The organism is Methylovirgula sp. (genome assembly GCF_037200945.1).
GTDB lineage: Bacteria > Pseudomonadota > Alphaproteobacteria > Rhizobiales > Beijerinckiaceae > Methylovirgula.
The window spans coordinates 1,616,046-2,533,316 of sequence record NZ_JBBCGP010000001.1 but is presented as its reverse complement, the minus strand read 5'-3'; the positions used below and the strand labels follow the sequence as shown (position 1 = coordinate 2,533,316).

The window sequence follows — 917,271 nt, the reverse complement described above, 5'->3', positions numbered from 1 at the left end:
GACCGGAAAAAGTAACGGCGCCGTCTCTGGCCAGACGTCCGGTCTTGCTTCCCAAAGTAAAGGACGCCCCTCGACGCTCCAGGCCATAATCTCGGCGCCTTGCGGGCTGATGGTGACGCTGGTTGCTCCACTCTTGATACGGACCATTTTGGAATCCCATTGATATCAGAGAGCTGAAGGGCGTCCGATAAACTAGGCCAATGTGCGCTAGCGCACCTTGGAGACTTAACGTCCCGGTTTCGACGACGCAAATCGACAAGATTTATAGTAGAATCTTCAATGATTTGTTCTTCAACTTCTCGGCTACATGGAGACGTTTCGTCATGAGAACTTGGTTGCTGACGGGGGCGACGACGGTTCTGGCGACAGCGGCGGCTTTGGCCATGGTTTCCTCACCTCCGAAGCCGCTTGGCGAGTGGAAAATCGCTGATGGGACCGCCAATGTCTCGATCCGCAGCTGCGGCGGTAACCTTTGCGGTTATGTCTCCTGGGCCAAGGAGAGTGCGGCGCCCCTCGGCCGCGAAGTTCTGATTGATATGAAGCCGAACGGCCATTCCTGGTTCGGCACCGCTGTCAACGTCGTCAACGGCGAGCAATATACCGCCCACATGTCGCTCGAAGGCGCCGCGACTCTCAAGGTCGAGGGATGCATTATCGGCGGGATGATCTGCGGCGGGCAGGAATGGTCGCGCGTCCGCTAAACAAAAAGACCTTCGCGACATTCACCGCATTGGCGATTAGACCGGGGCGTTCTCCCTCCGGCCCTTCATCTGCGCCGCCCTTTATGCCAGACTTGATGGCGGACCTGAGCACGGACTTGGGCTCTGCGCATTGCCGTGCCGCGCTGTGAAGGGAGCGAGCTTGCCGTCGCGTTTGGGATGGTTTGGCCGAAGAAGCCTCTTCGGCAAATATGTCATCACCTTCGTCGCTTTGGTCATTTCCATCCTGGCCCTCAGCGGCGCCACCGAAATGTGGTTCACCTACAGCGACCGCAAAGCCGAACTTCTGCGCACGCAGATGGAGAAGGCCGACGACGCGGCGCAACGCGTCGAACAATTCATTGCCGAGATCGAGCGCCAGATCACCTGGGCGACCCGCGCGAGTTCGATGACGCTCGATCAGCGCCGCATCGACTACGCCATGATCCTGCAACACACGCCGGCGGTATCGGAGATTTTCGAACTCGATACGAAGGGCCAGGAAATCTTGCGGCTGGGCCGCGCCGGCCTTTTCCGCAACGCATACCGGGATTTATCGAAATCGCCGGCTTTTTTGCACGCAACCGGCCCGAATGCCTGGTTGAGCCCGGTCATGTTTACCCATCATGGCCCAACGATTCAGATTTCCGTCGCGTTGTCCGGGAAGCAGCCCGGCGTCGCGGTCGCGACGGTCGAATTGAAATTCCTCTCCGACATTCTGAACGGTATCCAGGCTGCCGCCGGCATGTATGCCTATATCGCCAACACGAAGGGCGATCTGATCGCCCATACCGATTCATCGATGTTGCTGCATCGCCCGGACCTGCTGAAGCTACCGCAGGTCGCGGCACTGGCGAGGAACCCGGAGGGTGCGGTGTCTGTCGGCCGCAGCCTCGACGGACAATCCGTTCTCGCCGCCTCCTCCCCCGTCTCCTCGATGCAATGGTGGCTGTTCGTCGAGCAGCCACTTGCCGAGGCCTTCGCGCCGGTCACGGATTTGCTGTGGCGGTTGTTTATCATTCTTGTGCTGGCGCTCGTGCTCTGCATCGGGGCCGGGCTGATCCTGGCGCGCTGGATGACGGTGCCGATACAGGCCGTCCGCGACGGCGCAGCGCATCTCGCCGAAGGCGACTTCACGCACAAAATCGAAGTGCATACGGGCGACGAGATCGAAGACCTCGCCGACGACTTTAATCTCATGGCGTCCCAGCTTCAGGATTCCTACGCCAAACTCGAGCAGAAAGTTGAAGAGCGCACCCACGACCTGGAACGCTCGGTCAGCGAGTTGCGCGCGCTCGAAGAAGTCGGGCTCGCCCTCGCCGCCTCGCTCAATCTCAATGAGGTTCTGGCGACGATCGTCGTACGCTCCGTCGAGGTGACCGGTGCGCATGGAGGCGCCATCTACAGTTTCGATCCGGTGCGCAAGGCCTTCAATCTCGCCGAGGCCTATGGGCTCGATCCCGATTTCGTCGCCGCAATCCGCGAGGTGAAGATCCGGCGCCCGCACGGACTTTTAAGCGAAGTTGCCGAGCGCAAGGTGCCAATTCAAATTCCGCATATCGCGGCGGCGCGCGATTTCCCGCTGCGCGGCGCGACGCTGGCGGCCGGTCTGCAATCGGCGCTGATTGCGCCGCTCATCGGCTCGGCGGAATTGCTTGGCGTGCTGGTCATCGAGCGTCGGGAATCGGGCTATTTCCCTGACAATACCGTCGCGCTGATCAAGACGCTCGCAAACCAATCCGTACTGGCGATGAGCAACGCCAAATTGTTCGAGCAGGTGCAGGAAAAGAACAAGCAGCTGGCCATCGCCAACGAGCACAAGTCGCTGTTCTTCGCCAATATGAGCCACGAATTGCGGACGCCGCTCAATGCTGTCCTCGGCTATACCGAACTTATGCAGGACGGCATCTATGGCGAGGTGCCAGACCGCGCCAAGCAGGTGCTCCTGCGTATCCAGACCAACGGCGCACACCTTCTCAGCCTCATCAACGACGTGCTCGATATCTCCAAGATCGAGGCGGGCGAACTCTCTTTGTCGCTCAGCGATTATTCGTTGCGCGCCGTGATCGAGACCGTCGTGAACGCCACAGGCTCGTTGGCGCAGGCCAAGGGGCTGCGGATTTCCACCGATATCGCCCCCGACCTGCCAATCGGCCGCGGCGACGAGCGCCGGCTCACGCAGGTGCTCTTGAACATCGTCAGCAACGCCATCAAATTCACAGACAAAGGCGGTGTGATGATTCGTGCGAAGGCCTCCGGCAACGATTTCAAGCTCGCCGTCAAGGATACGGGCCCTGGAATCGCACCCGAGGATCAGGCGCGGATCTTTGAAGCCTTCCATCAGGTCGACAGCACGATCACCAAACAAAAGGGTGGCACCGGTCTGGGGCTTTCCATCAGCAAGCGGTTTATCGAAATGCACGGAGGTGTGATCGGTCTCACATCCACGCTCGGCGAAGGCTCTACATTCAAAGTACAAATTCCGGTACGCGTCGATCGGCAGATGGAGGCGGCATGACCAAACGCATTCTTGTCGTCGAGGACACCGAGGACAATCGTCAGATTTTGCGCGACGTGCTGAGCGACGCCGGCTACGATCTGATCGAGGCGGGCGACGGTGAAGAAGGCGTGCGGATGGCCGCCGAATTCCAGCCCGATCTCGTTTTGATGGATATCCAGCTTCCACTCGTCGATGGCTATGAGGCGACGCGGCGCATCAAGGCCGACCCCGTCTCGCGCCACATCCCCGTCATCGCGGTAACCTCATATGCGCTCGCGCAAGACGAGAAAAGAGCCTTGGCTGCGGGCTGCAGCGGCTACGTTGCCAAACCGTTCAGCCCACGTGCGTTGCTCGCCAAAATCCGCGAATTTCTGCCATGACCGGAGCGCAAGTGCAGGAAGTTGAGAGGCCATAGATTGCGTAATCGCCCTTGCATTCTCGCCGTTGACGACGTTTTCGAAAATCTCGAAATCGTCACGCTGCGGCTTGAGGCCAACGGCTATGAGGTGATCACCGCCGCGGATGGCATCGAGGCGCTCGAACAGACGCGCCGGCATCAGCCCGATATGATTCTTCTCGACATCATGATGCCGAAACTCGACGGCATTTCGGTTTTGAAGGAACTTAAGGCCGACCCGACACTAGGCTTCATTCCTGTCCTGCTTTTGACCGCAAAAGCTGACCGCAGCGATGTCGTCGCAGGCCTTGAAGCGGGCGCCGACGATTATCTGACGAAGCCACTCGACCAAGCGGCGCTGATCGCGCGCGTGCGCTCGATGTTGCGGATCAAGGCCCTCCACGACAAAGTGCAGGATCAGGCGCGCCAATTGGCGATTCAGGCCGAAGAGCTCGCCGAATGGAACCGCGGGCTCGAAGCGCGCGTCGCCGAGCAAGTCTCCGAGATCGAACGGATCAGTCGGCTCAAACGCTTCCTGGCGCCACAGGTCGTCGATGTCATCGCGCTTTCCGGCGATCCGGATGCATTGCTGGCAAGCCATAGCGCCGAAATTACTGTTCTCTTTTGCGATTTGCGCGGATTTACCGCTTTTACCGAGGCGGCGGAGCCCGAGCAGGTCATGACGGTCTTGAGCGAATTCCACGCGACGCTGGGCAATCTTATTCATCATTACGAAGGCACGTTGGAGCGTTTCGCCGGCGACGGACTTTTGACGCTCTTCAACGATCCCCTGCCCTGCCCAGATCATAGCGAACGCGCCGTGCGGCTCGCGATCGATATGCGGGCGGGACTTCAAGGCCTGTCGCAAGCCTGGCGGCAACGCGGCCACGAACTCGGCTTCGGCATCGGCATCGCGCGCGGCATGGCGACGTTGGGCAAGATCGGCTTCGATCGGCGTTTCGATTATGCGGCGATCGGCAGCGTGACCAATCTCGCTTCGCGCCTCTGCGACGAAGCAAAATCCGGCCAGATTCTCATCGACCGCAATGCCTTTGCCGCTACGGAAAATCTGTTCGAGGCCGAACGTCTGCCGCTGCTGTCCTTGAAGGGTTTCGGCCGCCAGATCGAAGCTTTTGCAATCCTCCGCGAACGAACGGACTAGCGAAGGTCATTCGGCGACGAGCTTCGCTATCACCCGTCGCGCATCCTTGATGACGACATCGGCGACATACGGCCGGCTCAGGAAATCGGCAAAGGAATAAACGTCGGCAAGCTGGGCGATCCGCTGCCAATCCTTCGGCAGGACACCGCCGGCTTCGACATAAGATCGCGCCACCGCCTCCGCAAACGCTGCGTTGCCGTCGAATGGCGGCCGCAACAGATTGCCGAAATCCATCGCCGGTGACGCGCTCAGCGCATATTCCCAATCGATCACCGCCGCGATCGCATCGTCCCGCTCTGGAAGCACCAGAATATTCGGGGCGTTGAAATCGCCGTGCACGAGGCATGGCTGAACAAGCCAATCCTTTAGAATATCGCCGTTCTTCTCGGCATAGGCGATGAGCGCATCAACAAGCGGGCGCCCCAGCCTCTCGCCGCCCGCTCCGCGGACGAGCGTCTGATCGAGATACGCAAGCATGCCCGCGCGATCGAAATCGATCGGTCCTTGCACATTGAGCTTGGCATCGAAAAAGCCAAAAATCTCGAACATGAAACTGTGTATTGCGGCGAGCACTTTGCCGATCTTTTCCGCGAAGGCGAGCAGCCGATCTTGCGACAGGCTCGGCATAATATGCTGGAGATCGGGGCCGTCGATCCAATCGAGCACGGCATAGGGATGCCCGGTGACGGGATTATCCTCGCCCAGATAGTAAAAATGTAGGACCGGCACGCGCGATGCGATCAAAGTATCGATCGCCATTTCCTTCTGCGCCGGCGCGATGCCGCGCTGATAAAGCCGCAAGAGCAGCGGCGCCGCTCGGCGCGCGAGCGTCACTTTGTAATTTGTGTTGGTCAGACCGCCACCGACCGGCGCAAAGCTGCGGATGGAATCGCCGGGAAAAAAGCGGCAGCACGAGTCGCGCAGCCGCGGCCGCGTCGAGCACAACGACCGGCACCTGCCGGGGCCAATTTTCTTTCATTCCGCAGACGCCTGCCGGATTCCGGGCTACTCTGCCGGTTCGCTGACCGGGCGGGGTCTGCGTGTAAAGACAAATCTCAGATCAGGCAATTTCGGCGAACCCCGAAATGCCGCGCTAAGCGCATGCAACCCGGCAAAACCGGCATTGCGGACATCATCCATCACCGCGAAGACGGCCGGGACGAAGAGCAGCGACAGGAACGTCGAGGCGATCAGGCCGCCGATGACCGCAATCGCCATCGGCGAGCGGAATTCGCCGCCCGCGCCGAGGCCGAGCGCGCTCGGCACCATGCCCGCGACCATGGCGATCGTCGTCATCACGATGGGTCGTGCCCGCTTCGTCCCCGCCTCCGCAATGGCCGCCGTGCGTGGCATGCCACGCGCCATCGCGCGGGTGGCGAAATCGACCAGCATGATCGCATTTTTCGTGACAATGCCCATCAGCATCAGAATGCCGATGATCACCGGCAGCGAAAGCGGACGGCCGGTGATGAGCAGGGCGACGATGGCGCCTCCAATCGAGAGCGGAAGCGAAAAGAGGATCGTGATCGGCTGCAGAACACGGGCGAACAGCAGCATCAGCACGACATAGACCATGATGAGACCGTTGCGCATTGCCTCGGCGAAGCCGGAACTCAGATCCTGCATTGCTTCGGCCGTCACGGATTTATGCGCCCGCACGCCCGGCGGCATGTGCTTCATGATCGGCAACGCATCGAGCGTCTTTTCGACATCGCCCAGCGCAGCGCCATCCGTCAGATCGGCCTCGACATTCATCGAGGCCGCCCCATCGAATCGGCTGAGGCTCGCCGGGCCCTTCAACGACTCGATCGTCGCGACGGCGCCAAGCGGCACGGCGCCATTGCGGCCTAGCACCTGAAGCTGAGCCAAGCCCTGTGCGGCGCCCTGCGCACCGCCGCCAAGGGTCAAGCGCACGGGAACGAGTCGGCCATCCGCGGCTTGCACAGATGGGAGCGTCCCGCCGATTGTCGCCAAAGCGATGGTCCGCGTCAGAGCGTCATGCGCGACGCCGAGCTTTGCGGCCTGCGCATCATTCGGCGCCAGATGCAATTCGGCGCGCGGCGCTTCGGCCGATGTCAGAACGTTCGAGACGAGCTTGATCCCGTGCATCTCCTGGGTGAACGCCGTGACGAACTTTTCGAGTGTCACGCTATCCGGGCCGGTGAAGATGCGCACGACGGGCCGCGCGCCGTAATCATCGACGAACCATGTCCGCAACCCCGAGATGCCTGACAAATCCTTGCCGATCGCGTCCTGCAATTGGGCGACCGAAAGCTTGCGCTGCGTTTTCGGCACATAATTGACGATGAGCTGCGCCTTACACACCTCCGGCGCGCCAGGGGCCAACCGCCCGCCGTCGATGAAGACGCTCGTGACTTCACGCCGCTTTTCGAGGCGCACGGTGATATCATCGGCCATCGCCTGCGTGTCTTTCAACGTCGCGCCCGGCGCGAGCTCGATCGCAAGATGCGAGCGGCCGGAATCCTGCACGGGCTGGAAATCGCGCGAGACCAAATTGCTCGTGATACTGAGAATCGAGAGAGCGAAAAGAACAAGGCCGATGAAAACCGTCTTGAAACGGTGTTCGACCGACCATGTAACGATCCTGCCGTAAATCTCGATCCAGCGCGCGGCCTTCTCCGAACACACGTCAACAGGCCGGGGTTTAAGAAAATAAGCGGCGAGCATCGGCGTCACGAAACGCGCCGCAAGCAGGGAGAAGATCACTTCGGCGGCAATGGTCAGGCCGAATTGCTTGAAATATTGCCCGGCGATCGAGCCGATGAAGCTCACCGGCGCGAAGACGGCGACGATCGTCAGGCTGATCGCGATGACAGCGAGGCCGATTTCATCGGCTGCGTCGATCGCCGCCTGCATCGCCGATTTGCCCATCCGCATATGGCGCACGATATTCTCGATCTCGACGATCGCATCGTCCACGAGAATGCCCGTCGCCAGCGTGATCGCGAGCAGGCTGATCAGATTGAGTGAGAAGCCCAGCAGATGCATCACGAAAAATGCGGGAATAATTGAGAGCGGTAAGGCCAAAGCCGCGATCATCGTCGCGCGCAGATTGCGCAAAAACAGAAACACGACGATCACAGCCAGCGCCGCGCCCTCGAAGAGCGTATGCATCGCCACATCGTAATTGCCTTGCGTATAGCGCACCGATGTGTCGATCAGCTTGAGACTGACGTCCGGATTGGCCGCAGCGACTTTCCGGACGAATTTCTCGACAGCACCGGCGACTGTGACATCACTCGCGCCCTTGGCACGCAGGACGCCAAAGCCGACCATGGGCGCCCCGTTCATGCGCGCAAAGGTCCGCGGAATGGCGGTGCCATCGACGATATGCGCGAGTGCATCGAGCCGCATTGTACCGCCCTTGGGCTGGCGGATCGGCGTCGCGGCGAGATCGTTCAGGCTTTCGCTGGCACCAGCATTCTTTCTTGCGATCTGAACCTGCCCATCGACGTCGGCGGCCGTCAGGCCATGCGTCGCAAGTGCAGCGGGATCGAGCACGACCGAAATCTCGCGCGTCGCGCCACCGATGCGTTCAACGCTACCGACGCCGGGAAGTGCCTTGAGACCGCCGATGATTTTTGCATCGACAAAGGCCGACAATTGCACAGGCATCAGTTTTGACGAGGACGCTGCATAGGTCACGATATTGAGACCGACCGCGGTCACGCGCTTGACGACCGGCGCGTCCGCCCCGCGCGGCAGTTCGGGCGCAATCTGCGCGACCGCCTGCTTCACCGCCTCGGTTACGTGATCCGTATTGACCGACAGGTCGAAGCTGATTGTCGTCGCGGAAATGCCGTCGCTGATCGAGGACATCACATGATGGACACCGGGAATGCCTGAAACGGCGCCCTCGACCTTTTCCGTTACTTGCGTTTCAAGCTCGGTCGGCGTCGCACCGAAGTCAGTGACGAAGACAGAAACGAGCGGCGGATCGACGTTTGGCAGCAACGTGATCGGCAATTGAAGGAAGCCGACGATTCCAAGCGCCAACGCCACGAAAGCTCCAAAAAGCGCAATAGAAGGTCGTCGAATCGTCAGCTCTGAAACATTGAAAGCAGCGCGGCGGTCCGTGACAAACTTGAAAAAATTCATCTAACAACTTTCGAAGCGAAATCGGCGAAATACGGAGGGCCGCGCAACACGCGGCTCCAAATGCGAGCGCTACTGAGTTTGGTGCGCGCCGGAATTCCAGACCCGGCAATTAGAGCCAAGGGCCGACGGGCATAAGGATTGAACCTTAACGAATTCCAAGTAGCGGCGGCTCTATCAACGCCACGCCAACGCGTCTTCCCGATGGTGCGACGAATAGCCCGACAAATGGGACGAAAGTATGTGCATGTCACTCGTTGTTTAATTCTGGCAAAACGCATCTCGACCCGCCTTGACGCAAGTCAATGAAGGCCGCCGATTTAAGCGTGCCAACGCCTCGACTTATACGCAGAGGCGAGCTTGCAGACCGGACGAGGATGTCGCGCAAGCGAGAGCGGTGGAATAAACGAAATCAATTTGGGTGGAACACCGGCGTCGAGAATTTCAGTGTTGCTGGAGACCTTGCGTCGTCTGTCATTCCGGGCGCTTTGCGTTGTAGAAGCCCCGTGCGCATATTCATTTCTTTCCTGTACGATTGGAACAATCGCTCCCGCAACGATCAAGAAAAATGCCATTGTAAACACAGCAGCAGCGGCGCCCAATCTGGGTTGCGGAGCATCGCGAGGCCACAGGCAGGCGACCAGCAGACTGGCAACTATCGCGCCGACAGCGGGACGCACGCAGGCGTCTGCTCCGCGCTTCCATTTCGCAGAAGCGTTTCGATTTGACCGCGTCGGTCGCGCTCTGAAAATTGCCCGGTCAAAATCACCCTCAGCGTCCGAATAGGATCGGTGTTTTGAGAGGCGATATTAAGCGATGAGCCGCTAAGTGACCGTTATGAAGTCGCTTTCGAAATCAGCGTAGCGGATTCAAAAAAAATTAACGCCCGCTTCCGTCCCGTCAATCTTCGATGTCGAAATTTGAATCGGCCTCGTCCTCGGGCGCGGTCTCCGTTTCAAGCTCAGCGTCCGCCTCGCTGTCACTCGCAACAGCCTCCGCGCTCAATTCGACGAACTCTTCCTGCGCATCGCCTTCGAGCGGGTCTTCGTCTTCCATCAGCGCATTATCGTCGCGCGGCTGCGGCACGGCAAAGCCCTGCGGCAGCGCGCCATCGAACATGCCCGCCCCTTTCAGCTCTTCAAGCCCCGGCAGATCGCCAATCTGCTCAAGGCCGAAGTGCAGCAGGAAGGTTTCATTGGTACCGTAGGTCAGCGGACGTCCGGGCGTGCGACGACGGCCGCGCAAGCGCACCCAGCCCGTTTCGAGCAGCACGTCGAGCGTGCCCTTCGAGATCGCGACACCGCGAATGTCTTCGATGTCCGCCCGCGTCACCGGCTGGTGATAGGCGATGATGGCGAGCGTTTCGAGCGCGGCCTTGGAGAGCTTTTTCGGCTCGATCGAATCCATCGCCAGAAGCCAACCGAGGTCGGAGGCCGTGCGGAACAGCCATTTCTTGCCGACACGCACGAGATTGACGCCGCGATTGGCGTAATCCTGTTTCAGCCGCGCCAGCACGTCGCCGACGGCCAAGCCGTCCGGCATCCGCCGGGCGATTTCGGATTCCTCAAGCGGCTCCGCCGCCGCGAACAGCATGGCTTCGGCGATCCGCAGCGCCTCGCCCATCAAAGGTTCATCGGCCCGCATGGATTCACTTTCGGCCTCTTCGTCGAGAATCTCGGCAAAAAGTCGCGCGACGTCGGCCAAGTTCAACTCCCTTATTGTACCGGCGCCGGGCTCGCAGCCGCATCGCGCTTCTTGATCCATAGCGGCGCGAAGGCCTGATCCTGACGCAGGCTGATGGCACCCTGACGAACCATTTCAAGCGCCGCGGCGAGAGACGAGGCCTTCACTGCCCGTCGCGCCTCCGGAGTCGTAAAATAAGTCATCAGGAAAGAATCGAGCACTGTCCAGTTGAGTGCCTGCCCCGCCAGTCTTTCGAGCGCCGCGCGCGCCTCAGCCAACGACCACGAAAAGCGCTGCGCCGGTTGATATTTGGCGGTGGCCTGTTTTTGCCGCTGCCTGGCATATGCGGCGAGGAGGTCATGCAGGCTCGCCTGCCATTGCGGCCGGCGCAAAATTTCGACCGCCTCCGGCTGTCCGCGGGCGAAAATATCGCGGCCGAGCCGCGGCCGGTTGACCAGCGCTTCCGCCGCCGCGCGAATGGCCTCGAGCCGTTGCAAGCGAAGCGCCAGCGCCGCCGCAAGGTCCTCGGCCAGTGGCTCTTCGCCCTTGTCTTGCTGCGGCAGCAGCAGGCGCGACTTGAGATAGGCAAGCCAGGCGGCCATCACCAGATAATCGGCAGCAAGCTCAAAGCGCAGATTGCGTGCCGCCTCGATGAAAGCGAGGTATTGCTCAGCCAAAGCCAGAACGGAAATCTTGGCGAGATCAACCTTCTGGCGGCGCGCCAGTTCAAGCAGAAGATCGAGCGGGCCCTCAAAGCCATCGACATCGACAAGGAACGCCGTGTCGTTTGACGAAGCCTCCTGCTCGAAGGGTAAATTCTGTTCCTGGCCAGTCGCTTGCATAAAATTTCTGAAGCTTGTCCTTAACAATCGACGCCGGCGCCGATTCGGGCTTTCTCGGCGTTGACCTTGGGCTGTTCAGGCGCTGATCGCAAGCGAGGCTTGGATTTGCGTCCAGACGTCCACAGGATCGAACGACGCGGCAGGTTGACCGCGCCACGAAGCGGCCCCCTCTGCCCGCGCCAGCGCCTGACTTTCGAGACTGGGTGCGGCCCCGGCGACCGCCTCGGCCTCGGCCAAGTCGCCGTTGCAATGAAGCGCGATATCGACGCCCGCTGCAAAGGCGGCTTCCGCCCGCGCCCGCAACGTCCCGCTCAGCGCCTGCATCGATAAATCGTCACTGAAAAGCAAGCCGTCGAAGCCGATTTCATTGCGGATGAAGCTTACCACCCTCGGGGACAGCGTCCCCGGCCGCTCCGGGTCGAGCGCCGTATAGACGACATGCGCCGTCATCGCCGCCGGCAGGTCGGCATTCGCCTTAAACGGCAGGAAATCCGCCGCCAATTGGTCGAGCGACGCGTGAACGACCGGCAAATCCAGATGGCTATCCACCCCGGCGCGGCCATGGCCGGGAATATGTTTCATGACCGGCATGACGCCGGCATCGGCCAGCCCTAGAGCCGCGGCGCGGCCAAGCCGGGCGACGATCTCAGGCTCGCGCGAAAAAGCCCGATCGCCGATCACGTCATGCGCGCCCGGGACTGGCACGTCCATCACGGGGGCGCAATCGATGGTGATACCGAGGTCGCGTAAGTCCTGCCCGAGCAGCGCCGCGGCCTGGCGCACCATCTCTTCCCGGCGCACCAACGGCATCTCCAGAGCGCCAAGCCGGGCGGCGGCTGGATAGGCGCGCCAACGCGGCGGCCCAAGTCGCTGCACGCGTCCACCCTCCTGATCGACAAGGACGGCGGCATCGCGCCCGACAATGGCGCGAAACTCCGCAATCAGCGCGCGGACTTGCGCCGGCGCCTCGACGTTCCGCTTGAAAAGGATCAGCCCGAACGGGTCGCTGTCGCGGAGAAAGTCGCGCTCCTCCGCGGTCAGCACTTTGCCCTGGCAACCGCAGACGAAGGCGCGGCTCATGGCATGAGCATGTCGCGAACGACCATGCCGCGCATCCTATCAGCCATGCGCGAGGAAGCAGGCTGCACCCTTAGCCTTTAGCCGTTCGCAGAGCGAAATAGCCGCTGCGTGCGAGAGGCCACCAACGCGGACACGATAGACCGTCTTGGCGCCGACCTTCACCTGACGATACTTCAGGCGATAGCCATGCAATTCGGTGCCATAAGAATGCGTCAGCCGGGCCAAAGCGGCATGGGCTTCGGCCTCGCTGCCGGGCGCGGCGAGCTGGACGGAAAAGCCGCCGGCCGCCGCTGGCGCCGCGACCGCGTCATCCGCGCCGGTTTCGGCACGCGCGATCCGAACGGGCTTATGGTTCTCGTGCGGCGCGGGCGCGGAGGCTGCGTTTTGGCCATTTTGAGCGCTCCACGGCAGATCGTCGCTCGCGGGCGGCACACGTGACGGCTCGGGAGCCGCAGGCGGCGCGGGGGCCGGCGTCAAACTGGCACCGCCGAAATTGGAGGCCATGGACGGAACGGCAGGATCGCCTGCTGGCGCCGCGCCGGGAGGCGGTGGCGGGGCGGCGGAATCGGCAAAGCTGCCATCGGGCCGCACCGCGATCGTCTTGACCTTATGCGGTTGCACCATGTCGCCAAGAGTCACGTCTTGCGATGTATCGGCACCCGGCGGCGGCGGAACCGGAACGGCGGCGGCGGGCGCACTCGCCGCGACCTGCGCAGCGGGAGCGGGTTTGCCGACGGCATTCACGTCGACGGGCTGCTCAGTCTGGCTGACCGCGGCGGTCGGCGCCTGCTGCGGTGTCTTATCAAGGATCGAAGCGTTATCACTCGCGCTCGGATCGGTTCCGCCCTCGGCGACGGCAACTTTCATGGGCGTGGTGGGGGCTGTGATCAAGGCGATCTGCGCCGGTGCGGCCGGCGTCCGCTTCATCGCGAACGTCGCGCCGATCCCCAGCATTCCCGCAATGATGATTGCGGCCGTGGCGTAAAGCGGCATCCGCGAGCGCACCTCGGCGATCGGCTCCGCGGGGGAGGCCACGGGCGCATCGAGCCAGGCTTCTTCACCGACATAATCTTCTTCGACATGCTGATCATGCGCATGGGGATCATGTGCATAGTCATCGTGCGCATAATGATCTTGGTGGTGACGATCCTGTGCGTGGTGATCGTGCCAACGGCGATCTTCGGCGTCGGCAAAATTCTGGAATTCGGGATCGAGCGAACCACGCAAGCCAGCTTCGATCGCCGCAAAGTCGATCGCCCGGCCCTTCGGTTGGGCGTGCTGATGCGATTCCTCAACAAGCCAATCGGGGATGTGATGCGGCTCTTCCGGCTGCTGCGGTTCAGGCGCACGGCCGCGCGTCGGACGCGCCTGAAACATGCTCTCGAAGCGATCTTCGCCACCACCGACCAGCCGAGCCAGTTCAGCCAGCGGATCGTCGTTGCGGGCCGGCGACGGCGAACGGCTCAGCCGCCGCTCGAACTCATCGAGATCGATCATCTGCCGTTGTTTGGTTGCGGGCTCACTCATCGTTCTAACCTCAACTTTGCCCCCGCATCGTCCCTGCTGAATTGCCTGACGAATCGGGCTTTTTAGCGCCGCCGGCGGCTAAAGCCGCCCGGTGTGCCTCCCGTTCTTCAGCGGGACGGGCTCTTCCTGCCGCTTCAGCGCATCTCGTCCGGTGCGCTCACCCCCAAAATGGCAAGTCCACTCGCCAAAACGACAGTGACCGCGAGGACCAATGCCAAGCGAGCGATACTTAAATCTCTATAGTCTTCATTAACAAATCGTAATTGTGGCTGATCTTTGCCACGCGTCCAATGCCCATGCAGCTCGGATGCGAGGTCATGCAGGTAAAAAGCGACCCGATGCGGCTCATGCGCGTTCGCCGCCGCTTCAACCACACGGGAATATTGCGCCAGCAGTTTGATGAGACCGATTTCACCGGCATCGGTCAGCAGCCCGAAATTCGCCTGTGCCAGCGCCGCTGGCGAAAGATCGGCGTCCGCAAAAGCCGCCTGCCCTTGGCGCAGCGCCGATTTTCCGCGCGCATGGGCATATTGCACATAGAAGACCGGATTATCCTTCGATTGCTCGATGACCTTGGCGAGATCGAACTCAAGCGGCGCATCGTTCTTGCGGAAGAGCATCATGAAGCGCACTGCATCGACGCCGACTTCATCGACGACATCGCGCAGCGTGACGAAATCGCCAGAGCGTTTCGACATTTTCACCGGCTCGCCATTGCGCATCAGCTTGACGAGTTGGCAGAGCTTGACGTCGAGACTTGCCTTGCCGCCGGACAGCGCCGTCACCGCGGCCTGCATCCGCTTCACATAGCCGCCGTGATCGGCGCCCCAGACGTCGATCAGATTGCGGAAGCCGCGATCGATCTTTGTCTTATGATAGGCGATGTCGGCGGCGAAATAGGTGTAGCTGCCGTCGGATTTCTTGAGCGGCCGGTCAACATCGTCGCCGAAAGACGTCGATTTGAAAAGCTCCTGTTCGCGGTCTTCCCAATCTTCGGACGGCTGACCTTTCGGCGCCGGCAAACGCCCGACATAGACGAGGTCTGCGGCGCGCAGCTCATCGATGGCAGAGGCGATCTCGTCGCGACCGCCCTGCGTCAGGCTGCGTTCCGAAAAGAAGACATCATGCACGATATGGAGCGCGGCAAGATCGGCGCGGATCATCTCCATCATGCCGGCGATCGCAGCCGCGCGCACTTGCGGAAGCCAGACAGCTTCAGGCTCATCAAGCAGAGCGCGGCCATGTTCCTTCGCCAGCGCTTCGCCAATCGGTTTCAGATAATCGCCCGGATAAAGGCCTTCGGGGATCGTGATCGTTTCGCCCAGCGCCTCGCGATAGCGCAGATAGGCGGAGCGTGCGAGAACATCGACCTGCGCGCCGGCATCGTTGATGTAATATTCGCGCGTCACGTCGCCGCCAGCGAAGGCGAGCAGACTGGCGAGCGCATCGCCGAAAACGGCGCCACGGCCATGCCCGACATGCATCGGCCCCGTCGGATTCGCCGAAACATATTCCACATCGATCTTTTCAGCAGTGCCTGCTGTCACCGCGCCAAAGCGGCCGCCTTGAGTCAGCACTGCGTCAAGGATCTGCGCGAAGACCTGCGGCTTGACCCGAATGTTGAGAAAGCCCGGCCCGGCGACCTCCGCCTGATCCACGTCAGGATCGTCAGCCAGCGACATCGCAAGTTCGGTCGCCAATTGGCGCGGATTGGCGAAATGCGCTTTCGCCTCCTTCGCATAGACCATTGCCGCATTGACCGAGAGATCGCCATGCGCGGGATCGCGCGGCGGCTCGACGACGAAACGCGCAAGATCGAGATCGGCGGGCAGCCGACCGTTGACGATGATGTTTTGCAGCAGCGTCGCAACGCGGCCGTGGAAGTCGGAATAAATGTTCATGGCTTTGCTTTGGTGTTTGTAGCGCGCTAACGCAATTCGGGCGTCTCGTCAAAAAGCCGCTGATGCTCGGCAAGCGCGTAGCGGTCAGTCATGCCAGCAATATAGTCGCAGACGACGCGCGCCATTTTGGCTTCGTCCTCGGCGCCGCGAGTGATTGCCAGCGACGCCCACTCCGGCGGCATTAACTCCGGATCCTTGAATAAAATATTGAAGAGATCGCGCGCGACGCCAGCGGCCTCGACCCGGATGCGTTTGATGTCGGGATGCCGGTACATATTCTGGAACAGGAAACTCTTGATTGTCTGCTGGTGCGCCGCCATCACCGGCGAGAAGCCCGCGATCGCATGGTCCAGAGCGCGTACTTCGTCGGCGCTCGCAACGCGGCTCGCCTTCAGCCGTGCCGCGCTCTCATTGATCGCGTCTTCGATGAAATCGGTGATCACGCGACGCACGAGTTCGTGGATACATCGCTGGCGTTCCAGTCCGGGGTGAAGCGCATCGATCCGTTCAATGCGCTGGCGCAGATAATCGACCTCGGCCAATTGCGAAAAATCGAACAGGCCGGCGCGTAAGCCGTCATCGATATCGTGCGCGTTATAGGCGATGTCGTCGGCGATAGCAGCCGCCTGCGCTTCTGGCCCGGCAAAGAGATCGAGCCGCAGATCGTGCATCGTCGCATATTCGAGGCTGGCCTCCGGCAGGCCGCGCGCCGCGTAGCGCGCCGTGGGGTGACCATCCGGCCCCAGCAGCGGCCCATTGTGTTTCACGAGGCCTTCGAGCGTCTCCCAGGTGAGGTTGAGCCCGTCGAAAGAGGCATAGCGGTGCTCAAGCTTGGTGACGATGCGCAGCGCCTGGGCATTGTGGTCGAAACCGCCATAAGGCCGCATGGCCTCGTCGAGGGCGTCTTCGCCGGTGTGTCCGAAAGGCGTATGGCCAAGGTCGTGCCCAAGCGCCAATGCCTCTGCCAGATCGTCGTCGAGGCCCAATGCGCGAGCAAGAGCCCGGGCAATCTGGCCGACCTCGATCGAATGGGTAAGCCGGGTGCGGTAATGATCCCCCTCGTGCGGAATGAAAACCTGCGTCTTGTGGGCAAGACGGCGGAAGGCCGTCGAATGCAGGATACGGTCCCGGTCACGCTGGAATTCGCTCCGCGTCGGGGAATTTGCCTCAGGAAAGAGCCGGCCGCGGCTGCGGCTGGCGTCCGAAGCGTAGGGTGCGCGCCACGGCATGAAGGCGGTCGACGGCCCTCCGGCAGGGACGGATTCAGGGTGTGTTGGCAAAGCCGGGTTCCTTTTGCCAAACTGTCGCACGGCACGGCGGCGCGTCCCGGCTCGTTGCAGATGGCGCGGTTGCGACATATCTTCCTATCGCAACCCTATGCAAGCGATACGACGGGCCGCGTAGCTCCGTCGATCTGAGGTCAAGATGAACGATATTGCCGTCGCAACGCCGGTGAATCTCACAGGCAACGCCGTTCGCCACATTGCCGAAATCCTGAAGACCGAGCCGGCGGGCTCGGTGCTGCGCATCGCTGTCGAGGGCGGCGGCTGCTCCGGGTTCCAATACAAATACGCGGTCGTGCCGGCGACGGCCGACGGTGACCTCGTGCTCGCCGAGGATGGTGCCAAAGTCGCCATCGACCCGATTTCGCTGGATTATCTGCGCGGCAGCAGGATCGATTTCGTCGACGAACTAATGGGTCGCGCCTTCAAGATCGACAATCCGGCGGCAACAGCCTCGTGCGGTTGCGGCACGAGCTTTTCGCTCGATTAGCGCGGGCACGGCATTAAGGCCGTGAACTTTCGACCGCCCTGCGTCGTTTTCTTGGCTCGGACGGGGAGAGACGCGTGCAGGCTTTGTTCATCGGCCACACCTATATCGATGTAACTCTGCTCTGCGATTCCATTCCGACCGGAGACAACAAGACGGTGGCGCAGGATTATGCCGTCTCCTTCGGCGGCAATGCGGTCACGGCCGCGTTCGCCTGCGCCAAGCTCGGTCATATCCCCGATCTCATCGCCAATGTCGCCGACGATTGGCTTGGGCGCATGTTCCTCGACATGGCACGGGCCTATCAAATCCGCGTGCATCCCCGGCACGTCAAACGGTCCTCGCTTTCATTCGTGCTGCCTAACAATACCAAACGCGCCATCATCCGCGCCCGTGACGACAAGTTCTTCCATCCCTTTCCTAATCTCGATCTCGATGGCTGCCGTGTGCTGCATCTCGATGGGCATCAGGGAGACGCGGCGCTGCATTATGCGAAAATCTGCCAGCAAAATGGCATCCTTACTTCGCTTGATGGCGGCGGCTTACGCGGCAATCTCGACGCGCTGCTTGATCTCATCGATGTCGCCATCGTCGCCGAACGGCTCTGCGAGCAGATGAAGCTTTCGCCGCAGCAAATGCTCGAATATCTGAATGGCAAGGGCTGCAAGATCGGCGGCGTCACGCAAGGCGAGCGCGGCCTCTACTGGTACGACGAACGCGGCGAGGTCTCAACGCTGCCGGCCCTGCCCGTTCCGAAAGAGAAAGTCATCGATACGTCGGGCGCCGGCGATATCTTTCATGGCGCCTATGTCGCGTCATATCTCGCCGCGCCGGAAAAGGGCTTCGCAACGCATTTCCGTTTCGCCCGTGCCGCGGCGGCCTATAAAATCACGCGTCTCGGCAATGAAGCCGGCCTGCCGACGCAAGCCGATGTCGCTGCAATCATGCAGGAATATGCAGCATAGCGTTTTCGAGTGAAGTGGTTTCCGGTTCGCGTAAAGAAAACGCGTCAAATAAAAATCCTAGAGTCTCGATTCTGACTCCGTCGGAACCGAGGTTCCGGCCAGATCGGCGCCGCCGGCCTTGGTCTTCAGCCAGGCCTTGCCGCAGGCTTTCGCCAGCTCGCGCACGCGCAAAATATAGCTCTGGCGTTCGGTCACCGAGATCACACCGCGCGCATCCAAAAGATTGAAGACATGCGAAGCCTTGATACATTGATCATAGGCCGGCAGCACCATGAGATGACGTTCGCCGTGCTCACCCTTTTCCAGTAGCGCCTTGCACTCCGCTTCGGCGTCGGCGAAATGACGAAACAGCTTATCCGTATCGGCATATTCGAAATTGTAGCGTGAATATTCCTGCTCGGCCTGTTTGAACACGTCGCCGTAAGTCAATTTCTCCGCGCCGTCGCGGCCATTGAAATTGAGGTCGTAAACATTCTCGACGCCCTGCACATACATCGCAAGACGCTCGAGCCCATAGGTCAATTCACCGGCGACCGGCGCGCATTCGATGCCCGCGACCTGCTGGAAATAGGTGAATTGGGAGACTTCCATTCCGTCGCACCAGCATTCCCAGCCAAGTCCCCAGGCGCCGAGCGTCGGGCTTTCCCAATCGTCCTCGACGAAGCGGATGTCATGCAGCGAGACATCGATGCCGATCGCCTTGAGCGAACCGAGATAAAGCTCCTGCAGATTATCCGGCGAGGGCTTCAGGATCACCTGGAATTGATAATAATGCTGCAGCCGATTGGGATTGTCGCCATAGCGGCCGTCCTTCGGGCGGCGGGACGGCTGCACATAGGCCGCGCGCCACGGCAACGGCCCCAGCGCTCGCAATATTGTGGCAGGATGAAACGTACCGGCGCCGACCTCGATGTCATAGGGTTGCAGGATCGCGCAGCCCTGCGCGGCCCAGAAGGTTTGCAGCCGCAAAATGAGTCCCTGAAACGATCGTTTCGGATCGAGCCCCTGCGTCTCAAGATTCGTGTCGGTTGGCATGATCTGATCTTTGCAATCAAATGAAAGTGCGAGCGCTTGACTCGCGTCGTCCGGGAACCTGTCTCCGATTGCGCAGTTCTGTTCAAGTACCTTTTTTGGCTTTAGCCATCCATTCAAGAGGGAGAAATATTGATGCAGTTGAAACGTAAACTCGCCCTGTTTGCCTTTGCATCCGGCCTTGCCCTTGCAGCGGCGAGCGCTGAGGCCGCACCGGCAGCCGGCATCAGTCAAGCGGCTCCTGCCGTGTCTGCAAGCGAAAACACGACGGCACCAATGGTTCAGAAAACCTGGTGGCATGGCCACTGGCATCATTGGCACCACTGGCATCATTGGCACCATTGGTAAGAAAACGACTGCGGCGCGTGATGGAAATCCCACGCCGCGAATCTACCAATTGATCAGCGCGGTACCGCGATGCAGGGCATCGGCCTCTGCCGTAAATCTCTCGCCTTCGTGCAGAATAAGCGCCGGGGCAATCGTCAACGGTGCGCGGCCGCCTTTTTGCGCGCGGACAAGAATCCGCTTCGCGGCGCTGTCCTTGCGCGGTTGAATTGGCATCAGCGTCAGCGCCGCCTGCGTATCGAGTGACGCCAGAATAGCGGACAGGGCGTCCGCCCGATGAATCAGGATCAAAAGACCGCCCCTCGCCAATAAATCGAGACAAGCGCCAAGCCATTCCGCGAGCGCGGCTGGTCCCGGCGTCGGCATCGCGTGTGCGGCGCGTTTGTTCGCATCCGGCGAAAGCCGCGACCGAGCGGGGTCAAGAAACGGCGGATTGGTGATGACGAGCGTGGCCGAGCCATCCGCAAGACCTACGGCGCGGCGGCTGTCGGGATCGAGAACATCGGCCTCATAAACTCTGCCCCGCGCCGCCATGTCATTCAAAGCTAGATTCTCGCGCGCCAGAGCCGCCGTAGCGGGATCGTTTTCGATCAGTCCGAATGTCACATCCCGCCGCAGCCGCGCGAGGGCCAGCCCGGCCGCGCCGACCCCGGCACCAACGTCCAGCGCCAGGCCCTGAACCTCTGCCGGCGCAGCGGCGGCAAGCAGAACCGCATCCGTGCCGGCGCGATGTCCATGTGGCAATTGCCGCAGCCGCAACTGCTGGCCCAGAAAGAAATCGGCCTCAGCCGTTTCGGTCACTGGAAAGTTCCTGCGATAATCCGGCTTCACGCATGACCCGGCGCGCTGCCACAGCGTCGTCCGCCAATATGAGGACACGCCGCGGCAAAAAGCCCAGCGATCCCTCGATGGCGCTGGCGAACTGGTCGGCGACGAAGACGCCAATCCCGTTTTCCGACAAAAGTGCCTCGACAGCCGAGATCAGCACGAGATCGTTGGTTCGCAGAAGTTCGATCATGGTCCTCAGGCGCGGCAATTGGACGTTGGCCGCACGCTAGACGTTCCGCTTCCATTGCGCCAGTTGTCACCGGTCGCCCGCCGTGCTCTAGGGCTTGGCTTGCGGGCGGCGGTCTACCGGCCTAATTTGGCGCCGGTCAGGCTGGGGGCGGCCTTCTATTGGAGAGAGATTTGGGCGTCGTCGTTCCACTTGAGGAGGCCGCCGGCGAAAGCCGTATTGAAGCGCTGAATCGCCTCGCCGCCCCGGATATGGAGCGGGTCAATCAGGTCATCCTGTCACATGCCGCATCGCATGTGTCGATGATCCCCGACATCGCCAATCATTTGATCACCTCCGGCGGCAAACGGCTGCGCCCGATGCTGACGCTCGCGACCGCCGGCCTCTGCGACTACACCGGCAGCGGCCACATCAAGCTCGCCGCCACGGTCGAATTCATGCACACGGCGACATTGCTTCACGACGATGTCGTCGATCAAAGCAACATGCGGCGCGGCAAGCTCGCCGCGCGGATGCTCTGGGGCAATGAGGCGACGGTTCTCGTCGGTGACTTCCTGCTTGGCCAAGCCTTCAAGATGATGGTTGAGGTCGGTTCGCTTCAAGCGCTCGAAGTTCTCTCCTCGGCTGCCGTTGTGATCGCCGAAGGCGAAGTCATGCAATTGTCCGCGGCGAAGGATACGCAGACGAGCGAAGACGATTATCTCGCCGTGATCCGCGCCAAGACCGCAGCCCTCTTTGGCGCCGCCTCCGAGGTCGGGCCAATCCTCGCCGGCCGCTCGAAGGCGGAGATTGCTGCCTGCCGCGGCTATGGCCTCAACCTCGGCATCGCCTTCCAGCTCATCGACGATGCGCTCGATTACGGCGGCAAATCCGCCAAGCTCGGCAAGAACGTCGGCGACGATTTCCGCGAAGGCAAAATCACCCTGCCCGTCGTGCTCTCGTTCCGCCGCGGCACCGAAGCCGAGCGTGCCTTCTGGCGCCGGACGCTTGAGGCCGCCGAGATCGGCGATGGCGATCTCGAAACGGCCATCGCGATCATGCGCAAACATCGCGGTCTTGAAGATACCGTCGAGCGCGCGCGCCATTATGGCGCCATGGCACATGATGCGCTTGAACTTTTCCCGGCCTCGCCCTGGAAAGCCGCACTCAAAGACGTGGTCGATTTCTGCATCGAGCGCGCGCACTAAAAATTTCCCCTATCCCCGCCTGCGCGGAGAGAGAATCTTAATTCAGCAGCGTCGCTTTCACCCACCAATCGGGATGTGCTTCGGCAATTGCTTTACGGGCCCGCCCGACCGCGCGGCAATTGTCGAACAGCGCGAAACATGTCGCGCCGGAGCCGGACATGCGCGCAACCCGGCAGCCGGGCGCGGCAGTCAAAATCGCCAGAACCTTGGCAATGATCGGCGCGAGAACCGACGCCGCATCCTCCATGTCGTTGCGGCCTTTGCGCAGCGCGGCGATGAGCGAGTCATAAGACATCCCCGACGCGACCTTTGGATGCGGCCCAAAGTGCGTTTCGCTGCCCGGCGCGATTTTCATGAATTCAAAAACAGGTTTCGTTTCGAGCGGCTGACGCGGGTTGACGATCAGCGCCGGCAAAGGCGGCAGATCGAGCACCGGCCCAAGCTTTTCGCCGATGCCCTGCATCATCCGCGCTTTGGCAGCGAGACAGACGGGAACGTCGGCACCCGTCGCCCTCGCGGCCTCAAAAAGGCGTGGGTCATCGGGTGCAAGAGCGTTGAGCCGCGCCAGGAGACGCAGCGCCGCCGCGGCATCGGACGAGCCGCCGCCGATGCCAGCCGCGACCGGCAGCGTCTTCACCAATGAAAAGGTGCCGACGCGAAGCCCCTCAACGCGCTCGCCCAATTGCCGCGCAGCTTTGATGACAAGATTTTTTTCGGGATCGCCGGAAGCACCCGCCGTGGGGCCGGCGACATGAAGCTCCAATTTGTCGCCGGGCTCAAGCGTCAGCCGGTCGCCGGTGCGCGAGAAGGCCACGAGGCTTTCGAGCTCGTGATACCCGTCGGCGCGGCGCCCCACGACATGCAGCGTCAGATTGATTTTCGCGGGCGCGCGATCAGTGAGTTGGGGCAAGGGAGAATCTGATCAGAGAAGGAGGGACAATCTCACCGCGTCATGGCCGGGCTTGACCCGGCCATCCAGACACCAAGACTTGGGCCATAATGGCGGCGCTTGGATGTGCGGATCAAGTCCGCGCATGATGAACCCGCGGGATTGCCTCGCCGCGATTGCGAGAGTGGGCGCGCCTAGCCGCCGCCGTTCAGTTTATGCCCGGCGTCCGCGGCCGTGGGCTTACTGCCGATGACCGGCTTGGATTCACCGGCCTTCATTGGCGCTTTATCGAGCCCGAATTTGATCTTCTCCAGGATCCGCGGCAGATCGGATGCATCCGCCCCCATGTCGCGCGCATGATTCCACTGGAAATGCGCTTCGAGTTTGCGACCAATGTGCCAGTAGGCATCGCCGAGATGATCGTTGATGACGGGATCGGCCGGCTTCAGATCGATCGCCTTTTCGAGATCCGACACGGCTTCCTCATAATGGCCGAGCTTGTATTCGGCCCAGCCGAGGCTATCGACAATATAGCCGTCTGTCGGACGCAGTTCGACTGCACGGCGCAACATCGGAAAAGCCTGGTCCAGATTGACGCCCTTATCGACCCAGCTATAGCCCAGATAATTCAAGACCAGCGGCTGATCCGGGAAAAGCTGCAGCGCGTGTTTGAAGTCGGCTTCGGCCTTTGGCCAGTTCTTGCTGCGCTCATAGGCGATGCCGCGGAAATAATACAACGGCCAATTGTCGGTCTCGGGCTTCTTCGATGCCGCGATAGCGCGCGTATAGCTCGCGATGGCCTCGTCGTAATGATCATGCGCGCGTTGCAGATTACCGAGCGCAGACAAGGCCTGTTCGTCGTACGGATGATCGTTGACGACATCACGCAAATGGGCGAGCGCCTGATCGCTGCGGCCGAGATTTTCGAGGATCTGGCTGATTTCGATATCGGCCGTCTCACGCAGCGGGTCGCTGTCCGCAACGTCCTGATAGACGTCGAGCGCCTGCTCGTTCTGGTTGATACGCTCGTAAAGATCGCCAAGCGTCAGCAACGCCAGCGAATTGTCAGAATCTAGATAGAGCGACAAGCGCAGATAGATGAGCCCGGCGAGATCGTCGCCCTGACGGCCGCCAGCTGCGCCGAGGCCATAGAGCACTTCCGCCGCGCCCTGATCGACGTCCTTCACAAAGGGCGCGAGCGTCTTGCCGGCCTTCAGGTCAGCCAGCGCGGCGCGCACCGCGGGGTGATCCGGCACAACCTGCGAGAAAGCCGCGTAAACGTCGGTCGCGTCCTTGTTCTTGCCGGTGTCGCTCAGGAATCGCGCATAGGCATCCACAAGTCGCAGCGTGTTTTTGTCGGCGGCGTAAGCTTGCTGGAAAGCTTGTGCGGCTTGATCATTGCGGCCGGCCACTCCGGCGATCAAGGCTTGGTGATAATTCCGGAACACACCGAAATTCTGGTCGTCGAGACGGCCAATGAGTTCGAGGGCGCGCCGCGTCTGGCCCGAACCCTGATAGGCCCAGGCGCTGAGCAATGTCGCCGTGAGGTCGCCGCCCTGATTGCCGCCGCCGCGGCCGAACTGGCTGCGGGCTGCCGCATATTGATGCTCTTTGATGGCGCGGACGCCGAGCGCGAGATGGGCCAGGCCGTTATCAGGCTCAAGCGCCAGGAGCCTGTCGGCGAGGCTGAAGGCTTCCGGCATACTGCCGTTCGACAAAGCCGCAACGAAAGCGCGTTCGATCAACTCTTTGTTGCGCGGATCAAACCGCAGGGCTTCGCGGAAGAATGTCGCCGCCGCGACCGTATCGCGATCCGCCCCCGCAACGACCGCCGCGAGATAATTGCCGGTCGGGCTGTCGCCCACCTCAAACGGAGTGGCGATGGACAAATTCTCATTGACCTTGGCCGTAGCCGGTGAAAGGCCCGCTGACGCTATCAAGGCAGCCGAAGCAAAAGAGAAAATCGCACGCGAAGCGAGGCGGTGCAAAAGCAAGCTTAATCCTCCGGAAAATAAACGTATTTTGGGCGCGGAAGTCGGCGTCTCACACGCAGCCCTTACGAGCCTGGGACAGGCCTGCTGCCGAGCCCGCCACGGTGCCAGCTATAGGCTGAAACGGCAAGCCCGAAAAGCAGGCCACGCGGTTGATGCAGGAACGCCCCGATTCAGGTCGGATCATGGCCCCGAAGATGGCCGTTTTACGTCTGCGGTTTTTCTAAGTTTGTCCCTAAGACTGCCCTGGCCGCAATTTGTAGAAAACGTGCTGGCCGATCCTATCCGTTCGCTGCAACCTTCGCGCCCAATAAGGATGCACGTACAGCGCGTGATAATGGGTCGCGTCGCCGACATCGGCGACATAGGTCTGGCCGCTCGTGACCGCGGCGGCGATGTGTTCCGCGCGCCGCCATGCCTCGGGCTCGGTCACGCGCAGCGATCGACCCTCGCACGCAAACGAGAACTGGCAGGCATGATAATATTGTCGATTCTGGAAGACGACGCCGCAGATTGTCGGTGGGTAAAGCCCGCTGGAGACCCGGTTGAGCACGACTTGCGCGACGGCGGCCTGGCCTTTTTCACTTTCGCTGCGGGCCTCGAAATAGATCGCCTGGGCGAGGCAGTGCTCCTCGCGCTGGGACTGGTCCTCGCCGATCAGGGCCGCGTAATCCGGCCGGTCGGACGGCATGGCCGATAAATCGACCGGAACGCCGCCCGGGATCGTCGGTAGGGCGACGACTTCGACAGGCGTGGCGTCAGCTGGCGCCGGGGTCGTCGAGGCCAGCGACATGGCGCGTGCAACCTCGGGCGTCGCACCCTGGAGGAACCTTTCATTGATATTGGCCGGACGGTAGGTCTCGGCCGATCCGGTTTGCGTCGGCGAGGCCGCGCCGCTTGCAGGCGCCGTGGTCGGGTTTTCGCCCTCCGGCCAGGCCGTGAAGCCCGATGCGCCCGACGTGGGGGGAACTGCGCCAACGACGAAGACGTCGCTCTGGAACGTCTCGGCGTCGGCGAAAATCATCTGATGCGTGCGCAGCGCGGCTAGGCCGCCCGACCGTTCCAGTTGTGAGCCGAAGGTCGGCCGTAAGCCGACAGTGGGGTCGCCGCGATGGCTGCGATCAGTTTCCGGGAAACCATGGACATGCGCCTTCAACATGATCCGCGGCTGAATCTCTTCCGGCATCTGGTCAAATTCGGACCTGTCGCCCGGGCTCAGCCCTGCGGCTTGCATCGAAGTCCATCTTTGCGGGTCGAGGCCGAAGGCGGCACCGCTGACGGTCGCAGGAATGAGATCGCCCGGCGCCGTGATCGCGAGAATGCTGTGCGGAGCGACTGACGCGCCGATGACGGCATCCTGTCCGGCATCGGCGGCCATCGAAACGACCAGCCCGACTCCGAGACACCAAGGCGCAACAACGCCCATCGCCCATGAGATACGAAGACCCATACGCCCGCCACAAACACCAAAGCGTTTTCAAGCGAAGTGGAGACCGGCTCGCGTGAAGAAAACGCGTCAAAACAAACTCTGAAGCTTTCGGTTCCAATTCGGACCGAAAGCTTTGGCGTGTTCCGCCGGCCACAGCCGACGAGAATTCCGCCTCACCTCATAGTTATCGCGGTTTAAGCTTGAAGAGGTGTTTAGCAGCGATGAAGCGCATCGTTTCAATTTGAGGCAAATTGAATTTGAAATGTCGGCGTTGGTGAAAGTGAGCATCGTTCGTCCGCCGAGGGGCGAGCATCATTCCAGCCTTATGACTTGTAGAGCGTCTTCACGGCGTCATGCAGCTTCATTGCCATTGGCGAGGCTGCGTAAGGATCGGTCACGACTTCGATGTACACGCCCGTTGTCGCTGACGCGGCGCTCACCATCGCCGCGTCGAATTCGCCGCAGGTTTCCACGCGCGCCGTCATCCAGTCGTCATTACCGAATGCCTTCGCCAGGTCGGCGTAGCGCCACGGCGCAAGGTCGTTGTAGGCGATCGCGGGATCCTTGCAGAGCAGCCGCTCGATCAGATAGCCACTGTTGTTGAGCACGAAGATGATCGGCTTAAGACCGAGCCGGCCGTATTGGCTGATCTCCTGCACAGTGAGTTGGTGGGCGCCTTCGCCCGTTACGAATACGACGCGTCTATCGGGCGCAGCGACCGCCACGCCGAACGCGGCGGGCGTGCCCCAGCCTATGGAACCCCATAGGGTCTGATTGTGGTACGTAACGCCCCTGGGCAGCAGGGCAAAGCCAAGCCCCATCGAGACGGTGCCCGTCTCCACGACAAAGATATCGTCGGGCTTGAGGAAGCGTTCCCAGCGCGGGTAAAGCGCGTCCGCACTGATCGCATCATTGCCGCTGCCGGTGAGAGCGCCGATCGAACCCGCCTTGATCTTCTGCCTGTCTCGTTTCGACATCCGCTGCGTCAGCGTTGTCAGAATGTCGCCCATCTCGACGTTATTGTAGACATTGCCGCCGACCACAATGCGATGGTGCGAGATGGTAATGGTTTTTCCCGGATCGAGATGCGATGTGAACGCGCCGGTGTTGAAATCGGTCATGGGCGCGCCGATCGACACCACGCAATCGACACCTTCGATGAACGCCCGCACGTTCTCGTTCATCAGCTTTCCGTTGTAAATGCCAACATACGCGGGTTGCTGCTCATCCAGCACCGACTTGCCCATCAGCATCGTGGCGAACGGCAATCCCGACGCATCAATCAACGCCTGCAAAGCGGCTTGCTGACCGGTCCTTGCAACAAGAAAGCCCGCGAGCACGCACGCGGTATCAGCCTTGTCGAGCGCGGCGACGACGGCACCGGTTGCGGCTTCCAGCATCTCAAGATTGCTGTGCGGTATCGGGATCGGCTGGGCCTCGCCAAGGATCGGCTGTACGGCGAAATCCGCGGGAAAGGCCATGTAGACGGGCCTGCGATGGTAGAGCGCCTCGTAAATGAGGCGCTCCGTCTCGTACACGGCGTTCTGCGGCGTCATGATCGCGGAAGCGCAGACCACCGGCTCGCTCATGCGGTGGAACAAATCGTATTCGCCATTGCCGAGCGTATGGTGCATCAACGCCCGCGTCGTCTGGGTCGACATCGGCGGCGCTCCCACGAGATGGAAGACCGGGAGATGTTCGGCGTAGGCGCCGGCGATGCCATTGATCGCACTCAATTCGCCTACGCCGTAAGTGGTGCAAAGCGCGCCGACACCCTTGATGCGGGCATAGCCGTCTGCGGCATAGGCGGCATTGAGTTCGTTGCAGCATCCGACCCAGCGGATGTTGGCGTCGTCGCAAATGGCGTCATTGACCGGGAAGGCATAGTCCCCCGGCACTCCGAAGACGTCGTCAATGCCAATGTCGTGCAAGCGCGAGAGAACGTGCTGAATTACGGTAAGTGTCATGACCGTTTCAAATCCGTTGGAGAGGCTCAGACCGGCTTGATGTCCGCATCTTCGAAAGGCGCGTAATAGCGCTCCTCGTTCTCCCGGATTTTCGGCAATCCGACCAATTCGTTGAATTCGTCAAACTTGATCATCCGTTCGTCAAACGATGTCGTCGTGCCGGTGCTGAGCAATTCCTTGGCAAGCTCGGTCGCAAGTTTGGCGTAGGCATAGGTAAACGCATTCGGCCAGACGACGGCGGCAAAACCCATCGATTGCAGTTCAGCCGCTGGCACGATCGGCGTCTTACCGCCCGGAATCATATTGGCCAGCGTGGGAACAGACACGAGCTTCGGGATCTGGCGCATTTGATCGAGGTTCTCGGGCGCTTCGAGAAAAACCCAATCGGCGCCGGCTTCGATGGCCCGATGGGCGCGCTCGACAGCCTCGTCCAGACCATGGACGCCGATGGCATCGGTACGCGCCAGAACGGTGAAGTCGTCATCCTTGCGCGCGTCGACGCCGGCTTTAATCTTGGCGATGAACTCATCGGCCGGCACAACATGCTTACCCGACATATGACCGCAACGCTTCGGCGAAACCTGGTCTTCGAGCATGATGGATACCGCGCCGGCCTTTTCCATTTGTCTGACCGTATGTTGGACGTTTGTCACGTTGCCATGTCCCGTGTCGCCATCGACCCAGACCGGGAGATCAACCGCGTCGCACATCCGCCAGATGCAATCGACCATGTTCGTGAGCGTCAGCAGTTCGATATCCGGGACGCCCATGAAAGCCGCAGAATTGGCATAGCCGCCGCAACCCAGCACCTTGAAGCCTGCCCGCTCAATGATTTTTGCGCCGAGGGGATCGTGGGCGACCGGGATCGTCAATATGTCCTGGGCCAGCAGATATTGTTTGAACAGGGTTGTCTTCTTCATGATGCCGATTTCCTATCGGTCGGATGGGAGGCAATTTCCGACGCGAAATGACGGACTTTTCGAGCCCGTTTCGGCATACGGTCTCTATTACGATACTACCCGTTACGCTTCCCCTCAATTCTCGGCGACGATTAAGTTTGCGCTGCCGCCCAGAGGGATGCGGTTCAGGGCCGCAAGCGCGCTACTTGCCGAAGAAGGTCGGGACGATCCGATCGGATAACGCGTGGTCAACACTGGCGATGTGTTCGAGCGGTGACGGAGACTGACCCCGGCGTCAACGTCATTCCCACAGACGATGACATAATCCGTCTTTCCTTTACATGAGTGGCGAATTACGTTTTGCCCTCCGTCTTTCTCCCCGCTTCATCTCTTCGGGAACAGCGCCATGCCGATTCGCGGCGACGTCATTCATACGGTCAATTTCTTCCAGGGCGCTTTCACCATCATCCTGGCGCTGGCCCTCGGTGAGGCGCTGAAATCCTTCGCCAGCGAAGACCAGAATCAATCGCTGCACTGGGAGCGCCTCCCGGCCCTGCTGACTTTCATGCTCATCTTCTTCCAGTTCTTTGAGAGCATGGCCGAATATTTTTACTCGACATATCTTAGTCCGAAGACAGCGTTGGAATTTGTTCCCGGATATCTCATTTTCGACGGTATCATGTTCATGACGCAAGGCAGTTGCTTTTTCACGATGTCGCGGTCCCTGGCCCCCCAGCGCTGGCAGCGCTTCTACGGCTCCGTGCTCGTGCTCATGCTGATCGATATCGTCTGGACCGGCGTCAACCAAATCCGTGGCCTGCATGTAGGTCCCTGGCTGGTCATCGACATCGCCATCGCCGCCGTAATTTCGCTCATGATGTGGTTCGAGCGCGGCAAGGACGAGTCGATGCGCCCAGGCTATATCGGGCTTGCGGTTATCGCGGTTGCCGCAGTGCTGGGCTATTGGTTCGAGCACGACATGTATTTTCCGTGAACGCGCCGCATGATCCCTACAAAACCGCCCTGTCAGTCGCCCGTCTGGCGCTAGGGGTCATGGGTCTGTTTGCGGGCGCAGCCACGCTTGCTTCGGATCTGCGGCTTCCGCCCAAAACTATCTGCGCCGCGCCACCTGTCACATCGCCGATCTACGACGATGTGCATGAGCAGATCGCGCAAACATCACGAGGACCGATCGCCTATTATCGGTTTGGTCGCGGCAGTCCGGTCGTGCTCGTCACCGGATTCCGTGCGACCTTATCCGAATGGAACGCCCGGTTCCTGGCTGAGCTTGCAAAACACAACGAGGTTGTCGTCTTCGATAATCGCGGGGTCGGACGATCGATTCCCGATGCGTCCGATTTCAGTGCAAGAGACATGGCGAACGATACGGCTTCGCTGATCCAGGCGCTAAAATTAGGGCATCCTACCGTGGTAGGTTGGTCGATGGGAGGAATTGTCGTCCAGCAACTCGCAATCGACGATCCAGCGTCGATTGCTCAAATGGTGCTCCTGAGCACCCTCGCGCCGGGCAAATCAGGAATTCCCGTCAGGCCTCACGTCGAGGCAATGCTGTCGGGCGCGCCGGGCGTCACATTTGACGACGTCATGAGCGTGCTGTTTCCACCGGCGAGTCTTTCCAGCGCTACACATTGCTTTCGTCGGGAAATGTACGAGCCCGCCGATTATCGCTCTCCGGTCATTTCAAATGCGGTCACAAATGGGCAGTCGGCGCTGTTGAAGGCTTGGTCACAAGATGGAAGTGCGGCGAAAGCGCTTCTGGCGGTGAGAGTTATAACTCTGATCCTTTCCGGTTCGGACGATGACGTTGTCTCCGTCAGAAATTCCAACGCGCTTCGGAATCTTCTGCCGAATACGCGCTTAGTCACGATCGGCCGAGCCGGTCACGCTATGATGTATCAATTCCCTGTCGCGCTCGCGCAGAAGATTAGCGCATTCGCGAAGCCATAGATTTTACGAATCTTCGCCAGGCGCCAGGCCGCCGACGGCCGCCTGCGCCGCGGCAAGCCTCGCGATCGGCACACGGAACGGCGAACAAGACACGTAATCGAGCCCTGCCCGCTCAAAGAAACCGATCGAGGCCGGATCGCCGCCGTGTTCGCCGCAAATCCCGAGCTTGATGTCGGGCCTGGCCTTGCGGCCGCGTTCGACCGCGATCTCAACCAATTCGCCGACGCCCTGCTGATCGATCGTGGCGAACGGATCGCGCGCAAGCAGACCCTTTGAGATGTAGATGCCGAGGAATGTGCCAGCATCGTCGCGCGAAATGCCCAGCGCCGTCTGCGTCAGATCGTTCGTGCCGAACGAGAAAAATTCCGCGGTTTCGGCAATCTCGCCGGCTTTCAGCGCCGCGCGCGGCAATTCGATCATCGTTCCCACGGTATAGGCAATCATCTCGCCAGTTTCGGCCGCAACCGCTTCGGCGACCTTATCGATGATCGCCTTCACAACATCGAGTTCCGGTTTGATCGCGACGAGGGGCACCATGATCTCGGGCGCCGGCGCCTGCCCCGTCTTGCGCTTGGCATCGACCGCGCCCTCGAAAATGGCGCGCGCCTGCATTTCGGCGATCTCGGGAAAGGCGATCGCCAACCGGCAGCCCCGAAAGCCCAGCATCGGATTGAATTCCTGCAATTCCTCCGCACGATGCCGGATATGTTCGGGCGTGACGCCGGCGGCCTTCGCAACCTCGGCGATCTCCTCCGGCGTGTGCGGCAGGAATTCGTGCAGCGGCGGATCGAGCAGGCGGATCGTCACCGGGAAACCCGACATGATCTCGAACAATTGCGCAAAGTCGCTGCGCTGGAAGGGCAGCAATTTGGCAAGTGCGGCGCGGCGGCCCTTCTCGTCTTCGGCCAGGATCATTTCGCGCACGGCAGCGATGCGCGCAGCGCCGAAGAACATATGTTCCGTCCGGCAGAGGCCTATCCCTTCGGCGCCAAAGCGGCGCGCCGCCTCGGCGTCGGCCGGCGTCTCGGCATTGGCGCGCACGCGCAGCCGGCGCAGCTTGTCGGCCCATTGCATGATCGTGCCGAATTCGCCGGAAACTTCCGGCTGGCGCATTTCGATCGCGCCGCGCATCACTTTGCCGCTTGTGCCGTCGATGGTCACGATGTCGCCGCGCTTGAGCGTCACCGGACCCGCCGACAGGATGCCGCGCTCGGAATCGATCCGCAGCGCGCCGACACCCGAGACGCAAGGCTTGCCCATGCCGCGGGCGACGACGGCCGCGTGAGAGGTCATGCCACCGCGCGTCGTCAGAATGCCTTGCGCGGCATGCATCCCATGAATGTCTTCGGGACTCGTCTCGACACGAACGAGGATCGCTTTGCGTCCAGCGCTGCGCAATTGCTCGGCCTCTTCCGCATTGAAAACGATCTCACCGCTCGCGGCGCCGGGCGAGGCCGGCAGACCCGTCGCGATCACATCGCGTTCCGACTCGGGCGCGACATTTGGGTGTAGCAATTGGTCAAGCGAGCCCGGCTCGATGCGCAGCACCGCTTCCTGCTGGCTGATCAACCCCTCCTGCGCCATCTCAACGGCAGCCCGCAACGCGGCTTTGGCGGTGCGCTTGGCGCCGCGCGTTTGCAACATCCAGAGCTTGCCGCGCTCGACGGTGAATTCGACATCCTGAATGTCGCGATAATGGCGCTCGAGCTGATCGGCAACCGCAACGAACTGGTCAAAAACATCGGGGAGCGCCGTCTCCATCGAAGGCTGCACGGAGCCTGCCGCGATGCGCGCCGCCTCGGTGATGTTCTGCGGTGTGCGGACGCCGGCAACGACATCCTCGCCCTGCGCATTGATCAGGAACTCGCCGTAAAGTTCCTTGGCGCCGGTCGATGGATTGCGGGTGAAGGCGACACCGGTCGCAGACGTATCGCCCATATTACCGAAGACCATCGCCTGCACGTTGACGGCGGTGCCCCAGGATTCCGGGATATTGTGCAATTGCCGGAAGATTTTCGCGCGCGGATTGTGCCATGAACCGAAGACGGCGGCGATGGCGCCCCAAAGCTGCGCCTGCGGCTCCTGCGGAAACGGCGAACCGTGCACCTCGGCGATCTTCGTCTTGAAGATGGAAATGATCTTTTGCCAATCCGCGGCCGAAAGGTCGGTATCGAGATTGAGGCTGTTATCTTCCTTGAAGATCTCGATCGCTTCTTCAAAATGATGATGCGCGACGCCGAGCACGACGCTCGAATACATCTGGATGAAGCGGCGATAGGAATCGTAGGCAAAGCGCGCGTCGCCGGCGTCTTTCACCAGGGCCTCGACCGTCGCGTCGTTGAGACCGATGTTGAGCACAGTATCCATCATGCCCGGCATGGAGGCGCGCGAACCTGAACGTACGGATACGAGCAGCGGCCTTTGCGCATCCCCAAACGTGCGGCCGGTGATCGTCTCGATCTGTTTCAGGGCCGCATCGATCTGCGGCTTGAGTTCGGCCGGGTAGGTTTTCGCGTTGGCATAAAAATAGGCGCAAACGTCGGTCGTGATGGTGAAACCCGGCGGCACCGGCAGGCCGAGATTGGCCATTTCCGCCAGATTGGCGCCCTTGCCGCCCAGCAGAGCATGCATCTGGCTGCTGCCTTCGGCGGTGCCGTCGCCGAACGTATAGACCCACTTCGTCATCAAGGTCCCCGAATTGGCCGCCCACAAGCGGACGATCCATAAAGCAGCGCGAGCGCCGACGGAACGTTCTTCTGATTTTAAGCGTGACGCGGGAGAGTGTTAAGACGAGCTTTCATCCGCAGGCCAAGGGTGATCCAGCTTCCGCCCCAGAAAAGCAAATCAAGCCCAAGAAGCACGCCGAGGATCGCCAGACTGTTTGCCGGCCAGCCGATCAGGACGACGAGACCGACAAGCGATGTCACGACGCCCGCGACAACGACGATCGTGCGTACATCTTTATTGAGATGCGTGCCGACATAGATGCGAATGAGCCCGGTGACGAACATGGCGACGCCGAGAAGCAGGGTGAACAAAGCCGCCGCCATGAGCGGCTGGGCCAGCGCAAAGGCCCCCACCACGATATAGGCGAGGCCGGCGATCACCCAGAGAAAGAACCGCGTCCAGGAGCGCGAGCTAATTGCGAAAACGATCTCGCCGCCGCCAGCGACGATCATAAAGAACGCGATGATATACTCGGAAACGATGGTCGCAGCGACGGCCAGGACCAAGGCGGCAACGCCCATCGCGGCGACAAGCGCCCCGAGGACGATGAACCAGGGCCAACGATGACGCAGACGCTCGACGCAGCTTCCTGCCGGCATCGGCAAGGATGAAATCGGCACGGTTTCTGACGGCAGGCTCATGACGGACTCCCCGCGAGCAGATATGGCGCGGGCGGCGCGTTTTCCAGAGCCTCGCCAGCCAGCTCCGGCCGAATGGTTCAGCTCAGGTTAAACGCAGGCGCGTTCGCGAGTCGCAGCGTTCCCTATCAGTAACCCGAAAGACACAGCCGAGCCAGAAGCAGCATAAACGACCCGCTTGCGTCGACCATCCCCGGGGTCTGTGCGTTGCAGCATCGGTTAATCCTGATAACAATACGGGATTGCTCTTCTTTTCTACAAAATTGCTGTTTTAGACCTTTTCGATGTAAGTTCGGGCTCAAGACGAATAGCCACGCTTAAGCTGGCACGATCATTTACGATGAGGTCAATGTGACGACATCTTCGAAGACCCCGCTTCTCGACGCGATCAAATCGCCAGCCGATTTGCGGCGACTTCCCGAAACGGATCTGGCCCAGGTCGCGGACGAGTTGCGCACCGAAACGATCGACGCAGTGTCGGTCACGGGCGGCCATCTTGGCGCGGGCCTTGGCGTCGTCGAACTGACGACCGCCCTGCACTACGTCTTCAACACGCCGGACGACCGGATCATCTGGGACGTCGGCCATCAGGCCTATCCGCACAAGATCCTGACCGAACGGCGCGACCGTATCCGCACGCTGCGCAAGGGCGACGGCCTGTCCGGCTTCACCAAGCGCTCGGAGAGCCCCTACGACCCATTTGGCGCCGGCCATTCCTCCACGTCGATTTCCGCCGGCCTCGGCATGGCGGTCGCCGCCACTTTGGCCGACAAGCCGACCAATGTCATCGCGGTCATCGGCGATGGCGCGATGTCGGCCGGCATGGCCTACGAGGCGATGAACAACGCCGGGGCGATGCATTCGCGCCTGATCATCATTCTCAACGACAATGAAATGTCGATCGCCCCGCCCGCCGGCGCGCTCTCGTCGTATCTGGCCCGGCTCGTCTCTGGCGGCACCTATCGCACGGTGCGTGAGGCGGCCAAGCAGCTCGGTCGCCATCTGCCGAAGTTCATCTACGACCGCGCCCGCAAGACCGAGGAATTTGCCCGGAATTTCTGGGCCGGCGGCACGATGTTCGAGGAACTCGGCATCTACTACGTCGGGCCGATCGATGGCCACAACCTCGACCAGCTCCTGCCGATCCTCAAGAACGTCCGTGATATGGAAGGCCGGGGTCCGGTCCTCGTTCATGTCGTCACCCAAAAGGGCAAGGGCTACGGACCGGCCGAGGCGGCAAAGGATCGCCATCACGCCGTCAATACGTTCGACGTCATCACCGGCGCACAGGTCAAGCCGAAGGCGAATGCGCCGAGCTATACCCGCGTCTTCGCCGACGCCCTCGTCAAGGAAGCGCAGAAGGACGACAAGATCGTCGCCATTTCCGCCGCCATGCCGTCGGGCACAGGCCTTGATGTTTTCGAAAAGGCCTTTCCCGAACGCACCTTCGATGTCGGCATCGCCGAGCAGCATGCGGTGACTTTCGCGGCAGGTCTTGCCACGGAAGGGTTCAAACCGTTCTGCGCGATCTATTCGACCTTCCTCCAGCGCGCCTACGATCAGGTCGTCCACGATGTGGCGATCCAGAAACTGCCGGTGCGCTTCGCCATCGACCGCGCCGGCCTCGTCGGCGCCGACGGCGCGACGCACGCCGGTTCTTTCGATGTCTCGTACATGGGCATCCTGCCCGGCATGGTCGTGATGGCCGCCGCGGACGAGGCGGAACTCGTCCATATGGTCCACACCGCCGTCGCCTATGACGAAGGCCCAATCGCTTTCCGCTATCCGCGCGGTGAGGGCATCGGCATCGAACTGCCGGAGCACCCCGAAGTCCTGACGATCGGCAAGGGCCGGATCGTGCGCGAAGGCAACAAGGTCGCCATCCTGTCGCTCGGCACCCGCCTCGGCGAGGCGCTGAAGGCAGCCGAAGACCTCAGCACTTACGGCATCTCGGCGACTGTCGCTGACGCCCGCTTTGCAAAGCCCCTCGACGTCGATCTCGTCACCCGGCTCGCCCGTAACCACGAGATTCTGATTACGGTCGAAGAGGGTTCTGTCGGCGGCTTCGGCTCGTTCGTAACGCAGGCGCTACTCGAAAAGGGTTTGCTTGACGGGCGCAAGCCGCTCAAGCTGCGCTCGATGGTGTTGCCGGATATCTTCCTCGACCATAACAAGCCCGAGAAATTGTATGCTGAGGCACATCTCGACGCGAAGGGCATCGTCGCCAAAGTGCTCGAAACGCTCGGCCGCGAAGACGAGGCCGCGCGGGCGCTGATCGCGTAAATCGCGCCGGCCCCTGGAGCCAAACTCGGCAAACCGAGTTTGGCCTTTCACTCAGGACGCAGGTGATTTTGTCGGCTTAGGCGAGCTTGACTTGGGCACGCAACGGAATCGCTTGCGGCTCGCTGACCTCGTGGATCGATAGTTTGCGATCGAAAATACCAAGGTCCTTCCACGCTCCGCACCATTCGGCGAGATGATTGGAGGCGAAATGTTCGTCGAAGGCGGCCTGGCTCACCCAACGCTCCGCGATATGAATGAGGCCTGGGTCCAAAATATCCTCCGCATAGGAATATTCGAGACACCCGGCCTCTTTGCGGCTGGCTGCAATCACCTTTTGCATGGCCGGTTTTGCTTCCGCCAACCGCTCGGGTGCAATTCGTATTGTACCGACAATTAGGAGCATGGGTCTCGCCGTGCTGATAAGTTAACGCCGCAACAAGCCGCAAAACTCCAACCACGTCAACGCACTGTTTACACGGGCACCGCCATGAGCCCGCGGGAGCGATCAGACCCCGCTAGTCAATCGGTCCAGCGAACGATCGAGCATTTTGTTGAGCCGGGCCGTCTCGTTTTCGCCTAGCAAATTCTCCACATGCGACTGCGCTTTGCGCCACAGAGGATAGGCGATGGGCAAAAGGCCCCGCCCCGCGGGCGTGAGCACGATTGCGCGGCGGCGGCGATCGTCTTCCGCCTGATGCACTTCCACAAGCTGGCGCTCGATCAGCGGCTTGAGATTACGTGTGAGCGTTGTGGGGTCGGTAAACAGGGATTCGGCCAAGTCACCGACCGAAAGGCCCTCCGCCGCGTAAAGTTGGGCAATGAGATTGAATTGCGGGAGCGTCAGCCCCGCCGGCTCCAGCATTTCATCATAGATTTGCGTGAAACGGCGCGCGGCTTTGCGCAAGCGCAAGCAGGTGCAATTGGCGATTTCCTGGGCAGCCAGCAATTTACTCATGTTCCGTTCTGCCCTCATCACTTTCTCTGAGCAAAACATATAACTGCATATACAGTGATGCCAAATGCTGATGTCACGATTTGACTTTACGGCTTGACACGCAGCCGATATTATCTGTATCTACAGATAATATCTATGCTCGAGACTGCAATGGCAACCTTCGCGGCGCTCTATCCGCCAAATCAGCCTCAGCGACATGTGATTTGCGCCTAAATAAGCGTAATTACGCCTAATATGGAGATACCTTATGGATCGGGAACACAAGATCGATAAACGCCGCGGGACGCGCGTCTTGCTAGGCGTACTAGCGATCTGGGGATTGGCAGTTGCCGTCGCCGCCGAGACCGGGGTCTATCACGCCCTGCCCGCACTCTTGCTTGCACCCATTATTGCCGCGGGTATCGTCGTGCCTGTTATTGTTTACGCATTGTCCGATAGCTTCCGAGCATACATCGAAGCCATCGGTCTGCGGCCGCTCACGGCATTTCATATCTGGCGTATCGGCGCCGCGCTGCTTTTTTTCTGGTACGGCACGCATAACCTCCTTCCGGAAATCTTTGTTCAAGACGCCGGATGGGGCGACCTCATCGCCGGGTTTCTTGCCCTTGGCGTCTTGTTGCTGCCGGAGAGTGGCAACCGGTACCTGGCCTTCCACCTCTTCGGGTTCGCTGATTTTGTGGTGGCAGTCGGCACAGGTCTGACCTTCTTCCTCCTCCACGATCCCCGCATGGCTTCCATCCAGACGTTGCCCCTCGCGCTGGTCGTGCTCTACGGCGTCGGCATTTCGGGCGCGAGCCACATCATGGCGTTTGACCTGTTGCGCCGCCGCTCGGGGATTGAACCCAAAGCGAATTGCGCGACTGCCAAAGCGTAGCGACGACAAAACACAGACATAACGCCGAAGGAATGAAATATGTTCGTCAACACGAATGCGTGCAACGCGCGGACCGCATCCAGAAACTCAAGCAAGCTTCAGACGTTTGCCCTCACGACAACTTTGGCGCTTTCGGCAGCTGGACAACCGGCATTCGCACAGAACAATAGCCAGCAAACATATACTTCGACTGAACACGCAGCACCCGTTGCGCACGAAGCAGCCGCCTTCTTTGCGGATTATAAGTTCCGGAGCGGCGAAACGCTACAAAACCTGCGTCTGCATTATGTGACGCTTGGAAGCCCTCATAATAGCGCGAGTGGAGCCATCGATAACGCGATCCTCCTGCTTCACTGGACCGGCGCCAGCAGCGGCGCGCTGTTATCGTCTCAATACCAGGCAGCGCTCTTCGCTACCGGGGCCCCTTTAGACGCGAAACGTTTCTTCGTCATCATCCCCGATGACATCGGCCATGGTCAATCGAGCAAGCCGGGTGACGGGTTGAAGGCGCGTTTTCCGCATTACGGATATCGCGACATGGTCGATCTGCAACATAAGCTGGTCGTGGAAACGCTTGGCATCAAACACCTTCATGCAATTATCGGAATGTCGATGGGTTGCATGAACGCATGGCAATGGGCCGAAGCTTACCCCAGCGCGATGGACGGCATTATGCCGATCGCCTGTTTCCCCGCGCCAATCAGCGGCCGCAATCTGTTGTGGCGGCGAATGTTCGTGCTCAGCGTTAAATACGCTCTCGCAAATGGAAGCTTCGCGCATCAGCCTCGGCCGCCGGCCATTGGCGCGGCATTGATCCGCATGATGATCGACGGCGTTCCTCATCTCCAGGCTGAGGTGACGACACCTCAAAGTGCGGACGCTTTTATTGAACAGATCGGAAAGCAATCCGCAGGTCAGGATGGGAACAACGCCATCTACGCTTTCGAGTCCTCGGAAGACTTCAATGCTGAACCAAGCCTGTCTCAGATAAAAGCGAAAGTCTTCGCGCTCAATTTCGCTGATGATGAATTTTATTCCGACAGTCTCAAAATCCTGCAACGTGACGTGCCGAAGGTGCCGCGCGGACGCTATGTCGTTCGCGCGACCACACCTGGTTCAGCCGGGCACTTCTCGATGGCATTCCCGACTCTGTGGAAGCAGCAAGTCGTGGAGTTCATGAACTGGTTGGATGCACGCTGACCGCGATCGGACCGTTTAGTCAATCAGCTCGGCGGACGGCCGGGCGTTTTCCCGAAGCCACTGATCGACTTAACCTTGGAGAAGGCAATGGTGACGTTCGCCGAACATCCGACCGTACAGACGATGCGCGCCCGGGCCGCCGCGGGCGCCTCGCCCGAAGTCCCCAGCGTTATTGACGCCGAATGGCTTAGAAACCTCTGTCTCGAAGCGGGCGCCGACGATGTCGGCTTTGTCGCGATCGACAGCCCGGACATCGTCCCGCAGAAATCGGAAATCCTCGGCGCTTTCACTTCGACGAAAGCGATGATCAGTTTCGTCTGCCGGATGAACCGCGAGAATATCCGAACACCTGCGCGTTCCATCGCCAATGTCGAATTTCACCGCAGCGGCGATCAGATCAACGACACCGCGCGCGATATCGTCTCGAAGTTGCAAGATTTAGGGATCGCCGCACGCAACGGCGCGCCGGTTGGCTTTCCAATGGAAGCCGACCGCTGGGGTCTGGATAAAATGTGGGTTGTCTCGCACAAGCCCGTCGCCGTCGCGGCGGGCCTCGGCCGCATGGGCATCCATCGCAACGTCATTCATCCCAAATTCGGCAATTTCATTCTGCTGGGCACAATCCTCATCGGCACGGAGATTTCGGCCTATGGCCAGCCGCTCGATTACAATCCCTGCCTCTCCTGCAAGCTCTGTGTCGCCGCCTGCCCGACCGGCGCCATCAGCCCGGACGGCGCCTTCAATTTCCAGGCCTGCTACACACACAATTATCGCGAGTTCATGGGTGGTTTCGGCGATTGGGTCGAGACGGTGACCGATGCGCACAGCGCCAAAGATTATCGCCGCAAGGTCTCCGATTCCGAAACTGTCTCGATGTGGCAGAGCCTCTCCTTCGGCGCCAATTATAAGGCCGCCTATTGCCTCTCCGTGTGCCCGGCGGGCGAAGATGTCATCGGCCCCTTCCTTGCCGACCGCATCGGCTTCAACAAAGCGATCGTCGAGCCGTTGCGCGCCAAGCAGGAGACGGTCTACGTGGCGCAAAACTCTGACGCTGAAACCTATGTTCCACGCCATTTTCCGCACAAGACGATCAAACGCGTCGCAAGCGGTTTACCGCGCCAGACCTCGATCCGTGGCTTTCTGGGCGGTATGCCGCTCGTCTTCCAACGGGGGCGCGCCAAAGACTTGAACGCAACCTATCATTTCACTTTCACAGGACGCGAAGAAGTGAAGGCGACCGTCGTAATCGCCAACAAAAGTTTGCGGGTTATCGACGGCCACGATGGCAAGCCCGACCTCAGCGTGACGGCCGACAGCGAGACCTGGCTGCGCTTCCTGCGTAAGGAGGCGAAGCTCCCCCTTGCCCTGCTGATGCGTCGTGTCCGCCTTAAAGGTTCGCCGCGCCTGCTCATCGCGTTCGGACGCTGCTTTCCGGCCTGACGGCTGGCTGGCGCCGCGCGTGGGTGATAGGAACGCCCAATGACCTCGCAGCGCGCCGACCTTGCCCTTGTCCAACGCGGCTTTTTCGCGAGCCGTGCCAAGGCGCAGGAAGCGATCGCCGCCGGCCGCGTCAAAATCGACGGGCGCGTCCTCAGCAAAGCCGCCGAACCTGTCGCGCAAAATGCGGCCATCGAAGCCGAGCCTCTCTATCCGTGGGTCTCGCGTGGTGGCGTCAAATTGGCGGCTGCGCTCAACGCCTTTGGCTTCCCTGAAGATGCTGTCTGCCTCGACCTCGGCGCCTCGACCGGCGGATTCACGCATGTCCTGCTCGCGCGCGGCGCCGCCAAAGTCTATGCGATCGATGTCGGGCACAGCCAATTGCATGAGACATTGCGCGGCGATCCGCGCATCGTCTCGCGGGAAGGCACCGATGCGCGGCATCTGCATGCGAACGACTTTCCAGAGCCGCCCAATTTCATCACCTGCGACCTGAGCTTCATCTCGTTGAAGCTTGTCTTGCCAAGCATTTTCGGAATTGTCGTACGCCCTGCCCGGCTCGTCTGTCTGATCAAGCCGCAGTTCGAAGTCGGCCCCGCGCATGTCGTCAAAGGCATCGTGAAGGATGAAGCGCAGCAGCAGCGCGCTTGTACCGAGATCGAAGACCTGATCCGCGGCAACGGCTGGGAGATCACGGGGCTGATCCCCTCGCCGATCAGCGGCGGCGACGGCAATCGCGAATTCCTCCTAGGCGCACAGCGGTCCTGATGCAAGAACTCTATGTCGAGCGGCTTGGCCAACGCGGTGAAGGCATTGCCCGCGCGCCCGATGGGCCCGTCTATGTACCCTATGCGCTCGCCGGCGAGACGATCCTCGCTGAAGTTTCCGGCGAGCGCGGCAAGCTCATTGAAATCCTTGCACCAAGCCCGGCGCGCATCGACGCCTTCTGCCAATATTACGGAGTCTGCGGCGGTTGTGCGGTGCAGACGCTCACGCCCGATGCTTATGCGGACTGGAAGCGCAATCTGTTGGTCGATGCCTTGCGGCACGCGGGTTTGACGCCGCCTGTCGATCCGCTCATCGATGCGCATGGTGTAGGTCGACGCCGTGCGACTTTTCATGCGCGTTACGAGAGCGCGGGACGGCCCAAGGTCGGCTTCATGCAGGCGCGCGCGCATGAGATCGTCACCATCGAGGCCTGCCCGATCCTGGCGCCCAGCCTGCAGCCCGCACCGCAAATCGCACAAAAGATCGCACGGGCGCTCGGCGCGGCCGGCAAGCCGCTCGACATTCTCATCACATCGACCCTGAGCGGCCCCGACGTTGATATTCGCGGTCACGGCGCGCTGAGCCCTGCGGAAATGCAGGCGCTCGTTCGCGCCGCCGTTGCCGACGATCTCGCACGTATCTCCAATCACGGCGTTCGCGTCATCGAGCGGCGCGTGCCGCTGCTTCGCATCGGCCGCGCCGATGTCGCATTGCCGCCCGGCGGGTTTTTGCAGGCGACGCAGGCGGGCGAGGAGGCGCTAGCCGCAAAGGTCTGTGCTGCGCTCAAAGGGGCGCGACGCATTGGCGACCTTTTCGCCGGCCTCGGCACGTTCAGCCTGCGGCTGGCGGAACAAGCGCGGGTTCATGCCGTCGATAGCGAGCCGGCCGCACTTGATGCGCTCAGCAAGGCGGCGCGATCGACGCCCAGCCTCCAGCCGGTAACAATCGAGACGCGCGATCTCTTCCAGCGCCCGCTCGCAGCGGACGATCTGGCCGGGTTTGACGCCGTCGTCTTCGATCCGCCCCGCGCGGGGGCAGAGGCGCAGGCGCGGGCGCTGGCGGCCTCCAAAGTGCCGCTCGTCGTCGCGGTTTCTTGCAATGTACAGAGTTTCGCCCGCGATGCCGCGCTGCTGACCAGCGGCGGCTATCAATTCGAGAGCGTGACTCCCTTCGATCAGTTTCGCTATTCGCCGCATGTCGAAATCGTCGGGGTTTTTCGGCGGCCGGCCGTAAGGGGGCGCACGCGCCGTCTACTCGGTTGAGCGTGCAAATGGCGAAGGCCGACCGCATCTGCTTTAATAAGATTATGAGCCTCAAGCCCGTTTCACACTTGGCGACGAATGACCTGCTGCCGCGTTTCGCGTCCGTCGTCGGCGCCGAGCATGTCATCGCCGACCCGGCTGCGATGTCCGATTATCTCAGCGAGCCGCGGCGCCTCTATCATGGCCGGGCGCGCGCAATCGTCCTGCCCGGCTCGACTGCGGAGGTCGCGGCCATCGTCGCGCTCTGCGATGAAACCGCGACGAAGATCGTCCCGCAAGGCGGCAATACCGGACTCGTCGGCGGGCAGACGCCCTCCGAGGCCGGTGACGAAATCGTTCTTTCGTTGATCCGGATGAACCGGCTGCGCGAGATCGATGTTTTATCAAACACGATCATTGTCGATGCCGGGATGACCTTGAAGGACGTTCGCACGGCGGCCGATGTCGCAGGTCGCTATTTTCCGCTGGCGCTCAACGCCGCCCCGGCCTGCACCATCGGCGGCAATCTCGCCACCAATGCTGGCGGCTCGGCCGCCATCGCCTATGGCGTCGCCCGCGATCTGGTGTTGGGGCTGGAAGTCGTACTTGCCGACGGGCGCGTGCTCGACGATCTCTCCAAGCTCAAGAAGAACAACACCGGCTACGATCTGAAGAACCTCTTCATCGGTTCGGAAGGGACGCTTGGGATCATCACCGGCGCGGTGTTGAAACTCTTTCCAAAGCCCCGCGCGACCGTCGCCGCGCTCGCTGGTTTTCGCGATCCCGATCAGGCGTTGCAGTTTCTGAATCTCGCACAGGAACAGGTTGATACCGAACTCAAGACTTTCGAACTTCTGCCGCGCATCGCTTTCGACTTCGTGTTGAAGCACGAGGCCGGTATTACCGATCCCCTACCCGCCCCGCACGCCTTCTATGCGCTGCTCGAATTTACGAGCCAGAGCAGCGGCTTAGAGAAACGTGTGGAAGAATTGCTCGAAGCAGCCCGGACGCAAGGCATCGTCGCTGACGCCAAGTCAGCTGCAACGCCCGAAGCACGCCAAGAGCTTTGGCGCATCCGCCTCAAAATTCCGGACGTTCAAGCTCTCGAAGGCGGCTCGATCAAGCATGACGTGTCGGTCCCGATCGCTGCCGTGCCGGCATTTCTGCGCGATGTGGATCAGGCCGTGACGGCACGCATTCCCGGCGCGCGGCTCGTCGCCTTCGGCCATATCGGCGACGGCAATATTCATTGCAACGTCTCGCAGCCGGTCGGTGCCGACAAAGCCGCGTTTCTAGCGCAATGGGGCGAGATCAATCAGATTGTTCACGGCATCGTCGCGAAATACCGCGGTTCGATTTCGGCCGAACACGGCATCGGCCGGCTGAAACGCGATCTGCTGCCGGGCGTCAAAGATCCGGTTGCGCTCGACCTGATGCGGACTTTGAAGGCGACGCTCGACCCGAAGGGCATCCTCAACCCCGGCAAGGTGATCTAACCCGCACCGACCGCCGCCCGCCGCAGCCGGTCGCTGATCGCCTCGCCAAGGCCTTCTGACGGGATCGGCGCTACGGCGATTTTTGAATGCGTCTCATCGAGCCTGCGCAGATAAGCGAAGAGATGCGCCGCGGCCTCGGTGAGATCGCCGCGCGGCGACAGATCGAGCACCTTGGAGCCCGGCGCAAAGCGACCGCCGAAATCGAGCCCCGCTTCGTCCGGTTCCAGGTTCAATGCATCGAGCCGCAGCCGGGCGCGTGGCGCATAATGGGCCGCCAGCATCCCGGGGGCATTGACTGCTGCACCGGGCGCTGTCTCCCCAAGCTTGATGCCAAGAACGGCCTCGATCGCCTCACGCGGAATGCCGCCCGGGCGCAACAACACGGGATCGTCGGTCAGGCAGCCAACGATCGTGGACTCAACCCCGACTTCGACGCCGCCATCGATGATCGCATCAATCCTGCCATCGAAATCCTCGCGCACATGCGCCGCCGTCACCGCGCTGACACGGCCGGACGGATTGGCCGAAGGCGCGGCCAGTGGCCGCCCCAGGACAGCCAGAAGCTGCTGCGCAACCGGATGCGATGGAATTCGCAATGCAACGCTGCCAAGCCCGGCGCGGGCGAGATCGCAGACACTGGCCCCCGCCGCCAGGGGCAAGACAAGCGTGAGCGGCCCGGGCCAGAACACGTCCGCAAGCTTTACGGCCTGCGGCGAAAATATCCCCTGCTGTTCCGCGGCGCGGCGTGTGGCAACGTGGGCAATCAGCGGATTAAAAGCCGGCCGTCCTTTGGCGGCGTAAATTTTTGCGACTGCCGCGTCCGAAGTCGCATCGGCACCTAGGCCAAAGACCGTTTCTGTCGGGAAAGCGACAAGGCCGCCAGCGCGCAGAATATCTGCCGCCATCGCGACTGCGGCCGGATCGGCACCAAGCATGAGGGTCGTGGTCAAACTGCCTGCCCGTTGCATCGGGCCGCGAGGTTGCGGCCGGGCGGAGAGGTAGAGATTTGCCGGATTACGTCAAGGACGGGCGCCGGCTCAGCCAACCCGGCGCAAGTTGCCGTAGATTAGCCGATCGGCGCGCTCCTGCTCGCTTTCGCGTTCGGCGCGATGACCGTTATTAACGAAATCGCTCGCGGTGAGCAGCACTTCGCGCAGAGCGGCTCCGGCGCGTTCGCAGATTTCGGCCATCATCGGCGACGTGATGTTGACCTGCTTTTTATATTGCCGACGGATCGCGACCACGGAGCCAACGGCGCGGCGGTCGAGGTCAGCGACGACTGTCTCGAAATCGCGGCGGAACGCAAGATCGAGGTTTTCATAAGCCTCAAGCGCCGACGTGCGGCCCGGCAAAATCGATTTCGCGAAATAGGACTGATAGGTCACCGGCCGCCATTTAAGTATATCGTCGATCAATTCCGGCATCACCGGCAATTGCTCGATGAGCATGACGATTTCGTTGAACAGATTGAGATAATCGTTCGCCAAGCCCGACGCCGGATTGACGATCGCCTCCGCACTGCGGGCGATTTCATCCGTGGACTCATGGGCAGCGAAATGGGGGGCGTCGATATCTTTGAATATAGGGTCGGTCATGCAGACGGCTCAGCATTTACCAGTGTGGTCTATTTTGAAGGTAGAAGGATAACAAGAAGTTTCCTTACCGTCTTGAGACGAAAAGTTTTTTCTCGCCAAAGGGTAAAGCGCGACGACCTATGCAATGTTGCCTAAAATCCAAGTGATTCTATGCGCTAGCCGAACGACAGACGTCGCAGATCGTTGTTAATTGATTGATCCTTTCACCCGACCGCCCGATGGATAAATCCGAACCAATTGACGAGAAAAGCCATTGGTCGCGCGCCAAGCCAGCGTGGCTCGATCTCGTGCAGAATGTCATCCTCTCGATCAGCCGCAACCGGCTCATCGCGAATTCCGGCAGTGTCGCCTTTTTTGGCCTGATGGCGATTTTTCCCGCGATTGCAACGATCGTCTCGCTCTACGGCATGTTTGCCGATCCGCATACGATCTCGAATCATCTCAATCTGCTGACGGACGTGTTTCCGCAAAGTGTCATCGGCCTCATTCGCTACCAGGTCATGCGCGTCGCGAGCCGTGGCAACGGCGTCCAAAGCCTGACCTTCTTTGCCAGCTTCTTTGTGGCGCTCTGGAGCGCCGCCTCCGGCATGAGCGCATTGTTTGACGCGCTGAACGTCGTCTATGGGGAGACAGAGAAGCGCAGTCTTCCGAGGTTCTACGGGACAACCCTGGCAACGACATTCGCGACGGTCTTCTTTGTCGTGGTCGCGCTCGCCGGGGTCGTCGTTCTCCCGGTCGTCTGGAATTTCGTCGGCTTCCATTCTTCAACCGACAGGTTGCTGGACTGGCTGCGCTGGCCGGTTCTGTTCGTCATCGATACGATTGGTCTCGACATCGTCTACCGGGTCGGCCCAAGCCGGCCCGGCGCTAAATGGCGCTGGCTGACCTGGGGCAGCGTGTTCGCGACCTTCGCCTGGCTCGGCGCCTCGATCCTGTTTTCCTGGTATGTCGCGGCCTTCGACAGCTACGACCGCGTCTATGGTTCGTTGGGCGCTGTCATCGGTTTCATGACCTGGATCTGGGTCTCGGTTTTGATCGTCCTGACCGGAGCCGCCCTCAATGTCGAACTTGACCGCCGCCGGGCGGCAGCCAAGGGCACCCCTTGAGCCGTCTTGTGAGCATCTTGCCTATCGACGTCGCCTATGCGACATAGCCCGCGCCTCGACCGTCAGCGCCTGACCGTCGGCAATAAGCTGCAGTAGCTCAGTGGTAGAGCACTCCCTTGGTAAGGGAGAGGTCGAGAGTTCAATCCTCTCTTGCAGCACCATCATAACCGCTTGAATTACATTAACTTCTTGCGTCATTCCCGCAGCCGTCTCAGGCCAAGATCGCCGCAAAAATCAGACTAGATTTGTGTCAACAGCGATATCGCGTTGCGTGGGCTTGGAGCCGATGTTTGCGGCTGTCGCTTTCAGCCCAGCGGCCATAGCCGCTCGGCCGCGCCAGTGCCCGGTAGAGGGGCCCGCGGCAACCATCCTCTGATAACCAGCGCTCCATCCTAGCTCGCTGTAATACCAACGGCCCTAGGTTTTGACCGTTGCCCATGACCGGGTGGTTATCGAGGCCACCCGTTCGTGATCGTTGGCAAAGAAGTTCCAGGCGTCGCAGCACGTAGATACGCTCTCGTCGTAGGTTTCGTACACCGTATTCGAAAGCTTGTTGCCGCGCAGATATTCCCAGACATTTTCAATCGGGTTCAATTCGGGCGAATAGGCTGGAAGCTTCATCAGCGTCATATTTGCCGGAACATTCAAATCTTTTGCGATGTGAAATCCGGCCCCGTCGAGAACCAGGACCGCGTGGGCGTCGTCCGCAACTTTGCGACCAATAAGATCGAGGTGGACCGAGACAGACCGAGCGTTGAGAAAGGGCAGCACCACGCCCACCGCCTCTCGCTTCGCCGGACACGCCGCACCCAGGATATAGGCCCAGATCCTGCGCTGATCGCGTGGTGCAGGCGGACGGCTGCCGCGCTTTGCCCAGACCCGCGTCAGTGTGCCTTGTTGTCCGACCCGCGCTTCGTCCTGCATCCAGATCTCGATCGGCTTACCGCGCGCGTGTTCGGGTAAAGCCGCGGCTACATTGGCTGCGAACTCTTTTTAAAAACCTCCTGCGCGGCCGGGTCCGCCTTGGGGTTGAATGGACGTACCGAAAGCCGGCGATAGCCAAGTGCGTCGAGAAGCTTTCCAACCGTGCGTTCGTGCAAGACGAGCCCGAAATCCTGCTTAAGCCGATCCCGCAAATCAGCGCGCCGCCACCGCACGACTTTGTCTTTGCCGGCCTGCGGACCCGCCTCCACCAACGCGATCAAGCCTTGCTTCTGCTCAGCCGTCAGCCTCGATGAGCGGCCCGGCGGGATCTTGTTTTCCAGGCCGGCAAGTCCGTCCGAATTATACCGATGAACCCAATCGCGCAGCGTCTGCCGATCCATCCCACAATTGCGCGCTGCTGTCGTTCGATCCGCCCCTTCCATCACCAGCGCCAGCGCCAGCATCCGCCGTGCGGCCGCCGCGTTCTTCGATCGCGCTGACGCCTGCCGCAGCTCAGACGCTGACAAATCCAGACGAGTCACTGCAATCCCAGCCATCACACGCCTCCAATTCCACCGTCGCCGATCGAATCAGAATTTCGCACCCTTGGGAATCCCCACCCGAGTCATCCCCTCGGGCCGCTGGTATTAGTTGTCGAGCTTTTTCTTGCTTAGGGTCAGGACTCATTGATTAGAGCCAGAAGATGACGGCGGCTGCGATACAGATGGCAGACATGAATGTATGGGCGCATCGGTCGTATCGGGTGTGGATGCGTCGCCAGTCCTTGAGCCTGCCGAACATGTTCTCGATCTTGTGCCGTTGACGATAGAGCTCGCGGTCATGTTCGATCGGCTTTTTTCGGTTTGACTTCGATGGGATGCAGGCCGCGATGCCGCGTTCGGTAAGAGCCCGGCGAAACCAGTCGGCATCATAGCCCTTGTCAGCGAGCAACTGCTTCGCGGACGGTAGAGCATCGATCATCAGGGCCGCGCCCCTATAATCGCTCATCTGGCCTTCGCTGAGCAGCATGATGACGGGGCGCCCCTGACCATCGCATACGGCGTGCAGCTTGGAGTTCAGGCCGCCCTTCGTGCGGCCGATACGTCGGGAAACAGACCCTTTTTTAAAAGGCTGGCGGCGGTGCGATGCGCTTTCAGATGCGTCGCATCGATCATCAGACGAGATGGCTTGCCGGCCTTGCGTGCCAGTTCGGCGAAGATCTTGTTGAACACGCCGAGGCGGCTCCAACGCACAAACCGATTGTAGATCGTCTTGTGCGGACCATAGCCGGGCGGCGCATCGCGCCAGCGCAGACCGTTTCTGATGACGAAGACGATGCCACTGATCACCCGCCGATCGTCAACCCTCGCAATCCCGTGCGACAATGGAAAATACGGTTCGATCCGGCGCATCTGCGCCTCCGACAGCAACAACAAATCAGCCATGGCGATGCCTCCCGACATCCCCATTGAATCAATCCGCTAACCCTCACGCAACAATTTAATGGGTCCTGAGCCTAGTTGTCGAGCTTTTTCTTGCCCTATTCCGGCTCAGCAACAGCAGCCCATGCATTTCAGCGTGCTCTTTGCGGTGTCCGCATCAGCGAATCCGCACGCGTACCGGTATAAATTGCAAAGCGGTTTCGGGGCGATCGCGACGGCCGCGTGACGCTGCCCAACGATCATTGCGCGACGCCGTAACCCAGAACTCGCCGGATCAGACAGCAGCATCGCGAAATAACAGATGCGCCCCGGGAGATGCATCCCCCGGGGCGTTGTTTCAACGAGAAGCACTTCCGTCGTTCGGCCTTGCGGCTTATTCGGCTCCGCTACCCACTGCTTCCATCTTCCCAAAGGTTTCCGCCGTGGCCATGGATTCCATGTCATGCTCGATGCCAAGCAAGACCTTGGGCGCACGCACCTTCAGGATAAAGAACCAGGCGACGCCGAGAAGCATATAAACCAGGAAGCCATACGGAAAGTAATTGTATGGAGCTGCAGGCACTGGATAGACGCTCCCAAAGAACGCGCCCGCCATCGCAATCACACCGAGGACACCAAGGATAACGGTGCCCGCGGTCAGTGTACCGTCGCGGTAAAGCAGAATCGGCGCCGCGATTGAACACAGGAGATAGACAAAGATAAACCCGAACGTCGCGATGGTGCCGAAGTAACCCACCAGGTTCGTTTCACCAGCGCTCATGAAAGCGATGCACAATACCGCGTTCAAAGCCGTGCCGACGGCAAGGGCAATGTGCGGCGAGGCATGCTTGTCGTGGACAGTGCCCATCGAACGGTGAACGAATTCATACCGTCCAAGCGAGAACAACATGCGCGCAAACGCGGTCAGCTGACCAAGCGAACATGCAAAGCAGCTGATCATTGCGGCAAAATAGATGAACGTGGTCACGAAAGTCCCGAGCTTGGAAGCTGCGGCGACATCTGAGAACGGCGCCGCGCTCGCGCCCAATTTCGTCGCATCGTCATGGAAGCCCAACACGACAAAATAAGTCGTGGCGATGAAGAAAATGCCGACCGCGATGGCCGTTGCCACGATAGCCTGTGGGACAACAACTTCAGGGTTCTTAATTTCCTTCGAGAGCGTGGCTGCGCTTTCAAACCCGACCCAGGAAAAGATCGCGAACACGATTGCAGGCGCGATCGATCCGAAAGAAGCGCCCTGGAGATGCACCTGCGGAGCGTCGATCTTGAAACCGAACGACTTCCAAATGAGGAAACAGACGACGATGATCGCCAGGACGGAAAGCGCCTCCAGGGTGAGACCGAATCGCGTCGAGAGCTTCACATCTCTGTAAGCAAGAACAAAGATCAGCGCCGAGACGGCGATATAGATCAACCAGTCTGGCGGCAGGGTTTTGAAACCGATCGCGCCAAAGAAATCTTTGAAGAAGATCGATGTCGCAACCGTCAAGGCGACTGCCGTGAAGAGATAGGCAACGAGCATCGCCCAGCCTGAGAGCAAGCCCCAGGACGGCCCAAGCGTACGCGACACGTAGAGGAAGAACGAGCCTGCCGCGGGGATGCGCTTGGCAAGCTTGCCGATGTTAATACCGACGATGGTAACGCTGATCGTGGCGAGCAGGTAAACCAGCCACGAGTTTGCGCCGGCCATGCCGCCAACCACGGCAACGCCAAGCGCGGGTGTGAAGGTTGGAGAAAGGCTGCAGACCGATTGGCCTACCGCCTCTACGAGAGTCAGGTTGTTTCGACGTAATTCAGCCATTTCGCACTTCCCGTACTTCAAGGTCTGATCGATCGTGCGCAGCAAACGGTGCGTTGCGTAGAAGGAAACCGGATCCGTGTTGCGCGCACCCCGTCCGCTCCGCGATCAAGATAATGCGGTGCAGCAGGATACGTGCCAACACGCGCATTTAGTTAAGCCATTGATTTTACTTATGCCGTTAAAAGACATAATTTCTTTGCAGGAAAATAAAGTGCTTAAAAATTAAGCCCCCTTTGCGGAACTACGCGGCAGTCAGCGCTAAAAGTGGGAAGACAATGATCGGCCGGGGCAGCCGTTGCGCAGGCATCGCGCACCGCTGAATGCGACGACGAGAAAATGCCGGCCACGGCCTTGAAGCCGCCCAGATGAAACCGCTCGATGAGTCCCATCTTGCGCAGATATCGCGGAAGATGCCCGGGATGCAGGAAAGTGACCGGCGCCGTCAAAGCACGTTCTGGTCGGCCTGGCTTCCCTTCGAAAGCGGCTCGCCGTCATCAAATGGCGCGAGATAATCGACGGCCATCTGCCGGTAGCGCGTCAACCCTTTGTAGGTTTCGATCTCGGGCGGGAGATCGCGCAGCACGCGATGCAGGCGTTTACGCCATTTCACCACGCGTCCAAGCTCCTCGATATTCGCCAAATAGCAGCGAATGCCAAAAAGAATCGCATTCGAGCGCGGCAGCCGAAACAACGTCTGCAGCTCAACGCGCAAATTCACCTTTTCGGCGACATTCTCAGGCGAAACGGTCAGGCGATCCGGCCCCCAGAGCGGGTAGTTCTCCGGGCTTGTGTCGAGACGCGAGTTGACCGTCATCGTCCAATTCAGCCGCCGCACCGGCTGCCCCTGCTGCAGGCGCAGCAAAAATTTCAGCGCGCGGTCGAAGATTCCGATCTGATGCGCCAGCGGCACCGGCGCATGCCATTCGTGGAAAGCCATACCGACGTCGAATTCGAGCGACCAGTCCGCTTGCGTCGTCACCATGCCGCCGTCGACGAAGAGATTATTGTCGCGCTGATCTTGCAGGGTGAAATCCCCCTGCGCCTGGCGCGTAATATATTCGAAGGGCTCATAGGGCAGCGTCGAGGCATCGCCGAAGGTAAAGGTCTGCGCGATCCCGAGCGGGCGGTTCTTCCAGGTCCAGACGGCGCCATTCTTGGCGAGCGAGAAATACTCAGGGTAGTCGCGGGCGAAGCTCTCCATGATGAGTTCGAGCGCATCCCATTGTGCTGTCATCATATGCGACAGCACTTTGCAGCGGCCGGGATCTTGCGCGAGGACCAGTGCGCGCTCGCGACACTCGGCAATGTAATGCTCATCGACATCAAACGCATGGTCGTAGACCGGCGAAGCACCGCCCGCGACATGCGGTTCGATGTTCACGGAATACATGTATTTGTCTTCCGGGAACGGAAACGGGAAGCGCAGAATGGCGGCGTCGCTGTTGCGATAGCTGAAGTCGTCGCGAAACGTCTCGGCCGCCTTGAAGGCAATGGTCATCGCCGGCTCCTGTTCAAAGATCGAGAACGATGCGATCGCCCATCGCACGTGAGACGCAAATCATTATCGCGCGGTTGGTGGCGCGTTCGTTGGCATCAAGGTAATGATCGCGATGTTCGGGAACACCCTCAATGACTTCGGTCCGGCATTCGCCGCAGGCGCCGCCGCGACAAAGGCACGATGGTTCAAGACCCGCCGCTTCAAGCGCTTCAAGCAACGTCTGATCTTCACCGACGCGGACCTCCACGCCAGCGCGTTGGAGAATTGCGACGAAGGGCGCACCGCCGGCATGCACGCCACCGAACGATTCGGAATGATATTTTGAGGCCGGCCAGCCATGGGCTCGGGCGGTCGCGATAATGAGATCCATGAGTTCCGCTGGCCCGCAGACGTAAAGATGCGCCCCCAGAGGTTGCGTCCGCAACGTCTCGACAAGATCGAATTGCGTCGCCTCCGGATGAATGAAAATGCGCGAGGAATCGTATTCCCCGAGCAGATTCTCGAAAATCGCGACTTCCTCGGCGCGACAGAAATGGTGCAATTCAAACGGCGTACCGAGGGCCTTGAGGTGACCGAGGTACGACAGGAACGGCGTAATCCCGATACCACCGCTGACGAGCAGGTGCTTGCGCGCGATCTGCACCATAGGGAAGAGATTGCCGGGAAACTCCGCTTCTATAAGGTGGCCTGGCTGCACGGCTTCATGAAGGAAGGCTGAGCCGCCGCGAGAATAGGCGGCACGGCGCACGATGATGCGATATTCGCGACGATCCGGCGATGCGGCGGCGATCGAATACGCGTTGCGCCAACCGTGCGAGCCGTTTTTCAACGCCAGCCGAAGATGCGAGCCGGGTCCGGTCGCAGGAAGCTCGCTCTCGTCTGCCGCTTCTAGGGTGAAGCTCTTCAGTGATGGCGCGATCGTCTCGGCTGCACGCACGCGCAGATGAAGCTTTGCGGCTTTCATGGAAAAGCCTCCTCAATCGGCGGAATATCACCTGGAACTTCGGCATCGATCTGCACGCCGATGAAGGCCGCGAGGCGTCTCGAAAAATGATCGCGCACCTGCAAATGCGCGCCGCAGCCCGCGCAGGTCGCGATGTTCGTCCTTACATTTTGCGTCATGGTGCGGCAATGGACGCAATAGACGCGCCGTTCTTCGGAGCCTTCATGGGTGACATGATATTCGTCGCTATCCATGCCGAAGCTGCGCGCCAGCTTCACGACATCCCAGATGAACGGCTCCGTCCCGATGATATAAAGACGCAGTCCGACATGCTCGCGCTCTAGGCGATACGAAAGCCGATCGAGTAAATGCGACACGGAGCGAAATCCGCGCTGGAGGATACCGTCCTGAACGATTGCGGCGTCAAAGATTGCGCTCTCGGCGGCGACGTTCCAAAACTCGATCGGCGCATCGGCCCAGGATTTTGGAATGTCGGCACGCGGCGCCTGTCGCGTTTCAGCCACGACAAAATGGCTGCGTGCGACGGGAATGAGTTCGAACGGCTGATAGCGTGGTCGGCTGAAGATCGTTGGGACTGGCATTTCAAAATCTTGCGCCGCGATCATCGTCGGCGCCGCGTGCGGGCTCGCCGTCATCTTCGGTAAATTCCGAGCCAGCCGAAGTCCATGATGCCAAATGGCATCATTGACAGCGGCATTCTCCTTGAAAACGATGCACCTGAAGTCACTTGCCCGGCAGCCTGCCGGGGCATCGCCGTATCTTTATGGCGCATAGCGGGGATTTGGTCATGAATACGCATGTCTATTCGCGTCAGTCGATCTTGAATGACCGGCATCGCGCTCTGGGGACGCAGTTCGAGGCGTCGTGGAACGACATGCCTATTCCGCAACTCTATGCGACGGACCCGTATTTCGAGACGGAAGCCGTACGCTATCGCGCCGGCCTGTTCGATGTGACCTCGCTGCGGCTTATCGATGCCACGGGCAAGGACGTGCTCCTGGCGCTGAACGAATTGCTGACCTCGGACATCGCCAAGCTGGCACCCGGAAAATCGGCGATCAGCAATATCGTTGATGAAAACGGATCGCTTATCGACGATGTGCTTGTCTATTGCATCGCCCCGGACCGCTACCGAATCTCGCATGGCGGCGGCGCGCTGGAAGATGTTTTGCCGAGCGTCACCGAAGGGCGCGACGTGCATTTCCGCAAAGATAACGATACGCATATTCTGTCGCTGCAGGGGCCGAAGGCGTTCGATATTCTGGCGCCCCATACGCCGTTGAAACTTGTCGATCTCGGCTATTTTGAACACGCGCCGACGACGCTCTTCGGTCGGGAGGTGACACTGGCGCGCGGCGGCTATTCCGGCGAGCGAGGCTATGAAGTCTTCTGCCGCGCCGACGATGCGGTTTTTCTTTGGGATTCGATTCTCGAAGCCGGAAAGCCTTTCGGGGCCATTCCCGTGTCGTGGGCCTGTCTTGATATCGTCCGGGTCGAATCGGCGCTGTTATTCTTTCCCTTCGACATGCCGGAAGGCGATACGACTCCATGGGAGGCCGGCGTCGATTGGACTGTCGATCTGGACAAGCCTTCGTTCCGGGGCAAGGCGGCGTTGATCCGCCGGCGCGGTGAGAAGCGTGTCGCGCAAGTGGGCATTGAGATCGATCATGAAAAGGCGATCGAGCCGGGGGCCAAATTATTCAAGGACGGCGAGGTCGTCGGAATCGTCAACAGCACGACCTATAGCGAACATCTGATGCGTTCGATCGCCCTCGTTCATGTGGCGCCAGCATTTGCGGATTACGGAACGGAAATGCAGGTGCGTAGCGAGGCAGGAACCTTCCCGGCGCGCGTCGTCAAAGTGCCGTTTTACGATCCGCTGCGTCTGCGCACGCATCCGATGGCGGAGCGCCAATTAGACTAAGGCGAACTTGCGAACCAGCGCCCGCTCGGAAGTCACCTCGGCCTTGCGATAGATCCGCAACTTGTAATTCTTGATGACGCCCTTGCTGATTTCGAGCGCTTGCGCGATCTGGCCGGTCGTGCGCCCCTCCATCATCAGTGAAAAGACGTCGTATTCGCGTGGCGTGAACAAGGCCCGTGCATCCGCGAGGGCCTGCCCGCTTTGCGTCACGCCATTCGTCTCCAGAATGAATATCCGGCCGCCCGGCGCCAACGGAAAATCGCGATCGAGAGGCTCGTATTTCAGGACGAAATCGTCGAACGAGCGCGCCTGCGCGCCATCTTGGATGGGAAATGCATCAACCAGCTTGTCGAGCGCCACGCCGACCCGCGCCTCGTTCCAGGCATCATTGGAATAAACTTCGGTGCCTAAACGATCCTGAATCAGGATCGGCTTGTTGGCAAAGCCGTTAAGCTCCATGCCTTCGACGTCGCGGAGGTTGTTGAAGACCCACGCGATATGCGCCCGGTGACATCCCTCCAGGGCGGGAAAGACGAGACGGGCGCGTTCGACATCCGCCTTCGAGAACTGGCCATTTTCGCGCTCGAGGAACAGGCCAAAGCAATCGCGCCCCACGGTCGGCAGGAAGATGCTCATCTCGTCGGAAATATGGGCCTGCGGCAGAAACACCTGACTGTAGGCGGTTGTGCGGTTCGATTGCGCCTTGGCCTGCGACAGCATGGTCACGCCCGCGCGCTCGAAATTCCGCCAATAATCCGAAAACGGGTCGAGTTCCGAATAGCTTTCGCTGTAGGTGTGGACGACGTCGTCGGCAACATTGTTCGTGAAAAGAACCTCGGGCGCCGCCGTACTCGAAAACCGGATGATCCAGCAGGAATCATGTCGGATGCTGGCGCCGAATAGGTCGACCAGTTCATGGTGAAACTCGCGCGAGCCGATCGACTTTGCGACCTGGCCGAGACGCTGAAACCAATCCTTGTCATTCAAGCGAAGCATAGGCGGCTCGTTCCGGGTTTCGGCCGGGGAAAGATGCGTCATGGGCGGCGGCCCTTGGCAAGCAATAATGCCCAATTTGCACGCAAATTTAATGCCAGACGCTACGCCTGCCGCAGCGAGGCATACCCGGACGGGGTCACCCGCTGCATGATCTCGACGGCGCGGCCGATTTGGCGCTGGGTCAGCGCTGCATATCCGAGCAGAATGGCGCGGTCACAATAGAGACCGGATTGGCAATAGGCCCCACCGGATGCGAGCGTGTGGACGTGGACGCCGTTGGCCTCAAGGCGCGCTTTGAAATCCTCTGCGGGGGGCATCCAGTCCGGCAGCAGCCACATCACATGCATGCCGCCGTTGACGCCCCAGATGTCGAGCGATCCGAAAGACGCCTGCAAACGCGAGATCAGGAAGCCAATCGTATCCGCGCTGGCTTTGCGGATCATGCGAAGGTGGCGCTGGTAGGCGCCCGTGCCGATGAAGCTTTGCAGGATGGCCTGCTCAAGCCAGGGATGGCCGTAATTATTCATCGCTTTCACCCGGCGCGCGACATCGATGAGCTGCGGCGGAACGATGAGATAGCCGGTCCGGACGCCCGCCCCCAGCGATTTCGAGAACGTGCCGATGTAGATAACGCATTGCCCATCGTCGGCGCCCGCCAGAGAGAGCGCCGGCGGCCCGTCGAAACTATAATCGCTGTCGTAATCATCTTCCACGATATAGGCGCCGCTCCGGTATGCCCAATCGAGAAGCGCGTGCCGTCGCGTCGCTGACATCGTCGCACCGGTGGGAAATTGGTGCGACGGCGTGACGTAGGCGAAGCTAGTGCCCTCCTGCGGCAGAACATCGGTCACGAGTCCGTCGCGATCGACAGGAATCGCCTGTATGCGCGCGCCATAACTTTTGAACGTATGCGCCGCGCTGCCATAGCCGGGGTCCTCGATAACAACGCCCGTGTTCTCTGCAATCAGCATCCGCGCGACGAGATTTATGGCCTCCTGTGTCCCAGCGGTGATGATCACAGCTTCCGCAGAGCACCGGACCCCGCGCGAATTCGCAACATGCTGCGCAATCGCTTCGCGAAGCGCCGACAGGCCGGCCGGATCGCCATATTCAACAAGCTCACGACTCTGCGCGCTGAGCGCATCGTCAGCGAGTTTCCGCCATGTCGCTGTCGGGAAGTGCGCAACATTCGCGCGGCCCGGCCAAAAATCGATAAGTTTTGACGTGCGGAGTGCCGCGGCCGGAACGGCGAGGTTCTCGCCCGCGAAGACCACGGGCGCGCGTGGAGCGAAATACTGGTTGTTCGGTGGCGGCTCTTCTTTCTCGACGTAGAGACACGCTTCGGGGATCGATTCAGCAACAATCGTCCGCACGCCCTTGACTGTCGCAAGGTAGCCTTCGCTGATCAGGTGTTCGTAGGCATGGATAATTGTGTTGCGCGAAATGCCGTACTGACGCGCAAGCTCACGCGACGGCGGAAGCTCGTAACCTGGCTGCAAACGGCCACTGAAAATCTGCTGCCGCAGTTGATCGGCGATCTGTGCCTGGAGCGTCCCTCCGGCCACCCGCGATAAATGAAGCTCGATGAGCATCGGCAACGCTCCATGCCAAAGGCCATAGCAACCTCTAACGCAAGGATCGTGCCCGGGTGAGTCGGGACTATTTTCGCGTATAGCGGAAGAGTCGCGCGAAATCGGGCATTTCTATCCCGGGTGCAAGCCGCGGATCGGGAATGATTTCGCCCTGTCCGACGTAAAGCGGCACCGCGCCGGACCAGAGATCGGAAGCCAGATCCTCTTCCTCGTCGCCGGCGAAAACGTCGTTGATCTTCGCCGAGACGTCTTCCAGCCGCATGCGGATGACTTTCGTCGCCAGCCATTCCTGCTCACTCGGCGGCCGTGCGTAATCCCACAATCCCGGTGCGAGTTTATCCGTGAAAGCGGCAAGAGCCTCCCGCTTTTTGTCTTCCTCGACGAGTTCGGCATTTCCAAAGGCCATGACCGAGCGAAACTGCACGTTATGGTTCATTGCCGCGCGGGCGAAAACGATCCCATCCAGATGCGTGACGGTGAAGCAGACCGGAATGCCGGTCTGTTGCGTCTTGAGCATCCGGCTTGCCGACGAGCCGTGCCAATAGACGTAATCGTCGATGCGCCAATGGCTTGTCGGCGTCACATAGGGTTCGCCGTTAAAAACGTAGCCCACCTGACAAATGATGCCGGCATCGATGATGCTATTGATCGTGTCCCGGTCATATTTGCCGAGCCAATGATACCGGCGCAACCGCGTCCGATCCGAAAATGGAAGAGCGGGTTCCCCCATTATTGCCAACCCCTGACTGCTTGCCCGTCACCTGACCTTACGCGCCGGGCGACACAGCGTGAACTTCACTGAAGTCCATGCTGTCGCGACATCAGATGAGTTGGAAGAACCGCACTGCGAGAAATTCATGGGTCCAGAAAGCAAGGCCTCGTGCAGCGCATGAAGTTCGTGCCGGACTGCCGCCCGGACCCGGATGCTAAATTCTGCGAGGCGTCACGCGCGGCTAAGAGCCAGCGTGCCGGCATGGAGGGAAAATCTATCCAGAAGACTCTGCCGTTCGCGCAGCAGTGGCGTATCCAGCAAGCTATAGCCGAAACGTTCGAAATCCCGCGCGTAAAGCGTTTCAATGTCAGCAAGAACGTGGTTGTTTGGCCTTATCGACGACGTCCGGCTACGCTCCAGATGCTGCAGCTTCTTGTGGGGAATTCCCAGCCGGTCGCTAATGAATTTGGTGTCCTCGGCCAAGTTTTCAAACTTGCCGATGAAATCCAATTCCTCGTCCAGGATATTTCCGTAAACCGAGCCTTCGCAATGCTGCGGCTGGATAATTTCTTCGCGACGATAAAAGCGGTGGTCGAACTCGACGACGATTTTGTCGCCGAAAACTCCCCGATAACCGTCGAAATTGATGCGATTACCTTTGGAGAGCGAGAGCCCGAAATGGTCAGCGAACTTCAAACAGGACATGATGCGTGTCACCGGGTGGCGCACGAAGGAAAACTTGAAATAATCGTCCCAATAGTCGGCGTAGAGCCGCTTAGCCTGAGACGCAAGCAGATGCTTGGTCGATGCTTCGCGGTGCCACCAATCTTCCGTAGCGATCATTTCCTCAATGCTTGATCCAGCGGTTCGCTGGATATGAATGAAAATGCATCGATATTTATGGCTGATCATCGCAGCGGAGCGTCCCCTTCAAATCGCAAAACGCGACAGAAAACCGCAACCACCACAATTAAACGCGCCGAAAAATCAATCCATTGACATTCCTGTGATTCACCAAAAGTTGTAAAGCTCGAAGCTCCAGCAACGTGCGGTGCAAATCGTTATTGCGATGCGGGAAATTGGCCATCCGCATCACGATTTCACGCTCCCGTGATTTAGCAGATTGCGCGATGTGACCGCGCAATCTGTTTATCAAGAGATGGGCTTAAAGCGATTGTTTCAGGTCGCGGGCGACGCTGAGCGCCACTTTCTTGCTCGCCTTGATCTTGATGCTCTCGCCCGTCGCCGGGTTCCGCCCCATGCGCGCGGCGCGCTTCTTGACCTGCAATATCCCGATGCCGCTGATGCGAACCTTCGAGCCCTTTTTGATATTCTTGATGATCGTATCGGTCATGTCGTTGAACAATGATTCAATCGTCCGCTTCGGAAGCTCGTAGGCTTCGGCGAGTTCATGGCCGATCTGCTTCAACGTCACCGTCTTGACCGCCGTCCTGGTAACCGCTGCACCACGGGCAACAGGCTTCGTGCTGGGTGCGGCGCGCGCCGCAACCGCGGGCGCCGCTTTCGTCTTCTTTTTTGCAACTGCCATAGAGCTACCTCTTTGCTCAAAACGAATCATAGCGCGCAGCTTTTAGCATATGCCCGATGCGAATGCGCGCCGTACCTTGCGCCGCTGCAAACTCTCATCATTTATGGCGGAAGTTTGCAGCGCCGCAAGGCTTGCTGAAGTCCGAGACCAGCGTTCAGAGCAAAATCATCTGCCCCGCGCCGCCGCCGTCATCCTCGCTCGAAACAAGATTCGAGATGGACACGCCGAGCAGCCGAACGCCCAAGACGCGCGGCAACAGGGGCCGAAGCAGGTCTAAGCTGATCGCCTCAAGTTCGTCGCGGGAGTTTACGCAGCCGCTGATCGAACGGCCGCGGGTGATGATGCGAAAATCCGAAAATTTCATCTTCAACGTCACGGTGCGCCCGCGGATGCCCGCCCCTTCGCAGTGCCGCCACAACTTGTCGAGAATCGGTCGCAAGGCATCGTGCATTGCCTCGAACTCTGCCAGATCATCAAAGAAAGTGTTCTCGGCCCCAATCGACTTGCGGATGCGGTCGGGCCGCACCGGCCGCTCATCGATGCCCCGGGCGACCCAATAATAATACGCCCCCGCCTTGCCGAAATGATTCTCAAGGAATCGCAGCGCACAGGCTTTGAGGTCGGCGCCGGTTTCGATGCCGAGGCCTTTCATTTTCGCCGCAGTGGCGGGGCCGACACCGTGGAAGCGCTCGACGGCGAGCGACTCGACAAACACAGGCCCCATTTTCGGCGTGATGACGAAGAGCCCGTCGGGCTTACGATAATCTGAAGCGAGCTTCGCCAAGAACTTATTGTAGGAGACGCCGGCGGACGCCGTGAGACCCGTTTCGGCGCGAATTTTCGCCCGGATGTCCTCGGCGATCTGCGTGGCCAGCGGCGCGGCGAGCTTGTTCTGCGTGACATCGAGATAGGCTTCATCGAGCGAAAGCGGCTCGATCAGGTCGGTATATTGCGCGAAAATCATTCTGATCTGCTGCGAGATCGCGCGATAGGCGTCAAACCGCGGCTTGACGAAGATCAACTCGGGGCATTTGCGCGACGCTGTGACGGACGCCATGGCGGAACGGACGCCGAATTTTCGCGCCTCATAACTTGCTGCGGCCACGACGCCGCGGCGGCTCGCCCCGCCGACGGCGACGGGTTTGCCACGTAAGTCCGGGTTATCGCGCTGTTCGACCGACGCGTAAAACGCGTCCATGTCGACATGAATCACCTTCCGAGATTCGGCGCCTGGCCGCCCTCGCCCGTCGTCTTTGGAAAATGGCCCTGTCGTCAACGAATACGCAACCTCCGCGCGCCGCGTGCTCGGGGAATCTCGTGTGATCATAGCGTTCGCTGCGGGACGGTCCAATCTCGGGGCTTCAACCGATCATTCATCGCCGCTTTCGAACAAGACGGCTTCGATATTATTCCCGTCAGGATCGTAGACGAACGCGGCATAGCCATAGCCTTCGCGCCGCGCGGGCTTGCCATTGTCTTTGCCGCCGGCTTTCAAACCGGCCGCGTGAAAGCCCTGAACTTCCTCCCGGTTCTTGGCGAGAAACGCGACATGGATGCCGCCCTTGTGTCCGCCCTTTTTGGCAATCCAGAAACTGGTGTGGCCGCCCTCGAAAAATCCTGCGGCGTCGGAATAATCCTCTGTCAGCGCGTATCCCAGCGGCTTCAGCGCTGCGAGATAGAACTTTTTAGATTTCGCGAAGTCCGCGACTGGCACAGAGACGTGTTCCAGCATATCCGTCCACTCCTTTTTCGCTGCAAGCCATTCCAATTCAAGCGTTTCTCTCGCCATCCTGCGCCCTGTGAAGGCGGTGGAAAATTGCCGAAAGTTCAGCTCTCTTCCGTCGCCAGAACGGGAACATCTTTACAGGCCCGGCGTTATATCGGCGGAATAGGAGATGTGGAAAATGAGCAGCAAAGCAGCCGCAGCCTTCGCCGCCACCGTATTTTCCAGCAGCAGACGGTCGCCCTCGGGCGGTTTCCAGATCAGGCCCAACCCTGGCGTCGTCGAAAATGACGCGATCCGTTCGCGACTTGCAGCGCGCAGGGCCGCGCAGGACGCCGCCCGAAAACGAGCTGCCGTGACCGCGATCGCGAAATAAGACTCGATTGAGCGATAACTCGCTCACGACGTCAGCCGATCGGTACATAATCGCATGTGAACGAAAACGGCCGCTCGGCGCTCGCTCTCTTGAGCGTCAGGGCATAGCCCTCCCGACCGATCTCGCCAGTAATGTCCACGGCCTTCTCCACCTCGAATATCCTGTCCTTATGCGGCCGAAACCAGCCGTTGACATGTGTGAGCGCCGTAGCCTTCGCCGCCTTGGCATCGGCAGCGACGGTCAGCAGATTCTTGTGAAGTTCACCAAACTCGCTCGCGTCGTAACCGCCAAGATTGACGAAAAACAATCTGTCTCCAGTCTCCGTCGCGGCGCCTTGCGCGATCAAGATGTCGTGCCCGTCGGCTTGGCGGACCTCGCCCCAGCTATCGAGATGCAGGCTTTCGGGATCGCCCCACCATTGCCGGCGCAGGTCGGCATAACAATCCTCCGGCGTTGCCCCGATGGAAAAGCGGACATCGTGCAACTCGATATTCGAGCTTCCACAATTGCCGCCGACGTAAAACATGAAGAGTTTCATTGCCCCTCCCCTCATCGTCGAGGACTGCACCGATCCGCCGCCGCCCACAAGACCGCCCGATTTTGGCCGGCGGCGGCCACCCCCTTGCGATCGGCTGACCGTCGTCTATGATGGCTGATTGAAAAATGAGCAGGAAGCCATGCAATTCGACCTGACACCAGCGCGTGACGTCAAGCTTGAGTTCCCGCCGACCGCCGAGGGGCACCTGCGGCGCATTGTTTTCTACATCGGCGCCGGAATAGCCGGGCTTTGCGGGTTGGCCGTCATCGCCTCTATCGGCGTAGCCGCGGCCAAGATCATCGGCCAACTGCTTCATATCCACTGAGTTACCCGGCGTTTTACGCTTGGGACCATTCCATTATTTACAATGCTGCGCGGGACGCTAGCATTCGGGTCACAGGAGCGTGACCGATGCCGACCCATTCAAGCCCTCTCACCTCGGAAAAAAGCCTCGCCGTCGTCAGCAGCGCGGTTCTGTTCGCGCTGCTTGAAACGCTAGAGCAAAAAGGCGTGCTCGAGCGCAGCGAAATCCAAGGCGTTCTAAAGACCGCGAAGAATTGCGTCAACGCACGCTACAATTCCTTCTGCGGGCCGGAAGCCATAACGCTGATGAAATCGCTGTGTGAACGCTTCAGCAAAGTGCCCGAAGAGTGCTGACCGGCTTTGCTCGGCTCGCTGAGCCCGACATCGGCTCATGCAATTGTCAGCCCTGCGAGGACCGAAGCTCGGTCGCGACGGCGCCGCGCTTGAAGAGCAGCGCCCAAAGCCTGTCCTCTCCGATGACCCGCCCGATTTCCCGAAAGGCAAAGAACGGCAGGAGAGAGACAAACATAATCGCAATGACACACAGGAAACCCTCCGGTGTGCCGCCACCAATGGTGGGAAAGCTTTCAACGGCGCGCCGGCCATGGAAAAGTCCGACCAGCATACTTTCGCCGATATGAAACACAACGAACAGGATGGAAAAGGCAAGCGCCTTATAAACAATGGGGAAGACCAGAGGGCCCCGTTTGAATCGGTCCGCGAAATTCATGTCTTCCGCGACGAGAAGCACTTTGCCGAGGACGATCGCGTTGATCAGGGCAAAGCCGTGAGACGCAAAATTGATATGCTCCTTCCCCATGATGATGCTCTCGTTGAGCACATACAATCCGAACACCACCCATAAATAAAGGACGATGGCCAGGAAGCTCTTCAGCTCGTGGATCACCCACGCGATGCGTTTGTGCGAACTCGCCTGCTCGATCATGAGGTCCTCCAATCTACGTCACGGAGGGTTGGACAGATGCTGAAGATACCTCAATCGGTGACGTTGGCGCGTGGTTTTCGCTGGCGCGCCTGCATGGCGCGAACGTGCGGCGCGCAGAGTATCAGCATGGCTCAGCCAATTATGAAAAATAAAATCCGCGTCGTAGCTAGTAATTTTGTGAATAATTCGCTATTCTTGCGGATGCAGTAAAATAAATTGCTGCTTTGCAGCGTGTCCCGCTGACGCATCCGCTGCCCGCTTTCCGAAAAGCCGACTGGCTAAAAGCTGCTCGCCGAGGCAGCCCGAGACAAGCCAGATCAGGTGCCTCCTCTGACGCGAGTCATTTGAGAAAAATATCATTCGGGCGCAGCGATCCAGCGCCGTTGTTTCACACGCATGGATTGCCGCACCGGGATTGCAGTCCTCAGGTAAGCACAGGATTTTCACGATGAGCAGCCAAGATACGCAATATCTTTTCCAGCCGGGCGAAACCGTCCTGCTCAACACGGGCCTTCGGCACTTTTTGAAGGTCGACGCGGCCTTCGTCGTAATCGCACGATTGCCGCCGCTCGGAACGGAGCTTCAATACCGGATCAAGAGCGTCAAAGAGCCCTACGAGCGCGTCGTTCTTGAACACCAGATCATGGCGGAGCAAGTCGAAGCCGTTCTTTGATAATGGTCATTGAAGACGAACTGCAGGATCGATATGGCGCGGCCGCAACGCCCGAGGACGCCAAACGATTAGCTTACGTGGTCAAAGCCATCTTCGAAAAGATGGATAGGGAATTCGGCGCTCAGGCCGGATATAATCCCCGTGCACGCAATGACGAACGCGATTGGCGATCATTTGGCGAAAGCTAAAAAATTACTTGGGCAAGCCCACTTCGCATCCATTCTCATCGATACGATGCCGCAAATCTGGAACCCAATGCTCAAAGCTAGCTTTGTCTACGCGCTGGCGCCGCTGCCGAAAGATGTTCTCGAAGGCTCGTTGTGAACGTTGAATAGCCTTCACTTAGCTTTCTCTTTCAGTTTTGTTCGCCGGTTTTTCAACTTCGTAACGGCGTTGCGCTTATGGGCGCGCTCAAGTGTCCGCATGCCGCCTTCCGGTGTCTGGGCCGACGGTCCCTCCGTTTTCGCCAGATTGTCTTCGATCGTATCGATCCGGCGTGTTAGTTCCGCGCTATTCTCGCGCGGCTTGCGCAAGCGGACTCCGGCGCCCTCACTGTCTTCAGGAATAAAAATAATTCCGCCGCTTTCGAATGCCCCGCGGAGCGCATCGCCAACGGCCGCAGGCACGTGCCCTTCATCAGCTTCCAATTCCAGGATATTGGCAATGTCGATATTCGCGGCGAGCGCAAGCTGTCGTCGCGACCAATCGAGAAGGCCGCGGGCGCCGCGGCACTGGGCGGGCGAAAGCATCATTGTGAAGGCATCATCATGAATCCTAGCACTGTTGCTGCATGCTGATTTAATAAACCGCAGGCACAAGCTGATCTGAGGATTAGAGGGTTTCCGGCTCCTCGCGGTGCGATTCCTGGGTGAACGACGCCAAGTCTCCAAAAACGTCCACATGCGCGACCTCGGCGCGGGGATCCATCGTCTTTTCGGAGAATCTGAGCTTGAGAAGCTTCCCGTCGTCCGTCTGAATCTGGACGTCGCGGCCGAACACATCTTTCAACGCGCTGACAGCGAATGTGATCTGCCCATTGCCGACAATTTCCGAAGAGGGTCGGCGGAAACCATCAAAGTCATAAGAAACACGCGCGATGTTCTCGCCATCACACGTCAACATACCGCTGCCGGTAATCCCGCCGAGATAATGCATGCGTAAACTCCCAGATCCGGATTGCTGGACTCGCATCAAACGCTTTTGCAGAACCACACCGCACCGGACCGCCAGTACATCCGTGGTCGGTCCGGTGCCGCATGCAATGTCGAAGTCGCTCCACTCTCCATTTCGCTTCATCGCTCGACAGGTTGAAGCTGAGCTTCTGATCCGCGCGCAAACCTGCAATCCGAGAGATCGACACGGCCAAACATGGCCGCCAAACTGCGAGCCGCAAAAATCGCCTTGTGAAAAGAGGACGTCAGCTCGGCAGAACTCATCGGCAAGTCACCGATACATCGAGCGCTGATGTACAAATGGGGACGCTTGGCAGAAATACAATCGCTCAACGCGAATTAGATCGAAGCTCACAAGCTAAGTTTGCCGCCCGGCCCGATAGACCCTCATCATTCGCAACGACAATGCGTGTTGGCTTATCCCGAAATCGCGTGGCCAACGCCGTTTGTCGCATCCGCGTTGACCCTAATTTACCTACCCCACAAACAATCTCGCGAAGTCAAAAATGCCTAACAACTCGTTGCGCATATTTGCGTTAACTTGGATTTTACTGAAATTTGAAGAGCATCGCCGAGTTTATCGGCTGTTCAGATTTGCCGCGCAGCATCTTTTCACAGCGCGTTTTGTAGCTGCTCTTTTTTTTTTTATTGGTGGATAATGAGTGAATTTTCAACACGGGCCTCGGTGCAGCCCGCCCCCAATGCCGTCGGCTTAACTTTCCATTTGCCGTGGCTACGACTCGCCAAACTCGGGGCTACGGTGACCGTCCTGACCGTCGGCGGCTACGCGATTCTTTCCAATGAGTTCGCTGTCGTGACCGATAACGCCGTGGTCTCTTCCTATACGGTTCCGCTACGGACGCCGATTGATGGCGTCGTTTATGCCATGCCATTAAAGGTCGGCGATCTGGTCCATCAAAATGATCGCATTGCGACGGTGACCGACGACCGCGTCAACAACTTGCACCTCATCGATTTGCGCGAGCACCTTACGCGGACGCGCGCCGAACTCGCGGTCGTTTCCGTGGAAATGAATTCCCTTGAAACTTTGAGGGCTGCCTTACAGCGTCGCGCCGATTATTTCAAAGAGTGGAGCTCGGCTCGCATTCAGGGTTCGTTGACGGAAGCCCAAGATCAGCTCCTGGCGTTGAACTATCGCCGCGATGAAGCGAAACAGACGCTCGATCGTCGTTCTGTGTTGGCAGAGCGTGGCTTCTCCTCAACCGCCGATCTGGATAAGGCCAAAGCCGACTTCGGCACGGCTCTCAACGAGGCGGAAGCCCAGCGCGGCCGAATTGTTTCTTTTGAAGCGCAACTGGCCGCGATCAAAAGTGGAATCATCACCGATCCCGGTTCGACCGATACGCCGTATTCGCAACAGCGCGAAGACGAGATCACGATCCGGCTTCAAGACCTAACCCAACAGCGCCAGTTCATCGTCTCGGATATCGGCGAAACCATGGGGCGTCTCGCGAGCGAGGAAGCGCGCATCGCCAAAATGCGCACCGCGATCATGGTTGCGCCGACCGCGGGCATGATCTGGAAGATAAATGCCGCGCAGGGCGAGCGTATCAACGCCGGCGAGCCGATTGCCGAGATTGTGGATTGTAACTCGGCCTTCATCATTGCCGACGTGCCGCAGGCCCGTGTTCCTGACATCTCGGCGGAAAGCAAAGTAGAATTCATGATCTCCGGAGAGACGGCGAAACGATATGGCCGCGTCGCATCCGTCACCAGCGATCCGACCGATGGCGATCACAATCTCGCGGCGATTCCGTTTGAAGAGAAAGGCGCGACAGCAACCGTGCGCATTCGCATCGACGGCGAGAGAGGATGTCTGGTCGGCCGCCGGGCACGCGTCGTGTTGCCGTCGAATGAGTCGGATTTCGCTTCACGCATCCGCAACTCCCTGCCCTGATCAAGACCATGTCGCTTGATATCGGCTCTTTTGGCCCGCTTTTCCTCAGCGTCGGCGTAGCTGCGCTCCTCGTTCAATTCGAAACCCGCCTCGCAGGCGTCGTGCGTGCACTATTCTCCGCTCTGTGTATAGCGCTCGCGGCGCGTTACGTTTGGTGGCGCTTCGAATATTCGATGCCTGTAAATCAGGATGTTTTCCAGCAGACATGGGCGTGGCTGTTCTTTGCTTTCGAGACGATGTCGATATGCAGCTCCATGAGCGTTATTCTGTTCATGTCTCGGCGCAGCGGCCGGACGCCGCCGACGAAGACGTCCCCCTTGCTCGCCGCAACACCTGTCGATGTTTTCATCACCACTTATAACGAGCCTTATAACATTCTCGAGCGAACAATCGTTGGCGCGAAGGCAATCGATCACCCCGATCTGCGCGTCTGGATTCTCGATGATGGCGCACGCGACTGGGTCGAACAATTGGCGGAAGACCTTGGCATTCATTATGCCCGCCGCGTGAAGGGCGCCCAAGCGAAGGCAGGGAACATCAACAACGGTTTGCAGCATGCGCTATCGACCGGCCGGCGGCCGGAGTTTGTCCTGGTTCTCGACGCGGATTTCGTGCCTTATCGTCATATTCTGAAGCGAACTCTCGGGCTCTTCGCCGAGCCTGACATCGGGATCGTCCAGACACCGCAGCATTTCGTCAATCCGGATCCGATACAAAACAATCTGGCGATGACGCGCGTCTGGCCTGACGAGCAGCGTTTCTTCTTCAACACGTTGCTTGATTCAAAAGACGCGTGGGGCGCCGCATTCTGCTGCGGAACTTCGGCTGTGTTTCGTGTCGATGCACTCGTCGCCGCCGGCGGGATGGCCACCGAAACCGTGACGGAGGATATGCTCACCTCCTTCAAATTTGGCGAACACGGCTTTCGCACGATATTTCTCAACGAGATGCTCAGCATGGGGCTCGCGCCCGAGGGTCTCAGCAGCTACATTTCACAGCGTTCGCGCTGGTGCCTCGGTGCGATTCAGCAGATGTACACGCGGTGGTCGTTCGCGGGGCCCGCAAAGATCGGTCTCATCAACCGGATTTCGTCCTTCGACGGCGCGCTTTACTGGATCAGCAATGCGCCCTTCAAATTGCTCATGATCACCGCGCCACTTGTCTATTGGTGGACGCAGACGGCCGTCATCTCCAGCACCGCTGCGGGGATGCTCTGTTACCTTGCGCCCTATGTCGTATGCTCGACTTTCTTCATGGCCTTTTACGCCCGCAAGCGCATTGTCCCGATCATGACGGACGTGACGCAATTGCTGATGAGCTTCTCGATGGTCGCGACCGTCGCTATCGCGCTGGTCAAGCCATGGGGTCATCCGTTCAAAGTCACGGCCAAGGGAATTTCCGCAGATCGAGTCGTTATCCAATGGCGTTATCTGCTTCCCTTCGCGGCAATCGCGTTGACGACGATGCTCGGGATTGCACGGAACACGGCGCAATTTTCTCCCGTCTACGGAACGGATGGATATGCCCTGAATGTCTTCTGGAGCATTTTCAATATTGCGATCCTCGTCATTGCCTGCGCAGTTTGCGTTGAAGTCCCGCGAAGGCGTGTCGAGGAGCGCTTCAATTCCGGAGAGCACGCGACTGTGCATCTCGCAAATGGCACGCAAGTCCCCTGCGTCCTGCGTGATATTTCTCTGGGCGGGGCTCATCTGATGATGGACTTTGGACGTCTGCGTGCAGACGACCAGGGATCGCTCCTGCTTTCCAACGGAATCGAAGCGCCGTTTACCCAGGTCCGCCAGTCCCAAGATGGCGTCGCCGTGAAATTTAATCTGGATCGGCAAACACGGCGTCATCTCATCGCCCTGCTGTTCACCGGCGGCTATGCCAATGAAGTGCCCCAAGTCAGACTGAGGCACCTCTTCGCGACGCTGTTCAAGCGACTGGCCGCCTGATCCGGCGGCTTATTGCGCTTGGAAGACGGCCTTGAGCCCGAGCGCAGAAATGTCGTTGTAGCCTTGCCAAGCGCCCTGCGTACAAAAGAGGATGAGCAGCTGATCGCAATCGTTCAGATGCGGCGACAGGCGTAACTTGATTTGTCGAGGCGACAATGACGTCTTGACGAGCCAGATCGATTCATTGACGTGGCACCAGGCTTCGCCCAGAGCCTCAAGACATCCAAAAAAATCGGGATGTGCATCCCTCGCGACAAAGTCGCAAACAATGGCATAAACTTTCATTTCGCAATCACCGTTTTTTAAATAATCTCGGCAGCATGAGTGATATTGGTTGCCCCGCTCTTAAAAATTGAGATGAACGAATAGCTACGCCGAGCGCAGAAAGACGCCCGTCTCGCGACCCGATTTAGAGCTGGCTCCCGGGAATTGGTTTTCTTTTCGTCGCTGATATAGGCTGACGGGACTGCGCAACAGGGTTTCAGGGGGGAAGCACCATGCATCTGTCTCATCGGGTTCGAGCAAGCCTCGTCGGTCTGCTGGCCCTTTTTGCTCTGAGTTCGTCTACCTCCGCGTTTGCCGACAGCGGCACCGTGCGCCTGTCCATCGTGAAGGGTGGCTGGTTCGTTGGCGCGAATGGCGGCGGCGGCAGCCTGTATTTCCACGGGCGGCGTTATGCGCTGACCGTCGGCGGCGTCGATGCCGGGCTTGTCTTCGGCCTGTCGCATACGACTTTGCGTGGACGGGTTCTCCACATCTACCGGCCATCGGACATTGCAGGCGTCTATGGCGCGGCTGGTGCGGGTGCCACGGTTGGTGTCGGCGCCCGCCTCATCCGGCTCGCCAACGACAAGGGCGCTGTGTTGGAATTGGAAGGCTTTCAAGTCGGCCTGATGGTGAACGCCGACCTGAGCGGACTCGTCATCGGGCTGAGGTAGGTGGCTTGGCGCGACCCACATTCGCGAAGCTGCGCACGAGCTTGAAATGAGCAATGATCCGAAGGATTTTGACCGAGCCTTTGCGAAGGTTGTGGCAAAACCAGATCGGCAACCTAAGCCAAGCGATCCGAAAAAATGAAGCCTTTAAGAGCGACCAGCTAAGAGGACTCCGGCCTGACAAATTGCGGCCAAAAAGGCGAAGATGGCCGCCATTGCGCTGTATTGGCTTTGGTGCCTAATCGCGTTGGCTAAATCTATCAGCGGCTTTGTATTGACATACACACTCTGCGGCCCGAGGGCACCCATTTCATCTGTAAGGCCGCCCTCGGCGATGGCTACTTCCACTTCCGTGAAATCCGAGGGCGTAGATCGCGTTGCGGAGACAAGCCAAAGGCCCCCAGCAATCAACGAAGAGACTGCGGCTGCGTCGTTCAGGCAGGTCGTAAGTTGCGAAAGCGGCATCCGCGGATTTTGCCAGAACACTCAAAACGGATGCAACATCTAGCGTTGGTCCCGCGAAATATAATATCGCCCCACCTTGACGGAACACAGCAAGAACGGTTAGGCTCTGTTCACTCTTTGTTTAGCGGCTTCCCGTCTTCTGAACCGGAGTGATTCGGCTCCGGAGCCGCCCAAGAGCGAGAGCGCCTGAATGTTGACCCGTAAACAAAGCGAACTCCTGCGCTTCATCAACGAGCGTCTGAAGGAGACCGGCGTCCCGCCCTCCTTCGACGAGATGAAAGAAGCGCTCGACCTGCGCTCGAAATCCGGCATCCATCGCTTGATCCTGGCGCTCGAGGAGCGCGGCTTCATCCGCCGCCTGCCGAACCGCGCCCGCGCGCTCGAAGTTTTGCGCCTGCCCGAGTCGACAACGCCCATGTCACATGGACGTGGCCGCAAGTTCTCGCCCGAAGTCATCGAGGGCAATCTCGGCAAGGTACGCCCTGTCATGCCCGCGTTCGAGGACGAGGATGAACGCGCCGGCATGGTCGCCATTCCTGTCATGGGCCGTATCGCCGCGGGCACGCCGATCACCGCTTTGCAGAGCCGCAGCCACACGATCACCCTGTCCCCGGACATGCTCTCGACCGGCGAACATTACGCGCTCGAAGTGCGTGGCGATTCGATGATCGACGCCGGTATTTTCGACGCCGACACGGTGGTGATCCGCAAGCAGGACACGGCCGAGACCGGCGACATCGTCGTCGCCCTCATCGACGATGAGGAAGCGACGTTGAAGCGGCTGCGCAAGCGCGGCGCCTCGATCGCGCTCGAAGCCGCCAATTCGGCCTATGAGACGCGCATTTTCGGCCCCGACCGCGTGCGCATCCAGGGCAAGCTGGTGAGCCTCATCAGGAAATATTGAGCTGCGTTGAACGCGCGTCATGGCCGGACTTGTTCCGGCCATCCATGCAAGGCCCTCAAGGTAAGTCGTGGATGGCCGGGTCAAGCCCGGCCATAACGGGCTAATCTTGTGAAGCGTCCGGACTGTCGTTCGCTTTTTGCTCGGGCGCAGCACGCGCCCTTTTCCACACAGGTGGCGCTGGCGACCAAGGCCGGTCTTCGTCCACGGCACGGGCGGTGTCGAATGCCCAGCCCTTGCCTTGCGCGCGCAAAAGCATCGCGCCGCTGCCGCGTAGCCTGTCGCGATCGATGACGAGCGGCGCGGCGCAGCCCGGCGGCGCGTAGAGCGGCGTGATGACAATATCGGCGCGCAGGCAATCTTCAGCGAAAGCTGCGTCGTCCAGCACCAGCGCAACGCTGCGGCCATCGGCCAGAATGCCGACGCAGCCGATGCGGTCGCAGGCGCTCATGTCGATTGCTTCATGCGGGTCGCGCGCGTCGGCGTCGGCGCCGAGCCATTGCTCGACCGTGAACTGGCTTGGCCGCCGGCCGATGATCGTCAACGCGCCGTCCGCCCCGCGCACGGCGACGGCATCGCCGGTCGCGGCAATCGCCATATCGAAGGATGGACCATTCATCGTGCCATAGAGGCCGATGATTGCGAGCGGCACGGCCGTCAGCCGCAGCAGCGCCGAGCGCCAGATCACCGCCGAAAGCACCGCGAATGTCAGAAACACGATCGCCCAGGGCGCGAAGACATTGATATGCGTTGACGCGCCCGGTAGCGTGCCGATCCAGCGTGCGACCCACAGCACGAAACGGATGCCGAGGCCGAGATAATGCCAGACGAACGCATCGAGCCCAAGCGGATAGAGCAGCGTGCCGAGGAGCGCGCATGGCACCGCGAACAATTCGATGAGAGTCAGCGTCAGCGGATTGCCGATGAGCACGTAAGGATTGAGCTCATGGAAATCATAGGCCATGAACGAGGCCGTCGCCGTCGTCGCGCAGAGAGTCGCAAATAGCAAAGCCGGCGGCCCATGGCCGAAGAACGCGCGGAGCGCGGCGATCCGCGCCCGCATCGGCGACGGCGCCACAAGGCCGGCGCGCTCGTCGCGAATTTGCGCGCCATTTTCGGCGCGCGATTCATACACCGCGACAAGCGCAGCGACTGCGGCGAAGGAAAGCTGAAAGCTCGCGCCTAGGATCGCCTCGGGCGCAACAAGCATCACCAGCACGGCGGCGAGCGCGAGATTGCGCATGCTGAGCGACTGGCGTCCGGCAAGCACGGCGCCGAGCATGATCAAGGTCATGAACAAGGCCCGCTCGGTGCCAACGCGCGAGCCCGTCGCGATGTCATAGAAGATCGCGCCAAGAATGGCGGTTGCGGCCGCCCATTGCTTGATCGGGTAGCGCAGCGCCAGCGACGGCGAAAGCGCCAATACACGCCGCAGGCCAACGAAGAAAATGCCGGCCATCAGCGTCATCTGTACGCCGGAAATCGTGATGATGTGAAAGATGCCGGCTTCGCGGATCACGTCCTTAGTATCGTCCGAGAGCAGATCGCGCTTGCCTGTCACCATGGCCGCGGCAACGGCACCGGCTTCACCGCCAACAATCGTATCGATGCGCAAAGCCAAAGCATTGCGGCTGCGGTCGAGTGCCATCAGCGCGGAATCGACAAGCCCCGGCGGATGCGGCGGCGTCATCAGGGTCACGCGACCGACCACATTGCCAACCGCGCCGATGCGCGCGAACCACGCATCGCGGGCAAAATCGTAGCCTCCCGGCAAACCTTTCAATTACCCACATTTGACGTCGGATTTGAACGAGGCGCCGGGGGCGGGATCTTGTATTGGCGGAATCTGTTGTGATTCGTTGTTGAGCACCTGATTCGGAGGCGTGGGGGTGCTCGATGGGCTTGGTGAAGGAACGCGCGGAGGCGCGTGCTGAGCGATTGACGACGGGTATGGAGACCTGGGTTGATCGGGAAGCTGCGGGATGCAAGTTTAAGGATGAACGGCTCGGCCGCCGGTTCTGCAAATTGCTCGCACAAATCGGGAGCGACATGGGTCAGAGCATCCCGCTTGTTTGTCAGGACTGGGCCAACACGAAGGCCGCCTATCGATTCTTCTCTAATGACCGGGTCAACGAGGCGGATATTCTTTGCGGTCATTTCGAAGCGACGCGCGGGCGCGTAACGGCGACGGAGGGACCGATCCTCGTCCTGCATGACACGACGGAATTCAGCTTCAAGCGCGAGAAGCCGGATTTGATTGGCTTTACGGGTAAGACGGCAGGACGCACGCAGTGCGGCATCCTGATGCATTCAAGCCTCGCCGTGACGACCGAGGGGCTTCCGTTCGGATTGGCGGCAATCAAGTTCTGGACACGCAAGAAGTTCAAGGGGACGACGGCGCTGAAGCGAAAGATCAATCCAACACGGGTTCCGATCGAGCATAAGGAGAGCATCCGCTGGTTGGAGAATTTGCGGCAATCGACCGACCTTCTCGCTGCCCCCGGACGATGTGTTCATATTGGTGATCGCGAGAGCGACATTTATGAGCTGTTTTGCTTGGCTGAGGAGGTTGGAACGCATTTTCTTGTGCGAACCTGTGTTGATCGGCTTGCCGGGGACGGCAATCATACAATTGCCGACGAAGTGGACGAGATTACGATCAAAGGCCTACATCGGATCAAGGTTAAAGACGACAAAGGCGAACCGGATGAAGCGCTTCTCGAAATTCGTTTCCGCAAGCTTCGAATTCTGCCGCCGATCGGCAAGCAGAAAAAATATCCCGCACTCACTCTGACCGTGATCCACGCTCAAGAGCGGGGAAGGCCGAAGCGGCGAAAGAAGATCGAATGGAAGCTCCTCACCGATCTTCCGGTCCAATCGCGCAAGGACGCCATCGAGAAGATCGAATGGTACGCGTTGAGGTGGAAAATCGAGGTCTTCCATAAAATCCTCAAATCAGGCTGCAAGGCGGAGGAGTCGAAACTGCGGACCGCTGAGCGTCTAGTGAATCTGATCGCGGTTTTCTGTATTGTGAGTTGGCGCGTCTTCTGGATGACGATGCTCAATCGTTCCACGCCGAATGCGCCGCCGCAAATGGCGATGACCGAGATCGAAATTAAGCTTCTCGATCATCTAGTGAAAGATCGGAATGGTGATAGTACTCGGCGAAAAACGCTCTCGCACTACGTCGTTAAAGTAGCGCGGCTTGGAGGATACTTAGCGAGAGCCAGCGATCCACCTCCGGGAAATATCGTGATATGGCGCGGTCTATCCAAGCTAACGGATATCGAATTGGGTGCTGCGATCGGGACAAAAATTTATGGGTAATTGAAAGCCGGCAAACTCTCCTGTGCTGGCGGCAGCAGCCGCGCCTTGAGCCGCACATAACTGCCCGCCTCGAACGGCGGCGTTCGCTTCAAGGTTAGACGCACGCGATAGGGCGTCGCCTGTGCCGCAAGCCCATCGGCGTGATCCACACGCAGCAGAAAGCGCGCGCCCTGCTCGCGAAAATCCATTTCCTCGATCATGCCTTCGAGCGTCGTAACGCGGATATGATCGAGCACCGGCGCCGCGACCCGCGCCGCGCGCCAGCTTGCTGAAAATAATCCCAGGCAGACGCAACAAAGCACAAGCGCGACGCTTTGCGCATGGCGATGCTGGCGCAGCCCCGCAGCCAGTGCGCCAAACAAGATGGCAGCGAAACCGGCATACCAGAGCGAGGGCTCCCGGTCGGCGGTGAGATAGAGGATAACGCCCGCGCCGGCGGCGACCGGGAGCCAGAGGAAAAACCGCCGCTCGGCAGCCTCGATTTCGACGGCCTGCTGAAACGCCTGACGCGTCGACCCGGCGAATTGCACGAGGCGCAGGCCGAAGCGCGCCGGCGCGAAGCCGCTCGCAAAGGTCGTCCCCGCCCGTTCCGTCATCGCACTCCCCGCCAACTCCGGGCTCGCCCGAGTTGGGTATTTTGAAACCCTAAGTCGGGCAGCCCCGACTTAGGCGCGGGGGCATGATTGATCCGAGACCGGCGCGTGGCAAGGCCGCGGGCTTTTCTTTCGCCCTGTCCGTGCTAAACCGCGCCCGGCCCTCCGGGCTGCACTTTATGATCGGATTACAGGTAAGAGGATCAGACTTCGCTCATGGCTCAGGTGGTGACACGTTTTGCGCCTTCGCCGACCGGGTTTCTGCACATTGGCGGGGCACGGACGGCACTGTTCAACTGGCTCTATGCGCGTCACGCGGGCGGCAAAATGCTGCTGCGGATCGAGGATACGGACCGCGAGCGTTCGACGGATGCAGCGATCACCGCCATTCTCGACGGGCTGAAATGGCTCGGCCTCGATTGGGATGGCGATGTCGTGCACCAGTTCCAGCGCGCGGCACGCCATCGCGAAATCGCCGAACAATTGCTCGCCGCGGGGCGCGCCTATCATTGCTATGCGACGCCGCAAGAGCTCGACGATATGCGCGCCAAGGCACGCGCCGAAGGCAAGCCACCGCGCTACGACGGGCGCTGGCGCGACAAGCCCGCTTCGGAAGCGCCAGCCGGTGTCAAACCGGTGGTCCGGCTCAAGGCGCCACAACTTGGCGAGACAGTGCTCGATGATCTCGTCCAGGGGCGCGTCGCCTGGGCGAATGAAAATCTCGACGATTTCGTTTTGCTGCGCTCCGACGGAACGCCGACCTATATGCTCGCCGTCGTCGTCGACGATCACGACATGAGCATCACCGATATTATCCGCGGCGACGATCACCTCACCAATGCCGCTAGGCAGATGCGAATTTACGAGGCGTTGGGCTGGGATGTGCCGCGCATGGCGCATATCCCGCTGATCCACGGCGCCGACGGCGCGAAATTGTCGAAGCGGCATGGCGCGCTTGGCGTCGATGCCTATCGCGCCATGGGCTATCTGCCGGCCGCGTTGCGCAATTATCTCGTTCGCCTTGGCTGGAGCCACGGCGACCAGGAATATTTTTCGACTGAAGAGATGATCGCCGCGTTCGATCTCGGTCATGTCGGGCGTTCGGCGGCACGGTTCGATTTCGCCAAACTCGAAAACATGAACGGCCATTATATCCGAACGACGGATGACGAAACGCTGGTCAATCTTCTGATCGACACACTGCCGCACCTGCCGGAAAATGCCACTTTCCCGCAAAACTTCGATGCCGGCATGCGGCAAAAGCTGCTTGCTGCAATGCCCGGCCTCAAGGAGCGCGCGAAGACTCTAACCGAACTGCGCGACGGCGCTGTCTTTCTGTTCGCCCAACGGCCGCTGGCGCTCGATGCCGCGGCGGCTGGCATCCTCGATGCATCGGCTCGCGCACATTTGCGCGGCCTTTTGCCGGAGCTGGTGAGCCTTGAGACCTGGAATTCGACGACGACGGAAAATGTCGTGCGACATTACGCCGAGGAAAATCACTTGAAACTTGGTCAGGTTGCCCAACCTTTGCGCGCAGCGCTGACCGGGCGAGCAACATCGCCGGGGATTTTCGATGTCTTCGGTGTTCTTGGGCGCGACGAAAGCCTCGCTCGCCTGACCGATCAAAGCCTTTGACCTGCCGCAGAACCCTCGCGACCTTGAACACGACTCGACTATGCGATAGGCAATACTGCATTGCACCAAGTCCGCTCTGGCGGCGCCCGCTCATGGCCACCCCTTGGGCCGGCAACGCACACGGATGATAATCACAAAAGAAGGCAGACTTTCATGCTCGATGCACCCAAGCAGGCTTCCGCGAGCGACTCGGCCAAATTCTCGATCGGCGACAAGACGATCGATTTGCCGGTCAAGGAGGGCAATATCGGGCCGGCGGTCGTCGACATCAGCAAGCTTTACGCGCAGACGGGGATGTTCACCTACGACCCGGGCTTCACGTCGACCGCAAGCTGCGAGTCGGAAATCACCTATATCGACGGCGACAAGGGTGTCCTGCTCTATCGTGGTTATCCGATCGAACAGCTCGCCGAACAGGGCGACTTCCTCGAAACGTCCTACCTTCTTCTTTATGGCGAACTGCCGACGCCGGCGCAGCGCGCGGATTGGGTGCATCGCATCACGCGCCACACGATGGTGCACGAACAGCTCGCCCGCTTCTTCCAGGGCTTCCGCCGCGATGCGCATCCGATGGCAGTCCTCGTTGCCTGCGTCGGCGCGCTCTCAGCCTTCTATCACGACTCGACGAATATCTCTGATCCGAAGCAGCGCATGGTTGCTTCGATGCGGCTGATTGCGAAGCTGCCAACCCTCGCGGCGATGGCGTACAAATATTCGATCGGTCAGCCCTTCGTTTATCCAAAGAACGAACTCGACTATTCTTCGAACTTCCTGCGCATGTGCTTCGCCGTTCCCTGCGAGGACTTCAAAGTCAATCCGGTAATGGCGCGCGCGCTCGACCAGATTTTCATCCTGCACGCCGACCACGAGCAGAACGCTTCGACGTCGACGGTGCGGCTCGCCGGCTCCTCCGGCGCCAATCCTTTCGCCTGTGTCGCGGCGGGTGTCGCGTGTCTCTGGGGCCCGGCGCATGGCGGCGCCAATGAAGCCGCGCTCAAAATGCTTGAGGAGATCGGCCGGGTCGAGAACATTCCGACATATATCGCTCGCGCCAAAGACAAGAACGATTCGTTCCGTCTCATGGGCTTCGGCCATCGCGTCTATAAAAACTACGATCCGCGCGCCAAGCTCATGCAGAAGACCTGTCACGCGGTTCTCGAAGCGGCGGGCAAGAAAGACGATCCGCTGCTCGATGTCGCGATGGAGCTTGAGCAGATCGCACTCCACGACGATTATTTCATCGAAAAGAAGCTCTATCCGAATATCGACTTCTATTCGGGCATCACGTTGAAGGCGATGGGCTTCCCGACCTCCATGTTCACCGTGCTTTTCGCCGTGGCGCGCACCGCCGGTTGGGTCGCCCAGTGGAAGGAAATGATCGAAGATCCGGGCCAGAAGATCGGCCGGCCGCGCCAGCTTTACACCGGCGCGCGCGAACGCCCCTACGTGCCGATCGACGAGCGCGAGTAGGATTTTGCGAGCAAGATTTTGACTCGGGCGGATTCCGCGGTCGATATTCTCGTCGTCGGTGCCGGCGCGGCCGGGCTTTGTGCGGCGCTGGCTCTCGCCAATTCCGGCCACTCCGTCGCGCTCGCCGGGCCGCTCGAAGCAGCGAGCAACGGGCGTACGGTTGCGCTGTTCGAGGGTTCGCTGCGTTTCTTGCGAGCGCAGAAGCTCTGGCCTGACCTTGCCAGCATCGCCGCGAAAATCGTCGCGATCGATCTCATCGACGCCACCAATGCGCCGGTGCCGATTCCATCGCTGACCTTCGCGGCAGACGAAATCGGCCTCAACGCGCTCGGCGCCAATATCGAAAATGACAAGCTGGTTCTGCGTCTCGCCGATCTCGTGCGGCGGAATCCGGATATTCGCCGGGTCGAAGACTTGGTCGCCGACATTGAGTATCATACCGACGGCGTCACCGCCGTCTTCGCATCGGGGCGCCGGATCGACGCAAAGCTGATCGTTGCTGCCGATGGCCAGCGCTCGACGATGCGCAAAAAGGCCGGCATCGGCACGCGCCGCTGGACCTACCCGCAGGTCGCCCTCACTGTGCTTTTGGCGCACGAACGTCCGCACCACGATCGCTCTATCGAATTCCATACCCGCAGCGGCCCCTGCACGCTCGTCCCCCTGCCGCCGCGCGGCGAGGCACAACATCGCTCAAGCCTTGTCTGGCTGATGTCTCCGCAAGAGGCGCAGCGGCGCCACGGGCTGGACGCCGACTATCTCGCGGCGGATATCGCGCACGAGGTGGAGGAAATCTACGGCGAGATGCGGCTCGACAGCGATCCCGGCTTCTTTCCAATGGCGGGGATGCGCGCCGCACGTTTGACGGGGCGCCGCATCGCGCTGATCGCGGAGGCGGCCCATACCTTTCCGCCCCTGGCAGCGCAGGGCCTGAACCTCAGCTTGCGTGATATCGCAGCGCTCACTTCAAGCCTGGAGACCGCACGCCAAGCGCGGGAGGATGTCGGCGGCGCGGCGGCACTGCATCGTTATGCGGCGGCGCAGGAGCCCGATATTGATATTCGCGTTCGCGGAATTGACGTCCTGAACCGCTCCATGCTTTCCGACGCCCTGCCCGTCGATATGCTCCGGGGGCTCGGCTTCTTCGCTATGTCGGCGCTCGGTCCGTTGCGCCGCGCCGCGCTGCGCGAAGGTGTTCTGCCGCATCATCGCCGGCAGCTCCGATCTGCGCCTCGGCCAACGCCCGGTGCAATCTTCTGACGGCTGGTTTGCGGCGCCGAGCAGCGTGATAGACTGGCGGCCCGAAACAGGACCCGCCATGCAGATCGCCACCTGGAACGTCAACTCAGTCAGGCAAAGAACCGAACACCTGCTGCGCTATTTGCGCGAAATCGGCCCTGACGTCATTTGCCTGCAGGAATTGAAATGCCTCGATGCGGCCTTCCCTTATGCTGAGGTGGAGGCCTGCGGCTACAATGTCGCCGTGCATGGCCAAAAGGGCTTCAACGGCGTCGCTATTCTTTCCAAGAACCCGCTGGAGGTCACGCGCGGCCTGCCGGGCGACGAGAGCGACGAACATGCGCGTTATATCGAGGCGGTGATTCCAGATGGCGACGGTATCATCCGTGTCGCCTCGATCTACCTCCCCAACGGCAATCCGCCCGAGACCGAGAAATATACCTACAAACTCGCATGGATGGACCGTCTCGCCGCGCATGCGCGCGAGCTTCTTGAGCTTGAAGAGCCGCTGGTTCTCGCTGGAGATTTTAACGTCATCCCCGCGGCGCGCGATTGCTTCGACCCCGCCGTTTGGGCTGGCGACGCGCTCTATTTGCCCCAAACGCGGGCGCGCTTCCACGCGCTGCTCAATCTCGGTTTCACCGATGCGTTGCGCGCGACGAGCGACGAAGGCGGACTCTATACGTTCTGGGACTATCAGGCCGGCGCGTGGCAGCGCAATCGCGGCATCCGCATCGATCATCTGCTGTTGTCGTCGCGCGCGGCCGACCGGCTGATGCAAGTGACGATCGATAAGGAGCGGCGCGGCGAAGACAAGCCGTCCGATCATGTGCCCGTCAGGATCGAGCTTTGCTGACCCGGTCGCCGGCTCGGAGGCTCGCGGCCCAGCTTCGGCCCTACGCCGCGTATATCTTTGGCGCATTGATCTGGGCGCTGCCGATCGGCCTTGGGCTCGCATTGTCGATCGAAAGCCCGCCGCTCGTCGAGCGGCTTCGCAGTCTCGTTTTCGATTACGATCAGCAGATCGAGCCACGCCCCTATTCGCCAAACATACCAGTCAGAGTCGTCGATATTGACGATGCTTCGCTCGCGCGGCTCGGCCAATGGCCTTGGCCGCGCCACAGGCTTGCCGATCTCGCCCGTCATCTTTTTGTGCAAGGCGCGGCGGTGGTTGCCTTCGATATTCTCTTCTCCGAGCAGGATCGTTCGACACCGCGCAATCTGCTGGCGCAATTGCCCGACGTGCCGGAACGCAAGTCGCTCGCCGACGCATTGGCTGCGCATGGCCTGATGGAAGATCAGAGTCTGGAAGAGGTGCTGGCGCGGGGACCGAGCGTCCTGACACTCGTTTTGACCAACGGCGTCAGCACCGACGTGCCGGTGAAATCCGGCTTCGTCACTTTGGGCGACGATCCACGGCCGTTTCTGCTCAATTTCCGCGGAGCGATTTTGCCTCTGGCCGGTCTCACCGAAAAAGCCACGGGCCTTGGCAGCATCAATTGGGAGCCGGACCGCGATCTCATCGTCCGCAAGGTGCCGCTCGTCTCAACGCAAGGCAACGGCGCAGCGATGCGCCTCGTCCCCTCGCTCGATGCTGAAATTCTTCGTGTGGCACAACACGCCTCGACGATCGTTGTGAAGTCCTCGAACGCCTCGAACACCAGTGGTTTCGGAGCCAGAACCGGCGTCGTCGGCGTTAAAATCGGTGCGTTGCAGATCGCGCCTGAATCCGACGGCGCGGTGCGCGTCCATTATTCCGGCACGCAAGCGGCGCGACACATTTCGGCATGGCGTGTGCTCGCCGGAAAAGTCGCGAACAGCGAGATCGCCGGCCGCATTATCTTGATTGGTTCGAGCGCCAGCGCGCTCGCAGATATTCGCTCGACGCCGCTTGAAGCGGCCGTCCCCGGCGTCGATATCCACGCCGAACTTTTGGAGCATGTTCTCTCCGGCACAAATTTGGCGCGGCCGGATTACGCGCCGGGGCTCGAAGCTTTTCTGCTTGTTATCGGCGGCACGATCATCGCGATGATGGCCCGCTTTACCAAGCCGGTCGCTGCTGTCAGCGTTTTGTTGCTCTCGCTCGAATTGCTCGCCTTCGCGAACTTCTACGCGTTCTCGAAGATCGGTCTCCTGTTCGATCCATTGATGCCCGGGGGCACCTGGATATTGGCCTATGCGGCGATGACGGTTGTTGTTTACCGGCGCAGCGAGCGACAGCGCGAATTCGTCCGAAAGGCATTTTCACGCTATCTCGCGCCGGCTCTCGTCGAGCGGCTCGCAAAAGACCCAAGCAGATTGCGGCTTGGTGGGGAGTCACGCGATGTCTCGGTGCTTTTCGCCGACGTGCGCGACTTCACAGGGCGTTCCGAAGGTCTCTCCGCCGCCGAAGTCGTGCAATTCCTCAACGGCGTGCTGACGCCGCTGACGCAATCCGTTCTGGTCGAAGCTGGCACGATCGACAAATATTTCGGCGACGGACTGATGGCGTTCTGGAATGCGCCGCTCGATGTTATCGATCACGCCGAACGTGCTTGTGCCGCCGCCCTGGCAATGCGCGAGGCTCTGCCCACGCTCAATGCGCGCTCGGAAACCGGGCGTTCGGAACGGCCGATCGAGATCGGCGTCGGAATCAACACTGGCGAGGCCTTCGTCGGCAACATGGGCTCCGATATGCGGTTCGATTATTCGATCGTCGGCGACACGGTGAACGTCGCCTCGCGTCTCGAAGAGGCGACGAAAGAATTGGGCATCCCAATCGTCGTCGCCGAATCGACCATGCGGCAGGCGCCGGGTTTTCTCTTCGTCCCGCTCGGCGAAATCGTGCTGCGCGGGCGCAGCCACCCGACGCCGATCTACGCCCTGCACGGCACTGCGGCGCGCGCAGGCGCGGCGTTTGCAGACTTCCTGGAACGCCATAAAGCGGCGCTGGCCGCTTTTGCAGTGGAGGCGCCGGACGCCGCGGCCAAGATCCGCGCCGCCCGCGAGCACCCCTGCGGGGAAGCTTATGCGACCTTCTACGCTCGCCTCGGCCAAGACATTCCGGCCTTCCTGCCCCGCGCTGTCTGAAATGCGTCTTGCGTCGCCGTCCGCAAAGGGGCAAGCCTTGACGCCGCAGTCAGCCCTCGACTGCGGTCCGCTTTGGCCAAAGTCGTGCCTTGATCGATAAGCTGGAATTTTTCATCGCCGTCGCCCGCGAGCAGAGCTTCAGCCGCGCTGCCGAAACCTGCGGCGTGACCCAGCCGACTCTCTCCGCCGGCATCAAGCAACTCGAAGAGACGCTTGGCGTGTTGCTCGTCAATCGCAGCTCTCGTTTCCATGGCCTGACGCCGGAAGGCGAGCGCGTACTCGAATGGGCCAAGCGGATCGTCGGCGATTCCCGGGCGATGCGGCAAGAGGTCCGGGCGCTCAAGAGCGGTTTGACCGGGCTTATGCGGATTGCCGTCATTCCCACGGCGCTGAGCATGGTCGCCGCGCTGACGACGCCCTTCCGCGCCAAACATCCGGGCGTGCGCTTCAGCGTCAGCTCGGCCACATCGCAGGAAATCCTGCAAGGCATCGACGATCTCGAGATCGACGCCGGCATCACCTACCTCGACAACGAGCCGCTCGGCACCGTGCGCAGCCTGCCGCTCTACACCGAGCAATATTGCCTGCTGACAAGCATCGGCAGCCCGTTCTCCGACCACCGGAGCGTAACCTGGGCCGAAGTCGGCCGTATTCCCCTCTGTTTGCTCACCCCCGACATGCAGAACCGGCGGATCGTCGATCAGCTCCTCGTGAGCGCCGGTAACCGGCCAGAGCCGACGCTCGAATCGAACTCGGTCATCGCCCTTTATGCGCATGTGAAAACAGGCCAATGGGCGAGCATCATGGCGGAAAAACTGGTCGAGACGCTCTCGATCTCAGACCCGATCCGCTCAATCCCGATCATTGAACCGCAAGCCGTGCATCAGATCGGCCTCGTTGTGCCACGCCGCGAGCCGATGACCCCCCTGACGGCCACGCTTTTCGCCGAAGCCAAAAAGCTAATCGCACCACAATTTTAATAGATATCCTCTATAGCTCCACGGAATATCTATATTGATCCCAAGAGCATAGCGGACCATCTTTTTAGGGACAATCTAAAGTCGGGTCTAACAGGAGGATTCTCCTGTATAAAATATAACATAGCTTGCCGTCGGTGATCACAATAATCGCCGATTAGCGTAGGTGGGAAACATGCCAGCTGTCTACGAGACACAGCGGGCCCAGGAAATCATCGATGCGCATCTCGCGCTCGAGGGGCCGTTGCTGCCTATCTTCCATGCTCTTCTCGAAGAGTTCGGCTTCATCGACGATGCCGTCGTGCCGCAGATCGCGCACACGCTCAATATCACGCGCGCCGAAGTGCACGGCGTCCTGACCTTCTATCATGACTTCCGCCGCGAGCCGGCTGGCCGCCATGTCCTGAAGATCTGCCGCGCGGAGGCCTGCCAATCGCGCAATAGCGAAGCGGTCGCGCGCCATTGCCTTGCCGACCTCGGCGTTGATTGGCATGGCACGACGCCGGATGGCGGGATCACCGTCGAGCCTGTCTATTGTCTCGGCCTTTGCGCCAACGGACCAGCGGCGCTTTTCGACGACGAGCCGATCGCGGAATTGACCGCAGACAAACTGGTTGGCGTCATTGAAGAGGCGGAAGTGGCGTGACCCGCATTTTCGTCCCCCGCGACGTCGTCGCTCTAGCGCTGGGCGCCAATAAAATTGCCGCCGCGATTCTCGAAAATGCCGGGGCTCGCGGCGCGGACGTCACGATCGTCCGCAACGGCTCACGCGGCATGTTCTTTCTGGAGCCGCTGGTCGAAGTAGAAACGCCCGCCGGTCGCATCGCTTACGGGCCGGTTTCGGCCAAGGATGTAACGTCTCTCTTCGATGCCGATTTCCTTCACGGCGGCGCGCACGCGCTGCGTATCGGGCGGCCAGAAGATCATCCCTATCTCAAGCGCCAGACACGCCTCACCTTCGCCCGCTGCGGCATCACCGATCCGATTTCGATCGAGGATTATGCCGCCCATGAGGGCTGGCTCGGCTTGAAGCGCGCCATCGAGATCGGCAGCGCCGCCATCGTCGAAGAGATCACCAAATCCGGGCTGCGCGGTCGCGGCGGCGCGGGGTTCCCGACCGGCATCAAGTGGAAAACGGTCGCCGACACCAAAGCCGATCGCAAATACGTCGTCTGCAATTGCGACGAGGGCGACAGCGGCACGTTTGCTGACCGCATGGTGCTCGAAGACGATCCCTTCATGCTGATCGAAGGCATGACGATCTGCGCTATCGCCGTCGGCGCGACCAAAGGCTACGTCTATTGCCGCTCTGAATATCCGCACGGTATCAAGGCATTCAACGAAGCGCTCGTTCACGCGCGCGCCGCAGGCTATCTTGGCCCGGACATTCTCGGCTCGGGCCACGCGTTCGACATCGAATTGCGCGTTGGCGCCGGCGCCTATGTGTGCGGCGAGGAAACCGCCCTGCTCGAAAGCCTCGAAGGCCGCCGCGGCATGGTGCGCGCCAAGCCGCCGCTGCCGGCGATCAACGGCCTCTTCCAGAAGCCGACCGTCATCAACAACGTGCTCTCGCTTGCGACCGCGCCGTTCATTCTTGCGCATGGCGCCAAAACCTATGCCGATTTCGGCATGGGTCGCTCGCGCGGAACGATGCCGCTCCAGATCGCCGGCAATGTCCGTTACGGCGGTCTGTTCGAGACGGCCTTCGGCTTGACGCTTGGCGAGATTGTCGAAGACATCGGCGGGGGCACCGCGTCCGGCCGCCCGGTTCGCGCAGTACAATGCGGCGGTCCGCTCGGCGCTTATTTCCCGCCGTCGTTGTTCGATACCCCGTTTGACTACGAAGCCTTTGCTGCCAAAGATGGTCTGATCGGCCACGGCGGCCTTGTCGTCTTCGACGACACGGTCGATATGATGGTCATGGCGCGTTTCGCGATGGAATTCTGCGCCATCGAGAGTTGCGGCAAGTGCACGCCCTGCCGCATCGGCTCGACCCGCGGCCAGGAAGTGATCGATAAGATTTTCGCCGGCGAAGAACCGGAGGCCAATCTGCGGCTTCTCGAAGATCTCTGCCAGACGATGAAATTCGGCTCACTTTGTGCACTGGGCGGCTTTGCGCCCTACCCGGTCTTAAGTGCGATGCGTCATTATCCCGAAGATTTCAGGCCCCGCGTTGCGGCAGCCGCAGCGGAATGAGGAGTACGGAATGTCTCTCATCCACGAAACCGATTACGGCACGCCGGCCTCGAAATCGAGCGACACGGTCGAGCTGACGATCGATGGCGCCAAGGTCAACGTACCCGCCGGTACGTCGATCATGCGCGCCGCAATGGACCTCGGTAACCAGATCCCGAAGCTTTGCGCGACGGACAGCGTAAATGCCTTCGGCTCCTGTCGCCTCTGTCTGGTCGAGATCGAAGGCCGCAACGGCACGCCGGCCTCCTGTACGACGCCGGTCGCGCCCGGCATGGTGGTTAATACACAGACACCCCGGCTCAAAGCGTTGCGCAACGGCGTGATGGAACTCTACATCTCCGATCATCCGCTCGACTGTCTGACCTGCGCCGCCAACGGCAATTGTGAATTGCAGACGCAGGCGGGTGTCGTCGGTCTGCGCGAGGTGCGCTACGGCTATGAAGGTGAGAACCACCTGAAAAGCACCAAGGATATTTCCAATCCGTATTTCACCTACGATCCGTCGAAGTGCATCGTCTGCAATCGCTGCGTACGCGCCTGCGAAGAAGTGCAAGGCACCTTCGCGCTGACGGTGGATGGACGCGGCTTCGAAAGCCGTATCTCGCCCGGCCAGATGGAAAACTTCCTCGATTCCGAATGCGTCTCCTGCGGCGCCTGCGTGCAGGCCTGCCCGACCGCGACGCTCGCCGAGAAGTCGCTCTACGACGTCGGCCAGCCGGAACATTCGGTCGTCACGACCTGCGCCTATTGCGGCGTCGGCTGTACCTTCAAGGCCGAGATGCGCGGCGACGAACTGGTCCGCATGGTGCCGTATAAAGACGGCAAGGCGAACCACGGCCATTCCTGCGTCAAGGGCCGCTTCGCCTGGGGTTACGCGACCCATAAGGAACGTATTCTCAAGCCGATGATCCGCGCCAAAATCTCCGACCCCTGGCGTGAAGTCTCATGGGAAGAAGCGATCAATTACGCGGCCTCCGAGATCAAGCGCATCCAGGGCAAGTACGGACGCGCGTCGGTCGGTGGCATCACGTCGTCACGTTGCACCAACGAAGAGACTTATCTCGTTCAGGAACTCGTCCGCGCCGGCTTCGGCAACAACAATGTCGATACCTGCGCCCGCGTCTGCCATTCGCCGACGGGCTACGGCCTAGGCCAGGCCTTTGGCACATCTGCCGGCACGCAGGAATTCGACTCGATCCAATATACGGACGTGGTCTTCGTCATCGGTGCCAACCCGACCGATGCGCACCCGGTCTTCGGCTCGGCGATGAAAAAACGTTTGCGCGCCGGTGCCAAACTGATCGTCGTCGATCCGCGCAAAACCGATCTCGTGCAATCGCCGCATATCAAAGCGGATTATCATCTTGCTTTGCGCCCCGGCACCAATGTTGCGATCCTTGATGCGCTGGCGCATGTCATCGTCACCGAAGGTCTCGTCAACGAAGCCTTCGTTCAGGAGCGCTGCGATCCGGCCGAATTCTCGGCTTGGGCGAAATTCGTCTCTGAGGAGCGCAACAGCCCCGAAGTCGTCGAGAAATTCACCGGCGTCCCGGCTGAGACGATCCGCGCTGCGGCGCGGCTTTATGCGACCGGCGGCAATGCAGCAATTTATTACGGCCTTGGCGTCACCGAGCACAGCCAGGGCTCGACCACCGTTATGGCGATCGCCAATCTCGCGATGGCGACCGGCAATATCGGCCGCGAAGGCGTTGGCGTGAACCCGCTACGTGGACAGAATAACGTGCAGGGCTCCTGCGACATGGGCTCGTTCCCGCACGAATTTCCCGGCTACCGGCACGTCTCCAACGACGCGGTGCGCGAACTGTTCGAATCGATCTGGGGCGTCAAGCTCGACAACGACCCCGGCCTGCGCATCCCCAACATGATGGACGCGGCGATCGACGGCACGTTCAAGGCGCTCTACGTCCAGGGCGAGGATATTCTCCAGTCCGACCCTGACACGCATCACATGTCCGCCGGCCTCGGCGCGATGGAATGTGTCATCGTGCAGGATCTCTTCCTCAACGAGACGGCAGCCTATGCGCACGTCTTCCTTCCCGGTTGTTCCTTTCTCGAGAAGGACGGCACGTTCACCAATGCCGAGCGGCGCATCCAGCGCGTCCGCAAGGTGATGGCGCCGAAGAACGGCTACGCGGATTGGGAGATCACCATGATGCTGGCCAGGGCGCTCGGCTATGAGATGCGCTACAAGGACCCCGGCCGCATCATGGACGAGATCGCTAAGGTCACACCAACCTTCAGCAATGTCTCGTACAAACTGCTCGACGAGGTTGGCTCCGTTCAATGGCCGTGCAATGGCGACGCACCGCTCGGCACGCCGACCATGCACATCGATCATTTCGTCCGCGGCAAGGGTCAGTTTTTGCTGACCGAATATATCCCGACCGACGAGAAGACCGGGCCGCGCTTCCCGCTGATGCTGACGACCGGGCGCATCCTGTCGCAATATAACGTCGGTGCCCAGACCCGCCGCACCGCCAATTCGACCTGGCATCCGGAGGACGTGCTCGAAATCCATCCGCATGACGCCGAGGACCGCGGCATTCGCGATGGCGATTGGGTGAAGATCAAGAGCCGCGCCGGCGAGACGGCGCTTCGCGCCAAGATTACCGAGCGCATGTCACCGGGGGTCGTCTATACGACGTTCCACCATCCTCTGAGTCAGGCGAATGTTGTCACGACCGATTATTCGGACTGGGCGACCAATTGTCCTGAGTACAAAGTCACGGCCGTTCAGATCTCGACGTCCAACGGCCCGACCGAATGGCAAGAGGAATATCGTGAGATGACTGAGCACAACAGCCGGATCGCCCCTCTCGACGCCGCCGAATGAGCGACACAGGCGACGAAACATCGCTGCCCGCCCCCGCGGTCAGCGTCCCATGTACGGCGCAGCGTGGCGGCGTTTCCTTTCCGTCGACGCGGATGGTGCCGGACGAGCAAGCCGTCGCCTTCACCTATAATGGCTCGACCCATGCGGTGATGATGGCCACGCCTGCCGATCTCGAAGACTTTTCAATCGGCTTCGCGCTAACCGAGGGGCTGATCGAAGATCGAAGCGAGATCGAAAATCTCGAAATCATGCCGACGCCGCTCGGGATCGAAGCGCGTGTCTGGCTCAAGGGCGACCGCGCCGAAGCCTATGCCAAGCGCAGGCGCAGCATGGCCGGCCCGACAGGCTGCGGCCTCTGCGGCATCGAGAGTCTCGAAGCCGCGATGCGACCATTACCGCGCGTGACCGCCGAGGCCAAAGTCTCGTCTCAGGCCATTATCGCTGCGATGGCCTCGCTCGATCCCGCGCAGACCTTGAACGGCGTGACCCACGCCGTCCACGGCGCCGGGTTCTGGACTGAACGTGAGGGCCTTGTCGCTCTGCGCGAGGACGTCGGCCGCCACAATGCGCTCGACAAGCTCGTCGGCGCCCTTGTCCGCGACGGCCGCACGGCGGCGGACGGGATGATCCTCATGACGAGTCGTGTTTCGATTGAATTGATCCAGAAAGCGGCGCGGATCAATGCCCCGGTTTTGGTCGCCGTGTCGGCGCCGACGGCCGCCGCCATAAAGCTCGCCGATGAGGCGGGGATGACGCTTGTCGCCGTTGCGCGGCGTCAGGATTTCGAAGTCTTCACCCATCCCGAGAGATTGAACGAAACCTCCCGCCAAGTTGCATCACATGTCGCATGATACGCATGAGAAGTCGCATACGCTCGACCGGCTGATCTACATGGCCAACCAGATCGGCGGCTTTTTCGCCACGCAGGGTCACGACAAGGAAGTCGCCGGCGTCGCCGACCATGTCGAGAAATTCTGGAATTCGCGGATGCTCAAGCAGATCTACGCGCATATCGCGGGAGGCGGCGAAGGCTTAACGCCGCCGGTCAAAGAAGCGCTGCAAATGCTTGAACGCAAACAGCAAGCTCAGGCCGCGCAGCAGCAATAATTCAGCCCGCGACTCGCCGATAAGCACTCGGGCTGACCCCCGTCACCCGGCGAAAACCGGCGCTGAGCGAACTCGCCTCGCTGAAGCCGAGTTGCAGCGCGATTTCCGTCATCGGCGTCGATGTCGCATTGAGCAGCGTCTTCGCCGCCTCGACGCGACGCATCATGTGATAACGGTGCGGTGGCATGCCGAAGGATTGCTTGAACGCCCGGGAAAAGTGAAACGGGCTCAGATGCACCAGCGCTGCCATGTCCGCGATCGTCAGACGCGCGTCGAGCCGTGTCTCGATATAATCCGCGATGCGCTTCTGCTGCCACGGCGCAAGCCCCGTTTGCCGGCCGGTGCGCCGCGGCGCTTTGGCCCCGCCATTCAATCGGATCAATTCGTGGCAGAGGACCGCGCCGAGCGCCTCGGCATAACGGCTTGAGATCGCATTCGGCGCCGTGATCTGCGCTTTGAGCTTAAGCGCAGTCGCCCACATGTCCGGGTCGAAAAAGAAAAGCTGCGGCTTCAGCTCGATCGTATCGAAGCCGAGTTCGGGATCGAGCAAGGGGCCGCGCGGATCGATGTAAAAAAGATTCACACGGCTCAAAACCCGGGGCTTCTGCCAACCGCGGAAGCGGCGCCCGGCGGGGACGAAGGTCATCCGGCGCGACAATTCCCGCTGATAGGATTTCGGCAGGCCTTCAAGGCACGTTTCGCCCTCATAGCGCTCAGAACGTTCGGCGGCGATCAGGAGATGAAAGGGTGCGTGGAAATCGTATTCATACGGCTCGGACTGGGTCAGTTCGATCGTTTCTGCCCAAAGCCCGCGCCAGGCAGCAACCCGCCGCTGGATAATATGAGGTGGCGTATAATTAACCCGCGGCGTGCCAAAGTCGGGATTCGGAACGTTCATTGACCATCCAAACAGAGAAGGACTTCGCCTCCCTAACGTCCCTCGCCCAAGCTTGATTTTGTTCGGATATGGCCGCGCCGCCGGCCGACTTCAACGCCATTCACGCGCCAGTGAGCGTACTTAGCCCGATTTCCTTGAATCTAAGGTGAATTCCGTTCCGATGAGCAAGACCGATCAAGCGGAGCCAAACCAGCGTTGATAGATTAAGGTAGGCTGACCGCTTCGGAACGGCCAGCGAAGCTCTGCGCGTCCTGCGCCGCAGAGTCTTCTCCCAGATAATCGATCGGTCGGAGCCGGGAATGGGTATCGTTCGCTTCGCGTTACGGTTTCCCCACACGTTTTACGTGATGGCGCTGGCGATTCTCTTCTTGGGCATCAGCGCGATCATCTCCGCGCCCAAAGACATCTTCCCGGTCATCAACATCCCGGTCGTCACCGTCATCTGGCAGTATACGGGCCTGACGCCTCAGGAGATGGAAGCCCGCGTCACGACCTACAGCGAATATTCGATCAGCGCGAACGTCAACAACGTCCGCGATATGGAATCGCAAACGCTGTCGGGCGTCGCCGTCCAGAAGATATTCTTCCAGCAGGGTGTGAGCGTCGATCTCGCTATCGCCCAGATCGTCTCGGCCACGAACGCGATCCGCGCCCTGATGCCACCCGGCATTCAGCCGCCGATCATCGTGCAATACAACGCCTCGAGCGTCCCGGTCCTTCAGTTGAGCTTGAGCTCTGACCGGATGAACGAGCAGCAGCTTTACGACTACGGCATCTACAGTCTGCGTCAGGCGCTGGCGCCGATCCAGGGCATTACCCTGCCGACACCCTATGGCGGCAAGTACCGGCAGATCATGGTCGATCTCAACCCCGACGCGCTGCGCGCCAACGGGTTGACCCCCAACGATGTCCTCACCGCCGTCAACGCGCAGAGCCTGACCTTGCCCTCCGGCGACGCCAAGATCGGCAATACGCAATATATCGTCAGCATGAACGCGATGGCCGAAACCATCGACGCTCTCAACAGGCTGCCGCTGCGCCAGATTGGCGCGACGACCATACGCCTCGCCGACGTGGCGCATGTCCGCGATGGCTGGGCCGTCCAGCAAAATGTCGTTCGCGCCAACGGCAAACGCTCCGTTCTTCTGACCATCATCAAGAACGGCGACGCCTCAACGCTCGATGTCGTGAATGCGGTCAAAGCGTCGCTGCCGGAGCTTCTCAAGGCCGCCCCGCCCGGCATGGAGATGCATGTCCTCTTCGACCAATCCGTCTTCGTCAGCGAAGCCATCAACAGCGTGCTTCGCGAAGGCGCCATCGCTGCCGGTCTCACCGCCTTGATGATCCTCATCTTCCTCGGCTCGTGGCGCTCGACGTTGATCGTGATGATTTCGATCCCGCTCTCGATCCTCTCCTCGATCGCGATCTTTTCGGCCCTCGGCCAGACGATCAATACAATGACGCTCGGCGGCCTCGCCCTGGCGGTCGGCATTCTGGTCGATGATTCCACGGTCGCGATCGAGAACACGCACCGCCTGTTCGAAGAGAACATGGAATTCGACGACGCGGTGCTGAACGGCTCAGCGGGGATCGCCCTGCCGACGCTCGTGTCGACGCTCGCGATCTGCAGCGTCTTCGTGTCGGTCTTCTTCCTGCAAGGCGCGGCGCGCTATCTGTTCACGCCTCTTGGCATGGCGGTCGCCTTCGCGATGCTGACCTCCTACATCCTGTCACGCACGCTGACGCCAATCATCATCCGCATCTTGCTGCGGAAAGAACAGGCCCAACATGCCGCTGGGCATTCCTCCTGGTTCAGCCGCTTCCACGACGGGTTCAACGCCGGTTTCGATCGTTTTCGCGAGGGCTACACCTACGTGCTGGAGCATGTGCTCGCGAGCCGCATCGTCGTGCCGCTCGTCGCGCTCTGCGTGATCGGTGGCGCAGCCTTTCTCGCGACGCAAGTCGGCACGGACTTCTTCCCGCAGGTCGATACCGGCCTGATCCAGCTTCATGTCCGCGCCCCGGCGCGCACGCGCATCGAAGCTACGGAGGGGATCTTCCAGGCCATCGAAGATCGTATCCGCCAGGACATTCCCGCCAAGAATCTGGACCTGATCCTTGACAATATCGGCCTCCCACAGCGAACCTATAATCTCGCCTTCACCGACGGTTCGGCGATCGGCGTCAACGACGGCACCATCCAGATTGCCTTGAAGGAAGGCCATCCGCCAACCTTCGAAATCGTCAAAAAGCTGCGCCGCGATCTCACCCGCGAATTCCCCAACGTGCTGTTCTATTCGCAGCCTGCGGATATGGTGACGCAAATCCTCAACTTCGGCATTCCCTCGCAGATCGATGTCGTCGTCCAAGGCCCCGACCGCGCCGGAAATCAGGATGTCGCGAAGGAACTGCGCGAGCGCATGTCGCGCGTCGCAGGCCTCGTCGATGTTCATATCCAGCAGGAACTCGATGCGCCGGAACTCTATTACTTCGTCGACCGCATCCGCGCGCAGGAACTCGGCCTCAACATCAACAGCATCGCGAACAATCTCAACATCAGCTTGAGCTCATCCGAGCAGGTGTCACCCAACTTCTGGACCGATCCGAAGAACGGCATTCCCTATTATTTCGCGGTGCAGACGCCAGAATACCGCATCGCCAGCCTCAACGATCTCAACAATACGCCGGTTGTGAGCCAGGCTTCCATCGATACGCCAGTGCCGAACATTTTGGGCAATGTCGCCTCGATGCACCGGCAATATATCCAGTCCGTGTACAATCACGCCAACATCCAGCCGCTCTACGACATTTACGCAAGCGTGCAGGACAGTGATCTCGGCAGCGTCGCCAAGAACATCAGCAGTATCGTGAAAGATCTTCAGTCTAAATTGAAACCCGGCAACAAGTTCATTGTCCGGGGCCAGATCGACAGCATGAACTCGGCCTTTCAAAACCTGACGTTTGGACTGCTGTTCGCCGCCGTCTTCGTCTATCTGCTGATGGTCGTTAACTATCAGAGCTTCCTCGATCCTCTGGCGATCATCCTGGCGTTGCCGGGGGCTGGCGCTGGCATTTTGCTGATGCTGTATGTAACCGGGACATCGATCAGCGTGCCGTCGCTGATGGGCGCGATCATGTCGATCGGCGTCGCCTCGGCCAATTCGATCCTGCTCGTAACCTTCGCGCGCGATCAGCGCCACGAGGGTCTGAATGCCCTTGATGCCGCGCGCTCCGCCGGGCGCACCCGTATCCGGCCGGTGCTGATGACGGCGGCCGCGATGATGGTCGGTATGATACCGATGGCGATCGGCGCGCCGGGCGAGGAGCAGAACGCGGTTCTGGCGCGCGCGGTGATCGGCGGCGTCCTCATCGGCACAGTGACGACGCTTTTGTTCGTGCCATGGCTTTATTCTATCATTGGCCGGTTTGAGCCTACTGAGAATTCGCGCCAAGAGTCAGAAAATGAGCCGGCCCGATGAGCAAGTTCGCTTCAGTGTTTTTCGCACATAAGGATTTTATCTGATGCGCGACGAAGTCCAGCAGCCCCAAAAGCCCGGGCCAGAACCGGCGCAGAAGCCAAAGGAAACGCAGCCGCATGAGCCGCCGCACGCGAAGCGGCCCCGCCACCTCGGCCTTGTCGCCATTTGCGCACTTCTCGCCCTCGCCGGCCTCGTCATCTTCGGCGCCTGGGGCCATGCGCAGCGACAGGCCGCCGCCGCTGATACGCAAAAACAGCAGGAAGAGACAGTCCCTATCGTCCGTGTCGCGCGCGTCGCGAGCACAGACGCCCCGCGTGTCCTCGACCTGCCAAGGCAGCACCGAGGCCTTCGACGCCGCCACAGTCTATGCGCGCGCGACAGGCTATATCTCGAAGCGCAATGTCGATATCGGCAGCGAAGTGAAGGCGGGCGACGTGCTCGCATCATCGCGGCGCCGGACCTCGATCAGCAGCTTCTTCAGGCCGAGGCGCAAGTCTCGCAACTGGAGGCGGCCATCGCACAGGCGCAGTCGAACTCGCAGCTTGCCAAAGTGACGAACCAGAGGACCCAAACCCTCGTCGTTCAGGGCTGGCAGACCAAGCAGCAGGGCGACAACGACCGGTTGACGTCTCAGGCGCAGAGCGCGGCTGTGAGAGTCGCGGTGGCCAATTTGCAGGCCGGCCAAGCCCAGGTTTCGCGGCTGAAGGAACTTACCGGCTTCGAAAAGATCGTGGCCCCTTTCGACGGATTTATCACCCAGCGCCATATCGACGTCGGCAGCTCGTCACCGCGGATCAATCGACGGGTACGGCACTTTCGACATCGCCCATAGCGAAGTGCTGCGCACGCAAATCTATGTTCCGCAGAATGCCGTCTTCGGTCTGAAAGATGGCGCAACGGCCGAGGTCCGTGTGCCGGAAATTCCCGGCCGCGTATTCCATGGCACGGTCGCGCGCAACGCCAATGCCTTGCAGCCCGGGCACACGCACACGGCTGACCGAGGTCGATGTCGACAATGCCGAGGGCACACTTTTCCCCGGACTCTATTGCACCGTTCGGCTGTTCATCCCACCTCGACCAGCCGGTGATCTCAATCCCCTCACAGGCGCTGATTTTCAACAAGAACGGACTAAGCGCCGCCGTCTATGAAGATGGCGTCGTGCATATCCGCAAGCTCACCCTGCTTGCTGACAATGGTGCAGAAGTCGATGTGCGCACCGGCCTCAAGCCGGACGACATGATCATCCCCTGAGCCCCCGATCAACATCCATGAGGGGATGCACGTAACCGCGCCCGGAGCGAATACCAACATCCGCGTCGGCAGCACCGAGACGGGCGGCGGCGCGAAGAAGGACTGAGGCCTCGTCATTGCGAGGAGCAAAGCGACGAAGCGATCCAGAAACGACTCCTAGATTGCTTCGCTTCGCCCGCAATGACGCTAGTGCCGGCCCGCAAATCCAACGTGAGTGGAAATTCGCTTGAGCGTTCCGGACGCGGTACGCCGATCACGCCGGGCGTATGGCCATAGGACTGGAAGCGCGCGAGCCGACGCGCTTCCGCCTCATAATTGTTGACCGGGAACGTGTCGTAATTCCGGCCGCCGGATGCGACGTGGTACACGCAGCCGCCGAGCGAACGTCCGGTCCAGGTATCAATCACGTCAAACGTCAGCGGCGCATCGACAGGCAATGTCGGATGCAGACCGTGCGAGGGCTTCCACGCCTTATAGCGCACGCCCGCCACGGCCTCGCCGAACGTGCCCGTCGGCGTCATCGGCCAGCCGGCGGCCATTGCAGGCGATGACATGGCGGCCCTCGATGAGGCCGCTGCACTTCACCTGCAGACGCTCGACGGAAGAATCGACATAGCGAACCGTGCCGCCGATCGCGCCCTCTTCGCCAAGCACATGCCAGGGCTCAAGCGCCTGGCGTAATTCCAGTGTCACACCCGCCCCGCTCAACCACGCCATAGACCGGGAAGCGGAATTCCCGCTGCGCTTCGAACCACAGCGGATCGAACTCGTAACCGGCACGCTGTAAGTCGCTGAGGATTTCAAGAAAATTCTCCCAGACGAAATGCGGCAGCATGAACCGGTCGTGCAGGGCCGTGCCCCAGCGAACGAACTCGCCGTCCTGCGGCTCGCGCCAGAACCAAGTCAACAGCCCACGCAGCAGCAATTGCTGCGCGAGGCTCATTCGCGCGTCGGGCGGCATTTCGAACGAGCGAAACTCGACAAGGCCGAGACGTCCAGTCGGTCCGTCCGGCGAATAGAGCTTGTCGATACAGATTTCGGTGCGATGCGTGTTACCGGTCGAATCGACCAGCAAATTGCGGAACAGTCGATCGACGACCCACAACGGCACCTTCTGCTGCGGATTGGGAACGCTCGCGAGCGCGATCTCCAATTCGTAGAGCTGATCGAGCCGCGCCTCGTCGAAACGCGGCGCCTGGCTGGTCGGGCCGATGAAAAGCCCGGAGAAAAGATACGACAACGCCGGATGACGCTGCCAATAAAGCACGAGGCTTTTGAGCATGTCGGGCCGGCGCAAGAAGGGCGATTCTTGCGGCGTCGGACCGCCGAAAACGATGTGATTGCCGCCGCCGGTGCCGGTGTGGCGGCCGTCGGTCATGAATTTGTCAGCGCCGAGACGCGACTGGCGGGCGTCCTCGTAAAGCCCCTTGGTTGTTGCGACGGCCTCGTCCCAGCTTTTCGCTGGATGCACATTGACTTCGATGACGCCGGGATCGGGCGTGACCTTGATGACATCGAGGCGCGGATCAAATGGCGGCGGATAGCCCTCGATGTGAACCGGCGTTTTCAACGATGCAGCGGTCGCCTCGGCCGCGGCGAGAAGCTCAAGATAATCGGCGAGCTTTTCGACCGGCGGCATGAAGATGCAGAGGATGCCATCGCGCGGCTCGACAGAGAGCGCCGTGCGCACCGCGCCCTCCACGATCTGCTGTTCGACACGTTCCTGATGCGCGGCATCATTGGACGCGACGCGTTCGAACTGCTGTCCGAGGTCCATCGGATCGGGAAGACTGCCGCGCTCCTCCAGCGGATCCTGCGAGACGATGAACGGATAGGATGCCGGCGGCACCCAGGGCAGCGAGGACAAAGGCAGACGGTAGCCGACGGGGGAATCGCCCGGCACGAGAAACAGCCGCCCGCGCCTCAGCTTCCAGCGCTCGCTCGTCCAGCGCGACTGCGTCTCCGCTTGCGCGTTCCAGCGTTGCACCGGCAGCACGAATCCTGATGCCGTCGTGAGACCACGGGCGAAGGTCCGGACCATACGATTGCGCTCTTCCGCATCTTCGATTTTCGGATCGAGCGGATCAGCGTTTTCCGGCAGATTGCCTTCCTTGACGAGCCAAGTGGTCGGGTCTTCATATGCGGCGAGAATACAATCGCCTTCGATACCGAGCCGCGCGGCGATCCCGGCAGTGAGCTTTTCCGCCTGCACGCGCAAGGCTTCCTCAGCCACCGCATCGCGCGGCATCGTCCGAATTTCTTCGGCGGTCCGCGTCACGGGCACGGGCGCGATCAGCGCCGGATCCTTCCAGATCGGCTTGCCGTCCTTGCGCCAATAGAGCGCGAAGGCCCAGCGCGGCAGCGTCTCGCCCGGATACCATTTCCCCTGCCCGTAATGGAGCATGCCGCCCGGCGCGAAACGGGTCCGCAGGCGCCGGATCAATTCATCGGCGCGGCTGCGTTTCGTCGGGCCCACAGCCGCGGTATTCCATTCGGGAGCTTCGAAATCGTCGATCGACACGAAGGTCGGCTCGCCACCCATCGTGAGCTTCACGTCCTGCGCAACGAGATCGGCGTCGATCTTCTTGCCGAGCACATCGAGCTCGTCCCAGGCTTCCTCGGAGAACGGCAGCGTAATGCGCGGCGCCTCTGCGACGCGGGTGACATTCATTTCGAAGCCGAATTCGACCTGCGCCGGCTCGACGGCGCCGGAGATCGGCGCGGCAGAGCGGTAATGCGGCGTGGCGCAAAGCGGAATATGTCCTTCGCCGCAGAAGAGACCCGACGTCGCGTCCATGCCGATCCAGCCGGCGCCGGGAATATAGACTTCGGCCCAGGCGTGGAGATCGGTGAAATCGTGTTGGGTGCCTTTGGGTCCCTCGATCGGATCGACATCCGCGCGCAGTTGGATGAGATAGCCGGAGACAAAGCGCGCGGCGAGGCCGAGACGCCGCAAAATCTGCACGAGCAGCCACGCCGAGTCGCGGCAGGACCCCGAAGCCAGTTCCAGCGTCTCCTCCGGCGCCTGGACGCCCGGCTCCATGCGGATCACATAGCGCACCGCGTTCTGCAGATTGGCGTTGAGATCGACAAGAAACGTGATCGTGTGGATCGGCCCCTTCGGCAGAGCCGCGATATATTCATCGACCCGCGGACCCAACGGTTCGGCCTCGAGATATGGCGTCAGCTCTTTTTTGAGTTCAGGCGCGTAGGCAAAAGGAAATTGCTCGGCAGACGGCTCGATGAAAAAGTCGAACGGATTGATGACGGCGAGTTCCGCGGTCAGATCGACCTCGATCTTCAATTCGCTCGTCTTTTCGGAAAGACGACCCGGGCCAGCCAATTGCCGTGCGGATCCTGCTGCCAATTGATGAAATGGTCCGGCGGCGTGATCTTGAGTGAATAGCTCGCGATCTTCGTGCGGCAATGCGGCGCCGGACGGAGCCGGATGGTCTGCGGCCCGACTTCGATCGGACGGTCATAACGATAATGCGTGACGTGATGGATAGCGGCGGAAATGGTCAAAGGAACATCCGGTAAGGTCGCGGTGCTCTAGCCTAAGAACGTGGCAGGCACCAAGCAACTGCTAGAGCACCACGCGGCCGCCGTATCTCTTCGCATTATGCTCTTCCGCTAGGCGTAGCGGCGCGATGCTGAGCACTGACGGATATTACCGCGCTACCGCCACAATCGACGACCATAAATTCCTCATTGCCAAGGTGAAGGCCCATGAATTTTCGGCGGATACTGACGGCGTCTCCACTATTTGTCGCGCTGGCCGGTTTTTATGACCCTGCGCTCTCCCAAGCGCCAGCGTCTCCCAGACCCAAGGACGCGCTCGTCTCCGCCTATAATGCAACCGGCGAGCGCCTGTTTCAGGATCTGGCGCAGGCGCCCGGCAATATCGTGCTCTCGCCTTATTCGATCGGCAGCGCGCTCTCGATGGTGCTTGCCGGCGCGCGTGGTGAAACCGCCACAGCAATTGGCGATACGCTCGGGCTGCATCTTTCGGACGTGGACCTCGCGAGCGCCAATTCAGGCCTGATCGCCGGTCTCAATGCCGCCAGCGGCAAGGATTCCGTCACGCTCAATTCCGCCAATGCACTGATCGAGGTGAAGTCTGGCATTGTCGATGCCGATTATCGCGCCCTGCTGCAAAAATCTTATGATGCGGAAGCGTTCACGGGCGATCTCGACGCGATCAATGAATGGGTTGCGCAGAAGACCTCCGGCAAGATCTCACATATTTTGAGCGACCTGCCGGACGACACCGCCCTCGTTCTCGCCAACGCCGCTTACCTCAAAGCCTTTTGGCAAAATCCATTCGACAAGCGCGTGACCAAAGACGGACCCTTTCATCTGAGCGCGTTGAACGCGGTTCAGGTGCCGATGATGCACGACGAAGACAATTACGCGCTCGTCAAAGGCGACGGCTACAATGCAATCCGCCTGCCCTATCGATCGGACAACGGACGTCTCGGCATGATCGTCGTCCTTCCCGACACGGTCAACGGAGTCGCGGCCCTTGCCGCGAAGCTGGGGCCAGATCAACTTGCCGAACTGCTGGCCGATTTGAACGCCGCGAGCACCATCGATGTACGATTGCAAGTGCCGCGCTTCCACGCCGACTTTCAGAAAAGCCTTGCCGCGCCGTTACAAAAGGCTGGCATGGGCTTGGCTTTCGAGATGGGGAGAGCCGACTTCAGCGGCGTGACCGGAAAGCCGACCGCTGACCTGCCGATCGCAATCGGCGACGTCGTCCACCATGCCGTCATTGACGTCAACGAAGAGAGTTCGGAGGCCGCCGCAGCGACTGTCGTGGAGGAGTGGGCGGGCGCCATGGCACCTGAAAACAGGCCGGTACCGGTGCCCTTTATCGTCGACCGTCCCTTCCTGTTCTTCATTGTGGATCAGCAAACCGGCGCGGTCTTATTCCAGGGAAGAATTGCCGACCCGAGAAAATAGCCTGCGCTATCTCGCGTCCGCTTTGGCATGCAGCAAAGCAAGCAGACCGGGCCCGCCAATGCCATCCGCCGGCGCATCCCGCGCCTCAATCTGGAATGCGTGGATCGCGTCGCGCGACGCCTGTCCAAACTTGCCGTCGAACGTACCATGATAAAGGCCGAGCTTCGTCAGCAAGTGCTGAATTTCGATCTTCTCCGAACGCCGCCAGAGCTTTTGATGTTGCGGCCATGCTTTGCGGAGGCCATTCCGGCCTTCGATGCGATCGCCCAGACATGCGAGCGACAAAGCGTAAGAATCCGAATTGTTGTAAGCCTTCAAAACCCAGTAATTTTCGCTGAGCAAAAACGCTGGACCGCCGGCGCCGGCAGGCATGAATAGAGTCGCATTGCCGTGCGGCATCGCCGCGCCATTCGCGGCCTTCACGCCCGCCGCCGCAAAGTCGCGAAAATCCGCGTGCAATGTCTTGAAGTCAAAATCCTTCGGCAGCACGACTTCCATGCCCCAAGGCAAAGCCGGGTTCCAGCCCGACGCGCGCAGGAAATACCCGATCGACGCGAGCGTATCGGCCGGACTGTTCCAGATATCCGGCACGCCGGCCCCGCGATAGCTCACCGCATATTTGAGATAGGCCGACGGCATGAATTGGGGATCGCCCATCGCGCCGGCCCAGGAGCCGACAAGCCTCGCGCGAGTAAGCTGGCCTCTTTGCAAGATGACAAGCGCAGACAGAAGTTCGTTGGAAAAGAGATCGTTATCTCTGCGGTGAAAGGCGAGCGTCGCCAGCGAGCGAACGATGTCCTTGTCGCCACGGTCGCGGCCAAAGTCGCTTTCCATGCCCCAGGCAGCGAGCAGAATGCCGCGCGGCACGCCGTAGCGGCTGACGACAGTGTCAAGTTCGCCGTGGTAGGTCTGCGCCAATGCCCGCCCGCGGGCCACGCGCGTCGGCGATACGGCTTCTTTAAAATAGGTGGACAGCAGCCGCTCGAACTCCGGCTGCTTGGCAACAGCAATCGGCACAGACGGGTCTTCGCTTAGTCTGTCCAAAACCCGCGTGAATGTCGCGCGGCTGATACCTTGCGCCGAGGCACGCGGCCAGAGACTTTCCAGAAAAGCATGGAAGGCGCCAGGATCGGCCTTCGCTGGGACGCAGAAAGCCAGCGATAAGCAAATCGCAAAAAAATAGCAGCGAGCGGTCAAGCTAATTCTTTGCATGACGTTGCAGTCGATTCCGGATGACGCCGTTTCTATACCCGATGGAAATTGACGATTACGATAGCCGTCGTGGCGCCACTAAGGTTGATCGACGCATATTGCGAACGGCCGTGCGTAATCAACGAAAGCGCCGCGGTCACCCCAAGCCCCGAGATCAAACCTCGAATGGTGCCCGCGTGCGCGACCCCGCTCAAAGAGCCGCTCACGCCGCTCGACGTCTCCCGCCATGTGCCCGAGAGCCGTCCATCGATTTCGACAACGTCGCTATGGACATCGATGATAAAATTGTCGCTCGCGCAGCGCAGGATTTGTTGCAGGCTCTCGCCGCCGGACGAAACGAAATAGATCGCGCGGCAGCGAATTCTTTCGCGCGTGCCGCTCATGGTGAGCGTGCCATTGCCCGCCCAATTTCCAGCAAACGCTGAGAACGGACCGGCGAGACACGGATCGCCGATCGATGTCATCAACGCCGCGGCGGACATGGCCGCGGCAAATTGCGATCTTAGCCCGTTCAAACGTATTTAGCCCCCATCTCGCAAAGGGTTGCCGCCATCGAATCCATTGCGTCAGCACATTTCGGCCGCCGGCGCGCGAGCGGTTTGCATTCAGGCCATCGAGAGGTGTCCAAAATCCACCGAAATCGCCGGAGCGCTCTTCGGTTTTCAGCCCAGCAAAAAGCCCCGCAGCGCGCGCGCCGCGAGGCTACCCATAGAAAGATATTGTTCCGATCGCGACCCGGATCGGCCGCGAAATCAAGATAAAATTTATTGCGGCATCACCTTCAGGACCTGCTGGTGCAAATAGTCAGGAAGATCGTCCACGGACATCATGACATACAGTTTTCCGTTCATCCTGACGATCTCCATCGGCATCACCGTGCCGTCTTTCATCGTAACGGACGAGTGCGTGATCATTTCGACGGTTTCTTGAATGTTGACGGCGTTGGCACCTGTGGCGACCAGAATTCCGGTGGCGATGGCGACGATAGTTGCTCTAACTCGCATATTCGCACTCCTTTTGTTCCCTAAATTGGGACGGTGGGAAACTATCTTTCTTCTATAGGACGCGCAATCCCAGCGGCACGGGCGCAGCGCCATCCTCGGTTCTTATAGCTGGTTGGCTGTTTGTGACGGCGGTGTCACGATCGGCTTATGCGGCGGTAGCCGCGGCGATTCCCAGCCGCCACCCAGCGCTAGAAAAAGCGTGATCTGATCGTCGACAATTTTACCATCCAGCATGGCAAGCGACTGATCCGCGGTAATCAACGCGAGGTTGGCGTCGAGCACAGTCAGGTAATTTGTACTTCCGGCCTTGAAAAGCGTCTCGGCATCACCGGCTGCGATCGCCGCTTGGTCGCGCGATGCGGCGAGAAGCTTGCGCTGGTCGAGATCGCGCGCATAAACGACAAGCGCACTTTCCACTTCGCGCAGAGCCGCAAGCACCGCGCCGTCAAATTGGGCGAAAGCGACTTCGACATCGGCTTTTGCGCCGCGAATGTGAGCTTCAGCCACCAGCCGATTTGGAAAATCCCAGGTGATTAGCGGACCGGCGGAATATTTCAGCGTGCTATATTGAAGGAGGGCCACGTTCGGGCCAACCGACGCGGCGGACAGTCCGAACGTAACCTTCGGATAAAGATCAGCGATCGCGACACCAACCAGCGCCGTCGTCGCATGAAAGATCGCTTCCGCCCGACGGATATCGGGACGTCGCGCGACGAGCGTTGCACCGTCACCGATCGGAACCGGCTGACCGAGCCGTGGCTCGTCGGCGCAATGCGCGACTGGCGCCGGAAATTCCTCCGGCGGCCGGCCAGTCAGGACCGTCAGGCGATAGAGCGCCACTTTTTGAGCGGCCTCAAGCGGTGGAATGCTGGCGCGAACGCGATCTTCCAGCGCCTTCGCCCGCGTCACATCAAGGGAAATACCGCGCCCGGTCTGAAAGAGTTCACGCGTGAGCTGCGTGCTTCGTGTTTGCAAAGCCACAGATCGCCGAGCGATCGCGATCTGCCTGCCCGCAGAGCAGACATCTGAATAGGCTTTCGCTGTCTCGGCGACGACGGTGATCCGCGTCACGTCGTAAGCCTCGCGTGCGGCAACAACGTCCGCCTTCGCTGACTCGATCGCGCGGCGAATTTGGCCGAAGAGATCGATTTGATAAGAAAGACCGCCGCCAAGGCTGTAGAGGCCTTGCGGCGGGATGTTCACATTCGGAAGCAATTGTTCCTGCGGCGAGAGGCGTGTGAATGTCGGGTCGGCTTCGAGTGTCGTCGTCGGAAATTGCGCAGCTTTGGCAATGTCCGCCCCCGCCTCTGCCCGTGCGATTGATGCAGCCGCGACACGCAAATCGGTGTTGGCCGCGAGAGCCTGTTCGATCAGTGCATCCAGCGTTGGGTCGCGATAGAGACGCCACCAGTCTCCAGTGAGTTCGTCTTGCGCAAAGACGGGCCGCTCGCCTTCGACGAAGCTGCCATTAGCCGAAGGCCGATCGATGACGGCATTTAAGGGCCGTTGATAATCCGGCCCAACCGAGCAGCCGCACAAAGCTGCGGCTGCAAACAAAGCCGAAGCTCTTCGAAACGCCTCCGAGATGCGCGCGCTGCGCATCATTTGGCCGATCCCGGGGCCGAGTTATGGAGAATGTCGACGGTGGCTGTCCGGCCCATGATGAGCCGGACGTGGCCGGGATTGTCATCGACATGGATACGCACGGGAATACGCTGCGCGAGCCGAACCCAATTGAACGTCGGGTTGACGTTGGCGAGCAAGTCGGAATCCGGCGTGCGCTCCCGGTCCTCAATGCCGCGTGCAATACTCTCGACGTGGCCTTTTATAACATGCGTCTCGCCCATGAGCTGGACGCGCGCCTTATCGCCGACGCTGATACGCGGAAGCTTTGTCTCCTCGAAATAGCCGATGATGTAGAAAGAATCATCGTCGATGAGCAGCAACGCCGCCCGGCCAGGCGTGAAATAATCACCCGGTCGCAGATTGAGATTGGTCACGCTGCCGTTCACCGTTGCCTTGACATCCGTACGGCTCAGGTTCAGCCGCGCGAGATTGAGCGCAGCCGTTACCTGGTCGACCGCAGCGCTGAGTTGTTGCACGCGCGTATCGCTTTGTTCGCGCGTCTCGGACGAGGCCAATGTGCCGAGCTTTATATTCCGGCGATTCTCGCGCTCGGCCTCTTCAAGCTGCGCACGTGCGTCGGCCTGCCGCGCCTCAGCATCCGCGACAGCGATCTGATAACGCGACGGATCGATGACGAACAGCGTATCCCCGGCGCGAACGACCTGATTGTCCCGGACATTGACCGACACGACAAGGCCGGCAACATCCGGCGCGACTTCAACGAAATCGGCGCGGACCCTGCCGTCACGCGTCCAAGGTTCGACCTCGTAATGAATCCAGAGTTCCCGCGCGACAACGAGTGCCACAGCGACAATGCAAAGGGTGATGACGACGCGGCCGGCGGTACGCAACGCCGACGCAATATTACTCAACGCAGCCACGTACCTGCCCCTCCCAAGGGCGGAAGCGTCTCCACCATGATGCCCCAAAGGATTACAAACAGACCGATGTCAACCAATCTGCGGTGCCATACAATCTGGTAGAAACCAAGCCAGTGTAATAACGGCCTTATAATCATCAGAGCGAGGAAGGCGGCTAAAGCCTCGACCAACGCGCCGCTGAAATAAACGCCAAACAGATTCGCTTCCGCAATCACTTGACGCTTACCATAGGTTGGTAGGCCGCGGCCTGTGGAAAAAGGCCACGCCGAAGACCGACGGCGGCGAGAAGCCCGGCCCTTCGTTCCGCCGTTTTCGGCAGGCGAAGAATGCCTGCCATGATGGCGTCAAGCATATCGACGGCGCTTTGCGGCAAAATCTCAGGGCGGCCGTTTGCCAGCGACTTAAAATGCCTGCCAAGCATTGCCATGAAGCTCTCGATGCGCTCCTTTTCAGCCCGGTCAACCACGCTGCACAGGTGGTTGAGTTCGATGATGGTGACGCCCAAACGCAGGTCCGTCAAAGCATCCATCAATTCAAGGTCGGCGCCGTGGGGCAACCTGGCCAATCGGGAGATGAGAAGGCCCATTCTGTCGATCATCAGGCTCGCCCAGCCGGGTTCATCGGATGGCGAGGCCGAAAGAGCAGCAAGATCGCTCCAGCCCGCCCGACGAATCCGCTGCGCAACCTTTTGCGCCGGAAGTACGCGCAGGGTGCCCAGACTGATGAAGCCGAACAGACCCCCGATGACGAGTGCAACGTAGGCATTCATAAAGGCTGCGAAGCTTGAAAGAAATTCGGGCTGAAGTGCCAGGCCCGCTGAAAAGCCGACCATCGAGCCAAGCGCCATCGTCGCATATTTCGGCTGCGCGAAGAAAAAGCCGGCAAGAAACACGACAGGAAACAGGACCAGCGCCAGCATGGCGAACCCGTCTATCGATTGCAGAATGGCGAACTCATAAAAAACTGCGAATGGAAACGCGATGAAAAATCCGTAGATCAAGGTCCCCGCCATCGGTGTCGGATCGTCCGCAGCGATGAAAATCGAGCAAAGCACCGCCGTGATGGCGATGGCGGTTGCGCCATTTTCCCACTTTGTCGCGATGGTGAAAGCAGAAATGGCGATAATCGTCAGTGCGACGACAATAGCGGAAAATAGTGCGAGGCCAGCATCGGTATGTAACGTGCGCGGCCGTCGATCGCCCGGCAACGCTTGCACCGCCGGATCGATGCGTGTCGGATTACCCAGCGCCGCGGTGAGCACGAGGCATTCCTGCCATGCACCGACCAACTCGGCGAGGCGCGCGCTGAGACTCGCACATAGCAAATTTGGCCAGTCCGCGGCTTCGTCGGTGCGCGGATGGAGCCGTTCGATTTCGCTCACAATCTGGGTATAGCCGGCCTTGTCCGCAGCTTGCGAACTCTTCAGCCATGTTGCGACAGCGGCTACGACTTCCTCGACGATCGGGGGGATCGGTCCAATCTCCCGCAGCGCCGCAAAGCGATCTTGCACAGCGCTGGTCAGGGGCAGAAGCGAGACGAGACGTTCCTCAAGTGCGCGCAGAACGCGCCTAGCAGAGGCAGGGAAGTCTTCCTCAAAGCGCAAATTCGTCGCCATGAGGCTCAGATCCGTCAAGCCCGTCGCGATATGCTGGTGCTCAAGCGCAGGTCCCAACGAAGCCGGCTCTGCCAGCACGTCTCTGATCGACGTCCGCGCGTCGGCGAGAATTTCGTTGAGCTTCCCCTGCATGAAAGCCGTCACGCTGCGTGGAAACAGAATGCTCTGGACCACCGCGGACGCCAGCACGCCGATGACGATCTCCTCGGCACGCGCGACGCTGACGTCGAAGAGCGCGGTGGGGTTGGTCGCCTGCGGCAGGCCGACGAGCGCCACCGTATATCCTGCGAGCATGAAGACATAGGCGCGCGGTGTGCGATCGAGCAGCGCACCGTAAAGGCATAGGCCGATCCAGCCGGCGAGCGCGAGGATCATGAGTTCCGGCGCTTGCGATAGATTAGGAATGATGAGCAGCGAACCGGCTGCCCCGATCAGCGTGCCGACGACACGGTAAGCCGCCTTGGCCCAGATCGCACCAACCAGCAATTGCGTCGGCTGGGCGAGAAAAACCGTAACCATCGCCCACCAAGGATTGGGAAGATCGAGGGCGAAGGAAACGTAAAGTGCCAGTGCTGTCGCGAGATAAGCATTGATAGCGAAGATGAACGATCGCGCACGAAAGATCCCCATTTTTCAACGCGACTCCGCGCAAACTCCAGTGTCATTGCACAAACTATGGGAACACGAACCCAAGCTCCGGATCAAGCACTTTGAGGCACCTGTCCCCCCATGAAAACATCTCAGAACAGCTATGCGTCAAGGGTGCTTCGGCGGCGCGGGCGGCACCGGCAAAGCGATGTCCGTCGCCATCCGCCAGCCTTGTAGGGTCTTGATCCATTCCACGATCATGAGGAACGGCTTCGGCGCGGGGTTCTGGCCGGCGTAGGACACCGAAATCTGTAGCGGAACATAGGTCTCGGCGACATCTTTGGTGAGACCGACGATTCTCTCCCGCGTATAATCGGGAGCCATATGAAACGTGCCTTTGTAAAGGGCGCCAAAGTGCGCCAGCACCACGTCCTTGCCCCAGAACCCCGCCCAATTGCCCTGAGATGGATCGGACGTTTTGGCGACGAAAAGTGTCGAAGGCGAATCCCAGACATATGGCGCGACCGCCTTGACGTCGTGCGCATTCTCGGCGTCGATGATCTGTTTGTAGAGTTGCCGCAATTCCGTGAAGGATTCTGTGTCTAGCGGGTCGGCGGCGGCGTTTGGACCTGTGGTGGCGAATATCGCTACCACTCCCAACGACCCGATGAAAGTTCGCGCCAAGCTCTGCATTGTCAACTTCCCTTCACCGCCTTTTAAAAGCGGATCGCCAACGGATAAGGACAACGCCGCGGTAGCGCCATCATCCGGTCGTATAATTACTTCGAGGCATCAAAGCGAAAGCCGTACGCGGAAGATTTCAAATCTTGCGGGCAAACATTTCGGCCTGGTGTTTTTTGAGCGCGTCTTCGATCACAGTCGGGAACACGTTGCGGAAATGACCTTGCTCCGCGGGAATCACCTCGATCATTTTATTGATCATGTCTTCGGGGTCGAGACGCCCACCGGGGCCGCCGATGAGATCGGCGACAAGCCTTCGCATCGCGTCGCGCTTCGTGAAATTGATATCGTCGTCGAGCCAGCGAAATGCGTTCTCCGCCATCGCTTCGTTGAAGCCGGTCAGGAAGGCACCGGGATTGATAGTCTGTACCTGAATGCCGAAAGGTTGCAGTTCTCCATACATCGCCTCAGCTATAGCTTCGAGCGCATGTTTCGTCGCGGCATAGGCGGAAAACCCCGGCGGACTGAACAGACCGCCCATCGACGAGACAAAAACGATCTTCCCACGCGTGCCGGCCGCGACCCATTTCTTCACGACCTGCTGCGTCAACCCCAATGGTGCAAAGACATTGATCTCGAAATTCCTGCAGACAATATCCAACGGAATTTCCGCAATCGGGCCGCCCTCGCCGATGCCCGCGTTATTGACGAGAACATCGAAATCCCATCCCGCCGCTTGCTTCACGTCGTAGGCGTCGAGCAGATCCAGCTTTTCGATCCGCAACGATGGCAATCCCAACTCTTTGGCCTTGAGGCGTAAGGCGGTAACCTGCGGCCACAAATGCGCCGCCGCGATCACCTCGTGTCCTAAACGCGCCAAGCCGATCGCGGCACCCTCGCCGAAACCAGAGCCGGCACCCGTAATCAAGATTTTCCTCGTCATCTTCCGCTCCACGATTCGCAAATAAGATTTACGCGCTGAGTGCCGACAGTCCGGCGCGCGCTATCTCAAAATCCTGCGCCACCTGTCCGCCCGAGACCCCGATGGCCCCAATCAATTGACCGCTGCTTGTCTTCAGCGGAATGCCGCCAGCAAAAGTCACGAGGCCATCATTGGTCAGCTCAAGACCCTGCGCCTGCGCGCCGGGCTTGCACACCTCCCAGACCTGCTGCGTTTCCATCTGAAAAAGAACGCTTGTCCGCGCCTTCTTCATCGCAACGTCAATCGAGCCGAGCCAAGCGTGCTCCATGCGCGCAAAAGCTTTAAGGTGGCCGGCCTCATCCAGCACAAGAACGGTCGCCGCAACGCCGATCTCGACTGCTTTCGCTCTTGCCGTCTTTACGATTGCCTCTGCCTGATCCAGGGAAACCGACATTGCGATCCCTCCTCGCGTTTTCCGATAAGAGATGAGTGTCAGGCTTTCTTGGCGACGATGTCGGCAAGCCCGTTCGGATAGATCGCCTCGGCTGCGAGGACGACGTCGATCGCCTCGCGTAAGCGCTTGATCTTGCCGTTCTCCGCCTCGAGATGACCAAAAAACTGCTGGTGCACCTGTTTGCCGTTGATGCCCGATGCGTGATTGATGAAATATTCTGCGAAGACTTGATCGGGCGTTTCGAGATGAACCTTGATGTTCTCGAACTTGAAATCCGGATAGAGCGTGCCGTGTAGGAAGGTCAGGAACTTCGTAGTTTCCTCGGGCCCTTTGTTGACGGGCGGTACGCCTATCGAGGCGAGATAGGGCAGTTCCAAAGTTCCCTGCTCTGCGAAGAGTGCGCCTGATTGTTCGGCGTTTCCGGCCAGATAAGCCAGCATGAGCTCTTTTGCGGTTTTCATGACTCTGTCTCCGTCCAATGCTGCCGTTTGGCATTGGTAAGAGCGTGTCATGACAGGCGCGGCGCGACTATCAGATGGCTGTCTAAGCGTACTCATACGTCAGGATGATCATTTTCGCGCGGCGATGTGCCCGCGAGCCGGCTTCCCCGCAATGGGTAGAAACCCTCCGATACCTAAGTATGATTTTATGCTGACCGCAGTACCGCGCCGGGCTCACGCGACGGCAACAACACGGTGAAGCACGCGCCCGCATTACCGGCTTTGTTTGCGGCGCGAATCTCACCGCCATGCGCTTCAATAATCGAGCGGCAAATCGGCAGACCGATGCCCATTCCATTTGCTTTCGTTGTAAAAAAACTTTCGAAAAGCCGTGCAAAAATATTCTCGGAAATGCCCACACCGTTATCGGCGACATCGAGTCTCACATAATCATCTTCCGCGACACTCGTCGTAACCAGAATCTCGCGCGGACGGCGTTCACTTTGAACCATCGCCTGCATAGCGTTGACGGCCAGATTGACGATCACCTGCTGAAGCTGCACTGGATCACCGCGCAGGCTGGGCAGGTCATCGCCGAGCCTAAGCGAACTCACAACCTCATTGCGCTGGAGTTCGTGACGCAGAAACAACATCGCCTCCTCGACGATGTGGTTGACATTAACAGACTTATATTGCGGGCTTGCCCGCAACGCCATTGAGCGAATGCGATTGATGATGTCGGCAGCGCGTTGCACTTCCGCGGCGGTCCGGTTTGAAAGATCGCGGATTTCATCAAGATTGGGTGGCGAATGGCCGAGCCAGAGCAGGCTGGCTTCTGTATTCGTCGCAATAGCCGTGAGTGGCTGATTGACCTCGTGCGCGATCGATGCCGTCAGCTCTCCAAGTACGGAAACGCGCGCAGCATGCGCCATCTCGGCTTGGACATGCGCAAGCATTTCTTGCGCTTTGACACGGTCTGTAACATCGATCAACCCGACAAGGCTCACGTTTTCCGCGCCTGTGACGGGTGCGAACGCGGCGAAGAACAAAACATCGAGAAGAGTGCCGTCGTGTGCGACGAGTTTGAGTAGCGCCTCGTAGCCCCTCTTGCCCTCGTAGCGCGCGAAGACAACTTCCCGGTACGCATCGAGTGACTCCATCCAATAGCGTTTGATCGACCCTTGGAATTCCTCGACCGAGCGCCCGCGCAACACTTCGACGGCGCGCTGATTGACCTCCACGATCTGTTGACCTTCCATAATGTCAATCAGAACGTCCGGATGATCTTTCAGATGTTGGCGAAAGTCGCCGATCCCTTGCTTTTTGAAGCGGTTGACGATTTCGACGGCTTTACTTCCGTCGAGCCTCAGCAATGGCACGGGCAGGAAATGGAAAAAGTTCTGATGCCGCCGCTCTGTCGCCTCGCTCTCAGCCTTTGCTCTTTTCGCATCAGTCAGATCAAGAATGCCGACGAGCAGGCGCGCTGAAGACGATAATCGGCGCGGATAAGACACGGTGAATATCGTCTCGAGCCGGCGTCCATCGAGCGTCCGGAACGCGACTTCCGCAGAATAATGCGCGCTTCCCTCGAAAGCGGCGACGACGCTGCCGGCGAAAACGTCCAGGCTTTCATCCGGCCAAAACGGGTCGAGGCCCTCCAGCAAGTCAGAGCGATCACCGTTGCCGAAAGTGGCGACGCATTGGTCGTTCACATCGACGATGCGTGTTGCCCGTATCATCTGCCTGACGAAATCCGGATGAGTCAGGAAATATTGTCGTAGATCTTCAACGCCCGACGCCATTAAGTCGCGGACCATGGCTCGGACGTCCGAAAACTCAAGTTCCCAAAAGCAGGCAACTGAGGCCTGAAAAAGATTCTGATATTGATATTGGACCCGGTCGAGCGATTCCTCCGTCCGTCTCAGCTCGGTCACGTCGCGGCTCGTCTCGACAATGTCGAGCATGGCGCCGCTGCCGTCCCGCCGAAGCGACCATTTCGTGCTCACGGAAATGAAGCCGCCATTTTTGGTTCGCCGCAGAAACTCGCCCCGCCAGATGCCCTTCTCGCGGACGTCAGAGAGAATTTTCGTCAACGGCTCCGAGGGCGAGCATTTGACGAATGACTGAATATCGCCACCGATGACTTCTTCGCGCGTCCATCCGTAAAGACGCTCTGCACCGGCGTTCCACGCCGTGATACGAAGATCCAGTCCGAAGACAGCAACGCTTTCCTCGACCAAATCGAGGGCGTCAATATCCGGCTCTGTCGCCGCTGGCTGCGCGTTGTCGCCCAATGGTGCTTTAGAATCCGGCGTGGACACCTAAAAGAAACTCCACACAAACGCCAATGTCAGGGCGCAAGCGCCCGTTCTATACATTTGATAAGCGCTTCCGCTTTGAAAGGCTTACGAAGCAAGCAGAAGGCGCCGGCGGCCCGCGCGAGCTCCTGCAAGCGATCTTCAACACGCGCCGTGATCATGATCACGGGAACGCCGCAGTTCCCATCGTTGAGGCGCTGCTTCAAATCGATCCCGCTCATGCCCGGCATTTGAATGTCGGTAATGACACATTGACAATTATCTTGTGCCCCCGCCCGCAAAAAATCCTCGGCAGATTCATAGGCTCTGGCGTCAAATCCCTTCGCGCGCATAAGAGCAGTGAGCGCCGATCGTGTCGCCATATCATCATCTATGATCGATATAATCGTGTTGCTCACGATGGTCGCCTTTTGCCGGGGAATCCGCAAGTCCCCGAGCGCACCATCGCACCGCCGCTGTTCCAGTCAAACCATACATTGGTGCTACGGAGGCAACGTTCTATCCTCTTGTCGGTCATCAATGGTGGTCGTTTGTAGTCGAGCCGGCCATTCTCAGCAATTCCGCCATCTTCACGAGATCGGCGAGGGTTCGGGCGCCCATCTTTCGCATGACGGAGCCGCGGTGAATCTTCACGGTTATCTCGCTGAGGTTGAGATCGCCCGCGACCTGCTTGTTCATCTTCCCCGCCGTGACCAGCGTGAAGACCTCCAGTTCGCGCCGTGTCAGCAGGGAATGGCGGTCACGTATCGCCGAGACCTCCGCGTTGTCCCGCTGCCAATCCCGGTCTCGTGCGAGCGCGGTGGAAATGGCATCGAGAAGATCCTGGTGGCGGACGGGCTTGGTCAGGAAATCGACGGCGCCAGCCTTCATTCCCCGTACCGACATCTGGATATCGCCATAGCCCGTCATCAGAATAACGGGCAGGAAGATACCCCGCCTGCGCAGCGAATCCTGAAAATCGAGACCATTAATTTCTGGCAAACGTACATCGAGCAATAAGCACGAAGGCACCGGGGGAAGCGCGCTGGTGAGGAATTCCGCCGCGGAACTGTAGAGCCGCGCATCGTTGCCGACAGAGCGGATAAGGCTTGCCAGAGCAGCCCGTACCCCGTCATCGTCGTCGATGATATGAACCAATCCCGGTTGCGCCATACCTGGAACATATCGACCGCGATCTTCGGCGGCAACAAGGTTAGATCGCTGCAGCATCCTCGTTTCCCCGTTCCGGCGTGCATATGGCGGCGGCGCAATGCACCTCTCAGCACTGCACCACGATAAGAAGAACCAGCCCAGCGAAGGAACAATTGAACACCGGTTTGTTCGCCCCATACCTTCGTATAGTGCCGCCGCTCCGGCTTCCCCACCCAAAGGTATAGCGCTTTCCAGCCTCTGATCTAATGGCGGGCGCTCTTTCCGCTGGCTAGCTTCTCGCAAGTTCAGCCGCCGGAGCATGACATTCAAGCATCGCGCGGAACGGAAAACGGGAGCCCACCATGAAAGTTCTGTTTATCATTTCCAGCTCTGACACTGCTTTCTGGCTGTCGGAGGTCACCCATCCTTATTGGCATCTGACGGAGCGCGGCGTCGAAGTCGACTTTGCGAGTCCCGCTGGCGGCAAAGTTGTTTATGATCCCTACAGCGACCCCTATTTCGAGCACTCCATGGAGTCGGAAGACCTCGTCAGTAAAGGTTTTCTGTCGGACAAGACACTCGTCGCCAAGCTCGATGAAACCTTGAAACTAAAAGATGTCGATCTCGATGCCTATGATGCCGTTCACGTGGCCGGCGGCCGTGGTGCGACGTTCGATCTCTACCCGAACGAAGATGTGGCGGCGGTTCTTGAGCACTTTTGGAGCAAGGACAAAGTTGTCGGCGCCATTTGCCACGGTGCGATTGCGCTCGGCAACATCCCAGCGCGCATCCGCGGCCGGCGGACGACTGGATACACGCTCGAAGGCGATCTTGATTTGCAGCGTATTTTCGGCAGCGGCTTTCTTATCCCGCATTATCCGCAGACCGTCCTCGAAGACGTCGGATCGATATATTCGCGCGTCGGCGCCAACGATCCCTATGTCGTAAAGGATGGCAAGCTGGTCACCGGGCAGAATCAGCAATCAGCATCCGAATACGCCCTCACGCTGCTTCATACGATGACAGGGGTGAGCCCCGTCGCAGTGAAATAAACGCGCTTCCGATCGAAAACGCTCAGGACGATGGAGATTTCGATGCTGTTTCATGTGGCGATGAGTGTGAAGGTCCCGCTGGACTTCGATAAAGACAGATTGGATGAACTGGGCCGGCGCGAACACGAGCGCGCCGCCGAGCTTCAGCGCCAGGGAAAATGGCTGCACCTTTGGCGCGTCGCTGGACAACGCGCGAACATAAGCATCTTCAGCGTCGAGACGCCTCTGGAACTGCATGAAATTCTGGAATCCCTCCCCCTCCGGCCATTTATGACAATCGATGTAACGGCACTTTGCCGACATCCCGGAAGCCTCAAAGAGGAAGCCCGCTGAAGACGTCTCTAAAGGGTTTGCCGCTTGAATCCGACCGGCGAACGAGAAAAGTTTTGAACTGAGGCGTGGCCGTAAACCTTGTTTAAATATAACTCACCCTATTCTCACGACAATTGGATTGGTGGTGAGGGCTTCAGCGCCTCACACCGTAGCGCCAAAAGAATTTTGATGCCGATTTCTATAATCCACCGAATTATAGGGTTTTCGAGCATCTGAATATCGAAGGACACACGATGCTCGGATTCGAAATCGACACTTCAGATCGCAAGGGTGTGCTTGAGGCTCTCAGCCGGTCGCTGGCAATCATCGAATTTGACCCCGATGGAAAAGTTCTCACCGCCAACCAAAACTTCTGCGATCTCTTGGGCTACACTCTCGCGGAAATTCAAGCCCGCCATCACAGCATGTTCGTCGATCCGGCTTTTTCGCAAAGTCAGGCCTATCGCGATTTCTGGAAAAAGCTCGCGAGTGGAAAATTCGATGTCGCGGAGTACAAGCGCATTGGAAAAGGCGGCAAAGAAGTCTGGATACAGGCCTCTTATAATCCGGTCGTCGATCGCCGCGGAACAGTCACCAAGGTCGTCAAAGTCGCCACGGATATTACCGCGGAAAAGCTCAAGAACGCGGAATTTGCCGGCAAATTAAATGCCATCTCGCGCGCGCAGGGCGTCATCGAATTTACAACCGATGGCGAGATCATCACAGCGAACCAAAATTTCCTCACGACTCTTGGCTACACTCTGGAAGAAATCCAGGGCAAACATCACCGTATATTTGTCGATGCCGAGTACGCGCAATCGGCGGAATATCGCGATTTCTGGCGGCGGCTCCAGTCGGGCGAGTTCATCGCGGCAGAATTCAAGCGCATCGGCAAGGGTAAGAAGGAAGTTTGGATTCAAGCGTCCTACAATCCGATTTTCGACATGAACAATCGCGTCGTGAAGGTCGTGAAATTTGCGACCGACGTGACCGAGCGCGTCGTCGCGGTCAAGGAAATCGGCGCGGGCCTCGCCCGGCTCGCTGACCAAGACCTGACTTACGAGATCGCTCGCGAATTTAATCCATCGTTCGAAAATCTGCGCTTGGATTTCAATCGCTCGGTCGAAAACCTCAGAAATGCGCTAGTCCAGATCGCGCGTGGGACTGATTCGATAAGTTCCGGCACGCGCTCGATCACGACCGCGTCGGATGACCTTTCGCAGCGCACGGAACGCCAGGCCGCAAGCCTGGAGGAAACCGCCGCCGCGCTCGACGAGATCACGGCTGTCGTCAAGAAATCGGCCACTGAGGCGATCCACGCGCGTCAGGTTGCGGCCGAGGCCGACGACGATGCGAAGAAGGGTACGATTGTCGTTCGCCAGGCCGTCGAGGCGATGAACGCCATTGCAAAATCAGCCCAGCAGATCAGCCAGATCATCGGTGTCATCGACGAAATCGCATTCCAGACCAACCTTCTTGCGCTGAATGCTGGCGTCGAAGCCGCACGCGCGGGCGATGCCGGTCGCGGTTTTGCGGTTGTCGCATCCGAGGTGCGCGCGCTCGCCCAACGTTCGGCGGAAGCCGCCAAGGAAATCAAGAGCCTTATTTCCAGTTCGAGCGCTGAGGTAGAAAATGGCGTCGCCCTCGTGGCCGAAACGGGAAAGTCGCTGGAGAGAATTCTGGCTCAGGTCGTCGACATCAACGGCATCATCGGCAATATCGCCTCAGGCGCGCAGGAACAATCCGCCGGCTTGCAGCAAGTCAACACGGCCGTAAACGACATGGATCGTGTGACGCAGCAAAATGCGGCGATGGTCGAAGAAACAACGGCCGCAAGCCACGCGCTCGCGGAAGATACCGCACAAGTTGAGGCGCTCATTGCCCAATTCCGCATTGAGACCGGCAAAGAGAACGCCCCTGTACCCTATGAACCGCGCAAGAGCACAGCGCCCGTCAGGCAGCCCGAAAAGATGGCGCGCGTCAGTAACGCGCGGCCGGCAAAACAAGCGGGTCGCGGCTCGCTGAAAGCAGTCGTGGGCGGCGGCACTGTCAGCTCCGATTGGGAAGAGTTCTGAGCTTTCACTTACGGCTCGACGCCCGCGCGGTCCGCAGGCAACCTCGCGCGCACGCCACGCCTTGAAGGCCCCACTGGCATTGCTGCAAGCCTATAAGCCTCGCCAGAGCATGACCGCTGCGACTATCGGCGCAGCGCCTCATTTACGCCCGCCATTGCGCTTGTCCGGACGGCTCACGAAATAGAGGCAAGCGAGAACGTCGCGTCGCACGCGAGCGGTGATGCCGCGGCGGCGCGATCAGCATCGTTGCGGCTCGCCATCAACGTCCATCCCGGAGCAACAATGACGGCCCTGTCCATCCTCGATCTCGTCCGCGTCACGGAGGACACCGATGCGCGCGGCGCGCTCGACAACGCCCGCGATCTTGCGGTGCATGCTGAAAAATGGGGTTATCGCCGCATCTGGGTGGCGGAACATCACAATATGGCCGGTATTGCCAGCGCCGCGACATCGATCGTGATCGCCCATATCGCTGCGGGGACAAACACGATCCGGGTCGGCGCCGGCGGCATCATGCTCCCCAACCACGCGCCCTATGTCATCGCGGAACAGTTCGGAACCTTAGCGCGCTTGTTTCCGGACCGTATCGATCTGGGTCTCGGCCGCGCCCCAGGCACCGACCAGCTGACCTTGCGGGCGCTGCGCCGCTCGCCTGAAGCGGCCGATAACTTCCCTCAGGACGTGCTTGAATTGCAAGCTTACTTCGCGCCTGCAGGCCCGAATCAGCGGATCGTGGCCGTGCCGGCGGCGGGAACCGAGGTGCCCTTGTGGATTCTCGGATCGAGCCATTTCGGTGCGATGCTCGCAGCGGAACTAGGCCTGCCCTATGCCTTCGCCTCGCACTTCGCGCCCGAATTGCTGATACCGGCGCTGGAAATCTACCGCAGCCGTTTCAAACCCTCCGAACAACTCGACCGTCCTTACGCGATGGTCGGCGTCAACATCATCGCCGCGGAAAGTGACGCGGCGGCATGCAGGCTGGCCACGACGCAGCAGATGTCCTTCACCAACATCTTTCGCGGTGCGCGCGGCCTGAGCCAACCGCCGATCGACGACATCGAGACTTATTGGTCGCCTTTGGAAAAAGCACAGGCGACGAAGATGCTGGCCCGTTCGATTATCGGCTCGCCAGATACGGTGCGTTCAGGCATCACCGCGCTCAGCGCCGAGACCGGCGCTGACGAGATCATGATCGTCTCTGATGTCTATGATCACGCCATGCGGCTGCGCTCCTTCGAACTCATCGCGGAAGCTGGCGGTCTCGTCGCCGAACCGGCCGCCTTCTCGAATGAGACCACCTGATCCCAGACCGTGCGGGCCACTTGCGCGTTGGCGCGCCAAGGGTGTGTGATTATCCATCCCAGTCGATAACGGCGCTCGCTGTTCCGGGCGGAAAGCTGAATTTGTAGCCCCCGCAGCCAGCAACAATTGGCGATATGGAATCCAATACGAGCACCGCGCATGTAGATCGCGTGTATCGATGGTCTAGGCATCCCGCACCGGTCGCAGCCGTCGATCAGGTCTTGCCGGCCTTACTAACAGCATCACCAACGCCGATCTTGCTCAGGGCGGCGTCGCGACCATCAGAGGAAACCTGAGCGCGGCGCCGTCGAACGCTCGGGATTTTGCGATCCAAGATCTGACCAACAACGTCCCGCCTGACATGATCAACGATCTGATCCCGATCCATAATCATACGATCGCCAAATACGCGGCGGTCGCAGCATCATTCGGGAATTAACTGAGCACGTTACCCAAGGTAAACTGCGCTTCAATAGCTACTCTCCTTGGGTCTGCGAGGAGAATGGCATCGAGTATGATCACCTCTATCCGAAGATAAAGGAATATTACGGTGGCATGCTGAGATCGCGCCTGTACGAAGAGCAAAGCTTCGCTTATCAAGAGATACCTTTTTTAGAACACGTCGACCTGAGAGGAAATTTTCAGTGCGAATGGTATTTTCGCGATGCTGAGGACGCGATACGCGACCTTCTCGCCGAACCCGAAGGTATCAAGAGTCAATTGGATGAATTCTGCCGGATTAAGAAGCTGAGTGACTTCGACGCCATTCACATCCGTAATTATTCTCTGTCTCCGGATAATAAGGGAGACCCGATGGGGCGGTTGCCCGACGAGTATTTCATCCGAGCGCTGAAAGAGCTGGAATCGGATCGGCCACTGGTCATCACAACGGATGATCTGGCAAGAACGGGGAGTTTTCTATCTCGCATTAAGATGAATCGGCCTCATATCTTATTGCGTTCGGACGACGCGCTGAAAGACTTTCATCTTTTATCGCGAGCAAAACGACATGCGATAAGCAATTCGAGTTTTTCCTGGTGGGCGGCATATTTGGGTGGTCCTGACAATATCGTCATCCCGCCACACAGATACTATTGGTTCAAGGACGGATCACGGCAAGATGCGTTTTGGGACCCGCGCGACCTCTATCCAGCGCGATTTCGCGAGCTGATCTATTAGTCGGAGCTATATCCTCACACTGACGTGGAACAAAGCTCGCAGGAACTGACGCTTTTGAAGTCGTCGCGGCGTCATTTGGCAACTAGGCAAGCGCAAAAATGCCTCAAACTAAATCCGGCGCGTGTCATCCCACTTGTATGGCGACAGTTTTGCCCTTCCCCGCGGTACAGGGTCCATGAGGGAGGCTTCAATCAGCGAATGTGGGCCTTCGTATCGCTGCGAGAATGTCTCTCTGAGATCGGTTCCAAACCATTCGTCATAAACCTTATAATCTGCGGAATCGTTCCAATGTTGATTGCCTTGCAACGCTTCATCGATCTTCGCTCGAAGCCTCGGCTTAATTTTGTGGTGTAGGAGACGCGCAAAACAACCCGCGTCGTTTCTATTGACCGGAAACGGAAGGTGAGTTGATGCATACGAGGTGCGTCGATCAAAGACGGTGAGCGGATACTTCGAAAGCAGCGGAGGAATTGCGCCTCTCGAGAGTTCCATTCTCATTCGGGGGCCTCCATTAACCCACGGGCCGTTTGCTCGCTGATCGGTGCGTTCAGGGGCCGCATCGAAATAAACCCCGTCCTCAAGATCGTAGAGGTCGATCATAGGCGCGAATAACCTCTTTCGCCCCGATCGTTGCAAAAGCCCGATCAAATCCGGCAACCGGACTTTCTCGAAAGCTTCGTACACGAGCAATTCGTCAGCATCGAGAGTCAGCACCCATTGGCCGAGTTGCATCTTGAAGGCAAGATAATCAGTCCAGAGTCTTCCGCAAAAGGATTCCGAAAAAGGCTGCTGAGTCGAGAACAAGTGCACGTCGTGCTGACCAGAAAGGAATTCGACCGTTCCGTCGTCCGAAGCATTATCGACGAAAACAAATTGGTCGACGCCCAACCTCCTATAGTGCTCTAAAAATGCGGGGAGAATATCGGCCTCGTTTTTCACGGCGCAAAACGCGCAGAGCCCAGAATTCACCGATGAGCGTTTCAGCAAGACGAGCCGGCTCTCGCGTTGGCAGAATTTGATCCATGACCGAGCGTTAGGCCAACGCCACTCTTCGAAAACGATCGCTTTTTCCCTGAAAAACACGGCAATTCCCGACCCGGCCCCGGTCCATGCGAGGCCCGGCTGACGTCGGCCCCGGAATCACAACCGTACGTTGTGTATTAACCCTTACCGCCCGTCCACATCCGCTTCAGCTTCTCGCGCCGGTGCCAGGCATCGCCGCGCTCAGCGCCGAGACCGGCGCCGACGAGATCATGATCGTTTCTGATGTCTATGATCACGCCGCGCGGCTACGCTCCTTCGAACTCATCGCTGAAGCCGGCGGCTCCTAGAAAGCCGCCGTTTTAATGGACTTTGCCTTATCAGGGCTTCTACACCGCGCTTAGCGGGGTTCTGATCAAGCAGGCAATTAATAACGGCAATGACGGTAGCCGTGCCGCCAATAGCAGCGATGGTGATGATACCCGAGCCCTAGTGCACCGTTTACAGTCCCAACGCCAGCACCGATGGCGCCTCCAACGACAGCGCCAACAGGCCCCGCGGCTCGATTACCTCGATGGACGCCTTCCTCCGCGCCGCCAACCAAACCTTGCGCGTGCGCAATCATCGGGGAAGACATCGAAGCGAAGAGTCCAAGAGCGATAGCAAAACGAAATTTCATAAGTTCTCCAGAGGTTGAAACGGCGCACCCGTGCCCAAGCCAGCGTGCGTCTGTGAACGAACAGGGATGACGGTTAGTAGCCGTATCCGCCACAGAGGCCGGCAGCTATTTGAATCGGGCCGCAGTAGCCGCCGCCGTATCCATAGCCGTACCCATGTCTGTAGCCGCCGGCATATCTGCCGCCATGACCATAGTGACCGCCGACGAAGTGACCGCCCATGTGGCCGCCACCCATGTGACCACCGCCGCCATGGCCGCCACCGCCATGGCCGCCACCGCCATGGCCGCCACCGCGGGCATCAGCTATTGAAGGTACCAAGGACAGCGTCAGCACCGCTGTCCCTGCAAAAAGGATATTCCTTATCGTTTGTTTCATGTCGATTTCCCAGTAAATATAATAATTTACATAGTAGGAACGGTTGAGACGCCGGTTCGTTCCTAGATAATTCAATGACGAACGGTGTTAAACGAAAAGGTAAAGCGCCCTTTTCCGCGCAGCGCGCAATTTATACACGTGCTCATCTCAATTTACTGAAAGCGCAGATGGCGAGGGACTAAGATGAGTGAGACGAAGATTCCTAAAAAAAAATCAGGAAAGGGAAAGACGCGATTTGATCCCGCGGTTTTTCTTGAGACCACAGCCAAGGGCCGCGTCGTGTCCGCACATCGCAAGGGCGAAATTCTTTTTTCGCAGGGCGAAGACGCGGACGCGATTTTTTACGTCCGGAAGGGCAAGGTCAAAGTCACTGTCATCTCGAAGCAAGGCAAGGAAGCCGTCGTCGCAATTTTGGGTGCGGACGAATTCGTGGGCGAGGGATGCCTGATCGGGCAGCCAAAGCGCCTGGCGACAGCGAGCGCGATGACGGACTGCGTGACGATGCGCGTGGATAAGACGGAGATCATGCGCGTGCTTCGAGAAGAGCCCGAGTTTTCCCAGATGTTTGTCGCGCATATTTTAGCGCGGAATGCCAGGGTCGAAGAGGATCTTGTCGATCAGCTCTTCAATTCAACCGAGAAAAGGCTCGCACGGCTGCTGTTGCTGTTGGCCAATTTCGGCAAGGAAGGGCGGCCGGAGCCGTTAATCGCGAAGATCAGTCAGGAGACGCTTGCCGAAATGGTCGGCACGACCCGATCACGCGTCAGTCATTTCATGAACAAGTTCCGCAAAGCGGGCTTCATCAGCTATAATGGGCACCTTGAAGTCCACAGTTCATTGCTGAGTGTGGTGCTGGCAGACCACCCGCGAACTATCGATTCGCCATCATGAAATTTCTGAGTTTACGGCCATTGCGCGTCTTCGCTCAGGACGTTCTTGAGGCACATTTGCTACGGCTGGTATCCGTTGCTTTCATTGGGTGTCGAACCCGAGCGCATGCCGGAGACGTCCGAAAAGGGTTTGTGAACGCGCACCGACGGCGGGTGGCCTGCCACGATCGACTGAACGCCAAATAAAAGCACCACAATGGCGACGCTGAAGCACAGCATATAAATTAGGCTTCGCGAATTGTTCGCCGCATTCACGCCAATCGCCGTTCCGCGCGATGGCGCGCTGATAAAAGTCACACGCGGCAAAAGCGCGATCAAGCGGGCTGCAATCCTCGGCGGATCCGGATGCACCGTTTCTGCATCGGGGAGTGCTGCAATAAACGAGGTCAATCTCTGGGTCGCCGTTTCTTCAGGGAGGCGAGCCAATTCTGCAGCTTCCAGCCACGGATCGATACCGAAGCGCGCCAGCACTGTAAGGACACTGAGCAACATTCCATTTTTATCCTCGCCCATCGGCGCGAATAGAAAGGCGTCGAATTTCGACCCCAGTGGGGAAAGTGATAGGCAGCGCGTCATTTTCCTTACCAAGCATTACCCTCGGCCATATGGGCGATAAGCAGACAAGCTTTGTCCTCCAAACAGAGCGGCGAATGGCGCCGCGCTGGAGTTCATGCAGCAGCTCCCAAGCTGCTGCACATCTATCCGGTCTTATTCGGCATGATTTTTGTCGTGGCCTCGATCAGCGTGATGACTATGGTCATCGACATCATGGCCGCCGTGGCCCATGGCGTGATGCATACCTTCATCGCCCCGGTGCCGATCATGGCCGTGATGATGCCCGCCAATGCCAACGCCGTTTGGGCTCACGACCACGGCATCTGCCATGGCACGTGTCGCAAAGTACGAAACACCCAAGGCTATAAGGAACAACGCTAGAACTTTTTTCATATGGGAATCCTTTTCAGATTCCCATATTCGCGTATCTAGCCTAGATGTGTCTGAGCAAAATAGAACACTCTTCGGCCTATCCTATCCAAACGAAAACTGCATATAGTATACGTTGACGAAACTTTAAGCGGAACCTTCGCTCTAGCTGTCCGTTATATAAATGTGGGCTGCTCCGTTTCGTATCGAGGCGCAAGTTGCTCTCTTCAGAGAGGCGCCGCTATGAGCATACTTCTTATTATCATCGTTCTTTTTCTTGTCTTCGGAGGCGCCGGCTATTGGGGTCGCAATCGCGGGTATTATGGCAACGGCGGTTTCGGGATCATCGGCGTCATCCTCGTGGTTCTAGTCGCATTCGCGATATTTGGACAAGGACGTTTCTACTGAATGGTAATCGCACTTCGATTTAATGCTTGTTCCAGCAATCATCAGCTTTGACGCGCGGTCCGTGTCGCCTTCGATTTCAAACCCGCATTTACAAGCGCATTTCTGACGTTCGCAGCGTCCCCAGATAGCGTGCTCGGTTCGCGTCTTGTAGACGCGCGTGGCTTCATTAGGGTTGACGCGTCGTCATAACATTTTTGTGTAGTGACCGCCGCGCGGGAAGCTGAGCACTGTTGCGCCTCGCAAAGCGGCGGGTTTGCGCACGTTAGCCATGTCTTCATTCACTTTCATTGTGAGCACTTTTGACCAGCCCGAGCTTCCGTTGCGGTGCAATGGTGAAGCTCGGGACGACGCGGCGCGCGTTGGAAGAAGCCATGCCAAGTCGCTTCCCAATTGACTTCTCGGATCCACAAATTCGGAGTGGACACAATGAGTGATACGACCTCCACGCAAAAGGGCCAATTCCGATCCCCTTGGTTGCCCCTGATCAGGAGCACCCGCCGCGCGCACACGCAGCTTGATGCACTGAAAGCCGAACTGAGCGCGGCTCTCGATCGAGAAGCGGCATTGCTTCACGAGAGGAGCGAACTGCTAAAACGCCAAGACATGTTGATGCTGGAGTTCGACCACCGTCTTTTTAACAGTCTGCAATTGGTCACCAGTTTGCTGTCCATGCAAAGCCGGCAGGCATCGCCGGAAGCCGCCGCACAATTGCGCGCCGCAGGCCAGCGTGTAGCCGCCTTTGGACGCGTGCACAGGCGTTTGCATCCCCTTCATCATCGCGAGAAGGTGGAATTTAAGCAGTATCTTCAACATCTCTGTGCTGATCTTTCGAGCCTCCTGCACGAGCAAACCGATTGCGGCATCCGCGTCGAAGGCGAGAAGTTGGAGATACCCACACTATTTGCAACGCCACTCGGGTTCATCGTCGCTGAGCTCGTCACCAATTCAGCAAAATACGCCAAGAGCAATATCGTCGTTCGATTGGAAACGTCACCAACCTTGGGTCATTCGATTTCGGTGTTGGATAGCGGGCCGGGATTGCCCGCCGAATTCGACCCAACGAAAAGCAAAGGACTCGGGATGAAGATCGTCCTTTCGCTGATTCAACAGATCAACGGCGTGTTGCGCATCACCTCCGGCGCTGATGATCGCGGCGCAAGCTTTATTGTTACCTTCAGCGTTCCGAGCATTGGGATTATCGGAAACGCCGGTTAAAGAGGTCACTCCCACTCAGCGACACCACCGTGATGCGAGCGTGTGCCCGTCGTGGCGCTTTGGCGGGCTGTCCTGGGCAGACGCGGACGGTTAATCGATCTGCTCCGATGGGCCACCGGCCATCGTTCAAAGCCAGCTGAGCTATTGAAATATTTGGCGCGCCAGATCCGACATGGAAGCAAGCCTTCGGGACGACCGGATTTGGCTGATGATTCAGCCGATATGGGGCGCCACTAAACCTCCGGCGCATCGACCTCGGGAGGCTGTTTAAGGCTTGGCTCAATCCATATCTCGGGCGACTTCAGTTCATCTCGAAGGCTGCACGAATTTGCGTGCGATCATGATGGCCCGTACGAAGGAGTAGGCTGAGCAACAATCTCGCTTTGAGCCCACTTAAAGACCCGGCCGATATCAAGCCACGTCCAAGGAGATCAACCTCTGAGCCAGGAAAAGCATAGGTCTGGGTAAACGACGGTCCGGTCTCCGCGCGCGAGGCAAGGACTACTGGCATTTGCTCGGCAATTGTTCCCAGCAGCGGTGCAATATGCGCAGGCACGTGGCCCGCGCCCATTCCTTCGATCACGACGCCCGCGAAACCCAGCGATGGCAACGCTGTAATAAGTCGCCCATCATCACCGAGCCCAATTTTGAGAAGCGCTACCGGGCGCTCCTCATTCGACCATTCTCCTTCAAGCGAGGGGGCGCGCCGCGGGTCGAGTTGAAATAATGCGCGCCCTTCGATGACCAGAGCCACCGGACCGCAAAGGGGCGAACGAAACGCCGAAGGAAGCGCTGTATGGCTCTTCTGTACGAACCGCGCTGCGTGAATTTCATCGTTCAAGACAACCAGGACGCCGCGTCCACGCGCGTCCAGACTGACGGCCGTTATCGCCGATGCAAGCAGATTGGCCGGACCGTCAGCGCCAGCCGCCTCGGCGCCACGCATGGCGCCTGTGACGACGACAGGCGCATCCCCTCTGACGAGGCGATCGAGCACGAAGGCGGTCTCTTCGATCGTGTCGGTTCCCTGAATGACGACGGCGCCAGCAATGCCGCTCGCAAGCCGAGCGTTGATCAGCGTAGCGACAGCCATAAGATCGTCGAACGTCAGCGATGCACCGGGCTTTCGAAACGGCGACAGCGTCTCAATTTGCGCCACGGTATCGAGGCCCGGAACCGTGCACACGAGATCATTCGCATCGAGCGTCGGCACGATCCCGCCGCTCGCATTTCGCGTCATGGTGATGGTTCCGCCCAGCGAGATCATCAAAACGGTCGGTAACGTCATAGCCGCCTTCTACACAATTATCTGCGCGCGATACCAGTCGAGGATTTCCGCGCCGGTCCACATCACGACACCCTCGTGACCGAGGATGTAGTCATACAGCATTTCGAGATATTTGATCCGATGCGGCACGCCGGTCAGGTAAGGATGGATCGAGATTGCCATGACTCGCGGTGCCTTGGCGCCATCCAGATACAGCCGATCGAATTGATCCCGGCCGCGGCGGTAGATTTCGTCAGACGGCCGCTGCTGAACGGCACTCATGACGACATCATTGATTTCGACCGTATACGGTACAGACACGATGTTTCCGGCGGTCGTTTTCAGCATAACCGGTTGATCATCAAGCACCCAGTCGGCCACATATTCGATACCGGCCTCGGCGAGGAGATCGAGCGTCTGGTCTGTTTCAGTCAGGCCGGGGCTTTCCCAGCCACGCGGCGGCTTGCCGGTGAATTTTTTGATGGCTTCAATCGTCTCGGCGATCGCCGATTTCTGATCGCCCACCTTGTGCATCGGCTTTTGCACAAAGCCGTGACCCATGAAATCCCAGCCCGCGTCGCGCGCCGACTCGCACGCGTCAGGATAAAGATCGCAGACCGACCCGTTGATCGCGAAGGTCGCCTTCAGGTTACGCGTGCCGAGCGCTTCTACGAACCGCCAGAATCCCACCCGCATACCATATTCGTGCCATGCCCAATTCGGGACGTCGGGCAATAGCGGCTGCCCCATTGGCGGCGGCAAGACCGCGCGCGGCATCGCGCCGCTCGGGCTCCAGTTCTCGACATTGACGATCGTCCAGACCGCCACGCGGGCGTCCCCGGGCAGTTTGAGCTTGGGACGGTGGTGAATTGGTGTGTAAGGCAGCCGGCCGCGAACGCTCCCGCCGATCATATCGGTCATCTCTTCACTCCTGCAGTCAGGTTTCGCGCAGCAGCTTCAGCGCGGTGCCGCAGCGTACGCATGCGCATTCCTGTTCACTTATGCCCGGCACGCATTCGATCGTCGCCCTCGGATTGTCGTCGGCCATATCGAATGGGGCGTCAGTCCCGATGCAGACGTGATCCGCGCCGACAAGATCGATCAGGTAGCGCAACGCCTGTGGCTCGAACACGAGGCTATCGAAGTAAACCTGTTTCAACAGATCCTTCGGCGACGACCTTGTTATCTTTTTTGCTTCGGCACGAACTTTATGCCCATGGACCAGGCGACCGATCTGGTAGGGCAAGAAACCTCCGCCATGCGCGAGTACGAGCTTCAGGTCAGGCAGTTCGTCGAGCCGCCCGGAAAACATCAGATTGGCGAGCATGACTGTCGTGTCGAGCGGATTGCCGATCAGGTTGGTGAGATAATAGGCTTCGAGTCCCGCTTTGGCGCTGACGTAATAAGGATGCGCGAAGACAAACACGCCAAGCTCCGATGCACGCCGCAAGAGCGGTCGGAACCGCTCTTCTGCCAGTTGAGCGCCTTCGATCGATGTGCCGATCTCGACAGCCTTGAAGTTATAGGCCTTGACCACGCGTTCCAATTCGGCGACCGCGGCGTCCGGATGCTGCATCGGGACGATCGCCATGCCGCGGAGCCGGCTTGGCTTTGTGGCAACCATGTCGGCGACGCCATCGTTGACGAGAGCCGCAAGTTCCAGCGCGGCATCCGCGTCCGCCCAGTAGCAGAACATGGGCGGGGCCGGAGAGATCACGGAAATATCGATGCCCTTGCGATCCATCGCTTCGAGCTTTGCCTCGGGGCGATGAAACTCAGCGGAGAGCGGATAGACATAGCCCTGAGCGTGGACCATTTTGCGTGCGGCACCGTCACCCTCGATCCGAGCCCGAAACTGCTTCGGATCGGCCTCAATTGCCGTAACGACACGCTGGGGAATGACGTGACTATGGATGTCGATATGCATTAGCTGTAGCGCTTTTCCACGCCGTCCCGGGCGTACCAATCGAATGTTTCATCGGACAGATTGACGATGATGTTTTGGATCTGCGTGTATTCTTCGTAGGCGACCAGGCCGTTCTCGCGTCCGAGTCCGCTCATCTTGAATCCGCCCCATGGCGAGCATGGATCGATCCGGTGATGATCGTTGATCCAGGTGATGCCGCTCTGCAGGCGGTGGGCGACGCGGTGCGCACGGGCCAGATCGCGTGTCCAGATCGAGGTTGCGAGGCCGAATTCTGTACCATTCGCGAGGGCGATCGCCTCCTCCTCTGTTTCGAACGGAATAACGCAGACCACCGGCCCGAAAATCTCCTCCTGCGCGATGCGCATGCCATTCGTCACGCCGGTAAAAATCGTGGGCGTGTAGTAATAGCCGTTGTCGAAGGCGCCACCTTCCGGACGCCTGCCGCCGGCGGCCAGGGTCGCACCCTCCTCCAGACCAATCTTCACGTAGCGTTCAGTGACATCACGTTGTTTCGCAGAGACGAGCGGCCCCATCTGCGTCGCCATGTCCTGCGGATCACCGATTTTGATGGCGGTGGCGCGCGCCACGAGTTTTTCGACCACTTCGTCATGAATCGAACGATGCACGACGAGCCGCGCGCCCTGCACACAGGTTTGGCCGGCCGCGATGAACGACGCAAACAATGTTGCCGCAACGCAGCGATCGATCGGCGTATCCGGGAAAACCACCACAGACGCTTTGCCGCCGAGTTCCGCCGCCACCCGCGTCAAATTATGGCCTGCGACCGCGGCCACCGCTTTGCCGGTCTCCGTGCCGCCTGTGAGATCAATCTTCGCAATACGCGGACTCGACGACAATGCAAGCCCGGCCGTCGCGCCGTAACCGGGAACAACGTTGTAGACCCCGTCTGGGACCCCCGCTTCCTTGAAGATGTCGCCGAGCAGCAGCGGCGTGATCGGTGCAAGCTCACTCGGCTTCACCACCATCGTGTTGCCGGCCGCCATGGCTGGCGCGACTTTCTTTGTCAGGATCAGTAACGGATGATTCCACGGCGTAACATGGCCGACGACGCCGAGCGGCACGCGTCGCGTATAATTCAGGAAGTTCCCGCCGAACGGCGGAACAGTATCTTCGTGCGTTCGAGCAATCGCGCCAAAATAGCGAAACCATTCGGGCAGACGGCCCAATTGGGCGCTCATCTCCCGGCGCGGCCGGCCGATCTGGTCAACCTCGATCGTCACCAGATCATTGAGGCGGGCGGCCAGAAGCTCTGCGGCGCGATGCATGATGTCGCCGCGCACGGCTCCGGGGGTCGCGGCCCAGATCTTCCCCGCCTCTTCAGCGGCGTCGATGGCCGCGTCGATATCCGCCGCTTCGCCCTCCGCGACATGGGCTATGATGCGGCCGTCCTTTGGATTCTCGACCGGAATTGTACCACCGCTCGAACTTGGTCTGAATTGGCCATTGATGTAGAGCCCGAACGGAGCGTTCTGATTGAGCATGTTTCGTCCTGACATTGATGAAATTAATGCACGCCGAGAAAGCGCACGAGTGACCGCGGATCATCGACGAGCTCGGAGGCTTGGGCTTCGTAGACCACCTTGCCGGTCTCAAGCACATACGCGCGATCCGCGACGGCAAGGGCGCTGTAGAGATTTTGCTCGACCAGAAGGATCGCTATGCCATCATGTTTGAGTTGCATGATGATGTCCCCGAGATGTTGCACCATGACCGGCGCGAGCCCTTCCGATGGCTCATCCATCAAGATCAGTTCCGGATCGATCATCAGAGCGCGCCCGACAGCGAGCATCTGACGCTCCCCGCCAGACAATTGATTGCCCCTATTGTTGCGGCGTTCCGCGAGGCGTGGAAACAATCCGAAGATGCGTTCGACTGTCCATCCCTCTTTGACGCGGATCGGCTTGATCATTGTCAGGTGTTCGGTGACGGTGAGCGAGGGAAATAGCCGCCGTCCCTGAGGCACAAGCGCGATCTTATGGTGGGCGATGTCGTGCGGCCTGAGACCGGTCAAGCTTTCACCCTTCCAGGTGACACTGCCGCCGCGCACGCATGGCGCGGAAAGGCCCATTATCGAGCGGATGAGGCTCGTCTTGCCCATCCCGTTGCGGCCGAGCAGCGCCACGACTTCGTGATCGCGGACGGTGAGCGAGGCCCCCTGAACGACATGGGCCTCACCGTAAAAGCTCTGAAGGTCATGAATCTCAAGCATGGTGACGGGGCCTGCCGAGATAGACGTTCTGGATATCGGCATTCTCTCGGATCTCGGCCGGAGCACCGTCCGCGAGGAACTGTCCATTGTTCAGGCATGTGACCCAATCGACGAGCGACAGTACCAGATCCATATCATGCTCGATCAGCACGATTGTGATCTCCGCGGGCAACGCACGGATGACATCAGTGACAATCACGCGTTCGGCGGGCGACAGGCCGGCGGCGGGCTCGTCCAGAAGAAGCAGGCGAGGACCAGGCGCGAGCGCCATAGCCATTTCGAGTTGCCGCTGTTCGCCGTAAGAAAGTTCGCTCACCAAGGCGCCAGCGCGCGAACCCAACCGCGATAAGCCGAGCGCACGCTCGGCCTGCGTATACTCGTTGTTCGTAAGTTCGCTCGTTCCGAAGAATGAGAATTTGCGCGCTTTAAGCCCACGAAGAGCAAGCTCCATGTTTTGCCGTACAGTCAGGCTTGGAAACAGATTTGTGATCTGGAATGTACGGCTGATGCCACAAGCGGCGCGGCGATGTGGTGGCAATTGCGTAATGTCGCGATCGTCGAATTCGATTCGTCCCGAAGTCGGCCGCACGACGCCGGTGATGGCATTGAATAACGTCGTTTTCCCGGCCCCGTTCGGGCCGATGATCGCACGCCGTTCACCGCGGTTGATGCGCAACGATACGTCATCGACGGCTTTCAACGCGTCGAACCGGACACCGACATGATCAAGTTTGAGGATAATATCTGACACACGCACGCTCGTATCTAGAGACCCCGATCAGGCCTTCTTGATGCCTTGAAAATCACGGGAGTACGGCGGCTGTTTCATGTAGGTCACCGGATCATATTTCCAGAACTGCGAGACCTGCGGATAGGTCTCGATCGGCACGTTCCAATATTTGCCCTCGTTATTTTTGACGACTTTTCGGATGAATACGTCGTAGATCGGGTTGCCGTATTGGTCGAACCGCACGGGCCTGCCGAGTGGACTGTTGGGTAGATCGGTCTTAAGCACCGTATCGATAAAGAGATCGCGATCCGCGACCTTGCCGCCGATCGTGTTGATCGCTTTCGCCACCCACATCGCACCGACATAATGCGAAAAAGCATAAAGCGACGGGATCTTTCCGAATTTGTCGGAATAAGTCTTCACGAAGGCCCGCGTCGCCGGCAGATCGGCACCCTCCGCGAAATGCGCCGACGTGACGATGCCTTCGCACTCAGAGCCCATCGTGCGGATAACGGACTGGTCCGCCGCATTCTGTGAGCCAAGTAGCGGAATTTGCCCCTTCAGACCGAAGCTCGCGTACTGCTGGATCAGACGTGCAGAATCTGCCCCGGTTTCCATCGCGAACACGGCATCGGGCTGAAGCGTTGCGACCTGCCCAAGATAGGGGCTGAAATCCGACGTGTTCAGCGGATGCCAGAACTGCCCCACAATCGCGCCGCCGCCTTCGGTGAAAGTCTGCGAAAATCCGCCGCATTGCTCGTGGCCGAACGTGTAATCCTGCGAGATCATCGCGACTTTCTTGTAGCCCTGCTTGAGCGCCCAATCGGCCAGCGGACGCGAGAATTGGCTGGCGCTGTACCCGCCGGCCCGAATCACGTTCTTGATCCGCCTTCGCTGCGTCAGGTCGTCGGCGGCGATGACGGGGATGAAATAGGGCGTTCCGTTGCCCTTCACATAATTCGCAACGGCAAGGCCGGTGTTCGCCAGGAGATTGCCGAAGAGGAAATCAACGTTCGCCTGTTCAACCAGCCGGCGTGCCTTCTGCAAGGCCGTGTCGGGGTTAGAGGCATCGTCTTCGATGATGATCTCAACCTTTCGTCCGCCTGCCTCGTTGCCGACGCTGTCCCAGAACAACGTAAAACCATTGATAATCTCACGGCCGCCGGCGGCGACCACACCGGTTTGCGGCGCCATCAGGCCGATGCGAATCGGCGCACTCTGTGCGCGCGCAATGAAAGGCGCCGATAGAACACCAGTGCCCGCGGCAAGTGTGAGACCCGTCGTCTTAAGAAAGCTTCTGCGATCCATCATTTATCCTTCCAACGAGCGTCTTGAACCCCAGCGAGCGAGCAGGACGCGCGCACGGCCGACCACGCCTTCCGGCGCGAAAATCATAATGAGAACGAAGGTGAGACCGAGGATTGTCGGCCAACGCGCCGTGAAGCTGCTGACGACGTTTTCAAGAACGATGATCGCCGCCGCGCCCACGAATGACCCGAAGAGCGTGCCGACACCGCCCGTGACCGCCATTAAAAGTCCGGAAACTGATTGCGACAGTTCAACCGTCGACGGACTGACGAAGTTGTTGAAGAGCATATAGAGGGCGCCGGCTATTCCCGCGAACAAACCGGACATCAGGAACGCCAGGAACACATGCAGTGGGACATTGTAGCCGAGGCTGCGCATGCGACTCTCTGAGTCGCGGATGCCGCGCAACGCCAGGCCGAAGGGCGAATGAACGAATCGCCACATCACGAAAGTCGAAAGCGAGACGACGATCAAGACAGCGTAATAGAAGTTCTTATCGTCGGCGATGAAGTCAGGACGACCAATACCACGCAGACCGTTCTCACCACCGGTGATGCCCGTCCATCGCAAGCACACACCCCAGACGATCATGCCGAGGGCGAGCGTCAGCAGGAGAAAATAGACGCCGGACGTCCGGACCGCGAGCAGGCCAAAAACTGCCGAAAGCGCGGCTGCCGCAAGGATTCCAAGCGCGACCCCAACCCAGAGATCGCCGCCTATCGAAGACGTCCAATAGATCGCGACATAGGTTGAAACGCCGAAGATGGCGCCATGACCAACCGAGGTGCGGCCAGCATAGCCGGCGAGAATGTCGATCGACATCGCAAGCACGCTGAAAATCAGAACCTGCGTTGCGATCGAGGTCTGATAGCTTGATAGGACGAGCGGTAACGCGGCAAGAACTGCCAAGACCGAGGCGATCCATATTGTTGTACGCAACTTATGTGCGCGAACCCCCTGCCCTGCCGATACGGCGTTCATCTGCGTTGGCGTCACGCGGTCCTCCCGAAGAGGCCGAGCGGGCGAAACGCGAGCAGCAGCGCCATCGGTCCGAAAATGACGAAATAGGAAAGTTCGGGGAATATCACCTGGCCGATCGCGTTCAGGAGACCGACCAGCACGGCGCCTAGAGCAGCACCCCAGAGGCTGCCGCGTCCCCCAATGATCACGACCGCGAGCGAGAAAACGAGAATCTCGGCATCGGCGCTCGGGTAGAGCGTAAGAAAGGCGCCGCCGACGACGCCGCCAAGTCCTGCGAGCGCTGCGCCAAGCATAAAAGTTCCGAGGAAGACGCGGCGGATATTGATGCCCATCGCCTCGACCATTTCAGGATCATCGACGCCGGCACGTATCAGCGCGCCAAGGCGGGTCTTATTCAGGAGAAGCCATAACGCGGCGAAGACAACGATGCCGAGCGCCAGCACAAAGATGCGGTATTTCGGATAGAAAAAATTGCCTATGTGCATTGCGCCGCGCAGCGCCTCTGGAACGGGCACTGAGAACGTGTCACCGCCCCAGATCACGAGCCCAAGATCGTCTAGGATAAAAGCCACGCCCAGCGTCAGCAGAACCTGTCGCAATTCGGCGCCGTGGACAAAACGCAGCAACCCTCTGTCGAGCGCAGCACCAAGCAGGGCCACTGCGGCCATGGCGCCCAGCACGGCGAGAATAAAACTACCAGTTGCTTGCGCGATTGAATATCCGATCAAGCCGCCGAGCAGATAAAGCGCGCCATGCGCCAGGTTGACGATGCGCAGAAGCCCGAAGATCAGCGTGAAACCGGATGCGACGATGAACAAAAGCGCCGCAAAGGTCAGGCCATTCAAAATCTGGAAGAGATTGATTCCCATCATGCTGGAACATCACTGTTCAGCGTGTTCGATGGCGCGGCCTTTGTCGCCGGATCGGATGACGGATGCGTCGGTAACTTCATGCTGCATCCTTGCCAGCTGACGCGAAGATACCGAGCTGTTGAATCTCACCTGTGTCGATCACGAGACCAAACGCGGTCTTGATACAGAGCAGGCCGGCATCATGCAGCTCGGTGCCGTCCATGGTTTCCACACAGTCTTTCACGACAATCACCGCGAAATCCCGGACATTGGCGGCGGTTACGGTTGCCAGGACACAGGAGTTTGTGTTCACGCCGGTTACGAGCAGCGTATTGATCCCATGCGCTCGCAGCGTGAATTCAAGGTCGGTGCCAATGAAACAGTCGTAGCGTTTCTTCGTATCGACCACGAGGTCGCGTGTACGATCGTACAATTCCGGCATGATCGTAACGCCGGGCATACCCGCGATATTGTGGCGCAGGACATTCTTGCGAGTCGCCTTCGGATCCTCGGCGCGCGTACGCCAAAATGGATTGCAGATGATTTCCGCTTCGTCGCGGTACTGCGTGAGCAGATGAATGATCGGGATATTTTTGGACCGCGCCCAATCGAACAGACGCTTGTTGGCAACGATCACCTGTCTCGCGATCTGAGGTGAGGTCGGCATGGTCGCGACGTCCATGTCGAGATGACCCCGATGCAGGTCAATCGCGATGACGGCCGCCTTGGGATGATCGACACCGAAATTCATGGGAGAGCCTCCGGGTTTCCGACAATCGGACTCTCGCAGGGCGCACCGCGTGCAACCCCGCCGCCCCCTTCCCTCATAGCGCTGGTCATGACCGCCCCGAGTTCGTTACCCGATGCTTAATCTGCAATACATTCAGACAATCAGTCAAAATAAATGTATACAATATTGCGGAACAATTAGGCGGAGGGCGGGTAAAATATACACAGGGCGCTCGAATACTAGTCACATATACAAGTGCGGCGTGCCAGCTTGTCCTGGACTGCCCCCACTGTATATAATGTATACAAATTGGGTCTCTCGATTCGGAAGCGTTATGAGCGATAGGCGCGCGGGCGAGGTCTTATCCACCAGATCAGAATCGGTCGTTGAGGCATTGCGTGCCGCAATCATGGCTGGCCAGTTCGACCCCGGCGAACGCTTGCACGAAATCAAACTGACCAGTCTATTGGGGGTATCGCGCACCCCGGTCCGGGCAGCCCTTCAGAAACTCGCGTCGGAAGGCCTGCTCGATTACACGCCGAACCGCGGCTACACATTGCGTGAATTTCCAACTGGCGAAATCATCAATGCCTACGAAGTGCGCGCTGTGCTTGAGGGTCTTGCTGCGCGACAAGGCGCCGAACGAGGCCTGGATGCGAGCGAACTCGCAATTCTTCGTCAATCGCTGCATGACGGCGATGAAATGATTTCCAGCGGTCACGTCACGAATGAACATCGGGCGCAATACAGTGGCATCAATGCCAGTTTCCACGAAACCATTCTTTCGTCGGCGGGATCAAGGCTTCTGAGCGACATGGTTTACCTGTGTCAGCAGGTGCCCGTTTCATCGCCACGTAATGTCGTCGCGTTCGAAGAGGGCGATGTGCGTCGCCGTCATGACGATCATCACCGAATATTTGAAGCGATCGTTGGCCGCGAGCCTTGGCGCGCCGAAATGTTGATGCGGGACCATGTCGCCAGCGTCAAATCCTCGCTGATCCGTTCCTTGTCATCGCCTGCAGCGATCCACCAGGCATTAAGGCTCGCCTAAGAGTGGCCCGGTGATTTATTTAGCCGACTTTACCTAGGTAATATGGCTGTATGAGATAATCGAATTTCCATTCCCGGGGCAAAGCCGGCCGGCGGCCCTGGTGGGTGAAGATGGAAGCGGCGTCTCGGTGGCGAGGCTTGATGTTGTCAGAGATCTCGCTGCCAATGAGGCGACTAAGGCGCCGCAAACGCCTCCCGAGCTCCTACAATGTGATGGCCGCGGGCCCATAACGTCTGACATCGAAGCCGGTCAGCAACTATACCGACGGCCAATCAGTCATGGCAGGTATTGTGAGCGGCTCCGCCGGCACAAAAGACATCAAGCCGATTCCTGTTGCCCAAGGTTTGACGGCTTCATAGGCGACGATCTCGCTGGTATAGGCACCGAGCGCCCCGGCAAGCGCGACCCAGCCAAGCAGTTCGACGGCGCCAGCGCCCGCCGCTAAAAAATCGTCCGTTGTGTAGTGTGCAAGTTTCTCCAGATCTCCCGACGCCATCTCATTCAGGAAACGCTGATCGAAGGCCTCATCGATCCAACCATGCCGCCGCTCGCCTGGATCGTGCGACATACCGCCGGTCGCGACGAGCGCGATCCGTTTGTCCGAGCGTCGCGCGATATCGCCGACGATCTTGCCGAGTTCTAGACAGCGGCGCGCCGAGGGTTGCGGCGATGCTAGTGTATTGAAGAAGATCGGCACGACGGGCAGATCCATCTCTGGACGCAGGAAATGCAGCGGGATCATTGTGCCGTGGTCGAAGGCCAGCTCATAGGCATAGCCCGGCTCGATCCCCTTCTCGTAGCAGCTCTCGACGATCGTGGTCGCGAGATCCGGATCGCCGAGGATTTTGACGCCCGCCAATTTGAGCCACGGCTCAATAGGGCCGTCGAACGTCGCGCCCCGCCCCACGCAAAAGGCTGAAATGTGATCGAGGAAAAAGTTGGCCCAATGTTCGGAGGTGAACAAGATGATTTCATCGACGCGCGCGGCCGCCAGATCGCGCCGCAGGCAGTCCAGCGCCGCATAAAGCGCATCTTTCTGAGCAGGCGGGGCTGCATCGGCCCAGGCGACCATTCCGGGCGCGTGGCCGACGGCCGCAGCGAAAGCGATCGTCATCTCAAGGCTCCTCGCAGATGGCGCTTAGATAATCCGCTTCCGAGACGCCGTTGATGATCGAGAACGGCCGCAGGATAAGTCCGTGAACGCCGATGCGGTAAAGCGCGCGGTAATCGCGGGCGATGAGCGCATCGCGCTCTTCACTGGTGAGATCAAAGTCCGCCAGCGCGTCCTGCGGCGTGGCCATAAAGCGCTCCCGCATCTCGTGATTGCGGTTGATCTCGCGGATCGTCTTCTGCAGCGCATAAATGCTCATGCAGCCTGCTCGACCTCGCGAATGACGTCATCAACCCACTCGAGTGCCGAGACGACCTGGTTGAAACTTGCCGACGCCGCGAGTGTAACGAGGACGGCCTGGCGCAGGGCCTGCGGATCGACCTTATCCTTCAGAAGGCGCAGCGCGTGCGTGCGGAAACTGCGTTCGCTGCCGGCGGTTACGAGTCCGCCAAGCACGATCAGCTCAACTGTATGCGAATCGAGCGGGCCGGATTTCACGACCGCGGCACGCAACGCCTGAAACGCATCTGCGGAGTTTGCGCTGATGGTGCGCAGATATTCGACCGGGGTGGGCTTTTTCATGAGGCCTCAGTTCTTTTTCAAATAAGGAAAGGCGTCGAGATCGGTGCCAAGTCCTTTGGCGCGCGCGTTGGCATAGATCACCGCGGCAAGCGCGATATCCTGGATGCCCGTGCCAACGGATTTGAACAGCGTGATCTCGTCATCGTTCGTCCGGCCGGTCACCAGCCCCGAGGCAAGGGCGTGCAATTCATGCACCTTTGTCCGGTCAAGCGACGGGGCGGCGACGACGGCATCACCCGCCTCGCCGAAGACGCCCGCATCGGTATCGACTGCGATCCGCGCGCTGCGCCCGAACACGGCGACATCGATCTCGCGTTGGTCGCGCCGCGCCGTGCCGACCGAATTGACATGCATTCCGGGCTTCAGCCATTCGCCGAGCAGAACGGGTTCGCGCGATTTGACGGCGGCAAGAACAAGCTCGGCACCTTCGATCGCCTCTTGTGCGCTTGCGACGGCCTTGATCTCCATACCATGGCGCGCGCGGAAATCCTCGGCGAGCGCATTGCGATTGGCTTCGGTCGGGCTGAAGACCGTCGCGGAGCAAACCCTCCCCGCCGCCTGCATCGCCTCGAGTTGTGCCCGGGCCTCGACGCCGGACCCGAGCAAAGCGACATGAAACTGACCGGGGCGCGCCATCAGCCGCGTTGCGACCGCGCTTGTCGCACCGGTGCGCAATGTCGTGAGATATTGCGCATCCATGATCGCGAGCAATTCGCCACTTTCGACCGAATAGAGATGAACCTGATAGCGAAGCCCGATGCCGGGCACCAGGTTCATCGCCTTGAACCCCATCCAGCCCGAGGTAGGCATGGCGACCGGACCGACGCGCAGCCAGCCCTTGCCAACGCTCATATTCGTCCGTTGCGGCAGGATCACCGCACCATCCGCTTCCTCGCGGAACGCGGCCTCCATCGCAGAAATCGCCTCCGTCATAGTGACGGAGGCGATAACGTCCTCGTGGCAAAGGAGCAAAGTCACGGGACGTCAATCCGGGTTGCGGCTGCGGTAAAAATCGGCGGGGCTTTCATCGGCGATATCGAAGCCCGACTTCACGAGCCCCTCGCGTACCTGACGCATCTGTGCGTCGGTCAGCTTCATCGCCGGCTGGCGGATGCGGCCGCCATTATAGCCCTGCAGCCAGCCCTGATATTTCCAAAGGTAGCGGTGGATGAAATTGCCGCCGACGACCGTGGCCTGCACCGCGACGCGCGCCTGGCGCGCCGGGTTGATCCGCCAATAAATTTCCATCGCCTTTTCATATTCGCCCTTCAGCAGAAGGTCGAAATATTGCGGCACGGCGCTGCCCCAATATTCGTAATTGCTGGTCCCCATCCACTGCATGCCGAACATTTCGACGGTCAGCGGCGAATGCGCCTCGAGCGGGTCGGAGAAGAGAATGTTCTTGTCGCGAAGTAGCTTCCAGACCTCAAGGTCGCCTGCGATGCCGGGTCGTCCGACCTCGTATTTCACCGCCACCACGTTCTCGATATCAGCGGCGCGCACGAGGACATTCGGCGGATAGCCGCTCGTATGCAGCCGCCCGAGGTTCATCTGCGATGTGACGAATAGCGAGACTGCCAGATCGGTGTGTGCGGAGACTTTGGCGATATGCGCGTAAAGCTCGTCTTCCGTCTCCGGGTAAAATGAATTCGGATGACCGAGCAAAAGCCCCGAAGCGCCCAGTTCCTCGCCGGCCTTGGCCGCTTCGATGATTTCCTCGCGCGTGTCGAACGTGCCATGCACCAGAAGGTGATGGCGGCCCTTGGCCTCGTCGATCGCGATCTCCATGAAGCGGCGATATTCGTCGAAGGTCGTGCCGCATTCGGAGACAAGCAGCGCGCCCCAGAAGCCAAGCTCAATATTGCGCCGGACGTCGTGACGGATGCCGGCCTCGTTCAGCGTCTTAAGATCGGACGTGAAGCTCGGCATGACGACGTTGCACGCGCCGCGCCAGTTCTCCTTCGCCCATGCTTTGGCCTCGGAACGCGAATAGCTCATGAAAATCTCCGCCCGTATTGTCAGACGATTATTGTCTGACAATTTTTGTCTGTCAACCGAAGCGAGCCCTGAGCCGACCTGCTTTGGTTGTTTATCGTCCGACAAAAATCTTGCATGGCGGGCACGGAATGCTATCGCGATGAAGGCTCAAACGAGTCGCGCGGCGATCATCGGCCGCGTTGAGATAGTGGAGGCAGACGCATGCCCCATAAGGACGCCTACGTGGACGGATATATCGACGGCTCTGCCTTTGGAGGTGGCTCGGCGACGCCTTCGGTCGCGGAGCAGCTCGTCCGCAAGCTACGCATTGCGGTGCTTCGTGGTGACCTGCGTCCCGGGCAAAAGCTCAAGGAAATCGAACTCTGTGAACAATATGATGTAAGCCGCGCGACGCTGCGCGAAGGCTTCCGCATTCTCGAGTCCGAACGTCTTTTCGAATTGATTCCAAATCGTGGCGCCTTTGTCGCGCGGCTCGGCATCAAGGAAATCGAGGAGATTCATGATATCTGGGCGATGCTGACGGGCGAAGCCGTTTACCGTTTCGCCGAACGCTGCAACGCCCAGGACTTGAAAGAGCTTGAGACATGCGTCGGCAAGCTACGGCGCGGCATCGAAGCCGGACAGCCACTGGCGCAGATGGAAGCAACCAACCGGTTTTTCAATTTTATTCACTCACGAAGTCAAAACCGGATGCGGCACGAAATGATCATCGGTCTGGTCTCGCGCCTGATGTTCCTGCGCGCGCAATCGCTGCTCAATCAAGGCTGGAGTCTCCTCTACGCCGAGGAGATCGAGGCAATCGTCGCCGCGGCACGCAACAAAAGCCCCAACGATGCGCGGTTCGCCGTCAAGCGGCACATCGCCTCCGTCTGCGCCGCGGCGAAACAGATCATCCTCATCGCGGAGCGTAAGAAGCCGGCGATCGAAGATGCAGCCAAGCCGGAAAGGGCCGTCCAAATCGTGCAGCGCGCCAAGCCGCCCGTACACAAGCCACAAACGCAGCGCGCTAAAGGGCGAGCGTCCGCAACACGCGCGAGCACCAGCGCTTAGCCTGATCGTCCATGAACTCCGGGCCGGAGGCATCATGCACCTCCCGCTCGCCAATGATCAGCGCACCTTTCGCAATCAGCCGCTCTTCAACCAGACCGCTCCCCCGACCGAAGGTCGGGCCGTAATTCTTGTCGCCGAGGCCGAATATGGCGAACCGTTTCCCCGCGACGGGAACGTCTCCGGCGTCGAGCGCCGCAACAAAACACTTTGCCATCGCAGGGACCTCGCCGTCGCCATAGGTTGAAATCAAAAGCAGCAAAAGATCGGCGTTTCCGACCGCTGTGCTGAAATTGGTAAGGCTCGCCGTGGAGACATGATGATGACTTGCGAGTTCATCACGCAGATCGTCGGCAAGCGTCTCGGCGTTTCCGGTTTCCGTGGCGAATAAAATCGAAATTTTCATCATTCGGCGTCAAGCAGCTGAGACGCGGCGGCCAGCGTCATCATGGAGGTCAAATCGCTGATTTTCTGGCGGACAAGGTCGGCGGTTCGCGCGCTTTCCTCCACATCGCGGATCCGCAACCACCCGGCATAATCGACATGCCGTACCTGCCGTTCGGCCAGCAAAGCCAATGCGCCTTCCCCGCCGTTGCGGCCGCCGGGTAGGATTTCCCCCCGCATAATCTGGGCTGCGATCGACTCAGTGACAGCGCGAGCATCGAGGCGATTTTCCACAATAGTGCCGCGCGGACCGCGGCCAAACCAGCCGGTCGTGAAAACGCGCGGCAGCCTGAACGACTCGACTGCGCCCCCCGCCCCGCGCGGTAAGTGCATGGGAATATTTTCATCCGGCGCGAAGCCGATGGCGGTGACGACAGAATCGGCGGGGATGCGTTGCAGAACGCCGCCGGCGTCGAAGCGAACACCCGTCACGTGGCCAGTGCCTTCGATCGCCATGGTCACGAGATTGAAGCGGAAACGCAGCCTGCACGGCGCAGTCTCGTGCCCATGGCCGTCAATGGCTTGGAGAGCTGCGATATTGGCCGCAGCACGAGAATCCTCTGGCTCAAATGTCACCTGCCCTTGCGCTGGCCAGTCGACGGAAATTCGTATTGCGCCAAGCGACGCCAATTGCTTGAGCATTGCCGGATCGAACCGCGCGCTCCCCGGCCCTCCCCGGCCAACGATCTCGACATCGCGAACGCCTTCGTTCAGTAGATATGCGATGCGATCGGAATGCAGGTCCGAGCCGGATAATTCCTGCGGTGTCTTCAATAGTAGCCGCGCAATGTCGAGAGCGACATTGCCGTTGCCAATGATGACAACGCGCGCGCCAAGCTGCGGGCAGAAAACAGCCTCGTCCGGGTGGCTATTGAGCCAGCGGGTGAGCGGCCCCGCGCGCAAAACACCCGGAAGTGATTCCCCTTCGATGCCAAGCCGGCGGTCGCCCGCAAGACCCGCGGCCAGCAACGCAACATCGTAGAACTCCGTCAGTTCCTCGACCGTGATGTCGCGTCCGACGTGAACATTGCCAAAGAAGCGGATGCCCTCGCGCTCGAATAGCCGCTCGAATTGACGCGTAACAGCTTTGACGCCCTGATGATCCGCCGCCACGCCATATCTGATAAGCCCGAAAGGAACCGGCAGACGGTCGAAAACATCGATAGCCGCGTCGGCCACAAGCCGGCGCAAATTCTGCGCGGCAAACAGGCCGGACGGCCCAGCACCGACAATGGCGATATGCGGCACGCGAGGACGGCTTTCAGACCCCATGATCTCGATACCTGCGGTCAGACTTCGCGCCCTTCCCAATGAACGGCCGACGCGTTCGCTCAATAAATTGCCATTTTGTCAGACAATGTCAAACGCCCGACTCGCTATGTTGTCCGCGAAATATGCGGCCCCGCTTCGCCGCATCGCTGCCATGAGGCTTTGCGGCATCGCCTCGCCGGACGATAATTTTGCGCCGCGCATCCACACGCGTCCGTAAATTTCGAGGCCTGTAACATCCGTGCGCCGGCCGAACGCCGTGCCGTTCGCCCAAAATCCGCCGAGGCATTCTGTGTCCTGCAACGTCAACGCGGAGTCGAATGTGGCACCGTCAAAGGAGAGATTGGCGAGACAAACCATTCTGTCGAGAAAGGCAGCGTCGGCAAAAACAGCGTGGTCGAAAGCTGCAATCCCCCTGTATTCCACGCCTGAAAAATTGGCTTCGCCCGTGAAAACGGCAGAGTCGAAACGCGCGTCGCTGCAAAAAATTGCAGAGGAGAAATCCACTGAACTTTTGAAGATCGCGCCACGCAACCACGCTAAACCGGTAAAGACGGCGTCCCGTGCTAGGACTGGTGCGGCGAAAATGGCGCGAGAAAGATCGACGTTTCCTATTTGGCGGCCGGACAGATCGACCGGCTCTTCAAATACCGTTCCCGCGAGGTCTCGCACCTCGCCCCGTGCTGTCGGGGTCAGCAACGCAGCTATCAAATCTTCCGTCATCCCGCTCGTCCCCGCTTGGCGTATTTGTTACCCGCTTGACAGTTTTGTATAAGGCCGCTCATTATTGTCTGACAATATGGGGCGTTAAAAATGACATCCTCCGCGCTGCAGGACGTACATGCTCGTCTGGCTAAACAAGCTCTTGCCCGACCGTTGACGCCTCTCGAAGAGGCGCTCGCAGACACGCTCGAGGCGACATTCAAAACCATCGGCCACGATATGGACGAAGCCGTGCGCGTGCTCGGCGCAAAAAGCGTGGCGCGGCCCTCCGGCTCCCCCGGCCCCTGGTCGCTCGATGTACTGGAATCCGAACTCGCCGCGATCAACGCATCGCTCGACGCGGCTTATCTCGCGCGCGGCCCGGTCGAGCCCGACCAAAGCTGACGAACATAAGGGTCGGCTTGCCGCATCTGGAAGTCGAAGACGCAAAGGGACGGACATGGCTGAGCCCGATTTCAAACAACGCGTTGAGGAGCGCCTCAATCAAGGCCTGCTCGGACAATGGTATGTCGTCGCCAAAAGCGCCGATGTTCCAATCGGCAAGACGCTGCCGATAAAGGTATTAGGCCGGCGTCTGGTTCTGTGGCGCGGCTCGGATGGCGTTCACTGCCTAGAAGATTACTGCCCACACCGTGGCGCGCGCCTCTCACGCGGCGAAGTCCTCGGCACGCAAATCGCCTGCCGCTACCACGGCGTCTCGCTCGACGGCGACGGCCGCATTATTCAGGTGCCGGCCATGCCGGAATGTTCGCTCGAAGGGCGCAAGGCGGCCAGGAGCTTCGTCGTGCGCGAAGCTTGCGACGCGATCTTCGCTTATTTCCCGAGTCTGGAGAAACCCGAGCCGGATGAACTCGAACTGCCCTACGAATTGGAAAGCGACGACTACGAACGCTTCCTCGTGACGGCACCTTGGGCCTGCAATTATCGTTACGCGGTCGACAATATCGCGGACCCGATGCACGGCTGCTATCTGCATGCAGGCACGTTCACTTTGGCCTATGGCGCCAAGCAGGATTTGATGCAGATCGAGGAGACGGAAGACGGGTTCATCATCGGCCGCGTCGGTCAGCGTGGCACGAATTTCGACTGGACCGAAGTCGTGACCGATAAGTCGGCGTTCTATTGCCGGCTCGATATTCCCTATCCGCAGGCTGGCGGTCCCGGAGGGCCCATGCGGATTCTCACTTTCCTGACGCCGGTCGACGAAAATAATTGCCGTATATTCTTCTGGCGCACGCGCAAGGTGTCTGGCGTCGCGCGCGAAGCTTGGCGCTTTCTCTACCGGGCAAAATTCGAACCACGGCACTGGTATGTGCTTGAGCAGGACCGCGAGATGCTCTCCGACATGCCCGCGGATGCGCGGAAGCGTGAAATGCTCTATCAGCACGACATCGGCGTTTCGCGCCTGCGCAAGATTCTTCTCAGTCGCGCCAAGGCACAGATCGAACATGAGGATCGCGCCGCCCTGCAAGCCGCCGGCTGATTGGAATAATTAGATGCTGAACGGAAAGACCGTTGTCGTCACCGGAGCCGCGCGTGGCCTCGGACGGGACATTGCCATCGCTTGCGGCCGCCATGGCGCAACGCTGATCCTCGGCGATATTCTTGAGAAGCAAGGACTGGAAACGGCAGCGCGCCTGACGGCGGATGGCGTAGCGACACGATTTATCCCCGTCGATCTTGGCGATCCAGAGTCCATTGCTTCATTCGGCCGTGACATCGCGGCGAATGAAGGCACGGTTCATGGACTCGTGAACAATGCCGCAATCGCCACCAATGTCGGCGGCGCGAAACTCGAAGATATCGATATCGAGCTTTGGGATCGCGTCATGCGCGTCAACGTGCGCGGCACATGGCTGATGACGCGCGCTCTGTCTCCCCTCCTGCCGGAAGGTGCACGGATCGTCAACATGGCGAGCGACACAGCCTTGTGGGGACCGCCACGGCTGCTTGCTTATGTTACAAGCAAGGGCGCGGTGATTTCCATGACGCGCTCGATGGCGCGTGAATTCGGTCCGCGTGGCATCGGCGTGGTGGCGCTCGCGCCGGGCATTATGAAAAATGAGGCAACCGACTATGTGCCGGCCGAACGGCACCGGGAATATGAGACGCGGCGTGCCGTTCCCGGCCCGCAGTTTCCCGAAGATATCGTCGATATCGTTGCTTTCATGCTGACGCCGCATGCGCTGCCGCTGACGGGGCAAGTCATCGCTACGGACGCCGGCTTCACCTTCAACTGACCCGCGCAGTTTCTGACTCATATCCGAACGTCAGTGGGACCTCTCTGGTTTCCCGTGCCCCGCGAATAATTCCTGTTGCCGGCACGACAAACCAAAGTCATATTGTCTGACAATTAGGCGAAAAGCACAGGCTTTGGGCGCGGCTTTTCCAGTTATTAAAAGGCAGATACGCGCCCCTCATCCGATTGCTCTCTTCGCGTAGATACTTGGCCAGAACGGCACTGCGATTGCATTGTCTGACAAAATGAGAATGCCAAGGTGACGAAGGGGGATATCAAATGTCGGTTTCGGCTGATCAAGTGTTTTCGAAAGTGTTGAAGCGGCTTGTCCCCTTCATCATGCTGCTTTTCTTCATCAGCCTGCTCGACCGCGCGAATATCAGCTACGCGGCCTTGCAGATGAACAAAGATCTCGGGCTCGGGCCCAGCGCCTACGGCTTTGCCGCGGGTATTTTCTTCGTCGGCTATTTCCTCTTCGAGATCCCGAGCAATATCGCGCTCGCCAAAATCGGAGCTCGGAAATGGCTTGGCCGCATCATGATCACCTGGGGCCTCGTCGCCATCGCCATGGCCTGGGTTTCAGGCGGGGCTTCGCTTTATTCGCTGCGCTTCCTGCTCGGCGTCGCTGAAGCCGGGTTGCTGCCGGGCGTGATGTTCTATCTCGCACGTTGGATTCCCGGCCGCGCGCGGGGCACCACGCTCTCTGTCCTTATGGCGACGACAGCAATCGCCTATGTCATCGGCGCGCCGCTCTCGACCTGGCTGATGTCGTTCAACGGCGTGCTGGGGCTGAAGGGATGGCAATTGATGTTCGTCGTCGAAGGTATCCCTGCCGTCATCTTCGGTCTCGTGACGCTTGCGACGCTGCCAGAGACACCCTCCGAAGCGAAATGGCTGACCGGCCCTGAGCGAGACACTTTGAACAACGCTATCGCGCGGGAAAGCGACGCGAAACAGGCGCACGGTCCCTCCTCCATGTGGCAAGGTTTAACCGATCGCCGCATTCTACTTGCGTCGGTTTTCACTTTCTTCTGCATTTGCGTCAACTTCGGAACGGTCTTCTGGCTACCGCAAATCATCAAGAGCTTTGGCCATATTTCGAATATGGAGGTCGGGCTTCTCTCGGCAATTCCCTACGCGCTTGGCGGCGTGGGAATGATCATCTGGGGGCGGCATTCCGATCAAACGGGCGAGCGTCGCTGGCATCTCTTTGCTGGCGCGGCGTTGGCTGCCGTAGGCTATACGGCGGCGGCCTTTGCGCCCGAACCTGTCTATGCCTTTATTGCGATCTGTATCGCGGCAATCGGCATCTGGAGCACGTTCGGCCTGATCTGGGCCTATGCAGGCGATCTCGTGGCCGGCCCTGCTGCGGCGACCGGATTTGCGATCATCAATAGCATCGGCAGCGCCGGCGGCTTCGTGGGGCCGTTCTTGATCGGCTGGGTGCGCACGCATACGCATGGGTTTTCGGGAAGTCTGCTGACGCTCGCGGCCTTCGGCGCCTTCACGGCCGTTTTCGCTTTGATGCTGAAAGGGCGGCCGATTCCGATACCGAGAGAAACGCTGGTTACAACCGCCGATCCAATACTGACCGCAGAGTGAGGGGACGCAAAAGCTGATTCGCCGACGGCAATCTCTTCGCCATATCCCGCAGCGTCGGGCGATGGCTTTCTACGATCTGGTTGATCGTGCGGAAGGGTTGCGCTCAACGATCTGCCGCCAAGAACATTGGGCGCGAGGCGGCCGCGATGATCGCGAGCATGATGACGAACGAGAAATTGATCCGAAAGAGGACGGCTCGGCGATCTTGGCGGGCTCGCCAAGCGGACGGGGCGTGAACTAAAATGTCCGCCTAGTGATGGAGTGTGATTTGTTTGAGCGTGCGAGATTCCGCACGATATTATATCAAGTCCTCGATGTCCTCGACGCCAGCGCTTTCAAGCGCGAGCCCATGACGCCTGGCGACGTCAGCATCAAGTTTCAGACGTGGCCATTTCGGCAGGCAACCTTGCGCCCGGCAAGGCGGCATCACGTCGCCGGATCGATTGAATGGTATTTCAGCTCGAACGGTCGCTTCCGCCATTTTCCGTGTCCGTAGCCTAGCATATCGATCCGCAGCGCAGAGCAGATAACTTTATGTGCATCATGCAATTTGCCGTCGAAAAACATAAAGCCCAGGATCGCCTGCTTATCGTATGCTCACCGTTGATCGACGCGGTATTGCAAACTGTCCCGCCAATGCCCATACACTTTCGGTGTCATCGGCAAATCGACGAATATCTGCGACGTCGATGTTTTGTCGAAGTCATTCGGCTGACTGAGGCCCCCTCCAGGCGAATATGTGCCAATGATCGTGCCGTCGGCCATGACAGCCTCGGCTGGCTCACATCCCCCTCGGTTTCTCGAAACCAGATAAAGTCGGACATCAAACTTCATTGGGTCGTCACGAAGCGAAGGCGGGCTGTATTATACCAGCGGCCCGAGGGGATGACTCGGGTGGGGATTCCCAAGGGTGCGAAATTCTGATTCGATCGGCGACGGTGGAATTGGAGGCGTGTGATGGCTGGGATTGCAGTGACTCGTCTGGATTTGTCAGCGTCTGAGCTGCGGCAGGCGTCAGCGCGATCGAAGAACGCGGCGGCCGCACGGCGGATGCTGGCGCTGGCGCTGGTGATGGAAGGGGCGGATCGAACGACAGCAGCGCGCAATTGTGGGATGGATCGGCAGACGCTGCGCGATTGGGTTCATCGGTATAATTCGGACGGACTTGCCGGCCTGGAAAACAAGATCCCGCCGGGCCGCTCATCGAGGCTGACGGCTGAGCAGAAGCAAGGCTTGATCGCGTTGGTGGAGGCGGGTCCGCAGGCCGGCAAAGACAAAGTCGTGCGGTGGCGGCGCGCTGATTTGCGGGATCGGCTTAAGCAGGATTTCGGGCTCGTCTTGCACGAACGCACGGTTGGAAAGCTTCTCGACGCACTTGGCTATCGCCGGCTTTCGGTACGTCCATTCAACCCCAAGGCGGACCCGGCCGCGCAGGAGGTTTTTAAAAAGAGTTCGCAGCCAATGTAGCCGCGGCTTTACCCGAACACGCGCGCGGTAAGCCGATCGAGATCTGGATGCAGGACGAAGCGCGGGTCGGACAACAAGGCACACTGACGCGGGTCTGGGCAAAGCGCGGCAGCCGTCCGCCTGCACCACGCGATCAGCGCAGGATCTGGGCCTATATCCTGGGTGCGGCGTGTCCGGCGAAGCGAGAGGCGGTGGGCGTGGTGCTGCCCTTTCTCAACGCTCGGTCTGTCTCGGTCCACCTCGATCTTATTGGTCGCAAAGTTGCGGACGACGCCCACGCGGTCCTGGTTCTCGACGGGGCCGGATTTCACATCGCAAAAGATTTGAATGTTCCGGCAAATATGACGCTGATGAAGCTTCCAGCCTATTCGCCCGAATTGAACCCGATTGAAAATGTCTGGGAATATCTGCGCGGCAACAAGCTTTCGAATACGGTGTACGAAACCTACGACGAGAGCGTATCTACGTGCTGCGACGCCTGGAACTTCTTTGCCAACGATCACGAACGGGTGGCCTCGATAACCACCCGGTCATGGGCAACGGTCAAAACCTAGGGCCGTTGGTAATAGGCGGAGGAACCAGGATCGCTAAGGGGACTTCGGAAGCTCCAGAAATGGCTATGGGCGATGCGCATAAATCTATTGTGGTCCACGACGCTCCGGACCATTGTGTTGCCCAGGTATTGGACAGGCCACGGCGCAAAGTCAACTAAGTTCTTGATTTTATTGGCGCGCCCAAGGGGAATCGAACCCCTGTTTTTGCCGTGAAAGGGCAACGTCCTAGACCGCTAGACGATGGGCGCGTGCGGGCCGAAGCACGGACGGGCGAGGTATAGAGAGCGTCGCCCGCGCTGGCAAGCCGAGAGACGGCGCCTGGCAATTTTATGCACTTCGGTCGCCCGGTTCGACCGGAGCGATGTCGAGCAGCCGAACTTCCATCCGCTCGCGGCCGTTCCAGCGGTTGCAAACGAGGCTTCCCGCGAGATGCAGCGGCTGCCCGCGCGCGGCAACGAGCGCCAGGCCAAGCGGCTCCTGCGCCGCGCGGAAAAGAATGCCGCCGATCTCCGCGCCGTCGGCCGACCTAGCCCGCCAGCGCAGATGCCCCTCTCCGACCGGCGTCACATCGGTCAACCGGTGCGCTGGAAAGACGAAGACGGGTTCTGGATTGCCGGCGCCAAATGGGCCGGCTTTTTCGAGCACGAGATGAAGTTCGAGGCTGGCGCCCGCGGCGCTCAGCGAGCCATCGACCAACAAGGCCTCGGCGGCGAGCGCGGCCGCGACCTTTCTTTCAAGCTCGGATTCCAGAAAAGCCGTGAAAGCGGCGAGTTGTCCGCGCGTCAGCGTGATTCCCGCGGCCATGGCATGGCCGCCGCCTTTGACGAGGAGCCCAGCTTCGACCGCGGCGCGAACGATTTTGCCAAGATCGACTCCGGGGATCGAGCGGCCGGAGCCGGTGCCTGTCTCGCCCTCGAAGGTGATAGCGAAGGCTGGGCGGGAGAATCGCTCCCTAAGCCGCGCCGCGACGAGACCGACGACGCCCGGATGCCAGCCATCGCCGGCCACGAGGACGGCCGCGCTCGCTTCGGTGCGTTCTGCCGCCGCGAGAGCCTCCGCGGTCGCGATTTCCAGCGTCGCCGTCTGCACGGTCTGCCGCTCGCGGTTCAGGCGGTTCAATGTCTCGGCGATGTCTCGCGCGGCGATGGAATCGCGGCTTGCAAGCAATTTCGCGCCAAGTGCAGCGTCGCCAATCCGGCCGCCCGCGTTGATGCGCGGCCCAATGAGGAAGCCGAGATGATGCGCCGAGGGCGGGCCGCCTGCGCCGGCAACATCGAATAGCGCCGCAAGCCCCAGCCGTTCGCGCCCGCGCATTAGGGCGAGCCCCTTCGTCACGAAAGCGCGGTTCAGGCCGGTCAAAGGCGCGACATCGGCGACTGTCGCGAGGGCGACAAGATCGAGACCCGTCAGCAGATCCGGCGCGGGACGTGCCGCACTCCAGAAATCCGCCTGCCGCAAAACGCGATTGACGGCGATCAGGGCGAGAAAGACGACACCCGCCGCGCAAAGCTGGCCAAGGCCGGAAAGATCGTCCTGCCGATTCGGATTGACGACGAGGGCATCCGGCAAATGTTCGGGCGCCTGATGATGATCGAGAACGACGACGTCGAGACCCAGACGCCGCGCTTCGGCAAGCGGTGCATGGCTCGTCGTGCCGCAATCGACGCAGACGAGAAGCGTAGCCCCCGCCCCGGCCAAGGCGGTGATGGCCTGGACATTGGGGCCGTAGCCCTCGAAAATCCGGTCTGGAATGTGGATCAGATGCGGCGTACCGGTCGCGGACAGGAAATCGTCGAGGAGGGCCGCAGACGCGGCGCCATCGACGTCATAATCGCCGAAGATGGCGATCGTCTCACCGGCCCTGATCGCCGCGCCGAGCCGCGCCGCCGCCGCATCCATATCGGCAAGACTGGAAGGATCAGGCAAGAGTTGGCGCAAAGTCGGGTCGAGATAGGCCAAAGTCTCATCAACGGCGATCCCCCGCCCCGCGAGCACCCGCGCCAGAAGGTCGGAGAGGCCATGATGCTGTATCATGGCCAACGCCTGCGCCTGCCCGGCTGCGTCGAGCCGCGCACGCCACGGCCGGCCAAGGGCCGAACGCGCGACGCCCAACAGGGGCCGATTCGGTGCAAAAGGGAGAGGTTGGCTCACGCCTCAATCTAACAGAGGCGCGCGCGCAGATCAGCGCCTTGGTGCGTCCTTCAACAGATCAACATAGCGCCGGGAAGCCAAGGCGCCGCCAGTGTGACGACACCTTGGCAGATCAATATCAGGCGTGCGAATGCGCCTCGACATGATGCTTGGCGGCTTCGCCGGCATGATGATCGGCCTGGAGGCCATGACCATGCGCAACGTGCGCGTGATGGCCCGAAAGGTGATGCTCACCCTCTTCGTGGTGCTTGGCGGCTTCGCGATGATGCTCGGCGGCCTTTTCGTGATGGTCGGCGGCGGCTTGATGATGCTCGGCTTTGTTCAAGGTGCTCATTTTTTTCTCCCCAGAAAGGCGGCTGGAGCCGCGAACAAACCCTGCCGGGCCAAGATGCCAAAGCGGTGACATTCGCATGAAGGATTGGCGAATTTCGGGGAGAGATTGTGGAATAAAAACAAATGTTTAGCGTAGACTCGCTGCGGAAAAATTGTTTCTCGAAAGTCGCGGCGGCGAGAAAAATCGAACCATTTCAAGCTCGTGAGATCGGGCTTGGCGTTGCGCCGGGGCCACAGGCCCGCACCAATTTACGTGGATGTCCGGGCGGCCATAGTTTCGTCCGGGGCCGCCCCTTACGTTGATAGACTTCGTATTTGAAGATGATTTGGCATCGCTGGGACAACATGGTGAGCGACGCCGACGACAAAGAGAAGACGCCGCGCCCTGAAAAAGCTTCGGAGCGGGCGCGCCTTGCGGAGGCGTTGCGCGAAAACTTGCGCCGCCGAAAGGTCCAAAACCGCGCACGCACAAAGAGCGGGGCAAAGACAGCCTCGGAGCCGGACTCGCCGGCTTAGTTCGATTTAGGGGGACAGATGGATCGCATCCGGATTGTAGGCGGACACGCGCTTGAGGGGACGATCGCCATCTCCGGTGCCAAGAATGCAGCCCTGCCCCTGATGATCGCGTCAATGCTGACGCGGGACACGCTGACGCTCGAAAACATTCCGCGCGTCGCCGATGTCGGCATGCTCCTCCAAATCCTAAGCCATCACGGCGTCGATTACAGCGTCGATGGCCGCCGCCCCGGCGATGATCCGCATGCCAGCCGCACTCTGCACCTCACCGCGCGCGACATTGTCGACACGACGGCGCCATATGATCTCGTCGCCAAGATGCGCGCGAGCTTCTGGGTCATCGCGCCCCTCGTCGCCCGGATGGGCGAAGCCCGCGTATCGCTGCCGGGCGGCTGCGCCATCGGCACGCGGCCGGTCGATCTTCTGCTCATGGTGCTCGAAAGGCTCGGCGCTGAGATCGAGATTGAATCCGGCTATGTCCGCGCCACAGCAAGGAATGGACTGGTTGGGGCGGAAATCCATTTCCCGAAGGTGACCGTCGGCGGCACGCATACCGCCCTCATGGCCGCGTCACTGGCCAAGGGCCATACGTTGATCACCAATGCCGCCTGCGAGCCGGAAGTCACCGACGTCGCTGACTGCCTCATCAAAATGGGCGCCAAGATCAAAGGCGTTGGCCAATCGACACTAGAGGTCGAGGGCGTCGGCTCGTTGTCGGGCGCGACGCATTCCGTTGTGCCGGATCGCATCGAGGCCGGCACCTATGCGATGGCGGTGGCGATGGCCGGCGGCGATGTGCTCCTGGAGCGCGCGTCGCCCGATCATCTCGGCTCGGCGCTGGAAGTTCTCGGTCAGGCTGGCGCCGCGATCACGATCAACAACGAAGGCATTCGCGTGCGCCGCAACGGGGCCGGCATTTCGCCCGTCGATGTCGAGACGGCGCCCTTCCCCGGCTTCCCTACCGATCTGCAAGCGCAGTTCATGGCGCTGATGACCAAGGCCAAGGGCAATTCGCGCATCACCGAGACGATCTTCGAAAATCGTTTCATGCATGTGCAGGAGCTTGCCCGGCTCGGCGCGCAAATTCGCCTCGACGGCGACGTCGCCTATGTCAAAGGTGTCAAGGAACTGCAGGGCGCGCCGGTGATGGCGACCGATTTGCGCGCCTCCGTCTCGCTCGTCATCGCGGCGTTGGCGGCGAAAGGTGAGACGGTTGTGAACCGCGTCTATCACCTTGATCGGGGTTTCGAGCGACTGGAGCAGAAACTCGGCCGGTGCGGCGCAGTGGTCGAACGGATCTCGGGCTCGAACTAAATAAGTCTGCGCCTTGATCTTTCCGTACCGCCTCCTCACATGCTTGTTATCGCCTATGAAGGAGGAACCTGCGCCATGACGGCCCCGCTGCGTCTGATCGCTCTCGATACCGAAGATCTCGCGATCATGTCCGCGCATCTGCAGGACTCGCTCGTCACCGTAGGCGACATGGCTTATCTGCCGCGCTCCAAGCGCTTTGCGGCGGTTGCCGCCCGCTTCGACTGGGTTGCCGAGGCCGAAGGCAAGAAGGAGCGCTGCGAGACCGGCTTCCACTTTGAGCGGGTTTTGAAGGTTTCGCGCAGCGGCTTCTCCCAGCAGGACCCGGCGCAGCGCTTGATGCTTCTGAGCGTCGCGTTCGCGGAGACCGATAGCCCTGCGGGGCAAGTCGTCCTGACGTTTTCCGGCGGTGCCGCCATCAAACTCGATGTCGAATGTCTCGAAGCCCAGGTGCAAGACCTTGGACGCCGTTGGACCTGCACAGCATGCCCGAACCACGATCTCGAGGAAGTTTCGCAGAAACAGGCGAGTTAGTTTCCGCCGCAATCGAAATATCTGCGCAATTCGGCTAAGCTGACCCACGTGTTTGAGAGCCTCTATCAATCCTTCACCGACAGCGCCGATGCGTCGCAATCCGCGGCGCGGCTCGCGGCCTTGCGAGCCGAACTAAAGAAGCACGGGATCGACGGCTTCATCGTGCCGCGCGCCGACCGGCATCAGAACGAATATGTTCCGCCCTCAGAAGAACGGTTAGCCTGGCTCACCGGCTTTACCGGTTCGGCCGGTCTCGCGATCGCGCTTCAGGATTGCGCGGTTCTCTTTGTCGATGGCCGCTATACAATCCAGGTGCGCGAACAGGTCGATCTGAAGGTTGTTGAACCTGTTGCTCTCGCCGCGACAAACCCGGAAAAATGGCTCGAAGGCAATCTGCGCGCGGGTGCGAAGCTTGGTTACGACCCTTGGCTTCATACGCCGGGACAGATCGAACGCTACGAGAAAGCCGTCAAGGCAGCCGGGGCGGAACTCGTTGCTGTCGAAAAAAATCCGATCGATACGATCTGGGCGGAGAGGCCACAGCCGCCGCACGGTGCCGTCAAACGCCATCCGCCAAAGCTTGCGGGCGAGTCGGCCAAGAAAAAACTTGCACGCGTGACCACCGCGCTCGGCAAAGCCGACGCGTTGCTGATCAGCGATCCGCATGCAGTGGCGTGGGTGTTCAACATCCGCGGACAGGATGTGGATCACACGCCCCTACCGCTGGCTTTCGTGCTCATCACGCGCGACGGCTCACCGCGCCTCTATATCGAAGCCGCGAAGCTGAATTCTAATGTGCGCGCCTATCTCGAAGAGCACACTGATATTGCGGACCCGGCAGCGCTCGAAGACGATTTGACGCGCCTTGGCATCGAAACGAAACGCGTTCTCTTCGATGCCGCGACGGTTCCCGCGAAACTGACGCGGCTTCTCAAAGAGGCCGGCGGCACCGCGGACGTCGGCGCGGACCCGATTGCGCTGATGAAGGCGCGCAAGAATCCCGCCGAGCTTGAGGGCACACGTGCCGCGCATCTGCGCGACGGCATTGCGATCGTTCGCTTCCTTCGCTGGTTTTCCGAAGAAGCTGCACAGGGCGGATTGACCGAGATCGCGGCGGCGCAAGCGCTCGAAACCTTTCGCCGCGAGACCGGCTTATTGAAGGATGTTTCCTTCCCGACCATTTCGGCCGCCGGCCCGAATTCGGCGATCCCGCATTATCGCGTGACGGAAGCGACGAACCGCAAGATCAAGCGTGGCATTTTCCTCGTCGATTCCGGCGCGCAATACGAAGACGGCACGACCGACATTACCCGTACGCTGGCCGTCGGCGCGCCGACGCAGGAAATGCGCGACCGTTTCACGCGTGTGCTCAAGGGACACATCGCCATCGCACGCGCATTGTTTCCGCAGGGCACATCGGGCGCACAAATCGATGCTTTTGCCCGCCTGCCATTGTGGCAAGCCGGTCTCGATTTCGATCACGGTACGGGCCATGGCGTCGGCTCCTATCTATCGGTCCATGAAGGACCGCAGCGCATCTCGAAACTCAGCAATGTCGCGCTGGAGCCCGGCATGATCCTGTCGAACGAGCCCGGCTATTACAAAGCCGGACACTTCGGCATTCGGATTGAAAATCTCGTCGTCGTCACGCCCATCAAGATCAAGGGCGCCGAGCGCGACATGCTCGGATTTGAGACGATCACCTACGCGCCAATCGATCTCACGCTCGTCGAACCAAAATTATTGGATCGGAACGAAATCGCGTGGCTTGACGCTTATCACGCAAAAGTCCGCAAACTCATTTCGTCGCATCTCGACCCCGGCGAACGCGAATGGCTCAAGCAAGCAACGCAGCCGATCAACAACGCAAAGCCGGCAAAGCGCCGCAAGGGCAAGCATGGCCGGCATTGAAAATGTCTCGGATACGGCTTTCTGGGTCGCGCATTATCGCGCGAAGGAAAGCGCGCGGCCTGATGCGCTCTTCCATGATCCGCTCGCCGGGCGCCTCGCGGGCACACATGGCGAAGAGATCGCCCGCGCCATTCCCGGTCGGGTAATGACGGGCTGGATCATTTCGCTGCGCACTTGCATCATCGATGACTTTCTGCGTTTCGCCATCGAGCAAGGTGTCGACCTTGTACTCAATCTCGGCGCCGGCCTCGACACCCGGCCCTATCGGTTGGATTTCATCGACAAGGTCACATGGGTCGAAGTCGATTATCCGGCGATGATCGCCTACAAAGATGAGCAGCTTGCTGGCGAGGCGCCACGCTGCCAGCTCGAACGGGTCAAACTCGATCTCGCAGATACAGCGGCGCGACAGAAGTTCCTTGCTGAGATGAACGCACGCGGCAAAAACATTCTCGTGCTGACGGAAGGCGTGCTGCCATATCTCAGCAATGACGAGGTCAGCGCGCTCGCTGACGATTTGCGCAGACAGGAAAATATCCGCTTCTGGATCGCCGATTATATGGCAGCGGAGGTTCAAAGATTCCGGCGGCGGCTGTCGCGACGGCACTTGCGCAACGCTGCGTTCAAATTCGCACCGGGCGATTGGTTCGAATTTTTCGTGCGACGCGGCTGGCAAAGCAAAACGATGCGCTATTATTTCGAAGAATCGATCAAGCTCAATCGGCCGATCAAACTGCCATTGCCCTATCGGCTTGTGATGGGCGTGCGCTGGCTTTTCGCAACACGCCAACAGCGAGAGAATTTCGGCAAATTCGCAGGTTTCGCGCTGCTCGTTCCCGAGGATCGATAGTTCAATCGCGCGCGTCGGCGACGAGCTTCAGCCACGCATCTTCATCGATCGTCTCGACACCGAATTCTTTTGCCTTGGCGAGCTTTGAGCCGGCGCCCGGCCCCGCCACGACGAGATCGGTATTCCTCGAGACGGACGCCGCGACCTTGCCGCCGAGACGTTCTGCCTGCGCCTTGGCCTCATCGCGCGTCATGCGTTCAAGCGATCCGGTGAACACGATCGTCTTGCCGGCAACGGGGCTCGACGAGACGACCGCTTCCATCGGCGTCACCGTGACATAGTGGAGCAGTGCATCAAGCTCGGCTTCGTTATGCTTCTCGCCGAAGAAATCCGCGACGGCTTCCGCAACGATGGCGCCAAGCCCCTCGATATTGTCGATCTCCGCGCGCGCCTCAGAGCCCTCGCTCGCGATGCGCGCCGTCTGACGTAACGCCTCGAACGTTCCGAAATGGCGCGCGAGGCGACGCGCGTTGGTTTCGCCGACATGGCGAATGCCAAGGGCGAAAATGAAACGGTTCAGCGCAATCTCGCGCCGCGCCTCGATCGCAGCGAAAAGCTTACGCACCGAGGTCTGACCATAACCCTCGCGATTGGCGAGTTTCGTCAAGCTTTTCGCGTCACGTGCGGCGAGTGTAAAAATATCATCGGGCTTTGTAATCAGCCCGTCGGCATAGAATTGATCGATCTGCTTTTCGCCCAGTCCTTCAATGTCAAAGGCCAAACGCGAGACGAAATGCTTGAGGCGTTCCTTCACTTGCGCCGCGCAAATCAGACCTCCGGTGCAGCGGCGTACGACATCCGCGCGACCGGTTTTCGGATCGATTTCGCGAACGGCGGCCGAGTCGCACACAGGACATTTGTGCGGAAACTTATATGGCTCTGAACCTTTCGGCCGCTTTTCCAGAACAACGCCGATGATTTGGGGGATGACATCCCCAGCGCGCTGCAACCGTACGGTATCGCCGATGCGAATGTCTTTGCGCGCGATCTCATCTTCATTATGCAATGTCGCATTGGCGACGATGACGCCACCGACGTTGACCGGATCGAGCCGCGCAACGGGCGTCATGGCGCCAGTGCGGCCGACCTGAATTTCGATATCGCGTAGGATAGTTGTCGCCTGCTCCGCCGGAAATTTATGCGCAACAGCCCAACGCGGCGCGCGCGAGACGAAGCCCAGCCGTTCCTGCAAGGCAAGATCATCGACCTTATAGACGACACCGTCGATGTCGTAGCCAAGCGAAGCCCGGCCGCTTTCGATGTCATGATAATGGCGCAACAAGTCTGCTGCTGAATGGCAAAGCATTGTGAGTGGATTGACCGTGAACCCATATCGCTCGAATTTCCCGATCATCCCCATCTGGGTCGTTGACGGCATCTTGCTCACCTCACCCCAGGCATAAGCAAAGAAGTGCAACGGCCGCGATGCGGTGATCGCGGGATCAAGCTGCCGCAACGAGCCCGCTGCGGAATTGCGCGGATTGGCGAAGAGCGCCTTGCCGGCCTCCGCCTGGCGCGCGTTAAGCGCGGTGAAATCAACGCGCGTCATATAGATTTCGCCGCGCACCTCAAGCACGTCCGGCGGATCGTGCTTCAAGATATGCGGTATCTCGTGGATAGTTTTGACGTTTGCCGTGACGTCCTCGCCCTCATAGCCATCGCCGCGTGTTGCCGCGAGGACAAGCCGGCCGCGCTCATAGCGCAGCGAACAGGAAAGGCCGTCAATCTTGGGCTCAGCCGTCATCGCCAGCGGCGAGTCAGCGGCAAGTCCAAGGAAACGCCGGACGCGTGCGACGAATTCTTCGACATCGGAATCGGCGAAAACATTTCCGAGCGAGAGCACCGGCACTTTGTGGCGGACTTTGACGAATTTTTCTGACGGCGCCGCGCCAACGCGTTGGCTCAGCGATTTGTCGGTGACGAATTCGGGATGAGCCTTTTCCAGCGCCTCATAGCGTCGGCGCAACGCGTCATAGTCCGCGTCAGAAATTTCGGGCGCATCCTCGCGGTAATAAAGCGCATCATGATGCGCGATTTCGGCACCGAGGCGAACATATTCCGTGTGGGCGTCGGCGCTGTCAGCAGCGAGGAGAGTCTTTGGCTTTGTCACGCCGAAAATCTAGCGCATCGCGACCGAAAGAGGAAATCGATTTCACGCTGGTGCGGCGAATTCGACCATAAGCTTGGTCGTGTCCGCCTCACTCAATATTTTGATTCAATTGGGGCGCCACCAAAGGACTCAAATTTATAATTCAAGCCGAGACGCGCGATGTGATACATCGCGCGCGTGCCGAAGCCGACGATACCCGTGGCGGGACTATTAAGCTGATCCCAGCGTGCGCCGTTGAAATCGTACAGATACTCCGCTTTCACCGAAAAATGGTCGGTGATCGCATATTCAGCGCCGATGCCGACAACACCAAAATTTGGAAATACACCGGCGTGTGTCTGCGTCCGGGAAATGGAGACGCCAGCAACGTTGTAATAATTATCAACGGTCGCGTAGCTGAGACCGCCGGTCAGATACACGAGCAATCGGTCAAAAGCATATCCCAGCCGCAAACGTAGTGTCCCAAAATTCTCGAAGTCTGTTCCGATGCGGAGCGTGCGGCCGGACGCCGAAATATTTATCCATCCCTTCACGTCGCCCCAATCTGAATCGGCTTCGATGCCGATCAGGGCATGATTCAGGAACGGCAGACCCGAAATCGATTGATCTGAAAGCTCATAATTATAGCCGACCTGGCCGCCAATAACGGGGCCAGTCGAGGTGATGCCGCTGGTGCCCCCACCACCCGGTATACCTGGGGGAAAGTATTGATAGACAAAGGCGTAATGATCGAGGGCGACACCGCCGTTCACACCCGCATAAAGGCCCGTCCAGCTGAACACTGGTGGCGGCGGTGCGAAGACCGGCGCTTTTTCGGTCGGCAGATCGGCGGCGAATACCGCCCCACACGAAGCAAGCGCGCCAAGTAGAAAAAAGGCAGTGACGGCGCCGCGAATTCTCGGTTGAGAGATGTTTGCAAAAATCATCAATCACGTGCTCAAATTCGAAGACCACAATGCCGGACCGTCAGGGCGCTGCAAGCCTAAGCGTACCCGGGCGTTGAAATTCGCCGACGAGTGGCATTCGCGCAGCACTTATCTTTGACGCCGGCATCACGCGCGGGGCGACAGTCGAAGAGCTCCACGGTCGATAAGCTTTGGGAAAATCGCTGGATTTTCGATTTAGCCGCGGCTGTTCATCAGCCGACTGGCGGCCGCCCGCGCTTCGGCAGTAATTGTTGCGCCTGCGAGCATCCGCGCAATTTCTTCACGACGAGCGGCTTTCGTGAGAGTCAAAACACGGGTCGCGACGCGCTCGCCCTCGCCCATAGCATCCTTGGTGATTCGAAAATGCTCGCCGGCCTGCGCCGCCACCTGCGGGGCATGGGTCACGGCGAGGACCTGAATGCCGCCCGCGAGTCGGGCAAGCCTTTGGCCGATCGCATCGGCGACGGCGCCGCCCGCGCCGGTATCAATCTCATCGAAGACGAGCGTGGGCGCCGAGCCACGATCTGCCAGGACGACTTTGAGCGCCAACATGAAGCGCGCCAATTCGCCGCCCGATGCGACCTTCATCAGCGGCCCGGGACGCGTGCCGGGATTGGTCTTCACCCAGAATTCGACTTGATCGATGCCCTCAGAAGTTCCGGCGGCAGCATCGGTCTGCAATTTCACGATGAATTCGGCGGTCTCCAATTTTAACGGCGGCAACTCGATATTGACGGCACGTTCGATCTCGCCAGCGGCGAGCCGGCGTGCCGCAGACAAAACCTCTGCCGCGCCGTCATATGCCGCCGCCGCGCTTGTGACCGCGTCGCGAAGCCGGACCAGCCGGGATTCGCCAGCTTCGAGCCGCGAGAGATCGTCGCCGATTTTGTCCTTCAACGCCGGCAACGCTTCGACGACAACGCCGAATTTGCGGCTCGCAGCGCGCAGCGCAAACAGCCTCTCCTCGACCTGCTCCAATTCGCCCGGATTGTCGCCGGCGATGCGCAACGCTTCGTCGAGCGCCTGGCGTGCGGCATCGAAGGCGGACAGCGCCGCATCGAGAGCATCGACGGCCGGCGCCAACAGATCAGGCGCCTGAGACCGCCGCCGTTCTAGCCGCCGCAGGGCTGAGGCGATCGCGCTCATCGGTGCGCCATCTCCGCCGATCGCCTCAGCGGCGTCGCGCAATTCACCGCTGACCTTCTCGGCCTGCATCAAGGCCTGCCGACGCTCGGCAAGCGCCGCCTCTTCGCCGGGTGCGGCGGCAAGCTTGGTCAATTCGGCATGCGCATGGGTCAGATAATCAGCCTCGCGCCGCGCCTGTTCGACGCGCGATTCTTCCGCCGCATAGACGGCTTCCGCTGCGCGGAGGGCTTTATAGCTGGCACGAACGGCTTCGCGCTCGCCAGCAAGGCCGCCGAACGCATCAAGCAATTGGCGGTGCGCGTCGGCGTTGACGAGGGCGCGGTCGTCATGCTGGCCATGGATCTCGACAAGCTCGCGCGCGATCGCGCGCAGGGCCTGGGCGCTGACCGGCTGATCATTGACGAAGGCGCGGGTGCGCCCGTCTCCCATCTGGACACGGCGCAGGATCAGCGCTCCATCGACATCGATATCTTGCGTCTGCGCGGCTATGAGCGCGGGATGGCTCAGGGGCAGATCGAACACGGCCGTCACCTGACCCTGGCCTGCCCCCTGACGGACAAGCGTGCCGTCGCCCCGCGCGCCGAGCGCGAGGGAAAAAGCATCGAGCAGGATGGATTTGCCGGCGCCGGTCTCGCCGGTGAGCACCGTCAGGCCGCGATCGAACTCAAGATCGAGCTTTTCGATCAGCACGATGTCGCGGATAGCGAGCTGAGCGAGCATAAGGCACCCTACGCGGACAGCGGACACCGCGGAAGCGAAAGCAGAGCAGCTAGACCAGAATCGTGCGAGAATAAAGCATGAACATGACCCTTCGAGCAAGGGCCACGCTGGCGCTCCCGTTCAATATTAGCCGACGCTGTGGAAGACCTTGGAAATCCAGGAGCCCGTATCTTCGTGCGGCTGCAAACCACCCTGCTGCAACCTCGCATAGGCATCCTTGTACCAAGGTGAGTCCGGAAAATTATGCCCGAGAACGGCGGCCGCGGTCTGCGCCTCGTTGACGATGCCGAGGGCCAGATAGGCTTCCTCCAGCCGCAGCAATGCTTCCTGGGTGTGGCGCGTATTCTGATAATTTGCCAGAACATCGCGGAAGCGATTGATCGCGCCGGTGTAGTCGTGCTGTTGCAGATAGTAGCGCCCGACCATCATATCCTGGCCGGCGAGCTGATCGCGCGACACCTGCAGCTTATAGCGCGCATCGTCCGCGTATTGCGATTTCGGAAATTTATCGATGAGCTGCTGGAAGACGATCGCGGCCTTCTTCGCCCGGTCCTGATCGCGGCTCACGTCCGGAATCTGATTATAATAGGACATGGCCTCGAGATAATAGACATAGTCGAGATCGGGAGCCGACACATAACGGCCGATGTAACGTTGCGCGGTACCGATCGCATCGTCGTAATTGCCGTTCTGGTATTGCGTGAACGTCTCCATAAGCAGCGCTTTACGTTCCCATTGCGAGAACCCGTATTGCTTCTCGAGCGCCGAATATTTCTTCGTCGCCTTGTCGTAATCGTGCGAATTGATGTCGACGAGGCCCTGATTATAGAGCGTCTCAGCCGGAGTATCAGGGACGACTTTGGTCTCGTATTTTTCGCCGCTGAAGATGTTCATCGGGTTGAACGAACCGAGCGAGTCGAGCGAGTTCGAGCAGGCCGCGATCGGCAACGTGAGCATCAAAATGCCGATGGCTTGCAGGCCAATGCGCAGGCCGTGACGGCGAACGGGGCGTTGCGGAACCAAGGCTACAGGCATGTTGGACAACTCGACCATGGCTCGACGAAGGACCGGGCCGGGTGTGCGACAGTATCCGCTTCACCCCAGCCGTCAGCTAACTCCTCGGCTGGATAAGAGGCATTTCTGTGGCAAATGCAACCCACTCAGCCCTCTCAGTATCCGGGACACCGCGGGAAATCACGGCTCTAACGTCCACCGCCGATGGCACACGGGAACTTCGTGGCCGATCTGCCACGCCGATTATATTTATCCCTGTCAGCACACGCGCGAAATGCGTGCGGTGCGGCGGATGAAACGAGAGAAGAACATCGGCGCTTGTAGTGTGCACGTATAAACGTAACTAGCCGGGCGATGCCCGGCTAGAAAGATTACAGAAAGACGCTTCCGTGGATCAGTTCGATTGGCGGCGCAGGAACGCCGGGATCTCCAATTGATCGTCTTCGATCGAGCGTGGCGCCGGCGCACGGCCCTGATGGGCGTCGATCGCAGACTGGACCTGCCGCGGCGCGGGCTGTGTGGGCCGCTTGCCATATTCGGCATGCACGTTACCCGGCTGAGCGTGGCGCGGTGTAGGCGCCGCGATCCGCGCCACCGACTCGCGCACTGGAACGTTCACCTGACGCGGCGGTTCATCGTGCCGGCTGACGCCGAAAGCTGCCAAGCGTTCCAGCAGGGTTTTGCGATGCGGTGCATCGATTGGCTCGGCGTGCTGGGCGCGAATCTGCTTTTGGGCCGGCATGGGCAGATCCTCGATCTGCGGCATGCGCTGGGCACGGACAACCGGCGATTCCGCTGCCGGGGGAATAAACGGGCCAGCATCGAAGGGTTCGGGCTCGGGCAATTGCGCGGGCTCAGGTTCGACATATTGCGGCGCAGAGGCGCGCGCGGGCTGCAGATGCACGCCGCGCGTCGTCGTTGACTGAACGGCCTGCGCTGCGGGTGCCGGCTCCGCGTAAGTCACCGGCTCTTCGTAACGCGGCGCTGGCGCTTCTGCCGCCGCGCGGCGCTCCGCCAGAATTTCGCTCGTGCGAACTTCGGCGCGAATCCGCGGCCGTTCCGTCACTTCGGCGATCCGCGTTTCAATGGGGTTGAACGCCCGCATGTCTTCGCTGTCGATGCCCGTTGCGACGACCGAAACACGGACCATGCCGTCGAGATTTTGGTCGAAGGTGGCACCGAGAATGATGTTGGCGTCTTCGTCGACTTCCTGGCGGATGCGGCTCGCCGCCTCGTCGACTTCGTAAAGCGTGAGATCGTTGCCGCCAGTGATCGAGATCAACAGGCCGCGCGCGCCCTTCATCGACACTTCGTCGAGGAGCGGATTGGCGATAGCGGCCTCGGCCGCGAGGATCGCGCGCTTCTCGCCTGTCGCCTCGCCGGTGCCCATCATGGCCTTACCCATTTCGCGCATCACGGCGCGAACGTCGGCGAAATCGAGATTGATGAGGCCCTCTTTCACCATCAGATCGGTGATGCAAGCGACGCCCGAATAAAGAACCTGATCGGCCATCGCGAAGGCGTCGGCGAATGTGGTCTTTTCGTTGGCGATGCGGAACAGGTTCTGATTGGGGATGACAATCAGCGTATCGACCGACTTCTGCAATTCAAGGATGCCTGAATCGGCGACGCGCATGCGCCGCACGCCTTCGAACTGGAACGGCTTGGTTACGACACCGACCGTGAGGATGCCGAGTTCACGCGCGGCGCGCGCGATGACCGGGGCAGCGCCCGTGCCCGTACCGCCGCCCATGCCGGCAGTGACGAAGCACATATGTGCACCTGCGAGATGATCTCGGATTTCTTCGATAACTTCTTCAGCTGCGGCGCGGCCGACTTCCGGTTGGGAACCAGCGCCCAGACCTTCCGTGACCTGCATGCCCATCTGTATGATGCGCTCGGCGCGAGATGACATCAAAGCTTGGGCATCGGTATTCGCGACGATAAAGTCGACACCAATGAGGCCCGAAACGATCATGTTATTGACGGCATTGCCCCCGGCGCCGCCGATGCCGCACACCATGATGCGGGGCTTCAGTTCTCTCAGCTCTGGAGCCTTAAGATCGATCGACATTTTTTGGCCTCATGACGTTGGAGCGCTTTAAGAGCGCCCGCTTGTTATCCCATTACGCCGAAGAACGAATCAGCCGCCGCGCTTAATCGTTCTTCTTCATACCAACTAAAAACTTTCTCTCAACCATTGCCCTACGCGGGCGAAGTAACCGTTTGTGCCGTCCGCAGATTCCGCCGCGCGCCGACGCGGACGGAAATATTCGATCTTCGCAGCCTGCGGATAGACCAGCAGACCAACAGACGCAGAGAAGCTAGGGCTCTTCGCCGACTCCGGAAGTCCCTGAATTCCCAATGGCCTGCCGACACGAATTTGACCTGAAAGTATGCGCTTTGCCGCTTCCGTCATGCCTGTCATCTGACTCGCGCCACCCGTCAGAATGAAACGAGAGGCCGAGGTCGCCGGAAAGCCGGCTTTCTTCAGGCGGTCACGTACAAGCTCCAAAATTTCTTCGACGCGCGGACGAATTATTCGCACCAGTTGCGATTTTGGCACATGGGTCGGCTGATCGCCGTCGTCACCCGCCAGCGTCACCGCAATCGTTTCGCGCTCGTCGGAGACCGAAGCGATACAAGCGCCGTAAAGCGTCTTGAGACGTTCGGCGTCTGCAAGCCTTGTATTCAAACCACGTGCGATATCCATCGTAACATGATTGCCGCCAAGCGCCAGTGCATCGACATGGACGAGTCCGCCGCCGAAGAAGACTCCGACCGAGGTCGTGCCGCCGCCCATATCGATAACGGTCGTGCCGAGTTCGACTTCGTCGTCAACCAATGCGGCAAGGCCCGCGGCATAGGGCGTAGCAACAACGGCCTCAACCACGAGATGGCAGCGCTCGACCGCGAGCATCAGATTGCGCACCACCGTCGCGTCGCCGCTGACGACATGCATATCGGCGCTGAGCTCGTCGCTCATCATCCCCTTCGGATCGCGGACGTTGCGCATGTCGCCAAGGGTGAAGCCGGTCGGCAATGAATGAAGGACGGCATTGCCCTGTGCCATCGTTCGTGTGGCGCAGGCTTCGAGCACCCGATGCACGTCGGATTCCGTGACAGCGCGGTCACCGATGCGGACCGAAGCCTGATAATGCTGCGAACCGATCCGGCCGCCGGTATTATTGACGATGACGCTTTCGACCTGAACACCGGCCATGCGCTCAGCCGCATCGACCGCACGCCGGATCGCGCCTTCCGCGGCCTCAAGGTCGACGATTACGCCGCCTTTCAGCCCGGCCGAACGCTGATGGCCAATGCCGAGAACCCGGCAGCGATGCGTGCGCCCGCGCAACGCCTCAGGCGCCTCGATAGGATCGAGCCGCGCGATCAGGCACACGACTTTCGATGTGCCGATATCGAGTGCCGACAGGATGGCGGTTTTACGCGCGGAAAGCGCCCGCATACGCGGCGGCAGGCTCATGTCCGCGCGCCTTTCAATTTGGATTTCTGCGCCAGAGCGGCGGCACGTTCAGCCGCGGCATTTTCCGACAGCCGGATAAACATCCGGCCCGGAACACGCAGGTCGACCGACAAGATGTCCTTGTCGAGGATGTGATCCTCGCGCTGCATCCGGGCAAGTTCGGCAATCGCCGCGGCGGCGCCGATTTCCGGCAGCGCGACTTCGACCTGATTGTCGATCTTTAACGTCCAGCGCCTTTGGGCGACGAGAATTCCGGCCTTGATCCGCGTCCGCAGATCACCGGCTGCATCAAGCAGCGCGACATATTCGTCAAGCCGCGCATTGGCACCGGTGCCGACGACGAGCGGCAAAGCCGCAAAACGCTGGTCGTCATAAGTATCTATTGCCGTGCCATCCACGGCGACGATCTTCACCGTGCCATCCATCTGCCAGAGCGCGTAGGGTTTGCGCTCCTCAACATCGATGACAACGTGACCGGGGAAGAGCTTGGTGATGCTCGCGTCCTTGACCATGGGCAGTGCCCTGAGACGTGCGCGCACCGCCTGAACGTCAAGGAACGGCAATGAATTCTTCGGGCCAACGCCGCTCGCGGTAATGACTTCCTGCTCGGTCAAAGCGTGTGCGCCGGAGATCGTGATGGTCCGAATGGCGAAGCCTGCGACCCGGGCGGCATAATCCGGCACACTGCCTTCGGCCGTAACGAAAGTGGAATATTCACCGCCAAGCCATGCACCATAGAGTCCGACTCCGATGAACAGCAGCAACGCGACAAGCGTGCCCACACCCGGCACAATGAAAAGTGCGAGGACGCGGTTCGCCGAAGACGACACACGCCGGCCAGAGGCACGGCGGCCGTAATCAGCGCTGAAAACCAGCGCCGGCGCTATATGGACAACTCCCGCATGGACCGGAGCGGAGGGTTGGAAGCCTTCGAAGGCCTCCCTCACCGGTCGCAGGAGGCGTCTTCCACCATCCATTTGACGAGCTCACCGAATGTCAGGCCGGCATACGCGGCGATTTCGGGCACAAGCGACGTGGCGGTCATGCCGGGCTGCGTGTTGACCTCAAGAATGACGATTTCGCCCGTACCTCCGGGGCGGTCGTCATAACGGAAGTCAGCACGGCTTACACCGCGACACCCAAGCGCCTTGTGCGCCTTGAGCGTCGACTCTTGAACAAAGTGGTAAATATTTTCTTTAAGATTTGCCGGAAGTTCGTGAACCGATCCCCCAGCGGCGTATTTGGCGTTGTAATCGTACCAACCGCCGTCCGAGGCTTTGATTTCAATGACATCATAGGCTTTGCCGTCGATGACCGCGCAGGTCAGTTCACGGCCTGCGACATAACGCTCAACGAGGACCTCCTCGCCATAAAGCCAGTCCTCCCGCGTTAACTCTTGTGGCGGATGAAGCCGATCTTCCTTGACGATGAGAACCCCAAATGAAGAGCCCTCGGCCAGCGGCTTCACCACATAGGGCGGCGGAAGAACATGCGTCTTGGCGGCGGTCAGACGATCGACCGTCCGGCTTTCGGCGACCGGCAGACCGGCCGCCTTCAAGACGTCTTTGGCGCGATCTTTTCGCATCGCCAGTGCAGAGGCGAGCACGCCGGAATGGGTATAGGGAATCCCGAGCATTTCGAGGACGCCCTGAATGATTCCGTCCTCGCCGAATGGGCCATGAAGCGCATTGAAAGCGACATCGGGCTTGAGATCAGCGAGAACCTGCCCGACGTTTCGATCGACATCGACCTCGGTGACCTGAAACCCCTGTTCCGCCAGCGCCTTGGCGCAAGCGGTTCCCGAATTTAGCGACACGCCTCGCTCAGCGGAAATCCCGCCCATCAAGACGGCAATGTGCTTTTTCATTGATATTTCCGAAAGTTACCGCTGGATATTCCGCTGAAAGCCGATATGCGGCTCTTTCAGATTGAAACGAAAAAACACTTTTTTAACCATGATTTACTCGGACGGCTTCGACAAAAACTTGAACCCCTGCCCGGTCAGGACTTTCACCGCCGCCTGCGAGCTTAGGAATGCCTCAAACGTCGCCGCGTCCGCGTTCTTCGAGCTTGCCAGAATGGTAACAGGATAGACGATGGGCGCGTGGCTGTCGGCGGAAAAAACATCGACAACACGAACTTTCGGCTCGGCCTTCGCGTCCGTTTTGTAGACGACGCCAAATTTGGCTTCGCCCCGCGCAACGAGCGCCAATGCATCGCGAACATTATTGGCCTGCGCCAATTTCGGCTCGACCGCGCTCCAGACGCCAAGCTTGGTGAACGCGTCTTTGGCGTAGATGCCAGCGGGGCAAGAGGCGATTGTGCAAACGGCGATCTTGCCGTCGCCAGTTGCTTTCGCGAGATCGAAGCCCGGCTTGATCTTAAGACTCGTATCGCTTCCGGCCGGCTCGACCAGAACGAGATCGTTGCCCAGAAGGTCGCGCCGCGTTCCTTTTGCGAGAAGATTTTTCTTTTGCAGGTAATCGACCCATTTGGTGTCCGCCGAAATGAAAACGTCGGCCGGCGCGCCCTGCTCGATCTGCTTCGCCAGCACGCCCGAGGAGCCATAGGAGAAGATGACTGTCTTGCCCGTGTCCTTGGCAAAAATCGGTTGGATCGCATTGAGAGCGGTCGCCAGGCTGGCCGCGGCGAAGACGACAACCTTCCCGTTTGCCTGCGCCGATGCCCCGTGTCCCGTGCCCAGGATGGAGACCCCGATCGCACAAAAAGCCATGATCCGTCGGATGGAAATAGACATGTCTTCCCTCAGAATTGCGGTCGGCGGCACGCCGAAACCTCCGGCTTTATGCAATGATTAACGCGCCCTGTGCAATAATGAACTATGCACAAGCTTACATAGCTTGTGACGCGAAATAACCTGCGGCCCTGCGTCTGCCGAATGCCGCATCGGTGCGTATTCTGAGTAGCCAATGCCTTCGCCATCTGATTTCCGGGCTGCCGATGCGCCGCTGATCGAAGCCGTCAAAGTGGACGATCCGCGCACAAGGCCGGGCGAAGTGACGTATCGCGTTCTCGAACCCAGGCACGAACCCAAGCAAAAGAACGCCGATAAACGTGCCGAAGGGCGCCACCGGACACGCTTGCACTCAGGCAAGATCCTCGACCTCACCAATAAATTTCTCATCGACTGTCAGATCCACAATCGCTCGGCGCATGGTGCGCGCCTCATCCTGGCCGCGAAGGTCAAAGCGCCCCGGCGGTTTCGCCTTTTCAGCGATACCGACGGCGAGCTTGTTGACGCCAAGATCATTTGGCAACGCGGCCAGAATGTCGGCGTGACTTTTCTGGAAGAAAAGCCCGAAGCCCTTACGCTCGCGCAAATCACCGCGCTGCGTAAAAAGCTCTACGTCGTCTAAGCTCCAGATCAGCGCGCGACGATCAACCCGCGCGGCGTGACCACGACCCATTGGTCGCCCCGCCGCTCGATTGCGATAACGCGCCCCACGCCCGGCACCATCGTCCCAAGTCCGACGCGGTAAACCGCATCGTCTTTGCCAACGATGAGCGCCTCACCGTCGCGAACGTAATGCAACCTGTAATTACTGACGAGGGGCACATCGAAATCTATGGAGGGCGGGGGCGCGCTAGCGCGTGCCGCATGAATGGTGCCGGTCGCTATATAATCGATGCCTTTTCGATCAGCCGGCGGCGCGACCTCTGCGACAGATGCCGGGTCCTGGTAATTGGGCTGGGCAAAAATCATCAGATGCTCAAGACCATTGAATGCGGGCCGCGGATGGGCACTCATATAAATTGCGAAGCTCGCGCAAACGACCGCCGTGGCGCCGCCGACGCCGCCAAGTAAGCCGTCGACGATCGAGCCCCATCCAAGCCGCGCCGCAGCCTGCTGCAAGAGAGGCGGCGCCGTTGTCGCGCCATCTCCCTTGTCCGCAATCTTCGCCGATTTGTTCCGCATGGAGGAAGCCATAGCGCCACCGCCGATCTAGGGTCTGTTATCCGATGAATTCACGCGCATCCTTGAACGAGGCAAAGCGGCGCTGGCCGAGCAGCGTCTCGACTTCGATCGAGCCATCGCCAAACAGGATATAAGGACGGTCCTTCAAGCGGCCGCGCTCGACGACTTTGGTGACGGGCTTTTTGCTGACCGCTTCACCAGGCCGCGAGGTTCGCTCCAGCACCGTATCGAAAAAATTCTTCAGGGCGCTGAAGCCAGTCTGCAGAGCGCCAAGGATCGCGAGACCGAAGCCGCTCAAAATCGTCGCCTGCGCAATGACAGGCATATCGAACGGCATCTTATGTCCGATTGCCGCCGCGAAGATTTGCAACGTCGGCGCGCCCGATAACAACAGCGCCCAGCCGAACGCCACAACCATGAATCCGATCCAGGTCAATCGATCAAAAGCCATTTGCCCCTCCATCTTTCAAAATTTGAATCCCTCTTAAGCGGACCGTTCGACTCTCACTTCGGTATGTCGCTCTTGGGAACGAAGTTCATCGCCTGCACCAGCACGTCTTTGACGACGGCGGCGTGGAGGCGTTCATTGACGCGACGCGCCAGATCTTTGGTCATTCCGTTCACGTCGTATTTTTCGAGGTGACGGAAATCGATCGTGGTGTCGGAATAAACTTTGCGAAACGTCTCATCGAGGAGATAGGCGTCCGGAGGAATCGGTGCCTTCGCGTTCTGATCGTAGGTATAGCCGAGTTCGGCGACGACATAGCCTTGCACAGCGCCGTCAGCGATCATCGGGATAGAGATCGGCGGCAGTTTCTTATATTCCATCGCCGGAGACGATTGTTCTTTTGGGGGCGGTGCGACGGCATGGAATCCACTCACGAAAATCGCAGCGTAGGCGGCGGCCGACGTCAGCAAGCAGATCCAAACGCAGCTCGCAATCAGCTTGATCATGATTGCTCGTACCTGCGATTGATCGACGAAGAATATGTGCCGTCAGATTCTTCTGACTGGATCGCACGGGAGATGACGGCACAAACCTGGCGCACCGCCTTAAGGTGAATTTCGAGCGTTGCGAGATTGCGCTCTAGTTTGCCGCCCAAGCGTTCAAGCATCCCCCGCGCGCTGTCATCGTGCGCTTCCGAGCCGAGTGCGCGGAGCGAACGGCTCAATTCCAATATCGCGTGGCTCTTGCGATGGTTGAACTCGGAAAAATCGATGGGGCGGTATTGCTCAAGCGTCGCGGTCTCAAGATCGACAAGACGTTCGATGCGTTCGACCGTCTGCGAAAATGCCTCCCGCAGCGCCTGAACGCGCGCCACATCGGTTACGGCTGCATTGCCCGTTCGCCTCGGCAGCTTAATTTTTGTGAATTCCATCATTGCCGGCGCTCATCATGAATGTTTGGCGGTGGCGACAGGCAATACCCCGAGCGAAGCTTGCAGCTCCTCATGCGGGTGCCAGCCATGCCGCGCGTGAGCGGACTTTACGTGTTTGGAGCCGATGCCCAGATCGACGGTCTTCGACAGACTCGTCCCCAATTCCTGGGCGAGCATAGAACGCCACACACCGGCGCCGGTTTCGGAACCGAAAAAGCCGTCGTCATCGTCGGGCATCATGTTGTCGACGAGGTTTTCGAGGAGCAGCGCGGTAAAGCCCTGATAGGCCTTCGTCTGCGCCGTTTCTTTCACCTTTTCAGGCTGCGTATTGGCAAACCGCGGCTCAGCGATAGCCGGAAGGGACGACCGCGGCGCGTTGACCTTGCCCAAAACGTCGCGGAATTGAACATCATCGACGGCGCCGTCCGCTCCGAGACGCGTCAGCCGCTCCACCGCCGCCGTCGATTTCGCTGGATCGGCGGCTCGTGCAACGTCGAGAAGAATATCGGAAGGCGGTTTGATTGACACGCACGCATCCCCTTTGGGCACAGTCCGACGAACTGTATGAAGAAGATGAGCTAGCTGGCTTACCGGAGGCTTGCGCCTTTGCGGTTCAACTCCGCTTCAATCGTCGCGGCCAGATCGCGGCGCTCATCGAGACGACGCGTGTCTTCAGTCGCGGTTTCGAGTGCGCGCTCCACCTGCTTCGTTTGCCGTCGGCGTTCGAGCAGAACTTTCGCCTGATCTTCGATCTCTAGTGCCAGCCGGCGCTTGGCGCGGCCGACGGCCTGCAGTTTATCGGCAAGAGTTTTCATGTAGGCAGGCGTGTAGACATGATTCTCGTCGAGGTATGAGACAAGCCGCGCCTCGGTCGCTTCCGCGCTAAGCCGCTGACGCTGAAGCGTCGCGAGCTTAATTTCGCCGGTCTTGCGGAGGTCATTTTGCAAGCTCGCGATCCGACGCAGCGTCTCAAGTCTCTTCGGCATCTCAACCGCCCGCCAGCCAATTCGAGAACCCCGCCATGAAAAGCCCAAGCACCTCTTTGAAGGTGAAGTAAAAGAGGAACAAGCCGCCGGCCACGGCAAATGGCGTCGCAATGAAATAGACTTGGATCTGCGGCGTGAGCTTGTTGGCGACCCCGACAGCGAGATTGAAGACAATGCCGAACAAAATGAACGGACTCGCGACTCTCAGACTGAGAAAGAATGCCTTCGACAGCGTGTCGGCAACCTGGATAAGTCCAAATTGGGGGCCAAATCCGGAGGCGACCGGAAGCGTGCGGTAAGACGCGACAAGGCCGCGTATAACTTCCAGGTGCTGATCGGTGACGAAGAGCAAGGTCGTCGCAAGGAAGATCAGGAAGTCGGCGATCGACGGCGTGGACTCGCTATCCTCCACCGAGACGCCCAGCGCGTTGGCGAGACCGATCTGCATCGCGATCGACGTGCCGAGCGTTTCGAGCGCCGCAAAAAAAATACGTCCCATAAGACCGATCAAGCTGCCGATGAGCGTTTCCGAAACGATGAGCTTTACGAGCGCAAATGCCGAAGCGTTACCGACGATCTTCCCGATCGTTTCGCCAAGGAATGGCGTCAAAGCCAGACTGATCGCAACGCACAGAAAGAGCCGCACGGTGACCGGGACACGCGGACTTGAAAATCCTGGCATCAGCATGAGGCACCCGGAGATGCGGCAGAAAAGAAGGAACGCCGTCAAAACCGCGTTCGATCCAGTCCAGATCACGAGATTGTTCCGAGCGACTTGATCTCGACGCCGCGGGCGATCTCCAGATGCGAGAGAACCGGCAATGTTGCAAACAGCCGCTCAATCACCATGCGCACGTAAGGCCGCGCTTCCGGCGTCGTAACGAGGACAAAGACATGTCCCTTGTCCATTCGATCGCGGATCGCGATCGACGCCTCGTTGCCGAATTGTTCGACCATGCCGGGGTCGAGGTCAAACTCGATCACATCGCCCTTTGCATCGCGTTTCAGGCTTTGGTGGAAAGCCAAGTCCCAGCGATTGCCGAGCCGCAGCACTTTCAACGTGCCATTGTCGAGGAGATCGCCGCAAATCTGTTGCGCAATTCGCATCCGCACGTGTTCCGTCACCTGCTCGGCACGACGCACGTGCGGCGCAATCTCGGCGATGGCTTCAAGGATCAATTGCAAATTGCGGATAGAGACTCGCTCTGCAAGCAGAAGCTTGAGGACCGCCTGCAGGCCGGAATAGGAAATTTGCGAAGGACAGATATCGTCAAGCAACCGCTTGTATTCGGGCCCAAGCCGATCGAACAGCGCACGCATGTCCTTGTAAGAAAGCAATTGCGAGAGATTATTGCGAATGACCTCGCTCAGATGCGTGAGCAGAACCGACATCACGTCGATCGATTCGAACCCCTGGCGCTTGAGCTCTCCCGCATAGGCTTCAGAAACCCACATCGCCTTCATGCCGAAAGCAGGTTCACGCACCTCCTCGCCGGGCAGGTCCGGCCTGCGGCCGTCGCCCACAACGACCAGCAGGTGGCCGACCATCATCGTGAACGACGCCACGACTGTGCCGTGAATTTTGATCTGATAATTTTTCGCCGGCACCATAAGGTTATCGGAAACCTTGATCTCCGGAACAACGAAGCCATATTGCTGGGCGAACTTTCGGCGCATCTTGGTGACGCGATGCATGAGTTCGCCTTGCGCCGCGAGCATGCGCGAGGAAAGCTGCTTGCCGAGACAAAGCTCGATCTCCACTGACTTCAACGATTCCTTGACGGATTCACGCGCTTCCTTCAGCGCCTTTTGTTCCGCCGCCGCGGCCGACGCACTGTCCACCGCCGCCTGCCGCGCGAGGCGCGCAGGGATTGTATAGCCGGCGAACGCCATGAGACTGCCCAGCAAGGCAAACGGGACGAACGGCAGCCCCGGAATAACGCCAAGTACAAACATCAACCCGCCGGCCACGAAGAGCGCACGCGGGTATTTAACCAACTGGCCGAGTACCGCCTGCTCGGCCGAGCCACGCGTCCCACCTTTCGAGACGAGAAGACCGGCCGCCAGCGAGATGATCAGGGCCGGAATTTGCGTGACGAGGCCGTCACCGACGGAGAGCTTTGTGAAAACATCCGTGGCCTGCGACAAAGGCATATCATAGCGGGTCGCGCCGATGATGATGCCGCCGAAAATGTTGACCGCAAGAATAATGAGGCCCGCGATTGCGTCACCACGCACGAACTTGGACGCACCGTCCATCGAACCAAAGAAGGAGCTTTCCTCTTCAAGTTCGCGACGACGACGCTGCGCCTCCTTTTCATCGATCGTTCCCGATGAGAGATCGGCGTCGATCGCCATTTGTTTTCCGGGGATGGCGTCAAGTGTGAAACGCGCGCCGACTTCCGCGATACGCGTCGCGCCTTTGGTGATGACGACAAAATTGACGGTGACGAGGATCGCAAAGACGATGAGCCCGATGACGAAATCGCCGCCCATGACGAGCCGGGAAAAACCGCCGATGACATAGCCTGCCGCGGAAGTACCCTCCGGCCCGTTTGAAAGAATGAGCCGTGTCGTGGCAATGTTCAGCGACAGCCGCAATAGCGTCGCGACAAGCAACACAGTTGGAAATGACGAAAAATCAAGCGGCCGCTGAATCCACAGCGCGACCATGAGAATGAGGACGGCAAGCGCGATAGAAAATGCAAGCCCGATATCGATGATGAAGGGCGGGATGGGTAGAAAGAAGACGGAGAGAATCGCAAGGATGCCGACAGCAAAGCCGACCTCCCGAATGTTACCCTTGCGCTCCGGCGCCAGTTGCGCCAGTTGCGCTTCCGCCACTACCCCCGCCATAACTCACCTGCCGATCGCGCGCCGCGCTCAATAGCCCTTTTCGATTCGCGAATAGACGTGTTCGGTGAAGACATACATCTGTCCGCCGACAAAGGACGCCGTGACCGTTAACGCCGCAAGAACGACGAGTATCTTCGGCACGAACGTCAACGTCGATTCTTGAATTTGTGTCAGCGCCTGAAACAGCGCGATGGCAATACCAACAAGCATGGCCGAACAAACCGCAGGCCCGGACATGACAAGCACAGTCCAGATGGCCTCACGGGAAAGCTCAAGCGCGTCGGCCTCATTCATGATCAGTTGATCGTCAAGCCGCTCGGCAACTCGAACTGTGTGCCGTCGCTCAAGGTCGTCGTGTTCGCCGCACTGCTGCCGGTCGTCAACGTCACCGTGCTGCCATCGGTCAACGTCGCGGTCGTGCCGCCACTGGAATTGAGATTGACGGATTCGACCGTGCCCTTTGTGGAACCGTCGGGTGAGGTTATTGTCTGCCCGATCATCTGTTCGGCCTGCGAAAGCGCGTTCGATGTCAGCATCGTATCGAGCTTCGAATTGGTGTCGATTTGCTGCTCAACTTGCGAGAACGACGCCAACTGGCTCATGTACTGGGTCGGATCCGTTGGGCTCGTCGGATCCTGGTTCTGCAATTCGGCGACAAGCAATTGCAGAAATTGATTGTAATTGACCGTCGCCGAAGCCGCGGCAGATTGCGGCTGCTGCGAAGAATTGGATGAATTCTGGGTCGGCGAAGTTGGAGATGTTGGATCGACTGACATAGGCGGTCTCCTTAAGCTGCCGCTCCGGCGATTGGGCCTTCGCCGACGCAAAGAACCTCAGCCTCGATCGGCAGCAATGTGCGAATGGTCTTCAACGCGTCGAACTTCCGATCTTCCGAGACGAACTGCTCGGCCGAATCGAGGCCGGCCAAAATTCGCGGTTCGGCGAATAACTTCCGATTATTCCTGATAGCTTGCGCGAACATTTCCGCCGCCGCGGGCGTATCCGCTGGATTCATCAGCATGATCTGCGTGATGAAATAGAGCTGCCGGAGCGGCGTGGTCACATCACCGACATTCATCACATGGGCTTCCAGCAGAAACGTCGCATCATTGAGCAATTCAATGGACACCTTGCGATCAACAAGCACGACCGCGCCGTTGATGTAGAGACGCTCGCCTGCGCGAAGTGAAATTCGCATCGTCGCCTCAATTCAAACCGTCGCGGATGATCGTACAAATCTCGATCAAACCACCGAAATTCTCGGTCTTGCCGAGTCGCATGCGATTGATTTCATTTGTGATCCAAATACCGATTGAAATCAGCTCGGCGCGCAAGGCGTTGGGCAGATCGTTTTCCGGCCTGGCTAAATCATCGATGAAAAGATGCCACAGCCTGTTCAGATAGTTCAGCGCTTCCGCGGCCTCCATCGACCTGACGCCCCTTTGCTGGCCGAGTTCCAGCAATTCGATCGCACGCTGCATGGCCTGCCGCTCTCGCGCGCGCGCATCTTGCGTGTTGCCTTCCATTATCTCTTGGTAAGAGAACTGATACATGGTTGCTGATCGCCCTTCCTAAGAACGCGGGTTAGAGGTATTTCACCAAGCTCAGCTGTGAAAGTTGCGATGTCAGCTCGTAAGAAGTTTCGATCTGCGTTTGCAGATTTGTCACTTCAGTCGTCGCGTCGAAAGGATTGACGCCCTCAAGATTGCCGATCTGCGTATTCAGAACATTCATTTCGACTGACATCTGATTATTGGCCGACGTAATGTCGCTCTGGGCGGTGCCCACGCCGGCTTGCACATTCGTCAAAGCCGTGAGGCCGGTGTTCAAAAGATTTTCGGCATTCGTCATGACAGTCTGCAACGTCGAGCTGCTCAAATTCTGCGTACCAACACTGGCGAGCATCGTGTAGGCCTGCGCAATATCCTGGAAGGCCGGATTGTTGGCGCTGACTGACGTGTCAACGGTTTGCGAAGGCGAGATTTCGCTTGTCGTTTCAGTATTGCTCGCCGACGACCAGTCTGATGTCCAGCTCGAACCCTGGAAGAGCGATGAGAACTGGCCGCCCAGGAAGCTCTGCATCTGGCTCGCCGTTATATTTGCGACGCCGGGATCGCTTTGCGAAAAGCCGAAAGAAGACGAGAACGCGGAATTGACGGCCGCTTGGTTCGCCGAACCAGAAGCATAATAGTCAGTGATCGGCGCAACCGAGCTATTCGTGCCGCCGAAAAGATAATTTCCGCCCGAATTCGTGTTGAGCCCCGCGATAAGTTGCTGCAGCGCACTTTGTGCCTGCTCTTGCAAGGTCGCACCGACTCCGTTTTGACCGGTTGCGCCAGTTAAATCCGTCACCATACTCTGGGCGCTTGTCTGAAGCTCAGTAAGCACGTTTTGTATGCTGCTCAGATTTGTCGCCGCCAGATTATTTGTCGTCGTAAACGTCTTGAGCAGCGATTCCTGGTTACGCAAATCGATGTCCTGCCCCGCGTCCGCGCCAAGGGCGAGACCGACATCTGCGTAATCCCCGGTCGAGACCTCTTGTTGCGCTTGCGCCAAGTTGGTCTGCTCCGAGAGAATGGACTGACGCAACGCCGTAGAAATCGAATAAGATGAGATGTACGAGCTCATGCGCTGGTCGCCTGGTCAACTGCGTTCGCCAGATCGGCGAACATGTCATTAATCGTTGTCAGCAATTTCGCTGACGCGGAATAGGAGTTTTCGAGGTCAAGCATTTGCGACATCTCGTCGTCGAGATTGATACCCGTCGAATTCGAGAGCGCCGTCGTCGATGTCGAGAGCAACGTGCTCTGAAAGGCGCTCTCGGACGTGACTTGCTGTTGTTCGGTATCCAGCCAACTTACCGATGCCGTTGCATATCCCTCAAGCGTATTGGTCGTGCCGATCTGACCAGCGCTGGAGAAGGTCTGGTTGGCGGAAAGATTGGTCAGATATTGCTCAAGCTGCGTATCGAAGCTGCCCTGATCCGACGTGTTGAAATTGAAATTGATACCATTGCCCAACAACTCTGGATTGCCACTCTGGCTCGGATCGACCGCCGCATTGACGGCAATCGTGCCGGCGAGACCCGTTACTTGCGCGGAAGTTGGCAACGCCGTACTCGCGCCATTCGTGAAGAGCCCCGCCTCCGTATCGCTTGAATTTGCCGGGTTCGTCTCGCTGAAGGCACTGATGAGCCCGCTTGCCGTCTGGTCGAGCTGCGCCTGATAGGTCACAGTGACGTCATCACGAAGCGTCGCGAGGCCAGCCAGCGCGCCGGATTGAATCGGCATTGTGGACGAGCTTCCGGTCACCGGAATCCCATCGATATAAACGGCATTGCCAGTCGTTCCTGCCGTGTACGTTTGCGTCGGCTGGAACGTCACACTGCTCACGGTGCCGCCCTGGTCAAGCGCGACGCCGCTGTCGGTATAGACCGACATTTCGCCGTTGGCGCCGGTCGAGGTGGTGATGCCGATTTGCTGTGAGAGTTGCGTGAGAATCGAGTTCCGGGTGTCCTGCAAATCGGTGACATCCGCTCCGGTGGCCGTGCCGGTGACGATCTGCTGATTGACATTCTGAAATTGCGTTAACAGAGAATTGATCGACGAAACCGACGAAGCCATCTGCGTATCGGCTTGTTCGCGGACCTGCTGCACTGTCGCCGTCGCGCTGTTCAGCGTACCCGCCAGCTTTTGTGCGGCAGTCACCGCGGCCGTTGCGAGGCTACTACTCGAGGGCGACGCCTCATATTGCTGGATTGCGTTGGTGAGATCACTGAGTTGCTCCGCCGGCGACGTATCGGAGCCGGGCTCACCGACAATTGCCAGCAACGAGGTGAGCCCATTCGAGATTGCCGCCTGGGTCGCCGACGCAGATGTCGCCCCGAGAACATTGCCGAACAGCGCCTGATTTTGCGCGTTCGTGACCGAAACAACCTCGGACCCCCCGTCGTAGGTCGATATGACATTCGCAAGCTTCTGCGCGAACCCAGGAATGTTCACGCCATTGATATTGCGCGAAACGGTCGCGGATTCGGCTGAGACCGTCGACAAAGCCTGCTGGGCGATATTCGTGGCAGTCGTGAGATTCATGGCACGAACTCAAGATCAGAGGGAAGCGACGATTATTTCAGAAGATTGACCAACTCGCTCAGCATGTCCGAGCCGACGGAGAATGCTTTCGAATTGGCCTGGTAGCTGTTCTGAGTCACGACCATGTTGGTGAGTTCGGTCGCCAGGTCGACAGTCGAGGTTTCTTCTTCCGATCCGTTGATCGAGCCGAAGCCATTGTTGTTGGCGCCGCCAAGCTGCATCTTGCCGGAGTCTGAATTCGGCTCGAACACATCGCCGGCCATCGAAGTCATCGCATTGACCGCCGGCACCGTCGCGAGTGGAATTTGATAAATTGGCGTGGTCACACCGTTGGAAAAGGTCTCGGACAGAACGCCATCCTGAGAGACCGAGACGCTTTCATAAGTCCCCGGGGGATTGCCGTTAGCGGAACCCTGGACGGAGGTTGATGAAGCGAGCTGCGTCAGCTTGGACGGGTCGAACGCGATTGCCTGACCATTGACCGTAACCGATACGGGCGTTGTCGGCGTCTGCAACGCGCCCGTCGTCGTGCTGAATTGCAGATCCTGCGTCTTCAACGGCGCTCCTGGCGGCCCACTTGGGGTGCCCGCGGAATTGTAGACGTCCATCTCCCATTGACCGCCCCCCATATTTGACATGTAGACGTTCAGGGTCGTGGGGTTGCCGAGACTGTCATAGGTTGTGACCGGCGTCATGCTGGTGAAGCCAGAACCGGGGGGAGTGGCGGACGGCAGATCAGCCGCGGCGACGGTTGCCGACGACGAATCGAGATTGCCCGTCAATGTCGCAGAGGTTGACGCCACCGCGGGCGAAAGGCTCGACGTCGAAATTTGCACCGGCACCAGATCATTTGGGGAATAGCTGGGCGGCGAAGGAACCGGCGGATAGCCCATCAAAGTATAGCCCGACGCGTTGACGAGATTGCCCTGCGCATCTGGCTCAAAGGAGCCGGTGCGGGTCAGGAATGTCTGGCCACTCGCGTTCTGGACGACAAAAAAGCCATTGCCCTCGATCGCCATATTGGTCGAATCGCTGGTCGCAGTCGGATCGCCTTGCTGCGAGATACTGTAGTTGACGACCGTGCCGACGCCGCCCGCGTCGTATTCGTTAGGGCTGAATTCGTTGAGCATATCCTCGAACTGCGTCGAGGCTTCTTTGTAGCCCACGGTATTCGCGTTCGCGATGTTATCCGAGATAGTCGAAAGCGCATTCGCCTGAGCGTTCATGCCCGACACGCTCGCCATCAACGCACTAAAAAGACTCATCGCCGTTTCTCCTGCTCGTCTGAACTGATTAAAAGGCTAGCGACTTGTGCGGGGCTTGCGCGAAACGCACATCGCCGCGAAACAACGAAACAAACGCAAATGTGCCGGGAAACGTAATCGCTTCCCGGCACATCGCTTGTCATTTAACAGAAAATCAGAGGCGTCATATTTCAACGCATGGAACACGCCATGGCGTCACGCCAACTATTGGGCCTCAGCGAGGCGATAGCCCAGATAGCGCACCGAATTGATTGGATCGTAGCCAAGATGGCGGCGCAATTTCTTGCGCAACTTGCTGATGTGACTTTCGACAACATTCTCTTCAACGTTGTCGTCAAAAATGCCGTAGATCGAATTAAAGATCTGCGCCTTGCTCACGCGGCGACCGCGATTGGCGACCAGATATTCGAGAATGCGCCGCTCGCGGCGCGGCAACGGCAAAATGCTGCCCTTGATCTCCGGATCGCGCCCGTCAAAGAAAACGCGCATCTCGCCGACGATGGCGTGATCCTGCTCCACTTCGAGTCGTCGTCGGATCGCACCTACACGAGCAAGAATCTCACGAACATGAATCGGCTTGCGGACGACATCGTCAACGCCCGCCGCAAAGAGACTAAGCGTCTGCTCGAGCGACGGCGCCTCATTCATTGCGATAACCGGCGCGCGGGAACGCTCGCGGATCATTTTTGGTAGCCCTTCGCGGTCGCGACAATCACCCAGTAAAAAAGCTTCGACCGCATAAAGATCCGTATCTGCGACCGTCTGAACCCATTCCCGGAATTCATCGGTGCAAAATCTGGCTGCGGATACGCCCTCACTATCGAAGCGACATGCATAACCCGCAGTTACCATGTCCCGCTCATCCACGATTACCAGCACGGAATCGCCCCCCGAATCAGTTGTTTAGCCCTTATTTACTGTTAGCTAAGTCTTAAGTGTCGTCAAACAATACTGTCGCGTTTTGAGACTTCGGACCGTCGCGGATTCAATTTGGAGAGGGGCGTGTGATTTAAAAGACTCAATACCACTTGCGGACGTGACTCTCCTGCAACTCGCGTTGCATCAGCGGCAAAAGGTGCGCGCCGAATCCGTCCAGGTTCCGAAGCCGCTCGCAACCATATTGGCGATGACTTCGCAGACATATTGTTTCTGCGCCGGATCGTTATCGGGGCCAGCGTGATAGCGCGCTGCGGCCAGGGTCCAACTGCCTTCCTGCTCTTTCAAATCCCGGAGGTAACGGGCGGCGTAGTCGACATTGGCATGCGGATCGAACATCTCCGCCACCGAGGCGAAATGACTGCCGTGATAATGATGGTTGATCTGCATACAGCCGATATCGATCAGCTTCACGCCCCGGTGCTGCGCATCGGCAAATTGCTGGAGGGCTTCGTCGAGCGTTTGCGGAAACACAGACGGCCCTTCGATGTTCAGCGCGAAAGGACTGAGCGTGCCGCGCCGGCCAGTCTCCGTCAGGCCGACAGCGTAAAGAACGCCGAGCGGAACACCGTATTTTGCCGAGGCGCGAGTCATCTCGCGCTCGCAGACGAGGGATTGGGAGGCCGCGGCCGCGCCGTTAGATATAAAGGCCAGAGCCAGCAGAACGCTGAGCCGCAGACCGTGCCGTTTCCGGAGTGCCATGGCCATCTTGTTTGGGATTTTGGCGTGAGAAGGAGTCGCTGGTGCCACCATCTTGAGTCTGCGACCCGCCATTGCCCTGCGAATCGCTGCCCAAGCTCTGACCAGAAAAATTCTGCGCTAAACCTTGATCAGTAAAGCCCGTCGTCGCCCCACTTGAGGGTGCGAAGCTGATTTCAACACCTGATACGGTGTAGCCCGCACCATTGAGTCCGTCCGTGAGCGCTCGCCTGTCTTTCTCGAGGAGATCAGCGGTGCCAATCTGGCTCGCCTGAACTTCGACAGTCAGGCCGGTCGCCGACAAATTGAGCCTGATGCTGACCGCGCCGAGATCTTGAGGATCGAGCTGCAGATTGAGCGTCTTGAGGGATACAGACGACGGCCGTGCTGTCTCGGCAAGACTATTAACGTCCGCGGGCGTGGACGCCCCGCCTTCCACTTCCGCAGTTGATTCCGTCGGCAAAGTGGAACTTACCGCATTGACGACCTGTTGCGACGGCGAAAGCCACGCGACCGGCGTGAAATGCGTTGTATGCGAGACGGCATCGACCTTGATGGGCGCCGAATGCTCGTGATCCTCATGCGCGGGCTCGGCATCGAGCGCAGCCAAGGTCGCTTTAGCCGGATCAACATTCACGCCCGGCAGTCCGTGCGCGGAGGCAGGAGGAGCCTGCAAACCAGGGCTTGATGCGGCAAATGGCACGGCGGGAATCACAGCGGCCATCGCCGCACCGGCCATTTGCGCGTCGAGATTCGGTCCAGCCGGCGTTTGCCCCGTGTCGCTCTCGACGCGTCGCCGACGATCTGCACTCGTAGGCGAAGAAGAGGCGACGCTTTGAGTTGCATGTTCATCGATGCCAGACGCGACCGAAGAGGCAAGCGAATCTGGCCGCCCTGGCTTCCCGGTATTTGCACCCGCCTCAGCGGCCTGCTGCCGCTGGCTTGCGAGGAATGCCGGCGTCTGAACATTGGCCGGGATTTTTGCTGGCGGTTGCGGGATAGCGGAGGACGGTGTGCCGCTTTTGCCCACGATATCGCCGGTATTCTTGGCTGCCAGATTGGTTGAACCGGATACCGAAGCCGGAATGTCCGCGCCATCCTCCACGCCAGCCTGACGCGAAATGAGCGATGCGGCGGCGCTGCCAATTGCCACGCCGGACAACGACCGCACCTGAGCGCCCGTATTGGCTGAGGTGGACTGGCCCGGCAGCGCCGGATTTCTGGTCTTCATCTGCGCGCCATAGGGCGAATTCGATGGAGCTTCGCTATTTGCGAGCTTCCCGCTTGATAGCGACAATTGGGCTAGATTTTGGTGGAGTGCGCGCGTTTGCGCGGATTTTTCGTCGGTGGCTTCACCGAGAGATCCGCCAACGCCAAAAGAATTACCCTGATCCGCCGATCCGTTGCTGGCGTCGGGAAATATATCGCCGCCGAGCGCCTTCCACCCGCCCCCATTTGGGGCGCGGGTGGAAGCCTGCTGATTATCGCTCTGCTGGGACAATCCTGCCAACACGTCCCCAAACGCGTCTGATTGTTGGTCCGATGCAGCGGGATCGCTTCCGCTTGTCGGGTCTGAAGTCGGAAGCTGAGAGGTCGTAAGAAGAGCGTTGGAAAAGCCGCTGATATTATTCATGGCTAGTCGCCTCCAAACTGTCGCTTTCGGCAAGCGCCTTTTGCGCGGCATCCATCGTCGCGTCGCTGCTTTGGATGACGGCCTTAAGTTGCTGCGGCAGGGGCTGCGCCCCCGCGCTGTCCAAAGGCTGCCTTGCGTCGACTTGCGGCCATTCATGAATTTGCTGCGAGACCGACTGCGCGGCATCCTTGAGGCCGACTTCCTCGCGCGAAAGGTGCGCGGCATTCAGCGTATCGAGCATGTCGTCGCCACGCGCGTAGCGCGGTGTAAAGATTTGCGCTGCGCCATCGTAAAGTTGTGCGCGGCCGCTCTCGGTTGAATCGGGCGAGGCCAGGCTCTCCGCTTTCGCCGCTGCAAACTCCGCAGCCGAGATTTTTCCCATCAGAATCGAGGCACGGGCGATCATGAGATAAAGCTTCAACTGATCGTCGGGCGGCAAACTGCTCAAAGCATCATCGATCTGTGCAAGCTGGTCCGAATCACCCGCGATGTTGAGCCGGGCAATTGCATCGGAAAAATGCTCGCGGAAATTGTCAGCGTATGTCGAGTTGCGAAAGCGCCGGATATAGTCGCCGGACAGGCTGATGAAACGATCGAAGTCTCCGGTTGCATTGATAATGAATATCTCACGCCGCAAGGCGGCTTCCTCTATAAGAGTCCCAGGCGCCAGGACCCGCGCGACATCGAGAAGTTCGATCGCCTTGTATGGATCCTTGCTGGCGACCAGCGCCGCCTGCGCCAGGGCGATATGACCACCCACGATCGGCTCGAGCGTGCGCGCATCGATATTTGCCAAAAGCGATCTTGCGCTTGTGACATGGCCCTCGGAATAAGCCACCGCCGCCTCGACAAGCGTTTTTTCCTGCGGCGCGCAATCTCCACTCGCGAGTATCGTCTCGGCGACCCGCGGAGAGCCACCGCTGAGAACATAAGTCACAATTGCGCGCGCGTTGCGCGGCTCGCGCCACACTGATGGATTGTAAGAAAGCAGCCGAGTCGCAAGTTCGGCCGCAAGACTGGAAACAGCGATGCGCGCCGTGCGATTGCCCAATACAATCTGATCTTGCAGCGCATGCAAAGAGCGCACGAGTTCGTAAGGCGGCTTCGATGGTGCCGCGCAAAGGGGGCCTGCGGCGAAGGCAAAAGCCAAACATATCGCGGCCAAGGCGCGCCGGCTCATGATTTGGCCTCTTTCAGGAAGATCTCGATGCGACGGTTTTCGTCCGCCAGCGGTTTACTCGGCACTTTCAGCCGACGATCTGCGTAGCCTTCGATTCGCACGATGCGCTTTTGGTCAACGCCGCCGCGGACGAGCATGTAATACGCCATCTGCGCACGCGCCGTCGAAAGCCGCCAGTTGTCATAGATGCCGGTTCGATATGGCCGCCCGTCCGTAAATCCGCCGACAATGAGGTCGCCTGAAAGGCCCTTAAGCGCCCGCGCGACCTTGTCCATGATATGCACCGTCTTCGGCTGCGGTTCGGCCGAGCCGATAGCAAACATCGCGAAATTTGCTTGATCGGTCAGACTTATCAGCACGCCTTCATCCACCGCCTTCACCTCGATTGCCGGTTTTGCGGCACCTTTCCCGGCAGGACCGATGAGCTTGGCGATCTCCTGCTGAAGCTGCAGGGCGAGGACCTGTGTGGCGCTGAGCGCCTGCTGCTTCTTGATGTCAGTTTTCGCGGGCACAGTCGCCGCAGACGCTGCAATGGCAGCGGAATGGGACGTATCCGGCGCCGATTTGCTATCAGGCGCATTGCTCGTTGAGACGGGCGGCGGCGGGACGGCTTGCGGTGCCGGCGGCGGCGTGGTGGCAACCGGCGCCATTTCAGCGGCCTTGTCCGCCGGCTTGAACGGATCGGCGTACGTATCCGTCGTCAACCCGCTCGAATCGTTGTCCTGCTGATCGAGCTGCTCCCCGGATGCGGCTTGGCCGCTTGAACCGGACGCCGCGATTTCGGCGAGCACGGCGTAAGGATCTCTAAAAAGCGCTTCTTCGGAATGCGTCGGGGGCGGCTCGACGGTGCGCGCCACGGCGTCCTGATTGATCTTCGAATCGCTTGGGCCGGCCGCCCCATCTTCAAACCCCGATGAGCTGCCTTTCTTTTTCGCCGCCTTGTCCGCCGACTTTGGGAACGATGCCCCATCGGCGGCTCCATCAGTTTCAGGCCCGCTGTGGGGATCGTGTAACCCGCGCTTGTGAGTCGACATATCGACAAGATCAACCGGGTTGAAGTAACGCGCGAGCGACGCTTTTGTTTTTGTATTGGTGGCGTTGACGAGCCAAAGCACGAGGAACAACGCCATCATCGCCGTCATGAAATCGGCAAAAGCGATCTTCCACGCGCCCCCATGTGGCTCGTGTGCGCTTGCCCTGGAGCGCTTGATGATCACGATTTCATGCTTTTCGTTGTCGGCCACGCATTATCCTTCAGTGGCGATCAAATCGATCCAGGCCTTAAGCTGTGTATCGATCGATGTTTGTTGTGCGACGACACGAACGTCGACGCTATCCAACGTCACATATTCGATCGCAGCCGGCGAGGCTTGGAGATGTTGACGTAAAATTTCAAGAAGATCGGCTGGCCCGGAAATTTGAATCATGATCTTGTCGGCGCTCCCGGCAATCGTGCGAACGCCGTCAATCAATTTATCGATCATCCGCTGACGCAAAGCTGCAACGACGAAAGGTTGCAAGACGCGGCCAACGGCATCGGCGAATGTTTCCTCCATCGCGAGCAATGCCGTCGCAAGCTGCTCGCGCAGGCTGTCGCCCTCCTCACGCGCCCAAGTTTCGCGCGCTGTCGCAAGCTCGGTGGCGAATTGTTCATGCGCGCGTGCGAGTTGCGCTGCATGTTCTGCCGCTGCCGCTTCAACGCCGGCGGCATAGCCTTCATCGCGCGCGGCATCGATCTGCGCTTGCGGATCGTCTTTGGCTTCCTCCGACCATACCGGGGCCAAATCCACGTCCGTCGGCATGAACAGAGCGGCCGGCTCGCTGGCGCCCAACTCCATTTGGACGAGAAATTCCGCGACCGGCCGGGCGATCATGCTGGACTCCGTTGCCGCATCCAGAGCTTAAGAATATTGACGGCTTGTTGCTCATCAAATTCAACGATCTGCTCAAGCCGTTTCACCGGCGTGCGTTTGTTATTGTCGGTAAGATCTTCGATCAAATTGGGCTCCGGCGCCATGCCGGAGAACATCGGCATCCCTTCGGGCATTTGCAGCGACGGCTCGGGGAGTTCGAGGCTGTCGGCGCCGAGGTAGCCAGCGGATCCGCCAATGCCTGCCGGCGGCGACAAAGCCTTTACGACCGGCCTCACGCCGAACCAGAGACCCAGGAACGCCACAAGCAATATGACGCCGCCATTGATGACGGCCCCCGTCTGGCGCAACAGAATTTCCTGCCAAGTGGGCGGCGGGACGGGGGCAAGATTGCGGCCGGATTCGACGAAATCCACGGCCGAAACTTTGATCGTGTCGCCGCGCGACGTGTTTGCACCCGCAGCCGATGCAACAATCTGTCCGATATCAGCGAGCTGCTTATCGATAGCCTCTTGCGTGGGCTTGCCACCAAGCGAAGCAAGGAGACTGGCGCGATTGACCAGGACCGCCACCGAAATGTGCTCCACCGCGAAGCCACCACTGATCGTCTGAATGGTCTTCGACGAGACCTCGTAATTGGTCGTCTGGTCGCGTTTCTGATTCTCTTCGTTCGATTGCTTACCGTTATCGGAATCCGTCTTCTCCGGCGGCAGATTCTGCGTGACGGTCGTCGCCGGCTGATTGCTCGAATTCTGCGAAGTCTCATTCGACCTGACGACGCGAACCGACCTTTCGACACGAGAATCGGGATCGAAAACCGTTTCGTCCGTCTGCCGCTTGTCAGTATTGATGCGTGTCGCGACGCTGATCTGGAAATTGGTGAAGCCGAAAAACGGCGTCAAAGTCCGGCCGATGTTATCCTGTATTTCTTTGGAGAAGGTCTTTTCCAGGCTCAACATCTGGCCGGGCGCGCTATCGCCCGTGTCATCGCCCGAAGCGAGCAGCATTCCATCGGTGTCAAGCACCGTCACCTGCTCCGGCTTCATGCCGGGAACCGCCGCAGCGACAAGATGGCGAATCGCTTTGGCGACAGCAACATCATCCGGCACATCCGTGCGTACCACGACCGAGGCCGATGGTGGTTCGCTCTCGCGCCGGAACGAGCCATCATCTGGCAACACCAGATGAACGCGCGCTGCTTTCACAGCACTCATCAGCTGGATCGTTCGCGCCAATTCGCCCTCAAGCGCGCGAACGCGCGTCACTTGCTGCATGAAGGACGTGAGACCGAGCGAACCAAGCTTGTCGAAAAGTTCGTTACCCGCATTGGGGCTGTTTGGCAGCCCTTTCTCCGCCAGCAACATGCGCGCCGGCGCGGTTTGTCCATAGCGCACATATACAGACGTGCTGTCGGAGCTCACATCGAAATCGATATTGGCTTCCTTGAGCGCAGACGCGATGCGGCTGACGTCTTCCCGATCGAGGCCGCTATAAAGCAGCTCTTGCGTCGGCCGGCTGAGATAATAGCCGGCAAGGCCCGTCACAAGAAAGATCATGAGGCCAGTTACGCCAAGGCCGATAAGCCGCCGCGTCCCCAGCTTCATAAGATTTTCCCAGAAGCGTCTCGCTTGTTCGAGCGCCGCCATTCCCCGCCTCCGCTGCCACCTTCAGGCAATGTGCGGGGGCAAGCTTGCGCGGGGATTGCTCAAACGAAAACGACCGCGCTCGTAAGCGCGGCCGCCTCGCGAAGGAAACTTACGTGAATTATTATTGGCCGAAGAGCTTCAGGATAAGCTGGGTGTTGGAGTTGGCGATCGACAACGCCTGAACACCGAGCTGCTGCTGAACCTGCAGAGCCGAAATTTTCGTCGAAGCTTCGTTCATGTCCGCATCGACCAGCGAACCGACCGACGTCGTCAGCGAATCCGTCAGATTCGAGATGAAGGTCTGCTGCTCGGTCACATTATTCTGGTCGGCGCCGACGGTGCTCGCGGCGGCCGTCATGTTCGTGAGCGCGGTCCCGATATCGGTCAGCATGTTGGCGACGCCAGCGGCGCTGGCACCCACGACATTGAAGTTGAGGACCGACAGGCCCGAAGCGGTACCGGTCGAGCCTAGAATACCCGTCGTCGCCGCTGTGCTAGCCACGTTGAACAGAGCCGTTGAGCCCGTGTCGACGGAGATGAACGATGCGCCCCCGGTCGAAGTGTAAGACGACAGCAGATTCACGGACGAACCGGCCGATGCCACGAGGAAGTTGGTGCCGTTGACGTTCGTCGTCTGACCAAGGCTGATCAGCGACTGGATACGATCGGTGATATCATCTTGGGTATCGGCAATCTGGTCCGGATCGGCGTTCTTACTTATGAGATCCGTAGCGGTCGCGAGATCGGTCTGGATGGCGTCCAGGACCGAGATCGTCTGATTCATGGCCGCGGTCATTGTCGTCAGCAAAGAAGAGCTTTCCGACAGCGAGCTCGAAACCGCGCCCAGGCTGTCGATCTGCGAGTTCATCGAAGTCGCAATCGACCAATAGGCCGCGTTGTCCTTGGCGCTCGAAATGGCGAGGCCGGTCGAAATTTGATTCTCGTAGGTGTTGAGGCTGTCCTGCGTCTGGTTGAGCGACAGCAGGGCGGTCATGGCAGAGGTGTTTGTAAGAAGATCACTAGACATCGTATGTCCCTTGGGTTTGGCCAAATTAATCGGGACATACCGGATTTGCACCGGTACAGCAGGGCGGCATGATGCCTTTGGGAAGCGTGCTCCCAACCTACCGTGTGGTGAACAATATCGGCCGAAGCTTACGCAAAACTTAACAGAACGACTCCACAACCCGAAAAACCACAAAAGCTGCCTGCTGGGAACGGCCGGCACTTCAGGCCGACGTAAGACTGGCGCGCTAGGGATTGCACGATCAGCATCCAGCAGCGCGGCGAGACTCCAATGCGCATCACATCAGAAAATAATAAGTCCAAGTTTGCGATCGTGACCGCCTATTTCAAGGAGGACCGGTTCTTCCTCGAAAGATGCTTACGCAGCGTTCGCCGGCAATCCTTGGCAGCTGATCATATCGTAGTCGCCGATGGTTTCCCCCAAGATTGGCTGGACGACGCTGGAGTTCGGCACATCAGGCTCGACCGTCGGCACGGCGATTATGGCAATACGGCACGCGGCGTCGGCGCGCTCCTCGCCATCGCGGAGGATTATGTTGGAATCGGTTTTCTAGATGCCGACAATTGGCTGGAGCCGAACCATCTCTCGGAATGCCTTGCGGCCGCCGTGGCGCCCTCGGGAGAGCCATATGATTATGTCATCGCACAACGCAACTTCAAACGGCCGGATGAAACGACCCTCATTGTGGATGATGAACCCGGCCACGTCGACACGAACTGCTTCTTTTTTCTTCCGGGCGCGTTCTACGCGATCCCGCGGTTCGCTGGCATCCCCAGCGCACTTTCAAGCCTCGGCGATCGAATCTTTTATCAGGAGCTTTCGGCTCAGCCGTTGCGCGCAACCGTCCTAAGGAAGAAAACCGTCAATTATCACTGTCTGTGGGAATCGCTTTATCGGGCCGCCGGCGAGGCGCCGCCGCCGGGCGCCAAGCCCAATATCGATCATCAGCCTTTGATCGCCTGGCTCAATGGTCTTTCGCCAACGCATCGAAATGCCGTCGCCCGGCGCTTACCCCCAAATCCGGCCAATCAACCCACAGCAACCGACATTCAACCGAGCCAAGCTAGCTCTCAAGCATCTCATCAAGGCCTAACTCGGCCTCGGGAATACTTGGCGGACGATCAAACGGAACGCGCACCCATCATTTTCGCGGCCGGCAAATCAGCCGGAGGTCCTCGATCGGAGCTTTCAAGCTGGGTGCTCCCCGACGGCAGCATTATCGTCCGCGAACCGCCACGGCCGACTGACTTTCGGCAGCCGTATTATCTTGAGGAGTTTGACGCGCATACCCTCTTTTACGACGTCTTCCGAAGCTCGTCGGGGCAGCAAATCGTTTTATTAGGACCATCTGGCGGCGTTAAACTCGATCCTATATTGGCCAAGCTTAACTTTGCATCGAGCGAGTCCGCAGAATGCCTTTCAGGCAAGGTCGTCCTTAAAGACCGAAATATGCAGGTCTGGTTGGAAAATTGTGAGCAAATAGAGCGCCTGACGGTTGAGAACATCTCATTCGGCACGAAAGAATTAAAAGTTCAGCCAAACCATTCGAGCCGGTTTGCAGATAAACGGGTGCTCCTTACCAAGTCAAAAAATAACGATCTGGAGTGGATTTCAGATTGGGTGAAATTCTATCGCAAAGCACATGGAATCACGGGCGTCCTTTTCTACGACAACGCCAGCACCGCCTATTCGATAGACGCTATCGAAAACGCTATTCGGTCCGCAGCGAGCGACATCGAGGTTGAAGTCGTCGCATGGCCGTTCAAATTTGGGCCGAACGGCGGACCTGCAAATCAATGGGATTCTGATTATTGCGAATACGGAGTTTTGGAACACGCGCGTCATCGCTATCTCTCCAAAGCGAGAAGCGTCCTCCACGTCGATATAGATGAACTCGTCGTTTCTCCGAAAGGAGAATCCGTGTTCGCGTTCACAGAACGCGGCGAACGCGGTTACACGATGCTGACCGGCCGTTGGATTGCAAATGTTCCCGAGCTGTCGTCCGATCAAAAGCCGCGTCATCGGCATTACCAGTTTTCGGACACGGAGGCATCCTTATGTCCGCACAAATGGTGCGTCATGCCCAGCCGTTGCGAATTTTGGCAGCAATGGAAAACCCACGAGATAACCGGATTCGGGTTTACGCCCGTATCACCCGAGAAATTTATGTTCCGCCACTTTAGGGCAATCAGCACGAACCGCGAGCGCGGTCTGCCGGAATCTTATGACGCTGAGCGCCATCACATCGATTCGGCTCTTGTAGCGAACATACAAGGTGTATTCGGGAGTCTCTCCCAGCAAGCTGCAGAATGACGCGTATCAGCGGCAGCGACGATTTTGCTTCCCACGCGCATCGATATGGGACGCAATTCAACCTGCCCCGCTGGAGCTAATGCGGCCAGATAACATCTCAGCGAGCGGTCAAAGCTCCCCCGCCTGCAGAGACGCACGCATAATGTATTGACCGGGCTTGTACGAGAGTGAGCGATCGACTTGGAACCCAGCACGTCCAAGGAGAGAACCAAACTCAGGTCCAGAGCAAGAATTGATCCATAAAGGCGATCTTGCGTTATCCAAATCGGTCGAGCAGTAGGAGACAATCAGAGTTCGGCAAGATTCGGCCAGCAAAATAAACGATTTGTGTAAATCCACCAAATATTCGCAAACTCCGAGCATAAAAACAACGTCAGCCGATCGGATCAAATGACCGGGGAGATTACCCGTATTTAGATCACAGAAATGAACATCGGCAGTCCATTGTTTCAAGTCCAGCGGAATATATGTGCTTTCTTTCGATAACGAATTCCGGAGTGCCTGCCTGGGACCGCATCCGATATCGCAGACAATCTTCTCGTCGACCTTCAGAAGCCCCGCCGCCAAATGCGCGCGCCCATCCCATTCGGGATCGAAATTGAAGCCGTTACTCCAGTAAGCCTTGATATTGGACACTGACGGCGCAGCGAACTTGGTGTTAGCCAATTCGACATCATCCACCATTTCTTCACCCCGCCCTTTTGCCTCAATTTGTCCCATCGCGCGACCGGCTCACGACGATATCGTAACTGCGTGCAGCGACGCGCATACGCACGAGGAACATCGCCCTCTTAATTCTTATACAGCGCAAGGATTGCTGGAGGCTGTCCTGTTTGAGCGGGACTATAAAGCATGAGTAGCGCGTGGCAGCGTACCCGATCTCGCCAGCGGAATATGTCGATAGAGTACCAAGAAGAGCGATTGCTAAACCGGCACTCTATTCGCTCGTAACATACTCCCTGCCCTTGACTGAGGCCGAGGCTGGCACCTCGCCGCGAAAGATCTTAGCTTCGTGCAGCCTCCTCTTTAGAGCTTTCGACAGCTCCCATTTTATGAACTCGCTCGTACGAAGCTGACGCGCGAGATCCTGTGTGGGATTGATTTGGACAGGCGCCCCCACAAATGCACTCACCCGCTCGCGCAATTTGTTGCGCAGCTCTTCGTGCATTCCTTTATTGGCAGGCGGGTGATTGACGTCATACCGACAAAGGCCCTTCAGAAAATCTTGAGCATCGGCGTGATGCAATAGATCTCGTAAGCCATCAAAACGATATTGATCCTGCGCGAAGTCCAATAAAAGAACAGGCGTCCCCATCGCCAGCGAAGGAAGGGCACAATGTAACCGGCTCGTAACTACGCAATGCGCCTTGGAATATATTCCGAGCAACACCTCGGCCAACTGAAACCGGTCATCCTGCTCCTTGATATTAAGGTCGCAATGCTTGACCGCTATTATATTCTTTTTCGTCTTTTCCCTTATGAAAGAGATGACGTCCAGCGGCAGGTCCACGACAACAACAAGGTCATAATCGCGCTCGACCGGCCTGCGCTCTAGCGTCAACGTGAGGCATCCGGAAAAATATGCCTCCACGCCCGCAGCACGCAATATTCTAACCGTGTGCTCGTCGCGCGCGCCGATGGGGCCACGCGTCTTCAGATAATCTACAGTTTGCGGAGCAAGCAAAATCTTCGAGGCGCATAGCCCGGAGTAGAGTCCTGGCTCCTGAGAGATGTGCATGGAAATAAAAAGCGGGTCCAGATAGGCGCTGGGAGGCCAATGTTCCGGCGCGTGCATATACCAGCCATTCGCAATCAGTTTTCTTGGTATCAAATCCTCGGGACAAAACTGATCCATTTCCTCCCGCTCAATAAAACTATCAACCGTCGGAAGAAACTGGCGCGCGGCCACACTTTGTATTTCGTCCCCTATATTGTTGGTATCCCGATATGAAAACAGTCCGTATTTGCTCGCGCTAGTCATCATCGATCCCGGGGCTACCTGCGGTTTAGTTTTCTGCGCCGACAAAGTTCCGTCACACTCAATTATACGACCGCACGAGACTGCCGATCAGCATGTTCCAGCCGTCTACGAGCACAAAGAACATAACCTTAATAGGCAATGAAATGACGGACGGCGGCAGCATCATCATGCCCATCGACATCGTGAGTGTAGAGACGACAATATCGATCACGAGAAATGGCAATGCGATCAAAAATCCCATCTCGAAACCGCGCCGCAATTCCGAGATCATGAAAGCGGGAACAAGGATGCGGATCTCGACTTCCGGCGCGGGCCCCGTCTTCGTCGTGGGTGGCGGCTTCAGGTCCGGCGGCGCGAGATCTTCGAACAGCCGCAAATCCTTGTCGCGAACCTGCTTGAGCATAAACTGGCGGAAAGGCTCGACGATTTTTGGTAGGGCCGCTTTCTCATCGATCTTATTGTCCATCAGCGGCGCAATACCGTCCTGCCACGCACGGTCAAATGTTGGCGCCATGACATAAAACGTCATGAACAAGGCAAGGCTGATAAGGACGAGATTGGCGGGCGTGCTTTGCAGGCCAAGACCGGAGCGCACAAAGGACAACGCGATGATAAACCGCGTGAAACTGGTGACCATGATCAAGATGCCGGGCGCCACAGACAGAATCGTCAGCAACGCGACCATCTGGATGATCCGCGCCGCGGCACTGCTGCCCCCTTGCGGTATCAATGTATTGAGGTCGGGCGTCTGCGCCAACGCCATTGTTGCTGAAACGAGTAGTAGTGTCAGAGCGAGAAATAATCTTTTCACTGCACCACCAAAGTTTGAATGATCAGCTCGCGGACATGACCCTGCGAACGGATAGATGCTCGTTCGCTCAGATCCTCGCGAAGATGTTGAAGACCGCTCGCACCACCGATCTGACTGAGCGACAATGTCTTCATGAAACCGAGAATGTCATCGGCAATTTCTGCACCAAGCACGTCCGGCTTCGTCGTTGTCTGCTTATCCACGACAACGGCCGCTTCAAGCCTCACCCACGCGCTCGTCGGGTCGGCAAGATTGGTGATGACCGGTGGCAGATCGACCAGACTTACATTGGAATAAGTCGGCTGTGCCGCGAGGACCGCGGCCTGTGCGTCGCGCCGTGCCACGGAGGCCATTGCGAGGCCTACGACGGCTCCGATGATGATCGCAAGGACGCTTATCCCGCCCATGGCGATAAGCCAGGGCAGCAGAGACGGAAAAAGCTGCGGCGCCGGAACTGCCGCGGCCTCTACATCGGTGATATCATCCTCGGCCATTTATCACGTCCGAAAGCACCGCGGCCCGTTGGTGGCGCAAAGTTTCATCGCTAAAGCGGTTTGAACTTGTCAAAAATCTGCTGGCCCCATGCCGGCTGCTGAACTTCCATGATGCGGCCGCGGCCGCCGTAGGAAATGCGCGCTTCAGCAATCTTGTTGTAGGCGATCGTATTGTCTTTCGAGATATCGCGCGGCCGCACGATGCCGGCGATGTTGAGCACGCGCAGCTCGTAATTGACGCGCACCTCCTGCGAGCCGCTGACGATCAGATTTCCGTTCGGCAGAACGTCGGTGACCACCGCGCCGACCGACAATTGAATTTTCTCCGAACGATCGATCGAGCCCTGCCCCTGCGCGTTCGACGACGAGGTGAAATCGTATTGCGGATACCATTGGGTCTGGCCGCCGCTGTTCTGGACTTGATAGTTCAGGCCACCCTTGACTTCAGCGTTCATGTTGCGGCCCGACGCGTTGCCGAAGGTCGCACTGTCATTGATTGCAATATTGACGGTGATGACATCACCGATTTTCGAAGCCCGGGGATCGGTGAAGATATCGGCGTGGCTGCCATCCCAGATCGCGCCGCTTGTGTTGTGGCTGTTTTGCGCGAAGACGGAGGTTGGCATAGGCATCACATCCGCCGAAAGCCCGGTGCCGACCGGACTCATCGAAGGCTCGCGGCCAACCTCTTTGAGATCGGCCGCACATCCTGCAAGGAGCAGCGCACCAGCCGAGAGAAGCAGCATACGCATCAGGATCTCTTTCCGTCGCCAGAGTCGGCGCCTACCATTTCGTCTGTCAGATGCGCCGCGCGAGCCGGGTCCATCTGGTCGAGGATCGCGCTCGCGGTACGGGGATTCAATTTGCTGAGGACGGCCGCGGCCATAGCATCATCCATCTGCACAAGCTCGCTCGCGGCAGCTTCCGGATCCATTTTCGAATAGATCTCGACGACGCTTTGGCGCGCCATCTTCATGGCTTCGTCGCGCTTGCGTAGCCATTCCTGAAATTCCGCACGCTTTGCCTCAAGCTCGGCGATTTTTTCCTGCAACCGCGCCTCGACTTCTTCAAGCTTCGACGCTTGCCAGGCGATCCGCGCCGCATCCGCGGTGGAAACAGTGTTGGCGCAGAACATCCGCACTTCCGGCAAACTGCGAAGCGCGTGTGCGCGTGCTTCGGCCTTAGCGCGCGCGATGGCGGCCGCATGCTTCTTCTGCGTCTCGACGTGCAGATCAACCGGGTCTTGGGCTGGTTGCGAGGGAAAATCGGCATCCGCGGAGGACGGCGCGGCTGAATCATCGCTGGAGGCGCGGGTCTGCGCCTGCACGCTTGTTACGCATGCGCAAAAGATCAAAAATGCAAATGAAGCGTATCGCATATTCCCGCCCGCCAGCCGCAAAGCGCTGTTGCGCTCGCGAGACTGCAAGAAGAAGCTTGTGCCGGGCTGGCTGTTTTGAGTGATTATTCGACGACGAGATCGGCCTGCAACGCACCCGCCGCCTTAATGGCCTGGAGGATGGCAATAATGCCACTCGGCTTGAGACCGATCTGATTCAAGCCAGCGACAAGAGTTCGCAGACTCGGGCCGTGGACGATCGCAATTGTCGCATCGGGCTGATCGACGTTAACCTGCGTATTCGGGACGACGACGGTCCTGCCCCTTGAGAATGGCGCCGGCTGCGAGACTTGCGGCGTTTCCGTCACGCGTACCGTAATGTTGCCGTAGGTGACCGCAACCGTCGAAATCTGCACGTCCTGACTGATGACCACGGCGCCGCTTCGCGCATCCATCACGACGCGAGCCGGCATATCAGGCTCCACATCAAGCTCGCCAAGTTCGGCAATGAAACGCGCTCTGTTGACTTCAGGAGGCGCATCGAAATCGATCGAGCGTTGATCGCGCTGGCGCGCAACCTGACGGCCGTAATGGCGCTGCGAATAAGCATTTATGGCGTCCGCGACCCGCGCCGCCGTCGCGAAATCGGGATTATTCAACTCGAGTGTCAGAGAGCTGATATCGTCCAGCTCACCCGGCACCTGGCGTTCAATCAATGCGCCGTTGGCGATTCGCCCCGCTGTGGGCACGTTCTCGGTGACGCTCTCCGCTTCGCCCGCCGCAGAATAACCCGCAACCGCTACCTGCCCTTGCGCAATCGCGTAGGTCTGGCCGTCGACGCCGTTCAGCGAGGTCAGGACAAGTGTACCACCCATCAAGGATGTCGCGTCGCCAAGCGAAGACACGGTCACATCGATGCGCGAACCCGGGGTGACAAAGGGCGGGACATCGGCTGTGACCAGAACCGCAGCGACATTGCGCGTACGCATCGCAGTGCCGCGCACATTGATGCCCATGCGATCAAGCATGGATTCCAGCGCCTGCTGCGTAAATGTCGAATTCAACAATGTGTCGCCGCTGTTCTGCAGGCCGACGACGAGGCCGTAACCAAGAAGCTGATTCTCGCGGACGCCGCGCAGTTCGGAAATATCCTTGATTCGAACCGCTGCATCCGCGCCGAACATTGCAAGGCAAAAAACCAGAGCGAGGCAGATACGCAGCATTATCCGCCCACCCGCACGGTTCCGTCAGTCTGCACGATTCCCGAAATCGTCACGCCGCTGTCGAGATTGCGTATCGAAATAACGTCGCCCGCACCGCCTGCCTGGAGAGCCGATGCATAAGACTCGATGATAAGCCCATCTTGCTCGAAAACGACCCTGACCTTCTGACCGTCCGCGATGAGTCGCGGCTCACCGACGGCATTGGTCGATATCGGCAGACCAGGCAGCAATGTGTGACGCGCGATTTTGCCGACGAGTCCGCTACGCGAATCGATGGCCACGCCGCGCATCGGGCCGCCAGCGCCGAAATCATGATCAACGATCCAATCTTTCTTGATGATATCGCCGGGATAGATCGTCACCGATGGCACCGGCAACACATTTCCCGCATAGGCGGGTGATACAAAAAGCGCCATGAATAAAACGGGCGCCGTGAGACGACGCCTGTTTCTAATCCGCCCGTTCAGGCGTCGCGATTGAGAGATCATGCATCACCCCATATTCTTGGTGAGCGTCTGCTCCATCTGATCCCCGGCCTGCACCACCTTCGAGTTCATCTCATAGGCTCGCTGGGCGGAGATGAGATTCGTGATCTCCTTGACCGGATCCACATTCGAAGCTTCGAGGAAACCCTGGTTTATCGTGCCGAACCCCGGATCGCCGGGAATACCCGCAACCGCCTGGCCGGATGCTTCCGTCTGCTGAAAGTTGTTGTTGCCGACCGGCAAAAGACCGCCCTCATTGGCAAAGTTCGCCAAGGTCAGCTGGCCGATCTGCTGGGGCTGGGTCTGACCGGAGAGCATGACGGAAACGATGCCGGTCTGATTGATTGTCGTACTTAGGGCGTTGGTCGGAATGATCATTGACGGGCTGACGACATAACCATCCTGCGTCACGATCTGGCCATTCTGATTGGTCGAAAAATCGCCGGCGCGCGTATAGAGCAACGTGCCATCCGGCGCCGTGACCTGAAACCATCCGCGGCCGCTGACCGCGACATCAAGAGGATTGCCAGTGCTGTTGAGCGTGCCCTGAATCTGCAGGGCGCGCACCGCCGCGGTCCGGACACCCAGACCGACCATCGCGCCCTCGGGCACGGCGCTGTTTTGTCCACGGCTCGACACACCGGGGAGCCGCTCGGGCTGGTAGATGAGATCGGTAAATTCCGCACGTGAACCGCGGAAACCGGTCGTGTTCATATTAGCAATATTATTGGCGATGACTTCGACATTGAGACTTTGGGCCGCCATGCCCGTTGCCGCGATCGCCAGAACCGTTGATGACATTTTATGTCCCTCAGATCGCCATACGGCTTACTTCTTGATAGGCCGAGACGACTTTATCGCGGACCGCAGCCACAGTTTGCAGCGATTGCTGCGCGTCCATCACTGATTTGGTCACGTCCTGTATGGAGGCCCTGCCCTGAATGCCGGAAATGGCCGTCGCTTCGCCACTCTTCAGCTTGTCGATGGCGTCGCCCGTGACCTGTGCGAGCATCGAGCTGAAATCGGCCGGCGCCGCGCCCGCAGCCGCCCCCCCGCCGGTGATTGCCGGGGCGATAGATGAAATACTGCCGATCGCGTCGGCTGCGACGGTACCAAGAAGCGAAATTGCCGGGATCATTGCGAATTCCTCATGAGATCGACCGTCATCGTATAAAGTTCGCGAGCCTGCTTAACCACCTGGATATTGGCGGAATAGGAACGGTTTGCTTCGCGCATATCCGCCATCTCGGTAATGAGATTGACGTTCGGCAACTTGATGAAGCCGCTCGCGTCAGCGGCCGGATTGCCAGGATCATACTCGACACGATACGGCGAACGGTCATAGCCGATGGAGCCGACCTTCACCATGTCGACGCCCGTTGCCTGATCCATCTCATCCGTGAAAGTGACGGTCTTGCGCGTGTAGGGATTGGCGCCCGACGTCATGCCTGTAGATTCCGAATTGGCAAGGTTCTCGGAGATCACGCGCATACGCGTGGAATGGGCTTCGAGCCCCGAGGTTGCGACGTCGATTGCCGCTTCAATTGGATCGATCATGATGAAGCCTTCACACTGATCGCGAACATCTGAGAAAACGCCTTCACAATGGCCGCATTCATCGAATAATCGCGGCCGACCGAGTTGGCCTTGAGCATTTCATGCTCCATGCTCACCGAATTGCCAGACGGCACCACTTCCCAAGGCGAACTATCCTTGGCAGAATCGTCGGTACTGAGCGGGTCGGACGATATATGGCCCGGCTGGGTCGCATTGAGATGCAATTGCGCCTGCTGAAGCACGTCCACAAACGGCGCCACATCCTTGCCGACATAGCCCGGCGTATTGGCATTCGCCACATTTTCGGCGACCGTCGCCTGGCGCACCGCAAGCCAATGCTGATGTGCCGACGCGAGATCAAAAAGGTAAACGGGTTCCAAGGTCGTATCCGCCTCTCAAGCCAAAGAAAATTTACGGGCTAAAGCTTGCCCCAGGCTGGCACGCTTGCCTTTCAGCAACTTCTCGATGCGAGCCTCGCATCGGCGATGGCGGCGACGAGCCGGCGCGTGTCGGCAGCCTCGCCGTGCGACCCTGTCGCGAAGTTGATCTCCGAAATTTTGACGCTCGCGTGGGCCGCCTGCAAAGTCAGGTTGAAGCGGACAGTGATTTCCTGATGGCGAAACTCGAAATCGAGAAGAATCGACGGAGGCTGATCCCACTCAAGCTCGTAATCCGCATCACAGCCGTAGGATAACGTCCCATGCTTGAAATAGAGCTCCATCGAGGAATTCACGATATCGCGGATATTGTTGAACTGTTCCAGATGGATGAAGGAAACATAATCGGCAACATTCATCATCCGAAGTTCGGCCGCCACGTCCATGATCCCCTCTGCGATGGCTTTAGCCTGCAAGAGTGATTGATCACCGCGCGAATCTGCTAGCATTAGCGTACTTTCAATGTATCGGCGCCCGGCGGCGCGCGTGTCTCTGAAGCATGTGGATCAATTCCGCCACGGCGCGATAAAATTCAGGCGGTATCATCCGGTCAATTTCCACATTCTCGTACATGGACCTTGCGAGAGCCTTGTCTTCGATAACCGGGATATTATTCTCTTCTGCCGCCGCACGGATTCGCAGAGCGAGAAAATCCTTGCCCTTGGCCAGGACGAGCGGTGCCCCGCCCTCCTCTCGCACGTAACGGATCGCAATGGCATAATGCGTGGGGTTGGCGACGACGATCGTCGCGCGGGAAACGGCGGCAATCATATTCCGCCGCCGACGATCGAGCGCGAGCGAACGCATGCGCGCCTTGAGCATCGGGTCGCCTTCGCCCTGCTTGACTTCGTCCTTGACCTCCTGCCGGCTCATGCGGAGTTCTTTGCGCCAATTTCTTCGCGACCAGATGAGGTCGATAGCGACGATAAGCAGGGTCGCGACGGCGATGCCGGAGACAAACCGCATTGCCATTTGACTGATGAGATCCGGAAGAGCATTCGGATCGACGAATAGCGCGTTGACGAATTGCAGCCTGTCGGCCTGCAGCATCGACGTAACGATGATGGCGATCGCGATGAATTTCGCCATGCTCTTGAGAAATTCGGTCGCGCCCCGGATGCTGTACATGCGGTGCCAACCCTCCGCCAGCGAAAGCCGCGAAAGATCGGGCTTGATGCGCTCGAATACAACGCGCGGTGGATTCTGCGAAAAGGATGCGGCGAGACCTGCGACAATAAAGACAATAAATGCAGGCACCAACAGCGCACCGGCCTGCTGCGCAATGAGCGCGCATAATGCAACTGCATCATACCCTGTCGAAAAATGCCAACCATCGGCATTATCGAGAAGCTGCTGCAACATGAGGACCAGAGACGCCGAACCGGTCTTCAGGAAGAAGGCCATGACCACGAGCAGGCCGGCTACGAAGGCAAAAATCGAGACTTCACGCGAAACCGGAACATTGCCGCGCTCGATTGCGTCGCGAACCTTTTTGTCGGTGGCTTCTTCTGTTTGACTGTCCCTGTCCGGTTTATCCGCCATGCGAGAATCTCAACCGGTCAGTAGATCTCTTCATCGTCTTCTTCGGAATTCAGTTCAAGTTCCCCGCGCTCGGCCATTTCAAGCGCAAGATCGGCGATCATACGCCGCGCTTTGACGACCTCGCGATGCGGCGCCGGGCCACCACTGGAAAGCTCGGTTTCCACGACGCGGCGCGCGCGGCCCGAAAGGGTCGATAGAATCGAATTGCGGAAGGTTGCGTCGGTGCCCTTGAGTGCAAGGACGACGCGTTCTGTCGGAATCTGATCGAACAGCGCCAAACGGGATTTCGCCGGCAGCTTGATGATGTCATCGAAGGTGAAGAGCAATCCGCGTAAGGTTTCGGCGGCTTTCGGCCGCGCTTCGGCGAGGCTTTGCAAGACGTCTTCCATCTGCTCGCGCTCCATCTTGTTGATGATGTCGGCCATGCGGCCGTTATGCGCGTTGCGATTGTTGCGGGCGACGTTGACGAGAAGATCTTCCTGCAGCGTGCTTTCGATAAGGCGCATTGCCGGCTCGGAAACGACCGCGATGCCGACCATGCGCCGCATGACTTCGTTGCGGAACTCGCGCGGCAAATGTCCCATAACTTTTGCCGCGCAAAACCGGTGTGACTTTTGACAGAATAGCGGCAACAGTTTGCGGATGTTCCTTCACCAGATAGCCAGCAAAAAGCGCCTCCGAGACGCCCGAAAGCCGATGCCAGATGGACTGGTTGGAATTGCCGGTGACATCCGACATGATGTCGGAAATCTCTTCGGGCGAAAGAAGCCCCGTGAGAAGATGCTCGGCGTCATTCGGCGAGATCATCAACCCGGCACCTCTGGCGAAATTGCCGGCGAATTCCTCGATCATATCCTCGATGACCGCCATCGGGACAACACCCAGTTCGGCGACCGCGCGGGTGATTTCGCGCAATTCATCCTGATCGAAATGTTTCAGGAGCCGACTCGCCAATGGCCTGCCCATCGCGAGGAGCATGGCGGCAACCTTTGCCGGCCCTTCGAGAGGTCTGACTTCCGACTCTTCTGACTGCGCGACAGGATCGACAGACATCGCTTAGCGCTCGCTGGCCGTCGTCGCGTTGATGACCTCTGTCAGCGAGACGCCGAAGCGGGATGTATCATCTTCGACAACAACCACTTCGCCGCGCGCGACAACGCGTCCGTTGACGACGACGTCAACTGGCTCGCCCACGCGATGATCGAGCGGCACCACGGCGCCGCGGCCGAGCTTCAGCAGGTTTGCAACCGGCATCGTAGCGGAGCCGAGCACAACCTGCAACGTAATCGGGATACGCAAAATTGCATCGAGATTGCGTCCCTCGTCCGGCTGCGTCGGGCGTGGCGCCGCCATCTCGTCGACGATGCTGCCGAAGCTGTCCAATGGTGAAGTTTCGTTCTCTGTCATGATACCGCGCCTCTATTCCCTTGCCGCGGGCCCGCCGCGCGAATATTGACCGCACCGCCGGCCGGACGGCTGATCTTCATTGACCGACGAGCCCACCCAGAAAGTCCGGCTCATTATCGTAAATATCGTCGACCCGGAGCGTATATTTGCCTTCCGCCTGGCCGAGATGACACCAGAACAATGGCTCAGCGTTGCACTCAAGCTTCACCCGGCTCTTCGGCGTCGATTTCAGATGCAGGATATTGCCGACCTTGAGATCCGCGATGTCGCCGAGAGTGAACCCGTCTTCCTCGAGAATCGCCTGGACGACGACATCGGCCTTGCTGACTTCGCTTTCGATCTGCTTGGTCCAGCGAGGGTCCGCCGCGGCGACATCATTACCGTGATCAACAGACAGGCTTTGACGGATGGGATTGATTGCGGCCTGCGGCAGAACCACGAAAATCTCGCCCGAGCGGCCAAGGATGCGCAAATTGAGTTTCGCCAGGACGGCGAAACTGTTGCGCGGCGCGATCACAGCGAAGTCCATTCGCGTTTCAAGCCGCTCGAACTTGAAATGCATTTCCTGAATCACCGAAAGTGCGGTTTGGAGCGAACGCGCGATGATATCGAGCGTTTTCTGCGCCACGCGCATCTCGATATTCGTCAGGCTCCGATTCTCGGTATAGGGCGGCTCGCTGCCATCGCCGCCAAACAAAGCCTCGACAAGCCCAAAGACAAGCTTGTTGTCGAGCCCGATCATGATGCGGGCGTCCCAGGCCTGGGCATGCAGCATGGAAACAATGGCCTTGCCCTCGGCGGCCTCCAGCACGGCACCGATTCGCTCTGTCTTCACAGAACTGACAGTGAAATAGGCGGGTGCTGTCGAGAGTTGGCGCGCGTTTTCAGCACAATGTGTGGCGAGCCGATCGAAGATGACGCGCAAAAACGGCAGGCGCTCGATCGAAATGCCAGCGGAATCGAACAGCCGCTCCGGCGCAGTCGACCGCGCACCTGTTTCTGCTTTGGATTGAGCGCTCGAAGTCATGCTGCCTGCCGTGCGGGACCACCGGAGATCGTCTCGTTTTCAACCATATCGATCGTCGGGCGATCATGAGAGGAGATCGTTTTACGCCCATGCTCGAGCGCGATTTGCGGCATGGCGCCATTCATGAAAGCCAGCAAAGTTTGCTTGACGATGAAATAGACGCGCAGGCGTTTCTCGCGCGTCACCTTGATCTTTTGCGCCAGCGGCGCGGTGAAGCCATAAGAAAGAAGGATCCCCCCGAACGTGCCGACCAGCGCCGAGCCGATCAGGCCACCAAGAAGCTCCGGTGACTGATTGAGCGCGCCCATCGCCTTGATGACGCCGAGGACGGCGGCAACGATGCCCAGCGCTGGCATCGCATCGCTCATCGCCGTGAGGGAGTAGTATGGTTTCAAACGGTCGTGGGTGATCGTCTCGATTTCCTCGTCCATCAAGGATTCGATCTCGTGCGTGCGCGCATTGCCGACAATGAGCAAGCGGACATAGTCGCAAATAAAGTGGGTCAGCTCCTTGTCCTTCAGGACATTGGGGAAACTGCGAAAGATTTCCGATTCATCGGGATTGTCGACATGCGACTCGACTTCGTTGCGCGCCTTGCCACGCAATTCCCGCATCAGCGAATAGAGCACACCGAGCACATCGAGATAATCGCGCTGGCTCGGCGACTTACCCATGATGCCTTCCATTATGGCACTGCCGGTATCTTTAATCGTCGAGAGCGAATTGGCGACGATGAACGTGCCAACCGCCGCGCCGGCAATCATTATATATTCCATCGGTTGCCAGATAACGGACAGGTGGCCGCCCTCGCTCGCGAAGCCGCCGACGATGCAGCCCATGGCAATTACGATACCGATGATGAAACTCAAGGCTGCCCCTCCGCCTTTGGGTCAAGCTTTTTGGTAAGCGCGCAGGCTTGCCCGAAGCTGATATCCGGACTGGGCCGCCTCAGCCCCCAAAGTCAGCCCCGGACAAGCCAGCGGCGTAACAAGTGGAAAGGAACATCAAGGGGAGCTTGACCGTGCTGACCGCCACGCAACTCTACAATGCCGTTACCCGGTCCGGCTCGAACTACGCGACCTCGGTTGCTTCAGAAGCTTCGGTCAAGCAGCAGACGAGTTATTTCCTCGATAATATTGGCAGCGTGACCAGCGCGCAGCAGCTCGTCAACAACTCAAAGCTCTACAACTACGTCATGAACGCGTTTGGGCTTGGCAGCGAAATCAATGCAAAAGCCCTGATCATCAAAGTTCTCAATGGAGGCGATGGGCCGAACAGCTTTGCCGCCAGCCTCAATAATCCAAGCTACACGGCGCTCGCGACCGCCTTCAATTTCCAGGAAAATGGCGCGACGACGACAAGCTCGGAATCAGTCCAGCAGCAAACAGTCAGCAATTTCTACGAACAGACGCTCGAAAACAACGTCGGCCAGCAGAATCAGGGTGCGCAAATGGCGCTCTATTTCAAGCGGATGGCTTCGCAGATTACGAGCCCCTACAGCATTCTCGGCGATAAGACACTGTTGAAAGTCGTCGAGACGGTGTTCAACCTGCCCGCAACGCTGTCGCTCGAAAACGTCGATACGCAGGCAGGTGAAATCAGCCAATTGCTGAATATCAGCCAATTGCAAAATCCGACATATTTGCAAAAGTTCATCGGGCGTTTCACCGCGTCTTACGATGCGCAAAATCCGACAGGTGGCACCAGCGCGCCGCCGACAATCGCGCTACTTGTGTCGCAACCGGGCATCAGCCAGAGCCTTCTCCTGAGCATCGCCAACCTCAAGATGGGAGGATCGTAAAGATGCAAGGCGCGCCTTACGTTTCGCTTTCCGCGCAATTGACGCTGGAACGGCGGCTTGAATCCCTGGCGTTGAACGTCGCCAACATGAACACGGTCGGCTATCGCGCGGCTGGCGTCAGCTTCCACACCTATGTCTCGCGGGCCGGCGCCGATCCCGTCGACTATGCCACCGCTGGCAAGGACTATGTGACCCGGACCGAGGGGCCGCTGGAGCGCACGGACAATCCGCTCGACGTCGCGGTGCAAGGCGAGGGCTTCCTCGCGATCCAAACCCCCGCCGGCACGGTATATACCCGCGATGGGCGTATGCGCATGAAAGCTTCGGGCGAACTTGAATCGCTCGCCGGCCATCCGATCCTCGATGCAGGCGGAACGCCGCTCATTCTCGACCCCACCGCTGGCCCCCCGGTGATCGGCGGTGACGGAATGATCACGCAGGGCATCAATCAGGTCGGCGCGCTTGGGCTCTTTCAGATCGATCCCGGCGCGCGATTTAGCCGTTATGAGAATTCCGGGGTAATTCCCGACAGGCCCGCGAGCCCGATTCTCGACTTCAATACCAACGGCATCGTCCAGGGCCATATCGAAGGATCGAACGTCAATCCGATCATGGAAATGGCCAAGATGATGACGATCCAGCGGGCGTTCGAAAGCGTCACGGGCGGCTCCGAAAAGAACGAAAGTACCTTGAAAGACGCGCTGCCGATCCTCGGCGGAACATCGTGATTTTTCGGCTGCGGCCCCTCCAATGACGGCTTTGGAACGGCTCGAACTGGCCATTAATTACGGCCTCGAAGAAATCGGCGATCTTCGCATCGGCGGCTTTGTCAGTGAAGTTGCGCCTTCACATTATCGGATCACGGGCCTCTCGCAATTTCTCAAACTCGGCGAATGCGTCGGCATGGAGCACGACGGCGAAACCCAATTGGGTGAAGTCGTGCGTGTCGATGGTTCGGGCGCGACAGTCAAAAGTTTTGATGTCGGCGCGGCCGCGGGTCTTGGCGACAGCGCCTATCGAATCGGGCCTTTGCATCTTTCTCCCGATGTGAGCTGGAAGGGCCGCGTTATCGATGCGCTGGGGCGCCCGATCGATAGCCAGGGCGTGCTGCGGCGTGGTGAACATACCCGCTCGATCGAATCGCCGCCGCCGCAGGCGTTGAACCGGGCACGCGTGAAGACACCGCTGCGGACCGGCGTGCGCGCCATCGACCTCTTCATGCCGCTTTGCGCGGGCCAGCGTATCGGCATCTTCGCGGGCTCAGGCGTCGGCAAATCGACCCTCCTCGGCATGTTGGCGGGCGCCAAAGGCTTCAGCGCCGTCGTCGTCGGGCTCGTCGGCGAGCGCGGCCGCGAGGTCCGCGAATTTCTCGACGATTCGCTCGGCCAAAATCGCAAGTTGGCCGTAACCGTGGTCTCGACGGGCGACGAAAGTCCAATGATGCGTCGTCTGGCGCCGAAGACTGCGATGACCATCGCCGAATTTTTCCGCGACCGCGGCGAGAGCGTCCTGCTGATCCTCGATTCGGTGACGCGCTTTGCGCACGCGGCCCGTGATGTCGCGCTCGCGGCGGGCGAACCCGCCGTCGCGCGCGGCTATGCGCCAAGCGTCTTCAGCGATCTGCCCAAATTGCTGGAGCGCGCCGGCCCGGGCGTTGAAGGCAGCGGTTCGATCACCGGAATTTTCTCCGTTCTCGTCGATGGCGACGACCATAACGACCCCGTTGCCGATAATATTCGCGGCACGCTCGACGGCCATATCGTGCTTGACCGCGCGATCGCTGATCTCGGCCGCTTCCCGGCCGTCAATATCCTCTCCTCGATCTCGCGACTCGCACAACACGTCTGGACCAAGGAGCAGCAGACGCTGATCCTGAAATTGAAATCCATGGTCGCGCGTTATGAAGATACGCGCGACCTGCGGTTGATGGGCGGTTATCAGGCGGGACAGGATACCGATCTCGATCAGATCGTCGCGCTCGTGCCCAGGCTTTACGATGCTTTGACACAATCGCCGAGCTCGCCGCCCTCGCGCGATGCCTTCCGCGAACTCTCTGACGCCTTGCAAGCGAAGTGAGTTACGCGGCGCCGACGCTATCCGCTGCCGCCCTGTAACGAGGAGCGGGTTTAGCGTTTCCGAACTTCGTCGAAAGTTCTCGGCGTTCCGCCTCCCAGCGCGTCCATAGTTCACCTTCATGAAGGCCGGGGATGGTGACCTGTTCGCCGGCGTCGAGGCCGGCTAATGCCGCATCGACGCAATCCTCGGCCGACATGGTGATCTCGGAGGTTTTCTGCGGCGCGTAGCCGGCGACGTCCCAAAACTCTGTTGCTGTTGCACCGGGAAGGACCGTCTGTACGCGAACGCCCTTTTCAGCCAGATCCTTCTGCAACGAATGTCCGAAACTCAGGACATAGGATTTCGAAGCACTATAGACGCCATTCAAAGCCTCTACGGCGATGCCGACGACCGAAGCGATATTGATGATCGTACCGGCACCGCGCGCCGCGAATACGGGCGCAACCGCGTAGGTTAGACGAGTCAGAGCCGTGATGTTCAGCTCGATCATCGCCGCCATCTTGTCGACGTCAGCTCGCAGGATCGACGCGACGGAGCCGACGCCGGCATTGTTTACGAGCATAGTGATGCTCGGGTCGTCCCGCAGCACCGCCTCAACTTTCGCAAGGCTTACCTTGTCATTCAGGTCGGCGGGCAGCACCGTAACCTGACGGCCAGTCTCCCCGCGAAGCCGGCCTGCGACGGCGTTCAGCCGTTGTTCGTTTCGTGCCACGAGAATGAGGTCATAGCCGCGCTTGGCCAGACGATCGGCGTAGACAGCGCCGATGCCTGACGATGCCCCGGTGATGAGGGCGGCGCCCTTGGGGGAGGAACTGCTCATGGATGTACTCCTTCTATGGTCGCTCGGAACCGAGCCTGCAAAGAAGAGATACGCTTGCATCGTCGCGTCTCAAATGTCATATAAGCGGTGATTTAGGACACATGAGACATCCGTCATGCGTGACATCGCGTTCGTCGTATATCCGGGCTATTCCGTGATGGCGCTGGCCGTCGTCACGGCTTTTGAGGTCGCCAACATGATTGCCGACGACCCACCCTACGATTTGCACTTCGTTTCCGAGGCCGGCGGCCGCGTCGAAACTTCGTCCGGCATGACGCTCGACAGCGAGGCTTTCAGCGAAAGGCCGTTCGATACCCTTGTTGTCGGCGGCGCGACGATTCCCTCACCGTCGACGCCGGGATTAATCGCCTTCGTGAAAGACGCTCAAAAACGGCATAAGCGCATCGCCGCGGTTTGCACAGGAGCGTTCGTGCTCGCGGAAGCAGGTCTATTGGACGGACGGCACGCCACGACCCATTGGCTTCACGCACGGGAACTGCAGAGGCAATTTCCGAAAGTGAAGATGGATGAAGACCGGATCTTCATAAACGACGGCCCAATCTGGACTTCCGCCGGCATGACGGCCGGCATCGACCTCGGCCTAGCACTAATCGAAAATGATCTCGGCCCCGAGCTTGCGAAATCCGTAGCCCGCAAGCTTGTCATCTACCACCGCCGCGGCGGTGGTCAGTCGCAGTTCTCCACGCTCCTGGAGTTGTCGCCGAAATCAGATCGCATCCAGACGACGCTAGCCTACGCTCGGGAGAATCTTCACAAGCCGCTGACCGTTCCGGAGCTTGCGGATGTGGCTCATCTCAGCCCCCGGCAGTTCAGCCGGGCGTTCCACGCCGAAACAGGTCAGTCGCCGGCGAAGGCGATTGAAAATTTGCGGGTCGAGGCTGCGCGGAATCTCATGGAACAGAGCCGACATCCCATCGATATCGTCGCACGCCAAACGGGATTCAGCGACCGCGACCATATGCGGCGTGCCTTCTTGCGCGCCTTCGGAGAACCTCCGCAAGTCCTGCGCCGCAACGCACGACACGAGGCGATCGACCACCTCGGCTGATACTCGATCCTTCCGGCTAATGCGCCAGCCGTTCCAGCAGATCGCGGACATGCACCTGATCGGTCTTATAATTGCCGGTCAGCGTGTACATGACGAGATTGACGCCGCCGCGTAGCGCCAACTCATGCTGGCGCGTGCCGCCCGGCATCAGCGCATAAAGGCTGTCGCCGTTGTCGTCGGCCGCCCACCCGGCCGCGAGATCGTTCGCAGTGATGAGAATCGGTGAAACGCCATCGCCGGCGCGCGCCGGGCGTTGTCCATCGGCAGGATTTGGCGGCGGCAACGCTTCGATCCAGGTCTGCCCTGTCTCATAACGGCCGACGAAACCATCGATGAGATAAAACGTCTTGGTGACGACGTGATCCGGCGGGATCGGTTCCAGTTGCGGAACATCGACGCCATGCAGGAGCTGGCGCAGCCACAATGTCTCCGGCGTCGGCGGTCCGTCAGTATGCGCCGTCAAGGCGTCGCGGGTATCGAAGATGATCGTGCCGCCCTGTTTCATATAAGCGGCGACCTTGGCGATTGCTGCGGCGGACGGCTGCGGCCGGTCGGCGACGATCGGCCAATAGAGCATCGGATAAAAGGCCAGTTCGTCATGCGCCGGATCGACTCCGACCGGCGTGCCGGGAATGAGCGACGTACGCTGCGCCAGAACCTGCGAGAGGGTTGTGAGGCCTGCTTTGCTCTCGCCATCAACATCCGGATCGCCGCTGATGACATAGGCGAGCCGCGTATTGAGCGCCGATTGCAGATCGCTTTGCGACAAGGGCGCGTCCGCGCGGGGGGCAGCCCTGAGATGCGAGACAGGCCCGAGGCTCGCGGCCACGCCGATGACGACGATCGCCGCAGCAGCACGGCCAAACCGGCGCGACAGGCCGCCCGAAAGCCACAGCGAGGCCAGCGAATCGGCGATGAACAGCAAGAACGCGATTGCCAATAGAATCGGCCGCAAATCAGTCGGCGCCGCCTGCCGCAAAGCCTCTTGCGCGAAGCCGAGGCCGGAATAGTCAGCTGCCTGCAATGTCTCTGTCGCGCGCAAGGCATTGACGGCCAGCAATTGATCCGGCGGTCCGTAAAAGCCTGGTGGGTGGTCAGCGGTCGCAGCGCCTTCGAAATTGATCGGCACCGGCTTTGCGGTCGGCGGCGGCGCCCCGAGCACGCCGAACCCGTCGAGGATGCTCGTCGGCGGCACGCTTTCCACCTTCTCATTGCCGGCGTTGGTTGCGTCCGGTTTCGTAAGCACGGTCGAGAGATCGACGATCTTGCGCAGCATATCCACGAACAGGCCGGAGATCGGCAGGTTCGACCAGGTCGTATCCGCCGTCACATGGAAGAGCACAATCATGCCTTTGCCTTCGTGCGCGGCGGTGACAAGCGGCGTGCCGTCGACGAGATGCGCCCAGGTCTTCCCCGGCACATCGGCATCGGGCTCGGCGAGCACCTGACGGCGCACGGTCACATCTTTCGGCGTCGCCAGCCCGAGGAAGGGACTTTGCGTATCGAACGGCGCGAGCCGCTTGGGCGTCTCCCAAGACAGAGCGCCGCCCAGCACGCGGCCACCACGCCGCAGCCGTACCGGCACCAATCCATCAGACCCCGCCGCGAGCCGCGTGCCGGCGAAACGCAGAAGCAGCCCGCCGTCATCGACGAATTGCTTCAGGCGCGCGTAGTCCGTGTCGGAGAGCGTGCCGACATCGGCAAGAATCATGACCGCTGGATGCTGATCTAGCAGAACGCCGATCGGATCCGGCGTTCCGGGTGTCGCCTCGCGCACATCGGCGAAGGGCGCCAGCGCTTTGTGCAGATAATAATTCGGCGCCAGCAGCGGCAGCGAGACATCCGCCGTCTCGTCGCTGACGATGGCGACCGTGCGCCGCTTCCAACGCGCATCGAGCAAGGACACCGCGCCGGCAGAACGTTCGTCGAGGATTTCCAGCCGGGCGATGTCGTTGCGCAGATCGACCGGCAGGTCGAAGCTGGCTTTGGTTTCCAAGGAAGCCTTGGAGAATTCAAAACGTGTCTCGCCGATGGCAAGGCCTTTTGGATCAAGCGCGCGGACAATGCCTTGTGAGACACCCCCGGCCGACGCGCGCAGGACGCGGATTTTCAGGCCATCGCTCCGATTCTCGGGGCCGGCCAGCGCGCGGATCGCCTGGGGACTTGTCACCAACGTGATGCGAGCGCCAAGCCTCGCAAGCTTCTCCGCGAATTCGCGCGCGTGACCCCCGGCGAGCCCATCGGCAATCCAGACGATCTGCGTCTTCGGCGCGGCATCGACCAGCTTCTTGATCGGAATGAGCAAAGCGAGATGATCGGGCATATAGGGCAACGGCTTGATCGCGCGCAGCCGCTCGACGGCATGAGTGGCATCGCTAAGAACGATCTCACGGCCCGCATCAGACACCGCCGCCACCGCAACAAGCTCGCCACTGCGACCCGCGGCTTCGATCCGCTCGGACGCCGCGGCCTGCCGTGTGTCCCAGGACGGCGCCGCCGCCCAGCCATCATCAATCACGACAAGCAAGGGCGCCTTGCCGCCTGCGCCCGTAGGCAACGGATTGAGCACCGGACCCGCCATCGCGAGAATGAGCGCCGCCGCTATGGCCAGCCGCAGCAACAAGAGCCACCAGGGCGTGCGCGCCGCCGTCTCATCCTGCGGCTGCAGATCAAGAATAAGCCGCAGCGGCGGGAACGGCACGCGATTTGGGTTCGGCGGCGTAACGCGCAGCAGATAATACAGCACCGGCAAGCTGGCGAGCGCGAGCAAAACGGCGGGGAAAGCGAAAACCAGCGGCAGCCCGAACATCAGCGCGCCATCCCCGCGATGTCAGCATCGAGCCGCAGCCGCAGCGCCAGCAAAGCCTCGGAGGCTGGACGATCCGTCCGATGCAGCAGAAGCGTCCAGCCGAGTTGATGCGCGGCCTGCCGTATCGCCTCGCGATGCGCGGCGAGACGGGCGATGTAGTCGCGGCGGAAACTCTCCGCCTGCCCGACACGCAGCCGCGACGAGGAATCAACGTCGAGAAATTCCGTGTGGCCGGCGAAGGGAAATGTCTCTTCGGCGGGATCAGCGATCATCACCAGATATCCATGCGCGCCGCGTGCAGCGAGCGCCTTGATACGCGCGGCGATCTGCGCGGGCTCGCTCAAGAAATCGGAAATCAGCAGCGCATGCGAGCGCGGCGGCAGCATGAGATTGGGCGCCAGCTCAGCCGCCTGATAGCCGGCAGCACGTTCTTCAGCGATCATAGCCTCGGCGAATTGCGCGACGATGCTGCGCGACGCCAGCGGTCGCGTCAGGCCGAGAAGGCTCACTCGTTCACCGCCGCGCACCAGCAGATCGGCCGCTGCGAGGCCGAGGACGAGCGCGCGGTCGCTCTTCGATTGACGCGCGAGATTGGAGATGAAACCCATTGATGGCGAACGATCGATCCAGATCGCCACACTGTGCGCCGCTTCCCATTCGCGTTCGCGGATATAGATCCGATCGTCGCGCGCCGACCGGCGCCAATCGATGCCTGTCGTCGATTCGCCGGCGACAAAGGGACGAAACTGCCAGAATGTTTCGCCGATACCCGCGCGACGGCGCCCGTGCATCCCATGCGTGACGCTCGCGGCGACTTCCTTCGCGGCGACAATCAGACTCGGAAGCTTGGCGGCCAAAGCGAGCGCGCCGCCTTCGGTGGAAGCGGAAACTCGCTGCTCGGCGCGATCAAGCAGGCGCAGATCGCTCATGCTCAGGTCAGCTTCTGAGTCAATTTCGCAATGATGCCGGGGATAGTCTCGCCCTCGGCACGCGCGGCGAAGGTCAGTGCCATACGATGCTTCAACACCGGCTCAGCGAGAGCCAAGACATCGCTCAGCGACGGCGAAAGGCGGCCATCGACAAGTGCCCGCGCCCGGATCGCAAGCATCAGCGATTGCGCGGCGCGCGGCCCCGGGCCCCAGGCGATATGCTGCGTCAGCGTCTTGTCGCCTTCGCCCGGCCGGGCGGAGCGAACGAGATCAAGGATCGCTTCCACAACCTGCTCTCCCACCGGCAGGCGCCGCACGAGACGTTGCGTCGTGAGGAGATCGTCGGTCGTCATCGCCTGGCGTGCTTCCTGATCCTTGTCGCCTGTCGTCTCGATGAGAATCTGCTTTTCCGCCGCGCGATCGGGATAAGGCACATCGATCTGCATCAGGAAGCGATCGAGCTGCGCCTCTGGCAAAGGATAGGTGCCTTCCTGCTCAAGCGGATTTTGCGTCGCGAGAACGTGAAAGGGATTGGGGAGATCATGCCGCTCGCCGGCGACGGAGACATGATGTTCCTGCATCGCCTGAAGCAGCGCTGATTGCGTGCGCGGGCTGGCGCGATTGATTTCGTCGGCCATCAGCAATTGCGCGAAGATCGGCCCCGGCACAAAACGAAAGCTGCGGCGCCTGTCGGCACTCTCTTCCAATACCTCGGAGCCGAGAATGTCGGCCGGCATCAAATCTGGCGTGAACTGTACGCGGCGCGCATCAAGGCCAAGAACCTTGCCGAGGCTTTCGACGAGTTTTGTCTTTGCAAGTCCGGGCACGCCGACGAGCAGACCGTGACCGCCCGCGAGTAATGTCACAAGCGCTTCCTCGATCACCTGATGCTGACCGAAGATCACCGCACCCAATGCGGCGCGCGCAGCCGCGATCCGGTCAAGCGCAGTTTCCGCCGCGCGCGATACAGCGGCTTCGAGAGATGTCGTATTCGCTTCGGCCATTCGCGATCTCACCTTGGACTTGGAAACATAATTGTGGACCTTTTGGATGGCAAAGACCACCAATCTGACGGTGGGTGATCAAAGAGAGGCCGAACGGCGTAGATTAAAGAAATTTGTGGCAGGACAATGCCTTATTGTCATGATCTTATCCTGCAATTGAGCGACCATAAATCGCGGAGCTTGGCCCCTAACATAACGTGGAGTTAATGTGGCGCATGAGCTACCTCGCGCACATTCTTCAGCCCGACGAGAAAGTCCTGTTCGACGGGCATCTGCATTGGATCATCTACAGCCGTGCAATTCTCTTTGCTTTGCTCGCCGGACTTTGTGGAGGCGCGTTGTATTTTCTGGGCGATCAGCAAGGGCTGAAATTTTCAGCGCTCAGCCTCGCCTTTATTTTTGGCGTGATCGCCATCGCTTTCGCGCTTCACGCCTGGTGGCGCAGCTTCATGACGGAAATCGCGGTGACGACAAATCGCGTGATTTACAAGACAGGCTTCATCCGCCGCTACACTGTCGAAATGAACATGGACAAGGTCGAATCGGTCGACGTCATTCAACCTTTGCTCGGCCGACTGCTCGACTATGGTTCCGTCCGGGTGCGCGGCACGGGCGCGAGCCTTGAGCAGCTCGATCATGTCGCCCATCCGCTCGCATTGCGCAGCGCGATCACGGCGCGCTGACGCGTCATTTACTCACCACTCTTAGGTATCGCATTCAGTGCGGCATTGCGGATCGCATCCGCGGCCTTTTCCGCCGCCTCAAAGGCAGAGCGCGTGATCTCCTGACCCGCCTGGAAATTAGCCATCGCTGCATTATTGGCCGCGTCGAGCACGTGATTGAGACCCGAGGCCGTTTTGGTAGCGATGTCGGCCGGCGGTGCGGTCGTCACGTTTCCACCGGCATCCGCGATATCGCTGCGCATCTCCGCCATGCGCGCGCCCATCAACTGCACATGTTCGTTAAACGCCTCGAACATGGAAGCCATGAATTTCGTCTGGATCGAAACCAGATCTTCAAGCGTGCGCGCACCCTGCAGATCATGGAGGAGCTTGTTATTGCGCTCGAAGTTGGCAGCCGAAATATTACTGATGTCCTCGGCCAGCACTTGCAGCGACTTGACGGGCGAGTAGCCGGCGATCGACCCTGCCTTCGATCTGGGTTCGCGAATTTCCATGGGCGTCCTCCACTAGGGCTGACGCCGGTTGTCCCGGCGTCAGGATTTTTGGGAAGCCTAGCCTATCGCGAAGCGGAGATCGATAGCACTTTGGTTAGGCGGCTATCGCCGCCGCAAGCCAAAGATCAGGGAAACGATCAACAGGATGATCGCGATCCAGAAGAGAACATGAGCGACTTCCGACGCCGTGCCCGCGACGCCGCCGAAGCCGAGCACACCGGCGACGATCGCGATAACAAGAAAGATCAGAGCCCAATACAGCATGTTGCCGAAATTCATCGCGCGCTCCCTCGCCCGATCGCGCGTCGGCTGAAGCCGAGCCCGGGTCCGCGCGGATCATGCGGTAGAAAATCTGAAAACCGAGGCGTAGCTTCAACGGCTCGCGACACCGCGCAGTTCCCGCAATGCTCCGGATCATAAGCCGTGGCGTGCGAAAGGTTACGCGGCGTCTGCGGTTTGCTGCAACGCGGCAGCGATGGCTGCCAAAGCCGCTTGCGCGCTGCCGCCATCCGGGCCGCCCGCCTGGGCGAGATCACGGCGACCGCCCCCACCCTTGCCGCCTAGCTTCGCGGCCGCGGCCCGCACAAGCGTCACCGCATCGAAGCGCGGCGTCAGATCATCGGTGACGCCAACCACCACGCCGGCTTTGCCCTCGACGTCGATGCCGACGATGGCGACGACGCCGGAGCCGAGACTTTGCTTCGCCTCATCCGCCAGCGATTTCAAATCTTTCATTTCGACGCCGGAAACCTCTTTGCGGAAGAACTTGATGCCGCCGACATCCTCAATTGGCGCTTCCGCAGCGCCGCCGCTCATCGCCAGACGCTTGCGCGTATCGCTCAATTCGCGTTCGAGCTTGCGCCGTTCGTCGAGAACATGCGCGAGTCGCGCACCGGCCTCGTCCTCAGGCGCCTTGAGCAGATGCGCCATTTCCTGAAAGCGTTGCGCCTGGCTGTTCAAATGATGGCGCGCGGCGAGACCTGTCTTCGCCTCGATGCGGCGCACGCCCGCCGCGACCGGCGATTCCGCGATGATCGAGATGAGGCCGATGTCGCCCGTGCGCCGCACATGCGTGCCGCCGCACAATTCGATGGAAAAAGCGGCGTTGCCGCGAGCGCCGTCTGCCGTCTCCAGCGGATCGCCCATCGAGACGACGCGAACCTGATCACCATATTTTTCACCGAACAAAGCCCGGGCGCCGGATTCAATCGCCGTATCGACATCCATCAGCCGCGTTTCGACCTGCGCGTTTTGCAGCACGATTCGATTTGCGATGTCTTCCACCTCGGCAAGTTCTTCGGCCGAGATGGGCTTTGGGTGCGCGAAATCGAAACGCAGACGATCCGGCGCGACGAGCGAGCCCTTTTGCGCGACGTGATCGCCGAGGACCTGACGCAGTGACTCATGCAGAAGGTGCGTCGCGGAATGATTGGCGCGCACGGCACCGCGGCGGCTGTGATCGACGTCAAGCTCGACCGAAAGATCGACGGTCGCATGGCCGCTTTCGACCGTGCCGTCATGCACAAACAGATCGCCGAGCTTCTTGTGCGTGTTGGTCACGCGGAAGCCGAGATTCGACGCGCGGATCGACCCTGTGTCGCCGACCTGACCGCCGGACTCGCCGTAGAACGGCGTCTGATTGAGGATTACCTGCCCGGTTTCGCCAGCCGCCAGCCGCTCGACCTCGCGGCCATCCTTGAGCAGTGCGACGATGACGCCTTCGGCACTTTCGGTTTCATAGCCAAGGAAGTCGGTCGCGCCGACACGTTCTTTCAGCCCAAACCAGATCGATTCGGTCGCAGCCTCGCCCGAGCCCGCCCAGGCCTTGCGCGCGTCTGCGCGCTGCTGCTGCATCGCAGTGTTGAATCCTTCGACATCGACGCCAAGGCCGAGTCCACGCAACGCGTCCTGCGTCAGATCAAGCGGGAAGCCGTAGGTGTCGTAAAGCTTGAAAGCCGCCGCGCCGGGCAACACGCCGCCCTTCGGCAGATCGCGCGTTTCCTCGTCGAGGATCGTAAGTCCCCGCGCCAATGTGTTGATAAAGCGCGTCTCCTCCAGCCGCAGTGTCTCGACAATCAGCGCTTCGGCACGAATGAGCTCTCGATAGGCCTGCCCCATTTCGCGCACCAACACGGGCACCAGCCGCCACATCACCGGCTCGCGGGCGCCAAGTAGCTGCGCATGGCGCATGGCGCGGCGCATGATCCGGCGCACCACATAGCCGCGGCCCTCGTTCGACGGCAGAACGCCATCGGCAACGAGAAAAGCCGAGGCGCGCAAATGGTCGGCGATGACACGATGGCTCGCCTTTTGCGGTCCATCCGGATCGACCCCCGTGGCTTGCGCGACGGCAAGCACCAGGGCGCGCATAAGATCGATATCGTAATTCGATTGAACGCCCTGCAACAGCGCGGCAATACGCTCAAGCCCCATGCCGGTGTCGATGGAAGGCCGCGGCAGGCCCACGCGCTCGCCGGGCGCGAGCTGCTCATATTGCATGAAGACCAAATTCCAGAATTCCAGAAAACGGTCGCCATCCTCGTCGGGACTGCCGGGTGGACCACCGGCAAGCTTGTCACCCTGATCGTAGAAAATCTCAGAACAGGGACCGCAGGGGCCAGTGTCACCCATCGACCAGAAATTATCGGAGGTCGGGATGCGGATGATCTTCGAATCGGGGAAGCCGGCGATCTTCTTCCAAAGATCGAAGGCTTCATCGTCAGTGTGGTAGACGGTGACGAGCAGCTTGTCCTTGGGCAGACCGAAGACCTGCGTCGTCAGTTTGTAGGCAAGCTCGATCGCCTCGGCCTTGAAATAATCGCCGAAGGAAAAATTGCCGAGCATTTCAAAGAACGTGTGATGGCGCGCGGTATAGCCGACATTGTCGAGATCATTGTGCTTGCCGCCGGCGCGAACGCATTTCTGCGCCGTCGCGGCACGCGTATAGGGCCGCTTTTCGATGCCGGTGAAGACGTTCTTGAATTGCACCATGCCCGCATTGGTGAACATCAACGTCGGGTCGTTGCGCGGAACGAGCGAAGAGGACGCGACGATCTCATGCCCATGGCGGCCGAAATAGTCGAGAAACGCAGTCCTGATCTCGTTAACGCCGTTCATAATCTGCATCCATGCACGCGGCGAACGGTAAAATTCGCCGCGGCCATCCAGGCGGAAAGGGGAGCACGTCTTCTAGCTTTCCGCTTCCGCCCTGTCGAGCGCCGGCGCGGCGTCGATGCAGGAGGCTGGAGGCAGATCAGCCTTCGAGTTCGGTCTCTTCGGTTTCGCCGGGATCGAGAATGCGCTCGGCGATCAGGCCGGAATTTTCGCGAATCGCCAATTCGATTTCAGCGGCGATCTCGGGATTATTTTTCAAAAATGTCTTGCCGTTTTCACGGCCCTGGCCAAGTCTCTGACTGTCATAAGAGAACCAGGCGCCGGATTTCTCGACAACACCGGCCTTGACGCCGAGGTCGATCAATTCGCCGACCTTGGAGATACCTGCCCCATACATGATGTCGAATTCGACCTGTTTGAAGGGCGGCGCGACCTTGTTCTTCACCACTTTCACGCGGGTCTGATTGCCGACAACCTCATCGCGTTCCTTGATCGAACCGATGCGGCGGATATCGAGCCGGACCGAAGCATAGAATTTCAACGCATTGCCGCCCGTCGTCGTCTCCGGGCTGCCGTACATGACGCCGATCTTCATGCGAATCTGATTGATGAAAATCACCATCGTTTTTGACTTGGAGATCGACGCAGTGAGCTTGCGTAGCGCCTGGCTCATCAGCCGCGCCTGCAAGCCCGGCTGGCTGTCGCCCATCTCGCCGTCGATTTCCGCGCGCGGCGTGAGGGCGGCAACCGAATCGATCACCAGCACGTCAACCGAGCCGGAGCGAACCAGAGTATCGGTAATTTCAAGCGCCTGTTCGCCCGTATCGGGCTGCGAGATCAACAGATCGTCGAGATTGACGCCAAGTTTGCGGGCATAGATCGGATCGAGCGCATGTTCGGCATCGATGAAGGCGCAGACGCCGCCGGCCTTCTGGGCCTCGGCGATGACATGCAGCGTCAGCGTCGTCTTGCCGGAAGATTCCGGGCCATAAATCTCGACGACCCGGCCGCGCGGCAGACCGCCAACGCCAAGCGCGATATCGAGCCCGAGCGACCCCGTCGAAATCGTCTCGATCTCGACCACCGGGCTCTTGCCGAGGCGCATGATCGAGCCTTTGCCAAACGCGCGCTCGATTTGAGAGACGGCGGCGTCGAGCGCCTTGGTCTTGTCCACGGATGTTCCTTCCACAAGGCGAAGATTCGCTTGGCTCATCGAATGATTCCTTCTGACACGGGCGTGCGGACAAGTGCAATGTGTTTGCGCGGCGGCGACGCTTCCGCCTGCGCCGAGAAATGTACGCTATTTGTTCCTTCTCACCAAGTTCTTTTTTTGTTCTTTCCTCCCATTTATCGACACTTCACGCCGATCGCGCTTCATAGCTGGCAAGGTGGGTCACGAAACGCCGTCCCTTGGACTCGGCGGAATCGACGAAATGCACGTCGCCGGGCGCCCGGCGCGGCGTATCGACAGTGAAGAAAACGGCGGGTGCCCCACCTTCTACCGGCTGAATCCCATGCACAATGTTGCGCAGAAAGGTCACCATCTGCCCCGCGCGAAGCCGGCGCGGCGGTTCGTCGGCAATGGCGAAATCGACCTCGCCATCGAGCAAAACGAGATGCTCGTCGCAGGTCTCGTGAAGGTGACGTGGGATCGGATGATAGAGCCGGAACAACCGCGAACTCGCAGACTCGTGGTCCGACAGGTAGGCATCGACAATCATCGACTCGGCACGATCAGGAAAGCGAGCTTTGATTTCTGCCAGATCGAAGAAATTATAAGCTTTTTCATCCATCGCGCTTTGGACTCCGGTGATGGGCGGGCTCGGAACGCCTCATATCTATGTATCCGCGCCCGACTGTTCACGGCCCTATGTGAAACTGTCGATGAGACGTTCTGCCGCCGCGACGGCGGACTGCGCCGGGCCGTCTTCCGACTGCTGGCCGGAGCCATAGATGCCCTCGATCAGCAGAAGCAGGCTGTCGCCGAGGACATCCGGCTCGCGTGCGCCCATCGCCGCGGCAAGGTCGCGTAGACGCTGGCGCACCGCTTTCTTGTGCGCTTCCGCCACCTTGCGGGCGGGATGGTCAGGCGTCGGATATTCGATCGCGGCGTTGCTGAGCCCGCAGCCACGATAGCCGCGCCCGACCGCCCGCCCCGCCAGTTCAGCGATATAGGCGAGAACCTGTTGGCGCGGGTCGGCGTAAGTCTTCCCGCGCGGGCGCTCGAACCTTTCCCAGAAATCGCGATCGTAGTCGCGCAGATAGGCGGCCGCGAGTTCGTCCTTGGAGGCAAAGCTGCGATAGAGGCTCGGCTTGGTGACGCCGGCGCGATGGACGATCTCATCCACGCCGACGGCGCGGATGCCCTCGCGATAAAATAATTCGCGGGCCGAGACGCGGATACGGTCGGCCGCGCGTGGAATGCCACCGGCTTTACGTCTCGATTTGTCCGCCTGTGCGCTCATCCGGTCCAACATGACTTGACAATGTTACCGCTCGGTACGTATTAAGCCCGACACATACCGATCAGTAACATGAATATGCGCACTCGAACAAGTTATCCCTTCGGCCAGAACTACGTCTTCGTTGTCGTCGCCGCGATCTTCCTCGCCCTGCTCGCCGCGGCGGGCCTGCGCGCGACGCCTGGTGTGTTACTGCTGCCCTGGCAAAAAGCGTTCGGCTGGAGCGCCGGCACAGTTTCGGCCGCCGCCGCCCTCGGCATTTTCCTTTATGGCCTCACAGGTCCCTTTGCCGCCGCAGCCATGCAGCAATTCGGCCTGCGCCGAACGGTGCTCGCAGCCATTGTCCTGATGGCTTTGGCGGCAGGCGTCAGCGTATTCATGAATGCGCAATGGCAGCTCTTTCTGACATGGGGCGTGCTCTCCGGCCTCGGCTCTGGCGTCGTCGCCAATGTGTTGGCCGCCACGATCGTCAACCGCTGGTTTGCGACGCATCGCGGCCTGATCATGGGCCTGCTGACAGCGAGCATGTCGACCGGAACGCTCATCTTCCTGCCTGGCCTCGCGGGCCTCGCCGCCTGGGGCGGCTGGAAGCCGGTGGTCCTGACGATCGCGGGCTGCGCCCTCGCGCTCATTCCGTTGATCGCGTTCCTCGTTCCCGAAAGTCCGGCGGCGATCGGCTTACGGCGCTACGGGGCGACCGAGGACGAGCTAGCCGCATCGGCCCCTGCGCATAATCCTTTCACTGTCGCGCTCGGCGATCTGGCGATGGCGGCACGGACACGAACCTTTTGGTTTCTGTTCGCGACATTCTTCATCTGCGGCTTCACGACCAACGGACTCGTCGGTACGCATCTCATTGCCTTCTGCGGCGACAACGGCATCGCCGAAGTCCACGCCGCCGGCCTGCTGGCGATGATGGGCATTTTCGATATTTTCGGCACGACGTTTTCAGGCTGGCTGACCGATCGCTACGATCCGCGCAAACTGCTGTTCGTTTATTACGGGCTGCGGGGTCTATCGCTGATCTATCTGCCCTATTCGAACTTCTCGTTCGTGAGCCTGTCGCTGTTCGCGGCTTTTTATGGCCTCGATTGGATCGCGACGGTGCCCCCAACCGTGCGCATCGCCAATGAAAAGTTCGGCGACAAGAACGCGCCGATCATCTTCGGCTGGGTTGTCGCCGGCCATCAGCTTGGCGCGGCGACCGCGGCTCTGCTCGCGGGGCTTATCCGTACCGCGCAAGGCAGCTATCTAGAGGCGTTCGTCATCGCCGGCGCAACCGGCCTCGCCGCGGCATTTCTGTCACTCATGATCGAAAAACAAAAGGTTGCGCCGCAGTTTGCCGGCGCTTTGGAGGCGGGCGAATAGGCCGGACGCAAATCCGATTTCCACTTGGGGGGGCGATGCTCTAAAAGCGGCCCCCGAGTCGCCCACCCGCCATCCATCCGGCCCATGTCGCCCATCATCTCCGTCAGCCATCTTTCGAAAACCTATTCCGGCGGCCGCGCGGCGCTGAAGGACGTGAGCCTTGAGATCGGCAAGGGCGAGATTTTCGCCCTGCTCGGCCCCAACGGCGCGGGCAAGACGACCCTGATCAGCATCATCTGCGGCATCGTCACGCCCACCGCCGGCACGATCACCGCGGCGGGTCACGACATCATTCGCGATTTCCGTGCCGCCCGCGCGATGATCGGCCTTGTGCCGCAGGAATTGACCATCGATTTCTTTGAGAGTGTGTGGGCGACGGTCAAGCTCAGCCGCGGCCTCTTCGGCAAGGCGCCGGACGACGCCTATCTAGAAAGTCTGCTGCGCGATCTCTCGCTCTGGGACCGCAAGGATAGCCAGGCGCGCACCCTCTCCGGCGGCATGAAGCGGCGCATGATGATCGCCAAGGCTTTGTCGCATCAGCCCGATATCCTTTTCCTCGACGAACCGACAGCCGGCGTCGATGTCGAATTGCGCCGTGGCATGTGGGATCTGGTGCGCAAACTGCGCGCTGCCGGCACGACGATCATCCTCACCACGCATTATCTCGAAGAAGCCGAGGAGATGGCCGATCGCGTCGGCGTCATCCGGCAGGGCGAGTTGATTCTCGTCGAAGACAAAAATCGGCTGATGCTGAAGCTCGGCAAGAAAAAGCTGACGCTCATGCTCGCCGCCCCGCTCGCCGCCCTGCCCGCTTCGCTGCAAGCCTATCCGCTGAGCCTTTCAGACGACGGCCGTGAGTTGACTTATACCTACAGCGAAGACGGCGGCGCCGCGCCTGTCGCGGCACTGTTTGACAGTTTGCGCACGGCTGGCGTCGAAGTCAGCGACCTGCGCACCGAGCAGAGTTCGCTCGAAGATATTTTCGTCAGCCTCATCGGAAAGACAGCATGAATTTCCAGGCGATCCGGGCGATCTACGTCTACGAGATGTCGCGCACGCGGCGCACCCTGCTGCAGAGCATCGTCTCGCCGATCCTGTCGACGGCGCTCTATTTCGTGGTCTTCGGCTCGGCGATCGGCTCGCGTATCTCGCATGTCGGCGGCGTGAGCTACGGTGCCTTCATCGTGCCGGGCCTGATCATGCTCAACCTGTTGACGCAGAGCATCAGCAACGCCTCGTTCGGCATCTATTTTCCGCGCTTCGTCGGAACGATCTACGAGATTTTGTCGGCGCCGGTCTCGGCCGTTGAGATCGTCATCGGCTACGTCGGCGCGTCAGCGTCGAAATCAATCGTTCTCGGCCTGCTGACGCTCGCCACCGCGGCCCTTTTCATCAACATCCATATCCTGCATCCGTTCTGGATGTTGGCGTTTCTGGTGCTCACCAGCGTTACATTCAGCCTGTTTGGCTTCGTTATCGGCATCTGGGCGGACAGCTTCGAAAAGCTGCAATTGATCCCGCTTCTGGTCGTGACACCGCTCACGTTTCTTGGCGGCAGTTTTTACTCGATCGATATGTTGCCGCCGTTCTGGCGCAACGTCACCTTGATCAATCCGGTGGTCTATCTCATCAGCGGGTTCCGCTGGAGCTTCTATGGCCTTTCCGACATCAACGTCGGCATCAGCCTTGGCATGACGTTGCTGTTTCTCGTGCTCTGCCTCGGCATTGTGGTCTGGATCTTCAAGACAGGCTACCGGCTGAAGTCATAGTTACTCAATTTGCAAACGCGGGCTCGACGATTTTCTTGGCTTCCGAAAGATTGCCGTCGCTGTCGTATTTGAGCACGATCAGCCAATTGTAAGTATCCTCCGGCCACACGCCGCCCGGAACGAGATCCTCGCTGTCTGCGCCGAGTTCGCGCAACAGTTTCGGCAGCTTTCCGTGATGCCAGGCAATAAGAATGGTGCGATTGGGCGTGCCGGCCGCGAGCCAATGCGCGAGCGCCTTCACCTCCTTGTCGGGAAACGGCTGCTCGATCTTGATGCCGCTGGCCTGACTGAATGGCGTGACGGTCAGGCGCGGACGCGCGCTGTTCTCGGAATCCGAGGAGGCGATGATCGTGCCGATCTTCACCGGCGCGCCGTCGATCTGCAAATGCGCAAAATAATCGGCGTAAGCCTTGGCACGCGCTTCGCCCGCGGGCGCAAGCCCGGGATTGCCTTCGCCGTCGGGCTTTTCGGCGTGGCGCACGATCAGCAACGTATCCCCGGCGAGGCCCGAGGCAACGGCTGCGTTATCATCGTCGTAGTGATGATGGTGATGATGGCGCGCAAGCGCGGGGCCGCCGCAGAGACAGAGCGCGACAGCAAAAGCGGCGAGAATTTTGAATGTCGGCATTGCAAATTTTGGCATCGACAGTTCCGTGTTCAAGCAGGTTGCCGGTGGACGGCTTCGAGATTGTTGCCATCCGGGTCGATAATGAAAGCGGCGTAATAGCCCGGCGCATAATCCGGACGCGGCCCGGGCGCTCCGTTGTCTTTGCCGCCCGCGGCAATTGCGGCGGCATAAAAGCGATCGACCGCAGCCGGGTTGGCAGCGGACAGCGCGATGTGGATGCCGACGGGCTTTGCCTCGACGGTGCCAATCCACAGTGCCGGTTTGTCGGTTCCGAACGCCGCGGCGTCTTCGAAGCTTGCGAGCTTACCGTAGCCGAGCGGCGCCAAAGCCGCCTCGTAGAAAGAGATCAAGGCGTCGAACTGGTTTGTGTGGATGCCGATATGATCGAACATGCTTGAGCCTCTGCCTAGGATTGCGCGCGAGGAAAATGTTCCACGTGCGTTTCGCCCGTGCGACCAAAATAAAGCACACGTCGCTCTGGGAAGGAGACGAGATAGCCGGCGCAGCCCGCTGCGGCGACCTTGACGCAAAAGCCTCGATAAGTATAGCCGGGCGCCAAAGCCTGAGCCTCGCGGATCGCCGCCCTGATACTCTCCACATCGAAGCGTGACGCCACGTTTTGAGCCATCTTCGCAGTTGAAAGATCGAGGCTTTCGCCATCCGGCAGATAAAACGTTCGTGTCGCGCGGCGCAGATCGACAAGATAACCGTCGAAGCCCGCGTCCGTCAGCTTTGCGACGCTTTGCGGAAACGTCATCCGGTCCGTCTCCGCGCCCTCGTGGCAGTCTTGTGCGATTGCGACTTGCTCTGCGTTCATTTGTCTGCCCCGGTCTCGCGATGCCGCCATGACGACGTCAAGACATCGGCACGATTTTAAGCCCGTGTTGCACAACGAGATTGTGCAGGATGCGCTTCAGATCGGCGCGGTCGCGGGCGTTCAGATGAGCAAAAAATTCGGCGTCGTTTTCGTCGGCGAGCGCCGCCAAGCCAGGCACAATCAGCCGCCCCTGCGCGGTTAGCGCCAGACGTTGTGCGCGCCCATCTGCGAGACTTGCGCGGCGCACCAGAAACGATTTCGCGATCAACCTGTCGGCGAGCTTGCTGATCGCGCCCCGGGTGAGCCCGAGCCGCTCCGCGACCTCGCTGGGCGCGACCGGGGCTGACTCATAAAGCTCACGCAGGACGACCCATTCAGCAACGGTCACGCCCCGGCTTTCGAGCTTGCGGGCGAAGGCGAGCGACACATGATTGGAGACAAAACGCAGCCAATAGCCAAGGTGAGCGGTGAGTTCGGATGCGGCGCGCGCCATGGCAGTCTCCCTGTCATGATGGCTTTCGCTGAAATTAGTTTCCTTGTCAATTAAAATCATTTGAACGTTCGGTTAGGCGACACCCGCCCTGTGATCGACACACACATGTTCAATTTTCGCTTGGCGGGGATGCGAAGCTTGTGAATTGATCTATCTAAAGGAACTGGGGGTGGACCCACCGTGTTAAAATCGGGATTGCCGATGCCGGTCGGTCCACAGGATCGCATCGAAGAGGGATTTCCATGCGCGCGCAGATGAGCTTTTTCCGCAACAAGAACGCTGCTCGGGGTGCCGGTCTCGCTCTTGCCGTTGGGCTTGCATCGAGTTTCTCGATGGGCGCGCGCGCATTTGAAGTCAGCGAGGCACAGAAGGAAGCCTGCACGCCGGATGCATTCCGCCTCTGCGGAGCGTATATCCCCGACAGCGACCGGGTGGCGGCCTGCATGCAGGCCAATGTCGCCAATCTGAGCCCCCCTTGCAAAGCGGTCTTTCAGCCGGTTCAGCCTGTTGCGCAAGCGGTCCCGGAGTCGCGACGTCGCGCCCGCAAGATTACGACCAGCTATGACCGCAGATATCACCACTATCGCCGGTATGACGACCAGCGGGGCACGTGGGCACGCGACTAGCACTACTTTGGCAGATTTTTGGTGGTAGCGCGTTTTTTGGATTCCCAAGAGCGGGTTTGCGTGATTCATGGGAGGTCGGCTCATGGAGGGCCGATCAATGGACGTTGACTGGCACGCGGATCTCGATCGCTGGCTTGCGCCGTTTGTCGCCGCGCTTCGGCACAAGACGAGGGCGCGGATGTGTCCAGCCTATATCGCCGGGCTGATCGGTCCAGGAGACCGCAAGAGCGTTCAGCCGATGGCGACGCGCGCTGGCGAGATCAGCTACGATCAGCTTCATCATTTCGTCGCTGCCGGAGTTTGGGACAGTGCTCCACTCCAGGCTGCTCTGCTGAAGAAGGCAGATGGCCTGGTTGGCGATGAGGCGGGGTTTCTTGTCATCGATGACACGGCGTTGCCCAAGAAGGGATGTCACTCGGTTGGCGTCGCGCCACAATATGCCTCGTCGCTCGGAAAGACTGCCAACTGCCAATCGCTCGTCTCGGTGACGTTGGCGTCGCGTGAGGTGCCGGTGATGGTGGGCCTGCGGCTCTTCCTGCCCGAGAGCTGGACAAATGATCCTGCGCGCATGGCGCGAGCCCATGTGCCGAAGGATAGACAGACTGCTTTGACAAAGCCGGAAATTGCGATCGAGGAGATCGACCGCGTCATCGCCTCCGGTGCTCGTTTCGGCTGTGTGCTTGCCGATTCAGGATACGGTTCCAGCGGGCCTTTCCGTCAGGCTTTGAGCGAGCGCGGTCTGCTGTGGGCGGTGGGTCTGTCGCGACGCCAGAACGTTTATCCCGCCGACGTTGTCCTGATCTTCCCCATCGCGAAGGCCGGAAAGCCCCGCAAATACCACGTCCCGGATCAGCCCCCGGTCGCGGCTGAAGCGGTGTTGGCCGGAGGGAAATGGCAAAGGGTCAGCTGGCGGCGGGGCACCAAAGGTCGGCTAACATGTCTCTTCGCGGCCCGGCGTGTTCGCGTTGCGGATGGCCATAAGCACCGCATGATCGATAATCGTATGCAGTGCATGCCGGGCGACGAGGTCTGGCTCGTCGGCGAACGCCGGTCGACGGGCGAGCAAAAATACTATGTGTCGAACTTACCGGCCGATGCGAGCCTCAAGATGCTCGCCGCCACGATCAAAGCCAGATGGGTCTGTGAGCAGGCGCATCAGCAGCTCAAGGAGGAGCTTGGCCTCGATCACTTCGAAGGTAGATCCTGGACTGGGTTACACCGACACGCCTTGATGACCATGATCGCCTACGCCTTCCTCCAATCTCGCCGCCTCAAAGCAGCGGGACGGAAAAAAAAGAGTCGGGGGACCACCACCACAACCGAGCGTGCCGGCCGTCAGGCAAGCCATCCTCGACCTCTTCGCACGGCCGCCACCCAGACGATGCCCCCATTGTGAGAAACTCCTCGCCGACCCAGGCAAACCTAAACTGCCAAAGTAGTGCTAATTCTTCGACGCATCCAACGTGAAAAGCTTGTCGTAGTATTTCGTCACCAGCGCAATATTGGCCGCGAACTTCGTTGGAGCGGCGGTGAGCATTTGCGCGTGTAGAGTATCAAACCGCGACCTGTGATCGCGCGGCGAGAGGGCCTTGTCGGAGAGCAAAATGGCGGCTTCCTGTTTCGTCACGGTTTGCACGCCGACATATTTTTTGCTGAGCGGATCTATGCCAGTCAAAATCCAAACGACGTTGATGGCGACAGATTCGTAATCCGCATAATCAGCAAACCCGTTCTTGCGCGCCGTCTCGTTGAGCAAGCGCATGTACCGCGGTTCCGGCACCGCAGCCGCTTTCGCGAGAATCTCATCGAACGCCGGCCTCGCAGCAAGATAGTGCGTGATTTTCTCTTCGCTGAGTTCGATTTGCCGGACAGGCTCGACCGAGCGGCCCGGCACTTTTGCGTCCGCAATTTGCGCATAACCCGCCGCCAAAGCGGCGATGAACCAGGCAAAAAGCAACCGGCGTGCAACGCTCATCTTGCCTATCCCGCAGGCGCCGCACCTTTCACCGCCTCGATCAATTGCTTGAGGGTGAAGGGCTTGGCGAGAAAGCCGAAATCTTCGCCCTCCGGCAAATTCTTCGCAAACGCATCCTCGGCATAGCCTGATACGAAAATGACCTTCGCGCGCACGCCGCGCTTACGTAATTCGCCGAACATGGTCGGTCCGTCCATCTCCGGCATGACGACGTCGGACACGATGAGATCGATCTTGGAATTCCTGTCAGCGACTTCCAAAGCTTCGGCGCCGTTGGCGGCTTCAAGCACCGTATAGCCGCGCGCCGACAAGGCGCGGGCGCCGAAGGCACGTACTGCCTCCTCATCCTCGACGAGCAGAATTGTGCCGTGTCCGGTGAGATCGGCCGCCGCCTTCTTGACCGGTTCCTTGTTGCGCACTTCATCTTCGCCCTGCGTCGGAACATAGCGTGGCAGGAGGATACGGAAGATTGTGCCGACACCGACTGTCGAGTCGCAGAACACGTAGCCGCCCGTCTGCTTGACGATGCCGTAGACCATCGCAAGGCCGAGACCGGTTCCTTTGCCAACCTCTTTGGTCGTGAAGAACGGCTCGAAAATCTTTTCGCGAACGTCGTCAGGAATTCCGGTGCCGGTGTCCGCCACTTCGATCATCACATAATCGGCGGCAGGAAGAGATTTTTCGTTGAGCTTCGCATTGTCCGCCGCGGCCAGATTGGCCGTGCGCAATTCGATCTTGCCGCCGTCTGGCATGGCGTCGCGAGCGTTGACGACGAGATTGATGATCACTTGTTCGAACTGATTGATATCGGCTTTGACGAGCCACAGATCGCGGCCATGCCGCAATTCCAGGCTGACCTTCTCGCCAACGAGGCGACGCATCATCAGCTGCAATTCCGAGAGCACATCGCCGAGCTGCAAAACCTCCGGCCGCAGCGTCTGCCGCCGCGAGAAGGCGAGCAATTGCCGCACGAGACCGGCGGCACGATTGGCGTTCTGCTTGATCTGCATAATGTCCTGAAAGGACGGATCGGTCGGCCGATGATTGGCCAGCAGCAGGTCGGAATAGCCGATGATCGCGGTCAGCACATTGTTGAAATCATGCGCGACGCCGCCGGCAAGCTGGCCGATCGCCTGCATCTTCTGCGACTGCGCAAAATTCTCCTTGAGCGTGCGCAGTTCCGTCGTATCGAGTGCATAGATCGTTGCGCCCGGCCCGTCGGCTTCGTCGGACGCGGAAAAAAGCAGGCGCGCCGAACGGTTGCCCGAAAGCTGCACGTCCACGGGGGGTATGTCGGTCTTCGATCCTGCGGCAGCGGCAATCGCGCTATCGAGCGCAGGATGATCGGTGTCCGAAATACCTCCCCGGATGCTGCGTTGCGCCGAATCCGCAGCGCGGAGGGCCTCCGGCATCAGTTTGGCGAAGGCCGTGTTGGAGCGTTTGATGCGCCCGTTGCGATCGACGATCGCCATGGCCATCGGCGCGGCGAGGAAGACACGCGCAAAACGCACTTCCGCGGCGCGCAAATCTTCCGCCGGTTCCTCGCCCGGCGCGCGATTGAAAACCAGAGTACGCGAAGCGCCGGGCAAACCATCCTGGCCGAACGCAACCCGGTGCAGCATCCGCACCGGCAGGCTCTGACCGTTGCGGCGCTTCAATTCCATGTCGAACTGATCGGTGACGACATCGCCCGGCGCCCCGGCGACACTTGCGAGCAGAACCGCGCCGCCGCCGGCGACGAAATCGTTGAGTTCCAGACCGCCGGACCCGACCTGAGCGAGATCATAGTCGAGCCATCCCGCCAGCGTCGCGTTCATGTAGGAGACGGCGCCCGACGCGTCACAGGAGAAAAAGCCCGCCGGCGCATGGTCGAGAAAATCGATCGCGTGCTGCAATTCCTGAAAGACGTTTTCGTGCCGCTCGCGCTCGCGCGTCACGTCGGCGACGCTCCAGAGCGTGGCGCGTTTGGCGCCGGAAAAATTCAGCGGCCGTACGCGCACGCGATACCAGCCAACTTCGCTGTCGCCCGTCAGCGGCGGCGCCAGCCGTAATTCCTCGGTGTTGCGTTTGCCTTCACGCGCGGCTTGCGCGAGCCGGTAAATCGATTCCGAAACATCGGACGGCCCCGAGAGCAGCCGCTCGACGGCCTTGAGCTGGCTTACATCGCGCGCACCGGAGAGCCGCATATAGGCTTCGTTGGCGTAAAGGATCTTGCCGGCATTGTCGGTGACGATGGCGCCTTCCGGCTCGCTATCGCAGATGAGACGCGTCAGATCATTGCGCGCCGCCTGCCCGGAAAATTGAAAAAAGCCGACCGCGTAGCCGAACAGCGCGAAAATTCCGATGACCGCCAGGATAGTCAAAAGGCCGATCACCATCGTGCCGGCCTGATCCTTCGGCAGAACGGAAAAGGCGGCGATCGGGCCGACAAGACAAGCCGCGAAAAGCAGTACAAGGCCCGGGCTGCCGGCACGCTCCGTGCGGTCGAAGGCAGCGGTGGTCGGCTGGTCGGTCAAACGTCACCTCATCATGCGGCGGCACGGCCGCGATTCGGCGCGCTGCCTGCGATTCGGGAGAATGGAACCCACGGTGGTTGTTTGCAATGCGCGCGATGGCCTTTTTCCCGCTCGACCCGGCGCGGGGAGAGATTGAGGCGACACTTGCGCAAAAGTCGCGTGACGTTAAGGTCGTCCGCACAGCGCCACAGGGGCGCGTTAACCATTTATTAACCTCGTCCGCGCGGCAACGTGGCGGCATGTTAGAATAATCGAATTCGGGCATTTTCGGAACCTCGGCAAACTCGCCCGGTTTGCGGAATTGGCCTAAAGCGACTGGAAGGGCCAAGCGTGCCCAAAATCGGGGATTAGACAAGCTCATGCAAGGCTTGAGTTGGCTCAGTGGAAACAAGGCTCTGGCCTATGGCGCGGCTGCCGTTGCGCTGATCGTCGCGGCGCTCCTCGTTCTGCTCGTCTTTCGCCTGGCCTTTGGCCGCCGCTTGAGGATGTCTGGCGCACGCGGCCGGCAATTGCGGCTCGGCATCGTCGATGCTTTCGATCTCGACCGCCAGCGCCAGCTCGTCATCGTGCGGCGTGACAACGTCGAACATCTCATCATGATCGGCGGCCCCAACGATATGTTGATAGAGTCGCAGATCGTCCGGGCCGAAGCGCGCGAGCCGCGCCAGCGCGACAAGGATCGCGATAAGCCACGCGAAAAAGATTTTGAGGCCGTGCAATTGCCCGCGGTGCAACCGTTGAAGCCGACGAGTGTCGAACCACAATTGCCGCTACCGCCCTTCGTCCCCGAAGCCCCTGCCGAAGAGCCGGTTACGGCACGCCAGATTCCGCCGGTCACGCCGACCATCGTCACGCCCGTCACTTCCGCACCGGTTCAATCAATAGCCCGCGCGCCGCTCGCGACACCGGTCAGCCCGCGACGGACAACGCCCCCGCTGCGACCCGACGTCAAACCGGCGCCCGCGCCATTTCCGCCAACACCTGCCGCACCGCCAGTAGCCATGGAGCCGGCTCTGCCGAGTGCTGAGGCGACGCTTCCTGCCAAGCCCGTAACCGGCCCTGCAGAAGGGGGGCAAGCCCCCTCGCAGGCTACGACGCAAGGTTTCATGCGCTGGCGCCCGAACCAAAACCCGGGACAACCGCAGTCGCGCCCAGCAGGCCCGAGTTTTACCCAGCCAATCCGGCCGCGTGACCCGAGCCCGACGACGCCCGTACCCCCCGTCGTCGAAAACAAGCCCGCGACGGACCTCGAATTCGCTCTGCCCGCCCCTGCGACGCCCAAGGACGAAGCCTCCGCCGCACCCACGCCGGGCGCCGAAGACTTGATGGTTTCGCTCGAGGAAGAGATGGCAAAGCTTCTGGGCCGGACGCCGGACAAGCCCTAGCCTCTCCGGCTATCGCCGAAGCTAGCCACCGATCCGATCTATACCGCTGAAGGCCTAATTTGCGGTGCTGGAATCGGTGCTGCTGTGATGATGATGGCGCGGCGCGCCAACATCGACCGAATCATATTTCGACGTATCGGTGTCGCTATCCGCGTCGCTGTCGTCCTCGTCCTTCACCTTCGGCATTTGGTAGCCCGGCGGCGGCTGGATCAGATATTCGCGCGGGGGCTCCGAGCCGATCCGCAACTTCGACGTATCCTCGGCATGGGTGCTGAACAGACCGCCCATATTCCAACCCTTGGTGAACTTCATGAGATCGGACGGTCCATAAAAGCAGATCGGTTTGCCGGCTGTATTGGTGCAAGACTCGCTCTCGCCGTTGCCGTTGTCCGGCTTCGCCTTGTCGGCGTCGGCCACAAAGTCCCCAACAGAATTGTTAGAGGTTGAATCGCTGGATGGCGCCGGACGCCGTGAGTCAGCCTCGGCTTTTGCGCGCGCGGTAGCGTCCGGGTCATGCGGCCAATCGGCCGGGGTCGATGTCGCCGCCTGCGGCGGGGGCAAATCCATCTTCGGCGGCACGACGAGCGCCGGCTTCGGCGTGTAATCGATCGCGCCGTCGTCGGGTCCCTCGGTCGCGGCGGCCGATTTGTGTCCCATCCCGACCCAGCCCAGCATGGAATTCCACATATCGCCATCAGCGCGCGCGGGACTTGCGGCAAGCAAAGCGGCAAGCGCAACACCACTCGTCGCGGCAACAAGGTTGCGGGTTCTACGTGAATCGAAGGGCAAGGCACATCTCCTTCGCCGCTGTCGGCAATCTCTCATAATCCCACAATTCACGGCGATTTGTTGGCAAGCCGGCCTATTCGGCCGCATCATTTGCCCGGGGCTTTTCGGTCAACCCTTCAAGTACCAGCAGACCCACCCCGATACAGATCGCCACGTCTGCGAGATTGAATACATACCAGGAAAAGCTGCCGACATGAAAGTGATAAAAATCAGCAACATACCCATAGGCCAGCCGATCGGCCGCGTTGCCGACCGCGCCGCCGATGATCAGCCCGAGGCCAAAGCCGGTCAGGATCAAGCGCGTCCGCCACAGCCATAGAATAAGACACGCGGTCGCCACCAAAGCGATGACAAGCAGCGCCCAGCGGCCGAAAGCCGAACTCGCCGTCAGCAGGGAATAGGAAATTCCCGGGTTTTTCAGAAAAATCACGTCGAAGAAGGGCGCCAGATGGATCGGCTGATGAGCCGCAATGCCATAGCCGAAAATGAGCCAAAGCTTGTTGCCCTGATCGAGGACGAATGTGGCGAGCGCGGTGAGCAGGCCGACCGCCCGGACGCGAACCAGCGATGATTGTTGACTCACCGGCAAGCTGCCATCCGCTTGCGCGCTCATGGCCAAAGTCCCGCCGAGGCGAGTTCGCGCAACGCCTGTGCATCACGCGGCGTCACATCCGGGAATTCTGCATCACTGCCAACGAGCGTCGAGATTTTCCACGAACGCGCACATTTACGGCCCGGAGCCTGCGCCGGAACGACCGCGACGCCGGCGATATCCGACAGGCGGAAAGCCTCCGCCGGCCCCTCCCCGGCTTCGACGGCAATATCCGACGTGATGCAGACCTCAGCAAAGTCGGTCCCGGTCACCGCCGCGCGCAAATCGGGATCGGCAATATAGACGGCCGGGGCGGCTTCGAGCGACGAGCCGATGCGCTTCTGTCCACGCTCAATCTCCAGCGCGCCTGTAACAACGGACCGAACGCGGCGGATTTTCTCCCATTTCGCCGCCAGTGCGTCGTCGCGCCATTCCGCCGGAATTTGCGGAAAGGCTTCAAGATGGATCGACGTTGCTTCTGGATAGCGCGACAGCCACGCCTCCTCGCAGGTGAAAGCGAGGATCGGTGCAAGCCATAAAGTGACGGCGCGGAAAATCTGCTCGATCGCGGCAAGCGACGCATGGCGTTTCAGGCTCGACGGCGGATCGCAATAGAGCGTGTCCTTGCGAATGTCGAAATAGAACGCCGAAAGGTCGGTATTCAAAAATACCGATAGCCGCGCGACGACACGCTTGTAATCAAAGCGCGCATACGCCTCGCGTATATCCGTGTCGAGTTCGGCGAGCCGATGCAGCATCAGCCGTTCAAGTTCCGGCATGTCCGTAACGGTGAGCTGCTTCGCCGCCGCGTCGTAATGCGCCAGCGAGCCGAGCATCCAGCGGATCGTGTTGCGCAGCTTGCGATACGTTTCGACGAAGGTCTTCAAAATCTCCGGGCCAATGCGCAGGTCATCGGAATAATCGGAGGCCGCGACCCAGAAGCGCAGAATGTCGGCGCCCGATTGCGCGATAACCGTCTGCGGCGCGACGACATTGCCAACGGACTTGGCCATTTTCTGGCCCTTCTCATCGAGGACGAAGCCATGCGTCAGCACCGCATCGAACGGCGCGCGGCCGCGCGTGCCGCAGCTTTCGAGCAGTGAGGATTGAAACCAGCCGCGATGCTGGTCCGACCCTTCAAGATACATCACGGCATCGCGGCCGCCGTCGCGCGTGCGCTTGATACCGGCGAGGCCAGGAAAGTCTTTCGCGTCTTCCAACGTGAAGGCATGCGTCGAGCCTGAATCGAACCAGACATCGAGGACATCGTCGATCTTGTCGAAATCGTTCGGATCGTAGTCAGGCGCAAGAAAACGTGCGGCAGCATCGGGCGCAAACCAGGCGTCGGCGCCTTCTTGCTCGAAAGCCTCTGCAATGCGTGCGTTAACCCGTGCATCGACAAGAATGTCGCTCGTCTCCTTGCGCACGAAAATCGCAATCGGCACACCCCAGGCACGCTGACGCGAGACGACCCAATCCGGGCGCCCGGCAACCATACCGGTGATCCGGTTCTCGCCTTGCGCCGGGAACCATTGCGTGCGGGCGATTTCATCGAGCGCGATCTCGCGCAGCGACGGGCCGCCGTTGCTGCCCTGCGTCTTTCCGCCGAGACCTTCGATGGGTTTATCCAGCGCAATGAACCATTGCGGCGTATTGCGGAAGATGAGCGGCTTCTTCGAGCGCCAGGAATGCGGATATTGATGCTTCAGACGGCCGCGCGCGATCAACGCGCCGGCCTCAATCAAAGCCTTGATCACCGCCTCGTTGGCATCGCCCTTGTTGCCCTTGTCGTCGATGACGCGCTTGCCGGTAAAGCCCGGCGCGTCTTTCGTCAGGAAGCCGTCGGCATCGACCGTGTAAGGAAGCCGCGTTTCGATTCCACGCACCGCCAGTTCGCGGCCGTGCGCCATCCAAATCTCGAAGTCGTCGCGGCCGTGGCCGGGGGCAGTATGGACGAAGCCCGTGCCAGTATCATCCGTGACATGATCGCCGTCGAAAAGCGGCACGTCAAAGTCATAACCTAGCAACGTGCGAGCGAGCGGATGCGCCGCGGTTATGCCAAGAAGCTCTTCCGCATAGACGGGCGTGACTTTCTCGTAAGCCTCAACCTTCGCAGCTTTCAGCACACTGTCGGCGAGCGCGTCGGCGAGGAGAAAGGTCGCCCCAATCTTCGCCCAATTGCTCTCTGGCGCGGCGGTGACGCGATAAATCCCATACGCGATCTTCGACGAATAGCTGATCGCGCGGTTCGCAGGGATGGTCCAAGGCGTCGTCGTCCAGATGACGATCTTCGCCTCGTTAAGGAGGGCGCGTTTTTGCCCGACGCTGATGCCCTCGCCAACAACGCGAACATTGCCGACAGAAGTGACCGGAAACGCTACGTAGATTGTATCGCTGACATGGTCTTCGTATTCGACTTCGGCTTCGGCCAGCGCGGTCTTTTCGACGACGCTCCACATCACTGGCTTCGAGCCGCGATAGAGCGTACCATTTTCGGCGAATTTCATGATCTCGCGGGCGATCTGCGCCTCGGCCGGAAATGTCATCGTCTCGTAGGGATGATCCCAATCGCCAATGACGCCGAGGCGCTTGAATTGCTCGCGTTGCACATCGACCCAATGCGCGGCAAAGGCGCGGCACTGGCGGCGGAATTCGATGATCGGCACCTCGTCCTTGTTCTTGCCCTTGGCGCGATATTCTTCCTCGATCTTCCATTCGATCGGCAGGCCGTGACAATCCCAGCCCGGCACGTAGTTCGAATCCTTGCCCGTCATCTGCTGCGAGCGCGTGACGAGGTCTTTCAGGATTTTATTCAGCGCATGACCGATATGGATGTTGCCATTGGCGTAAGGCGGCCCGTCGTGGAGGACGAATTTCGGCCGTCCCTGCCCGGCTTCGCGCAGGCGCCGGTACAGCTCGATCTCACGCCAACGCGCGAGCAATTCCGGCTCCTTCTGCGGCAGACCGGCGCGCATCGGGAAATCCGTCTGCGGCAGATAGAGGCTTTTTGAATAATCCGGGCCTTCGGCCTTCTTGGCCGCCCGTGTCTGTTCATTCATCTGTGCAAAGGCCTGATCGTGCGGCAGAGCCGCGGAAGACTACGCAACGCCCGGCGACGCGCTGGCTTAGGCGCCGGCCGGGCTGATAATTCGGGCCGCGGATGAAGCTTTTCTGAACATTCGGCCTTCTAGACCATTCCCGGCATCCTGCAAACCGGCAAGCGCCAGCTAGACGATTTTCCGCGCCGCGCGCCAGAGTCGCCACTGGCGCCGCCATTGCGGAACCTCGACGAGGGTCGCGAGCGGATCGTAGCCCGGCTTTTCCATCTGCGGTAGGTAAAGCTCGCACAGCGCGGCGGGGAGAAACGCCGGCGCCGCCTGCCCGGATTTGGTGGCAGGCTCGGTAGCCAAAGCGGCCAGATTCTGACGCACCAGCACCCGCAGCTTTGCCAAGGCGGCATCGAGCGCCGGGCGATCGGTCTTCAAGTCCGAGCCAGCGTAAAGCTCGCGCGGCACATAGGTCTGCCCGGCAGCAACTTGCCAAGGCAGCCCGCGCAAAAGGCCAGTAACGGCATAGGCGATCCCCGCGTGCCGCGATGCCGCCGCGACGTCGGCCGCGGGATCGAGGATGAACGCCGCGAGTTGAAATAACGACCCCGCCGTCGCCGCGGCGTAGGATTCGAGGGCCGTGACGCTCGGCATCGGCGCGTCGTAGAGATCGAACAGGCGCGCATCGATGAGGCTGATGAGTTTTTCGCGTGGCAGCCGGAAGCGCTCGACCGTATCGACCAGCGCCGCCGCGACCGGCGCATCCCCGCCGCGCTCGCCCGTCAGCACATCGCGCCAATATTGGAAGCGGATTTCACCCAGCAAAGGCTCGCTCACATGCGCGCGGACGCGGGCGATCTCGTCGCTAAAGGCATAGAGCGCGACGACATGCGAGCGCAACGCCACCGGCAGAAACAGGCTTGCCAGCCAGCGGTCGGGATCGTTGCGCCGAAGGAGTGCCTCGCAATATGTGTAATCGGCCGCGTGATCCATCGCCGCTCAAGCCACGGCGATCAGCGCCGCCGCGACACGACGGTTTTCACCGAGCAGGATCGAATAGGTCCGCGCCGCCGCCCCCGTCGCCATCGGCTCGACGCGAATTCCGTCGCGATTGAGCGCAGCACGGAGTTCCTTGGCCAGTGGCCGCAGTTCCACGCCGGTGCCGATCAGCAGATGTTCGATTTCACCTTTCGGTTCGGCGAAGACCTGCGCCAACGCGCCGACGCCGAGATCTTCCGGCCCTAACACGTCCCAGGCATAGATGCCGGACGGGAGAGCCAGGATCGAGCCGCGATGCGACATGCCGCCAAAGGTGAAGCCGAAATTGCCATAGCCCTCGATCACATGCCGGCCGGGCAAAAAGCCTGAATATTTTGGGCCGGACATGCGTCGGCTCCTTACGCCGTCTTGACGGCGCCCGGTCTGGCTTTCGAATCCTTCGCGCCCGTCGGGGCCGGTTCGGCGCTTACATTGCGCAAGCCGAGATAGATCAGCATCGGCGAGCAGATGAAGACCGACGAATAGGTCGCGACGCAGATGCCCCAGATCATCGCGAGCGAGAACGAGCGGATGACCTCACCGCCGAAAATGACCAGCGAGAGCAACGCAAGGAAAACCGTGGTCGCCGTCATGATCGTGCGTGGCAGGACGGCATTGACCGAAAGATCGATCAATTGATCGGTCGGCATCTTGCGGTATTTCTTCCGCATCTCGCGGATGCGGTCGAGAACAACCACCGTCTCGTTCAGCGAATAGCCGACGATGGTAAGAATCGCGGCGATGGACGTGGTGTTGAATTCGAGCCGCGTCAGCGAGAAGAAGCCGACAGTCAGCAGAAGATCGTGCATCGTCGCGATGATCGCGCCGACGGCAAACTGCCATTCAAATCGGAACCAGAGATAGCACAGCACCGCGATGATCGAGATGACAACGCCGAGCGTACCGGATTGCACCAGCTCGCCGGAGACGCGTGGGCCCACGACTTCAACACGGCGGAAATCATATTGATTGCCGAGCGCGTTCTTGACCGCGGCAACTGTCTGCTCCTGCGCCGCCGCGCCTTCCTTCGGCACGCCGAAACGCAACAACACGTCGGATGGGCTGCCGAAGCCCTGCACTTCGATGTCGCCGCTCGTGAGCTTGCGCATTTCGGTGCGGATCGCGGAAATGTCGGCGGCGCCCGTCTTGGCGCGCAGCTCCATCAGCGTACCGCCGGAGAAATCGATACCGAAATTCATCCCGAACGTCAGGAACAACGCAACGGAGACGATCGACATGAACGCGGAGAATGGATAGCTCACGCGGCGAAACCGCATGAACGGGAACTTGGTATTCTCCGGGGCGAGGCGCAGCAGCTTCATCGCAAAACCTTAGATCGAACCATCGCATGATCCCGAAAAGTTGCAGACTTTTCGGTGAAGATCATGCGCTTAAATAGGCAGCTTGGTTGGCCGCTTATATTGATACCAGAGCGCGATCATCATGCGCGTCATCGTCACCGCGGTCACGATGGTCGTCAGAATGCCAAGCGCAAGCGACACGGCAAAGCCGCGCACAGGCCCCGTGCCGAGAAAATAAAGGATCGCGGCGGCAACGAACATCGTGACATTCGAGTCGACGATGGTCGCAAAGGCGCGTTTGAAACCGGCGTCGAGCGCCGACACGATCGAGCGCCCGGCATGGGCCTCCTCGCGGATACGTTCGTAGATCAGCACGTTCGAGTCGACCGCCATACCGATCGTCAGCACGATGCCGGCGATGCCGGGCAGCGTCAGCGTCGCACCAAGCAGGATAAGGCCAGCGAAGATGAAGGCGATATGCACGATGAGCGCGATATTCGCGAAAATGCCGAACGTGCCGTACGTGATGAGCATATAGCCCAGCACCAGCGCCGCGCCGACGAAAGCGGCACGCTTGCCGGCATCAATCGAATCCTGACCGAGACCCGGGCCCACCGTGCGCTCTTCGACAATAGTAAGCTTGGCGGGCAGCGCGCCGGCACGCAGCAGGATCGCCAGATTGTTGGCGGCCTCGGTGGTGAAATGGCCGGAAATCTGTCCCGAGCCACCCGTGATCGGCCCCCGGATCACTGGCGCAGAGATGACCTTGCCGTCGAGTACGATGGCGAAGGGCCGGCCAACATTGGCGGAGGTCACTTCGCCGAATCGCTCGCCGCCGCGGATATTGAAGCGGAAATCGACGATGGCTTCGCCGGTCTGCGGATCGAAACCCGGCTGCGCGTCAGTCAAATCCTCGCCCTGCACCATGACCTGTTTTTCGACCGGTATCTTGCCGGGTTCCTCGGTCTGGTCGAGCTGCTCAACGTCGTTCGGGTCCTCGTTTGGCTGGCCGACGAGGCGGAATTCGAGTTTGGCGGTCGTGCCGAGAATTTGCTTCAGCTTCTCGGGGTTTTGCAGCCCCGGCACTTCGACCAGAATACGATCGTCGCCCTGGCGCTGGATGTTCGGCTCCGTCGTGCCCAGGGCATCGACGCGGCGTCGCAGCACTTCGATCGATTGATCGACCGCGTGGCGCACCTTGTCGTGGAGGGCGTCGTCCGTCACCAGCAATTGAAGCGTGCCATTGCCCGTATCTTTGACATCGAGCCCCGGAGCCGCCGTGCCGCCAAGCAAAGTCCCGCCGATCGGCTGGGCAAGCTGGCTGAGCTTCGGCATGATCTTCTGGCCGTCGGCCGCATCAAGCAGATGGAATTGCACGCCCTTCTGCAGCATGGCGACGCCGCCGCTGATCGGGATTTTCTGCTCGCGCAGCAGGCGCCGCGTATCATCGCGCAGATTCTGGACTTCGGTTTTCAGGACCGAGGCGGCATCGACCTCGAGCAGGACATGCGAGCCGCCTTGCAGATCGAGGCCGAGCACGATGGTGCGCATCGGAAGCCAGCTCGGCACATGCGCCTCAAGCGCGGCGCGCGCGCCTGGCGACAACAGGCTCGGGGCGATCACCAAGACGGCGAGCAGGGTCGCCGATAGGATCGAAACAACTTTCCAGGTCGCAAAGCGCAGCATAGGCGAGGATTATCTTTTCTAGTTAGACGCAAATGCGTCAGGCGGCATCCTTGACCGGCTCGCCCTTGGAACGCACGTCCGAAATCTGCGCCCGCGATACCCGCACTTTGACATTGGGGGCAATTTCAAGCTCGACTTCGTTGTCGTCGATCACGCGAGAGACCTTGCCGATGAGGCCGCCGGTCATAACGATCGTGTCGCCGCGGCGGACGTTCTTGACCAGATCGGCATGCGCACGGGAGCTCTTCTGCTGCGGGCGAATGACCAAGAAATACATGATGATGACGATGAGCACGAAGGGCGCGACAAAACTGAAAATGTCGGAAGCGCTGCCGGACGTGCCGCCGCCCAGAACCTGGGCGAAAGCCGGGGTAAACAAATTCCTCTCCTTCAGGGGCTTACGCCCTCTACGGCGGGCATCCTGCCCTGATTTGCGGCGCGACTATAGCCAGCGCGAGCGCGAAAGCAATGGCGCCATGCTGGACGCGGGCGATGCCGTTCATTACATCCGCATCACCTTGGGAATGCGAGAAAAATGACCAGCCAGACGGATATCGCGGCCGCGCCGAGCGCGCCGGAGCTTCAGACGACCCTGAAACGCATCGCCGAGGCGCTGGAGCGCCTGGCGCCGCCCCCGGCACGCGCACCGGACCTGAGCCGCGCCGACGCATTCGTCTGGCAGGCGAAGGGCGGCCTTCTGCATCCAGTCATCAAGGTCAACCGCGTCGAGATCGAATTGCTGCGCGGCATCGATCAGGTGCGCGACATCCTGATCGAGAACACCGAGCGTTTCGCTAAAGGATTTGCCGCCAATAACGCCCTGCTCTGGGGCGCCCGCGGCATGGGCAAGTCTTCGCTGGTCAAAGCCGTGCACGCGGACATCAATGTGCGGCTTGCCAAGACGCCAGGCTACCGGCCGATGAAGCTTGTCGAAATCCACCGCGAGGATATCGAGCATCTGCCGGATCTGATGGCGCTCTTGCGTGACTCGCCCTACCGCTTCCTCATCTTCTGCGACGATCTCTCCTTCGATGGCGAAGACACAAGCTACAAGTCGCTGAAAACGGTGCTCGAAGGCGGCATCGAAGGACGCCCGGCGAATGTCATCCTCTATGCCACGTCGAACCGGCGCCACCTGCTGGCGCGCGAGATGATCGAGAACGAACGCTCGACGGCGCTCAACCCCGGCGAGACGGTGGAAGAAAAGGTCTCGCTGTCAGACCGTTTCGGTCTCTGGCTCGGCTTCCACAAATGCAGCCAGTACGACTATATCGCGATGGTCTTTGCCTATATCGCGCATTACGGGTTGGAAGTTGACCGGGTCAAGACGACGGCCGAGGCGCTTGAATGGGCCACGACGCGCGGCGCCCGTTCCGGCCGTACCGCCTGGCAATTCATCCAGGATCTCATCGGCCGTGCCGGCAAGACGACAAGTTAAGACAACGAACTGAACGTCCGAATTGAAGCCTGAAATGAAAAGCGCGCCAGTATGGCGCGCTTCTCGTTTTAGCGGATGCCCGACTGTTATTCGCCGGCGACCGCACTGTAACGGGCATGGCTCTGGTCGAGGTCGTCCTTGATCAGTTCGGGAGCCGTCGGGGTGCGGCGATAGTAGGCCGCGATCCAGATGGCGCCGACTGCGAGATAGGCCAGGAAGGCATAGGGGAAGTAGTTCACCGGCGGCGACGGCACCGGATAGACGCTGCCGATCGCCGGCACGGCCAGCAGCAGCAGGGACGCAACGCAGCCCGCGATATCGATCGGCTTCAGTTCGCCGATCTTCTTGAGATAGACCGGCGCCGCGACGGTGATCAGCGCATAGACGGTCACGAAGCCAAAGGCCGCGCAGGTGCCGACATCGTTGAAGAGGTCGAGCAACGCGACTTTTCCAACCAACGTCGCCACCGTCGGGACAATGAACGACATGAGCGCCATGATCGTCACCGCGATATGCGGCGTCTCGTTTGTGTTATGCGCGGAAGCCGTTGCTGCCGGCAGAATGCCGTGACGCCCCAGCGCATAGATGATGCGGCCGCCTGCGCTGACGCAGGACAGGTTCAGCGCGAAGAAGCTCAGCATCGCGCCGAGCGACAGCGGAATCTGCAGCAATGGGATATGGACCAGTTGCGCGAGGATGTTGAGCGGCTGGTCGATCTTGTCGAGCGTCGTCGAATACCCGCGAGTTCCCTGCACTTCGAAGTAAGTAACAAAGACGAAGAAAACGCCGGAGATGATCAGGCTCCAATAGACCGAGCTTGGCACTGTCTTCAGCGGGTCTTTCGCCTCGTCGCCGAAGGCGGTCGCTGCCTCGAAGCCGACGAGCGAGAAGACTGCAACCACGACGCCGAGACCCATGCTCGACCACGGAATGGTCTTCGTGTCGAACTGCGGCGTGTCGATTGAAAAGCCATGATGGCCCATCACGATGAAGCCGAGAATGGTGATCAGCACCATCGAAATGCCTTCGCAGAGCAGCATCGCGCGGGCGGACAAATTGACGTTCTTCCAGGCGCAGAACCAGGAAACTGCAACGCAGACCGCGAAAAGAAGGATTGGCGGCGCGTTGATACCCATCATCGACAAGAGCTTGCCAGAGAAGACCGTGAAGCCGGTGACACCCGCCATGGCGATGCCGAGATAAGACCAGATGAGCGCCCAGCCGCCGATGGCGCCCGCCGTCAATCCCAGGCCGCGGCAGATATAAGCGTACATCGAACCGGATGAGGTGGAACGTTTGGCAAATTGATTGAGGTTGAAGGCAACGAACAACAGCATGATTGTGCCGAGCGCATAGGAGAGCCAACTCCAATCGGCCGTGTTCGAATACATGACGGGGACGATGAGCGCGGCGGTCATCGTCGGCGAGATCAGCGCGATGTTCTGCGCGAGCAGTTCAGGGAAGCCGAGGCAATTCGCCTTAAGCTTTCCGGGGATCGTTGCTATTGCCATGGCGACAAACTTTCGAAAGAGGGTTGCACCTCTTGCGGCCAGCGGTCACGAGCCTTCCTGCCTCGCGACGTTGGGTCGCAATTGCATTTAAGGCTAGGGGGGCCTTGGCCCGCCCTGAACATCCAGTTCTTAAATGCAAGGTGGTCCAGGAGGCCCGCTCGTGGCGACGGCTTCTGGCGACGCACACTGAAGCGCGTGTTTTGACGCTTTCCGAGAGAAAACGGCACTTTCTTTAGGCTCTGGCAGCCTTATTCCGCGCCACACTGGAACTTCTTTTTGCACTTATTCTAATCTAAAAAACCGCTTGGCCCCAAGGCCCCGCCTACCCTGGCTCTAAACGCCGCAGAGGGGACCACAAGCACAATCTTTGCTTATGAGGAAACGTGCCTGGCGCCCTCGCCAGGTCTCCAGACCTTCGTCTCAGGGGCCAGAATGCTTCGTCCATGGAATCCGAATCTCATCGTCCGCGCCGAGGGGCGCGGCAGCCTCAGCGTGCGGATCGCCCAAGCGATCATCGAAGAAATCCAGCGCGGGCGGCTCACCGCGGGCGACAGTCTGCCCGGCACCCGCGACCTTGCCAAAGATCTCGAGGTAAACCGCAAAACCGTTGTTCAAGCTTACGACGAATTGGCGGCGCAGGGCTGGGTGACGACCGACCAGAGGCGCGGCACGTTCATCGCGCGCAATATCCGCGACGGCGCGCCGGAGAAGTTTGAGCCGGAACCCGCACAGACGTTCCCTGAGGCGCGCGGCCGCGCTGTGAAACCGCCCCTACTCTGGCCACGCGAGGCCAAGACCGGGTTCGATGACGGCGTGCCGGATCAGCGGCTGATCCCGACGATGGCGATCGCGCAGGCCTATGCGGGCGCGGCGCGCGCGGCCTCGCGGCAAAGGCTGCTCGGTTATGGCGATCCGCGCGGCACGGAGGCCTTGCGTCAATCGATCTCGAAAATGCTCAACATGACGCGCGGCCTCAATACGACGCCGGAGAACATCTGCGTGACGCGCGGCAGCCAGATGGCGCTGTACGTCATCGCCCACAGCATCGTCGCCAAAGACGACACCGTCATCTTCGAGGAACTGACCTATCCGCCCGCGGTGCAGGCCTTCACGCTGGCCGGCGCCAAAGTGCAGGCGGCCAAGCTTGGCCCCGAAGGCATCGACCTCAATCATCTTGAAGCGATCTGCCGCCGTACACGCGTGCGCGCCGTCTATCTCACGCCCGGTCATCAATTCCCGACGACCGTCGTGTTGCGCCCGAGCGCCCGGCTACGGCTGCGCGCGCTCGCCGCGCAATTCGGCTTCATTGTGATCGAGGACGATTACGACCATGAATTCCAGTTCGATCATCAGCCGATGTTTCCGCTGGCGAGCAACGACCACGCCGGGCAGATCATCTATGTCGGCTCGTTCTCGAAAGTGCTCTCGCCAAGCCTACGCGTCGGCTATGTCGCTGGACCGATAAAGCTCATTCAACAGATCGGCAATTGGATCGGCGCCATCGACCGGCAGGGCGATCCGATCACCGAACTCGCCATTGTCGAATTGATCGAATCCGGGCAATTGCGCCGTCACATCAAGCGCGTCCACGCCATCTTCGACAGACGGCGTCTGGCGTTCGCCGATGCGCTGCAGAATGAACTCGGCGATTTCGCGAGTTTCGATACGCCGACGGGCGGCCTGGCTTTCTGGGTGCGCTTTGCGGAGGATTTCGATATCGCCAAACTGGAACAGCGCTGGCCGCATGGGACGCCGCAATTCCTGACGAGCACGCAATGCACGATCAACGGCAAGACCAAGCCCGCCGCCCGGCTTGGCTTCGCCAGCCTCGACGCACACGAGATGCAGACGACGATCGAGCGGCTACGGGATGCCGTGGAGGAGAGATAATTCACCCTCATCTGCCGGCATCGGCTTGCCGCTGTTCCGGCCTCCGGGCTAACTAGCCTAATTCTCCGCGGCAAATGGGGGCTGGCCGCTTCATGGATGCATTGAAGAACTTCCTCCGCAAAGAATGGCTGTTGTTCGTCAGCGTCGCGACGGTCGCGGCCTTCTGGCGCTGGGGGAACGAGCTTTTCGCGGGGCTGTCCAATCCGCTTTGGCTCGCGCTCGTCTTTCTCTGGCTTTTCAGCGTCATTCTTGCCTCGGCGCTCGCCGTCGTGCGCCACGCCGATGCTTTGGCCGAGCGGCTCGGCGAGCCCTACGGCACGCTGATCCTCACCCTCTCGGTTACCGCGGTCGAGGTGATGAGCATTTCCGCGGTGATGCTGCACGGGGCCAACAACCCGACGCTGGTCCGCGACACGCTGTTCGCGGTCGTGATGATCATCCTCAACGGCATGGTCGGCCTCTCGCTCCTCGTCGGCGGGCTGCGCCACGCCGAGCAGCACTACAATCTGCAGGGCGCGAACGCTTTTCTCGGCGTCATCATCCCGCTCGCCGTCTTCAGCCTCATCATGCCCGATTTCACTCAGACCACTCCGGGGCCACGCTTATCGGCGCATCAGCAGATTTTCCTGATTGTGATGTCGGCGGGACTTTATTGCGCGTTCCTCGTGATCCAGACCGGACGGCATCGCGGTTTCTTCACCCTCGGCGATGAACCGATCGAACATTTCGCCAAAGTGCGGGAGCCGATCTTTCCGCACGCGGTGCTGCTGCTCGCCTATATGATCCCGGTCGTGTCGCTCGCCGAAAAGCTCGCGCATCCGATCGATTATCTGGTTGAGACGCAGCATTTTCCGGATGCCCTCGGTGGCCTTGTCATCGCATTGCTCGTTGCAACGCCCGAGGCGCTTGGCGCTGCCAAGGCAGCCATGCGCAATCATCTGCAACGATCGATGAACATCTTTCTAGGTTCGGTGCTCTCGACCATTGGCCTCACCATCCCGGCGATGATCATCATGAGCCATATCACCGGCCGCGGCCTCGATCTTGGCCTCGAGCACACAGATTTCGTGATGCTGCTGCTGACGCTGGCGGTGAGCGTCGTCACCTTCGCCAGCGGCCGGACGAACATCCTGCAAGGTATCGTCCACCTGCTGCTGTTTCTGTCCTATGTGCTGCTGTTGATCGAAGGCTGAAAGCGCCGCAGCGGCCGCAAACGAATTGGACGGCAGGCCATTTGAAAGCAAAAATAAAGCGGCGCCGATCACTGGAATCGGCGCCGCATAAAAAATTTATCTCGTGCAAAGGTCTGCCTGAAAATTTCTACCTAAAACGCATTGCTGCCTGCCAGCGATGATGCGGCCCATAATTCGTGGGACGGCGCCATATCTTGGCATTCCGAGAACGAAGCCGCTTCGGGCAAATGAGGTATGCTGGGCCAGTTTGGCTGTGCGGCGTTGCCTACTTGCAACGTGACGGGCTAAGGTAATTTCGCCCTTTGTTCCGCACGGCCGATTACGCGTTACAACTCTCCGCGTGTTTTTGCGCTGTCTGACAGTCTGCGAACGACTGGAATTTCAGGGAGACGAAGCGTGGGTGACATCGATCATCGTTTGCTCTCCGAGGCCGTCAGCCAGTTTTATGAAGCTGCGATGACACCGGCGTTCTGGCCGGGGGCACTCAAGACACTGTCGAATGCCTTCAATGGATCCGGCAGTCTGTTTCTTTACCCGCAGCAATCAGGGGTGCCGTGGCACGCATGTTCGCCGGGCCTGGAAGAAAGTGTTGACGTCTTCTTCCGCGAAGGTTGGTACAGCCAGAATTTCCGCATGGCCGGCCGCGAATTCATGGCCCGCAACAATCTCAAGATTTTCACCGAAACCGATCTGCTCACACCGGCACAATTGGACCTTCAGCCCATTCAGGCAGATTTTTTCGATCGTTTCGACCTGCGCAGCTTTCTCGCTTTCAACCTGGGACCGATCCAAGCTTCTATCGAGCGCGGCAAGGAGCCGTTCACCACGGAGCAAGCGTCAACCCTGAACAAAGTGCTGCCGCATCTCCAACAGGCCGGACGGCTGGCCACGGCGCTGGGCATCGCGCGCAATGAAGGCGCGCTTGAAACTTTCACCACGATGCGGACCGGCGCAGCACTGCTGGATTATGCCGGCCGCGTCACGCTGATGAATCCCGAGGCCGAGCGGCTCCTGAACAGCGCCGCGCGCTTGCAAGGCGGCATGATCATCCCGCACGATCGCGACGCGACGGCCGCACTGCGCCGCATGATCGGTATGGCGACCTCACCCGGGCTGCTATTGAGCGGGGATTTGACGGAAATGGTGGCTTTGAAACGACCGCAGGGCCGGCCGCTGTTTCTACGCATTGCGCCGCTCGTGAACGCACGCGCGGATATGTTTCAAATGGCAAAAGCCATTCTCACAATCATCGATCCCTACGATCGTCCGGATATCGCCCACGACCGTCTCATGCGGCTGCTCGGCCTTACGCCGGCCGAGGCGCGCGTCGCCAAAGAGCTTGCGAGAGGCGCGACATTGGCTGAGATCGCCGACGAATTTAATCTGTCGATGAAGACGGTGCGCACGCAATTGCGCTCGATCTTTGCCAAGACGGAGACACACCGGCAATCGGATCTGATCGCTTTGCTCATGCGGATTTTCCTGACGCCGCAATGATACGCTACGACGTCGCGTGTGCCTCGCCCGGATGCGTGCCTGCCCGCTGCGGCAGGATGAGAATGCACCCGATGATGAAGACCGCCAGAATGAGCGAGGCGAGCGGCCGGCTGAAAGCGAGCCCGCCCAATGCGGTGCCAAGCGTCTGTGAGAATGTGATCGGCGCCCAATAGAAGGCTTCGACTTTCGGCGTCGTTACTGTCTCGACGGCAATCGAGCCTTGAGTCCAATACCAGAGCGCCAGCACCGCCATCAGACAGACGAAAAGCAGCGTCGAACCACCGGCATATCCGATGCCCAACGAACGATCGGCGAAATCCGCGATCGTCGCCCAATAGAGCCAGGGATGAAATTTCTTCGCCGCAATTTGCAACGCGACAAGCACGACGAGCGCAGCAAGAAACAACGCGGTTCCGGCGAGATAACCCCAGTTCAATGTCATCGTGACGCTATCGCCACCCGTCTCGCCAAGCGTCGTCGCGGCAATCTTGATGATCCAGAAGACAAGCGTAACAGCGGGCACTTTGCTGGCCACAGCATCGCGCATGTCTCTGGCGTTCATTCGGCGGCCTCCGCAATCGCGTGCTCCGGCACGAAGTTCATCGCGGCGCGCAGCACATCTAGTCCCGCGCCAGGTTTCACTGCCTCTGTGGCGAGATGGCGGCGGAAGGCGCGTGCGCCCGGCAGGCCGTTGTAAAGCCCGAGAACGTGCCGTGTCATCGAAGAGAGCGACACGCCTTCAGCGAGGCGTGCTTCGATATAGGGCATGAAAGCTTCGAGCGCGGCATGGCGGCTCGACATAGGTGCGGGTTCGCCGAAGAGGGCCGAATCGACCGTCATGAGTATCGCCGGGTCCTGATACGCAGCACGGCCGACCATCACGCCGTCAAGGTGTTCGAGTTCGGCTTGCATCTGCCCGATCTCGATCAAGCCGCCGTTCAACACGATCGGCACATTCGGATATTCGTTCTTCAAGGCGCGCACGCGCGCGTAATCCAATGGCGGAACGCTGCGGTTCTCGCGCGGCGACAAACCTTTCAGCCACGCCTTACGGGCATGAACGATGAGCAGATCGGCACCGGCCGCGATCACCCGCCCTGCGAAGATCGACAAGGCCTCTGGCTCCTGCTCGTCCACGCCGATCCGGCATTTGACGGTGACAGGCACGCGAACGCGCGCTTTCATTGCCGCGACACAATCGGCGACGAGGTCGGGCTCGCGCATGAGGCAGGCCCCGAACGCGCCGTTCTGCACGCGCTCCGATGGGCAGCCGATATTGAGATTGATCTCGTCATAGTCGAAATCGGCCGCGATCACGGCAGCTTCGGCGAGCATCACCGGTTCCGAACCGCCAAGCTGCACGGCAAGCGGATGTTCCTGCGCGTCGAAACCGAGGAGCCGCTGGCGGTCGCCATGCATGATCGCCGCGGCCGTCACCATCTCGGTATAAAGCCGCGCGCGGCGCGACAATAGACGATGGAAAACACGGCAATGCCGGTCTGTCCAATCCATCATCGGCGCCACGCAGAAACGGTGGCTCAGTTCATCAATCGTCTTCGTCAACGTTGGCTCATCCACAGGGAATGCGCCAGCCTATATCAGGCAGGCAATTTGTCCGCCAGAACATCCGCTTTGTGAATGACGGGCGCCGTCGCGAGAAGCTTCTCGGCATTGGCCATGAGAGCTGCCGCGATCGGGCCGTTCAGATGGGCGTTGCGTCCGGCTTCATCATTAAAAGCGTCGAAAATGAAAAACGTGTCCTTATCGACGCGTGCCGCTAACCAGACAATGGTTCCCGCCTCGCTTACGGCAAGGCTTTGCGCGCCAGCCAGAAAGGCGGCGACCTCTTCCTCTTTTCCAGGTTTAGCCTTGAGCTCGACGTAGAGGGCGACGCTGGTCATGAATTTATCTCCTGATGCAAGGAACGGAACAATTCCAAGCGGCGGTGGAAAGCGGGCGAACAGGCACGAAAAACGGGGACATGATACGGCGCAATCTTGACGCGCCACAGACCACTGCGTCACCTGTTCGTCCTGAGGTTTTCGTGCCTGCCGCACGGTTCGTTACTGGCCTCTCGGGTTCGTGAAGAGAGCGTCGCACGTGCTTTCGCGAAGCGCCCGGCAGGCTGGCACATCGGCTGCAGCCTCCCCGATAGGTTCGAAATATTCGATCTCCGGACGTGCCATTTCAGGACAAAGGCGCGTCAAAGGGGTCCGGCCTTGGGGGCGATGGGGAAGAATGAGACAGCAAGCGACCCGAGAGCTTTTGGCCTATTGGAATAGGCTGCGTGGCGACGAGTTGGCACCCGACCGTGCCGATATCGATCTCGCGGCCATTCGCGGCACGCTGAGCGATCTCTTCATGCTCGATCTGGACGTAGCGCATCAGTTCCCCTTCCTGATGGCTGGAACACGGCTCAATGCATTTTTCTGCGCCGAACAATTGGGCCGATCGTTCCTAGGCCTTTGGCAACCGCAGGATGCACGCAACGTCGCCGCCGCACTGATGACGGCGATCGAAGCTGCGTGTCCGATTCTCGCCGCGGTCAACGCTTCACCCGAAGGTTATCGCGATGCCGATATCGAGATTTTGCTTCTTCCGCTGCGGCATGGCGGTTACGCCGCTTCTCGTTTGCTTGGCCTCGCGACGCCAGCGGCGCAACCACCGTGGGTTGGTCTTTTACCCGCCACGCACTTCAAATTGCGCGCGCTACGCACGATCGAAGCACAGCCGAATTGGCCGAATATGAGCAAGGCTTCGGCATTGGCTTTCGCGGCGAAAGCGCGAACAAACGAACGGCCCGCGGATATTCGCGGACATTTACGCGTCTTCGATGGCGGCAAGTAGAGGCGCTGCAACGTAATTTTCAAGCCGAAGGCTCGCTTTGTCGGCTCGTCGCTAACATGACATTAACTCGCTCTCCGTCATGATTAGGTGCCGGCTCTTCCTGTCGGATTCTCGCCACGAGTCGCGATGACAGCCAAGCTCAAGACGTATGCGAAAGCCAGCGAGCGGCGCCGCCATCTGCGCGTCGACGTGACTCTGCTTGGCCGCTATATGCTGCAGGATCGGCGCGAATTTCCGTGTCAGACTGTGAATATGTCGCCCGGTGGACTCGCGATCAACGCGCCCGTGCGCGGCGCAATCGGTGAACGTGTCGTCATCTATCTCGATCAGATCGGCCGTGTCGAGGGCCAGATCGTCCGGCACACGCAGGGCGGTTTCGCGATCCAGATGACGATGCCCTTCGCGAAGCGCGAAAAAATCGCCAATCAGCTCACCTGGATCATCAATCGCGACGTGCTCGGAATTCCCGAAGGACGCAATCACGAGCGCATCACACCACTTCGGCGCCATTCGATCCTTCATGTCGATAGCGACAATGAGCATATCGTCCAGCTCATCGACGTCTCCATCTCGGGCGCCGCGATTTCGACGTCGGCAAAGCCGGCCATCGGAACGAAAGTGAAGCTCGGCCAGACGAACGGCGAGATTGTCCGCGCCTTCGAAGGCGGGCTGGCCGTCCGCTTCGATCAGGTGATCCCGCCCGAAAGATTCGACGAAAACATCAAGCTTTAGCGCGAACGCCATCGCTCGCGAGCGCCAAACCGCGCTTGTAGCGGCGTGTGTTTGCGACATAGACCGCAGCGCTCTCGCGCAATTGCGCGATCTCCGAGTCCTTGAGTTCGCGGATGACCCGCGCCGGCGCGCCGATGATCAGCGAATTATCGGGATAAGCTTTTCCTTCCGTCAGGAGCGAATTGGCACCCACGATGCAATTGCGGCCAACATTGACCCCATTCAGAAGCGTGGCGCCCATGCCGATCAGCGAGTTCGCGCCGATCAGGCAGCCATGCAGAATGACGCGATGGCCAATGGTGCAGCCCTCGTCGATTTCGAGCGGATAGCCGAGATCCGTGTGAAGGATGCAGCCATCCTGAATGTTGGTGCGTGCGCCGATTGCGATTTTCTCATTGTCGCCGCGCAGGATGGCGTGGAACCAGATCGAAGCCTCGGCGCCAATTCTGACATCCCCGATGATTTGTGCGTCCGGGGCGGCCCAAGCGTCTTTCGCCAATTGCGGAGACACACCGTCCAACGCATGGAGAGGCATAGTTTCCTCACTCATTCAGCCGCGATGACGACGACGTGGCGGATCAAAAATCTTCGAGATCGAAATCCAGAATGGCGACTTGCAGCGTAAAGCTGCTGCCCTTCGGATCGTCTTGCGAGATGACACCAAGGTAATCGTCGCCGGAATTAAGTTCGACCGAATCGTTTTTGCGCGGGCGGGCCACGATGCGCAGCTTGTCGTTCTCGAACAGACGCCGCAAATAATCTTGCAAAACCGGACGTTCGACGGGGATTTTCATCTCCAGCGCGAAGGAACGATCCCCATCCTCATCATCGACGGCAATCGACGCGATGGCGCGCTCGCCGAGATGCACTTCGGCATCGTCGGAATTGCGCTTGGCCGGAACGACTTTGAGGCTTTGATTGCCAAAGGCTTGTCGCAAAAAGCCCTGCAATTTGTGTAGTTCGACCTTGTCCAAACGCCAGCTCTCCCAAGCCGCTCTTCTCGCAAGGCCGCAACGCGACCCCCGTGCCCATTGCCAGAAATCGAAATCGATCGCAACCCCGGCTCAGCCGCGGGCCGCCGCCTTTGCTGCGAGGATCTGATCCATCGAAAGCGCCGGCTCGGGGCAGCCAGCATCGCCGACGATTTGCGCGGGGACGCCGGCAACCGTCGTCTTGGGTGGCACAGGACGCAGGACAACGGAGCCCGTCGCGATCCGCGCGCAATGTCCCACTTCGATATTGCCGAGAACCTTGGCGCCCGCGCCAATGAGCACACCGTGACGAATCTTCGGATGACGGTCGCCCGCTTCCTTGCCGGTTCCGCCGAGCGTGACATCCTGCAGGAGCGAAACATTATCTTCGACAACCGCCGTCGAGCCGACCACGAGCCCAGTCGCATGATCGAGGAAGATGCCTTTGCCAATCTTGGCTGCAGGATGGATATCGGTTTGAAAGACTTCCGACGACCGGCTCTGCAAATAAAGCGCGAAATCGTAGCGCCCTTCCGTCCAGAGTGCATGCGCAAGCCGGTGCGTTGCCAGCGCGTGAAATCCTTTGAAATAAAGCAGTGGTTCGATCAGCCGCTCGCAGCACGGATCGCGGTCGAGAAACGCCAGAAGATCGGCGCGGAACACGACGCCGATCGACGGATCGCGGGCGGCGATATCCGAATAGGTCTGGCGGATTTGTTCCACCGCAATTGTGTCGTTGCCGAGCCGGCTCGCAGCGCGATAGATGACTGCCGCCTCAAAGCTCGGCTGTTCAAGGATGATTGTTGTCACCCAGGGCGCAATGCTCAGATCACGGCGGAGAAGCTCTTCGGCTTCACGGCGAATGCGCGCAAAGATCGAATCCGGGCGGTCGCAACTGGCGCTGGCCAAAGACGATTTTACCGAACTCACCCGAACCTCCGAAAAATTTATCTCTTCTAGCATGTTTTTGCCGGGGATTGCAGCTTCGTCGCGGCGCACAACCGCGGCCGGGCTTCCGCTAGGCGCAGCGTTCGAGAAAGTCCAGCGCGGCCCTTTTGAACGTGGCGTCTCCGACGCTGCGATTATGATCGCGGTCGGGAATGACGAGCGCCTCACCTGATGGCAGATGCGAAGCTAGCGCCTGTGGGTCGCCAGCCACGTCATCCTTGCTGCCCACCGCGACCAGCACGGGCGCGGCGACCGCGGCAAGGTCCGCCTCGGTAAATTGACGCCGGGCGCCACGGGCACAGGCGGCTAGCGCCTGCAAGTCGCTTTTCGTCGCCTCGGCGAAGGTCCGGAAGGTTTTGCCGAGGCCTTCTTCGACATCGGCCAGCGACGGAGCTTCAAGAGCGCGCGCTATGACGTCGCCAAGCCCCGGCGTTTCCAAGAGTTTCCCGCCGAGGCCTCCAAAAACAAAGGCTTTCGCGCGCTCCGGGTAGGCCAGCGCGAAGGCCGTGGCGATGCGGGCGCCGAGCGAATAGCCCATCACATCGGCCGTCTGGACGCCAAGGTGATCGAGCAAATTACGGGCATCGGCCACCATCAGCGAAAGTTCATAATCTTCAGGCCGGTAGAGCTTTTCGCTGCGGCCGTGGCCGCGATTGTCGAAGGCGATGACGCGACGCCCGGCACCATTCAGGGTCTTCAGCCATTGCGGAAACACCCAGTTGACGGCGTGGTTCGACGCAAAACCGTGGATCAGGAGGACGGGACGGCCCTTCTCTACTTCCGCCGGCGGCGCGTCCAGATAGGCTATCCGCACACCGTGCGACGAAAATTCCTGCATATCAGCCAAAATCATGAATGGGACGGATCGTCCGCCGCGTCCTGTAGACCTCGCCGCTCTATTCGAATAAAGCGGAACGCACCAGCCCGGCGAATGGGATTTTCCGATGGCAGACCACGGCACTCCGCATTTCCACAATCAGCCCGGCGTCGCGCGTGTTCGGATCGGCGCCAAGAAATTCATGTGCATGGGCGCTCTGCCGCCGTTTGATCACCCGCATATTTTCATCGACATGGGCGATGCGGACGATGCAATCTGCCCCTATTGCTCGACGCATTACATTCATGACGCAAGCCTGGCACCTGGCGCCTGCGAACCCGCGGAATGCGCGTTTCCCGACGCTGCGGCGGCTGCCTGATTTCGTTGCCTGACAATACCGGATCGCCGCACGTTTTAATTGCCGGGGCCGGAGTCGGCGGCCTAACGGCCGCAATCGCTCTTGCCCGGCGCGGCTGGCGGATCACGCTCATTGAACGGGGCGACGGCAACGAAAACATCGGTGCCGGTTTGCAGCTTTCCCCAAATGCGAGCGGCATCCTGCGCGATCTTGGGCTCCTGCCGGCACTGGCCGAAGTTGGCCTCGCGCCGGACGTGATTCACATTCACCGCGCCCGCGATGGCGCGACGCTGGCACGGTTGCCGCTCGCAGATGCTGAACGGCGCTGGGGCGCGCCATACCTCAACGTACATCGCGGCGATCTCGTCCGGATTCTGCGCGAGACGGCGCTTGCTGACCCGAACGTCAGCTTTCATCCGCAGACCGCCCTCGCCGGCTTCGAGCAGACGGAAAATGGCGTGCGCGCCGTGGGCTTGCGCGGTCCGATGCGCATCAGCTTCGAGGCCGATTGCCTGATCGGCGCCGATGGCGTGCGATCTTTCGTCCGCGCACGCAATGCCGCGCTCCAGGGCAAAGCCGACGAGGCACCGACGCAGACGCGTTATGCCGCGTGGCGCACCCTCGTTGCCGCCGCCAGCGTCGCGGAAGACATGCGCCTGCCAGACAGCAATCTCTGGCTCGGTCAGGGCGCGCACGTCGTGCATTATCCGCTGCGCGTCGGAAAAATGATCAATGTCGTCGCTGTTGTCGATGCCCGCGAGATGCTCGACGAGAAAGCCGATCTCTGGTCGCAAAAGGGTGACCCGGCCTGGATCGCGGCGCGGTTGGCACATTGGGCGCCGCCTATTCGCGATCTCGTCGCCAAGGCGGCGGAATGGCGCGTCTGGCCGCTGATCGAGCGTGAGACGCCGGCGGCTTGGAGCCACGGCCGCGTCGCGCTGCTCGGCGATGCGGCGCACGCCATGCTGCCGTTCCTCGCACAAGGCGCGGCCCAGGCCATCGAAGATGCCGCAACCCTGGCAGCCGCTCTTGATCCCGGCGGCGACATTGTCGGCGCCCTCGCCGCCTACAGCGCCAAACGCGCGCCGCGCGCCGCCCGGGTGCAGAGCGAGTCGCGCCGTCAGGCACGCGTCTACCATCTCGGCCTGCCGGCCTCCCTCGCGCGGGATATGGTGCTGCGCAGCCTTAGCTTTCGGCTAACCCACCGTTATGATTGGCTCTATGGCGCGAAAAATCCCATTGTTCCATGAGCGAGCTGTGTTTCATGGGCGAGCTGTACGCTTGACTTGGTCGCTGCGAGCGTAGAGCTTCACCGCCCAAGCTGAGCGGTTTTCCGAGACGAACGCGCCACGTGGCATTCGACGCCGCGCCGCCCACCAGAACTGTGCCGATCGCGATTGAACTTTGAACATGCTTGTGCATTCACGCGGATTGAGACTTGAGACATGAATGCGCGAGCCACGATGCCTGAGTTCGACGCGCCCGATTTGCGTAGCGCGCACGTCATCGTCGTCGCTAACGAAAAGGGCGGCACGGGCAAATCGACGTTGTCCATCCACATCAGCGTGGCCTTGTTGAAGGCCGGATTTCGCGTGTCGACGATCGATCTCGACACGCGTCAACGCACCCTCACCCGATTCTTCGAAAATCGTGCGTCATGGGCAGCCAATGCGCCGTGGGATGTCGAACTCCCGCGCCACCACGCGCCTGACCGCGGCAATTCCGAAAATGTCCGCGATAACGAAACTTGGGAATTCGGCGCGTTCGCCGCGGCGATTTCGGAAGTCGAACACGAGTATGAATTCGTTGTCATCGACACGCCGGCAAGCGATTCCTATCTCATGCGGCTCGCCCATTCGCTGGCCGATACGCTCGTCTCGCCGGTCAACGATTCCTTTATCGACGTCGATGTGTTCTCGCGCGTGCACCACGATCGCTCGCAGCGTGGTCAGGTCGCCCATTATGCCGACTTGGTGCTCGAAGCGCGGCGCAAGCGCAAACTGGTCGATCAGGGCATTATCGATTGGATCATTGTGCGCAATCGCATGTCCTCGACCCAATCGAACAATGCCAAGCAGATATCCGCAAGCCTGTCGCGCCTCGCGCCCGAACTGCAGTTCCGCCCCGCCGACGGGCTTCACGACCGCGTGATTTTTCGCGAGCTCTTCCCCATCGGCCTCACGACGCTCGATCCGATCGAAGAGGCGATGCGCGGCTCCAGCCTGACGAATTCGCAACTCGCCGCCCGGCGCGAGGTCGAAACGCTGATCGCGACCCTGCAATTGCCGGAGCGCAGCCGCGGCATGGCGCATCTTCAAGCCCGGCATGATTGGTTTGAGCGGATTTCCCGCTATTATCGCGATCTTAAGGACTGAGACCGCCCGGCCCGTCACGATAAAAACGCAAAGCCTTCGTTCCTGCGAAGGTTGATATCGGGGCCATCGCGGCAGTGCCGACGCCCAGAATAACGGAGCAAAACTTGAAGATCACCCTCGCCTGCTCGGCCCTTCTTACGATGTTCGCGACGACCTTGACGATTCCTGCCGCCGTCTTCGCCGAGGATTCGCCCAACGTCAGCATTGGCACGTTGTTCATTGAAGGCGCGTTCACGCGGCCGACCAAGGCCGGCGCGAAAGACGCCGAGGGCTATCTGTCGATCATTAACGAAGGCAGCGTGCCGGACCGGCTCGTGTCGGTCGATTCGGACATCGCCAATAAAGCCGAGCTGCGCGCGTCAGGCACGGATGGTCAGACATTGTCGGATGGCATCGAAATTCCGGCCGGCGCGACTGTGAATCTTGCTCCCGGCGGCGAGCGCGTGACGTTTCTGAACATTCATCATCCATTGAAGGATGGCGACATCATTCACGCAACGCTCGGCTTCGAGAACGCCGGCCAGATCGACATCGGCTTCCATGCCATACCGAGCCTGAGTTCACTGATGTCTGGCGGCGATTCAAAGAAGAAATAGGCTGCGGACGGCCGGAAGCGGACTCTCTGCTACTTCGAAATCTCACGGGTTCCGAAAACGTACTTGAGACCCGCATCCAATGAGAGCTTGCCCGGTCCCCAGGCCATGATGCTGAGCGCCATCGCCGCCCAGGTGATGTGGACGGGCCATCCATCGGGGACGGTAAGTTCGACAATCAGGGTCATGACCAGCAAACCGAGCGCCGCGAAGCGTGTTGCAAAGCCGAGCACGAGCAAAACAGGGAAAATGATCTCGCCGCACCCAGACAGAAAGGCGAAATCAGCCGGCATCGGAAACGAATAGGGGCCGCCGGGCAGATGCAGTTTGAACTCATCGCTGAAGAGATAAACAGCAGTGTCGTTCAATTGCAAAAAGCCGCTCCATTTCAGAATGCCAGATCGCCAGAACGGCACGGCGAGCGCGATACGCGTCACGAGTTGCACAAAGGACGGCTGGGCAATTACGCGCACCAGCGCGTCCGCCTTTTCGACAAGAATGGAAACCGGCCGAACTCTTTCGCGGACTGCGCCACGATTATCCATCATCGTCATCGTTCATCTCCAAAATTAATTGTCGTGAAGGCGCCGGCCTCAATCATTCCGCTGATACTTGCCGGAATGTCGAACAACGGCTTGATCTCAAGAGCCGCCGCTACCGCAGCGCCAAGCGTTTCGCCAGCAACAAGGTGCGTCAGGAAAATTGCACCACCCAGCGGCAAATGCCGGACGACGACCTCAAGATCGGGCCTGGTGATCAGCGCATCTTCCGGCACAACGGATTCGATCAGGTCGATCGGCGCATCTGTCCGATTGGCAGCGAAAATCGTCACCGCGGAAAATTGGGAACGCACGATCCGCGTCGCGGGATGCGGCATGAAAACGATATCGGCCAATCGCTCCGGCGGGACTGCGGCCAAAGCTTCGGGCGCAAGCGGCGAAGCGTCCGTCGCGTGGTACGCGTCGAGCCAGGCCCGCTCGATCCGGGCAACATCGGCGAGATATGGCATGGATTGCGCATATTCATAGTGTTCGATGAATGCCGGAAAATCACGGCCGTATTCGAACAGCAACGGCGAATACGGCGGCGTCGCGCGGATATGAAAGCGCGCCATGGCGCGAAAAAAGTCCACGCCGGTGATGCGTTGCACGGCAGGATAGATCGACGCCAGCGCGTCGATGAGACTGACGATGACATTGTTGCGATAGACGTTGAAGCGTTTGACCGCCAGCTTGCCATTCGGCCCGGTGACGGCGGCGGGCGTTTCCCGCTCGGGATTGATCAGTGCCGGCGAAAATTCCGCCGCGAACGATGGTCCGCTTACGGCGTCGCGGGGAGCATTTTCAAGCGGCGGCATGGCGGCCATCCGGCAGAGCAATGGCTTTGTAGCGGTCGAGGATTGCCTGAGCCGCAATCGCCTCTTTCCTCAGCACCGGCCACTCAGGGATATTGCTGTCCCACTCGACGAGCGTTGGAACAGGTCCGCACCGGCCGATGACGAGATCGAACAGCTTCCACACCGCGTCGGCGACGGGACCATCGTGGCTGTCGATAAGCAGGAGATCGCCTTCGTCGTCGCTCTGTTCGGCGTGACCGGCCAAATGGATCTCGCCGACACGGGTGAGCGGAAAGTCAGACAGATATTCAAGTGCCGAAAAGCCGTGATTGGTCGCCGACACGAAGACATTGTTGACGTCAAGCAAGAGCCCGCATCCGGTGCGCTGGGCGATGGCGCGAATGAAGTCGGTTTCGCTCATCGTCGATTCGTGAAACGAGACATAGGTCGACGGATTTTCAAGCAGGATGGGGCGCCGGATCGCCTCCTGCACTTCGTCGATATGATCGCTGACGCGTGCAAGCGTTACCTCGGTGTAAGGCAGCGGCAGGAGATCGTTGAAGAAGGTCATCTCATGCGTCGACCAGGCAAGATGTTCTGAAACGAGCGCCGGCTCATAGCTTTCGACGAGAGACCGGAACTTTTCAAGATGAGCTTTATCGAGCGGCTGCGGCCCACCGATCGACATGCAGACACCGTGCAGAGATATCGGATAGTCGCGGCGGACACGTTCAAGCGCGTGATGCGGCGGTCCACCTGCACCCATATAATTTTCGGCATGAATTTCAAAAAAACCGCCGCAGCTTTCTTGCGCGAGGATCGCCGGCAGGTGCTCATGTTTGAAGCTTGTTCCCGCCAGGCCAGCAATCGGATGCGCCGGAAAGCGCAGAGGGATCGCCGCGTGGGGGACAGCGGGCTCGATCATTGAATTCACGTTTTTCTCCGCTTTCCGGCGTTTGTCGGTCGCTATGAGATGACGTTACATCGCCTTCAGCGAACCATGACCACCGTTCGGCAGGACGATGCCGGTGCAGGTGCCACCCTGTACGAATTTCCAGGAATTGGTCTGGAAGTCTACGGTCGACGTGCCCTGGCAGGTGGTGCCTGGGCCGGCCGCGCAATCGTTCTGGCCCTTCAGGGCAACGCCGAAGCACTTTTCCTTATGCGCGGCGAGCGCAGCATGCACCTCCGCCTTCGTCAAAGGCGCGGCAGCGGCGATCGTCGACAGCGCAGTCGTCACAGCGCCGGCGAGGATAGCCGCGCTCACGATGGTTTTCATAGACATGACGTTCTCCAGATTGAGGCTTCGTTACGCCCGCTTGCGGGGCGCATTTGTGCCTACGGCTGGCCGTCGATGGCCGTTACGGATCGCCATTCTCACAGTTCCGTGATGTGCGCACGGGATCGAATAGACTGGGCCACCTGTAACGAAGAGGGGGCCAGCGTCGTAAAAGGGTCAGATAAAAACCATTGGCGTCAAAGCGGATATCGGGAGCAGCCATCGTGAAGACCAACGACTTCATCGACCTGCTCTCTGCCGACTCGGCGCCGGTTTGGCGATTTGGATCAATTTTCGGCCTCGCAATTGTTTTTGGAATTCTCATCTCCGGCTGCGCATTTTTTCTGGGTATCGGAGTGAGACCCGATATTTCCCAAGCCGTTCAATCCCCGCGCTTCCTTTTTAAATTCGTCGCGACGGGAACGCTTGCCGCCGGTGCGACGGGAACAATGCTTTCGCTCGCGCGCCCCTGCGCCTCGCTCAAACGCTGGTCGTGGATATTGATGGCCGTGCCTTTGCTGCTGGCGTGCGCGGCCGCCGTCGAACTGATCGTGATGCCGCGGGACATGTGGATGCGGCTGCTTGTCGGCAAAAACTCACGCTGCTGCCTGACCCTAGTTCCGCTTCTCGCGATGGGGCCTCTTGCCTGCTTGCTGATGGCGTTGCGACAGGGCGCGTCGGAGAAGCCGGGCGTCGCCGGCGGGCTCGCTGGCATGGCCGCGAGCGGGATCGCCGCGACGTTCTATGCCGCGAATTGCACCGACGACAGCCCGCTTTTCGTCGCCACCTGGTATCCGCTCGCCACTTTGGCGATAGCCACCGTGGGATATGTTCTCGGCGTCAAGCTGCTCAAATGGTGATACGCTTTTAGCGGCAAGGCCCGGCTCCCATCGGCCCAAGTCTGCCGCGAATGGTGCGGGCGGCCGGGGTCGAACCGGCACAGCTCTTTCGAGCCGAAGGATTTTAAGTCCTTCCGGCAAACAACCACCCTATTGAATAACCTAACAAATTAGCTTCAATATATGTGACTGTGTAAGAACATGTGAAAATAGGATTCCTGAGGACAAATTCCCTTTCGAATCAGCATACTAGCACGGCGTTGCCATTCAGATAAACGCAAAATTCGCTGTATTTTCAGCTAGTTAGGTTCTCTTCGGGCCCATTTTAGTTTTAGTCGCATCCTCAATGGGCCACATCCTGCTTCAAGAGCGTTCGGGGACCGTTCGGGGACATTCCCCACTCTCTCTCACATGATCGTTGCGCAACTCCACAGATGAGGACGATCATGGAAACTATGGTTCGGGACCCCGCTTATATCGCCCAACAGGTCAAATTCCTGCGCAAGATGCTTCGGCTGACACAGGAAAATCTGGCCGACGCATCGGGCCTAACAACCCGGACTATCGAAAAAATCGAAAGCGGACGCCACCGGCCTGAAGAGCAGACCCTGCGCAGCCTTGCCCGGGGGGCAAATCTTGACGTGAGCTATTTTGAAAAGCCGACGCCGGAACAGGAAGCGCGCCAGCACGCAGAAATCGCGCGTGCGATCCGCAAGACGGTGCTCGTGCCGACCGATCCAATTCATTCGGCAAAAGACTTCCTGGCGGCCTTCGCCCAACGTCATGCCTTCCGGTTTGACACTACCGCCGCTGAAGATGACGGCTCTTTGGACCTTGCTGCCAGTCTCGTCGATTATCTGAAGGACTTGAATGACGTTTGGGACGATTGCGGCACGTCTGATCAACTCGAGTATGCTCGAAATTTCGCGGAACAATGCTCGCAGCTCGAACGCTTCGGGCTTGTTTGCTACATGGGATATCATCGCCAGGTTCTGAGAGAGAAAGATCGCCCCGACCTGATATTTATTGTGGGACTCATGACGCTTCAATCGAAGGATGGGACCGAAGGCCGGCGTTACGCGCTCGTTCGGCTTGAGGGTAAGTGGGAGACTCTTGACGAAGATAGGGTTCCCTTGCCGGATGGATTTGGCGGATGAGCCGCGTTGCTCACGTCCCAAAAGCCAGGCGCAACGTAACGCTAGCCTCTAGCAGGCACTTTTCTGAGAGAATTGATATAACCTATGTCGCGTAATCAATAAGACATGGCCTTCCGCAAGGTAACTACGTGATCCAGCCTGACATCGACTTTCGCCAAATTAGGGCGCACCGAGGATCACGGGAACACGGCTTTGAGGAGCTGTGCTGTCAGGTTGCATCTCTGGAGTCCCGATCCCAGACAGCTGCATATCATCGTAAGGGTATCGGTGCGGACGCTGGCGTTGAATGCTTTGTCACGGACAATGGCAAGGAGACCGGTTGGCAGGCCAAGTATTTCTTTGAGTTTGGCGCGAGCCAGGTCTCTCAGCTCGACGAATCCATCAAGCAGGCTCTGGCCAAGCACCCTACAATGGCTAACTACATCGTCTGTCTGCCGTTCAATCTTCGGGACAGCAGAAGGGGGAAATCGCAGTCGGAACTAGAACGATGGAAAGCATGGGCCGCCAAATGGGTGGCAACGGCCCGCAAAGCCAGTCGGCAATTGAAGATTGAACTATGGGATTCGACCGCGCTGTTAGAGCGGTTGACCCGCACCGACCCCTTGTACGTCGGGCGCGCGCGGTATTGGTTCGACCAAACGCTCCTAGACTCCGTGTGGTTTAAGTCGAGACTCGACGAATCAATTAAAGGACTCGGCGATCGCTACACTCCCGAGACAAATGTCGACCTTCCCGTACGGCGCGCATTACTTGCCTTCGCCCGTGACCGGTCTGTCGAGGACGAAGCCACTGAGCTTCTCAAAACTCTGGAGGAAGCGCGTTACGAAGCGACCGACTCGCTGGGCCGTTTATTGAAACATCCAACGCACCGCAAACTTGTGATCAAACTCGACCAGAGTGTCGGGGCAGTTTCCGGGTCAATCTCGACGAGTTCATTTGATCCAACGGCAAAGCTGGATACCGGCGAATGGGCTCGCCTCGCGAAGCTTGCGGTATCGGCTATTTACAAATGCCAACATATAATGTGGAATCGAAAGGTTCCGAAGAATGAAGAACCGCACAGTGCAAGTTATGCGCATCATGCGCTTCAGAAGCTCAGTGACGCGCTCCACGGCATTCTCAATGCCACAGAAGAGCACCGCTGGCAGGTCGTGAACGAACAACGGTTGCTGATTTATGGCGAAGCGGGCGTCGGCAAGTCCCATTTGTTCGGCGATGCGGCAGCGCACTGCATCAAGTCCCAAAAGCCAGCTATTCTTGTCCTCGGTGGTAATTTCATCGATGGCGAGCCCTGGACACAAATACTTCAGCAGTTGGGACTCCAAACACTCGACGTGCAACTCTTTCTTGGAGCGCTCGATGCCGCAGCGCAGGCCGCAAACACGCGCGCCCTGATACTCATCGACGCGATCAACGAACGCAACGGTCTCGATGTCTGGCCGACCCGTTTGGCATCGTTCCTTCAAACGGTGGCGCATTTTCCCCGTGTCGCAATCGCTGTTTCATGCCGTTCGACATATTTGGAATTCATCGTCAATGCTTCGCTGACGACAAAACAACTGCCTCGTATCGAGCATGTTGGGTTTGCAGGCCGTGCCGGCGAGGCCGCTCGCGTCTACCTCGATCGGCGGGGCATTGTCAGGATGGCCGTGCCGAATTTGATCCCTGAATTTGAGAATCCGCTATTTCTGAAGACATGTTGTGACTTCCTTCAAAAGGAGGGTTTATCCGAATTTCCACGTGGCCTGCGCGGCGTCACACAGATATTCGAGTTCTATTTTTCTGCGGTGGCAAAGCAGATCGAAAGGCGTCTACAACTCGATCCGCGCCGACGGATCGTTGCGCAAGCGATTGAAGCCCTCGCCGAAGCTGGCGACGATAAGGACCGAGGCTATATCGAATACAAGACAGCATCCGACCTGCTCGACGCTATTTTGCCATCTCACGGATCACGTGAACGAAATCTTCTAACGCAGTTAGAAAGCGAGGGCATGCTCGCCGTCGAACCATTGAAAAGTCCGGACGGCATACTTGAGCAATTCGTGCGCTTCACTTTCGAACGATATAGCGACTATCGCGCTGCCTCACGTCTGCTTGATAAGAACCTGGATTTGGCGAACCCTTTAGCGTCTTTTGCAGCCGGGACCGTGCTGGGGGCGTATCTCAACGAGAACGACGCCTACAGACATATGGGCGCAATAGAGGCTATCGCCGTTCAACTTCCAGAACGCACTAAGTTTGAATTGCCGGATGTAGTTTCAGCTGAAAACTATCTTGCGCGGGAAGCTTTCAAGAAAAGCCTCCTTTGGCGCGACCAGACATGCTTCCGCCAGCGCACCGTTACACTTCTGGAGGAACTCTCCCAGGCTGATGGTCAAGACTACGTGCTTCCGGCTCTGTTAGCGATCGCGAGTGAGCCGGACAATCGATACAATGCATATTATTTGCATAAGAAGTTGGCGTCGATGACGATGCCACAACGCGATCGCCGGTGGTCGATATTTGTTGCCAGGAATAGCAACAACGAAGACAGCCAAGTGCGAACGCTGATCACTTGGACGAGATTCAACGCTAACGGTGACATTGCTAAACAGCGGGCCGAGCTCGCTGCCATAGCGTTAAACTGGCTGCTTTCGACAAGCCACAGAGAAATTCGCGATACTGCAACTAAGGCGTTAGCCGCGTTGCTCGCTAAGCGCCTCGACCTGGCCGCCAGGCTCGTTCGTCTTTTCGCTCAAATTGATGACAGTTACATCCGCGACCGCGTACTCGCGTCAGCGTATGGTGGTGCTTTGCAAGGACTCACTACCGACGGGCTGGGCGCGCTAGCGGCAGCTGTCTATGACGTCATATTCGCCGACCAAGACATTACGCCTCACATCCTGATCCGCGATCATGCACGCGGAATTATCGAGTTTGCAAAGGTAAGAGGCGTTCTTCCAAAACGTATTGTAATTTCCAGGGTCCGTCCTCCGTATCACAGCTCATGGCCGCTGGAAAATGTGCCCAAGCGAAAAATCGAGAGCTATAAGCAGCAGTACCTCCGCGGTGTTCACACCGACCAAATCGTGAGTTCGACAGTTCACGATGGAGATTTTGCCCGGTATGTTGTGGATTCCGCTGTTCGTCATTGGAGCAATTTACCGATTGGTGCAGCTGGAAAGACAGAGGCAGTGCTCTATGGCGAGTGGGAGAGTAAAGTCACTCGCCGGCGCCCCGCCGTTCGCAATGCGCTAAAGGAACTCGTTGCGGCTTGCGAAGCGCTTCGTGAAGCCGAAAAATCCCACCCGATCCGGTTAATATCTATCCACCACCTTCTCGAACCAGAGAAGCAAGCCAAGCGGAAACCTATCGACAGAGATACGAAGGACGAAGAAGCACAAAAGAGAACGCTAAAGGCACGCGAACGCGAACTCGGTAAAGCCGAAAGGCAACTTAAGGCGGTTTTGAATACTGAGGAGTGGGAAGGTTACCGAGACTACGCGCGCGCTCATCTGCAAAAGGGTATCTATTCCGCGCAATACCGTTACTCCTGGCCGGAGCACTACGATTCGTTAAAGATTAGGCGTTGGGTTTGTAAGCGCGCGCACGATCTTGGCTGGACCTCGGACTTGTTTGCAACTGTAGAGCGAGAGTTCGACAAAGGTGGCAGAATGGATCACCGAATCGAGCGTATTGGGAAGAAATACCAATGGATTGCGTTGCACGAAGCACTTGGTCATCTCGCGGACAACGTAGCGTTTATCTTGGATTCGCGCGACAAGCTAGGTCGATACGAAGGGCCGTGGCAGTGGTATGGAAGAGACATCGATCCGTCATTGCTTAAGGCGCGAACTTTTAGCGAGGCCTGGAAGCAATGGGCGGCGACTTGGTGGCTACCGTTCGATATCAACCTCAAAGAGACCTCGCCGCAAGCACGACTACTTTGGCTCGACGGACAAGATGACATCGTGAACGGCCCGGAGTTGCTTTTAGTCAACAACACAAAGAATAGTACCCAGTGGTTTGTTCTGGACGAATATGTGGGCTGGCATCAATGGGGGCTGCGCCGGGGCGAGACGACCTATGATCGCGTGTCAAGCGTAGACGTTAAGAGCCTTCTCGTTCCCATGTGCGAGAGAGATAGTCTCATCAAGGCCCTTAAAGGCCGCACATTCGGCGGTTCTCACGATTTGCCGACACTTGAAATTGAGCAGCGCGGCTATCTCGGAGAGTATTGCTGGCATCCGCTGTACCATTCGGAGGAAGGCTGGGCTCCCCCGAGCGAATGGAGTGGGATTCCTGTCGCGACGATGCCAACCGTGACGACTTACTCGGCGGAGAAAGGGGGAAACGATTATTCAATTGAAGAATCGTTCAGCGCTAAATTGCCCTCCCCGGGTCTTGTGCGAGGATTGAAACTTTATTTGTCTGGTGCGCAAGACCTCTCTTACGAGGACGATCGTGGGACGCTCGCATTTCTCGATCCGTCCGTGCAAGAACCCGGGCCAAGTGCGGCGCTTGTCGAAAAGACTGCATTTCTAGAGTTCCTGAAACGCGAAAAACTCGCTGTTGTTTGGATCGTGACCGCAAGGAAAGAGGTCTTCGGCGGAAAACAACACGACGGCGGATGGGGAGGAGAGCGGAAGTATAGTTCTATTTATTGGTTGACGGGTGATGGGTTCAGTCGGGAAGATCATTTTGAGCGAAAGGACCCCTCCGACGAACAGCTCAAAAAGCTGCTGACTGAGCCGCCCGAAGAAGGCATTCCGAGCTTCTTTCGTAAGCCGAAAGTAAAAAAGGTCTCAGCGCCGCCCCCAAAGCGGCCAGAGCCTCTTCGGCCACATCGCGCAAGACCCCAAACGTCCTAGCACTTGCTAAGCACAAATGCACATACGATGCATGGTCTTTGGTGACGGTCATCATTGTCCTCGTTTGAAGCGCGTGTCTGAGTGCGTTCTCTAAACAGGTCTGTTTCGGCGGCCGTAACCTTCTACACGCGATCGAGAAGTTTTTGGCTCTCCCGCGCTCTTTCGATAAGCCCCGCAGTCAAACGCGCGATAACAGCTTCATCCAATCCATCCTGACCGGCGCGCTTACGCGCGGCGCTCACTTCATCGGGCAATTGTTTTGCCATGGATACGAGGCTGACCATTAGTTCATCAGCATCGGTCCGTGTCTCACGTGCAAATTTTTGCCATTGGCGATGTCCGATCTGGTCAAGCTCATATTCGCCGCCGATCTTCATCGCGAGCTTGACTTTCCTAATGTCGAATTCATCGTATGGAAGAACGCTCGCGACATCATAGAGCGGCGCAAGCCGGACATGGGAGCCGCCAAGGAGCAACGAAAAATTCTTGGCATGCGCGTCCGTGCCAGCAATAAGCCAGTTAAAGCCAAGGGCTCCAACGAACGTCTTGAGATCGGCCTGGCGGTCTGTGGAATAGGTGCGCAGCAGGTCGATGATGTCGCCTGCCCCCGGGCCGCCTTCGTTTTGATATTTCTTGGTGGGCATGATGCCACGCGCCTGACAAATATCTTCCTGGTGAACGCGAACGATCTCATTGCCAGTGCGCAACCGGTCATAACGCTCGATGACAATGGCGATTTCGTCTTCAAAACGCATGACCTTCGATTGCGCTGCCGGCAATCCAAGGCTTCGGGCGAGCATGAGACAGATATGCTCATTCTCCGCATGGCCGTCGAACTGGCCGGTCGGAGGCTTCAATATATGCGTGGTCGGCAGACGCCCGGATGGTATTCCCCAGCGCTTGCCCTGCAAGAGCAACGCCGTTTTGGGTTGAGCCCCGGCTAGGCTGAATTGCCCCGTATCTCGTGGCAATCGCCATGCGGCATGATCCGAACGCAAGGTTTGCAACCGTTTGGCGATGTCGGATTCGTCAAGCCATTCGATCTTATCCTCATTGCCACTGCGCATGGCGCTCAGGCGATCCGGCGTAACGAACTGGACGGCGCCAGCGCAGTCTTCGCCGACATGCGAAATCAAAGCAAAGACGTTGCGGGCCGAGACATGGAACTTGGCGGCCCAACGATCGAGCACACGGTCGTTGTCGGGCAACAGCCCCCACAGGAAGGCCTCGATGACAGAACGGCCGTGCTCCTTCGCCGCCAGCGGCATCGAAAGCGACAACGGATACGCATCGTCTGCCTCGCGCCATTTATCATCATAGACGAATGTAAGACGTCCTTGCGCGCCGCTATGGACGTGCCCGACCTCTGTCCCATTTAGAAGAACGACGAGATCGTTGGTCATGGCCTGCTCTTTTTTGCCTTGTTCACGATGGCATCGATATCGATAGCGCTCGACAGGCTGCGATCAGTTTGATCGACGGCTGCGTCGAGGCGGATGTTCAAGGCATTGAGGGCGCGGAGGACTAACCCCAACTCGGCACGCGGATGGCCGCGCTCGATCTCGATGACCCATTGCCGGCTGACGCCGATCTGCTTGGCGAAAGTTGACTGATCGAGCTTGAGCTGCTTCCGCCTGTCGCGGATGGCAGCGCCAAGGTCTGCGGGTGTGCGAACGATCATGGGGTTTCCATATGTCATCGTTCGACGACAATAACATATGTCGTCGCTCGTTGACAATTATAATTGTCGTCGATCGGAAACATTAATATATTTACTCAGTAAATCATAACCTTATCCTTATTATCCCAGCCCCGAATGCGCGCTCTCTGCGGGCAGCGGGTCAGACTGAACTCTATTACATCGGCTAGAGAAAGAAATTTGAGGAGGCTCGCGCCCTACGCGCCGGCGGCTAGACGTGTGACCGCGCCTCAAAACCTGAGGCCGTAGGACATTGTTCAATCCGCCGTGAACAAAAACCGATCTTGGTTGAATAAAGCCAAGCTCTAGTATTGGCTGCCAACTCCACTGCTTCGATTTGAGGGGCATTTCATGGGGTGGCGTTTGTCTCGACCAATTCTCTTCGGAATTGGCCTTAGTCTTCTTTTCGTGTTTCCAGTAGTCGCTCAATATTCTCAAACTCCTTACGACTACGGCAATCAAAACAGCTATGGAGGCCATCCAGGCTTCTTCGGACAGGCTGCAACATTGCCGACGTTTAGCGGCGTATTTTGGCGATTTGCCATCGACGCTATCGCGGCGGGTCTCGGTTTCGCCGTAGGGGCATTTTTCAGCCCTTTCCTCAGACCGTTTCGCAGAATCCTATTTTTCGTTGGGTTGGCGGTAATCGTCCTTTACGCGTGGCTGGGCTACGCACCGATCGCGGATGGGCTGACCAAAGTAATCGCCATCTTCGCCTTTTTCGTTGCCCTGGGATACGGCATCCGCTTGGGCGCTAAAGCCTTCCTCGCCGAACGAGCGAACGCCGAACGACCCATCAGTTTCGGCTCAGCCAAATGGGCGACGATGGATTATCTGGACCAGAAGGAGCTTTTTAACGGCAGCGGTTTTCTTCTCGGAGCCTTTGTCGAGGGTGGCGCGCGCAAGCTCATCCATTACGGCGGCCCGAGGCACCTACTCACCGTCGCGCCGACGCGCAGCGGCAAGGGCGTCTCATCGATCATCCCGAATCTCCTGAGCTATGAGGGATCGGCCTTTGTGATCGACCCAAAAGGGGAGAACGCCCTTATAACCGCGCCTCGACGCGGCAAAGGCAATCCCGAAAAGAGAATTTCAGGACTCGGCCAAGACATCCATCTTCTTGACCCGTGGAACATGGCGGCCGGGAAGCTCGGCCTCGCGCCAGCGTGCTTCAACCCTCTCGACTGGATCAAAGCGGACGACCCCGACGCCACGGAAAACGCCTTCCTTTTAGCCGAAGCTCTCGTCCCCTCTGGAGCCGAAGGCGAAGCGAAATTTTGGGACGAGGAATCGAAAGCTCTTTTGTGCGGCATAATACTTTATGTCGCCATCTCAAAGCATGAAGCGGCAAATCGGCATCTCGGTCGAGTGCGCGACATTCTTCTTCTTGGCGCGGCCGATTTCAAAGTCGTACTCGAAAACATGTATAAGGAAACTAACCCTGTTGTTTCGAGCACGGCCTCGCGGACGGCGAGCAAGGACGAAAAGCTACGCTCCAACGTCCTCGCGGCCGTTCAATCCCACACTCATTTTCTCGATAGTCCCCGCATCCGCGAGAGCTTGAGCCGATCGAGTTTTCAATTCGAGGATTTCAAGGCGAGGCCCACGACTGTATATCTAATCCTACCCGCCGACCGGCTCGAAACCTTTGGGCGTTGGCTCCGCTTGTTGATACAACAAGCCCTTACCATCAACGCGCGCAATATCGACAAGAAGCCACCTCGGCCCGTGCTGTTTCTGCTTGACGAGATGGCCGCACTCGGAAGGCTAAGCATGGTCGAGCAAGCCTTCGGGCTTATGGCGGGCTTCGGCATTCAACTATGGGGTATCGTGCAAGACCTGTCACAGCTCGAACGCATTTACGACAAGGGATGGCAAACCTTCATCAGCAATAGCGGTGTCATTCAATATTTCGGAAGCCGAGACAAAATTACCGCCGAATATTTTTCCACGCTCTGCGGTGTTACCACGATAAGAATTCAGAATTTCTCGTATGCCCTCGGCAAAACAATCACGCGTACCTGGAGTAATGTGACGGGCGCGGGTAACAACAGTTCCAGTGACGGCGGCAGCGATAGCAGCAGTCACACTCACACGATAGGAACGAACGAATCCCAGCGGCAGCTTGCTTACCCAGACGAACTGATGGTGCTGAAGGACGATAGCCAAGTCATCTTTATCGAGAACCTAGACCCGATACAGGGCCTAAAATTACTCTGGTACAAAGATAGCGGCCTAAGCGCACTCGGGGTCAATTTACACGACACCAAAGTCCCCGAAAGACAGCAACAACAAATTGCGACCACGCAGCCAGTTGCGGCGGTTTCCGCAAAAAAGGCGACCGCCGCAAACACGGCGGTTAAACAACATAAACCCGCAACAGCATCCACGGACTATGTAGTTAGCACGAGGAATTTCTACGATCCGGACTTTGGAGCTTTCCCTACCGAGTTTCATTCGGACGGCTCGGTCGTCGTGCAATTTGAATCGGGGCCTTATCGTTTCGAGTCAGAAGCAAGCTTTAAGGACTATCTCGACAAGGCCCGGAAAGAGCAATCGCCCGGAGCATAAGAAGCGACACGCATTTAATGCTCTATGCCGTGATCGTTGGACGGGTTACGATCTTGGAAAAATTCGAGTTTCTTGCCCTGCTCCCGCGCATCGCCGTCATTCTCGCGCGTGGAACCATGCTCCTGTTGGTTTTCCCGGTCCTCGAAAAATTCGAGCTTCTTCCGGCCCGGCTCCTCCATAGGCAGGCTCTCTTCGCTACGCCCGATAATATCTGCGTGCTCCTGCTTTAAATCAGCATAGGTGCGGACGGGTTCGCGCTGATCGAAGAGTTCGGGCTTCTCCCGGGTTGGCTCTTCCGCGCCAGTACATTCGAGCTGTGGATGCGAGGGCTCGGCTTCCTGCTGTTCTTGTCCCTGGCCGAGGCCCCGGGCGTTTTCGAGCTTCAGATCGGCATAGCTCTGAGGCTGCTGCCGTTCGGGATCACTTTCCGGCTGCCGTTCTGGCGTTCCCTCCGGCTGTCTTGCCGAAAGTTCTGATTTTGGCGACTTATCCTGTCCGGGCGGTTCCGGGTTTTGCTCTCGCTCTTCTACGCGCCTGATCGCCTCGTCCGGAACGTCCCTATGGTCCTTCTGATCGACAAGATCGAGGTTCCCCGTCCTGACACCGCGCTCCGCAAGCAGGTGCGCCATTTCCCGCGCAACGGCTTGCTGTTTGTCTGGGTCGGAAGGAAGGTCGTAATCGTGAGTCGTAGCCCAATCTTTGAGGGCCTGGCCGCTCCGTTCGAAAAGGCGCTGTTCCGCTTTTTCGATTTCGTTCTGCTTATACTCACGTTCCGCCTTCAGCCGCTTCTGCTGCTCGTCAAAACTCTCGGTTGCCAATGCTTTGCTCCAAAATCTTTGGAGCAAAGACTATCACAGCTTCTTTGAATCATCATCCCCGTCAGGTTTCAAAATTACCTTGCCGAATTGTTCGGCAACTTTCACGTCCTGATCTAGCCTGTCAGGAAAAGCATGATAGTAAGCCTCGTCGTAGCGCAGATGTTGGCGCTGAATAGTTGCCAGATCCTTGGTGATCTGGCGCGTGAGTTTATCAAGGCGCTGAATCTCTTCCCACATGATCTCATTGGCTCTTTTTCCGAGCTTCGCCTCCCTTTCCCAGTTCTGGTCGAGGACAAGAAGATTTTTCTTCGTTTGCTCCCAGCGGAAATCGCCCTGCTTTTCGAGCTCTTCTATCCGCGCTTCGAGCGCCTTGATCCGTTCATCCGCACTCACCATTCAAAATTAAGCCCCCCTGAGCTCAAGATATAAGTTATTATTTCTGCTGAAGTTTATACCATAACTAAGCCCAGTTTTGTACAAAATTCGATCCGGTTCACCAAGCGCCGGATACGATCGTCGCTTATGAAATTATGTTCGATTATTTTCGATAAGCTTCCGGATGGCAGCGCGTTCGGCCATACCTCTTTCGAGTTTTGCCGTTTTTTCTATTTCCCGTCGAAGGAGAAGCGCGCGCATCGCCGCGTTCATTTCGTCACGCAATATCTGGATCGCCGCGCGTCTATCTGCGGATTTTTTTACACGCGATGTCGTCTCAATCTTCGCCAAATAGAATGTTTTGAGTGCAGCAAGCAAAACATTGAAATAGAGATCGTCGTCGCTCGGCTCGGCACGCGCGGAATTACTACGTACGTCCACCGTAGGAACAAGAAGCGATCCTGATTCATTTCGCGAGCTAGAGTCGTGTTGTCGCGAGGCCGTAGCTTTTGACACAAGCCGCCTGCTGGATGGATCAGGCTTATCCCGTCTCGCGATCTGTTTCGCGGCAACACGAAACTCTTTTGACGACCTCACAGTCACGAAGATCATCGGCGATGGTCCGGCGGTCTTTTCGTTGAGGCTTCCTGTTTGCCGGATGAGGAAACCTGTTACCGGTCCCGATCGCGATCTTTGTCGCGATCGTTGCTGTCCTCGTAAAAGATAAGTCTCTTATGTTTTTGGGGCTCCGCCGGCGAATTGTGGTTTTGCCACGAGGTAAGCTCATTTTTTCTCGCGTGGCGAGCGGCCTTCATGGCTGACGCTTGCTGCGCGACCATGCCACCCTTGTCGGTCCATTCGAGCGTACTTCCCACGCTAGATTCCGTCCGCTGCGATGACCGGCGAGGCTCTTCATCATCCTGGGAGGCCTCTAAAATCCGGTTCCTTTGAGCCGTGCGAGCTTCCCCAACGGAGGGAAGCTGTTCAGCATCTATATCCGACATCCGCTCGCGGACATCCTTGGCCCGGACGCCATCTATGCGCCGCGCCAGGCTGTGCGTTCCGCCGTGTGGGTCAATCACGACAAAGTCGCGCCGGTCGCCGCGCGCCAGCAGCCAGTTCTTTTCTTCCAACGCGGACTTGAAAGATTGGCCGCTATCGGTCTGCCGCCAAAGCTCGGTCGTCAAAACCTTGGCGTCTTTCGGGCTGACCGCGCCATGCGCCGTGGCCAGCATTTCATCATGGCTCGGCGTCCGGTCGGGGCGGGTCTTGCCTTCGCGTTCTGCATGCGCGCCTTGTACCCGCTCATGCCCAAACTCCTTCTCAAGCGCGCGAGCCACTTCCTCATGCTTGCGGTAATTGTGGCTATCGCTGATCGCCGTCATGCGCTCCAGGTCGATTCGCGACCAGACGATGTGGCAATGCTCCCGACCTTCCTTGAGATGAACGACGACGATGCGCGATTGGCCTTTCAAGCCGAGCGCTTCTTCAAGCCGCTCGATCGCGTGAGCGCGCTGCTCGTCGGTCAGCCGCTCGTCGGCGCGGGTATTGATTGAGGCATGATAGAAGGGCTTGGTCGCGCGGGTGCCGGCGGCGACCGCCTCCATCTCAACCAACGCACCTTTCAAATCTTCCGCAGCGACGCCAAACAATTCACGGACTTCGGCCCTCTCGTTGGTGTCCGTGCGCATCAAGTGCGCCGCCAGCCGGCGCGCGCCCGCGCATGACGTGCCCTTAATCACCACGGCCCAGCGCCTTGATGAGGGCCGCGCGCATCTCGGCGATGTCGCGGCGAATGGCGACCAACTCGGGAAAGCCCGGCAATAACCGGGCGCTGTTGAAGGCGTGGGCGATCTGGTTCACATTCGAGCCTAGCTTGCCCAAAAGGCCGATTAACCGGGCTAATTCCTTGCGTTCCACGGGGGGTCGCCGGACCGAACGAGGACCGGGGTCGCCCAAAGCCTGGGCCCGCAGATAAGCGCCAATACTAAGCCCCGCCGCCGTCGCGGCCGCGTCGATCGCCGCATGTTCTTCGGCGGTGCAGCGAACCGCGATGAAGCGGGTACGCGCGTCATTAACGCGCTTGCGCCCGCGCCATGGCATCGACCGCCTGGACCGTGTGCCCGATGCTTCGGCTGCCACCCCGCCTCCTGAAACGCGGGTTACTGTGGAGGGTCCTCCACCCTTCCACAGGGGGATGCAACGGGGGCTTCGCCCCCTTGCCAAGAGTGATGTCGGACGCTCGTCCTTGGACGAAGCGTTTAACATCACATGGCTTGCACATCCTCTTATCCGAGAGCTTTAACTTTATTACAGCGGTCTTTACTGCTTGCTAATCAAACCTTCGTGGCGTGCGTTGTCGGCGAATACCGCCGCATGCCGCGATCCTGTTGGCGAATTCCGAGTGTCGATGTGGAAATGAGATCGCAATGCCGGAACCCGCCACCGCTGAACCTCTGTTAGAATTACACGACGCCGCGCGCGAAAGCCGACGCGCGCGGCGCATTTTGCTGCGCTGCGAGAAATACACGGACAATATTTCTCGGAAAATGTTCGGCGCCGTCCTGACGATTGCGATCGGTGTCTGTTAGGGTCAGGCGCCGATCAGGAAGCCCGGAGCCGACGATGCATAAACTGGTATGCAGTGCCGCCCTCGCCCTCACTTTAGCCACGACCCCGGCAGTTGCGCAGACCATTCAGCCAACCGACGCCAACGCACATGTCGGTCAGGCCGTCACAATCGAAGGCATCGTGAGCGAGGTCCATGTCGCCCAGCGATCAGACACGACCTTCATCGATTTGGGCGGCGAATATCCCAATGAGGCCTTCACCGGCGTGATCTTCTCCGAAGATGAAAGCAAGTTTCCCGATGTCCAAAACCTGACCGGCAAGAAGGTCAATATCAGCGGCACTATCTCACTCTATAAAGGCCGTCCGGAAATCATCCTGCATTCGGCGGACCAGCTCAAAGCGCCGTAAGGCGCGCCCCGCGTGGGCAGCGTCAGATGCCACGGCGTTAGCCCGTCAGCGCGATAACGCCGATCCGCTCGGATCGTCGGCGCATCCCTCCATCCCCCGTCCTCGCCATCGCCATCGCCATCGCCATCGCCATCGCCATCGCCATCGCCATCGCCATCGCCATCGCCATCGCCATCGCCATCGCCATCGCGTCATTCTTCCGGCCAGAGAGCACCGTCCTCGCCTCATGGCCGCAAGTGCTGGCGCACTCCTCCACTTCGTTGCGGTCGCAAGCGATGCGGCCGTCTCGTCCGTCGCTGTGGCCTCCCTCAGAAGGCCGCGACTGGCGCGGTCGAGAAACGATGGAGGAAACAATGCGCATCCTGACGATCACAGAACTGTTTCGTCTCACCCGCAAGGAACTGTGCGAACTCGCTACGCGCATCCGCGCCGCTCTCCCCGACTCCGCGGAAGAGCCGGTGGAACACACGGCGGCGATCATCAACCTCCGGAACATCCGCTATGTCCTGGCGCGCCGCGATTTCTCGCCCTGAACGCGGGCAAAGCCCCTGCCGGAACCGGCAGGGGTCTGCTTTTCAGAACAACGCAAGCTGACCGCGATCCTGCGGCTTTCGCGCCCGCTCGGATAGCAGCGACATCGCTGCCTCGCGAGCGTAATCCTGCGGGCTGTCGAACGCCGCGACTTCCTCCATTGGGGCGAACAGGCTGCGATAGCCGGTCTCGCTGACGGGAATCCGCTTCAGCGGTTCGTGCGGGCTGCGGAACTCGAAATGGCCGACATCGGGCATCCAGTCCGCCTGATAGCTGACGATCATCTCCTGCGCCTCGATGACGAGGGTGAAGGTAATGATCCGCTTCTTCGCCCGGCGGCGTGAGGGGGCGCTCACTGAGCGCCCCCGTTACCGTCGGTTTCCGGCTCGTCGCGGATTTCGCGGATGACGATCTCGGCACCGTTGAGCGGCTGGTAATCGCGCTTCTCGTTGAAGCCCTTGCCGTCAGCGTGGGCCCAAAGTGCCCCGATGGGTTGCCAGAATCGCTTCTTGCCGTTCTTGGTCACGGCATAGATGCGATGCGTCGGGCGGTCGTTGGTGGTTTCGGTCGTCATGATACTGATCCTTTCGCTTGTGAGCCCGCCCCAATGGCGGCCTCGATGCCCGTTTCAAGGCCGGGGCGTATCAGCGGGCCTGTCAAAGCGAGCCGAAGGCTCCCCGGAGGGCGCGAAGCTGCACAAGCGAAGCGCGGAAGCGAGCGGCTTTGACAGGTCCGCGCGCCCCGGCAGAAACCGGGCGCAAAGAGAGGACGCCTTTGGGGCTGCTCTGATGAAAGCCAAAGGATCAGGGCGACCACGGAAGCGACACAGCGCGGATACGTCGATGCGGAACGGAAAATATTACGGCTGGCTTGCAAATCCGTTGCGACGAATGCCGGCTACCATTGCGAGGGCGGCGGCACGATATGGCGGACCGGAAAATATTTAACGGGCAGCATCCTTTGTGTTTCTTGACGGCATCGCATTACGTGGCTTCTTCCGCTCGAGGTGAATCATCCGCGAAGCCGCAGCGTCCGTTTCCGCCTCTCCAAGCGTCGGTGATCCCCGCGCCTCCACATTTGAACGGGATGGTATTATCAGCGAGATACTGAACGAAGGTGTTCGCAAACATAGTGATCCATGCCAGGATTTGGTCTGGTGGTATCGAACTGCCTGTCAAATCCTTTTCGCCTGCCAAATAACGAGCGCACAGGCCGCGAATTCCGTTTGAAAAGTGCTCCTCATCTCCGCATCTGACGACATGCACTTCGCTCTCAGCGCGATAGGACGAGCCAATCGCGAGTTCAGGCAACGCCTCGGAGACCTTAACCGATCGACCGCTCGTCCGAGGACCGACGATTTGAAAATTTGAGAAATAGACTTCGCGAAAGCGATACCCGTAGCTTTCAGCGACGGATTGCAGTTTTTTGTGAACTTCAATTTCAAAATCTTCGAATAAAGACCGCAGCCCGTCGCGGGGAAGTTCGGTGTAACGGAAGGTACAATGCACCGGGCACCAATCATCCGACCCGAAGGGCCAGGAAAATTTTGGCTGACCGTTTCCTGTCAGTCTAAATCTTTCGTGGCATGTGATGGCATCCTTGCCCGCAACGCCGACCTTGAAGACTTTGTCTCCTACGCCTAGCGTTGCTGTCTTGCGTAGCCGTTCGTGTAGTTTCGCACTTTCCGCGATATAAAGAATGCCCGCCATCGCTCTTCCTCCCCCGCAAGCGTTAGAAGGCTACGCTCTAGCATTTGCATTCAGCTTATTGTTTTCGATCGATTTGAAATGGCACCGAAGCAGAAGTTTTAAATATGGTCGCGTGAGACGCGCCCTTTCCAAATCTTTGAAATCGGCGCCGAGGCGGCCTCAGTGCCCACTCCGCCGGAAGGCTGAGGCGGATCAGCGGAAGGTCAAAAGCGAGACAGAGTCTCCAGAATACGCTGAGTACGCAGGCACAGTGCGGAAGCGAGCGCCCTGAGACGGCTCGTTTCTTTCTAAGTATACGCCGTGCTCGCCGATCGCCTCGATCGGTCGATCAAGTGCGCTATGAATTTTTCAGCAATAAGCGCATTAAGGTCGCTCCCCACAGCGACATTTCCTAAATCTACAGTAATCAATGATGCCTATACTTTCATAGCTTGCATGCGGCTGAGGATAGTGAGATAATTCCCTAGCGAATCAAATATGATTGTCCGCGCGATGTTTTGCTGGGTTTTGGATTTGTTTTTGCATCAACCACCGTCGATGATCTTTCAGTGAAGTGGCAATGAAGCAATTCGATCCGCAGGAAAATGAACGACGAGTTCGCGCTACTCTAGTCGGCGCGATTTCGGGGAAACCGTCGCAATTTGACTGTGAGAATGCAAATTTAATAGCTGTGTTCGATGAGCCTTTTACGAAATATAGCGGTGGTCGGATTACGTCGTTCCAAGAGTATGTTCAAGAAATAACCGGTTCTGTCCCCGTGATCGTGAAACAAATACCTGCGTGTATAAAGGCGTTTTTCCATTTAGAATTGGAAGAGCCTTTTAATAGGAAAGACGTTCTTTCTGCTCTGGGGTCAGAGGAATCAAAGGAAATGTATCGTTCTCTTGGGATATCACAGGTTCAATTCGGCGCTAAAATCATCACCCCTTCCCCATAATTCCAAAAATTCAGAAATCATAACAAGCTAGGGTGGGGCGGCTAAAAATAATGGCCACTAATCTACGCGCGCGGAAGGCATTTGATGTTTGTGTCATTTGCGCGAAATCTGAAGAAGCGCGATCTGTTATCGGGACATTTCGAAAAACGTCTGGCTTCGAGCTTATTCCTGGCCGAGAAAATGGTTTCATCGTTGCAGGTTCATTAACGGTCAAAGTTACGACCTGTATAGACATGGGTCATATGAGCGCCGCCGTACGCGTCGCTCAAGTGATAACCGAGTCAAATCCTGAAATAATCATTTTTGTGGGCACTGCCGCGAGTCTCAAGCCAAGCCAAATCCAGCTGGGTGATGTTGTAATACCAAAAAAAGCAGTCATACGCCGGTACGATAAAATTAGCGAGAAAGGCCAACCGGATTACGATGAAAGAAAGCAAGACTCTGCGTTCAAAGAGTTCTTCTTTGAAGAAACTGCGCTGATATCGGAACTGTCGACGATAAGCTATGCGGTGGAGGCTAGCGATCTGATCGCTGCTCTGGAAATTGATAATATTGCTTTAGAAAGCGAAGTCGGTACGACAATGACGCTGGGCGATGAAGAGCTGGAATTTCGAGCAGCAAAAATACACGATGACGTTGATATTTTCTCCTGCGGTATGGTCATCGATAGCATCGCGTATCGTAGATTTATTACTACGAATGCCCACAATAATCTGCGAAAAGCTGCGATCGTTGACATGGAATCGCATGGATTTTTCACCGCCATTCAATCGATCCCAAAATCATCGATCAATGGGTCCGAATCCAACCGCTGTCACGGGATCATGATCCGAGGAATTTCGGATTATGCCGGTCGGAAATCGCAAACTGAACTCCGTCCCGTGAAGTGGAAAGACAGGGCTGTGAAAAACGCTGCGGTCGTGACTGCCGCGTTGTTATCCGTAATAGGGGCGCGTGCTCTAACTCCAGATCCTTAGGATATTGCGGTTTCCTCCGATCGAAGATGGATATGGCCTGTTCAAGCGAGAAATCGTCGAGCAGCTAACCCGGTATGAATGCGCAACCGCCCTCTGACTTTCTCCGGCGTTAAGCCGCGCACGCGCCTGTTGCCGCTCGATGTCAGATAGTTTGGGCGGCCGTCCAAACCTCACGCCCTTTGCCCGGGCGCGTTCGCGTCCAGCCGTTGTGCGGCGAACGATGTCATCGCGCGTCTTGCGCGCCAGCCAGCCAACGAGCGCCGCGAGCACTTCGCCAAATTCGTGCGTCGTATCCGCCCAGGGTTCTGCGAGCGATTTGTAGGTCGCTCCGCGTGAAGTTATTTCGTGGAGAACACTAAGCATCTGGAACGGACCGCTGCGTGTGAGGCGGTCAAGTGCAGGAACGATGACGCTATCGCCTCGCCGCAGCGCCTTCAGCATGCGGCTTAGCTGGCGACGATCGTCATGCATGCCGCTCTCTTTCTCGCAGAATATGCGCTCGCAGCCGGCGGCGCGCAGTTGCGCTAGCTGGATGTCCAGTTCCTTTCCTTTGTCGCTGACGCGCGCGTAACCACAAACCGACATGGTTGCATCTCCGCCCCGCAGGGGCAGCGCCTGCGGGGCCGTGCATAAGTCCTGATTTATGCAAGCCGCTTTTTGCCAAGCTCACGATTTGATGATCGACGCCCTGCCCTAAGCGGTCCATGCGAAACCGCGGGCTTTTTCGGTAAAGTATCGTTTTAGGGAATGCCTTCACCGGGTCTTATCCGGCCCCATGCATAAGTCAGGATTTTCGCTACGTTGCCGGCCGATTCCGTCCGGGGGCTTCTTTCATGCGTACGCCTTTGCCGATTGCCCGGTGCTTCGCCGCGGTGAAATGCGCCTGCCTGCCCGCTTTCCTGATCCTTTCAGCCTGCTCCAGCGGTCCGTCCAGCGACGACATCAAGAGCGCCATGCAAAACGGCATGAACCAGCTGCTGGGACCGATGGCGCCGACTTACAACGATATCTCCGACGTTGATTGCAAGGAAGCTGTCGGCGAGCCGGGTTACGTGTGCTCCTTTACGCAAAAACTCACCATGAAGAACGGCCTTCCTGCGACCCAGGTTTTGCAAAAGCGTTTCATTCAGCAGGGATCAAACTGGGTGGTGATGTAGCCGATAGGTGAGTTCCGTGCGGGTTAGGCGCGCTTCGTCCAGCAAGACGGAACTTGGGTGATGATAACCGACAAATAGTGCTCGCCGATTTTTCATCGCGGAGAAACAGCCAATGCTTTTGGGACGCAGATTTCTTGCCGCCGCCCAGGCCGGTCTTGTCCTTACGGGCGCAGCGCCAGCCTTTGCCGGCGATGTGCCATTCGGACCGGATAGCGACATCCTCGGCATACGTCTTTCAATGAGCCGCGACGAGGCGCGGAAGCTGATCGCGCAGAATTATCCGGGCGCGCCGATCAGCGATTTCAACGGCGCGCTACGCTCCGGCGATTTCCAAAAGGTCGTTCCGATCGCTTTCATCGCGGACCTGACCAGCAAGGCGGTCCAGAGCGCCAACCAGCAAAAGAACGCGCAACTGCAAGCGGACGAGCGCGCCCGCGCGGCCGTCGGCCTCGGCGGCCCCGTCATCGGCCAACCGGGCGACTTTGGCGCGGACCGCATCAAAGTCCTGTTCGACCCCAACGATGGCACGACGGACATCATCGGTGTCTCGCGCTACACCGCTTATCCCCCGGGACACCAACCGGTGACGGCTACCTTACTCGCAGCATTGAAAGCCAAATACGGGGAGCCGGTCCGGTCAGAGGGAAATTTCCCGTACGAAATGAATTACACCTGGATGCAGCCGGATGCATGGAAGCGCACGAAAAATTTGTTCCCCGGCTGCTTTCACGATGGCGGCGTACAGACCTTGTGGGACGACGCTTATGGCGCTGGCGTTTATACCGAGCGTGGCGAGGAAGAGTTCACCAATGACGGCTTCCTGCAGGGCGTCAATTTCACCAGCAGCGGAAATCTCAATTATTTCGCACGCTGCGGCGTCGTCTTGCAGGTCAATCTGCGCTTTGTGAAGCAGGGCGATTATGTCGGCGAAATGCGCGCGAGCCTGCTGAACCTCAGCCAAGCGCACACCGAGCTGAAGGCGTATGGCGCGGCCTTCTGGAAGGCTGCCGACGAGGCGCGCGCGAAACAACTCAATACCGATGCGGCGAACAAGCCGAAGCTCTGAGGGAGGCATTCATGACGATGCGTATGCGCGGCGCATTTATCGCGGCGGCCATGGTGGCGGCCAGCTTCTGCCCGCCGGCAAAGGCCGAAGTGCCAGCCTCTGTCGCCAACACGCCAGCGATGCAGGCATTGCTCAACACCCCGGATTTTCGGGCGGCGATGATGGCCGCGCATCGGGGCGATCAACGGCAAGCGGCGGCTTATTTGCGCAGGGCGGCGGCGAAGGGCAACGACCTCGCCACGCTTTTGCTCGCCAGGATGTATTTCGCGGGCCTCGGCGTGACGAAGAATTACAACGAGACACTGCGCCTCGTCAGGGCCGTTCTCGTCAAACACCGCGAGCCGGAATACGACATCGCGCTCGATTGTCTCAATCAGATTTTCAACCAGGTCAAAAATTCCCGCAACCCGCAAGATCAGCAGATGGCGCTCGCCATTTCTGTCCTGCCGATTGCGGCAGCGATGCCAAAGCACGCCGAAACATCCGGCGGCGGCGCGGCTAGCGGCTCCGATTACTGGGGTCACCGCGCCTTCGACGAGATGACCGATCACGAATTCGATCCGTTCGATTCCGGCGACTGAGACTAGCGGATTATTTCATCTCGATCTTGGGAAGGGCCGATCATGAGCCGTGTACAGGATGCCGCGACAGGTGACGACGGTGGCGACGATTACATCCAGGCCGGCCGGAACCGGCCGGAGGCGATAAATATTCGGGACCTCCGGGACGGCAAGGAATTCGTCGTCATCCAAAAAAAGTGGGTGCCGCTCCGTGGCTGGCTTTATATGACAATCGCGGCGGCCGCCTGCCTTGCGATAGGCGCTAGTATTGATCACGCGAAGGACAGCCTGCCTCTTGGCGTTGTCCTCTTGATCGGGTGGCCGCTGGCAGTCTTAGGAGCGCTGGCCGCGTTGCTCAGCCCTTTCATCCTTATCTTTGCCCTGCCTATGAGCCTTGCCCGGCCGCGCGTCGCCAAATTCTCGGTCACGTCCTCCGCGATCTTGCTTGAACAGAAAAATAGCCGGAAATACCCGGGCCAGATCGCCCTCAAGGATATATCACATGTTTATTTCGGCACACCGCGCCATGCCTACCAATCATCGGCCGTGACGATCCATCGACAGGGGAGCGTGGCGCAGATGACCGCGAGCCTGGGGTCCGCCTATACCCAATTTATCGCCAAATACAATTTCGCCGTATGGGTCAACGTGCGTGGCCGCGACATTTACCTGGCTAAATATCTCGAAGAATCTCAGGCCGAGTACCTGTTCAATGCGATCAATACCGTGACGAATTTCTGAGCACGTTTGGATGGCGGGCCTATCGGCGCGCAACCGCGCTCATACACCTGCTATCATAACAATCTTCGGGCAGCCGACGGCGTCACTCCCTGCATCGGTGAACTTCATGCGGCATCCGCCTCAGCCGACGCCTGCTGCTGCAAGCCATGCAGGAAATCCGCCGCGCGCTGCGCATGCGATGCGGCGGTGAAGATGGCGCGCTTGTCATTCTTCAGCACCTTCAGCCATGAGCCGATATAGGCGGCGTGGTCCTCGCGAACCTCCGGCGTCAAATCGAGATCGGCGGACAGGAAGGCCGAGGCGAGTTCGGCGACAAGCTCCTCCATTGCATAGCCTCCGTCGCCCCAGCGCTTGCGCCCGAAATCGCGGTCGAGGCGCGAGGCATGGCGCGTCCAATGCGTGCATTCATGCGCGAGCGTGGCGTAATAGCTTTCGGCGTCGCGGAACGCCTCGAAAGGCGGCATCTGAACATGATCGGATGACGGGCTATAGAAAGCCCGGTTGCCGCCATGGCGCACGATTGCGCCAGTCGCGGCAAAGAAACCGTCCGCGTGCGCGATACGCTGAATGGAAGTCCCGCGCGGTACAGCCTTCGCGTAATAATGCGCGGGCAGACCGTCGATCTGCTCGACGTTGAAAACGGTATATGCCTTCAGGAACGGGATAGTCTCTTCAGACTCTTCACCCGTTTCGGCGTCCCGTCCGGTCCGCACGATTTTATCCGCATAGACGACTAGGCTGCCATGTTCGCCCTTGCGCACATGGGCGCTTAGGTCGAGCGCCTGTTTGAAGGTCATCCAGATCGGTGTTGCGAAACCGTTCGCCATCGCCGCCGACCACAGCATCAGGATATTGATCCCCCGATAGGGCATGCCGTTGGCTCGCAAAGGCCGCACGATCTTTCCGGCGGCATGTTCCGCGCTCCACGGCTTTAGCCATGGCCGGACACCCTTCTCAAGCTCGCTGACAATCTGATTGGTGATCTTCTGATAGACATCGCTTTTCATTGCCTGTCCCTTTTGGCTTGCGGTTTGCGCGCTGCTGCAAACCGACTAGCCACGCGGCAATGAGCGGGGGTTGGCCGTCACAGGCCGACGGCGCGCGAGGGGGATCACCCGTTCTGCACGACCGCAGGGAGGAAGAACGGGGAGACGCGCGCCGGCGCTTGCCTGGCCTTGACGGCCGGGGGGCCGCAGGCCCCGAAATGGCTTAACGGAAAGAAGTCAGCCGCAGGCTGTCAGACTTGCGCGAGGGATCGACGCCCGAAGGGCCGAGACACGGAATCCCGGCACGGGATCCTGGGGCTCGGGATGCGAGAGCCCGGTCCGGCAATGCCGGGCGCGCTAAATTTTCCCGCCACCCTTGACCATGCTGACACGACGCGTTAGGTATGTAGGTACTAACTTACTTAGGAGAGTAATAATGATCGCGAGACGAGAGCTGCTTCGGCAAGCTGCGCAACGTGGCAAATATGCGCCGTTGCATAGCTATCTCGCGGGGCTTACCGGCCTCGAATGGCGGGCGACATTCGGCGACATCGAACGGATTCTGGGCTTTAGCCTGCCCGACAGCGCCCGCATCCATCGCCCTTGGTGGGCCAATCAGGGCCAACGCGGCGGACACTCTCATGCCCTGGCATGGGAGATGGCGAGCTGGAAAACGTCACAAGTCGACATGGTCAATGAGACAATTGCATTTGTTCGGGCGGAAGCATGAACATTTCGGCGTTCGATCCAAACAGAACATCGAAAGCTGCCCTGCCCCATTACACCCGACTAACGCGAAAAAGATGTTCGGCCGAAAGCTGGCCTTGTTGGCTTCTCGCGATACCCAATTTCCGAAGCGACAGTGATGCCTGTCGAATCCAGCGGATGATGTAACAGAATGAGGCGGCCGTATAACCGGGAAATTGGCGCCTCGCCCATCCATATCGAGACACTGGTCTATAAAGATGGCGCCCAATTTGGAAGGGAAGTGATGCCGATATCGTCATCGTATTCCCGCCAACGACAAATGATGCCCTTCAACGCGCGAGTTTGCTTCGCGCGCTGCACGAACGCAAGCAGGTGCTTGAGGCCGAGTTGACTCACAGTCTCGATCGGTCGCGCGGAGAAAAGGCGATGTGCAGCATTGTCGCCTGCACGCCGTTCGAAATCTTGTCAGCTATTTACAAGGGCAATGCCCAGTTTTACTCCGCTACGCAGTGAGCTAACCGACTCTCAAAGCCGCCTTTTCTGCCAGCAAACGGGCGTGTCTGTCATGCAACGGTCGTCAACGAAATAGGAACACTTGAAGTCTAGCCTGGCGCTCACGATGCAATGTCTCCATACTGTGTAACATCAATGTCAAAACGCACTAAAAGAAAGATTGTCTTCGCGGATGCCTTCGCTGGTTGCGGGGGACTCTCGCTTGGTCTCATGCAAGCTGGCCTAACAGCCCGCTTCGCCATCGAACATGATAAATTTGCTTTTGAAACCCTCAAAACCAATTTGATCGAGGGCACAGCACCGTACAAGTTCTCGTGGCCGCGTTGGCTACCAAAGCAACCGATTTCGATCACCAAACTCATAGACGCCTACCGGAACGAACTCGGCTCGATGGCGGGCTCAGTCGATGTGCTAGTCGGTGGCCCCCCATGCCAGGGCTTTTCTTCCGCAGGCCGCCGCCGGCACGACGATCCTAGGAATAAATTGTTTTCCTACTACCTAAGGCTCGTTGACCTGCTGAAGCCGCGTATCGTCGTCATAGAGAACGTACGTGGTTTCACTGCTGACTTTGATGTCGAAGGCGGGGTGAAGAATTATTCGCAACAGCTTCGCCAAAAATTATCTTCGTCTTACGACGTCTTCGAAGGAATATTGGACCTTTCGCAGTTTGGCGTACCCCAATCTCGTGTTCGCTACTTCCTGATCGCACTGAAACCCGGCACATACGATCGCAATCCGTTCGAGCTGCTCAGGGAACGGCTGCCTTCATTCCTAAGGTCTTTAGGAGTCACCGTGCCTGTGTCGTCTTGGTCCGCGATTTCGGATTTGGAAATTCGGCGGGGGGGCACCCAGGGCTCGAAAGATTCAAAGGGCTTCGAGGAAGTGAGATACCTGCGGCCGCGCACGCAATACCAAAAGCTAATGCATCAAGGCGCGCCAGAAATGAACAACCTGCGCTTAGCGCGCCATACGACCAAAGTCGCGAAGCGTTTCGAAGATATAATTGCGCTAAGCCACGCCGAGGGGCGCTTAAATATTACCATTAGCGAAGAGACGAGGCAGCGATATGGGTTGAAAAAGCGCGCCTTGCGCGTGCTCGATCCCGACCGGCCATCGCCCACGATTACGAGCATGCCCGATGACTTGATACACTATAATGAGCCGCGCACACTCACGGTCCGCGAGAATGCGCGGCTTCAAAGCTTTCCGGACTGGTTTGAATTCCAAGGCAAGTACACTACCGGTGGCCATCTCCGGCGAAAGGAAGTGCCACGGTTCACGCAGGTCGCGAATGCCGTGCCGCCCGTCGTGGCCAAGGCCATCGGCGAGATGCTTATGGAAGTGCTCTCTGCCCCGGCGAAGAAAAGCCGGAAGCTAAAAGCAAAATCAATCACCGCCTCCAAGGGCGGCGAACAGCGCCCTGAAGTCAGAGCGCAAGGCTAGAATAGTCCGACGCAATTCCCGAGCTTCGTCGACGCCGATCGCCTCGCCTTTGGCGTTGAGGACCTTTTTGGGTCCCTCGCCCGGCTCCGCAACTTCGTGGCCCAGGAGGTTTCTATCCGGAACTACTTCCTGCATGTAGGTCGTAACCGAGGCACGAGCCGAGGCATGTTCACTAAAAGTATCCAGCTTAAGTATGCGAGAAAGCATGTGAAGGCGGTCGTGTGCGCTAAATATAACATGAGCTTCGAGTAGTTCGTCCAATTCAGTTGTATTCCTCAACTTCTCGACACGCTTCGTAAAATCTTTCAGCCGATCATCAATGAATTTGATTCCCGTCTTGACGAGTTCCTTCTTGCCATCAAGATCGAGACGCCCGTGTGCAAGGCGAAGGCACTCGCCAATCATGTGATCAATGTCGCTCGTCGCTCCCATCACAATTCCCCGAGTATGATCGAGATCGAGCACCTTTTGTACCAACGAGTCGAACACGTTGATGATTTCATCGACGAGTTCTCCTCGTGTTGTGTAGAAGATACCATCAATATGGGCGGCAGCCGCAAGGCCTCGTAGATCGTCCGGCGACGTGTGCGCTGAATAAAAAATTACGTCTTTATAAGGAATTTTAGCTCGAATTTCGTCGATGACATTTTGTCCCCATACGTCATTTCCAAGGTCCCAATCGACTAAAACCAGATCGATCTCGTCGTTGAATACACTTTCTGCAATGCGAACGCGTACGTCGTCAATCGACTCGCAATATGTCGGATTGAATTCGAAACCTTGCCTTTCCATGTGCTCCGAGATCGGGTGGGCCTGCGCTCTTACCCGGTCAAGTTGGTCATCAACCCAAATGGCGTTGAAATTGAGCCTCATTTTGACCTCTTCTCGCCAACAATTTTAATAATGAAGGAAACGCCCTGCGCTTTGTTGCTTTCATCCAATTCAATGCTGCCGCCCATCTGTCCGAGGACTTGCCGGACGTGGTAAAGCCCGAGGCCGGAGCCACGCGTCGTTGTGTAGCCCATCTCAAAAATACGCGCCGGATCAACGCCTCTTGCCAACCCTTGGCCGTTGTCCGCGACACGGATAGTCACGCTGTCTTTGTCGAGGCTAGAAATCTGGAACGAAATTCGCGACGCCTTCGCCTTGCGCGCGTTGCTCACCAGGTTATCAATGATGATTGAGACGTCCATCGGATTGAAACGCAGGCGCATGCCTGCATGGTCGTTAGACACGTCTATGCGTATGCGCGAACTTACAGCGGCCTTGGCAACGTTCGTTATGTACTCGGTTATAAACTCGGGCAGGTTTGCGTTTATCTTTTCAGATTCCAGCTTGAAGTTCGCTTTCGCAGCGAACTTCGTAACGGCAAGCACTTTGCGGTTGAGAAACGCCATTTGCTCAAGCGCTACGAGAACAGCCTCTCGCGGCACCTGTTTTTGGCCCTGCGTCGACGCGAGCAAGTTTTCGATCTGCTGGCCTATATCGACCGCATAAATCGTTACCTGATGATGGAGGTTTAAGATTGTCGCAACATCGAGGCTGACGACAGATTCCAGGAACAAAGATCGACGGCGTTCAGTCTCAATTTCGGCCTCGGCTCGAACAGCTCGGTCAGTAGCCTGCGCCGCCACTGTGCGCTCGCGATCAGCTATCTTCCTGGCCTCAGCCTCCGATTTTCTGAGCGCTTCAAAGCGCTTCTCCGCCTTTTCGATTTTATCAATGAAAGACTTGTCGCCCGTTTTCTCTGCGATTGATCGAAGATTGACGATAGAGGATTCGAACTCTTCTGAACGTTCATTCAAGAGCCCGATGAGGCGCGTGCTATACTCCTGTAGTTCAACATCGTCACGGTCAACGAGGTTTGCGACCGCAGCGACAACACGCGCCCGGCCGGGATCATTCAATAGCCGTGACAAATCGCTTGAATCGGCTTCGCCCTTGTCGGCCCAGGAAACCGGCACAACGTATTTTTCCAACCGCTTAAGGCCGTGCTCCATAACGGCTTTGTTGAGTTCCTTGACGGCAGCATTCTCGATGAGTCCTTGGTTTCGGCTCGACGCCTCCTGGAATTCGGTTTCCGAACCATACACATCGACGCGACCGATCACGTCACGCGTTCCAAGAAACCTGTTATAACCCTGCTGCTTCCTTCGGTCGAAGCCGAACCAATCGTCTGTTACTTCCCCGATTGGATAAACGCGGAAGCCGTTACGGAATAAAAACACCGAACCGAAATTTACGGACGGCAAGCCGACTCTTCGCGCAAAAGTTAGCTTTGACGAACGGTTCAAATAGTAAATTTCACATTTGAAACCGGAATTCCCCAGGTGACGATAAGGATTCGGCTCGCGAATTTTGTACACCACCTCGCCTCGGTCGGTGAGCGTCGTGTCGAGGTATCCATTGACGATGGAAACTTGGATAAATGTCGTTTTTTCCTGAAGATCAGCAAAAATGAAATTTCCAACTCGCCCGTTTACGATTTCACGAGCGAGAGGCTCTTCTTCCTCTTGTGCTGCTTGTTTTCCGACCCGCTTGTCCTCTGCGAGTTCCGCAGGCGCGCTAATATAAATGTTGAAGCTGTCGGTCTCGGCGCCAAACGGATTGATCAGTTTGGCAAGCGAGGATTTCAAAGCCAACAGTTCGGCGCGGTTCCATTTGTTTCGGAGTTTGCGAAGCTCGATGACGGTGCCACTCCTCAGGCTCGACGCAAACCTCTGGAGAGTCTTTGGAACCTCAAAGTCGCGCGCGGCCTTGTAGGTAACGGGGATGTCTTCAAAATGCTCCTTGTCATCCTTCTCAAAACGCTGCCAATTAATATCAAGCCGATGGACGATGCTCGGCGCACCTTTGGCTATGGTCTGCAAGGTTAGCTCTTCACCGAGCCGGTCAGAGGAGAACCTTCCAATCCCCTTGCTTCCCGCTACATGCCTGTCGGCTGCCTGTTGCCGGAAGTCGCTACTTTCCTCATTTCGCTTTGCTGAATAAGCGACAAACAGCCATTTGTTATTCAGGTCATCATAGGACATGCCCGTGCCGTTATCGGCAACAATGACGCTGTCGTTTTCAAAATGGATGTGGACGGTATCAGCACCCGCATCGAAAGAATTCTTGACCATCTCGAAAATCGCAACTTCATGGTCAGTTATCAGTTCTCGCCCTAGGACGCGTTTGAGTCCCGTGCTGACGTCGAAATGCAGCTCTTCCGTAGCTGGTGGCTTTTCGCGACTGGACATTATTGAAAGCGCTCCTTCGCGGCGGGCGAGAGGAAGCTTTCAGCCTTGGTTGCTATTCTTTCGGGCGCTTTTGTCTCGCATTCCCAGATAACCAAAGCGTCCCAACCCGCCTGCCGCAATGCTTCAAGGTTGGCGTGGTCCCGAACCTTATTCCTGGCAAACTTCTCAAGCCAATATTGTTGCCTGCTCTTGGGAACATTCGCCACCTTGCAGCCCTCATGGCCATGCCAAAAGCAACCATGGACGAAGATCACCTTTCGACGTGAAGGAAACACGATATCGGGTGCACCCGGCAAATTCCGTCGATGGAGACGGTAACGATATCCCAATGCGTGCAAGGCCCGGCGGACAACCATTTCGGGCTTCGTATCCTTGCTGCGAATGCGAGACATTCGTTCGCTACGCTCGGCTTTCGTTAAAGTATCCATTCAATCGCTAACCAGACAAAGAACCAAAGACCGCAACCGAATGCGGCTATTGCTTAGATTAGCACATCGTCCTGCCAAATGAAGTCCGACAAACGCCTGCGCAACAATAGGTTAGCTCGGATGCAGCCCCCGGCACAAAAATTTCCCGTTTCGGTCTGCCCAATTGCTTCCATGCAAGCGGACGACAACCACGCTCGGCGGATCGCGAAATCAATTCAAGGGACTAACCGCTAGAGCGGATAAAGGGACTGGTGCGGGCGGCCGGACTCGAACCGGCACAGGCCTTTCAGCCCTACGGATTTTCGTACCACTTCGGCTTGCGCCGCCCCGCCTTGCGCGTTCGCGCTGTCAGGCGAGTTCGTGGTCTGGACTATCCCTTCACCCTAGCGCGTTCGCGCCTTAGGTGCTGCCCGTCTAGTCTCTACACCTTCGCGCCGTCCGTTCGGACGGAGCGCTTGGCTCGGGATTGCCTTTGACCGGTTTCCCCGAATTTGGGCAGTTCTGCTCCTTCGGTTTCCCGGAGGGCACTCAATTGCTTAAGTCCGTTGCGTCTACCAATTTCGCCACGCCCGCATCACGTCCTGTATAGCCGCTGATCTCGCGGAGGCCAAGGCTGTAGAACCGCGCGCAATTAAACCGCTAATTCCCTGCTCCGCGCCTCTTTTACCCTCTGTTTCGGCGGCTTCTTGCGGCGGACATTGATCGCGGCGGCATCGAGGCGATTCTTGATGTGCGAGGCGTAGTATTTCTCGATCATCTCGACGCTCGTCCGGCAGTTTTTCGCGATCTGGTAGATGTCGGCCCCTTCCATAAGCCGCAGGCAGATGTAGGTATGGCGAAGGCTGTAGGCCGTCCGGCGCTGGCCTTCGCGGTCGAACTTAAGGTCTTCCTCGTCGAGGATGATATTGAACAGGTCGTGATGCGATCGCGGAAACAGCCTGTCCTTCGGACCCGGCTTGAACAGCGCGACTTGCTTTTCCGACACGCCCTCGTAAGGAACGCCCTCTTCAAATTTAGGCCGCTTCCGCTCCAGCAATCGCTTGAACGGGAACACAGCGCCCTTGGTGCTTTTGCAGTAGCCGACGCCCCTCTTCCCGCGCACCTCGATTTCCAGGATTGTTTCGCTGGTCGCGTGATCCTTGACAATACTCACGTCGCGAAACTCCAGCCGCAACGCCTCGTCAGGCCGAAGGCCCGTATTCGCCATGAACAAAACGAAGTCATGCAATTGCTCGCATGCCCATTTCCATCTTGGTTTCGGTGGCTTCTTTGCCCTCTGCCCGGTCGCCTCATAAAGCTTGCGATACTCCTCCGGCGAAAACCAAGCGCGATGCGAAATTTTCGCGGAAGCACGATAGGGCTCGGACAGGTCGGGAAGATATTGAAGCCACCCGTGCCGCAAGGCTGTCTTCAGTGTCTGCCGAAGGCAGACGATTTCCTGATGTAGCGTGTTACGCGCCGCCGGCTTGCCGAATTTTTCCATCGCTTGCTGGCGACGCCAGATGCGATATTCCTGCACTTTTCCAGCGGTGATCTCCGACAATCCCATCTCGCCGAAGAATGGGAGGAGATAAAGCTTCAGTCGCCGCCAGTGTCCTTCGACGTAAACCTCGCTGCGTTCGCCCTCGGTGATGGTTTCGAATTCAAGGCGGAACTGTTCCGCCGCGTCGCGGAACCGCTTTTCATTTTTGAGCATCCCGGCTTTGTGCTTGCCCCTGAGGCCGAGATACCAGTCCTCCGCTATATCCTTCGCGCGGTCGAGGCTCTCTTCCTTGGTGGAGATGCGATGGTTGCGGCCGCCGAGAAAAGCCGCGCACTGCCAGAAGCGCGAGTTCTCGCGCTTGTAGACATGGAGGGCGCCGCCCATGAGATCATGACTTGTAGACACACGCGTACGCATACGCGCATTTGGGGCAAAAGTCCAGTTTTGTGTAATGGTTGTGTAACTATCTGAATTTTTGAAACTTATTTATTTTCAGTACGTTAACTCATGTTTTTAGGTTGAAATACGGATTTTAAGTCCTTTGCGTCTACCAATTTCGCCACGCCCGCGTAGCCCTCGCCATAAAGCGCCGTGGCGCTCGACGCAAATCTATCGCTTGAACTATCCCTTGCCACCGGCGATCGGCGCCTGGAAGGCGAGACCAAGATCCCAGGGAAAATAGATCCACGTATCCTGCGAAACCTCGGTCATGAAACTATCGACATAAGGCCGGCCGAGCGGCTTGGCGTAGATCGTCGCGACATGCGCCTTGGGCAGGAGTTCGCGGACGACCCGCGCGGTCGCGCCGGTATCGACCAGATCGTCAACGACGAGAACGCCCGCACCCTGCCCGGCGGCGATCTCGGGCGCGATCGCCTTGATGATCTTCGGCGGTCCCTGTTGGACAGTGTGGTCGTAGCTCATCACCGAAATCGATTCGACCACGCGCAGATCGAGTTCGCGCGCGACGATGGCGGCAGGAACCAGACCGCCACGGGCGATGCCGACCACGGCGGTAAACGGCCCCGCCTCGGCAAGACGCCAGGCCAGCGCGCGGGCGTCGCGATGAAATTGGTCCCAGGAGACCTGGAAGGATCGTTGCGGCGCATCATTCATGTGATCGTATATTTGTCCCTGCCGGTGGCGCGCAGATCGGCGATGATCTGCTCGATCGCCGCGACGGCCGCGCCGACCTGCGCCGGGTCTTTGCCGCGCACCACGACCTCATTGTGAAAGCGACCGTCGACGATCGACGGATAGGAGCCGATCGAGAGGTCGGGATGTTGCGCGGCCACATAGCCGAGGTCAGCGGCATACGCGCCTTCTGGAATATCGCCGATGGCGATGCTTCTGGCGTGGGTGCGCGGCCCGGTCTCAAGGCTCGGCGCCACGGCGGCGAGCATCGCCTGCATGATCGCCGGCACCCCGGCCATGACGATGACATTGCCGATCTTGAAGCCCGGCGCCTTGGAAATGGAATTCTCGACCAGATCGGCGCCCTGCGGAATGCGCGCCATGCGCCGTCGCGCCTCGTTGAGATCGTCGGGTCTGATTCGCTGCAGCAGCAGCGCGATGGCACGCGGGTCTTCGACCACCGGCACGCCGAAGGCAGCGCCGATCGCATCGGCGGTGATATCGTCATGCGTCGGCCCGATACCACCCGTCGTGAAGACATAGGTATAGCGGTGCCGGAGCGCGTTGAGCGCGGCGACGATCTCGTCCATCACGTCAGGCACGACCCGCACTTCGCGCAGGTCGATGCCGCGCTCGGCCAGAAAATCGGCGGTGAAGCCGATATTCTTGTCCTTGGTGCGGCCGCTCAGGATTTCGTCGCCGATGACGAGGAGCGCCGCGGTAACCGGCTCCGTCATATATAAAACTCCGCATCTTCGCGTATGGCTCAGGCCAAGGTTGGCCTCGGGCCGCATCATGCCCTGCCGATGAGCCTCTCGTCGAGTGCGGCGGTCTTCACCAATGCGAAAACCGGCGCCCCGGCACCGAGACCGAGCTCATCGAGCGCGCGGCGGGTCGTCATGGCGAGCAATGTCCCATCGCCTTCGAGCGCGATATGGGCAATGGCAAGTGGACCCAGCGTCTCAATCTCGCCGAGCCGGCCTTTGAGTGCGCCCTGGACGCTCAGGCCATGCGGCGCGGCCGTCGAGAGCGTGACATCCGTCGCCTTGATCACGACGCGAAGCCGGATGCCCTCGGCGCCATGCGGACCGGCCAGCCAGATGGTGCCGGCGGGATGGATAAGCTCCGTCAACCCGTAGGCCTCGTCGCGGGCGCCGACATGCATGGTGAGAATGCTGGCGCGGTCGGCACGCGCATCATCGCCGAGCGCTGTTGGCAAAACCTCGGCCGGGTCGCCGATCGCGGCCACATGCCCCCGTTCCAGAACCACCACCCGGCTCGCCAAACGCGAGACTTCTTCGATATCATGCGAAACATAGACAATCGGAATCTTGAATTCGTCGCGCAGCCGTTCGATCAGCGGCAAGATTTCGAGCCGCCGGGCTTTGTCGAGCGCGGCAAGCGGCTCGTCCATCAGCAGAAGCTGCGGACCAGACAGCAAGGCACGGCCGATGGCGACGCGCTGGCGTTCGCCGCCGGAAAGTTTGGCAGGCGTGCGGCCGAAAAGCTGGCCAATTCCCAAAGCCTCGACGACCGCATCGAAGCTGATGGCCCGGGCCGCACGCGGCGCAAACCAGCGCCCGAAGAGCAGATTTTGGCGCACGCCCAAATGCGGGAACAAATGCGAATCCTGAAACACCATGCCGATGTGGCGGCGATAGGCCGGCAGAAAGATTCTTTTATCCGTGTCAACCAGCGCGCGGCCATCGAGGACCACATGCCCGCGATCCGGCCGGTCAAGGCCTGCAATGAGCCCGATCGTCAGCGACTTGCCGGAGCCGGAACGGCCAAACAGCGCCGTAATCCCGCCATCGTTGTGGAACGCGACCTTCAGATTGAACGTACCGACATGGCGCGCAACATCGACATCGATCATCGGCCGGCGAGCCTCTTCTCGCCGCGCGCCTGAATGATCTCCGAGGCAACGATCGCGACAATTGCGATCAGCAGCGAGACAAGCGTCAGATGCAGCGCCTTCTCGTCAGCGCCCGGCTCCTGCGTATAGGTGTAGATCAGTGTGGGGATCGTCTGCGTTTCACCAGGGATATTTGAGACGAAGGTGATCGTCGCGCCGAATTCGCCGAGCGCGCGGGCGAAAGACAAAGTCGCGCCCGCGACAATTCCCGGAACAGCCAAAGGCAGGCTGACGAGCAAAAAGCGAAAGACTGGATTGGCGCCGAGCGTGCTCGCTGCCTTCTCCAGATTGGGGTCGATCGATTCGAACGAAAGACGCATCGCCCGCACCATGAGAGGAAAGCCCATGATTGCGCAGGCGAGCGCCGCGCCCGTCCAGCGGAACGACAGAATGATGCCGAGATCGGCCAGCGCCTGGCCGAAAATGCCGCGGCGGCCGAAACCGATCAGCAGCAGATAACCCGTGACGACAGGCGGCATGACAAGCGGCAGGTAGACCAGCGCGGTGACGAGCGTCTTGCCGGGGAAATGCCAGCGCGCCAGCCCATAGGCGACGAGAATGCCGAACGGCAGGCTGCCGAGAAGCGCGACGATGGCGATGCGCAGCGACAGTAGAACCGCGGTCCAGTCATCCGGCCCGAGAAAGTCCTGCAATGCTATATTCTCCCGAATATGGCAAAGTCCGGCTTCTCGACCGATCGCGTGCGCCTGTCAAGAACGACGCACCTTAATGCCGCCAATAGGTCTTGATGAAAAAGGCACAGGTGATCGCGATCGTGATGCCGAGCGTCACGATGCGCACCAAATGGGATGGCGTAACGCGCCCAAGCTGCGCGCCGCCGATCCCGCCGATCAGCGAACCGGCAAGCATTGCGAGCGTCTGCGGCCAGAGGACGGCGCGCGCAAACAGGAAGATGATGATCGCCACCGTATTGGCCGCCGTGATCAGCAGGCTGCGCGGACCCTGCAAGGCCTTGATGTCGGTCTCCCCGAAGAGGCACCAGACCGCAAGCATCATGACGCTGGCGGCGCCACCGAAGTAACCTCCGTAAATCCCCAAAATGAATTGCGCCACCAGCACCAATGGCGAGCCATGAAAGCGGCCTTCAATGGCTATTGCGATCCGTCGTCCAAACGCAAGCGCCAAAGTCGCAAGCAGCAAAAGCCAAGGCAGCATGATTGTGAACGACGACGACGGCGTGTGAAGCAGCAACAGGCTGCCGATCAGGCCGCCGACCAAAGTCACGATCAACATCGGCCATTTGCCGACGCCGCAGATCGAGCGGAACGAGTTCGGATAGATCAGCGCACTTGCGATCGTACCCGGCCACAACGCAATTGTACTCGACGTGTTGGCGAGAACCGCGGGCATCCCGGTCGCAATCATCGCCGGCACAGATACAAACGAGCCACCGCCCGCGAGCGAATTCATCGCACCCGAACAGAAGCCGGCAGCAAACAGGAAAGCGAGGGTGGGAAATATGACGGAATGATCAAGCATTGTGATCAGCCCGTATAGGATTCCGCGGCCTGGCGGAATCTCTTTTGTCCTATTGTGGCGCTCCGACGCGCTCGATCTCCCATTCGAGCGTCACGCCACTTGTCGCAAAGACGCGGCGGCGAACCTCTTCGCCGAGAGATTCGATGTCCTGCGCGCTGGCCGCGCCGCGATTGATGAGGAAATTGCAATGCAGTTCTGACACCTGCGCATCGCCGACAACGAGCCCGCGACAACCCGCGGCATCGACCAATTGCCACGCCTTATCGCCCGGAGGGTTTTTGAACGTCGAGCCGCCGGTGCGTGTATTGATCGGCTGCGTTTCCTGACGCGATTTCGTGATCTCTGCCATCTGCGCTTCGATCGCGGCGCGTTCCCCGGCTTTGCCCTCATAAAGCGTGGAGGTGAAAATGAGATCGTGCGGCACAGAAGCGTGACGATAGGAGAATCCCATTTCCGCATTGCTGAAAACATGCAGTTTGCCGGTACGATCGATCGCGCGGCAGGACACGAGTACGTCTTTCGTCTCCGCGCCATAGGCACCGGCATTCATGCGCAGCGCGCCGCCAACGGCGCCGGGAATACCGCGATAGAAGGCAAGGCCCGCGATATTCGCCTCGGCGGCCGCGCCCGCGAGTTTCACATCGAGAATCCGCGCGCCGGCCTCGATACGTAAACCGTCGATGCGCAGATTATGAAAGCCCTTGCCGAGACGGATGACGATTCCGGTGATGCCGCCATCGCGCACCAGAAGGTTGGAGCCGACGCCGACAACAGTGACATGAATGTCCGGGTCGAGACGCTGCAAAAAATACGCGAGATCTTCTTCATCCGCCGGTGTGAATAGAACCTGAGCCGGGCCGCCGGTGCGAAACCAGCAGAGGTCCGCCATGTGGACGTTGGACTCGAGCCGGCCGCGCAGATCCGGCGCGGCCTTGTGTAGCGCGGGCGTGAGATCAGGAAAGATCATGCCGCATCGCCGGCCGCCAATTGGCCCGGCAGCGCATAGGCCCATTGCGTGATATTGCCAGCACCGAGGAAAACAACATAGTCGCCGGCTTTTGCGACACCGCGCACGATCTCGGCAAGCTGCGTCGGGCCGGTAAGCGGGAGCGCCTGACGATGACCATGCGCTTTTATCGCGGCGACGAGACCATCGCGATCCGCGCCTTCGATCGGCGCTTCGCCGGCCGCATAGACATCCGCGACGATCACCACATCGGCATCGTTGAAGCAGGTCGCGAATTCATTGAAGAGCGAATGAAGTCGCGTATAGCGATGCGGCTGCACGATGGCGATGACCTGGCCTTTCGTCGAGGCGCGTGCGGCGCGCAGCACCGCGGCGATCTCGACCGGATGATGTCCGTAATCGTCGAAAATGCGCACGCCGTTCCATTCGCCCGTCGGCGTGAAGCGCCGCTTGACGCCGCCAAACCCTGCGAGCGCACTCCGGATCGAATCCGCGCTCATACCAAGCTGATAGGCGACCGCAATCGCCGCCGTCGCGTTGAGCGCGTTGTGATGGCCGGGCATCGGCAGACCCAGATTCTCGAGCCTGACTTCGGTGCCCTTGAGGCGGTCGTGGATGATGACATTGAAGCGCGACTTGCCGCCGGTCAGATCGACATCGACGAGGCGCACGTCGGCCTGCGGATTTTCGCCATAAGTGATGACGCGCCGATCCTCGATCTGGCCGACAAGCTCCTGCACCGTCGGATGATCAAGACACATCACGGCAAAGCCATAGAACGGCAGATTCTCGATGAAGGAGAGAAACGCCGCCTTGATCGCATCGAACGTCTTGAAATGATCGAGATGCTCGGGATCGATATTGGTGATGATCGCAATATCGGCAGGCAGTTTGAGGAACGTGCCGTCGCTTTCGTCGGCTTCGACAACCATCCAATCGCCAGCACCGAGCCGTGCATTGGTGCCATAGGCATTGATGATGCCGCCATTGATGACGGTCGGGTCGAATTTGCCCGCATCGAGCAGCGTAGCGACAAGCGATGTCGTCGTCGTTTTGCCGTGCGTGCCGGCGATGGCGACGCATTGTTTGAGCCGCATGAGTTCAGCCAGCATTTCGGCGCGCCGGACAACCGGCAGACGCTTTTCGCGCGCGGCGACAAGTTCCGGATTGTCACGCTTGATCGCGGTCGAGACGACGACCACCGCGGCTTCGCCAAGATTCGCGGCATTGTGGCCGATGTAGACAGTGGCGCCCTTCTCACGCAGGCGCAGAACATTCGCATTCTCGCTCGCGTCGGAACCTTGAATCTTATAGCCGAGATTGAGCAACACTTCGGCGATGCCAGACATGCCGATGCCGCCGATGCCGACGAAATGAATTGGTCCCAGTTCGCGCGGCAGCTTCATGCTTTTTTGTTTCCGAGAGCGACATTGATCACGAGATCGGCGAGCCTCTTGGCGGCGTCGCTGATTCCGGCTTTCTGGGCTGCGGCGGCGCGCGACGCAAGCCCCTCGGGATTTTGCCGCGCCGCGCGCAATGTATCGGCGAGCCATTGTGGCGTGAAATCCGCCTCGCGGATGACTTGCGTGGCGCCGGTCGCCGCAAGCTCGGCCGCATTCGCCGCCTGATCCTGGTCGAGCGCATGTGGAAACGGCACGAGGATCGACGGGCGGCCGATCACCGCCAGTTCTGAGACGGTCGATGCGCCAGCGCGCGCGATTACCAGCGAAGCCGCCGCGACACGCGACGGGAGATCGGCAAAAAACGGCAGGACTTCCGCTGCGACCGCGCCGGCTTCATAGGCCTTGGCAACGCGCACCTGATCCTCGCCGCGTGCCTGCTGCACGATCTTCAGCCCCGCCCGCTCATCCGGCGACAGAAGCGAAATGGCCGGTGGCACGATATCGGCCATTACGCGGGCGCCTTGCGAGCCACCGGTAACGAGCAGATCGAACGTGTCGTCGCTCGGGACATGATATGGTACCGCAGCGGCGGCGAGCACTGCAGGACGCACGGGATTGCCGGTGTGATAGGTCGGCGCCTTGATGCCCAGCCCCAAGCCGTTCAGCGTCGGGAAACCGTGTGCCACTGCATCGACGCGCGCCGCAAGGAAGCGATTGGCGCGGCCCATAACCGCGTTCTGCTCATGCAGGATCGTCGGCACGCGCAGCAGCGTCGCAGCGAAGACCGGCGGCACGCTGGGATAGCCGCCAAAGCCGACAACGACCGCGGGACGATGGCGGCCAATCAGCCAAAGCGCCGAAACCGTGCCGGACAGCAGCGTCAGGATCGCCTTGGCGCGGGCGAAAACGCCGCCGCCGCTTGGCGTTGCCGAAGGAATTTGATGCACCGCCTGCGCCGGAAAGTCGCCACCGTACTTCTTGCCGCGCGAATCCGTGAGAAGCTCGACCGCGACGCCCCGGGCCGATAATTCCCGCGCCAGCGCTTCGGCGGGGAAGAGATGGCCGCCAGTGCCACCCGCCGCGACGAATATTGGCCCGGAACTCACGATTCAATCCTCACGCGGCTTCGACTCCAATATTGCGGAAGACGACTTCCGAACGCGGCCGTTTGCGGATTACCGCGATCAGGAAGCCCATGCCGAGCGCGAGCGAAATCAGCGACGAGCCGCCATAGGAGATGAACGGCAAGGTCATACCCTTGGCCGGCATCAGATGCAGATTGACCGCCATATTGATCGCGCTCTGAATGCCGAACAGCATGACGAGACCGGAGCCCGCAAGGCGGCAGAATTGATCCTCATTGCGTGACGCGGCCGTAAGGCCGCGCACAACAATGAACATGAAGACCGCGACGATGAAGAGACAGGCGATGATACCGAACTCCTCTGCTGTCACGGCGAAGATGAAGTCTGTATGCGCATCGGGAAGAATACGCTTGATCGTCCCCTCGCCCGGCCCTTTGCCGGTCCAGCCGCCGGCGAAGAAGCTTTGCAAGGCCGTGTCGACCTGAAACGTATCGGCGACGCCACCCGTCGCCCCCGGATCGATGAATTTAAGAATGCGCGCCCGCACATGCGGCACAAATTTGTAGGCGAGCAGCACGCCGCCCATGCCGATGCCGCCGACGCCGAAAACCCAGATCCAGCGCAAACCGGCGATGAAGAAAAGCCCGACCCAGACCAGCGAGACGAGCATCGTCTGGCCGAAGTCCGGCTGCAGGATAAGCGGGATAATCGTCGCCGGCAGAAGCAATAGCGCGATCAGATTGCCCGGCAGGCGATCGCGGCCGCCTTCGGAGAAGGCCCAGGCTGCCACGACGACAAAGCCCGGCTTCATGAATTCCGAAGGCTGAATGCCGAAAATCCAACGCCGAGCGCCTTTCACCTCCTCGCCGAAGAGAAGCGCGGCGAAGATCAAGGCCATCGAAACCAGGAAAACAATGAGCGCAGCACGGCGCACGTGCCGCGGCGACAGCAGCGACGCGCCGAAGAAGACTGCCAGCGAGGGGATCAGGAACATCACCTGCTTGTTGACGAAGTGGAACGTCGGCAGGCCCAGCCGTTCGGCGACGGGCGGGCTCGCGGCCATCGTCAGGACGAGGCCGAAGATGACCAGCGTGCCGAGCGCGGCGAGCAGCCAGCGGTCGATCGTCCACCACCAATTTGCCAGGGTCGAGCGTTCGACGCGCGAGACCATGATCTTCCCCCTTTAGATCGGCGGCTCCGCAAGCTTCGCCAGAACGACCTCCCGAAATTTGTCGCCGCGTTTCTCGAAATTCGGGAACTGATCGAACGAGGCGCAGGCGGGCGAGAGGAGCACGACGGGCGCCGATGTCGAGGCCGCCTCGGCATCGCGCGTCGCGCTTTCGACCGCGCGATCGATCGTGCCGCAAAATTCATAAGGAATTGCTTCGCCGATAACTTTTGCGAAAGGCTCCGCCGCCTCGCCGATCAGGTAGGCCTTGGCGACCTTATGGAACAAAGGTTGAAGCGGGCCGATGCCGCCCTCCTTGGCGCGGCCACCGAGGATCCAATAGATATCGTCGAGGCTCAGCAGTGCCTTTTCCGCCGCATCGGCGTTCGTCGCCTTCGAATCGTTGATGTAGAGGACTTTGCCGCGGTAACCGATCTCCTCCATCCGGTGCGCCAGGCCGGGGAAGGTCTCCAAACCCTTCTGGACAAGCTCAAGCTCGAAACCGTGCGGGCCAAGCGCCGCCACCGCTGCCGCCGCATTCTGGCCGTTGTGAGTGCCACGCAAGGAGGGAATGCCGGCGAGATCGGCGATGGGCGACGCCACGCCGCCCTGCTTGCGCACGAGCCGCGTGCCTTCGAGCACGATGCCATCGGGGATTGCCGGATGATGGATCGAGATCGGCACGACAGTCCGGCCTTGTGCACGGAGCTTCTGCGCAATGCCGGCGCAGATGTCGTCATCGACGCCGACAATGGCGACATTAGCCTTGGCGACAAGCCGTTCCTTGATCCCGGAATAATGTTCCATCGTCCCGTGACGGTCGAGATGATCGACTGTGATGTTCAACAGCACGCCGAAGGATGGATTGAGCGACGGCGCAAGATCGATCTGGAACGACGAGCATTCGATCACATGGACACGTTTGTCCGATGGCGGATTGAGCGCAAGGACCGGCACGCCGATGTTGCCACCGACTTCGACCTCATAACCGAACGTCTGATAGAGATGCGCGACAAGCGCCGTCGTCGTCGATTTGCCGTTGGTTCCGGTGATGGCAACGAATGGTGATTTCGGCGCGATATGGGCGCGCTCGCGGATGAAAAGCTCGATATCGCCGATGATCTCGACGCCCGCCGCCTTCGCCTTGACGACGATCCAATGCGGATAGGGGTGGGTCAGCGGTACGCCGGGTGCAAGCACGAGCGACTCGATGCCTGTCATATCCGCCGTGACGAAGTCTTCGAGCTTGAGACCGGCAGCCGCGGCCTTTTCGCGACCGGGGCGATGATCGTCCCAAACGACGACATCGGCGCCGCCGGCGACGAGCGCCTGGGCGCTGACAAGACCGGAAGCACCGAGGCCGAAGACGGCGACGCGTTTACCAGCGAAAGAAGTTATGGGCGTCATTATTAGCGCAACTTCAATGTCGAAAGGCCGACGAGGGCGAGGACGAAGGCGATGATCCAGAACCGCACCACGACTTGCGGCTCGGACCAGCCGAGCTGCTCGAAATGATGGTGGATCGGCGCCATTTTGAACACGCGCTTGCCGGTCAATTTAAACGATATGACTTGGACGATAACCGACAAAGCCTCGACCACAAAAAGACCGCCGACGATGGCAAGCACGATCTCATGTTTGACCGCGACAGCCACCGTCCCGAGCAGGCCACCGAGCGCCAACGAGCCGGTGTCGCCCATGAAAATCTGCGCCGGGGGCGCGTTGAACCATAGAAAGCCGAGGCCCGCGCCGATCAGCGCGCCGCAGACGACGGCGAGTTCGCCGGTGCCCGGCACATAATTGATGCGCAGATATTCCGAATAGATCGCGTTGCCGACGACATAAGCGATGATGCCGAAGGCGGCCGCGGCAATCATCACCGGTACAATAGCGAGGCCATCGAGACCGTCGGTGAGATTCACCGCATTGCCGGCGCCGACGATAATGAGCGGCGCAAAAATGAGAAACAAATAGCCAAGGTCGATCACATAGCCCTTGATCGCCGGTAGCGCGAGTTCCGTCGTATGCGCCGAGCCTACCTTCATCATCGCGAAACAGGCAACGATCGCAATGCCGGCTTCCAGTGCGAGGCGCAGCCTGCCGGAAAACCCCTTGTGCGACTGCTTGGTGACCTTGAGATAATCATCATAGAAGCCGATAAGACCGAAGCCCACCGTGACCAACAGAACGATCCAGACGTAGCGACTGGCGAGGTTCGCCCAGATAAGCGTCGAGACGATGAGGCCAGAGAGGATCATCAGGCCGCCCATCGTCGGCGTGCCTTTTTTGGTGAGCAGATGCGATTGCGGCCCGTCTTCGCGGATCGGCTGACCCTTACCCTGCTTCAGGCGCAAAGCCGCAATGGTGCTCGGGCCGAAGAAGAAGACGAAGAAAAGCGCCGTCGCTGTCGCGCCCGCCGTGCGGAACGTGATGTAGCGGAACAGATTCAGCGGGCTGAAAACATGCGTAAAGCTGGCGAGCCAAAATAACATTCTGAATCCTACGGGCTGGCGGTCTCGCCGGAATAACGGGTTTTGAGCGCCGCGACGATGGCGCTCATACGGCTCGCGTTCGATCCCTTGACGATGACAAGATCGCCAGCGCGAACAGCCGACAGAACAATATCTTCAAGCGACGCTGCACTCTCTCGCCAGGCGCCACGCCTGTCCTGCGGCAACGCGTGAAAAAGATTTCTCATCAACGGGCCTGCAGCAAATACGAGGTCGATGCAGCGGGTCAGAACATCTTCCGCGAGCGCGGCATGAAGCGAGGGGCCGAGAGGGCCGAGTTCGAGCATATCGCCGAGCACGGCAATGCGCCGCTCGGCCTTGAGGCTGCCGACCAGCGCCAGAGCGGCACCGACCGAAGCCGGGTTTGCATTATAGCTTTCGTCGAGCAAGGTGAAGGGGCCGTTTTCAGCCTGTAAAACAAAGCGGCGCCCCCGCCCCGCGGGCACTTCAAATGTCGCGAGCGAATCCGCCGCATCATCAAGATCGAGGCCGAAAGCCTGCGCCGTCAAAAGTACGGCCAGCGAATTCATCGCGACATGGTGCCCCGGCGCACCGAGGCGATAGATGAGCTCGCGCCCGGCAACGCGTGCCGTCACGGTCGCATGAGTCTCATCGGTCTCAAGTGCGATGAGCCTTGCATCGGCGTGAGAGTCAGCCCCGAACGTTGCGATATGACCGGCGCCCGCTGCACGTGCCGCCGCGTCGAGCCGCTGATAATGCGGATTGTCGGTGTTGAGAATCGCGACACCGCCGGGCACGAGGCCGGAGAAAATTTCGGCCTTGGCATCGGCGATGGCTTCGACCGAGTCGAAAAATTCGAGATGCACAGGCGCGACGGTTGTGATGATCGCGACATGCGGCCTCGCCATCGCGGTCAGCGGCGTAATTTCGCCCGCGTGGTTCATGCCGATTTCGATGACGCCGAAATTCGTCTCGCGCGGCATCCGCGCCAATGTCAGCGGCACACCCCAATGGTTGTTGTACGAAGCCGACGAGGCGTGTGTCGCACCGGCTTGCGAAAGAATATGCCGCAACGCCTCTTTTGTCGTCGTCTTGCCGACGGAGCCCGTGACGGCAACAATCCGCGCCAATGTGCGGGCCCGCCGCGGCGACGGCGAGTCCTTCCATCGCCCGCAAGACATCGTGGACCACGTAAAGCGGCCCCGTGCCTTTCAAGACATCGGCATGGTCTTCATCGACCACCGCCGCCGCGGCGCCCTTATCGAAAGCGTCACGGACATGATCGTGTCCGTCGCTGCGGTCGCCCTTGATCGCGAAGAAGAGATCGCCGGGCATCAAGGTGCGTGTATCGATCGAAACGCCGAAGATTGGTTGCGGCATCGTCCCACTCAGCCGCGCATGCATTGGCGCAAAGAGCGCCAGCGGCGTCCAAAGCGGCGCAACGGCCAGCTCCGACACAAAGGCATTTTCCTGCGACACGTAGAAACTCATGCCGCGGAAACTCCCAAGGCGCTGCGCACGCTTTCCTGATCGGAAAACGGGAGTATCCTGTCACCGACGATCTGGCCCGTTTCATGGCCTTTTCCGGCGATGAGCAGCACGTCCCCCTCTTGCAGCGCGGCGATGCCCGCCGCGATCGCCTGCGCCCGGTCGCCGATCTCCTCGATTTTGGCACCAGAAACACCAAGGGCGCCGGCCAGGATTTCGGCGCGGATTTGCGCCGAATTTTCCGAGCGAGGATTGTCGTCGGTGACAATCACGTCGTCGGCAAGCCGCGCCGCCAATTCGCCCATGATCGGCCGCTTGCCCTTGTCGCGATCACCGCCGCAACCAAAGACGACAATGAGCTTGCGCTTTGCCAACGGCCGCAAGGTGCGCAACACTTTATCGAGCGCGTCGGGCTTATGCGCATAATCGACAAAAATGGGCGCGTCGTTACGGCGCCCGACGAGTTCGAGCCGGCCGGACGCGCCTTCGAGTTTCTCCAGCGCGGCGAAGACATGGCCTGCCGCGCCTCCGGTGGCCAGGACGAGACCCGCCGCGACCAGCGCATTCTGAACCTGAAAATCGCCTGCAAGCGGAAGACGGACGGAATAGGTCCTGCCATCATGCTCAAGCGTCAGCGCGGTGGCGAAATCTTCCGGCTGCATCTCCAGCAACTTGATCGCCTCGCCTGCGCGTCCAACTGTGAACAGCCGCAGACCGCGCGCTTCGCAAGCCGCGATGACTTTATACGCGACATCGCAGTCGGCATTGATGACGGCAGCCTGCCCCGGCTGCAACAAGGTATCGAAGAGCCGCAGTTTCGCCGCGAGATATGACTCCATGTCGGGATGATAATCGAGATGGTCGCGCGACAGATTGGTGAAAGCGCCCGCGGCCAGGCGGACGCCATCAAGCCGGCGTTGATCGAGCCCGTGCGATGACGCCTCGAAGGCGAGGTGGCTGACGGCTTCGCGTGCAAGCTCATCGAGCGTTTTATGCAGCGAGATCGGATCGGGCGTCGTCAATGACCCATAGACTTCGCCGGATGGCGCGACGAGGCCGATCGTGCCGAGCGAGGCGGCGCGAAAGCCGAGCGCAAGCCAAATTTGCCGCGTGAACGCCGCGACCGAGCTTTTGCCGCTCGTGCCCGTGATCGCGACGATCGTTTCAGGCTGGTGGGGGGTAGAAGCGAGCGGCGGCAAGTGCCAAGGCGCGGCGTGCATCAGGAACTTCGATAAAAATTGCGGGTGCGACATCAACCTTATGCTGGCCGACGACCGCGACCGCACCGCGCGCGACGGCCTGCGCGGCGAAAATTGCGCCGTCTGCCTTGCTGCCCGGCAAGGCAAAAAAGAGGAAATTCTCGCCAACGATGCGGCTGTCAGCACTCAGCCCGGCGATCTCGCGCGCGGCCGTTTCGGCGGCGAGCGCCGCCTCAGGCAGGAGATCGCCAAGGCGCATCAATGGCTCCCAAGCACAACCGCGGAATTCGCAGCGGTATAGCCGAGCTGGGCAAGCAGGGGAAATGGCTGGGTCGGCGGCGTGAAACGCGGCTCAAGTCCGAGCAGCGGCCCGACACGGGTGATGACCTTGCCCGCAACGGCGCCGGAGTTCCACGCCGCCGTGTGAAATCCATAAGTTCCCGGAATTGCTTGCGGTTCGTCCAGCATCACGAAGAAAAGATACTTTGGCTTGTCGGCCGGGACAATCGCCATGAAGGTGGTCAGAACTTTGTCATGCGAATAATGGCCATGGAAAATCTTGTCCGCGGTGCCGGTTTTGCCGCCGGCGAAATAGCCGTCGATATTGGCATTCTTGGCCGTGCCGACCTGAGCATTGAGCCGCATGAGATAACGCAGACTCTCCGAGGTCTCGGGCTTGATGATCCGCGGCGCGTTCAGCTTCGCCGCAGCCTCCCCACGCTTCAAGAAAGTCGGGTTGATCATAGTGCCGCCGTTGACCAGTGCGCCGACGGCCATCAGCGCCTGGAGCGGCGCGACGTTCAGGCCCTGGCCGAAGGCGATCGTCATCGTATTCAGCTCACTCCAATGTTTTGGTATGACTGGCTTGGCCGATTCAGGCAGTTCGGTCTGCAAACGCGTCAACTGCCCCATCTTGCGCAGAAATGCCTGATGCCCATCGACACCGACCATCATGGCAATGCGTGCCAGACAGATATTCGATGAAAAAGTGAAGCATTCCGGCACCGACAGAAACCGATGCTGCGGCTCGAAATCGTGGATCGTGAACCGGCCGTAGCGCAATGATTCCCGGGCATCGACCTGGCTATTGAGCGTTACTTTTCTAGCGTCGAGCGCCATCGCCAAGGTCATCGCCTTGAACGTCGAACCCATCTCGTAGACGCCGACGGTCATGCGATTGATATTTTCTGGACGAAGAGCATCGACGGGATTGTTGGGATCGAAATCCGGCAGCGAGGCCATGGCGATGATCTCGCCGGTATTGACGTCGAGAATGGCGCCGGCGCCCGCCTTCGCCTTGAACTTTTCGATGCCCTTGGCGACTTCATCTCGCAGCGCATAGGTCGCGTTGAGATCGAGCGAAGTGACGATCGGCTTCAAATTTGTCGTCGTCAGATTGAAGCCGGCGCTTTGGAGAGCCGACAGGCCTTGGCCGTCGATATATTTCTCGAGGCCCGAAATGCCGACGCCGTCAAGATTGGCAAACCCTAAGACATGCGCCGCGATGGGACCGTTTGGATAGACGCGCTTATTCTCCTGCGTGAAGCCGATACCCGGCAGTCCCAGACGGTAGACCGCCTGCTGCTCCGCCGGCGTCACCGCGCGTTTGATCCAGACGAAACCTTTACGTGAGCCGAGTCTCTCGGTCAGCTCGCGGACGCTGAGATCGGGAAAGATATTGCTCAGTTGATCGATCGCTTCATCGCGGTCGATAATGCGTCGCGGCTCGGCGAAGACGGAGGTGACCTTAATGTCCGTCGCGAGCACCGCGCCGTTGCGATCAAGAATATCCGGACGCGCCGCCGCGACGGTGTCGGACGCCGCCTCGTGAACCTGCCGCAGTTCGGGATGCATGGCGAAATAAATAAGCTTGCCGCCGATGATGCAATAGACGAGCGCGAAACCTATGGCGATGAGCCTGATGCGACGCGTGCTCTTATCGAGCTTGGTCGTCAGAAGCATCGCCAGCAGGCCGCGTCGCGGCTGTCGCGGCATGCGCGCCGGCAGCGTCTGACGTGTTGTTTCTTCGGGCAAGTCGTTGTCGCTCATGGCTCAATGCGTTCCCGGCGAAATTTGTCCCGTCGCCATGCGATCAACCGGCGTATTCGAAGCGCTGTCCAGCCCGAGCGCATCGAGCTTCTGGGCGATGTCGTCATGCGCGGGGCCCTTATCCGGCAACCCGCTTGGCGGCACGATTTGCGTCAACGCCGGTGTCTGCAATTGGAGGAACTGATCGGCCAGATTTGCGATACGTTCGGGGCGCGAAACATGCTCCCATTCGGCACGCAGCGTGCCGATCTCGTCGGTCTGCTTTTGCAGTTTTTCGCGCAATTGAACGATCTTCTCGGCGCGAAACATCGTCTCGTATTTCACCGAATAGGCGAAGATGGCCGTGCCAACCAGGGCCGCGATCGCCAGGACGTTGAGAAAGCGGATCATCGGCCTTTCCTCTTATCGGTCTGGGGGAGGCGCGCCAGCGCGACGAATGCCGGATCAAGCGTTTGCACGGGCGCTGCTGTCCGTTCAGCAAAACGCAGCTTCGCCGATCGCGCGCGCGGATTTTCCGCCGTCTCCGCAGGCGAAGCTTCAATCGGTTGCTTGCCGATCAGCGTGAAGCTCGGCGCGGGCTTCAAAGGTTCACCCGGCAACCGTCGCGACTTCGCCTCGCCGCGGCCGGAGCGCGCCGCGAAAAATTGCTTCACGATCCGGTCTTCGAGCGAGTGGAAGGTGACGACGACAAGCCGTCCGCCGGGTTTCAGTGCGCGTTCGGCCGCCGCGAGGCCCGCGACCAGTTCGCCAAGCTCGTCGTTGACCGCGATCCGCAGAGCCTGAAAACTACGCGTCGCCGGATGAATGGCGCCGGGCTTCACGTGCACGACGCGGCCGACGATCTCTGCCAGCTTCGCCGTGGTCGTGATCGGCGCCTCGATACGCGCCGCGATGATGGCTTTGGCGACGCGGCGCGCGAGGCGTTCTTCGCCAAAATAATAGAAGATGTCTGCGAGCGTCGCCTCTTCCGCATTGTTGACCAGATCGGCGGCGCTTTCGCCCTGTCCGCTCATCCGCATATCGAGCGGGCCGTCCTGTCGGAATGAAAAGCCGCGCTCGGCTTCATCGAGCTGCATCGACGAAACGCCGATATCAAAGACGATCCCGTCCAAGGTGGCGATGCCCTGGGCTTCGGCGATGCTTTCAAGCTCGGAGAAACGCGCCTCGACAAGCGTCAAACGACCGGCCGCGGCTTCGACCGCATCGAAGCCGCCGGCAATGGCGCGGGGGGTCGCGGTCAAGCGCCAGAACTTTCGTGTCGGGTGCCGCGAGAATGGCGGCGGTATAACCGCCGGCGCCGAATGTCGCATCGAGATAGATGCCGCCACCTCGCGGAGCAAGGGCTTCAAGGACCTCCGCACCAAGCACGGGGATATGGCGGGCCAGTCCGCCAGCGGCGACGTGCTGAAGATCGCCGCGGCCCGATTTCATCCCCGTGCTCCATGTGGCGGTGGCCCTTCGGGCGCCGCAGATTGGGAACTTGATTGTCTTCGAAGAACGCGCGATCGAGCTTTGGCCTCCTCGAAATGCGCCTGAAAACGGCTCGGCTCCCAGATCTGAAACCTGTCTCCTTTTCCGAGGAAGGTGACTTCCTGCGTAACCTGCGTCAGAGCCCTGATCGTCTCCGAGAGAACGACGCGGCCTTCCGCATCCACTTTCAGAATCTCGCTGGCGCCGAAAAGCGCCGTCGAGAGATGATCCCGTTCTTCCGAATACGGCGCGTGCCGCGCCAAAAGCTGATCGATTTCCCGCAACAAGGCATTGCCGCCGCAATCGACTGCCTCGCCCTCGAGAGCCGGATGCACGAAGAGCCCGTCGAATCCATCGCGTGCCAGAACCGCCCGGAATTGCGCCGGGATCGAAACGCGACCCTTCGCATCCAGCCGATTGGTGAAACACGAGACGAACCGGTCCAAGCCCCCGCCTCCGCCACCCAAAACGCCACGCCGCAAAAACATTCCCGGTCGGCTCGCCTTCCCCGACCACCCAAACGCCGGGTGGTGCGGCGAGCCTCAACCATGGGATGATTTGGGATAACATGGGATATAATGCCGGTCAACGTGGGTTGGCGCGCCCCGGCGTGGGGACGCAGGGTGACGCAAGGATTCATCTGAATTAGAAAATGTTAAGGTTAACAGCGGGTTGAAAAACGGCATTGGCGCGGAATCTCCGCGCCCCAGTCGCTATTTGGCTGTGAGATATTTTTTGTAGGGCGCTCGATTGGCGAGATCGAAGCTATTCGTCGTCCCGCTTGGGCCTTACGCGGTGGGAGCGCGTCCCATTTCCTCAGCGAAAAGCTTTTGGACGAGGTCAGGCGTGATCACGACATGGCTGCCTTCGAGCGCCGCCGCCAGCATGAGCCATTGCCAGATGCGAACGAACGCGGCTTCCGGCGTCGTTCCCTCTTCCACCCGTGCACCGTCCTTCTGCACGAGCCAAAGCTCGATATAAGGCGCGGCGAGCCGCAGCTTCTGCCGCAACACCGCTTCCGTGCAGGTCGGGATTTCATGGACAGCCTTGTGGCCGCCAGTCTTGGTGCGGCCAAGCGCCTTGGCGCGCGATGGTGACCGCGCCGGGCTGCGTGGGGCTTTGCGGGCCGAGGCTGGCGGCGGCAAAGGCGGCAGAAACGCGCGCTTGCTTACCCGCGCTTTTTTGATCGGCACGGATTTCCGCGCCGGAATTTTCTTGGCCACAGACGACTTCGCAGCAGACGATTTCGCAGCAGACGATTTGGCGACAGATTTTTTGGCAACGACTTTCTTCGCGACGGATTTTTTCAACGCCGGCTTTTTCTTGGCTGGCGCGCGCTTCTTCACTGCCGCGTTTCGCGCGGTCTTCAGCGGTGCTTTTCGTTTGCGCTTATCCTCCGCCATGTCCGTCTCCCGCCGAGAGTGACATCATGCGCCGGCGTGTTCGATTTGCAAAGGCATTGGACCGCCGTTCGCCCAATCCAGCAACTCGATTGTATGAACCACGGGAATATCCGTGCCGCTCGCAATCTGCATCATACAGCCGATATTACCGAGAGCGATGACGTCCGGCCGCGCAGCTTCGATATTGCCGATTTTACGTTCGCGAAGCTGCTCGGCGAAATAGGGCTGCATGATGTTGTACGTGCCAGCCGAACCGCAGCAGATGTGGCCCTCCGACACCTCGCGCAGACGGAAGCCTGCGGCCTTCAGAAGTCGCTTCGGTTGATCGGTGATTTTCTGTCCGTGCTGCAGCGAACAGGCGGCATGATAGGCGACGGTCAGCTCTTGAGGCTGCGCCGTCGCGCCGAGATCGAGCCCGGCGGCATATTCGCAAATGTCTTTGGCAAGCCGCGAGACTTCTGCCGCCTTGTCGGCATAGGCGGGATCTTCGCGCAGCATGAAACCGTAATCCTTGATCGTCGTGCCGCAGCCCGACGCGGTGATGAGAATGGCATCGAGGCCGCCCGCGGCTTTGACCTTCATCCACGCATCGACATTGGCGCGGGCAAAATCCAGCGCCTGCGGAGTCTTGCCCATATGATGTACCAGCGCGCCGCAACACACTTCGTCGGGCGCCTGGACAACTTCGATCCCATTGCGCGTGAGTAGACGAACCGTCGCCTCGTTGATGCGCGGATTCAAGACCTGCTGTGCGCAGCCCCTCAACAATGCGACGCGGCCGCGTTTCTCGCCTTGTGCCGGAGATGTTGCCGGCACATTGGAAGAATGCGCGAGTTCACCCGGCGCGAGGGCCAGCATGGCGGCAAGCCGGTCGATCAGGCGCGGGGTCTTCCGGGGTGCGCCCGCGACGCGTTTCAGAATTCGCGTGAAGGGTCGCAGCAGCGCGGCGGTGCGCAGCGCCAGCGCGAAACGGCGCGGATAGGGCAGCACCGCCGCGAGCAGGCTGCGCATCCCACGGTCCGTCCACGGCCGTTGGTACGTTTCCTCGATATGGGCGCGGGCATGATCGACAAGATGCATGTAATGCACGCCTGATGGGCATGTCGTCATGCAAGACAGGCAAGACAGGCAGCGATCGACATGCGTGACGATGTCGGCGGGCGCCGCCCTGCCCTGTTCGAACATTTCCTTGATGAGGTAGATGCGCCCGCGCGGGCTGTCGAGTTCGTCGCCTTCGAGCACATAGGTTGGACAGGTCGCGGTGCAGAAGCCGCAATGAACGCACGAGCGCAGGATTTTTTCCGAGACGGCCATATGGCTGTCTTCGAGCTGCGCCTCGGTGAAAACGGTTTGCATGAATCAGATACCCGCGTACATGCGGCCGGGATTGAGAACGCCGTCCGGATCGAAACTGGATTTAATGTCTTTTGTCAGCTTGTGCAGCGGCGGCGACAGCGGCTCGAACACATCGACGCGGCTGCGGACATCATCCGGCGCGCGGATCAAGGTCGCATGGCCGATCGTCTGGCCATTGCCTGCCTCTTTCAGTGCACCGCGAATGATCGCCGCGCCGGCATCGCCCGCTGCCGCGACCGACAACCAGACGAGGCCACCGCCCCAATCGTAGAAATAACGCGCCGGGAGCTGCCGCAAGACGAGATCGACAAATTTGGGCGCCCGCGTCGGCTGAATGGAGACACGCCAGATCGCAGCATCCGGCGGCGACACGAGCGGCACGCCATTGCAGATAGCCCGCCACAGCGCGCCGGCATAATCCTGCGCCAAGGCTTCCCCGGATTCGAACGGCGCGAGCGTTCGCCGCAACGCCGAGAGCCGTTCATCGACGGAGGCTTGCGGCCCTTCAAGACGAAATAACGTGAGCGGCTCCGGCGTCGCAAGGCCGGCCGGCAGATGCGCGGCGGCACTGATGCTGAGCGGCGAGCCTTCCGCGGCGCAGAGTGCGGCGACGGCTTTGCCATCCGCCAGCCCATAGAGCGCCAGCGTCCCAACGAAGGCGGGATGTGGCAATACCTTGAACGTCGCTTCCGTGATCACGCCAAGCGTGCCATGGCTGCCGCAGAGAAGTTTCACAAGGTCGAGGCCGGTGACATTCTTCATCACGCGGCCGCCAGTCTTGACGATCTCGCCGCGACCGTTAACGAAACGCAGGCCAATGAGCAGGTCGCGCGCCGCGCCCACAGAAATGCGCCTGGGGCCGGAGATGTTACACACCGCGATGCCGCCGATCGTCGGTTCGCCCGACGTGCCATAGAGCGCACGATGATCCATCGGCTCAAATGGCAGCGCCTGGTTTTTCTCTTTCAGCGTGGCTTCGATCTCGCTGAGCGGCGTGCCCGCGCGCGCCGAGATGACGAGTTCGCTCGGCTCGTAGAGTGTGATGCCCGTGAGGCCGCGCGTCGAAAGCTGCGTTTCCGCTTCGACCGGACGGCCGAATCCCGCGCGCGTGCCGCCGCCCTGGATGTCAATGTGCTGACCCACCGTGCGGGCCGCATTGACGGCTTCGACAGTCTCGGCCTCAGTCTTGGGAGCAACGGAATTCATGGCGGCGTGGGCTAGCACGGATAAACGGGCCTGTCGCCCATCTAAGCCGCCGCTCTCCCCTCGAGCGGAAAGACCTTGGCCGGGTTGAGCCGCCAGCCAGCATCGAAGGCGGCGCGCACGCGCATCTGCTGCGCCAGATCGACCGGTGTGAATTGATACGGCATCAGGTCGCGCTTCTCGATTCCGACGCCATGTTCGCCGGTCAGGCAGCCACCGACCTCGACGCAGAGCTTGAGGATTTCCTCGCCCGCCTTCTCGGCCTTTGCCTGCTCGGCGGGATCGTTGATGTTGTAGAGCACGAGCGGATGCAGATTGCCGTCGCCGGCATGGAAGACGTTCGCGACGCGCAGACCGAGATCGGCAACGATCTCGTTCAGCCGGTGGAGCACCTGCGGCAGCTTGCCAGTCGGAATTGTGCCGTCCATGCAGATGTAATCCGCGACGCGTCCCGTGGCGCCGAAAGCGGATTTTCGGCCCTTCCAGATCGCCGCCGTCTCCATCGCGGATTTCGATTCCTTGACGACGCTCACGCCATAATCTTTGGCGATGGCAACGATCCTGGCGAGCTCCGCGTCGATCTCGGCGGGCGAACCTTCCGACTCGATGATGAGCAGCGCAGCAACGTCGAGCGGATAGCCAGCATGGGCGAAATCCTCGCAGATTTCGACGGCGAGTTTGTCCATGAATTCGATCGCGACCGGAATGATCCCGGCGCCGATGATCGCTGCGACGCAGCCACCGGCCGCTTCGCTCGTTGGAAAGCCAAAGAGCACCGGGCGCGCATCCTCCGCCATCGGCAGGATGCGCAGGGTCGCCTCCGTCACGATGCCAAGCTGGCCTTCGGAGCCAACGACGAGGCCGAGCAGATCGAGGCCGCCATTGTCGAGATAGGGGCCACCGATCTCGACCACTGTGCCATCGACGAGCACCATTTTGACGCCCAGCACATTGTTGGTCGTCACACCGTATTTGAGACAATGCGCGCCGCCGGAATTCATGCCGATATTGCCAGCGATCGTACACGCAAGTTGTGACGACGGATCGGGCGCATAAAAGAAACGCTCCGCCATGACCGTATTTGATATCGAAAGATTGGTCACGCCCGACTGCACGCGGATTGTGCGATTGGCGTAATCGATGTCGAGGATGCGCGCCATTTTGGCGACGCCGATAACGACAGCATCTTCCTGCGGAATGGCGCCGCCGGCGAGCGATGTGCCGGCGCCACGCGCGACGACATTGACGCCTTCCTTATGCAGATGTGCCATGACCGCGGACAGCTCTTCGGTCGAGCGCGGCAGGACGACCGCAAGCGGCATACGGCGATAAGCGGTCAGCGCGTCGGTCTCGAAGGCGCGGCGTTCGTCCTCGGTCGTAATGAGCGACTCCGGCGCAACCAGGGGCTTGAGGCCTTCGATAATCGCCTCGCGCCGGGCAAGGATCGACGCGTCAGGCTTTGGAAATTGAATGCCAGTCATGCCCGACCATGCGCCGAAGCCATGCCCCGTCGCAAGCTTTTTGACGGTCAGCGCTGCGTCTCGGGCCAGGTCTTGAACGGCGCTTTCGACAGGCTGGCGTTGAAATAGCGTGGGTCCTCAGAGACCTCATCCAAGGCCCAATCGGGCCGCTCGAAAGTCTCGCCCTCGTGTTTAAGCTCGATCTCGGCCACGACGAGGCCCTCGTTGTCGCCGTGAAAGACATCGATCTCCCAAATATGGCCGCCAAATTCTTGCTTGTAGCGCGTTTTCTCGATCGCCCCCGGCAGGCAGAGATCGTCCAACATCGATGAGGCGTCCTCGAACGGGATCTCATATTCAAATTCCGCGCGGCTGATATGTCCGGGGCCTTTAATTGTGAGATAGGCCTTCGATCCCGCGGTGCGGATGCGAACCACACGATCCTTCTCGGTCGAGAGATAACCCTGCCGGATGGCGACGCCCTCATCCTGCAGCCGCCAGCGCGAAACATTGACGCGGAACTTGTGTTCGATCTCCTGACCCATCTGTCCCTCAAAATGTTGACGCGGTAGCTGTCGCCCCCGATACTTGCCGCATGGAAATTCCACAAAGGCCGCGTGTCGGCCTCTTCGTCACCTGCCTTGTCGATCTGTTTCGCCCATCGATTGGCTGGGCGACCGTCAAGCTGCTCGAAGATGCCGGCTGCCGCGTCGAAGTCCCAGCGCAAACCTGCTGCGGGCAGCCTGCATATAATTCTGGCGACCGGCGCTTGGCCAAGGAACTCGCAAGGCCGGTGATCGAAGCCTTCGCACCATACGATTATGTGGTCGCTCCGTCCGGCTCCTGCGCCGGAATGCTCGCCAAACATTATCCGGCACTTTTCGCCAATGACCCCGATTTTGAAGCCGAGGCACAGGCGTTCGCCGCCAAGGTCTATGAACTGTCAGCCTTTCTTGTCACGGTCTTGAACGTCACGCAGGTCGATGCCGAATTTCCACGCCGCGTGACCTATCATGACGCCTGCTCCGGCCTGCGCGAACTGGGCATCGCCGCGCAACCGCGCGAGCTTCTCGGCTCGGTGCGCGGGCTCGATCTTGTCGAAATGGACGATCACACGCGCTGCTGCGGCTTCGGCGGCACGTTCGCGGTGAAATATGGCGAGATCTCCGCTGCGATTGTCGATGAAAAAGCCGATGCCGCCGAGAAAAGCGGCGCATCCGTTCTGCTCGCCGGCGATCTCGGCTGTCTGATGAACATCGCCGGACGGCTGGCGCGCAAAGGTAGCGCGATCGAGGTTCGCCATTTCGTCGAGGTGCTTGCCGGGATGACCGATCAACCGGCGATCTGCGAGGCACGGAAAAGATGAGCGCGCCGCTCAGCGCTGCAGAGTTCACCGCGAATGCGCATCGTGCGCTTGGCGACACGCAATTGCAGCACGCGCTGCATAATTCGCGCGACGGATTCATTCTCAAACGCGCCAAGGCCATCGCGCGCCTGCCGGAATTCGAGGCTTTGCGCGATGCGGCGCGCGATATCAAGGCACATACGCTGGAGTATCTCGATCTTTACCTCGAAGCCTATGAGGCGAAGGTTTTGGCTTCGGGCGGCATAGTGCATTACGCCGCAACGAGCGAAACCGCCAATTCCATCGTCCTCGATATCTGTCAGCGGCACGGCGCGAAAAGCGTCGCCAAGGGCAAGTCGATGATCGGCGAGGAAATGGGCCTCAATGCAGCCCTCGAAGCGGCGAGCATCGAACCCGTCGAGACGGACCTTGGCGAATATATCATCCAGCTTCGCCATGAGATGCCGTCACATATCATCGCCCCCGCAGTGCATCTGACGAAGGAACAGGTCGCAGCGGATTTCCGTCGTGTACATATCGATTTGCCACATGACCGCGATCTTACAGAACCTTCCTCGCTGCTGACCGAAGCGCGTAAAATCCTGCGCGAAAAATTCCTCGCCGCCGACGTCGGCATCACTGGCGCGAATTTCCTGATCGCGGAAACCGGCACATCGATCATCGTCACCAACGAGGGCAATGGCGATCTCTCGCAGAGTCTTCCGAAGGTCCATATCGTCCTTGCCTCGATCGAAAAGCTGGTACCGACGCTGGAAGACGCCGGCGAACTGCTTCGCGTGCTGGCGCGTTCTGCGACCGGGCAGGACATGTCGGTCTATACGACGCTCTCGACCGGTCCGCGCCGGCCGGCCGACCCCGATGGTCCGCAGGCCTATCATGTCATCCTGCTCGACAATGGCCGCACCAAAATGCTCGGCAGCGATTTCGCCGAAATGCTCCGCTGCATTCGTTGCGGCGCCTGCATGAACCATTGCCCGGTCTATCAATCCATCGGCGGTCACGCCTATGGCTCGGTCTATCCGGGACCGATGGGCTCGGTGCTGACGCCGGGCCTCTTCGGCCTCGATCATTCGTCCGATCTGCCCAACGCCTCGACGCTCTGTGGCGCGTGCGAGAGTGTCTGCCCGGTGCGCATTCCCCTGCCGAAATTGCTGCGCGATTGGCGCACGCGCGCGTTCAACCGCCATATCGGGCCGGAGTCGCAGCGGATCGGGCTCGCCTTCTGGGGCTTTTTGGCCAAGCGGCCGGCGCTCTACGGTTTCGCCGCGCGGATGGGCATGTGGGCACTCGCGCTGCTCGGACACGCGGGAAAATTCCGCGCGCTACCGTTCGCTGACGGTTGGACCGCAAGCCGCGACTTCCCAGCACCGCAAGGCGGGACGTTTCAGGCGCAATTTTCTGCGCTGAGGAAAAGACCTTGAGCGACCGGGCGAAGATTTTCGGCGATATTCGCCGTGCGCTCGGTGTCACGGGCAATGAGGATGCACGGCGCCGGGCGGTCGCGGCGCGGTTCGCTGCTACGCCTGAGGGTGTCGTCCCGGCGCGAGGGCAAACCGCCGATCCCGCCGCGCTCTTTCGTGCCGAAGCTGAGCGCGTGTTCGCGACCGTCGAACATGTCACGACAGCGGCCGAGATTCCGGCGCGGATCGCGGATTTCCTGCGCGCGAGAAATCTGCCGCCGCGTCTGCGCAAGGGCGAAGACCTGTATCTTGCCGCTTTGCCTTGGACAGCGGCGACGCTGACGCTCGACGCTGGCCCGGCGCAAGCGGACGATGTTGTCAGCCTTTCGCACGCCTTCGCCGCCATCGCGGAGACTGGAACGCTGGCGCTCGTCTCCGGGCGGGATAATCCGACGACGCTCAATTTCCTGCCCGAGACGCATATCGTCATCATCGAGGCTGGCAGGATCGTCGGCAATTACGAGGCGTTCTGGGAAATGCTGCGCGCCGCCTATGGCGAGGGGGCGATGCCACGCACGGTGAATTTCATCACCGGCCCATCGCGCTCGGCCGATATCGAGCAGACTCTGCTCCTCGGCGCGCACGGCCCCCGCACGCTGCACATCATCATCGTCGACGCACCGTCTTGAGGTAATATCTCTATAAAATTTATATACTTTTCTGCTTTATTAAGCGACTCAGCTCTAGCTTCAAACAAATGCGCGTTTCGCGCCGGAAACAAATAATGAAGCCGACGATCAGCTTGGTGGTGTACGCGCTGGCCGCGATCATTTTCGCGTGCTTCATCGCGATCGCCGCCACGGCATATACGCCGTTGGCGATCATTGGCGTGGCGACGACGAGTGTATTGATCGCCTTTGTAGCACTGCGCGTTTTACGGCCCTTGCGTCAGCTCACGCAAGCGATGAAGACGCTCGCCGCCGGCGATGCAGCGGCCTCCATCCCGATCTTTTCCGCAGCAGGTGAAATTGGCGACATGGCGCACGCGCTCGTTCTCCTGCGCGCCGTACTGATCGAGGCCGAGCACCTGCGCGAAGCCCAGAGCCTGGAGCAGCGCCAGCGCGCCGACCGCATCGCCCATCGTCATCGCGTCACCGGCACTTTTGCCGAGCGTGTGCAGCGGCTCGCGGCGACCTTTTCGCATTCCTCGGATGCGGTTGCGCAGTCCGCCCAGCACCTTTCCATCACGGCGGAAGATACAGCGCAGCAGGCTCATAACGTCGCCGGCGCAGCCGACGAAACTGCCGAGAGCATTCAGGCCGTCGCCGCCTCCGTCGAGCAGCTTTCGGTGTCGATCGGCGTAATCAATTACAAGGTCGCGGGATCGGCCGATACGGCCATGCACGCCTCGGTCGAGGCGGCACGCACCGACGCCAGCGTCAAGCTGCTCGTCTCGGCGGCCGAAAAAATCGAAAATGTTGTCGAACTCATCAAGAAGATCGCTGAGCAAACCAACCTTCTCGCGCTCAACGCGACGATCGAGGCAGCCAAGGCCGGCGAGGCCGGTCGCAGCTTTGCCATCGTCGCCTCCGAGGTCAAACAATTGGCGCGCCAAACTGCCAGCGCGACCGGCGAGATCAGCACCAAGGTCGTAGAGATTCAGACCGCCATTCTCGGCACCACCGGCTCGATCGGTAAGATGCTGGCCACAATCGCCTCGATCCGCGAGGCCGCGGGGCTCATCGCGCAATCGATGGAAGAGCAGAATTCGGCAACGCGCGAAATCGCCGAAAATACCCAGCGCGTCGCCCGCGGCACCGAGGACGTGAACGTCAATATCGCCGGCGTCAGCGAGGCGGCCAAGCTGACACAATCGGCGGCCAGACAACTCACCGCACTGTCATCCTCATTGTCTGGCGGCGCGACGAGTCTGCAGCGGGAAATCCTGCAATTCGTCGAGGACATTCAGCGCGACGACCCATTCCGCATGGATTTTCGCCCGGCGGCGTAAGCGGCCGGTTATTCCGCCAGCACCCGCGCCGGTGGGAAGGCCACCTCCACGAAGGTGCCCTCGTCCTTCTTGCTCTTGATCGTGAAATAGGCCCGGTTGGCCTCGACAAGCGCCTTGGTCAGCGGCAGGCCAAGGCCGGTGCCATTCGTCTGACGCGAGGTCGTCAATTGGCGGAAAGGTTCGAGCGCCGTCTCGATGTCTTTGTCAGACATCCCGATGCCGGTGTCGCGGACACGGATCACCGCATTGCCGGTATCGGTCAGCGCCGACGCGATGATGACCTGGCCGCCGGGCTCGTTGAACTTCACCGCGTTCGACAAAAGGTTGAGCAGGATCTGACGCAGCGAGCGTTCGTCGGCGACGATCTTGGGCAGATGCGGCGCGAGCGAGAGGCGCATGATGATGCGCGCCTGATTAGCCTGCGGCTGCATGATGCCGACGGCCTCAGAGATCGCCCGATTGATGTCGACCGAGACGAACTGCAAGTCCATCTTGCCCGCCTCGATCTTCGAGAGATCAAGCAGATCGTTGACGAGGCTCATCACATGCGCGCCGGACGTATGAATGTCGCGCAGATAATCGCGATAGCGTTCGTTGCTCACAGGGCCGAAACGCTCTTCCAGCATCACTTCGGCAAAACCGATGATGGCGTTGAGCGGCGTGCGGATTTCATGGCTGACCTTGGCCAGAAAATCGGACTTCAACGCGCTTGCGCGTTCGGCCTCCTGACGCGCCTGTTTAAGTTCTTCCTCAACTTTCTTCCAATGCGTCATATCCCTGAAAAGGGCGCAGAATTTCTGCTGCGCCGGATCAGCCTTCGCCGGCCCGACACGGCTCAACGTCATGAAGATCGGGATCAAGCCGCCCTGCTTGGCGCGGCCGGTGATCTCGCGGCCATCGTTGAGAAGGCTCGCGACGCCGGTCGATTTCATGCCGTCGAAATAGTCGAGCACTTTGCTCTGGCTGTCGGCGGCGATGAGGACGGTGAGCGGCTGGCCGACAACTTCGCTCTGGTCGTAGCCGAAAAGCGCTTCGCCGGATCGGTTGAGGGTCACGATCCTTCCGTCCGGACCGAGGATCACAAGGCCGTCAGTCGCGGTATCGAGGATGGCGCTGAGTTCGCGGGCCTCGCCTTTTTGCGTGCGCAGATCGGCCTCGAGCTGCGCGGTCTGGTCGGGCTTTTCGTCGCGGCGCAATGTCAGCAAAGTCGCCGGCAGATGATCCCATTCGGTCGCCTGCAGGCGCGCCCGCGCCGACAGCGTCTCGCCAGAAGCCGTGCGCACGCCGATCACGTCGGAGCCATTCGGCGCGAGATGAAACAGCCGCGCCATGCCGCCGGCTGCATGAAACGCATCCTCGTCGGCAAAGCCCAACAGATCGAGCAGTGTGCGATTGGCGTAAATCGCGACATTGTCGCGGCTCACCAGAATACCGAGCGGCAGGCGGTCGAGAATCGACGCGGCATTGCCGCTGAGCGCCGGCGAAAACGCGTGTTCAGACTCGGGCTCGATCGGCGGCGGGGAGTCTTCCGCGAGCACATCGCCGATGGCCCGGAACGCCGAGGCCTCGTCGTGCGACAGCAAGCCCTCTTCTTCTAGTTCCTCGCGCGCTTCAGCCAAAGGCTCTGAAATCTCCGGCACGCTTGGCGGCGGCTCTGCCGCGATCGGTGGCAGTTCATCCGCGATCGGCTGCGGCTCATCCGTCTTCGGTGTCGGGACCGGATAGAGCGTCACGACATTATGCGCTGCAAGCGTCGCTGCCGGTTCTAGGACAGCCTCGGGCGTCGTGTCGACGGGCAAATCCGGCACCATGGCTGGAGCCGCCTCGGCGGGAATCGGCAGCTCTTCCATGAAGGCGCGCGGCGCACTTGCCGTCAGTCGATCGATGTAGATGACGCCGAAGCCGCGATAACCGTCGAATCGCCGTTCGCGGTCGAACGCCGGAAGACCGCCGAGCCCAACAGGCACGGCCGCGGCGGCACCCGCGATCGGCCACAAAACTTCGACGCCGCTGAAGGTTTCGCGCCGGGCGAAGGCGCGCGCCAACGGCCCTTGCGGTTCCTGATCGAGATATTTGGCGACGTCGGCGAAATCCTTGCCGAGAATATTGGCGGCCTCGGTGCCCACCACGTCGGCCAGCGGCGGCGTAATCTCTGTGACCTTATCGGTGCCGTCGGTGCGCCAGAGAAACCGGACATTGGTGCGTGCGCCAATGCGGCCCGCGAGCAGCTTGCGTACCTCGTCGAGGTCCAGCACAGGCGGCAACGCGATAGGGCTTACGACCTCGACTTCCGCCGGCGGCGGTTCCGCAGCCGCCTGGCGCCGCGCCAGAAGCGCGCCGACACCGAGAGAGGCGGCGACATAGAGCGATCCGTGCCCGGCATCCGCGATACGGCGGCAGAGGAACGTGATGGTCTCGCTTTCCGGCGTCAGCGCGAAATTCAAACGCTCAAGCCGTGGCGCGCCGTCGAGCGCCAAGGTCTGCGCCTGAACACCGATTCGCCTGGCACCGGCGTCCGCGCCGCCAAAGAGCCGCGCTGTCAGGGCCGCGAGGTCTGGGACCTCGAACAGCGTCAGCATCGTCTGGCTGGCAGCAATGATTCGGTAGGCATCGCCCGCTGGAGCGGCGACGAAAAACGGGATCGCCTCGTCACGGAGGGATAAAGCCCGGAGTGCAGTCTCAATTGCCTGGGGGCTGATCCCGGGCTCGCTGACATAGGCAATCATCGCGGCAGAGGCTCTCTTCCGTCGTATCCTTCGGCCCCCTCCGCCGCCACGGATAGCCTTAACAAGGTCCTAAAGCCTCGTCCGGCGGCGGTCCATTAATCCCTAGCATTTCTGCCCAAGTTGATCGATTCATGCTTAATGTGCGGGAGGGGCAAAAACACATTTCCTTGTGAGCTGCCTTAAGATCGTATCTGGCCTGCACCGCGAAGCCTTGCAATGCCGCGGCGATCGCCATAGTTTCCGCCGCGAAAACCCTTATGCCGCCATAGCTCAGTTGGTTAGAGCGCTAGATTGTGGATCTAGAGGTCCCCCGTTCAAACCGGGGTGGCGGTACCATCAAGCGACTTGCCATGTCCCTGAATTCAAAAGTCGAGGCCACGCCTCCGTACGGCGCGGCAAATACCGAGACGACTCTTTTCACGCTCCTGTTGATGCTGAGCGGCGCGCATCTCCTGAACGATACCGTTCAGTCGCTGCTGCCCGCCGTCTACCCCATCCTCAAGACCTCGTTCCGGCTCAGCTTCAGCCAAATCGGCCTGATCACGCTTGCCTTCCAGCTCACCGGCTCGCTGTTGCAGCCGTTGATCGGGCTCTATACGGACAAAAATCCGAAGCCTTATTCGCTGCCGGTCGGCATGACGGTGACCCTCTGCGGTCTGCTTCTGCTCGCCTTTGCCGGGAACTATTATTCGGTTCTGATTGCGGCCGCGCTCATCGGCGTCGGCTCCTCGGTGTTCCACCCCGAATCCTCGCGCGTCGCGCGTTTGGCGTCCGGCGGCCAGCATGGGCTCGCGCAATCTTTGTTTCAGGTCGGTGGCAACACGGGTCAGGCCATGGGCCCGTTGCTCGCCGCGCTTTTCGTCGTGCCGTTCGGGGAAAAGGCGATCGCCTGGCTCGCGCTCCTACCGCTCACCGGGATTTTTCTGCTTTCTCACATCAGCCGCTGGTATGCCGCACGGCTCGCCGCCATGCCGAAGCGGGCGAAGACGCTCGTCGGTGGCCATGGGCTGACACGCAAGCACGTTGCGGGCGCACTCGCGGTCCTGCTCGCGCTGATGTTCTCGAAGTTCGTCTACCTTGCGAGCTTTACCAGCTATTACACGTTCTATCTCATCCAGAAGTTCCATGTGCCCGTGCAGACGGCGCAGATCTGCCTGTTCGTCTTCCTCGGCGCTTCGGCGCTCGGCACTTTCTTAGGCGGCCCGATCGGCGACCGTATCGGCCGGCGTTATGTGATCTGGGGATCGATCCTCGGCATATTGCCCTTCACGCTCGCCCTCCCCTACGTGAATTTCCCGGCGACGATCGTGCTGAGCTTCATCATCGGCTTCGTTCTGTCCTCGGCTTTCGCGGCGATCATCGTCTATGCGCAAGAACTCTTGCCCGAACGCATCGGCGCGGTCGCTGGACTTTTCTTCGGGCTGGCGTTCGGCATCGCGGGTCTCGCGGCGGCTGTGCTCGGCGTGGTCGCGGATGCGACGAGCATCACCTTCGTCTATCACGTGACAGCCTTCCTGCCGCTGATTGGCGTCCTTGCCTATTTCCTGCCGCGGAATCTGTAAGCGCCAGCCAATTTCACAACAGGATTGCCGCCCCGCGATGTCGTGATCTTCGCGCCGATAGACTTTTCGCGCGGCGCGGCGCAAAAAGTCGACCGTAGGCCGGGTTTCGCGGCGCGACTGGGAGAAGATGATGACGGCGGCGGCATTCCTGGCTCTCGTCCTAAATGCGCATCAGCCGGCGATCCAACCGGTGCATGAAATCTACCGGCCGCCGCTGGCGAGCTTCGACCTGCTCGTCGAGCATGACAGCGTGCGCGTCCTCAATGCACGCAATGTCGGCGTGTCATTGCGCAATTCGGAATATACCGATCTCGATATTTCGCACTCTTTCCACGTCGCCTGCGCGCTGCCGATGAATTACGGCCTGTGGCGCGTGCGCGCCTGGGCGGACACCGTCTATAATCTGCTGCCGGTGACGATCGTTGAATATAAATATTACGATCCGACCTACGTCGAACTTGAGATCGAACCGTCAACTTTCACCGACGCGATCGACGGTAACGGCACCGGCCAGCACCGGGTGCATATTGATTTCTACGCTCGGGTAACGCCCCAAGCTCCGGCTTTCGGATTCGGCTTATTCCAATAAGTCGGTGTAGGACAACTTCCCGGCCGCAGCATATTTACGCCGCAGCGGCCGCAGCACGAAGATCGCAAGCAGCGCGGTCACGATATTGAGCCCGGCTGCAATCAAGAAAACGAGATGCCAGCTACCGGTCCATTCGGTGAGCTTGCTTGAAAACGGCACGAGCAGCGCGGCGGTGCCCTTCGCCGTATAAAGCAGGCCGGCATTCGTCGTCGCGAACTTCGAGCCGAAGGAATCCGTGCACGTTGCCGGAAACAACGAATAGATTTCGCCCCAGCCGAAGAAGACGAGGCCGCTGAGCACCACGAACAGGCCCGGCGTGTGGCCGTATTTGCTCAACGCGAGGATCGCCAGACCCTCGACGCCGAAGGCGATGAACATCGTGCTTTCGCGACCGATCCGATCCGACACCCAACCGAAGAACGGCCGCGTCAATCCATTGAGCGTTCGGTCGAGCGCCAACGCGAACACCAACGCCGGCATGGTGAAGGCAAAGAAGCTGACGGGCACTTTGGCAACGCCGAAATCCTTGGCGATCGGGGCAAGCTGCGCGGTCGCCATCAAGCCGCCAGCGGCCATCATCACGAACATCGCGTAGAGCAACCAGAACAGCGGCGTGCGCAGCATTTCCTTGGGCGCGAATTGACGCCCCTGCTCGCCGGCGGCAAGCGCGGCTTGATATGCATCGTCCTTATTCGGCGAACGCAGCAGCAGTGCGCAAATACAGACGACGATGCCCTGGATGATGCCGAAATAAAGAAACGCGTTTTGATAGCCGTGCGCTGCGATGACATGCGAGATCGGCACGATGGTCAAAGCCGAGCCGATGCCGAAACCCGCGGCGGTGAGCCCCGCCGCAAGGCCGCGATGGTCGGGAAACCACTTCACCGCATTGCCGACGCAGGAGCCGTAGATCGCGCCGGCGCCAATGCCGCCGATCGCCTGGGCGATGTAAAGGCCGGAGAGGCCGGTGATCTGGGAGTTCAAAGCCCACGCGATGCCGACGAGCACGCCGCCGAAAATGACGAGCGGTCGCGGGCCAAACAGATCTTCGAAATAGCCTTCAAAGGGAACAAGCCAGGTTTCGCAGACCACGAAAATGGTGAAAGCGACCTGGATCGAGGCCATCTTCCAACCGAACGCGTCGTGGAGCGGGCCGACAAAGAGTGTCCAGCCGTACTGCAAATTGGCGATCATCGTCATGCAGACGATGCCGATCAACAATTGCACCCAACGATTGGCGCTACTGTTTTCAGAAACGATGACTTCTTCCCCCGCAGCAACGCTCATTTTCTACGCGCCCCTTTTTGTAATGGCGCGGGAATGTGCCGACAGAAACGGCGCCACGCAACAATTTTTTCGGCGGTCGAGCGCCAAAAGCCGATCGTTTGCAATGTTTTGCGATGCAGCATATTCGCTAAGTGAGCATTTTCACGCACCCGCAAGGGTGGACAAAGCCATCTGAGATGCGGCATTGACACGCCAGATATATCCCGGCGCAGCCGCCGATCCCTGCGACCATCGCTGGAAGGGTTTCGATTGATGAGAATATGCGTAATTGGTGCTGGCGCGATTGGCGGCCTGCTCGCGGCGAAACTCGCAGACGCAGGCGAGGACGTCAGCGTCATCGCTCGCGGGCCGCATCTTGCTGCGATCAACGCCAACGGTTTGAAACTGATCGAAGGCGACAAGGAAATTGTCGCCAAGGTCAAAGCCTCGGATCGCATTGCCGATGTTGGCACGCAGGATCTCGTCATTCTCGGCATGAAGGCGCATCAAGTTGCCGCTGTCGTGCGCGATCTTCCCGCGCTCTATGGGCCGGAGACCAGTGTGCTGACGGCGCAGAACGGCATTCCGTGGTGGTATTTCTTCAAACATGGCGGCGCGCATGAAGGCGTGCGGCTCGAAAGCGTCGACCCGGGCGGTGTCATTGCCGACAATCTGCCGATCGAGCGCGTGCTCGCCAGCGTCGTCTATCCGGCGGCAGAGATCGAGCGCCCTGGCGTCATCAAGCACATCGAAGGTTATCGTTTCTCGCTCGCCGAAGTCGATGGCAAGCCGACTGAGAGGCTGGAGATCATCGCCGCGGCCTTCACCAGGGCCGGGTTCAAGGCGCCGATCGTCGCCGATATCCGCACCGAGCTTTGGACGAAGCTTTGGGGCAATGCGACGTTCAACCCGATCAGCGCGCTGACCCATGCGACACTTGAGGACATCTGCCGCTTTGGCCTGACGCGCAAGCTGGCGGAGGACGTGATGCGCGAGGTGAAAGCGATCGGCGAGGCGCTGGGGATTCGCTTCCGTATCCCACTCGAAAAGCGCATCTCGGGTGCCGAGGCCGTCGGGCCGCACAAGACCTCGATGTTGCAGGATGTCGAAACCGGACGCGCACTCGAAGCCGACGCCTTGCTTGGCTCGGTGATCGAACTCGGCCGCATCGTCAGCGTGCCGTCGCCACATCTCGACGCGCTTTATGCCGTCGTCAAACTTCTCGGAAAAACCTTGGCCGATCACAAAGGCCGCCTTGTTGTCGAGCCGGCCTGATCCGGCGCTTTATTGGGGAATGAAGATGGTTTCGATCCGGACCCTGCAAGATCTGCTCGCCGTCGGACGCGGCGACGCGGCCGCCGTCACGGCGCCGAACACGCAGGCCCTGACTTATGATGCGTTCCGCAAACTCGTCGCCGACACCGTCGCGACGCTCAACGGATCTGGCATCGGCCGTAATGACCGTGTCGCCATTGTCCTGCCGAATGGCCCGGAGATGGCGACGAGCTTCGTTGCCATCGCGACGGGCGCGACCGCAGCGCCGCTGAACCCGGCCTACAAGGCCGACGAATTCGAATTCTATATGAGTGACCTCAGCGCCAAGGCACTTGTGGTCGAGGCTGGCAGCAAGTCGCCGGCGGTCGAGGTCGCGCAGAAGCTTGGTATCGCGGTTTTGACTTTGACGCCGGACCCGAGCGTCGCTGCTGGCGTCTTCACGCTGTCGGGCGGCGAAAAGAAAGCCGCCGCCAATTCCGGCTATGGCGAAACCGACGATGTCGCGTTGATCCTCCATACGTCTGGCACCACCTCACGGCCGAAGATCGTGCCACTCACGCAGGGGAACGTCACCGCCTCGGCGCAGAACATCGCCGCGGCGCTCGAATTTTCCGACGCCGATCGCGGCTTGAACATCATGCCGCTGTTCCACATCCACGGCCTGATCGCCGGCCTTCTCGCGCCGCTCTCGCGCGGCAGCCAGATTTTCTGCACGCCGGGCTTCAATGCGCTGAAGTTCTTTGGCTGGATGGAAGAGAGCAAACCGACCTGGTACACCGCCGTGCCGACAATGCACCAGGCGATCCTCGCGCGTGCGAACAACAACAAAGAGACGATCGCGCGTTATCCGCTGCGCTTCCTGCGCTCCTCGTCGGCGTCGATGCCGCCGCAATTGATTGGCGAACTTGAGGCTACCTTCAACGCGCCGCTGATCGAAGCCTATGGCATGACCGAAGCCTCGCATCAGATGGCGTCCAATCCGCTGCGTGGGACTCGTAAGCCGGGCGCGGTCGGCCTGCCGGCCGGCCCTGAGATCGGCATCATGGATGAAGATGGCAATCTGCTCGGCATCGGCGAGATTGGCGAAGTCGTAATCCGCGGCGACAACGTCACTGCAGGTTATGAGAACAATCCTTCCGCAAATGCGAGCGCCTTCACCAATGGCTGGTTCCGTACCGGCGATCAGGGCATGATCGACGCCGATGGACATTTAAGCCTGACCGGACGGCTTAAGGAAATCATCAATCGCGCCGGCGAGAAAATTTCGCCGCGTGAAGTCGATGAGGCGTTGCTCGATCATCCTGCGGTGGAACAGGTCGTGACGTTCGCCATGCCGCACGACAAGCTTGGCGAAGACGTTGCCGCTGCTGTCGTTCTGCGCGAGGGACATACCGCAACGGAGAGCGAGTTGCGTGACTTTCTTTCAAACCGCCTCGCGGCATTCAAGACGCCGCGCAAGATCATCTTCCTTGCGGAAATCCCGAAAGGCGCGACGGGCAAATTGCAGCGCATCGGCCTCGCCCAAAAGCTCGGGCTCTCCTAAACTCAAAGCGAAACGGGACGCCATCGGGCGTCCCGTTGTCAATTTAGCAGTTTGATTCGGTGCGGGTGTGCGAGTCACCCGTCTCGTTGTCCTGCACCGTTTTGCTGCGCGTCTCGCAGCCAGAGTGCGAATCGCCACCGACGTGAACGCCGACGACACCCGGCACGCCGACATAGGCACCGTCGTGGTGCGTATTGTCGTAATGGTCCGTGTGAGTCGTCGTTGTCGTCGAGTCATCCTGCGCGACGGCCGCAGAAACCCAAAAGATTGCGCTCACTGCGAGCGCGAGCTTGCCAGTCGTCTTCATGTGTCCTCTCCCTCATTAAAGACCGCGGGAGCGGCCCTGGCAGCAACTGCCTTCGCGGATATCGGTTCCCGAAGGCTGCTGCTTCGCAGCGATGGACGAAGGCTAAATGCGGCCCAACAGCACGAGGATAATGACGATCAGCAGGATGAGGCCGATGCCACCAGAAGGATAATAGCCCCAGCCGGAGGAATAGCCCCAGTTCGGCAGGCCGCCGATCAAAGCCAAGATCAGAATGATGATCAATATTGTCGAGAGCATTGGAATCCTCCACCTGAGCTTTGCGTGATGCTCAGGCGAGGCTAACGGCGAACCTCACTCCGGAGTTCCGGCTTCGCTGGATTGTCGCGGCGTCGATTTGTGTCGCGCCATACGCGTTAGATGCCGGATCCCTCGGCTTCGGGCGGTTCTGGAAGCTTCGCAACAAGCTCCGGCGTCTTGTACGGCGGGCTCCAGGACGGCAACGGCATCCAGTTAGCGACTTCCCAATCGTCGTACATGACGATGCAATCCATATCCGAATCCGTCGCCACCCAGCAAAATTCGCCGAACGACTTCGGCTTCATCCAGCGCACGACATCGACGTCCGACGTGCCCTGCTCCGTCGCGCGCGTGACGACGATGATCCGCGTTCCATCCTTCGGCGCTGTCGCCATCGGCTGCCACTGCCCAGCTTCAACAGGAGACATGAGATGCTCCGCGATTGAGATCCGAACGTACCAACACCAGACTGACAGCACTTCCCACGCCGCGGCAAGTCCGGAGCGCGAGAGGCCTTTAGTTAGAGCCCTTCACCTCAGGCAAATTCAGCCTGATGTGCAATTCGCGCAATTGCTTCGGCGTCACCGACGACGGTGCGCTCATGAGAAGATCTTCGGCGCGCTGGTTCATCGGAAAGACGACGACTTCGCGCAGATTTTCTTCGCCCGCAAGCAACATGACGATGCGATCGACGCCCGGCGCGATACCACCATGCGGCGGCGCGCCATATTGGAACGCGCGATACATGCCACCGAACTTCTGTTCCAGCACGTCCTCACCATATCCGGCGAGTGCGAACGCCTTGCGCATGATGTCGGGGCGATGATTACGAATGGCGCCCGACGACAATTCGATGCCGTTGCAAACGATGTCGTATTGAAACGCCTTGATCGCAAGGATCGTGTCTTTGTCGGCTGCGTCGAGCGCAACGAAATCGTCGTGCGCGAAATTCGGCATCGAAAACGGATTGTGCGAGAAGTCTATCTTGTTCTCTTCGTCGTTCCACTCGTACATCGGGAAATCGACGATCCAGCAGAACTCGAACACGCCTGTCTTCGACAATCCGAGTTCGCTGCCGATTTTGAGCCGTGCCGCGCCGGCCAGCTTCGCCGCCTTCGCTTCCTGATCACAAACGAAAAAGACTGCATCGCCCGCACCGATTCCGGCCTTCGCGGCGATCGCCTGCTGAACTTCAGGCGGCAGGAACTTCGCGATGGGCCCCTTGCCGGCAAGGCCGCCCTCGGCGTTCTCGAAAATCACATAGCCCAGCCCCGGCGCGCCTTCGCCGCGCGCCCAATCGTTGAGCTTGTCGAAGAATGAGCGCGGTTGCGCGCCCGCGCCCGGCGCCGGAATCGCGCGGACGATGCCGCCCGCCTTGATGACATTCTTGAAGGCGTTGAAGGTCACGTCGTCGCGTGCGAATTCCGCCGTTACGTCAACAATAACGAGTGGATTGCGCAAATCCGGCTTGTCCGAACCGTATTTCAGCATGGCTTCGGCATAAGGGATCAGCGGGAATTTCTGTGTGACCGGCTTGCCGTCGCCGAATTCCTCGAAGACGCCGCGCAGCACCGGCTCGATCGCCGCGAAAACGTCTTCCTGCGTGACGAAGCTCATCTCGCAATCGAGCTGATAGAATTCCCCGGGGCTGCGGTCGGCACGCGCATCCTCGTCGCGGAAACACGGCGCGATCTGAAAATAGCGATCGAAGCCAGCGACCATCAGAAGCTGCTTGAACTGCTGCGGCGCCTGCGGCAGCGCATAGAACTTGCCGGGATGCAGGCGCGACGGGACGAGGAAATCGCGCGCACCTTCCGGGCTCGAAGCGGTAAGAATCGGCGTCTGGAATTCGAAGAAGCCTTGCGACTTCATCCGCGCCCGCAGGCTGTCGATGATGGCGCCGCGCAGCATGATATTCTTGTGCAGCTTGTCGCGGCGCAGATCGAGGAAGCGATATTTGAGCCGCATCTCCTCGGGATATTGCTGATCGCCGAAGACAGGCAGTGGCAATTCCGCAGCGGGCCCCAAGACCTCGATGGCGTTGACATAGACCTCGATGAAGCCCGTCGGCATTTCGGAATTTTCGGTGCCGGCCGGGCGTTGGCGGACCGTGCCATCAATGCGCACGACCCATTCCGAGCGCAGCTTTTCCGCCTGTGGAAAGGCCGGCGAATCCGGGTCCACCACGCATTGGGTAACGCCGTAATGGTCGCGCAGATCGATGAACAGCACGCCACCGTGATCGCGGATGCGATGACACCAGCCGGAAAGACGGACCTCCGCGCCGGCCTGAGCCTCGCGCAGGTCGCCACACGTATGAGTACGATAAAGATGCATGTCCCGTCACATCAGATGCGCGCCACGCGGCGCGGGTTTTTTATTTGTTGAGCGCTGTGTAGGCGTCGCCAAAGCCACGCATGCTTATCGGCACGGCAACCTCGTCCCCGGAGCCGACGACAAACACGATTTTGCCTTCAGTCTGGAGACCGGCCCAATGCACAAGGGTCGCCGGGCTTAGTTCCGCTCCGGCAATGCAGGCACCCGGAATACAGCGCTGCCACGGAAGCTCCACGCCCCATTTGTCCTGCTCACCGGTGCGGATATGCACCGAACTCGGGAACGCGACGTTGGGCGGCAGGGTGACCACGATATTATAGGGATCGCTCGGGTGCTGGTGGCCGATCGAGATAACGGCGAGAAGCTTGTTGCTCGAGCTCTCCACCGTCTGAGCGATCACACAGAGCGGCTCCGCGCCTTCCTGATGCGGAGGCTGGCAGTGCAGGCTCCAGGGCCCGAAGGCCTTCGTGGTCGTGCCCGAGGCATGGGCAGGATGCGATTCATCGGGCTTCGCCGCCGAATCCTCGGCCAGAGCCGACCCCGCGAGGCCGGCGGACAGAAGTAAAATCGCAAAAAAGGACCGTTTCGACATGGCTTCCCGCTGCTTCGACGTTGGGAGGCGCTTTCCATATACGAGAAACTGGCAGATCGATAGGCCCACCCGGCACTGGCAGCGCGGTCACCTTTCCAGTATCAAGCCTTAATGAGCTTGATTACCTCGAATCATGAACTGGCGGAGGCCTGCCGCCGGTTCGCTGACCACCCCTTTATTACCGTCGATACGGAATTTCTGCGGGAAACCACCTTCTGGCCCCAACTCTGCGTCGTGCAAATCGCCTCGCCGGACGAGGCGATCGCCGTCGATGCGCTTTCGGAAGGCATTGATTTATCGCCAGTTTTTGCGCTGATGGCGAATACAGCCGTGGTCAAGGTGTTCCATGCCGCACGGCAGGACATCGAAATCATCTGGAACCTCGCCAGGCTGATCCCGGCGCCACTGTTCGACACGCAAGTCGCGGCCATGGTTTGCGGTTTTGGCGAGCAGATCGCCTACGGCGAGTTGGTCCAGTCGGTCTGCAAGGTCACTCTTGATAAATCCTCGCGCTTTACCGATTGGTCCCGGCGCCCGCTCTCGGAGGCGCAGATCAATTACGCCATCGCCGACGTGACCTATCTGCGCGACATCTATCTTTATTTACGGAAAAAACTGGAATCGACCGGCCGACTCTCCTGGCTCGACGATGAGATGGCCGCGCTGACCTCGGCCGACGTCTATGAACAGCATCCCGAACGGGCGTGGGAGCGGTTTCGCGGCCGGGCACGGCGGCCCCGCGATCTCGCCGTCCTGATGGAGCTTGCCGCCTGGCGCGAGGCGGAGGCGCAGGCCCGCGACGTGCCGCGCGGCCGTGTGCTCAAGGACGATGTTCTCGTCGAGATCGCCAGCGCAGCACCGAAAACGGCGGACGAGCTCGGCAATCTGCGGGCCTTCCCGCGCGGAATGGAGCGCTCGCGCGCCGGCGCCGATATTCTCGCCGCCGTTCAGCGCGGCCTCGCGCGCGATCCAAAAACTTTGCCGAAGATCGAGCGCGAACGCCGCAACGGCAATGGCGCGACCGTCGAGCTTCTAAAGGTTCTGCTGCGGCAAGTCAGCGAAGCCCATGGCGTCGCGGCAAAGATGATCGCGACGGTCGAGGATTTAGAAGTTCTCGCGACCAACAAAAGCGCCAAAATTCCCACGCTTAGCGGCTGGCGGCGTGAGATTTTCGGCGAAAAAGCGCTGGAGCTGATCGAGGGGCGCCTCGCACTCACCTTGGAAAAAGGCAAAGTGATCGCGCTCGAATGGCATGACACACCGGAAGCGGCAGAGCCTGCTCAATAAACGCGGCCGTATTTGTCCAGAAACTCCACTAACTTCTGATAGACCTGATAGGCATGGCCCAAAGTTCGTGCGTCAACGCCTGGTCCATCAAAAAATAGTCCTTGTAGAGCACACCAATTGTGATGCCGTCGAAGGTCAGCCAGATATCGTTCGCAAAAGTGATTTTGCTCGGATCGTAGAATGATAGCTGCATTCCGCCTGTTTTAACCGAAGGTATTACGCACCAATCGCCTACCGTCTTGTAATCACCAGATTTGTAAGCGGCGTGGTATGTACCTTGTTCCCGCTCACCAAAACTTCTCAAATCAGCTTCCGTCCCTGCTCCGATAATAATTTTGCCGCAGACGCAATCCCACTTGGTTGGGGTTGGATCCGCTTCATTAGCCCATAGCGTTGCAGATTGACCAGCAAAGACCTTTGCACAGTCTGACTTCGTCACCTGAAATGCTGGTGCAAAACTGCCGTATTTTCCATGAACGCTATCCACCCCATTTCGGCGCAGACCGCGCAAAACCAACTTTGGACCGACTCCAGACTGTAGATCGACTTCGATTTTATCGTCCGAGGAGCAAAGTCTTGGCTTGGGGGAACTTAGCGTCTGCTCGCGTCGGCAAGCTGTAAGCAAGGCTGTGCTTGTTCCGAGCACGAGATTGCGGCGATTAGGCATCCATGTCATGTGCTTGTCTCAAGCACGATCGTTGCAGGCAAGATTAAGCCGTCTCGACCGAACTGCTGCCTGTCTTTATCGTGGCGCCCGTCTGGATCACCGCCTCGCGGCCAATCAGCTTGGCAAGCTGCTTCTGGCGATTGCTCAGCCGCTCGCCAGCCAGGTCCGCTAGATCTGGCGGCAGCGTAAGGATCGTCTTGCCTTTGGACGTGATCAGCGGCACGCGCGGCAGCACATCCGCCATACCGGCGGAGACGGCATAAGCGACGCGCATGGCGCCCGCGAGCAATCGCGCCTGATCGAGAAGCCGCGGCGAAACATGCGCGCGCACTTGCGGGTTCACGTCGGCGTCGAGGCCCAGATAACGATAAGACATGACGAGCGCGAGGAAACAGCGCCCCGGATGATCGATGCCGGTGAAAGCACCGTTCACAACGATATTCAGACTTTGCTCGCTGCGATAATCGGGATGCGCACGCCAATTGACATCGGCGAGCAGGCAGGCCGCATGCCGAAGCCGTTTGTCCTCAAGCGTCTCGTCGAAACGCAACGAGTCCATGAAGCGGTCAGTCCATTGCCGCAGTTCCTCGGCGTGACGAGGCGAGCGCGCATAGGCATCGTTGAACGTCTGCGCGGCGAAAATCAGCGGATCGAGACGCTGCTCGGCGCTCGACAATTGTTCGTACAGCAAGCCCTCGCGCACGCCGGAGGCGGAGATAGTCACTTGTTTCGGCGGCGCCTTGCGGATGATTTCATCGAGGACAATCGCGCCATAGGCAAGCAAGGGACGCCGCGCCGGCGTCACCGCCTCGACGGCAATCAACGCTTCGGCATTCACGCGCTCGACAAGGCCGGCGAAATCGGCAGCTTCCCGCGCCGGAATATTATAGCCATGCATGATGCTCAGCAGATAATTGCGCTGGCGCATGTGCAATTTGGCGAGCGCGCGCCAGGTTCCGCCGACGGCATAGAGCGTACGGCCGCGCAGTCTGGCGAGCAGCTTGGCATCTTCCAGAGCTTCCTGGGCGATGCGCGCGGCGTTGCGCAGCGAGTGGTTGGACGCATCCATCAGCGATAGGCCGCCGAGCGGCAGCGTGATGCCTTTGCCGACCTTCGCGCCTTTGATGTCGATGAGTTCGAGCGAACCGCCGCCGAGATCGGCGACGATGCCGTCCGGTTCATGAAAACCTGAAATGACGCCGAGCGCGGAAAGCTCCGCCTCCCGCCGCCCCGAAAGCAAGCTGACAGGCGCGCCGATCGCGTTGCTGGCATCGGCAACAAAGGCCGGCCCATTTGACGCATCGCGCGCCGCGGCGGTGGCGAAAGCATAAACCTGCTGAACGTTCATGATCTTGATCAGAACGCGGTAGCGCTTGAGCGCGGCGAGTGCCTTCGCCACACTCGACGCTGCCAGTTCGCCTGTCTTGGCCACGCCGTGACCCAAAGCGCAGAGCGCCTTTTCATTGAAGATCGGCGTCGGCGATCGCGTCAGCCCGTCATAAACGACGAGCCGTACCGAGTTTGAACCGATGTCAACGACGGCGACCGGTCCCTTGACCTCCGGGCGCAATTGCATCGTTGCAAAGAGTTTCGGCATTTGCAGGTTCACCGGCCCTCCAGACGTTTGAGCAGGGTTTTGGGCGCTGATTCCTGCAACGACTTGCCGCGGCCCGAGAGGCTTGGATTGGTCATGAAATAGGAATGCGCGTTGAACGGTTCTTCCTTGCCCGCGTTGATCCGCGTGCTCGACCCATCTGGCAGCACTCTGTAGCTCTGCTGATTGTCGATGAGGTTCGCGATCATGATCTGATCGAGCACCTGGCTGTGACAGGTCGGATTGGTGATCGGCACCAAAGACTCGACGCGGCGGTCGAGATTGCGTGGCATCAGATCGGCGGACGAAATATAGACCGCCGCCTTCGAGTGCGGCAGCCCGTGGCCGGCGCCAAAAGCATAGACACGCGCATGTTCGAGGAAGCGGCCGATGATCGATTTCACCCGGATATTTTCCGAAAGACCCGGCACGCCCGGCCGCAAGCAGCAGATGCCGCGGATAATCAGATCGATCTTCACGCCGGCGTGGCTCGCGGCATAAAGGGCATCGATGATCTCGGGATCAACGAGCGCATTGCATTTGGCCCAGATCGCCGCCGGCTTGCCCGCGCGGGCCAATTCCGCCTCGCGCGCGATGTGATCGAGCAGCCGCTTCTTCAAATTGATCGGCGAGATCGACATGCGCTCCAATTGCGCCGGCTCGGCATAGCCGGTGATGTAATTGAAGACGCGTGAGACATCGCTCGCGATTGCCGGATCGGCCGTGAAGAACGAAATGTCAGTGTAAATGCGCGCCGTCACCGGATGGTAATTGCCGGTGCCGAGATGGCAGTAGGTTACGAGGCCATTGCCTTCGCGCCGCACGACCATCGACAGCTTGGCGTGCGTCTTGAGCGCGATGAAGCCGAAGACCACCTGTGCACCGGCGCGTTCGAGATCGAGCGCCCAGCGGATGTTGGCCTCTTCATCGAAGCGGGCCTTCAATTCGACGAGCGCGGTAACCGATTTGCCGGCCTCCGCCGCCTCGATGAGCGCCCGGACGATCGGACTGTCGGCCGATGTACGATAGAGCGTCTGCTTGATCGCCACCACCGACGGGTCGGCCGCAGCCTGTTTCAGAAATTGCACGACGACGTCGAAGGACTCGTACGGATGATGGACGACGAGGTCTTTCTGTTTGATAGCGACGAAGCAATCGCCGCCGTTCTCGCGAACCCGCTCGGGGAACCGCGGATTATACGGCTTGAACTTCAACTCCGGCCGATCGACGGCGCCAATCAGCGTCGAAAGTTCGTTCTGCGCCAGCATTCCATCCAGGACGAAAATTTCGTCGTAGGCGACGTCGAGTTCTTCGGCGACAAAATTGCGCAATTGCTCCGGCATACGCCCATCGACTTCAAGCCGGATAACCGAACCGCGGCGGCGGCGCTTCAACGCCGTCTGGAAGAGCAGCACAAGATCTTCAGCCTCTTCCTCGACCTCGATATCGCTGTCACGGATGACGCGGAAAATACCGGAGCCGCGCACCAGATAACCGGGGAACAGCGCCTGCGTGAACATGCCGACAAGCGTCTCAATGGCGATGAAACGCTGGGTGTTTCCCGACGGCGGCAATTGAACAAAGCGGTCCGCCTTGGTCGGAAGACGTATCAGCGCTTTGAGATGCCGGTTCTCGCGTGGCTCGACCAGTTCGAGCGCGACGGTGAAGCCGAGATTGGGGATGAATGGGAACGGATGCGCCGGATCGACGGCCAGCGGCGTCAGCAGCGGGAAGACATGCTGCAGGAAATATTGTTCGAGCCACGCGATGTCGGCGGGCTCTTGATCGCGCGCCTCAAGCAGAACGATGGAATTGGCTTTCAATTCCGCGCGCAGCTCGCCCCAGCGCCTCTGCTGCTCGGCCGCAACCAAGCCAACACGCTCGCGAATTTTGGCCAATTGTTCGGCCGGTGTCAGTCCGTCCTCGGACGGTGTCGAAACACCCGCCCGCACCTGGCCGCGCAGGCCCGCAACGCGGACCATGAAGAATTCGTCGAGGTTGTTGGCGGAGATCGACAGGAACCGCAATTGCTCCAGCAGAGGATGATTGCGATTCGAGGCCTCCTGCAGGACGCGACGGTTGAATTCGAGCCACGACAATTCGCGATTGATGAACCGCTCCGGCGAATGGACGAGGTCGGGATCCGGTACGGCTCCTTCGGCGATATTATCCATGATCGAGATCGAGGCCGCGGGCGACGAATCACCGGTAAGCGCCGGATCGACCGGCGGCGGAACCTCAACAGCCTCTTCGACTTCGGTTGCCACTTCGACGGGTTTCAGCTGATCGCCTTTGGACTGCACGGCACTCTCTCCTTCGCTTCGCCCGGCGACGCTGCCTCCCACTGATGACGTTACCATGACTTTCGCACGATATCGACGCACCGGCGAAAAGGTTCACACCTTTTCGATATCGCGTAAAACCTTATAAAATAAAGGTTTTCAGACACATCACGGGCGTTGCCGGGCGCAAGTTCGCTACGCGGTGCGAGACGATAATTTCACTCGTCGCCGTGCGCGCGCTCGTCGATCGTGATCGTATTGATGTGCGTGAAGTCGACGGAGACCGGTTGCTTCTCCCGCGCCGCCGCGAGCTGGAACGTCTTGATGACATGCTCCAGACGGCGAAACGCCTCTTTATATTCTTCGCTTGTTTCGGAAATGCCGAGTGGCGCGAGGCAGAATTCGATGATCTCGCGCGGCCGGTTCAATTTGGTGCTCATGGCAATTCTCCCGAGATGGATGTGCTAGGCGGGGAAGCCGCCCCTGAATGTGAATTCGCTTTGCGGCTTGCGGCCGTTCGGCAGCTCGCGGGCCTGCAGACCTTCCGGCAAAATGCTCGGATCACCCTTGCGGCCGACGGCGATAGCGGCTTCGGGACGATAATCCTCCGGCAGATTCAGCGCCGGTCCCGTGCGTGCGACATCAAACCCGCCCATCGCATGGGTCGCCCAGCCGAGCCGCTGCGCTTCGAGCGCAAAATAAGCCCACGCCGCACCGGTATCGAACGAATGGCTGCGCGTGGTGACCGGCGTGTCGCTCCCGGCCGGGAGGTTCGTCGTCTTGGAGGCGAGCACAAGCAACGCGCCGGCATTCTTCGCCCAAACCTGGTTTCCTTCGAATAGAAGACCGAGAAACGTGTCGAATTCCGGTGTGCCGCGCAAAGCATAGAAAAAGCGCCACGGCTGCAAATTGGACGACGACGGTGCCCAACGCGCCGCCTCGAATAGACTGCGCAATTCCGCCTCTGGAATTGCTTCGCCGGTGAACGCCCGCGGTGACCAGCGGCCGATAAATTGCAAATCGACCGGATAATCGGCCACACGCGGATTGGTTGCGCTCACGTCATTCCCTCATTCCCAACGGCTTCGCAAAGCCCGACAAACACGCCGGTCTTTTAGTGGATTTGTCGGATCAACGACAGTCAATTGGCGATGCGGCCAAACGCGCCTTTACTGCTTCGGTGCTTTGGGGGTTTCGGCCTCGCATTCGAACCGCCTGTGCGGACGAGCGAAAAATACTCCGAACCTTCGCCGCAACGGGACAACCTTCTCCGGGACCGGATCGTAGCCCGAAGTTCCCCATGGATGACAGCGACAGATCCGGACCGCGCCCAGGCGGCTCCCCAAGATAAGGCCATGCCGCTGAATCGCCTCATCTGTATAGGCAGAACAGCTCGGCTCATGCCGGCAAGACCGGCCGATAAAAGCCGAAAGACTGAGCTGATAGGCGCGGATCAGAAGATGCGCACCGCGGCGCGGCAGAAGCTGCCAGTCATTGAGCTCGCCGTCAGAAGGCATCCTGCGAGACCTTTTCCCGCGCCTCGATCTGTTGGACGGCGTCGACCGTCGCTTCGAACGTCAGCAGCGTCGAAGCATGGCGCGCCTTATAGTCGCGCACCGGTTCCAGCACCGCGATATCCGCCCACTTGCCTTCGGGCGGCGGTCCGTTCTCTTTCAACATAGCGCGAACACGATCGCAGAGCTGGCGAAGTTCCGGCCCGGTCGCGCCGATGACGTGACGCGCCATGATCGAGGACGAGGCTTGGCCGAGCGCGCACGCCTTTACATCATGGGCGAAATCCGTCACCCGGCCGTTTTCCATGGTCAGATCGACGATCACAGTCGAACCGCACAGTTTCGAATGCGCGCGCGCCGTCGCGTCCGGCGCAGCAAGCCGCCCGCGGCGCGGAATGTTAGCCGCGAGTTCGAGAATTTTGTTGTTATAGACGTCGTTGAGCATGGATTTTTGCTGCCCTGCGGCGGGGATGACCGGCCGCGACAAACCCTATATAGGGATAAGTTAGACGAAGCTCCTATATAGGGGAACCGAGGCTCGACGACGAGATTTGGCGCTTTTTTGGGTCACACCGCCTCAGGAATGCCGAATACGACCTTGTTTACCTGAGGTTTGTTCTTAACTCTCAACTCTGCCATTGGAGGCGCCACATGGATGACGTGGTTAAGTCCTTGCTCGATCGCCAGCTTCCCAAAATGCCCACCCCCTCTCCCATTCGCCCCAGCCGCGAAGAAGCGGAAGCGGCGGTGCGGACGTTGCTTCTTTGGACCGGCGACGATCCGGAACGTGAAGGCCTACGCGAGACGCCCGCGCGTGTCGTGAAGGCCTATGAAGAGCTTTTCTCGGGCTACAAGCACGACGCAAGCGAGGTTCTTTCGCGCGTCTTCGAGGAAGTTCAGGGCTACGACGACCTAGTCCTCGTTCGCGATATCCCGTTCAACTCGCATTGCGAACACCACATGGTGCCTTTCATCGGCAAGGCGCATATCGCCTATTATGTCGGTGAAGAGGGCGTCGTCGGCCTGTCGAAACTAGCCCGGCTCGTCGATATCTATGCGCGTCGCCTGCAGACGCAGGAGGCGCTCACCTCGCAGATCATCGGCGCTATCGAAAAGCACCTGCGTCCGCGCGGCGCGGCGGTGATGATCGAGGCCGAGCATCTGTGCATGTCCATGCGCGGCGTCATGAAACAGGGGGCTTCGACCATCACCAATCAATTCACCGGCGTCTTCCGCGACGATCCGGCCGAACAAGTGCGGTTCCTCACCCTCGTCCGGGGCAGATAGGACTTCCATGACCCCCTTCCCGCCTCCCGGCGGCAAGGCCGAACTCGAAGAGGGCGGCGTCTTCACGCCGCGCTTCGATGCCGACGGCCTCATTGGCTGCATCACCATCGACGCCGGCGACGGCGCGGTGCTGATGTTCGCGCATATGAACGCCGAGGCGCTGCGGCTGACGCTCGAAACCGGCATCGCGCATTATTGGTCACGCTCGCGCAAAAGCCTCTGGCGCAAGGGCGACACGTCCGGCCAGCAGCAGAAGATCGTCGAGATCCACACGGATTGCGATCAGGACATTCTGTTGATGAAAGTCCTGCCCGGCGGCGATGGCGGCGCCTGCCACACCGGCCGCCGCTCGTGTTTCTATCGCAAGGTCGCGCTCGGCGCCGGCGCGACGACGCTCAGCTTCGACGGGCCGGAAACTTAGGCCCGGCTAAACGGTCGCGATATATTCGCGCATCGCCGATTGTTCCTGCTCGATCTCCGCGAGTCGGAATTTGACGACGTCGCCAATCGAGATGATGCCGTCCACCCGGCCATCTTTCATGATCGGCATGTGACGGAAGCGGCCCGCGTTCATAAGTTCAACCGCGTCAAGCACGGTCACGTCTTCTGTTATCGTAATGACATTGATCGTCATATGCGACGACGCTGGGTCGTCCAACGCGTGAACACCGCCCTGCCCGAGCGCCCGCACGATGTCGCGCTCCGACAGAATGCCGAGCAACGCACCATATGCATCCGAAATGACCACGGCGCCGATACGGCGCGCGGCAAGGATTTGGGAAATTTCAAGCAGGGTCCGGTGCGGCTGCGCGGTTTCGACCTCACGACCCTTTGTCGCCAGGATTCGCGCGATTGTCATCTTGACCTCCTTGCATGGCATTTCGTGAACAATCGCGTTCATGGCGATTGATTGCCATAAGAATGCATGGCTTTTTCGAATGAATCAATCTGCAAGCGCGAAGATGAATCCCTTGCGCCGCAGCAACCCGCGTGCGCCGTTCAGACTTAGCTTGTCATTTCTCGCAACGCGCGAAAAGCATTCCGGTTAATCGTCAATCGGTAAAACGTCTTCATTGTGCGGCGCGGCATAAGGCGGATCGAAAAGCGTAAATGCCAAAAGGCCGAATAAAAATCCGCCGACATGCGCCTGCCAGGCAATCGCGCCGCCACCGACGTTGCCCGGCCCGGATACGATGCCGAAAATAAAATTCGTCACAAACCAGAAGATGAGAAAGGTCAGCGCGCTGCTGTCGGTGAAGACCGCCATCAGCGATAGTGCCGGCCGCGCATGGGGCGGGCGCTCCGACCCGCGCCCGCTCTCGCCCAACGGTGTGTCCGGCTGAAACATGAACCGCACCGCCGCCGCCATCGTCGCCGCATCGACGGCCGAGGCACCGATCACCGGCTGCAAATCATTCAGATGCGTGAGGAGATGCGCCAATGCGCCCGCGACCGCGCCGCCGATGCAGAAGGCGATAAAACGCTGCGGACCAAACCGCCGTGCGACCGGTGCGCCGAAGGCCACGAGCCAGAGCGCATTGAATCCCACATGCGCCCAATTGGCGTGCAGGAAAACATAAGTCAGCGGCGTCCACCACAATGGCTTGCCATTGTTGAGAAAGGCGCGATCAATCTCGCCCTGCATCGGGTCGGCGTCTTGCGCCGCCGCGATGACTTTTGCGATCCGGCCAGGGTCGAACGCATAGGTGAAGCGTCCGGGTACAAAGCCGAAATGGATGAGCGTCCAGATATCCTGTTCGAGCGGCAGAAGCTGGCGCAGCAGGTGAATGCCGAGCATCAGCCCGACGAGGATGACAAGAACCAGCGGGACGTTGAAAATTCTCTGGCGGCCACGCTGCACTTAAATCCCCTCTCGCCGCTGTCATTGCGAGGAGCTTAAGTGACGAAGCAATCCAGCCTTTGGGATTGCTTCGTTTTGCCCGCAATGACGCATTCCTTAATCCACGTCCTCGACTTCGCCCGGGCCGCCGCCATAAACTTTCTGCGCCAGCGCCGCTTCCATGAACGGTTCGAGATCGCCGTCGAGCACATCCGACGGCGTGCCCGACGTTACGCCCGTGCGCAGGTCTTTCACCAGTTGATAGGGCTGCAAGACGTAAGAACGGATCTGGTGACCCCAGCCGATCTCTGTCTTGGACGCCTCGGTGACGCTGGCCGCCGCCTCGCGGATTTCCATCTCGCGCTCATAAAGGCGCGCACGCAGCATGTTCCACGCCGTCGCGCGGTTCTTGTGCTGCGAGCGTTCGCCCTGGCAGGCAACGACGATGCCGGTCGGAAGATGCGTGATGCGGACGGCCGAGTCGGTCGTGTTGACGTGCTGACCACCGGCGCCCGACGAGCGATAGGTATCGATCCGGCAATCCGATTCTTTCACGTCGATCTCGATGCGGTCATCGATGACGGGATAGACCCAGACCGAGGCGAAGCTCGTATGACGGCGTGCATTTGAATCGAACGGCGAAATCCGCACCAGCCGGTGGACGCCCGACTCGGTCTTCGCCCAGCCATGTGCATTGTGGCCCTTGATCAGCAGCGTGGCGGATTTGATCCCCGCCTCGTCGCCTGCTGTCTCTTCGATGATTTCGACCTTGAATTTGTTCCGCTCACCCCAGCGCGCATACATGCGAAACAGCATGCGCGCCCAATCGCAGCTCTCGGTGCCGCCGGCACCGGAATGGACTTCGATATAGGTGTCGTTCTGGTCGACCTCGCCCGAAAGCAGCAATTCGATCTGCTTGCGCTCGACTTCCTGCTTGAGCTTTTTAAGCTGGCCGACGCCTTCCTTTTCGGCATCCGCATCGTTCTCGGCCTCGGCCAGTTCGACGAGCGTGACCGCGTCCTCAAGCTCCGACTCGAAACGCGCCATTGCACCAAGCCGCTCTTCGAGCTCGGTGCGTTCGCGCATCACCTTTTGCGCGGTTTCGGCATCGTTCCAGATATTGGGATCTTCGGCCTTGGCGTTCAGTTCCGCGAGGCGGCGCGTTGAAGCATCGACGTCAAAGATGCCTCCTCAGCAATCCCATGGATTGCTTGATCGATTGAGTCAGCGATTCGGCTTCGGCACGCATGAAAGGAAAAAACTCCGGTCGAGAAGGCGGCGGAACATAGGGGCGCGGCCTGGGGATGTAAATGGGCGCCAAGGCGGGGAATTAAGCCATGAACTCATATGGGAATGACTGAGATGGGCGGAAAGGGGACGTCGAAGCCCTCGCCGCTTCCGGACCTCGGATTATGACTTAGTCCGCGTGGACTCTCATGGGCGCAGGCAAGCAGCACCTCTGACAGTGGACAGTAAATCCGTTACTGCTCCTTCTTGAACAGGTCCTGGAAGATCAGCTGGCCCCAAATGCGGCCGCGTGCATGGACCAGCCGGCCACCTTGGTTGAGTTTGCCCAGATTGACGGGTGCAAAGCCGAGCTGGTTGGCCAAATCCGCCACGAGCGCGACTGCGTCCTCGTCGTCGCTCGAAAGAAAGACGACCCGGTGGAAACCCTCGACGATTGGATCGGCAGCCAGTTTGGTTGCGCCCAGATGGTTGAAACCCTTCACGAGCGTGGCGCCAATGAACGCCTTCGCAACGAAGGCGGAGGATGGGAGGCCGTCCAGCTCCTCAGGCGGAACTCCAAACGTGTTCATCGCGTCGATGATCGTCTTGCCTTTCCAGCTTGGCAGGGCCTTCGCAACCTCGCGATGCTCCCCGAACGGCACCGCCAAGATGATCGTGTCGGCCTCGACTGCATCTTGTAGTGACTTGGCGACGACCGTGGGTCCAATCGCCCCAGCCTGTGGCGCCAACGCCTCGGGCGGCCGGCGGCTCGCGACGGTTACCTTGATGTTCTTACGGGCGAAGGCGTAGGCGAGAGCCTGGCCTATCTTACCGAATCCTATAATCGCGTAGCTCATAATGCGTCTCCGATTTTCAGATGGCCGAGAAGCCGCCGTCGACAGACAGATCCACGCCATTCACGAAGCTCGAATCGTCCGAAGCGAGAAACAGCGCGGCCGCCGCAATTTCCTCAGGACGACCCATCGTTCCCCGTGGGATCAGAGATTCGAACATCTGCTTCGCCCCCTCGGTGAGGACTTGGTCCTGCATCGGTGTTGCGATCGGCCCCGGGCTGAGCACATTCACCCGGATATTCCGGCCCTTCAGTTCGTTGAGCCAAGTGCGTGCGAAGGAGCGCAACGCCGCCTTGCTCGCCGCATACACGCCGTAACCGGGAAAGCCTTTCACCGAAGCAAAGGACCCGGTCATGAAGATCGATCCGCCGTCGTTGAACAGCGGCAGGCGCCTTCTGCACCGTGAACAGCGTGCCGCGCGTATTCAGGTCGAAGGTCGCATCGAAATGCTGCTCGGTGATCTCGCCCAGCGGGACGGCTTCGCCCGTGCCGGCGCTCGCATACAGGATGTCGATCTTGCCCTTTCCGCGCTTGACCGTGTCGAACAGACGGTCGAGGTCGTCGAGACTGGCCGCGTCGCCGCGAAAGCCGGTCACGTTCCGGCCAATCTGCTTGACGGCCGCGTCGAGCGTTTCCTGCCTCCGGCCCGTGACGAAAACATAGGCGCCTTCTTCAACGAAAAGCATGGCGCTCGCCAGCGCCATGCCGCTCGTTCCACCCGTGATGACTGCAACCTTACCCTCAAGCTTCCCCATGACTCATCCTTTCAGGTTCCGTCGGGAGGCCCCGAGACCTTCGAGATGGGGCCACTGGCGTCAGGCGTTGAGTGCCAAAGCGCGCACAGGGGTGGTGCGAAATCGATCCGGCTGAACGACTGACGCCGGTTCGCCGTTCGGAATGGGCTGCGCTCGTTAGGATGGCTACCCAAATACGAGATGCTGTTTGGTATGTTAGATACGGGCTTAGAAGGCGCACCGCGTGGTGCCGGATTGCACCATGATCGACTGGGATGACGTTCGCTATTTTCTTGCCGTCGCGCGCGGCGGCTCAGTGCGGGCTGCCGGCGAGTGTCTTGGGGTCAATCACTCGACGGTGCTGCGGCGCATCGCCCAGCTCGAGGAACGCCTCGGGGCGCAGATGTTCGAAAAGCTGCCTTCGGGCTACCGCCTGACGGCGGCGGGCGAGGAGGTCCTCGAACTCGCGAACCAGATGGAAGCGTCGTCGCACCAGCTGGAGACGCGCGTCTTCGGGCGCGACCAGAGCGTGCGCGGACTTCTGCGGGTGACACTGGCGCCGCCGCTGGCGACCCACCTGCTCATGCCGGACTTCGCCGATTTCGCGCGGCTGCATCCTGACATCGAGATGGAAATCTTGTCGTCCGGCGAGCTGGCAAATCTGACCAACCGAGAGGCCGACGTCGCGATCCGCGTCGTCTACGACCACAAAACCCTGCCGCTCAATCTTCATGGCCTGAAGGGACCGGAGCTGTTCGGCGGCGTCTACATGTCCCGCGATCGACTAGCCGCGTGGCGTGCAGACGCGCCTGATCCCATCCGATGGATTGTCATAAGCCTTCATGGAATTCCGGATTGGGCCAGCGAGGGTGAGGTTCGCACCACGGGGGTTCCATTCAGGACCACGGACGCCGAGGCGCAGATCGTTGCTGTACGGCAAGGGCTCGGGATCACGACACTGCCGTGCTTCGTTGGCGATGCCGACCCCCACCTGGTGAAGGTGCCGGGCACCGACCTGCACCTGTACGGAACGGTTTGGCTTCTCACACAGGGAGAGACACGCAAGACGAAGCGCGTGCGGCTCTTCACCGAGTTCGTATCCCGTAGGCTCGCCGCGTACGCGCCGCTTCTCGCGGGCTATCGCGCGACTGATGCGCAGCAGGTCGCTGGCGGACGCTTGCAGTGGACAAGTGCCTGCAAGCGGGCATCCCCGCCGTACGCAACGGATCGTTTGCCGTCTAGCGGCGAGCCTACGGCCTAGTAGAGGCCGCCGGTGCCCTGCCCCAAATTATGATCCGCATTGGGATCGACGGTGAGCACGGTCGCCGGCTGCGAGCCATAGTTGAAATTGGTCGGCGGCGCGGTGCCCGGCTTGAACGCTTCAAGGATCGTGCCCGGCCCCGTCGAGCGCATACCGGTCTTCAGATCGACAGAAATAAGCTTGATGCCCGGCGGCACGCGGAACGGCACGTCCGGCTTATCTTTGAGCGCGACTTCCATAAAGTCGCGGAAGATCGGCGCGGTATAAAGGGCGGCCTGGGCGGAATCTCCAAGCGAGCGTGGATGGTCGTAGCCCATGAAGACACCAACCGTGAGGTCCGGTGAATAGCCGACGAACCAAAGGTCTTTCGCGTCATTGGTCGTGCCGGTCTTGCCGGCGAGATGCTTGCCGACGGCGCGGATCGCCTGGCCCGTGCCGCGTTCGATCACGCCTTCCATGATCGAGGTGATCTGATAGGCAGTCATCGGATCGATGACCTGTTCGCGCTTGTCGATGATCGCCGGCTCGTCCTGATTTTGCCAGGCAGTCTCGTTGCAATTCTGGCAGATGCGTTCGTCGTGCCGATAGATCGTGTGGCCCCAGCGGTCCTGGATGCGGTCGATCAGCGTCGCTTTGATTCTCTTGCCGCCATTGCAAAGCATCGCGTAGGCGGTGGTCATGCGCATCAGCGTCGTCTCGCCTGAGCCGAGCGAGTTTGAGAGATAGAGCGGCAGATTATCATAGATGCCGAAGCGGCGCGCGTAATCGGCGATCAGCGGCATGCCGATATCGCGGGCGAGCCGCACCGTCATCTGGTTGATCGAATGTTCGATCGCATAGCGCAGCGTGTGCGGGCCGCTCGATTTGCCTTCAAAGTTTTCCGGCGTCCAGATGCCGAGGCCCGGCCCCTGATCAATCGAGACCGGTTCGTCGAGCTCGATGGATGACGGCGTATAGCCGTTATCGATCGCCGCCGCATAGACGAATGGCTTGAACGACGAGCCTGGCTGGCGGAACGCCTGCGTCGCGCGGTTGAACTCGGACTGATCGAAGGAAAAGCCGCCGACCATCGCGAGCACGCGACCAGTGACCGGGTCCATGACGACGATGGCGCCGCCAACTTCCGGCGTTTGCCGCAGCCGGTATTGTCCGGGCTGGCCGGCGATGGGCTCGACGTAAATGATGTCGCCCGTCGCCAGTGTCGAATGCTGACGCCGGTGTGCCCATTTCAGGCCGACGGGGAGGACGACGCCGGTTTCGCGTTTGGCTTCAACCTCGCCCGACGGCAATTTTCTCGGCTGCAAGCCGATGCGCAGCGACTGGTCGTCGGCTTCGAGAACGACAGCAAGCCGCCAGGGCGCGACATCGCCCAGGGCCGGGAGGGTGGCGAGCGGTGGACCCCAGTCCTGCCCGATCTCGATATGTTTGATCGGGCCGTGGAAGCCGCGCGCCTCATCGTAGCGGACGAGACCGTCGGCCAGCGCATGACGCGCCATCATCTGCACGGTCGGGTCCAGCGTGGCGCGAACGGAAAGCCCACCTTCGTAGAGTTTCTTTTCGCCGTAGCGGTCGAGCAATTCGCGGCGCACTTCTTCGGCAAAGAAGCCGGCGGCATAGGTATTCGGCGAAAGCACACGCTGCGTCACACCCAGCGGTTCGGCCTTTGCCTTGGCGCCTTCAGCGGGCGCCACGTAGCCGTTCTCGACCATCCGATCGATGACCCAATTGCGCCGGTCGATGGCACGTTCGCGCTCGGTATAGGGATTGTAATTGTTCGGGCCTTTCGGCAACGCCGCGAGATAGGCGACCTCGGCAACCGTCAGTTCATTGACCGATTTGTTGAAGTAATTCAGTGCCGATGCCGCGACCCCGTAATTGCCCATGCCGAGATAAATCTCGTTGAGGTAGAGCTCGAGGATCTTCTCTTTCGAATAGGCGGACTCGATCCGGAAAGAGAGCAGCGCCTCGCGAATCTTGCGGGTGACGTCGCGTTTAGGGCTGAGGAAGAAGTTCTTGGCGACCTGCTGGGTGATGGTCGAAGCGCCCTGCATGTGGCGCGTGCCCTGGACGAAGACGAGCGCGGCGCGGGCCATGCCCTCGAAATCGACGCCGCCGTGATGATAGAAATTCTTATCCTCGGCCGAGATGAAAGCTTCTTTCACCAAGGGCGGGATCGCAAAACTCGGCAGATAGAGCCGCCGCTGCTTGGAATATTCGGCCAGCACCGAGCCGTCCGCCGCATGAACGCGGGTCATCACCGGCGGTTCGTAATTCTTGAGCTGCGTATAATCCGGCAGATCCTGCTCGAACTTCCAAATGACGATGCCCGCCGCAGCGGCCCCGACGATGAAAACGATCGTCAGGCTCGTGAAGATAAAGCCGAGAAGCCGGGCAACATAACGCATATTGAAATGGCGACCTTTCGATGCGCGGCGGCGCGGCTTTCTCTTGCCCTGCGAACTCTTGCCTTGCCAGCTCTTGCCCTACAAAGGCAAATATCTCGCGACAGGGACAGCCGTCGGCAACGCGGGCCAGAACGTCAGTCCGGCATGTGGTGCTGTGCTTTTGTGTTAATAGTTGGGCGTCGGCTGTGCCGCAACCGGTCAGTCGCTGCCCATTATAGCGGGCCGGAACGCGGGCCGCACCAGCGGCTGCCCGGCGTTATTTCAGCGTCGCGGTCGGCAGCGGGTCGAGCAGTGCGCCGGATTGTGCCGTGGTGGCATCCTTCTCCGGCAAGACGCCCTTGGCGGTGAAGAAGGCATCGATGGCCGCGGCGACCTTACCCGTGGTCGTATCGCGCCAGGTGGCGGAGCCGAGAGACGTGCCATCGGCGGCGTTGGAGAGATAGCCAAGCTCGATGAGCACCGACGGCACGTCCGGTGCCTTCAAAACCCGGAATCCGGCAAACCGCTCGGGGTTTTTGTTCAGCCGCGCCGCAACCTGCCAGTAATTGACGAGGGTGCGCGCGAAAACGCGGCTGTAGGTGCGCGTCTCCTGGCGCGTCAGATCGAAGAGAATATCCGAGACGCCATTGTTGTCGTCCTTGCTCTCGACGCCCGCCGCCGCATCGGACTGGTTTTCCTTTTCAGCCGTCCGCGCGGCTTCGGCGTCGGAAGCGTGCTCCGAACAGGTATAGACCGTGGCGCCGGAAACCTCGGCGGCGTCCGATACCGTGTCGGCATGGATCGAGACGAACAGCGACGCGCCGGCATCGCGGGCGATCTTCACCCTATCGCCAAGCGCCACGAAGACGTCGCTGTCACGCGTCATGATCACCTTGTAACGGCCGCTGTTGCGCAGCTTGCCAGCAAGCTCCCGGGCGAACGCGAACACGATATTTTTCTCGACCAGCCCACGGACCATTGCGCCGCTATCGATACCGCCGTGACCCGGGTCGATGACGACGATCGGCAATGCGCTCGATGCGACCGCCTGAGGAATCGGCGCGGTTGGCGTATCCCTCTCGGCGGCCTGCGGGTCACGCCGCGCCTCAGCTATGAACGCTCCCCGCTCGGTTTTGGCGAGGGCGACGATCAGATGGATGCCGTTGGCATCGGCCACGGTCTCGGCGCGCACAATTCGGGCCTGCCCGGCAAGATCAATGACGATTCGCGATTTGCCGGGCTCGAAAAGGCCGAAGCGGTAGGAAGTCACCATGCCGCCAAGCTTAAGAGTCGGCTCATGGCGATGACGCACCTTGCCATGGCTGGCTTCGCCGGTCGGGCCGGCAAAGACGACTTGCGGCAGTTCGACGACGATACGGTCAGGCGCTGCCAGTACAAACGACGTGGCGTGGACCGGAGCCGAAAGGGCGAAGCTCAATTGCGCCCGGTCGACGCCGTTATCGAGCCGTGGAACGCCGGCATAGACCGGCCCGGAGGGCTGGTTTTGGGCGCTGGCGCCAGCGACCTGCCGCAAGCCAACGATTCCAGTGGTTTGCGCCGAAGCGGCCTGCCCCGCAAGCGACAGCCCCGTGGCGAGCCACGAGGAGGCCAGTGCGGCAAATACCCGGCGTTTCTGGAGTCCAGCCAAATTCAGGCTCATGGCAAAGGTTAACCTCGGACGGCCCCCGGCCGCGCCTCTAGCGTGGACTCAGAATGAAACCCCGCGGTTAACGATGCCTCACCATGGCAGAATTGAAGCTTGGCCACAGTCACGCACAGGCAACAGGATTCAGGAAACTTGCCAAAAGGCGATACAACCAGATACAAAAGGCTGTTCGTGTCTGGTGCATCGTGAATCGCCCTGGACATTTGCGGGTCCGGCAGTCCGCCCCACGGTGCGGGCCGGAAAGTAAGCGCGTCGAATGGCGCCGATTTTCATCGTCTCCCGCGAACGAACGCAGTTTTTCGATGGCCCGCGTCAGCGCGGCCGATGCGCAGGTAACGATAAACATGGTCTGCCCTTCGAGGGGATCACTTCGGACCACCAAAATGACAATTGGCAGCTCGCGTCCCCGAGTTCGGGCGTTGGCGGGTGTTTGCGTTCCGGCGCCGCGTCGGGATCGATCCATGGATCGGGCACGGCGTGTCGACAAGTTCGGGCTCACAGACCGAGCCTCGCTTCCCTACTCTCACCCTTTGCGTCTGGCGCCAAATGCGCCGCCCCGCCGTGCCCTAGTCTCGTTCGCGAGATTCAGCGGCGGCAGCGGCGTCCTGCGCGCCACGCCCTCACGAGTTCCACATGCCCAACAAAATGCTTATCGATGCTTCGCATCCCGAGGAGACCCGGGTTGTCGTCACACGCGGCCATCGTGTCGAGGAATTTGATTTCGAATCGGCCGACAAGAAACAACTTCGCGGCAATATCTATTTAGCGAAGGTCACCCGCGTCGAACCTTCGCTGCAAGCGGCTTTCGTCGATTACGGCGGCAACCGGCACGGCTTTCTCGCCTTTTCCGAGATTCATCCGGATTATTACCAGATCCCGGTCTCCGACCGGCAGGAGCTTCTCGAAGAAGATGCTCATGCCCATCTCGAGGAAGAGGAAAATCATCGCCCACGCCGCAGCCGCCGGCATCAACGTGCCGAAAAGCGCCGTGGCGACGACGAAAGATTGGCGGACTCCGCGCCCGCAGCACTCGAAGAGAACGCCTCGGCGCCCGGCGATTTCGCCGAGGCGCAGGTCGCAGGATTCGAACCTGCTGCATCCCATGAAGATCACAATGAAGATCACAGCGCGGACGAAGCCCCAAACCTAGAGGCCGCCGCAGTTCGTGTCATCGAAATCGAAGCTGCTATCGTGCCGAACGACGCGGCCGAAGCCGCGCACGATGCCGCAGACGGCGAAGACAACGCGCCGCATGTGCTGGTCGCCGACCCGGCCGGATTTGCCATCGTCGACGACGCGCCACCGGCACATGAAAAGACCGTTGAGGGCGAAGTCGAGGCGCGCGAGCGCGATGTGCCCGCACCGGCGGAACATTCCGAGGATGACGAGGACGAAGACGACGAGGAAGAAGAGCACGTCGAACAGCTCGGTGGCGACGCGATGGAAGAAGTTCCGCAGCGAATGCACCGCTCGCGGCGCCAATATAAAATCCAGGAAGTGATCAAGCGCCGTCAGGTGCTGCTCGTTCAGGTGGTCAAGGAAGAACGCGGCAATAAAGGCGCGGCGCTGACGACCTATCTGTCGCTTGCCGGCCGTTATTCAGTGCTGATGCCAAACACCGCGCGCGGTGGCGGCATTTCCCGCAAAATCACCGACGCGGGTGACCGCCAGCGGTTGAAGTCGATCGCCCAGGACCTCGAAGTGCCGGAAGGCATGGGCGTGATCCTGCGCACGGCCGGCGCTTCGCGCACCAAAGCAGAGGTGAAGCGCGATTTTGAATATCTCCTGCGCATGTGGGAGACCGTGCGCGAGATGACATTGAAGTCGTCAGCGCCGACGCTCGTCTATGAGGAAGGTTCGCTGATCAAGCGCTCCATCCGCGATCTCTACAACAAGGACATCGACGAGGTGACCGTCGCCGGTGAGCCGGGTTATCGCGAGGCGAAGGACTTCATGCGCATGCTCATGCCGAGCCATGCGAAGAACGTTCACCTTTATCGCGATCCGCAGCCGATCTTCGCCAAATCCGGCGTCGAAGCTCAGCTCGACGCGATGTTCACCAATCACGTCACGCTGAAGTCCGGCGGCTATCTGGTCATCAACCAGACCGAGGCGCTTGTCGCGATCGACGTGAACTCAGGCCGCGCAACGCGCGAGCATGACATCGAAGACACCGCGACACGCACCAATCTCGAAGCCGCCGACGAAATCGCCCGGCAGCTTCGCCTGCGCGACCTTGCCGGCCTCATCGTTGTCGATTTCATCGACATGGAAGAAAACCGCAACAATCGCTCGGTCGAGCGGCGGATGAAGGAAGCGCTCAAGAACGATCGAGCGCGCATCCAGATCGGCCGCATCTCGCATTTCGGTCTGCTCGAAATGTCGCGTCAGCGGATCAGGACCGGCGTGCTCGAAGGTTCGACGATCATCTGTCCACATTGCGCCGGCGTCGGCACGGTGCGCTCGACCTCGTCGATCGCGCTGCATGTTCTGCGCTTGCTTGAAGACGCATTGATCAAAAGCGCCTCGCACAACATCACCGTGCGGACGCGGACCGAAGTCGCGCTTTACATTCTCAATCAGAAGCGCGCCAATCTGCGTGACCTCGAGCGCCGCTTCGGCGTCGCGATCACCATTGCGGCCGACGATTCACTGATCGGCGCCGCCTACCACACGATGGAGCGCGGCGAACCGGCGGTCGGCGTTCCCGAATTGCCGCACGCTGCGCCAGCGCTTGAAATGCCGGAAGAGGAAGAGGATCTCGACGTCTCGGAGACCGAAGACGGCGAGGCTGAAGATCAGACGGCGGGCGAAGCCGGAACCGACGACGAGGAAGGCGCCAGACGCAAACGCCGGCGCCGGCGTCGGCGCGGCCGTGGCAGCGATCGCGAAGCTTCAGGCATACAGCCTGGCGCGCCGCAGCCTTCAGACGACGCCCTCGCCTATGTCGCGGCCATCGATGGCATTCCAGAAACAGCGCGCGCCGAGTCCGAAGATGGCGAGAGCGACGCTGAAGACACGGTAAACGAAGACGGCGAGAGCAAACTTATGCCGGCCCGCGATGAGCGGCCGCGTCGGCGTCGCTCACGCCGGCGGGGTCGTGGCGGTGGCGAGACTCGCGAGCCGCAATCGGCCGAGGCCGCTGATGGCGAGACCTCAGAAGGTGAGGTTTCGGAAGGCGAGGCTTCTGGAGGTTTGGAGATCGTCGAGCGTGAGGATCTTTTCGCGCTCGAAGCTCCGCCGGAGCTAGCTGCGTCGCATGAGCATGCGCCGCGGCACGTCGAGCCCGAAGCCCCGGCCCCGGTCGCGCATTATTACGAGCCTTCGGTTGTGACGCCGGCAGCCGAACCGGAATCGATCGCCGCTGAGCCGGAGCCGGTCGCGGCCGAGCCGGACCCTAATCGGCCGAAACGCAGCGGCTGGTGGCAACGCGCCAAGGCAAGCCTCGGCAGTTAATCCGACAAGCTTGAACGAAAGTTCAAACGGCGTCGCTCCTTGAGCGGCGCCGTTTTCGCAATTGCGAACGGAATACGGAACTCACGAAATCGCCGCGCATTCATCGCCGGAAGGAGAAGCGATGAAAGCTCCAGCAAGCCTGCCCTGGTGGATTCGTGATCTCGGACATTATCTGCCCAGCTGGCTCGTCAGCACTCTCGTGCTCGTGGCTGCGGCTGCGCTCGCGCTCATATTCCATCGGACCATCCTGCGGGTGATCCGGCGCTTTATCGGCCCCGACCACGTTTTCATTCAATCGCTCATCTCGCGCGTATTCGGCGCAACGCGCTTTGCGCTGGTCCTCGCGGCGGTCGCCCTCGTCTTGCCCATCGTGCCGCTCTCGGGCGCGACAACGCTGTTGATCGCGCAGGCGCTCGCCATTTGTTTCACGTTGCTGATCGGGTGGGCATCCCTGATGGCGATCGAGCTTGCCGGGGATTTCTATATTGGCCGGTTCAAGATCGACCTCGCCGACAATCTGCTGGCGCGCAAACATGTGACGCAGGTCCGCGTGCTGCGCCGCGCGGCGGAAACCGTGGTCATGATGATCACCATTGCGGTCGCCCTAATGAGCATCCCGCAAGTACGCCAATTCGGCGTCAGCCTGATTGCGTCAGCTGGCGCCGCCGGTATCATCGTCGGTCTCGCCGCGCGGCCTGTTCTCACCAATCTCATTGCCGGCGTGCAGATTGCGATCACTCAGCCAATCCGCATCGGCGATGCCGTCGTTGTCGAGAACGAATGGGGATGGATCGAGGAAATTACCGGCACTTATATCGTCATCCAAATCTGGGATTGGCGACGGATGATTGTGCCGCTGTCGTATTTTCTGCAAACGCCCTTCCAGAATTGGACGCGCATGTCGTCCGAACTCATCGGCAGCGTCATGTTCTGGGTGGACTACACCACGCCAGTCGAGGCTTTGCGCCAGAAGCTCAGCGAGATCGTCGAGAATTCAAAATTATGGGATCGGCGTGTCGTCAATCTGCAGGTTTCGGACGTTTCCGAAAACGCCATGCAGATTCGTGCCCTGGCGAGCGCCCGAAATTCGCAAGATGTGTGGGACCTGCGCTGCGAAATGCGCGAAAAACTGATCGCATTTATGCAGGAAAGCTATCCGGCCTCCCTGCCCAAACAGCGCGCCGAGGTGCAAGGCTTTGACGAGCTTTCTCGGCGGCCCGCAAATCCGCCGCCGCGGGCCGCGAATGGCCATAAGGCGGTCGCCAATTAGCCGAATTGAAAGCCTGAAATTGGCTTGCCGACAATATGGTCATGATAGGTGCGTCGCCCTTGTGCATCGCCAGCGGCGCCGACAACGACATGCAACGGCAGCAAATGTTCGGCCTCCGGATGGCTCGACGCGGCGCCGGGCGCGCTTGCCCATTCCACCAGCCGGCGCTCGCGTACAGGGGCCGACACGCCCAGCGTTTCGTCGAGCCAGGTATCAAACGCCGCGGCCTCGGCATCACCGCGCCCCGAAAAGAAATTCTTCAGATTGTGATAGCTCATGCCGCTGCCAACGATGAGCACATCCTCATGCCGCAGCGGGGCAAGGGTGCGGCCCATCGCAAGATGTGTCGCCGGATCGAGATCCTTTTGTAAGGAAAGCTGCATGACCGGCACATCAGCCTCCGGCCACATCACCTTGAACGGTATGAAGACGCCATGGTCCCAACCGCGTGCGGTTTCTGCAGCGGGTTCAAAACCGCCGATGCGCAAAAGCTCGCCGACACGTGCTGCAAGCTCCGGTGCACCCGGCGCGGGCCACGTCAACTGATAGGTGTGTTCGGGAAAATTATAATAATCAAAGAGAAGCCCCGGATGGGCACCAGCCTGTACCGTGGGCACAGATTCAAGCCAATGGCCTGAGACGACAAGAACGGCTTTCGGGCGGCGCCCAAGAGCGTCAGGGATACCGCGCAAATAAGCGCCCATTCTCGTCCAGAGCTGCTGCGGATCGTCCATGAAGAAACACGGACCGCCACCGTGGGGAATGAATAGTGTCGGCCAAGGCGCCGATGAGATTGTCATTGACGCGATATGGGCGCGAGCGGTGGCTTCGCAAGGCCTACAGCGATCAAGTGCCTTCGACTGCCTCGGCGACAAGCCATTGATGCCAATCGTGCGACGAGCCGTAAAAGGCGTTGCGGTCGACATAGCCGCGAATGCCCGGCACATGCCCCTGTGCCGTGTGCTGCCAGAAATTCCAATGCCGTCCGGCATACTTGACGTCCGGATAGCATTTCACGCTGCGCACCCACATCGGATATTCCATGAATGCGCCGTCGGCGAGAACATCGCGATAAAAATCGACCGACGTGTAAATGATCGGCTGCTTGCCGTAGGCGTGCTGCATCGCGTCGAGAATGGTTTTCATCATCGCCCGCGCAGCTTCGGGCGGGACATGATGTGGACACGTCAGAGACGCCGGGTTCCATTCGACATCAAGCACTGGCGGAAGCGCCTGCGGATCGTTCGGCACGTTTTGCAGGAACCAGGCCGCCTGTTCCTCAGCCGGGCGACACCAATAGGCGAAATGGTAGGCACCCCGCGGTACCCCTGCCGCCTTCGACGCCATCCAATTCGCACCGAATTTTTCGTCGACGCGGTCGCCACCCTCGGTCGCCTTGATCCAGGCAAAACGTACGCCGGATTCGCGCACGGAATTCCAGTCGATGTCGCCCTGATAGCGGGAAACGTCGATGCCATGAATCTCGAAATCGGCGGCGGTCGGATAGACTTCGCTGTCAGGCACCGAGCCCGAACAACCGGCGAGCAGAAGCGTACCACACAGGCAAAGAAAGACTCTCAGGGCCGACAGCCTAAAACTGTCGCTCCCCCACCGGCGGGACGCCGGAATTCGAGCCCTCGGCACAGCAAGACGTCGGATCATTCGATTGATTTATCCGATGCCGGGTAACGACCCGTTAATGCGCGATGCCCCTCGCACGCGTGGCGACGCGCAAACCCTTCTACCGCTTGCCTTTATGGCCTGCGCTTGCGGCAATGAAAAGGCAAAGCCACGGTTAAAAATCCGATAATTCACACCGAGGCTCAAGCGTAGCTTAAGCCTCGACAAGTGTCGGCTCCTTCGCCGCCTCAAGTCGGTGCAAATCGGGCGGCGTCGCCTCGCCGGCCAGCGCAGCCAGCGCCGCATCGAGCCCGAGACTCACCTGATCCTGCGTGCCGAGACGGCGGATGGAGACCGTGCGCTCTTCCGCCTCCCGCTTGCCGACGACAAGCAGCACCGGAATTTTGGCCAGCGAATGCTCGCGCACCTTGTAGTTGATCTTCTCGTTGCGCAGGTCGAATTCGGCGCGCAGGCCTAATTTGCGCGCCGCCGTGACGACATCATAGGCGTAATCGTCCGCGTCCTGCGTGATGGTCGCGACCACGATCTGCAAAGGCGACAACCACAGGGGCAGATGGCCGGCGTAATGCTCAATCAGAATGCCGGTGAACCGCTCCAACGAGCCAAAGCTAGCGCGGTGAATCATGACCGGCGTTTTCTTCTCGCTGTCGGCGCCGATGTAGAAAGCGCCGAAACGGCCGGGCAGATTGAAATCAACCTGCGTCGTGCCGCATTGCCATTCACGGCCGATCGCATCGCGCAATGTATATTCCAGCTTCGGCCCATAGAATGCGCCTTCGCCGGGGCTGATCTCGGTCTTCAGGCCGCGCGATGCCAGCACGTCGAGCACCTGCTGCAACGCGGCCTCAGCCTTGTCCCACGCCTCATCCGAGCCGACACGCTTGTCCGGCCGCGTCGAGAGTTTCACGACGACATCGCTGAACCCGAAATCACTGTAGATCGACAGAATGAGATCGTTGATCTTCAGCGCCTCGTCCATGATCTGATCTTCGGTGCAGAAAATATGCGCATCGTCCTGCGTGAACGCGCGCACGCGCATGATGCCGTGAATGGCACCCGACGGCTCGTAGCGATGCACGATGCCGAATTCGGCGATTTTCAATGGCAGATCGCGATAGGATTTCAGACCGTTCTTGAAAATCTGCACATGGCCAGGGCAATTCATCGGCTTCAACGCGAAGACGCGTTCGTCCTCGGTGATCGTCGTGAACATGTTCTCGCGATAGGTCTGCCAGTGGCCTGAGGTCTCCCACAGCGCACGGTCAAGCACCTGCGGCGTGTTGACCTCGACATAGCCCTCCACTTCCTGGCGGCGCCGCATATATGCGATCAGCGTCTGGAACAGCGTCCAGCCCTTGGGATGCCAGAAGACCGTGCCCGGCCCTTCCTCCTGGAAATGGAACAGGTCCATTTCGCGGCCAAGGCGGCGATGGTCGCGCTTCTCCGCTTCTTCGATCTGCTTCAGGTAAGCATCGAGTTCAGCCTGTTTGGCGAAGGCGGCCGCATAGATGCGCGAGAGCATCGGCTTGTTCGAATCGCCGCGCCAATAGGCGCCTGCAACCTTCATCAGCTTGAACGCCGAGCCGATCTTTCCGGTCGATGTCATATGCGGGCCGCGGCAGAGATCGAGCCACTCGCCCTGCTTGTAGATTTTCAGATCCTGGTCAGCCGGGATCGCATCGACGAGTTCGACCTTGAAGGCTTCGCCATGCTCTTCGAACCAGGCCTTCGCCTGATCGCGCGTCCAGACTTCCTTGGTGAAAGGTTTGTCCTTGGCGATGATCTCCGCCATCTTCTTCTCGATGGCCGGAAAATCCTCGGGCGTGAACGGCGCGTTGCGGAAAAAATCGTAGTAGAAGCCGTTCTCGATGACCGGACCGATCGTCACCTGCGTGCCGGGATAGAGCGACTGCACCGCCTCGGCCAGCACATGCGCGGCATCGTGGCGGATCAGCTCGAGCGCGCGGGGGTCATCGCGGTCGATGAACTCGATCTTGGCATCGTGTTCGATGGGATCGGCGAGATCGGTGACTTTGCCATCGAGCGCCATGGCGATTGTGCGCTTGGCAAGTGACGGCGAAATGCCCTTGGCGATGTCGCTGCCGCGAATACCGGCGGGAAACTGGCGCGCGGCGCCATCGGGAAACGTCACGGAAATCATGGTCTTCCTTTCGCTCACTCGCCGATACCAATCGGCGTAAGCACGAGAATTATATTGGACGCGCGCCCTTGCGGCGCAATGGTCGCATGTCGGCCCCTGGTCCGCGGGGAGGCTGTGTCAGACTCGGCTTATCGTGTCAACGACAGGGAGGTGTGCCGGTTGAGGCTTGCGGTTAACGGCCCCGCCAGTTTCCCGAGCATCGGACGGCGACGAGGTAACCATTCTGTGATAGATCGGTGGATACCTTAACGAATTAAGTCACCGCATATTAAGTAACCACATCATATAGTTAGCCACTCGATCAGGATTGCGGAATGTCTGGTAGCGTGGTTGTGCGGGAACACCTAGAGCTTAACGAGCGGAGCCCGCGACCGCGTCCAAGGTGGTGGGCTTGGTTAGGAATCTTAAGCTCGGCAGCTCTGTTCGGTGCATTTTGCATTTGGGTCTATACAGCGGTCAGAACAAACGACGGTGCGCGCTGTCAGCAGACTGCGGCCGCCGCGGATGCCGATACGATGCCCCGGATGATTTCCAATCTGACAGCTCTACGGCGTCGGACAACGGTCGCGTATGCCTCGTTCGGCGGGATATGGTCGCGCGCTGATCTGGCAGACTGCAGTAGATCACGCGCCTGAACAGCTCCGGCAGATCAAGGCAGCAAAATGGTCGGAGTGGCGGGTTCGAACACGATTCCTTGTTCCCCCAGACTCGGTGTCATACCCCCTTTGCCAGCAGACCTGTGCGGGACTTTGCGAGGGACTTTTTTCCCGCCGACGCCGTTTGTTCCATCGTAGCGGCAACCTCTTAGGCAAAGGAATGCATGTAACACATGGTTGTCCTGATATCAGAGCGATGTAGCAGTTCGCGCAGGGCCGGAAGTCCTTGGTTTCGCGGAAAAATATGTTGCGAGATCATCCGGGCGCGATGTAAGCCGCTCTGGATTTCACATATATCTCTTGGCGTGCAGTGAACGAATGAATACCTTGCTGCAATGACGCCAAATTTCTACGCAAAATATGTTTCTTTGCGCGATTGCTCTCGACCAAGATTGAGAGAACGTCAGCTCCGTGCATAATTTCGATGAACAGAAATTGTAGAGCCTGCGACGTCAGATTGATTACGATTCTCGAATCGATTCGGTTTGCGCGTCAGGTATTTGCGAAAAACGGGCTTTGACGATGGGGCTTGATCCCGACCAACTGGCGAAAGCCGCCGACGCGTTTTTGAAATCGGGCTTTAACCGGCCGACTATGATTGAGCTCGCGGTCGCCTGCGGTTTCTCGCGCCGCGCGCTCTATTACCATTACAGAAACAAGGAAGAGCTTTTTCGCGACGTTATTCGTTATCAGAACGAACGCGCGATGTATGCCGGCTGGACCGCCGGCATAAGCGCACTCATGGAAGGCGAGAGCGCAGTCGACGTGATCACGGCATTCCTCGACACACGATTTGGCGCGACCCGCCGATCCGCTGCCAACTCACCCTACGCTCTTGAATTGGCGGATTCAGTCTTTCGCCTTTGCGATGATATTATCATCGAGTTGCAGGTACGGCTGCAGGAGGACCTCGTCAGAATGCTCGAGACGCTACAGACGGCGGGCAAATTGACAATCCTGTCCGATATGAACAAGGACGAATTGGCGGCGATGCTGGCGGCGGCCGTTCGCGGCGTGAACCAAACGCGTCCGCACTTGAAGGATGTTGAATTTCAGCCGCGATATCATGCGATCATCAAAGCCATATTGCGCGGATCAGCCAAAATGCCCGCGAAGGATCGCCGGCGACTTGAAGGCGCTACCTCCGATATCCAAAGCTGAGCACGCATGACAAAGATGTGCTGCCGCGCGGCGCGCGTTGCAGGCTGCCCGCTCAGCTCCAGTGTGTAATGAGCGCAGGAACCCCGTCACAACGCAATTGTACGATTGGTCAGACGACGCAAGTTCAAAATCAACCGTTTTCACACGTCCTCGTCGCGAAGCCGGTGAAAGGCCATCCGACGAATCTTCTCGTTCAGCTGCCGGTCAACATCTTGATCGCAGGCAACGTCCGCGTTGAAACGAATGATAAAGATATTGGGATCGCGGCACCCTTCGACGTCTGCATTCCTGCGGGCTGCATTGCCAAATTCGAGATTAAAGAATCGCTTCTGCAGAAATTCCGAGGCAATGCCGGGAGCACGACCGGCAGGATCATATTTCGGGACGCGAGCGGCCGTGCAGTGGCCATTCCGCTGTCGTCCAAAGGCTTCGGCCAAGCTTACGAAGCCTTGGCCAAGCTGTGATGATGATGTGAGTTGAGTGGTCGGAGTGGCGGGATTCGAACCCACGACCCCTTGTCCCCCAGACAAGTGCGCTAACCGGGCTGCGCTACACTCCGACTGCGGCTCTTATAGAGAAACGCCGAGACCGCTGCAACGCGCATCCGGCCCGAAAGCCGGGCTTCCCCTAAAAGAAAAACCCCACGTGCGGACAAGGGGATAAGCAAGATGTCGCTTATTGGGCGTTGGCCGGCCGGCGGGCGTTGCCGAGCAGCCGCTCGCATTCGTTCAATTCGGCCAGGAGCGTCTCGAGCACCTTGTAATCGGCCGGTCCAAGCGCTGCGTGTGCGCCTGCGCCCAATCCGGCGAAGGACTCGTCCGCCTCACCAAAGGCGAAATCGGGTTCTGGTTCCTCGTGCAGCGCGTCCGGCCGGCGCGGCGCGGTTGCAGTTGCGCCCTGCATTGCGATGTCGAGCGGCATTTCCTCTGGCGGCACCATCTCGGCCCCGCCCTGCCAAGCCGTGACAACGCCGCGCACGCCCTGCTCTTTGAGAATTTTCTGCACGCCCTTGATCGTGTAGCCCTCGCCGTAGAGAAGCTGGCGAATGGCGCGCAGAAGTTCGATGTCTTCGCGGCGATAGTAGCGTCGGCCGCCGCCGCGCTTCAGCGGGCGAATTTGGGTGAAACGCGATTCCCAGAACCGGAGGACATGCTGCGGCAAATCGAGATCGCTCGCGACCTCGCTGATGGTCCTGAATGCGTCTGCTGTTTTTTCCATTGTTCCGCGGCTCCGATCCCGGCAGCATCCCCGCTCTGATCTAACGCAAGGAACAATGCCAGCGCGTTTCGGCAAAAACGCCGAACATCGCAGCGCCGCAAATCACATGGCGCTCGGCGAATCAGACTACTCGGAATCGGGCTCGGCGTGAACGCCGTTAATCTGCGCTTTCAGCAGATTTGACGATTTGAAGATGAGAACGCGCCGCTCCTTGATCGGCACTTCGACGCCGGTCTTGGGATTACGGCCGACGCGCTGGCCCTTGTGGCGCACGCTGAACGATCCGAACGACGAAAGCCGAACCCCTTCGCCAGCGATCAATCGATCAGTGATTTCGTCGAGCACTTGCTCGACAAGCGCCGCGGATTCTTTGCGCGACAAACCGACCTGCTGATAGACGGCTTCGGCGAGATTGACGCGCGTCACAGTGCGAGCGCCGTCCTCACCTTTTGCAGCGGCGATTACGCCGGACAAATCGTCCGCGCGTGAAACCGATGTCGACAATTCACTTTTGACCATCTTGGGACTCGATGATTTCTGAATGCGATGACTTGGCAGCGAAGGCCGTAATCTTGGTCTCCGGACAATCGCCCGAGCTCAATGAAAACGAAAGGGGCGCCAAAAAAACGTGCGCCTCGGCGAGCAAAATTCTCCTGAACATTTGATCAGCCCCGCAGTCCCCTTCCCCGCATCGCAAATGGATTAAGCTCTTTGCTTGCCTTGAACTTTGGCGCAAAACATACGTCAGCACAATAGACAGAAACATTTGCCCTGCAAATACTATACGGACAAATGCTGAGGTTGTTGCAAAGCGGCAGCAGCTACCAGCGAAGAAGTACCGCGCCCCAGGTAAAACCGCCGCCCATCGCTTCGAGCATCACAAGATCACCCTGCTTGATGCGGCCGTCGTCGCGCGCCGTCGTCAGCGCCAGCGGCACCGACGCCGCCGACGTATTGCCATGAAAGGCGACGGTCTTCACGACTTTTTGCGGAGCAATTTTGAGCTTCTCCGCCGACGCGTCGATGATACGGGCGTTGGCCTGATGCGGCACGAACCAGTCAAGCTGCTCGCCGTTCGTCCCGGTCGCAGCAAAGGCGGCGTCGACCACATCAGTAATCATCGTTACGGCTAGCTTGAAAACTTCCCGCCCTTCCATGCGCACATGGCCGGCTGTTCCGGTCGATGATGGCCCGCCGTCGGTATAAAGTTTCGAAAGGTGCCGGCCATCGGACCGCAGATGCGCGGTCAGGACACCGCGATCGGTGCTCGTTCCTTCGCCCGACCGCGCTTCAAGGATCATTGCCGCAGCGCCGTCGCCGAACAGTACGCAGGTGCCGCGGTCCTTCCAATCGAGCAGCCGCGAAAACGTCTCGGCGCCGATGACGAGCGCCCTTTTGTGCGACCCCGAAGTCAAGAACTTGTCTGCCGTCGTCAGCGCGAAAATGAACCCTGAACATACGGCCTGGAGGTCGAACGCGACGCCGCCGGTCATGCCGATCGCCGCCTGAACCTGCGTTGCAACGGCGGGAAAGGTATAGTCCGGCGTCGCCGTTGCGACGATGACGAGATCGATATCCTCGCCCTTGAGGCCCGCATCGGCAAGCGCAGCGCGCGCCGCATGTGTCGCGAGTGTCGAGGTGCGCTCATCCTCCGCCGCGATATGACGCATTTTGATGCCGGTGCGCTGCGTGATCCACTCATCGCTCGTGTCGAGCATCTTCTCGAGATCCGCGTTGCTCAAAATCCGCTTTGGAAGATACGACCCCAGGCCAGCGACAACGGAGCGGAGAACGGCATTTTGCGGTCGGGTCAAAGATATTTGTCCTGTTTCAAACAACGTGACGGTCGCCTTAGAGCATTTTCCGCCGCGACAGAAGTCCGAACTACCTCCCAAAAGTGGCGATCAAGCCGGCTTAGGCTTCGGCTTCCGGATCGGCGGTCGCCACCACCGCAGGCACGTCACGCTCGGAGAGAGAATTCTGGATCTTGCGCAGAAACTGGTCGCGGACCAATCCGTGGCCGATTTCCAGTGCCCGCGCGGTGCCGACCGCGTCGGAGCCGCCGTGGCTCTTGATCACCACGCCTTCGAGGCCGAGCAGGATACCGCCGTTGACGCGGCGCGGGTCCATCTTGTTCGACAGCGAACGGAACGCCTGCCGTGCCAGCAAATAGCCGAGCTTCGAGGCGAAACTGCCGCGCAGCGCCTCGCGCAAATAGGCGCTGATCTGCTTGGCCGTCCCCTCCGCCGTCTTGAGCGCAATATTGCCGGCAAAGCCTTCGGTCACGACCACATCGACGCTGCCTTTGCCAATGTCGTCGCCTTCGACAAAGCCGCGATAGTCGAAATCGGTCGAATTGAGTTCGCGCAGGATCCGCGAGGCGGCCTTCACTTCCTCGATCCCTTTAACTTCCTCGACGCCAATGTTGAGCAACCCTACGGTCGGGCGTGGTGACGAAAAGACGATCCGCGCCATCGCGGAGCCCATGATCGCCAGATCGACAAGATGCTGGGCATCGGCGCCGATCGAGGCGCCGACGTCGAGCACGATCGATTCCCCTCGCAGCGTCGGCCAAAGCACGGCAATGGCCGGCCGGTCGATCGCTGGAATCATGTGCAGGCAAATCTTCGCCATCGCCATGAGCGCGCCGGTGTTGCCCGCGGAAAAGGCGGCATCGGCCTCGCCCCTTTTGACAGCCTCAAGCGCCTGCCACATCGAAGAGGTGCGCCGGCCATTACGCAACGCCTGGCTGGGCTTGTCTTCCATACGGATTTCGACATCCGTGTGCCGCACGCTCGAGACGCTGGCCAGCCGCGGATTGGCCGCAAGCAGAGGTTTCAACCGCGTCTGATCGCCGAAAAACGTGAAACTGAGGTCGGCGTGCTGGGTCAGCGCAAGCGCGGCGCCGGGTAGGATCACCTCCGGGCCGTGGTCACCGCCCATGGCATCAATGGCGATGCGCACCGTTTGCGTCATGAAAGCTCCCTAGAGCGGGATGCGAAAAAGTGGGTACCGGTTTTTCGCATGAATCCCGCTCTAAATTATTAGAATCGATCACGTTCATGGTTTTCGATCATTCAAATTGCTCAACTTGGGCAAGCCCGAATTGGGTCGATCCAAAACCATCGTGATCTAGCCCGGCCGGACCGCCAAGCTGCGGCCTGATCCGCTAAGGCAAAGCGCCCCGCCCGGCAAGCGCGGCCAGATCAAGATTGATCGGTGAGCTTCTTGAGCGCATCGAACGGCCGCTCTATCACATCGTGCGGATCGGTCACAGGCGCGAACTCTGCCCCCGGCCTGCGCGGATAGGGGTCGAGGCCAAGCGCAAGAAATTCCGCCGCCAGCGCGCCAAGGTCGATCGCGTCGTCCTCGATCGGATCTGGCGGGTCGCGATCGCCCGATTGGGCGCCGAGCAGAATATCGGCCTGGGTGGAGGCCTGCGCCGCAGCCGGAGCTTCGGCGAAATCGACATCGACCTCCTCGGCAAGATCGCTGTCGAAAGGCTCCAGCGTCAGAACACAGATCTGCGTGATCTTTGCCCGCACGGTGCCGGTGACATTGAAGCTGGAAAGCCCCTGGCGAGCGACATGGAAGTCCGCATCGAGCGCCGCAAGGCCGACAAGGCCGTCGGCCTTTGCCAATGCCTGCCGCGTGGGTGCATCGGCGCTCAGCGTCACGTCGAGGCCCTGCTCCGGCACTTCATCCACAAGAATGAGATGCGAAAAAATCTTCGGCGGCGGGGCGTAGGAATCGGCTTTACTCATTACACACCTCACGGAAGTTCGCAGCGGCCTTGACCCGAAATATAGGTCCTTTGAGAAAATCTGCGAGTGACATTTGCGCCAGGGCTTCATCGGATCGCTCAGCGTAGCAAGCAAGGCGCTCGCCGCCTCGCGCCTCGGCGAAGACGTTGCGCGAGAGAGCCGCAGCCAGGGCCGTATGCTGCGCCATGCCCGGCTGCCCGAGCGCTTCATTGTAAGCGTTGGCGCGGCCTAAAAATGCCTCGGCAAGATCACGCATCCGCCGCGGGACGCCAGTGTCGCCGATGCCCATTTCGCGCAAGCCGATGTCGAAATGGCGAAAGATGGCATCGGCAAGATCTTGCGCAATCTCGGGTCCTGGCGGCGGCAATTGCTTCAGACGCCGCAGCGCCAATGCAGCGTGCAAAGCAATCGATTCGAAGCGCCCATCGATCGTGTCGGCAATGCCGTAATCCGTGAACAAAACCGGGTCGCGCGCGGCGGCGACAACGTCGGCATGCAGCCGCTCGATGACACTTGCATTGCGTTTGCCCCGGAAAAGCCCAAAAATCATGACTTTAGATTCCATATCGCGGCTTGAGCGGGGCGAGTTGCGACCTTGATTTCCGCATATTAGAAACGATCGGATTATACGCGTTTTGGTCGAATCGACCAAAACGCGCCGTAATCTAAGGGGCCGGAGTTTCCACGAATGACTTTTGCAGATGCGGCCGTAAGAGAAGAACCGACGGCCGCTCAAAAGCGCAGAATAAAGCTCTTGAGTCTTGCTCTCCGGCTCGGACTTTGCGGTGCCATGGCCACCGGCCTCGCCGGCTGTCTCGGTTACGATGGCGATATTGTCCACGGCTATCAGCTCGATCCCACGCTACTCAATCAGGTCAAGACCGGCTCGTCGGCTGAGCAAGTGCTCGTCGTGATGGGCACGCCATCGACGACGTCGACCGTCGGCGGCAGCGCCTGGTATTACATCACCCAGAAATCCGACCGGCAATATGCCTTTCAGGATCAGAGCATCACCGACCAGCACGTCCTGGCGATCTATTTCGACAAGGACAAGAAGGTCACGCGCGTCGCCAATTACGGTCTGAAGGACGGAAAAATCTTCGATTTCGTGTCGCAGACGACGCCAACCGGCGGTGCGGATTCGAGCGTATTAAACGGCATGTTCAAATCGCTGTTGCGGTTTAACTAAACACCGATCGATGAGATGGCCGGATCGCTCCGGCCATCTTCGCTTGGGTTTTAGTGCGCAAGGATCGCAAGCAAGAGCAACGCAACGATATTGGTGATCTTGATTGCCGGATTAACCGCCGGGCCAGCCGTATCCTTGTAGGGATCGCCCACCGTGTCGCCCGTCACCGACGCCTTGTGCGCGTCGCTCCCCTTCAGATGTTTCACGCCGTCCTTATCGACGAAACCATCCTCGAAGCTCTTCTTGGCATTATCCCACGCACCGCCGCCGGATGTCATCGAAATGGCGACGAACAGGCCGTTGACGATGACGCCGAGGAGCGAAGCGCCGAGCGCGGCAAATGCCGAGGCCTTCGAACCGGAGATGAGCAGCACGCCGAAATAGACGACGAGCGGCGCCAGCACCGGCAATAGCGACGGGATGATCATTTCCTTGATCGCCGCCTTCGTCAGCATATCGACCGCGCGGCCGTAGTCGGGCCGTTCGGTGCCGGCCATGATGCCGGGCTTCTCACGGAACTGGCGGCGAACCTCCTCGACAACCGAACCGGCGGCGCGGCCGACGGCAGTCATCGCGATGCCGCCGAAGAGATAGGGGATAATGCCGCCGAAGATCAGCCCTGCGACGACGTAAGGATTAGACAGATCGAAGTTGACCGTGCCGATATTCTGGAAATAGGGCACGCCCGTATCGGTAAAATGCTTGATGTCATTCGTATAGGCGGCGAAGAGCACGAGCGCGCCAAGTCCCGCAGAGCCGATCGCATAACCTTTGGTGACCGCCTTGGTCGTGTTGCCGACAGCATCGAGCGCATCGGTCGAATGACGCACCTCTTTCGGCAGGCCAGCCATTTCGGCAATGCCACCGGCGTTGTCGGTCACTGGACCGAAAGCGTCGAGCGCGACGATCATGCCGGCGAGCCCGAGCATCGTCGTCACCGCAATGGCGATGCCGAAGAGTCCGGCCAATTGCGAGGCGATGATGATGCCGGCAACGATCGCCAATGCGGGGAGCGCCGTCGCCTCGAGCGAAACCGCGAGCCCCTGAATGACATTGGTGCCGTGGCCCGTCACAGACGCCTGCGCGATCGAGATCACCGGGCGTTTGCCCGTGCCCGTATAATATTCGGTGATCACGACGATGAGCCCGGTCACAACAAGGCCGAGCAGTCCGCAAATGAAGAGGTCCAGCCCGCTGATCGTTTGTTCATGCACCACCCCGATAGTGCCCCAGCCGACTGAGAATTGCGTCGCGATGGCAAGGCCGACGATCGACAGCAATCCTGTGGCAATCAGACCCTTGTATAGCGCACCCATGATCGAATTGGTCGGGCCGAGTTTGACGAAAAACGTACCTGCGATCGAAGTCACGATGCAGGCCGCGCAGATCGCGAGCGGATAAAACATCGTCGGCACGAGTTGCGGCGTCCCGGCAAAGAAGATCGCGGCGAGCACCATGGTTGCAACGACCGTCACGACATAGGTTTCGAAAAGATCGGCGGCCATGCCGGCGCAATCGCCGACATTGTCGCCGACATTGTCCGCAATGGTTGCCGGATTGCGCGGATCGTCCTCTGGAATACCCGCCTCGACCTTGCCGACGAGATCGGCGCCGACGTCCGCACCTTTGGTGAAGATGCCGCCGCCAAGACGAGCGAAAATGGAGATAAGCGAGGCGCCGAAACTCAGCGCGACAAGCGCATCGACAACTTCACGGGCATCCGGCGCAAGCTTCAACGGCCCGGTCAAAATCCAGAAATAGGACGACACCCCGAGGAGTGCGAGACCGGCCACGAGAAGGCCGGTGACGGCGCCCGCCTTGAACGAAATATCGAGCCCAGCGCTGAGCGATTTCGATGCGGCCTGCGCCGTGCGGACATTGGCGCGCACCGAGACATTCATGCCGATGAAGCCAGCAGCGCCGGAGAGGATCGCGCCAATCAGGAATCCGATTGCGACCGTCCACGACAGCAGGAAACCGAGCACGACGAAGATCACGATCCCGACAATCGCGATGGTCGAATATTGCCGCTTGAGATAGGCCTGCGCGCCCTCGGCGATCGCGGCGGCGATCTCCTGCATTCGCGGCGAACCGGCGTCCGCCTTCAAAAGCTCATTTGCCGTCCAGATTCCATATGCGACGGCCAAGACCCCCGCAGCGATAATGATCCAAAGTGCAAGCATCGATTTCCGCCCTTCGTTTATGATTGCGCTGCCGGATTTTTACCCGGCTTATATTTCGCGCGTTTGATCGGAGGTCATTGCAAAAAGGCAAAGCCGCGGGACGGCCGCCCATTTCTATCGCCCCTATCGGGCGGCGTACCGCCCGGCGCGCAGCTTGATCGAAAGCGCGGCGTTTCGCAATCCTGCGAGCGGACCAAAGGGACGGCTTAAAAGTGAGCGTAGGACAATAACTTGAGAGCCAGCACCTGGCCCGCATTGTCGCGAAAAACAGGTGGATTTGTGCCCGCTGCCACGATGCCAATGCAGTGGATGGGAATTCCAGCCGCCGCCGCGGCTTGTTCAAAGAGAGCAGTCTTCTCCGGCGGCACGGCAGCGAGAATTTCATAATCGTCGCCGCCAGAGAGAAGCGTTTCGATCAGGGCAGGATCCTGCGCCAAAGCTGCCTGTGCCGCCGCCGAAAGCGGAACGTCAGCTATGGCAATTTCCGCCGTTACGCCGCTTACCCGCAGCATCTTGGCCAAATCGCCCGCGAGTCCGTCGGAAATATCCATCGCAGCATGGGCGAAGGCTCGGAGCGCCGCACACAGGCCAAGACGCGGTTGCGGCAGAAGATAGCGCTGGCGCAGAAAGGCCTGCGACTTGGTTTCGAGGCCGCCGATCCAGGCCTGATCAGCCTCAGAGCTCTGCCGGATTTTCAACCCGAGCGCCGAATCCCCAATGGTGCCTGTGACAAAGAGGTGATCACCCGGCTTCGCCGCCCCGCGCGGAACCATCTCCCCCTGAGGCACGGACCCGAGCGCGGTGATCGAGACAGTCAAAGGGCCCGGCGTGCACACCGTGTCGCCGCCAAGCAATGCAATATCGAAATGCGCAGCATCGTCCGCAAGGCCCGAAGCGAAGACTCTGAGCCAATCTTCCTGCCAATCGGCCGGCAGGACCAATCCCAGAAGAAAACCCTTGGGCTCTGCGGCCTTGGCGGCCAGATCGGAGAGGTTCTGGCGCAAGGCCTTGCGGGCGATGGCGTCTGGAGGGTCGTCGGCGAAGAAATGCACGCCCGCGACGAGCAAATCCTTGGTCAGGACGAGTTCCTCGCCCGGCACGCACGCCAGCAGCGCGGCATCGTCCTCAAGCCGCAAGCCACCGGGGCCGGCCAACGGGGCGAAGATCGTCGCGATCAGCTCATCTTCGGACAATCGCGACAGGATGAACCTCCGACAGGTCTAAAACTAGTCTCGCGTAGCATGTTTTATATAGTCTGGACGCCGCGGACCGTGGCCAATTAAGCCGCATGAAGAGAGGGATTAGACATGAATGAGCGGAAAGTCGCTGTCTACTACGCCTGGAGCCGCCCAGGAGAGACCGAAGCGCCGCTCGCCGTCATCGAGGACCGCTTTCCCTCACTTTTCGAAAGCCGCCGGCTCGTCTACCCGCGATTTCATGAGCTGTCGGATCCGGTTCGCTTCGACCAGAGCATCGCCGGCTTTCTGGATCACATCATGAAGGCGAATTTCATCGACTTTGCCGAACAAGCAAGCACCCAGACCGGCCATCCGGTTCTCGAAGTCGAGCGTGTTGCCGACGATGGCACGCAGACCCCGCTGAATCATATTCTCTCCGGAATCGACACGCTCATCATCATCAGTTTCGACTCTTTGCGAACGGAACAGGCGGCCGATGCTGCCGAAGTGAATGCCGTGCGCGCATTTCTCGACGATCCTGACCATCTTGTCTTCGTCTGTCCGCATCACGAGATTGGCGCGGCCGAACATCTTTCCGACGATGATCGGCTCAAGCTTCAGGAGGCGGAATTCCTTCATCACGGCGACCGGACCATTCCGCCGCAGCAACGCTTTGGCGGATTGGCGCGCTCGCTGCTCGCGGGCTTGGGAATTCCGGTCGAAAATCATTTCGGGCTCCGGCCGGCCGCAGCACAAGACGGATCGCCGGCACCGATAGAGATCGAGAGCTCACTTGACCGCCTGAAGATCCTAAACGGCGTCCCGACGTTCAATCTTCACCCGCACCTGCCGCATCTCGAACGTCTGGGCGACGCCAAGGCAAAACTCGACGTGCTCGCCCGCCAACAGATCGATCTGACGGCGCCGCCTCATGCTTTTGTCCAAAGCGGCCATTCGACGTTCGACGCGATGCTGCAATCCCGGCCCGAAACTTTCCCGGGAACGCTTCTCGTCGGAGATACAACCCTTTTCAGCTCCACAGCGGGAGGGCTCGAAAGCCTCCGGCATTTGTGGGCGAACATCGTCGGACGGCCGCGCGCGTCCTAGGCCCGTGCCTGAAACTCCTCGGCGCGATATTGCCGCGCCAGCGCGTCGAGCACGGCATTGATCATTCCTGCCTCATCCCGGTCGAAAAAAGCCCCGGCAACATCGACATATTCTTTGATCACGACGCGGACCGGCACATCCTTGCGCCGAAGCAATTCATAGCTGCCGGCACGCAGAATAGCGCGCATCACCGCATCGACACGCGCGAGCGGCCAGCCATCGGAAAGGGTCTTGTCGACGGCGCGGTCGATCGGGCCCTGCTCGGCAAGCACGCCGGTGAGAATATCGCGGAAGAAGGCGATCTCAGCCTCTTCATATTGCGCGCCTTCGATTTCGTTGCCGATCCAAAAGGCTTCGAATTCGGTCTGGGTCTCCGCGAGGCCCTTGCCGGAGACTTCCATTTGATAGAGCGCCTGAACGACGGCGAGCCGTGCGGCGGAACGCTGCGAGGCAATTGCCATCAGAGCGTCCCCTGCCCGGCCTGCAAGCGATACAGCGCCAGCGCGGCGCGGGCAGCCTCACCACCCTTGTCGCCGCGTTGCGGCTCGGCGCGTACCTGGGCTTGTTCCATATTTTCCACGGTCAAAATACCATTGCCAAGCGGAAGCTTTTCGGCCAGCGCAAGGTCCATGAGAGCGCGGGCACTTTCGCCGGCCACGATGTCGAAATGCGCCGTCTCGCCGCGAATGACGCAGCCGAGCGCGATGACGCCATGAAACGGCGAACCGGCGGTGCGCGCCATGTCGAGCGCGATTTTCGCCGCGATCGGGATTTCGAGCGCGCCCGGCACCTGCCAGCAGATATAGCGGGCATCGGCCGCCTTCAGTGCCGTAAGCGCGCCTTCAAGCAGGTTCGCCGCGATCTCTTCGTAATAAGGCGCCTCGACGATGAGGAAACGCGCGCCCTCGACGCTCGGCTCGGCCTTGGATTGTTTGGGACGCTGCGTTTCGGCCATTTCCACCTCGTGATCGCGTGCGGCTGACTAACAAGCCACGGCCGCTGCGGCAAGCGCGGGCCTGTGGCTTGAATGACGCGGCATCGGCCAGTCCGCTTTGATCGTGAACGAATGCAAAGGGTTAGGCGAAAGCCTACGTTCGGCTCAGGCCAATCTGCCGCTGATAGGCCGCGAGATCGAGGACGGGGCCATCACCTGTCAGACTTGTCAGCAAGCCATGCACTTGGCCGCGATGGTGCGTCTGATGATTGAAAAAATGCGCCAGCGCGGCATCGAGCCTTTGCTCGACCTGCGCCGGCTTCGAAATCGCACGATAGGAGATTGTGCGCGTCAGCCGCTCCTCATCGAGATTTTCGATGAAAGATTCAATGCGTGCATCTTCCTTCCGGCGAGCGGTACGCAAGTCGTCGAACGATTCATGCAAGATCGCGTCGAGCCGCTGGGTCGTCTCACCCTCGCCGGTGAAGCGCTGCATCCAGATACGGTCGGTGACGAGCAAATGGTTGAGCGTGCCATGAATCGATTTGAAGAAGGCACCGCGATCGGCGCGATAATCGGCATCGCCGAGCTTCGCGGCATGATCATAGACCAGCGCATTCGCCCAGGTGTTGTAGCCCGCGAACATCCGCAAATGCGCCAGCATGCGACGATCCTTAGTTCGCCTCTGCAATCCTTATTTCGTCTCCGCAATTCTTATTTTGGCTCAGAAAGCCGCGCGGCGTAGCGCGCCAAGAGATCGACTTCAAGGTTCAGCGCGTCGCCCGCCTGTCGCGCGCCCCAGGTCGTGACCGCCAACGTATGCGGGATGAGCAGGATGGAGAATTCGTTGCCGGCAACGCTATTCACGGTGAGCGACGTGCCATCGAGCGCGACAGAGCCCTTTTCGGCGATAAACCGTGCCAGCGCAGCGGGCGCTTCGATCACAAAACGGCTCATGCCGTCGAACGGCTCGACGGCGAGAATTTTTGCCACGCCATCGATATGACCCGTGACGATGTGGCCGCCGAGTTCGTCGCCGATCTTCAGCGAACGTTCGAGATTGAGCTTCGTGCCGATCTGCCATGACCCCGCGGTCGTGCGGTCGAGCGTCTCGGCGCCGACATCCACATCGTACCACGTCCCCGCGTTGCCACTGCCACGAGCAACAACAGTGAGACACGGACCGCCCGTCGCGATCGATGCGCCGATCTCGATCGTCTCCGCCGGATAGGCGCAGGATATGCGCATCCGCTTCAACGCGCCTTGCGACACGACGGATTCGACCGCGCCCACATCCGTGATGATCCCTGTAAACATGCTCAACCGATCCGTTCGTAGTCCGAAAAACTGTCTTCGCCTGCGTAACCTTGGGCGCCTTTGCGGTAAATACTCGCGTCCACCAGCGCGGCGCGGCTCACAGCGTCGAGTGCCTGCAAGCCCGGCTGCCCAAGCCGCGTTGGACTTTGAAACAATGTCACCACCTCGGCGAGCTTCTGCCCGATCAATGCCGCAGCCAAATGCGGACCGCCCTCGCAGAAAATTCGTGTCAGTCCCTGCGTGCCGAGCATACCAAGCGCAGCGGCAAGATCGACATGGCCAACGCGATCGGCTTTGACGCGGACGACTTCGACGCCCTTTGCAACAAGGGCCATTTCGGCCTCCTGTGGGGCACTCCCCGTCGTTATGACCAATGTCGGATGTCCGCGGGCCGTGGTCACGAGATGCAATGAGGGCGGCAGCCGCAAATGCGAATCGAGCACGATCCGCAGCGGCTTGCGATCTTCGAGACCCGGCAGCCGCACCGTCAGGCGTGGATCGTCGGCAAGCGCCGTATCCACGCCGATCATCACGGCGTCATGCAGCGCCCGCAGCATTTGCACGCGCCCGTTCGCCGCCCCGCCCGTAATCCTGAGACGCGGCGTACCTGACGCGCCCGTGGCGAAGCCGTCCCCCGTCTCGGCCAGTTTGAGCGTCACCATCGGCCGGCCGTGAGTGACGCGCAGGATATGACCGAGATTGGCGCGCCGCGCAGCATCGGCGAGCACGCCAATTTCAACTTCGATACCAGCCGCCCGCAGGCGCGCGTGGCCCTGCCCGGCAACGCGCTGATCGGGGTCTTCCAGCGCCGAGACCACGCGAGCAATACCGGCCGCGATGATCGCGTCGGCGCACGGTGGCGTGCGGCCGTGATGGCTGCAAGGCTCCAGCGTCACGTAAAGCGTTGCGCCACGTGCGGCATCTCCGGCTTCGCGCAAAGCCAGAACCTCGGCATGCGGCCGGCCGCCCGGCGCCGTCACGCCGCGGCCGATGACAGCCCCGTCCTTGACGATCAAAGCGCCGACGGCGGGGTTGGGCGCCACACGCCCCAAGCCGCGCCGGGCCAAATTCAACGCGGCAGCCATGAAGCGTAGGTCGTCGATCATGACATCAGGCCGGTGTGCGGCTCATGCGCGCGTCGGGAGTTTTGATTTGGGTGGCGGCGGTGTTTCGTCCGGGTCTTCCTGTGCCAATTCGTCGATCAGCGTGTGGAAGTCGCGCGCCTCGCGGAAATTACGATAGACCGATGCGAAACGGACATAGGCGACGCTATCGAGCGAGCGCAGCCCCTCCATCACCAATTCGCCGATCCTGTCGCTCTGGACGTCAGCCTCGCCCTGGCTCTCAAGCTGGCGGACGATGCCGGACACCATGCGCTCGACGCGGTCGGCATCGACAGGGCGCTTGCGCAGCGCGACTTCGACCGAGCGCATCAGCTTGTCACGATCGAACGGGACGCGCCGTCCGGTCTTCTTGACCACGGTCAGTTCGCGCAATTGCACGCGCTCGAACGTGGTGAAACGGCCGCCGCAATCCGGACAGACGCGACGCCGACGGATGGATGCTGCATCCTCCGTCGGGCGGGAATCCTTCACCTGCGTTTCAAGGCTGCCGCAATAGGGGCACCGCATCGGCGATTCCTTAGAGCTTCGGCTCTGAAATTAGAACCGAAGCTCTACGATTTTCATCAGTAGATCGGGAAGCGGTGCGTCAGTTCCTCGACCTGCTTCTTCACAGCTGCCTCGACCGTGCCGTTCTCGGCTTCGCCGTTCTTGGCAAGACCGTCAAGCGTCTCGATGATCAGTTCGCCGATCTTCTTGAACTCGGCGACGCCGAAACCGCGCGACGTACCCGCCGGGGTGCCAAGACGAATGCCGGACGTCACCATCGGGCTCGCCGTGTCGAACGGCACGCCGTTCTTGTTGCAGGTGATATGCGCACGGCCAAGCGAAGCCTCGGCGGCCTTGCCGGTGAGGCTCTTCGGCCGCAGATCGACGAGCATCAGATGGTTGTCCGTGCCGCCCGAGGTGATGGCGTAGCCGCCACCGACCAGCGTCGCCGCCAAGGCCTTGGCGTTCTCGACGATCTGGCGCGCATAGACCTTGAAGTCGGGCTTCAGCGCTTCGCCAAAGGCCACCGCCTTGCCGGCGATGACATGCATCAGCGGGCCGCCCTGGAGGCCGGGGAAGACCGCCGAATTGATCTTCTTGGCAATGTCCGCGTCGTTCGTCAGCACGATGCCGCCGCGCGGGCCGCGCAGGGTCTTGTGCGTTGTCGAAGTCACGACATGGGCATGCGGGAACGGCGACGGATGCACGCCGCCTGCCACGAGACCGGCGAAATGCGCCATATCGACAAAGAAATAGGCACCGATGGAATCGGCGATCTGACGGAACTTCTCGAAATCCCAGAAGCGCGGATAACCCGAGCCGCCAGCGATGATCAGCTTCGGCTTATGCTCCTGGGCGAGGCGCTCGACCTGCTCCATGTCGATGCGATTGTCATCCTTGCGGACGCCATAGGACACCGGCTTGAACCAGCGGCCGGAAAGATTGACCGGCGAGCCGTGCGTCAGATGCCCGCCCGCGGCGAGGTCGAGACCCATGAACGTGTCGCCCGGCTGCAGCAGGGCGAGAAAGACGGCCTGGTTCGCCTGGCTGCCGGAATTCGGCTGCACATTGGCGAACTGGCAGTCGAACAGCCGCTTGATGCGCTCGATCGCCAGTGTTTCGACGATATCGACAAATTGACAGCCGCCATAATAGCGCCGGCCCGGATAGCCTTCGGCATATTTATTGGTCAGGACCGAGCCCTGGGCCTCCAGCACGGCCTTCGAAACAATATTCTCCGAGGCGATCAGCTCGATCTCGTGCTGCTGGCGGCCAAGCTCCTTGTCGATCGCGGATGCGATCTCCGGGTCGACCTGATTCAGCGGCGCGGTGAAAAAGGGATTGTGGTCAGAGTGGGCGCGAGCTTCGGCGTCTGAGAGGGTCATAAGCACACATCCTGAAAGATGATTGAACAATCAATGCGCCGCGAAGCCACGCGGCTTGGCCGATGGCCTTAGCATGACATATTCATCGCGGGAAGAAGGTTCGACGGGCTGCGACAAGAGCACCCGCGGTCGCGTATGCTGCAGCGCACGCAACCGCGAGACCAGCTCGGTCTATTGCTCGTCCATCTCCGGCAGATTTGTACGCTCCACGCCCGGTTGCGACGGCGACTGAGAGGTATGCGACTGCGACAGTGCCTCCTCTTCTTTCAGAAGCTGTGAGGGTTCCATCGCGTCGGACGCGACCGACCCAAGGCCGTCACGCTGATAGATGTCGTCGCGGAATTGGATGATCCCGTCCGGCGTCGCCCAGGCGGTGATATAGACCCAATAGACCGGCACCGGCGGGTCGAGCTGCACCTTCACCTGCTGGCCGGAATTGATCACATCATTGATGTGCTGACGATCCCAGCCCGGCGTGTATTTCAGCAGCCAGGCCACGTAATCGCGCACGTCCTGAACGCGGATGCAGCCCGACGAAATGTAGCGGAAATCGTCGCCGAAAAGGCCGCGCTCGGCCGTATCATGCATGTAGACGCCGTACGGGTTCGGGATATTGATCCGCACGACGCCGAGTGCGTTGACGTCGGAGCCAGGGTCCTGCCGGAACATGTAATGGGTGGCGTCGTCCGAACTCCAGTTGATCTGGGTCGCCTGCACCTCGTTGCCCGCTTTGTCGAAGATGCGGATTTTGTGCTCGGTGAGATAATTCGGATCGGACTGCATTCGCGGAATCAGATCTTTTTTGATGATCGACGCGGGAACGGTCCAGAACGGATTGAAGTCGATGTCGGTCGCCTTGGTCATCATCACGGGCGATTGGCGCTCAAAGCGGCCGACGCCGGCGACGTGATGGGTGGCGACGACGCCGTTCTCCACTGTCTCGACAGCAGCGGCCGGAATATTGGCCATCACGAAGCGCTCGCCGAGATTGCCCGAGAACGCCTTGAGCCGGACGATATTGATCTGAAGCTGGCGCAGCCGCACGTCGGCCGGCACGTTCAGGGCCGACAGCGTGTCCTTATCGACAATGCCCGTCTGCTGAAGCCCGTGGCGGGCCTGGAAACGCCGGACGCCGGCATCCACGAAGGAATCAAAGACGGGCGAATCGCCTGCGCTTGGGTCCAGATCGCCCGAGGCGGCGAGCCGACGGCGCAATGTCACGACAACATCGCTCTCCGAGCCAAGACGCAGCACCCGCTCCGCCCGGACGATCGGCCAGCCGCCAGCGGACACGAGCGACTGGTAACGCGCGATGGCCCCGGACGTGGCGTCGAATGTGGCCTGCGAAAGAACCGGGGTCGAGGAGCGGTGGACGGCGAGATGCTCGTCCGCATCATAGCCTTGCGCCCATTCGGCCTGGTTGAAACTGTCATCCCCGGCCGCCGCGACACCCGGGAGCGCGAAATTAAACGCCAGCCCAGCAGCCGCCAAAGCGAGCCCAAAGCTCGAAAACCGATAAGGAAATCCTGCCAATGCCATCTCCAAGCCGCTCTGCCGGATTCCGTCCCCATTGGGTATGACGGGAGTACCTGTTTGCCCCAACGTCCGGCTTTCGCTTTAGGCGAATCCGATACAGCCTAGGCCAAATTAGTTTCTCAATGGCACCAAATGGGCGGCGTTTTTGTGGCGCACAAGGCTAGGCACGCCTAAAAATGGAAGCGGCGCCCGACCCTCCGGGTGAGGATCGAGGCGCCACTTAAACCATCAGTGCGGTTTCCCGCACCGGAGCGCGGCGTCGCTCAGGGAAGCTTAGAGGCGAAAGCGGATCTGATCAGTCCAAAAGCGCTCAAGCCGGTTGAGCGAATTGTTGAGGCGGCTGAACTCGTCCACCGAAATGCCGCCGATCTGCTCCACCGTCTGAACATGCTTTTCGTAAAGCGATGCGACGATGTCGTGCACTTCCTTGCCCTTGGGCGTGAGGCTGATGCGCACCGAGCGCCGGTCAAGCCGCGAACGTGCGTGATGAAGATAGTTCATCTCGACGAGCTTCTTGACGTTATAAGAAACGTTCGAGCCGAGGTAATAACCGCGCGTGCGCAATTCGCCGGCGGTCAACTCCTTGTCGCCAATATTGTAGAGCAGCAGCGCCTGCACGGAATTCACGTCGCAGCGGCCGCGCCGGTCGAACTCATCCTTGATCACATCGAGCAGGCGGCGATGCAGCCGCTCCACAAGTGTGAGAGCTTCGATATAGACCGGCTTCACTTCACCCCGTGCACTATGCATCGGTTCGATTTCAGACTTCAAAGCGCTGTTCATGACTCATCCCTTCCAAGCAACGAGCCTCCTCTACGCCGCGGGCTCAATGAGCAATGAGCTATAAGTAGCGCCAATGAAAACGAGTTTAAGCAACAAACTGAATCAGAGGTTTAGCGATTGCAGTGAATCAATCTTGAAATAAATTCGATTTTTACGATGTGCCTCGGCACGGGCCGGTTTTTTTAACTTACGAAGACGTTACGCGGAAACCACAAATTTGAATTGTCCGGAGGGAGCTTCAGCGTGTCAGCAGGCCAAACCTTAACGCAACCGGGCGTTTTTTAACCGCTGTTAAGCCTATAACTTATGTCGCGCGATGGCACACAGTGCGCGATGCTGCGAGGCCTGAAAGAAAATTGGAAAGAATGCGATAAGGATGAATGCAGGTGCCGACGAAAAGCTGCTAAAATTTGGCTTGGCATTTTCGACAAAAAACGCCGCGCGAAAATTCTAATCCGCATATTGGCCGCTGCTGCGTCCCGCATTGAACGTGAGAACGAAGTAAACTAAAATCAGCGCAACATCGATGCCGACCCACACCATCGAGATCGAATTCTTGATTGCGATCGCGATGAAAATTTGCGCGCTTGCCGCAAACAGCCACAGCGCACCGCCCCACGGCGTTGCAAGCCACAAACCAACGGCTGCGACGAGATTGGCGATCGCAAAAAAGATCACCGCCGCCGCCATCGCCGCAGGCAGAGCCTCGAGTACGGATTTCTCCGGCACGAGCACAAGCGCCCATTCCGCGAGACCCTGACAAATCCAGAGCGCCGCGAGCACCCGCATGAAAATCACGAGCAGCAGGCCCCATTGCGCCTGCGCCGCCGCTTCCGGTGCTTTAACGCCCAGCTTGATCGCCGCGCCCGGTTCAACCGGGCGCTCTTCACGTTCGCGGCGCATGAACAATTTCATATGAGACCCGCCGGAAGCATGAGTTCTTTGTCACCGAGCGGCGCGAAATAAGCGTCGATGTCTTCCGCGCGCACGTCGTCGATGATTGCAGGGCGCCAATCGGGAATGTCGCCCTTGTCTACGAGCGTCACGCGAACGCCCTCGTAGAAATCATGACTCCGCAAAATCCGCGCCGCAATCCTAAATTCGAGATTCAATGCCTGCGCGAGATCAAGCGTCGCCCCGAGTTGCATCTGCCGCAACGCAATCACAACGCTCGACGGCGAGCGCGAATACAAAATCTCCAGTGCGGTTTCGGCGAACTCCGACCCGCGATGCGCCGCGTCGGCAAGCGCGGTGAAAATTCGCTTCGCGCTTGAGAAGGCGAATGCGCGCGAGACGATCTCACGCTCTTTCATGATATCGGAAGGCGGCGGTGCAACACTTTCCGACGCGATCGCTTTCGCCGCGTCTTCGCCGGCAGCGAATTTTTCGACGAGAACATCGAAACGCGACGACGGCACATGCGCATTGGCAAGGCCAAGCGCCAGCATATCCCCGAGATTGATACGCGCCGCGGTCATCGCGAGATACGTGCCGAATCGATCCGGCAGACGCGGCAGAAAAAAACTCGCACCGACATCCGGGAAAAAGCCGATCGCCGTTTCTGGCATAGCGAAGGTCACAGCGTCGCCGACGACGCGATGCGCGCCATGAATCGAAATTCCTGCGCCGCCGCCCATCACGATACCGTCGGTCAATGCGACATACGACTTTGGATAAGTATTGATACGATAGCAGCTGCGAAATTCGTCGCGCAGGAAGTGAAGCTGCGCATCATGGCGCCCTTCTTTGCCGTGCTCATGCACGCGGCGAATGTCAGCGCCGGCACAGAAAGCACGCGGACTGCTGCTGCGCACGGCGACCGTGCGGATCGCCGGGTCTTGCGCAAAATCGTCGAGCGCGATGGCCATCGCGCTCACCATGTCATGGGTCAAGGCATTGAGCGCGCGCGGACGGTCGAGCGTAATGAGGCCGCAATGGCCGATTTTCGCGCTGGTGATCTCGGGCTCGCTCATGGCGCCCGATTAACTGGCCCGACGCCGCCGCGTCAATGTGCAGGGCCGTTATACGCGGGACGCGGCCAAGAAATTCGCCCCGCGAAGCTCGGCCGTGATAAAGCATGGCGCGAATTCAAGGAGTTTTGCATGTCCGCGCCGCTGCACCCGATGCCCGAACTCGACCCGCTGGCGACGAAGCTAGACTTGGCGACGCGGCCGCGCCGCAACCGCAAGGCGGAATGGTCACGCCGCCTGGTGCGGGAGCATGAACTCAGCGTCAACGATCTGATCTGGCCGATTTTTCTGGTCGAGGGCGCCGGCAAGACCGAAAAAATCGCCTCGATGCCCGGCGTCGAACGATTTTCCGTCGATGTCGCGGTGCGCGAGGCAGAGGCGGCCGCCAAACTCGGCATTCCGGCTCTGGCGCTGTTTCCGAATACCGATCCGGCCTTGCGCGATGCCAACGGCAGCGAGGCCTTGAACGAGAAAAACCTCGTCTGCCGCGCAACGCGCGCCATTAAGCGAGAAGTGCCGGAGATCGGCATCATCACCGATGTCGCTCTCGATCCTTATACGAGCCACGGGCATGATGGCATTTTGCGCGGCGACGAGATCGTCAACGACGCGACCGTTGGTATGCTGGTGGCGCAGGCGCTGAACCAGGCGCGCGCCGGCGCCGACATCATTGCCCCTTCGGACATGATGGATGGGCGCGTCGGTGCCATTCGCGCCGCGCTCGATGCCGAAGGCTTCGAGAATGTTCAGATCATGGCCTATGCGGCGAAATATGCCTCGGCCTTTTACGGACCGTTCCGTGAAGCCGTCGGCAGCAATGTGACGCTCGCCGGCGACAAGCGCACCTATCAGATGGATCCGGCGAATTCGGACGAGGCGCTGCGCGAAGTCGCGCTCGATCTTGAGGAAGGCGCCGACATGCTGATCGTCAAGCCTGGCCTGCCCTATCTCGATATTCTCGCGCGCGTGAAGGAGAATACCGGCGCACCGACCTTCGTGTACCAGGTGTCGGGTGAATATTCGATGATCATGGCCGCGGCGCAGAACGGCTGGCTCGACGGCGAGCGGGCGATGATGGAAAGCCTTATCGCCTTCAAACGCGCGGGCGCGGACGGCGTGCTCACTTATTTCGCGCCGCGCGTGGCGAAGAGGCTGCGGGAGGGGTTCTAACGCAGCCTATTCACCTTCTTCGGCAACGGGACGGCGCAACAACGCAAAGACTGCCGCAAGTAGGCATCCCGCCAAAATGCCGAAAGTCAGGTCCTTGAGCAGGGTTACCCCAAAGGTGGCGAGCAGGACGGCGGCGGGCTGCCATTGACGCAGAAGGCGGCCGAATTCCGCCTTCTCCGCCATATTCCAGCAGACGACCACAAGCACACCCGCCAAAGCCGAGAGCGGCACGAAGCCCGCGAGCGGCGCCGCCACCAGCATGAACAACAGTAGGAAGCCCGCGTGCATGATGCCGGAGAGGGGGCTTTGCGCGCCGGCGCGGATATTAGTCGCGGTGCGGGCGATCGTCCCCGTGACGCTGATGCCGCCGAACAGGGCCGAAGCCATATTGGCGACGCCCTGCGCGACAAGCTCCATATTGGCGCGGTGCTTGCGCCCGGTCATGCTGTCAGCGACCTTCGCCGAAAGCAGGCTTTCGATGCCCCCAAGCAACGTGAACGATAAGGCGGCGGGCAAAACCGCAACAATGAGTTGCGGCGAGACCTTCGGGAGTGCCGGCGGCAGGAGGCCATGCGGCAGCGCGCCAAAGCGCGTCGCGATCGTCTCGACCGGCAGATGCGCCAGCGCCGCGACGGCCGAAGCGGCCACCACGGCGATCAGCATGCCGGGCCAATTCGGCCGATAGCGCCGGATCAGAAAGATCAGCGCCGCCGAGCCGAGCCCAATGCCCAGAGCAGCGAAATTCAGCGTCGGCAGCGCGTGCGCCAACACAATCAGTTTCGGGATCAGTACGCCCGGCTCCGGCCCCGTGAGCCTGAAACCGCCGAGATCCTTGAGCTGGCTTGCCAGGATCGTGACCGCGATGCCGGCGGTGAACCCGACCGTGACGGGATGCGGAATGTGCCGGATGAGCGAGCCGAGCCGCAGAGCGCCGATCAAGGTCAGCAGCGCGCCCGAAATCAGGACGGTCAACAGCAGTCCCTCGACACCGAACTTCGCGACCGTTGCGGCGACCAGAACGATAAAGGCACCTGCGGGACCGCCGATCTGGAACCGGCTGCCACCAAGTGCCGAGACGGCGAAGCCGCCGATGATCGACGTATAAAGCCCGCGCTCCGGCGAGACCCCGGAGGCGACTGCGATCGCCATCGACAAAGGCAGTGCGACGATCGCGACCGTCAGCGCCGCCAGCAAGTCCCTGCGAAAGGCATCGAGGCTGTAGCCCTCGTGCAGCACAGTGACCAGCTTCGGCCGATAGAGATGGGCGGTTGCAGTTCCGTCAGGCATTTCGAATATCGTTTACGTGAGCAATTGCGGAATCATATTGATCTAGAACAAATCCCAATAGTCAAATACCCGACAGATAATATCTTCGCTCTTTTACCACATCATGGCGAAGCGTAGAGCCGAACTCGCCCGCTTATATGTTTCTTCTTCGAAACAGGGATTTTCCTGGCGAGCGGCATCAACCGCATGTTTGACGTCCTCGTCCAGTCCCCGATCCGAATACGAAAAATGCGTATTGCACGCGGTATTTAATTTTATCGCTGCTTTGATCGCGTTCCGCAGGGCGATATCGTCCGATTCAGGATAGACAGCCTTCAGACGATAAAATGTGGGGCCAAAATGGCCATTGTCACGATCGAAGATGACCTGTGTTATAGCCTTGCGTACTGCGCGCGCGAATATCTCTGGATCGCCTGGATTAGTCGGTATTGTCGATTTTGTTGGTGCCGGAGTTGGATTTTCTGCACGGTCGAGTTGCGACTTTTCCTTCCAAAGCAGAAAGGCCGCATCATTCAAGGGCAATGCAGCAGCGTGTTTGTACGGTTGCAGTTCGAGATTAACAGCCGCGAGCCTCCTCTTCTCGATGTGCTTTTTTGAATTCGCTGTTTTCCATTGCTTGATCCAACGCGCGCCAAACCAAAATAACGCGATCCAAGCGGAGGCAAAGGAAAAGCGAACGATAGCGCTCTCGATGTCGCTCCAAGGAATCATCTCGAGCATTTAATCGCGAGTTACATCAAAATCCACCAGCTCCGGATCGGTGACGCCCTTATAGGTGAAATGCCACCATTCGTTGGGCAGATTTTCGAAACCGTGTCTCGTCATCAACGCCAGAAGCCGGTCGCGGCTCTGGCGCGCCGCGCCTTGCACCGCCGGGTCGGCCGTCGCCGATCGTTCGTCGAAAAGATCGAACGGGGTGCCGAAGTCGAAGCCATCGAAGGCGAGGTCTACGGCAAGCCCGGTCGTATGTGTCGATTGACGGGCAATGTAGCCGAGGTCGAACAGGTCCTTCTTGTCGATATTGGGATAATACTCAGCTTTCTTGATCTCATCGGCGCCGTCCTGCGACCAGGCGACGAAGGCCGCCGTGGCTGCAGGCGGGCGGTAGCAATCGTAAACGACGAGGTGCAGCCCCTCGGCCGCCGCCTCTTCATGCGCGGACTTGAGGGCCGCTGCCGCCTCGCGTCGCAGCCAGCAGCAAGGGGCAAGATAGCCCGGCACGGGCCGCCCCATGAAGTTTTCCGCCCCGGCGTAACGCATGTCCTGAACGATGCCCGGCGCGACATCGGTGAGGCGGACGTAACCGGGCGGCGGCTTTCTCCCGGCGCAGGGGTGTTTGGGCTCCGTCTGAAGATTCATGCGCGATCCGATCTCCGATTTCGCTGCGGTCGCCCTTGTCTTGCCGCGGAACGGGGGCCACATTCTGGCGGCCGACCGTGCAACGGGAGCAAGCTATGAGCCAGACTGATCAATTGCGGACCGAGTCGCAGCCGATTTTCCACAGCCTCGCCCTACCACCGCAGGCGTTGACGGGCGTACGGACACGCCGGGTTTTGGCCGTGGCCGTTGATTTCGTCGTGGTTTCGGTCCTCGCCTTTATCCTTTGGCTCGGCCTGCTGGTCGGCACGCTCGGCCTGTCGCTAGTCGTCCTGCCGCCACTTTTTCCGTTCGTCGCGTTCTTTTATAATGGCCTGACCGTCTCCGGCCGGCGGATGGCGACACCCGGCATGCAGCTCATGGATCTCGAAATCCGCCGCACCGACGGCACGCGAGTGCCATTTCTCTACGCGGCGGTCCATGCGGTGCTCTTCTACGTAAGCTGGATGTTCCCGCCGATCCTGCTTGTCTCGCTGCTGGCGGAGGATAAACGCTGCCTGCATGACATGCTGGCGGGCGTGGTGGTTACACGCCGGGTGCGCAGCCTCCCTTAAGAATTTTTCTAGGTGCTGAGCGCGGGACGCGTTAGCCTTCGCATATGGGCCGCTTCGCTGCCCCGGGCGGCGAGAAGCCGTGACAGAAGTTTGAAGAGGCAGGCTTGACGCGAGAACTGCGCGACGCGCCGCAATTTTATCTCACTTCGCCTTCGCCGTGCCCTTACTTGCCGAATCGCGAAGAGCGCAAGGTCTTTACCCACCTCGTCGGCCGGCGGGCGACCGCGTTGAATGACACACTGACGCAATCCGGCTTCCGCCGTTCGCAGACCATCGCCTACCGCCCGGCCTGCGAAAATTGCCGCTCCTGCGTTTCGGTGCGCGTGAAAGTGGATGAATTCCAGCCCTCGCAGAATTTGCGACGCGTGCTCAAGGCCAATCAGGATGTCATCGCCGCCGTGGTGCGCGCCGAGCCGACGAGCGAGCAATATTCGTTATTTCGCGGCTATCTCGACGCCCGCCATAGCGACGGCGGCATGGCCGACATGACGGTGCTAGATTATTCGATGATGATCGAAGACAGCCATGTGGAAAGCCGACTGATCGAATATCGCCTCATGAATCCGGCCGAGAACAATCCTTTGCTTGGCGTCTGCCTGACGGACTTCCTCTCGGACGGTCTCTCGATGGTCTATTCCTTCTATGAGCCAGATGAAGAAAAACGTTCGCTCGGCACGCTGATCGTCCTCGATCACATCGAACGCGCCAGGCAGCTCGGCCTGCCCAATGTCTATCTCGGTTATTGGGTCGAAGGCTCCAAGAAGATGGCCTATAAGGCCCGCTTCCTACCGCAAGAGCGGCTTGGCATGAACGGCTGGCAGCGCTTCGATTAAAGTATTAGACCGAAAAGTGCGAAGCGATTTTCAGGCAAATCCGATGCGCTTAAAAAGCTACTTAGAGCCGCTGTAGCACAACCAGGACACCATCCACTGGCTTTGCCGCTTCAAGCCGAATCATCGTGTGCTGCAAATCCGCTACCATGAAATTCGCTGCTGCAGCCGCGTCGATGTAACTCGTCGCGTGGGCGAAGCGGCCTGACGGCAAAATGCAGAAGTCGCGCTCTGCCGTTTCGGCATTGAAGGCAAAGAGGCCGCCCGGCTTGAGTACGCGCGCGGTTTTTTCAAAAAGCGCGGTGAGATCGCCAAAGTAAGGCACAAAGTCGGCCGCAACGACCAGGTCGAATCGATCCGTCACACGGTCGAGAAAATCACCCGCCTCGGCCTCGACAAGGTCGCTGTAAAGTGCGCGGGCGCTGGCTTTTTCCAGCATCCGGCGCGACAAGTCGACCCCCGTGAGGCGATCGCCGATCTGCTGCAAAAATGGCGCGCAAAGGCCCGTTCCGCAGCCGAGATCGAGAACATTAGCAAAGCGGCGTCCGCTCTTAGCCAGCATGGCGTGCAACTTCTCGGGCACACGATAATTAAGCGCGTCGACGAGCTTTGATTCAAACGTGTCGGCAAATTCGTCGAAATACGCGACGAGATAATTATCCGGCGCGCGGGCAAGCGATTCACTGCGTAAAGCCGCGAGCAGATAAGTCTGCATCGTATCGCCAGGATTGCGCGCGAGGCGCCATTCACCGAGTTTGATCGCCGCCGCGCGATAGCCGAAGCCGCTGAGAAATTGGAAAGCCGTAAGGGTCACGGCGTCGATGGCACGCGCATGCGCCCCGGCAATCTCAGCATAGGCCGCCACCGCAGCTTCGGCGCCGTCGCGCACGCAGGTTTCGATCAGCCGCAATTGCGCCAGCTTCTCGACGACGGTGCTGTCACAGGCCGGAAAGCGCACGGCGGTCTCCAGCGCCGCGACGGCCTCGGCAAAATCGCCGAGCAGGAAAAGCGCCTGCCCGAGGCAGACGTAAAGCCCCATGTTGTGTCCGCCGTCGGCGATGGACTGGCGTAGCCATTTGACGCTGTCCGTAAAGCGGCGGCGCTGGAAATAGATGAGCCCGAGACCGAAGGCGGCTTCCGCGAGATGCGGGTCGAGCCTGAGCGCCGTCAAATAATCCGATTCCGCCGCCGCGTCTTCGCCGAGGTTGCTTTCGACCGAGGCAAGCAGCAGCCAGGCCTGCGGCTGCGCGACGTTGAGGCCGAGCGACGTCCGCTGCGCGGCACGTGCTTCCTCCTGCCGCCCTGCGCGGTAGAAGGCGCCCGCGAGATCGTTCCACAAAACCGTCTCTTGCGGCGCTAGCGCCAGAGCCGCTTTGAGAAACCCGACAGCCGGATCGATCTTCTCCTGAATCAGGAGCGAAAGGCCGAGATGCCGCAGAGCGTCGTGCGGCTCCGGGTAGCGGATGCACATGCGGTCGACGACTGGGTTCGTGGCGCGCCAGCCCAAAAGCGCGGCGCCGATTTCCGCCGCGTGCGGCAGTTGGATCTGCATGATCAATGTCCTCGCGCCCGTTCGTTTGCGAGGATTAGAACCGCGAGCTTGCCTCGGCCTGTCGGAAACTCAGCCGAACTTGTTGTTCTTGGGGAAACCTTTCGGCGGCAGGCGGCCGGCCTCGGCGCGGCTGCCGACCCACTCGGTCAAATCGCGCATTGCCACGGTGAAGGTGCGGCCCGCCGAGTCCTTCCAGGTCAAGCCCTCCGCTTTGCCGAAGACCTTGGCGTCGGCAATGCCACCTTCGCGGTATCGCTGTAGGCGGACGCCTTTGCCGCGCGCCATCTCCGGCATCTGATCGATCGAGAAGACGAGCAGCTTGCGATTCTGGCCGATGACGGCAACGTAATCACCAGCAGCGGGCGTGACGATCGACGCTTCCGCGAGCACATCGCGATTGAGCAGCATTTTGCCTTTGCGCGTTCCGCCGACCATTTCGTCGCACGGCGCGATAAAGCCGCGCCCATCGCTTGAGGCGACGAGCATCTTTTCGCCGGCAACATACGGAAAGACCGAGACGATATCCTCACCCTCGCCAATATCTACCATCAGCCGCAGGGGCTCGCCCTGCCCGCGACCGCCTGGAAGCTTCGAGGCTTCCAGCGTGAAAATACGGCCATCCGTCGCAAAGACGAGAATCTTTTCCGTCGTCTCGGTGAAGAAGCTTTGCTTCAGCCGGTCGTCGCCCTTGAATTGCAGGCTCGATAAGTCTTCGACATGGCCTTTCAGGGCGCGAATCCAGCCCTTCTCGGAGACGATAACGGTGACGGGCTCGCGCTCGATCATCGCTGCCGCCAAGTCGAAATCAGCGACTTCCGGCGCGTCAGCGAATTGCGTGCGGCGCTTGCCGAGCGCCGTGTCCTGGCCAAACTTTTTCTTCAGATCGCGCAGTTCGACGCCGATCACCTTCCATTGCTTCGCATCGTCGGCGAGCAATTTGTCGATATCCTCTTTTTCCTTGGTCAGTTCCTCGAACTCGCGGCGCAGTTCCATCTCTTCAAGCCGGCGCAGGCTGCGCAGCCTTGTATCGAGAATGTAATTGGCCTGAACGTCGGTGAGATCGAACGCCGCTTTCAGAAAATCCTTCGGTTCTTCCTCTTCGCGGATGATGCGGATCACTTCATCCAGATTCAGGAACACGATGCGCATACCGGCGAGAACTTCGAGCCGATGCGCGATTTCGGTGAGCCGGAAGCGTGAACGCCGCTGCAGCACAGTGCGACGGTGATCAAGCCATTGCCGCAGCGCCTCTTTCAGCGAGACCACACGCGGGATTACGCCATCGACGAGCACGTTCATGTTCATCGGGAAGCGGCTTTCAAGCTCGGTCGTCTTGAAAAGCTGTTCCATCATCAGCGCCGGATCGACGGTCCGGACGCGCGGCTCAATGACGATGCGCACATCCTCGGCCGATTCGTCGCGGATGTCGGCGACAAGTGGCAGTTTCCTGTCGCCCAGAAGTTCGGCGATCTTCTCGATCAGCCGCGACTTCTGCACCATGTAGGGGATTTCGGTGACGACGATACTGTAAGTACCGCGCGTCCCTTCCTCGCGCTCCCATTTCGCCCGCACACGGAAAGAACCGCGCCCGGTGCGATAGGTCTCGGCGATCTGCTCTTTCGAATCGACAATGACGCCACCCGTCGGAAAATCCGGTCCCGGCACGAATTTCAACAAATCTTCGTCGGTTGCGTTTTTATGCGCGATGAGATGCACGCAGGCGTCGCAAAGTTCAGCGACATTGTGCGGCGGGATAGAGGTCGCCATGCCGACGGCAATGCCCTGCGATCCATTGGCGAGAAGATTGGGGAAAGCAGCCGGGAGGACGATCGGCTCGGTCTGGTCGCCGGAATAATTGTCGCGGAAATCGACCGCATCCTCGTTGATACCTTCGAGCAACAACCGGGCGACTTCCGTCATCCGCGCTTCGGTGTAGCGATAGGCCGCGGCGCCGTCGCCGTCGATATTGCCGAAATTGCCCTGGCCATCGACGAGCGGATAGCGCGAGGCGAAATCCTGCGCGAGGCGCACCAAGGCCTCATAGATCGCCTGATCCCCATGCGGATGGAACGAACCCATCACGTCGCCGACGATCTTCGCGCATTTCTTGAAGGCGGTACCCGGGTCGAGACGCAAGATGCGCATGCCGTAAAGGATGCGCCGGTGCACCGGCTTCAGACCGTCGCGCGCATCCGGCAACGCCCGGCCCATGATCGTCGAGAGCGCATAGGCGAGGTAACGCTCCTCAAGCGCCGCGCGCAGATTGACGGGTTCAGGCTCGCGCGCCGGGGGCGGAACAACATTTTTGCCCATGAGATTGCCTTTTCGGGATCGCCCGACCGCCCTCTGGCGGGAACGAATGTCTAGAGGATGAATTGAGTCGCCGCAATCTGCTCTGCGGCAGCGCATGAAGCGGCTGCGCTGTTGCGTGGCTGCACTAGCCGTCCGGGCGTCGGCGCTCTTAAAAGAGTGCCGCGATTCGGAGCGTGAGGTGTGTCGCCGCACCGTTTCGGCCGATATTTATGGCAGGTTGCGCAGGATTTGCCGCGGGGGTCCAGGTTATGGGCAGAATCGTTTTGTTCCTGGGTGCCGTGATCGGCGCGGCGATTTTCGCGATTGCGCTGGTTGGGGCGCCGGCCAATGGCAGCGCCGCCAGCGAAGTCCAAAAGAGCGTTCAAACCAACGCCGCCGGCGGCTGCCATATCGAGGAATTTGCGCTCGATGAAGGTTATGGCATCACCCGCAAGATGACGCGCACCGTTTGCCAGGGCATGGAATAAGCCCCCTCATTTTAATTTCGCCAATTCCGTCAGATACGCTCGCCGCGCCTGCGGCATTGGAAGCCCGCGCGGCTGGAAGACGTCGCGCTCCAGAAAATAGCCCGTGAGCCGGAACGCTTCGGCGACCGCGACTGAGCCAACCTCGACACTTTCATCGCCCAAAAACCCCGGCAGCGGCAGCAACCGTTCGTGATAGGGCGCGCCCGACCCGCGCGACACCGCGCGCCCGCTCTTCGGCGAAACATAGATCAAGTCTTCGCGCGTGCCGGTCGCGGCACAAGATGCGAGATCAAGCCCGAAGCCGAGTTCCGCGAGGATCGCCAGTTCGAAGCGTACCAACGCGGCGGCGGTTCGCGTTTCGCTGAGATGATCGGCAATCGTCGATGCCGTCTCGTAAAGTGCCGGATGCGGATCGCGCTCGGCCAGAAGTCGCAGCAACGTGGCAAGATGATTGAGGCCGTGCAACGCCAGCGCGCTCGCCATCAGGTTCGCGGCGCGCGGCTTCACCACCTCCACCGCATAGAGCCCAAGATGTTCATCGAGCCGCGCCCGCCAGACGAGCGCCACGCTATTGCCGGGTTGCAGCAGCGGCTGCCAGCGCTTCGAACGCCCGCCGCGCACAAGGCCGAGATGGCGCCCATGCGCCGGCGTCATCGCTTCGAGGATCAGGCTTGTCTCGCCGTGCTTCTTGAGGCCGATGATCAGTCCGTCGTCATGCCATTCCATGCGGGCCTAGGCCTCGTCCACGTCGTAGCGATAGCCGACGCCATGAACCGTGCGGATGATGCGCGGCGCAGCGGGATCAAGCTCGATCTTCTTGCGCAAGGCTGAGACATATTGATCGAGCGCGCGGCTGTTTGGCATGTAGTCGCGGCCCCAGGCGAGATCAAACAATTCATCGCGCGAGACGGCCTGCCCGCGTCGCTCGAACAGCGCGGCCAAGATCGCGACTTCACGGTTTGTCAGATCGATTTTATGGTCGCCGCGAAACGCCCGCATCGCCTTCGAATCGATGGCAATGTCGCCCATGTGGATGCGGCCATCGGGTTCATGCGCCGGCGCCTGCACTTTCGTGCGCCGCAAGGCCGCCTTGATGCGGGCGACCAGTTCGCGCGCACTGAATGGTTTGGCGATATAATCGTCAGCACCGATTTCGAGGCCGCGCACGCGGTCGCCCTCCTCGCCACGCGCCGAAAGCAACAGGATCGGCACCGCCGCATCAAGCTTACGCACTTCGCGCAGCAGCGTCAGGCCATCCATCACCGGCATCATGACATCGAAAACGCAGATGTCGGGCTTTTCCTGCAGAAACAGGGTCAGGGCCTTGGCGCCGTCGTCAGCGACACGACAGCTATAGCCTTCGAGGCTCAGAAGATCGACAATGCCGTCGCGCAAATGCTGATCGTCTTCGGCGATCAAGATGGACATTCCACCCCTCCTAAGCCGATTCCTTGATTTTCATCGTGGCCGTCACCCGCAGCCCCGGATCGGCATTTTCAACATTCACATGCCCGCCATTGGTCTCGGCCAATTCGCGAACGACGACAAGGCCGAGGCCGAAGCCATCTTTCGCGCCCCCGCCCGGCTGCACAAGCGCCGTCAATTTCGCTTGCAGTTTGGAATCAAGGCCCTGCCCGAAATCGCGCACGCTGAGCGTGAGCTTGCCATCAGTCTCGTCGGTCGCAACGAGAATACGTCCCGGCGCGTATTTATTGGCGTTGTCGATAAGGTTGATGAGAATGCGCTCAAAGCTCATGCGATCGAAAAGTCCGGCGCGTGGCGCGTTGTGCGTGACCTCGATCATGGAGCCGCCGGCGGCGAAGAGATTTTCGTAGCGCGCGATGGTCGCGTCGACGATTGCATCCGGCACCGCTGCTTCAAGCCGGACGGGCACCGGCGCGGCGGTGCGACCGTAGACGATCGTATTGTCGGCCAAAAGCGCAAGGCGTTCGACCTCGGCGCGCATCACCGTGCCATAGCGATTGACGGCCATTTCATCGCCACTACGGCGCAGAAGCAGATCCGTATAAAGTCGCAGATTGGCGATTGGCGTGCGCAGATCGTGCGAAAGCTTTGCCGTCATTTCGCTGCGAAAGGTGCTCTCTAGAAGACGAGCTTGCTGAGTACGGTACGTGTACCAGATGAGCAGCAGCCAGCAGCCGATCAAGGGAACCGTAATGGCGATCAACGGCAACAGGCCATGATGCGCGACGGCTGGTGTCGAGGTTTCCATCCGCCAGCCGCGCATCGAGCCGGAAAGGTCAGAGATCGCCGACGTGCTGAGATTGGACGGCCCGTGGCTCCAGAGCGCACGGCCGACGGGATCGCGCAGGATGAGTAGCCGGTCGTTGAGCTTGGCGCTCGCCTTGTCGAGCGTTTCTTCAAACAGCGGATCGAGAGTGATTTCGTCAAAGAGCACGCAGATGTCGCGTGTGCCGCCGATGTGCTGACACCGGACATAAGAGACCAATTCTTCGCCGACCGTCCACCCACCGGCGTTTGGCGCGCTGCCCGCATTATCGATCTGCTCGCGCAGCGTGGAGAAGAGACCACTGAAATGGCGCAGAAAGTCGTTCTCGGTTTCGAGCGTTCCCGTCGCCAGTGGGATGACCTTGCCGTCGCCGTCATAGACGAGCAGGAAACGCACCTCGTTGACGAAGCTCGCAACGCGCAGATTACGCATCACGTCAGGCCCGCCTTTGGCGAGCGCAGCGTTGATCTGCGCGATGGCGTGATTGGCCTTGGCCTCAAGCGCCGAACCGGCGACATCGCCGAGCTCCGCCGCTTTCTGAGCCGCCTGCGCGGCCTCACGGGTATGCGACACCGCATAATCGGCATTGAAGAGGTAAAAAGCGAAGATGCCGAAGACAGCCAGCGGCAGCGCCAGCAGAATCGCAAACCACAGCATCGTGCGCCGCTGCAAGCGGCCCTGGCTGAAGGCGCGACGTCTGGAAATCTCGAGACTCATGCCGAATCTTTAGCACGTTCTCCGCGGGCCGCGACGCCAGCCGACACCATATGCTGCGCTGCAACAGAGGAAAGGCGCCCTTACAATATTCTTACATCGATCTTGCCGATGTCTGACCAATCCCGCCCGCTATCGCCCTATCTTTGACAAATCAAATTCGGGGCTTCCGAACGGTGGCCCGGAGTAAACAGGAGAAGACCATGGCTTGGACAACCCCCGTTGCTTGCGAAGTTTGCGTCGGCATGGAAGTCACCGCTTACGAGTCGAGCGAAATCGGCGAGTTTTGATTTCCGAGTTTTCGGATTTCTTGGTCGCGAAGCGAATCCTCCCTCGTCAGTAGCGGCATTGCGTAAAAGCCGGCCTCTGGGCCGGCTTTTTCTTTGCCGCGTCTTAGCGTGCTGACGCTCTAGTTTTTCGGGAACTCCAGCCCCATCGTCCGGTAGTGCTCGGGGTCATCCGCCCAGTTTTCGCGCACTTTGACGAACAGGAAGAGGTGGATTTTCTGCTCCGCCGCTTCGGCGATCTCCCTGCGTGCCGCCGTACCAATGGCCTTGATCGTCCGGCCGCCCTCGCCCAGCACGATCTTGCGGTGTCCTTCGCGGGTCACGAAGATCGTCTGCTCGACGCGCGCCGAGCCGTCCGACTTCTCTTCCCAGGACTCCGTTTCAACAGTCGATTGATATGGCAATTCGTCGTGCAGACGCTCGAATATCTTTTCGCGCGTGATCTCGGCGGCGAGCGCCCGAATCGGCGCCTCCGAAATCTGATCTTCCGGATAAAGCCACGGCCCGGTCGGCATCATTGCTGCGAGATGATCTTTTAGCGTCACCACACCGTCGCCATTGGTCGCCGAGATCATGAAAGTCTCTGCGAACGCGAGCTTCTCGTTTACCGCCGCCGCGAGTTCGAGCAGGCTTGGACGGGCGACGAGATCGATCTTGTTCAGGATCAGGACGCGCCTGGCTTTCACACCTTCCAGCGAGCGCAAAATCTCTTGAACTTCGTCGTCTATGCCTTTGCGGGCATCAATGAGCAGCGCCACAACATCAGCGTCACTGGCGCCGCCCCAAGCTGACGCGACCATCGCCCGATCGAGCCGCCGGCGCGGCGCGAATATGCCCGGCGTATCGACGAAGATGATCTGCGCTTCGCCCTGCAAGGCGATACCGCGAACCAGCGTGCGCGTCGTCTGCACCTTGCGCGAGACGATGGAGATTTTGGCGCCGACAAGCTGATTAAGCAGTGTCGATTTGCCGGCGTTGGGCGCACCGATGAGTGCAACAAAACCGCAGCGCCGCTCCTGCTCATGCCCGGGCTCGCTCATCCACTAATCCCTTCGCGTGTGAGGAAGGCCGACGCCGCGGCCTGCTCGGCATTGCGTTTGGAGCCGCCTTTGGCGGCCTCCGCCGCAAAGCCCGTCACGACGACTTCCACGGTAAATTCCGGCGCATGATGCGGGCCGGTGCGGCCGGTCTCGCGATAAAGCGGCGTCTCCAGTCCACGCGCCTGCGCCCATTCCTGCAGGGCCGTTTTCGGATCACGCAAGGGGCGACGCGGCGCTCGCATGCGCGGGGCAAAGACGTGCGCGACAACCTCTTTCGCAGCCGCATAGCCGCCATCGAGGAACACCGCACCGATGATTGATTCGCAAATGTCGGCGAGGATTGCATCCTTGGCGCCAGACTGGCGCTCACTCTCACCAAGCCGGACGTGATTTTCGAGACCCCATTCGCGCGCAACTTCGGCGCAGCTTTCGCGGCGCACGAGATCGGCGAGCCGGCGTGACAATTCCCCCTCATCGGCTGCGGGGAAGCTAACGTAAAGCATTTCCGACACGACGAGACCGAGCACGCGGTCGCCGAGAAATTCCAGACGTTGATAACTTCCGTCGCGCGCCGCGGCAGCGCTGACATGCGTCAGCGCCAGGTGAGCGAGATCACGATCGACGAATTTGTACCCGAGACTCGTTTCGAGCGTTGCGAGGTCGCCAAGCTTCGGCGCCATTATCTGACAGGCTTGAACAGCCGGTCCCAACGCACCGTCCACGGCCATTCCCAGAAAGCCCAGGCCGGCGCATCCGGCTTGACCGAGAAGAAGATCATCTCAGCGCGCCCGACGAGATCTTCGGACGGGACATAGCCGACGCCGCCCTGATCCGGAGGAACGCGGCTGTCCGTCGAATTGTCGCGATTGTCGCCCATCATGAAATAATTGTCCGGCGGCACTTTATAGGTGCCCGTGTTGTCGTAGAAGCCCGTATCGCCCTCGATCTCAATGACCGTGTGGGATACGCCGCCCGGCAACGTCTCTTTATACGTCGCGACGTCGCGCAAATGGCCGAACAGATCTTCCGTCTTGACCTTGGCAATCTCCTCACGCGGCACTTCGGTGCCGTTGATATAGAGCCGCCCGTCCTTCATTTGAATCGTATCGCCCGGCAGACCGATTACGCGTTTGATGTAATCGGTCTGGCCGTCGCGCGGCAGTTTGAAGACGACGACATCGCCGCGCTTCGGCGGCGAGGAGAAAATCCGGCCCTTGAACAACGGCGGGCTGAACGGCAACGAGTGGTCTGAATACCCATAGGCGTATTTGGAAACGAAGAGGAAATCGCCGATCAGCAACGTCGGGATCATCGACCCCGAAGGGATATTGAAGGGCTGAAACAGGAGGGTGCGGACGACAAGCGCGATAAGGCCCGCCTGAATGATGACCTTGAAAAACTCGCCGAAAGCCCCGGCTTTCTTGCCCTGCTCCATCCCACCGTAGCCTTTTTGATCCGTCGTCGTCATCGGCCGTTTCTTTCCACTCGAAAGCGCAGGCTCTCGGAAGCCGGGGTCCTTAGCATGCGCCCGTGACAGCGGGAAGTGTCGGTTTCGTCATGAAAAACGCCGGGCGATAGCACCGGCCTTCGCCATCGCTTGACGGGCAATCACGGCGGTTCCGTGTTCGGCCCCGAACTTTTCACCGCCTCGATGATGACCTGAGCCTGAGCCAGCGGATAATCATCAGTCAAAGTCAAATGGATAACAGCCATGTGACCGGCCGGGAGAAGAATTGCGAGACGCGCCGCTGCCCCCCCGGTCAAATGCAGGGTCGGCTTGCCGGACGGCAGATTGACGACACCCATGTCGCGCCAAAAGACGCCGTGGGTCAGCCCTGTCCCCAGGGCTTTGGCGCACGCCTCCTTGGCGGCAAATCTTTTCGCATAAGACGCCGCGCGCGCCGCACGCCGATCCGATTTGCCGCGTTCGACCTCGGTGAAACAGCGCTCGACGAAGCGCTTGTCGTGCTTCTCCAAAATCTCTTCGATGCGGCGGATATCGCAAAGATCAACCCCGAAACCCACAATCATAGAACGACGGCCCCGGCCCGCCCCGCCGTCATCGCGGCGTGCATCTTATGGATGGCAGGCCCCAGGCCGATGAAGATCGCATCGGCGATAAGGAAGTGGCCGATGTTGAGTTCGACGACCTGCCGCAGGGCCGAGATTTGCCGCGCGGTATCGTAATCAAGGCCATGCCCCGCGTGACATTCGATGCCGAATGCCGCCGCAGCTTCGGCCGCGCGCTTCAGGCGTGCGAATTCGCTTGTGGCGCGAGCTGTGTCACCCGCAGCCACAGCGTTGCACCAGGCGCCGGTGTGCAGCTCGACAACCGGCGCGCCGATCGAGCGCGCGGCTTCGATCGCCTTTGATTCCGGCTCGATGAAGAGCGAGACGACGATACCGGCGCGGCCTAATTCGGCACTGATGCGCTTCAGATGGTCGTGGCCACCGACGACATCGAGGCCGCCTTCGGTCGTGCGTTCCTCGCGCCGTTCGGGCACGAGACAGGCAGCATGCGGACGCGTCGCCAGCGCGATTTTGACCATTTCATCCGTCGCCGCCATTTCGAAATTCAGCGGCTTGGAAATGTGCGCCTTCAATCGCGCGATATCGCCGTCGCGAATATGCCGACGATCCTCGCGCAAATGCGCGGTGATGCCATCGGCGCCCGCTTCGATCGCCAGTAGCGCGGCGCGCAACGGATCAGGCACGCCGCCGCCGCGGGCGTTCCGCAATGTCGCAACGTGATCGATATTGACGCCAAGCCGTAGAACCGAGGCCTTCATCCATTCACCCGCTCGACCTTGCTGACGACCGGCTTGGTGCGCAACTCGGTGATAAGCCCGTTGAGATGTTTCAAATCAGGGATTTCGAGATCGACGGTGATCTCGCGAAAATCCGGCGAGATCGCATGGATCGAGATCGTGTCGATATTGGCACCCATTTCACCAATCGTCATTGCGACGAGGCCCAGGGTTCCCGGCTCATTGATCGCGGTCACAAGAATACGCGCGGGAAACAGATTACGCTTGCCGGCGTCCAGGTCCCAACGCACGTCGAGCCAGCGTTCCGGCTGATCGTCGAATGCCGTCAGGTCCGGCGACTGGATGGGATAGATCGTGACGTGCTCGCCCGGCGTCAGGATCGCGACGATGCGATCGCCCGGCACGGCGCCACCATTGGGCGCAAAACGCACGGGCAGATCGCCGCGCAGGCCGTAAATCGGCATCGGCCCGGTTTTGTTTTCGCCGCGCTCCGGGAATTTGAAAACGAGACTTGAGGCGCGCGGCAAACCGAACCAGCCCGCTTCATTCGGCGGTGGCATTGGCGGCTGCGGCCCCAGTTTCCGCTCCTCGGAAAAATCCGGATAGACCGCTTTCACCACATCGCCGGAAAAGATCTCACCCCGACCGACCGCCGCCAGAACGTCCTCAACGCCAGCGCGCGCAAGACGCGGCAGCGCGGCTTTGAGCTTATCCTCCGCGTAGATTTTACCCGCGCGTTCGAATGCACGCACAACGATCTGCCGCCCGAGACCCGTGTATTGCGCCCGCACCGCATCGCGTGCCGCACGGCGGATCGCGGCGCGGGCTTTGCCCGTCATCACCAGGCTTTCCCAGACAGGTGGCGGTACCTGGCCTTCGGCGCGGATGATCTCTACTTCGTCGCCGTTTTCGAGCGGCGCGGCGAGCGGCGCGGCGCGGCCGTTGATCTTCGCGCCGACGCACGAATTGCCGATCTTGGTGTGAACCGCATAGGCAAAGTCGATCGGCGTGGCGCCGCGCGGCAAGGCGATCAACTGCCCCTTCGGCGTGAAGCAAAAGACCTGATCATGAAACAATTCGAGCTTGGTATGCTCAAGGAATTCTTCCGGCGAATCGCCTTCCGCCAGCATGTCGATCGTGCGTTGCAGCCATTGATAGGCGCGGCTTTCATGTGCCAGCGCCTCGCGGCCATCAACCTTGCCGTCCTTATAGAACGCGTGCGCGGCGATGCCGTAGCGCGCAATGTTGTGCATGTCGTACGTGCGCACTTGCAGCTCGACACGTTGACGCCCCGGCCCCACCACGGTCGTGTGGATCGAGCGGTAATCGTTCTCCTTGGGTGTCGAGATGTAATCCTTGAAACGGCCCGGAACGGCCGGCCATTTTGAATGGATGACGCCGATAACCCGATAGCAATCCTCGATTGAGTTCACATAGACGCGGAAACCGAAAATGTCGGATAATTGCTCGAAGGCGACGGACTTGCGCTCCATCTTCCGCCAGACGGAATAGGGCTGCTTCTGACGCCCCTCGACCGTTGCCTCGATGCCCCGCGCGGACAAAAGATCGCGCAATTCCTGCTCGACCTTGGCGATGATCTTGCCGTTCTTCTTCTTAAGATCATTCAGCCGCCGGCTGATCGATTCGCTCGCTTCAGGCGTCAAGTGTCGGAAGGCCAGATCCTCAAGCTCGTCGCGCATGCTCTGCATACCCATACGGCCGGCGAGCGGCGCATAAATATCCAGCGTCTCCTGCGCGATCCGGGCTCGCTTGTCCGGCGGCACAAATTGCAGCGTGCGCATATTGTGCAGGCGATCGGCCAGCTTGACGAGCAAGACGCGGACATCGTCGGCGACGGCCAGCAGCAGCTTACGGAAATTCTCCGCCTGCACGGCGCGCTTGGAGACGAGATCGAGCCGTTTGAGCTTGGTAAGACCTTCGACGAGACGTCCGATCTCGGGACCGAATAATTTGTCGATCTCCTCGCGAGTCGAGTCGGTGTCCTCGATCGTATCGTGCAAGACGGCGGCGACGATTGTCGCATCGTCGAGCTTGAGATCAGTGAGGATCGCGGCAACTTCGAGCGGATGCGAAAAATACAGGTCGCCGGAGGCGCGCTTTTGAATCCCGTGCGCCTTCATCGCATAAACATAGGCGCGATCCAGCAAATCCTCATCGGCCTGCGGGTTATAGCGCCGCACGCGATCGACGAGTTCGTATTGCCGCATCATGGTTCGGGCCGATCCCATGAAGTTTAGCGCGGCGTCAAACGCAGCGCCTCTCTCCTACGCAAAGCCGGCTGCCGATCAGCCCGGCAAACTTTCTAAACTCAACGAAGATGGACGGTGGCGAACCAACAGGGGCGCAACGCCTCAATCGCCGTCGTCTTCGGTCTCGGCCGGAGGAACCAGGCCTTCCAGACCGCGCAAAAGGTCTTCTTCGGTCATGCGATCGAATTGAACATCGCCCGGCGCATCGGACTGAACCTTGTCGACGGCAGGCGTGAGCGCAGGCACAGCCTCGGCTTCCGGTTCGTCAACTTCGACGTGTTTCTGAAGCGAGTGAATAAAGTCCTCTTTAAGATCTTCCGGCGTGAGCGTCGCCTCGGCAATCTCGCGCAACGCCACAACCGCGTTCTTGTCGTTGTCGCGATCAACGGTGATCGACGTGCCCGACGCAATCATCCGCGCGCGATGCGACGCAATCAAAACGAGATCAAATCGATTTTCGACTTTGTCGACGCAATCCTCAACCGTAACGCGTGCCATTGATCAACTCTCCTTGAATAGCGAATGTAAGGGTTTAGGTTTTTTTACAAAATACGTAGAGTCTCGGCAACCATATGTTGCAGGCTGCCCTGTATCGGCGTGCCCTTTTATTGCTTTGCCCGGAAAATGTGCCCGAGCGGCTTATATTGTAAGTTGAGACCCAATATCAATGGGATGGGGTTGACGTCGAAAGCCTGAGAAACCACATCAAACGATTATTCGCGTTAAGTGAGCTAACCGAACCGACACTGAGGACATTGGATGTCACCGTGGGGTGCCGCGTCAGTGCAGGTTCAAATCAAACCAAGAAACACGAGATATCTTTATGGCAGATCAGGAACGTATTGCGCTATTTATTGACGGCGCAAACCTCTACGCGACCGCTAAATCCCTCGGGTTCGATATTGATTACAAGCGGTTGTTGAAGGAGTTCCAGAACCGGGGGAAGCTTGTTCGGGCTTTTTATTACACCGCCCTCGTCGAGGATCAGGAATACTCCTCCATTCGGCCGCTGATCGATTGGCTCGACTATAACGGTTACTCCGTTGTGACCAAGCCGACGAAGGAATTTGTGGATTCGCTCGGCCGCCGCAAGGTAAAGGGCAATATGGACATCGAGCTCGCGGTCGATGCCATGGAGATGGCCGAACATCTCGATCATATCGTGCTTTTCTCCGGCGATGGTGACTTCCGTTCGCTCGTCGAGGCGGTGCAACGCAAGGGTGTGCGCGTCTCCGTCGTGTCAACCAATACGACGCAGCCGGCCATGGTGGCGGACGAATTGCGCCGCCAGGCCGATGAGTTCATCGATCTCATCCATCTTTCCTCGAAGATCGGACGCGATCCGAACGAGCGGCCGGAGCGCGCACAGAAATTTCATCCGGAGCGCCGGCAGGGCGCCACCGTCTCCGCCGGCTATGACGAAGACATGCTCGAGGACTGAGCATGACGCGGCAACGCCGGTGAACCCGGCGCTGCCGGTCCCGATTTGCGTGGAGTTTTTCGGGAGTCCTGAGTTCCGCTTTTGAATCGAATGTTTTAGGACGGGTGAGTGAGCGTCCTGGAACCAGATTTGCAAACGACGGCTGGGCCAGATGCGCCCAGTCACGACTGTCCGCTCTGTCCGCGTCTGGTTGCCTTCCGAACAGACAATCAGGCAGAACATCCCGACTGGTTCAATGCCCCGGTTCCGACGTTCGGCACGCGCGACGCGAGTCTCCTGATTGTCGGCCTCGCGCCGGGCTTGCGTGGCGCTAACCGAACCGGCCGTCCATTTACCGGCGATTATGCCGGCGATTTGCTCTACGCGACCCTCCTCGATTACGGATTCGCGACAGGGCACTACGCGCAGCGGCCGGACGACGGCCTCACCCTCATCGACTGCGCGATCACCAATGCGGTGCGCTGCGTGCCGCCCCAGAATAAGCCGCTGCCGGAAGAGATCGCGAATTGCCGCCGCTTTCTGACGGCGACCATCGCCGCCATGCCTAATCTTCGCGCCATTGTCGCGCTCGGGCGCATCGCACATGATTCTTTGGTGCGGGCTGCGGGCGAAAAGCTCTCGGCGTGGCCGTTCGCGCATGGCCGCGCCCATCGGCTGTCCAAATTCAGCGCCCGCAAAGTAGAGTTATTCGATAGTTATCATTGCTCGCGCTACAACACGAATACGGGCGTGCTGACCGTCGAAATGTTTCAGGCCCTATTCGCGCGCGTGCAGGAATTCCTCAGGACTTCACATAACTCATGAATTCGAGCAGCGAACCGTCCGGGTCGCGGAAATAGACGCTTGTCGCCTCGCCCTTGGCGCCGCGCGTCGCGACCGGACCGAGTTCGATCGGAATGTGCCGTTCTTCGAGATGCGCGACCGCCCCTTCGAGCGGTCCCGGCCACTCGAAGCAAAGGTCGCTGCCGCCCGGCGCGACGGGAACGCGCGCGACAGCTTTGGCGACAACACCGGGCCCGTGGCAATTCAGCAGAAAATCACCGAATTTGTAGGCGAAGCCCTTCTGCCGCGGCACGATTTCCGCGCCCATGACGGCGGCATAGAAATGATTGGAGCGTCCCCAGTCGGAAACGTGGATGACGCAATGGTCGATTTTGAGATTTAGCATTCCACTCTTGCCTTAGCCGCGGTCGCGCAGAAGCCGGCTTTTCTCGCGATTCCAATCGCGCTTTTTCTCAGTCTCGCGCTTATCGTGCAGTTTCTTGCCGCGTCCCAGCGCAAGCTCAAGCTTCGCGCGGCCGCGCGCGTTGAAGTAGATCTTCAACGGCACGATCGTCATGCCTTCGCGTTCAAGTCCTTTGGCAAGACGTGAAATTTCGCGTGTGTTCAGAAGGAGTTTGCGGGCGCGCTTCGGCTGATGATTGAAGCGGTTTGCCTGCAGATATTCCGGAATGTTTGCGTTGAGGAGATAGAGTTCGCCCACTTTGTCGAGGCTCGCGTAGCTTTCGCCGATCGAAGCCTTGCCGGTGCGAAGGGATTTGACCTCCGTGCCGGTCAAGACCAGTCCGGCCTCGAACGTCTCGCCGATTTCGTAGTCGAAGCGGGCGCGGCGGTTATCCGCCACGACCTTGAAACTCGTCTCTTTCTTCTCTGCCAACTCACTTGCCTGTTATTTCGGTAAAAGCCCGGCGTGCTCCATCGCGACACGGACGGCAACCTGAGCGGGCGGCGTGGCGGGCAACATCGGCAGGCGCAATTCGTCGGCGATCTTCCCGAGCAGCGACAGGGCGTATTTCGGCCCGGCCGGGTTCGGATCGACAAACAGTGCCGCATGCAGCGGGGTCAGCCGGTCCTGAATCGCCAAGGCGGCCTTGAAGTCGCCCTTGAGACCCGCATCCTGAAAATCGGCGCAAAGCCGCGGCGCGACATTCGACGTCACGGAAATGCAGCCGTCACCGCCATGCGCCAGAACGGCGAGCGCCGTCATATCCTCACCCGAGAGCTGGATGAAATCGGCACCGAGCGCCTGGCGCTGCAAGGCGATGCGCGCCACATTGGCGGTCGCATCCTTGACGCCAGCGATGTTCTTAAGCTCGAAGAGCCGCTTCAGCGTGTCGATCGAAATATCGACGACGGAGCGCGGCGGAATATTGTAGACGATGATCGGGATGCCGATCGCGTCGTTGATGGCTTTGTAGTGCTGATAAAGCCCCTCTTGCGACGGCTTATTGTAATAAGGCGCAACCACGAGCACACCATCGGCGCCCACTTTCTCAGCGTGGCGCGCGAGATCGATCGCCTCTTGCGTATTGTTTGACCCCGACCCGGCAATGATCGGCACGCGGCCGCGCGCCTCGGCGACGCAGACCTCGACCACGAACTTATGTTCCTCATGGCTAAGCGTGGGGCTTTCGCCTGTCGTACCGACCGGCGACAGACCGTGTGTGCCATTGACGATCTGCCAGTCGACAAGAGCGCGGTAGGCGCCTTCGTCGAATTGTCCCGCGGCGAATGGCGTCACCAAAGCGGTGATCGAGCCCTTAAAAGAGGCTTTCTTGCCCATTTTCGGCCGTTCCTTCTTTCTTCTTTGGAATGCCTTAGTTTTGCACCTGTCTCTTCCGACAATTGTGCGATCAAGTCCATGTGCGTGTTGCCGCTGCTTTATGCAAGGCCTGCCGTGCCGGCCCGCGAAGTGCGGCAAGTCTTTGATTTATAATCATATCGAGCGACCCATCGCGGCTGGCGCCGCGTCGCCGGGGCGGATGAGACCGATGTTGTTAACGAATCGGCAAGCAGAATGACAAGATTCTTGCGATCTCACGCATCAGCGGGCGCTTCGCACGAAAGCAAGGTGGCGGGAGCCTGACATGGCCGTTCGGCGACAGACACTTCGCGTTCCCTGGCTGCTTTGCAGCCTCGGACTCTCGTTTGTCGGCTTGATTACGGTGATCTCGATTCTGCCGGCGCCCGATTTCAACGGCACCGCCCCCGCACGCACGCAAATGCTCTCCTGGCTCGGCGGCCTGTTCAACGATGTGGCGGGCGATCTGGAGCATTTCCTTGCGTCAGGCCATGTGCATCTGCCGCTGGCGAATAATGAACATCCCGCGCCCGCGCCGCCTATCGATCCGGTCGTGGCGCTCGGTCTCAACCCGACGGGACTGCGCGAGGCGCTTCCTTATTATAAAGCCGGCGAACTCGACGCGGGCGACGCGCAGGCCGTCCGCGCCACAGACCCGCTCATCCGGACTGCACTCGAATGGGTTGCTTTGCGCGATTCGCGCGACGCCGGCCGCGACCGCCTCGGCGCTTTTCTCGACGAGCATCCGAATTGGCCGGCACGCGATTATCTCCTGCGCCGGATCGAGGATGGACTTTATCAAAGCAACGCCGACCCGGCCTTGATCGCCAATTTCTTCGACGTCCGCGCGCCGCAGACCGCGCTTGGCAAACTGGCGAAAGCCCGCGCGCTCAGAAGCGAGGGCAAGGATACTGACGCGGAAACACTGGTGCGCGACGTCTGGCGCCATTCGACGCTTCCAGCCTCGCTCGAAACCCGCGTGCGAGCTGAATTCGGCGCCTATCTCTCGCCGGCGGATTACAAAGCCCGCGCCGACCGGCTGCTCTACGAAAGCGACAATGCAGGCGGCCTGCGCAACGCGGCGCTGGTAAATCCGGACTATGTCGTGCTCGCCAGATTGCATGCCGCGATCAACGACGAAGCTGCCAACGACAAAATGTTCGACGCCGTGCCGCCGGATATGCGCGCCGATCCGGCCTTCCTCTTTGCCCGCATTCATAAGCTGCGCCACGAGGACAAGCTTCGCGACGCCGCCACTTTGATGCTGGCCGCGCCCCGCAACCTCGCCCTCATTGCCGATGGCGACGCCTGGTGGGCCGAGCGCCGGCTCCTCGGACGCAAATTGCTCGATGCCGGCGACCCAGCGACGGCTTATCGGATTTTCGCCGGACATTCCGCCGAATCGCCGGAGGCGAATATCGATGCAGAATTCCACGCCGGCTGGATCGCGCTGCGCTTCCTGAACGATCCGGCGCGTGCCGCCCAACATTTCGCGCGCGCCGCGACCTTCGCACAGACGCCGATGTCGATCGCGCGTACCGCCTATTGGCAAGGTCGCGCTGCGGAAGTCTCGCTTTCCGATGATGCTGATCTGCGTGCCCGCGCCTATTACGAAAAGGCCGCCGAACGTGCGGCGACCTATTATGGCCAATTGGCACGCGCGCGGCTGGGTCTTAAAATGATTGCTTTCAACACTCCGACGCCGGCGGCGCGCGGCCCCGCGCGCGACGAAGCGGTGCGGATCGTTGAACTCCTCTTTACGATCCACGAAAAAGACCTTGCGATGGCGCTTGCCAATAGCACCGCCATGCACTTGACCGATCCGGCACAGATTGCCGCGCTGGCCGATGTCATGCAGGCGCAGCGCGATGCACATGATTGCCTCATCATCGGCAAGACGCTCGCGCAGCGCGGCACTCTGATCGACGCCCTCGCCTTCCCGACCTATGGCATTCCCGCCTACACGGCGGCGGAAAACTCCGCGCCGCCGGCGCTTGTGTATGCGATCGCCCGGCAGGAAAGCGAATTCGATACACATGCGCAGTCAGGCGCGGGCGCGCGCGGATTGATGCAGATGATTGTCGCGACCGCAAAGCGCACCGCGGAACATCTGAAAATGGACTTCGACGCCGGACGGCTGCTTAGCGATGCCGCTTTCAGTGCAAAGCTCGGCGCGGCGCATCTCGGGCAATTGCTCGCCGAAGAGCGCGGTTCCCCGATCCTGGTCTTTGCGGCCTATAACGCCGGCGGTGGTCACGTGAAGGACTGGATCGATGCTTACGGCGATCCGCGCACGCCCGGCGTTGACCCGATCGATTGGGTCGAGCGGATTCCATTCACCGAGACGCGCAATTACGTCGAGCGCGTGAGCGAGAATTGGGCGATGTATCGGGCGAGCTTCGCAGCGCTCGACGCCGCCCAAGCCTCAACCGGCGTGCGAAGTGCCAAGGTTACGCCGGCCAAGGTCGGCACGACGCTTGAGGCGTCGGCAGGTCTATAAGGCCTAGTGAACTGACACCGAAGCAGCGAGATCGTTCAGTGCGTGCAGAAGTTCCTCGGGCACGAACGGTTTGGCAAGAAAACGCGCGCCTTCCGGGAGCGCGCGTGGACGGCGGCCGGATACGATCAGCACGCCGATTTCCGGTCGCTGCGCAGCGAGGACGCGCGCGAGATCCACACCATTGAGCATGCCCGGCATTTCAATATCGGTGACCACGACATCGACGGCTTCGTCCCGCTGCAATTGGCGGAGCGCTTCGGCAGCGGACATGGCTTGCCGCGTCGAGAAGCCAGCCTCGTCCAGGACGTCGACCAGTGCCTCGCGGACAAGCCATTCATCGTCCACGACGAGGATTCGAAGGCGGCGGTTATTGTCAAAATTGCTCATGGCCCGTAAATCGCTAAAAATTGAGATAAGTTCCGCGTCCGCGCAATCACGGTAAAGGAAGCGTTGCTGCCCGGCTCCACCATGACCCACGCTAACGCGGCATACGCCAATTGGTTTACCAGCGCCCCGGATGGATTGCGGCTGCACCTGCGCGACTATGGCAGCCCGCTCGACCCGGGCCTGCCGGTCGTCTGCCTGCCCGGTCTGGCGCGTAATGCGGCCGATTTTGCCCCGCTGGCGGAAGCTTTGGCCGCGGGTGCAGGCGGGCGCAAACGCCGCGTCATCGCGGTCGATTATCGCGGCCGCGGCGAATCCGACTACGATCCCGACTGGCGGAACTACGATCTGCGGGTCGAAGGCGCGGATATCCTCGCCCAATTGGCCGCGCTCGAAATTCACGAGGCCATTTTTGTCGGTACGTCACGCGGCGGCCTCCACACTATGGCTCTGGCGGCCGCGCGGCCGGCGCTGGTGCGTGCCGCCGTACTGAACGACGTCGGCCCGGTGATCGAACTGCAAGGGCTCACGCGCATTCGCCAATATCTGCGCCATCCTGCGGCGCCGAATTCCTTGTCCGATGCTGTCGATTATCTGCGCAAGGCCATGAGCGCACAATTTACCGCTCTTTCCGACGCGGATTTCGAGCGTTACGCACGGGCCTCGTTTCAGAAGCCGGATGGCAGTTTTGGCGCGACGTTCGACCCGAATCTGGTGAAGCCACTCGAGGCGCTCCGTCTCGACGAGCCGCTGCCGCAATCCTGGGGTCTGTTCGAGGCGCTGGCAAAGGTTCCTCTGTTGATCATTCGCGGCAGCAATTCGGACGTCCTGTCACAGGAGACTTTCGTCGAAATGGCGCGCCGTTACCGGAATTGTGCGGCCTATGTCGTTGAAGGCCAAGGCCATCCGCCGCTCCTCGCCGACGACACGACGATCGCGCGGATCGCCGATTTCGTCACCCGAGCCGATACGGCTTGAGCGGGGAAAGCCAAACGGGGAAAGCTAAGCCGCCGCCGCGCCTGGCGCCTTGCCATCCGGCCGGACGTCGGGCATATGGTGCATCGTTCCGGAGATGTGGCCGAGAGGCTGAAGGCGGCGGTTTGCTAAACCGTTATAGGGTTGTAAAGCCCTATCGAGGGTTCGAATCCCTCCGTCTCCGCCAGATAGCCAATGAAATCAATAACTTAGCTGACATTTTTCGACCTTGCCATAACGGCTGACCTAACCGCAAATTTGGTGCCGATTGCGCGAATCTGCATGAAAAAGGCCCGCGCGAAGCGAGCCTTTTTGATTGGTGGTGCGCGGCGCCCGCAGAGCTATTCGGCAGCGGCTTTCAGCGCGGGGTAGACGCAGCAAGAATCTACCTCAAGCGTCGCGCCGGGCGGTTCGCTGAGTTCGATAGTGTATCGCGGCCAATCTGCGCCGAGTTTGTGAGCGCGCACCGTTCCGACGATTTCAGTCTCGCCGATTTCGACGATAACGCGCTCGCCCCGCCGCCAAAGAAGGCCCGCGACGTCGGTCGTCTCGCCTTCGCCGAACCTGACCCGGCAATCTGATTCGAGGTGCTCGCTTTCTTCGGGGGAGCCGTCATCCTCAGGTGGGTCGTCGTCTTCGACGTCCTCGTCTTCTGCGTCCCACGCGCAAAGCCGATCCATTTCGCTTTCGGCGAGATCAATCCGAAGCCGCGCACCGCCGTCTTTATTGCTTGCGTGGATCTTGCTGATCAGCATTTGCAGTAGCTCGCTGGCTTCATGGTTGTTTGCGCACGCTTCACACATTCGCCTGCCCTCCTGCTGTGAGCGTCGCGAGTTCGGCGGCGATATCGGGCGTCAAGTCGACGCTGGCGGCGGCGATGTCTTCGAGCAGAAGGTAAGCCCTGCCGGCGTCGGTAAGGGTGAAGGTGGGTTCGTCGGTGTTAGGCAAGCCGATGGCGCTTGCCCGAACGGTGTTGTTCGGCATTGGGGTTCTCCTTCGACGGAAATAATCTACAATCAACGAATACCGTCGAGCAAAATTATTGTCAACGCTTTTCGTCGGTAATCGACAATATGCGCCGGGCCTGCTATAAACCGCTGATGATTTCAGCCGCCCAATCCCGCGCTGCTCGCGGCCTCGTAGAGTGGTCTCAGGAACAACTCGCAGTCGAAAGCCATCTCGGCCTTTCTACAATCCGCGACTTCGAGAAAGGCCGTCGCGCGCCGACGCATAACAATCTTCTGGGAATTAAAATGGCCTTCGAATCTGCTGGCGTCGTGTTTGTGGCCGCTGGCCCCGAAGGCGGCGCAGGCGAGCGGTTGGGAAAAACGCCAGATAACGCCGCCGACCTTACCCGTCGCATCGACACTATCGAGGACGATTTGGTTGGGTCCGAAGGACCGTCCGCGCGGACGCCTGCTGGCGGCATGCGGACATTAGAGCGCGCCCACAAGCGTGAGGCCGTCACCAAGCTCAAAAACAAGCGGACGAGCCTCGCGAAGCCCAAGAAGTAGCGACGCGCGTGGCGAAGTTCTCGTGGGAGCCGAAAGGCTCGCACCAAGAAATAGCGGCAACCGAATGTTGCAACCCTGCTACTACCCCGGACCAAACGCACCGCTCGCGCCCATTTCGGAGCAAAACGCGGCTTTCTCCGTAGATTTCTGGTGAAACCGCGATTTAACTCCCCGAATTGATTTATTTATTCTGGGGGGGGGAATTCGATGGGGCGCCTTCGTTTCTGCCGCACGTTATTCGGAAATCGCAATAACGAACGGGCAACCGGCATTGTAATGAACGCCGCCACCTATCGCGGCCGTTTGCCAGCAAGAACTTCATCGGTAGCCAAGAGACTGCTGACAGCTTTTGCAATAACCACTGCTATTATTCCCGCTGCGCAGGCGGCTGGCTTGGCCGGCGATACAATTAACCTCACATATTATTTCCCATCACTCAGTGATGTTAATTCTAGTTCCGCGTCCGGCGTCACACCGACCGCTACCTTCAACAATGATGATGTCGGTGGCCGTGGCAACGCATCTGTAAGCTCCGACGCTATTTCTCTCACGTTTGACACAGGCGGGGGTACTTGGACGCCCGCAGCATTTAATGGCCCCTGTCTTTACAGTGCTCACGAAGACCGACCCAAAGACCAAAATCACGGGCGTGGAGATCGATTCAAAGTCCAACATGGCTGGGTTAACGGAAAGCGACGTAACCTTCACGTCTGATTCTGTCTCCATCAATTGGCAGGGACTTTCGTTCGACAATAATTCGATTGTTCTGCTCGACCTTCTTTTCGCGCCGACGTTGCTCTCCCCTGAGCTTCCGTCCAACGCTCCGACCAAACGAACGCAATGTTGCCGGGGCGATCGACAAGTTCACCAACGCCGGCGGCACGGTGTCGATCGGTTTTAACCCGCTCTACAACCTCTCGGCTGTTCAACTCGGCAATGCGGTGACGCAGCTTTCGGGCGAAGCCTCGACCGCGCTGATAACGCTGCCTTCCAGATGATGAATGGCTTTTTGTCGGTCATGCTCGACCCGTTTGTCGATGGACGCGGCGGAAGCGGCTTCCCTGACAACGCCTCTGGGGCCTACGCCAGCAACGGCGGCGCACTCGCCTATGCCGATCAGGAACAGAATGCGACGCCGGCTCAGAAAGCCTTGATGGCGCTGGCCGTGACGAAGGGACCGGAAGCGCCGATCTATCAGCCGCATTATTCCGCTTGGGTCGCAGGCTACGGCGGCGTCGGCAATTACTCAGGAAACGCATCGCTTGGCCAGCCATGATGTTAACGCTGCGGCGTATGGATCTGCAGCCGGCGTCGATTATCACGTCAATCCCGACACTGTCGTCGGCCTGTCGCTCGCGGGCGCCGGCTTGCAATGGAATCTGTCAAGCGGCCTCGGCAACGGCCAGGGCGACGCCATTCAGGCCGGCGTCTATGGCGCGACGCGGTTCAATCGTTTCTATGTGGCCGGTGCATTCGGCTTTGCCAATCATTGGATCAATACCAACCGCGAGGCTCTCGGCGATTCCCTGACCGCCAATTTTGGCGCGCAAAGCTATGGTGGGCGTATCGAAGGTGGCTATCGCCTGCCGTTCGCAATGCCGATTCCACTTCCGATCTTCCAGGCGCCGATCGCCATCGTTCCCTACGCGGCTGTGCAGCCGCAGGTCTTCCACACCCCGGCTTATAGCGAAAACGACATCGGCGGCGCGGGCTTCGGTCTGAATTACAACTCCGCTGATGCGACAGACGTGCGGACGGAAGTTGGGTTCCGGGCCGATACCGTGACGTACCTCGGCGCGGGGCCGTCCGCGACCAAGATCGATCTCTTTACGCGCACGGCCTGGGCGCACGATTTCACCAACACACCGTCTTTGGATGCTGTCTTCCAGACCTTGCCCGGTGCAAACTTTACGGTCTATGGCGCGAGAACCCCGCACAACTCGGCGCTCGTTTCCGACGGTGCGCAGTTGTGGCTCACATCATCACTCTCGATCATTGCCAAGTTCGACGGCGAGCTTGCAGGTGACGCCAATATCTATGCTGGCACCGGGACGCTTCGGTACACGTGGTGATGATTGCGCCGTCCTTTGCGTTGTAACCCGCCTCTGGCGTCGACGGCGCGGGGAAAGAACTCGGTGAGTATTTGTTCTGATGAGCCAACGTCGATCCCCAAACGATCAAAGCTAAAAGCCCTACAATCGCAGCGAAAATGCCGAGCGCCTCTTTGGGGGTGGCTGCGATTACTCTATTGATCTAATCTAAAGCTATGCCATTATTCGATACATGGCGATTAATTTTTGTCCGAAATGTCAGCATCCCGTTGGGCGAATGACACTGTTCGCCGTCAGCACCCCTGAGACAAATTGAGGGTCTTCACGAAGGGAGGATTTCTGGTTCATCGTAGCCGTAAGGAGCGAAGATGAAGCAGAAATCCGGACTGGGCAAAGCGCCGGCAGAACAAGTACTGAAGGACATCCGGCGCCAGACGCGTCGGCAATACTCTGCGGAGGAGAAGATCCGCATCGTGCTGGACGGATTGCGTGGTGAAGAATCGATCGCGGCGCTGTGCCGGCGCGAAGGGATCGCCGAGAGCCTTTATTACAACTGGTCGAAGGAATTCCTCGAAGCCGGCAAGAAGCGGCTGGCGGTGACACGGCGCGTGCCGCCACCACCGACGAGGTCAAGGTGCTTCGCAAGGAAGCCCGCGATCTGAAGGAGGTCGTTGCCGAACAGGCTCTGGAATTGCGATTGCTTAAAAAAAGCATGATCGCGGATGGGGGCGACGACGAATGAGATACCCCACCTCGGAGAAGCTCGAGATCATCCGATTGGTCGAGCGATCACACCTGCCGGCACGGCGCACGCTGGAACAACTCGGCATCCCACGCGCCACTTTCCACCGCTGGTATGATCGGTTCCTGACCGGCGGCGTCGAAGCGCTCGAGGATCGTAGTCCAAGGCCTTGCCGGGTGTGGAACCGCATTCCCGAGCCCGTGCGGGAACGGATCGTCGATCTTGCCTTGGACAAGCCCGAGCTGTCGCCACGGGAACTCGCGGTGACCTTCACCGACACAGAAGACTATTTTGTCTCGGAAGCTTCGGTCTATCGTCTGCTCAAGGCGAATGACCTGATCACCAGCCCAGCCTTCATCATCATCAAGGCCGCTGACGAGTTCAAGGACAAGACGACGGCGCCCAACCAGCTCTGGCAGACCGACTTCACCTATTTGAAGGTCATCGGCTGGGGCTGGTTTTACCTCTCCACCATCCTGGACGACTTCTCCCGTTACATCATCGCCTGGAAGCTGTGCAGCACCATGAAAGCCGAGGACGTCACCGACACGCTGAACCTGGCGCTTGCCGCATCAGGTTGCGACCAGGCAACGGTGCATCAACGGCCGCGCCTGCTGTCCGACAATGGGCCTTGTTACATCGCCGGAGAACTGGCCGACTGGTTGCAGGATCGCGGCATGGATCATACGCGTGGTGCGCCGTGTCATCCCCAGACCCAGGGCAAAATCGAACGCTGGCACCAGACCCTGAAGAACCGCATTCTGCTGGAGAATTACTTCCTGCCCGGCGATCTTGAAGCCCAGATCGCAACCTTCGTCGAGCGCTACAATCATCGGCGGTATCACGAGAGCCTTGCCAATCTTACCCCGGCCGATGTCTACTTCGGACGCGGTCATACCATCCTGCTGCACCGAGAAAGGATCAAACGAAAGACTATCGAACAGCGGCGCTTGCAGCATCGCAAAGCCGCAGCCTAAAATGACAACCCAGATGACCCAGAGCCTCCGCTAAATCAGGCCCCCATCTGTCTCAATTTATCTGACGACGGACAAATGACACCTTTTGCTCTTCCTGCGGAAACCGCCTGACGAGCGTGCCTGTTAGCGAAAAACCAAAGAAGCCCACCTCTCCGAAAGTCGGCTGCCTAGCCATTCTTGCGGTTTTTGGGTTGGGGATTTTTGCCGCGGCGGTTACCAGCAACGGCAACAAGAATAATGCGCCCGCACAATCGAACGCCACTGACTCTTCTAACGAGAGTTCCCCGACGGTGCAGTCCGATGAGGCAGCGCCCAGCGCCCCAAGCCAGCCAACGTGCGCAGACGATTGGAAAGCATGCAAAGACAACTCAGACCTTGCGAACAATAGTACCCACGCACTCAGTGCTGCTCAGGTTGGTTGCGAAGAAGAGGTGAAGCGGCGCAATAAATATGGCGACCCAAAATTCTGTACCGGGTTTCTATGCGAAGACTTTACGAAATTCCGCACCGGCGATGACGCGCCAAGAACCGGCATTCTGACGCTTACCGATGACCAGTTACAGCTGCAAAACGGATATGGGGCTTGGGTTCATATGACGGCAGTTTGTACCTATGATCTGAAAAATGAAACCGTTCAGGACCTCTCTATTTATGATCAAAACTAAAAACACGCTGCGACGGATCCTCATTCCACTGTCGCTGTTGCTTCTATCGCCCGCTATCGCCTCAGCAACCGCATGCCACGCGACGCCCGGCTCATATACCGACGTCGATGGCGATACGGTGCACCGGCCCGTTTGCGCTATCACGCGCGGGTATCTGTCATGAAAGCAGTTCTTCTCGATATTGCAGCGGTGTCAGGTTTTACATCGTGCGCTTTGTGGTTTTACGCTGCAGTTCAGCGTGTGCCTTATGACCCGAACGAGGTCGACGAACAGGGAATGACCCCGTGGGCGTTGCATCAACGGGAAAAAGACGGTCGTCAGGTCGATATCTTAAAGACTGCTGACAAACAGACTTATTGGAATCGCTGGGCCGCCCTGGCCGCCGGAATCGCCGCTCTGGCGAACGCTATTTCATTGGTAATTAGCTAGCGCGGCTTGCCGTTCTCCGGCCATTCCTCATCGCCGCGCTCGATCACGTCCCAGCGTGAGATCGGCTGCTGCTTTCTTCTCGATTCAATTGCGATCACTTCTCTTATCGCGAAAACGTGATCTAGGCTCGCGACCTGGGCACTCAATAATTAAATAAACTCGACAAAAACATGCACGACGCAGGGAGGGTTTCGACATGCTTCGTGCCTTAAAGAACCGTCTGAAACAATCCATGCTGGTGCAGACGACTTATCGCCGGTACGTGCAGCCGCACATGCCTCAGTACGAGCAAGAAACTTATATTCTCAAAAACATGAAATTCGATCAGTGCGTAGATGTTGGCGCCCACGCCGGAACCTACAGCATTTTGCTGAGCCGCCGCGCGAATCACGTCTTTGCCTTCGAGCCGTCCAAGCACTCGTTCGATATCTTGCAAAATCTAAGGTTGCCGAACGTGACCGCCTTCAACGTGGCGCTAAGCAATGAAAACGGCGAGGCAGAAATGTCATTCCCGCGACTAGGCGGTGATATCGACTACGCCCTCGCAACGCTGCGTACGCTGCGTACGAATGAGTACGAGAGTGTCGACGTTGAGAAAGTGCAGCTCTCACAATTCAACGACTTCGGCACTCAAATCAACTTTAACAGGATCGACTTCGTTAAGATTGACGTCGAAGGGTTTGAGATGAATGTCCTGCTCGGGATGGATCGCTTGATTGCTCGGCGCAAAGCCGCCCTGCTGATAGAGATCGAGCAGAGACATAATCCAAACTGTCGCGAGGTATTTGAATATCTCGGCGCGCGCGGATATGAGGCGTATTATACATTGGAAGGCGCGGTACTAAGAAAGCTTGATATCGACATTCTGCCGAGCCTGCAGACCAAAGAAAAATTGATACGCGATAGCGCCCGCAAGTTTCGCGGTGGCGAGCCCAGGGAATACATCTTGAATTTTTTCTTCCTACAACCTGAGCACAAGTCGCGCTTTCTCATCGCCGGATAGCGCCTCGGGCATTAGACCGGCGCGTTAACAAGGCTGATGCGGGCGACGACGACCCTATGACTATTGAGCCGATAGAAAGGCGAATTGCGCTTTCCATCAGATATAATCCAGTGGCGCGGCACTACTTGCTTTTTAGAGTTTTCATAAAACCCACCAGTTCATGCACGTCGGTATAAGCTTCTATCCCCGGAAGTCGGCTGAATCGTTGTTTGAGCACGGCCGCACGCTTAGTAGCGGCATCAAGGTTCGGCAACGTTGCAGCATATGTTCCGGCATTTCCCTTTTCGTATCCGATCAGTTGCTTCTTCAATTTCGCCAAAGCTTCATCGCGATGCATGGGCGCCAAGATATTTGTGAAATGCAACAGAAGCCGCAATTCAAAGCAAGGAACGCTAACGATCGCCTTGAAAGATACAAATCTGTTCTCATCATTTCTATATCTGCGGTTCCGCGCCTCGGCCATTTTAATCGCATCGGCATAAGTCCGATGCTGGTCGCGATCGAAAACGACAAAAATCCTTTCGTAGCGTTTTGACTTTAAGAACTCCGCCTCAGCGCCTTCCACTATTTGCTGTGGCTCGGTTCCCAAAGGGCTTTGAATAATTCGCACATGCACCGTGGGAAGCTTCGACTCTTGTCGGATCTCCTCAAAATAGTTTACCTCTGTTTTTTCGCCTTCGCAGACAACCAACACCCTTTCGAAGGGCGGCTTGGTCGGCGCCCTGCGCCGTAGGTCTCGGCCGCTCCTCGCGCGGGAGTGGCGTGCCACTAGGTTAACCTTGGCGTGCGAAGTGTAGGTACTCCGCCATAGCGGCCCGAAAGATATCCACGCTCGATTGCCTCGCTCTTACGCGGCGAAAAGTCGGAGAGCGGATGCAACTGCGAAGATTGATTTTCGTCTTTCTCCGCAAACCAAATCTGATCGCGACGCAACAAATCTCCTTCAAGCAACGAAGTATCGTGCGTTGTGAAAATTAGTTGCGCGCCGTTCTGGTTTAAATCCGGATTTTGAAATATTCCGATCAGCTGGCGTACTAGAAGCGCGTGCAAGCTCCGGTCAAGCTCATCGACGACAAGCACCTTTCCCTGCTCGATTATATCGAAAAGAGGGCCGGCAAGGGCAAAAAGCTTTCGTGTTCCTTCGGACTCATCGGAAAAGTCGAATACGGCGCCGCCAGACCTACCTCGATGCTCGAAAATCGGAACTGTCACATCACGAAGTTCTTTTGGAACCGCCTCAATCTTTCCTGTTGCAAGATCGAATTTCATTCCGGCGGTGAAGCCTTCCTGAGTCCTGAGTTGGATATTGGCGATGCCAATGTCCGCAGCCGAAAGAAACTCCCGCGTACGGTCGGCGGTTGTCTTGGCGATTTGCGAGATCGTGTAATCCGGATTCGGGACGATGCCATTTTCGAAAACCACTAGCTTCTCGGTCAAAAACTCGAAAACCGGCAGCAATTGGTCGCTATTCAACTGCACGGCGGTTGATAAAAAAAGCGCATTGTCGCGCGTGGCTTCGCTCCACAAAGATTTGGAGCCTAAGAGGTGCGTGCTGAACTTGTATTCGTATTTCTGAGATGCCTCGTCAAAAATCCGCTCATACCACGTAGTTGGCTGCCTCGTTTTGTACACGATAAGCCATTCACTTAGGATTTTCCGCGGGGTCAGTGTGAAACCAAACTGGTAACGGGTGCTGCCTAAGAGAAAAGTGATCTCGTACTCAATCGGTAATTGATCCGTGGCGGGATCAAGACGGAAGGGCTGAATATTGAACGTCTGCCCCGCCTGCAGCTTTGCAGAATCATTCACTATGCCGCGTAGCAGCTGCATCGCGCGAACTAGATTCGATTTGCCGCCCGCATTCGCGCCGTAAATCGCTGCAGTTCGGAGAAGCCTCGGGACCGCCTTATTCCCGGTCGCCCTGACGCTAAGCTCCTCGTTAGAGACATCGGTTGACGCGACGAGATTGAGGACAGCCTCGTCTCGAAAGGAGCGAAAGTTTTTGACCCGAAATTCGATGATCATTGTTGATGCTCAATCTATCTTATATTTTCGCATATAATATGCAATATTGTAAATTAAAATAGCATCCATGGTTATTTTTTAACCGCCGCCCCCTAAGCCACGTCGCTCATCACCGGCCAGCGGTGCAACTTGGCCTCTATCGCGCCTTTGGTCTTCACAGTCGCCTTATGGACGTTCCCGTGAACATGCACATGCGCCTCAATGTGCCCCTCTGTCGCCGCTGCGGCCTTCGCTGAGCCGGTCACGGCGCCGGAGGCCAGTCCCGTGGCCCGCCTGTCATCATGCAGCCTCTTGCCCCACGCCGCGCCAAGGCAGGCTCGCACGCCGGGCTGGTGGACTCGGTCTGCCGGCAATCAACAGAGTTACCCGGTAAGTCCTTCCGCCGATATCTAGAATATTTCGTCGATGCGACGCACGTTAATGGGGCGAGAGCGGGCCGCGAAGTGTCATCGCATGGTCTGCGTTTCTAGGGAAACCGTCGCGGAAAGGGATGAGGGGAAGCACCTCGTCGCGGGACCGCTCTCGCTTTATGTCTCACCCCGCCCGCCAATCCGGTTCATCAGGCGTAGCAGGCGACGGTGGTTGCGGTAGGTTTGCGCCCGAAACGTCGGGAACGTCGTTGAAGGGCGCGCCGTGCAGGCCAGCCTTAACCACAAGATTCAGCGTCGTCGTTGTGCCGTTTGCGTCTTGCTCGTACACAACGGACTGTGCGTACAAAGTCACCGCCGAATTCTGCGTCGGGAACAACATTGGCGAAAGCAGCGTGACACCGTCGCCCATTTCCCACAATGTGCCGTCGTCTTTTTTCCAGCCGACGACAGTGACGGCAACACGCAACTCAGTTTGCGCGGTGATCGCTTGATCCCAATTGACCCGCGCCGCCATATCTGTCGCATCGCCGGGGTGCTCGGCCAGAGACAGGCTAAACCAGTTCGATGGATAGCTTGAATTGGTGGCAGTTGCCGATATTGCGCGCGGTGGCCAATTGTTGTCGGTGCCGGGTTGCTGCCCGGTCGTTTTCCAAACTGACATCGACAGTTGATTGTTCCACGTCAACGTGGCGCGCAGTATGTTTTGCCCTTCAACGAGGTCGGCCACGACGCCATTGTCCGCCGCGCCGGCGCAGAGGTTCCCGTTGGTGTCATCCCAAATAAACAGGCCCCGCATAATCGCGATGCGTTGAATAAATTCAGCGCACGTCTCGCCGTATTGAACAGCCAAATTCGCAAAAGGCTTCGAAGCAATCGAGGGCGCATTTTTCATAATCAAGTTGACGGGATGCGGTGCCATTACGGCGCGCGCAGCCTGTTCGAACGTATATCCGTCGTAGGTTCCCGGCTTCACGACAACGCTCGACTTGCGCAAGTGCTCGATCTTGCTCTTGCCGGCGATAACGACTTGATGCGATTTCGCATCGTAAGAAACCGAACGGTTAGTAACAAATCCGTTTATCACCTGAACGCCGCCCAGATTAATGGTGACAGGTACACCAGGAACGAGAACTAGTTGGCTGAAGTTCGTACCGTAAGCGCCCTCGGTTGGCGTGAACTCGAAAACCGAAAAGTCACCGTAGACACGCTCAACGCGCACAGATTCCCAAGCGGAATAGATCTGGCCATTCGCCTCAATGGTTGCGATGAAGTCTGAGTCAGCCATCGAGCACCTCTGGATTGGCGAGTATCACTTCCGTCAGCGCTGCTTTTTGTTCCGCCGTCACACGATCAGCGTTGTTGACGTTAGGCCATTGTGATACATTCTTAGCGTCCGCAATCGGCCAGCGTGTCAACGCTGGCTTCGGTGCTTTGACGTCGTCGCTGTTTGTCATCGTAGAGTCCTTAAACACCGCCTCGGCGGCTTCGATCACTGCCGCGCGCCGCGAATGCAGCGGGCGAGTATGGCGGCGGCGAAGTGGCTGCGTTTCGTAACGGCGAGGCTCGATCATTTGCGCAACAACTTGCGCGCCGCGCGAGCGCCGCGAGCAAGCTCTGTGGCGTCAAGGGCGGCGGCCTCTACAGGTTGATCGCTGCTTGCCTTACCAGCAAGTATGCGTCTGGCCTCGCTTGTCCCACGAGATTCGGCGCTAGTGCGCGTCGATTGAAGAAGGCGGGTCGCCTCTGCTGCACCGTTTCTGAAGCGGCGCTCTCGGCGAGACAGTGGTTGCTTACTGCTGCCGTTTGCAGATCTGATTCTCGCGCCCGGATCAGCAGGAACCGGCACCGCCGAAACTTCCAACGGTTCCCAATCTGTGACTTCGGTAACGTCGAACTGGCCTTTGTCACCTTCAATGCGCGTGCTGGCGTGGATCAGATAGCCAACGCTGATATTCTTGATAACACCTTCCCGTATTTTCGAAATGGTGTCGGCATCGCTGCGCGCCGAACTCAACTTTACAGTGGCAATGCCCCTGCCGTTTTCGATCTTCGCACTGCCTGGCACAACCGAGCCGATGACGTTGCTTAGCTGATCGGAACTATGCGTATCAAGCAGCGGCGCGCCGCTATTCAACCGCCCGAGGCGCACGTTGCCGGCACCCATCAGCAACCGCTCGACAAACGAGTCGCCGAAGTCGTCGGTGCGCACGACGTCGCTGCCGGTGCTCCACACTATATCTATTGTGTTGTCAGACTCGTCGAAACTCGCGCTGCGAACTCGCGCCGGGCTGTATGATTTGGTATTTTTCATTATCTTAAGCCCATTCGTTCGGCGGAAGCGTGATTTTGCGAGAGCCATCGGGTAACGTTTGATCGCCGTAAATTTCGGCTACAGCAGGCGCGCTCATGAAGTCGCCCAGGGGCGTTTTCACTGTGCCGGATGGCTGGGCGCCACCCTGCAACGTGCCACGGCGTAGTTGCGCAGCAGCGGCGATAGCGGGGTGGATACTTGCGCTCGCAAGTGTCGAGTTGAAATGCTCAATTCGCCCTGTTGGCCGCAGACTCAGTTTTCCAAAACCATAACCGTCAATCGCCCATGGCGCTTCGCTACCCTCCGCGGCGGCAGGAAGCTTCGCGATCGTGCCAATTTCGAAAGCATAATTTGCCGCATTGATGCGATACTCACCTTCCGGCAAATGATCGTTCGCGGCTTCAATCGCTGCGCGCTGGGAGTCAATCGCGAAGAAGATATCCGCGACAGCTTTGGCGCGTTTCTCATATTCGGCAACGAGCCGCTCGACTTCGGCGGCGGCGGCGACACCAGCGTCAAAAAGTGCCTGGCGGCGAGTCTGCTCAGCGCTGGCCTTGGCTTCAGTCAATGCCGTGCGCGCCGGCTCAAGTCGGGCCGATGCACGTAGTCCGGCGCGCTTCAGGCGGTCGATTTCAAGCGATTTGGCTTCGAATTTCGCGTCGTCAGGATCCAGCGCCAAGGCAGGCAACGCGGCCTCAGCGGCTGCAATGTCAGCCTTGATTTTACGCAGTTCAGCCGTGCGCTCTGTAACGGCGTGCTCAGCGTCGGCAACGCTCGGCTCAGCCGGCGTGATTTTCAATTTCGTCATGACACCTCGTAAAGTGAAGAAATGGGTGCGGCGCGCTAGCCTTATCCGCATGATTACCAAGGCCGCCGCGACGACGGAGGCTAGCTTGCTGCTTTTCGACGGCCCGCTCGCCGTCAAGGAAAAGTCGCGGCAGAAAAAGTGCGCGCGGTGGCGCGAGTTTACTTCTCAGCGCCGAATTATCGCGCGCGAGAAATCGAAAATTATCTCGTGATCGCAAGACCTTGCGCGACGTTAGACGCGCGCCTGTTGGTTTTGGAAGTAAACATAAAAACCTGTTTCAAAATTTTGGAAACGGAGTCCAACCGGGGTGGCGCGTTACCCCCAGGCGGAGGGTGGCTCAGGAGAACCTAGGATTTCGCCACAATTGGGAATGGCTCGCGTGGCCGCACGTACTCAACCCGTTCAAGGGTAAAACTCTTCGCGGCCGTCCCTAAAAATCTTGGCAGCCGAGGGTGTGATTTGTACGGCACCCTTCCCAGCTATCGCCAGATCAACGCGGCGCAGCACTTCGCTGACATCCACGACGACGGCGCCGGGTTTATCGGAGAAGATCTGCCGCACGGCCTCGGCGAATTCCGTCGCGTCAGTGACGCCATAAATTGTGGCATCCCCATCTCGCACGACCAAGTATGTTTGCAAGCCGTCGCGATTCAACTGCCCTTTTGGGCGTTTGAACGAACGTCGATCAGAAAATGCCGCTGAGGCGAGCGCCGCCTTGGCGGTTGGTAGGCCGAGCCTGCAAAGTTCGCCAATTACCGCCAAGCGGTGAAGATCGCGAATTGAAAACTCGCGACGACCACCCTTCCCCGGCTTGGTGGTTTCGATAACACCTCTATCGAGCCAACTTGCGACCGTGGCGGCTGGCAGGCCGGTCACGGTTGCCACGTCGTGTAGTGCATACGTCAATTTGAAATCTCCAACGAAGACTGTTGTTACGGTTGGCCGAATAAAATAAGCCGCCCACGAATGGGCGGCTAGGTACGCGCAGGACCGCGAATGCGCGACAGGTTTATTGATTGGGCGCCCGGTACATCCGCGGTGCGCCAGCGCCGTGTTTGGCGTAAAGTCAGGGAATCGCGGCAGCGCTCGTGACGTCGCCGCCGCGACTACAACCCGATCGGGGGATGCAAGACGACGAGGAAACGCACCACCCATTATAGAGTCACGCAACGCGGGACTTTGCTATCAAGCCGCCTCGGCGAGCATGGGCAGGTTGTCGTTCGCGGCTTGCAATGCCTTTCGGATCAACGCAGTGCCAAGTGCGCTGGCCGCGTTGTATTTCTTGCCCATAGCCTCGCCAATCGATCGGGCTGTTCTTCGATTGACGACGGTCAGCCTCAGCACTTCGAAATTCTCGTCGCCAATCGCAGATCGCAGACGTTCAAGCACAAGCCGAGCGTCAATCGGATTGTCGGGTGCGAATGGCCTATTCACGGCGCCCGCGCTTTCGGACGGTGTGACGGCCGCTGGCGACCCATTATGGGCGTTGTCGGCTTTTGGATCTGGGCCGCGCGGCCTGTAAAATTCTTCTGTGCCGACGTTAATCCAAACGGCTTTTTGCTTACCTTCGATACGACGCTCAGATCGGTATTGGGCGTAGCTTTCTTTGAGCGCTGTTTTGACAACTTTGCCGTTGATTAACTGGGTGCGCCAAACGTGGACGACCCGGAAATTTGGACAGTGCGACCCACCCTTCCGGCCGTCTGGCAGGATAGTCCAGTATGCCCCGTCAGCGCCGGCCACGCATAAGTCGTCCCAATCGTGCATGTCAGTGCTTTCGCGCATGCAATAGTCGATTCCATAGCCACTGTTACCGATCGTTTTGCCATCCTCGTCGCGCGGCAGTTCGTCCATCAGGCCCGCAATAGACAAATCACCGTCAGCGCCGTATGCACTGGCCGGCGATGGTAGGTTGTTGTGTGGCTCGGCGGCGAGTTCGAATAGGTAAGAGAGCAGCGCGAGCAAGGCGCGACTGGCCTGATCTTTTGCATTGAGCCGCATAGCCGGCCATGAATGGGATTTGGCGCCGGTAATCGGGTCGTGGTTATCATTAGCAGCCAGCAACATGTCGTCGTCGGGCGCTCGGGCCATTATTCCTGCCACAAGTTCGGCGTGCTCGCGCGGCTCAGCCGGCGCGTAAATTAAAGTCATAAAATCCTCGTCGTCTGGTGAATGCCGCTAATGCGGCTTATGGCCTTCGGCCCAGTAATCGAGCAGCGCCCTCGGCGACTCGCTCGAAGCGGCAAATCAGATTTGCCTATCTATAAGTATATCATACCGAGCGTTGCTGAGCAGGGTACGCCGCCCGTTTCGGTGTTGCGATAAGTCATTGCGGCAGAGGCAACTATGTACACATACAGGACGGCGACGAAGATCATTACAACACCGTAACGAAAAACAGTCGCTGTTTTGCGTAGTGTATCGCGTCGGCAACATTCCCACTTGCACAGTTATGCCCGGTATCAACCGTGCAGCGAACTGTGCAACTGGGCATTCGCCACGGCGGCAGTTTCGGCAGCGAATTGCTTTTGATGCTGAGGGCCGGTCGTCTTGAGTTTTCCCGACGATCTGGTGGCCAAACTCTGGCCACCAGAATTATCAGCGTTTCTTATCTCCCATATCGACTTGCGCAGACTGATATGCTCAGCGCGCTCGGACGCGCTTAGGTCGGATTGAGTAATGGGAAACGTTTGCCCACTACTCTGGCCACCTGAACGCCACACAGCTTGCCTTCCTTGCTTTGCGCGTTGAGGAAGTCGAAGCCGAGCGCGCGAAGGAGCGCATGGCCAAAGGTGGCGAGTTACGCTGAATGGATGTATGGTGCCGCAATGACGGACGAGAATCCGAAACCCAAACGTCGCTTAAACAGAGATCAGCGCCGCGCCCTGGATACGGCCGAGGTGGCCTCGTTTGTCAAACAGTATGGGCGTCGCGCCCAAAGAGGCGTCGAACCAAATGATCGTCAAATTGACGAAGACGTCGCGCGCCGTGTGAAGCGCGCAGATCCCACCACGCTTGATCGCCTTCTGCACGATGACGAAGATTAGCCGACATTCGCCAAGGCACGCGCCGCGACGCCGTCCTGTTCAGCGTGGGCGCAAACGCCAGCCACGGCCTGCGAAGGACGGCGGAAGATAAACAGCGAGCCGTGAGAACGTTGTTAACCGACGATGAATGGAAGAAATTTCCGATTCGCAAGATCGCGCGGCTTTGCGCGGTCGACGAGGGCACGGTTCGGAATCACATTAAAAAGCTATCTGCGGAATTTCCGCAGATAGAGAAGCCGACTACGCGCACCGTCGAACGCAACGGCACCGTTTATGAGCAAGATACATCAAATATCGGCAAGACGCCCGATATTCTGCCAAGCAGCGAACCGGCGTCAGTCAACGCAATCTGTAAAACTCGGAAAGCTGAAAACGCGCACCGGAATGCCGCCCTCTGCCTCGCAAGCCATCGTGGCTCTAAGTTGGAAACCGACAAGCGTGAGGGCCACCAATAGGATGGCAGCAGCGAAAAGCATGACTTTTGCGTCGTCCGTTAGCATGTGGCCTCGTCAGTTTTCCTTCGTTTGCCTAGTTGCACAGTGTTGCCCAGTTCTAACCGGGCAACTTCCGTGCAGCTGTGCAGGCCCGAGAAGCCCCAGCGCGGCCCACTGACGGCTGCTTCCATCGCAGCACCGTCTCGATAGGCCGCGAGCGAGAAGGCTGGCCAGCGGCGCGCTGTCGCGATCTATGCAGCTTCCGCCGCGATGGCCCGATACTCAGGCTTGCCATTGTAGACGCGGCGTTCGAAGGCTAGCCCGAGCAAGTGGCCGGTATCCTCGATATCGCCCAAACCAACAGCCCGACGCAGTCGTTCAAACTGCCTTTGGCCGTGCTCCTGTTCATCGGCGCTTGATGATTCCAAAATAATGGACTCCGTTAGCGTCTCGCCAGTTTCAGTTCGCAGCGTCGCAACCAGCGCATTGTCTCCGGACGGCCCTTTGACTTCCGAATTGACTATCTCAACCCGCTGCCATTGCCGCGCCTTGGAAGGCACGTTCGAATTGGCGGGTGCGGCCGGTGTCGGCTTGGCGGGTGCGGGTTTGGCGGCGCTTTGCATTCCGGGAGCGTCTTCGTCGTACCGCTGCTGCTTTAACCAGTTGACCAGATATCGCCGCTTGCAGCCGGGCTTCGCTTCGGCGGCCAGCCGCCACGCGGTCGCGACTTCGACAAGGTGCGCCTGCATGGCCGTGTCTGGATTTAGCTCGTCGTAGGCGGCTCGGGCTGCGGCCTTATCCCGACGCACACCGTACGCATTATAAAGCGCTTCAAAGCCGTCCTTCCCCGCCGCCTCGGGCGCGGCGCCCGCGGAAGCGGAAGCGGCGTCGCCCGAAGGCGCGGAATCAGTTATTCCTTCCTCTCCAATTAGGCCGTCTTTTAGGTCGGCTAATTGGAGGTCGGATTCGGTATCGTCTACATTACCACTAGGGCCCCTAGCGGTATCGTCTACATTACCACTAGTGGTATCGTCAGCATTACCACTGCGGCCCAGTTCGCTAGTGGTATTGTCCGCATTACCGCTAGGCTTTTTTGCAACCAGATCGAAAAGGGGTTTATATTTCGTCGGACTGGTCCCGATGCCCTTTTGAAGCACGTCAAAAGGCCCCTTTTCAGTCAAACGCCTAAGGGATGAAATGACATTGGGGCGGGCTGCCCCCGTCGCCACCTGAAGATATCGAAGGCTGGCGCGGCTATTGCCGAAGTCCTTTGAATATTTGTCGACGATCTCGTATGCGATCGATTTGTCGAGACTGGTTGCCCAATCTGATCGGCTCACCAAGCCGTATAACTTCCATTGGTACTTGAGCGAGTCGGGCCGCTCGTTTTTATCGGGTGTTTTCATTGGCGACACGGCCCTCATGAGCGGTCCAAGCAGCGTCAGCGAGTTGCCGAGCATAGCCGCCTTGGAATTGAGCGAAACGAACGCCATGCTTCGCAGGCGAGAAAACGAAGCGTTTGCCGTCGCTGGTTATTGAAAGCCGAAGTCCGTTGAGGCGAAGCCCATCGACAACCTCGGCATCAAACGCCGCGATATCGCGAAACCTCCCGCCACCGGAATCGGTGACAGGCCAGATGTTCACAATTCTCAAGGCGACCTCCTAAGCGGCCTTGGCCGCTACATATTGGTCTTTTGCTGCGAAGAAAAACTCACCGTTTTGCTCGCACAAGACGAACCCACGCCGATCTGCTTCAGCGACCGCAAGCGCAACGCGGCGATCAGTTTCATTGAGGCGGGGATCGGCGAGCACACTAATTTCCCATACGCGGCGTCTGGCACGATTACCCATGTCGATTCTCCAATTGGTTGGATGTCGTTAGTGAACGACAAAAACCTTGTCCAAATTCCAAAAAACGGAATTTATTTCCAGTGAACCGCCGCGCTCAACGAGGCCAGTACCATCTTCGGAAATCCGAAGATGCGGAAACTAGGCGGCTACAGTCCGCAGCGAAGGCCCAGGCGCGCCGTGTCCTTCGTGAAGCGCTCGGGTTTCGCGCTCCCGATCAGTTCGCCATTCTGGCGAACTGATTTTCTGTCGCCGCCGTTGCGCGTTTCCGGGTGTTCCCGTTCATACGCGGCCTTGCGAATTGAAAAACCCGCCGCCGCGCACGAGCCGAATGGGTGACAGACGACGCTTGGCGCGGCGGCGGAATTAGGCGGCTTTGGCTAACTGAGGCCGATTGTCGTTCGCGGCGTGCTTCGGTATCGCTTTCGCGACAACGCTGACCACATTCCCGACTTCTGAAAACACCTCGGCAAAGCGCTCTGGGCGTTTGCCAAAATAGGTAAAGGCTTGGCCCATTGCCGGCGCGGCGAATTCGCCCTTGGGGGACACGAACTTGACGCGACCACGAGTAAAGCAGATTGCTGTGGCTGCACCGAAGAGCGTGTTAAACCACGCCGTGTCGGTGGAATTATGCGTCAGAACAATCGCTTCAGTGGTGCGGCCCGACTCGTATTCGCCAACAATCTTGTCAACGAAATGCACGATTTCAGGCTGCGAATATGGCGGGTTCATCCAAACCTTGCCATGCCATTCCTTATCAAGGCCATTGGTTTCTTCTGTGAAGTAGTCCTTGGCCTGCACAGTCTCTTGCGCGATAGGATTCGACGCTGGGGCGACGTCGAAAACGCCGAGGACTGCTCGCGCAAGTTCGATGTATTGCGCGGGCGTATACCACTCGTTGTTTCCAGTGAATGAAGTTCTGTAGGCGGCGCGGGTAGCGTTGGCCGGTTGCGCAATCATGCCGCCACCGCCTTAGCGGCCTCGCCACGCCGCGCAATGCGTTCGATAATCCAAGCGTTCACCTCGGCGCGCACGAACGCAAAGCGCCGGTCACCGAGCGGCACAGCCGTGGGGAAGCGGTCTTCGGCGCGGTACTTATTCAACATCGTGCGGGAAAGGGATGTGGCGCGTACCGCTTCGTTCATCGACATTAGAACGGGCGGCGAATTTTCGTTCGCGGGCGCTGGCATGAGTCACCTCGTGTTGAAGGTGATGCCCATAATTACCATTTTGCCAAAACAAACACCGAAAGTAATTTCTAATTATTTGCGAGAGTTTCGGCTTCGATCTGCCGGTACATGTCCATCGCCCTCTTATAATACGCGAGGATCGTATCGATCGTTCTTTTCTCTCGCGGATGTTTCTCGGCAAGGATTAGGCGTGCTTCGGTGTCTGATACGCCCTCGTCAATGAGGACATCGTACTCCCCGCCGATCTCAAGCCACTTGAATGGCTTTTTCGTCTTCGGACCGCGCTTTCCGTCAGATTCTTTCGGTCGCAGCAAGTCCGCCGCGATAGCCTGAACTTCCGGCGAAGCGGTCCCGGCCTCTAAATGCGCCAGAAGGCGGGTCAACGCTTCATCGTAGCGCCCTTCCGAGTGCATGGCCCGGATTTCCATTGCCGCGGCATCGATCTTCGGCAGTTTCGCCATTAGGCCGCACTTTCGCAGTAAGCCGCCCAATCGGACATGAGCGCGCGCCGCTTATCTAGGGCGTCGCCACGGCGATATGCCGCCTCAGTCTTGTTTTCGATGGCGTGAGCCAGTGCAGTTTCCACGATGTCATGCGGGTGGGCTGTCATGTCGCCGCACCAATCGCGAAACGTACTGCGTAGCCCGTGCAACGTCGAATCATCACCTGAGGCCCTGCGTAGGGCCTTCGTCATCGCCACGTCGCTAATCGGCCGGCCATCCACCTCGCCTCCGAATATCAAATCGCTCGTCGCGCGCTGTTTCATGATTTGCAGAATTTCAATTGCCCTCTCGGTCAACGGCACGCGATGTTCTTTTCCCGCCTTCATCCTCTCGGGAGGCACGGTCCAAAGCTTCTCTTTAAAATCGACTTCGGGCCATGCCGCGAATCGGGCTTCGCCTGAGCGCGCCACCGTTAAAGTGACAAACTCGACGGCCAGCGCAGAAACGCCGTTGGCGCCCCGGAGGCGGGCGATAGTGGCGGGGATATCCTTATAACCCAACGCCGCGTGGTGGCCTCTGCTGAGCTTCTGGCGGGCGGGCAAGAGGTGCTTGAGGTTGCCCTTCCACGCGGCAGGATTATCGCCCTCTCGCAGGCCGCGTGCTTTGGCGTGGTCAAGCACGGCTTCGATTCGCATCCGAAGCCGATCGGCAGTTTCGGGGATCCGCTGCCATATTGGCTCAAGCGTCGTCACAACATCGTCGACGCCGATATCGGCAACCGTCTTGTCATGAAGGGGCGCTGCGTATTTATCCAGCGTCATGCGCCATTGCGCCTTATGCTTCGCGTTCCGAAAATCGGCGTGCTTAACGGCGATTGTCGATTCCATCACTTCCTTGAAGGTCGGCTTTGCCGTCTTGCCGGGGCGCGGATCCTCGCCGCGCGCAAGCTGGCCACGAATCTCTTCCGCCTTCCTGCGCGCGAGCGCCAGCGACACGGGTGCGGTGCCCTGCCCGTAGCCGCCAAGGCCAATTTCAGTTCGAACCTCACCGCGCCGGTAGATGAAAACAAATTGCTTAGAACCGCCTTTTCGGACGCGAAAAAACAGACCATCCCCATCAGAGTAAATCCCTGATTTATCTAGGGTTCGAATCCGACTCTCCGCCAAACGGTGCCGCACTTTTGATTCCCGTTGCCATAACCACGATAATGAAACTACTAACTTTTGTGGCAACCAATGTCAATAATGCCAGTATAATCAGCGCGTTAGCGGACTCCGTCTCCGCCATTTCGGAACAAAACTGGGCACGCCCAGGGTATCCGATTTTACGCCAGAGCTAGATATGGCGACCAAGGTTCGGAGCAGGTTGCTCTTTGACCCCGTGATGCGGACCTCCTTGTCCGCGACCTCGACCCGCTGGGCCAGCAGGCGGAGGTGATCGCGGGGTAGCCGCCCCCATCGGTCCGCATCCGGTTCCGTGCCGCCTGAGCGAACTGGCGAAGCATCTGCGGCGTGACGGCATGATGGGCCGAGCTTTCGAGCATGGCCTGCGCCCGTAGGGCATCGGCCTGGGCCTGATCCCGAGTCGCCTTGAGGCCGACAATGCGGTCCTTCAACGCCGGGTCGTCCAGATCAGCCACGCCGGCCTCGATCGCGTCATAGAGCCGCTTCAAGCGCAACTCGGCCTCGCTCGCCCGCTTGTTCAACTCGGCGATATGCTCACGGCGACGCTCGGCATGATCCTGCCGGCGGTCGATGACAGAGGCCAGCACCTCCTCCAGCCGATCGGGTGCCAGCAGCCGATCCTCGATGTAGCCGGCGACCAGCGTGTCCAGCTTCTCCATCGGGATCGATTGGCCGGTGCAGCCGGTCTCGCCCTGCCGGGCCTTGATCGAGCAGGCATAGTAGCGGTAGCGCCCGCTCTTGCCAGTGCGGATGGTCATGGCACCATCGCAGTGGCCGCAGAAGCAAATGCCGGTGAGCAGCGTCGGGCCGGTAACGACACGTGGCGGCAACACCTTCGGATTGCGCGCCTTGAGATGGGCCTGCACGGCATCGAACATCGCCTGGTCGATCAGCGGCGGCACCTCGACCGTGACGACCTCGGCCTCCGGCTTCAACTCCTTGGCCTTGGAGCGCTTGTTGAACTCGTGCTGGCCGATATAGGTCTTGCGGGTCAGGATGCGGTGGAGCTGGCCGATGCCCCAGCGTCCGCCGTCACGGGTGAACATGCGGTTGCGGTTCAGATAGCTGACGATCGCCTTGACACCCATCGGACCAGAGCTGCCATCACCATCCAGCGCTAGCCGATAGATCAGCCGTATCGTGTCCGCGTGGAGGGGGTCGATCTCCAGCTTCTTCTTGACCTTGGCGCCGCGCGTCTCGGCCGCCACGACACGGTAGCCAATCGGCGGCAGCGCGCCGTTCCAGAAGCCTTGCCGCGCATTCTCCTTCTGCGCCCGCAGGACGTGCTTGGCATTCTCCTTCGATTGATATTCGTCGAACAGCGCCATGATCTGCCGCATCATCTGATGGATCGGATCGTCACCGATCTCCTGCGTGATCGACAGCAGCTTGACGCCGTTCTTCGCCAGCTTGCGGACGTAGAACTCCATCTCGAAGTGATCGCGGAAGAAGCGGCTGAACGAGTGGACGATCACCACGTCGAAGGGCGCGGGCTTCGACGTGCCGGCCTCAATCATGCGCTGGAACTCGGGCCGGCGATCGTTCGTCGCCGAGGCGCCCGGCTCGACATAGGTTTCGACGAGCTGATAGCCGCGCGAGGCGCAATAGGCTTCGCCCTGCTTACGCTGGTCGGGGATGGAGACATCATGCTCGGCCTGCCGCGCCGTCGAGACGCGCAGATAGAGGGCGGCGCGCAACGGCACGGTCATGGCAGCAGTCTCCTTATGGCGTCATTGCTTCGTCCCGAAAAGTTCGTCGAAGAAATCGCCGAACCACCTCTCGAATAGATCGACCTCAGCCTCGCTGACGGGGATATGCTCCGGCCAATCATCGGTGACGATCCAGTCCGCCAGTTCGTTCTCCACTTGGGGGTCGTGCCTGTCCGGCCGCGCAGGCGGCGGGAGGCCGTAGTCGTAGAGATCGCACGCCGGAGCGTGCAGGTCATCAGGCGCGGCGCCGGAGCGCCCGCGACGGACGCTGGGGCGATGGGCGCGCTGTCGAGACATGCACGCAGGATCGCGCGCATGGGCCGCCGATTGAACGACGCAATACTACGCCACAGCCCACCCCGTAGCGGAGGATAGAAAGACAGGGCGCAGGTGGTCGTAGCGCGGCGCAGGTTAGCGCAGGTGGTGCGGCAGCGGCGCATGAGAGGGTCAAACGAGGCCATACCACGCTCCCCGACCCGCGCCGTGCAGGATCAGATGACCTTGCTCGACGAGCGCCTTCAAATGATCCTTGATCGTGTGGCGGCTGGCACCACTCACTCTCGCGGCTTCCGCCACTGTGATCCGGCCATGCTCGCGCACCAGCTCAAGGATCAGCACCGACAGCTCGGGCATGTCGGCAAGCATGATCCGCTCGCGCTCCATCTTCTTTTCGAGGCGCTGCTTCTGCCGCTGCAAGGCGCGCAGGAAGAACTCCAGCCAGGGATTCCAGTCGGGCTCGGCCGTGCGGATCGTTCCCTGAGTCCGACGCAGGGACAGGTAATAGCCTTCCTTGCTCTGCTCGATCACGCTCTCCAGCGAGCTATAGGGCACATAGGCATAACCGGCCCGCAGCAGCATGAGCGTCGTCAGGATGCGCGACAGGCGGCCATTGCCGTCCTGAAAGGGGTGGATTTCGAGAAACACCACCACGAAGATGGCGATGACCAGCAACGGATGAAGGCTCTTGTCCTTCTCTCGCTCAGCCGCCCATTCGACCAACTCGGCCATGCGGCGCGGCGTGTCGAAGGGCGTGGCGGTCTCGAACACCACGCCCAGGCTCTTGCCGTCTTCGTCGAAGGCTTCAACATGGTTGGCAAGGGTCTTGTATGAGCCCCGATGCCGCTCGTCCTTGGACGAGTGAACCAGCAGATCACGGTGGAACTGGCGGATATGGTTTTCCGTCAGCGGGATCGCGTCATAGGCGTTGAAGATCGTCTCCATCACCTCGGCGTAGCCGGCGACCTCCTGCTCATCCCGTGTCGTAAATGAGCCGAGCTGGATATTCGCCAGCAGCTTCTCGACTTCCCGATCGCTGAGCCGGGCGCCCTCGATACGGGTCGAGGAACCGATGCTCTCGATCGTGGCGACGCGGCGCAGACCGGAGAGCCGCTCCGGCGCGATCCGGCCGATTGCCCGCCAGGCCCCTTTGAACTCGTCGATCGCCGCGATCAGCGACAGGACTTCAGGCGTAATGCGGAGCATTGCAGTATTGAGCGTCATGCCGTTGGATCATCCATTTCCATCCAAATCTATGTGACATGAAGAAAACCGAATGTCCACCCATTTCCATCTATTTATTGAAGGGTAAAGGTTCGGCGGCCGAGCGTGAGGCTCGGCCAATTCCTTGATGAGTAAGGGCTTAGGGCGCCGCCCTCGGCGCGCTGCGGAGTGCCTTCCGCCCAGCTTCCTCCACGCGCGAGCGCGCTCCGTGCAGCCGGTTCCCCGCGAAGGACGAGGTAGTCGTGGATTTCCGGGCCGGGATTGGTCTCGCTGACGATGAAGTGCTCATCGCGCAGATCGTCCCAGCCGATCTCTTCACGCTCGGCCAGGCCGTGATCTCGGGGAAGAACGACGAACACCCGCTCCTCCCAAAGGCGAGCCGTCTCGCAGCCGTAGGCGGCCGGTTCTCCCGTGAGAAAGGCGACATCCATCCGATGATGCTGGACGGCGGCAACGTGCTCCGCCGGGCCACCCTCGGCAAAATCGAGATGCACGAACGGATTTCCCGCCTGATAGGCTTGCAGCAGGTCGGCGAGGAACCCGGAGGCCAGCGACGAGAAGATGCCGATCCGCACCATGCCAACCTCGCCGCGCCCCGCTGCGCCGGCATCTTTCAGGGCATATTCGATCCGGCCGATCGCTGCGCGAGCATGAGTGAGGAACTTGTTGCCCGCATTAGTGAGCGTCACGCCGCCGGGGTGACGAATGAACAGGGCGACGCCGATCTCGTCTTCAAGGTCGTGTATGCCTCGACTGATTGTTGATTCCCATACCCCCAGCTCATTTGCAGCTTGTCGGAAACTTCCTTTTTCTGCGGCGGCCAACACATAGCGCAGATAATGCAGCGCGATTTTGGAAGTAGAGGGTATCACCACGTTGCAAGCCCGAGATTCGCTCTATCGAACTTTCATCGCGCTTGGCCTAAATCAGCAATCATCGCATGCACTCCAACTCATACAACGGCGACGAGTATAGTCGCCAAGAAATACCGGCTTGCTAGCTAGCACTGGAAATGCCTCACATTCATTCGGGCAAATCGACCAGTGCCGCACTATCCCGCCAGAGCTTCATCATCACGGCGTTGTCGCCCGCCAGTTCCGAAGGGTCCGGCCAAGTCAGCTGGCGCTTGACCTGAGACACATAAAAACGCCCGTCTGGCGGAACGACCTGGCCAAGCGCTATGTCGGCCAGTAAGCTGCCGCCGCCGTTGGCCGTATTCATGCGCTGAAATGTACGCAGGACCGCGACCCTCGCCGCGAAGAAAAGGCGGAACGCAAGCGGGTGGCGGCGCGTGAGCCTCGTCCCCGGCGTGAAACCAGGATTGAACGCGACTACGCGCAGACCTCGCTCTTGCGCGAAGGTTGACGACGCCAGCGCGCGGGCAGTCAGCAGATTGCAGAGCTTAGAGGCCGCATAAGCACGCAGCGGCGCAATCGAATCTTGAGAATTTGGGTTTTGTCTAACCTGACCAGCGGCGAGCTTGCCAGCATCCGCATGCTCGGGCGGTGCGATTGCGTTTGTCTTTGGATCGTGGAGATTGCTTGTCGTGATCACCACGATGGCGCCCGGCGCCAATCGCGGCATCAGAAGCCGGAGCAATAAATAGTGAGCGAGATGGTTCACGGCGAACGTGGTTTCGAATCCATCCTCCGTCCGGTGACGCATATCGCTAACCTGTGTGCCGGCATTGAGCACGAGCCCGTCGATATGCGTCCCGCTCAGCCATTCTTCGACGGCAGTTGCGAAATGCCGCACGCTACCCAGGCGCTCCAGATCGAGTGGTGCGACCTTGGCGCGCCGCGCTTCGTCCACGGGCACAGTCGCGGGTGAGCGGGCGCCGATCATCAGTTCGTTCCCAGCGTCGAGGAGCAAACGGGAGGCGACCAGGCCGATGCCGCTGGTGGCCCCCGTCATAACGATTTTCAAGGGCAGGTCCTTTCAACGCTTGTTGGACGGGGCGATTGCCGCCACCGGTTTGGCTAGACCTTTTTTGTTGAACGGACTATGCTTAAATGACCGCAGTATTGTTGCCATCGTTCAGGGCAGTATTGTTGCCATCGTTCAGGATTGCCCGTGGACCCACTTTCAGACGTGTTGTCGCTACTGAAGCCGCGCAGCTACATGTTCGGCGGCTTCGACCTCGGCGGAGACTGGTCGTTCCACTTCGCTCAACCCGACGCGATCAAATGCTACGCCGCTGTTTCGGGTCGCTGCTGGCTGGCCGTTGAAGGCATTCCCGACGCGGTACGTGTAGAGGCAGGCGACTGCGTTCTGCTGCCGCATGAGCGGCCCTTTCGCATCGCCAGCGATCTGACTTTGCCCCCGATCGACTCCTCCGCCGTTTTCCCGAGCCAATTGGACGGCAGCATTGTCTCGTATAATGGTGGCGGGGACTGCTTCGCTGTCGGTGGTCACTTTACCCTGTCAGGCGGTCATGCAGACGCGCTCCTGGGGATTTTGCCGCCCCTCGTTCATATTCGGAAGCAATCGGATGGGGCAGCGTTGCGCTGGTCTGTCGAGCGGATGATGAAGGAGCTGCGCGATCCGCAGCCCGGTGGCTACCTGATCGCCCAGTACCTCGCTTACATGATGCTTGTTCAGGCATTGCGGCTGCACTTGGCAGAAGGATCAAACAGAAGTGTCGGGTGGCTTTTCGCCTTGGCAGACAAACGCATGAGCGCAGCGATTACCGCAATGCACAGCGATCCAGCGAATCGATGGACGTTACAATCGCTAGCGCGGTGCGCAGGGATGTCGCGAACAAGTTTCACGCTGAAGTTCAAAGAAGCGGTCGGCCTGTCCCCTATGGACTATCTGACGCGGTGGCGGATGTTGCGTGCCGCAGACAGGCTGAGGAATTCCGACGAGTCCGTTTCTGTGATTTCCCGGTCGGTCGGCTACGAATCGGAAAGTGCGTTCAGCGCGGCCTTCAGACGGGTCATGGGATGTTCGCCACGGCAATATGGCCATACGCCAGGACACTGAAAGGCCGTGCGTGGGGGCAGGAAGCGAAGAATGCGCGATCTGTTCGGGGAACCAAGGATGTCTGCTCAGCCGAGCTTTCAGGTCTCGCGCCATCTCATCCTACAGCACCTCAATCGCGCTGTTCTGCGGCTGTGGCGGGGTGTCCGTGACGGTGGATAAGGCCGCCGCCAAGGGACGCAAAAAAAGGGGCTGAGGACATCAACGGCGCGCGCACGCCGTACCTGTTGATCCGGAATCGCCCGGCGATAGAATATGAGCGACAACTCGTCTTCAATGCGCATTTCAGGTAACGAGACATGGTGCGCAAACCGCTTACAAATCCCCGCAAGCAGGCCTCGCAGGCGCGATCGCGTGTCACCGTCGATGCGCTTGTCGAGGCGACCGCCCGTATCCTGGTCCGCGACGGCTACGACAAAGCCAGCACCAACCGGATCGCCGACATGGCCGGCGTGAGCATCGGCTCGCTCTACCAATATTATCCTTCCAAGGAAGCGCTCGTTGCCGCCGTCATCGATCGGCACAATCGCCAGATCACGCGGCGTGTGCGCACGGTGCTGACCGAGATCGCTTCGCTGCCGATCGAAAGGGCCGTACGAAGACTTGTCGCCTTCGCGATAGAGGCCCACCGCATCGACCCCAGGCTGCATCGCGTGCTTGCGGAGCAGATTCCGCGCGTCGGGCGGCTGGAGAATGTGGAAGCGCTCAACCGCGAAGGCTACGCCCTCTTTCGGGACTATCTCGAAAGCCGCCGCGACGAACTGCGTGTCAGGGACCTCGATCTGGCGGCATTTGTGTGTGCTACCTCGATCGAGGCGCTGACCCATTCGAGCGTCCTTTGCCACACCGAAATGCTGCAGGACGTCGAGGCGCTCATCGAGGAAACCACACGCTTCATATCTGGATATTTGCAACCGCCGGCGCTTTGATGCCGCGATATTCCGGCGGCGGGGTCATGACGACGCCGTGACCAGGCCTTGCAAACCACCGGCTTCCGGCTTGCGCGCAAGTAACGAGCGGCAGGGCCAAAGCCACAGCAGATCGGTGCCCAAGCTCTCGACCGTCAAGCCCGCCTGACGCAATATCTCCGCATAGCGGGCCGTGTGCAGAAGATCGAAGATCGCGACGCGGCCGCCCGGCTTCAGCACGCGGACGAACTCGCGCACCGCCTGGTCGCGCCGCTCTTGCGAAGGGATATTGTGGATTACGGTCATCGAGATGACGGCGTCGAACGCCGCGTCGGAGAAGGGCAGCCGTGTGATATCCCCAGTTTCGATCTCCACCCGGTCGGCGACGCTTTCCGCGACCGCGTTGGCCCGCGCCGCCTCCGGATTGTTGCCGGAAAGGTGCCCGGCCCAAAGATCGATGCCGACGGCCTTGCCCGTGGTGAGCTTCTTGGCGCAACCGATCAGGGCTAAGCCCCGGCCGCATCCGGCATCTAGCACGCGTTCGCTTCCCGAAAGGTCAAGCGCGTCAACCAAGCAGTCACGGACCCGCATCTTACCCACAAGGCTGGACCTGAGCATGACGGCCGCCCAAGCAAGCAGAAGCACCGCGAACAAGGCGGCGCCGATACTCCACGGCCCGGGAATGGGACTTGATCCGGGCCACGCGAGATTGATCAGCGCCGGCAATGCCAGCAAGATGCCGAAAACGATGTACGCGCGAACCACTCGCGGCGCGTCGATGCCGTATTTTGTGCGCTGTCTCATGCGTTCGAATCTCCCGGCTTCGGCGGGGGCGCGGTGTCAATTCCGCCCATGGGAAAGATATGAGCTATCGCTCACGTTGCATACTCGCATTGCCAGGTCGCAGCCTCGGCAGTGTGAACGCTTGGCAAATGCCGTAAGAAAGCGGCCCGGAAGCGATCGCGAACGCCGGTGCCGAAGCAACTACTCGCATTTTGGATGCGGACGATGCGGAACAGGTAGCCCAAGCGGTCTTCGAGCAGCCGGTCACGGCGGAGAAGCGCACCCACATGAATTCGGGCGTTAGCTGAAACCGCTTCATAGGCCACTCCCGCAGCCTAATTGGAGAGTCATCGCGGACGTTAAGTGGCTATAGCGTAGCTGTAATGCCCATCTTCATCGTTCCCGGCCCCGCTATCAAAGTGTAGCGTAGCATAGCGTGCTGAAGGTGGCTGGATCGTAGGAACGGCGCTCTCCAGTCAGATGCTGACCAGCACGCCTTGGCAAAGCTGGGCTGGGCCATAATCTCGATCATTTAGAGGATTGAGGTCGAACCATAGTTCGACATTTTGTTAACGCGTCGAAGCGATGGCGAGGTGTCCGCGTCTCCAGTCCCTTTCTTCATCGTCAAGTCAGGTAGCTTTTCGCTCGGCAATCGGTCGCCGGCGCAAGCTTGCCTCCTTCACTGCCGGCGGCTCGTAATTCGCCTCGTTCACGCCGATATCGACTCCCGGCGGGACGACTTGATCAATCTGATCCAGAACGTCGTCGCTGAGCTGAACTTCGGCGCTGGCCAGTAGGTCATCGAGCTGTTGCCGGGTGCGGGGGCCAAGGATCGCCGAGGTAACGACCGGATGAGCCATGACGAAGCCGAGGGCCATGTGAGTCAAAGACAGGCCTGCACCCTGCGCGATCGGGATCAACTGCTCGATCGCATCGAGACTGCGCTCGTCGGACATTTGCTTGGGGAAGACTTTGACTCGCAGCGAGTCCGGCAGCGGCTGTCCCTTGCGATAGCGACCGGTGAGCATTCCCTTCGAGAGCGGGCTCCAGACCATCACTCCCATGCCGTAGCGCTGGCAGGTGGGAAGCATGTCCCGCTCGATGCCGCGATCCAGGATGGAGTAAGGCGGCTGCTCCGTACGGAAGCGGCCAAGCCCGCGTCGCTCCGCGACCCACTGGGCCTCAACGATCTCGGATGCGGGAAAGGTCGAACTGCCGATCGCGCGCACCTTGCCCGCACGCATCAGATCAGTGAGAACCGAGAGCGTCTCTTCGATGTCGGTGTCCGGCGCCGGGCGGTGGATCTGATAGAGGTCGATGTAGTCGGTCTGCAGCCGGCGGAGCGAGTCCTCCACCGCCCGGGTGATCCAGCGGCGCGAGTTCCCCTGCATGTTCGGATCGTCGCCCATCGGGCCATGCACCTTGGTGGCAAGCACGATGCGGTCACGCCGTCCCTTAAGTGCTTTGCCAACAATCTCTTCGGATTCCCCAGCGCTGTAGCGATCGGCGGTGTCGATAAAGTTGATGCCGAAATCCAAAGCCTTGTGAACGATCTGGATGCAGTCGTCGTGATCAGGATTGGCTAACTTTCCAAACATCATCGCGCCCAGGCAGTAGGGGCTGACCTTGATCCCGGTGCGACCGAGCGTGCGGTATTGCATGGCGTTCTCCTATGGTTGTGATCGGTTGGCGGCGACCGCCGATCCGTGATAGTCAGCGTAATCGGAATGGCGTTCCGAATTTATACGGAACATTGTTCCGTTTTTCAACTAGGTTCATGGTGAGCGAGGAAGCAGAAGATCAGACCGGCGGTTTGGACCGCGAACGCCCAGCCGAGCGACGCCCGCGCGCCGATGCGCAGCGCAATCTCGACGCGTTGCTTCAAGCGGCGAAGGCGGTGTTCGCCGAGTCGGGCGTGGATGCACCCGTCCGCGAAATCGCTGAGCGTGCCGGAGTCGGGGTGGGCACCGTCTATCGACACTTCCCGCAGCGCGCCGACCTCATCGCTGCGGTCTGCCGTCAGGAAATGGATGCCTGCGCCGACGCGGCGCCGCTTCTCGCGAACGAGAACCCGCCGTTCGAGGCATTAATGAAGTGGCTGCAGCGATACGCGGCCTGGGTTGGAACGAAGCGTGGACTCGCAAAGGCATTGCACTCAGGCGATCCGGCATTCGAAGCCCTGCCTGCATATTTCGAGCAGCGCCTGCGGCCTGCCTTCCGAACGCTCTTCTTGTCCGCCGTCACCGCTGGCGTAGTTCGGGCAGACATCGATCCTAACGACCTCCTTGGCGCGGTTGCGAGCCTGTGCATGTCTGCGCACAATAACTCGCCTGATCACGCGGGACGCATGGTAGCGCTTCTTGTGGACGGACTGCGCTATGGCGCCGGCGCCTCGGCATCCTGACCCGATCGGCCGAAGCGGCGGAGCCATCCGCCATTTTGAGCCGTAGCGCGCCTTAGGTAGCTATGGCGTAGATGTAGTGCCCATCTTCATCGTTCCCGGGCCGCGATCAAGCTGTAGCGTAGTCCAGCGTAGGATGGGTGGCTCTGGCGTAGCATCGGCGTTCTCTACATCGCCTGCTGATCTCGAACCTCACGTTCGCCCTGAATGGCGTTCCGCCATGTAGCGCCCCGGCGAAGTACCGAGTACCTTGCGGAACATAGTCACAAAGCTCGGCACGCTCTCGTAGCCGAGATCGGCCGCGACTTGCTGAATCGATGCGCGCCCGGCCAGCCACTTCACGGCGAGGATCACGCTGAGTTGCTGGCGCCAGCGTCCGAAGCTCATGCCCGTCTCCCGGCTAATGATCCGGCCCAACGTCCGCGCGCTCAGCCCCGCTTTCTCTGCCCAAACGTCGAGCGTCCCTCGATCCGCCGGCGAAGCCATCATCAGGTCGATGATCCGGCGCAGGCGTGGGTCGGCCGGCATCGGCAGATGCAGGTCTTCGTCCTTCGCCGCCGCCAGTTCGTCGAGCAGCGCCGCCATCAATCGCGAGTTCGCGCCGCCCTCCTCGTAGAGCAGCGGCAGATTGGCGGAGCGGATCAGGAGTTCGCGCAGCAACGGAGTCACCGAGACGGCGCGGCACGCCGTGGGCAGGCCCGCGCCGATGCCGGAAGCGACGAATGCACCATAGCCTTCCAATGCGCCCGTCACCTTAATGGCGTGCAGCGCTCCGCCCGGTATCCACACGGCGCTGCGCGGTGGCACAATCCATAGGCCGCCTTCGACTTCGCAGCTCAGCGCGCCGCGCTGGACGAGCAGGATTTGGCTCTTGGCGTGGAAGTGCGGTTCCAGCTCGAAATCGCCGAAGGTTTCGGATGCGAAGCCGTAGGTGACGACCGGACGGGGCACATCGTCCGGCTCGACCCACTCCGATTCGTCCGAGAGATCATTCAGAAGCGGCACGACTGACAATCGGGCGCGATGGCGAGATTGAATAACATTCTGGCTGACCTTCGGAATGACGCCAAGTTCGGTTCCCTGTACCAGCTTGTCATCAGCCAGTCGAGGCCGATCGGCTCCCATGATTGGGAAGGAAACAGCATGAACACGTTGACCAGCGCGCGCATCACCCAACTTCTGACTCAGCTTCATCGGGATGCCGAAGCGGCGGATGGCGAATTGATGAAAGAGGTCGTCGCCGGCATGGAAGCCTCCGGCGACACGATCGAGCAACTCGCGGCGCAGATGATCGCCGATGAGCGTGCCGACTACCGGCGAGTTTATAGCGGCCATGCCGCACATTTTCTGTCCGTATCGCCCGGCTATGGCCGCTTTCTCTACGCCATCGCGCGTGCCTGCAAGGCGTCGCGGATCGTGGAGTTCGGCACTTCAATGGGTGTCTCCACCATCTATCTCGCCGCCGCGCTGCGCGACAATGGCGGCGGCCGGCTCATCGGTTCCGAGGTGGAGCCGGTGAAGGTGGCGCGGGCACGGGCGCATCTCGATGCCGCCGGACTCGCCGATCTGGTGGACATTCGGGAAGGCGACGCGCTGGAGACACTCAAGGATGTCGGCGGCGAAGTCGATCTGGCGCTGATCGACGGCGCCTGGTCGCTCTACCTGTCGGTGCTCAAGCGGATCGAGCCCCAGTTGAAGGCCGGCGCGGTGATCCTCGGCGAGAACGCCTTCGCGGCGGACTATCTGGATTACGTCCGCGATCCCGAGAACGGCTACGTCTCGCAATCCCTCCCTCTCGACGAAGGGCGTGGCAACGAGTTCACTGTGAAGGTCGCATGATGATCGCGGCGGAGACGCCCATCCGCTGAACGGCCGAGCGACGTGGGGAGCTATAGCGGGCTCTAGGTGGCTATGGCGTAGCTGTAGTGCCCATCTTCATCGTTCGTGGCCCGCCACGCAATTTATCACTCCGATAAACAATGGCTTTTGCCGAGGAGTCACTTTTGGTCGAGTGACGCCAGATCGATGACGCCAACCGCCACAAGCTAAAGCGCAACCGCGACGCCGCCAGCCCAGTCTTCGCGGGGGATGGACATCGAGTTCCGCCGGGGAGGTGCAACGGACGGGCTTTTTTCAGTCAAAATCCGCGAGAGTTCTTAGCTTATCCAAATCCAACTTTAGCGCGCGGGCACTGACGCGTCTGACTGCGTCGTCCGCGGTGAGCTTGGACAATGCTCGGGTCACGGTTTCGGCGGATGTTCCGAGATAATCGGCAATATCATATCGACTCATGGGTAAAGTCAGGAGCCGCTTGGCCTTATCGAAATAATGCTCATGCGCTGAGCAATCCAATAAAAAGACGGCAAGACGACGAAAGATGGCGAGGCGTCCCATGATGATAAGCTGTCGTTGGGCGCTCCGAAGGTCGTGAATTGCCTTTATCAGAAAACCGTCTTCGATCTTTGGGTTCTTCAATAAGAATCGTTCAAGCTTCTGACATGGAAACCGATAGATCTGTGAAGACGTAATTGTCTCCGCCGACGTCACATGCCGGCCATGCTCGGCAAGTCCAAATAAATCCCCCGGCCAGTGAAATGCCACGATCTGCCGCTCGCCGTCGGGTGACGTATGAAACGTTCGCACGACGCCATCGACCAAAAGGTAGATAAACGCGGCTTCGTCACCCTGATTGAATATTGCAGACGCCGACGTGTGGAAGTCGATGACTTGCGCCAAACGAACGAGTTCGTTCCTTTCGGCTGTTGTGAGTGGGACAAAGAGAGGTTCCGAACCATGATCGACCGGCCATCCGCGCGTGCCCCGGATTCGGATCACTCTATGGGGCGGATCGCTAGAAGCGGGCATTGAAATGATCGCTCGATGCGCGGGAAAATCTGGCGGGATCAGGCGTCGGTAGCAAAATACCCAACTTTGTCTATGATATTATGTTGAGTGTCGTCGCCTATGCAAAAACGCCCTACGGGAGTTTTGTAGCCATCCTGCATTTTGAAGTGCGACGGATGACATCTCGACCAATCTGACAAAGGCGGCGACGCTGTCAAGCCTCGTGCGCAAGGCCTGATGATGGTCTGCAGTTACGGCTTGCGGCTCTTGCTGGTCATGACCTGCAATAGACCACGCGTTCACATCTCTGTGCAGGATCAGGGGCACGATCATTTCCTGACTTTTGTCAGGGTCTCATTGCGCGGTTTTCTCCTAGTTTGCCGAATGTGGATGTAAGCGGAGGCTCGGTGGCCACGATGAGGATCATTCCGTGGGGAGACCTTTCTGCCGTCGTCCTCAATGCCCAGGATGCGATCTTCGGACAGACATTTGATGGCGACATCGCGAGCTGGAACGCAGGAGCTGAACGGCTGTTCGGCTATACGGCGGGTGAGGCCGTCGGTCAGCCGGCATTTATGCTTGCTGCAGATCCGGACTCTTGGGATTTGACATCGATTATAGAGAGGCTGCGGAGAGGCGAATCTACGCCCCCTTATGAAGATGAATTTCGACACAAGGACGGGAGCACGCTTCCCGCCACAGTCGCGATATCGCCCGTCATGGTTAGCGGTGAAGCGATCGGGATCTCGCAGGTCGTTCGCCGAGGCGTAATTTCATCTGCACCAGATAACAGCCTCAGCCTGTCGAAGCTCGAGTCGGAGCGAGAAGAGCTACGTCATCAGCTGCTGCATCTCGCCCGTTTGGGGGCGATGGCTCAGATGTCCACAGCCCTTGCCCACGAGCTCTACCAGCCCCTGACAGCGATCGTCGCCTATTTGACGTCAGCGCGGCGATTGATGAACCGAGGTCAAACAACCTTATCCGAGGCCGATCTTCTGATGATCGCCATGGACCGGGCTATCGAACAGGCGAGCCGTGCCGATCAAATCATTCGCCACCTTCGGTTTTTCGTTGCAGACCAACCCGATGAGCGTCAGCTCTCGAGTATTCGCGAGACCATTTTAAACGTGAACGATCTGGTTTTGATCGTCGCCAAGGAAGCTGACGTACGTATCGAACTCAATTTGGAAGATGACGCTCAAGTGCTCATCAACCGCGTCCAAATCCAGCAGGCGTTGCTGAACTTGATGCGGAACGCCGTCGAAGCGATGGCGGGTGGCACACGTCGCCAACTGTCCGTGTTCACTTCGTCTGCTGATGGAAATATTGTCGTGACGATTGCCGACAGCGGGCCTGGCTTGTCGCCGGAGATCGCAGACCAATTGTTCACGCCTTTCAAAACGACAAAGCCGGACGGCATGGGCGTCGGTTTGTCGATATGCCAGACGATCATTGTCGCTCATGGCGGAGACCTATGGCTTGATCCGTCCGCAACGAACGGCGCGACTTTCCGTTTCAAACTTCCCATCGTCGAATAGTGACGCGAGGTGGAAGTAACTGTCTCGAAGCCGCGGCCGCTTCGTCAAGCGCGCTCTTGAAGGGCTGTCGCGTTTTTCCAGCGCGCAATTTCATCAAGCTCGGCCTTCGACTCTTCGGTCGAGATCTGGCCGTGTCCGAGATAAATCTCTCCCGTCCCTCCGTCGATTGATAACCAATCTCCTTCGTGAATGTCGTTTCCTGCGATCCGCGCCTTCTGATGTGAAGGATCGACCTCTAGCTCGGAGCAGCCGACGATACAGGGCTTCCCTAATTGGCGCGCGACCAACGCGGCATGTGCGGTGCGGCCACCCACGGCAGCGAGAATGCCCGCACCCGCAGCAAAGCCGCTGACATCAGCGGTGCTGATATTTGGCCGAACCAGAATGACCGGGTCGCCGTCTGCGGCGAGCCGCGTCGCGCTCGGCGAATCGAAGGCAACGCGCCCGGTCGCGATGCCCGCCGCCGCGCCGACGCCGCGCGCGACGGGCGCGCCCGCATCCACCAGCTTTTGATGCGCGAGACGCGTCAAATCGACCCCGTCAAGACGCTGCAAAGCCTCGGCGGGCGCGATGAGTCCTTCCTTGACGAAATCGATAGCGAAACGCACGGCCGCGCGCGGCGTACGCTTCGCCGAGCGCGTTTGCAGAAGCCACAATTTTCCATCTTCGATGGTAAACTCGACATCTTGAACGTCGCGGAACTCTTGCTCAAGCCGTTTGAGTGCGGTGCGCAGCTCGGCGTCCACCGCGGGCAAAAGCCGCGTGATCGCGTCCTCGCTCTGCGGGTTGCGACGGCCGGAGACGACATCTTCTCCCTGCGAACCGAATAAAACGTCGATGACCGGCTCCGCATCGCCTGTCGACGGATTGCGCGAGAACGCGACGCCGGCGCCGGAACGCACATTATAATTGCCAAAAACCATGGCCTGAACCGTGACCGCCGTGCCCTGCAAATCCTCGAGATGTTCGATCTTGCGGTAGGCGCAGGCACGCTCACTCATCCACGACATATAGACCGCTTCTGCAGCTGCTTTGAGATCGTCACGCGGATCGTCGGCGCAGGACCCGTGGTCCTCAACAATCTGTTGATAGGTCGCCGCAAGTCTCTCCAGCGCCTCGCTATCGAGGTCTTGCTCCTGTGCTTCGTCCTCGGCGGCAGCAAGTGACGCGAGCGGGACGGCGAAGAGCGCCGCTTCAATACCGAGAACCACGTCGCCATAGCTCTCTAGAAAGCGGCGCCGGCAATCATAAGCGAAATGCGGATTTCCGGTCATGCGGATCAGGCCGCGAACGGCAGCGGGCACGCAACCGACATCGAGCACAGTATCCAACATGCCCGGCATTGAGCGCGCGGCCCCCGAACGCACGGACACCAGGAGGGGGCGCCGCCGGTCGCCGAAAATCCTTCCGGTCGCGCGCTCGAGAAATTTGAGTCCCGCGTCGAGCCCCTCCACCATCGTCTTCCTGGCACCCGGCTCGCCCTTGGTGATCGCGGCACAAAGTTCGACAGGCAGAATAAAGGCTGGGGGCACCGGCAGACCGAGAGCCGCCATATGCGCCAGATTGGCTGCTTTGGCGCCAACGACATCCGCCGGATAGAGCGTTGTCGAGCCATCGCCGATAAAAAGGATTGTCATGTGATTTTGCCGTCAGGTTGAAAGGTCGGCGAGGACGTGATCGCGCAAGGAATGGCCGAAACGCGCCAATTGATCCGTCGCGCGCTCGAGCGGATGTGCGACGCTCAAGACCGAAAGGCTTGTTTTGAGATCATAAGCGCCGGTCAGGATTTTCGTCGTCACCACCCGCTCGGCGACATCGGCCCGGTGCTCGTCTTCGATCAATCTGGTGACCGCGGCGAGCGTATCCTCGAAATCGACACGTTGCCCCTCCGATATTTCGGTGGCAGAGGCCGTACCGATGGCTGCGGACTCAATGCCCGCGACAACAATTCCGCAAAGCTCAATCAGACAATCAAGAATCTCCGGTGCGACATCCTTCGGAAGAAGCGTCGCGACAAACGCGGCCTCTTCAAGCTCATCGATCGTCTGCTCGATCACATCGACCAGGCGCTCAATGCCGCGATCGACGCCCAATCGCGCAATTTTGCTGCGCGCCTCCAGGGCGATGCGATCGGCTTTTTCTTCGATGCGGCTCGCGCGCTGCGCCAGCCGCGCGTCTTCCGGGGCTTGTTGCCGGCGCCGACCATCAAGGAATTGCGCGATCGCGGCGGCAATTTCACGCGCGAGACCGGCCTGACGAATCACGATTGCTAGAAGGCTCGTATCGGCGCGCTGCAAATGCGCGACAAGGGCCTCTTCGATGCCGGCCTTCGCCAAGCGTTCCGAGCCGCCCTGCTTCAGGGCCTCAACCGAAATCCGCAAGACGGCTTTGAGAAAATCAACAGCCGACTCACGCCCAAGCGCCTCCGCCAACCGCTCGCCGAAGCCAATCCGCGCGGATGCAGCATGCCGCACCGCAGACGTGACGAGAGTTGCACCGCCAAGTTCGATAAAGCCACGATGGCCCACCCGATGAAGCGCGGCCCAATCCAGAATGCGGACCGCATCCGCATTCGCAACGAATTCGCGCAGGACTTTTCGCGCCTTGTTCCAATCGATCAGGAAGACGAGCGAGGCGCCGAGTTCCTCGAGAAAGTGATCACGCGCTTTAGCGTCGTGAAAGGCAAAACGGCCGGTGACGAGATAAAAGGCCTCTTCGTCATGCAGTTTCGCTGCGTTTGTATGCGCAAGCCCGTTCCATTGAACTGGAAAATTGCGCAGGAGATCGGCGAAGAACTTGGCGCGGGCGTGGTGAACGTCCGTATAAGTGATCGTCACAGAATCGGCTTCCACGCCGATCACAACGACATGGGCATCGGTTTCGCCGATATCGTTCTGGATCGTGAGACGGCTGCCCGAACGCATCGCGGTCGTGGCGAGGCCGGGATGGCCAAATTTCAAGTCGCGAGTCGCCTCAACGCCACGCATGAAAGCCTTGACCGCCGTCTTATCGTCAGGCGTCAAGCCATAGGCGTGCGCACCAGCGACCAATTCTTGTGCGTGCGTCGCCGCGAGCGTGTTGAGCGCGCGATGCAAGTCCATGATCAGGCGATGCAGACTATCTTCGGCCGAAATTGCCGTGAGCTTGACGATCTGATTAGCCGCAAGATTATCGGACGTTCCCAGCGGAATCGCGGACCTGTTCGCGGCAAGCCGCGCTTCGTATTGTTCGCCGCGCGCACCATCTCCAGCATGCACAGCCTGTAACATTGCCGTAATATCGGCCCAGATCGCCGTACCCAGCGCCGCAAGACCTGTTGCGGTGATGATTTCTCCGCTCGAAAGGCTTGCCGATTTAACGAGCGCTTGGAGCGGAAGCGGATCAAGCCCCGCAGCCCTGCACTCCTCAGTCAGATCGAATGCCGTCTGCGGATCGCGCGCATGTTGAGCAGCTGTCTGGAGGACGCTCAGTCGTGCCTTTACCCTGTCATTGGCGGCCAAACCCTCGGCAATGAGTTGTGGCAAAAGCAAATCGGATTGTCCCAACCATTCAACGATCTCCGATTTCATAACGCCTCGCAGCCATGAACCTTCGCCGCGTCACCCCCGGAGCGCGAACCTGAACATCTTTCCTCATTTCGATTATACTTCTTTGACATAAGGCAAATTCGGTCACGCCAAATTCTGCAACAGAGAACCGACTCTGGCGTAACAACGAGGAAAAGAAATGGGAAACCTCAGAATTCCGAATGAAAGTTGGGTCCTGGTTTGTGACGGCCAAAAAGCTCTTTTGCTCCGAAACGAGGGCGATGCTGAGCTGCTTAACCTCAAGCCAATCGAAATCCATTCGGAGCCGCATCTCCGGACGGCCGAACTCGGCACCGATGCTCCGGGCCGATCCTTTCAATCAAACGGAGACGGCAGCCGAAGCGCCTACGAGGCCACCGATTTCCATGCTCAGGAAGAAGCCCAATTTCTGCAAAAAATCACGCGGATCATCGACGCTGCCGCAAGCGAGAGAAAGTTCAAGCACCTGGTCCTTGTCGCGCCGCCACATACACTCGGCCTCGTCCGCCAGAGCCTGACTCCCGCGGCACGCGCCCTCATTCTCGCCGAAGTTCATAAGGATCTGACGAATGTGCCGATCGGGACAATCGAGGAGCATTTGGCCAGCGCATGAGCTAAAGCGGCCCCCTATTCCGCCGCCGCTGAATCTTCCAGGCTGAACCGGAGGTGCAGCGTGTCGTAGGCGAAACATTCGGCATAACGCCCCCAGCCGATGACGGCATTGAGGGTACGTTCGGCATCCTCGGTGCTTAAATGGTCTTCAAGCTCGGCAATGAAGCGGCTGCGGGGCGCGATGTGCTCCGGCCGTTCGTCGAGCACGCGGCGAATGTGCGCCGCCAGTGGAATCGCGCGCAGCAGATGTTCAGCGAAGAGGCGCTTGCGTTCCGGTATATCGGCTTGCGCGATGGCGCGGCCGGCGGCTGTCAGGTGGAGGTCACCGTCACGCAATTCGGCAAAACCCATCATCCGATTCATTTCGGCAAGGTGAAAGAGATCCTCGGCGCTGAGATGCAAGCGTGCCGCGAGCACCTGGAGATCCGCTTTGCCGCAGAAGGGCGCTGACGCCAGGACATCGGTCAGTCCGACAATTCGCAAGGCCGACATGATCGGCAGATTGGTGCCAATACTTGCCAGCGCCGGCCGTTTGCCGTCGGCGGTCGGTGCTGGCCCAGCCGTCATTCGTCCATAGATGTCGTCAACGAGGTCACGGAACTCGCTGCTCAGACGTTGACGCGGGCGTGGTAATGCAACATCGATTTCCCCCGCGATGCGGCCGGGATTGGGCGCCAAGATCAGAACCCGGTCGGCCATGAAGACCGCCTCCTCGATATTATGAGTTACGAGGAGAACCGATTTGATCGAGAGCCGCTCGGCTGTCCACAGATCCATGAAATCGCTGCGCAGAGTTTCGCCGGTCAACACGTCCAGCGCCGAGAACGGCTCGTCCATCAGGAGAACTGTCGGATCGACGACGAGGGCGCGCGCAAAGCCGACGCGCTGGCGCATGCCGCCGGAAAGCTCTCGCGGATAGGCATTTTCAAATCCGTCGAGGCCGATGAGTTCGATCGCATCCAAGGCACGGGCACGCGCCTCCTTTTCCGGCACGCCACGCGCATCAAGACCGGCCTGCACATTTTGCAGCACCGTCAGCCAGGGGAACAAAGCGAAGGTTTGGAAAACAATCGCAATCCCCTCCGCCGGACCATCGACGACGCGGTTGCGATAGCGCACCTCACCGGCCGCTGGCGGCGCGAGACCCGAAACGACGCGGAGCAGCGTTGACTTTCCACAACCCGAACGCCCGAGCAACGCGACGATCTCGCCCGTGTGCAGAGTCAGATTGATATCGTCCAGGACGAGGAGCTGCGCGCCGGAAGGACGGACATACGTCTGCCGCACATGGCGGATTTCGAGTTCAATGTCGGCAGTGGCACTTTCGATCTCTTCGGGCTCGGGCACAACGCCTCCTGTCAGTCCAGCCGCAGCCGGCGCTCGCTAAAGCCATAAAGTGGACGCCACAGCAGGCGATTGAAGAGAACCACGAAAGTCGACATTGCTACGATGCCGAGCACGATACGCGGATAATCGCCGGCAGCGGTCGCCTGGCTGATATAGGCGCCCAGGCCGTGGGCATAGAGATGATATTGTCCCCAGGAGACGACCTCCGCGACGATGCTCGCATTCCACGCCCCACCCGAGGCGGTGATCGCGCCGGTGATATAATACGGGAAAATTCCTGGTAGAATGACGATGCGCCACCATTGCCAACGGCGGAAGTGAAAGCTCTTCGCTGCCTCGAGGAAGTCGGTTGGGAACACTGAGGTTCCGGCGATGACATTGAAGAGAATGTACCATTGGGTGCCAAGGATCATCAGCGGTGTCAGCCAGACGTCCGTGTTGAGTCCGAACCGCACGATGGGGATAACAAAAAGCGGAAATAAGAGATTTGCCGGAAAGGCGGCTAAGAATTGCGCCAAAGGTTGAACCCGCTCGGCAAGTTTGGGCCGCAACCCGATCGCGACGCCGACAGGCACCCAGACGAGTGAGGCGAGCACGATCAGAACGATCACGCGCAACAGCGTGAAAGCGCCAAGCCGAAGCACTGTGCCGACGTCGCTCCACCCGACCTCGCGCGCGACATAACGGACGATCATGGAAGCCGCCCACACGGTCACTACGGCCACGATCGCATACCAGATCAGGTCGATAAGGCGTGAAAACCGGGAGCGGACAAATTGCGGCCTCGCGCTCTGAATCAAGTTCAGAAGTGGCGCGCGGAATAGTCTGTCGGAGCAGAATGTCACCGGCCGCATCGCGATCTCGATCAAATGCGAATGTCGCAGCGATTGAAGAAACCACGAATGGGGTACGCTTTGTGCCGCCGTCTGCTCAACACGAAACCTGTCGGCCCAGACGACCAGCGGGCGAAACAGCAATTGATCATAGACGACAATCACAATCGTCATCGCCGCAATGGCCCAGAGGATGGCGGCAAAGTCCTGTCGCTCGATGGCCAGCGCGACATAAGAACCAATGCCCGGCAGCGCGAACTCGCGCTTGTCTGCGGTAATCGCCTCGGACGCCACGACGAAAAACCAACCACCGGACATGCTCATCATCATGTTCCAGACAAGGCCGGGGACGGCGAAGGAAAATTCGAGCCGCCAGAATCGTTGCCAGGCGGAGAAACCGAAGGCGCGACTTGCCTCGTCGAGATCAAGGGGGATCGTGCGCAGCGATTGGTAAAAACTGAACGCCATATTCCACGCCTGGCTCGTAAAGATCGCGAAGATCGACGCAAGCTCGAGTCCCAGCACCCAGTGCGGCGCAAGCTTTACGAAAAAGGCAACGGTGAACGACAAATAGCCGAGCACCGGGACAGATTGGAGAATATCGAGAAGCGGAATGAGCACGACCTCTGCGCGCCGGCTTCTCGCGGCGAGCGTTCCATAGACAAGCGTGAAAACGAGCGATGCCATCATCGCCGCAAGCATGCGCAGCACCGTTCGCACGGCGTAATCGGGCAGAAAGGCGGGATCGAGCGAAATCGCCCTGAGACTTGAGACCGGCGCGAAAGTCTCGCGAATACCGAAGAGGAGGACAATTATGACAGCAAGAATCAGCACAACCGCCGCGAGGCCACCCGGATCGCTGAGCTTCCCACTCCCAACTCTGTCGCGACCGCCGAATGCGGACGGCGCGGCGAAATAGGGCCGTGACCCTTGATGCGCCAGCGGCGACTTTAGCCAAATCGGGCGCGACATCCGAAGACTGAACCCCGCTTCTCAATGTGATCAACACAAGCGCATCGCCGCCTTTGCGGAATGCGAATAAGGTTTTTAAGTTGAGAAGTTGAAATCATCTCGAAAAGCCGTGACCCATCTTCGTCGATCAGACCTTGAGCGAGATCAAGCTGTCGTCGGGATTCGCAGATACAGGAGACCTCGTCGCGTCGACCGCTCGGTCGATCCGGCGTGGCACATTTCGAGTTTGGGGGAAGCTGACTAACTTGCCCTTTTCCTCAACGAGAATCTTTCAACCGCCACCAAAGTCGCGTCGTTGAGGGAGGTTTCCGGGAGCTTCCTAAAATGCCCGATATCCGTCCTGAGTGATCTTTCGGGGGATTGTCGGGGCATAGATCACGCCTGCCTCCAAACTTCATGCAAATTTGATCCCGATTAAGTCGCGCAGCCAGCGCAAACTCTATCCTTCTTTTTCAACCGCTTCGCCGGATGGGAGGATTCGATATGAAAATCACCAGCTTCCTTCGCCAAATCGCATTGCGAATGGCTTCTTGGACAAAGACGAACCGCGGAAATACGGGAGCAAATTCCTTTTATTATAGAGATATTGAAGAGCAGCTTCGGGTTATGAGCGATCAGGAATTTTCCGAGTATTTACGCCTCCATACGAAGCGTTTGCATCGAGGAGAGGTTTAAATAAATCGGCGCGCTTCGTCCGGAGCGACGATCCGCCGATGCCAGGGTAGCTGCGCGAACTTGCATGCTGGTTCTATGCCGTGCCACGATGGCGCTATCGATTTCATCAGGGGCTGAGACATGGCGTCCGGCGCGGATTTCGTTCTCGACGCCTTGCTGCGCGAGGGCATCAGCCACCTGTTCATGGTCCCCGGCGGCCTGATTGATCCCCTGCTGCCGGCGCTCGCCCGTCATCCGAATTTCAGGCCCATAGTCGCGGCCCACGAAGGCGGCGCCGCCTTTATGGCGGACGGTTACGCGCGCGCCAGCGGCCGGTTCGGCGCGGCCATCGGCATCGGCGGTCCGGGTCTTTGCAACATGACGACCGCCGTGGCGGCGGCAAAGACTGATTCTTCGCCGATCCTGGTCTTGAGCGGCGAGGTGCCGGTCGACATGGAAGGGCTAGGCCAATTCCAGGATGCCAGTCAGGCAACGCTTGACGATACATCCATCATGCGGCCGGTGACGCGGCTGTCGGTGACAGTCGCAAGCACAAAAAATCTCAGTCACTGGTTTCGATATGGCATGACCTCGATGCTGGCGCAGCCAAGCGGACCAGTTCATTTGTCGCTCACGCATGACGCTCTGGTTGGCGATTGCGATGCGGATTATGCGCCGGTCTCTCCATTCTTCCACAATGTCATGCCGCTGAGCCTGCTGGCGGCGGAACGGGCCATCGGGCTTCTCGGCAAGAGTCTGCACATCGCCATCCTCGCCGGCGCCGGCATCGAGCACGATGCCGCGGCCGCGGCGCTGAAGACGGTGGCCGAACGCTGGTCGATTCCCGTGGCGACGACCCTGCGGGCCAAAGGCATCTTTCCCGAAGATCACGCGCTGTCGCTTGGCGTCTTCGGTTATGCCGGCACGCGGCATGCGACGACCGCGCTGCTTGATGAAAATCTTGATGTTCTTTTGATCCTCGGTTCCGGACTCAACGAGCGGGACACGATGCATTGGACGCTGCGCGAAAAATCCAAGGCGCTGATGATCCACGTCAATACCGACATGCATGAGATCACCGCGTCCGGTGAACCGGGCCATGCCGTGCCAGGAAGCTGTCACGCCTTCCTGGATTTCTTGACCGGCAGTGACGAGGCGATCACCGCGGCTTTGACGAAAAGCGGATCGACACGGTTGTCATGGCTCGCCAACGTCAAATCCGGCCCTCGGCTTTACGATGTCGAGAACTGCAAGCGAACGACGCGCCCGATCCATCCCGCTGCGGCGATAACCGCATTGCGCGCCGTATTTCCTCGCGATGGGATCGTCCTGATCGATTCTGGCGCGCACCGCGCCTTCGCCGGACATTACTGGAGCGCTTACGAGCCGCGCACCTATATTTCCGCCACCAATCTCGGACCCATGGGCTGGGCCATTCCGGCGGCGACAGGCGCGCAATGCGCGCGGCCAGACCGTCGCGTTGCTGTCATCACCGGCGATGGCTGCATGCACATGCACGGCATGGAGGTGCAGACCGCCGCACGCTATCGTCTGCCAATTGTCTATGTCGTGCTCAACAACGCCGCGCTGGGCAATGTTTGGCTGCGTGCGCACCAATATGGTCCGCTACCATCGGAATTGACGACGCTCCCTGACCATGACTGGGTCGGTTTTGCGCGCTCGCTTGGCGCGCAGGGCATGACGGTGACCGATCCGACCGCTTTAGAAGAGACATTCGCAAAGGCGCTCGCGGCGAACGCTACGGTCGTTATCGACGTGAAGGCCGACAAGGACTGCCCGACACCGGTTTATGATTTCGCTGCCGGCGCGCGGGCATGGTCCTACCACGAATAGGGAACGGATATGGCCGCCTTGCCCGATCCGACAGCCACGCTCACGAGCGATGACCGCGCAATCTATGAAGACATCCTGACGCGGCGAAAGGCGAAGGGAGTCGATCATCTCGGCCCTTACATTCCGCTGCTCAACCACCCTCGGCTTGCAAAGCTCATCGAGCAGCTCGGCTATTACTACAAATATGAATCAACGCTGCCGCGCGAAATCTACCAATTCGTCGTCTTGATTCTCGCCAAGCGCTCGGGCGTCGCCTTCGTGTGGGACGATCATGTCGTGCCCGCGCGCGCGGCCGGCGTCCCGGACGAGGCCATTGATGCCATAAAGGATGGCAGCAAGGCCTTCGCCGAACCGTTCGACCTGGTCAGCCAGATCGCCGATTGTGCCTTCGCCTATCGCTCCATTCCGCAGGCATTGCAGGATCGAATCGTCGGCCGGTTCGGCCTGCACGGGCTGATCGAGATCGTCACGCTCTGCGGTTATTATTCGATGATGGCGATGGTCAACGGCTGCTTCGACGTGCCTTTGCCGCACTGGGAAACGCACTAAAGCGAGGGCCGAATGGCGATCTTGCAAACGCTCGTCATCGGCATTGTCACCACGGCGACGCTCGATATCTGGCAACAGATTTATCGCCTCATTTTCGGCACGCCGATTACCGATTGGGCGATGATCGGCCGCTGGGCCGGCCATATCCCCGAGGGCCAGTTTGTCCAGCCGGATATTGGCAAGGCGCCACCGATTGCAAACGAACTCATTCTCGGCTGGATCGTGCATTACGTCGTCGGTATTGGTTATGCCGTTGTCTATTTGCTGTTGATGCGGTTCATCATCGGCTCGCCGCCAAGTTTCGTGTCAGCATTGGTTTTCGGTGCCGTGTCGGTCGGCGTAACCTGGTTTTTCATGGAGCCGATTCTCGGTGCCGGAATCATGGGCAGCAAAATACCGCAGCAGGCCAGTGCGATGGCGCATGACTTCACAAGTCATCTGTCTCTGGGCCTCGGTCTCTACATCGGAGCTCTTGTCGCCGGTTTGATTTGAAGACATCTGAGACTGAGACTGGAATCGGCCGCCTATCTTGTAGCGCACTAAACCGTCACGCTTTCCAGCGCAGCAGATTCGCTGCTTTTCTGTTTCTTCTCCGGCTTGATTTTGAACCAGATCGCATAAAGCGCCGGAAGGAATACCAGAACGAGCAGCGTGCCCGCCGCCGTGCCCCCGATCAACGTGTAAGCCAGCGATCCCCAAAAGACCGATTGCGTTAAAGGCGAAAAGGCCAGTACGGCTGCAAGCGCCGTCAAAACGACGGGCCGCGCCCGCTGTACTGTGGCCTCTACGACGGCATGATAGGGATCAAGTCCTTCAGCCTGGTTCGTGTGAATCTGCCCGATCAGGATCAGTGTATTCCTCATGAGAATGCCCGAGAGCCCAATCAATCCCAAAATGCCATTGAAGCCAAAGGGCTGATGAAAGATCAGCAGAGCCGGTACAAGACCGATCAGCCCGAGCGGCGCGGTTAGAAGGACCATGAACATCGCCGACAGGCTGCGGACCTGAATGACGAGAACGAACATCGTCAGGAGAAGCATGACCGGGAAAACCGGCGCGAGCGCCGCGTTTGCCTTGGCCGATTCCTCTGCATTGCCACCGACTTCGATATGATAGCCCGCGGGAAGTGAAGCCATCACGGGCTTCAACGCGACCGAGACTTCCCCGGTCACTTGCGGCGGCTGGAGGCTGTCGTCGATATCGCTTTGCACCGCGATCGTGGGGATGCGATTGCGCCGGCGCAGAATCGGATCTTCGGGCTCAATTATAACTCGCCCGACCTGGCTCACCGGGATGATGACGCCGTCCCTGTTCGTGAAGGTCAGATCGGCAAGACGCGCTGGGTCGAGCCGCACTTTGCCGCCGCTGCGCGCAATGAGGTCGACGCTGCGGATGTCTTCCCGCACTTGAGTGATGGTCTCGCCGGTGAGAAGAACCTGCAGCCTCTGCGCCACTTCGGTCGGCGTGAGGCCAAGCAATTGCAGACGTGCCTGATCCAAGACAAATCTGACCGCAGGCACACGCTCTCCCCAATCCTGATTGACGTCGCGCGTGTTCGGATTGGCGCGCATGACGGCTTGCACTTGGTCTGCAATATGCCGCACCACATCGGGGTCCGGACCCGTCACGCGGAAGGCGACGGGGAAATGCGAATAGGGCCCGAAGACGAATTGCGTGACCCGAAGCCTTGCCTCAGGCGCGAGACCTTCAGCGATCTTTTGGCGCAAATGCAGCGTCAATCGATCGCGGGCCTGCTGACTTTCTGTCAGGACCATGATTTTCGCGAAGGACGCGTCAGGTAACTCGGGATTATAGGCGAGCCAGATTCGCGGTGCACCGCCACCGATGTAACTTGTGATCTCTCTGGCTTCCGGCTGTTTCGTCAGCCAAGCTTCGACGCGAGCCGTGACGGCGGCCGTGACTTCAATGCTTGTGCCTTCCGGCATCTGCACTTCGGCAAGAACTTCGCGGCGATCCGACGATGGGAAGAATTGTTGACGCACCTGCCCCATGCCGATAATGGCGGCAAAGAACAGAAAAGCCACTGCGCCGGCGACGACAAACTTGTGATCAACGGCCCAAGCCACCAGCTTTCTGAACCGATTGTAGTTCGGCGTCGCATAGATATGCGCGTGGGCGCCTTCAACTCTCTTGATGTTCGGCAGAAGTACGACGCCGAGATAGGGCGTGAAAATGACGGCGACGAGCCACGAAATGATCAGGGCATAGCCGACGACCCAAAATATGTTGCCCGCATATTCGCCGGCGCTCGACTTGGCGAAGCCGACCGGCGTGAAGCCGATGATCGTGACGAGCGTGCCGGCCAGCATCGGCGCCGCCGTATGCGTCCAGGCGTAGGACGCGGCGGCGATGCGATCGAACCCCTCCTCCAATTTAACGACCATCATTTCAATCGCGATGATCGCGTCATCGACGAGAAGCCCCAGCGCAATAATGAGCGCGCCGAGAGTCACGCGATCGAAGAACCGCCCTGTCACCAGAAGAACGACGAGCACGGTCGCGAGCGTCAGCGGCACGGCCGCCGCAACGACGATGCCGACGCGCCAGCCAAGGCTGATAAGGCACACCAACATGACCACAGCGAGGGCCATGACGAATTTTTCCATGAACTCGCCGACGGCTTCCTGGATGTTATCGGTCTGATCGGTGATCTTCGTGAGATGCACGCCGAGCGGCAAATCCGCATTCAGGGTTTTTTCAGCAGCCTGAAGCGCGGCGCCAAGCTGAAGGCCGTTCCATCCGACCTGCATGACGACGTCGAGCACGAGCGCGGATTTTCCATTGTGCCGTACGAGGAAAGTCGCAGGGTCCTCGTATCCTCGCTCGACTTCTGCGATATCCGATAACTTCAAAACATGGCCGCCAGCCACAATCGGCGTGTCGCGAATCTTCTGGATGTCGTCTAACGCACCATCGAGGCGGACATAAACCTGCGGACCTTTTGTATCGATCGACCCGGCGGCTGTTACGGCGTTCTGGCGCTGGAGCGCCGCAAAGACATCGTTCGGGCTGATCCCGAGCGTGGCCAGTCTGGCGTAGGAGAAGTTTACATAAACTCTCTCAGGCCGCTCGCCGACGATATCGACTTTGGCGACGCCGGGCACATGCAGCAATTGCTCGCGCACGGTCTCGGCCTGGCGCGTCAGCAGGCGATCGGGCAATCCATCCGCTTCGATGGAATAGACTGCGAAGACAACATCGGAATACTCATCGTTGACGAACGGACCTAAGGTGCCGAGCGGCAAGTTTCGCGCTTCATCGCCGAGCTTTTTGCGGGCTTGATAGAATTGCTCCGGCACCTCTGACGGCGGAGTCCGGTCGAGCAGATAAAGCGTCATGAACGCCAAGCCCGGCCGCGTAAACGTATCGACGTGATCGTACCATCGCAATTCCTGCAATCGCTTTTCCAATGGATCAGCGACGAGATCCTGCATTTCTTGCGCAGTTGCGCCGGGCCACGCGGCTGTCACGGTCAGAACCTTCACGGTGAAGGTCGGATCCTCGGCACGGCCGAGATTGAGATACGCGAACGCCCCCGCGAGCGAGATGGCCAAAATCAGAAAAAGCGTAATGCCGCGTTCGCGAACGGCCAAAGCCGAAAGATTAAAGCCACTCATTGCATGGCTGCCTTGCTATCCGCGAGCCGCACATGCTGACCTTCGTGCAGGAAATGTCCGCCAATCGCGACGATCTGATCACCCGCTTTGACGCCGCTGGTAAGGCGCGCCGTTTCCGCTCCGAACTGGGTGACGTGAACCAAGCGGAAACTGACCGTCGAATTCGACTCGTCGACAAGCCAAACTCCCGATCCGCTTCCTTCATCGTCTATTGCGCCGATAGGAACTTCGAGTTGGGTGGACGCGACGTCATCGGAGAGAGTCAGTGTGACGGTCGCGCCGAGCGGGGCTTGCGCGCCTGCGCCTTCGAGCACGTAACGCGCTTCATAAGTGCGCGTTCTGACGTCCGCTGCATCTGAAAGCTGTCGCAGATGCGCATCGACCGTGAGCGAACTTCCATAAAGTGTTGCTTGCGCCAACGACCCGATCTTCGGCCGGATTGTTTCCGGCAAATCGACCGAAGCCTCGCGCGGACCCGCATGAGCCAAACGAATGACGGTCTGCCCTTGCGCCACAATCTGTCCCGGCTCCGCCAAGGTTTCGACAATCGTGCCGTCGGCATCTGCGTAGAGAAGCGAATAATCACCTTGATTTCGGGCTTCGCTCTCCTGCGCTTGCGCGGCAGACAACAAGGCCGCAGCGCTGTCAGCGGCGGCTTTCGCCTGATCATAGGATTGTTTTGAAACGGCGCCCGAATCGACGAGCCTGCGATAGCGTTCTTCGTCCGCGGCCGCCTGGATGGCGCGGGCCTTGGCCGCGGCGACCTGCTCAAGCTGCGCGGAAATCGCGAGACGCAGATCGACGGGATCAATCCGCATCAAGGCCTGCCCCGCGGAGACCCTCTGTCCCGTATCAACGAGCCTCTGTATGATTTTGCCCGGAACGCGAAAACCGAGATCGCTTTGCACGCGGGCCGCGACAAAACCCGTGAAGCTGAGCGCGCCCGCGTCAGCCACCTGCACTTTTGTGACCTGGACGACCCTGTCGTCCAATCGCGGGTCTGCGTCCGCTTCCGGCTTGCAGGCGGCGAGCGCGAGGCCTGCCATCAGCGCGATGAAAAAATTCTGGGCCCGAGCCATGAGAGAACCCCACTATAATGTAGAGTTCTCAAATGCATACTAGTGACCAAATTGTCAACTAGTCACAATCCCATGAGGGCCTTTGTCACGGTGCAAGGCTTCGGAGGACAAGATTCGCCATCAGCGTCGCATCCTCATCCAGCGTATCGAGTCTGAGGAGAAGAACGGCCGGGTGCGCGACGCAATCAAGCGCTAGCATGATCGCTCTCGCGGTTTCGTCGAGAGGCGTCTTGCGCTCGAATTCGCCAGTTTCGCGACCATCGCGAAGGACAGCATGGACGATCGCGAGCAGGCTTTCCTTATACTTGTAGGTCGAGCCCCATTTCTCATTGATGCTTGTTGTGGCGAGATCATAAATCTTTCGATCATGAAAGAACATGTCTCCGCTCATGTCCGCTATGACCTTGAAAATACGGCGTAATCTCTCGGAGGCGGACCTCGGCTCTTTGACGACTGCCATCGCGGCATCGGAAATTTCCGCCAGGCACATAAAGCAGACAGCCTGGCCGATCGCCTGCTTCGAATCGAAGAACTTGTAGATATAAGCCTTGGACAGTCCTATCGCTTTGGCGAGGTCGGCCACGGTTGTCTTCTCATAGCCGTAGTGGCGAAAATGATCGCCCGCGGCGGCAATAATTTGCTCCCTGCGTTCATGCTCAACCGGGCCGCGCTGACCCACATCGGCCAACGGCGAGGGCGCGAGAGCCTTTTGATCGTCCTGCATCAGCGAAATATAGCGATCCTGCATCAGATTGACAAATAGTGACTGATATAGATATTGGTCACAAGACTTTGACGCTGCCTTTAACGTTTAAAGAGCCGACAACGAAATGGTCCATGTCTCCGCCACGAGGGCGAATTCCCAAAGCGGCGGACGCCGTCCTTCCGGATTTCCCCAATACACTAGGCCGGGCTGGCTGGCGTTGACGATCGCGCTCTCCGCATGCGCCGTCGGCCCGGATTATGTCGCCCCGCGCCTCGACCTCACGGCCTTTCACACACTCCCGAAGGCAGGCGCGAAGCCAGCGCCTCCACTCGATCAATGGTGGGTCGGGTTCAAGGATCCAGAACTCGTTGCCATTGTCGAACGCGCACTGGCGCAAAACCTCGATCTTGCCGCATCCTTTGCTCGCATCCACGAAGCGCGCGCGGCTGCCGCCGGCGCCAGCGCGCAATTGCTTCCGACGGCCGACTTCAACGCGCAAGCCGAAACAGAGAACCAATCTCTACAAAGTCCTTTAGGAAAGATCGCAAACGCGTTTCCGGGCTATACGCGCGATCAGCAAGATTACAATGTCGGCCCCGCCGCGAGTTGGGAGGTTGACCTGTTTGGCGGCTTGCAGAGAACTGCGGCGGCGGCCCACGATGAAGCCGAGGCCGCGGAGGCCGAAGGCTATGGCACGAGGATCAGTGTCGCGGCAGAAGCCGCGGATGCCTATCTGCAAATTCGTGGCTACCAGGCGCGCTTGACGGTCGCTCGCGATCAGATCGAAGTGAACAATCGGCTTCTGAGCATCGTTCGACGCAGGCGCGACAATGGAACCGGAAACGATCGCGAAGTCGCGCAGACCGAGGCTCTTCTGCACGAGGCGCGTGCGACCGTCCCGACCTTGCAAACCGGGCTCGATGCCCAGTTGAATCGCCTGGACGTGTTGATGGGGGCTCAGCCAGGGACATACGCACGCGAGCTTGGCGGACGACGCAATGTCCCCGTCCCGCCATCCATCACACGCACATCTGGCCCTGTCGATTTATTGAGACGGCGGCCGGACATCATCGCCGCCGAGCGCAGACTTGCGGCCTCGAACGAGCAAATTGGCGCCGCGATCGCCGATTATTATCCGAAAATATCGCTGTCTGGTGCGCTCGGCTTCGAAAGCATGAGCGTCAATCAGCTTTTGACCTCCCGCGCGTTCCAGCCAGTCGGCGCTGGCGCGTTGCGCTGGCGGCTCTTCGATTTCGGCAAGATTAATGCCGAGGTCGCACAAGCGCGCGGCAATCATCTGGAGGCGCTTCTTCTCTATCGCCAATCCGTATTGAAAGCGGCGGAAGATGTCGAAGATGCTTTTTCTGAACTGACGCAATCTGAATTGCGGGAGCAGGAACTGCGCGCAGAAGTCACTGCCCTCTCGCGCTCGCGCGATCTCTCAGAAAATGCCTATGAGGCTGGCGCGATCCCGCTGACGGACGTTCTCGATGCGGACCGTCAGCTCCTCGCGGCACGCGACGACCTCGTCAACAACCGGACTGAGTCCGCACGCGCCGCCGTCCGCTCATTCCGGGCCCTTGGCGGCGGCTGGAGCTGATAGAACCGAAAAAGCTTGGGCGGAAAGAGCAAGATGCGGATACTGCACTTTAGGCGCATGACCGACGTCGATCTCCGCTTCATAAGGTCAAAATCCTTTGGCAAATCAAAGCTACAGATCGGGAACCAACGGCGGCCAAACTTGACTCACGAACCCAATCACTCATATTCAGAGTTGTCGTGGTCTTCGGCGAATCCAATTCGACGAAGCTAAGAGGGAAGCCGGCAAGCGATCGGACCTGTTTCGTTCGAAAGTGAAGCTGGCGCTGCCCCCGCAACTGTGAGCGGTGAGCTGAAGTCCATCTGTGTCACTGGGATATCTGATCCTGGGAAGACGGACTCAAGCAGTGACCCGCGAGCCAGGAGACCTACCTCGACAATATATCGTCCTCGGGCGGGGTGTCTCGGTGGTGCGCTTCGACTTCTACGGCGCGCCGCGAAGTTGCAAACGCGTCGCTTTTTCATCGTCGCCTACACTCGCGGGTGACGCATGTTTTTGATTGTTCTGTTTCGGCGCTCGCGGTCTTCGGCAACACGATCTGCGTTTTATCCTGCGGAGCAGGCGCTGCTGGCCATCAATGGAAAGTCCATTGCGTCATCACCAAGACCAGCTAAAGCAAATTGAGTAGCTTGCGGCAATTTATCCTCGAAGCCATCGATACGCATCCCCAACCGTTGGAGAAAGACGGCGCCGTGGTGGTGGTCACCGGTGCGTCGTCTGGCATTGGGCGATCCACCGCCGAATTGTTTGCCCGGCGGGGCTGGCGGGTTGGCCTTATCGCGCGCGGTGAAGCCGGACTTCAGGCGGCCTGCAGCGATGTTGAACGCCAGGGGGTTATGGCTGCGACGGTACAGGCGGACGTGACTGATCTGGCCGCTCTCGACAACGCCGCCACGCACTTTGAACAGACGCTTGGACCGATCGACGTTTGGGTGAATTGCGCAGGAAACGGCACCTATGGGCGCTTCCTCGATACGCCCGCCGATCAATTCCAGCGTGTAACCGATGTCACTTATCTCGGCACGGTCAACGGTACGCGCGTCGCACTGCGCCGGATGCTGCCGCGCGATCGCGGCAGCATCATCAATGTGTGCTCCGCTGTCGCTTACCACGGTATGCCGTTACTATCGTCCTATTCGGGGGCGAAGCATGCGGTGCGGGGTTTTGGCCAATCGATCTGCGCCGAGCTGTTTGAGGAAGGCAGCCGCGTGCGGCTGACGACCATCTTTCCGCCAGCGGTCAACACACCCTTTTTCGAGCATGCGATATCCCATATGGGACGGCCCGGGCGTCCAATCGCGCCGGTCTATCAACCCGAGACCATCGCCGAGGCGATCTATCTGGCGACGATGACGAAGCGGCGAGAGATGCCGGTGAGTTTCACGACACTGGCATTCTCGATCGGCGTGCGCCTCGTTCCGGGCCTCGTGCATCGCGCGATCCGGAAACTTGGCTATGGCGGCCAGCTCGCCGACGGGGCGATGTCGCCGACACCGCAGGACACCACGCTGTTTGCAGCCTCGGATCGCGCCTCGCCGGCACGCGGTGCCTTTAGCACAGGAGCCCGGTCAGGGAGTGTACACGTTCGTCTTTTGTGTGCCCTCGCCGCGCTGACCGGGAGAAGCCGCATCGCAGCGGATGCCACCCCCTCTCCGGTAGAAGATCCGGCACCTGCCATTTTAGAGGAGCCGGTTTAGAGCCGGTTCAAATTGACGGACTCGCCGACCGTTTCCTCCACCAAAACCCGCGTGGCGGAAACGACCTTTTTCACCAGCCCTACATCCAGCGCGCGTGGGTTGGGACGAACCGCGACGCGGTCCTTCACATAGGCGCCGGTGACTCCCGCCCAGTCCGGCGCCAACGCCACATGCAGCGGCGTATCTGCGCCCTGTTCTTCGGTCCGCTGAAAATGCGCCATCAGCCGCCAGGCGGCACCGATCAGCCCCCGCTCTTTGATCAGCCCGGTGGCGACCGCGCCCGGATGCACGACATTGGCGACCACCTCGCTGCCGCGCAAATGCTCGGCACGCGCGAAGGTCGCCATCATCATCGCGAGTTTTGACTGGCTATAAGCGCGTACCATGGCCCAGTGCCGCGTGAGCTCCAGATTCTCCGGATCGATCTTCGCGCGGTCGGAAGTGGACGAGCCGATATTGACGATACGCGACGGCGCGCCCGACCGCAGCGCGCCCTCCAGGGCATTCGTCAAAACGAAAGGCGCGAGATGGTTCACCGCCAGCACGGCATCGTGGCCTTCCGCCGTCACCTGCTGCCGCGCGGCGAACATACCAGCGTTATTGACGAGCACGTCGAGCCGCGGGTGTGCCGCAGCGATCTCCAAACCCAGACGATGCGTTTCACGCAGCGAGCTTAGATTGGCCAGAAGCATTTCTGTGCTGGCCTCCGGCACATGGGAAGCGATCCAGGCGGCGACAGCGTGCCCTCGTTCCGAGTCCCGGCAAATCAGGACAACATGATAATTGGCGCGCGCCAGCCCCAACGCAATCCATCGCCCGATCCCGCCAGAAGCACCGGTGACAACACTTACAGGCCGACCTGTCTCACTCAATCGTTACGCTCCTCGCGCCATATCGACCGCTTCTATAGGAATCCTTTGGGCTTTTAGCGCCGGCCTGAACGATTTGGAAGCTGGGATATCGGCGCGGGAGGATTCGCATTATGTCCTAAAATCAGCGTGTCGCGAGAATGACTGCTTTCAGGAAATGCTTGGGGCAGCTTGAATGACTGGTTTGAGCGCAAAGCGGCCGGCGACAAAGTACCGGCGATACCATCGTGCAATGGCCTCGCCTCGCCATCTCTGCTGCAATGCGTCGGTCTCACGGCGGCAATCAGGAATGTGCTGGCGATTGGGAGCGCGGGAGGAATCTGATAGATATCTCTTATCGACGTCTGTCATCATGCAGGTCGGTTGGCCCGAGGAATGAACCCAGGCACACCGGTTTCGACCACGGCGTTGAAGCGAACTCTCTCCGTGAGGTTATCTCGAATCTCCAACATGGCATCTTCAGGCGGAGTCGAGATGTCGAAGTTCTCTTCAATGTGCTGACGCGAGGTCGAGGTCGTCAGGAGCGTCGTACCGCGCTGGACGGCCCAGGCCAAAGCTACTTGCGCGGGGGTCTTGTGAACCCGTTGCGCAATCGCCACGATGACCGGATCCTCTGTAAGTCTCGGCTCCATCGCATGCCCCAGCGCGGCGAATGCCAGCACCACGATGCCCTTCTGCCGGCAAAAATCGAGCAACTCCCATTCGGGGAGATACGGATGCGATTCGACCTGCACCACGGCAGGTTTGATCCGCGCAATTGCGACGATCTCTTGCAATCGCTCCAGACCAATATCCGATAGGCCGATTGACTTACACCTGCCGTCATCCACCAGACGCTCCAGCGCCCGCCATGTCTCTGCCAGCGTCACGCCGGCATCGTAAATGACCTTGCCTTGCTCGTCCCTCGGGTCCTGCTCGTCGCCGGGTTGAAAGGCAAAAGGAGTGTGGATGAGATAGCAATCAACATGGTCGAGTTGCAGTCGTCGCAGGCTTGCCTCATAGGCTGGCAGGACCCGCTCTGGGCGGTGGTTGTTGTTCCATAGCATTGTCGTAACGAAGACGTCCTCCCGGCGAATCTTCCCCTCCTTGAACACCTCCTGCATCGCCTCACCGACGGCGGCCTCGTTGCGGTAGCGGTCCGAACAATCGAGATGTCGAAATCCAACCTCCAACGCGGCCTTGGTCGCTTGCTTGGTCACGAGAGGATCTGGAATCAGCGTGCCAAAACCGAGAGCCGGCATCGCACCGGATCCACCAGCGAGAGGAATCGTCGTGTCGCGAAGCGCGTCTGGATTTGCCATATTTATATTCCTTGTCAGGCCGGGTAACGAGTGCAATCGCTTCTTTAATAGCCGGATGAAACTCGCTGAATATGACGATGGATTTTAAGCGTGTCGTATCCAAGCGATCGAGCGGACGATCTTCGCCAAACCACCCATGATGACGGCGATTTGCCAGCACGCCGCTGCGTTGGAAGAAACAGCCCGTGAGGACGCGGTGTTACGCGACGTGCTTGTTCATCAGATTCAGGATCAGAGCGTCGAGGCTGTACGGTCCGGCGCCGGCCGAAATGACCATGATCAACATAAAGACATAAAGCGTCTCCGGTAAATAGAGCCAATCGTCGATGCGATCCACTTCATCGATCGGTTTGTAGAGTTGGATTCGCTGCCGCCCGGAGGTGGCGATGGCGACGAGGATGATGACAAGCAGGCCAAGCGCGGCGAGCAGCGCCAAGAGCCCTATAAGGACGGCGCCACCAGCGGCAAACTCGACCAACGGCACCCACCATTGATTGAAGCCAACCGCAGGAACGCCGAGCGCCTTGAGTTCATCGACGACCGCGCGGTGGCGCTCCGGGTCGAACAACTTGTGATATCCTGACAGCATAAAGAAAGCCCCAACCGCGATCCGGTTCAGGGTAATCGCGAGGCCGGTCCACCCGACGCCGACAAATAGCAAATCCGTCATGGCCCATCTCATTCGATGTCTCCCGACGTCTTCGGGCACTTGGACGGCCAGCCTCTAAATCTGTTCACGGAGAGTTCGGACGTACGTTTTACCGTAGGAATGGAAATGTTTCCCGCGGCCCTGCCGCCATGCTTCTTCGAGTTCGACGTTGGATGTCTCAGGCAGACTTCCCAATGGGTCAGGGCGCGGCGATGCGGCACAATACATCGATCGAATATTTTCCGGCACCGGTAATGTACAACAATAAGAAGCCTCCCATAATGCTGAGGTTCTTGCAAAAGCTTTCCATGCTGGAGAATCGATCCGCGCCTGTCGTTGTCCAATAGCGATGTTCAATAAGCGAAGTTCCCAGCGTGTAAAAAGCCAAGAGTATTGCTGAAGGACGTGTGAACACACCGACAGCGACCGCGAACGCAACCGGAAGCTCCATGAAGGTCGCCACGGCAGCCGTTAGCACTGGCATCGGCAGGCCATCTTGCGCCATCTGACGCACCGTGCCGGAATAGTCCCTCAGCTTTCTCCAGCCGAAAATCAGAAACAGTGTCGCGAGAAAAAGACGCGCGGCGAAAATAACCGCGCCGTTGATGTCATTTATCATGACGCCGCGCCGTCTAGCCGTAAGCAACGCCAGGATTGCTTTGTCCAACTTCTATAATGTAACCGTCGGGATCGCGAATGTAGCAGCGTGTCTCGCCATACTTCGGCTTTGGCTCAGTGATAAACTCAGCTCCTCGACTCTGCCATAGTTCGTAGCACGCTTGAATATCCGCAACGCGGATATTCATAAAGCTGCTGACTTCATCGGGATCGGCGGGCACGCTGAGCGTGACCGTTGGTTTGTCGGGAGTCGGACCGCCCCCGGGGTTTACAAGCAGCCACGTGTTCGCGATCTGAATGTACCCTGGCGCGCCTTGGCCGTCGCCTCTGCTCAAAATGCGACCTCCAAAGACCTTTTCGTAAAATCGAAGCGATCGTTCGATGTCGACGACGGCGAGAAAGTGCGCGATGGTAAATCCATCTTGCGGCGGCATCTGATAGCTTTTCTGCTCGACTTGTACTTGGCTCATAGACGACTCCTACGGCAATATGGCACAGAGCGAGAGGCTAAAGACGGACCGGCTTTCCCGACAGCAATTAGATGCGCGACCGAGGCGCGGGCGTCCATCAGACTTTAGTGTCGGTCACCCGTTGATTGCAATGTCGTAGAGCCGCCTGGGCAAAGCAGGCCTGTCCGCTTTGGCGCCGGTCGCTTCGTTCGACTTACCGAATAAGAGCAACGCTGAGCAAGACGTCCGCGATGCTGCGGGCTTCTTGCGCCGGCTTCGCATCGCCACGCACCAAAGCCTTCACAATGGCACCGTCCATCAAAAGGTCGATCTGGCCCGCAAGCGCATTGGCATCGTCCGCACCAGCCGCGTCACAGAGGCTGCGGATATGTTCGAGAACCGGCTTCTTGTGAGCCTGCATCACTTTCAGGATGGCGGGACTCTGGTTGCGATATTCGGCAACCGCGTTCATCAGCGCGCAACCGAAATAATCGTCGCGCGCGAACCATTCGGCGAGCGCATCGAAGATCGCGATCAACCGTGCTTTGGGCGGCCCCTCGACCCGCGCGAGGCGCGCGAAAAACCACGCGCGCCACGCCACGCCCTCTTCTTCCAGAGCCGCGTCGACGAGCCCGTCTTTTGAGCCAAAATGATTGTAGAGCGTTACTCGTGCAACGCCGGAATGCGTGATGATCGCATCAACGCCGGTCGCGGTAATTCCTTGCCGGCAAAATAAGCGGATCGCGGAGTCTATGAGCGCCGCCCGCGCCGCGAGACCGCGCGCACCGGGCGCCGCTGGTGCAAAGTCCAAGCCCGGTGCCGCCGTGGGCGCGAGAGCGTATCTTGTGTTCTTACCCGGCATCGATGTCTGGCATCTCCCTTGCGAGAAATAGAACGATCATTCTAAATTCTGGCGAAAAATAAGATAAACATACTCCATAGATTTACTTGACCAATCTAGACCGATCGTTCTTATTTGGCAATCAGGATTGCTTGGCCGGATCGGGTTGTAAAGGTCGATGACGAAGCTACGCGGCACCATCCGACTCGACAATGTCAGCCATCGCTACCCGCGCAGGCCCCTGACGCTGGATCGCCTGACATTGCGGATCGGCTCCGGCGAACGCGTCGCGCTGCTTGGGCGCAGCGGCTGCGGCAAGTCCACGCTCCTGCAGATCGTAAGCGGTCTCCTCCAGCCAACGAATGGCGAGGTTCAGATCGATGGCACGCCTGTCTCCGGCCCGTCACCGCGCTGGAATCTGATGTTTCAGAAACCGCTGCTTTTGCCGTGGCTCGACGTTGCGGGGAATGTCGCGCTCGGCCTGCGTTTCGCCGGTCGCTCGAAAGAGGCCCCGGCGCGAGTAGCGCAAATGCTCGATATTGTGGGGCTGCATGGCTACGGCGCGCGTCCGGTCACGGAATTGTCCGGCGGCCAGCAACAGCGTGTCGCCTTGGCGCGATCGCTGGCGACCGATCCAGAAATCCTTTTGCTCGACGAACCTTATGCATCTCTCGACGCTGTGACGCGTGCCGCGTTGCGCGCCGAAGTACGCGCGATTGCCGGCGAGCTTGGCCTCACGCTGCTGCTCGTCACCCATGATGTGGACGACGCGCTCGATCTTGCCGAACGCATCATCGTCATGGCGCCAAATCCGGGCCGGCTGATCGCCGACGTCATTTTGGCGTCAACGCCGGCAGGCGGCTTACGCACCCATCTTTTGGGGCTTCTGGAAAATGACCGCGAAACTGCGGGGGAGACATTAAGTGTGCCAGTATTGCAATAATTTGGATTACCACGCCACGCCGAATGTGCCGCAATCATTTACGCGACGGCGGACGCTGGACGTGCTTGCCGCCGGCGGACTCGCAACGTTGCTCGGCACGATGCCGCGGCAAGCGCGCGCCGCAACGACGCCGGACGAGCCGGTCCGTATCGGCTACCTGCCGATCACTGATGCGACCGCACTGCTCGTCGCCCATGCTAAAGGTTTCTTTCAGGACGAAGGACTGAACGTCGAGAAGCCGGTTCTGGTGCGCGGCTGGGCGCCGCTTGTCGAGGCATTTGCCGCCGGCAAGTTCAACCTCGTACATCTGCTGAAGCCGGTGCCGGTCTGGATGCGCTACAACAATCACTTCCCGGTCAAGATCGTGGCCTGGGCGCATACGAACGGGTCCGCCATCGTTGTCGGCGGCGACAGCAAGATCCATAGCTTCGCCGATTTTGGCGGCAAGCAGATCGCAGTACCGTTCTGGTATTCGATGCATAATATCGTGCTGCAATTGGCGCTGCGACAGGCGGGGATCACGCCGGTCATCCGGCCGCAGGGCGCACCGCTCGCACCGCACGAATGCAATCTGCAAACGCTGCCGCCGCCCGATATGCCGGCGGCGCTCGCGGCCCGTAAAATTGACGGCTATACGGTCGCCGAACCCTTCAATGCGATGGGCGAGATCGCTATTCACGCGCGCATCCTGCGCTTTACCGGCGATATGTGGAAGAACCACCCGTGTTGCGTCGTCTGCATGCACGAGGCCGATACGGTCCAGCGGCCGGAATGGTCGCAGAAGATTCTGAATGCCATCGTTCGCGCTGAAATCTATGCCTCACAACACAAGGTCGAGGTTGCCACTCTGCTGTCGCGCGATGGCGCTGGTTATCTGCCGATGCCCGCGCCCGTCGTGACGCGAGCGATGACGCTCTACACGCAAAATGCCGAATATTTGAGTGATGGGGCGATCGAGCATCCGCAATGGCACAACGGCCGGATCGACTTTCAGCCGTGGCCCTATCCAACGGCGACGACGCTGATTGTGGAAGAGATGAAAAAAACGCTCGTCGCCGGAGACCGGACGTTTCTCGACAAGCTCGACCCCGCTTTCGTCACCAAGGACTTGGTGAACTACGATTTCGTCCGCGCCGCGCTGAAGCTCCATCCTGAATGGAAGACGGACCCGAGCGTCAATGCCGCTGATCCCTTTGCTCGTCACGAGGTTCTGGCACTGTGACGAGTATCGCCGTGCAACCTGAACGCATCGTAAGGCGCCAATGGCATGGGGTTTCCCTTCGCTTCGCAGCGCCGTTGATCGGGCTGTTGCTGCTTCTGGCGATTTGGGCGCTCGGCGGTTGGGTGCTGACGCAAAGTCCACAAGGCACGGCTTTCGCAGGCTTCGCGCCGCGTCCGACGTTTGTCAGCCTCGCGCGCATGATCGCGAACGGCTCCTTGTGGCAAGCATTTGTACCAAGCATCCGCCGGATCGGCCTCGGCCTCGCTTTTGCAATTTTGATCGGTGCGCCGGTCGGTGTTCTTGTCGGCCACAGCGCGATCTTCCGGCAGCTTACCCATGTCCCGTTTCAATTGTTACGGATGATCAGCCCGCTTGCCTGGATGCCCATTGCGATCCTGGCGTTTCCAACCTGGGAAGGTGCCATTGTCTTTCTGATCGCGGCCGCCTCCGTCTGGCCGATCATCTTCGCCACGGCGAACGGGCTGCAGAAACTCGATCCTGACTGGTTCAAACTTGCAAAGAACCTCGGCGCCAGGCCGTGGAACCTGCTGACAATCGTAATTCTGCCGGCCATTCTGCAGGATATTCTTGTCGGCATCCGGCTGGCGCTGGGCGTCGCCTGGATCGTCCTCGTTCCCGCCGAATATCTCGGCGTGACGAGCGGCCTCGGCTACGCGATCAACGACGCGCGCGACACGCTCGAATATGACCGGCTCGCCGCGTTCATTGTGGCCATTGGCGTCATCGGCTTCGCGCTTGACGGCATTCTGCTGCTGCTGATCCGGCGCGTCCGCTGGAACAGCTCTTCTTGAACAAACGCATGCCTGCAAAGGGAGTTTCAAAAATGTCCGATATCGAGTCCCCGCCGCGCACCGGTTGCCTCGCGCCGATCGACAAAGATGGTCTTCAACAGCTCATCGAAAAGGGCAAAGCCAATCCGGGCGCAGTCCGGACCTTGAAATGCCGGACAGTGACCGAAGGACGCTTCCGCCAATTGAACTTCGTGCGCAATCTGCCCGCGCATGTGATCGACGAGCCGCCGGGCCTGCTCGGCGACGATACCGCGCCCAACCCGTCGGAGGCGCTGCTCGCGGCGCTGGGGTCTTGCCTCGCGGTCGGCATTCACGCCAACGCCGTGGCGCAAAATATAACCGTCCACAAACTCGAACTTGAGCTCGAAGCGGACATCAACATCACCTCCGTCTGGGGCACCGGAGACGTCTCGCCGAAGCCGGTCGGCTTCGAGGCGGTGCGCGTCAACGTCCACTTCGATGCAGATGCGCCCAAGGAAACGCTTGATGCGCTCGTCGCTCATGCCACGCTTTGGTCGCCGGTGGCGAACACTTACACCAAACCTGTCGCGCTCACCGTCGAGCGGATCGATTGATCCGATGGCCATTGGGCTGCACGCAGATCAAACGGTAGAAACGGGCGTCTTTGCACGCGTTCGCGCCATCGCCGCGCGTGAACTACGTCCGCGCGTGCGCGACATCGATGCGGGAACCTATCCGGCAGATGTGCTGCGCAGGCTGGGCGGCGCGGGCGTTTTCGCACATCACACCTCCGCCGGCGGCGGCGCCGATCTCGAAGCTGCGATCGAAGCGATGGCCATCGTCGGTGAGGAATGCCTTGCGACCGCGTTTTGCGCCTGGTGTCAGGACGCGCTCGTCTGGTACATCGCGAATACCGAAAACGCCGAACTCCGCGACGCCTTGCTACCAAGCGTCTCGAATGGCGAGATCCTCGGCGGCACGGGCCTTTCCAATCCGATGAAGGCTTTGTCCGGCATCGAAGCGCTGCGGCTGCGTGGCGCGCGTGTGGCGGGTGGCTGGCGCGTCAACGGGCTGCTGCCTTGGGTCTCCAATCTCGGCGACGGACATCTGTTCGGTATCTGCTTTGCTGGCGAAGGCGATCGGCTCGTGATGGCGCTGGCGCGCTGTAGCGATGAGGGGGTGACGACGCGCCAAAATGCACACTTTATCGCTTTGGAGGGGACGGCGACCCTGTCCGTGCTCTTTCGCGACGCCTTCATTCCGGATTCAATGGTGCTCGCCGATCCGGCCGAGCCGTTCGTCCGGCGCATTCGTGCGGGATTCATCCTCTTGCAAACCGGCATGGCGCTTGGCCTCGTCCGCGGCGCCATCGCGCTGGTGCGTGAGAGCGACAGCATTTGCGGAGACGTCAACGCGTATCTGCCGGATCGCCCCGACGACTTGCAACGCAAGGCCGTGCGGCTCGGGGATGAAATCGACGTTCTGGCGCGAACGCCTTACAAGACCGATCCCGCCTATCTGCGGGCAGTGTTGCAAGTGCGGCTGCACGGTTCTGAACTGTCGCTCGCGGCAGCCCAATCGGCGATGCTGCACGCGGGAGCGCGCGGCTACATCGCGGGCTCGGTGGCGAGTCGGAAGCTACGCGAAGCCTATTTCGTCGCGATCGTCACGCCGGCCATGAAACACTTGCGCAAGGACATCGCCAGCCTTGGAAATGAGCGCAAAGAGAACGACAGCTGAAATTGCATCTGGACAAAAGCCGCACTACTCAATTTGTTTCAGCCGGCGTTGCCGGAGGCGCAATGATTTGTCCGTTGGCAGCCAGTAGAGCCCGCAAATCCTGGATCGGCGGAAAAACTTCCTGATTCCAGTCGGAGCCCTGGCTGTCGTGCGCCGCTTGTTCCATCTCGACGACTTCGCGATCCTCTCTGAAGACGCGATTGGTGAACATGGCCATGATCGGCCAGACCACATCGAGAAGGAACGGTATTTTCGGACGGCGCACGGACAATGAAATGAATGTCCTGTTGGACCTTTGCTCTTTGTCGACAGGCGTGTAACCGAGCCAGACATCGAGAACCGGATCCCCCTCGGACGTCCAGAACTTGAGCGTCTGATGCGGATATTCGGTGCGGACCGTCATAAGATCCTGCGCCTTATCCGACTGCCCGCGTATCGCGCCGACGATGACGGCCTCGCCGAGCGGCGGCTTCTCATCCGGGCGCATGAAACTGTAATCGACTTCCATCCAATCATCGCCGACGCGGCGATCAAGATAACGCGGATAAACCTTGCCTGTCGTACTGCGATGAAGAAACTGATGGTTCATGTCCATGAGGTTCTCATGCATGAACGTAAAATGGCATGCGACGACCTCGCCGAAACGCCGCGTTTTGTAAGATTTATCGCCACCCGCGCCAATCTTCGTGGGCGGCGCATCCGGCGTTGCTGAACCCGGCCAGATGAAGATGATTCCATCGATTTCGTGGCAAGGGTAGGCTCGCACGCCGTTCGGCAATTTGCCCTTACCCAAGTAAGGAACGTCGACGCAATGGCCTTCCGAATTGTAGCTCCAGCCGTGATAGCCGCATCGGACGACATTGCCGTTTACGACGCCCTTCGACAGCGGCACCTGCCGGTGCGCGCACCGGTCTTCCAGCGCGAAAACGGCGCCCTCCTTGGGGCGGATGAGTACGATCGGCTCGCCCGCGAAACTCCCGGCGAACGGCCGCCCGGTTTTCACCTCGCGGGACCAGGCAAGCGGATACCAATGGTCGGCCTGCGCGCCGATCTTGCGGAGATCGAGGGGGGCCGCCGCCTTAGCCGCAGACGTTTGTTCAAGCATTCAAAGGCTCCGCGGCGAAAAATGAGATAGATTGCCCTGCGGAACGCCGTGGCCGCCATGGTGGAAGAGTCAAAAACATTGCGTCACCCCTCAAGCGCGAGCGGCGATGCACATGCGACGCGCCTGCAACTTCGCGGCGCGCCGTAGAAGTCGAAGCGCACCACCGAGACACCCCGCCCGAGGACGATATATTGTCGAGGCAGGTCTCCTGGCTTGCGGGTGGTTGTTTCGAGTCCGTCTTCCCAGGATCATATCTTCCCAGTGACATGCATGGACCCAAACTCGCCGCTTACAGTTGCGGGGGCAGCGCCGACTTTACTCTCGAACGAACCGCGTCCGATCGCCTACCGGCTTCCCTCTTAGCTTCGCACGAATGAGATTCGCCAAAGACCACGACAGCTTCGAATATGGGCGAATGGATGGGTGAGTCAAGGTCGCTCTAGATTCGATGTTCGCGTGGCGAAATAGCACGGGCGTGGTATGGCTGTTCGCGCAAGCAAAGAAACATTTATCCGGAGGAGGATTGAATGGGCGACCTGAAAATTGATCGCGTGCTGGTTGGCGAAGCGCTCGTGGGTGACGGCAACGAAGTCGCGCACATTGATCTGATCATGGGACCGAGAGGAAGTGCTGCCGAAACGGCTTTCTGCACGACGCTCACCAATCAGAAAGTCGGCGACAATGCTCTTCTGGCACTTGTGCGCCCAAACCTCATGACAAAGCCGGCGACTGTGATGTTCAACAAGGTCGACATCAAGAATGGAGATCAAGCGGAAAAAATGTTTGGTCCCGCGCAAACCGGCGTCGGAAAAGCTGTCATCGATTGCGTGAAATCCGGTGTCATTCCCAAAGATGAAGCCGCTAATATTTTTATTTGCGTTGGCGTCTTCATTCATTGGGAGGCAAAGGACGATGCCAAAATTCAGAACTGGAATTACGCGGCGACCAAGCTCGCGATCGAACGTGCTGTCAAAGGCGAGCCGTCAATAGATGACGTCATTTCCCAAGAAAATGTGACCTAGCATCCATCGCCCTTCTATAGTTGAGGGCCATTAGGCGGTCGGCGTGCCGCAATTCTCTGTCGGAAGCCCCGGCCCGCCTATTGCTGCGGCTGGCGGTTAAAATAATGCGCTGGCGCAGCCTTTTTCGTCCTTGACCGTTTTCCGCTGGCATGCGGCAATCTCCAGGCGGGGAGCCGGATGCGCGGGAGAACTATTGGGCAGTCAGCGCGGGTCTTTAGCCTTTCGGACAATTTGGCGAGCCGGCGCACTGCCCTATTCTTCGAGAAGGCGGAGGATTGGACATGAAGGTCGCCCGTTTGTTGCGCCGCACTGCGCGGCAGCTTGTTTCGTGGAAAAGGGCCAATCGCGCCAGCACCCGCGTCGATTTGGGTGATCTCGAAGAGCAAATCCGGATCATGCCGGACGCAGAATTTGCTGAATATCTGCGCCTGCATACCAAGTCGCACAGCTGGAAGGTTTAGACAGCTAAGCCTTGAGTGGATGGGAGCCGGGCTGATGGCATAAGCCTATGCTTGTCCGCCTTTCGCAACCCAGGTGGCGGCGGCCAGCCTTAGGCGACAATTGAAATGTGGCTAGTTTAAATCGATGGGTGTTTGCGGAAGACACCCATCGATCGCCGAAGCGCCTAAATTCAGAGCGCGCGCATGACGCCAGTTTTCGGATGACAGTTGATGTATTCGAAATACTGAGCGCCCGCGTCGAAGACAGACACTTCGTGATAAAGCACCAGCTCTTTAAACTTCTTGGCAAGCCGGTTGAACGTGACAAAAATCTGCAGATGCGTGTGGTGCGATTCTGCCCAGGATTCAAGATTCGACAATGAGCGCCAGAGGCTCACGCCGAAGCCTTTTTCCTGAAGTTTGCCGTCTTCTCCCATGTGATAGCAATAGCGGTTGCAATAGCAGCCGACTTCGAGACCGTCGTCGCGCAAATAATTCATTCCCTCGAGGAGCACCGGTTGAATATCGTCAAACCAGGTCCGGCGTTCTTCGTCCTCTGTCCGGCTCCAATCTTCGCCCGAGCGGATGAGGGTCAAGTTCAGATGACCGGTTACAATCACGCGGCCGCCTTTGGCCGGCGTGCCTTGTTTGAGAGTAAGTTCGCCCACCGGATCCATCGTGTCGGTCTGCGAAAGCGGCAGCCGATCGCGCATCGACCCCCAATACCCGTGCTCGATGATCGGCTCGCTCAGACCACCCAAGAGAATGCTGACACCCTCCAGAGGGCCCGGGGCGGTGAAGATCGTCTCGAATTGCTCCATGCGCGGAGACAATATCTCGCGAAAGTAACCGATCCCATCGTTCAACCGATCGTCTGAAGCCCACCAATTCTTAACCTCCGCGCTGGCGTTCCACGCGTGGTACTTGGCCGGATCATTCCAATATCCAACGGCAATCAAGTTGAGATGGCCTTGGCCATCAACGAATTGCACGAGATCGTGACGCGCGGGACCGTCGGCCAGTTTGAAGCTCTGCAGGATAGTTTGGAAGGCAGCGCAGGCGCGTCCCTTCGTTTCGTCGCCCTTCGACTGCACGCCGAAATAAGCCATGACAAGCTGTGTGATCGATTGTGAGCCAATTGCAGAATAGGCGGGCACTCCCGGCTTCCAAGTGTCGCTAACCCGGCGCGTGCGTGTGCGCGGGCATCTCAGATGGCTCGGAATCGATGAATCTAAACTCATGAGGTCGTCGCTCCCTGTCGCCGGATCTCTTCGGAACCGGATCGTTATTCAACCAGAAGGTTGGAATAACAGGCAGGAAGTTTTGTCAACCTCGTTATGCTAATTCGGATGTCGCAATGCGAATTGCACATTGGCACCGCGGGCAAGTCGCCGCGCATTTTGTCACGAAAGCCGCCGATGTCGATATCCGGGACATTATCGCCGCCAGTGCGCTTCCTAGCTTGAGGCGCACGTCTCGCTACTCGCCCTCCAGAAAATGCCCCAAAGCGTTCAACGGCTTTATGCCGTCACAAATGATTTTTGCGATCGCCAGCATCGGCACCGACAAGATCGCGCCAGGCACGCCCCACATCCAGAACCAGAATATCAGCGAGATAACGACAAGAACCGGATTGAGCGTGAAACGGCGCGCGAGCAGCATCGGCGTGACGGTTTCGCCTTCAATCACGTGGACAATGAAATACAGTGCCGCCGGCAACACGGCGCGCCATAGGCTCGGCATGACGAGCAGGCCTTGGAAAAGAAAAATTGCGATCCCTAAAAACGGCCCCATAATCGGGACGAAGTTTAGCAAGAATGCGATCACGCCCCAAAGCACCGGGTTGCTCACACCGCAAAGCCACATAATGATCGCCGTCGCCACGCCGACGCCCGCGTTCATTAATGTGATCGTCGCGAGATAAGCCGACACGTTGTTCTCGATCTGCTGACTGAGATCAACGACCTGCCGCTTGTCCTTGAATCGAGGCATGATCTCGACAAGGCGACGCAAAAACAAATCTTCCGAAATCAGCAGAAAAAACAGAACGAGAATTGTTTCGAACAATTCACTCGCGGCGTGTTGCGTCCCGCGAAACAGGGCCTGTGCCAAACCCATATTCTGGACTTCAGAATTCAATTGGCTTGTTGGCGGCTTACTTGGATCGGGCGGATGCAAAAACGAAAGAACTTTGGTCACCGGATCGCTGATAAACTTTATTCTCTCCTGAATTTGCGGAAGGCGCTCGGGCGCGGCGCGAATCCAATCCTCCGCCGGCCGGGCGACAACGACCCCCAATGCAATGATCACGGAAAACGCGGCGATGATCAGTAGCGAGGCCGAAATAACGCGAGGGATGCGCAGTTGCGACATGAAGCGCATGATTGGCTGAAGCAAAAGCTTCAGAATGAGCGCCAGAAAGATCGGCAGAATCACATCGGCGGCGACATAGGCCGCGGTGAGAGTTGCGAAGATCACCAGAATCCCGAGAAACGCCGAGTTCGGGTTTTCCGGCAGAAAAAACTCGTCGCGCGGCGGTGAAGGCAAATCCTTCGCAATTGTCTCTGTTGTCGGGACTACAATGTCCGGAAACGGCATCGCCAAAGCTCCGCACTACGGCCTTAAATCAATTTGGGCCTCCGTAAGTTCCGCTTATTGGACTATGCGCCGCTCCCGCGTCGCGGTGAGGCACAAATACCGCCTCGCGATGTCAAAGATCACCTCCCGCAGGGCGATCTTCAAAATCACGCCCCTCGAAGACCGCGCCATTCTCCGTAATGATTCGATAAAATTTCCGACTCTCCGGCCTCACCTCGGTCCTTAAATATTCGAGACCCGCTTCGAAGGACGGAAAGCGGCGGATAGCGATATTGATCGCCGACGGGAGCGCGAAATTCCGACTGAGATAGAGTCCGCAAGGATCGAGTCGATTGAACGTCGCGGTCATGTGGCCTTTCCACTGAGGCTTCTGTCTGCGTCAAATGGAGGATGCGCCAGGTCGGCTCTCGGGGGCGGATACTGGCGCGCGAATACGAATGGCATTGACCATCCGCCGGTGCTTGCCGATAGCCTCACGCCACGATAGGACGTGAGGCATTCACAAGGGTTTGGGAGATCGCCGCGGCGAGTTGGTCCTGACTGAAAGGCTTCGCGAGCCGGATGCAACCCGGATTGATGTCGGCCCTTGAGGATTCCGCATAACCGCTCACGAAAAGCACATTCATATGCGGAAATTTTTGGTTGATCTGACGAATGAGTTCGATGCCATTCATCCCCGGCATCGCGAAGTCGGTGAGCACAATGTCCACTGCCGATGATACCGCGAGCATCTGCAGCGCCTCCTGTCCAGATTCCGCTTCGATGACCGCGTGGCCTAAATCTTCCAGCATCGCCGCGGTGCCGGTTCGCACCAAAAAATCATCGTCCACGACAAGAATGTTGAGCCTGGCTGATGGGGTCATGAGCGGTCGGGCTGGCTTCTCGGACTCGACTTTTATCTCGGCATTTTGATGCGCGGCGAGTGGCAAGAAGAGGTCGACCGTCGTCCCACTATCCTTCACGCTCGAAAGATGCAGCGCGCCACCAGACTGCGCCGCCATGCCGTAAACCATCGATAAGCCGAGGCCCGTCCCCCTGCCCGGCCCTTTTGTCGTGAAAAACGGCTCGGTCGCTTTTGCCAAAGTCGCCTCGTCCATGCCGACACCGTTGTCCGCGAGGGAAATGCATAGATAATCGCCGGGTTTAAGCTGTTTAAGCTGAGGGTCGTGAACCGGTGTCGCTGAAATTGAAAGTGAGCCTCCCTCCGGCATGGCATCGCGCGCGTTCACGACAAGGTTGAGCAAAGCCAGCTCCAATTGATTGGGGTCGATCTCTATCGCCGGCAGATCGTCACGGAGCGAAATTGTCAAATGCACGGACGGCCCGACGGCCCGAACCAGAAGCTCCTCGATGTTGGTGATCAGTGTTGCCGCATCGACAGTGACGGGCTTTAATTCCTGTCGCCGCGCGAAGGCGAGAAGACGTGCTGTCAGAGCCGCGCCGCGCTGCGCCGCCTCAATGGCGTTGTTAAGCAATCGTAATTCTTTTTCATCATGCACGCGTTTGCGCAGCATATCGAGGCTGCCGAGAATCGCCATGAGCAGATTGTTGAAATCATGCGCAACGCCACCCGTTAGCTGGCCGATCGTATCGGTCTTCTGCGCCTCGAAAAGCTGCGCCAAAGCCAATTCGCGCTCGCGCGTCCGCTCCTCGATGCGACGTTCCAGCATTTCGTTCGTTTGCGTCAGCGCAGATTCAGCCAGCTTCCGCTCGGTGATGTCATAGGTGACGCCGCTCAAAAGGCACGGACGACCTTCGACATCTTGCGAGACAATCGCGGTCGAAACGCACCATCGTTCTTCGCCGTTCGGCCGCAGAATGCGGTATTCTTCATGAAAGGTATCACCGGTCGCGAGCGAGGCGCGCATGGCGCGTTGTATCGCGGCGCGATCATCCGGGTGAAGCAAGCCCTGGAGAGACTCCATCGTCGGCTGGAATTCCTCCGGCAAAAGGCCCGCAATCCGATACTGGCCCTCGTCCCACGTCGCTTGTCCGGTCTCAGAATTCAGATCCCAAGAACCCATAGAGCCGGCCGCCAACGCGATACTGCGGCGCCGTTCGCTATTGATGAGCCGTTCCGTCGAAGCCTCTAATTCCGCCGTTCTTTCTGCGACACGACGCTCGAGTTCTTCATTCATCCGCTCGAGCTGCCGTGTCTTGCGATACAATTCGCCGAACACGCGAACTTTGGCGCGCAAGACCTCCGGAACGATCGGGACCGGGACGTAATCGACCGCACCCGCGGCATAGCCTTTAAGCTGATCAAAATCGCTGAGGTGAATGGCCGAGACGAAAATGATCGCGGTTCGTTCAAACCGCGGATGTTCGCGCACCATAGCCGCGAGTTCGAAACCATCGAACTCAGGCATCTGCACATCCATCAAAATGACGGCGATTTCGCTCTTCAGCAGCGTCTGAAGCGCGTCGCGTGCCGACGTCACCGCGATCAGGTTTTCCCCGAGTTCGGCGAGAATCGCCTCGTAACTCATCAACTTGGATGGCTGATCGTCAACGAGCAGGATGTTGATTTTGTCTTGCACAGATTTACCGATGCAGCCACATTCGCAGCGCGGAAAGCAACTGCTCGGTGTTGACAGGCTTCGCCAGATAATCCGAGGCGCCAGCCTCAAGACATTTCTCTCGATCCCCCTTCATCGCTTTCGCGGTGAGCGCGATGATCGGCAGACGCCGGTAGTCCGGCATCGAGCGAATGACTTGCATCGTCTCATAGCCATCCATGCCAGGCATCATAATATCCATTAGGACGATCTTGAGGTCGGATGTCTGCTCGATAACTTCGATGGCTTCGCTGCCGGTCGACGCCGTGAGCACGCGCATGCCGCGCCGCTCCAGCGCGCTGCTTAGCGCGAAGATATTACGTGGATCGTCGTCGACCAGAAGCACGGTGCGGCCAACGAGGTCTTCGTCCGAATTGTGCAGACGTGCCAGCATCGTCTGCTTTTCGCTCGGCAAATCCGAGACGACGCGGTGAAGGAACAGAGCTGTTTCGTCCAACAGACGCTCAGGTGATTCTACGCCTTTTACGACGACGCTGCGCGCCATGGTGTGAAGGACGGCATCCTCCTCGGAAGAAAGCTCACGGCCCGTAAACACCACGACGGGAACGTCGGCCAGAGACGCCTCATCCCGCATTTTCTCCAGCACTTCGAAGCCTGAAATATCCGGCAGCTTGAGATCAAGCACGACGCAATCCGGCGGGTCTTCGCGAAGCATCTTCAGCGCGCCGTGTCCTGTATCGACTGTGACGATCTCGATATCCTGGTGTCCCAGCAGCTCACTCAGACTGAGCTGCTCGGAAGGATTGTCTTCGACAACGAGCAGACGCCGACGGCGCGGGGTCGCAAAAGTCTTCAACCGCCCCAGCGCGCTTTCCAATCCATTGATCGTGGTCGGCTTCGTCAGAAACGAATAAGCGCCGCGTGCAAGTCCATGCTGTTTATCCTCGTCGAGCGTGATGATCTGGACCGGGATGTGCCGAATGTCCGGATCCTGCTTGAGTTGACTGAGAATGTTCCAGCCGAGCATATCGGGCAGAAACACATCGAGCGAAATCGCCGTTGGCCGATATTCGCGCGCCAGGATCAGCGCCTCGGCCCCGCGTGAACATACGATCACCTTGAAGCCGTTATCGCGCGCCAGATCAGCGAGCACCCGCGCATAATGCGGATCATCCTCCACGATGAGCAGCGACAGGTCGCCAGGCCTCAACGAGGCGCGGTCGTCTTCGATACGTTCGATGGGGTACTCCGTCAGCCGCGTGGACCCGACGTGGCTCGGGAACGGAAGAATGGTCGCCTCGCGAGAGCGGGACACTGGCTGCGCACCGACATAGGTGAGCGGCAGATAGAGAGTGAACGTACTTCCGACTCCGGGCGTGCTGCGCAGCTGGATTTCGCCACCGAGGAGGCCCGCCAATTCGCGGCTGATCGCCAGACCGAGACCCGTGCCGCCATATTTGCGGCTCGTGCCGGCGTCGGCCTGCTGGAACGCCTCGAAAATGATCTTCTGCTTTTCCGGCGGAATGCCGATGCCCGTGTCGGAGACTTCAAAGGCAACGACCGACGGCGTCGCACGAAGCGTCGGATGGTCGACATTCCACCCGCTTTTCACTGCCTTGACGGTCAATTTCACCCCGCCGCGATCAGTGAATTTGAACGCGTTCGACAGAAGGTTCTTTAAAACCTGCTGCAAGCGTTTCGAATCCGTGATGATGCTGCGTTCGAGATTCGGGTCGAGGTCGACTTCAAAGGCCAATAGCCGCCTCTCAGCCTCGTGCCGGAAGGGTCGAGACATCACCTCGAGTAAGTTCGTAAAGATGATTTCTTCGGCTTCGACCGAGACCGTACCGGACTCAATCTTCGAGAGATCAAGGATATCGCTGATCAGGTTCAAGAGGTCGGTGCCGGCGCCGTGGATCGTCCGCGCGAACTCGACCTGCCTGCCACTCAGATTGCCTTCGTGATTGTCAGCCAGTTGCTGACCCAAAATCAGGATGCTGTTAAGCGGTGTCCGCAACTCGTGCGACATGTTGGCGAGAAATTCAGACTTGTATTTCGACGTGAGCGCAAGTTCGGCGGCTTTTTCCTCGAGTGCTCGGCGTGCCTGCTCGATTTCCTGGTTTTTAGCTTCAACTTCCACATTACGTTCGGCGAGCTGCTGCGCCTTTTGCTCAACCTGATCGTTTGTCTGCTGCAACTCCTTCTGCTGTGTCTGCAGCTCGGTCGCGAGTTGCTGGGATTGCTTGAGCAGGCCTTCGGTTTGCATCGTCGCTTCGATAGAATTCAAAACGATGCCGATGCCGGTCGTCAGCTGTTCCAGGAACGAAAGCTGCAGATCGGTAAAGTGGCCAAGCGAGGCAAGCTCGATCACCGCCTTGACCTGCCCTTCGAACAAAACCGGCAGGACAACAGCGGCCTTGGGGGTTACCCGGAAAACGCCGGACGAAATCGGCACCACGTTTTCAGGTATCTCGGTGATGAGCAAACGCTTTGCATCGCGGGCGCATTGGCCGACGAGACCTTGTCCAAGCCGGACTTCCTTGAGATGGCCCATGAAACCATCGTCGGCATAAGCATGCAGCAGCTCAAGCCCATCATCGTTCACTTGATAGATCACGCCGTGTTGCGCATCGACGAGCGCCGCAAGCTCGGACAATAGCATCCGTCCGACATTGGAGAGATCGCGTTGGCCTTGCAGCATGTTGGTGAAACGGGCGAGGTTCGTTTTCAGCCAGTCCTGCTCATTATTTCTCTCCGTCGTCAGCCGGAGATTACCGATCATCGTGTTGATATTGTCCTTGAGCTCGGCGACCTCGCCGCGCGCATCGACCTGAATCGAACGGGTCAAATCGCCTTTGGTGACGGCGGTCGCAACTTCGGCAATCGCGCGCACCTGCGTCGTCAGATTGGCGGCGAGGAGGTTGACGTTGCCTGTCAAATCCTTCCACGTGCCGGACGCACCGGGAACATGCGCTTGGCCACCAAGCCGGCCTTCGACGCCGACCTCGCGCGCGACGCTTGTGACCTGCTCGGCGAAGGTCGCCAAGGTTCCCGTCATGTTGTTGATCGTCTCGGCGAGCGCCGCGACTTCGCCTTTCGAGGCGACGGTAAGATTTTGTTTCAGATCGCCGTTAGCAACGGCCGTCACGACCTTCACGATGCCGCGCACCTGCTCGGTGAGGTTGACGGCCATCACGTTGACGGTATCCGTCAAATCCTTCCACGTGCCGGCGACGCCCGGCACCTGCGCCTGACCGCCGAGTTTACCTTCAGTACCGACTTCACGCGCCACGCGAGTCACTTCGCCCGCGAAGGCGTTAAGCTGATCGACCATCGTGTTGATCGTGTTTTTCAGCTCAAGAATTTCGCCTTTAACGTCGACGGTGATCTTTCTGGAAAGATCGCCGCGCGCGACCGCCGTCGTGACTTCGGCAATGTTGCGGACCTGCGTCGTCAAATTGGCGGCAAGAAGATTGACGTTGTCGGTCAAGTCTTTCCATGTGCCGGCGACGCCGGGCACCACGGCCTGACCGCCGAGCCTCCCCTCAGTGCCGACTTCGCGCGCCACGCGCGTCACTTCACCCGCAAACGAACGTAACTGATCGACCATCGTGTTGATGGTCTCTTTGAGCTGCAAAATCTCGCCGCGCACATCGACCGTGATCTTGCGCGACAGGTCGCCGCTGGCGATGGCGGTTGCCACTTCGGCAATGTTGCGCACTTGCGCCGTGAGATTGCCGGCCATAGAATTGACGTTGTCGGTGAGGTCTTTCCAGGTGCCGGCGACACCCGGGACCTGCGCCTGACCGCCCAGTTTGCCTTCCGTGCCGACCTCGCGCGCCACGCGTGTCACTTCGCCGGCGAAGCCGTTGAGCTGATCCACCATCGTGTTGATGGTGTTCTTCAACTCGAGAATTTCGCCGCTGACATTGACGGTGATCTTGCGCGAAAGGTCGCCACGCGCGACAGCGGTCGTCACCGCGGCGATGTTACGAACCTGACCGGTCAGGTTCGACGCCATGGAATTGACGTTCTCGGTCAAATCTTTCCACGTCCCTGCGGCGCCGGGCACGACAGCCTGACCGCCCAATTTGCCTTCGGTGCCGACCTCGCGCGCGACGCGGGTCACTTCCGAGGCGAAGCGATTGAGCTGATCGACCATCGTGTTCAGCGTTTCCTTCAATTGAAGGATTTCGCCACGCACATCGACAGTGATTTTGCGGGACAAGTCGCCACTCGCGATGGCCGTTGAAACCTCGGCGATGTTGCGGACCTGGCCGGTCAAATTCGAAGCCATCAAATTCACGTTGTCGGTCAGATCCTTCCACGTGCCGGCGACGCCCGGCACTTCCGCCTGACCGCCAAGCCTGCCTTCGGTGCCGACCTCACGTGCGACGCGCGTCACTTCCGAGGCGAAAGAATTGAGCTGATCGACCATCGTGTTGATGGTTTCCTTCAGTTCAAGGATTTCGCCGCTCACGTTGACAGTAATTTTCTTGGAAAGGTCGCCCTTCGCGATGGCCGTTGATACTTCGGCGATATTGCGGACCTGAGCTGTCAGATTCGAGGCCATCAGGTTCACGTTGTCGGTCAGGTCCTTCCAGGTGCCCGCGACGCCCGGCACTTGCGCCTGACCGCCGAGCCGGCCCTCGGTGCCAACTTCGCGCGCAACGCGCGTCACTTCCGAGGCGAAGGAGCGCAACTGATCGACCATCGTGTTGATGGCTTCTTTGAGCTGCAGAATCTCGCCGCGCACGTCGACGGTAATTTTTTTCGACAAATCTCCCGAAGCAACGGCGATCGTGACCTCCGCGATATTTCGCACCTGGCCGGTCAGATTCGAAGCCATGGAATTCACCGACTCCGTCAGGTCCTTCCAGACACCCGTGGCGTTTTTGACTTTCGCTTGGCCGCCGAGCTTGCCGTCCGTTCCGACTTCGCGCGCCACACGCGTCACCTCGGACGTGAACACCGACAATTGCTCGATCATCGCATTGGCGATCGTGGCGGAGCGCAGAAAATCGCCCTTCAGCGGCCGGCCATCGACATCAAGCGGCACCGGCTGGAGCAGATCCCCCTTCGCAACCGCAGAGATCGTCCGCGTCACCGACGTCGTGGGCCAAAGGAGGTCATCGATCAGCGTGTTGATCGAGGTTTCCATATCCGCCCACGCGCCGGTCGAAATGCCGAAGCGTACGCGGTTGCGGATGCGGCCGTCGCGGCCGACTGCCTCGCCGACGCTCGCCAATTGCGTGGCCATCTGTTGGTTCGCGGCGATGATTTCGTTGAAGATATCCGCGACCTTGCCCGTGAGCCCGGTGAGATTGCCAGGCAGCCGCACGCTGAAATCGCCGGCGCGCATCGCCTGCATGGCGCTTAAAAGCTTGGCGGAATCCACTCCCGAAATATGTTCTTCAAACGAGAGACTTGCGGGCGCCGGGTCTTTTCGGCCGTTAGACTCAGCCCGTGCCGCCGCCGTTGCTTTCGACACCATCAATGTAAACCCCGCCCTCTAACGCGCGAGGAATCGCAGCCCTGCGCGGCAGACACGCCTGCAGCAAAACGCGCAGCGAACCATAAAGTTCCGGCGATCCGAACGGAGCGGCGTCACCGGATGACGGCCGCAGGCACAGGCCGGGGTGGCGATTTAATCGACCGGCGCGTCCGAGCCCGGGCTGTCCGGAAGGTTTGGCGCGGCGCTCGCGCCGTGCGCGGCCACCTCCGGCTCCGGATCCAGTTCAGGTCCGTCCTGCTGGGCTTTTTCTGCGGCAACGATCGCGCGGATGCCCCGGCTCGCCATCAGCATTTCGGTGAGGAAGGCCGTCAAAGCACCTATCGTGAGAACAAGCGCGGCACCGAACGCCAGAAACATCAGGGTCGAACCGGTTCCGTTTCGCAAAGTCCCTACAAAAAGCATGAGTGCGGCGCCGCTCGTCGAAACGCCGGCGAGCGCACCAAGGACCACAGCGGCATCGAGTGCATGGGATCGACGGCGGAGATAGCCAAGCCGCGCAATGATTTGCTCGCGTTCGGCCTGCGAAGCGGAGTCCAAAGCGTCCGACAGAGCATCGACCTTATCGGCCACGCGGCCAAGCCTCGTCGCGAAGACCGCGAGAAGCGACGCGACCCCCGACAAAAGAAAGACCGGTGTAAGTGCGACCTGGATGACGTGAACAATGTCGTCGAGCGACTGGGGCTGCATGATCGCGCCTACTTTAGGGACGCCAATCCGGCGCGGCCAACTCGAATTGGCTGAATTCGAACCCCGGCGCAACTGTGCAGCCAACGAGCGCCCATGCGCCTGCCGGCTCGGCGCTCTGCCAGGCATGCGCCGGCACGATGGCCTGCGGCTCTTCGCCGGCAAAGAGGTCGGGGCCGAGACTATGAGTGGCGAGCTTTTCCGCCGTCTTGATCGATAGAAGCAGAGGCGCACCGGCATACCAATGCCAGATTTCGGCGGCATCGACGCGATGCCAATGCGAGCGCTGCCCGGCCGCCAGCAAATAATAAATCGCGGTCGAGGCCGTACGGCCGCCGATCACCCGGCCGTCGCGAAATGTCTCGCGGAAATAACCGCCCTCGGGATGCGGCGTCAGCCGCAGCGCCTCTATGATTTCGGCGGCCGATCGCATCGACAAGGCCTATTGCTGACCGATCGGAACGAAGGCGCCGCGCGGCAGGCCGCTCGAGGCAAGAACGGGAAGCTGATCTTTGTCCCAGCCGCCACCAAGGGCTTTGAACAGCCGAACATTCGCCTCAAGACGACGCTGCTGAATATCGACCTCATTGACTTGGTTGGAGAGCGCGGCCTGCTGCGCCGTGATGACCTGCAGATAAGCCACTTCACCGCCGATATAGAGCGTGGTGAACGTGTTCAGCGACTTGTTCGCCGCAACGACGGCTTCGCGCTGCTGTCTGGCCTCGCGGCCCAAAATCCGCAGCGATGAAAGATTGTCCTCGACGTCCTGGAAGGCCGAAAGTGTCGTCTGCCTGTAGTCGGCGACGTTCTCGGCATAGGCGGCGCGGGCGGAATCAGACTGCGCACGGATGGCGCCGCCGTCGAAGATGGGCTGCGAAAGCGTCGTGCCAACCGACCAGAGCAAACTCGGCCAGCCGAACCAATTCGCCGGTGTGGTTCCCTGGAAACCCGCGAGCGCAGCTAGGTTGACGTCCGGATAAAAGGCGGCGTCGGCGATGCCGATCCGCTGATTGGCTTCGCTCACGCGCCGTTCGGCCGCGGCAATATCGGGACGGCGCTGCAAAAGCCCCGACGGCAATATCGGCGGCACCGCATGTGGCCTGAGCTGACCAAATGCCGCCGGCGGAATGTGCAACGCCGCCGGCGGTTCGCCGATCAGCACCGCGATCGCATGTTCGAATTGTGCCCGCGCCACGCCGATGTCGGTATCCTGCACCTTGGTCGTGGCGAGCTGCGTTTCCGCCTGCTCGACATCGGATTCCGGCGCAAGGCCGCCGACGTGGCGGTTCTCCGTCAGTTGCAGGGCGTGCGCAAAGGACTTTACCGTCTCGTCGAGGAGACGTTGTTGGGCATCTTGAGCGCGCAAATCGATGTAATCGAGTGCGAGTTCGGAATGAAGGCTGAGGCTCGCGGTTGAGAGGTCGGCGGCCGTCGCCTGCGATTCCTCGCGCGCCGCCTCGGTTGTCCGGCGCACCTTGCCCCAGAAATCGACTTCGTAATTGAGATCGACCGGCATTTCGAAATCGCCGAGCGGCGGCGGATTTTTGGTCTGGAAATACGGCTGGTTGGCTGAATCACGGATCGACGCTGCGCTGAGCCCGGCGCTAACGCTGGGGAATTCGGACGCACGCGCAAACCGGATCAGAGCCCGTGATTGGGCGAAGCGGGCTTCGGCTTCCTTCAGGCTTTGGTTGGCGTCGCCCAATTGCTCTTCGAGCCGGTCGAGTTCCGCATCGCCGAAGACTTCCCACCATTTACCGCGTTCAAACGCGTCGCCCGGCGTGGCGCGCACCCAGACGCCCGCTGTCTTGTCATCGACAGGCCGTGCAGCCTCTTTGAACTTTGGCGTGATCGGAACTGCCGGCGTCACATAATCCGGCCCCACCATACATCCGCCCAGCATGAACCCGAACGCCGCAACTCCCCCCCAGGCGTGACGCATTAAGACGCTCCAGACGGCTTGCGATCGGTTATGGCATGCACGGTGATACCACTGATCAGCGAATCCGATGGATTGATGATAACGTGGTCTTTATCCGTGAGGCCCGAAAGTACCTCGACCCGGTCGCCGTAGTCACGACCGATCTTGATCGGCACCAATTGCACCTTGTCGTCGCGCACAACGCCAACACGCAGACCTTCGCTGCGGAACAACAATGTGTTGGACGGTATGGTCACGCTTTCCGGATGGGCGAGCAGATCAAAATGCACGAACGTGTAAGCCCCGGGTAAAAGCTTGCCTTCAGAATTGTCGACATCGACCTCAACGAGCAACGTGCGGGATTGCTGATTGATGGACTTGTCGGTACGTACCAGCGTACCTTGAAAGGCTTGGTTCGGGTATTCGTCGAGCGTGATCTTCGGCTTTTCACCCACATGAATTTGGGGGGTATAAACCTCGGGGACGGCAACATAGATTCGCAGGACGTTGGTCGCCTGCTCACGGAACAATTCGCTGTTGCGCGTCCCCGGCCCCGGGGTGATGAGATCGCCGATGTCAGTGTTGCGGGCAGTGATCACACCGTCGAAGGGCGCATAAATTTTTTCGTAGCCCTGCAACTCTTCAAGGCGACCGACCTCAGCCTGTCGCGAAGAAACGATCGCCTGATCCGCAGCCAAGGCGCCAGCGGCATTGTCCCGCTCCTGCGTCGAAACCGATTGCGACTTCAGCAAATCCTGGGTGCGATTCGCTGTAATGGCTGCCAGCTTTGCATTGGCTTGCGCAGTGACAAGATCGGAACGGGCCTGGCGCAATTGCGCGTCGAGCTCCGGCGTCTCGACTTCGGCGAGCAATTCGCCCTTTTTCACCTGCGCACCGATATCGACGTACCATTTTTTTAGATAGCCGTTGGAGCGCGCGTAGATCGGCGTATCCGTGAAGGCCGTGGTTTGGCCGGGCAGAACCAGGCCCTCGCTCGGCGCATTCTGCTGCGGCAGAACGATATGGACATTGGGAACCGAAGACGTGATCGTTTCCTGTGCCAGCGCGGACTCTGCCGAAGTCCGCGAATGGATGCCGTAATAAATGCCGCCGAGCAGTAAAAGCAGCACCGCGAGAAGCAGGAACGTCCGCCCTCCCGATCCGCGCTTCTGCGCGGTATCTACCTCCGGCGCCGCCTGGAGAGGGGTGGTGTGATTCAAATTTTCGGTTTTCTCGAGCATTAGGCCACTAAGCTCCCGTGCCCTGCATGTTCAGCCGGCGGTTCGGGCCTCAACGGTCCCGAGCTCCCCCTGCGATTGTGCAGCAATGCAAATACAGTCGGTACGAATATGAGCGTCGCGACGGTCGCGAGCATCAGGCCGCCGATCACCGCGCGGCCGAGGGGCGCATTTTGTTCGCCACCTTCGCCCAGCCCCAAAGCCATCGGCACCATGCCGATGATCATGGCGAGAGCGGTCATAAGGACTGGCCGAAACCGGGTGAAGCCCGCATCGATCGCCGCCTGGATCGCATCGCCATGCTCCGCCAGCTTCTCACGCGCAAACGCGATAACTAGAATGGAGTTCGCCGTGGCGACGCCCATGCACATGATGGCGCCCATCAGAGCCGGAACCGACAGCGTTGTCCCGGTAAAGAACAAGAACAGAACGATACCGGCTAGCGCCGCCGGCAGCGCCGTTATGATAATAAAGGCATCCGACCAAGACTGGAAGTTGACGACGATCAGCAGGTAAACGAACAAAATGGAGAATACGAGGCCTTCGAAAAGGTCCGTGTAAGAGGAGCGCATTGTCGTCAATTGTCCGCGAAGCTCCACGAAGCTGCCGCGCGGCAGAAGCTTCCTGTCCTGATCGACGATTTTCTCTAGGTCAGTTCCGACGGCGCCCAGATCGCGGCCGCGGACATTGGCGTAAATATCGACAACACGGCGAATATTATAATGATCGACCGCCGCCATTTCCTGTGAGCGCGTAATGGTTGCGACGTCCGCGAGGATCGCCGGCGCGCGCTGCCCTGGCCCCGTGATCGGCAGATTTTGCAGATCCTGCAGAGACTGAATGTCATATTGGGGCGCCATCGCCGCAAGATTGTAGTTCACACCGGTCTTGAAATTGAGAAAGAACAGCGGTGCGGTCTGAAAGCTCCCGCTCAATGTTTCGAGGACACTGCTCGCGACGTCGCTTTCGGTGAGACCGTTTTGCTGAGCCTTTGTGCGATCAACCGAAATCTGGAACATCGGATAATCGAATTCTTGCTGGATATGCGCATCGACGATACCGCCCACGGCGCGGATACGCTCAAGCATACGGTCGGCGACGATGCGATTTTTCTGGATATCAGACCCGGTGATCTGGACATCGATCGGTGCCGGCAGGCCGAAATTGAGGATTTGCGTAATCATGTCGGCCGGCAACGTATAGAAGATGACCGAGGGAAATTCTTTCGCCACGGCCAGCCTGATCTTCTGAACATAATCATCCGTCGGATGATGGTCCTCGCTGAGCTGGACCATAATGTCCGCATCAGCCGCCCCGATCACACCTGTGGAGGTGTGGGTGAGGTTGATGCCGCTATAGGGCAGCCCGATATTGTCAAGAATCGAGACGAGTTCATGTGACGGGATGATGTCACGAATCCGGTTCTCAACGAGATCGGCGATCCGTGCGGTATCCTCAATACGGGTGCCGGTCTTCGCCCGCATATGCAAGGTGAACTGGCCGCTATCGGTGTTGGGGAAGAAATCCTGGCCGAGCCAAGGCGCCAGCAAGAAAACCGCAAACACGCAGCCGAGAAAAACGGCGATGAAGGTTTTGCGGTTATGCACGAACGAAGTCAGAAGATCGCGATAGCCGAGCCGAAGCCGCTCGAACCGCGCCTCGAACCCTTGCTGGAACATTTTCAGAGGATTGCGTGTCCGGCGCCCCGGATTAGCGTGCTTCTCCGTCGTCAGGAGATACATGGCCATCGTCGGGACGAGCGTGCGCGACAATATATAAGACGCGATCATGGCGAAGACGACCGCTTCCGCCAATGGAATGAACAGATAGCGCGCAACGCCGTGCAACAGGAACATCGGCACGAAGACGATACAGATCGATAGGGTCGAGACGAGGGCCGGCACGGCAATCTGGGCAGCGCCATAAAGAATGGCATCACGTTGCGGATGCCCCTCCTCCATGAAGCGCTCGATGTTCTCGATCGTCACGGTCGCGTCGTCGACGAGAATACCGACTGCAAGGGCCAACCCGCCGAGCGTCATAATATTGATGGTCTGGCCGATGAAGCTCAGCACCATGACCGAGGTCAGGATCGACAGCGGGATTGAAACCGCGATGATCAGGGTCGAGCGCCAGCTCCCCAGGAACAGCAGAATCATCATCGCAGTCAGACCCGCGGCGATCACCGCTTCACGGATGACCCCGAAAACGGACGCCTTCACAAAAATCGATTGGTCGCCCAGCGGTTGAATTTTCAATTGCGGCGGCAGAGTTTGGGCAACCCGCGGCAGCAGATCTTTGATGCCGTTGACGACGCTAATGGTCGAAGCGTTACCAGCCTTGACAATACTCACGAGCACACCGCGCTGGCCATTTTGGCGCACGACGTTAGTTTGCGGCGCGAAGCCCATGCTCACGGTCGCGACATCCCGCAGATAGATTGTCGCATTCCCGATCGTCTTGATTGGGATGTTATTAAGAGCGTCCGCTAGCATGGGCGTGCCGTTGATATGCACGTCGTATTCGAATTCGGAGATCTTCGCCGTGCCTGACGGTAACACGGTATATTGCTGCTGGACGACAGCCAGCACATTAGCTGGCGAAAGCCCCTTGGCCTGAAGCTCCCGGGGATCGAAGTTGATAATCACCTCTGACTGCTTGCCGCCATAAGGATAAGGAACGACAGCGCCCGGAACCGTGACCAGTTGAGGGCGGAGGAAGTTCAAGGCAAGATCGTTAAGCCTCTGCTCCGACAACCCTTCGCCCGACAGGCCAAGCTGGAGAATTGGCACGCTCGAAGCACTGAAATCGAGGACGAGCGGCGGCAGGCTGCCGGTCGGCAACTGCCGCAAAGTTGTCTGGCAAATAGCCGTAACCTGCGCATTGGCCGTATCGAGGCTGGCGCCCTGCTGCAGATAGATTTTGACCACGGCCAGGCCGTTATAAGTCGTCGACTCGATACGATCGATATTGTCGACCGTGGTGGTGAGAACACGCTCAAAATTTCCGGTAATCCGGCCTTCCATTTCCTCCGGGTTGAGACCCGTATAGGTCCAGACCACCGCGATGGCTGGAATATTGATGTTCGGGAAAATGTCCGTCGGCGTCCCGAGGATCACCACTGGGCTCAAAATGAGGATCAGCAGCGCCAGCACGATGAAGGTATAAGGCCGATCGAGCGCGAGGCGGACGATCCACATTCAATAACTCTCCTCGTTTCGTCGGTACGCAAACCGAACGCCGCTACACCGGACGAAGCTTTTCTGAGAAACAGGAAATGCGGCGCTGCACTGCGGCGTATCCCAGGTCTCCCGGATTGCCACGACCGCTGGCCAGCCTTAACGACGTCAGCCGATCATTAATCAATCCGTGGATGGCGTTATGCGTAAATTGGCAGGGCTATTCAAGGCGGATAGGCTTAAACTTCATCGCAAGCGCGTGATCGGCTTTAAAGATTTCGTTAGCTTGCATCTGAGCCTTATCCGGTCCCGCGTCCCGTGCAGAGCAGCACCGCGAGAATTTCTCAGCGGCGCCACGATCCGACCCTAGACACGCCCATCCGCGCGACTTAACCGAGCCCCGTCTCCCCAGAACCTACCGGCAGGAATGAAAACAATCCGAAGTCACCGCGACATTGAATCCTGCAAAGCCCCGATCGCCGCGCCGCTACCGATCCTGCGCGGCGCCGCGATACGTGTCTGCGGGCTTGGGGCCGCGCTGGCTTTGATCTTCGCGGGAGGTATCTGCGCAATATGCCCATTGGCGCAGGCGGCGCCAACGCCAATGCCGCCGCAGCGGCCGTCGAACCTCGCGCCGGAACAGAGCACGCCCACGTTGCCGGAACAAACATCACCTCAGCCTGACGCCCCAACGGACACGGCTCCGGTTACGCCCCCGCACGCAGCGGACGAACCGATCAAACCCGGACTGATCAATGAAGGGCCAGGAACTCTGCTGAAACTGCCGTCAGCGTCGCACGCCCGGATGCATGAGTGCGCAGTCGAATGGCAGAACATGAAAACGACCGGCACGGCGGTCGAGAAGACGTGGTTTAACTTCGCGCTTAAATGCCTGACGCGATAAACCAAACGCAGCATGGCCGCCGATTGGGTCCGCCGGACGCGATATAATAGAGCAAATCAACGAAGACGGAACGGCCAGTGTGGCATCAGAGCCAAATGGGGCTCAGAGCACGTCCTCGGGCGAAAACCGCGAACCGAGGAAAAATCTGGCCGTCTCCGTCTTCTTGTTTCAACGAGTTTAGACCGACTCCGGCGCCGCCGGCGCTGGGGCCTTTGGCTTGCGCGGGGAAGACTTGCGCGCCTTTTTGGCGGCAGCCTTCTTCACCGGCGACTTGCGGGCCGATGTACGGGCCTTCTTCGCCGCGGTCTTTGTGGCGCGCTTCGCAACTTTGCGCGTCGCCTTCTTTACGGTCTTCTTGCCAACCGCTTTGCGGACCGTCTTCTTCACGGCCTTCTTCACGGCCTTCTTCGCAGTTTTCTTCGCCGCTTTCTTAGCGGGTTTACGTTTGGTGGTAGCCTTCACCATCTTCAAGTTCCCTCTGTTGTTTTGCCGGCATGCGTTTCTTTGCCGACAAGAGGCGTAAATAGCGTAGCGCGGTTAATCAGTCGTGCAAGAGGGGCTTGCGTACGAGAGGCCGAATCGTTCAGCGATTCTGCGCCATTTGTCTTAGTAAGACGTTGCTTCGTGCGTTGATTGCGAAGCCTTCGCCAACATCAACGCGTGGCATTCGCAGGCTCTGCATCAGGGCGTACGAACAGCGTGCAGAGATGCGCAACAAAACTCCAGACAACATCGCATTCAACCGCATGCGACTGCGTTGCTCGTGCGCACGCGAATGCAAAGTTATTGTTTTTCTTGAATCAATTTCCGTTTCGTAACTTCAGACGTGAACGGTGATGAAGATCGTTTGCGCGTCTTCGCACGCGCGTCGCACCCATGATGAGAGGTGCTTTGTCAACGCGCAGCGACGTCTCGCTGCCGACGAAACGCGCTTCGATGCAGCGCTGTGCGGGTCCGCAGACGATTGCCATCGCGGGGTTAAAACGCCTGCAAAAATTTTTTTATGGGACTCGAAAAAAAATGCGCAAAAGTGCTTCGCGCAAGGTTTCGCAAAGCCTCGAAACGCGATTCGCACGATTCGTGGACTGATTCGAACCGCTGTTCAGATGCCGAGTTTGGTCTTCAGAAGCTCGTTAACAGCCTGAGGATTGGCCTTACCGCCGGTTTGTTTCATCACCTGTCCGACGAACCATCCGAGCATTGATGGCTTGGCCAGAGCTTGCGCGACCTTGTCGGGATTGGCGGCGATGATCTGATCGACGGCCGCTTCGATGGCACCGAGATCGGTGACCTGCTTCATGCCCCGCGCTTCGACGATGCCGCGCGGATCGCCGTTCTTCTCGTCCTCGATCAGGATCAGCAGCACGTCTTTGGCGATCTTCCCGGAGATCGTGCCGTCGGCGATGAGATCAACGAGCCCGGCGATCTGGGCGGGTGTCAGATGCGTCTGCGGCACCGCGAGGCCGACCGAATTGGCGTAAGCCGAAACGTCACCCATGACCCAATTGGCAACGACCTTCGCATCGCGCTTGGCGCCACCATGCGCAACGGCGGCCTCGTAATAGTCCGCCGTCTCCTTATCGGCGACGAGAACAGTCGCGTCGTAAGCCGGCAGACCATAATCGGCAATGAAACGCGCGCGCTTCGCATCTGGCAACTCCGGCAGATGCGCCGCGAGATCGTCGACATAGGTTTGATCGAATTCGAGCGGCAAAAGATCGGGGTCGGGGAAATAGCGGTAGTCGTGCGCCTCTTCCTTTGAGCGCATCGAGCGCGTCTCGCCCTTGGTGGGATCGAAGAGCCGCGTTTCCTGATCGATCTTGCCGTCGTCTTCGAGAATACCGATCTGCCGGCGCGCCTCATATTCGATCGCCTGGCCGATGAAGCGGATCGAATTGACGTTCTTGATCTCGCAGCGTGTGCCAAGACCCTCGCCGGGGCGCCGGATGGAGACATTGACGTCAGCGCGCAGCGATCCCTGTTCCATATTGCCGTCGCAGGTGCCGAGATAGCGCAGGATAGTTCTGAGCTTGGTGACATAGGCCTTCGCCTCATCGGCGGATCGCATATCCGGCTTTGAGACGATCTCCATCAGCGCCACGCCGGAGCGATTGAGATCGACGAAGGAGTCTGTCGGCGATTGGTCGTGAAGCGACTTGCCCGCGTCCTGCTCGAGATGTAGCCGCTCGATCCCGACTTCGATCCGCTCAGCCGGCGTGACGTCAACCGTCACGATACCCTCGCCAACGATCGGGCTTTTGTACTGCGAGATCTGATAGCCCTGCGGCAGATCGGGATAGAAATAATTCTTCCGGTCGAAGCTCGAGCGAAGGTTGATCTTGGCCTTGAGGCCGAGACCGCTGCGGATTGCCTGGGCAACGCATTCCGAATTGATGACCGGCAACATGCCGGGCATGGCCGCATCGACCAACGAGACATGGCTGTTTGGCTCGCCGCCGAATTCCGTCGAAGCGCCGGAAAAGAGCTTCGACTTCGATACGACCTGGGCATGAACCTCCAGGCCGATCACGATTTCCCAATCGCCGGTCGCGCCTTTGATAAGCTTCGAGGGGGCTGCATGCGTGTTCATGGGATGCCTTCCGTAATGGGCCTTTGGGTGTCAATCCTCGTTTATCCATCCGCCGGTATCACGCTTCCGTCCGTGGTCGGCGTCTTGCCGCCACAAGATGACATCAGATGGAAAGTCGGAGCCGATCTCAGTTGCGCGCTCGAAGCGCAAGGCACTACACGGTTTTCCGACCTTCCGCGTCCCGGCGAAGGGACCTCGGAGAACGTCCTTACGGACTGTTCAATTCATCAACAACATTACGACTTCATGCCGAAGCGGCGCCTTCCTCCCGGTTCCAGTGGAACTCGCTGCCATCGACCCACATGCGATGCAGGACAGTGGCCAGCTTGCGGGCCACAGCCACCAGCGCCCGCTTGGCGCCTCGCCGGCGGGCGACCATCATCCCCCAGGCTTTCAGCGACGATGGCCGCGCCTTGAACAGCAGGACCAGGGCGGCTTCATAAAGGGTAGCACGCACCATAGCGTCGCCAGCCTTGGTGATACCGCCGCTCACGTCCGTCTCGCCCGACTGGTATTTCCGCGGCGTCAGGCCGAAATGAGCGCCGACGGCACGCGATGATTTGAACCGCGCAGGATCGTCGATCGCCGAAGTAAAGGTCAGCGCCACCACCGGCCCAACGCCCGGTGCCGTCATCAACCGCCGACATATCCCGTCCTGCCGCACGATCGCCAGCAGTTGGCGGTGTAGCTTGGCGAACTCCGTCCGCAGCGCTTCCCGGCACCGCAACAGTGGCTCAATGACGCTTTCCAGCATCGCCTGGCCAGCGATCAGCTCATGCACTCGGCCGGCGAATCCCAACCTGCTCGCCAGACCAACCTTCAAACCGAAGCCCCGCAACAGGCCGCGGATCGCGACCTCAATGTCGATCATCTTGCCGAGCAGCAGCTTGCGCGCCGTTAGCAGGACCCGCGTTTCCTGCGCCGGCAGCGACTTGCGATGCACTGAACGAAACCAGCCCATGCGCAGCAGCTGGGCAATGCCGCGGGCATCCTTCCGGTCGGTCTTCACCGTCATTGCCGAAAGGGCCGCCTTGACGTGCCGGGTTTCCAGCAAGACCACTTCGTAACCGGCATCCGTCAACCCCGCGTGCAGCCACTGCGACAGCGGACCCGCCTCAAGCCCGATCCGGATTACAGGAAAAGCCAAGCCTGCAAACAGCGCCGCCAGCGCAGCCGGCTCGCTCGAGACCTTCGCCTCCCGGATGATCTGGCCTTTCTCGTCCACAATACACACGCTGCTCTGTTCCAACGAAACGTCGATCCCGGCATAATACTCCATGGCAGTCCTCATACTGTTTGGGGCCGTAAGGACCCCGTTGATCTACACATCATCAGTATCGGGGACTGCCACCCCTACCGGCTAGAGCCAGTGCGCCGGCCCATTACGTCATCTCAGTTCATTTCTATCTTGGGCGCCGTCCGCAGATCACGCCCACCATTTCGGCGGCAGATCGATCTTCGGCGCGGCTTGCTCGATGGCTGCGGCGACGGAGAACAATGTTTCCTCGTCAAAGGCACGGCCGATCAATTGCAGTGCGAGCGGCAGGCCTTCCGACGAAAGCCCGGCGGGCACCGCGATGCCGGGCAAACCGGCCATGTTCACCGTCACGGTGAAGACGTCGTTCAAATACATTTCGACCGGATCGCCGCTACCCTTCTCGCCCTGGCCAAAGGCGGCCGATGGCGTCGCCGGCGTCAGGATCGCATCGACGCCCGCAGCGAAAGCGGTTTCGAAATCACGCTTGATGAGGGTACGGATTTTCTGCGCCCGCACATAATAAGCATCGTAATAGCCGGCTGAGAGGACGTAGGTGCCGATCATGATGCGCCGGCGCACTTCCTTGCCGAAGCCGGCGGCGCGCGTGTTTTCGTAGAGATCGGTAATATCCTTGCCGGGCACGCGGAGCCCATAGCGCACGCCGTCATAGCGGGCGAGATTGGACGAGGCCTCGGCCGGCGCCACAATATAATAGGCGGGTAGCGCATAGCGCGTGTGCGGCAGCGAAATCTCGACAATCTTGGCGCCGGCATCCTTCAGCCACGCGACGCCATCGTCCCACAGCTTGGCGATCTCCGCCGGCATGCCATCGAGCCGATATTCCTTCGGAATGCCGATCACCTTGCCCGCGATCGACGTGCCAATCGCGGTTTCGTAATTCGGCACTGGCTGATTGACGGACGTCGAATCCTTCGGATCATAGCCCGCCATCGAACGCAACAGGATCGCCGCATCGCGGACATTGCGCGCAATCGGACCAGCCTGATCGAGAGATGACGCGAACGCCACGATGCCCCACCGCGAACAGCGGCCATAGGTCGGCTTGATGCCGACAGTGCCGGTAAACGCAGCAGGCTGGCGGATCGAGCCGCCGGTGTCGGTTGCTGTCGCGCCATAACAAAGACGCGCCGCGACCGCCGCCGCCGAACCACCCGACGAACCGCCGGGCACGATCTTGACGTTCGAACCGGGGCGCCGCCACGGCGAAACGACCGGACCGAAATAAGATGTCTCATTCGACGAGCCCATCGCGAACTCATCGAGATTGAGCTTGCCGATCATCAAAGCACCATCACGCCAGAGATTGGCCGAGACGGTCGATTCATAGGTCGGCACGAAGCCTTCGAGGATATGGCTCGATGCCGTCGTCTGCACGCCTTCGGTGCAATAAAGGTCCTTGATGCCGAGCGGGATGCCTTCGAGCGGCCGCGCCTCGCCCGTTGCAAGCCGCGCGTCCGATTGGGCAGCCATCGCAAGCGCCTTCTCCGGCGTCTCAACGATGAAACAATTGAGCGCCCGGCCCTGCTCCATCGCCGCGATCTGCGCTTTGGTCAGTTCGACGGCGGACACCTCTTTCTTCACCAGCGCATCGCGCGCCGCAGCGAGGCTTAATTCGGTCAAATCGGTCAAAAGTTGCTCTCTATATATGTAGATATATGTCGATCTCTGGAAACGGCTCTATTCGACGACCTTCGGCACGACGAAGAAATGATCTTCGGTCACCGGGGCGTTGGCGACGATTTGATCGGCAATCTCGCCGTCGTCGACGACATCCACACGCTCATAGAGATGCATCGGCATCACAGAGGTCATCGGCTCCACGCCGCTGACATCGACGCTGCTCAATTCCTCGACGAAGGCGAGAATCGAATTCAATTCGTCGGCCAGATGCGGCACCTCGGCATCGGCGAGCTTGATCCGGGCCAGATGGGCAATACGGCGAACGGTCGCCTGATCAACAGCCATAATGTCTCCTCAGAAGAGCCGAGCCTATAGCATCCAGCCGCCGGTGCGGGCAACGAAAGACGCCTCAGACGCTCAGCGTCTCGCCGATGGCAGGCACCCAGGTCTTCGGCTTGCCATTGAGCGCGGCGACGAACTCGCCCGGATCCTGGGCCAACATATCGAAGGTCCCGTAATGGCAGGGAATCGCCGTCTCGAAATCGAAATAGCGATGCACGGCCTCCGCCGCGATCCTGCCGCCCATGGTGAAGCGGTCGCCGACCGGCACAATGCCGATCTTCGGTCGATAAAGCTCCCTGATCAAAGCCATGTCCGAGAAAATCGCCGTATCGCCCATATGAAAGATCACCGGCCCCGCGTCGGGGGTAATGACGATCCCCATCGGCTCGCCAAGATAAATCGGCTTGCCATCCACGATCGTGCCGGACGAATGAAAGGCCGGGGTAAAGCTCACTTTGAAATCGTCGAGCGCGATCGTGCCGCCGATATTGCCCGGATTGATGTTCGACGCGCCCAGCCCGGCGAGGTAGACACACACTTCGAAGCTTGAAAGCAATTGCGCGCCGCTCGCCTTGGCGATTTCGACACTATCGCCGACGTGGTCGTCATGGCCATGCGTCAACAGGATGTGGGTCACGCCGGCGGTCACCGCCGCAAAATCGAGATGAAATTTCGGATTGCCGCGCAAAAACGGATCAACGAGGATGACCGAAGACCGGGTTTCGATCCGGAACGCCGAATGGCCGAGCCAGGTGATTTTCATGGGTAACTCCAAAACCGGACAAGCGCCGCTGCCCGTCGTGGCGCGCTGGGGGGGACATAACTCAATCTCCGTCCCGCGGCCACAACCCCGGCGCAACGGAGCCGTGTCCAAGGCATGAGCGAAGCAGGCGTTGCAATCGAGGACCTCGGACCCCGCCTCGCCCGCGGCCAGAGATTAATGGGGATCGATCTCGGCACGAAGACGATCGGGCTCGCGCTTTCGGATGTCGAACGCCGGCTCGCGAGCCCGCTGGAAACGCTGAGGCGGGGAAAGTTTTCCGTCGATGCGGATACTTTGCTCGCCCGCGCCCGGAAATTCGACGTTGCCGGTTTTGTCATTGGCCTGCCGCTCAATATGGATGGCAGCGAAGGCCCGCGCGTTCAGGCGACGCGCGCCTTCGTCCGCAATCTTATTCGTTTGACGGAAGCGCCGTTCGTCTTCTGGGACGAGCGACTATCGACAGCCGCCGTCACGCGGGCACTGATTGAGCAGGATGCCTCGCGCGCGAAACGTGCCGAAGTCGTCGATCGGATGGCCGCCGCCTATATCCTGCAAGGCGCGCTCGATCGCTTGAACACGCATCTTCGTGGCCTCTAGCGTCGTTTCTACTCCGCCACGCCGAGCGCCATTTCATCGATCTGCGCGAGCGGAAAGATCGCTTCGACCTGCGTGCCATGTCCGGCGAGTGGCGTGACGCTGAGCCGGCCGCCGCAGCCCTGAACGCGCTCGTTCATGCCGGTGAGGCCAAGGCCGCGCGTGGCCGTGTCACGGATACCGACGCCGTCGTCTTCGACGACCACGCGCAGAGCCTCGGCCGCAGCGACCCCGCCGTCGAAAGGAATATAATCGAGAAGCACCCGCGCCTTCGTTGCCTGCGCATGACGGAAAATATTGGTCAGGCTCTCCTGCACCACGCGATAGGCGGCAAGTTCAATTGCTTCGCCGACAAGATCGAAGTCATCATTAAGATCGAGCGAAATCTCGAGTTCTGGATGGGCCGCGCGCCAGGAGCCGACGAGCGTGCGTAGCGCCTCGGCGAGACCCAATTCATCGAGGCCCGGCGGGCGCAGCCGTTGCAGCAGGCGGCGCAGCAAGGTCTGAATTGCTTCCGCCTGCTCGCCGATGGAGGTGACATTCTGCCTGATGACAGGCGCCGCCGGCAGGGAGCCGCTCAGCGCGCTGACATTCGCGCGGATGCAGAACAGGGGCGGACCCATCTCGTCGTGGAGATCGCGAGCGATCTGGCCACGCTCCTCCTCCTGCACGCGCATCATCTGATGAATCAAGCGATGGTTCTCGGCACTGACCTTGGCCAGATTGACGGCGAGTCCGTTGATCTTGTTTCCGATGTCAACGAACTCTGGCGGCCCGCGCGGCACGAGTTTGATTTCGGTATCGCCGCGCGCCAGCCGAGTGATCGCATTGCCGACATCGGCGATCGGCGCAATGGCGCGGCCGACGAGAAGCAGGATCAGCCCGAAAAGACAAACCCCAAAAGCGAGCGTCGTCGCGGCGACCGAACACACCTCACCCCAAATTTCAGTGACCTCGTTCGTCGGGTTGGCGGCGATGACGATGTCGCCGTAATTGCGGCCATGGATCGTCGCTGGAACGATGGTGACACTTGGGCGCTGCTGAAACAGGTTCAGGAACCACGCCGGCGCACCGCCCGGCGGGCTTGTATATAAAGTGAGCGGCAGCGTCTGGGCCTGTGCATCATCAGCCGCGACCAGGATGCGCACATGCCGTAAGTCCTGCAATTGCGCGAGCAGGCGCCGCAGCGGCGGCTCGGGGTCGGGCGTTTCCTGCAAACTCGCAAGTGCCGTCTCGACCAATTCGCGCGCCAATACCTCGTCGCTTTCACCTTCCGCTGCAATGCGGGGCCATGCATTCCAGCCTATCAAGGCAAAATTGACCAGAAGCGAGAGAAAAAGCATGGCGCCAAGGAGAAGGTTCAAGCGCCAGCGCAACGAAAGTCTCTGCATTTTCATGCCCCCTTCCCACCGCAGCCCGACCCTGCACTCATGTTCGGCACTGGAAAGCCCAAACCTTCCTCCTGAATTCGGGAGTATTTGCTATGGCAAGCGTGATATTTTCCATGCGGAAAAGCATAGACGTCCGAATTGTCCTGCTAACCGTCTAAGATATCAGCGAAAATCGTTGACGTATATTGTCCGGGATCGCAAGATCGCCACCATTCCAAGCCGGATCGGAGAAAATGAAGATTCTCATCGTCGATGATCATCCCGTCATCCTTTCAGGATGTCGCGCGATGCTCTCGCCATACTCGGATTTTGAAGCATTCGATGCGCTCGATGCAACGCAAGCCTACGATGAATACGTCGAGAAACGACCTGATGTCGTCGTGATTGACATCAACCTGCCCGGCATGTCGGGATTTGCGCTCACGCGCCGGATTCTCGACTTCGACCCGCAGGCGAAGATCATCATTTTCACGATGAATGACGATCCGATCTTTGCGGCACGTGCGATCGAAAACGGCGCCAAAGGCTATATTGGCAAATGCGAAGATCCTGCGCGTTTCGTCGCCGCCATCCGCGCTGTCGCAGAAGGCCAGACCTTCCTGCTGCCTGAAATGGCGCAAAAGCTGGCGTTCCTCGATCCGCGGCGGCGGGATTTTTTGACCGGCCTCAATCCGCGCGAATTGGAAATATTGCGGCTGCTCCGCAGCGGCAAAAGCATGGCTGAGATCGCGGGTATCATCAACGTGTCTTACAAAACGGTCGCGAATTCCTGCGCTGTCTTGAAGCGCAAACTCGGTGCCCGCACGCCGCTCGATCTCGTCCGTATCGCGGTGGAAAATAAACTGGCGTGATCTCTCCCCGGGCTTGCCGGAGAGAGATCTGTATCAAATCCTACCAGCCACTCTGATCGTTCTGATATTGCGGGTAGCCGTTCTGGTATTGATTGTGGGTTGGACCCCACCAATCGTTGCCATTGTTAGGCGCATAGCCATAATTGCCGTAGTCGGGACTGTAGCCGTAGCCGTTATAGCCAGCCGGCGCGTAGTACGAGTCGGGGCTATAATAGCCGTAGCCATAGGGATAACCGGTCGCGACGGCCGTAGCAGTGCCCAATGTCGAACCGACAACAGCACCAGCCGCGACGACCGGGCCATCATCGCGATAGCCGTTATCATACCCGTCGCGATAATATCCTTCCTGCTGATAACCATAGTCATGGCGCTGCGGCGTCGAATAGCGATAGTACATTGCGCGGTGCATTCTGTGATGAATCGTCTGGCTGCCAGCCGGTTGTGACCAATCCTGCGCCGATGCCGCGCCAGCGGACCCGACCGCAAGCGCGCCGGCCAATGCCAAGCTCGCAAGCTTCGTTTTGTTTTCTCGTAGCATTTAAGCCTCCTTTTCTTTCAGGCGATGCGCAGCCGCTACCGACCGCGCTCGTTTGCCAGACCGACTTACGCCGAACGACAAGAATCGTTCCGAGCACGGCGGAGGCGTGGCGCGAAAAAAAATGGCGCCGCACAGAGAGTGCGGCGCCAAATAATTGAGAGATAAAAGAAAAGCCGACGCTTATTCTAGCACAAGATTGCGCGGATTGCCGGCAGCCCAGGCCTCGATGTTGTCGACGAGCTGGTTGGAAAGCCCCGTCATCGCTTCGACACTAGCCCACGCGACGTGCGGTGTGATCAGCAGGTTCGGCAGATCGGCATCAAGCAGGACATTGCCATTCTTTGGCGGCTCGACCGTCAACACGTCGAAACCCGCGCCGCCGATCTCGCCCGATTTCAACGCCTCGGCCAAAGCCTTTTCGTCGACAAGGCCGCCACGCGCGGTGTTGATGAGAATAGCATCGTTCTTCATTTTCTTGAGTTCAGCGGCGCCGATGACGTTGCGCGTCTGCTCGGTGAGCGGACAATGCAACGAAATGACATCGCTCTCGCGCAACACCGTATCGAGATCGACCTTGCCGGGGAAATCGTAGAGATCGGTGGCGATGACCTTCATGCCCAAAGCCTCGGCGCGCGCGCCGACCGATTTGCCGAGCGCGCCATAGCCGATGAGGCCCAGAGTCGAACCGGCAATGTCGCGGATCGGGTGATCGAAATAGCAGAATTGGTTGATCGTCTGCCATTTGCCACGGCGCACGTCCTGGACATAGGGAACGAGACTGCGGCGCAGCGCGAAGATCAACGCGAGTGTATGTTCGGGCACCGTGTTGTCGGCATAATTGCGGATGTTCGAAACAATGATGTTGTGTGCCTTGCAATAGGCCTTGTCCACGCAATCGGTGCCGGTCGCGGCGACAGCGATCAATTTCAGCTTCGGCAGCTTTTCGAGGCTCGCGGCGCGGACCTGCACCTTGTTGATGATCGCGATGTCGGCGTCGGCCAGACGCTCAACCACCTGGTCGGCGACCGTCTCCTCGTATTCCTTGTAGCTATGCGGAAAATTCGGCTGTCGCACGGGGACGCCGATTGTCGCACGGTCGAGGAAAACGATATTGTAATGCTTTGTGTCGGCCACGGGCGCCTCTCCTTTTCGCCTTTCCTTATGTGTGCCGGCCGTGAACGTCAATTCCGGACCCCACCTTCGGCATTTTGGGGCCCTGCGCCGGCATTTTCGGGCCGAATGCCGGAGGCGTCACATTCCATTCGCAGATGCGAAAATCGTGATGGCGCTGTTCAAGATCGACGTGCAGATGCGTCTCGTGAAACACGTCGCCGCCGGGGCCGAGAACGGTCCTGAAACGGGTGCAAGCGGTCGCTCTGATCTGCGTCAGGAATACTGGTTGTGGGGCGTCCTTTTCGATCAAAATTGTCTGCCCGTTGCGCAGAACAAAACCGCGCAGATCAAGGGCATTGCCCTTGGCGTGTTCGCTGAGTTTGGCGCGGACCAAATGGTCGCGGTTGCGGCATTCATAACCGTTCGATCCGAGAATTTTGGCCAGACCGCCAGCAGGCTTCAACGCCGGCGCGACATCCTCACGGAACCACGTGCCGAGCGTCTCAGCTAAATCGCAACGGATCAGCGATGGCGGCTCGAACGGCACTTTCGTCCCGTCCTTGAGGATGACGGCGGACAACGTCACGGGCGTCGCAATGCCGCAACCATTGGGACCGCTAACGGCTGTTGCGGCTGCGACGACAATTTCTTTGCTTTGCAGCACGGCGGGACATGTCGGATCAGGCGCGGGGACAAACGGCGCGGGCGCTGCCGCGACGGGCGCAGGTGCCACCGGAGGCATTGGCAGCACCGGCACGGGATTGGCGGGCCGAAGATCGCCAGGACGTGCGGGCGGCAACGGCGGGCCATCCTGTTCGACTAAATCGCTTGGTCGCAGAGGAGGCACCGGCGCCGCCGCGAAATGGCGCGCCGCTAAGCCGTCGGTGAAGAGCCCGGACAGAAGAAGCGCCAAAAGAAAAGCCGGACACATCCGCATCCGGCTTAAACGCGGCAAATCGCCTAAGGCTGCTTCAAATTATAATTGCTTCAGCAAAGCTTCGGCGCTCGACACATCGGCTTTGCCGGATGCCTGCTCGATGTTGAGCTGCGTCACCACACCATCGTCGACCAGCATCGCGTAGCGTTGCGAGCGCAGACCAAGGCCGCGATCGGCGAGATCAAGCGTGAGACCAAGGGCCTTGGCAAAAACGGCGCTGCCATCGGCGAGGAAAACAAAGCCTTCGTGATCGGCGCCGAGCGATTTCGCCCAGGCGTTCATCACGAAAACATCGTTGACCGACGTGACCGCGATTAGAGCGACGCCTTTATCATGCAGATCACCCTCCTTTTCGACAAAGCCCGGAACGTGATTCAGCGAACACGTCGGCGTAAAAGCGCCCGGCACGCCGACAAGCGCAACACGGCGCCCGGCAAAAATCTCGTTTGTCGTGCGCGGCTGCGGACCATCGGCCGTCATCACGGTAAAAGTCACTTGTGGTAGCGCATCACCTATATTGATTGTCATATCCGCCTCTTCGCTTCGTCGCGGCCGAAATTAGCCGTTCCAGCGGCAATCTCAAGCCAGCAGGAGCGGAAGTTTTCTCAAGTTGCCGTGTGACGACGATGCATTTGATTATTCGAGCGAAGCGGCGGCGGCACCTTCAAAATTAAGCATCGTTAATTTCGGAACAAGCCTTGGGGGCACACGTTCGCTAGACAGCCGGTGGTTCCGGCAATCGAAGTCCATTTAGATGGGAGAACATTATGGCGAATACGACCTCGAACCGTGGCTTCGCTTCGATGGATGAAGAGAAGCAACGTGAGATCGCACGCAAAGGCGGCGCCAGCGTCCCCGCTGAAGAACGCAGCTTTTCGCGCGATCACGCGCTCGCCGCGGAGGCTGGCCGGAAGGGCGGCGCAAGCGTGCCCGATGAAAAGCGCAGCTTCTCTCAAAACCACGAGCTTGCATCTGAGGCTGGACGCAAGGGTGGCCAGATGTCCGGTGGCAATTTCGCGAACGATCGCGAACGCGCAGCGGAGGCTGGACGCAAGGGCGGCGAAGCTTCGCACGGCAGCCGCCATTAACTCAGCGACGAGTCGATCTTTGATGGCAGCCGGGATCAGCAATCCCGGCTGCCAATCATATTTCAAGGTGCCTTCAAAAATTCCAAGGCAAAGCGAAGGTCATCGACGAGTTCGCGAAACGCGTGCTCTTTTTCGTCAGAATCACGAAGGCGCAAAATCGCCGATGGATGTGTGGTCGCAAGAACCCGCCATGGCTCGATGTCCAAAATTTGCCGCCGCACGCGTGAAAGCACGACCGGCTTGCCCTTTAGCGAACTCGTGGCCGTGACGCCAAGCGCGACGATAAGTTTGGGGCGAACGATCTCCAATTCGCGATCAAGCCACCAGCGGCATGCTTGGATCTCGCCGCGCGTCGGCTGCTTATGCAGCCGGAACTTGCCGCGCTGCTCATGTTTGAAATGTTTGACGGCATTTGTGACGTAACAGGCGGCGCGGTCGAGGCCGGCCTCGGCGAGCGCACGATCGAGCACCTGCCCCGCTGGACCGACGAAAGGTTGGCCGGCGAGATCTTCCTTGTCGCCAGGCTGTTCACCGACGAGCATGATCGCAGCGTTTGCCGGGCCTTCGCCGAAGACGACCTGCGTCGCATCGCGATAAAGCGGACAGCGCGTGCAATGCGCGGCCTCTTCGGCAGCGTCGTGCAGGCGGTGCGCGAGGTTCGCGCGTGTCATGCGGCGCGATCCTCATGGCCCGTGGCAACGCCGAGTTTTTTCATCAGCGTCAGGGCGTCGGTCGGCGCGCGCAATTTATCGGTATTATCGAAGAAGACAAAAACATCACGAGGCTTCGGCGGCTGCCCATGCGCCGGCGCGGCGAACTCGCCATTATGCATGGCTATGCCGGAGGTCCATTTGCGGATTCGCGCGGCCCATTCGTCGAGCGCCGCATCGTCATAGCCGCTTCGATAAAGCTCGGTCGATCCATGCAGCCGGCAATAGACAAAATCGGCGGTCAAATCCATGAGGCGCGGCCATTCGACGGTGTCCGCACAGACAAAGGCGACATCATGCGCGCGCAGGAGATCGACGAAAGCCGCATCGACAAAGCTCTTATGGCGAATCTCGACGGCGTGCCTGATGGGACGCACGGCATCCGTCTTTAACCAGGCGCGGCCTTTGAGATGATCGTCATGCCGATGCGCTAGGGCCGACGCAGCCGCCGTATCGTGCGGCAGATGTCCAAGAAATTCAGCGAACCGATCTCGGTCGAACTGGAAGCTAGGCGGAAATTGCCAGAGGATCGGGCCGAGCTTCGACCCAAGCGCAAGCACGCCGGAGGCAAAGAAATTCGCAATCGGAATGAGCGCATCGCGCCCGCGTTTGACATGCGTGATGAAGCGCGGCGCCTTGACCGCGAACAAAAAGTCATTCGGCACCTGCGACGCCCAGGCGCGGTACGCATCCGGCCTTTGCAGGCCATAAAAGGTGCCGTTGATCTCGATGGCGCGGAAAAATAAACTCGCATACGCGAGTTCCTGCTTTTGCAGCAGGCCTTTTGGAAAGAACTGGCCGCGCCACGGCGCATAGGTCCAGCCGGAAATTCCGATCCTGATGTCCCCGTCCTGTCCCATCTCCACCACCAAAGTCGCGCAATTGCGTAGCTGGAGAATGCACGACGGGCTATTTTGCTCCCGACGTCGAAGCCTGCGTCGGCAGATCGAGATCCGCGCTGAAGACGTAAGACTGCGCCGCCGTCGTCAAGGTTAGCTGTGTTGAGATGCGCGGCGATAGGCCCTGCAAGGGCTGCTGAACAGCGACGAGAGAAAAACGCCGCACCGAAAGCCGATGCGTTTCGATGTCCCAGCCATTGGGCGCCTCGGCGAAAAGGTCGCTCGGCTCGGGACCCTTCCAATCGAGAAACCACGTCGGCCGCGCCGCAGCCGGATCGGCCGTGATCACAAATTTTTGCGCGGCTGCAGCTTTTGTAAGTGGAAGAGGCACGCGCGCCGCGGCCGCGGCGATGAGTTGTTCAGCATCGCTGGCGCCCGTTTGCGGCAATTCCAGCTCTGTGACACCTTTGGCCGGCAGGCAGATGTTATCGCAAACGGCGTAATCCAACGTGAGCCGCAGATGCACCGGCTTTGCCGGGTCACGCGCCGCAACCGCGATCGGAAACGTGACGCCGCCGCGATAACCGAACGCCTCGAGGCCCTGCTCATTGATCCGCAGCGGAGCCGGATAAGCGACGTCGGCTGCGGCGAGATTCGTTGAACCCTGGAACGAGAACGTGGGCGGCACGCCCGCATCGCCCGGTTGACGCCAATACGTGACCGCTGCTCCGGCAAGCTTTATCTCTACAGCGGCTGTATAGCGCCCGTGCCCGCGCGCCGTGCCGGCGATCAGCCGCATCTGCGCTTTATCGCTCGCGGTGCCGGACCAGGCACTCGAAAAGGGCGCGGAGGAATCAGGCTTCAAGGAATCAGGCTTCAGGGAATCAGACCTGGCGGCAAGCGCCACGAGGCAGAAACCTATCCCTAGCCCCCAAAAAAGAGGATGGCAAAAGCCCGGCGCCTGCGCCAACATGGGCTTGGAACCTAGGGAACAAAGATTACGTAGGAGTCTTCCGACCACGAGCGCGTTTTCCTTTTTGCCAATTTCACATTGGCAAAAGATGAAATTGTGGCTTTCGGAACCTATTTGTTCCTTATCTGGCAAGAGTCTTAATGATGGCGACAGCGAAAGCGAAGGGTAAAGATAACGAATATCTCGACGGGCAATTCCTCCTGGCAATGCCCGGAATGGCGGATGACCGTTTCGCCCGTAGCGTCGTTTATCTTTGCGCGCATTCCGACGAAGGCGCGATGGGCATCGTCATCAACCGCCGCGCGCCCAGCCTCAATTTTCCCGAACTTCTTATTCAGCTTGAAGTCATCAAGCCGGACGAAGCAATCCAATTGCCTATGCAGGCAGGCGCGGTTCCGGTTTTGCGCGGCGGCCCGGTCGAAGCCGGCCGTGGCTTCGTGCTCCACTCAAATGATTTCTATATCGACAATTCGACGCTGCCGATCGACGGCCGCGTGTCGCTGACGGCGACAGTCGATATTTTGCGCGCGATTGCTAACGGCTCCGGCCCCGATCGCGCAATTCTTGCGCTTGGTTACGCCGGCTGGTCGCCCGGCCAATTGGAAGACGAGATGCAGAATAACGGCTGGCTCACCTGCCCCGCAGATGCATCGCTTATCTTCGACACGCCGCTCGAAGACCGCTACGGGATGGCGATGCGCAAGATCGGCATCGATCCTGGCTTTCTTTCGGCCGACGCCGGCCACGCCTAATCCTAAGCCGCTGCCTGCGCCGCGCCGACCAGCTTACGGGCCTCGCTCGCGCTCATCGGATGGCCGAAGACATAGCCCTGTGCGAATTCGCAACCAAGCTGGTAGAGCTCGATCGCATCAGATTCGGTCTCAGCGCCCTCCGCGACGATGTCCATGCCGAGATCGTGCGCCAAAGTCACAATAGAGCGAAGAATGACAGGGCGCGCGCCCTTGCGATTGTGCTGCACGAACGAACGGTCGATCTTGATCGTATCGAAGGGGAATCGCTGCAGATAAGCCAGCGAGGAATATCCGGTGCCGAAGTCGTCGAGTGAAAGCCCCGCGCCGAATTCATGGATGCGGTGAAGAATCTGCGCCGCATATTCGGGATTTTCCATCACCAGGCTTTCGGTCAATTCGAGCTTCAGCGTGCCGCGCGCGATCTTCCAGCGTGAAAGCACAGCGCGTACGTCCTGCAAGAGATCGTGACGCAGCAATTGACGCGACGAGATGTTGACGCTGGCGAAAAGCGGCGGATCGAGATCAAGCGCCGATTGCCAGGCCGCAAGTTCGCGCGCCGTGCGCTCCATCGCAAAAAGACCGAGATCGACAATGCTGCCCGTCTCTTCCGCAACCGGAATGAATTCGGACGGGCTGAGACGTCCGAGCCGCGGATGATCCCAGCGCAGTAAAGCCTCGAACCCGGCGACTGTGCGATCCTCAAGCCGAATGATCGGCTGAAATAGAATCTGCATCTCGCCGCGATCGAGCGCGCGGCGCAAATCGGTCTCAAGCGTCAGCCGATCCGACCGAACTGTGCGCATTGAGGGGCGGAAGACTTCGATGCGATTGCCGCCGTTGCGTTTGCCATGGCGCACCGCGATCTCGGCATCGTTGAGCATATCCTCGCGATTGGCGTGCAATTGCGGGTCGAATAGAGCGAGACCGATCGAAGCCGTAAGGGGCACCTCGGTCTCGCCGAAGGAGACCGGGGTCGAGACCGCGCGGCGCACGACATTGGCAATGGCGATAATATGGTCTGTCTCACTCTCGGAAATCACAACGGCAGCGAACTGATCGCTGCTCAGCCGCGCGAGCGTATCCTGCGGCTTCAAGATGCGGCCAAGCCGGCGCGCGACCGTCAGCAAAATTGAATCGCCAGCCGAAAAGCCGATGGTCTCGTTTATATGTTTGAAACGGTCGATGTCGATGCAGATGACAGTCGGCCGGATCAGCGCGTCGGTTTGCGAAAGTTTGAGCGCGGCGTCGAGCCGGTCGAAGAACAATTCGCGGTTAGGCAGGCCAGTCAGATTGTCGTTGACGGCATCGTGCAAAAGCCGCGTCTGCGCCGTCTTCTGTTCGGTGATGTCGGAGAGCGTGCCGATGACGCGGATGACTTCACCTTCCGGTCCGGTCACCGGACGCGCCTTGAGCAAGAACCAGAAATAATGCCCGTCGGCGGCGCGCAGCCGGAATTCCTGATTGATCCGCCCGCGTCTTTGCTCGAGCATCGTGTCGAGGCTGGCGCGGTAGCGATCGCGCTCGAATGGATGCAGGACATCGAGCCATTTCGAAGCCGCGCCCTCAAGCTCGCTGTGATAAAGCCCGAGCTGCGTTTCGACCTCGGGACTGACATACACACGGTCGGAGTTGACGTCCCAATCGAAGATTGTGTCGCCGCATCCGGTGAGCGCCAATGCCTTGCGCTCGGAATCGTTGATCGCGCCATAGCCGAGACCGCCGCCCGCGAAGGCGTTCTGCATCACCGTGAACCCGATTAACATCACGATCAGGACCAGACCGCCAATCAGCGCAGGTGACACAAGGTCGTTGGTGAGCGAACCCGTGACGGTGAAACCCGCGGCGACCACCCAGACGAGCAGCAAAAACCAGGTCGGGATCAGCATCACCGCGCGGTCATACCCATGCGTCGAAAGATAGAGCACCAGGATGAAGCCGACCGCGGCGATGGTCGCGAGCGAAATCCGCGCAACGCCGGCCGCAATCGGCGCATCGAAGATCGCGAGCCCGATCAAGGCGACGAGAAATGCCAGCCACGCCATCGCCACATGCGAGGCGCGGACATGCCAACGATTGAGATTGAGATAGGCGAAGAGGAAGACCAGCAGCGTCGCGGCCAGCGAGGTTTCGGCACCGGCGCGCCAGATACGATCGGCCTGTTCCGATGTGTCGAAAATCTTGTCCCAGAAACCGAAGTCGATGCAGACGTAAGCCAGCACCGCCCAGGCCAGCGCCGCGGCGGCGGGAAAGATCACCGCGCCTTTGACTACGAAGACGATCGTCAGGAAGAGCGCGAGAAGGCCGGCAACGCCGATGACGATGCCCTTATAGAGCGACAGGCTAGTGAGCTTGTCTTTGTAGGCGTCCGGTTGCCAAAGATAGAGCTGTGGGAGACCGGCGGAGCGTAACTCTGCGACATAGGTCACTGTCGTGCCCGGGTCGATCGTCAGGCGGAAGACATCGGCATCGGCGCTTTCGATGCGCTCCGGCGGAAAGCTCTGGCTCGCGGTAATTGCCGAAATGCGCGACGCGCCGAGGTCAGGCCAGATCACACCCGAGCCGACAAGCCGGAAATGCGGCGCAACGACAAGCCGCTCAAGCTGCTCGTCCGTATCATTGGTCAGCGCGAAAACAATCCAGTTGGGATGCGAGCCGGGTTCGAGCGCGCGAACCTCGATGCGCCGGACAATGCCGTCGGACCCTGGCGCGGTTGAGACCAATAGACGGTCGCCTTGGGCGCCGTACCGTTCAACCGCCTTGGTGAGATCGATCGCCGTCGCGTCGAGCGGAATACGCACAGATTCGATGGCGTGGGCCGGCGCGACCTCCAACATCAGAAGCGCAACGACGAGCAAGGCCGGATACCGGCACACCAAATTCCATACGCGTGAAGCCAGCGACATTTTTCTCCACTCAGCCACGGTCGCGCCGCGTCACTCGCAAGGGCAGCGGGTCGGTTTCGAGAAGCGCATAAAGCAGATGGTCTTGCCAAAGCCCGTTGATGCGCAGATAGGCGCGCGCCAGCCCTTCCCGCTTGAAGCCGACGCGTTCCAAAAGTTGAATCGATACCGCGTTATGCGGCAGGCAAGCGGCCTCGATCCGATGCAGGCGCAGGGACGTGAAGGCATAGCCTGTCATCGCCCTTACTGCCCGCGACATGAATCCCCTGCCCGCGTAGGGCATTCCCATCCAATAGCCAAGCGTTGCAGATTGCGCGACGCCGCGTTTCACCTGGCCAAGCGTCAGACCGCCGACAAGCCGGTCATCGTCATCGCGAAAGATGAAGAACGGATAGGCCTCATCGTTCGCCATTTCCTGCAAATTGCGACGCAACCTGCGGCGGAACGATGTGCGGGTCAGGTCGTCCCCGGGCCACGTCGGCTCCCAGGGCGTCAGGAAGGCACGGCTCTTTTCACGCAGATCGGACCAGGCCTCATAGTCGCGCGGCTCCGGCGGACGCAGAAAGACGCCCTCGCCGCGGACGAAATTGCTGATCTCGCTCGGCGCTCCGAGCCGGAACAGGGCCAACCGATCCTCCCTCAAGCGCCGCCGACGAGTTCGCGAATACGATCCGGCGTATGGACCTTGGCTACGGGCCCGACGGCTGCCACCGTCGGCACCGTGCGTAAGGCCGCCGCGCCCGCTGCGCGGATCTCGCTTACCGTCAGATTATCGATTCTCGCCAGAATTTCGTCTCGGCTCAGCACCCGGCCATAAGCCAGAATCTGGCGCGCGATCTGCTCCGAGCGGGCAGTCGAGGATTCAAGCGCCGTAAGCTGCGAGACTTTCATCTGGGCCTTCGCGCGGTCGATTTCAGCTTCGCTCAAATCTTCCGCTGCCTTCGCCAAACATTCAAGAGCCACGGGCACGAGTTCGCGGACTTGCGCCTTGCTCGTTGCGCCATAAAAGCCGAAGAGGCCGGTGTCGGCATAGCCCCAATGAAAGGAATAGACCGTATAGGCAAGCCCGCGGTTCTCGCGAACCTCCTGGAAAAGCCGTGAAGACATGCCGCCGCCGACCGCATTGGTGAAAACCTGCAGCGCGTAATAGCCAGGCGCCGCATAAGACAGGCCTTCAAAGCCGATCACGACATGCGCCTGCTCGAGACGGCGGCTCAAGCGTGTATCGCCACCGAGATAACGCGCCGGCGTCACCGCCTCCCCGACCTGCGCCGACATATTGGCAAAGCGCGCTGCGGCGGCGTCCACAATCTGCGCGTGATCCAGAGCGCCAGCGGCGCCGATCGTCGTGACACCACTGCGATAATGTTTGGCAAGATAGTTCGAGATCATCGAGCGATCGAACGCCTTGACGTGTTCCGGCGTACCGAGAATGGGCCAGCCGATCGGCTGCTCGGGAAAGGCCGCAGCATTGAAAAGATCGAAGACAAGATCGTCCGGCGTATCCTCGACTGCGCCGATCTCCTGAAGGATGACCTCTTTTTCGCGTTCGAGCTCGTCCTTGTCGAAGACGCTGTCCGTCAGAATGTCCGCCAGAATATCGATGGCAAGCCCCGCATCGCTCGCGAGCATGTGAGCATAATAGGCCGTCTGCTCGACACCCGTCGCGGCGTTAAGATCGCCACCAGCGCTCTCGATCTCTTCAGCAATGTCGCGGGCCGAGCGGCGCCGCGTGCCTTTGAACGCCATATGTTCGAGTAAATGCGAGAGGCCGCGTTCGCGCGGCCGTTCATGCCGCGAGCCCGCCGCCACCCAGACGCCGAGCGAGACGGTTTCGAGATGCGGCATCCGGTCGGTGACGATGCGCAGGCCCGACGGCAGGGTCGTGATTTCGACGCTCATGACGCCGCCCTTCGCGATGCAGTGCCGCCTTGCAAACGCCCGCGGATGAAATCTTCGATCGCGTGCTGATCGTTGGGCAGGACATCGAAATACTCGGGCCGCGTTTCGAGATCGGCGAGATGCGCCGGCAGCGGTGGATGCTGGCCGGTTGCGGCTTCGATGGCGGCGGGGAATTTCGCCGGATGCGCGGTGCCAAGTACGATCGCAGGCACATTGGGATGCGCGGTCAGGGCTACGCGCGCGGCGCCAACGCCGACAGCGGTGTGTGGATCAATCAATCTCTGCGTCTCGCGCCAGACACGCGCGATCTCCTCACTTGTCTCAGTTTCACCGACCCGGGCGGCATCGAATTCGGCACGGACTGCCGCGAGCGGCGCGGCGGCGACCGAAAAGCCGCCGGATTGCTGCAACGAATTCATCAACCCGCTAACGGCCGAGGCATCACGGCCATAGGCCTCGAACAAAAGCCGCTCGAAATTCGAGGACACCTGAATGTCCATTGACGGCGACAATGTGGCTTCGACGCGCCCCGTCTCATAACGGCCGGTGTTCAACGTGCGCACGAGAATGTCATTAGAATTCGTCGCGATGACCAACCGCTCGATGGGCAGGCCCATTTTTTTCGCGATCCAGCCGGCGAGAATATCGCCGAAATTGCCCGTCGGCACGACGAAGGAAACAGGCCGGTGCGGCGCGCCGAGCGCCACCGCGCTCGTGAAATAATAGACGATCTGCGCCATGACGCGCGCCCAATTGATCGAATTGACGCCCGCGAGCGCAAACTCCTGACGAAAGCGTTTGTGGGCGAAAAGCGCCTTCACCATGTTTTGCGCATCGTCGAACGTGCCGTCGATGGCGATCGTATGAACATTGGCGGCGGCAATGGTCGTCATCTGCCGGCGCTGCACGTCGGAGACGCGGCCATTCGGGTAGAGGATAAAAACATCGACCTCGGGCAAGCCCTGAAAGGCGGCGATGGCGGCGGCGCCGGTATCGCCCGACGTCGCGCCGATGATGGTCGCGCGCTGGCCCCGCGCGGCCAGTACATGCTGCATGAGCCGGCCAAGGAGCTGCATCGCAAGATCCTTGAACGCCAAAGTCGGGCCGTGAAATAATTCGAGCAGGAAGAGATTGTCGCCCAGCTGCGAGAGCGGCGCGACCGCGACATGATCGAACCCGGCATAGGCCGACGCGATCATCTCGCGCAGCACCGAGCGTTCGAGCGTTCCGGCGACGAATGGCCAGATGACGGCTTCCGCCACAGCAGCATAAGGTTGGCCCGCGAAAGCGGCGATTTCAGCCGTCGAAAACTCCGGGTAGGATTTCGGCAGGTAGAGGCCGCCGTCCTCGGCGAGACCGGTGATCAGTGCATCGGTGAATGAAAGCACGGGCGCAGCGCCGCGCGTCGAAATGTAATCCACTTTCCGGCCTGGGTTGTCGCGATTCCGGGGTGGTTTAGCACAAAACCGCGGCTGCGGGGATTTTTGCGGCGTTGGCCTTGATTGCCAAGCTCACGCTTAACCTTTTGCTTCTGCGCGCCTTTCGCGCCATGTCCGCAAAAGATAACCGCCCACGACAATCCACAGGCCACCCGCGATGCCGAACCAGGTCAAGGCGTATTCGAAGTGGTTGTTCGGAATATTGACGCCATTCAGGCTGCCGGCTGGCCAGCCTCCGGCAATCGCGGTCTTGTCCTCATCGACAACGAACCGCGCTGCATGCGTAAGGCCGGAATGCGCCGCGATCGCCAAAGGATCGCGCGTAAAGTAGAGCCCCTTCGCGGGATCGTCGGCGGGCGTGAAAAAATTGCGCGACTGCGGTGGACGCATGAGCCCGGTGACGGTGACGTCACCTTCTATCTCGGTTTTGGGGCGCGCACTTTTCGCGGCCAGCGCCGCCGGCACAAAACCGCGATTGACGATCACCTGATCGCCGGAGGCAAGAACCAAGGGCGTCAGGACAAGATAGCCGGGCCCCACGTCACCGGGACCACTGGTATCAAACACCAGCACTTCCTTGGCATTGTCGAAATGGCCGCGAAGCGCGACGTGCTGATATTCGTAATCTTCCGGCTTGAGACGCGGCCAGCTCGCGGGATCAGGCAGCTCTTGCGGCGCTGCCGCACTGCGTGCCGCGATCCGCGCAATCAGCTCTTCCTTCCAAGTGAGGCGATGCAATTGCCAGACGCCGAGGCCGACGAGAAGCGCCGTCGCGGCAAAGGCAAAGAGCAAAGGGACGACGAGGCCCTTGCGTGCTGACGCGGGCATCGCGCGTCTAGCTTTCGAGCCGGCCGAGCTCGGCCTTATTGCGATATTGCAGCGCCAGCAGAATACCCTTCAGCGGCCGCAAAAGCCCGAGGCAGACGATGATCGTCAACGGTAGGAAGATAACGAAATAGACCCAATAGGGCGGCTCGTAGAGAACCTCGATCAACAGAGCGAGGCCGACAATCAGAAAGCCGGCGAAGAGCATGACGAACACCGCCGGGCCATCGCCGGCATCGGCGAAACCGTAGCTCAGGCCGCAGGCATCGCAGCCCGGCGCGACAGTCAGCAATTTGGAAAACATTTTGCCACTACCGCAGCGGGGGCAATGGCCGGCGATGCCAGCCCAAACCGTCGAGGCGACGGATCGCGTTTCGGGGCCGCTATTTTCGAGATGACTCATGGCGGCCTTGTGCGCCCGGCAGACGCCGGGCGCAAGCTTTTCGCAAACTTAATGTTCGAACGGACCGCCCCAGGATCCCCACACATAGATGCAGGAGAAGAGGAACAGCCACACGACGTCAACGAAATGCCAGTACCAGGCGGCAAATTCGAAGCCGAGATGGCGCTGCGGTGTGAACTGGCCGGCAAGCGCACGCAAGAGGCAGACGATCAGGAATATCGTGCCGATGATGACGTGGAAGCCGTGGAAGCCTGTCGCCATGAAGAAGGTCGAACCGTAGATCGACCCCTTAAAGGCAAACGGCGCGTGAGCATATTCGTAGGCCTGCACGCAGGTGAAGGAAATGCCGAGCAGAACCGTCAGGATGAGGCCGTTGACGAGGCCCTTGCGATCGTTGTTGAGCAACGCGTGATGCGCCCACGTCACCGTCGTGCCGGAGGTCAGTAGGATCAGCGTGTTGAGCAGCGGCAGATGCCAGGGGTCGATCGATTCGATGCCCTTCGGCGGCCAATGACCGCCAGTGAAAGTCTGGCGCGCATATTCGATCGCCTCGTTCGGGAACAGGGCCGCATCGAAGAACGCCCAGAACCAAGCGACGAAGAACATGACCTCGGAGGCGATGAAGAGAATCATGCCATAGCGCAGGCCAAGCGAGACGACAGGCGTATGCACGCCCGGCGTTTGCGCTTCCTTGATGACGTCAAGCCACCAGTTCGCCATGACGAACAGCACGCAAATCACGCCGGCGAAGAAAACATAGCCGCCGGGCTTCACGGCGTCGATGGGGATCGACTTCATCCATAGGACGGCGCCGACCGCCATGAGAAAGGCGCCGAAGGCGCCAATGATTGGCCACGGGCTCGGATCGACTAGATGATATGGATGGGCGGGCTTGGCATGCGCATCAGACATTTCGTTCCCTCTCGTCTCTCCGGGGTTTGACACCCCTGCGGCTCCCTTGTCCCGTGCCGCGTTTCCTCGATCTATGCGTTATCAGAGTCGCGGTGGCGCGATGCCCGTGGCCTGGGCCAAAGGCTGTCCGTCATGCGCGGGGTAGAACGTGTAGGACAGCGTCACCTCATCGATGCCGCTCATCGTGTCATCTTTTTCCAACGCGGGGTCGAGAAAGAAGACGACAGGCATCTCAGCCGTTTGATGCGGACCGAAATGCTGCTCGGTGAAACAGAAGCAGGCGAGCTTGTCGAAATAGGCGCCGGTCTGGCCGGGCGAAACATTATAGACAGCGCGCGCCGCGATCTCGTGATCAGTGAGATTGGTGACCTTGTAGAACACTGTTGCGGTCTGGCCCGTTCGCACGCTCACCTGCAGGATTTCCGGCGCAAACGACAGCGCAAGGCCACGCCCGACATTGGCATCGAAATGCACCGTCATGATGCGTTTGCCCTCGGCCGTCGGGGCAACATGGCGCACCTGCGTCGTGCCGGCGAAGCCGGTCGCGGCACAGAAAGCGCGATAGAGCGGCACGGCGGCGAACGACATGCCCAACATGCCGATGGCGACGGCGAACACCGTAAAGGCGACAAAACCCTGACGCGCGCCTCGTGCGCGGCGTGGTGATGGGTCTTGTGAAGGAAGCGCCATGTCGGATCCTATATCGGCGGCTTGGTGACGCCGGGGCCGAATTTGACGATTGTCACGGCATAGAAAATCACAACAAGCGCGCCAACGACGAGACCGATGGCGATGTTGCGTAGCCGGCGGCTCCGCGCCTGCTCCGGCGTCAGAATCACGCCCTTCGGATCGAGATCGTACTTCATCACCGCATTGCCCCGATGACGAAGATCACGCGCTCGATCAGGATTTCGGCAAAAAGAACGTAGAGATAGACGATCGAGAACCAGAAGAGGCCCATCGCCGTCTTGGTAGCCACCTCACCATCACGCACACGAAAAACCCGGATCGCGCGGCGGACGAATTCGATGCCGAGCCCAAGAGCGATGATGCCGTAAACGATCGACACGAAGCCGAGCGCGTAAGGCAAAACGCCGACGCCGGCGAGGATCACGCTGTAGACCAGGATCTCAAGCCGCGTGTGGTCGGCGCCCTTGATGTTGGGCATCATCGGCACGCCGGCTTTGCCGTAATCGGTCGTGCGGGCCAATGCGAGAGCCCAGAAATGCGGCGGCGTCCACATGAAGATGAGCGCGAACAGAACGAGGGGCGCAATGGCGATATGACCCGTCGCGGCTGCGTAGCCGACGACCGGCGGCAACGCACCGGCGGCGCCGCCAATGACGATGTTCTGCGGCGTCGAGCGCTTGAGCCATATCGTATAGATCACGATGTAGAAGAAGATCGTGAAGGCCAGCAAAGCGCCGGCCAGGAGATTGGCGACGAGGCACAAAGTCCCGACCGCGAAGCCGGCGAGGATGAGGCCGAACGCCAGAGTCTCGGGCCGCGTAATGCGCCCCATCGGGATCGGCCGCTTGCTGGTGCGCCGCATCACCGCGTCGATATCGGCGTCGTACCACATGTTGAGCGCGCCGGAGGCACCGGCGCCAACAGCGATGCAAAGCAGCGACGCAAATCCGATGACGAAATTCACCGGATGCGGCGCGAGTAGAATTCCGGCGAGCGCCGTCACGACGACAAGCTGCATCACCCGCGGCTTGACGAGCGCGAGATAATCGCGCGGCTCGGCGGTGGAAATCGCCGCGAACCCGGATGCGCTGTTATCGTCGATAAGGCTCATTCTCACTCGATGCTTATGCGGCGGGCGGGATGAACTCCCGCCCTGCCTCAGATCAATGATCGCTGCCGACGATGCGCGGCAGAACCTCGTAGGAGTGGAACGGCGGCGGCGAACTCACCGTCCATTCGAGCGTCGTCGCACCAACGCCCCATGGATTATCGCCGGCGAGGCGCTTCTTCGCGAAGGCATCGAAGATGATGTAGAGGAAGAGGAGGACGCTGACGCCCGAGAGATAGGAGCCAAACGAGGAAACCTCGTTCCACAGCCGATATGCATCGGGATAATCGATGTAGCGGCGCGGCATGCCGGCGAGGCCGAGAAAATGCTGCGGGAAGAAGGTGACGTTCACGCCGATGAACATCATCCAGAAGTGAATCTTGCCGAGCGTCTCGTCGTACATGTAGCCGCTCATCTTCGGGAACCAGTAGTAGAAGCCCGCGAAGATTGCGAAGACCGCGCCGAGCGACAGAACGTAGTGGAAATGCGCCACGACGTAATAGGTCTCGTGCAGATAGCGGTCGATACCGGCATTGGCCAGCACGACGCCGGTCACGCCGCCGACGGTGAAGAGGAAGATGAACCCCGTCGCCCACAGCATCGGCACGCGGAACGAGATCGAGCCGCCCCACATCGTCGCAATCCAAGAAAACACTTTGATGCCGGTCGGAACCGCAATCACCATCGTCGCGAAAACGAAATAGCGTTGCGTGTCGAGCGACAGGCCGACCGTGTACATGTGGTGCGCCCAGACGACGAAGCCGACGACGCCGATCGCGACCATGGCATAGGCCATGCCGAGATAGCCGAAGATGGGCTTTTTCGAGAAGGTCGAAATCACATGGCTGACGATGCCGAAACCGGGCAGGATCAGGATGTAAACTTCAGGATGGCCGAAGAACCAGAAGAGATGCTGGAACAGGATCGGGTCACCGCCGCCTTCCGGCTTGAAGAAGGAGGTGCCGAAATTGCGGTCGGTCAACAGCATGGTGATGGCGCCGGCGAGAACCGGCAGCGACAGCACCAGCAGGAACGCCGTGACGAGAACCGACCAGGCGAACAGCGGCATCCGGTGCAGCGTCATGCCCGGGGCGCGCATGTTGAAGATCGTGGTGATGAAATTGATCGCACCGAGGATCGACGAAGCGCCGGCAAGATGGATCGACAGAATGACGAAATCCATTGCCGGACCGGGATGTCCCTGCTCCGAGAGCGGCGGATAAAGAACCCAGCCACCGCCGAAGCCCTTCATGCCCGGCGCGCCTTCCATGAAAAATGAGATGAAAAAGAGCGCGAAGGAGGCCGGCAGCAGCCAGAACGAAATATTGTTCATGCGCGGGAAGGCCATATCCGGCGCGCCGATCATCAGCGGCACGAACCAATTGCCGAAGCCGCCAATCAACGCCGGCATGACGACGAAGAAGATCATCGTTAGTCCGTGCGCGGTGATAAATACGTTATAGAGGTTCTTGGCGTAGTCGGTCGCCATGTCCGGCGGGGCGCCGTCGAAAATCCGTGCCAGAAACGGGAAGACCTGGAGGCCCGGTTCCTGCAATTCGGCGCGCATCGCAATCGACAAGGCGGCGCCGAAGACGCCGGCACAAATCGCGAAGATAATGTAGAGCGTGCCGATGTCTTTATGATTGGTCGAATAAAGGAAACGCCGCCATCCGGTGGGATGGCCATGTGCGTCATGCGCGGTCGCGGTCGTGCTCATCGTTGGTCCCCGGGAATCCTCGGTATTATTGGCTGTTTTGGCGCAAAAGCCTAGTTCCTCGCCGTTGGCGGCGACGCATCGGCGTAATGCGGCAAAGCATTAGCCGAGAATTTCTTCTTCGCGTCCGTCAGCCATGCCGCATAATCGGCATCGCTCACCACACGGAAGACGATCGGCATATACGCGTGATCTTCGCCGCACAGCTTGGAGCATTGGCCGTAATAGGTGCCGACCTGCGTGGCGCGGAACCATGTCTGATTCAGCCGCCCAGGCACGGCGTCGACGCGGACGCCGAAAGACGGCACCGTGAAGGAATGAATCACGTCGGTCGCTGTCACCTGGACAAGCACGGTCTTGTTGACCGGCACCACGGCGGCGTTATCGACGGCAAGCTGGCGCAAATCGCCCGGTTTCAGATCCTTGTCCGCCTTGATGTAGGAGTCGAAATCGAACCCATCGCTCGGATAGGAATAGCTCCAATACCATTGATGGCCGGTGACCTTCACAGTCATGTCGGTCTTCGGGATCACCAATTCATGATCGAGCAGGCGGAATGACGGGATCGCGATAAAGACGAGAATCAGCACCGGCGCGATCGTCCACGCGACCTCAAGGCCCGTATGGTGGGTCAGCACTGATGGCGTCGGATTGGCCTTCTCGTTGAAGCGGTAGACCACATAGAGGAGCAGCGCGCCGACGAAAATGCTGACCGCGAAAATGATCGGCGTCAGAATACCATTGTAGAAGAAGTGGATTTCCTCGGCGATCGGTGTCACCGGCGGCAGCATCCCCACTTGCCCGGGGAGCGCATAGCCATCAGCCAGAGCTGGCGCGGCAAAGAGCAGGGAAAGCAAGGAGGCGCCCAGAAGCGCGCGCGCGCCGTGACGTTTCAGCCAAAGGCCCGGATTATGCGAAAAGCTCATGAATTTTCGTCGCTCCCCTGCCCACCATTATCGCAAGTCCTCGCCACCGGCCCCGCGGCGCGAGCGTGTGGGTTGAATAGTTCAAAACCACAAAGCTTTATTTCGCGCAACTCGACTTTTCGCAAGCCATTACGCAAATTTGACACGGCACGGCCAGTTTGGGCATTTGGCCCGCCCTATGCGGCGGCGCAACATGTAGGCGACAGCACCGGGCGAATTTATTCGGCGCCGTCCGCGCCTCAGCCCTGCCGGATTTGCATCCCTTTTATGATCCGCTAATGAAAACGTTCCGGTTCGCGCTGCGGTCTCGATTCGATTGCGGCACAAGCGGCGCCGCGACGTTCTGCAGACGCAGCGTCGCCTAGATTTTGCCGATGGCACGAGAACAGAGCATGACCGACCTGACGGGATTACACCGCGCCGCCTCGGTGCTGCTTCTCTGCCTCCTGACAATCCTTGTTAGCAACTTCGCGGCGCCCGCGGCTCTCGCCCAGGGTGTTGTCAAAGCCAAGCATGGCGATTGGGAAGTCCGCTGCGAGACGCCGCCGGGCGCCGCCCATGAACAATGCGCTTTGTTGCAAAGCGTCGCCGCCGAGGATCGGCCAAACATCAATCTGGTCGTGATCGTCCTCAAGACGGCGGATGCGAAGAGCAAGCTTTTGCGCGTGATTGCGCCACTGGGTGTCCTGCTCCCCTCCGGCCTGGGGCTCAAGATCGACAATATCGATGTCGGGCGGGCCGGATTCGTCCGCTGCCTGCCGACAGGCTGCGTCGCCGAGGTCGTTATGGATGACAAGCTTATCGGCGAGATGCGCAACGGTCATAATGCGACCTTCATCATCTTCCAGACCCCGGAAGAAGGCATTGGCATTCCGCTGGCGCTGGACGGCTTCGGCGAGGGATACGACGCGTTGCCGTAGAACGGTGGCGCCGGCAATCAGCCCGAATCTGGAAAGTTGCAGACTTTCAAGAAAAGTTTATGCCGTAAATTTTACGTGCGCACAGCGCGTTACGGAGAGGATCGGAGCGGGGGACATGCAGGAGCTTGCGCAGGGCAATGCGGCGGTTGGGGCAGCGCGCTATCGGGCGCTGGCAGGCGGCACGGTGTTTCTCGCCAGCGCCTTGCTCGCTCTCACCGGTTGCAGCAAAACCGTCGGCAGTTTCGATACGGACGACAGCAACCAGACCAAGATGAGCAATCTATGGGCGCTCGTCCAATTCAAGCCGATTCCGTCGCAGCCGCAGCCCTTCGCCCCAATCAAATGCCCTGAGATCAGCGTTCAGGACGGCACGGCCGAGGACCGCGTCTACGGCCCCGGCGACGACCATTCCAACGCCAATGTCCGCTATCAGTTCTCGATCATCAATTTCGCGCGCGACTGCCAGATCGTCGGCAATCAATATCAGATGAAAGTCGGTGTCGAAGGCCGCGTGCTGTTAGGGCCGCTGGGTTCGCCAGCCACCTACCCCGCCCCGATACGCGTTGCCGTCGTCAGCCGCGCCGACGGGTCGGCAACCGTGAGCAAACTCTATCGTGTCCCTGCCAGCGTTCCGGCAGGCGGGACGGAAGGCCCCTTCACGATCGTGACTGACCCGCTGAGCGTCCCGGTCACCGGCAAATATTCCGATCAGGATTACATCATCAAGATCGGTTTCGATTCGCAGGCCAACGGCGACGTTGGCGCACCGCGCGCGCATCATAGGCATCATCCGGCCGCAGCTGCTGCCGGAGCCAACTGAACTATTGTGCCCAAGCGCGGCTTGCACATCGCCGTCGAGCGCTTTCCGATCGCCGGCCGATTTGTCATCTCGCGCGGCGCCAAGACGGAAGCTATCGTCGTCGTTGCGACCTTGAACGAGGGCGATGTCCGCGGCCGTGGCGAATGCGTCCCCTATGCGCGCTATGGCGAAAGCACCGAGAGTGTCGTTGCGCAGATCGAAGCCCAGCGTTCCGCGATCGAAGCCGGTGCCGGACGCGACGATTTGCAAAAGGCCTTGGCCGCCGGCGCAGCGCGCAATGCGCTCGATTGCGCGTTCTGGGATCTGGAAGCGAAGCGCAGCGGGATACGCGCCTTCGAACGCGCCGGCCTCGCGGCGCCGGCCCCGGTGATCACCGCCTATACGCTCTCGCTCGATACGCCCAAGGCGATGGCCAGGGCAGCCAAATCCGCCGCACGCCCCTTGCTGAAACTCAAACTCGGTGGCGACGGGGATGCCGAGCGGCTGGCCGCCATTCGCGCCGCCGTGCCGGACGCCGCGCTGATCGCGGATGCCAACGAGGCCTGGTCGCCGGAAAATCTCGCGGCCAATCTCGCCGCTTGCGCGGCGCATGGCATCGCGCTGATCGAACAGCCGCTCCCCGCAGGGCACGACGCCATCCTCGCAGACATCTCCCACTCCGTTCCACTTTGCGCCGACGAAAGCCTGCACGACCGCGCCGATCTCGCAGCTCTGCGCGGCCGCTATGATGCAATCAATATCAAACTCGACAAGGCAGGCGGCCTCACCGAAGCATTGGCACTTACGGACGAGGCCGCGCGGCTCGGCTTCGAAATTATGATCGGCTGCATGGTCGCGACGTCCCTGGCGATGGCGCCGGCATTGCTGCTTGCCGGACGCGCGCAATATGTCGACCTCGATGGGCCGCTGCTTCTCGCACGCGACCGGCCGGACGGCCTTGTTTATGACGGCTCGTGGGTTCACCCACCCGCGCCCGCCCTGTGGGGATGACGCGCGCTGCAAAATTGCTTCATAGTGCTCAGCTAGCGATGTTCCCACGATGTCAGGACGGGACGGATGTTGGATAACGGCGAGCAATCATTACGCGCCCGCCTGAGCGAGCTTTTTGACGATGACGCGCCGCGCACCCTGGCCGTGCGTGTCTTCAATATTGCACTTGCGACTCTCATCATCGTCAATGTCATTGCCGTCATCCTCGAATCCGTCTCGTGGATGAGCCAGCGCTATTCCATCACCTTTCTGGCGATCGAGCGCGTCGCGACCGTAATCTTTGTGGCCGAATATCTTTTGCGCGTCTGGACCGCCGTCGATTATCGCAACGGGCGTTTCCGCGATCCAATCTGGGGTCGCCTTGAATATATGCGCGGTTTCTTTCCGCTGATCGATCTGGTCGCCGTTCTGCCGGCAGTGCTCGGCTTTTTTGGCGGCGCCGATCTGCGCGTCCTGCGGCTGTTACGGCTTTTGCGGATGATCAAGCTGACGCGGCATTCGACCGTCTTCGGCTTGCTGTGGGCCGTGCTGCGCCAAGAGGCACGCGCCATCGCGGCGCTGATCTTCGTCCTCTGCCTCACGCTGACCGTCAGCGGCGCGCTGATGTACATGATCGAGGGCGACGTTCAACCGAACGTTTTCTCGTCGATTCCGGCCTCGATGTGGTGGGCGATCGAGACTGTCACGACCGTCGGCTATGGCGATATGGTGCCGGTCACGTTTGCGGGACGCGTCCTCGGCGGGGTGGTTTCAATCATCGGGATCGGCACGCTGGCGCTGTTTTCCGGCCTCATCACAGTTGGCTATATCAACGAGTTGCGTCTGCGGCGCACACCGAAACATATGGATGACGATGAACTCACCTGCCCGCATTGCGGCGGCCTGCTCCGGCATTCACGCGCCAAGACAAGCTAAAGTTACTCCATCGCCGCAGCTTTGAGGATGCAGACCATCATCGCCGCCGCCGGTTTGCCCGTCCGATTGCGAATGACATGCGGCCGGTCGCAGCGATAGCGCAATGTCTCGCCGGCCTTGGCATGTTCGACGGTCCCCGCGACTTCGACCTCAAGCTCGCCATCCGTGACCGACAGGCATTCGACCGAGCCGCGCTGATGCGGATCGGACGCGAGCGCGCCGCCCGCCTCGGCGTGAAAGCCGTACCATTGCAGCCATTCGACGGTTTTGATCCAGCCAAAGATTTCCAACCGGCATTTGCCGTCGTCGGACACCAGGATCGGCGTGTCGCCGCGCGTCGATTTTTCGAGAAACGGTTCGTCTTCGCTGACCTGCAACATGCCCTCGATCGACACATCGAGCGCCTGCGCCAATCGCCAGATGGTGGCGAGTGTCGGATTGGTCTCGTTGCGTTCGATCTGGCTGATGATCGACTTGGCGACGCCGGATTGTTCGGAAAGCTCGGAGAGCGAAAGATTGAAGGATTTACGCAAGCGGAGAACAGTCTTGCCGAGCTGACCGGAGACAGAAAGCGCGCCCGCCTCCAATGCCTTCGCCTTGTCGCGACCCTCGATGCCCAACGCCTGCCTCCGGAACTTTCAATCAGTCCCAGATATTAGACGATTCCGTTTGAAATATCGAACGCCGGTCCAGCAACGCTCACGAGCGCCCCGTCAGACGGTGTAGCCCGGCCGCAACGTCTTCCTTGAAATGGGCAAAACGCGCGCCGGCTTCATCCCAATTTACGACCGGGCAACCAGCGCCCGCGGGGCACACCGGCGACTTACCCGAATCCATCACATAGGCGGCGCCGATGGTCAGAAAAATCCCGACGATGATTCCTAGCAAGAGTTGCATCGCGTCCTCCCTCTATTGATGCCGACTCTGCGCGGCCGCCCCAAAAACTTAACGGCGGCGGCAAAGTTCCGGCTGAAAATCTTGTTTAACTGAAGAGTGCGACTTTCTCCGATGTCGAAAGCCGGTCGAGCCGCGTCAACGCGCCCGGTTCACCGTGCGGCGCGGCGGACACGGGTGCCACAGGCGATGGGACGACCGCGGCTGGCGGCACTGGCGCCGGCAAGTGTTCGGGTGGCCCCGAGAGACCCGGCTTGATGTCCGGCGCGGGCGGCGCCGACTTGAGCACGGGCGCGCCGCGCAACAGGCCGCCGACGGCGCGTGCCTGCGTTTCGACATCGCGGCAATAATGCTCGTCGATCCCGTCGGCGCGCATATTCCCGGCGAGAATTTCGAGCGTCTGCGACACGTCGCGCAGCCTCTGAACGAGAAGGCGGATCGACGGATCGTTCGGGAGGTGATGCTCGCGCACCGTCTGTTCGAGCTTGGCGAGGCCGTCGAGCATCTGCCGCATCTCATCGACGCGGCTGCGGCGCGTATATTCGGCAAGAAACCAGCGACCGCGCACGGTCTCGACAACCGCCGCTTCGATGGCATCGTAATCTTCCGCGCTCAAGCCGTCGGGCGGCGGAATCATCGCCATCGTCTGCTCCTACCTGCGAATCGCTGTGGCGTAGTCTGCGCCGGGCGCTGGCGAAATCCAAGCCGTGCGGCCGGCGGCGATGGGGGCCTTTTACAGGACAAAGGCGTACCTACATCTATGTCCAACGAAAGGACTTCAATGTTCGACAATCCCCACACATTTCTCCTGGACGACACGCTGGAAAGTGCCGAGGCGGTTGCGGCCGTTGCGCCGCCTATGGCATCGCCCGACGATGCGGTCCTGCTCGACGCCTATTCGCGCACGGTCTCCGAGGTCGTGGAGCGCGTCGGTCCGGCGGTCGTGCGGATCGACATCCGCCGCGGCGACGGCAAGCACGGCGGCTCGGGCTCGGGCGTCATCGTTTCGCCCGATGGGCTGATTCTGACCAACAGCCATGTCGTGCAAGGCGGCAAACGCGCCGAGATCACCACGCTCGACGGACGTAATCTCTCCGCCCGCGTGCTCGGTGACGATCCCGACACCGATCTCGCGCTCGTGCGCGTCGAGGCCGACACCACCCTGCCCTTCGCGGCGCTTGGCGATTCCAAAACGCTGAAGCGCGGCGAGATCGCCATCGCCATCGGCAATCCGCTCGGTTTCGATGCGACCGTGACGGCTGGCATCGTCTCGGCGCTCGGCCGTTCGCTGCGCTCGAAATCCGGCCGTCTGATCGACGACGTGATCCAGACCGACGCAGCGCTGAATCCCGGCAATTCCGGCGGCCCGCTCGTCTCGACCAGCGGCGAGGTCATCGGTATCAACACGGCGATGATCGTCGGGGCGCAAGGCATCTGTTTCGCCGTCGCGGCGAATACGGCGCGTTTCGTCGTCGGCGAACTCATTCGCCACGGCCGCGTGCGCCGTGCCGCGCTCGGCATCGGCGGCGGCACGATCCCGCTGCCGCGCCGGATCGCGCTGCGCCTCGGTCTTGAACAGGCGACGGGCGCCGTGATCACCGCCGTCGAGCAAGGCGGCCCGGCCGACGAGGCGGGGCTGTTGACGGGCGATATCGTGCTCGCTGTCTCCGGGACGCCGGTGACGGGCGTGGACGACCTCGTGCGTCTGCTCGATGCCGACAAGATCGGCTCGACCGTGCCCCTCGACGTTCTGCGGCGCTCTGACAAGCGGCGTTATTGGGTGGCACTCAGGGAGAGGTAAGAAAAAGGGGCGCTTCGGCGCCCCTTTTGATTCCGATTACTTCCGAAGTTCGTCTTCGAAAGTTTCGACCGGCTCGCCGGCGCCTTCCCAGCCCAAAATGCCGCCGGGATAATGTGCGCGGATGTCGTCGCGGCCGGCCTGCTGCGCGAGGCCGAGCGCGGTGATCGAGCGGCGGCCCGAACGACAGGAAAACACAATTCGTTTACCGGGCTCTGCTGAGGGCAGTTTATCAGCGTCGAAGCTCTGCAGCGGGTTCAGCGACGAACCCGGAATGTGGCCGGCGGCAAATTCATGCGGTTCGCGCACATCGACAAGGACGATAGATCCGTCCGCAAGCCCTGCTTTCAAATCCTTGAGGCTCACGTCCTCGACGATTGGTTTTGTTGCCACATCGGCCATTATGGTTATCCTGGGTTGTGGGCACGCCCGGCGCGCCACGATTGCTAATTCACGCTCTTTTATTGTATATAGCTACAATCTACGTTCCAGATTAGAATAATATGCTGCACGGCCCACGCAAGCAAGTCGTGAGCAATTTTTACCCGTGGCGCAAAGTTCAGTAGACGCGCTGCCGATGGCCCGACACAACACATGGGTCAGGAGAGCACCATTTGCATCGCCCCTATTATCTGCTTGATGTTTTCACCGACCGGCCGCTTGCCGGCAACCAGCTCGCCGTAGTGATCGACAGCGACGGTCTCGATGCGGCCACGATGCAAAAAATCGCTGCCGAGTTCAATCTTTCCGAAACGGTCTTCATCTTTCCGCCGCGCGATCCGATCAACACCGCGCGCTTGCGCATCTTCACGCCGAAAGCCGAATTGCCTTTTGCCGGTCATCCGACAATCGGCGCCGCCGTGCTCATTGGCGAATTACGCGCCGCGTCGCTGATGCGCAGCGAGGACGTGCGCATCGTGCTTGAAGAGCCGGTAGGCGACGTGATCTGCCACGCGCGCCATCGTCCCGGTTCGGCAAGGCAGGCGGACTTCTTTCTTCCGAAACTGCCGGTGTTGATCGGCGAAGCGCAACCCAAAGCGAAAATTGCCGCCGCGCTCGGCCTGACGCCGGAAGACATCGGCTTCGACCGCCATCAGCCGGCGATCTTCTCAGCCGGTACGCCCTTCACATGCGTGCCGATCGCGTCCTGCGCCGCACTCGCGGCGGCACAACCCCGGCTCGATCTGTTCGCCGAGGCGTTTGGGCCGAGCGAAGTCGCGCACGCTTATCTCTATGCGCTGCCCGACGACGATGCGTCGCACGATTTCGAAACGCGCATGTTTGCGCCCACGCTTGGGGTCCTTGAAGATCCCGCGACAGGTGCGGCAGCGGCCGCTTTTGCCGGTGCGCTGATGGCTTTTGAAAATGTGCCGGATGGCCATCATGCCCTACGACTGGAACAAGGCGTTGCGCTTGGGCGGCCGAGCAAAATTATACTTTCGCTCGACGTTGAAGACGGCCGCCTGATCATGGCGTCGGTCGGTGGTTCCGCGGTGATCGTTGCCGATGGGACGCTCAATCTTTGAGCATGCCGCATATCGAAAAGATCGCCGCCATCGACGTCCGCTTGCGACCGAGAGTGTGGGATTTTGCGACAGATCGCGCCGCCGAAATCGAAGATTATTGGCAAAAGCGCCTGCAGGCCAATCCGCATCTTTATAATGGCAAGGTACTGCTCGCGGCCGATGTCATTCGCGATGCAACGCCTGCTGGCTTGCGCCTCCGGGGCACCTGTTTCGTCGTCGAATACAAGACATTTCTCGCCTGGCGCGCGTTCGGTCAGCCGTGGGACACGCGAAATCTTTTCGCGTTGGCGGCGTTGCGTTCGGCCGACGGCGCGTATCTTCTCGGCGAAATGGCCGCGTGGACGTCGAACGCCGGGCAAATCTATTCTCCCGGCGGAACGCCCGACCTGCACGATATCATCGATGGCGTCCTGGACCTCGAAGGCAGCGTCCTGCGTGAGCTTGCCGAGGAAACCGGCCTTTCGGCGCAAGATGTATCGCCAACGCCGGGATGGACGATCATTGATCGCGGCGGCTTGATCTGCTGCATGAAAGAATTGCGTTCGCCATTGACCGCCGCCGAACTCGTGGACCGCGCGGCAGGCTTCTTTGCGCGCGAGGAAAAGCCGGAACTGACGCAGCTCGTGCCGGTGTTCAGCGCCGCCGACATCAATGCATACATGCCGGATTTCATGCAGGCCTACCTCGGCCATGCCCTCAGCGTGATTCAGGGATGATAGCCGTGCCGCACTTCTGATTCGTGGATCAGGCTCAAAGCCTCGGCCTCGCGGCCCGCGGTACAAGCGGCGGTGGCACGCGACAACTCGCGTTCGATCTGCACATACACCGATTCATTAACATTGCCGGTGCGATGATCGTCGCCCACCACGGCTTGATAACGATCCAGGCGCTCGTTGCAGCCCGCCCACGCCGCATTGACGCCCGCATATAGGAGCGCGGCGCCCACAGCCGCCACATGCCACATCCGCATCCCGCACCTCCCGATCATTGCGCTCCAATGATCTGCGCGATTCCCGCGCGGCCGGTCAAGCGGCAGACCCGATCCAGTTGACAAGTTGCGGTTTGCTTTTCATTTTGCTGCCCGGCGATGGGGTTCCGCCGTGTAACCGCCCTCGGGGCTGATGACTCCTGCGAAACGTCGTTGCGACGGCAGGAGATCTGTGTGCTGAACCTTGTTCCCGAGTCCTTTTTGCGCAGCCGAATGCTGCGTCTCTCCATTGATACAAAGGCAGGCCGCGCATGTGGGCTTATGTGACGATCGCGATCGGCGGCGTTCTCGGCTGCTGGGCGCGTTACACGATGACAAATTCGGTTCAGGGACTGCTGGGCCGGGCGTTCCCCTACGCGACCTTGTCGATCAACATCGTCGCCTGCCTGCTCATCGGCTTTCTCTTCACCGCGATGGTCGAACGGTTCGCCGTTGCGCCGGCAATCCGGCTTGGCATATTGACCGGCTTCATCGGCGGCTTTTCCACCTTCTCGACCTTCGCGATGGAGACGTTTCTGCTTGCCGAACAGGGCGCGTGGGGACGCAGCGCACTTTATGTCGTCCTTTCGCTGCTGTTAGGTTTATTGGCGACCTTTGTTGGCGTCTTCGCCGCGCGCGCAATCTAGAGGTGTGACTATGGCAAAAGACGTCACGATCGTTCGCGCCTATCTCCGCGAGGCGGACAAGGGCCATCGCGAATCTTTGATGCAGGAAATTCTGAAAATTTTGCATGATGAGCGCCACGTCAAGGGCGTGACGGTCTTCCGTGGCATCGCCGGTTTCGGACAAACTGGCGAGGTCGTGAGCGGCGACCCGCTTTATTTTTTGTCCAGCCTTCCGGTGGTGATCGAATTTTTTGATACCCCGGAGAATATTGAACCCGCCGTGCAAGCCCTGAGCGGGCTGTTGCCGCCGGACCACATGATTTCCTGGCCGGCAAGGCAATATTGAACGCAACCTTTCTCCGCTTGGCGCGTTTCGCTTATAGAGTTCGTGTAATTCGGGGGACTAAAATTTGGACATGATCTCAGCATCTCAAGTGCGCGCTGCGCGCGGCCTTCTTGGCTGGTCGCAGGAACGTCTTTCAGAACAAGCGCATATTCCGCTTGCCGGCCTTCTGGATTATGAGACTGGCGCGCGTGAAATGCCGCAAATGTCGGCCGCGAACCTTAAGCGCGCTCTGGAGCGTGCGGGCGTCATCTTCTCGGAAGATGAATCCGGCGTCAGCCTGCTGCCGCCGCCGGAGGTTGTCCCGCTCGAAAAGCTCAATTCCAGCAACGACGAATAATCAGCTCGCTGCTTCGGCTGTGAATTTCGCGAGAATTTTCGCCAGACCTTCGCGCGGCGGCACTGTCGCCACGCCGAGGTCGTAGCGCGCTGCGAGCCAATCGATGTCGTTGTAGGCAAGATTGCAATTGCCGGCGTCGTCCTCCCAAGCCAGAACGCGCAAGGGCAGATCGAGTCCAACCATCCGATTGGCCTGCATCAGTGGCGTGCCGCCTTTCGGATTGCCGAAAATAATGACCTCTGTAGGCCGCAACGCGAGACCAACGGAGGCCGCCCCGCCAGCATGATCGACACGTGCAAAAATTGTGATCCCGGCCGCTTTCAGCGCCGCCTCTAGCCGGTCTAGCGTTTCTTTGACCGAATAATTGCTTGGAACGGTGATCAATCCATTCGACGACAATCCGTTTGACGACATTGGCGATCCTCAAACCTGTGCCCAGGGCATCCGCGCGAAACGCTGAGCGAAAAAATCCATCAAGACTTGCACACGCACCGGGCGCATCGGGCTCGGCGGCGTGACGAGATGCAAGGCCGCCGGCGGTGCCGACCAGTCTTTTAGCACAGCCTCAAGCCGGCCCTCGGCAATATCACGCCAGACGAGAAATTCCGGCTGCAGGGCGAGACCGACACCGGCGCAGAGCGATGGCTGCAAAACATCCGCATTATTGGCGCGGATCGGCCCCGCCACCGCGACGCTGTATTCGCCCTGTTTCGGATGGCTGAAATGCCAGACGTCGCGGCTGCGCGAATAGCTGTAGAGGAGCGCCGTGTGTGCGGCGAGATCTTTGGGGTGCTCGGGCCGGCCATGCGTGTCGAAATAGGCCGGCGCACCGACGAGCAGAACGCGCACTTGGCAAAGCCGGCGGGCGAGCAGACTTGAATCCGGCAGGCTCGAAATCCGCAACGCGAGATCGAATCCGTCGCTGACAATGTCGACGATCTGGTCACTCAGATTCAGGTCTATCGAGACGTCTGGATAGAGCCTGAAAAATTCCGGCAGCAGCGGCGCAAGATGGACGATGCCGAAGGTCATCGGCGCGGCGACTCGCACCAAACCGCGTGGCACCGCCGATTGCGCCGTCGCCTCGGCCTCGACAGCTTCACCCTCGGCCAGAATACGGCTCGCCCGGTCGAGCGTTGCGCGGCCCGCCTCGCTTAACGACATGCGGCGCGAGGTACGATGAAAAAGCGTCGTCCCAAGCCGCGCCTCAAGCCGTCCGACGGCTTTCGAGACGGTCGCTTTCGAGAGACCAAGCTCGGACGCCGCCTGTGCGAAGGACCCAAGCTCCGCCACTTTGGCGAAGACCGCCCAGGCCTCGAAATCCGGAAGCTTCGACATATCAATTCCAGAAACAGTTCATTTCCATCATTTCTATTTCAGATCTGATCGTCTGGATCAATATTGATCCCAACAAGCGGGCACGTCCGACCCGCAAGAGGATCAAACCAATGATTGAACGCAGACCTTTCGACTCGCTCGGCGGCGCCAACCACGGTTGGCTCGACGCGAAACACCACTTCTCTTTCGGCGACTATGGCGATGCCAAGCGCATGGGCTGGGGCGCGTTGCGCGTCTGGAATGACGACACGATCGCGCCGCAGACCGGCTTCCCGCCGCACCCGCATCGCGACATGGAAATCATCACCTATGTCCGCGAGGGCGCGATCACGCACCAGGATAACCTTGGCAACAAGGGCCGCACGGAGGCTGGCGATGTCCAGGTGATGAGCGCCGGCACCGGCATTCGTCACGCCGAATACAATCTCGAACCGGCAACGACACGGATTTTCCAGATCTGGATCATGCCGCGCGAACAGGGCCTCGGCCCGGCGTGGGGCGCCAAGCCCTTTCCGAAGGACGATCGCGCCGGCCAGTTCGTGACTCTGGCAAGCGGCTTTGCCGACGACAAGGATGCTTTACCGATCCGCGCTGATGCGCGCGTCGTCGGCGCGACGCTCAAAGCCGGGCAGACAGCGGATTACCCGATTGGCGAAACGCGCCACGCCTATCTCGTCCCAGCCAAGGGTAGTGTCAAAGTCAATGACGTGACGCTCGATGCACGCGACGGCGCCGCCGTCTTCGGCGAGAAAGTGCTCCACGTCACTGCGCTTGAAGACGCTGAAGTCATTTTAGTCGACGCGGCGTAACGCAAAAGTGCCCGCCGCACGAAATGGCGGCCGCGTATCGGCTTTATTAGACAGCGAGACAATCATGGCTAAGGTTCTGGTGCTTTATTATTCCGCCTACGGTCACATCGAAAAAATGGCCGAGGCCGTCGCCGAGGGCGCACGCGAGACGGGCGCCAGGGTGGATATCAAGCGCGTACCCGAAACCGTGCCGGTCGAAATCGCTCAGGCCTCGCATTTCAAGCTCGATCAGGCGGCTCCGGTTGCGTCGATCGCCGACCTCGCCGACTATGACGCGATCATCCTCGGCACCGGCACGCGTTTCGGCCGCCTCTCCTCACAGATGGCAAGTTTTCTCGATCAGGCCGGCGGCCTTTGGGCGCGCGGCGCGCTGAACGGCAAGGTCGGTGCGGCCTTTTCGTCGACGGGGACGCAGCACGGCGGTCAGGAAACCACGCTCTTCTCGCTCATCATCAATCTTTTGCACTTCGGACTAATCATCGTCGGCCTGCCCTACAGTTTTCAGGGCCAGATGAGAGTCGACGAGATTACCGGCGGGTCGCCTTATGGCGCGACGACCATCGCTGCGGGCGACGGCTCGCGTCCGCCGAGCGAAAACGAATTGGCCGGCGCCCGTTTCCAGGGGCGGCACGTTGCCGAAGTCGCGACGAAATTGTTCGGATAGGCCGTTCCGCCATGTCGAAAGTACGAATCGTCGATCGAGTTCGTACAGACGACAAGAAATACGCTATACTTCGGGGCGGAAGTCCGGCCCCGGAGATTTGCATGAAGATGCCGCTCCTTGCGACACTGTTCGTCAATGCCGATTCGTCCGCTTCGGACGGCACGCCGAGGTTGCGTGACCTGATCCTGGGGCTGCATTCGGGGAGTATCTCGGCCGCTGTTGTCCTGGATCGGCTCGATCCGGCCTTTGCCGATGAAATTCGCGCCTTTGTCGTCCATCGGGGGCTGACCGCGGAAAATTTCATTGCCAATGCATTGCTGGCCTTTGCCCTCGACGTCGCCGATCAATCCTGGCGGCAAGGACTCAAAAGCCGCCAACCCCGCAGCGACGATCCGGAAGCCGATATGGTCGCTGATTTGCTGCGCGAAATCATGCGCCAGCGGCGCGACCGGGAGATTCATCTCGCATCGCCAGCCGCAGGGCGTGAATCGCATGTGACACTCGGCCGCCGTCGCAATTAATCGCGAGATTCGGGCGCCGCGCTTTTGATTTTGTTGCCATTTTGCGACGCACTCGCTGCAATGCAATCAAGGCGTGAAGAACCGCGATAATGTCATATGGCGGTCATTGTCTTCCCGTCTGGTAAGGCAGACGATAGCCGATCGGGTCGCCCGGAGTGGTTATGGTCAATGTTTCGACGCCAGAACCAATCGATCGACCGCCGATGACACAGGCCACACTTCGTATGGCATGGGCCCAAAGATTGCGCAGTGCCGATCTCGCTGCGGTTCATCTGATTTCGCGTTCGGCTCGGCCCAGGATCGGCCGCTACTCGGCCATCGCGATCAGTAAGCTTGGCAATAGCTGGCTTTATCTCATCATTTTGCCGGTGATCTTCGCGGCTCTCGGTCGCGAGGGGTTCCGCGTCGTATTCCTCGGTGCGCTAAATGCCGCGCTGCTGCACCTGATGTTTCCTATCATCAAGCGCAAGATCGGCCGGCCGCGACCCTATCAGGTCGATCCGCGCCTCCAGTCCCTGCTCGCCGTCCTCGACGAACATTCCTTCCCGAGCGGCCATACGATGACGCTGTCCGGCGTGCTGACGCCGATCGTGCTTGTCTGGCCCGGCGCGATTCTCTCGGCCGTTGCTCTGCTGATCCTGATGGCGTGGTCGCGCATCGCGACGGCGCACCATTATCCGAGCGACATTTTCGGCGGCGCCATCCTCGGCATCGTGCTCGCCTACCCGCTCTCGATCCTCGTTCTAGCTATTTGGTAGTCTAGGCTACTGGCGCACCGAAAACCGGGTCGCGCGTCCCGTCCGCTGCTCTATTCCGCCGCGATTTTCAGCGCATCGCGGATCGTGGTGCGCAATTCATCGATCGGCGCGAGCTTGCCGCCCTGTTCGATATGCCAGAAGGTCCAGCCGTTGCAGGCTGGCAGGCCCTGCGCTAGAGCGCCGACCTTGTGGATCGAGCCGACAATCGCGAGCTGCGAGCTTGCCCCCACGAGCGCCAATGTACCGTCGGCGCGAACGAAGGCGCGATGGCGCTTCTTCTCGTCAACAAGGATTGTTCCCGGCGCGATCAAGCCCGCCTCGACGACCGACGCGAAGGCCACACGCGGCTGCGTTCTTTTGCTCGGTGCGGCGCTGATCGTCTCATCCGGATAGGGCTCGACCGCGGCGATGCGCGCCCGCGCGGCTTTCGCATACGTCTCGTCGCGTTCGATGCCGATGAAATTGCGGCCGAGCTTCTTGGCGACGGCGCCCGTCGTGCCCGTGCCGAAGAACGGATCGAGGACGAGATCACCCGGAAGTGAGGCGGCTTGCAGCACACGCGCGAGCAAAGCTTCCGGCTTCTGCGTCGGATGCGTCTTGCTGCCGGTTTCATCCTTGAGGCGTTCGCCGCCCGTGCAGATCGGCAGAAACCAATCCGAACGCACCTGGCAATCTTCATTGCCGGCCTTGAGCGCTTCGTAATTGAACGTGTAGCTTTTCGTGCTGGCGCTCTTCGCCGCCCAGATCATCGTTTCGTGCGCATTGGTGAACCGCCGACCGCGGAAGTTCGGCATCGGATTGGCTTTGCGCCAAACGATGTCGTTCAAAATCCAGAAGCCGAGATCCTGCAGGATCGTGCCGACACGGAAGATGTTGTGATAGGAGCCGATGACGAAAATCGTCGCATTGTCCTTCATCACGCGCCGCGCGGCGGTAAGCCAATCGCGGGTGAATTGGTCGTAGTCGGCGAAACTCGCGAACTTGTCCCAATCGTCATCGACCGCATCGACAGCGCTCTGGTCGGGCCGCGATAATGCGTGTTCGAGCTGCAGATTATAAGGTGGATCAGCGAAGATGAGATCGACGCTCGCCGCGGGCAGCGAGGCGAGCCGCTCGAGACAATCACCGACAAGAATCTCGTTGGCGGGAAGGCGATTCTTGAGGACTACCGGAGAAGCAACGGCCGGGACCAGCGTTCGCGAATGCTCAGTACGCAAGACCTTTAGCTGAGACTTCGTGGCGGCAGTCCCGGCACGTGCGATACGCATTGACACTCACCGGATACGCGACGAACGACGACAATTTGCGCGAAGCCGGTAAAATCCACGTTTAGGTCGGTAAACCGAACGTGTCCCTTTTCTGTACGATTTGATTAAAAGAAGCTTGCAGCTACGCCCAAGCGCTAAACGGCCGACACAACTTTAAAGGGCGAGAAGCTTAGCCGGTGATATGGACACGGGCCATGGCGCGCGATGGCCGCCAGATGTTCTGGCGTTGCATAGCCGACGTGACGGCTAAAACCGTAAACCGGATAAAGTTTGCACAGCCGCGCCATCAACCTGTCACGTGTAACCTTGGCGACGATCGATGCCGCCGCGATCGACAGCGAACGCGCATCTCCCCCGACAATGGTCTCGCCTTCACAACGCAATGCCTTTGGCAGATCGTTGCCATCGACAAGAGCATAAAGTGGCGCAACCGCGAGCGCTGAGAGGGTGCGCCTCATGGCTGCAAGGCTTGCCTGCCGGATATTGATCACGTCGATTTCGGCGGCGCTGGCAAAGGCGACCGACACCGCAATCGCGTGCCGCATGATTTCTTCGTAAGCGGCCTCACGCTCCTCGGCAGACAGCGCTTTCGAATCATTCACGCCCTTTGGTAGCCGCGCCGGATCGAGAATAACCGCGGCCGCCGCGACCGGACCCGCGAGGGGGCCACGCCCGACCTCATCGACACCGGCAACCGGCCAGAGAGATTTCTTGGTCAATTGCCGCTCGTAACGGAAATGCGGCAAAGACGGTTTCTGCACCATTCGAGAACCTCGCGAGCGGCAAAGCCGCCCGAACCAGGCTCTTAGACTCCGGATGAGGATCCATGCAATCCGCCCCATGCGATGCTCACAACAATTCGAGCTGCAATTGATCGCCGACCCGTTTCGGCGGGATGAACAGGTCGTTGCGCAGCTTGACCTTCGACTTGGCGAAGCCAAGCTTCGCCGCAGCAGCCTCGAAGCGGCGCCCGACCATCCAGGCATAAGGGCCCGATCCGGTCATTCGCTTGCCGAATTGCGAATCGTAGATCTTGCCGTCGCGGGTCGAGCGGATGAGTGAGAGGACATGGCGCGCCTTATTGGGATAATGCGCCACCAGCCATTCGCTGAAGAGGTCGCTCAATTCGAGCGGCAGGCGCAGCATGACGTAACCGGCCTCGCGCGCGCCGGCGACGCCGGCACGCTCCAGGATGGTTTCGATCTCGGCATCGTTCAGCGCCGGAATAACCGGCGCGACCATGACGCAGGTGGGCACGCCAGCCTCGGAGAGCGCCTTGATCGTCGAAAGCCGCTTTTCCGGCGTCGCCGCGCGGGGCTCCAAGCGCCGTGCAAGCACCGGATCGAGACTTGTTACAGACAAAGCGACCTTGACGAGACCTTTTTCCGCCATCGGTGCCAGGAGGTCGAGATCGCGCAGCACGAGCGCGGATTTGGTGACGATCCCGACGGGATGATTGGTGCGGGCGAGGACTTCCAGCACTTGCCGCATCACGCGATGCTGGCGCTCGATCGGCTGATAGGGGTCCGTATTGGTGCCGATGGCGATGGTCCGCGGCTGATAATTTTTTGCCGCCAGTTCGCGTTCGAGCAAAGCCGCCGCATCGGCCTTGGCGAATAATTTCGTCTCGAAATCGAGCCCCGGCGAAAGGCCCATATAGGCGTGCGTCGGCCGCGCGAAACAATAAACGCAGCCGTGCTCGCAGCCGCGATACGGATTGATCGACCGATCAAAGGAAATATCGGGCGACTCGTTACGGGTGATGATGGTTTTCGCCTTCTCCCACGTCACCGAGGTCTTGAGCGGCGGAAGTTCGTCCTCATCCGCCCAGCCATCATCGACGGACGCATAGGCCAAGGGCTCAAAACGGCCGCTTGCATTGGATTGCGCGCCACGGCCCCGTCGCGGCATAAGAGGCCGCGCGTCCTCGATTCCGGGGGGTGAATCGAAGACGCGCGGCGGCCGAAGCGAGGGCGGCACCGCTTGGGCTACACGGCGCCCACCCTCGCCAGGAACGGAAGATTTTGCTTGAACCTTGGTGGCTCGAGACATGAGTTTGGCGGCCATTTGCGACGCCTTATGTAAGAACATAATGAGAACATTTATGGAACAAAGCACATCGTGTCAATTGGCAACGCGCGGAATCCGGAACAGGTTTGGGGGCTCGCGATGATTTCCCTGATCGTTATCTGTTCGTCGCCTGCGGTTGCCAGCGGGGACTCTCCGGCCGCCGAAGCGATCGTGCGCACACTTTCGGCCTTCGTCGGCGCGGCCGTGCGTGGCCTTGTGCGCGAGGCCGTTCTCGTCGGGCCGCCGCACATCAAACTCGGCTATATCGCCGACCACGCCGGTTGCGCTTTCATTGAATCGAAATCGGAAGCCGAGGGGATCGCCGATGCCTTGCCCCTCGCGCGCGCAGCGCATCTGCTCATCGTTCGCGCCGGCTATGTGCCAGAAACCGGATTTGCCGAGGCGATCGAAGACCTCTTACGCTTCGGCAAGGCGGAGACGCAGGGCTGGCTGTTGCGCGGTGAGGCCGAACGGCCGATCGAGAAAATCCTGACCCATCTCGTCCGCCCGGCGGCACTGCTCGCACCGCGTCGGCTCTGCCTTGGCGTAAAATCGCCGAGCCTCGCCGCACTTGCCAAGGCGACGCGGGCGAGACTCGCGCGTCATATCAGGCTGCGCCGGGTGATTTGAAGCATCGGACCGAAAAGTGCGCAGCGGTTTTCGGGCAAATCCGATGCGTTTGAAAAAAATTCAAGACGCGAAGTAGCTCGACTTGAACGAGTGCCTTGGCGGATGGCCGGGTCAAGCCCGGCCATGACGAATGGCGTCTATTGGGCAAACGTGTTGCAGGCGTCGATCTGGCCCGATTTCAGCCCTGTCTCCAACCATTGCACGCGCTGCGCCGCGGTCCCGTGCGTGAAGGAATCCGGCACAGCATAGCCCCGCGTCGCCTTCTGCAGCCGGTCATCGCCGATGGCCTGAGCCGTCGCCACCGCCTTCTCGACGTCGCCCTGATCGATAACGTGATATTTCGCCTGCGCATTGTTCGCCCAGACGCCAGCAAGGCAATCGGCCATCAATTCGATCCGCACGGAGAGTGCGTTGGCTTGTTCCTGGCTATCGGCGTTCTGCTCAGCCGCGTTGACCTTCGAGAGAATGCCGAGCTGATCCTGAACATGGTGGCCGATCTCATGCGCGATCACGTAAGCATAAGCGAAGTCGCCGCCGCCGCCGTACTTAGTTTGCATGTCGCGGAAGAAGGACGTGTCGAGATAGACCTTCTTATCCTCGGGACAATAGAACGGTCCCATCGAGGCCGAAGCGCCGCCGCAGCCTGAGCGTGTGAAGCCATTGTAGAGAACAAGCTTGGGCGGAACGTATTGAATGCCCTTCTGCGCCGGCAGAACCTGCGACCAGACGTCCTCCGTCTCCGCCAGAATGGCGGCAACGAATTGGCCAATCTGATCCTTCGGCACTCCAGTCTCAGTCGAAGCCTGTTGCGCCGGCGCCGGGGATGCGGGGGCTTGCTGCGTACTCTGCCCGCCGTTCAGCATTTCGGCGCCGCCGATGAGAACGCGCGGATCGATCCCGAGCGCCCACCCGATCAATCCGATAATGATAATCACCCCGAGGCTCAGGTGCCCCGCGCCAAGTCCACCCGGCAGAGACAAACCGCCGCCACTGCCCGCAGGATCGCCAGAATCACTATCGCCGCGCCGGTCCTCAACATTGTCCGACCGGCGAAAATTCTGCCATTCCATCGCGCGCGCTCCCTCGCTTCCGTACCAGTCTAGCACGTTCTAGAAGCGGGCAAACCTTGGCTGTGCGCGGGGTCACGAAGTCGCTGAGGCGTCGCGCAATTTCTTGGCGAGTTCGCGCAGATCCTGCCATGCGAATTTCTTGTGCGACGGCTGGCGCAGCAAATAGGCGGGATGCAGCATCGCCATTGCCGGGATGATTGTGCCACCGCAATTGTAATCCACCCAGCGGCCACGGCTACGCATGATACCTTCCTTGATGCCGAGCAGCGTCTGCATCGAGGGTGCGCCAAGGCAAATCAGGATTTTCGGTGCGACAATTTCGATCTGCCGGCGCGTGAACGGCAGACAGGCGCCGGTCTCAATCGGCGTCGGCGTGCGATTGCCAGGCGGCCGCCAGGGCACGACGTTGGCGATATAGACTTTCGTCCGGTCGAGCCCGATCGTCGCCAGCATCTTGTCGAGCAATTGCCCGGCGCGGCCGACAAATGGCCGGCCGATGCGATCTTCATCAGCGCCCGGCGCCTCGCCGACCAGCATCACGTCGGCTTCGGGATTGCCGTCGGAGAAAACAAGCTGCGTGGCAGTCCCTTTCAGGCCGCAACCTTCGAAAACGAGGAGCTGCGCACGAAGGTCCTCCAGCGTCTCGGCTCTCGCGGCCTCCAGCACCAGATCTTCGGCGCGCGGCGGCGGTGCCGTGATACGCACGGGCGCAGGCGCGGCGACGCGCGCGGGCGGAGCGACGGCCCTCGGCGGATTTAGGGCCGGCGGCACGGCCTTCTCAGGGCTTTGCGATTCCGCGAAACGATCATGCGGGATGTCGTCGACCGCGAGGTCGACGCCCATGTCGGCATACCAGCGCAGGAGTTGCGTCAACGCCTCGCGCGGCATCTCCTCAGACATGGCCGGTTTCCAGAGCCGCTGTCGGTGGTGCGCGCATATCAGGACGCGGGCCGTAGGCCGCGAGGAACATATCGACTGCCGCCTCGACGTGATGATGGATGATCTCATCCGTCAGGTCCTCGTAATCGGGGACGACAAGCCTGATGATATGCCGGTTGGCGACAACCGAGCCGAGAAACAGCTTGGCGGCGAGGGCCGGCTCCTGGCACTTCAGCATGCCTTGTTTCGTCGCATATTCGAGATAGCTCGCGAGGTCCTTCAGCAATTGATTGGGGCCCTGCTCAAAGAAGATGCGGCCAAGCTCCGGCGTGCGCTGCACTTCCGAAATGACGATCCTGAAGAGGCACAACGGGTCCTCGCTCAGGAGCTTGCCGAGAAGATTATAGCCGAGCTTCTTCAAAACAACCCGTGGATCGTTGCGCTGACCGATCTCGCTTTCGACCTGGCCATAGACGCGTTCCGCGCGGGCGCGTACAACCTCCGAGAAGAGACCCTCCTTGCTGCCGAAATGCCGATAAAGCGTCTCCTTCGAGGCGCCGGCCCGCGAGGCGACGATCTGCATCGTGGTGTCGTTAAAGCCGAGCTCCAGAAAAACACGCTCGGCCACTGCTGCAATTTCGTCACGCCGCTTCTCGCCGCGAGGGATTCGCCTCGTCCTCAACATTTCTCTGGGGTCCTTCGGTTGACATCAATCAACCGTCACCATATACGAACTCGTCAGTTCGGTTAAGTCCGATTTTGACAAATTTCACCGGATGCGCCGGCGGCAAACCCAAATGGGATGGTTTGCCTCGGCCGCAAACTGCTGCGATGCACACTCATGGCTAAATCGCGTTCCGACACCGATCTCCCCGTCGCTGAAGATGGCTCGACGCAAGGCGCGCCGGCGAAAGCAGCGCCTGCACCCGAACCGAGTGCTCCGCCGCCGGCAGCGAAAAAGAAGCGCCGGCCGATTGTCTGGATCGTGCTGCTGGCGCTCGTCGGCGGTCTCACTTTTACCGGTTACGAATATTGGCTCGCCAATCGCGATATCGAAGATACGGACGACGCTTTCGTTGACGGAAACGCGGTGACCATTTCGCCGCAGGTTTCGGGCAATGTCGTCTCGCTCGACATCACCGACAATCAATTCGTCAAAAAAGATCAGCCGCTGATCCATATCGACAACCGGCAATATGTGATCGACGTCGAAAACGCGAAAGCGAATCTCGCCACGGCGGAAGGGCAATATGCTGGCTTCCAATATGCTGCCGAGGTCGCAAAGAAGAACTTCCCGGCGCAGCTTGATGCCGCCAAAGCGCAATTGCAGTCTGCGCAGGCGCAAGTCATCCGGGCACAGGCGGATTATGACCGTCAGAAATCGTTGCCCACCCGCGCCACGACGCAGCAAGAAGTTGACGCAGCGACGGCGGCCTTGAGGCAGGCTGAGGCCCAGGTCGCGCAAGCGCAAGCGCAGGTCGAACAGGATTCGCCGGTACATCAACGCATCGGTCAGGCGGAAGCAAGCGTCTCGCAATTCCACGGTCAAATCGAGCAGGCGAAAGCCAGACTCGATCAGGCGCTGCTCAATCTCTCATGGACCATCGTGCAGGCGCCGCAGGATGGTTGGATTACCAAGCGCAACGTCAATGTCGGCACCTATGTCACGCCCGGCCAGCAGATTTTCTCTTTGGTCTCGCCGCAGGTCTGGATCACGGCAAACTTCAAGGAAAGCCAGCTCGCTCATATGCGCGCCGGTCAACCTGTGGACATCACAGTCGATGCCTATCCCGATCTGAAGCTCAAAGGCCATGTCGATTCGCTCCAACTCGGGACGGGATCGCGCTTCACCGCCTTTCCGCCGGAAAATGCGACGGGCAATTTCGTCAAGATCGTCCAGCGCGTGCCAGTGAAGATTGTCATCGACTCCGGCCTCGATCCAAAGCTGCCGCTTTCGCTCGGCCTCTCTGTCGAGCCGCGCGTAAAAGTGCAATGAGCGCGGAGCAGACGCTCCCGTTTCAGGGGGCGGGAGACGCCGCACCTCCGACGCCGGCCGCGCCGCCGAAACCAGTCGGCGCCGGTGCGCGAGACCCGTTCGATCTCGGCTGGGCACCGAAACATAATCCTTGGGCTGTTGCCGTCGTCGTGACGCTTGCAGCCTTCATGGAAATTCTCGACACGACCATCGTCAACGTCGCGCTGCCGCACATCGCCGGCAGCCTCTCGTCGAGCAATGACGAAGCGACATGGGCGTTGACCTCGTATCTCGTTGCCAACGGGATCGTGTTGACGATTTCCGGCTGGCTCGGCTCCCTCCTCGGCCGCAAGCGCTACTTTCTCATCTGCCTGGCGATGTTTACCGTCTGCTCATTTCTGTGCGGCATCGCCACGAGCCTGCCGCAACTGATCCTGTTCCGGCTATTGCAAGGTTTCTTCGGCGGCGGTCTGCAGCCGAACCAGCAATCGATCATTCTCGATTATTTCCCACCCGCCAAACGCGGCGCCGCCTTCGGCCTCACAGCGATTGCGACCATCGTCGGCCCGGTCATCGGCCCGACGCTTGGCGGCATCATCACCGATTCCGCGTCCTGGCGCTGGATTTTCTTCGTCAACGTGCCGGTCGGTATCGCCGCCGTCATCCTCGTTTATATCCTTGTCGAAGATCCGCCGTGGGTGAAGCGCCAGCCGCGACCGATCGACGGGATCGGGCTCGGTCTCATCGCGCTCGGACTCGGCTGCCTCGAAGTGATGATGGATCGCGGCGAGGACGCCGACTGGTTCGGTTCGAGCTTCATTGTGATCATGGCGATGCTCTCCGTCACCGGTCTCGTCGGTGCGGCGGTGTGGCTGTCGGTCGCGAAGAAGCCGATCATCAGTCTTGCCATCTTCAAGGACAAGAACTTCACCGGCGGCTGCGTGATGATCGGCTGCGTCGGCGCCATTCTCTACGCCTCGTCCGTCATCATTCCGCAATATGCGCAACAGGTTCTGGGCTACACGGCGACTTGGGCGGGCATGATCCTTTCGCCCGGCGGCTTGATCATCATCGTCCTCATCCCGTTTGTCGGCCGGCTGATGAATGTGATGCAAACGCGTTACATCATTGCCATCGGCTTTTTCCTGCTCGGCCTTTCCTTCATTTACTCGTCGAAACTGGTTCTCGACATCACCTATCTGCGGCTCGTCATGATCCGCAGTTCGCAGACGGTCGGGCTGGCATTTCTCTTCGTGCCGATCAGCACCATCACCTATTCGACGCTGCCCCGCGAACTGAACGGCGATGCGACGGCATTGTTTTCGATGTTCCGTAATGTTGCCGGCTCAATCGGCATCGCGAGTTCGACGGCGCTGATCCAACAACGGTCGCAGGTACATCAGACCTACCTATCGCAATGGACGAATCCGTTCTGGCAACCGTTCAACAATCTCGTCGCCAGCTATCAGGCCGCGCTCCAGGCGCTCGGAAATTCCGCATCGGCGGCGCATCAGATGGCGCTCGGCCACGTCTACCAGGATTTTCTCAAGCAGGTTTCGGTGATGGCCTATTCGGACGTGTTCAAGCTCTGCTCCATCGTCGCCTTCGCGCTGGTGCCGCTCTGCTTCACACTGTCGCCAATCAAAGGCGGCCGCGGCGGCGGAGGTGGCCATTAGCACGCTGAGGCGGCAGAGACACACAGACCAATAAAGTCGGCGAAACGCCGCGAAACGCCATTTGGCGCTGAGGCGATTCGTTTAAATTAGGATTACGCGGGGGTGGCTTAGCGTGAATAATTTGCGGTTGATCACCGGCACGTCGCTGGCATTTTTGCTCGCTGGCTGTGCCGTGGGACCGAATTTCGTCCCGCCAAATCCCGGCCTTCCGGCGACCTCGTTTTTTGCGGGTGCGACGCACAAGCCGGTTGTCTCCACGCGCGTCGCGCTTCAGCCTGTTGATCCGAATTGGTGGGCGCTCTTCCACGATCGCGAATTGACCGCGATCGAGACCCGTGTCGCCGCCACCAACCTAGATGTGCGGACGGCAACGCTGCGGCTCGTCGAAAGCCGCTATCAGCGCGGTGTCACGGCTTCCAGCCTGTTTCCCACGCTCGACGATAATGGCTCTTACAAGCGCTATCAGATCAGTAACAGCGTCCTTGAAGGCGTCGCCGGCAACACGCTGCCCCCCAGTGCCCTCCAGCCCTTCGATCTATGGCAACAGGGCTTCGACGCCTCGTGGGAACTCGATATTTGGGGGCATGTGCGGCGTCAGGTCGAAGCCGCCGATGCCGACATCGATGCCGCGGCGGACCAACGGCGTGGCACGCTCGTCTCGGCGCTCGCCGAAGTGGCGCGCGACTATATGCAATTGCGCGGCATCCAGCGGCAGATTCAGATCGCCCGCGACAATGTGAAAACCGAGACCGATATTCTCAACATCACCAAGGATAGGCAGAAGACCGGCGTCGTCACCGGTCTCGATGTCGAGAATGCTGCGGCGCAGGTCGATTCGGTGCGCGCGACGATCCCAGATCTTGAACGCCAGCAATCCGAAGCGATCAATGCTCTGAGCCTGTTGCTCGACGCGCCGCCCGGTGGCCTCGCGGCGGAGCTTACGGCGCCCGGCGCGATTCCACCGCCACCGCCGCGCATGCCGGTTGGCATTCCGTCTGATCTCGCGCGCCGGCGCCCCGACATTCGCGCCGCGGAAGCGCAATTGCACGAAGCGACCGCGGACATCGGCGTCGCGGTTGCCGAATTTTATCCGACCGTCACGCTCAACGGCACCGTCGGATTCCAGGCGCTCGATCTGAAGCAACTCTGGAAAGGCGCGTCGCTGGAATATAACCTCGGGCCGAGTGTGACCATGCCGCTGTTTGAAGGCGGAAAGCTCACCTCGACCGTCAACCTGCGCAATACGCAACAGCAGGAAGCCTGGATCAATTATCACGAGACGGTGCTGAAAGCCTGGCACGACGTCGTCAATGCACTCGTCGCCTATCGCACCGAGGCAGCGCGCCATCGCGATCTGCTTGAACAGGTCGATCACGCCGGGAAAGCGCTCGATCTCGCCCGCAGCCGTTATCGCGACGGCGTCGAGCAATTCGTCACTGTCCTTGACGCGGAACGCACGTTGCTGGACGCGCAACGACAATCGGCGCAAAGCGCGACCAATATCGCCGTCGATATCGTGGCGCTCTACAAGGCGCTGGGCGGCGGTTGGGAATATGATTTTCCGCCGCAGCGGCACCTGCCGCTCACCGCCGCGTTGCCGGGGCTTTGATCTGATTTAATGAGAGCGTGTTCTCATCGAAAAAGTCGCGCAGCCTTTTCGGGAACACGCTTTATTCGAATGCCACGGAGAGCCCGTGCCGCTCGCATTCCTCGGTAATCTCGGCGGCAATTTTTTGTAGCTCTTCGACCGAGATTTCCTGATCGTCGTGCGGCATGTCCCAGGTCAGAATCTCGTCAAGACGGATGACGAAATCGGCCGGATGCTCGACATCCGCCAGATCCTTCACCGCGAAGATCGTCAGCCGCAACTCGCCTTGCGAGATGCGAAACGCGCCTTCGGTCATTTCGACGGCCAGTCGCGAGCGTGCGCTCAAGAATAAATCTCCGCGCCAAGGCAATTGCCCGACCTTACCATCCACTGCTCCTCACTGCGGCGACAATCTTTCGCATAACGCTCGGCAACGCTTCGGTGTCGACGTCCTTGACCCAGCGGCATCCTTGCGGCGCTTCCGCTTCGAGCTCAACATTCGCGACGAAAATATCGAGCGTTAGATTAAAATGCGTGAATTGATGCGCCACGTAGGCATCGAGCAAACGATACTCGGCGATCATCGGAGCTTCGCGCAAGGCGTCCGTCAAGTTGTAATCGGCTGTCCATTGCGTGCCCGGTACTTCGCTCATGCCGCCGAGCAATCCGTGCGATGGCCGCGTGCGCAGCAGGATGTCATCTCCGCGTCGCAAAAAGAACGCCGCGCCGCGACGATCGGGCCGCACCGCCTTCGCTGCCTTGCGCGGCCATTCCTCGGGCGTCAGCCGTGCCGCCGCCTGGCAAAAAGCCTTGAGCGGGCAAAGGTTGCAGACGGGATTGCGCGGCGTGCAGATCGTCGCGCCCAAATCCATCATCGCCTGCGTGAAATCGCCGGGCCGCGCATGCGCGAGCAACGCCGCCGCGTGTTCCTTGATCAAAGGCTTCGCGGCCGGCAGTGGCGTGTCGATCGTGTAGAGGCGGGCGACGACGCGCTCGATATTGCCATCGACGGCGACAGCCGGCTCGCCGAAGGCAATTGCCGCGATTGCCGCCGCCGTATACGGCCCGATGCCGGGCAACTGCCGCAGGGCCGCCTCTGTCGCGGGGAATTGGCCGCCATATTCGGCGACGACGGCCTTGGCGCAGGCGTGAAGGTTGCGGGCTCGCGCGTAATAGCCAAGCCCCGCCCATTGCTGCATGACGGCTTCCGTCGGCGCGGCGGCGAGCGCCGCGATATCCGGCCAGCGTTGGCGGAAAGCCTCGAAATAGGGCTTTACCGCCGTGACCGTCGTCTGTTGCAGCATGATCTCCGAGAGCCAGACAAGATAAGGATCGGCGCTGACGCCCGGCAGAGCGCGCCACGGCAGAGCGCGGCGATGGCGATCATACCAGGCGAGCAGCGCAGTCGCAGGCGTTTCGGGCGCAGGCGGCGCAGCGGCCTTTTTGCGGGCTGTCTGAGGCATCCGTATCATCTATCAACGGGCGATTGCCGCCGCCAAGTCTACAAAGCGTATATTAGTCTGATGCGCCCCTCGATTCTCGATCCTTTGTTTGCCTCGGCGACGAACCTGCCCGGTGTCGGGCCGAAAGTCGGCAAACTGCTCGATAAATTGGTTGGCCAGGGCGATAGCGGCGCCCGCGTCCTCGATCTTCTGTTTCATCTCCCGACCGGCACGATCGACCGGCGCCAGCGCGCGAAGATCGCCGACGCCCCGCTCGACCAGATCGTCATGATCGAGGCGACGGTCGTCGAACATCGCGCCCCGCCGCCGCGCTCACGGGCGCCACACAAGGTTCTCGTCGAAGACGAGACCGGCGATGTGCTCCTCATCTTTTTTCTCGCCAACCTGGCCTGGATCGAAAAGAGCCTGCCGGTGGGCGAACGGCGCTTCATCTCCGGCAAGCTCGAGCTTTGGGAGGGACATCGCCAGATGGTGCATCCCGACCGCATCGTCGATGCCGAAGGCCTCGCCTCGATGCCACTGGTCGAGCCGGTCTATGGCCTGACCGAAGGCCTCGCACCCCGCGCGTTGGCGAAGATCATCAGCGCGGATTTGACGCGCCTGCCGAAACTGCCGGATTGGCTGGCACAGACCCGCGCTAAACCGCCGGGTCTTCCCAGCTTCAGCGCGGCGCTCGAAACCTTGCATCATCCGGCCGAGCCCGAGGCCATTGCGCCGATGGCGCCGGCCCGGCTGCGGCTCGCCTTCGACGAATTGCTCGCGCATCAATTGGCGCTGGCCCTGACCCGCGCCAATCTGCGTCGCGCGGTCGGACGCGGCAGTCAGGGCGATGGCTCCCGTAGCGACGCCATTCGCAAAAGTCTGCCCTTCTCGCTCACGGCGGCTCAAGAGGATGCACTTGCGGAAATCCGTCGCGATCTCGCGGCGCCGGAGCGCATGCTACGCCTCCTGCAAGGCGATGTCGGCTCGGGCAAGACGATTGTCGCGCTGCTCGCGATGACGGATGTTGTCGAGGCTGGACGCCAGGCGGCGCTAATGGCGCCGACCGAAGTGCTCGCCCGGCAGCATCATGAATCGCTGCAAAAATACGCCGCCGCCGCAGGTTTGCGTCTCGCTTTGCTGACCGGCCGCGATATGGCTGCGGTTCGCACGCGCACACTGGCGGCATTGGCCGCGGGCGATATCGACATCGTCATCGGCACGCACGCGCTCTTTCAGGAGAGCGTCGCGTTTCGCGATCTCGGTCTCGCGGTCGTTGACGAGCAGCATCGCTTCGGCGTGCATCAACGCCTCGCGCTTGGGGCCAAAGGCAATGGCACGGATATTCTGGTGATGACGGCGACGCCGATCCCGCGCACCCTCGTGCTCGCCTGTTTCGGCGACATGGATGTCTCGACCTTGCGAGACAAGCCGCCGGGCCGTCAGCCGATCGAAACGCGGGCGCTGCCGCTTGAGCGCATCGGCGATGTCGTCACGCGCTTGCAAGGCGCGGTCGCGGATGGCGCACGCGCCTATTGGATTTGCCCGCTCGTCGCGGAAAGCGAGACGCTGGACGTCGCTGCTGTCGAGGAACGCTATGCCGCGCTCAAGGATATATTCCGTGGCGAAATCGGTCTCGTGCATGGCAAAATGAAAGGCGCCGAACGTGACGCGGCGATGGCGGCTTTCGCGCGTGGCGACATCAAAGTACTTGTTGCGACAACCGTCGTCGAAGTCGGCGTCGATGTGCCCGAAGCCTCGATCATCGTCATCGAGCACGCCGAGCGTTTTGGCCTCGCGCAATTGCACCAATTGCGCGGGCGCGTCGGCCGCGGCCGCACCAAATCGACATGCCTTTTGCTCTATAAAGCGCCGCTCGGCGAAACCGCCAAGGCGCGCATCGAGATCATGCGCGAGACGGAGGACGGCTTCCGCATCGCCGAGGAAGATTTACGCTTACGCGGCGGCGGCGACGCCATCGGCACACAACAATCCGGCCTCCCCGGCTTTCGACTGGCGCAAATGGATATTCACGCGGACCTGCTGAAGCTCGCGCATGCCGAAGCGCACAACATCCTCGCGACCAATCCGAAGCTTGACGGGGAGCAAGGCAAGGCACTGCTCGTTCTGCTGCATCTCTTCGAGCGCGAGGCGGCAGTGAAATTGTTGCAGGCGGGGTAAGGAACAATGCCTGATTACGCCGAATCAGCCGCAAAGATCATCGCGCCCTTTGTCGAGGCCGATCTTTTCGCCGGGAGCATTCTCGTCGCACAAAACGGCGCGCCGCGGTTGCGGCAAGGGTTCGGCCTCGCCAATCGCGAATGGAATGTGCCGCACAGCGTCACAGGCAAATTTCGCCTCGGCTCGTTGACCAAGCAATTTACCGCGACCGCGATCCTGCAATTGATGGAACGCGGGCGTCTCGCGCTTGACGACAAGGTCGCGCGGCATTTTCCAAATGCGCCCGCGGCGTGGGCTGATGTTTGCCTGTTTCATCTGCTGACGCATGCGTCGGGCATTCCGAGCTATACGTCGCTGCCGCATTTTTTCGCGCAGGACGGGCGGCGTGACCACAGCCCGCGCGAACTCATTGCGCTCACCGAAACCATGCCGCTCGATTTTCCACCGGGCAGCGCCTTCAAATATAACAACGGCGGCTATGTGATCCTCGGCCACGTCATCGAGCACCTGACGGGCCGGAGCTACGAAGCTTATGTGCGCGAAAATATTCTTGAGCCGCTCGGCCTCCGCAACACCGGCTATGAACATGTCGAAGCCATCATTCCTGAGCGCGTGCCGGGCTATCGCTTGAGGAACGGCCAGATCGAGAATGCCGGATTTCTTGCGATGAGCGTGCCGCATGCTGCCGGTGCGATTTACTCGACGCTCGACGATCTGCTGGCGTGGCAACGGGCGCTCGTGGCGGCGAAACCTTTCAGCCCGGCCTCGGCCGCTCTGATGTTCAAGGATCACGGCCACGGCTATGGCTTCGGCTGGGGAATTCAGAGCCAGTTCGGGCGGCGTCAATTCGTTCATGCCGGCGGCATCAATGGCTTCAGCGTCGTCGTGAGTTTTTATCCGGACGATGACCTGTTCATTGCCATCCTCGCCAACATTCAGGCCGCGCCGGTGCAGAAGATAGCCCGCGATCTCGCGGCGCTGCATTTCGGTGTTACCGAACCCATGCCGTCTCTTGTGCTCGATGCGGCATTGCTAGCCGATTATGTTGGAACGTATCGGCTTGCCTCCGGCCGCACCCTGCGGATCATGCAGGAAGGTGCTCGGCTTTTCGCCGAGACGGGCGATTACGCGCAACAGGAATTAGTCGCGACCGACGATCAGACGTTCGCCGCGCGGCTTGTCGATTGGCACCTGCGCTTTGCGGCCGACGGCGTCGAACAGGCGCAAAGCGTCGTTCTTGTTCGTGATGGTATGGAGATGAGCGGAACGCGTGAGGGTTAGTGGCCCGTCATTGCGAGGAGCTTAAGCGACGAAGCAATCCAGACTACTGGATTGCTTCGCCTTCGGCTTACCATAACCGCGCGAAACTCAATGCTCGCGCAATTCCTCTTCGACCTGAATCGTATCGTCGTTCTGGTCTTCGGTCACCTCGCCACCCACGCGGCCGCGACGGCCAGCGCCGTTCGAAGGCCGCAGTTCGCGCGGCAGCGGGAAGAAGACGCTTTCATCCGCCGTCGAAACGATCTCGACATCAAGTTCGAAGCGCTCCGCGAAAGCATCCATGATCTCTTCGACGAGGACTTCCGGTGCCGAAGCGCCGGCCGTGATGCCGACGGACTTCACGTCTTTGAAGAGATCCCATTCGACATCGTCGGCGCGCAGGACGAGACGTGAGAGCTTGCAGCCGGAGCGCTCGGCGACCTCGCGCAGACGCTGCGAATTCGATGAATTCGACGACCCCACGACGATCATCGCATCGACGGTCGGAGCGATGCGCTTCACCGCCTCCTGGCGATTGGTCGTCGCGTAGCAGATGTCTTCCTTGTAGGGGCCGATGATCTTGGGGAAGCGGCGCGTCAGCGCATCGACCATCTGGCGCGTATCGTCGATCGACAGCGTCGTTTGCGTGACATAGGCGAGATTGCCTTCGTCGACGACGCTCAGGTTTTCGACATCCTCGGGCGTCTGCACGAGGATGATGGAGCCCTTCGGCAATTGGCCGAGCGTGCCGACAACTTCGGGATGACCGGCATGGCCAACGAGAATCACTTGATGGCCGCGGCGGAAATGCGCCTCCGCCTCGCGATGAACCTTGGTCACCAAGGGGCAGGTCGCATCGAGTGCGAAAATCTTGCGGGACTCTGCATCGGCGTGGATAGATTTCGGCACGCCATGCGCCGAGAAAATGACTGGCTGCTGCGTGTCGGGGATTTCGTCGAGTTCTTCGACGAAGATCGCGCCCTTGGCCTTGAGCCCTTCGACGACGTATTTGTTATGGACGATCTCGTGGCGGACATAGACCGGCGCGCCGTAGATGCGCAAAGCCTGCTCGACCGCATCGATGGCGCGGACGACGCCGGCGCAGAAGCCGCGCGGGGCGCAGAGAAGAATCTGCAGCTTGGGCTTGCTCGTCACCTCAGGCTCGGAGAGCAGGGTCTCTGACATCGATGATTTCCGTCAAGTGATTGGGATCGTTAATCAATCCTGCCGCTCTACTGCGAACGACAGCCGCATCGCAGCATTCATATTGGTTGTGGGCTGGGCGTTGCGCCCTGTCAAGAGATAGGCGGCGCGGCGGTTTTTCCCAGCCATCAGCGCTTCTCCAGGAAAAAGCCGCGCAACAAGGCCGCCGCCTCGCCTTCTCGAATGTTGCCGTAACAATCCGGGGCGTGATGGCATGTCGGTTGGGTGAAAAAGCGGGGGCCATGCTCCACCGCCCCGCCCTTCGGGTCGGGCGCGCCCCAATAGAGCCGGCGCAGACGCGCGAACGAGATCGCCGCCGCGCACATGGCACAGGGCTCAAGCGTCACGTAGAGGTCGCAGCCAATTAGACGCTCCGAACCCAGCACCTCGCAGGCGGCGCGGATCGCCAGAATTTCGGCGTGGGCGGTCGGGTCCTTCAATTCCAGCGTCCGGTTGCCGGCGCGGGCCAGAACCTCGCCATCGCGCAGGATGATTGCGCCGACTGGCACTTCGCCGCGCGCGCCCGCCGCCCGCGCCTCATCGAGCGCCAGCGCCATCGCATCGATCCGGTGAGGTATTTGCGCCATGAAACCTTTTCCGTCCGCTCGGCTGTTCCTTCCGCCCGGTTCTGCTATCAAACGCCATGTCCCAAGACCATGGCCGTCCCCAAAGACCGAAACGCCCGCCCGTCCGCCCACAAGCGCCCGATGCCGAGAAGAAGGGCGAGCGCGTCGCCAAGGTGATGGCGCGCGTCGGGCTTTGCTCGCGCCGCGACGCCGAGACGTGGATCGCCGACGGCCGCGTCGCCGTCAACGGAATCGTGCTGACCTCGCCCGCGACCAACATCGGCCCGGCCGATCAGGTCGAGGTTGACGGCAAGCCATTGGCGCAGCGCCAGCGCACCCGGCTTTTCATGTTCAACAAGCCGCGCGGCCTCGTCACGACGAATAAAGACCCGGAAGGCCGCCAGACGATCTTCGATTATCTCGCCATGCATCATCCCGACGCGCCGCGGCTCGTCACCGTCGGCCGGCTCGACATCAACACCGAAGGCCTGCTGCTGCTCACCAACGACGGCGGCCTGGCGCGCGTCCTCGAACTGCCTTCGACTGGCTGGCTGCGCCGCTATCGTGTGCGCGCCAACGGCGAGACCGATCAGGCGCAACTCGACACGCTGAAAGACGGCGTAACGCTTGACGGCATTCATTACGCCGGGATCGAGGCGACGCTCGATCGCTTGCAGGGCGCCAATGCCTGGCTGACCATGGCCCTGCGCGAGGGCAAGAATCGCGAGATCAAGCGCGTGCTCGAACATCTCGGCCTCGAAGTGAACCGGCTCATCCGGCTGTCTTTCGGGCCGTTCCAGCTTGGCGACCTGAACGATGGCGGTTTGGAAGAGGTCCGTGGCCGTGTGCTGCGCGATCAGCTCGGCGAAACCTTGCTGCGTGAATCGGGCGCCGATCTCGACGCACCACTGACGGCCGAACCCGAACCGCACGTCGAGGACCGCCGGCCACCGCGAAAACAAGCCGGCGGCGCAGAGCGGAAAATGCGGACGCATCGGCCGCCCGTGGCGGAGCCTGAACAGGACAAGCCGCGCCATCGCCCCCTCCCCGGCCCGCGCAAACATGTCTCGGCCTTGCGGGCGCAAGAGGATACGAGCGGCCCGCGTCAGCGGATCGAACGTGCGACGACGGAGGACCGCAAGGGTCGCACGATTGCCGTCGAGCGGCACGTTCTTGCCAAACCCCCGAAGAAAAAGTCGCGCTTCGCCGACAAATTTTATTCACCCGCAAAGGCCGATGGCGCGCCCAAAGCCGAGCGCCCGCAGCGCAGCCCGGCGCAACGTCCCGAGAGGAGCGCGACGAAGCCGGAATGGTCTGCTGAAAAGCGCGCGGAGCGTCCCCCAGGGAAGCGCCCGGAGCGGAATGGAGCGGAGCGGCCCGAAAGAAGCTTCGCGAAACGCCCGGAACAGCCCGGCGAAAAGCGGCCGGAGCGCGGCCCCGCGCAGCGCCCCGAGCGGAGCGCGACGAAGCGGCCTGAATGGTCTGCCGAAAAGCGCGCGGAGCGTCCTGCCGGGAAGCGCCCGGAACGGAGTGGAGACGAGCGGCCCGAGCGAGGCTTCGCGAAACGCCCCGAACGGCCTGCGGGGGAGCGCCCGCACCGCAGCCCGGCGCAGCGCCCCGAGAGGAGCGCGACGAAGCGGCCGGAATGGTCTGCCGGAAAACGCGCAGAGCGGCCCGCCGGGAAGCGCCCGGAACGCAATGGAGCGGAGCGGCCCGAAAGGAGCTTCGCGAAACGACCGGAACGGCCCGGCGGAAAACGGCCTGCGCGCGGGCCACAAAAACCCGGACGGCCGGATGACTCCCGCCGGCCGCCGCGCGGGCGTTAAATGCGGATTGTTGCAGGACGTTTGCGCGGGCGCACGATTGCCGGCCCGACCGACGAGTCGATCCGCCCGACATCGGATCGTCTGCGCGAGACGATCTTCAACATCCTCGCGCACGCTTATGACGACCCGGTCGCGGACGCCGCCGTCATCGACCTTTTTGCCGGCACCGGCGCAATGGGCTTCGAGGCCTTGTCGCGCGGCGCGCGGCGCACACTCTTCGTCGACGATGCTTCGAATGCCCGCGCGCTTCTCCGCGCCAATGTCGATGCGCTCGGCCTTGGCGGCGAAACGCGCATTTTCCGGCGCGACGCGCGCAAACTCGGCGATGCCCCACCGGGCGAGCAATTCAGCGTCGCCTTTCTCGATCCGCCCTATGGGCAGCATCTCGGTGAACAGGCGCTGATGGCGCTCCGCGACGGCCGCTGGCTCACGCCCGATGCCCTGGTCGTCGTCGAGGAAAGCCTCGAATCCGAAGTCGAAATTCCGAGCGGTTATCGGCTGGTTGAAACGCGCGGCTACGGCGGCACGAAAATTCTGTTCGTGCGCGTGGCAGGTTGAGGCGCGCTATTTCCCTTTGAGCGCCCGCCAGCCGATGTCGCGGCGGCAGAAGCCATCGGGCCAGTCGATCGCATCGACGGCCGCATAGGCCCGCGCCCGCGCCTCGGCGAGGGTCACGCCAAGGCCGGTGACGTTCAGCACCCGGCCGCCATCGGCCAGCAGGTGGAGCCCCTCACGTTTCGTCCCCGCCTGCGTAATGACGACGCCCGGCAGCGCTGCGGCCTTGTCGAGGCCGCGAATCTCCGTGCCCTTTTTCGGTGTGCAGGGATAGCCGTCTGCGGCGAGCACGATCGTCAGCGCATGTTGCGACGACAGCGAGAAGCTCTGGCGGATAAGCCGGCCGTCAGCACAAGCAAGCAGCAGTGCGAGAAGATCGCCCTGGAGCCGCGGCAGAATCGCCTGCGTTTCGGGATCGCCGAAGCGGACGTTGAACTCGATGAGCTTCGGCCCGTCCTTGGTCAGCATCAGGCCGGCGAAAAGCACGCCGACGAAAGGCGTTCCCATCTGCGCCATGCCGCGCAACGCCGGGTTGATGATCTCGTCCATCACCCGTGCCGAAAGCGCATCGTCCATCGCGGGCGCCGGCGAATAGGCGCCCATGCCGCCGGTATTCGGCCCCGTGTCGCCTTCGCCGACCCGCTTATGGTCCTGCGCCGAGGCAAAGGCGCGGGCGGTCTTGCCGTCGCAAAGCGCGAAGAAGGAGATTTCCTCGCCGTCGAGAAACTCTTCGATAACCAGCGTTTGTCCGGCCGCGCCGAACAGGCCGCCCAGCATCTGATCGACCGCCGCTTCGGCCTCGGTGATGCTCTCGGCAACGACGACGCCCTTGCCTGATGCCAGCCCGTCGGCCTTGACGACGATCGGCGCACCGCGGCTGCGGATATATTCTTTTGCCGTATCGGCATCCGAAAATTGCGCTGCGGCGGCGGTCGGAATCGCGAAGGCGGTACAAAGATCCTTGGTGAAGCCCTTCGAGCCTTCAAGCTGCGCGGCAGCGCGGCGCGGCCCGAATGCTTTGATGCCCGCCTCCGCCAGTTCATCGACAAGGCCGGCGACGAGCGGCGCCTCGGGGCCGACGACGACGAAGCCGACGTCCATCACCCGGCAGAAATCCACGACCGCCGTCGCATCCGCGGGGTCGAGCGCGACGCAGGTCCCGACTTCCGCAATGCCCGGATTGCCGGGCGCGGCGAAGAATTGGCCCAGGAGCGGGCTTTTTGCAATCTGAAGGGCGAGCGCATGTTCGCGGCCGCCGGAGCCAAGGAGAAGGACGTTCACGATTGTGGATTCGGATGATTGATATGCCCGGATATCCGTAAACGGATATTTTTAGGCGCGCTACCGCGTCTTTATCGCCGCCCGAAGAGCCGTTCGATGTCGGCTAGCTTCAGTTCGACATAAGTCGGGCGGCCGTGGTTGCATTGGCCGGAGCCCGGCGTGCGCTCCATTTCGCGCAGGAGCGCATTCATTTCCTCAGGGAGCAGCCGCCGGCCGGCGCGCACCGAATTGTGGCAGGCGAGCGTCGCCAGCACATGATCGAGACGGCGCTCCAGCGGCAAAGCAGCGCTCTCATCTTCCGCCAGAACGTCGGCGAGATCGCGCAACAGCCTGTCGGCTTCGAGATGTTTGAGCACGCTCGGCTGTTCGCGCAGCAGAATGGCGCCGGGGCCGAAGGCTTCGATCACGAGGCCAAAATCGGCAAGCAGGGGCGCGGCAGCGTCGAGACGGCGGACAGCCGCCTCTTCCAATTCGACGACGGTCGGAATGAGCAGAACCTGCCGTTCGATACCGCCCGCCGCGCGCGCGGCCTTCATCTTTTCATAGACAAGGCGCTCGTGCGCGGCGTGCTGATCGACAACGACGAGGCCATCGCTTGTCTGCGCAATGATATAAGTGCCGTGGATTTGCGCCCGCGCGGCGCCGAGCGGTGCATCGGCATCGTCGTGCAAAGCCGCTGCGGTGCGCACATCGGCACTCGGTGCAATATGATCGAAACGCGCCTGACCTTCTGCAACGCCCGAATAGGCCGCGGAGGTCTCGGGCGTCCAGTTCGCCGGCCGCTGCGGCCGCCAGCCGGAAAGTCCGTTGCCGTTTGGCCGGCGCGCCAAAAGATCAAGCGCAGCACTGCCGTTGCTGGGCGTCGCACGATGGCGCGCGCCCTCAAGCGTTTGTTTCACCGCGCCGACGACAAGGCCGCGGACAAGGCCCGGATCGCGAAACCGCACTTCGGCCTTCGCCGGATGCACGTTGACATCGACCTCGCGCGGATCGCAGGTCACGAATAACGCCAGCGCCGGATAACGCCCCGCCGGCAGATAATCGACATAGGCGCCGCGCGCCGCGCCGACGAACAGCTTGTCGCGCACCGGACGATCATTGACGAAGAAATATTGCCCATTGCTATTGGCGCGATGCCAGGTCGGCAGACCGGCGAAGCCCCAGAGCCGCACGCCTTCACGCTCTGCGTCGAGCGCCAGCGCATTGGCATGAAAATCCTTGCCAAGGATTTGCGTAAGCCGCTGCAACAACCCATCAGCGTCCGCGGTACAAGCCGCGTAATCAAAGCCGGAAATATCCGGGCCCGAGAGCGCAAACCGTACCTCCGGATGCGCCATCGCGAGACGCTGGAGGACATCGGCAACGGCTGAAGATTCGGTACGGTCGCTTTTCAGGAATTTGAGCCGTGCCGGCGTCGCGGCGAACAATTCGCGCACTTCGACGCGCGTCCCCTGCGGCTGCCCAGCGGGCGCGAGCCTGTGTTTCAGCCCCTGATCGATGCGGATATGGCTGCCGTCGCGCGCGTCCCGCGCACGCGAAAAAATATCAAGCGTCGCGACCGAGCCGATCGATGGCAGCGCCTCACCGCGGAAGCCCAAAGTGCCGATCTGCGAAAGATCGCCATCGGGCAATTTCGAGGTCGCATGACGCTCGACGGCAAGTTCGAGATCGGCGGCACCCATGCCAAGACCATCGTCGATGACACGGATGAGACGGCGGCCGCCCGCCTCAATCGCAACATCGATGCGCGTCGCGCCGGCATCGAGCGCGTTCTCGACGAGCTCTTTCACCGCCGCAGCTGGCCGCTCGATCACTTCGCCGGCGGCGATGCGGTCGACAAGGACGGGATCGAGACGGCGAACGGGCATGTCGATCCCCGGACCAGAGCGGCCTTACAATCCCACCGGCCGCCCGGCGACCGCGACGAGCAGCGACCCATCGCCAAAGAGCCGCTTCGCGGCGCGCTTGGCATCGTCCATCGTTACGGCTTCGATCAGCTTGTTGCGCGCATCGAGATATTCGACGCCATAACCTTCAGCCTGCAGGTGCACGAGATGCCCCGCAATCTTGGTCGAGGAATCGAAGCGTAGCGCATAAGAGCCGATGAGATATTTTTTCGCCTTGTCGAGTTCTTCGTCGGTCGGACCCGCATCGGAGAGGCTGCGGATTTCGCCCTGGATGACTTCGAGCGATTCCGCGGCGCGCTCGTTCTTCGTTGAGGTGCCTCCGAAAAGCATCGCGCTATGGTCTTGTGCAGCAAGCTGCGAATAGACCGAATAAGCGAGGCCGCGCTTTTCGCGCACTTCGCGGAACAGGCGTGCCGAAAACACGCCGCCGCCGAGCACGTGATTGACCACAATGCCGGGCATGAAGTCAGCGTCGTCGCGCGGTATGCCCTGACGGCCGAAACGAATCGTCGATTGCGGCAGATCGATATCGGCGATCTCGCGCCGCCCGACGCCGGCGAAAACAATATCCGGCACCGGCAGCAGCGACGCCTTCTGCGGCAGTGAACCGAAGACATCGTCGAGATAAGTGCCAAGTGTCAGCGCGTCGATCGCACCGACAACGGCGACCATCAGATTGTCGCGCGCGAAATTCGCGGCGCGGAAATCCGCGATATGCAGCCGCGACAGCGAATCGATCGTCGCAAGATCGCCACGCACCGGCGCGCCATAAGGATGGCCCGCATAAGCGATGGCGCGAAACGTGCGGCTCGCGACGTGATCGGGATCATTGGTCTCACGCCGGAGGCCGGCAGAGATCTGGCTTTTCACCCGCTCGAGCGGTTCAAGATCGAGCCGTGCCTGCGTGACGGCGAGGCCGAGCAGTTCAAATGCCTTGGCCTTGTTGCGTTCCAGGGTCTGCATCCGGCCGACAAGAAGATCGCGATCGGCCGAGAAACTGATTTCGATCGCCTGCTCTTCGAGGATGCGATGGAACGCTTCCGAATCATAAGGACCCGCGCCTTCGTCGAGCAGGCCCGCGAGCAGCGTCGCGACGCCCGGCAGGGTGGCAGGGTCTTGCGAGGCGCCACCGAGAAAGGCGAGTTCGAGCGCCACCAGCGGCACGGTGTAGTCTTCAACGAGCCAGGCCTTGATGCCGCCGGGCGAGACGATCTGCTGGACTTTCGCCGCGTGCGAACTGGTGGGCTTCAATTCCGTCTTGAGACTGTCGGTCATTTTGCATCCCGTTGGGCGTGATCGCCGGAAACCCAGTTCCGCGGCGGTCGCAACATTTGAAAATTAAGCCGCGCGGCCTGCCGGCAGCAAAAAGCCGGTGACGCCGCGCTGGTGATCGAGCCAATGCGCTGCCTTCAGCACCTGATCTGCCGTGACGGCCTCGATCCGTGCTGGCCAGCTCTGAATATCGTCGAGCGATAGGCCGGTGGCGAGCGAAGCGCCGTACCATTGTGCCATCGCGCCCTGGTTGTCCTGCGCATAGATCGTCTCGGCAACGAGACGCGATTTGGCGCGCTCGATATCGGCGGCGTCGATGCCCTTTTCAGCGAGCCCGGCGACAATGCCGGCAATCTCCTCGTCCAACGTCTCAAGCGAGACGCCGGGCGCCGGCATGCCATAGAGATAGAAGCGCGTCTCATCGAGCGCCGTGCCGCCGTAATAAGCGCCGATCGAGACTGCGAGCTTCTTTTCGACGACGAGTGTCCGGAACAGGAGGCTCGTCTGGCCGCCGCCGAGATAATGCGCCAGCACCTCCAGCGCCTCGGCGTCGCGCGGCGCGGTTCTATATGAGGGAACGAGGAAGCAAACCTGATAGGAGGGCTGCTCGACTTTCTCGTCGGCGAGCGTGATCTGCCGACGCGCCTGTGCTTTCGGCTCGCCGACGCGCCAGCGTTTGGGCGCTTCACCACGCGCCGGAATCTTGCCGTAGACCTCGCCGGCAAGCGCGACCACGTCCTTCGGCTCGACATCGCCGGCCACAATGAGAATGGCATTTTCCGGCGTGTAGAAACGCTCGTAATAAGCCAAGGCATCGTCACGGCCGAGGCCGGCGATATCGTCCGCCCAGCCAATCACTGGCAGTCCATAAGGATGGCGGGTGAACAACGCCGATTGCACTGCCTCGCTCAAAAGATCGCCGGGGTCCGAATCGGTGCGCATACGGCGCTCTTCGAGCACCACTTCACGCTCGGGCGTCACCACCTCGTCGGTCAGAACCAGGTTCTGCATCCGGTCGGCTTCATAATCCATGCAGGTGCGCAGGTGATCCTTTGGCACGCGCTGGAAATAAGCCGTGTAATCGTTCGAGGTGAAGGCGTTCTCCTGGCCGCCGACATCGGCGATAAGTTCGGAGAATTGGCCGGCCGGGTAATCCTTCGTCCCTTTGAACATCAGATGTTCGAGAAAATGCGCGATGCCGGACTTGCCGACCGGATCGTCAGCCGATCCATTGCGATACCACACCATATGGGTGACGACGGGCGCGCGATGATCCGGGATCACCACGATCTCAAGACCATTGGCGAGCTTCGCGCTGGTCACGGCCGGACCCGCGGGCTTCGCGGGCGATACCGAAGGCGTGAGAGGCGCGTTTTGATGAGCCTGGGACATTCGTCTGCTTTCTCAAAGAGAGGCAATGGCTAAGCTTACGCCATGCCCGGAATCTCGAATAGGTCACGGCAGGATTGCGCGAAAACCGCTCGGCGCTTTCGCAAAGCCGCCCGTGAGGCTACCCCCGCCCCATATAGGAAGCAATTTGCGGCGCGCGCAGGGGGCGCTGTCCCCAGGCTTAAATCGCCAAGCCGCGCTCAGCTGTCGCGATAGACTTTCTCGCGCCGCTCGTGGCGCTCCTGCGCTTCGATCGAAAAGGTCGCTATGGGCCTGGCATCAAGACGCTTGAGCGAGATCGGCTCCCCCGTCTCCTCGCAATAGCCGTAGCTGCCGTCCTCGATTCGGCCGAGCGCCGCATCGATCTTGGCAATCAATTTACGCTGCCGGTCGCGGGCACGGAGTTCGATCGCGCGATCCGTTTCCGAAGAGGCGCGATCGGCGAGGTCAGGAAGGTTTTCGTTGTCATTTTGCAGGACGACAAGCGTTTCGCGGCTTTCGCGCAAAATATCTTCCTTCCATGCAAGCAACTTGCGGCGAAAATATTCACGCTGCCTTTCATTCATGAAAGGCTCGTCTTCCGACGGTCGATAATCGACATCGATCGTTTCATTCGGCACGTTCAACATCTCCGCACCTCAGACGAAATCGCTGGCCTTATAACGAGATGCGCAAGGCTAGACAATAAGTTCCTTGCTTCCGACAGATGTTTTCAACGTCGTTCCGAAATAACCGGAGCAAAAGCCATCAATCGGCCACCGCCGACTCAAGCACTTTGCGCAGATTATCGCTGATCTTGTCGAGGAATCCGTTGGTCGAGAGCCATTTCTGGCTGTCGCCGACGAGCAAAGCGAGGTCCTTGGTCATAAAACCCGATTCGACCGTATCGACGCAGACCTTTTCTAAAGTAGCGGCGAAACGCGCCAGTTCCTCGTTGTCGTCGAGCTTGGCACGATGGGCGAGCGCGCGCGTCCAGGCGAAGATCGACGCAATCGAATTGGTCGAAGTCTCGCGGCCCTTCTGATATTCGCGATAATGCCGTGTGACGGTGCCGTGCGCAGCTTCGGCTTCGACGGTCTGCCCGTCCGGCGTCAACAGCACTGAGGTCATCAGGCCGAGCGAACCAAAACCCTGGGCGACCGTGTCCGATTGCACGTCGCCATCATAATTCTTACACGCCCAAACATAGCCGCCCGACCATTTGAGCGCCGAGGCGACCATGTCGTCGATCAGCCGATGTTCGTAGGTGATTCGCGCGGCCATATAATCCGCCTTGAACTCGTTCTCGTAGACTTCCTGGAAGATGTCCTTGAAGCGCCCGTCGTAGGCCTTGAGAATCGTGTTCTTGGTCGAGAGATAGACCGGAAATTTGCGCAAGAGCCCATAGTTCAGCGAGGCGCGGGCAAAATCGCGAATCGAATCGTCGAGATTGTACATCGCCATCGCAACGCCGGCGCCGGGGTAGTTGAAGACTTCCTTCTCGATGATAGTGCCGTCTTCGCCTTCGAACCTGATCGTCATCCGGCCCTTGCCGGGTACTTTGAAATCTGTTGCGCGATATTGATCGCCAAACGCATGACGGCCGACGACGATCGGCGCCGTCCAGCCGGGCACGAGACGCGGCACGTTCTTGCAGATGATTGGCTCGCGGAAAATAACGCCGCCGAGGATGTTGCGGATCGTGCCGTTGGGCGACTTCCACATTTCCTTCAGATTGAATTCTTTGACGCGCGCCTCGTCGGGGGTGATCGTCGCGCATTTGACGCCGACGCCGTGCTTCTTGATCGCGTTGGCGGCCTCGACCGTGACCTGGTCATCCGTCGCGTCGCGGTTTTCCATCGACAGATCGTAATAGTCGAGATGAATATCGAGATAGGGATGGATCAGCTTGTCGCGAATCAAGTGCCAGATGATCCGGGTCATTTCGTCACCATCGAGTTCGACGACGGGATTTGCGACCTTGATCTTGTTCATGGCAAAACCTTTGGCATTACGGAAGGGGCGCGGCCCCTATAGCACCGGCAAGTGGGAGCGGAAAGCGGCGTGGCGATAGACCTTGCGCCGCTTTGCGACGGTGACATAAAAGGCGACCATGGGACGTCTGCAGGGCATTCCAATAAGCGCTTTTCGACGATGAAAAGTCGCCTCCCCGCCGCAAGATCGCCTATAGAGAGGCGATGACTGGCGCTGGCACAAATCATACCATTCCGAGCCTCACGGGCGGCCCCGCGATCATTCTCGTGCGGCCGCAGCTCGCGGTAAACATCGGCATGTGCGCCCGCGCCATGGCGAATTTCGGCCTCAGCGATCTGCGGCTTGTCAATCCGCGCGAGGGCTGGCCGCGCACCGGCGCCTTACGCAAGGGCGCCTACGCCGCGGCGGCAGGCGCCGTGCATCTGCTCGAATCAGCCAGGCTTTTTGCGAGCCTCGAAGAGGCTGTCGCCGACCTCAACGGCGTTTTCGCGACGACGGCGCGCGAACGCGGCCAGGTCAAGTCTGTCCTCGCCGCGGATGAAGCGATGATCGAAGCGGCGGCGCGCATTCGGGGCGGCGAGAAGCTCGGCATTCTCTTCGGCCCCGAGCGGACCGGGCTTGCCAATGAAGAGGTCGTGTTGGCCGACAAGATCGTCAGCTTTCCGGTCAATCCGGCCTATGCATCGCTCAACCTCGCGCAGGCGGTTCTGCTGATCGGCTATGAGTGGATGAAGGCCGCGCATGGCAGCGCACCGCCGTTTCAGCAAGCGGAGCGCTCCCCGGGGGCGCCGCGCGAAATGGTCGTCTCGTTCTTCGAATATCTCGAAGGCGAACTGGAGCGCGTCGGTTTTTTCCGGCCCTTGGCGAAACGACCGGTGATGCAGAACAATCTGCGCAATATGTTCCATCGGATGCATCTCACCGAACAGGACGTGCGCAGTTTCCGCGGTATGGTCGTGCGGCTTGTCGAAGGACCGCGGGTGGAACGGCCGAAGAGAAAAAATCAGCCCTCCGACGACAACGGCTGAGCGACCGATTCGAGCGATTTGCCCTCAGCGGCCACGCCGAAGAGCGCCTGCACAATGCCGGCGCCGATCATTAAGGCGGCACCGACAAGATAGCCGATGAGCACGAGGCCGCGTTTTTCGGTCTGGATCAGAGCCCCGAAAAGCACGGGCGCCGCGACGCCGCCGATGCCCGTGCCAACAGCATAAAATACGGCGATCGCCAAAGCACGGATCTCGACCGGAAAAATTTCGCTCACCGTCAGATAGGCGGCGCTCGCGGCCGCCGAAGCGAAGAAGAAAACGATCATCCAGGAGATCGTCTGCGTCTTCGCGTCGAGCACGCCGGCATCGAACAGCACGGCCGACACGGCGAGGAGGATACCGGCGATAGCATATGTCGCGGCGACCATCGGCTTGCGGCCGATCTTGTCGAAGAGTGGGCCAAGAAGCAGAGGCCCGAACACATTGCCGGCGGCGAAGGGAAAGACATAAAGCCCGACGCTCTGATGCGGAACTTTATAGAATGTCGTCAGCACCAGTGCGTAGGTGAAGAAGATCGCATTATAGAAAAAACTTTGCGCGCTCATCAACGCGAGGCCGACCAGCGTGCGCGGACGGAACGTCACAAAGAGCGCGCGAAAAACCTCGGCGAGCGGCGTATGGCTTCGTGGCTTGATGCGCAGCGGCTTCAAGGTTTCCGGATCGCTCAAAGCGATATTGCGCGCGGAAAATTCGGCCTCGATTTGCCCCACGATCGCCTCGGCCTTTTTCTCGTGCCCATGGATGACGAGCCAGCGTGGGCTTTCGGGAATAAAGGTCCGCAAGGCGAGAATGCCGAGCGCCAGAAGAGCCCCGATGAAGAAGGCCGCGCGCCAGCCCATGTCGGCGCTGAAATGCGCCGGATTGAGCAAGTAGATCGACGCCGCCGCGCCGAGCGCGCCGCCGACCCAGAACGAGCCGTTGATCGCCATATCGACGCGCCCGCGTAGCCGCGCCGGGGTAAATTCCTGAATGGTCGAATTGATCGCACTGTATTCGCCGCCGATCCCCGCGCCGGTCAAAAAACGAAACAGACAGAAGCTCGCGAGATTGAAGCTGAAAGCTGTCGCCGCTGTCGCCGCCGCATAAAGGCCGAGCGTAATGAAGAAGAGTTTCTTGCGCCCATAACGGTCGGTGAGCCAACCGAAAATGAGCGCTCCGACGACCGCGCCGGCGAGGTAGAAGCCCGAAATCAGACCGATGTCCCAATCGTTGAAATGCAGCGTCGGGCTTGCCACCAGCGCTCCGGCGAGCGAACCAGCCAACGTCACTTCAAGCCCATCGAGAATCCAGGTAATGCCAAGCGCGATAATCATCCGCAGGTGGAACACGCCGAAGGGCAGCCGGTCGAGTCGCGCCGGCACGCGCGTTTCGATGAAAGATTGGTCGTCCGCAGCTTTTTCGCTCGCCATGCCCCCTCCGCGGGAGTTCAACGCGGATGCCGCCGAAAAAGCCTCAAATCGAATCACAGATAACGCGAACTGTTACATCCGCGCCTTTCGCCCTCGAAATGGGTCGATCTTCGAGCCCGAAAAGGCTAAGGACCGGTATAATTGAGCGCCCCTCGTCTGGAGACTTATGTCAAAACCGCCGCACGTTCTTGTCTTCGATTCTGGATTGGGTGGCTTGACCGTTCTGGCGGAAGTGATGCGCCTGCGGCCGGACGTGAGCTGCCTTTTCGCGGCGGACGATGCAGGTTTTCCCTATGGCCGGCTCGCCGAACCCGCGCTGATCGCGCGCGTCGGCACGGTGATGACCCATCTCGTTTCGGATTACGCGCCCGACGCGGTCATCATCGCGTGCAATACCGCGGCGACCGCAGTCTTGCCGCATCTGCGCGCCTCTTATCCGCAAACTCCCTTCATCGGCACGGTGCCGGCGGTGAAGCCGGCGGCGGCACAATCGCGCTCGAAGCTTATTTCCGTGCTCGCCACGCCAGGCACTGTCGCACGGGACTATACCCACGACCTGGTGCGTACCTATGCCGCCCATTGCGACGTGACGCTCGTTGGCTCGACGCAACTCGCCAGCCTCGCCGAGGCTTGCATGAAGGGCGAAGACGTCACCGACGCTGCGATTGTTGCAGAAATCGCGCCCAGCTTTGTCGAAAAAGACGGCCAGCGCACCGATTGCATCGTGCTCGCCTGTACCCATTATCCACTGCTGCTCAAGCAATTCGAGCGGCTCGCGCCGTGGCCCGTTGCGTGGATCGACCCCGCCGAGGCCATCGCCCGCCGGCTCGATCATGTGTTGCGGGAGAAGCTCGGCGGAGCAGAGCCGGAAACGGCAAATTGGCCGCGACACGCGGCTTTATTCACCAGCGGCGCCGGGCCAAGCCCGGCGCTTGCCAAAGCGCTTCATGAGCGGGGGATCGGCAGAATACTCGAAAACCCGATCCCGATGGCGATAGCTTAGGCATCGGCCGCGAGAATTTTTCGCGCCTCGGCCTCGTCGCGACGCATCTGCGCAACGAGAGTTTCGATCGAGTCGAATTTCAACTCATCGCGCAGAAAATGGACAAAGACGATTTCGAGCGTCTTACCGTAAAGGTCGCCGGAAAAATCGAAGACGTAGACTTCGAGCAGGGGCGCGCCATTATCGAACGTCGGACGGGTGCCGAAACTCGCGACGCCGCCGAACCAGATATCATCGATGCGTGCCCGCACGGCATAAATTCCATGTCGCAGGCGCACGGAATGATGAAGCCGCAAATTGGCGGTCGGAAAGCCGAGATCCCTGCCGCGCTTGTGGCCATGCACGACGTCAGCGATGATGAAATAGGGATGGCCGAGCAGAACTTTCGCCCGTTCGACATCGCCGGCTTCGAGCGCTTTTCGCGTTTCGGTGGACGAGGCCGGCAGGATCGAGCCGCTTGAATCGGCGGCAATCCGCTCGACGATCTCGACCGCAAAACCGTAGCGCCGGCCAGCATCGACGAGAAAGGCCGGCGTGCCTGCCCTGCCTTTGCCGAAGTGAAAATCATAGCCGGCAACCACACCGCCGACATGCAGACGTCCGACGAGAATATCACGAACGAAATCTTCCGCCGGCATGGCGGCGAGGTCCGCATCGAAGGTCAGCGCGATCATCCCGTCGATCCCGGCACGCGCTAGCGCAACGGCCTTTGTTTCCTGCGGCGTAAGCCGGAAAATTGTATCGGTTCTAAAAAAGAAGTCCGCTGGATGCGGCTCGAAAGTCAAAACCGCGCAAGGGCGTCCGAGCCGGGCTGCGATATCCTCGGCGCGTTTCAGGACCGCGACATGGCCGCGATGCACACCATCGAAATTTCCGATAGCGACCACGGCCCCATCAAGACCAGCAGGGGGAATCTGGGGATCGACCGCGACGACAAAACGCGATGACGCGAAATCGACCATTAGCAACCAGAGAGGTGGGGCGTATCGCCAGGCGGCGCGAACCTGCCCCGCGAAGCGACATCCGTCAAGCTGCGGCATTTTCGCCAGCGTGGACAAGAAGACGTTACCTTGTTGCCCCGCAATTTGACCGATCCGAGAGTTTTCCGGATCGCAATTAACTGAATTGCAAGCGCCCATCCGTTTAATTGCAGCGGCGCCGATGAAGTTGATTTGGCGGCGCGGCATAGCTTTTTATTAACCGACCGTTTTATCGGCCGGAGGACTTAATGATTGTGGAACCGTCACTTCCGATCCTTATCGTCGATGACTACAAGACGATGGTTCGGATCATCCGTAACCTGCTCGGCCAGATCGGCTTCACCGATATCGATGAAGCATCGAGCGGCGCCGAAGCACTCGAAAAAATACATGATAAGTCCTACGGACTCATCATATCGGACTGGAATATGGAGCCGATGACAGGCTACCAGCTTCTACAAAAGGTCCGCGAAAACAAAGACGTCGCCGAAGTGCCATTCATCATGGTGACGGCGGAGTCAAAAACCGACAACGTGATTGCAGCGCGCAAAGCGGGGGTCAGCCACTACATCGTCAAGCCATTCAACGCCACGACACTCAAAGCCAAAATCGACTCGGTCTTCACAATGGCTGCCGTCGCCTGAACTGCTCACCAGAGCAATTCCGTCGCAGTGCCCGTGGGTGCAAAATCGAGATGATCTAGAAATTGATGCAAAGCCGCCGCATCCAGCGGGCCGGCTCCTGTCTCGGCGTGCAGTTCGGCCCGGTGGATGCCGCTCGTTATAAAAAGCGTGTCGAAGCCCTGCGCTTCGCCACCCTTGATGTCGGTATGCGCCGAATCGCCAATGGCCAGCACCCGCGCTGGATCGATCGAACATCCACGCACCTCGGCGGCGAGCGCGATGGCACGCCTATAAATCTCCGCATGCGGCTTGCCCGCCTGGACGACACGGCCGCCCAAGGCCTCATAGCGCTCCGCCAAGGCGCCCGCGCAATAGACGAGCTTGTCGCCCATCTCGACGACGATATCGGGATTGGCGCAGACGAACTCCGCATTACGCGCGCGCAATGTTTGCAATCGCGCGTCGTAATCTTCCGGCGTCTCCCGTTCCGCATGTTCCAGGCCGATGCAGACGGCATAGGTCGCCGCATCGACGTCCACGAAACGCAGCGGATCGCTCAGCGCCGATTGGGCCTCGTCAAAGAGCGACATATCCTCCGGCGGCCCGATATACGCCAGCGGCTGGCCTGCGCGTTCGCGAATGAGCGAGATCGTCACATCGCCAGATGTGACGATGCCGTCATAGGCGTCACGCGGCACATGCAAATTATCGAGGAAAGACTGAACCCGCGCCCGCGCGCGCGGCGCGTTGGTGATGAGAATGACAGAGCCGCCCTTCTCGCGAAAACGCCGCAACGCATCCGTCGCTTTCTCGTATTGGATGATTCCGTTATGAACCACGCCCCAGACATCGCAGAGAACGACGTCATAATTCGCGGCGAGTTCGCGAAGGCCTGTGACAAAACGCGGCGGCGGACTTTCAAAATGCATTGCGAAACGTCTCTCATCCGGTTGCAAATGAAACATCATCGATGGCGCCGCGCACGGAACTCGCGCATTTTCGTCGCGCCGGCCGGCTGCAGCGCCTTGCGATACTCATCGCGCTTGTCATGGATCGAGGCGATCACGAGCCCCATCGGAATACCCATGTCGACCAGCGCGGCCTCTGACAATTGTAAACTCGCTTCGACCGTCTCGGGCACCGCATCGGTAACGCCGAGCTCATAAAGCTCGCGCGCATGACTCGCATCGCGGGCGCGGGCGACAATGGTTAGGTCCTTGTTGAGCTGCCGGGCGGCGGCAACGATGCCTTCCGATCCCTCCACCGCGCCAATTGTCACAATCAGCGCCCGTGCATTGGCGATACCGCAGCGAGCCAGAAACTCGGGCTGCGTGGCATTGCCCCAATAAATGTCGGTGCCCCGCGAGCGGAATTGCTTCACCAGACCCGCGTTGGTCTCAATGGCAAGAAAATCGATCGCATGCGCGCGAAGCATGTCGCCGACCACCTGGCCGACACGGCCATACCCAACGATGATCGCCTTGGCCGACGCGCCCTCTTCCAGCGGCGCCGGCAATTTTTCGAGGTCGGCATCGGCTTCGGGCTTCGGCCTCGGCAGCAGCGCTGCCAAACCGGCCATCGGCGGAATGACGAACATCGACAAAGTGACGGCGACCAGGGCGTCCGCGCCGATCTGCGCGCCAAGGGCCCGGCTCGCCAAAGCGCTCGCAATCACGACCAAAGCGAATTCACCACCGGGCGCCAGCATCAATGCCGTTTCTGAAGCGACCCTTACGCTGAGGCGGAACAGCCGCCCGGCGACATAGACGGCAACCGCCTTAACCGCGATAACACCGGCCGCAAGTCCGAGCGTCCGGACCGGAGCGGAAAAGATCAGCGACAAATCAAGGCTGGCGCCGACCGAGAGAAAAAACAGGCCGAGCAACAGGCCTTGGAACGGCTCTATCGTCACTTCGATCTGACGCCGATATTCCGTCTCGGCGAGAAGCAGACCCGCTATCAGCGCGCCGAGCCCCATCGAAAGCCCGCTCGCCGCCGAAATCACCGCCGTGCCGACGACAACCAGGAGACAGGCGGCGACAAAAAACTCGGGCGAGCCGGCGGCAACCACGAAATGAAACAGCGGCCGCAAGACGAGGCGCCCCGCGAGCGCAACCACGGCGATCCCGATACAAGCGGGAAGCACCGTATAGAGCAGGACCGAATCGAACTTGTCGTGATGCGCGCCAAGGATCGTCACCAGAAACAATAGAGGTGCGACCATCAGATCCTGAAACAGCAGGACGGAGAAAATCGTTCGCCCGGCCGAGGTCCCCAGCCGTTTGCGATCGGCAAGCACCGGCAAGACAATCGCCGTCGATGACATCGCGAGGGCAAGGCCCAGGATTACAGCCGACCCCAGCGAATGATGCAGAGCCAATGCGATGCCGCCGAGCGCCAGTGCGGAAACGAAAACCTGCGCCGCGCCAAATCCGAAGACGAGCCGGCGCAGATGCAACAACCGCTCGAAACTCAGTTCCAGCCCGATCATGAACAAGAGAAAGACGACGCCAAATTCTGCAACCGGCGCGATCTCGTCGAGATTGTCGAACGTCACATGCGAGACCCAGCCCGGCAGCGTACCGCGCGCGACGAGCGCGCCGAGGCCATAGGGGCCTAGACAAAAACCGGCTGCGAGAAAACCGAGGACGGGGCTGATCTTGAGGCGCCGAAAGACCGGCGCGACGATGGCGGCGGTGCCGAGAAACAGCAGAATGCTTTTGTAATGTTCGGGCGACTCTGGCATTGAGTCCTGTTTAATCCTTATGGCTCATGAAACAATGCGACAAACCCAACGACGAGCCCCGGCAGCAAGACGGCTGCCAACCCATAAGTATTCGATGCAAAGGCCGACAGTGCGCAGCCGAGTGCGAAGCAAATAAGGCGCGCACTGATCCCTTTGACTTTGACAGGCGGCGCTTCGGACGAGGGCGGATTCGCTTTACGCCATAAAGCGACAAAAAGTCTGGCGGTATTGGTCGTCATCACGGCAGATGTCGGCCCAAGGCCAGGCTCGACATGATGGGCGGCATTCTGCATCGCCATCGCCAGCACGAGCAGCATGGCGAACCCGGCACTATAGGCCGCAGAATGCGGCAAGAGCTCGATGATGCTGACACCAACAAGAAGCGATGATTCAATGGCAAGAACCGTCCGGATTTTTTGCCGCGATCGATCGTAGACGAACGTCGCCAAGGGCACGCCGAGGAAAAACACCGGCAGCGCGATGAGTTTCAGCCAGTCGACGCCTTTGACGCCATGCACAAGCGAGATGGCGAAAACGACAAAATTGCCGGTGATATGGGCCGAAAAAAGCTCGGAGACGCGCAGGAATGTCGCGGTGTCGATATAGCCGGCGACGAAGGCGAGCAGAACGCCGCTGAATGGGGCAATCGGGATTCGCATAGGCGCTGCACTCCGGGTCAGAATGCGGGATGGCCTGTCGGGCCAGACGCGTCAAGGTTACTGAGGGGATGCCCTTCCTTTTCCAGACGTTAGCCGCCATCTTTGCGAAATGACGAAACTCGCCACCAATGCGCCCGAGTTCACCGTCGGCGAATTCGCCGGCGCTTTGAAGCGCACGATTGAAGAAAATTTCGGCTTCGTCCGGCTCCGCGGCGAAATCTCGAATTATCGCGGTCCTCATTCCTCCGGCCACGCCTATTTCTGCCTGAAAGACGAGAACGCACGAATCGATGCCGTCATCTGGAAAGGCACGATGGCGCGGCTGAAAGTAAAGCCCGAGGAAGGGCTCGAAGTCATCGCCACCGGCAAAGTGACGACCTACCCCGGCAAATCGGCCTATCAGATCGTCATCGACAATATCGAACCGGCCGGCCTCGGCGCGCTGATGGCATTGCTTGAAGAGCGGCGCCGCAAGTTCGTCGCCGAAGGTCTGTTCGATGCCGCCCGCAAGCAACTCATCCCGTTTCTGCCGGCGACGATCGGCGTCGTCACGTCGCCAACCGGCGCAGTGATCCGCGATATCCTGCATCGTATCGCCGACCGCTTCCCACGCCACGTTCTTGTCTGGCCGGTGCGCGTTCAAGGTGAAACCTGTGCGGCCGAGGTCGCAGCGGCCATCGAGGGCTTGAATTCGCTCCCCGAAAGCATCGCGCCACGGCCAGATATCATCATTGTCGCACGTGGCGGGGGCTCGCTGGAAGATCTGTGGGGTTTCAACGATGAACTCGTCGTGCGTGCCGCGGCGGCCAGCCTCATTCCGCTCATCTCTGCGATCGGTCACGAAACGGATTGGCCGCTGCTCGATCACGTCGCTGATCTGCGCGCGCCGACCCCAACCGGTGCCGCGGAAAAGGCCGTGCCAGTGCGCGGCGAACTTCTCGCCGGGCTCGCCGATCTGAGCCGCAGGCATGAGGGCGGCGCGCTACGTCACCTCGCGCAGCAGCGCGCTAATTGGCGATCGCTCGCGCGCGCGCTGCCGCGTGGCGACGCCATTCTTGCGCTACCGCGCCAGCGTTACGATCAGGCCGGTGCGCGGCTCGCCAGTGTCATGGGTGGTGCCTTCGACCGCCGCCATATCGCGCTCGCGCGCCTGGCGCATCGCCTGGCAAGCCAGTCGCCGCAAGCAAGATTGAGCCGCGCGTCGCAAAAGCTAGAGAGCCTGGAACAAAGGCTGCGTCGCGCCACGATGTTGACAACACAAGCACGGCGCGAGCGGCTTGCAACTCTGCGCGTGCGGCTCGGCACCGCGTTAGCTGGACGCACCCGGTTAGAAGCACAGAAGACAAATGCGGGACGTGCGCGCCTTGATGGCCTGAATTTGCGCCTGCAACGTGCCGTCGCGACCTTGCTTGAACGGCGCGGCCAAAGGCTTGCGGCGCAAAGCCAGCTTCTCGGCTCGCTCGGCTATCGGCAGGTTCTGGCACGCGGCTTCGCACTGGTGCGCGACGGCAGCGGCCAGCCGTTGCATCGCGCTGCGGATATCACCGCCGGGGCAAGACTTGATCTGGAATTCGCAGATGGACACCGAACGGCAACAGCGGGCGACACGCCAGCAAAGGCAGTGCCCGACAAACCTGCGCGCGCGCGGCCAAAGACAGCACAGGGCTCGCTGTTTTGACCTTGCTCGCCCTCTTTGCCGACATTCACGGTAATCGCGAGGCGCTTGACGCGTGTCTGGCCGACGCACAGCGGCGCGGCGTGGAAAGGCTGATCTTTCTCGGGGATCTAATCGGTTATGGCGCGGATCCTGCCTATGTCGTCGATCTCGTCGCCGGAAAGCTCCGAGACGGCGCCATGGCTATCCTGGGCAATCACGACGCCGCGCTGATCGCCGGCTGCGACAGCATGAACAGCGCCGCGCGCGCCTCGATCGAATGGACACGACGGCGGCTCGACAAAAACCGGCAGGATTTCCTTGCAGGTCTGCCTCTCACCGCCGAACGCGGCGATCTCCTCTTTGTCCATGCCGATGCCGCCGAGCCGCGACGCTGGACGTATGTGACAAGTTCCCTCGAGGCGCAGCGCTCGTTGCGCGCCACGTCGAAGCGCGTGATCTTCTGCGGCCACGTCCACCGCCCGCAACTCTACGCGGCCGCGACCTTCAGGCTGCCAAAAGCCAGGAGGCCGGCGACCGGCATCCCGATTTCCATCGCCGGATCAGGCAAATGGCTGGCAGTGCTCGGCTCCGTCGGCCAGCCGCGCGACGAAAATCCTGCCGCGGCCTATGCAATTTATGACGATACGGCCGGACAGCTCACTTTCCTGCGGGTCGCCTACGACATTTCTACCGCCGCTGAGAAAATCCGCGCCGCTGGCTTGCCCGACATTCTCGCGGCCCGGCTTTTCGTCGGGCGATAAACAAAATCCGGCCCCCGGCGGCGCCGGTGGAAATTCCCCCATAGCTGCGCTATCTTTAGCGGAGCCCTCTATCAGCAACGTCCGAGAATGAACCGCTACGAACGTCCCCCTTTAGCCGCCGGCGAGGCCGAAATCGAATATCTCGACGGCGATATTCGCGTTTTGCGGCCGGGCGCATTCGTCCGGTGCGCTGCCACCGGCGTCCCGATTCCGCTCGAAGAATTGCGCTATTGGAATGTCGATCTGCAGGAGCCTTACGCGAGCTATCACGCCAAATTGCAGCGTATGGGCATGAAACTCGCGAAGTGATCTCGCGCGATAGTTAAACTGCGATCAGTTCATCGGCGTTTGCCGGCTTTCGATCGAGAGTTGGGCGATGTGCGGCTCGATCGCACTCATGATGCGGTCGCAGGCGCCGCCCAGGCTCTTCACTGTCTCGCTCGCAGCGCGCCCCATCAGTCTCAACCGGCCGGCATCGGCAAGAAGGATTGCGACGACGCGCGCGATCGTGTCGGCATCCGCAACGGGCACCGCACCGCGTGCATCGTCGAGCGCGCGATAAATCGGCTCGAAATTGGCAACGTTCAGTCCATGCAGGATGGCGCAGCCGAGCTTGGCGGCTTCAATGGGATTCTGACCGCCGCCGCGGGATGGCAAGAGCGACTTGCCTAAAAGTGCGATGCCGGTCAGGCGATAAAACAATCCAAGCTCGCCATTCGTGTCGGCGACGTAGACATCTGGCAAAGCGTTTTCATCGACTTCGAATTCGGATGATCGCTGCGCGACAGTGAAGCCACGCGCGGCGGCGAGGCCGACAACCTCCGTGCCGCGCCGCGCATGACGCGGAATGATGATGGTCAACAGGCCGGGGATCGTCTGCGCCATCGCCTGATGCGCAGCGAGCACGATCTCCTCCTCGCCGCGATGGGTGGAGGCTGCGACCCAAACCGGGCGCGAACCAATGCGCACGGCGAGCGCCGCAAGGCTCTGCCGGTCGGCGGGCGGGGCATTGACATCGTATTTGAGATTTCCCGCGACTTTGACATGCCGCGCCCCGAGGAGTGCAAAACGCTCTGCGTCGGCTTCGCTTTGCGCCAGGCATAAATCGACATTTGCGAGCACGGTTGCAATGAAGCGTGGAAACCATCGCCAGCGCTGAAACGCGCTTTGCGAAATTCGCGCATTGATCAGCAGCAGAGGGATTTTACGGCGCCGGGTTGCCAGAAAGAGATTCGGCCAGATCTCCGAGTCGGCGATGAGCGCGAGATCGGGACGCCAATAATCCAGAAATCGCGCGAGAAATTGGGGTACGTCGAGCGGCAGAAATTGATGTAACGCGCCAGCCGGCAGGCGCGGCACGATAAGAGCTGCGGCAGAACTCGTGCCGGTCGAGACCAGAATCGTAAACCCGCGTGCGGCGAGCCGTTCGACCAACGGCAGCAACGCAAGGCTTTCGCCGACGCTTGCGCCATGCAGCCAAGCCAGAGGGCCTGGCGGCCGCGGCTCGCTCGGACGCCCCAGCCGTTCCCCATCGCGATCGTAATCGTCCCGCCGCAATTTTCGCCGGCAATAAAGCACCAGCGGGCTCAGCGGCGCGAAGGCGGCGCTGGCGGCCTGATAAATGGGCAAAATGGGAAGGGTTTTGATCAAGACGCAAACGACTGCCAAGATGAACCAAGCGGCGACGCCAGCGGCCCCTAATGAACAGGCAGAGCGCGCCGCAATCAAGCGCCCGGAGGCAAACCATGTATCTTTGACAGACGTTTGCGGCCAGAGCTTGCGGAGGTGCGAAATTGTTCGCGAAAAAAGCGGTTTCTCCCGCTTTAAGAGCTGTGAGGCTTCAGCTCAACTTTTCGGCGGCTCCGTTGGCTCAAGGAGGCGATGCAAATGCGCCACGAAATAGCGCATGTGAGCATTGTCGACGGTCGCCTGCGCACGCGCCTTCCAGGCTTTGTAGGCCGACTGATAATCGGGAAACACGCCAACGATATCGATCGCGTCGAGATCGCGAAATTCGGTGCCCTCCAGATCGACAAGTTCGCCGCCGAAAACGAGATGAAGAAGCTGTTTGTGATCGTTTGCCGCCATGAAATGCCCGTCGATTTGCGTGACTTTGACGCCATGCTCTAGCAAAAAACAGGCAAGGACTAAAGCTTACGACGTGGCGGCAAGGCCGGCCGCGGCCCTAAAGTGCGTTAGCAGGGCGTCTGGCCCGGCCACCAATTCGCCATGCAACGTATGGACCCGGTTATAGAGTGGCTGGCGGCCGCGCAAATTGATCAATTGGCCACCCGCCTCGGTGAGGATCAGATCGCAGGCCGCAATGTCCCAATCCTGCGCATTGGCGGAAATGAGCGCGACATCCAACACGCCTGCGGCAACCCTTGAGATGCGCACCGCCAGCGAAGGAATTCGCGGCAAAAGTTCAAAATCAAGACCCGCATTCCGCAATCGCTGTGCAAAGCCCAAAGGCCCGGCAACCCGCGTCGCAGCGTCGAATTGCGCATGACGCGAGACGGCGATGGCCTGCCCGTTGAGCCTTGCGCCGGAATCCTTGACGGCGACATAGGTTTCGTTGAGCGCCGGCGCATGGACAACGCCGATGACCGGCCGCTGCCGATGGACGAGCGCGACCGAAACGGCCCAAACGGGATCGCCGGCGGCGAAACTCCGCGTTCCATCGATTGGATCGACGACCAGAACGAAATCGTGGTCCAGACGTCCCGGCAGATCGGCGGATTCTTCGGAGAGCCAGCCGGCTTCGGGTATGAGCTGACGCAGACTCTCCTCAAGCAGGAGGTTCGCAGCAAGATCGGCTTCGGTGACCGGCGAGCCATCCGCTTTCTTGTGTATACCGGCGACGGTTTTCTCGCCTGGCCGGAAGTAGGCGCGCGCAATTTCGCCGGCGGCGCGCGCGGCCTCAATGACCCCCGCGACCAGTGAATGATCGTGCGACAGACTTTCCATATCCAAGGCTTGCGACCGGGGCATATCCGACGCCTCACGTTTGTCGCTGCTGACCTGTCTGTCCAATGTCGGCATGTTCATGCCCAACCCCTTATCCGGGTTGAACGCGCGCCGGGCGCCAAACGCAGCCACGCATCCGATTAATTTTTGCGATGCCGCAATCTTCGTGTGAAAGGCAGCAAAATTCAGGCCGATCACGCGCGGATTGAAGCAACCCGTGATCCCAGAATAGGCCGGAGGTGAGATTTTCATTAAAATTGCTGCTTTTCCGCCAACGGTCGGACAAGCATAAAATCATAAATCTCCATGAAAATCAGAGATTTACTCTCTATTTCAGGAAGCTTCCGGCAAACTTTTCCCAAAGCCGCAGTGGGGACGGTAATTTGGAGAAGACTCAATGCCGAAGCTCGATCGCAATCCCGAAGCCTGCGCCTATCATGAGCCTGATCAGCGCGCCGATGGTGGAACGCGGACCATTCGTCTGAGCGCGCGCGGCATTCGCATCGATCGCGCGCTGGGCGGCGTCAAAATGCGCCTTGCCGTGCCGATCGAAGCCTATCGCGGTGTCGTCCTCACGCGTGAGGACAAGCTTCAGCGCCGGTTTTACCGCCTGACCCTTGATCATTCCGACGCCGATCTCTCAATCACGCTATCTCGTGCGACCGATATCGCAGCTCTGATCGGACCCTGGAGCGATTGGGCGCGGTTTTTCGCCAAACCGGCATTGCTCGACGCCAAGATCGGCACCGACCCGGAAATACGTCTGCGCCGGCCGATGCGCCGCCGCTCACGTGTGCGTGGCCGCGCCACGCGCCCGACCGCGCTGAAGGTCTTCACGACGGAAGTTGAGCTCTTCTCGCGCGAATAGACGCTCAGATCTGCTTATAACCGCGGTGCATGTAAAGCAGCGCCTCGGTCTTCGGCGCGACGTCGATGGCTTCGACGCGCCCAATCAGGATCAGGTGCGTCGACATTTCCTTGGCCTCGATCAACCGGCAGTCGAAAGCCACGAGCGCTGTCGTCAGCACAGGCGCGCCGGTGACAAGCTTGCCCCAGGAGGCGGCGGCAAAACGTTCCTCGAGCGCGTGCTCCGTGCGCCCAGCGAAAATGTCGGACAATTCCTGATGCGCGCTCGCCAGCGTATTGATGCAGAAAACCCCATTTTGGATCAGGAGCGGCGCGGCCCGCGATGTTTTGTTGAGACAAAATAGCATCGTCGGCGGTTCGGCCGTCACTGAGGTCACGGCGTTGGCGGTAATGCCTGCCGAGCCGGCGTGGCCTCCGGTGGTCACGATATGAACAGCCGAGCCCACGCGGCTCATGGCCTCCCGGAAGCGTTCCGGGGCGACCGAAAGATCATCGCTCATCACTGCATTCATAAAAACGCTTTCCCTGCATCAAAAGCCTCCCCCGGATATCGCAGACCGGGACGCCAGCGTGAAATAGATAGTAGGATCAGACCGACAAACAAAGCCTTGGGTGGACAGCGGCGGTGCGGCCCCATTTTCTTCTTTTGACGCTCTTTTCAATTCTCTTGGCGCTCGCCAGTCCGGCGCGGGCTGAGATCAAGATCGCCCTCGCGGCGCCCTTGAGCGGCCCGGATGCGGTCTTCGGCACGCAATTGCGCAATGGCGCCGAACAGGCGGCTACGGACATTAACGCCAAGGGCGGCGTTTTGGGCCAGAAATTCATCATCGTCCCGTTCGATGATCGCGGCGATCTCAAGCAGGGAATAGCCATCGCCAATCGCCTCGTGGACGAGAAGATTTTTTTCGTCATTGGGCATTTTTATTCGAGCATCACGCTCGCGGCGTCGGAGATCTACGCCAACCATTCCATTCTCGAAATCACGCCTTCGGCGACAAATCCTCAGATCACTGAACGCGGCCTTGATCTCATCTTCCGGACCTGTGGCCGTGACGATCAACAAAGCGCGGTCGCCGCGAAATATCTCGCCGCGCAGACGGGCAAAAAGATCGCGATCCTGTTCGACAACACAGCCTATGGCAAAGAACTCGCGGACGATGTTCGGCAGCGGCTTGCCAAAGCCGGCATTCAGGATGTGCTTTACGCGGGCATCGACAAAGGCAGCAAGGATTACGGACGGCTTGTCGGACGGATCAAGGCAGCGGCAGCCGATCTGGTTTATTGGGGTGGCGGCGATGCGGACGCCGGTCTTCTCCTGAAGAAGATGCGCGCAGAGAGCATAACCGCGCAGCTTTTAGGCACCGATTCCCTGGCGTCGGACGAATTTGCGAGAGCCGGAGAGGCTGCGGTCGAGGGTGCGCTGATGACCTTCCCCGCCGATCCACGCAGGCGCCTACAGGCTGCGGGCGTGGTGAGAGAATTTCGCGCGCGCGATATCGATCCCGAGGTTTTCACCCTCAATGCCTACGCCGCCGTCGAAGTGTTGGCGCAGGCGGCAAAAGCCGCGGGCACATTCGACCCCGTGACAATCGCCAAGACGATCCATTCCGGTCGGCCGTTTCCAACCGTTCTCGGCACGCTCACCTATGACGCGAAGGGAGATGTCACCACGCCGGATTATGCTGTCTATGTATGGCGCCGCGGCTACGAGGATCAGCTCGAATATGGCGAACTTGCGACCCAATAATCAGCCGATTTTGGCGAGACCGGGAAAAGCCTGAATCAGCCAGAAGGATAGGTTCTGCATTGTGCCGGTGAGGAAGGCGACGCCGGTTGCAATCAGCAGCACGCCGACGACGCGCTCAACGCTGCCGAAATGTGCCTTGAACCTTTTCAAAAAGCCCAGGAACGGCCCGAGCGCCGCGGCGGCGAGCAAAAACGGAACGCCAAGCCCGAGCGAATAGATCGCCAACAGACCGGCGCCGCGCGCGGCCGTCGCTTCCGACGCCGCGATCGCCAGAATGGCGGCGAGAATCGGCCCGATGCACGGCGTCCAGCCAAACGCGAACGCGAGCCCCATGACATAAGCGCCCCAGAGACCGAGCGGCTTTTGAACCTCGAGGCGTTTTTCCCGATAGAGCAGATTCAGACGGAAAACGCCGAGGAAATGCAGGCCCATCGCGATGATCGCGAAACCGGCGAGAAGCGACAGGGTCGCGATATGAGCGCGTAACGCCTGGCCGAAAAATGAGGCTGTCGCGCCAAGCGCCACGAAGACCGTCGAGAAACCGGCAACGAACAGGACCGCCGCAAGGAAAATGTCGCGCCGGGCGCGTCCGACTTTTTCAGTCGCCACGTCCTCGATGGTCGTACCGGCGATAAAGGTCAGATAGGGAGGAACGAGTGGTAGAACGCAGGGGCTGAGAAAGGACAAGAGTCCGGCCGCTGCGGCTGCGGAAAGCGTGACGTTTGTTGCCATTGGGCGTTCCTAGCGCCAAAGCCATGCGTAAGAAAGCAGTCTTTATCAACCCTCTCCGAGGCTATAAGGCGAGTTGGGGGAATGCCTTTGGCGTCCGGCCCTGCCCGCAACACATTCACAAGAAAAATTGATTACAAAGCAGCAGCTCAAATGATCACGCCGCACCCTCATCCACCCCGTGCCTATTACTTCGCCGAAGCCCCGGCCATGCCAGCCGCTGAGCCCCCGGCATGAGGGTTCTTGCCGCGTTTTTCTTCAATGTTCTCTGTAATTTTGCGATTGGCCTTCTGGTCGCGAGGTTCCTCGGGCCTGCCGAATATGGCCGTTTCGCATTGGCCTTCGCCGTCGCCGTTGCAGTGCAGAGCGCGTTTTTCGATTGTCTGAAACTCGGCGCGACACGTTTCTATTCCGAACGCGTGCGCACCGAAAACCCGACCCTGCGCGCGACGCTCGATGTCAGCTTCATCACCATTGCCCTGTCGATCGGCGTGGCGTCGAGCGTGATGTTTCTCTCCGGCGCACATTTCAAGCTTTCGAACGGACTGATCGCACTGGCGCTGGTCACAGCGGTCTCGAACGGCGTTTTCGATTACAACACCGCTCTTGTGCGTGCACGATTCCACGACCAGCTCTATACCCGGCTTGTCCTGGTGAAGAATGCTTTGGCCTTGTTACTGACAGGCGGCGGGGCTTTTATCTTTCACTCCGCCACCATGGCGCTCGCCGGGAGCATCCTCAGCATGTCCGGCGCCGTTATTACCGCGCGCGCAGCGCTGCGCGATCACGGCACGACGCGCCAGCATGCGAGTCTTGCGACTGCCAAATTGATCTTTTCTTATTCGCTGCCGATCGTCTGCGCGAACGTCCTCTATCTATCGATCCCCTTGGCCAATCGAGCCATCGTCGCGACGCTCTATGGTTTCTCGGAGACGGGACAGTTTTCGCTCGCCTTCGACCTTGGCAGCAAGGCGATTCAGGCGATCGGCTCAACGCTCGACGTGGTTTTGTTTCAGATTGCCGTCGCGCTGCACGAGCAACACGGGCCAAGCAAGGCGAGGACCCAGGTGGCGCGCAACATGGCGATCGTCATCGCCGTCGTCCTGCCGGCCTGCACCGGCATCTGGCTGACGTTGCCGTCCGTCGAAAATGTCGTCGTCCCGGTCGCCTATCGCGGGCCATTCGGGCAATTGCTGACGCTGATGATGGCCGGCCTCTTCAGTTCGGCGATCGTGCAGTTCGGCATCAACCCGATCTTCCAGATTGCCAAACGTACCGCGCCGCTGATCGCCGCAGCAGTGATCGCCTGCCTCGTCGATGCTTTGCTGATCGTCGTCCTGCCGAAGAACTCGGATGCGTCGAGCCTCGCCATCGCTCAGACTGGCGCCTACATCGCTGGTCTAATCGCGCTTGTCGTTATGGCGAGTTTTACCAAGCCGCAATGGCCGCGCCCGCGCGACCTTGCCCTCGCTGCGCTCGCAACGGCTGCCATGGCTGCCGCGCTCTTGCCGCTGCGCGAGCGCCATCCTGGATTATTGACGCTCGTCGAGCAGGTCACCGCTGGGACCCTGATCTACTGTTTCTTCGTCTATGTATTCGACATCGCAAATCTGCGCGAGGTCGCCGTCGCCCGGTTAAGGCCGATCCTCGCGCGGCTACAAGCATCTTCCTGATGCCGCCTTTTACCGCCGTCCGCCGCGACGCGCCGGGCCTCGACGCAGCGTTTTCCTGACGATCGCTTTCTTCGCCGAACGCTTGGCCGTTTTGCGCGCCAGCTTCTTGACCACGCCCTTGCGAGCCGCCTTTTTCACTGCCTTCTTGGACGCGTGTTTTTTCGCTGCCGTTTTGCGTGGTGCCTTTTTGGCGACCGTGTGCTTTTTGGCAGCCTGTTTACGCGCCGATTTTTTGACCGCCTTCTTCAGTCCGGCCTTCTTCGCCGCGACCTTCTTGACCGTCGCCTTTTTCACGACGCGTTTTTTCGCAACGGCTTTGCGCGTCGTTTTTTTCGCGGCAGATTTCTTCGCCATGGATTTCTTGGCCGCTGATTTCTTGGGCGTGGATTTCTTGGCCGCTGATTTACGTGCGGGCCGTGCAACCGGGGCCGGAACCGCCGGTTCTTCAGCCTTCGGTTTCGGCGCGGCGCGGGGCCGCGGCTTCGGCGGTTCGACCGCGACAGGCCCGGCATGAACTTCGTGCGCGGGCTCCGCGATTGGCGCGGGCTTTGGCTTTGGCGTGCGGGGTTTACGAGGCCGTTTCGGCGGCGCTTCGCTCGCCAGCGCTCCGACTTCGGGTTCTATGCCCGCATCGAGCAAAAATTCGAGGACGGCATCGTTGAACGCCTCGGCGGCTTCGACCGGCGACAGATGCGCCGCTTCCAGAGTCACAGTCTTCGCCCCGGGAATAGCGCCCGCAACCAAAGCGCCGACGCCTGGCGGCGTCACCGAATCATGCTTGCCAACGACCACAAGAACTGGATGGCGAACCTCGGCGAGCCCAGAGCGGAAATCGGCATCCCGCACAGCCACGGCGCCGCCCGCATAACCCTCGGAGCTCATCGCCGCCAGCGTCTGTTCAAAACGTTCGATCACTTCGGGATGCTGCTCGCGATATTGCCGGGTGAACCAATTCTCGACGAGACCCGGCGCGAGGGCTTCGACGCCATTTGCCGCCACCGTGCGGATGCGCTCGTTCCAGATATCCGCGCTGCCGATCTGCGCTGCGACATTGGCGAGAACAGCACGTTCGATCCGCTCCGGCGCATGACGCAGCAGCCACAGCCCGATAAGGCCGCCCGCCGATAGACCGACAAAATGCGCCTTATCGATCTTCAACGCATCGAGGACCGCGAGGGCGTCCTTGCCGAGCTGATCGATCGAATAGGGCCCCTCGCTGACGCGACTGCCGCCATGGCCCCGCGCATCGAAGCGGACAAGCCGGAAGTGCGGTGTCAGGGCCGCGACTTGCCGATCGAAAACATGAAGATTGGTCCCCAGCGAATGCACCAGCAAGATCGCCGGGGCGTCCGCGTCGCCCTCGACAATGATATTGAAGGCATCGCCGTCGATGATGGTTTCTGTCATTGCCGCTTTCTCCCGCTCGCGCCGCGTCAGGCCCGATGATCAACGGCGCAAACGTAAACTAGCTTGCTCGTGAAACGCCGCAAGGGACTGCGACGTAGATAATCACCGCGTTGATGCGAAAGTTGTCCGCGTCTGCGTCCGTCGAGAACACAGCAATCGCGCGGCGCGGTGGCATTATGATAAATATATTTTTAAAATCAAATAGTTAAACGCATAAAATCTGGTCTAACGCTTCGGCACTTTAGCGAGATCGTCCAACCAGATTTTGGCATTGCCATCGGACGGCGCGCGCCAGTCGCTGCGCGGCGACAGCGAGCCACCGGCAACGACCTTCGGCCCGTTCGGCAATGCCGAGCGCTTGAACTGACTGAAGCCGAAGAAACGTCGGATGAAAACCTCAAGCCAGCCGCGAATCTGCGCGAGATCGTAAGCGTGGCGGCGATCTTCTGGAAAATCCTGCGGCCATTCGCCTTTGGCGACATCGCCCCACGCGGCCTCAGACAGGAATGCGATCTTTGAGGGCCGGAAGCCATAGCGCAAGACGTAGAAAAGATTGAAGTCCTGAAGCTCATAGGGGCCGATAATCGCCTCGGTGCTTTGCACGGCGCCGCTCGCGCCAGCGGGGACGAGTTCGGGCGAAATTTCTGTCTGCAAAATGGATTCAAGCGTCGTCGAAACGCCGGCAGCAAACTGGCCCGTCGCGATGCACCAGCGGATCAGATATTGGATCAAGGTCTTGGGAACGCCGGCATTGACCGCGTAATGGGACATCTGGTCACCCACACCATAGGTGGCCCAACCAAGCGCCAATTCGGAGAGGTCGCCCGTGCCGAGGACCAGCGCGCCGTGCAGATTGGCGAGACGGAAAAGATAATCCGTCCGCAAGCCAGCCTGCACGTTCTCGAAAGTGATGTCGTAGATATTTTCGCCGCTGCCGTAGGGATGGCCGATGTTGGTCAGCATCAGCCGCGCGGTCTCGGTGATATCGAGCTCTTTGCTGCTGACGCCAAGCGCCTTCATCAGGGCGAAGGCATTGGCCTTGGTTGCTTCGCTCGTGGCGAAACCTGGCATCGTGTAAGCGAGGATGTTGCTGCGCGGCTTGCCGAGACGATCCATCGCTTTGGCCGCGACGATCAACGCATGCGTCGAGTCGAGGCCTCCCGAGACGCCGATGACAAGCTTGTCGATTTTCGTTGCCGTGAGACGCTGCTCGAGGGCGCTCACCTGAATGTTGTAGGCCTCGTAGCAATCCTGGGCCAAACGCGCCGGGTCAGCCGGGACGAACGGAAAACGCGCGACGTTGCGCTCCAGTCCGACATCCCCCGTCGGTGGAGAAAGACGAAAATCGATCTGCCGGAAATCTTCCGGCGCGACGCCGACATAGCGGCGGTTATCGTCGAACGTGCCCTGCCGCAGCCGCTCCTGGGCGATGAGATCAAGATCGATATCGGCGAGCACGAATTGCGCATGATCGGAGAAGCGCGCCGATTCAGCGAGGATCGTGCCATTTTCGGCGATGGTTGTTTCGCCATCCCAGGCGAGATCGGTCGTTGATTCGCCCTTCCCGGCCGCGGAATAAAGATAGGCCGCGAGGCAGCGCTGCGATTGCGACTTGATGAGCAATTGCCGTGTTTCGCTCTTGCCGATCGTAATGTTGCTCGCTGAAAGATTGGCGAGGACCGTCGCGCCCGCCAAAGCTGCGAGTGACGATTGCGGCACCGGCACCCAAAGGTCCTCGCAAATTTCGGCATGAACGACGAGGCCGGGCACATCCTCTGCGACAAACAAAAGATCCGGACCGAACGGCGCGCGAAGGTCGCCGATCACGATCTCGCCGCTCATCCCATGGCCCGACGCAAAATGCCGGCGCTCATAAAACTCACGATAATTCGGCAGATGAACCTTCGGTATGACACCAAGCAACTGACCGCGATGAATGGCAAGCGCGCAATTATATAGCCGCCCTTCATAACGCAGCGGCGCGCCGACAAATATCAGCGGCAGAAGATGGGCCGATGCTGCCACGAGGCGTTCCACGGCAGCGGCAATCGCCGTATGCAATGTATCCTGCAGCAGCAAGTCGTCGATCGCATAGCCGGACAAGGCAAGTTCGGGGAAAACCGCGAGTGCGGCTGCCTTCGCATCGACCTCGCCCAGCAAGGCGAGAATTGCCTCCGCATTGGCACCGGGGTCGGCCAGACGGCACGTCGTCGTGCAGGCTGCGACGCGTGCAAAACCCTGACTATAGATCGAGCGGAAATCCATCAATATCATTTGTCTCGTGCGAGGCCGGCGTAACGCCGTAAATCAGGTAACAAGATAAATCATTCTCGCGCTCGAACCATTCCCATTTAAATGCGTTGCTTCGGGTTCGCGCAAACGCAGTTAATTGCGACAGTGTTTTCGCGCACAGCCGCTCTGAAGAATTCATCTAGCGTTCACGCGGCAAGTCGCAGATTCAAGATTATGCGGTTGTCTTCGCAGTGCAAACTCAACTTCGAATCAACCGCGCTTTGATGCAATGGAATGGCCCGCAGGCGGCTTGCACGTTCTAGCCTGCAAACATTCTACGCTAAAGGAGACCGAAGTGCGTTTACTTCTTTCGAGCCTTACAGCAGCAGCGTTAGCCGGGAGCGCGATGGTTCCCGTCGCGCAGGCTGCGCCCTTCGCCGGTCAGTCGGCGGTTGAACAATCGGCCGATGGCCTCGCAGCCATCGAGAAAACCCAATACGCTTGGGGTGGTCAGAATTATTGCTGGTATCCCGATGGCTGGCGCGGTCCCGGCTGGTATTGGTGCGGCTATAGCTGGCGTCGCGGCTTCGGCTGGGGCGGCGGCTATGGTTGGCATGGCTGGCACGGTGGCGGCGGTGGCTGGCATGGCGGCGGTGGCTGGCATGGCGGCGGTTGGCATGGTGGTGGCTGGCATGGTGGTGGCTGGCACGGCGGCGGTGGTGGTTGGCACGGCGGTGGCCACGGCGGCGGCTTCCACGGCGGTGGCGGCTTCCATGGCGGCGGCTTCCATGGCGGCGGCGGACATGGTGGTGGCGGGCACGGCGGTGGTGGCCACGGCGGCCATCGCTAACCCTTCCCAATATTTCGAATTGGCGATCGGCGGCATTAGCCGCCGATTTCTTTTTGGCCACGCGGCCGGATTCTCAATCTGTAAGATCAAAAATTCGTTAACCATTTGCGCGCGAAATTAACCATTACGGCGGAGCGATGACAGTCGATTCGCCGGGATGAGGCCTCCAGAGGGGGATCGCGATATGGCGAGTAGGAGCGCGAGCGGACGGGCGTCGGTTTCAGACGATTTCATCAGACAATTAGCCGGCTACGGTTTAACGACGGCGGAGATTCTCTACCGTATGCCGGATCATCCACTCGTCCTGCAAAGCTTTCTCTGGCAAGACTACGACCTCGCGCCAAAATTCCCGATCTTGATGAAGTTTCTTGCTTTCTGGCAGGAGAAGCTCGACGGGCCGCTCTATAGCGTCCGCGTCGGCCACTCAGCTTTGATTAAGCCGGCCGAGATTCGCACGTTCGGGACCGAATTCCGCATTCACTGAGCTTAAGCGACCGAGCGCGCGGAGACCGGCAAAAGCTCCCGCGCGTTCTCATCCTCAAGGCGTTGATCGATATCCTCGACCGACATTGGGCGCGCGAATAAAAAGCCCTGCAATTCGTCACAACTGATCGACCGCAAGAGTCGCGCCTGCTCCTCGGTTTCTACACCTTCCGCGGTAACGCGCAGACCAAGCGAGCGCCCGAGATCGACGATGGAACGGACGATGATGACGCTTTCGCCGGAGTCTTCCATAGATTCAAGGAACGAGCGGTCGATCTTGATTTTGTCGAAAGCAAACCGGCGCAGATAGATCAGGCTCGAATATCCGGTGCCAAAGTCATCGAGCACCATGTGGACGCCGAGCGCGCGCAAATCGATCATCGAATGTTCGGCGAGGTCCGCATCGGCGATGATGACGCCTTCGGTCAATTCAAGCTCGACACGCTGAGGGTCAATTCCGGACTCGGTCAGAACACGATTGACCGTCGCGACAAAATCCTTTTGCCGAAATTGAATCGGCGACACGTTGATGGCGACCTTGATGCCGGGCCAGCGCATGGCATCCGCGCAAGCGCGGCGCAGCGCCCATTCGCCGAGCTGGACGATAAGGCCGCGCTCCTCGGCGAGCGGGATGAAGCTATCTGCCGACAGCAGCCCGTAGGTCTTATGTCGCCAGCGCGCCAATGCTTCGACGCAAATGATTTTGTCGTCAGTCGATGAAATGATTGGTTGATAGAGAAGTTCGAGCTCATTGTTCTCGATCGCCGTGCGCAATTCATCTTCTGCGCTCTGCCGCATGCGCAACTCTTCGCCCATCTTCGCCTCGAAAAAGGCGAAGCGGTTGCGCCCGGCCTGTTTTGAGCGATACAGCGCGAGATCGGCAAGCCGCATGAGCTCCTGACAATCGGTCGCATTTTGTGGACAGAGCGCGATCCCGATGGAGATGCCGATGAAAATCTGCTGGCCACCGATATCGAACGGCAAGCTCATGGCGTCGAGAATGCGCTGTGCGAGACGGGCGCAATCGCGCGGCTCGTTTACATCGGCCTGCATGAGGGCGAACTCATCGCCGCCGAGACGAGCAAAATGATCGCAGGAGCGCAGGACGTCGGCCAGGCGTCGGGTGACAGCCACAATCAGACGGTCGCCGACATCATGGCCGAAAGTGTCGTTGGCTTGCTTGAAATGATCGAGGTCGAGGTAAAACAGCGCGAACTGGTGACGCCCGCGCTTGCAGCGGGCGATTTCTGCATCAACGAGGGCATTGAAGAGGAAACGATTGGGCAGACCGGATAGAGCATCACGGCCGGCCACCTGCCGCGCGGCGGCTTCGCTGCTCCGGAGCCCGTCAAGAACGTGATAGGCCAGCCAGGCCATCACCAGCCGAACCGTGATGATGGCGGCCAGCAGCCAGAGGTTCGAGACGAGCGCCATCCATGCGAAGTCCCAGGATAAAGATGACAAAAAGGCATGACTCGCGAAGAACGCCCAGCCGAGGCGCATGCCGAGGACGAGGATGAGCGCCATCGACACAAAGTTGCAGGCGATCCAAAGTTGAAGCGCCGGCACATTGCGATCGCCGACCGTCACCTTCAACTTGGACAGAAAGCCGGGACGCATTGCGACTCCAAATCGTCTGACCTGCCCCACACCGGCAAGCCGATCGGCCCCGTTGGCGACTCCCGCCTGCGCGGCGATAGCTAACGTCCAGCGGCAAGTCCCTATCGGGAAGCCCCAATAGTATTCGCGGTGGGTTAACTTAGTGTTGGGAAAACTGCCCCTTGGCGCAAATAGAATATCAGCCAAGGCAATTGCGCCGGCGATGGCATTTAAGTCAAATAAGCTGGAGGCTCTTGAAGCTCGTGAAGCCGTCACGGCCGATGATCAAATGATCGTGGACGGCGACATTCAGTGATTTGCCGAGAGACACGATCTGTCGGGTCATCTGGATATCGGTCTGTGACGGCGACGGATCTCCCGACGGATGATTATGAATCAGGATAAGCGCCGTTGCATTGAGCTCGAAGGCGCGGCGGATGATCTCCCGGGGAAAGACCGGCGCGTGATCGATCGTGCCCGTCCATTGCACCTCATCGGCAATCAGAAGGTTTTTCTTGTCGAGAAACAGAATGCGGAATTCCTCGCGATCGAGGAAGGCCATCGCCGTTCGGCAATAATCCAGCACGGCGCTGAAACTGCCCATCGCCGGCCGATTTTCGACCTTCACTTTGGCGAAACGTTTGGCCGCCTCCGCCACGATTTTCAATTCGACGATCGCCGCCTCGCCCAGGCCGGCAATCTCCCGCAAACGCTCTGGCCGTGCCGAAACAACACCGGCGAAGGACCCGAAGCGCGCCAGCAGCGCCTTGGCGAGCGGCTTCACGTGCGCCTCGGGATCGCGCGAAATAAGACGAGTTCCAGAAGCTCGTAATCGGCCAGTGCGTCGCCGCCACCCTTCAGGAAGCGGCCGCGCAACCTTTCGCGATGGCCGACATAATGCTGCGCATCCTCGGCGGGGGCCGAGTCGGCCGGCGCCTTCGTCACGCGGCGGCTGCCGGCAAATCGTAAGGCGGGTGGTGCAGGCCTTTCGGCGAGATGGTGAAATTCTCGCAGCCTGTCTCCGTGACCCCGATCGTATGTTCGAATTGCGCCGACATCGAACGGTCGCGCGTCACCGCGGTCCAGCCGTCCGAGAGGATTTTCACGTGCGGGCGGCCAAGATTGATCATCGGCTCGATAGTGAAAAACATCCCGGGCTTCAGCACCACGCCTTCGCCGCGCCGGCCGTAATGCAGGATGTTCGGCTCGTCATGGAAGAGCCGGCCAAGTCCGTGTCCGCAGAAGTCGCGCACCACGGAGCAACGCTCGGCTTCGGCAAAATCCTGAATTGCCGCACCGATATCGCCTGTCGTCGCGCCCGGCTTGACGACGGCGATGCCGCGCATCAGCGCCTCATAGGTCACCTCGATCAGACGTTGTGCCCGGCGCGAGACGTCGCCGACGAGATACATCCGGCTCGAATCGCCATGCCATCCGTCGACAATCAAGGTGACGTCGATGTTGACAATGTCGCCGTCGCGCAGTGGCTTCCGGTCTGGAATACCGTGGCAGACGACGTGGTTGATCGAGGTGCAGATCGACTTGCGATAGCCGCGGTAATCAAGCGGCGCGGGATAGGCGTTATGCGCAATCGCGAAATCGAAGACGAGGTTATCGAGGAACTCGGTCGTGACACCCGGCTTGACGAACGGCGCCAGCATGTCGAGCGCCTCGGCCGTCAGGCGCCCCGCCTTACGCATCCCCTCGAAAGCCTCAGGCCCGTGTAATTTAATCTGGCCGGTCTTGCGACCGGATACGTCTATGGCATCGACAAAAGTCATGAGAGCCGCCGGAAATTCAACTGGCTGATAATTTAAGCCTTCCGCCTGCTGGCGCAAGACCGATAAAAGTCCGCCCGACTGGGCATCGCGAGTGCGGCCGGCGGCCCGAACGCCAGAAAACGCGGAAAGAGCGGCTTTATCCGTACTTTACGGCCCGCTAAAAAAGCCCCGGGGCCTTTACAAGTCGGCGCTCGATCTTCACACCTAGGCCACAATCGCACCCGCCACTACAGGGTGTGGAGAAGCCGAGACGCCTTCGCGCCAACACCGATGCGCGTCGCTGATTGCCGCGGAGAGAAATCCTGTCGAGCGAAGACCCGGAAACACTCCTTAAACAACCCCCGGCAACTGGCGAGGGCCGCAACCTGCATCCGCTGGCGTACGGGATCGAGCGCATCGGACTTATCTCGTTGCGCTTCCCCTATCTCGTTGCCGTGGTGCTCGCGGTCGCGGCGATTCTCGCCGCCTTTGGCATTGGTCGTATCAAGGTCGACGATTCGCTCAGCCAGTTGTTTCGTTCGAACACGCCCGAGTTTCATCAATATGAGGACGTAACGGCACGCTTCCCGTCGAGTGAGTATGACGTCCTGCTCGTCATCCAGGGCGACAAACTGCTGGCGCGTGACAATCTCAGCAAGCTTCGCGATCTGGTCACCGACCTGCAATTGATCGACGGCACGCGCGGAATCATCTCGCTGTTCTCCGCCCGCCAGCCGCCGGAAGGCGATCACTTGCCAGCCCCGCTGTTCCCCGAGCCTTTGCCGGAGGGCGCAGCCTATGAGGCGCTTCTTCAAAAGGTGATGAGCAACGAAATCCTGCGCGGCAAGCTGCTTTCGCTTGACGGCAAGCTGACCCTGGCCGTGCTGGCGCTCGATCCAGCCGTCGTCAACAGCGGCAAATTACGTGATGTCGTTGGCGAAGTCCGCAAGACGATGGACGAAGACCTTGCCGGATCGGGCCTTTCAGCGGAACTGTCCGGCGTGCCGGTGATGCAGCTCGAAATCCGCAACGCCGTCGAACGCGACCGCATCGTCTATAACGCGCTTGGCTTCCTTGGTGGCTGTCTGATCGCCATCCTGTTCTTCCGCCGCATCTCCTTCATGATCATCGCGGCGGCACCGCCATTGCTGGCAATTTTGCTCGCCCTTGGCATGCTCGGCTGGCTCGACTTCCGGCTCAACATGTTCCTCAACGTGATGACGCCGCTCATCATGGTCATCAGCTTCTCGGACTCGATGCAGCTCACCTATGCGGCGCGCGACCGGATCCTGGCTGGACAAAGCAAGGCCGATGCCTTGCGGATGGCGATCCATGTCGTGGGACCCGCCTGCGTCCTGACACATGCGACGGCCGGCCTTTCCTTCGTCGCGCTGACCTTCTCGAATTCGGACCTCATCCGAAGCTTCGGTGAAGCGGGAATCATCGCAACGCTGATCGCCCTCGTTTCGGTATTGACCCTCATCCCGCTGCTCGGGATGTTCCTGATCCGCAAAGAGGCTGCCTTCGCCAAAAGCGTCAAGGGCGCCGATATGGCCGTCGATGCGCTGCGCCGCTTCTGCGGCTGGATAGCCGCGCGAATGGTGTCACGGCCGGGGCTTTACAGCCTCTGCGGCCTCATCGTCGTCGTCGGCCTCGGCTTCATCTACGCGGATCTTCAGCCGCGTTATCATCTCGCCGATCAGGTGCCAGACAAAGAAAAGGCCGTGCAGGCCAACCGCGCGCTCGATGCCAAATTGACCGGTGCCCAACCCGTCGATGTGCTCATCGAATTCCCCAAGGGCCAATCGCTCTATTCGCCGGAAACGCTGGCAGCAATTGCCGCGGTCCATTCGATCGTCGAGAAGCAGGCGGGCTTCGGCAATGTCTGGTCGCTCGAGACACTACGGCGGTGGCTGGCGCAAAAGGTGGGCAAGTCGGATGTCAACACGTTGCGCCAATATGTCAGTTATCTGCCAAAATATCTGGTCGAGCGGTTCGTCTCGAAAGACCAAAACGCCGTAGTTGTCGAAGGCCGGCTCCCTGATATCGACTCAAGCAAATTGTTGCCGATCGTCGATGCGCTCGATAAAAATCTCGGCACGGTGCGCGCAGCGCATCCGGGCTACGAGATCGCCGTCACCGGCCTTGCGGTCATCGCCGCGCATAACAGCGCCGGCATGATCGAAAAGCTGAACCGTGGTCTGACAATCGAGATCGTTTTCGTTGCGGCCTTTATCGGACTTTGCTTCCGCTCGTTCTCGGTGATGCTCGCGTCCATCATGCCGGCGGTCTTCCCGGTCTTCACGGCGGGTGCCGCGCTTTGGGTTCTGGGCCAAGGGCTGCAATTCGCCAGCGTCGTGGCGCTAACCGTATCCTTTGGCCTTGGCCTCAGCGCGACGATTCACTTCCTAAACCGTCTGCGACTTGAAGATACGCCCGGAGAAGATCCCGCCATTGCCGTGGAACGGGCGACGATTCTCGTCGGCCCGGCGCTCATTCTGACCTCGATCGTGCTCGCCTGCGGTCTGGCAATGACGATCTTCTCGCAATTGCCGTCGCTGCGGCTTTTCGGCTGGCTGAGTTCTTTCGCGATGCTGACAGCGCTGATCGCCGACCTTTTCATTCTACGGCCGACGATCATGCTGCTTTTGCGCTGGAGCCAGAACCGGCTCTGGAGCTAAACCGTCCTAGCGGCGCGTGTTTATTCCCGGTGCATGCTTACGTTGACGCCGACAACGTCCGTACCGCCGCTCGGGGCGATTGAGACGGATTGCGAACGCCCGCGTGTGATGATCGAGATCGTGGCGGTGAAACCGACACCCTGCACATTGGCGATGATATGTGAGCCGCCGACTCGGCCGACAAGCTGCCCCGTGGCGTTACGCGTCGTCTCGGCCCACGAACCTCTCAGAACGCCACCTGCCGTTTCCGAAACATTGCTCTCCACGTTGAACTTATAGCTGTCGCTCGCGCAGACGAGGCTCTGGTTCAAAGCATCCGCATCGCCCGAAACCGCGTAAGATCCACGACACCGAATCCGCTCCCGCGTGCCACTCTTCATCGAGATCGTGCCGCTGCCTGCCCAATAACCGGCAAGCGACCGCAGAGCGGTGTCCGCATGGGCCTCGCCGTATTGAAACGCGGCGGCCGCGAATAGCGCCACGGCCAGCGGAACGCGTTTGCTCAACTTCACCGGCATGAAAATCCCTCCATATATGATCCGCCGTGCGGTGCTCCGCCGAGGCGCAAGCTACAGATATTCTCGCGCGCCGCCTTTGCAATCCGACGACAGAGGGAGATTATGACCCTTGCGAAAAAACGCGCGAGTTTAGCCCAGCCGGCGACAACCGCAAGATTGCTAACCGAACGCCCGCCAGTTTCGGCCGCAATTCGATGATCCGCGTAAAGCGCTCTCAGGCAGTTTCGGTTCCGACCAAGTCTCGAATGCGCCGGACGAGCCCGTCCCGCACGCCTCGGTAAGCGTCCAGGACATTCTCCCGCGAACCCTCTACGACCGTTGGATCGGGAGTCGGCCAGTAGACAAGTGTCGTCGGGGCGCCGCGGGCGAACTCCGCGATACGATCGCGCGCTTCCGGCGTCAGGCTGACGACGAGATCGAAAGCCTCGTCCTCGAAGTCTTCCAGCGCGCGCGGTGCCCGTATGCCACCTTCGATCCCGATTTCGCGTAAGACCGTCGCCGCAAAATCATCGATCCGTCCCCGCCGCAAGCCGACCGAAGCAACATAGATCTTGTTGCCGGAAATCTTACGCGCCAATGCTTCGGCCATGGGCGAACGGACGCTGTTTTCCGAACAGACGAAGAGGATGGATTGCGGTCGCCACGCGGGTTTTTGCGGTGCATCGACTGGGGACACGACGGAACCGTTTAACCCTTCCAGTGCAGAGCCGTGACCAGCGTGAAGATGCGCCGCGCGGTATCGAGATCGCAGACAATCTTGCCTTTGAGTCGTTCCTGCAACAGCGTCGCCGCTTCGTCGTGAAGTCCGCGCCGCCCCATGTCGATGGCCTCGATCTGCGCCCGCGTCGCCGTGCGAATGGCATCGTAATAGCTCTCGCAGATCAGAAAATAATCCTTCAGCAGGCTGCGGAATGGCGTCAGCGACAAAATATGAGCAGCGAGGACCTCGCCCGATTCGCTGGAAATTTCGAGGGCGAGTTTGGCATCGTGTAGCGATATTTTCAGCGCATACGGGCCATCGTCACGATCCGGCAGGCCGAAGTCGTTTTCTTCGACGAGATCGTAGATCGCGATCTGGCGTTCGTGCTCCTGATCGGATGTGCCGCGGCCAATCGAAGTCTCGTCGAGCGTCACCGACAAGAGACGATTTCGCCGGGGCTCCTTCGCGCTCATGAGTTCGTCAGGCCAAGCCGAAAGGCGACAGAGCGCGCATGGGCGTCGAGGCCTTCGGCCTTGCCCAGCGCAATCGCCGCCGGACCGAGCGCAGCGAGGCTTTCGGGCGAACATTTCAGAATCGACGTACGCTTCATGAAATCGAGCACGCCGAGGCCGGACGAAAAACGCGCCGAACGCGCCGTCGGCAACACATGGTTCGAGCCGCCGACATAATCGCCGATCGCTTCCGGCGTATGGGCGCCGATGAAGATCGCGCCGGCATTCTTCACATGACTGGCGAGCACATCCGCGTCGCGTGTGATGATTTCGAGATGTTCCGGCGCGAGGCGGTTCGCCAACGGCAGGGCTTCGCTGAGCTCGGCGACTTCGATGATCGCGCCGTGGTCGCGCCAACTCGCTGAAGCGATCGCGACGCGCGGCAGGCTCGCAAGCTGGCGCTCGACCGCCGCCGCGACGGCGTTTGCAAGAGCCGCACTGTCGGTGATCAGAATCGATTGCGCGGCGGTGTCATGCTCCGCCTGGGCCAGGAGATCGGCGGCGATCCAATCCGCATTGGCGCTGTCGTCGGCGATGACGAGCACCTCCGATGGTCCGGCAATCATGTCGATGCCGACGGTGCCGAAGACACGGCGCTTGGCGGCGGCGACATAGGCGTTTCCGGGTCCGACGATCTTTGCGACGGGCGCAATGGTTTGCGTGCCGTGCGCCAGCGCGGCGATCGCCTGCGCGCCGCCGACGCGGTAAATTTCATCGACACCGGCGAGCTTGGCGGCAGCAAGCACCAGCGGCGCGATCAGGCCATCTGGTGCCGGCACGACCATAACCAGCCGCGCGACACCGGCGACTTTCGCCGGCACGGCATTCATCAGGACAGAGGACGGATAGCTGGCTGTTCCGCCCGGGACGTAAAGCCCAACAGCCTCAATTGCACTCCACCGCCAGCCGAGTTCGACGCCAAGCGGATCGGTGAAAATGACGTCGCTGGGACGCTGGCGCTCGTGAAACGAAATGATTCGCTCGTGCGCCAGCCTCAGGGCAGCCAGCGCCTCGGGGGCGGCGGCCTGTTCGGCTGCTGCAATCTCTTCGGCGGAGACCTCGAGCCCGACCTCGGCGAGGTCGACGCGGTCGAACTTTTTCGAATAGGCGATAAGCGCCTTGTCGCCATCGGCAACGACATCGGCGATGATTTTCTGAACGGCCTGATCGACATCGACCGCCGACTCGCGCTTCGACGCCAGCAAGGCGGCAAAGGCCGTCCCGAAATCGGGGCTGCGCGTGTCGAGCCGTTGCGGCATTGATCTGGTCCTTTCGACGGGAATTCTCTGTTAGCTATGCGAAGGCCGCATGGCAATCGCGCGCGTTCCTAGAGGAGGCGCGTCACTTCGGGTTCGATCTCGGCCGGCTTGACATTGGGGGCGAACCGCTCGACCACATTGCCTTCCCTGTCGACCAGGAATTTGGTGAAGTTCCACTTGATCGCCGCCGTGCCGGCAATGCCCTTTTTCGCCTCCTTGAGGAATTTATAGAGCGGATGGGCGTCGCTGCCATTGACGTCGATTTTCGCGAACATCGGGAAAGTCACGCCGTAATTCAGCGTGCAGAACTGGCCGATGTCCTGCTCGTTGCCCGGTTCCTGGCCACCGAATTGGTTGCACGGAAAGCCCAGAATCTCGAAGCCCCTAGTGTGCAAATCCTTATATAGGGTCTCAAGCCCCTCATATTGCGGCGTGAACCCGCATTTGCTCGCGGTATTGACGACGAGCACCACCTGCCCGCGGAAATCGGCAAGCGATTTCTCGTTGCCGTCCAATGTCTTGGCCGAAAAATCGTAAATCGAGGCCATCCTGTTCACCCGTCTTGCTGACGCCAATCGCTTTGCTCTAATGCGAAACTCTCGGGCACTGCAAGCGGATTGGCCTAGGAGGCCGGAATCAAAAAAAAGCCCCTGCCCCGGGCGGACCGGGACATGAGACGGCCTTGTTCACCGTCTCGTCAAAGTCGGCGCAGCCGGCCAAACAAAAAGCCAGCACCAGCATACCCGCGTAAATTGCGTATTTCATCTTCGTCCTTTCGAGATGCTTATTTGAAGCGATCCTGGATCGTCTGTTCGAGATCGAGCGTGACTTGCGGAATTTTCCCGTTCGAGAACTGCATAAGCAATTCGAAGCCGCCCAATGCTGCAGCAAGATCGTTCGCGGCAATTGCGACCGGCGGTACAAAGACGCCGATCACGCGCAGAATATCGTCGAGCGTTTCGATTTGCCGGCGAGATTGGCGGACTCGAAGGCCCGCGCGGCTTTGCTGAAGTTGATTTGCGAAGCGTATTTCAGCGCGGTCGCGACCTTCTGGACATCCGTCGCGAGAGACGAAAGGTCGCTGGTCATCCGGCAGTCCTTTCTGGCTTTATCCGCGTGGCGGGTGCAAGATCGAGATTTGCAGCGCTCGCTTGCGGCGGCAGTGCTCCCGAGGCCGAGAGACGCGCGACAAGCATCTGGCCGAGATTGTCGCCAAGCTCTTTGAAGAGACCCGGCGCCTGGGCGATGAGATATTGCGCAGCGCGGCGCAGCACTTCGTTCGCGACAGGGATTTCGAGGACTTTGCCTTTTTCCGCGCCCTCGACGAGTGCAAAGCTGGCATCAACGGCGCGCGTCATCACCTGATCAATATGCGCCATCAATATGCGCCGCGTGCAACGCGCGTGCGATGTCCGGACCGAGCTTCGCGACCAGCCATGTCAGTGCGAGGCCGGCGAGCGAAATCGCGGCGGGCTGAAGCGCCGTGAGGACTTCGTTACAAAACGCGCCCCACGGCAGATCGACGATCGTACTACCCGTAGCATAGGCCGACGACGCGGCAAGCGTCATCGCCGCCACGCAAAAAATGCGCATGCGCATGAAGATATCCTTTTGGATTTGCCGTGAACCGCACGGCGCGATGACGCCTCGGCGTCTAAATGATGTTTTAGGCGGATAAACGTTGTTTTAAATGAATTGCCCGCGCTTGCCGGGCAAGTTGCGCCTCAAAAGGAGGCCAACATGAAGGTCAAGACATGCAGCGGCGCAATGATTCTGGCGATGTCGATCATAGGTGCGCCGGCCGCGCAGGCGCATCATAGGCATATGCGCCATACGCACCCGCGCGAACCAGTGCAGACATTTTCACACGAGACAGACCGCCCGGACACAACGCAAAGAGTGGACGCCTATATCAACAGCGAAGGCGAATATATCCCTTCGCTGTTGGAGCCGAGCGCGCCGTCTGACCAATAAGCGTCAGTGGTCAGGCATCATGCCGTTATATTGACCGCCGAGACCATCTTCTTTGCGCACCGTATAATAGGCGACAGCCATCGTGGTCATATTGATGCAGGTAATGTTGACGTTGACGCTTTCCTGATCAGATGTGGCGTTATATCCGATCATGGATTTCGCGCTCATCGTCTGCGTACAAACGCATTGTCCTGCGCCATGGCACGTGAAGTTCGCAGCCTCCGCAGCGAGCGGTGACAGCCCCAAAGACAGGATGGCGATCGCGGTTGCTTTTTTCATTGTTAGCTCCGTTGATGAACTGGTCCGTGCGCTCTCACGAAGTGACTGCTTTTTCCATTGCAGCCATTTGCGCGAGAACGCGTGCGACGACGTCGGCCTTGACCACATTCCTCCCCGGACAATCATGATGATCGCGGCCGCATTCTTTGTGAAAATGCAATCCGCGTACGCCAAGCCTGAAGCCATCCGGCCGCAATCCAAGCTTGCGATGTAAAACTGCGAGGGCGGCTACCGCATTATCGCGGACTTGCGCGCCCGGCCCGCTCTCAAAACTTTCCGCCGCATAATCCCCGACCATCTCAATCCCGAGCGTCAGATGATTCCAGCACGAGACAGAGACACCGACCTGCGTCAGATCACAGAGATTCCAAATCAAATCCTGTGCCACAAACAAATGGACCCCCGAGTGCCAGTGTAAAATGTCGCGCTCATAGTGCTTTTGCGACACAATTCGCTGCTGGGCCGAATGGGCCGGATCCATCCACGTGGCGAGGCTCGGCACGCCGGTATTGTGCAAAGTGATGAAGCTCGGGCGCCATCCGTGCCACGCCAGCGCGTCAACAAAAGTCGCGAATTCGGCCGGGGTGTATGCCTTGGGCTCGGCGAGAAACGTCATCGCAGCGCCGCCAGGGCCGTCACCGCACGGCCGTAGGCTGAGCAATGGGAATGTCGCCAAATGCCGCTATTATATGCGCTGGCAACGGCGCACCAGCCGGCCTGGCGGTGCATCGTCATCGCGAGCTTGAGATAACGGACGCCGGCTTCGATCCCCGCTTGGCCGTAGAGATTGCCGACGATTCCGACCTGACGCGCTGTCCGCGGCAAAACCTGCATTGCGCCACGCTCACCTGCCGCGCCGTGCATCGACATCCGCAGGCCGGATTCGAAACGCGCCACCCGCAAGGGCAAGCCGCGCGGGAACGTCGAGCGCTTCGGCCTTCGCTGTAACGATCGCGGCGACGGCGCCACGCGCAATTGGGGGGAGCCTTACGCGCGGAGCGTTAAAGACTTGCGGACGCCAACTTGCAAAAGGATCGAGCTCGGCGCGATACGAGGCGGGCACGCGCTCCCAAATATGCCGCCCCCCGGCAGCTTGCGCCGCCGAGGCTTGGATCAGGAAAAGACAAAACGCGGCAATCGCGGCGCGCGCGAACACGCCGCGGAAATGCAACTGGATCATTGTTCACCTTTGGCTGAGAGGCGGTTAGATGCCGCGAAAAGTCATAAGGGCGATGCCGGGATCGCAGGCGGCGCGTAGTATCCGCACCTAAGATTCTGTGGGGTCGTTAATTGAATCGACCGCGTGTATCGATCCAGCCATATGTGACGCCATAACAGACGTTGCCGTCGTTAAACGAAGACCATCGTAATTGCGCAGAAATGTTCGTGCGGCGGCTTATCACAATCGGCATAAATATCTGATCGCTGCCGCTACTCGGAATCACCTCTCCCAATGCGTCGTTGTTTCCAACTGGCGTGTTAGCGATAGCGCTTGCTTCATCGGGAGATTGAAAGATCACATTGACCGCGCCGTTCGGTGCCCCTTCGACGGCAATGCGCAGCATGGCGTTTACCTTTACGCCGACCGGTGAACCAGCAAGAGTAAACAAGGTCGGCGTGGTCGGAATCGTCGTGCCGTTCCACTCATTGATAGGGACGCTCCAAAGGAACTCATCGCCATTTTGTGAGAACGCGAGAATATTCGAAGACGCGTCTGATCTGATAGAACCGGCGCGTCGCTTTTTGGTATAATTCGCCGGCATCGTCGGCGCATTTGCCGAGAGCGACAAAAGTGCATCGATAACGCCGGTATCCGTCCGCTCGATCAGATAGACGTGATACCATTTTGATGCCGCGATAGCGCCCGTGTCGAGAACGCCATTGTTGTTTCCGACCGCCCAGGCTCCGGTTGTCTTGGTGAAACCGAACGTCTTCATCAGGAGGCTGTTGTCGTCCGCATTGGCGACGCCATCCGAGACGTTGAAGCTGGTGTTGGAATTGTTCGAGAGCGTGAGCCCAGCGAGATAGCCGCGTAGATAAGTGGGGTCTGGCGAGCCTGCGAAGCCAATCGACGCGGATACGATTCCTGTCACGGAATTGATGTCCAGGGCGTCGATAAATGTCGTGCCGTCCGGGCTCACTTTGAAATGAAAGTTGTCGTCACCACAGAGGCCGATCTCGGCACGTTCGGAAAAAGCATCCTGAAAGATGAAAGATGCTGTATCAGCGCTCGCGGCCTTGCTGAGATTGACGCGAATATTGCCGGGACTCGGTCCGGTCGTCGACTGATTGAAGAGCACATTATTCGCGGCGACGCTCAGCGGATTATTCGGATCGGCCGCGGTTCCGATCCCGAGTGCTGTCAAACTCACGCTACCGCCCGATACTCCATCGCCGGCTTCAGAAAGTTTCGCGATCGGAATACCCCCCGCCGTCTCACCGTCTTGGAGGACGAGACGATTGTTGGTCGTATCGACAACGACTTCGCCTTGCGCACCGGTGAAGGCCGCGACCTGTGCGGCGGTGCCGCGCCGAAGCTGTAATTGCTCTGACATGGATTTATTGCCTGTCTTTAGGGTGCTGTACCGAGATCCGCGCCGTCGAGAATGGCGCTGTTCGTCGCGCCGAAATCGCCGGCGGCGGACGGAGACTGCGTCACTACGCCGAGATCGAGCGCGATGCCGCTGGCAAGCTGCGCCATAATCGGGTTGCCGACCCCTGCGCCGGCGGGCGCGAAGCCGTAGACCGCGCAGACCGAGAGATCCTGCGTCTGCTGCCCAAGCAGATTGAAGCCCTGGAATTTGAGATAGACAATCTGGCCGATGTAATTGGGCGGCAGATCGAATTTGAAAATGGAATTATCGAGCCGCGCGAAGGGCGCGCCCGAAACATGCGCGACAGCGGGCGTGCCATAAAGGCCACGATAGAGCGTCGTCAAATTATAGGCATTACTGCCGACAAGCGTCGCGGTTTCAAAAGACAAAAGCTCTCCATCGACAATGCAGAGCGTCACCGCGTTGTGCGCAGGACTCGCCGACGTGCTCGTGAGCACGCCGTCACTCTCCGCGAGGCCGACGGCGAGCGTATTCGTGGCGTCGGGGTTAGCTGCGCCGGGCACGGGAAGCGCGGCGGTTAAAACGCCTTGATTGGCTCCGCCGGTGATGCGTCCGATCTGCGTATAGGTCGCATCGTCGAGCGACGCGAAGACATTGCAGCCGCCCCAATTCGCGCCGCCGGAGACAGCCGCCCAAACTTGGGGTGTCCCACCGCTCAAGGCGCTGGGCGGCTCAAAAATGGTCGGCGTGTTCGCCGAACCCGACGCGGCGCCAGCGGAAATGCCACCGACGGACGTTGCCTGTTGGACGGGATAGGCCACCGCGCTCGCGACACCGGCCGGAAATTCTTCGGCGCGGACCGTTAGCAGTCCATCTGAATCTTCGTCGATCTCGACGACACGAACCGCGACGTTTTGCAGGCCAAGATTGGCATCGGTCAGCGTGACGATATCCATCGGCTCTAGCAGGCAATATTCCCAGGAGAGCTTGAACGTGTAGTGATTGCGGATGTAAAGCGTACGCTGAAGAATGAGCTGCGCCGCCGTCTGCGCTATGCCCGGATCACAGATTTCATGCGCAGTGATCGTACCGGCGATGCGCAAGCCGTAGAGTTCAATTGCGTTCTGATCAAAAGCGATAATCGGCGTCGCGTCATAGAAATTGCTGCGCTGGCTGATCTCCAATTCCTGCCAATTCGACGCGGCATAAGGATCGCTGCGATCGACTTGCACCGGATCGGTACCATCGTCGTAGATGAAATCATCATCGCCGAGATTGTAGATCGGCGTGACGTTTGGCGTGAACGACCATGTTCCGGTCTGCACTTGCGGACTGACGACAAAGGATGTCGATTGCGATGCGGCGCTGGTCGAGAAGCCGATGGCGCCCCCGGTGAATTGCGGGCCGGTAAGCGGCGTATCGCCATAGGGAATGAATTTCAGCATACCGTCCGACCAGACGGCGGCCGTATTGGTGAGCTGGAGCCAGCGCGTCAGGATCGAATTGGCGGTTTCCTGCGAGACCACGCCCGGCGACAGCGCGAGGCCCGCGGCCTTGCAATAGGACTGATAGGATGCATCGCCGCTCGCGCCGAGCAAGGTCGTGGCCGCGATACTGGCGGCCGGAAAGCCGACGCCATATTGCGCATTGGTCAAGAAATCCTGGATGACAAACGCTGGATCGGCGTCATACCCATTGAAACCCGTGCCCTGCAGAACGCCTTGCACCTCGAACGAATAGCTGTCGAGTGTCGCGGCAGAGCCGAGCGCGGCATCAGAATCGGCGACGATAGCCGTGCCGTTATAGCCGAGCGCCTGGCTGGCAGGCAGAAAGGTCCATGCGGATTGCGGCGTGGCACCATTGAAGAAAGACGGCGTCGGCAGGGAAGCGACGCTCGACAATGACGTGATCGTCGCATTGTCGAAGACCGCGCTGATCCCGCCGACGGGCCCTTCGCAAACCGCGAGCATTGTAGCGGCGCTATAAGTCGCGTTCGACGCGCCCTTGCCGACCACGCCGCCCTTGCCCCCGCCTTTTCCGCCGCCACCGTTGGAGCGAAAGCCACCGGTCCAGATGATATTCGGCGCAATCTTCGTTACGCCGTAAGAAATGGCGATGGGGATTGCGTTGCTTGAGGTCTGCAATTGCAGACCGGTATAGACCGGCGTCGCAACCGGCTGATTCGTGCGCAGAAAGCTCACGCCTCCGCCTTTCGCCAATAGCTGAAAAAGCGCCGCACGCGACGCGGATCGGAAAGCTGGACGTTGCGCGCGAGCTCTTCCTCCAGAACGGCACGCGACGGCCAATAGGCATGAACAAAGGTGAGCGGCTCCGCTCCGGTGACAATGCCGCCGTGGCTGTAACAGCGACCATAGCGAAACACGACGACGTCGCCCGGCTCTGCGGTCTCGACCTCGGCGCAATGATCAAAAACAAAACCGAGATAGCGCTCGTCGCTCCGATGACAATGCCAATCAGCAGTGCTTTCAAACTGGCATTAGACGCGTCGGTGACCGAGTATTGGCTATCGACGAAAACGTCTGGGATGTAGGCGCCTGAGTCTTCGGCAACGGCGAGCATAAAAGCCACGCCAGCCGGCGTGACCGAGGTCAAGCCGAGTGAATCAAGTATGCGTTGCGCGGCAGTTTCATTGCCCGCATTTAAATGGCGCGTTGCACTGCCGACGGCCCAATTGAGCTCTTTATGGAGCGCATCAGCCCCCTGCAGCCTTGAAATCCAAAACCGGATCGTCGTTTCAGCGGCGGGACATATTGTGCGGCCGCGCCGCAACGTGAGCGGGATACCAGGCCAGATCCAGACCGCGCCATTGCTTGCGACGAGCGTACGGCGGCGCTCCGGCGAACGCGCGAGTGCGTTGCCGGCGGATTGAGCCTGCATAGGAAGTCCCGTGAGTAATGAGCTGGCTTTTTTAGGGCTTCAATGCGTGGATGCCCGGCACAAGGCCGGGCATGACGCAGCGGGACCGCATCTTACTTCCCGCAGTCGTTCGGCGCCGTCTTGCCAGCAAAGCGGTCCGTTATCCAGGCAACAGCCTCCAGCGCGCTGTGCATCGCCGCGCCGCCGTGGCCGACGCCCGGCATCAGAAAGAGCCGTGCTTTGCTGCCACCCTTGCAGAGCTTGTTAAAATAATCCTGCGTTACCGCCGGCCGGATGACCGCATCGTCGAGACCTTGCGCGAGGAACACCGGAAGATCGGGCGGCAGCGGGCCGGGCGTGTTCTTCGCCAGGAGATCGCGCCAGGGCTGCACATCGGCCGGATGCGCGACGGTCAGAAAGTGCTGCTCCAGCGGCCGCGTCGTCCGGTTGCGGGTCGAAATATCCCACGGCCCTTCGATGCATTCCCGCGCGAGCTTGTCGATTGCCGGCATAGCGCGCGGATCGACGACTCGACCCATCGGTGCGCCATAGACCCGCTGCCAGGACCACAGCGTCATCGCCGTGATGTTCTTTCCGGCGATCGTATCAAGATCGTCGTCCATCAGCGCCGCGAGTTCGCTTGCCGGCGCAGCGGCAGCGACGCCGAGAAGAGTCAGCTCCGGCGCATAGGTCTTGGCGATGAGGCCGGTGAACAGCGCCGCGTGGCCACCCTGCGAATGGCCCCAGATAACGAAGCGACTGCCATCGCCTGCGCCCGGCATGCTGCGCGCAACACGCACGCTGTCGATGACGGCGCGCGCCTCGCTCAGCCCGACGAGATAGGGATGCGGCCCCGGCGTGCCGAGGCCGGGATAGTCCGTCGCCGCGACGACATAGCCGTCGCGGACCATCGTGCGCAGGCCCTGAATCTGCTGAAAGATGAAGAGCGCCAGCGAGGGCGCGCAGCGCGGCACGATGCCGGATGTCGGATGCGCCCAGGCGACGATCGGCCGGCCGCCCGGCGGCGGCGCGCCTTGCGGCACGATGATCACGCCGGAGACAAGGATCGGCTTGCCGTCGAAACTCGTCGACCGATAAAGCACGCGCCAAGCGGCAGCATTGAGCGGCGCACCCTCCATCGCCTGCGAGCGCACAAGCGTGCCAGGTTTGCCGAGCGCATCGATGCGCGGCGCATCATAGAATCGGCCTTGCGCCGCGGCTGGCACGGTGAAGAAGATGAAGGCCGCCAGCAAATATGCGATGCGCATCAGAGGCCGTAGAGAATTTTGAGATTGCCGCTCATGCGCAGCGCAATGCTGATCCCGTCCTGCAACAAGGAGACGTGATCGAGCTTGGCGGAGTCGAGATGGCCTTCCATGCGGAAGCCATCCTTCAAAGGCCGCGTCAGACGCTGGTTCGCGGCGGCAAGCAGGCGTTGATAGGCTTCCTGATAGAGGATCTTCGCTTGCCGCAGCCGATCGACGAGGTCAGCATTGCCGCTCGCCTGCGCCATCGCCTCGGCCTTCGCGGCGAGGGCGGCCAAATCAGGAAACTGCAAGGTCTGCGTATCGGGATCAATCTTCGGCGTCGCGGAAAGATAAAACCATTTGCCGGCATCCGGCGCCGTGTCCTCGTTCTTCGCGATTTTCAAGCCGATGATGATCTTGCCGTTCGATGGATAGATCTTGACGTCACGCAACGTGTAATCGCCCTTCAGTTGGGCCGCGGCCGCATCCTTGAACTTCTGGCTCAGGAAATCGTAGCCGACATGCACCGGCAGGATGACCTCGAATTTGCCCGGCGCTTGCACATCGCGGCCGAGCGGCGGCAGAGGCGTGGCGGCGACCGGCGCCGGTGCGGCACCAACGGTGGTCGTGGCATTGCCCTGAATCTCAAGCGACCCCCACAGCACGCGGCGATCGGCGCGCACGCCGGCGAAGGCGGCGCTCTGCGGGACGAGCTGCAGCCAGACCGGCGGATTGTCGGCAAGCTGAACCGGGTCGAAAGCATGATGCCAGACGGTCGCGGCCTTGCCGTGCAGATCGAGCCGGCGCACCGCCTCGGCGGCGCGGCCTCGCACCCGCGCGAGCTGTTCGCGGATGCGCGGCTCGACATAACGCGCGAGCTGAATATCGCGCCCGAGCACATGAAGCACGGGCGGCTCAGTCCAATGGAAACTGTCGCTCAGGCGAAGATCGAGCGACCAATCGTGCCGCAGCATCGGCCGCGCTTCCGCCTCGACCGTCACGCCCGCCTCGGCCTCCCCATGGATGCGCCGTGTGAACCTGTTCGCGCCCTGCCCGCTCACGGTGCCGAAGATCGGAGTCGAGCCGATGATCGCATCGCCGCGGCCATAGAGCGAGATGGGGCCGGTGCGCTCGACGTAACCCTCTATGTCGCAATTCGCGCGGACACGGAACACAAAAACGCGCCGGTGAACACACTGGATGCGCTCGTCGAAAGTCGCCAGCCGCCGCGGCACATCGCGCTCGACATCTCGGGCAAGCACAGGGATGCTGAATTCAACGGTCGCCGAGACACGCGACGGCGTAACGAGTGGCGCCGACTTGTCGGGACTGACCGGCGGTACCTCGTCCGCGCGGGCGGACGTACATAAAAGCGTCGCAAAGAGAAGCGCCGCCGTAGCCCGAAGATGCGCCGCCGCTCTACTCATCGCCGATCTCCGCCGCTTGACTGCCTTGCAGATTAATCCGGCTTAATGACGCCTCCGTCAAGATTGGAGATCGTCATGCCTGCGCCCCCAGCTTGCGGCCTGTTACGGACGCCAAGTGCTTTCGGCTTCCGGCAAAATACAAAGCCTACATCGCCGTCAGGCGAATCCGCTGTATAGCCACACTCCCAACCGTCTATCTCGAAAACGACGCCAAATCCTGCGCTGTATCGCGAGGGCACAATGCGCTGGTTAGCGCCAAAGGTTTCGTCCTTAATCTTGCTATAGGGAAGCGACGAATGCGCAATCACCAAACAGATTTCGCGGTGCGGGGGCCTGCCCCAGGCCGCGTCGATTTCGATATTTCCATCTAGGATCGCATTGCGAATGGTCATTACCGTTCTGGCATCAGTAATGCGCGACCGCGAAATATCGAGATCAAGCGCCTTCGCAAGGTATGCAGCATCAGGAACCTCTTCGCGGATCGCGAACGTCAGTCGAGAGAGAAGGCGGCGAAGATCGATCATTGGTTATTCTATTTTGGCTGCTTCTCGTCGAGAGATTCTGAAAGGGGGTAGCCGTGAAAGCTGGCTCTTCACAGAAGAGAGCATCGACGCCGGTTTCGCTTTGATCTGTAGTATACCCACACGTTAAACCGTGGATATCAAAAATGACTGCTAGGCCTTTGCCTAGCTGCGACGACTGAATTCGTTGGTTAGCTCCGAACGCCTCTTGTTTTACACTGAGATAAGAAATTGGAGGTTTATCGAATATAAGCCAGATTTCGCGCTTGGGGACGACTCCGCAAGCGATGTTCACGTTGTTTCCGGCTAGACTGGCTCCAACGATACCAAGGTTCTGTAGTTTTGTTTTCGTTACCGTCGCTTTTTGAAGATCCAAATTGAGTGCGTGACTAAGAGTTTTTGCGTCGGGGAAGTCATCTCTAGCGATGAGTTGCGTGAACGCGGACAAGAGTTTCAGAATATCCATCATGATACGGCTCTCAATAAGGCAGCAATGGCGAAAGAGGCAAACCAGCGAGGCATTCTTTGTTTCTTTGTAAAAGGCCGATCATACACTGCTTATAATTATATCGATCTTCTGCGAAGGTGCTAGAGTTGCATATAGCCCAATCGGAATCCCATAGTTCGTCGCATGTGATGAGGGCCTGCTGCGTCTGACTACCCTTTAGGCGCAGATCACGAATCCTCCCGAGCATCGTCGCGGTCCAATTCAGCGGTCTGCGCGTTTGCCGTTGTCCTGCCGGCACTGGCCGCGCCATCCGTCGTCGCAAAACGCCCGCGTTCGTCGTGATGCGAATTGAATTTTGCAACAACGCCTTTCCCGCCTGCCCCAAGGGCACATAGCCTTGGCCCGTCAGCGTCATCGGTCTATTCGCCGTCGCGTCCGGATAGGGATCGCGGCCGAGCGCGGCGCGCGCCTCGTTGATGGTGATAATACCTTTCGACATATAGCTCGAAAGGATCGCCTCCTGCGCCTGCGGATTGATCGACGGCTCGGCGCTCCAGGCGAATTCGAGATCGGGCGCGTCGAATTCCTGCGCGATGATTTGGTCGATCAGATCCTTCACCCAGGCGAGGATCGGCGCCAAGCCCTCCTCTTCCGACATTTCCTTCTGCGTCTGCGCCGTGGCGCGATTCATCTGCTGCGTCAGCGCCTGCGGCGAGATCGAGAACGCGAAACAGACGATGCGCGCCAGCCATTCGTCGAACGGGCCCTTGAGATCCGGCTCCTTCGTCTGGATGAAGGTTTTGGCGACACCATAGAATTCGATGATGCCGGTCCCATCAGAGAGGTCGAAGAGATAGGTCAGCGCCCAGATCGCCGCGTCGGCGCGATCGGGGCTGCCCGTCCCGCCGAAGCCCGCGGCGGTGAAGGCGCAGAGCTGATCTTCGAGTTGCGTAAAATGCCCGGCGTGATGCACCTGGCGTTGTGCGTAACGCACTGAAATGGGTTCAGCACGCACAGCCTTGCCGCGACTCGCTGTGACGAGCCGCACCGGCACATTCGGATCGGCGGCGTGGATCGTCGCACGTACCATTTCGCCGCCGAAGTTTGACTCGGCAACGATGCAATCGGCGCGAAATTCATGAAACGCCGTCACCGCGCGCCGTCCCCAAACTGCAGGCGCATCGCGGCACGAACGATCGGCGAGAATATAGCAATCGCCATCCGCGCCCCGCGCCGCGACGATCACGCCGATCTCGTCGGCATTCAGATCATCACGTCCCGCGGCACCGGATGGATCGACGGCCACGACGACGCTCGCGCGCTGATCTTCTGGAATTATCTCCGGCGCGCTGCGTGTCGCTTCGATGATCTCGTAGCTCCAGAGCGCAGCCTCAAGCTCGTCGACATAGACGCCTTCGTAAAAGCGCTTGCGCTGGCGCTCCGGCAGATTGGCGAGGCTTTCCAGAAATTCGGGTGCGAGATTGGCTGAATTATCCGTCGGATTGAGGTGGCCGCGGACATAATTTTTCGCATCGGCAAGCTTCTTCTTCGAGACCGGATCGCGCTTGTCGCCGAACAGTAGATTGGTCCAATGCGATTTCGCGACCGGATTAAGATCGACATAAGCGCGCTGCTTCAACCCATCGATTTTCTGCGCCAGACGCGTAAAGGCGATGAGCGCCGAGGCGTAAGGGATTTGCGACGCCTCATTGAGAAAGATGCTCGCATATTCGAGGCCGAGAATTTTTTCGACGCGTTCCTTGTCGTCGAGGCCGCCGATCCAGATGCGCGATGTGTTTGTGAGTTCGAAAAATCCTTCCTGCCGATGCTCTTTCAATTTCGTGCGCGGAAAGCAGAGACGCATGACGTTCGGCAGCGTGTCGAGCGAAATCGAGGCGCGCGCCGCGTTGGCGTGAAAGCGTAAGATTGCATGACGCGAGCCCGGCGCTTCCAATGCACGGGCGACGATGGCACGGACGATAAGAAAAGTCTTGCCGGAGCGTGTACCACCGGCGAGGCATGTATAGCGTTGCGGCCCTTCGAGGAGACGGCGCGCCGCCTCCTGCCCCGGGCTGTATGACAGCATGAATTATCCTTCGAAATTATCGCAGCATGGCCCAAAACAAAGGGCCACCGCGATGCGATGGCCTTTAAGACTTTTGTTTCGACGCGTTTTCTTTACGCGAACCGGTGTCCACTTCGCTCGAAAACGCTCTGAGCGGCGGGCATAGGTTGGGCGCTGCAATGCGCGTGTTATGCCTCACAAATTGTCGCTTGGTCAATGCGTCGACGAAGCGTCGTTTTGCGGATTTGTACAACGTTTAAGACGGCGGGTAGTATCTTCGAAGGCTTTAAAAATCCATGACCCGTCATGGCCGGGCTCGACCCGGCCATGACGTGATTACGCCACCGCATTCATCATGATCATTATTGCAACGTCTCGGCGTGGATGGCCGGCACAAGGCCGGCCATCCACGCCGAGAATAAGCGCAACAGAAGCTGAATCGGGGGAGGAAATCAGCGCACAGATCGGGCGCTGCAATGCGCGTGTTATCGCTCGCAAAGTGTCACATCGTCAATGGCATTGCCGAAACAGCTTTTTACGCGTTCTTACGAAGTCGACATAGCGCAACGTCATTGCGAGGCGTTAAACACCGAAGCAATCCAGATACGAATACTGGATTGCTTCGCTCGCAATGACACGACTTCAAAACACCGGCGCGTTGCGCGAATTCAGAAGCTCGGCGAGATAGGCGAGCGCCTTGGCGCGTTTACGATAGAATGTGTGCGGCGCCCATTGCTTCTCCGTGCAGAGACGGCGAACGGATTTGCGCCGCGCCGTGCGCAAGGCCCAAAGGCTTGTCACCAAGGCCATGCCGGAATCGGCGGCGCGCAATTCCCGCAGCCAATCGAAGGCTTTTTCCATCTCGGCCAGTTCGGTCGAAGTCGGCCGCAGGACGGTGAAATTCCGCGCCGCGTCGCGTGTGCGCCGTTCCGCATCGGAAAGCTCGGCCTGCGCCAGACGATCCACCCATTCGACCGTGTGTTTCGGCCAGTGGCCGCCTGGCTCGCGCGGGCCGCGATCGCGCGGCAGCCGGTCGAGCGTGGTGAATGCCTTCACCAGCCGGCGCCCGACATGCTCTGGTTCCCAACGTAGCGGGATACCGAAGTTCTCTTCGTCATAGAGCCGCTCAAGTGCGTTGATTTTTATATCGTCAGTTTTCGGGTCGTCTTGCATCGCTCAGGCCTCATCGTCGAGAATGTTATCGACAAAGTTCGGCTCGTCGGCGGCAACGAGGAGCAGATGCCGGATCAAGGCTTCGCGGGTGAGACCACGCTTAGCCGCCGCGGCGTCGTAGCGGGCAGCGGCCTCTGGCGGCAGACGCAGTGCCGTCGCCATCGCATCGCGAAAGGCGAGGCCGAAGCGCTGAGCCTGTCGATGCACATTGTTTGGGCGTTGAGGCGATGAACGGATCCTCGGCAATGCGTTTTGCGCCAAAGCCCTGCCCGACCAGAAAACCGAGCCGCGCGACGCGCTCCGTCGTCCAGGATGTTTTTTCAGATGACATGCGATGTCCCTCCTTGTTGGAGCGACCCTCAGGTAATTATACCTTTATGTCAACGGTAAAATTACATAATGCATTGCCAAGGAAATCGGTCAATCTACCGCTATGGAATTGGAAGATATTTTGGCGCGTGTCGAAAGCCGCCTGCAGTCTGTGGGCCTTTCGGCCCATGCGGCTTCGATCGCCGCGAAGAAGCCGGACGCGATCCGCAATTTGAAACGCGCGGTGAAGAACGGCGACCGGCGCGGCGTTACGACAGAGACGCTGGCCGCGCTCGCGCCCGTCCTAAAGACCAGCGCCGCGTGGCTGCTCGAAGGCGGCCTCGGCGATCCGGGCGCCGGCAGCCAGGCGAAAGTTGTCGGTCGAATTGGCGCCGGCGCCGAGATCTTGCCGGAATACGAGCAAATTCCGGAGGATGGCCTCTATGAAATCAATGTGCCGTTTTCGATTCCGTCGGATACGGTCGCGTTTGAAGTCGAAGGCGAGAGCATGTGGCCGCGCTATGATTCCGGCGACGTGGTGATCTGCTGGCAGCAGAACGAAGACGCGGAAAACGTGGTCGGACGCGAGGCCGCTGTACGCACGCGCGACGGACGCCGCTATCTCAAGCGCGTGCGGCGCGGTGCCGTCCCTGGAACTTACGATCTCGAAAGCCATAACGCCGCGCCGATCCGTGGCGTCGAAATCGTTTGGGCGGCGGCGATCCAGGCGGTCGTTCGCGCCGGCCAATGGCAACGCATCGGATCTCAAACGCGGCCAAAATTGTAAGGTATTATTACCTTATATAGGCATAATTACCTATATATAATGCGTCTCTTTACCGGAGATGCACAATGCTTTGCCGCCAACCTCACGACCTTACCGAAGCCCTGCACGCGCAAGCGCGGCGCACCGCCGCCTATATGCTCAAACGCCGCGCGCGTGATTATGCGCGCCGGCCGATGCAATTGGAGATTCTCTATCCGGGGCTTGCCGCAGCCGCGCCGGATACTCTGATCGCCGTCGCCGCGCATCTATTGAAAAACGAACGGAAAAATCCGCGGCGCTGGTTTGGCTTCGGCGGTGAAATCGGCGCGCTCAATGCCAAAGCCGCGATGCTGCTCGGCCGCACGCTGCGCCAGCATACACCGCGATGGAACGCCTAAAAGAGTGGAAATCAGTGCTCGTGGGTGTCGTCAGACGCGGCGGCCTTCTGGGCGCCCACCGGCCGCAGCCGCACAACCACATCGACTTTCACCACTTCATAGCCCTCGGGGGCTTCGAACCGGTCGCCGAAACGAGCCGTGCTTGCCGAAATATCAGACACGCGACCACTGTCCTCGAAATAAAAATGGCAATGGTCCGTCGTATTCGTATCAAAAATCGTCTTGCCGCCTTCGACGGTAAAGCTGCGGACGAGACCGACTTCGGCAAAAAGATTGAGCACGTTATAGACCGTCGCCAGCGACGCAAACATCCGCGCCTCATGCGCTTCGGACGCCAGGACGTCGGCAGTAATGTGACGATTGCCCTTGCTAAACAATAGCTTGGCCAAGCCAAGTCGTTGCCGCGTGGCACGCAGGCCGTATTTCTCAAGCAACGGGCGAATTTGCGCCGTGCCAAGTGCTGGCCCCGAAACCAGTTCGCGTGTCACTAAAGCCATTGTCCCTATAACCCCTTATCAAGCCAAGAATTTAACAAAAACCGTGCCAGCAGATCAACCCCTCGGACCTTACTTAAGAACGATCCCAAAAGACGCACGGGCTGGACACCTCATATAAGGACTTCTTTATATCTTTATTGCGCTCGGCGCGGCTTTGCGCTAGACCGCCGCGCAGTTTTCAAGGAGCGCTTATGACCCATTCAACCGTCGATTCCGCCATCACCGATCTGGGGCTTGCCGCCTGGGGCCGCAAGGAGATCGATATCGCCGAGACGGAAATGCCCGGCCTGATGGCGACGCGGGCCGAATATGGCGCCGCCCAGCCTCTCGCCGGCGCCCGCATCGCCGGCTCGCTGCACATGACAGTGCAGACCGCGGTTCTCATCGAGACGCTGCGCGCGCTTGGCGCCGACATCCGCTGGGCCTCCTGTAACATCTATTCGACGCAGGACCATGCCGCCGCCGCGATCGCCGCGGCCGGCATCCCGGTTTTCGCGCGCAAGGGCGAAAGCCTCACCGATTATTGGGATTACACCCACCGCATCTTTGAGTGGGGCGACGGCGGTGCGCCGAACCTTTTGCTCGATGATGGCGGCGACGCAACCCTGCTCATTCATCTTGGCGTGCGCGCCGAGGGCGGTGACGTGGCCTTCCTCGAAAAGGCGACCAACGAAGAAGAAGAAATCCTGTTCGCCGCGATCAAGCGTCGGCTGAAGGAAAACCCCGGCTGGTACGGGCGCATGGGCGCCGCGATCAAGGGCGTCAGCGAAGAGACGACGACAGGCGTGCATCGCCTTTACATCATGCAGAAGGAAGGCAAGCTCCTCTGGCCGGCGATCAACGTCAACGATTCCGTCACCAAGTCGAAGTTCGACAATTTATACGGCTGCCGTGAATCGCTCGTCGACGGCATCCGCCGCGGCACCGACGTGATGATGGCCGGCAAAGTCGCGATGGTCGCGGGCTTCGGCGATGTCGGCAAAGGCTCGGCCGCCTCGCTGCGCAACGCCGGCTGCCGCGTTATCGTCTCCGAAGTCGATCCGATTTGCGCCTTGCAGGCGGCGATGGAAGGCTACGAGGTCGCGACCATGGAAGAGGCCGCGCCGCGGGCTGACATTTTCGTGACCTGCACCGGCAATATCGACGTCATCCGTCTCGAGCACATGCGGGCGATGAAGGATCGCGCCATCGTCTGCAATATCGGCCATTTCGACTCGGAGATTCAGGTCGCTTCGCTACGCAATTTCAGGTGGAACAACGTCAAGCCGCAGGTCGACGAAATCGAATTTCCCGACGGCAAGCGCATCATCCTTCTGTCGGAAGGCCGGCTGGTCAATCTCGGCAATGCGATGGGGCATCCCTCTTTCGTCATGTCGGCGTCGTTCACCAACCAAACGCTCGCGCAGATGGAGCTCTGGACCAAGCAGGGGCAATATGGCCTTGAGGTCTACACTTTGCCGAAGCACCTGGACGAGAAGGTCGCCTTCCTGCATCTCGCCAAAGTCGGCGCACAACTGACGAAATTGACGTCCGAACAGGCGAGCTATATCGGCGTGTCCCAGCAGGGGCCGTTCAAGCCTGAGCTTTATCGATACTAAGCGGCAGCCCTGCTGTGTCTGCTACATCCCTGAAAATTTCCCCCGAGTGTCACGCCGCTAGCGCCGCGGCGGCGTGACATGATGTAAATAAGTGATTCGGGCTGGATGGCAGCGATTCTCCAGGGCGCGCTTTTGCACGCCGGCATGAGGACGGGATGGGCGAGCGGGCACGGCGGCGGGACGGATCAAGCGCGCCGCAAAGGCTAATTGCTTGGCGTTTGCCGGTTTGGCCCGCAGCGCCGATTCTGTGGTGCATTGCCGTCCCGGCCCGCGCAGACACGAGTTATTCGGCACTGGTGCTCGAACATTTGCGCTCCAGCCAGGATCTGGTCGGCCTCTCGCTGCTCGTCGGTCTCGTGATGTTTTCGGTGGTCACGGCCCTCCTGCATTTGCGCGAAACCCGCAAATGGACGCAGCAGGACGCCACCTATACCGCGGAGCTCAACAATCTGCGGGCAAGGTTCGACCGCGCCCAGGTCTTTCTCACCGCCGAGCCGCAGATCATCGTCGCCTGGGGCGGCGATTCCGACGCGGAGATCGAAGGCGATCTCAGTCTCGTCACGGATCAGCCGGTCGCGCGGCGCATTCTCGGCTTCGGTTCCTGGTTGCCGCCCGAGACTGCACAGCAGCTCGAATCCTGCGTCGAAAAACTCCGCGAACGTGGCGAGGCCTTCCATTTCGTCGCGGAGAGTCTTGCCGGACGCACGCTCGAACTCGACGGGCGCCCGGTCAGCGGCCGCGCTGTCATGCGCATTCGTGATGTTTCCGGCGACCGGCTCGAAGCGACACGCCTGCGCGAGCGTCTGCTGCGCACCTATGGCGAACTCGATGCGCTGCACGCATTGCTCGATTCGACCAATTATCCGGTCTGGCTGCGCGACCGCACGGAAAAACTCGCCTGGGTCAATGCCGCCTATGTCCGCGCGGTCGAAGCGAAGGATTCTGCCGACGCCCTCTTGCGGGGGACGGAACTTCTCGAACGTACGACCCGCGATCAGGCCATCGAAGCGCGCGCCGCCGGGACGATCTGGCGTGGCCGCGCCGCGGCTGTCGCCGCCGGGCAACGGCATTTGCTCGATGTTATCGAAGTGCCGGTCTCGGTGGGTTCGGCCGGACTTGCAGCGGACGCCTCGCAGATCGAGGCGTTGCGCACAGACATGGCCCGCCTGACGAAGGCCCACGCTGCGACGCTCGACCAGCTCTCAACCGCCGTCGCGATCTTCGACCGCCGCAAGCGGCTCGTCTTCCACAATTCCGCCTATCGCCAGCTTTGGTCGCTGCCACCCAGTTTCCTCGATGAAAACCCATCGGATTCCGAAATTCTCGATCGGCTGCGCGCCGCGCGTCTGCTGCCCGAGCAAGCCGATTTCCGCGCCTGGAAAGAGAGCTTGCTTTCGGCCTATCAGGCGTTCGAGGCCAGCGAACAGGTCTGGTATCTTCCCGACGGACGCACGTTGCGCGTCGTGATCAACCCGAATCCGCAAGGGATCACGTATCTGTTCGACGACGTGACCGAACGTTTCCATCTGGAATCGCGCTTCAACGCTCTCACGCGTGTGCAAAGCGAAACGCTCGATACGCTGAAGGAAGGAGTCGCCGTCTTTGGCACGGACGGACGGCTCAATTTTTTCAACCCGGCTTTCGCGCGGCTCCTCAAGCTCGATCCGGCACAATTGAACGACAAGCCGCACGTCGACCGGCTTGCCTCATTGTGTACGGCGTTTGGCGGGGATGACCCTGCGGTCGTGGAAATTCGCGCCGTCATCACGGGGCTCGATGACCAGCGGAATGGCTATGATGGCCGCATCTTCTGCAACGACGGCACTGTGCTCGATTGCACCGCCCAACCGTTGCCGGACGGCGCCACGCTGCTGACCTTCACCGACACGACTGCAAGCGTCAATGTCGAGCGGGCGTTGACGGACCGCAACACCGCGTTGATCGATGCCGAACGCCTGCGCAACGATTTCGTCCATCACGTTTCATACGAATTGCGCTCGCCGCTCACCAATATCATCGGCTTCATCGAGCTCCTGGGCGATTCTGCCACCGGGCCGCTCAACGACAAGCAGAAGCAATATGCCGGCTATGTCACGACGTCATCTTCAGCGCTGCTGGCGATCATCGACAATATTCTCGACCTCGCCTCGATCGATGCCGACGCTCTGGAACTCAAGCCGGAAAAGATCGACATCCGCGAGACCATCAGTCTCGCCGCGCAGGGCGTACAGGACCGGCTTGCCGAATCCTCCATCCATCTGAAGATCAATGCGTCAGATGACGTTGGCACCTTCATCGCGGACGGCCAGCGCATCCGCCAAATTCTGTTCAATCTTCTGTCGAACGCGATCGGCTTTTCGGAGCCGGGACAGACGGTCACGCTTTCGGCATTGCGGCGCGCCGATGAAATCATCCTCAACGTCGCCGACCAGGGACGCGGCATTCCACCGGACGTGATCGACGAGGTGTTCAAGCGGTTCAAGACGAACAGTCGCGGCTCGCGCCATCACGGCGTCGGCCTTGGCCTGTCGATCGTGCGCTCGCTGGTCGAACTCCATGGCGGGCATGTCGAGATCGAATCCGCCCCCAATCGGGGCACGCTCGTCACCTGCGTCTTCCCCGGACAGGCCGCAACCTAGCCCAAGTGTCGCTATAGACAAGTGTCGCTATAAACTTGGCCATATAGACAAAGCGGTGGGTATCGCACTATCCACGGCATGCCGAGGTTGATCTTGGGAATGCGCTTCGCGTTGACTGCAGGATCGGGCCGTTTTCGATGAGGGGTATTTAGGCGATGGCGCCACAGCGGACGCAGACCGCGGTCTGGCAGATCGCCCTCCCCGATGAAGCAGCGACGGCGGCGCTGGCCGTCGAGCTCACCCATTGGCTGAAGCCGGGCGATCTTTTGACCCTCAGCGGCGACCTTGGCGCCGGCAAGACGGCCTTTGCGCGGGCATTGGTCCGCAATCTCACCGGCGATGCCGAACTTGATGTGCCAAGCCCGACATTCACGCTGATGCAAATCTATGACGGCTTGGACTTTCCGATCGTCCATGCCGACCTCTACCGCATCCGCGCACCGGAGGAATTGGAAGAGCTTGGCTGGGACGAGGCTGGCGAAGGTGCGCTTGTTCTCGTCGAATGGCCGGATCGCGCGGGCGGATTTCTGCGGGCTGACCGGCTCGACCTCTCATTTTCGCTCGATCCCGGACAAGGCGCGAATTTTCGCAACGCCGTTCTCACGGGCTACGGCAGTTTCGCCTCGCGCCTCGGCATCTCGCGGGCAATTCATCAGGTGCTTCGCGCTTCGGGCTTCGAGGATGCCGAGCGGCAGTTCATGCTGGGCGATGCCTCGACTCGCGCTTACGAGCGTCTGACGAAAGCCGACGGCACGACAGCGGTCCTGATGATTTCGCCCCCGCGGCCGGATGGGCCGCCGATCCGTTTCGGCAAATCCTATGGCACTTTGGCGCGGCTTGCTGAAAACATCCGTCCCTATGTCGCGATCGATGCGGGCCTGCGTGCTGAAGGGTTCTCGGCACCGGAAATCTATGCGGTCGATCTCGATGTCGGCGTCGCAGTGATCGAAGATTTCGGCGCCGACGGCGTGACCGATGGCGACACAATCATCACGGAGCGTTATGCCGAATCCGTCGCGCTGCTCGCGCGGCTGCACCAACTGACGCTGCCGGATATTCTGCCCATCGATGACGTAAACACCTATCGCGTCCCGCCCTACGACCTCGACGCGCTCTCGATCGAGACCGAACTTCTCATCGACTGGTACGCGCCGCATGTCGCCAAGGCTTCGTTGACATCCGGCGCGAAGGCAAGTTTCGTCAATCTCTGGCGGCATATATTGCGCGACATCGTCTCCGGGCCGCAAACCTGGACGCTACGCGATTTCCACTCGCCGAATATCATCTGGCTTGGCGAGCGGCATGGGAGCGCGCGTGTCGGCCTGATCGATTTTCAGGATTGCGTGCTTGGCCACCCGGCCTACGACGTCGTGTCTCTCTTGCAGGATGCGCGGGTGAATGTGCCCGCGGACGTCGAACTCAAGCTCCTTGGTCATTATATGCAATTGCGCCGCATCGCCGACGCGAATTTCGATATGGCCGGCTTCGCCCGCGCCTATGCGGTGCTTGGCGCGCAGCGGGCGACAAAAATCCTCGGCATTTTCGCACGTCTCGATAAGCGCGACCACAAACCACGATATCTGGCACATCTGCCACGCATTGAGGAAAATTTAGCCAAGGATCTGGCACATCCCTTGTTGTCCGGTCTCAAGGGCTGGTATGAAGCCCACCTGCCCCAGATCTTCCAACGGGGCGCGTGACCGGGTGGATCGCGCTCCATCCTCGGGCGCGAACTGGGTCTGCTGCGGGTTCGCTTTTCGTGTCCGAGAAATCTTTCATGCCGGATAAAGCCATGGTCTTTGCCGCGGGCCTCGGCACGCGCATGCGGCCGCTGACCGAGACAGTGCCAAAACCGCTCATCAAGGTCGGCGGCCGGCCCATGATCGATCATCTGCTCGACCGGTTCGCGCAGGCTGGCGTCGGCACCGCCATTGTCAATGTGCATCACCTTGCCGATCAGATTGAGACGCATCTTGACGGTCGCAGCGCGCCGAATGTGATCATCTCCGACGAGCGCGATCTCCTGCTCGATCAGGGCGGCGCGATCAAAAAGGCGCTGCCTCTGTTGGGCAAGGCGCCCTTCTTTCTTTGCAACACCGACGCATTCTGGGTCGAAGGCGCCAAGCCCAATCTGGAACGGCTGGCCGACGCGTGGAACCCGGACGAGATGGATGTGCTGTTGCTCGTCGCCGCGACGGCGTCGAGTTCGGGCGTCGATTGGCCGGGCGATTTCACCATGGACGGGTTCGGGCGGCTGACGAAGCGGGAGGAGCGCCGCGTCGCGCCCTTCGTCTACACCGGCGTCGGCATCATCAAGCCTGAAGTTTTCGCCGATGCGCCGGAGGGCCCGTTCCGCCTGCTGCCATATTTTCTCAGGGCTGCGGAAAAGGGACGGCTTTACGGCCTGCGCCTCGACGGCATCTGGCTGCATGTCGGCACACCGCCGGCGATCGCCGACGCCGAACGGCTGATCGAGAGATCCGTGCTCTGAAACGCGCCCTCCTTCTTGATATGGACCACTAAATAGTCCATATTTCGTTCATGCGTATTTCTGTTACAGATGCCAAAGGCCAATTGACCGAACTTGTTCGTCTCGCTGAAGCGGGCGACGAGATCGTTTTGACGCGCCATGGCCATCCTGCCGTCCGGCTCGTGCCGGTGAAGGCTCTTCCCGATCGACAGGTCCGACGCGACCTGCTGGAAGCCGCACGGAGACGCGGGGCCGCGAAGGCATCGACGGGCGCTCCGGCGGCGCAGAGTCAGGACTTCCTCTACAGTGACGAGGGCCTGCCCAAGTGATCACGAATTGATTGAGAAATGATCACTGTCGATACATCTGCGTTGATGGCTATCGTCCTCAACGAACCTCTCGCGGAAGCCTGTATCGGCGCAATGGAAACCCACGACCGATTGCTGATTTCGGCCGCGACAATTGCCGAAGCGCTCATCGTCGCGCATCGCCGGAACGTCGGCGGGGAAGTTGAAAGTCTCGTCGATGGACTTGGCTTTGAGATCGTTGCTGTTACAGCGGCATCCGCAAAACGCGTCGCCGAAACCTATGCCCAATGGGGTAAGGGTACTCATGCAGCAGCGCTGAATTTCGGCGACTGTTTTGCTTATGAGGTCGCAAAGCAGCACGCGTGCGCGTTACTCTATGTCGGTGATGATTTTTCAAAGACGGATATCGCGAGTGCGCTTTGAATTGCGGTCAACGCCGCGTCGCCTCGCCAAGCCACGATAGATAGCCGGCAAATCCTTGCTCGACCGGCAGCATGATGATCTCCGGCGTCTCATAATCCTGCAATGCGAGGATCGCCTGCTCCACGGCGGAATAATCCGCAGCGCGGATCTTGATCAGCAGCAGTACTTCCCGCGCCGTCTCAACCTCGCCCTTCCAGCGATAGGTGCTTTCGATGGGCAGCCGCTGCACGCAGCCGGCGAGTTTGGTGCCGACCAGCGCCTCGGCGATGCGCGGTGCGACCTCTGCGCTGCAGGTGGTCAGGACGATCGCGTAGTCCTTGGCCACCTCGCCGCTCACGAATAGGCCATGCGCAGGTCCAGCGTACCTTCCTTGCCGACACGGTCATAGGTTTCGTCGAGCCATTGTTTGCCGCACGTGCGCCCGAACTCGAAAAAGCTATTGATGAGCTGCCAGCTCGCGTCGGATTTGGTTGCGGCGCTGAAGGGCCGCAACAGGTCGCCACCGTCGATGCGATGAACCAGCGGCCGCGAATATTCGCCGAGCGGGAGTTTACCGGCGTCGATCAAACGAACGACGAAATCGATGGCGCGCAATTCGCCCATCAGCGCCCCGTTGAAACTGATTTCATCGAGGCGATCTTGAATGTCGCGAGCCGAATGCGGAATCGTGTCGCGCTCAAGCGGATTGACCTGGATGATGACGATATCGGGTGTGCTCGACGCATAGAAAAATGGAAACAGCGCCGGATTGCCCATGTATCCGCCGTCCCAATAAGGCTCTCCGTCGATGACGATGGTTTGAAACAGAGTCGGCAATGTCGCCGAAGCCATGACGTGATCCGCTGTCAGCTCTGCGCCTTTGAAAACCCTGATCTTGCCAGTACGCACATTGGTAGCGGCGATGAAAATCTTGAACCCATCGAAAGCACGAACCTTCTCGAAGTCGATTGTATCGACGAGATATTTGCGCAGCGGATTCACATTGAACGGATTGAATTGATAGGGGCTCGCAAAATGCAGCAGCAAATCGCCCCATAGAGCGGAGAATTGCCCGCCCAATGTCTGCGGCCCCAGGAACAGATCAAAAAACTTCGCTTGAAACGGCGAGAGCGCGTTCTCCGTCGAAATCGAGCGCCAGAATCGCCTGAGATTTTCGCGCGCGCCCTCGCGACCATTCTCGAGCCAGCCTTCGGCCATGACGACGGCGTTCATCGCCCCAGCGCTGGTACCGCTGACGGCGGCGATGTCAAGGCGGGCGTCCTCGAGCAGATAGTCGAGGACGCCCCATGTGAACGCGCCGTGCGAGCCGCCGCCTTGCAGTGCCAGATTAACCTTCTTGCGTTCGGTCATGTGCGACGGCTCTCCTTTGTTGCGATTACTCGGCCGTCCAGCCGCCATCGATCGAGATATTGGCGCCGGTGATCTGGCTTGCCGCGTCCGAACAGAGGAAGAGGGCGAGCGCGGCGACCTGATCGACAGTGACAAATTCCTTCGTCGGCTGTGCCGTCAGCAGAACATCGTTGATGACTTGTTCGCGCGTCAGGTTACGTGCCTTCATCGTGTCCGGAATCTGCTTTTCGACAAGCGGTGTCCAGACGTAACCGGGCGAGATGCAATTGACCGTGACGCCGAAGGTCGCGAGTTCAAGCGCTGCGGTCTTGGTCAAACCATCGATGCCGTGCTTGGCCGACACATAAGCCGACTTGAACGGCGAGGCGACTTTCGAATGCGCCGAGGCGGTAGAGATGATGCGGCCCCACTTACGCGATTTCATGCCGGGGATCGCCGCGGCGATCGCATGAAAAGCAGCCGACAGATTGAGCGCGATGATCTTGTCCCAGAGTTCGATCGGAAAGTTCTCAATCGGATCGACATGCTGGATGCCGGCATTGTTGACGAGAATATCGACACTGCCGAGATCGGCTTCCGCCGTCTTCACCATGCCGCGGACCTCTTCGGGTTTCGTGCCGTCGGCGGACGAGTAGATGGCCTTGACGCCGAAATCCTTTTCAATGCCGCTGCGCTCCTTCTCGATCGCATCGGCATCGCCAAATCCGTTGATGACCACATTGGCCCCTTCGGCCGCGAGGCCGCGGGCGATGGCAAGGCCGATTCCGCTGGTTGAGCCGGTCACGATGGCATTGCGTGTCTTGAGCGTCATGCATAACTCCATGAGGTCTTGAACGTGCCCCACCGGCACGCGGCGATCTCAGCCGGAACATTAGGCTCGCGCAATGCGGGCTGAAAGGTGGCGGCTGTCGCCTTTGTGATCGCAGTTGGATATAATGGAATCATGACTGCATCCCGCGTGCCGCGGCCGCGCCCCAAAAAAGCTCTCACTGTCGCTGCGCTCCGCAGCGCCTTGAACAATGCCGAGGATCTTTGCCGCCGGGAAGGCACCAAGCTGACCCCCGGACGCCGACGCGTGCTGGAAATTCTCGCAGAAGAAGGCCGACCGCTCGGTGCCTACGATCTGATTGAAAAGATCGCCACCACGACCGGCAAGCATCCGGCACCGATCTCGATCTATCGCGCCCTGGACTTCCTTCTCGAAAACGGCCTCGTGCATCGCCTTGCCTCCCGCAATGCCTTTCTCGCCTGCGCGCACGGACATCGGCACGAGGAGCCGGTGGTTTTCCTGATCTGCGAGACTTGCGGCTCGGTGACGGAAGCGACATCTAAGGCCTTGCACCGCGAAATTGCCGCGCTCGGCGCTGAATCCGGCTTCACGCCGCATAGTCAAGTTCTTGAATTGACAGGACTTTGCGGAGCGTGCGAAGGAAAGGGCAGCACGGCTTGAATTGTGAGAAGCCGCTAGGCGCCGCTTGACGGCTGCGGCAATTTTGAGCACCACTCCGGCATGTGCCTGTCATGACGGGGTCATGCTGAGGGACAGGCTAGAGCTTGGACCCGCGATCAGCCAATGAGAAGGTTTTCATGTCCGAGACACTGACACGCTTGATCGATCCCGCCAACGTGCTGGCCAGCGGGCCGGCGCCGCATCGCCGTTCGGTTGGCGTGAGGGTCGGCTCGGGCAAAGGCGCGATCCTAGTCGGGGGCGGCGCCCCGGTGATCGTCCAGTCGATGACCAATACGGACACGGCCGATATCGAGGGAACGACGAAACAGGTCGCCGACCTCGCCCGCGCCGGCTCCGAACTGGTCCGCATCACCGTCGATCGCGATGAAGCGGCGGCCGCCGTGCCGCATATTCGCGAGCGGCTCGACCGCATGGGCGTCGATGTCCCGCTCATCGGCGATTTTCATTACATCGGCCACAAACTGCTCGCCGATCATCCGGCTTGCGCACAGGCACTCGCCAAATATCGCATCAATCCCGGCAATGTCGGCTTCAAGGACAAGCGCGACACTCAATTCGCCGCGATGATCGAATGTGCCATCGAGAACGGCAAGGCCGTTCGCATCGGCGCCAATTGGGGCTCGCTCGATCAAGAGCTTTTGACCCGGCTGATGGATGAGAACGCCAATTCTCCGAAGCCGCTCGACGCCAGCGCAGTGACGCGCGAAGCCATGGTTCAGTCTGCGCTGCTCTCGGCCGCCCGGGCGGAAGAAATCGGCCTCGGCCGTGACCGTATCATTCTCTCGGCCAAGGTCTCCAACGTTCAGGATCTGATCACCGTCTATCAGATGGTCGCCGCGCGCAGCGATTATGCGATTCACCTCGGCCTCACCGAAGCCGGCATGGGTTCAAAAGGCATTGTTGCCTCGTCTGCCGCCCTCGGCGTCCTGCTCCAGCAGGGCATCGGCGACACGATCCGCATTTCGCTGACGCCTGAGCCCGGCGGCGACCGCACAATTGAAGTGAAGGTCGGCCAGGAAATCCTGCAGACGATGGGCTTCCGCACATTCGTGCCGCTCGTCGCCGCCTGCCCCGGCTGCGGCCGCACGACCTCGACTGTGTTCCAGGAACTCGCCCGCGACATCCAAGCCTACATCCGCGACGAAATGCCGAACTGGAAGACGCGCTATCCGGGCGTCGAGACGCTCAACGTCGCGGTCATGGGCTGCATCGTCAACGGACCGGGCGAATCGAAGCACGCCGACATCGGCATCTCCCTGCCCGGCACCGGCGAGACGCCGGCCGCCCCCGTCTTCATCGACGGCAAAAAGGCGGTGACCCTGCGTGGCGACGGCATCGCCGCCGAATTCAAGGTCATGGTGCAGGATTATATCGAGCGCCGCTTCGGCGGGGCCAAGGACGCAGCCGAATAGCCTGCGGCCCCGCTTCGTTAAAATGTGAACGAAGTCTTTTGCGCAACCTTTGCGCAAGTGACATCGTTTTGATCCCTATCAGGGCGGAAACTCGGCATCGGAAGACTATATTAAAGGTCGGCGGTGAGAGTTGTCGCGGGAAGCGACGGGATTCAACCGCCGCATGGAGATTGACCGATGCGCAAGGGCTGGGCTTCTTACATTTTCGCGGGCGCACTCGCGTTCGCCTTCGGCTCGACCGGCGCTGAGGCTGCGAGCAAACATCATCATCATGCACCGACGCATTACAGCCGCTATCAGAACGTCGGCGGCATGTCGGTCGGCGTGATGGAGCCCGGCAAGGTCTATTCCAAATACGGGCACTACACCGAACTCGCGGGCGACCCGCATAGCGGCCTCGGCTTTTACCCGCTGCCCTACCAATATCGCGTCGGCGCCTGGCGTTATCATATGCGCCACGCCCCGCCGATCCCGCCGGTGATCCAGGCGGCTCGCGACCAAGCGGTCGAAAGCTACAGCTGGGAAATGCCGACGCCTGACGACGCCTATGCCTATGGCGTCTATAATCCCGTCGATGGCGTCGGCTCGCCGTTCTTTGCTGGCTATTACGGGCCGGCCGGCGAAGATGATGACGACGACAGCGATTCAGGCTTCCCGTTCGGTCATTCCTACGCGCCGCGCTAGACCAAGCCCGCTGCGATATTGACCGTCAGCGCCAGCACGGCGCTGTTGAAGAAAAAGGCCACGACGCTGTGAATAAGCGCCGTGCGCCGGATCGAGCGTGACGTGATGTTGACGTCCGCCGTGGCGCAGGCGACGCCGATGACGAAAGAGAAATAAAAGAAGTCGAGATAATCCGGCGGCTCGTCCTCGCCGGGGAAGCGCAGGCCACCATGGACTTTGGCCTCGGGCGACACTTTCGTATTGCGCACCAGAAAACACTCGCTCGCGTAATGCAGCGCGAACATGATATGGATGAACGCCCAGGAGCTGATGACGGTCAGCGCGGCAAGCCCGACATGGAACGAACGATTCAGACCGTGCTCGTCCTTCACCAGCAATAATTGATAGAAGATTGCGCCGAAGGCCGCCGCTGCCGCAAAGATCGTCAGGAAAAGAATAGCAAACCGGCCATCGTCCTGCGCGGCCGCACGACGCGCCAAAGAACGATTGTCGCTCGACCAAACCATCACGCCAACCGCGACAAAATAGGCGAACATTCCGGCATTCCAGCCGATGAGTACGCGTGTCACGTGCCGCAAGTCGCTCGGCATCGCCACACCGACAAGCATGCCAAACAGCAGGCAAACGAACAAGCGCGGTCGCGACCGGATCACGCGGACCGGCCAGCCGAAACGCCGGCGATGCGAGAGACCTGTCCCGGTCAATTTTTACGCGCGACGGCGAAACGCGCCGCTTCTTTCAAAACCGCGGCTCGTTCCGCGGGGAAGACATCGAGGGCGCTGATGGCCTCCTGCGCCAGAGCATCGCGACGCTTGCGCGCTGCGTCGAGCCCGACCGCAGCAACAAGCGTCGCCTTGTTGCGGTCGGCGTCCTTGCCGGCGCGTTTGCCGAGCGCCGCTTCGTCGGCCTCGACATCGAGAATATCGTCGGCAACCTGAAAGGCCGCGCCCAGCGCCTTGCCATAACGTGATAGCGCCGTTCGTGTCTTTTCGTCGGCGCGGGCGAAGATCGCACCAGCTTCGACCGAATAATGCAACAGTGCCCCCGTCTTCATCGCCTGAACCTGAATGACATGCTCCGGCGAGTGCGGCGCTTGTGAAAGCTCAGCTTCGAGGTCCATTACCTGACCGCCGACCATGTTGCCGATGCCTGCGGCACGCGCGAGCGCCAGAACCAGCGCGGCGCGGATCGCGGGGTCTGCATCCGTCGCGGGATCCGCCGTCACGTCGAAAGCGTAAGTGAGAAGCGCATCTCCGACGAGAATGGCGGTCGCCTCATCATAAGCTTTGTGCGTTGTGGGGCGGCCGCGGCGCAGATCGTCATTATCGAGCGCTGGCAGATCGTCGTGCACCAGCGAGTAGCAATGGATCATTTCCACCGCCGCGCCAGCGCGCAGGACACCCTCGCTCTCGATGCCGAAAAGCCGCGCGGTCTCGACGAGCAGAAACGGGCGCAGCCGTTTGCCGCCGTTGAGACACGCATAACGCACGGCGCCAAGAAACCGCGACGGACGGGCGTTTTCGCCGGGCAGCGGCGTCCCGGACAAGAGACGGTCAAGCATGTGCTCCGTGGCGTCTGCCACCGAGCTTAGCCGCGCGTGAAATTCCTCTTCCGCCGATTGCGCCATAATATCCCTGCCACGAACGCTTTAGACCGCATGCTCTCGCCGAAAAGTCTGCAACTTTTTCGGAACATGCTTTTAAACCAAATCCGGCGTTCCGCTTGCCCGATCGCGGAAGATCGGTCAAGGCTCGGAAATGGCCCGCAATTATCGGCTTTCCCACATATTCGGCATGGCACTCCGCTGGGGCGTCCGGATTGTTTCAATGCTTTTCCTGCTGCTCGTCGGCTTCATCGTCGCTAATCGCTTCGTTGATCCGATCTCGACCATCATGCTCGGCCGCATGGTGACGGGGCAAACGGTCACGCAGAAATTCGTGCCGCTCAATCGTATCTCCGAGAATTTACGCGTCGCGGTTGTCACCTCGGAAGACGCGCATTTCTGCCACCACCATGGCGTCGATTGGGGCGCCATGCGCGAAGTGATCCATGAAAGCGGCATCGACGGCCCGTCGCGCGGCGCCTCGACGATCACCATGCAGGTCGCCAAGAATCTCTTTCTCTGGCCGGGCCATTCTTATATCCGCAAGGCCTTCGAAATTCCGCTCGCGCTCGTGCTCGATTTCGTCTGGCCGAAGCGCCGCATCCTCGAAATCTACCTGAACATCGCCGAATGGGGCGACGATGGCATTTTCGGCGCCGAGGCGGCCTCCAATGCCTATTTCCACGAACCGGCTGCCGATCTGACGCTGCATCAGGCTGCGTTGATGGCCGCTGTCCTCCCCGATCCGCGTGACCGTGACGCGTCGGATCCAGACCGTCGCGTCCTGATCCATGCCCGTATTGTCGAAACGCGCGCCGCTGCCGGCGAAACCTCCGTCGCCTGTTTCAAGTGAAATTGCGGGTTCTTGATCAAGTAGTTGACCCATAAGGATATTCAGTGCGGAAATAATGTCAGGTGGAAAAGCCTGCGATTTTGGGATAGCCAGGCCGCGCATTTTTGTGTATCAGCCACTCAACCCATTCGCCGGCAGCTTGCCGGCCTTATTATTTCTGGAGCTGATAATGGCCGTTCCGAAGCGAAAAACCTCCCCGATGAAGCGCGGCTTCCGCCGCTCGGCCGATGCGCTGAAGGCGCCGACCTACGTTGAGGACAAGAATTCCGGCGAACTGCGCCGCCCGCATCATATCGACCTGAAGACCGGCATGTATCGCGGCCGTCAGGTGCTGAAGGTGAAGTCAGCGGAAGAATAAGCTACCGCCACGCGCGATCTGGAAAATCGGGAATCCGTTTCTCCAAATGATCGCGCTCAAAATAGACCAAGATGACATTCGAGAAATGCCATCTTGCTGGCGATCAGAGCATCAGTTGACCGCCGTTGACGCTTAAAGTCGAGCCGGTGATAAAACCGGCCTCTTCCGAAACCAGGAAGAGCACGCAGCGCGCGATGTCCTCGACCTCGCCCAGTCGGCCGACTGGGATTTGCGGCAGGATTGTCTTTTCCAACACGTCTTTGGGAATCGCCTTCACCATCTCGGTGGCGATATAACCCGGCGCGATGACGTTGACGGTGATGCCCTTCTTGGCATTCTCCTGCGCCAGCGATTTGGTGAAGCCGATATCGCCGGCTTTTGACGCCGCATAATTCGTCTGACCCATCTGCCCCTTCTGACCGTTGATCGACGAAATATTGACGATACGGCCGAAGCCGCGCTCGCGCATGCCTTCGATCACCGGCCGCGTCATGTTGAACAGCGAGTTCAAATTTGTATTGATGACGGCATACCATTGCTCGGGCTTCATCTTGTGAAGCATCGCGTCCTTGGTGATGCCGGCGTTGTTGACGAGGACTTCAACCGGCCCAAGATCTGCCCCGACATTGGCGAGACCGGCGGCACAAGCTTCGTAATCCGAGACATCCCATTTGTAGACGGGAATGCCGGTTTCGCTTTTGAACTTTGCGGCGGCTTCATCATTGCCGGCATAAACCGAAGCGACGCGATACCCCGCTTTCGCCAAAGCCCGACTCACAGCCGCGCCGATCCCGCGAGTGCCCCCGCTCACCACTGCCACGCGCGCCATGCGCCCCTCCCTCAACCCATACCAATTTCGGCGCTTGGCTTAGCAAGCGATTTTAAGAGAAATTTCCAGGCCGTCGCCGTTGCGCAAAATTCGACCTTCGGTCCATGACATCGGTCAAAGATGGAAAGCGACTAGCGTTCCACCGCGAGTGCAATGCCCATACCGCCGCCGATGCAAAGCGTCGCAAGGCCTTTATGCGCGCCGCGCCGCTGCAACTCATGCAGGAGAGTGACGAGAACCCGCGCGCCGGACGCGCCGATCGGGTGGCCGATGGCAATCGCGCCGCCGTTGACGTTGACGATACCCGGATCCCAGCCGATGTCCTTGTTGACGGCGAGCGCCTGCGCCGCAAAGGCTTCATTGGCCTCGACGAGATCGAGATCCTTGACCTTCCAGCCGGCTTTTTCGAGCGCCTTGCGCGTCGCCGGGATCGGGCCCGAACCCATCAGAGACGGATCGACGCCCGCGGTCGCCCAGGCGGCGATACGCGCCAGCGGCGTGAGACCGCGCGAGCGCGCCTCGTCGGCACTCATGAGAACGAGCGCGGCAGCGCCGTCATTGAGGCCCGAGGCATTGCCGGCGGTGACGGTACCGTCCTTGGAAAAGGCGGGCTTCAGTTTCGTCAGCGCCTCAAGCGTCGTTCCCGCACGGATATATTCGTCGCTGTCGATGACGATGTCGCCCTTGCGCGTCGAGACGGTGAAGGGTGTGATTTCGTCAGCGAATTTGCCCGCCTTCTGCGCAGCCTCGGCTTTGTTCTGCGAACCGAGCGCGAATTTGTCCTGATCCTCCCGGCTGATCTGCCACTTGGCGGCGACATTCTCGGCGGTAATACCCATGTGATAATTATTGAAGATGTCGGTGAGGCCGTCCTTGATCATCGAATCAATGAACTTCACATCGCCCATCTTGGTGCCGGCCCGCAGATGCGCGACGTGCGGCGACAGCGACATGCTTTCCTGACCGCCGGCCACGATAATCTTGGCATCGTCATTGGCGATCTGCTGCAGGCCGAGCGCGACGGCGCGTAAACCCGAACCGCAAACCTGGTTGAGCCCGAACGCTGTCTTCTCTTTCGGTATGCCGGCCTTCATCGCCGCCTGACGCGCCGGGTTCTGTCCTTCGCCCGCGCCGAGAACTTGACCGAGGATGACTTCATCGACTTCGGACGGGTCGACTTTGGCGCGCTGCAGTGCAGCACTGATGGCAACCGCACCGAGCTGATGCGCCGGAATCGCGGCAAAAGCACCATTGAAAGCGCTCACAGCGGTCCGTGCCGCTCCTACGATGACGACCTCGCGAGACATTACTCACTCCTCTTGGCCCAAGCTTCGCCCCGCCGATGCCGGGCCCGTCGTAAACCATTCTCTGCATTTCCGGCTTGGCGGCGTCAAGGAAATCCGGGATCGTCCTTTTGGACGATAAGAATTTCAGTTTTCGCAAAGCCGCAAAGAGCTTATGGTCTGTTGCGCAGCGGTTTGCGGGATCTTTGTTTGATACTGATCTCTTTGATGGGTGGTTATCCAACATGGCTAATGACAAGCAGCCCACCACAATTAAGAAATACGCCAATCGGCGCCTCTACAATACCGGTACCAGCGCCTATGTGACGCTCGAAGACCTTGCCGAGATGTTGAAGAAAGGCGAGGACTTCGTTGTCTATGACGCGAAGACCGGCGAGGAAATTACCCGTTCGGTTTTGACGCAGATCATTTTCGAGCAGGAAGGCAAGAACGGCCAGAGCCTGTTGCCCATCGCCTTTTTGCGCCAGCTCATCCGCTTCTATGGCGACTCTATGCAAATGCTGGTGCCGAGCTATCTCGAATTCACGATCGACAAGCTCACGACGGATCACCACAAGTTCCGCGAACAATTCGAGACCGCGCTTGGCGTTTCGCCACTCACCGTGCCAACCCGCCAGATGTTCGGTTCGCTCGAAGAACAGACGCGCAAGAACATGGCGCTGTTCAATCAGGCGCTGACTATGTTCACGCCTTTTGGCGCCGCAAAGCGCACCTCCGAAGCGGAAGCTTCCGAGGCAACGGAAGATAGCGGCAAGGCCGATCTCGACAATATGAAGCGTCAACTCGACGAATTGCAGAAGCGGCTCGAGCAGCTCGTCCCGAAAGAATAAACGACTGAGTTGGGGAACCGTTTGCGCGGTTTCAGGCTCGGTTCTTGGCTTCGCGGAGAAGCGCGAACGCTTCTTCCGCGGGAGCGCCTTCAAGTCCCAGGCTTTGCTGAATGTCTGGATCGCCGACGCGTAAGAACGGATTTGTCGCGAGTTCGATATCCATCCGCGTCGGCAACGTGAGCCGCCCTTCGGCACGCAGGCCGGCGACATCTTCCGCACGTGCGCGCAACGCCGCGTTGTCCGGATCGACCGAAAGCGCAAAACGGGCATTGGCCAGCGTATATTCGTGCCCGCAATAGATCTGCGTCTCGCGCGGCAAGGCCGCCAGCTTCATCAGCGATCGATAGAGGACTGAGGGCGGTTCCTCGAACGGCCGGCCGCAGCCCATCGCGAATAAAGTGTCGCCAGCGAAGAGCAAACGATCGTCGACAAACCAATAGGCGATATGGCCGCGCGTATGGCCTGGCACGGCCAGAACCTTGGCCGGGTGCACACCGATCATGACGGTGTCGCCGTCGTTCAATGGCTGGTCAAGGTGGCCGATCCTGTCGGCCTCGCGCGCCGGACCGCTGATCCGTGCATCTGGAAAAGCCGCCTTTAAGCCGGGCACGCCCTGAATGTGATCGGCGTGATGATGCGTCAACAAAATGTCGGACAGAACCCAGCCTTTTGTCGCGAGCGCCGCGAGGATGGGTGGCGCGTCCGGCGCATCAATCGCTGCGGTCGCCCCCGTCGCCGGATCATGCAGAAGCACGCAGAGATTGTCGCTGAGGCAGAGGAACTGATGGATTTCGAGACTCATGGCGCTCGCCTGCGGATGCCGACACGGATGAACCAGGTCCGCGCCAATCCGCGGCGAGCAACCTCTGGTAACTTATAGCGCGAAAAAGGCTTTCCGCGAGCCGGCCCGGCATGCAAGGAAGGCAGCATGTCGCTCGATATCGTCGATCTGCGCAGTTTTTACGATTCGCCCCTGGGCAAGGCGACCGAGCGTTTTGTGACCCAGGCGATCCGGACCCGTTTCGACACTTGCGTCGGCCAGACGGTCCTCGGCGTCGGCTACGCCGCACCCTATCTGGAAATGTTTCGCGGCGACGCCGTGCGGGTGTTGGCCTTCATGCCCGCGGAGCAAGGCGTGGTGAACTGGCCTGCGCCCGGTCCCTCCGCCTCAGCCTTGATCGAGACCGGCATGATGCCGCTGCCCGATTCCTGCATCGATCGGGTGATCCTCATCCACGCCCTCGAAATCGCCGAACATCCGCGCGAACTACTGGGCGAAATCTGGCGGATTTTGACGCCGGGCGGCCGGCTGCTCGCCATCGCGCCGCGCCGCGCCGGACTTTGGGCGCAGCTCGACACAACCCCTTTCGGCAACGGCCAGCCTTTTTCGCGCAGCCAGCTCCGCGACCTGATGCGTGAGACGCTATTTTCGCCGACCCATTGGGGCGAGGCGCTCTATTTCGCCCCGTTCGAGGGCAAGATCGTCCTGCGCTCGGCGCCCCTCTTCGAGAAGATTGGCGCCAAGCTCTCACTGCCCGGCGCTGGCATCATTTTCGTCGATGCGATGAAGCAGCTTTACCGTCCGATAGGCGTCCGGCGGACGTCTCACGCTCTACAGCCTTTGCAGCCGGTGCTTGGCACAAGACCCGCCGGCATTGCGCCTGGGTGAGCGCCTAGCGCGGTATTGGGCCCGGCGGAAGCTCCAGTTTAAGCCCGAACGATTTCGCCAGAAACAATCCGCCATGCAGCAGGCCGCTGCCATCAATGCCGTGGCCCAGACCCGGCGCCAGATGCCATTGCACCGGGATATCCGCCTCAGCCAGTTGCTCCGCCGCGATGAACATCGCCTCGACCGGGATCACATCGTCCTGATCGCCATGCGCGAGAAGGATTGGCGAGCGCTCGTCCTTGGCATCCTTGGCCTGCGCACTCGCCAGATGCTCCGGCCCGGCGAGAAGGCCGGAATAGCCGAGAATGGCCGCGGGGGCGCGTTTGCGTCGCAAGCCCACATGCAGTGCCAGCATCGTCCCCTGGCTGAAGCCGACGAGGGCAAGCCGGTCGTCGCCCAGGCCGTAGCGGGCGAGTTCCGCATCGAGAAATTGATCGAGCCCCGGCTGCGCGCCGTTGACGCCCGGCCAAAGTTCGCTTTCGTCGCGCAAGCTTAATGGAAACCATTGCCGCCCGACCGGCGCCTGCGCGCAGGGCTGCGGTGCATGGGGCGCGGCAAAAGCTGTCCCCGGCAAAAAGTCCCGCCATTGTTCGCCGATTGCGATGAGATCGTTGCCGTCGGCGCCGTAGCCATGGAGGAAAACGACAAGTTGTTTGGCGTGGCCTTTTGGCGCGAGGCGAGGACCGTCGAGACTGGGAGCCATCTAAAAATTCCAGGAGAGAACCAAGGCAAGCTAAGATCGTTCTTGCAAGAAAGTGACATGCCCGGCAAGTCTTGCTGCGCTGGGGAATCTTGCTGCGCCGCAGGGACGTCCCATTTGAGGTCTATTGCCTCCATAATCGATGCGCGCCGGGACGCAGACCGGCCAGTGGACGTAGCGACGAGTCCCAGCGATGACACGATCCTATATTTCGCGCATATTTCGCTTCGCACCCTCGCCGAATGGCTATTTGCACCTCGGCCACGGCTTTTCAGCATTGCTCAATCGCGAAATGGCGCGCGCCGCCGGTGGCAAGCTCCTACTCCGGATCGAAGACATTGATCTCGAACGCTGCCGCCCGGAATTCGAGCAGGCAATCTATGATGATCTCGCCTGGCTCGGCCTCGACTGGCAGCAGCCGGTGCGCCGTCAATCCGAGCATTTCGACGCCTATAGCGAAGCTTTGACGAGTCTGAAGAAACGCGGGCTTGTCTATCCCTGTTTCTGCTCGCGTGCCGATGTGGTCGCGGCCGCATCGGAGCAGGCCGATGTGAAACGCGATCCGGACGATTCGCCGCTTTATCCCGGCACCTGCCGTCATCTTTCGCCGGCCGAACGCAAGCGGCGGCTCGACGCCGGACAATCCGCAACGTGGCGGCTCGACATGGCGGCCGCCCTGAAAGAGGTGCGGCACGCGATCGATTGGCGCGAATACGATGGCGGCACTGAGCCGCGCCTTGTCGAAGCAGAGCCCGCGCTTTGGGGTGACGTGGTGCTGGCGCGCAAGGACGTCCCCGCGAGCTATCATATCGCAGTCGTCGTCGACGATGCGCTCCAAGGCATCACCGATGTCGTGCGTGGCGAAGATCTCTTCACGGCGACCGGCTTACATCGGTTGCTGCAAACTCTGCTCGACTTGCCGTCTCCTGATTATCATCATCATGAACTTCTGCGCGACGCCGCGGGGCGCAAATTATCGAAAAGCCTGCGGGCCAAATCGTTGCGCGCGCTGCGTCAGGACGGCTTCACGCCTTCCGAGATCGAGGCCCAACTCGGCTTGAATGAGCGCAGCTTTTCTTTCGTGCCTTAGAAGGCTTCGTAAATTCGGCAGAATCGACGCCACGTCTGTGGGTTGCTATAGCAACCTCAAAGCGAGTGCGCCCGCCCTCTCCCGGCGCGGCCAGAGCGGGATGCGAAAAGTGGGTACCGGTTTTTCGCGCGAATCCCGCTCTAATTATTAGAATCGATCACGTTTCATGATTTTGGATCGATTCAATCCAAAATCATCGTGATCCAGAGGACGAAAGCGCCGCGATGACGTTTCACTATGCCCCGATCTTTCCCGCCACCAGGGACGAGACGCCCTACCGTAAATTGACCGACAAGCACGTGCGCATCGAAAAATTCGGCGCGCGCGACATGCTCGTCGTCGAGCCGGAGGCACTGCGACTTCTTGCTGAAGCGGCGATGATCGACATCAATCATCTGCTGCGCCCGGGCCATCTCGCGCAGCTTGCGAAAATCCTCGACGATCCCGAGGCGACGCCCAACGACAAATTCGTCGCTTATGATTTGCTCAAGAACGCCAACATCGCCGCCGGCGGCGTTTTGCCGATGTGTCAGGATACCGGCACCGCTATCGTAATGGGTAAGAAGGGTCGTCTTGTCTTCACCGAAGGCGGCGACGAGGCGGCGCTCGCCGAAGGCATCTGGAACGCTTACGAGAAAAAGAACCTGCGCTATTCGCAGCTCGCGCCGCTCTCGATGTTCGAGGAGACGAATACCAAGACCAATCTGCCGGCGCAGATCGAAATCTATAGCGACGGCGAGGACGCCTATAAGTTCTTGTTCATGGCAAAGGGCGGCGGCTCCGCCAACAAGACCTTTTTATATCAAGGCACGCCATCGCTGCTGACGCACGACCGGATGATCGCATTTCTGAAAGAGAAGATTCTCACGCTCGGCACGTCGGCCTGCCCGCCGTATCATCTCGCGATCGTCATCGGTGGCACATCGGCCGAGATCAACCTGAAGACAGTCAAGCTCGCATCGACGCGCTACTACGATACGCTGCCGCCAGTGGGCAGCACCGACGCGCGTGCGTTCCGCGACCGCGAGCTTGAGGAAGAAATTTTCGCACTCACCCAAAATCTCGGCATCGGAGCGCAATTCGGCGGCAAATATTTCTGTCACGACGTTCGCGTGATTCGTCTGCCGCGGCATGGCGCTTCGCTGCCGATCGGGCTTGGCGTCTCATGTTCCGCCGATCGCCAGGCGCTCGGCAAAATCACCAAGGACGGCGTGTTTCTCGAAGAGCTCGAACACGATCCGGCGAAATATCTGCCGGCTGTCGCAAAGGAAGATTTGAGCGGCGATGTCGTCCATATCGACCTCGCCCAGCCGATGCCGGAAATTCTCGCGACGTTGTCAAAATATCCAATCCGCACCCGACTTTCTCTCAGCGGACCGATGATCGTCGCGCGCGATCTCGCCCACGCGAAGCTCCGCGAGAAGCTCGAACGCGGTGAGCCGCTGCCGGATTATTTCAAAAATCACCCGGTCTATTACGCCGGTCCGGCGAAGACGCCGACGGGATATGCATCCGGCTCCTTCGGACCCACGACCGCGGGACGAATGGATTCCTACGTCGATCAATTTCAGGCCGCCGGCGGCTCGATGGTCATGCTGGCAAAGGGCAATCGCTCGTCGCAAGTACGCGAGGCGTGTGCGAAACATCACGGCTTCTACCTTGGTTCGATCGGCGGAGCGGCTGCGCAACTTGCGCAGGATTGCATCACCAAGGTAGAGGTTCTTGCGCATCCCGAACTTGGGATGGAAGCGATCTGGCGCATTGAGGTCAAAGATTTCCCCGCGTTCATCGTCATTGATGACAAGGGGAATGATTTCTTCAAGGAACTAAACCTGGGCTGAAGCGTTCAGTCATTGCCCAATTCTTTTTGCGTATGTTTTCGTTTGTGCGTCCGCAACCCCTCTGGGAGGAATAATGCCTCGTTCAAAACTGTCTCTTGTCGGCGCCGGCTCAATGTTGGCAGGCGCCTTGACGTTCTCGCTTCCGCCAATGCAACCGGCCTACGCCCAGGACCCAGGTGCCATAGCGGCTGGACTCATTGGTGGCATCGCGGGCGCCTTTGCCTTCGGCGGCCGCAACTATTGCTTCTATGACAACGGCTGGAATGGACCCGGCTGGTATTGGTGCGGCTACGGCTACAACGACGGCTATGGCTACGGCGGCCCGACGGGCTGGCACGGTTGGGCGTGGCGTGGCGGTCGGGCACCGGGTTATCGCGCGGGCTGGCACGGCGGCCGCGGCGGCGGACGTGGCGGCTTCCACGGCGGCGGACGTCCTGGCGGCGGTGGTTTCCATGGTGGCGGACGCCCCGGCGGCGGTGGACGTCCGGGTGGCGGCGGATTCCACGGCGGCGGTGGCGGTCATGGTGGTGGCGGCCACGGCGGTGGTGGTCACGGCGGCGGTGGGGGACATGGTGGTGGCCACGGCGGCGGCCACAAGTAAGTTTCCCGGCTAAAACGCCAACGTTGTTCATGTGGCCGGGCCTTCGCCCGGCCACAGCTTTAATAGGCGATCTTTACGACCTCGAGCCGCTCGATGCCTTTGGGCGTGCGAACCTCGACTTCATCGCCAGCTTCGGCCTTCAGCAACGCCCGCGCGACAGGCGAAATCCAACTGATCTCGTTGAATTCCGAGCGCGCCTCGTCGATGCCGACGATGCGGACCATCTTCTCTTCACCCGCGGCGTTCAGATAGGTCACGGTCGCACCGAAAAAGGCGCGAGTCTTGTCGGTCTGCTTCCGGGGATCGACGATTTCGGCACTCTCGATACGCTTGAGCAGAAAGCGCATCCGCCGGTCGATCTCCCGCAGCCGCTTCTTGCCGTAGATGTAATCGCCGTTCTCTGATCGGTCACCGTTGCCGGCCGCCCAGGATACAGTTTCGACAATCTTCGGCCGCTCGTCCTGCTGCAAATTGCGGAACTCGTCGCGCAGCCGCTGGAGTCCTTCCGGGGTCATGTAATTGGTAACGCCACCCGGCAAATCGGGGAGTTCGTCGTCGAGTTCGACTTCGGTGTCGTCTTCCTTGGTGAAGGCTTTGCTCATACCGGAATAATTGGGGTAAACCTCGGCTCTGACAAGGGCTTAGTCGCTTGCATTCGCCGCCTTCTAGCTGGCGGCTCTCTCCAGGAAATCTCTCAGATTTTCGTCGAGCTTCCGCGCGACAAAATCGACGCTTTTGTCGCCAAACTGTCCAAATGTCGAAGCTGGCTGATCGTACTCAAATGTAGCTTTGCCTTCGGGACTTTCCAGAAGCAGGACCCGGATGGGCGCGTAAAGACCAGCAGAGAGATTGTGTCGAGTCATCAACGATGCAGTCAGCGGATTTCCAATGTCATATTGAATGGCCTGCCGTTTTAATCCGGCGATTGCCAAAAGCACGCCGTGGTCCCGGCTTCCAAAGATTGAGAGAGTTGCCGCAGCTTCAAGTTCTTGTCGTGCCCGATCAACCAGGCCGTAACGGAGCAGCGTCCGGAAGCCGTCATCGAGGCGCGGAAGAAGCGCTTCAAGGTTTGCTTTTACAGCAGCAAAAGTATTGTTTGATCGGATTGTGACGTGTTCGACGCTTACTTTTTCGATGGACGTATTGCTACTGACCATTGGGATGCCTTTGTCGCTTAAATTGTGGGGGAAGGCCGAGGCGTTCCTTTTTCCTCAGTGCAAGCGTGGGCTCCCGGCATAGAGACGCTGGGAGCCCTATCGTCACTCCGCGAGCGCGGCCTTTTCAATTACGGCGGCGACTTCCTTCGCATGGACGACAAGAGACGCATGGCTGCCAGCGACTTCCGTCGTTTGAGCCTTAATCCGGGCCGCGAAAAACTTTTGGGCCTCGGGCGCAATGACCTTGTCCTTCGTGCTGATCACATAGAACGTCGGTTTGTCGTGCCATGCGGCGGTATCGACCGGAGCCTCGAACGCCGTGTGGTTTAACGGGAGTTGCGAGTTCGCCAGGGACTCCGCGATCTGCGGAGGAAGATCAGCCGCGACTGCTGAGGGAAATACTTTGGGATCGATGTAGAGGTTGCCCTTTGCGTCAGGATGAATCGCTGCAGTGCCCTCGGTCGCGGGGCCGCTCTTCGCCAGGGATGCCAGCGATTCACCCACGTCAGGCGCGAACGCGGAGACGTAGACAAGTGCCGAGACCTTGGGATCATTACCTGCTTCGGTGATGACCACGCCGGCCCAGGAGTGACCAACAAGAACAGTCCTGCCGTCCTGCTTCGCGAGCGCCTGTTTGGTAGCTTCCACATCCGCTGCCAGGGAGGTAAGCGGATTTTCGACGAGCGTTACGTTGTAGCCCTTCTTTGTGAGGATATCGGCAACGGGCTGCCAGCTCGTTTGGTCCACGAAAGCACCATGCACGAGAACGATATTGTGAGCCGCCCCCTTAGGCGGTTGAGCCGATTGGGCGGGGAGCGGTAATTCCAGCGATGAGGACGCTGGCCGCTGAGAGTAAAAGATTTCGCATTGAGTGCTCCTGATGGAACGTCGGACGACGCTGGTCTCCGCAAAGTCGCAGTTCTTCCATCTGCGGTTGGCGAAATGGCTGCTCCACGATGCGTCGGGCCGCCGCGACATGACGTAATAGGAGGGGTTGTCAGACGATAGCGCCCAATCGTCTAAGTATTGTGTCTGATCGTCCGCAGGATTACTGTTCAGCACGTGGATATCCTCGCCGAAGTGCTTGATCGCGTTCGCCTGGGCGGAACCCTGCTCTTCCGCTTTGAGCTCGGCCATCCCTGGAGCCTGGCGTTGCCAGCGCGTCCCTATGCCCTGTTCCATTATCTCTGTCGTGGCTCAGCGACCCTCGCCCTCGAACAGGGACCGGAGCTCTGCATGACCAAGGGCGACTTTGTCGTCGTCACACGCGGCGAGCCCCATGTGTTTTACTCGGATCGCCAGACGAAGCCGCTCCGGATTGGAGACTTCGATCGCCCTGCTGGACAACTTAGCTCCGTTCGTCACGGGGGCAATGAGCAGCCGTTCTCGAAGATGATCTGTGGTTATTTTGCTGTGTCACAGCCCTCGCGCGGCAGCTTGCTGGAATTGCTTCCGCCTGTGCTTCTCCTGAAGCCGACCGTAGACCGTGATTGGCTCGGATTGATTCTCGAACGCATAGCGAGCGAGTCGGCGGTCGAGCGTCCCGGCCAACGCGTCGCGCTCTCGCGATTGACGGAAGTGCTGTTCGTCGAGGTGCTACGAAGCTGGATCAGTTCTCTCCGTCCCGGAGAAGGCGGATGGCTCGGGGCGATGGCCGACCCGCATATCGGGCCAGCGCTTCAGTTGATGCACAAACAACCGGAGCAGCCCTGGACGATTCGTGACCTTGGGCAACGCGTGGGGCTCAGTCGCTCGGCGTTTTCGGCGCGTTTCACCAAACTCGTCGGGCAGTCTGTGTACCGATATCTGATCACACGGCGGATGGAGGAGGCGGCGTTTCTGCTAGAGTCGACCGACGATGGGATTTCACGTATCGCGAGCCGAGTGGGTTACGGGACTGCGGCCGCATTTTCAAAGCTGTTTTTTCGACATCACGGCCTATCGCCTGGCCGTTATCGAGCAGCTCGGCGCGCGGACGGCGGCCAGAATTTGACGCCTGCACATTCGAAGTAAACATCTCCATTGGAATGTCTGCTTTCGCGCTCTTGTCGTCTCAAAGCCGCCGTTCCGCTTTCGTGAAGATCCCATGAGGTGGTGACCGACGAAAGCTCTGTCAGAGTGGAGTCGCCCACAAACCCTGGAGGTCATCATGCAAGTTACTGCCGATCATGCCGAAGCTCATATCGCTATCCGAACTGATCTTGGCGCGATCTTCGTCTCCCTGGAGCTCTCACGTTCAAAGTGGCTGGTCACATCTATATCGCCGGGTACCGGCGAGAAGATGTCGAAGTTCAACGTTGACGCCGGCGACATCCCAGCCTTGCTGGCGCGATTTGGGGATCTCCAGCGTAAGGCCGAAGCTCGCACCCGACAGGGCTTCCGCATCATATCGATCCAGGAGGCTGGCCTGGATGGTTTCCGGATACACCGGATTCTCGAGCGCGAAGGCGTTGAGAGCTATATCGTCGACCCTGCATCCATTGCGACGTCGCGCCGGCGGCGGCGGGCAAAGACCGACAGGATTGATGGCGAGGCACTCGTTCGGGCCTTGCTAGCCTATAAGCGCGGTGAGCCGCGAGTTTGCGCCATGCTTCGGGTGCCTACTCCGGAGGACGAAGATCGCCGCCGCGCGGTGCGGGAGCGCAAAGCGCTGCTCAACGAGAGAATAAGGCATGTCAATCGGATTAAGGGTTTACTCTTCAACCAAGGGATATCCAGATACGAGCCCTTGAACCGAGATCGGCGTGAGCGCCTCGAGACGCTCGTGACCGGAGATGGGCGCCGATTGCCGACGGCGCTGAAATCGCAGATCAGCCGTGAACTCGACCGTCTCGAGCTGCTGATCAAGCAAATCGGAGAGGTCGAAGAGACACGCAACGCCATGCTGGCTACGGCCGAAAAATCAGCGTCGGAACCGGCGCTGTTACTCAAGCTCAAGGGCATTGGTCCCGAGTTTGCCGCGGTCCTTTGGTCCGAAGGTCTATCAAGGCACTTCGACAACCGAAGGCAGGTGGCTGCTTACGCAGGTCTTGCGCCGACGCCGTGGCAAAGTGGTCAAATCAGCCACGAACAGGGTGTATCCAAGTCGGGCAATCCTAGGCTGCGCGCGACGCTTGTTCAGCTCGCATGGCTATGGGTACGTCATCAGCCAACTTCCGCGCTCACCGCATGGTTCAAGGCGCGAGTGGCGCAAAATGGCGGTCGTCAGAAGAAATCCGCGATCGTCGCGCTTGCGCGCAAACTTCTCGTGGCACTCTGGAAGTACGTCAACGCCGGAATCGTCATCGAAGGTGCCGTTGCGAGACCCTGACAAAAGCCACGCCGCACTCTTTCAGAAATCTGTCAGGACTGGTTAACCCTGGCAGACCCTCGGTAGACGAGCCGACGAAACTCATGGCTTGAAATGCCGCCGTTGAAGAATGGCTTCGTCTTCTCGAGTCCGGATCCGCCGCAAGCGGGATTATGGTTCAGGTGCGATGGCCCTGACCGAATATAAGGTGGACAGGGTTCGCTCGCGAGCCGCGTCATGCAATGGACTCGACCGTTTGATCTATGACGACATCGTGGAAGGAATTGCCTTGACGATCCTCATATAAGAGTTTCGCATGCCGACAGGCGTACGAAAGTCCCCGAAGAACGAACCCGCGGTGTGCAGAGCGTAATCTATGGAGATTTGGGATCTATGCGCGTGCCAGCGTTTTGCCGGGCGGCGAGTCTGAAGCACGTTGGCTCGATCTGAGACCTCGTAGCGACTGGAGCAATAGGCTGCAGGCGAGCATTTCTGGCGAGAGTATTGTCGCTGATCGCGTTGTTAGGAACAATGGGCACGCAGGAAGTCTGTGGCCGCAACGATGGCGCCGCGGCGTGGCATAGGATCAGGCCGTGCCGGGTCACGACGGTGCCGTCCCGGTTGCTGTGAACGCTTGCGGCGGCGCACGCGGTTGGCTCCAGCGCCCGAATGTCTCGATGATGCGCATGTGGCCACCGCAGCAGGGACATGGCGGGAGCGGATCGGGCAAATCCGCCGATTTGGGAGCTTCTTCTGGAGGTGCAGCGGCCAGGAGTTCGCGGATGTGAGCTATGCTGGCCATGCGTGTGCCGCTGGCAAACAGGCCATAATGGCGAATGCGATGAAAGCCGCGTGGCAGCACATGCAGCAGGAAGCGGCGCATGAACTCGTGTGGATGGAGCGTCATGACCTGCTGGCGCTCGGACCCGCGGCGGCGGTAATCCTGATACCGGAACGTGACGCCATCCTTGCCGAAGGCGATCAGCCGCCGGTTCGAGATCGCGACCCGATGCGTGTAGCGGGAGAGATAGGCGAGTACCGCCTCGGGCCCGGCAAAGGGGGCCTTGGCATAGACGTGCCACTTCTTGCGTCTAAGTGGCGCGACATGCCGAACGAATGCGCGCCTGTCATCAAGGCTTTTTAACTTGCCGAAGAAGACGAGCCTGCCTGCGGCATGCAGGCTGAGGAGCCGTGTGAGGAACAGTCGGCGGAAGAGCTTCGAAAGGACTCGGACCGGCAAAAGGAATGCAGGGCGTGACCCGATCCAGCGCTCGCCATCTGGCGAGATTCCGCCGCCCGGCACGATCATGTGCACATGTGGATGATGCGTCATTGCTGATCCCCACGTGTGCAACACCGCCGTGATACCGATCCGGGCGCCGAGGTGTTTTGGATCGGCGGCGATCGACATCATCGTCTCCGACGCCGTCTTGAACAGCAGGTCGTAAACGATCGCCTTGTTCTGCCAGGCGATGTCGCCGACCTCGGCGGGCAGTGTGAAGACGACGTGGAAATAGCCGACCGGCAGCAGATCGGCCTCGCGTTCGGCAAGCCATGCGCGCGCCGCCGCGCCCTGGCACTTTGGGCAATGCCGGTTGCGGCAACTATTATAGGCAATACGAAGATGACCGCAGTCGTCGCAACCCTCGACGTGGCCGCCGAGTGCTGCGGTCCGGCAGGTCTCGATCGCCGACATGACCTTCAATTGCGCGAGGTTCAGATGCCCTGCCTGCGCGGCACGGTAGCTTGCTCCTGCGGCTCGGAAGATATCGGCGACCTCCAGCGCGGAGGTCTGCACGCCGCCTCAGCTGCCGACCTCAGTCTTATCGCTGATGAGGTTTGCGATCTTGTCGAGAGGGCTGATCACGGTCCGCACTGTCCGCGTTGCGACCTTGGTGTAAAGGGCGGTGTTATCGAGCTTCGCGTGACCGAGGAGTACCTGGATCACACGGATATCGAGCCGTCTTCAAGCAGATGCGTTGCGAAGCTGTGGCGCAGCGTATGCGGGCTGACCCGCTTGGTAATCCCGGCGATCCGAGCCGCGTCTTCGACGACCCGGCTCAACTGGCGCGTGGTGATCGGCCTGATGTGGTTTTGGCCGGGGAACAACCATCCGCCGGGCAGCATCCCCCTTTGGCGGCGGCCTTCCTTCCACCACGCCCGCAGCAACGCAAGGAGATCCGGCGAGAGCATCGCATTGCGATACCGGCCGCCTTTGCCGCGCTCGACCCGGATCAGCATGCGTTCGCTGTCGATATCGCCGACTTTGAGCACAGCCACTTCGGCGACTCGAAGGCCTGCGCCATAGGCAACACTCAGTGCGGCGCGGTGCTTAAGGCAGCTGGTGGCTGCCAGGAGTCGGGCAACCTCATCCTGGCTCAATACCATCGGAAGCTTGCGAGGATAGGAAACGCGCAGCAATTTGCGTGATAGATCGGGACGGTCGATCGTTGTGGTGAAGAAGAAACGCAAACCCGAGATATGGCTGTTCATCGCTGGCGCCGGCATTCCGGCTTCCCGCTGCTCGACCTGGAAGCGGCGAATATCTTCAGGCGTCGCGAGATCCGGCGAGCGCCCCAGGAATGCAGCGAAGCGCTCGACCATGCGCAGATAGTCATGCTGCGTCTTCGCCGAGAAACCGCGAACGTTCATATCCTCGATCATCCGCTGGCGCAGACCGGTCGCGGAAGTGACGGGCTTGTTCATAGGTAGCTCCTCTCAAGTTGAAAGAAGCTATCTTGGTCACATCACCTGCCGGCCTTCTCAGAGGCAAGCTCAATGCCCGTCAGTGCCCATCCCCCTAAATCCAAAGCACCTTCCGCGAAGCGATTCGTTCTCTTCGGCCCATGGCAGTCGTGAAGCATCAGAACATGGCTAGCTCCGACATCGGCGACGACCGCCACCTTTTCTGGACTTCGCCGCGCCTGCGTGGCAAAAGCCCCCAAGCCAAAACACCCGTGAATTATGATGTCTGATATCTCTGATCTGGAACAGGAAACGCTCGCTGCCGTCGCCGCTGCTGCGGACGAGTCTGCGCTCGAAACCGTGCGCGTCGCCGCGCTGGGCAAAAAGGGCTCGATCTCGGCCTTGCTCGCCGGCCTCGGCAAAATGGCGCCGGAGGAGCGCAAGACGCAGGGCGCCGTCATCAATGCCGTGAAGGATCGCGTCAGCACCGCGCTTGTCGAGCGTCGCACGATCCTCAAGGAAGCCGCGCTCGAAATGCGGCTCGCCAATGAAACGCTCGACGTGACGCTACCGGCGCACACGAGCCCGCTTGATCTCGGCCGCGTTCATCCGATCTCGCAAGTGATGGACGAACTCGCGGCGATTTTCGCCGACCTCGGCTTCGCCATCGCCGAGGGGCCGGACATCGAGACCGACGATTATAATTTCACCAAGCTCAACTTTCAGCCGGACCATCCGGCGCGGGAGATGCACGATACGTTCTTCCTGAAGCCGGACGCGTCGGGCGAACGCAAACTGCTGCGCACGCATACGAGTCCGGTGCAAGTGCGCACCATGCTGACGCAACGGCCGCCGATCCGCGTTATCTGCCCCGGCCGGACGTATCGCTGCGATTCCGACCAGACCCACACGCCGATGTTTCATCAGGTCGAAGGTCTCGTCATCGACAAGCAGGCCAATCTCGGCAATCTGAAATGGGTGTTGAGCGAGTTCTGCAAGGCCTTCTTTGAAGTGCCTGACGTCAAAATGCGCTTCCGCCCGAGCTACTTTCCGTTCACCGAGCCGTCGATGGAAGTCGATATCCAGTGCTCCCGTAAAGCCGGCGAGATTCGCTTCGGCGAGGGCGAGGATTGGCTCGAAATTCTCGGCTGCGGGATGGTTCATCCCAATGTGCTGAGGAATTGCGGCCTCGATCCCGAAGTTTATCAGGGCTTTGCCTGGGGCATCGGCATCGATCGCATCGCCATGCTCAAATACGGGATGCCGGATTTACGCGCCTTTTTCGACGCGGACGTCCGCTGGCTGCAGCATTATGGCTTCCGGCCGCTCGACATTCCGACGCTACTCGCGGGCTTGAGCGCCTGACCGGCGGCGCTCAAAAATCGCTGGCAATGCCCTTCACTTCCCAATCGCCATAACGGATCGGGTCGGGTCCATCGCGGCCGCCGATTTCGGCCGGGCGCGCGGCCTCCTGCTTTTGCACGCGGCGCGCCTCGGCTTCAGTCAAAGCGCGTTGCGCCGCTGCGCTCAGCACCCGCGGTTTTATTTGATCCCCGGTCTTTTCGTCCAAACCCTGATTCCTTGTCATCGCACTGTGTGCAGGCGCGCTTTCCGCCGCATTACGCTGGCACAACGGTAGCTTATCTGAAAGTCTGATTTCCGTCACAAGCTAAGGCAATGGTAAGTCTGTACGAATCATCCGCGCCGGCCGATCTGCCTGGCAGCGCGCGTTCGGCCCGCGATCCGCGGCCTGTCAGGGGGCGCTCTTGATGAAGAAGCCGCAGCGCGCTGCCGCCGCAGATCTTGCCAAGCAGGAGGCCATGAAGGCGCCGGGCCTCGCCGCGCGCCTCGCCGCCGCCGCGATCCTTCGCGATGTCACCGTCAGCGGCCATACACTCGACGAGGTCTTCGCGGCGCCGATGGGGCTATCCCGTCTTGGCGGCCTTGCGCCGCGCGACATTCCGCTCATTCGCTCGATCGTCACCGCGGCGCTGCGCCGGCTCGGCACGATTCGCCACGCGCTCGCGGCCCTCCTGGACGACGGCTTTCCGCGCTCCGCGCCGCAACTCGAATGGACGCTGACGGTCGCGGCCGCGCAAATCCTGTTTCTCGACGTTCCCGATCACGCGGCGGTCGATCTCGCCGTCCGGATGGCGCGGCTCGATTCGAAATGCGCGCCCTATGCCGCGCTGGTCAACGGCGTCGCGCGCAATCTCATTCGCCGGCGCGAGGAATTCCTCGCCGTGGGCCCGGCGCTCGATATCGACACACCAGCCTGGCTCGCGGCGCGTTGGCGCAAGGCCTATGGCGAAGAAATGGCGCAAGCAATCGCGACCGCCAATCGTCTTGAGCCGACATTGGATATCAGTGTCAAATCGGATCCTGCTCAATGGGCAGAAAAGCTCGACGCGGTTCTTCTGCCGACGGGCTCCATACGACTCAAGTCGCATCAGCCGATTCAAGAGCTTTGCGGCTATGAGGACGGCGCATGGTGGGTGCAGGACGCGGCAGCAGCCTTGCCGGCTCAGCTTCTGAACGTCACACCCGGTCTGCATATCGGCGATCTTTGCTCAGCGCCGGGCGGCAAGGCAGCGCAGCTTGCGGCGCGCGGTGCGCGCGTCACGGCCGTCGATCGTTCCGCCGAGCGCCTGAAGCTTCTTGCGGCGAATTTTCAACGGCTGCAGCTTGAGGCCGAAGTTGTCGTCGCCGATGTGACGACGTTCAGCGGCCCCACATTCGATGCCGTGCTGCTCGATGCACCATGCTCAGGCACCGGGACGATCCGGCGTCACCCGGATATCGCCTGGATCAAGAAGACCGGCGACATCGCCAAACTCGTTACGCTGCAAGCGCGAATGCTCGATAAGGCCTTCGACCTCGTCAAACGCGGCGGCACGATCATTTATTGCGTGTGCTCGATCGAACCTGAAGAGGGCGAGCAGCAGATCGCCAATCTTTTGCGCCGTAATCCCGACGTATCGCGTGTGCCGATCAGCGCGGAGGAAGTCGGCGGACAAACGGACTTTATCAATGCGTTAGGTGAACTGCGCACACTCCAGCCTTATTTGCCGGCCGAGGAGCCCCGTCTCTCGGGCATCGACGGCTTCTTTGCAGCAAGACTTGTGCGTCAATCCTGACATTCCGCACGCTTTGCTGGACCAAGCTGATATTTTGACCGAAATTGGCGCACCGCCGGCTGGAGCCATCGCCGGCAGACGGGGTTGCTGCACGCACGTGAACGTAGGAGAGAAGCTGCATATCGGGCGCCGTGTCGCAAGGCGCGCGGGCCTTTTCACGCGGCGCGGCGCGACGGCGCCTTTTGCCACGCTCGCGACTCTGCGCGCGAAGGCGCCCGAACGTTTGCTAATCGCGCCTCAGGATTTGCGCACGACAGATGCGACCATCGCCGGTGAAATCTATTCCGGTTATTTCGCGCTTGCCGGCAAAGTGGTCAATCTTCGCGGTCTCTCGCCGTTCGAAGCTGTCGCGCCCTCGCAGAACTGGGCGCGCGCGCTTGCGAGTTTCGGCTGGCTACGGCACTTGCGCGCTGCCGATACGGCCCTCGCACGTGCCAACGCGCGTGCTTTGGTGAGCGATTTTTTGGCGCGCAACGAAAAGCCGGATCGTTCCCCCGCCTGGGAGACGGGCGTCGCGGTGCGGCGGACCCTGTCATTTCTCTCGCAATCGCCGATCATTCTCGAAAACGCCGATCGCGCCTTTTACCGCCGCTTTATGCGGGCGTTGATGCGCTTGCAATATTTTCTCGAACGGCAGATTGCGGCGCATCTCGTCAGCGGCGAAGACCGCCTGCTCGCCGCAATCGGTCTGGCCGAGCTGGGCATTTGCGCGCAGGTCAGTGTAAATTTCCAACGGCGCAGCACGCATCTGCTCGCGACCGAGCTCGCCCGCCAAATCTATCCAGATGGCGGCCACATCAGCCGCAACGCCGATACGCTCATCCGCCTGCTGCTTGATCTTCTGCCCTTGCGGCAGGCCTATGCGGCGCGCGCTGTGCCGCCACCCCCGGAGCTTTTGAACGCAATCGACCGAATGGTGCCAATGTTACGGCTGCTGCGCCATGGCGATGGCGCGCTCGCTCTCTTCAACGGCATGGGCGTAACGCCGGTAGACGTCATTGCCACCGTCCTTGCCTATGAGGACCCGCGCGCGAAGCCGCTCTTCAACGCGCCCTATAGCGGCTATCAGCGGGTTGAGGCGGCCGACAGCATCCTGATCGTCGACACGGGACGGCCACCGCCGCCGGAATTTTCGACGCGCGCCCATGCCGGCGCTTTATCATTTGAGTTTTCGATCGGGCAACAACGGCTGATCGTCAATTGCGGTGCGCCGAACGACGAGCTTTCGGCGGCGCGAAGCGCAGCGCGGACAACCGCAGCGCATTCCACACTCGTCGTCGATGATACATCGTCCTGCCGTTTCGCGGCGGCGGAAGGGACTGAAAAATGGCTGCGCGATGAAATCATTTCGGGCCCACGCAATGTTACCGTCGAGCGCCAAACTCAGCCGGACACGACGAGCCTGAAGACCTCGCATGACGGCTACCGCACGCGCTTCGGCCTCATCCATGAGCGACGGCTCACGCTTAGCGCCGATGGAATGCGGCTCGATGGCGAGGACAGACTCAGATCGGTGTTAAAAAAGCCGAAGGCCACTCCTTTCGCCATCCGCTTTCACGTCCATCCCAGCGTCGAGCCCTATAGCGCCGTTGAAGGCCGCGCTGTGCTTCTCGACCTGCCCGACGGTACGCGCTGGATGTTCAGTGCTGAGGACATGCCGATTGCGATTGAAGAAAGCATCTTCTTCGCCGCGCCAGACGGATCGCACGCGACCCGGCAATTGGTGATCTACAGCAATGTCGAGCAGCCTGCGTCTGTCGCCTGGACTCTGCGCGCCATCATGACACAAGAAGAATACGAGGACACACAGCCAGAAGAAGCTTAGCCCTCTTCTAGCCGCGTCGCCGCGACCCAGGCGCGCGCGCGCGTCTCCGGATCAGCATTAAGGGTGATATCGGTGACAGCGGCGGCGCTGTCGGCGCCCGCTGCAAAGACGCCCGGCGCGCGCTCCAGCGTGATGCCACCGATGGCCACAAGCGGAATGGCGCCGATTTTTTTCTTCCATTCGCCGATGCGATCGAGACCCTGCGGCGCGAAAGTCATCGCTTTCAGGATCGTGGGATAAATCGGCCCCAGCGCGATATAATCCGGCTTGAGTGCGAGCGCGCGCGTGAGCTCGGCCTCGTCGTGTGTCGAAATACCGATCTTGATATTCGCGCCGCGGATCATCGCCACATCGGCAATGTCGAGATCACCCTGCCCGAGATGCACATGCGTGCAACTGAGGTCAATCGCCTCCTGCCAATAATCGTTGACGATCAGCTCAGCACCCGCGGCGAGACAGAGAGTTCGTGCTGTCCTGATCTCACGCCGGACGTCCTCGATCGGCTGATCCTTGACGCGCAATTGCACGAGCCTGACGCCGCATGTCAGGAGTCGCGCGACCCAGTCCGCGCTATCGACAATGGGGTAGAAGCGGTCAAGCACGTTTGGGCAAATCCGAGAAGGCGCGGCCGATCTGCGGCGTCGATGGCTCGGCCATATCACGCGACAAAATCGGATCGGCACAATAGCCGAGACGCCCAGCTTCGATGCCAAGCGCGAGGGCGCGGGCCATCGCGACAGGATCGCCGGCTTTGGCGATGGCGGTATTCAACAAGACCGCGTCATAACCAAGTTCCATGGCCGCGGCGGCATGAGCCGGCGTTCCGATGCCAGCATCGATGATGAGCGGCGTCGATGGGAAATTCTTTCGTAACGCCTGGAGCCCGAAAACATTGTTGAGGCCACGGCCCGAGCCGATCGGCGCGCCCCAGGGCATAAGCACTTCACAGCCAGCGCCGACGAGTCTTTCGGCGACGAGCAAATCTTCCGTCGTGTAGGGAAACACCTTGAAACCCGCGCGCGAAAGGATCCCTGCCGCCTCGACAAGTCCGAAGACATCGGGCTGCAAGAGATCATCGTCGCCGATCACTTCGAGCTTGATCCAGTCGGTGGCGAAAACCTCGCGCGCCATCTCGGCCGTCGTCACGGCTTCCTTGACACTGCGGCAACCGGCCGTATTCGGCAGAACCTTGACGCCAAGGTCGCGGATCAAACTCCAGAAACTCTCGCCAGCGCGGCCCTTGCCCGCCTCGCGCCGCAGCGAGACCGTGACGACTTCGGCGCCGGACGCTTTGACCGCGTCGGCAAGAACGGCCGGCGACGGATATTGCGCCGTGCCGATCAACAAACGCGAGCCAAGCGTCACACCATAAACTTCAAAGGGCGCATTCTGCATGGGCAATCCTGATCAGCCCCCTTGCCGCGGCACGAGGATTTCGACGGCATCACCGGCGCGAAGCGGCGTGGCCGGGCGATCAATCGCGCGGACAAAGGTTTGGTTCACCGCTGTCGCAACGAGTCTATTCTGATAGTCAAGTTCAGCAAGCAGGGCCGCGAGCGTCGTCGCGGCAACATCATGCTCTTTGCCGTTGACGCGGATTTGCATCCATCACCTCCGGAAAAGTTTCATCCCTGAGCGCCACGGCGACGGCGCGGCGCGCCAATGCCGGCGCCAGAAGAAAGCCATGTCGATAAAGCCCATTGATATAGATCGTGCGGCCCTCACGCCTGATGCGCGGCATGTTATCCGGAAATGTCGGACGCAGATCGGCGCCGGTCTCGACAATCTCCGCCTCTCCGAAGGCCGGATGCAGCGCATAAACCGCGCTTAAAAGCTCGAGCATCGAACGCGCCGTAATGCGCGGACGTTCCTCATTCTCGACCGCTGTCGCACCGACCATGAAGCGCCCATCGCCGCGCGGCACGACATAGACGGGATGGCGCGGATGCAGCAATTGCACCGGCCGCTGAAACACGATCTCGTCGGTTTTGACGACGAGCATCTCGCCCTTCACGCCGCGCAAATCAGGCAAGGCGTCGCGCGCGGCAAAGCCGCGGCAATCGATTGTCCAATCGGCTTCGTCGGCGATCACCTCGGCAGGCGTATCGAAACGAAATGTTACGTGCTCGAATTCCCGCAGGCGAGCGACAAGCTTTTCGATCGCCAAGCGCGGATCGAGGTGCGCTTCGCCGGGAAAGAACAGTGCGCGGTCAAAGCGTCCACCCAGATGCGGCTCGCGCATCGCAAGCTGATTGGCGTCGAGCCATTCATGCCCGGATGTTCGCCGCGAGAAACGAACGAGATCGGCACTGTCGCGCGCGGAGGCGACAAGCAGGCTGCCGTTGACCGTCGCGAGCTTGAGCGTCTCGGCCCAGAAGGCCAGACCTTCGAGTCCCCATTCAATGACAAGCGGCGGCGCGCTCTCGGCCTCGCACCAGGGCGCCAACATGCCGCCGGCAAAATAGGAGCAGCCGTGGCCGGGCACGGCCTCGCGCTCGACGATTTCGACTGTCTGGCCGGCAGCGGCGAATTCATAGGCTGCCGTGAGGCCGGCAACGCCAGCACCGAGGATGCGGATTTTTTTTTGAGAAACCATGATGACCATCCCTACGCCAGTACAAACTGGATCAGGTTCGAAGGGTCGCCGGGCCGCTTCTCACCGAAGCGCTGCCAGCCTCTCAGCCCCCTGACGGGGATCCCCTAGGCACAATCTTAGATAATCCCCTCAGGCGGGGGCGTCAACGAGGCGGCTACGCCCATTCGCCCTTGCGGAAGACCGGCACGCGCGAACCATCGGGCTTAATGCCGTCGATGTCGATCTTGTCGGAGCCGATCATCCAGTCGATGTGGATAAGGCTCGTATTGCCGCCTTGCGCTGCGATCTGTTCGGGCGTCAGTTTGTCGCCATCGATGAAACATTTCGCATAGCATTGGCCAAGCGCGATGTGGCTGGCAGCATTCTCATCGAACAAAGTATTGAAGAACAGAAGGCCGCTCGCCGAGATTGGTGACGAATGCGGCACCAGCGCAACTTCGCCAAGCCGCCGGGCGCCATCATCGGTTTCGAGAACCTTGCGCAGCACATCCTGACCATGCGCGGCTGTCGCCTCGACGATGCGGCCCGCCTCGAAACGCACCGCGATCCGGTCGATCAGCGTGCCCTGATAAGAGAGCGGCTTGGTGCTGACGACAGTGCCTTCGACGCGATGTGCATGTGGTGTCGTGAAGACTTCTTCGGTCGGGATATTCGGATTGCAGACAACGCCGTTCTTGGCGACCGACGCGCCGCCTTCCCATTCGTGGCCATCCGCAAGCCCGATCGTCAGATTGGTGCCCGGCCCAGTATAATGCAGGGCGGCAAAGCGCTGGCCGTTGAGCCATTGGGTGCGGCTGCGCAGGGCGGCATTATGCGCGGCCCAGGCCGCGATGGGATCGGCCTTATCGACGCGCGAGGCGGCGAAAATCGCGTCGCTCAATTTCGCGACCGCGACATCCGGCTCGTCCTGCGGAAAAACCTGATGCGCCCAGGCCGCGCCCGGAAAAGCAGCGATGTTCCAGTTGATGTCAAAGCCCGCGATCTTTTCGAGGGCCGGCTTGTAGGCAATGGAATTGGCCTTGTTGGCCCGCGCGACCTTGGCCGGGTCTTCGCCCGCAAGCAGCATCGGATTGTCGCCGACGATGGCGAGCCGTGCGGTGTTCGCGGCAAAGGCTTTGCCGATGCCTTCGTACAGCCAACCCGGCGCGCGATCGAAACTTGCGTCGTGCGCAAAGCGAAAGCGCGCCAATGTCATCTGTTCGTCGGCGAGCATCGGCGTCACGAGGCCAGCGCCGGCTTTATAGGCGTGTTCGACGATGCGCCGCACGAAGGCAAGCGCCGTAACCGGCGCCGTCAGAAACACGTCCTGACCTTCTTGCAGATTCAGCCCGACCTTGACGACGACCTCGGCAAGCTTGTCGAGTTTTGCTTCGTCAATTGCGGCAGCGATTTTGCGCTCGTGCGTTGTCATGTGGCTCCGCGGGTTCGAGTCGAGACAAGCGGCTTATGCCGCGAGCAGGCTTTCGAAAAGCGCCCGTCCGTCGGTGCCACCGACGAGGGGGTCGATCAGATTTTCCGGATGCGGCATCAGCCCGAGCACGTTCAAAGTCTCGGAATAGATGCCGGCGATGTCATGCACCGAGCCATTCGGATTGGCCGCGCCGCCGAGAGTGCCGGCAGCATCACAATAGCGGAAGGCAACGCGCCCTTCGCCTTCGAGCCGCGCCAAGGTCTCACTATCGGCCGTGTAATTGCCTTCGCCATGCGCGATGGCGACCTTGATCACCTGGCCCGTTTGATATTGCGCCGTGAAACCCGTGTCGGCGCGTTCGACGCGTAAATGCTGCATATGGCAGGCGAAGCGCAAATTCGTGTTGCGCATGAGAACGCCCGGCAACAGACCCGCCTCGCAGGCGATCTGGAAGCCATTGCAGATGCCAAGAACACGGCCGCCGCGCTTTGCGTGCGTGCGCACCGCATCCATCACCGGCGAGCGCGCCGCGATAGCGCCGCAGCGCAGATAATCGCCGTAGGAAAAGCCGCCGGGCAGAACCACAAGATCGGTGCCGGCCGGAAGTTCAGGCTCGCCATGCCAGACGATCGACGGCTTTTGCCCGGTTACGCTGGCGAGCGCGCGAAACACATCGCCTTCGCGATTGGACCCGGGAAAGAGAATGATCGCAGCGTGCAATGAAGACCTCAGGCGAGTTCGATGCGATAGTTCTCGACGATCGTGTTGGCGAGCAATTTCTCGCACGCCATCTGCAGCAGCGCCTGCGCCTTTGCGCGGTCCGCTTCCGCAATTTCGACCTCGAAAATCTTGCCCTGCCGCACGCTTTCGACGCCGGGAATATCGAGCGACTTCAGCGCGCCTTCGATCGCTTTGCCTTGCGGATCGAGAAGCCCGTTTTTCAGCGTGACGATGATATTGGCTTTCAAGATCGATGCCTCGTGTATGCGCGGCCATACTATATCGGCTGGCAGACATAATAAAACCCCGCCGCGTCGGCGGCGGGGTTTTGATTTAAACCAAGGTGAAGCTCAAGATTGAACGAGCTTCGGACCCGACGCGCGTGGTTGCTCGTTATCCTGCAGAATACCGAGCCGGCGCGCCACTTCCGTATAAGCTTCGACGAGACCGCCCATGTCGCGCCGGAAACGATCCTTGTCGAGCTTGTCGTTCGACTTGATGTCCCAAAGCCGGCAGGAATCGGGGGAGATTTCGTCGGCGACAACGATGCGCATCGTATCGCCTTCCCACAGGCGCCCGGTTTCCATCTTGAAATCGACGAGCCGGATGCCGACGCCGAGGAAAAGCCCGGTCAGGAAATCGTTGACGCGGATAGCGAGCGCCATGATGTCATCGATTTCTTGCGGCGTCGCCCAGCCGAAAGCGGTGATGTGCTCTTCCGACACCATCGGATCGTTGAGTTCGTCGTTCTTGTAGTAGAACTCGATGATCGAACGCGGCAGTTGCGTGCCTTCCTCGAGACCGAGGCGGGTCGAAAGCGAGCCTGCCGCGACATTGCGCACGACGACCTCAAGCGGCACGATCTCGACTTCGCGGATCAATTGCTCGCGCATATTGAGCCGCCGGATAAAATGCGTCGGAACGCCGATATCGTTCAGATTCTGAAAGACGAACTCGGAAATCCGATTGTTCAGGACGCCCTTGCCGTCGATGACCTCATGCTTTTTGGCATTGAAGGCGGTGGCGTCGTCCTTGAAGTGCTGGATAAGCGTGCCCGGTTCGGGTCCCTCATAAAGGACCTTTGCCTTGCCCTCGTAAATGCGGCGGCGGCGATTCATGGGAATTAACCGTGGCTTGAGGTGGTCCATGGGAGGCCCTGGCTCCTTTCAGGAATGTCCCGGCCTGGCCGTAAGGCGATCAAGGCCGGGCAGGCGATTCAGGCGGTGCGGCGCCGCGGGTCCTAGACGGTCGTAGCTTTTTCGGCCGTTCAAGACAAGCAAATAGCGGGCTAAAGCATCGCACTCGTAAATCTCACCTTGACCTAGACTGTCTTATTTCTGTCGTAGATTTCAACAACTTAAGGCGCGAATGCAAAGATCGGCATGAACGATCCCGGTCCTCGACTCATTATATGGTTAGTCCCGGAGCCGAAAAAAGACCTGTCACATGGCGCCCCGCCCGAGCGGTGGCGCCCGGCGCCAAGTCCTATGGCCGAACGCCCCGTTCCGGGCTAGGTTCGAGCCCTTATTGCGATACGGATTGGCGAGGCGGCGATGACGACATTCGACGAACGCGAAAAAGGTTATGAAGCCCAGCTTGCTCACGACGAGGACCTGAGATTCCGGGCCTATGTGCGGCGCAATAAAAACCTCGGGCTATGGGCGGCCGAGCGGCTTGGCAAATCCGGCGAAGTCGCCGAGGCTTATGCGGCGACACTGATCAAGACCCACCTTGATGGCGACGGCGATGACAGCGTTTTCGCTAAATTGCGTGCCGATTTCGCCGCCGCGGGCCTGTCAGATTCGGAACACCAGATCCGCCGGGAAATGACCGAGACGCTCGCCCAGGCGATCCGCGAGATCAGTTCGCGCGGAACGCCGGCTCACTAACCTTTCTTTCAGCCGCCGCAGGGCATGATCGAACATGCCTCAGGCCGCACCCAAGACAGCCCCTGCCCTCGCCTTCGGCGGTGCCGAAGACGAACTCGCCGCGATGGCGCGGGAATGGTCGGCGGAACTTGCCGGTGAGCGCCGCGTCTCCCGGCATACGCTCGACGCCTACGCGCGCGACCTCGGCCAATTCCTCGGTTTCTTGCGCGAACATCACGGCGAGCCGCCGAATCTTGCCGCGCTCCGCGCCATCAAGCCCACCGACCTGCGCAGTTTTCTCGCGAGTCGCCGTGCCGCCGGCACCGGCAGCCGCTCGCTGCTGCGCCAGCTCTCCGGCCTGCGCTCCTTCGCACGTCATCTCGAACGCAAAGGCCTCGGCGAAGTCGCGGCGTTTTCTTCCTTGCGCAGTCCGAAAGCACCTCGCCGTCTGCCGAAGGCTCTCCCGGCCCAATCGGCGCGCGCGCTGGTCGATGTCGACTCCCGCGCTGGCGACACGCGGCCGGATTGGATTTTGGCGCGCGATTCCGCCGTTCTCGGCCTGCTCTATGGCGCGGGCCTGCGTATTTCCGAGGCCTTGTCGATCAAACGCCAGGACGCGCCGACCGGCGAAACGGATATCGTGACAGTCGCCGGAAAGGGCGGGAAGGTCCGCAGCGTGCCGGTGATCGCGCCGGTGCAGCGCGCCATTGCGCGCTATCTTTCGCTCTGTCCGTGGACTTTGCCGGCAAACGGCCCGCTGTTCATCGGCGCGAAGGGCGGCGCGCTGTCGCCGCGCATCATCCAACTTGCCGTTGCCGAACTGCGCGGCGCGCTCGGCCTGCCGGAGACGGCGACGCCGCACGCATTGCGCCATTCCTTCGCGACGCATCTTCTCGGCAAGGGCGGCGATCTGCGCACCATACAGGAATTGCTCGGCCACGCGTCGCTTTCAACGACGCAGATTTATACGGCGATCGATTCGGCTCGGCTGCTCGAAGCTTATCGCGGCGCACACCCCCGCGCCCGCTAACCGGCGCAAGCGGAACTATATCCCGACGGTTTCGTTAGTCCGTTTTTGTTCGAGGAGTCCGGAAACCTCGAAGGGGAGTCAGCGATGAGCGAATCGAAAGCGAAAGCCAGTCCGAAATCGGCCGAGTCGAAACCGCGTAACGAAGAGATTTCCCGCGATCGTCTGGCGCAACTGCTGAACGAGGACCTGTCGCGCGAATATCAGGCGATTATCGCCTATGTCGTTTATTCGCAGGTGTTGAAAGGCGCCGAATATATGAACATCGCCGATCAACTCGAACTGCACGCCAAGCAGGAACTCGATCACGCGCTCACGCTTTCGCGGCTCATCGATTATCTCGGCGCGATGCCGAGCGTAACACCGAAGCCCGTGCGGACATCCGAAAAAGCGAAGGAGATGTTACGTTTCGACCTCGACAATGAGAACGAAACGATCAGGAATTACCGCCAGCGCGTCCGCCAATGCGAACAGCTTGGTGAATACGCCATGGCCGAGCAGATTCGCCAAATTCTCGTGCAGGAGCAGGATCATCAGATCGATCTTGCGACCGCGTTGGGTGAGGACGTGCCGAAACTCGATACCGTGTAGGCGCTGCCAGACCGCTTTCAGGAAAAGTGGACACCGGTTTTCCGCCCGAAAGCGGTCTAGTCTGAATATTTGAATTTGAACGTTTTCATAACGCGAACCGGTATCCACTTCGCGTGAAAATGCTCTAGCGCGCCAGCGCTCGCTTGACGGCGACTTCAACCTCGATCTTCTGCTCGGGGGTCAGCGAATTGAGAATGCCATCGAGCCAGGCATCCTTTTCGCCTGCCGCGCTCGCCAGCAAATGCCATTTCATCGCTTCGACCACATCTTTTTGAATGCCGCGCCCCAGCGCAAGCAGCCGCGCCGCGCGATCTTGCGCGACGACGTTGTTTCGCGCCGCCGCTTTGAGGAAAAGCTTCGCCGCGGCCGCCTCGTCTTTGGCGACGCCAATTCCATTGAACAACATGATTGCATATTCGACTTCGGCTGAAACTTGCCCTTCATCAGCAGCCTGCTTCATCCATTCTGCCGCCATGACATCGTCTTGCGGCGCGCCCTTACCCTCGCGATAGAAGAGCGCCAGCGAATAAGCGGCGTCAGGCGATCCAAGCACCGCAGCGCGGCGGAAATAATCTGCCGCCTTGGGAAAATCCGGTTTTTTTTTCGGCGTTTCGAGCGCGAGCACGCCGAGATTATACAGCGCGCCCGGATCGTCCATTGCCGCAGCTTTGGTGAAGAGCGCCGCCGCGCCGTCACGGTCTTGCGGAACGCCGTTGCCGGTCAGCTTGGCGAGTCCGTAAAGAAAGATCCCTTCCCGGTCGCCATGCTCCGCCGCCGCCTTGTACCAAGCGGCCGCCTCCCGCGCATTTGTCACCACACCCATACCCTGGTCGAAAAGCTGACCGATCAGGGTCATCGCGGGGCCGTCGTTTGGATTGGCGGCCAGACGTTTGCGCGCTTCGCCCAACGCCGTGATGTAATAGCCACGCTGATAGGCGCCGTAGGCGAGATCGAGGTTGGGGTTGGCATTGGGATTCGGTTGAGGCAACGCCGGTGCCGGTTTCGCGATTGCAGGCGGCGCGGCAGGCGCTGAGGCGGGCTGCACCGCGTAAACCGGCTCTGCCGAAAATGCGAGCAGCACACAGCAGACCGAAAGCATCAGCCTGTTCATGCGCGAGATCGCCCGCGCGCCAGCAAATGATTTACGTCTGCGACCGCTGCGCCGGGGCCGCGCGGATCGTCCCATACCGCCGTTTCAAGCGCGATGAAGTCCGCGCCCAAATCGACGAACCCGGCGACCTCGGCGATCAGGTTGGCATAGGCGACGCAAGGAAGATTGAAGATCTCCGCCCACCAGGCGATGCGCTCGCGAGTTTCGCCAAAGGTCTGCGGCGAGTCGGGGCCGCCGAACATCAGATAATCCGCGCCCGATTCGCCCGCGACCATTGCATCATCACGACTGACGAGGCCGCCGACGCCGACGATATGATTGGGCTTCAGCGCTTTCAACGCAGCATCCAGCGCCTCACCCGGCGCAGAAATATGCACGCCATCAGCGTCGATCGCAGCAGCCAATCGCGCATCGCCGACGAGACAAGCGACGCCGCGCGGCTGCGCGAGCGCCAAAAGCTTTTTTGCGATGGCTTGGGCATCCGCCTGCGGATCGAAGCGCAGCAAAACGCAGGCGACATCGGCTGCCGCGAGAGCCGCCTCGAACGACACGGCAAAAGCCGCCGCATCAACCAGCGGCGGCGTAATCAAGTATAGGCGCGACGCGTCCTCGGACATCGGGAATCTTGCTTCAATGTGGCGCCAAAAGAGACGCGGCAAAACTCCTCGCCAAGAAATAGGGCGAAAGCGCGGTGGGCTCAGGACGTGTCGGATTTATCCGAAAACCGTTTCGCACTTTTCGGTCCGATGCTCAGGCCGCAGCTTTCTCGGCCGATTCTGACCACTGCCCGAGCGCGGCGAGACTGTTCATGTGAGCCCGATGGTTAAACGCCGCCTGCGCGGCGCCGACATTCGCCGGCTTGCCCGACCAAGCCTTTTGCGGCGCGGCCTGCAAGGCGCGGCCATAGGAAAAGGTCATCGGCCACGGCGGTGCGGCGCGCACGAGCGCGTCCAGATTGGCTGTCGCGTCAAAATCCGACTGGCCACCCGAAAGGAAGGCAATGCCCGGCACAGCGACCGGCACGCTGTTCTTGAACAGCCGGATCGTCGCCGCGGCGACCTCGTCGGGGCTTGCCCGATGACCGGATTTCATGCCCGGGACGACCATGTTCGGCTTCAACACGATGCCTTCGAGGAAAACGCGCTGCTCATAGAGTGCTGTGAAGACCGCGCGCAGCACGGTCTCAGTGACCTCGTAACAGCGATGCAGTGAATGATTGCCGTCCATCAGCACTTCCGGCTCGACGATCGGCACGATATTGGCCTCCTGGCAGAGCGCCGCGTAACGCGCGAGCGCGTCGGCATTGGTGAGGATCGCGCCCCGCGTCGGAATGCCGTCGGCGATGTCGATCACCGCGCGCCATTTCGCGAAGCGCGCGCCGAGATCGTAATATTCCTTCAACCGGCCAGCGAGCCCATCGAGTCCCTCGGTGATCGTCTCGCGCGGAAAACCCGGCAGCGGTTTCGCACCGGCATCGACCTTGATGCCCGGGAGGGAGCCAGCCTTTTCGATCAGGGTGACGAGCGGCGTGCCATCCACGGCTTTTTGCCGGATCGTCTCGTCGTAGAGAATGACGCCGGAAATATATTTCTGCATCGCCTGGGTCGAACGGAACAGCAATTCACGATAATCGCGCCGCGAGTCGGCGGTCGATTCGACGCCGATTGCGGAAAACCTTTTGGCAATCGTCGAAGAACTCTCATCCGCCGCCAGAATACCCCGCCCCGGGGCAACCAAAGCCTGCGCCGTCTGCGCGAGTTGCTGCTCGTTCACCGCTCTTCCCTATCGTTCGTGACAAAAATTCGGCGGCCGATTTAACGCCGCCGCGAATTAACCCGCAATGCCTCGACGCCCGGAAGCTCCTTGCCCTCCAGCCATTCGAGGAAGGCACCCCCGGCCGTCGAAATATAAGTGAAATCCTTGGCCGCGTCCGACTTGTTCAGCGCCGCGATCGTATCACCGCCACCGGCGATGCTTTCAAGCTGGCCGGACTTGGTGAAACGCGCCGCGACCTTCGCGATAGCATTCGTGCCGGCATCGAAGGGCGAAATCTCGAAAGCGCCGAAGGGGCCATTCCAGACGAGCGTACGGGCTTTCTCGATCAGCATTTCGACCCGCGCCGCAGACGTCGGCCCAATATCGAGAATCATGTCTTCGTCGCCAACCTCATCGATCGGGACGACACGCGATGGCGCACCGGCAGCAAACTTCTGCGCGACGACAGCATCGACGGGCAGGACGATCTCACAATCTTCCGTTGCTGCGTCCGCCATGATTTTGCGCGCGACGTCGGCCAGATCCATCTCACAGAGCGACTTGCCGATCTTCTTGCCTTGTGCGGCAAGGAAGGTGTTGGCCATGCCGCCGCCGATGACGAGAATATCGACGCGGCGCATCAGATTGCCGAGCAATTCAAGCTTGGTCGAAACCTTGGCGCCGCCGACAATCGCCATGACCGGACGAACCGGATGCGAGAGCAGATTGGTGAGGATTTCAAGTTCGACCTGCATCGAGCGGCCCGCAAAGGACGGCAACCGGCGCGCCAGACCTTCCGTCGAGGCATGGGCGCGGTGGGCGCAGGAGAACGCGTCGTTGACATAAACATCACCCAGCGCGGCGAGTCTGTCGAGGAACGCTTCGTCGTTTTTCTCCTCGCCGGCATGAAAGCGCGTGTTTTCGAGCAAGAGATATTCGCCGTTCTTCAGCGCTTCGACGGCCTTCTCGGCTTCCGGGCCCACGCAATCCGCGGCGAAGGCGACGGGCCTGCCGAGCCGCGCCGACAGTTCCCCGACGACCGGCCGCAGCGAATATCTTTCTTCCCGGCCCTTCGGGCGGCCGAGATGCGAAAGGATGATGACTTTCGCCCCTTTCGCCGAGATCTCCTGCAGGTTGGGCAGAATGCGATCGATGCGGGTCGCGTCCGCGATCTTGTCGCCATCCATCGGTACGTTGAGATCAACGCGGATCAGGACCCTTTTCCCAGCCAGCTCGGCATCGTCCAAAATCGGAAAAGGTGAAAGCGGTGCAGTCCGTGTCATCCAAGTTTCCCCATCGCCACTGCCGTATCCGCCATCCGGTTGGAAAAACCCCATTCGTTATCATACCACGAGAGGACACGGACGAACGTGCCGTCGATGACCTTGGTCTGATCGACATGGAATATGGATGAGTGCGGATCGTGATTGAAATCGATTGAAACGTTCGGGCTGTCCGTGAAGCTGAGGATGCCCTTGAGCTGCTGCTCCGCCGCGCGTTTGATCGCATCGGTGATTTCGCCGGGCGTTGTCGTGCGCTTGGCGACGAATTTGAAATCGATCATCGACACGTTCGGCGTCGGCACGCGAATTGACGAACCATCGAGCTTGCCCTTGAGCTCGGGCAGGACGAGACCGACGGCCTTCGCCGCGCCGGTCGTCGTCGGAATCATCGAAAGAGATGCCGCACGCGCTCGGTAGAGATCCTTGTGCAGCGTGTCGAGCGTCGGCTGATCGCCAGTATAGGAATGGATCGTCGTCATGAAACCGTGCTCGATGCCAATGGCGTCGTTGAGCACTTTGGCGACCGGCGCCAAGCAGTTTGTGGTGCAGGAGGCATTCGAAACGACGCGATGCTCGGGCAAAAGCTTATCGTGGTTTACGCCATACACGACTGTCAGATCCGCTTCATCGGCTGGTGCCGAAATAAGAACGCGCTTGGCTCCCGCCTTCAAATGCGCCGAGGCTTTCGCCTTCGACGTGAACACGCCGGAACATTCGAGCACAATGTCGACGCCGAGCGCGCTATGCGGGAGTCCAGCCGGGTCGCGCACTGCCGTTACCTTGATCGGGCCGCGGCCAATGTCGATGGTGTCGCCATCGACTTTCACCTCGCCCGGGAAACGCCCATGCACAGAGTCGAAACGCAAAAGATGCGCATTGGTTTCGACCGGACCCAGATCGTTGATGGCGACGACGTTAATATCCCGGCGTCCGGACTCGGCAATGGCCCGCAGAACATTGCGGCCGATGCGTCCAAAGCCGTTGATTGCAACATTCACCACCATAAACGTCCGCTCCTTTTGGGCGCATAAAGCGCAGGCCTAGGTTGGCGCCATCTTGTTATGCAGATGAGCGCCGGTTTGGAAGTCAATTCGTCTGCAAATTGTCCAATCGATTGTGATTCGCCGTACTCACCGCCGACAAAATGGGCCGTTGTGAGATAAATATGAAAATTTTTCAGATAGTTAAGATCGAGGGCAGTCGCGGATCAGGAAGATTTCGTGCATTGTGAACTGCCGCGGGTTTCATCAATCTTCCTCCGTATCAACGCGCGGGCAGAGCCGCGCCGCCCCTAAACATGCCAAGGTGGGTTTTGTTTCGCCTAAACTGCCACGCCCAAGTTATTGGCAATTGGTCGAAACCAAATTGCTGCACCGCACGCAACGCCGCCGCGTAGAAAGCCCGTCGCATATCGTTTAAGTATCGGTTCGTCCACGTGAATTGACTGTGAATAGGTTCGCGCCAGCGTTGACGCGGTAAATGAACCGGCGCCTAATCAGCAATTCGTGGATTAGAATTCGATGACGAGTGCCAATCGACTAGACCATGCGCTGAAGCGCCTTACAGTTGCATTGGATCAACTTGAGGCGGCGACCGAACGCCGTTTGAAAACGGCCGCCCAGCGCACCGATATCGAAGAAGAGTTTGCGGTCCTGCAGGATGACCGTGCGCGGCTCGCCGTTGAGCTTGACGGCGCTGTCGCGCGCTCGCAATCTCTGGAACTGGCCAATAACGAGGTCGCGCGCCGGCTTGCGAAGGCGCGTGAGACGATCGAAGAGATGATATCGCACGTCGTGATGTAAGCGTCTGTGGGGGTATGCGTCATGGCTCAAGTAACGGTTACCATCGCCAAGCACGTTTACAGGGTCGCCTGTGGCGAGGGCGAAGAAGCACATCTGCAAGGTCTTGCCCGGCAAATTGACCAGCGGATCGAAAAGCTCAAAAAGGATTTCGGCGAAATCGGCGATCAGCGGCTGACCATCATGGCCGCCATTACGATCGCCGACGAACTCGTCGAAGCCAAGCGCCGGATCACTGAACTCGACGTCGAAATTCTCAATCTCACGTCGAAAGAGACTGACCGGACGAGTGAGCGCGACGAATGGGCGGATCGGCTGGCCGATTCGATCGGCGAGACGGCCGCGCGGGTTGAGCGCGTGGCGCAGAATCTCAACACGCTCAGTCGCAGCTAGGCGGTTTTTCAGGCAGAATGATCGACGGCGCCGCGAGTCGTGGCGCCGGAGCGGCGGTGCCTGACATCATGCCTCAAAAAAAAGTCTTCACCATCGCGCCGGGCGCGCCGTTTCTTGAATGTTTTGTCGGTGCGCTGCTCGACGGCCGAATCGTCGCGGGTTTTTCCCGCGCCCTGAGCGCTCTTGAACTCGCCGATGCGACGATCTATGTGCCGACACAACGTGCGGCACGCGCACTTGCCGACGAATTCGCTCGCGCGCTCGGCCGCCCCGCCACCCTCCTGCCCCGCATCCTGCCGCTCGGCGGCCTTGAGGCGACGGAGAACGATTTAATCTTCGCAATGCCCGGCTTTGCCGCGCCGGATACGAGCCTGCCTCAGGCCGCCAACGACATCTGGCGTCGGATGCAGCTTGCGCATCTCGTCCATATCTGGGCGAAAGCGCTTCAGGGCGCCGTCATCTCGATCGACGCAGATGGCCGGCGCGACGCAGACCCGCGCGAACCATGCCTCGTCGGCACCTCCGCCGCAGACGCTTGGCATCTCGGCGGCGAGCTTGCCGCGCTGATCGACGAGATGATCATCGAGGATGTCGCCTGGGCGCAGCTCGATCCGCTCGTCCTGCCCGACTTCGATCAATATTGGCGCATCACGCTCGACTTTCTGAACATCGCGATCGGCGAATGGCCGAAGATTTTAGCCAGCCACTATCTGATTGACGCGGCACAGAGGCAGGTTCTGCTGGTCGAGGCGCAAATCGCGCAAATCCAGGCCAGGCAGACCAAAGGCCCGATCATCGCGATCGGCTCGACCGGCACCAATCGCGCCACCGCGCGCTTGCTGGCCGCGCTGGCCGCCGCGCCCAATGGCGCCGTCGTCCTGCCGGGCCTCGATCAAAATCTTGATGAGACGGCCTGGCGACAGATCGGTTCGACAGATGTCGGCGATCCCGGCTTTGGTCATCCGCAAGCAGCGTTGCGCCGTTTGCTATCGATGCTCGGCGTGTCGCGCGCCGAGGTGACGGAGCTTGGCGAACCAACACCGTTGGCCGCCGCCCGCGCGCGAGTCGTCTCCGAAGCCCTACGCCCTGCCGACACGACCGAAGAATGGACGCGCTTTCGCGCGTCGCCGGCCTTTTCGCAGATAGATGCGGCGCTCGAAGGCCTCAGTCTCATCGAGGCAGCGGACGAGCGCGAGGAAGCCTTGGCGCTCGCCATCGTTCTACGCGAAGTGCTGGAGACACCAGGCGCGACCGCGGCGCTGGTGACGCCCGATCGGGATCTCGCCCGCCGGGTCGGTGCGGAACTGACGCGTTTCGGAATCGAGATCGATGATTCGGCGGGCGAACCCCTGAACGCCAGCGCCACCGGCAGCCTTGCACTCCGGGCGATCGACACCGCTGTGCGCGGCGAAGGCGCCGATCTTGTCGCCCTGCTCGGCCATCCGATGACACGGCTTGGACTCGCGCGGGAAGAAATTCTCGAACGCGCGCCGCTGTTCGAGATCGGCGTCCTGCGGCAGGAGCGCCATGCCGCGACATTTCCAACGCAAGCAGCGGCCATCGCGGCCTATCGCAAAGACTCGCAAAGCCCCTTCGCACATCCGGCGCAAAAGGCGCTCGACGACATTGATTGGACGAAAATCGCCGACCTGCTTGACCGGCTCGAAGCGGCACTGGCGCCGCTCAAGGCCGTGACAGGCACGCAAGACTTGCAGACATGGATCGGCGCGCACCGTGCCGCGCTCACCGCCATCGCGGGTGAAGGCGGCCTGCGGGGCGACGATGCGATGGCGCTCGAAGACCTTTTCGACGAGTTGATCCAGGCGCAGGCGCCGGAACTGCGCTTCGATGCGCAGAGCTACGGCATCTTTCTAGCACAGGTGATGGGCGAACGTGTGTTGCGTCGCGCCCGGCGCACGCATCCGCGGCTCAAGATTTTCGGCCTGCTCGAAGCCCGGTTGATGCCGGCGGATGTGATCCTGCTTGGCGGGCTCGACGAGACAGTCTGGCCGCCGCAGGCGCAAAGCGATGCGTTCCTCAACCGCCCGATGCGGCAAGCGCTCGGCCTGACGCCGCCAGAGCGGCGCATCGGCCAGACGGCGCATGATTTCGTCATGGCGATGGGGCACGAGCGCGTCATCCTCAGCCGCGCCAAAAAACGCGACGGGACGCCGATGGTCGAATCGCGCTTCGTGCAGCGGCTCGCGGCTTTGGCGGGCGATGCTTTCAAAGTCTGCCGCAACAAAGGCGAACATTATCTCGATCTCGCCCGCGCGCTCGATCGCCCGCACGCTGAAGTACCGCCGATCAAACGCCCGGCGCCGAAACCGGCCCTCGATCTGCGCCCACAGCGTCTCAGTGTGACGCGGATCGAGACATTGCGGCGCGATCCTTACGCGATCTATGCCGAATTTTGCCTGAAGCTGCGCGAACTGCCGCAACCGGCGGAGATCGGCGACCGGCGCAGCATCGGCAACTTTTTACATTCGGCTTTGGAAGACTTCGGGCGGCTTTATGCGATTGGTGCGTTGCCTGAGGACGCGGCGACAATCTTCACCGAAATACTTGATGCGAAATTCAAGGACGAACGGGCCGATCCTGACTTCGCCGCTTTCGCCTGGCCGCGCTTGCAGGCGGCCGCCGCCTTCTATCTCGACTTCGAATCTCGCCGCCGCCCGATGCTGACGAAGATCGATGTCGAAAACAAAAGTACGATCAATATCGTGCTCGGCGATGGCACATCGTTCACTTTGTCGGCCACGGCCGATCGGATCGAGCATCATGGCGACGGCAGCGTCAGCCTCATCGATTACAAGACCGGCACGCCGCCCAGCGTGAGTGAAGTGCGTGTTGGCTTCGCGCCGCAATTGACGCTCGAAGCGGCGATGGCGCGGCGCGGCGCTTTTGAACTGGCGCATGGGATTGAGGTCGCCGAAGCGATATATGTGAAGCTCTTTTCGCGCGATGGTGGCGCCGAGCGGCCGCTCATATTCAAGAACCCGCCCGAATCCCTGGCCGAAATTTCGGAAAGGCATTTCAACGAGCTTCTCGCGCTGTTGAATCAGTTTCGCGATCCGGCGACGGGCTATCCGGCGCGGCCCTACCCGAAATTCGCCGCACGCTACAATGCTTACGATCATCTCGCGCGCGTCAAGGAATGGGCCGCAAGCCGCGAGGACGGCGCGTGAGGGCGGTTCCGAAACACGTCACCGATTTGCAGCGGAAAGCATCCGATCCTGCGGCCTCCGTCTGGGTTTCGGCCAATGCCGGGTCGGGCAAGACGCATGTGCTGGCGCAGCGTGTGCTGCGGCTTCTGCTCGACGGCGTGCCGCCAGCGAAAATCCTGTGTCTCACCTTCACCAAAGCGGCGGCGGCCAATATGGCTGAGCGCGTCTTCAAGGCGCTCTCCGACTGGACAGCCCTCGACGATGTTGGGCTCGCCAAGGCGCTCGCCGAGATCGGTGCACCGAAGATCGATGCTGGCGCGCTGATTTTCGCGCGCCGTCTCTTCGCCCGCACCGTCGAGACGCCGGGCGGCCTGAAGATTCATACGATCCACGGCTTTTGCGAACGGCTGCTGCATCTCTTCCCGTTCGAGGCCAACGTGCCGGGGCGCTTTGAGGTGCTGGACGATCTTGGCGAAGCCGAATTGCTGGTATTGGCGCGGCGCGAGGCCCTGACGCGAGCGGAACGCGACGGCGGCGCGCTCGGCGCGGCGCTGAAGACGCTCGCCACAGAGACCTCTGAAGACGAATTCAGCGTCCTGCTCAGGGAAGCGATGAAATATCGCGAACTATTGCGGCATCACGATTCGGACCGTGCCGCGCGCGAACTCGCCGGTGCGCTCGGTGTGTCCGACGGTACAAGCGTCACGACGATCGAAACCGAAATGATCGAAGGCGGCATCGGCCCGGCGCGCTGGCGCGAATTCGCGGAATTTCTTCGTGAGGGTCTTCCGACCGACCAAGAGAAAGCTGATCTGTTGCTTGCGGCGTTAGCCGCACATCAGCACGGCAAACTCTCGGATTGCCTTGAAGCTTTTTTGGAAATTTTCTTCACGCAAAAGGGAGAGCCGCGAAAAACATTGCTGACGAAGACGCCGGCCGTCAAGCGCCCCGACCTCGCCGATGCACTTTTGCAAGAACGGGAAAGGCTGGATCGCCTCCGCGCGCTGCGCAAAGCCGCTGCGTGTCTCGAAAAGTCAGTCGCACTGACGGCACTCGTCGCGGCGATCTTCGCCCGCTACGAAGCCGCGAAGGCGCAGCGCGGAAAATTGGATTTCGACGATCTGATCGATCGCACGCTGGCGCTTTTCGAGCGCTCCGATGCGCGCTGGGTTCTCTACAAGCTCGATTCTGGCATCGACCATATTCTCGTTGACGAAGCGCAGGATACGAGCCCGGCGCAATGGCGCATTCTCGAACATCTCGCGAGCGAATTCTTCGCCGGTGCGGGCAGCCGCAGCCAGACACGGACCTTCTTCGCCGTCGGCGACGAGAAACAGTCGATCTTTTCTTTTCAAGGCGCGGCGCCGGATATGTTCCACGCGATGCGTGAAAGCTTTGCAAAGAAATTCCAGGATGCGGAGCAGACGTTCGAGAACGTGCAACTGAAAACCTCGTTCCGCTCCGTCCCTGCTGTTATCGACGCCGTCGACCGCGTATTCGCGGCAGAAGCCCATCAGCGTGGCCTTGTCTCGGCCGATGTGTGGATGGGACATGAATCGCTGAAACAATCATTGCCCGGCCTGATCGAAATCTGGGAGCCGGTGAAGGGCGAGGAGCGCGAGGAGCGGGAAGATTGGAAATTGCCGCTCGATCTTCTCGACGAGAGCGATCCCGCGAATGTACTTGCGGGCCGTGTCGCGAAAAAGATCGCCGCGCTGATCGCGCCGAACTCCGGTGAGCGCGTCTATGACACGAAGCTGGAGCACTTCCGCCCCATCACGGCGGGCGACGTGCTGATCCTCGTGCGCACGCGCAATGCGCTCTTTGATGCCATGATCCGCGCGCTGAAACAGGCGCGCGTGCCGGTGGCCGGTGCCGACCGGCTCGATCTCCTTGCCCACATCGCGGTGATGGATCTGATCGCTGCCGGTCATGCAGCCTTGCTGCCGCAGGACGATCTCACGCTCGCCGCCGTGTTGAAGTCGCCGCTGATCGGCTTCGACGATGACGACCTGTTGCGCCTTGCGCCGAATCGGAAAGGCTCGCTGTTTGCGGCGCTTGGCCAATCCGGCGAGGCCAGGGATAAAGCGGCCTACCAGACCATTGCGCGTTGGCGTGCGCGGACAGCAGGGACGGCTTTCGACTTCTACGCGCGTCTGCTCTCCGAGGACGGCGGCCGCCGCGCGATGGAAGCAAGGCTTGGCCCGGAAGCCTGCGATGCCATGGATGAATTCGTGCGCCTTGCCCTGCGCGCGGAAAAGGATGGCACCCGGTCGCTGCCCGCGTTCCTCGCCGAGATTGAAAGCCTCGAACTCTCGATCAAGCGCGATATGGAAGCCGCCGTTGACGCGGTGCGGGTGATGACCGTTCATGCCGCCAAAGGACTTGAGGCGAAAATCGTCTTTTTGCCGGACACGTGCGGCGCGCCGAGTGCCCGGCATGACGCGAAAATTCACCTGCTTCCGCTGCGCGAATCGGACGGCAAAATTCTCGCCTGGTCGCCGCGCAAGGATGACGATCCTGATGCCGTTGTCGAGGCGCGGCAGACGGCGCGCGACGAGGCCGAGAACGAACATCGCCGTCTGCTTTACGTCGCGATGACGCGGGCTGAGGAGCGGCTCTACATCAGCGGCTTCTATCGCAGGAACGAGCCGAGCGCGCTTTGCTGGGGCGCGATGATCACAGCGACGCGCAGCGATGCTTTTGTCGACATGCCAGCCTTCTGGGACAAGGACGAGACGATCTGGCGTTACGAGGCGCCCGGCGAAGACGGACCTTTTATCGATATCGCGGCAGCGGCCTCCCGAACGGAAGCACCGCTGCCCCCCTGGCTGTTGACGCGCGCGCCGGCTGAGACCTCGCCCGCACCACCATTGCGGCCATCGAGCGCCTTGGCGGCTGGCGAACCCGACCTGCCGCCGCCGAGCGCCGAGCGACACGCGGCCTTGGCCCGCGGCCGCCTCGTACATACGCTCTTGCAATATCTCCCGGATGTTGAAGCAGGGCGGCGGCGGACGGCAGCGGAGGCTTTCTTGCAGGCGCGGGCGCCGGACTTCGACGAAACGGCGCGCGGCACCCTTATCGATCAGGTATTGGACGTCCTCGAAATGCCGTCACTCGCGGCGCTGTTCGGCCCGCGCACCCGCGCCGAGGTCGGGATTGCCGGGACGGCGAGCTTGCCCGACGGAAAGACCCGCGAAATTTTGGGCCAGATCGACCGGATCGCCGAATCAGAGGCAGAGGTGATCGTCGCGGACTACAAGACCGGCACGCCCCTTGCGGCCGAGGCGACGCCGGAAAACTATCTCACGCAAATGGCACTCTATCGCGCCGTGCTCGCGCCCCTCTGGCCGGGCAAGCGTCTACGGATGCTGATGATCTGGACGGAGGGGCCGGCGATCGTCGAGCTTTCCGCGCTGCAACTGGATGCGGCATTGGCAGGGCTGGCCTGACGAAAAGGCGCCTCGGCTTGACGGCTTGGGCCCTGCTTCCTACTTTCAATTGACGAAAACTGCGCGAATTTGGTCTCGCAGCCAGCGTTCAAGAGGCGCCCCTATGGCCACCGTTAAAGTTACCGATGCCACGTTCAAAACCGAGGTCGAGGGCGCGTCCGAGCCCGTCGTGGTCGATTTCTGGGCGGAATGGTGCGGCCCCTGTAAGATGATTGGTCCCTCGCTCGAGGAAATCGCCGAGGAAATGAAGGGCCAGGTCAAGATCGTGAAGCTCAATGTCGATGAAAACCCGGGCGTCGCCGGTGCTTTCGGCATTCGCAGCATCCCGACCCTGCTTCTCTTCAAGGACGGCAAGCTCGCGCAGCAGAAGGTTGGCGCCGCGCCGAAGGGCGAGTTGAAGAAATGGATTGCTGCGGCCATCTGATCCCGCCGCTTCTGTCCCGGGCTAGCCAAAGGACCTCGCGAGAGGTCCTTTTTGCTTGCGGGTTCAGAGTATTTCCGAGCGAACGCCGATGACCTATGCGGTCAAGGAAATCTATTACACGCTGCAGGGCGAGGGCGCGCAGGCGGGCCGCGCCGCCGTCTTCTGCCGCCTTGCCGGCTGCAATCTCTGGTCCGGCCGCGAGGTTGACCGCGCCGAGGCGCAATGCCGCTTCTGCGATACGGATTTCGTCGGCACAGACGGCCCCGGCGGCGGTAAATTTGCGGATGCCGAATCGCTGGCTGCTGCCATCGCGGCCGAATGGCGGGGTGAGAAAGCCAACGCCCTCGTTGTCTTCACCGGCGGCGAGCCGTTTTTGCAGCTCGACGAATCCTTGATCGCAGCCATGCATGCAAGGGGATTTTCCTGTGCGGTCGAGACGAATGGCACGCTCGCGCCGCCGCCCGGCCTCGACTGGATTTGCGTCAGCCCCAAGGCAGATGCGCCTCTGGAACTCAAAACCGGCGACGAATTGAAACTGGTTTTCCCCCAAGACGGCCTCGACCCGGAAAGCTTCGCGGGGCTTGCCTTCCGGCATTTCTTCCTGCAACCGATGGATGGGCCGGCGCAGGACGCCAACATCCAGCAGGCGGCGGCCTATTGTCTGGCGCATCCACGCTGGCGCCTGAGCCTGCAAACCCACAAGCTCATCGGCCTACCCTGATTTGAGACCATGAAGATCACACAGGCTTTTTCATTCGAGGCGGCGCATTTCCTGCCCAAGGTCGCGCCGACGCATCGCTGCCGCAACCTGCACGGCCATTCCTATCGCGTCGAACTCAGGCTCGAAGGGCCGGTCGATGCGGAGAGCGGCTTCGTCGTCGATTTCTTCGCCATCGAAAAGGTCTTCGCGCCGCTGCATGCGCAGCTCGATCATCATTGCCTGAACGAGATCCCCGGCCTCGAAAATCCGACCGCGGAAAATATCGCGATCTGGATTTACGAGCAAATCAAGCCGACCTTCCCCGAACTCTCCGCCGTCATCGTCTTCGAGACGAAGGATTGCTGCGCGGAATATGAGGGGCATTAGCCCCACATTCTTTTACGCAATCGTATCGACCACGCCGCCATCGACGCGCAGCGCCGCGCCCGTTGTCGCCGACGCTTGCGGCGAGGCGACATAAACAACCAGATTGGCGACTTCCTCGACGCTGGCGGCGCGCTGGATGATCGAACTCGGCCGATGCTTTTTGACGAAGGCGGCCGCCGTCTCTTCGACCGATCCGCCGTCGCTCGACATCTTTTCAAGGAAATCGACGACGCCTTCCGACAGGGTCGGTCCCGGCAGCACAGAATTCACCGTCACGCCCGTGCCGGCGGCGCGCTTGGCGATGCCGCGCGCGATGGAAAGCTGCGCCGTTTTGGTGAAGCCGTAATGGATCATCTCGACGGGAATGTTCAGGCCAGATTCCGAGGAGATGAAAATCACGCGCCCCCAATTGCGCGCGATCATGGCCGGCAGATAGGCGCGCGTCAGCCGCACACCTGACATGACATTCACGTCAAAAAAGCGTTGCCATTCGGAATCGGGAATCTCGAAGAAATCCTGCGGATTGAAGATACCGACATTGTTGACGAGAATATCCGCCGACGAGACAGCCTTAACCAGCGCGTCGCAGCCCGCGACAGTGCCGAGATCGGCCACAACGCCTTGAAGCTCAGCCTTCGGCGCTGCCTTTTTCAACTCGCCCAAAGCCTCGTCCACCGCCTTCTGGCCCCGCCCGTTGACGACGACACGCGCGCCGGAGAGGGCCAAGCCCTTGGCGACGGCGAAGCCGATGCCGCGCGTCGAGCCGGTCACAATCGCGCTCTTGCCAGTTAGATCGATCAGCAATTCTCTTCTCCGTCGGACGTTGGGTTTCGAGCCCGATTTAGGCGCTCTTGTCGCCCCGCGCTATAGAGGATGAACGCAATTTGTTCGAGGCACGCCAGTGACGTCCGAAAAAGCCGAAGATGCGCCAATGCACGGGCTGGTGAGCCTGCCGGTTTTCTTCAAGCTTGCCGGCCGCCGCGTTCTCGTTGCGGGCGGCAGTGCTGGCGCGGCCTGGAAGGCGGAGCTGTTGCAGGCCACGGGCGCGCATGTTGCCGTTGTCAGCGCCGCGCCGGGCGAAGACATGCGTGTGCTGGCGGCACGAACTTCAACGATAACGCTTGTCACGCGCGATTGGACCGAGAGCGATTTCGCTGATGTCGCCTTGGCCATCGGCGATTTCGCGACAGAAGGCGAAGCTGCGCGTTTTCGTGACGCGGCCCGGCGCGCGCGTGTGCCCATCAATGTCGTCGACAAGCCGAACTATTGCGATTTCCAATTTGGCACGATCATCGATCGATCGCCGCTCGTCGTCGCGATTTCAACGGCTGGCGCGGCGCCGGTTTTTGCGCTGGCGCTGCGCGGCCGCATCGAAGCGCTGCTGCCGCAAAGTCTCAAGACCTGGGCGCAAGCCGCGCAGACGTGGCGGCCCAAGCTGGGCGATGCCGAATCGCGGCGGCGCTTCTGGGAGCATTTCGTGACGCGCGCATTGGGTTCGCGTGCGCCGAAGCCGCATGATTTTGACGAATTGATTGAAGCGGCTCAGCGTGAAACGGAAACGCAAAAGACCACAATCGCCTGTCTCGCAATCACCTCCGGCGACCCGGAGCTTCTGACGCTGAAAGCGCTAAGGCTTCTACAATCCGGAGAAGTTGTTTTCTACGATGCCGGCATTGCGCCGCAAATCGTCGGAATGGCACGGCGCGAATCCGCCAGAATCCGCCGCGACGCGCGCGACGACGTCGCCGCGTTAATTCTTGCCGAAGCGCGCAAAGGCAAACGAATGGTCTGGCTCGCCGCAGGCGAACCGGACGATACAATCGTCAAAGCTCTTAATGCGGCAGGATTTGCAATCGACTCATTCGACACCTGAGCCCTGTCGCCAGCGCGACAGACCTGTTTTCAAGAATGGATTTAGACAGCCGTCGGACGCAGACGGCGCGAGGGTTTGCGTTCGACAATGACGGTCCGCGTCACGCCTTCGCGGCTCGGCGCCACGACGACGCGTGCCGCCCTGGCGTTCTTTGGCGCCTTGAGAACCTCAGTGCGCACGGCATCGATCGGCAAGTCCATGAAACCCGCCGCAATTTCGATCTGCTCGTCCAGTTCGTCGGAAAGCCCTTGCGCCGCCACCATCGCCTCTTCAAGCGTTGGCGGGTCACGCCTTACACGGCGCGAACCATATTTCGTTGCCCAAATCTCAGACATGTCTTCCGTTATTCCAAAAATGCCGGCGGACAGGTACTTCGCAGCCCGGCTAGGCTTTTATTAGCCCCGTCGCCACATCGCAGCAAGACATTGGCCCGCGACATTTCGTGATCAATCGCACATCATAGTTTTGAATGTTTAAAGACAAGCGCGCGAAAAAGCCTGAAAGGCGCGTGCGCGATGCGAGAGCGCCGGCGAGCCATCGGCGGGAATGGCTTGCTTCTCATCCATCATCATTTCGCCGAAGGTCCGCGTCAGTCCATCGGACAGGAATATCGGGTCATAGCCAAAGCCTTTCGTCCCGCGTGGCGGGAAGACGAGCGTGCCATGCACCTTGCCTTCAAACACATCGCAAGCGCCGTGCGGCCAGGCAAGCGCCAGAACGGAGATGAAATGCGCCCGGTATGGCGGCGCGGCGCCGGTTTCCGCGACCGCCGCTTCGACCTTTTTGATCGCATTTGCGAAATCGCGCGCGCCGCCCGGCTCGATCTCGGCCCAGCGCGCTGAAAGCAGACCCGGTGCGCCGCCAAGCGCATCGATGCAAAGGCCTGAATCATCAGCAAGCGCCGGAAGCCGCGCGGCATCGGCCGCGGCGCGCGCCTTCAATTCCGCGTTTGCGGCAAAGGTCGCGCCGGTTTCTTCCGGCTCTGGCAAGCCAAGTTCGGCCGCCGATACCGCCTCGATACCATAGGGCTTTAGCAGCGCCTGCATTTCCCACAGCTTGCCGCGATTATGCGTGGCAATAACGAGCCGTCCGCTCAAGCGCTTCGACATCTTAGGCGATCGCCAGCTTCTGCAAGGCGACGAGTTCGGTGATGCCCTTGCGGGCGAGGCCCAGCATCGCGCCAAAGTCGGCCTCGCTGAAGACCGCCGCCTCCGCCGTCGCCTGAATCTCGACGAGCGCGCCCGTCCCGGTGATAACGAAATTCGCATCGGTCTGTGCAGCACTGTCTTCGGCGTAATCGAGATCAAGTACCGCTTCGCCATTCGAGATGCCGCATGAGATCGCAGCGACATGATCGCGCAATGGAGTCTCTTTCAGGATCGAACGCGAATGCATCCATTTGAGGCATTCGCGCAGCGCCACCCAGCCGCCAGTAATCGAAGCAGTGCGCGTGCCCCCGTCGGCTTGCAACACATCACAATCGATGGTGATCTGGCGTTCGCCGAGCATTTGAAGATCGGTAACGGCGCGCAGACTGCGGCCGATGAGACGCTGGATTTCCTGCGTTCGGCCGGAGGGTCGGCCCGCAGCGCTTTCGCGACGCGTGCGTGTGTGTGTAGCACGTGGCAGCATGGCATATTCCGCCGTCACCCAGCCGCGGCCTTGTCCGCGCAACCATTGCGGCGGCTTGTCCTCAAGCGAGGCTGTGCAAAGCACATGCGTCTCGCCGAATTTTATGAGACAGGAGCCCTCGGCATAGCGCGCAACATTGCGCTCGATGACCACTTGCCGCATTTCATTCGCCGCACGCTGAGAAGGACGCATCAAATTTTTAACCTGAGCCATTGGGAAAAACGGCCCTTTGCTTAGGCGGTTCGGCCAACCTATGCAACTGCGGCCAAATTGGCGTTTGCAAATGGCTCATGGAGATCGCGGAACCATCGCTGCGACGCCACGTTTCGGCGGGGTGATGCGCCACCAACCCGCATGGGGCATATCTGCTACTAAGCAGGAGATGCAAGATGAGACGTTTTCTCTTCACGAGTCTGTTCGCGGCCACGGCCGCGATTGGCAGCGGCCCAATGGCTTACGCGCAGCGTGCCTGTGTGCCCGTTGCTGCGGCGCAGGTGCAATTCGAGATGGCGACCCAGCAGGCCGGCGGTACCGCGATCGCTTTGTCTGGCGACCAAGCCGAGCGGTTCCTCGATTACATCAACGACAATATCGGTCAGCACACAGAATATTGGGGCGACGGCGTTCTTGTGACCCGTTTCCCGGCTCTTGGCTATGACGCCATGGCGATCGTCGATGACGGCTGTGTCGACGAGAGCAAGGCGATCCGCCTTGATCCAGCAGATACCGCCGCAGCGCTGCAGCACGCAGACCAAGACTCGTATTGATAATGACAAAGCACCGCTCGGGCTGCACGCCCCGGCGCGCAGCCCGGCTCTGGATAAGCCGCCGATCTGCCTCTAGAATGAGCGCAGATTCGGCGGCGAGTCGTGCCTGCATCTCTGCCTCGCCATACACTCATCCAATGCCGGGGCGAAAATGAAACCGCATCTCTTCAGAAGCCTGCTCGCTACGGCTTGTTTCGCCGGCCTCGTTGGCACATCGCAGGCTGGCGCTTTGCGCTGTGAGCCGGGTATGGTGGATAGAATGCGCGTGGCCGTTGCAGCGGCATCGGCACCGAGAGGCACGATTTTCTTGACGGACGAGAAGGCGGAGCGATTCCTGGCCTTTTTGAATTTCAACCTTGGCCAGCACATGGACAATTGGGCGCAAGCCGTCATCGTCCAGCATTATCCCGGTTACGGGTTTGACGACGTTTCTCTCGTCAACAACGATTGCATCAGCGGAACCCTCCGTCTCCAATCACGCGCGACGCGGGTCGCTGTGGAGGCGGCGGAAAACCCTTTCCCGCCGTACCCGTAACCATCAGGCCCAATCGACGCCGGTGAGTTCGACCGTCTCCGCCCAGAGCGCGGCGGCGACACCCATGTCCTGCGCCGCGGCCGACGTCTTGGCGATCTTGTTCTTGACGAAATATTCGCCGGTGACATTCGCGACGTCCGGCGACGAAGCGAGATAAACAATCGTTTCCGCGCCCTTCTCAGGCGAAATAGCGAATAGCTGAAGCGCCTTTATGACCGGCTGAATGATGCCGCCGCTCTCATGCCCGAAACGGGTTGCGACGACGCCGGGATGCAGGCAATTCGCGGTGAGGCCCGTGCCGCGCAGCCGCCGCGCGAGTTCACGCGTGAAGAGGATATTTTCGAGCTTCGAGCGGCCATACGCCTTGAGGCTCGAATAGCCGTTCTTTGTCTGCAAATCGCCAAGATCGATCTTCATGCCGCTATGTGCGGTGGACGATGTGCTGACGATGCGCGCGGGGGTCGAGCCCAGCAGCCTCTCACGCAACCCCGCCGTAATCACGAAATAGGAAAGATGATTGAGCGCGAAGGTCAGCTCAAAACCTTCCGCCGTCACCTGGCGCTGCGCGAAAGCCGCGCCGGCATTGTTGATGAGCACATCAATACGCGGCTCGCTTGCGGCAATTTCCGCCGCGACACGCTTCATCTCCGCGACGAGCGAGAGGTCGGCGTAATGAACCTTATGCGGCAACCCTGGCGCCTTGGCATCGAGCTTCGCCAGTGTCGCCTCGCCACGATTGCGATCCCGGGCTATGAAAACGATCCGTGCACCTTTGCCGGCGAGTTCGAGCGCGGCAACTTCGCCGATGCCGGACGTGGCACCGGTGATTACAACAGTTTTACCTCGCATGATCGCACCTCGGGTAACGCCCGGGCGGTCACGCTACCGGGGCCTGAGCCTTCAGGGTGCGATAGACATAGTCCGCCGCCGGCACATTTCCATCGACTTCTTCGAAAGTCGCGGCAATCGCGGCGACTTTATCGTGGTTTGGCGAGAGGTGGCAGATCGGATCGGTATTCCGGGCATCGCCGGTCAGCGCCATCGCCTGGCAGCGGCACCCACCGTAATCCTGATGTTTGCGCGGGCACGAGCGACAAGGCTCGACCATCCAGTCGTCACCCCGGTAAGCGTTGAACGCCGGCGCATTGAACCAGATGTCGGCGATCGAATGATCGCGCACATTCCAGAATTCGAGGCCGGGAATGGTTTCGGCAGCGTGACAGGGCAAAACTTTGCCGTGCGGCGTGATGTTCAATGTGCGCTTGGCCCAACCGCCCATGCAGGCTTTGGGATATTTGGCATAATAATCCGGCGCGACATGATCGATGACGATCTTGCCCGCATAGAATTTGCGCAATGCCTCGACCTCGGTCACAGCCTTTTCGACCTGCTCCCGCGACGGCATCAGAGCCTGCCGATTAAGATAGGCCCAGGCATAATATTGCGTGTGCGCGATCTCGACACGCCGCGCGCCAAGCTCGACGGCGAATTCCACCATCCGTCCGGCACGGGCGATATTGGCGCGATGGATGACGGCATTGACGGTCAGCGGAATGCCAACCTCATTGACCCATTTGGCGACATCCATCTTGCGGGCGAAGCCGCCCTTGTAGCCGCCGATCCTGTCGGCCGACTCGGCCTCGGCATCCTGAATCGAAAGCTGGACATGATCGAGCCCCGCGTCGGCCAGCTCGCGCATCCGTTTTTCCGAGATACCAACGCCCGAGGTAATGAGATTGGTATAGAGACCGACGTCGTGGCAATGCTTGACAAGTTCGACCAGATCGGGACGCGACGCCGGCTCGCCGCCGGAGAGATGCACATGCAGAATGCCGGCGGCCGCCGCTTCGGAGAAGACGCGCTTCCAGGTTTCCGTATCGAGTTCCCCCGCGCGCGAGTCAAGCTCCACCGGGTTCGAGCAATACGGACATGAGAGCGGGCAACGGTGCGTCAGCTCGGCGAGAATGCCGACCGGCGCTGGAATCGCCTCCGAGACTTTCTGCGGCGCATTCATAGATCCACCATCCGTTTGGCGGCGAGCTCCGCGAGGAGCGCCCGCACATCGGTGTCGATCTGGGTGCGATCCGCGGCAAACGCGGCGGCGAGCTGATCGACGATCTCACCTAATGTGGCCTTGCCATCGCACCGCTTCAAGATTTCGACGGCAACGCCATTAAGCTTTAAGATGCGCTCCGGTGCCATGAGCAGCCATTCGTCGCGTGTTGCATCATGTTTCAGATGCATACCACGCGGCAAATGCGGCTTCGCATCCGCGCTGATCGCTGCGGAATCGTTCACGCCGCCCTACTGCGCGGCGTCGCGACCGTGCCCGGCTCCCAAACGCCCGGCGAACGATAGTTCTCGACATAGCCTGTCCACAAAGCATCGAGCTGCGTCCAGAGCACATCGCACTTGAACTCGAGCGCCTTGATGACGGCTTGCTGCTGCTCGGGCGTCTTGGCGTGCGTCTTGACGAAATCGAGCGCCCAATCGGCATCGCGCTTCGCCTGTGTCGGCCGATAGGAGAAATAGGCCAGCGTGTCCTTGCTGACATAATCGTAATTCGCCAGCATGCCCGACATGCGTTCGCCGATGATGGTCGGCGAGAATAATTCGGTGAGCGACGAGGCCACAGCCTCGACCGGGCTCCGCTCGCGAACAAAGGTGGCATAGGCTTCAACAGCAAATCGCGTCGCCGGCAGAATGCCCGCGGTCGATTCAACATAATCGCGCGGAAAACCGAGGCTGTCAGTGAGCTTCAACCAGCGCTCGATCCCACCATCGCCGGGTTTAAGCCCATCATGATCCTCGATACGCTTGCGCCACTGGCGGCGATCCTCGGCATCGGTCAGGCGCGTCAGCACGATCGCATCCTTGATGGGGATCGTCGCCTGATAATAATAGCGATTGAGCGCCCAGGCCTGAACTTCTTCATACGTGCATTTGCCGCCGTACTGGCGCGCGTGAAAGCGATGCTTGTTATGATAGCGCTCGGCGCCGACTGCACGCAGCGCGGCTTCCAATTCGTCCGGGCTCAAAAGTCTCTGGCTCATAGTGCGATCTCCATCCCGTCATAAGATATTTCCCACCCCGCCGCCTCGGCCTTACTGCGCTCGGGCGAATCCTCAATGAGGACGGGGTTGGTATTATTGATATGCACGAAGATCTTGCGGTGTATATTGAGGTCGCTCAACCGCGCGAGAGAACCTTTCTCGCCCGTCATCGCCGTATGGCCCATGCGCCAGGCTGTCTTCTGCGACAGTCCGAGCTTGACCATTTCATCGTCGGTGAATGTCGTACCGTCGTAGAGCAGCAGGTCGGCGTTGCGCAATCTGTCTTGCAACTTCGCATTCACTTCGGCGCAGCCGGGGATGTAATAAAATGTCTTACCGCCGCCGGTGATTTCGAGGCCAATTGTCGTCTCACCCTCGGCGCCAATCTCGACCGATCCGCCTTCAAGATAGAGCGGTACCTTGCCTGGTACAGCAAACGGTATGATGCGCAGGCCGAACCCGGTATCAATTGTCTCGTTGAGATCAACCTCGTTGAATTTCACCAGCTCGCGATTCAACACGCCGAAAATATTGCCCCCGGTGACTTCGCCCAATGTCGTCTTGCTACCGTAGACGGTGAAGCTCTGTTGCTCGCGCAGAGTCAGAAGTCCGGTCAGATGATCGACGTCGCCGTTTGTGACGAAGACCGCGGAGATCGGCGATTGGCGTTTGGCGCCGCGCGGATGCAATTGCGGTGTGGCGATGATCTGCTGACGAAGATCGGGTGAGGCGTTAAGTAACAGCCAATGTTCGCCGCCCGCGCTCACCGCGAGACTTGATTGCGTCCGCGGTTTGACACGTTTGTCGCCTTTCCAAGCGAGTTGGCAGACGGGGCAAAGGCAATTCCATTGCGGGAAGCCTCCCCCGGCCGCCGAGCCGAGGACGATGATCTGCAAGATAGCGCCCTCAGCTTTATCGTTGGGAAACCAGCACTGGTTTCGGCCGATTAGATCTCAGCCGACTCGTAGCTGGTGACTTCCATACCGACGCAAACTTCGACGGCAACCGGAGCAGTCCAAGCCATGATTTCCTCCATTAGCTTTTCCGTTTTGGACAGGTATTCCCATCCAAATCGGATGTGACACAAAATAATGCGCCAGGCCACGGGAAGTTAGAGCAGCAATCTCTTTCTTACAGATGTATTACAATCAAGCCTTTACGCGGCTTTTTCCGGCCAGATACGCAAGCTTTTGTGACGGCGAAACCTATCGCGGCGGCGTCCCGTTGAGCCGCAAAACTTCGCCCGCAAGATAGAGCGAACCGGCAATCAGCACGCGTGGCGGCACCGCCCATTTGCGCGCTGTCAAAAACCGCAACGCCGACTCGATGCTCTCGCAGGCGACCGCCGGCAGACCGGCTGCATTGGCCAACGCCGCGATATCGGCCGGCGTCCGCGCCGCATGTTCGCCATGAACCGGCACGGCGAGCACCTCCTGCGCCAGCCCTTTGAAAGCGCGCAGAAAGGCCGCGGTATCCTTCGTCGCCAGCGTCCCGGTCACGATGACGAGCGGGCGCGGCGCCTTTTCCTCGCGATCGGCCATGGCCTGAGAGAGGACGCGTGCGCCATCCTCATTATGGGCGCCGTCGAGCCAGACTTCCGAACCGGCCGGCGCCAGAGCGACGAGATTGCCTTTGCTCAGGCGTTGCAGGCGCGCTGGCCATTCCGCCGTCGCGAGGCCGATTTCGAGGGCGTGCGGCGAAAGCGCGGGCTCGACAAGGCGCAACGTCGCGATCGCACCCGCCGCATTCTGATGTTGATGCCGGCCGGCCAATTTCGGCAGCGGCAGATCGATCAGTCCAGCTTCGTCTTCATAAATGAGACGCCCGTGTTCTTCGCGTACGTGAAAATCCTGCCCTGCGATCTGAAGCGGCGCGCCGACCTTCGCGGCCTGCGCTTCCAGCACCGCGAGCGCTTCCGGTTGCTGAAAGCCGAGGACAGCAGGTACGCCAGGCTTCAGGATTCCGGCTTTCTCACCAGCGATTTCGGCGACACTATTGCCGAGGAATTCGGGGTGATCCATCGACACAGGCGTGATGAGTGTCGCGGCCGGACGCGCAATGACATTGGTCGCATCGACGCGGCCGCCGAGACCGACTTCAAGCAAAAGATAATCCGCCGGGTGACGATTGAAGAGGACGAAGGCCGCGGCGGTCGTCACTTCGAAGAACGTGATCGGCGCGCCGTCATTCACCTTTTCGCAGAGCGCCAACGCCTCGGCGAGTTCGCTATCTTCGACAAGCCGGCCGCCAGCCTTATCGCCAAGCCTGATGCGCTCGTGAAACCGCACGAGATGCGGCGAGGTATAGACATGCACGGTCTTCCCCGCGGCCTCGAGAATCGCGCGCATGAAGGCAATGCTCGAACCTTTCCCATTCGTGCCGGCGACATGGATCACCGGCGGCAGGCGATCCTGCGGCGAGCCCAAATCCTTCAGCAGCCGCTCGATGCGGCCGAGCGACAGATCGATTTTCTTCGGGTGCAGATCGAGCAGGCGTTCGAGAATCGGATCCGATTGCCCGGCGTCCCGCTCAAACGACGGCGCGCTCATGCAGCATCCTGCAAGGCGGGACGATGCGTCAGCAGCGCGCAAAGCCGCGCCAGCGTGGCGCGTATCTCGTGCCGCCGCACGACCATATCGATCATGCCATGCGTCTGCAGATATTCGGCGCGCTGGAATCCTTCCGGCAGACGCTCGCGGATCGTCTGTTCGATCACCCGTGCACCGGCAAAACCGATGACGGCACCGGGTTCGGCGATATGGACATCGCCCAGCATGGCATAAGACGCCGTGACGCCGCCGGTCGTCGGATTGGTCAGAACGACGATATAGGGCAGCTTCGCCGCGCGCAGCTTTTGCACGGCGACCGTCGTGCGCGGCATCTGCATGAGCGAGAACATACCCTCCTGCATCCGAGCGCCGCCGGACGCGGTGAACATGATGAAAGGCGTATGGTTGGCAACCGCATGCAACATGCCGGTCACGATGGCTTCGCCCGCCGCCATGCCAAGCGAACCGCCAAGAAATTCGAAATCCTGCACGCCAACGGTGACGTCGATGCTCTCGACCCGGCCAGTGCAGATTTTCACTGAATCGGGTGCGCCGGTTTTCAGCCGGTTTTCCTTCAGCCGGTCGACATAGCGTTTCACGTCGCGAAATTTCAGCGGATCATGCGGCACGTCCGGCGTCGGTATCGTCTCATAGGCGCCATTGTCGAAGAGCGTGTCGAGCCGTGCCTTGACCGGCATCTTCATGTGGTAGCCGGAGCCCGGTACGACATAGAGATTGGACTCAAGGTCCTTATGGAAAATCAGTTCGCCGCTGTCGGGGCATTTGACCCACAGGTTTTCCGGCGTCTCGCGGCGCAAAAGCGAGCGGATTCTCGGCGGAACGACGTTGGAAATCCAGTTCATGCCAGTCCTTTACAGGGGCGGCGCGCGGCGCCGAGATCAGGCAGTTTATTCGTTTGGGGCGCCGAGGCAAAGCCTTAGACGGGCTCGCGCGCGGCCTTGCGGATGCCGGCGGCAAGGTCACGGACGAGATCGGTCACCGCGGCGACGCTGGCAGAAGTCGCGTGGCCCTCTTCATCGAGAGATTTGCGCAATGCATCAACAAGCGCCGAGCCAACGACGACGCCGTCGGCCACCTTGGCGATAGCGGTGGCGCTTTCGGCGTTCTTGACGCCGAAGCCGACCGCAACCGGCAGCGCCGTATGCTGCTTGAGCCGCGCGACGGCGGCGCCGACCTTGCCGTAATCGGGCGTCGCGGCGCCGGTGATGCCGGTGATCGAGACGTAATAGACAAAGCCCGCGGTATGGGCGAGCACGGCTGGCAGGCGTGCATCGTCGGTCGTCGGCGTTGCGAGACGGATGAAATCGAGCCCTGCGTCGAGCGCCGGCAGGCAGAGTTCGCTGTCTTCTTCCGGTGGCAGATCGACCACGATCAGACCATCGACACCCGCCGCCTTCGCGTCGTCGAGAAAACGCGCGACGCCATAGACGTAGATCGGATTGTAATAGCCCATCAGAATAACCGGCGTCGCCGCAGCGGATTTGCGGAAATCCGCGACGAGCGCGAGCACTTTGGTGAGCGTCGTCTTCGCCGCCAGCGCCCGCAAGCCTGCCGCCTGGATGGCGGGGCCATCGGCCATAGGATCGGTGAAGGGCATGCCCAATTCGATCAGATCGGCGCCCGCTTCAGGCAGGGCTTTCAGCAAAGCGAGCGAGGTTTCGAGATCGGGGTCGCCGCCCATGACGAAGGTCACAAGCGCGGCGCGGCCCTCGCGGGCGGTCTCGGCAAAACGGGTGTCGATACGGGTCATGGCGGCGGTGGCTAACACGAAGCAACGGCCTGCGAAAGTCTCGACAACGCTCCGCCGAAGATATACATGCTCATGAAGTATATCATGGAGGCTGGCGATGCAGATTGCGAAATGGGGCAACAGCCTCGCGGTACGGCTGCCCAAATCCGTCGTCGAGGCTTTGGATTTGAAGGAAGGCGATGACATCGGGATCGAAGTCCTGGGTGCGCGCAGCCTGGCAGTCGAAAAAACGGTATCGCCCCAGGAATTGCTGTCGCGACTGAGAAAGTATCGAGGCCGCCTGCCCGCCGATTTCCGCTTCGACCGGCTCGAGGCCAATGAGCGCAACTGATCGGCCCTTCTTCGATACGAACGTCCTCGTCTACCTGCTCTCGGACGATGCACACAAAGCGGACCGGGCCGAAACCCTGCTTTCGGGTGGCGGCATTGTCAGCGTGCAAGTTCTCAACGAATTCGCCGCCGTTAGCCGCCGTAAACTGCGGCTCGCGTGGCCAGAAATCCGCGAGATATTAGCGACCATCCGCGCTGTCACGCGCGTCGAACCTCTGACCTTGGCAATGCATGAAGCCGGACTCGAGCTCTGCGCCCGTTATGATTTTGCGCTTTATGATTCGATGATCGTTGCCGCGGCACTGCAAGCGCATTGTACGTTGCTCTATTCGGAAGACATGCAGGACGGGCATGTCATCGAGACGCTCACAATCCGCAATCCCTTTCGCGAAGCCTAGCGGGCGAAAATTCCTACGGCAGAACGCCGTACTTTTCGAACCAGGCCTTCATTCGCTTCCAGCCGTCTTCCGCCGCATCTTTGCGATAGCTCGGGCGGTAATCGGCATGGAAGCCATGCGGAGCGCCCGGATAGATATGGAACTCGGCCGTCTTGTGATCCGCCGCCAGCGCGGCCTTCATCTTCTCGACCTGATCCGGCGTGATGCCCTGATCCTGCGCGCCAAAAAGCCCGAGCACCGGCTCCTTGACCTCGCCCGCGAGCTGATAGGCATTATTCGGCATGGCGGCGCTCGGCGGGTCCATGAGGCTGCCATAGAAGGCGACGCCCGCCTTCAGATGCGGATTATGCGTCGAATAGAGCCAGACGGTGCGGCCGCCACGGCAGAAGCCGATGATGCCCACGCGCGCCGGATCGCCGCCCTGTTCCACGGCCCAGGCGAGCGTCGCATCAAGATCGGCGAACAATTCCTTATCCGACTTGCTGTTGACGATCGGCAGCAGCTTCGGAAGTTCGGAAATTTTCGAGACGTCGCCAAGCCGGAAGTAATAATCCGGCGCAACCGCCAGCGCCCCGAGCTTGCCGAGGCGGCGCGTGACATCCTTGATGTATTCGTGCAGGCCGAAGACCTCCATCGCGACGAGGATGATCGGCGGCTTCTTTGCGCCGTCAGGCTTGGCGAAATAAAGCGGCATGTCGCCGCCCGCGAGGGCGACCTTGGCCATGCCCGCATCGAGACCTTCGGCCGACGTGTGAATCGCATCGGCACGCACCGAACCTGCGGCAAGCGTGTATCCCGCGGCAGTCGCGCCAGCAGCCGTCATAAAACCCCGCCGCGACAGGGGCGCGAACTTGGTCAAACCTTCAATATCGGACATGATCGGTTGCGACGACACCCGTGAACTCCCGAGAACAGTGAAGCGATTACATCCCGCCGAGGTGATCGGCGACGGTGAAGATGTCCTTGTCACCGCGGCCGGAAATGTTCACCACCATAAGATGATCGCGCGGCTTCTGCGGCGCGATGTCGATCACTTTCGCGAGCGCATGTGCGGGTTCGAGCGCCGGAATGATCCCTTCCTGCTGCGCGCAAAGCTGGAAGGCGGCAAGCGCCTCGGAATCGGTTGTCGAAAGATACGTGACTCGGCCCGTCTCCTTGAGCCAGGAATGTTCCGGCCCGATGCCCGGATAATCGAGACCGGCGGAGATCGAGTGGCCCTCTTCAATCTGCCCGTCAGCATCCATCAAAAGATACGTGCGATTGCCATGCAGGACGCCCGGCCGGCCGCCGGCGAGCGACGCCGCATGCGCCTTGTCGAGGCCATAGCCGGCGGCTTCGACGCCGTAGATTTCGATCTGCCGATCGTCGAGGAACGGATGAAACAGGCCGATCGCATTTGAGCCGCCGCCGATGCAGGCAAAGAGCGAATCCGGCAGCCGTCCCTCTGCCGCCTGCATCTGCGTGCGCGTCTCTTCGCCGATCACGCACTGAAAATCGCGCACCATCGCCGGATAAGGATGCGGCCCAGCCGCCGTGCCGATGCAATAGAACGTGTTCTCGACATTGGTGACCCAATCCCGCAACGCCTCGTTCATCGCATCCTTCAACGTGCGCGCACCGGATTGCACCGGCACCACTTTCGCGCCGAGCATGTGCATACGAAAGACGTTCGGCTTCTGCCGTTCGACATCGACCTCGCCCATATAGACGATACATTCGAGGCCGAAGCGGGCGCAGGCCGTCGCCGTCGCGACGCCATGCTGGCCGGCGCCGGTCTCGGCAATGATGCGGGTCTTGCCCATGCGCCGCGCGAGCAGAATCTGCCCAAGCACATTGTTGATTTTGTGCGCGCCGGTGTGATTCAACTCCTCGCGCTTGAAATAGATTTTCGCGCCATGTTCAGCGTCGGTGGCCTTGCCGCGCAGATAGTCCGTCAGCCGTTCGGCGAAATAGAGTGGGCTTGGGCGACCGACGTAATGAGTGAGAAGATTGTTGAGTTCGGCGTGAAACGCCGGGTCCTTCTTCGCCAGCTCATAATGGCGTTCGAGATCGAGGATGAGCGGCATCAAGGTCTCGGCGACGAAACGTCCGCCGAAAATGCCGAAATGCCCGCGATCGTCGGGGCCAGTGCGGAAGGAGTTGGGAGTCTGCTCGTTCAATGTCGTCTCGTGTTCGAGAATCGCGCCTGCTCTTAATTGTTTCGTCGCATCGGATTTATCCGAAAACCGCTTCGCACTTTTCGGTCCGATGCTCTATCCGCTCTTAGCCAGCGAACCAAGCTTTTCCGTCGCTCGCGCCGCCGCGATGAAACGGACGATTTTGCCGATATCCTTGACGCCGCGGGCACTTTCGACGCCTGACGAGACATCGACGCCGGGCGCACCTGTTGCGGCAATCGCCGCCCCGACATTATCCGCCGTCAAGCCGCCGCCCAGCAGCCAGGGCTTGGCGAAGCTGCGCCCCGCGAGCAACGTCCAATCGAAGGCGCGGCCATTGCCACCCGGCAGCGCCGCCGCGTCAGTGGGCTGGGCATCGAAAAGCAGCATGTCGGCAAATGCTTCATAGGCGCCGATCTTGTCGAGATCAGCGACTGTTCCGAGGCCAATCGCCTTCATCACCGGGCGCCCGAATTTTTCGCGGATCGCGGCGACCCGCGCCGGGGTCTCCGCACCATGCAATTGCAAAATATCAGGTGCGAAAGCCTTGATCGCCGCACTGAGAAGCTCGTCGTCCGCATGGACAGTAAGCAATGTTTTCGGCGCCCGGCCTGCGACTTGAGCGACAAGTGCCGGCGCGGCCGCGAGCGGCACGTGACGGGGGCTGCGCGCATAATGCACGAAGCCGACCATATCGGCGCCAGCGTCGAGGGCGGCAGCAAGCGTCTCGGAGGTCGAAAGCCCGCAGATTTTGACGATCATGCCGGGCTTTTACACGCTCGCAGCGGCAAAAACGAGTTTTATGAATGCGTGGTCTGGCTGCGCAGCCGATTGGCTTCGGCGCGGCTCTCACGCAGGGCACGGCGATGTTTGCCCTGCGACAGCCATGTGAAAAAGCCGCCCAGAATCACGCCGATGATAATCGCGGCGATCAGGACAATGAACAGCGGCGCTTCGACCGCGCCGGCCGTGGTCGAGGTGAATGGGTCGAAAGACACGAGGACCGCGTGCCGGTTCGCGACCGCCAAGGCAAGGCCGATGAGCGCGAGCGGCAGCAGAATCAGCACTTCCAGAAGGCGTTTCATCTGCAAGACTTCATCTACAAGACCCGCGGCTGCGATCAGCTCAAATAGCCGTCGTTGAGGCGTTCGCGCATTTCCTTGCCGGTCTTGAAGAACGGCACGGCCTTTTCATCAACGGACACATGCGCGCCAGTGCGCGGATTGCGGCCAAGACGCGCGTCGCGATGCTTGACTGAAAAAGCGCCAAAGCCGCGCAATTCCACCCGGTCGCCGCGTGCCAACGCTTTGACAATCTCGTCGAGGATGGCGTTCACGATCTTCTCAACGTCGCGCAGATAAAGATGCGGATTGCGGTCTGCGATCCGCTGCACGAGTTCCGACTTGATCATGTTGCGCCCCCTGCCGTCATTCTCTGCCGACTTCGCCCTCACGCGAAACCTGCCCGGCGCACTCCAGTCCCCGGAGAGCGCGCCTCGTGTCATCAAATCATGTTCTAAGGTGACCGCCAACGCCCGAAACACGTTTGGCTTCAATTAGCAGGGCCAGCCTGCCAAATCGCCACAAGACCGTCAAGTAATTGTCCCTGGGCATAAGTCTCGGTGCCGCCCAGCACATTTGCCAGCGCCGGGAAGCCCAAAACTTCTGCGATTTTTGCGGCACTGCTGAAAATGCCAAATCGCTGAAACCGGTCTGTCGTGGTCCAATCACGCACCGGCAGCCCATGCGGCACTTTCCTGACGCGCTCGAGCCAGGCGACGCCTTCGCGCTCCTCGCCGACTTCATCGATGAGCTTCAGCCCGATGCCCTGTCGGCCGGTGAACACGCGGCCATCATCAACCGCCGCCAATTGCGCATCCGTCATGCCGCGGCGGTCTTTCACCAGGCCTTTGAACCATGTGAAGCTGTCGGCCACGAGTGAGGCCAGCGCGGCGCGCACCTCCGGGCTCGTCGGCTCGTACCCGCTCGGCTCCGCCTTGAGCGGCGAGGATTTCACCGAATCCATCTTCACCCCGACTTTGCCGAGGAGACCCGAGAGATCGGGATATTCAAACAAAACCCCAATCGAACCGACGAGCGCGTTGCCGGGCGCCACGATGTGATCGGCGCCGATCGCCGCGATATAGGCACCGGACGCCGCCATTGTGCCGACGACGGCAACCATCGGCTTTTTCGCCGCCAGACGCCGCAATGCGATGAAGAGCTTCTCCGCACCCGTCGTCGTGCCCCCGGGGCTGTCGATCGCAAGGATCACACCGGCGGTATTTTTGGACTCCGCGACATCGTTGATCAGCTTCAGCGTCGCCCGGTCCCCGGTGATGACGCCAGAGATCGTGATGCGCGCGATATGCGACGACGCAAGCCCCAAGCTGGAGCGGCCGGAAACGCGCAGACCGATGAACACCAGGCCGGCAATCAGCAGCAAAATCGAAACGACCCGCCAAAAGGACAATTTCCGCTGCAGCAGCCGCCGGTCGACGATGTAATCGGCGGGAGATGTATTCGACATGCCTGTTCCCTTGGCGGTGGAAAGCCGGGGCGGAACCTAAGCCCCAGTGCTTGATGAGGCAAGCCCGTGCGTCACCACGTTATTTTACATTTGATCGAGTGCCATCAGAGCGAGGCCGGCTGCGACCGATTGAAACGCATCGCCGATATGAACGCGCGCCTCGCCGAACCGGCTCTGAAAGAGCGCGCGGACGGCCGGGACAAAGGATGTTCCCCCAGTGAGGAAGACGGCATCGATATCGTCGAACTGCAACCCAGCCTGGATGATTGCGCGCTCCAGCGCCTCCACTAATTTGGCAAGATCCGGCGCGATCCATTGTTCGAAATCGTGACGCGTCACCTCGGCCTCGATTTTCACGCCTTCGCGATCGAAGCGGAACGGCACGATATCGGCGCTCGAAAGCGCGGCCTTCACCTCGCTGACGCTGCGATAAAGCTCAAATCCAAGATCCATCTCGATCAGGGTTTGCAAATTCTCCAGCATCCGTGGCTCTTCGGCCACCAGGATCAGCTTTCTCAATTCGGCAAGTGTCGCGCCTGACTTCAACCAGGATAATTGGTGCCATTGCGCGAAGGCAGCGTAGAAATAGGCCGGCATCGGCAGAAGCTTGTCGAACGAACGATAAGCTGTTCCCTTGCCAAGCTGCGGCGCCACGACGTTCGTGATGATCCGGTAGTCGAACGTATCGCCGGCGACGCCGACACCCGTATGCGCCAGCGGATGGGCGACGAAACTCGCGCCCCGGCGCTCAAAACGCAGGACGGAGAAATCGCTGGTGCCGCCGCCGAAATCCGCGACCAGCACCGTCTCGTCGCGTTGCAGCCGGCGCGCATACCAATAGGCTGCGCCGAGTGGCTCATAAGCAAGCTTCACCCGCGGCAGCCCGGCATCATGATAGGCTTGCTTCAAACGTGCGACCGCAAGATCTTCGTCCGGCCGCTCGCCGGCAAAGACCACGGGGCGGCCGCTGACCACCGGCAAATTCTGGGTGAGATCGCGCGTGTCGCCGAGCAAATGGCCGAGAAAGGTCGAAACCAGGCGCTCGATCGTGAAACGCTCGCCATAGAGCCGCGTCTCGCTGAAGAGCGGGCTCGCCAGATGGGTCTTGATCGATTGGATGAAGCGCTGCTCGCCCTCGGCCGCAATGGCGCGTTGAAGCGCCTCGGGCCCCGCGACGTGCTTCACCGCGCGGCCTTCACGCCAGAACATCAGGGCTGTGCGAAACGTCTGCGTCGGGCCGGCGGCGCTCGGCCAAGTCAGGGTCTCGACCTCGCCGTCCCGCCCCGCGATGGCGACGACGGAATTCGTCGTCCCAAAATCCACGCCGATCGCGACGCCGTCTGCGATATTCATAGGACCATTCATCAAGGGAACTGACAGAAAAGCCCGCACGGCTTGCACCGCGCGGGCTTTTAATTCCGAGAATTCGACGAAATTATTCGTCGTCTTCCTTCTTCTTGGCACCCTTCTTGGTGTCCGTGTCGCGCGCTTTCAGCGCGGCGCCAAGAATATCGCCAAGCACGGCGCCCGAATCGGCCGAACCGAACTGGGCGATCGCTTCCTTTTCTTCGGCGACTTCGAGCGCCTTGATCGAAACCGCAACCTTGCGCGCGCGGCGATCGAGCTGCGTGATGCGGACATCGACCTTTTCGCCGACGGCGAAACGGTCGGGCCGCTGATCGGCGCGGTCGCGGGCCAATTCGCTACGCTTGATGAATGCGACGAGATCGGTACCGGTGATCTTGACGTCGATCCCACCCTCTTTCACGTCGATCACTTCGCAGGTGACGATCGAGCCCTTCTTGAAGTCGGGGCCGCCTTCTTCCGTCGCAGGCGCGTCGAACGGGTCAGTGCCGAGCTGCTTCACGCCGAGCGAAATGCGCTCCTTCTCCTGATCGACATCGAGCACCTTGGCGCGAACGATATCGCCCTTCTTGTAGTCGTCGATCACCTGCTCGCCGGGCTTGTTCCAGTCGAGATCGGAGAGATGGACCATACCGTCCACATCGCCTTCGAGGCCGACGAACAGACCGAACTCGGTCTTGTTCTTGACCTCGCCCTCGACAATGCTGCCGACCGGATGCTTCTCGGCAAAATCTTCCCACGGATTGGCGAGAGTCTGCTTGAGGCCGAGCGAAATACGACGCTTGACCGGATCGACTTCGAGAACCTGAACGTCGACTTCCTGGCTCGTCGCGACGATTTTGCCGGGGTGGACGTTCTTCTTGGTCCACGACATTTCGGAAACGTGGATCAGGCCTTCGATGCCCGGCTCCAGCTCGACGAACGCGCCGTAGTCGGTGATGTTGGTCACGCGGCCATGGATGCGGGCATTGACCGGATATTTGGCGTCGATGCCCTGCCACGGATCGTCGAGCAATTGCTTCATGCCGAGCGAGATGCGGTGCGTCTCGTGATTGATCTTGATGATCTTGACCTTGACCGTCTGGCCGATGGTCAGAACCTCGCTCGGATGATTGACGCGGCGCCAGGCAATGTCGGTGACATGCAACAGACCGTCGATACCGCCGAGATCCACGAACGCGCCGTAATCGGTGATGTTCTTGACCACGCCGTCGATGACCTGACCTTCTTCAAGGTTGGCGACGATCTCATGGCGCTGTTCCGCGCGGCTCTCTTCAAGCACGGTGCGGCGGGAGACGACGATATTGCCGCGGCGGCGATCCATCTTGAGAATCTGGAACGGCTGCGTGACATGCATCAGAGGCGTGACGTCGCGGATCGGCCGGATATCGACCTGGCTGCGCGGCAGGAAGGCTACGGCGCCGTCGAGATCGACGGTGAAGCCGCCCTTGACCTGATTGAAGATGACGCCTTCGACCTTTTCCTGCTTCTCGAAGGCACGCTCAAGGCGCACCCAACTCTCTTCGCGACGGGCCTTGTCGCGCGAGATCACCGCCTCGCCCAGTGCATTCTCGATGCGCTCAAGGTAAACTTCGACTTCATCGCCGACGCTCAGCGTGCCTTCGCGGCCCGGACCCTGGAATTCCTTGAGGGCGACACGGCCTTCGGTCTTGAGGCCGACGTCGATGACGGCGACATCCTTTTCGATGGCGACGACAATGCCCTTGATGACCGCGCCTTCGAGAGCTTCGTTGTGGCCATAGCTCTCATCGAGAAGCGCGGTAAAATCCTCGCGCGACGGCGCGTAGGTGCTGGTAGATGTCATTCGTTCTCCTGAAATGCCCAATCGGGCAAAACGCCGGCGGTTAAAGGTTGACGGAGCTTTTCCCCACCGTGGCCTGCCCAAGGACAGGATCACCCGCATCAAAAAGGCGGACCGGCGTCGGACGACGGGAAAAAGCTAGGTTCGGGCGGCTATGTAGCAAGCGCGCGCCCCCCGGGCAAGGGGCGCGCGGCAAGAGACGTGCGGGAACTGCAAAATGGACCTTGAACCGGCTTCGCCGAGGCGATCAGCCCGGCAGAAGCACCGTGTTGATCACATGAATGACGCCATTGCTCTGGTTAACGTTGGAGATGGTGATCCAGGCTTTGTCGCCCTTGGCGTCGATGAGTTCGAGCTTGCCGTCATATTCCTTGACCGTCAGTTGCGCGCCCTCAACGGTCTTCAGCATCGCCTGGCCACCGCCCAGCTTGACCATTTCCTTGAGCTGGCGGGCCGAATAGCGGCCAGCGACGACATGATAGGTCAAAACTGAGACGAGGGTGGATTTGTTCTCGGGCTTGAGCAGGGTGGCAACAGTGCCCGGCGGCAATTTGGCGAAAGCTTCGTTCGTCGGGGCGAAGACGGTGAACGGGCCCGCGCCTTCGAGCGTTTCGACGAGGCCAGCGGTCTTCACGGCCGCGACCAAGGTCGTGTGATCTTTCGAGTGAACGGCATTTTGAACGATATTGCGCGATGGATACATCGCCGCGCCGCCGACCATCGGGTCTGAGGACATCATCGTCGCCTGCGCCGCGGGGCCGGAAAATCCGGTCAGCGTTGCGGCGAGGACGAGAGCATTAAGTTTCGAGAACTTCATAATTCGTCTCCTTAAGCGGACATCGCCGGCGGAAACTCAACTGGCGCCGCCATGCGCGTCACAACCATCTACGGAAGGCGATCGAAACGGGTTTCGCGATTTGAAAAGAATTTCGCACGCGTGGCACGCGCCTAGACTTTGTTTCGTATCCGTCGTTAAGGAGATTGAGTGCGAAGACGGGGTTGCCGCATTGACGCGATTGGACAACAGCGAACTCGTCAGCTTCCTGGTTGCAACGGCGCGTGGCGACCGCGCAGCTTTCGCTGAACTTTATCGGCGCACCGCACCGAAACTTTTTGCGATTCTCTTGCGTATTCTTCCGAGCAAGAGCGTGGCGGAAGAGGCGCTCCAGGACGTATTTTTGAAAATTTGGCAGAATGCGGGAAGTTTTTCGCCCGAAGCCGGCCCTGCGATGGGGTGGCTGGTATCAATTACGCGCAACCGCGCGATCGATATCATCCGCGCGAAAAATCCGGCCAAACCTGCCGAAACCGAGAACACGAATTTTCTCGCAAATATCGTCGATCTTTCCGGCGGCGAGGAGCAGATGATGGAACTCGCCACTTTACGGCATTGTCTTGGAACGCTCGAAGAATCGGCGCGCAATTGCATTCTGCTCGCCTATTACAACGGCTATTCGCGCGAGGAACTGGCGAGCCGCTTCGGCCGCCCTGTCGGCACGATCAAGACATGGCTGCACCGTAGCCTTGCGTTGCTCAAGTCTTGCCTGGAAGGCGCAACATGAGCGACGAACCTGACATGCAAGCCGCCGAATATGTTCTCGGCACGCTCCCGGCGGATGAGCGCCGCGCGTTCGAGGCATTGCTTGCGCGCGATCCCGCGACGCGGCTGGATGTAGAGAACTGGGAGCACCACCTTGCGCCCCTCAACGATGCGCTGAACGATGTCGAGCCCTCAGAAAACGTTTGGCAAGCGATCGAGGCGGCGCTGCCGGAATCAGGGGCTGCGACGCCCCCTTCGCTTCTGCTGCTGCGCCGGTCGCGCAACCGCTGGCGCACTGCGGCGATCATCGCGGGTGCTTTAGCCGCCGGGTTCGCGGCAGTCAGCATCGATCATCTCTTGAAGACGCCGCGCGAAGCCGCAGGCAGCTATGTCGCCGTCGTCAATCGCACCGGCGATCAGCCTGCGCTCATCATTCGCGTCGACCTCGCCACGCGCACCGTTTTTGTGCGGCCTGTCGCAACAAGCGTCCCGCAAGGCCGCAGTCTCGAACTCTGGTATATTGGCAATCATCTGGCGCCGAAGTCGATGGGTCTTGTCGATAAGACCGACCGCAGCATTGCGCTGCCGCAAGGCGCGCCGATCGAGAAGGCAAATTTTGCCGTGACCGTCGAGCCTCAGGGCGGCTCACCGTCTGGCGCGCCGACCGGGCCGATCGTTTATTCAGGTCAATTGCTCAAGGAGTGAGGCGCGCTTTGCATCTGCGCCTGCACGATGGCCAGCGCCCGGTTGAACGCGGCTTCGATATCGAGATCGGTCGTATCGAGTTCGACCGAATCGGCGGCGGCTCGCAATGGCGCCGTGGCGCGCGAGGCATCGCGCGCATCGCGGCGGCGGATTTCTTCCAGGATCGCCAGATAATCGACCGTTTCGCCCTGCCCCTTAAGCTCAAGCGCGCGGCGGCTCGCGCGCGTCTCCGGCGTTGCGGTCACGAAGATTTTGACCTGTGCTTGCGGGCAGATCACAGTGCCGATGTCGCGCCCGTCGAGAACCGCACCGCCCGGCCGCGTTGCAAAATCGCGCTGCAAATCGATGAGCGCCTGACGCACTTCCGGAATCGCGGCGACGATCGAGGCGGCTTCACCCATGTCGCGACCGCGCAATATTTTGGCGTTGAAGTCAGTCAGCGACAAACCGCGCGCCGCGGCGACGGCGGCGCGTACGTCAGCAAGATTTTGCCCATGATCCATGAGCATGCGGGCGGTCGCCCGATAAAGCAGACCCGTATCGAGATGCGGCAAGCCGAGTCGCTCGGCCAGACGGCGCGCCAAAGTGCCTTTGCCGGACGCCGCCGGTCCATCAATCGCGACAATCATGAAAAGCGCGCCCCGAGGCTTGTAAGCGAAGTCTGGAAGGTCGGGAAACTCGTTGCAATCATCGCCGAATCGTCGATCGCCATGCCCCGCTTGGCCGCAAGCCCAAGGCACAGGAAACTCATTGCAATGCGATGATCGAGATGCGTCGCCGCGACGCCGCCGCCCGACACCTCGCCATCGCCGCCGACGACGATGAGGTCGTCGCCCTCGATAATGCTCTCGACGCCAGCGGCCGTAAGCCCATCTGCGACCGCCGCAAGGCGATCGGATTCCTTCACCCGCAATTCCGACAAGCCACGCATTCGTGTTGCGCCTGAAGCGAACGCGGCGGCCACGGCGAGGATCGGATATTCATCGATCATCGACGGTGCCCGCGCTGCCGGCACATCGACGCCGCGCAATTCCGAGCCGCGCACGCGCAAATCCGCGACGCGCTCGCCGCCTTCATCGCGCTCATCGAGGACATCGATACGCGCGTCCATTTCCAGAAGCGTCTGAAGAAGCCCCGTGCGCAGCGGATTCATCATCATGCCCTCGATGACGATGTCCGAGCCCGGCACGATGAGCGCCGCCACAAGCGGAAAGGCCGCCGAGGAAGGATCGGCCGGCACGACCACGGGCGTCGGCTTAAGTTCGGGCCGCCCCTCAAGCGTGATCTTGCGGCCCTCGGCCCCAAACGGCTCGCTCGCGATCAGCGCGCCAAAATGCGCCAGCATCTTCTCGGTATGGTCGCGGCTCGCCTGCGGCTCGATCAGCACAGTACGGCCGGGCGAATTAAGCCCCGCCAGCAGCACGGCAGATTTGATCTGTGCCGAGGCGACGTCAGTGCGGTATTCGATCGGCAGGGGCTCCGGTGTCCCTTTGAGATGCACCGGGCAGCGGCCGCCGTCGCCTTGCGACAGAACTTCAGCGCCCATCCGGGTCAAAGGATCGAGCACGCGGCGCATCGGTCGCTTGCGCAGCGAGGCGTCGCCATTGAATTCGGCAGTGATCCCATGACCACCGACGACGCCCATCATCAGCCTCGCGCCGGTGCCCGCGTTGCCGAAATCGAGCGGCCCTCGCGGCTCCAGGAGCGCGCCAATGCCGACGCCGTCCACCTGCCAGGCGCCCTCGCTACGCCGCTCGATTCGCGCGCCCAGCGCACGGCACGCGGCGCCCGTGTGGAGGACATCCTCGCCTTCGAGCAGGCCTTCGATCTGCGTCCGCCCGACGCTCAGCAGCCCGAGGATGAAAGCACGGTGCGAAATGGATTTATCGCCGGGTGGCCTCAAACGGCCCTTGAGCGGGGCGCCGGGCGCCGCGCTTGCGGCAGTGGCTGACGGCGAAACATGCATCGAAACAGTCAAAATCCCTCCAGGCCGGGCAAGTGCTTTCCCCGCTGGTAACATGTGGCTTGGGGAAAAGTCATGGGCCAATTCACCCCGCCCGCACACGGAAATCCCATGACGCGGGTGGCCTGCGGCTTGCCGGAACCGGACGTGAAGTTCCAATTGACAGGGGCCTTTAGGCTTACTAACGGGAGCCTTAAGCGCGCCGACAGGCGGTAGCCGCGGTCCGCCCCGCGGCGTTCAACGACTTTCCAGAGGCCAAACCGTGGCGAAACCCGATCTCGGCAACAAGCATACCTGCCAGAACTGTGGCACCAAATTTTTCGACTTGAACAAGAGCCCGGTCGTCTGCCCCAAGTGCGGGACAGTCCAGCAGGCCACGACCCGCACCGCGCGCACGGTTGTGGTGGAAAAGGACGAGGAGACGAGCGATCAGGGCGTCGAGATCGTCTCGCTCGATGAGGTCGAAGCGGCCGAAACGAGCCTCGAGGCAACAGCGGATGACGATGTTGAACTTGAGGACGAGGGTGGCGACGACGACGATACCTTCCTTGAAGAAGAGGAAGAGGACAGCGATGACGTCACCGGCCTGATCGACGGCGATATCGCGCCCGACGAGGAGCCGTGAGGCATCGGGCGTGAAAGTGGGAAGGTTTTCGAGCGATCCGAGGGCCTAGGTTTTTGTTGTGACGCGTTTTCTTTACGCGAACCGGTTCCCACTTCGCTCGAAAACGCTCCGCATGGCTGCTTGTGGCGGCAGATTATTGCGTCTATATAGCCGCTCCGCGTCAGCTGGAGTTGGCACTCAAATCCACCCAAGATTTGAGCGGCGCGAAAGGTTCGGGGTCATAGCTCAGTTGGGAGAGCGCTTCAATGGCATTGAAGAGGTCGTCGGTTCGATTCCGTCTGGCTCCACCAATTAAATCAATGACTTAGATCGTAGCTAATCATGGGCTTTTCGACGCCAGCTACAGATTAGCGGCACCGAGAGGCAACAGCCAGTTCGCCTGGCGCGAGCTTTTTCCCAGATTTCATTGTTCTCGACAAATTGGAATCGGTCGCGGCGGCGGGGCCGGATGCTCCTCTTTATAGCGAGCGATCATCGGACCGAGCTGATCGTCCGACCAGAATTTTGGAGCGCGTATTTCCCTCAAACAGGACGCGTTCCAATACAATCCTGAACTCGATGGCGGCCGCCCCGCGAGCACGGCTCGCGCGACGCCACGAACGTCGGCGGCATCGGGATAGATATACAAAGTCGTTGGATTATTTCTGACCAATGCGATGATTTGCGAAGCATCAGAGGGCGACCAACTCGTGCAACCGTTGCTGCGGCCGCCGGAATAATCCACAAGCGTTCCAAGCGGGACGTAACCGTCACGGTTCGCATAGGGGCTGCTGGAATCTTTGAGCAGGCACATGCCACTCAATTTGACTGTCGCGTGGCCGCCGATCTCGCGCGCTCGCGCGTTTGCGGTTTCACCTTCGCCATCGAACTGAACAAACGAGCGGGTCAAGACAGCTTTGCGCGCGCCCGATGCGCGATAATACCCTTTGAAAGACGTTTTCGTTTCGCCTGTCACATAGGCTCCGCCCGCCGTCAGATCCGAACCCGTCGCATTGCCGAAATTCCTGGCGCATTGTCTGCCGTTTCCGAAATCTCCGACGCCTGGCAAATCGAGACCGCTGCCGTGACCTGCCGGAACTGCACGAAACGAGTGGCTGGCCTCGCAGATCACATAAAAGCGATGCCCCAACCTGCCATTGCTGAGGTCATTGGGACGTGTCGCGTCCATGGCCAGATAGCACTGGTTTCTCACTGAACCGTCGCTCAGCTTTTGTCGGTAAAGGGAACGTGCTCGTTGCAAAACCACCTCAGCGATTTGCCCTTCGCCTTCGCCGACATGAGACCTTAGCCAGACCGGAATTTCCGATGCCTGTTGCGCGAACAGCGATCGAGGCATCACCGCTAAAATGATGGCCATGACAAATAATCTGATGACACTCATTGGGAAGGAATTTGCCAACATCGGTCAGACTCTGGCTGGAAGTGGCCATTTGGAAGCCGTTAGACTCGTCCGGCTTCGGTTCGCCGAAGAATATATCACCGGCTTTCGGCGAACCGGCATCAAGTACCAACGAAATTTGCCACGAAATGCCCTGGCGATTCGGCTGACATACCCAGATTGCGAGCGGGCACATCTCCCGATAGTCGGCTGTCGCCGATACCCTGTAATTCAATTGCATCTGGCTCTGTCAATTAAATCAACCAGATAGCGCATCTGTAACGGAAGCGATTCTGCGGCCAGCCCGAAGCCAGCTACGTCCGTTAGAGTCGCCGCGGCCTTTTCTCCGCGGAGTCAGCGATGAAGCGGTCGCTTCGCATAGCTCTTTATCTTTGTGCCTGGGCGTTGCTTCGGGACAATGCTGGCGCCTGCAGTTTGGTGAAAGTCGCCGAACTTCCCTTGATCGAGCTTGGCAATCACTATGCGGTGATGGCCAATGTTGCCGGGCAGTCCCGGCCGATGATGGTCGATACTGGCGCGGCCACGACATTATTGGGCGCAAAAGCGGTAGACGATCTCAATCTGAAGGTCGATTACTCTGCGCCGCTGCCCAAGCCCGTCCTCGGGATCGGCCAGACCTCCGCGGCGGTGGTCTACCTCAACGTCATCGCCCCCATTCTCGGATTCGGAGATCTGGTTTTCCACAATCGCAGCACGGTCGTCGCGAGCCTTGACTTCGGGTCGATGCCAGAAGCCGACGCCGTCGGCATATTGGGCGACGACATTTTGTCGGACTACGATGTCGAGTTCGATTTTGTGGACGACAAGCTGACGCTCTACGACGAATTCGCTTGTTCGGATGCTTTCGTGCCTTGGACAGGCGCCTATTTCGCCCTGCCGTTTGAGCATCGCGACACCAAGATCATGGTCGATATTTTTCTCAATGGCGAGCGCACGCCGGCGATCGTCGATACGGGGAACAACAGCTCTTTTGTTTCGCGCATGGCACCAGCCCTTTGGGGCGCTCTCGCACACGAGATGAAAAAAACGCATTTGCACTCGATGAGCCCTTTCAACGGCGGCACATCATTGCCGAACCAGCGGTATCAATTCGACGAAATCCGTATTGGCGAGGACGTTTATCAAAACGAATATATGAAGGTCATCCAGGTTCAATTGCCGGGCGCTTCGGCAAACCTCGGATTGGATTATTGGAAACGGCGCAAGCTCTGGATTTCCTATCCCAACGATCTCATTTTCGTGTCCGGCATGAACGCAAGTCCGGCGCTCGCCTATCCCGTCAAAGTCAACACATCGATCGCCGGAAAATGACGCACGCTCCCGTTGGCACGATGCCAAACTTGTGAGAATCGCGGCGTAACGATCTGCACCGGGGCGACGAAGAAGCGGCATAGCCAAAACAAGGGTCGCCGCATGTTTACAGCTTTGTTGTCTCGAGATTCGTCATCCATGCAAATGTGGTGGCCGCTCCCGCTCCGCTTGATGATCGGCTACGGATTCATGGAGCATGGCTGGGCGAAGCTGGCGCGCGGCCCTGAAAATTTTACCAATATTCTCGCAGCGCTCCACATGCCTTTTCCCGGCCTCCTGGCGTGGTTGACGATTCACACGGAACTCTTCGGCGGCCTTGCGGTGTTGGCGGGCGCGTTGGTTCCGTTGGCGAGCGTACCCATGGCCATCGTGCTTTTGGTCGCGATATTCACAGTGCATCTGCCGAATGGGTTCAGTTCGATAAAGCTTGAGGCCGTGTCACCTCATGGCGCGCATTTTGGCCAGCCGGGCTATGAAACAGACTTGCTCTACCTTGCGAGTCTCGCGGCATTGACTCTCGGCGGCACAGGACGCTGGTCTTTGGACAATACCTTGGTGCGCTGTCTTGGCGCGCTGACGTCGTCCCGTAGTAAGGTTTAGCGCCCCCAAATAAATAGGGCGCCCGTGTGGGCGCCCTATTTTCTGTCGGCGAAGTGCCCGATCAGATGTTCTTGTTGACGTGCTCGGCCGACTTATTGACGGCGGTCTTCACCGCGTCCTTGGCATCGCCGACGGCCTTCTGCGCATGGCCCTTCAGCTCCTGCGCCGCGCCTTCGGCACGAAGCTTATCGGAGCCAACAGCCTTGCCGACGCCCTGCTTGACGGAACCAGCGGCCTCGTTCGCGACACCTTTGATCTTATCAGTCGTGCTGCTCATGTCTTCCACTCCTTGGTAACTTCGGAGCGAGGAACGGCACAGGATAAGAATAGTTCCGCGGGCCGGATTTCTTGTGAGATTACAAATGATTCACGCGAGCGAGAGCGCGGCGTTATCAGGCTCGTGCTTAGCCGCGTCGCGCAGAATCGGCGCCAGCGCGGCGAACAGCGCGTTGTCTTCCGGCACATCAGCATTCGGCGTCGTCAAAAGGGTATCGCCATAGAAAATCGAATTGGCGCCAGCAATCATACAGAGGACTTGGGCCTCGCGGCTGAAGCTCGCCCGGCCAGCCGAAAGACGCACAATGCTGCGCGGCAATACAATTCGCGCTGTTGCAACCATGCGCACGAAAACCAGCGGATCGATCTTCTCGCGGCCGGCAAGCGGCGTCCCGTCCACCGCGACAAGCGCATTGATCGGCACGCTTTCAGGGTGTGGATCGAAGGCCGCCAGAACCGCCAGCATGGCAGCACGGTCATGCACGCTTTCGCCCATCCCGACGATGCCGCCGCAGCACATTTCAATACCGGCGGCGCGCACAGCCTTCAAGGTTTCCAGCCGGTCATTATAGGTCCGCGTCGAGATGATCCGCGCGTAATAATCCGGGCCCGTATCGAGGTTGTGGTTATAGGCGGTAAGGCCCGCTTCCTTGAGCCGCTGCGCCTGCGGTTCCGTCAACATGCCAAGCGTGACGCACGCCTCCATGCCGAGCGCGCGAACGCCGCGCACCATGTCGAGCACCGCGTCGAATTCGGCACCGTCGCGCACCTGCCGCCAAGCGGCGCCCATGCAGAACCGATCAGCGCCCGCGTTGCGCGCTTTTTTGGCGGCGGCGAGCACCTCGCCGACCGGCATCAGCGATGATTTGCCGAGATTGACCTCATGATGCGCCGATTGCGGGCAATAGGCGCAATCTTCCGGGCAGCCGCCGGTTTTGACGCTCAGAAGGCTCGCCTTCTGGACGTAATTCGCGGGCTGATAGGCGCGATGCAGCCGGTTCGCCTCGCCGATCAATTCGATAAGGGGACGATCATGCACGGCGACGATTTCGTCAGCCGTCCAATCGTGGCGAATATCCCGCGGCGAAGAAATGTTCATCACCCTCGATTTAAAAGGAAATTACCGCCAAGACAAGGATGCGGCGGCGGCGCTCTCGTCAGGGCCTGCGACGTTACATAGGTATTGATCTTTGACAACCCCGACCGCCAAGGCCAACAAACCCAGATGATCCTCTCCGCCGCCTTCGCCGCCCTCGCCCAGATCTTCACGCCGCCGTTCCGCCGCGTTTTCTGGAAGACTTTGGGCCTGACCCTGCTGCTGCTCGTGCTGGTCTTTGCCACTGCCGAGACGGCCTTGGCGCATTTCCTTGTGCTCCCCTATCACTGGCTCGCGACGAGCCTGACGTTGCTCGCCGGACTGGCTCTCCTTGTCGGCTTCGCCTTCGCGATCACGCCGGTGTCGTTTCTTGTCGCCGGCTTCTTTTTCGATGAGCTTGCCGGCATCGTTGAAGCGGACATCGATCCGCAGCGTCCGGGCCGCACGGCGCCTCTTGGCGAGCAAATCCGCGTCGCGATCGTGTTTGCGTTGCTGGCGCTGGCGCTCAACATCGTGGCGCTGGGGCTCCTACTGGTGCCAGGCGTCAATGCGTTGATCTTCCTAATCGTCAACGCCTACCTGCTCGGCCGCGGCTATTTCGAGCTTGCGGCGCTGCGCTATCGGTCCGTCGAGGACGTCGGCCGGGTGCGCCGAGCGCACGAATTTCAGATTTTTCTCGCGGGAATGTTTATCGCGGCGCTGGCGGCGGTGCCGATCGCCAATCTGCTGACGCCGCTTTTCGGCGCGGCGCTGATGGTGCGCGTCCACGATAAAATCGCGAGGCAACCGCTCAAAGTCTAAGCCGTCAGCGCGGCCAATTTCGCGGCAAGCGCGGCGGAATCGCCGGCAACACGGATCGTTTTCACCCGGCTCGTCTGGCCAGATTCGAGGCTTACGTTGCTTCGCGCGATCGATAGGGATTTAGCTAGCAGGCGAATCAGCGCCTCATTCGCCGCACCCGCCTCCGGCACAGCACGGACACGCGCTTTCAAAACGGCGCGGCCGTCCGACAGATGCTCGACCCCGGCGATCTCATCGCGGGACGATTTGGGCGTGAGCCGCACGATGACGACAACGCCATCCTCGCGCAGGACCCACGGCTGCGACACAGCCCCGATGCCGGGCTAGAAGACGTTTGGATAAACGTAGCGCTCGATAATGTCCTGAAGCAGAAAGATCAGCAAAAGCAGGATCACAGGTGAGATATCGAGGCCGCCAAACGCCGGCAGGATGCTGCGGATGGGTTTCAGCAGCGGCTCGGTGACAGCGTTGAGCGCGTTCCAGATCGAGCGGACGACGTTGTTGTAAACATTGATCACGTTGAAGGCGATCAGCCAGGACATGATCGCCACTATGATAATGATGTACGTGTAAATTTGCAGGATCAGCAGAAGAACGTCGAGAATTGCACGCATAGGCGCTCCGGAACCCGGCAAGGGCCTCTCGTTTAGCTGGCGAAAGGCGGCCCGGCAAGCAGCGGCCCACATTGACAGTTGCGCCGCAGGAGACGTAAACACCCCGCTGGCCGGGGCTGTAGCTCAGATGGGAGAGCGCTGCAATCGCACTGCAGAGGTCGTGAGTTCGAATCTCATCAGCTCCACCAATAGAATCAAATACATACGTTGCATTGTCCCGCGGTTTGCGTGGCCGGCCACCGATGGGCCGTTCCGCGAGCGCTCTTACCCCCCACGATAAGATGGAATGTCCTGGGGCGATGTGGCGCGCCATATGCTTTGAACAAGTCTGATGGTGCCCTCAGGTTACGTTCTTGGATCAGCTTCAGATCACAGCGGGATTTGCCACCCAAGTTGGACGGGGGTCGGATAATCAAGACTTCGGTCTTATCGATATCGGCACCGCCTCCCAGAGAGCCACACAAGGCTCGATCGCAGCCCTAGCGGATGGCTTTGGCGCAAAAAGCGGCCGGGTGGCGTCGGAACTTGCCGTCCGCGCTTTTATCGACGGTTATCGCTCACAAAGAGAGCCTGTCGGCGTCGCCACCGCCGCGATGAAATCGCTCAACGCCTACAATCTTTGGCTTCATGGCCAGTCGCGATCCGACCCGGCGCTGCTCGGGGCCGCGACGACCTTTACCGCCGCGGTTCTATTGGGCCGAATCGCGACAATCCTGCATGTCGGCGATAGCCGGGCGTGGCATCTGCGCGCCGACCATCTGACGCTACTGACAGACGATCATTCCGCCCCGCAAGCGGATGGCAGCCGGCGACTGCTGCGCGCGATCGGCCTCGAGCCGGCGCTCCGGCTGGACGTGAAAGCGCAGCCGCTTGAGGCGTATGATCGCCTTTTGCTCACGACGAAAGGCGTCCATTCTGTCCTTTCGGCAAATGCACTTCTAAAACTTCTCAGCGCGCGACAAACCCCGCAGGCCGACGCCAATGCGATTGTCGAGGCTGCCCTGCAAGCTGGCGGCGAAGATAACGCGACAGCGCTTGTCATCGACATCATCACGGTGCCTGCCCCTGACTATAGCGCTGTCGTCGCCGAGATGGAGAATTTGCCGATCAAGAACTTGCCGGCGGTTGGCGAGACAATCGACGGATTCAAGCTTGCCCGCGTTCTCACTGAGAGCAAGACGTCGCGTCTCTTTCTGGCACGCGATCACAATGAATGGGTGGTGTTGAAATTCCCCAAGCCCGAGGCTGATAAAGTCGATCGCACGCATTTTATGCGAGAAGTATTTCTCGGCCAACGTATCAATCATCTGAACGTCGGCGCATCTCTGAAAATCCCGGAAGGACGCCAAAGCCAGCTCTATGTCGCGATGCCCTATTATCGCGGCGAGACCCTGGAAGATCGGCTCGGGCGCGACGGTCCGATGAAAATCGACGAGGCCGTTGCCATCGCGATCAAGATTGGACGCGGACTCATCGCGCTCCATAAAGCCGGCATCACACATCGCGACATCAAACCGGGAAATATCATGCTGCTGGAAAACGGCGATGTGAAGATTTTCGATTTCGGCGTCGCGCGTCTGCCGCGTCTCGACGACATTGACGAAGCTGCGAGTCCCGGCACGCTCGATTTCATGGCGCCTGAACTCTTCCAGGAGGAGAGAGGCGACGCTTTATCGGACCAATTTGCCTTGGGCGTTACCTTGTACCGTATTCTTTCGAACCATTATCCTTACGGTGAAACGCTGCCCGGCGAGCGCCCCCTTTTCGGTCCCGCGACGCCGCTAAGCGGATATCGCAGGGATGTCCCTGCCTGGCTTAATGCTGCGGTCCTGCGCGCCATTTCAATGCGCCGGGACGATCGCTTCGGTGATTTGCATGAGTTCATTTATGCCTTGGAGCACGGAAATCTTCACCCACGCCCGCGTTATCGCCGGCCACTGATTGAACGAAACCCGCTGCTCTTCTGGAAGGTCCTTTCAGGTCTTCTTGCCGCGCTTCTCATTCTCAGTCTCGTCTGGAAATGTCTCTGATTGCGTGCTTAACGCGAAGGACGTTTAAAGCATCGGATTTGTCCGAAAACCGCTTCGCACTTTTTCGGTTCGATGCTCTAGCTGTCGCTTCTGCAGCAGGCAGCGTCACGTTTCGGTGATGCTGTGGGGTCAAAAAAGCCGTCGCCGAACCTTGCTCGTGCCGTGATCAGCCGCCATGTTCCGGGCAAATCATAAAGACGCGAACGCGCCACGAAGGGAGGAGCCAGCAGACATCGCAGATGGAGTGAGTCCGTGACATCGAACGACGCGCCGCAGGACGCCATTCAGCCCTGGCCGAGCCTCGTCATTTTCGCCCTGGCCATGGGCGGATTCGCCATCGGGGTCACCGAATTCGCGACGATGAGCCTGCTGCCCTATTTTGCCAAAGATCTCCATGTCGATGCACCGACCGCAGGACACGCGATCAGCGCCTATGCCTTAGGCGTTGTCGTCGGTGCGCCGATCATCGCGGTGCTTGCCGCGCGCACGTCGCGGCGAACGCTTCTGATGGCCCTGATGGGCGTCTTCGCGTTCGGCAACGGCCTCGCGGCGCTGTCACCAACCTATCATTGGCTCGTCGCCTTCCGGTTTCTCAGCGGCCTGCCGCACGGCGCCTATTTCGGCATCGCCGCGATGGTCGCCTCGTCCCTCGTCCCGACGAACAAACGCACGCAGGCGATCGGCCAGATTTTCCTCGGCCTGACAGGGGCAACCGTGATCGGCGTCCCTGCCGCCAACTGGCTCGGTCAGCAAGTCGGCTGGCGCTGGAGCTTCGGTGTTGTCGCCTTGCTCGGCCTCGCCGCGTTAGCCCTTGTTGCCCTGCTCACGCCGCGCGACACCCCCGACAAGGAGGCGAGCCCGCTGCGCGAGCTTGCGGCGCTCAAGCGGCCGCAGGTCTGGCTGACGCTCGCCATCGGCGCCATCGGCTTCGGCGGCATGTTCGCCGTTTACACCTATCTCGCCTCGACACTGACCGACGTGACGCATGTGTCGAGCCTCTATCTGCCGCTCGTGCTCTGCGCCTTCGGCCTCGGCCTCACGGCTGGCAATCTCATCATCCCGCTTTTCGCCGATCGCGCGCTGATGCCGACGGCGGGCGCGCTCCTCATCTGGACGGCGGCGACGCTCGCCCTATACGCGTTCGCGGCGCACAACATCTGGCTGGTCACGTTCGATGTCTTCCTCATCGGCTGCGGCGGCGCACTTGGCACGGTCTTGCAGGCGCGACTGATGGATGTTTCCGGCGAGGCGCAAGCCCTGCCGGCGGCCCTCAACCATTCCGCCTTCAACACGGCGAATGCCATCGGTCCCTGGCTTGGCGGCATCGCGATCGGCGCGGGTTTTGGTTGGACATCGACCGGCTGGGTCGGCTTTGCGCTGGCGCTCGGCGGCCTTGTCATCTGGTTGCTGTCTGTCGTGATCGACAGCCGCATCGAGGGCGATCCGAAACTCATCGAAGACCCGGCGGAATAGGCAGCAGCGTCATTGCGAGCGAAGCGAAGCAATCCCGGAGGCTAAGCCGCCTGCTCCTTCGCCTCGCGGCGGCGGTCGTGCAAAATCCATTCGGTATAGCCGTTCGGCTGCACGCGCCCCTTGAAGATCAAATCCTCCGCCGCCTTGAAGGCCGGGCCGTTGAAGGTCGGCGCCATCGGCCGGTACGCGCCATCGTCATCGTTTTGACGATCGACGATTTTGGCCATGCGCTTGAGCGTGTTCGCGACCTGCGTCTCGTTAACGATGCCGTGCTGCAGCCAATTGGCGATGTGCTGGCTCGAAATGCGCAACGTGGCACGATCTTCCATGCGCCCGACATCGTGGATATCGAGCACTTTCGAACAGCCGATCCCCTGATCGACCCAGCGCACGACATAGCCCAGAATGCCCTGGCAATTGTTGTCGAGTTCTTCCTGCACCGCATCCGGCGCGAAATTGCCGCGCGAAATGGGGATCGTCAGCAGATCGGCGAGCTTCGCCGGCGCGCGGCCGCGCAGTTCCTTCTGCCGCTTGAGGACATCGACGCGATGATAATGCGTCGCGTGGAGGACCGCGGCCGTCGGCGACGGCACCCAGGCCGTGTTGGCGCCAGAGGTCAGGTGCGGAATTTTATCGGCAAGCATGGCGGACATGCTGTCGGGCATCGCCCACATGCCCTTGCCGATCTGCGCCCGGCCCGGCAAGCCGCACCGCAGGCCGACATCGACATTCGAATCCTCATAGGCGGCGATCCACTTCGTCTTCTTCATATCTTCCTTGCGGATCATCGGCCCGGCTTCCATCGACGTATGAATTTCATCGCCGGTGCGATCGAGGAAACCCGTATTGATGAAGAAGACGCGATTCGCGGCTGCCTTGATGACGGCCTTCAGATTGGCGCTGGTGCGCCGCTCCTCGTCCATGATGCCCATCTTGAGCGTGTAACGCTTGAGGCCGAGAAAATCCTCGACCGCGCCAAAGAGACGATCGGCAAGCGCGACTTCGTCCGGCCCGTGCATTTTCGGTTTGACGATATAGACAGAACCCTTGGCGCTGTTACGCCGGCCCGCTGCGCGCAGATCGTGAATCGCGATCAGCGCAGTCACCACGGCATCGAGTAATGTCTCGGGGATTTGCGCTCCGTCGGCATCGAGCACGGCGTCCGTCATCATGTGATGGCCGACATTGCGGATGAGCGTTACGCTGCGGCCGGAAACCGAGAGCGGCGCGCCGTCGAGTTGCGTATAGCTGCGATCGTCGGCGAGGCGGCGTTCGATGATTTTGCCGTTCTTTTCCACATTGGCGGAGAATGTTCCCTGCATCAAGCCGAGCACATTGCGATAGAGCCCGACCTTATCGGCAGCATCAACGGCCGCGACACTATCTTCGAGGTCCATGATCGCCGTCAGTGCCGCCTCGATGAGAATATCCGCAATGCCGGCGGGATCGTCGCCACCGATCCGGCTTGCACGATCAATGACGAGTTCAATATGCAACCCGTTGTTGCGCAACAGGATCGCTGTCGGCGCGTCGGCTGCGCCACGATAGGCGCGCAATTGCGCCGGGTTTTTCAATCCGGTCTCGGAACCGTCGGCGAGCGCTGCGATGAGTTTGCCGTTGCCGACGCGAAGGCCTGCCACATCGAGATGGCTCGCGCCGACGAGCGGCACCGAGGCATCGAGAAACTCTTTGCCCCAAGCGACAACCCGATCTCCGCGGATTTTGTTGTAGCCCTTGCCGCGTTCGCCGCCATCCGCTGAAGAAATTGCATCGGTGCCGTAAAGCGCCTCGTAAAGCGACCCCCACCGCGCATTGGCCGCGTTCAAGACGTAGCGCGCATTCGACACCGGCACGACCAATTGGGGACCTGGCACAAGTGCAATCTCATCGTCGACATTTTCGGTCGCGATAGAAAAATCCGGCGGCTCGGGCACGAGATAGCCGATCTCGCGCAGAAATTTCTCATAATCGACTGGGTCGAACGGCAGGCCGCGATGGCTGACGTGATAATCGTCGATCTTCGCCTGCAACGCGTCGCGAAGCCGCATGTGCGCTTGAATCTGCGGTGCAAATTCGTCGATGAGTTTTTCAAACCCGGCCCAAAACGACGCCGCTGTAATGCCGGTGCCCGGTAACGCTTCTTCGGTGATGAAGTCATAAAGCGTACCGGCGATCTTAAGACCGCCAACGTCTTGATGGTCACGCATGGACGGCTTTCTCCTGCATATCAAGGTCCGCCGCCGTGTCGACGAATTTGGCGAAATTCTCTTTAAACAGGCGGACGAGGTGACGTGCCTTCGCCGCATAGGCTTGCGGATCGGGCCAGGCGCGCGAGGGATCGAGCATGTCTTGCGGCACGCCCGCGACATGCAACGGCACGTGCAGGCCGAAATAGGGCTCCTCACGAAACGGCGCTTCATCGAGTGTGCCAGTGAGCGCCGCGCGTAGCAGCGCCCGCGTATGGGCAATCGAAATGCGCGTGCCGATTCCGTAAGGGCCACGCGTCCAGCCAGTGTTGACCAGCCAGACATTGGTCTTCTGCTTCGACAGATAGTGCATCAGGAGGCGGCCATAGACCCCGGGCGGCCGCGGCATGAACGGCGCGCCGAAACAGGCGCTGAAGGTTGCGACCGGCTCCTTGCCCAGCTCCTTCTCCGTCCCGGCAACCCGCGCTGTATAGCCAGAGAGGAAATGATACATCGCCTGCTCCGGCGTCAGTCGCGACAATGGCGGCATGACGCCAAAGGCATCCGCGGTCAGCATCACGACATTGCGCGGAACGCCACCCGCGCCGCTCGGCTCGGCATTGGCAATGAAGTGGAGCGGATAGCAGGCGCGCGTGTTGGGTGTCAGCGAATCGTCGTCGAGGTCGACATGGCCGTTGGCATCGAGGACAACATTTTCCAGCACCGTCCCGAAACGATGCGCGGCTGCCCAAATTTCAGGCTCAGCCTCCTGCCGCAGGTTAATGACCTTGGCGTAGCAGCCGCCCTCGAAATTGAAGACGCCGGTCGGTGACCATGCGTGCTCATCATCGCCGATGAGCCAACGCTCGGGATCCGACGATAAAGTCGTTTTGCCTGTGCCGGATAGGCCGAAAAAAAGCGCACTATCGCCATCCGGACCGATATTCGCAGAACAATGCATCGGCAACACGCCTTTCGCGGGCAGCAGCCAATTCATGACGGTGAAGATCGCCTTCTTCACTTCCCCTGCATATTGAGTGCCGGAAATGACGATCAGCTTTTGCGCGAAGGACAGCGCAATCGCGGTCGGCGAGCGCAGCCCGAGGCTCGTGGGCTCCACCGAGAGGCCAGGCGCGTGCAAAATGATATAGTCCGGCACGAAGGCGTCGAGTTCGTTTGCGGGCGGCCGGATGAACATGTTGCGGGCAAAAAGCGCGTGCCAGGCATTGGTCGTGACAAGCCGGACCCTGATGCAATGCTCGGGCGCGGCGCCGGCATAAAGATCCTGCGTGAACAGGACCTGCCCTTGCAGATAGTCGCGGACTTGATTGGCGAGCGCCGCAAAATCAGCTTGAGACAGTTTCTGGTTGACGCTGCCCCACCAGATGTCGCCGCTCGTCTCGGGCTCATCGACGATGAATTTATCTTTTGCCGAGCGGCCGGTATGCGTCCCCGTGGTGACCACGAGTGCGCCGTCGGCCGAGAGCTTGCCCTCGGCACGCTGAAGCGCGAGCTCGACGAGGGGCGCAGTCTGGAGATTGGGGTGAACGGAAAGTGCGCCGGACAAACCCGTCCCGGCCAACGCGGCGGGGCTTGCCTCCGCGCCTCGCGTCATCACATTCATCGCAGTGGCCTCCGATTGCAAATCTTTGGGATCAACCAACATTTGAGCCGGGCCGGTCATCGCGTCTTCTGCGCTGCGGAACAATTGGACTTTCAGCCAACGTGGCGTCACGCTAGAGTGGGTAGAGAGGCGCAGAGCGGCATCAAGGTCCGTCGCCTTGTAAAGCCCGCAATTTGAACGAGAATGCGCCTCTTGCTGAATGCTGGCGGCTTCTCGTGCGGACGTCGCCGGAATTGTTCATCGAAAGCGGACGAGGTTCCGCGGGGCTTGCAAATGTCTTTAGCGAAATCGGTCGTTTGGCTCCGTGGTACGGCGGTCGAGCTCGTTGATAGACTCGTACCGAAAAGCGCGCTCAAGCTCCTGGTGCATCCGAAATTTCATGAATTCATCGGTCTCGACCGGATCGACGCCGTCGGCGTCTGGATCGACAATAAATTCATGCTGAAGCGGCGGCAGAAGATCACCGCCAAGCAGCAGACGAGCATCAGCACGCAAGATTATTTACGCACGCATTTTTGTGCCAGCCCGTTTGAGCAACTCGAAACGACGCCCACCGGCCTCGCCTATGTCTGCTGTCCGGTCTGGCTGCCAACGCCGATCGGGACGCTCGACACCGATCCGCAAAAGCTCTGGAATGGCGACATCGCAAAGAAGCTCCGCGAGTCGATCATCGACGGCTCTTATCGTTATTGCAATCATGTGCATTGCGCCGCAATCACCAGCCGCACACTGATGCCCCGCGACGCGACCCGGGCGCAGGCGATTATCGTGCGACATGAATCCGGCACGACAAGCCTGCCGGAGCATGTGAAACTCTCGCACGACAAATCCTGCAACCTCTCCTGTCCGTCGTGCCGCTCAAGCACTTACCTCGCCAATTCCACCAGACAGGCGAAGCTCGACGATCTGACCGAAAAGACGCTCGTGCCGCTGCTGCGCGAAGCGAAGTCCGTGCTCGTCACCGGCTCCGGCGATCCGTTCGGCAGCAAGCACTTCCGCAATCTGCTCAAGCGCCTCAACGGCGGCGAATTCCCTGATTTGAAAATCGATCTTATCAGCAACGGCCAGCTTCTCGATCCGCGCGCCTGGGAAGAACTCGGGCTCAAGAACCGCGTGCGCAATGTCGAGATTTCAATCGACGCGGCCGAGGCCGATACTTATGCGATCGTGCGGCGCGGCGGCACGTTCGCGCGTCTCCTCAAAAATCTCGCCTTCCTGCGCGACATGCGCCGCTCGGGCGAGATTGCGCAATTGACATATTCAATGGTCGTCCAGGCGCTGAACTACAAGCAAATGCCGGCCTTCGTGCGCATGTCGGAGGATTACGCTGCCGACACCATCTCGTTCAATATGATCCGTCAGCGCGACGTCTTCGCCAAGGACGAATATGTCGAAGCTTTCATCGGTAGCCCGGATCACCCGGAATATGAGGATTTCCTGAAAGTGCTCGACGCGCCGGAACTCGCCCAGCGCAACGTGCTAATCGGCAATGTGCGCGAATATGCGCGCCCGAGCGTCCTTGCGGAAGCAGCTGAATAGGGGGCTTTAGAGTATGTTCCGAAAAAGTTGCGCGACTTTTTCGACAAGAACATACTCCAATATTATGAATCGGCGCGATTTCTGATCAGCCGGATGATGCCATCCGGCTGGAAAGCGCGCTAGGGGCGCCCGATCGAGAGATATTTGAACCCCTTGCGGCGCAACTCGTCCGGCGAATAGATATTGCGCAGATCGACGAGAATTGGCTCGATCAACAGCGACTTGACGCGGTCGAGATCGAGCGCGCGGAAGGCATCCCATTCGGTGACGATGACGAGCGCCGAGGCATCCTTGCAGCAGCTATAGGGGTCGCTGCAATAATTCAGCTTGTCCAGATAGTGACGCGCCTGGTCCATACCCTCAGGATCGAAAGCATTGACCTTGGCGCCGGCATCTTGAAGCGCCGTGATGATCGCGATCGACGGCGAATCGCGCATGTCGTCGGTGTTGGGCTTGAAGGTAAGGCCGAGCACAGCAATCGTCTTGTTGCGTACGTTGCCGCCGCACGCCGCGAGCACCTTGCGCGCCATCGCACGCTTGCGTTGGTCGTTCACCGCCGCGACCGTCTCAACGATGCGGATCGGCGCGCCATAATCCTGCGCCGTCTTGATCAGGGCCTGCGTGTCCTTGGGGAAGCAGGAGCCACCATAGCCGGGCCCGGCATGCAGAAATTTTGAGCCGATGCGATTGTCGAGGCCGATGCCGCGCGCGACCTCCTGCACATTCGCGCCCACTTCCTCGCAGAGGCTCGCAATCTCGTTGATGAATGTGATCTTGGTCGCGAGGAAGGCGTTCGCCGCATATTTGGTCAGTTCCGACGTGCGGCGGCTGGTGACGAGGATCGGCGCCTGGTTGAGATAGAGCGGCCGATAGACCTCACGCATCACGGCTTCGGCACGCGGGTCCTCGACGCCGATGACGATGCGATCCGGCCGCTTGAAGTCGGCGATCGCAGCGCCTTCGCGCAGGAACTCCGGATTGGAGACGACGGCAAATTCGGCGTCCGGCCGCACTTCGCGAATGATGCGCTCGACCTCGTCGCCGGTGCCCACCGGGACAGTGGATTTCGTCACGATGACCGTGAAGCCATTGATCGCCGCGGCAATGTCGCGCGCCGCCTGATAGACATAGGTGAGATCGGCATGGCCGTCGCCGCGTCGCGACGGCGTGCCGACGGCGATGAACACCGCCTGCGCCTCACGCACAGCCGAGAGATCGTCAGCAAATGTCAGACGGTTCTGACGGACGTTGGTCATCACCAGTTCGGCCAGGCCGGGCTCATAGATCGGCATCTTGCCGTACTTCAGGGCCTCGATCTTCGCGGGATCATTGTCGATGCAACAGACCTTGTGACCGAAATCCGCGAAACAGGCTCCCGAGACCAGGCCCACATATCCTGAGCCGACCATAGCGATTTGCATTCTTCGCTCCTTAAGCGCCGCAACCCCGGCAGGGCTTGCAGCCGAAACCTAGCCAGTGCCATTTTCGTGACCGAGAGGCAACCGACGCACGAATTGGTGGGCCGAGGCCAGAACCGCACGGTCTGTTCGCCGACCGTGCTTTCGGCAAGTCATTGTCGAGACTAAAGAACGTAAGGTGCGGCTGAAGACGGGGCAAGCCCGCCACCACCGCAGTGGCGCGAGATAGATTATGACAAATGCATTGCAATACGATCTCTGCGTGCTCGGCGGCGGCGGTGCGGGGCTGACGGCGGCGCGGACGGCGGCGCGGCTTGGCGCGAAGGTTGTTGTCGTAGAAAAGCGCGCGTTGGGGGGGCGCCTACCTCACCCAGACGATTCCGCTCCAGGCCTTCTGCACAGCGGCTTTGCACACTGGCGGGGCACAGGGCGCAAAAATCGATTTTGTCCGCGTTCGCACCCAGGCCCTCGCTGCGGTCAAGGATTTCGCACACGATTATGCGCCGGAGCCGCTCAGCGCCTCCGGCATCCATTTGATCCGCGCCCTTGGCAGTTTCAGCAGCCCCACACGGGTCGAAGCCGGCGGTCAATTGATCGAGGCGAAGCATTTCATCCTCGCCACCGGTGCAACGCCGGCGCATGCCTCATGGCCTGGACAGGAATTGATACGGCCGCTGGCGCTCGAAGATGTGCTGACGATCGATCGGCCGCCCGAAGATCTGATCATCGTCGGTGCGAATTTTCAGGCACTCATCCTGGCACAGGCGCTTCTGCGGCTTGGCACGCGGGTGTCGCTTGTCGAGGCTGGCGCCATTCTTCCCGACGAAGATCCCGAACTCGTCGCGCCAGTGTTGACCCAACTGACCCGCGAGGGCTTGCGTCTCTTTACGCACCACGAGATCACCCGACTCGAACCGGTCTCGGGCGGCGTGCGCCTCTATTTTGAAGGGCAGGCCGCGCCGCTGGAAAGTCAGCAAATCACATTCGCGGCCAATCCGCTGCCGCTCGTCGAAGGTTTGGGTCTGAAAAATGCTGGGGTCACCTATGCAAATTCCGGGATTCTGAGCGACTCGCAGGGCCGCACCAGCAACCGCAAAATCCACGTCGTCGGCGATGCGGCCGGTGGGCCGGACTCCCGCCTTTCGGCGCTTGGACAGGCCGAACGCCTGGCGGCACACCTGTTTGGGCACGGCCATTCAACGGCACCGATTGCTCGCGTTCTCGGCACCGATCCCGAGATGGCCATTGTTGGTGTCACCGAGGCACAAGCGCGAAAAAAACATAGTTCTATCCGTATCTTACGGGCGACCTTTGCCGATACGGCACGAGCGCGTTTGAGCCGCACGCCGCAGGGTCACGTCAAGATCGTGACGAATTCGGCGGGTATGATTCTGGGTGCGGGGCTTGTCGGGCCCGGCGTGCGCGAACTTGCGGGGATATTCAGCGTGGCCATCGATAAACGGATGAAAGCTTCGGACCTCAGCGTCGTCGTCAATGCGCCAGCACTGACGCAATCCATCTCCGAGGCTGCGCTTGCATCTACGCCCTATCTCGGCAAAGCTCTGGGGCAGCGGTTCTTTCCGCGCTGGACGAGATAGGCAATGCGCGACTTCGTTACCGTCAACCAGCAGCCTTATTCCAAGAATCGTTCTGGCGGCATTATACAGGGCCTGCAAGGACGGCGCCCGCGTTTTGGCCTCGCCACGCGAATCGTCATTTCCGTCGTCGTTTTCGTGTTGACGGCGGAATTTATGATCTATGTGCCGCTGATCGCGCATTATCGCGACAATTGGCTGCGCAACCGTTTAAGCGCAGCCTATACCGCGACCCTGGTTCTCGAGGCGGCGCCGCGGGCGATGGTCTCGCCGCAATTGTCGCGCGAGCTGCTCGACAGCGTCGGTGCACGCATCATTGTCCTGAAAGCGCACGGTACGCGGCGCATTCTCGCGGCCACCACCCTGCCCCCGGCGGTCGACGAGATCTACGACCTGCGGCATTGGTCCTTCCTGCAATCTCTTGCTTCGGCATGGCGGACCTATTTTGCCGCCGACAATCGCGTCATCACTGTCCTTGGCGCCGCCCCGATGGGCGGTGACGGCATCGAAGTGACGATGGACGAGGGACCGGCGAAAGAGGCGTTGCACAGCAGCGCAGCCCGCGCTCTGATGGTCTCGTTGACAATATCGGCGCTTGTCTCGGCGCTCGCGGTCATCATCCTCCATGTCGTCGTCCTCGGCCCGATGCGCCGCCTCACGACCAACATCACCGAATTCGGCGCCGATCCGGAAAATGCCAGCCGAATTATCGTGCCGTCGGGCACCACGCATGAAATCGGCCGCGCCGAAGAGGCGCTGGCGACGATGCAGGACACTCTTGTCCGCGAATTGACGCAAAAGAAGCATCTCGCCGCGCTCGGTCTCGCCGTCGCCAAGATCAACCATGATCTGCGCAACATGCTGGCCGCCGCGCAGCTTCTCTCCGATCGCCTCGGCAATGTCACCGATCCGTTGGCGCAACGGCTGGCGCCCAAGCTCGTCGCGACGCTCGACCGCGCCATCCGCTTCTGTCAGACCACACTAACCTATGGCCGCGCGACAGACGAGGCGCCCCGTCCACGGTTTGTCGATTTGCACAATGTCGTCGCCGAGGCGGCCGAATCGGTTTGTCCGAGCTGCGGCAGCCGCGTCGCAATTGTGAACAACGTCAACGTCGGTTTCGTGCTCTGGGCCGATTCGGAGCAATTGTTCCGGGTGCTTATGAATCTGATGCGCAACGGCGTGGAGGCGCTCGACCGCGCCGGTCCGGCGCGTGGCCGGTCGGCGCAAATCATGATCGCCGCAGACTTCGCCGGCGACGACGTGATCATTGAAGTCGCCGATACAGGCCCCGGCGTGCCGCCGAGCGTGCGCGCGCAGCTCTTCACACCTTTTTCGAGCTCGTCGCGCCCAGGCGGCTCGGGGCTGGGACTCGCCATCGCGGCCGATCTTGTTCGCGCGCACGGCGGCAGCATCGAACTGGCGCCTGTGGATGACGATGCGGACGAGAATACCGGCGCGACATTCCGGATCACATTGCCGCAGCGCCGCCGCCCTGCCGTCGCAGCCTGAACATCAAAGCAGCCTGTTGCCATCCTTCGCCCGAGCCGCTAAGGAAGCCGTCCATCCTTGGGATCGACCTCTTCCCGATCATCGGCAAGTTTTCGGCTTCCCTTGCGGATTTGCGCGCCCGTAGCTCAGCTGGATAGAGCACTAGACTACGAATCTAGGGGTCGGGAGTTCGAATCTCTCCGGGCGCGCCATAAAATCAATAGCTTATAGAAATCAGCCCAGCATAGAACTCGAATTATCCTGGGATTTATGCTGGGGAATTTTACGACAAGAAATTTGCTTCTAGACGGCGCGTTACCCCTGCGCCGAATGCCCGAGCGACTGCCGCCCTGCGTTCACATTGGCGAAGCGTTGAGGCCAACGGCGCGGATAACGACCCGCACGACCGGATGACGATCGAGCGGCGAAATGCCACCCAGAAATGGCAAACTGTTGATTTCCACTGAGAGCTGATGGAGTGGATGCCCCCTCCCGACGGCATCGCGATGTGCCAGAGTGATGTTGCAACACGTCACTCAGAGGAAAGAGCATCCATGAAGGAAGTTAGCATTGTCGGGCTGGACCTTGCAAAGCGGGTCTTTCAAGCACATGGCGCCGGCGCCGATGGCGGTGTCATCTTCCGCAGAAAGCTGTCCCGCAGCCAGGTTCTGGCCTTCTTCATGGGGCTGCCGAAGTGCGTTGTCGCCATGGAAGCATGTGCAACGGCGCATTATTGGGCTCGCGAGATCGGCAAGCTCGGCCACGAAGTTCGCTTGCTGCCGCCCGCTTATGTGAAGCCCTTTGTCAAACGCCAGAAGAATGACGCGGCAGACGCCGAAGCGATTGTCGAGGCCGCCATGCGGCCCTCGATGCGGTTTGTCGTTCCTAAAACCGAGAGCCAGCAAGCCTGCTCAATGCTCTTTCGGACGCGCGATCTCTTCGTGCGCCAAAGAACGCAACTCATCAATGCCGTCCGAGCCCATTTAGCTGAGCACGGCATCATTGCACCGCAGGGCATTTCAAACTTAGCATCGCTGACAGAGGCTATCGAAGACAATATTGGCCTCGACCTGATCGTCGTGGAAACCGCACGGCTTTATCTTGAACAGATCGAGATGCTGTCGTCTCGTATTGCCAGCTTGGAGAAGACGCTCAAGTCGGAAGCCAAACGATCGGAGAGCACGACCCCGGCTGATGTCCATGCCAGGGGTGGGGCCGATCACCGCTATGGCGATCGAGGCCTTTGCCCCCGCTATGACGACGTTCCGGAAAGGGCGAGACTTTGCAGCATGGCTCGGGCTGGTGCCTAGACAGCATTCGAGCGGTGGAAAGCAGGTCCTCGGCCGAACCTCGAAGATGGGACAACGCGATATCCGGCGGCTGTTAATCATCGGCGCGATGACCGTGATCCGCTGGGCGTGCCGCAAAGCGCCGGCCGAGAACTCATGGCTAGCCCGCATGTTGATGCGCAAGCCACGCATGCTCGTCGCGATCGCGCTCGCCAACAAAATGGCACGTTCGATCTGGGCAATGATGACGAAGAATGAAGGCTACAAGGATTCCGGTCTGGTTGCCGCGTAAGCAAAGCCGGCAGCGAGATCGGACCGTCGGCGTGTGAGGAGGTCAACGAAGGGTAAGGACAAAGATCGGTGACAGTGGGTCTGGGAATGCATCCGGGTCAGAGAGCCTTGAGCTCGCAGAGCTGATTTGCACCAGGTCCGCGTAGCTCCATACCGGCCAGCGGTCAAAATCGAGCCGCACGAAAAGGCCTGATACATGACCGCACCCGATCACACGTTCGAGCCGTTCGAAAAAAGCCTTGCACGAACGGGGGCATCCATACATGACCCAGCGCAGAGGGATAGGGGATGCGGATAAAAAGTTGGACTGATTTATGTGTAAAATCCCAGACTTTCTCGATATTCGATGGGGCTGAGAGAGCCAAGGGATATTTTGATCCGCTTCTCGTTGTACCATCGGATGTAGGCATCAACCTCTTTGACGAACTGATCGATTGTGATGGCATTCCAATCGCGGGGGTAAAATAGTTCCGTTTTCAGCCGACCGAAGAATCCCTCACACGCTGCGTTATCCTGCGAGCAGCCTTTACGAGACATTGAGCGAACCAGGTTTGCATCACTGACTCGCGTCAGCCACCCCGGCCAATGATAATGCGCTCCCCGATCAGAGTGGATGATTGGGCGCTCCCCGCCGCCAGCTACGGTATCGATGGCGGCGTCGAGCATTGTATTGACCAGCCCAGCATCTGGCTGCGTGCCAATCGACCAACTGATGACCATGCCATCGAAGCAATCGATAATGGGTGATAGATATACCTTGCCGGCTGGGATCTGGAACTCGGTAATGTCGGTGAGCCATTTTTCGTTCGGCGCCTTCGCGTGGAAGTCGCGATTGATCAGGTTCTCCGGCGCCGGACTTATCTCGCCCAGGTACGAGCCAAAGCGCCGCCGCTTTGGCTTGGCGACGACTAGGCTTTCCTGTTTCATCAACCGCTGCACGACCTTTTCCGAGATTGTCACGCACTGCTTGGCCAGCGACGCCTGTAGTCTGCGATAGCCGTAGCAGCGATGATTGGCTTCGAAGATTTCGGTAATGCGACGCCGCATGACATCATACTTGTCTGCGAGGCTCACCCGGGCGTGGTGGTAGAAGTAGGAGCTTCGCGCCAGCCCTAGCTGGCTAAGCAACTCCGGCAACCGATAGATATCTTTGAGGGCGTCAACCAGCTGTGTCTTCTCCCGGTTGCTCAGGAGGTGCAGATCGACGCCCAGGCCTTTTTTTACGAGTTCGTTGGCCTTCTTCAAGAGGTCATGCTCGAGTTGCAATTGACGGATATCGCGCTGCAGGGCTTCGAGTTGGCGCTCGAGTGCCTCGCGTTCCTGAGCTGGCGGAGAGGTGTTGCGATGCTTCATAGCTGACGGAGCCTCATGACCCAGTAACTGGCTTTTCCAGTTGTACAATGTCGGCCGGCACACGCCCAGACGATCCGCTACCTCTTGCGCCCTTTCTTCTCCACTGAATAGCGCGATGACGCCGGCCTGTTTTAAGGCTTCAGGATACGTAGGACGCCAGGACCGACCGACCATGGATGTCCTGGCACCAGGGAACGCCTCTCGAACCCATGCCGTTAAAGTGCCACGACCAGGATAACCCAAGGCCTTCATCGTCGACGCAATGCAGCGATCGTGAGTGCGGTAGTGCTCAAGCGCCGCCTGCTTTTCGGCCTCGGAATACTTCGGCGCTCGAGCTGCACAGCGCATTCGCAAATCTAGCTGCTGCTCGTACTCACGGTACCAGTCCTTCAGCGCATTCTTGGTGGGATAACCTAGCTGGCGAATGGTCGCCCTAATCCGCTTGCCTAGCTTGAGATACAGCTCAACCGCCCGGATCCTGTCTACGTAGGAATACATGAACTACCTCCGTGGTGGTCCAAGTTTTCGTCCGCATCCCCGCTGGGGTCAGTTCTCAGCGGAAATCAACAGGATGGTTCCAAACGCACGAATTCATGAACTTATACGTGAGCAACGGGTCGCATAATGACGGCTCGAAATACCCCGAAGACGAGGCAGCGTCGTCTCATCGACATGCCGAGTATAGTTCCGGCGTCCTAATCGAACAGCTTCGTGATGTCCGCCGTCGGCCGGAACAGCTTCATCGGCTGGTCGGGAAACGGTAAAAAGCTTTCACGCTCATAAAAGCGTCGGGCATTCTCGTCTTTGGCATCGACGATCACGGCGAACGAAGCGATCTCGCTCTGCACTGAACGGAAAAGCGCGTCGGCCAGCAGAAAGCGCCCGTAGCCGTTGCCTTGATGCCGCCGGTCAACGGCAAGTCTTCCCAAAAGGGTCGCCGGTATGAGGGGGTAACGCGGCAACTTCCGGGTGATCTGTGCCGGCAGGTCCGCGAGGGCGACGCCAGTTGCTGACAAGGTATAATAACCCCCGATAGCGCCGTCGGGCAAAACCAGGACAAACGGCGCCGCCAAGTTCTTCCGAGCATCCTGCCCAGCCTGGGCCCGAAAATACCTGTCCAGTGGCTCTACGCCACTCTCAAACCCCGAACGGTCATGATACGAGGCGAGCGCTTCGACCCGGAGCGTCTCGTTGGTTTCATGCGCCACGCGTCAGACACCGGCCTTCTCGCGATAACGGCGGACTGTATCGCGTAGCCGATCGTTGACCGGTTGCGGATCAATCAGAGCTTCCACGAAAGCCCGGCTGTCACGAACCGACAGATTGACGCGTTGGTGCTCGTCGATCGCGCGGCGGGCCGCTTCCTGAACGCTGGTTAGCACAAAATCTGTCACTGTCCGGCCTTGTAGTGCGGCAGCATGCTCGATGAGGCTCTTCTGGTCAGCCGTGACGCGCGTTTCTAGGCGTTCGCCACGAACGCGGCTGCGGTTGGGTTTCAAAGCTGGGTCAGCCATGGTCTTTCTCCTCGCCGTGATGTACGGCCATTGGCCGGATATTTCAAGCCCGTCTTCCTACCTGAGCGGAGTGATCAGAATGTCGCTCTCGAGGACTGACATTCGGATCGAGTTTTCGTGACCCAACTCACGCCGGGCCGATTTCGCTAAGGGCTCCGCTCTCACGTGGTCGGCAAAATTCGGACCGTAAGATCACTTCTCAGTAAGACGGACGATCTCCGTCTTGATCACATTAGACTGTCGCGGCGAGGTCGGTGGAAAAGGGCGGCTTCAACCTTCCAAACTTGGCGAACTGTCGCCACAATTTAAGTTATTGATTTTAAAAGGCTTTTTATGAATTTACACTACGAATCTAGGGGTCGGGAGTTCGAATCTCTCCGGGCGCGCCAGAAACCTGCCAAAATACAATGGTTTGGAAGCAGGCGCCATAGGGCGCCTTTTTCATTTTTCGCAGGAATCGCCACCGAATCGCCACGGCTAAGAGAAACGTCTGGCATTGTGCGGATTGAAAAAAGACTCGCGCGAAGCGAGCCTTAATCGCGTGATTTGGCGCTCGGCTACCATCAAAGGCCGTCACTGAGCCGTGTAACGTCCCCTCAAAAATCTCAACGGCGGCGCCCTCGTCCGGCAGCGAGATGACACAGCGCCGCGACTCGATTTTGTAGTCACGCATGAAGCCTAAAAGCTGCGCGCCCCCGATTTTGAATGACACCGCTGGTGCAGCCACCAGGCGCCACCGCCAGAAAACACTGACTAGCAAACTGCAATCAAATTCTGTTCAACTCTCTCGCCTGTCACAATATTGTGGCCGCCGCCAAGCCAACTTCAAATGCGAAATTACTATAGGGGGCTTCATGCGCGGCAAGTCGGCAAGCAGACTGCTTTTGAGTATTGCGATGACCATATGCGGGGTCACCACGCCCGCACTTGCTGCACCCAATTGCAACAGTTTCTTTTCGAACGCGGATGGCTCGTGGAGTCCGACGCATCCAATCGTTATTGCCGGACCGGCCTCACAGACGGTGATCACGCCCAGCGACAAATTTCAGTCATGGATGCCGGGGTTACCCGGGCGCATCGCTAGATCACTCAATGTGCATTGCCGCTACCAACGAGTGCAAGTAGGCGTGCACAACATTCCTAGAATACCGTGAAAGCCCGCGCAAAGCGGGCCTTTTCGTTGGTGGCCGGTGCTGGCGTCGGTGCTAGGCAGCGGCTTTCAGCGCGGGGTAGACGTGGCATGAATCAACCTCGATCAGCGTGCCTGGCGACTCCTCGATTTCGATCGCGACCGTCTGTGTTGGCCTGGGCATCATGATTTGGAGTCTGATCGCGATATTCAGATAACTCACGTTCGGCCGAGCCAGCGTTGTTTCGCGCGATGACCATGCGTTTGTTTGCCACTTGCCATCAAAGCTCAGGCGGTGATTCACTGCACCGCAGCGCCACAAGCGCTCACCGGAGGCACTGCATTTTGATCGTTCTCTATTCCTATCCAACATTGTTCGGCGTCGCCGACAATAACGGATACGGGCTGAAGGTCTTTGCCTTTTTGCGGCTTGTAGGTTTGCCCTTCAGGCATGAACATGTTTTCGATGCATCACAGGCACCGCGCGGGCAACTGCCCTACATTGTCGATGATGGCGAGACCATCGGCGACAGCAACACCATTATAACTCATCTTATTTCGAAATATCGCCTGACGATCGATTCAGCACTCAATGCCCGTGAGCGGGACTTGGACCTTCTCGTCGTTCGTCTGTTAGACGATCTCTATTGGGTAATGTCTTATTCGCGCTGGAAAGACGATCGCCTCTGGCCGATATTCAGCGCGGCCCTTGTGCGCGAACATCCGCAGCTAACCGACGATGACATCCTCAAGGCGCGCGAATTCAATTCGAAGAGGTATTATTTCCAAGGCATCGGTCGATATGAGCCGGACGCGGCCTATGCCCGGGGTCTCGCCGATCTCGGTGTGTTGGCCAATCTAATAAAGCTCAACGATTATTTGCATGGGGCCAAGCCAACCAGTGTGGATGCCGCAATTTATGGTTTCATTGCCAACATCCATTTCTATGACATCGACACGCCCTTGAAAGAATTTGTTTCGGCGAGGCCAGTTCTGGTGCGCCATTGCGAGGCAATCCACGAAATCGTTATGCGCGCCCGCTAATGCGCAGCGGGCTCGCATGCTCGCTCATCCGTCGACGGCTTAGAATAACCCGACGCTGCGCCTAGGTTGAATGCGCTGGCAGCCTCGGATTGGGGTTCTGTTGCTGAATTTCGACTTGGCTCGGCTCCCAGACATGTACCCGTTTTTTCGGCTTGACCAACGCCGAACTGGTGATCGCCGCACCCGGCACCGCGGCGCGAATTGCGGCCGCGAGCGCCGCGGCCTGAACCGCGGAATGTTGGCTTGCTGTTTGGACATTCGCCGGCCCCAAAGGCTGGTCGAGACTGCCAGAGCGCACCTTGACGAACTGCACGACACCTGCGCGGACATCGTAGGCGCATTCGTAACTCACTCGTAGCCAGCTTTTGTCCGCCGTCAGAAACCGGATCGAATCGCCGCGATAGCGGACGATTGTGTCGCCCGGCGAAGAGGGGTCCGCTTGCTGGAAAATCCCCGCGTTAGGCCGGGACATCCAGTTGAAACTGCTCGGCGCCTGCGACTCGATGCGGGGCGCGCAGGCGTCAGCCGCTTTGGCGGCATTGGCACGCACGCAATTGGCATCACATTGCGGTGGCGCCGCCTGATTGTTCGAGATCAATTGCCCGTTCGCTCCGCTTCGCTGCTGCGCAGTCGCGGGCGTGCCATTCATAAAAATCGTCAGCGCGGAAATCGAGAGCGCAACGAAGACGGATCGGGCAGCTCGCAAGGGTTCGAATTGCAACGCTTGGTACTCTCACGAGATTGAAATTTGGTCCGCGACGCGGAGCCCGAGCTTCCAAACACAGTTTTTTAACGTTCCAATGACGCCCGGACGTTGCACACGAGTCCGCCGTCCGTCTTGACGCCGAAATCGATGGCGATGTGGCCGCCGGGATCGAGATTTGTCGTGGTTTGGCCGACCACGGCCTGCTGCTGCGCCTTGAGCACGAAATGCTGGCTTTGGGCCATATTCGATGATCCCGAGGTGCCGGATTTGATCATGACGAAACGCGACGTTCCAGCAATTGCCTGCGTGCCTGTCGCGATCCCGACAAGTCTGACCATATCGCCGCTCTGGCTTTTTTGAATTTCACAATGCAGCGGTCCCGAAGCCGCCTGCGCGAGCACATCGCCGCCAGTCGGCGCGGCCGCAAGCGGCGCGGCGATAAACGCAAGTGCGACCCCGATCAATGTGGGCCGCGAAACGTGAGGCTTCGGGATCGGCGATTGCAGAACGCGCACAGACTTCTCCTTTGCCAATTGCCCCAATATCGGACGGCGGACCAATGCGCCACGAAGAAAAAGCGGGGCGCCGAGGCGCCCCACTCTCTTGAGCTTACTTGCCCTGCGTGATCGAGACGTGGTTGCCCGCGCCCGTCTGCGAATAATAGGCATAGTTGAAGTTGCCGGACTGAGCGACCGTCGCGGCGTCGCCGCTGCCGGACTGCGTTCCGTAGATCGTGTCGTTGTTGCCAGTCTGGCTGAGCGAAGCGGTCTGCGTGCCGCTGCCATACTGGTTCGAGTTGATGTAGTTGTTATTGCCGGTCTGCAGCGCGGTCAGCTGATCGCCGACCGTGGACTGGCCATTGTAGATGTAGTTGCTGTTGCCGATTTGGGCGAAGGTGAGCGTCTCGTTCGAGCCGGCCTGATTGTTGGACACCGTATTGTCGTTGCCCGTCTGGACCGCACTGGTGGCAAGGGTGAGACCGTTCACCGAGATCGGCTGACCTGTCAGGGTATCGCCATTGCCGAACTGGACGTTGGAGACGGAGTTGCCGTCGCCGTTCTGCGCGACCGCGGCGCTTTCGTTGGCGTTCGACTGCTCCGACGTGAAGCTGTCTCCAGTGCCAACCTGGCTCACAGAGAGCGTTTCGTTGTTCGCCATCTGCGAGGCTTCCACGGTGCCGTTGATCGAGACACCCAGGTCGATCCCGCCCTGGTTGATCGAAGCCGTATCGTTGCTGGCGGTCTGGGTGATGCCACCAAAGCCGCTGTTTCCGACCGTATTGCCGTTACCGTCCTGCGTAAAGCTGAGCGTATCGGTGTTGCCGCTCTGGGTGATCAGGGCATAGTTGTTGTTACCAACCTGTCCCTGACCGAAGGTCACGGTATCACCGTTGCCGGTCTGGTTGTTGTTGACGTAGTTGCTGTTACCCGTCTGCGAGAAGTCGAACTCGCCGTCGATGCCGTTCTGCGTCGACGTCATGATGTTGTTGTCGCCCGTCTGACCAACGCGCGCAGCCCAGCTGCCGAACTGATTCGTGCTGATCTGGCTCAGCGTCATCTGGTCGTTCGTGCCAGTCTGGTTGTAGGTGGCGATATTGCCGGCAAAGACGCCGCCGGTGTTGTTCGTCTGGTTGATCGTCAAGGTGCTGGCATTGCCGCCCTGCGTTCCCTGGATCGTGTTGCTGAGGCCCGTCTGGTTCAGCAGCGCAATACCGTTGATATCCGACAACTGCCAAGCCGTCAGGTTGTTGGCCGCGCCGACCTGGGTGGCCGTCGTGCTGGAGCCGGTGCTCGCCGACTGCAAGACCGAGGCAAAATTGCCAAGACCCTGGGACGTTCCAGCGCTCTGGCTGATCGTGATTTTGCTATTGGTCGTCGTCGCGTCCTGCGAGCTGTTCGCTTCGTTGGCGTTGTTGCTCTGCGTAACCGTCGCAGCGTTGCCCGCGCCGCCCTGCGTCAGATCGAACGTGTTGTTGCTGCCGGTCTGATTGAGGCTGATCGTGCTGTTGTCGGCGCTTTGGCTGATCGTGTTGACCGAACCGGTCGGCGAGAATTGCGCCGAATTGCTCTGATCAAACGTACCGTTGTTAGTGCCCGACTGCGTCAGGTGCACCGTGCTGCCGGTGCCGGACTGCGTGACCACGGCGCTATTGTCCGTACCGGTCTGCACGAGCGAACCCGTCGTGGCATCGTTGCCATCGAAGGTATCGCTGGTGCCCGACTGGGTCACGTTGAGGCTGTCACCGGTGCCGGTCTGGTAGATGCCTTTAGTTTGCGAATTCGCGACTGGCCCGACGAGGTTGCCATCACCGGACTGATCGATGGTCACGGTTTCGTTCGAGCCCGGGCCCGGCTGAAACACTGTCGCGGAATTGTTGTCGCCAGCGAAAGCAGATGTCGCGACGACGCTCGCGAGAATACTCACCGAAGCGAGCAGCAATTGCTTATTCATAGAAATCTCCTGAGAGGGAGCCCCATTGCCCCGAATAGCGTCAATTGCCGCCCTCTCCGGCCGCAGGTTAACGCCAAGTTAACCTCTGGCTTAATAAAATATAAAAATCAATCTCTTCATTGCTTTATTTTAATATAAAGTATTTTCTTAGAAATTACTTCAATAATATGAATGTAATAATTACATCAATACTAATTATATTTCATAATAAATTCATAAAAATTACATTACTACGCCAATTAACTTGGCAGTATTAACAATACTACTTAACCGTACTTGTAAAAGTATAGATTACGCTCGCATCGCTGTGATCTAAACAATCCTAGCTCGGCGGTTTTACCTGCCGCGACGCGTCGCTCATCACCGGAAATGAGGTGACCTTTTCGCGCGACAGGAAATCATCAACCAGCGCGCGACCGCCCTCAACATCGGCGAAATTCCAAAGCCGTCTCTGCACGCCCTGCATGACGGTCGCGTAAATACCGAGGTCGATCGCCTGCCGAACCGCAAGCTGCGTCGGCTCGGTGCGCGTGAAGCCGGTCTCGGATTGGAGCAATTGGTCGATCGAGACAAACTTGTAGACGTTGGCGTCCAAGCCGACCGAGTAGACGGTCTTGGTGGTCGTCACGCTCGTCAGGATCTCACCGGTCTGCACCGAGACGACGCGCATCCCCACCGTAACTGTGTCCTGCTGATATTGGACGTTGCCGCCGATGCCGAGAAAATTGGCGCCCACGCCGCCGGTGACGACATTGCCGTCGAACGCGATGATGCCGCCTTCGAGAAGCAGACCGGCGAAACGCATCGGCGGCAGCGGGCGCGCGTCGTCCCCCTCGAATTCGGAACGCGTCGCGCGGACCAATTGCCGCTCCTGTAGAAGGCTGTTGAGGCCAATGCGCTCATCGACTGTAAACCACCGGCCGTGGCCCGCGCGTTGCAAAGCATCGACCGCGAAGTCGGCGCCGCCTTGAGTCACGGCACGCGAAAAGACGGCGATATTTGCATTTGGCTCGTTCTTGCCCGTCAGATCGGGGAAGGCATAAACGGCGATGTCGAGCTTATGCGGTGGCGGCGGCAGGTTCTCAAGATTGAGTGACGTGGGTGATGACGGCGTTATCGTCGGCGCCTGTTCGAGCGGATCTTTCAGACCCGAGACCGACGCACAAGCCGACAACGCAAGCGTCGCGCATAGACCCACAATGCGCGCGATACGCAAAAACATAAATGCCCCCAAAACTAAACACCCACTCGATTTCAGTCTTCGACAAGATCTCTTATTCCGTCGTCGCCGGAACGGTCACATTGGTGATGGTCGAACCATCGTTGATGGAAATCTCAATGTTGCCGCCGACATGCTGATAGGTGATCGTCGTCCCCTCGAAGGAGAACGTGCCGGACGGCGCCGCATTCTGCCCGAAGATGGCCGTCGTGATCTGGTTCGCGAGTGATGCGTAAAGCTGGCTGGTCAGCTCCTGCGCGAAGATCTGGCCCGGCGTTTGCGCCTGCGCGCCCGCCGAAGAGCCGTTGTTGGACTGCGTGTATTGATTTTGCGCTTGCGCCTGGCTGAGCAGCAACGAACCATTCAGCGGGTTGCCGCCGAAATTTGGATTGATCGGCGTATAAACAAGCGTCCCGGCATCGGCCGCACGGGCGAGAGAAAGCAGCAGAATGCCGGCCAGAGACAACAAACGCATCGCGTGTGACGAACGCATGATTACTTCCGTTCGTATTGCTGTACCGAGACCGTCTGCGGCGCGCCGACAACGCTCAGCTGATAGGAAAGCCCGTTGCCAACCTGCAGATTGCTGATCGAACTGTTGTTTCCGACAACGCTGAGCGCGACCGTGTTGGAATTGCCGATCTGAGTCGTGGAGAGAGAATTTTGCGAGCCGTTGATGGAGACGGTCGACGAATTGCCCGTGCCGTTTTGTATCTGTGTCGTAATGTCGCCCGAGCCGACCAGCGTGGCGGTGGCGCTGTTGTTTTCGCCGGCCTGTTTGACGATCGACGTCGTATTATAGGCGGCGCCCGATGCAGCTTGCTGCTGCGGCACGACCTGGCTGCCGCTGATCAAATATTGCGAGAGATCCGTGTAGGAATTGCTGTTGGCCTGCTGAGAATAGGCCGGCTCTATCAGCAGCCCAAAAAAGCCGACAATTACACCCGCGGCTATAACGCGCCCACGCCCCGACTTCATCACAGCCTCGCCCCAACTTCCGTTGGCGGTCTCTTAGCGCGGCGATGACTACAATTTTAAGACAAGGCGAAGCGTCTGCGTGACAAAGGCCGCGTGGATTCGGGCGGTAACATGGAGGCAGCTACCGGGATTTCAGCACTGGAATGCGATAACGAATCTTTGAAGAGGATTTGCGGTCGGATATCGAACTAGGGAATAAAGCACTGAGAGCTGGACTAAACGAACCGCGACATCGCCGATGTCATCACTCAACCCGGGCCTGTAGCAAATCGTCGAAGCGAAGGATGTGCTCCGGAAGTCCAGCGTCGCGGTCAACGCCTAAATTATCTTCCGCGGTGAAGTCCTGTGGCCGCCGAGAGAAGCTCATCAAATCGCTTGTTTGAGAGATGCTCATCGTAGAACCTCGAATATTGAGGCTCAGCATATTCGGCATCTTCGTGCACTTGCATCATTGCCCTTGCAAAACCGATTGGTGGCATCGCGGTTTTAATGGGCAATCTTTCGATCAAGGCTTTCGACAAGCCCCGAAACGCGAGCGGAGTGGCCACGATCGGCTTGCCCATGCAGATAGACTCTACGAATTTAATTGATACGCCCGTCCCGAATACGACCGGAACGATCACCGCTTTAGCGGCTTCGTAAAATGGTGCGACATCTGCCACTTCGCCTAACAACATATGCCCATATTTTGCGATAATCTGCGACTCATCCTTGATGAAATACCGTCTTATCGTACCCACAAAATTGATGATTAGATCGCCACTTAAATGCGGCATCACGTATTCGAAGAACCATTGCACGCTTTGTATATTGCCGGGATTGTCATTACCCACCCATAAAAAATCGATGAGTTTGGGCGAGGAGGCACTTCGTATCGCAGTAAGCTTTCTTTCGACAGCAGGCGATAGCGTCGGAGGAATCAAAAAGTGCTTTTTGCTGGGTAAGAGGCTCGAAAAAAACGCCATGTCATCCACGCTGAGATGGGTAATTTTATCGGCTTTCGACAGAAGAGAAACTTCATCTCGGATGAGCTGGTGATAAAAATCCGGAACGCGGGAGAATGTATTTCTTCGAAGCGATTTGATGTTTAGGGATGATTGGATATCGTGCGTTTCGACGATTATTTCCGGTCGCGCCCGCGAATTTGAAATGGGAAAAGCCGCCACCTTCTCGGCAAGCATTATTTGGAATACATGGTTCGCATAGATTATTTCAATATCGTGCGCTAACAGAAACTCCTTGAAGACTTTTGAGAACGACGTATCCAACGCCATCCTAGCCTGAATTTTTAACTCGCTATCGCGTTTTGCAAGCATCCACCGTAATCGGCCCTTCAATCTGGCGGCTTTTGCGTTACGCCCAAACGAATCCCAAGACAGAAGGGACACGCTTGGCCAATTGAATGCTTCCTGAATGTCAGCCAACAATTGGGAGTCATAATCGCTGTACCAATATTCCGCTGGCCCAACAAGCAACGCGACTTCTAAGCCCGCATCGGCGAGAGACGACGTCTGAGCTTCGAATATGTTCGAGCTGCCGCTGCGCGCCCAAGGTGTAGCAATTACGACAGCGCGAGGTCTAAGACCGTTAGAGTTCGTCCTCGCTAAGGAGATCGTCGAAATCGATTTGTTCAACTTTTTCTCCGGCAAATCTTTCGGCTCTCGCCCGGGGACGCTTCCGATAGCTCACAAGCCAGAGACATACAACTTTAGGTTGTTTATTTGCGTATTCTTGGAAAAACAGGCCGAAAGAACGGCGACAAATATGCAAAGTCCCGATTGAGAAGAAATGCGGCGCCAAGTTTCCGCTTCGCCAGCGAGAGGTCCGGACGTCCACGGTCCCTCGCGCAACGTTGATCGCGCGAAACACATCTCTGGCCCCCCGTTGCAAAAACAGAACAATCACTTCCTTTTGAAAAATAAGCCAAATTTGTCTGCTAGCTTGATCGTCTCGGTTTAAGCGGCGGCGCTGATCCAGGACTCATCTTGCAAGCCTGTCATGTTGGGTGCGAAGGAGGAACGCTGCCGCAGGCTTTGGCCGAACAGCATTTTTCTCGCCGGCACGGCATCAATGAGTTTCGACCTTTGGATTGGCTTTCGCTCCATCGCCTGCCTCGGATCGGTTCGAGACTGCCGTTTCTCGCGTGCCTAGGTGCGAGTCTCGCTGGCTGCATGATGGGGCCCGACTACGTGCGGCCCGCGGCGCCAATCGCGCCGCATTTCAAGGAAGCCAAGAAGGGCTGGAAGCTCGCCGATCCTGCCGACGCGCTCGATCGCGGCGAATGGTGGGCGGTTTATCACGATGCCAAGCTCGCATCGCTGCTGAGCCAGGTTGAAGTCTCTAACCAGACCGTTAAGCAAGCGCTCGAAGCCTATCATAATTCCGTCGCCCTGATCCGCGAGGCGCAGGCCAATTATTTCCCGACGGTCACCAATAGCTACAGCGCGACTTACCAGCATCAGGGCAGCGGGACATTTACAAGTGGGGCTGTGGCTGCGCGCAGCTCCACATTCACGACTTTCAATCCCGTCGCCAACGCGACATGGGATCTGGATGTGTGGGGCCGCATTGGCCGTCAGGTCGAGAGCCAGGCGGCCGCGGCCCAGGTCAGCGCCGCCGACCTGCAAAATGCCAAGCTTTCCGAACAGGCCGCCCTCGCCACTGCCTATTTCGACATGCGCGAGGAGGATTCGCTCAAGGCTCTGCTCGATCGCACGATCGTCGCCTTCAAGAAGACGCTGACGATTACCCAAAATCAGTTCAAAGCTGGCACCGTCTCCCAAGGCGATGTCATCACCGCGCAAACCCAGCTTTTGCAGACTGAGGCACAGGCCATTGATACCGGCGTGGCGCGTGCGCAGTTCGAGCATTCGATCGCGATTCTGATCGGCCGACCGCCATCCGACCTGTCGCTCACCCCGGCAGAACTCCCACCCTATCCGCCGCGCGTCCCTGCGACCGTGCCCTCACTGCTCTTGGAGCGGCGCCCTGATATCGCGGCGGCCGAGCGCCAGATGCAGGAAGAAAATGCTCTGATCGGCGTCGCGGTGGCGAATTTCTATCCCGACATCAATCTGTCCGGCGCCTTTGGCTTCGCAGGAGCGACCCCGCTGCCCATCTCCGCGGCGGCGGAAGCCTGGTCGATTGCGGGAACGGCCACGCAAACGATCTTTGACGGTGGGCTGCTCGCGGCCGATCTCGCCGCGGCGCGGGCGACTTACGCACAAAATATCGCGAGCTATCGGCAGACGGTTTTGACGGCCTTCGACCAGGTCGAGGACGAATTGGCGGCGCTGCGGATTTTGGCAAAAGAAGCGGCCAAGCAGGTCGAAACGGTGAAGGCGGCGCGCCAGGCGGTACAGATCGACCTCAATCAATATCAGGCTGGCACCGTCCCCTTTACCACGGTCGTCACAGGAGAAGCGACGCAGCTTCAGGACGAGGAAAACCTGCTGACAACCCGGCAAAATCTGTTCATCGCCAGCGTTGCCTTGATCGAGGCCTTGGGCGGCGGCTGGGATGCGTCCGAATTGCCAAGCCTCGCCCGCCTTTCCAAAGTGCCGACTTTCACGCCGCCGCTTTAGAAATCCACCGCCAGAAACCTGACCTCGACGTCAAAAATCTCACCAAGAAGTAATTTGCCTTTATCGGCCCTGATGAGGAAGGGATGCTGACAAGTCGCGGATTATTGCCCTTGTGGGAAAAGAGGCGCGAACCGGGTAGGCTGACGATGCTTTGCTGGAACTAGTCCCACTGGGTAAGGCTTCGCAAGGTGGCCGTTCTGATCTCGGGCGGCGTCGGGTTTGCAAGCCATGAATTAAGGCATGCGCCCCTATATTGATTTTCAATTGACGATCTGCGCCGCGCGGGTTGCCCATCGCTCGGACGAACCGGATGGACGAAAAGAAGATGGACGAAAAAGTCGACCAGCCCCGTCGACCTGTGCCCCCCAGCGATGCTTATGCGCCGGAGCGGAGCGCTAATCCGGCATTGAAGCAGAACGAACCTGCTCCGCAGGCGCGCAAGGATGCGCCGCAAGCTCCTGGCGACGCACCGGTGGCGCCTGCCGAAGATATTCCGGCCGCAAAGCCACGCCGGCGCTCGTTCCTCGGTTTTCTGATCGGCCTCATCGTACTCGGCGGCGTTGGCTATTACGCCTATCATGTCCTTCATCCCGCGCCGGCAGAGCGCCCGGCGCATAAGCACGCTGGTGGGCCGCCGCAATCGGTCGGCGTGGCAACCGTTGGCACCGGCGATATCAAGATCATCTATTCGGGGCTCGGCACGGTCACGCCGCTGGCGACGATCACGGTCCGGACTCAGATCAACGGCCAGCTCCTGCAAGTCGCCTTCAAGGAAGGCGATCATGTCAAAAAGGGCGATTTGCTCGCGCAGATCGACGACCGGCCCTATCAATTGCTGGCGCAGCAATATGAGGGGCAGCTTGCGCACGATCAGGGCCTGCTGCAACAGGCGCAACTCGACCTGGTGCGTTACCAAACACTCGTCACGCAGAACTCGATCGCCCGGCAAACGGCCGAAGATCAGGCCTATATCGTCAAGCAAAACCAGGGTTCGGTGCTGACCGACCAGGCGCTCATCGCGCAGGAACAACTGAACATCACCTATTGCCATATTGTCTCGCCGGTGACCGGACGCGTCGGCATCCGCATCGTCGATCAGGGCAATTATGTGCAGACGTCGGACGCCAACGGCCTTGCTGTCGTGACTCAGTTGGAGCCGATCTCGGTCATCTTCTCGTTGCCGGAGGACGATATTCCCGACGTCATGTTGCAGATGAAGGGCAGCACGCCGCTCTCGGCGACGGTCTACGATCGCGCCAATGTGCATGAATTGGGAACCGGCGCTGTCACCGTCCTCGATAACCAGATCGATACGACGACCGGCATGGTGCGGTTCCGCGCCGAATTCCCGAATGCGGACGAGTCACTCTTCCCCAATCAATTCGTCAACGTACAAGTTCTCGTGCGGACGCTGCAAAACGTCATCACCGCACCTGTGCCCGCGATCCAGCGCGGCGCGCCCGGCACCTACGTCTATCTCGTTAGTCCGAATAACACTGTCTCCGTGCAGAAGGTAACGCTCGGCCAGAGCCAGGGCGGCATGGTGCAGATCCTGTCGGGTCTCAAGCCCGGCGACCGCGTTGTCACGGACGGCACCGACCGGTTGAGCGATGGCGCTCGCGTCATCGTTCCCGGAGCGACAGCCGCGGCGGAGAACGGCGCAGCCTCATCTGGGCCCGGCACGACGGCCCCCGCAGGCGAGCAGACCACGCCTCCGGCGGGCGCGGCTGGCCACCATCACCACCATCATCGGCAGAATTCCGAGTGATCCTTGATCGCGTAACGGAGCACACGGCATGAATCCGTCGCAGATATTTATCCTGCGGCCGGTGGCGACCACCCTTCTGACGGTCGCAATTCTGCTTGCCGGCGCTTTTTCGTATCGGTTCCTCCCGCTCTCGGCCCTGCCCGAGGTCGATTATCCGACCATTCAAATTCAGACGTTCTACCCCGGCGCCAGTCCCGAGGTGATGACCTCGGCGGTCACCGCGCCGCTCGAGCGCCAGCTCGGTGAAATGCCGGGCCTCAACCAGATGACCTCGGCAAGTTCTGCCGGCGCGTCGGTGATCACCCTGCAGTTTGACCTCGATCTCAGCCTCGATGTCGCCGAACAGGAAGTGCAAGCGGCGATCAATGCCGGCACGAATCTCCTGCCGAGCGATCTGCCGGCGCCGCCCATCTACGCGAAGGTCAATCCCGCCGACGCGCCGATTCTCACAATCGCGATCACCTCGAAGACGCTGCCGCTGACGTCGATCGAAGACCTCGTCGAAACGCGGCTCGCGCAGAAGATTTCGCAACAGCCGGGCGTCGGCCTCGTCAGCATCAGCGGCGGCAACAGGCCGGCGATCCGTGTTCAGTTCAATCCGCGCGCGCTGGCCGCATACGGTCTCAACATCGACGATATCCGCACGACGATCGGCAATATGAACGTCAATACGCCGAAAGGCAGCTTTGACGGACCGGCGCAATCGACGACCATCGACGCGAACGATCAAATCACTGACGCGAGCCAATTCGATAAAATCATTGTCGCCTATCGCAACGGAAACCCCGTCCGATTGTCGGACGTCGCGACCACGGTTCGCGGCCCGGAAAATACCAAGATTGCGGCTTGGGCCAATAAAACGCCGGCGATCCTGCTCAACATTCAGCGCCAGCCGGGCGCGAACGTCATCCAGGTCGTCGATGGTATCAAGGCCTTGCTGCCGCAGATCGAGGCTAGCCTGCCGAGCGCCCTCAACATTTCGATCCTCAGCGACCGCACGAATACGATCCGCGCTTCGGTGTCCGATGTCGAGTTCGAACTTGCGCTCGCCGTCGTCCTCGTCGTGCTCGTTATTTTTGTCTTCCTGCGCAATCTTCCCGCGACCATCATTCCGAGTCTCTCGGTCCCGCTATCGCTCGTCGGCACGCTGGTCGTGATGTATCTCCTCGGCTTCAGCCTCGACAATCTGTCGCTGATGGCGCTGACCATCTCGACCGGCTTCGTCGTCGACGATGCGATCGTCATGATCGAGAACATCGCCCGCTATATCGAAAACGGCGAAGCGCCGCTGCAGGCTGCGCTCGAAGGTTCGGCGCAGATCGGCTTCACGATCATTTCGCTCACCATATCGCTGATCGCGGTGCTGATCCCGCTGCTCTTCATGGGCGAAGTCGTGGGTCGGCTATTCCACGAATTTGCCATCACGCTCACCGCAACGATCATCATCTCGGCCTTCGTGTCGCTGACGCTCGTCCCCATGCTCTGCGCGAAAATCTTGCGGCATCGGCCGGAGTCACAGCGCAGCCGCTGGTCGGTCGCCGCCGATCGTGGCTTTCAATGGATTATCGATCAATACGGGCGGGCGCTTCGCATCGTCCTCGACCATCAGCCGCTAACGCTGCTCGTCGCCATCGCGACATTGGTCGTGACGGTCCTCCTTTATATCACAATCCCGAAGGGCTTCTTCCCGGTGCAGGACACCGGCCTCATTCAAGCCATCACCGAGGCGAGCCAGACTGCTTCCTACGGCGCGATGGCGGATCGCCAGCAGGCGCTGGCCGATGTCCTGCTGAAAGATCAGGACGTGACCAGCCTCACGTCCTTCATTGGCGTCGACGGCACCAACATGACGTTGAATAGCGGCCGTTTTCTCATCAACCTGAAACCGCGTGACGCGCGCACGGCGACAGTCACTGACATCATCCGGCGGTTACGGCGCGAAGCACGCGGCGTGCAGGGTATCCAGATCTACATGCAGCCGGTGCAGGATCTCACCATAGATTCCTCCGTCAGCCGCGCGCAATATCACTTCCTCATCGAAAACGCCGACGGTGATGCGCTGCAGACTTGGACGCCGAAGCTTGTCGACAAGCTTTCGACTTTGCCGCAAATCACAAACGTGGCGAGCGATCTGGCGCAGCAGGGCCGCGCGCTCGACATCACCATCGACCGTCAAACCGCGAGCCGCTTCGGCCTGACGCCCGCAACCGTCGATAACATTCTCTACGATGCTTTCGGCCAGCGGATCGTCTCGACGATCTACACCCAATCAAACCAATATCGCGTCATCATGGAGGCATCGCCCGATCTCCAGCATGCGCTGTCGGCGCTGAATACATTCTATCTGCCGTCATCGACCTCGACGACAAACGGTCAGGTGCCCCTCTCCGCGATCGTCCACCTTAGCGAGCGGCCGGGGCCACTGCAGATCACCCATTTCGGCCAATTCCCGGCAACCGACATTTCCTTCGATATCGCGCCCGGCTCGTCGCTTGGCGCCGCAGTCGAAGCCATCGATCAGGCGCAGAAAGATATCGGCCTGCCGCAGAGCTTCGTCTCGATCATGCAGGGCAGCGCGGCGGCCTTCAGCGCATCGCTCGGCAATGAGGTCATGCTTATCCTCGCGGCGATCCTGACGATGTATATCGTTCTGGGCGTTCTCTACGAGAGCTTCATTCATCCGATCACGATTCTGTCGACGCTCCCCTCGGCCGGCGTCGGCGCCTTGCTGTCGCTGATCATCGCGGGCGACGACCTCGACATCATTGCGATCATCGGCATCATTCTGCTGATCGGCATCGTCAAAAAGAACGCGATCATGATGGTCGATTTCGCGCTCGATGCAGAGCGCGATCAAGGCCTGCCGCCCGAGGAAGCAATCTATCAGGCTTGTCTTTTGCGCTTCCGCCCGATTCTCATGACAACGATGGCGGCGATTCTCGGGGCCCTGCCGCTCATGCTCGGCAATGGCACGGGCTCGGAATTGCGCCGGCCACTTGGCGTCGCCATCGTCGGTGGCCTGATCTTCAGCCAGGTGCTCACGCTCTTTTCGACGCCGGTGATCTATCTCTATTTTGACCGGCTGGCACAGCGGCTTTCGCGGTGGACCGGCAATACAAGGCTGACCCCGCGCGAGGCGGGCGAATGAGCCTTTCTTCGCCCTTCATTCGGCGCCCCGTCGCAACGACCTTGCTCACCATTGGCGTTTTCATTTCTGGCGCCCTCGGCTTCACAAAACTGCCGGTCTCGCCGTTGCCGCAGGTCGATTTTCCGACGATCTCGGTGCAAGCGCAGCTTCCCGGTGCAAGCCCCGACACCGTGGCAACGAGCGTCGCCGAGCCATTGGAACGCCACCTCGGCGAGATCGCCGACGTGACCGAAATGTCTTCGACGAGCGGCCTCGGGCAGACGCGTATTACGTTGCAGTTCGATTTGAACCGCGACATCGATGGCGCCGCCCGCGACGTTCAGGCCGCGATCAATGCCGCGCGCGCCGATCTCCCCGCCGCGCTGCGCAGCAATCCGATCTATCGCAAGCTCAACCCCGCCGACGCGCCGATCCTCATCCTTGCCCTGACGTCGAAGACGCTTTCGCGCGGCGCGCTTTACGATGCCGCCAGCAACGTGCTCCAGCAACGCCTGTCGCAGCTTGCCGGCATCGGCCAGGTGATGATCGGCGGCGCGGCCCTGCCCGCGGTGCGCGTCGAACTCAACCCGACGGCGCTCTTCAATTACGGCATCGGTCTCGAAGACATCCGTGCCGCGCTCGCGTCCGCCAATGCGAACAGTCCGAAAGGCGCGATTGAGGACAGGGGCGTTCATTACCAGATCTATACGAACGATCAGGCATCCAAAGCGGCCGATTACATGCCGCTGATCGTCGGCTATCGCAACGGCAACGCCGTGCATCTGTCGGATCTCGGCGAGATCGACGATTCCGTGGAAGATTTGCGCAACGAAGGGCTGGCAAACGGTCAGCCTTCCGTGCTCGTCATTCTGTTTCGTCAGCCGGGCGCCAACATTATCGACACGGTCGATCGCGTAAGAGCCGAGTTGCCGGTGCTCCAAGCGGCGATGCCCGCCGACGTGCAGATCACCCCAGCGATCGATCGCAGCCTGACAATCCGCGCCTCGCTACACGACACCGAACGCACGCTGGTGATCGCGGTCGTGCTGGTCACATTCATTGTCTTTATCTTCCTTGGAAATCCCCGCGCCGCCATCATCCCGGCGGTCGCGGTGCCCGTCTCGATCGTCGGCACGTTCGGCATCATGTATCTGATGGGTTTCAGCCTCGACAATTTGTCATTGATGGCGCTGACCATCGCGACCGGCTTCGTCGTCGATGATGCCATTGTCGTTCTGGAAAATATAAGCCGCTATGTCGAGGCGGGCGTGCCGCGCTTTCAGGCGGCATTGCGCGGCGCGGGCGAGGTCGGATTCACGGTTCTGTCGATCAGCCTCTCGCTTATTGCCGTGTTCACACCAATTCTGCTGATGAGCGGGATGCTCGGCCGGTTGTTTCGCGAATTTGCGCTCACCCTGTCAATCGCCATTCTCGTCTCGCTCGTCATTTCACTGACGACGACGCCGATGCTCTGCTCGCTGATCCTGAAAGCGCCGACGCATCGGCCGGAACGGCGCCGGCGCTGGCACCCCTTCACCTGGGTGCTGGAATTCTACGAACGCACGCTCGGCTGGGCGCTTCGCAACAGCGCGATTGTCATGCTGGCCCTTTTCGGCGCGATGGCTCTTACGGTTTTCCTCTTCGGCATCATTCCCAAAGGCTTTTTCCCGCAGCAGGATACAGGACGCCTTATCGGCGCGATCCAGGCCGATCAAAGCATCTCGTTCCAGGCCATGGAAAAGAAGATGACGCAGCTGATGGCGATCGTGCAGGCCGATCCCGCCGTCAACAATGTCGTCGGCTTCACCGGCGGTGGCAGCGGCGGCGGCCGTTCGAGCACCAACACCGGCTCTGTCTTCGTCTCGCTCAAACCACTCTCGCAACGAACCGCGTCCGCCGATGAGGTCATCGATCGGTTGCGGCGTAAACTGAACAGAATCCCCGGTGCGCATCTCTTCCTGCAATCGGTGCAGGATATTCAGGTGGGGGGACGCCAGGGCAATGCGCAATTCCAATACACGTTGCAGGGCGACACGCCGGAAGAACTGAACCAGTGGACGCCGAAACTGGTCGCGGCATTGCAGAAGAGCAAGGTTCTGACCGACGTGAACTCCGACCTGCAACAGGCCGGGCTTGAGACCGTCGTGCAGATCGATCGCGACACGGCCTCGCGTCTCCAGATCACACCTATCCAGATCGACAACACGCTTTATGACGCCTTCGGTCAGCGGCAGGTCTCGACCATCTATAGCGCCGTCAATCAATACCATGTCGTGATGGAGGTCGCGCCGCGCTATTGGCAAGACCCTGCCGCGCTCAAAGGTATCTACGTCAGTACGGCGGGCGGCAATCCAAGCGGGACGCAGACCACCGCCCTCCCGGCGGGCACCGCGGCGGCGAGCGTGCCGCCGGTCGGGTCCGCCTCAACCGCGACGGCGAGTGCCGCGTCTGCGCAGATCAACACCGCGCGTGACGCTTCCATCAATGCCATCGCCGCAACGGGCCACGGCGGCACGTCCACCGGTTCGCCGGTCGCGACGAACGTCGAAACCATGGTGCCGCTCGTCGCCTTCGCCCATTTCGCGCCGGGCCACACGCCGCTCGCGGTGAACCATTCCGGCCTGTTCGTTTCAGCGACCATATCGTTCAACCTAGCGCCGGGCGCTTCGCTCGGCGATGCGACGGATGAGATCGACAAGGCCGTGGCCGACATCGGACTGCCGGCCGACATTCACGGCAGCACGCAAGGCACGGCAGCCGTGTTCCAATCCTCGCTCGCCAACGAGCCGATGTTGATCGCCGCGGCGCTGGCGGCGGTCTATATCGTGCTCGGCGTACTCTACGAGAGCTACATCCACCCGATCACGATCCTCTCGACCCTGCCCTCGGCCGGCGTGGGGGCGCTGCTCGCGCTTCTGATCTGCCGGACGGATTTCAGCATCATCGCGCTGATCGGCGTGATCCTGCTGATCGGCATCGTCAAAAAGAATGCGATCATGATGGTCGATTTCGCCATCGTGGCGCGACGCGACGAGGGCATGAACGCGCGTGATGCCATCTTCCAGGCCTGCATCCTGCGCTTCAGGCCCATCATGATGACGACAGCGGCGGCGATCCTCGGCGCGGTGCCATTGGCGTTGAGCTTTGGCGAGGGCGGCGAAATCCGCCGGCCGCTGGGTATTTCGATCGTCGGCGGTTTGATCGTGAGCCAGATGCTGACGCTTTATACGACGCCGGTGCTCTATCTGCTGCTCGATAGGGTGCAGGAGTTCTTCAAAGGCTCGGCGCCGGAAACATTACCGCCGCGCGCCGCGCCCAGCCCGGCGGAATAACCAAAGCGCCTTCGAGCGAAGTGAATACCGCTTCGCGTGAAGAAAACGCGGCAGAACAAAACCTAGCCCGCTGCAAGCTCGCTGGCGTGAGTCTCCAGAAACCATTGATAGGTGCTGGAAATGCCTTCCTCGAGGCCGATGCGCGGCCTCCAGCCAAGGCCATTGATGCGGCTTGAATCGATGAGCTTGCGCGGCGTCCCGTCCGGCTTCGACATATCGAAGACAAGGCGCCCTTCGAAACCGACGGTCCGACCGATTTTTTCCGCCAGCTCACGGATCGAAAGATCGAAGCCGGCGCCGCAATTAACCGGCTCGGCGCCATCATAGGTGTTGAGCAGGAAGACCGTGCCGTCGGCGAGATCGTCGACATGCAGAAATTCGCGCAGCGGTGTGCCGGTTCCCCAGACGACGACCTCGTCGCGCCCGGCAAGCTTCGCCTCATGGAACTTGCGCATCAAGGCCGGCAGCACGTGGCTCGTTGCCAGGTTGAAATTGTCGAACGGCCCGTAGAGATTGCAGGGCATGACCGAAATATAATGCCGACCATATTGGCGACGGTAAGCCTGGCAGAGTTTGATGCCCGCGATCTTGGCGATCGCGTACCATTCGTTCGTCGGCTCCAGCGGGCCTGTCAGCAGCGCGTCCTCGCTGATCGGCTGCGGCGCAAACTTCGGATAGATGCAGGACGAGCCGAGGAACACCAGCCGGTTGATATCGGCGCGATGCGCCTCGTGGATGACGTTTGCCTCGATCACGAGATTGTCGCGTAGAAACTCCGCCGGATAGGTATCGTTCGCCAGAATGCCGCCGACTTTCGCCGCGGCGAGAACGATCGCATCAGGTTTCTCTCTTTCGAGAAAATCGCGCACCGCTCTGGCATCGCGCAAATCGACCTCGGCGCGCGTAGCCGTGACGATCTCAGCCCTCTCGCGCGCGAGCCGGCGCATGAGCGCGGCGCCGACCATGCCCCGGTGCCCTGCCACGAAAATGCGTGATGGCGTCATGCGTGAATTGCTCCGTCCCAAACGGGTGGGCTATATATGGCCGCGTTTCTTCATGAGAACGAGGTCACTCGCAACCATTTCTTTCACCAATTCCGGAAAAGTCGTTTTGTGAACCCAGCCAAGCTTGTCGCGGGCTTTTGTAGGGTCGCCCAAGAGTAGATCGACTTCCGTCGGGCGGAAATATTCCGGGTCGATTTCAACCAAAACCCGGCCTGATTTGCGGTCGAGGCCCTGCTCCTCGACACCCGCGCCACGCCATGCGATTTCGATACCGATTTCCGCGAAGGCGCGTTCGACGAATTCACGCACCGAATGGGCTTCGCCCGTCGCCAGCACGTAATCGTCCGCCACCGGCTGCTGCAGAATACGCCACATGCCCTCGACATAATCGCGCGCATGGCCCCAGTCGCGCTTGGCATCGAGATTGCCGAGGTAGAGCTTATTCTGCAACCCGAGTTGGATGGCCGCAACCGCACGGGTGATCTTGCGGGTCACGAAAGTTTCCGCGCGGGTCGGACCTTCATGATTGAAGAGAATGCCGTTCGAGGCGTGAATACCGTAGGCTTCGCGGTAATTGACCGTGATCCAATACGCATAAAGTTTGGCCGCCGCATAAGGCGAACGCGGATAGAACGGCGTGGTCTCGGTCTGCGGCACCGCCTGGACCTTGCCATACAGTTCCGAGGTTGAGGCCTGATAGAAGCGGGTCTTATCCACGAGCTTGAGGATGCGGATCGCTTCAAGCAGGCGCAACGTCCCGAGCGCGTCGGAATTGGCGGTATATTCTGGTGTCTCGAAGCTCACCTGCACATGGCTCTGTGCGGCGAGATTATAAATTTCGTCCGGCTGCACCTCCTGCACGATGCGGATGAGGTTCGTCGCATCGGTGAGGTCGCCGTAATGCATGGAGAAGCGAACATCCGCCTCATGCGGGTCCTGATAAAGATGATCGACCCGATCCGTATTGATGAGTGAGGAACGACGTTTGATGCCGTGGACGATATAGCCCTTGTTGAGCAGCAATTCGGCGAGAAGTGCTCCATCCTGCCCGGTCACGCCGGTGATGAGAGCCACTTTTGAATCTGACATCGAGAGTTCCGCAAAAATCCGGGTGGGCGCCCTGGCCAACGCCAGTGCGGGGCACATGCTCTAGCGCGGATTTTTGGCTCTGACTATGCGCGCGCCAGCCGCAGGCGGCCCTGCCCGCGACTGACACAGATAAGGCATTGATATGAGCTAATTTATGGCTTCAGATAATCATGGACGACGCGGCCATAAGGCAGGCTCAGGTCGGCGATGAAATGGCGCGCCCCGACGATATTGCGCACCGGGAAGTCGCCGACGGGGGCATTCACATGCGGCACGAGATGCAGCCGCGCCGGACCCGTCCACGAGCCTTTGACCGTGATTTCGGTGAGATTGTAGGCAACCAGCTGGCAGATGCCGTGGCCGCCATCGACCCCGGGAATGATCTTGAGATTGATCTGCGTCTTCGACAGGATCGCCGTCGTACCGACGCCATTGCCGGCCATGGCTTCGTGCTTGTAGCCCATCGTGCCCATGGCGACGAGTTGCTCGCCATAATGCAAAGTCCCGGTCAATGTATCCTTGAAGACCTTCAGCTTCGGATGCGCATATTTCTTCGGGAAGCCCCAGATTTCGCGGCCGCCGGCGATCGGCGGATCATCGTCGAGATACATCTGGCTGACGAAGTTCACGTCCTCACCCTGGAACTTGCACGGGATGACGAGGCCGCTTTCAGTGTAGCTGCCGAAACCGGAGGAATCCGGCATGTTGATCCATTCGTAGCTGACAAGCGGCTGGTCGAGCGGCTCAAGCGGCTCCGGCAATTGATGGCGGATGACCTCAGGATCTGTCTCGTAGGTGATGACCATGTATTCGCGGTCGACGAAGCGATACGGCCCCTTGGGATAGCTTGGGCTCGCAAGCGGCATGGACGGCAAATGCAGGATATCTTCAGCGCGCATGGTCGGGCTCCCAGAGCTGAAGCACGCAGCAAGTCAAATGCCACGGCAGCGCTCTGCTTCTGCCTGTTTACCTTGAAAATGGTGTGACGCGGGAGCGTCACACTCCTGCAATCCGGCCTGCCTAGCCTGCGCGGTGAGAGGTCGATTTTGGACGCAAAAGCCCCCTTCCACGCCAAGCAAGGCAACCATTTCACCGGACCATCGAAATCCGGCGGCTGGCGACCCGATCGCTGCGACCAAGTCGCGCTCATCTTTCAGGGCGGCGGCGCCCTCGGCGCCTATCAGGCCGGCGTCTACGAGGCGCTGCATGAAGCCAATATCGAACCTGATTGGGTGACGGGGGTTTCGATTGGCGCCATCAACGCCGCGATCATCGCCGGCAATCCGCGCAGCGAGCGCCTCGAAAAATTACGCGCCTTCTGGGAAAAGATTACCGATCGGCATGTCTGGGCCTATACGCCCGATGGTGACATCTATCGCCGCGCCCGCAATGCCACGAGCGCCATGATGACGATGGCACTCGGCCAGCCAGGCTTTTTCAAGCCGCACGATGTCAACCCCTGGCTCAACGTCGCCGGCGCCAAGACAGCGACGAGCTTCTACGATTCCGCGCCGCTGGCCGCCACATTGAGCGAATTTGTCGATTTCTCGCTCATCAACGACGGCAACACGCGCTTTGCTGTCGGAGCGGTGAACGTCCTGAACGGCAATTTCATCTATTTCGACAATCGCAATGAAGAGATCGCGGCGGAGCATATCATGGCCTCCGGTGCGCTCCCCCCTGCGCTGCCGATGGTCAAGATCGGCACCGATTATTATTGGGACGGCGGCATTGTCTCAAATACGCCGTTGCAGCACCTGCTGGATCAGGACGATCTGAACCACACGCTCGTCTTCCAGGTCGATCTCTTTTCTGCACAAGGCGCATTGCCGCGAGAGATGGCTGATGTCCTGGCCCGCCACAAGGACATCATGTATTCCTCGCGCACGCGCTACAATACCGACATGTACCAGCGACTGCGCACGTGGAAGAACCGCGCCTATGAGGCGCTGGCAAAGCTGCCGGATCAATCGTTGACGGATGACGAGCGAAAGCTCCGCAACGAACTGGCGGACATGCCGAATATCGCGATTCTGCATCTGATCTATCAGCAGAAAGCCTACGAAGGCGACGCCAAGGATTACGACTTTTCCGGAACGTCGATGCGCGAACATTGGCAAAGCGGATACGAAGACACCAAGCGCACGCTGATGCATCACGCCTGGTTTGACATGCCGGAAAATGGCATCGTCGTACATGACGTCCACCGGCAGCGAGACCGCTAAGCCGCGCGTGAGTTCCTACGTCTAATCCGGCATGCCGACGTGGAGCTTCCGGTTCCGCTCGATGATTTCCTCGCGCATCTCCTTGCGCATCTTGCCCGCCTCAAACAGACGGCGATCGAGTTCCGTCTCTAGAATGAGCGGCGGAACTTCGCGAGCTTGCCCATCGGTGCCTCTGGCAACCATGGTGAAATAGCATGAGATCGCATGACGCGATTCCTGCGTCGTCAGATTTTCGGCAATGACCTTGATACCGACCTCGATCGAGCTGCGGCCGACATAATTGACGTTCGCTTTGAAGGTCACAAGTTCGCCGACCTGGATCGGTTCGCGGAAAATCACCTGATCGAGCGAGGCTGTGACGACATAGCTTTTGCTATAGCGGGCGGCGCAGGCGTAGGCGACCTGATCGAGAATTTTGAGGATGGCGCCGCCGTGCACATGACCGGAGAAATTGGCCATATCCGGCGTCATCAGAAAGGTCATGAACAAAGATTTTTCTTGCGCGCTCATCGGTCTCGCTGACGAAAATAGATGCTGCGATCCGATCTAGAGCATGGGCGTCGCTAAACCAAGCGGGCTTTCGCGCGCCATCTTCGCAATTGCGAAAATCTCTTCGGCGAAGGCAAAAAAATCTCGGCCGGGGAGGAGTGGCGGCCGAGATATAGGAGTCTGATTATCCCGAACAGCAATAATCTGCCGGGTTACTTCGGGACACTAGAACGCTCCGATCTTACGAGCCTCAGGCTTCGCCCGGGCTCAATGGAAACGATCTAACCGCGAGAGTTCGTCCAGAATCTTGCGCCGGGCCGCCATGCGCCTGTCTTCGAGCGCGACAAGCGTGACTCGCACGCGCGAATCCCGCGGTGCAATCCAATTACTGAACAAATGCGAAAAACGCTCTCGCTGTGCTTCAGCCGCTTCTGCTGCTGAGGTCGCAACCTCCTGCAATGTCAGAAGAACGGACATATTTGCTTTCGGGTCTATCATGCTCCACCTCCATTGGTGGTGCCCCAACCGCCGCAACATCAGGATAGGCACAAATCCAGAGCACACAAAAAGCGCAAATGCCGCACGAGGCTTGTGGTAAGCCTATTTTTCAATCCGCTGTTGCATAGCTGCCACCAAAAATGCGCCGTGCCTGAGCTTCGCAAATATTTCGCGGTGCACTATTTTCGCGTTCACACCAAAGGAGCGACATTATGAAAATCTCCGGACGTAATTTCATCCCCGGCACTATAGTCGAGGTCAAGGAAGGCGCGACCACCGCGCATGTGCGCGTCGAAATCGCCGGCGGCTCGATCTTGACCGCGTCGATCACGAATGAAGCGGTCGAAGACCTGGGACTTAAGAAAGGCGTGAAAGTTCACGCCCTGATTAAAGCCTCCGATGTGATGATCGCCGTTGGCGACTGAGCACCATCTCGGCGCGCGCTTGCGCTACGCGCCATCTGTCAGCCCCAAACCAACACGTTATCGGATTTAGCCAATCGCCCTGATCGCGTAACTCGTCTTGGCTCGACCGATGCCCGCAGGCGCTTGACGCCGACAGGACGAGCGCGGGTGGGAATTGGCTCGAGGCGGAACAGCGCCTTTAGGGCTATCGAGGCGCCAAAGCCGTCGTGAAACCGCCCTCAAGCCTGATCAGACAAATTTCTGAAGCATCATTTTCATTGTACGGCCTCGGCCGCCGGAAACATCCAACTGCCGTCCAGGATTTCCGCGCGTGGACGATAGAGCCGCACAAGATAATTCCAGCCCTTCATGATGGGCAGGCAATTTGGAATTTTGCCGTCACATCGGCCGAATTGAATTGCGACCGAACCGTCGTCGCTTTTCTTCGCGGTGATGTCGTTCAGCGAATAGGAATTATACGGGTTGGGCTCGTAATAGCCTGCGGCGTTGTAAACGCTGATCGACCAGAAACCATCGACGGGAACATCTTTCACGTTGAGCTTGTAGATGGTCGTGCCGTCGTTCTTGTCGGGCGTGACGGTAAGATAAGTTGCTTCCTTCTCGGGGTTTCCGCCCCATGCCGTGGCGGCGCCGATGAGCCGCCGCACGGGATCGACGTCGCCCTTCGCGCCAAACATTCCCTTCGAATCAGGAAGTGTCGAACCCAGGACAAGGAGGGCTTGGCGCACCTTTTTCTGACTGACGCGATCCCAATGTGGAATTTCAAAAGTACCCGAACTGATTTGGTCCACCTTTATTGCGTCCTGCAGGGCGTGGACATCCTCAATGTCCTTCGCGTTCGCCGGATCGACAAGCGTACGCAGGGCCACCACGACATAGCGCGTGCCAATCTGATCTTTTGTCAGGGTATGAGCGCCGGCGCCGTAAAAGACCCCGTATGTATATTGATCCTCGTTGATCACCTGCATCGACATGAAACGCTTGCCCGCATCCGGCAGAATGATCGTCACCGGCCCGGCATCGAGATCGAACACCGCCGACGAGTAAAGCGTATCGCGATTGAGGCGGATCACGGTCTGGCTATTGATAGATGCCGGCTCCCGGCGGTGAAAGAACTTCCCGAGACCGCCTTCTTTGACCAGGGCGGATAAATAAGTGTCGGATTCCGCGCGAACGAAATTATCGGCGGTGACGGGCACGGCATCGGCCGACGATGGCGACGAAACCGGCTGCGCGTTTGCACGCAGCAGGGGCGGCGCCTTCCAGGTGCCGTTCAAAGCTTCTTCTTTGGGCCAGTAAAGACGCATCACCACGAAAAATGGTCCGCTTGGCGCGGGCAACCAATTGGCTTCCGAGGGTTTGCCAGGCGACTCGTGCTGAATGTAGAACGTGATGCCGCCATCAGCGTCCCGCTGAAGTTCAGGCAACATCGGCGAATTGATCAGGTAGCGATTGAGCGCATTGGCGTAGAGCAGGCTTGCCGGCAATTCATAGAGCGTGAGCGACCAGAATGCATGGACCGGCGGCAGATGCCCCGCCGCGAAGCGTAAGGTGTAGCGATGAGAGCCGCTGAGTTTTTGCATGCCGGAATCGACAAAATAGATCGGATAAATCGCCTCCTCTTTCGAATTCCCATAAATTCCCAAGATGGCCGAAGCCATCCGAGCCATGTAATTGCCGTTTAGGAACGCGCGCGTGCCAAAGCCGTCGGCGCTGGTGAATTTTCCGGTATCAATCTCCTCTGTCTTATATTCTCCGAATGCCTTCCATGCGTCGGCTATGCCATCTTCAAGGGCCTTTCGTATCTCGGGCGCCGCTTTTTCTACTTGGAAGGTTTTGCCGCGCCCAATGCCGATCTTCGCGAAGCGCGCCATAAGATCACGCTCAGGGGGATTGGTCGGGCAAAACTGAAGCACGAAATTCAGGATATCGAAGAATTCCGGCAAGGAACGTTCCTGCTCGGGCGAGAGCGGCATCGGGAAATCGACGGGCGGGGCCTTAGGCGCGGACGTTCCAAGATATTGTGACAAGGTTTGGACTTTGTAACCGGCCTGGATCTTTTTGACATTGCCGATATCGCTCGGACTGAAAAGCTGCGTGCGATAGAGAATCATCGCAAAATCCGTCTCGGAACGGATCACCGACTTCACGCCATCCGGTATCTTGCCTTCCCAATTCGGACCTACGAGCAGATAACGCCCCGCCTCGTTGCCCGTCGCGCGGCTGCCGACATAGGCAAAGTTGAACGTGTACATGTCGATGAATTGGAGGGAGTAATAACGGTCCTTGTCGATCGCGGGCACGGTAAAGACCAGCGGCTCGGCTCGCAGATCGGCGCCGACGAATGAATACGGTGTATCCGAATTAGGTGTCTGGACGGCTCTGTCGTCAGGAGTAAAGACGCGTGCCGTATTGCTGAGCGTGTTCCAAGGAGCTTTGAACTCCACGCTGTCATGATCCACGAAATACGAATATTGAATGCGATAGCTGTCAACGAGCGGGAAGCCATAGATATAGGCCTCCTTCGCGATGGCACGCGCTTCGCCTGGCGTAATCGACTGCGCGGCCGCGCTATTCAACGCCAACGCCGCGATGCCGAATGCGAGGAGAGCAGTTACGAGACGCTTGCTCATCATTTCCTCCCAACCGGTGCCACGCTCGCTCGGTCGTATCCGCAGGCTAGGTCAGCCAAGTTTGTCGGCTGGCTCCCAGTGCTCGATATCAATCATCCGTCGGTTGCTTCAACTTATTCATGATCTGATCGAGATTGAAGCTTTGCGGGGTCTGACGCGGCGGATATTCCTGAAGGGATTGCACAAATGCGCCGGCTATGGCTTGGGCGCCATAGAGGAGATAGACCTTGTGCGCGGTCCAGTCGTAGTAGGAGTTGGACGTTATCTGTGCACGCTCATAAGGATCCATGCGAAGATTGAAATACAAAGGTAAACGCCGCGCCGTGAACGGCTCCCCCCAGATATCAAGCGTTCCCGGCGTTTTCTGTTCGAAGAACACGAGCTTCCAATTATCGAAACGGATCGCAACGAGCTGGCCGTCGTCGTTGAAATAGATGAATCCCCTTCTGGCCGAATGAGGCTCTTCACCGGTGAGGTAGGCAAGCTGATCGTACCCGTCGATATGTACCTTGTAGGTATGATCGCCGATCGTCCAGCCTTTGAGAAGACGGTCTTTCACGCCCGCATCTCCGGCCGCCGTCAAAAAAGTCAGAAACCAGTCGTGGCTCCCGAAAATGTCGTTTGCAATGCTTCCGGGCTTGATATGGCCAGGCCAGCGGATCATCGCCGGCACGCGATACGCACCTTCCCAGTTCGTGTTCTTCTCACTCCGGAACGGCGTCATCGCGGCGTCCGGCCAGGAATTCATGTGTGGGCCATTGTCCGTCGTGTAAAGGACGATCGTATCGTCGGTGATGCCAAGGTCGTCGAGGCCCTTGAGTAATTTTCCGACATCGCCGTCGTGTTCGATCATGCCGTCGGCATAATCATTATCCGGCATGCCGCTTTGCCCGCGCATTGAGGCGCGCACGTGCGTGAAGACATGCATACGCGTCGTGTTCATCCAGCAGAAGAATGGCTTTCCAGCTTCGACCTGTCGTTGGATGAAGTCGATCGCAGCGCCCGTGGTTTCGTCGTCGATCGTCTCCATCCGTTTGCGCGTCAACGCCCCGGTGTCTTCGATCGTCTGCTTGCCGACGCGGCCGAAACGCGGATCGACGGTCGGATCGTCCGTTTCGCTGGCCTTGCACTTCAGGACGCCGCGCGGCCCGAATTTGGCGCGAAAAGCCGGATCTTTTGGATAGTCGGGATCTTCCGGCTCTTCTTCGGCGTTCAGATGATAGAGATTTCCGAAGAATTCATCGAAGCCATGCACGGTCGGCAGAAATTCGTTGCGATCGCCGAGATGATTCTTGCCGAACTGCCCGGTTGCATAACCAAGGGGCTTCAACGCTTCGGCGATCGTGATGTCTTCGGGCTGCAATCCGACCGTCGCACCAGGAATGCCGACCTTCGATAGGCCCGTGCGGATCACCGATTGTCCGGTGATGAAGGACGAGCGGCCGGCCGTGCAGCTCTGCTCGGCATAATAGTCGGTGAACATCAAGCCTTCTTTGGCGATACGGTCGATGTTCGGCGTGCGATAGCCCATCAATCCGAACGTATAGGCGCTAATGTCGGATTGGCCGATATCGTCACCGAAGATGACGAGGATGTTCGGCTTTTTGTCTGTTGCTGCGGGCGGCTGAGTCTCTCGTCCCCGCGCGACCTGCGGCGTAGCTGACGCCACGGCGGATACAGCGGCGAGCGCCGTTCCGGACAGCAAGACGTTGCGACGGTTTATTCCGTCTCTGCCGGCGCCTTTGATTCCAGTATCATCTGAACGCATGGGATTGCTCCGTTCAACGCGATCTCAATACCGATCTTCAACTTTAAATGGCCTCAGCCAGAGACCGGCGAACGCGCGCTCTATGTACCTGCCGGTTCGTTACTGGCCTTCGTGGCTCTTGATCGCTTCATCAATTTTGGCCTTGATGGCCTGAAGGTTGAAGGACGCCGGAGCCTGCATCGGCGGGAATTCAATAGCGGTCTGCACCAACGCCCCGACCTTCTGTTGCACCTGGACGAAGCGCCAGAATTCGCGGGCTAGGAAATCGTTCATGTATCCGCCGCCCTCCTCGTTAAGCGTTTCGCCGCGGAGCGATGGCGTTCGCTCAAACGGATCCTGACGAAGGTTGACGATCGTCGGCATATCGGTCGTAACTTTTTCGCCGGGCCAACCGTACGGCTGTTGAATAAACTGGTACTTGAAATCGTCGACGCGGATGGCACCCAATTGGGCCTCACCAAAATAGAATATTTCATGACGCGCCGACGGGCCCTTCCCCGTCAGCAAATCCATCTGATTGTAGCCGTCCAAATGGTTCTTATACGTGCGATCGCCGAGTTGGGCGCCTTGCAGAAGCTGATCGGTGATATTCGAATTTCCGGCCGCCGCCGCGAGCGTCGGCAGCCAATCCAGGCCGGAAAATATGCCGTTCTCGACGGAGCCGGGTTTGATCCGGCCCGGCCAGCGAATGATCGCCGGAACGCGGAAACCACCCTCGAACACGGTGCCTTTCGTAGCGCGGAAGGGTGTCATGCCGCCGTCGGGCCAGGTGAAGACTTCTGCACCGTTGTCGGTCGTGAAAATAACGATCGTATTCTCCGCCTCACCGATTTCGTCCAGATGTTTCAACATCACGCCGACGCTGTCGTCTAACTGCGCCATGCCCGCTTCTTCGACGTTGTAATTGCTGTCGTAATTCATCAGCGCCTTGTACTTCGCCGACAGGTAGGTGAAGACATGCATGCGCGTTGTGTTGTGCCAGATAAAGAACGGTTTTCCGTCCTGTTTGGCTTTGTCCATGAAGCCCTTGGTATGATCGACGAGGACTTCGTCGAAAGTCTCCATGTCATATTTGGCAGGACGGCCCTTTTGCCAACTCTGATGATCGGCGCCCATATCCGGGAACGGCGGAAGCGGACCTTCATCGACAATGCGCTGCTTGCCGACTTTGCCCCAGCGCGGCATCTCTGTCGGATCGTCCACATCGGTTGCAAAGCAATGAACGAGATTGCGCGGACCGTATTTGTCAATCCACTCTTGCGGGTAATCGAACCAATAGGGGTCAGACATCGCGTCAAGGTGATAGAGATATCCGAAAAACTCATCAAAGCCGTGCACGGTCGGCAGATATTTGTTCTTGTCGCCGAGATGGTTTTTGCCGAACTGTCCGGTCGTATAACCCATCGATTTGAGGACGGTCGCGATCGTGACGGCCTGATCCGGAATGCCGATATCGGCGCCCGCTTGTCCCACGGTCGTCATGCCTGTACGCAGCGGAATTTCACCAGTTATAAAATTTGCTCGACCCGCGGTGCAGCTTGCCTCTGCGTAATAGTCCGTGAACCGCATTCCATCTGCAGCGAGTTTGTCGAGGTTTGGCGTCTTGCCGGACATGATGCCTTGATGATAGGCGCCGATGTTGAACCAGCCGACGTCGTCTCCCATGATGACGAGTATATTCGGCTGCTTGCCACCTGACGCGGGAGGCTGCTGCGCCTCCGCGACTTGCGGAGCACCCGATGCAATCGCCGACGCGGCAGCGAGCGCCGTTCCGGATAGCAACACGCTGCGCCGGTTTACGCCTTCTCTTGGCTTTTGCGTTTTTTCAGCCTTATCGTCGCTGGAATTCATCACGCTGCTCCTTTTCGAAAGACGCATCGAAATCCAAGATGACTGGTTGAAGTGTCCACCGCTTCCGCGTGTCGGGCGGCCGGGCGGTAGCGTCTGCAATAATTGGGCGCGCACAGGTGCGAGCCACCCTTGATCGCCTTGCGGGGGATTTTGATTTTTGGTTGCGCGGGATCGAAACTTTCGTCGGCTCGACCTCCACGCGGATTTTCCGGAATGCAGCAGGCCTTTTGCGCGTCCGGCCGATGCTTCTGGGTGAACCAATCATTGGTCCATTCCCAGACATTACCGATCATATCGTAGAGGCCGTAACCGTTGGGCGGAAATGCTTTGACGGGAGACGTGCGGTCATATCCATCGAGTTTCAGGTTCTCGCGTGGAAATTCACCATGCCAGGTATTGGCCATATATTTTCCGCCGGGCATGAACTCGTCGCCCCAGGCGTATTCCGCGCCGTCGAGACCGCCGCGGGCAGCGAACTCCCATTCCGCCTCAGTCGGCAGATCCTTGCCGGCCCATTTGGCGTAAGCGAGCGCGTCGACATGGGCGATGTGAACGACCGGATGGTCGTCGAGCCCATCGATATCGCTTTCCGGCCCATAGGGACGGCTCCAATCCGCGCCCTTTAAAAAGCGCCACCATTCACCCCAGTTGCGCAAATCGACACGATGCGAGGGCGGCGTGAAGACGAGCGAGCCCGCATAGAGCATATGCGGCAGCGCACCCGGGTAATCTTTCGGGTCGGGCGCGATTTCGGCAAACGTGACGTGATGGGTCGCGCGGACGAATTCGTCAAATTGCCGGTTGGTGACCGGCGCCGCGTCGATCCAAAAACTATCGAAGGCCACGCGATGAACCGGCGCTTCTTCCGGATAGTGGTCATCCGACCCCATGCGGAACGTCGCGCCGGGAATAAAGACCATATCGGCCGGGGCCGTCTCGTCTTCAATCGATTGATAGGCCGGTTCGGATATTTTCATTCCCGCGTCTTGGCTCCGATGTTTGCGCAGGAACCGAAACGCTCGGCCCTGCAAACAAAAACCCAGATCCGCGCTGAACCTGGTTCAGCGAGCGAAAATTTCCGACGAGATGCCAGCAAGGATCGTCACACGTTGACGACCTGCGGATTCGAAAGCCTTCTTGTTAAAGTCGTCATACCTCTATGCCCCGAAAGGGCTCAGCAAACCCGCACCCACTGCGGGACATATTGATAGCCGTTCCAGACATTTTGCTGCTGGTAGCAAGAACTGGCTGCCGCAGCGCCGACAGCCGCAGCTCCCACCGCCGCGCCGGCTGCGGCCGCGCCCCAGCCCCAGCCACCCCCGCCGCCATACCAGCGACCGCCGCGCCAATATCCACCGCCGCCATGCCAGCGGCCACCACCGCCGGCCCAACGGCCGCCGCCGCCGTGCCAGCGGCCGCCGCCCCCCGCCCAATGGCCACCGCCGCCATGGAAGCCTCTTCCGCCTCCATGGAAGCCTCCGCCGTGGCCGCCGCCACGAAAGGCTTGCGCGGCATCGGGTACGGTCAGCATTAGCGCTGCGCATAAACCTAAAGAGAGGGACAAGGTATTGGGTCTCATGCTCACCTCCGCAATACAACAAGGCATCATTCAAAAATCGAATAAAGGCTATTCCGATTATCCACTGCGCACCAGATATTTCTTCGCATTCACAAGTTGTGTTGAAGGCTTCGCAACTGCGAGAACGAAACTATTTCAATGAGTTTTCATAAAACAGTTTCCAAACGAATCCGAAATCTTCGGGCGAGCGCGCGTCGCCATTATGCATGCAATTTGTGACGCATGTGTCACGCGCGACGGAAAATCCGCTCTCGTATTCTATGCACGATAGCCAAAGCGATATTTCACGCGGATACTTTCTGGCGATTACTTACGCAGATTTGCAGGAATGCGGGGGGAACTCCATGCCGCAGAACGATTGCAAGTCAAATGAAAGCGCCGTCCGGCGACATCACCGTCAAAACAATCTCGTCGCGGTTCGCGCGTTAATTCTCTCAACAATGATCGTCGGACTATCGACGGATTTTGCGCGTGCCGATGAGACCGGCGTTAGCCTGTGGGTGCCCGGCTTTTTCGGGAGCCTCGCTGCAACGCCGCAAACGCCGGGTTTCGCGCTCGCGAATATCTTCTATGCGCCATCGGTCGGCGCAGGAGGAAGCGTCGTCTTTGCGCGGCAGGTGACGCGGGGGGACATCACCGCCAATTTCAACGGCAATCTGAATGCAAGGCTCGATGGCCGCGCCGACCTTTATCTCGCAATACCGAGCTACACTTTCTCGACCCCGGTTCTGGGCGCCCAGGCAATGATCGCGATGGCGATCCCCTATGGCGGCAGCTTCGCGGGCGTCAACGCGACATTGAATGGAGCCGTCGGCCCGCGGGAATTTGCGGTCTCAGGGGGCACAAGCGACAACGTCCTTGGGTTTGGCGACCTCTTGCCTATGTTCTCGCTGCGTTGGAATGCCGGCGTCAACAATTATATGGCTTACGTGACGACCAACATTCCGATCGGCATCTATAATCCCGATAATCTCGTCAATCTCGGAATTGGTCATGCCGCGACCGATGCGGGCGGTGCGTATACTTATTTCAATCCGCAAACTAGCAATGAATTGTCCGGTACCCTCGGCTTCACTTACAATTATGGGAACCCACAGACACAATATCAAAATGGCGTGGATATGCATTTCGACTGGGGTGCGTCGCACTTCCTGACAAAACAATGGCAGATCGGCGCCGTCGGCTACGCCTACCAAGAGCTTTCCTGCGATAGCGGCGCGGGTGATCGTGTTGGGTGTTTCGAGTCACGCGTCTTCGGCGCGGGCGGCCAAGTCGGCTACATCATCCCGATGGGGAAATTGCAAGGCTATCTGAATGTGAAAGCCTACAAAGAATTTGCCGCGGAAAATCGCGCCTATGGCTGGAATGCTTGGCTAACGTTTGCTATCTCGCAAGCAGCACCAGCGCAGCCCCCCGCGCGGCAATGAAAGACTGTGTTCGCTTGCGGGAAGCCGGTACCTGAACGGCCGAGTTGGGCGCGAGGCGGGCTCTCCGAAGAAAAGGTTTGCCTGGGGCGTTGCTCAAACAATCACCACCGCAAAAGCCGCGGGCCTAGCGCGGCGCCGACGATGACGCAGAGGATGATCGACCCTCCGTACCAGAATGCAATAAACGGCAGAGAGCCCCCGGGATGATGGAATGCGAAAGCCGCTGCTCCTAAGGCTCCGGCGACCAATCCTGCAACGGCACCCGTCCATGTCAGATTGGTCGGCGCTTCTTTACGAAGCGTAAGAACGAGCAGCACGAACGGCACGATGGCGAGCAACGGGATACAAATCAAACATGGCACCCATTGCTGTCCAAACAACATCGCTTGCCTGACAGGCATATGAACGAGCGCGAGTACAACGAAGGCCGCGAAGAAAATCGCGAGAAACAAGAGCACTATGAAAGCAAAGGGCACCCGACTCGAATCTCCCGGCCGCGCAGCACGGAACAGATAGCCAGCACCCGCCAGGACCAAGCCGCATGTAAATGCCAGTCCCACCAACTTAAGAGCCGAAAATTCCGGACCAAACTCGCTTTTTGGGACTCCGAAAATTGCCAGCACGAGACACAAGGCTATCGACGCGCCCACCACGAGCGTCATTATGAGCGACAAGCGTAGATGGCTGCCTCCAACGGGCTCAACATTTGTGCCCAATACGTCGATGAGGTCGTCCGTCTTCATGAAGGACTCCTTTGCCGGACCAAGAGTGACAGCGCGTTCAACCCGCGCTGCACGGATACTTTGATGGCGGATTGAGACACACCGGCCCGCTCCGCTGCCTCATTTATGCTCAATCCATCGAGCTTAACCAATTGGAGGGCTTGTCTCGTTTTGGGCGTGAGCTGAGCGAGGAGCTTCTTCAGATCGATGCTGCTTTCGACGGGGGACGCATCGTCCAAGGCAAAGACCTCTTCGGCTTCCTCGATTGGCACGTCCACTTTCGCTGTTTTGGAACGACGCAGGTAGTCGATGAATCTGTAGCGCGCAATTGCATAGACCCACGGTGTAAGCAACTGTGCGCGGTCATAAGTGTGTCGCTTGGTATGGACGGAAATGAGCGTCTCCTGAACCAGATCTTCGGCGTCCACGGGGCCACGTCCAATGCGCGCAAGCTGACCCTTGAAGTAAGCGCGCAAATAGCCACTCAGTTTCTTCAAAAGAACTTTTTGGGATGTCGCGTCGCCATCAAGCCCCGCCAGCATGAGAGCCCGAAGCTCTGACTCATCTGACTTTATGTCCATCTAGAGTGCCCGATGAAACCGTCTTTAACTGGACGCAAAGATAGGTCGCCTCCACCACGAGCCGGCAAAGGCGACCCCGATATCCTCTTGCGATTTACGACTGCGGATTCAGCTTCTCGTTCACATTCGCAACGTGCGCCCGCACCGACGGCACATCGCCATTCTGGCAATCCGATATTGCTTGCCGAATCTCACTGGCCATATATCTCACTTCAGGGCCGGAGCTAACACGCCCGCTCCGGCTGTAAACAGTCGCCTGGGAGGGCTTTGACGGCGTTTCGAAACCGACCGTATTCCAATCCGCCAAAAGCTTCTGAAGCTCCGGCGTGCAAGGATGTTGAGGAAGAGCCGCGGCCTCAACCAGAGACACTCCACCGAAAAGAAGCCCGGCACCGAGCATACCGGCGGCGATGCAGCGCCGCGCTACGAAGAGGGTTTTCGACTGAGCTTGCTCCAGTGAAGAATTGGTGACGATAGACATGGATTGATCCTCTTGCTTTGCCCTCAAAGGGCGCGAAAAACTTTCCGATGACGCGGGACGGCGCATCAAGTAGCCCTAATTACATCGACTGGGTTTGATGGATTGCGGTCGTTAGCACTTGCCTGCAGACGTTCGTTTCCCGTCGCCCACTGCGGGAGCGCCATCCATCATGTGGTGGCATTTATCCATCATCTCAGTCATTCGCTTCATTTGATCGGGCTTCATTCGTTTCATCATGTGCTGCATGCTGCCCTGATCGCTCATCATCCCCTGCATGTGAGACGATTGGGGCGCAGGAGAACTTTGAGCGAGCGCCACTGACGCAGCGGCAATGCCCATCAGGACGATGGCGGGAAATAAGAAGTTCAGTTTTCGGGTCACGTCTTTCTCTTTCTGTTTAGGACTTTTCGCTTGCCAATGAGGCGAATGATCGGGCCGGTATTACCGGAGCTTGGGGCCGGGCTCGTCTGATCGCCGTGGTTCACCCCCCTCATGCACGTGAGCATCATCGCGGCGCATGGCAGCACAAAGAGCAGCGGTTCGAGCTCAACAATAGTGAGCCAATGCCGGGTCAGAGCGACTGTGGTGGCAGCCACAATTGCAACGCCCCCGAAAACCAGACCCCGCCGGCGACTGATCCAGTCGTTCGCACCTTGATTGGCGCCGTGACAAGACGAACTCCTCACATTAGGAGCCACAATCGGAGGCTTTGTCGTTTCCATCTGTATCTCTCCTTGAAGAGGCAGTTCGATCCGCCTCTACAAATGAGTACGCAAGGATCCGGCAAACGGTCACATTGCGAATGAAAAAATATTCTCGCTGCGCGCGCGGAAATAACAAAGCTGAGCACGGGCTTTTCTTACTCCGCGGGCGACGGTGATTGTTCGCCCATGACGACTGGGACTGCGTAATCCTGTGGCAGTCGCCATCCCTTGACGATCGCGTAGATTGCCGGAATGACGAGCAGCGTGAGAATGGTCGAAGAGACCATTCCGCCGACCATCGGCACCGCGATGCGCTTCATGACTTCGGAGCCGGTACCATCGCTCCAGAGGATCGGCAGCAATCCAGCCATGATCGCCACGACCGTCATCATTTTTGGCCGCACACGTTCCACGGCGCCGCTCATGATCGCGCGACGCAAATCGGAACGAGTTAATTCTTGGCCCTGATGACTTCTTTGCTCGCGTATCTCGGCAAAGGCATGGTCGAGATAGATCAGCATGACGACGCCAGTTTCGGCCGCAACGCCGGCGAGCGCGATGAAACCGACAGCGACGGCCACACTCATATTGTAGCCCAACGCCCACATCAGCCAGATGCCGCCGACAAGCGCGAAAGGCACCGAGAGCATAACGATCACAGTTTCCGCGAGTCGGCCGAAGTTCAGAAACAGCAGGACGAAAATGACAACCAACGTCGCGGGGATAACAACTTTGAGTTTTGCTTCCGCGCGCTCGAGATATTCGAACTGGCCGCTCCATTCGATGTGGTAGCCGGGCGGCATGGGCACCTGCTCAGCAACCTTTCTGGAAGCCTCCGCGACATACCCGCCCAGATCACGGCCCTGCAGATCGACATAAATATAATCGACGGGTTGAGCATCCTCCGTGCGGATGCTGGGCGGCCCAAGCGTTACGTGAATGCTGGCTAGCTCCCCTAACGGCACCATCGCGCCACTCATCGTCGGGACCAGAACCTGGCTGGCGATCGCCTGCGGATCATCGCGCAATCCCTGGGGATAGCGGACGTTTACGCTGTAACGCTCGCGACCTTCTACGGTCGTCGTCACGCTCTCGCCACCGAGGGCGGCAGCGACGGCTTTCTGCACGTCGTCTACAGATAGGCCATAACGGGCGATGGCCTCCCGGTCTGGCTCAATCTCGACGTAATGGCCGCCCTCCAGGCGCTCAGCGAAGGCGCTGGTGGTTCCCGGGACATCATGCACGACTTTTTCGATTTCGGTCGACAGCCTCTCAAGCACGTGTAGATCCGGGCCGAAGACCTTCACACCAACAGGCGTGCGAATGCCCGTCGAGAGCATATCGATGCGCGCCTTGATCGGCATCGTCCACGCATTGCTGACGCCGGGGAGCTGCAGGGCTGCGTTCATTTTGGCTATGAGTTGGTCGACGGTCTCACCAGCGGGCCAAGTGCTTTGCGGCTTCAGATTGACGACCGTCTCGCTCATCTCGACCGGCGCCGGATCGGTGGCGGTCATGGCGCGACCTGCTTTGCCGAAGACCGACTCGACCTCTGGGAAGGACTTGATAATCCGATCTTGCGTTTGTAGAAGCTCGCCCGCCTTAGTCACCGAAAGACCTGGAAGCGTCACCGGCATGAACAACAGCGTGCCTTCGTTCAGGCTGGGCATGAATTCGCTGCCAAGCTGCGAAACAGGCCAAAGCGAGAGTCCGAGCACGACGACGGCGGCGAGAACCGCCAGAGTCGGAATACGCAGGACAAGCTGGATGATAGGACGGTAAAGCCAGATCAATACGCGATTGATCGGGTTTTTTTGCTCGGGGATGATACGGCCCCGTACAAAGAACAGCATCAGCACTGGCACCAGCGTGACCGAGAGCAGCGCGCCGCCGGCCATAGAGAAGGTTTTGGTGTAGGCGAGCGGCTTGAATAAGCGCCCCTCCTGATCCTCGAGCGCGAAGACCGGCAGGAACGACGCCACGATTACGAGCAGGCTGAAGAACAACGACGGCCCGACTTCCTTGGCGGCGGCTATCAGTGCTGGCCCGCGCGGCTCTCCAGGTTTCAGGCGTTCGATGTGCTTGTGCGCGTTTTCGATCATCACGATGGCAGCGTCGACCATGGCACCGAGGGCAATCGCGATGCCACCAAGGCTCATGATGTTGGAGCCGATACCGAGAGCGTGCATACCGGTGAAGGCGATGAGGATACCGATCGGCAAGGTCAGGATTGCAACCAGCGCACTGCGAAAATGCAACAGGAATACAATGCACACGGCAGCGACGATGAGACTCTCTTCCAAAAGCGTGTGTTTGAGCGTGTGGATCGCGCTGTCGATAAGCTGGGAGCGATCGTAGACGGGCTCGATCGATACACCCTTCGGAAGACCGGGCTTAAGCTCGTCGATTTTGCTCTTGATGTTATCAATCGTCGTGAGCGCATCGGCGCCGTCGCGTTTGAGCGCGATGCCGCCGACAACTTCGCCCGTGCCGTTCATTTCGGCGATGCCGCGTCGTTCGTCTGGGCCAAGTTCGATCCGGGCGACGTCCTTGATCAGCACAGGCGTGCCGGACCCGTTTGGATCGGCCTTCAGGACGATATTGCCGATATCCTGAACGTTGCGCAGATAGCCACGGCCACGGACCATGTATTCAGTTTCGCTCATCTCAATCGTGCGGCCGCCGACATCGCGGTTGCTGGTGCGGATTGCGTCGGATACGCGATCAAGCGGGATGCCATAAGCTTGCAGCTTCTGGGGGTCGACGACGACCTGATATTGTTTCTCGAAGCCACCGACGCTTGCGACTTCGGCAACGCCCTTGGCGGTCACGAGATTGTAACGAACGAGCCAGTCCTGGATGCTCCGGAGTTCAGCTAGCGTGCGGTGGGCACCGGTGACGACATATTCGTAAACCCAGCCGACGCCGCTGGCGTCCGGGCCAAGCGTCGGCGTCACGCCTTCGGGCAGACGTTTGGCCGCAAAATTAAGATATTCAAGCACGCGCGAACGCGCCCAATAGAGATCGGTCCCGTCCTCGAATACGACGTAGACGAAGGAAGCGCCGAAGTCGGAAAAACCGCGCACGACTTTAGCATGCGGCACGGCCAACAATGCGGTCGTCAGCGGATAGGTGACTTGATCCTCGACCACCTGCGGGGCTTGGCCGGGGTATTCCGTGTAGACGATCACCTGCGTGTCGGAGAGGTCCGGCAACGCATCCAGCGGCGTATTCACCACAGACCATATTCCGAGACCGACAAGCATCAATGTCCCAAGGAGCACCAGCATCTTATTGCGTGCGCAGAGATCGATGAGACGCCCGATCATTGGTTGGCTCCCGACTGTTTTGACTGAGATTGATCATCGCTCGCAAACCCTTGCAGGGCGGCGCGGAGATTGCTCTCGGCATCGATGAGAAAATTAGCGCCCGTCACGACGCGATCGTCGGCTTTGACGCCACTGAGGACCTGGACCGCGCTGTCACTACGAAAGCCAAGGCGGACCGAGCGTGGTTCGAAACGCCCGTTTCCGAGATCGAGAAGCACGACCTGTTTGGTCCCGTTATCGAGCACGGCGGACTCCGGCACCATCAAGGCTGGCTGGCCGTGGCTCGCGGCGTCGATGGCCACCGTCGCATACATTTGCTCGCGCAATAATCGGTCCGGATTTGGCAGAACGATTCGTACGCGGCCGGTGCGCGTCTCCGGCGAGAGCATCGGGTAGATGAAGTCGACCCTGCCTTCAAAGGTGCGGCCGGGAAACGCGACAAAGCTTGCGCTCGCGCGATCGCCTGGCTTGATCTCGCCGAGGTCTTGCTCCTGAACTTGTGCGATCAGCCAGATGTTCGACAGATTCGCGGTTTTATAGAGCGGATCGCCCGCGTTGACCCGCATCCCCTCCTGAACAGGCTTCTCGATCACCACGCCGTCTTCAGGCGCGAGAACCGCGATCGTGCGCGAGACATGATGTGTCCTTTGCAACCGCTCGATCTCGTCGTCTGGAACACCGAGCGCGCCTAACCGCTGGTCGGAGGCTTCGCCAATCGCGTCGCCGACCTGCAAGGCGACGAGATATTCTCGTTCCGACGCGACGGCATCGGGCGAATAGATCTCTGCCAAGACCTGGCCGCGTCGCACCGGGTCACCTGTTGCAGCGACAACGAGATGATCGATCCAGCCGGACACTCTCGTGGTGACAGTCGCGAGCCCTCGCTCGTCAAACTGAAGAGTGCCGGTGGCACGGATGGTGCGCCCGACGGCGGATCTCAGAGTCACAGGTTCGCTCGTGACGCCTAACGTCTGAATCCGTCCGGCGCTGACTCGCACCATGCCCGGCGGGTCGTTTTGCGAGGCGTCGTCGGCATAAACGGGGATATAATCCATCCCCATCGAGTCCTTCTTCGGAACGCGCGAGGTGTCCGGCAGTCCCATCGGATTCCGATAATAAAGAACGCGATGATCCATTCGCGCTAGCGCGGGCGCTGGTTTCGCATCGGTCTGCGCTGCCGTATCAACGAAGATCGCCGTATAGGCACGGCCGTCGGGGACCGTGCGCGGCGTCGCTGAGTAAAACGGCTTCCCATCGGGGTCCTGATAGTAGAGCGGCTGACGTGCGACAGCCTCGGCCATCACAAATCCCGGCGAAAGAACGCCCGCGATCACGAGAGTCAGCGATAGGCGACGCATCATATTTCTCCCCCCACCAGGCGTTCGACCGCTGCGAACGCCGTCTGCTCGTCAAGCAGCGCCTGGAGATGGCGCAATTCGACTTCATGCATCTGATGTTCGGCAGCGATGACTGAGGCGAGATCGCCCTTGCCCTGGCTGTAATTTGCCAGGAGCGTTTGAAACATCGCGCGCGCTTGCGGCATCGACTTGCGCTGCAGCAACACGTCGATCTTTCGCGCCGCGCGCAGCTTGGCGAGAGCCTCGCCAAGCGCGCCTTCGACCTCGTGCGTAGCGACGTCGTATTGCGCCTCCGACGCCCCTAATTGTGCGCTTGCTTGGGCCTGGTCCGACGATTCGCGGCCCCATGGGACGGGAATATTGAGTCCCACCGTCGCGGCAAATCCCACCGGCTCGTGATTGGTCTGAACAATGGGACCGCTGCCAAGCGTGATGTCGGGATACCAGGCTTTGTCCGCCAATTCCTTCCGCGCCGTGGCGGCCGAGATCTCGGACTGACTCGCTGACAGCGTTGGATTACTCGAAAGCGAACGATCCAAAAGAGTTTGAAGCGCCGGCATTTGCGCGGGAACCCGTCTCAGCCGTTGCGGCTCCGCAAGCGGCGCATCGGCAGGACGACCGACCAAAGCATTCAGCCGCGCACGCGCCGCGTCCGCGTCGCCCTGCAATTTGATGATTTCGGTTTGCGCCGTCGTCTCTTCGCCCGACGCCTGGATAACAGCAGACTGATCGCCGCCGCCCTCGTTGTAGCGAGCGGACGCAGCCGTGTGCATTTGAGCATCCAATTCGCCGATGTGCTGATTGATCTCGATTTCGCGCGCCGTCAGATAATAGATCGCGTAGGCGACCTTGATATTCTCATCGAGCGCGTCTTCGGCCGCCCGCTCTTTCCCGCGCGCGGCTTCGAGTTCGGCGATCGCCGCGTCACGCCGCAAATCCAATTTGCCCCAGAGAGGAATCGACTGGGACAGCATGACGGTATGCGCGCTGAAAACGCCGGGATCGCGATAAAATTGGTAGCCATCGCTGATCGTTGGATCATCGAGCTTATCGGCGCCGATCGCTTTCGCGGCAGCCGCCACAGTCTCAAGCGACGCGGCGCGCAGTGCCGGGCTGAGGCGCCGCCCCGCCGCGAGCAACCCTTCGACGGAAGCGCCCAGCGAACCATCGGAAGGCTGAGCGAATGCCGACGCACATACCAGGCTGAAGCCGGCCGCCAACATCGCGCTGGCGCCAAACTTCGTCCGCTGGGCGTACACGTCAGTTTACCAGATTTGCGTTGATGGTTCCCGTGATGGTTCCCGTCTCGCCTTGAACTTTGGCAGCCAGATGCAAGGCCCATGTGCCGGTCATGCCGGGGGCGACTTCAAAGCGATAGACGCCATTTTTGGGTGGAAGGGGTTTAACGGGCGCCGGCATGGTCGCCATGCCCGACGGGCCCATGTCGGCGGTGCTTTCAAAGATCACGGCGCCTGTTACGGGCTTGCCATCACTAGCGCGGACAAGCCGCACTTGAACGATGTCTTTGCCAGATGCGGATTGGGGCTGCCCGATCAATTCGAACCGATAGTCAGCCTCTGCAGCAAAGCTGGGCGGCATGGAGAATCCCATGCCGAAGACGAACGCCGTAGCGCCCGCAAGAATGAAAGTGCGAGTCACAGAACACCTCTTCATAGCCGGCCGGCGGCTTAAGCGCGCGGCAAGCAGAACAACCAGATTGATTCATTGAGAAATGCGCACGCGCGTGCGCGAACCAATCAGGCAGATCGAGGAGGCAATAGTTCCGGTTGACGGTAGAGGCTGGTCCGATCGAACACGTCGGCCCAAACAGCTCTCACACGTTGGAAGATAGGAAATTCCTGCGTGACGAACTGAGCCGGTAAGGCACTGGTCGTCACACAGCCCGCCATATTGATGCAGTCATGCGTCATGCCCTTGCAAGGCGCCATTGGTTTCGAATGATCCAAATCCGAAACCGGCATTTGCATATCGCAAGGGATACCGTTCATGAGCATCATCGGACCATGCGACGCGGCGCGCGCCGATTCTGACGCAGTCCCCCCGACGAGGGCGATCGCGACAAGAACAAGCAGGATATGGCGCAAGATACGAAGCATGAGCACAACGAAGCTAGCAGTTTCATCCGATGCGCTCAAGCCTGCGCGACCGCGGGCTCACGCATGTCATCGTGAATACAGACTCTTTTTCCTCACAAACGCGTCAGCCGCAGCCGCAAGGCGTTGGTAATCACCGACACCGAACTCAGGCTCATCGCCGCCGCCGCGATGACAGGGCTGAGCAGCAGACCGAAAGCCGGATAAAGCACGCCGGCGGCAAGCGGAATGCCCAGCAGATTGTAGACAAAGGCCAGGGCGAGGTTCTGCCGGATGTTGCGCATCGTGGCGCGGCTCAGGACGCGGGCACGATCGATTCCGGCGAGATCGCCCTTAACCAGGGTCACGCCGGCGCTCTGCATGGCGACATCGGTGCCCGTGCCCATCGCGACGCCGACATCCGCTTCGGCAAGGGCGGGCGCATCGTTCACGCCATCGCCGGCCATGGCCACGACACGGCCTTCCCGTCTCAGCCGGCGGACCACGGCATTCTTCTGGTCCGGCAATACTTCGGCCTCGACATCGGTGATGCCGAGAGTTGCGGCCACCGCCTGCGCGGTGACGCGATTGTCGCCGGTCAGCATGACGATACGGATGCCGTCCGCACGCAGCTTCGCAAGCGCCGCGGGCGTCGAGGCCTTGATCGGGTCGGCGACTGCGATGATGCCGCCGGGGCGCCCGTCCACGGCAATGAAGATCACTGTCGCGCCTTCACGCTGAAGATCACTCGCTCGTGTTTCCAAATCTGCACTAGTGACGCCGATATCGGCGAGGAACTTGGCATTGCCGATTGCAACCTGGCACCCCCCGACGTTGCCGGTGATCCCCTTGCCTGTCACAGATTTGAAATCGGTCACATCCTGCAACGCGAGCCCCCGCTCTTTGGTTGTCGTCAAGATCGCGGCGGCAAGCGGGTGCTCGCTTGAGCGTTCGAGACTGGCGGCCAGCGACAGGATGGTCGCTTCATCGAACACGTCCGCTGGCACGACGGCCGCGACGCGGGGCTTGCCTTCGGTGAGCGTTCCGGTCTTGTCGACGACAAGAGTGTCCACCTTCTCAAAGCGCTCCAGGGCCTCGGCGTTCTTGATCAAAACGCCCGCCGTCGCGCCCTTGCCGACGCCCACCATGATGGACATCGGCGTGGCAAGGCCGAGGGCGCACGGACACGCGATAATGACGACCGAAATCGCCGCCACCAGCGCATAGGCAAAGGCCGGCGAAGGTCCCCAGATCATCCAGGCGATGAAAGTCACGACCGCGACCAGAATGACCGCGGGCACAAACCAGGATGAGACCACGTCAGCCAGCCGCTGAATTGGAGCCCGGCTGCGCTGGGCCTCCGCAACCATGTGGACGATGCGCGACAGCATCGTATCGGCGCCGACCCGCTCGGCCCGCATCACCAGGGCGCCGGTCCCATTGACCGTGCCGCCGATCAGCTTATCGCCTTGCGCTTTTTCGACGGGAAGCGACTCGCCGGTCACCATTGATTCATCGACCGCGCTGTTACCTTCAAGCACGGCGCCGTCCGTCGGAACGCTTTCGCCCGGGCGAATGCGAAGACGATCGCCGATGCAGACATCGTCAAGCGTAATCTCTTCGTCTTCGCCGCCAGCGCCGATGCGGCGGGCGGTTTTCGGCGCGAGATTGAGGAGGGCGCGAATTGCGCCACCGGTTTGCTCGCGGGCGCGCAATTCCAGCACCTGGCCGAGCAGCACCAGGACAATGATGACGGCGGCCGCTTCATAATAGACCGCGACGACGCCGTCCTTGTGGAGGGCCGGCGGGAACAGGCCGGGCGCCAGGGTCGCAACGAGGCTGTAGGCATAGGCGACGCCGACGCCGAGCGCGATCAGGCTGAACATATTGAGCGAGCGGTTCCTGACCGATTGCCAGCCGCGCACGAAGAAAGGAAATCCCGCCCAAAGCACCACCGGGGTCGCCAAAGCGAACTGGATCCAGACCGAGAGGAGTGGCGGGATGCGGTCGAGAAGCGGGAGATCCCCGCCCATGTCGAGGACAAGCAACGGGACAGCGAGAACCACCCCGCCCCAAAAACGCCGCGTCATGTCGGCTAATTCGTGATTGGGCCCATCGACCGGGAGACCGGCCGGCTCCAGCGCCATGCCGCAGATCGGGCAATTGCCGGGCCCATCCCGGACAATCTGCGGATGCATCGGGCATGTCCAGAGAACGTGGTCATGCGTGACGGGTGCCGGCTCCGGTTTGGGGGCTGCTGGCTTGAGATAGGATTCCGGGCTCGCCTCAAACTTTTCGCGACAGTTGCCACTGCAGAAGAAATAATCATGGCCTGCATGAACCAGATGGTGTTTGGCGGTCGCCGGATCGACGGACATGCCACACACCGGATCAATGACCGTGGTACCGGCCCCTTCAGAACTGTGATGGTGATGGTGGTCATGAGACGCATCGTGCGCAGCATTGGGCGAGGTCATCATTTACCGCCTCCATGAGTAAAACAGGTCTTGCCGCTGAACATGGGGCTTCCCATTATTGGAAGGTCAAGAGGCCGAGGCTAAGAAATTCGATGAATATCGGCGAAGCTGCCGCAGCGAGCGGCGTTAATGCAAAAATGATCCGGCATTATGAAAGCATCGGCTTGATCGCGCCGGTTGAGCGAAGTGAAAGCGGTTATCGACTCTACGGCCAATCCGACCTGCATGTTTTGAGCTTCATCAAGCGCGCGCGGAAGCTCGGCTTTTCGATCAAAGACATCCAGCGGCTTTTGGCCCTTTGGCAAGAGCAGCGGCCGAGCGCCGACGTCAAAAGACTGGCTCTCGCGCACGTTTCAGAGCTGGATGCACGCATCGCAGAGCTCCAGGGGATGAGAAATACGCTGCGTCACCTCGCAAATAAGTGCAATGGCGACGCCCGTCCGACCTGTCCCATTCTCGAAGATCTGGCCGGCTGATATCGGATATAAGAGGCAAGTCTGCATCGCCGCCTCGTTCGCGATTTTGGACCGATGGCCTTATTGCGAAAGATAATTTCAGGCGATCACATCATCGAATTCAGGATTTCGCTCAATAAAGGCCGAGACGAACTCGCATCTCGGCACGATCTTCAGTCCGCGTTGTCTTGCCTCGTCGAGCACCAAACGGATCAGGAGCTTGCCAATACCCCGGCCCTCCAACGCTTTCGGCACTTCCGTGTGAAGCAGTGCAAGCCGGTCGCCTTCCATCGCATACGTCACAAAGGCGACCTCGTTGTCCACGACGAGTTCGAAGCGATGACGACTTGCATTGTCCGTGACCCTGTCCACGAATGACTCCATTGAAAAGTACGTCTGCCGTGTCGCGTCGCGACTCGTTCTCAATTCACCAGGGCACTTTTCGGATTGAGATTTTGGATATGGCCGCTCTCCGTGCCAGCAGTCGGATCGATAACGCAATCGATGAGCGCCGGCCGTCCCGCAGCGAGCGCGTCGATCAGAGCATTTGTGAGCCCTGCCGTATCCGTCACGTGATATCCGGTGCCACCAAAAGCCTCGATCAGCTTGTCATAGCGCGCGTTGGCGATAAAACCCGTCGGTGAAGGAAGGCTTCCGGCTTTGTCGCCGTGATAGATGCCTCCGTTGTTGAGAACCAAAATCACCACCGGCAGATGGTAACGGCAAATGGTCTCTATTTCCATCCCGCTGAACCCGAAGGCGCTGTCACCCTCGATAGCGATGACCGGTTTGCCGGTTTCGACTGCTGCGGCAATCGCATATCCCATGCCGATACCCATGACCCCCCAAGTTCCGCTGTCGAGGCGTTTGCGGGGCTCATACATGTCGATGATGTTGCGGGCGAAATCGAGCGTATTGGCGCCCTCGTTCACGATATTTATCTCGGGCTTGTTCACGAGCACATCGCGGACTGCGCGTAACGCGCTCGAAAAGTTCATCGGATTTGGCTCGGCTTTGAGCCGGGCGGCCATACGTTCGATATTTTTCTGCTTGTGCTGCTCGATCGCCTTAAGCCAATCGGCCCCGGCGTGAATCTTCCCCGACTTGAGGGTCGCAGCGAGCAAGGCCGAAATCGAAGATTGAATGTCGCCGACAACCGGCGCAGCAATAGGCTGGTTGCTGTCGATTTCGGTCGGCGCGATGTCCAGCTGAATGAATTGCGTACTCTCGGGCCAAAGCGGACTTTTCCCGTGGGAAAGAAGCCAGTTCAGGCGCGCCCCGATCAGCATCACGACATCGGCCTCGCCGATGGCAAAGGACCGCGCGGCTGCGACGGATTGCGGATGACTGTCCGGCAGGAGTCCCTTGGCCATTGACATCGGCAAAAACGGGATGCCCGTGGCCTCGATAAAGGAACGGATATCCTTATCGGCCTGGGCGTAGGCCGCGCCCTTTCCGAGAACGATGAGCGGACGCTTGGCGCTCGCCAGAAGTGAGAGTGCGCGCGCCACCGCCTCGGGAGAGGGAATTTGACTGGGTGCAGCGTCGACAACTTTCACCAACGACTTGTTTGCTGCCGTCACGTCGAGCGTTGCGCTGAGGACCGCCGCGGTCAGATCGAGATAAACACCGCCGGGGCGGCCTGACAAAGCAGCGTGGATGGCGCGCGCAATTCCGATACCAATATCCTGCGGGCGGTTGACCCGGAACGCTGCCTTGGCGAAGGGCTTGGCGGCATTCATCTGATCCAGTTCCTCGTAATCGCCTTGCGACAGATCGACGATTGCGCGATCGCTGGAGCCACTGATCAGGATCATCGGGAAGCAATTGGTTGTGGCATTTGCCAGCGCGACCAATCCGTTCAGGAATCCCGGCGCCGAGACCGTGAGGCAAATTCCCGGCTTCTTGGTGAGATAGCCTGCGATTGCGGCGGCGTTGCCGGCGCTTTGTTCGTGCCGAAATCCGAAATATCGCAGCCCTTCGGCCTGCGCCAACCGCGCGAGGTCGGTGATGGGGATGCCTGCGACACCGTAGATCGTGTCAATTCCGTTCAGTTTAAGAGCGTCTATGACGAGATGGAATCCGTCGGTGAGTTCAGCCTGCGGCGTTGTGCCTGTCATGTCTTTCATCCTTGTCAAATAATGGGCGCCCGCGACGGGAAGCGAAGGAGCGCCCTAGCTCTTTGAACGGCGCAGGGTGCGTGACAACGCATCATGCTGTCGTGGCAACGACCTTCTTGTCGTGGAACGTCTTGATCTGCGCCGGCGTGTAGCCGAATTGTGCGAGGATCTCGTCGCTATGCTCGCCGAGCAAAGGTGCGCTGGTGATCTCGGGTGTGAAGTCGCTGAACTTGATCGGATTGATCGTCAGGAAGGTGCCGCGCTTGGGCTGCTTGACCTCGACGATCGTCCCGGTCTCGCGCATATCCGGCGCCTCGGCGATTTCTTTCATCGAGAGCACTGGCGCGCAGGGAATGCGATACTTGCTGAGATATTCGATGGCTTCATATTTTGTTTTGTTGGCCAGAAATTTTTCGATCTCTGCGAAAATATCGAAAATATGCGACTGACGCGCCTTGGCCGTCGTGTAGTTCGGGTCGTTGGCCCATTCGGGCTTGCCGATCGCTTCAGCGGTCGCAGCCCAATTCTGTTCCTGGATCGTGAAATAGATATAGGCGTTGGGATCGGTCTCCCAGCCTTTGCACTTCAGTATCCAGCCAGGCTGACCGCCGCCGCCCGCATTGCCGCCGCGAGGCACGACGTCGGTGAACTTGCCATTCGGGTATTGCGGATATTCCTCGAGATAGCCGACGCGCTCCAGGCGCTGCTGGTCACGCAGCTTGACGCGGCAGAGATTGAGCACCGCATCCTGCATGGAAACGCTGACCTTCTGGCCGCGCCCGGTCTTTTCCCTGCCGAACAGCGCGGTCAGAATCCCGATCAGCAAATGATAGCCCGAATTGCTGTCGCCAAGCGCCGCGGCGCTGATCAGCGGACCGTTGTTGTTGCCGGATGCCTGCCCCGATACGGCCGGTTCCCCATTCCAATAGCCGGTCGTCGAGGCTGCGCCACCGGCGCATTGCGCGACGTTTTCATAGACGCTGAGATTGGCGAAGGGTGAATTATCGTGAAATCCCTTGATCGAACCCCAGATCAACCGTGGATTGATCTCGTGAAGACGCTCCCATCCAAAGCCCATCCGGTCCATGGCCCCGGGACGGAAATTCTCGACGATAACATCGGCCCAGGCTAACAGTTTCTCGAAGACCTCCTTGCCTTCCGGAGTTTTTGTATCCAATGCGATCGAGCGTTTGTTGCTGTTATGCATGGTAAAATAGAGCGCATCGACATCGGGGATGTCGCGAAGTTGGTGGCGCGTGATATCGCCGCCTTCGGTGCGCTCGACTTTAATGACATCCGCGCCGTACCAAGCCAAAAACTGGGCGCAAACAGGACCCGCCTGCACGCCGGCAAAATCGATGACCTTGATGCCTTCAAGTGGTTTGCTCATTTTCGTGACTCCTTCAATTCTTAATGGTGATTCTGGAAGCATCAGCGTGCGTTCGCCGCTGCCTTTTCCGATTTCGTTATTGCCGTTGCATGGTGCCGCGCCGCTGCGGGGCGCAGAACGGTGAGGACGAGGATGACGGCGACTATGTTGATCCCGGTCGTCAGAAAGAGAACGTCGTTCCAGTTTCCAGTTATGGAAGCCGCGAGGCCTCCGAGCGGAACCAAGAAGGCTGCAGCGCCTTTTGCGGTGTAGAGAAGCGCGGAATTTGTGGTGGCATATTTCTGCCCGAACAGATCCGTGCACATCGCCGGGAACAGGCTGAAAATCTCACCCCAGCAGAAGAACACCATGCCGACGAAGACGATGAGTCCCCACGGATATTTACCGGTGACACTGAGGAGGAAGTAGGCCACGGCGCCGAGGGCGAACGCGATCGCCATGGTTTCCGAGAGACCGATCTTGTCGGACACCCATCCAAACAGCGGACGTGCGATGCCGTTCATCACATTAGCGAAGATGAGCGCAATGGAGAGCGTCGTCGCTCCCATGAACACTATCACATCGGAAACATGATAGGAATCAGCGATGGGCGCCAGATAGGCGGTGACGATCAAGCCGCCCGCACACATCAGCACGTCCAAGACATAGAGGACCCAGAACACGCGGCTCGTCAGAACTTCGTGTGGCGAATAGCTATATGTCGTCTGCTGCGCCTTCGCGGAAACTTGCGCCGCGACTTCACCGCGATTTGGATTTCGAATGAACTGCGAGACGATCAGAACAACGGCACCCTGGAGCAGTCCGGCCCAGAAGAACGCCGATGCGTAGCCGCTGGTCTTGATCGCCATTTGAATAGGGATGATCGTCATCGCGGCGCCAGCACCGAAGCCGCCCGCGACAAGACCGACCGCCAGGCCGCGATGATCGGTGAACCATTTCACTGCCGTGCCGACTGCTGTGCAATACACGGCACCCGCGCCTAGGCCGGAAAGAGCGCCACCGAGATACAGGATCGGCAATGACGTGGCGTAGGAATTGACGATCCAGCCAAGCGCGACCAAGAGACCGCCCGCACCCATGACGACGCGCGGACCAAGATGCGGACCCAACCGGTCAGCGAGCCATCCGTTAAACGGCGTCGCCCAGGTCTCCAGCGCGACAAAAATCGTAAACGCCAACTGGATGTTGGAAACGGACCACCCATGCGCCTTATGCAAAGGTGATACGAAGACCGACCATCCATATTGGAAATTGGCGATCATGATCATGCAAACGACGCAGAGCGCGAGGTACCACCACCGCTCGCTCCGCGCGCGTACCAAACCAACCTGTGGGGCCGCGGCCATAGCCATTGGAAACACTCCTTCGAATTGAGTTGCGTATCTTGGAAGATTTAGCCGGGCGCTTACGTCACGCCGGCCGGAACCGGCACAGCAAACTCGCGACGCAGCGCGTCGCCGTGCTGATCGAGTGTCGGAGCGCCTTCGCGCACGTGTGGGTCGGGATATCCGGATATTTTTATGGGGTTGCCCGTCATCCGGACTCCGCCCGCTTCAATCAGCATGTTGCGCGCTTGAGTCTGAGGGTGTTCAGCGCTTTCCGAGATATTCAGAATTGGCGAGACCGGAACGCCTGCGGCATGGATGACCTTCAGCCAATACGCCGCTGGTTGCTTTTTAAGAGCTGTTTCGAGTTCGGATTTGAGAGCGGTATTGTTCTCCATGCGACCTTCGTTGGAGACAAACCGGCTATCGCGCGAAAGCTCGGGGCGGCCGATCGCGTCGCAAAGTTCTGCAAAGAGACGATCGTTTCCCGCCGCGATGACTAAATCATTGTCCGCCGATGCGAAGACATCAAAGGGCGCCATGAAGGGATGACGGTTGCCAATTCGCCCCAGAGGCTTGCCCGTCGCGACATATTCCATGAAGCCGTGTTCGAGAAACGCCTGCGTCGAATCGAACATCGCGACATCGATATGGGTGCCCTTCCCGCTTTTCTCGCGGGCAAAAAGCGCGCTTGCGATCCCGCCAAACATGAAGAGACCGGCGCAGAGGTCGGAGAGCGATGTCCCCACGCGCGTCGGCGGGCCGTCCGGAAATCCGGTGACGCTCATCAGGCCGCTCATGGCCTGAACGATGGTGTCATACGCCGGATAATTGGCGAAGGGACCCGTCTGTCCGAAGCCGGAAGACGACGCGTAGATCAATCGCGGATTGATCTTGGCAAGTTCCTCATAGGACAGCCCCAGGCGTTGCATTGTGCCTGGCCGAAAATTTTCAGCGAGCACGTCCGCCTGACTGAGCATATTAAGAAGGATGGCCTTATCGGACTCGTCCTTCAGATTGAGAACGATGCTTTCTTTGCCGCGATTGACGAAACTGAAATAGAGGGATTGGCCTTTGTAGAATGGGCCATATGTACGTGTATCGTCGCCGTGGCCAGGCGGCTCGATCTTGATAACGCGCGCACCAAGATCGGCTAAAATCGTCGTGCCGAACGGTCCATTCAGAACGTGCGTTAGATCGATAACCAGCAGGCCGGAAAGCGGGCCTGCACTTTGCTCGTTCTTCGATAACGACATTGCATCTGCTTCTTTTATCAACGGCGTGTTACTGCCGTTCATTTCGATGAAGCAGAGTTAGAAGGCCGTCGACGGCGCGCCCTTGATTTGCGTCAAGATCCCTGGTGGCAAATTAATCGCTGCGACGCTGGAGAGTCGGTACGGATGCAGAGCGCAAGACGCTGGGCAACTACCGCGAGTATGTATGTTGTTTTCACGACAACGTGAATGACGCTGGCTCTTTTAGCGATCGGCGACAGTACATCGCGTGTTCACGCGAGTGTGAAATACAAAACGTTCTATATTTCGATGTAAAAGAGTTTCCGCTGGTGGGCTGCGCTCGCGACTCGAAGACCGGAGCGACAATTCGACCTCTAGGCTAGCCTGCTTTGGTGTTGCCGCGTGAATTGCGTAAGGAGGAGTGGAAGGCAATGCGCGAAGATACGGCGCCGCGAAGGGGGCGAACAGATTTTATAGTGAAATTGACTCTCGGGCTGGTGTCGTCAGTTCGATTAACGAGATTCTTGGCCGCAGAGTCTTCAGGAGCATGCTCAAATTCCTGATCGATTGATGTGACGGGATTCCTGAGAATGTTCGCCCGCGACATTTGCCAAGAAGTGTGACGCGTATATCAAGGACTTCGCCGCCAAGGGCACGATTCTTGTTGTTTCGCACGATCTCGGAACGCTCGAAGAAACAGAATCCGAGGTCGGTGAATGCTCGCCTCGTGAGACGGTGCGCGGCGCCTCCCGGATTCTCTTCTACGAACAAGCACGGCGGGGCGTGCACTTCCAATTAGCGGCCCGGCAGCTCAAGCGCCGAGACATCTCAGGCTGCTTGGTAGTCCTCCAGCGCATAGGCGTTCAAAAACTGCCGCTCCCACAGGAACGCCCGGTCCACCGCGCTCATGTCTGCCTCCTCGCAGACCACGTCCCACCCGTCGCGGATTTCGGTGATCTGGCCGTCGATAATGCCGCGCGCCTTGGCGTCGCTGAGCAGGAACCGCGCCGCCGCGTTGCGGCATGTCTCCAGCCGGCTGCGCCGATCGTCCCCGTCGATCGACATCGCCTGGTTGGCCTCTCTTCCTGTGCGCGCCTGCGGGCAGATGTCGTAGGCCGGCGTCAGGGCCAGCCATTCGCCATCCCAAAAGGCCGCATGGTTGCGCGCATGGTCGTCGTTGTTGCCGACCAGCACATTGAACACCATGCGCGCGAACAGCTCGTGCAGAGCAGCCTGGGGATTTGAGAATCGGGCGCGGACAAGGTCAGCCAGCTCGCCATAACTGGCCCATCGCGCCTGCATCTCGTCCAGCCCGAACAAGGTCAGGGCCGAAACGACAGCCCGGCGCGTCCAGCCGCCCTTAACCCGCGCGCGATCGAACCGCTTTACCAGAAGCACGTCCTTGCCGGCAGCCTGCACCAACTGGACCGCCGCCACGTTCAGACCAACCCGGGCGGCCAGTCGCATGGCTACGAACTCGGCCTTGACCACGGCATAGGTGTCGTTGGTCGCCGAGAACTTGGCGATGAACTTGTCTTGGCCATCCTCGATCAAGGCCTTCGGCCGCGCCCCGCCGATCGAGCTGCCGTGAAACAGCGCGCGATCCAACCCGGCCGGTATCGGCTCACCCCGCTCGACGCGGCCCGCCGCCTCTAGCAACTCCTCGAGCGTGGCGCTGGCCTGCTCTCGCGGCGTGTAGGTCTCGGCCGAGGCCTGGAAATCCAGCGCGCCCGACCGGTCCGATCCCGAGTTCAGCAGGAAGGTCAGCTCGTCGAAATCGACGTCGCGCGCGGCGTCGCCCTTGAGGCCGGTCAGGCGGTTGATGATCACCCGCCGTCCCCAGGCGTCGGGAGCGCCGTCGCGCAGGCACCCGGCCATGGCCAGGGGCGGCGCTGGCGCGATCGCGCCTCGCCGCAGCGGCAGCTCGGGAAGATAGATCGCCATCGCATCCTGGCGCGCCAGATAAGACTGGCCATAGTTGAAGCTGTAGAACTCGCCGTCCCTGGCTATTCGTCCCGCTACGACGGGCTCCGCCGCATCCGGCAGCCAGATCCAGACGAACGCTTCCCGAGGCGGCGCCAGCCGATCAGAACTCATCGTTCACCGTCCCTTTGGGCCGCCGGATCGAGCGCGGCAGAAGCGCCAGCTTGTCCTCCAGTCGTTCGATCTGCGGCGCGAGGCTCGAGGCCTCCGGTACGAACAGGCTAACGCCTGCTAAGGTGGCGGCTTCGAACACCAAGCCGATTTCGACCCGTGGATCGCCCTTCTCGATCAGTTGGAGCGTGCTGCGGGCGACGCCGGCTCGCTCCGCGAGCTCCATCTCGGTCATGCCGCGCTGCTTGCGCGCCAGACGCACCTGGGCGCCTAGCAACGTCAGGGCATCCTTTGTCAGTCGTGAATACGGACGAGGCGACACGGCTATCTCACTTTGACTGCTATGGCGGTCAAGAAGGCCTTTCGTGACCGCTAAGACGGTCATAAGACAAGCAGCATGAAAGATCAAGAGATGACCGCGACCGCGGTCACGACGACGGCCTCATGGCCGTTATAGCGGTCATTCCTAAGTTACCGGAGCCAGGCGGGAAAAGCATCCGCGAGCCGGCGCTCATTTCTTCGCCCGGGACCACAACGGCTTGGCGGCCCAGGCCGTCGCCCAGTCGTCGCTGAAGCTGGGCTATATCGCCAGTTTAGCTATGACCTCCGCAATGACGACGATTTCCAGACAGGACTTATTCGACAAGGTTTGGTCCAGCCCCGTGACGCGAGTTGCTGCCGAGTTCGGGGTCAGCGACAACGCGGTCCGCAAGATGTGCCGCCGCCACGGCATCCCTGTCCCGAGCCGTGGGTACTGGGCGCAGGTCGCGGCGGGCCAGGACCTTCCCCCAGACCCAAGCTCGCGCCCGCCAGCCGGGCAAGACTGGAAACCGTCAGGTTCGTCGGCGCTGGCCAACCCTCGCCGGAGGTGAAGGCTGTGGCTGAGCGCCTGAAGGACAAGGCTAGGGAAGTTGGGAGCTCTCCCGATCAGGGGGCTGCAGGGAAGGAGGCGGTCCCGCAATCACACGCCGCTGCGGACGACCAGCAGGTCCATCCCCTCGTGGTTCGCACGCGTGACAAGCTCGCTGGCGCCAAGGCAGGTGAAATGGCCCGGACTTCCGGGAAAGGCCTGTTCGCGGTCGTCGCTTCGGCGGAGCAGGCGGACCGTGTCGCCCGGATCCTGACGCTGCTACTTCGCGCCTTGGAGGCGCGGGGCTGGTCGGCGAAGGGCGATGACAAAGGCCTCTTCCTCGCGCCCGACGACGAGCCGATCAGGTTCGAGATCACCGAGCAGTCCGCTCGGACGCCGCACAAGCGCACCGACGCTGAAACGGCGGCGCTGAAACGGTATGAGGAGGGGCGAGAGCGCGCCTATCGCCGAGGCTCCTGGTCTGTAACGCCCGATCCGCCTTCGATCCCCGAATGGGATTACGAACCCACCGGCCAGCTCGTGCTCACCCTCGACGGCGGCTATCGCCACAGCGGAATGCGGCGGAAGTTCTCCGACGGCAAGACGCAGCGCCTGGAGGGGATGGTGGATCGCCTGATGGAGGCGCTCGCGCTTTACGCGGCCGGCGAGAAGGTTTGGCGGGAGCGCCAGGAAAAGGAGCGCCTGGAAAGGGCCGAAGCCGAGAAGCGGCGGAAGGAAGCGGATCGCCGGCAGCGCCTGGCTAGCAAGCGCCTGGAATTCCTGGAACTGCAGTTGCAGCGTTTCCGGCGGGCCTCGGAGGTGGAGGCCTTCATCGCCCAGGCCGAGGCGGAAGGACCAGCGGAGGACGTCGTGGGGGACTTCATGGCCTGGGCGAAGCGCTACGCGGCCTCCCTGCGCGAGGACATCTCTCAGGAGACGCTTCGTCAGAAGTTGCAGGCGCTCGATCTCATGAACGACGAGGTCGAAATCGATGGCTGGCGAGCGGTGGATCACTCGCTTGACCCGGAGACTGAGCACAGGACACGCTATCTTGAAGCGAGGTACGACCGGGCGCGCCATGGTGGTATTGGCGTCGCTGACCATGGCGAGCTCCGCCGACCAGGATGCCGAAGAGGCGCGAGATGAATGACGATATCAAGGAGCCCAACCTGATCCGCATGAGCCCTGAAGGGTTCGCGGCGTTTCTGGCGACCTGTTCGGAGCCCGGCGCGCCTGTGCCTGAGATGGTGGAGGTGACCCGGCGGCCGGCGCCTTGGGAGCAGGGCCAGCATCCCTGCCGAGAGGAAGAACCTAGAGATTAGCGTTTGGCGCACCCGACAGGATTCGAACCTGTGACCTACGGCTTCGGAGGCCGTCACTCTATCCAGCTGAGCTACGGGTGCAATCACGGGATCGCCTTGGCGGCGTCGGCAAACTTTTAGCCGATCCGCTGCGCCGCCACAATGCACCCGGCGCAATCTCTTTCGGATCGCGTCGTTGCGCACCTGCGGCAGTCTCTCGGGCCGCCTCGCGGCTGCCCAGGAAAGCAATTCGCGGACGGTTTAGTGCAGGGTTTCGGCGCGCTCGATGCTTTTCAATTTGGCAATTTCGTCTTTGAGCTGAAGCTTGCGCCGCTTCAACTCCGCCAATCTGCTCTCATCCGCGGATGGGCGGTGCCATTCGCGGTCGATATCGCGGTCGAGGGCGTCGTGACGGCGTTCAAGCTCAGCGAGGTGACTTTCCAAAGACATGCCTTGCTCCTTCTGGGAGGTGCATCCACGAAGATAGTGTGACACAGGATTCGCGATGGGCAAGGGGGTCGCACGCCGCGCGACGTAAATTCGCAGTTGCTGATTTCCGTTGTCCGGCCAGACGCAACCACAGCGCTAAATCTTCGTTAATACCCGAGCCGCAGCTTGGACAGGGCGGCCGTCAAGCTTGTGTGAGGAAGCGAGGTTAGGCGGGACGCTATCTTGTCCGTCATTCTGTTGATGGTATTGAGGATTAACAGCGTATTGTGCGTTCCGACACATTCGGTTTTTCGCCGTTTTTCTACGTTCTTCTGCCTTGAAGGGGCTTTGGGTCGATCCATGCATCTGAAGATCAAACACGGCATCTCTGCGCTGGCGGCGCTGGCTGCTCTCACGCTTTTGAGTGCGCCGGCCGCGGCGCAATGGCGATATTACAACGGCTATCAGGCCAATCCGCCGCCGAATTACGCCTATCCGGCCTATCCGGGCGGCGGTCAGCCAGGGCAGAATTATGGCGAGCCGCAGACCCAGCCGCCGGATCAATCGATGACGCCGGATCAGCGCGCCTATGCCAGCCCGGTGGAGCGCGTGTCGCCGGACGCTGCGCCCTATAATCCGCCGCCGGACGACGATGCCGCAGCGGGGACCAAACATACCCGCGAGGAAGTCGATTATCCGAGCAGTGAGCAGCCGGGCACGATCATTGTCGATACCTCCTCGAAGCATCTCTATCTGATCGAGGGGAATGGCCGGGCTCTGCAATATGGCATCGGCGTCGGCCGCGAGGGTTTCGCCTGGAAGGGCGTTGCGCAGGTCCACAACAAGCAGGAATGGCCGAAGTGGTTTCCGCCTTCGGACATGCTGCAGCGTCGTCCCGACCTGCCGCAGGAGATGGACGGCGGCCTCGGCAATCCGCTCGGCGCCCGTGCCCTTTATCTTTGGGAGAACGGCAAAGACACGCTCTACCGCATCCACGGGACCAATGAGCCGGATTCAATCGGCCAGGCGGTTTCATCTGGCTGCATCCGCATGATGAACGGTGATGTGATGGACCTCTACAATCGTGTCCCGGTCGGCACGAAGGTCATCGTTCTCTAGAGCATGTTCCGAGAGAGTTGCACGACTTTTTCCGATCAGAACATGCTCCAACATTATGAACTGGCACGATTTCTGATCGATCAAACGATTCCGTCTGGTCGGAAAGCGCGCTAGGCGTCATCATTTTGTAACAAAACATGCGAGCCTTTCGCCCAAATGGGCGGAAGGCTTTTTCTTGGCGCCGCAGTGCCGCGCGTTCTTGACCTTCCGCGCCATCTCGCCTTTATGGCGCGCGACGCGTTCGCGCCCTTCCTTGGAGATTGACGATGCTGAATTGGCCGATCCACGGCACGATCACCGGCCCTATTGTCATGATCGGCTTCGGCTCGATCGGGCGCGGAACCCTGCCTCTGATCGAACGCCATTTCCATTTCGATAAATCGCGCTTCACCGTCATCGACCCGGTCGATAAGGACCGCCAGCTCCTCGACGAGCGCGGCATCGCCTATGTGCAGAAGAAGGTGACACGAGAGAATTTCGTCGATCTGCTGAAGCCATTGCTGACCACGGGCACGGGTCAACCCTTCATCGTCAATCTGTCGGTCGAAGTATCGTCCGCCGCCATCATGCGCCTCGCCCATGAGGTCGGCGCGCTCTATGTCGACACTGTTGCGGAGCCGTGGCCGGGCTTCTACGACGATCCGCGCCTGACACAATCGCAGCGCTCGAATTACGCGCTACGCCAGGAAGTCCTCGACCAGCGCGATGCGCTTGGCGCAGGGCCGACCGCCGTCTCCTGCTGCGGCGCCAACCCCGGCATGGTCTCCTGGTTCGTCAAACAGGCCCTGCTCAATGTCGCCAATGATGTCGGCCTCAAGGGGGCCGATCCGAAGACGCGTGAGGATTGGGCACAGCTCGCGAAAGACCTTGGCATCAAGGGCATTCATATCGCCGAGCGCGACACGCAGCGCGCCAAGACGCCAAAGCCGATGAATATCTTCGTCAACACCTGGTCGGTCGAAGGCTTCGTCTCGGAAGGCTTGCAGCCGGCCGAACTCGGCTGGGGCACGCATGAAAAACATCTGCCGCCCGAAGGCCGGCGTCATGAATATGGCCCGGATTGCGCCATCTATCTGCTGCGCCCGGGCGCAGGTACGCGCGTACGCTCCTGGACGCCGACGCCGGGGCCGCAGCACGGCTTCCTCGTCACGCATAATGAATCGATCTCGATTGCCGATTATCTGACAGTGCGCGAGGGCGATCAGGTGGTTTACCGGCCGACGGTTCATTACGCCTATCGGCCCGCCGACGACGCCGTTCTATCGCTCGATGAAATGGCTGGCGCGCAATGGAAGCAGCAGCCGGATTGGCACATCCTTGACGAGAACGAAATCGTCGACGGTATCGACGAACTTGGCGTGCTGCTCTATGGCCATGCCAAGAACGCCTATTGGTACGGCTCGCAGCTTTCGATCGAGGAAACGCGCCGCATCGCGCCGTATCAGAACGCGACCGGCTTGCAGGTCAGCTCCGCCGTCCTCGCCGGCATGGTCTGGGCGCTCGAAAATCCGAAGGCCGGCATCGTCGAGGCCGACGAGGTGGATTTCCGCCGCTGCCTTGAAGTGCAATCGCCCTATCTGCAGCCAGTCATCGGCACTTACACTGATTGGACGCCGCTCACCGACCGCGCCCGGTACTTCGCTGAAGACCTCGACAAGAACGATGCCTGGCAATTCTCCAATGTGATCGTGCGCTGAAGGACGGTCCTGAAATCGGATAGTTGCAGCGTATCGATGGAATCCTGGGAATTCTGGCTGGCCGTCGCGATCATTTTCGTAGGCGCCGGCATTGTGAAGGGCGTCGTCGGCATGGGGCTGCCGACCATCGCCATGGGTCTACTCGCATTGAAGATGCCGCCGCTTGAGGCGGCGACGCTTTTGCTCATCCCCTCCTTCGTCACCAATGCCTGGCAATTGGCGACCGGACCGTCGCTGAGCAATCTCTGGCGACGCATGTGGCCGATGCTGACGGCCATCGTTATCGTCACGCTGGCAAGCGCCGGACTGATCGTCGGCGGCCACGCGCATATCGCCCAGGCAGCGCTCGGCCTCTCGCTCGCGATTTATGCGACGCTCGGCCTGCTCAAAATCCATTTCAAAGTGCCACCGGCGCATGAACCCTGGATCGGTGCGTTCATGGGCGCCGCCACCGGCGTCGTCACCGGCGCGACAGGCATCAATGTCATCCCCGCAGTGCCCTATTTGCAATCGCTCGACCTCGAACGCGACGATCTCATTCAGGCACTTGGGTTGTCGTTCACGGTTTCGACGATGGCGATGGCCGCGGGTCTGTTACACCGTGGCGTGTTTACGCACTCACCGTGGCTGCTGGGCGCATCGTTATTTGCGCTCGTCGCCGGTTTCATCGGCATGTTCATTGGCCAGTATCTGCGCGAACGGATGAGCCTCGAAACCTTCCGCCGTGTCTTTCAGATTGGTTTGCTCGTGCTCGGCACATATCTCGCGATCGAAGGCTTCGCGCATATGTAGCGCGAGAACACGCGATAAACGTAGCGCCTATTCCGCCGCGAGCTTCATCGGCTGGAGGCTGACATCCGAGCGAAAGCGCGCCAGCAGCTCCGCCTCCTCGGCCTTCGCCAGTTCGACGGCGCGGAACTTGACGTGCCCGAAGCCGCGGATTTTTTCCGGCAATGCCGCAAGCGCGACGGCGCAATCGTAATTTTCGGACGTGAGTTTCGCGACGATCTCGTCCAGCGTTGCCTCATAAGCGGCGCGCAAGTGCCGCTCCATCCGCCGCTCGCTCGACAAGCCGAAAAGATCGAGCGGTGTGCCGCGCAAAACTTTGAGCGGCGCCAGTATCTTGAAGAGCCGCATCATCCACGGCCCGAACGTCCACTTCGGCATCGGGCCGCGCTTGCGCGCGAAGATCGGCGGTGCGAGATGGAATTTGATCTTGATATCGCCGTCGAAAGCCGCCGCGATATTGTCGTGGAACGTGCCATCGCTATAGAGCCGCGCGACCTCAAATTCGTCCTTCACCGACATCAGCTTGAAGAGGCTCTTTGCCACCGCCGTCGCGAGGCGCGTCTCGCCCGACGCGACGCGCTTCTCGGCATCAATGATGCGCTTCACCCTCGCGGCATAAACGTCGGCGTAGGCGCGATTCTGATAGGCGGTGAGGAAGTCTTGGCGGCGGCTGAAAAGTTCGTCGAACGAGTCCGACATCGCGCGCGACGAAGTGGGGGCGATCTTTGGCGCCAGCAAGGTTGCGACGCGCGCCGGTTCGGCGGCCTCGCGCCGGCCCCAGAGGAAAGCCCGCTTGTTCATCTCGACGGATTCGCCGACGATTTCGATGGCGCGCATGAGCGCGTCTTCTGACAAAGGCAAAAGCCCCTTCTGCCATGCGAAACCAACGAGGAAGATGTTGGCCGCGACCGACGTTCCGACGAGCGCGATCGCGCGGCTCGTCGCATCGCAGAAAGAAGCGTGGCCGCCGGAGGCTTTCTCGATTGCCTGCCGGATCGTGCCCACGGGCAGCGTGAAATCGGGATTGCGGGTGAAATCGCCCGGATAGGTTTCGGCGTTGTTGATGACGACGCCGGTTTCGCCCAGCCTGACGGTCGCGAGGACCTTGGCACTGCCGGAGACGACAAGATCGCAGCCGATGACAAGATCGGCGCCGCCGGTGCCGACGCTGATGGCGTGGATCTGATCCGGCTTCGCGGCGATCTTGATGTGGCTGTGAACCGCGCCGCCCTTTTGTGCGAGGCCCGCCATATCGGTCGAGCCGCAAGATTTGCCCTCAAGATGCGCCGCCATCGCCAGAAAGGCGCCAATCGTGACGACGCCTGTCCCGCCGACACCGGCGATCAAAATAGCGAATGGCCGATCACCGATCTGCGGAATGTCCGGCTGCGGCAGGGGCGGAAAATCATTGGCCTCGGGCTTCGTACCCGGCACCTTCGGCTTGGCGCCCTCGACGGTCACCATCGCCGGGCAGAAGCCGTTGAGGCACGAAAAGTCCTTGTTGCAGCTCGACTGATCGATCACGCGCTTGCGGCCGAATTCCGTCTCGAGCGGCTGCACCGACACGCAATTCGAGGTGACGCCGCAATCGCCGCAGCCTTCGCAAACGATATCGTTGATGAAGACGCGTTTGTCGGGCTCGGGAAATTCCTTGCGCTTGCGGCGCCGGCGTTTTTCCGCGGCGCAAGTCTGATCGTAAATAAGGATTGTCGTGCCGGGCACTTCGGCGAGCTCGCGCTGGACGGGTTCGAGATCTTCGCGCGGATAGACTTCGACGTCTTGCGGCCAATCGGCAATATCGCGATATTTCGTTGGCGCGTCGGTGATGACGGCGATTTTCTTGGCACCCTCCGCCGCGACCTGGCGCACGAGCTTCGGCACCGTCAGATCGCCTTCCAGCGCCTGACCACCGGTCATCGCCACGGCATCGTTAAAGAGAATTTTGAAGGTGATGTTGGTCCGCGCGGCGACAGCCCAGCGGATCGCCAGCACGCCGGAATGATTGTACGTCCCGTCGCCAAGATTCTGGATAATATGCGAGCGCGTCGAGAACAACGCCTCGCCGACCCAGTTCGCGCCCTCGCCACCCATATGGGTATAGCCTTCGGTCGCGCGGTCCATGTTCTGAACCATGTAATGGCAGCCGATGCCGGCATAGGCGCGCATGCCCTCGGGCACTTTCGTCGAGACGTTATGCGGGCAGCCGGAGCAGAAATAGGGCGTCCGCGTCGCCGCGTCTTTCAGTGTCGTGATTCCGAACTGCAGATTCGCGAGATGGGCGACACGGCTTTCGAGCTCGGCGTCGGGATGATAGTCGAGCAGCCGCCGTCCGATGGCGATGGCAATATCGTTGACATCGAGCGCGCCAGCGACAGGGAACAGCTGACGCCCTTTCTCATCCTTCTTGCCGACGCAGACCGGCTGATGCGCGCTCCCATAAAGCTCGTCGCGCAACTGGTTCTCGATGAGCGAGCGCTTCTCCTCGACGACGATGATCTTGTCGAGACCCTGCGCGAACGTCCGCAGGCCCTGCGGCTCCAGCGGCCAGGGGCAGCCGACCTTGTAAAGCCGCAGGCCAAGCGCATTGGCGCGCACTTCGTCGATGCCCAATTCATCGAGCGCCTGACGCACATCGAGATAGGATTTACCCGACGCGACAATACCGAGCTTCGCCTGCGGACCACCAGAGGTGATGATCCGATTCAGTTTGTTGGCGCGCAGCCACGCCAGCACGGCGGGAAACTTTTCGTTTTGCAGGCGCCGTTCCTGCGCAAGCACGGGATCGTGCGGGCGGATGTTGAGACCGCCCGCCGGAAGAATGAAATCTGTCGGCACGACGGGCCGCACGCGGTCGAGAGAGGCATCGACTGAGGCCGTCGATTCGACCGTGTCCTTCAGGCATTTGATGCCGACCCAGCAGCCGGAATAGCGGCTCAGCGCATAGCCGTAGAGGCCGTAATCGATCAACTCCTGCACGCCGGCCGGCGCCAGGATTGGCATCATCATCGCGACGAAGGTGAATTCGGACTGATGTGCCGTGCTCGAGGATTCGGCCGTATGGTCGTCGCCCATCAGGGCAAGGACGCCGCCGTTGCGCGAGGTGCCGGCGAGGTTGACGTGGCGGAAGACATCGCCGGAGCGATCTACGCCCGGCCCCTTGCCATACCACAGGCCGAAAACGCCATCGAACCGGCCTTCGCCGCGCATTTCGGCCTGCTGCGCGCCCCAGATCGCGGTCGCGGCAAGGTCTTCATTGAGGCCAGGTTCGAAAATGATATCGCACGCCGTCAGCGCTTTTTTGGCGCGCAGGAAATTGAGGTCGAGACCACCGAGCGGCGAACCGCGGTAGCCGGAGATGAAGCCGGCAGTGTTCAGTCCGTCCCGGCGGTCGATCGCCGCCTGCATCAGCAAAAGGCGGACAATAGCCTGCGGCCCCGAGACGAAGACACGGTTTTGGGCAAGGTCGTATTTGTCGGCGAGCGACAGCAGCGCGGCCGTGCCCTGGGTTCTTTCGACGTCCGCCATTTTGCCTTTGCCCCCAAGCAGGAAGATCCCGCCTGGCCCCATTGGGAGTAAACGGTATAAAGCAGCCGGTTGAATCGGCCAACCCTTTAGGCGGCTGCGCCGCGCCGTCTCCCCTGCGTTTAAGTAAATGATTGTAACCGTGTTTTGCGGGATGGACCGCCCCGCTGGGGCGACGAAGTGATCGCCCCTGCCTCGCTTTGGCCAGAGTTTGCCGGGCAATTGTTGCCCCGACGATTCTGCCATCCGGCCTTAGGCCTTTGATCGGGAAAGATGCGCGCCTCAAGAAGGCTTAAATTTGGCGTTGCGGCCCTTCTGCTCGGCGCGGCGGCTCCAGCGAGCGCGCATCCCCATGTTTGGGTAACGGCGCACGAGGATGTGATCTTCCAGCCGGACGGCAAGATCGCGGCGATCCGTAATTCCTGGGTGTTTGACGACATGTATTCGGCCTTCGCCGTCCAGGGCCTCGCCAAGGACGGCCAATTGGCGACCAAGGAGCAGCTCGCGCCGCTCGCCAAGACCAATGTCGAATCACTGGCCGAGTTCGGCTATTTCACCTTCGCGAAGAACGCCGGCGCGAAAATCGATTTCGGGCCGCCGAAAGATTATTCGCTCGAAGAACGGCCGGACAAGCTTGTGGAGCTGAGCTTCACCGTACCGCTGAAAGACCCGCTCATTCCCGGTCGGGCGTTCATTTTCTCGGTCTACGACCCGACGTTTTTTGTCGATTTCAGTCTGGCAAAAACAAATCCCGTCAGTCTCCTCAGTGCGCCCAAGGGCTGCTCCATCGGCGTCCTTGGCGCCAATCCGCTGGACGTCCAGGACGCCAAACAATTGTCGGAAGCCTTTTATCAAAATCTCTCGCCCGGCGCGAACTTCGGCATGAAATTGGCCGACCGCGTCATCGTTGCCTGCCCGTGAAAGGCGTTGAGGCTCAAGACACGCTGATGAATCGAGTTCTTACCACCAGCATACTTACATTCGTCTCGCTTTTGCTGTTGGCGACCGCGGCGGCCGCGCAAGGCTTTCATCATCCGTTCGCCGTCGGCGCCGACGAAGGTGCAGTCGGCAATGCGTCTGGCGTGACGGCCTGGATCATCGAGCAGGAGAGCCGATTTTCGCTTGCGCTTGTGGGCGCCATGCACGCCGTCAGGCAAAGTCCCTATGGCTTTTTTGGTCTTGCGGGCTTGAGCTTTCTCTACGGTGTCTTCCACGCCGCCGGCCCTGGACACGGCAAAGCGGTCATCACCTCCTACATGATTTCCAATGAACGTGCGCTGCGGCGCGGTATCATCATCGCCTTCCTTGCTGCGATCTTTCAGGCGATCGTCGCCATCGCACTCGTGGGCCTGGCTGCGCTTGTCTTCAATGCAACGGCCGCGCGGATGAACGCGGCCGCTCAATATCTCGAATATGCCGCTTACGCCGGTATCATCGTTCTCGGCCTTGTGCTGCTTTTCACCAAGACGACGGCGCTGGTGGCCAGCATTCGCCATGCCTGGGCCGGACGCGCACTGCCGGTTTTTGCTGGTGCGCCGCAAAAGCTCGTTTATGCGCAAGCAGGCGGCAGCGGCAATTTCCTTGCGGATGACGGAAGCAGCCACGTCCACGGCCCGGACTGCGGCCATTTCCATGCGCCGGATCCGGCCCAGCTCGGCGCGGGCTTCTCCTGGAAATCCGCTGCTGTCACGATCGTAACAGCGGGCGCACGGCCTTGCTCTGGCGCCATATTGATCCTCGTCTTTTCAATCGCGCAGGGCCTGTTCGGCGCCGGAATTTTCGCGACCTTTGCCATGGCGCTCGGCACCGCCATCACCACCGGGGCGCTCGCCAGCTTCGCGGTCTTCGCCAAGAAAACCGCGGTCCGCTTCTCGGGTCGCGGTTCGTCCCGCGCAGAAATCATCGGCCGGTTGATCGAAGTCGGCGCGGCGCTGTGCGTGCTTGTCTTCGGTACCTTGCTGTTGATGGCGAGTCTTTCGGGTATGACCGTAGCCTGAGCGCAGCAGGTCTCCTCCCTTAAGGTCTTTTCCCCTTAAATTTCCGCGCCGAAGGGCGTAGGTTAAAGTCTGAGGGGAAAACGGATGGTCCCTTGGCAGGGGCGCCTTTTGCGGCGCGAAGACAGACTGGTGAATGTGATCTGCCGGTCGGCACTCTTGTTGGCCGCCGTGCTCTTGCTTTGCCTTTCGAGCGGCGCAAGCCCGGCCAAAGCGCAGTTCAGCCCCTTCAACTGGTTTCAACAGGTCTTCCGCCCACAGCGCAGCTATGATTACGCGCCGCCGCGACCGCATGAGCATCACGCCTATCGGCCGCGCACCGTCGCCAAGGTTGTGAAGCCCCCGGCGGTGCCGCCGACGTTCTTCGTCGCCGTCGCCGGCGATTCGCTCGGTCAGCTTCTCGGCCAAGGACTCACGACAGCACTGAGCGACAGACCCGAGGTCGAAGTTCTGCGCGACGCCAAGGAAGATTCCGGCCTCGTCCGCGATGATTATTACGATTGGCCGAAGGCGGCACACGATCTCGTTGCCAACGGACAGAAGATCAACGTGGCCGTGATGATGATCGGCAGCAACGATCACCAGACGCTGCACGATTCAACCGGCAGCTACGATCCCGGCACGCCGCAATATCAGCAAATCTATTCGGCGCGGATCGAGGCCGTCGCGAAAATCTTCCACGACGCGAAGATACCCCTGCTCTGGGTCGGTCTGCCGGTCATGAAGACCGATCGCTTTTCCACGGAAATGGCGGCGCTCAACGACATGTATCGCCAATATGCGAGCCGCAATGGCGCGACCTATATCGACACCTGGGAAGATTTCGTCGACGACGACGGACAGTTCAGTTCCTACGGTCCCGACGTCGATGGCCAGGTGGTGCGGCTGCGCGCGCTCGACGGTGTTCATTTCACCAAAGCCGGCGCGTTGAAGCTCGCGAGTTTCGTCGAGCCGCAAATTCGCGACATCCTCAATGTCAGCGCACCGCAGGACGATGCGGCGCTTGCCAAAATCGAGACGACCGCTCCGGCTGGCACCAATTCGCCTGCGGCAGGTGCGGCAGTCACGCCGGTGAAGCCTCCCATTGGTCCCGTTCTGCCTTTAACGGGGCCAGTGCTCGCCCCGGGCGGCCAGCTTGCGACGCTGGGGCCGGCAGCGCCCAAGACAGATACGGCCAGCCTCGTCGAGCAAACATTCGCCAATGGCAAAACGGCGCCGACGACACCCGGCCGTGCCGACGATTTCGCGTGGCCACGAAAAGAGCTTGCGTCCGCGCCGCCGCCGCAACCGGCCCCCGCGCCGGTTGAAGGACCGCCAGCTCCGCCGAAGCCGCCTGTCGCCGCAGCCAAGACCGCACCGGCAAAACCCGCGGCGGCGGCGAGCAAGGTGCCTTAAGTCTAACGCGGAACAAATCGCACATCCTTTGGCCTGCCAGCATGGCTCTATCCGTGCGCGGCGTTTTTTTTTGTCGGGGGTGCGTTATGCTGAAATTCCGTACGATAGCCCTTTCCATTTCAATATTGTCTTTTGGTGCTGGCACTGCGCTGGCGCAGGATCTGCCTTTCCCGTTCAATCTATTTTCCGGCGCCAGTTCGCAAGCGACACGGGCGCAGCCGGCGAGCCTACCAACCGATGTCGCGGTCAATGCGCCGCCGACCAAGACGCTAGTCGATTATCCGACCAGCGCAGCGGCGGGCTCGATCACCGTCGATACGAAGTCCAAGTTCCTCTACCTCTCGCTCGGCGACGGCAAAGCGCTGCGTTACGGCGTTGGCGTTGGCCGTGACGGCTTTGGCTGGACCGGTCATGTCCACGTCGCCCGGCGCGCCGAATGGCCGGATTGGACGCCGCCCGATGCAATGCTGGAGCGCCGTCCCGATCTGCCGCGCTACATGCCCGGCGGCATCGGCAATCCGCTCGGCGCCCGCGCGCTCTACCTCTACAATGCGAAGGGCGACACCGGCTTTCGCATTCACGGGACCAATGAGCCAGATACGATCGGCCAGGCGGTCTCCTCGGGCTGCATCCGCATGTTGAATGTGGACGTCGAAGACCTCTACACCCGCGTCAAGGTCGGCACGCAGGTCAATGTGATCTGATCCTCGTCTCCTGCTCGTGGAGGATTTGCAGGCAGGGCCTAAAATGCTTTATCCCGATGACAATCGGCACCGGCCGGCAATGATTTGCCGGCCGCAGCGTTTCGGGACGGGCGGCAATGGCGGACAAGTTGGGCGACGACGAGCGCGCGGCGCTGCGCGCGGATCTCGAACGTCTGCGCCAGGAACATCGCGACCTTGACTCTGCGATCGAGGCGCTCGCCCACATCTCGACCTCCGATCAATTGCAAATCCAGCGGCTGAAGAAGCGCAAGCTTATCTTGCGCGACAAGATCGACCGGATCGAGGACGTCCTCACCCCCGATATTATCGCCTGATCTCCAAGGCCTCGTAAGCCCAGGGCAAGGCGGCGCGTGTAGAGCGCATAGATCACAATTTAGAGCGGGATTTACGCGAAAAACCGATATCCACTTTTTCGCATCCCCCTCTGCTACGCTCAAGAACTGCGCCCGGCGGCGGCCGGATGCACCGAGGCCGCCGATGGACCATTCCAATCCCGCCACGCCGCAAACCCCGGAATTCTCCGAATCCGCGCTCCTCCAAAGCGCGATCGAATTCCACAGCGGCAAACAATATGGCATTGCGCGTCAGCTTTATCTGCAAATCCTGGAGCAGAATCCCGATCACGAACTTGCCTGGCACAATCTCGGCCTCGTCGAGCACATGACCGGACGGCACGCGCAAGCGGCGGAATACATCGGCAAAGCCGTTGCCCTCAAACCGGATTATGCCCGCGCCTACGCCAACCTCGCCGCGGTTTTACGCGAAACGCGGCAACTCGAAGCGGCGCGCGAAACGGCGGAGCGCGCCATACGGCTGGAGCCCGGCTTCGCCCCGGCCTATAACAATCTCGGCGGCATTCTGGAAGACCTGGGTGAGATGGAGGCGGCGCTCGCCGCCTATTTGGAAGCTTGCCAGCTCGATCCGTTTTTCATCGAAGCGCATACCAGCGCCGCCGAAATCCTCCGTAAGCTCGGCCGTCGCGAAGAGGGGCTGAGACTCTGCGCTGCTGTATCGGCGAAACGGCCGGACGCGGCAGGTCCGCATTTCGCGGCCGGCAACATCCTGCGCGACCTGCTTCGCCTGGATGAAGCGTGTGCGGAGTTCGATCAGGCCATTTCGCTCGATCCCGATTTCGTCGGAGCCTATTGCAACCTCGGCAATCTGTTGCAGCATCGCAATGATTTTGTCGGCGCTGTGGCCAATTATGAAAAGGCGCTCGCGATCAAGCCGGATTTTGCAGAGATTCATTGCAATCTGGGGATGGCTTATGAATCGCTGCGACGCATCGATGAGGCGCTGAATTCTTATGACCGCGCCGTCGCGCTTGACCCGTCTTTTGTCGGCGTTCGTTTGCAGCGTCTGCACATGCGTCGTGCCATTTGTGACTGGGACGGCGACGACGCCGAAGAACCTGCGGCACTGGCGGCGGCGGCCGCGAGCGACGGCCTCGTTCCGCCCTTCGGCACGCTCGCCATGAACTCCGGTCATGCGTTGCAATTGAACCTGGCGCGCCGCTGGGCGCGCGCTTTTCGCGCCAAGCCAAGTTTCGATCATCGCCGCCAGATGCCCGATCGCAATCGAAAATTGCGGATCGGCTATCTCTCCGGCGATTTCTTCCGTCATGCGACGGCGATTCTCATGGCCGGACTTTTCGAACAGCACGACCGCGCGCGCTTCGAGATCATTGCCTATTCGCACGGCGGCGATGACGGCAGCGAGCTGCGCCATCGACTGCTCAAGGCTTTCGACCGTTTCGTCGATATTACCGCACTCGACGACCCCGCGGCGGCGGCACGCATCTTTGCCGACGAAGTCGATATTCTCGTCGATCTTAAAGGCTATACGCAATTTTCACGCAGCGAGATTGTCGCGCATCGGCCGGCGCCGATCCAGGTGAATTTCATCGGCTATCCAGGCACGATGGGTGCCGACTTCATCGACTACGTGATTGCCGATCCAATCGTTTTGCCGATGGATCAGCAGTCTTATTACGACGAGAAGATCGTCCTCCTGCCGGACACCTACCAGCCGAACGATAGACAACGTACAATCGATGCGCGCACGCCCACGCGCGCCGAAGCCGGCCTGCCCGATGAAGGTTTCGTTTTTTGCAGCTTCAACAACAGCTACAAGATCACGCCGAAATTCTTTGGCATCTGGATGCGGCTTCTCGCTGCCGTTCCCGACAGCGTTCTATGGCTCCTTGACGCGAACGCGCGTGTGCAGGCCAATCTTCGCAGAGAGGCAGAGGCGCGCGGCATCAGCGGAGATCGGCTTATATTCGCGCCGCGATTCAGCCTTGCTGCGCATCTCGCACGGCATCGTCTTGGCGATCTCTTTCTTGATACCCTGCCCTACAATGCGCATACGACAACGAGCGATGCGCTCTGGGCCGGATTGCCGGTGCTCACAATGCAGGGCGACACGTTCGCTGGGCGCGTGGCTTCGAGCCTTCTCCATGCTGTCGGCTTGCCCGAACTCGTCACCCATTCGCTCGAAGATTATGAAGCCCTGGCGCTGAAGCTCGCGCGCGCACCCGAACTGCTCGCCGATCTACGTCGCCGCCTCTACGCCAGCCGCCTGACAGCACCCGCCTTCGATACGGCGCGCTTTGCCCGTCATCTCGAAGCGGCCTATTCGCAGATGTGGGAGACGTGGGCGGATGGCAAGGCCGTGCAACCCTTCGCCGTGGCTCCGCTCGAAAAGTCGAAGCCGCAATCCGAGGCACGGGCTCCGCAGATCGCGCGCCAGCCCTATGCGACATGCCCGCTCTGCGGCAGCGGCGCGCACAAAGTCCTTCTCACAGCTGATTGCGGCAAAGACCCCGCCTATCGCCGCGAGTTGATTCCGCAAGTTCAGTGGCATGTTTGCGAAGATTGCGACCATGTGTTCGCCGCCGGCTATTTTGCCGCCGGCACATTTGCGCCGTCTGCCTTTGGCTACGACATGGAAGCGGGCCGCCGCGCCGTTGCGCCACTCGTTGCGGCCGTCGCACGCCACATCGGCGCGCGCAATTGCGATGGCGCCTGGCTCGATGCTGGCTTTGGCAGCGGCGCCATGCTGCTCACCGCAGCGGAATTCGGCTTCGAAACTGTCGGGCTTGAAAGCAGTCCGTCGCATGTGGCTGCCCTCCACCAGCTCGGCCTTGAGGGACATGTCGGCACGATCGAACATTTCGACGCGCCGGGCCGCTTCGCAATCGTCAGCCTTGACGATCAATTGCCGCGGCTTGCCGATCCGGCGGCGGCGCTCACCGCGGCGCATCGGCTTCTGCAAACAGATGGGCTTTTGAGGCTCAGCTTGCCGAATATGGACGCGATGCCGTTCAACCTGCTGCACGCGCAAGGCGCCAATCCTTATTGGAGCGAGATCGCGCGCACTCACATGTTCGGCCGCGAACGGCTCTATGCGCTTTTGCGCGAGCAGGGATTTCAACCGCTCGAATATCAGGTCAGCCCGCGGCTGCGCATCGGCATGGACGTGATCGCCCGCCGCGTCGACTGATCAGCCTTCGGAGTCGCCATCCGGCTGCGTACGCAAGCGCGAGGCGTGCAACTCGCCGCGCTCTTCGAGCACCGGATAGGCGGCGCCAGCGACGAGGGAGTCGTTGACGCTCTTCAACGCGCGCAACAAATCCAGATGCAAGGCGTTGGCCTCGATCGTATCCGGCCGCGATTCACGCAGGCGGCGGAAATAGGCTGCGGTCGCCTTCGACTCGATGTCGCGGAAGAAGCCTTTTTCATCCGCCAGGGTTCGCGCCGCTCGCACATCTTGTGTCATGAACACGGTTGCGGCGAGGCGCAGATCGGCGGTGAGATGTTCAAGCATGAGCCGTGCGTCGGCACGACCTTGGTCAGCCAGAACAAGCCCGCGCTTCAATTGCCGCGTCAGCGTCGCGAGCGCGCTACGGTCGATGGTGTCGCCGGCCTGCTCCAAATAACTCGTGAAGGTCAGAATGGCCGCGACCCGCTTGTCGTCGTCGTCCGTCAGCGACTCGGGATCGAGGCCGACGAGATAGGAACGGATCGCGGTGTTGAGCCGGTCGAGAATGTCATCGATCCGCCGCGTCTCGACGATTCGCTGCTTGTCGGTCTGCTCTGCCAGCAGACGGCCGAGGCCTTGCAGCATTTCGTCCAGCACATCGACCATGCGCAACGCCTCGCGCGTCGCATTGCCGATCGCGACCGCGGGTGCCTCGACCGCCGATGGATCGAGATAGAGCGGGCGCGAGGGATCCGTTGCCTCGATCCGCTGCGGCATGAGGCGGCGCAGCGCTTTGGCGAAGAGCGGCAACAGCGGCATGAAGATGAGCGCCGTCGCGATGTTGAAGAACATATGAAAATTGGCGACATCGCGCGCGAGGCTCGGATCGAGCCGCACGAGATTGGGGCCGATCCAATCGATCAACGGCAGAGCGATCGCAGCACCGACGACTCGATTGAGCAGATTGCCGACCGCAACCTGCGCACCCGTGCGATCGACGCCCCGTGGCGCTTCCAGCACGGGATTGAGGGCCGAGCCGATATTGGCGCCGAGCACGAGCGCGATGCCCATGTCGAGCGAGATGGCGCCATTGGTGACGAAAGACATGACGAGCAGGACGATAGCCACGCTCGAATGTGCCGCCCAGGTCGCCAGCGCACCAAAGAGCAAAGCGATGATGGGCTGTGTCGCAATCGCACCGAGCAACATCCGCAGGCTTGGCGTATCCTCGTAAGGTGTCGCGATCTGCAACAATTGGCTCAGCGACATCAGCAACAAACCGAGACCGATGATGGCGCGGCCAATGTCACGCGTGCGCGCTTGACCGCCACTGCGGCGAAACATCATGACGCCAACAAGGATGAAGAGCGGCGCGGCGAGCGCAATATCGAACGAGAGAACCTGAACGATCAGCGTCGTGCCGACATTGGCGCCGAGCATCACGGCCAGCGCCGGCACGAGATCGACGAGGCCCGCGGCGGCAAAACCCGCCACCATCAGGCCCGTCGCCGTGCTGCTTTGAAGAACCGCGGTGACACCAAGCCCCGCCAGAAAAGCCTTCGCCCTATTGCCAAACGCCTTTGCAAGGACACGACGCAGGTCAGCACCGAAGGCACGCTGAATGCCGCTCTGAATCATATGCATCGCCCAGAGCAGAAGCGCGACAGCACCGGCGAGATCGAGCAGAGACAGCGTGGCGTCCAACTTTGTTCCTTTCAGCCGCGCGCCAAGTGCGACGCAGCGTTCGCAGAAAGTGGTATAAAACGCTCAAATATCAAGCTTCGATTCAGAGCGGGATTCGAAAAAGTGGAAGTCGGTTTTTCGCGCAAATCCCGCTCTTTTTTTGAAATCGATCACGTTCATGATTTTGGATCATCGACGGATCGGTCAGCCATTCGACCAAGCCGGAGTTCGATCGATCCAAAATCATCGTGATCTATAACGCCTTGCAGCCCTGCTGATCGAGCGCGGCGAAAGCCTCGTCCGGGAGTTCGAGCGTCGCGGCGGCGACATTCTCGACAAGATGCTCGGGATTGGCCGTGCCGGGAATCGGCAACATGATCTTTGAGCGTTTCAACACCCACGCCAGCGCGACCTGGCTTGGCGTCGCCTTGAGCGTCCTCGCCGTCTGCATCAAAGCCGAGCCCGGATGCGCCAGCGCACCGGCGGCGAGCGGGGCCCATGGGATGAAGCCGATATTGTGCTGCTCGCAATAAATCAGCACGTCCTCGCTTGAGCGGTTGACGAGATTGAAACGGTTCTGCACCGTCGCGACGGGAAAATGTTTGTGCGCCGCCTCGATGTCATCGATGCCGACATCGCAAAGGCCGACATGCCGGATCAGGCCTTCCTTACGCATCGCAGCGATGGCCGAATATTGTTCGTCGCGCGGCACCGACGGATCGATCCGGTGCAATTGCCAGAGATCGATCCGCGCAACGCCAAGCCGGCGCAGGCTCATCATCACGCATTGGCGCAGATATTCCGGCCGTCCCAATGGCCGCCACGTCTCTGGGCCCGGGCGAGCGAGGCCACCTTTCGTCGCGATCATCATGTCCTTGTAAGGATGCAGGACCTCGCGGATGAGATCCTCGCTGACGAACGGGCCATAGGCATCCGCTGTGTCGATGAAATTGATACCGAGGTCAGGCAGAAGACGCAAAGTCTCGCGCGCGGCGGCGGGGTTTGCCGGGTCGCCCCAAATGCTTTTGCCGGTCAGCCGCATAGCGCCAAAGCCGAAGCGATTGATTGTGAAATCGCCGCCAATTTCAAATTGGCCTGCGCTGGCAGCGGAAAGCTCTGCTGACATGGCTGTTTCCATGTGTTGCGCGGTACGCGCCGCCGTGACCGCAGCAATTTCTAGCCCGGCTTCGGGCTTCAAAACCAGATGCACAGCAACCTCCGCCATGTCTTGCTTGATGTCTTCGCGACGTCTTGCATTCGTCACGCCATAGGCGCAGCTTCTTTTTGCGGCGATGTGACGGTGCGAGAGCGCCAGGAACGGGGAAGCTCGATCATGGCCGAGAATGCCAGCAAGACAATTGTCTTCATCCACGGCGCCTGGATGATTCCCGCCTGCTGGGACAATTTCCGCAGATCATTTCAGGCGGCTGGTTACACGACCTACGCGCCGGCATGGCCTTATCTCGACGGCGCGTCATCGGACGAATTACGCCGCGATCCTCCGCCCGGCCTGGGTGCGCTAGGCATCACCGAGATCGTCGATCACTACCAGACGTTCATCAAAGCTATGCCGGAGAAGCCGCTGATCATCGGTCATTCCTTCGGCGGTCTTTTCACCCAACTTCTGCTTGATCGCGGCTTGGGCTGGGCGGGCGTTGCAATCGATCCGGCGCCGATTGCGGGTGTGGTTCCGGGCGCTGTCTCGCTTGCCGCCGCGTCGCCGGTGCTTTTGCGCTGGCAAGGATGGGAGCAGCCGTTCCAACTGTCGCGTGAAGCTTTTGCCCGGTCGTTCGCCAACGCGGCGCCGCCGGATATTCAGAACGAAGCTTACGATCGGCTCGTCGTTCCCGCGCCGGGGCGCATTTTTTACGAAGACGCGTTCTGGATCGGCACGCATGTCCATCCCAAGCGCCGCACGCAGCCGCTGCTCATTACGGCCGCCGAAAAAGATCGCACGGTGACACCGTTCACCGCGATGGGCGCCTTCAACTTGCAGAAAAAGTCGTCGGCCGAAACCGACTTCAAATATTTCCCCGGGCATTCGCATTTTCTGATCGGCGAGCCCGGCTGGGAAGACGTCGCGAATTATATCCTGCGCTGGGTCGCCCGTCTCTGAGCAAACTATTGGCAGTTAAGCGACTGCGCCGCTTGCGCCGCAGCGGCCCTTCGTCTAGGACGCTGCCTTTCTTTTCGGCCGGCTGTTCAGCCGCCTTGCAAGGTCTTCATGTCCATTCCCAAACTTGTCGCCATCGTCATGGGCAGCCAGTCCGATTGGAAGACCATGCGCCACGCCGCGGAAACGCTGGACAAACTTGATGTCAGCTATTCGGCGGAGATCGTGTCGGCGCATCGCACGCCGGACCGGCTGGTCAAATTCGCCAAGGGCGCCGAGGCGTCGGGATTCAAGGTGATCATCGCCGGGGCGGGCGGCGCGGCGCATCTGCCGGGCATGACCGCGGCCATGACCCCCCTGCCCGTTCTTGGCGTGCCGATCGAGAGCAAGGCGCTTTCGGGCCAGGATTCGCTTTATTCCATCGTCCAGATGCCGGCGGGTATTCCGGTCGGCTGCCTGGCGATCGGCGAGGCCGGCGCCGTCAACGCAGCCCTGCTTGCCGCGGCGATCCTCGCGTTGGACGACAAGGCGCTCGCCGGGCGGCTCGCGGATTGGCGCGCGGCGCAGACCGCCGCAGTCGCCAAGCATCCCGAGTAGGTTGATGGCCGCGCAACTCTCGCCGGGCGACACAATCGGAATTTTAGGCGGCGGCCAATTGGGCCGGATGCTGGCCATGGCGGCGGCTCGGCTTGGCCTGAAAACCCATATTTTCTGCCCCGACGCCGATAGCCCGGCCTTCGATGTCGCGGCGGCCAAGACCATCGCGCCGTACAAAAACGAATCGGCACTGCAGGCTTTCGCCGAAACCGTCGATGTCGTCACCTACGAATTCGAGAACGTGCCCGCCCGCACTGCGGATTTGCTTGCCGCTCTGCGGCCTGTGCGCCCCGGCCCTGCTGCCCTCGCGGTGAGCCAGGACCGGCTGACGGAGAAAGATTTTCTGACCGATCTCGGCATTGCCACCGCGCCCTATCGTGGCGTCGAGGATGCTGGCGCTTTGGCCCGCGCGGTCGGCGAGCTCGGCCGCCCGTCGATCCTGAAGACGCGCCGTTTCGGCTATGACGGCAAGGGTCAGGTGATGATCCGCGAGGGCTCCGACCTCGGCGCGGTATTTCGCGGCCTCGGCGGCACGCCATCGATCCTCGAAGGCGTTGTTCCCTTCATCAAGGAAATCTCGGTCATCGCGGCGCGTAGCCTCGACGGTGAATTTGCCGCCTATGACGTGACCGAGAATGTTCACGCCAACCATATTCTGAGCGTCAGCCGCGCCCCGGCAAAGATCGATGCGGCCTGCGCGGTGGCAGCGGTGGCAACGGCGAAAAAGATTGCCGACGCGTTGGATTATATCGGCGTTCTGGCGGTCGAGCTTTTTGTGACGAAGGAGCCGGACGATGGGCGGCTCGTGCAAAAGATTCGCGTCAACGAGACGGCGCCCCGGGTTCATAATTCCGGCCATTGGACCCTCGATGGCGCCCCCTGCTCGCAATTCGAGCAGCATATCCGCGCTATCGCCGGCTGGCCGCTCGGCGCGACTCGCCACCATGGCGCCGCGGTCGAAATGCGCAATCTGATCGGCGATGACGTCAATGCCTGGCCCGACATTCTGCGCGAACCGGGTGCCTGCCTGCACCTCTACGGCAAGGCGGAGGCCCGGCCGGGCCGCAAAATGGGTCATGTGACGCGGGTGCTGGACCGGGACGAATAGGCCGTTCCGCGCTGGACAAGAACGGCCGGCTCTGCTATCTGCAAAATCCAGATCGTGGCGCTTTTGCGCCCGTGATTCTATTCCCGAAAGTCTAGACTTTCATCCTGCCGGGGCGATGAGCCGTCGGCGCAAGACAAGGATCGCCGCGTGCAAGTTCTGGTTCGTGACAACAATGTTGACCAGGCCCTTAAGGCGCTGAAGAAGAAGATGCAGCGTGAAGGGATTTTCCGCGAAATGAAGCTTCGCGGCCATTACGAGAAGCCCTCCGAGAAGCGGGCGCGTGAAAAGGCCGAAGCGGTGCGCCGGGCGCGCAAGTTGGCGCGGAAGAAGCTGCAGCGTGAAGGCCTGTTGCCGATGAAGCCGAAGCCGGTCGTCGGCGCACGCTAAGTCTGATTGCGCACTGACAGCGCATCGTTTTTCGATATCGCAATATATTCTGCGAAGAGCCGGCGGGATTGGTCGCAATCTTGCCGGATTGCCGGGGCCTAAAGGCCCCGCGGCCTGTCTGATCGTACCGTTTCTGGCGATTCACGCGCAAAGCAAGAACGAGTTGATCCGGGACTTGAATTTCGATGAAATTGATTCGACGTCCTTTCGCGCTCATTTCGCTTTTGCTCGCGGCGGCCGGTCTCGCGGCGTGCGAGAACGGCAATTCGCTCGGTCCAGCGGGCGCGGGCGTCGCCGAGGTGACGCAGGAGACGCCGCAACAGTCTCAGGCCAATATCAGCTCGCTGTCCGACGTCATCCAGCGCAACCCCAGCAGTGCCGAAGCTTACAATACGCGCGGCGTCGCCTATGCGCGCATCGCGCAATATGATGCGGCGATCGCCGACTTCAGCCAGGCGATCAAGCTCAATCCCAACGACGCCGCCGCGCTGACCAACCGCGCGCTCGCCTATCGCCAGACCAACCACGACGATCTCGCGCTCGCCGACTTCAATCAGGCGATCATCGCCAATCCGAACCACGCCCCTGCCTATATCGGCCGCGCCAATCTCCTGCGCGTGAACGACAAGCTCGATCAGGCGCGCGCCGATCTCGACAATGCCATCCGGCTTAACCCGGAGAATGCGCAGGCCTATCATGCGCGCGGTCTGATCTTCCAGCGCCAGGGCAATTATCAGGCGGCGATCACCGATTTCGACAATGCGATCGATCGTGATCCATTCGTCGGCGCGCCTTATGAAGCGCGCGGCGAAAGCTTGCTCGCGCTTGGCAAGGCGGACAAGGCGATCGAAGACTTCAACGCCGCTCTGAACGTCAATAACAAAGACGCCAATGCCTGGGCGGGCCTCGGCCTCGCCTATGAAAAGCTCGGCAATCGCAACAAGGCGGCCGAATCCTACGATCGCGCGCTTGCGTTCGACCCCAACAACAAAGTCGCGCGCGACGGCCAATCGCGTCTGCGAGCTTAGCTCTGTAGCTGACGCGCACGCCAATGCCTTGGCGTTTCCCCAGTCCATCGGCGAAATGCACGGCTGAAATGCGCCGGATCGGAATAGCCTAATTCCAACGCAATGTCGGTGATGGCCTGCTGCTTGGCGTCAAGCTTGGCGCGCGCCTGCGCGAAGACAACACCCTCTGCCAATCGCTCGAAGGTCACGCCATGCGTCGCAAGCCGGCGCTGAAAAGTGCGCCGCGACAGCCCGAGCCGCGTGGCGACGTGATCGATCCCCGGCGATTGTTCCAGAATCCCCAGCCGGATCATGTGTTCCGCGACGCCGACAAACTCGCGATCATTCGGAATTTCATCGTAGGTTTCGCGCCAGGGCCTCAGCGACGGATTCGGCAGGTCAAGGAGATCGGCGGGAAAGACGACCGTCGTGCGCTCACCACGCATGACATCACCGCCGAAAATCTTTTCGATCTCGCCGCGTCCCTGCAAAATGCCCGGCACGAAGATCGCCTCGGGCGTCCAACGCGCCCCGGCAAAGTGGCGAAGGATATTCAGCATATAGCCGATGGCGAGGATCTCATTCCTCTGACGCCCGATCGTAACGGGCGCGGTAATTTGATAAGTCCACCGCGCCAAACCTTCTCTCACGACAAGGTCCATCTCCGTCGCCGCCTGCAAGAGACTCGCGAACTTCGCATATCCCTTCGTAATCGCGGCGCCGAGCGAGTCGAACGACAACAATAATCGACCGTAGGGACCGAGCCCTGCTATGCCGCCCGCGATCGAGAGCCGCGCAGCGAATGCATCGTCGCCGATCTCGCGCGCGGCATTCTCGACGAGCCGGAACTGGTCGCTCAGAAGAATAAGACGGTCGGGCTGGGTGACGAGTTCCAATGGCAATTCGCTGCGGTGGAACACGCGCGCCAACGATCCGCCCGCGGCTTCGATCACATCCGCGATCGGCCCAATCGTGCTGACCCGGGTAAGGGCAAGCGTCTCCATGGCGTACTCCCTACACCGGGAGACTAGGCCGGCGCCAAAGGGCAAGTCCAGCGGCTGGCACCAAATGGCAAGTTAGGCCGCTACGGCCGCGCTAGAAGGCGGATATCGGCTCGCAGAAGCCATCACAGGGAGAAAGCCATGTCCGCGCATACATTCGACGACCGCAGCATCATATGGCGGAAGCTCGAGGGCTTCGATCAAATTTCCTATTTCATCTATGATGTTGACGAGAAGAACGGCACTGCCGACTTCCTGATCAAATTCGTTCCCAACGAGAAGATCATGCTGCACCGGCACAAGGCGTCTTATCGGACCTTCGTCGTGCAGGGCGAATTACGGATTTTTCGCCTCAACGGCGAGCTGAAGGAAGTGCGCCCGGTCGGCAGCTACGTCATCAGCGGCGGGAACGGCGAGCCGCATACCGAAAGCGCCGGCGAAGAGGAGGCGATCGTCCTTTTCAGCAACCGCAATATCGAAAACGGCGAAATTTACGAATTCCTTGACGACAGCGGAAACATCGCCGTGGCGCTTGGCATCGCGGAGTTGAGGGCTTTGTTCGACGCGCAGAAAGATTGATCGCGAAGGCGCTCTAGGTGAGCGACTTCAAAATATTCTCGACCATCTTCTTGGCGTCGCCGAACAGCATCATCGTATTCGGCTTGAAGAACAATTCGTTCTCGACGCCGGCATAGCCCGAGCCCATGCCGCGCTTGATGAAGAGCACGGTCTTCGCCTTTTCGACATCGAGGATCGGCATGCCGTAAATCGGCGACGTTTTGTCGGTTTTGGCGGCAGGGTTCGTGACATCGTTGGCGCCGATCACGAAGGCAACATCCGCCTGGGCGAATTCGGCGTTGATGTCCTCAAGCTCGAACACTTCGTCGTAAGGCACGTTGGCTTCGGCGAGCAGCACGTTCATATGGCCCGGCATACGGCCGGCGACCGGATGGATCGCATATTTGACGTCGACGCCTTCTTTCTTCAGCCGATCGGCCATTTCGCGCAGTGCGTGCTGCGCCTGCGCGACAGCCATGCCATAGCCCGGCACGATGATGACCTTGCCAGCGTTCTCGAGGATGAAGGCGGCGTCTTCCGCCGAGCCCTGCTTCACGGGCCGCGTCTCGATATGCCCTGCCCCCGCAGCCGCCGTCTCGCCGCCGAAGCCGCCGAGGATGACCGAGATGAAGGAGCGGTTCATCGCCTTGCACATGATATACGAAAGGATCGCACCGGATGAGCCGACGAGCGCGCCGGTGATGATGAGCGCTAGATTTCCAAGTGTGAAACCGATGCCTGCTGCCGCCCAACCCGAATAGGAATTCAGCATCGAAACGACGACCGGCATGTCGGCGCCGCCGATCGGGACGATGATCAGAAGCCCGATCACGAAGGAGACGATGGCGACCAGCCAGAAGAGCAGCGGATTCTGGGTGATGACGAAGAGCACGACCAGCACGACGAGCAAAACCGCGAGCAGGATGTTGATCGCATGGCGCTGCGGGAGCAGGATCGGCGCGCCGGACATGCGCCCGTCGAGTTTCAGGAAGGCGATGACCGAGCCGGTGAAGGTGATGGCCCCGATGGCAACACCGATCGACATTTCGATCAGGCTTTGGGTGTGTATGTCACCCGGCGTGCCGATGCCGAAGGCTTGCGGCGCATAGAGGGCGCCCGCCGCGACGAAGACGGCAGCAAGGCCGACAAGCGCGTGGAACGAGGCGACAAGTTGCGGCATGGCCGTCATCGCGACGGTACGCGCACGCCAGGCGCCAATGCCGCCGCCGATGGCAATGCCGGCGGCGACGAAGATCCACGCCGACAGGCCCGATGGGATGCGATAGAGCAGCGTCGTGACGATGGCGATCGCCATGCCGATGATGCCGGCGAAATTGCCGCGTCGCGAGGTCGCCGGCGAAGAGAGACCGCGCAAGGCGATGATGAAAAGAACGCCCGAGGCGAGATAAAGCAGGGCGGCGAGATTGCCGGACATCGCGTCAGCCCTTCTTCTTGTACATCGACAGCATTCGCTCGGTGACGAGGAAGCCGCCGAAAATGTTCACCGAGGCGAGGATCAATGCGATGAAACCAAAGATGCGGGCGAGGATCGAGCCGTCATCGCCCGGCGTCGAGACATCGACGCCGACCGAGAGAAGCGCGCCCACGACAATCACGGAGGATATTGCGTTCGTCACCGACATCAGTGGCGTATGCAGCGCCGGCGTCACCGCCCAGACCACGAAATAGCCGACGAAGACGGCGAGAACGAAAATCGCAAAGCGAAAAACGAACGGGTCGATCGCGCCGCCGCTCGCGGTATGGGCCGCCGCGCCCGCCATGTGCGAAATCTGGTCGGCATAGGCTTGCGCCGTATCAGCGGCGTGCTGCGCACTTGCCGCCGCGGCCTGCGCCTTATCGACGAGCTGCTGGGGCGTATCACTGGCCATGTCTCAACTCCGGGGTCAGACGGGCTTCTGGAAATTCGGATGGACGAGCGCACCGTCCTTGGTGAGCAAGGTCGCCTTGACGACCTCGTCATCCCAATTGACGGCAAGTACCTTGTTCGGCTTGTCGACGAACGTATCGACAAGCGCCAGCAGGTTGCGCGCGTAGAGCGACGAGGCGGTCGCGGCGAGACGGCCGGCGACATTGAGATAGCCAAGGATAGTCACGCCATTATCGGTCGTGAACTTCTCGCCGGGCCGCGTCAAAGCGGTATTGCCGCCGCGCTCGGCCGCAAGGTCAACGATGATTGAGCCCGGCCGCATCGAAGCGATCATCGCTTCGGTGACGAGTTTCGGCGCCGGCCGGCCGGGAATGAGCGCCGTGGTGATGACGATGTCCTGCTTGGCGATATGCGAAGCCGTCAGCGCCAGCTGCTTTTCCTGATAGGCCGCCGACATTTCCTTGGCATAGCCGCCCGCCGTCTCGGCCTGTTTAAATTCCTCATCCTCGACAGCGATGAATTTCGCGCCGAGGGATTCGACCTGTTCCTTGGTCGCAGGACGTACATCGGTCGCGGTAACGATTGCGCCGAGCCGACGGGCGGTCGCAATCGCCTGGAGGCCGGCGACGCCGACACCCATGATGAAAGCCTTCGCCGCCGGCACGGTGCCCGCCGCGGTCATCATCATCGGCACGGCGCGTCCGTATTCGGCCGCCGCATCGACGACCGCACGATAGCCGGCGAGATTGGCCTGGCTCGACAACACGTCCATGACCTGCGCGCGGGTGATGCGCGGCATCAGCTCCATGGCGAACGCATCGACGCCCGTCGCCGCGATGTCCTGCAAGGCATCGATATGGCCGTAAGGATCGAGGATGGCGAGAAGCAGCGCGCCTTTTTTAGCTCCGCCGAGATGCGACGCCTCGGGGCGCCGGACGCGCAGAATGATATCGGCGTCGGCAAGGGCTGCGACGGCATCCGGCACAATGTTCGCGCCTGCCGCGGCATAATCGCGATTGGGAAAAGAGGATTTGTTGCCGGCGCCGGATTCGATCGCCACGCTCGCACCGAGAGCGATGAGCTTTTTGACAGTTTCCGGAGTCGCGGCAACCCTGGCTTCGGCAGGGTCAGTTTCGGCGGGCACGGCTATACGCATAATGTGCTTCCGATCGAACAATCAAACGTCCCGCATCCGCGGGACTTCGCGGGACGACGACCGTGCGAACCCGGAAAATCCGAACGCAGGTCGACACAAATCGCCACGGCGCCCCGCGCGCAAAGCGGCGCGGCGCCACGAGCCAGCGTGCTTTAGAGTGTTAAAAAGGCGAGGAGGATGAGGATCGCTATAACGCCGATCGCGCCATACTTAAACCCGTTGATGAACAGGCGATAAGTTTGCACATGGTGGGCGAATTCAGCTTCCGAATTCGGGTCGGCAGCAATCGGGCTGGACATGGAACCTCCCTGTTATCGACTTTTCAACTCTGTCATTCACTTCGATCGGCGCCGCCGTCAAGGGGCTTCGCGCCCGGGGGTGCCGAAAAATGACCAAAAATTGGCCCTCACGGTCCAAGGTTTGACCTTCGGCAAGGGCCAGATGACTTTATTTGCGGTAGAATGATCCTGCTTCGTCATTGCATCGCGCTTATTCCGGGAGACTTTTCATGACCCTGAACCCATCGTTGGACGGACTGCAGGAGAGGGTTGCCGTCGCCCTCAAGCGCCATACGACCTATTTTCTGGTCGAAGGCATCGTCCTGATCATCCTCGGCTTCGCGGCGATCGCCGTGCCGTTCGTCGCGACGCTCACATTCACCATCTTCTTTGGCTGGCTCCTGCTGATCAGCGGCGTGGTCGGCCTCGTCTCCACATTCTCGCTGCGCCCTGCGGCTGGCTTCTGGTGGTCGCTGCTCTCGGCGATCCTCGCCATTGCGGTCGGCTTCCTCCTCATTGCCCGGCCCGGCCAGGGCGCGGTCTCACTCACCTTGCTGCTCATCGTCTTTTTTATCATCGAGGGCTTCTCCTCGATTATCTTCGCCACCGAATATCGGCAGAACCTCTCCGGGCGCTGGGGCTGGATGGTCGCGAGCGGCGTCGTCGATCTCCTCCTCGCCGGGATGATCTTCCTGCAATTGCCGAGTTCGGCGATCTGGGCGATCGGCCTGCTGCTCGGCATCAACATGGTCTTTGGCGGTACGACATTGGTCATGCTCGCGCTCGACGCAAAGAAGGTCCTGCCGCCCACCTAATATAAGAACAAAAAAGATGGGATTCTTGAACCGCGTGCGGACGTGGCTGTCCGCGCGCCTGAGCGAGCGGCGGGCGCAATTGCGCTTATGTTTGCGTGTAACGGTCGCCGCCGTTCTGACCTTTTACATTTCGCAATTGCTCCACCTGCCCTGGGCGCTTTGGGCGGTGCTGACCGCGGTGATCATGACGCAGACGAGCGTCGGCAAATCGCTGATCGCGACAATCGATTACATGATCGGCACGCTTGGCGGTGGCGTCTATAGCGGCCTCGTCGGCATATTCGTCCCGCATAATAGCAATCTCGAAATCATGCTCACGCTGGGCCTCGCGCTCGCCCCACTTGCCTTCCTCGCGAGTTTAAGCCCACGTTTCGCGGCAGCGCCTTTCACCGCGGTCATGGTTTTACTTCTGCCGACGATCACGCACGCAAGCGCGCTGCAATCGGCCTTCTTCCGCGTCATCGAAGTTGCAGTCGGGTGCGCAGTATCGCTCGCCGTCTCATTTCTCGTTTTCCCGCAGCGGGCGCACAACCTCGTCTACGATGGCGCGGCGAAAATCCTGATCCGTTTGGCGGATATTTTGCCCGTGCTCGTCGCCGATCTCAACGCGCCGCAAGCCGACACGCCGGCGCATCGGCTGCAACGCCATGTCGGTGACGCGTTTCAAAAGCTTGCTGCGATCAACATCGAGGCCGCACGCGAACGCTCGGCCTATCTCCATTCCGACCCGGACCCGCAACCGCTCATCGACGTGACGCTACGGCTGCGTCACGATATTGTCTTGCTGGGACGTGCGGCGACCGAACCTCTGCCGCCGTTCATTCTTGAGCGTCTTGCCCAGCCAATCGGACAATTCGCCGTCGCGGCGCGAGAGTTCCTGATCAGCGCCGCCGCCGCGCTCAACGCGCGCGCCGAGCCTGCGCCAATAACGCAAATCGATGCGGCCTTTGTGAATTTCTCCGAAGCATTCGCCGCCCTGCGCCGTGCGCAATTATTGCAAAATCTACCGACCGATGCGGTCGAGCGCATTTTCGCCCTGGGTTTCTGCTTCGAACAGATGCATACCGATCTTGCGACGCTCGGGGCCAGCGTCGGCAAAATCGCGCGGATGCCAAAATCAAGTGAGGCAAAAAAACCCGACGCGAAACTCGAAGAAATCGCTTAGAACCAAATGCGGTCCGGGCTTCTGTAGGCCGGCATTGAGTTCATAATGGCCGGCCGCATGTCGCCCGCCACATTGTGCCAAAGAGGAGTAGAGGAATGTCCAGCAAATCGAGCCCGCAGAGCAAGAGCTCAGAAACTGTGCCGCCCGCTTTGGCGACCCCGTCGGGGTTTGGCGCCAATGCGGTTCGCGACATCGCCGCCGCGCTTAACCTCGCTCTCGCCGATGTTTTCGCGCTCTATCTGAAGACCAAGAATTTTCACTGGCACATGAGCGGACCGCATTTCCGCGACTATCATCTTCTGCTCGACGAGCAAGGAGAGCAGATTTTCGCAATGACCGATGTGCTTGCCGAACGCGTTCGCAAAGTCGGCGGTGTGACGCTGCATTCGATCGGCGAGATCTCCCGCAACCAGCGCATCTTCGACAATGACGCGCCCTTCGTCACCCCGCAGGATATGCTGGCCGAACTGCGCGAGGACAATGCCACGCTTGCGAAGTCTTTCCGAGCCGCACATGAAGTCGCGGACGAACACGGCGATGTCGCGACGACGAGCCAGCTCGAAGTCTACATCGACGAGACGGAACGCCGGACCTGGTTCCTCAACGAAGCCAGCCGCATCGCACCGCGCTCAGCTTAAGCGGCGCAGTCCCATCCATATAAAAGTCCGCGCCTTATAAAAATGAGCGTTTCCCGCAAGCGGGAAACGCTCAAGGCTTTGGGGGGTCCGGATCGAGACAATCCGGACATTCAAAGGCGGCGTCTGTCGCTCGCCGCCTTGAAAAGGTGCAGCAATGCTGACCCTAGCGCCCGCTATCGGGAAGGAAAGTTCCGATTTAGGCCTCCGAAACGAGATTCGTTGAGGCGTAAATCGGGCGCTTTTACCCGGTGTTTCGGGGAAATTATCTCAGCTTCGGCGAGATCGGCTCAAACCACCCAAATAGACAGATATCCAGCGATCTGCTGGGCAAAACCCCGTCCGGCCTGAAAACTGCTTCTTGATCCGGCGGATCGCTTCGCCCATTTTGTTCGATCTGCGCTGGTTTACCGCGCGGTCTGAATGCGAGGCGGCGGCGCAATGGCGAAGTCCGCATGAATCTATGGACCAACTCGATTCGAAATATCAACCGTCTGCGTCTAGGTGCGCGGGCGGCGATGGGAGTTGCCATTTGCCTCCCTTTTCTCGTCGCCTCCCCTTCGTTGGCGCAATCCTGGTCGTCGAGTAAATCCGTCCAGATCGACCAGATCATCGCGCATTTTCGTGAGTTGAACGGTACCGACGAAGCCACGCTGCCAAGTATGAGCGTCTCGATCGGCATGGAGGGACGCCTCGTGGCGGCGAAAGGCTATGGCGCCAGCGACGGCAGGCCTGTCGATGGCCATACGCTCTATGAGATCGGATCGATCACCAAGCAATTCACCGCCGCTGTCGCACTTGAGATGATCAAAAACGGCGCCGTCTCGACCCGCTCCGGCAAAAAGCTCGATCTCGCGACGCCGCTTGTGGCCGTCTTCGACGATAGTTCTTTCTGGAAAGCGCAACCCTGGCTGACCGTCGGGCGGCTTCTGACGATGCGATCTAACCTGCCGAACTTCACCCGCCGGCCGCCGACTGGAACCGACCCCTGGCAGCCGATCGACGCCGACACATTGTTTCAGGATATCGAGAACCAGCCCCCTTCGACCGTCTCGGACGATTTCGATTACAGCAACACCAATTACTTTCTCATCGCAGAGCTGATGGAGCGATGCAGGCTGCCCGGCGAGGCCCAGCCGGAGACCTATCACGAGCTGCTGCGCAAGCGGATTTTCGAACCCGCCGGCATGGTCGAGACGCGCTTCATTGACGATGCGGACGCCCATTTCGATCCCGATGCCTCGGTCCTGCCCGCGGAGCCGGTCTCGGCGGCGCTGAAGGAACAGGCCGCCGTCTGGGCGCGGCCCGATTACGGCCGCCGGCGCCGGCCGGCCTTCACCAATCCCGATTGGCTCAAAGGCAGCGCCGACGCGGTGAGCAGCGCCGTTGACCTGTTCGCCTGGGACAAGGCCTTGATGGACCCGAAGATCGTGCCGCCGGACATCCGCGACACCATGCTCGCCGCCCAGGCACGGGTATCACCCATGATCTACTACGGCATGGGCTGGTTCTACGAGGAGAAGGACGACGCGGCTGTCTACAGCCATTCCGGCGCCGTCCCCGGCTACACGTCCTTCAACGAAATCGTCCGCCAGAAAGACGGGCACTGGTTTTCCATCACCATCCTCAGCAACAGCGACCAGCTTGATGGGCTCGACGACCTTGCCAACAGCATTGCCTACATCCTTGCCATGTAAGCCGGCTGCCGCGTCTTCCCGAATAGGGGGAGACCAGCACCCGGCGAACCTGCTATAAGGTGACAGATAAATGTCGCCCCCGTCGGGAAATTTCCGGAAATCGCGGGTCGCTTGTGAGGATTCGTCGTTGCCGTTGCGCCTTCTGCTCGTTCGTTCGATTGCGCTTATTTTCCTCGCAACGCTGGCGCTGAGCACCCTGCTGGTCTTCTGGCGGGCCTATGAAAAAGTCGAAGCCGACATGACCGCCTCGCTCGCCGCCGCGCAGCGGGCCGTCGCCAACGTCGCCGACGAAACCGACGGCATCACCCAACCGGGCTGGCGTCTCCAGCATATCGTCGCCAATTTCAACGGCGACAGAAACGTCCGCGCCACGCTGCAGACGGCAGACAACAGTCTGGTACATTCCATCCTCGCGCCGCCCGCGCGTCCGGTGCCATCGTTTCTCTACAAACTTCTCGCGGGCACGCCGCTCGTCGCGACAGTCGATCTGCCTTCGGCTTTGAAGAGCAGCGGCACGTTGCGACTTGAGACCGACGCGCATAACGACATCCTCGGCCTCTGGGATGACGCGAAGAATTTGCTATTTCTGCTCGCACTCTTTGCGGCGACGTGTCTCCTCGTCCTCTATTTCATGCTCGGTCGCGCGCTTCGGCCGCTGGAGGAACTGACCCGCGGGTTTGCGCGTATCGGCAATGGCGACTATCGCGCCCGCGTACCCGTCTTCGCGCCACGCGAACTTGCAAAGCTCAGCGCCGGCTTCAATGACATGGCGGTTCGTCTTTCGGAAATGGAACACCGCAATCATCGGCTGCACGAACAGCTTGAGACGGTGCAGGAAGAAGAGCGCATCGAACTCGCCCGCAACCTGCATGACGACATCAGTCCGCTTCTCTTCTCGGCCGACGTCGACGCAATGACCATCCGCGAATTGGCGCAGACCAAGGACTTTCCGGCCATTGTTGACCGCGCCCACGCTATTCGCGGCGCCGTCGCCGAAATGAAGCGAAACGTCAAGGCTATCCTCGGCCAGTTGCGGCCATCCGGCCTGCATGCGCTGGGCCTCGCCAGTGCCGTCGAGAACCTCGTATCCTATTGGAAGTCGAGACGCCCCGAGATCACCTTCAGCGTCAAGGCACCGGACAAGACCTGGGGGCCGCGTGTCGATGGCGCGCTTTACAGCATCATCCGCGAAAGCCTGAACAACGCGGTCAAGCATTCGCGGCCATCACGCATCGAAGTTTTAATCGAGGAAACATACGACGGCGGTTTTCTTGTCGCGCGCGTGTCGGACAACGGCGGCGGCTTCGACGCCAACAACGCCTCCGGAGGCTTCGGCTTGATCGGAATGAAGGAACGCGCGACGCTGCTCGGCGGCACTTTGACAGTCGACAACCGGAGCGACCGGTTGGGCGTCGTCGTCACCACACGCTTGCCCTTGCCGAGCGACGAGGACCTCGAATTCGCGCAGGGGATGGCGGCGCAATGAAGATCCTGGTGATCGACGATCACGGCATCGTCCGCGAGGGCGTGCGGCGCCTGCTCGGCACCATCCCCGGCTCCGAAGTCGTCGAGGCGGGCACCGCGCAGCAGGGCCTGTCGAAACTGCGCAGCGAATCGCCCGACATTATCGTCCTCGACATCAATCTCAACGGCAGCAGCGGGCTCGAATTGCTGCAACGGCTGAAGAACGAGAACAAGACGACGCGGATCGTCATGTTCACGATGTATTCGGAAGCCGGTTATGTCTCGCGTGCTTTGCGCGGCGGTGCTTCAGGATACGTGAGCAAGAGCGCGCCGGCCGACGAATTGGTCACGGCGGTCAAACGCGTCGCCGCCGGCCAGCGTTATGTCGATCGCGAAGCCGCGAACGAACTCGTCTTCTCGGCTTCCAATGAGGAAGACCCGCTGCAAAAGCTGAGCAACCGCGAAATGGAAATTTTGCGGTTGCTGGGCGAAGGCAAAAGCTTGCTGGAAATCGCCAATACCTTCGGCATTGCCTACAAGACCGTGGCGAATTCCTGCTCACGCCTCAAGGAAAAGCTCGGGCTTGAACGGACAACGGACCTCATCCGCTTTTCGCTGCAAAACCGCCAAGCTTAGCGATTTCAGCGCCAGTGGTGCTGCGAATTCATCTGCGCCTTCGCATGCGCCGGCGCCCTGACGAACGGAAGACACAGTTCAAAAAAAAGTGCGCCGGTCAGATAGCCGCCCTGGAGGCAGATCGCGAATAACAACCCGGCGAGAAAACCGTTCATTAGCGTCAGATGCGCCGCATGCGCATAGAGCGCGACGCCGAGAAGCCCGAAGAACGTCGCCACGCTGAGGACGAGAAATTGATAGCGGCCGGCAAGCAAAGCGCCGAAAGCAAACGAGATGAGCGCAAGTTGGATCATCAGAGCCTCCGCCCCAAGGATGCTCCGTTTCGCGATAACAAAAAGTTAACGCCCGGATTTTCGCTTGAGGCGAACGCCGCGGCGAGGCGACCGTTCCATGATCTGTTGTAGATTGCGAAACATATGCGTAGCTTGCCGACCCTGGCCCGGTGAGGGCCGCAGACTCTTTTCGACCTGGTGTTGCAGTTCAGCAGCGCTAAATTAGGCTATTGATCAGGCTTCACGGCTGGAGTTCCCACCTTGCGCTTCCGTATTCTTCTGCTGCCCGCGTTTTTGCTGTCCGCCAGCGCGGGGCTCATGAGCTATCCGGCATCGGCTTCACTCGACCGCATCCCGGTTTTGAATATGGAGAGGACCTGCCGCGCAGCGCAGAATTATGGGACGACCGATCCGAAGGAAACTTATCGCAATTGCATATTGGACGAGAAAGAGGCGCGCACGCAGCTCGGCCAGAAATGGTCGAAATTCAAGGCCACGAGCCGGCAGAGTTGCATTCCGCCGCATCCAATTCCCAGTTACGTCGAAATGCTGACTTGCCTGGAAATGTACCAGGATACGCTCGCGCCCTATCAAGGCGGTGCCGCGGCTGGTGGCGCAGCGACTGGCTACACACACGATTCAGCCCCGCCCCGGCCGGCGTTATCACCCGGTCCGCGTCCGGCGGGCAGTTTCTGACAAAGCACGCCCGCCGCACAATCGGCGCGCCGCGAAGCAACGGTGCGCCGCGCTTAACTCCCTTTTAAGCTTTGATTTTTCTTGATCGTGCGCGACTCAGCCGCGTGACAAATTTCGGGCGTGCGCTACGCACAATTCTGTCGCCCATTTGCCACATAGCGTCGCGAAATGCGGTGCTAAGCCGCACAAGCTATCGACCGTTTCGGGAAAATCTCTAGGATCGGCCTCGGAATAACTCGACTCATAATAGTTATAACGAGGGGGATACATTCGATGGCGAAATTTCCATCCGAGTCTCGCCGCAGCGGCCGCCTTGCGCGGATGGTCGTTTTCGCGGCGGCGGCAGCGGTGAGCATGGCGGCAGTCAGCCAGGCCCGCGCAGACGTTACGGACCAGCTGCTTGATCAATTGCGTGCCAAAGGCGTTCTGACGCACGGCGAATATTCCAAACTGAAGTCCCGCCACGCGGCGGAAAAGGCGGAAATGGGCCGCCCCTATAGCCGTCATTATTCGAAGGACGGCGTCGTCGTCGTTCCGGATGACCGCTATCTCACCCGCCTCGACAAGGGCATCGGCTTTCACATCCCCGGCCTGATCACCAAGGAAGGTGAAGTCGGCGCGATCGATGTGAAGATCTCCGGCGACCTCATTTTCGGTGGTGTCGAAGACTTCCAGCAGAAGACCTCGGGTTCCGCGATCGGCGGCGGCATCGTCGGCGCGACCACGGGCGCAAGCAAGGTTAACGCGGAAAACAACATCACCGTTGGCCTCCTGCCAAGCGCCATCGTGCTCAGCATAGCGACCAACCAGATGGGTTATGATCTCGGCTTTACGATCGGCGCCTATACGGGCGGCGACAACGTGACCGGTGTCGGTGGCGCCAACAGCGCCGGCAACGCGCAGGCGCTCGGTTCGCCCGGCATCGATCTTCGTCAGGTCTTCGGCACGGTCGGCACGCCGACCTTCGGTTCAGTCAAGATCGGCCGCGATCTCGGCCTCTTCGGGTCTGACGCCATCCTGAACGACGCAACATTGCTTGGCTTCGGCACGACTCCCACCATCAGCCAGAACAGCAACACGACACTCGGCCGTATTGGCGTGGGCTATGTCTATGCCGACTGGATTCCGCAGGTCACTTATACGACGCCGGATTTCAACGGCTTCACGGCGTCGCTCGGTGCGTTCGCGCCTTATAATGCGACTAATAGCCTGGCGGATCCGCTTGGCGGACCTGGCCTGCTGATTCACGAATCGGAAGCTCCAGAGGTGCAGGCCCAGATCAAGTGGAAGGGTGTGATTGCCCCCGGTGCGAACCTGACCGTGTCGGGTGACGGTGTGTGGCAGGAGCACAAGGCTGATATTGGCGATTCCGCCTTCCTTGCACCTGGCGCAGCTATCGAAAGCTGGGGCGTGGACGGCTTTGCCAAGTTGGATATCGATGGCTTCAGCTTCGTCGCCTACGGCTATTACGGCAAGGGCCTCGGCACGACGGGCCTCTTCCTGAACGGCTTCGACTTTGCCGGGGATCCGCGTACGTCCTTCGGTGGATACGGACAGGCGTCCTACACCTGGGATAAGTTCACCTTCGGCGCCAGCTTCGGCGTCAGTGCGCTTAACCTGACCGGCGCGGAAGATACCGGCGCCTATTACGCGACTGTTTCGCAATACCTGGTCAAGGATAACGAGAGCATCATCGGCTTCGCTCGTTATCAGCTGACTCCCTGGATGGCGTTGCAGGCTGAATACGGTCACTCCTGGTCGATCAACCAGTCCGGCGGCAAAATCTCCGTGGACGATATCGCCTTCGGCACGGCTTGGTTCTTCTAAGCCAAGGTCTTCTAAGCCAAGTCTGACGGCTTGAAATCAGCGCCGGATGGGCAACCATCCGGCGCTTTTCTTTTGCGCCATCGCTTTTGTCCGGACACTTTGCCCAAGTGCTTGATGCAAAGCGGCAAACTGTCATCAAAGTGCCACCCGACTCGGCCAAGGACATGATTTCTCTACCGGAGTCGGAACCGTGGCGAAAAAGCATTTCGACGGCCTCGCCGTCCGGACACTCTTCCTGTCCGATCTGCATTTGGGAACAAAAGGTTGCCAGGCAGGTCTACTGCTCGATTTCCTCAAGCATTGCGACGTCGATACGATCTATCTCGTCGGTGACGTGATCGACGGCTGGCGGCTGAAATCCGGCTGGTATTGGCCGGAAGCGCACAACAATGTCGTCCGCAAGCTGTTGAAACGCGTCCATAAAGGCGTCAAGATCGTCTATATTCCTGGCAACCACGACGAATTCATGCGCGATTACGTCGGGCATAATTTCGGCGGTATCGACGTCATGGATACAGCAATTCACGAGGGGGCGGACGGCAAGCGCTACCTCGTCATGCACGGCGATCAGTTCGATCTTGTCGTCCGGCATGCACCTTGGCTCGCCGTGCTCGGCGATGGAGCTTACGATTTGGCCTTGGGGATCAACACCTATCTCAATATGGTCCGCCGGCGGCTTGGACTCGATTATTGGTCGCTGTCGTCCTGGGCGAAATTGAAGGTGAAGAGCGCCGTCAACCATATCGGCCGTTTCGAGACCGCGCTCTCGGGCGAGGCGCGCCGGCGCGACGCGCAGGGCGTGATCTGCGGTCATATCCACCATGCCGTGATCCACGACGACTTCGGCGTCCGCTACATGAACACGGGCGACTGGGTCGAAAGCTGCACCGCGCTGGTTGAACATTTCGACGGCCGTTTCGAAATCATCCACTGGGCCGACAAGGTGCGCGAAGCCAAGGAAGCCATTGCAGGCATGCCGCAGCACGAGGTCGAGGCGCAAGAGGTTGAGGCTTCTCCGGCGTGACCAAGCTTCTCATTGCCACCGATGCCTGGGGACCACAGATCAATGGCGTCGTCCGCTCGCTTGAGAATATCGCCGCCCATGCGGCGAATTTCGGTGTCGATGTCAGGTTTCTGACGCCGGCGGATTTCTGGACCCTGCCACTGCCGGGCTATCGGGAAATTCGTCTGGCGCTGGCCAATCCGCGCAAGGTCGCGGGCTTTTTCGCTGAGTTCAACCCCGACTTCATCCATATCGCGACCGAGGGGCCGATCGGTCTTGCCACCCGCCGCGCCTGCCTGCACGGCAAGCGCACCTTTACGACGAGCTATCACACCCGCTTCCCGGAATATGTCGCCGCGCGCCTGCCGGTGCCAATGCGGGTGAGTTATGCTGCCCTGCGCCGCTTTCACAGCGCCGCCGCGGGCACGATGGTCAGCTCGCAGAGCCTGGAGAATATCCTCGCCGGCCGCGGCTTTCGCAATTTGATGCGTTGGTCGCGCGGTGTAGACGGCACCTTATTCCGGCCTCGGCCGGAGGATGCGTTGGCGGGGTTGCCGCGCCCCATCTTCCTCTTCGTCGGCCGCCTTGCGGTCGAAAAGAATATCGAGGCTTTCCTCAAGCTCGACCTGCCCGGCTCGAAGGTCGTCGTCGGCGATGGGCCACTGCAGACGCGCCTCGCCGCGACTTATCCCGACGCTCATTTTCTCGGCGTGCGCAGCGGCGAAAGTCTGGCGCAGGTCTATTCCTCGGCCGATGTCTTCGTCTTCCCGAGCCGCACCGACACGTTCGGTATCGTTCTGCTCGAAGCCCTTGCTTCAGGGGTTCCGGTCGCGGCCTTCCCGGTCACAGGTCCGCTCGACGTGATCGGCGATTCGGGCACCGGCGTGCTCAGCCACGATCTGCGCGAGGCGGCGCTCCGCGCGCTCGACATCTCGCGCGAACATTGCAGCAGATACGCTGCGAAGTTCACCTGGAAGGAAAGCGCGCGGCAGTTCTTCGAGAACATCAGGGTCGCACAAAACCAGGGCGCGACGATCAAACTCGCCAATCTCGCCGAGCCGGCCTGAGTCGGCGCCTCACTTCCCCGTCAGATCCAGCGCCGGCGTGAGATCGCCGAGTTTTGGCTCGCCCGCCATCGCCGCGTCGCGGACCTTCAGTCCCGCCAGTTCCGGCAGGCCGAAGCGCCTTGTAATCAGACGCAGGATCGAGGTCGTGTCGTAAAGCGTGTGATCGACGAGGCCGCGCCGGGCGAAAGGCGAAATGATCAGCGTGGGCACCCGCGTGCCGGGGCCGAAGCGGTCACCCTTCGGCGGTGCGACATGATCCCAGAAGCCGCCGTTCTCATCATAGGTGATGACCACGACCATATGCGGCCATTGCGGGCTTTTCTCCAGATGCGCGACGAGATCGGCGAGATGCGCATCCCCCGAGAGCACGTCAGCATAGCCCGGATGCTCGTCGAGATTGCCCGGCGGCTTGTAGAACGTCACCGGCGGCAGATGGCCGGCGTCGATATCCGCGACCAGAAGTTCGCCGCTCAGGCCCGCGTCGCGCAGATGCGCCGTGCGCGCCTTCGTGCCCGGCGCGAGGAATTTGAAATAGTCGAACGGCTGATGATGGAAGATCAGCGCCTTCACGGTCTTCGGGTCCTTGGCGGCGAGCGCCGCACCCCAGCCGCCAGCATACCAGGCCCAGTCGATCCCCTTGTCATCGAGGAGATCGCCGATCGTCGTTTCTATTTGGGGCGGCAGCGTCGTGGGGGAGGCGGGATCGGAGAGAGCCGGATCGGTGCCCGCCGGCGCCGGATTGCCGCTCGGCTGATAGGCCGGCTGCATGGTGTTGATCGCATAAAAATCCGGCGTCAGCGCGCCGTCATTGACGAATTTCGGCGATCCGTTGAGCGCGGAGGCGGGCGAATCCGATGCCAGTTTCAACGCAACACCGTCCGCGTCGACGACAGAAATCTGAGTCTTGGCCGGGCTTCGGCTGGCATTCGGATAGACGGGCGCGCAAGCGCAGATCAGTTCGAAATGATTGAGAAACGAGCCGCCGAAGCCGCCCATGAAAAAATTGTCCGCCAGCACGTATTTTTTGGCGATCCGCCAGAGCGGCAGATGCGATCCGTCATAATGGCCCATGACGAGGCCGCCGGCGTCGCTATAGGCGGCAAAAAGGTCGTTCTTGCCGCCGTCGATCTGCATCTGATTCTGATAGAAACGATGCACGAGATCGCGGGTCTTCACGCCAAGCGGCAGGTTGAAACCCTTTGGATCGTCGATGGCGAATGGCGCGTTCGGCAGGCCTGCCGTCTTATCCTGTGGGATCAGCGGCGTCACATGCTTGCCGGTGAGACCACCCCAGACTGGGGGGAGTGAAGGCAAGAGCTTGCCGTCGCGGTCGTGTTGCTGGAATTGCGCGGGGGCGAGATGGGTAAGACCATTGGCACCGGGAAATTCGCCATAGAGGGCATCGAAGCTGCGATTCTCGGCGTAGAGCACGACGATGGTCTCGATTTGATCGAGACCGGCGGCCCGCGCGGGGATCAACGCCTGCGTCGCAAAACCCAGCGCGGCACACGTCAGCGCGGCGGCTCTCATTCCACTCATACCTGATCCCCCGAAACCGATGAGCGGATTAGACATAGACCTTTTATGACAAAGGTTTGACGCGACCCCCGACTCTCTGGCCGCGCCGTCTTCCCACACCGCCATTTGATCTTTCCGCCTTCGTCTGATTGGAGAGGGTCAGGCGGCTGCAAAGAATGCGAAGGCGCCGTTTTCAATATTCAATGCGGCCCCACATGCTCTCGACCCTCTCGGTCGTCCTGCCCATTTTTGCGGTGATCTTTGCCGGCTGGCTGGCGCGACGCCTCGAACTCCTCGGACCGGCGGCGACGAGCGAACTCAATCGTTATGTCGTCTATCTCGCGCTCCCCGCGCTGCTCTTCGACGTCATCGCACGTGCGGACGGGCGCGAAATCTGGCAACCGGGATTCATCGCAGCCTTTGGGCTGGCGGCCCTGGTCTGCTTCGCGCTGACGATCGCCGTCCGGCTCCGCCAGGGAAGCGCGCTCGCCGATGCAGCGGTCGATGGTTTGAACGGCGCTTATGCCAACACGGGCTACATGGGCTTTCCGCTCGCGCTTGCTGCCTTTGGCGCGGCGTCGCAGGCGCCCGTTCTCATTGCGACGATCCTGACCGTTTGTCTCATCTTCGCGCTCGGGATCGTGCTGATCGAGATCGGCCTGCAGAAGGAGCTAAACCGGCTGAAGCTGGTGCTCCGTGTCGCCGGCACGCTGGCGCGCAATCCGCTGATCTTTTCGCCTGCCCTCGCCGCAATCATCCGGCTTGCCGGTTTCGGTCTGCCGCAGCCGGTCGAGGCTTTCGTAAAATTATTGGGCGAATCGGCCGCCCCCTGCGCGCTTGTCGGGCTGGGTCTGTTTCTCGCCGAAAAGCGCGCGGCGAGCGAAAGCCGCTCCGGCGTGACCGCCGCCCTCACCGCCGTCAAACTTCTGTTGCAGCCTTTTCTGACCTGGATGCTGGCGGCTTTCGTCTTTCATCTCGCGGCCTTCGAGACGCATGCCGCAGTATTGATTGCGGCGCTGCCGACCGGAACGGGTTCATTCATGCTGGCGGAATTCTACCAGCGCGAGGCGACGACGACCTCGCGCGTCATTCTCATCTCGACCTTGCTCTCGGTCCTGACATTATCGGTCTATCTCGCCGCCGTGCGCTAGAGTGGTGTATCTTCATCCTGAATCGCCCGGCCTGTTTAAGTTTTTACGATCGCATCGAATTCATCCGAAAACCAGCATCGCTAGCGATCTATCGCAACAGCGAGATCGCAAGGCATTTTTCGATTCGATGCTCTAGCTTTCGCCGAGCCATTGCTCGCCGACAAGTTCGCGACGCGCCCGCTCCAATTCTTCCGTATAACGGCGCAAGACATGGGCCTCGGTCAAAAGCCCAATCGGTTTGCTGTCACTGTCGATGACGGCGAGCGCTTCGCTTTGCGTGCGATCGAAAAGATCGGCCGCTTCCTTGATATTCAATTCCGGCCGCAAAACCGTCTCCGGTTCACGCAGAAGCTGAGGCAGCCGCGGAGGGCCGGCTTCAACCTCGACATCTGCGAGATGGGCGTCGGCAACATTGATGAGACCGGCATAATGGCCGGCCGCATCGATTCCGGCGACCCAATTCGTCGAACCAAGAGCGAATTGCTTTTTGAAGTCCTTCAGATTTTGGCTTGCGGGCGTGACGTGCAGATCGGTCCGCATCAGTTCGCGCACGGTCAGCGCGCGCATCCAGCCGACATCCTGGGCACTGCGGATCGATTCGCCGCGTAAATGCAGCCGCCATGTCGCGAAGGAATAGCCGAACGTCCGGCGCACGACGACAGAGACAAGCGCGGCAATTGTCAGAACCACCAGCGCCAGCGAGAAGTCCCCCGTCGTCTCGAGCGCAAGGAAGCTCATAGTCAGCGGCGCGCCGATGATGGCGACGGCCAGCGCCGCCATGCCGACGATGATATAGGTAGAGGCATCGGGCGCCACGGCGGGTACGAGCAGGAGCACAAGCGCGCACGCGATCTTGCCCATCAGGCCGCCGAGATAGAGCGAGGCGAAGAACAGGCCGCCGCGAAAACCGGAGCCGATCGAAATGGCAGAGGCAATCGATTTCAGCGTCACGATCGCGATCAGCAGCGCAAGACCCGGCCCATTGGTTTGAAAAAGCGACGCAAGCGCGCCATGCCCCGACGCTAAAACATGCGGCGACGCCAGGGCCAGAACGCCGACGAGAAGTCCCCCGGCGATTGGTTGAGCGGCCGCGGGGACACGGCTGCGTTTGAACAGGCTTTCGACGAAGGTCACGCCACGCATGACACCGATGCCGACCGCTGCGCATGCCACCGCGAGACTCAAAAAAGCGACGAGATCGAACGGCGTCACATGTCGCGCTGGCACGAAATGGCCGACGAAATTCGCGTCGATGCCAAGCGCGCGCGACGCGAGCACCGCGCTGATGGAAGCGGCAATGACCGGCACAAGACCGAACGACGTGTAAGTGCCGATGATCAGTTCGAAACCGTAGAAGGCGCCCGTCAACGGCGCCTGAAACGCCGCGGCGATGGCGCCTGCCGCGCCGCAGCCCACGAGCGTACGCATGTCGCTGCGGCGCATTCGGAACGTCGTGCCGAACAGCGACCCGAAACCCGAACCGATTTGCGTATAGCCGGCCTCAAGCCCAACCGAGGCGCCGAAGCCGCAAGACACCACCGTCTGCAGAGCGATGAGGCTGCTGTCGATGAGCGACATGCGGCCGCCGTGCAGCGCGTTCGCCTCGATGGGATCGACCGGCCGGCGCGGTCGCCAGCGTTTGATGAAGATACCCGTGAGGCCAAGGATCGCGCCGCCGATCGCCGGCACGATGACGAGATAGGGCGCATGTAAATGCGACTCGCCGCTGAGGCGCACATCGGCCGGAACGCCGAAACAGATCTGGTGGAGCAACTGGACAGCGTCGGAGGTCAGCGCCACCAGCACCGCTGCCACGAGACCCGTGGCGATCGCCAGAATGATCAGCGCCGGTTCGCTGCGCCGGACCAGACCACGCCAGCGCGCGATTATGCCAACTGGGTCGGGCTTTTCGCCAGATCTATCGGTTGGTGCCGAAGCGGCAAGAGTCATCGCCGTCCTCGCCGGAGCGGATACGAAAAGCGGTGCAGTTCCGCTAAATCCCGCGCCAACATGATTGGAATCGATCGGCCATATGACGCAGACGCGCCGCAAAGACAATCGCTCCACAGGCGAGAAGGCGCGCTGGCCGGAAGCCGCGCGACTTTTAAAAATGTTTCGCTTTAGGCCGCTTCGCTCGCCACGGCGGGCAGAACATGCTCCAGCGCGATCCAGCTGATCATGCGCCCGTCGATCGCGAGCACGCCGCGGGTGAATAATTTAGCCATCTCGGAGGCGACATCAGGGGTCGGCTGAATGTCGGTGTCGGCGACCGTCAGAATATCGAGCACGGCATCGACAAGCAGGCCGACGACCTGACGCTCGACTTGAACGACCATGATGACGTGGCGCACCGTCGGATCAGTGGCCGGGAAGCCGAGCCGGGCCGCGAGATCGACGATCGGCAGCACCGCGCCGCGCAGGTTGATGACGCCGCACACAAAGCTCGGCGCACGCGGCAGTGCGGTCGCAGGCGTAAAGCCGCGGATTTCGCGCACCGACATGATATTCACGCAAAATTCCTGCGCGCCGATGCGAAAGGCGATCAGTTCGCGCCGTTGGGTTTTGTCTGCATGCGGCTCGTCCATGAAATCACCTGAATGAAAATGCCGCGTGCCTGCGGCGGGGGTGAATTGCTCGGTACAATATGCTCGAAAAAAGTGAATAAAGTCGTAGTGAGAGGGCGCTGGCGACGCTGGCCGACTTGAGACAGCGCTGGCGCATCGCGCCGTTTTGACGCAAAAATCTTTTGGATTTTCAGGAGGCATTTTCCTCTTGCCGCAAAGCGCCGGCATGTTCGTCTGTCTCGTCGGCCCAAGCGGCGCCGGCAAGGATACGTTGCTGCGCCTCGTCAAAATCAAGCTTGCTGCGCAGCCCGGCTTTATTTTCCCGTGCCGCCGCGTCACCCGCACGGCCTCGCCTCATGAAGACCATCTCGTTCTGACTGAAACCGCCTATCTCGAAGGAATTCGCACGGAGCGTTTTGCGCTCGCCTGGCGCGCGCATGGTCTTGGCTACGCGATCGACCACGACGTTCTGCCGGCGCTCGCCGCCGGCCATATCGTCACCTGCAATGTCTCGCGCGACGCGATCGCCGCTGCGAAGCTGCATTTTCCGCGCATCGCGACGGTGCTCGTGACGGCGTCAGCAGACATTCTCGCCACGCGGCTTCATGCGCGCGGACGCGAGACTTCAGCCGGCATCGACGAGCGGCTCATCCGCAATCGCGAATTTTCCGAAAATCTCGCCGCCGATTTCGTCGTCGACAATTCCGGGGATGCGGCGACAGCCGCTGCGCAGCTTGCGGCCATTTTGCAAAACCTGGCTGCCGCCCAGCCAATCGCGGGCGCTCTTTAGACAGGACCAATCTAATCTACTGACAAAGAATGTATTTACATAAATAGTCTATGAAAATAGTGTACTATAATAAATTGATAAGGGGAGCTGGATTTCATCATGACAGACACGGCGATTCCGCACGTTGAAAGAACGGCGGTGAATCTGAGCGAGGATTGGATTTCCGCCATCCTCGGCACATCGATTTTCGTCCTAGCATTGCTGGGATTGAGTGGTGTTGATTTGCTCGGCTGGGCGGCGACAGCCAAAATTTGGCTTGTGCCCGATACGGCACTGGCGCCAATCGGCAAATCCTACGCGGCGCTTGGCGGTCTGCCGGCGCTCGTTTTGACCTATGTCGTGCTTCTCGCGGTGCTCAGCGGCGCCGCCGCCCTGCTGCGCGCCAATGTCGGCCGTTTCACCCTGACCTTCTCGGCGGTCTTCTGGCTTGCCTCGATCGCCTGGATCATCGGCAGCTACGCGCATTTCGCGGCGGCGACGCCCGCGGACATCGCCAAGACCGGCGTCACCTGGTCTCTGCATCTGACCCCCGAGGGTGGGCTGATCCTCGCCCTGATCGCCGGCCTCATCGTCGGCAATTTCTTCCCGCGATTTGCCGATTGGCTCAGTGAGGCGATCCGGCCGGAATTTTACGTCAAGATCGCCATCGTGATTTTGGGCGGCGTCATCGCCATCACCGTTGCGGGCAAGCTCAATCTGGCCTCGACAGTTTTCCTGCGCTCGCTCGCCGCGATCGTCGAAGCCTATCTGATCTATTGGCCAGTGGTTTATTACATCTCGCGGAAATATTTCGGCTTCTCCCGCGAAGCCGCCGTGCCGCTTGCCTCCGGCATTTCGATCTGCGGCGTCGCCGCGGCGATCGCCACCGGCAGCGCCATCCGCGCCCGTCCGCAAGTGGCGGTTCTCGTCTCTTCGCTCGTCGTCGTCTTTGCGGTGGTCGAACTTCTGATCCTGCCGTTCCTCGCTAATACATTCCTCGCGCATGAGCCGCTCGTCGCAGCAAGCTGGCTTGGTCTGGCGGTGAAGACGGACGGTGCGGCGGTCGCTGCCGGCGGCATCGCCGAATCGCTGATCAGCGCCAAGAACGCCGCTGCCGGCATCCATTACGCGCCGGGCTGGATCCTTGGCACGACGACGACGATCAAGGTCTTCATCGATGTCTTCATCGGCATATGGGCCTTCGTCCTCGCCCATATCTGGACGACCTATATCAATCCAGAGGTGGTGGGCGGCAAGGCCAAGCTCATCGAAATCTGGGAGCGTTTCCCAAAATTCATTTTGGGCTTCATCCTGACCTTCGCGCTCGGCCTCGTCGTGGCGCTGACCCTCGGCAAGAGCCATGCGGCGGCGCTCAAATCCGTCGCTGACGAGGCGAGCGTCTTCCGCGTCACCTTCTTTGTTCTGACGTTTTTCTCGATCGGGGTTTTGTCGAACTTCCGCCGCCTCTGGGCCGACGGACTCGGCAAGCTCGCGGCAGTCTATTTTGTCAGCCTGTTCGGCTTTGTCATCTGGGTCGGCCTGTTCATCTCGTGGATTTTCTTCCACGGCGTCAAGCCGCCGCTCGCCGGCTGAGCCCAAACCACGTCAGGAGCTTAAAATGTCGCAGATTGATCTGAAGACCGAAGTGCAAGGCGCCCAGGCCGAGCCGCTGCTGCCCATCGAAAAGAAGTTGATCGGGATAAGCCTCGGCATCGGCGTCACCCTATTGGTGATTCTGATCGTCGTGAACTTCCTTGGCCTCTTGTAAGTTTGGCCCTCTTATAAAATCCCGCGCCAAAATGGCGCACCAATGAGCGGCCGGGACGCCTTAGATGGGCGTCCCGGCGTACTGTCATCGTCGCGACACGCTCCCCTTAAAATTGTTGGGCCTGAGCTGGCTCTTGCGACTTGCAGACGACTGCGCAAAGCCCTGACGCAACGCGCAAATTCCAGCAAATTCAACTTTCCGAATCCTGTTCGTAAGTCCGGGCCCCGCGCGCCCAACGCCAAGAAGAAGTTCTTGCAGGCCGAGCCGAAGCGGGCCTAACATCTGCTTATGGCCGAGACGCTCATCACCATCCGAGACGCTCGCGAAGCTGATGCCGAAGCAATCGCTGAGGTGCATGACGCAGCGTGGCGGCATGCCTACCGCGGCATCATTCCGGGGCGTGAACTCGAACGGATGATCGCACGGCGTGGGCCGACCTGGTGGCGCTCCGCCATTCAACGGCGATCCCGCCTCGTGGTGCTCGACTTCGACGACGCGATCGGAGGCTATGCGAGCTACGGGCGCAATCGCGTTCCAGCGATGAATTTCGGCGGCGAGATTTTCGAGCTCTATATCGCGCCGGAATTTCAGGGCCTGGGCTTTGGCAAGCGGCTGTTCAACGCTGCGCGCAGGGACCTTGCCGAACATGGTTACTCGTCATTCCTCGTGTGGGCCCTCGCCGATAACGAGCCGGCGCTCAGTTTCTACGGCCATCTCGGCGGCACTTTGGTGCGCCGCGCCTTCGAACGGTTCGGCAGCGAGCAGCGCGAGCGCGTCGCCTTCGCTTTCCAATAGCGGCATGATCGGGTATTGAGCGGCGCCCCTTACGCGCAGACGCGCAATTCCCAATTATAGGATCAGCTATGAATCTCGATGCCGTTCCCGCCGGCAAGAACCCGCCTGACGACATCAATGTCGTCATCGAAGTGCCGATCGGCGGCGAACCCATCAAATACGAAATGGATAAGGCGTCCGGCGCACTGTTCGTCGATCGCTTTCTCTATACGGCTATGCGTTACCCTGGGAACTACGGCTTCGTCCCACACACCCTGTCGGACGATGGCGACCCTTGTGACGTCATTGTCGTCAATACGCGCGCGATCGCGCCGGGCGCGGTGATGAATTGCCGCATCGTCGGCGTGCTGCTGATGCAGGACGAACAAGGCGGCGATGAAAAGATCCTTGCCGTTCCTTCGTCGAAGCTCACGACGCGCTACGATAAAATTCAGAATTACACCGATCTGCCGCAGATCACGATCGAACAGGTCGAGCATTTCTTCACCCATTACAAGGATCTCGAACCCGGCAAATGGGTGAAGATCCTGCGTTGGGGTGATGCCGCCGAAGGGCGGAAGCTCATTGTTGACGGGCTGGAGCGCGCGAAGAAAGCAAAGGGCTAAGACCGTCCTTACGAGCCGTCATTGCGAGCGAAGCGAAGCAATCCATAGACTGAAACTGGATTGCTTCGTCGCCTACGTCTCCTCGCAATGACGAGGTGCTACTTCTTCCGCGACAGTTCGAAGACCGCCTGATCGCCAATCAGGTTCAAGACCCACCACGGCGCGCCGACGCGCAGCGGCCGGCCTTGCTGATCGAGCGCGATCGAACGCTCGGTCTTCGCGCCGATCTCGTCGACCAAGCCGATGAAGTCGCGGATCGTACAAAAGTGGATGTTCGGCGTTTCGTACCAAGCGGCCGAAAGACTTTTTGTCACCGGCATCCGGCCCTTGAGCGCGATCTGCGTGCGGATGCGCCAATGGCCGAAATTCGGAAACGACACGATGGCGTGGCGGCCGATGCGCAGCATGTTTTCGAGCACGCGACGGGGGTGGCGCGTCGCCTGCAAAGTTTGCGACAGCACAACGTAATCGAACGCGTCGTCCGGATAATCAGCAAGGTCGGTGTCGGCGTCGCCCTGGATCACGGACAGGCCTTTGGCGACGCAATCGTTCACGCCGCTTTGCGAAAGCTCGATGCCGCGCGCATCGACGCCGCGCTCTTCAGCGAGAAGTCGCAACAACGTGCCGTCACCGCAGCCGACATCGAGCACGCGGCTCTTCGGCGCGACCATGTCGGCGACAACGAGAAGATCGATACGCGCCGTCTGCGACAGCATGACGGCGGTGCGCGTCCCGTTCGCCATTGTCAGGCCCCGGGAGACGCAATGCCGCGCGCGCGCGCCGCGGCTTCAAGAAAGCCGCGCGTCGTGGCGATGAAGTCCGGCACATTCAAAAGAAACGCATCATGGCCGCGATCACTGTCGATCTCGACGAAGGAGACGGACGCCGCGGCGGCGTTCAGCGCATGGACGACCGCGCGCGAGGCCGACGTCGGGTACAGCCAGTCGGAATCGAACGAGACGACGCAGAAACGCGTCTTTGAACCTTTGAACGCCGCGGCAAGCGTGCCGCCGTAATCTTCGGCGAGATCGAAATAATCGCACGCGCGGGTAACGTAGAGATACGAATTTGCATCGAACCGATCGACGAAACTCGTACCCTGATAGCGCAGATAATTCTCGATCTGGAAATCGGCGTCGAACGAGAAAGTCGGCGCAGCACGATCCTGATACTTGCGACCGAACTTGCGCTGCAATGCCTCCTCGGAAAGATAGGTGATATGCGCCGCCATGCGCGCGACGGCGAGACCCTTCGTCGGGCTCGCGCCGGCATCGAGATAGCGCCCCTGCTTCCATTCTGGATCGGCCATTACCGCCTGACGGCCGACTTCGTGGAAGGCGATGTTCTGCGAAGAATGTTTCGCGGCGGTCGCAATCGGCATGGCGGCGAAAACGCGCGACGGATAGCTCGCGGCCCATTGCAGCACCTGCATGCCACCCATAGAGCCGCCGATGACCGCGAACAATGTTTCGATCCCGAGGTAATCGATCAACATCGCCTGCGCGCGCACCATGTCGTGGATCGTGACCAACGGCAGGTCGAGGCCCCAGACACGTCCAGTCGCCGGATTGATCGACGCCGGCCCCGTCGTACCCATACAGCCGCCGACGACATTCGAGGCGATGACGAAATAGCGGTCGGTATCGATCGGCTTGCCCGGACCGACCATGACCTCCCACCAGCCCGGCTTGCCGGTGATCGGATGTGTGCTCGCGACATGCTGATCGCCGGTCAACGCATGACAGATCAGAACAGCGTTGGATTTCGCCGCGTTGAGCGTTCCGTAGGTCTGATAGGCGATTTGCAGCGGCCCGAGATCGACCCCGGCGTCCATTTTCAGCGGCTGGTCGGCGCCAAAACGCGCGACGAGGCTATGCGGGGCATCCGCCTCGAGCTGGCTCAGAGCTTTCTGGTTAGGAACAATCGTCACGATCAACCTTCGTTACGATACCAACGTTCTCTTTGACGAACGCTACGTCCGGTTTATAGGAGCGGGTTATGATGCCTGTCAAGGCGGGATCATACGCCGCCCGATGCGCAGATTTAGGTATGACCGCACCCGAGCGCCAGTTCGCGCGGTAGTCCGGTCCAAACGGGAAAAGCGTTTCGCCGGGGGCAAATTCTCTTTAAGAGAGGTCCGCAAAGATGCGATGCCCATAATGCTTGAACGACGCCCTGCTCCAGAAACTTTGGCCGATCTGCGTGACGAGATCGACCGTATCGACGCATGCCTACACGAAATGCTGATGCAGCGCGGCGAGATCATCGACCGGCTGATCGCCGTCAAGGCCCGCTCGGGCCCCGGCAGCGCCTTCCGGCCGGGCCGGGAAGCCGAGATGATGCGCCAGCTAGTCGAGCGCCATAAAGGCATCCTGCCGCTCGATACCGTCGAGAGCATTTGGCGGATCATCATCTCGACCTTCACCTATGTGCAGGCCGGCTACAGCGTCCATGCCGATATTTCCGGTGGCGACGCGCAGATGCGCGACGGTTGCCGTTTCCACTTCGGCTTCACCGTCCCCTATATTCCGCATCCCGGCATATCCGAGGTGATTGGCGCCGTCGCAGCAGCGCCCGGCGATCTCGGCCTCGTGCCTGTCGAGACAGCTCCCGGCGCCGGCGCCTGGTGGCAGCAATTGGTGTCGCCCATCGCGCCGAAAATCATCGCGCGCCTCCCCTTCGTCGAACGCCGCGACCATCCGGCCGGCACGCCGCTCTTCGTCCTCGCCAAGCCGGTCGAGGATGGCGCCGCACGCGATGTCGTCCTTTACGCCACAACGGTCGAGCGATGGCGCGAGATCGACGATGCGGCGTTGCGCGGACACAATATAGAACTCGTCGCCAAAGCGCCGCAGGACCTCGCCCTGCTTCTCGCCGTGCCCGGTACGCTCGCAACTGCCGCACTGCGCGAAACCCTGGCCAGCAGCGGCGCGGAGACCGCGCATCTGGCTGAAATCGGCAGCCATGCCGCGCGGTTCGATTTCGTCAGAAAGACCTAACGCGGATTCGATCTTTCGTATCGTCCGCACACTTATTGTTCGCACGCCTGGAGCGCGATCTATTTGGAGCCCGCAAAAATGACGTCTTCCGACATCGCCGCCTCGCCGCAGCCCCGCGCGAGCGTATTGGCGATCGAGCCTTACGTCCCCGGCAAGGCCGGTGCCGCGACGAAAGGCAAAATCTACAAGCTCTCGTCCAACGAATCGGCACTGGGGCCGAGCCCGCGCGCGGTCGAAGCTTATCTATCGGCTGCCGACTCTCTTTCCATCTATCCCGATGGCTCAGTTCGCGCGCTGCGCGAAGCGATCGCCAAGCGTCATAGCGTTGGCGCCGCGCAGGTCACCTGCGGCGCCGGCTCGGACGAGCTGATCTTCCTGCTCGCCTATGCATTCCTCAACCCCGGCGACGAGGGCATCTTCACAAAGCACGGATTCTCGATCTATCGCATCGCCATCCTCGCGGCGGGCGGCACGCCGGTCGTTGCCGACGAGGCCGATCTCACCGCCGACGTCGATGCAATCCTTGCGAAGGTGACGCCGCGGACGAAGATCGTCTTTCTCGCCAATCCAAACAATCCGACCGGCACCTATCTGCCGGCGCAGGAGATCGAGCGCCTCGCGGATACTCTGCCGCCGCATGTGCTTTTGATCCTCGATGCCGCTTATGCCGAATTCGTCACGCGCAACGATTACGAAGCGGGGATCGAACTTGTCCGCACGCGGAAAAATGTCGTGATGACGCGGACTTTCTCGAAAATCTACGGCCTCGCGGCGCTGCGCCTCGGCTGGTGTTATGCGCCGCCAACGATCACCGATGCGATCAACCGGCTGCGCGGGCCATTCAACATCAATACGCCTGCCATGCTTGCCGGCCTCGCTGCGGTCGAGGATCAGGAGCACGTCGATAGATCCATCGCGCATAATGCGCACTGGCTTGCTTGGCTCACCGACGAGATCGTTAAGCTCGGCATTCCGGTGACGCCGAGCGTCGCCAATTTCCTGCTGCTGCATTTCAAGGACGCGGCGGAAGCGCGTGCGGCGGATGCATTTCTTTCATCGCGCGGCCTGATCCTGCGCGCGGTCGAGACATACTTCCTGCCGCAATGCCTGCGCCTGACCGTCGGCGCGGAAGAACCGAACCGGCTCGTCGTTGCGGCGCTCAGCGATTTCGTAAAGGACTCGCCGCGTGGTTGACGGATTGGGCGCTCCGCTTGCGGCGCCGCTCTTTGACCGCCTGGCGCTGATCGGGATTGGCCTCATCGGCTCGTCGCTGGCGCGCGTCGCCAAACGCAAGCACCTCGCCCGTACCGTCGTCATCAGCGACGCATCGACCGAGGTGCGCGCCAAAGCTGCCGAACTGGGTCTCGCCGATGAGGTTGCAGCCACCGCTGGGGAAGCTGTCACCGGCGCCGATCTCGTCATTCTCTGCGTTCCGGTCGGCGCAATGGATTCTGTAGCGCAGGACATCGCGCCGCATCTCAGCGTTGGCGCGATCGTGTCCGATGTCGGCTCGGTCAAAAGCGCGGTGCTCGCGGCGATGGCGAAACATTTGCCGAAGCATGTGGCGCTGATCCCCGCGCATCCTGTCGCCGGCACCGAGGAATCAGGCCCCGCCGCGGGGTTTGCGACGCTCTTCGTCAATCGCTGGTGCATCCTGACGCCGCCTGAAGACGCCGATGCAAAGGCGGTGAAGCGCCTCGCCGATTTCTGGACCGCGGCCGGCGCCAATGTTGAAGTGATGACGCCGCAGCATCATGATCTGGTGCTCTCGATCACCAGCCATCTGCCGCATCTGATCGCCTACAACATCGTTGGCACGGCCGCCGACCTTGAAGCCGTGACGCAATCCGAAGTCATCAAATTTTCCGCCGGCGGCTTTCGCGATTTCACCCGTATCGCCGCGTCCGACCCGACGATGTGGCGCGACGTCTTCCTCAACAACAAGGAGGCCGTCCTCGAAACGCTCGGCCGTTTCACCGAGGATTTGACGGCGCTGCAACGGATGATCCGCAACGGCGATGGCGATGGCTTGTTCAATCTCTTCACGCGCACGCGCGCGATCCGACGCGGCATCATCCAGGAAGGCCAGGAGATCGCGGCGCCGGATTTCGGCCGTCACCGCGACGACGAGGGCTAAGCGGGGATTTAGGCTCAGGACCCATTAAATTGTTGCGTGAGGGTTAGCGGATTGATTCAATGGGGATGTCGGGAGGCATCGCCATGGCTGATTTGTTGTTGCTGTCGGAGGCGCAGATGCGCCGGATCGAACCGTATTTTCCATTGTCGCACGGGATTGCGAGGGTTGACGATCGGCGGGTGATCAGTGGCATCGTCTTCGTCATCAGAAACGGTCTGCGCTGGCGCGATGCGCCGCCCGGCTATGGTCCGCACAAGACGATCTACAATCGGTTTGTGCGTTGGAGCCGCCTCGGCGTGTTCAACAAGATCTTCGCCGAACTGGCACGCAAGGCCGGCAAGCCATCTCGTCTGATGATCGATGCGACGCATCTGAAAGCGCATCGCACCGCCGCCAGCCTTTTAAAAAAGGGTCTGTTCCCCGACGTATCGGCCGCACGAAGGGCGGCCTGAACTCCAAGCTGCACGCCGTATGCGATGGTCAGGGGCGCCCCGTCATCATGCTGCTCAGCGAAGGCCAGATGAGCGATTATAGGGGCGCGGCCCTGATGATCGATGCTCTACCGTCCGCGAAGCAGTTGCTCGCTGACAAGGGCTATGATGCCGACTGGTTTCGCCGGGCTCTTGGCGAACGCGGCATCGTGGCCTGCATCCCATCGAAGTCAAACCGAAAAAAGCCGATCGAACATGACCGCGAGCTCTATCGTCAACGGCACAAGATCGAGAACATGTTCGGCAGGCTCAAGGACTGGCGACGCATCCACACCCGATACGACCGATGCGCCCATACATTCATGTCTGCCATCTGTATCGCAGCCGCCGTCATCTTCTGGCTCTAATCAATGAGTCCTGACCCTAGTAGACCGGCTCCATTGTAAAGTTCGTGCGCACGGGGCCGACGGCGAGACGTCCGTCGTCGAGTTCAATGGGCAGATGCAGCTTCGTTGGTCCTTGAGCCTGTGCATCGTTCGAATGGCCGCTGAGCAAATTGCCAAGCAGCGCGCCGAAGCTGAGCAAGCCCGGATCGATGCCATAATGTTGCAACACCGGCTCGAGGCCGCTGCTTGTCGTCTCGAAATGGCCGCTGACCCGACGCGCGGGACTCAGCGCGAACGTGCCTTTCGCCGCAAATTTGGTATCGCCGCGCGTAAGCGTGAAAGACGTAAGATCAACATGACCACCGGCGGTCCGCCAGAGATCGAGGTTTTGCGCCGGCGTCAAACGTGTCTCGAAACTTGTTTTCGTGACTGTCCCCTGCGCGCCAATGTCGGTAGGCACGCCGGGGCCGAGGAGTTGTTCGATCAGCGGCAGCGTCGCGGCGCCAAGGGTCAAATCGAAATCGATCGCAGGTCCATCCTGCGCAATGCGCTGCGCCGCCGTCACGGCAGTTTCATGCACTGCGCCCGCAAACCCGACAGCGCCGGCGCTGCCATGCACCGCTATATCCTCGCCGCTGACGACCGCCTGCCAAAGATCTTGCGGCAACCCGCTGAGGCGAACGTTGAGATCGCTCCACGTCAGCTGGAAATTGACCTTCTGATCTTTGGAGGTCGCGACGAAGGGCGAATCGGCCGCGATGTCGATATCGCGCGGATGCGAAACACTCGCCGTCACGTGCAGTCCTCGCAATGTTCCGCCGTAGGTATGGCCGAAGATCAGACCGTCGAAGCGCGGCGACGCACAATTGATGGAAATCGCGGCGGGATAGCCGCCGATCTTGGGATTGGGACATGACCAGACGCGACCGAACGCCTTTTCCCGCGCGACCCAAGCCTGGAGCGCCGTCCCGGTCTGCTGCGCGGCGACCAGCCAGACGCCCGACCAAATCAGCACGGCGATGACGGCCAATCCCAGCAGCCAAAGCAGCAAGCTTGGCCGCTTCGGCCTCAAGGCCACGCTCGGTCCTTTTTCCAAAAATCTTCTCCGCGCATGTTCCGGGACGTGTTGTGTAACCCAAAACAGAAATCCGGAGGAATTTTGTTGGGAGCGCGCACGCTGGCGTTACAGCGCCGCGCATATGGCTTAAGTTTCGCCGATGGAAGATCTCTGGGTATTCGGCTACGGCTCACTGATGTGGCGGCCGGGCTTTGCCTTCACAGAGCGAGAGGTCGCGCGGGTACGCGGCTATCATCGCGCGCTTTGCGTCTATTCGCATGTCCATCGCGGCACGCCGGAGCGGCCAGGGCTTGTGCTGGGCCTTGATCGCGGCGGTTCATGTCGCGGCATCGTCTTTCGGGTGACGGCCGAGCATCGCCATGAGACGATCGACTATCTGCGCGCCCGCGAACAGGTCACGTCCGTCTATAAGGAAGCCTATCTCAACGCACAGCTCACTGATGGCCGCAGCGTGACGGCTTTGTCCTACATCGTTGACCGGAGCCACGTTCAATATGCCGGCGAACTTGCGCGCGAGGATGTGGCGCGGTTTGTAGCGCAGGGTCAGGGCGTCTCCGGCGCCAATCCGGATTACGTCAGAGCGACGCAGGCGCACCTCGTCGAACTCGGCATCGCCGATCCGATCCTCGATTGGCTTGCGGCCCAATTTGCGGATGAAGCGGCGCGCTCGAGCATCCTGCCTTCAGGTGGATTTACCTGAAGGCACAATAAGATGCTCGATATTCAAAGATGTAGAGCGTCGTTAAACGCGCAAAACCGCGCACACTTTTGCGCACGACGCTCTAAGCCGGCAAGAGCTCGCGCGTTGGGCGGCACAGCGCCTCTATGTCCTCGATCGCGGCGCGGCGTTTTTGCGGATCGGCCGTGAGAAGGTGCACATGCCATTGCTGCGCGCCAGCGGCGATTGCAGCCGTCACAAAGGCGGCGCGCGCGACTGGACCAAAGCCATGTTCGCATTGGCAGAACCCGACAACCTGACGGTTACCGGCAATATCCGTCTTCACCGCGATCACGATTGCGGCAGCAAAATCCGGCAGGCCGGCATCTTCAGTATGATGCTCGACCCGGAACACCGAACAGATGTAGCGCCGTCCGGAACGGCCGCGCCAAGAGTGAAACCGTTCCGCTAAGTCACCGCCGGCGAGGCTTGCGAGCGAAGTGTTGCTCGCGTCGTCGGCCGGCGCGCGCGGGCGCGCAACCATGGTGGCGTTCTTCTCGCGCCAGCGCCGCAGCAAAAAGAGCAACGACATAGCGCGGGCAGAATCGCCACGGCCGCTCAAACTCTTCAACGTCAAGCCGGTCTGCGGCCGTTGCGTCATCGTCATAATCAAAACCCCTGTACGCTACAGAGTGATTCGCTATGAGAACAAAGTTGGAACAAAAGAACAGGAGGGTCAAGTCTGACGGCCGAGCCTAAGTCAGCTCCGGGAAAGTCCCGCTTCCGTTGCGGCAGGCGCGAGGCTCGCATCTGTATCGACAGCTTCCGCGACCAATCGGTCAGTCGCGGTCTCGATCTGCGCCTGCAAAACCCGCATGAAATTGTCTTTGTCGAGCCCAGAAGAAATTGGTGGCAAAAATTCCACCACCATCTTGCCTGGCGGGCGAATGAAACGATGACGCGGCCAGAAAAGCCCGGAATTGAGCGCCGCTGGGACGCAGATCACGCCCGTCGCTTCGACGATCCGCGCGACGCCGCCCTTATAAACCGGGGGCGCCCCGACAGGACGGCGTGTCCCTTCCGGAAAGATGATGAGACGCCGGTTTTCGGCGAATTTGGCTTTCGCAGCAGTAACGATCTGCGACAGGACGCCAGCGCGCTTACTGCGGTCGATCGAAATCTGTCGACAGCCGCGCAGATAAGCGCCGAAGAGCGGGAGAAAATCGAGTTCGCGTTTATAGATGAAGGTGAAGCGCCTCACGGCGAGGAGCAGCACCAGCACGTCGAGCGTCGATTGATGTTTGGCCGCGACGACCGCCGGTCCCGCCGGCAAATTCTCCAACCCGCGAAATTCGACCTTGACGCCGCAAATATGATCGAGCAACGCGATCGTCCATCGCGCCCAGCGGCGCGCATGGCTTTCAATGGCATCGCCGCCACGTGCCAAGGCCGGCAGCGCCGCGAGCATCAGAATGACGATAACTACATAAAAGCAGACGTTGAAGAGAGCCGATCGCAACAATCGCATTAGCCGCTCGCTTTAAGGCGCAACCGGCGCTGCGCGCTCGGCCATAACACGCGCCGCGCAGGCTTCAGCCGCCGCGACGAACGTCTCCATATCGCGCATTTGAGTCCGGTGATTGACGATCGCGGCGCGGATCACCGGCCGGCCACCGATTTTTGTGGTCGAGGGTGCGGCAACGCCGGATTCATGCAGGTCCATGACGATCTCGCGGTTGACGCGGCCGGTCGTGTCACCCTTCACGCTGAAGCAGACGATGTTGAGCGTCACATCGGCGCTAAGCTCAAAGACAGTCGAGCGGCGGATCAGCGCTTCGAGATGGCGCGCAACGCGGCAGGTCTGCGCCAGAGTTGCGCCAAGCTGCTCGGCGCCGAAGGACTGGAATGTGAACCATGTCTTCAGCGCCCGGAATCCACGCGACAGATCGGGCCCGAGATCGCACGGCCAGATGTCGGCGGCAGCGAGCCCACGTGGGGCGCGCGACAGATAGGCTGCGGTGCTCATGAAAGTCCGGCGATGCAGATCGGGATGACGGCAGATGAAGAAGCCGGCGTCGTAGGGCACCTGCAGCCATTTGTGGAAATCGAGCGCAACGGAATCGGCACGTTCAAGCCCGTTCAAGAGCGGCTTCAGTTCAGGCGATAACACGCCCAGCGCGCCAAACGCGCCATCGACATGAAACCAGATGTCTTCCTCGACGCAAATATCGGCGAGCCTGGCCAGATCGTCGATAGCGCCAGTATTCACCGTGCCGGCGGAGCCGACGACAACAAAAGGCAACAAGCCTGCGGCGCGGTCTTCCGCAATCGCCGCGCGCAACGCCGCGCCATCCATTTCGTGTTTCCGGTTGACAGGAATGCGCCGCAGGAAGGCCGAGCCGACACCGGACATTTCAAAGGCGCGTTCAATACAGGCATGCGCTTCGGTCGAAGCATAGCCGACAAGCTGGCCGGTCGCGCGCAACCCGTCAGTGCGGACCTGCTCGCCGAGGATGTCGGTGCGCGCGACAAGCGTCGCGATCATGTTCGCCATCGACGAACCAGTGACAAAAACGCCGGAGGACTCGCGCGGAAAGTCGAACGCCTCTGCCAGCCAGAGCGTGATCTCGCGCTCGACATCGATCGCGATATGGTCGCGGCCACCGCAATTGGAATTGAGGCCAGCGGCGAGCATTTCGGCAACCATGCCGACCGGCGTCCCGCCACCATGCACCCAGCCCATGAAGAGCGGGTGCGTATTGCCCGTGGCATAGGGCAGCATCGATGTCTCGAACGTCTTCAGCAATTCACCAAGCGGCTTGCCCTGCTGCGGCATGGGCGCCTTGAATTCCGCCCGCACCTCCGCCGGTGCCGGCTGCCAGACTTTGCGATCGCGTACGTCGCGGAGATAATCGATCATCATGTCGAGGCCGCGATGCGCATCGGCGCGAAAGACCTCCCAATCCTGCGGATCGAGGCTCGTGTCGCGCTCTGTCGCAAAAGCGTCGTTGGGGTGATCGAAAACAGCGGAACGGGTCAAATCATTCCCTCTTGCGGCGGCGCTGCCGCAAAGCTTCTGAAGCGCCGGCGTGGCGCGCTAACGCCCTAGCCTAATTGGCGCCGTGAGCGCAAATAAGCACCGGGCGCGACCGGCACAATGTGACGGCAAGTCTCGTGACGGCAAGTCCATATATTGCAAAGAGAATAGCATAGGAGATCGCCATGGATGTGGGGTTTATCGGACTGGGCGGAATGGGCTCGGCCATGGCGTCGCGGCTCATCGCCGCCGGGCATCGGGTTCTGGTGTGGAACCGGTCGCCGGCGGCAGCCGAGAAGCTGCGTGCCGAAGGCGCGGAGGTCGTTGCCAATCCGGCCGACGCGTTTCAGGCCGACGCTGTGCTGACCATGCTCGCCTCGGACGAGGTGATCGAGGAGTTGATCATCGCGCCCGGCCTCCTGAAGGGCGCGCGCCCCGGCCTCATCCATCTCGTCACCGCCACGATCTCCGTGGACTTCGCCAAGACGCTTGAAAAGCTCCATGCCGAAGCCGGCGTCGCCTATGTCGGAGCGCCGGTGCTCGGCCGCCCCGATGTGGCAGCGAAAGGCGAACTCAACGTGCTGGCCGCGGGCAAGCCGGACAACATCGCCCGCGTCAAACCCCTGCTCGACGCAATCGGCAAGGCAACCTGGGTCGTCGGCACCGAGCCGCATCTCGCCAATGTCGCCAAGCTCGCCGCCAATTTCACCCTTGTTTCAGCAATCGAAACCATGGCCGAGGCCTTTGCGTTCTGCGAACGCCAGAACGTCGCACCGGAAAAGATCGCCGAAATTCTCACCGGAACCTTGTTCGCCGCCCCGGCTTACAAGACCTACAGCGCGGCGATTCTGGAGCGGAAATTCGAGGCGGGGTTCAAACTGGCGTTGGGATTGAAGGATGTGCGGCTGATGCTGGCGGCGAGCGAGAAAGCCGGTGCACCGTTGCCTTTCGCCAGCGTCGTGCGGGATAATTTTGTCGATGCTATCGCACATGGCGAGGGCGACAAGGATTGGTCGGCAGTGTCGCGCGTCGCCTTCCGCCGCGCCAACCTCGCCAACGACTGACGCAAACCGGAGGATCGGGATGAGCGAATCTGGCGGCGAGACCAAAGGTCCCGATCTCACACGCGGCGTGCCGCTTTCGCAGATCGGCGAAAGCGACATGCTGCTCGGCCATGTCGGCGACGAGGCCGTTCTCATTGCCCGGAGTGGCGACGAGCTTTTCGCCATCGGCGCGAGCTGCACGCATTACCAAGGCCCGCTCGCCGAAGGACTGATCGTTGGGGACACAGTGCGTTGCCCCTTGCATCACGCCTGTTTCAGTCTGCGCACGGGTGAAGCCCTGCGGGCGCCGGCGCTCGACCCTGTAGCCGCCTGGCGGGTGGAGGAACGCGACGGCAGCGTCTATGTGAACGACAAGATCAAGCCCGCGCCCAAACCCGGTCTGTCAGGCGCCGAACTGCCGCAGAAAGTCGTGATCGTAGGCGGTGGCGCGGCCGCCAATGCCGCCGCGGAAATGTTGCGGCGGGAGGTCTTCGCCGGCACGATCACCATGCTCAGCGCGGACGATTCGGTACCGGTCGACAGGCCCAATCTTTCGAAGGATTACCTCGCCGGCGAAGCGCAAGACTCCTGGATTCCGTTGCGGTCGGAGAAGTTTTACAAGACGCACGGCATCGACCTCGTTCTCAAGGCACGGGTGACCGGTCTCGATGCGGACGCCAAAGAGGTGCGGCTCGCGGATGGCACGGCGCATAGTTACGACAGCCTGCTGCTCGCGACCGGCGCGACGCCGGTGCATCTCGATATTCCGGGGGCCGACCAAATCTATTATCTGCGCAGCTTCGACGACAGCCGCGCCATCATTGCCGCGGCCGAAAAGGCCAAGCGCGCCGTCGTCATTGGCGCGAGTTTCATCGGCCTCGAAGTCGCGGCCTCACTGCGCAAACGCAAGCTTGAGGTCCATGTTGTCGGGCCGGACCAGCATCCGCTTGAAAAAGTCCTCGGGCCGGAGGTCGGCGACTTCGTTCGCGGTCTGCACGAGGCACAGGGGGTGCAATTCCATCTCGGCACCACGGCGACGGCGATCGACGAACGCGGTGTCACGCTCGCCAATGGTGTGACCCTTCCGGCGGACATTATCGTCGCCGGTGTCGGCGTTCGGCCCGCGACCGAACTCGCCGATCAGACGGGCCTAAAGATCGACCACGGCATCTGCGTCGATCAATATCTCGAAACGAGCGTGCCCGGCATTTTCGCCGCCGGCGACCTGGCGCGCTGGCCTGATCCGCTGACCGGCCAGAACATCCGCGTCGAACATTGGGTCGTCGCCGAGCGGCAGGGCCAGGTCGCGGCGCTCAACATGCTTGGCAAACGGCAGCGCTACGACGACGTGCCCTTCTTCTGGAGCCAGCACTACGACGTCTCGATCCGCTACGTCGGCCACGCCGAGAAATGGGACAAGGCGATGATCGACGGCGATCTGGCGACCAAGGACTGCGAAGTGACCTACCTTCGCGATGGCCGCAAGCTTGCCGTAGTGACCATTGGCCGCGATCGGCAGTCGCTGATCGCGGAAGCTGGCCTGGAGGCCCTGATCGCCGAGTCCTGAACTACTTTTTCTTACCGACGACGTCCTTGACCGATGGTGCGGCAGCTATCGTCTTCGGCTTTTCCTTCTTCGGTTTCTTGGCTTCTTTATTGCCGCGGATCTGACCCTTCGCCATAGTCCTTAACTCCTATTGCGGGGCGCCCTGCGGGCGCCGCCTTTGCGCGGCTGTGATCAACGGCGACCTTCGCGACATCAGTGCAAGGGCCCAAGCATGATCAACAGACAGACGCATGACGATCATGCCCAAGCCTTATGAAACCGGCAAGATTTTTTGTGGTTACAAGCTGTCGAATCTTCGCTAGCCAAAGCCCGCGCGGCTTGGCGCAAAGAAAGACTTGCCGCGAAGAAGGACGATGCAAAAGATGAGAATGGCTTTGATTCTGATCTCCACCGCGCTGCTCGCCCTCGGCAGCCTTGCGCGTGCGGCGGTGGCTATGCCCAACCTCGCCGTCGGGCCGCAATATGTTACGACGCATGTCTATGTGGCCCCACGCGACATCGACCGTTTCGTCGAAAGCTTCGTTACAACATTCGGTGGCACCGCCACCAAGAAACAGCTCGTCAACGTCACGCCGACGCCGAGCACGACGGAATGGCGAGCGGTTGCCTCACCCGTCGGCGCCCTATCCGTCTTCGGTTTCACAACGCCCTATCCCTGGCCCTTCGGGGCCGAGCGCAATGGCTTTCTCGTCTCCGATTTCGATGCCGCGGTGAAAGCCGCCCATGCCAATGGCGCAGGCTTCCTCACAGCGCCGTTTGAAGATCCAATTGGCCGCGATGCGGTCATCCAATGGCCGGGCGGCGTCAACATGCAGATCTATTGGCATAAGAAGGCGCCGCATTCTCCGGCGCTCGCCGCGATCCCCGAGAACCGCGTCTATGTCGCGCCGGAACAGGCGGACGCCTTCATCCGCGCCTATCTTGCGTTTTCGCAAGGCAAGGTGATCAAGGATGATCGTAAGGCGCCCGGCATCGAGATCGGCGAGCCGTTCAATATTTTTCGCCGCGTGCTGATCGACTCCGGTTTCGGCAAGACGCTCGTTTTCGCCACAGACGGCCAAATGCCCTATCCGTGGGGACGCGAGACAACAGGCTATGAGGTCAAAGACCTCGACGCGACGATTTTGAAGGCGGAAGCCGCCGGCGTTTACGTCAGAGTCGAGCCGATCAATGCCGCGGGCCGGCTCACGTCTTTCTTTGAGTTCCCCGGCGGCTATACAGCCGAGGTTCATACCGCTGCACCATAAACGTTGCCGCAGCGTACCGCTTTGAATTGGCCAAAATTCCCGTGTTGGTTCGGCCTTCATTGCGAGAAAAAGGACAAAAGCGGGAATGAGAATTTTATTGAACGATTATCCCGGCCACGCCTTCACGGTCGAACTCGCGCGTGAATTGGCGAAGCGCGGCCATAATGTCTTGCATCTTTCGCTCGGCGATTTTCAAAGCCCGAAGGGTGATCTTGCGCGCCGGCCCGACGATTCCGCGACGTTCGAAGTCGAAACTGTCAGCCTCGGTTTGCCCTTCAAAAAGTATGATTTCGTCGCGCGTCGTCGGCAGGAAATCGATTATGGCCACCGTGTCATCGCGCGCATTGCAAGCTGGCGCCCGGATGTCCTCATTGGTTGCGGCAATCCGCTCGATCCGCAAAGCATGATTCAAAATGAATGCCGCAAGCGTAATATTTGTTTCGTATTTTGGTTGCAGGACATCTATTCAAACGCCATTAAAACTGTTTTACGGAAGAAAATTCCAGTTGTTGGCCATACCATCGGCATCTGGTACGAAGAACTTGAAAAGCGACTTTTACGGCGTTCGGATCGAGTTATTGCAATTACGGAAGATTTCAACGCCCTGCTTGCGAAATGGCATGTGCCCGCGTGAGCGTATCTCGGTCATCGAGAACTGGGCGCCAAAAGATAAGATCTTGCTTCTGCCGCGCGATAATTCCTGGAGCCAGGCGCACGGACTGAATGGAAAATTTGTTTTGATGTATTCTGGGACTCTTGGCCTCAAACATAATCCGTCGCTGCTTATTGCGACGGCAGAAGCCTTTAAGGCTGAGCCAGAGGTTCAAGTCGTCCTCGTCTCGGAAGGCAAGTATGCCGACGAGGTACGGGACACAGCGAAAACGCGTGGTCTCAGCAATCTGACGGTTCTTCCATTTCAGAATTTTGAGGATTACAGCGCCGTTCTGGCAACGGGCGATGTAATGCTAGCGATGATCGAACCGGACGCGGCGATTTATTCCGTGCCGTCGAAAGTCCTGTCCTATCTTTGCGGCGGCAAGGCCATCGTACTTTCTGCAAACGCCGCCAATCTGGCGGCACGAATTTTGAAACGTTCGGGTGCCGGCGCCGTTGTTGCACCGGATGACGAAGCTGGCTTCGTCGCAGCGATCCGGCATTTTTTAGATGATCCGGAGACACGGCGGGCTTCGGGCCTGAGTGCGCGTGCCTATGCGGACGAAAATTTCGACATCAGTGCGATCGCTGCGCGCTTTGAAACCATTCTGGCGCCTTGCGCCAAACCGCCTGTGCCTGCTTAAGGCCACGATAGACCGAGAATAGCTGTGACCCGCATTATGTTCTTCTGGGAGAATTTCGGGCCGACCCACGTCGACCGCTGCGATGCCGTGGCGCGCGCCATGCCGCGCAACGACATTCTCGGCATCGAACTGAACCCGACAAGCTCGACCTACACCTGGGTGCCGGAAACCGGCCAGCATTTCACCAAAGTCACTTTGCGCGACGCCGACAGTCATTGGGGGGCGCTGCGGACGGCGATTGAACTCGTCCGCGTCAGCGTAAGCTCTGGCGCGCGGCACGTTTTCCTCTGCCATTATAACGAGCCATCGGTGCAGATAGCCGCCATGCTGATGCGCATGATCGGCAAGCGCGTCTATCTGCTGCTCGATTCCAAATTCGACGACCGGCCGCGCTCGATCTGGCGCGAAGCCCTGAAGGCGATCTGGATCTGGCCCTATGTCGGCGCCATCGTGGGCTCGCGCCGCAGCCGGCAATATCTGAGCTTCCTCGGGCTGAACGATTCCCGGATCGAGAATTACTACGACGCGATCTCGGTCGAACGCATTCGCCGCGCCGCCGGTGTGCCCCCCGCGCCGGAGGGGGTCGACTTCCACGACCGGCATTTCACCATCGTGTCCCGGCTTGTCGCCAAGAAGAATTTGTTTGTGGCGGTCGACGCTTTCGCGCTGTATGTGTCGCGGACCAATCACCCGCGCCGGTTGCGGATTTTCGGAGACGGCGGTCTCGATCGGGAATTGCGCGAACATGTGCGCGAATTGAACCTGACCGAATATGTCACCTTCGAAGGTTTCCAGCAGACGGACGCGGTGAGCCAGGCGCTGGGATCGACGCTCGTGCTGATACAATCAAGCTCGGAAGAACAATTCGGCTTCGCCATTGTCGAGGCACTCGCCATGGGCGTGCCCGTCATCGTCTCGGACAATTGCGGCGCTCGCGACGAATTCGTCCGCTCCGGCGTCAATGGCTTTGTCGTCCAGCCCGATAGCGTCGAGGGCATAGCCTTCTTCCTCGGCAAGCTCGCCTCCGATCAATTGCTGTGGGAACGGCTTTCGGCCGGCACCACGGCCTTCGCCGAGGAGGCCGATGCCGCAAGCTTCGCCCAATCGGTCGGGCGGCTTACGGCCGCGAGCGCGTAAAACGTGCCGACGCGGCTGCGGAAGGTCGTCTTTCTCTGGGAAAATTTCGGCCCGATGCATATCGACCGCCTGAACGCGCTCGCGCGGGCGACGGCGGACGCATGGCAGGTCGTCGGCGTCCAATGGACGGGCAAAAGCACGACCTACGAATGGGTCTCGCCCGACGCGAAAAATTTCAACCTCGTGACGCTCTTTCCCGACGCGGCGCCGGGTTCGATTGGTTTCGCGCGCAAATTCTGGCGCACCCTGTCGTTTTGCCTGAAGTCAAAATCCGATACGTTCTTCTTCAGCCATTACAACGATGCGGCAATCATCTTCACATCGATGATCCTGGCGCTCTTCGGCAAGCGCGTCTTCTGCATGTTGCTGTCGAAGTTTGACGATTACGACCGGAAAATTCGGCTGGAGGTCTTCAAGTCGCTCATTCTGCTCCCCTACGCCGGCTTTCTGACCAACCGGGGCCGCTCGGAGGACTATATCCATTTCCTGCGCGGCCGGAACGTGCCGATCGCCTACGGCCATAATACGCTGTCGGTCGGCGAGATCCGCAGTCTGGCTGGAGCCGCGCCAGCGCCCGGCGGGGTGCCCCACGCCGCACGGCACTTCACCGCTGTCAGCCGTCTCGTCCCAAAGAAAAATCTCGGCGTTCTCGTTGATGCCTATGCCGTCTACAGGAATTCCGTTGTTTCGCCACGGCCGCTTCACATCTGCGGCTCCGGCGAACTCGAGGCCGAGCTACGGGCAAAAATCGCCGCGCATGGCCTCGAAAATCTCGTCATTCTGCGCGGCTTCCAGCAACGGCCCGAAATTGCCCAGGAACTCGCGCAATCTCTCGCCCTCATCCTGCCGAGCATCGAGGAACAGTTCGGCAATGTCATCATCGAGGCGCAGGCGATGGGCGTTCCGACGCTGATTTCCTACAATTGTGGCGCGCTCGAAACGCTGGTGCGCAGCGGCGTCAACGGTTTCGTCGTCGAGCCCGACAATCCCGCCGGTCTCGCCTTTTTCATGCAATGGCTGCAGGAAGACACGGACCTGTGGGAACGCCTGGCTCTCGGCTGTGCCCAATTCCTGCCCCGCGCCGACACCCCCGCCTTTGTCGAAGGCGTCATGAAATTGCTATGATCTCCCAAGAGTTTAGCAAGCCGCCTGCAAAATTTCCGGCGGTAAGGATTTAAAACAGCAAATGTTTGCCCGCCTCCTCCGCGGCATCGGCGCCAACGCCTTCAGCCAAGTGGTGATCATCGGCCTCCAACTGGCACTCGTGCCGGTGCTCGCCACGCATTGGGGGCTGAAGCTATACGGCACATGGCTGATGCTGTTCACGATCCCATCGTATCTCGCGCTCGGCGATTTCGGCTTTGCCACCGCGGCGGGCGTGGACATGACGATGAAAGTCGCGCGCGGCGACCGGGCCGGGACACTTGTCACCTATCATAGCGCGCTGACGGCCATCGCGATCGTCTCCACGACCGTCTTCGTGATCGCCGTTCTCATCTGTCTTTTATTGCCGAAAGCCTGGGTGACCTTCGATATTCCGGTCAACCCTTCCGAGATCCGGCTGGTGCTCGTGCTCATCGTCGCCTACGGCCTCATTTGTCTAGCAAGCAGCATTCTGATGGCCGGGTTCCGCTGTTCGGGCCTCTATGCGACCGGCGTGATGGGCCAGTCCGTCACCCAATTGATCGAAGGCTCTGCCTGCATCATCACGGTCCTCTGCGGGGGTTCGCTGCTCGCCGCTGCTCTCGCCTATGTCATCGCGCGCACGGCAAGCGTGATCAGCCAGGGACTGATGCTCACCTTTCAGGTGCCGTGGCTCCGGCTGGGTTTCAACGGCGCCAATCTCGACGAGATCAAACGACTGGCGAAGCCCGCCTTTGCGGCTATGGCACTGCCCTTTGCCCAAGCTGCCTTCCTGCAAGGCACGCCCGTCGTCCTCGGCGTCGCGACCGGGGCGGCGACGGTGCCAATTTTCACCACCGCGCGCACCTTGATCCGCGCCGGCGTGCAATTCACGACTTTGCTGAACCACGCTCTGATGCCGGAATTCTCGACCGCCGTCGCCCGTGGCGATGCGCGGCTGCAGCGGCACTTTTTCTTCGCCACGCTGGCAACCAATGCCGCGATTCTCATTCCCGGCGCGCTGGTCCTCATCTTCTTCGGCCAGCAGATCGTCGGGCTCTGGACGCATGGCAAGATACATCCGAGTTTCGATCTCATCGCCGTCATGACGGCCGTCATGCTGGTCAATGGCATGTGGTTCCCGGTTTCGAACCTGATCCTCGCCGCCAACCGCCACGCGACGTATTCGTACATCTTTCTCGTCGCGGCTCTTGCCAGCGTTGCGCTCTGCTACCCGCTGTCGCTGTGGCGGGGCGCGACCGGCGCGGGTCTCTCACTGCTGGCGCTCGATTGTTTCATGTTCATCGTCGTGATGCGCCTCGCCTACGCGCAAATCCTCAAGCCAAGCGGCGTGGCGAGCGCGCAAGAGCAGATATCGGAAGTGATATGACGCGCAATGTCGGGGTCTTCCACCCCGGGACACAGCATTCTTGGCAGACGGCCCGGGCGCTACAAGGCGGTGGCCGGCTTGGCTGGTATGCCACGTCGATCTTCTATCGCGCCAATCATTGGCCTTATCGCGCGCTGCCCTACCTGCCGGAGAAGCTGCGCGAGCGGATGACGGCGGAATTCGGCCGCTTCTATCACCCCTCGCTTGCGCCGGATGTTGTGCGGACGTTCGGCTTCCATGAATGGCTCGAACGCGGCTTCTCGCGCGCTGGCTTTCGTCGCCTCGCCGCGCGCGTCAACATCGCCGGCAACACAACCTTCGCCAAATCGGTCTGTGGCCTGATGGCGCGCGAGCCGGTCGCCGCCGTCTGGGGCTACGACACATCTTCGGCCGACGTGTTCGCTTTTGCCAAAGAGCGCGGAATTGTCCGCATCCTCGACAAAACGATCGGCGATCCGCGCGTCTACAACGCGCTGATGAAGGACATCTACGCCGAATATAAGCCGTTCTTCTCAAGCCCTAATTTCGCTGTTCCGCAATCCGTCATCGACCTGCAGGACCGCGAATATACGCTCGCCGACGGGATCGTCGTTGGCAGCGATTTCTGCCGCGACACGATCCTCGACCCGCTGGCGCGACCGGACCTCGCCGGAAAGATCGACGTGCTGCCTTATTGTTACGATGATGTTTTCTTCCAGCCCGGCCCGCCGCCACCGCGGCCGACCAACCGGCCGGTGCGGTTCCTCTTTCTGGGCCAGGCGGGACCGCGCAAGGGCATTCATCTTCTGCTCAAGGCTTTCGCGCGTTTGCCGCGCAATGCTGCAACGCTGACCATTGTCGGCCAATTGCAGGTGCCGGCGGCGACCTTCCGCCAATATTCGGACCTCGTGACCTTGATCTCCACCGTGCCACGTTCGGCAGTGGCCGATTATTTGCGTGAGTCGGATTGTCTGGTTTTTCCGACGTTCTTTGAAGGCTCGCCAATTACGATCTACGAAGCGCTCGCTTGCGGCTGCGCCATCATCCAATCCAAAAACTCAAATCTTGATGCCATTCCGAAGGCCGGGCTGGCGCTTGAACAGCTCGATGAGGACAGCGTTTACGCGGCGCTCATGTATGCGATCGACAATCGTGACGTCCTGCAATCGTGGCAGCACGCCGCACCGGCGATTGCCGAAGGTTTTACTATCGCCGCGTATCAGAAGGCGGTAATGGCCTATCTCGATAAAATGTTACCAGCAAACGGATAATCGCTCGCCGACGCCCGGAGAACCATTTGCTCGCACCGTCGCTAGAAGAAACCAAAATCGTGGAAAAAACCGGGCAGGACGATTTTTATACATCGCCGACCGCCGTCGTTTATATTTTCGGCGCGATCGATGCTCTCGTCCCATTCGCTTACATCCTTAACGTTTTTTCGCATATCAATTACTGGCACGGCGCCACGCTGGCGATAAAGTTTCTGCTGTGTGGGCTGTATTATAAATACATCTCGATCAGCCGCACCGCTCTTGTGTCGCTTGCCGTCCTGACCGCGATCATTCTGATCTCGTCAATTCCCGGCGGTTCACAAGCCTCCGACTACATCAGGATTTTCGGATTCGTGGCGCATGTCTTCGTCACGCTGGCGATCATTCGCCGCGAAAATCTCAAGAAATACCTGCAGGCGTGCGTCGGCGTCCTCTTCGTCACCACGCTTATCTATCTGCTTGCGGCATCCCTTGGCCAGATCAACATCACCTTCGGCCGCTATTCCTACTTCCATAGCTCACATCCGAATCTCGGCTCTGAGATCATCGCCATGTCGATCGTGCTGGCCGCCTGCGTGCTGTCGTGGCTGCCGTTCCTCGTCGTGACGCTGCCGTCGCTTTACGCGGTCCACTTGATGGAAGGCCGCGCCGCATTGATCGTCGCGCTCATCGCGATTGGCGCCAAATTCATTTACGATCAATGGAACAACAAGAAGCGCCTCGCGCTGCTTTTCGGATTGGCTGTCTGTGCTGGCGCGGCGGCAGTGCTGGTGTCAAGCAAGGCGGCCAGCGTCTTCAATTCGATTTTCCTGCTGCATGACAAGTACCGCGGCTTCGGCTCTGGCTTCGTCGGCCGCGACCAGCTTTGGAGCACGGCATGGGAATGGTTCAGGGCGAGCCCGATCATCGGCAATGGTGCGGGATTCTTTGACCGCAACGGCGTCGAGATTCATAATTTCTTTTTGTTCGGCCTGTCGGAATTCGGGCTGCTGTCGCTGATCATCTACGGGATGATCTTTTATCTTTTCTACGATCTCTATCGCACCGACAAGAAGTGGTTCGTCTGCTTTCTCGGCATTCCAGTCTTCTGGATGTTCAACGACCGCTTCTTCAATATCAATCCTTACCCATTCCTGTTTTACGTCGTGCTTTTTGCCCACGTTAATAGAGCGCGGCTGGGGATCGGCGCGCTGCCAGTGACGCAAACGGGCGGCGTGTCCCAAGCGAGATAATTCGGGAAGTTCGGCTTACCGGATTTCCGCACCGGATCGTGTCGCGACGTCGGCGAAGGTCAGATCTTTGCCTTTCGCCGTGAAGCAGCGCTGCGCCGCAATCTGGTGGTTCAAGCTGCGGCAGGCGGCGTAAAGCGTGTCTCGTTCAACGTCGCCAATAGGGTTGTGCTCATCGAAGCCATAAAGCTGAAGCGACGGCAGACGGTTGCAGGCAGCGATGCAACTCGCGAACGTGTTCGACGGGCCGAGGATCAGGAAGCCGGACGCCTTCGCTTTCGGATCGTGATTGTTATCGAGCGCTGTGCAGCTTGAAAATGTCGTCAGCTTGCAATTGATGATGAAGCCTTCTCCGAAATTGCGGTCGCCACGGCAACCGGTGAAGCGATGATAAAGCCCCTCGATAATATAGCCGACATCGGAAATTTCGCCGACACAATTGCTGATGAAATGATTGGCGCCGCGAATGAGAAACGCCGCGATGATGCGTTCCGGGCCATCTGAACTCAGAGCATGAAGCGACGTGTTCGACTCGACGCGGTTGAGATAATGGTCTGTCCCGGCAATCGTGATGGCGCCAGCGGGTTTGGGCCGCGCGCGGTTGAGCAGGACGTTTGTCGTCAGGACGTCCTCGATCACGCAGGCCATACCGGCATCGATGACGATCGCCTCATCAGAGAAATTATCGAATTGCGCGACCTTGATTGCGCACCAACTCGCCTTTTGGAAGCGGATACCACCCGCGGCGAATTTGGGGCCGCCGCCACGAAAGTTGATGCCTGTGACGCCCGCGCCGGTGACACCCGTCTCCGGCGTGTCGAGGCAGAAACCGGGCTTGGTACAGCGAAGCGAAGCACCGAGGATCTTGCTTGGGCTATAGCCGTAAGCCGCGGCGGTCGAAGACAGCGTGACGCCATTCTTCAGCACAACGTTATTGCAGATATAGGCGCCGGGTGGGACGCGGATCACGCCGCCGCCGCGCTCTTCGGACCAGTCGATCGCCGCCTGGAATGCGATAGAATCATCGACATCGTCGTCGCCGCGGGCGCCGAACCAGCAGACATTCACGTCGCCGGAAAAGACACGCTGAAATCGACCGGGCTGATCTGGCGGTACGCTGTCGGGGCGAATGAAGATCGCGTTGTCGTCATGTTGGTGCGCATTGGGCGCCCAGCGAAACGTGCCGCCGCCTCGGTCGTTCTCGGAATGATGGTTGAGAACGACGATATCCATGTCGGCGAGATCGTGCGGATCCTCGACACTTCGCAATTCGGACAGAGTTGGGAAACGGTTCTGCGTCGCCAGCGGCGGGTCGGGATCGTTGGGGGCGGCGTTCGCGGCGCGCTCGGTCAGTGCATAGGCACCAGAACCGACGAAACCGCCAAACATGAGCTTGAGGAGATTGCGCCGTTTCAGAACGTCTTTATTCAACATACGCATAGAAGCTGATCACCCTTGCACTGGCCGCCGGGCGCTGCATAAGCCATGCGGCGGCTATAGTCACGCCTGGAGCGTTTTCACGCGAAGTGGATACCGGTTCGCGTTATGAAAACGCTCCAATTCAAATATTTAGACCGCTTTCGAGCGGAAAACCGGATCCACTTTTCCTGAAAGCGGTCTAGCGGCGCAGCCGGCGCCGCGCCGCGCGGACGAAATGGCCGAGGAATTTGCGCGCGCTCTTGCGGCCGACCCCCATCAGGCTCGCGAGCCTGGTTCTGATCCGTGCCGGATCACCGGAAAAAATATTGTCGCCGGCCGCCAGCCGGGCAAAAAGATCGGCAAAGCTGTAGGTCTTTTCCGACGGCAGGTGCCAGACCGGGCGGTCTAGGTCCGCAGTCTGCGTATTGTTGAGCTTCCACGTGGTCCAGATACGCCGGGCGATGTGATTGGCATTGGGCGCCTTGAGCCCTAGCCGCCATACGAGATAGCTGAAGAAATGCGCCTCGTCCGAGAAATAGGCTTTGCCCGCAGCCGCCAGTGCATCGTTCTTGACCCGCACCTCTTTGGCCAACGGCAGCAGGCGCTTGAGCATGGCGCCACTGACCCCATAGAACTCGCCGCCGAAATAATCTGGCGGCGACGCAGGACGTTCACCGCCAGCCTCAGCATAGACATCCATCGCTTGCCGGCGCGACAGGCCGTTGGCGTCTTCGTCTTCCGAAACATCGACGGTGATCAGAGCCGCGCCGTCGCGCCGTGCAAGCGCAAAGGCCGGCGCCAGATCGCCGACGATGAGGCAATCGTTGTCCATCACGAACAGCGCGTCGTCATCGCCGAGACGCCCGGCGGCATAGTCGAGGATGTCGAAAAGGAAATATTGGTTAAACCACGGCCGCCGCGTCCCCGCCGGCGCCCAAGTGTAACGCAACGTGACCAGCTCGACACCGAACTCGGCGAGTGCCGAGTTGAGATCGATGCCATCGACGACGGGAAGCCGCGCGACATTGGTGAAGAGGAGAAACTTCAGCCCGTCTTTCTTGAGGAAGACGTTCGCGCTCCAAAAAAAGGTATAGACGCAGCGCCAGTAGATGTTCTGCGTCGCCTGGCTGGTCGTAAGGCCGCCGACCTGCGGATAGAGGCCGCCTTCCTGCACCGACTCGACATACATCCACGTTGACACGTAGTTGGTGGCGCTCATCTTCCGTTCAACCAATCCGGTATGTTCTGTGGCTCTTGCGGCGCGTTGAGATACACCATGAAACAGGCCCGATGAAATGACACGCGGCGAAAAAAACGGCCCAACGCGTCTGGGGCTTCTGACGGCGCGGGCGTCGCGTCTCGGCGGTGGCGTTTTCGAGGCCGTTCTGGCCGAAGCGCAGGCGCTTGCGGCGCATGGCGGGGTCACGCCCATCGTTTTTGGCGCTACCGACCAATTCACCGCCGAAGATCGCAAGCGTTTCGACGGCATCGAACTGATCACCGTTCCGAGCCGCGGCCCCGCCGCCTTCGATTACGCGCCGGGGCTTCTGGGGCGGCTGCTCGCTGCCGAATTGGACGTTCTGCATCTGCATGGCGTCTGGCAATATGTCTCGCTTTGCGGCGCGCTGTGGGCAGAGCGGACGGGACGCCCCTATGCGATCTCCCCCCATGGGATGCTCGACCCCTGGATTACGGCGCGCGGACGCTGGAAAAAGACGCTCGCGCGCCTGGGCTATGAACGGCGCTCATGGCGCGACGCCCGGCTTTTCCACGCCTTGACTGAAGCTGAGGCAGCGGACATTGCGCGGGAGACGGGCGCTGCGCGTTCCCGCATCGCCATCGTCCCGAATTATATCGCCACGGACACAAGCCCGCCCGCCGCCCGGTCGCAGCTTGTGCTCTGCATCGGCCGCATCCACCCGAAGAAGAACTTGGAACCGCTCATCGAGGGCTGGGTCTCCGCAGGAGCCGCCCCAGCCGGCTATCGGCTCGCCATCGCCGGCTGGGGCGAGCCAGCGCATGTGGCTGCATTGCAGGCCAGGCTTGCGGCAAGTGCCGATCCGTCGATCAGTTTTCTTGGTCCGGTCTATGGCGAACAGAAGCATCATCTGCTGCACGAAGCCCGCTTCGTGATTCTGCCATCGTTGAGCGAGGGCCTCCCGATGGCGATCCTCGAAGCCTGGGGCGCCGCTACGCCCACATTGATGTCGGCGGCTTGCAATCTGCCCGAAGGGTTTTCCGCCGGCGCTGCGTTAAATACTGGAATCGACGCGAACTCGATTGCCGCAGCATTGCGCCAGGCGCTGGCCCTGCCCGAGGCAGACTGGCAAAAGATGTCGGCAGCGGCCCAATCGCTGGCGCGGAACCGTTTCTCGGCCGAAACGGTCGCGGCGCAATGGGTCGCGATCTATCGCGGGCTCGCGGCCGCGGTATAAGGTGAACCATGGCTATTCTCGACGCGCGCAAATCCAAGCCGCTGGAAGGCGGGGCAAGCTTCAGCCTCAGCAACCGCGTCTCTCGCGCATTATGGCAGGTGAGCTGGGCCGTGCTCGCGGCCTGGACGCCGCCGCCGCTCTTTGCCTGGCGAACAGCGCTTCTACGCCTCTTCGGCGCTGACATTGCGCCGAGTGCGCGCGTCTATGGCAAGACCCGCATCTGGTATCCGCCGAACTTGACGATGGCGGAAAACGCGCTGCTCGGCCCCGGCGTGAATTGCTACAATCAGGCGCGGATTTCGATCGGTGCGAAGGCGGTCGTCTCGCAGGGTGCGCATCTCTGCGCCGGAACCCACGATATCAACGATCCTGATTTCCAGTTGATCGCCAAGCCGATCACGATCGGCGCCGGTGCATGGGTGGCGGCGGAGGCTTTCGTCGGGCCGGGCGTCAGCATCGGCGACGGCGCGGTGCTCGGGGCCCGGGGCGTCGCGTTTCGCGACATCGAGCCATGGGCGGTCTATGCGGGCAATCCAGCGAAAAAGCTGAAGGACCGGCCACGCTTTTGACGGGCCGGAATCGCCTTAATAGGCCTGCTGGCGGGTGATCTCGAGGCAGGTCCGCAGAATGATCTTCAGGTCCAGCGTCAACGACCAATTGTTGATGTACCAAAGATCGAATTCGAGGCGCTTGCGCATATCCGCGACCTGCGCGGTCTCACCGCGCTGGCCATTCACCTGCGCCCAGCCGCTCATGCCCGGCTTCACGTGATGGCGCGAGGCATAGGTGGCGATAAGCCGGCCGTAATGGTCGTCATGCGCGAGGGCATGCGGCCGCGGCCCGATGAGCGACATGTCGCCCTTGATGACATTCAGCAGTTGCGGCAATTCGTCGATGCTGGAGCGGCGGAGCAGCGCGCCAACGCGGGTGACGCGGCGATCGTTGCGCGTCGCCTGGGCAACGACCGGGCCGTCTTCCATGACATTCATCGAACGGAACTTGTAGATGGGGAATTTCTGACCGTCGAAGCCGCGGCGCTGCTGACGGAACAGCACCGGACCCTTGCTGTCGAGCTTGATGGCGATCGCGACGACGAGCAGCAGCGGCGAGAGCGCAATGAGGGCCGCGATCGCGAGGATCGTATCGAAGGCACGCTTGACGAAACGCTCGAAGGGCGTCAGCGGCGCGCGCTGCAACTCGACCGAAAGCATCGTCTCGGGTGAAATCTCAGTCTGATAGCCGACCGTCGCGCGAACGGTGCGGTCGGGCAAAAGCCGGACGGCCAGCGGCGAGGCGCGGAAGCGTTCCTTGATCTTCTCGATCACTTCGGTACGGCGCCAGTCGACAGCGATGACGAGCTCGTCGGCATGGTGACGGCGGGCAACGTCGATCGCGAGATCGAGCGCGGCAACGTCGATCCCTTCGGACGTCTTCTCGCCCGCGCCGGCGATTGTTACCCGCGCAAGTTCCTTCAGGCCGAAATGAGCCAGCAGACTTTTGGAGCTGAGATGGCCAAGCTCGGCGGGTTCGCCGACAATCACCGCACGCCGGCCGACGATCCCGCCCTTGGCAATGGCCGAACGCATCAGCCCCGCCGAAACGAGGCGAGCGCCAAGCAAAGCGCCTAATTCGGTGAAAGCGAAAATAATGATTGTGCCACGGGAAAAGATCGTTCCAACCCGCAGAAGGAACAGCACCGCAGTGAGCGACAGGAGGACGGTGGCCCAGGCAAAGACGATCTTGGATGCATTTTTCTGCGGGTTTAGCGTGACCTGCATTGAGTAAAGGCCCAAAGCCTTTGCGAGCAGGATATAGCCAAGGGCGCCGCCGAAACCGATACCAAGCGCGATATCGATTTGCACGATATCGTGGCGGATCAGCCCATTATAAAGCCAGTCGGCGAAGACGCTCGACAGCGTGATGAGCACTCCATCCGTGGCGCCGGCAAGGGCCGCGACGGTGAAGTAGGAAATGGCGAGGCTGCGGGAGAGCCACGAGGTGTTTGCGGGGCTGGCAATGCGCACAATCTGATTCATGAACGCTCACAAGGACGCAGAGAACGGAGAATGAAATTGCAGGGATCAAGGTTCCCTTTTGTACGAAGAGGTCTAGTCCTTTTCGCATGAACGGCGCCTGTACGGCGCCGCACCTAGATAATTTATCTTCTCTCAAGCAACGATTGGGCCATTTCCGCGCAGAAACCATGGCAAAAAAGCGGTGAGCGAACCGGCCAGTTCGCTCACCGTCAACAAACCATGCGGAAAATTTTACAAAGCGCCGCCCCGAGCCATCAGCCGTTGCCGGATTCTGCCTTGCCGGCGCTGTCGAGCGTGGCGAATTCCTCATCCGACAGACTGATCTCGACAGCCGAGACATTCTCTTCGAGGTGCTTAACCTTCGACGTGCCTGGAATGGGCAGCATCACCGGGCTCCGCTTCAACAGCCAGGCGAGCGCCACCTGGCCCGGTGCGTGGCCGTGCTTCTTGGCGATCTTGTCGAGCACCGAGCCGTCCTGGGTCAGCTTACCTGCCGCGAGCGGAAACCAGGGGATGAAACCGATCCCTTCCGCCTCGCAATAATCCAGCACGTCCTCGCTGCCGCGGTCGACGAGATTGTAGCGGTTTTGGACTGTTGCGACTTTGAACACCTTCTGCGCCGCCTTGATTTGCTCGACGGAAACCTCGCTCAGGCCAGCATGGGCGATCAGGCCCTCGTCGAGCAGCGACTTGATCAACGCGAACTGCTCGTCGCGTGGCACTTTCGGATCGATCCGGTGCAACTGCCAAAGGTCGATCTGCTCGACGCCAAGCTTCCTGAGGCTCCGATGCGCCTCGGCGCGGAGATAATCCGGCCTGCCGTTCGGCGTCCAGCGATCCGGGCCGGGACGCTCGAACCCCGCCTTGGTGGCGATGAACAGTCCCTTATAGGGATGCAGCGCCTCGTGGATCAGTTCCTCCGAGACATCCGGCCCGTAGGAATTGGCGGTATCAATAAAATCCACCCCCAGCTCAGGCAGGCGCCGCAGGGTGCGCAATGCCTCGGCACGGTCTTGCGGCGGGCCCCAGATGCCCGGCCCTGTCACGCGCATCGCGCCAAACCCAAGCCGATGGACTTTGGCTTTGCCATCGATGCTGAATGTGCCGGATTTGCCGGCGTCGAGTTGTGTCATGCGTCGCTCCATGGTGTTCGCCCACCATACCTAGAGCCGCGGCGCGGATTTGCCAGCCCGCGGCGCAAGCTCCGCCGCGGATTGCGGTCTTTTGCGTTTCGGCAGGCCATATTCCGGGTTCGCCCTGCGGCGCTGGCAGTTTCTTGCAAGCCCTAACCTTGACGCTCCGAAGGGTGCATGCCACCTAAATGGACAAGTGATTGAACAGACTTTGGATGGATTTCATGCCTACTCAATTGTCTCTCAAAGTTATCGCGGCCGCCGTGCCGTTGCTTTTCGTGGCTGCGGCTCATGCCCAAACGCAGGCCGCCACAACAAACGGAAATGCCCCAGCCAGCGCAAATTCTGGCGTGCAGGCGCAGCAAGATCCGGTTGGTCCAACACATGCGGATGGAAAAGCCGGCAAAAGCTCGCGTCCCTGGTTTAGCGAGGAAAGCGAGCCTGATCTCCACGCTGTACCGCGCTGATCTTTCGACTCACGGCTTAGGCGGTGCCCAGCGATAAAGGCGCAGCATATATTGCGTCCCCGCGCGTGCGCCGCTGATAATTGCCTGATATTCGCCGTCGCGCTTCGGCGTATAGGTGAGTGACGGATACCATACGCTTTCTGCCGAGAGTGGCTTGGTGAAGGCGACAGCCGCGCCGCTCGCATCTCGGAGGGTCAACGCGATGGGAGTTTCATCTTCCGCATAGGCAATGATCACGTAATTCGCACCGCCCGCGAGCTTCAACGGTGTCGAGCCTGTCGCGCCACCCGATTTCGCGTCAGCAGCCAATGTCATTGGCGCGCGAACATCGAGCGCCGGTTTTGCAGCGACGTCGATGCCGGCATTTGTCTTGTCCGCCTGCAGGATGAGCGAAAGGTAAATCGCGTCACCCTCCTGATAGCCGGCCTCGCGCAGCAGCGCCAATTGCGACGTCCAATATTGCCGGTCGCGTGCCAACGCATCTCCGGCGCGGCCATCGAGGAGATCAGCAACAAGATCGGCCCGCTGCGCGTAATTGATCTGCACAGCGCTCGGCGTGCATTCGCCGCCCGTCGAACTGAAGGCACTGATCACCGCGACGACCTTGCCGTCCTCGCCGATGATCGGGCTGCCGCTGGCGCCGCAGGTGATCGGGATGTTGTGGGTGACAAGCAGGGTTTCGAGCGGGTTTTGCTGCGCTGACGAGAAATAATCGGTCAGGCTTTCGATCGCGCCGGCGCGCCATTTCGGCGTCGCGCCACAGCCGAGAATGGCGGAGCCCGAAATATTCTGGCTCGGATAGCCCTCGCTTTCGATCTGCATACCTTTCCAGAGCGACTGCGCTTCATGACGCGAGGCGAGCGGCAGGATCGCATCCTCTGGCAACGGGCCTTTCACGCGTAACAGCGCGACATCGTAGGCAAGTCCGGTCGGCGGCGTTTCAAGCTGCCCGTCATCCCATTTCACCAAATCCTGGCGCCGGAAAAAATCGGCGAAGGCTTTATAGCCGGGATGCAGGATGTGGCCGATGACTTCATATTCCTTGCCGTCGGCGCCGGGCGCACGCACGAGCATCGTCCCGGCCCCGGCTTCGTCCACGACATGCGCATTGGTCACGAGGAGATCGCGGCTGACCGGCCATGCGGTCGCATCCCAATCCGGACATCCGCCAGCCTGATGGCGGATTTCGACGAGGAACGCGGCGCGATCGAGCCGCTGGCGAATTTGTTGGCTCAGCCGTGCATTATAGATCAGTGTCCCGACGGCAGCGAAAACGGCCAGCGCAACGAGGCCGATCGCAACGCGCACATCGCGGCGGATGACACGGCGCACGGAGACCTGCTTCTGTTGCGCGCCGGTCATGCCAAGATCGTCACTTGCCGCGTGCGTAATATTGGCGATGAAACTCGGCCCATTATGCCGTCCAAGACGGATTTTCGCGCCGCTGCGGATCGTTTGGCGGGGCTCGGCCGCGACGCCATCGATCTCGACATAATGATCGCCATAGAGATCGACGGCCCAATCGCCGGAAGGCTGCCGCAACAGCCCGCAATGTACCCGGCCAACGATCGTGCTGTCGGGCGGATAGACGATCTGGCAGCGGTCGGGATCGCGGCCGACGTTCACCTGCGCCTGATCGTCGGAGATCGTCTGCTCCTGACCCGCCAATGGCCCGTCGACATGCTTGATCGTTAGCAAGGTCCGCCCTCAACGCTGCGCGGCAACGGTCCAGTTTTAGCAAAATCCGCCGGACCTGCGATAGGGCGCTTAGGCTTTTTGCATCCCCGAGAGGGCGATTTGCAGATTGAGCGCGATTTCACGCGCTGTTTGCGGTCTTCGGCGCGGGCTCGTGGACAGCATGCGTGCGATCAGCTTTGCGGCCTCCGCCGGTACTCCGGCCGTATGCAGATCGCTGCCGAGCTTTTTTCCGCTTGTGTCGAACCACGCGAGATGCGCGGGCGCCGGCGGCAGACGCCCGGTCAACACTTCATAGGCGACCACCCCCATCGCGTAGATGTCGCTGCGCGCATCCGCCCAGCCATTCTTGCTTTGCTCGGGCGCGGCATAGTTCAGCGTCTTCGGTGCATCCTTATCCTGGCGGACATGGCCAATGGCGCTGATGCCGAAATCGATGATGACCGGCGAAATCCCATCGCGCAGAACAACATTCTCCGGCTTCAGATCGCGATGGACAATGCCGGCGGCGTGGATCGCCGCGAGACAATGCGCCAATTGCGCAAGGAGGCCGATCTTTTCGGCGAGATGCAGCTTGGTCTGCATCGCCTCGCGCAAGGTCGGACCCTCGACAAGCTCGCGCGCGAGGAGCGCCTCGCCGTCGGGCTCATCCAAAAGCCCATAGACGCGTCCGACGCCCGGATGCTGAATGCGCGAGGCCGCGGCCACTTCCATCTGCGCGCCTGCCCGCCGCTCAGCGAGCACGGCACTGTCATAAAGTGCCTTGAGCCGAAGGTTTTTCAGGGCAACCTCCGTCCCCAATTCGAGATCATAGGCGCGGCTGACCGCACCGAAGCCGCCTGCCCCCAACGGCCGGCGCCGAACGAAGCGCTCGGTCGCGCTGAGGCCAGTGGGCGCCGGAGACAGGCCCGGAAGCCAGACATTCTGCGAGCGCCCGCGCGCCGCAAGCCGCTCGCGCACCACATCGGCATGGCCCGGCAGATTGGTCCCGACGGCGCGGCGCAGTGCCGCCGCCAAAGTGCCGTCCGCCTCTTCCGGCTTTTCGAGCGCATCCAAAATCTGACTGTCGAGCAGGCGCGCGGCGATCTCGCGCCCCGGCAAATTGTCGTCGGCATAACGCGCGATGACGCGGGCGATGATCGCTTGTGCCTCTGCATTAGCTTTCCGCGCGAAGAGGTTTTCCGCGGCAACATGCGCATATTCCACGGCCTCGAACGCGTCTGGATCGACGGGCAGACCTGCACGCACATTGGCGAGAGTGGCATCGGCTTCATCGAAATTATTCTGCGCCAGCGCGAGCCGCGCCAATTCGATCCGCGCCAGATGTTTGAGGCGCGCCGTTGCCAGGTCTTCGACATTCAAAGCTGCCGCAGCAGCTTCCGCGCCGCCAACATCGCGCGCCACGACAAGCGCCTGCAAGGCGCCAACGCGGGCACGGTCGCGCTCCAATACTGGTGGAGCCTCGCCGCCAATGTCGAGACCTCGCTGAAAGAAACGCCGGGCGTCAAGTGGCCGGCCGATCTCAAGTTCGAGACGTCCGGCCTCGAAGAACGACAACGCGAGATTGATGCGATCGTCGCTTGCTTCACTGATGGCGCGCAGCAGCGCAAGGGCGGATTCACGCGCATCGCTGCGCCAGGAATGAACGAGCGCAATCGAGCGCAGGATTTGCGCGGCGCCTGAGGGGTCGCCAATCTGCGTAAAGATCGAGGCTGATTCCAGGAGGTCACCGAGCGCCTCGCTGCGCTGGCCCATCCGGTTCATCACCAGGCCGCGCGCGTTGAGGAAGCGTGCCCGGTCAGAATTCGGTGCGTTGCAGCAGGGTTCGAGGTCGCGCAACCGCCCGATGATTTCAGCTTCGGGCTCGTTGGCGGCGAGATCGGCAAAGACCCGATCGAGTTCCGCGCCAAGACCGACGGACGGCGCCGCATCACTCATTGCGTTTCAATGGCCTTGACGCGGAAGAGCCGTTGCCAGCCTTCCAGATCCTGTAGCATCGTCGAGGCCACCGCGTCCGCCTCAGCGCCCAGATCCTGCGAGGCCAATGGGCATTTTAGATCAATGCGCTTAATGCGCCTCCTCGCCGCGTTCAGCAGGCCGAGCATGTGGTTCGATTCTTCGGCCAAAGCCCGCCATTCCGCATAACTGCCCATACCAACGGCAGCGGCCGACCAAGCCGGCAGAACCACGCCCAAAAGACCAAGAAGAGCCGTCGACAGCTCTTCCCAAGGGGATTCTGGCGGATGGATACCCAAAGTCAGTGCGATTTTGATGAAAACGAAGATAAGCACAGCCACAAAAATCCGGCCACCAAGCTTCTCGAAATATTCCGCAGCTGCGGCCGATGTTTGTGCCCGGCCGGCGTGATATTGCAATTGCTCGTCAACAAGATCCTGGAGCACATCGTCGCTCAAGACGCCCTTCAGGTGAGCCGCGATATTACCACGCGGCAAAGGTGCCGCACGCTGATAGGCCATGAAAAGCGAGCTGACCCAAGCCGCGCGGTCCGGCGCGCGCGCGTGGCCAGTTGAGCCGGACGCGCTGTCACGAGGCGCAATCTCATCCGTTTCCTGAGCCTGGGAGGCGAGCTGGCGCACCGCGCCAAACGAGATTGCCCGCCCAAGCGGCGCGAGCACCTGCTGTTTGCGGCAAAGTTCAGCGAGCAGGCGGTATTCGATCGAATGCTCGTGCCAATCTCGACGCAACGCCAAAACTGCGATGCAGAAAGTCACAGACAGAAGAAGGAACTCGATGCCGGCGAAAGTCGTGACGCTCACGCGGCTTTCAATCAAACGGCCAAGGATCGTGATATCTCGCTTGTGAAAAAAATTGGCGACAGCGCCGGACAGCAACGACAACGCGGTAAGCGTGAATATCCAGACATAGCTCGAACGGTAGCGCGCGGTATATTCGCTGGCACGCGCATCCGCCGGCTGATAAAGCCCAAACCAATAAATACCCGCGTCGCTTTTCGGCTCTGCCGGCCGCGTCCATAGTGGCTGGCAGCCCGAAGCGAAGAGCATCATTTCGTTATAGATTCCAGACCAACGCCACGGTCGATTTGGCTTCTCGTTAAAATAGTCCTGTGCCGGCTCGACTGTCTTGGATTGCCACCAGCGCGCAATGCTCACGACGCCGGTTTGATGTCCGCGTGGAACGGGCTTTGGTTCTGAAATCTGTCGGCGCAGGTAAGAGTGAATCTTGTGCGCTGCTTTCGGCGAAGATGACGGATTGCGCGCATCGTGGATATCGGCGATCCAATGCGGCTCGATATCTTTTGTCGCGTGAATCCACCAGACCGGCACGCCGACGCTTGCCGCATATTCGACGACCTCCTGCGTGCCACCTCGACCCGCCGCGAGCTCGCCGTTCCAGATCGCGATGACGATATCGCTGTTGCGAACGACGAAACGGCCGACAGCCTCATAAGCGCGGTTGCGCTGCTCATCGCGATCCGGCTTTTCCTTGTCGTAATCGCCGTCGAGCGACATCCAGTCTTCCCCCGCGCGCGCCAGGAGCGTCCGGAACTGGTCAAGATCCTCCGCGGCCGTCATCGGTAGGGCGTGGGGCGTTTTTGCCGGATCCGTTCCAGCAAAGTCCTTCTCATATTCGGTACGCGAAAATGGCATTGGCACATAAAGCTTATAACCGAGCGCAAGTGCCTCTTCCGCGACAAGACGATCGGCGCCGAGGGCAAGCGGCGAAATGATACGCAGAAGCGGTGCGCATGTTTTTTTATCGTCGCTTACATAGAACCGCGCCACGGCGCGCTCCCGCGCGATCGAATTCATTTCGTCGCTGAAACATGTCAACGCCGCGCGCACTTTGGCGTGAATATGGGAAAGGTGCGTCGTCGCGAGATTGCGCGCGCCCGTGACACCAATGCGCAGCGCGAGCTGCGGCTTCACCCGCGCATTTGTCAGCTGATCCGATTGAGCCAAGAGCACACCGCAAGCAACGATCTAGCTTCGGCGATTTGTGCCATGGCGCATCGGCTTAAACAAGTCGACGCGGCCAAATCAGATGCAAAATTACAACATTCGGTAACAATGCTTTCGCTGCCATTGACTCAAATTCGCGCTGCCGATCATGTCAATGGCTCCGGTTGCGGTGTGTATCGGGGGTTGCCATGCCGAAGTACAGCTGGATGGCGCTCGTCGGCGTAGGCCTTTTATCCGGCTGCGGTTCGATGACGGGGCCGCCATCGATTACGGCCAGTCGGACGTTTTACAACGAAGTTATTCACGATACGTCGTCCGAGCAGTTGCTGCTCAATATCGTCCGCGCCAAGAACTACGAGACACCGAATTTCATCGATGTCTCGGAAGCTGACGCGACTGTCTCGTTTACGTCTGGTGTCAACGGCGGCCTTTCGGGTATCGGGGCGGTGCCGGGGATACACTCTACCAGCGCCGGAACGATTGCCGGCCAGGTGGGCGGGGTGACCGGCAATTTCAATTATGCCGATTCCGCGCTTGTCCGCTACGCGCCCGTCCAAGGCTATCCGCTCATCCAGCAAGTGTCGTCGCCGATCGCGCCGGTTTCGATCGTGCATATGTTCAATTCCGATTTCGGGCTCGCCGACGTGCTCGAATTTTCGGTCGACCGGCTCGCGCCCGGTTATACCGACAATTACGTCGCGCAGGACCGGATGGTTATGCTCGACCAGTTCGGTGCGATCGTTCTCGCGGCGGGCGCCGAGGAGGAAGGCAGCGGAGGTGGCAAACGGCACCGCGGAAGTGCGGCGGCAGGACCATCGCGCGATTCGGCCGAAGATAGTTCGACGCAGAACCTTAACGTGATCCTCCACCCGGGAAGTCTACACCCGAGCGGCTTCATCGCCGGGCGCGACTGTACCTTCGCGGAGCAGTCACCCGATGCGGCCGTCACCAAACTCTGGAGCGGGTTGCGCCAGCTTTATCGCGGTTCCGCCGCGAATATGATCACGCTGCGTGGCGCGGCAACATCAGATTTCTTCTTCACCACGCGTTCGGCCATCGGCGCTTTGAAGGAAGGAGAAGTCGATACGATTCACTTCGCGACACCGGAGGAAGCAGCCGAGATTCGGGCGCTCAACAATGCCGCGCCCTGCCGTATCAACGCCAACATCTTCTATTTCAACCCGCCCGCCGACAAGCGGACGCCGGATGAAGTCAATATCATGTGGAGCAGCTATCTCGCGGATGCGCTTGTCCCGAGGGTTGATCAGGACATCCGTGCCCGCACGATCTGGCGCGACACGCATCGCGCATTCATCATCGTCGAGCAGGGGCCGGGCGTGCCGCAGAATGCTTATGTCGCCGTCAACAAGCGCGGCACCTGGTATTGGATCGACAACGACGATCTCGTGTCGAAGGCGAATTTCGGCCTGCTAAACGAGATCGTGACGATCCAAGCCGTCCCCGAGACGCGTCAGCCGCTGACCCCATCGATCTCCGTCGGTCGCTAAAACTGGCCGACGTTAGCTCTGGTCGGACGCGTGTCCGTACATGCTCGGATCGTCCTTCGGGCCTGCCGAAGTCCAGATGACGCGCAGCGGCAGAGGTTCCTGCTGCTTCAGGCCACCATCCGGCCCAAACATCTGATTGGAGACCCATTTCTGGCACTGGTTTTGGTCGGCGCCGAGGAGGCGTTTTTCGATCTCCGCCGTCGAGGCCATACCGGCGCCCGATGCGGTTATCGATTCCACATTATCTGACAGGCAATCGAAGATGATCCGCTGCGCCCGGTAGATGAGCGTATAAGGATGATCGGCGCGGGCGAATTTATCATGAAAGTGCGAAACGCCGTCCGACGAAGCCTTCAACAGCAATTCCTCGGTGTCTTCGCGGACGTCGCCCTTCACCAGATCGCCGCGCGCCTGATAGAGCCGCTGCACGAACAAGGTTGCACTGCGGTTCGACGCCAGCAATTCCGATGTCTCAAACAAGCGGGAGTAAACCTCGCGTGCAGATTTCTTGATCAGCATGTCGAGGTCGGCCATTGACACCGCACCGTGATTGTTGCCCTCAAACAGGCCGCCGATCTCGTCGCTGACGCGTTTGATAATCATGCCGCGCAAGCGCTCGGCCGACCAATTCTCGCCGATGAAGGTCTCGAACCGCGCCAGCTTGGCTTGTAGGATGGCTTCCGTCAGCGCGTCCATCACGGCGGTCTCGGTCACGTCTCCCTGATGGTCGGAATCGCCGATCTTCTGCTTCAGCGTCTGCATGAGCTGATCGACCATCGACGTGTAATCGCGATCGGCATCGTTGCTCACAGCGTTATTCGACGTGTCCTGATCGTCCGACGAGCCAACCGCGCCAAGCGAATCACTGGCGTTGACGTTCTTGAGCAGCGCCATTTGCTCGTGCGCCGATGGCGGCGCGAGTTTGGCGAGTTCACGGGTCGATTCATCCGATGAAGACGACGACGCGGAATCGTCGTCATCGTCGCCCGAATCATTGTGGCGGCTCGTGTGATGCGTGCGTTCACGGTGGCGACGGCCACCACCATGATGGCAACACGGAAACGGAAAAGGGAAGAACCCAAATTGCGCTTGCGCCGGGGTAGGCGCAACGTACGCTGGGCCGCTTAATGCAAAGGCGCAGACGGCAATAAAGCTGGATGTTTTGAATAGATTCGATCGCTGGGCAGTCATCCCACTCTCCCAACCGCCAAGTATCATTTTAATTTATATTATACCGGACGGGCATCGAGTTCAACTATATTTGCGGACGCGACACATCAATAACGGTGGCGGCGGCGCGAGACGGTGCCATTGTCCACGCTCTCTCGTGCCTCCTTGATTTGTTGATAAATCAGGTCGGCGAAGGGAACCTTGGTTTTGCGCGCGAGCAGAAAGCTTGCGGCTAGGGTGCGCCGCAGCGTCTCGTTGTCGTAGCAACTGGTCTGACGCTCAATGCTGCGAAATTGCGGCTCCGTCGGCGCTTCCTTGCGACCCCAGTCCCACACCCAGATGCTGTCTGGACGCGTGTAACCGCCGGCACAGCCAAGCGGGACCTCCAGCTTACGGACTTCGACTTTGCGCACGTCAGGATTGACTGTGCCATAATATTTCTGCAGTCGCGCAACCTCGTCGTCGTTCAACAACGGCTTGCCATTGATATCGTTGGCCTGGCCAGTTACCGCCATTTCCGCGAGCAAGATACCTGCATCGATTTCGAAGAACGGGTTACCGTCTTCCGTTGACGGGTCCGCCTGGACTGACAGGTCGATTGCCTTATACGCGTATTGCATTGCCTTGAGCGGATTCTTCTCATAGCCGAATTCGCCGTTGCGATAGATTTCCGCAAGATAGGCCGCGGCGCGTGTCGAGCCTTGGCTCAGTGCCCGCTCCAGCAGATCGACGGCTTCGTTGGCGCCGTTTTCCGGATTGGTGAGAATACGTCCGGAGCGGAGTCTCTCGGCCAGATCGATTTCCGCATCTTCGTAGCCGCCATGCGCCGCAAGCCGGTAATAGCGCGCGGCGATTTCAGGCGCCGGAATCGGCAGGCCGTCGCCACGCTCCATCATATAGGCAAGGTTATATTGTGCCGCCGGATTATTCGACTGTGAGGCCCGGCCAAACCAGAGAAGCGCCAGCGAATTGTCGGACAGAACTGTTTTCGCATCGTCCGCATCGCCGTTCTCATCGTTGATTCTATAGCCCCGATAATAGAAAAGGCCGAGGTCGACTTTGGCATCGACCGACCCTGCATCCGCGGCGCGTTCCGCCCAATCGACGGCGCGGCGCGGATTGGGAGTCACACCCAGACCAATCCAAAGCGACTCGGCGACCTCGACCATGGCCGCGACCGAACCGGCTTCCGCTGCCTTCGCCATCCATTCATAAGACTGAGCGAAATCGGCCTGAATACCAAACGAACCTTTCTCGTAGCGCAAGCCGAGTTCATACATCGCCGCCGGAAAGCCCTGGTTGGCGGCTTCACTCAAGTCCTTGTTGGCCTCATCCTGATCTTGATCGGCGGATTCGGTATAATCGTAGAGTGTCGCCAGATTATAGAGCGCAGCGACATAGCCGCGTTCAGCCGCGTCCTTGAACGCGGCATGCGCGGCCAGCAATTTTTCCTGACGCGCCGGATCATCCGGGCGCATGGAGTTTGCCGCCGCAGCTTCGGCGCGCCCGTAATTATAGAGGAAGCGCGCGATGCGCGGGTTCCGCTTGATCGACTTCTGGCAGGCCGGCGCCGCAGCGTCGAAATCGATGTTGGCGAGCGGTACGCCGGGCACTTCCGGCGGTCTGGCCGTATCGATATCCGCGGCGGCAAGCCGATCGCAATCATCGATATCGCGATTGAGCGGCGTCGCGACCGCCGACGTGTCTTCCGGAGAATTGATCAAATTGACGAGCGCGCGGCGCGCCAGCTCCGCCGTTGGACAATCGTGGAATCGGCGGCGATGGCGCTCGAGCGTTTCGCGCGTCGGCCCCTGACTGATCTGCTCCCAATCCTGCTGCGCGCCTTCGCATTGCTGCTGCGAGAGCGGAAAGCGGTCCGCCCCGACGCCATCGATCAATTTGAAATCGGCGGCGGTGGCAAGATCGTTGAAATATTCCGGATCCTGCTGATAGCCCCCCTTCTCGGCATAGGAGTGAACGACAAGCCGGGCCCGGTCGGCCAATTGCGGCAGCGTTTGCCCTGGGCGTTGCATCTCCTGTCGCAAAACTTCCGTGAATAGCGAATTGCGGCGCCTGTCTCCGGGCCCAAAACTTTCGATGGCCGTCTCGCCGAACGACGCCGAATAAAGAACGAGGAAACCGTTCGGGAGATCGTCATCGGGCAACAGACGGCTGCCGGAAGTGGGGCTGCGCTTCAATGCACGAATATCGCCCGCCGCCGGGGGCAAGGAGCGGCAGGCGTCGAGGACGATGAAAGCGACGCGCGGTTTCTTTTCCGCGATCTGCTGGATGATTTCGGACGCCGAAACGCCGTCCTTGGGGATTTCTTCCGTTTCGTATTGGCCCTGGAAGGATGGCATTTTCAACGCGATGATATCGTCGCGCCGATCCGAATCGAGCAATTGCGACTTGGTGTAGGTCTTGAGGCTCTTCAAATCGCTGAACAGCAGATAATTCGTATTGGTCGCTTCGACGCCGACGCCGTGGCCGGAAAAAAAGAAGACGACATCGTCGCCTTCTTGAATCGTCTTGAGGAAGGCCTGGAATTTCTTGTCGAAATCGTCCTTCGTTCGCAGATCGGTGGCGAGCGTGACATTCTTCTTGTCGAAGCCGAGATCTTCCAAATCGCCGGCGATGTCGGCTGCATCGGCATCCGAACGGGTGAGGCTTTGAATGTCGGAGTCGGAATAGCGCTGCACACCGAGAACAAAGGCACGCCGCGTCTCCGCCTGCGCCCCGCTCACCGCGCCAAAGGTGCAGAGGCCGGCAAATCCCAAACATGCCAAGGCACGGACGGCCTGGTGCATTCGCAAACGCAACATCACGAACCTCTCTATCGCCGCCCGTCGAATTGCACGTCCAGTTTGTATCAGTCTTCTTATGGCGTCAGGCTGCGCCCGACACGAAATCCAACATTCGGCGATTCACGATCGTCCGCCGCGTCCCATGCCCGCGACGCCGCCCGCAAGGCATCCGGCTTGTCCGAATAAGAGCCGCCGCGGATGACCCGGTCGCTGCAATCGCCGGTGAGTACCGGGCTGCCATCGGCCGGGACTGAATCCAATTGGGCGTTCCAACAGTCTTCGACCCATTGCTGGACGTTTCCAAGCATATTGATGAGCCCAAACGGATTGGGCTTGCCCTGATCGACCGGAACCGTCTCCAACGCGCGATCGGCTTTCGTACTCCCCTCGTAGGAATAGCGCGAATCGTAATTGGCGAGCTCGGGCGAAATATCGCCGAACCAGAAGGGCGTATTCGGGCATTCGGCCGTGGTGCAGCCGCGCGCCGCATATTCCCATTCCGCCTCGCTCAGCAAGCGATAGGGCGCTCCGGTTTTGCTTTTGAGCCATTTGACATAGCCATTGGCATCGTTCCACGAAACGAAGATGACCGGGTGTTTGCCGCGGCCAAAGCCGTTGTCATCCGGCTTGTAGCCATTGCAGCCGCCATCGGCGACGCAGGCGTCCCATTCATCGAAGGTGACCGCATAGCGGCCCACCGCAAACGGCGCGCCGATGGTTACGCCATGCGGCGCCAATTCATTCGATTGCCGGCCGGGCTCGCCCGCGGGTGAGCCCAAGGTGGCCGCGCCGCGTGGCACGACGACCATTTGCGGACAATTCCTACACTCCTGAAAGACTTGGCCGCCCTTTGTCGCGAGATTATAGGGCGGCGGCTTGATAGCGATCGCCGGGGCCGCGGGCCTGACCAACTTCGGCGGCGCGATCGTCTGAACGGGCACGATCGGACCAACCGCCGCGATCACGGTCTTTTTCGAAGCTGGGGGTGGCGATGCCAGCTTTGCGGCCGGAGCGGGATTTAGAGGCGCCGGGTTGACCGCCGGGGCGGTTTCGCCATCGCCTTGCACGACGACGGCCGTCTTATCCGCAGTGGGTTTGGCCGGCGGCGGTTGAGGCGCCGGCTTTTGCTGAATTGTATCGTCGTTGTGCACAACGACAACCGGCGGCCGCGGCCAAAGCCCGTAAGCCGCACCGCCGCCAATGATTGCGACCCCGGCAACCAATGCCGCAATCATGGCTGGCGAGATGCGAGGTGTCGGCGTCGGTTTGGGCTTCGGCACAGGCTCCGGCAAGCGCGCTTCGGCCCCATTGACGATGACGGAGACGCGCCGGGTGAGCATCTCCATGGCCTGATTCCAATCCGGGAAAGCGTCGATCCAGTTGCGGGTGATCAGTTCATAGCGGAAGGCCTTGCTCGGCGTCGCATCCTCGATCCGGATGGGCACGACGGTCAGTTTGCGCTGGCTCGCCAGCGCGATCTCCTTCTTGATCTCGTCGGAATTGTTGGCGTTGGCAGAGAAGACCAGCACCATCACCTTGGCGTTCTCGATCGCATCGACGATGGCGTCGCCATAATTGTCGCCCGCGCCGATGTCCCGCTCGGAAATCCAGCAGGGAATGCCGTTTTTCTCGAGAACGTCGACGATCGTCCGCGATTGCTTATAATCGCGCGAGGAATGCGTAATAAAAACCGGCGCGCTCATGCAAATTCACTCTCCGGCAAACAGTCAATCCGCCGAGGATTTGATCGTATAATGCAATCTATTTTGCCGTAAATGTTATTGTTTCGCGCCGGGGCCGACAAAAGCCGCCCGGCGGAGAGCGTCACCCGCCGCTGACGAGCAGTTCGGTCACCTTCTTTGTCACCGCGATGAAATCATGCGGCCCCAAAGCGAGAGCGCCTTCGAACGGATAATCGAGCAGCCGGGCCACGACCAGAATGCTCGACACGGAAGCGGCAAATATCCCAGAGACGAGCGCGGCCGTCGTCCAAAAACGCAGCCCGGACAGAACAACGAAAGTAACGAGGATGGCCTCGAACCCGATCAGCACCGTCCAGAGCGCACCGGGAATGCCGCTGCCCGCTTGGTAGATTCTCACTTCGCGCTGCGCATGCGCTTGCGTGAGCAGCGAAAGGATTTCCGGCTTTGTATAGTTTTCGGCGGGGTCGTTAAATTTGAGACCGGCAGCCGCCTGGATCAGCGCCCGCAGCTTATGGTCGGTCAGGATATCTTCGCTACGGTGCGCGGCCATGATCGGCCATTCACTTTGCACGACGCTGTCGAGATAAGCCTGCTCCTTGTTCAGAATCTCCTTTGCCGCGGGCGGCGGCAAAGTGGCAGCGAGCATCGCGGCGCCATGCAGGGCGGCAACTTCCAGATCGATGGCCGCGGACGCTTCATTATATTCGGTCCAGGCCTCGCTAAAGACGAACGCAAGAAGAACGGCGAAAATGACGCCGAGCTGCAGGAAGACGGTCGAACCCACCTCATGATGTTCGCGCCGCAGATCGGCCGCGACAGCTTTCTGGACGACAAGCGTCACTGCGGCTGCAGCCAGCCCGACAACCAAAATAATCAGGACGGCCGTACTATAGCTCATGCGAGATAGCCTCCCCCCGAAAGCAAAATTTACCGGCTGCAACTTATCCGAAACTGTCGAGCGGACTTTGTCAAAGTATTGGGGCTGGCAGCACGGCGAGCACTTCGTGCGCGGCGCGAAGCCCGCTCTCCCACGCGCCATGCACCGTTGAGAAGAAAAACGGATGGGTCGCCTCGCCAGCGAAGAACAGCCGCTCCGCGACCGGCGCGGCAAGGGCCCCCCGCGCCGCGGCGTGACCGGGCAATGCATGGGAATAAGCGCCGAGCGCCCAGCGGTCTCGCCCCCATTCGGTTTCGGCGAGCGGCTGTGCACGGCGACGAAACGACGAGCCGAGAAGTTCGCTCAATTCATCAAGCGCAAAGGCGGTGAGAGCGCCCTTTCCTTCGCGGATCAAATCCTCAGCGTTCCGGCCGCCGAGATAGGCTTCGAGATAAGGACGTCCGAACGGACGCGTATGATAAGACCCCGTCGCAGCCCGGTCGATCCGGCCAAAGAAATGTCCCTCGACAGGCAGTTCTTCCGGCTTGTCCAGGTAGAAAAAGGCCTTCTCAGCTCTGCCCAGCGGCAGGCGTGCGGCGGCCTCGATCTTGTCTGGCAGAGCCGGCGAGAAAACGATCCGTTCTTTGGCGAGAAGGTTCGTCGGCACTGTAATGATCACCGTCCGCGCCGCGAGAGGACCTTGTTCGGTCTCCAGCCGTACCGGCGCGCTGCGATGATCGATTGCGGTAACGGCGCAGGAAAAACGCGGCGCCACCGAAGCCGTCAATGCCGCAACCGCCGCACCATATCCCTGTTTCAGGCGCCAATTCATGCCGGTGTCGACGTAGGCCGCATAGTCGAGCACGGAGACGCGATCATATTCGGCGCCATTATAATAAGAGCTCACGGCGTCAATCAGGCCGTTCCATCTGTCGCCCGGCTCGAAAAAGTCTGACGCCGGCGCATCGACATTCTTGAGCGCAGCCGCTGCGAGCCGCGCGTCGAAGGCTTCATAAGCTTCCGCGAACGCCTTCTGTTCTGCTGCGCTGAAGCCTTGATCGCCGGACTGGCGGCCCCAATTCGCTGCGCTTTTCTCCAGCGCCAGACCGGCATCCTCGATCAGCGGAACGAGGACGTTGCGATCAACCGAATGAACCCAGCCGCAACCCGCATCGAGCGGAATCTCGCCAAGCGCGATGAACGTATGAGCCCGGCCGCCCGCGCGCTCACGCGCTTCGAGAATAACGACCGATCGGCCCGCGTTCGTAAGCTCAAGCGCTGCTGTGAGTCCCGCCGCGCCGGCGCCGACGATCGCGACATCAAAAACACCCTGCATGTCGAATCGATTCTTTAAAGCTCCGCTTTGGCTACGTGCCAAGCTTTGCTTCATAACGCTCAGTTTGTGCGGCGACTAGCGGCGTCGTGTAACGCGCGCACTACGCATAACAGACATGCAGATTCTTCAAATAGATTTGAGCGCGAAACTGTGCGGCGGAGCGCATAGCTTTCGTGATTTCAAACGGCTTCGTTTTTCAATGACGCTTCGACGCAGCATGCCAGCAACATTGTCGCATCAATTTTGAATCAAATTGACGAGTATTATGGTTTACAAATTGTAAACGCGCATATCTAATGTGTTAACGTTATGTGAACACGTCGAGTTTTGCCGTGCTGAACGTCTCCGTTTCAGAAATTACGCGTCCTAAGGACATCCAGATTTCCTCGGATGAGGTGATCGATGCGATCCGCCATAAGTCTGGACCTCTCGCGCAGCTCAAACTCGATTACGAACCGCAGATCAAAACCCTCTGGGTCACTCTCGCGCCGGAACCGAAGCCGGTTTTCACGCTCGGGCTTGTCGATAGTCTCTTCCGTTTGCAAAAAGCCGTCATCGCGCTTTGGGGAAAAGAGAGCTACGCGCGATCCCCAATCCGCTTTTTTGTCTATCGTTCCAAGGGGCCGATTTTCACCCTTGGGGGTGATCTCGATTTTTACCTGGATTGTATCGCCAAGGGTGACAGGGCTGGTTTGTTGGAGCACGCGCGGCTCTCGGTTGAAGACGTCATCGGTAATGCTTCAAGCCTCTCGGGCGCCGCGATCACGATGGTGACGATCGAGGGCAAAAGCATTGGCGGTGGCGTCGACGCGCAGGTGTCTTGCAACATCGCGATCGCGGAAGAGCACACCTCGTTCAGCTATCCCGAAGTGAAGTTCAACCATTTCCCTGTTTCTGCCTCGGCGGTTCTCTCGCGACGCGTCGGCAATCGAATCGCGTTAAAACTTTTATCGAATGGCACCGAATCGACCGCAACAGAGTTCGAAGCTTTGGGCGCACTCGACGCTGTTACGGCCTCCGGCGAGGGTGAGGCGTGGATACGCAAATATGCGAGCGAGACGCTGCCGATACATGCTGCGCGGCTCGGCCTTTTTGAGGCTTTCTACCGTCCGCAGGCGGAGGCATTTCGCAACGAGCTGGGCTATTTGGCAGCAGCCTGGACCGACCACATGCTGAGGTTGTCCCCCATGGAGATTTCTCGCCTGCAGCGCATCAGCGCCACGCAAGACCGCATGCTGCAACGTCTCTACAGCCAAACGAAGGGTAGCGAAATGAGGACAAAAAGCCTTGAGCCTGGGCTCGTCTGAATTCGCTCTTGCGCCGTTGTGATCTGATCCATTTTGAGGCGCTCACATACAAATTGGCCTAAAATCTAATAATACCGGACAACGACCGGTCAATCATTCTATGTGCAGGGTGCGAACGAAATTTCTCGAGGCACGTTCGCAACCCAATGACGTTTAAGGACATCCGCTGGCATCTGTGGCGACGGGCGCAGCTTTGGAGACATGCGCACCGCGACGATGAGTTTTACAATTATCTCGTCGGCTCGCTGTTCACGTCGCAATCTTCCTTGAACTCGGCGAATTTCATGGGAACCGCGATTGCCCTCTCAGGCTTCGCGCTAACCAAGGATCGGCTGTTTCTCCTGCTCACCGCCCTGGCGCTGGTGTCCGGCCTTGGACGTACGATTCTTTTTCGCAGTTTCATTCGCCACAAGGACAAACTTAAAACGCGCGCGGACGGCGCCTATTACGAGCACCGCTTTTTTCTTTTTTCGTTCCTGTTCACTGCCGCTTTCGGAATGAGTTGTTACGAACTCATCCAATATCCCGGAGCGCAAGCCATCGCCAATGGCGCTGCCGTCGGCTACGCCATGGGTGTTGTCGCCCGCAACGCAGGGCGCCCGAGCATCGTGATTACACAGGTCATGTTGATGATCGTCCCGATGATCATCGGTTTCGGGTCGATGCACAACACCTATGGCAACGCGACCGCCATACTGCTGGTGGGGACAATCATCACTACGCTCGCCGTGACCGTCTCCCTGCATAAGAATGTGATCGCCGTCTACAATGCGGACAAGGCGACGCAACACCTCGCAATGTACGACAGCCTCACCGGGCTCATGAACCGTTACACATTCGGCGAGCAGATTGCGCATGCAATCGCGACGCAGCCGAATGAAGGGTTCGCGATTCTCTATATTGATCTCGACCGATTCAAGGATATCAACGATACGCTGGGTCACACAGCCGGCGACGCCGTCATTATCGAGGTCGCACGGCGGCTGCGGGCGGTCACGCGCGGTGGCGATTTCATCGCCCGCTTCGGCGGCGACGAATTTCTCGTCAAGATTAGCGGCGCGGACTTGGTGGATACCAGTCGCATCGTTGAGCGCATTGTCATAGCTTTGACCCAGCCGCAAAGCGTCGACGGCAAGGTCTTTGCGCCTTCGGCCAGCATCGGCGTCGCGCTCTTCCCTGAGAATGGACAGATCGCCGGCGACATTATCAAGAAAGCCGATATCGCGCTTTATGAGGCCAAGCGCGCAGGCGGCAAGACATTCCGCATTTTCGCGTCTGACATGGAGCATGACTTGCACGCGCAACGTGCCCTGCGCAGCGAGATCGAGCTCGCCATCGAGCGGCATGAATTTTTACTCCACTATCAGCCGATCTACGAGCTTGGTTCCCGGAATATCATCGCCGTGGAAGCTCTGCTTCGGTGGAATCATCCGACACGCGGCTTGCTGCGTCCAGACGCCTTCATTGCGGTCGCGGAGGAGACACGGGCAATCATCGACATCGGCGAGCAGGTGCTTGACGCGGCGTGCCGAATGGCTGTGCGGCTGCCCGAGCACATCGCCGTCGCGGTCAATCTTTCGACGATTCAGTTTTGCCAGCCCGAGCGCCTCATTGCTGCGGTCCGCGGCAGCCTGCAACGCGCCGGGCTGCGCCCGAACCGTTTGCATCTTGAAATCACCGAAAGTCTTCTGCTGGCGAATACGCCATCGGCACGCAAGACGCTCGACACGCTCACAGGCACGGGGGCCAAACTGGCGCTCGACGATTTTGGCACCGGCTATTCTTCCTTGTCCTACATCCTGGATTTTCCGTTTTCCAAGATCAAGATCGACAAGAAATTCACCAGCAGTCTTTACTGCAACACCGCCTCACCAGCGATCATCAAGGCTGTCGCGCAGCTTGCCGGCGATCTATCGCTTGAAGTCGTTGTCGAGGGCATCGAAACACGGGAACAGGAAGCTTTCGTCCAAACCCTCGGGCCGACACAAGGGCAAGGCTATCTGTTCAGCGTACCGCTCGCGAGCGAGGAATTGCTGAGCCGAATCGCCCGTCAGGCCGGCGATTGGCAGCCCATGAGTTTGGCCAGCTGATCGGCTATCATTTTGCCGCCCGCGCGCGGGCCACAGCGTTGCGGAAACCGGCCTCGTCGAGCGTGCCGGCGATCAGATAAGGTCCGACAAGAAAGACCGGCGTGCCCTGCAGATGCAGTGCGTTGGCCTCGGCGATATTCCTTTGCAGCAGCGCCCCGATGTCTTCGTTATGCGCGGCAAGATCTTTGTTCAGGTGGTTCACATCGATGCCCGCGGATTGCACGACGGCCTTGATCAGAGGCAGCGTTGCCGGACGCAATGTGATGGCCATGAGCGCATCATGCGCTTGCTGATATTTGCCCTGATAATTGGCTGCGAGCGCGACCTTCGCCGCGATGATTGAGGATTGTGCCAGGATCGGCCAATCCTTGTAGATCACCTTCACGTGTCCGTCGCTCGCGATGAATTTATCGAGGTCCGGCGTCGCGCGGCGGCAATATGGGCAATTATAGTCGAGGAAGGCGACAATGGTGATGTCGCCCTTTGGGTTGCCGCCAACGGGCGCCGCCGGATCGCCGAGAATGCTCGTCACGAGGTCGGGCTTCTGGTCCGCTTCAGCGAGCGGCGCGGCGGCGGCAAAGGCGACGAATGCAATCAGCGTCAAAAGATATTTGGACATGAAGTCTCGCGTCGATGTCGGTGTTGGGGAGGCAGGCGTATGGAGAACATCGATCCCGACAAGGCCTATCTTCTTCTCGAGTCCGGACCAATAGTCCTGGTGACGACGCGTCATGGCGAGCATGCGAACATCATGACGATGGGCTTTCATATGGTGATGCAGCATACGCCACCGCTCATTGGCTGCATCATCGGCCCCTGGGATTACAGCTACAAGGCGTTGAAAGAAACTGGCGAATGCGTGATCGCGATCCCGACCGTCGATCTCGCCCGCAAGGTCGTCGAGATCGGCAATTGCACAGGCGCCGAGACGGATAAATTCGCGAAGTTCAAATTGACTCCTAAAAAGGCGTCAAAGGTTGGCGCACCGCTCATCGCGGAATGCCTCGCCAATATCGAATGCCGCGTCGCCGATACAAGCCTCGTCGGCAAATACAATCTGTTCATTCTCGAGGCCGTCGCGATCTCGATCGATCGCGTACGCAAGGAGCGACGCCTGCTGCACCACAACGGCGACGGGACATTCACAATCGACGGCCGCAAGCTCGACCTGAGAGATCTGATGATCCAATGGAAGCAGTTTCAGGTGCCGCTTTAAGCTATTTGGCTGGGACAGGTTTTCAGCCGCTCGATCAACCACCGCCCCGCCGGTCCCGGCGGTGCCGTCGTCCGATAGACGGCGTGCATCGGCAATATGAGGCCGGTGGCGGGCACGCCTTCGATATTGAGCTCAACAAGTCTGCCATTCTCAAGATCCTGCCTCACCGTATGCAACGGCATGCCACCGAAGCCGAGGCCGTTGAGCAGGAAAGCGTGTTTGGCAAAGAGATCGGACAATCGCCACGTGGACGGCGATATGACGCCGAACTCACGCCCCGACGAAAGAGTCGAACGATCCGTCAGGACAAGCTGCACATGCCGCGCAACCTCTGTTTTCGGGATCGGACCTTCATAGGAGGCGAGCGGGTGGTCTCGCGAGGCAACGAGGACCAGCCTGAACTCCGTCAGAGCTTCGCTCATGATCGACGACGGCATGAATGGCAACGAGCCGGCAATTCCAAGGCTGGCGCGGCCATCAAGCAGCGGCTGAAAGACGCCGCCCAGCGCTTCGACATAAAGACGCAGCGGTGTGTCCGGGAACTTCACGCGAAATTCTTTCGCCGCAGCGGTGATCGCCTCGATCGGCATAAACACGTCGACAACGACCGAAAGCTCCGGTTCAAGGCCCTCGGACATGCCGCGGGCCCGCGCCTTCATGGAATCGACGCCGGAAACGATGCCGCGTGCATCGGCGAGCAGAACCGTGCCGGCGCCGGTCAATTTCGGATAGCGGCCACTGCGGTCGAAAAGTGGCACGCCGATCTGCGCCTCAAGTGCGCTGACCATTTCGCTGACCACGGACTGCGCGCGGTGCAGCTTCCGCGCGGCGCCGGAAAAGCTGCCCTCTTCGACGGCCGTGATAAAAGTGCGCAATTGATCGAGCGAAACGCCGTCGAGCATGAGACCTATCGGATATTCAGATGGATAGGATCGAAATATAACGGCTATTCAAATAGAGCGCAATCGTGAGACCAAACCCGCGCTATTCGCGCCGCATCAGCGGCGGCGGAAAATCGCCCTTCGCCCCGCGATCCGGGCGTCCTCAGGAGTGTCCCCATGAAAACGCATATTTTTGCCGCGCGCGCTTTGACCGCGGCAATCGCCTTCGCGGCGGTCTCGGCCCAGGCCCAGGCACCCGCGCGCGATCCGGCGACCGTCAAAGCCGGCACTTATAAAGTTGAGCCCTACCACACTCAGGTTTCCTTCACGCTCTCTCACTTCGGCCTCAGCGAATTTTCAGGCTTCTTCTCCGGCGCTTCCGGCTCGCTGAAGCTCAACCCTGCCAATCCGGCGGCCGATAAGCTCGACGTGACGATCCCGGTCGACTCGGTGCTGACGACCGTCCCGAAGCTCAACGACGAGTTGAAGGGTGACAAGTGGTTCGACGCAGCGAAATATCCGACCGCTGAATTCACCTTGACCAAGGTGACGCTCGCGGGCAAGGCCAGCGCGATCATCAGCGGCACACTGACCCTCCACGGCGTGACCAAGCCGATCACACTGAAAGCCCATCTCGTCGGCGCCGGCGTCAACCCGATCGACAAGGCCTATACGGTCGGCTTTTCGGCGACCGGCACGATCAAGCGCAGCGCGTTCGGCGTCAGCGCTTATGTGCCCTATGTCGGCGATGACGTTCACCTGACGATCGCGGGAGCCTTCGAGCTTCAGCAGTAAAAGATGACCACGGTCGCGCGCGCAGAGAGAGGCAACCGCTACACGGCGGTTGCTATTTTTCTTCATTGGGCCATGGCGCTGGGCATCCTCGCGCTCATCGTTATCGGCCTGGTGATGACGCATGTGAAGCTGAAGCCCTTCGATCTTTTCCGGCTCTACCAGCTGCATAAATCGATCGGCATCACCATCCTGCTGGCAGCGTTTTTGCGGCTCGCCTGGCGGCTCATGCACAAGCCGCCAGCGTTGCCCTCGGCGATGCCGCCGGTGGAGCGCAAGGCGGCCGAGGCAACCCATCTGCTGCTCTATTTTTATCTTTTCATGCTGCCTTTGACCGGTTGGGCCGTGGTCTCAGCCGCGGTGCTGAATATCCCGACCTATCTGTACGGAATCATTCCGTGGCCGCATCTCCCCATCCTGTCGACGCTGCACAACAAAAAGCCGGTCGAGCATATCCTCGCGCTGACACATACCTATCTCGCGTGGTCGCTGATCGCATTGCTCGTGCTGCACACCGCTGCGGCGCTCCGCCATCATCTGATCCTGCGCGACGATATTCTGACACGGATGCTGCCGTGGGGACGCCGGCAGGCCAAAATAAAAGAGACTTCATCTCGATGACAAAATTCAAATGGCGCGCAGGGTTCGCCGTCGCGATGTTGATGGCCGCCCATGCAGCTTTCGCTGCCGGTGCCCCCGTCTGGACTGTCGATCCCGCCAAAAGCAAACTCGGTTTCTCCGGTTCGCAAACCGGCCAGCCGTTCAACGGCAATTTCGCACGCTTTAATGCGGCCATTGCCTTCGACCCCGCGCATCTCGACGCGTCGCAAATCAAGGTGACGGTCGATGTTGCGAGTGCGGCGACCGGCGACCCGCAGCGCGACGGGGCCTTACCCGGCGACGACTGGTTCAACATTTCGCAATTTCCGCAGGCGACCTTTGTTTCGGAGAAAATTCTCAAGAAGCCGGATGGCACCTATGAAGCCGACGGCAAACTGACGCTGCGGGGCACCACGCATCCGCTCGTCCTACCTTTTGCGCTCGACATCAACGGCACGAGCGCCCATGCCAAGGGCCACGTCAGCCTCGTCCGTACCAATTTCGGCATCGGCCAGGGGCAATGGGCTACCGGCGATTACGTTGCGCTCGACGTCGGGATCGACATCGATATCGTCGCCAACCGTGCGAAGTGATTATCTGCGCGAAATAATTGCCCGCGAAGGAGAAGGTCGTGGAAATCGGCATCGACAGTTTTGCCGCCAATGTTCCGGACCCCGTGACGGGCAGGCTGACGCCGCCCGCAATTCGGATGGCCGATCTGATCGATGAGATCGAGGTGGCCGATCGCGTCGGCCTCGATGTCTTTGGCATCGGCGAACATCATCGGCCAGAATTTCTCGACTCGGCGCCGGCGGTGATCCTTGCCGCCGCCGCGGCGCGGACGAAAACGATCCGCCTTGGCAGCGCCGTAACGGTGCTCAGCGCCGCCGATCCGGTACGCGTCTTCCAGGAATTCGCGACGCTCGACCTCATTTCGCAAGGCCGCGCCGAAATCATCGTCGGCCGCGGTTCCTTCGGCGAAGCCTATCCGCTGTTCGGCTTCAAGTTTGAAGATTACGATGAGCTTTTCGTCGAAAAGCTGCGTCTGCTGCTCAAGATTCGCGACGCGACCGAAGTCACATGGGCCGGCCACTTTCGGCCGCCACTAAACGGCCAGGGCATCTATCCGCGTCCGTTGCAGGCGAAGCTACCGATCTATGTCGGCGTCGGTGGCACGCCGGAATCCTTTGCTCGCGCCGGGACCTTGGGCCTGCCGTTGATGGTCGCGATCATCGGCGGCGAATTTCGACGTTTCCGTCCGCTTGTCGATCTTTATCGTGACGCAGGCCGCCGCGCCGGCCACCCGCCGGAGGTGCTGCAAGTCGGTCTTCATGCCATTGGCTTTGTCGCCGAGACAGCGCAGGACGCCCGCGACACGTTCTTTCCCGGTTGGCTCACAATGTTCGGCGCCATCGGCCGCGAGCGCGGCTGGTCACCGCCGTCGCGCAGCCAGTTCGATGCGATGGCCGGTCCGCACGGTGCTTATCTGGTCGGCGACCCGGAGTCCGTTGCGGCAAAAATGCTGCGCGCGAGCGAGACGCTGGGCGGCGTTTCGCGCATCACGTTGCAGATGAGCGTCGCATCGCTCGATCATAGGGTCATGACGCGGTCGATCGAACTCCTCGGCACGGAAGTCGCGCCGCGCGTCCGCGCCGCCGCACAAAGCGGGGAGCCATCGCATGGGTGAATTGATCGACGGCGCCTGGGTGACGAACGCGATGGACGGCGTCGTCAAGGACGGCGTTCTGCATCGGCCCCCATCGATCTTCCGCAATTGGGTGACGGCCGACGGAACCGTGCCGGCGGGCGCACGCGGCTACAAGGCGGAAGCCGGGCGCTATCATCTTTACGTTTCGCTCGCCTGCCCCTGGGCGCATCGCACGCTCATCATGCGCAGCCTGAAAGGGCTCGCGGGCATGATCTCCGTGTCGGTCGTCAATTGGCTGATGGCTGAGGACGGCTGGACCTTCGCACCCGGCGAAGGCGTGATCCCGGACACGATCAATAGCGCCGACAAATTGCGGGACATCTATGTCCTTGCCGATTCGCATTGCACCAGCCGCGTGACGGTGCCGGTGCTCTGGGACAAAGAGACGAAGACGATCGTCTCGAACGAATCCGCCGAGATCATCCGGATGTTCAATTCGGCCTTCGATCATCTCGGCGCGAAGCAAGGCGACTATTACCCGGCGCCTCTGCGCGCCGAGATCGATGCGGTGAACGCGCGTATTTACCCGGGCCTCAACAACGGCGTCTATATGGCTGGCTTTGCGCGTAAGCAGGCGGCATATGAAGAGGCCGCAGAGCGCGTGTTCGCGACTCTCGATTGGCTCGAGCGGCGGCTGTCACGCCACGATTACCTCGTCGGCGATACGCTCACCGAAGCCGACATTCGCACATTCACGACGCTCGTGCGTTTCGACGCCGTCTATTACGGCCATTTCAAATGCAATCGGCGCGCAATCGTCGATTATCCGGCGGTCTGGAATTTTACCCGCCGTCTCTATCAGCACCCCGATATCCGCCCGACGGTCAATTTCCTCCACATCAAGCGGCATTATTGCATGAGCCACCGCTGGATTAACCCGACCGGCATCGTGCCGATTGGGCCCGAGCGCGATTTCGATGCGCCGATTAAAAGGTTGCACAGCGCCAGCTGATCGCCTCACGCCGAGCGGATTTTATGATCCACGGAGAAGCGGCCGGCGCCGGTGACGTAAAGCAAGAGCAGACCGCCGATGATGCTGACGTTTTTGAAGAAGTTGATCTCGTTCTCGAATTGCGCCGCGCCCGACAGGTTCCAGAAATGATGCCCGATGATCGCCGTGGCGAGCGTGTAAAGCGCCAGTAGGAGCGCCAGAGGCCGGGTGAAAAAACCGAGCGCGATGGCAAGACCGACGAAAAATTCCATCGTGACCGCGACGGCAGCGGCGATTTGCGGCAAGGGCACGCCCGTGTGTGAGAAATAGGCGACAGTCCCGCCAAAGCCGGTCAGCTTCTGCCAGCCGAAGATCAAAAACAGTAAGACCAGACAAATGCGCGCCGCGAGCAGGATCGCGTCGCTGGCAACTTCTGCACCGTAAGAATTACTCATAGGTTGCCCCCTCTTCCGTCGCTGGCGCGAACTTAGCACAAGGCCCGCAGCCGGCCACTGACGATCAGACAAATAAGGCAGCTTAATAGAAGTTCTCTATATGACGTTTTGAGAGTTCCATTGGATTTTGCCGAGCATCGCCATTAGGTTTGCAACGCACATAAGAGGAGATTTGGCGCGCGCCCAAAGACGGCACCCCAAATCAGCCCCGCGCAGCAATCATAGATGGAGACTATGCCGTGGCTCGTCAGCGCCAAGTTCCAGGTGTCAAGCGCTATAACGCCCCGGCGGGCGGCTGGGGCGCGCTGAAAGCGACGGCCAAGGCCGTCCGCGAGCAGATGGACGCTGGCGCTGCAGGCGTGACCCTCTTCCGGACCAACAAGCCGGACGGATTCGATTGCCCCGGCTGCGCCTGGCCGGACAAGGAACATACGTCCACGTTCCAGTTTTGCGAGAATGGAGCCAAGGCGGTGACCTGGGAGGCGACGAAGAAGCGCGTCTCGCCGGAGTTCTTCGCCCAGCACACAGTTTCCGAACTCTGGAACTGGACGGATTACGAGCTGGAGGACGCCGGGCGGCTGACGCATCCGGTCATCTACGACCGGGCGACCGATAAATATCAGGCGATCTCATGGGATGCGGCTTTTGAGCGGATTGGCGGAGTGCTCCGCGCCCAAAGCGATCCCAACAAAGTCGAATTCTACACCTCCGGCCGCGCCTCGAACGAAGCCGCGTTTCTCTATCAGATTTTCGCGCGCGAATACGGCACCAACAATTTCCCCGATTGTTCGAACATGTGCCATGAGGCGACGAGCGTCGGCCTGCCGCAATCGATCGGGCTTGGCAAAGGCACTGTCTCGCTCGAAGACTTCGATCATTGCGACCTCATCCTGTCGTTCGGCCACAATCCCGGCACCAACCATCCGCGCATGATGGGCACCTTGCATGAATGCGCCAAGCGCGGCGTGCCCATCATCGTTTTCAACCCGCTGCGCGAGCGTGCGCTCGAACGCTTCGCCGATCCGCAAAGTGCGGTCGAAATGTCGACCTTCGGGTACGAAAACATCGCCTCGTCCTATTATCAGGTGAAAGTGGGCGGCGACGCTGCGGCGTTGAAGGGCATTATGAAGGCCCTGCTCGCGCTCGATCGCGCCCCAGGCCGCAATGCGATGATCATCGACCACGATTTCATCGCCGAACATACAAATGGGTATGAGGCGCTCGTCGCCGATCTCGATGCGACGACATGGGACGATATCGAATTTGCGAGCGCGCTCAAGCGTCGCGACCTCGAATCGGTCGCCGCAGCCTATTCACAGTCCAATGCGACGATCCTCCCCTATGGCATGGGTATCACGCAGCACACGAAGGGCACGGAAAACGTTCAGCAGCTCGCCAATCTGCTGCTGATGCGCGGACAGATCGGCAAGCCTGGTGCAGGCATCTGCCCGCTGCGCGGCCATTCCAACGTGCAGGGCGACCGCACTGTCGGCATCACCGAGAAACCCGGTGCCGACATGCTCGCACGGATCGAATCGACCTTCGGCTTTGTGCCGCCAACGCACCACGGACATGACGCCGTCGCGGGAATGCAGGCGATCATCGACGGCCGTTCAAAAGTGCTGATCTGTCTCGGCGGCAATCTTGCGGTTGCCTTGCCCGATCCGGCGCAGAGCTTCGAGGGCATGTCCCGGCTCGATCTTGGCGTTCACATTGCGACCAAGCTCAATCGCTCGCATCTGCTCGTCGGCAAGGAATCAATCATTCTGCCGTGCCTTGGCCGCACCGAGCGGGACGTTCAGGTGAGTGGCCCGCAGGTTGTCACTGTCGAGGATTCTATGTCGATGGTGCATGCTTCCGGCGGCAAACTGCCGCCGGTGTCCGAGCATCTTCGCTCCGAACCCGCGATCATTGCCGGCATGGCGTCGGCCACGATGCCGGAGAGCAAAGTCGCCTGGATGGAACTGGTCGAGGATTACGACCGCATCCGCGACAAGATCGAAGCCGTGTTTCCCGATTTCAAAGATTTCAATGCGCGCATAAAAATTCCCGGCGGGTTTCGCCTGCCGTTGCCGGCGACCGAGCGGATATGGAAGACACCCTCGGGCAAGGCGGAATTCCTCCTGTTCACGGGCCTGAACGAAGACCCGATCGTGCATGATGGCAGCGTCCTGCGGCTCACGACGATCCGCAGTCACGATCAATACAACACGACGATTTACGGGCTTGACGATCGCTATCGCGGTGTCTTCGGCCGACGCGATGTCGTCTTCATCCATCAGGACGACCTCGCGGCGCAGAACATCCAGCACGGTGATGCGATCGATGTCGAAACGGCGCTCCCCAACGGCACGCCGCTGCGGCTCGAGGGCTTTACCGCCATCGCGTATAATATCGCACGCGGTTCGGTCGCGGCTTATTATCCCGAAGCGAATGGTCTTGTGCCGCTCGAATATCACGACCCGCAAAGCGGCACGCCGTCCTATAAGTCGGTGCCAGTGCGGATCACGCGCCACGCGGGAAGCAGCGCCGCGGCCTGACGTTAAGGCCTATCGCAAACAGACAAATCAATCCGCGTGGCGGACGCTCGCCACGCCTTTTTTGTTGGCTAGGAAACGCTCGACGAGTTGAAGCGAAAATCCCAGCAAACCGACGACCGCGCCACAGATGGCCGCCGCCCGCCAGCCGCTCTCCGCATAAAGCAAGGTGCCGATCAGTGAGCCCAACGCCCCACAGCTGAAAACGAGCGTCATATAGATCGCGTTGACGCGGCCGCGAATCTCCGGAGGCACGTCGAAAATGACATTTTGCCCGACGACCTGATTGACCTGCACCGCAGCGTCGATCAACACCGCGAGCACGGCAAGCCAAATGAGGCCGTGCAGGCCGGCAACGCCGATGGTGCCAAGGAAAGAAAGACCGAGCACGGCAGCAGCGCCGCCTGTCGCGACGCCGACATAGCCGCGATCGGCCAGATGACCCGCGATCGGCGCGGCCAGCGCACCACCGGCGCCCGCCAGCGCAAAGAGCGCAATCGCCTGCTCGCTCAAGCTGAACTTTTGCGCGAGGAAGATCGGCACCGTCGTCCAGAACATATTGAACGCGAAAAACATCAGGCCCTGATAAGCCGTCCGCCACCGCACCGGCGGCCTGTCGCGCAGGATACCGATCATCGAAGCCAGAACCTGGCCATAGCGATGACCCGTCTTGGGTTGATAGCGTGGCATCGCGCGTGCCAGCGCGAGACCGGTGACCATCATCAACGCGGCCGCGACGAAGAACACGGTGCGCCAACCGAAATAGCCGGCGATAAAGAGGGAGGCTGGGCGTGCCAGCATGATGCCGCTCAGCAACCCCGCCATGACAATTCCGACAACGCGCCCGCGCCGTTCCGGCGGCGTGTGATGTGCGACATACGGCAGGAGAATCTGCACCGACGGCGAGCAGAAGCCGAGGAACAAAGAGGCGATGAAGAAAGTCGCGGCCGAATGCGACATTGCGATGCCCAGGAGGCTGAGGATCACAACGCCCATCACGCTCAGCACAAGCCGGCGGTTTTCGACGATATCCGCGAGCGAAACCAGGAAGAACAGGCCGGCGCCATAGGCGATCTGCGTCACGGTGACCAGCGAACCGGAGAGCGCCGTTCCCACACCAATCGAACTGCCGATGGAAACGATTAACGGCTGCGCATAGTAGATATTCGCAACGAGCACGCCGACGGAGACCGCGATGATAGCAATCAGCGCCGGCGACAAAGTATTTGTTTCTGTGGCAGTTTTTTCCATGGAGTCCGCGCGAATATCCGTGACTTGCCTTGCGCGTCCTCGCTGGTTCAATATGTTCTTGCGCGGTAGCTAGTCGCGCGAGACCCCGCTGTCTAGGGGACCTGCCACGGCCACGCATGTCACATTCGCGGCACCTGTGCCGCGGCCGCGGTCTGAACAACCAAGTTATGGAATGCGCCCCGGCCATTAGAATGCCGGGCGGCAATCATGTGCACAATAAATAAAGGGGGAGATGGACGATGAGGATCGGCATCATCGGCGCAGGACGCATTGGCAGCGCGCTGGCGCGCCGTCTGACCGAACTCGGTCATCGCATCGTCATCGCCAATTCGCGTGGTCCGGCGACGCTCGCAGACGTCGCAGCAAAAACAGGCGCAACACCCGTTGCAGTTGAAGACGCCGTCCGCGGCGTCGATCTGATCGTTCTGACGATCCCGATGAAAAACGTCAGCCAGCTTCCCAGTGGTCTTTTCGCCTCGGTGCCGGCCGCGACTCCGATCATCGACACGTGTAATTATTATCCGCGTCAGCGCGACGGCCGTATCGCCGAGATCGAGGACAGCTTGGTGGAGAGCGCCTGGGTCGCGCGCCAGATCGGCCATAGCGTGGTCAAGGTGTTCAACAGCATTTATGCGCAGCATCTTGCCGATTTCGGCAAGGAATCCGGTTCGCCGGGGCGTATCGCGTTGCCGGTTGCGGGTGACGATCCGGCCGCAAAAGCGATCGTACTCACCTTGGTCGAAAGTCTTGGCTTCGACGCACTCGATGCCGGCCCGATCGCGGAATCCTGGCGCCAGCAGCCGGGCACGCCAGCTTATTGCACCGATCTGAGCGCAGCGGCGTTGCGGAAGGCGCTGGCCGATGCACCGCACGCGCGCACGGCCAACTGGCGCGCCTAAGCTTCACCCGCGCATTTTGCCCCAGGCGCCTTCAAAGACGAGATCGTCAAGCGGCAGACGTTCCGCCCATTGGCGCGCTTCAAGCTCGGGACGGACGAAGAGCTGATCGACAAAGCCGACGCAGAGATAAGCCACGACCGCGATCTCCGCCGGAATGCCGAGGATCGGACGCAAATCGTCGGGGTCGAAAATGCTGACCCAGCCGACGCCGATTCCCTCGGCGCGCGCGGCAAGCCAAAGATTCTGGATCGCGCAGACAGTACTATAAAGGTCAGTGTCGGGCTGATGCGTCTTGCCGAGGACGACGCGGCCGCCCCGCGCGCGATCGCAGGTGACGCAGATATTCAGAGGCGCTTTGCGGATGCCTTCGAGCTTGAGTTGCCGATAGCGTGCGCCGCGTGTCTCGCTGAACATCTGCGCCGCCTCCTCGTTGCGGTGCAAAAACACATCATGAACTTGCGTTTTCGTCGCCTGATCGCGGATCAGGATAAAATTCCACGGCTGACTGAGGCCGACAGACGGGGCGTGATGCGCGGCTTCGAGAATACGCGTGAGCATCGCGTCGGGAATTGGCCGCGGCAGAAATTCGTCGCGCACATCGCGGCGGGCATGAATGGCGCGATAGACGGCCGCGCGCTCCTCGGGCGAGAAGGCGCCCGCCGGCGCCAGATCGGCCTCGTCCACTGCATCATCGCCGTGTTCGGCAAGCCGCATCGCGCCTCTCCCTGACATTCGGGCGCACCTTTGCATTGTTCTTGATCCGGATCAAAGTGCATCGGACCATTTATCTGCGTAATGGCTCGACGGAGGCACCTATGCGATTATTACTTGCGGCTATTCTTGCGTTGACCGTTTTGCCCGTGCGCGGCGACGAAGTTCCGTTTGCGCAGCCCGCGCCCTCGCTTGATCAGCACCGCCAATCCTATACCGTCGCGCTCAGCGACGCGATGGAATTGACCCAGTTGCGCCATATCAAGCTTTGGCTCGCGGGCAACGCGAAGAACTGGCCGCTGGCGAATTACGAACTTACGCAGCTTAAGGACACGTTCGACAAGGCAGCGGTTCTTTATCTCAATATTCCCCTCGAATATATCGCGTCGGTCGAAAAGCCGCTTGGCACTCTCGCCGACGCCGTCGCGGCGAAAGATTCCGTGCAATTTCGGCGCGGCTTCATGGCCCTGCAAACCGCCTGCAACGAGTGTCACAAGGCCGCCGATGTTGGCTTCGTCGTCATCCAGACCCCGACGGTATCGGTGTTCCCCGACGAAAAATTCGCGCCAGTGCGGTGATGAAAGACCTACCTCTTCCCGAGGTCTATAAGCTTCTGGAGCCCGGCCCGGTTGTCTTACTCACAACCGCGCGGCGCGGCCGGCACAACATCATGACCATGTCCTGGCATATGATGGTCGACTTCACGCCACCCCTGATTGCGTGTGTCGTCAGTAATGGCGATTACAGTTTCGCCGCGCTGCGGGCGACAAAGGAATGTGTCATTGCAATTCCGGACGTTTCGCTCGCGGAGAAAGTCGTCAAGATCGGCAATTGCTCCGGAAGCGACACCGATAAATTTGCGGAATTCGCTTTGACGCCTACGCGTGCTGAGAAAGTCTCAGCACCGCTGATCGAGGAATGTTTTGCCAATCTCGAATGCCGCGTGACCGATACACGGTTCGTGAACAAATACGGCATTTTCATTCTTGAAGTTGTCAAAGCCTGGAAGAACCCGGCAAAATTCGATGCAAAGACCATTCATCATCGGGGCTTTGGCACGTTCGCTGTCGACGGCGAGATTATCCATCTGTCCTCAGAGAAGCCGTAAGGCCCTTCTCGACCCAGGCCGACACCTGATCGAAGATCACCATCCCGGCGACCATCGCTGCGACGAAAAGCAGGGTCGGCCAGCCGCCGAAGCTTAACGCGGTCAGTGCTGGCCCCGGACAGAAGCCGACCAGGCCCCAGCCGATGCCGAAGAGCGCCGCGCCGCCCACGAGGCGTGCGTCGATCCGAGTTTTTTGAGGGAAATGAAAGATCGCGTCGTAGAGCGGCGTTTTCGACCGCCACGCCAGCCGATAACCGATAGCCGTCGTGACGACCGCCCCGCCCATGACGAAGGCGAGGCTTGGATCCCAGGTCCCCGCGAAATCGAGGAAGTTGAGGACCTTAGCCGGATTGCTCATCTGCGAGACGAGCAACCCAAGCCCGAAGATCAAGCCGCAGAGAAAAGCCGCGAACTTCGCCACTCTAACCCCCGATAAGATGACGCGCGACGAAGACCGTCGCGATTCCAGCCGCCATGAAAATAAGAGTCGCAGCCAGCGAACGTTTTGAGAACCGCGCAAGACCGCAGACGCCATGGCCGCTTGTGCAGCCCGAACCCATGCGCGTGCCGATCCCGACCAGCAGGCCGCCGGCGATGAGCACAGGCATCGAAGGCGTGATCGTGAAAGGCAGGGCCCCGGAGAAGGCACGATAGAGGATCGGCGCGACGACAAGGCCGGCGATGAAGGCGAGCCGCCAGCCCATCTCGCTGCGCCGGAATGCAAGGAATTCACCAAGAATACCGCTGATCCCAGCGATACAGCCGTTGAAGGACATCAGCAACGAGGCCGACAGGCCGATTAACACGCCGCCGAGAAGCCCCGAGAGAGGTGTGAAGCTCGTCATGCGGGGAATATGAGGCACGGCGGTAGTATGATCAAATCGCCACCTAAACGCGGTTGCCGGTCTCCGCTTCGGCAAAACTCTGCAAAGCCGTCATCATGCGTTCGTTCTCAATGCGAAAGGCGTGCGCGATGACCGGCGCGAACAGCGTCACCGGCCCTTTCGGCGTCAGCTCGAGCTGACGCAGCACCTGCACGCCCTTCCTTTGCGGCGTCAGCGCATGGAAAAGCTTGATTCCAATCTCGCCGAAAAAGGCCGGCTTGAGTTGCATGGGTTGTTCAAAATTCAGAATCGTCGGCGGCACGAAGCCGGTGATGATCCCGCGCCGGATGCCGAACGGGCTCTCTTCGACATAGGTTGTACCCAGGCGAATGGGACCTTCGGATATGCGCGAAGTCCCGTGAAATGCCGTCGAGCGGGGAAGCCATCGATCATAATCGCGGAGATCGGCAAGTAGCGCGAAGACCCGCGCCGCATCGGCTCCGATAAGCCGTTCAAAGCGAAACTCGATCAATTCTTTGCCTAGTCAATATCTTGAAAGCAAAGCCGATTATCGAATGAATTAAAGCTCAAATCTCGTCTGACAAGTACAGCTACAGCACCGAAGCACTGCGGCGGGACTCGACCCCGCCGCAGCAATAATCATCAGGCCGCGGCCGAAACGGCGCTGCCCTCGCCAACAGAGGCGATCGTCTTAAGGATCTGCGAAGCGATCTGGTAGGGGTCGCCTTGCGAGTTCGGGCGGCGATCCTCGAGATAGCCCTTGTAGTCGTTCTTGGCGAAGCTGTGGGGCACGCGAATAGAGGCGCCGCGATCCGCGATTCCGTAGCTGAACTCGTGGATCGAAGCGGTTTCATGCTTGCCCGTCAGACGCATATGGTTGTCGGGACCATAGACAGCGATGTGATCTTCGCGATTGATCTCGAAAGCTTTCATCAGCTTTTCGAAATAATCCTTGCCGCCGACGTCGCGCATATAGGCAGTAGAGAAGTTCGCGTGCATGCCGGAACCGTTCCAGTCGGTGTCGCCGAGCGGCTTGCAATGGTATTCGATGTCCACACCGTATTTTTCGGTGAGGCGCTGGAGAAGATACCGCGCCATCCACATCTCGTCAGCGGCCTTCTTGGAGCCCTTGCCGAAAATCTGGAATTCCCACTGGCCTTTCGCCACTTCGGCATTGATGCCTTCGTGGTTAATGCCGGCGAAGAGACAAAGATCGAGGTGCTCTTCGACGATCTTGCGGGCGATGTCGCCAACGTTCTTGTAGCCAACGCCGGTGTAGTAGGGACCCTGCGGCGCCGGATAGCCAGCCTCCGGAAAACCAAGCGGACGGCCGTCCTTATAGAAGAAATATTCCTGCTCGAAGCCGAACCACGCGCCGGAATCGTCGAGAATGGTCGCGCGCTTGTTTGAGGGGTGGGCGGTGCCATCCGGCAGCAAGACTTCGCACATGACGAGCGCGCCGTTGGTCCGCGCACCGTCCGGATAGACCGCGACGGGCTTCAGCACGCAATCCGAGCTATGGCCTTCGGCCTGGTTCGTCGAAGAGCCGTCAAAGCCCCATAACGGCAATTGCTCAAGCGTCGGGAAAACATCGAATTCCTTGATCTGCGTTTTGCCGCGCAGACTCGGCACTGGCGTATAGCCGTCGAGCCATATGTACTCGAGCTTGTACTTTGTCATCACAGTTTCCTCTTTACGGCGGAGGTTGGAAAAGCCGTTATTTTTACCGGCAGGCGAGGGGAATTTCTTTGCCTGGGACGCCATTTTTAAGCATTTGCTATGCCAGTGGCCCATCTCCCCTTGTGCCGGCTGGCACCGCGCGCGCAAGGCTTTGGAAGTCTGACGTGCTCGGCGCCCTTTCCGACATGAAAGCCGGCAACTTCAGGCCGTCAAGCGCGTTACCCCGGACGCGGGGCGGATCGGATGCCTTGAATTGCATCGATCTGAACTCAAATTGTGCATTTCGCACAACAAGGCGAAAGCCGGACGGGTCTTAAAGGATCGGCCCGTCCCTCCAGGACTGAGATAGCTATGAGCCCGAATTCCACCTTTTCATCGGCCAAGATCTACGCCTTCCCGGCGGGCGGCCGTGCCACGCTGCGGGCGCGACTGCAGGAAGCCCATCTGAACGCGCTCGGGGTTGCCAAGGCATCGCCCGGGAGCGGCTGGTATCACGAAGCGGCGATGCACGAGGAAGAGGTGGCACGAAAGCCCCGCACGGTCTCGTGGTGGGATGACGCTGAAAGCGAGTCGCAGGCCAAGGGCGTCGCGGTCAAACTTTTCTGACGTCCTCAGGCACCGAAGATCGACCAGCCCATTCGTTTGGTCAGTTCTTCGAGGGCAATCCGTCCCAGATGCGAATTGCCCGCGGCATCGAGGCCGGGCGACCAGACAGCGATCGACGCCTTTCCGGGCGCGATGGCGAGAATACCGCCGCCGACGCCGCTCTTGCCTGGCAGGCCGACGTGATAAGCGAACTCGCCCGAGCCGTCGTAATGCCCGCATGTGAGCATGATGGCGTTGATGCGGCGGGCTCGGTCGGGTTGCACGACCTGCAGGCCGGTCGATGGATTGCGGCCACGGTAAGCGAGAAAGCGGCCGGCCATCGCCAATTGGCGGCACGACATCGCAATCGCGCAATGGTGGAAATACACGCCCAGGGTAAAATCAACTGGGTTCTCGATCACCCCGAAGGACTTCATGTAGTTCGCGAGCGCGCGATTGCGGAAACCCGTGCGATTTTCCGACGCCGCGACCGCCTTATCGATCGTGATCGATGGGTCGTCGGCGAGAAATTGCATGAACCGGAGAATTTCGCCCAGGGCCTCGCGCGGCTGATGACCGGACAGAATGACATCCGTCACCGCGATTGCGCCGGCATTGATGAAGGGATTACGCGGGATGCCGCGTTCGCGCTCCAACTGAACGATCGAATTGAAGGCACTGCCCGAGGGTTCGCGGCCGACGCGGTTCCAGAGCCGGTCTCCGACCATGCCGAGCGCGATCGTCAGCGTAAAAACCTTGGAGACACTCTGAATCGAAAATGGTGTATCGGCATCGCCGGCATAGACGACATTGCCGTCTGCATCGACCACGGCCAGTCCGAATGCATTGGGATCGGCACGCGCGAGTTCCGGAATATAGGTCGCGACCTCACCCCGATCGGGCCGCTGCCGCATTTCCTCGGCGATTTCCTTTACGGCACTTTCAAGTTGGGACATGTGGAAAACCCGCTTCGCGATTGCGAACGAGCCGGTCAATTGCGGCAATAGCGATCCAAGTCAAGTCTCCCTCCCGCATGTCATGAGGGGACGCCCGCGATTGCGGCGACAAGCCTGTTGCGCCACACGGCCGGCTCGGCGAAACATAAAGGGTGCAGCTTCGAATATTGCTCATCGATAGCGATGAAATGCGCGCGCAAGCGCTGACGGAAAGCCTGGCGCGCGCCGGCTTTGCCGAGGTCTTGCACGCCCGCGAAGGCGCCAATCTCAGCGAAGCCGTCGAACGCACGAAGCCGGACCTCATCATCATAGACATGGCACTCCCCGACCGCGACGCGCTTGAAGACGTGCGCGCGGTGTCCGCCGACAAGCCCGTGGTGATGTTCGCCGACAGTGACGACCCGAGTTTTGTCGAAGACGCGATTGCCGCCGGCGTCTGCTCCTATAATCTTTCGGGAATAGCATTTCAGGACGTGAAGCCGATTATGGCTTCGGCGGTCGCACTCTTCCGCCGCTATCGCCGCGTCGAGGACGAACTCGCCGCCGCGAAAACGCAACTGGAAGAGCGCCGCGCGATTGAACGGGCGAAAGCCATTCTGATGAAGCACCGGAAGATGACCGAACCCGAGGCCTATCGCTGGCTGCAGAAAAAGGCCATGGACGAAAACCGCAAGCTTGCTCAGGTCGTGACGCAATTCGTCAGAGAGCACGACATCGAGTCCTCGCCCAAGGCAGAAGAAAAGGCGGGAGAGAAACGATCATGAGCGACATTGTCTCGCTGTCAGCGGCGCGGAAAACCGCGACACCGAAAATGCGGATCGGGCTCCTCCATCTCACCGACGGCGCCCCTGCGATGGTGGCGCATGAATTCGGCTTCTTCGCCGAAGAGGGCATCGAGACCGAACTCTTTGTCGAACCCTCCTGGGCGAATATCGCCGACAAGCTCGCGTTCGGCTTCCTCGATGCCGCAGTCGTCGTGCCGCCGCTCGCTTTCGCTGTGCAGATGGGGCTGCGCGGCCCCGTGCAGCCGCTCCTGATTCCCTCGGCGATCAGTTCGCGCGGCAGTACCATCACGCTCAACAATGCGCTGGCGCAGCAAACGCAGGAGCGCGCCGCGCGGGATAATCTTTCGACGGTCGAGGCGCTTGCCGCGGTCTTGCGTGCGCGGCCTGCGACGCTCGGAATCGTCCACGCCTATTCAACGCACAATCTTTATCTGCGCTATTGGCTCGCGACCGCCGGAATTGAAGTCGGACGCGACGTGAAACTGATGGTCGTGCCACCGGCTCGTGCTGTTGAGGCCTTGACCTCGGGCCACGTTGCCGGCTTTTGCGCCGGGGCGCCGTGGGGCGAAGTGGCGCGCCGTGCCGGCGCTGGCGTGACGATCGCGACGTCGCACGATGTCTGGGCGAACGCGCCGGAAAAAGCCTTCGCCGTGCGCGAACTCTGGGCCGAAGAGAACCCGCAAGCCCTGACCACCGCGTTGCGCGCGCTTTTGCGTGCGGCAAAATTTTGCGACGCGCCGGAGAATGCCTCCTACATTGCCGCGCTGCTGTCGCGCCGCCGCTATTTCGCGCTCGACAGTCACGCGATCCTTGCCTCCCTGCCCAGCGGCGCAATGGGCGACAGTGCGTGCGTTTTTTATCGTGGCGCGGCGACCTTTCCCTGGCGTTCGCACGGCCTCTGGTTTTTGAACGAGATGCGCCGCTGGGGGTTGATTGATCCCACTGTCGATCTGCGCGACCTCACCACGCGCGTCTACCGCCCTGATCTTTATCGCGCGGCGGCGCAAACGATGGACATCCCCGTCCCGACCGTGGATTGGAAAAACGAAGGCGCGCACGACAAGCCGTGGATGCTCGAGGCTGCGCCCGAGGCGCTTGCGATGCCGGCAGATCGTTTCTGCGACGGCACCGTCTTCGAGCCTGAGAAAGTGCCGCCGACGGGCGACCCGACAGCCAAGAGTGCGCTGCACAAGTTTTGATCCATATTGTTCAGCATCTGAGCGTTTTGCTTCGCGGCAAGCGCAACAGCTCGCTTGGATTTTGCGTTTTCGCTCTGCAATGGCGATGGCACACCTCTTGCGATCCGTTTTCCGTCGGCCCGCGCTTTTTGCCGCCGTCAGCAAACTATCTAATGGCGGATAGTTTCGTCTCAGCATCGTTTCTCGCGAGCTAATGGCGGTTCGCATTCCGGATGAATCCGGCAGCGCTAAGCGCTGATGCGTGCCAGGCCGATGAAAATCTATGTGTTCGTAGCTCGTGTGCTGTCGCCCGTGAATTTTTCGCGCGCGAGCGCCATGTGCTGCTGCCCGGTCAGCACCATCGCCGCATTGCGCCTCTTGCAGAGTGAGGAGCAGAGGGGATGAAGACGCATAAAGTCGAGCAGCTCATTATTGCGACCGTGGGCTTCTTCTGGTGCTTTCTGATGTGGTTTTCCACCGCAGCATTCAGCCCAAGCATTGCCGCGCATTACCATCTGAGCATCAAGGCGCTCGGGTTGCTCGCAAGCTCCGCGATCTGGATGGCGCCAATCGGCCGCGTGGTAGCCGGATGGGCCTCCGATCGTTTCGGCGCCCCGCGCACATTCGCCGTGATCCTTGTCGTCTGCGGCCTCGTCTCGATCGCCTCGGCCTTCACGCAAAACTATGAGCTGCTCTTCGTAGAACGTGTCTTCGTCGCGATCGCCGGCGTTTCCTTTGTTGTCGGCATCCAGCATGTCGCGCAATGGTTCAATGCCAATGAGATCGGCACCGCTGAAGGTCTCTATGCGGGCACGGGCAATGTCGGCGCCGGCATGGGCGCGCTGGTTCTGCCGCGCCTCTTCGGCACCGATTATCATTCCGCCTTTCTTTGGCTCGGCATCATCGCGCTGTTCATCGCGGCCTGGTATCTCATCCGTGGACGCGCGGCCAAGACAGTCGAACAGGGCGCCATCGCCCGCCAGCGCAGCGATCTGCGCAGCACAGCTTTTGTCTGGAGCCGCTATATCGCCGTCGCGCTGATGCTTGCCTATGCGATGTCGTTTGGTCTTGAGGTCGCGATGAATGCCTGGCTGCCGGGCTATTTCACGCGTGGCTACCACGCGGCAATCCTGGCGCTGGGCTTCACCAATATCGCGGGCTTGCAAATCGCTGCGGGCACGTTCGCAGCGGTCGAATCTTTCTGCGCCTCGCTGTTCCGGCCGTTCGCGGGCTTCATGTCCGACCTGTTCCAGCGTAAGGGCTGGACGCCGCTGCCATTCATTGCCAAGTCGCTCCCCTATGCGCCGCGCCTGCATTGGCTCGGCATCGCGCTGATTCTCATCACACTGGCCATGGGCGGCCTGACATTCGCCGGGCTTACCGGGTCGCTGCACGCGTCCGTACTGACGCTCGTCGCGCTTGGCGTCTTCATCTCGTTCGGCACTGGCGGCACATTCGCACTCGTGCCGCTGCTCTTCCCCGACCGGCCCGGCACGGCCGCGGGCTTCATCGGCGGCGTTTCGACGGCGGCCGGGATCGTCTATCCGCTCATCTTCGCAGCGAGCACGAACATCCACATGGGTTACCTCTATGTCGCCCTCTACATGTTCGTGCCGATCATCCTCTTCTACTTCTGGGCGGCGCGCTACGAGCGTCACCCTGAAGAGCACGGCATTTTCACGAGCGCGCTCGCCGTCGAAGACGCGTGAGCCTTATCCGATCATTCTCACATGAACTACGAGGTTCCCATGCACGCGCCAATCTCCTCCGACACGCAAGAGCCATATGAGCCCTGGTACAAATACGGCGTCGCCTTTCTCTCACTTGAAATGGTCATCGCTATCGCCGTGAGCGCCTATTCGCTCTTCATGACGTTCCACGGCATCGGTGGTTTCCCCGGAAAGCACTGACGCACGATAGAGATCGGAGAACGCCGATGACGCCCGAACAAATCCATCTCGTACAATCGAGTTTCGAGAAGGTCGTGCCTATCGCGGACGACGCTGCCGCCTTGTTCTATGGGCGGCTGTTCGAAATCGCGCCCGAGGTTCGCCCGCTGTTCAAAGGCGACATGGCAGACCAGGGCCGCAAACTGATGATGACGCTCGGCACGGTCGTACGCAGTCTCGACCGGTTCGACAGCATCATGCCGGCGGTCAAGGCGTTGGCGGTTCGGCATGTCGAGTTTGGCGTCAAGCCGCGGCATTACGAACCCGTCGGCTTCGCCCTGCTGTGGACATTGCAGCAAGGGCTCGGTGAGGCTTTCACGCCAGAGACGTCGGAGGCGTGGGCCAAAGCCTACGGCCTTCTCAGCAAAGCGATGATTGCCGCGGCCACTGCGCCATCCGAAGTTTGAGGCGAACGCAATGTATCAGGACAAGAAATTTCCGACCTCGCCCTCGAACGAGCCGCTGCGGCTCGTCATCATCGGCAACGGCATGGCACCAGGCCGGATGCTGGAACATCTGCTCGAAGAGGCGCCGGATCGCTATAAGATCACGATCTTCAACGCCGAGCCGCGCGTCAACTACGACCGCATCATGCTGTCGCCCGTCCTCTCGGGCGAGAAGGAGTACGAGCAGATCGTCATCCATGGCGACGGCTGGTACATCAAGCATAATATCACGCTCTATAAGGGGCATAAGATCGTCGCGATCGACCGCGACGCGAAGACGGTAACCTCAGACCACGGCGTGACAGAAGGCTACGACAAGCTCGTCATCGCCAGCGGCTCGACGCCAATCATCCTGCCGGTGCCGGGCAACGATCTGGCCGGCGTTCTGACCTTCCGCGATCTTGACGATGTGAATGCCATGATGCTCGCCGCGCAATCGCGCGCTAAGGCTGTCGTCATCGGCGGCGGCCTCCTCGGCCTCGAAGCCGCGGCGGGGCTCAGTTCGCACGGCATGGATGTCACCGTGCTGCACCTGATGCCGACGCTCATGGAACGCCAGCTTGATTCCGCCGCCGGCTATCTGTTGCAGCAGGCCGTCGAGTCACGCGGGATCAAGGTGATCACCAAGGCGAATACGAAGGCGATCCTCGGCGACGGCAAGGTCGAGGCCGTCGAATTGGCCGACGGCACGATCATTCCAGCAACGCTTGTCGTCATGGCCGCGGGCATCCGGCCCAACGGCGCTTTGGCCAAACGCGCCGGTCTGGATGTGAACCGCGGCATTCTTGTCGATGCCCATATGCAGACCTCCGGCCCCGACATTTCGGCAATCGGCGAATGCGCCGAAGTCGGCGGCCACACCTATGGCCTTGTCGCGCCACTCTACGATATGGCGAAGGTTCTTGCCGCACGACTCGCGGGGCGCGAAGCGGCGGGTTTCGTCCACAATGACACGGCGACAAAGCTCAAAGTCACAGGCATCGATCTTTTCTCGGTCGGCGATTTTGCCGATGGCGAAGATCGTCAGGAGATCGTTCTGCGGCATGGGTCGGCCGGCATCTACAAGCGGCTTGTGCTCAAGGACAATCGCATTATCGGCACGGTGCTCTTCGGCGAAACGGGCGACGGCGCCTGGTTCAACGATCTGAAAAAAAAGAGCGTCGACATTTCCGACATGCGCGAGACGCTCATCTTCGGCCAGTCTTATCAGGGAGGTGCCCCGCTGGACCCTATGGCGGCCGTTGCAGCCTTACCGGATGACGCAGAGATCTGCGGCTGCAACGGCGTGTGCAAGAGCGCGATCACCAGCGCGATCGCAGCCAAAGGCCTGACCTCGCTCGACGATGTTCGCGCCCACACCAAAGCCTCCGCCTCGTGCGGCTCCTGCACCGGCCTTGTCGAGCAATTGCTGAAGCTCAGCCTGGGCGAGGCCTATAACCCGGCTGCGGTGCAGCCAATGTGCAATTGCACCGATCTCGGCCATGATGACGTGCGCCGCCTCATCAAAGCGAAAAGTCTCAAGACTATTCCCGCCGTCATGCAGGCGCTTGAATGGAAAACCTCCTGCGGCTGCGCGAAGTGCCGCCCGGCCTTGAATTATTATCTCGTCTGCGAATGGCCGGATGAATATGCCGACGATTATCAGTCGCGTTTCATCAACGAGCGCGCGCACGCCAATATCCAGAAAGATGGCACCTATTCCGTCGTGCCGCGCATGTGGGGCGGCGTGACGAGCGCGGCCGAGCTGCGCGCCATCGCCGATGTGGTCGAGAAATTTGCCATCCCAACCGTGAAGGTCACCGGTGGCCAGCGCATCGATATGCTTGGCGTGAAGAAAGAGGATTTGCCCGCCGTCTGGGCCGATCTGGGCCAGGCCGGCTTCGTCTCCGGCCATGCTTATGCCAAAGGCGTCCGCACGGTGAAGACCTGCGTTGGCACGGATTGGTGCCGCTTCGGCACGCAGGATTCGACGGGTCTCGGCATCCGCATCGAGAAATTCATGTGGGGGTCGTGGACGCCGGCAAAAGTCAAAATGGCGGTTTCTGGCTGCCCGCGCAATTGCGCCGAATCGACCTGTAAGGACGTCGGCGTGATCTGCGTGGACTCAGGCTACGAAATCCATTTCGCCGGTGCGGCGGGCCTCGACATCAAGAGCACCGAAGTCCTCGGTCTCGTGCAGACGGAAGACGAGGCTTTGGAGGTGATCGTCGCGCTTGTGCAGATGTATCGCGAGCAGGCGCGTTATCTCGAACGTATATACAAATGGACGAAACGCGTCGGCGTCGCCGAAATCCGCCGTCAGATTCTCGACGATGCGGATAAGCGCCAAGCCTATTTTGACCGTTTCGTCTTCTCGCAGAAATTCGCGCAAGTCGATCCGTGGGAGGAACGCGTGTCGCGCAAGCACAAGCACGAGTTCAAGCCCATGGCGGTTATCGATTTTGCTCCGGCAGCGGAGTGATGATCATGAACTGGATCGACATCGGCACCGTCACCGATATTCCCCGCCGCGGCGCGCGTTGCGTGGTCACGCCGCAAGGCAGGATCGCAGTCTTTCGCACGATGGACGATCAGTTCTTCGCCATGGAAGACCGCTGCCCACATAAAGGCGGCCCACTCAGCCAGGGCATCGTGCACGGCAATGCCGTGACCTGCCCACTGCATAATTGGGTCATCTCGCTCGAAACTGGCATGGCGCTCGGCGCGGATAAGGGAAGCGTCAAAACCATTCCACTGCGGCGGGATGGCGAAAAGCTTTATCTCGCTTTGGACGCAGCCATGCGGCTGGCCGGATAATGGAAGCCGCGGCGACCAAAACCACCTGCCCCTATTGCGGCGTTGGTTGCGGCGTCATCACGAGCGTCGCGGGCGACGGCAGCGTCGCGATCCGCGGCGATACGGAGCACCCCGCGAATTACGGACGGCTTTGCTCGAAGGGGTCGGCCCTCGGCGAGACGGTCGATCTCGACGACCGGCTGCTGTATCCTTCGATCCACGGCCATCGTGCAAGCTGGGACGAAGCGCTCGATCTCGTCGCCGGGGCATTTTCGAGCACGATTGCCGAACACGGCCCGGACTCGGTCGCGTTCTATGTCTCCGGTCAATTGCTGACGGAGGATTATTACGTCGCCAACAAGCTGATGAAAGGCTTCATCGGCGCGGCGAATATCGACACCAATTCGCGGCTCTGCATGGCTTCTTCCGTCGCCGGACATCGGCGCGCCTTCGGTGCAGACACGGTGCCGGGAACCTACGAAGATCTCGAGCTTGCGGACCTGATCGTCCTCGTCGGCTCCAATCTCGCCTGGTGCCATCCCGTTCTTTATCAGCGTATCGCCGCGGCAATGCAGAAGCGCCCGCAGATGAAGATCGTGCTCGTCGATCCACGCCGGACGATGACAGCCGACATTGCAGAGATGCATCTGGCTGTGCGTCCTGACGGCGATGTCGCGCTCTTCAACGGGCTGCTTGCATGGCTTGCGGACCACGACGCGCTCGATCGCGCCTATATCGCCGGGCATACCAGCGGCTTCGATGACGCGTTCGCCGCGGCAAGCGCCATGTCATTTGATGAAATCGCAGAACAGACCGGCGTCGCGGCGGATGAACTTCGTGCCTTCTACGCGCTCTTCGCGCGGACCGAAAAGGTCGTCACCGTCTACAGCCAGGGCGTCAACCAATCCTCTGCCGGCACCGACAAGGTCAATGCGATCATCAATTGCCATTTTGCAACGGGGCGCATTGGCCGGGCGGGCATGGGGCCATTTTCCGTCACAGGCCAGCCCAATGCGATGGGCGGGCGCGAGGTCGGCGGCCTTGCCAACACGCTTGCCGCGCATATGGAGATCGAAAACGCCGAACATCGCGATTGCTTGCAACGCTTCTGGCGCGCACCGACGATGGCAGAGCGGCCGGGACTGAAAGCCGTCGAGATGTTTCGCGCTGTCGCCGACGGGCGCATCAAGGCGATCTGGATCATGGGCACGAATCCGGTCGTCTCCATGCCCGACGCGGATTTCGTCGAAGCCGCGCTGAAAGCCTGCCCCTTGGTTGTCGTGTCGGACGTCGTCGCCGAGACCGACACGCTGCCTTGCGCGCATATCAAACTGCCTGCGGCAGCCTGGGGCGAGAAAGACGGGACCGTTACCAATTCCGAGCGGCGGATTTCGCGACAGCGGCGTTTTCTGCCGCTGCCCGGCGTTGCGCGGCCGGACTGGGACATCATCTGCGACGTCGCCCAACGTATGGGCTTTGCCGATGCCTTTTCTTTCAAGTCCGCAGCAGAGATTTTCGCCGAATATGCCGCGCTCTCGGCCTTTGAAAATGATGGCGCGCGGGATTTCGATATCGGCGCCTTTGCCGATATCGACGCGGTTCAATTCGACAACATGGTGCCCTTCCAATGGCCGCGCCCGACAAAGAGCGCGCCAAGCGAGACGCGTTTTTTTGCCGACGGAAATTTCTATACGGCGGATCGCAAGGGCCGCTTCATCGCTGTGACGCCCTGCGTCGAGACGCGCACAAATTCAAAGTTCCCGTTCGTCTTGAACACCGGACGTGTGCGTGACCATTGGCATACGATGACGCGCACGGCGAAGAGCCAGCGCCTGTCGCAGCACCTCGCCGAACCTTTCGCCGAAATCCATCCGCGCGATGCGGCGAGACTCGGCATCCACGATGCGGATGTCGTGCGCATTTCCTCCGCGAATCATTTTGTGCTGGTGCGCGCGCTTCTCTCGAAACGGCAGGCGCGCGGCGCCGTCTTTGTCCCAATGCATTGGAACGACCAATTCGCATCACAGGCGCGGGTCGATAGCCTTGTGCCCTCGACCACCGATCCCCAATCCGGCCAGCCGGCGTTCAAACATGTGGCTGTCGATGTCGCACGCTTTGAAGCCGATACCTATGGCTTTGCTGTCTTGGCCGATCGTCCTTGCGATCTCGATGCGGATTATTGGGCACTGGCGAAATGTCGTGGCGGCTGGCGCCTCGAACTTGCGCTGGCAGGTGGCGCGCGCGACTGGACGGATTTTGCTAATTCGCTTTTCGGCTGCGGGCGCGATGCCGATCTTCTATTCTATCAGGACGTGACAGGCGGTCAGCATCGCTTCGCCTGCTTTGAAGGCGAACGCCTCGTCGGCGCCTTGTTTCTCGCCGCCGAGCCGGTGTCCGTCTCGCGCGATTGGGCCGTCGAACAATTATCGGTGAGCCTTGCCGATCCGCGCCACCGTTTCTCGATCATCGCAGCGCGACCCGGCGCCGGCGGCTTTGATCGTGGCGCCACTGTCTGCTCGTGTTTCGGCGTCGGCGCAAACCAGATCACCGCCGCCATCGCTGCTGGCTGCAGCAGCGTCGAGGCGGTTGGACAATCAACGCAGGCCGGCACCAATTGCGGCTCGTGCCGCGCCGAGATCAGGAAGATCATCGACGCGAACCAGCAATTGAACCAGGCACATCAAGGCGACATGCAAACCGCGCCGGATGAAAAGCAACCCTGCGCCGCGACTTTGTAATCGCGGCGCCGGTACACGGCTCAATAATCGCTGACCGGGCTCGGATCGTAAACACTCGGAATATATTCGCCGCAGGCGTTGATACGCGGCTGCTGACCTTCCACGACGGAACAGGATTGCGAGTTCTTTTGCGGAGCTGCCACGGCGGCCTGCCATGCGTCGCGAGTGAGATGATGCTTAGCGTGATGCGCGTCCGCAAAACCAATCGACGCACCGAAGATGAATAATGCAAGTATGAATTTTTTCATGGCGCTCTCCTGAGATAGTCGAAAGGCATCGGCTTTTGAGGCGCACCGTTCGATCTATTGAGGAGACTCGCGCTTTCGCTGTTTTATTCCGGCAGAAGCAACTTTTTCGTGCGCCGAAAGACGGCGCTGCTTTTATTGTTTTCTGAAATCGTCGACGAAGCTTCTGAGTTCGGCCGGATCGAGATCGGAGACGGCAAGATATTTAAAACCGTTCCCCGTCCAGTCGACCATGTTGTAACCATCGACCGTCTTGGAAACCGGCTCGACGCTTTGCATCCCGTCGCCCTTGAGCGGGATCGCAACAACCGAAATCAAATGCTTCCGGCGCCCATAAACGAGTGTCGGGACAGCGTCGCCCGCGACGACATCGACACGGCCTCCGACAAGCGGAAAACCCGCCGCGGAAAGGTCCGCCGTCGGCGGTGACATACCAAGCTTCTGATCGAGCCAGGGCTTCACCGTGTGCCGATCCGTGGACACAACATCGATCGGACTCGTCGCAAGCAGGCTACGATGATGGTCATTTGCCACCTGGTCTTCTACCGAGAAGTCATAATGCGGCGCTGATGAGAGCAAATATGTTCCGCCGCTGGCGGCGAAGGCCGTCAGCACGACGGAGGCGGCGAGCGCACGCCAGCTCGGATGATCAAAGGATAAAATCCGCGCCTGTGGTCGCGCGGATGTGGATTTGGCGTCAGAGGTAATGGCGGCAATGCGCGCGGCGAAATCGGGCGAGACAGTCGGCTTTCCCAGAGCCTTCGTGCGCTCTTTCACCGCGAGGATGCGCGCATATTCGGCGGCGAGCACCGGATCGGCCGCGAGCCGCGCCTCCAACGACATGGCTGCCGCGGCATCCAATTCGCCATCGGCCAAAGCGTGCAGCAGCAGATATTCCGAGGATGAGACCTCTGTCATGACGCAGCCTGTTCAATGTGGGCGGCAATCTGCCCGCGCGCGCGCGACAGCCGCGACATGACGGTTCCGATCGAGATCGACAGCATTGCAGCGATTTCTTTGTAGCTCAGGTCATTGATGTCGTGGAGAATCAGCACTTCCCGATAAATTCGCGGCAGCACACCGACCGCCGATTCGATCGCGGCCATGTCTGCCTTTCTGATGAGATCTGCCTCTGGATCGAGCCGGGGATCCTCCTGCAAACCAATCTCCGTCTCGTCCATCTCCACCGACGTGCCAGCCAGAACGATTTCCTTCGGCCTGTTCTTCGCGAGCCACGTAAAGCAGGTGTTGCGCACGATGCTCAGGAGCCACGGGCGCGGACCGCGCCCTTCATAGGACTCGATCGCCTTGAAAGCGCGGATAGAGGCCTCTTGCACGACATCCTCGGCGTCATGCACGCTGCCGGTCAACCAACGTGCAAGCGCCAACGCATCGGGAAGATGCGGCACAACGATTTGCCGAAACAGTTCGGCAGATTGTTCGCTTGCATTCAAGTTCATGCCCTAAAACAACCTGGCGCAGACACGCTCAACGCGTAACGATAATCTTGCCTTGCATGTGTGGATGTAACGTACAGAAATAAGGAAATACGCCGGGTTTGTTAAAGGTGACGTGCGCTACATCGTCGGTGTCAAGTGCCTTGGAATAAAAGCTTCCGTCTGTCGCCGCGACCCTATGCGGAATATCGTCTTCGTTCTTGAAATTGACCGTGGTTCCAACTTTCACCTTAAGATCAGTCGGCTGGAACGTGAAGTTCGATATCGCCACGGTTACGACATTCGACGACGCTGAAGCGTCACCATAGCCGGCAACAGCCAACGCAATGATAAATAAAACCTGTTTGATTCTCATGACGCAATCCTCTCGCACACTCAATTGTCAGCCAACGTCTTATCGGTGATTGCGAGTGGCTCTGTTCCGAGACTCACGGAAACGCGCGTTATGCCGAGCACTTTGCGCAATTGGTCGTCTGGCACCTTCATTGGTCCGGGCGCGGGGGCCTTGCCAGGCGCCGGCTGCAGAAACGCCGTCGAGCGCGCCGTATGGAAGGTTATGTGGCCTTCGACTTTTTGGATGATCTGGTGAATATGGCCGTTCAGGACGGTCACCGAACCGAAGCGGCGAAGCAATTGCAGAACCTGCGCGCCGTCGTCCGTTCCCCATCCCCAATCCGCATAGACTGTCCAGAGCGGGATATGCGCGAAAACGACGATTGGTGTCGAATTTGACTTGTCTTTCAAGTCATCGGCGACCCACGCAAGCTGATCCGGTCCGAGGTTGCCGAGACCGCCAGCTTTCAGATTGACGACGTTGACCAAGCCAATGAAGTGGACGCCGTGATCATCGAAGGAATACCAGCCCGCACCGTGCTTGCCCGCGCCGTAGCGATCCGCATAGAGCTTGCCATTGTTGTCGTCGATGAGATCATGTTCACCGGGCACGTAATGCGTCTCAAGACCGGTTTCGCCGATGATCTGCGCGGCGTCATCGAATTGAGACGCCAGCGATAAATGGGTGATGTCGCCGGTGTGGATCATAAACGCTGGCTTGACCGGCAGCGCCTTCACCTTGCCGATTGCCTCCTTCAAAGTATCGATCGCATGCGGATTGGCCGCCTTGTTGAACCCGATGTGGCTGTCGGATATCTGCATGAAAGTGAAGGGACTTTGCGACGCTTCCGCCGCTTCGGCCGTGCCGAGTAGCCCAAGCGATTTCGGCACCCCGCCTGAAACCGTCCAGAGAACGCCGGTGCCGGCCCAAACCATGCATTCAAGGGCATGGCGGCGGGAGGGGTCGTGAGGCTGATCTTCGTCTCGCATCGTGGCAATCTCCTTGCTGTCCGATGATGAGACTCCGGCCTTCGGCGTTTTATTCCCGCGCATTTGAATTTTTCCGCGCTTGCTGCGCGAAATCGATCGGCCGACATCACCAAATAGTGAATTCGCGCGCCACGCGCCGTGCGTCTCACCGCTGGCACATCTCTCGCTTACTCGCGCCGTTTGTGCGAGAGACGCAGCCGAATTATCCATGAGGAAAGAAGATCGTGTCTGCTGAGTTTTTGAGTTCGATGCGTGCGCCGCGTGGAATGGCTGTGGCGCCGTGTGCGCTTGCCGCGCAAAGCGCGCTTTCGGTTTTGCGCGATGGCGGCAATGCGGTCGAAGCGATGGTCGCGGCGGCCGCCACGATCGCGGTCGCCTATCCGCATATGAACGGCATCGGCGGTGACGGCTTCTGGCTCATCGCGGCGCCCGGCGCCGCACCCATCGGCATCGAAGCCTGCGGCGGGGCGGCGGCCGCGGCTTCGATCGAGTTTTATCGTGCGCAGAACCTCAGCGCGATCCCGTTTCGTGGCGCGCTCGCGGCGAACACGATCGCCGGAACCGTCAGCGGCTGGGAACTCGCCCTCGATTGGTCCCGGCAAACGCTCGGCGGTCACCTGCCCCTCAAACGTCTTCTGGCCGATGCCATCGCCTATGCGTCGGACGGCTTTCCGGTTACGCGCAGCCAGGCGCAAAACACAGCGAGCAAAGCCGACGAACTCGCCGATGTGCCCGGCTTCGCCGGGACTTATTTCGGCGCGGACGCTCAACCGCCGAAAGTCGGCGCCTTGTTCAAGCAAAAGCGCTTGGCGCAAACGCTCGAACGCCTGGCGCATGCGGGCCTTGACGATTTCTATCGCGGCGATCTTGCCCGCTCCATCGCTGCCGATCTGCAAGCGCTCGGAAGTCCGCTGAGCCTCGACGATTTGAACGGCTACCACGCACGACAGCGCGAGCCTCTCGAACTGAAGCATTCGCTCGGCGCGGTCTACAATATGCCACCGCCGACGCAGGGCCTTGTGTCCGAGATTATCGTTGGCCTGCTCGACCGGCTTCTGCACGACGACATGGATCCGCTCGGACCGGACTATGTGCATGCCTGTGTCGAATCGACGAAGCTTGCCTTCGGCGTCCGCGACCGCCACATCACCGACCCCGATTATATGGATGTCGATCCGCAGACGTTCCTGGCGTCGGATAAGCTCGATGCCATGGTGGCGAAAGTCTCAATGTCGAAGGCATTGCCCTGGCCGCGCGGCGCCGATCCCGCCGACACTGTCTGGCTCGGCGTGATCGACGGCAATGGCGTCGCCGTGAGCTTCATCCAAAGTGTCTATCATGAATTCGGTAGCGGCATCGTGTTGCCGAACTCCGGAATCAATTGGCAGAATCGCGGTTGCAGCTTTTCGCTCGACCCCAATGTCCGCAACGCCCTCGCCCCGGGCCGCCGCCCCTTCCATACATTGAACCCGCCGCTGGCGCGCTTTAACGACGGCCGCACGATCGTTTATGGCGCGATGGGTGGCGACGGCCAGCCGCAATCGCAAAGCGCCGTCTTCTCGCGCATCGCCAAATTTGGCTGGGACCCACAATCGGCCGTCAGCGCGCCGCGTTGGCTGCTCGGCCGGACTTGGGGCCGGGCAAGCGATACGCTCAAACTTGAGGCACGTTTCCCGGACGCGACCTTTGAGGCTTTGCGCGCCCGCGGTCACGAAGTCGAGAGCATGTCGGCCTATGACGAAGCCATGGGCCACGCCGGCGCAATCATCCGCTATCCGGATGGCACATTTGAAGGTGGTTACGATCCGCGCAGCGACGGCGCTGCCGCCGGTTGGTAAGAATGATGCATTGGATTCCGGATCGCGCACAGTTCGCCCACGTTGATGCGATCAGGAAACAATTATGACATCTCAGACAGATTCGTTTAGCGGAACCACGGCATCCGCGGTCACAGGCCGATGGATTCAACTCGCCCTCGGCATCATCTGCATGATGACGATTTCGAGCCCGCAATATGTCTGGACGCTACTGACCAAACCTTTGATGGCGAAGCTCGGTATCATGTTGCCGAGTGTGCAGGTAACGTTCACGTTGCTCGTGCTGTTGCAGGCGTTTTTCTCGCCATTCCAGGGCGCGTTGATCGACCGCTTCGGGCCGCGTCTGCTGATCTCGATCGGGACGTTGCTTGCGGGTCTGAGCTGGGTTCTCGCATCTTACGCGCATAGCACGCTGCTGCTTTACCTGACCTACGGTTGCCTGGGCGGCCTCGGCACCGGCATCGTCTATGTGGGCGTCGTCGGGCTGATGGTGCGCTGGTTTCCGGATCGGCGCGGCTTTGCCGCTGGCGCGGTCGCAGCCGGCTACGGCATGGGCGCGATCGTCTCGACCTTTCCGATTTCCGCGTCACTCGCAGCGCACGGGCTTGATGCGACGTTGCGGCTTTACGGAACGATTTTCGCCATTGTTGGCTTTGCCGCCGCACAAGGTTTACGCGCGCCGCAATTCGACACGACCGCCAACGCGGACTTGCTCGCGCTCGGTGGGCCGCGCGACATGCGCCCCGCCGACATGCTCAAGACGCCGCTCTTCTGGCTGATGTTCGCCATGATGACGATGATGGCGACCTCGGGCCTGATGGTCACGTCGCAGATGGCGATTTTCGCCGCGGACTTCGGTGTCGCCAAAGTGCTCGTCTTCGGTCTTGCCGCAGTACCGCTGGCGTTGACTATTGACCGGTTCGCCAACGGTCTGACACGGCCGTTGTTCGGCTGGGTTTCGGATCGTCTCGGCCGCGAGAACACAATGTTCATCGCCTTCGCACTCGAAGGCGCGGCAATGACGCTTTGGCTCCTCACGCGTCACGACGCGATTTTGTTCGTGCTGCTGTCTGGGCTTGTCTTCTTCGGCTGGGGCGAAATTTTCTCCCTGTTTCCGTCAACATTGACGGACACGTTCGGCACGCGTCACGCGACCACAAACTACGGCTGGCTTTATATCTCGTTCGGGATTGGCTCGATCTTCGGCGGCCCACTGGCCGCCCTGCTGCATCAGCACGCCAAAAGCTGGATTCCTGTTTTCGGCTGCGCGATTGCGCTCGATTTCTGCACCGCACTTCTCGCACTTCTCGCGTTGAAGCCGGCTAGGGCCCGTTTTCTCGCGCGGCGCATTGGTTAGCTGCGCAGTTCCTGCGGCTCTAGCTCGGCCAGGTTTGCATCACCGCATTGACGACAGTGTGCAAGTCGGCGCGCGTCGCGGTGCCCGCGGCTTGCACCGCCATGCCCTGGCTCACGGTGGCGATGTAACGCGCCAATCCGGCGACATCCAAGCGTTTCGGCAAATCGCCGTCCTCCAGCGCCCGCTCGAGTCTATGACGCAGCGCGACTTCCTCAGCCACGCGACGGAAGCAAAGCTCTTTTTTTACGGGCTCGGCCGCGTCGCCGCAGGAGAGGGCGCCCTGCACAAGCAGACAGCCGGGGGGGCTTTGCGGATCGGTGAGCTGGTCGGCGGTCCCGCGCAATAAGCGCTCGACGACCTCGCGCGCCGTCGGCGCATTCAGGGCTTCATGCGAAAAGTCTTCGCGAATGCCCACATAACGGTCGACCGCGCGACGGAACAACTCTTCCTTGCTGCCGAAAGCTGCGTAGAGGCTTGGCGGATTGATGCCCATAGCCTCGGTGAGGTCCGCAATCGACGAACCCTCATAACCCTTGCGCTGGAAGACCTTGAGTGCCTTCCCGAGCGCTTCGTCGGCATCAAAAGCCCTAGGACGTCCTAATGCCACGTCGGCCTCGTTGACCTTTTTTATTGATCGATAAATAATGCCGGTGGTGCGCCCTGTCTAGGCGGCGAACGTCACGCGCCCTTCTCATATCGCTGGGAGAAACACCGGAACTTGATATGGCGCAATGCAGCATATAATTGTAGGGTTCCCTACATAATTGTGATCGCCGCCGTCAGGCGCCGCTTCGGGGCGTCTCCGGGCGGAAAGTGGAATTTGCTTTATGAACATCGTCCGCCTGGCCCTGCATCGCCCGTACACGTTCCTTGTCCTGGGCATTGCGATCCTGCTTCTCGGCCTCTCGGCCATTCTGCGGACGCCGACCGATATTTTTCCGAACATCAACATCCCGGTCGTGACGGTCGTCTGGTACTACGACGGCCTGAACAATAACGAGACCGAAAAGCGGATCACGACCTATTCGGAATTCTCGATCAGCTTCTTCGTCAACGACATCCGCACGATCGAGAGCCAGACGATTCCCGGCCTCGTCGTCGAGAAGATCTATTTCCAGCCGGATGTGAATGTCGATCTGGCGATGAGCCAGGTCGTCTCGGCGACGAATTCGATCCGCGCCTTTCTGCCCCCCGGCGCTCAGCCGCCGATCATCATGCAATATAGCGCCTCGACCGTGCCCGTCTTGCAATTGGCGCTGAGTTCCGACCGGCTCTCGGAATCCGAGCTTTACGATTACGGCGTCTATCGCATCCGCCAACAGCTTGCGCCAATCCCCGGCACGATGCTGCCGCCGCCCTATGGCGGGCGCATCCGCCAGGTGATGGTCGATATCGACCCCGCCGCGCTGGCGGCCAAGGGCATCACGCCGTTGGACGTCTCCAACGCGATCAATGCGCAGAATCTCTCGTTGCCGATGGGCGACGTGAAATTCGGGGACAAGGATTACGATGTCCGCATCAACAGTCTCGCCGACGCCGTTTCCATTCTTGATGACGTGCCGATCAAGAAGGTCAATGGCGCGCTGATCCGCATCAAGGATGTGGCTGAGGTCCGCGACGGCTATGCCATCCAGCAGAATATCGTGCGTAGCGAAGGCCGCCGCTCCGTTCTTCTCTCCATCCTGAAAGCCGGTAATGCCTCGACGCTCGACGTCGTCGACCGGGTGAAGAATGACGTTCTGCCGGTCAGCCGCGCCGCCGCGCCGCCCGGCATGAAGATCGAGGAATTGTTCGATCAATCGATTTTCGTGCGCTCGGCGATCACCGGTGTTGCCGTCGAGGCAACGATCGCTGCGCTCCTCACTTCGGCGATGATTCTGCTGTTTCTCTCGAGCTGGCGCTCGACGCTCATTGTCGCCGTCTCGATTCCTCTTTCGATCCTGTCATCGATTGCCATTCTCTCGGCCATTGGCGAGACGCTGAACATCATGACGCTCGGCGGTCTTGCTCTTGCCGTCGGCATTCTCGTTGACGATGCGACGGTGACGATCGAGAACATTCACCGGCTGCGCCAGCTTGGCGAAAAGCTGCCGGAGGCGACGCTGCATGGCGCCGCAGGTATCGCGCTGCCGACCCTTGTTTCGACGCTGGCGATCTCGGCCGTTTTTGTGTCGGTCGAATTTCTCGTCGGCCCGTCCAAATTCCTCTTCACGCCCATGGCGCTCGCGGTCGTCTTCGCGATGCTTGCCTCGTACATCCTGTCGCGAACGCTCGTGCCGATCATGGCCGGCTTGCTGCTGTCTGGCGAACATCATGGCGACGAAGCGCATGACGATGGCCGCCAGCCCTCGATTTTCACCCGCTTTTCGCGTGGCTTCGAAGCTCGTTTCGAGCGGCTGCGCGACAATTATTCGGTGACGTTGGAAAAGCTGATCGAAAGCAACTGGAAGGTTCCGGTGGCCGCCGTGGCTGTCTTAGCGATCGGCGCTGTCCTGTACACGCAGATCGGGCGCGATTTCTTCCCGGCGGTCGACGCCGGCGAATTCAAGCTTCACGTTCGTGCGCCGTCCGGCACGCGCATCGAGACGACCGAACATATTTTCGAGAATGTCGAGAACGTCATTCGCCGTGTCATTCCGGATTCCGAGCGCGAACTCCTCATTGACGATATTGGCGTGCCGTTTCGCTACGCCCTACCCTTCGATGACGGCACCACCGTCGGCGGCAACGACGGCCAGATCCTTGTCTCGTTGAAAGAGGGCCACAAGCCGACCGCGGCCTATATCAAAAAGCTGCGCGACGTGCTTGCGCGGGAATTTCCGGATATGATCTTTTATTTCCAGCCCGGTGATATCGTCACGCAGATTTTGAATTTCGGCCTGCCCGCGCCGATCGACGTCCGCGTTGTCGGCTATGACAAGGGGAACAATCTGCGCATCGTCCAGGCGATGCTAGATGAGATCAAACATGTCGTGGGCGTGGCGGACGCGCATCTGCACCAGATCGTCGATGCGCCGGAATTGACCGTCGCGATCGACCGCCAGCGTGCCCAGGACCTTGGCCTCGATATGCAGAGCGTCGCCGATAACGTCATGGTTTCCGTGGCGTCGAGCAACACAGTGACGCCGAACTTCTGGGTCGATCCGAATACCGGCATTCAATATCCGGTGGCCGTGCAGGTGCCGCAATATAAGCTCGCATCGCTTAGCGATGTCAGCGGTACGCTCGTTGGTACACGCGGCGGATCAGTGGCGGGCACTGTTCCGACACTTCTGGGTAATGTCGCGGCCTTCGGGCGCGACGCGGCGCAGACCGTCACGAGCCATTCCAATATTCAACCGACCTTCGACATTTACGCCAATGTCGAAGGTCGCGATCTCGGCCGCATTGCGACGGATATCGACGCCATCGTTGCCAAATATCGCGCGCAGCTTAGCCCAGGCAATCAGATCGTCGTCGAAGGGCAGATCGAGAGCATGCAATCTGCCTTCGTCCACATGGGCATTGGGCTCCTTGTCGCGGCAGTCGTCGTCTATCTGCTGATGGCGGTGAATTTCCAGTCGTTTGTCGATCCATTCGTCGTCGTGCTTGGTCTGCCGGGCGCGATGGTCGGCATCATGTTCATGCTGTTCGCGACCGGCACCAGTCTGAGCGTGCCAAGCTTGATGGGTGCGATCATGAGCGTCGGCGTCGCATCGGCCAATTCCATCCTGCTTGTCACCTTTGCCAAAGAGCAGCGCGCTTTCGGGCTTTCGGCCAGCGACGCGGCCGTCATGGCTGGCCGTACGCGGCTGCGGCCGATCATGATGACCGCGCTCGCCATGATCGTCGGCATGATTCCGATGGCGCTCGGTCTCGGTGACGGCGGCGAACAGAACGCGCCGCTCGGCCGCGCCGTGATCGGCGGCCTGATGTTCGGCACGGTTGCGACGCTCTTTCTTGTTCCCTGGCTTTATAGCCGCCTGCGCAAGCGCGAAGGCCGGCTGATGGAGGATTTTGCCAATGTCTAAGCCCGAGCCCGCCGAAGATTTCAGAATCGCGCAACAACACGCGCCGAAGGCACGCGGCGGATTGCGTTCGGCCGGCTGGATCGCCCTGATCGTCATGGTCGGCGGTCTCAGCTTTGGTGTGGGGCACCACATCTCGACGGACTCGATCGCTGAAGCCGCGACGGATTCACGTCTCTCTATGGTTCCGAGCGTGCGAATTGTGACGGCGCATCAATTGAAGGGCGGCATCGCGCTCGACTTGCCGGGGAGCATTGAATCTTTCGAGACGTCGACGATTCTCGCACGCGCCTCAGGCTATATTTCGCAACGCTTCGCCGATATCGGGACGCAGGTAAAGAAGGGCGATGTGCTCGCGATCATCCACTCACCTGAGCTTGATCAGCAAGTGAGCCAGGCACAGGCGGCGTTACTGCAAGCCAAGGCCAACCTCGATCTCGCGCATGCGACGGCGGCGCGCTCCGGCGCTCTCGTCGGTCGCGGATGGGTCACAGGCCAGCAATATGACCAGGATCGTTTGACGGAAGCGGCCCGCGTTGCCGATGTCCACGCCGCGCAAGCCTCGCTCGCGGCGATCACTCAAAAGCGCAGCTATCTGACGGTCATCGCGCCGTTCGCGGGCGTCGTCACCGCCCGCAATGTCGAGGTCGGTGATCTTGTCAGTGCCGATACGACCTCGGCACAGCCGATGTTCAGCGTCGCGCGAACCGACAAGGTGCGCGTGCAAGTTTATGTCCCGCAGGACATGGCCGAGGGCCTGAAAAACGGCGTCTCCGCGTCGATCTCGGTGCCCGAGATGCCGGGCCGCACATTTACCGCTGTCGTCGCGCGAACCGCGCAGGCGCTGGACGCGACATCGCGAACCCTGCTCGCCGAAGTCGATATCGACAACCCGCAGAATGTCCTGACGATCGGCACTTATGTGCGGGTTCACTTCGATCTTGTCTCGGCGAAGCCGCATGTTCGTCTCGACGCGAATGCGTTGATCTATGATGCCGATGGCCTGCGTGTCGCCGTGGTCAAGAAAGGTCACGTCCAGCTTGTTCCGGTGAAGATCGTTCGCGACTACGGCGCCGAGGTCGAAATCGGCCAGGGCCTGACTGGCGGCGAAACCGTGATCCTCAACCCACCGGTGGCGCTCCGGGACGGCGGCGCGGTTCATGTCGCGGCGAATTGAGAAATAGTCCGGCCGCATAATGCATTCAGACGCAGGAAACTAAAGCTTGCGCCTTGCGCGTTCAGATCGATTTGACTTCTCCGCCATCCATGCGCAGCGTCGAGCCGGTCATCCAGCGCGCGCCGGGGGATACAAGAAACGCCATCAGCTCGGCGATCTCCTCGGGTTCGCCATATCGCGCGATTCCGGCCTCCTTCGGAAAGTTGGCCGTCGCCTCCTCGACCGTCAGATCATGCAGCGGCGCCCAATGCTGGAGATACGAACGCCGGCGACCCGTCATCACGGCACCCGGCAAGACACTATTGACCTGCACGCCGTCGGTGATGCCGCGATCCGAAAACGCCTTCGCTAACGCGACAATCGCGGCGTTGATCGTTCCCACCGCAGCATAAGGCGCCTTCGGGAACAGAGCCGAATTTCCCGACATCAACACGACGGAACCTTTCGCCTCCTTCAAAGCCGGCCAAGCGGCGATCGTCAGCCGCCGGGCGCCATGGAGTTTCAGCGCGGCGCCAGCGTCCCATTGTTCGTCGGTCATCTCGAAGAGATCGATCTGCGGCACCGCGCCGGCGATATTGAGGAGCGCGTCGATACGGCCGAGAGCGGCGAGCGTCTGATCGACCACGGCCTGCGCGGCGGCGGGTTCGGCGAGATCCTTTTCGATGATCAGCGTTTCGGCGCCAGCTGCCCGCACCGCTTCTGCCGTCTTTTCCAGATTGGCGCGGTTTCGTGCGACGAGGACCAATGCCGAGAAATCGCGCGCAAGCCGGATGGCCGTGGATTGACCGATGCCTTGGCTGGCGCCGGTGACAATGGCAACTGACTTTGACATGGCAAGTCTCCTTGGAAGCTAGCTGATGCCGTCAATGCAGCGCCCGATCGATCAATAGCGTGTCGGTGAACATGTCGAAGCGGGTGATCTTGCCGTCGCGCATCTCCCAACGATGGGCAAAGGTCGCCCGCATATGCTTGCCAGTCGCCTTGTAGATGCCAGAATAGGCACCGAAGGAGACGACCCGGTCGCCTTCGGTAATGAAATCGTCAGCCGTCGCGGCGAAATTGTCCCAATCCTGCGCCAATCGCAGGACCAGGCCTTTGAGCACGGCCTGCGGCCCATGCCAGGGCCCCGTGTAGTATGGGAAGCCCTCCTGTTCGGTCCAGGCTACCTCCTCGTCCAGCAGCCCGAGAAAGGCCGGGACATCGCCCCGGTTGAGAGTGGCATAGAGCGCACGAACCACATCTGAGGGAACGGTCGTCATTTCAGAATCTCCTAAGGTGAGTTTCGGCGAATGAATGCGGCAATCAGCGCGTCGCGGTCGAAGTGAGGAAATCGCGGATCGCCGTGGCAATCTTCGCCGCATGCGTCTCAAGTGCAAAATGGCCGGTATCGACAAAGCGCACGATTGCCTCGGGGATGTCGCGTT

At 60.0% G+C, this 917,271-nt stretch carries 875 protein-coding genes, 9 tRNA genes, 18 pseudogenes and 4 riboswitches (2 of these 906 running past the window's edge); of the genes and pseudogenes, 345 read left to right on the top strand and 557 right to left on the bottom strand.

Going from position 1 to position 917,271, the window contains the following annotated elements:
* Window positions 1-87 (bottom strand): annotated as a pseudogene (locus WDN02_RS12390) (aldose 1-epimerase family protein); its annotated part reaches 246 nt to the left of the window's first position; the annotation flags it as partial.
* 236 nt (window positions 88-323) lie between these two features.
* Here WDN02_RS12390 and WDN02_RS12385 point away from each other — a divergent pair.
* The 4 genes from WDN02_RS12385 to WDN02_RS12370 all read left to right on the top strand — a co-directional run bounded on the left by WDN02_RS12385 (window position 324) and on the right by WDN02_RS12370 (window position 4,757).
* Window positions 324-701: a DUF2147 domain-containing protein gene (locus tag WDN02_RS12385; RefSeq protein ID WP_337293788.1), complete on the top strand. Its 378-nt coding sequence runs from the start codon at window positions 324-326 to the stop codon at window positions 699-701.
* A 160-nt stretch (window positions 702-861) separates the two neighbouring features.
* Window positions 862-3,216, top strand: a complete 2,355-nt coding sequence (locus tag WDN02_RS12380; protein WP_337293787.1) for an ATP-binding protein — start codon at window positions 862-864, stop codon at window positions 3,214-3,216.
* Complete coding sequence (locus WDN02_RS12375) at window positions 3,213-3,578, top strand: response regulator (protein ID WP_337293786.1); 366 nt, start codon at window positions 3,213-3,215, stop codon at window positions 3,576-3,578. Before WDN02_RS12380 ends, WDN02_RS12375 begins: the two co-directional genes overlap by 4 nt.
* Window positions 3,579-3,614: 36 nt before the next feature.
* A complete protein-coding gene (locus WDN02_RS12370; RefSeq protein ID WP_337293785.1) occupies window positions 3,615-4,757 on the top strand; it encodes a response regulator in 1,143 nt (380 codons plus the stop codon).
* 6 nt (window positions 4,758-4,763) lie between these two features.
* Here WDN02_RS12370 and WDN02_RS12365 read toward each other — a convergent pair whose 3' ends face one another.
* The 8 genes from WDN02_RS12365 to WDN02_RS12330 all read right to left on the bottom strand — a co-directional run bounded on the left by WDN02_RS12365 (window position 4,764) and on the right by WDN02_RS12330 (window position 17,135).
* On the bottom strand, window positions 4,764-5,702 hold the full coding sequence (locus WDN02_RS12365; RefSeq protein ID WP_337293784.1) for an aminoglycoside phosphotransferase family protein: 939 nt from the start codon (window positions 5,700-5,702) through the stop codon (window positions 4,764-4,766).
* Between the two features lie 60 nt (window positions 5,703-5,762).
* Window positions 5,763-8,876 (bottom strand): efflux RND transporter permease subunit, encoded by a 3,114-nt coding sequence (locus tag WDN02_RS12360; RefSeq protein ID WP_337293783.1) that lies wholly within the window; start codon window positions 8,874-8,876, stop codon window positions 5,763-5,765.
* A gap of 897 nt (window positions 8,877-9,773) precedes the next feature.
* Complete coding sequence (gene scpB, locus WDN02_RS12355) at window positions 9,774-10,517, bottom strand: SMC-Scp complex subunit ScpB (RefSeq protein WP_337294931.1); 744 nt, start codon at window positions 10,515-10,517, stop codon at window positions 9,774-9,776.
* A gap of 71 nt (window positions 10,518-10,588) precedes the next feature.
* On the bottom strand, window positions 10,589-11,398 hold the full coding sequence (locus tag WDN02_RS12350; protein ID WP_337293782.1) for a ScpA family protein: 810 nt from the start codon (window positions 11,396-11,398) through the stop codon (window positions 10,589-10,591).
* 75 nt (window positions 11,399-11,473) lie between these two features.
* On the bottom strand, window positions 11,474-12,478 hold the full coding sequence (gene nagZ / locus WDN02_RS12345) for a beta-N-acetylhexosaminidase (protein ID WP_337293781.1): 1,005 nt from the start codon (window positions 12,476-12,478) through the stop codon (window positions 11,474-11,476).
* 39 nt (window positions 12,479-12,517) lie between these two features.
* Window positions 12,518-14,005 (bottom strand): SPOR domain-containing protein, encoded by a 1,488-nt coding sequence (locus tag WDN02_RS12340; RefSeq protein ID WP_337293780.1) that lies wholly within the window; start codon window positions 14,003-14,005, stop codon window positions 12,518-12,520.
* Window positions 14,006-14,139: 134 nt separating this feature from the next.
* Window positions 14,140-15,906 (bottom strand): arginine--tRNA ligase, encoded by a 1,767-nt coding sequence (gene argS / locus WDN02_RS12335; RefSeq protein ID WP_337293779.1) that lies wholly within the window; start codon window positions 15,904-15,906, stop codon window positions 14,140-14,142.
* Between the two features lie 26 nt (window positions 15,907-15,932).
* Window positions 15,933-17,135, bottom strand: a complete 1,203-nt coding sequence (locus WDN02_RS12330) for a deoxyguanosinetriphosphate triphosphohydrolase (RefSeq protein WP_337293778.1) — start codon at window positions 17,133-17,135, stop codon at window positions 15,933-15,935.
* Between the two features lie 196 nt (window positions 17,136-17,331).
* Between WDN02_RS12330 and WDN02_RS12325 the strand changes: the two genes are divergently transcribed.
* Both WDN02_RS12325 and WDN02_RS12320 read left to right on the top strand, forming a co-directional pair.
* Window positions 17,332-17,679 carry an iron-sulfur cluster assembly accessory protein gene (locus WDN02_RS12325; protein WP_337293777.1) on the top strand — a complete coding sequence of 116 codons (348 nt, stop codon included), beginning with the start codon at window positions 17,332-17,334 and terminating at the stop codon, window positions 17,677-17,679.
* Window positions 17,680-17,753: 74 nt separating this feature from the next.
* The gene (locus tag WDN02_RS12320) at window positions 17,754-18,641 is read left to right on the top strand and encodes a sugar kinase (RefSeq protein WP_337293776.1); all 888 of its coding nucleotides are present in this window, start codon (window positions 17,754-17,756) and stop codon (window positions 18,639-18,641) included.
* Between the two features lie 57 nt (window positions 18,642-18,698).
* Here WDN02_RS12320 and WDN02_RS12315 read toward each other — a convergent pair whose 3' ends face one another.
* A complete protein-coding gene (locus WDN02_RS12315; protein WP_337293775.1) occupies window positions 18,699-19,676 on the bottom strand; it encodes a glycine--tRNA ligase subunit alpha in 978 nt (325 codons plus the stop codon).
* A gap of 132 nt (window positions 19,677-19,808) precedes the next feature.
* Here WDN02_RS12315 and WDN02_RS12310 point away from each other — a divergent pair, with 132 nt between their 5' ends.
* On the top strand, window positions 19,809-20,021 hold the full coding sequence (locus WDN02_RS12310) for a hypothetical protein (RefSeq protein WP_337293774.1): 213 nt from the start codon (window positions 19,809-19,811) through the stop codon (window positions 20,019-20,021).
* A 42-nt stretch (window positions 20,022-20,063) separates the two neighbouring features.
* On the opposite strand, the gene WDN02_RS12305 is transcribed toward WDN02_RS12310, so the two are convergent.
* Complete coding sequence (locus WDN02_RS12305; protein ID WP_337293773.1) at window positions 20,064-20,819, bottom strand: methyltransferase; 756 nt, start codon at window positions 20,817-20,819, stop codon at window positions 20,064-20,066.
* Window positions 20,803-21,036, bottom strand: a complete 234-nt coding sequence (locus WDN02_RS12300) for a DUF2007 domain-containing protein (RefSeq protein WP_337293772.1) — start codon at window positions 21,034-21,036, stop codon at window positions 20,803-20,805. The genes WDN02_RS12305 and WDN02_RS12300 overlap by 17 nt, the downstream gene beginning before the upstream one ends.
* Before the next feature lie 170 nt (window positions 21,037-21,206).
* On the opposite strand from WDN02_RS12300, the gene WDN02_RS12295 reads away from it, so the two are divergent.
* A complete protein-coding gene (locus WDN02_RS12295) occupies window positions 21,207-22,220 on the top strand; it encodes a polyprenyl synthetase family protein (RefSeq protein ID WP_337293771.1) in 1,014 nt (337 codons plus the stop codon).
* Window positions 22,221-22,257: 37 nt separating this feature from the next.
* Here the strand turns inward: WDN02_RS12295 and WDN02_RS12290 are convergent, their stop codons facing one another.
* The 5 genes from WDN02_RS12290 to WDN02_RS12270 form a co-directional block, all read right to left on the bottom strand.
* A complete protein-coding gene (locus WDN02_RS12290; RefSeq protein WP_337293770.1) occupies window positions 22,258-23,130 on the bottom strand; it encodes a 4-(cytidine 5'-diphospho)-2-C-methyl-D-erythritol kinase in 873 nt (290 codons plus the stop codon).
* Window positions 23,131-23,303: 173 nt separating this feature from the next.
* Window positions 23,304-24,998: a tetratricopeptide repeat protein gene (locus WDN02_RS12285; RefSeq protein ID WP_337293769.1), complete on the bottom strand. Its 1,695-nt coding sequence runs from the start codon at window positions 24,996-24,998 to the stop codon at window positions 23,304-23,306.
* Between the two features lie 337 nt (window positions 24,999-25,335).
* Complete coding sequence (locus WDN02_RS12280) at window positions 25,336-26,550, bottom strand: cell wall hydrolase (protein ID WP_337293768.1); 1,215 nt, start codon at window positions 26,548-26,550, stop codon at window positions 25,336-25,338.
* Between the two features lie 302 nt (window positions 26,551-26,852).
* Window positions 26,853-28,496: a thiamine pyrophosphate-binding protein gene (locus tag WDN02_RS12275; protein ID WP_337293767.1), complete on the bottom strand. Its 1,644-nt coding sequence runs from the start codon at window positions 28,494-28,496 to the stop codon at window positions 26,853-26,855.
* Between the two features lie 26 nt (window positions 28,497-28,522).
* Window positions 28,523-29,416, bottom strand: a complete 894-nt coding sequence (locus WDN02_RS12270) for an oxaloacetate decarboxylase (protein WP_337293766.1) — start codon at window positions 29,414-29,416, stop codon at window positions 28,523-28,525.
* Window positions 29,417-29,801: 385 nt separating this feature from the next.
* Between WDN02_RS12270 and WDN02_RS12265 the strand changes: the two genes are divergently transcribed.
* Both WDN02_RS12265 and WDN02_RS12260 read left to right on the top strand, forming a co-directional pair.
* Window positions 29,802-30,389: a hypothetical protein gene (locus WDN02_RS12265; protein ID WP_337293765.1), complete on the top strand. Its 588-nt coding sequence runs from the start codon at window positions 29,802-29,804 to the stop codon at window positions 30,387-30,389.
* Between the two features lie 59 nt (window positions 30,390-30,448).
* The gene (locus WDN02_RS12260) at window positions 30,449-31,363 is read left to right on the top strand and encodes an alpha/beta hydrolase (RefSeq protein WP_337293764.1); all 915 of its coding nucleotides are present in this window, start codon (window positions 30,449-30,451) and stop codon (window positions 31,361-31,363) included.
* Between the two features lie 3 nt (window positions 31,364-31,366).
* Here WDN02_RS12260 and ppdK read toward each other — a convergent pair whose 3' ends face one another.
* Window positions 31,367-34,048 (bottom strand): pyruvate, phosphate dikinase, encoded by a 2,682-nt coding sequence (ppdK, locus tag WDN02_RS12255; protein WP_337293763.1) that lies wholly within the window; start codon window positions 34,046-34,048, stop codon window positions 31,367-31,369.
* 77 nt (window positions 34,049-34,125) lie between these two features.
* Window positions 34,126-34,731 (bottom strand): DUF308 domain-containing protein, encoded by a 606-nt coding sequence (locus tag WDN02_RS12250; protein ID WP_337293762.1) that lies wholly within the window; start codon window positions 34,729-34,731, stop codon window positions 34,126-34,128.
* 348 nt (window positions 34,732-35,079) lie between these two features.
* On the opposite strand from WDN02_RS12250, the gene dxs reads away from it, so the two are divergent.
* Window positions 35,080-37,011 carry a 1-deoxy-D-xylulose-5-phosphate synthase gene (gene dxs, locus WDN02_RS12245; protein WP_337293761.1) on the top strand — a complete coding sequence of 644 codons (1,932 nt, stop codon included), beginning with the start codon at window positions 35,080-35,082 and terminating at the stop codon, window positions 37,009-37,011.
* Between the two features lie 76 nt (window positions 37,012-37,087).
* Here the strand turns inward: dxs and WDN02_RS12240 are convergent, their stop codons facing one another.
* Both WDN02_RS12240 and WDN02_RS12235 read right to left on the bottom strand, forming a co-directional pair.
* A complete protein-coding gene (locus WDN02_RS12240) occupies window positions 37,088-37,414 on the bottom strand; it encodes a putative quinol monooxygenase (protein WP_337293760.1) in 327 nt (108 codons plus the stop codon).
* Window positions 37,415-37,516: 102 nt separating this feature from the next.
* Window positions 37,517-37,966, bottom strand: a complete 450-nt coding sequence (locus tag WDN02_RS12235) for a MarR family winged helix-turn-helix transcriptional regulator (RefSeq protein WP_337293759.1) — start codon at window positions 37,964-37,966, stop codon at window positions 37,517-37,519.
* Window positions 37,967-38,285: 319 nt separating this feature from the next.
* Here WDN02_RS12235 and WDN02_RS12230 point away from each other — a divergent pair, with 319 nt between their 5' ends.
* The 6 genes from WDN02_RS12230 (at window position 38,286) to WDN02_RS12205 (ending at window position 44,982) form a co-directional block, all read left to right on the top strand.
* A complete protein-coding gene (locus WDN02_RS12230; RefSeq protein ID WP_337293758.1) occupies window positions 38,286-38,840 on the top strand; it encodes a permease in 555 nt (184 codons plus the stop codon).
* A 39-nt stretch (window positions 38,841-38,879) separates the two neighbouring features.
* The gene (locus tag WDN02_RS12225) at window positions 38,880-40,040 is read left to right on the top strand and encodes an alpha/beta fold hydrolase (protein WP_337293757.1); all 1,161 of its coding nucleotides are present in this window, start codon (window positions 38,880-38,882) and stop codon (window positions 40,038-40,040) included.
* Window positions 40,041-40,127: 87 nt separating this feature from the next.
* Entirely contained in the window at window positions 40,128-41,480 is a 1,353-nt protein-coding gene (locus WDN02_RS12220; protein ID WP_337293756.1) for an SCP2 sterol-binding domain-containing protein, read from the top strand.
* Window positions 41,481-41,519: 39 nt separating this feature from the next.
* Window positions 41,520-42,245 carry a TlyA family RNA methyltransferase gene (locus WDN02_RS12215; RefSeq protein WP_337293755.1) on the top strand — a complete coding sequence of 242 codons (726 nt, stop codon included), beginning with the start codon at window positions 41,520-41,522 and terminating at the stop codon, window positions 42,243-42,245.
* Window positions 42,245-43,507, top strand: a complete 1,263-nt coding sequence (locus WDN02_RS12210; protein WP_337293754.1) for an RNA methyltransferase — start codon at window positions 42,245-42,247, stop codon at window positions 43,505-43,507. Before WDN02_RS12215 ends, WDN02_RS12210 begins: the two co-directional genes overlap by 1 nt.
* Before the next feature lie 44 nt (window positions 43,508-43,551).
* A complete protein-coding gene (locus tag WDN02_RS12205; RefSeq protein ID WP_337293753.1) occupies window positions 43,552-44,982 on the top strand; it encodes an FAD-binding oxidoreductase in 1,431 nt (476 codons plus the stop codon).
* On the opposite strand, the gene WDN02_RS12200 is transcribed toward WDN02_RS12205, so the two are convergent.
* Together WDN02_RS12200 and WDN02_RS12195 are read right to left on the bottom strand one after the other, a co-directional pair.
* The gene (locus tag WDN02_RS12200; RefSeq protein ID WP_337294930.1) at window positions 44,979-45,917 is read right to left on the bottom strand and encodes an L-threonylcarbamoyladenylate synthase; all 939 of its coding nucleotides are present in this window, start codon (window positions 45,915-45,917) and stop codon (window positions 44,979-44,981) included. The two genes, WDN02_RS12205 and WDN02_RS12200, sit on opposite strands and share 4 nt — an antisense overlap.
* A 102-nt stretch (window positions 45,918-46,019) precedes the next feature.
* The gene (locus tag WDN02_RS12195) at window positions 46,020-46,577 is read right to left on the bottom strand and encodes a hypothetical protein (protein WP_337293752.1); all 558 of its coding nucleotides are present in this window, start codon (window positions 46,575-46,577) and stop codon (window positions 46,020-46,022) included.
* 218 nt (window positions 46,578-46,795) lie between these two features.
* On the opposite strand from WDN02_RS12195, the gene WDN02_RS12190 reads away from it, so the two are divergent.
* The gene (locus WDN02_RS12190) at window positions 46,796-47,683 is read left to right on the top strand and encodes a YihY/virulence factor BrkB family protein (RefSeq protein WP_337293751.1); all 888 of its coding nucleotides are present in this window, start codon (window positions 46,796-46,798) and stop codon (window positions 47,681-47,683) included.
* An 86-nt stretch (window positions 47,684-47,769) separates the two neighbouring features.
* A tRNA-Thr gene (locus tag WDN02_RS12185) sits at window positions 47,770-47,844 on the top strand.
* 256 nt (window positions 47,845-48,100) lie between these two features.
* Here the strand turns inward: WDN02_RS12185 and WDN02_RS12180 are convergent.
* From WDN02_RS12180 to WDN02_RS12150, 7 genes are all read right to left on the bottom strand, one after another.
* Window positions 48,101-49,164, bottom strand: a protein-coding gene (locus WDN02_RS12180; protein ID WP_337292399.1) for an IS630 family transposase whose coding sequence is annotated in 2 segments (ribosomal slippage) — window positions 48,101-48,672 and window positions 48,672-49,164 — 1,065 coding nt in all. Because the reading frame shifts where the segments join, the coding sequence is not laid out codon by codon here.
* A gap of 133 nt (window positions 49,165-49,297) precedes the next feature.
* Window positions 49,298-49,792 carry an IS5 family transposase gene (locus WDN02_RS12175; RefSeq protein WP_337294929.1) on the bottom strand — a complete coding sequence of 165 codons (495 nt, stop codon included), beginning with the start codon at window positions 49,790-49,792 and terminating at the stop codon, window positions 49,298-49,300.
* Window positions 49,684-50,052 (bottom strand): transposase, encoded by a 369-nt coding sequence (locus WDN02_RS12170; RefSeq protein WP_337292878.1) that lies wholly within the window; start codon window positions 50,050-50,052, stop codon window positions 49,684-49,686. The genes WDN02_RS12175 and WDN02_RS12170 overlap by 109 nt, the downstream gene beginning before the upstream one ends.
* A gap of 370 nt (window positions 50,053-50,422) precedes the next feature.
* Window positions 50,423-51,850, bottom strand: coding sequence for an APC family permease (locus WDN02_RS12165; RefSeq protein ID WP_337293750.1), 1,428 nt, complete (start codon window positions 51,848-51,850; stop codon window positions 50,423-50,425).
* A gap of 442 nt (window positions 51,851-52,292) precedes the next feature.
* Window positions 52,293-53,348, bottom strand: coding sequence for a DUF3445 domain-containing protein (locus WDN02_RS12160; protein ID WP_337293749.1), 1,056 nt, complete (start codon window positions 53,346-53,348; stop codon window positions 52,293-52,295).
* Window positions 53,349-53,361: 13 nt separating this feature from the next.
* The gene (locus WDN02_RS12155) at window positions 53,362-54,312 is read right to left on the bottom strand and encodes a PDR/VanB family oxidoreductase (RefSeq protein WP_337293748.1); all 951 of its coding nucleotides are present in this window, start codon (window positions 54,310-54,312) and stop codon (window positions 53,362-53,364) included.
* Window positions 54,309-54,947 carry a dimethylamine monooxygenase subunit DmmA family protein gene (locus tag WDN02_RS12150; protein ID WP_337293747.1) on the bottom strand — a complete coding sequence of 213 codons (639 nt, stop codon included), beginning with the start codon at window positions 54,945-54,947 and terminating at the stop codon, window positions 54,309-54,311. The genes WDN02_RS12155 and WDN02_RS12150 overlap by 4 nt, the downstream gene beginning before the upstream one ends.
* Before the next feature lie 152 nt (window positions 54,948-55,099).
* Here WDN02_RS12150 and WDN02_RS12145 point away from each other — a divergent pair, with 152 nt between their 5' ends.
* On the top strand, window positions 55,100-56,236 hold the full coding sequence (locus WDN02_RS12145) for an aminomethyltransferase family protein (RefSeq protein ID WP_337293746.1): 1,137 nt from the start codon (window positions 55,100-55,102) through the stop codon (window positions 56,234-56,236).
* Here WDN02_RS12145 and WDN02_RS12140 read toward each other — a convergent pair.
* The 3 genes from WDN02_RS12140 to WDN02_RS12130 all read right to left on the bottom strand — a co-directional run bounded on the left by WDN02_RS12140 (window position 56,228) and on the right by WDN02_RS12130 (window position 59,554).
* Window positions 56,228-57,232, bottom strand: a complete 1,005-nt coding sequence (locus tag WDN02_RS12140; protein WP_337293745.1) for a helix-turn-helix transcriptional regulator — start codon at window positions 57,230-57,232, stop codon at window positions 56,228-56,230. The genes WDN02_RS12145 and WDN02_RS12140 overlap by 9 nt on opposite strands.
* A 101-nt stretch (window positions 57,233-57,333) precedes the next feature.
* Entirely contained in the window at window positions 57,334-58,824 is a 1,491-nt protein-coding gene (locus WDN02_RS12135; protein ID WP_337293744.1) for a PLP-dependent aminotransferase family protein, read from the bottom strand.
* Between the two features lie 67 nt (window positions 58,825-58,891).
* A complete protein-coding gene (locus WDN02_RS12130) occupies window positions 58,892-59,554 on the bottom strand; it encodes a pyridoxamine 5'-phosphate oxidase family protein (protein WP_337293743.1) in 663 nt (220 codons plus the stop codon).
* 150 nt (window positions 59,555-59,704) lie between these two features.
* On the opposite strand from WDN02_RS12130, the gene WDN02_RS12125 reads away from it, so the two are divergent.
* Window positions 59,705-60,394: a hypothetical protein gene (locus tag WDN02_RS12125; RefSeq protein ID WP_337293742.1), complete on the top strand. Its 690-nt coding sequence runs from the start codon at window positions 59,705-59,707 to the stop codon at window positions 60,392-60,394.
* Window positions 60,395-60,701: 307 nt separating this feature from the next.
* Here WDN02_RS12125 and WDN02_RS12120 read toward each other — a convergent pair whose 3' ends face one another.
* The 3 genes from WDN02_RS12120 to WDN02_RS12110 all read right to left on the bottom strand — a co-directional run bounded on the left by WDN02_RS12120 (window position 60,702) and on the right by WDN02_RS12110 (window position 62,817).
* A complete protein-coding gene (locus WDN02_RS12120; protein WP_337293741.1) occupies window positions 60,702-61,085 on the bottom strand; it encodes an HU family DNA-binding protein in 384 nt (127 codons plus the stop codon).
* 154 nt (window positions 61,086-61,239) lie between these two features.
* Window positions 61,240-62,361: a DNA polymerase IV gene (dinB, locus tag WDN02_RS12115; protein WP_337293740.1), complete on the bottom strand. Its 1,122-nt coding sequence runs from the start codon at window positions 62,359-62,361 to the stop codon at window positions 61,240-61,242.
* Window positions 62,362-62,454: 93 nt separating this feature from the next.
* A complete protein-coding gene (locus tag WDN02_RS12110) occupies window positions 62,455-62,817 on the bottom strand; it encodes a VOC family protein (RefSeq protein ID WP_337293739.1) in 363 nt (120 codons plus the stop codon).
* 172 nt (window positions 62,818-62,989) lie between these two features.
* On the opposite strand from WDN02_RS12110, the gene WDN02_RS12105 reads away from it, so the two are divergent.
* On the top strand, window positions 62,990-63,184 hold the full coding sequence (locus WDN02_RS12105) for a hypothetical protein (protein WP_337293738.1): 195 nt from the start codon (window positions 62,990-62,992) through the stop codon (window positions 63,182-63,184).
* A 31-nt stretch (window positions 63,185-63,215) separates the two neighbouring features.
* On the opposite strand, the gene WDN02_RS12100 is transcribed toward WDN02_RS12105, so the two are convergent.
* Window positions 63,216-63,722 (bottom strand): DUF1543 domain-containing protein, encoded by a 507-nt coding sequence (locus WDN02_RS12100; RefSeq protein WP_337293737.1) that lies wholly within the window; start codon window positions 63,720-63,722, stop codon window positions 63,216-63,218.
* 118 nt (window positions 63,723-63,840) lie between these two features.
* Between WDN02_RS12100 and WDN02_RS12095 the strand changes: the two genes are divergently transcribed.
* Both WDN02_RS12095 and WDN02_RS12090 read left to right on the top strand, forming a co-directional pair.
* Window positions 63,841-64,047, top strand: a complete 207-nt coding sequence (locus WDN02_RS12095; protein WP_337293736.1) for a hypothetical protein — start codon at window positions 63,841-63,843, stop codon at window positions 64,045-64,047.
* Between the two features lie 86 nt (window positions 64,048-64,133).
* Window positions 64,134-64,379, top strand: a complete 246-nt coding sequence (locus WDN02_RS12090; protein WP_337293735.1) for a hypothetical protein — start codon at window positions 64,134-64,136, stop codon at window positions 64,377-64,379.
* A gap of 46 nt (window positions 64,380-64,425) precedes the next feature.
* On the opposite strand, the gene WDN02_RS12085 is transcribed toward WDN02_RS12090, so the two are convergent.
* Window positions 64,426-64,971 (bottom strand): hypothetical protein, encoded by a 546-nt coding sequence (locus WDN02_RS12085; RefSeq protein ID WP_337293734.1) that lies wholly within the window; start codon window positions 64,969-64,971, stop codon window positions 64,426-64,428.
* A 448-nt stretch (window positions 64,972-65,419) separates the two neighbouring features.
* Here WDN02_RS12085 and WDN02_RS12080 point away from each other — a divergent pair, with 448 nt between their 5' ends.
* Window positions 65,420-65,644: a hypothetical protein gene (locus WDN02_RS12080; RefSeq protein WP_337293733.1), complete on the top strand. Its 225-nt coding sequence runs from the start codon at window positions 65,420-65,422 to the stop codon at window positions 65,642-65,644.
* Window positions 65,645-65,794: 150 nt separating this feature from the next.
* Window positions 65,795-65,968 (top strand): hypothetical protein, encoded by a 174-nt coding sequence (locus tag WDN02_RS12075; RefSeq protein WP_337293732.1) that lies wholly within the window; start codon window positions 65,795-65,797, stop codon window positions 65,966-65,968.
* Window positions 65,969-65,982: 14 nt separating this feature from the next.
* Here WDN02_RS12075 and WDN02_RS12070 read toward each other — a convergent pair whose 3' ends face one another.
* Together WDN02_RS12070 and WDN02_RS12065 are read right to left on the bottom strand one after the other, a co-directional pair.
* Window positions 65,983-66,546, bottom strand: coding sequence for a hypothetical protein (locus WDN02_RS12070; protein ID WP_337293731.1), 564 nt, complete (start codon window positions 66,544-66,546; stop codon window positions 65,983-65,985).
* Window positions 66,476-66,799 carry a hypothetical protein gene (locus tag WDN02_RS12065; RefSeq protein WP_337293730.1) on the bottom strand — a complete coding sequence of 108 codons (324 nt, stop codon included), beginning with the start codon at window positions 66,797-66,799 and terminating at the stop codon, window positions 66,476-66,478. The genes WDN02_RS12070 and WDN02_RS12065 overlap by 71 nt, the downstream gene beginning before the upstream one ends.
* 675 nt (window positions 66,800-67,474) lie before the next feature.
* On the opposite strand from WDN02_RS12065, the gene WDN02_RS12060 reads away from it, so the two are divergent.
* Window positions 67,475-68,734 carry an HlyD family efflux transporter periplasmic adaptor subunit gene (locus WDN02_RS12060; RefSeq protein WP_337293729.1) on the top strand — a complete coding sequence of 420 codons (1,260 nt, stop codon included), beginning with the start codon at window positions 67,475-67,477 and terminating at the stop codon, window positions 68,732-68,734.
* An 8-nt stretch (window positions 68,735-68,742) separates the two neighbouring features.
* Entirely contained in the window at window positions 68,743-70,689 is a 1,947-nt protein-coding gene (locus WDN02_RS12055; protein ID WP_337293728.1) for a glycosyltransferase, read from the top strand.
* Window positions 70,690-70,698: 9 nt separating this feature from the next.
* Here WDN02_RS12055 and WDN02_RS12050 read toward each other — a convergent pair whose 3' ends face one another.
* Window positions 70,699-70,974 (bottom strand): hypothetical protein, encoded by a 276-nt coding sequence (locus WDN02_RS12050; protein ID WP_337293727.1) that lies wholly within the window; start codon window positions 70,972-70,974, stop codon window positions 70,699-70,701.
* Window positions 70,975-71,186: 212 nt separating this feature from the next.
* Between WDN02_RS12050 and WDN02_RS12045 the strand changes: the two genes are divergently transcribed.
* Window positions 71,187-71,627, top strand: a complete 441-nt coding sequence (locus tag WDN02_RS12045; protein ID WP_337293726.1) for a hypothetical protein — start codon at window positions 71,187-71,189, stop codon at window positions 71,625-71,627.
* 652 nt (window positions 71,628-72,279) lie between these two features.
* Entirely contained in the window at window positions 72,280-72,993 is a 714-nt protein-coding gene (gene lexA, locus WDN02_RS12040) for a transcriptional repressor LexA (protein ID WP_337293725.1), read from the top strand.
* A 100-nt stretch (window positions 72,994-73,093) separates the two neighbouring features.
* On the opposite strand, the gene WDN02_RS12035 is transcribed toward lexA, so the two are convergent.
* Window positions 73,094-74,773: a ComEC/Rec2 family competence protein gene (locus WDN02_RS12035; protein WP_337293724.1), complete on the bottom strand. Its 1,680-nt coding sequence runs from the start codon at window positions 74,771-74,773 to the stop codon at window positions 73,094-73,096.
* Window positions 74,774-74,886: 113 nt separating this feature from the next.
* Here WDN02_RS12035 and WDN02_RS12030 point away from each other — a divergent pair, with 113 nt between their 5' ends.
* Complete coding sequence (locus tag WDN02_RS12030; protein WP_337293723.1) at window positions 74,887-76,317, top strand: IS4 family transposase; 1,431 nt, start codon at window positions 74,887-74,889, stop codon at window positions 76,315-76,317.
* Here WDN02_RS12030 and WDN02_RS12025 read toward each other — a convergent pair.
* The gene (locus WDN02_RS12025) at window positions 76,308-76,913 is read right to left on the bottom strand and encodes a DUF4131 domain-containing protein (RefSeq protein ID WP_337293722.1); all 606 of its coding nucleotides are present in this window, start codon (window positions 76,911-76,913) and stop codon (window positions 76,308-76,310) included. The genes WDN02_RS12030 and WDN02_RS12025 overlap by 10 nt on opposite strands.
* Window positions 76,914-77,126: 213 nt before the next feature.
* On the opposite strand from WDN02_RS12025, the gene gltX reads away from it, so the two are divergent.
* From gltX to WDN02_RS11970, 11 genes are all read left to right on the top strand, one after another.
* Window positions 77,127-78,545: a glutamate--tRNA ligase gene (gene gltX / locus WDN02_RS12020; protein ID WP_337293721.1), complete on the top strand. Its 1,419-nt coding sequence runs from the start codon at window positions 77,127-77,129 to the stop codon at window positions 78,543-78,545.
* A 153-nt stretch (window positions 78,546-78,698) separates the two neighbouring features.
* The gene (gene gltA / locus WDN02_RS12015; protein ID WP_337293720.1) at window positions 78,699-80,015 is read left to right on the top strand and encodes a citrate synthase; all 1,317 of its coding nucleotides are present in this window, start codon (window positions 78,699-78,701) and stop codon (window positions 80,013-80,015) included.
* 18 nt (window positions 80,016-80,033) lie between these two features.
* Entirely contained in the window at window positions 80,034-81,275 is a 1,242-nt protein-coding gene (locus WDN02_RS12010) for an FAD-dependent oxidoreductase (RefSeq protein ID WP_337293719.1), read from the top strand.
* 58 nt (window positions 81,276-81,333) lie between these two features.
* Entirely contained in the window at window positions 81,334-82,110 is a 777-nt protein-coding gene (gene xth / locus WDN02_RS12005; RefSeq protein ID WP_337293718.1) for an exodeoxyribonuclease III, read from the top strand.
* Window positions 82,104-84,323: an adenylate/guanylate cyclase domain-containing protein gene (locus WDN02_RS12000; protein ID WP_337293717.1), complete on the top strand. Its 2,220-nt coding sequence runs from the start codon at window positions 82,104-82,106 to the stop codon at window positions 84,321-84,323. Before xth ends, WDN02_RS12000 begins: the two co-directional genes overlap by 7 nt.
* A gap of 89 nt (window positions 84,324-84,412) precedes the next feature.
* Window positions 84,413-85,303: a LysR family transcriptional regulator gene (locus WDN02_RS11995; protein ID WP_337293716.1), complete on the top strand. Its 891-nt coding sequence runs from the start codon at window positions 84,413-84,415 to the stop codon at window positions 85,301-85,303.
* A 172-nt stretch (window positions 85,304-85,475) separates the two neighbouring features.
* Window positions 85,476-85,946 (top strand): formate dehydrogenase subunit gamma, encoded by a 471-nt coding sequence (locus WDN02_RS11990; RefSeq protein WP_337293715.1) that lies wholly within the window; start codon window positions 85,476-85,478, stop codon window positions 85,944-85,946.
* Window positions 85,943-87,496: an NADH-quinone oxidoreductase subunit NuoF gene (locus WDN02_RS11985; protein ID WP_337293714.1), complete on the top strand. Its 1,554-nt coding sequence runs from the start codon at window positions 85,943-85,945 to the stop codon at window positions 87,494-87,496. Before WDN02_RS11990 ends, WDN02_RS11985 begins: the two co-directional genes overlap by 4 nt.
* Window positions 87,497-87,506: 10 nt before the next feature.
* On the top strand, window positions 87,507-90,350 hold the full coding sequence (gene fdhF, locus WDN02_RS11980) for a formate dehydrogenase subunit alpha (RefSeq protein WP_337293713.1): 2,844 nt from the start codon (window positions 87,507-87,509) through the stop codon (window positions 90,348-90,350).
* A complete protein-coding gene (gene fdhD / locus WDN02_RS11975; protein WP_337293712.1) occupies window positions 90,347-91,201 on the top strand; it encodes a formate dehydrogenase accessory sulfurtransferase FdhD in 855 nt (284 codons plus the stop codon). Before fdhF ends, fdhD begins: the two co-directional genes overlap by 4 nt.
* Complete coding sequence (locus WDN02_RS11970; protein ID WP_337293711.1) at window positions 91,191-91,457, top strand: formate dehydrogenase subunit delta; 267 nt, start codon at window positions 91,191-91,193, stop codon at window positions 91,455-91,457. Before fdhD ends, WDN02_RS11970 begins: the two co-directional genes overlap by 11 nt.
* 1 nt (window position 91,458) lies before the next feature.
* Here WDN02_RS11970 and WDN02_RS11965 read toward each other — a convergent pair whose 3' ends face one another.
* Window positions 91,459-92,355 (bottom strand): AraC family transcriptional regulator, encoded by an 897-nt coding sequence (locus WDN02_RS11965; protein WP_337293710.1) that lies wholly within the window; start codon window positions 92,353-92,355, stop codon window positions 91,459-91,461.
* A gap of 299 nt (window positions 92,356-92,654) precedes the next feature.
* On the opposite strand from WDN02_RS11965, the gene WDN02_RS11960 reads away from it, so the two are divergent.
* Both WDN02_RS11960 and WDN02_RS11955 read left to right on the top strand, forming a co-directional pair.
* A complete protein-coding gene (locus WDN02_RS11960; protein WP_337293709.1) occupies window positions 92,655-95,834 on the top strand; it encodes an efflux RND transporter permease subunit in 3,180 nt (1,059 codons plus the stop codon).
* 43 nt (window positions 95,835-95,877) lie between these two features.
* A complete protein-coding gene (locus WDN02_RS11955; RefSeq protein WP_337293708.1) occupies window positions 95,878-96,666 on the top strand; it encodes a hypothetical protein in 789 nt (262 codons plus the stop codon).
* Here the strand turns inward: WDN02_RS11955 and WDN02_RS11950 are convergent.
* The gene (locus WDN02_RS11950; protein WP_337293707.1) at window positions 96,629-96,862 is read right to left on the bottom strand and encodes a hypothetical protein; all 234 of its coding nucleotides are present in this window, start codon (window positions 96,860-96,862) and stop codon (window positions 96,629-96,631) included. The two genes, WDN02_RS11955 and WDN02_RS11950, sit on opposite strands and share 38 nt — an antisense overlap.
* Between WDN02_RS11950 and WDN02_RS11945 the strand changes: the two genes are divergently transcribed.
* Window positions 96,850-97,086 carry a hypothetical protein gene (locus WDN02_RS11945; RefSeq protein WP_337293706.1) on the top strand — a complete coding sequence of 79 codons (237 nt, stop codon included), beginning with the start codon at window positions 96,850-96,852 and terminating at the stop codon, window positions 97,084-97,086. The genes WDN02_RS11950 and WDN02_RS11945 overlap by 13 nt on opposite strands.
* Before the next feature lie 197 nt (window positions 97,087-97,283).
* Here WDN02_RS11945 and WDN02_RS11940 read toward each other — a convergent pair.
* Window positions 97,284-100,611, bottom strand: a pseudogene (locus WDN02_RS11940) (transglutaminase family protein); the annotation flags it as partial.
* A 204-nt stretch (window positions 100,612-100,815) separates the two neighbouring features.
* Here WDN02_RS11940 and WDN02_RS11935 point away from each other — a divergent pair.
* Window positions 100,816-102,051 (top strand): serpin family protein, encoded by a 1,236-nt coding sequence (locus tag WDN02_RS11935; protein WP_337293705.1) that lies wholly within the window; start codon window positions 100,816-100,818, stop codon window positions 102,049-102,051.
* Window positions 102,052-102,057: 6 nt separating this feature from the next.
* Here the strand turns inward: WDN02_RS11935 and WDN02_RS11930 are convergent, their stop codons facing one another.
* The 11 genes from WDN02_RS11930 to WDN02_RS11880 form a co-directional block, all read right to left on the bottom strand.
* On the bottom strand, window positions 102,058-103,263 hold the full coding sequence (locus tag WDN02_RS11930; protein WP_337293704.1) for a lytic murein transglycosylase: 1,206 nt from the start codon (window positions 103,261-103,263) through the stop codon (window positions 102,058-102,060).
* A gap of 32 nt (window positions 103,264-103,295) precedes the next feature.
* Window positions 103,296-103,778 carry a hypothetical protein gene (locus WDN02_RS11925; protein WP_337293703.1) on the bottom strand — a complete coding sequence of 161 codons (483 nt, stop codon included), beginning with the start codon at window positions 103,776-103,778 and terminating at the stop codon, window positions 103,296-103,298.
* A gap of 249 nt (window positions 103,779-104,027) precedes the next feature.
* The gene (locus WDN02_RS11920; RefSeq protein ID WP_337293702.1) at window positions 104,028-104,267 is read right to left on the bottom strand and encodes a hypothetical protein; all 240 of its coding nucleotides are present in this window, start codon (window positions 104,265-104,267) and stop codon (window positions 104,028-104,030) included.
* 102 nt (window positions 104,268-104,369) lie between these two features.
* Window positions 104,370-105,872, bottom strand: coding sequence for a TolC family protein (locus tag WDN02_RS11915; protein WP_337293701.1), 1,503 nt, complete (start codon window positions 105,870-105,872; stop codon window positions 104,370-104,372).
* Window positions 105,869-106,774, bottom strand: coding sequence for an efflux RND transporter periplasmic adaptor subunit (locus tag WDN02_RS11910; protein WP_337293700.1), 906 nt, complete (start codon window positions 106,772-106,774; stop codon window positions 105,869-105,871). The genes WDN02_RS11915 and WDN02_RS11910 overlap by 4 nt, the downstream gene beginning before the upstream one ends.
* 211 nt (window positions 106,775-106,985) lie before the next feature.
* On the bottom strand, window positions 106,986-109,019 hold the full coding sequence (locus tag WDN02_RS11905; RefSeq protein ID WP_337293699.1) for an FUSC family protein: 2,034 nt from the start codon (window positions 109,017-109,019) through the stop codon (window positions 106,986-106,988).
* Window positions 109,020-109,145: 126 nt separating this feature from the next.
* A complete protein-coding gene (locus WDN02_RS11900) occupies window positions 109,146-109,670 on the bottom strand; it encodes a hypothetical protein (RefSeq protein ID WP_337293698.1) in 525 nt (174 codons plus the stop codon).
* A 127-nt stretch (window positions 109,671-109,797) separates the two neighbouring features.
* Window positions 109,798-110,601, bottom strand: a complete 804-nt coding sequence (locus tag WDN02_RS11895; RefSeq protein ID WP_337293697.1) for an SDR family oxidoreductase — start codon at window positions 110,599-110,601, stop codon at window positions 109,798-109,800.
* Between the two features lie 28 nt (window positions 110,602-110,629).
* Entirely contained in the window at window positions 110,630-111,034 is a 405-nt protein-coding gene (locus WDN02_RS11890) for a heme-binding protein (RefSeq protein ID WP_337293696.1), read from the bottom strand.
* 38 nt (window positions 111,035-111,072) lie between these two features.
* Window positions 111,073-111,495 (bottom strand): nuclear transport factor 2 family protein, encoded by a 423-nt coding sequence (locus WDN02_RS11885; RefSeq protein ID WP_337293695.1) that lies wholly within the window; start codon window positions 111,493-111,495, stop codon window positions 111,073-111,075.
* A gap of 185 nt (window positions 111,496-111,680) precedes the next feature.
* Window positions 111,681-113,795 (bottom strand): ATP-binding protein, encoded by a 2,115-nt coding sequence (locus tag WDN02_RS11880; RefSeq protein ID WP_337293694.1) that lies wholly within the window; start codon window positions 113,793-113,795, stop codon window positions 111,681-111,683.
* A gap of 26 nt (window positions 113,796-113,821) precedes the next feature.
* Here WDN02_RS11880 and WDN02_RS11875 point away from each other — a divergent pair, with 26 nt between their 5' ends.
* Complete coding sequence (locus WDN02_RS11875; RefSeq protein ID WP_337293693.1) at window positions 113,822-114,328, top strand: hypothetical protein; 507 nt, start codon at window positions 113,822-113,824, stop codon at window positions 114,326-114,328.
* Here the strand turns inward: WDN02_RS11875 and WDN02_RS11870 are convergent.
* Window positions 114,309-115,001, bottom strand: coding sequence for a response regulator (locus WDN02_RS11870; RefSeq protein ID WP_337293692.1), 693 nt, complete (start codon window positions 114,999-115,001; stop codon window positions 114,309-114,311). The genes WDN02_RS11875 and WDN02_RS11870 overlap by 20 nt on opposite strands.
* Before the next feature lie 284 nt (window positions 115,002-115,285).
* Here WDN02_RS11870 and WDN02_RS11865 point away from each other — a divergent pair, with 284 nt between their 5' ends.
* From WDN02_RS11865 to WDN02_RS11845, 5 genes are all read left to right on the top strand, one after another.
* A complete protein-coding gene (locus WDN02_RS11865; protein ID WP_337293691.1) occupies window positions 115,286-115,975 on the top strand; it encodes a type 1 glutamine amidotransferase domain-containing protein in 690 nt (229 codons plus the stop codon).
* A gap of 42 nt (window positions 115,976-116,017) precedes the next feature.
* Window positions 116,018-116,308: a muconolactone Delta-isomerase family protein gene (locus WDN02_RS11860; RefSeq protein WP_337293690.1), complete on the top strand. Its 291-nt coding sequence runs from the start codon at window positions 116,018-116,020 to the stop codon at window positions 116,306-116,308.
* 233 nt (window positions 116,309-116,541) lie between these two features.
* A complete protein-coding gene (locus WDN02_RS11855) occupies window positions 116,542-118,362 on the top strand; it encodes a methyl-accepting chemotaxis protein (RefSeq protein ID WP_337293689.1) in 1,821 nt (606 codons plus the stop codon).
* 282 nt (window positions 118,363-118,644) lie between these two features.
* The gene (locus WDN02_RS11850; protein ID WP_337293688.1) at window positions 118,645-119,664 is read left to right on the top strand and encodes an LLM class flavin-dependent oxidoreductase; all 1,020 of its coding nucleotides are present in this window, start codon (window positions 118,645-118,647) and stop codon (window positions 119,662-119,664) included.
* A 555-nt stretch (window positions 119,665-120,219) separates the two neighbouring features.
* Window positions 120,220-120,843, top strand: a complete 624-nt coding sequence (locus WDN02_RS11845; RefSeq protein ID WP_337293687.1) for an alpha-1,2-fucosyltransferase — start codon at window positions 120,220-120,222, stop codon at window positions 120,841-120,843.
* A 108-nt stretch (window positions 120,844-120,951) separates the two neighbouring features.
* Here WDN02_RS11845 and WDN02_RS11840 read toward each other — a convergent pair whose 3' ends face one another.
* Window positions 120,952-121,830: a glycosyltransferase family 2 protein gene (locus WDN02_RS11840; RefSeq protein WP_337293686.1), complete on the bottom strand. Its 879-nt coding sequence runs from the start codon at window positions 121,828-121,830 to the stop codon at window positions 120,952-120,954.
* A 224-nt stretch (window positions 121,831-122,054) separates the two neighbouring features.
* Between WDN02_RS11840 and WDN02_RS11835 the strand changes: the two are divergent.
* Window positions 122,055-122,174 (top strand): annotated as a pseudogene (locus WDN02_RS11835) (alkane 1-monooxygenase); the annotation flags it as partial.
* A gap of 77 nt (window positions 122,175-122,251) precedes the next feature.
* On the opposite strand, the gene WDN02_RS11830 reads toward WDN02_RS11835, so the two are convergent.
* Entirely contained in the window at window positions 122,252-122,503 is a 252-nt protein-coding gene (locus tag WDN02_RS11830) for a hypothetical protein (RefSeq protein ID WP_337293685.1), read from the bottom strand.
* A gap of 184 nt (window positions 122,504-122,687) precedes the next feature.
* Between WDN02_RS11830 and WDN02_RS11825 the strand changes: the two genes are divergently transcribed.
* Together WDN02_RS11825 and WDN02_RS11820 are read left to right on the top strand one after the other, a co-directional pair.
* Window positions 122,688-122,813, top strand: a complete 126-nt coding sequence (locus tag WDN02_RS11825) for a hypothetical protein (RefSeq protein ID WP_337293684.1) — start codon at window positions 122,688-122,690, stop codon at window positions 122,811-122,813.
* A gap of 249 nt (window positions 122,814-123,062) precedes the next feature.
* The gene (locus WDN02_RS11820) at window positions 123,063-123,770 is read left to right on the top strand and encodes a Crp/Fnr family transcriptional regulator (protein ID WP_337293683.1); all 708 of its coding nucleotides are present in this window, start codon (window positions 123,063-123,065) and stop codon (window positions 123,768-123,770) included.
* 59 nt (window positions 123,771-123,829) lie between these two features.
* Here the strand turns inward: WDN02_RS11820 and WDN02_RS11815 are convergent, their stop codons facing one another.
* Window positions 123,830-124,357 (bottom strand): hypothetical protein, encoded by a 528-nt coding sequence (locus WDN02_RS11815; RefSeq protein WP_337293682.1) that lies wholly within the window; start codon window positions 124,355-124,357, stop codon window positions 123,830-123,832.
* 39 nt (window positions 124,358-124,396) lie between these two features.
* Here WDN02_RS11815 and WDN02_RS11810 point away from each other — a divergent pair, with 39 nt between their 5' ends.
* The 3 genes from WDN02_RS11810 to WDN02_RS11800 all read left to right on the top strand — a co-directional run bounded on the left by WDN02_RS11810 (window position 124,397) and on the right by WDN02_RS11800 (window position 126,316).
* The gene (locus WDN02_RS11810) at window positions 124,397-124,705 is read left to right on the top strand and encodes a hypothetical protein (protein WP_337293681.1); all 309 of its coding nucleotides are present in this window, start codon (window positions 124,397-124,399) and stop codon (window positions 124,703-124,705) included.
* Between the two features lie 231 nt (window positions 124,706-124,936).
* Complete coding sequence (locus WDN02_RS11805) at window positions 124,937-125,101, top strand: DUF3309 family protein (protein WP_337293680.1); 165 nt, start codon at window positions 124,937-124,939, stop codon at window positions 125,099-125,101.
* A 426-nt stretch (window positions 125,102-125,527) separates the two neighbouring features.
* Window positions 125,528-126,316 (top strand): sensor histidine kinase, encoded by a 789-nt coding sequence (locus WDN02_RS11800; protein ID WP_337293679.1) that lies wholly within the window; start codon window positions 125,528-125,530, stop codon window positions 126,314-126,316.
* A gap of 301 nt (window positions 126,317-126,617) precedes the next feature.
* Here WDN02_RS11800 and WDN02_RS11795 read toward each other — a convergent pair whose 3' ends face one another.
* From WDN02_RS11795 to WDN02_RS11750, 10 genes are all read right to left on the bottom strand, one after another.
* Window positions 126,618-127,604, bottom strand: coding sequence for an asparaginase (locus tag WDN02_RS11795; RefSeq protein ID WP_337293678.1), 987 nt, complete (start codon window positions 127,602-127,604; stop codon window positions 126,618-126,620).
* A 9-nt stretch (window positions 127,605-127,613) separates the two neighbouring features.
* Complete coding sequence (locus WDN02_RS11790; protein ID WP_337293677.1) at window positions 127,614-128,504, bottom strand: polysaccharide deacetylase family protein; 891 nt, start codon at window positions 128,502-128,504, stop codon at window positions 127,614-127,616.
* 16 nt (window positions 128,505-128,520) lie between these two features.
* A complete protein-coding gene (locus tag WDN02_RS11785) occupies window positions 128,521-129,510 on the bottom strand; it encodes an amidohydrolase family protein (protein WP_337293676.1) in 990 nt (329 codons plus the stop codon).
* The gene (locus WDN02_RS11780) at window positions 129,510-131,012 is read right to left on the bottom strand and encodes an aldehyde dehydrogenase (protein WP_337293675.1); all 1,503 of its coding nucleotides are present in this window, start codon (window positions 131,010-131,012) and stop codon (window positions 129,510-129,512) included. The genes WDN02_RS11785 and WDN02_RS11780 overlap by 1 nt, the downstream gene beginning before the upstream one ends.
* 23 nt (window positions 131,013-131,035) lie before the next feature.
* Window positions 131,036-131,740, bottom strand: a complete 705-nt coding sequence (locus WDN02_RS11775; RefSeq protein ID WP_337293674.1) for an ABC transporter ATP-binding protein — start codon at window positions 131,738-131,740, stop codon at window positions 131,036-131,038.
* Window positions 131,733-132,491 (bottom strand): ABC transporter ATP-binding protein, encoded by a 759-nt coding sequence (locus tag WDN02_RS11770; protein WP_337293673.1) that lies wholly within the window; start codon window positions 132,489-132,491, stop codon window positions 131,733-131,735. Before WDN02_RS11770 ends, WDN02_RS11775 begins: the two co-directional genes overlap by 8 nt.
* A gap of 27 nt (window positions 132,492-132,518) precedes the next feature.
* Entirely contained in the window at window positions 132,519-133,781 is a 1,263-nt protein-coding gene (locus WDN02_RS11765) for an ABC transporter substrate-binding protein (RefSeq protein ID WP_337293672.1), read from the bottom strand.
* Complete coding sequence (locus tag WDN02_RS11760) at window positions 133,782-134,687, bottom strand: branched-chain amino acid ABC transporter permease (protein ID WP_337293671.1); 906 nt, start codon at window positions 134,685-134,687, stop codon at window positions 133,782-133,784.
* An 83-nt stretch (window positions 134,688-134,770) separates the two neighbouring features.
* Window positions 134,771-135,631, bottom strand: coding sequence for a branched-chain amino acid ABC transporter permease (locus tag WDN02_RS11755; protein WP_337293670.1), 861 nt, complete (start codon window positions 135,629-135,631; stop codon window positions 134,771-134,773).
* Window positions 135,632-135,707: 76 nt separating this feature from the next.
* Window positions 135,708-136,361, bottom strand: a complete 654-nt coding sequence (locus WDN02_RS11750; protein WP_337293669.1) for a cysteine hydrolase — start codon at window positions 136,359-136,361, stop codon at window positions 135,708-135,710.
* A 313-nt stretch (window positions 136,362-136,674) separates the two neighbouring features.
* Here WDN02_RS11750 and WDN02_RS11745 point away from each other — a divergent pair, with 313 nt between their 5' ends.
* Window positions 136,675-137,391, top strand: a complete 717-nt coding sequence (locus WDN02_RS11745; protein WP_337293668.1) for a GntR family transcriptional regulator — start codon at window positions 136,675-136,677, stop codon at window positions 137,389-137,391.
* A gap of 256 nt (window positions 137,392-137,647) precedes the next feature.
* Here WDN02_RS11745 and WDN02_RS11740 read toward each other — a convergent pair whose 3' ends face one another.
* Genes WDN02_RS11740 through WDN02_RS11720 form a run of 5 tightly spaced genes read right to left on the bottom strand, consistent with a single transcriptional unit; the run spans window position 137,648 to window position 141,082 of the window.
* Window positions 137,648-138,505, bottom strand: a complete 858-nt coding sequence (locus WDN02_RS11740; protein WP_337293667.1) for a hypothetical protein — start codon at window positions 138,503-138,505, stop codon at window positions 137,648-137,650.
* 1 nt (window position 138,506) lies between these two features.
* The gene (locus WDN02_RS11735; RefSeq protein ID WP_337293666.1) at window positions 138,507-138,761 is read right to left on the bottom strand and encodes a hypothetical protein; all 255 of its coding nucleotides are present in this window, start codon (window positions 138,759-138,761) and stop codon (window positions 138,507-138,509) included.
* Window positions 138,758-139,084 carry a carboxymuconolactone decarboxylase family protein gene (locus tag WDN02_RS11730; protein WP_337293665.1) on the bottom strand — a complete coding sequence of 109 codons (327 nt, stop codon included), beginning with the start codon at window positions 139,082-139,084 and terminating at the stop codon, window positions 138,758-138,760. Before WDN02_RS11730 ends, WDN02_RS11735 begins: the two co-directional genes overlap by 4 nt.
* A 6-nt stretch (window positions 139,085-139,090) precedes the next feature.
* Window positions 139,091-140,062 carry an ornithine cyclodeaminase family protein gene (locus WDN02_RS11725; protein ID WP_337293664.1) on the bottom strand — a complete coding sequence of 324 codons (972 nt, stop codon included), beginning with the start codon at window positions 140,060-140,062 and terminating at the stop codon, window positions 139,091-139,093.
* Window positions 140,063-140,068: 6 nt separating this feature from the next.
* Window positions 140,069-141,082: a dihydrodipicolinate synthase family protein gene (locus WDN02_RS11720; protein ID WP_337293663.1), complete on the bottom strand. Its 1,014-nt coding sequence runs from the start codon at window positions 141,080-141,082 to the stop codon at window positions 140,069-140,071.
* Window positions 141,083-141,283: 201 nt separating this feature from the next.
* On the opposite strand from WDN02_RS11720, the gene WDN02_RS11715 reads away from it, so the two are divergent.
* Window positions 141,284-142,132, top strand: coding sequence for a GntR family transcriptional regulator (locus WDN02_RS11715; RefSeq protein ID WP_337293662.1), 849 nt, complete (start codon window positions 141,284-141,286; stop codon window positions 142,130-142,132).
* On the opposite strand, the gene WDN02_RS11710 is transcribed toward WDN02_RS11715, so the two are convergent.
* The 3 genes from WDN02_RS11710 to WDN02_RS11700 are packed head-to-tail and all read right to left on the bottom strand — an operon-like array spanning window position 142,089 to window position 144,565.
* Window positions 142,089-142,538: a flavodoxin family protein gene (locus WDN02_RS11710; protein ID WP_337293661.1), complete on the bottom strand. Its 450-nt coding sequence runs from the start codon at window positions 142,536-142,538 to the stop codon at window positions 142,089-142,091. The genes WDN02_RS11715 and WDN02_RS11710 overlap by 44 nt on opposite strands.
* Window positions 142,535-143,908: an FAD-dependent oxidoreductase gene (locus WDN02_RS11705; protein WP_337293660.1), complete on the bottom strand. Its 1,374-nt coding sequence runs from the start codon at window positions 143,906-143,908 to the stop codon at window positions 142,535-142,537. Before WDN02_RS11705 ends, WDN02_RS11710 begins: the two co-directional genes overlap by 4 nt.
* 15 nt (window positions 143,909-143,923) lie before the next feature.
* A complete protein-coding gene (locus WDN02_RS11700) occupies window positions 143,924-144,565 on the bottom strand; it encodes a pentapeptide repeat-containing protein (RefSeq protein ID WP_337293659.1) in 642 nt (213 codons plus the stop codon).
* A 90-nt stretch (window positions 144,566-144,655) separates the two neighbouring features.
* On the opposite strand from WDN02_RS11700, the gene WDN02_RS11695 reads away from it, so the two are divergent.
* The 4 genes from WDN02_RS11695 to WDN02_RS11680 all read left to right on the top strand — a co-directional run bounded on the left by WDN02_RS11695 (window position 144,656) and on the right by WDN02_RS11680 (window position 148,406).
* Window positions 144,656-144,949: a recombinase-like helix-turn-helix domain-containing protein gene (locus WDN02_RS11695; protein WP_337293658.1), complete on the top strand. Its 294-nt coding sequence runs from the start codon at window positions 144,656-144,658 to the stop codon at window positions 144,947-144,949.
* 55 nt (window positions 144,950-145,004) lie between these two features.
* A complete protein-coding gene (locus WDN02_RS11690) occupies window positions 145,005-146,048 on the top strand; it encodes an aromatic ring-hydroxylating dioxygenase subunit alpha (protein ID WP_337293657.1) in 1,044 nt (347 codons plus the stop codon).
* A 13-nt stretch (window positions 146,049-146,061) separates the two neighbouring features.
* Complete coding sequence (locus WDN02_RS11685; RefSeq protein ID WP_337293656.1) at window positions 146,062-146,805, top strand: SDR family oxidoreductase; 744 nt, start codon at window positions 146,062-146,064, stop codon at window positions 146,803-146,805.
* Between the two features lie 278 nt (window positions 146,806-147,083).
* The gene (locus tag WDN02_RS11680; protein WP_337293655.1) at window positions 147,084-148,406 is read left to right on the top strand and encodes an MFS transporter; all 1,323 of its coding nucleotides are present in this window, start codon (window positions 147,084-147,086) and stop codon (window positions 148,404-148,406) included.
* A gap of 597 nt (window positions 148,407-149,003) precedes the next feature.
* Here WDN02_RS11680 and WDN02_RS11675 read toward each other — a convergent pair.
* On the bottom strand, window positions 149,004-149,171 hold the full coding sequence (locus WDN02_RS11675; RefSeq protein ID WP_337293654.1) for a hypothetical protein: 168 nt from the start codon (window positions 149,169-149,171) through the stop codon (window positions 149,004-149,006).
* A 192-nt stretch (window positions 149,172-149,363) separates the two neighbouring features.
* On the opposite strand from WDN02_RS11675, the gene WDN02_RS11670 reads away from it, so the two are divergent.
* Window positions 149,364-150,427 (top strand): IS630 family transposase gene (locus tag WDN02_RS11670; RefSeq protein WP_337292399.1). Its coding sequence is split into 2 segments (ribosomal slippage): window positions 149,364-149,856 and window positions 149,856-150,427, totalling 1,065 coding nucleotides; the frame shifts between segments, so codons are not numbered across the junction.
* Window positions 150,428-150,599: 172 nt separating this feature from the next.
* On the opposite strand, the gene WDN02_RS11665 is transcribed toward WDN02_RS11670, so the two are convergent.
* Window positions 150,600-150,675, bottom strand: a tRNA-Glu gene (locus WDN02_RS11665).
* Window positions 150,676-150,754: 79 nt separating this feature from the next.
* On the bottom strand, window positions 150,755-152,578 hold the full coding sequence (gene recJ, locus WDN02_RS11660) for a single-stranded-DNA-specific exonuclease RecJ (RefSeq protein WP_337293653.1): 1,824 nt from the start codon (window positions 152,576-152,578) through the stop codon (window positions 150,755-150,757).
* A gap of 130 nt (window positions 152,579-152,708) precedes the next feature.
* Between recJ and WDN02_RS11655 the strand changes: the two genes are divergently transcribed.
* From WDN02_RS11655 to WDN02_RS11635, 5 genes are all read left to right on the top strand, one after another.
* Window positions 152,709-152,981 carry a hypothetical protein gene (locus WDN02_RS11655; protein WP_337293652.1) on the top strand — a complete coding sequence of 91 codons (273 nt, stop codon included), beginning with the start codon at window positions 152,709-152,711 and terminating at the stop codon, window positions 152,979-152,981.
* Window positions 152,982-153,445: 464 nt separating this feature from the next.
* A complete protein-coding gene (gene murA / locus WDN02_RS11650) occupies window positions 153,446-154,741 on the top strand; it encodes a UDP-N-acetylglucosamine 1-carboxyvinyltransferase (RefSeq protein ID WP_337293651.1) in 1,296 nt (431 codons plus the stop codon).
* 75 nt (window positions 154,742-154,816) lie between these two features.
* Window positions 154,817-155,272 carry a DUF2948 family protein gene (locus WDN02_RS11645; protein WP_337293650.1) on the top strand — a complete coding sequence of 152 codons (456 nt, stop codon included), beginning with the start codon at window positions 154,817-154,819 and terminating at the stop codon, window positions 155,270-155,272.
* A gap of 48 nt (window positions 155,273-155,320) precedes the next feature.
* Window positions 155,321-157,183, top strand: a complete 1,863-nt coding sequence (locus WDN02_RS11640) for an aminopeptidase P family protein (RefSeq protein ID WP_337293649.1) — start codon at window positions 155,321-155,323, stop codon at window positions 157,181-157,183.
* Window positions 157,170-158,033, top strand: coding sequence for an SAM-dependent methyltransferase (locus WDN02_RS11635; protein ID WP_337293648.1), 864 nt, complete (start codon window positions 157,170-157,172; stop codon window positions 158,031-158,033). Before WDN02_RS11640 ends, WDN02_RS11635 begins: the two co-directional genes overlap by 14 nt.
* A gap of 1 nt (window position 158,034) precedes the next feature.
* Here the strand turns inward: WDN02_RS11635 and ligA are convergent, their stop codons facing one another.
* The 9 genes from ligA to modA all read right to left on the bottom strand — a co-directional run bounded on the left by ligA (window position 158,035) and on the right by modA (window position 170,194).
* Complete coding sequence (gene ligA / locus WDN02_RS11630; protein ID WP_337293647.1) at window positions 158,035-160,143, bottom strand: NAD-dependent DNA ligase LigA; 2,109 nt, start codon at window positions 160,141-160,143, stop codon at window positions 158,035-158,037.
* Window positions 160,144-160,235: 92 nt separating this feature from the next.
* Complete coding sequence (locus WDN02_RS11625) at window positions 160,236-161,069, bottom strand: outer membrane beta-barrel protein (RefSeq protein ID WP_337294928.1); 834 nt, start codon at window positions 161,067-161,069, stop codon at window positions 160,236-160,238.
* 195 nt (window positions 161,070-161,264) lie between these two features.
* The gene (gene recN / locus WDN02_RS11620) at window positions 161,265-162,935 is read right to left on the bottom strand and encodes a DNA repair protein RecN (protein ID WP_337293646.1); all 1,671 of its coding nucleotides are present in this window, start codon (window positions 162,933-162,935) and stop codon (window positions 161,265-161,267) included.
* Window positions 162,936-163,061: 126 nt separating this feature from the next.
* Window positions 163,062-163,970, bottom strand: coding sequence for an outer membrane protein assembly factor BamD (locus tag WDN02_RS11615; RefSeq protein ID WP_337293645.1), 909 nt, complete (start codon window positions 163,968-163,970; stop codon window positions 163,062-163,064).
* Between the two features lie 373 nt (window positions 163,971-164,343).
* A complete protein-coding gene (ftsZ, locus tag WDN02_RS11610) occupies window positions 164,344-166,023 on the bottom strand; it encodes a cell division protein FtsZ (RefSeq protein WP_337293644.1) in 1,680 nt (559 codons plus the stop codon).
* A gap of 105 nt (window positions 166,024-166,128) precedes the next feature.
* Entirely contained in the window at window positions 166,129-167,436 is a 1,308-nt protein-coding gene (gene ftsA, locus WDN02_RS11605) for a cell division protein FtsA (protein WP_337293643.1), read from the bottom strand.
* Window positions 167,433-168,413 carry an FtsQ-type POTRA domain-containing protein gene (locus WDN02_RS11600; RefSeq protein WP_337293642.1) on the bottom strand — a complete coding sequence of 327 codons (981 nt, stop codon included), beginning with the start codon at window positions 168,411-168,413 and terminating at the stop codon, window positions 167,433-167,435. Before WDN02_RS11600 ends, ftsA begins: the two co-directional genes overlap by 4 nt.
* A complete protein-coding gene (locus WDN02_RS11595) occupies window positions 168,380-169,303 on the bottom strand; it encodes a D-alanine--D-alanine ligase (RefSeq protein WP_337293641.1) in 924 nt (307 codons plus the stop codon). Before WDN02_RS11595 ends, WDN02_RS11600 begins: the two co-directional genes overlap by 34 nt.
* Window positions 169,304-169,396: 93 nt before the next feature.
* Window positions 169,397-170,194, bottom strand: coding sequence for a molybdate ABC transporter substrate-binding protein (gene modA / locus WDN02_RS11590; protein ID WP_337293640.1), 798 nt, complete (start codon window positions 170,192-170,194; stop codon window positions 169,397-169,399).
* Between the two features lie 172 nt (window positions 170,195-170,366).
* Between modA and WDN02_RS11585 the strand changes: the two genes are divergently transcribed.
* A complete protein-coding gene (locus WDN02_RS11585) occupies window positions 170,367-170,813 on the top strand; it encodes a PilZ domain-containing protein (RefSeq protein WP_337293639.1) in 447 nt (148 codons plus the stop codon).
* A gap of 8 nt (window positions 170,814-170,821) precedes the next feature.
* Here WDN02_RS11585 and WDN02_RS11580 read toward each other — a convergent pair whose 3' ends face one another.
* From WDN02_RS11580 to WDN02_RS11470, 23 genes are all read right to left on the bottom strand, one after another.
* A complete protein-coding gene (locus tag WDN02_RS11580) occupies window positions 170,822-171,373 on the bottom strand; it encodes a hypothetical protein (protein ID WP_337293638.1) in 552 nt (183 codons plus the stop codon).
* 37 nt (window positions 171,374-171,410) lie between these two features.
* Window positions 171,411-171,824 (bottom strand): hypothetical protein, encoded by a 414-nt coding sequence (locus tag WDN02_RS11575; protein WP_337293637.1) that lies wholly within the window; start codon window positions 171,822-171,824, stop codon window positions 171,411-171,413.
* Window positions 171,825-171,877: 53 nt separating this feature from the next.
* Complete coding sequence (locus tag WDN02_RS11570) at window positions 171,878-172,327, bottom strand: hypothetical protein (protein ID WP_337293636.1); 450 nt, start codon at window positions 172,325-172,327, stop codon at window positions 171,878-171,880.
* Window positions 172,324-172,755, bottom strand: coding sequence for a flagellar protein FlgN (locus WDN02_RS11565; protein WP_337293635.1), 432 nt, complete (start codon window positions 172,753-172,755; stop codon window positions 172,324-172,326). Before WDN02_RS11565 ends, WDN02_RS11570 begins: the two co-directional genes overlap by 4 nt.
* Window positions 172,756-172,767: 12 nt before the next feature.
* Window positions 172,768-173,280, bottom strand: a complete 513-nt coding sequence (locus WDN02_RS11560; RefSeq protein ID WP_337293634.1) for a hypothetical protein — start codon at window positions 173,278-173,280, stop codon at window positions 172,768-172,770.
* A gap of 59 nt (window positions 173,281-173,339) precedes the next feature.
* Window positions 173,340-173,738 carry a hypothetical protein gene (locus WDN02_RS11555; RefSeq protein ID WP_337293633.1) on the bottom strand — a complete coding sequence of 133 codons (399 nt, stop codon included), beginning with the start codon at window positions 173,736-173,738 and terminating at the stop codon, window positions 173,340-173,342.
* A gap of 1 nt (window position 173,739) precedes the next feature.
* Complete coding sequence (gene fliR, locus WDN02_RS11550) at window positions 173,740-174,495, bottom strand: flagellar biosynthesis protein FliR (protein WP_337293632.1); 756 nt, start codon at window positions 174,493-174,495, stop codon at window positions 173,740-173,742.
* The gene (flhA, locus tag WDN02_RS11545; RefSeq protein ID WP_337293631.1) at window positions 174,492-176,594 is read right to left on the bottom strand and encodes a flagellar biosynthesis protein FlhA; all 2,103 of its coding nucleotides are present in this window, start codon (window positions 176,592-176,594) and stop codon (window positions 174,492-174,494) included. The genes fliR and flhA overlap by 4 nt, the downstream gene beginning before the upstream one ends.
* 27 nt (window positions 176,595-176,621) lie before the next feature.
* Entirely contained in the window at window positions 176,622-176,888 is a 267-nt protein-coding gene (fliQ, locus tag WDN02_RS11540) for a flagellar biosynthesis protein FliQ (RefSeq protein WP_337293630.1), read from the bottom strand.
* A gap of 2 nt (window positions 176,889-176,890) precedes the next feature.
* Window positions 176,891-177,370: a flagellar hook assembly protein FlgD gene (flgD, locus tag WDN02_RS11535; RefSeq protein ID WP_337293629.1), complete on the bottom strand. Its 480-nt coding sequence runs from the start codon at window positions 177,368-177,370 to the stop codon at window positions 176,891-176,893.
* 11 nt (window positions 177,371-177,381) lie between these two features.
* Complete coding sequence (flbT, locus tag WDN02_RS11530; RefSeq protein ID WP_337293628.1) at window positions 177,382-177,792, bottom strand: flagellar biosynthesis repressor FlbT; 411 nt, start codon at window positions 177,790-177,792, stop codon at window positions 177,382-177,384.
* A gap of 7 nt (window positions 177,793-177,799) precedes the next feature.
* Entirely contained in the window at window positions 177,800-178,147 is a 348-nt protein-coding gene (gene flaF / locus WDN02_RS11525; RefSeq protein ID WP_337293627.1) for a flagellar biosynthesis regulator FlaF, read from the bottom strand.
* Window positions 178,148-178,178: 31 nt separating this feature from the next.
* On the bottom strand, window positions 178,179-179,222 hold the full coding sequence (locus WDN02_RS11520; protein ID WP_337293626.1) for a flagellar hook-associated family protein: 1,044 nt from the start codon (window positions 179,220-179,222) through the stop codon (window positions 178,179-178,181).
* Complete coding sequence (gene flgK / locus WDN02_RS11515; protein WP_337293625.1) at window positions 179,219-180,685, bottom strand: flagellar hook-associated protein FlgK; 1,467 nt, start codon at window positions 180,683-180,685, stop codon at window positions 179,219-179,221. The genes WDN02_RS11520 and flgK overlap by 4 nt, the downstream gene beginning before the upstream one ends.
* Before the next feature lie 32 nt (window positions 180,686-180,717).
* Window positions 180,718-181,950 carry a flagellar hook protein FlgE gene (locus WDN02_RS11510; protein WP_337293624.1) on the bottom strand — a complete coding sequence of 411 codons (1,233 nt, stop codon included), beginning with the start codon at window positions 181,948-181,950 and terminating at the stop codon, window positions 180,718-180,720.
* Between the two features lie 204 nt (window positions 181,951-182,154).
* On the bottom strand, window positions 182,155-182,829 hold the full coding sequence (locus tag WDN02_RS11505) for a response regulator transcription factor (RefSeq protein ID WP_337293623.1): 675 nt from the start codon (window positions 182,827-182,829) through the stop codon (window positions 182,155-182,157).
* 183 nt (window positions 182,830-183,012) lie between these two features.
* Window positions 183,013-183,594, bottom strand: a complete 582-nt coding sequence (locus WDN02_RS11500; protein ID WP_337293622.1) for a transglycosylase SLT domain-containing protein — start codon at window positions 183,592-183,594, stop codon at window positions 183,013-183,015.
* Entirely contained in the window at window positions 183,524-184,816 is a 1,293-nt protein-coding gene (locus tag WDN02_RS11495) for a flagellar hook-length control protein FliK (protein ID WP_337293621.1), read from the bottom strand. The genes WDN02_RS11500 and WDN02_RS11495 overlap by 71 nt, the downstream gene beginning before the upstream one ends.
* 394 nt (window positions 184,817-185,210) lie before the next feature.
* Window positions 185,211-186,398, bottom strand: coding sequence for a hypothetical protein (locus WDN02_RS11490; protein ID WP_337293620.1), 1,188 nt, complete (start codon window positions 186,396-186,398; stop codon window positions 185,211-185,213).
* Window positions 186,395-187,642 carry a MotB family protein gene (locus WDN02_RS11485; RefSeq protein WP_337293619.1) on the bottom strand — a complete coding sequence of 416 codons (1,248 nt, stop codon included), beginning with the start codon at window positions 187,640-187,642 and terminating at the stop codon, window positions 186,395-186,397. Before WDN02_RS11485 ends, WDN02_RS11490 begins: the two co-directional genes overlap by 4 nt.
* 3 nt (window positions 187,643-187,645) lie before the next feature.
* Window positions 187,646-188,272, bottom strand: coding sequence for a hypothetical protein (locus tag WDN02_RS11480; RefSeq protein WP_337293618.1), 627 nt, complete (start codon window positions 188,270-188,272; stop codon window positions 187,646-187,648).
* Window positions 188,269-189,915 carry a flagellar basal-body MS-ring/collar protein FliF gene (fliF, locus tag WDN02_RS11475; RefSeq protein ID WP_337293617.1) on the bottom strand — a complete coding sequence of 549 codons (1,647 nt, stop codon included), beginning with the start codon at window positions 189,913-189,915 and terminating at the stop codon, window positions 188,269-188,271. The genes WDN02_RS11480 and fliF overlap by 4 nt, the downstream gene beginning before the upstream one ends.
* 121 nt (window positions 189,916-190,036) lie before the next feature.
* A complete protein-coding gene (locus WDN02_RS11470) occupies window positions 190,037-190,942 on the bottom strand; it encodes a flagellin (protein ID WP_337293616.1) in 906 nt (301 codons plus the stop codon).
* A gap of 270 nt (window positions 190,943-191,212) precedes the next feature.
* Between WDN02_RS11470 and WDN02_RS11465 the strand changes: the two genes are divergently transcribed.
* Window positions 191,213-193,255: a glycosyltransferase gene (locus tag WDN02_RS11465; protein ID WP_337293615.1), complete on the top strand. Its 2,043-nt coding sequence runs from the start codon at window positions 191,213-191,215 to the stop codon at window positions 193,253-193,255.
* Between the two features lie 108 nt (window positions 193,256-193,363).
* Here WDN02_RS11465 and WDN02_RS11460 read toward each other — a convergent pair whose 3' ends face one another.
* The 19 genes from WDN02_RS11460 to motA form a co-directional block, all read right to left on the bottom strand.
* Window positions 193,364-193,975 carry a hypothetical protein gene (locus WDN02_RS11460; RefSeq protein WP_337293614.1) on the bottom strand — a complete coding sequence of 204 codons (612 nt, stop codon included), beginning with the start codon at window positions 193,973-193,975 and terminating at the stop codon, window positions 193,364-193,366.
* Window positions 193,976-194,192: 217 nt separating this feature from the next.
* A complete protein-coding gene (locus tag WDN02_RS11455) occupies window positions 194,193-195,281 on the bottom strand; it encodes a polysaccharide pyruvyl transferase family protein (RefSeq protein ID WP_337293613.1) in 1,089 nt (362 codons plus the stop codon).
* Between the two features lie 13 nt (window positions 195,282-195,294).
* Window positions 195,295-195,999 carry a flagellar type III secretion system pore protein FliP gene (gene fliP / locus WDN02_RS11450; protein ID WP_337293612.1) on the bottom strand — a complete coding sequence of 235 codons (705 nt, stop codon included), beginning with the start codon at window positions 195,997-195,999 and terminating at the stop codon, window positions 195,295-195,297.
* A gap of 44 nt (window positions 196,000-196,043) precedes the next feature.
* A complete protein-coding gene (locus tag WDN02_RS11445; protein ID WP_337293611.1) occupies window positions 196,044-196,541 on the bottom strand; it encodes a flagellar basal body-associated FliL family protein in 498 nt (165 codons plus the stop codon).
* A 50-nt stretch (window positions 196,542-196,591) separates the two neighbouring features.
* Window positions 196,592-197,293, bottom strand: coding sequence for a flagellar basal body L-ring protein FlgH (gene flgH, locus WDN02_RS11440; RefSeq protein WP_337293610.1), 702 nt, complete (start codon window positions 197,291-197,293; stop codon window positions 196,592-196,594).
* On the bottom strand, window positions 197,293-197,868 hold the full coding sequence (locus WDN02_RS11435) for a MotE family protein (protein WP_337293609.1): 576 nt from the start codon (window positions 197,866-197,868) through the stop codon (window positions 197,293-197,295). Before WDN02_RS11435 ends, flgH begins: the two co-directional genes overlap by 1 nt.
* 134 nt (window positions 197,869-198,002) lie before the next feature.
* A complete protein-coding gene (gene flgI, locus WDN02_RS11430) occupies window positions 198,003-199,100 on the bottom strand; it encodes a flagellar basal body P-ring protein FlgI (protein ID WP_337293608.1) in 1,098 nt (365 codons plus the stop codon).
* On the bottom strand, window positions 199,100-199,516 hold the full coding sequence (gene flgA / locus WDN02_RS11425; protein WP_337293607.1) for a flagellar basal body P-ring formation chaperone FlgA: 417 nt from the start codon (window positions 199,514-199,516) through the stop codon (window positions 199,100-199,102). Before flgA ends, flgI begins: the two co-directional genes overlap by 1 nt.
* 75 nt (window positions 199,517-199,591) lie before the next feature.
* Complete coding sequence (flgG, locus tag WDN02_RS11420; RefSeq protein WP_337293606.1) at window positions 199,592-200,386, bottom strand: flagellar basal-body rod protein FlgG; 795 nt, start codon at window positions 200,384-200,386, stop codon at window positions 199,592-199,594.
* Between the two features lie 10 nt (window positions 200,387-200,396).
* On the bottom strand, window positions 200,397-200,723 hold the full coding sequence (locus tag WDN02_RS11415; RefSeq protein ID WP_337293605.1) for a flagellar hook-basal body complex protein FliE: 327 nt from the start codon (window positions 200,721-200,723) through the stop codon (window positions 200,397-200,399).
* The gene (gene flgC, locus WDN02_RS11410) at window positions 200,720-201,142 is read right to left on the bottom strand and encodes a flagellar basal body rod protein FlgC (RefSeq protein WP_337293604.1); all 423 of its coding nucleotides are present in this window, start codon (window positions 201,140-201,142) and stop codon (window positions 200,720-200,722) included. The genes WDN02_RS11415 and flgC overlap by 4 nt, the downstream gene beginning before the upstream one ends.
* Complete coding sequence (gene flgB, locus WDN02_RS11405; RefSeq protein ID WP_337293603.1) at window positions 201,139-201,522, bottom strand: flagellar basal body rod protein FlgB; 384 nt, start codon at window positions 201,520-201,522, stop codon at window positions 201,139-201,141. The genes flgC and flgB overlap by 4 nt, the downstream gene beginning before the upstream one ends.
* Before the next feature lie 71 nt (window positions 201,523-201,593).
* Window positions 201,594-201,965, bottom strand: a complete 372-nt coding sequence (locus tag WDN02_RS11400) for a hypothetical protein (RefSeq protein ID WP_337293602.1) — start codon at window positions 201,963-201,965, stop codon at window positions 201,594-201,596.
* Between the two features lie 73 nt (window positions 201,966-202,038).
* Entirely contained in the window at window positions 202,039-203,121 is a 1,083-nt protein-coding gene (locus WDN02_RS11395) for an EscU/YscU/HrcU family type III secretion system export apparatus switch protein (protein ID WP_337293601.1), read from the bottom strand.
* A 17-nt stretch (window positions 203,122-203,138) separates the two neighbouring features.
* Complete coding sequence (locus WDN02_RS11390) at window positions 203,139-203,660, bottom strand: FliG C-terminal domain-containing protein (protein WP_337293600.1); 522 nt, start codon at window positions 203,658-203,660, stop codon at window positions 203,139-203,141.
* Window positions 203,554-204,174: a hypothetical protein gene (locus WDN02_RS11385; protein WP_337293599.1), complete on the bottom strand. Its 621-nt coding sequence runs from the start codon at window positions 204,172-204,174 to the stop codon at window positions 203,554-203,556. The genes WDN02_RS11390 and WDN02_RS11385 overlap by 107 nt, the downstream gene beginning before the upstream one ends.
* 3 nt (window positions 204,175-204,177) lie before the next feature.
* The gene (gene fliN / locus WDN02_RS11380; RefSeq protein WP_337294927.1) at window positions 204,178-204,474 is read right to left on the bottom strand and encodes a flagellar motor switch protein FliN; all 297 of its coding nucleotides are present in this window, start codon (window positions 204,472-204,474) and stop codon (window positions 204,178-204,180) included.
* 130 nt (window positions 204,475-204,604) lie between these two features.
* Window positions 204,605-205,555, bottom strand: a complete 951-nt coding sequence (locus tag WDN02_RS11375; RefSeq protein ID WP_337293598.1) for a FliM/FliN family flagellar motor switch protein — start codon at window positions 205,553-205,555, stop codon at window positions 204,605-204,607.
* Entirely contained in the window at window positions 205,552-206,424 is an 873-nt protein-coding gene (gene motA, locus WDN02_RS11370; protein WP_337293597.1) for a flagellar motor stator protein MotA, read from the bottom strand. Before motA ends, WDN02_RS11375 begins: the two co-directional genes overlap by 4 nt.
* 152 nt (window positions 206,425-206,576) lie before the next feature.
* Between motA and WDN02_RS11365 the strand changes: the two genes are divergently transcribed.
* From WDN02_RS11365 to fliI, 3 genes are read left to right on the top strand one after another with little or no spacing between them, the layout of a single operon-like run.
* A complete protein-coding gene (locus WDN02_RS11365) occupies window positions 206,577-207,356 on the top strand; it encodes a DUF1217 domain-containing protein (protein WP_337294926.1) in 780 nt (259 codons plus the stop codon).
* 2 nt (window positions 207,357-207,358) lie between these two features.
* Window positions 207,359-208,084: a flagellar basal-body rod protein FlgF gene (flgF, locus tag WDN02_RS11360; RefSeq protein ID WP_337293596.1), complete on the top strand. Its 726-nt coding sequence runs from the start codon at window positions 207,359-207,361 to the stop codon at window positions 208,082-208,084.
* Between the two features lie 22 nt (window positions 208,085-208,106).
* Window positions 208,107-209,432 carry a flagellar protein export ATPase FliI gene (fliI, locus tag WDN02_RS11355; protein WP_337293595.1) on the top strand — a complete coding sequence of 442 codons (1,326 nt, stop codon included), beginning with the start codon at window positions 208,107-208,109 and terminating at the stop codon, window positions 209,430-209,432.
* 1 nt (window position 209,433) lies between these two features.
* On the opposite strand, the gene WDN02_RS11350 is transcribed toward fliI, so the two are convergent.
* Window positions 209,434-210,252 carry an SDR family oxidoreductase gene (locus tag WDN02_RS11350; RefSeq protein ID WP_337293594.1) on the bottom strand — a complete coding sequence of 273 codons (819 nt, stop codon included), beginning with the start codon at window positions 210,250-210,252 and terminating at the stop codon, window positions 209,434-209,436.
* A 115-nt stretch (window positions 210,253-210,367) separates the two neighbouring features.
* On the opposite strand from WDN02_RS11350, the gene WDN02_RS11345 reads away from it, so the two are divergent.
* Window positions 210,368-211,321, top strand: a complete 954-nt coding sequence (locus WDN02_RS11345; protein WP_337293593.1) for a GlxA family transcriptional regulator — start codon at window positions 210,368-210,370, stop codon at window positions 211,319-211,321.
* A gap of 16 nt (window positions 211,322-211,337) precedes the next feature.
* Here the strand turns inward: WDN02_RS11345 and WDN02_RS11340 are convergent, their stop codons facing one another.
* From WDN02_RS11340 to WDN02_RS11330, 3 genes are read right to left on the bottom strand one after another with little or no spacing between them, the layout of a single operon-like run.
* A complete protein-coding gene (locus WDN02_RS11340; RefSeq protein WP_337293592.1) occupies window positions 211,338-214,130 on the bottom strand; it encodes a DUF4159 domain-containing protein in 2,793 nt (930 codons plus the stop codon).
* Entirely contained in the window at window positions 214,130-215,059 is a 930-nt protein-coding gene (locus WDN02_RS11335) for a DUF58 domain-containing protein (protein WP_337293591.1), read from the bottom strand. The genes WDN02_RS11340 and WDN02_RS11335 overlap by 1 nt, the downstream gene beginning before the upstream one ends.
* A 2-nt stretch (window positions 215,060-215,061) precedes the next feature.
* Window positions 215,062-216,063: a MoxR family ATPase gene (locus WDN02_RS11330; protein ID WP_337293590.1), complete on the bottom strand. Its 1,002-nt coding sequence runs from the start codon at window positions 216,061-216,063 to the stop codon at window positions 215,062-215,064.
* A 215-nt stretch (window positions 216,064-216,278) separates the two neighbouring features.
* On the opposite strand from WDN02_RS11330, the gene WDN02_RS11325 reads away from it, so the two are divergent.
* The gene (locus WDN02_RS11325) at window positions 216,279-216,746 is read left to right on the top strand and encodes a PH domain-containing protein (protein WP_337293589.1); all 468 of its coding nucleotides are present in this window, start codon (window positions 216,279-216,281) and stop codon (window positions 216,744-216,746) included.
* A gap of 8 nt (window positions 216,747-216,754) precedes the next feature.
* Here the strand turns inward: WDN02_RS11325 and WDN02_RS11320 are convergent, their stop codons facing one another.
* From WDN02_RS11320 to WDN02_RS11295, 6 genes are all read right to left on the bottom strand, one after another.
* Window positions 216,755-217,240, bottom strand: a complete 486-nt coding sequence (locus WDN02_RS11320) for a phasin family protein (RefSeq protein WP_337293588.1) — start codon at window positions 217,238-217,240, stop codon at window positions 216,755-216,757.
* 102 nt (window positions 217,241-217,342) lie between these two features.
* Window positions 217,343-217,504, bottom strand: a complete 162-nt coding sequence (locus WDN02_RS11315) for a DUF1328 domain-containing protein (protein ID WP_337294925.1) — start codon at window positions 217,502-217,504, stop codon at window positions 217,343-217,345.
* A 174-nt stretch (window positions 217,505-217,678) separates the two neighbouring features.
* Window positions 217,679-220,357 carry an alanine--tRNA ligase gene (gene alaS / locus WDN02_RS11310; RefSeq protein WP_337293587.1) on the bottom strand — a complete coding sequence of 893 codons (2,679 nt, stop codon included), beginning with the start codon at window positions 220,355-220,357 and terminating at the stop codon, window positions 217,679-217,681.
* Between the two features lie 136 nt (window positions 220,358-220,493).
* Window positions 220,494-221,567: a recombinase RecA gene (recA, locus tag WDN02_RS11305; RefSeq protein WP_337293586.1), complete on the bottom strand. Its 1,074-nt coding sequence runs from the start codon at window positions 221,565-221,567 to the stop codon at window positions 220,494-220,496.
* Window positions 221,568-221,712: 145 nt separating this feature from the next.
* Window positions 221,713-222,147, bottom strand: a complete 435-nt coding sequence (locus WDN02_RS11300) for a cupin domain-containing protein (protein ID WP_337293585.1) — start codon at window positions 222,145-222,147, stop codon at window positions 221,713-221,715.
* 75 nt (window positions 222,148-222,222) lie between these two features.
* Entirely contained in the window at window positions 222,223-222,819 is a 597-nt protein-coding gene (locus tag WDN02_RS11295) for a TetR/AcrR family transcriptional regulator (RefSeq protein ID WP_337293584.1), read from the bottom strand.
* A 69-nt stretch (window positions 222,820-222,888) separates the two neighbouring features.
* On the opposite strand from WDN02_RS11295, the gene WDN02_RS11290 reads away from it, so the two are divergent.
* The 3 genes from WDN02_RS11290 (at window position 222,889) to WDN02_RS11280 (ending at window position 225,953) form a co-directional block, all read left to right on the top strand.
* Complete coding sequence (locus WDN02_RS11290) at window positions 222,889-224,184, top strand: MFS transporter (protein WP_337293583.1); 1,296 nt, start codon at window positions 222,889-222,891, stop codon at window positions 224,182-224,184.
* Window positions 224,185-224,268: 84 nt separating this feature from the next.
* Window positions 224,269-225,195: an ABC transporter ATP-binding protein gene (locus WDN02_RS11285; RefSeq protein ID WP_337293582.1), complete on the top strand. Its 927-nt coding sequence runs from the start codon at window positions 224,269-224,271 to the stop codon at window positions 225,193-225,195.
* The gene (locus WDN02_RS11280) at window positions 225,192-225,953 is read left to right on the top strand and encodes an ABC transporter permease (RefSeq protein ID WP_337293581.1); all 762 of its coding nucleotides are present in this window, start codon (window positions 225,192-225,194) and stop codon (window positions 225,951-225,953) included. Before WDN02_RS11285 ends, WDN02_RS11280 begins: the two co-directional genes overlap by 4 nt.
* Before the next feature lie 4 nt (window positions 225,954-225,957).
* Here WDN02_RS11280 and WDN02_RS11275 read toward each other — a convergent pair whose 3' ends face one another.
* The 4 genes from WDN02_RS11275 to WDN02_RS11260 are packed head-to-tail and all read right to left on the bottom strand — an operon-like array spanning window position 225,958 to window position 227,891.
* The gene (locus WDN02_RS11275) at window positions 225,958-226,596 is read right to left on the bottom strand and encodes a flagellar basal body-associated protein FliL (RefSeq protein WP_337293580.1); all 639 of its coding nucleotides are present in this window, start codon (window positions 226,594-226,596) and stop codon (window positions 225,958-225,960) included.
* 14 nt (window positions 226,597-226,610) lie between these two features.
* Window positions 226,611-226,973 carry a VOC family protein gene (locus WDN02_RS11270; protein WP_337293579.1) on the bottom strand — a complete coding sequence of 121 codons (363 nt, stop codon included), beginning with the start codon at window positions 226,971-226,973 and terminating at the stop codon, window positions 226,611-226,613.
* Window positions 226,974-226,987: 14 nt separating this feature from the next.
* Complete coding sequence (locus WDN02_RS11265; protein ID WP_337293578.1) at window positions 226,988-227,398, bottom strand: DUF1398 family protein; 411 nt, start codon at window positions 227,396-227,398, stop codon at window positions 226,988-226,990.
* A 37-nt stretch (window positions 227,399-227,435) separates the two neighbouring features.
* Window positions 227,436-227,891 carry a MarR family transcriptional regulator gene (locus WDN02_RS11260; RefSeq protein WP_337293577.1) on the bottom strand — a complete coding sequence of 152 codons (456 nt, stop codon included), beginning with the start codon at window positions 227,889-227,891 and terminating at the stop codon, window positions 227,436-227,438.
* A 242-nt stretch (window positions 227,892-228,133) separates the two neighbouring features.
* On the opposite strand from WDN02_RS11260, the gene WDN02_RS11255 reads away from it, so the two are divergent.
* Both WDN02_RS11255 and WDN02_RS11250 read left to right on the top strand, forming a co-directional pair.
* On the top strand, window positions 228,134-228,517 hold the full coding sequence (locus WDN02_RS11255) for a hypothetical protein (RefSeq protein WP_337293576.1): 384 nt from the start codon (window positions 228,134-228,136) through the stop codon (window positions 228,515-228,517).
* Window positions 228,518-228,614: 97 nt separating this feature from the next.
* Window positions 228,615-229,913: an IS701 family transposase gene (locus tag WDN02_RS11250; RefSeq protein ID WP_337293575.1), complete on the top strand. Its 1,299-nt coding sequence runs from the start codon at window positions 228,615-228,617 to the stop codon at window positions 229,911-229,913.
* 45 nt (window positions 229,914-229,958) lie between these two features.
* On the opposite strand, the gene WDN02_RS11245 is transcribed toward WDN02_RS11250, so the two are convergent.
* The gene (locus WDN02_RS11245; RefSeq protein ID WP_337293574.1) at window positions 229,959-230,492 is read right to left on the bottom strand and encodes a hypothetical protein; all 534 of its coding nucleotides are present in this window, start codon (window positions 230,490-230,492) and stop codon (window positions 229,959-229,961) included.
* Between the two features lie 5 nt (window positions 230,493-230,497).
* Window positions 230,498-233,008 (bottom strand): response regulator, encoded by a 2,511-nt coding sequence (locus WDN02_RS11240; RefSeq protein WP_337293573.1) that lies wholly within the window; start codon window positions 233,006-233,008, stop codon window positions 230,498-230,500.
* Window positions 233,009-233,367: 359 nt separating this feature from the next.
* Between WDN02_RS11240 and WDN02_RS11235 the strand changes: the two genes are divergently transcribed.
* Window positions 233,368-234,393, top strand: a complete 1,026-nt coding sequence (locus WDN02_RS11235) for a hypothetical protein (RefSeq protein WP_337293572.1) — start codon at window positions 233,368-233,370, stop codon at window positions 234,391-234,393.
* Between the two features lie 54 nt (window positions 234,394-234,447).
* Here the strand turns inward: WDN02_RS11235 and WDN02_RS11230 are convergent, their stop codons facing one another.
* The 8 genes from WDN02_RS11230 to yajC all read right to left on the bottom strand — a co-directional run bounded on the left by WDN02_RS11230 (window position 234,448) and on the right by yajC (window position 243,225).
* Window positions 234,448-235,182 carry a hypothetical protein gene (locus WDN02_RS11230; RefSeq protein WP_337293571.1) on the bottom strand — a complete coding sequence of 245 codons (735 nt, stop codon included), beginning with the start codon at window positions 235,180-235,182 and terminating at the stop codon, window positions 234,448-234,450.
* Window positions 235,183-235,255: 73 nt separating this feature from the next.
* Entirely contained in the window at window positions 235,256-235,795 is a 540-nt protein-coding gene (lspA, locus tag WDN02_RS11225) for a signal peptidase II (RefSeq protein WP_337293570.1), read from the bottom strand.
* On the bottom strand, window positions 235,792-238,833 hold the full coding sequence (gene ileS / locus WDN02_RS11220) for an isoleucine--tRNA ligase (RefSeq protein ID WP_337293569.1): 3,042 nt from the start codon (window positions 238,831-238,833) through the stop codon (window positions 235,792-235,794). The genes lspA and ileS overlap by 4 nt, the downstream gene beginning before the upstream one ends.
* Before the next feature lie 168 nt (window positions 238,834-239,001).
* A complete protein-coding gene (locus tag WDN02_RS11215; protein ID WP_337293568.1) occupies window positions 239,002-239,814 on the bottom strand; it encodes a phytoene/squalene synthase family protein in 813 nt (270 codons plus the stop codon).
* Window positions 239,815-239,820: 6 nt separating this feature from the next.
* Window positions 239,821-240,207 (bottom strand): MTH938/NDUFAF3 family protein, encoded by a 387-nt coding sequence (locus WDN02_RS11210; RefSeq protein WP_337293567.1) that lies wholly within the window; start codon window positions 240,205-240,207, stop codon window positions 239,821-239,823.
* An 11-nt stretch (window positions 240,208-240,218) separates the two neighbouring features.
* A complete protein-coding gene (gene secF / locus WDN02_RS11205) occupies window positions 240,219-241,181 on the bottom strand; it encodes a protein translocase subunit SecF (RefSeq protein ID WP_337293566.1) in 963 nt (320 codons plus the stop codon).
* 69 nt (window positions 241,182-241,250) lie between these two features.
* The gene (secD, locus tag WDN02_RS11200; protein ID WP_337293565.1) at window positions 241,251-242,846 is read right to left on the bottom strand and encodes a protein translocase subunit SecD; all 1,596 of its coding nucleotides are present in this window, start codon (window positions 242,844-242,846) and stop codon (window positions 241,251-241,253) included.
* Between the two features lie 37 nt (window positions 242,847-242,883).
* Window positions 242,884-243,225 (bottom strand): preprotein translocase subunit YajC, encoded by a 342-nt coding sequence (gene yajC, locus WDN02_RS11195; RefSeq protein WP_337293564.1) that lies wholly within the window; start codon window positions 243,223-243,225, stop codon window positions 242,884-242,886.
* Between the two features lie 156 nt (window positions 243,226-243,381).
* Between yajC and WDN02_RS11190 the strand changes: the two genes are divergently transcribed.
* Window positions 243,382-244,284 carry an ATP-binding protein gene (locus tag WDN02_RS11190; RefSeq protein ID WP_337293563.1) on the top strand — a complete coding sequence of 301 codons (903 nt, stop codon included), beginning with the start codon at window positions 243,382-243,384 and terminating at the stop codon, window positions 244,282-244,284.
* Between the two features lie 86 nt (window positions 244,285-244,370).
* Here WDN02_RS11190 and WDN02_RS11185 read toward each other — a convergent pair whose 3' ends face one another.
* On the bottom strand, window positions 244,371-245,795 hold the full coding sequence (locus tag WDN02_RS11185; RefSeq protein ID WP_337293562.1) for an APC family permease: 1,425 nt from the start codon (window positions 245,793-245,795) through the stop codon (window positions 244,371-244,373).
* A gap of 432 nt (window positions 245,796-246,227) precedes the next feature.
* Here WDN02_RS11185 and WDN02_RS11180 point away from each other — a divergent pair, with 432 nt between their 5' ends.
* From WDN02_RS11180 to WDN02_RS11170, 3 genes are all read left to right on the top strand, one after another.
* Complete coding sequence (locus WDN02_RS11180) at window positions 246,228-247,685, top strand: PLP-dependent aminotransferase family protein (RefSeq protein WP_337293561.1); 1,458 nt, start codon at window positions 246,228-246,230, stop codon at window positions 247,683-247,685.
* Between the two features lie 92 nt (window positions 247,686-247,777).
* On the top strand, window positions 247,778-248,878 hold the full coding sequence (locus WDN02_RS11175; protein WP_337293560.1) for a calcium:proton antiporter: 1,101 nt from the start codon (window positions 247,778-247,780) through the stop codon (window positions 248,876-248,878).
* A 396-nt stretch (window positions 248,879-249,274) separates the two neighbouring features.
* On the top strand, window positions 249,275-250,375 hold the full coding sequence (locus tag WDN02_RS11170) for a LuxR C-terminal-related transcriptional regulator (RefSeq protein ID WP_337293559.1): 1,101 nt from the start codon (window positions 249,275-249,277) through the stop codon (window positions 250,373-250,375).
* Between the two features lie 4 nt (window positions 250,376-250,379).
* Here the strand turns inward: WDN02_RS11170 and WDN02_RS11165 are convergent, their stop codons facing one another.
* From WDN02_RS11165 to WDN02_RS11155, 3 genes are read right to left on the bottom strand one after another with little or no spacing between them, the layout of a single operon-like run.
* The gene (locus tag WDN02_RS11165) at window positions 250,380-250,937 is read right to left on the bottom strand and encodes a hypothetical protein (RefSeq protein WP_337293558.1); all 558 of its coding nucleotides are present in this window, start codon (window positions 250,935-250,937) and stop codon (window positions 250,380-250,382) included.
* The gene (dusA, locus tag WDN02_RS11160; RefSeq protein WP_337293557.1) at window positions 250,934-251,938 is read right to left on the bottom strand and encodes a tRNA dihydrouridine(20/20a) synthase DusA; all 1,005 of its coding nucleotides are present in this window, start codon (window positions 251,936-251,938) and stop codon (window positions 250,934-250,936) included. Before dusA ends, WDN02_RS11165 begins: the two co-directional genes overlap by 4 nt.
* A gap of 35 nt (window positions 251,939-251,973) precedes the next feature.
* Window positions 251,974-252,276 (bottom strand): antibiotic biosynthesis monooxygenase, encoded by a 303-nt coding sequence (locus WDN02_RS11155; RefSeq protein ID WP_337293556.1) that lies wholly within the window; start codon window positions 252,274-252,276, stop codon window positions 251,974-251,976.
* Window positions 252,277-252,613: 337 nt separating this feature from the next.
* On the opposite strand from WDN02_RS11155, the gene WDN02_RS11150 reads away from it, so the two are divergent.
* Window positions 252,614-253,222: a PAS domain-containing protein gene (locus tag WDN02_RS11150; protein ID WP_337293555.1), complete on the top strand. Its 609-nt coding sequence runs from the start codon at window positions 252,614-252,616 to the stop codon at window positions 253,220-253,222.
* A 126-nt stretch (window positions 253,223-253,348) separates the two neighbouring features.
* Complete coding sequence (locus WDN02_RS11145) at window positions 253,349-253,954, top strand: PilZ domain-containing protein (RefSeq protein WP_337293554.1); 606 nt, start codon at window positions 253,349-253,351, stop codon at window positions 253,952-253,954.
* On the opposite strand, the gene WDN02_RS11140 is transcribed toward WDN02_RS11145, so the two are convergent.
* The 4 genes from WDN02_RS11140 to WDN02_RS11125 form a co-directional block, all read right to left on the bottom strand.
* Complete coding sequence (locus WDN02_RS11140; RefSeq protein ID WP_337294924.1) at window positions 253,944-254,489, bottom strand: gamma carbonic anhydrase family protein; 546 nt, start codon at window positions 254,487-254,489, stop codon at window positions 253,944-253,946. The two genes, WDN02_RS11145 and WDN02_RS11140, sit on opposite strands and share 11 nt — an antisense overlap.
* Window positions 254,490-254,532: 43 nt before the next feature.
* Window positions 254,533-254,928, bottom strand: coding sequence for a DUF3126 family protein (locus WDN02_RS11135; protein ID WP_337293553.1), 396 nt, complete (start codon window positions 254,926-254,928; stop codon window positions 254,533-254,535).
* A gap of 90 nt (window positions 254,929-255,018) precedes the next feature.
* Window positions 255,019-255,855, bottom strand: coding sequence for a serine O-acetyltransferase (gene cysE / locus WDN02_RS11130; RefSeq protein WP_337293552.1), 837 nt, complete (start codon window positions 255,853-255,855; stop codon window positions 255,019-255,021).
* Between the two features lie 88 nt (window positions 255,856-255,943).
* Entirely contained in the window at window positions 255,944-256,726 is a 783-nt protein-coding gene (locus WDN02_RS11125; protein ID WP_337293551.1) for an alpha/beta fold hydrolase, read from the bottom strand.
* Window positions 256,727-256,817: 91 nt separating this feature from the next.
* Between WDN02_RS11125 and WDN02_RS11120 the strand changes: the two genes are divergently transcribed.
* The 4 genes from WDN02_RS11120 (at window position 256,818) to WDN02_RS11105 (ending at window position 260,019) form a co-directional block, all read left to right on the top strand.
* Complete coding sequence (locus tag WDN02_RS11120) at window positions 256,818-257,069, top strand: zinc-finger domain-containing protein (RefSeq protein WP_337293550.1); 252 nt, start codon at window positions 256,818-256,820, stop codon at window positions 257,067-257,069.
* Complete coding sequence (locus tag WDN02_RS11115) at window positions 257,036-258,298, top strand: FAD-dependent monooxygenase (protein ID WP_337293549.1); 1,263 nt, start codon at window positions 257,036-257,038, stop codon at window positions 258,296-258,298. The genes WDN02_RS11120 and WDN02_RS11115 overlap by 34 nt, the downstream gene beginning before the upstream one ends.
* A 213-nt stretch (window positions 258,299-258,511) precedes the next feature.
* The gene (locus WDN02_RS11110; protein WP_337293548.1) at window positions 258,512-259,423 is read left to right on the top strand and encodes a division plane positioning ATPase MipZ; all 912 of its coding nucleotides are present in this window, start codon (window positions 258,512-258,514) and stop codon (window positions 259,421-259,423) included.
* A 104-nt stretch (window positions 259,424-259,527) separates the two neighbouring features.
* Complete coding sequence (locus WDN02_RS11105) at window positions 259,528-260,019, top strand: copper chaperone PCu(A)C (RefSeq protein ID WP_337293547.1); 492 nt, start codon at window positions 259,528-259,530, stop codon at window positions 260,017-260,019.
* A 29-nt stretch (window positions 260,020-260,048) separates the two neighbouring features.
* Here the strand turns inward: WDN02_RS11105 and WDN02_RS11100 are convergent, their stop codons facing one another.
* The 4 genes from WDN02_RS11100 to WDN02_RS11085 are packed head-to-tail and all read right to left on the bottom strand — an operon-like array spanning window position 260,049 to window position 262,637.
* Complete coding sequence (locus WDN02_RS11100) at window positions 260,049-260,564, bottom strand: DoxX family protein (RefSeq protein ID WP_337294923.1); 516 nt, start codon at window positions 260,562-260,564, stop codon at window positions 260,049-260,051.
* Window positions 260,565-260,566: 2 nt separating this feature from the next.
* Window positions 260,567-261,373 carry a DNA-binding domain-containing protein gene (locus WDN02_RS11095; protein WP_337293546.1) on the bottom strand — a complete coding sequence of 269 codons (807 nt, stop codon included), beginning with the start codon at window positions 261,371-261,373 and terminating at the stop codon, window positions 260,567-260,569.
* Entirely contained in the window at window positions 261,360-262,277 is a 918-nt protein-coding gene (locus tag WDN02_RS11090; protein WP_337294922.1) for a DUF692 domain-containing protein, read from the bottom strand. Before WDN02_RS11090 ends, WDN02_RS11095 begins: the two co-directional genes overlap by 14 nt.
* A gap of 54 nt (window positions 262,278-262,331) precedes the next feature.
* Window positions 262,332-262,637, bottom strand: coding sequence for a DUF2282 domain-containing protein (locus WDN02_RS11085; RefSeq protein ID WP_337293545.1), 306 nt, complete (start codon window positions 262,635-262,637; stop codon window positions 262,332-262,334).
* A gap of 218 nt (window positions 262,638-262,855) precedes the next feature.
* Here WDN02_RS11085 and WDN02_RS11080 point away from each other — a divergent pair, with 218 nt between their 5' ends.
* From WDN02_RS11080 to WDN02_RS11070, 3 genes are all read left to right on the top strand, one after another.
* Window positions 262,856-263,491, top strand: a complete 636-nt coding sequence (locus tag WDN02_RS11080; RefSeq protein ID WP_337293544.1) for a DUF1109 domain-containing protein — start codon at window positions 262,856-262,858, stop codon at window positions 263,489-263,491.
* Between the two features lie 425 nt (window positions 263,492-263,916).
* On the top strand, window positions 263,917-264,627 hold the full coding sequence (locus tag WDN02_RS11075) for a helix-turn-helix transcriptional regulator (RefSeq protein ID WP_337293543.1): 711 nt from the start codon (window positions 263,917-263,919) through the stop codon (window positions 264,625-264,627).
* Between the two features lie 128 nt (window positions 264,628-264,755).
* Window positions 264,756-269,477: a hypothetical protein gene (locus WDN02_RS11070; protein WP_337293542.1), complete on the top strand. Its 4,722-nt coding sequence runs from the start codon at window positions 264,756-264,758 to the stop codon at window positions 269,475-269,477.
* Between the two features lie 122 nt (window positions 269,478-269,599).
* Here WDN02_RS11070 and WDN02_RS11065 read toward each other — a convergent pair whose 3' ends face one another.
* Together WDN02_RS11065 and WDN02_RS11060 are read right to left on the bottom strand one after the other, a co-directional pair.
* Window positions 269,600-270,880 (bottom strand): type II toxin-antitoxin system HipA family toxin, encoded by a 1,281-nt coding sequence (locus WDN02_RS11065; protein WP_337293541.1) that lies wholly within the window; start codon window positions 270,878-270,880, stop codon window positions 269,600-269,602.
* Window positions 270,877-271,158: a helix-turn-helix domain-containing protein gene (locus WDN02_RS11060; RefSeq protein WP_337293540.1), complete on the bottom strand. Its 282-nt coding sequence runs from the start codon at window positions 271,156-271,158 to the stop codon at window positions 270,877-270,879. The genes WDN02_RS11065 and WDN02_RS11060 overlap by 4 nt, the downstream gene beginning before the upstream one ends.
* 369 nt (window positions 271,159-271,527) lie before the next feature.
* On the opposite strand from WDN02_RS11060, the gene WDN02_RS11055 reads away from it, so the two are divergent.
* The gene (locus tag WDN02_RS11055; RefSeq protein ID WP_337293539.1) at window positions 271,528-273,747 is read left to right on the top strand and encodes a type IV secretory system conjugative DNA transfer family protein; all 2,220 of its coding nucleotides are present in this window, start codon (window positions 271,528-271,530) and stop codon (window positions 273,745-273,747) included.
* Window positions 273,748-273,761: 14 nt separating this feature from the next.
* Here WDN02_RS11055 and WDN02_RS11050 read toward each other — a convergent pair whose 3' ends face one another.
* The 5 genes from WDN02_RS11050 to WDN02_RS11030 form a co-directional block, all read right to left on the bottom strand.
* Complete coding sequence (locus tag WDN02_RS11050) at window positions 273,762-274,565, bottom strand: hypothetical protein (protein WP_337293538.1); 804 nt, start codon at window positions 274,563-274,565, stop codon at window positions 273,762-273,764.
* Between the two features lie 33 nt (window positions 274,566-274,598).
* Window positions 274,599-274,961 (bottom strand): hypothetical protein, encoded by a 363-nt coding sequence (locus WDN02_RS11045; RefSeq protein ID WP_337293537.1) that lies wholly within the window; start codon window positions 274,959-274,961, stop codon window positions 274,599-274,601.
* 132 nt (window positions 274,962-275,093) lie between these two features.
* Window positions 275,094-275,552, bottom strand: a complete 459-nt coding sequence (locus WDN02_RS11040; RefSeq protein ID WP_337293536.1) for a hypothetical protein — start codon at window positions 275,550-275,552, stop codon at window positions 275,094-275,096.
* A 59-nt stretch (window positions 275,553-275,611) separates the two neighbouring features.
* Window positions 275,612-276,631, bottom strand: coding sequence for a relaxase/mobilization nuclease domain-containing protein (locus WDN02_RS11035; protein WP_337293535.1), 1,020 nt, complete (start codon window positions 276,629-276,631; stop codon window positions 275,612-275,614).
* 43 nt (window positions 276,632-276,674) lie between these two features.
* Entirely contained in the window at window positions 276,675-277,082 is a 408-nt protein-coding gene (locus WDN02_RS11030; protein WP_337293534.1) for a hypothetical protein, read from the bottom strand.
* Between the two features lie 483 nt (window positions 277,083-277,565).
* Between WDN02_RS11030 and WDN02_RS11025 the strand changes: the two genes are divergently transcribed.
* On the top strand, window positions 277,566-277,919 hold the full coding sequence (locus WDN02_RS11025) for a hypothetical protein (protein ID WP_337293533.1): 354 nt from the start codon (window positions 277,566-277,568) through the stop codon (window positions 277,917-277,919).
* A 37-nt stretch (window positions 277,920-277,956) separates the two neighbouring features.
* Here the strand turns inward: WDN02_RS11025 and WDN02_RS11020 are convergent, their stop codons facing one another.
* Window positions 277,957-278,133: a hypothetical protein gene (locus WDN02_RS11020; RefSeq protein WP_337293532.1), complete on the bottom strand. Its 177-nt coding sequence runs from the start codon at window positions 278,131-278,133 to the stop codon at window positions 277,957-277,959.
* Between the two features lie 139 nt (window positions 278,134-278,272).
* Here WDN02_RS11020 and WDN02_RS11015 point away from each other — a divergent pair, with 139 nt between their 5' ends.
* Window positions 278,273-278,452, top strand: coding sequence for a hypothetical protein (locus WDN02_RS11015; RefSeq protein ID WP_337293531.1), 180 nt, complete (start codon window positions 278,273-278,275; stop codon window positions 278,450-278,452).
* A 42-nt stretch (window positions 278,453-278,494) separates the two neighbouring features.
* On the opposite strand, the gene WDN02_RS11010 is transcribed toward WDN02_RS11015, so the two are convergent.
* From WDN02_RS11010 to WDN02_RS11000, 3 genes are all read right to left on the bottom strand, one after another.
* On the bottom strand, window positions 278,495-278,806 hold the full coding sequence (locus WDN02_RS11010) for a hypothetical protein (protein WP_337293530.1): 312 nt from the start codon (window positions 278,804-278,806) through the stop codon (window positions 278,495-278,497).
* Window positions 278,803-279,024, bottom strand: a complete 222-nt coding sequence (locus WDN02_RS11005) for a hypothetical protein (protein ID WP_337293529.1) — start codon at window positions 279,022-279,024, stop codon at window positions 278,803-278,805. The genes WDN02_RS11010 and WDN02_RS11005 overlap by 4 nt, the downstream gene beginning before the upstream one ends.
* A gap of 409 nt (window positions 279,025-279,433) precedes the next feature.
* A complete protein-coding gene (locus tag WDN02_RS11000; protein ID WP_337293528.1) occupies window positions 279,434-280,159 on the bottom strand; it encodes a hypothetical protein in 726 nt (241 codons plus the stop codon).
* Between the two features lie 559 nt (window positions 280,160-280,718).
* On the opposite strand from WDN02_RS11000, the gene WDN02_RS10995 reads away from it, so the two are divergent.
* Window positions 280,719-281,096 (top strand): hypothetical protein, encoded by a 378-nt coding sequence (locus WDN02_RS10995; RefSeq protein ID WP_337293527.1) that lies wholly within the window; start codon window positions 280,719-280,721, stop codon window positions 281,094-281,096.
* Window positions 281,097-281,146: 50 nt separating this feature from the next.
* Complete coding sequence (locus WDN02_RS10990; protein WP_337293526.1) at window positions 281,147-282,073, top strand: hypothetical protein; 927 nt, start codon at window positions 281,147-281,149, stop codon at window positions 282,071-282,073.
* Here the strand turns inward: WDN02_RS10990 and WDN02_RS10985 are convergent.
* Entirely contained in the window at window positions 282,056-282,658 is a 603-nt protein-coding gene (locus WDN02_RS10985) for a recombinase family protein (protein ID WP_337293525.1), read from the bottom strand. The two genes, WDN02_RS10990 and WDN02_RS10985, sit on opposite strands and share 18 nt — an antisense overlap.
* Window positions 282,659-282,906: 248 nt before the next feature.
* Here WDN02_RS10985 and WDN02_RS10980 point away from each other — a divergent pair, with 248 nt between their 5' ends.
* From WDN02_RS10980 to WDN02_RS10965, 4 genes are all read left to right on the top strand, one after another.
* The gene (locus tag WDN02_RS10980) at window positions 282,907-283,230 is read left to right on the top strand and encodes a hypothetical protein (RefSeq protein ID WP_337293524.1); all 324 of its coding nucleotides are present in this window, start codon (window positions 282,907-282,909) and stop codon (window positions 283,228-283,230) included.
* Between the two features lie 112 nt (window positions 283,231-283,342).
* Window positions 283,343-284,296 carry a hypothetical protein gene (locus WDN02_RS10975; protein WP_337293523.1) on the top strand — a complete coding sequence of 318 codons (954 nt, stop codon included), beginning with the start codon at window positions 283,343-283,345 and terminating at the stop codon, window positions 284,294-284,296.
* A gap of 11 nt (window positions 284,297-284,307) precedes the next feature.
* On the top strand, window positions 284,308-284,877 hold the full coding sequence (locus WDN02_RS10970) for a hypothetical protein (protein WP_337293522.1): 570 nt from the start codon (window positions 284,308-284,310) through the stop codon (window positions 284,875-284,877).
* A 42-nt stretch (window positions 284,878-284,919) separates the two neighbouring features.
* Window positions 284,920-285,597 (top strand): hypothetical protein, encoded by a 678-nt coding sequence (locus tag WDN02_RS10965; RefSeq protein ID WP_337293521.1) that lies wholly within the window; start codon window positions 284,920-284,922, stop codon window positions 285,595-285,597.
* 104 nt (window positions 285,598-285,701) lie between these two features.
* Here WDN02_RS10965 and WDN02_RS10960 read toward each other — a convergent pair whose 3' ends face one another.
* Window positions 285,702-286,604 carry a zincin-like metallopeptidase domain-containing protein gene (locus WDN02_RS10960; RefSeq protein WP_337293520.1) on the bottom strand — a complete coding sequence of 301 codons (903 nt, stop codon included), beginning with the start codon at window positions 286,602-286,604 and terminating at the stop codon, window positions 285,702-285,704.
* Between the two features lie 415 nt (window positions 286,605-287,019).
* Between WDN02_RS10960 and WDN02_RS10955 the strand changes: the two genes are divergently transcribed.
* Window positions 287,020-287,313, top strand: a complete 294-nt coding sequence (locus WDN02_RS10955) for a hypothetical protein (protein WP_337293519.1) — start codon at window positions 287,020-287,022, stop codon at window positions 287,311-287,313.
* 626 nt (window positions 287,314-287,939) lie between these two features.
* Window positions 287,940-289,247 (top strand): DNA cytosine methyltransferase, encoded by a 1,308-nt coding sequence (locus WDN02_RS10950; RefSeq protein WP_337293518.1) that lies wholly within the window; start codon window positions 287,940-287,942, stop codon window positions 289,245-289,247.
* Here the strand turns inward: WDN02_RS10950 and WDN02_RS10945 are convergent.
* From WDN02_RS10945 to WDN02_RS10820, 26 genes and pseudogenes are all read right to left on the bottom strand, one after another.
* Entirely contained in the window at window positions 289,191-290,120 is a 930-nt protein-coding gene (locus tag WDN02_RS10945) for a hypothetical protein (RefSeq protein WP_337293517.1), read from the bottom strand. The genes WDN02_RS10950 and WDN02_RS10945 overlap by 57 nt on opposite strands.
* Window positions 290,117-292,486 carry a sensor histidine kinase gene (locus tag WDN02_RS10940; protein ID WP_337293516.1) on the bottom strand — a complete coding sequence of 790 codons (2,370 nt, stop codon included), beginning with the start codon at window positions 292,484-292,486 and terminating at the stop codon, window positions 290,117-290,119. The genes WDN02_RS10945 and WDN02_RS10940 overlap by 4 nt, the downstream gene beginning before the upstream one ends.
* Complete coding sequence (gene vsr, locus WDN02_RS10935; RefSeq protein WP_337293515.1) at window positions 292,486-292,914, bottom strand: DNA mismatch endonuclease Vsr; 429 nt, start codon at window positions 292,912-292,914, stop codon at window positions 292,486-292,488. The genes WDN02_RS10940 and vsr overlap by 1 nt, the downstream gene beginning before the upstream one ends.
* 631 nt (window positions 292,915-293,545) lie before the next feature.
* The gene (locus tag WDN02_RS10930; RefSeq protein ID WP_337293514.1) at window positions 293,546-294,814 is read right to left on the bottom strand and encodes a site-specific integrase; all 1,269 of its coding nucleotides are present in this window, start codon (window positions 294,812-294,814) and stop codon (window positions 293,546-293,548) included.
* Window positions 294,815-295,018: 204 nt separating this feature from the next.
* Window positions 295,019-295,513: a xanthine phosphoribosyltransferase gene (gene gpt, locus WDN02_RS10925; RefSeq protein ID WP_337293513.1), complete on the bottom strand. Its 495-nt coding sequence runs from the start codon at window positions 295,511-295,513 to the stop codon at window positions 295,019-295,021.
* The gene (locus WDN02_RS10920; RefSeq protein ID WP_337293512.1) at window positions 295,510-296,268 is read right to left on the bottom strand and encodes a molybdopterin-binding protein; all 759 of its coding nucleotides are present in this window, start codon (window positions 296,266-296,268) and stop codon (window positions 295,510-295,512) included. Before WDN02_RS10920 ends, gpt begins: the two co-directional genes overlap by 4 nt.
* Before the next feature lie 56 nt (window positions 296,269-296,324).
* A complete protein-coding gene (modC, locus tag WDN02_RS10915) occupies window positions 296,325-297,407 on the bottom strand; it encodes a molybdenum ABC transporter ATP-binding protein (protein WP_337293511.1) in 1,083 nt (360 codons plus the stop codon).
* On the bottom strand, window positions 297,404-298,099 hold the full coding sequence (gene modB, locus WDN02_RS10910; RefSeq protein ID WP_337293510.1) for a molybdate ABC transporter permease subunit: 696 nt from the start codon (window positions 298,097-298,099) through the stop codon (window positions 297,404-297,406). The genes modC and modB overlap by 4 nt, the downstream gene beginning before the upstream one ends.
* A 73-nt stretch (window positions 298,100-298,172) precedes the next feature.
* Window positions 298,173-298,946 (bottom strand): sulfite exporter TauE/SafE family protein, encoded by a 774-nt coding sequence (locus WDN02_RS10905; protein WP_337293509.1) that lies wholly within the window; start codon window positions 298,944-298,946, stop codon window positions 298,173-298,175.
* Window positions 298,947-298,995: 49 nt separating this feature from the next.
* Window positions 298,996-299,913: a UDP-N-acetylmuramate dehydrogenase gene (gene murB / locus WDN02_RS10900; RefSeq protein WP_337293508.1), complete on the bottom strand. Its 918-nt coding sequence runs from the start codon at window positions 299,911-299,913 to the stop codon at window positions 298,996-298,998.
* Window positions 299,910-301,319, bottom strand: coding sequence for a UDP-N-acetylmuramate--L-alanine ligase (gene murC / locus WDN02_RS10895; protein ID WP_337293507.1), 1,410 nt, complete (start codon window positions 301,317-301,319; stop codon window positions 299,910-299,912). The genes murB and murC overlap by 4 nt, the downstream gene beginning before the upstream one ends.
* Window positions 301,316-302,422: an undecaprenyldiphospho-muramoylpentapeptide beta-N-acetylglucosaminyltransferase gene (gene murG, locus WDN02_RS10890; RefSeq protein ID WP_337293506.1), complete on the bottom strand. Its 1,107-nt coding sequence runs from the start codon at window positions 302,420-302,422 to the stop codon at window positions 301,316-301,318. The genes murC and murG overlap by 4 nt, the downstream gene beginning before the upstream one ends.
* A gap of 10 nt (window positions 302,423-302,432) precedes the next feature.
* Window positions 302,433-303,572, bottom strand: a complete 1,140-nt coding sequence (locus WDN02_RS10885; RefSeq protein WP_337293505.1) for a putative peptidoglycan glycosyltransferase FtsW — start codon at window positions 303,570-303,572, stop codon at window positions 302,433-302,435.
* A 12-nt stretch (window positions 303,573-303,584) separates the two neighbouring features.
* Complete coding sequence (murD, locus tag WDN02_RS10880; RefSeq protein ID WP_337293504.1) at window positions 303,585-304,976, bottom strand: UDP-N-acetylmuramoyl-L-alanine--D-glutamate ligase; 1,392 nt, start codon at window positions 304,974-304,976, stop codon at window positions 303,585-303,587.
* Between the two features lie 2 nt (window positions 304,977-304,978).
* Window positions 304,979-306,061 (bottom strand): phospho-N-acetylmuramoyl-pentapeptide-transferase, encoded by a 1,083-nt coding sequence (gene mraY / locus WDN02_RS10875; protein ID WP_337293503.1) that lies wholly within the window; start codon window positions 306,059-306,061, stop codon window positions 304,979-304,981.
* An 8-nt stretch (window positions 306,062-306,069) separates the two neighbouring features.
* A pseudogene (locus tag WDN02_RS10870) lies at window positions 306,070-307,489 on the bottom strand (UDP-N-acetylmuramoylalanyl-D-glutamyl-2,6-diaminopimelate--D-alanyl-D-alanine ligase).
* 38 nt (window positions 307,490-307,527) lie between these two features.
* Window positions 307,528-308,986 (bottom strand): annotated as a pseudogene (locus WDN02_RS10865) (UDP-N-acetylmuramoyl-L-alanyl-D-glutamate--2,6-diaminopimelate ligase).
* Entirely contained in the window at window positions 308,986-310,689 is a 1,704-nt protein-coding gene (locus tag WDN02_RS10860; RefSeq protein ID WP_337294921.1) for a penicillin-binding protein 2, read from the bottom strand. The pseudogene WDN02_RS10865 and the gene WDN02_RS10860 overlap by 1 nt, the downstream one beginning before the upstream one ends.
* Window positions 310,690-310,779: 90 nt before the next feature.
* Window positions 310,780-311,166, bottom strand: coding sequence for a hypothetical protein (locus WDN02_RS10855; protein ID WP_337293502.1), 387 nt, complete (start codon window positions 311,164-311,166; stop codon window positions 310,780-310,782).
* Window positions 311,163-312,207, bottom strand: a pseudogene (gene rsmH, locus WDN02_RS10850) (16S rRNA (cytosine(1402)-N(4))-methyltransferase RsmH). Before rsmH ends, WDN02_RS10855 begins: the two are co-directional and overlap by 4 nt.
* Window positions 312,204-312,692: a division/cell wall cluster transcriptional repressor MraZ gene (locus WDN02_RS10845; RefSeq protein ID WP_337293501.1), complete on the bottom strand. Its 489-nt coding sequence runs from the start codon at window positions 312,690-312,692 to the stop codon at window positions 312,204-312,206. The pseudogene rsmH and the gene WDN02_RS10845 overlap by 4 nt, the downstream one beginning before the upstream one ends.
* A 342-nt stretch (window positions 312,693-313,034) precedes the next feature.
* The gene (locus tag WDN02_RS10840) at window positions 313,035-313,649 is read right to left on the bottom strand and encodes a hypothetical protein (RefSeq protein ID WP_337293500.1); all 615 of its coding nucleotides are present in this window, start codon (window positions 313,647-313,649) and stop codon (window positions 313,035-313,037) included.
* Between the two features lie 24 nt (window positions 313,650-313,673).
* Window positions 313,674-315,005 carry a glycolate oxidase subunit GlcF gene (gene glcF / locus WDN02_RS10835; RefSeq protein ID WP_337293499.1) on the bottom strand — a complete coding sequence of 444 codons (1,332 nt, stop codon included), beginning with the start codon at window positions 315,003-315,005 and terminating at the stop codon, window positions 313,674-313,676.
* A gap of 3 nt (window positions 315,006-315,008) precedes the next feature.
* On the bottom strand, window positions 315,009-316,211 hold the full coding sequence (gene glcE / locus WDN02_RS10830; RefSeq protein ID WP_337293498.1) for a glycolate oxidase subunit GlcE: 1,203 nt from the start codon (window positions 316,209-316,211) through the stop codon (window positions 315,009-315,011).
* Between the two features lie 41 nt (window positions 316,212-316,252).
* Window positions 316,253-317,689 (bottom strand): FAD-linked oxidase C-terminal domain-containing protein, encoded by a 1,437-nt coding sequence (locus WDN02_RS10825; protein ID WP_337293497.1) that lies wholly within the window; start codon window positions 317,687-317,689, stop codon window positions 316,253-316,255.
* A 47-nt stretch (window positions 317,690-317,736) separates the two neighbouring features.
* Window positions 317,737-318,213 (bottom strand): CYTH domain-containing protein, encoded by a 477-nt coding sequence (locus tag WDN02_RS10820; RefSeq protein WP_337293496.1) that lies wholly within the window; start codon window positions 318,211-318,213, stop codon window positions 317,737-317,739.
* Window positions 318,214-318,263: 50 nt separating this feature from the next.
* Between WDN02_RS10820 and WDN02_RS10815 the strand changes: the two genes are divergently transcribed.
* The 4 genes from WDN02_RS10815 (at window position 318,264) to WDN02_RS10800 (ending at window position 322,445) form a co-directional block, all read left to right on the top strand.
* Entirely contained in the window at window positions 318,264-319,034 is a 771-nt protein-coding gene (locus WDN02_RS10815) for a (Fe-S)-binding protein (protein ID WP_337293495.1), read from the top strand.
* Entirely contained in the window at window positions 319,031-320,455 is a 1,425-nt protein-coding gene (locus tag WDN02_RS10810; protein ID WP_337293494.1) for a LutB/LldF family L-lactate oxidation iron-sulfur protein, read from the top strand. The genes WDN02_RS10815 and WDN02_RS10810 overlap by 4 nt, the downstream gene beginning before the upstream one ends.
* On the top strand, window positions 320,452-321,123 hold the full coding sequence (locus WDN02_RS10805; protein WP_337293493.1) for a lactate utilization protein: 672 nt from the start codon (window positions 320,452-320,454) through the stop codon (window positions 321,121-321,123). Before WDN02_RS10810 ends, WDN02_RS10805 begins: the two co-directional genes overlap by 4 nt.
* Window positions 321,124-321,218: 95 nt before the next feature.
* On the top strand, window positions 321,219-322,445 hold the full coding sequence (locus tag WDN02_RS10800; protein ID WP_337293492.1) for a HAMP domain-containing methyl-accepting chemotaxis protein: 1,227 nt from the start codon (window positions 321,219-321,221) through the stop codon (window positions 322,443-322,445).
* Between the two features lie 8 nt (window positions 322,446-322,453).
* On the opposite strand, the gene WDN02_RS10795 is transcribed toward WDN02_RS10800, so the two are convergent.
* Window positions 322,454-325,171 carry an ATP-binding protein gene (locus WDN02_RS10795; protein ID WP_337293491.1) on the bottom strand — a complete coding sequence of 906 codons (2,718 nt, stop codon included), beginning with the start codon at window positions 325,169-325,171 and terminating at the stop codon, window positions 322,454-322,456.
* Window positions 325,172-325,430: 259 nt separating this feature from the next.
* On the opposite strand from WDN02_RS10795, the gene WDN02_RS10790 reads away from it, so the two are divergent.
* From WDN02_RS10790 to WDN02_RS10780, 3 genes are all read left to right on the top strand, one after another.
* A tRNA-His gene (locus tag WDN02_RS10790) sits at window positions 325,431-325,507 on the top strand.
* A 14-nt stretch (window positions 325,508-325,521) separates the two neighbouring features.
* Window positions 325,522-326,733, top strand: coding sequence for an MFS transporter (locus WDN02_RS10785; protein WP_337293490.1), 1,212 nt, complete (start codon window positions 325,522-325,524; stop codon window positions 326,731-326,733).
* Window positions 326,734-326,863: 130 nt separating this feature from the next.
* Window positions 326,864-327,322 (top strand): hypothetical protein, encoded by a 459-nt coding sequence (locus tag WDN02_RS10780; protein ID WP_337293489.1) that lies wholly within the window; start codon window positions 326,864-326,866, stop codon window positions 327,320-327,322.
* Here WDN02_RS10780 and oxlT (WDN02_RS10775) read toward each other — a convergent pair.
* Entirely contained in the window at window positions 327,311-328,609 is a 1,299-nt protein-coding gene (gene oxlT / locus WDN02_RS10775) for an oxalate/formate MFS antiporter (protein ID WP_337293488.1), read from the bottom strand. The genes WDN02_RS10780 and oxlT (WDN02_RS10775) overlap by 12 nt on opposite strands.
* Window positions 328,610-328,861: 252 nt before the next feature.
* On the opposite strand from oxlT (WDN02_RS10775), the gene WDN02_RS10770 reads away from it, so the two are divergent.
* Window positions 328,862-329,863, top strand: coding sequence for a 2-dehydropantoate 2-reductase (locus tag WDN02_RS10770; RefSeq protein ID WP_337294920.1), 1,002 nt, complete (start codon window positions 328,862-328,864; stop codon window positions 329,861-329,863).
* A gap of 19 nt (window positions 329,864-329,882) precedes the next feature.
* The gene (locus WDN02_RS10765) at window positions 329,883-331,406 is read left to right on the top strand and encodes an acyl--CoA ligase (protein WP_337293487.1); all 1,524 of its coding nucleotides are present in this window, start codon (window positions 329,883-329,885) and stop codon (window positions 331,404-331,406) included.
* 43 nt (window positions 331,407-331,449) lie between these two features.
* On the opposite strand, the gene WDN02_RS10760 is transcribed toward WDN02_RS10765, so the two are convergent.
* The 5 genes from WDN02_RS10760 to WDN02_RS10740 form a co-directional block, all read right to left on the bottom strand.
* Window positions 331,450-331,713: a hypothetical protein gene (locus WDN02_RS10760; protein ID WP_337293486.1), complete on the bottom strand. Its 264-nt coding sequence runs from the start codon at window positions 331,711-331,713 to the stop codon at window positions 331,450-331,452.
* 102 nt (window positions 331,714-331,815) lie between these two features.
* Window positions 331,816-331,971, bottom strand: coding sequence for a DUF3309 family protein (locus tag WDN02_RS10755; RefSeq protein ID WP_337293485.1), 156 nt, complete (start codon window positions 331,969-331,971; stop codon window positions 331,816-331,818).
* Between the two features lie 116 nt (window positions 331,972-332,087).
* On the bottom strand, window positions 332,088-332,399 hold the full coding sequence (locus tag WDN02_RS10750) for a hypothetical protein (protein WP_337293484.1): 312 nt from the start codon (window positions 332,397-332,399) through the stop codon (window positions 332,088-332,090).
* Between the two features lie 88 nt (window positions 332,400-332,487).
* Window positions 332,488-334,308 carry an aspartate--tRNA ligase gene (gene aspS / locus WDN02_RS10745; protein ID WP_337293483.1) on the bottom strand — a complete coding sequence of 607 codons (1,821 nt, stop codon included), beginning with the start codon at window positions 334,306-334,308 and terminating at the stop codon, window positions 332,488-332,490.
* A gap of 40 nt (window positions 334,309-334,348) precedes the next feature.
* A complete protein-coding gene (locus tag WDN02_RS10740) occupies window positions 334,349-334,900 on the bottom strand; it encodes an invasion associated locus B family protein (protein ID WP_337293482.1) in 552 nt (183 codons plus the stop codon).
* A 111-nt stretch (window positions 334,901-335,011) separates the two neighbouring features.
* Here WDN02_RS10740 and rnd point away from each other — a divergent pair, with 111 nt between their 5' ends.
* Entirely contained in the window at window positions 335,012-336,187 is a 1,176-nt protein-coding gene (gene rnd / locus WDN02_RS10735; protein WP_337293481.1) for a ribonuclease D, read from the top strand.
* A 28-nt stretch (window positions 336,188-336,215) separates the two neighbouring features.
* Here rnd and WDN02_RS10730 read toward each other — a convergent pair whose 3' ends face one another.
* The 7 genes from WDN02_RS10730 to WDN02_RS10700 all read right to left on the bottom strand — a co-directional run bounded on the left by WDN02_RS10730 (window position 336,216) and on the right by WDN02_RS10700 (window position 342,689).
* Complete coding sequence (locus tag WDN02_RS10730; protein ID WP_337293480.1) at window positions 336,216-336,863, bottom strand: hypothetical protein; 648 nt, start codon at window positions 336,861-336,863, stop codon at window positions 336,216-336,218.
* Between the two features lie 34 nt (window positions 336,864-336,897).
* On the bottom strand, window positions 336,898-338,463 hold the full coding sequence (gene ppx / locus WDN02_RS10725; RefSeq protein WP_337293479.1) for an exopolyphosphatase: 1,566 nt from the start codon (window positions 338,461-338,463) through the stop codon (window positions 336,898-336,900).
* A complete protein-coding gene (locus WDN02_RS10720) occupies window positions 338,460-340,622 on the bottom strand; it encodes an RNA degradosome polyphosphate kinase (RefSeq protein ID WP_337294919.1) in 2,163 nt (720 codons plus the stop codon). Before WDN02_RS10720 ends, ppx begins: the two co-directional genes overlap by 4 nt.
* Window positions 340,623-340,948: 326 nt before the next feature.
* Complete coding sequence (locus WDN02_RS10715; RefSeq protein ID WP_337293478.1) at window positions 340,949-341,170, bottom strand: hypothetical protein; 222 nt, start codon at window positions 341,168-341,170, stop codon at window positions 340,949-340,951.
* Between the two features lie 24 nt (window positions 341,171-341,194).
* Window positions 341,195-341,791, bottom strand: a complete 597-nt coding sequence (locus tag WDN02_RS10710; protein WP_337293477.1) for a nitroreductase family protein — start codon at window positions 341,789-341,791, stop codon at window positions 341,195-341,197.
* Between the two features lie 108 nt (window positions 341,792-341,899).
* Window positions 341,900-342,247 (bottom strand): membrane protein insertion efficiency factor YidD, encoded by a 348-nt coding sequence (yidD, locus tag WDN02_RS10705; RefSeq protein ID WP_337293476.1) that lies wholly within the window; start codon window positions 342,245-342,247, stop codon window positions 341,900-341,902.
* Entirely contained in the window at window positions 342,237-342,689 is a 453-nt protein-coding gene (locus tag WDN02_RS10700) for an iron-sulfur cluster assembly scaffold protein (protein ID WP_337293475.1), read from the bottom strand. The genes yidD and WDN02_RS10700 overlap by 11 nt, the downstream gene beginning before the upstream one ends.
* Window positions 342,690-342,895: 206 nt before the next feature.
* On the opposite strand from WDN02_RS10700, the gene folE reads away from it, so the two are divergent.
* Entirely contained in the window at window positions 342,896-343,531 is a 636-nt protein-coding gene (gene folE / locus WDN02_RS10695) for a GTP cyclohydrolase I FolE (RefSeq protein ID WP_337293474.1), read from the top strand.
* A gap of 7 nt (window positions 343,532-343,538) precedes the next feature.
* Complete coding sequence (gene hisI, locus WDN02_RS10690; protein ID WP_337293473.1) at window positions 343,539-343,952, top strand: phosphoribosyl-AMP cyclohydrolase; 414 nt, start codon at window positions 343,539-343,541, stop codon at window positions 343,950-343,952.
* 6 nt (window positions 343,953-343,958) lie between these two features.
* Here the strand turns inward: hisI and WDN02_RS10685 are convergent, their stop codons facing one another.
* The 5 genes and pseudogenes from WDN02_RS10685 to WDN02_RS10665 form a co-directional block, all read right to left on the bottom strand.
* Window positions 343,959-344,390: a CBS domain-containing protein gene (locus tag WDN02_RS10685; RefSeq protein ID WP_337293472.1), complete on the bottom strand. Its 432-nt coding sequence runs from the start codon at window positions 344,388-344,390 to the stop codon at window positions 343,959-343,961.
* A 186-nt stretch (window positions 344,391-344,576) separates the two neighbouring features.
* A complete protein-coding gene (locus WDN02_RS10680; protein ID WP_337293471.1) occupies window positions 344,577-345,392 on the bottom strand; it encodes a rhomboid family intramembrane serine protease in 816 nt (271 codons plus the stop codon).
* A 96-nt stretch (window positions 345,393-345,488) separates the two neighbouring features.
* Window positions 345,489-346,620, bottom strand: a protein-coding gene (gene prfB, locus WDN02_RS10675; protein WP_337293470.1) for a peptide chain release factor 2 whose coding sequence is annotated in 2 segments (ribosomal slippage) — window positions 345,489-346,550 and window positions 346,552-346,620 — 1,131 coding nt in all. Because the reading frame shifts where the segments join, the coding sequence is not laid out codon by codon here.
* 232 nt (window positions 346,621-346,852) lie between these two features.
* Complete coding sequence (locus WDN02_RS10670) at window positions 346,853-347,455, bottom strand: NADPH-dependent F420 reductase (protein ID WP_337293469.1); 603 nt, start codon at window positions 347,453-347,455, stop codon at window positions 346,853-346,855.
* A gap of 16 nt (window positions 347,456-347,471) precedes the next feature.
* Window positions 347,472-348,207, bottom strand: a pseudogene (locus tag WDN02_RS10665) (SDR family oxidoreductase).
* Window positions 348,208-348,448: 241 nt separating this feature from the next.
* Between WDN02_RS10665 and WDN02_RS10660 the strand changes: the two are divergent.
* Window positions 348,449-349,324: pseudogene (locus tag WDN02_RS10660) on the top strand (LysR family transcriptional regulator); the annotation flags it as partial.
* A gap of 119 nt (window positions 349,325-349,443) precedes the next feature.
* Here the strand turns inward: WDN02_RS10660 and WDN02_RS10655 are convergent.
* On the bottom strand, window positions 349,444-351,852 hold the full coding sequence (locus WDN02_RS10655) for a penicillin-binding protein 1A (protein ID WP_337293468.1): 2,409 nt from the start codon (window positions 351,850-351,852) through the stop codon (window positions 349,444-349,446).
* Between the two features lie 256 nt (window positions 351,853-352,108).
* The gene (locus WDN02_RS10650; RefSeq protein ID WP_337293467.1) at window positions 352,109-353,491 is read right to left on the bottom strand and encodes an N-acetylmuramoyl-L-alanine amidase; all 1,383 of its coding nucleotides are present in this window, start codon (window positions 353,489-353,491) and stop codon (window positions 352,109-352,111) included.
* 639 nt (window positions 353,492-354,130) lie between these two features.
* Here WDN02_RS10650 and WDN02_RS10645 point away from each other — a divergent pair.
* The gene (locus tag WDN02_RS10645; RefSeq protein WP_337293466.1) at window positions 354,131-356,953 is read left to right on the top strand and encodes an Rne/Rng family ribonuclease; all 2,823 of its coding nucleotides are present in this window, start codon (window positions 354,131-354,133) and stop codon (window positions 356,951-356,953) included.
* A gap of 121 nt (window positions 356,954-357,074) precedes the next feature.
* The gene (locus WDN02_RS10640; RefSeq protein ID WP_337293465.1) at window positions 357,075-358,223 is read left to right on the top strand and encodes a mechanosensitive ion channel family protein; all 1,149 of its coding nucleotides are present in this window, start codon (window positions 357,075-357,077) and stop codon (window positions 358,221-358,223) included.
* Here WDN02_RS10640 and WDN02_RS10635 read toward each other — a convergent pair.
* The 3 genes from WDN02_RS10635 to thrS all read right to left on the bottom strand — a co-directional run bounded on the left by WDN02_RS10635 (window position 358,220) and on the right by thrS (window position 362,025).
* Window positions 358,220-359,023 (bottom strand): class III extradiol ring-cleavage dioxygenase, encoded by an 804-nt coding sequence (locus WDN02_RS10635; protein WP_337293464.1) that lies wholly within the window; start codon window positions 359,021-359,023, stop codon window positions 358,220-358,222. The two genes, WDN02_RS10640 and WDN02_RS10635, sit on opposite strands and share 4 nt — an antisense overlap.
* Window positions 359,024-359,069: 46 nt before the next feature.
* Window positions 359,070-359,747, bottom strand: a complete 678-nt coding sequence (locus WDN02_RS10630; RefSeq protein ID WP_337293463.1) for a GH25 family lysozyme — start codon at window positions 359,745-359,747, stop codon at window positions 359,070-359,072.
* Between the two features lie 310 nt (window positions 359,748-360,057).
* The gene (gene thrS / locus WDN02_RS10625) at window positions 360,058-362,025 is read right to left on the bottom strand and encodes a threonine--tRNA ligase (protein WP_337293462.1); all 1,968 of its coding nucleotides are present in this window, start codon (window positions 362,023-362,025) and stop codon (window positions 360,058-360,060) included.
* Window positions 362,026-363,203: 1,178 nt separating this feature from the next.
* Here thrS and WDN02_RS10620 point away from each other — a divergent pair.
* Window positions 363,204-363,842 (top strand): helix-turn-helix domain-containing protein, encoded by a 639-nt coding sequence (locus WDN02_RS10620; protein ID WP_337294918.1) that lies wholly within the window; start codon window positions 363,204-363,206, stop codon window positions 363,840-363,842.
* 17 nt (window positions 363,843-363,859) lie between these two features.
* Entirely contained in the window at window positions 363,860-364,306 is a 447-nt protein-coding gene (locus WDN02_RS10615; RefSeq protein ID WP_337293461.1) for an invasion associated locus B family protein, read from the top strand.
* A 17-nt stretch (window positions 364,307-364,323) separates the two neighbouring features.
* Here WDN02_RS10615 and WDN02_RS10610 read toward each other — a convergent pair.
* The 7 genes from WDN02_RS10610 to WDN02_RS10580 all read right to left on the bottom strand — a co-directional run bounded on the left by WDN02_RS10610 (window position 364,324) and on the right by WDN02_RS10580 (window position 369,374).
* Window positions 364,324-364,401, bottom strand: a tRNA-Pro gene (locus tag WDN02_RS10610).
* A 116-nt stretch (window positions 364,402-364,517) separates the two neighbouring features.
* A complete protein-coding gene (locus WDN02_RS10605; protein ID WP_337293460.1) occupies window positions 364,518-365,060 on the bottom strand; it encodes a MerR family transcriptional regulator in 543 nt (180 codons plus the stop codon).
* A gap of 126 nt (window positions 365,061-365,186) precedes the next feature.
* Window positions 365,187-365,579: an integration host factor subunit alpha gene (locus WDN02_RS10600; protein WP_337293459.1), complete on the bottom strand. Its 393-nt coding sequence runs from the start codon at window positions 365,577-365,579 to the stop codon at window positions 365,187-365,189.
* A 302-nt stretch (window positions 365,580-365,881) separates the two neighbouring features.
* Window positions 365,882-366,880 (bottom strand): beta-ketoacyl-ACP synthase III, encoded by a 999-nt coding sequence (locus tag WDN02_RS10595; RefSeq protein ID WP_337294917.1) that lies wholly within the window; start codon window positions 366,878-366,880, stop codon window positions 365,882-365,884.
* A gap of 94 nt (window positions 366,881-366,974) precedes the next feature.
* Window positions 366,975-368,036: a phosphate acyltransferase PlsX gene (gene plsX / locus WDN02_RS10590; RefSeq protein WP_337293458.1), complete on the bottom strand. Its 1,062-nt coding sequence runs from the start codon at window positions 368,034-368,036 to the stop codon at window positions 366,975-366,977.
* 230 nt (window positions 368,037-368,266) lie between these two features.
* Window positions 368,267-368,824: a DUF177 domain-containing protein gene (locus WDN02_RS10585; RefSeq protein ID WP_337293457.1), complete on the bottom strand. Its 558-nt coding sequence runs from the start codon at window positions 368,822-368,824 to the stop codon at window positions 368,267-368,269.
* A complete protein-coding gene (locus tag WDN02_RS10580) occupies window positions 368,817-369,374 on the bottom strand; it encodes a ubiquinol-cytochrome C chaperone family protein (RefSeq protein ID WP_337293456.1) in 558 nt (185 codons plus the stop codon). The genes WDN02_RS10585 and WDN02_RS10580 overlap by 8 nt, the downstream gene beginning before the upstream one ends.
* 204 nt (window positions 369,375-369,578) lie before the next feature.
* Between WDN02_RS10580 and WDN02_RS10575 the strand changes: the two genes are divergently transcribed.
* Complete coding sequence (locus tag WDN02_RS10575) at window positions 369,579-370,013, top strand: outer membrane protein assembly factor BamE (protein WP_337293455.1); 435 nt, start codon at window positions 369,579-369,581, stop codon at window positions 370,011-370,013.
* Between the two features lie 50 nt (window positions 370,014-370,063).
* On the opposite strand, the gene WDN02_RS10570 is transcribed toward WDN02_RS10575, so the two are convergent.
* Both WDN02_RS10570 and thiL read right to left on the bottom strand, forming a co-directional pair.
* On the bottom strand, window positions 370,064-372,196 hold the full coding sequence (locus tag WDN02_RS10570) for a sodium-translocating pyrophosphatase (protein WP_337293454.1): 2,133 nt from the start codon (window positions 372,194-372,196) through the stop codon (window positions 370,064-370,066).
* A gap of 206 nt (window positions 372,197-372,402) precedes the next feature.
* The gene (gene thiL, locus WDN02_RS10565; RefSeq protein WP_337293453.1) at window positions 372,403-373,389 is read right to left on the bottom strand and encodes a thiamine-phosphate kinase; all 987 of its coding nucleotides are present in this window, start codon (window positions 373,387-373,389) and stop codon (window positions 372,403-372,405) included.
* A gap of 114 nt (window positions 373,390-373,503) precedes the next feature.
* Between thiL and WDN02_RS10560 the strand changes: the two genes are divergently transcribed.
* Entirely contained in the window at window positions 373,504-374,481 is a 978-nt protein-coding gene (locus WDN02_RS10560) for a hypothetical protein (RefSeq protein ID WP_337293452.1), read from the top strand.
* Here WDN02_RS10560 and nusB read toward each other — a convergent pair.
* From nusB to WDN02_RS10505, 11 genes are all read right to left on the bottom strand, one after another.
* Window positions 374,478-374,942 carry a transcription antitermination factor NusB gene (gene nusB / locus WDN02_RS10555; protein WP_337293451.1) on the bottom strand — a complete coding sequence of 155 codons (465 nt, stop codon included), beginning with the start codon at window positions 374,940-374,942 and terminating at the stop codon, window positions 374,478-374,480. The genes WDN02_RS10560 and nusB overlap by 4 nt on opposite strands.
* Complete coding sequence (gene ribH / locus WDN02_RS10550) at window positions 374,942-375,436, bottom strand: 6,7-dimethyl-8-ribityllumazine synthase (RefSeq protein ID WP_337293450.1); 495 nt, start codon at window positions 375,434-375,436, stop codon at window positions 374,942-374,944. Before ribH ends, nusB begins: the two co-directional genes overlap by 1 nt.
* Before the next feature lie 133 nt (window positions 375,437-375,569).
* Window positions 375,570-376,079 (bottom strand): DinB family protein, encoded by a 510-nt coding sequence (locus tag WDN02_RS10545; RefSeq protein ID WP_337293449.1) that lies wholly within the window; start codon window positions 376,077-376,079, stop codon window positions 375,570-375,572.
* Between the two features lie 50 nt (window positions 376,080-376,129).
* Complete coding sequence (locus WDN02_RS10540) at window positions 376,130-376,732, bottom strand: riboflavin synthase (protein WP_337294916.1); 603 nt, start codon at window positions 376,730-376,732, stop codon at window positions 376,130-376,132.
* 2 nt (window positions 376,733-376,734) lie between these two features.
* Window positions 376,735-377,838 carry a bifunctional diaminohydroxyphosphoribosylaminopyrimidine deaminase/5-amino-6-(5-phosphoribosylamino)uracil reductase RibD gene (gene ribD / locus WDN02_RS10535; protein WP_337293448.1) on the bottom strand — a complete coding sequence of 368 codons (1,104 nt, stop codon included), beginning with the start codon at window positions 377,836-377,838 and terminating at the stop codon, window positions 376,735-376,737.
* Between the two features lie 21 nt (window positions 377,839-377,859).
* The gene (gene nrdR / locus WDN02_RS10530) at window positions 377,860-378,363 is read right to left on the bottom strand and encodes a transcriptional regulator NrdR (protein WP_337293447.1); all 504 of its coding nucleotides are present in this window, start codon (window positions 378,361-378,363) and stop codon (window positions 377,860-377,862) included.
* A 56-nt stretch (window positions 378,364-378,419) separates the two neighbouring features.
* Entirely contained in the window at window positions 378,420-379,727 is a 1,308-nt protein-coding gene (glyA, locus tag WDN02_RS10525; protein ID WP_337293446.1) for a serine hydroxymethyltransferase, read from the bottom strand.
* Window positions 379,728-379,898: 171 nt separating this feature from the next.
* A complete protein-coding gene (locus tag WDN02_RS10520; protein ID WP_337294915.1) occupies window positions 379,899-381,203 on the bottom strand; it encodes a L,D-transpeptidase family protein in 1,305 nt (434 codons plus the stop codon).
* Between the two features lie 333 nt (window positions 381,204-381,536).
* The gene (locus tag WDN02_RS10515) at window positions 381,537-382,046 is read right to left on the bottom strand and encodes a winged helix DNA-binding protein (RefSeq protein WP_337293445.1); all 510 of its coding nucleotides are present in this window, start codon (window positions 382,044-382,046) and stop codon (window positions 381,537-381,539) included.
* Between the two features lie 450 nt (window positions 382,047-382,496).
* Complete coding sequence (locus WDN02_RS10510; protein WP_337293444.1) at window positions 382,497-382,949, bottom strand: hypothetical protein; 453 nt, start codon at window positions 382,947-382,949, stop codon at window positions 382,497-382,499.
* An 8-nt stretch (window positions 382,950-382,957) separates the two neighbouring features.
* A complete protein-coding gene (locus WDN02_RS10505) occupies window positions 382,958-384,019 on the bottom strand; it encodes an enoyl-CoA hydratase/isomerase family protein (RefSeq protein ID WP_337293443.1) in 1,062 nt (353 codons plus the stop codon).
* A 150-nt stretch (window positions 384,020-384,169) separates the two neighbouring features.
* Here WDN02_RS10505 and hemB point away from each other — a divergent pair, with 150 nt between their 5' ends.
* Window positions 384,170-385,186, top strand: coding sequence for a porphobilinogen synthase (gene hemB / locus WDN02_RS10500; protein WP_337294914.1), 1,017 nt, complete (start codon window positions 384,170-384,172; stop codon window positions 385,184-385,186).
* Between the two features lie 48 nt (window positions 385,187-385,234).
* Here the strand turns inward: hemB and WDN02_RS10495 are convergent.
* The 3 genes and pseudogenes from WDN02_RS10495 to WDN02_RS10485 form a co-directional block, all read right to left on the bottom strand.
* A pseudogene (locus tag WDN02_RS10495) lies at window positions 385,235-386,473 on the bottom strand (SulP family inorganic anion transporter); the annotation flags it as partial.
* Window positions 386,474-386,566: 93 nt separating this feature from the next.
* The gene (locus tag WDN02_RS10490) at window positions 386,567-387,193 is read right to left on the bottom strand and encodes a hypothetical protein (RefSeq protein ID WP_337293442.1); all 627 of its coding nucleotides are present in this window, start codon (window positions 387,191-387,193) and stop codon (window positions 386,567-386,569) included.
* A complete protein-coding gene (locus WDN02_RS10485) occupies window positions 387,194-387,832 on the bottom strand; it encodes a M15 family metallopeptidase (protein ID WP_337293441.1) in 639 nt (212 codons plus the stop codon).
* A 95-nt stretch (window positions 387,833-387,927) separates the two neighbouring features.
* Here WDN02_RS10485 and WDN02_RS10480 point away from each other — a divergent pair, with 95 nt between their 5' ends.
* Both WDN02_RS10480 and WDN02_RS10475 read left to right on the top strand, forming a co-directional pair.
* Window positions 387,928-388,404: an RDD family protein gene (locus tag WDN02_RS10480; RefSeq protein WP_337293440.1), complete on the top strand. Its 477-nt coding sequence runs from the start codon at window positions 387,928-387,930 to the stop codon at window positions 388,402-388,404.
* A 104-nt stretch (window positions 388,405-388,508) separates the two neighbouring features.
* The gene (locus WDN02_RS10475; protein WP_337293439.1) at window positions 388,509-389,237 is read left to right on the top strand and encodes an arginyltransferase; all 729 of its coding nucleotides are present in this window, start codon (window positions 388,509-388,511) and stop codon (window positions 389,235-389,237) included.
* 61 nt (window positions 389,238-389,298) lie between these two features.
* On the opposite strand, the gene WDN02_RS10470 is transcribed toward WDN02_RS10475, so the two are convergent.
* Window positions 389,299-390,786 carry a methyltransferase domain-containing protein gene (locus WDN02_RS10470; protein ID WP_337293438.1) on the bottom strand — a complete coding sequence of 496 codons (1,488 nt, stop codon included), beginning with the start codon at window positions 390,784-390,786 and terminating at the stop codon, window positions 389,299-389,301.
* A 69-nt stretch (window positions 390,787-390,855) separates the two neighbouring features.
* Window positions 390,856-393,099: a DNA topoisomerase IV subunit A gene (parC, locus tag WDN02_RS10465; protein WP_337293437.1), complete on the bottom strand. Its 2,244-nt coding sequence runs from the start codon at window positions 393,097-393,099 to the stop codon at window positions 390,856-390,858.
* 248 nt (window positions 393,100-393,347) lie between these two features.
* Here parC and WDN02_RS10460 point away from each other — a divergent pair, with 248 nt between their 5' ends.
* On the top strand, window positions 393,348-393,566 hold the full coding sequence (locus WDN02_RS10460; RefSeq protein ID WP_337293436.1) for a hypothetical protein: 219 nt from the start codon (window positions 393,348-393,350) through the stop codon (window positions 393,564-393,566).
* 6 nt (window positions 393,567-393,572) lie between these two features.
* Here the strand turns inward: WDN02_RS10460 and recO are convergent, their stop codons facing one another.
* The 10 genes from recO to rpoZ all read right to left on the bottom strand — a co-directional run bounded on the left by recO (window position 393,573) and on the right by rpoZ (window position 403,394).
* On the bottom strand, window positions 393,573-394,292 hold the full coding sequence (gene recO / locus WDN02_RS10455; RefSeq protein ID WP_337293435.1) for a DNA repair protein RecO: 720 nt from the start codon (window positions 394,290-394,292) through the stop codon (window positions 393,573-393,575).
* Window positions 394,293-394,298: 6 nt separating this feature from the next.
* On the bottom strand, window positions 394,299-394,994 hold the full coding sequence (locus WDN02_RS10450) for a response regulator transcription factor (RefSeq protein WP_337293434.1): 696 nt from the start codon (window positions 394,992-394,994) through the stop codon (window positions 394,299-394,301).
* Between the two features lie 10 nt (window positions 394,995-395,004).
* Window positions 395,005-396,534: a HAMP domain-containing sensor histidine kinase gene (locus tag WDN02_RS10445; RefSeq protein WP_337293433.1), complete on the bottom strand. Its 1,530-nt coding sequence runs from the start codon at window positions 396,532-396,534 to the stop codon at window positions 395,005-395,007.
* A 406-nt stretch (window positions 396,535-396,940) separates the two neighbouring features.
* Window positions 396,941-397,858 (bottom strand): GTPase Era, encoded by a 918-nt coding sequence (gene era, locus WDN02_RS10440; RefSeq protein WP_337293432.1) that lies wholly within the window; start codon window positions 397,856-397,858, stop codon window positions 396,941-396,943.
* On the bottom strand, window positions 397,855-398,538 hold the full coding sequence (gene rnc / locus WDN02_RS10435; protein ID WP_337293431.1) for a ribonuclease III: 684 nt from the start codon (window positions 398,536-398,538) through the stop codon (window positions 397,855-397,857). Before rnc ends, era begins: the two co-directional genes overlap by 4 nt.
* On the bottom strand, window positions 398,538-399,293 hold the full coding sequence (gene lepB / locus WDN02_RS10430; RefSeq protein ID WP_337294913.1) for a signal peptidase I: 756 nt from the start codon (window positions 399,291-399,293) through the stop codon (window positions 398,538-398,540). Before lepB ends, rnc begins: the two co-directional genes overlap by 1 nt.
* A gap of 173 nt (window positions 399,294-399,466) precedes the next feature.
* A complete protein-coding gene (acpS, locus tag WDN02_RS10425; RefSeq protein WP_337293430.1) occupies window positions 399,467-399,889 on the bottom strand; it encodes a holo-ACP synthase in 423 nt (140 codons plus the stop codon).
* The gene (locus WDN02_RS10420) at window positions 399,886-400,647 is read right to left on the bottom strand and encodes a pyridoxine 5'-phosphate synthase (protein WP_337293429.1); all 762 of its coding nucleotides are present in this window, start codon (window positions 400,645-400,647) and stop codon (window positions 399,886-399,888) included. Before WDN02_RS10420 ends, acpS begins: the two co-directional genes overlap by 4 nt.
* On the bottom strand, window positions 400,644-402,857 hold the full coding sequence (locus tag WDN02_RS10415; protein ID WP_337293428.1) for a bifunctional (p)ppGpp synthetase/guanosine-3',5'-bis(diphosphate) 3'-pyrophosphohydrolase: 2,214 nt from the start codon (window positions 402,855-402,857) through the stop codon (window positions 400,644-400,646). Before WDN02_RS10415 ends, WDN02_RS10420 begins: the two co-directional genes overlap by 4 nt.
* A gap of 141 nt (window positions 402,858-402,998) precedes the next feature.
* Window positions 402,999-403,394 carry a DNA-directed RNA polymerase subunit omega gene (gene rpoZ / locus WDN02_RS10410; protein WP_337293427.1) on the bottom strand — a complete coding sequence of 132 codons (396 nt, stop codon included), beginning with the start codon at window positions 403,392-403,394 and terminating at the stop codon, window positions 402,999-403,001.
* 325 nt (window positions 403,395-403,719) lie between these two features.
* On the opposite strand from rpoZ, the gene WDN02_RS10405 reads away from it, so the two are divergent.
* Both WDN02_RS10405 and WDN02_RS10400 read left to right on the top strand, forming a co-directional pair.
* Window positions 403,720-404,337 (top strand): NYN domain-containing protein, encoded by a 618-nt coding sequence (locus tag WDN02_RS10405; RefSeq protein WP_337293426.1) that lies wholly within the window; start codon window positions 403,720-403,722, stop codon window positions 404,335-404,337.
* A gap of 108 nt (window positions 404,338-404,445) precedes the next feature.
* Window positions 404,446-405,141 carry a uracil-DNA glycosylase gene (locus tag WDN02_RS10400; protein ID WP_337293425.1) on the top strand — a complete coding sequence of 232 codons (696 nt, stop codon included), beginning with the start codon at window positions 404,446-404,448 and terminating at the stop codon, window positions 405,139-405,141.
* Here the strand turns inward: WDN02_RS10400 and WDN02_RS10395 are convergent.
* From WDN02_RS10395 to dapA, 3 genes are read right to left on the bottom strand one after another with little or no spacing between them, the layout of a single operon-like run.
* The gene (locus WDN02_RS10395; RefSeq protein ID WP_337293424.1) at window positions 405,119-405,505 is read right to left on the bottom strand and encodes a VOC family protein; all 387 of its coding nucleotides are present in this window, start codon (window positions 405,503-405,505) and stop codon (window positions 405,119-405,121) included. The genes WDN02_RS10400 and WDN02_RS10395 overlap by 23 nt on opposite strands.
* Before the next feature lie 12 nt (window positions 405,506-405,517).
* On the bottom strand, window positions 405,518-405,994 hold the full coding sequence (gene smpB / locus WDN02_RS10390) for an SsrA-binding protein SmpB (RefSeq protein WP_337293423.1): 477 nt from the start codon (window positions 405,992-405,994) through the stop codon (window positions 405,518-405,520).
* A 12-nt stretch (window positions 405,995-406,006) separates the two neighbouring features.
* Window positions 406,007-406,900 (bottom strand): 4-hydroxy-tetrahydrodipicolinate synthase, encoded by an 894-nt coding sequence (dapA, locus tag WDN02_RS10385; protein ID WP_337293422.1) that lies wholly within the window; start codon window positions 406,898-406,900, stop codon window positions 406,007-406,009.
* 304 nt (window positions 406,901-407,204) lie between these two features.
* Between dapA and WDN02_RS10380 the strand changes: the two genes are divergently transcribed.
* A complete protein-coding gene (locus tag WDN02_RS10380) occupies window positions 407,205-409,418 on the top strand; it encodes a lytic transglycosylase domain-containing protein (RefSeq protein WP_337293421.1) in 2,214 nt (737 codons plus the stop codon).
* 3 nt (window positions 409,419-409,421) lie between these two features.
* Here WDN02_RS10380 and WDN02_RS10375 read toward each other — a convergent pair whose 3' ends face one another.
* Window positions 409,422-409,805 (bottom strand): response regulator, encoded by a 384-nt coding sequence (locus tag WDN02_RS10375; protein ID WP_337293420.1) that lies wholly within the window; start codon window positions 409,803-409,805, stop codon window positions 409,422-409,424.
* Window positions 409,806-409,886: 81 nt separating this feature from the next.
* Between WDN02_RS10375 and WDN02_RS10370 the strand changes: the two genes are divergently transcribed.
* Entirely contained in the window at window positions 409,887-410,780 is an 894-nt protein-coding gene (locus WDN02_RS10370) for an alpha/beta hydrolase (RefSeq protein WP_337293419.1), read from the top strand.
* 90 nt (window positions 410,781-410,870) lie between these two features.
* Window positions 410,871-410,964, top strand: a tRNA-Ser gene (locus WDN02_RS10365).
* 154 nt (window positions 410,965-411,118) lie between these two features.
* Here the strand turns inward: WDN02_RS10365 and WDN02_RS10360 are convergent.
* Window positions 411,119-411,532: a hypothetical protein gene (locus WDN02_RS10360; RefSeq protein ID WP_337293418.1), complete on the bottom strand. Its 414-nt coding sequence runs from the start codon at window positions 411,530-411,532 to the stop codon at window positions 411,119-411,121.
* 40 nt (window positions 411,533-411,572) lie between these two features.
* Entirely contained in the window at window positions 411,573-411,761 is a 189-nt protein-coding gene (locus WDN02_RS10355; protein WP_337293417.1) for a hypothetical protein, read from the bottom strand.
* Between the two features lie 89 nt (window positions 411,762-411,850).
* On the opposite strand from WDN02_RS10355, the pseudogene WDN02_RS10350 reads away from it, so the two are divergent.
* From WDN02_RS10350 to WDN02_RS10310, 9 genes and pseudogenes are all read left to right on the top strand, one after another.
* A pseudogene (locus tag WDN02_RS10350) lies at window positions 411,851-411,997 on the top strand (helix-turn-helix domain-containing protein); the annotation flags it as partial.
* A gap of 33 nt (window positions 411,998-412,030) precedes the next feature.
* Complete coding sequence (locus tag WDN02_RS10345; protein ID WP_337294993.1) at window positions 412,031-412,291, top strand: hypothetical protein; 261 nt, start codon at window positions 412,031-412,033, stop codon at window positions 412,289-412,291.
* A gap of 761 nt (window positions 412,292-413,052) precedes the next feature.
* Window positions 413,053-413,289 (top strand): hypothetical protein, encoded by a 237-nt coding sequence (locus WDN02_RS10340; protein WP_337293416.1) that lies wholly within the window; start codon window positions 413,053-413,055, stop codon window positions 413,287-413,289.
* Window positions 413,286-413,567 carry a hypothetical protein gene (locus WDN02_RS10335; protein ID WP_337293415.1) on the top strand — a complete coding sequence of 94 codons (282 nt, stop codon included), beginning with the start codon at window positions 413,286-413,288 and terminating at the stop codon, window positions 413,565-413,567. The genes WDN02_RS10340 and WDN02_RS10335 overlap by 4 nt, the downstream gene beginning before the upstream one ends.
* Window positions 413,554-414,363 carry an autotransporter outer membrane beta-barrel domain-containing protein gene (locus tag WDN02_RS10330; protein WP_337293414.1) on the top strand — a complete coding sequence of 270 codons (810 nt, stop codon included), beginning with the start codon at window positions 413,554-413,556 and terminating at the stop codon, window positions 414,361-414,363. Before WDN02_RS10335 ends, WDN02_RS10330 begins: the two co-directional genes overlap by 14 nt.
* Before the next feature lie 347 nt (window positions 414,364-414,710).
* Window positions 414,711-416,061 (top strand): annotated as a pseudogene (locus WDN02_RS10325) (IS3 family transposase).
* Between the two features lie 116 nt (window positions 416,062-416,177).
* Window positions 416,178-416,726: a hypothetical protein gene (locus tag WDN02_RS10320; RefSeq protein ID WP_337293413.1), complete on the top strand. Its 549-nt coding sequence runs from the start codon at window positions 416,178-416,180 to the stop codon at window positions 416,724-416,726.
* 159 nt (window positions 416,727-416,885) lie between these two features.
* Window positions 416,886-417,155, top strand: coding sequence for a hypothetical protein (locus tag WDN02_RS10315; RefSeq protein ID WP_337293412.1), 270 nt, complete (start codon window positions 416,886-416,888; stop codon window positions 417,153-417,155).
* Window positions 417,156-417,351: 196 nt separating this feature from the next.
* Window positions 417,352-418,158 (top strand): FkbM family methyltransferase, encoded by an 807-nt coding sequence (locus WDN02_RS10310; RefSeq protein WP_337293411.1) that lies wholly within the window; start codon window positions 417,352-417,354, stop codon window positions 418,156-418,158.
* A gap of 121 nt (window positions 418,159-418,279) precedes the next feature.
* Here the strand turns inward: WDN02_RS10310 and WDN02_RS10305 are convergent, their stop codons facing one another.
* The 9 genes from WDN02_RS10305 to WDN02_RS10265 form a co-directional block, all read right to left on the bottom strand.
* Entirely contained in the window at window positions 418,280-418,849 is a 570-nt protein-coding gene (locus WDN02_RS10305) for an RloB family protein (RefSeq protein WP_337293410.1), read from the bottom strand.
* A gap of 77 nt (window positions 418,850-418,926) precedes the next feature.
* Entirely contained in the window at window positions 418,927-420,183 is a 1,257-nt protein-coding gene (locus WDN02_RS10300) for an ATP-binding protein (protein ID WP_337293409.1), read from the bottom strand.
* A 92-nt stretch (window positions 420,184-420,275) separates the two neighbouring features.
* A complete protein-coding gene (locus tag WDN02_RS10295) occupies window positions 420,276-420,536 on the bottom strand; it encodes a hypothetical protein (RefSeq protein WP_337293408.1) in 261 nt (86 codons plus the stop codon).
* 181 nt (window positions 420,537-420,717) lie between these two features.
* Complete coding sequence (locus WDN02_RS10290) at window positions 420,718-421,839, bottom strand: hypothetical protein (protein WP_337293407.1); 1,122 nt, start codon at window positions 421,837-421,839, stop codon at window positions 420,718-420,720.
* Window positions 421,832-422,047, bottom strand: coding sequence for a hypothetical protein (locus WDN02_RS10285; RefSeq protein WP_337293406.1), 216 nt, complete (start codon window positions 422,045-422,047; stop codon window positions 421,832-421,834). Before WDN02_RS10285 ends, WDN02_RS10290 begins: the two co-directional genes overlap by 8 nt.
* Before the next feature lie 74 nt (window positions 422,048-422,121).
* Window positions 422,122-422,865: an HK97 family phage prohead protease gene (locus WDN02_RS10280; protein ID WP_337293405.1), complete on the bottom strand. Its 744-nt coding sequence runs from the start codon at window positions 422,863-422,865 to the stop codon at window positions 422,122-422,124.
* A 4-nt stretch (window positions 422,866-422,869) separates the two neighbouring features.
* A complete protein-coding gene (locus WDN02_RS10275) occupies window positions 422,870-423,673 on the bottom strand; it encodes a hypothetical protein (RefSeq protein WP_337293404.1) in 804 nt (267 codons plus the stop codon).
* A 402-nt stretch (window positions 423,674-424,075) separates the two neighbouring features.
* A complete protein-coding gene (locus WDN02_RS10270) occupies window positions 424,076-424,579 on the bottom strand; it encodes a MerR family transcriptional regulator (RefSeq protein WP_337293403.1) in 504 nt (167 codons plus the stop codon).
* A gap of 279 nt (window positions 424,580-424,858) precedes the next feature.
* On the bottom strand, window positions 424,859-425,740 hold the full coding sequence (locus WDN02_RS10265) for a hypothetical protein (protein WP_337293402.1): 882 nt from the start codon (window positions 425,738-425,740) through the stop codon (window positions 424,859-424,861).
* A 761-nt stretch (window positions 425,741-426,501) separates the two neighbouring features.
* Here WDN02_RS10265 and WDN02_RS10260 point away from each other — a divergent pair.
* Window positions 426,502-426,720, top strand: coding sequence for a hypothetical protein (locus tag WDN02_RS10260; RefSeq protein WP_337293401.1), 219 nt, complete (start codon window positions 426,502-426,504; stop codon window positions 426,718-426,720).
* Between the two features lie 101 nt (window positions 426,721-426,821).
* Complete coding sequence (locus tag WDN02_RS10255) at window positions 426,822-427,175, top strand: hypothetical protein (RefSeq protein ID WP_337293400.1); 354 nt, start codon at window positions 426,822-426,824, stop codon at window positions 427,173-427,175.
* 230 nt (window positions 427,176-427,405) lie between these two features.
* On the opposite strand, the gene WDN02_RS10250 is transcribed toward WDN02_RS10255, so the two are convergent.
* The 11 genes from WDN02_RS10250 to WDN02_RS10200 form a co-directional block, all read right to left on the bottom strand.
* Window positions 427,406-428,647: a hypothetical protein gene (locus WDN02_RS10250; RefSeq protein ID WP_337293399.1), complete on the bottom strand. Its 1,242-nt coding sequence runs from the start codon at window positions 428,645-428,647 to the stop codon at window positions 427,406-427,408.
* Window positions 428,648-428,816: 169 nt separating this feature from the next.
* Window positions 428,817-429,005 (bottom strand): hypothetical protein, encoded by a 189-nt coding sequence (locus tag WDN02_RS10245; RefSeq protein ID WP_337293398.1) that lies wholly within the window; start codon window positions 429,003-429,005, stop codon window positions 428,817-428,819.
* A 363-nt stretch (window positions 429,006-429,368) separates the two neighbouring features.
* A complete protein-coding gene (locus WDN02_RS10240; RefSeq protein WP_337293397.1) occupies window positions 429,369-429,962 on the bottom strand; it encodes a DNA N-6-adenine-methyltransferase in 594 nt (197 codons plus the stop codon).
* The gene (locus WDN02_RS10235) at window positions 429,959-430,192 is read right to left on the bottom strand and encodes an AlpA family phage regulatory protein (protein ID WP_337293396.1); all 234 of its coding nucleotides are present in this window, start codon (window positions 430,190-430,192) and stop codon (window positions 429,959-429,961) included. Before WDN02_RS10235 ends, WDN02_RS10240 begins: the two co-directional genes overlap by 4 nt.
* A gap of 68 nt (window positions 430,193-430,260) precedes the next feature.
* Complete coding sequence (locus WDN02_RS10230) at window positions 430,261-430,653, bottom strand: hypothetical protein (protein ID WP_337293395.1); 393 nt, start codon at window positions 430,651-430,653, stop codon at window positions 430,261-430,263.
* Window positions 430,653-431,867, bottom strand: coding sequence for an integrase arm-type DNA-binding domain-containing protein (locus WDN02_RS10225; RefSeq protein WP_337293394.1), 1,215 nt, complete (start codon window positions 431,865-431,867; stop codon window positions 430,653-430,655). The genes WDN02_RS10230 and WDN02_RS10225 overlap by 1 nt, the downstream gene beginning before the upstream one ends.
* A 92-nt stretch (window positions 431,868-431,959) precedes the next feature.
* Window positions 431,960-433,528 carry a recombinase family protein gene (locus WDN02_RS10220; protein ID WP_337293393.1) on the bottom strand — a complete coding sequence of 523 codons (1,569 nt, stop codon included), beginning with the start codon at window positions 433,526-433,528 and terminating at the stop codon, window positions 431,960-431,962.
* A 21-nt stretch (window positions 433,529-433,549) separates the two neighbouring features.
* The gene (locus tag WDN02_RS10215; protein WP_337293392.1) at window positions 433,550-433,825 is read right to left on the bottom strand and encodes a hypothetical protein; all 276 of its coding nucleotides are present in this window, start codon (window positions 433,823-433,825) and stop codon (window positions 433,550-433,552) included.
* A 150-nt stretch (window positions 433,826-433,975) separates the two neighbouring features.
* Window positions 433,976-435,028: a DUF977 family protein gene (locus tag WDN02_RS10210; RefSeq protein WP_337293391.1), complete on the bottom strand. Its 1,053-nt coding sequence runs from the start codon at window positions 435,026-435,028 to the stop codon at window positions 433,976-433,978.
* A 74-nt stretch (window positions 435,029-435,102) separates the two neighbouring features.
* Window positions 435,103-435,903, bottom strand: a complete 801-nt coding sequence (locus tag WDN02_RS10205; protein WP_337293390.1) for a LysR family transcriptional regulator — start codon at window positions 435,901-435,903, stop codon at window positions 435,103-435,105.
* Between the two features lie 148 nt (window positions 435,904-436,051).
* On the bottom strand, window positions 436,052-436,942 hold the full coding sequence (locus tag WDN02_RS10200) for an SDR family NAD(P)-dependent oxidoreductase (RefSeq protein WP_337293389.1): 891 nt from the start codon (window positions 436,940-436,942) through the stop codon (window positions 436,052-436,054).
* Window positions 436,943-437,101: 159 nt separating this feature from the next.
* Here WDN02_RS10200 and WDN02_RS10195 point away from each other — a divergent pair, with 159 nt between their 5' ends.
* Together WDN02_RS10195 and WDN02_RS10190 are read left to right on the top strand one after the other, a co-directional pair.
* Window positions 437,102-438,013 carry an AraC family transcriptional regulator gene (locus WDN02_RS10195; protein ID WP_337293388.1) on the top strand — a complete coding sequence of 304 codons (912 nt, stop codon included), beginning with the start codon at window positions 437,102-437,104 and terminating at the stop codon, window positions 438,011-438,013.
* Between the two features lie 296 nt (window positions 438,014-438,309).
* Window positions 438,310-438,939, top strand: coding sequence for a TetR/AcrR family transcriptional regulator (locus tag WDN02_RS10190; RefSeq protein WP_337293387.1), 630 nt, complete (start codon window positions 438,310-438,312; stop codon window positions 438,937-438,939).
* 24 nt (window positions 438,940-438,963) lie between these two features.
* Here WDN02_RS10190 and WDN02_RS10185 read toward each other — a convergent pair whose 3' ends face one another.
* Together WDN02_RS10185 and WDN02_RS10180 are read right to left on the bottom strand one after the other, a co-directional pair.
* A complete protein-coding gene (locus WDN02_RS10185) occupies window positions 438,964-439,722 on the bottom strand; it encodes a class I SAM-dependent methyltransferase (protein ID WP_337293386.1) in 759 nt (252 codons plus the stop codon).
* Window positions 439,723-440,330: 608 nt separating this feature from the next.
* Window positions 440,331-441,362: an aldo/keto reductase gene (locus WDN02_RS10180; protein ID WP_337293385.1), complete on the bottom strand. Its 1,032-nt coding sequence runs from the start codon at window positions 441,360-441,362 to the stop codon at window positions 440,331-440,333.
* A 116-nt stretch (window positions 441,363-441,478) separates the two neighbouring features.
* On the opposite strand from WDN02_RS10180, the gene WDN02_RS10175 reads away from it, so the two are divergent.
* On the top strand, window positions 441,479-442,105 hold the full coding sequence (locus tag WDN02_RS10175; protein WP_337293384.1) for a helix-turn-helix domain-containing protein: 627 nt from the start codon (window positions 441,479-441,481) through the stop codon (window positions 442,103-442,105).
* A 189-nt stretch (window positions 442,106-442,294) separates the two neighbouring features.
* Here the strand turns inward: WDN02_RS10175 and WDN02_RS10170 are convergent, their stop codons facing one another.
* Window positions 442,295-443,107, bottom strand: a complete 813-nt coding sequence (locus WDN02_RS10170; RefSeq protein ID WP_337293383.1) for a helix-turn-helix transcriptional regulator — start codon at window positions 443,105-443,107, stop codon at window positions 442,295-442,297.
* Window positions 443,108-443,245: 138 nt separating this feature from the next.
* Here WDN02_RS10170 and WDN02_RS10165 point away from each other — a divergent pair, with 138 nt between their 5' ends.
* A complete protein-coding gene (locus WDN02_RS10165) occupies window positions 443,246-443,941 on the top strand; it encodes a class I SAM-dependent methyltransferase (protein ID WP_337293382.1) in 696 nt (231 codons plus the stop codon).
* A gap of 294 nt (window positions 443,942-444,235) precedes the next feature.
* Here WDN02_RS10165 and WDN02_RS10160 read toward each other — a convergent pair whose 3' ends face one another.
* Window positions 444,236-444,838, bottom strand: coding sequence for a Crp/Fnr family transcriptional regulator (locus tag WDN02_RS10160; RefSeq protein ID WP_337293381.1), 603 nt, complete (start codon window positions 444,836-444,838; stop codon window positions 444,236-444,238).
* A gap of 524 nt (window positions 444,839-445,362) precedes the next feature.
* Here WDN02_RS10160 and WDN02_RS10155 point away from each other — a divergent pair.
* Window positions 445,363-446,484 (top strand): ATP-binding protein, encoded by a 1,122-nt coding sequence (locus tag WDN02_RS10155; RefSeq protein WP_337293380.1) that lies wholly within the window; start codon window positions 445,363-445,365, stop codon window positions 446,482-446,484.
* A gap of 44 nt (window positions 446,485-446,528) precedes the next feature.
* On the opposite strand, the gene WDN02_RS10150 is transcribed toward WDN02_RS10155, so the two are convergent.
* Window positions 446,529-448,121 carry a PEP/pyruvate-binding domain-containing protein gene (locus WDN02_RS10150; RefSeq protein ID WP_337293379.1) on the bottom strand — a complete coding sequence of 531 codons (1,593 nt, stop codon included), beginning with the start codon at window positions 448,119-448,121 and terminating at the stop codon, window positions 446,529-446,531.
* Between the two features lie 12 nt (window positions 448,122-448,133).
* Window positions 448,134-450,053, bottom strand: coding sequence for a DUF47 family protein (locus WDN02_RS10145; RefSeq protein ID WP_337293378.1), 1,920 nt, complete (start codon window positions 450,051-450,053; stop codon window positions 448,134-448,136).
* A 157-nt stretch (window positions 450,054-450,210) separates the two neighbouring features.
* Here WDN02_RS10145 and WDN02_RS10140 point away from each other — a divergent pair, with 157 nt between their 5' ends.
* Window positions 450,211-450,663, top strand: a complete 453-nt coding sequence (locus WDN02_RS10140) for a host attachment protein (protein WP_337293377.1) — start codon at window positions 450,211-450,213, stop codon at window positions 450,661-450,663.
* Window positions 450,664-450,677: 14 nt separating this feature from the next.
* Here WDN02_RS10140 and WDN02_RS10135 read toward each other — a convergent pair whose 3' ends face one another.
* Together WDN02_RS10135 and WDN02_RS10130 are read right to left on the bottom strand one after the other, a co-directional pair.
* Window positions 450,678-452,009, bottom strand: a complete 1,332-nt coding sequence (locus WDN02_RS10135) for a nitrate/sulfonate/bicarbonate ABC transporter ATP-binding protein (RefSeq protein WP_337293376.1) — start codon at window positions 452,007-452,009, stop codon at window positions 450,678-450,680.
* A gap of 11 nt (window positions 452,010-452,020) precedes the next feature.
* Window positions 452,021-453,814, bottom strand: a complete 1,794-nt coding sequence (locus WDN02_RS10130; protein WP_337293375.1) for an ABC transporter permease subunit — start codon at window positions 453,812-453,814, stop codon at window positions 452,021-452,023.
* A 795-nt stretch (window positions 453,815-454,609) separates the two neighbouring features.
* Between WDN02_RS10130 and WDN02_RS10125 the strand changes: the two genes are divergently transcribed.
* Genes WDN02_RS10125 through WDN02_RS10115 form a run of 3 tightly spaced genes read left to right on the top strand, consistent with a single transcriptional unit; the run spans window position 454,610 to window position 457,363 of the window.
* Complete coding sequence (locus WDN02_RS10125) at window positions 454,610-456,322, top strand: thiamine pyrophosphate-binding protein (protein ID WP_337293374.1); 1,713 nt, start codon at window positions 454,610-454,612, stop codon at window positions 456,320-456,322.
* A 9-nt stretch (window positions 456,323-456,331) separates the two neighbouring features.
* Window positions 456,332-456,871 (top strand): carboxymuconolactone decarboxylase, encoded by a 540-nt coding sequence (locus WDN02_RS10120; protein ID WP_337293373.1) that lies wholly within the window; start codon window positions 456,332-456,334, stop codon window positions 456,869-456,871.
* Between the two features lie 12 nt (window positions 456,872-456,883).
* Window positions 456,884-457,363, top strand: coding sequence for a DUF2938 family protein (locus tag WDN02_RS10115; RefSeq protein ID WP_337293372.1), 480 nt, complete (start codon window positions 456,884-456,886; stop codon window positions 457,361-457,363).
* Between the two features lie 47 nt (window positions 457,364-457,410).
* On the opposite strand, the gene WDN02_RS10110 is transcribed toward WDN02_RS10115, so the two are convergent.
* The 3 genes from WDN02_RS10110 to WDN02_RS10100 all read right to left on the bottom strand — a co-directional run bounded on the left by WDN02_RS10110 (window position 457,411) and on the right by WDN02_RS10100 (window position 462,336).
* Complete coding sequence (locus tag WDN02_RS10110) at window positions 457,411-460,509, bottom strand: efflux RND transporter permease subunit (protein ID WP_337293371.1); 3,099 nt, start codon at window positions 460,507-460,509, stop codon at window positions 457,411-457,413.
* Window positions 460,506-461,588, bottom strand: coding sequence for an efflux RND transporter periplasmic adaptor subunit (locus tag WDN02_RS10105; RefSeq protein ID WP_337293370.1), 1,083 nt, complete (start codon window positions 461,586-461,588; stop codon window positions 460,506-460,508). Before WDN02_RS10105 ends, WDN02_RS10110 begins: the two co-directional genes overlap by 4 nt.
* 85 nt (window positions 461,589-461,673) lie before the next feature.
* On the bottom strand, window positions 461,674-462,336 hold the full coding sequence (locus WDN02_RS10100; RefSeq protein WP_337293369.1) for a TetR/AcrR family transcriptional regulator: 663 nt from the start codon (window positions 462,334-462,336) through the stop codon (window positions 461,674-461,676).
* Window positions 462,337-462,511: 175 nt separating this feature from the next.
* Between WDN02_RS10100 and WDN02_RS10095 the strand changes: the two genes are divergently transcribed.
* Window positions 462,512-463,894: a TolC family protein gene (locus WDN02_RS10095; RefSeq protein WP_337293368.1), complete on the top strand. Its 1,383-nt coding sequence runs from the start codon at window positions 462,512-462,514 to the stop codon at window positions 463,892-463,894.
* A gap of 163 nt (window positions 463,895-464,057) precedes the next feature.
* Window positions 464,058-464,284: riboswitch (cobalamin riboswitch) on the top strand.
* Window positions 464,285-464,523: 239 nt separating this feature from the next.
* On the top strand, window positions 464,524-465,591 hold the full coding sequence (locus tag WDN02_RS10090; protein ID WP_337293367.1) for an SDR family oxidoreductase: 1,068 nt from the start codon (window positions 464,524-464,526) through the stop codon (window positions 465,589-465,591).
* On the opposite strand, the gene WDN02_RS10085 is transcribed toward WDN02_RS10090, so the two are convergent.
* The 6 genes from WDN02_RS10085 to WDN02_RS10060 form a co-directional block, all read right to left on the bottom strand.
* Window positions 465,588-466,463: an SDR family NAD(P)-dependent oxidoreductase gene (locus WDN02_RS10085; RefSeq protein ID WP_337293366.1), complete on the bottom strand. Its 876-nt coding sequence runs from the start codon at window positions 466,461-466,463 to the stop codon at window positions 465,588-465,590. The two genes, WDN02_RS10090 and WDN02_RS10085, sit on opposite strands and share 4 nt — an antisense overlap.
* Window positions 466,464-466,810: 347 nt before the next feature.
* Window positions 466,811-467,761 carry an aldo/keto reductase gene (locus WDN02_RS10080; protein WP_337293365.1) on the bottom strand — a complete coding sequence of 317 codons (951 nt, stop codon included), beginning with the start codon at window positions 467,759-467,761 and terminating at the stop codon, window positions 466,811-466,813.
* A 199-nt stretch (window positions 467,762-467,960) separates the two neighbouring features.
* Complete coding sequence (locus WDN02_RS10075) at window positions 467,961-468,431, bottom strand: DoxX family membrane protein (RefSeq protein WP_337293364.1); 471 nt, start codon at window positions 468,429-468,431, stop codon at window positions 467,961-467,963.
* Between the two features lie 178 nt (window positions 468,432-468,609).
* Complete coding sequence (locus WDN02_RS10070; protein WP_337293363.1) at window positions 468,610-469,029, bottom strand: DoxX family protein; 420 nt, start codon at window positions 469,027-469,029, stop codon at window positions 468,610-468,612.
* 13 nt (window positions 469,030-469,042) lie between these two features.
* Window positions 469,043-469,498 carry a VOC family protein gene (locus WDN02_RS10065; RefSeq protein WP_337293362.1) on the bottom strand — a complete coding sequence of 152 codons (456 nt, stop codon included), beginning with the start codon at window positions 469,496-469,498 and terminating at the stop codon, window positions 469,043-469,045.
* Between the two features lie 193 nt (window positions 469,499-469,691).
* Window positions 469,692-470,288: a TetR/AcrR family transcriptional regulator gene (locus tag WDN02_RS10060; RefSeq protein ID WP_337293361.1), complete on the bottom strand. Its 597-nt coding sequence runs from the start codon at window positions 470,286-470,288 to the stop codon at window positions 469,692-469,694.
* 208 nt (window positions 470,289-470,496) lie between these two features.
* Here WDN02_RS10060 and WDN02_RS10055 point away from each other — a divergent pair, with 208 nt between their 5' ends.
* From WDN02_RS10055 to WDN02_RS10035, 5 genes are read left to right on the top strand one after another with little or no spacing between them, the layout of a single operon-like run.
* Window positions 470,497-471,261 (top strand): ATP-binding cassette domain-containing protein, encoded by a 765-nt coding sequence (locus WDN02_RS10055; RefSeq protein ID WP_337293360.1) that lies wholly within the window; start codon window positions 470,497-470,499, stop codon window positions 471,259-471,261.
* Window positions 471,242-472,483, top strand: coding sequence for an ABC transporter substrate-binding protein (locus tag WDN02_RS10050; protein WP_337293359.1), 1,242 nt, complete (start codon window positions 471,242-471,244; stop codon window positions 472,481-472,483). Before WDN02_RS10055 ends, WDN02_RS10050 begins: the two co-directional genes overlap by 20 nt.
* Before the next feature lie 26 nt (window positions 472,484-472,509).
* On the top strand, window positions 472,510-473,295 hold the full coding sequence (locus tag WDN02_RS10045; protein WP_337294912.1) for an ABC transporter permease: 786 nt from the start codon (window positions 472,510-472,512) through the stop codon (window positions 473,293-473,295).
* A 32-nt stretch (window positions 473,296-473,327) separates the two neighbouring features.
* Complete coding sequence (locus WDN02_RS10040; RefSeq protein WP_337293358.1) at window positions 473,328-473,870, top strand: OsmC family protein; 543 nt, start codon at window positions 473,328-473,330, stop codon at window positions 473,868-473,870.
* A gap of 4 nt (window positions 473,871-473,874) precedes the next feature.
* Entirely contained in the window at window positions 473,875-474,996 is a 1,122-nt protein-coding gene (locus WDN02_RS10035; RefSeq protein ID WP_337293357.1) for an acyl-CoA dehydrogenase family protein, read from the top strand.
* A 28-nt stretch (window positions 474,997-475,024) separates the two neighbouring features.
* Here the strand turns inward: WDN02_RS10035 and WDN02_RS10030 are convergent, their stop codons facing one another.
* Window positions 475,025-476,101: an aromatic ring-hydroxylating dioxygenase subunit alpha gene (locus tag WDN02_RS10030; RefSeq protein WP_337293356.1), complete on the bottom strand. Its 1,077-nt coding sequence runs from the start codon at window positions 476,099-476,101 to the stop codon at window positions 475,025-475,027.
* 180 nt (window positions 476,102-476,281) lie between these two features.
* Window positions 476,282-476,511, bottom strand: a riboswitch (cobalamin riboswitch).
* A gap of 117 nt (window positions 476,512-476,628) precedes the next feature.
* On the opposite strand from WDN02_RS10030, the gene fae reads away from it, so the two are divergent.
* Together fae and WDN02_RS10020 are read left to right on the top strand one after the other, a co-directional pair.
* On the top strand, window positions 476,629-477,123 hold the full coding sequence (gene fae, locus WDN02_RS10025) for a formaldehyde-activating enzyme (RefSeq protein ID WP_337293355.1): 495 nt from the start codon (window positions 476,629-476,631) through the stop codon (window positions 477,121-477,123).
* A 275-nt stretch (window positions 477,124-477,398) separates the two neighbouring features.
* On the top strand, window positions 477,399-477,584 hold the full coding sequence (locus WDN02_RS10020) for a hypothetical protein (RefSeq protein ID WP_337293354.1): 186 nt from the start codon (window positions 477,399-477,401) through the stop codon (window positions 477,582-477,584).
* 170 nt (window positions 477,585-477,754) lie between these two features.
* Here WDN02_RS10020 and WDN02_RS10015 read toward each other — a convergent pair whose 3' ends face one another.
* The 9 genes from WDN02_RS10015 to WDN02_RS09975 all read right to left on the bottom strand — a co-directional run bounded on the left by WDN02_RS10015 (window position 477,755) and on the right by WDN02_RS09975 (window position 495,238).
* Complete coding sequence (locus WDN02_RS10015) at window positions 477,755-478,720, bottom strand: phenylacetaldoxime dehydratase family protein (RefSeq protein WP_337293353.1); 966 nt, start codon at window positions 478,718-478,720, stop codon at window positions 477,755-477,757.
* A gap of 322 nt (window positions 478,721-479,042) precedes the next feature.
* Window positions 479,043-480,161: an AI-2E family transporter gene (locus WDN02_RS10010; protein ID WP_337293352.1), complete on the bottom strand. Its 1,119-nt coding sequence runs from the start codon at window positions 480,159-480,161 to the stop codon at window positions 479,043-479,045.
* 473 nt (window positions 480,162-480,634) lie between these two features.
* Window positions 480,635-482,701: a response regulator gene (locus tag WDN02_RS10005; RefSeq protein ID WP_337293351.1), complete on the bottom strand. Its 2,067-nt coding sequence runs from the start codon at window positions 482,699-482,701 to the stop codon at window positions 480,635-480,637.
* A gap of 4 nt (window positions 482,702-482,705) precedes the next feature.
* On the bottom strand, window positions 482,706-488,174 hold the full coding sequence (locus WDN02_RS10000) for a HAMP domain-containing protein (RefSeq protein ID WP_337293350.1): 5,469 nt from the start codon (window positions 488,172-488,174) through the stop codon (window positions 482,706-482,708).
* Between the two features lie 153 nt (window positions 488,175-488,327).
* Window positions 488,328-488,882, bottom strand: coding sequence for a DUF2721 domain-containing protein (locus WDN02_RS09995; RefSeq protein WP_337293349.1), 555 nt, complete (start codon window positions 488,880-488,882; stop codon window positions 488,328-488,330).
* 13 nt (window positions 488,883-488,895) lie between these two features.
* Window positions 488,896-489,312 (bottom strand): cupin domain-containing protein, encoded by a 417-nt coding sequence (locus WDN02_RS09990; protein WP_337293348.1) that lies wholly within the window; start codon window positions 489,310-489,312, stop codon window positions 488,896-488,898.
* Between the two features lie 9 nt (window positions 489,313-489,321).
* Window positions 489,322-490,821, bottom strand: coding sequence for an efflux transporter outer membrane subunit (locus WDN02_RS09985; protein WP_337293347.1), 1,500 nt, complete (start codon window positions 490,819-490,821; stop codon window positions 489,322-489,324).
* Window positions 490,821-492,041 carry an efflux RND transporter periplasmic adaptor subunit gene (locus tag WDN02_RS09980; RefSeq protein ID WP_337293346.1) on the bottom strand — a complete coding sequence of 407 codons (1,221 nt, stop codon included), beginning with the start codon at window positions 492,039-492,041 and terminating at the stop codon, window positions 490,821-490,823. Before WDN02_RS09980 ends, WDN02_RS09985 begins: the two co-directional genes overlap by 1 nt.
* The gene (locus WDN02_RS09975) at window positions 492,041-495,238 is read right to left on the bottom strand and encodes an efflux RND transporter permease subunit (RefSeq protein WP_337293345.1); all 3,198 of its coding nucleotides are present in this window, start codon (window positions 495,236-495,238) and stop codon (window positions 492,041-492,043) included. Before WDN02_RS09975 ends, WDN02_RS09980 begins: the two co-directional genes overlap by 1 nt.
* A gap of 406 nt (window positions 495,239-495,644) precedes the next feature.
* On the opposite strand from WDN02_RS09975, the gene WDN02_RS09970 reads away from it, so the two are divergent.
* Together WDN02_RS09970 and WDN02_RS09965 are read left to right on the top strand one after the other, a co-directional pair.
* Window positions 495,645-496,121, top strand: a complete 477-nt coding sequence (locus WDN02_RS09970; protein ID WP_337293344.1) for a hypothetical protein — start codon at window positions 495,645-495,647, stop codon at window positions 496,119-496,121.
* A gap of 244 nt (window positions 496,122-496,365) precedes the next feature.
* Complete coding sequence (locus WDN02_RS09965; protein ID WP_337293343.1) at window positions 496,366-496,644, top strand: hypothetical protein; 279 nt, start codon at window positions 496,366-496,368, stop codon at window positions 496,642-496,644.
* 579 nt (window positions 496,645-497,223) lie between these two features.
* Here the strand turns inward: WDN02_RS09965 and gatB are convergent.
* From gatB to WDN02_RS09940, 5 genes are all read right to left on the bottom strand, one after another.
* On the bottom strand, window positions 497,224-498,711 hold the full coding sequence (gene gatB / locus WDN02_RS09960) for an Asp-tRNA(Asn)/Glu-tRNA(Gln) amidotransferase subunit GatB (protein ID WP_337293342.1): 1,488 nt from the start codon (window positions 498,709-498,711) through the stop codon (window positions 497,224-497,226).
* A gap of 244 nt (window positions 498,712-498,955) precedes the next feature.
* On the bottom strand, window positions 498,956-499,990 hold the full coding sequence (locus tag WDN02_RS09955; protein ID WP_337292223.1) for an IS110 family transposase: 1,035 nt from the start codon (window positions 499,988-499,990) through the stop codon (window positions 498,956-498,958).
* A 147-nt stretch (window positions 499,991-500,137) separates the two neighbouring features.
* Window positions 500,138-501,619 (bottom strand): Asp-tRNA(Asn)/Glu-tRNA(Gln) amidotransferase subunit GatA, encoded by a 1,482-nt coding sequence (gene gatA / locus WDN02_RS09950; RefSeq protein WP_337293341.1) that lies wholly within the window; start codon window positions 501,617-501,619, stop codon window positions 500,138-500,140.
* Between the two features lie 48 nt (window positions 501,620-501,667).
* Window positions 501,668-501,955: an Asp-tRNA(Asn)/Glu-tRNA(Gln) amidotransferase subunit GatC gene (gatC, locus tag WDN02_RS09945; RefSeq protein ID WP_337293340.1), complete on the bottom strand. Its 288-nt coding sequence runs from the start codon at window positions 501,953-501,955 to the stop codon at window positions 501,668-501,670.
* Window positions 501,956-502,019: 64 nt separating this feature from the next.
* Entirely contained in the window at window positions 502,020-502,715 is a 696-nt protein-coding gene (locus WDN02_RS09940; protein WP_337293339.1) for a metal-dependent hydrolase, read from the bottom strand.
* A 114-nt stretch (window positions 502,716-502,829) separates the two neighbouring features.
* Between WDN02_RS09940 and ruvX the strand changes: the two genes are divergently transcribed.
* Complete coding sequence (gene ruvX / locus WDN02_RS09935) at window positions 502,830-503,312, top strand: Holliday junction resolvase RuvX (RefSeq protein ID WP_337293338.1); 483 nt, start codon at window positions 502,830-502,832, stop codon at window positions 503,310-503,312.
* A gap of 8 nt (window positions 503,313-503,320) precedes the next feature.
* On the opposite strand, the gene WDN02_RS09930 is transcribed toward ruvX, so the two are convergent.
* A complete protein-coding gene (locus WDN02_RS09930; RefSeq protein WP_337293337.1) occupies window positions 503,321-504,706 on the bottom strand; it encodes a histidine kinase in 1,386 nt (461 codons plus the stop codon).
* A gap of 227 nt (window positions 504,707-504,933) precedes the next feature.
* On the opposite strand from WDN02_RS09930, the gene WDN02_RS09925 reads away from it, so the two are divergent.
* Complete coding sequence (locus tag WDN02_RS09925; RefSeq protein ID WP_337293336.1) at window positions 504,934-505,551, top strand: response regulator transcription factor; 618 nt, start codon at window positions 504,934-504,936, stop codon at window positions 505,549-505,551.
* A gap of 40 nt (window positions 505,552-505,591) precedes the next feature.
* Here the strand turns inward: WDN02_RS09925 and WDN02_RS09920 are convergent, their stop codons facing one another.
* From WDN02_RS09920 to WDN02_RS09905, 4 genes are all read right to left on the bottom strand, one after another.
* Complete coding sequence (locus tag WDN02_RS09920) at window positions 505,592-506,089, bottom strand: hypothetical protein (protein ID WP_337293335.1); 498 nt, start codon at window positions 506,087-506,089, stop codon at window positions 505,592-505,594.
* A 180-nt stretch (window positions 506,090-506,269) separates the two neighbouring features.
* Complete coding sequence (locus tag WDN02_RS09915) at window positions 506,270-507,223, bottom strand: D-2-hydroxyacid dehydrogenase (protein ID WP_337293334.1); 954 nt, start codon at window positions 507,221-507,223, stop codon at window positions 506,270-506,272.
* A gap of 25 nt (window positions 507,224-507,248) precedes the next feature.
* Entirely contained in the window at window positions 507,249-508,115 is an 867-nt protein-coding gene (locus tag WDN02_RS09910) for an extensin family protein (protein ID WP_337293333.1), read from the bottom strand.
* 63 nt (window positions 508,116-508,178) lie between these two features.
* Complete coding sequence (locus WDN02_RS09905; RefSeq protein ID WP_337293332.1) at window positions 508,179-508,667, bottom strand: peroxiredoxin; 489 nt, start codon at window positions 508,665-508,667, stop codon at window positions 508,179-508,181.
* A gap of 239 nt (window positions 508,668-508,906) precedes the next feature.
* On the opposite strand from WDN02_RS09905, the pseudogene WDN02_RS09900 reads away from it, so the two are divergent.
* Together WDN02_RS09900 and WDN02_RS09895 are read left to right on the top strand one after the other, a co-directional pair.
* Window positions 508,907-508,984: pseudogene (locus WDN02_RS09900) on the top strand (KGG domain-containing protein); the annotation flags it as partial.
* Between the two features lie 81 nt (window positions 508,985-509,065).
* On the top strand, window positions 509,066-509,227 hold the full coding sequence (locus tag WDN02_RS09895; RefSeq protein WP_337294911.1) for a general stress protein: 162 nt from the start codon (window positions 509,066-509,068) through the stop codon (window positions 509,225-509,227).
* A 62-nt stretch (window positions 509,228-509,289) separates the two neighbouring features.
* On the opposite strand, the gene WDN02_RS09890 is transcribed toward WDN02_RS09895, so the two are convergent.
* The 3 genes from WDN02_RS09890 to WDN02_RS09880 are packed head-to-tail and all read right to left on the bottom strand — an operon-like array spanning window position 509,290 to window position 511,641.
* Window positions 509,290-509,898: a UdgX family uracil-DNA binding protein gene (locus WDN02_RS09890; RefSeq protein WP_337293331.1), complete on the bottom strand. Its 609-nt coding sequence runs from the start codon at window positions 509,896-509,898 to the stop codon at window positions 509,290-509,292.
* Window positions 509,895-510,797 carry a DUF72 domain-containing protein gene (locus WDN02_RS09885; protein WP_337293330.1) on the bottom strand — a complete coding sequence of 301 codons (903 nt, stop codon included), beginning with the start codon at window positions 510,795-510,797 and terminating at the stop codon, window positions 509,895-509,897. The genes WDN02_RS09890 and WDN02_RS09885 overlap by 4 nt, the downstream gene beginning before the upstream one ends.
* A 49-nt stretch (window positions 510,798-510,846) precedes the next feature.
* On the bottom strand, window positions 510,847-511,641 hold the full coding sequence (locus tag WDN02_RS09880; RefSeq protein WP_337293329.1) for a protein-disulfide reductase DsbD domain-containing protein: 795 nt from the start codon (window positions 511,639-511,641) through the stop codon (window positions 510,847-510,849).
* 248 nt (window positions 511,642-511,889) lie between these two features.
* On the opposite strand from WDN02_RS09880, the gene WDN02_RS09875 reads away from it, so the two are divergent.
* Window positions 511,890-512,501 (top strand): YqgE/AlgH family protein, encoded by a 612-nt coding sequence (locus WDN02_RS09875; RefSeq protein WP_337293328.1) that lies wholly within the window; start codon window positions 511,890-511,892, stop codon window positions 512,499-512,501.
* A 2-nt stretch (window positions 512,502-512,503) separates the two neighbouring features.
* On the opposite strand, the gene WDN02_RS09870 is transcribed toward WDN02_RS09875, so the two are convergent.
* The 12 genes from WDN02_RS09870 to coxB all read right to left on the bottom strand — a co-directional run bounded on the left by WDN02_RS09870 (window position 512,504) and on the right by coxB (window position 525,320).
* Window positions 512,504-515,335 (bottom strand): EAL domain-containing protein, encoded by a 2,832-nt coding sequence (locus tag WDN02_RS09870; RefSeq protein WP_337294910.1) that lies wholly within the window; start codon window positions 515,333-515,335, stop codon window positions 512,504-512,506.
* Window positions 515,336-515,414: 79 nt separating this feature from the next.
* A complete protein-coding gene (locus WDN02_RS09865) occupies window positions 515,415-516,029 on the bottom strand; it encodes a GNAT family protein (RefSeq protein WP_337293327.1) in 615 nt (204 codons plus the stop codon).
* 11 nt (window positions 516,030-516,040) lie between these two features.
* Window positions 516,041-517,303 carry a pitrilysin family protein gene (locus WDN02_RS09860; RefSeq protein ID WP_337293326.1) on the bottom strand — a complete coding sequence of 421 codons (1,263 nt, stop codon included), beginning with the start codon at window positions 517,301-517,303 and terminating at the stop codon, window positions 516,041-516,043.
* The gene (thrC, locus tag WDN02_RS09855) at window positions 517,300-518,724 is read right to left on the bottom strand and encodes a threonine synthase (RefSeq protein WP_337293325.1); all 1,425 of its coding nucleotides are present in this window, start codon (window positions 518,722-518,724) and stop codon (window positions 517,300-517,302) included. The genes WDN02_RS09860 and thrC overlap by 4 nt, the downstream gene beginning before the upstream one ends.
* A 96-nt stretch (window positions 518,725-518,820) precedes the next feature.
* Window positions 518,821-519,570, bottom strand: a complete 750-nt coding sequence (locus WDN02_RS09850; protein WP_337293324.1) for an SURF1 family protein — start codon at window positions 519,568-519,570, stop codon at window positions 518,821-518,823.
* A gap of 7 nt (window positions 519,571-519,577) precedes the next feature.
* Window positions 519,578-519,970, bottom strand: a complete 393-nt coding sequence (locus WDN02_RS09845; RefSeq protein ID WP_337293323.1) for a DUF983 domain-containing protein — start codon at window positions 519,968-519,970, stop codon at window positions 519,578-519,580.
* A gap of 48 nt (window positions 519,971-520,018) precedes the next feature.
* A complete protein-coding gene (locus tag WDN02_RS09840; RefSeq protein ID WP_337293322.1) occupies window positions 520,019-520,882 on the bottom strand; it encodes a cytochrome c oxidase subunit 3 in 864 nt (287 codons plus the stop codon).
* Between the two features lie 81 nt (window positions 520,883-520,963).
* Window positions 520,964-521,572 (bottom strand): cytochrome c oxidase assembly protein, encoded by a 609-nt coding sequence (locus tag WDN02_RS09835; RefSeq protein ID WP_337293321.1) that lies wholly within the window; start codon window positions 521,570-521,572, stop codon window positions 520,964-520,966.
* Between the two features lie 8 nt (window positions 521,573-521,580).
* Entirely contained in the window at window positions 521,581-521,751 is a 171-nt protein-coding gene (locus WDN02_RS09830; protein WP_337294992.1) for a hypothetical protein, read from the bottom strand.
* Window positions 521,748-522,683, bottom strand: a complete 936-nt coding sequence (locus WDN02_RS09825; protein WP_337293320.1) for a heme o synthase — start codon at window positions 522,681-522,683, stop codon at window positions 521,748-521,750. The genes WDN02_RS09830 and WDN02_RS09825 overlap by 4 nt, the downstream gene beginning before the upstream one ends.
* A gap of 52 nt (window positions 522,684-522,735) precedes the next feature.
* Window positions 522,736-524,397, bottom strand: a complete 1,662-nt coding sequence (gene ctaD / locus WDN02_RS09820; RefSeq protein WP_337293319.1) for a cytochrome c oxidase subunit I — start codon at window positions 524,395-524,397, stop codon at window positions 522,736-522,738.
* A gap of 50 nt (window positions 524,398-524,447) precedes the next feature.
* Entirely contained in the window at window positions 524,448-525,320 is an 873-nt protein-coding gene (gene coxB / locus WDN02_RS09815) for a cytochrome c oxidase subunit II (protein ID WP_337293318.1), read from the bottom strand.
* A gap of 392 nt (window positions 525,321-525,712) precedes the next feature.
* Here coxB and WDN02_RS09810 point away from each other — a divergent pair, with 392 nt between their 5' ends.
* From WDN02_RS09810 to WDN02_RS09795, 4 genes are all read left to right on the top strand, one after another.
* Window positions 525,713-526,240 (top strand): invasion associated locus B family protein, encoded by a 528-nt coding sequence (locus tag WDN02_RS09810; RefSeq protein ID WP_337293317.1) that lies wholly within the window; start codon window positions 525,713-525,715, stop codon window positions 526,238-526,240.
* Between the two features lie 115 nt (window positions 526,241-526,355).
* Complete coding sequence (locus tag WDN02_RS09805) at window positions 526,356-527,060, top strand: hypothetical protein (protein WP_337293316.1); 705 nt, start codon at window positions 526,356-526,358, stop codon at window positions 527,058-527,060.
* A gap of 6 nt (window positions 527,061-527,066) precedes the next feature.
* A complete protein-coding gene (gene dgcA, locus WDN02_RS09800; RefSeq protein WP_337293315.1) occupies window positions 527,067-528,050 on the top strand; it encodes an N-acetyl-D-Glu racemase DgcA in 984 nt (327 codons plus the stop codon).
* A 66-nt stretch (window positions 528,051-528,116) separates the two neighbouring features.
* The gene (locus tag WDN02_RS09795) at window positions 528,117-528,965 is read left to right on the top strand and encodes an ion transporter (protein ID WP_337293314.1); all 849 of its coding nucleotides are present in this window, start codon (window positions 528,117-528,119) and stop codon (window positions 528,963-528,965) included.
* A 2-nt stretch (window positions 528,966-528,967) separates the two neighbouring features.
* Here the strand turns inward: WDN02_RS09795 and WDN02_RS09790 are convergent, their stop codons facing one another.
* From WDN02_RS09790 to WDN02_RS09780, 3 genes are all read right to left on the bottom strand, one after another.
* Entirely contained in the window at window positions 528,968-529,585 is a 618-nt protein-coding gene (locus WDN02_RS09790) for an XRE family transcriptional regulator (protein WP_337293313.1), read from the bottom strand.
* A gap of 79 nt (window positions 529,586-529,664) precedes the next feature.
* Window positions 529,665-529,862 carry a hypothetical protein gene (locus WDN02_RS09785; RefSeq protein WP_337293312.1) on the bottom strand — a complete coding sequence of 66 codons (198 nt, stop codon included), beginning with the start codon at window positions 529,860-529,862 and terminating at the stop codon, window positions 529,665-529,667.
* An 85-nt stretch (window positions 529,863-529,947) separates the two neighbouring features.
* Window positions 529,948-530,502, bottom strand: a complete 555-nt coding sequence (locus WDN02_RS09780) for a hypothetical protein (RefSeq protein WP_337293311.1) — start codon at window positions 530,500-530,502, stop codon at window positions 529,948-529,950.
* 216 nt (window positions 530,503-530,718) lie between these two features.
* Between WDN02_RS09780 and WDN02_RS09775 the strand changes: the two genes are divergently transcribed.
* Entirely contained in the window at window positions 530,719-531,660 is a 942-nt protein-coding gene (locus WDN02_RS09775) for a trypsin-like peptidase domain-containing protein (RefSeq protein ID WP_337294909.1), read from the top strand.
* A gap of 36 nt (window positions 531,661-531,696) precedes the next feature.
* Here the strand turns inward: WDN02_RS09775 and WDN02_RS09770 are convergent, their stop codons facing one another.
* Window positions 531,697-532,059 carry a rhodanese-like domain-containing protein gene (locus WDN02_RS09770; protein ID WP_337293310.1) on the bottom strand — a complete coding sequence of 121 codons (363 nt, stop codon included), beginning with the start codon at window positions 532,057-532,059 and terminating at the stop codon, window positions 531,697-531,699.
* A 212-nt stretch (window positions 532,060-532,271) separates the two neighbouring features.
* On the opposite strand from WDN02_RS09770, the gene WDN02_RS09765 reads away from it, so the two are divergent.
* Together WDN02_RS09765 and WDN02_RS09760 are read left to right on the top strand one after the other, a co-directional pair.
* A complete protein-coding gene (locus WDN02_RS09765) occupies window positions 532,272-533,183 on the top strand; it encodes a PhzF family phenazine biosynthesis protein (protein WP_337293309.1) in 912 nt (303 codons plus the stop codon).
* Between the two features lie 2 nt (window positions 533,184-533,185).
* Window positions 533,186-533,899 carry an NUDIX hydrolase gene (locus WDN02_RS09760; protein WP_337293308.1) on the top strand — a complete coding sequence of 238 codons (714 nt, stop codon included), beginning with the start codon at window positions 533,186-533,188 and terminating at the stop codon, window positions 533,897-533,899.
* Here WDN02_RS09760 and WDN02_RS09755 read toward each other — a convergent pair.
* A complete protein-coding gene (locus tag WDN02_RS09755) occupies window positions 533,890-534,153 on the bottom strand; it encodes a hypothetical protein (RefSeq protein ID WP_337293307.1) in 264 nt (87 codons plus the stop codon). The two genes, WDN02_RS09760 and WDN02_RS09755, sit on opposite strands and share 10 nt — an antisense overlap.
* Window positions 534,154-534,257: 104 nt before the next feature.
* Window positions 534,258-534,321, top strand: a riboswitch (Fluoride riboswitch).
* A 101-nt stretch (window positions 534,322-534,422) separates the two neighbouring features.
* Here WDN02_RS09755 and crcB point away from each other — a divergent pair.
* The 3 genes from crcB (at window position 534,423) to WDN02_RS09740 (ending at window position 535,459) form a co-directional block, all read left to right on the top strand.
* A complete protein-coding gene (crcB, locus tag WDN02_RS09750; protein WP_337293306.1) occupies window positions 534,423-534,797 on the top strand; it encodes a fluoride efflux transporter CrcB in 375 nt (124 codons plus the stop codon).
* Between the two features lie 10 nt (window positions 534,798-534,807).
* Complete coding sequence (locus WDN02_RS09745) at window positions 534,808-535,122, top strand: DUF190 domain-containing protein (RefSeq protein WP_337293305.1); 315 nt, start codon at window positions 534,808-534,810, stop codon at window positions 535,120-535,122.
* A 70-nt stretch (window positions 535,123-535,192) separates the two neighbouring features.
* Window positions 535,193-535,459 (top strand): transcriptional regulator, encoded by a 267-nt coding sequence (locus tag WDN02_RS09740; protein WP_337293304.1) that lies wholly within the window; start codon window positions 535,193-535,195, stop codon window positions 535,457-535,459.
* On the opposite strand, the gene WDN02_RS09735 is transcribed toward WDN02_RS09740, so the two are convergent.
* Together WDN02_RS09735 and WDN02_RS09730 are read right to left on the bottom strand one after the other, a co-directional pair.
* Complete coding sequence (locus tag WDN02_RS09735) at window positions 535,460-535,873, bottom strand: DUF302 domain-containing protein (protein ID WP_337293303.1); 414 nt, start codon at window positions 535,871-535,873, stop codon at window positions 535,460-535,462.
* A 9-nt stretch (window positions 535,874-535,882) separates the two neighbouring features.
* Entirely contained in the window at window positions 535,883-536,797 is a 915-nt protein-coding gene (locus WDN02_RS09730; RefSeq protein ID WP_337293302.1) for a LysR family transcriptional regulator, read from the bottom strand.
* 110 nt (window positions 536,798-536,907) lie between these two features.
* Between WDN02_RS09730 and WDN02_RS09725 the strand changes: the two genes are divergently transcribed.
* From WDN02_RS09725 to WDN02_RS09710, 4 genes are all read left to right on the top strand, one after another.
* Entirely contained in the window at window positions 536,908-537,606 is a 699-nt protein-coding gene (locus WDN02_RS09725; RefSeq protein ID WP_337293301.1) for a pirin family protein, read from the top strand.
* Between the two features lie 64 nt (window positions 537,607-537,670).
* Window positions 537,671-538,270, top strand: a complete 600-nt coding sequence (gene wrbA, locus WDN02_RS09720) for an NAD(P)H:quinone oxidoreductase (protein ID WP_337293300.1) — start codon at window positions 537,671-537,673, stop codon at window positions 538,268-538,270.
* A gap of 101 nt (window positions 538,271-538,371) precedes the next feature.
* Complete coding sequence (locus WDN02_RS09715; RefSeq protein WP_337293299.1) at window positions 538,372-538,791, top strand: hypothetical protein; 420 nt, start codon at window positions 538,372-538,374, stop codon at window positions 538,789-538,791.
* Between the two features lie 161 nt (window positions 538,792-538,952).
* Entirely contained in the window at window positions 538,953-539,549 is a 597-nt protein-coding gene (locus WDN02_RS09710; protein ID WP_337293298.1) for a phosphatase PAP2 family protein, read from the top strand.
* Window positions 539,550-539,599: 50 nt separating this feature from the next.
* Here the strand turns inward: WDN02_RS09710 and WDN02_RS09705 are convergent, their stop codons facing one another.
* The 3 genes from WDN02_RS09705 to WDN02_RS09695 form a co-directional block, all read right to left on the bottom strand.
* Window positions 539,600-540,817 (bottom strand): site-specific DNA-methyltransferase, encoded by a 1,218-nt coding sequence (locus tag WDN02_RS09705; protein WP_337293297.1) that lies wholly within the window; start codon window positions 540,815-540,817, stop codon window positions 539,600-539,602.
* 134 nt (window positions 540,818-540,951) lie between these two features.
* A complete protein-coding gene (locus tag WDN02_RS09700; protein ID WP_337293296.1) occupies window positions 540,952-541,581 on the bottom strand; it encodes a ribonuclease HII in 630 nt (209 codons plus the stop codon).
* Between the two features lie 85 nt (window positions 541,582-541,666).
* Window positions 541,667-542,728 (bottom strand): PA0069 family radical SAM protein, encoded by a 1,062-nt coding sequence (locus tag WDN02_RS09695; RefSeq protein ID WP_337294908.1) that lies wholly within the window; start codon window positions 542,726-542,728, stop codon window positions 541,667-541,669.
* A 258-nt stretch (window positions 542,729-542,986) separates the two neighbouring features.
* Here WDN02_RS09695 and WDN02_RS09690 point away from each other — a divergent pair, with 258 nt between their 5' ends.
* Window positions 542,987-543,517 (top strand): hypothetical protein, encoded by a 531-nt coding sequence (locus WDN02_RS09690; protein WP_337293295.1) that lies wholly within the window; start codon window positions 542,987-542,989, stop codon window positions 543,515-543,517.
* A 137-nt stretch (window positions 543,518-543,654) separates the two neighbouring features.
* Here WDN02_RS09690 and WDN02_RS09685 read toward each other — a convergent pair whose 3' ends face one another.
* The 3 genes from WDN02_RS09685 to WDN02_RS09675 all read right to left on the bottom strand — a co-directional run bounded on the left by WDN02_RS09685 (window position 543,655) and on the right by WDN02_RS09675 (window position 546,094).
* Window positions 543,655-544,587, bottom strand: coding sequence for a neutral zinc metallopeptidase (locus WDN02_RS09685; RefSeq protein ID WP_337293294.1), 933 nt, complete (start codon window positions 544,585-544,587; stop codon window positions 543,655-543,657).
* A gap of 72 nt (window positions 544,588-544,659) precedes the next feature.
* On the bottom strand, window positions 544,660-545,487 hold the full coding sequence (locus WDN02_RS09680) for a uracil-DNA glycosylase (RefSeq protein WP_337293293.1): 828 nt from the start codon (window positions 545,485-545,487) through the stop codon (window positions 544,660-544,662).
* Complete coding sequence (locus WDN02_RS09675) at window positions 545,480-546,094, bottom strand: TetR/AcrR family transcriptional regulator (protein ID WP_337293292.1); 615 nt, start codon at window positions 546,092-546,094, stop codon at window positions 545,480-545,482. Before WDN02_RS09675 ends, WDN02_RS09680 begins: the two co-directional genes overlap by 8 nt.
* 213 nt (window positions 546,095-546,307) lie before the next feature.
* On the opposite strand from WDN02_RS09675, the gene WDN02_RS09670 reads away from it, so the two are divergent.
* From WDN02_RS09670 to WDN02_RS09660, 3 genes are all read left to right on the top strand, one after another.
* Window positions 546,308-547,462: an HlyD family secretion protein gene (locus tag WDN02_RS09670; RefSeq protein ID WP_337293291.1), complete on the top strand. Its 1,155-nt coding sequence runs from the start codon at window positions 546,308-546,310 to the stop codon at window positions 547,460-547,462.
* Entirely contained in the window at window positions 547,459-549,117 is a 1,659-nt protein-coding gene (locus tag WDN02_RS09665; protein WP_337293290.1) for a DHA2 family efflux MFS transporter permease subunit, read from the top strand. Before WDN02_RS09670 ends, WDN02_RS09665 begins: the two co-directional genes overlap by 4 nt.
* A 112-nt stretch (window positions 549,118-549,229) precedes the next feature.
* Window positions 549,230-550,726 (top strand): efflux transporter outer membrane subunit, encoded by a 1,497-nt coding sequence (locus WDN02_RS09660; RefSeq protein WP_337293289.1) that lies wholly within the window; start codon window positions 549,230-549,232, stop codon window positions 550,724-550,726.
* Between the two features lie 61 nt (window positions 550,727-550,787).
* Here the strand turns inward: WDN02_RS09660 and WDN02_RS09655 are convergent, their stop codons facing one another.
* Complete coding sequence (locus WDN02_RS09655) at window positions 550,788-551,051, bottom strand: Imm74 family immunity protein (RefSeq protein WP_337293288.1); 264 nt, start codon at window positions 551,049-551,051, stop codon at window positions 550,788-550,790.
* A 34-nt stretch (window positions 551,052-551,085) separates the two neighbouring features.
* Window positions 551,086-552,168: an A/G-specific adenine glycosylase gene (mutY, locus tag WDN02_RS09650; protein WP_337293287.1), complete on the bottom strand. Its 1,083-nt coding sequence runs from the start codon at window positions 552,166-552,168 to the stop codon at window positions 551,086-551,088.
* A gap of 60 nt (window positions 552,169-552,228) precedes the next feature.
* Between mutY and recG the strand changes: the two genes are divergently transcribed.
* Window positions 552,229-554,328: an ATP-dependent DNA helicase RecG gene (gene recG, locus WDN02_RS09645; protein WP_337293286.1), complete on the top strand. Its 2,100-nt coding sequence runs from the start codon at window positions 552,229-552,231 to the stop codon at window positions 554,326-554,328.
* Window positions 554,329-554,334: 6 nt separating this feature from the next.
* On the top strand, window positions 554,335-555,609 hold the full coding sequence (locus WDN02_RS09640) for a serine hydrolase domain-containing protein (RefSeq protein WP_337293285.1): 1,275 nt from the start codon (window positions 554,335-554,337) through the stop codon (window positions 555,607-555,609).
* An 87-nt stretch (window positions 555,610-555,696) separates the two neighbouring features.
* Here WDN02_RS09640 and ispH read toward each other — a convergent pair whose 3' ends face one another.
* Complete coding sequence (gene ispH, locus WDN02_RS09635; protein WP_337293284.1) at window positions 555,697-556,773, bottom strand: 4-hydroxy-3-methylbut-2-enyl diphosphate reductase; 1,077 nt, start codon at window positions 556,771-556,773, stop codon at window positions 555,697-555,699.
* 146 nt (window positions 556,774-556,919) lie between these two features.
* Window positions 556,920-557,378, bottom strand: a complete 459-nt coding sequence (locus WDN02_RS09630) for a nucleoside deaminase (protein WP_337293283.1) — start codon at window positions 557,376-557,378, stop codon at window positions 556,920-556,922.
* A 56-nt stretch (window positions 557,379-557,434) separates the two neighbouring features.
* Between WDN02_RS09630 and WDN02_RS09625 the strand changes: the two genes are divergently transcribed.
* Together WDN02_RS09625 and rsmD are read left to right on the top strand one after the other, a co-directional pair.
* On the top strand, window positions 557,435-559,183 hold the full coding sequence (locus WDN02_RS09625) for a pseudouridine synthase (RefSeq protein WP_337293282.1): 1,749 nt from the start codon (window positions 557,435-557,437) through the stop codon (window positions 559,181-559,183).
* Window positions 559,184-559,741 (top strand): 16S rRNA (guanine(966)-N(2))-methyltransferase RsmD, encoded by a 558-nt coding sequence (gene rsmD, locus WDN02_RS09620; protein ID WP_337293281.1) that lies wholly within the window; start codon window positions 559,184-559,186, stop codon window positions 559,739-559,741.
* Between the two features lie 6 nt (window positions 559,742-559,747).
* Here the strand turns inward: rsmD and purD are convergent, their stop codons facing one another.
* The 6 genes from purD to WDN02_RS09590 all read right to left on the bottom strand — a co-directional run bounded on the left by purD (window position 559,748) and on the right by WDN02_RS09590 (window position 567,561).
* Entirely contained in the window at window positions 559,748-561,019 is a 1,272-nt protein-coding gene (purD, locus tag WDN02_RS09615; RefSeq protein ID WP_337293280.1) for a phosphoribosylamine--glycine ligase, read from the bottom strand.
* A gap of 71 nt (window positions 561,020-561,090) precedes the next feature.
* A complete protein-coding gene (gene mutL, locus WDN02_RS09610; protein ID WP_337293279.1) occupies window positions 561,091-562,887 on the bottom strand; it encodes a DNA mismatch repair endonuclease MutL in 1,797 nt (598 codons plus the stop codon).
* 24 nt (window positions 562,888-562,911) lie between these two features.
* Window positions 562,912-564,201, bottom strand: a complete 1,290-nt coding sequence (locus WDN02_RS09605; RefSeq protein WP_337293278.1) for a pitrilysin family protein — start codon at window positions 564,199-564,201, stop codon at window positions 562,912-562,914.
* 63 nt (window positions 564,202-564,264) lie between these two features.
* Window positions 564,265-565,521: a pitrilysin family protein gene (locus WDN02_RS09600; RefSeq protein WP_337293277.1), complete on the bottom strand. Its 1,257-nt coding sequence runs from the start codon at window positions 565,519-565,521 to the stop codon at window positions 564,265-564,267.
* Window positions 565,522-565,787: 266 nt separating this feature from the next.
* A complete protein-coding gene (dksA, locus tag WDN02_RS09595) occupies window positions 565,788-566,216 on the bottom strand; it encodes an RNA polymerase-binding protein DksA (RefSeq protein WP_337293276.1) in 429 nt (142 codons plus the stop codon).
* A 118-nt stretch (window positions 566,217-566,334) separates the two neighbouring features.
* Window positions 566,335-567,561: an NADP-dependent isocitrate dehydrogenase gene (locus tag WDN02_RS09590; protein WP_337293275.1), complete on the bottom strand. Its 1,227-nt coding sequence runs from the start codon at window positions 567,559-567,561 to the stop codon at window positions 566,335-566,337.
* Between the two features lie 203 nt (window positions 567,562-567,764).
* Between WDN02_RS09590 and WDN02_RS09585 the strand changes: the two genes are divergently transcribed.
* Entirely contained in the window at window positions 567,765-568,589 is an 825-nt protein-coding gene (locus tag WDN02_RS09585; RefSeq protein WP_337293274.1) for an RNA methyltransferase, read from the top strand.
* Here WDN02_RS09585 and WDN02_RS09580 read toward each other — a convergent pair.
* Window positions 568,565-570,019: an MFS transporter gene (locus WDN02_RS09580; protein ID WP_337293273.1), complete on the bottom strand. Its 1,455-nt coding sequence runs from the start codon at window positions 570,017-570,019 to the stop codon at window positions 568,565-568,567. The two genes, WDN02_RS09585 and WDN02_RS09580, sit on opposite strands and share 25 nt — an antisense overlap.
* A 166-nt stretch (window positions 570,020-570,185) precedes the next feature.
* Here WDN02_RS09580 and murI point away from each other — a divergent pair, with 166 nt between their 5' ends.
* Window positions 570,186-571,022, top strand: coding sequence for a glutamate racemase (murI, locus tag WDN02_RS09575; protein WP_337293272.1), 837 nt, complete (start codon window positions 570,186-570,188; stop codon window positions 571,020-571,022).
* On the opposite strand, the gene WDN02_RS09570 is transcribed toward murI, so the two are convergent.
* Entirely contained in the window at window positions 571,019-571,984 is a 966-nt protein-coding gene (locus WDN02_RS09570) for a bifunctional riboflavin kinase/FAD synthetase (RefSeq protein WP_337294907.1), read from the bottom strand. The genes murI and WDN02_RS09570 overlap by 4 nt on opposite strands.
* 266 nt (window positions 571,985-572,250) lie before the next feature.
* Between WDN02_RS09570 and WDN02_RS09565 the strand changes: the two genes are divergently transcribed.
* The gene (locus WDN02_RS09565) at window positions 572,251-572,646 is read left to right on the top strand and encodes a response regulator (protein ID WP_337293271.1); all 396 of its coding nucleotides are present in this window, start codon (window positions 572,251-572,253) and stop codon (window positions 572,644-572,646) included.
* 5 nt (window positions 572,647-572,651) lie between these two features.
* On the opposite strand, the gene WDN02_RS09560 is transcribed toward WDN02_RS09565, so the two are convergent.
* From WDN02_RS09560 to WDN02_RS09550, 3 genes are read right to left on the bottom strand one after another with little or no spacing between them, the layout of a single operon-like run.
* A complete protein-coding gene (locus tag WDN02_RS09560) occupies window positions 572,652-573,554 on the bottom strand; it encodes a TIGR01459 family HAD-type hydrolase (RefSeq protein ID WP_337293270.1) in 903 nt (300 codons plus the stop codon).
* Between the two features lie 35 nt (window positions 573,555-573,589).
* A complete protein-coding gene (locus WDN02_RS09555) occupies window positions 573,590-575,371 on the bottom strand; it encodes a cation:proton antiporter (RefSeq protein WP_337293269.1) in 1,782 nt (593 codons plus the stop codon).
* A 17-nt stretch (window positions 575,372-575,388) separates the two neighbouring features.
* On the bottom strand, window positions 575,389-576,030 hold the full coding sequence (locus tag WDN02_RS09550) for a YoaK family protein (protein WP_337293268.1): 642 nt from the start codon (window positions 576,028-576,030) through the stop codon (window positions 575,389-575,391).
* Window positions 576,031-576,139: 109 nt separating this feature from the next.
* Between WDN02_RS09550 and xseA the strand changes: the two genes are divergently transcribed.
* From xseA to WDN02_RS09535, 3 genes are all read left to right on the top strand, one after another.
* Window positions 576,140-577,708 carry an exodeoxyribonuclease VII large subunit gene (gene xseA / locus WDN02_RS09545; protein WP_337293267.1) on the top strand — a complete coding sequence of 523 codons (1,569 nt, stop codon included), beginning with the start codon at window positions 576,140-576,142 and terminating at the stop codon, window positions 577,706-577,708.
* Window positions 577,705-578,448 (top strand): metallophosphoesterase family protein, encoded by a 744-nt coding sequence (locus WDN02_RS09540; RefSeq protein ID WP_337293266.1) that lies wholly within the window; start codon window positions 577,705-577,707, stop codon window positions 578,446-578,448. Before xseA ends, WDN02_RS09540 begins: the two co-directional genes overlap by 4 nt.
* Window positions 578,449-578,535: 87 nt before the next feature.
* Window positions 578,536-578,757, top strand: coding sequence for a DUF2093 domain-containing protein (locus WDN02_RS09535; RefSeq protein WP_337293265.1), 222 nt, complete (start codon window positions 578,536-578,538; stop codon window positions 578,755-578,757).
* Window positions 578,758-578,781: 24 nt separating this feature from the next.
* On the opposite strand, the gene WDN02_RS09530 is transcribed toward WDN02_RS09535, so the two are convergent.
* The 3 genes from WDN02_RS09530 to WDN02_RS09520 form a co-directional block, all read right to left on the bottom strand.
* On the bottom strand, window positions 578,782-580,098 hold the full coding sequence (locus WDN02_RS09530) for a 3-deoxy-D-manno-octulosonic acid transferase (RefSeq protein WP_337293264.1): 1,317 nt from the start codon (window positions 580,096-580,098) through the stop codon (window positions 578,782-578,784).
* Window positions 580,099-580,293: 195 nt separating this feature from the next.
* Complete coding sequence (locus WDN02_RS09525; protein ID WP_337293263.1) at window positions 580,294-580,536, bottom strand: DUF4170 domain-containing protein; 243 nt, start codon at window positions 580,534-580,536, stop codon at window positions 580,294-580,296.
* A 66-nt stretch (window positions 580,537-580,602) separates the two neighbouring features.
* Window positions 580,603-581,667 carry a 3'(2'),5'-bisphosphate nucleotidase CysQ gene (locus WDN02_RS09520; RefSeq protein WP_337293262.1) on the bottom strand — a complete coding sequence of 355 codons (1,065 nt, stop codon included), beginning with the start codon at window positions 581,665-581,667 and terminating at the stop codon, window positions 580,603-580,605.
* 145 nt (window positions 581,668-581,812) lie between these two features.
* Here WDN02_RS09520 and WDN02_RS09515 point away from each other — a divergent pair, with 145 nt between their 5' ends.
* The gene (locus tag WDN02_RS09515) at window positions 581,813-582,283 is read left to right on the top strand and encodes a DUF6101 family protein (protein WP_337293261.1); all 471 of its coding nucleotides are present in this window, start codon (window positions 581,813-581,815) and stop codon (window positions 582,281-582,283) included.
* 4 nt (window positions 582,284-582,287) lie between these two features.
* Here WDN02_RS09515 and WDN02_RS09510 read toward each other — a convergent pair whose 3' ends face one another.
* A complete protein-coding gene (locus tag WDN02_RS09510; protein ID WP_337293260.1) occupies window positions 582,288-582,782 on the bottom strand; it encodes a flavin reductase in 495 nt (164 codons plus the stop codon).
* A gap of 125 nt (window positions 582,783-582,907) precedes the next feature.
* On the opposite strand from WDN02_RS09510, the gene WDN02_RS09505 reads away from it, so the two are divergent.
* Window positions 582,908-584,029 (top strand): branched-chain amino acid ABC transporter substrate-binding protein, encoded by a 1,122-nt coding sequence (locus tag WDN02_RS09505; RefSeq protein WP_337293259.1) that lies wholly within the window; start codon window positions 582,908-582,910, stop codon window positions 584,027-584,029.
* Here the strand turns inward: WDN02_RS09505 and WDN02_RS09500 are convergent, their stop codons facing one another.
* Entirely contained in the window at window positions 584,030-584,761 is a 732-nt protein-coding gene (locus WDN02_RS09500) for a cytochrome c biogenesis protein CcdA (protein WP_337293258.1), read from the bottom strand.
* A gap of 230 nt (window positions 584,762-584,991) precedes the next feature.
* Between WDN02_RS09500 and WDN02_RS09495 the strand changes: the two genes are divergently transcribed.
* Window positions 584,992-586,431, top strand: coding sequence for an oligosaccharide flippase family protein (locus tag WDN02_RS09495; protein WP_337293257.1), 1,440 nt, complete (start codon window positions 584,992-584,994; stop codon window positions 586,429-586,431).
* 9 nt (window positions 586,432-586,440) lie between these two features.
* On the opposite strand, the gene pcaD is transcribed toward WDN02_RS09495, so the two are convergent.
* The gene (gene pcaD / locus WDN02_RS09490) at window positions 586,441-587,838 is read right to left on the bottom strand and encodes a 3-oxoadipate enol-lactonase (protein WP_337293256.1); all 1,398 of its coding nucleotides are present in this window, start codon (window positions 587,836-587,838) and stop codon (window positions 586,441-586,443) included.
* Window positions 587,839-588,063: 225 nt separating this feature from the next.
* Window positions 588,064-590,103 carry an NAD(+) synthase gene (locus WDN02_RS09485; protein WP_337294906.1) on the bottom strand — a complete coding sequence of 680 codons (2,040 nt, stop codon included), beginning with the start codon at window positions 590,101-590,103 and terminating at the stop codon, window positions 588,064-588,066.
* Between the two features lie 322 nt (window positions 590,104-590,425).
* Here WDN02_RS09485 and WDN02_RS09480 point away from each other — a divergent pair, with 322 nt between their 5' ends.
* Both WDN02_RS09480 and WDN02_RS09475 read left to right on the top strand, forming a co-directional pair.
* On the top strand, window positions 590,426-590,920 hold the full coding sequence (locus WDN02_RS09480; RefSeq protein ID WP_337293255.1) for a hypothetical protein: 495 nt from the start codon (window positions 590,426-590,428) through the stop codon (window positions 590,918-590,920).
* 184 nt (window positions 590,921-591,104) lie between these two features.
* The gene (locus WDN02_RS09475; RefSeq protein ID WP_337293254.1) at window positions 591,105-591,404 is read left to right on the top strand and encodes an usg protein; all 300 of its coding nucleotides are present in this window, start codon (window positions 591,105-591,107) and stop codon (window positions 591,402-591,404) included.
* A 2-nt stretch (window positions 591,405-591,406) separates the two neighbouring features.
* Here WDN02_RS09475 and WDN02_RS09470 read toward each other — a convergent pair whose 3' ends face one another.
* The 3 genes and pseudogenes from WDN02_RS09470 to map form a co-directional block, all read right to left on the bottom strand.
* A complete protein-coding gene (locus tag WDN02_RS09470) occupies window positions 591,407-593,023 on the bottom strand; it encodes an EAL domain-containing protein (RefSeq protein WP_337293253.1) in 1,617 nt (538 codons plus the stop codon).
* Window positions 593,024-593,237: 214 nt separating this feature from the next.
* A pseudogene (gene radC, locus WDN02_RS09465) lies at window positions 593,238-593,947 on the bottom strand (DNA repair protein RadC).
* Complete coding sequence (gene map, locus WDN02_RS09460; protein WP_337293252.1) at window positions 593,944-594,783, bottom strand: type I methionyl aminopeptidase; 840 nt, start codon at window positions 594,781-594,783, stop codon at window positions 593,944-593,946. The pseudogene radC and the gene map overlap by 4 nt, the downstream one beginning before the upstream one ends.
* A 365-nt stretch (window positions 594,784-595,148) precedes the next feature.
* Between map and WDN02_RS09455 the strand changes: the two genes are divergently transcribed.
* Window positions 595,149-597,443 carry an MMPL family transporter gene (locus WDN02_RS09455; RefSeq protein ID WP_337294905.1) on the top strand — a complete coding sequence of 765 codons (2,295 nt, stop codon included), beginning with the start codon at window positions 595,149-595,151 and terminating at the stop codon, window positions 597,441-597,443.
* Between the two features lie 20 nt (window positions 597,444-597,463).
* Here WDN02_RS09455 and WDN02_RS09450 read toward each other — a convergent pair whose 3' ends face one another.
* The 9 genes from WDN02_RS09450 to WDN02_RS09410 form a co-directional block, all read right to left on the bottom strand.
* A complete protein-coding gene (locus WDN02_RS09450; protein WP_337293251.1) occupies window positions 597,464-597,961 on the bottom strand; it encodes a hypothetical protein in 498 nt (165 codons plus the stop codon).
* 214 nt (window positions 597,962-598,175) lie between these two features.
* Window positions 598,176-598,637 carry a low molecular weight phosphatase family protein gene (locus tag WDN02_RS09445; RefSeq protein WP_337293250.1) on the bottom strand — a complete coding sequence of 154 codons (462 nt, stop codon included), beginning with the start codon at window positions 598,635-598,637 and terminating at the stop codon, window positions 598,176-598,178.
* A gap of 11 nt (window positions 598,638-598,648) precedes the next feature.
* Window positions 598,649-599,134, bottom strand: a complete 486-nt coding sequence (locus tag WDN02_RS09440) for a UPF0262 family protein (RefSeq protein WP_337293249.1) — start codon at window positions 599,132-599,134, stop codon at window positions 598,649-598,651.
* Window positions 599,131-600,432, bottom strand: coding sequence for a histidinol dehydrogenase (gene hisD / locus WDN02_RS09435; RefSeq protein WP_337293248.1), 1,302 nt, complete (start codon window positions 600,430-600,432; stop codon window positions 599,131-599,133). Before hisD ends, WDN02_RS09440 begins: the two co-directional genes overlap by 4 nt.
* 68 nt (window positions 600,433-600,500) lie before the next feature.
* The gene (locus WDN02_RS09430; protein ID WP_337293247.1) at window positions 600,501-600,980 is read right to left on the bottom strand and encodes a glutathione peroxidase; all 480 of its coding nucleotides are present in this window, start codon (window positions 600,978-600,980) and stop codon (window positions 600,501-600,503) included.
* Window positions 600,981-601,216: 236 nt separating this feature from the next.
* Window positions 601,217-601,369 (bottom strand): hypothetical protein, encoded by a 153-nt coding sequence (locus tag WDN02_RS09425; protein WP_337293246.1) that lies wholly within the window; start codon window positions 601,367-601,369, stop codon window positions 601,217-601,219.
* Window positions 601,366-601,521, bottom strand: coding sequence for a hypothetical protein (locus WDN02_RS09420; RefSeq protein ID WP_337293245.1), 156 nt, complete (start codon window positions 601,519-601,521; stop codon window positions 601,366-601,368). The genes WDN02_RS09425 and WDN02_RS09420 overlap by 4 nt, the downstream gene beginning before the upstream one ends.
* Complete coding sequence (locus tag WDN02_RS09415; RefSeq protein ID WP_337293244.1) at window positions 601,518-601,811, bottom strand: hypothetical protein; 294 nt, start codon at window positions 601,809-601,811, stop codon at window positions 601,518-601,520. Before WDN02_RS09415 ends, WDN02_RS09420 begins: the two co-directional genes overlap by 4 nt.
* The gene (locus tag WDN02_RS09410) at window positions 601,798-602,031 is read right to left on the bottom strand and encodes a hypothetical protein (protein ID WP_337293243.1); all 234 of its coding nucleotides are present in this window, start codon (window positions 602,029-602,031) and stop codon (window positions 601,798-601,800) included. The genes WDN02_RS09415 and WDN02_RS09410 overlap by 14 nt, the downstream gene beginning before the upstream one ends.
* A 141-nt stretch (window positions 602,032-602,172) precedes the next feature.
* Between WDN02_RS09410 and WDN02_RS09405 the strand changes: the two genes are divergently transcribed.
* Window positions 602,173-602,406, top strand: coding sequence for a hypothetical protein (locus WDN02_RS09405; protein WP_337293242.1), 234 nt, complete (start codon window positions 602,173-602,175; stop codon window positions 602,404-602,406).
* A 3-nt stretch (window positions 602,407-602,409) separates the two neighbouring features.
* Here the strand turns inward: WDN02_RS09405 and WDN02_RS09400 are convergent, their stop codons facing one another.
* The 13 genes from WDN02_RS09400 to WDN02_RS09340 all read right to left on the bottom strand — a co-directional run bounded on the left by WDN02_RS09400 (window position 602,410) and on the right by WDN02_RS09340 (window position 615,160).
* Window positions 602,410-602,685: a hypothetical protein gene (locus tag WDN02_RS09400; protein ID WP_337293241.1), complete on the bottom strand. Its 276-nt coding sequence runs from the start codon at window positions 602,683-602,685 to the stop codon at window positions 602,410-602,412.
* A gap of 34 nt (window positions 602,686-602,719) precedes the next feature.
* Window positions 602,720-603,301, bottom strand: a complete 582-nt coding sequence (locus WDN02_RS09395; RefSeq protein WP_337293240.1) for an N-acetylmuramoyl-L-alanine amidase — start codon at window positions 603,299-603,301, stop codon at window positions 602,720-602,722.
* The gene (locus WDN02_RS09390) at window positions 603,298-603,549 is read right to left on the bottom strand and encodes a hypothetical protein (RefSeq protein WP_337293239.1); all 252 of its coding nucleotides are present in this window, start codon (window positions 603,547-603,549) and stop codon (window positions 603,298-603,300) included. Before WDN02_RS09390 ends, WDN02_RS09395 begins: the two co-directional genes overlap by 4 nt.
* Window positions 603,530-603,865: a hypothetical protein gene (locus tag WDN02_RS09385; RefSeq protein ID WP_337293238.1), complete on the bottom strand. Its 336-nt coding sequence runs from the start codon at window positions 603,863-603,865 to the stop codon at window positions 603,530-603,532. The genes WDN02_RS09390 and WDN02_RS09385 overlap by 20 nt, the downstream gene beginning before the upstream one ends.
* Window positions 603,866-603,971: 106 nt before the next feature.
* Window positions 603,972-605,240, bottom strand: coding sequence for a hypothetical protein (locus tag WDN02_RS09380; protein ID WP_337293237.1), 1,269 nt, complete (start codon window positions 605,238-605,240; stop codon window positions 603,972-603,974).
* Between the two features lie 17 nt (window positions 605,241-605,257).
* The gene (locus WDN02_RS09375) at window positions 605,258-607,441 is read right to left on the bottom strand and encodes a phage tail protein (protein ID WP_337293236.1); all 2,184 of its coding nucleotides are present in this window, start codon (window positions 607,439-607,441) and stop codon (window positions 605,258-605,260) included.
* Window positions 607,438-607,623 (bottom strand): hypothetical protein, encoded by a 186-nt coding sequence (locus WDN02_RS09370; protein ID WP_337293235.1) that lies wholly within the window; start codon window positions 607,621-607,623, stop codon window positions 607,438-607,440. The genes WDN02_RS09375 and WDN02_RS09370 overlap by 4 nt, the downstream gene beginning before the upstream one ends.
* A gap of 607 nt (window positions 607,624-608,230) precedes the next feature.
* Window positions 608,231-609,385, bottom strand: a complete 1,155-nt coding sequence (locus WDN02_RS09365) for an alpha/beta fold hydrolase (RefSeq protein WP_337293234.1) — start codon at window positions 609,383-609,385, stop codon at window positions 608,231-608,233.
* Window positions 609,385-610,791: a DUF4403 family protein gene (locus WDN02_RS09360; RefSeq protein WP_337293233.1), complete on the bottom strand. Its 1,407-nt coding sequence runs from the start codon at window positions 610,789-610,791 to the stop codon at window positions 609,385-609,387. Before WDN02_RS09360 ends, WDN02_RS09365 begins: the two co-directional genes overlap by 1 nt.
* Window positions 610,792-610,823: 32 nt before the next feature.
* Window positions 610,824-611,315, bottom strand: coding sequence for a hypothetical protein (locus WDN02_RS09355; RefSeq protein ID WP_337293232.1), 492 nt, complete (start codon window positions 611,313-611,315; stop codon window positions 610,824-610,826).
* Window positions 611,316-611,791: 476 nt separating this feature from the next.
* A complete protein-coding gene (locus WDN02_RS09350) occupies window positions 611,792-613,846 on the bottom strand; it encodes a phage terminase large subunit (protein ID WP_337293231.1) in 2,055 nt (684 codons plus the stop codon).
* A gap of 621 nt (window positions 613,847-614,467) precedes the next feature.
* The gene (locus WDN02_RS09345) at window positions 614,468-614,998 is read right to left on the bottom strand and encodes a hypothetical protein (RefSeq protein WP_337293230.1); all 531 of its coding nucleotides are present in this window, start codon (window positions 614,996-614,998) and stop codon (window positions 614,468-614,470) included.
* A gap of 3 nt (window positions 614,999-615,001) precedes the next feature.
* The gene (locus WDN02_RS09340; protein ID WP_337293229.1) at window positions 615,002-615,160 is read right to left on the bottom strand and encodes a hypothetical protein; all 159 of its coding nucleotides are present in this window, start codon (window positions 615,158-615,160) and stop codon (window positions 615,002-615,004) included.
* A gap of 289 nt (window positions 615,161-615,449) precedes the next feature.
* On the opposite strand from WDN02_RS09340, the gene WDN02_RS09335 reads away from it, so the two are divergent.
* Complete coding sequence (locus WDN02_RS09335; RefSeq protein WP_337293228.1) at window positions 615,450-616,094, top strand: S24 family peptidase; 645 nt, start codon at window positions 615,450-615,452, stop codon at window positions 616,092-616,094.
* A gap of 65 nt (window positions 616,095-616,159) precedes the next feature.
* Window positions 616,160-616,471, top strand: coding sequence for a hypothetical protein (locus WDN02_RS09330; protein ID WP_337293227.1), 312 nt, complete (start codon window positions 616,160-616,162; stop codon window positions 616,469-616,471).
* 11 nt (window positions 616,472-616,482) lie between these two features.
* Here the strand turns inward: WDN02_RS09330 and irrA are convergent, their stop codons facing one another.
* A complete protein-coding gene (irrA, locus tag WDN02_RS09325; RefSeq protein WP_337293226.1) occupies window positions 616,483-616,968 on the bottom strand; it encodes an iron response transcriptional regulator IrrA in 486 nt (161 codons plus the stop codon).
* 191 nt (window positions 616,969-617,159) lie between these two features.
* Here irrA and ahcY point away from each other — a divergent pair, with 191 nt between their 5' ends.
* The 6 genes from ahcY (at window position 617,160) to WDN02_RS09295 (ending at window position 624,406) form a co-directional block, all read left to right on the top strand.
* Window positions 617,160-618,566: an adenosylhomocysteinase gene (ahcY, locus tag WDN02_RS09320; protein ID WP_337293225.1), complete on the top strand. Its 1,407-nt coding sequence runs from the start codon at window positions 617,160-617,162 to the stop codon at window positions 618,564-618,566.
* Window positions 618,567-618,721: 155 nt separating this feature from the next.
* Window positions 618,722-621,205 (top strand): PAS-domain containing protein, encoded by a 2,484-nt coding sequence (locus WDN02_RS09315; RefSeq protein WP_337293224.1) that lies wholly within the window; start codon window positions 618,722-618,724, stop codon window positions 621,203-621,205.
* Between the two features lie 155 nt (window positions 621,206-621,360).
* On the top strand, window positions 621,361-622,905 hold the full coding sequence (gene tsaE, locus WDN02_RS09310; RefSeq protein WP_337293223.1) for a tRNA (adenosine(37)-N6)-threonylcarbamoyltransferase complex ATPase subunit type 1 TsaE: 1,545 nt from the start codon (window positions 621,361-621,363) through the stop codon (window positions 622,903-622,905).
* A 77-nt stretch (window positions 622,906-622,982) separates the two neighbouring features.
* Window positions 622,983-623,696: a nucleotidyltransferase family protein gene (locus WDN02_RS09305; RefSeq protein WP_337293222.1), complete on the top strand. Its 714-nt coding sequence runs from the start codon at window positions 622,983-622,985 to the stop codon at window positions 623,694-623,696.
* Window positions 623,697-623,746: 50 nt separating this feature from the next.
* Window positions 623,747-624,004: a type II toxin-antitoxin system prevent-host-death family antitoxin gene (locus tag WDN02_RS09300; protein ID WP_337293221.1), complete on the top strand. Its 258-nt coding sequence runs from the start codon at window positions 623,747-623,749 to the stop codon at window positions 624,002-624,004.
* 18 nt (window positions 624,005-624,022) lie between these two features.
* On the top strand, window positions 624,023-624,406 hold the full coding sequence (locus tag WDN02_RS09295; protein WP_337293220.1) for a type II toxin-antitoxin system VapC family toxin: 384 nt from the start codon (window positions 624,023-624,025) through the stop codon (window positions 624,404-624,406).
* Window positions 624,407-624,413: 7 nt separating this feature from the next.
* Here WDN02_RS09295 and cutA read toward each other — a convergent pair whose 3' ends face one another.
* From cutA to WDN02_RS09280, 3 genes are read right to left on the bottom strand one after another with little or no spacing between them, the layout of a single operon-like run.
* Window positions 624,414-624,743 (bottom strand): divalent-cation tolerance protein CutA, encoded by a 330-nt coding sequence (cutA, locus tag WDN02_RS09290; RefSeq protein WP_337293219.1) that lies wholly within the window; start codon window positions 624,741-624,743, stop codon window positions 624,414-624,416.
* Complete coding sequence (locus WDN02_RS09285) at window positions 624,740-625,756, bottom strand: patatin-like phospholipase family protein (RefSeq protein ID WP_337293218.1); 1,017 nt, start codon at window positions 625,754-625,756, stop codon at window positions 624,740-624,742. The genes cutA and WDN02_RS09285 overlap by 4 nt, the downstream gene beginning before the upstream one ends.
* Before the next feature lie 25 nt (window positions 625,757-625,781).
* Window positions 625,782-626,567 carry a 3-hydroxybutyrate dehydrogenase gene (locus tag WDN02_RS09280; RefSeq protein WP_337293217.1) on the bottom strand — a complete coding sequence of 262 codons (786 nt, stop codon included), beginning with the start codon at window positions 626,565-626,567 and terminating at the stop codon, window positions 625,782-625,784.
* A gap of 132 nt (window positions 626,568-626,699) precedes the next feature.
* Between WDN02_RS09280 and WDN02_RS09275 the strand changes: the two genes are divergently transcribed.
* The 3 genes from WDN02_RS09275 (at window position 626,700) to WDN02_RS09265 (ending at window position 629,323) form a co-directional block, all read left to right on the top strand.
* Window positions 626,700-627,206: a transcriptional repressor gene (locus tag WDN02_RS09275; protein ID WP_337293216.1), complete on the top strand. Its 507-nt coding sequence runs from the start codon at window positions 626,700-626,702 to the stop codon at window positions 627,204-627,206.
* 137 nt (window positions 627,207-627,343) lie between these two features.
* Window positions 627,344-628,639: a flavodoxin-dependent (E)-4-hydroxy-3-methylbut-2-enyl-diphosphate synthase gene (ispG, locus tag WDN02_RS09270; RefSeq protein ID WP_337293215.1), complete on the top strand. Its 1,296-nt coding sequence runs from the start codon at window positions 627,344-627,346 to the stop codon at window positions 628,637-628,639.
* 177 nt (window positions 628,640-628,816) lie between these two features.
* Complete coding sequence (locus WDN02_RS09265) at window positions 628,817-629,323, top strand: hypothetical protein (protein ID WP_337293214.1); 507 nt, start codon at window positions 628,817-628,819, stop codon at window positions 629,321-629,323.
* Here the strand turns inward: WDN02_RS09265 and WDN02_RS09260 are convergent.
* Together WDN02_RS09260 and WDN02_RS09255 are read right to left on the bottom strand one after the other, a co-directional pair.
* Window positions 629,320-630,027, bottom strand: a complete 708-nt coding sequence (locus WDN02_RS09260) for a DUF1345 domain-containing protein (RefSeq protein ID WP_337293213.1) — start codon at window positions 630,025-630,027, stop codon at window positions 629,320-629,322. The two genes, WDN02_RS09265 and WDN02_RS09260, sit on opposite strands and share 4 nt — an antisense overlap.
* Window positions 630,024-630,884, bottom strand: coding sequence for a polyprenyl synthetase family protein (locus WDN02_RS09255; RefSeq protein WP_337293212.1), 861 nt, complete (start codon window positions 630,882-630,884; stop codon window positions 630,024-630,026). Before WDN02_RS09255 ends, WDN02_RS09260 begins: the two co-directional genes overlap by 4 nt.
* Window positions 630,885-631,080: 196 nt before the next feature.
* On the opposite strand from WDN02_RS09255, the gene mtgA reads away from it, so the two are divergent.
* Together mtgA and rpmF are read left to right on the top strand one after the other, a co-directional pair.
* Entirely contained in the window at window positions 631,081-631,779 is a 699-nt protein-coding gene (gene mtgA, locus WDN02_RS09250) for a monofunctional biosynthetic peptidoglycan transglycosylase (RefSeq protein ID WP_337293211.1), read from the top strand.
* Between the two features lie 169 nt (window positions 631,780-631,948).
* On the top strand, window positions 631,949-632,137 hold the full coding sequence (gene rpmF / locus WDN02_RS09245) for a 50S ribosomal protein L32 (RefSeq protein WP_337294904.1): 189 nt from the start codon (window positions 631,949-631,951) through the stop codon (window positions 632,135-632,137).
* 103 nt (window positions 632,138-632,240) lie between these two features.
* Here the strand turns inward: rpmF and phbB are convergent, their stop codons facing one another.
* The gene (gene phbB / locus WDN02_RS09240) at window positions 632,241-632,966 is read right to left on the bottom strand and encodes an acetoacetyl-CoA reductase (protein WP_337293210.1); all 726 of its coding nucleotides are present in this window, start codon (window positions 632,964-632,966) and stop codon (window positions 632,241-632,243) included.
* Between the two features lie 131 nt (window positions 632,967-633,097).
* Window positions 633,098-634,273 (bottom strand): acetyl-CoA C-acetyltransferase, encoded by a 1,176-nt coding sequence (locus tag WDN02_RS09235; protein ID WP_337293209.1) that lies wholly within the window; start codon window positions 634,271-634,273, stop codon window positions 633,098-633,100.
* A gap of 221 nt (window positions 634,274-634,494) precedes the next feature.
* Here WDN02_RS09235 and phaR point away from each other — a divergent pair, with 221 nt between their 5' ends.
* Window positions 634,495-635,100 (top strand): polyhydroxyalkanoate synthesis repressor PhaR, encoded by a 606-nt coding sequence (phaR, locus tag WDN02_RS09230; RefSeq protein ID WP_337293208.1) that lies wholly within the window; start codon window positions 634,495-634,497, stop codon window positions 635,098-635,100.
* Window positions 635,101-635,131: 31 nt separating this feature from the next.
* Here phaR and gloB read toward each other — a convergent pair whose 3' ends face one another.
* Window positions 635,132-635,902 carry a hydroxyacylglutathione hydrolase gene (gene gloB / locus WDN02_RS09225; RefSeq protein WP_337293207.1) on the bottom strand — a complete coding sequence of 257 codons (771 nt, stop codon included), beginning with the start codon at window positions 635,900-635,902 and terminating at the stop codon, window positions 635,132-635,134.
* Window positions 635,903-636,028: 126 nt separating this feature from the next.
* Between gloB and WDN02_RS09220 the strand changes: the two genes are divergently transcribed.
* Window positions 636,029-636,769 carry a class I SAM-dependent methyltransferase gene (locus WDN02_RS09220; RefSeq protein ID WP_337293206.1) on the top strand — a complete coding sequence of 247 codons (741 nt, stop codon included), beginning with the start codon at window positions 636,029-636,031 and terminating at the stop codon, window positions 636,767-636,769.
* A 4-nt stretch (window positions 636,770-636,773) separates the two neighbouring features.
* On the opposite strand, the gene WDN02_RS09215 is transcribed toward WDN02_RS09220, so the two are convergent.
* Complete coding sequence (locus WDN02_RS09215) at window positions 636,774-637,472, bottom strand: dienelactone hydrolase family protein (RefSeq protein ID WP_337293205.1); 699 nt, start codon at window positions 637,470-637,472, stop codon at window positions 636,774-636,776.
* Between the two features lie 190 nt (window positions 637,473-637,662).
* Between WDN02_RS09215 and gluQRS the strand changes: the two genes are divergently transcribed.
* The 3 genes from gluQRS to WDN02_RS09200 all read left to right on the top strand — a co-directional run bounded on the left by gluQRS (window position 637,663) and on the right by WDN02_RS09200 (window position 641,001).
* On the top strand, window positions 637,663-638,559 hold the full coding sequence (gene gluQRS, locus WDN02_RS09210; protein ID WP_337293204.1) for a tRNA glutamyl-Q(34) synthetase GluQRS: 897 nt from the start codon (window positions 637,663-637,665) through the stop codon (window positions 638,557-638,559).
* 224 nt (window positions 638,560-638,783) lie between these two features.
* Window positions 638,784-640,400 carry a fumarate hydratase gene (locus WDN02_RS09205; RefSeq protein ID WP_337293203.1) on the top strand — a complete coding sequence of 539 codons (1,617 nt, stop codon included), beginning with the start codon at window positions 638,784-638,786 and terminating at the stop codon, window positions 640,398-640,400.
* 73 nt (window positions 640,401-640,473) lie between these two features.
* Window positions 640,474-641,001: a hypothetical protein gene (locus WDN02_RS09200; protein ID WP_337293202.1), complete on the top strand. Its 528-nt coding sequence runs from the start codon at window positions 640,474-640,476 to the stop codon at window positions 640,999-641,001.
* Window positions 641,002-641,060: 59 nt separating this feature from the next.
* Here WDN02_RS09200 and greB read toward each other — a convergent pair whose 3' ends face one another.
* The 3 genes and pseudogenes from greB to WDN02_RS09185 all read right to left on the bottom strand — a co-directional run bounded on the left by greB (window position 641,061) and on the right by WDN02_RS09185 (window position 643,026).
* The gene (gene greB / locus WDN02_RS09195; protein ID WP_337293201.1) at window positions 641,061-641,603 is read right to left on the bottom strand and encodes a transcription elongation factor GreB; all 543 of its coding nucleotides are present in this window, start codon (window positions 641,601-641,603) and stop codon (window positions 641,061-641,063) included.
* A 63-nt stretch (window positions 641,604-641,666) separates the two neighbouring features.
* Window positions 641,667-642,158: a DUF302 domain-containing protein gene (locus WDN02_RS09190; RefSeq protein ID WP_337293200.1), complete on the bottom strand. Its 492-nt coding sequence runs from the start codon at window positions 642,156-642,158 to the stop codon at window positions 641,667-641,669.
* A 102-nt stretch (window positions 642,159-642,260) separates the two neighbouring features.
* Window positions 642,261-643,026 (bottom strand): annotated as a pseudogene (locus WDN02_RS09185) (alpha/beta hydrolase).
* A 194-nt stretch (window positions 643,027-643,220) separates the two neighbouring features.
* On the opposite strand from WDN02_RS09185, the gene WDN02_RS09180 reads away from it, so the two are divergent.
* Both WDN02_RS09180 and WDN02_RS09175 read left to right on the top strand, forming a co-directional pair.
* The gene (locus tag WDN02_RS09180) at window positions 643,221-644,171 is read left to right on the top strand and encodes an AraC family transcriptional regulator (protein WP_337293199.1); all 951 of its coding nucleotides are present in this window, start codon (window positions 643,221-643,223) and stop codon (window positions 644,169-644,171) included.
* A gap of 136 nt (window positions 644,172-644,307) precedes the next feature.
* Window positions 644,308-645,468, top strand: coding sequence for an IS110 family transposase (locus WDN02_RS09175; RefSeq protein WP_337292134.1), 1,161 nt, complete (start codon window positions 644,308-644,310; stop codon window positions 645,466-645,468).
* A gap of 580 nt (window positions 645,469-646,048) precedes the next feature.
* On the opposite strand, the gene WDN02_RS09170 is transcribed toward WDN02_RS09175, so the two are convergent.
* Both WDN02_RS09170 and WDN02_RS09165 read right to left on the bottom strand, forming a co-directional pair.
* Entirely contained in the window at window positions 646,049-647,245 is a 1,197-nt protein-coding gene (locus WDN02_RS09170; protein WP_337292133.1) for an IS91 family transposase, read from the bottom strand.
* A gap of 6 nt (window positions 647,246-647,251) precedes the next feature.
* Window positions 647,252-648,153, bottom strand: a pseudogene (locus tag WDN02_RS09165) (site-specific integrase).
* Between the two features lie 261 nt (window positions 648,154-648,414).
* Here WDN02_RS09165 and pheS point away from each other — a divergent pair.
* Window positions 648,415-649,497, top strand: a complete 1,083-nt coding sequence (pheS, locus tag WDN02_RS09160; protein WP_337293198.1) for a phenylalanine--tRNA ligase subunit alpha — start codon at window positions 648,415-648,417, stop codon at window positions 649,495-649,497.
* A gap of 10 nt (window positions 649,498-649,507) precedes the next feature.
* Here the strand turns inward: pheS and WDN02_RS09155 are convergent, their stop codons facing one another.
* On the bottom strand, window positions 649,508-649,720 hold the full coding sequence (locus tag WDN02_RS09155) for a DUF1674 domain-containing protein (RefSeq protein ID WP_337293197.1): 213 nt from the start codon (window positions 649,718-649,720) through the stop codon (window positions 649,508-649,510).
* 181 nt (window positions 649,721-649,901) lie between these two features.
* Between WDN02_RS09155 and WDN02_RS09150 the strand changes: the two genes are divergently transcribed.
* Together WDN02_RS09150 and WDN02_RS09145 are read left to right on the top strand one after the other, a co-directional pair.
* On the top strand, window positions 649,902-651,269 hold the full coding sequence (locus tag WDN02_RS09150; protein ID WP_337293196.1) for a transcription antitermination factor NusB: 1,368 nt from the start codon (window positions 649,902-649,904) through the stop codon (window positions 651,267-651,269).
* A 97-nt stretch (window positions 651,270-651,366) separates the two neighbouring features.
* Window positions 651,367-653,094: a heparinase II/III family protein gene (locus WDN02_RS09145; protein ID WP_337293195.1), complete on the top strand. Its 1,728-nt coding sequence runs from the start codon at window positions 651,367-651,369 to the stop codon at window positions 653,092-653,094.
* On the opposite strand, the gene WDN02_RS09140 is transcribed toward WDN02_RS09145, so the two are convergent.
* The 8 genes from WDN02_RS09140 to purC form a co-directional block, all read right to left on the bottom strand.
* On the bottom strand, window positions 653,091-653,696 hold the full coding sequence (locus tag WDN02_RS09140) for a thiamine phosphate synthase (protein WP_337293194.1): 606 nt from the start codon (window positions 653,694-653,696) through the stop codon (window positions 653,091-653,093). The genes WDN02_RS09145 and WDN02_RS09140 overlap by 4 nt on opposite strands.
* Window positions 653,689-654,489: a thiazole synthase gene (locus WDN02_RS09135; protein ID WP_337293193.1), complete on the bottom strand. Its 801-nt coding sequence runs from the start codon at window positions 654,487-654,489 to the stop codon at window positions 653,689-653,691. The genes WDN02_RS09140 and WDN02_RS09135 overlap by 8 nt, the downstream gene beginning before the upstream one ends.
* Window positions 654,490-654,501: 12 nt before the next feature.
* Window positions 654,502-654,699, bottom strand: coding sequence for a sulfur carrier protein ThiS (gene thiS, locus WDN02_RS09130; protein WP_337293192.1), 198 nt, complete (start codon window positions 654,697-654,699; stop codon window positions 654,502-654,504).
* Complete coding sequence (locus WDN02_RS09125; RefSeq protein ID WP_337293191.1) at window positions 654,668-655,690, bottom strand: FAD-dependent oxidoreductase; 1,023 nt, start codon at window positions 655,688-655,690, stop codon at window positions 654,668-654,670. Before WDN02_RS09125 ends, thiS begins: the two co-directional genes overlap by 32 nt.
* A riboswitch (TPP riboswitch) is annotated at window positions 655,682-655,806 on the bottom strand. (Overlaps the previous gene by 9 nt.)
* 38 nt (window positions 655,807-655,844) lie before the next feature.
* Window positions 655,845-657,101: an aminopeptidase gene (locus WDN02_RS09120; protein ID WP_337293190.1), complete on the bottom strand. Its 1,257-nt coding sequence runs from the start codon at window positions 657,099-657,101 to the stop codon at window positions 655,845-655,847.
* A 33-nt stretch (window positions 657,102-657,134) separates the two neighbouring features.
* The gene (gene purQ, locus WDN02_RS09115; RefSeq protein WP_337293189.1) at window positions 657,135-657,821 is read right to left on the bottom strand and encodes a phosphoribosylformylglycinamidine synthase subunit PurQ; all 687 of its coding nucleotides are present in this window, start codon (window positions 657,819-657,821) and stop codon (window positions 657,135-657,137) included.
* Window positions 657,822-657,829: 8 nt separating this feature from the next.
* On the bottom strand, window positions 657,830-658,069 hold the full coding sequence (gene purS, locus WDN02_RS09110) for a phosphoribosylformylglycinamidine synthase subunit PurS (protein WP_337293188.1): 240 nt from the start codon (window positions 658,067-658,069) through the stop codon (window positions 657,830-657,832).
* A gap of 102 nt (window positions 658,070-658,171) precedes the next feature.
* Complete coding sequence (gene purC, locus WDN02_RS09105; RefSeq protein WP_337293187.1) at window positions 658,172-658,969, bottom strand: phosphoribosylaminoimidazolesuccinocarboxamide synthase; 798 nt, start codon at window positions 658,967-658,969, stop codon at window positions 658,172-658,174.
* 405 nt (window positions 658,970-659,374) lie between these two features.
* Between purC and WDN02_RS09100 the strand changes: the two genes are divergently transcribed.
* The 3 genes from WDN02_RS09100 (at window position 659,375) to WDN02_RS09090 (ending at window position 661,307) form a co-directional block, all read left to right on the top strand.
* Window positions 659,375-659,710: a DUF1476 domain-containing protein gene (locus tag WDN02_RS09100; RefSeq protein WP_337293186.1), complete on the top strand. Its 336-nt coding sequence runs from the start codon at window positions 659,375-659,377 to the stop codon at window positions 659,708-659,710.
* A 103-nt stretch (window positions 659,711-659,813) separates the two neighbouring features.
* On the top strand, window positions 659,814-660,719 hold the full coding sequence (locus WDN02_RS09095) for a tyrosine recombinase XerC (RefSeq protein ID WP_337294903.1): 906 nt from the start codon (window positions 659,814-659,816) through the stop codon (window positions 660,717-660,719).
* A gap of 84 nt (window positions 660,720-660,803) precedes the next feature.
* Window positions 660,804-661,307 carry a ferritin-like domain-containing protein gene (locus WDN02_RS09090; protein WP_337293185.1) on the top strand — a complete coding sequence of 168 codons (504 nt, stop codon included), beginning with the start codon at window positions 660,804-660,806 and terminating at the stop codon, window positions 661,305-661,307.
* Window positions 661,308-661,431: 124 nt separating this feature from the next.
* Here WDN02_RS09090 and WDN02_RS09085 read toward each other — a convergent pair whose 3' ends face one another.
* The 5 genes from WDN02_RS09085 to gap all read right to left on the bottom strand — a co-directional run bounded on the left by WDN02_RS09085 (window position 661,432) and on the right by gap (window position 666,460).
* On the bottom strand, window positions 661,432-662,418 hold the full coding sequence (locus WDN02_RS09085; RefSeq protein WP_337293184.1) for a tetratricopeptide repeat protein: 987 nt from the start codon (window positions 662,416-662,418) through the stop codon (window positions 661,432-661,434).
* The gene (locus WDN02_RS09080; RefSeq protein ID WP_337293183.1) at window positions 662,415-663,035 is read right to left on the bottom strand and encodes a thiamine phosphate synthase; all 621 of its coding nucleotides are present in this window, start codon (window positions 663,033-663,035) and stop codon (window positions 662,415-662,417) included. Before WDN02_RS09080 ends, WDN02_RS09085 begins: the two co-directional genes overlap by 4 nt.
* 133 nt (window positions 663,036-663,168) lie before the next feature.
* The gene (locus tag WDN02_RS09075) at window positions 663,169-664,191 is read right to left on the bottom strand and encodes a class I fructose-bisphosphate aldolase (protein WP_337293182.1); all 1,023 of its coding nucleotides are present in this window, start codon (window positions 664,189-664,191) and stop codon (window positions 663,169-663,171) included.
* A gap of 41 nt (window positions 664,192-664,232) precedes the next feature.
* Window positions 664,233-665,456, bottom strand: coding sequence for a phosphoglycerate kinase (locus WDN02_RS09070; protein ID WP_337293181.1), 1,224 nt, complete (start codon window positions 665,454-665,456; stop codon window positions 664,233-664,235).
* Window positions 665,453-666,460, bottom strand: coding sequence for a type I glyceraldehyde-3-phosphate dehydrogenase (gene gap, locus WDN02_RS09065; protein ID WP_337293180.1), 1,008 nt, complete (start codon window positions 666,458-666,460; stop codon window positions 665,453-665,455). The genes WDN02_RS09070 and gap overlap by 4 nt, the downstream gene beginning before the upstream one ends.
* Window positions 666,461-666,976: 516 nt before the next feature.
* On the opposite strand from gap, the gene WDN02_RS09060 reads away from it, so the two are divergent.
* From WDN02_RS09060 to queD, 7 genes are all read left to right on the top strand, one after another.
* Complete coding sequence (locus WDN02_RS09060) at window positions 666,977-667,258, top strand: DUF4164 domain-containing protein (protein WP_337293179.1); 282 nt, start codon at window positions 666,977-666,979, stop codon at window positions 667,256-667,258.
* Window positions 667,259-667,279: 21 nt separating this feature from the next.
* The gene (locus WDN02_RS09055; RefSeq protein WP_337293178.1) at window positions 667,280-667,648 is read left to right on the top strand and encodes a cell division protein ZapA; all 369 of its coding nucleotides are present in this window, start codon (window positions 667,280-667,282) and stop codon (window positions 667,646-667,648) included.
* A gap of 68 nt (window positions 667,649-667,716) precedes the next feature.
* Entirely contained in the window at window positions 667,717-670,836 is a 3,120-nt protein-coding gene (gene addB / locus WDN02_RS09050; RefSeq protein ID WP_337293177.1) for a double-strand break repair protein AddB, read from the top strand.
* Window positions 670,833-674,267 (top strand): double-strand break repair helicase AddA, encoded by a 3,435-nt coding sequence (gene addA / locus WDN02_RS09045; RefSeq protein ID WP_337293176.1) that lies wholly within the window; start codon window positions 670,833-670,835, stop codon window positions 674,265-674,267. The genes addB and addA overlap by 4 nt, the downstream gene beginning before the upstream one ends.
* A gap of 103 nt (window positions 674,268-674,370) precedes the next feature.
* Window positions 674,371-674,691 carry a thioredoxin gene (gene trxA, locus WDN02_RS09040; RefSeq protein ID WP_337293175.1) on the top strand — a complete coding sequence of 107 codons (321 nt, stop codon included), beginning with the start codon at window positions 674,371-674,373 and terminating at the stop codon, window positions 674,689-674,691.
* Window positions 674,692-674,779: 88 nt separating this feature from the next.
* Window positions 674,780-675,412, top strand: a complete 633-nt coding sequence (gene queE, locus WDN02_RS09035; RefSeq protein WP_337293174.1) for a 7-carboxy-7-deazaguanine synthase — start codon at window positions 674,780-674,782, stop codon at window positions 675,410-675,412.
* A 9-nt stretch (window positions 675,413-675,421) separates the two neighbouring features.
* Window positions 675,422-675,778 (top strand): 6-carboxytetrahydropterin synthase QueD, encoded by a 357-nt coding sequence (gene queD, locus WDN02_RS09030; RefSeq protein WP_337293173.1) that lies wholly within the window; start codon window positions 675,422-675,424, stop codon window positions 675,776-675,778.
* Between the two features lie 12 nt (window positions 675,779-675,790).
* On the opposite strand, the gene WDN02_RS09025 is transcribed toward queD, so the two are convergent.
* A complete protein-coding gene (locus WDN02_RS09025) occupies window positions 675,791-676,582 on the bottom strand; it encodes an SDR family oxidoreductase (RefSeq protein WP_337293172.1) in 792 nt (263 codons plus the stop codon).
* Between the two features lie 97 nt (window positions 676,583-676,679).
* On the opposite strand from WDN02_RS09025, the gene WDN02_RS09020 reads away from it, so the two are divergent.
* Window positions 676,680-677,651: an NAD(P)-dependent oxidoreductase gene (locus tag WDN02_RS09020; protein WP_337293171.1), complete on the top strand. Its 972-nt coding sequence runs from the start codon at window positions 676,680-676,682 to the stop codon at window positions 677,649-677,651.
* 41 nt (window positions 677,652-677,692) lie between these two features.
* Here WDN02_RS09020 and WDN02_RS09015 read toward each other — a convergent pair whose 3' ends face one another.
* The 3 genes from WDN02_RS09015 to rph form a co-directional block, all read right to left on the bottom strand.
* The gene (locus tag WDN02_RS09015) at window positions 677,693-677,986 is read right to left on the bottom strand and encodes a hypothetical protein (protein WP_337293170.1); all 294 of its coding nucleotides are present in this window, start codon (window positions 677,984-677,986) and stop codon (window positions 677,693-677,695) included.
* Between the two features lie 138 nt (window positions 677,987-678,124).
* Entirely contained in the window at window positions 678,125-678,760 is a 636-nt protein-coding gene (gene rdgB / locus WDN02_RS09010) for an RdgB/HAM1 family non-canonical purine NTP pyrophosphatase (RefSeq protein ID WP_337293169.1), read from the bottom strand.
* 1 nt (window position 678,761) lies between these two features.
* Entirely contained in the window at window positions 678,762-679,475 is a 714-nt protein-coding gene (rph, locus tag WDN02_RS09005) for a ribonuclease PH (protein WP_337293168.1), read from the bottom strand.
* 197 nt (window positions 679,476-679,672) lie between these two features.
* On the opposite strand from rph, the gene WDN02_RS09000 reads away from it, so the two are divergent.
* Together WDN02_RS09000 and WDN02_RS08995 are read left to right on the top strand one after the other, a co-directional pair.
* Window positions 679,673-680,050, top strand: a complete 378-nt coding sequence (locus tag WDN02_RS09000) for a hypothetical protein (RefSeq protein WP_337293167.1) — start codon at window positions 679,673-679,675, stop codon at window positions 680,048-680,050.
* A gap of 151 nt (window positions 680,051-680,201) precedes the next feature.
* The gene (locus WDN02_RS08995) at window positions 680,202-680,585 is read left to right on the top strand and encodes a hypothetical protein (protein ID WP_337293166.1); all 384 of its coding nucleotides are present in this window, start codon (window positions 680,202-680,204) and stop codon (window positions 680,583-680,585) included.
* Between the two features lie 3 nt (window positions 680,586-680,588).
* Here the strand turns inward: WDN02_RS08995 and WDN02_RS08990 are convergent, their stop codons facing one another.
* The 9 genes from WDN02_RS08990 to trpA form a co-directional block, all read right to left on the bottom strand.
* Window positions 680,589-681,434 (bottom strand): SDR family oxidoreductase, encoded by an 846-nt coding sequence (locus tag WDN02_RS08990; RefSeq protein WP_337293165.1) that lies wholly within the window; start codon window positions 681,432-681,434, stop codon window positions 680,589-680,591.
* A gap of 28 nt (window positions 681,435-681,462) precedes the next feature.
* On the bottom strand, window positions 681,463-682,599 hold the full coding sequence (gene pqqE / locus WDN02_RS08985) for a pyrroloquinoline quinone biosynthesis protein PqqE (protein ID WP_337293164.1): 1,137 nt from the start codon (window positions 682,597-682,599) through the stop codon (window positions 681,463-681,465).
* Complete coding sequence (pqqD, locus tag WDN02_RS08980; protein ID WP_337293163.1) at window positions 682,596-682,883, bottom strand: pyrroloquinoline quinone biosynthesis peptide chaperone PqqD; 288 nt, start codon at window positions 682,881-682,883, stop codon at window positions 682,596-682,598. Before pqqD ends, pqqE begins: the two co-directional genes overlap by 4 nt.
* A complete protein-coding gene (pqqC, locus tag WDN02_RS08975; protein ID WP_337293162.1) occupies window positions 682,880-683,638 on the bottom strand; it encodes a pyrroloquinoline-quinone synthase PqqC in 759 nt (252 codons plus the stop codon). The genes pqqD and pqqC overlap by 4 nt, the downstream gene beginning before the upstream one ends.
* Window positions 683,635-684,534, bottom strand: a complete 900-nt coding sequence (gene pqqB, locus WDN02_RS08970) for a pyrroloquinoline quinone biosynthesis protein PqqB (RefSeq protein ID WP_337293161.1) — start codon at window positions 684,532-684,534, stop codon at window positions 683,635-683,637. The genes pqqC and pqqB overlap by 4 nt, the downstream gene beginning before the upstream one ends.
* 50 nt (window positions 684,535-684,584) lie before the next feature.
* Window positions 684,585-684,662 (bottom strand): pyrroloquinoline quinone precursor peptide PqqA, encoded by a 78-nt coding sequence (gene pqqA, locus WDN02_RS08965; protein ID WP_337294902.1) that lies wholly within the window; start codon window positions 684,660-684,662, stop codon window positions 684,585-684,587.
* Between the two features lie 181 nt (window positions 684,663-684,843).
* Window positions 684,844-686,187 carry a folylpolyglutamate synthase/dihydrofolate synthase family protein gene (locus tag WDN02_RS08960; protein ID WP_337293160.1) on the bottom strand — a complete coding sequence of 448 codons (1,344 nt, stop codon included), beginning with the start codon at window positions 686,185-686,187 and terminating at the stop codon, window positions 684,844-684,846.
* Window positions 686,184-687,050, bottom strand: a complete 867-nt coding sequence (accD, locus tag WDN02_RS08955; RefSeq protein ID WP_337293159.1) for an acetyl-CoA carboxylase, carboxyltransferase subunit beta — start codon at window positions 687,048-687,050, stop codon at window positions 686,184-686,186. Before accD ends, WDN02_RS08960 begins: the two co-directional genes overlap by 4 nt.
* Before the next feature lie 74 nt (window positions 687,051-687,124).
* The gene (gene trpA, locus WDN02_RS08950; RefSeq protein WP_337293158.1) at window positions 687,125-687,958 is read right to left on the bottom strand and encodes a tryptophan synthase subunit alpha; all 834 of its coding nucleotides are present in this window, start codon (window positions 687,956-687,958) and stop codon (window positions 687,125-687,127) included.
* A 97-nt stretch (window positions 687,959-688,055) separates the two neighbouring features.
* Here trpA and WDN02_RS08945 point away from each other — a divergent pair, with 97 nt between their 5' ends.
* Both WDN02_RS08945 and WDN02_RS08940 read left to right on the top strand, forming a co-directional pair.
* The gene (locus tag WDN02_RS08945; protein WP_337293157.1) at window positions 688,056-688,289 is read left to right on the top strand and encodes an AbrB/MazE/SpoVT family DNA-binding domain-containing protein; all 234 of its coding nucleotides are present in this window, start codon (window positions 688,056-688,058) and stop codon (window positions 688,287-688,289) included.
* Complete coding sequence (locus tag WDN02_RS08940) at window positions 688,276-688,686, top strand: PIN domain-containing protein (RefSeq protein ID WP_337293156.1); 411 nt, start codon at window positions 688,276-688,278, stop codon at window positions 688,684-688,686. Before WDN02_RS08945 ends, WDN02_RS08940 begins: the two co-directional genes overlap by 14 nt.
* A gap of 13 nt (window positions 688,687-688,699) precedes the next feature.
* On the opposite strand, the gene WDN02_RS08935 is transcribed toward WDN02_RS08940, so the two are convergent.
* The 9 genes from WDN02_RS08935 to WDN02_RS08895 form a co-directional block, all read right to left on the bottom strand.
* Entirely contained in the window at window positions 688,700-689,581 is an 882-nt protein-coding gene (locus tag WDN02_RS08935; RefSeq protein WP_337293155.1) for a dienelactone hydrolase family protein, read from the bottom strand.
* Window positions 689,582-689,609: 28 nt separating this feature from the next.
* The gene (trpB, locus tag WDN02_RS08930) at window positions 689,610-690,845 is read right to left on the bottom strand and encodes a tryptophan synthase subunit beta (protein ID WP_337293154.1); all 1,236 of its coding nucleotides are present in this window, start codon (window positions 690,843-690,845) and stop codon (window positions 689,610-689,612) included.
* 93 nt (window positions 690,846-690,938) lie between these two features.
* Complete coding sequence (locus WDN02_RS08925) at window positions 690,939-691,604, bottom strand: phosphoribosylanthranilate isomerase (RefSeq protein ID WP_337293153.1); 666 nt, start codon at window positions 691,602-691,604, stop codon at window positions 690,939-690,941.
* Window positions 691,605-691,642: 38 nt separating this feature from the next.
* Window positions 691,643-691,927, bottom strand: coding sequence for a LapA family protein (locus WDN02_RS08920; RefSeq protein WP_337293152.1), 285 nt, complete (start codon window positions 691,925-691,927; stop codon window positions 691,643-691,645).
* A 35-nt stretch (window positions 691,928-691,962) separates the two neighbouring features.
* Complete coding sequence (locus WDN02_RS08915; protein WP_337293151.1) at window positions 691,963-692,253, bottom strand: integration host factor subunit beta; 291 nt, start codon at window positions 692,251-692,253, stop codon at window positions 691,963-691,965.
* 140 nt (window positions 692,254-692,393) lie between these two features.
* Window positions 692,394-693,371, bottom strand: coding sequence for a signal peptide peptidase SppA (sppA, locus tag WDN02_RS08910; protein WP_337293150.1), 978 nt, complete (start codon window positions 693,369-693,371; stop codon window positions 692,394-692,396).
* Between the two features lie 84 nt (window positions 693,372-693,455).
* On the bottom strand, window positions 693,456-694,724 hold the full coding sequence (locus WDN02_RS08905) for an Hsp70 family protein (RefSeq protein ID WP_337293149.1): 1,269 nt from the start codon (window positions 694,722-694,724) through the stop codon (window positions 693,456-693,458).
* Between the two features lie 82 nt (window positions 694,725-694,806).
* A complete protein-coding gene (rpsA, locus tag WDN02_RS08900; RefSeq protein WP_337293148.1) occupies window positions 694,807-696,561 on the bottom strand; it encodes a 30S ribosomal protein S1 in 1,755 nt (584 codons plus the stop codon).
* A 244-nt stretch (window positions 696,562-696,805) separates the two neighbouring features.
* Window positions 696,806-697,375 carry a fasciclin domain-containing protein gene (locus tag WDN02_RS08895; protein ID WP_337293147.1) on the bottom strand — a complete coding sequence of 190 codons (570 nt, stop codon included), beginning with the start codon at window positions 697,373-697,375 and terminating at the stop codon, window positions 696,806-696,808.
* A gap of 190 nt (window positions 697,376-697,565) precedes the next feature.
* Between WDN02_RS08895 and WDN02_RS08890 the strand changes: the two genes are divergently transcribed.
* Entirely contained in the window at window positions 697,566-698,120 is a 555-nt protein-coding gene (locus WDN02_RS08890) for a sigma-70 family RNA polymerase sigma factor (RefSeq protein ID WP_337293146.1), read from the top strand.
* Entirely contained in the window at window positions 698,117-698,803 is a 687-nt protein-coding gene (locus tag WDN02_RS08885; RefSeq protein WP_337293145.1) for an anti-sigma factor, read from the top strand. Before WDN02_RS08890 ends, WDN02_RS08885 begins: the two co-directional genes overlap by 4 nt.
* Here the strand turns inward: WDN02_RS08885 and cmk are convergent.
* Window positions 698,785-699,432 (bottom strand): (d)CMP kinase, encoded by a 648-nt coding sequence (gene cmk / locus WDN02_RS08880; RefSeq protein ID WP_337293144.1) that lies wholly within the window; start codon window positions 699,430-699,432, stop codon window positions 698,785-698,787. The two genes, WDN02_RS08885 and cmk, sit on opposite strands and share 19 nt — an antisense overlap.
* Window positions 699,429-700,769 (bottom strand): 3-phosphoshikimate 1-carboxyvinyltransferase, encoded by a 1,341-nt coding sequence (aroA, locus tag WDN02_RS08875; protein WP_337294901.1) that lies wholly within the window; start codon window positions 700,767-700,769, stop codon window positions 699,429-699,431. The genes cmk and aroA overlap by 4 nt, the downstream gene beginning before the upstream one ends.
* 259 nt (window positions 700,770-701,028) lie before the next feature.
* On the opposite strand from aroA, the gene WDN02_RS08870 reads away from it, so the two are divergent.
* Window positions 701,029-701,391, top strand: coding sequence for a TIGR02300 family protein (locus WDN02_RS08870; RefSeq protein WP_337293143.1), 363 nt, complete (start codon window positions 701,029-701,031; stop codon window positions 701,389-701,391).
* Window positions 701,392-701,605: 214 nt separating this feature from the next.
* Window positions 701,606-701,681: transfer RNA gene (locus WDN02_RS08865), tRNA-Ala, on the top strand.
* A gap of 113 nt (window positions 701,682-701,794) precedes the next feature.
* On the opposite strand, the gene WDN02_RS08860 is transcribed toward WDN02_RS08865, so the two are convergent.
* The gene (locus WDN02_RS08860; RefSeq protein ID WP_337293142.1) at window positions 701,795-702,748 is read right to left on the bottom strand and encodes a hypothetical protein; all 954 of its coding nucleotides are present in this window, start codon (window positions 702,746-702,748) and stop codon (window positions 701,795-701,797) included.
* Window positions 702,749-703,129: 381 nt separating this feature from the next.
* Between WDN02_RS08860 and WDN02_RS08855 the strand changes: the two genes are divergently transcribed.
* Both WDN02_RS08855 and WDN02_RS08850 read left to right on the top strand, forming a co-directional pair.
* Entirely contained in the window at window positions 703,130-704,101 is a 972-nt protein-coding gene (locus WDN02_RS08855; protein ID WP_337293141.1) for an aspartyl protease family protein, read from the top strand.
* Between the two features lie 138 nt (window positions 704,102-704,239).
* Window positions 704,240-704,701 (top strand): DoxX family protein, encoded by a 462-nt coding sequence (locus WDN02_RS08850; protein ID WP_337293140.1) that lies wholly within the window; start codon window positions 704,240-704,242, stop codon window positions 704,699-704,701.
* A gap of 61 nt (window positions 704,702-704,762) precedes the next feature.
* On the opposite strand, the gene WDN02_RS08845 is transcribed toward WDN02_RS08850, so the two are convergent.
* Entirely contained in the window at window positions 704,763-704,978 is a 216-nt protein-coding gene (locus tag WDN02_RS08845; protein WP_337293139.1) for a CsbD family protein, read from the bottom strand.
* A 90-nt stretch (window positions 704,979-705,068) separates the two neighbouring features.
* The gene (gene bioB, locus WDN02_RS08840) at window positions 705,069-706,076 is read right to left on the bottom strand and encodes a biotin synthase BioB (RefSeq protein WP_337293138.1); all 1,008 of its coding nucleotides are present in this window, start codon (window positions 706,074-706,076) and stop codon (window positions 705,069-705,071) included.
* A gap of 126 nt (window positions 706,077-706,202) precedes the next feature.
* Here bioB and WDN02_RS08835 point away from each other — a divergent pair, with 126 nt between their 5' ends.
* A complete protein-coding gene (locus WDN02_RS08835; RefSeq protein WP_337293137.1) occupies window positions 706,203-706,874 on the top strand; it encodes a sulfate transporter family protein in 672 nt (223 codons plus the stop codon).
* Here the strand turns inward: WDN02_RS08835 and WDN02_RS08830 are convergent.
* Together WDN02_RS08830 and WDN02_RS08825 are read right to left on the bottom strand one after the other, a co-directional pair.
* Complete coding sequence (locus WDN02_RS08830) at window positions 706,871-707,182, bottom strand: DUF167 family protein (protein WP_337293136.1); 312 nt, start codon at window positions 707,180-707,182, stop codon at window positions 706,871-706,873. The two genes, WDN02_RS08835 and WDN02_RS08830, sit on opposite strands and share 4 nt — an antisense overlap.
* 15 nt (window positions 707,183-707,197) lie before the next feature.
* The gene (locus tag WDN02_RS08825; RefSeq protein ID WP_337293135.1) at window positions 707,198-707,488 is read right to left on the bottom strand and encodes a YggT family protein; all 291 of its coding nucleotides are present in this window, start codon (window positions 707,486-707,488) and stop codon (window positions 707,198-707,200) included.
* Between the two features lie 112 nt (window positions 707,489-707,600).
* On the opposite strand from WDN02_RS08825, the gene WDN02_RS08820 reads away from it, so the two are divergent.
* From WDN02_RS08820 to WDN02_RS08810, 3 genes are all read left to right on the top strand, one after another.
* Window positions 707,601-707,676 (top strand) — tRNA-Ala (locus tag WDN02_RS08820).
* 165 nt (window positions 707,677-707,841) lie between these two features.
* Complete coding sequence (locus WDN02_RS08815) at window positions 707,842-709,518, top strand: protein kinase (protein WP_337293134.1); 1,677 nt, start codon at window positions 707,842-707,844, stop codon at window positions 709,516-709,518.
* A 252-nt stretch (window positions 709,519-709,770) separates the two neighbouring features.
* The gene (locus tag WDN02_RS08810) at window positions 709,771-710,991 is read left to right on the top strand and encodes an MFS transporter (protein WP_337293133.1); all 1,221 of its coding nucleotides are present in this window, start codon (window positions 709,771-709,773) and stop codon (window positions 710,989-710,991) included.
* Window positions 710,992-711,032: 41 nt separating this feature from the next.
* On the opposite strand, the gene WDN02_RS08805 is transcribed toward WDN02_RS08810, so the two are convergent.
* Both WDN02_RS08805 and pckA read right to left on the bottom strand, forming a co-directional pair.
* A complete protein-coding gene (locus tag WDN02_RS08805; protein WP_337293132.1) occupies window positions 711,033-713,198 on the bottom strand; it encodes a malate synthase G in 2,166 nt (721 codons plus the stop codon).
* Window positions 713,191-714,792 (bottom strand): phosphoenolpyruvate carboxykinase (ATP), encoded by a 1,602-nt coding sequence (gene pckA, locus WDN02_RS08800; protein ID WP_337294900.1) that lies wholly within the window; start codon window positions 714,790-714,792, stop codon window positions 713,191-713,193. Before pckA ends, WDN02_RS08805 begins: the two co-directional genes overlap by 8 nt.
* Window positions 714,793-715,074: 282 nt before the next feature.
* Here pckA and WDN02_RS08795 point away from each other — a divergent pair, with 282 nt between their 5' ends.
* Window positions 715,075-716,340 carry a radical SAM protein gene (locus tag WDN02_RS08795; protein ID WP_337293131.1) on the top strand — a complete coding sequence of 422 codons (1,266 nt, stop codon included), beginning with the start codon at window positions 715,075-715,077 and terminating at the stop codon, window positions 716,338-716,340.
* Between the two features lie 119 nt (window positions 716,341-716,459).
* On the opposite strand, the gene WDN02_RS08790 is transcribed toward WDN02_RS08795, so the two are convergent.
* A complete protein-coding gene (locus tag WDN02_RS08790) occupies window positions 716,460-717,761 on the bottom strand; it encodes a UDP-glucose/GDP-mannose dehydrogenase family protein (protein ID WP_337293130.1) in 1,302 nt (433 codons plus the stop codon).
* Between the two features lie 229 nt (window positions 717,762-717,990).
* Here WDN02_RS08790 and WDN02_RS08785 point away from each other — a divergent pair.
* From WDN02_RS08785 to WDN02_RS08765, 5 genes and pseudogenes are all read left to right on the top strand, one after another.
* Window positions 717,991-718,116: pseudogene (locus tag WDN02_RS08785) on the top strand (FAD-dependent oxidoreductase); the annotation flags it as partial.
* A gap of 49 nt (window positions 718,117-718,165) precedes the next feature.
* The gene (locus tag WDN02_RS08780) at window positions 718,166-719,356 is read left to right on the top strand and encodes an FAD-dependent oxidoreductase (protein ID WP_337293129.1); all 1,191 of its coding nucleotides are present in this window, start codon (window positions 718,166-718,168) and stop codon (window positions 719,354-719,356) included.
* Between the two features lie 3 nt (window positions 719,357-719,359).
* On the top strand, window positions 719,360-720,865 hold the full coding sequence (locus tag WDN02_RS08775; protein ID WP_337293128.1) for a HAMP domain-containing sensor histidine kinase: 1,506 nt from the start codon (window positions 719,360-719,362) through the stop codon (window positions 720,863-720,865).
* 114 nt (window positions 720,866-720,979) lie between these two features.
* Window positions 720,980-721,056 (top strand) — tRNA-Arg (locus tag WDN02_RS08770).
* Window positions 721,057-721,398: 342 nt separating this feature from the next.
* A pseudogene (locus WDN02_RS08765) lies at window positions 721,399-722,425 on the top strand (IS110 family transposase).
* A 311-nt stretch (window positions 722,426-722,736) separates the two neighbouring features.
* Here the strand turns inward: WDN02_RS08765 and WDN02_RS08760 are convergent.
* From WDN02_RS08760 to WDN02_RS08740, 5 genes are all read right to left on the bottom strand, one after another.
* Window positions 722,737-724,275, bottom strand: coding sequence for an IS3 family transposase (locus WDN02_RS08760; RefSeq protein WP_337293127.1), 1,539 nt, complete (start codon window positions 724,273-724,275; stop codon window positions 722,737-722,739).
* 197 nt (window positions 724,276-724,472) lie between these two features.
* Window positions 724,473-724,985 carry a GNAT family N-acetyltransferase gene (locus WDN02_RS08755; RefSeq protein WP_337293126.1) on the bottom strand — a complete coding sequence of 171 codons (513 nt, stop codon included), beginning with the start codon at window positions 724,983-724,985 and terminating at the stop codon, window positions 724,473-724,475.
* Between the two features lie 3 nt (window positions 724,986-724,988).
* Window positions 724,989-725,291: a DUF1778 domain-containing protein gene (locus WDN02_RS08750; RefSeq protein ID WP_337293125.1), complete on the bottom strand. Its 303-nt coding sequence runs from the start codon at window positions 725,289-725,291 to the stop codon at window positions 724,989-724,991.
* A 352-nt stretch (window positions 725,292-725,643) separates the two neighbouring features.
* On the bottom strand, window positions 725,644-726,018 hold the full coding sequence (locus WDN02_RS08745; protein ID WP_337293124.1) for a hypothetical protein: 375 nt from the start codon (window positions 726,016-726,018) through the stop codon (window positions 725,644-725,646).
* A gap of 478 nt (window positions 726,019-726,496) precedes the next feature.
* Window positions 726,497-726,724: a hypothetical protein gene (locus WDN02_RS08740; RefSeq protein ID WP_337293123.1), complete on the bottom strand. Its 228-nt coding sequence runs from the start codon at window positions 726,722-726,724 to the stop codon at window positions 726,497-726,499.
* 41 nt (window positions 726,725-726,765) lie between these two features.
* Here WDN02_RS08740 and WDN02_RS08735 point away from each other — a divergent pair, with 41 nt between their 5' ends.
* A complete protein-coding gene (locus WDN02_RS08735; protein ID WP_337293122.1) occupies window positions 726,766-727,464 on the top strand; it encodes a glutathione S-transferase family protein in 699 nt (232 codons plus the stop codon).
* Between the two features lie 61 nt (window positions 727,465-727,525).
* On the opposite strand, the gene WDN02_RS08730 is transcribed toward WDN02_RS08735, so the two are convergent.
* The 7 genes from WDN02_RS08730 to WDN02_RS08700 form a co-directional block, all read right to left on the bottom strand.
* Window positions 727,526-728,185 (bottom strand): hypothetical protein, encoded by a 660-nt coding sequence (locus tag WDN02_RS08730; protein ID WP_337293121.1) that lies wholly within the window; start codon window positions 728,183-728,185, stop codon window positions 727,526-727,528.
* 68 nt (window positions 728,186-728,253) lie between these two features.
* Window positions 728,254-728,685, bottom strand: coding sequence for a curli-like amyloid fiber formation chaperone CsgH (csgH, locus tag WDN02_RS08725; protein WP_337293120.1), 432 nt, complete (start codon window positions 728,683-728,685; stop codon window positions 728,254-728,256).
* 94 nt (window positions 728,686-728,779) lie between these two features.
* On the bottom strand, window positions 728,780-730,621 hold the full coding sequence (locus WDN02_RS08720) for a hypothetical protein (RefSeq protein WP_337293119.1): 1,842 nt from the start codon (window positions 730,619-730,621) through the stop codon (window positions 728,780-728,782).
* Between the two features lie 322 nt (window positions 730,622-730,943).
* Complete coding sequence (locus WDN02_RS08715) at window positions 730,944-731,843, bottom strand: CsgG/HfaB family protein (RefSeq protein WP_337293118.1); 900 nt, start codon at window positions 731,841-731,843, stop codon at window positions 730,944-730,946.
* A gap of 52 nt (window positions 731,844-731,895) precedes the next feature.
* Entirely contained in the window at window positions 731,896-732,333 is a 438-nt protein-coding gene (locus tag WDN02_RS08710) for a curli assembly protein CsgF (protein WP_337293117.1), read from the bottom strand.
* Window positions 732,334-732,335: 2 nt separating this feature from the next.
* Window positions 732,336-732,818, bottom strand: a complete 483-nt coding sequence (locus WDN02_RS08705; RefSeq protein ID WP_337293116.1) for a hypothetical protein — start codon at window positions 732,816-732,818, stop codon at window positions 732,336-732,338.
* Between the two features lie 323 nt (window positions 732,819-733,141).
* Window positions 733,142-734,452, bottom strand: coding sequence for a glycosyltransferase (locus WDN02_RS08700; RefSeq protein WP_337293115.1), 1,311 nt, complete (start codon window positions 734,450-734,452; stop codon window positions 733,142-733,144).
* Window positions 734,453-734,926: 474 nt separating this feature from the next.
* Here WDN02_RS08700 and WDN02_RS08695 point away from each other — a divergent pair, with 474 nt between their 5' ends.
* The 4 genes from WDN02_RS08695 (at window position 734,927) to WDN02_RS08680 (ending at window position 744,629) form a co-directional block, all read left to right on the top strand.
* The gene (locus WDN02_RS08695; protein ID WP_337294899.1) at window positions 734,927-736,402 is read left to right on the top strand and encodes an efflux transporter outer membrane subunit; all 1,476 of its coding nucleotides are present in this window, start codon (window positions 734,927-734,929) and stop codon (window positions 736,400-736,402) included.
* Between the two features lie 310 nt (window positions 736,403-736,712).
* Window positions 736,713-738,170 (top strand): efflux RND transporter periplasmic adaptor subunit, encoded by a 1,458-nt coding sequence (locus WDN02_RS08690; protein ID WP_337293114.1) that lies wholly within the window; start codon window positions 736,713-736,715, stop codon window positions 738,168-738,170.
* A gap of 28 nt (window positions 738,171-738,198) precedes the next feature.
* On the top strand, window positions 738,199-741,318 hold the full coding sequence (locus WDN02_RS08685) for an MdtB/MuxB family multidrug efflux RND transporter permease subunit (RefSeq protein ID WP_337293113.1): 3,120 nt from the start codon (window positions 738,199-738,201) through the stop codon (window positions 741,316-741,318).
* Window positions 741,315-744,629, top strand: a complete 3,315-nt coding sequence (locus tag WDN02_RS08680; protein WP_337293112.1) for an efflux RND transporter permease subunit — start codon at window positions 741,315-741,317, stop codon at window positions 744,627-744,629. The genes WDN02_RS08685 and WDN02_RS08680 overlap by 4 nt, the downstream gene beginning before the upstream one ends.
* Window positions 744,630-744,691: 62 nt before the next feature.
* On the opposite strand, the gene WDN02_RS08675 is transcribed toward WDN02_RS08680, so the two are convergent.
* The 3 genes from WDN02_RS08675 to WDN02_RS08665 form a co-directional block, all read right to left on the bottom strand.
* A complete protein-coding gene (locus tag WDN02_RS08675) occupies window positions 744,692-745,633 on the bottom strand; it encodes a GDP-L-fucose synthase (RefSeq protein WP_337293111.1) in 942 nt (313 codons plus the stop codon).
* A 30-nt stretch (window positions 745,634-745,663) separates the two neighbouring features.
* The gene (gmd, locus tag WDN02_RS08670; protein WP_337293110.1) at window positions 745,664-746,722 is read right to left on the bottom strand and encodes a GDP-mannose 4,6-dehydratase; all 1,059 of its coding nucleotides are present in this window, start codon (window positions 746,720-746,722) and stop codon (window positions 745,664-745,666) included.
* A 152-nt stretch (window positions 746,723-746,874) separates the two neighbouring features.
* Window positions 746,875-747,621, bottom strand: coding sequence for an acetoacetate decarboxylase (locus tag WDN02_RS08665; RefSeq protein ID WP_337293109.1), 747 nt, complete (start codon window positions 747,619-747,621; stop codon window positions 746,875-746,877).
* Between the two features lie 147 nt (window positions 747,622-747,768).
* Here WDN02_RS08665 and WDN02_RS08660 point away from each other — a divergent pair, with 147 nt between their 5' ends.
* Entirely contained in the window at window positions 747,769-748,947 is a 1,179-nt protein-coding gene (locus WDN02_RS08660) for a patatin-like phospholipase family protein (RefSeq protein WP_337293108.1), read from the top strand.
* Between the two features lie 21 nt (window positions 748,948-748,968).
* On the opposite strand, the gene WDN02_RS08655 is transcribed toward WDN02_RS08660, so the two are convergent.
* Both WDN02_RS08655 and WDN02_RS08650 read right to left on the bottom strand, forming a co-directional pair.
* Entirely contained in the window at window positions 748,969-749,457 is a 489-nt protein-coding gene (locus WDN02_RS08655; protein ID WP_337293107.1) for an acyl-CoA thioesterase, read from the bottom strand.
* Between the two features lie 246 nt (window positions 749,458-749,703).
* A complete protein-coding gene (locus WDN02_RS08650) occupies window positions 749,704-749,934 on the bottom strand; it encodes a hypothetical protein (RefSeq protein WP_337293106.1) in 231 nt (76 codons plus the stop codon).
* 212 nt (window positions 749,935-750,146) lie between these two features.
* On the opposite strand from WDN02_RS08650, the gene WDN02_RS08645 reads away from it, so the two are divergent.
* Window positions 750,147-750,359, top strand: coding sequence for a molybdopterin-binding protein (locus WDN02_RS08645; protein WP_337293105.1), 213 nt, complete (start codon window positions 750,147-750,149; stop codon window positions 750,357-750,359).
* A 254-nt stretch (window positions 750,360-750,613) separates the two neighbouring features.
* On the opposite strand, the gene WDN02_RS08640 is transcribed toward WDN02_RS08645, so the two are convergent.
* The 6 genes and pseudogenes from WDN02_RS08640 to WDN02_RS08615 all read right to left on the bottom strand — a co-directional run bounded on the left by WDN02_RS08640 (window position 750,614) and on the right by WDN02_RS08615 (window position 758,142).
* Entirely contained in the window at window positions 750,614-751,558 is a 945-nt protein-coding gene (locus tag WDN02_RS08640) for a DUF1254 domain-containing protein (protein WP_337294898.1), read from the bottom strand.
* A gap of 42 nt (window positions 751,559-751,600) precedes the next feature.
* Window positions 751,601-752,995 (bottom strand): annotated as a pseudogene (locus WDN02_RS08635) (DUF1254 domain-containing protein); the annotation flags it as partial.
* A gap of 85 nt (window positions 752,996-753,080) precedes the next feature.
* On the bottom strand, window positions 753,081-754,760 hold the full coding sequence (locus WDN02_RS08630; protein ID WP_337293104.1) for an arylsulfatase: 1,680 nt from the start codon (window positions 754,758-754,760) through the stop codon (window positions 753,081-753,083).
* A 99-nt stretch (window positions 754,761-754,859) separates the two neighbouring features.
* Complete coding sequence (locus WDN02_RS08625) at window positions 754,860-756,611, bottom strand: arylsulfatase (protein WP_337293103.1); 1,752 nt, start codon at window positions 756,609-756,611, stop codon at window positions 754,860-754,862.
* Window positions 756,611-757,588, bottom strand: coding sequence for a formylglycine-generating enzyme family protein (locus WDN02_RS08620; protein WP_337293102.1), 978 nt, complete (start codon window positions 757,586-757,588; stop codon window positions 756,611-756,613). The genes WDN02_RS08625 and WDN02_RS08620 overlap by 1 nt, the downstream gene beginning before the upstream one ends.
* 197 nt (window positions 757,589-757,785) lie before the next feature.
* A complete protein-coding gene (locus WDN02_RS08615; protein WP_337293101.1) occupies window positions 757,786-758,142 on the bottom strand; it encodes a hypothetical protein in 357 nt (118 codons plus the stop codon).
* Between the two features lie 488 nt (window positions 758,143-758,630).
* Here WDN02_RS08615 and WDN02_RS08610 point away from each other — a divergent pair, with 488 nt between their 5' ends.
* The gene (locus WDN02_RS08610) at window positions 758,631-759,617 is read left to right on the top strand and encodes a transporter (protein ID WP_337293100.1); all 987 of its coding nucleotides are present in this window, start codon (window positions 758,631-758,633) and stop codon (window positions 759,615-759,617) included.
* 101 nt (window positions 759,618-759,718) lie between these two features.
* Here the strand turns inward: WDN02_RS08610 and WDN02_RS08605 are convergent, their stop codons facing one another.
* From WDN02_RS08605 to WDN02_RS08565, 9 genes are all read right to left on the bottom strand, one after another.
* The gene (locus tag WDN02_RS08605) at window positions 759,719-760,360 is read right to left on the bottom strand and encodes a DUF1109 domain-containing protein (RefSeq protein WP_337293099.1); all 642 of its coding nucleotides are present in this window, start codon (window positions 760,358-760,360) and stop codon (window positions 759,719-759,721) included.
* Entirely contained in the window at window positions 760,357-760,920 is a 564-nt protein-coding gene (locus WDN02_RS08600; RefSeq protein ID WP_337293098.1) for a sigma-70 family RNA polymerase sigma factor, read from the bottom strand. The genes WDN02_RS08605 and WDN02_RS08600 overlap by 4 nt, the downstream gene beginning before the upstream one ends.
* Before the next feature lie 94 nt (window positions 760,921-761,014).
* The gene (locus WDN02_RS08595; RefSeq protein ID WP_337293097.1) at window positions 761,015-761,401 is read right to left on the bottom strand and encodes a hypothetical protein; all 387 of its coding nucleotides are present in this window, start codon (window positions 761,399-761,401) and stop codon (window positions 761,015-761,017) included.
* A gap of 111 nt (window positions 761,402-761,512) precedes the next feature.
* The gene (locus WDN02_RS08590) at window positions 761,513-761,782 is read right to left on the bottom strand and encodes a hypothetical protein (protein ID WP_337293096.1); all 270 of its coding nucleotides are present in this window, start codon (window positions 761,780-761,782) and stop codon (window positions 761,513-761,515) included.
* Window positions 761,783-762,260: 478 nt separating this feature from the next.
* Window positions 762,261-765,434, bottom strand: coding sequence for an efflux RND transporter permease subunit (locus tag WDN02_RS08585; RefSeq protein WP_337293095.1), 3,174 nt, complete (start codon window positions 765,432-765,434; stop codon window positions 762,261-762,263).
* On the bottom strand, window positions 765,431-766,795 hold the full coding sequence (locus WDN02_RS08580; protein WP_337293094.1) for an efflux RND transporter periplasmic adaptor subunit: 1,365 nt from the start codon (window positions 766,793-766,795) through the stop codon (window positions 765,431-765,433). The genes WDN02_RS08585 and WDN02_RS08580 overlap by 4 nt, the downstream gene beginning before the upstream one ends.
* Window positions 766,792-768,015, bottom strand: a complete 1,224-nt coding sequence (locus WDN02_RS08575; protein ID WP_337293093.1) for a TolC family protein — start codon at window positions 768,013-768,015, stop codon at window positions 766,792-766,794. The genes WDN02_RS08580 and WDN02_RS08575 overlap by 4 nt, the downstream gene beginning before the upstream one ends.
* A 37-nt stretch (window positions 768,016-768,052) precedes the next feature.
* A complete protein-coding gene (locus WDN02_RS08570) occupies window positions 768,053-768,451 on the bottom strand; it encodes a FixH family protein (RefSeq protein WP_337293092.1) in 399 nt (132 codons plus the stop codon).
* Window positions 768,452-769,001: 550 nt separating this feature from the next.
* Window positions 769,002-771,365, bottom strand: coding sequence for a heavy metal translocating P-type ATPase (locus WDN02_RS08565; protein WP_337293091.1), 2,364 nt, complete (start codon window positions 771,363-771,365; stop codon window positions 769,002-769,004).
* 89 nt (window positions 771,366-771,454) lie between these two features.
* On the opposite strand from WDN02_RS08565, the gene cueR reads away from it, so the two are divergent.
* Window positions 771,455-771,838, top strand: a complete 384-nt coding sequence (gene cueR / locus WDN02_RS08560) for a Cu(I)-responsive transcriptional regulator (protein ID WP_337293090.1) — start codon at window positions 771,455-771,457, stop codon at window positions 771,836-771,838.
* A 78-nt stretch (window positions 771,839-771,916) separates the two neighbouring features.
* Here the strand turns inward: cueR and WDN02_RS08555 are convergent, their stop codons facing one another.
* From WDN02_RS08555 to WDN02_RS08525, 7 genes are all read right to left on the bottom strand, one after another.
* Window positions 771,917-772,189 (bottom strand): GNAT family N-acetyltransferase, encoded by a 273-nt coding sequence (locus WDN02_RS08555; protein WP_337293089.1) that lies wholly within the window; start codon window positions 772,187-772,189, stop codon window positions 771,917-771,919.
* Between the two features lie 50 nt (window positions 772,190-772,239).
* Entirely contained in the window at window positions 772,240-773,937 is a 1,698-nt protein-coding gene (gene oxc, locus WDN02_RS08550) for an oxalyl-CoA decarboxylase (RefSeq protein WP_337293088.1), read from the bottom strand.
* Between the two features lie 91 nt (window positions 773,938-774,028).
* On the bottom strand, window positions 774,029-775,327 hold the full coding sequence (frc, locus tag WDN02_RS08545; protein WP_337293087.1) for a formyl-CoA transferase: 1,299 nt from the start codon (window positions 775,325-775,327) through the stop codon (window positions 774,029-774,031).
* A 41-nt stretch (window positions 775,328-775,368) separates the two neighbouring features.
* Complete coding sequence (gene oxlT / locus WDN02_RS08540; RefSeq protein ID WP_337293086.1) at window positions 775,369-776,679, bottom strand: oxalate/formate MFS antiporter; 1,311 nt, start codon at window positions 776,677-776,679, stop codon at window positions 775,369-775,371.
* A 53-nt stretch (window positions 776,680-776,732) separates the two neighbouring features.
* Window positions 776,733-777,908 (bottom strand): CoA:oxalate CoA-transferase, encoded by a 1,176-nt coding sequence (gene yfdE / locus WDN02_RS08535; protein ID WP_337293085.1) that lies wholly within the window; start codon window positions 777,906-777,908, stop codon window positions 776,733-776,735.
* An 807-nt stretch (window positions 777,909-778,715) separates the two neighbouring features.
* On the bottom strand, window positions 778,716-779,984 hold the full coding sequence (locus WDN02_RS08530) for a type II toxin-antitoxin system HipA family toxin (protein WP_337293084.1): 1,269 nt from the start codon (window positions 779,982-779,984) through the stop codon (window positions 778,716-778,718).
* A complete protein-coding gene (locus WDN02_RS08525) occupies window positions 779,974-780,303 on the bottom strand; it encodes a helix-turn-helix domain-containing protein (protein ID WP_337293083.1) in 330 nt (109 codons plus the stop codon). The genes WDN02_RS08530 and WDN02_RS08525 overlap by 11 nt, the downstream gene beginning before the upstream one ends.
* Before the next feature lie 555 nt (window positions 780,304-780,858).
* Here WDN02_RS08525 and WDN02_RS08520 point away from each other — a divergent pair.
* Together WDN02_RS08520 and WDN02_RS08515 are read left to right on the top strand one after the other, a co-directional pair.
* Window positions 780,859-781,977: a hypothetical protein gene (locus tag WDN02_RS08520; RefSeq protein WP_337293082.1), complete on the top strand. Its 1,119-nt coding sequence runs from the start codon at window positions 780,859-780,861 to the stop codon at window positions 781,975-781,977.
* Entirely contained in the window at window positions 781,974-782,153 is a 180-nt protein-coding gene (locus tag WDN02_RS08515; RefSeq protein ID WP_337293081.1) for a hypothetical protein, read from the top strand. The genes WDN02_RS08520 and WDN02_RS08515 overlap by 4 nt, the downstream gene beginning before the upstream one ends.
* Before the next feature lie 4 nt (window positions 782,154-782,157).
* On the opposite strand, the gene WDN02_RS08510 is transcribed toward WDN02_RS08515, so the two are convergent.
* A tRNA-Arg gene (locus WDN02_RS08510) sits at window positions 782,158-782,234 on the bottom strand.
* Between the two features lie 159 nt (window positions 782,235-782,393).
* Entirely contained in the window at window positions 782,394-782,582 is a 189-nt protein-coding gene (locus WDN02_RS08505; protein WP_337293080.1) for a DUF465 domain-containing protein, read from the bottom strand.
* A 339-nt stretch (window positions 782,583-782,921) separates the two neighbouring features.
* On the opposite strand from WDN02_RS08505, the gene WDN02_RS08500 reads away from it, so the two are divergent.
* From WDN02_RS08500 to WDN02_RS08490, 3 genes are all read left to right on the top strand, one after another.
* Window positions 782,922-783,680 (top strand): L,D-transpeptidase, encoded by a 759-nt coding sequence (locus WDN02_RS08500; protein WP_337293079.1) that lies wholly within the window; start codon window positions 782,922-782,924, stop codon window positions 783,678-783,680.
* A 266-nt stretch (window positions 783,681-783,946) separates the two neighbouring features.
* The gene (locus WDN02_RS08495; RefSeq protein WP_337293078.1) at window positions 783,947-785,377 is read left to right on the top strand and encodes a saccharopine dehydrogenase C-terminal domain-containing protein; all 1,431 of its coding nucleotides are present in this window, start codon (window positions 783,947-783,949) and stop codon (window positions 785,375-785,377) included.
* A gap of 36 nt (window positions 785,378-785,413) precedes the next feature.
* Window positions 785,414-786,169, top strand: coding sequence for a sulfite exporter TauE/SafE family protein (locus tag WDN02_RS08490; RefSeq protein ID WP_337293077.1), 756 nt, complete (start codon window positions 785,414-785,416; stop codon window positions 786,167-786,169).
* A 27-nt stretch (window positions 786,170-786,196) separates the two neighbouring features.
* Here the strand turns inward: WDN02_RS08490 and WDN02_RS08485 are convergent, their stop codons facing one another.
* On the bottom strand, window positions 786,197-789,691 hold the full coding sequence (locus tag WDN02_RS08485; RefSeq protein ID WP_337293076.1) for an indolepyruvate ferredoxin oxidoreductase family protein: 3,495 nt from the start codon (window positions 789,689-789,691) through the stop codon (window positions 786,197-786,199).
* Between the two features lie 270 nt (window positions 789,692-789,961).
* On the opposite strand from WDN02_RS08485, the gene WDN02_RS08480 reads away from it, so the two are divergent.
* From WDN02_RS08480 to WDN02_RS08455, 6 genes are all read left to right on the top strand, one after another.
* On the top strand, window positions 789,962-790,609 hold the full coding sequence (locus tag WDN02_RS08480; RefSeq protein ID WP_337293075.1) for a DUF1007 family protein: 648 nt from the start codon (window positions 789,962-789,964) through the stop codon (window positions 790,607-790,609).
* A gap of 26 nt (window positions 790,610-790,635) precedes the next feature.
* Window positions 790,636-791,685 (top strand): nickel/cobalt transporter, encoded by a 1,050-nt coding sequence (locus tag WDN02_RS08475; protein ID WP_337293074.1) that lies wholly within the window; start codon window positions 790,636-790,638, stop codon window positions 791,683-791,685.
* An 84-nt stretch (window positions 791,686-791,769) separates the two neighbouring features.
* Entirely contained in the window at window positions 791,770-793,077 is a 1,308-nt protein-coding gene (locus WDN02_RS08470; protein ID WP_337293073.1) for an SGNH family hydrolase, read from the top strand.
* 86 nt (window positions 793,078-793,163) lie between these two features.
* Window positions 793,164-793,781: a L,D-transpeptidase gene (locus tag WDN02_RS08465; protein WP_337293072.1), complete on the top strand. Its 618-nt coding sequence runs from the start codon at window positions 793,164-793,166 to the stop codon at window positions 793,779-793,781.
* Between the two features lie 116 nt (window positions 793,782-793,897).
* Window positions 793,898-794,116 (top strand): DUF465 domain-containing protein, encoded by a 219-nt coding sequence (locus tag WDN02_RS08460; protein ID WP_337293071.1) that lies wholly within the window; start codon window positions 793,898-793,900, stop codon window positions 794,114-794,116.
* Between the two features lie 163 nt (window positions 794,117-794,279).
* Window positions 794,280-797,306 (top strand): tetratricopeptide repeat protein, encoded by a 3,027-nt coding sequence (locus WDN02_RS08455; protein WP_337293070.1) that lies wholly within the window; start codon window positions 794,280-794,282, stop codon window positions 797,304-797,306.
* Here the strand turns inward: WDN02_RS08455 and WDN02_RS08450 are convergent, their stop codons facing one another.
* The gene (locus tag WDN02_RS08450; RefSeq protein ID WP_337293069.1) at window positions 797,307-798,989 is read right to left on the bottom strand and encodes a Na/Pi cotransporter family protein; all 1,683 of its coding nucleotides are present in this window, start codon (window positions 798,987-798,989) and stop codon (window positions 797,307-797,309) included.
* A 232-nt stretch (window positions 798,990-799,221) separates the two neighbouring features.
* The gene (locus WDN02_RS08445) at window positions 799,222-800,094 is read right to left on the bottom strand and encodes an aldo/keto reductase (RefSeq protein ID WP_337294897.1); all 873 of its coding nucleotides are present in this window, start codon (window positions 800,092-800,094) and stop codon (window positions 799,222-799,224) included.
* Window positions 800,095-800,301: 207 nt separating this feature from the next.
* Between WDN02_RS08445 and WDN02_RS08440 the strand changes: the two genes are divergently transcribed.
* The 5 genes from WDN02_RS08440 (at window position 800,302) to WDN02_RS08420 (ending at window position 804,201) form a co-directional block, all read left to right on the top strand.
* Window positions 800,302-801,084: an alpha/beta hydrolase gene (locus WDN02_RS08440; protein WP_337293068.1), complete on the top strand. Its 783-nt coding sequence runs from the start codon at window positions 800,302-800,304 to the stop codon at window positions 801,082-801,084.
* Between the two features lie 108 nt (window positions 801,085-801,192).
* Window positions 801,193-801,678: a 5-(carboxyamino)imidazole ribonucleotide mutase gene (gene purE, locus WDN02_RS08435; RefSeq protein WP_337293067.1), complete on the top strand. Its 486-nt coding sequence runs from the start codon at window positions 801,193-801,195 to the stop codon at window positions 801,676-801,678.
* Between the two features lie 4 nt (window positions 801,679-801,682).
* Window positions 801,683-802,786: a 5-(carboxyamino)imidazole ribonucleotide synthase gene (locus WDN02_RS08430; protein WP_337293066.1), complete on the top strand. Its 1,104-nt coding sequence runs from the start codon at window positions 801,683-801,685 to the stop codon at window positions 802,784-802,786.
* A 147-nt stretch (window positions 802,787-802,933) separates the two neighbouring features.
* Window positions 802,934-803,173: a 30S ribosomal protein S21 gene (gene rpsU / locus WDN02_RS08425; protein ID WP_337293065.1), complete on the top strand. Its 240-nt coding sequence runs from the start codon at window positions 802,934-802,936 to the stop codon at window positions 803,171-803,173.
* A gap of 185 nt (window positions 803,174-803,358) precedes the next feature.
* Window positions 803,359-804,201 (top strand): tetratricopeptide repeat protein, encoded by an 843-nt coding sequence (locus tag WDN02_RS08420; RefSeq protein ID WP_337293064.1) that lies wholly within the window; start codon window positions 803,359-803,361, stop codon window positions 804,199-804,201.
* Here WDN02_RS08420 and WDN02_RS08415 read toward each other — a convergent pair.
* The gene (locus WDN02_RS08415; protein ID WP_337293063.1) at window positions 804,198-805,184 is read right to left on the bottom strand and encodes an AraC family transcriptional regulator ligand-binding domain-containing protein; all 987 of its coding nucleotides are present in this window, start codon (window positions 805,182-805,184) and stop codon (window positions 804,198-804,200) included. The genes WDN02_RS08420 and WDN02_RS08415 overlap by 4 nt on opposite strands.
* Window positions 805,185-805,322: 138 nt before the next feature.
* On the opposite strand from WDN02_RS08415, the gene WDN02_RS08410 reads away from it, so the two are divergent.
* Complete coding sequence (locus WDN02_RS08410; protein WP_337293062.1) at window positions 805,323-805,760, top strand: regulator; 438 nt, start codon at window positions 805,323-805,325, stop codon at window positions 805,758-805,760.
* Window positions 805,761-805,773: 13 nt separating this feature from the next.
* Here the strand turns inward: WDN02_RS08410 and WDN02_RS08405 are convergent, their stop codons facing one another.
* The 4 genes from WDN02_RS08405 to WDN02_RS08390 all read right to left on the bottom strand — a co-directional run bounded on the left by WDN02_RS08405 (window position 805,774) and on the right by WDN02_RS08390 (window position 809,082).
* A complete protein-coding gene (locus tag WDN02_RS08405) occupies window positions 805,774-807,174 on the bottom strand; it encodes an NAD(P)(+) transhydrogenase (Re/Si-specific) subunit beta (RefSeq protein WP_337293061.1) in 1,401 nt (466 codons plus the stop codon).
* Window positions 807,175-807,178: 4 nt separating this feature from the next.
* Window positions 807,179-807,628, bottom strand: coding sequence for a proton-translocating transhydrogenase family protein (locus WDN02_RS08400; RefSeq protein ID WP_337293060.1), 450 nt, complete (start codon window positions 807,626-807,628; stop codon window positions 807,179-807,181).
* 15 nt (window positions 807,629-807,643) lie between these two features.
* On the bottom strand, window positions 807,644-808,783 hold the full coding sequence (locus WDN02_RS08395; protein ID WP_337293059.1) for a Re/Si-specific NAD(P)(+) transhydrogenase subunit alpha: 1,140 nt from the start codon (window positions 808,781-808,783) through the stop codon (window positions 807,644-807,646).
* 152 nt (window positions 808,784-808,935) lie between these two features.
* Window positions 808,936-809,082 carry an aa3-type cytochrome c oxidase subunit IV gene (locus tag WDN02_RS08390; protein ID WP_337293058.1) on the bottom strand — a complete coding sequence of 49 codons (147 nt, stop codon included), beginning with the start codon at window positions 809,080-809,082 and terminating at the stop codon, window positions 808,936-808,938.
* A 209-nt stretch (window positions 809,083-809,291) separates the two neighbouring features.
* Between WDN02_RS08390 and WDN02_RS08385 the strand changes: the two genes are divergently transcribed.
* The 6 genes from WDN02_RS08385 (at window position 809,292) to WDN02_RS08360 (ending at window position 815,473) form a co-directional block, all read left to right on the top strand.
* Window positions 809,292-809,876: an HdeD family acid-resistance protein gene (locus WDN02_RS08385; protein WP_337293057.1), complete on the top strand. Its 585-nt coding sequence runs from the start codon at window positions 809,292-809,294 to the stop codon at window positions 809,874-809,876.
* Window positions 809,877-809,892: 16 nt separating this feature from the next.
* Entirely contained in the window at window positions 809,893-811,041 is a 1,149-nt protein-coding gene (locus WDN02_RS08380; RefSeq protein WP_337293056.1) for an FUSC family protein, read from the top strand.
* A gap of 95 nt (window positions 811,042-811,136) precedes the next feature.
* On the top strand, window positions 811,137-811,679 hold the full coding sequence (locus tag WDN02_RS08375) for a DNA starvation/stationary phase protection protein (protein ID WP_337293055.1): 543 nt from the start codon (window positions 811,137-811,139) through the stop codon (window positions 811,677-811,679).
* Between the two features lie 452 nt (window positions 811,680-812,131).
* Window positions 812,132-813,373 (top strand): serine hydrolase domain-containing protein, encoded by a 1,242-nt coding sequence (locus WDN02_RS08370; RefSeq protein ID WP_337293054.1) that lies wholly within the window; start codon window positions 812,132-812,134, stop codon window positions 813,371-813,373.
* 127 nt (window positions 813,374-813,500) lie between these two features.
* Window positions 813,501-814,859, top strand: a complete 1,359-nt coding sequence (locus WDN02_RS08365; RefSeq protein WP_337293053.1) for a HAMP domain-containing protein — start codon at window positions 813,501-813,503, stop codon at window positions 814,857-814,859.
* Window positions 814,856-815,473: a response regulator transcription factor gene (locus WDN02_RS08360; protein WP_337293052.1), complete on the top strand. Its 618-nt coding sequence runs from the start codon at window positions 814,856-814,858 to the stop codon at window positions 815,471-815,473. The genes WDN02_RS08365 and WDN02_RS08360 overlap by 4 nt, the downstream gene beginning before the upstream one ends.
* Window positions 815,474-815,478: 5 nt before the next feature.
* Here the strand turns inward: WDN02_RS08360 and WDN02_RS08355 are convergent, their stop codons facing one another.
* On the bottom strand, window positions 815,479-815,766 hold the full coding sequence (locus WDN02_RS08355) for a hypothetical protein (protein ID WP_337293051.1): 288 nt from the start codon (window positions 815,764-815,766) through the stop codon (window positions 815,479-815,481).
* A 240-nt stretch (window positions 815,767-816,006) separates the two neighbouring features.
* Here WDN02_RS08355 and WDN02_RS08350 point away from each other — a divergent pair, with 240 nt between their 5' ends.
* From WDN02_RS08350 to WDN02_RS08335, 4 genes are all read left to right on the top strand, one after another.
* Window positions 816,007-816,441 (top strand): hypothetical protein, encoded by a 435-nt coding sequence (locus WDN02_RS08350; RefSeq protein ID WP_337293050.1) that lies wholly within the window; start codon window positions 816,007-816,009, stop codon window positions 816,439-816,441.
* A gap of 273 nt (window positions 816,442-816,714) precedes the next feature.
* Window positions 816,715-818,268, top strand: coding sequence for a porin (locus WDN02_RS08345; protein WP_337293049.1), 1,554 nt, complete (start codon window positions 816,715-816,717; stop codon window positions 818,266-818,268).
* Between the two features lie 190 nt (window positions 818,269-818,458).
* Entirely contained in the window at window positions 818,459-819,292 is an 834-nt protein-coding gene (locus tag WDN02_RS08340; RefSeq protein WP_337293048.1) for a UDP-2,3-diacylglucosamine diphosphatase, read from the top strand.
* Complete coding sequence (locus tag WDN02_RS08335) at window positions 819,289-820,338, top strand: glycosyltransferase family 1 protein (RefSeq protein ID WP_337293047.1); 1,050 nt, start codon at window positions 819,289-819,291, stop codon at window positions 820,336-820,338. The genes WDN02_RS08340 and WDN02_RS08335 overlap by 4 nt, the downstream gene beginning before the upstream one ends.
* Before the next feature lie 9 nt (window positions 820,339-820,347).
* On the opposite strand, the gene acpA is transcribed toward WDN02_RS08335, so the two are convergent.
* Window positions 820,348-821,877, bottom strand: coding sequence for an acid phosphatase (acpA, locus tag WDN02_RS08330; protein ID WP_337293046.1), 1,530 nt, complete (start codon window positions 821,875-821,877; stop codon window positions 820,348-820,350).
* A 194-nt stretch (window positions 821,878-822,071) separates the two neighbouring features.
* On the opposite strand from acpA, the gene WDN02_RS08325 reads away from it, so the two are divergent.
* A complete protein-coding gene (locus WDN02_RS08325) occupies window positions 822,072-823,007 on the top strand; it encodes an AEC family transporter (RefSeq protein WP_337293045.1) in 936 nt (311 codons plus the stop codon).
* A gap of 132 nt (window positions 823,008-823,139) precedes the next feature.
* Here the strand turns inward: WDN02_RS08325 and WDN02_RS08320 are convergent, their stop codons facing one another.
* Together WDN02_RS08320 and WDN02_RS08315 are read right to left on the bottom strand one after the other, a co-directional pair.
* Entirely contained in the window at window positions 823,140-824,957 is a 1,818-nt protein-coding gene (locus WDN02_RS08320) for a chloride channel protein (protein WP_337293044.1), read from the bottom strand.
* Window positions 824,958-825,127: 170 nt separating this feature from the next.
* Window positions 825,128-825,592, bottom strand: coding sequence for a chemotaxis protein CheW (locus WDN02_RS08315; RefSeq protein ID WP_337293043.1), 465 nt, complete (start codon window positions 825,590-825,592; stop codon window positions 825,128-825,130).
* A gap of 187 nt (window positions 825,593-825,779) precedes the next feature.
* On the opposite strand from WDN02_RS08315, the gene phnN reads away from it, so the two are divergent.
* The 5 genes from phnN to ppa all read left to right on the top strand — a co-directional run bounded on the left by phnN (window position 825,780) and on the right by ppa (window position 829,508).
* Window positions 825,780-826,361 carry a phosphonate metabolism protein/1,5-bisphosphokinase (PRPP-forming) PhnN gene (gene phnN, locus WDN02_RS08310; RefSeq protein WP_337293042.1) on the top strand — a complete coding sequence of 194 codons (582 nt, stop codon included), beginning with the start codon at window positions 825,780-825,782 and terminating at the stop codon, window positions 826,359-826,361.
* A 99-nt stretch (window positions 826,362-826,460) separates the two neighbouring features.
* Window positions 826,461-827,933, top strand: a complete 1,473-nt coding sequence (locus WDN02_RS08305; protein ID WP_337293041.1) for a putative sulfate exporter family transporter — start codon at window positions 826,461-826,463, stop codon at window positions 827,931-827,933.
* A gap of 25 nt (window positions 827,934-827,958) precedes the next feature.
* Entirely contained in the window at window positions 827,959-828,108 is a 150-nt protein-coding gene (locus WDN02_RS08300) for a hypothetical protein (RefSeq protein WP_337293040.1), read from the top strand.
* A 288-nt stretch (window positions 828,109-828,396) separates the two neighbouring features.
* Window positions 828,397-828,903 (top strand): GNAT family N-acetyltransferase, encoded by a 507-nt coding sequence (locus WDN02_RS08295; protein WP_337293039.1) that lies wholly within the window; start codon window positions 828,397-828,399, stop codon window positions 828,901-828,903.
* A gap of 68 nt (window positions 828,904-828,971) precedes the next feature.
* Window positions 828,972-829,508, top strand: coding sequence for an inorganic diphosphatase (ppa, locus tag WDN02_RS08290; protein ID WP_337293038.1), 537 nt, complete (start codon window positions 828,972-828,974; stop codon window positions 829,506-829,508).
* Between the two features lie 98 nt (window positions 829,509-829,606).
* On the opposite strand, the gene metW is transcribed toward ppa, so the two are convergent.
* Together metW and WDN02_RS08280 are read right to left on the bottom strand one after the other, a co-directional pair.
* Complete coding sequence (metW, locus tag WDN02_RS08285; RefSeq protein WP_337293037.1) at window positions 829,607-830,251, bottom strand: methionine biosynthesis protein MetW; 645 nt, start codon at window positions 830,249-830,251, stop codon at window positions 829,607-829,609.
* Window positions 830,252-830,253: 2 nt separating this feature from the next.
* A complete protein-coding gene (locus tag WDN02_RS08280) occupies window positions 830,254-831,441 on the bottom strand; it encodes a homoserine O-acetyltransferase (RefSeq protein ID WP_337294896.1) in 1,188 nt (395 codons plus the stop codon).
* A 226-nt stretch (window positions 831,442-831,667) separates the two neighbouring features.
* Between WDN02_RS08280 and WDN02_RS08275 the strand changes: the two genes are divergently transcribed.
* The 5 genes from WDN02_RS08275 (at window position 831,668) to WDN02_RS08255 (ending at window position 835,482) form a co-directional block, all read left to right on the top strand.
* Window positions 831,668-832,507, top strand: a complete 840-nt coding sequence (locus WDN02_RS08275; protein WP_337293036.1) for a chorismate mutase — start codon at window positions 831,668-831,670, stop codon at window positions 832,505-832,507.
* A gap of 78 nt (window positions 832,508-832,585) precedes the next feature.
* Window positions 832,586-833,701 (top strand): histidinol-phosphate transaminase, encoded by a 1,116-nt coding sequence (gene hisC / locus WDN02_RS08270; RefSeq protein WP_337293035.1) that lies wholly within the window; start codon window positions 832,586-832,588, stop codon window positions 833,699-833,701.
* Window positions 833,694-834,644, top strand: a complete 951-nt coding sequence (locus WDN02_RS08265) for a prephenate/arogenate dehydrogenase family protein (protein WP_337293034.1) — start codon at window positions 833,694-833,696, stop codon at window positions 834,642-834,644. The genes hisC and WDN02_RS08265 overlap by 8 nt, the downstream gene beginning before the upstream one ends.
* Before the next feature lie 83 nt (window positions 834,645-834,727).
* A complete protein-coding gene (locus WDN02_RS08260; RefSeq protein WP_337292878.1) occupies window positions 834,728-835,096 on the top strand; it encodes a transposase in 369 nt (122 codons plus the stop codon).
* Window positions 834,988-835,482, top strand: coding sequence for an IS5 family transposase (locus WDN02_RS08255; RefSeq protein ID WP_337294889.1), 495 nt, complete (start codon window positions 834,988-834,990; stop codon window positions 835,480-835,482). The genes WDN02_RS08260 and WDN02_RS08255 overlap by 109 nt, the downstream gene beginning before the upstream one ends.
* A 16-nt stretch (window positions 835,483-835,498) precedes the next feature.
* On the opposite strand, the gene WDN02_RS08250 is transcribed toward WDN02_RS08255, so the two are convergent.
* Entirely contained in the window at window positions 835,499-836,557 is a 1,059-nt protein-coding gene (locus tag WDN02_RS08250; protein ID WP_337293033.1) for a DUF2125 domain-containing protein, read from the bottom strand.
* Between the two features lie 121 nt (window positions 836,558-836,678).
* Here WDN02_RS08250 and WDN02_RS08245 point away from each other — a divergent pair, with 121 nt between their 5' ends.
* A complete protein-coding gene (locus WDN02_RS08245; protein WP_337293032.1) occupies window positions 836,679-837,239 on the top strand; it encodes a gamma-glutamylcyclotransferase in 561 nt (186 codons plus the stop codon).
* 82 nt (window positions 837,240-837,321) lie between these two features.
* Here WDN02_RS08245 and WDN02_RS08240 read toward each other — a convergent pair whose 3' ends face one another.
* The 3 genes from WDN02_RS08240 to WDN02_RS08230 form a co-directional block, all read right to left on the bottom strand.
* Entirely contained in the window at window positions 837,322-837,864 is a 543-nt protein-coding gene (locus WDN02_RS08240; RefSeq protein WP_337293031.1) for a hypothetical protein, read from the bottom strand.
* Between the two features lie 93 nt (window positions 837,865-837,957).
* Window positions 837,958-838,725, bottom strand: coding sequence for a lysophospholipid acyltransferase family protein (locus tag WDN02_RS08235; protein ID WP_337293030.1), 768 nt, complete (start codon window positions 838,723-838,725; stop codon window positions 837,958-837,960).
* Window positions 838,726-838,737: 12 nt separating this feature from the next.
* Complete coding sequence (locus tag WDN02_RS08230; RefSeq protein ID WP_337293029.1) at window positions 838,738-840,237, bottom strand: pyridoxal-dependent decarboxylase; 1,500 nt, start codon at window positions 840,235-840,237, stop codon at window positions 838,738-838,740.
* A gap of 182 nt (window positions 840,238-840,419) precedes the next feature.
* On the opposite strand from WDN02_RS08230, the gene WDN02_RS08225 reads away from it, so the two are divergent.
* From WDN02_RS08225 to WDN02_RS08215, 3 genes are all read left to right on the top strand, one after another.
* The gene (locus tag WDN02_RS08225; protein WP_337293028.1) at window positions 840,420-841,298 is read left to right on the top strand and encodes an NAD(P)-dependent oxidoreductase; all 879 of its coding nucleotides are present in this window, start codon (window positions 840,420-840,422) and stop codon (window positions 841,296-841,298) included.
* Window positions 841,299-841,317: 19 nt separating this feature from the next.
* Window positions 841,318-842,844: an FAD-dependent oxidoreductase gene (locus WDN02_RS08220; protein WP_337293027.1), complete on the top strand. Its 1,527-nt coding sequence runs from the start codon at window positions 841,318-841,320 to the stop codon at window positions 842,842-842,844.
* Window positions 842,845-843,212: 368 nt separating this feature from the next.
* The gene (locus WDN02_RS08215; protein ID WP_337293026.1) at window positions 843,213-844,091 is read left to right on the top strand and encodes a glyoxalase; all 879 of its coding nucleotides are present in this window, start codon (window positions 843,213-843,215) and stop codon (window positions 844,089-844,091) included.
* 94 nt (window positions 844,092-844,185) lie between these two features.
* Here WDN02_RS08215 and WDN02_RS08210 read toward each other — a convergent pair whose 3' ends face one another.
* Window positions 844,186-844,503 (bottom strand): hypothetical protein, encoded by a 318-nt coding sequence (locus WDN02_RS08210; protein ID WP_337293025.1) that lies wholly within the window; start codon window positions 844,501-844,503, stop codon window positions 844,186-844,188.
* 1 nt (window position 844,504) lies between these two features.
* Here WDN02_RS08210 and WDN02_RS08205 point away from each other — a divergent pair, with 1 nt between their 5' ends.
* The 6 genes from WDN02_RS08205 (at window position 844,505) to WDN02_RS08180 (ending at window position 851,520) form a co-directional block, all read left to right on the top strand.
* On the top strand, window positions 844,505-845,389 hold the full coding sequence (locus tag WDN02_RS08205; RefSeq protein ID WP_337293024.1) for a glycosyltransferase family 4 protein: 885 nt from the start codon (window positions 844,505-844,507) through the stop codon (window positions 845,387-845,389).
* Between the two features lie 24 nt (window positions 845,390-845,413).
* On the top strand, window positions 845,414-846,526 hold the full coding sequence (locus WDN02_RS08200) for a glycosyltransferase (RefSeq protein WP_337293023.1): 1,113 nt from the start codon (window positions 845,414-845,416) through the stop codon (window positions 846,524-846,526).
* Between the two features lie 3 nt (window positions 846,527-846,529).
* Entirely contained in the window at window positions 846,530-847,651 is a 1,122-nt protein-coding gene (locus WDN02_RS08195) for a glycosyltransferase (protein WP_337293022.1), read from the top strand.
* Between the two features lie 61 nt (window positions 847,652-847,712).
* A complete protein-coding gene (locus tag WDN02_RS08190) occupies window positions 847,713-849,038 on the top strand; it encodes a hypothetical protein (protein ID WP_337293021.1) in 1,326 nt (441 codons plus the stop codon).
* The gene (locus tag WDN02_RS08185; protein WP_337293020.1) at window positions 849,035-850,288 is read left to right on the top strand and encodes a glycosyltransferase; all 1,254 of its coding nucleotides are present in this window, start codon (window positions 849,035-849,037) and stop codon (window positions 850,286-850,288) included. The genes WDN02_RS08190 and WDN02_RS08185 overlap by 4 nt, the downstream gene beginning before the upstream one ends.
* Before the next feature lie 26 nt (window positions 850,289-850,314).
* Window positions 850,315-851,520 (top strand): O-antigen ligase family protein, encoded by a 1,206-nt coding sequence (locus WDN02_RS08180; RefSeq protein WP_337293019.1) that lies wholly within the window; start codon window positions 850,315-850,317, stop codon window positions 851,518-851,520.
* Between the two features lie 15 nt (window positions 851,521-851,535).
* Here the strand turns inward: WDN02_RS08180 and WDN02_RS08175 are convergent, their stop codons facing one another.
* Window positions 851,536-852,957 carry a glycosyl hydrolase family 28-related protein gene (locus WDN02_RS08175; RefSeq protein ID WP_337293018.1) on the bottom strand — a complete coding sequence of 474 codons (1,422 nt, stop codon included), beginning with the start codon at window positions 852,955-852,957 and terminating at the stop codon, window positions 851,536-851,538.
* 178 nt (window positions 852,958-853,135) lie between these two features.
* Complete coding sequence (locus tag WDN02_RS08170; RefSeq protein ID WP_337293017.1) at window positions 853,136-854,155, bottom strand: hypothetical protein; 1,020 nt, start codon at window positions 854,153-854,155, stop codon at window positions 853,136-853,138.
* Between the two features lie 76 nt (window positions 854,156-854,231).
* Here WDN02_RS08170 and WDN02_RS08165 point away from each other — a divergent pair, with 76 nt between their 5' ends.
* Window positions 854,232-855,371 (top strand): glycosyltransferase, encoded by a 1,140-nt coding sequence (locus WDN02_RS08165; RefSeq protein WP_337293016.1) that lies wholly within the window; start codon window positions 854,232-854,234, stop codon window positions 855,369-855,371.
* An 8-nt stretch (window positions 855,372-855,379) separates the two neighbouring features.
* Window positions 855,380-855,940 carry a putative colanic acid biosynthesis acetyltransferase gene (locus WDN02_RS08160; RefSeq protein ID WP_337293015.1) on the top strand — a complete coding sequence of 187 codons (561 nt, stop codon included), beginning with the start codon at window positions 855,380-855,382 and terminating at the stop codon, window positions 855,938-855,940.
* Between the two features lie 15 nt (window positions 855,941-855,955).
* Here the strand turns inward: WDN02_RS08160 and WDN02_RS08155 are convergent, their stop codons facing one another.
* The 5 genes from WDN02_RS08155 to WDN02_RS08135 all read right to left on the bottom strand — a co-directional run bounded on the left by WDN02_RS08155 (window position 855,956) and on the right by WDN02_RS08135 (window position 864,643).
* On the bottom strand, window positions 855,956-857,407 hold the full coding sequence (locus WDN02_RS08155) for an undecaprenyl-phosphate glucose phosphotransferase (RefSeq protein ID WP_337293014.1): 1,452 nt from the start codon (window positions 857,405-857,407) through the stop codon (window positions 855,956-855,958).
* 254 nt (window positions 857,408-857,661) lie between these two features.
* Window positions 857,662-858,540, bottom strand: coding sequence for an aldo/keto reductase (locus WDN02_RS08150; protein ID WP_337293013.1), 879 nt, complete (start codon window positions 858,538-858,540; stop codon window positions 857,662-857,664).
* A 476-nt stretch (window positions 858,541-859,016) separates the two neighbouring features.
* Entirely contained in the window at window positions 859,017-860,705 is a 1,689-nt protein-coding gene (locus WDN02_RS08145; protein ID WP_337293012.1) for a trypsin-like peptidase domain-containing protein, read from the bottom strand.
* A 69-nt stretch (window positions 860,706-860,774) separates the two neighbouring features.
* A complete protein-coding gene (locus tag WDN02_RS08140; RefSeq protein ID WP_337293011.1) occupies window positions 860,775-862,640 on the bottom strand; it encodes a serine/threonine-protein kinase in 1,866 nt (621 codons plus the stop codon).
* Window positions 862,637-864,643 carry a hypothetical protein gene (locus WDN02_RS08135; protein WP_337293010.1) on the bottom strand — a complete coding sequence of 669 codons (2,007 nt, stop codon included), beginning with the start codon at window positions 864,641-864,643 and terminating at the stop codon, window positions 862,637-862,639. Before WDN02_RS08135 ends, WDN02_RS08140 begins: the two co-directional genes overlap by 4 nt.
* A 188-nt stretch (window positions 864,644-864,831) precedes the next feature.
* Between WDN02_RS08135 and WDN02_RS08130 the strand changes: the two genes are divergently transcribed.
* Window positions 864,832-866,151 carry a hypothetical protein gene (locus WDN02_RS08130; RefSeq protein ID WP_337293009.1) on the top strand — a complete coding sequence of 440 codons (1,320 nt, stop codon included), beginning with the start codon at window positions 864,832-864,834 and terminating at the stop codon, window positions 866,149-866,151.
* A gap of 12 nt (window positions 866,152-866,163) precedes the next feature.
* On the opposite strand, the gene WDN02_RS08125 is transcribed toward WDN02_RS08130, so the two are convergent.
* The 5 genes from WDN02_RS08125 to WDN02_RS08105 form a co-directional block, all read right to left on the bottom strand.
* Window positions 866,164-867,342, bottom strand: a complete 1,179-nt coding sequence (locus tag WDN02_RS08125; protein WP_337293008.1) for a hypothetical protein — start codon at window positions 867,340-867,342, stop codon at window positions 866,164-866,166.
* 86 nt (window positions 867,343-867,428) lie between these two features.
* The gene (locus WDN02_RS08120) at window positions 867,429-870,143 is read right to left on the bottom strand and encodes a DUF2610 domain-containing protein (protein ID WP_337293007.1); all 2,715 of its coding nucleotides are present in this window, start codon (window positions 870,141-870,143) and stop codon (window positions 867,429-867,431) included.
* A gap of 56 nt (window positions 870,144-870,199) precedes the next feature.
* Complete coding sequence (locus WDN02_RS08115) at window positions 870,200-871,828, bottom strand: SUMF1/EgtB/PvdO family nonheme iron enzyme (RefSeq protein ID WP_337293006.1); 1,629 nt, start codon at window positions 871,826-871,828, stop codon at window positions 870,200-870,202.
* 121 nt (window positions 871,829-871,949) lie between these two features.
* Window positions 871,950-872,726, bottom strand: a complete 777-nt coding sequence (locus tag WDN02_RS08110) for a hypothetical protein (protein WP_337293005.1) — start codon at window positions 872,724-872,726, stop codon at window positions 871,950-871,952.
* Window positions 872,727-872,796: 70 nt separating this feature from the next.
* On the bottom strand, window positions 872,797-874,041 hold the full coding sequence (locus WDN02_RS08105) for an NAD(P)/FAD-dependent oxidoreductase (protein ID WP_337293004.1): 1,245 nt from the start codon (window positions 874,039-874,041) through the stop codon (window positions 872,797-872,799).
* A gap of 332 nt (window positions 874,042-874,373) precedes the next feature.
* On the opposite strand from WDN02_RS08105, the gene WDN02_RS08100 reads away from it, so the two are divergent.
* Both WDN02_RS08100 and WDN02_RS08095 read left to right on the top strand, forming a co-directional pair.
* Entirely contained in the window at window positions 874,374-875,348 is a 975-nt protein-coding gene (locus WDN02_RS08100) for an enoyl-CoA hydratase-related protein (RefSeq protein WP_337293003.1), read from the top strand.
* Between the two features lie 146 nt (window positions 875,349-875,494).
* Window positions 875,495-877,438 carry an EAL domain-containing protein gene (locus WDN02_RS08095; RefSeq protein WP_337293002.1) on the top strand — a complete coding sequence of 648 codons (1,944 nt, stop codon included), beginning with the start codon at window positions 875,495-875,497 and terminating at the stop codon, window positions 877,436-877,438.
* A 7-nt stretch (window positions 877,439-877,445) separates the two neighbouring features.
* Here the strand turns inward: WDN02_RS08095 and WDN02_RS08090 are convergent, their stop codons facing one another.
* Complete coding sequence (locus tag WDN02_RS08090; protein ID WP_337293001.1) at window positions 877,446-878,057, bottom strand: DsbA family protein; 612 nt, start codon at window positions 878,055-878,057, stop codon at window positions 877,446-877,448.
* 39 nt (window positions 878,058-878,096) lie between these two features.
* Here WDN02_RS08090 and WDN02_RS08085 point away from each other — a divergent pair, with 39 nt between their 5' ends.
* On the top strand, window positions 878,097-878,654 hold the full coding sequence (locus WDN02_RS08085; protein ID WP_337293000.1) for a flavin reductase family protein: 558 nt from the start codon (window positions 878,097-878,099) through the stop codon (window positions 878,652-878,654).
* On the opposite strand, the gene WDN02_RS08080 is transcribed toward WDN02_RS08085, so the two are convergent.
* Complete coding sequence (locus WDN02_RS08080) at window positions 878,651-879,556, bottom strand: LysR family transcriptional regulator (protein ID WP_337292999.1); 906 nt, start codon at window positions 879,554-879,556, stop codon at window positions 878,651-878,653. The two genes, WDN02_RS08085 and WDN02_RS08080, sit on opposite strands and share 4 nt — an antisense overlap.
* A 156-nt stretch (window positions 879,557-879,712) precedes the next feature.
* On the opposite strand from WDN02_RS08080, the gene WDN02_RS08075 reads away from it, so the two are divergent.
* The 5 genes from WDN02_RS08075 to WDN02_RS08055 are packed head-to-tail and all read left to right on the top strand — an operon-like array spanning window position 879,713 to window position 883,587.
* On the top strand, window positions 879,713-880,330 hold the full coding sequence (locus tag WDN02_RS08075) for a YceI family protein (protein WP_337292998.1): 618 nt from the start codon (window positions 879,713-879,715) through the stop codon (window positions 880,328-880,330).
* Between the two features lie 3 nt (window positions 880,331-880,333).
* The gene (locus tag WDN02_RS08070) at window positions 880,334-880,948 is read left to right on the top strand and encodes a cytochrome b (protein ID WP_337292997.1); all 615 of its coding nucleotides are present in this window, start codon (window positions 880,334-880,336) and stop codon (window positions 880,946-880,948) included.
* Window positions 880,945-881,520 carry a YceI family protein gene (locus WDN02_RS08065; RefSeq protein ID WP_337292996.1) on the top strand — a complete coding sequence of 192 codons (576 nt, stop codon included), beginning with the start codon at window positions 880,945-880,947 and terminating at the stop codon, window positions 881,518-881,520. Before WDN02_RS08070 ends, WDN02_RS08065 begins: the two co-directional genes overlap by 4 nt.
* A 38-nt stretch (window positions 881,521-881,558) precedes the next feature.
* Window positions 881,559-882,614, top strand: a complete 1,056-nt coding sequence (locus WDN02_RS08060) for an LLM class flavin-dependent oxidoreductase (RefSeq protein ID WP_337292995.1) — start codon at window positions 881,559-881,561, stop codon at window positions 882,612-882,614.
* A gap of 31 nt (window positions 882,615-882,645) precedes the next feature.
* Window positions 882,646-883,587 carry a glutathione S-transferase family protein gene (locus WDN02_RS08055; protein ID WP_337294895.1) on the top strand — a complete coding sequence of 314 codons (942 nt, stop codon included), beginning with the start codon at window positions 882,646-882,648 and terminating at the stop codon, window positions 883,585-883,587.
* A 5-nt stretch (window positions 883,588-883,592) separates the two neighbouring features.
* Here the strand turns inward: WDN02_RS08055 and WDN02_RS08050 are convergent, their stop codons facing one another.
* Window positions 883,593-884,021, bottom strand: coding sequence for a DoxX family protein (locus tag WDN02_RS08050; RefSeq protein ID WP_337292994.1), 429 nt, complete (start codon window positions 884,019-884,021; stop codon window positions 883,593-883,595).
* Window positions 884,022-884,260: 239 nt separating this feature from the next.
* On the opposite strand from WDN02_RS08050, the gene WDN02_RS08045 reads away from it, so the two are divergent.
* Entirely contained in the window at window positions 884,261-886,561 is a 2,301-nt protein-coding gene (locus WDN02_RS08045) for an FdhF/YdeP family oxidoreductase (RefSeq protein ID WP_337292993.1), read from the top strand.
* Window positions 886,562-886,588: 27 nt separating this feature from the next.
* On the opposite strand, the gene WDN02_RS08040 is transcribed toward WDN02_RS08045, so the two are convergent.
* Window positions 886,589-887,809 carry an MFS transporter gene (locus WDN02_RS08040; RefSeq protein WP_337292992.1) on the bottom strand — a complete coding sequence of 407 codons (1,221 nt, stop codon included), beginning with the start codon at window positions 887,807-887,809 and terminating at the stop codon, window positions 886,589-886,591.
* A gap of 239 nt (window positions 887,810-888,048) precedes the next feature.
* Here WDN02_RS08040 and WDN02_RS08035 point away from each other — a divergent pair, with 239 nt between their 5' ends.
* On the top strand, window positions 888,049-888,708 hold the full coding sequence (locus WDN02_RS08035) for an NAD(P)-binding domain-containing protein (protein WP_337292991.1): 660 nt from the start codon (window positions 888,049-888,051) through the stop codon (window positions 888,706-888,708).
* A 3-nt stretch (window positions 888,709-888,711) separates the two neighbouring features.
* Here the strand turns inward: WDN02_RS08035 and bluB are convergent, their stop codons facing one another.
* Window positions 888,712-889,422 carry a 5,6-dimethylbenzimidazole synthase gene (gene bluB / locus WDN02_RS08030; protein ID WP_337292990.1) on the bottom strand — a complete coding sequence of 237 codons (711 nt, stop codon included), beginning with the start codon at window positions 889,420-889,422 and terminating at the stop codon, window positions 888,712-888,714.
* A gap of 101 nt (window positions 889,423-889,523) precedes the next feature.
* Here bluB and WDN02_RS08025 point away from each other — a divergent pair, with 101 nt between their 5' ends.
* Both WDN02_RS08025 and WDN02_RS08020 read left to right on the top strand, forming a co-directional pair.
* Entirely contained in the window at window positions 889,524-889,997 is a 474-nt protein-coding gene (locus WDN02_RS08025; RefSeq protein ID WP_337292989.1) for a hypothetical protein, read from the top strand.
* Window positions 889,997-890,527 carry a flavin reductase family protein gene (locus WDN02_RS08020; protein ID WP_337292988.1) on the top strand — a complete coding sequence of 177 codons (531 nt, stop codon included), beginning with the start codon at window positions 889,997-889,999 and terminating at the stop codon, window positions 890,525-890,527. The genes WDN02_RS08025 and WDN02_RS08020 overlap by 1 nt, the downstream gene beginning before the upstream one ends.
* Here the strand turns inward: WDN02_RS08020 and WDN02_RS08015 are convergent.
* The 4 genes from WDN02_RS08015 to WDN02_RS08000 all read right to left on the bottom strand — a co-directional run bounded on the left by WDN02_RS08015 (window position 890,499) and on the right by WDN02_RS08000 (window position 893,052).
* Window positions 890,499-890,948, bottom strand: coding sequence for a YeeE/YedE family protein (locus WDN02_RS08015; RefSeq protein ID WP_337292987.1), 450 nt, complete (start codon window positions 890,946-890,948; stop codon window positions 890,499-890,501). The genes WDN02_RS08020 and WDN02_RS08015 overlap by 29 nt on opposite strands.
* Before the next feature lies 1 nt (window position 890,949).
* Window positions 890,950-891,390: a YeeE/YedE family protein gene (locus WDN02_RS08010; protein WP_337292986.1), complete on the bottom strand. Its 441-nt coding sequence runs from the start codon at window positions 891,388-891,390 to the stop codon at window positions 890,950-890,952.
* A 25-nt stretch (window positions 891,391-891,415) separates the two neighbouring features.
* Window positions 891,416-891,883, bottom strand: coding sequence for a hypothetical protein (locus WDN02_RS08005; RefSeq protein ID WP_337292985.1), 468 nt, complete (start codon window positions 891,881-891,883; stop codon window positions 891,416-891,418).
* A gap of 131 nt (window positions 891,884-892,014) precedes the next feature.
* Window positions 892,015-893,052, bottom strand: a complete 1,038-nt coding sequence (locus tag WDN02_RS08000; RefSeq protein ID WP_337292984.1) for a glutamine synthetase beta-grasp domain-containing protein — start codon at window positions 893,050-893,052, stop codon at window positions 892,015-892,017.
* Between the two features lie 351 nt (window positions 893,053-893,403).
* Between WDN02_RS08000 and WDN02_RS07995 the strand changes: the two genes are divergently transcribed.
* Entirely contained in the window at window positions 893,404-893,658 is a 255-nt protein-coding gene (locus WDN02_RS07995; protein ID WP_337292983.1) for a DUF2735 domain-containing protein, read from the top strand.
* 5 nt (window positions 893,659-893,663) lie between these two features.
* On the opposite strand, the gene WDN02_RS07990 is transcribed toward WDN02_RS07995, so the two are convergent.
* Window positions 893,664-894,593: a glutaminase gene (locus WDN02_RS07990; RefSeq protein ID WP_337292982.1), complete on the bottom strand. Its 930-nt coding sequence runs from the start codon at window positions 894,591-894,593 to the stop codon at window positions 893,664-893,666.
* 152 nt (window positions 894,594-894,745) lie between these two features.
* Here WDN02_RS07990 and WDN02_RS07985 point away from each other — a divergent pair, with 152 nt between their 5' ends.
* The 8 genes from WDN02_RS07985 (at window position 894,746) to WDN02_RS07950 (ending at window position 904,464) form a co-directional block, all read left to right on the top strand.
* Window positions 894,746-895,357, top strand: coding sequence for an ANTAR domain-containing protein (locus WDN02_RS07985; RefSeq protein WP_337292981.1), 612 nt, complete (start codon window positions 894,746-894,748; stop codon window positions 895,355-895,357).
* The gene (locus tag WDN02_RS07980; protein ID WP_337292980.1) at window positions 895,354-896,577 is read left to right on the top strand and encodes a CmpA/NrtA family ABC transporter substrate-binding protein; all 1,224 of its coding nucleotides are present in this window, start codon (window positions 895,354-895,356) and stop codon (window positions 896,575-896,577) included. Before WDN02_RS07985 ends, WDN02_RS07980 begins: the two co-directional genes overlap by 4 nt.
* Before the next feature lie 380 nt (window positions 896,578-896,957).
* The gene (locus WDN02_RS07975; protein ID WP_337292979.1) at window positions 896,958-898,265 is read left to right on the top strand and encodes an MFS transporter; all 1,308 of its coding nucleotides are present in this window, start codon (window positions 896,958-896,960) and stop codon (window positions 898,263-898,265) included.
* Window positions 898,266-898,304: 39 nt separating this feature from the next.
* Window positions 898,305-898,466, top strand: coding sequence for a hypothetical protein (locus WDN02_RS07970; RefSeq protein WP_337292978.1), 162 nt, complete (start codon window positions 898,305-898,307; stop codon window positions 898,464-898,466).
* 26 nt (window positions 898,467-898,492) lie between these two features.
* Window positions 898,493-898,912, top strand: coding sequence for a globin family protein (locus WDN02_RS07965; protein ID WP_337292977.1), 420 nt, complete (start codon window positions 898,493-898,495; stop codon window positions 898,910-898,912).
* Window positions 898,913-898,922: 10 nt separating this feature from the next.
* Window positions 898,923-901,412, top strand: coding sequence for a nitrite reductase large subunit NirB (gene nirB, locus WDN02_RS07960; RefSeq protein ID WP_337292976.1), 2,490 nt, complete (start codon window positions 898,923-898,925; stop codon window positions 901,410-901,412).
* Complete coding sequence (nirD, locus tag WDN02_RS07955) at window positions 901,412-901,747, top strand: nitrite reductase small subunit NirD (RefSeq protein WP_337292975.1); 336 nt, start codon at window positions 901,412-901,414, stop codon at window positions 901,745-901,747. Before nirB ends, nirD begins: the two co-directional genes overlap by 1 nt.
* On the top strand, window positions 901,747-904,464 hold the full coding sequence (locus tag WDN02_RS07950) for a molybdopterin-dependent oxidoreductase (RefSeq protein ID WP_337292974.1): 2,718 nt from the start codon (window positions 901,747-901,749) through the stop codon (window positions 904,462-904,464). The genes nirD and WDN02_RS07950 overlap by 1 nt, the downstream gene beginning before the upstream one ends.
* A 20-nt stretch (window positions 904,465-904,484) precedes the next feature.
* Here WDN02_RS07950 and WDN02_RS07945 read toward each other — a convergent pair whose 3' ends face one another.
* The 5 genes from WDN02_RS07945 to WDN02_RS07925 all read right to left on the bottom strand — a co-directional run bounded on the left by WDN02_RS07945 (window position 904,485) and on the right by WDN02_RS07925 (window position 907,489).
* Entirely contained in the window at window positions 904,485-904,712 is a 228-nt protein-coding gene (locus WDN02_RS07945; RefSeq protein ID WP_337292973.1) for a hypothetical protein, read from the bottom strand.
* Window positions 904,713-904,844: 132 nt separating this feature from the next.
* Window positions 904,845-905,627: an anti-sigma factor gene (locus tag WDN02_RS07940; RefSeq protein WP_337292972.1), complete on the bottom strand. Its 783-nt coding sequence runs from the start codon at window positions 905,625-905,627 to the stop codon at window positions 904,845-904,847.
* Complete coding sequence (locus WDN02_RS07935) at window positions 905,624-906,169, bottom strand: sigma-70 family RNA polymerase sigma factor (protein WP_337292971.1); 546 nt, start codon at window positions 906,167-906,169, stop codon at window positions 905,624-905,626. The genes WDN02_RS07940 and WDN02_RS07935 overlap by 4 nt, the downstream gene beginning before the upstream one ends.
* A gap of 28 nt (window positions 906,170-906,197) precedes the next feature.
* Complete coding sequence (locus WDN02_RS07930; protein WP_337292970.1) at window positions 906,198-906,521, bottom strand: cupredoxin family copper-binding protein; 324 nt, start codon at window positions 906,519-906,521, stop codon at window positions 906,198-906,200.
* Between the two features lie 20 nt (window positions 906,522-906,541).
* A complete protein-coding gene (locus WDN02_RS07925; RefSeq protein WP_337294894.1) occupies window positions 906,542-907,489 on the bottom strand; it encodes a metallophosphoesterase in 948 nt (315 codons plus the stop codon).
* Between the two features lie 266 nt (window positions 907,490-907,755).
* On the opposite strand from WDN02_RS07925, the gene WDN02_RS07920 reads away from it, so the two are divergent.
* Together WDN02_RS07920 and oxlT (WDN02_RS07915) are read left to right on the top strand one after the other, a co-directional pair.
* A complete protein-coding gene (locus WDN02_RS07920) occupies window positions 907,756-909,327 on the top strand; it encodes a gamma-glutamyltransferase (RefSeq protein WP_337294893.1) in 1,572 nt (523 codons plus the stop codon).
* Window positions 909,328-909,391: 64 nt separating this feature from the next.
* A complete protein-coding gene (oxlT, locus tag WDN02_RS07915; RefSeq protein WP_337292969.1) occupies window positions 909,392-910,663 on the top strand; it encodes an oxalate/formate MFS antiporter in 1,272 nt (423 codons plus the stop codon).
* 19 nt (window positions 910,664-910,682) lie between these two features.
* Here the strand turns inward: oxlT (WDN02_RS07915) and WDN02_RS07910 are convergent, their stop codons facing one another.
* Entirely contained in the window at window positions 910,683-911,270 is a 588-nt protein-coding gene (locus WDN02_RS07910; protein WP_337292968.1) for a TetR/AcrR family transcriptional regulator, read from the bottom strand.
* 220 nt (window positions 911,271-911,490) lie between these two features.
* Here WDN02_RS07910 and WDN02_RS07905 point away from each other — a divergent pair, with 220 nt between their 5' ends.
* Both WDN02_RS07905 and WDN02_RS07900 read left to right on the top strand, forming a co-directional pair.
* Window positions 911,491-914,673, top strand: coding sequence for an efflux RND transporter permease subunit (locus WDN02_RS07905; protein ID WP_337292967.1), 3,183 nt, complete (start codon window positions 911,491-911,493; stop codon window positions 914,671-914,673).
* Window positions 914,666-915,847: an efflux RND transporter periplasmic adaptor subunit gene (locus WDN02_RS07900; RefSeq protein WP_337292966.1), complete on the top strand. Its 1,182-nt coding sequence runs from the start codon at window positions 914,666-914,668 to the stop codon at window positions 915,845-915,847. The genes WDN02_RS07905 and WDN02_RS07900 overlap by 8 nt, the downstream gene beginning before the upstream one ends.
* Before the next feature lie 61 nt (window positions 915,848-915,908).
* Here the strand turns inward: WDN02_RS07900 and WDN02_RS07895 are convergent, their stop codons facing one another.
* The 3 genes in view from WDN02_RS07895 to WDN02_RS07885 are tightly spaced (at most 43 nt apart) and all read right to left on the bottom strand, a layout consistent with a single transcriptional unit that may run on beyond the window.
* Window positions 915,909-916,679 (bottom strand): SDR family oxidoreductase, encoded by a 771-nt coding sequence (locus WDN02_RS07895; protein WP_337292965.1) that lies wholly within the window; start codon window positions 916,677-916,679, stop codon window positions 915,909-915,911.
* A 31-nt stretch (window positions 916,680-916,710) separates the two neighbouring features.
* Entirely contained in the window at window positions 916,711-917,106 is a 396-nt protein-coding gene (locus WDN02_RS07890; protein WP_337292964.1) for a nuclear transport factor 2 family protein, read from the bottom strand.
* Window positions 917,107-917,149: 43 nt separating this feature from the next.
* Window positions 917,150-917,271: the final stretch of an alpha/beta hydrolase gene (locus WDN02_RS07885; RefSeq protein WP_337292963.1), read on the bottom strand. The gene runs 745 nt beyond the window's last position; only the last 122 of its 867 coding nucleotides appear in the window; its start codon lies beyond the right edge, outside the window; it ends in the stop codon at window positions 917,150-917,152.

Coding starts and splice junctions, on each gene's coding strand:
- WDN02_RS12025 (WP_337293722.1), bottom strand. CDS start 76,913: ATGACGGAACGGGCGGGGACGACCTTTGCGAGCGGCTTCGCGCCGGCG.
- WDN02_RS08035 (WP_337292991.1), top strand. CDS start 888,049: ATGAGGATCGGCATCATCGGCGCAGGACGCATTGGCAGCGCGCTGGCG.
- WDN02_RS11125 (WP_337293551.1), bottom strand. CDS start 256,726: ATGATTTTGGCTGATATGCAGGAATTTTCGTCGCACGGTGTGCGGATA.
- WDN02_RS11885 (WP_337293695.1), bottom strand. CDS start 111,495: ATGAAAACCGCAAAAGAGCTCATGCTGGCTTATCTGGCCGGAAACGCC.
- WDN02_RS08675 (WP_337293111.1), bottom strand. CDS start 745,633: ATGACGCCATCACGCATTTTCGTGGCAGGGCACCGGGGCATGGTCGGC.
- WDN02_RS09780 (WP_337293311.1), bottom strand. CDS start 530,502: ATGGCGATGATTCCGCCGCCCGACGGCTTGAGCGCGGAAGATTACGAT.
- aroA (WP_337294901.1), bottom strand. CDS start 700,769: ATGCATGTTTCGCCGTCAGCCACTGCCGCAAGCGCGGCGCCCGGCGCC.
- WDN02_RS11190 (WP_337293563.1), top strand. CDS start 243,382: ATGACCAGCCAGACGGATATCGCGGCCGCGCCGAGCGCGCCGGAGCTT.
- WDN02_RS08410 (WP_337293062.1), top strand. CDS start 805,323: ATGTCCGCGCATACATTCGACGACCGCAGCATCATATGGCGGAAGCTC.
- WDN02_RS09420 (WP_337293245.1), bottom strand. CDS start 601,521: ATGACCAGCGACCTTTCGTCTCTCGCGACGGATGTCCAGAAGGTCGCG.
- WDN02_RS09405 (WP_337293242.1), top strand. CDS start 602,173: ATGAAGGTCAAGACATGCAGCGGCGCAATGATTCTGGCGATGTCGATC.
- WDN02_RS10180 (WP_337293385.1), bottom strand. CDS start 441,362: ATGCAATACCGCACGCTCGGTCGCACCGGGATCAAGGTCAGCCCCTAC.
- WDN02_RS11100 (WP_337294923.1), bottom strand. CDS start 260,564: ATGATGGATAATCGTGGCGCAGTCCGCGAAAGAGTTCGGCCGGTTTCC.
- WDN02_RS09805 (WP_337293316.1), top strand. CDS start 526,356: ATGCAGGAGCTTGCGCAGGGCAATGCGGCGGTTGGGGCAGCGCGCTAT.
- WDN02_RS09300 (WP_337293221.1), top strand. CDS start 623,747: ATGCGTATTTCTGTTACAGATGCCAAAGGCCAATTGACCGAACTTGTT.
- WDN02_RS10490 (WP_337293442.1), bottom strand. CDS start 387,193: ATGCTCGAGATGATTCCTTGGAGCGACATCGAGAGCGCTATCGTTCGC.
- WDN02_RS11790 (WP_337293677.1), bottom strand. CDS start 128,504: ATGACCGATATGATCGGCGGGAGCGTTCGCGGCCGGCTGCCTTACACA.
- WDN02_RS11300 (WP_337293585.1), bottom strand. CDS start 222,147: ATGGATGAAAAAGCTTATAATTTCTTCGATCTGGCAGAAATCAAAGCT.
- WDN02_RS11140 (WP_337294924.1), bottom strand. CDS start 254,489: ATGCCTCTCCATGCGTTGGACGGTGTGTCTCCGCAATTGGCGAAAGAC.
- WDN02_RS08040 (WP_337292992.1), bottom strand. CDS start 887,809: ATGGAAAAAACTGCCACAGAAACAAATACTTTGTCGCCGGCGCTGATT.
- crcB (WP_337293306.1), top strand. CDS start 534,423: ATGTGGGCTTATGTGACGATCGCGATCGGCGGCGTTCTCGGCTGCTGG.
- murB (WP_337293508.1), bottom strand. CDS start 299,913: ATGATCTTTCCTGATCTCACGCCCGCGCTACACAAGGCCGCGCCGGAT.
- WDN02_RS11110 (WP_337293548.1), top strand. CDS start 258,512: ATGCCTGAGTTCGACGCGCCCGATTTGCGTAGCGCGCACGTCATCGTC.
- WDN02_RS09400 (WP_337293241.1), bottom strand. CDS start 602,685: ATGAAAAAAGCAACCGCGATCGCCATCCTGTCTTTGGGGCTGTCACCG.
- WDN02_RS11720 (WP_337293663.1), bottom strand. CDS start 141,082: ATGAGCTATTCGCGTTCCGAGGCCAAAGCATGGGCGAAGGAGAACTGG.
- WDN02_RS12190 (WP_337293751.1), top strand. CDS start 46,796: ATGGATAAATCCGAACCAATTGACGAGAAAAGCCATTGGTCGCGCGCC.
- WDN02_RS08080 (WP_337292999.1), bottom strand. CDS start 879,556: ATGCTCGACGGCGTTTCGCTCGATCAATTGCGCACTTTTATCACGGCC.
- WDN02_RS10855 (WP_337293502.1), bottom strand. CDS start 311,166: ATGATCCGCTTTCTCAACGTCCTGGCGATCGCGGCCCTGGTTGGCACG.
- WDN02_RS10730 (WP_337293480.1), bottom strand. CDS start 336,863: ATGACATGGATGCCTAATCGCCGCAATCTCGTGCTCGGAACAAGCACA.
- WDN02_RS11555 (WP_337293633.1), bottom strand. CDS start 173,738: ATGCCGAAGAGACTTGAGACGCTGCGTCGGATCGCGAGCTTGCAAAAT.
- WDN02_RS12330 (WP_337293778.1), bottom strand. CDS start 17,135: ATGCCGTGGCGCGCACCCTACGCTTCGGACGCCAGCCGCAGCCGCGGC.
- WDN02_RS12350 (WP_337293782.1), bottom strand. CDS start 11,398: ATGCAAGCGACTGGCCAGGAACAGAATTTACCCTTCGAGCAGGAGGCT.
- WDN02_RS10950 (WP_337293518.1), top strand. CDS start 287,940: ATGTCAAAACGCACTAAAAGAAAGATTGTCTTCGCGGATGCCTTCGCT.
- WDN02_RS09440 (WP_337293249.1), bottom strand. CDS start 599,134: ATGAGCGCGAAGGAGCCCCGGCGAAATCGTCTCTTGTCGGTGACGCTC.
- WDN02_RS12275 (WP_337293767.1), bottom strand. CDS start 28,496: ATGACACTTACCGTAATTCAGCACGTTCTCTCGCGCTTGCACGACATT.
- WDN02_RS08175 (WP_337293018.1), bottom strand. CDS start 852,957: ATGCGTATGTTGAATAAAGACGTTCTGAAACGGCGCAATCTCCTCAAG.
- WDN02_RS11375 (WP_337293598.1), bottom strand. CDS start 205,555: ATGACTTCGAGCGCTCAATCCAAAGCAGAAACAGGTGCGCGGTCGACT.
- WDN02_RS07945 (WP_337292973.1), bottom strand. CDS start 904,712: ATGAAAAAATTCATACTTGCATTATTCATCTTCGGTGCGTCGATTGGT.
- WDN02_RS10945 (WP_337293517.1), bottom strand. CDS start 290,120: ATGAGGCTCAATTTCAACGCCATTTGGGTTGATGACCAACTTGACCGG.
- WDN02_RS12325 (WP_337293777.1), top strand. CDS start 17,332: ATGAACGATATTGCCGTCGCAACGCCGGTGAATCTCACAGGCAACGCC.
- pqqC (WP_337293162.1), bottom strand. CDS start 683,638: ATGAGCCAGAGACTTTTGAGCCCGGACGAATTGGAAGCCGCGCTGCGT.
- rpmF (WP_337294904.1), top strand. CDS start 631,949: ATGGCCGTTCCGAAGCGAAAAACCTCCCCGATGAAGCGCGGCTTCCGC.
- WDN02_RS09700 (WP_337293296.1), bottom strand. CDS start 541,581: ATGGTGCAGAAACCGTCTTTGCCGCATTTCCGTTACGAGCGGCAATTG.
- WDN02_RS10310 (WP_337293411.1), top strand. CDS start 417,352: ATGCTTCGTGCCTTAAAGAACCGTCTGAAACAATCCATGCTGGTGCAG.
- WDN02_RS12205 (WP_337293753.1), top strand. CDS start 43,552: ATGAGCCTCAAGCCCGTTTCACACTTGGCGACGAATGACCTGCTGCCG.
- WDN02_RS10960 (WP_337293520.1), bottom strand. CDS start 286,604: ATGAAAAGCGATGTCTATCAGAAGATCACCAATCAGATTGTCAGCGAG.
- accD (WP_337293159.1), bottom strand. CDS start 687,050: ATGAACTGGATTTCCAACGTCGTTCCGCCGAGAATCCGCTCGCTTTTG.
- WDN02_RS09580 (WP_337293273.1), bottom strand. CDS start 570,019: ATGGCGAGCGAAAAAGCTGCGGACGACCAATCTTTCATCGAAACGCGC.
- WDN02_RS11345 (WP_337293593.1), top strand. CDS start 210,368: ATGCGTGACATCGCGTTCGTCGTATATCCGGGCTATTCCGTGATGGCG.
- WDN02_RS10055 (WP_337293360.1), top strand. CDS start 470,497: ATGACGAAGCTACGCGGCACCATCCGACTCGACAATGTCAGCCATCGC.
- plsX (WP_337293458.1), bottom strand. CDS start 368,036: ATGACGCAAACGGTGCGCATCGCCATTGATGCCATGGGCGGTGACCAC.
- WDN02_RS10250 (WP_337293399.1), bottom strand. CDS start 428,647: ATGGCGTTCGTTTCGCTCAATTCCAAGGCGGCTATGCTCGGCAACTCG.
- WDN02_RS09990 (WP_337293348.1), bottom strand. CDS start 489,312: ATGCGATCGGCCGCCGAAATCATAGAGGCGCTGCGGCTGACGCCGCAT.
- WDN02_RS09835 (WP_337293321.1), bottom strand. CDS start 521,572: ATGGCGCTTCCTTCACAAGACCCATCACCACGCCGCGCACGAGGCGCG.
- queD (WP_337293173.1), top strand. CDS start 675,422: ATGAAGATCACACAGGCTTTTTCATTCGAGGCGGCGCATTTCCTGCCC.
- WDN02_RS11045 (WP_337293537.1), bottom strand. CDS start 274,961: ATGGTGAGTGCGGATGAACGGATCAAGGCGCTCGAAGCGCGGATAGAA.
- WDN02_RS11745 (WP_337293668.1), top strand. CDS start 136,675: ATGAGCGATAGGCGCGCGGGCGAGGTCTTATCCACCAGATCAGAATCG.
- WDN02_RS08530 (WP_337293084.1), bottom strand. CDS start 779,984: ATGAGTTCTGATCGGCTGGCGCCGCCTCGGGAAGCGTTCGTCTGGATC.
- WDN02_RS10975 (WP_337293523.1), top strand. CDS start 283,343: ATGCTTTTGGGACGCAGATTTCTTGCCGCCGCCCAGGCCGGTCTTGTC.
- ispG (WP_337293215.1), top strand. CDS start 627,344: ATGTCCGAGACACTGACACGCTTGATCGATCCCGCCAACGTGCTGGCC.
- WDN02_RS10815 (WP_337293495.1), top strand. CDS start 318,264: ATGGAAATTCCACAAAGGCCGCGTGTCGGCCTCTTCGTCACCTGCCTT.
- WDN02_RS09770 (WP_337293310.1), bottom strand. CDS start 532,059: ATGGCCGATGTGGCAACAAAACCAATCGTCGAGGACGTGAGCCTCAAG.
- WDN02_RS08845 (WP_337293139.1), bottom strand. CDS start 704,978: ATGAGCAGCACGACTGATAAGATCAAAGGTGTCGCGAACGAGGCCGCT.
- WDN02_RS10740 (WP_337293482.1), bottom strand. CDS start 334,900: ATGTCGAAACGGTCCTTTTTTGCGATTTTACTTCTGTCCGCCGGCCTC.
- WDN02_RS11340 (WP_337293592.1), bottom strand. CDS start 214,130: ATGTTCGGGCTGCCGCTGGTTTTCGCTTTCCCCGCCGTTTTGCTCGCG.
- WDN02_RS12165 (WP_337293750.1), bottom strand. CDS start 51,850: ATGGCTGAATTACGTCGAAACAACCTGACTCTCGTAGAGGCGGTAGGC.
- WDN02_RS08325 (WP_337293045.1), top strand. CDS start 822,072: ATGCTCTCGACCCTCTCGGTCGTCCTGCCCATTTTTGCGGTGATCTTT.
- WDN02_RS09255 (WP_337293212.1), bottom strand. CDS start 630,884: ATGCTTGACCGTCTCTTGTCCGGGACGCCGCTGCCCGGCGAAAACGCC.
- WDN02_RS11175 (WP_337293560.1), top strand. CDS start 247,778: ATGGATGCATTGAAGAACTTCCTCCGCAAAGAATGGCTGTTGTTCGTC.
- WDN02_RS09120 (WP_337293190.1), bottom strand. CDS start 657,101: ATGACAACGCACGAGCGCAAAATCGCTGCCGCAATTGACGAAGCAAAA.
- WDN02_RS09690 (WP_337293295.1), top strand. CDS start 542,987: ATGATTTCCCTGATCGTTATCTGTTCGTCGCCTGCGGTTGCCAGCGGG.
- WDN02_RS10640 (WP_337293465.1), top strand. CDS start 357,075: ATGAAAGCTCCAGCAAGCCTGCCCTGGTGGATTCGTGATCTCGGACAT.
- nrdR (WP_337293447.1), bottom strand. CDS start 378,363: ATGCGGTGCCCCTATTGCGGCAGCCTTGAAACGCAGGTGAAGGATTCC.
- WDN02_RS09360 (WP_337293233.1), bottom strand. CDS start 610,791: ATGAGTAGAGCGGCGGCGCATCTTCGGGCTACGGCGGCGCTTCTCTTT.
- WDN02_RS08355 (WP_337293051.1), bottom strand. CDS start 815,766: ATGATCCAACTTGCGCTCATCTCGTTTGCTTTCGGCGCTTTGCTTGCC.
- WDN02_RS10290 (WP_337293407.1), bottom strand. CDS start 421,839: ATGGCTGACTCAGACTTCATCGCAACCATTGAGGCGAATGGCCAGATC.
- WDN02_RS10820 (WP_337293496.1), bottom strand. CDS start 318,213: ATGGGTCAGGAGATCGAACACAAGTTCCGCGTCAATGTTTCGCGCTGG.
- murC (WP_337293507.1), bottom strand. CDS start 301,319: ATGAAGCTGCCGCGCGAACTGGGACCAATTCATTTCGTCGGCATCGGC.
- WDN02_RS08600 (WP_337293098.1), bottom strand. CDS start 760,920: ATGGACATAAAGTCAGATGAGTCAGAGCTTCGGGCTCTCATGCTGGCG.
- WDN02_RS09925 (WP_337293336.1), top strand. CDS start 504,934: ATGAAGATTCTCATCGTCGATGATCATCCCGTCATCCTTTCAGGATGT.
- WDN02_RS10075 (WP_337293364.1), bottom strand. CDS start 468,431: ATGACGGATTTGCTATTTGTCGGCGTCGGGTGGACCGGCCTCGCGATT.
- WDN02_RS10070 (WP_337293363.1), bottom strand. CDS start 469,029: ATGATAAATGACATCAACGGCGCGGTTATTTTCGCCGCGCGTCTTTTT.
- WDN02_RS11470 (WP_337293616.1), bottom strand. CDS start 190,942: ATGTCTAGTGATCTTCTTACAAACACCTCTGCCATGACCGCCCTGCTG.
- WDN02_RS09285 (WP_337293218.1), bottom strand. CDS start 625,756: ATGACCGAACGCAAGAAGGTTAATCTGGCACTGCAAGGCGGCGGCTCG.
- WDN02_RS12145 (WP_337293746.1), top strand. CDS start 55,100: ATGAATACGCATGTCTATTCGCGTCAGTCGATCTTGAATGACCGGCAT.
- hisC (WP_337293035.1), top strand. CDS start 832,586: ATGACGTCTTCCGACATCGCCGCCTCGCCGCAGCCCCGCGCGAGCGTA.
- WDN02_RS10930 (WP_337293514.1), bottom strand. CDS start 294,814: ATGCGTACGCGTGTGTCTACAAGTCATGATCTCATGGGCGGCGCCCTC.
- WDN02_RS12135 (WP_337293744.1), bottom strand. CDS start 58,824: ATGCTCATCGAGCTTCATTTATCGCGGGTGGCCGGAGGGACGCTCCAG.
- WDN02_RS10795 (WP_337293491.1), bottom strand. CDS start 325,171: ATGATTGCCTATGTCAGCGAGCCCGGGATCAGCCCCCAGGCAATTGAG.
- WDN02_RS10230 (WP_337293395.1), bottom strand. CDS start 430,653: ATGGCGAAACTGCCGAAGATCGATGCCGCGGCAATGGAAATCCGGGCC.
- WDN02_RS07890 (WP_337292964.1), bottom strand. CDS start 917,106: ATGACGACCGTTCCCTCAGATGTGGTTCGTGCGCTCTATGCCACTCTC.
- WDN02_RS07900 (WP_337292966.1), top strand. CDS start 914,666: ATGTCTAAGCCCGAGCCCGCCGAAGATTTCAGAATCGCGCAACAACAC.
- WDN02_RS09850 (WP_337293324.1), bottom strand. CDS start 519,570: ATGCCCGCGTCAGCACGCAAGGGCCTCGTCGTCCCTTTGCTCTTTGCC.
- WDN02_RS10540 (WP_337294916.1), bottom strand. CDS start 376,732: ATGTTTACAGGGATCATCACGGATGTGGGCGCGGTCGAATCCGTCGTG.
- WDN02_RS12310 (WP_337293774.1), top strand. CDS start 19,809: ATGCAGTTGAAACGTAAACTCGCCCTGTTTGCCTTTGCATCCGGCCTT.
- WDN02_RS08615 (WP_337293101.1), bottom strand. CDS start 758,142: ATGCTGACCGTACCCGATGCCGCGCAAGCCTTTCGTGGCGGCGGCCAC.
- WDN02_RS11035 (WP_337293535.1), bottom strand. CDS start 276,631: ATGCGCACGGACACCAACGAGAGGGCCGAAGTCCGTGAATTGTTTGGC.
- WDN02_RS10335 (WP_337293415.1), top strand. CDS start 413,286: ATGATGAATGGCTTTTTGTCGGTCATGCTCGACCCGTTTGTCGATGGA.
- WDN02_RS09590 (WP_337293275.1), bottom strand. CDS start 567,561: ATGAACAAGATCAAGGTCGCAAATCCCGTCGTCGAACTCGATGGTGAC.
- argS (WP_337293779.1), bottom strand. CDS start 15,906: ATGAACATTTATTCCGACTTCCACGGCCGCGTTGCGACGCTGCTGCAA.
- WDN02_RS08395 (WP_337293059.1), bottom strand. CDS start 808,783: ATGCGTATAGCCGTGCCCGCCGAAACTGACCCTGCCGAAGCCAGGGTT.
- WDN02_RS11675 (WP_337293654.1), bottom strand. CDS start 149,171: ATGGCCGACGGCACGATCATTGGCACATATTCGCCTGGAGGGGGCCTC.
- secD (WP_337293565.1), bottom strand. CDS start 242,846: ATGCTGCGCTTTGCGACCTGGAAAGTTGTTTCGATCCTATCGGCGACC.
- WDN02_RS10470 (WP_337293438.1), bottom strand. CDS start 390,786: ATGCAGATCCAACTGCCGCACGCGGCGGAAATCGGCGCCGCGCTTTTG.
- WDN02_RS09190 (WP_337293200.1), bottom strand. CDS start 642,158: ATGGTCAGTAGCAATACGTCCATCGAAAAAGTAAGCGTCGAACACGTC.
- WDN02_RS09735 (WP_337293303.1), bottom strand. CDS start 535,873: ATGTCGTCAAACGGATTGTCGTCGAATGGATTGATCACCGTTCCAAGC.
- WDN02_RS10190 (WP_337293387.1), top strand. CDS start 438,310: ATGGTGCGCAAACCGCTTACAAATCCCCGCAAGCAGGCCTCGCAGGCG.
- rpsA (WP_337293148.1), bottom strand. CDS start 696,561: ATGACATCTACCAGCACCTACGCGCCGTCGCGCGAGGATTTTACCGCG.
- WDN02_RS11255 (WP_337293576.1), top strand. CDS start 228,134: ATGCGCGCGCAGATGAGCTTTTTCCGCAACAAGAACGCTGCTCGGGGT.
- WDN02_RS08390 (WP_337293058.1), bottom strand. CDS start 809,082: ATGTCCAGCCCGATTGCTGCCGACCCGAATTCGGAAGCTGAATTCGCC.
- WDN02_RS09215 (WP_337293205.1), bottom strand. CDS start 637,472: ATGGCTCCCAGTCTCGACGGTCCTCGCCTCGCGCCAAAAGGCCACGCC.
- WDN02_RS09775 (WP_337294909.1), top strand. CDS start 530,719: ATGGCATCGCCCGACGATGCGGTCCTGCTCGACGCCTATTCGCGCACG.
- WDN02_RS10860 (WP_337294921.1), bottom strand. CDS start 310,689: ATGCTTCTGACGACCAAGCTCGATAAGAGCACGCGTCGCATCAGGCTC.
- trxA (WP_337293175.1), top strand. CDS start 674,371: ATGGCCACCGTTAAAGTTACCGATGCCACGTTCAAAACCGAGGTCGAG.
- WDN02_RS12110 (WP_337293739.1), bottom strand. CDS start 62,817: ATGCTGGAACACGTCTCTGTGCCAGTCGCGGACTTCGCGAAATCTAAA.
- WDN02_RS10370 (WP_337293419.1), top strand. CDS start 409,887: ATGACCCACGCTAACGCGGCATACGCCAATTGGTTTACCAGCGCCCCG.
- WDN02_RS09640 (WP_337293285.1), top strand. CDS start 554,335: ATGCCTGATTACGCCGAATCAGCCGCAAAGATCATCGCGCCCTTTGTC.
- WDN02_RS08125 (WP_337293008.1), bottom strand. CDS start 867,342: ATGACTGCCCAGCGATCGAATCTATTCAAAACATCCAGCTTTATTGCC.
- WDN02_RS09890 (WP_337293331.1), bottom strand. CDS start 509,898: ATGACACGCGCGAACCTCGCGCACCGCCTGCACGACGCTGCCGAAGAG.
- WDN02_RS09235 (WP_337293209.1), bottom strand. CDS start 634,273: ATGTCTCGCGAGGTCGTCATCGTAGGAGCGGCACGGACCGCTGTGAGC.
- WDN02_RS09685 (WP_337293294.1), bottom strand. CDS start 544,587: ATGGAATGGCAGAATTTTCGCCGGTCGGACAATGTTGAGGACCGGCGC.
- WDN02_RS07935 (WP_337292971.1), bottom strand. CDS start 906,169: ATGAACTTGAATGCAAGCGAACAATCTGCCGAACTGTTTCGGCAAATC.
- WDN02_RS10040 (WP_337293358.1), top strand. CDS start 473,328: ATGTCCGATATCGAGTCCCCGCCGCGCACCGGTTGCCTCGCGCCGATC.
- WDN02_RS11895 (WP_337293697.1), bottom strand. CDS start 110,601: ATGACGAGGAAAATCTTGATTACGGGTGCCGGCTCTGGTTTCGGCGAG.
- WDN02_RS07970 (WP_337292978.1), top strand. CDS start 898,305: ATGCACGCGCCAATCTCCTCCGACACGCAAGAGCCATATGAGCCCTGG.
- WDN02_RS09885 (WP_337293330.1), bottom strand. CDS start 510,797: ATGGGACAGGACGGGGACATCAGGATCGGAATTTCCGGCTGGACCTAT.
- WDN02_RS10380 (WP_337293421.1), top strand. CDS start 407,205: ATGGCCGTTCGGCGACAGACACTTCGCGTTCCCTGGCTGCTTTGCAGC.
- WDN02_RS11000 (WP_337293528.1), bottom strand. CDS start 280,159: ATGGCGGGCATTCTTTATATCGCGGAAAGTGCGAAACTACACGAACGG.
- flgH (WP_337293610.1), bottom strand. CDS start 197,293: ATGCGTATGCTGCTTCTCTCGGCTGGTGCGCTGCTCCTTGCAGGATGT.
- WDN02_RS08490 (WP_337293077.1), top strand. CDS start 785,414: ATGGAATCCTGGGAATTCTGGCTGGCCGTCGCGATCATTTTCGTAGGC.
- purC (WP_337293187.1), bottom strand. CDS start 658,969: ATGGACCACCTCAAGCCACGGTTAATTCCCATGAATCGCCGCCGCCGC.
- WDN02_RS08825 (WP_337293135.1), bottom strand. CDS start 707,488: ATGCGTGCAATTCTCGACGTTCTTCTGCTGATCCTGCAAATTTACACG.
- WDN02_RS10800 (WP_337293492.1), top strand. CDS start 321,219: ATGAAGCCGACGATCAGCTTGGTGGTGTACGCGCTGGCCGCGATCATT.
- hemB (WP_337294914.1), top strand. CDS start 384,170: ATGCCCGAACTCGACCCGCTGGCGACGAAGCTAGACTTGGCGACGCGG.
- WDN02_RS07940 (WP_337292972.1), bottom strand. CDS start 905,627: ATGACAGAGGTCTCATCCTCGGAATATCTGCTGCTGCACGCTTTGGCC.
- flgD (WP_337293629.1), bottom strand. CDS start 177,370: ATGTCAGTCGATCCAACATCTCCAACTTCGCCGACCCAGAATTCATCC.
- WDN02_RS09125 (WP_337293191.1), bottom strand. CDS start 655,690: ATGGTTTCTCAAAAAAAAATCCGCATCCTCGGTGCTGGCGTTGCCGGC.
- WDN02_RS08170 (WP_337293017.1), bottom strand. CDS start 854,155: ATGAGCGCCACCAACTACGTGTCAACGTGGATGTATGTCGAGTCGGTG.
- WDN02_RS09845 (WP_337293323.1), bottom strand. CDS start 519,970: ATGAGTCATCTCGAAAATAGCGGCCCCGAAACGCGATCCGTCGCCTCG.
- WDN02_RS10770 (WP_337294920.1), top strand. CDS start 328,862: ATGAGAATATGCGTAATTGGTGCTGGCGCGATTGGCGGCCTGCTCGCG.
- WDN02_RS12030 (WP_337293723.1), top strand. CDS start 74,887: ATGGGCTTGGTGAAGGAACGCGCGGAGGCGCGTGCTGAGCGATTGACG.
- oxlT (WP_337292969.1), top strand. CDS start 909,392: ATGACATCTCAGACAGATTCGTTTAGCGGAACCACGGCATCCGCGGTC.
- oxlT (WP_337293488.1), bottom strand. CDS start 328,609: ATGAGCGTTGCTGCGGGGGAAGAAGTCATCGTTTCTGAAAACAGTAGC.
- WDN02_RS11040 (WP_337293536.1), bottom strand. CDS start 275,552: ATGATCTTCGTGACTGTGAGGTCGTCAAAAGAGTTTCGTGTTGCCGCG.
- folE (WP_337293474.1), top strand. CDS start 342,896: ATGGATGACGTGGTTAAGTCCTTGCTCGATCGCCAGCTTCCCAAAATG.
- WDN02_RS11290 (WP_337293583.1), top strand. CDS start 222,889: ATGAATATGCGCACTCGAACAAGTTATCCCTTCGGCCAGAACTACGTC.
- gluQRS (WP_337293204.1), top strand. CDS start 637,663: ATGACACGATCCTATATTTCGCGCATATTTCGCTTCGCACCCTCGCCG.
- WDN02_RS11635 (WP_337293648.1), top strand. CDS start 157,170: ATGGCCGGCATTGAAAATGTCTCGGATACGGCTTTCTGGGTCGCGCAT.
- WDN02_RS12260 (WP_337293764.1), top strand. CDS start 30,449: ATGGGTCTGTTTGCGGGCGCAGCCACGCTTGCTTCGGATCTGCGGCTT.
- gpt (WP_337293513.1), bottom strand. CDS start 295,513: ATGAATGATGCGCCGCAACGATCCTTCCAGGTCTCCTGGGACCAATTT.
- dapA (WP_337293422.1), bottom strand. CDS start 406,900: ATGGGCAAGAAAGCCTCTTTTAAGGGCTCGATCACCGCTTTGGTGACG.
- WDN02_RS08000 (WP_337292984.1), bottom strand. CDS start 893,052: ATGACAAAGTACAAGCTCGAGTACATATGGCTCGACGGCTATACGCCA.
- WDN02_RS09725 (WP_337293301.1), top strand. CDS start 536,908: ATGATTGAACGCAGACCTTTCGACTCGCTCGGCGGCGCCAACCACGGT.
- mutL (WP_337293279.1), bottom strand. CDS start 562,887: ATGCCCGTTCGCCGTCTCGATCCCGTCCTTGTCGACCGCATCGCCGCC.
- ppdK (WP_337293763.1), bottom strand. CDS start 34,048: ATGACGAAGTGGGTCTATACGTTCGGCGACGGCACCGCCGAAGGCAGC.
- WDN02_RS08305 (WP_337293041.1), top strand. CDS start 826,461: ATGACAGACACGGCGATTCCGCACGTTGAAAGAACGGCGGTGAATCTG.
- WDN02_RS09415 (WP_337293244.1), bottom strand. CDS start 601,811: ATGGCGCATATTGATCAGGTGATGACGCGCGCCGTTGATGCCAGCTTT.
- WDN02_RS11655 (WP_337293652.1), top strand. CDS start 152,709: ATGCGCCTCGACATGATGCTTGGCGGCTTCGCCGGCATGATGATCGGC.
- murA (WP_337293651.1), top strand. CDS start 153,446: ATGGATCGCATCCGGATTGTAGGCGGACACGCGCTTGAGGGGACGATC.
- WDN02_RS11915 (WP_337293701.1), bottom strand. CDS start 105,872: ATGATGCGCAGCGCGCGCATCTCGGAGGCGTTTCGAAGAGCTTCGGCT.
- WDN02_RS11320 (WP_337293588.1), bottom strand. CDS start 217,240: ATGGAAATTCGCGAACCCAGATCGAAGGCAGGGTCGATCGCCGGCTAC.
- WDN02_RS08680 (WP_337293112.1), top strand. CDS start 741,315: ATGAGCCTTTCTTCGCCCTTCATTCGGCGCCCCGTCGCAACGACCTTG.
- WDN02_RS12375 (WP_337293786.1), top strand. CDS start 3,213: ATGACCAAACGCATTCTTGTCGTCGAGGACACCGAGGACAATCGTCAG.
- yfdE (WP_337293085.1), bottom strand. CDS start 777,908: ATGTCGTTATCGAAGAACGAGCAAAGTGCAGGCCCGCTTTCCGGCCTG.
- WDN02_RS08580 (WP_337293094.1), bottom strand. CDS start 766,795: ATGATGCGTCGCCTATCGCTGACTCTCGTGATCGCGGGCGTTCTTTCG.
- glyA (WP_337293446.1), bottom strand. CDS start 379,727: ATGACCCTCTCAGACGCCGAAGCTCGCGCCCACTCTGACCACAATCCC.
- WDN02_RS09515 (WP_337293261.1), top strand. CDS start 581,813: ATGCCGAAGCTCGATCGCAATCCCGAAGCCTGCGCCTATCATGAGCCT.
- WDN02_RS11510 (WP_337293624.1), bottom strand. CDS start 181,950: ATGAGTCTTTTTAGTGCGTTGATGGCGAGCGTGTCGGGCATGAACGCT.
- WDN02_RS12250 (WP_337293762.1), bottom strand. CDS start 34,731: ATGAGCCTGCCGTCAGAAACCGTGCCGATTTCATCCTTGCCGATGCCG.
- WDN02_RS08185 (WP_337293020.1), top strand. CDS start 849,035: ATGACGCGCAATGTCGGGGTCTTCCACCCCGGGACACAGCATTCTTGG.
- WDN02_RS11095 (WP_337293546.1), bottom strand. CDS start 261,373: ATGCCGCCGCTTGAAAATGCTCCCCGCGACGCCGTAAGCGGACCATCG.
- WDN02_RS11935 (WP_337293705.1), top strand. CDS start 100,816: ATGAATTTTCGGCGGATACTGACGGCGTCTCCACTATTTGTCGCGCTG.
- WDN02_RS10130 (WP_337293375.1), bottom strand. CDS start 453,814: ATGTCGCGCCCGATTTGGCTAAAGTCGCCGCTGGCGCATCAAGGGTCA.
- WDN02_RS08225 (WP_337293028.1), top strand. CDS start 840,420: ATGGATGTGGGGTTTATCGGACTGGGCGGAATGGGCTCGGCCATGGCG.
- WDN02_RS10515 (WP_337293445.1), bottom strand. CDS start 382,046: ATGAACAGCGCTTTGAAGTCTGAAATCGAACCGATGCATAGTGCACGG.
- WDN02_RS08790 (WP_337293130.1), bottom strand. CDS start 717,761: ATGCAAATCGCTATGGTCGGCTCAGGATATGTGGGCCTGGTCTCGGGA.
- WDN02_RS12235 (WP_337293759.1), bottom strand. CDS start 37,966: ATGAGTAAATTGCTGGCTGCCCAGGAAATCGCCAATTGCACCTGCTTG.
- WDN02_RS10165 (WP_337293382.1), top strand. CDS start 443,246: ATGAACACGTTGACCAGCGCGCGCATCACCCAACTTCTGACTCAGCTT.
- WDN02_RS08205 (WP_337293024.1), top strand. CDS start 844,505: ATGAATGCCGCAAGCGTAATATTTGTTTCGTATTTTGGTTGCAGGACA.
- WDN02_RS11315 (WP_337294925.1), bottom strand. CDS start 217,504: ATGCTGTATTGGGCTCTGATCTTTCTTGTTATCGCGATCGTCGCCGGT.
- WDN02_RS09825 (WP_337293320.1), bottom strand. CDS start 522,683: ATGAGCCTTATCGACGATAACAGCGCATCCGGGTTCGCGGCGATTTCC.
- WDN02_RS11270 (WP_337293579.1), bottom strand. CDS start 226,973: ATGTTCGATCATATCGGCATCCACACAAACCAGTTCGACGCCTTGATC.
- WDN02_RS11150 (WP_337293555.1), top strand. CDS start 252,614: ATGAGACAGCAAGCGACCCGAGAGCTTTTGGCCTATTGGAATAGGCTG.
- WDN02_RS08360 (WP_337293052.1), top strand. CDS start 814,856: ATGAAGATCCTGGTGATCGACGATCACGGCATCGTCCGCGAGGGCGTG.
- WDN02_RS08090 (WP_337293001.1), bottom strand. CDS start 878,057: ATGTCCAAATATCTTTTGACGCTGATTGCATTCGTCGCCTTTGCCGCC.
- coxB (WP_337293318.1), bottom strand. CDS start 525,320: ATGAGCTTTTCGCATAATCCGGGCCTTTGGCTGAAACGTCACGGCGCG.
- WDN02_RS12150 (WP_337293747.1), bottom strand. CDS start 54,947: ATGACGGCGAGCCCGCACGCGGCGCCGACGATGATCGCGGCGCAAGAT.
- WDN02_RS12170 (WP_337292878.1), bottom strand. CDS start 50,052: ATGGCTGATTTGTTGTTGCTGTCGGAGGCGCAGATGCGCCGGATCGAA.
- WDN02_RS11085 (WP_337293545.1), bottom strand. CDS start 262,637: ATGTCTATGAAAACCATCGTGAGCGCGGCTATCCTCGCCGGCGCTGTG.
- xseA (WP_337293267.1), top strand. CDS start 576,140: ATGACGAAACTCGCCACCAATGCGCCCGAGTTCACCGTCGGCGAATTC.
- ppa (WP_337293038.1), top strand. CDS start 828,972: ATGAATCTCGATGCCGTTCCCGCCGGCAAGAACCCGCCTGACGACATC.
- WDN02_RS09560 (WP_337293270.1), bottom strand. CDS start 573,554: ATGCATTTTGAAAGTCCGCCGCCGCGTTTTGTCACAGGCCTTCGCGAA.
- WDN02_RS10115 (WP_337293372.1), top strand. CDS start 456,884: ATGGCGATCTTGCAAACGCTCGTCATCGGCATTGTCACCACGGCGACG.
- ahcY (WP_337293225.1), top strand. CDS start 617,160: ATGACCCATTCAACCGTCGATTCCGCCATCACCGATCTGGGGCTTGCC.
- WDN02_RS12220 (WP_337293756.1), top strand. CDS start 40,128: ATGGTGACGTTCGCCGAACATCCGACCGTACAGACGATGCGCGCCCGG.
- WDN02_RS11155 (WP_337293556.1), bottom strand. CDS start 252,276: ATGACCAGCGTCGCCCTCTACGTCGAGCTCAAGGCTAAACCTGGAAAA.
- WDN02_RS11285 (WP_337293582.1), top strand. CDS start 224,269: ATGTCGCCCATCATCTCCGTCAGCCATCTTTCGAAAACCTATTCCGGC.
- WDN02_RS11385 (WP_337293599.1), bottom strand. CDS start 204,174: ATGTCTGTCGATCCTGTCGCGCAGTCAGAAGAGTCGGAAGTCAGACCT.
- ctaD (WP_337293319.1), bottom strand. CDS start 524,397: ATGAGCACGACCGCGACCGCGCATGACGCACATGGCCATCCCACCGGA.
- WDN02_RS12065 (WP_337293730.1), bottom strand. CDS start 66,799: ATGCATTATCTCGGCGGGATTACCGGCAGCGGTATGTTGACGTGTGAT.
- WDN02_RS10035 (WP_337293357.1), top strand. CDS start 473,875: ATGGCCATTGGGCTGCACGCAGATCAAACGGTAGAAACGGGCGTCTTT.
- WDN02_RS09350 (WP_337293231.1), bottom strand. CDS start 613,846: ATGCTGTCATACAGCCCGGGGCAGGAGGCGGCGCGCCGTCTCCTCGAA.
- WDN02_RS10715 (WP_337293478.1), bottom strand. CDS start 341,170: ATGAGCACCAAATTGAACCGGCCGCGCGAGATCATCGAATTCTGCCTC.
- flgF (WP_337293596.1), top strand. CDS start 207,359: ATGCAAGGCGCGCCTTACGTTTCGCTTTCCGCGCAATTGACGCTGGAA.
- WDN02_RS10580 (WP_337293456.1), bottom strand. CDS start 369,374: ATGATTTTTGGGCTTTTCCGGGGCAAACGCAATGCAAGTGTCATCGAG.
- WDN02_RS10240 (WP_337293397.1), bottom strand. CDS start 429,962: ATGATTGCGCAACCGGCCAACGCTACCCGCGCCGCCTACAGAACTTCA.
- WDN02_RS08245 (WP_337293032.1), top strand. CDS start 836,679: ATGGAAGATCTCTGGGTATTCGGCTACGGCTCACTGATGTGGCGGCCG.
- WDN02_RS11740 (WP_337293667.1), bottom strand. CDS start 138,505: ATGACGATCGCTTTCGCTGCGGCCGTCGGCCACGCGCCCGGAATGGTC.
- WDN02_RS08705 (WP_337293116.1), bottom strand. CDS start 732,818: ATGAAGTCGGGGCGTGGGCGCGTTATAGCCGCGGGTGTAATTGTCGGC.
- WDN02_RS10765 (WP_337293487.1), top strand. CDS start 329,883: ATGAAGATGGTTTCGATCCGGACCCTGCAAGATCTGCTCGCCGTCGGA.
- WDN02_RS12070 (WP_337293731.1), bottom strand. CDS start 66,546: ATGTGGACGTTTTTGGAGACTTGGCGTCGTTCACCCAGGAATCGCACC.
- WDN02_RS12085 (WP_337293734.1), bottom strand. CDS start 64,971: ATGATCGAGCAGGCGAGTTCGCACAAACGCATCGCGTGGGTGATCCAC.
- fliF (WP_337293617.1), bottom strand. CDS start 189,915: ATGGCGGCGCTCGAACAAGCGAGACGCTTCTGGGAAAATCTTATGAAG.
- WDN02_RS10600 (WP_337293459.1), bottom strand. CDS start 365,579: ATGGTCAAAAGTGAATTGTCGACATCGGTTTCACGCGCGGACGATTTG.
- WDN02_RS08085 (WP_337293000.1), top strand. CDS start 878,097: ATGGAGAACATCGATCCCGACAAGGCCTATCTTCTTCTCGAGTCCGGA.
- gatC (WP_337293340.1), bottom strand. CDS start 501,955: ATGGCTGTTGATCAGGCGACCGTTCGCCGTATTGCCCATCTGGCCCGG.
- WDN02_RS10010 (WP_337293352.1), bottom strand. CDS start 480,161: ATGCCGTTTCCGGACATTGTAGTCCCGACAACAGAGACAATTGCGAAG.
- WDN02_RS11600 (WP_337293642.1), bottom strand. CDS start 168,413: ATGGATGGTGGAAGACGCCTCCTGCGACCGGTGAGGGAGGCCTTCGAA.
- flgC (WP_337293604.1), bottom strand. CDS start 201,142: ATGATCGATCCAATTGAAGCGGCAATCGACGTCGCAACCTCGGGGCTC.
- WDN02_RS11865 (WP_337293691.1), top strand. CDS start 115,286: ATGAAAGTTCTGTTTATCATTTCCAGCTCTGACACTGCTTTCTGGCTG.
- WDN02_RS12360 (WP_337293783.1), bottom strand. CDS start 8,876: ATGAATTTTTTCAAGTTTGTCACGGACCGCCGCGCTGCTTTCAATGTT.
- WDN02_RS11565 (WP_337293635.1), bottom strand. CDS start 172,755: ATGATGGAATTCACAAAAATTAAGCTGCCGAGGCGAACGGGCAATGCA.
- WDN02_RS08920 (WP_337293152.1), bottom strand. CDS start 691,927: ATGAAACGCCTTCTGGAAGTGCTGATTCTGCTGCCGCTCGCGCTCATC.
- glcE (WP_337293498.1), bottom strand. CDS start 316,211: ATGAATTCCGTTGCTCCCAAGACTGAGGCCGAGACTGTCGAAGCCGTC.
- WDN02_RS08140 (WP_337293011.1), bottom strand. CDS start 862,640: ATGAGTGATGCGGCGCCGTCCGTCGGTCTTGGCGCGGAACTCGATCGG.
- WDN02_RS09755 (WP_337293307.1), bottom strand. CDS start 534,153: ATGCGGATGTGGCATGTGGCGGCTGTGGGCGCCGCGCTCCTATATGCG.
- WDN02_RS09785 (WP_337293312.1), bottom strand. CDS start 529,862: ATGCAACTCTTGCTAGGAATCATCGTCGGGATTTTTCTGACCATCGGC.
- thrS (WP_337293462.1), bottom strand. CDS start 362,025: ATGATTTCCGTGACGTTTCCCGATGGCGCCGCGCGCCAGTTTCCCGCC.
- WDN02_RS10825 (WP_337293497.1), bottom strand. CDS start 317,689: ATGACTGGCATTCAATTTCCAAAGCCTGACGCGTCGATCCTTGCCCGG.
- WDN02_RS10345 (WP_337294993.1), top strand. CDS start 412,031: ATGGCCTTCGAATCTGCTGGCGTCGTGTTTGTGGCCGCTGGCCCCGAA.
- WDN02_RS10110 (WP_337293371.1), bottom strand. CDS start 460,509: ATGAGTGGCTTTAATCTTTCGGCTTTGGCCGTTCGCGAACGCGGCATT.
- WDN02_RS12215 (WP_337293755.1), top strand. CDS start 41,520: ATGACCTCGCAGCGCGCCGACCTTGCCCTTGTCCAACGCGGCTTTTTC.
- WDN02_RS11905 (WP_337293699.1), bottom strand. CDS start 109,019: ATGGGGATCTTTCGTGCGCGATCGTTCATCTTCGCTATCAATGCTTAT.
- WDN02_RS09385 (WP_337293238.1), bottom strand. CDS start 603,865: ATGATCCAGTTGCATTTCCGCGGCGTGTTCGCGCGCGCCGCGATTGCC.
- vsr (WP_337293515.1), bottom strand. CDS start 292,914: ATGGATACTTTAACGAAAGCCGAGCGTAGCGAACGAATGTCTCGCATT.
- WDN02_RS11795 (WP_337293678.1), bottom strand. CDS start 127,604: ATGACGTTACCGACCGTTTTGATGATCTCGCTGGGCGGAACCATCACC.
- WDN02_RS09295 (WP_337293220.1), top strand. CDS start 624,023: ATGATCACTGTCGATACATCTGCGTTGATGGCTATCGTCCTCAACGAA.
- WDN02_RS10125 (WP_337293374.1), top strand. CDS start 454,610: ATGGCGTCCGGCGCGGATTTCGTTCTCGACGCCTTGCTGCGCGAGGGC.
- WDN02_RS11860 (WP_337293690.1), top strand. CDS start 116,018: ATGCTGTTTCATGTGGCGATGAGTGTGAAGGTCCCGCTGGACTTCGAT.
- WDN02_RS10670 (WP_337293469.1), bottom strand. CDS start 347,455: ATGAGCTACGCGATTATAGGATTCGGTAAGATAGGCCAGGCTCTCGCC.
- WDN02_RS11855 (WP_337293689.1), top strand. CDS start 116,542: ATGCTCGGATTCGAAATCGACACTTCAGATCGCAAGGGTGTGCTTGAG.
- WDN02_RS08850 (WP_337293140.1), top strand. CDS start 704,240: ATGCAAATGTGGTGGCCGCTCCCGCTCCGCTTGATGATCGGCTACGGA.
- WDN02_RS07990 (WP_337292982.1), bottom strand. CDS start 894,593: ATGTCCCAACTTGAAAGTGCCGTAAAGGAAATCGCCGAGGAAATGCGG.
- WDN02_RS10065 (WP_337293362.1), bottom strand. CDS start 469,498: ATGAGCCAAGTACAAGTCGAGCAGAAAAGCTATCAGATGCCGCCGCAA.
- WDN02_RS08470 (WP_337293073.1), top strand. CDS start 791,770: ATGGTCCCTTGGCAGGGGCGCCTTTTGCGGCGCGAAGACAGACTGGTG.
- fae (WP_337293355.1), top strand. CDS start 476,629: ATGGGCGACCTGAAAATTGATCGCGTGCTGGTTGGCGAAGCGCTCGTG.
- WDN02_RS09680 (WP_337293293.1), bottom strand. CDS start 545,487: ATGTCTGAGGAGATGCCGCGCGAGGCGTTGACGCAACTCCTGCGCTGG.
- WDN02_RS12045 (WP_337293726.1), top strand. CDS start 71,187: ATGCATCTGTCTCATCGGGTTCGAGCAAGCCTCGTCGGTCTGCTGGCC.
- WDN02_RS10955 (WP_337293519.1), top strand. CDS start 287,020: ATGATCGCGAGACGAGAGCTGCTTCGGCAAGCTGCGCAACGTGGCAAA.
- WDN02_RS11065 (WP_337293541.1), bottom strand. CDS start 270,880: ATGACCAACGATCTCGTCGTTCTTCTAAATGGGACAGAGGTCGGGCAC.
- rnd (WP_337293481.1), top strand. CDS start 335,012: ATGAGCTTGATTACCTCGAATCATGAACTGGCGGAGGCCTGCCGCCGG.
- WDN02_RS08160 (WP_337293015.1), top strand. CDS start 855,380: ATGGCTATTCTCGACGCGCGCAAATCCAAGCCGCTGGAAGGCGGGGCA.
- WDN02_RS11185 (WP_337293562.1), bottom strand. CDS start 245,795: ATGGCAATAGCAACGATCCCCGGAAAGCTTAAGGCGAATTGCCTCGGC.
- WDN02_RS10840 (WP_337293500.1), bottom strand. CDS start 313,649: ATGGCGGAGGATAAGCGCAAACGAAAAGCACCGCTGAAGACCGCGCGA.
- WDN02_RS11945 (WP_337293706.1), top strand. CDS start 96,850: ATGCCGAGGGCACACTTTTCCCCGGACTCTATTGCACCGTTCGGCTGT.
- hisI (WP_337293473.1), top strand. CDS start 343,539: ATGACCCCCTTCCCGCCTCCCGGCGGCAAGGCCGAACTCGAAGAGGGC.
- WDN02_RS10990 (WP_337293526.1), top strand. CDS start 281,147: ATGGCCACTAATCTACGCGCGCGGAAGGCATTTGATGTTTGTGTCATT.
- flbT (WP_337293628.1), bottom strand. CDS start 177,792: ATGCGAATTTCACTTCGCGCAGGCGAGCGTCTCTACATCAACGGCGCG.
- WDN02_RS09365 (WP_337293234.1), bottom strand. CDS start 609,385: ATGCGCATCGCATATTTGCTGGCGGCCTTCATCTTCTTCACCGTGCCA.
- mutY (WP_337293287.1), bottom strand. CDS start 552,168: ATGCCTCAGACAGCCCGCAAAAAGGCCGCTGCGCCGCCTGCGCCCGAA.
- flgA (WP_337293607.1), bottom strand. CDS start 199,516: ATGGCGCTTTTTGTATCACCCGCCTATGCGGGAAATGTGTTGCCGGTG.
- WDN02_RS09955 (WP_337292223.1), bottom strand. CDS start 499,990: ATGGAGTATTATGCCGGGATCGACGTTTCGTTGGAACAGAGCAGCGTG.
- WDN02_RS08415 (WP_337293063.1), bottom strand. CDS start 805,184: ATGGAGACGCTTGCCCTTACCCGGGTCAGCACGATTGGGCCGATCGCG.
- sppA (WP_337293150.1), bottom strand. CDS start 693,371: ATGTCGAATACATCTCCCGCCGATTACATCGTCGACCGGCGGCTGCTG.
- pcaD (WP_337293256.1), bottom strand. CDS start 587,838: ATGACAGAAACCATCATCGACGGCGATGCCTTCAATATCATTGTCGAG.
- WDN02_RS11350 (WP_337293594.1), bottom strand. CDS start 210,252: ATGAGCAGTTCCTCCCCCAAGGGCGCCGCCCTCATCACCGGGGCATCG.
- ftsZ (WP_337293644.1), bottom strand. CDS start 166,023: ATGTCGATCGATCTTAAGGCTCCAGAGCTGAGAGAACTGAAGCCCCGC.
- WDN02_RS08315 (WP_337293043.1), bottom strand. CDS start 825,592: ATGGACGAGCCGCATGCAGACAAAACCCAACGGCGCGAACTGATCGCC.
- greB (WP_337293201.1), bottom strand. CDS start 641,603: ATGAGCAAAGCCTTCACCAAGGAAGACGACACCGAAGTCGAACTCGAC.
- lepB (WP_337294913.1), bottom strand. CDS start 399,293: ATGGAGCAGGGCAAGAAAGCCGGGGCTTTCGGCGAGTTTTTCAAGGTC.
- WDN02_RS08380 (WP_337293056.1), top strand. CDS start 809,893: ATGGGATTCTTGAACCGCGTGCGGACGTGGCTGTCCGCGCGCCTGAGC.
- murD (WP_337293504.1), bottom strand. CDS start 304,976: ATGACGCCCATAACTTCTTTCGCTGGTAAACGCGTCGCCGTCTTCGGC.
- WDN02_RS10810 (WP_337293494.1), top strand. CDS start 319,031: ATGAGCGCGCCGCTCAGCGCTGCAGAGTTCACCGCGAATGCGCATCGT.
- WDN02_RS11645 (WP_337293650.1), top strand. CDS start 154,817: ATGACGGCCCCGCTGCGTCTGATCGCTCTCGATACCGAAGATCTCGCG.
- flgK (WP_337293625.1), bottom strand. CDS start 180,685: ATGAATCTCACGACTGCCACGAATATCGCCCAGCAGGCTTTGTCGACG.
- WDN02_RS12075 (WP_337293732.1), top strand. CDS start 65,795: ATGACGAACGCGATTGGCGATCATTTGGCGAAAGCTAAAAAATTACTT.
- WDN02_RS08655 (WP_337293107.1), bottom strand. CDS start 749,457: ATGAGCGCGCAAGAAAAATCTTTGTTCATGACCTTTCTGATGACGCCG.
- WDN02_RS11750 (WP_337293669.1), bottom strand. CDS start 136,361: ATGAATTTCGGTGTCGATCATCCCAAGGCGGCCGTCATCGCGATTGAC.
- WDN02_RS11735 (WP_337293666.1), bottom strand. CDS start 138,761: ATGAGCATTTATGCGCTGCAGAAGACGATCCGCGAGATCAACCGCAAT.
- WDN02_RS09630 (WP_337293283.1), bottom strand. CDS start 557,378: ATGGCGCAAATACCTCACCGGATCGATGCGATGGCGCTGGCGCTCGAT.
- WDN02_RS12160 (WP_337293749.1), bottom strand. CDS start 53,348: ATGACCATTGCCTTCAAGGCGGCCGAGACGTTTCGCGACGACTTCAGC.
- WDN02_RS08605 (WP_337293099.1), bottom strand. CDS start 760,360: ATGAAGACGGACGACCTCATCGACGTATTGGGCACAAATGTTGAGCCC.
- WDN02_RS09920 (WP_337293335.1), bottom strand. CDS start 506,089: ATGCTACGAGAAAACAAAACGAAGCTTGCGAGCTTGGCATTGGCCGGC.
- WDN02_RS11245 (WP_337293574.1), bottom strand. CDS start 230,492: ATGAGCGTTGCACGCCGGTTGCTTTTTGCCTGGTTCATCGCCGCTTTG.
- WDN02_RS12280 (WP_337293768.1), bottom strand. CDS start 26,550: ATGGGTCTTCGTATCTCATGGGCGATGGGCGTTGTTGCGCCTTGGTGT.
- alaS (WP_337293587.1), bottom strand. CDS start 220,357: ATGAACGGCGTTAACGAGATCAGGACTGCGTTTCTCGACTATTTCGGC.
- WDN02_RS11730 (WP_337293665.1), bottom strand. CDS start 139,084: ATGAAAAAGCCCACCCCGGTCGAATATCTGCGCACCATCAGCGCAAAC.
- fliP (WP_337293612.1), bottom strand. CDS start 195,999: ATGGCGTTGGCGCAGACGCCCGACCTCAATACATTGATACCGCAAGGG.
- WDN02_RS11500 (WP_337293622.1), bottom strand. CDS start 183,594: ATGGCCATGGCACTCCGGAAACGGCACGGTCTGCGGCTCAGCGTTCTG.
- dksA (WP_337293276.1), bottom strand. CDS start 566,216: ATGTTGAACGTGCCGAATGAAACGATCGATGTCGATTATCGACCGTCG.
- WDN02_RS11625 (WP_337294928.1), bottom strand. CDS start 161,069: ATGATTTTTGCAAACATCTCTCAACCGAGAATTCGCGGCGCCGTCACT.
- WDN02_RS08215 (WP_337293026.1), top strand. CDS start 843,213: ATGGCTTTGATTCTGATCTCCACCGCGCTGCTCGCCCTCGGCAGCCTT.
- WDN02_RS08240 (WP_337293031.1), bottom strand. CDS start 837,864: ATGACGATGACGCAACGGCCGCAGACCGGCTTGACGTTGAAGAGTTTG.
- WDN02_RS11830 (WP_337293685.1), bottom strand. CDS start 122,503: ATGAAATTTCGTTTTGCTATCGCTCTTGGACTCTTCGCTTCGATGTCT.
- WDN02_RS11250 (WP_337293575.1), top strand. CDS start 228,615: ATGGACGTTGACTGGCACGCGGATCTCGATCGCTGGCTTGCGCCGTTT.
- WDN02_RS08990 (WP_337293165.1), bottom strand. CDS start 681,434: ATGCGAGGTAAAACTGTTGTAATCACCGGTGCCACGTCCGGCATCGGC.
- WDN02_RS09810 (WP_337293317.1), top strand. CDS start 525,713: ATGACCGACCTGACGGGATTACACCGCGCCGCCTCGGTGCTGCTTCTC.
- WDN02_RS10120 (WP_337293373.1), top strand. CDS start 456,332: ATGGCCGCCTTGCCCGATCCGACAGCCACGCTCACGAGCGATGACCGC.
- WDN02_RS10545 (WP_337293449.1), bottom strand. CDS start 376,079: ATGCTGGCGCATTTGCGGATGTTCGCGGGCTACAACACCTGGGCGAAT.
- WDN02_RS11820 (WP_337293683.1), top strand. CDS start 123,063: ATGAGTGAGACGAAGATTCCTAAAAAAAAATCAGGAAAGGGAAAGACG.
- WDN02_RS09535 (WP_337293265.1), top strand. CDS start 578,536: ATGAACCGCTACGAACGTCCCCCTTTAGCCGCCGGCGAGGCCGAAATC.
- WDN02_RS10750 (WP_337293484.1), bottom strand. CDS start 332,399: ATGTCTCCTGTTGAAGCTGGGCAGTGGCAGCCGATGGCGACAGCGCCG.
- WDN02_RS09380 (WP_337293237.1), bottom strand. CDS start 605,240: ATGTCAGAGCAATTACAGCTTCGGCGCGGCACCGCCGCACAGGTCGCG.
- aspS (WP_337293483.1), bottom strand. CDS start 334,308: ATGCATCTTTATCGTACTCATACGTGTGGCGACCTGCGCGAGGCTCAG.
- WDN02_RS08405 (WP_337293061.1), bottom strand. CDS start 807,174: ATGTCCGGCAATCTCGCCGCCCTGCTTTATCTCGCCTCGGGCGTTCTT.
- WDN02_RS11955 (WP_337293708.1), top strand. CDS start 95,878: ATGCGCGACGAAGTCCAGCAGCCCCAAAAGCCCGGGCCAGAACCGGCG.
- WDN02_RS11325 (WP_337293589.1), top strand. CDS start 216,279: ATGAGCTACCTCGCGCACATTCTTCAGCCCGACGAGAAAGTCCTGTTC.
- WDN02_RS10505 (WP_337293443.1), bottom strand. CDS start 384,019: ATGAGCGAGCCCGAGATCACCAGCGCGAAAATCGGCCATTGCGGCCTC.
- WDN02_RS09485 (WP_337294906.1), bottom strand. CDS start 590,103: ATGGATTTCCGCTCGATCTATAGTCAGGGTTTTGCACGCGTCGCAGCC.
- WDN02_RS08995 (WP_337293166.1), top strand. CDS start 680,202: ATGAAACCGCATCTCTTCAGAAGCCTGCTCGCTACGGCTTGTTTCGCC.
- WDN02_RS11800 (WP_337293679.1), top strand. CDS start 125,528: ATGAGTGATACGACCTCCACGCAAAAGGGCCAATTCCGATCCCCTTGG.
- WDN02_RS11075 (WP_337293543.1), top strand. CDS start 263,917: ATGGAAACTATGGTTCGGGACCCCGCTTATATCGCCCAACAGGTCAAA.
- WDN02_RS09930 (WP_337293337.1), bottom strand. CDS start 504,706: ATGAAAATGCAGAGACTTTCGTTGCGCTGGCGCTTGAACCTTCTCCTT.
- WDN02_RS10405 (WP_337293426.1), top strand. CDS start 403,720: ATGGCAGATCAGGAACGTATTGCGCTATTTATTGACGGCGCAAACCTC.
- WDN02_RS11445 (WP_337293611.1), bottom strand. CDS start 196,541: ATGGCCGAGGATGATATCACCGATGTAGAGGCCGCGGCAGTTCCGGCG.
- WDN02_RS09870 (WP_337294910.1), bottom strand. CDS start 515,335: ATGTTGGAGGTCGCGCCGGCCCACGCCATCGAATCTGTGCGTATTCCG.
- metW (WP_337293037.1), bottom strand. CDS start 830,251: ATGGCGAACGGGACGCGCACCGCCGTCATGCTGTCGCAGACGGCGCGT.
- scpB (WP_337294931.1), bottom strand. CDS start 10,517: ATGCGGGCCGATGAACCTTTGATGGGCGAGGCGCTGCGGATCGCCGAA.
- WDN02_RS12055 (WP_337293728.1), top strand. CDS start 68,743: ATGTCGCTTGATATCGGCTCTTTTGGCCCGCTTTTCCTCAGCGTCGGC.
- WDN02_RS11025 (WP_337293533.1), top strand. CDS start 277,566: ATGCATAAACTGGTATGCAGTGCCGCCCTCGCCCTCACTTTAGCCACG.
- WDN02_RS10635 (WP_337293464.1), bottom strand. CDS start 359,023: ATGACAATCTCATCGGCGCCTTGGCCGACACTATTCATTCCCCACGGT.
- WDN02_RS08630 (WP_337293104.1), bottom strand. CDS start 754,760: ATGCGTTCAGATGATACTGGAATCAAAGGCGCCGGCAGAGACGGAATA.
- WDN02_RS10375 (WP_337293420.1), bottom strand. CDS start 409,805: ATGAGCAATTTTGACAATAACCGCCGCCTTCGAATCCTCGTCGTGGAC.
- WDN02_RS11395 (WP_337293601.1), bottom strand. CDS start 203,121: ATGGCGGATAAACCGGACAGGGACAGTCAAACAGAAGAAGCCACCGAC.
- WDN02_RS10220 (WP_337293393.1), bottom strand. CDS start 433,528: ATGACCGTGCCGTTGCGCGCCGCCCTCTATCTGCGCGTCTCGACGGCG.
- WDN02_RS11265 (WP_337293578.1), bottom strand. CDS start 227,398: ATGAACGCAGAGCAAGTCGCAATCGCACAAGACTGCCACGAGGGCGCG.
- WDN02_RS08645 (WP_337293105.1), top strand. CDS start 750,147: ATGAAAATCTCCGGACGTAATTTCATCCCCGGCACTATAGTCGAGGTC.
- addB (WP_337293177.1), top strand. CDS start 667,717: ATGCCTCAAAAAAAAGTCTTCACCATCGCGCCGGGCGCGCCGTTTCTT.
- ribH (WP_337293450.1), bottom strand. CDS start 375,436: ATGGCCGAAACGCAGCGTCCCAAACAATCCAAGGCCGAGCCGAGCGTC.
- WDN02_RS09450 (WP_337293251.1), bottom strand. CDS start 597,961: ATGCCGGTGAAGTTGAGCAAACGCGTTCCGCTGGCCGTGGCGCTATTC.
- WDN02_RS07920 (WP_337294893.1), top strand. CDS start 907,756: ATGGCTGTGGCGCCGTGTGCGCTTGCCGCGCAAAGCGCGCTTTCGGTT.
- purE (WP_337293067.1), top strand. CDS start 801,193: ATGTCCATTCCCAAACTTGTCGCCATCGTCATGGGCAGCCAGTCCGAT.
- WDN02_RS07950 (WP_337292974.1), top strand. CDS start 901,747: ATGGAAGCCGCGGCGACCAAAACCACCTGCCCCTATTGCGGCGTTGGT.
- WDN02_RS10980 (WP_337293524.1), top strand. CDS start 282,907: ATGCGTACGCCTTTGCCGATTGCCCGGTGCTTCGCCGCGGTGAAATGC.
- WDN02_RS12080 (WP_337293733.1), top strand. CDS start 65,420: ATGAGCAGCCAAGATACGCAATATCTTTTCCAGCCGGGCGAAACCGTC.
- rnc (WP_337293431.1), bottom strand. CDS start 398,538: ATGGCGCCGAAGCTTGGCGACCTCGCAACGCTCGAAACGAGTCTCGGG.
- WDN02_RS10145 (WP_337293378.1), bottom strand. CDS start 450,053: ATGAAATCGGAGATCGTTGAATGGTTGGGACAATCCGATTTGCTTTTG.
- WDN02_RS10585 (WP_337293457.1), bottom strand. CDS start 368,824: ATGAGTAAAGCCGATTCCTACGCCCCGCCGCCGAAGATTTTTTCGCAT.
- WDN02_RS09275 (WP_337293216.1), top strand. CDS start 626,700: ATGACTGCATCCCGCGTGCCGCGGCCGCGCCCCAAAAAAGCTCTCACT.
- secF (WP_337293566.1), bottom strand. CDS start 241,181: ATGAAGCTGCTGCGCCTCGCCCCGGAGAATACCAAGTTCCCGTTCATG.
- modA (WP_337293640.1), bottom strand. CDS start 170,194: ATGTCTATTTCCATCCGACGGATCATGGCTTTTTGTGCGATCGGGGTC.
- WDN02_RS10245 (WP_337293398.1), bottom strand. CDS start 429,005: ATGGGTAATCGTGCCAGACGCCGCGTATGGGAAATTAGTGTGCTCGCC.
- WDN02_RS10235 (WP_337293396.1), bottom strand. CDS start 430,192: ATGCCAGCGCCCGCGAACGAAAATTCGCCGCCCGTTCTAATGTCGATG.
- WDN02_RS09340 (WP_337293229.1), bottom strand. CDS start 615,160: ATGGCGACGGCACTGCGTCTGCCGCCAGAGGCCGCTGCCCGCTACGAC.
- WDN02_RS11145 (WP_337293554.1), top strand. CDS start 253,349: ATGACAGCCAAGCTCAAGACGTATGCGAAAGCCAGCGAGCGGCGCCGC.
- WDN02_RS10940 (WP_337293516.1), bottom strand. CDS start 292,486: ATGTCCAGTCGCGAAAAGCCACCAGCTACGGAAGAGCTGCATTTCGAC.
- WDN02_RS09520 (WP_337293262.1), bottom strand. CDS start 581,667: ATGAAAATCTCACCTCCGGCCTATTCTGGGATCACGGGTTGCTTCAAT.
- WDN02_RS10510 (WP_337293444.1), bottom strand. CDS start 382,949: ATGCGCCGCGAACGTGAAGAGCGCCCGGTTGAACCGGGCGCGGCGATC.
- WDN02_RS07975 (WP_337292979.1), top strand. CDS start 896,958: ATGAAGACGCATAAAGTCGAGCAGCTCATTATTGCGACCGTGGGCTTC.
- WDN02_RS11780 (WP_337293675.1), bottom strand. CDS start 131,012: ATGCTCAATCAGAACGCTCCGTTCGGGCTCTACATCAATGGCCAATTC.
- rpoZ (WP_337293427.1), bottom strand. CDS start 403,394: ATGGCACGCGTTACGGTTGAGGATTGCGTCGACAAAGTCGAAAATCGA.
- WDN02_RS10485 (WP_337293441.1), bottom strand. CDS start 387,832: ATGAATCTTCAGACGGAGCCCAAACACCCCTGCGCCGGGAGAAAGCCG.
- WDN02_RS11460 (WP_337293614.1), bottom strand. CDS start 193,975: ATGGGACAAATTGAGGCAAAAGGGCGGGGTGAAGAAATGGTGGATGAT.
- WDN02_RS08665 (WP_337293109.1), bottom strand. CDS start 747,621: ATGCGCGCTGAAGATATCCTGCATTTGCCGTCCATGCCGCTTGCGAGC.
- nagZ (WP_337293781.1), bottom strand. CDS start 12,478: ATGAGCCGCGCCTTCGTCTGCGGTTGCCAGGGCAAAGTGCTGACCGCG.
- WDN02_RS10360 (WP_337293418.1), bottom strand. CDS start 411,532: ATGCTGATCAGCAAGATCCACGCAAGCAATAAAGACGGCGGTGCGCGG.
- WDN02_RS08595 (WP_337293097.1), bottom strand. CDS start 761,401: ATGTCTATCGTCACCAATTCTTCACTGGAGCAAGCTCAGTCGAAAACC.
- WDN02_RS10460 (WP_337293436.1), top strand. CDS start 393,348: ATGGGCAGAATCGTTTTGTTCCTGGGTGCCGTGATCGGCGCGGCGATT.
- WDN02_RS08320 (WP_337293044.1), bottom strand. CDS start 824,957: ATGACTCTTGCCGCTTCGGCACCAACCGATAGATCTGGCGAAAAGCCC.
- WDN02_RS09875 (WP_337293328.1), top strand. CDS start 511,890: ATGATGGCGACAGCGAAAGCGAAGGGTAAAGATAACGAATATCTCGAC.
- WDN02_RS12210 (WP_337293754.1), top strand. CDS start 42,245: ATGCAAGAACTCTATGTCGAGCGGCTTGGCCAACGCGGTGAAGGCATT.
- WDN02_RS08690 (WP_337293114.1), top strand. CDS start 736,713: ATGGACGAAAAGAAGATGGACGAAAAAGTCGACCAGCCCCGTCGACCT.
- WDN02_RS12060 (WP_337293729.1), top strand. CDS start 67,475: ATGAGTGAATTTTCAACACGGGCCTCGGTGCAGCCCGCCCCCAATGCC.
- WDN02_RS12050 (WP_337293727.1), bottom strand. CDS start 70,974: ATGAAAGTTTATGCCATTGTTTGCGACTTTGTCGCGAGGGATGCACAT.
- WDN02_RS10210 (WP_337293391.1), bottom strand. CDS start 435,028: ATGACGCTCAATACTGCAATGCTCCGCATTACGCCTGAAGTCCTGTCG.
- WDN02_RS09995 (WP_337293349.1), bottom strand. CDS start 488,882: ATGCAGCCCCAGTCGCTCGACGACATTGTTCACGTCATCCAGGTCGCA.
- WDN02_RS08940 (WP_337293156.1), top strand. CDS start 688,276: ATGAGCGCAACTGATCGGCCCTTCTTCGATACGAACGTCCTCGTCTAC.
- WDN02_RS09730 (WP_337293302.1), bottom strand. CDS start 536,797: ATGTCGAAGCTTCCGGATTTCGAGGCCTGGGCGGTCTTCGCCAAAGTG.
- recG (WP_337293286.1), top strand. CDS start 552,229: ATGCGCCCCTCGATTCTCGATCCTTTGTTTGCCTCGGCGACGAACCTG.
- WDN02_RS09860 (WP_337293326.1), bottom strand. CDS start 517,303: ATGAGCGTCGAAATCACGACCCTGCCGTCGGGCCTGCGCATCGTCACC.
- WDN02_RS08110 (WP_337293005.1), bottom strand. CDS start 872,726: ATGAGCTATAGTACGGCCGTCCTGATTATTTTGGTTGTCGGGCTGGCT.
- WDN02_RS09905 (WP_337293332.1), bottom strand. CDS start 508,667: ATGACAATCAATATAGGTGATGCGCTACCACAAGTGACTTTTACCGTG.
- hisD (WP_337293248.1), bottom strand. CDS start 600,432: ATGCCGCAACGGCTCGACACGCGCAGCCCCGATTTCGGGACGGCCTTT.
- WDN02_RS08345 (WP_337293049.1), top strand. CDS start 816,715: ATGGCGAAATTTCCATCCGAGTCTCGCCGCAGCGGCCGCCTTGCGCGG.
- WDN02_RS10395 (WP_337293424.1), bottom strand. CDS start 405,505: ATGCTAAATCTCAAAATCGACCATTGCGTCATCCACGTTTCCGACTGG.
- WDN02_RS09055 (WP_337293178.1), top strand. CDS start 667,280: ATGGCTCAAGTAACGGTTACCATCGCCAAGCACGTTTACAGGGTCGCC.
- WDN02_RS08385 (WP_337293057.1), top strand. CDS start 809,292: ATGACCCTGAACCCATCGTTGGACGGACTGCAGGAGAGGGTTGCCGTC.
- WDN02_RS09940 (WP_337293339.1), bottom strand. CDS start 502,715: ATGAAAATCACCTGGCTCGGCCATTCGGCGTTCCGGATCGAAACCCGG.
- WDN02_RS08960 (WP_337293160.1), bottom strand. CDS start 686,187: ATGAGCGCGCCGTCGTTTGAGCGGGACGCCGGGCAATCGGATCCGATT.
- WDN02_RS11295 (WP_337293584.1), bottom strand. CDS start 222,819: ATGAGCGCACAGGCGGACAAATCGAGACGTAAAGCCGGTGGCATTCCA.
- WDN02_RS08065 (WP_337292996.1), top strand. CDS start 880,945: ATGACAAAATTCAAATGGCGCGCAGGGTTCGCCGTCGCGATGTTGATG.
- fdhD (WP_337293712.1), top strand. CDS start 90,347: ATGAGCGACACAGGCGACGAAACATCGCTGCCCGCCCCCGCGGTCAGC.
- WDN02_RS09840 (WP_337293322.1), bottom strand. CDS start 520,882: ATGTCTGATGCGCATGCCAAGCCCGCCCATCCATATCATCTAGTCGAT.
- WDN02_RS10685 (WP_337293472.1), bottom strand. CDS start 344,390: ATGACAATCGCGCGAATCCTGGCGACAAAGGGTCGTGAGGTCGAAACC.
- WDN02_RS11710 (WP_337293661.1), bottom strand. CDS start 142,538: ATGATGAAAATTTCGATTTTATTCGCCACGGAAACCGGAAACGCCGAG.
- WDN02_RS11165 (WP_337293558.1), bottom strand. CDS start 250,937: ATGAACGCCAGAGACATGCGCGATGCTGTGGCCAGCAAAGTGCCCGCT.
- WDN02_RS11785 (WP_337293676.1), bottom strand. CDS start 129,510: ATGCATATCGACATCCATAGTCACGTCATTCCCCAGCGTGTCGTTACG.
- WDN02_RS10480 (WP_337293440.1), top strand. CDS start 387,928: ATGAGCCAGACTGATCAATTGCGGACCGAGTCGCAGCCGATTTTCCAC.
- WDN02_RS12120 (WP_337293741.1), bottom strand. CDS start 61,085: ATGGCAGTTGCAAAAAAGAAGACGAAAGCGGCGCCCGCGGTTGCGGCG.
- WDN02_RS12300 (WP_337293772.1), bottom strand. CDS start 21,036: ATGATCGAACTTCTGCGAACCAACGATCTCGTGCTGATCTCGGCTGTC.
- WDN02_RS11700 (WP_337293659.1), bottom strand. CDS start 144,565: ATGACGGAAGATTTGATAGCTGCGTTGCTGACCCCGACAGCACGGGGC.
- WDN02_RS11120 (WP_337293550.1), top strand. CDS start 256,818: ATGGCAGACCACGGCACTCCGCATTTCCACAATCAGCCCGGCGTCGCG.
- WDN02_RS08685 (WP_337293113.1), top strand. CDS start 738,199: ATGAATCCGTCGCAGATATTTATCCTGCGGCCGGTGGCGACCACCCTT.
- WDN02_RS09795 (WP_337293314.1), top strand. CDS start 528,117: ATGTTGGATAACGGCGAGCAATCATTACGCGCCCGCCTGAGCGAGCTT.
- WDN02_RS08720 (WP_337293119.1), bottom strand. CDS start 730,621: ATGAATAAGCAATTGCTGCTCGCTTCGGTGAGTATTCTCGCGAGCGTC.
- WDN02_RS09000 (WP_337293167.1), top strand. CDS start 679,673: ATGAGACGTTTTCTCTTCACGAGTCTGTTCGCGGCCACGGCCGCGATT.
- WDN02_RS08295 (WP_337293039.1), top strand. CDS start 828,397: ATGGCCGAGACGCTCATCACCATCCGAGACGCTCGCGAAGCTGATGCC.
- WDN02_RS11015 (WP_337293531.1), top strand. CDS start 278,273: ATGCGCATCCTGACGATCACAGAACTGTTTCGTCTCACCCGCAAGGAA.
- WDN02_RS09060 (WP_337293179.1), top strand. CDS start 666,977: ATGACGAGTGCCAATCGACTAGACCATGCGCTGAAGCGCCTTACAGTT.
- WDN02_RS11695 (WP_337293658.1), top strand. CDS start 144,656: ATGACATCCTCCGCGCTGCAGGACGTACATGCTCGTCTGGCTAAACAA.
- gltX (WP_337293721.1), top strand. CDS start 77,127: ATGGCTCAGGTGGTGACACGTTTTGCGCCTTCGCCGACCGGGTTTCTG.
- WDN02_RS11960 (WP_337293709.1), top strand. CDS start 92,655: ATGGGTATCGTTCGCTTCGCGTTACGGTTTCCCCACACGTTTTACGTG.
- WDN02_RS10445 (WP_337293433.1), bottom strand. CDS start 396,534: ATGAGTCTCGAGATTTCCAGACGTCGCGCCTTCAGCCAGGGCCGCTTG.
- WDN02_RS09080 (WP_337293183.1), bottom strand. CDS start 663,035: ATGTCCGAGGACGCGTCGCGCCTATACTTGATTACGCCGCCGCTGGTT.
- phbB (WP_337293210.1), bottom strand. CDS start 632,966: ATGGCGCGCGTGGCAGTGGTGAGCGGGGGCACTCGCGGGATCGGCGCG.
- WDN02_RS08565 (WP_337293091.1), bottom strand. CDS start 771,365: ATGATGACCTCGCCCAATGCTGCGCACGATGCGTCTCATGACCACCAT.
- WDN02_RS12155 (WP_337293748.1), bottom strand. CDS start 54,312: ATGAAAGCCGCAAAGCTTCATCTGCGCGTGCGTGCAGCCGAGACGATC.
- WDN02_RS08575 (WP_337293093.1), bottom strand. CDS start 768,015: ATGTTGGCGGCCGGCTTCAGCCTGGTATGTGCGTCGGCATTCGCTCAG.
- WDN02_RS11335 (WP_337293591.1), bottom strand. CDS start 215,059: ATGAGCGATCTGCGCCTGCTTGATCGCGCCGAGCAGCGAGTTTCCGCT.
- rdgB (WP_337293169.1), bottom strand. CDS start 678,760: ATGTCGAAGCGCTTGAGCGGACGGCTCGTTATTGCCACGCATAATCGC.
- WDN02_RS11690 (WP_337293657.1), top strand. CDS start 145,005: ATGGCTGAGCCCGATTTCAAACAACGCGTTGAGGAGCGCCTCAATCAA.
- WDN02_RS10140 (WP_337293377.1), top strand. CDS start 450,211: ATGGGAAACCTCAGAATTCCGAATGAAAGTTGGGTCCTGGTTTGTGAC.
- WDN02_RS10280 (WP_337293405.1), bottom strand. CDS start 422,865: ATGAAAAATACCAAATCATACAGCCCGGCGCGAGTTCGCAGCGCGAGT.
- WDN02_RS11930 (WP_337293704.1), bottom strand. CDS start 103,263: ATGCAAAGAATTAGCTTGACCGCTCGCTGCTATTTTTTTGCGATTTGC.
- WDN02_RS09985 (WP_337293347.1), bottom strand. CDS start 490,821: ATGCGTCACGCCTGGGGGGGAGTTGCGGCGTTCGGGTTCATGCTGGGC.
- WDN02_RS09135 (WP_337293193.1), bottom strand. CDS start 654,489: ATGCAGAATGCGCCCTTTGAAGTTTATGGTGTGACGCTTGGCTCGCGT.
- WDN02_RS08465 (WP_337293072.1), top strand. CDS start 793,164: ATGCTGAAATTCCGTACGATAGCCCTTTCCATTTCAATATTGTCTTTT.
- nusB (WP_337293451.1), bottom strand. CDS start 374,942: ATGGCAATTGCCTCGCAGCGTTCCGCCGCACGGCTCGCCGTCGTTCAG.
- ftsA (WP_337293643.1), bottom strand. CDS start 167,436: ATGAGCCTGCCGCCGCGTATGCGGGCGCTTTCCGCGCGTAAAACCGCC.
- WDN02_RS11275 (WP_337293580.1), bottom strand. CDS start 226,596: ATGCCAAAATTTGCAATGCCGACATTCAAAATTCTCGCCGCTTTTGCT.
- WDN02_RS11580 (WP_337293638.1), bottom strand. CDS start 171,373: ATGCGGAACAAATCGGCGAAGATTGCGGACAAGGGAGATGGCGCGACA.
- bioB (WP_337293138.1), bottom strand. CDS start 706,076: ATGAACATTTCTTCGCCGCGGGATATTCGCCACGATTGGACGGCTGAC.
- pheS (WP_337293198.1), top strand. CDS start 648,415: ATGTCTGATATCTCTGATCTGGAACAGGAAACGCTCGCTGCCGTCGCC.
- WDN02_RS10655 (WP_337293468.1), bottom strand. CDS start 351,852: ATGCGTTATGTTGCCCGGCTTCTCGGCTTTATCTTCACGAGCCTGACG.
- WDN02_RS11490 (WP_337293620.1), bottom strand. CDS start 186,398: ATGAGCCGGCGCGCCTTGGCCGCGATATGTTTGGCTTTTGCCTTCGCC.
- WDN02_RS08375 (WP_337293055.1), top strand. CDS start 811,137: ATGTCCAGCAAATCGAGCCCGCAGAGCAAGAGCTCAGAAACTGTGCCG.
- WDN02_RS09345 (WP_337293230.1), bottom strand. CDS start 614,998: ATGCAAGACGACCCGAAAACTGACGATATAAAAATCAACGCACTTGAG.
- WDN02_RS10995 (WP_337293527.1), top strand. CDS start 280,719: ATGAAGCAATTCGATCCGCAGGAAAATGAACGACGAGTTCGCGCTACT.
- WDN02_RS09495 (WP_337293257.1), top strand. CDS start 584,992: ATGAGGGTTCTTGCCGCGTTTTTCTTCAATGTTCTCTGTAATTTTGCG.
- WDN02_RS11920 (WP_337293702.1), bottom strand. CDS start 104,267: ATGCGAGTTAGAGCAACTATCGTCGCCATCGCCACCGGAATTCTGGTC.
- pckA (WP_337294900.1), bottom strand. CDS start 714,792: ATGACGCGAGGCGCGGAGGCAAGCCCCGCCGCGTTGGCCGGGACGGGT.
- WDN02_RS10300 (WP_337293409.1), bottom strand. CDS start 420,183: ATGATCATCGAATTTCGGGTCAAAAACTTTCGCTCCTTTCGAGACGAG.
- pqqE (WP_337293164.1), bottom strand. CDS start 682,599: ATGAATGCGCCGCAGAAAGTCTCGGAGGCGATTCCAGCGCCGGTCGGC.
- WDN02_RS11585 (WP_337293639.1), top strand. CDS start 170,367: ATGCCTTCGCCATCTGATTTCCGGGCTGCCGATGCGCCGCTGATCGAA.
- WDN02_RS09090 (WP_337293185.1), top strand. CDS start 660,804: ATGAGCGAATCGAAAGCGAAAGCCAGTCCGAAATCGGCCGAGTCGAAA.
- WDN02_RS11415 (WP_337293605.1), bottom strand. CDS start 200,723: ATGATCCCGGCAATTTCGCTTCTTGGTACCGTCGCAGCCGACGCGATC.
- fliN (WP_337294927.1), bottom strand. CDS start 204,474: ATGGCGGCGCCACGCCCGACGCAGCCGGACGAGGGACGCAATCTCGAT.
- ileS (WP_337293569.1), bottom strand. CDS start 238,833: ATGAATGAACAGACACGGGCGGCCAAGAAGGCCGAAGGCCCGGATTAT.
- nirB (WP_337292976.1), top strand. CDS start 898,923: ATGTATCAGGACAAGAAATTTCCGACCTCGCCCTCGAACGAGCCGCTG.
- WDN02_RS09625 (WP_337293282.1), top strand. CDS start 557,435: ATGTCCCAAGACCATGGCCGTCCCCAAAGACCGAAACGCCCGCCCGTC.
- WDN02_RS08445 (WP_337294897.1), bottom strand. CDS start 800,094: ATGTCAGCAGAGCTTTCCGCTGCCAGCGCAGGCCAATTTGAAATTGGC.
- flgG (WP_337293606.1), bottom strand. CDS start 200,386: ATGTCATCAACGGTTCTGGCGATCGCGGCAACGGGCATGGCGGCCCAA.
- WDN02_RS07965 (WP_337292977.1), top strand. CDS start 898,493: ATGACGCCCGAACAAATCCATCTCGTACAATCGAGTTTCGAGAAGGTC.
- WDN02_RS09740 (WP_337293304.1), top strand. CDS start 535,193: ATGATCTCAGCATCTCAAGTGCGCGCTGCGCGCGGCCTTCTTGGCTGG.
- WDN02_RS11495 (WP_337293621.1), bottom strand. CDS start 184,816: ATGAAGACCAGAAATCCGGCGCTGCCGGGCCAGTCCACCTCAGCCAAT.
- frc (WP_337293087.1), bottom strand. CDS start 775,327: ATGAGCAAACCACTTGAAGGCATCAAGGTCATCGATTTTGCCGGCGTG.
- WDN02_RS10415 (WP_337293428.1), bottom strand. CDS start 402,857: ATGATGCGGCAATACGAACTCGTCGATCGCGTGCGGCGCTATAACCCG.
- WDN02_RS12315 (WP_337293775.1), bottom strand. CDS start 19,676: ATGCCAACCGACACGAATCTTGAGACGCAGGGGCTCGATCCGAAACGA.
- WDN02_RS09670 (WP_337293291.1), top strand. CDS start 546,308: ATGGCTAAATCGCGTTCCGACACCGATCTCCCCGTCGCTGAAGATGGC.
- WDN02_RS10185 (WP_337293386.1), bottom strand. CDS start 439,722: ATGAGACAGCGCACAAAATACGGCATCGACGCGCCGCGAGTGGTTCGC.
- WDN02_RS09710 (WP_337293298.1), top strand. CDS start 538,953: ATGGTCAATGTTTCGACGCCAGAACCAATCGATCGACCGCCGATGACA.
- WDN02_RS11480 (WP_337293618.1), bottom strand. CDS start 188,272: ATGATCGCCCGGCCGGTCGCGGAATTTCTCGTCCAAATGGAGTTGGGC.
- WDN02_RS09745 (WP_337293305.1), top strand. CDS start 534,808: ATGGCAAAAGACGTCACGATCGTTCGCGCCTATCTCCGCGAGGCGGAC.
- WDN02_RS08370 (WP_337293054.1), top strand. CDS start 812,132: ATGAATCTATGGACCAACTCGATTCGAAATATCAACCGTCTGCGTCTA.
- WDN02_RS10905 (WP_337293509.1), bottom strand. CDS start 298,946: ATGCTTGATCATTCCGTCATATTTCCCACCCTCGCTTTCCTGTTTGCT.
- WDN02_RS09980 (WP_337293346.1), bottom strand. CDS start 492,041: ATGCTCGAGAAAACCGAAAATTTGAATCACACCACCCCTCTCCAGGCG.
- WDN02_RS09355 (WP_337293232.1), bottom strand. CDS start 611,315: ATGATCGATCTTCGCCGCCTTCTCTCTCGACTGACGTTCGCGATCCGC.
- WDN02_RS09525 (WP_337293263.1), bottom strand. CDS start 580,536: ATGGCGGCAAACGATCACAAACAGCTTCTTCATCTCGTTTTCGGCGGC.
- WDN02_RS09510 (WP_337293260.1), bottom strand. CDS start 582,782: ATGAGCGATGATCTTTCGGTCGCCCCGGAACGCTTCCGGGAGGCCATG.
- WDN02_RS08620 (WP_337293102.1), bottom strand. CDS start 757,588: ATGAAAATATCCGAACCGGCCTATCAATCGATTGAAGACGAGACGGCC.
- WDN02_RS08430 (WP_337293066.1), top strand. CDS start 801,683: ATGGCCGCGCAACTCTCGCCGGGCGACACAATCGGAATTTTAGGCGGC.
- WDN02_RS09665 (WP_337293290.1), top strand. CDS start 547,459: ATGAGCGCGGAGCAGACGCTCCCGTTTCAGGGGGCGGGAGACGCCGCA.
- WDN02_RS09975 (WP_337293345.1), bottom strand. CDS start 495,238: ATGTGGATCGTCCGCCTCGCGCTCGATCGGCCTTATACCTTCATCGTG.
- WDN02_RS08075 (WP_337292998.1), top strand. CDS start 879,713: ATGAAAACGCATATTTTTGCCGCGCGCGCTTTGACCGCGGCAATCGCC.
- WDN02_RS08055 (WP_337294895.1), top strand. CDS start 882,646: ATGGACGGCGTCGTCAAGGACGGCGTTCTGCATCGGCCCCCATCGATC.
- WDN02_RS08500 (WP_337293079.1), top strand. CDS start 782,922: ATGCATCTGAAGATCAAACACGGCATCTCTGCGCTGGCGGCGCTGGCT.
- WDN02_RS08925 (WP_337293153.1), bottom strand. CDS start 691,604: ATGATCGTCAAAATCTGCGGGCTTTCGACCTCCGAGACGCTTGCTGCC.
- WDN02_RS12105 (WP_337293738.1), top strand. CDS start 62,990: ATGAGCAGCAAAGCAGCCGCAGCCTTCGCCGCCACCGTATTTTCCAGC.
- WDN02_RS11180 (WP_337293561.1), top strand. CDS start 246,228: ATGCTTCGTCCATGGAATCCGAATCTCATCGTCCGCGCCGAGGGGCGC.
- WDN02_RS09555 (WP_337293269.1), bottom strand. CDS start 575,371: ATGCCAGAGTCGCCCGAACATTACAAAAGCATTCTGCTGTTTCTCGGC.
- WDN02_RS08155 (WP_337293014.1), bottom strand. CDS start 857,407: ATGAATCAGATTGTGCGCATTGCCAGCCCCGCAAACACCTCGTGGCTC.
- WDN02_RS10155 (WP_337293380.1), top strand. CDS start 445,363: ATGAGGATCATTCCGTGGGGAGACCTTTCTGCCGTCGTCCTCAATGCC.
- WDN02_RS09015 (WP_337293170.1), bottom strand. CDS start 677,986: ATGTCTGAGATTTGGGCAACGAAATATGGTTCGCGCCGTGTAAGGCGT.
- WDN02_RS09565 (WP_337293271.1), top strand. CDS start 572,251: ATGATTGTGGAACCGTCACTTCCGATCCTTATCGTCGATGACTACAAG.
- WDN02_RS08760 (WP_337293127.1), bottom strand. CDS start 724,275: ATGTATTCCTACGTAGACAGGATCCGGGCGGTTGAGCTGTATCTCAAG.
- WDN02_RS11570 (WP_337293636.1), bottom strand. CDS start 172,327: ATGATCAAGCTGATTGCGAGCTGCGTTTGGATCTGCTTGCTGACGTCG.
- WDN02_RS11005 (WP_337293529.1), bottom strand. CDS start 279,024: ATGACGACCGAAACCACCAACGACCGCCCGACGCATCGCATCTATGCC.
- WDN02_RS08485 (WP_337293076.1), bottom strand. CDS start 789,691: ATGGCGGACGTCGAAAGAACCCAGGGCACGGCCGCGCTGCTGTCGCTC.
- WDN02_RS10720 (WP_337294919.1), bottom strand. CDS start 340,622: ATGGATAATATCGCCGAAGGAGCCGTACCGGATCCCGACCTCGTCCAT.
- WDN02_RS12200 (WP_337294930.1), bottom strand. CDS start 45,917: ATGCTTGGTGCCGATCCGGCCGCAGTCGCGATGGCGGCAGATATTCTG.
- recO (WP_337293435.1), bottom strand. CDS start 394,292: ATGGAATGGCATGACGACGGACTGATCATCGGCCTCAAGAAGCACGGC.
- WDN02_RS12225 (WP_337293757.1), top strand. CDS start 38,880: ATGTTCGTCAACACGAATGCGTGCAACGCGCGGACCGCATCCAGAAAC.
- fliI (WP_337293595.1), top strand. CDS start 208,107: ATGACGGCTTTGGAACGGCTCGAACTGGCCATTAATTACGGCCTCGAA.
- WDN02_RS08260 (WP_337292878.1), top strand. CDS start 834,728: ATGGCTGATTTGTTGTTGCTGTCGGAGGCGCAGATGCGCCGGATCGAA.
- WDN02_RS08105 (WP_337293004.1), bottom strand. CDS start 874,041: ATGCAGGGTGTTTTTGATGTCGCGATCGTCGGCGCCGGCGCGGCGGGA.
- WDN02_RS09305 (WP_337293222.1), top strand. CDS start 622,983: ATGCCGGATAAAGCCATGGTCTTTGCCGCGGGCCTCGGCACGCGCATG.
- WDN02_RS09205 (WP_337293203.1), top strand. CDS start 638,784: ATGACGTTTCACTATGCCCCGATCTTTCCCGCCACCAGGGACGAGACG.
- cueR (WP_337293090.1), top strand. CDS start 771,455: ATGAATATCGGCGAAGCTGCCGCAGCGAGCGGCGTTAATGCAAAAATG.
- WDN02_RS11870 (WP_337293692.1), bottom strand. CDS start 115,001: ATGCTGCAGCGATCTAACCTTGTTGCCGCCGAAGATCGCGGTCGATAT.
- WDN02_RS11615 (WP_337293645.1), bottom strand. CDS start 163,970: ATGCCTGTAGCCTTGGTTCCGCAACGCCCCGTTCGCCGTCACGGCCTG.
- WDN02_RS11755 (WP_337293670.1), bottom strand. CDS start 135,631: ATGATGGGAATCAATCTCTTCCAGATTTTGAATGGCCTGACCTTTGCG.
- WDN02_RS08440 (WP_337293068.1), top strand. CDS start 800,302: ATGGCCGAGAATGCCAGCAAGACAATTGTCTTCATCCACGGCGCCTGG.
- gloB (WP_337293207.1), bottom strand. CDS start 635,902: ATGAGTCTCGAAATCCATCAGTTCCTCTGCCTCAGCGACAATCTCTGC.
- WDN02_RS10970 (WP_337293522.1), top strand. CDS start 284,308: ATGACGATGCGTATGCGCGGCGCATTTATCGCGGCGGCCATGGTGGCG.
- flaF (WP_337293627.1), bottom strand. CDS start 178,147: ATGTATCAGTTCTCTTACCAAGAGATAATGGAAGGCAACACGCAAGAT.
- WDN02_RS08025 (WP_337292989.1), top strand. CDS start 889,524: ATGCGATTATTACTTGCGGCTATTCTTGCGTTGACCGTTTTGCCCGTG.
- WDN02_RS09430 (WP_337293247.1), bottom strand. CDS start 600,980: ATGGCCTCGATTTACGATTTTTCGGCCAAGACATTGGACGGCAACGAG.
- fdhF (WP_337293713.1), top strand. CDS start 87,507: ATGTCTCTCATCCACGAAACCGATTACGGCACGCCGGCCTCGAAATCG.
- WDN02_RS08190 (WP_337293021.1), top strand. CDS start 847,713: ATGTTTGCCCGCCTCCTCCGCGGCATCGGCGCCAACGCCTTCAGCCAA.
- WDN02_RS10105 (WP_337293370.1), bottom strand. CDS start 461,588: ATGGCTCGGGCCCAGAATTTTTTCATCGCGCTGATGGCAGGCCTCGCG.
- WDN02_RS08750 (WP_337293125.1), bottom strand. CDS start 725,291: ATGGCTGACCCAGCTTTGAAACCCAACCGCAGCCGCGTTCGTGGCGAA.
- WDN02_RS09715 (WP_337293299.1), top strand. CDS start 538,372: ATGAAGATGCCGCTCCTTGCGACACTGTTCGTCAATGCCGATTCGTCC.
- bluB (WP_337292990.1), bottom strand. CDS start 889,422: ATGCGGCTTGCCGAACACGGCGATGATGCAGTGGACGAGGCCGATCTG.
- cmk (WP_337293144.1), bottom strand. CDS start 699,432: ATGATTGTCGCGATTGATGGACCGGCGGCGTCCGGCAAAGGCACTTTG.
- WDN02_RS09570 (WP_337294907.1), bottom strand. CDS start 571,984: ATGGTCGATTTCGCGTCATCGCGTTTTGTCGTCGCGGTCGATCCCCAG.
- murI (WP_337293272.1), top strand. CDS start 570,186: ATGTCAAAACCGCCGCACGTTCTTGTCTTCGATTCTGGATTGGGTGGC.
- WDN02_RS10260 (WP_337293401.1), top strand. CDS start 426,502: ATGACGGACGAGAATCCGAAACCCAAACGTCGCTTAAACAGAGATCAG.
- WDN02_RS11090 (WP_337294922.1), bottom strand. CDS start 262,277: ATGATCGAGCCCGCTGTCCCCCACGCGGCGATCCCTCTGCGCTTTCCG.
- recN (WP_337293646.1), bottom strand. CDS start 162,935: ATGCTCGCTCAGCTCGCTATCCGCGACATCGTGCTGATCGAAAAGCTC.
- WDN02_RS09585 (WP_337293274.1), top strand. CDS start 567,765: ATGACTGGCGCTGGCACAAATCATACCATTCCGAGCCTCACGGGCGGC.
- WDN02_RS11465 (WP_337293615.1), top strand. CDS start 191,213: ATGCGCATCACATCAGAAAATAATAAGTCCAAGTTTGCGATCGTGACC.
- WDN02_RS09220 (WP_337293206.1), top strand. CDS start 636,029: ATGTCGCTCGATATCGTCGATCTGCGCAGTTTTTACGATTCGCCCCTG.
- WDN02_RS08495 (WP_337293078.1), top strand. CDS start 783,947: ATGCTGAATTGGCCGATCCACGGCACGATCACCGGCCCTATTGTCATG.
- glcF (WP_337293499.1), bottom strand. CDS start 315,005: ATGCAAACCGTTTTCACCGAGGCGCAGCTCGAAGACAGCCATATGGCC.
- WDN02_RS09175 (WP_337292134.1), top strand. CDS start 644,308: ATGCAAGTTACTGCCGATCATGCCGAAGCTCATATCGCTATCCGAACT.
- WDN02_RS08585 (WP_337293095.1), bottom strand. CDS start 765,434: ATGATCGGGCGTCTCATCGATCTCTGCGCACGCAATAAGATGCTGGTG.
- queE (WP_337293174.1), top strand. CDS start 674,780: ATGACCTATGCGGTCAAGGAAATCTATTACACGCTGCAGGGCGAGGGC.
- WDN02_RS12385 (WP_337293788.1), top strand. CDS start 324: ATGAGAACTTGGTTGCTGACGGGGGCGACGACGGTTCTGGCGACAGCG.
- WDN02_RS10620 (WP_337294918.1), top strand. CDS start 363,204: ATGGGGCTTGATCCCGACCAACTGGCGAAAGCCGCCGACGCGTTTTTG.
- lspA (WP_337293570.1), bottom strand. CDS start 235,795: ATGAGCGCGCAAGCGGATGGCAGCTTGCCGGTGAGTCAACAATCATCG.
- WDN02_RS10000 (WP_337293350.1), bottom strand. CDS start 488,174: ATGGTGTCGAAAGCAACGGCGGCGGCACGGGCTGAGTCTAACGGCCGA.
- WDN02_RS09410 (WP_337293243.1), bottom strand. CDS start 602,031: ATGCGCATGCGCATTTTTTGCGTGGCGGCGATGACGCTTGCCGCGTCG.
- map (WP_337293252.1), bottom strand. CDS start 594,783: ATGACTTTTGTCGATGCCATAGACGTATCCGGTCGCAAGACCGGCCAG.
- WDN02_RS11825 (WP_337293684.1), top strand. CDS start 122,688: ATGACCATAGTGACCGCCGACGAAGTGACCGCCCATGTGGCCGCCACC.
- WDN02_RS10200 (WP_337293389.1), bottom strand. CDS start 436,942: ATGACGGGGGCCACCAGCGGCATCGGCCTGGTCGCCTCCCGTTTGCTC.
- WDN02_RS08275 (WP_337293036.1), top strand. CDS start 831,668: ATGCTTGAACGACGCCCTGCTCCAGAAACTTTGGCCGATCTGCGTGAC.
- WDN02_RS10560 (WP_337293452.1), top strand. CDS start 373,504: ATGAATGAGCGGAAAGTCGCTGTCTACTACGCCTGGAGCCGCCCAGGA.
- WDN02_RS10150 (WP_337293379.1), bottom strand. CDS start 448,121: ATGACAATCCTTTTTATCGGCGATGGCTCGACAACGCTCTATCCGGCG.
- mraY (WP_337293503.1), bottom strand. CDS start 306,061: ATGTTATTTTGGCTCGCCAGCTTTACGCATGTTTTCAGCCCGCTGAAT.
- WDN02_RS10100 (WP_337293369.1), bottom strand. CDS start 462,336: ATGCAGGATCGCTATATTTCGCTGATGCAGGACGATCAAAAGGCTCTC.
- WDN02_RS08095 (WP_337293002.1), top strand. CDS start 875,495: ATGACGTTTAAGGACATCCGCTGGCATCTGTGGCGACGGGCGCAGCTT.
- WDN02_RS08070 (WP_337292997.1), top strand. CDS start 880,334: ATGACCACGGTCGCGCGCGCAGAGAGAGGCAACCGCTACACGGCGGTT.
- WDN02_RS09475 (WP_337293254.1), top strand. CDS start 591,105: ATGGCGAGTAGGAGCGCGAGCGGACGGGCGTCGGTTTCAGACGATTTC.
- WDN02_RS09095 (WP_337294903.1), top strand. CDS start 659,814: ATGGCGCGGGAATGGTCGGCGGAACTTGCCGGTGAGCGCCGCGTCTCC.
- WDN02_RS10650 (WP_337293467.1), bottom strand. CDS start 353,491: ATGAGCCTGAATTTGGCTGGACTCCAGAAACGCCGGGTATTTGCCGCA.
- WDN02_RS11520 (WP_337293626.1), bottom strand. CDS start 179,222: ATGAGCTCGTACATCTCATCTTATTCGATTTCTACGGCGTTGCGTCAG.
- WDN02_RS10965 (WP_337293521.1), top strand. CDS start 284,920: ATGAGCCGTGTACAGGATGCCGCGACAGGTGACGACGGTGGCGACGAT.
- WDN02_RS08710 (WP_337293117.1), bottom strand. CDS start 732,333: ATGCGTTCGTCACACGCGATGCGTTTGTTGTCTCTGGCCGGCATTCTG.
- WDN02_RS08610 (WP_337293100.1), top strand. CDS start 758,631: ATGATCGTCGGACTATCGACGGATTTTGCGCGTGCCGATGAGACCGGC.
- WDN02_RS08420 (WP_337293064.1), top strand. CDS start 803,359: ATGAAATTGATTCGACGTCCTTTCGCGCTCATTTCGCTTTTGCTCGCG.
- WDN02_RS08050 (WP_337292994.1), bottom strand. CDS start 884,021: ATGAGTAATTCTTACGGTGCAGAAGTTGCCAGCGACGCGATCCTGCTC.
- WDN02_RS08115 (WP_337293006.1), bottom strand. CDS start 871,828: ATGAGCGCGCCGGTTTTTATTACGCATTCCTCGCGCGATTATAAGCAA.
- ribD (WP_337293448.1), bottom strand. CDS start 377,838: ATGATCGACGACCTACGCTTCATGGCTGCCGCGTTGAATTTGGCCCGG.
- WDN02_RS08220 (WP_337293027.1), top strand. CDS start 841,318: ATGAGCGAATCTGGCGGCGAGACCAAAGGTCCCGATCTCACACGCGGC.
- WDN02_RS12265 (WP_337293765.1), top strand. CDS start 29,802: ATGCCGATTCGCGGCGACGTCATTCATACGGTCAATTTCTTCCAGGGC.
- WDN02_RS11215 (WP_337293568.1), bottom strand. CDS start 239,814: ATGGATCACGCGGCCGATTACACATATTGCGAGGCACTCCTTCGGCGC.
- WDN02_RS08625 (WP_337293103.1), bottom strand. CDS start 756,611: ATGAATTCCAGCGACGATAAGGCTGAAAAAACGCAAAAGCCAAGAGAA.
- WDN02_RS09970 (WP_337293344.1), top strand. CDS start 495,645: ATGAAAACAATCCGAAGTCACCGCGACATTGAATCCTGCAAAGCCCCG.
- WDN02_RS08715 (WP_337293118.1), bottom strand. CDS start 731,843: ATGTTTTTGCGTATCGCGCGCATTGTGGGTCTATGCGCGACGCTTGCG.
- WDN02_RS08480 (WP_337293075.1), top strand. CDS start 789,962: ATGCGCGCCTCAAGAAGGCTTAAATTTGGCGTTGCGGCCCTTCTGCTC.
- WDN02_RS08460 (WP_337293071.1), top strand. CDS start 793,898: ATGGCGGACAAGTTGGGCGACGACGAGCGCGCGGCGCTGCGCGCGGAT.
- yidD (WP_337293476.1), bottom strand. CDS start 342,247: ATGCCTTCTGACGGCGAGCTCAATGACTGGCAGCTTCTGCCGCGCCGC.
- WDN02_RS12090 (WP_337293735.1), top strand. CDS start 64,134: ATGCCGACCCATTCAAGCCCTCTCACCTCGGAAAAAAGCCTCGCCGTC.
- WDN02_RS08165 (WP_337293016.1), top strand. CDS start 854,232: ATGACACGCGGCGAAAAAAACGGCCCAACGCGTCTGGGGCTTCTGACG.
- WDN02_RS10265 (WP_337293402.1), bottom strand. CDS start 425,740: ATGTTGCTGGCTGCTAATGATAACCACGACCCGATTACCGGCGCCAAA.
- WDN02_RS11115 (WP_337293549.1), top strand. CDS start 257,036: ATGCGCGTTTCCCGACGCTGCGGCGGCTGCCTGATTTCGTTGCCTGAC.
- WDN02_RS11990 (WP_337293715.1), top strand. CDS start 85,476: ATGCCAGCTGTCTACGAGACACAGCGGGCCCAGGAAATCATCGATGCG.
- WDN02_RS11900 (WP_337293698.1), bottom strand. CDS start 109,670: ATGCAGAGCTTGGCGCGAACTTTCATCGGGTCGTTGGGAGTGGTAGCG.
- WDN02_RS09500 (WP_337293258.1), bottom strand. CDS start 584,761: ATGGCAACAAACGTCACGCTTTCCGCAGCCGCAGCGGCCGGACTCTTG.
- WDN02_RS11060 (WP_337293540.1), bottom strand. CDS start 271,158: ATGATCGTTCGCACACCCGCAGACCTTGGCGCTGCCATCCGCGACAGG.
- WDN02_RS11400 (WP_337293602.1), bottom strand. CDS start 201,965: ATGGACGTGGCGGCCGAACTTCGGATGATGAATGTTGCCGATTATGTT.
- WDN02_RS12270 (WP_337293766.1), bottom strand. CDS start 29,416: ATGAAGAAGACAACCCTGTTCAAACAATATCTGCTGGCCCAGGACATA.
- WDN02_RS09760 (WP_337293308.1), top strand. CDS start 533,186: ATGCCGCATATCGAAAAGATCGCCGCCATCGACGTCCGCTTGCGACCG.
- WDN02_RS08515 (WP_337293081.1), top strand. CDS start 781,974: ATGAATGACGATATCAAGGAGCCCAACCTGATCCGCATGAGCCCTGAA.
- WDN02_RS08945 (WP_337293157.1), top strand. CDS start 688,056: ATGCAGATTGCGAAATGGGGCAACAGCCTCGCGGTACGGCTGCCCAAA.
- flgI (WP_337293608.1), bottom strand. CDS start 199,100: ATGCTGCGTATCTGCCTCGCTCTGGTTTTTTGCCTTGCAATGTTCGGC.
- WDN02_RS08120 (WP_337293007.1), bottom strand. CDS start 870,143: ATGTTGCGTTTGCGAATGCACCAGGCCGTCCGTGCCTTGGCATGTTTG.
- WDN02_RS10315 (WP_337293412.1), top strand. CDS start 416,886: ATGAAAGCAGTTCTTCTCGATATTGCAGCGGTGTCAGGTTTTACATCG.
- WDN02_RS09695 (WP_337294908.1), bottom strand. CDS start 542,728: ATGCCGCGACGGGGCCGTGGCGCGCAATCCAATGCAAGCGGCCGTTTT.
- fliQ (WP_337293630.1), bottom strand. CDS start 176,888: ATGAATGAGGCCGACGCGCTTGAGCTTTCCCGTGAGGCCATCTGGACT.
- WDN02_RS08300 (WP_337293040.1), top strand. CDS start 827,959: ATGTCGCAGATTGATCTGAAGACCGAAGTGCAAGGCGCCCAGGCCGAG.
- recA (WP_337293586.1), bottom strand. CDS start 221,567: ATGAGCCAAGCGAATCTTCGCCTTGTGGAAGGAACATCCGTGGACAAG.
- WDN02_RS09550 (WP_337293268.1), bottom strand. CDS start 576,030: ATGCGAATCCCGATTGCCCCATTCAGCGGCGTTCTGCTCGCCTTCGTC.
- gap (WP_337293180.1), bottom strand. CDS start 666,460: ATGGTGGTGAATGTTGCAATCAACGGCTTTGGACGCATCGGCCGCAAT.
- WDN02_RS11235 (WP_337293572.1), top strand. CDS start 233,368: ATGCAAGGCTTGAGTTGGCTCAGTGGAAACAAGGCTCTGGCCTATGGC.
- trpA (WP_337293158.1), bottom strand. CDS start 687,958: ATGACCCGTATCGACACCCGTTTTGCCGAGACCGCCCGCGAGGGCCGC.
- WDN02_RS09100 (WP_337293186.1), top strand. CDS start 659,375: ATGACGACATTCGACGAACGCGAAAAAGGTTATGAAGCCCAGCTTGCT.
- ruvX (WP_337293338.1), top strand. CDS start 502,830: ATGAGCGAAGCAGGCGTTGCAATCGAGGACCTCGGACCCCGCCTCGCC.
- WDN02_RS10985 (WP_337293525.1), bottom strand. CDS start 282,658: ATGTCGGTTTGTGGTTACGCGCGCGTCAGCGACAAAGGAAAGGAACTG.
- WDN02_RS07925 (WP_337294894.1), bottom strand. CDS start 907,489: ATGCGAGACGAAGATCAGCCTCACGACCCCTCCCGCCGCCATGCCCTT.
- parC (WP_337293437.1), bottom strand. CDS start 393,099: ATGGGCAAAAATGTTGTTCCGCCCCCGGCGCGCGAGCCTGAACCCGTC.
- thiS (WP_337293192.1), bottom strand. CDS start 654,699: ATGCAAATCCGCGTCAACGGCAAAGAGCATGATGTTGCCGCGACGACG.
- WDN02_RS08455 (WP_337293070.1), top strand. CDS start 794,280: ATGGACCATTCCAATCCCGCCACGCCGCAAACCCCGGAATTCTCCGAA.
- WDN02_RS10885 (WP_337293505.1), bottom strand. CDS start 303,572: ATGGTCTCGCGCGTCGAACGCTCGACCCTGGCAAATTGGTGGTGGACG.
- xth (WP_337293718.1), top strand. CDS start 81,334: ATGCAGATCGCCACCTGGAACGTCAACTCAGTCAGGCAAAGAACCGAA.
- lexA (WP_337293725.1), top strand. CDS start 72,280: ATGTTGACCCGTAAACAAAGCGAACTCCTGCGCTTCATCAACGAGCGT.
- WDN02_RS11845 (WP_337293687.1), top strand. CDS start 120,220: ATGCTGAGATCGCGCCTGTACGAAGAGCAAAGCTTCGCTTATCAAGAG.
- acpS (WP_337293430.1), bottom strand. CDS start 399,889: ATGATTGTGGGTTTCGGGGTTGATCTTTGCGATATCCGCCGCATCGAA.
- WDN02_RS09395 (WP_337293240.1), bottom strand. CDS start 603,301: ATGACGTTTCTCGCCGAGCCCAAGGCATACACCCCGGCCGAATTCGCG.
- WDN02_RS12100 (WP_337293737.1), bottom strand. CDS start 63,722: ATGAAACTCTTCATGTTTTACGTCGGCGGCAATTGTGGAAGCTCGAAT.
- WDN02_RS07895 (WP_337292965.1), bottom strand. CDS start 916,679: ATGTCAAAGTCAGTTGCCATTGTCACCGGCGCCAGCCAAGGCATCGGT.
- WDN02_RS09085 (WP_337293184.1), bottom strand. CDS start 662,418: ATGAACAGGCTGATGCTTTCGGTCTGCTGTGTGCTGCTCGCATTTTCG.
- WDN02_RS09280 (WP_337293217.1), bottom strand. CDS start 626,567: ATGACGCTCAAGACACGCAATGCCATCGTGACCGGCTCAACCAGCGGA.
- WDN02_RS08505 (WP_337293080.1), bottom strand. CDS start 782,582: ATGTCTTTGGAAAGTCACCTCGCTGAGCTTGAACGCCGTCACGACGCC.
- WDN02_RS10785 (WP_337293490.1), top strand. CDS start 325,522: ATGTCCCTGAATTCAAAAGTCGAGGCCACGCCTCCGTACGGCGCGGCA.
- oxc (WP_337293088.1), bottom strand. CDS start 773,937: ATGACAGGCACAACGCCGCAGGCTGAACTCACCGACGGATTCCATCTC.
- WDN02_RS09705 (WP_337293297.1), bottom strand. CDS start 540,817: ATGCGTATCGCACGTGCCGGGACTGCCGCCACGAAGTCTCAGCTAAAG.
- irrA (WP_337293226.1), bottom strand. CDS start 616,968: ATGGCTTTAGTGACACGCGAACTGGTTTCGGGGCCAGCACTTGGCACG.
- WDN02_RS08775 (WP_337293128.1), top strand. CDS start 719,360: ATGCGCGACTTCGTTACCGTCAACCAGCAGCCTTATTCCAAGAATCGT.
- WDN02_RS11765 (WP_337293672.1), bottom strand. CDS start 133,781: ATGATGGATCGCAGAAGCTTTCTTAAGACGACGGGTCTCACACTTGCC.
- WDN02_RS09200 (WP_337293202.1), top strand. CDS start 640,474: ATGCCTCGTTCAAAACTGTCTCTTGTCGGCGCCGGCTCAATGTTGGCA.
- era (WP_337293432.1), bottom strand. CDS start 397,858: ATGAGCGAGCCCGGGCATGAGCAGGAGCGGCGCTGCGGTTTTGTTGCA.
- tsaE (WP_337293223.1), top strand. CDS start 621,361: ATGGCGCCACAGCGGACGCAGACCGCGGTCTGGCAGATCGCCCTCCCC.
- WDN02_RS08805 (WP_337293132.1), bottom strand. CDS start 713,198: ATGCGTGACCATCAAGACGTTGGCGGTCTTAAGATCGCCGGTACGCTT.
- WDN02_RS09265 (WP_337293214.1), top strand. CDS start 628,817: ATGCGCAAGGGCTGGGCTTCTTACATTTTCGCGGGCGCACTCGCGTTC.
- modC (WP_337293511.1), bottom strand. CDS start 297,407: ATGATCGATGTCGATGTTGCGCGCCATGTCGGTACGTTCAATCTGAAG.
- mtgA (WP_337293211.1), top strand. CDS start 631,081: ATGGCCCGCAATTATCGGCTTTCCCACATATTCGGCATGGCACTCCGC.
- WDN02_RS10215 (WP_337293392.1), bottom strand. CDS start 433,825: ATGTCTCGACAGCGCGCCCATCGCCCCAGCGTCCGTCGCGGGCGCTCC.
- WDN02_RS10645 (WP_337293466.1), top strand. CDS start 354,131: ATGCCCAACAAAATGCTTATCGATGCTTCGCATCCCGAGGAGACCCGG.
- WDN02_RS11970 (WP_337293711.1), top strand. CDS start 91,191: ATGTCGCATGATACGCATGAGAAGTCGCATACGCTCGACCGGCTGATC.
- gatB (WP_337293342.1), bottom strand. CDS start 498,711: ATGAACACGCATGCAGCCCCCTCGAAGCTTATCAAAGGCGCGACCGGC.
- WDN02_RS11890 (WP_337293696.1), bottom strand. CDS start 111,034: ATGTCGGTTTCCCTGGATCAGGCAGAGGCAATCGTAAAGACGGCAAGA.
- WDN02_RS11575 (WP_337293637.1), bottom strand. CDS start 171,824: ATGGCTTTTGATCGATTGACCTGGATCGGATTCATGGTTGTGGCGTTC.
- WDN02_RS11715 (WP_337293662.1), top strand. CDS start 141,284: ATGCCCCATAAGGACGCCTACGTGGACGGATATATCGACGGCTCTGCC.
- WDN02_RS12240 (WP_337293760.1), bottom strand. CDS start 37,414: ATGCTCCTAATTGTCGGTACAATACGAATTGCACCCGAGCGGTTGGCG.
- WDN02_RS09605 (WP_337293278.1), bottom strand. CDS start 564,201: ATGACCGACAGTCTCAAGACGGAATTGAAGCCCACCAGTTCGCACGCG.
- nirD (WP_337292975.1), top strand. CDS start 901,412: ATGATCATGAACTGGATCGACATCGGCACCGTCACCGATATTCCCCGC.
- WDN02_RS09330 (WP_337293227.1), top strand. CDS start 616,160: ATGCTTTGCCGCCAACCTCACGACCTTACCGAAGCCCTGCACGCGCAA.
- WDN02_RS08905 (WP_337293149.1), bottom strand. CDS start 694,724: ATGAATATCGCAGACGGCGTCGCGATCGGCGTGGATTTTGGGACGACG.
- WDN02_RS08235 (WP_337293030.1), bottom strand. CDS start 838,725: ATGCGATTGTTGCGATCGGCTCTCTTCAACGTCTGCTTTTATGTAGTT.
- WDN02_RS08130 (WP_337293009.1), top strand. CDS start 864,832: ATGCCGAAGTACAGCTGGATGGCGCTCGTCGGCGTAGGCCTTTTATCC.
- WDN02_RS10175 (WP_337293384.1), top strand. CDS start 441,479: ATGGTGAGCGAGGAAGCAGAAGATCAGACCGGCGGTTTGGACCGCGAA.
- WDN02_RS11260 (WP_337293577.1), bottom strand. CDS start 227,891: ATGGCGCGCGCCGCATCCGAACTCACCGCTCACCTTGGCTATTGGCTG.
- ispH (WP_337293284.1), bottom strand. CDS start 556,773: ATGTCAGAGACCCTGCTCTCCGAGCCTGAGGTGACGAGCAAGCCCAAG.
- WDN02_RS08855 (WP_337293141.1), top strand. CDS start 703,130: ATGAAGCGGTCGCTTCGCATAGCTCTTTATCTTTGTGCCTGGGCGTTG.
- WDN02_RS10450 (WP_337293434.1), bottom strand. CDS start 394,994: ATGTCCATCTTGATCGCCGAAGACGATCAGCATTTGCGCGACGGCATT.
- WDN02_RS08885 (WP_337293145.1), top strand. CDS start 698,117: ATGAGCGACGAACCTGACATGCAAGCCGCCGAATATGTTCTCGGCACG.
- WDN02_RS11805 (WP_337293680.1), top strand. CDS start 124,937: ATGAGCATACTTCTTATTATCATCGTTCTTTTTCTTGTCTTCGGAGGC.
- oxlT (WP_337293086.1), bottom strand. CDS start 776,679: ATGGCTATGGCCGCGGCCCCACAGGTTGGTTTGGTACGCGCGCGGAGC.
- WDN02_RS10030 (WP_337293356.1), bottom strand. CDS start 476,101: ATGCTTGAACAAACGTCTGCGGCTAAGGCGGCGGCCCCCCTCGATCTC.
- WDN02_RS09070 (WP_337293181.1), bottom strand. CDS start 665,456: ATGACACGGACTGCACCGCTTTCACCTTTTCCGATTTTGGACGATGCC.
- rph (WP_337293168.1), bottom strand. CDS start 679,475: ATGCGTCCTTCTCAGCGTGCGGCGAATGAAATGCGGCAAGTGGTCATC.
- WDN02_RS10700 (WP_337293475.1), bottom strand. CDS start 342,689: ATGCTCAACGACGTCTATAACAACAAAATTCTCGAACTCGCGGCTAAC.
- WDN02_RS09150 (WP_337293196.1), top strand. CDS start 649,902: ATGAAGAAGCCGCAGCGCGCTGCCGCCGCAGATCTTGCCAAGCAGGAG.
- wrbA (WP_337293300.1), top strand. CDS start 537,671: ATGGCTAAGGTTCTGGTGCTTTATTATTCCGCCTACGGTCACATCGAA.
- WDN02_RS12140 (WP_337293745.1), bottom strand. CDS start 57,232: ATGCTTCGCTTGAATGACAAGGATTGGTTTCAGCGTCTCGGCCAGGTC.
- rsmD (WP_337293281.1), top strand. CDS start 559,184: ATGCGGATTGTTGCAGGACGTTTGCGCGGGCGCACGATTGCCGGCCCG.
- WDN02_RS11280 (WP_337293581.1), top strand. CDS start 225,192: ATGAATTTCCAGGCGATCCGGGCGATCTACGTCTACGAGATGTCGCGC.
- WDN02_RS08860 (WP_337293142.1), bottom strand. CDS start 702,748: ATGGCCATCATTTTAGCGGTGATGCCTCGATCGCTGTTCGCGCAACAG.
- WDN02_RS11055 (WP_337293539.1), top strand. CDS start 271,528: ATGGGGTGGCGTTTGTCTCGACCAATTCTCTTCGGAATTGGCCTTAGT.
- WDN02_RS09315 (WP_337293224.1), top strand. CDS start 618,722: ATGGGCGAGCGGGCACGGCGGCGGGACGGATCAAGCGCGCCGCAAAGG.
- WDN02_RS10355 (WP_337293417.1), bottom strand. CDS start 411,761: ATGCCGAACAACACCGTTCGGGCAAGCGCCATCGGCTTGCCTAACACC.
- WDN02_RS08650 (WP_337293106.1), bottom strand. CDS start 749,934: ATGATAGACCCGAAAGCAAATATGTCCGTTCTTCTGACATTGCAGGAG.
- gmd (WP_337293110.1), bottom strand. CDS start 746,722: ATGTCAGATTCAAAAGTGGCTCTCATCACCGGCGTGACCGGGCAGGAT.
- WDN02_RS09470 (WP_337293253.1), bottom strand. CDS start 593,023: ATGCGTCCCGGCTTTCTGTCCAAGTTGAAGGTGACGGTCGGCGATCGC.
- WDN02_RS10570 (WP_337293454.1), bottom strand. CDS start 372,196: ATGCTTGCACTTTGGATCATTATCGCTGCGGGGGTCTTGGCCGTCGCA.
- WDN02_RS10755 (WP_337293485.1), bottom strand. CDS start 331,971: ATGCTCTCGACAATATTGATCATCATTCTGATCTTGGCTTTGATCGGC.
- flhA (WP_337293631.1), bottom strand. CDS start 176,594: ATGGCGGGGGTAGTGGCGGAAGCGCAACTGGCGCAACTGGCGCCGGAG.
- WDN02_RS08895 (WP_337293147.1), bottom strand. CDS start 697,375: ATGAAGTTCTCGAAACTTAATGCTCTCGTCCTCGCCGCAACGCTGACC.
- phaR (WP_337293208.1), top strand. CDS start 634,495: ATGGCTAATGACAAGCAGCCCACCACAATTAAGAAATACGCCAATCGG.
- WDN02_RS11595 (WP_337293641.1), bottom strand. CDS start 169,303: ATGAAAAAGCACATTGCCGTCTTGATGGGCGGGATTTCCGCTGAGCGA.
- WDN02_RS09155 (WP_337293197.1), bottom strand. CDS start 649,720: ATGACAAGGAATCAGGGTTTGGACGAAAAGACCGGGGATCAAATAAAA.
- WDN02_RS10920 (WP_337293512.1), bottom strand. CDS start 296,268: ATGACGGAGCCGGTTACCGCGGCGCTCCTCGTCATCGGCGACGAAATC.
- WDN02_RS10780 (WP_337293489.1), top strand. CDS start 326,864: ATGACGGCGGCGGCATTCCTGGCTCTCGTCCTAAATGCGCATCAGCCG.
- WDN02_RS07930 (WP_337292970.1), bottom strand. CDS start 906,521: ATGAGAATCAAACAGGTTTTATTTATCATTGCGTTGGCTGTTGCCGGC.
- WDN02_RS10760 (WP_337293486.1), bottom strand. CDS start 331,713: ATGAAGACGACTGGCAAGCTCGCGCTCGCAGTGAGCGCAATCTTTTGG.
- WDN02_RS08150 (WP_337293013.1), bottom strand. CDS start 858,540: ATGACACAACTCGACGCCGGCAAATCCGGCACATTCAGCATCGATGGC.
- WDN02_RS11875 (WP_337293693.1), top strand. CDS start 113,822: ATGTCAGGGCGCAAGCGCCCGTTCTATACATTTGATAAGCGCTTCCGC.
- WDN02_RS07905 (WP_337292967.1), top strand. CDS start 911,491: ATGAACATCGTCCGCCTGGCCCTGCATCGCCCGTACACGTTCCTTGTC.
- WDN02_RS09390 (WP_337293239.1), bottom strand. CDS start 603,549: ATGCACGGCGCGGCAGGTGAGCGTGGCGCAATGCAGGTTTTGCCGCGG.
- WDN02_RS10605 (WP_337293460.1), bottom strand. CDS start 365,060: ATGGAAAAAACAGCAGACGCATTCAGGACCATCAGCGAGGTCGCGAGC.
- WDN02_RS08835 (WP_337293137.1), top strand. CDS start 706,203: ATGATCCTCTCCGCCGCCTTCGCCGCCCTCGCCCAGATCTTCACGCCG.
- WDN02_RS11850 (WP_337293688.1), top strand. CDS start 118,645: ATGACGGCCCTGTCCATCCTCGATCTCGTCCGCGTCACGGAGGACACC.
- gltA (WP_337293720.1), top strand. CDS start 78,699: ATGCTCGATGCACCCAAGCAGGCTTCCGCGAGCGACTCGGCCAAATTC.
- WDN02_RS10080 (WP_337293365.1), bottom strand. CDS start 467,761: ATGGCAAATCCAGACGCGCTTCGCGACACGACGATTCCTCTCGCTGGT.
- WDN02_RS11685 (WP_337293656.1), top strand. CDS start 146,062: ATGCTGAACGGAAAGACCGTTGTCGTCACCGGAGCCGCGCGTGGCCTC.
- WDN02_RS08020 (WP_337292988.1), top strand. CDS start 889,997: ATGAAAGACCTACCTCTTCCCGAGGTCTATAAGCTTCTGGAGCCCGGC.
- WDN02_RS10275 (WP_337293404.1), bottom strand. CDS start 423,673: ATGACGAAATTGAAAATCACGCCGGCTGAGCCGAGCGTTGCCGACGCT.
- WDN02_RS07995 (WP_337292983.1), top strand. CDS start 893,404: ATGAGCCCGAATTCCACCTTTTCATCGGCCAAGATCTACGCCTTCCCG.
- WDN02_RS11330 (WP_337293590.1), bottom strand. CDS start 216,063: ATGGCCGAAGCGAATACGACATCTCTCGAAGCCGCTGTATCGCGCGCG.
- WDN02_RS12130 (WP_337293743.1), bottom strand. CDS start 59,554: ATGGGGGAACCCGCTCTTCCATTTTCGGATCGGACGCGGTTGCGCCGG.
- WDN02_RS11680 (WP_337293655.1), top strand. CDS start 147,084: ATGTCGGTTTCGGCTGATCAAGTGTTTTCGAAAGTGTTGAAGCGGCTT.
- WDN02_RS08795 (WP_337293131.1), top strand. CDS start 715,075: ATGTCTTTAGCGAAATCGGTCGTTTGGCTCCGTGGTACGGCGGTCGAG.
- WDN02_RS11210 (WP_337293567.1), bottom strand. CDS start 240,207: ATGTCCGGCCCAAAATATTCAGGCTTTTTGCCCGGCCGGCATGTGATC.
- WDN02_RS08475 (WP_337293074.1), top strand. CDS start 790,636: ATGAATCGAGTTCTTACCACCAGCATACTTACATTCGTCTCGCTTTTG.
- WDN02_RS07980 (WP_337292980.1), top strand. CDS start 895,354: ATGAGCGACATTGTCTCGCTGTCAGCGGCGCGGAAAACCGCGACACCG.
- WDN02_RS11775 (WP_337293674.1), bottom strand. CDS start 131,740: ATGCTTGAGATTCATGACCTTCAGAGCTTTTACGGTGAGGCCCATGTC.
- WDN02_RS08400 (WP_337293060.1), bottom strand. CDS start 807,628: ATGGCCAGTGATACGCCCCAGCAGCTCGTCGATAAGGCGCAGGCCGCG.
- WDN02_RS11965 (WP_337293710.1), bottom strand. CDS start 92,355: ATGAACGTTCCGAATCCCGACTTTGGCACGCCGCGGGTTAATTATACG.
- WDN02_RS12195 (WP_337293752.1), bottom strand. CDS start 46,577: ATGACCGACCCTATATTCAAAGATATCGACGCCCCCCATTTCGCTGCC.
- WDN02_RS08915 (WP_337293151.1), bottom strand. CDS start 692,253: ATGATCAAGTCGGAACTCGTGCAGCGGATCGCAGACCGCAATCCGCAT.
- pqqA (WP_337294902.1), bottom strand. CDS start 684,662: ATGGCTTGGACTGCTCCGGTTGCCGTCGAAGTTTGCGTCGGTATGGAA.
- WDN02_RS12340 (WP_337293780.1), bottom strand. CDS start 14,005: ATGAGTGAGCCCGCAACCAAACAACGGCAGATGATCGATCTCGATGAG.
- WDN02_RS11390 (WP_337293600.1), bottom strand. CDS start 203,660: ATGGTCGGCATCGCGGTCGTTTCCGAGCCGGCAATGCGCCTTATCGAA.
- WDN02_RS10420 (WP_337293429.1), bottom strand. CDS start 400,647: ATGAAGGCCTCGGTTCTACGGCTTGGCGTCAATATCGATCACGTTGCG.
- acpA (WP_337293046.1), bottom strand. CDS start 821,877: ATGAGTGGAATGAGAGCCGCCGCGCTGACGTGTGCCGCGCTGGGTTTT.